A 910319-nucleotide genomic window follows, 5' to 3' on the forward strand; every position below is an offset into this window, starting at 1 on the left:
CGACTGTGCGGGTCTGCCGGATCGGCTTTCCGGAATCCAACGATTCCAACAACGCCAGTTCGTCGAAGTCCCGTTCCATCAAATCCGCCAAGGCCAAGAGCACCGCCTTGCGCGCCAACGCACCTCGGCGGGCCCAGGGCATCCAGGTCCGGCGGGCAGCCGCTACCGCAGTATCCACGTCATCGGCCGAGCAGCTTGCCAGTTCCGCGAGCATTTCGCCGTTCACCGGACTCGTGATCGCGCGCGGCGCCTCCGAACCGGCGAACCGCCGACCGGCGATGAAGGCCCTGCCGTCGATCGACAAGGCCGCAGCCCGGCGATGCCAATCCGACGTGTCGTGGTGTGGATCTCGGTTCATCCTGGCTCCTGTGCTCGGGCTTCGACGGCTTCGGCTATCGGGACGGCTGAAGAATTCTCACCATCCGACTCTTTACGTGCTCCTTGTGATCTGACTAACATCAGATTCATGATGGAACAGTTGTACCATCAAAAACCAACATCGGGAAGTACTATGACTCTGCAGCCAACCATTCAGCCCGACCCGGGCCAGCACCCGCTCGAGCAGCTTTCGGCCGAGGAAATCGTCGTCAGCCGCAAGCTGCTGGCAGCTTTCGGACTGGTTTCGGACCACACGCGGTTTGCCTATCTGGGCATTGTCGAGCCGCCGAAGAACGAACTGTATGGCGACTCCGACGGCGTCGTGCCGAACCGCGTGGTCCGGGCCATGCTTTGGAACCCCGGCGCTGCCGCCTCGCTCGACGTCCAGCTCTCGCTCACCGAACAGAAGCTGGTTTCCCAACGCGAGCTCGATCCGGCGGTGGACGGCCAGCTGCCGGTCATGGTCGAGGAGTTCGACCTGATTGAAACCGTGCTCCAGGCCGACCCGCAATGGGTTGCCGCCCTGGCATCCCGGGGGCTCAAACCCGACCAAGTCCGGGTTGCGCCCCTGTCTGCCGGGGTCTTCGAGTATCCCGATGAGTCCGGGAAACGGCTGCTCCGCGGCCTGGGCTTCCGCCAAGACCATGCCCAAGACCACGCCTGGGCACACCCGATCGACGGGCTCGTGGCGTTCGTCGACATCGAGAACCGCTGCGTCAACCACCTGCTCGACGACGGCCCGGTGCCGGTGCCGGAGATCAACGGCAACTTCACCGACCCGGCGGTTTGCGGCGAGCTGCGGACCGACCTCAAGCCGATCGAGATCAGCCAGCCGGAGGGGTCGAGCTTCACGATGGAAGGCAATCTGCTCTCCTGGCTCGGCTGGGATCTGCGCATCGGATTCGACGCCCGTGAAGGATTGGTGCTGCATCAACTGCATTTCAACCACGACGGACGCCGGCGGCCGGTGATCCACCGGGCCTCGATCTCCGAAATGGTGGTCCCCTACGGCGACCCGGCGCCGTATCGCAATTGGCAGAACTACTTCGACTCGGGCGAGTACCTGGTCGGCCGGGCAGCCAACTCGCTCGAACTCGGCTGCGATTGCCTGGGCGAAATCACCTACCTCTCCCCCGTCGTCGCGGACGACTTCGGGAACCCGCGCGCTATTCCCAACGGGATCTGCATCCATGAGGAAGACGCCGGAATCCTCTGGAAGCACACCGATGATTGGGCCGGCTCCAGCGAAGTTCGCCGCAATCGCCGGCTAGTGGTCTCCTTTTTCACCACGGTCGGCAACTATGACTACGGCTTCTACTGGTACCTGTACTTGGACGGCGTCGTCGAGTTCGAGGCGAAGGCCACCGGCATCGTCTTCACCGCGGCGCTTCCAGAAAAGGATTACCCCTTCGCCACCGAAGTGGCGCCGGGCTTGGGGGCCCCGGTCCACCAACACCTTTTCAACGCCCGGCTCGACATGTTCATCGACGGACCGAAGAACCGGGTCGAAGAACTCGATTTGGTGAGATTGCCCAAAAGCCCGGGCAATCCGCACGGCAATGCTTTCACCCGGCAGAGCACGATCCTGGCCCGGGAATCGACGGCGATCCGGGACGCCGACGGCAGCAAGGGCCGGGTGTGGCAGATCAGCAACCCGGACTCGCTCAATTACCTCGGCCGGCCCGTCGGCTATACGCTCTATCCCGAAAACAACCCGACTCTCGCCATGGCGGACGATTCTTCGATCGCGGCCCGTGCCGCGTTCGCCCAGCACCACCTCTGGGTGACCCGTCACGCTGCAGAAGAGCGCTATGCGGCCGGCGACTTCGTCAACCAACACCCGGGAGGGGCCGGGCTGCCGGCTTATGCCGCCCAGGACCGGGACATCGACGGCCAGGACATCGTGGTCTGGCACAGCTTCGGCCTGACGCATTTTCCGCGCCCCGAAGACTGGCCGATCATGCCGGTGGACACTACGGGGTTCACCTTGAAACCACACGGCTTCTTCGATGCCAATCCCACACTGAACATACCGCCTTCGGCTTCCGGGCACTGCGCGAGCCCGGAAGCCGGGCCGTCCGGCGGCAAGGAATGCTGCGGGCATTGAGCACCCGCTCCGGTGGTAGCATCCATTCGACGCTGTCCATCCATCGAGTGAGGCAAGGAATCCAGTGCCCAGACTGGTCGACCACGAAGAACGCCGCCGGTCCATCATCGAAACCACGTGGCGGCTGATCGCCGAGGAAGGCATCGACAATACCAGCATGCGGGACATCGCCCGGGAGTGCGGCTACGCGGCCCCAGGCGTCTTGAGCTACTACTTCCCGAACAAGGACGCCTTGCTGTTGGCCGCGTACCAGCTGATCTGCCAGCGCACCGATGAACGGATCGCCGCGGCGGCGCAAGGCCGCCGCGGCCTCGGCGCGCTGCGCCGCATGTGCCTGGAAATCATCCCGGCGAATCCGCTGACCGTGGTGGAGGGCCGGGTAGCGGTGGCATTCTGGCAACGCGCGCAGACGGAGGCCGGGTTGCGCACAGTGGGGCGCAATACCCTGCTTGCCTGGCGCAGCCTGATGCTGGGCTATCTCGCCCAAGCGGAGTACGACGGCGAATCCCCGGCGCATTCCGACCCGGAGGCCGTGGTCGACGAACTCCTGAACATCATGATCGGACTGCACATCACCTCGATGTTGGATCCGGAGGAGACGTCCGGATCCCGGCAGCGGCATCTGCTTGAGCGAGCGCTGGGCCGGCTCGGCCTCGAATAGGCTCAGCGCCGGAAGCCGCCTGAGCCCGCCCGCGGGCAGCCACCTGTTGGCGTACCGCATGCGCCACGGCGCGGAGCCTGGCCGTGGTCCGTTGCGTCTGCGGATGCGCCAAGACGGTCCGCAGCACCGGGACCGGGCCTTGGACTGCGACCGTCGCCACCCTGCCGCCGTCATAGGTCAGGCCATGTTGCGGCCGCTGGTGCAAAATCGAATAGCCGTGGCCGTTGGCCACGAAAGCGCGGACCGTTTCGTAGCTCGCGGAACGGAATCGGACCTCGGGTTCAATACCGGCCTGACGCAGGATCGACAGCATCAACTCCCGGCTGTGCGGCAAATCCAAAAGCACGAACGGTTCATCGGAGAGTTCCGCCAAAGCCACCTCGGCGCGACCCGCCAGACGATGTTCCGGTGGCAACACCAGGTGCGGGAGCGACTCGTCCACTGCGGTCACCGAGAGCCCTTCGCGCAGACCGAGGTCGTAGCAGAGGGCCAGATCCGCTTGGCCGCTGAGCAACGCTGCGGAGCAGCCCGCGGCATCCGCCTCGGTGACTTCGACCAGCAGATCCGGGTGTTCCAGATGCAGCCGGCCCAATAGGCCCGGCAGGAGGAATGGCGCCAAGGTGCTGAAACACACCAACCGCACGCGTCCGGAAATGCTCTGCTGCTCGCCTCGGGCATGATCGAGCGCTTCTTCGAGCTGCGCCAGAATCGCCTGTGCATCACGGAGGAACATTTCGCCGGCCGGCGTCAACACCAGCCCTTTCGAACGCTGCCTGATGAAGAACTGCGAACCGATCCGGCGCTCCAAATGCGACACGGCGGCAGACACTGCCGATTGGGCGACGTTCAAACGCTCTGCGGCACCGGTCATCGACAGCCGCCCTGCGGCCTCCACGAAATACCGCATCTGGGTCAGTGTGATGTCCATTGAGCCAGCTTAGGCCAAGGCATCGATTGTTTCGATATCAATTAAGATTTCACAACTGATAACCAGATGGCATGGGACAGCCGAGCGGCTCGTCCGGGCCGCCCCGAGAAGCTGGATCTTCCCATAGAATTGCCAGCTATTTTGCGGTTCAGAATCCTTGACAGTGCTGGATTTCGACGTAGATTGTCTATAACTTAAGCGGTTTAGCTCACTTAAGCGTCACCATCACTTCAACGAAAGAGTTTCAATGACGAAACAACCCATCGGGAGAAGAACTCTGCTCTCCATGTTCGGCGCCACGGCAGCGGTCGCAGCCACCGGCATCAGCTCGATCAGCCCGGCGGTGGCTGCCGTGCCAAGGGCCGCGGGCAAAACCGGGCCAGTCTGCGTCAGCTACATCGAGGTCAACAGCAATTCCATGCTCAATGCCGGCAAGTACACGCTGACCAGCAACGGTGCGAACGTTTTCGACGTAGCGGTCATCTTCGCAGCCAACATCAACTACGACACCACGAAGCAGAAGGCCTACCTCAGCTTCAATCCGAACGTCACCGCAGTGCTCAATGACGCCAAAAACCAGATCAAGCCCTTGCAGGACAAAGGCATCAAGGTGCTGCTTTCGGTCCTGGGCAACCACCAGGGCGCCGGCTTCGCGAACTTCCCGAGCAAGGCCGACGCCGAGGCCTTCGCCACCGAATTGGCCAATGCGGTCACCAAGTACGGCCTGGACGGCATCGATTTCGACGACGAATATGCCGAGTACGGCACCAATGGCACCGGACAGCCGAACGACAGCTCCTTCTACTACCTGGTCACCGCCTTGCGGCAGAAACTCGGCGGCAGCAAGCTGATCACTTTGTACGATATCGGCGAGGCGGCTGATCGGCTCAGCTACAACGGGAACAGCATCGCCGATACCTTCAACTACTCCTGGAACCCTTACTACGGCACCTATTCCGATCCGCGGGGACCCAGCTCCAAGTCCCAGCGTTCGCCCGCTGCGATCCAGATCAATCAGACCAGCAGTTCCACGGCAGCCAGTTTCGCCAAACGGACCGTCAGCGAGGGGTATGGGGTGTACCTGACCTACGATTTGAAGGCCGGTGATGCGAGCAGCTACATCTCGTCCTTCACCAAGAACCTGTACGGAAGCACGGCGAAGTACACGCCGTGAGCGTCTAGCCATTCCGGTGGTCGCCGGCTCCAGTCCGTCCGTCGCTGCTGCAGCTTCCGCGGCGACGGACGGACTGGCAGCGGCGGCTATTTGGCCACGTAGGCTGCCAGATATTCGCCAGTCAGCGTGCCGGGATCGGCGATCAGCTCAGCCGGGGTCCCTTCGAAGATGACATTGCCGCCGTCGTGCCCAGCGCCGGGGCCTAAATCGATGATCCAATCGGCGTGCGCCATCACTGCTTGATGATGCTCGATCACGATGACGGACTTCCCGGAGTCGACCAGCCGGTCCAAAAGCCCGAGCAGTTGCTCGACGTCGGCCAGGTGCAAACCGGTGGTCGGCTCGTCCAGCACCAGGATTCCGCCCTTCTCCCCCATGTGGGTGGCCAGTTTGAGCCGTTGCCGTTCCCCGCCGGAAAGCGTGGTGAGCGGCTGGCCCAACGTGACGTATCCGAGGCCGACGTCGGCGAGCCGGTTCAGGATGGCGTGCACTGCCGGGATCTTGGCTTCGCCGCCGCCGAAGAACTCGACCGCCTGGTCCACCGGCATGCTGAGCGCTTCGCTGATGTCTTTGCCGCCGAAGCGGTATTCCAGCACCGAGGCTTGGAAGCGCTTGCCTTCGCAGACTTCGCAGGTAGTGGCGACCCCGGCCATGATCGTGAGGTCCATATAGACCACTCCGGCGCCGTTGCAATTGGGGCAAGCGCCCTCCGAGTTGGCGCTGAACAGTGCCGGTTTGACCCCATTCGCCTTGGCAAACGCTTTCCGGATCGGCTCCAGCATGCTGGTGTAGGTCGCGGGGTTGCTGCGCCGGGAACCCTTGATAGCGCCCTGGTCGATGGTGACCACGCCATCCCGACCGGACACCGAGCCGTGGATCAGCGAGCTCTTGCCGGAACCTGCGACGCCGGTGACCACGGCCAGCACGCCCAACGGAATATCGACATCGACCTTTGCCAGGTTGTTGTCCGAAGCGCCGCGGATTTCCAGCCGCCCGGCGGCTTTCCGCAGTTTCGTTTTCAGAGCCGCCCGGTCACCCAGGTGCCGGCCGGTCAAGGTGCCGCTGGCTTCGAGGCCGGCCAGACTGCCTTGGAAGACCACTTCGCCGCCGGCGGTGCCGGCTCCCGGGCCGAGGTCGACGACGTGGTCGGCGATCGCGATCGCTTCCGGCTTGTGCTCCACCACCAGCACGGTGTTTCCCTTGTCCCGCAACCGCAGCAGCAGTTCGTTCATCCGTTGGATGTCATGCGGGTGCAATCCGATCGTCGGCTCGTCGAAGACATAGGTGACGTCGGTGAGCGACGAACCGAGGTGTCGGATCATTTTCACCCGCTGTGCCTCGCCGCCGGACAGGGTTCCGGATGAGCGGTCCAGGGAAAGGTAGCCGAGCCCGATTTCGACGAAGGAATCCAGCGTCTCGACTAAGGCAGTCAGCAACGGAGCCATCGACGGTTCGGCCAGTTCCTTGATCCAGGGAGCCAGATCGCTGATTTGCAGAGCGCAGACCTCGGCGATGTTCAGCCCGTTGATCCGCGACGAACGCGCGCCTTCGTTGAGCCGGGTTCCGCCGCACTCGGGGCAGGCCGTGAAAGTCATTGCACGATCGACGAAAGCGCCGATGTGCGGTTGCATGGCCTCCCGGTCCTTGCTGAGCATCGACTTCTGGATCTTCGGGATGATGCCTTCATAGGTCAGATTGATGCCATCGACCTTGATCTTGGTCGGCTCTTTGTAGAGCAGATCATGCAGCTCGGTCTTCGTGAACTTTTTGATCGGCTTGTCCGGGTCGAAGAACCCGGCGCCGCTGAAAATCCGGCCGTACCAGCCGTCCATGCTGTAGCCGGGAACCGTCAATGCGCCGGCATTGAGCGATTTCTCCTCGTCATAGATCTGGCTGAGATCGAAGTCGGTCACCCGGCCCATGCCCTCGCAACGCGGGCACATGCCGCCGGTGATGCTGAAGCTCCTGCGTTCTTTCACGGTCTTCCCGCCGCGTTCCAGGGTGACCGCACCGGCGCCGCTGATCGAAGCGACGTTGAAGGAAAAGGCTTGCGGCGAACCGATGTACGGCTGTCCCAATCGGCTGAACACGATGCGGAGCATCGCATTGACATCGGTCACGGTGCCCACCGTGGAACGCGGATTCGCACCGAGCCGTTCCTGGTCCACAATGATCGCGGTGGTCAGTCCGCTGAGCAGGTCCACATCCGGTCTGGCCAGGTTCGGCATGAATCCCTGCACGAACGTGCTGTAGGTCTCGTTGATCATCCGTTGCGATTCCGCCGCGATGGTGTCGAACACCAGCGAGCTCTTCCCGGAACCGGAAACTCCGGTGAACACGGTCAGCCGGCGCTTCGGAATCTCAATGCTGACGTTCTTCAGGTTGTTCTCCCGCGCGCCCTGCACGCGGAGCAAATCGTGGCTGTCTGCCGTGTGCGGCCCGGCTGCCATCGCGCCGTTCTCCGGCTCCAGAGTGATATCCATGCTTGTCATGCTAGTCGCTGCCAAAGGACCAGGCTTCTCGATTCCTGACCGGCCGGAGCTGCCGCAGTGGAGCCGCCGACGGCGGCGATCCGGAGCAATTTGGCCGGCTCGGATTATTTTGGTCCGAACTGATTGAACCGAACGCGGAAAATCGGCGCCGTTAATGACTGAAGTGGGTTTTATCGCAATCAACTTGGGGGAATTACATGCCGACTCCTCGGCGCAAGCGCACAGCCTTGTCTCTGCTCACCGCGGCCGGATCCGGCGTACTCGAGCTGCTGCTGGCAGCCTGCAGCGCCACCGGCAGTACGCTGCTGAATAACTGAACGATTCAACGTCCGGGCCACACCCGGTGGTGGGCTTGGATTCCAAGCCCGCCACCGGGTTCGGTGTTTCAGCGCTTCTGTTGGATCCGGAGCAGGTTTCCAGCTGGATCGCGCACCGCGAAGTCCCGCACGCCATAAGGCTGCTCGATGGGCTCCTGGACGATCTCGGCTTCGCTGGCCTGAATCCGTTCGAACGTCGCATCGAGATCATCGGCGGCCAAGAGGATCCGCGCGTAGCTGCCCTTGGCCATCATTTCAAGGACGAAGCGGCGTTCGTCCTCGGTCTTGCCCGGGTCCGCAGTCGGCGGCTCCAAAACCAAGGCGGTGTCCGGCTGACCAGGCTGGCCAAGCGTGATCCAGCGCAGGCCGCCGTACCCGACGTCGTCGCGGACCTCGAAACCCAACAGATCGCGGTAGAAGGCGAGCGACGCGTCAGGATCGGTGTGCGGCAGGAAACTTGAGTGAATGGTGATCGTCATGCGGCAAGTCTAAACATCGCCCGGCGGCGCTGCTTCTCGATTCCTGATCGGTCTGGTCACCTGTTTGGCGACGCAGGACGGCATGCCCAAGGTCGCCTGGCCGGACTGGCTCCGATAGACGCTGGGCGATACTCCGACCAGTTCCGTGAACCGGGTGCTGAAGGTGCCCAACGAAGCGCAGCCCACGGCAAAGCACACGTCGGTGACACTCAAATCCCCACGGCGGAGCAAGGCCATGGCCCGCTCGATCCGCCGGGTCATCAAATAGGCATACGGCGGCTCACCATAGGCGAGCTTGAATTGCCGGCTGAGATGCCCCGCCGACCAGTTCACGGTCCGAGCCAGTGCCTCGACGTCGAGCGGTTCCATGTACTCTCGGTCGATCCGGTCGCGGACCCGGCGCAGCAGCACGAGGTCCGCAAGGTATCTGGCGTCCGAAGCTCTACTGGTCACCCGCGAGATCTTGCTACGTTATCTCGGCTATGTCCAGACGCGGACCGCTCACACCCCGAAATCCAGCTCAGCCGAGGTCACGGTACCGGCCGAACGTCCCGGCGCAGATTGGAAATCCCAGTAGAGATTCGTATGCGCAATCACGTCGGCCGGGGCGGGCGCCCCGTACTCCGACAGATCTTCGGTGGTGTGCGCATCGCTGATCAGGGTCGTGTCGTAGCCGCGGACGAAGGCTCCGTGCAAGGTCGAACGGATGCACGCATCGGTTTGCGCGCCGGCGACCATCAGCCGCCCGATACCCCGCTCCGCAAGCAATGCCTCCAAATCGGTGTCTTCGAAGGAGTCTCCGTACCGTTTGTGCACCATCGGTTCGGAATCTCGCCGGGGCAGCTCCGGAACATACTCCCACGCCGGGCTGCCTTCGCGCAGCTCGTCGCTGGAGTGCTGCACCCAGATCACCGGCACGCCCTCGTTCCGGGCCTTTTCCACCAAAGCAGAAATATTTGCCACCACCTGGTCACGAAGATGGGCTCCGGCGACGACTCCATTCTGCACATCCACGACGAGCAAAGCGGTATTCGGACGGTCCACTAGCGTAGTCACGTTTTCCTCCTTGAAAGATCGGACTGGTCTATCGGGATCAGCCTAAATCCGGCGGTGTTCGGCGTCCATCCGAATCCGGACAGGATCTGTCCGGATCACCTGCTAGCCTGCTTCGCATGGACAGTTTTCCGCTTGGCCTAGCATGCTGAACGACGCAGCAGCCGGCGATCCCGGAGCATTTCGGATCGTGCCCGCCCATCAAGCCTCCTGGGCAGACCTGCAGGCGGTTTTCGGGTTCCGCGGGGACGCTGCCCGCTGCCAATGCCAGTGGTACAAGACGGCCAGCTCGCAGTGGCGTGAGCTTCCCACCGAAGTGCGCGGCCAACGGTTCCGGGAACAAAGTTAATTCGACACTCCGGAAGCGGAAGCGACCACCGGGTTGGTCGCCTACCTGGCGGACCAGCCAGTGGGCTGGTGCGCCGTTGAACCGCGTACCGTGTATGCCCATCTGCTGACCAAACGCACACCCTGGCTTGGCCGCGCAGAAGACAAATCCGACCCTGGAGTCTGGGCGATTACCTGTTTCGTCACCAGAGCGGGTTTCCGGAAGCGTGGCGTCACATATGCCCTGGCCCGGGCCGCAGTCGACTTCGCCCGGGACCGCGGCGCGAGGGCCCTCGAGGGATACAGCATGCTCACCCAGCCGGGCAAAGAGATCACCTGGGGCGAACTCCACGTCGGCAGCTACCAGGTTTTCGCTGCAGCAGGGTTTTCCGAGGTCAGCAGACCGAGTCCCCGCCGCGTCGTGATGCGCATCGACTTCTAGCTGACCTGCTCGGCTACGAACAGCTCGCATTCCGTGTTGTAAAAATCCGTGGTCCTCCCCCGATGCTGCATGCCGATCCGCAAACAGACCTTTTGCGAGGCGAGGTTGTCCGGCGACGTCACCGCCACTATCCGTTCCAGCCCCTGTTCGAAGCCGTGCGCCAAGACCCTGGTGGCCGCTTCGCTCGCATAACCGCGGCCCCAAGCGTCCGGATGGAAATGCCAACCGATCTCGGTTTCCGCGGAAGGCACCGGCGGCACCTCCCCGGAGGCCGGAATCAACTTGAACAAGATGGTGCCCAGAAGTTCACCGTCCTGCTTGTTCTGTACGGCCCAAAAGCCATGCACCGGATGATCGAAGGCACGTAGCTTCTCGATTCGGTCAACTGCCTCCTGGCGGGATTCCATAATCCTCGGAACCGCCCCGATGAACTGCTTGACTTCCCATCGCGAATACAAATCGAAGACGAAATCCACGTCCGCCGGCGTCCAAGGGCGAAGCAGCAGCCGTGCCGTGGCAAAGGTCTCCATGATGTGATTCTTGCCTGCCCCCGACGGCGAAACAAGTAGGCAGCAGAGAGCCGCCCGGCGAGTTCAGAGCTCTTGCAGCTGCTGCTGGCCGGCCGCCAAGTCCACGCCGATCTTGCGCTGGATTCCGCGGAGCAAACGCAGCGTTTCCGCATCGTCCAATCCGGATACCGTGGACCAATCCACACCGGCGCCCAAAACATCACTGGCAAAGCAGATCTCGGTGGCCAGCAACGTCCGGGCCCAATCGAGCGACGACAACGGAGCCTTGGTCTCGAGGGCGGAAATGATCCGATCGGATTCATCCCACAAGTCGTCGACGTTCCCGAAGCCCATCGCGAGGGCGAGCGCATCCGAGCATCTGGCCGGGCCACTCCACTCCAAGAGCCCGTGCTTGAGCACCCTTCGCTCAGTATCGCCCAAGGCAATGTCGATCAGTGGAGAAAGCTTCGTCGCATCGTCCATACGCAGAGACTACGCGAAGCTGCCACCCGGAAACAGCATGCTGCCCGAAAGTGCAGAATTGTCGGGTTCACGGGCCCGCCAGCGGCCAAGCCGCAAGTTCGTCCCAGGTATATCGCCCACGCGACTCGTCTTGGTGCACCGCCACGAATTTGAGCTCAGCGACTGCCAAGGCCGGCGGATTTCCAGTGTGCAACGCATCGACCGCGCTTTGGATCTCCGACGAGCTGCCGGTCCCGATGCCGTAACCCAAGCTGATGTGCGGCTGCCGCGGAGCCGCCGGCATGGCCCGGCCGGCATGGAACGTGCCCAGCGCGGCATCGGCAATTTCCCGGCTCAGGTTTTGCCATTGGTCAGTGGCTTCGGCCCGGACCCCCAGCGAATAGTCGTCGACCACGGGGCGGCCCAACTGCAGCTCGAAAACCGTCGTACGCGCGGCGAGCAATGCCATCCGGCACGCGAACTCCGGAAGCCCAGCCTCGGCTTCTCCGGTGGTGAACGCAAATTGCTGGACGGTGGCATGCAAAAACTCGACCGGTTGCGCAGCGCAATAGTCCCTCCCCCGCAACGACTGCTGGAGCCGGGCCAACTCCGCACCCAGGCCGGCTCCCGGCACTACGTACACGTGCAGCCGGTCGCGCATCGAATCCCACTGGGTCATCGGCACTCCGAAGAAACGTTTCATCCATCCACCGCGCCTCGACGCCCCTTCCGTCCGAACTCATCGAAGGTATTCAACCACGTGCTCTGGACAGCCGCGGGAAAGCGGAGTGTAATTAATTCATCAGTTGATGAATTAGGAGATTCCAATGGAAACCCAAGATTGCGTCATCTCCGGCGGCGGCCCCGCAGGCATCATGCTCGGACTGATTTTGGCCAGAGCCGGCGTCAAGGTCACCGTGCTCGAAAAGCATCCCGACTTCCTCCGCGATTTCCGTGGCGATACCGTCCATCCGGCCACCATCAGGCTCCTGGACGAACTCGGTCTCGGTGAAAAGTTCCGGGCGCTGCCGCAAAGCCGGCTAGGCAACGTCGGCCTGCCGGACGGCTGCGGCAACATCATCACCTTCAGCGATTTCGACACCTTGGCCGCCCCGTACGACTACGTCGCCATGGTTCCGCAATGGGACTTGCTGAACCTGCTGGTCGAGGCGGCGCGGGAAGAACCCAGCTTCCGCCTGCTTCTGAACACCGAAGCCACTTGGCTCACCATGGACAACGGCACCGTGACCGGGGTTACCTACCGAAATTCCGCGGGCGAAGAAGGCGAGATCCGCGCACTGCTGACCGTAGCCTGCGACGGTCGGCATTCGACCACCCGCGCAGCCGCTGGATTGCAACCATTCGAATACCCGGTCTCCTTCGACACCTGGTGGTTCCGCCTGTCCCGCAAGCCCGCCGAACAGGCGCAAGTCGGCATGCTGGTGCCGCGCGCGTCGCGGCAGGGAATCGTCTTGTCGTTGAGCAGGCCGACGTACTATCAGATCGCCTACTTCGATGCGAAAGGCGCCGACGCCCGGCTTCGGCGAGATGGACTCGAAGCCTTCAAGCAACGAATCGCCAGCTTGATGCCTGAATACGCAGACCGAATCGATGAAATCACCAGTTTCGACGATCTGCATCATCTCGATGTCAAGCTCAACCGGCTCAAAACCTGGTACCGCCCAGGGTTCATCGCACTGGGCGATGCCGCTCACGCCATGTCACCAGCTGGCGGAATCGGTATCAATCTCGCCATCCAAGATGGCGTTGCCGCTGGGCGGATGCTCGCCCCGGCACTCAAAAACGGCGCCGTGCCGGTGACTCTGCTGGCTGCGATCCAACGCCGCCGCTGGCTCCCCATGGTCGTGATCCAGCGATTGCAGCGCATGCTGCACCGATACGTCTTCACCCCGGCGGTGACCGGAACCTTTGCCGGGATGCCCCGGCCGCTCTTATGGGCCGCGGACAATATTCGCCCGATCCGCAAGATCATGCCGCGGCTGGTGGGGTTCGGTCCCCGACCCGAGCATGCTCCGGATTTCGCCCGACGAGGCTAGTCGAAGAGGATTCGCACCGGTACCGGATTAGCCGGCTGGACTCGAAGCCAGAGCAGGCTTGGCTGCCAACCGGAGCAGCCGCCACTGTGCACCGCCCACCCGGTGCGCTACGCTCAACACGCTGCGCGAACGCTCCGGGTGTGTGACTTCGAGCTCCCACAACTCGTATTCAGCGGAACTCACCCCTTGGCCCGGCCCCAGGAATCCCGAAACCTTGACCGGACGCCGTCGTCCGGCGACCACGCAATATCGCTCGCCACGCCACAGAATTCCGATCGGACGGCATCCCGGCCCGCACTCGATGTCCACTGCTTCACTGAAAGTGCCCAATCCGAACCTCCTGCCAACGATTTTCCGATCGCCCCGAACCAATTGGGCGACCCGTGCCCTGCAGCCAGAGCAAGATCTTGGTTCGAATATATCTTCGAACGCCAGGGTTGTCCAGCGTCCGGATCCTCAGTGGATTCCCAGCCTGTAACGAAATCGGAATAGCCGATTATCCCGCTCGCCGTCTAGCATGGCAGTAGAGTCCAACGGCGCTACTCTGCCCCCGTCAGCGGAATCTTCCGGGAAACCGAAAGATCCGAATCCAACAGAAGGAGCGTTCCATGAGCAGCAAAGTCACCCTGATTGCGCGGACCTCTCCCTTGCGCTTCGACCCGGATATTTCGACTAGGAGCCTCAGTGCGGAAGACATCCCCGCGTTGGGCGAGCTCCAGTTCAATGCCTACGACCAGGGCCTCGGCGAGCAGTCCGTGGCGGCCGCAACCGCGGAGATGCGCGAGGTCTTCGCCGGCAAGTACGGCAACCTGCTCACCGAAATCTCCCAAGTGGCAGTCGACGAAACCGGCAAGATCATCGCCGGCGTGCTCGTCGTGGAGCATGCGCCGGAGGCTGAAGGCCCGACGGCTCCGCTGCTCATCGAATTGTTCACGGACCGAGATCACCGACGGCAAGGCCTGGCCGAGCGCCTGGTGGTGATTTCCGGGGACCTGCTGTTCAACGCCGGGTACCAAGAGGTCGCAGTCTCCGTGGACGACAGCAACGCCGCGGCGCTGGCGCTTTACCTCTCCTTGGATTTCCGCCGTTGGGAAAACGACGACGAGCAGGACTGACCGCGTGGCGGGAATACCAGCTCCGCCCACGTGGTTGAATCTGAAGTAGGAAACGGAACCAAACCAGGAGAGCAATCCGCATGAATCAGCCCGCTACCTCGGATTACACTCCGGAATCCGGAAGCATCACGATGTTTTCGACTTCTTGGTGCGGTTACTGCCGTCGGTTGAAAAGCCAGCTCGACGCCCAAGGGATCGGCTACACCGAGGTCAATATCGAAGAGGTTCCGGGCACCGCCGAACTGGTCGAGCAGTTGAACGACGGTAATCAGACGGTTCCCACCGTGATCTTCCCCGACGGCTCCAGCGCCACGAACCCGTCGTTGATCGAGGTCAAGCAACGCCTGACTGCTTGAGTCACCGGCCGTAGCCGGCCAAGAGCGCTGCTTTGACCTGCTCGACGCGCAGTTCGGGCCGGAGGTCCGCCGCAGCACCGGCCGTCGTGGGATCCCAGGCCAGGCCCAGTTCCCGATAGCAATCGACCAGCACCTCGCGCAGCGGATCGCCGTCTTCGACCACGATGACCGAGCTGAAAAGCCAAGCGCCCGCGACCACCCGCTGCGCGGTTCCGACGAGTTTCAACCGGAGACCGTTGCCTGAGCCGTGCACACTGAACTCCCCGGGGCAGTACTCCCCCGGGATTTCGCCGATTCCGGCCTCGACGCCCACTTGCCGCAGCACCCCGGCGAACAGCTCGGCGAACCGGCTGAAGCGGGATTTCGCCTGCAAAACCGCATCCGCCTCCGGCTCCAGGTGATCGACCACCAGACAACCCCGGTGATAGGGCGCTGCTCGTCCGCCGGCCTTGCGGACCAAGGGTTCGAAGCCGTGCGCCCGGGCTGCGGCTGCCGCGGCCGGGAATCCCGGAAGATTCGCGTCGCGCTGGCCGAACGCCATCGTCGGCTCCGGGCGGTACAACCGGAGCGTCCGGCCGCGCACCCCGCGCTGCACCTCGGAAAGCAGATCCAGACCACGTTGCAGGTCCGCTTCGGCACCTGCGGAATCAGTCTGGTCGATCAGTTCGACGGACCCGGCGGCACTGGAGAATTCAGTTGCTTCAGGCAGCTCAGTCAGTGACCGTCACACCCTTCCAGAATGCCACCCGATCGGTGACCATTTCGGCTCCCTTCAGCGGTTCCGGGTAATACCAAACCGCATCCGGATTGCGTTCACCCTTGACCTTGAGGGTGAAGTAGCTGGCATCGCCTTTCCAGGGGCAGTGGGTGTGGAAATCACTGGGTTCCAGCAACTCCTCGCGTACCGACGAACGCGGAAAATACTTATTGCCTTCGACGAGTTCGATGTCGTCCGATTCGGCGATCACTTCGCCGTTCCACATTGCCTTGGCCACGACTCCTCCTATTGTTGGTTGATCGCCCGGACGGTCAGAATCTGCTCCGCTCGCCCGAAGGGACCCTTGTAGTCATTAAGCACTGACGAAGTCAGTCCTATTCCGTCACTGCCGAAGGTCACCGAGGTGTCCAATCCCAGCCACTCGCCTTCCGGCTCCCGGTAAAGGTGCAGGGACAAATCGGTGTTCGGGTAAATGTAGGTGCCTTCGCCCGGCGCAATCCGCGGCGCAATCCCGTTCGCGGTATCCGCGACGCCGATCAGCTTGACCAGATCAGCCGTGGCTTCACCCTCGAGCATCGGATATCTGCCCCGCAGCCAGGCTTGGCCGCGGCCTGGAACTGCACCCGGGAGCGCCTGCAGTTCGATCGAACGGATGTAACCGCCCGGCCATTCCGCCAGCCCCTCGGCAACCGTGGCCTCGGCACGCGGCGGCATTGCGACGTCGCCGAGCCCGGCCACCGCCGTGGTGTCCGAGCGCTGCAGCCGCCAAGCGGTGGCCCGGACCGCCGTCCTGCCGTTCGCGATCATTTCCGCCTGGACCAGTTCGATAGTCTTGCCGGGCCGCAAAACGGTGCATTCAATGCTGAATTCACCGCCCGGGATCATGCCCAGGATGTCGAAACTGATCCGGGCCATCCGAAGGTCCGGACGCGGTGCGAACCCTTCGAGTTCGCGGACCATGATTCCGGAAACCGGCGCCATGTGCTGTTCCTGCGGATTCCAAGCGCCCTGCGCATGGATCGTGGATTCATAACGGCCGTCGCCGAGCTTGCGGTAATAGGAGTCTGCCTCTGTCTGCACCACACCGATATTACCGGCTCAGAGCCTTTGCCTTGCGCCGCCAGAGCACGATTCCCAGCACCGCCAACGCAATCAGCAGCAGCACCGCGAGTCCGGCCGGCTCGCCGCCGATCGCATCGATGACCGCCGTGAAGGCGGCGAGCCCGATGGTCGCGTAGAGCAGCGCCCAGATCACCGAGCCGACGATGACGGCGGGCAGGTACCGGGTGGCGTACGGCATCCGGCCGACGCCGGCCGCGAGGTTGATTGCGGTTTGCAGGCCGACCGTGACGAAACAGACCGCAACCGCCGGCGCACCCCAGCGCGCGATGATCGACTCGGCCCTGGCCATCGCTGCGGAATCGAGGTATTTCTTGAGTTTCGTTTTCCGACCGCCGGCCGCCGCACCGCGGCCCAGCCAGTACGTGGCATTGGCGCGCGCCATCACAATGCCGAAGAGCGAGAGAAACGCCCAGCCGAAAGGCAGCGATGTGAAAAACTCCATCCGGAACCCTGCCCTCTCCCGGCACCCTGAGGCCTTGTGGCTTCCATCGTTTCACATCCGGCTTAGGTTCTCCTAAGCGGGCGTACGGTCAAAGCAGAGCGCTCGCCCGGAGCGGCAGCCGTTCTTCCGGCGGCTAAGGCCCGGTCGGCTCCGTGGCCTGCCCCGCTTCGATCAAAAGCTGTCCGGGTCCCGACGCGACCTTGAAGCTCAAAAACGTGCGTTATCTGTGCGTTCGGGCGGAGGTAGCTTCGGTGGGCCGTTAGAAGTCCCAGTCCTCGTCTTCGGTGTTCACGGCCTTGCCGATCACGTAGGAAGAGCCGGAACCGGAGAAGAAGTCATGGTTCTCGTCCGCGTTCGGCGACAACGCGGAGAGGATCGCCGGGTTCACATCGGTCACGGTGGCCGGGAACATCGCCTCGTAGCCCAGGTTCATCAGCGCCTTGTTGGCGTTGTAGTGCAGGAACTTCTTGACGTCCTCGGCCAGGCCCACGGAATCGTACAAATCGTGCGTGTACTGGATTTCGTTCTCATAGAGTTCGTAGAGCAAATCGAAGGTGTAGGCCTTGATCTCCTCGCGCTTCTCCTCGGAAACCTTCTCCAGACCCTTCTGGAACTTGTAGCCGATGTAGTAGCCGTGCACGGCTTCGTCCCGGATGATCAACCGGATCAAGTCCGCGGTGTTGGTCAGCTTGGCCCGCGAGGACCAGTACATCGGCAGGTAGAACCCGGAGTAGAACAGGAACGATTCGAGCAGGGTCGAAGCCACTTTCCGTTTGAGCGGGTCGTCGCCCTGGTAGTAGTCCATGACGATCTGCGCCTTTTTCTGCAGATTCTCATTTTCCACCGACCAGCGGAACGCTTCGTCGATCTCCTTGGTGGAGCACAAGGTGGAGAAGATCGAGGAATAGCTCTTCGCGTGCACGGATTCCATGAACGCGATGTTGGTGTACACCGCTTCCTCGTGCGGGGTCAGCGCATCCGGGATCAGGCTCACCGCGCCGACGGTGCCCTGGATCGTGTCGAGCAGCGTCAACCCGGTGAACACCCGCATGGTGAGCTGCTGTTCTTCCGGGGTCAAGGTGGCCCAAGACTGCACGTCGTTGGACAACGGCACCTTTTCCGGCAACCAGAAGTTGTTCACCAGCCGGTTCCACACCTCGACGTCTTTTTCGTCTTGGATCCGGTTCCAGTTGATCGCCTGGACGTGGTCGACCAGTTTGAGCTTATCGGGTGTCATTGCAGCTTCCTCTTTCAAAAATTCCTACGTCCAGGGCGGGCAGTGGGGGCCGAACTCAGAGCATGCAGCTGACGCAGCCCTCTACTTCGGTGCCTTCCAGCGCCAGCTGGCGCAGCCGGATGTAGTAGACCGTCTTAATGCCTTTGCGCCAAGCGTAGATCTGCGCCTTGTTGATGTCCCGAGTGGTGGCGGTGTCCTTGAAGAACAACGTCAACGACAACCCCTGGTCCACGTGCTGCGTGGCGGCGGCATAGGTGTCGATGATCTTTTCGTAGCCGATCTCATAGGCATCCTGGTAGTACTCCAGGTTGTCATTGGTCAGGTACGGCGCCGGGTAGTACACCCGGCCGATCTTGCCCTCTTTGCGGATCTCGATCTTCGACGCCACCGGGTGGATCGAGGACGTGGAGTTGTTGATGTAGCTGATCGATCCGGTCGGCGGAACGGCTTGCAGGTTCTGGTTGTAGATGCCGTGCTCCATGATCGAAGCTTTCAGCTCGCGCCAATCGTCCTGGGTCGGGATGTGCACCTTCGCGAAGAGCTCACGGACCCGTTCGGTCTGCGGAGCCCATTCCTGATCGGTGTACTTGTCGAAGAACTCGCCGGAGGCGTACTTCGAGTTCTCGAAGCCGCCGAAGGTCTCACCGGTCTCGATCGCCAACAGGTTGGAAGCACGCAACGCATGGTAGACCACGGTGTAGAAGTAGATATTGGTGAAGTCCAAACCTTCTTCGGAACCGTAGTGCACCCGTTCCCGGGCCAAGTAGCCGTGCAGGTTCATCTGGCCCAGGCCGATCGCCCGCGAGGCGCGGTTGCCCTTGGCGATCGAAGGCACGGACGTGATGTCCGACATGTCCGAAACCGCGGACAACGCCCGGATCGACGTCTCGATGGTGTTGCCGAAGTCCGGCGAGTCCATGGTCTTCGCGATGTTCAGCGAGCCCAGGTTGCAGGAGATGTCCTTGCCGGTATCCGCGTAGGAGAGGTCGTCGTTGTAGGTGGTCGGCTTGGACACCTGCAGGATCTCCGAGCAGAGATTGCTCATGATGATCTTGCCTTCGATCGGGTTGGCCCGGTTCACCGTGTCCTCGAACATGATGTACGGGTAGCCGGACTCGAACTGGATCTCGGCGAGGGTCTGGAAGAATTCCCGTGCCTTGATCTTGGTTTTCTTGATCCGCGAGTCGTCGACCATCTCGTAATACTTCTCGGTGACCGAGATGTCGGAGAACGGCATGCCGTAGACCTTTTCGACGTCGTACGGGGAGAACAGGTACATGTCCTCGTCCCGCTTGGCGAGCTCGAAGGTGATGTCCGGGACCACGACGCCGAGCGAGAGGGTTTTGATCCGGATCTTCTCGTCCGCGTTTTCACGCTTGGTGTCCAGGAAGCGGTTGATGTCCGGATGGTGCGCGTGCAGATAGACCGCACCGGCACCCTGGCGGGCACCCAATTGGTTCGCGTAGGAGAAGCTGTCTTCGAGCAGCTTCATGACCGGGATGACGCCGGACGACTGGTTTTCGATCTGCTTGATCGGCGCGCCGACCTCACGGATGTTGGTCAGCGCGAATGCCACGCCGCCGCCGCGCTTGGACAGCTGCAGCGCCGAGTTGATCGATCGGCCGATCGACTCCATATTGTCTTCGATGCGCAGCAGGAAGCAGGAGACCAGCTCGCCGCGCTGCGCCTTGCCGGCGTTCAGGAAGGTCGGCGTGGCCGGTTGGAACCGGCCATCGATGATTTCGTCGACCAGCTTGGTCGCGAGATCCTCGTTGCCCCGGGCCAGGTGCAAAGCCACCATGCAGACTCGGTCTTCGTAACGCTCCAGGAAGCGCTTGCCGTCGAAGGTCTTCAAGGTGTAAGAGGTGTAGAACTTGAACGCGCCCAGGAAGGTTTCGAAACGGAACTTCTTCTTGTAGGCGCGGTTGTACAGTTCGCGGATGAAGTTCATCGTGTACTGGTCGAGGGTTTCCCGCTCGTAGTACTGGTTCTTCACCAGGTAATCGAGCTTCTCCTCCAGGTCGTGGAAGAACACCGTGTTGTTGTTCACATGCTGCAGGAAGTACTGGTGCGCAGCTTCGCGATCGGCGTCGAACTGGATGTTGCCGTCGGCGTCGTACAAGTTGAGCATCGCGTTCAGCTCGTGGTAGCCGAGGCCCTGGTAAGCCGTGGGCAGATCCTTTTTCTTCTTCGCCGGAGCCGTGTCGACGGCTTCGCTTTGCTGATCCCGTCCGGGCGAAGCCGCGGTCACTGCATCTGCAACTGTGGTGTCCAAAATTGTTCCAATCCCTGATGAACCCGGTCCACATCTTCCGGTGTGCCCATGAGCTCGAATCGATAAAGAAGGGGAACCGAGCATTTGCTGGCCACGATCTCGCCGGCAAGGCAGTAGGTTTCCCCGAAATTCGTATTTCCTGCGGCGATCACACCGCGGATCAGTGATCGGTTTTCCGCGACGTTGAGGAATTTGATCACTTGTTTCGGCACCGCCCCATGCCCGGTTTCCCCGCCATAGGTGGGGAGGACCAGGACAAAGGGTTCAGTCGCCTGGAGCGTCTCGTCCTTGGTCTTCACCGGCAACCTGGCCGCATTCAGCTCGAGCTTGTCGACGAAGCGGTGGGTATTGCCGGAGACCGACGAGAAATAGATGATTTTGCTGTTCGTGGGGTTCATGCGCACCTCCCCTGGCTGATTGCCTGCCGAGATCGGGAACCTCTGCCGACGTCGGCCACCGGAAGTCAGACGACTGGAGCGGCGTAGCGGTCAGGAGCTTCAGGCCACCGAGCTTGCCGCGTCGGAGGCCTGTGCCAGTTCATCGATTTTGTCCGGACGGAAGCCCGACCAGTGATCCTGTTCGGTCACGACGACGGGGGCCTGCAGGTAACCGAGCGCACGGACGCGCTCCAGCGCATCGGGGTCCTGGGAAAGGTCGACGCTCTGGTAGGTGATGCCTTTCTTGTCCAAGGCCCGGTAAGTAGCGTTGCACTGCACGCATGCTGGCTTCGTGTAAACCGTGACGGTCATGATCCTTTGTCCCCTTAGTGCATCCATAAACGGCTGCTGTTCCGGTTCGCCCGATACCGCTGGACGAACCTGCTTCATTTTTGGCATTCTTTGCCCGCCCGGCCTTTCAGCCGATCGGACCAGATCCTTAAATCGATACTACATATAGTGCAGACGGTTTGCTTGGACCCCAAGATGATGTATTACAAGTATGTCATTTTATGCACCGATAGTCCACAGGCAACAGCGAAAAAATCAGCGGATTTCCGGACTTTTAAGCGGGTCTATCCACAATCTGTGGAGTACTTCTGCACTTAAAAACACGGGCGTGTCGCAGGCTTCCGGCGTGTCGCGTGTCGCGCCCGGACACAACGCCGCAGCAACCAGTTCGATCACACGCCCGTCCAATTCACCTGTTGCGTGGGTTCAGACGGCACTGCCCACTGAACGGGCGAATTGGACGGGCCTGGAAGTACTGCGCAGCGCGGCCGGGCGCTGGCGAAAACGGCTCAGCGCCGGCGCATCAGGATCTGGTCCACGCCCATGCGGCCCTGGTCGAAGGTCAACTCGCCGCCGGCCAGATAAAGCTCCCACACCCGGACGACTTCGGCACCCATCATGGCAACCGCTTCGGCATGGTGTCGCTCGAAGTTCTTCCGCCAGGCGGCAATGGTCTGCACGTAGTCCTGGCGCAGCGACTGCACCCCGAGCACCTCCATGCCGCCCGCTTCGAAGAAGCCGATCGTTTCACCGAGCGGGCGCATGTGCATGTCCGGGGCGATGAAGGCCTCGATGAAAGGCCCGCCCCCGGGGTACTTCCCGGTGCGCGCCATCTGCTGGATCAACGCCGGCCCGCCGGTGGCGAGATTTTTCCGGATCGCGTCCACATAGCCCGGATAGTTCCGCTGCCCGACGTGTTCACCCATTTCCAAGGAAACCACCGCGTCGAACGGCCCGCCGTCGATCTCCCGGTAGTCCTGCAAACGGATCTCCACTTGATCGGCGACGCCGCGTTTGCGCGCCCGTTCCCTGGCGAATGCCTGTTGTTCGGCCGAAATCGTCACGCCGACCATGCGCACATCGAACTGCTCCGCCAGTTCGATCGACAAAGATCCCCAGCCGCATCCGATGTCCAATACCCGCATACCCGGTTGCAGACCGAGTTTTTCGCCCACCAAACGGCACTTTGCGCCTTGTGCCTGAAACACATCCGTCGCACCGTCACCCCAGTACCCGGACGAGTAGGCCATCCGCTCTTCGAGGATCAACCCGTAGAAATCATTGGACAGATCGTAGTGGTGGCTGATCGCCCGTTTGTCCCGGAGTTTCGAATGCAGACGACCGACCAACTTGGCCTGCGAACCGGGCGCCGCCAGCCGCGGGCCGATCGCGCCTGCAGACTGGGCCAGCCTAGCCAACTTGGCCAAGAGCGCCGGCGTGACCTTGATCGCGCTCAGCTGCCGCTCCGCAACCACATCCCAGACGCGGCGCAGCGCCGCGTAGAGCTCTCCGGAGACCTCCAGCTCGCCCAGGACATAAGACTGGGCCAGCGCAAGCTCCCCCGGACCCCACAACTGCCGCCGCAGCACATTCGGCGAATTCAGCCGGACCACCGGCCGGTCATCGGAGTCCTGCTCCGGCGTCGAGGAGCCGTCCCAGGCGATGATCCGCACCGGCATTTCACCGCCCAGGAATGGTTCGAGCAAGGCGGCGAGTTGTTGCGCAATCATCAATGGTTTCCTTTGGCCTTGCGAAGTTGGAATTGCTGGACATCCAGGTAACCCGCGGCGAACCCTGCCCTCGAGTAGGCCAAATAGAAGTGCCACATCCGACGGAACGTCTCGTCAAAACCCAAACGACCCACCTCAGCCGCATTCCGGGTGAACTGCTCGTCCCACAGACGCAGGGTTTGCGCGTAATGCTGGCCGAAAGCCATCCGGTTCTCCACGGTCAAGCCATTCAGCGCCGATTGCTCCGCGATCAGTTCCGCCGAGGGGATCATGCCGCCGGGAAAGATGTACTTGTGCACCCAGGTGTAGCTGTTCCGAGTTGCCAGCATCCGCTCATGCCCGATCGTGATCGCTTGCAGACCGATTGCTCCCCCTGGCGCCAACCGATCGCTCAGGATCCGAAAATACTCCGGCATGAACTCGAAGCCCACCGCCTCGATCATTTCCACTGAAACGATCGCATCGAAGCTGCCCTGCACCTTGCGGTAGTCGAGCAGCTCGATCCGCACCGAGTCCGCGAAACCTGCGGCGGCGACCCGTTGTTCGGCCAATTCCTTCTGTTCGCTGCTGAGCGTAACCGAATAGACCTGCGCCCCGCGGCGTGCCGCGCGCAAGGCCAGCTCGCCCCAGCCGGTGCCGATCTCCAACAGCCGGGTCCCCGGCCCGACGTCGGCCAAGTCCAGCAGCCGGTCGATTTTCGCGTGCTGGGCCGGTTCCAGAGCTTCAAACGACGAAACGTCCAAACTGTCGAACAGAGCCGAGGAGTAACTCATGCTCTGATCCAAGAATTCGGCGAACAGTTCATTGGACAAGTCGTAGTGCCGGGAAATATTGTTCCGGGTGTTTGCTTCGGTGTTCCGTTCCCGTCGCGGTTGTTGTGGCAAGATCATGCCACGCAGGGCTTGCAGCGGCTGCGGAATCAATTGTGAGACCCGGGAGGCGAAAACCGTCATCAAGGCCGCCAGATCTGGGGCATCCCACTCCCCAGCCATATAGGACTCACCCAGCCCGATCAGACCGCCGTTGGCAATCCGGGCATAAAACCGATCGGGATCCCGCAGGACCATCTCCGGGCCGCCTTTGCCCAACTGGGAACCATCCGGCAACTGCACGGACACCGGCAACCGCCGCACTGCGGCGCGGAACAGCGTGCCGGCTATCGGAGCTCCGGCTTTGGCCTTGATCGCCGACGGAATCCGGGCCACATCAGGCCAAACATCCTGGCGGACGTTGGGATTCGAATAGGTTTGCGTCATCTGGTTGCCTCCTCGACTGCTCGGCTGGAAACGTGTTTTCCTGCCCCGCGCTGGTATTCGGATTGTGGCGCCGTCGTCGGCCGCGGTTGCACCGGCAGCTTCCGCAACCACAAGCGGATCCCCTGGTAAAAGATCTGGATGCTCACCCGCAACGGGGCCAGCGGGATGTCCAATAACATGCGCACAATATTGCCGTTGCTGGCTGGCAATCTCCTGCCAACCACCGAAGCCACGAAGGGCTTGCCCTCCGGACGCTCCAACACGATGGCCAGACGGGCCGATTCCTCGGGTTCCGGAAGGCTCATCCGGTATTCGCCGTCCACCGGGTAGAAAGGCGAAACATAGAATTCCTTGCGCACCCGCGCCTGGCCGGCGTCATCGGGCTGAATCAGATAGCGGTGCCGCTGGCCATAGGTGTTGTGCACCTCCGCCACGATGCAGGCCAAGGATCCATCCGCCCGATGGCACCAGAAGACCGACAACGGATTGAAGACGTAACCGAGCACCGCAGCGTTGCTGAGCATGGTGATCCGCCCGGCGGCTTCGATCCCCTGCCCAGCGAGGTAGCTGCGCAAGTTATCGCCGATCCCGCGGTCCGGATCGCCCATATGGTCCTTGGCCCGGAACTGCGCAAAAGGCCGCAGCCAAAACGGAATCGCGGGCAGCTGTTCCGGATCCACGAACCATTGATAGCTCCGGTAGGAAAATTCATTCCGCACCGGTTCCCGGCGGACGTGCCGGACCGTGATCGCATACAAGGCGCTCACACCGGCCATGATCCACCGAGCCGTTGCGCCGCGCGATAGCCGGACAAAGCGCCGTCCTCATGAAAACCCCAGCCGTGGTACGCCCCGGCGAACACCACTTTCGAGGTGCAGATCGCCGCCAACTCGGCTTGCGCGGCCAGCGAAGCCGGCGAGTATTGCGGGTGTTCATAGCGCATCCGGGCCAGCACGCCGGAATCCGCGATCCGGTCCGCTTCGCCCAAACTGACCAGCAGTCGTCCGCCCGGGTAGTCGAGCGACTGCAATCGGCTCAAGTCATAACTGACCAGCACGTTCTCCGGCTGGGCGGAGCAATCAGGCAGGTAATAGTTCCAGGACGCGCGGGCGCGGGCAGCCCCGGGCAGCACGTTTTCGTCGCTGTGCAACAGTGTCTCATTGCTCGAATACGGGATCGCACCGAGCACCCGGCGTTGCTCCGTATTGCCGTTCCGGCCCAGAATCGCGGCGGCTTGATCCGGGTGGGTAGCCAGAACGACGGCGGCGAAGTCCTCGGTTTGGGCCACTCCCTCCTCGGTCCAACCCAACCGAACGCCGCTGCGGAACTCCTCCAGCGAGGTCACCTTGGCTCCGAGCTTGATCCTGGTGATCGACTTGGCGACCCGGCGGACGTACTCATGCGAGCCGCCGTCGACGGTCCGCCACTTCGGTGATCCCTTGACCGCGAGCATGCCGTGATGCGACAAGAACGTGAACAGATAACGTGCCGGGTAGTCCAGAGCCGTTGAAGCATCACAGGACCATACTGCCGAAACCACCGGGGTCATGAAATGGCTTTGGAAATATTGGCTGAATTTTTCCGCTTCGAGGAACTCGCCGAGGGTCAGATCGTCCCCCGCTGAGGCCAGCAAGGCTCTGGCCCTGCGATGGAATCGGAGCACCTCGCCGAGCATTCGGAGATAGCGCGGCTTAGCGAAAGACCGCCACCCGGGGAACAGGCCGCTGAACCCCTTGGCCCCGGCGTACTCCAGCCCGCAGCCAGCGCATTTGACCGACATTGACATATCGGAGGGCTTGGTCGGCACTTCCAATTGTTCGAACAGACGGATCAACGTCGGGTAGGTGCGCTCGTTGTATACGATGAATCCGGAATCGACCGGCGTGCCGTCGGCCAGCTCGTGCGTGTGCGCGTGTCCACCGAGCCGGTCATCGGCCTCGAACAACGTCACCCGATCGGTACTGCTGAGCATCCAAGCCGCGACTAGACCGGATATTCCGCTGCCCACCACGGCAATCGAACGCGGGGCCCTGACATCGCCGGTTTCCGAAATCCTCTGGTCGTTTGCCACGGGACGGGTTCCTCCTGGGTTGTTCAGTTCTCTTGCCCTGCATTCGGGGCCATCCGGCGCTGGGATGGGTCGGCCCAGGAAATCGCCGTCCGCACTGCTTCGCGTTGCCAGAGCCGGGGACTCCGCAGCATGAAATGCCCGCCTGGCATCGCCCGCCACCGCGCGGCAACTCCGTGCTCCGCCGCCAACCGGACCTGCCGGGCGGACTCCTCCGGGTCGGTCCACCGGTCGGCCGCGCCGTGCAGCACCAAAAGCTGCTGGCCGGTGCGGAACGCACGCCCCTCCTGCTCCGGCCACCAAGGCGCCAGTGCGACCACCCCCAGCACTTCCGGCCGCGCGGCCAGATGCGCCGCCGTCCGGCCGCCCATGGAATGTCCCAGGACCACTACCGGAGCGGAGCCGAAATGTTCCCGGAGTTGCTGCAACGCCCAAAGGCCGTCGGCCACCGGAGATTGCTCGACGCCGTTCCAGCCGCGCATCCGATACCTCAGTTGCGCCACGGCTATGCTTCGGGAACGCCCTTGTTTCGCCAGCCGCCGGGTGAATGGGCGCATCCGCAGGTTGGACAGCTGCCAAGGCCGGGACCGCGCCCGGCTTTCCGGCTTGCCCCCGGCCAGGACCAACACGATCGCGGCGACCGGATCATCGGGCATGAGCAGATCGAATCCGGCTCTCGGTTGGTCCATGCTCACTCCGGCAACTCCTGGCTTAGAATCAAAGCACCCGGGGGCGGTTGCCCTCTGCCAGAGGTTCGGCGCGATCTGCTTCGGGGATGGGTTCGACCGGCACGCCGGTTTGTCACCCCTGGCTGAAACGGCGACCCAGGCCAGGTCATCAGCAGGAAAGGGGCGGTCGAGTGGTCAACCCGATACATTTGCGTACTTTGCTCGAAGTCACCCGGCGCGGCTCATTCGCCGCAGCGGCCCAGCATCTCGGTTACACGGCGTCAGCGGTCTCGCAGCAGATCGCGGCTTTGGAGCGGGAGACCGGCGTGGTGCTTTTCACCCGTACCGCCCGTTCGGTCCAACCCACGGACACCGCGTTCGTGATGGCCCGGCATGCGGCCAAAGTACTCACCGACCTCGATGCACTGCTGGCCGCCGCGACGAAATCACCGGACCATGCCACCCGGGAACTTGTCCTGGGCATCTTTCCTTCGCTGGCCACCTATGTGCTGCCCCGGGTCTTGCAGACTTCGGCCTGGCAGGGCCTGGGCAGGCGATTGCGGATCCGGGTCGGCGAGCCGCCGCAGACGATCCAAGGATTGCGGTCGGGCGGCGAACTGGATCTGGCTTTGGTGTTCCAAGTCGGCCAAAGCGGCCTGGCCTGGCCGCATACGCTGCATCGGCAATGGGTCGGCGACGATGTCTTCCGGGTGGTGCTGCCCCATGGTTGGGGCATCACCGATGGTTCCCGGATGACCGCCTCGCAGTTGACCGAGATGCCCTGGATCATGCACCACCCGGGCACCAGCGACGCCACCGTGATCGAGCGGCTCTTCGCTTCGTGCAATCTGCATCCCCAAGTAGTGGGCTACAGCGATGACTTCAATGCCTCCCTGGCCCTTGCCGCAGCCGGTTTGGGCGCCGCAATGGTACCGGAACTCGTGCTCAAACACAGCAAAGAGAACTTCGTCGTCGTCGAAGTGCCGGAAATCCGGCTCGCCCGGACGGTCTTCGCCCTCCGGCGTCAGGAAAGCGGCCAATCGGAACGGCAGGACGCGGCCTCCGAAGACGCCAGTTTGGACCTTTTCGTCGACTTGTTGGCTGCGGCGTTCGCCGAAGCCGTCGCGGATTGAACCGGATTACTTCCCGGCCGGCGCGATGACTTTGGTGATCACCTGGTGCTTGAGATTGTTGAACGGCGGGTAGATCAGCTTCATGGTGTCCGGCTTCAACGGTTTGTCGAATACCGCCTTGCGGTGGGTGAAGACGTCGATCGAATCACGGCCGTGGTATGCGCCCATGCCGCTGGGCCCCACTCCGCCGAACGGCAGTCCCGGGACCAGCAGGTGCGCCGCCGGCACCCCGAAGCACAGGGCGCCCGACGAGGTATTGTCCATGAAGTTCCGCCGGGTCGCCTTGTTCTCGCTGAAAACATAGAGCGCCAGCGGCTTGTCGCGTTCCTTGATGAACGCCAGCGCCGCCGCTTCGTCGGGGACCTCGACGATTGGCAGGATCGGTCCGAAGATTTCCTCCTGCATCACCGGGTCCGTGGACTTCGCCCGGACCACCGTCGGCGCCAAATACAGATCTCCCGCTTCGGAGTCGCCACCGGTCACCAACTCTGCGCCTTCGAGCAGCCCGGTCAACCGACCGAAATGCCGCTGGTTGACGATCCGGCCGTAGTCAGAACTGCTCCGTGGGTCCTTCTCGAACAGCCCCTTGATCACCTTCGGCAATACCTCGGCGAGTTTCCGTGCGGTCTCCGGACTGGCGAGAACATAATCCGGGGCCACGCAGGTTTGCCCGGCATTGAGGTACTTTCCCCAGGCAATCCGCTGCGCGGCCGCGGTCAGGTCCACCGAATCGTCGACGTACACCGGGGATTTCCCGCCCAATTCCAGGGTCACCGGAGTCAGATGCTCCGCAGCAGCGCGCAGGATCACTTTGCCGACCTGGCCGTTGCCGGTGTAGAAAATATGGTCGAAGCGCTCTTTCAGCAGTTCGGTGGTTTCCGGCACTCCGCCTTCGACCACTTGGACGGCCTCGCCGAGATACTCCGGGATCCAGCGGGCCAAAGCCGCCGAGGTCGCCGGAGCAAGCTCGCTCGGCTTCAGCACCACGGTATTCCCGCCGGCCAGCGCAGCCATCACCGGAACCAGGGACAATTGCACCGGGTAGTTCCAGGGCGCGATCACCAGCACGACGCCGAGCGGGTCCCGGACGATCTTCGCCGTGGCCGGCAACAGGGACAACGGCACCGAGGCCCGCTCCGGGGCGAGCCATTTGCGCAGGTTCTTCGTCGTGTGCTGCACCTCGTTGCAGGTGAAGCCGATCTCGGTCATCCAGGATTCATCCGGATGCTTGCGCAGGTCCTGGGACAGCGCCGCGGTGAAATCCGCGGTCTGCTCCAACAACATCCTGCGCACCGCATCGATTCGGCGCAGCCTGGTATCCAGGTCCAAACCTTCGCCGGTCTCGAAAGCCTTCCGGGCCAAATTCACAGCGTCGTTGCTCATGGAGCTAACTTACCCGTCGGTAACTTATTTCGGAAGACCCTCGACCGGCCCGCTCGGCAGATGACACGATCTTGACCGGCCGAGCGGGCCGTCGGCGATTTCCCGCGCGAGGCGTTCGATTGGACTCAGACCAGCTGCGCCCGGACTTCCCGGGTAGCCGCCACCAGATTCCGCAAGGATTCTTCGGTCTCGGCGTAGCCGCGGGTTTTCAGACCGCAGTCCGGGTTCACCCAGAGCTGCCGCGCCGGCACGTGCGCCACCGCGGTCTGCAGCAACTCGGTCACCTCTTGCTGGCCCGGCACCCGCGGTGAGTGGATGTCATAGACGCCCGGGCCGACGCCCCGGCTGAAGCCATGCGACTGCAGGTCATTGACCACTTCCATCCGGGAACGTGCAGCCTCGATCGAGGTCACGTCGGCGTCCAGGCCATCGATCGCATCGATCACCACGCCGAACTCCGAATAGCAAAGGTGGGTGTGGATCTGGGTGCCGGTGGCGGCACCCGAGGTCGCCAGGCGGAAGGCCCGCACCGACCAGGCCAGGTATTCCGGCTGATCGGCTTTGCGCAACGGCAGCAGTTCGCGCAGCGCCGGCTCGTCCACCTGGATGATTTTGATTCCGGCCGTTTCCAGGTCCGCGATCTCGTCGCGCAAAGCCAAGGCCACCTGGTTCGCGGTATCCGCCAGCGGTTGGTCGTCGCGGACGAAAGACCAGGCCAGAATGGTCACCGGCCCGGTGAGCATCCCCTTCATCGGCTTCTCGGTCAGCGACTGCGCGAACGAAGCCCATTCGACCGTGATCGGCGCGCTGCGCGTGACGTCGCCCCAGAGGATCGACGGACGGGTACACCGGCTGCCATAGGACTGGACCCAACCGTGCACTGTGACCTCGAAGCCGTCCAGGTTCTCGGCGAAGTACTGCACCATGTCATTGCGCTCCGGCTCGCCGTGGACCAGCACATCGAAACCGAGGTCTTCCTGCAGGTCCACGACCCGGCGGATTTCCTCCCGCATCAGCTCCTGGTAGTCGACCGCGCTGATTTCGCCCTTGTTCGCCCGGGCCCGTGCGGAACGGATGTCGCCGGTCTGCGGAAACGAACCGATGGTGGTGGTCGGCAACGGCGGGAGCCGGAGTTCTTCCTGCTGGGCTTTCGCCCGGTCCGCATACTCTGCCCGGTGGAAGTCCGTTTCGGCCAGAGCCGCAGTGCGGGCCCGGACCTCGCCCCGCCGGACGCCTTCGGCGGAAGCCCGGGACGCGATGATCCGGCTGGCGGCTTCGATTTCCGGTCGGGCGGCCTCGGCGTCGGCGAGATGCCTGGCCAAGGTGGCCACCTCGACCGCCTTTTGGTCCGCAAACGCCAACCAGCTGCGCAGTTGCTCGGTGAGCTGGGTTTCTTCGGCGGAATCGTGCGGAACGTGGAACGCGGACGTCGACGTGGAGACGGCCAGGTTGATGCCGGCGGCCTTGAGCACATCGAGCTTGCGCGCCGAGGCGGCCAGGTCATTGCGCCAGATATTGTGCCCGTCGACCACGCCGGCCACCAAGGTCTTGCCAGCCAGAGCCTGCGCCAATCCGGTCAGGTCGGCGGGCAGTTCCCCCTTGAACAGATCCAGGTGAATCGCCTCCACCGGGAGGCTCGCCACAGGTTCGAGCAACTCGCCCAGCGCGCCATAAGGCGTGCTCACCAGCAGCTTCGGGCGGCTCTGCGCCGAACCGAGCACCTGGTAGGCCTGTTCCACGGCCGCACGCAGCTCGGCTGCCGGCACTGCGCCGTCGGCGACCAACGCGGGTTCGTCCAGCTGCACCCAGCTGGCTCCGGCGGCGGCCAGCCGTTCCAGCAGCGCGGCGTACACCGGAAGCAATTCAGCCAGCTTGGCCAACGGGGCGAAATCCGCTGGGGCTCCGGCCTCGGCCTTGCTCAGCAGCAGGAAGGTCACCGGTCCGACCAGGTAGGGCCGGGTTTCGATTCCGGACTCGAGCACTGCGGCGAAGTCCCGCAAGATGCGATCGGAAGTGACCGAAAAGACCGTGTCCGGACCGATTTCCGGCACCAGGTAGTGATAGTTGGAATCGAACCATTTGGTCATTTCAAGCGGCTGCTGCTCCCGGTCCCCCCGGGCCAGCGTGAAGTAGCCGGCCAAGCCCAGGCCGCCATCGGCGTCGAGCAGGTTTCCGAACCGCGCCGGAATTGCGCCGACGTGGGCCGCGGCATCGAGCACTTGGTCGTAATAGGAGAAGGTCCCCGGAACCGCAGCGACTTCGGTCAAACCGAGTTCCTGCAAGCGCTGTGCGGTGCCGAGCTGGATCTGCTGCGCCGTGGCGGCCAGTTCGGCGGCGTCGATCCGCCCGGCCCAGTAGGATTCGACGGCCTTTTTCAATTCCCGACGGCGGCCGATCCTGGGGTATCCCAAAAGCGAGGCAGCCGGAAAAGGGGTGTTTTCAGTCATGGTTTGGTCCTTAGTGGTTTCGAAGGTCGGCAAGCGAAATGGCCGAGGCGCTCAATGCGCCCGGCTGAAATGCCGGAGTTTGCCGGCCGGCGGTGCTGGACGCAGCAGATTGAGCCGATCCAGCACCTCCAGAGCGGCCTGGTGCTGATTGAAGGTGTAGAGGTGGATCCCCGGGGCTCCAGCATCCAACGCGGCCTTGGCCAGTTCCACCGTGGCGCGGACCCCGATCCGCCGCCGTTCGCCGTCGTCGTCGGCCGAAGCCAGCGCGGCGAGCAGCTCCGGAGCCGGTTCGACGCCGGTCAGCTGGCCCAGGCGTTCCAGCCTGCGCAGGCTGGTGAACGGCATCACTCCGGGGATCAGCGGAATACTGACCCCGGCGCGCCGGGCCCGCAACACCAGGTCGGCGTATTGTTCGGCGTGGAAGAACACCTGGGTGATCGCGAAATCGGCGCCCGAACGCTGTTTGGCGAGCAAAACCTCGACATCGTGCTGCACGCTGGGCGATTCCGGGTGCCGGGCCGGATAGGCGGCGACTCCGATCGCGACTTTCCCGGCGGCGAGCATCGCCGAGCGGCGCTGCTCCACCCTGCGGATCAGTTCGATCAGGTCTTGGGCGTAGTTCAACGCGCCGGCTCGGGGTTCCGCACTGCCATCAGTCGGCCGGTCGCCGCGCAGCGCCAGGATTCCCCGGACACCGTGCTCCAACAGATCGGTGATGATCGCGGCCAACTCGTCTGCGGTGTTGCCGATGCAGGTCAGATGTGCCAAGGGACGCAGACTGGTCTCCTGCAACAACCGGTGCAACAGGTCCACCGCGGTGTCGCGATTGGATCCGGAGGCACCATAGGTGACCGAGACATAGTCCGGGCTGGTGCTTTCGAGTTCCCGGATCGTAGTCCACAGGTGCTCGTCGGCAGCCGGACTGCGCGGCGGGAACAGTTCATAGGAGAGCGCGATCGGCGCGTTCTGCGGAGCAGGAGCCGGGCCGGAGAGCGTCTCGAGGGGGTTGGAAATAATACTCGGTGGGGACATTTGCAGACCTTGACCATCGTGCTGCTCCTAGCGAAGCAGCTGCCATCGGAAAAACAGCCGGTCCGTACTCCACCGGCAGGAGTGCGCGGAGGAAGCCGATCGGACTGTGCAAATGTCAGGCCCACATGGGGGCACCCACACCCCCGGAGTCCGGGGATCGCTGACATGTTACGTTCAGTAACGTGCTTCCCACTCTAAGAAGCGCAGGCCGTGCTGGCAAATCGCCGCCGAATATTTCGCCGAATTAAGATGGCTTCTAAGCCTTTGGACCGGCTACTAATGCAGTTCAGATGGCACGAAGGCCCAGAAATCCGAATATTGCAATGAGTGGCGCCACGCCCTGAATGAGCGCCGGCACGATGAACCCGGGTTTGCTGACCAAGAGCACAACCGCTGCAACCACCATGGTGAAGCACGACATCGCGACTAGACCGGCACCGAACAACACCGTTCCGGCAGCTCCGGTGCACAGCAGCACCGCGCCCAGCAGATTTCCGGCCGCCAGCGCCAGGTTGTAATAGCCCTGGTTGAAGGCCATCGGCGCGAGCATGTCGGCTTCGGCCTGGTCTTTCACGCCGAAGCGCTGCCATGCCGATGGCCGCCGCCAGCGGACCGACTCCAACAACCAGAAATATCCATGGATCAAAGCGGCGACGATCGCGAAAATCACGGTGATCCAGGGCAAACTCATCGGCGTCATGCGCCAACTCTAGCCCTGGACCGGAAAATCGGTCACCATTGCTTGGCGTTCGGATCGAAGGGCACCGGGTTGCCCGCACCGTCGCGCAACCTGGTGCCATCGTTGCGGTCCTGTTGCGCATCTTTGTTCTGTTGGTTCAGCTGATCGAGCTGGCTCGGATCAGGGCTCTGCGACGGATCTGCTGGACCCGGATTCTGCCCGTTCTGGCCTTGCTGCGACTGCTCCGACTTCTGCTGCAGCCTGCCTTTGGCGTCCTGGAGCTGCTGCCCCTCTCCTTGCTGATTCCCGCTCGAACCAGCCTGGAAACAGCCCTGCGGGGCTGCATCGATGACACCGATTCCCTGGTCGTACAAGGCCTGCGCCGCGTTTTGCTCCCCTGCTGCGCGTTTGGCATCTCCGAGCTTTTCCACGGTGAGCACCAGATTGACCCGGACCCGGCAGGATTCCGCGCTGGGCGCCAGCGCCAGAGCTTGTTCGAATTCGGGCTTCGCGGACTCGAAGTCACCGCTGAGCAGGTAGCCGTCACCATCGTTGAACCAAGCCTTGTACGGCTCAATCACATTGGCGACTTTGAGCACGCCGGCAGCGGCATGCACGCCGGCGGCGTCGCCTTTCGCGAAGGCACTCTCGAGCTGGGCCGAAGCGATTCCCACGCTCAAGGTCTTCGCCGCCAGCAACAGCAGCAACAGCAGCAGAGGTGCCGAGACCAGCAGCAGTTTCCGCCGCAGTCGCAATTTCGCCTGCCGGTCCTGCCGCGATCCCGGCTGCCAGGGCGCGGCCAGGACCGCCGGCTCCAGCCGCTCCCGTTCGGGCGAAAGAATTCGATTCGTCATGGCGCTCCTTTGCTCGGGCGGGCAATACCGGCCGCCGGCGGAGCCAATCGCCGGAGCTCGCGGCCGGCGCCGAAGAGCTCCCAACCGGCCAAAGCCGTCAGGCCGAGGCCGAAAATCCAGGTCAACTCGAATTGTGCGCGCACCTGGCTCTGCCCGTCGATCCTCAGGACGCCTGCCTGGACCCCGGTCATCGCCGCATCGATTCCATCGCCCGCAGCCCGGTGCACATAGCCGACCCGCAGCTGCTGGGCAATGGACCGCAACATGTTTTCATCGATTTTCGACACTGCATCGGAGCCGGTCGAGTAATCCTGGATGTAGCCCGGGCCAAGGCCGTTTCCGAACCCGGAATTCACCAGCATCCGGCCGCCGGCGGAGGTGCCATAGCCCAACACTGCTCCCCCGGAGACCAGCCCTTCCGGGAGGTCGAACGGAGCCGGCGCCGTGGCCGCGGTCTGTTCGCCGTCGCCCAGGTAGTAGACCACCCGCGCCCGGTCCGGGTGCGCGCGCTTCGCCGCTTCCAGCCGGGCAGCCAAGCTCTTGGCCGCCACGGTCACCGACGAGCCCCGCGAATAGACCGTGATCTCCGGGCTCAGCCCGTCCACCGAGTTGGTCAATGCGTTCGCATCGCTGGTCAACGGAACCAGGACCCGGGCATCTTGGGCGAACCCGATCAGCGAAAACGACGCTCCGGGCAGTTTTGCAGCGATCGACGTGATGTCCGCTTTCACCCCGGTCAGCCGAGGCTGACCATCGCCGAAGTCCTGGGCGACGACCGAGCTCGTGGTGTCCACCACGAAGAACACGTCCAGCTGCGTTGCCGCAGAACTCGCATCGGCTCCGCCCACGCCCGGACGCAGGAACGCCAAAGCCAGCAACAGCACCATCGCGCCCCGGCGCAGCCAACTGATCCGACGGCCGCGCTCGCGGAATGCCAGCCAAAGACAGCAAACCAGCAATCCGGAACCGGCCAGCAGGATCACCCACCATGGGAACCACGGCGCGAAACTCATCGGCGCAACCGCCAAGCTCCGAAGATCAGCCCGCCCAGTCCGAGGCCGGCCACGGCGAGCCAGGGTTCCGGCTGATCCCGGAGGTTGATCCGCGGTGCTGCCTCGATCCGTCGCGCTTCAGTCGCCTGGACCTGGGCCACGATGTCCTTGGCCGCCGCCGGATCCCCGAGCGGATAGTAGGCCCCGGCGGTCTTTTCCACGGCGGCTTGCAGTTGCCTGGCGGCGCTGGCCTTCGTGCCGGTGGCTTCCGGGCCGTTCGGATTGATGCCGTACACCCGCACCGACTTCCCGACGGCCAGGGCAGCAGCCTGGTCCAGGCTGAACAGCGGCCGTCCGAGCAGCACATTGTCGGTGGCGAAGACCACGGTCCGGGAACGGAGCGCATCCGGGGTCTGCGGGAATCCGTTCACGCAGGTCGCCAAACCATCGCCGATCAGCGACGATCCTTTGCCGCCGTAGGTGCCATCGAAGAATCCGGTGTCTTTGCTCTGATCCGACATTGCAGTGTGCGCTGCAGTGAGCTGTTCGCGCACGAATTCATAGTCGTCGGTGAGCGGGAAAACCTGCACGGCCGAGGAATCGAAGATGACCATGCCCAACCGTTCGCCGCGGAAGTTCTGCGCCAAGTCATTGAAGACCTGGACGAGTTCGGCATCCGCATCCACCATGGAGCCCGAAACATCCAGGCAGAGCATGATGTCCCGGTTGTTCGACTGCGGGCTGTTGTTCTGCGGCACGGCCGGCCGCGATGCCGCGATCAGCGCACCGAGGCAAAGCAGCAGGGCCGAGCCCGCCAATACCCCGGTCCAGAGCCGTCGGCGGGCCAAGGCCGCACGGTACCCCGGCAACCCGGTCAGCCGATCGGCGTGTGCCACCGGTGTGCGGCGGCGTTCGCGCTTCGGTCCGCGCCAAGCCCAATAGAGCACGCCCAAGAGCAAGGCCGCACCGATCGGCAGCAACCACCAGAAGACTAAGGCCATGCCCGCACCACCTGATGCGCCAGTGACACGGAATGCTCGACTTCGCGGGCGCTCTGCAGGCCGAATTCGACCGGGTAGAAGAATTCCACCGCGTCCACCACCGGCGGGAATCCGATCGCCTGCAGCTCGCTGAGCGTCATCCGATCCGAAGCGACTCCGGTGACCTCCCGGGTGAATCCCCGCACCGCCGCGCTGAGCCGCTGGTTGGCCTCCCGGGCATCGATGTCACCGCGCCGGTGGCGGTGCGCGATCTCATCGATCAGCGCGGAATACTTCGAGCGGACCGGCGGCAGCCGCCGCGGCGGCAGTGGCGTCGGGGCTTCGCCCGGCGCGATCCGCAGTTTCCGAGTCCACCAGAAGACGAAGCCCAGCCAAGCGCCGGCCAGCAGCAATAGCAACACTCCGGCGGCCGGCCAGAACCAGGCGTAACCGACCGGCGGGAAAAAGCCACCGCTACTTCCCGGCACGTCGGTGCCTCTCCAACAGGCGGAAAACCGTTGGCACCGCGTCCGCGCTGTGGCCCAACCATTCCGCGGAGATCCCTTCGCGGCCCAGCAGATCGGCCAGGCGCTGCCGCCGGGCCTGCACCGCGGCACCGTATTCGGCGGCCAAGCCGGGCTCGCTAGCCAGAAAGGACATCACGGGCTGCATCTGCTGCACCCCAAGCGGCTCCGCGCCCCATGCCGGATCGCGAAGGTCCGCATCTTCCAGAGTCAGCCACAGGATTTCGTGCTGGGCACGCAACCGGCGCAGCAAACCAGCCAGCTCCGGACTTGCCGCGAGTTCGTCGGCGACCACGATCAGCAGCGTCCGGGTCTTGACGTGCTGCGCGATGAAATCGAGTTGCCCGGTCAGCTCCGAATCCGCCGAGGCCAGGGAGGTTTCCCGGTCCACGGTCTGCAGCAACGACTCCAAGTGGGCTTCGCCGCCTTTGGCGGCACTCATCACGGTACCGCTCGCATCACCGTGCACCAAGGCCACTTGGTCCCCGTGCTTCAAGGCCAAGTAGCCGAGGACGCCGAGCAGCAGCACGGTCAGTTCTTTTTTGCTCTCCCCGCCTTTGGCGACCGCAGCCATATTCCGACCGGTGTCCGCGAGCAGCAGCACGGTCTGCTTGCGGACCGCAACATACCTGCGGATCAGGGGCGAACCATGCCTGGCGGTCGCCTTCCAATCGATGTCCCGGACTTCATCACCGGGCACATAGCCCCGCAGGTCGTCGAAGTCCAAACTCCGGCCGCGGAAAACCGCTGCGTATTCGCCGTCGAGCATGCTGTGGGCTTTTCGGTGCGCGAAGATGAACATCTTCGACTTCACCTTCTGCAGAAGCGTCGCCATCGCCGAATCAGGGGGTTTGCACGGAAGCGAGGACTGCGTCGATCACCGATTCCACCTGGACCTGCTCGGCGACCGCAGCGAAGCCGAGCAGCACCCGATGCCGCAGCACCCGATGCGCCAGACCCTTGACGTCCTCCGGCAATACGTGGTCCCTGCCGTTGAGCAGGGCCACCGCTCGCGATGCCTGGGAAAACGCGATCGATGCTCTGGGGCTGGCGCCGAACTCCAGGAATCCGGCCAACTTCGGGTCCAGGTAATGCCCCGCGTGCCGGGTCACATAGACCAGCCCGACGATGTAGCGGACGATCGCCGGATCGATGTAGACCCGGCGGGTCAATGCCTGCAGCCTGCGCACGTCGTCCAAGCCCGCGACAGCGGTGGGCTTTGCTTCCGGCGCGAAAACTCCGGCATCGATCCGGCGGATCACCTCCGCTTCTTCGGCTGGCGTCGGATAGTCCAGCACGTCCTTGAGCATGAACCGGTCCATTTGGGCTTCGGGAAGCTGATAGGTTCCTTCCTGCTCGATCGGGTTCTGCGTGGCCAACACCAGGAACGGGTCCGGCAGCGGATACACCACACCGCCGATGCTGGTCTGGCGCTCCTGCATGGCCTCCAACATCGCGCTCTGCGTCTTCGCGCTCGACCGGTTGATCTCGTCGAGCAAGACCAAGTTGGCGTGCACCGGACCCAACTGGGTATTGAAGACGCCCTTCGAGGCATCGTAGACCTGGGTGCCCACGATGTCGCTGGGCAGCAGGTCCGGGGTGCACTGGATCCGGTGGAACTGAGCGCTCACGGTATCGGCCAAGGTCTGCGCCGCGGTGGTTTTGGCCAGGCCCGGCACGCTTTCGAGCAGGATGTGGCCGCCGGTCATCAATCCGATCAATAGGGTCTCCCGCAGCCGGGCCTGACCCACCACTTTGCCTTCGAAACTCCGGGATATCCCGGCCAAAAGGGCTTGCGCGCTTTGCAAATCCTCCGGGGCAACCCGCGCTGCGGTCATCTGGTTCATCTGCGGCTCCACTGCTTCTCGATCGTCCGGCATGCTCCCCCGTCAACGCGGCCGTTTGGTCTCGCCCGGCAAACTCGTGCACCGGGCCGGACATCAAATTCCATCCAATCCAATCACGGCATGCTGTGCAATGGGCAGATCTCCCCATCCGCCCGGGTCGCGTCCCTACCGCCGGCAGAGCTGGCGTTATAGCGTTTCCCCATGACTACAACGACGTGGCCCCAGCTGCCTTCCTATTCATCCGGCGTCTCGGAGTTGCCGTTGCTCGGCGAAACCATCGGTGCGAACTTCAGCCGGATCGCCGCCGAGCACGGCGAGCGGGAAGCGTTGGTCGAAGCCGCCACTGGACGGCGGTGGAGCTATCGCGAACTTGCCGACGCCGTCGGCGAGTTCGCCCGCGGACTGCTTGGTTCCGGAATCCGGAAAGGCGACCGGGTGGGCATCTGGGCGGTCAATTGCGCCGAATGGGTGATCGTGCAATACGCCACGGCGCAGATCGGTGCAATTCTGGTCAACGTCAACCCGGCTTACCGGCAACACGAACTCGCCTATGCCTTGAACCAGTCCGGCATGCGGATGATCATCGCCCAGGTCGGCTTCAAAAACTCGGCCTTCCGGGAACTCATCGACGCCGTCCGGCCCGAGTGCCCGGCATTGGCCGACGCCGTGTACATCGATGATCCGAGCTGGCAGCGGTTGATCGAATCGGGACGGGACCTGCCCGATTCGGCCCTGGCGGACCGGGCCGCGGAACTCTCCGCCGACGATCCGATCAACATCCAGTACACCTCGGGCACCACTGGTTTCCCCAAGGGCGCCACGCTGAGCCACCACAACATTCTGAACAACGGCTTCTTCGTGACCGAGACCATCCGGATCACCAACCAGGACCGGATCTGCGTTCCGGTCCCCTTCTACCATTGCTTCGGCATGGTGATGTGCAATCTCGGCGCAACCAGCCACGGCGCGGCCATCGTGATCCCTGGGCCGGCGTTCGATCCGGCCCGCACCCTGCAAACCGTCCAGGACGAAAAATGCACCGCGCTCTACGGCGTGCCGACGATGTTCATCGCAGAACAGAACCTCGCCGATTTCGCCGGCTATGACCTTTCCAGCCTGCGCACCGGGATCATGGCCGGCTCGCCCTGCCCGGTCGAGGTGATGAAACGCTGCATGACCGAGATGCACATGGAGCAGGTAGCGATCGCCTACGGGATGACCGAAACCTCACCGGTGTCGATGCAGACCAGGCCCGACGACGACGTCGAGCGGAGGACTGCCACCGTGGGCCGGGTGCACCCGCATTTGGAAGTCAAGATCGTGGACCCGGCGACCGGGTTGACCGTGCCCCGGGGCACACCGGGGGAATTCTGCACCCGTGGATACTCAGTCATGCTGGGCTATTGGGAGGACCCGCAGAAGACCGCCGAGGCCATCGACCAGGCTCGATGGATGCACACCGGCGATCTCGCCGAAATGCGCGAGGACGGCTACGTCACCATCGTCGGCCGGATCAAGGACATGGTGATCCGCGGCGGGGAAAACCTCTACCCCCGGGAAATCGAAGAGTTCCTCTACACGCATCCCGATATCGCCGATGTCCAGGTCGTCGGAGTACCGGATCCCGAGCACGGCGAAGAACTCTGCGCGTGGATCACCTTGCGCGCCGGGGCCCAACCGATCGACCAGGCCGCAATCGCCGCATTCTGCGCCGGCAAGCTCTCCAAGCACAAAATCCCGCGCTACGTCCTGATTGTCCAGGAGTTCCCGATGACCGTCACCGGGAAGATCCGGAAAATGGAGATGCGGGCCAGCTCGATCGAACTGCTGGGACTGGCACCGAACCCGCCGGTCCACTGAGCGGCTACTCTTCGCTGGCCAGCACCAGGCTCGCAGCGTGCGGGCCGAAGGAGTCTTCGAGCACCAGGCAGGCCGCACCTACCGCTCCGACATCGCTGCCCACACCGGTGCTCATCACCTCGATGCCGTGCACCTTGGCGGTGGCGCTGCGCGCGGTCAGCCGGGCCGGCAGCTTCGCCAGGAAGGCCGCTTCGAAATGCTTCCAGAAGGGGCCACCGAAGACCACATGGTCCACATCCAGCAAATTCGTCTGCGCAGACACCGCCACCGCGAAACGTTCGGCTGCCCGGTCCAGCACATTGATGGCCTGTTCGTCCCCGGACTCTGCGGCCTCGGCCAACGCTGCTACTTGTTCCTGCAACGAGTCGGGACTCGCGGCCAGAACCGCTTTCACCCCGGCGGTCCGCGCCTCGGCCACGATGTTCTCCGGCATGCACGTCACCTTCACGCAGCCGCGTTGGCCGCAATCGCACCCGGGTCCGTCCGGATCAGCGATGATGTGGCCGACTTCGCCGGCATTTCCAGAACTGCCGCGCACGACTTCGTCGTCGAGCACCAGGCCACTGCCGATGCCGGTGCCCATGTAGACGAAAATGAAGCTCCCGGCACCTGAAGCGCCGCCTGCCCAAATTTCGGCGACCGCGGCTGCCGTGACGTCCTTGTCCAGCAACACGGGCAGATCGACGGCCTTCTGCAGTTGATCACGCAACGCGACTTTGCCCCAGCGCTGCATGTGCGGGGGTTCGACGACGGCCCCGGCCACCGGATCGATCGGTCCCGGGGTGGCGACACCCAGTCCGGCGATCTTGCTCCGATGGATGCTCCGCTCGGCGATCATCGAGTTGATCTCCTCGGCGATTCCGTCGAGCGTCTCCTGGGGATCTGCGTCCGCACGGGTCGGCAGCTTGCGCGAAATCACTACCGAACCGGTGAGGTCGAGCAAAGCGAAATTGGTTTCCGCCGGGTCCAGATGCACGCCGATCGCATACATCCCCGCCGGGTTGAGCCGCAAAATGGTCCGCGGCTTGCCGGGGCCGCTGCCGTATTTGCCGGCCTCGACGATCAGGCTCTGATCCAGCAGCCTCCGGCAGATATTGGACACGGTCTGCGCCGCGAGGCCGACGATGCCGGCGAGTTCGACCCGGCTCACCCCATCCGGACTGCGACGAATCGCATCCAGGATCACCGAAAGATTGAAGTCTCCCATTCGTGGCAGGTTGGTACCGCGTCTGCGCACCAGTGCCTTTGCTTCTGGCAATCTAACCTCGTCCCTAAAACTCGCGGATCCCCATCCGCCGTTGCGGCCGGGTAATCTCGGTCTTAATCCAAACCACCGAAGGATCTCTCCCGATGGCGAATATGCCCGCTGCCGAAGTGCCGATCGACGAAGCATTGGTCACCCGTTTGCTCCGTGAACAACACCCCGACTTGGCACATCTACCTGTACACACATTATCGAATGGTTGGGATAACGCGGTCTTCCGACTCGGTTCGGATTTCGTGGTCCGGTTGCCGCGTCGGGAGATCGCAGTCCAACTATTGCGCAATGAACAACTATTCTTGCCGCAGATCGCGGAACTGACCAGCCTGCCCTTGCCGGTTCCGATCCGGATCGGCCAGCCGGGAGCGCATTTTCCCTGGCCTTGGACCATCGGCCCCTGGTTCGCCGGTCGACCGGCGATCGATTCAGCCCCCAGCGAACACCGCGGTTTGGTCGGGCAACTCGCGGAATTCGTCATTGCACTGCACCGGCCGGCTGCCGCGGATGCCCCGCAGAACCCGGTCCGCGGGGTGCCATTACGCCGTCGGGACCGGGCCTTCCGGCACCGGATGGAGACGCTCGACACCGCTCATTCGGCCCAGATCATCGCGGTTTGGGAAGAAGTCCTGGAGATTCCGGAATGGCAATGCGAACCGTTTTGGATCCATGGCGATCTGCACTCCGCGAACATCCTGGTGCAACAGCAGCAGATCAGCGCGATCATCGACTTCGGCGATCTGGCCGGTGGCGATCCCGCAGTCGACCTGGCAGCGGGCTGGATCCTTTTCGACGCCGAAGCCAGATCCCGCTTCCAACAAGAGGTCGGCGCCGCACTCGGCCCCGATCCGGCGTTGTGGCAACGGGCCCGGGGCTGGGCGCTGAATCTGGGCACCGCATTGCTCGCCAACTCGGACGACAATCCGCAGTTCCGGGCCTTGGGCGATCACGTGGTGAACGCAGTGCTGGCCGACTGACCCAGTACCCTCCAGCCGTCCGGGCAGCCATCGTCCCGAGCCGGCATCGGCCCCGTCAGCGGCGGGTGGATTCCAGCACGGTGAACTTCGGGCCTTGGGCGATCGCCCGGCTCGGGCCGATGGTTCGCTGCAACGCCGGCCGATAGTCCAAATGCCGGTTGTAGACGGTCCAGAGCCGACCGCCCGGGGCCAGCAAGCGCGCCGCCGCGGCGAAGAGCTTCAAGGCGACGCCAGTGTGCACCGCCGCGCCACTGTGGAACGGCGGATTCAGCAGGATGAAGTCGGCGCAGCCTGCCGGCAGGCTCTGCCCGGCATCGTCCTGCAAGACCGTCACGTTCCGCGCGCCGTTGGCGGCCGCCGTCGCCGCAGCAGATCGGATCGCGGCCTCCGAACGGTCGGTCGCGATGACCTTCGATTCGGGCCGCAGCAATGCCGCCCGGGTGGCCAGCAGGCCCGTGCCGCAACCCAGATCGATCACCGTGCCGACCTGTGGCAGCTGTGGTTCGGTCAGCGAATCGAGCAAAAACCTGGTGCCGATGTCCAGGGCGGCGCCCGCAAATACCGCGCCATGCGCCCGGACCTCGAGCTCCAGCCCGGGCGCCGCCTGGACCGTGGCAGACAGCGGGAACCCCACTGCGTCGGTCGGCAACGCCGGATCGGTCGCGGTCAGCAGCCGGGACTTCTGTTGCGCCAGTGAAGCGCGGACCGTGCCGAAATAACGGGCGAGCACCGCGTTCATCGCCAGGCTCATGTGTTTGACCCGGCCGGCTGCCAACAGCACCGCCCCGGGATCGGCATGGCGCGCAATCGCCTGCACCGTCTGCTCCAACTCGGCCAATCCCCTGGGCAGCTTCAGCAGCACCAAGCGGGCACCGCTGAGCAACGCCGCGCCGCCGTCGACGAGCAAGGAACGCTGCCGGGCGCCGAGCTCGATGCCCAGCCGCTCGCCGTTTTCACGCAAAGCCTGCTCTCCGGTGCAGAGGTCTTGCTGCACCCGGATCCCCTTGACGCCGAATCGGGCGGCCATGCCGAAGGACAGGGCGCCGTAGGAGTCGTTCAGCAGCACCAGTTGATCAGCCGGCTCGGCCAGATCCGGCAGATACTGCGCCACAGCCTCGAGCAGATATCCATCGCTGGCGTCCCAAGCGAAGAGATTCGCAGCCTCTACGTCTGGTGAGCGGCGCAGATCGCTCAGTTGGAAGGAGTCGGGGTTCATTCCCCCAGGGTATCCAGCACCGAACGCTCCACCTGCATTCTCGGAACCGGTCCTGCCGGTCTGTCGCGGCGCGGAACGGCCGCTGCGACCCTTGCTGCTCCGCGTCCCGGGCTAATCTGGGCTTTGTCTCCGATCCGCAGTGGAAAGCCAGGTCATGTTCGAATCCGACGAGGTCTTCAGTTCGTTCTCCTGCGACGACATCCACTCCGCACGGAAGTTCTATTCGGCAATCCTCGGCTTCCGGATCACCGAACACCGGGGGATGCTGTCGCTCCATCTGGGCCCAGGCCCAACCCACTTGATCTAGGCCAAGGCGGACCATCTGCCGCCCAGTTATATCGCGCTCAACCTGCCCGTGGCCGACGTCGAAGCCGCGGTGGGCGAACTCGCGGCCCGAGGCATGATGGTGGAAAAGTTCCCGGGAGTGGACGACGACGGCATCATGCGGCGGGGCGGTGCTCTGGTCGCCTGGTTCAAAGATCCAGCCGGCAACATCATTTCGGTGATCGACAAACGGCGGAGCGCCCCGGTCCGCACCGGAATCGCAGCCGGAGTCCGGGCCGAGCGCTGAATCAGCCCGGCCCGGACTCCCGAACCGACTCCGACCGGTGTAGATTCGGGCGTGGGCGGCCATCCTGTGCTTCGCCGCAAAATGTGCCGTGCCAGCAGATCTGCCGACGCCAACAGCCCGGAGGGACCGACCATGTTCAACGTTTCGCAGACTTTCAGTGGCTTTTCCAGCAACGACTTGCCCGCAGCGAAATCCTTTTACACCGAAAAACTCGGGTTGCAGGTGTCCGAGCAGAATGGCATGCTCTCGCTCGACCTCGAAGGCCGGCACCATTTGATCTATCCGAAGCCGGACCACGAGCCGGCGACTTATACCGTGTTGAATTTCCCGACCCCCGATATCGAAGCCACGATCGACGAACTGCGCGCCCGAGGCCTGGAATTCGAGAAGTACCCGGGCGTGGACGAACGCGGCATCAACCGGCACGGCGGACCGTTGATCGCATGGTTCAAGGACCCTGCCGGCAATATCCTTTCCGTGATCGAACAGCCGTGATCGAAAACCCGGTCAGCCGCCGGCTTTGACCACTGGTTCCTGCAACTCGGTGACCCAGGTTTCCGGGCGGTCGTTGCAGGCATAGTCGAGGTAAACTTCCCGATTCAGCCCCACTGAGGTGTAGCCGCTGGCTTCGATCCATCGGGCCAGGGTCTGGATGGTCGGCATCACCTTGTCCATCGGGCCCCGATGCACAATGGTCGCGGCCTGCGCCACCGCCGGCAATTCGACGATCTTGAACACGCCGTCGCTGATCGCCGCGGCGTCCACCGGTGCGGCAGCATGGACCACAACTCCGCCGCCGTCGGCGGTTTCGTAGTAGGCGATTCCCGGCCCGCTGGAATTGATCCCGGCGGCCGCGAGCCGTCGATACAACTCGGGATACAACGGCTGGATCACCGGGCCGATCGACTCGGGTTCGAAACTTTCCGCCCGGCCGACCAGTTCCGCGACCCGGACGGCCGGCAAGCTCTTGATCTGGATGTCATCCTGGGGCATGGCGCCCTCGCTTTCAATCAGTTGGAGCCTCGCTTCGACATTGCCCAGCCGAGTCCGGTCGATGGCCAATTGCGCCTGCAATTCGGCCTGGCGCAGCCGCAGCATGCCGCGCAACTGTTCCGGGCTGAGCCGGTCGTCGATGATCGAACCGACTTGCTCCAAAGTGAAGCCAGTTCTTTCAAGGCGATGATCCGGTTCAACCGGGCCAATTGCCCGGCAGCATAGTTCCGGTAGCCGGCGTGCCGCACCACTGCGGGGCGCAACAGCCCGATCGCGTCGTAGTGCCGCAACATCCGTACCGATACCTGGCCAAGTCTGGCGAAATCTCCGATGGTGAACATAACCCTTCCGGTCTACGGGCTGACACGGTGTCAGGGTCAAGCGTTTCGGCCGAGCCAGACTTCGGGGTTGATCATGTTGCTCGGCGCACCGGCAGCATAATCGTTGATCTGGTCGAAGATGTCGCCGAATTGCAGATCCCACTCCTCCTCGGTGACGTACCCGATGTGCGGCGTCGCCAAAACCTTGGGCGAGCTGAGCAGCGGATCCAGCGGATCCAACAAGGGCTCGGCGTCGAAAACATCCACCGCAGCGGCACCGGGCCGGCCCTGGTCCAAGGCGGCGAGCAACGCACCCGGTTGGATCAGCGCCGCACGGCTGGTGTTGACCAAAGTGGCGGTCGGCTTCATCCGAGCCAGGTCCGCCGCGCCGACGATCCCTTTGGTGGCCGGTACCGCGCGCATATGCAACGAAAGCACATCCGCTTGGCTGAAGAAGTCCGCCTGGTCGGCCGCTACCGGATAGCCGTCCGCTGTTGCCCTGGCGCGTGCCGCCGCACTCCCCCAGACCAAGACCTGCAGGCCGAAGGCCGCGCCGTAACCGGCCACCACCTTGCCGATCCGGCCGTAGCCGAAGATGCCCAAGGTCTGGCCGCGAAGCGTTCGGCCGACCCCGGTCTGCCAGTTTCCGGCCCGCAGCGAATTCACTTGTTGCGGGATCTGCCGAGCACTTGCCATGATCAACGCCCAGGTCAGCTCTGCGGCCGCATAGGACGGCGTGTCCGCATGCAGGTCCGAACAGAGCAGCACTCCGTTGTCGGTGCACGCGGCCACGTCGACGTGCGGATAAACGCTGCGCTGGCTGATCAATTGCAGCTTCGGCAGTGCGGCCAGCAAATCCGCGGTGATCGCCGTCCGCTCGCGGATCAGCACCAGGGCATCGGCATCCGCCAGGCGCGCCGCCAGCGCTGCGGTGTCCTGCACGTGATCGCGCCAGACCGTGACCTCGTGAGCATCGAGTTTCCGAAAGCAGGGCAAGCCGCGCAAGGTGTCGAAATAGTCATCCAGAATGCTGATCTTCATAATCGACAGCCTGGTACCCGCGCGGCAGTCTGTCCAGAGCCGGCCCGGGGAATCAGTCCACGGTCAACCCGGGGATTCCTACCGGATAGCCGAGTGACTCCAAGTAGACCAGGTGGCTTGCGGTCTCGGCCAAAGCGAGCCGCAGCGTATAGCCGCGCAGGGAATCCCAGCCCCGGGACCAGGTCAACACCTGGGCGACGTCCCATACCGTGTGCGGGCTCTGTCCGGACACCACCTGCCGGACCTCCGCAGAACGCTGATCGGTATGCGCTTTGATCTGCGCGATTCGTTCGGCCAGTCCGCGGAACCGGTATTCGTGGCCGGGCAGGACCTCCAGGCCGCCGGGCAGATCCACCCGGTCCAACGAGGCGTAGTAGTCCGCCAATGGATTGGCAGCGCCGAATGACTCCAGTGAAATATGCGGGGTGATCCGGGGCAGGATATGGTCACCGGTCAACAACAGGGAGTTTGCCTCGTCGAGGAAACACAGGTGTCCCGGCGTGTGCCCGGGCGTCGCCAAGGCGCGCATCGAGAGACCGGGGACCGGCAGCTGCTCGCCGTCGGCGAAGCGCAGATCCGGCTCGCCGGACTGCCGGCTCTTCGCCAGGATCTCCGCAGTGAGGCAAACCTCCGGCAACCGATCGGCCGGCACACCCCACTCGCTCAGCTTCGACCGGTCCCCCGCCAGCAATTCGGCCGCGGAACCGGCATCGTCGCGGTACAGCCCTTCGTGTTCGCCGAGCCCGAGCCACGCCCCGGACGCGGCTTTCAGCCGGGCCGCCATGCCCAGGTGGTCCGGGTGGTAATGGCTGACCGCGATTCCGGTCAGCTCCGACGGCTGGATGCCCGCGATTCGCAGGCCCTCGACCAACTGCTGCCAACCGGCGTCGCTGTCCCAGCCCGGATCGACGAAAACCGCACCCTGGTCACTGCGCAAAAGGTAGCCCAGCGTGTAACGCAGCGGATTCCCCGGAAAAGCCACCGGAATCGACCACACCCCCGGACGCACTTCTTCGACCGCAGGCATGGCTTTGTCCTGCCAGGCTTGGTGTTGGGCGAGTCCGGTAACAGTTATCACTGCGTTTTCACTTCCGATCGATCGGCACGAAAAAAGTAGTTGGCATCGCGTCAATAGTCCGCAATAATTGGCACCAGGTCAACAAAACCGGCCACTCGGCTTGAGGATGTATCAACGTGAACGGCTATTGCGAAATTACTTACCGCCGCTCTGAGCAAATTGCCACGGGCGCAATCAATCGAACGCAAGCGCACAACGGCTTGACCGGGGTGCCGCTCGGCGGGCATCCCCGGGCACCCCGGCGGGACGCATGAGCCAGCTGCAACTTCCCCCGGAACCGGCAGAGCCCCGCTGGCAACGGCTCAGTCCGGATGCCCGCCGGGAACAGATCTTCAATTGCGCGAAACAACTGTTTTCGGATCTGCCCTATGCGGAAGTCTCCTTGAGCCAAATAGCCGGTGCGGCCGGCGTCGCCCGCGGCTTGGTCAACCACTACTTCGGTTCGAAACGGGAGATCTACCTCGAGGTCATCCGGGAAACCTCGACCATGCCCGCAATGGATTTCAACAGCTTCGCCGATGGCACCATGGCGCAGCGCGTCGACGCCGGCGTGGCCTGGTTTTTGGACTACCTGGAGACCGCGGGAATCGCCTGGCTTTCCGCCATGGGTTCCAACGGACTGGGCAAGGACCCCGAACTGGAACAGATCCTCATCGAGGCGGAGAATGTATCGGTCGACCGGCTGATGGCAGCAATGGGACTCAGCGCTTCCGGGGCGAAACACACCCAGATCAGGGCGATGCTCCGGGTCTTCGGCCAGCTGGCCCGCAGCGGCGGCCGGGAATGGCTGGTGCGCAAGACGCTCAGCAAAAAGCAGACCCACGCTTTGCTCGCCGGAGCGCTTTTCGCGATCATCGACGAAGCCATTCCGCAAACCGTCGACTCCGGCCGTGAACCTTTGCAAGCCCGGTCAACCGAAGCCGGCAAGAAGTGATCCCATTGACCCTGCGCCAATAGTCTTGCACTATTGGCATGGTGACAACAACGCCGTCGGAACCGCCTTCGCAGGCCCGCACGACGGACCAGAGAGAGGAAGTGCAGGCGTGAGTACCGAAGCCTTTATCTACGATGCGATCCGCACCCCGCGGGGGCGCGGCAAAAACGGCGCCTTGCATGGAAGCAAACCGATTTCGCTGCTCGTGGGCCAGATCAACGCGCTGCGCGAACGCAATCCGAATCTGGATGCCGAGCTGATCGACGACGTCGTCCTCGGCGTGGTATCCCCGGTCGGCGATCAAGGCGCGGTGATCGCCCGCACGGCGGCGCTGGCCGCCGGGCTGCCGAACACCGTGGCCGGCGTGCAGCTGAACCGCTTTTGCGCCTCCGGCTTGGAAGCGGTCAATACCGCCGCGCAGAAGGTCCGATCCGGCTGGGACCGGCTGATCATCGCCGGAGGCGTGGAATCGATGTCCCGGGTCCCGATCGGTTCCGACGGCGGCGCCTGGGCGATGGACCCGGCCACCAACTACGACACCTATTTCGTGCCGCAAGGCATCGGCGCCGACCTGATCGCCACGATCGAAGGCTTCAGCCGTGACGACGTGGACCGCTACGCTGTGCAATCCCAGCAACGCGCCGAACATGCCTGGAGCAACGGCTACTTCAGCAATTCCGTGGTCCCGGTCACCGATCAGAATGGCCTGCTCATCCTGGACCACGATGAGCACCGTCGCCCCGGTTCCACGGTCGAGTCCCTGGGGGCGCTGAAACCGGCATTCGCCGGCATGGGCGAACTGGGCGGCTTCGATGCGGTGGCCCTGCAGAAGTACCACGACGTCGAGCGGATCGACCACGTGCATACCGCGGCGAACTCCTCCGGCATCGTCGACGGCGCGGCCCTGGTCCTGGTCGGATCCGAGCAGGTGGGCGTGGAACTCGGATTGGCCCCCCGGGCGCGGATCGTGGCCACCGCCACCAGCGGCGCCGACCCCACGATCATGCTCACCGGCCCCACGCCGGCAACCCGGAAACTGCTCGAGACGGCCGGTCTGACCGTGACTGACATCGATCTCTTCGAAATCAACGAAGCCTTCGCCTCAGTGGTCCTGAAGTACCAACGGGACTTGGACATTCCGACCGAGAAACTGAACGTCAACGGCGGGGCCATCGCGATGGGGCACCCGCTCGGCGCCACCGGCGCGATGATCCTGGGAACCATGGTCGACGAGCTCGAACGCCGTAACCTGCGCCGCGCCGTCATCACCTTGTGCATCGGCGGCGGCATGGGCGTCGCCACTTTGATCGAACGCGTCTAGGCCGAAGGAAATCACCGATGATGACTCAGCAGAATAACAACGCAAAGAACATGGTCGGCTGGCAGCAGGACGACGACGGCGTCGTCATCCTCACCATGGACGACCCGGCCCAATCGGCCAACATCATGAACCAGGCCTACACCGAGTCGATGCGGGCCACAGTCGACCGGCTGCTCGCCGAGCGGGAAACAATTTCCGGGGTGATCCTGACCTCGGCGAAAAAGACCTTCTTCGCCGGTGGCGACCTCACCGCGCTTTCTGCCGCCGAGGCCGGCCAGGCTCAGGAGATTTTCGATCTCGGCTCCGAGATCAAAGCCCAGTTGCGCAGCTTGGAAACCCTCGGCAGGCCGGTGGTCGCGGCAATCAACGGCACCGCGCTCGGCGGCGGCCTGGAAATCGCTCTTGGCACCCACCACCGCATCGTGGCGGATCTGAAAGGCATCCAACTCGGGCTGCCCGAAGTCACCCTGGGCCTGCTGCCCGGCGGTGGCGGCATCACCCGTACCGTACGCATGCTCGGCATCGCCGACGCCGCCATGAAGGTCCTGCTGCAGGGCCAGAAGTATTCCCCGGCCAAGGCCTTGGACTTGGGCTTGGTGGACGAACTCGTCGGCTCGGTCGAAGAACTCATCCCGGCCGCAAAAGCCTGGATCCAGGAACATCCGGACGCCACCCAACCTTGGGATGACCCGAAATACCGGATCCCGGGAGGCACGCCCGCCAGCCCGGCCTTCGCCGCCAACCTCCCGGCCTTCCCGGCAAATCTGCGCAAACAGCTCAAAGGCGCGAATTACCCGGCCCCGCGCGCCATTCTGGCCGCGGCAGTCGAAGGCGCGCAGGTGGACTTCGATACCGCCTTGGAGATCGAGTCACGGTATTTCGTCGAACTGGTCACCGGACAGATCTCCAAAAACATGACCAAGGCCTTTTTCTTCGACCTCGCGAAAATCAATTCCGGAGCAAGCCGTCCGAAGGGATTCGACAAGGCCACCGCGCAGAAGGTCGCGGTGCTCGGCGCTGGAATGATGGGTGCCGGCATCGCTTATGTCTGCGCCAAGAGCGGCATCGACGTGGTCCTCAAAGACGTCTCGCAGGAAGCGGCCGAACGGGGCAAGGACTACTCGGCCAAGCTCCTGGAAAAGGACATCGCCCGAGGCCGGACGACGCCGGAGAAAGCTGCCGCGCTGCTGGCGAGGATCACTCCCACCACAGTGGCGGCAGACCTCGCCGGCTGCGATTTGGTGATCGAGGCGGTCTTCGAAAACGTCGCGGTCAAGCAGCAGGTCTTCCAGGAGATCGAAAAGCTCGTCGCCCCCGACGCCTTGCTCGGATCCAACACGTCCACGCTGCCGATCACCGCACTCGCCGAAGGCGTGCAGAACCAGGCGAATTTCATCGGCCTGCATTTCTTCTCCCCCGTGGACAAGATGCCGCTCCTGGAGATCATCACCGGCGCCAACACCTCGGATGCCACGCTGGCCCGCGCCTTCGATCTGGCCCTGCAGATCCGCAAGACCCCGATCGTGGTCAACGACAGCCGCGGATTCTTCACCAGCAGGGTCATCGCGACCTTCATGAACGAGGCGCTGAACATGCTGGCCGAGGGCGTCAATCCGGTGTCGATCGAACAAGCCGGAGCGCAGGCGGGCTATCCGGCTCCCCCGCTGCAGTTGGCCGACGAGCTCAATCTGGAACTCATGAACAAGATCCAGATCGCCAATCGTGAAGCCGCGGCCGCCGAGCCGGCTGGGCCCGCGTTCCAAGAGCACGCCGCTTACCAGGTGATGGAAAAGATGCTGGAACTCGGCCGCAGCGGACGCTTGAAAGGCGCCGGGTTCTACCGCTATGAGGCTGGCAAACGAACCGGCTTGTGGCCCGGGCTGGCCGAAGCCTTCGGCGGGCAGGCCGAGATCCCGTTCGAAGACATGAAAGAGCGAATGCTGTTCGCCGAATCGCTGGAAACGGTCAAGTGCTTCGATGAGGGGGTGCTCCGTTCAGTCCCGGATGCCAATGTCGGCTCGATTCTGGGCATCGGCACCCCGGCCTGGACTGGCGGCGTGGTGCAGTACATGAACGGCTACTCCGGCGGATTGGCCGGCTTTGTCGCCCGGGCCCGGGAACTCGCAGAACGCTACGGACCGCAGTTCACCCCGCCGGCCTCGCTCGTGGCGAAGGCCGAAGCCGGGGAATTGTTCGTAGGATAGTCGTCAGAGCCATCTAAAAGGAGCAAATCAATGAAGATCGTCGTGCTCGTGAAGCAAGTTCCGGATACCGGAGAGGAGCGTAAGCTCGATCTGTCCACCGGCTGGCTCGATCGTGGAGCCAGCGACGCCATCGCTGACGAAATCAACGAACGGGCGCTCGAAGTCGCGCTGCAGCACAAAGACTCGGACAAGAAGACCGAAGTCGTCGTGCTTTCGATGGGACCGGCGGATGCCAATCAGGCCATCCGGAAGGCGCTCTCCATGGGCGCCGACTCGGCAGTGCACGTGGTCGACGACGCCCTGGCGGGCGCCGACGTGGTACGCACCGCTGCGGTGTTGGCAGCGGCCTTGCAAGCCACCGGGTTCGACCTGGTGGTGGCCGGCAATGAATCGACCGATGGCCGCGCGGGCGCGGTACCGGCGATGATCGCCGAACGGCTGGGGTTGCCGCTTTTGGGTTCGCTGCATTCGGCGCAGATCAACGACGGCGACGTTTCCGGCGAACGCCAAGGCGAAGAAGGCACGCTCGACGTGCATGCAGCGCTGCCGGCCGTGATTGCGGTCACCGAACGTTCCGCCGAAGCCCGGTTCCCGAACTTCAAAGGCATTCTGAGCGCGAAGAAGAAACCCGTCACGGTCTACTCGCTCGCAGACCTGGGCCTCGACGCCGCTGCTTCGGTGCGCTCTGCGGTGCTCTCGGTGGCCGAACGGCCGGCCCGTGCCGCCGGCAAGAAAATCGTTGATGACGGGAACGCGGCCGCCGAGCTGGCGGACTTCCTCGTTGCCGGACGCCTGGTCTAGGAGATAACGCACTATGTCGAACATCTTGGTTCTTGTCGAACTCACCCGGTCCGGCGCAATCCCCGGCAGCACCCGCGGCCTGCTCGGTGCCGCCTCGCAGCTGGGCAGCCCGGTAGCGGTCGTCGCGGCAGCGCAACCGGCAGCCGGCGAACTCATCGCCGAGCTGGGCGCGCTCGGGGCACAACAGGTCTATTGGTCGGTCGATGCCGAGGCGGACGCGGTGTTGGTCGCACCGCAGCTTGAGGCGCTCAGCGCGGCGATTCCGTTGGCTCAACCGGTTGCGGTGCTGGTGGCCAACTCCATCGACGGTCGGGAAATCGCGGCCCGGCTCGCGGTCCGCAGCAATGGCGGCTTCGCTGCCGATGCCGTCGCGGTACGCTCCGCGGACGGGCGGATCATCGCCGCGCACTCGGTCTTCGGTGGCGCGTACGACGTCGAGTCCACGGTGGAAGGCGGCCTGCCGATCATCACCATCCGGCAGGGTGCCATTGAGACGCAGGCCCCTGCGGCGCAACCGGAGCTGATCCCGCTTGAGGTGCACCCGGGCTCTGGACCGGTGGTTTCCATCGATCGGACCAACCCCGCGGCAGTATCCGCCCGGCCGGAACTTCGCACCGCGGAGAAGGTGGTCTCCGGTGGCCGCGGGCTAGGCTCCAAAGAGAACTTCGTGCTGGTGGAACAGCTTGCCGACGCGCTCGGCGCCGCAGTAGGCGCTTCCCGGGCCGCGGTGGATGCCGGCTTCGTGGAGCAGCCCATGCAGGTGGGCCAAACCGGAGTCAGTGTCTCGCCGCAGCTCTACATCGCCGTCGGCATCTCCGGTGCGATTCAGCACCGGGCCGGCATGATGACCTCGAAAACCATCGTGGCGATCAACAAGGATGCAGACGCGCCGATCTTCGAAGTCGCCGATTTCGGAATCGTCGGCGATATCTTCAAGGTCGTCCCGCAACTCATCGAAGCCATCAACGCGCGCGCCAACTGAGCGCCACTTTCCCCGAAAGGTAGCAGGAGCCATGTCTGCCCTGTACAAAAAGCTCACCTCCGGCGACGGCAAGTGGGCGAAACTCCTCTGGATTGTCCCTGCCGTGCTGGTGGTGCTCGCAATCCTGGTTTTCGCCGCCCGTTGGTTCGTCGGCTTGGAGGGGGTCAAGGGATTCCTGCAGCAGTATCCAGGTGATTCGGAACTTCCCGAGGGTGCCCCGGTGGGCTTTCCCGCGTGGTTGGGCTGGCAGCATTTTTTCAATGCATTCTTCATCGTGCTGATCATCCGCTCCGGTTGGCAGGTCCGGACCACGGCCCGGCCCCAGGCTTACTGGACCAGGAACAACAAGGGGCTGATCCGAACCAAGAACCCGCCTAAGAAGATCAGCCTGGAACTGTGGTTCCACCTCACTTTGGATGCCCTGTGGATGATCAACGGCGTGATTTTCGTGATCTTGTTGTTCGCCACCGGGCAGTGGATGCGGATTGTCCCGACCAGTTGGGATGTCTTCCCGAACGCGGTATCGGCCGGACTGCAGTATCTCTCGCTGAACTGGCCTACGGACAACGGCTGGGTCAACTACAACTCGCTGCAACTGCTGACCTATTTCGTCACGGTTTTCATTGCCGCACCGTTGGCTTTCATCACCGGCCTGCGGATGTCCGGAGCCTGGCCCAAGGACGCCACGAAATTGAACAAAATCTACAAGATCGAGCTGGCCCGCGCGGTGCACTTCCCGGTGATGCTGTACTTCGTGTTCTTCATCATCGTGCACGTGACTTTAGTGCTGGCTACCGGCGCACTGCGGAATCTGAACCACATGTACGGCGGCTCCGACGAGGTCAATTGGTGGGGCTTTTCGATCTTCGCGGTTTCCCTCGTGGTGATGGCCGCTGCCTGGGTCTTGGCGCAGCCGTTGTTCTTGCGGCCGATCGCCGCACTGACTGGGAAGGTCGGCCGCTAAGCCCAGGGGCATGGAAAAGCCGGGCATCGAGAATCCCGGCCCGGCTTTTCCATGCCCGCGGCCGTTCAGTTGTCGATGTAGATATCCATGAAGAGTTCCGCCGTGGGGTCCACGGCATAGTCGGTGAAGTCGGTGATGCCCACACCGCGGAGCACCTCGTCGTCGATCAGGGTCTGCCCGGTCAGCCCGGTGGAGGTCAGCACCACATGCGCGGCATCGGCCATGATTTCCGGCTTGCGCGAGCGGCGAATCATCTCTTCGCCGCCCAGGATGTTGCCAACGGCTGCGGTGGCGATCGCGGTCCGCGGCCAGAGCGCGTTCGAGGAGATTCCCTGTTCGGCGAACTCCGCGGCGAAGCCCAAGGCAGCCAGGGTCATGCCGTATTTGGCCAGGGTGTACGCCGGATGCGCAGCCAACCACTTCTGCGATAGGTTCAACGGCGGGCTCAGGGTCAGAATGTGCGGGTTTTCCGCCTTGAGCAAGTGCGGCAGAGCCGCTTGGGTGAGCATGAAGGTGCCGCGCACATTCACCCCTTGCATCAGGTCGTAGCGTTTGGGCTGCACCTCCCCGGTTTTGGCCAAGTAGAGCACGCTGGCATTGTTGACCACGATGTCGATGCCGCCGAAGCTTTCGACGGCAGCAGCAACCGCTTGCGCGATGGTCTCATCCGAACGGATGTCGCCCAGAATCGGCAGCGCCTTGCCACCAGCAGCTTCGATGGCCGCTGCCGCAGTATGAATCGTGCCTTCCAACCGGGGGTCGGGTTGGTCGGTTTTGGCGATCAGTACGATATTGGCACCATCCGCAGCAGCGCGGAGCGCAATCGCCAAGCCGATCCCCCGGGAACCGCCGGACATGATGACGGTTTTGCCCGCTAACGTTTGAACCTTTTCAGATGACTCGGTCATGATTACTCCAATGCGGTTGGCGGAGATCCCGCTTGAGGATCTTTCCAGTGACGTTATCCGCAACTCTTCCAGAAAATCCACCGAAGCGGGCGTTTGCTGGCCCACAACTCACGGCGCGCCGCTCAGCCAGCGCGGCGGCCGCCGTTCCAAGAAGGCAGTCATTCCCTCTTTGGCCTGCTCCGTGGCGAACAACTGCGCTGACCGGGCCGCCATCTCGCCGCCGCCGGCGTCGAAATCGCGAAGCAGCTTCGCATTGCTGATCCGCTTGCTCTCCCGCAAGCCTTGCGGCGAGCCCAGTCGCACCCCAGCCAGGATCGGCTGCAGCGCCGCGTCAACGTTCTCGCCAAAGTCGGTAATGAAACCGCTCTCTTTCGCCGCCGGCGCAGCAAAGGTCTCGCCGGTCAGGAAATAGCGGCTTAGGGCACGGCTGGTCATTCGCGGCACCGTGGTCAATGCAATGACGGCCGGCGCCAGCCCAATCCGCACTTCGGAAAAGGCAAAACTCGACTCAGTGCTTGCCACCACAATGTCGCAGGCGCCTAGAATGCCCAGCCCACCGGCACGGGCATTGCCGTCGATGCGCGCGATCACCGGAATCGGCAGTACGAGAAATTTCCGTAGCAGGGTCGCCAGCTCTTTGGCGCCTTCTTCTACGCCCTGCGATCGCGCTTCTCTGAGATCCGCGCCAGCACAAAATGTGGGGCCGGTGTGGGTCAGCAGCACCGCCCGGACCGAGGTCTCTGCCGTGGCTCGCACAAAGTGCGCTATCAACTCGGTCATCAGTTGCTTAGACAGAGCATTGTGATTTTGGGGCGAGTCAAGCGTGATCGTCGCGATGCCATCGACGACGTCGTAATGGACCAACTCGGCTGCTGCTTCAGCACTTTCGGTCATGGATTGCATCCTCTCCGCCGTGACCGTTCTGTAAGGTTTTGGTTCAGTAGGATTTCGGCAGGCCGAGCGAATGCTGGCCGATGTAGTTCAGGATCATCTCGCGACTGACCGGTGCCACCCTGCCAATTCTTGCCACGCCAAGGTGCATGGCCAAGCCGTATTCCTTGCTCAAGCCGGCGCCGCCCAGGCTCTGAATCGACTGGTCCAGGGCCGCGATGGACGCTTCTGCCGCCGCGTATTTGGCCATGTTCGCGGCCTCACCAGCGGCCGTATCATCGCCACTGTCATAGATAAAAGCCGCCTTTTGGTACATCAATTTCGCGAGTTCCACCTCGATGTGGCATTTTGCCAACGGATGCGCCAGACCTTGGTGTTGGGCGATCGGCTGGCCCCAAACATTGCGCTCTTTCATGTAGCTGGTGGCTTTGCCGATCGCGTAGCGACTGATTCCGGTGGCCAGCGCCGCAGCCATGATCCGTTCCGGGTTCAGTCCGGCGAACAGCGCCGCCAATGGTGCCTCGTCGCCGCCGACCAAAGCATCGGCCGGCAGCCTGACATCGTCCATGAAGAGCAGGTACTGCCGCTCCGATTCCACGATGTCCATCTCGATTTCGGTGTATTCGAAGCCGGGCGTCTCCCGTGGCAAGACGAACATGGCCGGCTTGAGTCGACCGCTGCGTTCATCGACGAGCCTGGCGACAATCAGCACGTAATCCGCATTATTCACCCCGGTCACGTAGATCTTGCGTCCATTCAGCACCCATTCATCGCCCTCGCGCTTCGCGACGGTGCTGATGTTGTGCGAGTTCGAGCCGGCATCTGGCTCGGTAATACCGAAAGCCATCACGGTGGAACCGTCAGTAAAGCCTGGCAGCCACCGTTCTTTTTGATCCTGCGTTCCGTATCGAGTGATGATCGTGCCGCAGATAGCGGGCGAAACCACCATCATGAGCAACGGCGCGCCCAGGCTGGACATCTCTTCCAGCACCAGTGAAAGTTCGTACATGCCGGCACCGCCGCCACCGTACTCTTCCGGGATGTTGACGCCCAGGAATCCTGCCTGGCCCAATTCCTTCCACAATTCAGTCATCGAATGACCGTTGCGCGCATGCTCCTCGTTGTAGGCGTCACCGTAGCTTTCGACCGCGGAGCGCACCGCTGCGCGAAGCGCCGTCTGTTCTTCGGTTTCGATGAAACTCATACTTTTTCCTCAATCTCTTCGCTTGTTTTCTGGTCTTCGGCCACTGGCGCACTGTCGTTTTCGGCCACGACGATCAGCACAGTGCCGACGTCGACATTCACGCCGAGGCGCGCTGGAAGCTCGGTGACTACCCCTGATGCCGGGGCCACAATGGTGTGCAACATTTTCATAGCTTCCAGAACTATGAGTGCTTGGCCCTCGGTCACTAGATCGCCCACATCGACCTGGATTGCGGCAATCGCACCGGGCATCGGAGCGATCAACGAGCCAGCGCTAACCCTGGCCGCGGAAGGATCCGGCAACGGATCAATCACCTCGAAGCTTGCTGAGCCACTCTGCGTATCCACAACGATGTTCGACCCCGAGGTAGTCAGATAGTGCGAAACAGCCCAGCTGCTGGTTATACCGTCAACAGCGAGGGTCACCCGGTTGGCGCTAGCGCTACGTACTTCAACATTGTCGAATCCAGGTGCAACAACACCATTGCGGCTCCAGCGATACGAGATCTGATGCTCGGCCCGCGGCCCCTTGAGCAAACAAGTCTGTGAGGCCGACGGAAGATTTCGCCAGCCGCTCGGTAGGCCGCCGAGCACACGCGCTGCTTCGCGGCGCTTTGCCGCCGCCGCGAGTGAAGCAGCCAGTGCCGCTATGCGCTCGGTTTCGGCATCCAATAGCGGCGCTGAAAGCTCTGCTAAGCCAAAGCTGGTCAGGAACGCAGTGTCAGTGTGGCCCGCGATGAAGCTTGGGTGTTGCAAAATCCGCACCAGCAGGTCTCTGTTGGTACGCACACCATGTAGCCGAGCGCTGCTGAGCGCATTGGCCAATACTCGTGCAGCGACCGCACGCCTGGGTGCCCAGGAAATGAGCTTGGCCAACATCGGATCGTAATTGACGCTCACCACCGAGCCGCTTTCAACCGCGGAATCGCATCGGACACCGCGATCCCGCGCAGGCACCGCAAAAGCCGGCTGCAACCCGTCGAATTCAAAACTCTGCAGCGTGCCGGCTTGCGGTTGCCAATCCGCCGCCGGGTCCTCCGCATAGATGCGTACTTCAATCGAAGAACCATGAGCGGCAGGCAGTTCAGCTGGTAGCTCCCCACCCTCCGCCACGTGCAGTTGCATGGCGACCAAATCGAGCCCGGTCGTACACTCGGTGACCGGATGCTCTACTTGGAGCCGGGTGTTCATTTCCAAGAAAAAGAACCTTCCCTGTTCATCGGCGAGGAACTCGACGGTGCCGGCGCCCGCGTAATCCACGGCCTTTGCAGCCAAGATCGCCGCTTCGAACAGTCGCGCGCGCATCCCGGGGGTTCGTTCGACCAACGGCGACGGCGCTTCCTCCACGACCTTTTGGTGCCGGCGCTGAATTGAACACTCGCGTTCGCCGACCGCATGCACCGTGCCGTGCCGGTCTGCCATGATTTGAACTTCGACGTGGTGGCCGGTTTCCAAATAGGGCTCACAGAACACCGTGGAGTCACCAAAGGCACTCGCTGCTTCGGCCCGGGCCAATTCCAGTTCAGCCGGAAGTGCCTCGACGCTGCGTACGATGCGCATCCCGCGGCCGCCACCACCAGCCGACGCTTTGATCAGCACCGGCAATTGAGCTTCAGCGACGGTATTTGGATCCATCTCGGCCAAAATCGGCACCCCGGCGGCAGCCACCAAGCGCTTGGACTCAATTTTGGATCCCATCGCGTAAATCGCCTCAGCAGAAGGACCAATCCAAGTCAGACCCGCGTCTTCGACCGCTTGCGCAAAATCGCCGTTCTCGGAGAGGAAGCCGTAGCCCGGATGAATCGCGTCGACGCCGGCTTTGAGCGCCGCTTCGATGACCAGGTCCGCGCGCAGATAGGTCAGTGCGGCGCTTGCGCCGGGCAAATGAACCGCGACGTCGGCTTCCCGGACAAACGGGGCATCCGCATCCGGCGTCGAATACACCGCAACGGTACGAATCCCTTGTTCTTTGCAGGTGTGGAAAACCCGTCGGGCGATTTCTCCCCGATTCGCGACTAGCACTGAGGTGATGGGGCTCGTCGTCATCTGGCTCACATCCTGAAGGTGCCGAATGACTCAGCACCTTTGAAAATCGAGGTAGCAATTGCAGACAGTGCCAGGCCAAGGACGGTCCGGGTATCGCGCGGATCAATGATGCCGTCGTCGTAAATTCGGCCGGAGAGGAACGCTGGCAAAGCCTCGGCCTCGATCTGCGCTTCGACCGCGGCGCGCATCATCGCGTCCGCGTCTTCGTCGAACTCGCGTCCGGTGGCTTGGGCTGCGGCCCGCGAGACAATCGACAAGACTCCGGCGAGCTGCTGTGCACCCATCACGGAAGATCTGGCCGATGGCCAGCTGAAGACAAACCGGGGATCGAAGGCTCGGCCGCACATGCCGTAGTGGCCTGCGCCGAATGAATTGCCCATCAGTACGGATAGGTGCGGCACCGTTGAGTTCGCCACCGCGTTGATCATCATCGCGCCGTGCTTGATGATCCCTGCCTGCTCGTACTCCTTGCCCACCATGTAGCCGGTGGTGTTGTGCAGGAAGAGCAGAGGGGTATTTGACCGGTTCGCCAGTTGGATGAATTGCGTTGCCTTCTGGGCCTCCTGGGAGAACAGCACGCCCCGCGCATTGGCCAGAATCCCGATCGGGTAGCCGTGCAGCTGAGCCCATCCGGTGACCAGGCTCGTGCCGTACAACGCCTTGAACTCATCGAAATCACTGTCATCGACCAGACGGGCGATGACTTCTCGGGGGTCGAAAGGAACCTTCAAGTCCGAGGGAACAATTCCCAGCAGCTCATCTTCGGCGAATCTTGGTGGCAGTGGGTTCGGCGCCGGCTGCGGACCGGCCTTGTGCCAATTCAATCTGGCGACGATTCGACGGCCGATCCGAATCGCATCCTTCTCGTCAACCGCGTAGTAGTCGGCTAGTCCCGAGGTCCGGGCATGCATATCAGCGCCACCCAGCGACTCGTCGTCGGCAACTTCGCCGGTCGCCATCTTGACCAGCGGCGGGCCGGCCAGGAAAACCTGGGATTGCTCCTTGATCATCACCACGTGATCGCTCATGCCGGGGATATAGGCGCCGCCTGCGGTCGAATTGCCGAAGACCACGGCGATGGTCGGGGTTCCGGCTGCCGACAATCTGGTCAGGTCCCGGAACATCCTGCCACCTGGAATGAAAATATCGCTCTGCGTGGGCAAATCCGCGCCACCTGACTCAACCAGCGAAATCATCGGGAGTCGGTTCTCCCGGGCGATGTCGTTGGCCCGGAAGATCTTCCTCGACGTCCAGACATTACTGGTTCCACCTTTGACTGTGGGTTCGTTGGCCACAATCACGCACTCGACGCCGGCCACCACGCCGATTCCGGTCACCACGCTCGCACCCACATGGAATTTGCTCCCCCAGGCGGCCAGCGGTGAAAGCTCCAAAAAGGGCGAGTCCTGGTCCAGCAGCATCTCAATACGCTCGCGCGCAAGCAATTTGCCCCGTGAACGATGCCTGGCAACCGACTTCTCACCACCGCTTTCCAGCACTTTGGCATGTTCGGCGTCCAGTTCAACGAGTTTGGCCACCATTGCCTCGCTATTGCGGGCAAAGTCCGTAGTGCTCGGATTGAGCGTGCTTCTCATGACGGTCACAGGTACTCCTCCGGAACTTCCACCGTGCGGGCACGCAGCCATTCCCCCAGTGCTTTGGCTTGCGGATCGAATCTCGAGTTGCTGGCAACGCCTTCGCCCAACAGGCCGCGGATAACAAAGTTCACGGCGAAAAGATTGGGCAGCACGTGGCGCTCGACCGTGAGCTCGGCGGTTTCCGGCAGCAACCGTTTCAGGGCGGCAACGGACAAGGTGTCGGCCAGCCAAGGCCAGGCTGCGGCGTCCTCGACCCAAACCCCGATATTGGCGTCGCCGCCTTTGTCGCCGCTGCGTGCCGCAGCGATCCTGCCCAGCGGAAGCTGCCGGGTCGGGCCCGGCAGGAATGCGGCGACTGCCGGCTCCGGCAGCTTCGCCAATGCCGCTTCGGCGGGGACCCGCCCCGGGGCCGGTTCGATCGACAGTTCGCTGCCGTCGGGAAGGTCCACCAGATGCGGAACCTGATCGGCTGCGACGAAGCCGGGCAGATAGACCCCGTACGGCGCGGCGTCGCCGGGCGGCGCAGTCAGGTGGAATCCCGGATATCTCGCCAAGCCGATTTGCACCGCGAGATTCGAAAACGCCCGGCCGACCCGCTTCGGATCCGGTCCGCGCACGACACAATGCAGAATTGCACTGGCCGTCTCTTCGGTCTCCGCGTCCGGATGATCAGTCCGGGCCAGCGTCCAGCTAGTCCCGTCAGGAACGACGTCGGCCAATTGGGATCGGACCAATTCGGCTTTCTTCTCGATGTCTAAACCGGTAAACACAAAGCTGACTTCATTGCGGAAGCCGCCCAGCTGGTTCAAGGAAACCTTGAGCGTGTCCGGCGGCGCTTCGCCCCGAACTCCGCTGAGCCGCACTCGGTCCCGGCCCAGCTCAGCAAGCTGAATCGAATCCATCCGGAGTATCGCGTCCGGCCCGGCATACCGGGCACCGGTGATCTCGTAGACCAATTGCGCAGTCACCGTGCCCACAGTCACCGCTCCCCCGGTGCCTGGGTGCTTGGTGATCACTGCGGATCCATCGGCTTCGATCTCGGCGATCGGGAAGCCGGCTCGGTGCATATCAGGAATCCGGTCGAAGAACGCGTAGTTCCCCCCGGTCGCCTGGGTACCGCATTCGATCACGTGACCGGCCGCCATCGCGCCAGCGATTCGGTCGTAGTCGGTCCGCTCCCAGTTGAAGTGCGCCGCTGCTGCCCCAACGACCAAGGAAGCGTCAGTGACCCGGCCGGTCACCACGATGTCGGCACCGGCTGCCAAAGCTCGGGCGATGCCGAAGCCGCCCAAGTAGGCGTTCGCGGTCAGCGGGCTGCCGAAGCCCAGTTCCTCGGCCCGGGCCAACAGATCGTCGCCATGCACGTAGGCGATCTTGGCCGGCACCCCCAGTGAAACCGAAAGTTCCCGGAGTTTTCCACTCAGCCCGGCCGGATTCAAGCCGCCGGCGTTCACCACTACCTTGATCTTGCGCTCGACCACCGAGGCCAGACAGCCTTGCATCTGTGCCAGGAAGGTCTTCGCATAACCGCCGTCTGGGTCTTTTGCTTTATCTCGACCAAGGATCAGCATGGTCAACTCGGCGAGGTAATCACCCGTGATGACGTCGACCGGACCCCCGTCCAGGATTTCCTGGAAGGCACTGAGCCGGTCACCGTAGAACCCGGAGGCATTGGCAATTTTGAGGGCGCTCATGCGGCGCCGCCAGCGCCGAGGGAGCCCGGCAACCGGCCCTTGCCGGGCGGTCCGGCAAAAGCCTGAATGATGCCGAGCCAGGATTCTGCCTGTTCACCGACAGCCTGCAGATCGGTATCCGACCGGTGCCGGCGTTGCGTGGCAAGCAGGCAGAAGTCCAACGCGGAACCGCGCACGGACTGTGCGGCGTCCTCCGGACCCCAGGTCCACAAGTCACCCCCCGGGCTGTCCAGGGAGATCCGGAACTCTTCCGTAGGCGGTTCCAGGCGATGAACCGAGTAGGCGAATCCTCTGGTCCGCACGGCTAGATGCGCAATGTGCCGCAACCGGTCAGTCGGGGTGCGCGTCACGCTCAGTGCATCTGCAACGTCCTGGCCGTGCGCCCAGGTTTCCATGATCCGGGCAGTCGCCATCGAGGTTGCGCTCATCGGCGGTCCGTACCAGGGCAATTTCGCGCCTTCCGGTACTGCGGCCAAGACCTCGGCAAGCCGGCGTCTGCCGTCGCGCCAGCGGGCCAACAATTGGGCCGGCGGTTGTCGTGCCCATTCATCGGCTACACCGTCGATGGTGAACCCGCCCGTGAAGGCCAATTCGGCCTGAGCTTTGAAGGCTTCGGCATCAGTCGCGGCCAGGATCGAGTTTTCATCGGTCCAGGCCAGGTGGCCGATTTGATGGGCGATGGTCCAGCCTTCGGCCGGGGTCTGGAGCGCCCAACCGGACTGCTCGAGTCCCGCCACCAAATCGTCAAGCGACTGACTTTCATCGACCAGATCGGCCAGGATCAGCTCCGCGGAAACCATCTGCGCACTCCTCATCAGCCCTCGGTACAGGCCTCGATGCCTGTACCGCTCCACAAAGTATGTGACGTTGGCCAGCATAAAGCAAGCACCCGCGCTTGTTTTATTCCGTGTTAGCCTACGGCCATGATCCGAAACCCTTCAGCACCGCAACAAGATCGCAGTCGGGCAACCCGCGAGCGGCTCTTGAAAAGTGCATTGGCTTCACTGGCCGAAGTCGGCTGGACCCAGACCACGGTTGCCACCGTGGCCGAGCGGGCCGGGGTGTCCCGCGGCGCGACGCAACACCACTTCCCGACCCGGGAAGACCTCTTCGGCGCGGCCATCGAACACATGGCCGAAGCCCGGCTCCGCGAGATTCGATTCGCGCTCGAGTCAATGCCCGAAGGCCCGGAACGGATCCGGCACACGCTCGATTTGCTCGTCGGCCTGTACACCGGACCGTTGTTCGCCGCCGCGCTTCAAGTGTGGACGGCCGCCGCTGTCGACGAGGGTGTCCGGGCGCACATCATTCCGCTGGAACAGTCGGTTTCCCGGGAAGCATTCAGGGTCGCCGCAGAACTCCTGCAGATCGACCGCGACAGCGAAAGGCTGCGCGCGATCGTCGCCGCCACCCTGGACTTGGGCCGCGGCCTGGGTCTGGCCGGCATCCTCACGGATGACACCGTTCGCCGAGCGTGGATTTTGGACGCCTGGGCCGAGGAGCTCAACCGGATCGTCGCCGAAGAACGGTCCCGCGTGCACTGACCGTGGCCGGACCGCAAGCAGCGATGTTCCGCAGCGTTCAGCGCGCAGCCGCCCTGCGTCGCGGCCGATGGCGCTGCACGCTCCGGATCAGACTTGGATCTCCCGCTTGAGGATCTTGCCGGTCGGCCCCTTCGGCAACGAGTCGACGATGAGCACGTGCCGGGGATACTTGTAGGCGGCCAAGCGTTCTTTGGCGAACTCCTTGATCTCCTCGGCCAGCGCCGCGTGGTCGCCTACCGCCTCGGCTTTGATTCCCACCACGGCATAGATTTCTTCGCCATGCACCTCGTCCGGCCGGCCGACCACTGCCGCTTCGGCGACTGCCGGGTGCTCGTATAGGACTTCCTCCACCTCGCGCGGATAGACGTTGTACCCGCCGCGCAGGATCATGTCCTTTTTCCGGTCGACGATGAAGTAAACGCCGTCTTCGTCTTTGCGCGCCATGTCCCCGGTGTGGAACCAGCCGTCGCGGATCGCCAAGGCGGTCGCCTCCGGATTGCGCCAATAGCCCTTCATGACATACTTGCCGCCGACCACCAGCTCGCCGACCTCGCCGAGCGGCACTTCGACGTCGTTCTCGTCGAACACCGCCAAATCCGCACCCGGGCAGGCCTGGCCCACCGAACCCGCCTTGCGCACGCCATCGAGCTGGTTGAAGGAGACCGCCGGCGAAGTCTCGGACAGGCCATAGCCTTCCAGCAGAGTCGCCTGGATCCGGGACTCGAATTCGCGCAGCACCTCCAACGGCAGAGCCGAGCCGCCGGATACCCCATGCCGGATCGTGGAGACATCCGTGCGGTCCAAGTCCGGGCAGCGCAAGATGCCGATGTGCATGGTCGGAACGCCCATGAAGATGGTCACTTGGTCCCGCTGGATGATCTCCAGGGCTTTTGCCGGATCGAACCTCGGCAACAAGGTCAGGCAGGCACCGGTGCGCACCGCGCTGTTGAGCCCGCAGGTCAGGCCGAAAATATGGAACAGCGGCAAGCCGCCGAAGATCACATCCTGTTCGGTGATCTTGAACATGTCCACGCTCAACTCGCAGTTGCTGAGCAAGTTGTAGTGGGTCAGTTCGGCTCCTTTGGGCTTCCCGGTGGTTCCCGAGGTGTAAAGCACGACGGCGGTGTCGCCGGCCAGCGTATCGGCCACTTCGGCGATTGCCGCCGAAGCGTCCAGCAAAGCCAGGAAACCGGCACCATCGATGGTCACCACTTCGATCGGATCGCGCCCCGAGTCCTCAGCAGCCCGGGCCGCCCCGGCAAGCACCTCGGCCGCGACGCCTTCCCAGGCGAACGCCAGGGACGCCTCGGAATTCGCCAAGTGGTAAGCGACTTCCCGGGATTTCAGCAAAGGATTCATCGGAACCACGATGCCCCCGGCCCGCAGCACCCCATAAAAAATCGCCGGCATCTGCGGCAGGTTCGGGCAGATCAATGCCACCCGGTCGCCTCGCTTGACGCCCTTGGCGGCGAGCAGCCCGGCCACTTTTTGGCTGAGCCGGTCCAACGCCGCATAACTGAGCTCCGCCTCGTCCATTTTGATCGCGGTCCGATCCGGGAACGCCGCCGCCGAGGCGGTCAGCATCGAGGCAACATTCATCGGGTCGAGGGGGGATACTGCGACGTCGTTCACCAGCGGGGCTCCTTTGCAAACCAGCGGCATCTTTACTGATCAGTAGCTTAGCGTTCGCTGGACGCAATTGCGCCAGTCTTCCGGACGCATTTTCGGGCAGTCAATGACTCGCCTTGTGAAACAAATCGATGTAATCTGTATCACAATCGGACATCCGGCACCGGGCGATTGAACCTCAGTCAGCAACTGCCGATCCACCCTGGGAGCAAAACGTGAACCCATCTGCCATCGGGACGGCTCCGGCCGATTCCGCGGAGAGCTTTGACTATGTCGTCGTCGGTGCCGGATCCGCAGGAGCCGCACTCGCCGCCAAACTGACCGAGGATCCGGCGGTTTCGGTACTGCTGCTCGAGGCGGGCCGACCGGACAACAAGCTCGAAATCCATATTCCGGCCGCCTTCTCCGCACTTTTCCGTTCGGCGGCCGACTGGAACTACGACACCGCACCCCAGGCCGAGTTGAACCACCGCCAGGTCTATTGGCCCCGGGGCAAGACGCTGGGCGGGTCGTCGTCGATCAATGCGATGATGTGGATCCGCGGGTTCGCGGCCGACTACCGCGCCTGGGGGCAGGCCGCCGGCGCCGAATGGTCCTGGGAAGCCCTGCTGCCGTATTTCCGCCGGATCGAGAACATCGCAGGGAGTTCCGACCCGGACCACGGACATGCCGGCCCGATGATCGTGGAGCCGCAGCGCAGCCCCCGCGCGCACACCGCAGCCTTTTTGAACGCCGCCGCCGAGCTGGGCTACCCGATGGCGCCGCAGAACACCGAGGCCCCGCTCGGCTTCAGCGAGACCTTGGTGAATCAGCACCGGGGTTCGCGGTTCAGCGTTGCGGACGCCTACTTGAAACCGGCGAAACGCCGCGGCAATCTCACCATCCGGACCGACGCCCAGGTCAGCAAGGTGCTGTTCGAAGGCCGCCGCGCCGTCGGCGTCGCGTATCGGCAGCACGGACCGCGCACCGCACGGGCGCGGCGGGAGGTGATCCTCAGCGGCGGATCGGTCAACACCCCGCAGCTGCTGATGCTCTCCGGCATCGGGGCGTCGGAGCAACTGCGCCGCCACGGCATCGACGTAGTGGCCAACTCCCCCGAGGTCGGCAAGAACCTCTACGACCACTTGCTCTCCGGACTGATCAAAAATGCGGTCGGAGACACCTTGTTCACCGCCAAAAAACCCCGCCAACTGGCCGACTACCTGCTGCGCAAGCAGGGCATGCTCACCTCGAACGTGGCCGAAGCCTACGGATTCGTCAAGACCGATCCGGGGCTGGCTTTCCCGGACATCGAAATCATCTTCGCTCCGGTGGCCTTCGTCGGCGAAGGGCTGGTTCCGCCGCCGGCGCACGGGCTCACCATCGGCGCGATCCTGCTACAGCCGGAAAGCTCTGGAAGCGTCGAGCTGGCCTCTGCCGATCCCTTTGCCAAGCCGAACATCGATCCGCGGTACCTCAGCGACCCGGCGGGAAAAGACCGGGCCACCCTGACCGCCGGAATCCGGATCTGTCATGCTTTGCTGCACACCAAGGCCTTAGACGGCAGCCTCTCCGAGGGCTACCTGATGCCCGAGAACGCAGACCGGTTGCCGGTTCCGGAACTGATCCAACTCGCCATCGACCAGCACGCGCAGACGCTTTACCACCCGATCGGAACCGCACGGATGGGCACCGATCCGGGATCTGTCGTGGACCCGCAACTTCGGGTACGCGGCGTTGCGGGCCTGCGCGTGGCCGACGCGTCCGTGATGCCGAACATCATTCGCGGGCACACCAATGCGCCGAGCGTCGTGATCGGCGAAAAAGCCGCGGAACTGTTGATTGCCGCCGGATGACGGCGTTCTGAGCAGCGCTTCCACCGAGTTGTCCACATTCCCCGACCTGCCTGGCACAATCCTTCGGCCAGCCTGGTCTATCAGCTAGGCTGTCCAGACAGATTGGCCGGGGGGACAATTTGCCAGTCGACCCTCCGCTGATTCCATTCGATACAGCAGGGGGCTGTTTCCCGATGCAGACAATGACGTCGCAGCTAGACCGCAATAACTCGACCAAGAAAGTTCCGCGTGGCCTTCCCGGCGCTTTTCGCAGTGCACCGGTAGTCGGCAGGATCCTGGGGCCACTGTTGGCGCTGGCAGTATACTTCCTCTTGCCCGAAGACCCGGCGCTGACCGCAGACGCCCGCAGCGTAGCCGCAGTGGCGACCCTGATTGCCATCTGGTGGATGACCGAGGCCCTGCCGCTCGCGGTGACTTCGTTGTTGCCGCTGGTACTGCTGCCCTTGACCGGCGCGGTCCAGGTTTCCGCAGCGGCGGCACCATACGCCTCGCCCATCGTGTTCCTCTTCATGGGCGGCTTCGTGATCGCCTTGTCCTTGCAACGTTGGAACCTGCACCGCAGGATCGCTTTGCTGGTGCTCCGGGCGGTCGGAACCAGGCCGCGGACCATCGTGCTGGGCATCATGGTGGCCACCGGATTCCTGAGCATGTGGGTGAACAACACCGCGACCACCGTGATGATGATCCCGATCGCCTTGAGCTTGACCGTGCTCGCGGTCCCCGGCCTCGGCGACGGCTCTCCGGGGGAAGGCCTCAAAGCCTTGGCGAAAGACAAGGATTCCCGGAACTTCACGCTTTCGATGCTGCTCGGCGTGGCCTACTCGGCCTCCATCGGCGGCTTGGGCACCCCGGTCGGCAGCACGCCGAACCTGATCCTGATGGGCTACTTGAACGAGTCCATGCCGGAACGCAGCATCAGCTTCGCGCAATGGATGCTGATCGGCATCCCCACCTCGTGGAGCTTTCTGCTGATCGGTTGGCTCGTGCTCACCCGGCTGGTCTTCCCCACCAAGCTCAAGGAAGTGGCCGGCGGCCGGGAGCAGGTTCGAGGGCAGCTGCGTGAACTGGGCCCGATGAGCCGGCAGGAGTGGGCGGTCACTGCGGTCTTCGTCAGCGCCGCATTGCTCTGGGTTTTCCGTGGTGCACTCAAGGACATCGGTTGGCTGACTGAGCTGCTGCCTTTCCTCCCCCGGCTCACCGACGAGATGATCGCGATCGCGGCGGCAGTGGTGCTCTTCCTCTTGCCCGGCAAAGGGCGCAAGGCGCTGCTCGATTGGGACACCGTGCAGAGCGGGATCCCTTGGGGCGCGCTCCTGCTCTTCGGTGGCGGCTTGTCCTTGGCGGCAGCAGTGCAGTCCTCGAAGCTCAATACCTATATCGGCAACAATGTCACCGGCCTGGGCGCCCTGCCGGTCCTGTTGCTGATCGCCAGCGTTTGCATTCTGATCCTGCTGTTGACCGAACTGACCAGCAATACCGCGACGGCTGCGACCTTCATCCCGGTGCTGGCCGCGGTGGCGCTCAGCGTCGGCATCGATCCATTGCTGATGTTGATTCCGGCCGCGATGGCGGCCAGCTGCGCGTTCATCCTCCCCGTCGGCACGCCGCCGAACGCCATCGTCTATGGAACCGGATACGTGCCGATCAGTCAGATGATCCGGGCCGGTGTGGTGATGAACGTGGTTGGCGTGGTACTGATCACCGGAGCCGTGATGCTGCTCGGCCGGCCGCTGCTGGGCATCGGCGGCTGAGCCGGTAAGGGCGGGTTCGGGCATTTAGCAGAGCGCCCCGATTCATTTACCGGGGCTACGTCGTTGCCTAGATTCCAAGATTCCAGGATCTGCACGGAAGCGCTGAGTCAGGTTGTATCAACAACTCTTGACATGTGAGCTGGCTCACTTTGCGGTTTGTTACTGAACGGTAACTTGCTCGTTCTTCCCGCTGCATCTCGCCACGACGAAAGATCCTCAACCATGCGGAAAAATGCCCGAGCCCGCTTGCTCGCCACCCTTGCCCTCGCCACATTGGCCGGTTCCCAACTTCTCGGCTCGGTGCCCGCACAAGCGGCGCCAGCCACGCTGAGCGCCCCAACCTCCTTCCTCGGCGACCAGAGGCCGCTGACCGGGCCGATCACCCGCTATGTTGCGCTGGGCGACTCATATGCAGCCGGCCCATTGATCCCCAATACCCGGTTTTCCAATTGCATTCGCTCGACGAACAATTACGCGACCTGGCTGGCCTACAACCGGGGCCTGGTCGGCTGGTCCGGCTGGATGAACGATCAGTTCCAAGACGTTTCCTGCAGCGGTGCGACCACGGACGCGATAGCCCACCGCGCGCAGTACACCCAGATCGGAATCCTACCCGTGGACGAAGCCCCGGAATTGGACGCGGTTACCCCGTCGACGGATTTGGTGACGATCTCCATGGGTGGAAATGACGAAGGCTTCTTCGGCTCCCTGGTCGCACAATGCCCCGCAGTCAAGGACCGCGCGCCGAAGGGCTCGCCGTGCCGCGATTTCTTCCGAACCAAGAACGGCTACGACCAGTGGGAAGCCACGATTGCCCGAACTCAGGACCGGCTCACTGATGCCCTGGCCGCGATCCGGGCCAAAGCCGCGCCCGGCGCCCGGATCCTGGTCGTCGGCTACGGTCTGCGGCTGCCCGAAGACGGCACCACCTGCAGTGCGCTGGACATCGCCAAAGGCGACTACAGGTATCTCAATGAGCAGTCGACCAAGCTCAACTTGGCAGTCGCCGCGGCTGCCCGGTCACAACACGTCGGCTATGTCGACAGCTACTCGGCAACCGCCGGCCATACCCCTTGCGATCCGAATCCGTTCATCCAGGGGTCGAGCACCAATGTTTTCAGCGCTGTGGCCAACCATCCGACCAAGGCCGGCATGATTTCGACCGCCGACCGGATCGACCAGGTGCTCCGAGGCAACGCCACTACCGCTTCACCGGCCCGGAAGGCCGATCCCTCGGCGACCCTCGGCGCCCCGGCCACTGATTCGCAGGCCCAGATCAACCAGCAGGTCGCCGACCAGCTGAACGCCGGAGACGACAGTTCCCTGCTACCGAAATAGCTTCCGCACCCGGCCGCGCAAGACGGAACGAAGTCACGAAGTTGATCGAGTGATCATGTTCGTTTACGGTTCCGGTATGGGACATTCCAGGCGCTTGGGCAGCATCATCTCCGTGCTGTCTGGCGGCCTGCTGCTCAGCGGCTGCGTGGCGGTCTTCCCGCCGGATGATGCGGCGGCGGGCAGCGCAGCAGCCGATGGCCAACCGGCGCAGCAGAGTTGCCAACAGCTCGAAGCCGCGATGAACCGGATGGTCGACGGCCGGACGAATGGGCCAGGGACCCAGGATGCGATCCTGGCAAATCTCCGGAGGTTCCAACAGGATCTCGCTGCGGCCAGCCAACAAGCCGCCGACCCCGCGCTGAAGGCCGGCCTGGTGGACTACAGCGAGAGTCTCAGCAGATATCTCCAGGTACTGGAGGACAGCAAAGCCACGCAGCAGCCGGACCAGCAGAGGTTCGAAGCGACCTCGGCGGAAACCAAGACCAAGGCGAAGCAGGCCGATGCGCTTTGCCAGCCCTACCTGGAGCCCAAGTAGACATGGCAGCATCCGCCCGGGCCACGCAAAGCAGCAAGCCGCCAAGGACCGGTTCGTGGCAGCAGGACGGTGATTCCAGTGTGCTCCAATTCACCGCGCTCCCCATGCGCATGCATACTCTGGCACTCGTGATCACGCTCATGGTGTTGCCGATCGGCGCGGCCACCGCAGCGATGCTGATCAGCTTGGACATGATGAATTTCCGCTTTCCGGTTCGCGTGACGATAGTCGTCGTCGGCCTCGGGCTCGCCGTCCCGGTCTGCCTCATATTCTTCCGGACTATCCGTGCCCTGGCCACGGAATACACGGTGCGGCTCACGCCGTCCCGGATCGATATCAGTTCTGCCCGCGAACAGCAGAGCTTCGCGCTGCAGGACATCCGGCTGCTGCGCTGGCGGTCCCAAACCGACTATGCGCGATTGGTCCTGGTGACTGGAACCCGGAAAATTTCCCTGCTGGCCGGATTGCGGCGAGCACGGCTCCGAAGCGACCGAAGTATCGTCTTGCCGCCGATCCCGGAGGGATATCAGCAGCACCTGGCTAGTCTGGGCTTCTCCATGCGCCGGACCTGGCGCGCGCCGGACCTGGTCAGCTTCCGGCGCGCGGACGGGGCCCAGCCATGAGCACCGGGCCAGGCAGCCGAGAAGCCCCGCAGCAGCACAGGCAGTTGATGCGAAAGTTGTTGCAAAGCCATGCAACCGACTGAATCCAGCGAGGCCGGTCCGTGGCAGCGGGAGGGGAAGTCCCAGATCCTCCGGTTCCGGGCCATCGCCTTGCCGATGCCGGCCTTCGGGCTCTTGCTTGGGTGCCTGCTGCTCCTGCCGGTCGGCAGCGCGACCGTACTGATCGGGATGGGCCTCGGCCCGCTCGACGGCATGCTGCCGGTACGCGGTCTGACATTGATCTTCGGAGCCGCCCTCGGTCTGGCCCTGTGCTACGCGCTGTCCGCGGCGCTCCGCTCGGTGGCATCGGAGTACACGGTCAGGCTCTCCCCGAGCGGGATCGAGATCAGCGCTCCGTGCCGCGAACGGTTCATCGAACTGCAGGACATCCGGATTCTGCGCTGGCGGTACTCCTCGGATTTCGCCCGTCTGGTCGTAGTGACCGGCGGTGGCACGACGTCGCTGCTGCTCGGATTGCGCAAGTCGCAGCTCCGGAACGGGCAACAGACGGCTTTGCCGCCGATCCCGGAAGAATGCCAGCAACTTTTGATCCGCAACGGCTTGTCCGCGCACAGATCCCGGCGTGCTCAGGACCTGCTCGTCTTCCATCGCGGGGACTAGTCCGAATCCGCGCCGGAACACGAAAAGGCCCGCTCCGAAGAGCGGGCCTTTTACCGTGAATCCCGAGCACTCCAGGACCCGGTCGGTGGAGGTAAGGGGATTCGAACCCCTGACCCCTTGCATGCCATGCAAGTGCGCTACCAGCTGCGCCATACCCCCGTATTCAGTTCTTCCGCTGCCGAAGCAACTTGTCTATCTTAGAACAGTTTCCGGACCCTTGCCAAATCCAGGGCCGGCGTTTCGGAAACCAGACTTTCAACCTTCTTGGCCGACCACGGCCTCCGGCAGGGAACCCGCGTTGTGCTCGGTCAGCCGCCAGCCACCGGGTGCGTCATGTTCTTCCAGGACCGACCAATGGCAATTCGCCAAACCGGAGATCGCGCCCCAGTATTCGCTTGGCAAACCGAGCAAACTGGCCAGCCCGGACCGGGCGGCTCCGCCGTGCGTCACGACCACCAGAAGGCCATCCGGACGAACGCCGGCCGCAGCCGCCAGGGCTCCAGCAGCCACTCGTTCGCCGACTTCGAAACGGCTTTCTCCGCCGCCGGGCCGTACATGCACCGTGCCGGATTTCCAGGCCGCGGATTCATCCGGGAACGCCTGATCGATCTCGCTGAAGGTCAAACCCTCCCAGCGCCTGGCAAAAGTCTCGCGCAACCGCGGGTCCAGAGTCGGCACCAACCCGGTCTTTTCGGCCAGGTATCCGGCAGTCTCCCGGGTACGTGAAAGATCCGAGCTGACGATCGCCGACGGGCGCAGCCCAGCCAACAATGCGGCCGACCTGCGAGCCTGCTCCCGTCCGACGTCGTCCAGCCCGATGTCGGTTTGGCCTTGGAACCGGCCGGCCAGATTCCACTCCGTCCGGCCGTGCCGCCAGAAAAGCAGCCGCATCATGAACCGAGTTGCAAGTCCACTACCGGGCAGTCTTTCCACAACCGGTCCAGGGCGTAGAACACCCGGTCCTCTTCATGCTGCACGTGGACCACGACTTCGACGTAATCCAGCAAAACCCAGCGCCCCTCGGAACGCCCTTCCCGCCGCACCGGCCGGAGATTCTGCTTCAACAGCTCTTCTTCGATGCCGTCGACGATCGCATTCACCTGGCGTTCGCTCGGTGCCGAGGCGATCAGGAAGATGTCGGTGATCGCGAGTTGGTCGCTGACGTCCAATGCGGTGATGTCTTGGGCCAGTTTCTCCGAAGCGGCGTGCGCGGCCGCGCGCGCCAGGGCGAGAGAACTCTCAGTAGCAGTCAATGTGCTCCTCAAATGGGCGGCTCAACGAGCCATCGTGGTGATGATCATGGTTATTCCTGCAATCAGCGCGGCAAGGCCGACGACGGCCACGCCCCACTGCAAAATACGATTCCGCTGAACCCGCCCCAGCCCGGCAGTCATGGCGTCCAACGGCTCCAGACCGTGCGCGGATTGCGCGGGCAAGGGTTCGACCTCTGCCTCGTCTGCACTTCCGGGGCCGGCGGTCCGCAGCAATTTGGCAGACCGCGGCCGGAGCGCAGCGGCTTCTTCGGCCCGACGCAAAACCTGTGCCCGGCCATGCCGAGCAGCAGCTACCGGGCGGCCCGTTGCAGCGACCGGCGTCGCTCCCCCGGTCTCGGCGGCCGATTCCGGGACTGCGGATTCCGGCACTGCTGACTTCGGCACTGCCGGCATCGAACGCGGCGGTGTGGCCGGTGGCCGCAGAGGCGCCGGAGTGATCGGGCTGGAACGGGTCACCACGGGAACGTGCGAGGTCGCCGGCGGCTTGAGTACCGGGCCGTCGACGCCGGGGACCTTGACGAACTGCAAAGGGGTCACCATGGCGAGGTTGTGCGCCGCCGTCGGATCATTGAGCCGCTGCCGCGCCTCCGCACTCTCCTCGGCCAGCCTGGCCCGGGCCAGGGCCCGTTCATTGAGAATCGCGGCCCGTTCGGCCAAAGCCTTCTGTTCCGCCAACACATCGAGGTCCACAGCAAGTGGATCCGCATTCTGCGGCAAAGACGCAGTGAACGCTCGCATGTCTTCGAGCAAGGCATCGCGTTCCGCCAACGCTTCCGGAATGCTCAATCCGGCGAATCCCGCCGGCACGGCGGCTCCGGCTGAGTCGGCTGCGGCCACGGCCGGCCCGTCCGGAACCCCGGCTTCCGGACTCAGGGAACGGCGAGTTGGACTCGGGAGCTCCGTGCTGCCGGCCACCACCGCGGGAGCCACTGGGACCGCAGTCAATCCCTGCGGATTCGTCGCCGGCGCCCGTTCGGCTTCCACCTGCTGCTGGCGGAGCAACCGCCGGGAAGGCAATGGTTCCTCGGCCCGCGCCGGCTCGGCGACTTCGCGATACGCCCGGAGCGCAGCGCGGTTACGTGCCCGGACCTGGGAATTCCGTTCCGCTTTGGGTTCCGCGGTGCCGGAACCGCCGGCACCGGAAGCTGCCACGCTGTCCAGCGGAGTGTCCAAGGCCCGACGCGGGCGGGCAGCATTCGCCGCCGCTGCGGGCGGCGCCACCGGGAGCTCGGGCACAGCTGATTCCGAGACCTGGAAGCCAGCTGCTTCTGCTGCCAATCGGGCCCGCTCTTCGGCACGACGCGCTTGTCTGGTCCGGGCGGCCTCGGCCGCATGCGCACCGCGGTCGCGGTGACCGGCAGCGGGCGGCAAGGGGTCGGCGTCGGCGGGCAGGCCGCTTGGCGGCAACAACGGCACAGAAGGATACTCCCGTTCCGGCGCCGCATCCGGCGTCGACGAAACAGGCATTTGCGCACGCCGCAAGTCTCTGCGGCTCTTCGGCTGCTCGGCGTCCTGACTCATTCTCGCGTCTTCCACTGTTCGTTCGTGCTGATTGTCGATCGTTTCGGTTACTGGTGCTTTTGGTAAAGGCCGTGTTTTCCGATGTACTGCACGACGCCGTCCGGCACCAGGTACCACACCGGCCTGGACGCGGCCACCCGGTCCCGGCAGTCCGTCGATGAAATCGCCATCGCTGGCACCTCCAAAAGACTCACGTCCTTGCGTCCGGCATCGTCCAATACGTGCCCCGGCCGGGTGACCCCGACGAAGTGGGCCAATGACCAAAGCTCATCACTATCTTTCCATGACATGATCTGGGCCATAGCGTCCGCGCCGGTGATGAAGAACAAATCCGCTTCCGGGCGCATTCGTTTCAGATCACGCAAAGTGTCAATCGTGTACGTCAGTCCCGGACGCTCGATGTCCACTCGGCTCACGGTGAACCGTGGATTCGCCGCAGTCGCGATCACGGTCATCAAGTACCGGTGCTCGGCTTCGCTGACTGACCGGTTTGCTTTTTGCCAGGGCTCCCCGGTCGGCACGAAGACGACTTCGTCGAGTTCGAACCGGGCCGCGACTTCGCTCGCCGCCACCAAGTGGCCGTGGTGGATCGGGTCGAAAGTTCCGCCCATCACGCCCAGGCGCAACCGGCGCTTTCCTGCGTCGGGCCTTGCAGCCAGGCGCACCTGCTCAGTGATTGGACGACGCCTTGAGCTCGCCGTGGTCATGTTTGTTCGTGTGCTGGCGGTGCGGGTCCAGCTCTTCCTCGTGCGCTTCGTGGCGATTGCCGAGGTTCGTGAAGGACACCGTGATGAGCATCAGCAGCAACATGATCAGGAAAATGGCCACCCCGAACATCCAATACGGCATGAACAGCGGAGCAAGTTCCTCAGTTTCACTGGCGGTGATCGCGGCGGCTCCGACGAGCTGGGTCAGCATTTCTCTCCCTGGGTGTTCAATTCTGGATCTTCTTCGGTATCGACTCCATGTTACGCGGCTCAGCCGCGAACTTGGCCCTCGCCATGCACGATCCACTTGGTCGTGGTCAATTCAGCCAACCCCATCGGCCCCCTCGCGTGCAGTTTCTGCGTCGAAATGCCGACCTCGGCGCCCAGCCCGAACTCGCCGCCGTCGGTGAACCGGGTCGAGGCATTCACGATCACCGCGGCCGAGTCGACTTCGGCGACGAACCGCTCGGTGTGCCCCAGGTCGTTGGACAGGATCGCCTCGGTGTGCCCGGTCGTCCAACGGCGGATGTGCCGGATCGCTTCGTCGAGCGAATCCACCATGCCGACCGCCAAATCCAAGTCCATGTATTCAGTGGCCCAGTCGGTGTCATCGGCCAGGCTGGCCTCGATGCCGGCCGGCAAGGCGGACATCACCCGCGCGTCGACATGCAGCCGCACCCCGGCCTCGGCCAAGGCGGTCAGCACCGGAACCAACGCCGGCGACGCCGAATGCACCAGCAGAGTCTCCACGGTGTTGCATACGCTCGGGCGTTGGGTTTTCGAATTCAGCAGGATCTCCACCGCCGAGCCGACCGGGGCCGATTCGTCGATGAAGATGTGCACATTGCCCTCCCCGGTTTCGATCACCGGAACGGAGGAGTTGTTCACCACCGTCTGGATCAGTTCCCGACCGCCCCGGGGAATCAAGACGTCGACCCGGCCGCGGGCGCGCATCAGGACAGCGCCGCCTTCCCGGCCGTAGGCATCTACGCTCTGCACGGCGTCGGCCGGCAAGCCGACCTGCTCGAGCGCATCCCGGATCACATTCAGCAAAGCCAGGTTGGTCTGCGCCACCGCACTGCCGCCGCGCAGGATCACGGCGTTGCCGCTCTTGAGCGCCAAACCGGCGATGTCGATGGTCACGTTGGGGCGCGCCTCGTAGATCGCAGCAACCACGCCCATCGGCACGCTGACCTGGCGCAACCGCAACCCATTGGGCAAGGTCTGGCCGCGGACTACGGTACCGACCGGGTCCGGAAGCGCGGCGAGGCCCGCCAACGCGGCCGCCAATTTGGCAATCCGTTCGGCGTTGAGCGACATCCGGTCCAATAAGGCCGCCGAGGTGCCGGATTCCCGGGCCGCGGCGATGTCGACCGCATTGGCGGCGAGCACCCGATCCTGCTGGGCCAGCAACTCCGCGCCGATTGCCAGCAACGCCCGGTCTTTCCAAGCCCGGGTGGCTCGGGCCAGCTTCCGCGACGCCGCGCGGGCCCGGTCCGCGATCGCGAATACCTCGTCCTCCACCGGCTGCGGCTCCCGGTTGCCGGCGTCGGCCTCGTAGGCGGCTGCTGAGTCGATCAAATCCGTCATCCCCCAAGTCTAGCCCGGCGTCATCGGCAACCGCCGAGGCTGTCGATCGTTTCCCGGATGGCGTCCGACGTGAACCACTTGGGCGCAGTCGGGCAGGGTCTTGGGCTCAGACACCCGGCTCAACTGCTGCCAAGTCGATGCATCGTCGGGTCTTTCGACGAAGACCGCCTGCGGCCGGCGTCCTAGAGCAGCACCAGATCATCCACATGCACTACCGCGCGCACGTATTCCCGGCCCAACTCATCAGCCAGATCTTTGGTTTTCCGGCCCAACATGACCGGCAGCTCCGCGGCATCGTAATTGACCAGGCCGTGCGCGAACGGGCGACCGCCGAGGTCCGCCAGCTCGACCGCGTCACCGGCCTCGAAATTTCCGGAGACCGCTTTGATTCCGGCCGGCAGCAACGACTTGTGCCGTTCCCGGATCGCCCGGACCGCACCGTCGTCGAGCGTCAGCCGGCCGTGCGTGCTCGCCAGGTGCGCCAGCCACAAAAGCCGAATCGGCCGCCGCTCGCCATGCAGGCTGAACCAGGTTCCGACGTCGTGCCCGGCCAACGCGGCCGCCGCGTTGGCCGCCGAAGTCACCAGAGCAGGCGTGCCGAATCCAGCCGCAATGGATGCCGCCTGAATCTTGGTTGCCATGCCTCCGGTGCCAACCCCGGCGGCTCCGGTCGAACCGATTCTGATGCCGCTCAGATCTTGCGGTCCGCCAATGTGTTCGATCCGCTGGGCGCCTTGGGCCGGCGGCCCGTCATATACCGCATCCACGTCCGAGAGCAGGATCATCGCATCGGCTTTGACCAAGTGCGCTACCAGTGCCGCCAGCCGGTCATTGTCGCCGAACCGGATTTCGTGCGTGGCTACCGTATCGTTTTCGTTGACGATCGGCAGCACTCCGAGATGCAACAGCCGCTCCAACGCCCGGTAGGCATTGGCATACTGGGTTCGCCTGGTGAGGTCTTCCGCAGTGAGCAACACCTGGCTCACCGTGATGCCGTGCGCGCCGAAAGCCGCACCGTACCTGGCCATCAAGAGGCTCTGCCCGACACTGGCTGCCGATTGTTGCGTCGCCAGGTCTTTGGGCCGCCGGCCCAGCCCCAGCGGGGCCAGACCTGCCGCGATCGCGCCCGAGGAGACCAGGATGATCTCAGTGCCCTGGTTCCGCCGGGCTGCCAGCACGTCGACCAGATTCGTCAGTGCCTGCTCGGAAATCCCGCCGCTCACCGACGTCAACGAAGACGAGCCGACCTTGACCACGATCCGCGAAGCGGCGGCGAGCAGACCGCGTCCTAACGGCGCGCCGGAATCCAACTGCGGATCGACCCGGTCAGAGCGCATCGCCGTGGTCCGTGCTGCGTTCGGGCTCGGTTTCGGCTTCGCGGGCCGCCCGAGCTTCGGCAGCGCGCCGGGCCGCAACCGATTCGGTCCAGATCCCGGCTTTCCGCTCGGCTTCCAACTCCGCCCGGGCAGCTGACTTCGCGTCCCGGCGTTCCTGGTATTCCTCGCGTTTCTGCGAGCGGGTGGGCCGGTCGCCCAAGTCCGCGAAACGCGGGTCGGTGCCACGCGGTCCGCTGAGCAGCTCGGCTCCGGCCATCATCGTGGGTTCCCAATCGAAGACCTCGGCATTCTCGCCGTCCTCGCCGATCACCACCGTGTCGCCGGGTTTGGCGCCCTGTTTGAACAGGCCGTCCTCGACACCGAGCTTGTTCAACCGCTCGGCCAAATAGCCGATCGCTTCTTCGTTCGTGAAGTCGGTCTGCTTCACCCAGCGCTCCGGCTTGGCCCCGAGCACCCGGAACAACGGCTCCAGGTTGCGTTCTTCGGATCGGATGGTGAATTCCTTGCGGTTGACCGCCCGTGGCTTGAGCACCACCGGCGTGACCTTGGCGCTGACCACGGCCGCGCGCTTGCGCGCTTCCAGCACGAGTTCCGCCATCGCGAAGGAAAGCTGGCGCAGGCCCTCATGCGAAGCCGCGGAAACTTCGAAGACCCGGTATCCGCGTTCTTCCAGCTCGGTGCGGACGAATTCCGCCATGTCCTTGCCGTCCGAGGTGTCCACCTTGTTCAGGGCCACCAATTTGGGCCGCTCGTTGAGCGGCACGACCTCGCCGTCCACCCCGGCGTAGCTCATGTCGACCGCGTACTTCTCCAGTTCCGCCTCGATGATCGCCAAATCGCTGAGCGGATCCCGGTCGGATTCCAGCGTGGCGGTATCCAGCACGTGCACCAGCGCAGCGCAGCGCTCGACATGGCGCAAAAAATCGTGGCCCAAGCCTTTGCCTTCGCTGGCGCCTTCGATCAGACCGGGCACGTCCGCGATCGTGAAGCGCACTTCTCCGGCCTCCACCACACCGAGGTTGGGGATCAAGGTGGTGAACGGATAGTCCGCGATCTTGGGCCGAGCAGCGCTCATCGCCGCGATCAGACTCGACTTGCCGGCGGACGGGAACCCCACCAAAGCAATATCGGCGATCGACTTCAGCTCCAGGACGATGTCCGATGCATCACCGGGCACGCCGAGCAGCGCGAAACCGGGAGCCCGGCGTTTCTGCGAAGAGAGCGAAGCGTTGCCCAAGCCGCCCTGGCCGCCGGACGCGGCGACGAATTCGGTGCCCTCGCCGACCAGATCGGCCAGCACCTCACCGCTTTTGGTCTTCACTACGGTGCCGTCCGGGACCGGCAGGATCAGGGTCTCCCCTTGTTTGCCGCCCCGCCAATCGCCCATTCCGGGGCCGCCGTTTCCAGCATGCCGGTGCGGTGCATGGTGGTAATCGAGCAGCGTGGTCGTCTGATGCGAAACCCGCAGGATGACGTTGCCGCCATCTCCGCCATTGCCGCCGTCGGGCCCGCCCAAAGGCTTGAACTTCTCCCGTTTGACCGAGACGCAACCGTGCCCGCCGGAACCGCCTGAGACGTGGAGCACCACTCGGTCAACAAAGCTTGCCATGGTGATCTCCTTGGTTCCGGGACTGAAACTATTCTAAATGCCTGTTAAAACAACGGTGGAGCGAGCCGTTCGGCCCGCTCCACCGCGAAGAACTCTTCGGTACTACTCGGCTGCAGCAGCAACCACGATGTTCACCACGCGGCGTCCACCGCGTGCGCCGAACTCGACTGCACCGGCTTCCAGGGCGAACAAGGTGTCGTCCTTGCCGCGGCCGACGCCTGCGCCGGGGTGGAAGTGGGTGCCGCGCTGGCGGACGATGATTTCGCCGGCCTTGACGACCTGGCCGCCGAAGCGCTTCACGCCCAAGTACTGAGCGTTGGAATCGCGACCGTTGCGAGTGGAACTCGCGCCCTTTTTATGTGCCATTTTCCTTGACCTGCCTTAATTCTTCGATGCCGTCGGGGTTACGCGATGGAGGTGACTTTGACCTTGGTCAGCGACTGGCGGTGGCCCTGGCGCTTCTTGTAACCGGTCTTGTTCTTGAACTTCTGGATGACGATCTTCGGACCACGGAGGTCTTCGAGGATTTCAGCCTTGACCTTGATCTTGGCCAGGTCCTTGGCATCGGAGGTGATTTTCTCACCATCGACCAGGAGCACGGCAGGCAACTCAATGGTGCTGCCGACTCCACCGGGGACGCGGTTCAGGGTCACGAAGTCTCCGACGGAAACCTTCTCTTGGCGGCCGCCTGCGCGGACAATCGCGTACACCACTGGGTAACTCACTTCTCTCGACGTTTAAAAACTAAAGTTTGCGTGCGGATACTGTTCACGGATGTTCCCAGGATCTGCTTGTGCCACTCGCCGAGGGAATCTGAGCATCTTCGCGGTGATGTTCACTGCGAAAGACGCGACCCAATAACGGCGTATGCACCGACAGTCCAGAATACGCCATAGGACGTTCACACCGCAAATGCACGGCTCCTGGCCGACGGAATAGTCCCCGGCCCGAGTGGCTTGCACGGCTAACCGTGCCTGTCCATACTACCGGCCGCTTCCGGCCTGACCAAGCGCGGCGCGCGGCGCGTCGAAGAATTCCAGCTCGTACTCGCTCGCGGCCTGGAACGCCTGCCACATCAGCTCGCGTTCTGCGCCGTCGACCCGGGCCGCGGCCATGGCCGCGAATTCGATCGCCTGTTCGGTCGCAGCGGCGAAATCCTCATCGGCATAGGTGTCCAGCCAGGCCCCGTAAGGATGCGGGTCGATCAGGCTGCGCGAGGCCGCCAACTCTTTGCCGACCCAGGAATACAGCCAGTAGCAAGGCAGCACAGCCGCAACCAGGACCGCATAGCTGCTGCCACTGGCTGCCAACAAATGGTCCACGTACTTTTTCGTGACCGGGCCCTCCAACGGCGAGGCGGGGTGCTTTTGCAACCAGGTGCGGTGCAACTCGGCCTCGACGTCCAGGCAATTCGCCGCGCCGCGCGCCCAGAACGCCTGTTGCCGTTCGTCGGGAGCCAAGGCACTGGCCCTGGCCAGTGCCCGGGAATAGCCGTTCAGATAGCGGGCGTCCTGCGCCAGATAGTAGGAGAATTCCGGCTCCGGAAGCGTCCCGGCAGCGAGTCCCCGGATGAAGGGCAACTCCAGGATGCCGGCCCGGATCGGTTCGATCCGGCGCCACCAGTCGTCGGTCACCGGCTCCGGGTGCCAACGGTGGAAGTGGTGCACCGGCCCGAGCCCGCTGCCAACGCGCAGCTCCGCGCCCCGGGCCACCGCCGTATGCAACCAGTCTTTTGCCTCGGCCAAACTCTGCCCCCAATCGCCGTTGCGCGCCTGGCAGGTGGCGATCGCCGCGGAAAACGAGCAGCCGGTGCCGTGCGTGTTGGTGGTCTGCAGCCTGGGCAGCTCGACCACCACCGGCTGCTCCCCCGGCACCAGCAGTGCGTCCCGTGCCGGCCCGGCGCTCAGGTGACCGCCCTTGAGCAGCACCCGGGTCTGCTGGGCATCCGCCAATTGCTGCGCCATGCGCACGGCCGCAGCCCAGTCACCCGGCTCCGCTTCGCGCATCAGCACGCCGAGTTCCGGAAGATTCGGCGTCACCAGATCCGCCAAGTGGACCAGCTCGCGCAAAGCGTCCTCGGCCTCGGCGTCGAGCAGCCGGTCCCCGCTGGAGGCGACCATCACCGGGTCCAGCACGATGACCGGCGGGCGGTGTTCGCGCAACCAATCGCGGACCACGCCGATCACCTGGGAATCAGCCAGCATGCCGATCTTCACCGCATCCAGTTCGATGTCATCGCTGATCGCCTGCAATTGACTGCGCAGGAACCCCGCCGGCGGCACGTGCACGGCACGGACTCCGTGTGTGTTTTGCGCAGTCAAAGCGGTGACCGCGGCCATGCCGTAGCCGCCGAGCGCCGAAATGCTCTTCAGATCCGCTTGGATTCCGGCACCGCCGGAAGGGTCCGAACCGGCGATCGACAAGATTCGCGGAATCGCGGTGGCAACCGGTGAATCCGTTGCGGTACGGGTGGGCAATGCGGCAGCAGAAACAACCATGACATCCCTCCGCCGGAATTAACCGGACAGGTTCAACGGGTATCTGATCTCAGCCGGCCCTGCTGGCCTGGCACCCCGTGTCAGCTACTCAGCCTACCGGTTTCGGAGAGCAAGATGGCTTCGGGTTAGCAAGAAAACCTGCTCTCCTGCTAACCCGAAGCCATCTTCTATCGCGTGCGGCTCCGCAAAGCGGCCCGCCGCAGAACTAGAGCTCCGAAGCCGGTACCCCGACGCCGAGGATCATCGGCTCAGCCGCGGCAGGCTTCTTTTCCGCCGCGCGCTTCGCCGAGGCAGGCGGAGCCGAGATCGCTCCGCCGTGCGGTTCGCTCTCGATCGACTGAATCTCATTGCTGCCCGCCGCGCCCTGGGCCCGACCCGCGGCCCGATGCCGTCGCGGACGACGGCCACCCGAAGTTTTCGGCTCGGATTCGATTGCTTCCCGCTCCGGTTGCTCGGCCGGCTGCTGGGGCTTCAGGTGATCGAACACATCGGCCAAGCCGTCCAAGGTGAGGTCCGGCTTCCGGGGCGCCTCATCCAGGTGACCACGCGGAATTTCCACGGTCTCGCCGCCGATGGTCAGCACCGCGGCCGGGTCGTGCGCAGGCTCTGCGGCGTCGTCCGGTTGCTCGTGGTGAGCAGCTTGGGCGGCCGCCGCGATATTGGCCAGCGCAGCCCGCGCAGCCGAGGCTTTGGCTTCGCGTTCCGCCTCGCTGAGTTCCTCGACCACGGCCTCCGGCTCAGCCTGGGCTTGCTGCCGGTTCCGATTGCGCTTGCGTTCGCCCCGGCTGGGCCGTTGGTTCTCGGCCCGCGGACTGTGCTGTTCCGCAGCGATCGCATGGGTCGCCCGACGGTGTTCGACCGGTTCGTCATGGGTGACCACGCCGCGGCCGGCACAGGCTTCGCACTGCTCGCCGAATACTTCGAGCAAACCGGTGCCCATCCGTTTTCGGGTCATTTGGATCAGGCCGAGCGAGGTCACCTCGGCGACCTGGTGTTTGGTCCGGTCCCGGCCCAAACACTCGACCAAGCGGCGCAGCACCAAATCGCGGTTCGACTCGAGCACCATGTCGATGAAGTCGATCACGATGATGCCGCCGATGTCGCGCAGACGCAGCTGCCGGACGACCTCTTCGGCCGCTTCCAAGTTGTTCTTGGTCACCGTTTCTTCGAGGTTGCCCCCGGAGCCGGTGAACTTGCCGGTGTTGACGTCGACCACGGTCATCGCCTCGGTGCGGTCGATCACCAACGAGCCGCCCGAGGGCAGGAACACTTTTCGCTCCAGGGCTTTGGAAATCTGCTCGTTGATCCGGTGTGCCGCGAAGATGTCTTCGTTGCTGGTCCATTTCTCCAGCCGGTCCACCAGATCCGGTGCCACGTAGGTGACATACGCCTCGACGGTGTCCCACGCTTCTTCCCCGGACACGATCAGCTTCGAGAAATCTTCGTTGAACACGTCACGGACCACCTTGATGGTCAGATCCGGTTCGCCGTACAGCATTTCCGGGGCCAAAGTCTTGGTCGACGTGGCCCGGGATTCAATGCCCTCCCACTGCACCCGCAACCGGTTGATGTCGTGCGTGAGTTCCTCTTCGCTTGCTCCTTCGGCTGCGGTCCGAACGATGACGCCCGCGTTTTCCGGAAGATTCTCTTTGAGGATCTTCTTGAGCCGGTTGCGTTCCACATCCGGGAGCTTGCGCGAAATACCGGTCATCGAACCGCCCGGCACATACACCAGGTAGCGGCCCGGCAAGGAAATCTGGCTGGTCAGGCGGGCGCCCTTATGGCCCACCGGATCCTTGGTCACCTGGACCAGGACGGTGTCTCCCGACTTCAGCGCGTTCTCGATCCGGCGCGGAGCACCGTCGAGCTTTGCAGCATCCCAGTTGACTTCGCCGGCGTAAAGCACCGCGTTGCGGCCGCGTCCAATGTCGACGAATGCCGCTTCCATGCTGGGCAGCACATTCTGCACTTTGCCGACGTACACGTTCCCGATCAACGAGTCCTGTTGCGTCTTGGAGACGAAATGCTCGGCGAGAATGCCGTCTTCGAGCACGCCGATCTGAATCCGCTCGTCACGCTGCCGGACGACCATCACCCGGTCGACCGACTCGCGCCGGGCCAGGAACTCGGCTTCGGTGATCACTTGCCTGCGGCGTCCGGTGTCCCGGGACTCCCGGCGGCGCTGCTTCTTCGCCTCCAAGCGGGTCGAGCCGCGCAAGGAGGTGACTTTGTTCGAAACGTTTTCCGAAGGCTGCCGCGGGGCCCGGACCCTGGTCACGGTATTGGGCGGATCGTCGTCGTTGCCGCCGGTCAGCTCCAGATCGGCGTCGCCACGGCGCCGGCGCCGCCGGCGCCGCGAAACCACGCCGTCTTCGGAGGCCGGATCGCCGCCGTCGGCTGCGTCTTCCTGCGCCGGCGAACCCTCCTCGGTATCGCTGCCTTTCGTCCGGCGGGAACGTGAGCGGCGCCGGCGCTTGCCGGCGTCTTCGGTTTCCGGCTGGGCATCGTCGGCTTGGTCAGAATCGAGCTCGGCGGCCGGTTCCCCGACCACCGCGGCCAGAGACAAATCCGGGGCTTGGAAGAGCAACGACGCCGGCGAGGCCGGTGCCAGGAACGGCGACGCCAAGCCGGTCCCGGCTTCATCGGCAACGCTCGCAGCAGGAGCGGCCTCGGGCACTTCCGCCGTAGCGGCATCGTCCGGTTCGGGCAGCGCTGCGCTCTTCCGGGTACTGGCCCGCTTCCGCGGAGCCCGCTTCGGCGCGAGCGGACTGCCGGTCGGCGATTCAGCAGGCGCAATCTCCGCGGCAGATTCGGCTGCCGGGGGCAGCTCTAGCGTGGGCTGCTCCGCAGCATCCTCGGCAATCGGTTTCTTGCTCCGGCTGGGGCGTTTGGCCTTTTTGGCCGGTTCTGCCGGCTCCGCGGACGCCTCCACCACGGAGAGTTCGACGGCGATGGCTTCGGCACCGCTCGGCTCACTGGCTTTGGCCTTCTTGGCCGGCGCTTTCTTGGCCGTTGTCTTTTTCGCGGGGGCCGCATCGTCCGCCGTCTTTTTGGCCGGAGCCTTCTTGGCAGCGCGGCGCGGCTGCTTCCCGGTCGTTTCTTCCGAGGTCTCCACGTTGGCCGAGCTGGTTTCGTCAATGTCCATTTATGGCTGTGCTCCATCCCGAGCGGAGCCGCCACATCCGACACCCGCAAGGGCTCAAGTGCCGGCCCCCTCAGGCGCCGACCGAAGTCAATGAATTACGTCCCGGGTGGCACCATCTCTTGGGTGCGGCATCGTCGAGGACGCCGACGGCGGGTTCTCGACAAACGGCGACTGTGGATGTGGGCCGCAGAGCCTCTTCGGCTCCGACAGTCATGCATCAACACGTGCTGGCAGGAGAACAAACCATCGGACTGGGCGGTGCATGTGGATCATCGTCCAGCCGAACTCATTGTCTCACACCAGATCGGAGCCGGCCGGTATTGGATTGCGGAAACTGTGCAGACGGCTCAGCCGCTCAGGTTAGAATCAGGCTCATGGCCAAGTCAAAGATTCCCGCCGCACTCGATTCGACGGACCTCATCGACGCCGACGACGATGATCCCGGTCAACCGCAAAGCAGGAGTCCCCGTGGAACCGCCACCGCTCTGCCCTGGATCACCCAGACCCGGCCTTATGCGGTACTGCTGCTGATCACCAGCCTGGTCGCCTTCATCGCTTCCTTCGCTTTGGTCCTGGACAAGCTCCAGCTGCTGGAGAATCCGAATGCGAAGCTTGGCTGCGATGTCAATGCCTTCGTCTCCTGCGGGGCCGTGATGGGCACCTGGCAGGCCTCCTTGTTCGGCTTCCCGAATCCCTATATCGGCATCGTCGCCTTCGGCATCGTGTTCGCTTTGGGCATGTCGCTGCTGGCCGGCGCGAAGTTCGCCCGTTGGTATTGGGTCTGCTTCCAAATCGGGGTCACCTTGGGCATGGTTTTCATCGTGTGGCTCTGGTCCCAGGCGCTCTATTCGATCACCATCCTCTGCCCGTACTGCATGATCGTCTGGGCGATGATGATTCCGTTGTTCATCTGGACCACGATCCGGAATCTGGTGCATGGCGTGATCCCGGCCCCGGCCGGCCTGGTCCGCGTGCTCAGCACTTGGGGCTGGACCATCGTGGTCCTGCTCTACCTGGCGGCCATCGCCACGATTTTCTTCCAGTTCATCAACCTCTTCGTACGCAGCACCGCCTAGGCTCCGGTCCGTCGGGGGCCCGCGAACCGGCTCGGGGCGGGATCAGTAGTCCATGCCCATCGCGGTGCGTACCTGGGCCAGCGTGCAGTCCGCTTGGTCGTTGGCCTGGGCATTGCCCCTGGCCAACACCTGCCGCACCGTTCCGGGATCTTCCGCGAGCAGCCGGCGGCGCGCCCGGAACGGGGCAAACCGTTCATTGACCGCCTCGGTGGCCAACTGCTTGAGCCGGCCCGCTCCAGCGTCCCCGATTTGCTCGGCCAGCACCTAGGGACTGATCCCCAGGCATACCGCAGCGGTATCCAACAGTGCCGATACCCCAGGCCTGGCCTGCGGATCGTAGCTGATCCGCCGTCTGCTGTCGGTAGGCGTTTTCCGGATCAGCTCCGCTGTCTCGTCCGCGCTCAACCGCAGCGGAATGCTGTTCCGGTGGCTTTTGGACATTTTCCGCCCGTCCAGGCCAGGCAGCTCCGGAGTTTCGGTCAACAGCGCCTGCGGCACCGGGAAGACCTCCCCATAGCGTTCGTTGAACCGCCGGGCGATAGTCCTGGTCAGCTCCACATGCGGCAGATTGTCTTTGCCCACCGGCACCAGATTGCCCTTGCAGAACAGGATGTCCGCAGCCTGGTGCACCGGGTAGCTCAGCAGCAGTCCGCTCAGCGCCTGTCCGGACGCCGCCGCCTCGGCCTTCACCGTGGGGTTTCGATGCAGTTCCGCTTCCGTGATCAGGCTGAGGAACGGCAGCATCAGCTGGTTCAACGCCGGCACCGCGGAATGCGTGAAAATGCTGCTGCGTTCGGGATCCAATCCGGCCGCCAAGTAGTCCAGGGCCAGTCCGTAGACCTGGTTCTGGATATCGCCGGCGGAGCCCCGGTCGGTGATCACCTGGTAGTCGGCGATCACCACGACCACCTCAACCCCGAGATCCTGCAACCGGACCCGTTCGGCAAGGCTGCCGAAATAGTGGCCGAGGTGCAGTGCCCCGGTAGGCCGATCACCGGTGAGCACCCGGTAGTTTTCGGAATGCTCGACGACGTCGCGGGACAGGTGCCGGCTCAACTGCCGGGTGTTTTCCAGCGAGGCGGCCGATACGGAAGCGGAAAGCAGCGGGTTCATGGTTTGGTCCTCTTGGTCTCGGGTGGTTTCACGAGACTGCATCGAGACCGGTCGCCGCTGATTCCGGGCAACAAAAAACGGGCTGCGATGCAGCCCGTCAGCAATGATGCGTGAACGATTGAGCGGGCCGCTAGCGCAGCCGCCACCACTGGTTCAAGTTCGAGTTCACAACGTCATGCTACCGCACTCTGGCGAAGATGCATCTTCAGCTTTGCGATGGCATTTTTGCTGCCAAAACATCATCCGAATGCTGAAGATGCATCTTCGAATTGTTTCAAAACCAGATCGCGATTTCGCGTTCTGCGGATTCCACCGAATCTGAACCGTGCACGAGGTTCTGCTGCACTTTCTGTCCCCAGTCACGGCCGAAATCGCCGCGGATCGTGCCCGGAGCGGCGACCGTCGGATCAGTGGCCCCGGCCAAGGAACGGAACCCCTCGATGACCCGCTCGCCTTCGAAAATTGCGGCGACGACCGGCCCGGAGAGCATGAATTCGAGCAACGGCTCGTAAAACGGCTTGCCCAGGTGCTCGGCATAGTGCGCCTCGAGCTGGTCCCGGCCGGCCTGGACCAGCTTCAGGTCGGCCAGCACATAGCCTTTGGCTTCGATCCGGCTCAGGATGGCACCGGAAAGGTTTCGGGCCACCCCATCGGGCTTGACCAGGACAAGGGTACGTTCGGTGCTCATAGCTGTCTCCTGACGAGGGGATGTTTGTCTTCAGTGTATGCGTTAAACGGGTTCGCCGGCAGCCGGCCCGGCCTGGTCCGGATGCGATTCCTCCCAGGCTGCCTGCTCGGCATCGCGCTCCCGGTTCTCCCGGTCGATCCGGGAGCCGGCTCGCAACGCGTACCACCAGGAAATCGCGAACAGCGGTCCGATCACGAACATCATCGGTTCCACGAAACCGACCGCGATCAGCACCAATTGCAGGATCCAGCCCAGCCAGAACCCCCACTTCTTGGTCAAAAAGGCGCAAGCCGCGATCAGCACGACGCTCAACGTGATACCCGCAATCAGTATCGCCGCCGGGGCGATCTCCCGGGAACGCAGGCCGAACACCGCGAGTGTGGCGAAAAAAGCCACGAATCCTTCCAGGCCGAGCACCGTGGAGGCGAACATCACTTTGGTGGAACGCCGAGGTTTCGGCATCCCTGGGCGCCATTCGCGTTGTGCCTTGGTCATCCGGCGCTGTGCCATCATCGGCCGCCGCCGAGCAGCATCCGGGCCTCGGCGACCAGAGTGATCGACCCGGTCACCAAAACGCCGCCGGCCAGGTCGTTGTTGGCCTCGGCCCGCTCCACCGCCCACTCGAGCGCGTCGTCGAGCTTCTCCGCAATATGGATGTTCTCCGCCTCGAACCCTGCGTCCAACGCGAGTTCCGCCAGTTCGCCGGCCGGGATCGCGCGCGGCGAGGTGGACTGGGTCAGACAGATCTCTTCGGCGTTCTCCGCCAACGAGGAACGGAGCTGGTTCAGCATTTCCAAGGCGTCTTTCTCGCGCAGCACGCCGAGCACCAGAACCAGTTTGCTCAGACTGAAGGCTTCTTCGATCGCTTCAGCCGCGGCCTTGATCCCGGCCGGGTTGTGCGCTGCGTCGACGATCACCGTGGGCGCGGTACGAACCACTTCCAACCGCCCCGGCGAGCTGACTTGCTCGAAAGCTTCCTGGAGCAGTTCCAGGCCGAGTTCCTTTTCCCCGCCGCCCAGGAACGCTTCCAGCGCGGCAATCGCCACAGCGGCATTTTCCGCCTGGTGCGCGCCGTGCAAGGGCAGCAACAGGTCCGGATAGCGCCCGGCCAGGCCCTGCACCGAGATGATCTGGCCGCCGACCGCGACCTTCCGATCTTCGACCCCGAATTCGACGCCTTCGAAGCGGAATTGGGCACCCACCTCGCGCGCCTGCTCCAAAAGCACCTGAGCGGCATCGGCCGGCTGCGCTGCGGAGACCAGAAACGCCCCCGGTTTGATGATCCCGGCCTTTTCCCGGGCGATTTCCTCGGTGGTCTCGCCGAGCAGATCGGTATGGTCCAGCGAGATCGGCGTCACCACGGCCACCGCACCGTCCGCGACATTGGTCGCATCGGTGATGCCGCCCAAGCCCACCTCGACGACGGCCACGTCCACCGGCTCGTCCGCGAAGATCGCGAATCCGAGCACGGTAAGCGCCTCGAAGTAGGTCAGCCGCGGTTCTCCGGCCGCGGCCAATTCACCGTCGACGATCAACAGGTACGGATGGATTTCGTCCCAGATGCGCACGAAAGTTTCATCCGACACCGGTTCGCCGTCGATGCTGATCCGCTCGGTCACCGAGTTCAAATGCGGGCTGGTCAACCGGCCGGTCCGCAGATTGTGCGCGCGCAAGCCGGCTTCGATCATCCGGGCCGTGGAGGTTTTTCCATTGGTGCCGGTCAGGTGCACCACCGGGTAGGCTTTCTGCGGTTCGCCCAACAGCTCCATGGCCCGCCACAACGGAGCCATCCGGGGCTCCATTTTGTTTTCCGGGGCCCGGCCCAAAAGGTCGGCATAGACGCTTTCCACCGAGAATTCGTCGCTCACGCTTGTGCTCCTTCGAAAGCCGTGCGGTTGACCGTGATCAAAGTTTCTTCGTCGCCGGGCACGAGTTCCAGCCGGACGGACAAGGTCTCGGCCCGGACCAGCTCGGCATTGCTCTCCAACGCGTCGACCACGCTCTGCGGCGCGCTGACCGTGGTCACGATCCGATCACTCACCTGTAGGCCGGCGTCTTTACGGGCTTGCTGGATGCTGCGCACCAGGTCCCGGGCGATGCCTTCTGCTTCGAGCTGCGGGGTGACTTCGGTGTTGAGCACCACGAAACCGCTGCCCCGGCCCTGGAGACCGGGCAGCAGCGCCACCGAGAAGCTGCCGCCCTGATCAGCGGACACCGCGATTTCCAGGCTGTACTCCCCCTCGGCCAGGGCCAGGCCACCGGCGACCACCTGCCCGTCGTCGGCCACCGACCAGTCGCCGCTCTTCGCACCCTTGATCGCCAGCTGCACGTCTTTGCCCAGCCGCGGACCGGCAGCCCGGGCATTGACGGCCAAACGCTGCTCGATGCCGAACTCCGCCAACGAAGCGGCTTCGGCGTCTTGGAAGCGCACCTGCTTCAGGTTCAGTTCTTCCGCGATGATCCCGGCGAACGGCTCCAGCGCAGCCGCGCCAGGCACGACCACGGTGAGTTCCTGCAACGGCAACCGGACGCGGAGCTTCGCCGCTTTTCGCAACGAGGAGCCCACTGAGCACACCTGCCGGACGACTTCCATCGCGGAGACCAAATCCGCGTCGGCGTGGAAATCCGCAGTGCTCGGCCAATCGGTCAAATGCACCGAGCGCCCGCCGGTGAGGCCGCGCCAGATTTCTTCGGTGACCAGCGGCAGCAAGGGGGCGGCTACCCGGCACAACGCTTCCAAGGCGGTGTACAGCGCGTCGAAGGCGTCCCGGTCCTCCTCGAAGAAGCGCTGGCGGGAGCGCCGCACATGCCAATTGGTCAGCATGTCCAGGTAATCGCGCAGCACGTCGGCCGCATCGGAAATCTCGTAGCCGTCCAGCGCAGCAGTGACCGCTTCCACCATGGAAGCGGTGTTCGACACGAGGTAGCGGTCCAAGCTGTCCTGGTAGCCGTCATAGCGCAACGTCGCTTCGTAGCCCTGCCCGCCATTGGCGGCATTCGCGTAGAGCGTGAAGAAGCTGTAGACGTTCCACAGGGGCAGGATCACTTGGCGCACGCCATCGCGGATGCCTTGTTCCGTGACGACCAGATTGCCGCCGCGCAGGATCGGCGAGGCCATCAGGAACCAACGCATGGCATCCGAACCGTCGCGGTCCAGGACCTCGTTGACGTCCGGGTAGTTGCGCAGGCTCTTGGACATCTTCTGTCCGTCCGAACCCAGCACGATGCCGTGGCTGATCACGTTCTTGAATGCCGGGCGGTCGAACAATGCCGTGGCCAAGATGTGCAGCATGTAGAACCAGCCACGGGTCTGCCCGATGTACTCCACGATGAAATCGGCCGGGTGGTGGGTGTGGAACCATTCTTCGTTCTCGAACGGGAAATGCACCTGGCCATAAGGCATCGAGCCGGAGTCGAACCAGACGTCCAACACGTCTTCGACCCGGCGCATCGTGGCGCGGCCACTGGGGTCATCCGGGTTCGGCCGGGTCAGTTCGTCGATGAACGGACGGTGCAGATCGACCTCACCGGCTTTGTTCCGCGGCAGCCGGCCGAAGTCGGCCTCGATCTCCGCGAGTGATCCGTAGACGTCGGTGCGCGGGTAGTCCGGGTTGTCCGATTGCCAGACCGGGATCGGGCTGCCCCAGTAGCGGTTGCGGCTGATCGACCAATCACGGGCATTTTCCAGCCATTTGCCGAACTGCCCGTCCTTGACGTTGCCGGGGATCCAGTTGATCTCCTGGTTCAGCTCCAGCATCCGGTCTTTGAACTGGGTCACCTGGACGTACCAGGAGGAGACGGCCTTATAGATCAGTGGATTCCGGCAGCGCCAGCAATGCGGGTAGCTGTGTTCGTAGCTGGCTTCCCGGATCAGCCGGCCGGAGTCGCGCAACAGCTTGATGATCGGCTTGTTGGCCTCGAAAACCTGCATTCCGACGATGCCGGCCAGCGGCCGTTCGCCATTCACCTGGTTGCCGAACATCGGCAGGAACCGGGCGCCTTCATCAACCGAGACGATCACCGGAATGCCGTGCGCTTCGCTGCTGCGCTGATCCTCTTCACCATAGGCGGAAGCCTGGTGGACCACGCCGGTGCCATCGGTCGTGGTGACGTAGTCCTCCACCAGAATCTGCCAGCTGGTGCCGGTCCCCCACTTTTCGGCGTCCGCGTAGTAATCCCACAGCGGCCGGTACTTCAGGCCACCGAGTTCGGCGCCCGAGTAATGCTTGACCACGGCCGCCGCGGCGGCTTCGGCGGACTCGAAGCCCAGGTCTTTGGCGTAGCCGGCGAGCAAGGATCCGGCAAGCAAGTACTTCCGTCCATCGCTGGCGACCACCACGTAATCGATCTCCGGCCCGACGGCGACTGAGAAGTTGGTCGGCAGGGTCCAGGGCGTGGTGGTCCAAGCCAGCAATTCGACGCCCTCGAGTTCGGCACTGAGCGCGTGCGCCGAGGCCACAATCGGGAAGCTGACCGTGACCGAAAGGTCTTGGCGCATCTTGTAGACGTCGTCGTCCATCCGCAGTTCGTGGTTGGACAGCGGGGTCTCGTCTTTCCAGCAATAGGGCAGCACCCGGAACCCCTGATAGGTCAGGCCCTTTTCGTGCAGTTGCTTGTAGGCCCAGATCACCGATTCCATGTACTCGACGTTGAGCGTCTTGTAGTCGTTGTCGAAGTCCACCCAACGGGCCTGCCGGGTCACGTACTCGCGCCACTCGTTGGTGTACTTCATCACCGATTCGCGCACTGCATCGTTGAACTTGTCGATGCCCATCGACTCGATCTCTTCTTTTTCGTTCATGCCGAGCTGCTTCATGGCTTCGAGTTCGGCAGGCAAACCGTGCGTGTCCCAGCCGAACCGGCGCTCGACCCGCCGTCCGCGCTGGGTCTGGTACCGGGCCACGAGGTCTTTGGCATAGCCGGTCAGCAGGTGGCCGTAGTGCGGCAGGCCGTTGGCGAAGGGCGGTCCGTCGTAGAAGACGAACTCATTGCTGCCGTTCTCCCCTGCCGGGCGCGCGTCGATGCTCGCCTGGAAGGTGCCGTCCTGGTCCCAATACTTGAGGATGCTTTCCTCCAAGCTGGGGAAAGACACGTTGGCGGGAACCCCGGTGCGGTCGGAGTTGGTCTTCGGGTAGTGCGGCATCGGCTCATCCTGCGGGTCGTTCGGATCCAGGATGCAAGGACGGCGCCCGCCCTGACGGGCCAACACCGCGGTACCACCTCGCTTGCACCCGGCCCGGTTTCCACCGTGCCGAGCGCCGCTCGAACTGCTGTGACGGGCTTACCCGTCCGGTTCTACTGACCCCGCCGAGCCGGTGGGGCGTTCTTCCGGAAGCTCTCCGGTGATGGCCGGGTCAACGCTGTTGGGCACAAGTCTAGCGCGATCTCAGTTGGCCTGTGCACCTTGGTCGCCGGTGCAACTTGGTCGGACGGGTGCACCGGCAAACCCGTCCGCATCGTTTCGGCCTGCCGTCCGGTCAGGAGTCGCGGACCACTTTGTGTGCTGCCGCCTGGGCCACCGGCCGCAGCACGATTTCATCCAGGTTGACATGGTGCGGCAGCGAAACCGCATAACGGACGACGTCGGCCACGTCTTCGGCGGTCAACGGCTCGGCCACCCCTCGGTAGACCTGCGCCGCGCGTTCGCGGTCCCCCAACCGGTTGAGCGCGAACTCTTCGGTCTGCACCATGCCCGGCAGCACTTCGATGACCCGGAGATTGTTGCCGACCTCTTCCAGCCGCAGCGCCTGGGTCATCGCCCGCTGCGCGGCCTTCGCGGCGTTGTACCCGGCGCCGCCTTCGTAGGCGACCAAAGCCGCCGTCGAGGTCAGGTTGAGCACCGTGCCGCGCCGACCGGCACGCAGCATCGGCAGGAACGCCCGGATCAGCTTCATCGAGCCGATCACGTTCGCCTGGAACATCCACTCCCAGTCCTCCGTTTTGGCCTGCCCCAGCTGATCGGCGCCCCGGGCGCCGCCGGCTACATTGATCAGGGTGTCCACCCCGCCGGCCGAAGATACCGCATCGAGGATCCGGGCCACTGCCGCATCGTCGGTGACGTCGCCGGCCAAGGCCACGGCGCCGGTCTGCGCAGCGAGCGCGGCCAGCCGGTCTTCCCGCCGCGCGACGGCGAAAACCTGCCAGCCCTGGCCGGCGAGCGCGCGCACCGTGGCCTCGCCGATTCCGGTGCTGGCGCCGGTGACCAGCGCAGTCCGCGGCGTCTGGTCCGGTCGGCTCGGATTCGTCTGAGATGGATTCACAGCGCCAGCATATCCGGCACCGGAATGAATCCGGCGGTTTCCCGGTTGCCGCGTGCGGGGAACAAGCTGAAGTCAACAGGCACTTTGTCAGGAGAACCATGAAAATCCTCATGATCGGCGATACCGGAGCCGTCGGTACCGCAGCCGCAGCAGCCTTGCGCGGACGCGGCCACCAGGTGATCGGAGCTTCCCGCAGTAGCGAACCGGCGATCGATACCTCTGATACCGCGTCGGTGCAAGCCTTTTTCGCGGCGGCAACCGAGCGCGGCGACCGGTACGACGCGATCGCGGTCGCCGCCGGGGGCGCGCCATTCAAACCGCTGGCCGAACTCGTTCCGGAGGATTTCAGTGCCGCGATCGGGCACAAAGGGATCGGCCAGATCGCCGTGGTGCAAGCCGGCGTGGACCTGCTCCTCGACGGTGGCTCGTTCACCCTGGTCTCCGGGATCCTCAGCACGCACCCGGTGCCGGACGGGCTCGCCGCGACCACCGCGAACGCGGTCGTGGATTCGTTCGTCAAGGCGGCGGCCGGGGCGATGCCCCGCGGAATCCGGATCAATGCGGTAAGCCCGACGGCATTGCTCGAGTCCTGGCCCGAATACGGTCCGGCTTTTCCTGGCTTCACTCCGGTGCCCGGCACCGAGGTGGGCAGCGCCTACGTCCGCTCGATCGAGGGAATTGAAACCGGCCGCGTGATCACGGTCTGGTAGCCGACTCAGCCATTACCGACCGGTGAATACCAATTCCGCTGAAGTGGCCATATTTCAAGCGACCCGCAGTCCCGTTGATTGCGGTTGGAGCCCGGTTTTCCGGAGTCGAATCGAACTGGCCGATATGCGACCGACGGACGCGATTCCGGCCGCGTGGCAGGTCGATGAAATTTCGACGAATTCCAAGAAAACCCGGGAAGAAACCTGAACTCCACGAAGCGCTGCGGAACTGTCGTCGGGCTTTCGGAGCAACCCGCCGGATGCCCTCGAATCCGGCTCGGAACCGGACTTTCGAACCGGCCGGATCACCGGGCTACACCCAGCCGAAGGTCAGCTTGCCCTTAGCTTCCCGCCGTAGCACTTGTGTAAGATAACTTTGGTTAAATATTCCACCTAATTGTGTTATTCTCCGGATGCATCTGATCGGAACCCAGAATTGAGCGCAGTACCCCAGATATCTGGCTTGCATAGACCGCGGATCGACTTCAGTCTCCAGCGGATTCTGCAGCACCAATTAGGACTCATTGTCGCAAATCACGGTTCCGGTAAAACCGCTGCTTTGGCTCATTGGGCCAAAACTTTGGAGCTGCCGGTCACCTGGATCCGCGCCTACCGTCCGGACCAGGCGCCCGGCGTCCTGGCGGCCCGGATCGTCCGGGAAATCGCCGAGGCACTCGGGCTGGAGGACGCCGGGGATTTCGATGGCACCATCCGGCGGATTAGCGAAGCCGATTCCGACGTCGTGGTGGTCGTCGACGACTTCGAGTACGTGCTCGAATGCGGCGTAGAGCAGGAAATCGAGAACTTGCTGATCGGCTGCGGCCGCCGCGTGCACATGGCCGTGCTGTCCCGTCGGCCCACCAGCTTCAATCTGGCCCGAACTGAAATGTGCTCGTTTTCACCGATCAACACCGAGGGGTTGCTCTTCGTACCGGCCGAGGCCCGGGAACTGTTCCGGCGGTATTACAACCGACGGATTTCCGGAGCCGATGCGCTCGCCCTGGTCGATCAGACTGGTGGCACTCCGGGCGCGCTGCACCTGATCAACCTGGCCACTGCCGCGATGACCGAACTCGAATTCGGCAACAGCCTGCACGACCAGGTCGAACCCTGGCAGAGCACCCGGGAGTACGTCGAAGGCCAGGTTCTGGCCTGGTTGCAGCCGGAGGAGAAGAACCTGCTGCTGCGCTGCGCGGACCTGCCGTTGCTCAGTGCGCAACACTGCGATTTGGTGCTGGGTAGCGACAACTCAGCAGACATTCTGATGACCCTGCAGAAGCATCTGGTGATCTTCCCGGTCAGCCGGGGGGTCTTCCGAGTCAGGGTCTCGGTGCAGAGCTACCTTTCCTGGTACCGCAAGACGATGTTCAACCCGTCGGTCATCGCCGCGGAACGCCGTCACGTCGCCGACCTACTGTGCGCGGCCGGCGAGCTGCAGATCACGGCTAGGATGCTGGCCTTGGCCGGCGAATGGGATCGGCTCAACGATTTGATCCGGCAGAATCCGGAACAGGTCGCCGCCACCGGCGCCTGTTCCTGGATCGCAGGAGTATCCGCCGAACGGATCGACTCCTCCCCCTGGCTGCAACTGGTCCAGGCCCGGAACCTCTACGACCTCGGCTACAAGAAAGCCGCCGAAGACCTGTCCAGCAAGCTCAAGCGGCTGCTGCCGGGCCGGGCAGCCATGGGTATCCTGCTGGAAATCTGGCAATCCGCTAACCTGTGGCAGGATCCACGGCAGATCGCCGAAGCCGGGCCGGCCTCCGCGCTCAGGATGGCCACGGTTTCCGATCCCGGCGCGCAACTGAGCCATTTCGACTCGGAATCCGATCCCCTGGTGCTGCTCGCGCGGGGATTGACCCTGCAAATGAGCGGGAACCAGTCCGCATCGCGGCTCTACCTCCGCACCTGCGCCGCCCAACGGGAGAGTGTGGAATCCCCCACCGCACCGCTGATCGCGGAATTGGTGCTCGCGGTAGTCGGCCCCTTGGCCGGCAGCCCCAACCCTTATGCACAGGCGACCGAAGCCAGCTCCGTGGCGCGACGATCGTACAAACACGGGCTCAAATGGATCGGCCGCCTGGCCAATGGCATCGCGGCCGCGCTGACGCCGCATTCGGACAGCGAAATCATCACCTCTGCGGTGATCGCGGAAAGCGATGAGCGCGGTGACGATTGGACTTCCGCCCTGGTTCTGTTGGTTCAGCTGATCACCAGGTTGCGCGACGGGCGTGCTGCCGCTAAGGACTTCGACGAATTGGCCGGCCGGTTCGAGACTTTGGGAGCCGGCACCTTGCTGGCCTGGACCCTGGCGATGCGCGCCCTGGTCGGCGCGAGCCGCAATGATTCAGCGGCGATCGGCTGTGCCCAACAGGCCGTCGAAGCCGCACAGCTGGCCGCAGTGCCAGGCGCTTTGGCGATCGCCCAGGCTGCTTTGGCCCAGGCCCAAGGGGATCCCGGCGGCGAACTCATGCGTTCGGCACGCGACTTGGCCCGGGCGAATGGCCTGGTCTGGCGACCCTGGACTTGGCTGCAGCACCGGGCGGCAAGCACGGTTCAGGTGGATTCGACGGAGGCCGCTCCGCAACAGCATGCGCTGCGCTGCTTCGGCAAATTCCAGTTGACCCGGGCCGGGGAACTCGTCGACCTGGGCGGGTTGCGCCCGCAGGCCCGCACGATTCTGATGATTCTTTCGGTCGCTGCCGGCAAACCGGTGCACCGGGAACGGATCGCCTATGCGCTGTGGCCGGAGAACTCCCTGGATGAAAGCCTGCACCGGGTCCAAGTCAGCATCTCCAATCTGCGCCGGATCCTGGAGCCGGAACGGCTCCGCGGGCAGGAGAGCATCATCCAACGGCAGGGCGAAGCCTATGCACTGGATCTAACCGCATGGGGGGCCAGCGATGTGGTCGAGTTCGAAAGCTCGATCAGCTCCGCCATGGCCGCGATGGCGCGCCAGGATGCTGCCGCCGCAGCCGCCGGGCTTGCCGCGGCAGTCGAACTCTACAACGATGAGTTGCTGCCCGAAGAAGGCCCGGCCGAATGGGTCATCGAATACCGCGAGCGGTTTCGTTTGGAAGCCGCGCAGGCGGCGGAAACCGGCGCTGCCATGTTGCTTTCGCTGGCAAAATACCCCGACGCGGTCCGGCTCGCCAACCGCTGCATCGAAATCGATGAATGGCGCGACGACGCTTGGCGGGTGCTGATCGAAGCCCACCAACGCTCCGGGAACACCGCGGCAGCGGCGAAAGCCGCGCAAAACTATGCCCGGGTTCTCGAGGCGCTCGGCGTGCCGGACAGTTTCGCCGGCAGCGCCTGAGCCCCGCGCTCCGATCCGATCCGATCCGAGCGGATCGGATCCGATCCGGACCTGCCGAGGAACTCCACCTCGCTCAGCGCGATCCGCGGATCGGAAGTGCCCGGAATCGAGCTCCGGACCGTGAGCTTGACGCCGACGACGTCGTCCTGGCCGAGGTAGAACTGCTGCACCGTCGGTTTGTCCGCCAAGTCCAGGTCCAGCGTCCGCGGGGCGCCGCCGGCGAGGCTGAGCTCAACCCGGAGGCCCAGCGGCCGGCCGGAGCCGAGGAACTGTTCGGATTGCTCGGCGGCACCGGTTCGGATCTGCAGGAAGACCAGCCGCACCGGCAATTGGTAGTGCGCCTGGAGGAACTCGCCGACCCCGTCGCCCGGCTGCGCCGGCTGCCAGGCCCGGTTGACCACGCCGTCGATCGCCAACTCCGGCGGGTGGCCTTCGGCCGACGACGAGGCTTCGATGCTGCTGGGCCGCAGCGGCGAGTTGTTGCTGAATTTGTCCTGCACGAAACCGAAACCGCTGCGCAGTTGCTCCCGGGCGGCGAACCCGCCGCCACCGAGCAGGCCGAGGATCAGCACAGTGGTCACGGTCCGGGTGGGGAACCGGTGTTGCCGGAATTTCGGCCGCGTACCGGCTCGGGCCGGCTTGCGCGCACGCGCCCCGAAAAGCCGCTGCCACCACGGGAGCGGGGCCACTTTCGGCGCGTCGAGCAGGCTGTGGGCGCACTGCCGGCAGAACTTCCGGTTCGGCGAGTTGCCGGTGCCGCACTGTCCGCAGATCAAGTCCCCGGGCAGACTGCCCGCCGGTCGCGGCCGGGGCTTGGCCCGGGGCGCCTTGAGTTTCCGCTTCCCCGGCCGGACGGCAACTGGTCCGGCCGGTTCGACGGCGCCAGGCCCGGTGCGCAGACTCGGATCCGCTTGCGCGCCCGGCCGGTCAGGCACCGGCGCGTAGCCGAGGGCGGGCTGCACCGGTGGCTCTGGAGCCGCCGATTCCGGAACCGGTACCGGCTGACCGGGTTCGGGAACGCCCGGTTGCGCAGCTTCGGGCGCCGCCGGCTCGGGCCGTCCGGCGACCGGCTCAGTGGCCTCGGTGGTCTCCGCCGGTTGGCCGTCCATCGCCGGCCGCACCGGTGCAGTTGGCACTGGCGCGATCGGCGCGGCCGGCTGCTCGGCTTTCAACCATTCCAAATAGGCCCCGCACTCGGCGCAGAACCGATCCCCCGGCGCGTTCTCCGCACCGCATTCACCGCAGATAACCGGGTTCTGGGTTTTCATGGCAATACCTCGATTCGATGCGGGATGTGCGCCGGTTTCGCTTCGCGCACGGTGGCCTCGATCAAGGCCAGGTTGAGCTCTGCACCGGCAGCGTTCTTGATCCGGACCAGCACTCCGGCCGGCTCCTGCCCCGGAAACGGCGTGCCCGGGCTGGTTGAGGCGGCAGATCCGCCGGAATCTTCAATGCTGACTTCGGCGGTCAGCGGCAACGCGACTTTGACCGCGGCCAGCAGGCCCCTTTTGGTGCCACGGGCGCGGTGCATCGGCACTGCGTCCCGGATCGTCTGGCGATTGCGCAGCGTTTCCCCCGCACCGGGCAAATCCACGCCGACCCACTGGGCCAACCAGGGCAGAAAATCCTCCGGAGTCAGATCCGGATCCAGATACGAGTCGAGCATGTCCAAAGTCGCCAGCATCGGGGCCAGTGATTCGTCGAAGCCGAGCAGGAACCGGCTCATCAGGTCGTCTTCCTGCAAGACGGCCGGCAATCGCGGCCCGAACGGCGCCGAGCTGCGCAGCCCGGGAACCATGCCGCGCATCAGAGCGGAGCCCCGATCCGCACCCGGTGCTCGAAGGAGAACACCAATTCCTGACTGCCGAGAGCCATTTTCTGCACCGGATCACCGCGCTCTCCACTGATCGGATCGGCGGCGAAAAGCAAAACGTCGTCGACCAGCTCCACGCCCGGCAACGCTTGCAGCAAGGCATACACCTCGCCGGCGTGGACCGGTCGCCCGAAGGGCCAACCGTTGCCTACCGGGCCGCCGCGCACCGGGTCGAGGAACTGGTAAAGCGCTTCGACGGCTTGGTCTTCGAGCCGCTCCCGGTCCGCGGCCGGTTTCGCGATGAGTTTCGCGACCACGGTCACGCCCTTGTACAGCGGCGGTTCGACGACCAGCCGGGCGCCGATCGGCCGGCGTTCTTCCAATTCCCCGGCGATGGTCTGCAGCACCGACTCGCTGGGCACCAGATCCTCGAAACGCAGCCGCCCATCCGCTTCGGCAGCTGCGGCCGGCACCACCAGCAGCCGGACGCCATGCTGGGCCTCCGTAGCAGCAGCCGGCACGCAACGCACCCGGGCGATCGACGGTGCCGCGGCGAGCGCAAGCTCTTCGTAGTCCTCCGCGGTGACCGCGCGGTCCCGGCTGCGCAGGGCCAAAGGACCTCGTTGCATCGCCTCCGCGATTGTCTCTGCCGCGATGCCGCCTTGGGCCGGGCGCCGGTTGTAAACCTCGGAGACGAACGGGACCGATCCGCGGAGCACTGAAATCGCCCGGGTGGACAGGTTTCCGCTCGGGCCTCCGCCGACCCGGTATTCCGGAATCCGGATCGCCGCGCCCAGCGGAGGCAGCGCCCCGAATTGCCGCAGGCTTCCGTCTGCTTCGCGCACCGCGGGCGGAAAATGCACCAACCCGGCCGAGCGGTCCAGCATGACCACCGGGTCCGAGTCGCCGAATCCGGCGAACGAGTCGACTTCCTGCCAGCGCTGCCACCCCGACCCGGTGGCGACCTCCACGGACAGCGGCAGCCCGTCGTCGACCATCGGCCCATGGGCCAGGGCGAAGACCTGCCCCGGGACCCCTTCCGAGATTCCCAAAGTCTCCTCCTGCACCGTTTCCGCGTGCGCCGCGCGAACCACACCGCCGATGCTGAACGCTTCGAGCGATCGGATCACCGGAGATGCGCTGTAGAACGAAAAGCCCTCCTCCGGCACCGTGACCCGGCAGCGAATCCAGCCGGCCCGAACGCCCGAGAGTACCGAAGCGGTATGCCCAGCCGGCAGCACCAGGAGCACATCCCCGGCTTTGTTGAGTCCCCCGGTGCCGTCGTCCTCGACGGCGCAGGCCCGCCAACTCTTGCCGGTCCAGGCTTCCCACACCAAGGGTGGACGCCGCGGGTCGACGCCGACACCCCGGACGCTGCAATCGAACCGCAAGGCGATCAAGGTGTTCGCCGCCGCATCGTCGAGCCCGATCAGCAAACTGTCGCCTTCGGCCGGCTGCGGGCTGAAGACCGGCTGTTCCGCGGCCGAACCGAGCTGTTCGAACCGGTCGATCGGTTCGCCGTCGACGGCTGCGGCCAAGAGATAGGCAAGTTTCCGGGGCGGGATGGACAGCTCCGCGGTGGTCTGGAAAACCACCGCCGCATCGTCGTCGGTACGCCGGGTCGCCGCTTCGGTGCCGAGTGGCACCACCACGGCTTCCGGCCGGGCAGCCGAAAGTTTGACCACCAGTTCCGTGGTCGCTGCCGCCGGAGCGTGCAACTGGACGCCGAGCAGATCCAGGAACTTCACGTACAGCCGGTCCGGTACCCGGTTCAGCCGGTACGAGATCTCATCCATCATGAACGCGAAAGATTCGATCAAGGTCACCCCGGGATCCGAGACATTGTGATCGGTCCACTCCGGGCAGTGGTGTGCGATCCGGCGTTTGGCGTCGTCGACCAGGTCCTGGAATCGGCGGTCGTCCAAATGGGGTGCGGGGAGCATCAGGAATCTTCCTCTCGGTGCCGGGGAATGACGTAGAACGGGAAGACCAGGTTGCGCGGGTCGTTGCTGCCCCGCAACGCGTAGGAGATGTCGATCAACAGCACTCCCTCATCCACCTGGTCGAACCGCACGGTGACGTCTTCGAGGTCGATGCGCGGCTCCCAGCGCTCCAGCGCGACCTGGACCGCATAGGCGATATCGCCTGCCGTCGAAGCGTCCGCCGGGGCGAAAACGTAATCGTGCACGGCGCAGCCGAAGTCCGGCCGCATCGGGCGTTCCCCCGGCGAGGTCGCCAGGATCAGGGCGATGCTTTCTTCGACCTCCCGGGTGCTGTCGACCAAGGCGACGCTGCCAGTGCGGTCGGTGCGCAACGGAAAGGGCCAACCGGCCCCGACGAAGTCTCGTGCCATGGTTTTCCTGCTTCTCTTCTCCGCCGTCGGGGCGGGGGTTGATCGGGTATCGGGCTGGCCCGGCGCGGACCGCCCGGGTGTACTGCATCGGGCGGACATCAGTTGATCTTGACCATCGCGCCCTTGACTTCCGTCATGGCATCGCCGAGCAGCTTCACCGTGGCGCCCTTGAGCAGCAGCTCGGAGGTGGCCTCGAGGCTGATTTTGGGTGCGCTCAGGCTCAGCGGGCCGGCGCTGCTGGCGATCTCCACCCCGGAGCTCGCCTTGATGCCGACCTTGCCCGAGGTTTCGATCTCGACGCCGCCTTCGCCATTCTGGATCAGCGATATCCGGTGTCTGCCGCCCTTCGTGGCCACGTTGATCCGTTGCTCGCTCGAGGATTCGAGGAACTCCACCTGCATTCCGGTCCGCGAGGTGAAGGAGCGCCGGCGAACCGAATCGCTGCCTTCCCGTTGGCTCTGCCACGGTTCGGCCGGCAGATCCTCGCCGTTGTAGAGCCCCCCGAGCACATACGGCTGGTTCAATCCGCCGTCGCCGAAGCCGACCAGCACCTCATCGCCCACCTCGGGCAGCACCACGGCTCCGCGTGCCTTGCCGGCACCGGCTTGCACGGTGCGGGCCCACCAAGACTCCACCTTCTCGCCGTATGCCGGAAACATCACCCGGACCCGGCCCAAATGCTCCGGGTCGTCGATCGCGGTGACCAATCCGTTCACCACCGCCGCCCGGCCGGAATCCGGTGAAGCGCGGTTTCCCGCGGCAAGTCCGAGCAAGCTGCGCTCGGAACCGGCGCTGGCACTGAAGTTGACCTGGTAGCCGCTTCCCTGGCCGAACTCGTGCCGGGCAGCGGTGAGTGTGAACCGGGCTTTGAAAGCCGCGCCGACCCGCAACAGCACCGGTCTTCCGGCATGCAGTCGGGTGTTTCCCCGGGCGGTTCCTTCGATCTCCGCGAATCCGCCGCCGAGCCGATCCGCGAGCGCTTCGGCGTGGCGCTGCGCCAAAGCGCTCTGATCGTAATGCGGCATCGCCACCGTGTGCCGGCCCTGGTTCACTGCGGCGACCGTTCCGGCGAAAGGCGTGCCGGACACTTCCCCGGTACGGGCCGCGGGCTTGGCCACGACGCTGATCGGTTTTTTCGCTTTGACGTCCCAGCCACGCACTTCGACGTCTGCCACCTGTTCCGCAGTCGTGAGGCTGCCATGCAACCGGATCAGATTCTGGCCGCTGTCCAGGATCAAAGGATCGCTGCCCGGTTCGCCCTGGGCCGGAGCCGAATCGGCCGGCTCGGCTTTGGCGAAATGCAGCTTGCCGCTGCGCACGGACAGCGTGCAACCGCTTTGTCCCGCCAACAATTGCAGGAAATCCCAATCGCTGCACGCAGGCTGCACCAGATGCTCGAAAATCGGTCCGCCCTGATCGACCGTCCCGGTGGCAAGTCCGGCGCGCTTGGCGATTTTGGCCACGATGTCCCCGGCCTTCATGTCCGTATAGACTTCTGCCCGGCTGCCACGCTGCAAACGGTGCACCCCATCCAGGCCACGCAGCAGCAGGTGGGCGCCGTCGGCCCCGACTTCGAAGTCCAGAGCGGTCACCTCCCCGATGAAAAGCGGAGCTTGATTCGAAGGCCCGCTCTGTTCCATGCCGATTTCAATCGGGTCGCCAATCGCGAACCGGCTGCTGCTGAGCAAGCCGAGTTCCGGGTCCCGAAACCGCAACAGCAGGAGGTCGGCACTGAACAGGCTCTGATCGACGTACCCGGAGACCAGGGCGCCTGCCAACGACGCCTCCAATGGCGCCCCCTTGAGCTTCACCCGAGGGGTGAAGCTCACTTCCTCACCGTGCGGCATGGACCGCCCGCTTCCGGCGTTCCGCCGAAGCTTCGGAGTCCCAGGCGTGGCCCGCAGGCGAGCGCGCACCCAGCTCCTCAACCGCCGGCAGCATGATTTGGCTTCCCGGCTTGAGTTTCATCGGGTTGTCGATCCCGTTGGCCTCCGCCAAAGCCCTCCATTTTCCGGCGTTGGCATACTCCTGATAGGCGATGCCGGCCAGCGTGTCCCCGACGACCACCCGATGGATCTTCCGCGGCAACAACCCGCCCGAGGTGGGGTTCTGTTTCGGTGGATCGCCGGCGAGCTCTTCCAGCGACAAGGTGCAGACCGCCCGGACCGGGAGGCCTCCAGAGGTGAACAAGGTGTATTTCGCCGAGACGCTGGCCACGTAGCCCATGAATCCGGTCAGGCTGCCCCACCGGAACTGGACCCAGGGCGGCGATCCCTTCTTTTGGCTCTGCGATTCGCTGGTCGGCACACAGCACTCCAGGAGCTTGTTGACTACCGCGACCACGTCCCCGGACTGGGCCTGCGAGGAATCCAGGAACATCTCCAAGGCGAGCTTGGACGGTTGCGGGCCTTGATACTGCGGCGGCGCGCTTTTAGCGCTCCCTTTGCCTGCTTTCCGGCTCCAGGACGCAGCCTTGGCGATGACCAGCTCCTTGGGGTTGAACTGGAAGTCGATCCGGGCCAATTTCGGTCCCGGGTTGTGCATCGAAGCGTCTTTGGACGGTTCGAACAGCTGCAAATAGGCCCGCTCCAGCTTCGGCCGGGATCCGGCTTTCCCGGCACCTCCGATGCCGGCGGCGGTCATCGTGCCCGCGGTCTGTGTCATGGTGATTCTCCTCGGTTCGGCAAACAGTCGGGCTCAGGCGCTCGGCAGGAATCCATGGTGGGCGATTTCGACGGTCTCCATCACGACCTTCGGCTGGTCCGGATTCAGCACCGGTCCGGTCCAACGGACCGGGACCACGTCGTAAAGCGACCATTCGGCGATCACCGTGCCTTGCGCGTTCATCGCCTGGATCATGCCGGTGCAGCGCTGGTATCCGGACGTCATCGAGGCGAACCAGGTCGCCACCTTCTCGGTTTCTCTGCCCAAAGGGCGGCTCAGCTTGATATTGGGGTATTTCAACCGGCTGGGAAGCTGCCAGACGAAATCATTGTTGCCGCCCTCCTCGCGTTGCTCGATGACGACCTCGGCACCCAGCCCCTCGCAGGTGCTGAAGGTGCCCAAATTCGCCGAGTCGAGCGCCAATTTGTAGCGCACGCTCAGCGCGGTATCCGTGTCCTGCAACAATTCTTCTGCTCCTCCTGCTCGCCGGGATGGTTTCCGGGTGGCTCATCTGTCGGTAGTTTCGGTGCGCTGGCCGGCGGTTCGTCAGATCCGGTCGATCCGCCGGCCATGGCGCTCCCGGTCGAGCAGCAGTTCCGCTTTCATCCGACGCATCAAAGGGCTGAAAAGCCGGCCCGCCAGCGCCTCGATGTCTTCCGGCGGCGCCGTGCTTCCAACCGCATCCGGGGCCTTACCGGGCCCGGCGCCGGGCACCGCACCGGCCTGCCCCCCGGTCGATTCCACGGAACGCTGGATCACCGGTGACTCCACGGCCACCAAATCGCCCTCCGCCGAAGTCGGCTGCCCGGCCGGCGGGCGCGCCACCGGCAAGGGTTCTGCGGGCAGGGCAGCATGACCACCGGCCCGCGCCGAGGGACTGCTCCGTTGCACGACCCGCAGCGACCCGGTAGCCGTCGCAGGATCGCGATCGGCCGTCCGCCCGCCCGGCCGGAAACTCCTGGGCCCCGACCCTTCCGGAACCCCGACTGCCGAACTGGCGGTCTCCGCTGCCGCCGACCCGGCCGGTGATCCGACGGCACGGCCCGAGGCGACAGAGCGCTGCAGGATTCGCTCCGGTGCGGGCAAGCCCATGAACGACGCTGCTGGCGTCGCGTTCCCGGACGGGCCGCGCCCCGGCCCGGCTCCGCCCCGTTCGGCCGCCCCCGCGGTGTGGCGTTGCAGCTGCGGTGTCCGGTTCGACGGCGGCCTGGTGCCGCCCGGACCGCCGCGGTCGAGCAGCGGCGCCGGCAGATCCGGCGACAGTGCCGGATCCGGCGGAAGGACGAAGACCCGGGCAGCAGGCTCGGCCCGTTCCGCTTCCGGCGGTTCCAGCAAATCCTGCGGTTCCGGTGCCGCATCGTTGGCTGCCGGGCCGAACCCGGCGTCGTCCCCGGCTTCCCGGCTGCGCTGCACCGGTTCCGGCCGCGACGCTTGCCCGGCGCCAACTGCCGGAGCCAACGGCATACTGGCCGGGGGCTTCAGCTCTGCCCCGGCCTGGACTTGGGCCGAGGCCGGAGAACCGCTATCGCGCACCAGGCTTGCACCCGCTGCGATTCGTTGCGCCAGAGCCTCCGGCACACCGGGCGCGATTGCCGCGCCCGGTGCCGTGAGCGGAATGGCGGTCCCCGGGCCCGCTGCTGCGGCACTGAGTTGATCTGGGGCACTGAGTTGATCTGGGGCACTGAGTTGATCTGGGGCACTGAGTTGATCTGCGACGAAAGGCTGGTCTGCAGCCGCAGGCTGTCCTGGTTCGGCAGCGCGTTGCAGCGGAATCGGCGCAGCCGAAGGCGCGCGCAACGCGGCACCCAAACCCAGCTTCCGGCCGGCCAAAGGCCGGGCCGCAGCGTCCGGCAACGCCTCCGGCGCGGACCCGGTGCGTTGCACCGGGGTTGCCGCTGCCGAGTCTTCTGCGGCCGGGCCAGCCCCGCTGGCTCGAGCGGCTGGACCGGCGGGCACGAATCCGGCCTGCGGAATCGGGATGAAGGTCGCCCCCCGGGTCTTGGCCGAAGCCGCCTGCCGAGCTGGGTCCGCTGACGACTCCTCGGGCCCCGCTGCGGCTTGTCGGGACCGGGCGGTCCGCTGCAGCGGCAGGCCGGTCTTCGGCTGGCCGAGAGCACGCACCGCGGGTCCGGCGCCTGCTGCCGATGGCCCCGGGACGGTGTGGTCCAGCGGCAGGCTCGGCAGTTCCCGGGCTGCTGCCCGGAGCGCCGTCGTGGTGAGCGACCCGGAATCCGGAATCGGGCGTTCCGCTGACCACGCACTGTGCCGCACCGGGTCGGCCGGTTGGCCCGGCGCTGTCTTTTGCCGACGCAGCGGCTGTTCGGCCGCCCCGCTCCACATCGACGGTGCGGCCAGCCCCGCGCCGTCGGCGTCGAACAATCCGCCCGGCGCGGAATCGTCCAGGGAACGCTGCATCGTGCCCAGGAACCCGGGAGCGTTGACCGCGCCCAACCCGGCCGAGAACTCCGGCGCGGCCGTGATGCTCTGCTGCGGGGAAACGGTGCGTTGCAGGGGCGGCAAAAAGGCCCAGCCCGACGCCGGGGCCGAGGGGCCGGTGACCCGCTCCGGCACTGCCGGGGCGGGCTTTTCGAAAGGTTTCTGCCAGGGCCATCGCATGCTTCAGCGCTCCTGGGTCAGGCGGGTGTTGATGTCCGCGATCTCATTGATGTAGCGGAGCCGTTCCCGGTGTTCCAAGTCCAGGATCCGGTCCCGATCCCAGTGGAAGTGATAGGCGACGTACGCGACCTCTTGATAGATCCGGTCCGGCGCGTACGTCACGATTCCCCCAGGCGCCCACCTGCGAGGTCTGCGGTGAAGCGCTGCTCACAACTCGGGCAGGTCACCGCGATCCGGGTGTGGCCTTCGGCATTGATCCGACGGTAGAAGTCCTGCAGGAAGGCCACGTCGGACGCGAACATCTGTTCCACGGTGTTCGAGCTGATCGCGGGCAGGCTGCCCAGCCGGGTGATCACCCGGCTGAGCAGCACCACGGTCGTGTAGGCCGAATTTTCCTGCACCCGGGCATCGAACAGCGGTAGCAATTCATCTCTGGCGGTGGCCAGCCGCATGCTTCCGCGGCGGTGCAGCACCCCATCGCCGTCGAGGAAGCCGCGCGGCAGCTCGAAGTCGAATTCGGTGCGCATCGCCGGCTCCGTCCCCGGAGTCTGCCCGCTGCCGGGAACCTCCGCCTCGACGACGTCGACGGCTTGGCCACGGCGCATCAGCCCACCGTTGATTCGTCGTAGCAGATGGTGAACTTCTCGGTCGCCTGCTCCGCGGCACCCGCTTTGAGCGAGTTCAGTTCGACGCTGCGCACCCAACAGTTGACGAAGTTGTAGGTCTTCAAGGTCTCGCCTTTGTAATCGAGCAATTCCACCGAAGCGGTTTTGCGCGCGCCCGAAACGTCGCCTTCCATCACGGTCTTGAGCCAGTCGGTCACGGTCTTCGAGTCGGTGAGCCCGCGGGTCACCGTGAATTCGCCTGGTTTGCGCCGGCCGATCAACTGCCGGACGACGTATTTGCCGTCGTCGGTCTGCTGCTTGAGTTCGATTTTGTCGACCTCGCTCTTGAGCCCGGTCACTTCGATGACTTTCGGAATCTGGATTCCGTCGATCTTGACCTTGAAGGCGTTCGCCGGCGAGGAGTCAAAGGGGTCTAGTGGCATGTGCTGCTCCTATTGAAGTCTGCGACTATTCGCTGACGAGGCTGGTGCCGCCCGAGAACTGGGACAGCTGGAAGATGACGAACTCGGCAGGCTTGACCGGAGCGATGCCGACTTGGCACACCACCTGGCCCGCGTCGATGCTTTCCGCCGGATTGGTTTCGGCATCGCATTTGACGAAGAAGGCTTCTTCCGGCGTCATGCCGAAAAGCGCTCCCTTGCGCCATTCATTGGTCAGGAAGGCGCTGATGGTGCGCCGGATGCGTGCCCACAGCGCGGGATCATTCGGCTCGAACACCGCCCATTGGGTGCCTACCAGGATCGATTCCTCCAGGTAGTTGAAAAGCCGGCGCACGTTCAAGTAGCGCCATTCGGCGTCCGAGGACAAGGTGCGCGCACCCCACACCCGGATGCCGCGGCCGGCGAAGCTGCGCAGGCAATTGATCCCGGAGGGGTTGAGCAGTTCCTGTTCGGTGGGCGTGATCTGGGTCTGCAGGCTCAGCACACCGCGGATCACCTCATTGGCCGGGGCTTTGTGCACCCCGCGCTCCACGTCGCTGCGTGCCCAGACACCGGAGACATGGCCCGACGGCGGAACGAAAGTTCCAGCGCCGGTCGCTGGATCCAACACCTTGACCCAGGGCCAGTACAAGGCCGCGAACTTGGAATCGTAGCCGGCGTCCTTGCTGCGCCACTGCGCCACCTGTTGCGCATTGAGGTTCGGCGGGGTATCCAGGACCGCCATCCGGTCCCCCATCAGCTCGCAATGCGCAATCTGCGCCAGCTGCACCGCTTTGATGCCTTCGGCGTCGATCGCGCCCTGTTCGTAGGCGGCCATCAGGTCCGGCACTGCGACCATGGTGATCTCTTCGATCGCCTCCAAGCCGCTGAAACCGGTACGGTCCGCGGGATCGCCGACGTACACCTTCGGGTCGATTTTCTGCGTGCCGGCCGGCGTTGCGCCTTCCGCCAGGGCGGTGCTTCCGTTGGCCGGCCGGGCCAGCGCCCCGGCTCCGGCGGCGTCTTCGATCAGAATCAGTTTCGACTCGGTGCTGACCTTGGTCGCGACGTTGTTCGCACCCTTTTTCGTCGAGAGGTTGTCGAAGACTTCGGGCGCCCGGCCGTCCACCGTGACCACGAGTTTGAATTGGTCCTCCGGCACGTTCTCGCCGGACGCATCGGCGATCTCCACGCTGATCTTCTTCCCCGCCGGGGCCCCGGGTTTCGCGGCTACGTTCAGTTCACCGATTTTGGCGGCGGCGGCCAGCGCTTTGCCCGACTTCGCCGCCTTCGGGTCGCCAACCGCCAGCGCGGCGCCGATCCGGACCACATAACAGTTTCCACCGCCATTGAGGAAGTATCCGTAGACCGATTGGGCCAAGTACGACCCGGACATGAAATCACCGAAGATTTCGCTGAACTGGCTCCAATTGGAGACCAGGATGGGTTCGTTTTCGGGCCCTCGTTCGGCGAGGCCCACGAAGGCCGCCACGGCAGTGCCCACGCCCTCGATAGGGCGGGTCCCGGCGGCAACTTCGTTGACATAGACACCGGGTGAAAGGTAAGTCGGCATGGATCCTCCTGCTCAGACCAAAGGTACTCATACAGTCTGTTGCGGATCGGTCCGCGGCGGCAGGGCTGTGCGGCCGAGCATAGGGGAAGCCGGCCCTGCACTTAGGGGCAGGGCCGGCTGCCACCAGGTGTCGGCGGGTTCGGGGCATCGGGTTCAGTCGTCCGCTTCCGCAGGCTCGTCCGCCGCTGCTTCGCGTTGCACCGACGCCCGGCGCTGCAGCTGCGCGGATTCCGCCGCCTCCTCGGCTTCTTCCGGACCTTCCGCTTCACGTTGCAGCACGGCGCGCTGCAACTGAGGTCCCGTCGCCCGCTCCGCCGGGCTTGGCGCGCTGCGGACGGCTGGTGCGGACTGGCCCATCACCCGTTCCGCACTCGCCTCGGCTTCGCGTTCGAAGCGGTCCGAAGGGTCGCTGATGCTCACTCCGTTGCCCGCCGGGGTGCCCTCCACCGGGCCGGACCGTTGTTGGATCACATGGGTGAGCTCATGGGCCAGCGTCCGATCTCCGGCGGCGGTGCCCGGCGCATAGGCATCGCGCTGGAAGACGATCCGGTTGCCTACCGTATAGGCATGGGCGCTCACCGATTTCGCCGAAGCGTGCGCTGCGGCGTCGTCGTGGATCCTGACCTCGGAAAAGTCTGCGCCCAATCTGGCTTCCATATCCTGGCGGACCGGCTCGTAGAGTGCCCGTCCAGCACCGGCGACCACGTCCAGCACCGGAGAACGCTGGATCGTCTCGCGGACCGCCGCATTGCCGACCGCCCGCTGCAGGCCGAGCATCCCGAGGCCGCCGAGGGCTTCCAGACGGCCGTGCGCGGCGGCCTCGAATTGCAGCGCGTCGGGCGTCCGTTGCCCCCGTTCCCCGGGTTGCCCCGCGGTCTTGGCCTGCTCCTGGTCTTGCTCATGCTGATGGTGGGTCATCCGGTTTCCTCCACTTTCCTGATTTCATCGCTGCGCCATTCGGCTGGCCGGACCAAATGCCAATAGGGCCGGAATTCGCTTTCCACCGTGAGCCGGCCCATTTTGCGGTACTCACCGTGCACCGCGTTGACCAGGTGGCCCATGCCCAGTGCCGCGTCGTCATGCGCCGCCAGGTAGGCGGCGGTGACCGCGGCCGAGCGGATCGCCCCGCCGCTGAGTTCGAAGGCCGCACCCATGAAGTCCAGGTCGAGTCGGCCCGCCCGGCGCAACCGGCTGCCCAGGCACCGGTCCCAGAGCAGGCTGCGGTGCTTCGCGTCCGGCATCGGGAAATCGATCAGCACGTCGAGCCGGCGGGTGAAGGCGTCATCGATGTTCGCCCGCAGATTGGTGGACAGGATCGCCAGACCGTCGAAAGACTCCATCCGCTGCAAAAGGTAGGCGCTTTCGATGTTCGCGTACCGGTCGTGCGCGTCTTTGACATCGGAGCGCTTGCCGAAGATGGCATCCGCCTCGTCGAAGAGCAAGACCCCGTTGACCCCGGCGGCTGCACTGAAAATCCGCTCCAGGTTCTTTTCCGTCTCGCCGACGTATTTGTCGACCACCGTGGACAGGTCGACCACGTACAAGTCCAGGCCCAGCGCCCCGGCGATGACCTCGGCGGACATGGTTTTGCCGGTGCCCGAGTCGCCGGCGAAGAGCGCCGCGACGCCGCGGCCACGGCCGGCTCCGGGACGCATCCCCCAGTCGCCGAGGACTCGGTCCCGATAGACGGCACGCAACTCGACTTCCTGCAAGGCGGACCGAACCGGCGGCGGCAGAACCAGATCGTTCCAGCCGACGCCGGGTTCGATCCGGCGGGCGAGCTTGTCCAGGGCGGCGCCGTTTTCGGCGCGCGCCCCGAGGGCCAGGTGTCCCGCGGAAAGCCGGCTCCCGGGATTGCTGCGGCTCTGCGCCAAAGCGGTCCGGCTGGCCCGAGCGATGTGCTCCGGGCGGAGCCGGAACAACGCGGTCACCTCGGCCAGGTCCAGGTCTTCGGCGAGATCGGCGCCGCCGTCGCGCGCCAAATACTGCTGCCACTGCTCGGCCCGTTCCCGGCTGCTCATCGCCGGCACTGCGCCTTGCCAGGGCGGGGCGTCGAGCCATTCCGGATCCCAAGCGGCGGTGCCGGTGAGGATCAGCGGCATCGGCGCGCAGTCCAGAGCGGCGAAAAGGCCACGGTCGCCGTCAAGCGCCTGGACATTCGTCACCACGAGTCCCGCGTCGGAAAGCCGGGCCTCCCGCGCCGCCGCCCGGGCGAGCTCGGTTTTGCCGCTCGCACCGGCAAGCCGGACGCCGTCGACCGCAAGAGTTCCGAGGCCGCGGGCCCGGAGCGCACCCCGGGCGAGCACCGTGCCGGAACCGGTCGGCTGCTCCCGCAAATAGGCCAGCCCGGCGCCGCTGCGCAACGCCGCAGCGAGGTCCGCCGGATCACCCCAGTCCAGGGCCGGCACTTCGGCCAGCACCGGCGCCAACGCTGGCTCCAGTTCTTTTCCGCCGAGCAAATAGCCGATCACCCGATCCGGCACCTGGAGCGCACGGCCTGGAAAAGGCCGGTCCGGATCGCTCAGCCCGAGCAAACCACCGCGGACCAGGGGCCCGTCGATCAGCCGGTTGCGGACCCCGGGATCGCTCAGCAGGCAGCCGCACAATTCGATCGCCACCGCGCTGCTGGGCCGGCGCCGGGTCACATCGTCGTTCAGGTAGCCGAAAAAGCTCTCGAATCTCGGATCGATGTCCGCGGCGACCGCGATCAACAGCAATTCCACCTCCGGGGCGGCCAAGCCGAAGTTCGCCACCAAGCGGTCCAACGCCAGCCCGGTTCCAGCCGCTGCGGCCATCGCCCGGAACCGGGCATCGCAGTCCTGGCTTTCCCGGTCCAGTTCCGCGAACCTGCCGCGCACCCCGGAATCCGCGGACTGGCCGGCCACCCGGGCGAGCAGCCGGGCCAGGTGCTCTTCGCTCAAATAGAGTCCGCGGTAGGGATCCCCGGGATTCGGATCGTCCGCCCGGCGCTCGGCGAGCAGCGCGCGGACCCGTTGTTCGACGATTGCCATCCTGGACAGCAGGTGATGCGCGTCGAGTTCCCCGACCGCGTTCACCGCCGCTTCCCCGGCCCTTTGGCGGCACGCTCCTCGTCGGCCCCGCCCGCCGTCGCCGGCTCGGCGGGCATCCGCAGTCGGATCCCCCCGGTCAGGGGTCCCCTCCGTCGGCCCCGGTCGTGGCCGCCGGACCGGGTGTCGGCCACGTCCAGGATCACGCCTTCGGTGACCGGTGCGGCGATCGGATATACGACGCCGGTCATGATCGGCGCCAGCACCACGATTTCCAAGGACGGCTTCAGCTCGCCGCCCAAAGCCGACCAAACGTCCGGGGAGGGCCGGTCGTCGGGCGGCGGCACTCCGATGCTCAACGGCACCGGTAGCCGCGGCTCCGCCAACTCGCCGACCACCAATTCCTCGGGCAACGCCTCGAATTTCAAAAACCCGCGCAGCAGCGAATCCAGCAGGCGGTGCTCGTCTTCGGTCCGTTGCGTCCAGGCCGTGGCCAAATAGGAAAGCTTGTAGTACCGGGGCGCCGGACGCCGGGAAATCACCGTGCCGTCCGGGGCCCGGTCCTCGGTCCAGCCGCGTTCGCGTCGCCGCACATCCTCCCGGATGTCGTACAGGAACAAGTTGATCGTGGGTGAATTCCGACGCGACGACCAGTCTTTGGTCGGCGCGTCGAAAACCACTTCGATTTCACCGCCCGCCAGCGCCTCGGTCTTGACCAACTGCCGGAGCGCTTCATCTACCTGCCCGATCATCGGGACCTCATTTCAGCCTTTTGGTTCGGTTCCACGGGCGCGGCTCAGCCACGGCCCAGGAAGCCCGGCGGTTGCATGGCACCGGGCACTACCAGGAGATTGCCGGCGATCCCGTCCGCACCGCCGAAGCCACCCGTAGTGCTGTGCACCCGGAGCGTGCGGTCGCCGAGCTGGTCGCCCGGGACCACCAGCACCGGAACCGTCAGGTTGTCCTGCGCCGAAGCGTAGGTGTCAGCCCCCGAATTGATGCCTTGTTCCCAGGCCAATCTGACCGTCTCGCCGGGCGGCAGGTTTTCCAGGTAGGCCAGCACCACGTCGCCTGGCTTGGCCACACTGGGCAACAGCCGCACCGTGGTCTCCAGCACCGTGAGCCTGCGTTCCACGGTGTTGTTGGTGTAGTCGCGTTCGTTTCCGGAGCTGACGGCTTTGACACTTACTTGCCCCGAGCCCTTCGCCGCGGAGGTCACGGTCAGCGTGATCGTGCGGCTTTGCTGCGCGGCCAGTTCGCCGAGCTCGCAATGCGTTCCGGCACAGCCTTCCGCGCTGATCGACAATTCCGGCGAGGCCGCGAAGTCGACCACCACGCCCTTGGCCGGAGCATCCGAATCGTTGCGGATTTCGGCCTTGCCCGGAACCGCTTTGCCGCCGAGCCAGAGCCGGTCCCGGTCCAGGTTCAGCGCCACGAGCAGGTCAGCAGCCTTCGGGTCCACCGGCTTCGCGGGGTCCGGCGCCTTGGCCGGTCTGGCTGCCGGCTGACTCTCCTCCCAGGCCGTCTGGGCGACGGTACGCAACCCGGCACCATTGCTGGCATCCAACGCATAGATCCCCTTGTTGCTCGGCCTGCCCGCAGGCTGGCCGGTGAACAGCAGCTCCTTGCCGTCGCTGCTCCACGCGGGGTCTGCAGTCTGATCCAGAACCGTCCGGCTCGCCGTAGGCTTGCCCTCGGGAAAGATCCCGGTAAGCTGCTGCTGCTTGACCGCCGTGCCGTCCTGGTCGATCGCCGCAGTGTGCAAAACCTCCCGGTCCTGGTAGGCGATCCGGCCATCGGAGCCCCAGGCCGGCGATGCACCGTCGACGATCGGGCAGCCGGCACTGCGCAACGCGCATCCTTGGGTGATCGGGCTCACCTCAGCACTGCCCAAGTCGGCAACCCACAGTTGCGGCCGCGGCGCCATGAAGGCGCCCGGCGCCGGCGGCGGCACCACCACCCCCGAGGGCGCAGCGGCCCCGGCCGCCGCAGCCGGCGGGATCGTGGGGCCCGGCGTTTCTTTCACATACGGTGAATTGAGCTCCGCGACATTGTTCCGCGGGTAGTCTCCGGCCTGCAGATCGACGGAGCCGAAGACCTTGAACCCGTAGCTGGTCCCGCTGTACACGTCGAATTGGAACTGGAATTCCGTACCGGGTGCCAGCGACGGCACCTTGCAGCGCAGACTCGCCGGAGTGCTGCCGGCAAGACAGCCCTGGGGGATGTTGCTCAGGTCATCCGGGGTCAATGCGGGCAGCCCGTCATTGCGGATCGCATTCAGTTCGACGGCGGTCGGTTCACTCTGCCGGTCGCCGTCGTTCTTCACGTGCACCCCGACGGTGGTTCGGCCGAACCAGCCCTGCACCCCGGCGAACGCCGGCGGAGTCACGATCCTGGTCTCGTCGGCCAACCGCAACGACGGGTCGGCACCCCAGAAGATCCGGGACAGCACCAGCTTCCTGCTGTCCGGGGAGAAGCTGGGACTCGCTTCGCTCCAGTCCTTGCCGGTGGCGGTCCCCGCTGGCAGCTGAGAAAGGTTCGAGATCGTGCCGTCGGCGGCATAGTCGCCGACGAATACCCGGGCTCTGCCCAGGGTCGATATTCGGCTGAACGCGATCCGTTTCCCATCCGGTGAGATGGCCGGCTCGCCGAGCCAGTCATGGGGTTCTTGGCCCTGGTACTTGAGCAACGTCGGAGTTTCCGCAGCCGTCGGGCCCGTCAGCTGGCCGATTTTGCGGCCGTCTTTCGTACGCTGACTCCACAACAGCGTGCCACCGTCCGGAGTGAACGCCGGCTCTCCGGCATCGGCAGCGGTCTTGGCGTCGCCGGGCACCGCGGGTACTTCGCCGCCGACGCTCCCGGTGCCGCCGTTGACCGGGCCGAGCATTGCCCGGGCGTCCTGCGCCGGCACCGTATAGCCGATGATCGCCCGGTCCTGGGCGTCGTCCCCGCTCTGGAACCGGGAGATCCAGGTCGGGTGGGACTCTGCCACACCCGGCCGGTCTGCGACGGCGGAAGCGTCCTCCGGATCGGCGATCAGGCGGGCATCATTCCAGTCGTCGCCCTGCAGGTACAGTCCGGCTTGGAAGATGTCGCCGGCCGGGTCGCTCCGTTTGCTGCTGAATGCGATCCGGTTCTGCTCGCCGCCGAACGTCCAACCGGGCTCCCAAGCAGATTCGTCGCTCTGCCAGATCCCCTGGTCCGGCGCGACTCCGAAGCCGCTCTGGTCCTGCCACAGCGAACTGACGGTCAAGGGTTCCGCCGCCTGCGCGCGCAACGCTGCACCGCCCCGGCCGAGCTGGAAACCGGCCAGACTGCCGTCCGCCCGGTACCGGTTGGTGCTGAAGACCACCCACAGGGCGGTGCCCCGGCACCCCGGGCATCCCACGGAACCGGCTGCCGCGCCCTGGCCGACGTCCGCGACACCCCCGTCGCCGACGATCCCCACGCTCGGCTTGCCGTCCGCGAAGTCTCCGGTGGTGAGCCGGTACTCCTCCGGCGCAGCGAGGGAAGCAGATCCTTGGATCGCCTCGAGCAGATAGATGCTACCCAAGGCGTTGTCCTTGGTGCCGCTGAAGACCACGAAGTCGGTTCCTGGAACCCAGGACGGCCAATTTCGATCGCCGGCGCCGAAGGTGAGCTGACGATTGGCGTAATTGCAATCCGCCGCGTCCGCGGCGTCGGCCTCCGGGCCGGCCAACGACGAACTCGGCGTGGCCAGCCACAACTGCCACTGCTTTCCATCGAAAGCCGAATACACGATCATGCCGCGGTTGCCGTGGATCGAACTGTGCGCTTTGGGCGTCTTCGGCGAGCAGGTGACCCGGACTTCCCGGCCCTTGCCGTCGATCCGATAAAGATCCTGGCCGCCGTCCGGGGTGCTCCGGGTTTCGACGTTGTTTCCCACCGGCAGCGGATCGCCAGGGGCCGCCGCCGAAGCCACCGCCGGTCTGGCCGTGGGTTCAGCCCTGGAGCTGCCGTCCTGGGGCAGGTTCGGCCAATCACGGTTCTGCCAGGAGTAATACGGCCGGGGACCATCCTCGGATGGTTTGCCGTAACGGCGGAAAACTTCGGAAACGCCCAAGGTGTTCCGGTCCTTGCGATAAGCCAGCTGCGGCTCCTTGGCCGGCGCCAGAATTGCTGCGGCCGCGATCGGCGCCGGCTCGGAAGCAGCGGCCGGGCCAAGCAGCCCGGCGGCCAACGCGGCCGCCAGGCCGATACTGCGCAACCGCACTAGATCAGGCCTTCCCGCAGGGCGTACGCCACGGCGTGCGAGCGGTTGCGCAGTTGCAAACGGCTGGTCACATCGTGCACCACGTTCTTCACGGTCCGCTCCGAGTAACACAGCTCCTTGGCGATGTCCTGGGTGTCGAAGCCGTCGGCCAGAAGCCGCAGCACTTCGACTTCCCTCGGGGCCAGCCCGTTGAACATCATGCCGCGCGGCGACAGCACATGACGTTGCAATCTGCCCACTTGGCCGAGCAACTTGCCGAGCAGATCCGCCGGCACGGTGCCTTCCCCGGTCGCCGCGCCGGTGAGCACCGCAACCATGCGTTCCGCAGAGGCTTCGCTCCGACGGACCAGGGCCACGACGCCGGCCTCGGCCGCGTTGACCACGTCGGCTTCGTCCAGGTTCGCCGCCATCAACACGATCCGGCGGTGACCCGCCCGGTGGAATTGCCGCAAGGCACCCACTGTCTGTTCATCCAGTTTGTCGGCCAAGATCAGAATGACTTTCGCCTGCATCACATCGGCCGGTCCCACGATTTTCACTTCGGGACGCGGACGCAAGTGGCTGACCACCCCGGCCAGGGAGATCGGGTCGCTGGCGTGGACGTGCACGGCAATCGGCTCTGAAACGGTCATGGTTCTCGGTGTCTTTCTCTCGTTAAGGTCTGCGGCGCAGCTCTCCCCCCCCCGACCTGCACGATTAGTCTGCACAATGGTTCTCAACAAGCACTCAACAAGAACTCAACGGGCAAAACCTTTGCCCGAAAGGACAGCCGGGTGGACGTTCCGGAGCCCGCGGCACCGGCCTAAGGTCAACATTGGCCCGCACTATCCGCTGCGCGGGCACCGCCTACAGGAGAGCACATGACCACCATCGCCACCCTTGACTCGACCCCGGTCACCCTGACCCCAGGGGAACGGGCAACGGTAGAGCTCGATATCCGGAACGACGACGCCATTGTCGAGGAATACCGTTTCGAAGTCCTCGGATTGCTCGCCGAACACTGCACCGTCGAGCCGAAGGCGATCTCGGTCTATCCCGGACAAAGCGAAACCGTCACACTGAATTTCGCGCCGCCGCAGGACTTCGCAATCCCAGCCGGCCCGGTGGCCTACGGGGTCCGGGTACTGCCCAGCGAGCATCCGGAGGCGGCGGTGCTTCCGGAGGGCGAGATCAGCATCGCCGCCTTCACTGCGGTGACCGCGGAATTGTTGCCGCGTACCAGCCGCGGCCGCGGCTCCGGAAAGCACCGGGTTGCCGTGGACAACCGTGGCAATATTCCGATTTCGGTGCAGTTTTCCGGCACCGACCGGCAAGGTGCCCTGGATTTCCGATGGAATCCGGAAACCGTCGAAATTGCTCCCGGGACCGTGGCCTTTGTGGACCTGGCGGTCAAACCCGTCGAGGGTCTGATCCGCGGCGAAGCGATCACGCATCCCTTCACGGTCGGCGTCCAACCGGTCGGCGGCGAAGAGATCGTGCTCGACGGGAGCCACCTGCAGGAGCCTTCGATGCCAGGTTGGCTGCCCAAGGCGCTGCTCGGTGTGGTCGGCGCAGCCGCGCTGCTGGCGCTCGCTTGGTTCTTCCTGCTCAAACCGACCATCGAATCCGCGGCCAAGGACGCGATCCAAGCCAGTGTGCAACAAGCGAACCAGAAGGCCGAGGGCGCCAAAGATTCGGCCCAGCTGGCCAAGGACGCTGCCCAGGCCGCATCGGACTCAGCCAACAAGGTCAATGCCCAAGCCGGCAAGCCACCAGTGGCGATCAGCACGTCGCCATTCAACCAGCGGTTGGAAACCCAGACCAAGGCCGGCAGCCAGAGCGAGGTCGAGCTCACGGTGCCGGATCGCAGCACCATCAAGCTGACCGATCTCTCGTTGAGCAATCCGCAAGGCGACTTCGGCCGTTTGGCGATCAGCCTGGTCAACCCGGACGGCAGCCGGCAGAAGCTCTTCGACTTCGGCATGGAGAACTTCCGCAATGCGGACCAGCACGTCGGCACCCCGATCGAATTCTCCCAGGGCCAAAAGATCGTGATGAGCGTGACCTGCAACAAAGTGGGCAATCCGCCGAATGCGCCGAGCCAGCCGGACGGATGTGATACCGGTGCCCTGTTCGTCGGCACCCAGACCACGGTCAAGCCGTAGCCAGATGCCCAGCGGACCTGCCCTGCGTGCCGGGGACACCTGCCTCTGCAGCCTTTCCGACGGACCCAAACCGCACCTCGGCGGACCCTTGACCCCGGCCGCCGCGGTGGCCACCGTGCTGATCGGCGGCGCGCCCGCCGCTGTGGCGAACCAGATTCCGGGCAGCATCCCCTGCGTATCCCCGGTGCCGAACGGCATCGCCCAAGGCAGCGCCACGGTGTTCATCGGCGGTTATCCGGCTGCCCGGGTCGCTGATCTGTCCCTGCATGGGCAACCGATCATGCCCGGGCCCGGGTGCCCCACCGTGATCATTTCCGGATGATTGCCCGGCTTCGGCGCCGCCATGGAACAATTGCTCCATGGCTGAAAATATTCCGGGTACAGACACGCCCGCATCGACCGCAGTGAACTCGGTTCCGGACAAGCCGGCGTTGGAAGGCTTGGAAACCAAGCTCGCCACCCGCTGGCGCGAGGAAGGAACCTACGTCTTCGAACCGGAGACCAGCAGGGATCAAGTCTTCTCGATCGACACTCCCCCGCCGACCGCGTCCGGATCCCTGCACGTCGGGCACATGTTCTCCTACACGCAGACCGACGTGATCGCCCGGTTCCAGCGGATGCGCGGCAAAAACGTGTTTTACCCGCTGGGCTGGGACGACAACGGCCTGCCCACGGAACGCCGGGTGCAGAACTACTACGGCGTGCGTTGCAATCCGGCGACTCCCTACGACCCGGACTTCGCCCCGCCGGCCGAACCGGCCAAGAACGAACGGGATTTCATCCAAATCTCCCGGCGGAACTTCATCGAGCTCTGCGAAGAACTCGCCGTCGACGATGAAAAGGTCTTCGAAGACCTGTTCAGCACGCTCGGCCTCTCCGTCGATTGGAATCTGACTTACCGCACGATCGACGATGTCTCCCGGGCAGTGAGCCAGCGGGCGTTCCTGGCCAACCTCGCGGCCGGCGACGCCTATCTGGCCGAAGCCCCGACGCTCTGGGACGTCACCTTCCGCACCGCGGTCGCCCAAGCGGAACTGGAAGACCGGGAACGCCCTGGCGCCTTCCACCGGGTCGCCTTCCACCGGCCGGACGGCACGGACGTCCATATCGAGACCACCCGTCCGGAACTGATCCCCGCCGCGGTAGCCCTCGTGGCCCACCCCGACGACGAGCGCTACCAACCGCTTTTCGGCAGCACTGTGACCTCGCCGCTGTTCGGCGTCGAACTCGAAGTCAAGGCGCACCCCCTGGCCAAGCCGGACAAAGGCTCCGGACTGGTCATGGTCTGCACCTTCGGCGACCTGACCGACGTCACCTGGTGGCGCGAATTGGATCTGCCCACCCGCGCGATCGTCGGACGCGACGGCCGCCTCTTGGCAGACACCCCGGCCTGGATCACCGGGGCCGGCGTCGCCGCATACGAAGCACTTGCCGGCAAGACCACGTTCAGTGCCAAAGAGACGATCGTGCAGCAGCTGCGCGAAAGCGGCGACCTCGACGGCGAACCGAAGCCGATCGTGCACCCGGTGAACTTCTATGAAAAAGGCGACAAGCCGCTCGAAGTGGTGACTAGCCGACAGTGGTACATCCGCAACGGCGGCCGGGACGCCGCCCGGCGGGAGAAATTGATCGAGCGGGGCAAGTCGCTGGAATTCCATCCCGCCTTCATGCGGGCGCGTTATGAAAACTGGGTGGCCGGGCTCAATGGCGATTGGCTGGTCTCCCGGCAACGCTTCTTCGGCGTGCCGATCCCGGTCTGGTACCCCTTGGACGGGTCCGGCGAACCCGACTATGCCAACCCGATCCTGCCCGCCGACTCGGCCTTGCCGGTCGACCCGGCTGCTGAGCCGGCGCCGGGGTTCAGCGAGGCGCAGCGCGATCAGCCCGGCGGGTTCAGCGGCGACCCGGATGTCCTGGACACCTGGGCCACTTCTTCGTTGACCCCGCAGATCGTCGGCGGTTGGAGCCGGGATGAAAAGCTGTTCGGCAATGTCTTCCCGTTCGACCTGCGCCCGCAAGCCCACGAGATCATCCGTACCTGGCTGTTTTCCAGCATGGTCCGCGCCGACGCGCTGCAGGACGCCACACCCTGGCGGCACGCGCCAATCTCCGGTTGGGTCTTGGACCCGGATCGCAAGAAGATGTCCAAATCCAAGGGCAATGTGGTGGTTCCCACCGACACCTTGGAGCAGTTCGGCGCGGACGCGGTGCGCTATTGGGCGGCCTCGGCGCGCTTGGGCGTGGACACCGCGTTCGACGTCGGGCAAATCAAAATCGGCCGCCGCTTGGCGATCAAACTGCTCAATGCGTCGAAGTTCGTGCTCAATCTGGGCGCTACCGAAGCCAATGTGCTCAACGCGGAAGAAACCCCCGCGTCAGGGACCCTGATCAATCCTCTGGACAAGGCGCTCCTGGCCCAACTGGCCGATGTGGTCGATCGGGCCACCAGCGCCTTCGAATCCTACGAGTTCGCCCGCGGACTGCAACTGACCGAAAGCTTCTTCTGGTCGTTCACCGACGACTACGTGGAACTGATCAAAGATCGCGCCTACGGGGCTGCCGGCCAAGCCGAACAGGCCAGCGTGCTGGCCGCATTGGCGACCACCTTGGATTCCTTGTTGCGCCTGTTCGCACCATTCCTGCCCTTCGCCACTGAAGAGGTCTGGTCCTGGTGGCGAACCGGCTCAGTGCACCAGGCCAGCTGGCCCGAAGCCGTGCGGTTGGGCGAAGGCGATTTGAGCATGCTCGGCACCCTCGGTGCGGCGCTGAGCGGATTGCGGAAAGCCAAGTCCGAGGCCAAGGTGAAACAACGCACCGAGGTGCTCAGTGCCCGGATCGGAGCCCCCGCCGGCCAGCTGCGCCAGGTGCAGGACGGATTGGCCGATCTCAAAGCGGCGGCCAATGCCCGGGACCTGACCCTGGTCGAAGCCGATGAACTCGCCGTCGACGAGGTCAGACTCGCCGAAGCCGAACTCGGCTGAACCACCACGGCGAACGGCGCAGCAGCCCATGGCTGCTGCGCCGTTCGCCGTTAACCGCGGTTCAGCCGAATTGCGGCGATTCGGTGCGGCTGCGCTTGATCTCGAAGAAATACGGGAAGCCGGCCAAGGTCACGGTCGCGTCCCACAGCCGACCGGCGTCTTCGCCGCGCGGGATCCGGGTGATTACCGGGCCGAAGAACGCGGTTCCGTTGAAGGCGACCACCGGAGTGCCTACTTCTTGGCCGACCCGGGAAATCCCGTTTTCGTGACTGGCCCGGAGTTCGGCGTCGAAGGTGTCTTTGTGCGCGTATTCGGCCAGCTCGGCGGGCAGTCCGGCTTCCGCCAGTCCCAATCTGATCGCCTCGTCGTAATCGTCGATGCCGTTATGGTGGATTTGGCTGCCGATCGCGTCGTACAACGGTTTGACTACTTCGTCGCCGTGCAACTGCTGCGCCGCGATCACCACACGTACCGGGCCCCATCCTTTGCCCAGCAGGGACTTGTATTTCTCGGACAAGCCGTCGCGGCCTTCATTCAAGACCGACAGGCTCATCACATGCCAGGTCACGCTGATTCCGCGGACTTTTTCCACTTCGCCGATCCACCGCGAGGTCACCCACGCGAAGGGGCAGAGCGGGTCGAACCAAAAATCTGCCTGGTTGCCGACCGGCGTCTGTCCGGCAGTTGCCACAGCGGTCTCAGTCATGAAGCGATCTCCTCGTAGGTGGGGGTGTTGACTCTGTCAATAACGCACATCTTCGCCCGGGCATTCCGAGGCTCGGGACAGGTTTCGGAGCGCAAGCCGGCAGCCGCGGACTAGGCCTGGAAGGTATCCCGGCCTTCCTTGACGTTGATCAAGACCGCTTTCAGCATTTTGTCCTGCCAGGACTGGTTCCAGCCGCTCTGCGTATCGAACAAGGGCGAAAGCCAGAACAGCAGCCCCAGAATGCCGCCGGTGAACTGGTTGCCCAAGATCAGCACCGCGCTGCGGAGCAAGGCCAGCTTCCAGCCCACCGGCTGTCCGGTGTGCACCGAAACCAGGCGCAGGCCCAGGATCCGCATGCCGGGCGTCTGCCCTTTGATCGCGATGAACCAGGAGAAGACCACAAAATAGATCAGCATCGCGAGAGCGAACACTCCAATGACGATGAACATGCTCCCCATGAGCTGGCTGAATTGCTGTTCCTGGGCGCCTTCGCTGAGACCGGAGGGCTGGGCAACGACGTTGAAAAGGCTCATGAAATACGGGATCAGCCCGAGCAGGGTCAGAATCATGATCGGAATCCCGAAGATCAAACCGTCCAGCAGCCAATACAGGATCTGGTTGGTCGCGCTGGCCGGCCGGGTACCGCTGAGCGGATGCTGCGGCGGAGCATAGCCGGGGTTCTGCTGTCCGTCTTCTGATCCGGCCTGCTACCGGCTCATGCAGACTTATTGCGCCGCTTGGCCACCACGTCGTGCGGAATCAGCGTCGGCTGGCCGCCTTCGCGGACTACTTCGGCGGTGACCACGGCGGAAGCGATGTCTTCCCGGCTGGGCAGCTCGAACATCACCGGCAGCAGGACTTCTTCCATGATCGCGCGCAGTCCGCGGGCACCGGTACCGCGTTCCAGGGCCTGGTCTGCGATCGCTTCGAGCGCATCGTCTTCGAAGACCAAGTCGACGCCGTCCAGGTGGAACATCTTCTGGTACTGCTTGACCAAAGCGTTCTTGGGCTCGGTCAGAATCTGCATCAGAGCCGGCCGGTCCAGATGCGAGACCGTGGTGATCACCGGCAATCGGCCGATGAATTCCGGAATCAAACCGAATTTGAGCAGGTCTTCGGGCATCACATCGCCGTAACCCAATTCGTCCTCGGCCAGCGCGCCCAACGGAGCGCCGAACCCGATGCCCTTCTTCCCGGCCCGGGCACCGATGATCTCCTCCAAACCGGCGAAGGCTCCGGCCACGATGAAGAGCACATTGGTGGTGTCGATCTGGATGAACTCCTGGTGCGGATGCTTCCGGCCGCCCTGCGGCGGCACCGAAGCCACCGTGCCTTCGAGGATCTTCAACAGCGCTTGCTGCACGCCTTCGCCGGATACGTCGCGGGTGATCGACGGGTTCTCGCTCTTGCGTGAGATCTTGTCGATCTCATCGATGTAGATGATGCCCTGTTCGGCCTTTTTGACGTCATAATCGGCGGCCTGGATGAGTTTGAGCAGAATGTTCTCGACGTCTTCGCCGACATAGCCGGCTTCGGTCAGGGCGGTCGCGTCGGCTACCGCGAAGGGAACATTGAGCCGCCGAGCCAAAGTCTGCGCCAAATAGGTTTTGCCGCAGCCGGTGGGCCCGATCAAGAGGATATTGGATTTCGAGATTTCCACCTCGTCGTGCAGGCTGCTGTCCGCAAGCACCGACCCTTTGGACCCGGCCTGGATCCGCTTGTAGTGGTTGTAGACGGCCACCGAAAGCGAGCGTTTTGCCGGTTCCTGGCCGATCACGTATTCCTGCAGGAAGTTGAAGATCTCCTTGGGCTTGGGCAATTCGAACTGTCCCAGATCCGCCACTTCGGCGAGTTCTTCTTCGATGATCTCGTTGCACAACTCGATGCACTCGTCGCAGATGTAGACGCCTGGTCCGGCAATCAGCTTGCGAACCTGCTTCTGACTCTTTCCGCAGAAAGAGCACTTGAGCAGATCTGTGCTCTCACCCATACGAGCCATCGTGTTTTCCTCCACAGCTGTTGACGACTACTTTCCACTCTAGGCCAAATCTCCGCCGATGGAATGCCAGACGCCGGGGTGTCCAGTTAATCTGAACTCCCCGGCGTCGTTGGCCCGATTCCGGACCGGCATCCGTCCGGTGACTATTTGGTAATCGCGGCGGCCTTGATCTTCCGCGACTCGAGCACCTGGTCGATCAAACCATAGTCCATCGCCTCTGCAGCGGTCAGGATTTTGTCCCGCTCGATGTCGTTGTTGAGCTGCTCCGGGGTGCGGCCGGAGTGCGAAGCCAAGGTCTCTTCCAACCAGGAGCGCATCCGCATCACTTCGTTCGCCTGGATCTCCAGATCGGACGCCTGGCCGCCCTGACCGCCGGAAAGCGCCGGCTGGTGGATCAGCACGCGCGCGTTCGGCAAAGCAAGGCGCTTGCCCGGGGTGCCCGCAGCCAACAGCACCGCGGCTGCGCTGGCAGCCTGGCCCAGGCAGACGGTCTGGATTTCCGGGCGGATGTACTGCATCGTGTCGTAGATCGCGGTCATCGCGGTGAACGATCCACCAGGCGAGTTGATGTACAGCGTGATGTCACGGTCCGGGTCGGTCGACTCCAGCACCAGCAACTGCGCCATGATGTCGTCTGCGCTGGCATCGTCCACCTGGACGCCCAGGAAGATGATCCGGTCCTCGAACAGCTTGGTGTAAGGGTCCTGGCGCTTGAAGCCGTACGGGGTCCGCTCTTCGAACTGCGGAAGGATGTAACGCGAGGTCGGCAGATTCTGCGCGGCGCCCCAGACGTCGGTCGATCCTGCGGCGGTGAAATTGAGGCTCATGATGTTCTCCTGTTGGTCCTTGCCGCTTTTACTTCGCGTTCGTTCCGCCGCCGCCGGCTACCGAGCCGGCGTGGGCGCTGATCTTGTCGAAGAAACCGTAGGACAGCGCTTCTTCGGCCGTGAACCACTTGTCACGGTCATTGTCCTTGAGGATCTGTTCCACGGTCTGCCCGGTCTGCTCGGCGGTGAGTTCCGCCATGACCTTCTTCATGTGCAGGATCAGCTCGGCCTGGATTTTGATGTCCGAGGCCGTTCCGCCGATTCCGCCGGAAGGCTGGTGCATCAGAATCCGGGCGTTCGGCGTGGCGTAACGCTTGCCCTTGGCACCGGAGGACAGCAAGAACTGACCCATCGACGCGGCAAGGCCGGTCGCCACGGTGACCACATCGTTCGGGATGAACTGCATGGTGTCGTAGATCGCCATGCCAGCGGTCACCGATCCGCCGGGCGAATTGATGTAGAGGTAGATGTCCTTGTCCTGGTCTTCGGACGCCAGGAGCAGGAGCTGGGAACAGATCATGTTCGCATTGTCGTCCCGGACCTCGGAACCGAGCCAGATGGTGCGCTGCTTGAGCAACCGGTTGTAGACGTAATCGTCCTGGCCGCCCGGGTTAACCGTGGCCATGTGCGGTGCTGCAAATTCTGAGTTTGCCCGTTCAGTCATGTTTACGCTTCCTTCATTCCGGACCAATGTCGCTATATGGACAGTAGCCGTTCCGGCAGCTGATATCTTCCGCAAAACCGCACTGTTCGCTGATGGCGCATCACGGCTGCCCAGAGCAGAATTCGCGGCTCGAAACCAGCCAAAAAGAACGCCGCCGCGCTCCGGTCAGGAGCACGACGGCGGTCAGGGTGCTTCGGTGGGCGGACTCGCCCGGTGGTCGGCTCAGAACCGGGCAGCGCCCGGATCGTCGACGGCGACCGCGGCGGCGGGCTCTGCGGACTCGTCGCTTTCGTCGCCTTCGACGACGCCGGCCGCTTCGTTCAACGCGGCTTCCAGGGCCGGATCGACGGCCGGCTTGACGAAGTCGCTCAAGTCGACCTCAGCGCCGTCGGTGTCGGTGACCTTGGCTTGGCCCAGGACAACCGCCAAAGCCTTGCGGCGCCGCACCTCGGCGACGATCATCGGAACCTGTCCCGACTGGTCGAGCATTTGCGCGAACTGGTTCGGATCCATACCGTACTGGCTGGCCGAGTTCACGATGTAATCGATCAGTTCAGCCTGCGAGACGGTGATCTCTTCCTTTTCCGCAATCGCGTCGAGGATGATTTCGTTCTTGAAGGCGCGTTCGGTGTTCTCCCGGACCTCGACGCGGTGTTCCTCGGTGTCGTGGTCTGCTTCGCCATGCGCATTGGCCGGGTCGAAGTGCTGCTCGATCTGCTCTTCGATCACGGATTCCGGAACCGGAACCTCGATCAGCTCGACCAGCTTCTCCATCACCTTGTCGCGGGCTTCAACGCCCTGCTCCACGGTCTTGGACTGGTTCACCTGCTTCGCAAGGTCCTCGCGCAGCTCCGCGATGGTGTCGAACTCGCTCGCCAACTGGGCGAAGTCGTCGTCGGCGGTGGGCAGTTCGCGCACCTTGACGCCGGTGACCTTCACGGTGACCTGGGCCTCTTCGCCGGCATGGTCGCCACCGACCAGCTTGGTGTCGAAGATTGCCTCTTCATCCGCGCTGAGGCCTTCGACTGCTTCATCGAGGCCTTCCAGCATGGTGCCGGCTCCGACCTGGTAAGACAGTCCGGTCGCCGAGTCGACAGCTTCGCCGTCGATCTTCGCGGTGATGTCGATGGTGACGAAATCGTCCTTGCTCGCCGGGCGGTCCGCCGGGGTCAAGGTTCCGAAACGGCCACGCAGATCATCCAGCGCCTTGTCCAGATCCTCATCGGACTGGGCAGCCGGAGCGACCTCGACGGCGATGCTGGAGTATTCGGGCAGCTCAACCTCGGGACGGACGTCGACCTCGACCTTGAACTTCAGTTCGCCTTCGGTCGCCGCCGGGTCCGGGACCTCGGTGATCTCGACCTCGGGGCGGGACAGCGGCTGGATGCCGGTTTCCGCGACCGCCGACTGGTACCAGCCGTTGAGGCCCTCGTTGATCGCGGTTTCCAGGACGTAGCCACGTCCCACACGCTGATCGATCAGGCGGTTGGGCACTTTGCCCTTGCGGAAGCCGGGGATTTGAACCTGCTCCGCGATGGTCTTGTAAGCCTCGGCAATGCTCGGCTGCAGTTCCTCGAAAGGAACTTCAACATCGAGCTGGACCCGTGTGGGCGAGAGGTTTTCGACAGCGCTCTTCACTGCGTATTACTCCTGAGATCAACTATAGGATGGGGCCGAACAGATACTGCGTTATTGCGGTGTCGGGGCGACAGGACTCGAACCTGCGGTCTCCTGCTCCCAAAGCAGGCGCGCTAGCCACTACGCTACGCCCCGTGGTGCTCGAGACAGTCTACGGGTTACCGGCCCCGCACGCACATCGGCGAGCATTTGCGAACCTCCGGTTCCGTATGATGTAGTTGTATCCGGCCTGAACAGCTTTTGGTTCGGGATCCGGGGATGTAGCTTAATGGTAAAGCCTCAGTCTTCCAAACTGATTACGCGGGTTCGATTCCCGTCATCCCCTCGCCTTTGGTCCTCGGAATCTACCGAGGGCCTTTCTTTTTTCCTTGGCTCCAAGCACTCCCCCGACACGGCGGACGCGCCCCGAATTCATCCAATGAATGGCCTAGGCGGCCTATACTAGGCACAGAACTCGACGCCGACCTCAGCATGGACCGGCAGACCGACGAAGGGGACGTCATGCGAAAGCTCACCGGATTGCTTGTAGCTTTGCTGACCTTCTGTGCGCTCTTGACGGGCCTGGTCCGGCGACTGCGTCCAGCCAAGCCGAGGCCGCCATTTCGGCGGCCTACAACCGGCCGGGAGTAGCCGCCGCCCTCGGGTCTTCCGTGAGCGCAGTCACCTGCGGACTCAAAGACAACGGCTGCTACCAAACCTTCCAAAACGGCGCCATCAACTGGACCCCCAACACCGGGGCCAAAATCACCAAAGCCGGCGCAATCCGCTCCTACTGGGCCAGCCAAAACTACGAAAACGGCCGATTCGGCTACCCTGTCACCGACGAAATCTGCGGCCAAACAGCCGGCGGCTGCTACCAAGACTTCCAAGGCGGATCCATCCTCTGGTCACCCACCACCGGAGCCCAACCCAGCACCCCCGGAGCCATCCGCACCACCTGGGCACAAACCGGCTACCACGGCGGCCCCCTCGGCTACCCCACCAACGCCGAAACCTGCGGACTCAAAGACAACGGCTGCTACCAAACCTTCCAAAACGGCGCCATCAACTGGACCCCCAACACCGGGGCCAAAATCACCAAAGCCGGCGCAATCCGCTCCTACTGGGCCAGCCAAAACTACGAAAACGGCCGATTCGGCTACCCTGTCACCGACGAAATCTGCGGCCAAACAGCCGGCGGCTGCTACCAAGACTTCCAAGGCGGATCCATCCTCTGGTCACCCACCACCGGAGCCCAACCCAGCACCCCCGGAGCCATCCGCACCACCTGGGCACAAACCGGCTACCACGGCGGCCCCCTCGGCTACCCCACCAACGCCGAAACCTGCGGACTCAAAGACAACGGCTGCTACCAAACCTTCCAAAACGGCGCCATCAACTGGACCCCCAACACCGGGGCCAAAATCACCAAAGCCGGCGCAATCCGCTCCTACTGGGCCAGCCAAAACTACGAAAACGGCCGATTCGGCTACCCTGTCACCGACGAAATCTGCGGCCAAACAGCCGGCGGCTGCTACCAAGACTTCCAAGGCGGATCCATCCTCTGGTCACCCACCACCGGAGCCCAACCCAGCACCCCCGGAGCCATCCGCACCACCTGGGCACAAACCGGCTACCACGGCGGCCCCCTCGGCTACCCCACCAACGCCGAAACCTGCAACGGCGAAGTGTGCCGCCAGAGTTTCCAAAACGGCATCATCACCTGGACCCGCAGCGCTGGAACCAGCGTCGGCTACAACTCGCTGGTGGTCAACAAGCGACGCCCGCTGAATCCGATCGACTACGCTCCCGCATCGACTCGCAACGTGTCTGGGGTTCCGATGGAAGCCGTAGCTGGAAGCGCAGCCAACAGCTTGATCTCAGCGGCAGCGGCCGAGGGCGTGACCGTGACCACAGTCAGCGGATACCGCGATTATTGGACGCAGAAGGGACTATACGAAGACTACGTCCGTCGATACGGCCAGCAACAAGCAGATCTCATTTCAGCCCGGCCCGGTTTCAGCGAACACCAGACCGGCCTCGCTTTGGACATCGGCGACGTAACTACCGGCTGTGGACTGCAGGACTGCTTCGAAAACACCGCGGCCGGCACTTGGGCGAAAAACAACGCCTGGCGCTTCGGATTCATCATCAGGTACCCGAAAGGGTTTACGTCTACAACCGGATACTCCTATGAACCCTGGCATCTGCGGTACGTCGGCACCGGGATCTCGACCGATATGCGCAATCACAACGTTTCGACCTTGGAGCAATACTTCGGATTGCCCGCTGCACCGGACTACTGAAAGGTTGGCGGCCGCGGCGCCTTGCCCTGGCCGCCAAACTGCTCGAGGTCGGAACCCGGTCTGGCGGAGCCCCAAGTCAGGCTAGACCCACCGACGGCGTGAAATCAGCACGATCCCAAGGCCGAAAAGGATCGCGGTGCCCGATCCGATCGCCAATACCTGGGCTCCGTTGGCTCCGGTTGCCGCAAGCTCTTCGTACCCACCAGAAGGATTCGCATTGCTGCCCGAGGTCGTTCCATCGTTTCCCGCTTCGCCCACCGGCCAGTCCGGAACGGCAGCCAACCGAATCCCGAAATCCAACGAATAAATACCCGAATCGATTTCGGCAGGCGCCTCCGAGACTTTAGTCCGGTCAACCTCTCCCCGCACAGGCAGGAGTTCCAGCGAGTAACCAGTACCAATCGGGACTCGGGCATCGAAGGAGTACCGGCCGTCCGAATCGGATGTCGCCCTAACTATTTCGGTTCCATTCGAGGATTTCAAGAGCACCACGGCACCGGCGACCCCGGGTTCATCCTCGGTCCGTGCGCCGTCACCGTTCATGTCGTTGAAAACGTATCCCCTGATATCAGTACCGGTATTGATTGCGATGTTCTCGACATACTCTTTTCCCCTGGTCACCCACTTGTCTCCAGCACTTCCTGGAATCGGATCACCGACCTTGATTCTTTTGTCACGATAGCTGAGAAAGAAGGAATCGCTCTCCTCAGACATCCCGAAGAGAAAACTTCCATCTTCCCGGCTGTACATGGCGGCATACGGATGATTTGGCCTGGGTTTCGTTCCCATTCTTATAGGAGGATGGAGTTATGTCGAAACAGTATCCGAGGGATTTCAGGGATCGGGCTTTGCGTCTTGTTGATGAGGCTTTGCCTGATCATGAGACGGAGTTCGCTGCGATCACCCATGTCGCGGGCAAGCTAGGGGTTAGCCCTGAAGCTTTACGTCGATGGCGGCGTCAAGCTCAGATTGATGCCGGGACCAGGCTAGGAATCAGTAGCGAGGAAAACGCTGAAATCAAACGCCTTAAACGCGAGGTGTTGGAACTCAAACGCACGAATGAGATTTTGAAGGCTGCGTCAGCGTTTTTTGCCTCCGAACTCGACCGCCCCACACTGAGATGATCGGATTCATTGACATGTACCGTGATCGTTTCGGGGTCGAGGGTATCTGCAGGGTACTTGGCCGTGCAGATTGTGGGTTCCTGACCGCACGCGGGTACCGGGCTTTCAAAACCAGGAAACCTAGCAACCGGGCTCTAAAAGACCTTGAGCACGGAACGATCTTGAAAGCACTCCACGCCGCGAATTATTCCGTCTACGGGGTAAGGAAGCTCCACCAAGCAGCCCTGCGAGCCGGGCTAAGCCTGGGGCGTGATCACGTGGCAAGGCTGATGCGGGTCAATCATCTGCACGGGGTTCTCAGAGGACGGAAGCCACGCACCACCACACACAAAGCCACGGACTATCGTCCTGATGATTTAGTGAACCGCCGGTTCACCGCCCCAGCGCCGAACCGGCTCTGGGTTTCGGACATCACCTATGTTCCCACGTTCGCCGGCTTCGTTTATCTGGCTTTCGTCACTGACGTTTACTCTCGAAAAATTGTCGGCTGGGCTGCATCGAAGTCCTTGAAAACCGTGGACTTGCCGCTGTTCGCACTGAACACGGCAACATTCAAGGCCGACGACACCCTGGGCGGGCTGGTCCATCACAGCGATAAAGGCAGTCAATACGTCTCCATCGCTTACACCGACCGGCTGGCTCAACTCGGGGTAAAAGCATCAGTTGGCAGCGTCGGCGATTCCTATGACAACGCCCTGGCCGAGTCCATCAACGCGATCTACAAGACCGAGTTAATCAAACACCACCGGCCCTGGACCGGGCTTCAGCAAGTCGAACTAGCGACCTTGGAATGGGTCGATTGGTACAACAACACTCGACTCCACGCCGGCCTGGGCTACCAAAGCCCAGTAGAGTACGAAAACAACCACACACTAAACCAAACCGATCAGAGGGCAGCAACCACTACCCTCATAAACACCTAGGAACGAAACCCAGGCCAAATCACCGGCCTACAGCACCAAACTAGCGAACTACCGAAGGGTTAATCTATCCCCTGTGAGTTATTCGCTAGTCCGGCAGATGGCGCACCTGGCACTGGCAACCTGGACAGTAAAAAAGGTTTCGTCCGGCCAACTCTTTCCCGAACACTGCCTCGCCGCAGATCAAACAGGCCAAGCCGGTGCGCCTGTAGACATAATGGACGTCGTCTGGCCGGTCCCGGTTTGCCAACTCGGTAGTGATGATCCGGCCCTTCGCCACCCCCTCTTCGAGCAGTACGACGGCGTCCGCCCACAGCATGCTGACCTGCTCAACGCTGAGCTGCTTTCCCGACAGCATCGGATCGATTCTGTTCCGGAACAGCAGCTCCGCCCGGTAGACGTTGCCGATCCCTGCCACGATGTTCTGATCCATCAGCAATACTGCCACCGGTCGGGCGCTCGAACGGATTCGCTGGAGGAATTCGACAGCGCCGTCGTCAGACCGGGCGGCATTCAGCGGGTCCGGGCCCAGTTTCGCCCGGATGGCAGCCGCCTCAGTCGGAGTGAGCACCTCGCAGGCGCTCGGTCCGCGCAAATCCGCCCAGCCATGGGCCGAAACCAAGCGCAGCCGGACGGCACCGATGGGCTCCGGCGGGCCGGTATAGCTGACCTCTTCAGATCCGAGTTCCCGTTCCCCCACCCGCCGCGGCGCACCAATACTCGAGGCACCGCGGAAGGTTTCATCGCCGCCGAAGTCCCAGGCGCCGTAGAGACCCAGGTGCACTCGCAGGATCACCCCGGATTCGAACGCCGCGAAGAGCTGCTTGCCATGGGCTTGCGCGCCGGTCAGAATCTGTCCGTCGATCCGCGCCGCCCCATCGGCGAACCTGCCCTGCGGACTCGAAGCCGTCAAGCGTGCATTGCCGAAGACGTCGTTGAATTGCCGGGCCAACCGGTGAATTGTGTGCCCCTCGGGCATGGACCATCCTTCTCTGCGCTAGCCGCCAGCCAAATGTCGGTGGCGGCGTCCGGTTTTGGACGCCGCCACCGACCCTATCAAGCGGCAACACAACTCGTTAGGCGCCGACCCTCCGTCGGCTGAACCAGACGGCTCCTGCACCGGCGACGAGCAACCCGGCACCGAGGCCGAAGGGCAACGGGGCGACCCCGGTATTCGCCAATTCGGACTCGGCCCCCAGCACATTGTTGACCGACGGACCAATCGGCGCCGGTTGGTTCCGCACGAGCGCCGCATCGACCTGTTTCATTCCTGCTGAACCTGATCCGACCGAAAGGTCCAGCGTCGAACTGATCCCGGCCGACCCCGGAACCGTGAACAGATATCCCGCGGGATTGATGAACTTGACCATGTAAACACCTTGCGGCAGGTTGTAAAAAAGATAGCGGCCCTCCGCCACGGTCAAGGTTTCCCGGCCCGGCAGCGGATTGAAGTTCCGGTCCAGAAGGATCACCTTCACGCCGACCAGCCCCGGACTGCCCGGTTCCCATTTGCCGGTGCTATTCACGTCCTCGAACACGGTTCCACTGATTTCAACCGGAAAAATCTTCGAAGGCCCACCGACCTTGCGCAAGCCGGCATCGAGGTCGGCGAGCTGCTGGCCCCGGCTGAGTCTTATCAGCTGTGATTTGCCGCTGGGACTCGGCGCAGTGAAGGAACTCTCGTATCCAGCCGGTGCGGTAAACAAGACCTCGTAGCTACCCTGCCCCAGAGCGGAAAAATACTTTCCATCAGTGCCGGTGCGCTGCTCTACCATCGGCATGCTGAGGTCGGTGCGCTTGATCTGGACGAGCACGTCGGGCACCGCCGGCTCAGTCGCCTCCCGGACACCGTTGCCGTTGACATCCTCGAAGGCCCAGCCGCTAATGCTGCCAGTCTTCGGCACAGAACTACGGTCTCGCATCCCACCGTTGACGTGCAGCATTTGCTGTCCGGATACCAGGACAAGTTGCTCCGTGCCGCCGCTGGATCCAGCCCAAGAGGCGTTTTCGAGCAATTGATACCCGGGGTCCGGGCTATTGAAAAAAAGATAGTCCCGGTATTCGGAGAAAAAAACCGAATAGGCTCCCGGAACAAGGTTGTCGAACAAATACCTTCCGTCGTCCCCGGTCCGCGTTGATGCTACCTGTTTGTTGGACTTGTCTCGGAGCACGACCTCCTGGCCGGGCAGCACTGCATCGCCGTCATCCAGATAAGTGCTCTGATCCACGTCAAGAAAGACCACTCCGCCAACGGAGGCACCGGGAACCGCCGCATCCGCGCGCGCCGTCGGGCTTACCCCCACGATGTAGAAAACTGCCAGCAGACCGGCCAGCAAAAATCCAAGGATCGGTTTGACGAAAGACTGTGGAGCGCCCCCCTGCCTCGTCAAAACCGACACAGAACCGTCCATTGAGTACCTCCAGAAATAGTGGAACCGACGCTGTCGTTACGACACGCGGCTGGCTGATCCCGAAAGCAGAGAGGGCTCTCGGTAGATCAATCATTGCTCACTGGAGGCAGTTAGAAATCATGATTTAGAAAACGTTTTGATAAAGTCGATAACACTTTGGACTCGAGCTCCCGAACCGAAGCCGAAACCGGTTACTCGACGACTTCACCGGTCGCCTCGAAAGCGGCGATCTTGCCGATCCTCCGGACATGCCGTTCCGCATTGCTGAACGGCTCGGTGAGGCAGGCTTCGATCAGTTCGGTAGCCTCCGCGACACTGTGCTGCCGGCCGCCGACGGCAACCACATTCGCGTCGTTGTGCTCCCGAGCGAGCTTCGCGGTCTCCAGATTCCAGACCAACGCCGCCCGAATCCCCTTGACTTTGTTCGCGGCGATCTGCTCACCGTTTCCTGATCCGCCCAGGACTATCCCCAGGGCGAAGACACCCGCCTCGGTGTCGGCCATCACGCCCTGCGCGGCCTTGATGCAGAACGCCGGGTAGTCATCGTCCGGATCGTAGGACTGCGGCCCGTGGTCCACGACGTCGTAGCCCTGCCCGGTCAGGTGCGAAATCAAGTGCGCACTCAGTTCCAGTCCGGCATGGTCGGTAGCGATGTGCACGCGTGGCTTGGACATTTTTCTCCTCAAAGCGATGAACGGATCCACTGGTGAGCGTACTAGTTGTCACGGCCCGTCATCCAGCTGGAGCCGACGGCGGATCTGGTCCGCCAGGTTCCGGGCAGCAGCCTGATCCGGAGCGCTGATCAGCACCGCCGGGTGCGACTCGGTTTGCACGCGCAGAGCGGCACCGTTCCGGGTCAGGAACTGCATTCCGGTGCGAGGCCACCTGACTCCCGGACCGCCCAGGTCCCAAACCCTGGCTTCGAGCACTTCCACCGCGCGAATCTGCCTCAGCGGAAGATCGAGCACCGGGATCAAACCCGCCGCCTGCACGCGCAAATGCGGCTCCGGCTCATGCGATCCCGGCAGTGAGACCCGACCGAACAAGAAGGCCGTCACGGCCAGCACCAGCACCGCCAAGGCCAAAGTGATCCAAGGGCTGAGCAGCAAAAGCAATCCACCGATCAGCAGAAGAGTCATGCCCAGCAACACGAAACTCGAGCTTCGCGCGTGCACCCAGTAAACGACCCGCGGCGTCCCGGCCAGGGCGGCAGCTTCCTCCGCCAAAGCCCTTTCATCTTGCGCAGTCCACCGCGGATCCGGCTGGAAGGTGAACATCATGATCACCCCGAGGGCCACCGCCGCGCCTGAGCCGAGCGCGAACACCGTGCTGTCGAAGCCGCCGGCATCCGCCGAGGAGATCCCTTGTTGGCCGATCAGGAACCCCGCACCTGCTGAGGCGGTCAAGAGGCTCAAGAAGACCGCTGCGCCCATGAGCAGCCGCCGCAACCACCGGCGGTGCAGCCTGGCCCCGGCGATCGCCCCGCACACCGCGCCGGGGATAGCGATCGACAGCGCGGCGAACAGCACGAATGCCGGGAAACCGACGGTCAGGTCGGCGCGTTGGCCCGACCAGTGCAGACCCATCGGGTCCGGGACCGCCCGGCGCAGCATCAAGGCCACCGCCGCGAAACAGAAGGCCAACACCCAGGGGAATCCGATACCGAAGGCGGTGAACCTGCGGTCGAAACGTTCCTCGCGCACCTGGCTCATACGAAATTCCCGCCCGGTTCGGTCAGCCGCAGCAGCCCGGAATACAAGGCCCGAGCGGTCAATCCGCTACTTCTGGGCTGAGCCGGGCTGGGCTGGTTGGCAATCCGGAAAACGTATTCCCCTGCAGCTCCGCCCGCAGTGATCAGGTGCTGGGTCAACTCCGCCTCCGGATCTGCGATCAAGCTGATCGACACCCGGTCCATGTCGCCGACGGCGAGGCCGAGCGCCACCGCGACGTTCAACGAGCCTGGAAAGCGGGAAATCGCTTCCGCCGGGTTCCCCTCGAAAAGCAGCTGCGGCTCCAGAGAGCCGGTGATCCGCTCCCGTTCCGCGGCAGTCATCCACTCCTGGAGCAAAGCGACCGGCCGTTTCCTGGTTTCCAGATGAACCGAGTCGATGCCGCCGCTGGCCGCCGCAGCCCGGATCAGATCGAGCCCGCCGATGGCTCCGCTGCTCAAATGGACCCGGCCTGGGCCGGAATGCAGGACCGACCGCCGCAGCGCCGGATCGATGAAAGCGCCGACCGAGGTCACCAGCAAGTCCTTGCCGGCCTGGACCACCCGGGGTCCGTATTCGGCCACCGCAGCCACTCCCGCCGCCTCCACGAACACATCCGCGGCGTCCAGCAGCCGTCCGAACTGCTCCCCCGCGGCACCGGCCTCGGTTTGCCTGCGTTGCACGCCCAGCACCTCGAACCGCCCGGACGCGGCAAGATACCCGCGCAGATCCCGGGACACCGACCCATCGCCGATCATCGCAACCTTGAGCACCATGCTTCCAGTCTCTCAGTTTTCGGCCGGCAGCCGGCAGGGAGGTTCCAGCCACCATCCCGCCACCGCGATTGAGAATGAATCTCACGGCGCGGCGTGGAAGAATGGGCAAATGTCAGCCCGGTCACATTCCGGGAGAAGTCTTTACGCCCTCGGAGGCCCCCTTTGCCAGGAATGAACCTGACCCGTTCTGAGGCGCGCACCCGCGCCGAAAACCTCACCGTCGAAAGCTACGACGTCGAACTCGATCTGACCCGCGGCGAGCAGATCTTCGGCTCCACCACCACGGTCCGGTTCCAGGCTCAGGCCGGAACCGAGAGCTTCATCGACGCGATCACCGACGCCGTGCACTCGGTGACGCTCAACGGCGTCGAGCTCGACCCGGCCGAGGTCTCCGACGGCGTGACCATCACACTCCCGGGCCTGGCCGAACAGAACGAATTGGTCGTCGTCGCCGATGCGCGCTATACCAATACCGGCGAGGGCCTGCACCGCTTCGTGGATCCGGTGGACCATGAGGTCTACCTCTACAGCCAGTTCGAGGTCCCGGATTCCCGCCGGATGTTCGCAGTCTTCGAGCAACCCGATCTCAAAGCCAGCTTCCGGTTCCGGGTCACTGCCCCGGCGCACTGGGACGTGATCTCCAACTCCGCCACTCCCGAACCGGTCGACGCCGGCGCGGACGCCGAGGGCGGTGCCCGCAAGACCTGGGACTTCGAGCCCACTGCGAAGATCTCCTCCTACATCACTGCGCTGATCGCCGGCCCGTACCAAAACGTGCGCAGCGAACTGACCAGCTCGGACGGCCGGGTCATCCCGCTGGGCGTATTCGCCCGCAAGTCGCTCATGCAGTACCTGGATGCCGACAACGTCTTCGAGTTGACCCGGCAGGGTTTCGAATTCTACGAAAAGCAATTCGGCACGCCCTACCCGTTCGGCAAATACGATCAGCTCTTCGTCCCGGAGTTCAATGCCGGAGCCATGGAGAACGCCGGCGCGGTGACCTTCTTGGAAAGCTATGTCTTCCGGTCCAAGGTCACCGATGCCCTGGTCGAACGCCGGGCGATCACGATCCTGCACGAGCTGGCGCACATGTGGTTCGGCGATCTGGTGACCATGCGTTGGTGGAATGACCTCTGGCTCAATGAATCCTTCGCGGAATTCATGTCCACCCTGGCTGCCGCCGAGGCCACCGAATTCACCCAGGCATGGACCACCTTCGCCTCCCTGGAGAAGTCCTGGGCCTATCGGCAGGACCAGCTGCCTTCGACCCACCCGATCGTGGCCGAGATCCGGGACCTGGAAGACGTCCAGGTCAACTTCGACGGGATCACCTACGCCAAGGGCGCTTCGGTACTTCGCCAGCTGGTCGCCTGGGTGGGCCAGGAAGAATTCATGGCGGGAGTCCGCGCCTACTTCGGCAAACACTCCTGGGGCAACACCGAATTGGTGGACCTGCTCAGCGAGCTGGAACAGGCCAGCGGCCGCGACCTGAAGCAATGGTCCCGGCTCTGGTTGGAAACGGCCGGCGTCAATACCCTGCGCGCCCGGATCGAGACCGACGAAGCCGGTGTGATCACCTCCTTCGGCATCGAGCAGAGCGCTGTCCCGGATTATCCGACCATCCGGCCGCACCGTCTCGCCGTGGGCTTCTACGACCTCGACGGCGACGGCAAGCTGGTTCGCAGCCACCGGCTGGAACTCGACGTGGACGGCGAACTGACCGAGGTCGCCGAACTCGTCGGCCGCCAGCGGCCCGATCTGGTCTTGCTCAACGACGATGATTTGGCCTACGCCAAGATCCGGCTCGACGAGCATTCGCTGGCGACCGCCACCGCCCATCTGAAGGATTTCGCGGAATCGCTGCCGCGCACCCTGGTCCTGGCCTCGGCCTGGGACGCTGCCCGCGACGGCGAGACCCCGGCCCGGGCCTATGTGGATTTGGTACTTGCCAACATCGGTGCCGAAACCGATTCCTCGGTGGTCACCGTGCTGCTGCGCCAACTCGCCAGCACGCTGGCGTTCTATGTGGCGCCGGAAGCCCAGCACGAAACCCGGATCGCCGCCGCAGAAAAGCTCTGGGCTCTGTTCACCGCAGCGGTTCCCGGTTCCGATTCGCAGTTGCAGTTCGTCAAGAGCTTCGCGGCTCTCGCGCAGAGCTCCGAACAACTGGACACGGTGTCCGATCTGCTGACTGGTTCATACCGGCTGGACGGCTTGGACATCGATCAGGACCTGCGCTGGGAGTTGTTGACTTCGCTGGTGGCCGGCGGTCGGCTCGGTCAGGCCGAGGTCGACGCCGAACTCGAGCGCGACCACACCCAAACCGGCCAACTCGCGGCAGCCACCGCTTCAGCCGCAATCCCCACGGCCGAAGCCAAGCAGAAGGTCTGGGACGCCGTCGTGGTCGAAGGCAGCCTGCCCAATGCGGCGCAGCGCGCAGCGATCGCCGGGTTCGGCCGGGTCCACGAGCAAAGCCTGCTGGAACCGTTCCGCAGCCAGTACTTCGCCGCGATCCGCTCCGTGTGGGCGGAGAAATCCCATGAGATCTCCTCTACCATCGTCAACGGCTTCTACCCGGCGCACCTGGTGTCCCAGGCGACCATTGACGCGACCGATGCCTTCTTGGCCGAACTGGGCGAGGAAACCCCCGCGCTCCGCCGCTTGGTCTTGGAGAACCGCGACGGCGTGCTGCGGGCGTTGAAGGCCCAAGCCGCAGACCACTGAGCCCCGAGCCCTGAGCCCTGAGCTCACCTTGCACGGGGCGCGAACGCACACTTGGTGCGGGTGTTTTCGGAAAACACCCGCACCAAGTGTGCGTTCGTCAGGGTCCCAACGTGGCGAACGGAGTTCGACACGAAAGGGCCGAACGCTCACGTGTGCGTTCGCGCGGGGTTCACGCTTACCGGCAAGGCGGGCGAAGCCTAAACTAATCGCATGAGCGGAAGAATCGGCAACGAACACCACTACGCGATCCACACGGTATGGACTGGGAACCGCGGCAGCGGCACGTCCGGTTATCGGGACTACGGTCGAGACCACACGGTCAGCGCCGTTGGCTTACCGGACATCCTGGGCTCCGCCGACGCCACTTTCCACGGCGACAAGACCCGCTGGAACCCGGAATTGCTGTTGCTGACCGCGTTGAGCGAATGCCATATGCTCTCCTACTTGCACGTCGCGGTGAACCATGGCCTCACGGTGACCGGTTACACCGACTCCGCAGTAGGCACCATGGTGCTCAATCCAGACGGGAGCGGCCAATTCAGCTCGGTCACCCTGCGCCCGCAGGTCGAGTTGGCCGACCCCTCGCAAGCCGAGCTGGCCAAGGAACTGCACCACGAAGCCGCACAGAAGTGCTTCATCGCCCGGAGCATGAATTTTCCGGTAACCCACGAGCCGCTCTGAGCCCTCCCCGGCCCGTCCAATTCGTGGGTTCAGTGGGCACAGACGGCCATGCCCACTGAACATGCACATTGGACCGGCGCACAGCCGAGATAGCGCTGAGGCAATTGCGTGGCCCGCGGCGCTTAGCCGGCCAGCAAAGCCAATAGCTCGGCTTCCCGGGCTTGGCCGAGTCCAGCCCGGCGTTCCCGGCCGAGGCCCCTGGACTTCTCGTCTGCGAGCACGGATTCCAGCGTCTGGTCGAAAGGACGCAGACGCAGCCCGGCCGCACGCGCCGCAGCGCCACGTCGGGCCATCAAGCCGAACGCGTCTTCCGGCAACCACAGGGGCAAAGACTCCGGCCCGGCCCACGGGGAGACGCCGTGCGCGCTGAGCCACGCCGGGTCTGCAAGTCGCAGCCGGCCGGAATACCCGGCGACTTCCATCGCGGCTCCGATCAGGGTGCGCCATGGCACCGTGGGGCCGCATGCGTCGAAAACGCCACCGGTCCCGGACTCCGCGAGTTCCACCAGCCAGAGCGCAAGGTCTCTGGCATCGATTACTTGGGTGGCCATCGCGCCCAGGTCCGGAAGCAGGGCCGGGCCGTTGTCCCGGGCGAAGCGTGCCGGCCAATAACCATAACGGTCGCTAGGGTCGCCCGGCCCGCAGATCAGTCCCGGCCGGACGATCGCGAATGGCTCCGTGGCCGAGCCGAAAAGTTGCTCGCATGCCACCTTCGCCGCACCGTATTCGGCAGCAGCATCCGCCCCCTCGGCCAAGCCCGGCAGCAGCTCCGCGGATTCGTCCTGGCCGGCCACCGCTTGGTCGGCGTAGACGGACAGCGTCGAGACGAAGGTCCAGTGTGCCACCCGACCGGACAGGGCTTGGCGCGCCGCCCCGACCTGCACAGGATCCCTGGCCACGTCGATCACAGCGTCCCACTCACCGGTCAAGCCGGCAAAAGCCGTCACCCCCTGGTCGCGGTCCGCCACGTGCAGCATCGCACCGGCGGGAACCGGCCGGCTCCCCCGGGCCAGCGCGGTGACCTGGTGGCCGCGGGCTACCGCCGCCCTGGCGATGTTGCGGGAGAGGAAGACCGTTCCGCCGAGGATCAGAAGTCGCATGCGATCAGCCTAGTCAATGACAGAATAGATGCAGAGGAATTGTCTTCTGCTGAGAGAGGAGCGCTGCCCGCAGTGCCGCAATGGACCCAAGACCCCCTGTTGAACAGCTGGATCAGCGCCGGATTGAGCGTCGTGATCGGCCTGCTGGTGTGGGGGGTCGGAAAATTCGTCATCGCCAAGCTGGTGCGCCGGGTGCGCAATGGCAGCTCGGTGTTCAAGTTACGGGCCCTGCGCTGGGCGCAACCGGCGCTGCGTCCGCTCGACTCGGAACGCCGTGTGCAACGGGCCGGCACCATCGGGACGCTGTTGACCTCAGTACTCGGCGTGGTGATCGTGGTGATCGTCTTCATCTACGTGCTTTTGGCCTTCCAGATCAATGTGGTCCCGCTGCTGGGCGGCCTGGGCATCCTCGGTGTGGCGATCGGCTTCGGCTGCCAGCAGCTGATCCGGGATTTCCTCGCCGGGATCTTCATCACGCTCGAGGACCAATACGGAATCGGCGACGTGATCGAAACCTCGGAAGTCGTCGGGATCGTGGAATCAGTCGGCCTGCGGATCACCAGGGTGCGTTCTGCCGACGGTGCGATCTGGTACCTGCGCAACGGTGAAATCCTCCGGGTGGGCAACCGCTCGCAAGGCAACTACCAAGCACCGGCCGACGGCGATGAAGGAGCGGGAATCTGAGATGACCGAAGAACCGCAAGGCCTACCGATTCCGTCCCGCTTCGGCGAACCGCTGGCGCGGCTCACCCCGGTCAGCGGGCCGGCCAGCAATTTCACCGCACCGCCGGAGAACTTTTACCAGACCGTGGGCGGGCACGATACCTTCGTGAAACTCGTGCACGAATTTTATCGCCGGGTCGCCGACGACGACCTTTTGCGCCCGATGTACCCCGACGAGGACTTGGCTCCGGCCGAGCGCCGGATGCTGATGTTCCTGGAACAGTATTGGGGCGGTCCCAAAACCTATTTGGAAGAACGCGGGCATCCCCGCCTGCGGATGCGGCACGCCCCGTTCGCGGTCACCCCGGCGGCCCGGGACCGCTGGTTGGAACTGATGCGGGCGGCTTTGGACACCCTGGAGCTGCCGCCGCTGCAGGAAACCACCTTGTGGGACTATTTGGAACGTGCGGCGCACTCGATGGTCAACTCGGCCTGAGTGGCGAAGCCCCTGCTGGACCTGGCCTCTGCTCAATCTGAGTCGCCCGGCCGGCTAGCTCAGTTGACTGCCCGGCCGCACCAAAACGTGCCCGGCTCCGCTGCTGAGCCTGAGCCAGCGGGCGGACTGGAAGAGCGCCACCGGCTCGCCCGGTTTCCAGAAGCCCAGGGCATAACCGGCGAATGCAGCTCCGGCGGGCACCCCCGGGACATCCGGCAGCTCTCGCCCCCAGACCGAGGCACGCGCGTTGTTGACGATCAGGGCGCCCGGATTGACCGGAATGATCTGTGCCACCTCGCGGACGCCGGTTTTTGCCGCCTGGATCAATCGGTCCGCGTCCAACTGCGCCACGAGCCGCCAATCGGCCCGTGGCGGGCTCACCGAGGCCCAGGCTTCCCGAACGCCCATCGGCGGGACCGGCAACTCCCGGTCGCCCGGCTCAAGCCGGGCGAGCCGGTCCGCGACCGAAGCCAGACTCACGGTATCGTCTGAATCCGCCTGCCGCGCTACGGCCATGGTGCGCAAACCCAAAACCGTCGGGGTGCCTTCGCCGAGCAGCTTGGGACGCATCGAGCAAACCCAAGCCGCCAGGACCCCGCTGCTCGCCTGCAACCTGATGGCGCCGTCGTCCGCGGCCCGGGCGCGGGAAACGAAGGTACGGAAGTCGGCGACTCCGGCGTCGTCGGAAAAGACCAGCGTCTGGCTCATTCGGCGGCCCTGCCTTGCTCGCCCGTGGGCGGTCGTCTGCGGAAGTCGATGGGTTCGCCCAGCCAGTTCTCCAGGGCGTGCCGCTGCGGTCTGTCCAAGAACACCGGCCGGCCGGTGTTCCGCGAGACCAGGACCATACCCGAAGCCGCTTGGGCATAAACCTTCGACCCGTCGGCTTCGGCCACCGTGTAACCGAAATCGAAGCTCGCTGCACCGATCCGGGTAATCCAAATATTCACGAATACCGATTCAGTGCGGAAGGTCAGCGGTGCCAAGTACTCGATTTCATGCCGCCCGACCAAAGTGAACTGATCGGCTGCGACCAGATCATTGAAGCAGTCGCCCGCCTGCGCTCCGGCTCCTGCGGCTTCGCCCAAGGGCGTGTGCGTCAGCTGGACCCGGGCATCCTCCAAAAACTGAATGTATTGCACATTGTTGACGTGTCCGTAGGAATCGATGTCCCCGAATCGGATCTGCAGGGGAATCTGAATGACCGAGCTCATGCGCTCATCTTCGCAAAGCCCGGCGGCAGGCCCAAATAGTGTGTCCGAAAACACCGCAGTTGAGCGAGTTCCCCGCAGCGCAATAGAGTCAGCTCATGACTGAAGCTGCCCATGACCCGCTGGCCGATCTGCTCGGATTGCTCGACCTCAGTGACGCGGATGGTGCCCGCACCGATGAAGACCTTTACGTCGGCACCTCGCAAAAGCGCCCCTCGCAACGCGTTTTCGGCGGGCAGGTCCTGGCCCAAACGCTGGTGGCGAGCTCGCGGACGGTGCCGGAAACCCGGGCGGTGCATTCGATGCACGGGTATTTCCTACGCGCCGGAGACGCGAATCAGCCGATCACCTTCGGTGTGCAGCGACTGCGCGACGGCCGGTCCTTTTCCGCCCGCCGAGTGCATGCCTATCAGAACGGCGAGCCGATCCTGTCCATGATCGCTTCTTTCCAGGAACCCGATGACGGCTTGGACCACCAAGCCGAATTCCCGGAAGGAATTCCGGATCCGGAATCTTTGCCGAACGCCGCCGATCTCCTGGGGAGCCTCGACCATCCGGTAGCCCGGGAGTGGACCGTGGAACGCCCCTTCGACGTGCGGCACGTCGGAAGCAACATCTATTTCTCAGTCGACGACGACCGCAGACCGCAGCAGGCAGTCTGGCTGAAAACGGTGGGCGCCATGCCCGACGATCCGGTTCTGCACCGCGCCGCATTGGCTTTCGCCAGCGACTACACATTGCTGGAACCAGTCTTGAGGAGGCACGGAATGCCCTGGCGTTCGGCCGGCGTCAGCATCGCCAGTCTGGACCACGCCATGTGGTGGCACCGCCCGGTCCGGGTCGATGATTGGCTGCTGTACGTCTCGGACTCGCCCAGTGCCTCTGGTGCCCGCGGCCTGAGCTTGGGCAAGTTTTTCAACCGGAGCGGCGAACTGGTGGCTTCGGTGGCGCAAGAGGGCATGATCCGGGTGCCCCGGGAGAAACTCTGATTAACGCCTTCGGGTCCCGGCGCTACGCAGCGATGGCGTAGCACCGGGACCCGAAGCCGGTCCGGAGAGCAGATGCTCCGCTGGGTCAGTCGCGCGTCAGCTTGCGATAGGTGACCCGATGCGGGCGGGCCGCGTCCGCGCCGAGCCGCTCGACTTTGTTCTCCTCGTAGGATTCGAAGTTGCCCTCGAACCAGTACCAGTTCGCCGGATTCTCCTCAGTGCCTTCATAAGCCAAGATGTGCGTGGCCACCCGGTCGAGGAACCAGCGGTCGTGCGAAACCACGACGGCGCAGCCCGGGAACTCCAGCAAGGCGTTCTCCAGACTGGAAAGGGTTTCCACGTCCAGGTCGTTGGTGGGTTCGTCCAAAAGCAGCAAATTGCCGCCCTGCTTCAAGGTCAGCGCGAGGTTCAACCGGTTCCGCTCGCCGCCGGAAAGCACTCCGGCTTTTTTCTGCTGATCCGGGCCCTTGAACCCGAAGGCTGCGACATAGGCCCGGGACGGCATTTCGACATTGCCGACCTTGATGTAGTCCAAGCCGTCGGAAACCACTTCCCACAGAGTCTTGTCCGGATCGATTCCGCCCCGGCTCTGATCGACGTAGGAGATCTTGACCGAGTCACCGATCTTCAGCTCACCGCCGTCGAGCGGTTCGATGCCGGTGATGGTCTTGAACAAGGTGGTCTTGCCGACGCCGTTCGGACCGATCACCCCGACGATGCCGTTGCGGGGCAAAGTGAAGGAGAGCCCGTCGATCAGCGTGCGCTCGCCGAAGCCCTTTTTCAGGTTGCTCGCTTCCAGCACCAGGCCGCCCAAGCGCGGGCCCGGTGGGATCTGGATTTCTTCGAAATCGAGTTTCCGGGTCCGGTCCGCCTCCGCGGCCATTTCTTCGTAGCGCGCCAGACGCGCTTTGGACTTGGTCTGCCGCCCCTTGGCGTTCGAGCGGACCCACTCGAGCTCTTCGCTCAATCGTTTGGCTTGTTTCGCGTCTTTCTTGCCTTGCACTTCGAGGCGCGCGCGCTTCTTCTCCAAGTAGGTGGAGTAGTTGCCTTCATAGGGGTACAGCTTTCCGCGATCGACCTCGGCGATCCATTCGGCCACGTGGTCCAGGAAGTAGCGATCATGGGTGACCGCCAGGACTGCTCCCGGGTACGCGGAGAGGTGCTGCTCCAGCCACAGCACGCTTTCGGCGTCCAAGTGGTTGGTCGGCTCATCGAGCAGCAGCAGGTCCGGCTTCTGCAGCAGCAACTTGCACAAAGCCACCCGTCGCCGCTCACCACCGGAGAGGACGGTCACATCGGCATCCGGCGGCGGGCAACGGAGCGCGTCCATGGCCTGTTCCAACTGGGAATCGAGGTCCCAGGCATCAGCCGCGTCGATGGCTTCCTGGAGTTTGCCCATTTCTTCGAGCAGGGCGTCGTAATCCGCGTCCGGATTGGCCATCTCTTCGGAAATCTGGTTGAACCGCTGGATCTTCTCGAAGATCTCGCCGACGCCTTCCTGGACATTGCCCAGAACCGTTTTCGCTTCGTTCAACGGCGGCTCCTGGAGCAGGATGCCTACCGTGTAACCCGGGCTGAGCCGGGCCTCGCCGTTGGACGGAGTGTCCAGACCGGCCATGATTTTGAGGATCGTGGACTTGCCGGCACCGTTGGGGCCGACGACTCCGATTTTGGCACCGGGGAAGAAGGACATGCTGACATCGTCGAGGATGACCTTGTCGCCCACCGCCTTGCGGGCCTTGGTCATAGTGTAAATGAATTCCGCCATGCCTCAAGGCTAGTGCTTGCACCCGGAGAACTCACATTCGCCGTTTCCTGCAGAGCTCAGCGCTGGTCCCCCACGAAGCACAATCCGGTGGGCAATACTGGCTGCACCGTCGTGGACACCGCGCCATTGCGGATCTCGCCGATCACGCAGCTCTTGTCCACTTTGACCGAACCTTGGACGGCTTCGACTTCGAGTCCGGTAGGCGTCTTCGAAATCGACACTTCCACCGCCGACGGCGTCGCCGCCAATCCTTGCAGCGCACTGCGGACCTGGTCTTGGCTGGGTTTCGGACTTTGCCCGGCCAGGGTGCCCAGCGCCGAGGTGACTTGCGCCAACATCAGATCAACTGGACCGGGTGCGGCCGTCGACGTGCCGGAACTGCTCGGCGAGCTGACCGCCGGAGTCTGCGTGTTGCCTGAGCATCCGGCCAGCAGAAGTACGCCGAGGAGGCCGGTTGCGATACCTCCGGCCAACCGGGCACCAGGGGTTTTCTGTAGTCCGCTCACCTTTTCATTCTGCCATGCCGACCGGGTACGGCTTCCGCACTGCGGTTCGCCCCGAGGCGAGTACTGCGAGAACCCCGAACACCGCAGCGACGGCCAAGGCCGCGAACACCGGCCACAGCCCATCGGCGCCGGGTCCCATCGGCCGCAGCGAGTTGACGAAGCCGAACACCACGCCGATGATCGCCAGGGATGCCGCAGCGCCAATCGAATCGGCCATGGAAAGCGCCGAGCCGACCGCACCTTGCGCCCCCTCCGGTGCCTCGGCCAGGGTCAAGGTGCTGAGCCGGGGCAGGCCGAACCCCATACCTGCCCCGCCGAAGAACCAGATGACGATCAAGGCCGACGGCGGCCAAGCCAGAGCCGTGGCGAGCACGGCGGCGAGGATCGCGCCGCAGACCAATCCGGCACCGATCCGAACCGCCAACCCGTGCGGCACCCGGGTGCTGGTGCGGGCTTGGACCTGCGAAGCCAGCCCCCAGGAAAGGGCGCTCACGGTCAAACTCAGCCCGGCCACTGCCGGGCTGAATCGGTAGTGGTCCACCAGTGCCAGAACCAAATAGACTTCGGTGCCCGAAAAGGCTGCGGAGAACATTCCGCGTAGCATGACCATGCTCGGCAGGCCCCGCCTCGCGATCAAGGTCCCGGCCGGGAGCAACGGCCGGACGGTCAGGACCACCCCCAGCAATCCGGCTGCCGCGATCAGCACGGCAAGCCCGCCGGCGAATTCGGCCGCAGCACCCAAAACCAGCATTGCGAGCGCGGCGAGCACTGCCCATACCGCCCGTTTGACCCACGGCGCGGGCGGTGCCGAGGAAACTTGCGGCCCGGAGGACAACGTCTTCTGCGTCTTCAAACCAGGCAGCATCAACATGAGCACCAGGGGCAAAAGCAGGAACACCGCGAGGAAGACCCACCGCCAATGGAACTGTTCGGCGATCATCCCCGCGATGAACGGTCCCACGACTGCCGGCAGAGCCCAAGCTGCTGCGAAAACCGCGAACACGTTCGGCAGCAGCGCGCTCGGGTAGATTCTGGCGACCAGTACGTAGATCACCACGCTCAGCGCGCCGCCGCCGATGCCCTGGACCGCCCGGGCCAAGACCAGCATCGGCATGCTCTGCGCCAGCCCGGCCAAGAGCAGGCCTGCGGCGAAGACCAGCAACGCGGCGAACAACGGATGCCGCGGACCTCGTCGGTCCGCCCATGATCCGGCAAGCACCATCCCGATCATCCCGGCCGCGAAAACCATTCCGAAAGCCAAGCCGTACAAGGCTTCCCCGCCGAGATCCCGGCTCACCGCCGGCATCACCGTGGTCACCGCCAAAGATTCGAACGCGGGGAGCAGGATCAACGAACCCATGCCCAAGGTGGTCAGCAGATATCTCGGTGCCCAGATCGACGTCTGGTCGGCGTCCACTGCCTTTGCGGCCGCTTCGTCAACATTCACCCCACCAACCTAGAACCTCAACTGCGATTGAGGTCAATGGCATAGCCTCGAAGCTCGCAGCTCCGGCGAACTCACTGCTGGCCCGACCGTCGGTCCCGTCCCGGCGCAGCAGGCCGCGGCCGCCCCTGGAATCTGTTGACGTGGCGCTCCCGGAGCCGAATAATCGATGGTCATGAGCGAGGAAGAGCCGAGTTTTCCCGAAAGAAGCCCGGTTGCTGTCGATATCCAGCTTGCCCGTCGGCTCGTCGACGCCCAGTTCCCCGAGTGGGCCGGGTTGCCCCTCCGGGCGGTCGAAATCAACGGTTGGGACAATCGGAGCTTTCGGCTCGGTGCACAGTTGACGGTCCGCTTGCCAAGTGGTCCGTGGTACGCGCTTCAGGTTGCCAAAGAACAACAATGGCTCCCCCGGTTGGCTCCCAAGTTGCCGTTGCCGATTCCTGAGCCGGTGGCCGAAGGAATACCCGGGCAAAGTTACCCTTACCCCTGGTCGGTGTATCGCTGGATCGATGGCCGCGTCGCCCACGAAACCGGAATCTCGGACTTCTCCGAGTTCGCGACCGCCTTGGCTAGATTCCTGAAGGCATTGCATCGAATCGATCCGAGCGGCGGGCCGGCACCGGGAAAGCACAATTGGCATCGGGGCGCGGCCCCTTCCGTTTACGCGGCGGAGACGATCGACGCCATTGACGCGTTGGGCAGCGAAATCCCTGGTGACGCGGTCAGAAGAATCTGGGATCACGCGGTCGAGTCGCGGTGGCAGGGCGATCCGGTCTGGTTCCATGGCGACGTGGCCACCGGCAATCTGCTGACCCGCGATGGCAGCCTGTCAGCGGTCATCGATTTCGGCAGTTCCGGTGTCGGCGACCCTGCCTGCGACTTGGTCATCGCCTGGACATTCTTCGACCGAGCGGCCCGTGATGCGTTCCGTGCGGCGCTCGGCGTCGACCAGGCAACTTGGTCCCGCGGACGCGGATGGGCACTGTGGAAAGCTTTGATCAGCTTGGTGGACGCGCTGGAACACAATCCTGGCGCAGCCGCCGGACCGCGACGCGATCTCCGCCGGCTGCTCGACGACTTCGGAGCGTCCGACTGAGTCCCAGTTTTTCTGCCCCGGCTTCTTCGCTGCCCGCCGTAGCGGACGATCAGAGCGGATGATGAAGCGGTCGGGGCTTCAGAAGACGCCCAGTCGCCCAGCCCAGGACAGAAAGCTCTGCCAGCGCAGTCTGGCCAGTTTGGTCTCAATACGGCGCATGCACCGGCGATTCGACATCCTCGGCACCATCCTCTGCCTGCTCCGGCTCCGAATCCCGGTCATCCCGATCCACGGGTTCGCCGCTATCCTCCGCTTGGGACAGCAGAGTTCCGGATGGCGGATCAGCAGCCGCGCCGCCGCTTGAATCCCCCGGCTGCCCCGATGGTCCAGAAGATTCAGAGGGTTCAGAGGATTCAGCCGAAATCTGACTTGTCTGCACCGCACGGCGGAACTTTGCGGTGCCCCACACCAAGTCATGGCCGACCGCATCCGCATCGATTTCCGGCGCGATGCCACGCCGTCCGTCGTCCTTTCTCCACTGCCGCAACTTCAGTTTTCCGGTCACAATGACCCGCTCGCCTTTGCTGATGCTGGCTGAAGCGTTCTGCGCGAGCGCGCGGAACATCGATACCGAATACCAGTTCGTCGCCGCATCGATCCACTGGTTCCGGCCTCGGTCGAACCGCCGTTCGGTGGAACCCAATCGAAAATTCGCCACCGGAAGCCCGGATTCAGTCAGCGTCATCTTGACTTCGCTGGCTACGAAGCCCCGGACTGTCACAACATCGCTCATGGTGTTTGCCCCTTCCGCCCATCATTTGATTCGCCCGCCCATCTGGAGCGGTGTGCCAAGTCTGGCGGCAGACGCGGGCGGCAACCAGTCCCAGGTTCCGGGAAGTGGGGAAACTCCGGCTTTCTATCCCCTGTGGAGGATAAGTCGAGTCTTTCTCGCTGGATTCGGTACAGTAGTCACGGTGCTTTCGCCCGGTGAAATCACCCAGCCCCGGTAGCTCAGCGGATAGAGCAGGAGCCTTCTAATCTCTTGGTCGCGGGTTCGATTCCCGCCTGGGGCACAGCGCTTCGCGCCTGGCTTGCCGAAGCCGGTAGATCGGCAGGCCAGGCGTTCCCGGTCTTGCCGCAGTTTCTAGCATCCCTAGGAGTATCCATGGGGCCATGGGGCCTACCGCTGTCGATCATCGCCCTGCTGATCTTGGTCAGTTGCGTCGTGCGATTCTCCCGCAACTTGTCCTACCGGATGGTGGGCATCATGACCGGCCTCCTCCTGATCGCCATCTGCCTGCTGGTGAATACCGACGGCGTCTATCAGGGTTTCGATCAGCTAATGGGCGGGGCCAATCATGCCTATTTGCTGGTGCAGCTGACCTTCCTCTTCGGTTTGTTCTTCGTGAAGAACGCCTTTCTGCCCGATCCCGAAAAGCTCGCGGCCGGCTCCCGATTCCCGGTTGCCGCCGTCGAACTCGGCATCGCCGTGGTTTTCGGAACAGCGGTCACGGTACTCTTCTTCCTTTCCGATCTTCCGGTGACCGACTTCCGGGTGGAGTCCTACCGGCTGCAGCCGGCGGTCATCGGTTTCACGCAGTTGATCAACATCTACATCGGCGTGAGCAGCTACCAATTGGCGGCCCGGACGTTGCGGTTGAGCCGCGGGCTCAGTGGCGCCCGCCGCGTCTGGTACTCCGTCATGTCGTTCGGATTCCTGATTGCCTGCATCGCGGTCATCGAACGTCTGGTCGCAGCGCTTAGCTCGCTGTCCACCGGTCAGCTGCCGGCACCCGTCTACCAGACCGTAGACGGGATCTTCGTGCTCCTGGCGCTGCTGCTGTGCACCACTGCGGCACTCGGTCTGGCCCTGGCGCACCGAAGCCGGCGCCGAACCGGGCAGAGCGCAGAACGCGACGAACTGTTCTAACCGGGATGCCCTTCCGCACCGGGCGGAGAACCGGCCGAAAAGCGCTTCCTTCTTGGCGCTCCGGCTAGCACAATGAACACATGCCTTTTCCGAAACCATGGCTCAGTCCTGAGCTCGTTTCTGCCGGCCGCGCGCCAATGCACGCGCTGGAGCACCCGGAGCAGTTGCTGCTCGACGGCCTCTGGGACTTCGAATTGCTGGACTCCCCCGAGGCCGAACCGACCGGACAGTGGCGCCAGATCCGAGTCCCCGGGGCCTGGACCATGCAGGGCACCGCCGACCTGCCGCAGTACACCAATATCCAGATGCCATTTCCGCAGAGTCCACCAGAAGTTCCGGCGAGGAACCCCACCGGACGCTACCGGAAAAACTTCACCGTGCCGGAAGCCTGGCGCGGACAACGCCTCGTGCTGCATGTCGGAGCCGCGGAAAGCGTGCTCCTGGTCAGCGTGAACGGGCAGCAGATCGGCTTCAGCAAGGACAGCCATTTGGCTGCCGAGTTCGAGCTCGACGGGCTGCTGAACGACGGCGAGAACGAGCTCCTGCTCACCGTAGTGAAGTTTTCGGACGCCAGCTTCATCGAAGACCAAGACCAGTGGTGGCATGGCGGGTTGACCCGGAGCGTTTACCTCTACCGGACGCCGCCCAATTATCTGCAAGACGTGGCCGCGGTCGCCGACTTCGACCCGCTGACCGGCGACGGCACTTTGGAGCTGACCGTCACGGTAGCCGGCACCGACGCCCAGCTGCCGGACGGCTACCGGGTTCGCGCGACTTTGGCAAACCAGGCACCGGTCGAAGCAGAGCTGCCGTCGCAGCAGCGGAAGGGCTTTGTCCTGGATCCGGAAACCGTCCCGGACGCAGCCCTCGGCGACCTGGACTTGCCCGCTGCCGTCTACTTGTCGGCAGCCGGCATCGAGTTGGATGATCGAGTCGAGGAATTGGTCCAGGGCTACCACCGGGCGACCTGGCGGAAACCCGGCGAAGTCCAGCTCCGGATCCAGCCCGGCCAGGTACAACCCTGGTCCGCCGAGCTGCCGCAGCTCTACCGGCTACTGGTACAGCTGATCGATCCCGAAGGCCAGCTCACCGATGAAACCTGGATCGACGTCGGCTTCCGCCGGGTAGCGGTCGATGGCCGGGATTTGCTGGTCAACGGGCAGCGGGTCTGGATTCAGGGCGTCAACCGGCACGACTTCGACCCGCATACCGGTCGGACCCTGGACCGGGAACAGCTGCACCAGCAATTGGCCCAACTCAAGCGTTTCAACATCAATGCCATCCGCACCTCGCATTATCCGAATGATCCGGTGTTCCTCGAGTTGGCCGACCGCTTCGGTTTTTACGTCATCGATGAAGCCAATATCGAATCCCATGACTGGGCCAGAAGCATCTGCGACAACCCGCGGTACCTGGGCGCCTTCGTCGACCGGGTCTCCCGGATGATCTTGCGGGACAAGAACCACCCCAGCGTGATCATCTGGTCCCTCGGCAATGAAAGCGGCAGCGGAGCCAATCACGACGCCGCCGCAGGCTGGGCGCGCGGCTACGACCCGCACCGTCCCTTGCACTACGAGGGCGCGATCAATGCGGACTGGCATTCCGGCCACCGGCAGACGGACATCGTGGCTCCGATGTATCCGCCGATCCAAGCCATCGTCGCCTATGCGCAGCATCCGGCGGCCGATCGCCCGCTGATCATGTGCGAGTACCAGCACGCGATGGGCAACTCGAATGGTTCGCTCGACGATTATTGGCGGGCGATCCGCTCGACGCCGGGGCTGCAGGGCGGTTTCATCTGGGAATTGTGGGACCACGGCCTCGATTCGGAGGCCACGGGGCAATACCGTTATGGCGGAGATTTCGGCGACACGCCGAACGACGGCAACTTCTGCATCGACGGTCTGCTGTTCCCCGACGGCACACCGCACCCCGCGATGCACGAAGTACGCCGGATCTTCAGCCCAGTCGAGTTCGAATCAACCGCCAACGATCTGCGCCGTGGAATCCTGCGTCTGCGCAATATGCAGCACTTCGCCGACCTCACCGGGTTGGCATTCAGCGCATGCCTGGTGCGGGTGGACGGCGAAGGCGATCCCCTCGCCCTGGCCGCGGCAGCCGGCCCGGGCGGGATTGCCGACGTCGTGCTACCCGATTCCTGGACCGAAGCCTTCGGTTCAGCGCAGACGATCGGTCTGCGGCTGACCGTCTGCACCGCCGGGGATCTGCTCTGGGCCACTGCCGGGACGGAACTCGCGCAACTCCAGCTCACCGTCCGCGAACCAGCCTCCGTGGTCGCCTCCGGCGGGCCGGGCCAAGCGCTCGAGCTGGATGCCGAGGGCCTGCTGCGCCATCCTTTGCTCAGCTCCGCACCGGTGTTGAATTTCTGGCGGGCCCCGACCGACAATGACCGGCTGCGCTTCGGCGGCGAGGCCTTCGGCGGCAGCGGCCTCGACGCGGTGCAACGCGATCTGGAACAAGTCCGGTGGTCGGCCGACCGTTCGGCAGCCGTCGTCTCCAGCAGCTACCGGACCAGCACCGGATTCACGATTCGGCATCGGCAAGAAATCCGGAGCCTGCTCGACGGCGGAGTGGCAATTGAGGAAACCGTCGAGATCCCGGCCGGACTCGAGGACCTCCCCCGGGTCGGAATCATGCTGGCGCTGGTGCCGGGCTTCGAATACGTCGAATGGCTCGGCGAAGGACCGCATGAGTCGTACCCGGACCGCCGGGCTGCGGCGATGCCTGGCCGTTGGCGCTCCAGCGTGGCCGGACTCCAGGTGCCCTACCTTCGACCGCAGGAGAACGGTGGCCGCGGCCGGGTCCATGAACTCGATCTGAGCGCTGGCGAAACTTCGCTCCAGTTGCGCTTCGACCGTGGCATGCAGTTTTCCGCGGCGCATTTCCGGACCGAGGATTTGGTGCAGACCCGGCACAGCTGGGAGCTGGCTGCCCGGCCCGAAACCTTCGTGTACCTCGACGTCGTGCACCGCGGCCTGGGAACCGCATCGGTCGGGCCCGATGTCTTGCCGGAATACCGGATACCCTCCGGAACCTACAGCTGGGCTTGGTCGATCAGGTGAGCGGGCTGCTGCCCCGAGAATTGTCGGAAGTCCGCGCGGTCCTGGCCGGCCTTCCCGGGCTGCCAAGAACACCCCGGAAAAGGCCGGACTGTTCGTGACCCTTTGGCAACGTTCCGCGGATGGTCCGATCCGGCCGTTCGACGCGGATGACGACGCCGAGCTATTTCTGATCCGGGCACGGACCGGCGGCCCGCGGGGGCATTTCTTGTTCCGCAAGGAAGTGCTCATCGAGCGCGGCATCGTTTCGCAGTCCGGAATCGGCGGCAAACGCGGATTCCGGGTCTACCTGCCCTGGTGCTCCGGCTTGAATGCCCAGGCCCGCAGAACCCAGCTCTGGCAATCAGCGTGCTTCCTCTTCGATGGCGCCAGCCCCGCCCAGATCGAAGGTCATTATGCCTGCTGACCGAGCAATGATCACGGCGATCCGGCAAGAGCTGGCGCAGCTCGCCGATCCCGAACGGGCGGCCGGCATGGCCGCCTATATGAAGTCCAGCATGCCCTACCGCGGGGTACCGCTGCCTGCGGTCCGGAAAGTCGTGGCCGCCGCAGCCAAGGCGTTTCCGCCAGCCGACGCCGAAGACCTCCGGGACGCCGCGACCGAGCTTTGGCGCTCCGCCGAGTTCCGTGAAGAGCGCTATGCGGCCGCAGCATTGTGCAGCAGCAAACTGGCCCGCGGCGATCTCCGCTTCTTGCCGTTCTATTGCGAGATCGTCAGCTCCGGAGCTTGGTGGGACCACGTCGACGACGTGGCGCACCGGATAGCCGAACTCTTGGCGTCGCACCCGGACTCGATGAAACCGCAGATCATCCGCTGGAGCAAGGATCCGGACTTTTGGTTCCGCCGGCTCGCGATCATCAGCCAGCTCCAAGCCAAAGCCAAAACCGACCCAGATTTGCTCAGTGCCACCATCGGAGCCAATCTGGCCGATCCGGAGTTCTTCATCCGCAAAGCCATCGGCTGGGCTCTGCGGGACTATGCGAAGACGAATCCGAGCTGGGTGAAGGCCTTCGTCACCGAGCACATCGCGGAGTTGAGTCCGTTGTCGCGTCGCGAGGCGCTCAAACACTTGGCCTAGCGGCGGTTAGGATGAACACGATCATTTCACCGGATCCTCGGGCCGGTGATCGTGAGCCGAGCAGAAAGCACCGCCTTGTCGACAGCCCCCTCCAGCACCCTCGCCAGCAGATTCCACCGGCCGCGCAGCCTCTGGTTGAGCTTCGCGGTGCTGCACCTGCTGATCCTCGGCTTGCTCATGCCGCTGATCCTATCCGGCCAGGTGCTCAGTGATATCAGCTTCTACCGGCAATGGGCCTTCGACGGAATCGACCATGGCCTGTGGCGCGGCATATCCGTCGAATGGGTCTATCCGGTTGGTGCCCTGCTGCCGATCGTTCTGGCTGCCGGCTTCGGTGGTTTCCTGTACCAACTCGGCTGGTTCGTACTCTTCACGATCCTGAACTTCATCGGCATCTGGTTCCTCACCCGGCCCAGATCGGAACCGGGCTACTACGCCGCCTACTGGTGGATGGGCGCCACGGCCATCCTCGGTACCGTTGCGGTCGGCCGAATCGACGGGATGACCGCTCCCATGGTGGTCGTCGGCCTGCTTCTGCTCACCGCCCGTCCCTACCTCGCCGCGGCGATCCTCAGCCTGGCCACCTGGATCAAGGTCTGGCCGGCCGCGGTGCTGTTCGCGATCGTGGTGGCGAGCAGACAACGGCTCAAGGTGATCTTGTCCGGCCTGCTGGTCACTGCCGTCGTCGTCGCGGTCGTCTTGGCCGGCGGCGGAGCCAGATTCCTGCTCGGCTTCCTCAATGCCCAAGGCGGACGGGGCATGCAGCTCGAGGCACCCTTCACCACACCGGGCCTTTGGCAGGCGATCTTCCAGCAGAACGGCGCCTACGTTTTCGAAGACACCGTGATCAACACCCGGGAAGTCCGGGGCGGCATGAGTGAAGCCGTTGGCTCAGTGATGAATCCGTTGCTGGCCATCGCCGCGATAGTGATCGTGGTGTTGCTGCTCTGGGCCCTGCGCCGGGGTGCGGACGTCCAGAATCTGATCATCGCCGGCTCGCTGGCCCTGGTCGCTTCGTTCATCGTTTTCAACAAGGTCGGCTCGCCGCAGTTCCAGCTCTGGCTTGCCGCCATCGTCGCGGTCGGGCTGTTCTACGCCAAGGAACAATGGCGCTTCCCCGGCTATCTGATGCTCGCGATCGCAGTTTTGACCACACTGGTTTATCCGATTTTCTATGTTCAACTCTACGAATTGAACCCGTGGATCGCAGTCGTCCTTTCGCTGCGCAACCTGGCCGTCGTGGTACTGCTCGGCTGGGCGATCCGTGAAGTGGTCCGGCTGGCCCGTGGCTCCGGTGCCGCGCAGCGTGCGCAGCCGCCGCTGGGCTGATTTCCGAAAGCACGCGGCCAGATTCGGGAGGAACGCAGAACATGGCAATCAGCTTGACCACACCTGATGTCGACGACCTTGCCGGGGTGGTCGAGGTACTGCGCGGCTGGCAAGCCGAGGGCCTACCGATGCAGCTGCATCCGGGCGATCTGGGCTGGTTCATGCGGTTCGGCGTGGCGGCGACCGCGGCGGCCACCCGGCTCTGGCAGCAAGACGGCAAGATCCAGGGCATTGGATTGCTCGACGGCGCCGCCCTGGTCCGGTTGACTCTGGCTCCGGATGCCTGGTCGGACCAGTCTCTGGCGCAGAAGATGGCCGACGATCTCACCGACCCGGGACAAGGGCTGCTGCCGACCGGCGAAGGCTCCGTGGAAGCGCCGGCCGAAGCACCGCTGTTGGCCCGATTGTCAGCGGCAGGCTGGCACCCGGCCGAGCCATGGTCTCCGCTGCGGCGCGGGCTCGCCGAGCCGGTTCCGGAACCCGGGATCCGGGTCGAGACCGTCGGACCGGAGAACGCACACCGCTACGCCGACGTCCTACGCGCGGCCTTCGATAAATCCAGTTTCACGGATTCGCGCTGGCACGCCATGGCGGCAGAACCCGCCTACCGGAATGCCCGCTCGTTGCTCGGCTACGATGGCCGGGGAAATCCGGTGGCCGTGGCCACCGTATGGTCCGCAGGACCGGGCAAGCCGGGCCTGTTGGAACCGATGGGTGTTTCCGCGGAATTTCGCGGCCAGGGTCATGGCAGGGCAATTACGCTAGCCGCCGCAGCCGCACTCCGGGAACTCGGCGCCTCGAGCGCGCTGGTTTGCACACCCAGTTCCAACTCCGGCGGGGTTGCGACCTATGCCGCCGCGGGCTTCCAGGAACTCCCGCAGCGATCGGATTGGACCCGCGGTCCGCGCCAGGGACCCTAAATGACGTCCCGGATCTGCTGATCCTGCAAGAAGAGCTTCCGGGTCTTGCGATCCACCAGCACGATGTACAGGGCGAACCCCAGCCCGATCAACGCTGCCGCGATCCGGGCATTGTCCAAACTCAACCAGGCGTCACGCTGCTGCAGATAGGGGTAGACGTTCAGTTGGTCCGAAATCGCGTAGATCATGAAGAAGGACAGGATGAAGTACAGCGATTTCACCTGCCAATCGTTCCGGATCCCGGTCACCGCGAAGAGTGGAATCAGCCAGACGACGTACCAGGACTGGATCATCGGAGCGAGCAGCACCACAGCGGCAAAAGCCAGCGCCATTCTTCGGATGATCCGTTCATAGGTGCCGCGGAACATCAGCCACGCCACCAAACCGATCGCCACGACCTTGGCCACGTTCCAGATTCCGTGCGCAATCCCCCAGCCGTCCCAGCCGAAAGCTCCGGCCACGGTGGCCACGGTGAGCCCGATGGCACCCACCGGGGCGTACCAGATCCACACGCTGCCCGGGGCGGAAAGGCCGTTGATCCAGCCGAAGCCGAACCCGTTGATCCAGCCCATCAAAGCCATCAATCCCAAGGAAAGCGCGGCAGTCAAGCCCCAGAAGATGAACTTCCTCGACCAGCCGGCCTTTTTGCCCGCCCACAGCAATCCGGCGAACGGTAGCAGAATCACGGTGATCGGCTTCACGGCAATCGACAGCGTGATCAAAACCACGCCGAGGAAGCCGCGTTTGGTGGCGCAGTAGTACAGGCCTGCGACCGCCAAACCGATCATCAACGCATCGTTGTGCACGGCGGCGATGAAGTTGACCAGCAACAACGGATTGGCCACGCTGAGCCAGAGTGCCCGATGCGGATTGACGCCGTGCAGGACCGCGAGCCGGGGCACATAGATCATGCAGAGCACGATGCCGAACACCGAGGTCAATCGGAACAGGAAAACCGACAGCTCTGGGCTCCCGGCACTGATCTCGACTACGGCTTGCTCAATCCAGAGGAAAACCGGGCCGTAGGGCGTCGGCGCCTCTGCCCAGAGCTTGTCGGCCCCCAATCCGAACCAGTTCGACACCGAGGAGATCCCGTTCAAATACGGATCCACTCCGGCCTGCACCAGTCGGCCCTGGGCGATGTAGGCATACACGTCGCGGCTGAACAGCGGGATCGCGAACATCATCGGCAGGCCCCAGAGCACGATCGCCTGTTTGACGATCCGGCCCGACGCCGGCGGCCACCCTTTGGCGCGCTGGCCCAGTCTGAGCCAGGCCCGGACCAACAGCATCCCGCCGATCGCCAGGCTGCTGATCGACAACGCGGCACCGATCGGCTCCACCCGCATCCAGGTGAAAACCGGGTTCCGCCAAAGCACCGAGGAAGTGCCCACCCAACCGATGCCGACCGATCCGAACAAGAGGAGCAAGGAGCCGATCAACCCCGCGATCAGCGGAACCCAGGCATCATGGAGCCCATGGTCGGAGCCGGATTCCTCGGATTTTCCGGCCAGGCCGGATCCGGTCATCGGCGCATTGAGTTCTGCGCCGCGGCTATCCGGGCTCGGTCGCGATGCAGTCTCCGGGCGCTCCCCTACACCGGCGGTCGACTCAGGCGTTGTCATAGGGCAGATTCCGATCTTGCTTTTCCCGGGCCGCAGCAGTCAGCGATGCCGGCGGCGATGAAGCTTCGTCTATTTTAGACCGGATGGCGGCAACTCGCTCGCCGCAACACCGGAGGCGAGCGCACTGCAGCCGAAAGACCTCGGCGGAACGGGCCCGGCAGAGTACATTAGTCCAGTGTCTATTTCTTCTGAACGTATTGTCTGGATCGACTGTGAGATGACCGGCCTGGATTTGGCCGTCGACGCCCTCATCGAAGTCGCGGTCCTGGTCACCGATTCCGATCTGAACGTGCTCGGCGAGGGAGTCGACGTCGTGATCAAACCGGCGGACGCCGCATTGGCCCAAATGAACGACTTCGTGCGCGACATGCATACCGCTTCGAAACTTTTGGCTGAGCTGCCGCACGGCACCACTATGGAATCCGCCGAGGCCGAGGTCCTCGAATACATCAAGAAGTTCGTGCCGGAACCGGGCAAGGCGCAGCTCGGCGGAAACTCGGTAGGCACCGACCGGATGTTCCTGGCCCGCGACATGCCCGCTGTGGTGGAGCACCTGCACTACCGGGTGGTCGACGTTTCCACAATCAAGGAACTCGCCCGCCGCTGGTATCCGCGGGCTTACTTCCAATCCCCCGCCAAGCACGGCGGGCACCGGGCATTGGGCGACATCGTGGATTCGATCAACGAACTGCGTTATTACCGCGAGGCGGTTTTCGTGCCTGCTCCGGGCCCGGATACCGCCACCGCACAACGAATTTCCAAAAAAATCGGCGCGCCGGAGGCCGATGAGGTCGCGAGCACCCCTTCGGACCCTGTAGAGTAGTTACCGCTGCAAAACGCACTTGGTGGGATTAGCTCAGTTGGCAGAGCGCCTGGTTGTGGTCCAGGAGGTCGCGGGTTCAACCCCCGTATCTCACCCCAAGTAATGCGGATGAGGGCTGTATCGGAAGATTCCGGAACAGCCCTCATTCGTGTATTACGGTAGTTTCAGATCTTCGCCCGAGGGTCGGCGGCAGCGCTGAATTCGTTGCGACGATCCCGGGCGCAGTCTCCCGGGCGACCCAGTTCGAAAGGCCAGAACGCAATGACCGTGCACCCGATCGTCATCAAAGGCGAACCCGTCTTGCACCGCCGCGCCAAAGAGGTCGAGACCTTCGACGATGATTTGCGCACCTTGGTGGCGGATATGCATGAAACCAATCGGGTGGCCAACGGCGCCGGGCTGGCCGCCCCGCAGATCGGCCTCGGCTTGCGGATCTTCGTCTATGCCATGGAGAACGACGACGGCGTTCCGGCACAGGGCGTTCTGGTCAACCCGAGCCTGGTCTTGGGCAAGGTCTCCGGAAACGCTCCGGATCCGGACGATGAAGCTGAAGGCTGCCTTTCCGTTCCCGGTGAACATTTTCCGCTCAAACGCGCTGAATGGGTGCGGGTCAGCGGCTTCGACGAGTTCGGCCAAGCCCTCGAATTCGAGGCAACGGGCTGGTTCGCCCGTTGCATGCAGCATGAATACGACCATCTGGACGGCAAGCTGTACGTTGACCGCCTGGTGGACCGGTATCAGCGCAAGGCCCGGCGGGTCGCCAAAGACCACGGCTGGGGCGTCCCGGGGCTCAGCTGGATGCCCGGCGTGGACCCCGACCCGTTCGGCCATTGATGGACACCGCGGAGCTGCTCGATTGGGCGGACATCCAGGCCTCCGATCGTGCGGAGACCGGTTCGTTGCTGGCGGCCGAGCCCGGTCCGCAAGTTCAAGCCGCACTGCGCGTACTGCGCCGGCGTTGGATGGAGATCGGCGCGCCGCCGCCAGCTCCCGGGATCGATGAACTCGCCTGGTTGCATGCCCTGCTGCGATTCATCCCGGAGCAGCTCGAAGGTTACCGGGGCCGCGGGGTTCCGGAGGCTGTGGCCCGGGCTACGCTCGCCGACATCGGGCGGCACGTGGCGATTTCCCGGACCACAAATGGGCATTTCGGACTGGAGACCTGGAAGTGGCTCACCGAACAGGCCAGCGGAACCTTGTTCCAGCTCGGGCGGTTGCATTTCCACCTGATTCCCGGACCGGCAGGCATCCCAGGTTTGCGCGCCGGGGAAAAGGTCCTCGGGATGCACATCCCCGAGACCGGCCCGCTCCGGCCCGGGTTGGTTCAGGAATCCTTGGCACGTGCGGTGCAGTTCTTCGGCGAGTGCTTCCCGGAACACCCGGTCCGGTTCGGGCATTGCCATTCATGGCTGTTGGACCCGTATCTGGCCCGGCAGCTGCCGTCCGATTCGAATATCGTCGCTTTCGCCAACCGCTTCACCCGGTTCGGCGAATTGTTCGACGCTCCCGGTGACGCGGTCTACTTCACCTTCCGGACCCGGGACATGACGAAACTGGCCGGACTCCCCCGGGAATCCCGGCTGCAACAAGTAGTCCTCGAACGGATTGGCGCGGGCGGCTCCTGGCAAGCCGCCCAGGGTTACCTCGACTTGCCCGGAGTCAGTTCTCCCTGATCACCCGCTGGAGGTCCTCGGAACAGATCTCCCGCAAGTGCTCGAACTGCCGGTACCGCTCCCGGCTGATGGCACCGGACTTCACGTCCGACTCGGCTTGTTTCAATTGCCGATCGGCCTCGTCCAGATTGCGTTGGGCGAGTTCCACTGGGTTCACGATTTCATTCATGGCATCACGATGGCACTTTCTCCGGCACAAATCCAGCATGGTTGAGCTGTTTCACTCGACGGAGGTGGTACCGGTTGTCGCTAGGGATCCGCCCCAAACAGGACTACTGCTGAGCCCCCAGCCAAGCAGCGTAACTCCCTTCGAGTTCGACTACACGATGGCCCGCACGACGCAGCGTGCTGGCCGCAACCGAGTTGCGCACACCGCCTTGGCAAAAGGACACAATCGTTCCCGCCCGGGGAAGTTGGTCTTGATGCCAGAGCACTTTGCCTGCGCTCAGCTGACGCGCACCAGGAATCGTCCCCGCCTGGTACTCGGAAAGATTCCGGACGTCCAGGAGCAAGGCATAGTCGAGGGCGTCCAGTTCAGCTGGATCTATTGTCTCCGGAAGACACGGCGGGAGTCCTGCCAGCGAGGTGACATAGCCCCGGACGCCATCGATGCCGACCCGCACCAGGTGGTTTCGCAGGTACTTGGCCGCTTCCCGGTTTTCTGCGAGCAACACCAGCTCACTGACCTCTGATTCCGGATCGTATGCCCAAGCGGAATAGCTGGCTGGCTTGCCGGTCGCAGGAATATTCAGCGAACCGCATACCGTGCCTTGGTGGACCTCTGCCGGGTCCCGTGAATCGATGAAAATCAGAGCACCGGTGCGCAGACCCCGCTCGACCGAATCAGCATCGAGTTCGGTGAGCTCGGGGCGCGGCCCCAAGACCTGTGGCCCGTTCCGATTCTGCCGTTTCATGCGTCCGAAGTAGGCCGGCGCATCGGCCTGCCCGGCCAGCAACTCGATGACGAACTGCGACTCGTCGTCGGCGTCGAGGTGACGGCCCCACCAGGAAAACCGCCGCTCGTATCCAACGGTCGTCGAAGGTACCGAGCCGAGCGCCCGCCCGCAGGCACTGCCGGAACCGTGGGCCGGGTAAATTTGCACGTAATCCGGCAAAGTCAGCAACTTTTCCCGCAGGCTGCAGAACAATTGTCGTGCACCTTCGTATCTGGTATCTGTTCCTCCCGCCGCCTCGTCGAGCAAATCCGGCCGTCCTAGATCTCCGACTAGCACGAAGTCTCCAGAAAACAGGTAACCCGGCTGATTCGAGACTGCCCTGTCGGTCAACAAAAAGGACAGGTGCTCCGGTGTGTGGCCCGGGGTGTGCAGCGCGGTCAAGCCCAGATTCCCGATGGTAATGATGTCCCCGTCGTAAAGGCGCTTGCCGTCGAAGGCATATTGCCAGTCCTCGCCGCCTTCGCCCGAGAGATAGACTTCCGCCTCGGTGGCCGCCGCTAATTCCCGCGTACCGGAAAGGTAGTCGGCGTGGATATGAGTCTCCACCACCGCGGTTATCCGCAGATTGTTCCGGCTGGCTAATCGCTGATACTCCGCAATGTCGCGCCGAGGATCGATGACGATCGCCTCACCAGCCTGTTGGCAACCGACGAAATAGCTGGCTTGCGACAGATCTTCGTCGTACAAACGCTCCAGTAGCATAGGTCTCCTTGGACTCTGTGTCGCGAAACCTAAGTTGCACGACCTGTTTTCGGGATCTAAGAGGTGGCAGTTGTGAGGATCAGGCCTTACCTTTGAGGATCAGATTCCAATACAAAGCTGGAAGGCCATGACGTTTCAGGAACCACATATCCCGGCGTTCGCGAGTCGTGTCGATCAGCGGGAAGCTGGGCGTGTGCTCATGGCGATAATCGAACTCCGCCAGCAGCACGGTACGCCGTGAGGTGGTTAACGGACATGAGGAATATCCCTGGTAACGCGCTTCAGGCTTGGACTGATGCATGACAGCCAGAAGATTTGCCACCACTACAGGCGCCTGTTTGCGCACCGCAGCCCCGGTTTTGGAATTGGGACTAGACCCGACATCGCCCAGCGCGAAGATCTTGGGATAGCGGACGTGCTGAAGCGTGTTCGGATCGACTTCAATGTATCCCCAAGGGTTCTCCGGCGAAGGCAAAAGGCTTTGCTTGATCCAATCCGGAGCAGACTGCGGCGGTACAACATGGAGCATATCGTACGAGATCTCTTCGCTGGTCTCGGTGGAATTGTCCCGGATGACTACCATCGACCGATCTGGCTTGATCCCGGTTGCCTCGCTATTGTGCCGTACTTCGATCCCATAGCGCTGAGCTACCTTCATCAGCTCTCGGGAAAACACCTCGACGCCAAACATCCTGTCGCTAGGCAACACCAACAGCAACCGGATGTCCCCTAAAACGCCTTGTTTCCGCCAATAGTCGGCAGCCAGGTAGGCGATTTTTTGTGGTGCCCCGCCACACTTAATCGGACCCGACGGCATGGTGAAAACCGCAGTTCCCTTCCGCATTCCTTTGATGAGACGCCACGTCTTGGGTGCCAAGTCGAACCGGTAGTTGCTCGAGGCTGAGGGGGATCTCATGGCTTCCTGCATGCCCGGGACCCGATCCCAATCCAACTGCAATCCGGGACAGACCACCAAGTAGTCATATCCCACTATGTCCCCGCCGGCGAGCGACACTAGTTGCGCAAGGGGATCCACTGCAACAGCAGCGTCCTTGATCCATGACACGCCCCGGGGCATCACCTTGGCCTCCGGGCGCACCGCTTGGTCGGCCGGCGCACACCCGCCACCGATCAGGGTAAAAAGCGGCTGATAATAATGATCCTCACTCGGCTCAATCACGGCGACACCCGGTTGCCCGCTATTGCGCAACCGTGCGGCAACACTGATGCCGGCGTTTCCGCCGCCGATAACGACAATCCGATAGTGCACATCCATTGTTACCCCTTGGTCCTTCGTTATCGAGTCCTCGTTGCGCTTCACCCGGCAAATACAGGGACTCCGTCGCATCGATGTACGCATCTTCCATAATGTACGTACATTTCTGGATTTGTAAACCTAGCGAGGCTCTTTCAGCTCGGGCATCTCATGGATAAGGCGTTGTGATCGCGAACCGGTCGCCGCGGATCAGTGTCTCCCGCCATTCCAACGGGCGGCCGTCGACCCGACCCATTCGCTCGATGTAGAACGCGGCATCGCCGACTTCGCAGGAAAGCTCGTCGGCCCGTTCCGCGGATAGCAGGACTGCGCGCAAGGTTTCCTCGCCATCAGTCAGAACCAAATTGCAATGGCGGCGCAAAACGTCATAGAGCGCGGCGTTCTTCAAATCGACAGCGAGTACCTCACGAGCATCGGGCGCCAACCATAGACGATCGAGTGCTATCGGCTCCTCATCGGCGAATCGCAAACGGGAAAGGTGCACCAAGTCGGCGTCGGGCTCCAGCTCCAGCCGCTCGGCCACAGCGGAATTCTTACAAATTCGCGAGGCCAGAATCTCACTACGTTGTGACATTCCATTGGCCTGGACAGCTGCGAACAAGCTGTACATGGGGCCATAACGATGCTCGCTCGAAACATGGACCACTTTGGACGGTTTGCCCGGAGCAGCCTCAATTAAGCCGCTCCTCCGCAACGGATCAAGCGCCGCACGGATCGTCGAACGGCTGACCCCGTAATGTCTGGCGAGTTCGATCTCGCCCGGAAAATCCTCCGGAAAATCCCCCCTCCGGATTCGCCGCCGAAGATCCTCCTGAACCGCAGACCAAAGCGTCGGGCGCCCGCCATCCCCACGCGGTCTCAGTTGAACGGCAAACTCCTGGTCTGTTGCAGCGCACATGAAGCCATTCTGCTACATTGCACTTCGCTGGGCGTCGCAGCTGCCGCCGACCGCTTCTGCTAGCCACCAGAGCTTAGGCGCTACCGGAGGATCGTCCAAGCAGGCTTTCCGGGAGCCTGAAGCTCAGAGGCCCGAAGCCAGGCTCGGCTCCATCATGCAGCCGCCGAGGACTGCTGCCATAGCCTGCTTCTCCGCCTCGGTGACCCACAAGGCATAAGCCGCTTTGACCGAAACCTGACGTGCCACATAACCGCAGTGGTAACCCTGGTTCGGCGGCAGCCAGCCAGCCGCATCGGCGTCGGACTTTTTGACGTTCGCCGGGCCATCGACCGCAATCAGGTTGAGCGGATCGTTGGCGAAAGCCAGGCGCTGTCCCGGTTGCAGCGACTGTGCGCCCTTCTGCCAAGCGTCCGAAAGCGCCACCACATGGTCAATTTGCACCGCCCCGGAGGTTTCCGGGCCTCTGCGGAAGTCGATCTGCCGACCGGTGTACGGATCCGATAGGCTGCCTGCTGCCACTAGGCAGCCGGATCCGGGCTGCACGGTGATTCCACGCAGATCCCGGTGCAGCACGTCGTTGCGGGTATCGCAACCATTGCCGTCTACGTCGCTCCAGGCAGAACCGAATTTCTCCCTGCCGTATCCGGTCCTGGCCACGGGGGCTTTGACTTCGAGCGATTCCAGCAAAGCCGCCGCCGTGGTCTGGCGGAATCGTTTGACCGGACCGGGAGTATTGGCGTCGGCGGGTTCGGCGACTATGTCGGCGCCGAGTGCGATTCGCCATTGCTGCGAGCGGTTCAGCAGTGCCGCAGCATTGAATCCGGCACCGAGGAGGAAGGCCATGACCAGCACCGCGCCCGGCCATACCCGGAATGCCCTGCCTATTTTATGCCTGCCCATTTTCGGGATCATGCAGCGAATCTAGACTCCGGCACCCACGAAGTTGCGCCAAGCCGTCGAATCCGACGCTGAATGTGGACAACTCGCCTGAATCTCCAGCCGTACGCCCCCGGGCCAGAACCTAGACTGGCCCAATGGCCCATCCAGCAGTGCGGATCGAACAGGCAGTCGCCGCCTACGGCTATGACGCCGTAGTCGATTCGATGCTGAACTTGCTCGACGGCGAGCTGCCCGGGCTCGGCCTGGCTGTCTTCGGCGGCTCGCAAGGGAAGGGCTGGAAACCGTACTGGTTGCCAGTTTGGGGTGCCCGGTGCGGACTGTACCTCTGGCGTGAGGACTGCGCTGAGCCGATCATCGGCAACCTCCGGCACGAACATTGGCGGGTTCGTGAGATGTGCGCCAAGGTCTGTCGCTACCGGCAGATCGGCGTCACGGAACTCCCGGAGCTGCTGGCAGATCCAGTCCCACGGGTCCGGATGGCCGCTGCCCGGGCACTGGGCGAAGTCGGCGAAGCCGAACACGCGGAAGGCCTGCATGCCATGCTGTCCAGTCCGGAGCCGGCTCAACGAGAAGCCGCCAAGCGCGCGTTGTCGGATCTGGAGGCCCGCCTGGATCGGCGTTTCGACTGAGCCAGGCCGGTTCTGAGGCGGTGGCCCGTCTGGAAAGACCGGGCCGATCGGGAAAATCGGATGGGGCAGCCTGTACGCCGGGTTCTGTTCCGCCGGACCGTTGCCGGTCCGGCGGCGACGATCATCCATCTACGGACGCCGTTGCCGACGCCCTCTAGCGGCCTACCCGGACACTCGGGCGAGCAGCCCTCGAACGTGCCCTGTCTGGCCTTGCTCCAAGTGGGGTTTACCTTGCCTTTCCAGTCACCTGGAAAGCGGTGGTCTCTTACACCGCCGTTTCACCCTTACCTCTGCAAGCAGAGGCGGTCTGTTTTCTGTGGCACTGGCCTGCGGGTTGCCCCGAGTGGGCGTTACCCACCACCTTGCTCTACGGAGCCCGGACGTTCCTCGGGTTGTTCGCACAACACGCGATCGTCCAGCTGCCCCATCCGACCCTCAAGTATAGCGGGTTGCGCCACTCCTGGAATCTCAGTCAGCCCCGGACCGGTTTGGTGCTGCGGAAAATTCCCAGCCGCCTGCGCCGCGACGCTTTGGCCGATTTTTCTGCCTCGGCCTAGAGCCGGTCCAACTCTTGCGGGTCGGACAAATCCGAGAGCTTTACCGGCAGCGGGTGCAGCGCTTTAGCGCTTCCTACGGGGATCGACGTCATCAATGCCCCTTCATCGGTTCAGTACCTTTTCGGCGGAAGGATTCACCGGCAGAACCGATCAGTCCTTGTTGCCTTTGGCGCGTTCGATAGCCCTGGCAATGATTCCGTCCGCCTGATCTCTTTCCATGGCCGGCAAAGCGGCTGCAATCGATCCGCCTCCGGAACGAATTTCGTAGGAAGTGGTCCTGGCCTGAGCTATCACGGTGTCGAGATTGCGCCGACCCGATGTGTTCTCTACGGTGTTTTGCTGGCTCATTGACAACCTCCCTCGAAGGTAATTACATGCTACAACCTCAGACCGACGGTCTGAGGCATCTATTGGACACGCCGGATATTTTCGGGCGAAGCCGGTCCAAAGATGTACCAGCAGTACCTCGCCGCCGCCACAACCCAGACAGCACCGATCAGCAGCCACAATCCGTTCCAGGCCCACGGGAGCAAAGGAACCGCAGCGGCCAGCGCCATCAAGAGCAAAATGAGCGCTGAGCACATCAAGGTTTCACGCAATGGTTTGAACATCGCGGTAGCTAATGAATGTTCCGGGCTGCGAGCAACCCATGAAAACATCAATGCCGGCCCCACGAGAAGAATGGACACCGATGCGGATGGAACCACTGCTGTCTCCGAAACCAGGGGAAGAAGATCCACCTTGACCAGCCAGGCCACGCCTACGAGCATGCTGACCACGGCGAACGCCAAGTGGGTGAAGGTGTACATTCCACGTTTAGACAGACTTGCCTCAACTTCGAGAAGCGCCGAATGAAGACGATGCCGGGGAGTCAAGGCCGCATGTGAAACGCCACGGGAGGCCCCTCCAATGTCGACATATTCCTGGACTTGTTCCCGGGCAAGGTCGAATTCGCTGAAAGTAATCTTCCGAAGTTCCACTCCCGGCGGGCTCCTCACTTCAAAGTGCTGGCTAGCGGCGAATCCGTAATCAGCAACGCGACTAAGGAACCTCGCCCTGCGACCCGATCGCACCTCGGGTGCATCAACCTCGAACGAATACTTGATAATGGTCCGCGTTCCGGCTCCGGCACGATCGAACTCGATGAGGAAAAGGAAGTGGGTAGCAAGCGCCACGGCAAAAGCAGCAAAGAATTCAAGATCGTTGACCTCTCTGGCCTCAAGATCGAGATGTTCGTTTCGCCAAGCTCCCCACCAACGTTCGAAATGCCGGATGTTGGCCGAAACCGTAACTTGATCCGAACCAATCAACGTCTGCAATATCGTAATGAACTCCTGCCACGCGGACGGGTCGGCTTTGAGCGAGGTCGGAGCCCATGCCCGCATCATCTGCAATGCCAAATCCGCATTTTCCGCGGAACCCAGCATACTCAAGGCTTTGCCTGAGCCGTCAACCAAGTCGAACGATCGCAGCATCCTCTTGTCCAGAAGACCAAGGGGCAATATGACTCGGCCGATGGAACCTTCGATGAGAAGGTTGCGAGGCGGAGTTACGTCGAGCGATACCGAGTGCCGATTGCTGCCGGCTTCGTGCAGGGTCAAGGTCTCGACTCGTCGATGAACCCAACTCCGCGAATCCAGTAGCAACAGGCTCAGGTTCCGTCCTGCGCTGGCATCCTCCATGGCAAAAAACCTATCGGACACCACCGACAATTCCCCTGCCGGCTATTTCCCGAGATCCGGCAGCGATACGCAGCTGACGAAATTGCTGCCGGACTCCTTGGCCACACTCACTCCGTCGACGAAGATTTCACAGGAGAAGCTGCCCACTACCGAAAAATCTTGCGGAATGACATTGACGCTGGCCAGAGCCAGGACACTGTCTGGAAAATCCTGGTACCAGGCGCCGTCGGCTTCCGCGGACTGCGCGCCTTCGCCAGCCTGATAGCGTACGGTGACCGGGATATCGCTCGCGACCACGATCCGGATCGCCTACCGTTTCGGCGCGATGTTGACCCAGGTCTCCTCGGCCATCCGGCGATCCGAGTTCGAAACCGCTTGGCCCGCCGTGCTCCCGAGCAACACCAGGGTGATCACCGACATGAAGCTGACCACGATCGCTATCAGCAGGCCCACACTGCCGGTCACGATGCCTGTGATCGCCATTCCCTTGCCCGCCGTGCGCCGGACCAAGGCCACTATGCCCAACACGACGGCTGCTGTGCCGAGCAGCAATGCAATGAGCGAGACGAACGGCAGCGCCGCCAGCAGCAACGCGACCACGCCCAGAACCAGGGCCGTGATGGCCAGTCCGCTGCCCGGTTTGACCTGGGCTGCGAAATCCTCCGGAAGGGTGGCCGGGCGGCCCTCCTGAAATGTCATGAAAGCCCTTGGATCTCAGCTGGCGGAAGGTTCAGGACTTCGGGAACGCCGGCGGATGCACCCCGGCCATTTCTTCCATCACCCGGACCACTTGGCAGGAATAGCCGAATTCGTTGTCGTACCAGACGTAGAGCACCAAGTTCTTGCCGGAGGCGATGGTCGCCAAACCGTCCACGATGCCCGCACGCCGGGACCCGACGAAATCGGTGGAAACCACTTCGGGCGAATCGATGTAGTCGATTTGCCGATGCAGTTCCGAATGCAGTGAAACGTCCCGCAAGTAGGCGTTGACCTCGTCCTTCGACGTCTCGGTCTCCAAATTGAGGTTCAGGATCGCCATCGAAACATCCGGGGTGGGAACCCGGATCGAATTGCCGGTCAGCTTGCCCAAGAGCTCCGGCAATGCCTTGGCCACGGCCTTGGCGGCGCCGGTTTCGGTCAGCACCATGTTTAATGCGGCCGAACGCCCACGCCGATCGCCCTTGTGGAAGTTGTCGGTCAGATTCTGGTCATTGGTGAAGGAATGAACGGTCTCGACGTGCCCGTGCACGATGCCGAACTTGTCGTTGAGCACCTTCAGCACCGGAGTGATCGCATTCGTGGTGCAGGAAGCCGCCGTGATGATCCGATCGGTATCCGAAATCGCCGCATGATTGATCCCATGCACGATGTTCTTCAAGTCGCCCTTGCCCGGAGCGGTGAGCAGCACCCGGGCCACGCCCGGACTCTGCAAGTGCTGGGACAGGCCGTCGGCATCGCGCCAGCGGCCGGTGTTGTCCACCACCAAGGCGTCCTTGATCCCGTAGGCGGAGTAGTTGACCGCGGCCGGATTGTCCGCGTAGATCACCTGGATCAAAGTGCCGTTGGCCAAAATGGTGTTGTTCTGCTCGTCGACCGTGATCGTGCCGTCGAAGGGACCATGCACCGAATCCCGGCGCAGCAGGCTCGCGCGCTTGACCAAATCCTGTTCCGAACCCTTGCGCACCACGATCGCGCGCAGCCGCAGCCCGTTGCCGCCTCCCGCGTGTTCGATCATGATCCGCGCCAAGAGGCGTCCGATCCGGCCGAAGCCGTACAGCACCACATCGGTGCTGTTGCGCTCGTCGATGCCCTGCTGTTCGGCCACATCCGCCAGCTCGGTGCGCAGGAACTCCTCAAGCCCGTACTGCTCGCCGTCGGCCAGTTGCGCTTTGAACCGCAGACTCAGCCGCGCCAGGTCGATCGAGGCTGCACCGAGTTTCATCCCGGCCAGCGCCTGGAGCATCGGAAGGGTCTCCTCCAAAGGCAGTTCGACGTCGTCGATTTGCCGCGCCCAGCGATGCGCCTTGAGCAAGCCCATGACCGACTGATTGATCAGCGAACGGCCGTAGACATTGGTGACGACGTTGTTTTCCCGGTAGAGCCGGCCGATCAGCGGGATCATCGCCTCGGCCATCGCCTCACGTTTCGCCCAAGTGTCGTGGGCGAGTTCGGGGTTCACAGTCACGGGTTTTCCTTCCTGAATCGAAACACCTTTGGTTCAGATCCGCTGACAATTCTAAGCGTTCGTCCAGGAAGGAATGGCCCGCAACCGGCGCGACGTGGCCAATCTCACGTACTCAGGCCACGGTCTCCGCCAATCGGGGGTAATCGTTGTAGCCGGCGGCGTCCGCCGTGTAGAAAGTGCTCGGGTCCGGTTCATTCTCCGGATGGCCGCCCGCCCAGCGTTCCAGCAGATCCGGGTTGGCGATCACCGGGCGCCCGACGGCGACCACATCGGCCAGGCCGTCGGCGACCAGAGCCGCCGCCTCCTCCCGGTCGGTCAACTGGGAAAACCCGCTGTTGAGCATGAACACGCCACCGAATCTGGACCGCAGCCCCTGCACCAAATCGCTTCCGGCCTCACGGTGCAACACGCTCACGTAGGCCAACCCCATCGGAGCCAGGGCATCGAGCAACACGCCATAGGTCGCCGCTGCATCCGTTTCTTCAGATTCGAGCACGTCTTGGATGTTGTGCATCGGAGACAACCGGATGCCGACCCGTTCGGCACCGATTTCCGCAGCCACCGCAGCCACTACCTCGATCGCGAAAGCTGCCCGGTTCTCCGGCGAACCGCCATAGCGGTCTTCCCGCACGTTGGAAACCGGGGACAGGAATTGATGGACCAAATAGCCGTTCGCGCCATGGATTTCCACGCCGTCGAACCCGGCATCCACGGCGCGCCGGGCCGCGGCCACGAACTCCGCACGGACCTCCTCGACCTCCTCGGTCCGCAGTGCATGCGGCACTTGGTGCGCCAGCTTCTCCCCGCTGAAGTGCACTTTGCCGTCGATCGCAATGGCGCTCGGGGCCACGGTACGCCCGGTCCCGGTGAACGCCGTGTGCGCGGTCCGCCCGCCGTGCATGATCTGCATGAAGATCCGTCCGCCGGCCCGATGCACCTCGTCGGTCACCTTCCGCCACCCGGCGGCCTGCTCGGCGTTCGCAATCCCCGGCTGCCCCTGATAGGACTTGGATTCATCGCTGGGATAAGTCCCCTCGGTGACGATCAGCCCCAGACTGGCGCGCTGCGCATAGTGTTCGGCGATGAGATCTCCGGGGATTCCTCGACTACCGGAACGCAACCTGGTCAACGGCGCCATGACGACCCGGTTCGGCAGCGTCAGGCTCCCGAAGGAGACAGGGGAAAACAAGTTCATATTCGCGATCTTTCGACGGAGTGCAACGACCGGAACTCGGTTTCCGCCCGGCCCGGGCGCTTGCGCACCCAAGAGCGACAACACAGCCTCCGGCCCGCGCATTCCGCAGCCCGGTGGCGCTAAGCTCGATGGGTGCTGATTCTGCTCCCGCCTTCCGAAGGCAAAACACCCGCTCCACAAGGCCGCCCGTTGGCGCTGGACGAACTGTCTTTCCCGCAACTGACGGCGGCCCGGGACCGGGTGCATTCGGCGCTCGCCGAAGTCTCCGCGCATCCGGAAGCGCTCGAACGGCTCGGCGTCGGAGCTTCGCTCGCCGCCGAAGTCGCCCGCAATCTGCGGCTCTCCGACGAACCGGCGGCAGCCGCGCACAGCATCTACAGCGGGGTGCTCTACGATGCGCTCGGCTACCGCAGCATGACCCCGGTACAACGACGGAAGGCCGACGAATCGATCCTGGTGATGTCCGGCCTGTGGGGCGCGGTCGGCTTCGCCGACCGGATTCCGGCCTATCGGCTTTCGATGTCCGTCGCCTTGCCCGGCGTCGGACGCTTGGCCTCCTATTGGAAGCCGCTGCTCAGCGCTGCGCTCGCCGAACGTGCGGTCGGCGAGCTCATCATCGACTGCCGGTCCAGCACCTACGCCACAGCGTGGACGCCGCCCGCGGAACAGACTGTCGAGGTCAACGTCTTCCAGTTGCGCAACGGCAAACGCTCAGTGGTCTCGCACTTCGCCAAACACACCCGCGGCGAGGTGGCCAGGCTGCTGCTGACCCGCCGGGGAAATCCGCCGAAATCTCCGGCCGAGCTGCTCCGCGCGACCCAATCCGCCTGGCAGACGGAGTTGCAGCCCGGCAGCGCCAAGCGACCGCACAGCCTCAATGTGATTCTGCCCGAAGGCGTGAGCTTCGCCGCGCCGAAGCACTGATTCACTGCTGCGCGACGAGTTCCACTTCGAAGCCCTGGGCATCTTCCAGGTAGCCGGCATAATGTGCGGCACCGCCGGCATAGGGATGCTGCTCGGCGAACATCAGCGTCCAGCCGTGCTGACTCGACTCGGCCAGAATCGATTCGACGGTATCCGCATCCGGCACCGTGAAAGCGAGATGATTCAGCCCGGCGCGCATCCGGTCATGTCCGGCGGAAACTGCCGGGCCGGCTTCCAGGACCAGGTAGAAATCACCGATCTGCCAAGATGCACCGATCGGATCAGCACCCCAGGAATCTCTGCGGGCAAAGCCGAGCCGGCCCAACAGCCAACCGAGGCTGCGTTCGGCTGCCGCGAAGTCCTGCACCCAGATCTCCAAATGGTGCAGCCCGGCCAAACTCAGCTCCAATCAGCGGAACGGACCAGAATGCAGCCGGAATCAGGGCAAAAGACGATGTCGTCGGCAGCTGCTTTGGAGATATCCGCCAAATCGCCCGGACTCAGTTGCATACCCGACCCCTCCGAGGTGCCATGGAACAATCTGGCCGCGCCGATCCCCCGCCGTTCCAACGTCTTTTCGTAGACGCCCAGCAAAGCCGCATCGAAGCTGGCAGCCAGCTCGGCGCGCTGGCCCTGCACGGTCTGCTGCTCCGACCCGATCGACGCCAACTGGCCGTCGATCTCTTCCTGCACCGCGGCAAGGTCCGCGGCGGCCCGTCGGACGACTTCCGTCTGGGCCGATTCCCGCCCGGTGATTTCATCCAGACGTTCCATCACTTCGAGTTCGGCGTCTTCCAAGTCCGAACGCCGCTTGGCCAATGACGCCAGATCTGCTTGCAGCGCCATCAAGTCCTTGGACAGCCCACCCGCGTTGAGCCGGGCTTCGTCCCGGTCGATCCGATTGACCACTTGCTCGACGTCGCCCTCGGCCCGTTTGAGTTCGGCCTGGGCATCGGCCAACTCGATCGTGATTTGGCCGTGCGCGGAGCGGGCGGCGTCCAGTTCGGCCTGCAGGCGCACCAATCGCGGATCCGCGCGCAAGGTCTTGGCCTGCACGGCCAGGTTCTTGGCCCGTCCGTCCAAAGCCTGCAAATCCAACAACCGAATCTGCTCGGCCGGCGCTGCTTTCGCCATCAGTACCCTCTCTCCACCACGGACCGTTCCGGCCCGATCATCCAAGCCTATGTCCTTCCGGACCGGTTCAGTCCCCGCCCGGGGTCAAAACGAAATCCCAGGGATCGGTATTGAGCTGGCTGACCCGCAGTTCCACGTCGAAACCCTGATCCGCCAAGACGTTCCCGAGCGCGTTCGCCGCCGCCGGCAGCCACAGCCACTCCGAAGCGAAATGCGAAAGGTCAATCAGGAAGGGCCGGCCGTCCGTGCTGCTTTCCCGGGCTTCCGACGCCGCGTGATGGCGCAGATCCGCAGTGATGTAGACGTCGGCGTCGGCCGTGCGGACCGCGTCGAAAAGCGAATCCCCAGCACCACCGCACAGCGCGACCCGTCGCACCAGCGCTTGCCGGTCGCCGGAGACCTTCACTCCGCCGGCCACCGCAGGCAGCACGCTGAACACCAAGGCAGCGAGATCGCCCAGGCTGCTCACCTGTCCGAGCTCGCCGACTCTGCCGATGCCTTCCTCCGGCAAGCCGTGCTTCGCGGCTTGCAGGGGCCGCACCTCCTGCAGCCCCAGCGCGTCCGCCAAAACATCGGAAACTCCGCCCACCGCGCTGTCTCCATTGGTGTGTACGGTGAGCAGAGCGCATCCGGATTCGATCAACGCATGCACCACCTCGCCTTTGCCGCCCACCGCGGCCACCGAATTCACGCCGCGCAAAAACAACGGGTGGTGCGTCACGATCAGGTCGGCACCCCATTCGAGCGCCTCCTCGACCACGTCGATGGTCGGGTCGACCGCGAAGAGGATCTTCTGCACCGGAGCCGCCGGCCGGCCGACCACCAGGCCCACCGCATCCCACTCTTCGGCCAGGGATTCCGGCCAGAGTTCCTCGACCGCTAACAGTACCTCGGCCACCGCCGGCCGGGTTGCCGCGCCGGACGAATCAGCATCCGACGCGTCCGGCGCTTGGCCGGGATTCCCTTGGTTGTTGTGCACCTCATCCATGAGGCCATCTTATGTTGCACTTTCGTAAGCTCTGCCGGGAATCATCCGGCGGTCCCGAACATTGAACCGGATGTGAAAACTTTTGTATTGGGCGGCGGATGCTTCTGGTGCCTGGATGCCATTTATCGGAAAACCAAGGGCGTGGCCGACGTGGCCTCCGGATACACCGGAGGCCACACCCGCCATCCCGACTATGAATCGGTCAGCGCCGGGATGACCGGGCACGCCGAGGTCGTCGCAGTGACCTTCGACGAAACCGTGATCCCGGAAGAGGTCATTCTGGACTTGTTCTTCATTTCGCACGATCCGACCACCTTGAACCGCCAGGGATACGACGTCGGCACCCAGTACCGGTCCTCGATGTTCTACGCCGACGCGGAGCAGGAAAAAGCCTTCCGGGACGCGATCGAGCGGGCGCAGAAGCTCTGGGCTGATCCGATCGTCACCGAAGTCACCAGGCTGCCGGAATTCCACCGCGCCGAGGAATACCACCAAGACTTCTACGCCAAGCACCCGGAGCAGGGCTACTGCCAGGTGATCATCAACCCGAAGCTGGCCAAGGCTAGGAAATATTACTCTTCGTGGCTGAGCGCTTAATCTGGCGTCATCGGCGCGGATAGGCTGTCAAGCAACTTCTTGCTGCACAGCAGGTATTCCTTCAGAACAGGATTCTCATGGCTCCCATCTATGACAACGTGACCGATCTGGTCGGCGGAACGCCCTTGGTTCGGTTGAACCGTTTGACCGAAGGGCTCGATGCGACGGTCGCGGTCAAACTCGAGTTCTACAATCCGGCCAACAGCGTCAAAGACCGGATCGGCAAAGCCATCATCGATGCCGCCGAAGCTGCCGGCGCACTGAAGCCGGGCGGAACCATCGTCGAGGGCACCTCTGGGAACACCGGCATCGCGCTGGCCATGGTGGGCGCAGCCCGCGGCTACAAAGTGATCCTGACCATGCCGGAAACCATGTCCACCGAGCGCCGGGTGATGCTGCGCGCCTACGGTGCCGACATCGTGCTCACCCCCGGCTCCGAAGGCATGCGCGGCGCGGTGGAGAAGGCCAAGGAGATCGTCGCCGAGACGCCGAATTCGATCTGGGCGCAGCAGTTCGCCAATGAAGCAAACCCGGAGGTCCACCGGACCACCACCGCGGAAGAGGTCTGGGCGGACACCGATGGCAAAGTGGACATCTTCGTCTCCGGCGTCGGCACCGGCGGCACCATCACCGGCGTCGGCCAGGTGCTCAAGGCCCGCAAGCCGGGTGTGCAGATCGTCGCGGTCGAACCGAAAGATTCCGCGATCCTCAACGGCGGCGCCCCGGGCCCGCACAAGATCCAGGGCCTCGGCGCGAACTTCGTGCCGGAAATCCTGGACACCGAAATCTATGACGAAGTCATCGACGCGACCATCGAAGACGCGGTCCGGGTGGCCCGGGAGCTGGGCACCAAGGAAGGTATTCTGGGTGGTATCTCCTCGGGAGCCATCGTCTGGGCTGCTTTGGAATTGGCGAAACGGCCGGAAAACGCCGGCAAGCTGATCGTCGCTGTGGTGTGCGACTTCGGCGAACGCTACATTTCCACGGTGCTCTACGACGATATCCGCGGCTGATCGGAACCCGGCTTTCCGGATCCGCTGAAACTGAAAGAGGTCCATGGCTTTCTTCGCCAGACTCCGTGAAGATTTGCGGGCCGCCGGTGCGCATGACCCGGCGGCCCGCGGATCGGTGGAGAATTTTTTCGTCTATTCCGGTCTGCACGCGATCTGGGTGCACCGGCTGACGCACAAAATGTGGCAGCACCCGGCATTGCGGTTTCCGGCCAGGGCGCTCTCCCAACTGACCCGATGGTTGACCGGGGTGGAGATCCACCCCGGAGCGACCATCGGCAAACGCTTCTTCATCGACCACGGAATGGGCGTGGTGATCGGTGAGACCGCGGAAATCGGCGACGACGTGATGCTTTACCAGGGCGTCACGCTGGGCGGCCGCTCGCTGGCCAAGGTCAAACGCCATCCGACGCTCGGCGACCGGGTCACGGTCGGTGCCGGGGCCAAAGTGCTCGGGCCGGTGGTGATCGGTTCCGACAGTGCGATCGGAGCGAATGCGGTGGTGGTCAAAGACGCCCCGGCAGAATCGATCGTGACCGGCGTTCCGGCCACCTGGCGGCACCGCGACGCGAAGAAGGAGACCGCTCCCGCGGTCGATCCGGCCGAGTACATCGATCCGGCCATGTACATCTGAATCTTTCCCGAGAACGACGACGGCGGGTGCCCCGGGGTACCCGCCGTCGTCGTTCTCGGGAACGCCGCCGAACTCAGTGGCTGTCCACTGCCTCGATTTCGCTCTTGTCTTCGCCCCAAAGCGTGTGGAAGGTACCTTCGGCATCTACCCGCTGGTAGGTGTGTGCTCCGAAGAGGTCACGCAGGCCCTGGGTGAGCGCCGCCGGCAGCCGGTCCCGCCGGAGCCCGTCGTAGTAGGCCAAAGACGCCGAGAACACCGGTACCGGGATGCCCAGCTGCACCGCGGTGGCAACCACCCGGCGCCAAGCGGGCACCGCCTCGGCAATCGCCTCCGTGAAGGCCGGGGCGAAGAGCAGGTTCGCCGGCTTCGAATCGCCCGCGTAGGCGGCAGTGATGTCTTTGAGCAGCTCGGCCCGGATGATGCAGCCGCCGCGCCACAGCGAAGCGATTTCATCGAGCTTCAAATCCCAGCCGTATTCTTTCGCCGCCGCGGTCAGCATGTCCAGACCCTGGGCGTAGCTGACCAGCTTCGACGCGAAAAGCGCCTGCCTGACGTCTTCCACGAAACCCTCGCCGACGGCGATATCGGCTTCGTTTCCGATCAGCGTCTTCTGCGCCTCTTTGCGCTGTGCGGCTTGCGATGACAGGGCCCGGGCGAAAACCGACTCGGCGATACCGGAGGTGGGCGAGCCCAATTCCAGGGCCGAAATCACGGTCCATCGGCCAGTGCCTTTCTGGCCGGCCGCATCCACCACGACGTCGACGAACGGTTTGCCGGTTTTGGCATCGACGTGTCCGAGCACTTCAGCGGTGATTTCGATCAGGAACGAGGACAAAGTGCCTTTGTTCCACTCGCCGAAGATCTCTGCCTGTTCCGCCGGTTCGAGGCCCGCCGCGGAGCGGAGCAGATCAAAGGCTTCACCGATCACCTGCATGTCCGCGTATTCGATGCCGTTGTGCACCATCTTCACGAAGTGCCCGGCGCCATCCGGGCCGATCCAGGCGCAACACGGCTTGCCGTCCACGTGCGCCGATATTTTCTCCAGCAACGGGCCGAGGGCCTGATAGGACTCTTTGGAGCCGCCAGGCATGATCGACGGGCCGTTGAGCGCACCCTCTTCGCCACCGGAGACGCCGATTCCGACGAAATGCAGATCGTGTTCCGCCAGGGCAGCTTCCCGACGGCGGGTATCGGTGTAGTGCGAGTTGCCGGCATCGATCACGATGTCGCCCGGCTCAAGCAGCGGGACCAGTTGATCCACCACTGAATCCACCGGGGCGCCGGCCTTGACCATGATCAAGACCCGTCGGGGTTTCTCGAGCGAATCCACCAGTTCCTGCAGTGTTTCGGTGCGGATGAAGTCGCCTTCGTCGCCGTGTTTGGCCAGCAATTCGTCGGTGCGCGCCACCGAGCGGTTGTGCAGGGCGACGGTGAAGCCGTTCCGGGCAAGATTTCGTGCCAAGTTGGCACCCATGACAGCGAGGCCGGTGACCCCGATCTGTGCAGACATTCTTCCTCCGTGGGTGATGTGGATCGGTTGTGCCTCCAGCCTAGCCTCCCCGGGACGGCCGCCCCGGTTCATGACCGAACCGGCGAATGTGACGTTGCCGACCACCGAATTTGCTTCGTATACGATCACCTGTATATTTATCTATGGCCTCCAGGTCTGGCATCCCCCAATAGTCAGAGCTGGAGGCCACTTTTGTGTCCGAGGCGGCTATTCGGCGATCTACTCGACTAACTTCGACAAGTTTTCTGCAACACGCCCCTCGCGTCTTGCACACCAGCAGATCGTGGTTTATATTTTTCAGTAATGGCTCCCGGCCGTCGTATCCCCCAATGACGACGGCCGGGAGCCATGTCTATCTGCAGCTCATCCGCCACCGGCATCATCGTCAGGTGAAACCTTCCCTGGCCCGCATCGTCACCGAGGCATTCGCCCCCACCGTACTGGTATCAGTTTTCCTGCTCGGCAGCGGGGCCGCACGGGACGGTTGGCGCGGATTGCTCTTCGGGTTCATCGCAGCGATCTTCGTGGCACTCGGCCCATTTCTGGGCATTCTCATCGCAGCGCGGAGCGGAAAGCTCACGGACCACCACGTCGGGGACCGCAAGCAACGGCTGCCGGTGCTGATCGGCAGCCTGGGCAGCGCCGCGATCGGCTTCGTCGGACTCCTGTCCACAGCACTCGGCATGATCGTGGTCGGCGCGGTGAACGCCTTCTGGAAACTCTCCGTGCACAACGCGGTGGCGGCATTCGTCGCGGTGGCCACAGTCGGCAGCTTCGGCTGGGCCTGGGCACCGCTCCTGCTCTTGCCCCTCGTCATCGGCTGGTCCCGGGTGGTGCTCAAGGACCACACGGTGGCCCAAGTCATCGCCGGCGTGCCTGCGGGCGCGCTGGTCGCGGTGCCTTACATCTTGGCTGGCGTCTAGCGTCCAGGGCGACGCCCGAACCGGGCACGGCAACCCGCTTCGACCGCGACAATCACTTCCGACAGACTCGGACCGGGATTCGGCGTCTTGCGCCCCGGGAACCCAACCAGTCAGTCAGGGGTGCCCCGCGGATTGCCGCCGGACCATTTCCCGGATCCAGACCGGCGCGAACGGCGAGGTGCAGTTGGCCGGCGTCGGATAGTCCTTCAGGACTTCGAGGCGCTCCCCGAGGTCGATGGCCCGCGCACGAAACTCGGCATGTGCAATCCCCAGCTGAGCCAGGCAATTGTTCATCGACCACTGCAACCGGTCCGGCGCCTCTTTCATCTCGGCTTCGATGACGTCCAACAGTTCGGCGAGGTCCAACCCCTCAGGCGCCTTGACCACGCGTTCGGCAGTCAGTGCCCAGCCGCCACTAGCGATCACCGGATCCGGATCAAGCAGCCACTCTCGCCGCAAAGCCTCGGCGTGCGGACTCTTTTTCACCACATAGTTGATCAACCAGTCATGCACCTTGGGGACCCGGGCCGACCGGAGCATGACGTCCAGTTGCTCCCGGGAAAACGATTTCGGCCGGCAGATCAGGATCGCCAAGAGCCTGGCCGCGGTGTCACCGGTCCGCCACAGCTCCGGAACAAGTTCCGGCTGTTTTTTCAAGCGCTTGGCCAGAGCCCGGAGCTCACCGAGGTTGACTCCATGGTCATCACCGTGGCGCAGGTTCACCGCGCGCACCTTTGGGTCTTCGAGCACCGCCAATTCGGCCATCACTTGAGACGCCGTCGACTCGGCCACTTTTCGCACCTCCGGTAGGACATCCAATAGCCCAAGCCTACGCAATCCGGATGGCGGCCTCCCCCGACGACCTGAGCCGGCTGTCCCGGATTCGGCCGGACCCGATTCAGCTCGACCTGGCGAGCAACCAGAGGAATCCGAGGAAGGACGCGGTTCCGAGAAACATCCCGAACCAGGATGCCAGTCGGCTGAACCTGGGCCAGGTCGCCCCGGGCTCCTTGCTCAATCGAAGCCCTTGCAGGCCGAACAACAGCGGCAGAACCGACATCAGGACGGAGAAAAACCACTGCCCACCGGTCCCGGAAATGCTCAAAACCATCCAGATCCCGAAGGCCCCCAGGCCCACACTCAAAATCGCGCAAACCTGCCCCGGAATTTCCTTGGCCGCTGCTGCTTTGCCCTTGTTCACCTGGATTCCTTCACTGCTCAGACCGATGGAGCGACGGTGTCGTCGAGAAGCACCCTACGGCTAACTTGATCATTTGATCAAGTTTTCTGGAGCAACGTCGCCGATCACAAAACGCGACCACTTCGATAGGCTTGCTGGGAAACCCCTGAATTCGCCGAGAGGATCTGCCGTGCCATTTCGATTATTGGTCACCGGAGCCAGCGGCGCCGGCAGCACGTCTTTGGGCCGGGCGCTTGCCGACCGGCTCTCGATACCGCACGGCGATTCCGATGACTACTTCTGGCTGCCGACGGTTCCGCCCTACCAGGAACCGCGCCCGGTGGCCGAAAGGCTGTCCTTGATGGAGTCGGTTTTCCTACCCCGGGACTCCTGGGTGCTCTCCGGGTCGCTGATGGGCTGGGGCGAACCGGTCATGCCGCGCGTCGACGCGGTGGTGTTCCTGACCCTCGGCGCCCGGGAACGCCTGGCCCGGCTGGAATCCCGGGAAGCCGGCCGATACGGCGAGGCCATTGCGCCGGGCGGACCGCTTGCCCAAGCCCACCGCGAATTCCTCGAATGGGCCCAAGGCTACGACGATCCGGATTTCGACGGCCGCAGCTTGGCGAGCCAAAACCACTGGCTCGCCAGCTTCGACCTTCCGGTGCTCCGTCTGGACACCGGAGCGACGGTGGCGGAACTGGCCGACCAGGTCATCGCTTGGCTCGACTCGCCGGATTTCACCAGTTAGCCGGCTACCTGCCGGTACCGATACAACAAAGAAATCCCCCGCCTCGAGGTCTCGCAAAACCTGAAGCCGGGGATTTTCCCGGGGTGGGCCCTACCGGGATCGAACCGATGACATCCACGGTGTAAACGTGGCCTATGCCGGACATCACCGCAGGTCAGCGGCCCTATCCGTCTGGCCCGTGGTCCTTTTGTGGTCCTTCGACCTTCACAGAGGCCAAGATCAGATCCTCCATTCGCTCCGCGACGTGGTCCAAATCTTGATCAAAAAGACCAGTGTAGGTATCGAGCGTTATGGCCGCCGTAGCGTGCCCCAACATCCTTTGCACCGACTTTACCGAAGCGCCGGACTGGACTGCCCAAGATGCCGCTGTGTGCCGCAGATCGTGAACCCAGAGGTCCGCGCTAATCGTCGGCAGCGTCACAGGGCCGCCGGCCGCATCCTCCACCGCAATCTCATTGACCCTTCGTACCGCCGCATCAAAATATCGGGCTTTGAAATTGTTGGTTCGGATCTGCTTGCCGCGCCCCGTCGTGAACAGCAGATCGTCGGGCGCTTTGCCTTCGGCCTGCGAGACCAAGAACGCCAAGGCCAGTATTGTTAGCGGCACCGTCCGCGCCTTGCCGCTCTTCGGCGGCCCGACGACTGCGCCCAACCCGCGGATGAACGTCACCGAACGTTCGATACGAAGGCGTCGCCGCTTCACGTCAAGATCACGCACGCGAAGCTCGACGACTTCACCCATTCGCAATCCAGTCGTAGCGAGAACCCAAATCAGAGCCCGGTAAATTGCCTCCACGGCATCGGCCAGCGCATCGACTTCATTCGCATCCTCGAAATCCTCACCGGAGCCTAACCCCAAGGAGCAAAAAGTGTTCACCCTCCCATTCTGGGCGGCGGCCATCGAGCGGGCCTTAAAGGCCGCTGCACAGGCCGCTACGGCCTTCTGGGCCACCGGTAGCGCACCGGCCTGTTCGGCATTGACTGGGCCGCCACGGACGCCGCGCCGACTTCACCGCAGTACTGTCCGTGGTCACTTCGCTCGCCTCTGGTGGGCGCGACGGCAACCCCTCCGCGGGAAACCTCGAAACCACCGGACGCCGCGCCGCCCGCTAGACCCGCATCCGCTAACCAAAATTGCCCCACCCCGACGCCTAGATGGTATCGGGTATGGGGCAATTTCGTCGTCTACCGATGGCCCTTCACACTCAGGAAGGTATCAAAATCCTGAGCCGGGCCCTGGCTGGTCCGACGCTTTGGCTTGCTGCTGACTGACTTCTTCGGTGACTGTTCTTTTGATGGACTTCCGAATCCATATAACGACGAAATATATTGCAACTGCGATAACAATAATTCCCAGTATGACAATCAAAATATTCGGCCAGCTCAGCGGATACATAAATTCACCTCTAGTTATTGAAGTTATGCCTGGAATTATATCACGGCGAAGTATCCCACCGGCGATTATCCTGGACATAGAACGTGAGGCTCTGCGTTGCGCCGATCAGGCCGATGCTCACTTGGTAGCTCGATCGCGCCGAGGCTGGAGTAGAACCGCTTTGGTATTGATTGAGCATCTCATCTCGTGGCCCACTGGCGCTTCCTACCCCCGACCACTGAGAGCCGTAAATCCGATCGATCCTAGCCGTGAAGTACCGGTTGTTACCGTTTGTTCCCAGCGCGCCGTCGGCACGGTACTCGATGTTGAAGGTGAACTGATTCGTCCGGACTTTGCAGTTAGTGAACGGGAAAACGCCCACACCGGAGGTGTCTCTACATTCCGAAATGTCGAACATAACAGGAGCTCCCGGCACGGATCGCTTCGGAATCTGGATTGACGATTTTGACACCGAGCCGTCAGAGAACGTCTTCGTAGTCACCTCAAAGCCCGGCTCAACATCCGTCACAGTGCTTACTGGTGTCGCACCAGTTGACGACTCCGGCAGTTTGCCCTGCTTGAGGTTCGCGATGAGTCGGTCTCGCACCTGCACCTCAATCCCTAATACTTGGGACTGGCTTTCCAGGAATGTTAGATCTTCAGCGGACAGGCTGACCACGTCCGCCGGGCTTGCTTGAGCGGGAGGAGCTATCGACAGCGCAAAAGCGGCAATCACAGCTACGGAGAGAATTTGCCTCTTAAGCATTGCAATCCTTCTGTAGGTTCGAATAGGTGGCGAGAGTAGGGCGACTCGAAAGACCTAAGATTCACCTCCCGCCTCGAGCACTAATGTGACTCTCATTTTCAAGTTGAATCATTTGCCCTTTGTATTTAATTAATAATGTAATCAGTCAATAAATTCTTCCTCAAAAACTACTGAAAGAGGCCTGATTTTCACCTGAGAAACCGTTATGGATTCTGAGAAGCGGCGTGAGTTTCGACATCACCCTCCGGCATGCGTCATCGCATCACTCACGAAACCCGCTAGAGCAGCGGTAAGCGTCAACGACCCTCGCCGTAGACAGTTCCAGGTTTCGCCTACGCCTGGACGAGGACTAACGTCCTCACAAGCTTTCACTGGTCCGTGGAGTATTACACCGCGTCGATCGAGCGGTGGTTTCCCGCCGAGCAGATCCGCCGCCGGTCTCTAAGCTGGGACAGCCGGCCATGGTACGAGCAGCGCTACTACGGCGGCCGCTGATCGTCGTCCCGCGCCCCGCGTCGTCGTTGTAGGCACGAGGGTTTAAACTGGGAACGCCTTCCCCGGCCAAACCCTCGCGGTTTGCAGCGCCCCCTTCTTGAGGACCACCTCGAAGGGGGCGCGTTTTTTGTCCGCGGAGGCGGAGATTTCTGTGGCGGTTTTATGGCGTTTCACTTACTTATGAACACTTCTACTTACTGCAATCTAGAGAGTTTTTGGCCGCCACAAAACCGCTACAGTTGCGCAAAAATCCCCGTCAATAGGAACCGGAGTTCCTTGAATTGACGGGGATTTTTCCTGGGTGGGCCCTACCGGGATCGAACCGATGACATCCACGGTGTAAACGTGGCGCTCTACCAGCTGAGCTAAAGGCCCCCAACCGTCCGCAGCGAAGCTGCCGGACGAATATCTACTGTACCTGATCGCCCGCGGATTTCGACAACCGAGCCGCAAGCCGACTCAGCGATTCGCTGACTCCGGCGGAGATTTTGAGCGTGGCCAAATCGTCGCCGCGAGTCGCACCCCGATTGATGATCACCACGGGTTTGCCCGCTTTGACCGCGTGGCGCGGGAAACGCAATCCGCTCATCACGGTCAACGAGGATCCGACGACCAACAGCGCCGAGGCCTCGGCCAGCATCCCGAAACTTCGCTCCACCCGGTCCTTGGGCACGTTTTCGCCGAAAAAGACGAAATCCGGTTTCAGCATTCCGCCGCAGACTTCGCAAGGCGCCACCGTAAAAGAACCGATCAGTTCGGCACTGTCCAAGTCGGCATCCGCATCCGGTGCCAGATCGATCTGCCCGTTCGCCTCGGCCCGCGCCAGAAAGCCCGGGTTGAATTCGTCCAGGCGAACCGCAATCTGATCCCGGCTGAATTCGGTGCCACAGGCCAGGCAGACCACCCGGTCGAACCTGCCGTGCAGATCCACCACGTTCACCGAGCCGGCGTCCTTGTGCAACCGATCGACATTCTGCGTGATCAGTCCGGTGATCGCCCCGGCTGCCTCGAGCTCGGCAATCGCACGATGCCCGGCGTTCGGTTGCGCCCGGCGCAGGTGCCGCCAACCCAACTGATTGCGTGCCCAATAGCGGCGGCGCAGCGACTCGTCGCCGAGGAATTGCTGGTAGGTCAGCGGGTTCCGCTGCGGGGCGTCGGGGCCGCGGTAGTCCGGAATTCCGGAATCGGTGCTCAGACCGGCCCCGGTCAAGACCGCGAACCGGCCGGCCGAAAGGATCTGCGCGGCCTGCTCCAGCTCCGAACTCGCCTGCTGGTCCAGCTCCTGGGCACCGGAAGCCGGCGGACTGTTCCGCGCCCGGTCCGCGACGAACCCGGTCAGCCCCAAACCGGGCCTTCCGGATGCCGCCGGAGGCTGCGGCTCAGCCATCCGAGCCGGCCAAGGCCTGCAACGCCCGTTGGTAATCCGCCCAGGGCCGGGCTTGCGAGGCCTCACTGAAGAAGGCAGCACGCACGATCCCCTCGGCGTCGATCGCAAAGCTGCCGCGCCGGGCCAGGCCGCGCTCAGCGTCGAACACGCCATAAGCCTCAGCTGCGGCCCCGTGCGGCCAGAAATCACTCAGCAGGCCGAATTCGACGCCTTCGGCAGCCGCAAAGGCGCGCAAGGTGTATTTGCTGTCCACCGAAATCGCGAACAACGCCGCACCGGCCGCATCGAAATCCGCCGACCGGCCGGCCAACTCGCAGATCTCGGCGGTGCACACCTGGGAAAATGCGAAAGGGTAGAAAACCAGAACCACGTTTTGCCCGCGCAGCCCGGAAAGCCGGATCAGTTCGCCGAATTGATTCGGCAAAGCGAACTCCGGAGCCGCTTCGCCGATCACCACCTGGCGCGACGTCCCGGCGGCATGGCTCATTTGTTCTTGCGCGGAACCAGCCGGGTAGCGGCCCAGTCGTCGGAAACGCCCACCGAGCTGGTCACATGCAGGCCCGCGGTCGGCGCAGCTTCCTGGATTTCAGCGGGCGGCAAATAACCGTCCCGGCCGGACTTCGGGCTCAAGACCCAGATCACGCCGCCGTCTTCCAGCGAGGTCACCACGTCCATCAAGACGTCAACCAGATCGCCGTCGTCGGCCCGGTGCCAGAGCAATACCGCATCCACGACCTCGTGATCCTCTTCCTCGATCAGGTCGGATCCGATCAAATCTTCGACATCAGCCCGGAGATCGAAATCGATATCCTCGTCGTATCCGAATTCCTGGACCAGGTCGCCTTCCTTGAAACCCAATCGCACCGCCACGTTGTCTTCTGTGCCGGTTTCGGCCTCACCCACGGTTATCCTCCCGAACCTTTCTGCTGTTGTTGACACCAAGTCTGCCACCCCGCACCCAATCCCGGAGCAGCAACTATGTGCATTATCACAAGACAACACCCTAAACCGCGCTGCATCAAGCTTCTTACCGCGCGTTTGCCGTCCGAGTCGCAATCCGCGGCTTCACAGTCCGCATCCGGCTACGCATCCGAGAGGCCGTCGGTCTAGAGTAGTTGTTGGATTCCTGCGCTCACCTTACGCAGGTCCTTTGACGATGCCGCCTATCAGGCGGTGCTGCACAAGAGAGGTTGGATGTGGCTGCTGGGGAAGAAAATTCTCACATTCTGAGCGTGCTGACTAATCAGTTGCCTGACCGTGATCCGGACGAAACCGCCGAGTGGATCGAATCCCTCGACTCGTTGATCAAAGAGCAGGGCACTGAACGGGCACAGTTCATCATGCGTTCGCTGTTGCAGCGCGCAGGAGCTCAGAGTGTCGGCGTACCGATGGTGACCACCACGGACTACGTCAACACGATCCCGGTCGACCAGGAACCAGAGTTCCCCGGCGACGAAGAGATCGAACGCAAGTACCGCGCTTGGCTGCGCTGGAACGCCGCGATCATGGTGCACCGGGCGCAGCGCCCCGGCATCGGAGTGGGCGGCCACATCTCGACCTACGCGGGCGCCGCGACGCTGTACGAAGTCGGCTTCAACCACTTCTTCCGCGGCAAAGACCACCCGGGAGGCGGAGACCAGATTTATTTCCAGGGTCACGCCTCCCCGGGTATGTACGCCCGTGCGTTCATGGAAGGACGCCTGAGCGAAGCGGATCTGGACGGGTTCCGGCAGGAGAAATCCAAAGCCGGCCATGGCCTCTCCTCCTATCCGCACCCGCGCCTGATGCCGGACTTCTGGGAATTTCCGACGGTCTCGATGGGCATCGGCCCGATGAACGCGATCTACCAGGCGCAGTCCAACCGCTACCTGGAGAACCGCGGGATCAAAGACACCTCGGACCAGCACGTCTGGGCCTTCCTGGGTGACGGCGAAATGGACGAGCCCGAGTCCCGCGGCCTGCTGCAACTCGCGGCAAACGACAAGCTGGACAACCTCACCTTCGTGATCAACTGCAATTTGCAGCGTTTGGACGGCCCGGTCCGTGGCAATGGCAAGATCATGCAGGAGCTCGAAGCGTTCTTCCGCGGTGCCGGCTGGAACGTGATCAAGGTCGTCTGGGGGCGCGAGTGGGATGCGCTGCTGGAAAAGGACGACGACGGCGCGTTGGTGGACATCATGAACACCACGGTCGACGGCGACTACCAGACGTACAAAGCCGAATCCGGCGGATTCGTCCGGGAACACTTCTTCGGCAAGTCCCCGCAGACCAAGGAAATGGTCGCGGACATGACCGACGAAGAAATCTGGAACCTCAAGCGCGGCGGCCACGACTACCGCAAGGTCTACGCAGCGTACAAAGCCGCCATGGAATTCAAGGGCAAGCCGACGGTCATCCTGGCGCACACCGTCAAGGGCTATGGCCTGGGCACTCACTTCGAAGGGCGCAATGCGACGCACCAGATGAAGAAGCTCACACTGCAGGACTTGAAGGATTTCCGCGATCACCTGCGGATCCCGATCACCGATGAGCAGCTTGAGGCCAATCCGTACGAACCGCCGTATTTCCACCCCGGCATGGACACCCCGGAAATCGAATACTTGATGGAACGGCGCAAGGCCCTCGGCGGCTTCGTCCCGGAACGGCGGCACAAACACACGGAACTGGCCCTGCCCGAGGACAAAGCCTATGAAGTGGCGAACCGCGGCTCGGGAAAGCAACTCGCCGCCACCACGATGGCGTTCGTGCGTCTGCTCAAGGACCTCATGCGGGACAAGGAGTTCGGCAAGCGGGTAGTGCCGATCATCCCGGACGAGGCCCGGACCTTCGGCATGGACTCGTTCTTCCCGACGGCGAAGATCTACAACCCCAAGGGCCAGAACTACTTGTCCGTGGACCGTGATCTGGTTTTGGCGTACAAAGAATCCCCGGCGGGCCAGATCGTGCACGCGGGCATCAACGAAGCCGGTTCGGTGGCTGCCTTCACCGCCGCGGGCACGGCCTACGCCACGCACGGCGAGCCCTTGATCCCGGTCTACGTGTTCTATTCGATGTTCGGCTTCCAGCGCACCGGCGACGGCCTCTGGGCGGCCGCCGACCAGATGGCTCGCGGTTTCGTGATCGGCGCCACCGCCGGACGCACTACGCTGACCGGTGAAGGCCTGCAACACGCGGACGGCCATTCGTTGATCTTGGCCGCCACCAACCCGGCAGTGATCAGCTACGATCCGGCCTACGGTTATGAGATCGGGCACATCGTCCGTTCCGGCCTGGAACGCATGTACGGGACCGATTCTTCGTTCACCGAAGAAGAGCGCAACGTCATGTACTACATCTTGGTTTACAACGAGCCGATCCTGCAGCCGGCAGCTCCGGAAGAAGTCGACGTCGAAGGGATCGTCAAGGGCATCTACCTCCTGGCCCCCGCCAAGGTCGACGGACCGCGGACCCAGCTGCTCGCCAGCGGCGTTGCGGTGCCGTGGGCTTTGGAGGCCCAGCAGATCCTGGCCGACGAGTGGGGGGTCTCCGCCGACGTCTGGTCGGTGACCTCCTGGACCGAACTGCGCCGGGACGGCTTGGCCGCCGAGGAAGAGCAGTTCCTCAACCCTGGCGCGCAGGCCAGGATCCCCTTCGTGACCGAGCAGCTCGCTGGGGCGACCGGCCCGATCGTGGCGGTCACCGACCACATGAAGGCCGTGCCGGACCAGATCCGGCAGTTCGTGCCGAACGAGTTCGCGACCTTGGGCGCCGACGGCTTCGGTTTCTCCGACACCAGGGCGGCAGCGCGCCGGTTCTTCAAAATCGACTCGCATTCGATCGTGGTCCGGGCTTTGGAGATGCTCGCCCGGCGCGGCGAAGTCGATTGGCAAGCCCCGGCTCAGGCAATTGAGAAATACCGCTTGCTGGACGTGAACGCCGGCACCACCGGCAACGCCGGCGGCGACAGCTAGGCGCGACGCGCTAGTCCGCACTTCGCAGAAAGTGCCCGTTCCGGCTCATCCGGAACGGGCACTTTCCGTTTCCGCCGATCGGCGGTGTCCCAGTGAGCAGGCCCACTCAGGGGGACACACCAGGTCTGTCCCAGTGAGTTGCCGTGCCCAATGGGACCGAGCCGTCGGGCTATTGCCAACCGCGCTGAATCCGCAGACCGTTGCCTTCGACACTCGACGCGTAGTTCGCCTGCCCCAGGCAATCGCCATATTCATGCGCCTTGCTACTACTGCCGCTGAGTCCGCCCGAGGTCGTCGGGGCGCCCACGGATACGTCGATCCGCGGCACCGTGGCGCAGCTCTTCGTGTTGTAGTTCTCCACGAAGCCGCTCTGCGCGGCACGGAGGTTGCCGCTGTTCGCCGGCAATACGTAGCTTCCGATGTGCGTACGGCTTCCGGTCACCACGTCCGTGACGGTACCGCTCCAAGTGTCCGTACCGGTCCTGGCGACGGTCAGCCTATAGCCATGGAGGTAGTTCGCCTCGAAATCGACCGCACAGCTGACTCCGGCACCGCCGTCGGCACCGTTGCTGCATTGCGCGTCGCCCGAGGTCGTGCCCGCGATGAAACTGGAGAAGGCTGCATGCAGGCGCTGCTTGCCGTTCTGGTCGGGACGGGGCTGCAAGCCCATGTACCCGACGTCCTTCTGATTCATGAAATTGAATTGGTCCGAGACGTAATTCCCGGCTACCCGGGCCGTCTCCGGATTGAACTTCGTGCTGAAGCTGATATCGGTCAGTCCTGCCGCCGGGGCGCCGGGAATCTGCCAGCTGAACCCTACGTTGCCGCCGAAGGTCTGCGCTGAGGCGGTGCCCGGGAAAACTGCAAGACTCAAGGTCAAGGCGGCAAGCACGGACAGCGCCGCTCGGATTGTCTTCGGCATGTTCTCCTCTTTCTTCTGATGACGTTTCGTGACTGATTGAGATGATCTTCAATCAGGTGTTCACGCCGGAGTGTAATCCGCAAATCTGGAAGGACAACCCCGGAACCAACCGGCCAGGCCCAGTTCGACGACGGAGAAACCCGCTTGATTGTCGCTGGTCTCCAAAAACTCCCAGTCAACTTGCCCAAAATCGTCGAGCTGTTGTGCACTTCCTACAATTGAAGTCGTATGCTCAAACCATGCCTGCAGCGAAATCAGCCCTTTCCGGCGCCACTACGATGCTCAGCAACGATCACACCCTGGCCAAGCTGCGCGAAAGCATCGGCACGCTGTCGACGGCGACCACCCGGCAACTTGATGCCGCACTCCCCTGGTACCGCCGACTCGACGCCGCGGAACGGAGCGCACTCGGCCTGCTGGCCCAAAACGGCATTGCCTCGTTCGTCAGCTACTACCAGAAGCCGTCGTCCCCCGGCTGGGTGCTCACCGATGTCTTCGGCAATGCGCCCACCGAACTCACCAGCTCGATCAGTTTGCAGAAGGCCCTGCAACTGATCCGGATCGTGGTCCAAGTGGTCGAAGACCGGGTCCCGGAGCTGGCCGCGCCGGGCGACGAAGCGCCGCTTCGCGAAGCCGTCCTCCGTTACGCCCGGGAGGTCGCCTTCGCCGCCGCGGATGTCTATGCCCGCGCCGCGGAATCCCGTGGCGCTTGGGACACCAGACTCGAATCGCTCATCGTGGATGCGATCCTGCGCGGCGAGAACACCGATGCCCTGCGCTCCAGGATCGCGGCGCTGGGCTGGAAATCCAAGGAGAAATTCACCGTGATGGTGGGCGCCTCGCCGGCCGAAGCCGGCCAGGGGTTCGTCAACGAGTTGCGCCGGACCGCGAGCCGCTACGCCGAAGACGCGCTGGTCGGCATCCAAGGCGACCGGCTGATCGTAGTACTCGGCGGCGTCAACGACCAGGAATCCGCCTATCTGCGGATCAGTGAACTCTTCGGTCCGGGACCCGTGGTCTACGGTCCGGAAGCGCCTTCCTTGGTCGAAGCCAGCGGCTCTGCCCGCGCGGCCTTCGCCGGACTCGCTGCGGTCCGCGCCTGGCCGCAAGCTCCCCGTCCGGCCTCCGCGAATGACCTCTGGCCGGAACGCGTGATGAACGGCGACGATGACGCCCGGCGATCGCTGGTGCGCCATGTCTACCGCCCGTTGCTCACCGCGTCCAACGGGCTGGTGGAGACGCTCAGCGCCTACCTTTCGCTCGGGCACTCCCTCGAAGCAACCGCGCGGGAACTCTTCGTGCACGCCAATACCGTCCGGTACCGGCTCCGGAAAGTCACTGATCTGACCGGCTGGGATCCACTGCTGCCGCGTGAAGCCTTTGTGCTGCAAACTGCTCTGGCTGTGGGGCGGCTCGCTTCATCCGCCCGCAATTGATCGGAAGTCCACTAAAAGCCAGGGCCGGCAACGGGCAGACTCGCCGAAGTTTTGTAGCTTACCTACAATGTGGCATCCTGAGCTTGGTACCAGGAAACACCGAGATTTCACTTCAGGTTTGGAAAACTAGATACGTGCTTGCAATTGTCTGCCCCGGCCAAGGAGCCCAGTCCCCTGGATTCCTCAGCCCTTGGCTCGAACTCCCCGGCGTCGAAGACCATCTGTCCAGTCTCAGCGATGTCGCCGGTTTGGATCTTTTGCGGCACGGAACCGTTTCCGACGCGGAAACCATCAAGGACACCGCGATCGCCCAGCCGCTCATCGTGGCGGCGGGGTTGCTGGCCGCCCGCGCCCTGTTCGGCAATGACGAAGTCGCGGAGCCGGACGTCGTCGCCGGCCATTCGGTCGGCGAGGTCACCGCAGCAGCGCTCAGCGGCGTGCTGACCGAGACCGAGGCCATGCTTTTCGTCCGGGAGCGGGCCAATAAGATGGCCGAAGCCGCGGCTGCCACACCCACCGGGATGAGCGCCGTCGTCGGCGGCGATCCGGAAGCCGTGCTCGCGGCTATCCACGGGGCCGGTTTGACCCCGGCGAACATGAACAGCGCCGGTCAGACCGTCGCCGCCGGCACGCTCGAGCAACTCGCGGTGCTGGCCGCGAATCCTCCGGCAAAAGCCCGGGTCATCGCGCTCCAGGTGGCCGGGGCCTTCCACACCGAGCACATGCGGCCCGCCGTCGGCGCCCTGGAAGCACTCAGTCCCAGTCTGCATCCCGAGAATCCCGCAGCAACCCTGCTGTCGAATTTCGACGGCGCAGCGGTGGCCACCGGCGATGCCGCTTTGGCCAGTCTGATTGCGCAAGTCTCCCGCCCGGTCCGCTGGGACCTGTGCATGAAGACCATGCTGGACCTCGGTGTGGACAGCCTCATCGAGCTCGCCCCGGCCGGCACGCTCACCGGCCTCGCCAAGCGCGCGATGCCCGGAATTGCTACCGTTGCAGTCAAGACACCGGCAGACCTTGATGCCGCCCGTGAAATACTCAAAACCCGCACCTTGGCCTCCGGGGCCACGGCACGGGGAGAAGGAGCGTAGTGGCAAATCCCACGCTGAACCAAACCGCCCTGCGGGACAAAACCGCCATTCTCGGCCTGGGGTCCTACCGCGCCGAACTGGTGGTGACCAACGAGGACGTCTGCCAATGGATCGACTCCTCCGACGAGTGGATCCGGCAGCGGACCGGAATCATCACCCGTTTGCGGGCGCCGCGTGAAATCGGCGTGGTGGAAATGGCTGAAGCGGCGGCCCGCGAAGCCCTGGCCAACGCCGGCATCGAGGCTTCCCAGCTGGGCGCGGTCATCGTCTCCACGGTGACCCACCAGTACGCAACCCCTTCGGCGGCAGCATTGCTGGCCGACCGGCTCGGCGCTACGCCGGCCCCGGCCTTCGACATCTCCGCAGCCTGTGCCGGCTATTGCTACGGAATCGGGCAAGGCGACGCCTTGGTCCGCTCCGGCGCGGCCGATTACGTGCTCGTGGTCGGCGTCGAAAAGCTTTCCGACGTGATCGACAACCACGAACGCACGATTTCCTTCCTGCTCGGCGATGGCGCCGGGGCCGCCGTGATCGGGCCCTCGGAAACCTCCGGCATCGGCCCCACGATCTGGGGTTCCGACGGCAGCAAATGGGACGCGATCGGCATGACGCATTCCTTGCTGGACGTCCGGGACGCGAGCTTGGCGGCGAAGAACGATGGCGGGTTGACCGCCGGAGCGATTGCCGAGGCCGAGTTCAGCCTCTGGCCGACGTTGCGCCAAGACGGGCAGACGGTCTTCCGCTGGGCAGTCTGGGAGATGGCGAAGGTCGCCAAACAAGCGCTGGAAGCTGCTGGTGTGGCCGCCGCCGATCTGGCCGCTTTCGTGCCGCACCAGGCCAATATGCGGATCATCGACTCGCTGGTCAAGGAGCTCGACTTGCCGGAAAGCGTCGTGGTGGCGCGCGACATCGAAGACACCGGGAACACCTCTGCGGCGTCGATCCCGTTGGCCACCTGCCGGCTGTTGAAGGAGAATCCCGAGCTGAGCGGTGGCTTGTCGCTGCAGATCGGCTTCGGCGCGGGCCTGGTGTTCGGGGCCCAAGTAGTGGTTTTGCCGTAAATTTCATAATTTTGCCGGTCTTTTCGGTGCAACATGCATCGTAGAGGTCGCGATTCGGGCCGCATTCGTGGTTTGATCGACACTGCCCGTCCAGCAACCGGACCGGGCGGACACTGAGAAAGGGAGCCATCAATGGCTAGCAACGAAGAAATCCTGGCCGGTTTGGCTGAAATCGTCAACGAAGAGACCGGTCTGGCGCCGGAGGCCGTGGAGTTGGACAAGTCCTTCACCGACGACCTCGACATCGATTCCATCTCGATGATGACCATCGTGGTCAACGCGGAAGAGAAGTTCGGCGTCCGCATCCCGGACGAGGAAGTCAAAAACCTCAAGACCGTCGGCGACGCAGTCAACTACATCGCAAGCGCGCAGGCCTAGGCTTCCGCAGTCAACGCAGCTTCTCGCAATATTGCCGGCTTTTCAGGCTTGCGGTGCGCCAACTGGCGGTCACCGCAAGCCCGATGAGTTTTTAGACACCCAAGAGAGTGAAAAATGTCCCGCAAAGTAGTCATCACCGGACTCGGCGCCACCACCCCCATCGGCGGTGACGTCCCGACCACGTGGAAGAATGCGCAAATCGGCGTGTCCGGAGCGCATACGCTCACCGATGATTGGGTCGCCAAATACGAGCTCCCGGTGACTTTCGCCGCCCGCGCCATGACTCCGGCGGCGGAGGTGCTGACCCGGATCGAAGCCAAGCGCTTGGACCCGTCCAGCCAGTTCGCCGTGATCGCTTCCCGCGAAGCCTGGCAGGATGCCGGCGCGCCGGAGGTCGACAAGGATCGGTTCGCGGTGGCCTTTGCCACCGGAATCGGCGGCGTTTGGACGCTTTTAGATGCCTGGGACACGCTTCGCGACCGCGGACCGCGGCGGGTGCTGCCGATGACCGTTCCCATGCTCATGCCCAACGGCGCTGCCGCTGCCGTGAGCTTGGACCTCGGCGCCCGGGCCGGCGCGCACACTCCGGTGTCCGCTTGCGCTTCCGGAACCGAAGCGCTCCACCAAGCCGTCGAGTTGATCCGGTCCGGCAAAGTGGACATCGTGATGGCCGGCGGCACCGAAGCCGCGATTCACCCGATGACGCTCGCCTCTTTCGCCTCGATGCAGGCGTTGTCCAGGCGCAATGACGATCCGGAACACGCTTCCCGGCCCTACGACCTCAATCGCGATGGCTTCGTGATGGGCGAAGGGGCCGGCGCTTTGGTACTCGAGGCCGAAGAGCATGCGCTGGCGCGTGGTGCACGGATCTACGGCGAACTCGCCGGCACCTCGGTGACCGCGGACGCCTACCACATCACGGCACCGGACCCGGAAGGCTTGGGAGCCACACGCGCCTTGAAGGCCGCCTTGTTCGACGCCCGGGCACAGATCGAAGACGTGGTGCACGTGAATGCCCACGCGACCTCGACCCCGGTCGGCGACAAGCCGGAATACACCGCACTCCGAGCCACCTTCGGAAACCACGTGGACAACCTCGCGGTGTCCGCCACGAAGTCTCAGATGGGCCACTTGCTCGGTGCATCCGGAGCGGTGGAAGCGGTGCTGACCGTGAAAGCGGTCCAGGACCGCAAGGCGCCGGCAACCATCAACCTGGAGAACCAAGACCCGGAGATCCCGCTGGACATCGTCACCGCGGCCCGCGATTTGCCGACCGGCGACCTCGTGGCGCTCAGCAATTCCTTCGGCTTCGGCGGGCACAACGCCGTCGTGGTCATCCGCAACTACTGATTCTCGCTTAGCGGAGTCTTCGCGTTAGCGAAATGGCTTTGCGTTGGCCCAATGTCTGACATTGGGCCAACGCAAAGCCATTTCGCTATCTGAAACTTGTTCGCGCGCTGCCGTGCTGGTTCAGCCCACTTGGTGCAGCCAACGCACCGGAGCGCCCTCGGCGGCATGCCGGAATGCTTCCAGCTCCTCATCCCAGGCCTCGCCGAGCGCCAGGGAAAGTTCGTGGTAAACCCGGGCCGGGTCGCCGGCCCCGGACTCGTAGGCATAACGGATCCGGTCCTCGGAAACCATGATGTTCCCGTGCACATCGGTCATGGCATGGAAGATGCCCAGCTCCGGAGTATGCGACCAGCGGCCGCCGTCGACCCCCGCACTCGGTTCTTCAGTGACTTCGTAGCGCAGATGGGCCCAGCCGCGAAGTGCTGAAGCCAGCAGCGAACCAGTGCCCTGCGGTCCAACCCAGGACAATTCGGCGCGGAAGGATCCGGGCGCGGCAGGCTGCGCCGTCCATTCGAGATCGGCCCGCTTGTCGAGCACGGAACCGATCGCCCATTCGACGTGCGGGCACAACGCAGTGGGGGCTGAGTGCACGAAAAGCACTCCACGTGCCATCACAACAGACATTCCATCCTCCATAGCTGTAGGTACGTCTTCCCCAACGACCTGCTGCTGGAACCGGTTGTCCGTGCTTGCGCACTGCTGTCATCGACAGATGCCCACCTGGATCTATAGCAATTGTGCCGTATCCGGCAGAATAACGCCAGTGAAATTTCTTGGCTGCAATTCCGCTCCCGCCCAGCTGTTGCCCAGATTCAGGCCCGGGGGTGCGCTTGCTGATAACTCGAACGCAGCCGTTCCACGGATACATGGGTATAGATCTGCGTGGTGGCCAAAGAGGAATGACCCAGAATTTCCTGCACGGCACGCAGATCCGCCCCGCCGTCGAGCAAATGGGTCGCTGCGGTGTGCCGCAAGGCGTGCGGGCTGGTCGCCGCAGTATCGCCGAGCCCGTTGAAGCCGCGCTCGACGACGGCCCTGACCTGCCGCTGGTCGATCCGGCCACCGCGGGCGCCCAGGAAGAGTGCTGCCCCGCTGCGCGCATGGCTCAGCGCCGGGCGCGCGCTGCGCAACCAGCGGAGCACCGCGGCTTCGGCCGGCGTGCCGAAAGGCACCGTGCGCTCTTTATTCCCTTTGCCGAGCACCTTGAGCGTCCGTCGTTCGAAGTCCAGGTCATCGATGTCCAGGGCCGCCAGCTCGCCGACCCGGATGCCTGCCGCATAGAGCAGCTCCACCAGGGCCAGATCGCGGACCGCCAGCGGATCCCCTTCGCTGGCCGCGGATTCCAAGGCAGCGATCAGGCGGGCCATCTGAGCCTGCTGCAATACCCCGGGCAAGGACTTTTGCCGTTTCGGCGCCTTCAGCCGAAGCGTCGGATTGTCCACAATCAGCCCTTCGCGCAAGGCCCAAGCCATGAAAGTTCGGATGCTGGCCGCACGGCGTGCCAAGGTGGAGCGGGCCAGCCCCTCGGTGCTCTGTTCACCCAGCCACTCCCGGAGCATCCCCAGATCGATTTCACCCGGATCCCGGGCGCCTGCCGCGACCGCGAAATACAGCAGGCTTTCGACATCCGCGGCATACGCGCGGATGGTGTGCTCGGAGCGCGCCCGTTCGGCACGCAAATGGAGCGCAAAAGCAGCCAAGGCGCTGCCGAACCGCAACGGCAGCTCGGAATTCGGCTTTTGCGCACTGGTCATTCCCCCACTGTGCTGCCTGATGGCGGCTCTTTCAAGCAGCACCGCCGCAAGCCCCCGTCGAAGTTCAGCCAGATCCGGACTTGGCCCGAGCCCAACCGCGATCCGATCGCCGGGCCAGACCGAGCAGCTCCAGACGGCCCAGTCCGGCCTGGACCGCAGGGGTCCCGAGCCCGGCTACAGTGCTGAGCTTTTCCACGCTTGATCCGGTCCGCATCGGCAAAGCATCCAGGAGCAGCAGATCTTCGGTCGAGAGACCGTCATAGACCGCAACCGGCGCGGCCCGTTCCGGCAACCGGACCGTCATCGGCGAGGCCAACTCGAGCACCTCGTCTGCATCGGTGACACAGACCGCGGCGCTCTCCCGGAGCAGCCGATGGCAGCCCGCCGAACCGGCAGCATAGACCGAACCGGGCACAGCGCCCAGTTGCCGACCCAACCCCGCCGCGTGATGGGCCGTGCTGAGCGCCCCGGAGCGCCATCGGGCCTCGACCACCACGGTGGCAGCGGACAACGCCGCAATCAGCCGGTTCCGCTGCAGGAACCGGTAACGGGTCGGATTCGTCCCCGGCGGGACCTCTGCGATCAGCACGTCCTGCTCGGCGATTTGGCGCAGCAGGCCCTCATTGCCTGCCGGGTAGAACCGGTCCAGCCCACCGGCCATCACGGCAACCGTGGCCGGAGCACTGGGTTCCGTCGGCCCCGCGCCGCCGGGCTCCCTCGGCCCCGCGCCGCTGAGCGCCGCGCGGTGTGCGGCCGCATCGATTCCGTAGGCACCGCCGGAAAGCACAGTTTTCCCCTGGGCGGCGAGACGGTGGCAGATCGCTGCGGTCACCGATTCCCCGTACTCGCTGCTGTCCCGGGCGCCGACGACCGAAATGCAGTCCTGGAACCGGGGCAAGCGCGCAGGGCCGCGGAACCACAACCCGACCGGTGCCGCCAATCCCAGATCATCCACTCCAGCCGGCCAATCCGGATCTTCCGGGATGAGCAGTCCTCCGCCCAACCGCCGGATCACCCGCAAGTCGCGCCCGGGCGCCAGATCCGGCAACCGTGGCCGCCATCGGTCCAGAGCTTCCGCCAAGCCGCCCCACCGGATACCGGCTTCAGAGCTCAGCAGCTCGGCTACCGCAGCTTCCCGGCTCGCGCCGATTCGGACGTGCCCGGCGATCACCCGCATCGATTCCCATGCACCGAGCACCCTGATCATCGCCATCCCCGGCAGATCCGACGGCTCCATCAGCCTGGTCAAGGCTGCGCGGGCCAACCGCACATCCTCCGGATTCATCGGGCCATCCCCCGGCTGCGCATGTTCAAAGCTTGTCCTATCTGGTCCGGCCCGGGAGCAGCTAGTTCCGCCAGATCCGCCAAGGTCCACGCTAACCGAAGCACCCGGTCATAACCGCGGGCGGTCAATGCTCCGCGGTCCAGCGCCTGGTCGACCAACCTGGTCACCGGACCCGGCAGGCGCAATGGACCGCGGAGCAACTGCCCGGTGGCTTCGGAATTGAAGCCGATCCCGAACTGATGCAGCCTGGCCGATGCCCGGCGCCGCGCGGCCAGTACCCGGCAAGCCACCATAGCGGTCGGCTCCCCCGAGGGCCCCACAGCCAATTCCGCCAGGGAAAGCCGTGGCACGCTCATTTGGATGTCGACCCGGTCCAGCAACGGTCCGGAGAGCTTCCCGAAGTAGCGCCGCCGGGCAATCGGGGTGCAACTGCAGTCCAGCGCCTTTCCGGCGGAATTGCCGCAAGGGCACGGATTCGCCGCGAGCATCAGCTGGAATCGGGCCGGATACGCCGCCACCCCGGCGGAACGGTGAATCACCAGTTCGCCGCTCTCCAGAGGCTGCCGCAATGCATCGAGGACCCTTCGGTCGTACTCCGGCGCCTCATCCAGAAACAACACTCCTCGGTGCGCCCGCGACGCGGCCCCGGGACGGGGCATCCCGGAGCCGCCACCGACGATCGACGCCATGCTCGCGGTGTGGTGCGGACTTTCGAAGGGCGGCCGCCGGAGCAGCCGGGTACGGCTTTCCCCGAGCCCGCCCAAGGAGTGGATTGCCGTGACCTCCATCGCCTGGCCATCGTCCAAGTCCGGCAACAATCCCGGCAACCGCTCAGCCAGCATGGTTTTTCCGGCCCCGGGCGGACCCACCAGCAGCACATGGTGCCGTCCCGCAGCAGCCACCTCCAAGGCCGCCCGGGCTTCGGCTTGTCCGGCCACATCCGCCAGGTCCAGGAGCGGGGCATCGTGCTCCGCGACGCCGGCAACGTCCACTTCCGGCATGGTGGCCAATTGCAGTTCCGCAGGGTCCGCACCGAAGCGCAACGCCACCTCGGCCAAACTGGAAAAACCCTCGACCTCCGCTCCGGGGACCAGACCCGCCTCGGGCACATTGGCCCGGGCCACAACGATCCTCGGGTGCCCGGCACGCACCGCGGCCAGGACCGCCGGCAGAATCCCCCGGATCGGGCGCAGCCTCCCGTCCAGGCCGAGCTCGGCCAGGAAAACCATGCTTCCGGTCTCCTGGACATCGCCGGCTGCCCGGAGCGTCGCCATCACGATTGCCAAGTCGAAGGAGCTGCCGCGTTTCGGCAATGAGGCCGGAAGCAGGTTGACCGTGATCTTGCGCCGGCTCAACGGGATCCCGGAATTGTGCGCCGCCGCACGGATCCGTTCTTTGGCTTCGACCAACGAAGCGTCCGGCAAGCCCAGCAGCTGGAAAGCCGGCAACGTCTGCCCGATATCGGCCTCGACCTCCACCAGGTGGCCGTTCAGTCCGACCAGCGCCACGCTGTAGGTGCGCCCCAGCGTCATCCGATCCCCCGCAGGTGTTCCACCGTCGGCTCCCCGCTGCGCGGTGCCAGAACCGCCACTGCATCGATCCGCAACGCCCTGCCGAGGTAGCCATGATGTCTGGCCCACAGCACGGACAAGGTCCGCAAGCGGTCCAGCTTGGCTTTGTTGATGGCTTCGAAGGGATGGCCGTAGGCGAGGCTGCGCCGGGTTTTCACCTCGGCGATGACCAAGATCTCGCCGTCGAAGGCGACCAGGTCGATTTCCCCCCGGCTGCAGCGCCAATTCACGTCGACGACGGTGAACCCACGCCGTTCGAGGTAGTCCGAGGCGAGAGCCTCGCCGAGCTTGCCCAACTCAATTTTCGTCCGCACCCTCCCAGCATCGCCGGCCGGTCGGGAAGATGGTCTGAAAATCCGGAAAATCCGGCTGAATGTGGATAACCCGAGGTGCAGAGCAATCCGGAAAAAATGCTTCGCCGACCGATGAAACACCCCTGGATCCAGCCAATTGAAACATACTGTCGCGTATGTTTTTTTCCTGTTAGGCTACAAGCACACTCACCGCATCAAAGGGAGCCCCGGAGCCGATGTTCCGGGGCTTTCCCATTCCCCGGAACAAAGTTGCGGAACTCAATTCCCCAGATCGGGGGCCTTCGGCAGCTCCAAGTCGTCGTTCTTGCTGAGCTCTTCGACGTTGACGTCCTTGAACGTGATCACCCGGACGTTCTTCACGAACCGGGCGGAACGGTAGACGTCCCAGACCCAGGCGTCCTGGAGGTTCAGATCGAAGTAGACCTCGCCGTCGGCCGATCTGGCTTGCAAATCCACATGGTTCGCCAGGTAGAACCGGCGTTCAGTCTCCACCACATAGCTGAACAAGCCCACTACATCGCGGTATTCGCGATACAGCTGCAACTCCATATCGGTTTCGTAGTTCTCAAGGTCCTCAGCGCTCATTGAACCATCATGCCCTATCAACTGCCGGACTCGCTTTGCTGCCGAGCTGCCAGGTCCGGCGATGCCATTCGCTGGGTCCGCTGCGATCGATCGCGGCCCGGTGCCCGGCGGTCGCATATCCCTTGTTGATTTTCCAGCCGAAGTCCGGGAACTCCGCATCCAAAGCGACCAGCATGGCGTCCCGCTGCACTTTCGCGAGCACGCTCGCCGCCGCCACGCTCAGACACCGCATATCGGCTTTGACCAAAGTCCGGACCGGGACGTCCACCCCGTCGTCGAGCGTGCCCGGAGCATCGAAAATGCTCAACTGGCTCGCCGAGAGCCAATCGTGGTTGCCGTCCAGAATCACCACTTCTGCACGGACTCCTGCAGCAAGCAGCGCCGCCCAGGCCCGAGTTCCGGCGAGCCGCAGGGCCGACATCAGGCCCAGGGCGTCGATTTCCGCAGCCGAGGCATGCCCGACGGCGTGGCCGACCGCCCATGCTTCGATCTTGGGCACGAGGTTCTCCCGCGCCTCGGCGGAAAGCAGCTTGGAGTCCTTGACCCCCGGCAACGGCTTCTGCGCCGAGGCGTCGATCACCACCATACCCACGCTCACCGGACCGGCAAGCGCGCCGCGGCCCACTTCGTCGGCACCGGCCACGAAGCGATGCCCTTGCGCCATCAACCCGCGTTCAACCGCGAGCGTCGGTGCCGCAGCCACCGGCACGGCTCAGTTGCCCGACGGGACGGGATCGGGGCTGCTGACCGGCGCGGACGACGGTGCCGGGACATCGCGGAAGGTGTCCGGGTAGTTGCCCAGCACCGCCCAACGGTTCAATGGCCAGGCGATCACCGAGGCAGTGCCTTCGACGTCGGATTCGGCGACGAAGCCCCGGCTCGCCGAATCCTGGTGGAACCGCGAATCGGCGGACCGGTTGCGGTTGTCGCCCATGACCCAGAGCTTGCCGGCCGGCACCGTGACGTCGAAGCTGGCGTTGGGCCCGGCGGTATTGTCCGAGCCGGGGAAGAGATACGGCTCCACCAGACCCTTGCCATTGACCGTGATCTGGCCTTGGGCGTCGCAGCAGACCACGCGATCGCCAGGCATCCCAATCACCCGTTTGATCAGATGCTGTTGTGACTCGTCCGGCATCAAGCCCACGAAGGTCAGTGACTCCTTGAACCAGTTGACCGGCTGGGCCGGAACTGCCGGGAGCCACCCCTGGGTGTCCTTGAACACCACCACATCGCCGCGCTGCAACGCGAACGGTCGGGGAACCAGCAGATTCACGAAAATCCGATCGTCGACCTGCAGGGTGTTCTGCATGGACTCCGAGGGGATGAAATACGCCCGGAAGAAAAAGGTCTTGATCACGAAGGAGAGCACCAGGGCGATCACGATCACAATCGCGATCTCCTTCACCCAGGAGAGCAAGCCGGTGTTCTTGGCCTTGTCCTTCGGGTGCTTGGACTCGATGGCTTCGGCCGAAGCAGCCGGGTCGAAGCCCGCAGCCTCGCCAGCGCCCTCGGCGGCGTCCGGTCCTGGTTGGCCCGGCTCCCGGGGCGGCTCGGAGATTGAGTCATCAGCGGGGCCGGGGGTACGGTGCGACATCTATTGGGTGCCTTTCTGGGCAGGTGGACCGATAAAGGTCCGTGGAACTGATCCGAAGCGCTCGAGCGGCCAGAGGATCTGGAGGGGACGACCGATCACTTTCCCCACCGGGATCAGGCCGCCGCCGGGCGCACCGAGCAAGGAACGGGAATCAGCGGAAACCGAACGATGGTCCCCCATCAGCCACAACTTACCCTGTGGCACGATGACATCAAAGGACATCGAGCTGGGAGCATCCCCAGGAAAAAGATAGGGCTCCGCGAGGGCCTCGCCGTTGACACTGAGTTGCCCTCCGGCAGTACAGCATTTCACTTCGTCCCCGGCGATCCCGATCACCCGTTTGACGTACACTGTGTCGCTGCCGACCAGGCCGAGGAACTGCCCGATCGCGGACAAGCCGTCGAGCAGCGGTCCACGCCCGGAATTCAACGGGTCGAAGGAACCCCGGCCGTCGAAGACCACGATGTCGCCGCGGTTGATCGGGCCGAAGGCGTAGTCGGTGCGGGAAACCGCAACGCGGTCCCCGGCGCTGAACTGCGGTTCCATCGATCCGGACGGAATGTAGTAGACCTCGAGCCATAGGGCACGGATCAGGGCGCTGGCCACCAGAGCCACCGCGGCGGCGAGCAAAACAAAGCGCCAACCCAGTTTCCTGGGCCGGCGCTCCGTACGTGCGGTCAAGCGAGCGTCCGCTGTCTACTTGGTAGGCAGGTTGTCGCGCTTTTCCTTGATCTTTGCAGCCTTGCCACGCAGATCGCGCATGTAGTACAGCTTTGCACGACGCACGTCACCGCGGGTGACCACCTCGATCTTTTCGATGATCGGGGAATGCACCGGGAAGGTACGCTCCACGCCAACGCCGAAGGAGACCTTGCGGACCGTGAAGGTCTCGCGGATGCCATCGCCCTGGCGGCCGAGCACGAAGCCCTGGAACACCTGGACGCGGGAGCGGTTGCCTTCGATGATGTTGACGTGCACCTTGAGGGTGTCGCCGGCCCGGAAAGCCGGAACGTCGCTGCGCAGGCTGGCTGCGTCTACTGAATCTAGGATGTGCATAGTGCGACTCCTGGTGAACGCTACAGGTCATTCACTTTGCTTCGCGGCACCAAGCACCCGGATGGAACCGGGGCAATGCTGCCGGAGAGTGGATTAGCCGATCTGGCACGGATGGCCGACCGGAGTATTCGCTTTCTGAACGTGCTCCCCCTGTAGCAGGAGACGCTCAGCAAACACAACCACCAATTCTGCCATATTCGGGCAGGCTGCACCAATTACCGCGGATCGAAGTCGATCCGCTGCAACCCGCCGTCGACGACGTGGTAACCGGCGCTGCGCAGCAGCTCGAGGTCCGCGCGGTTCAACCCGGAGACCTCGAGCCCGCGCAGCAGGTCCGGCCGGCGTGCGGCGGTGCGCAGCAGCTGCTGGTCCCGGCGGAACCTGGCGATCTTGGCATGGTTCCCGCTGAGCAGCGTCTCCGGGACGTCGGCCCCGCGCCACGAGGAAGGCTTGGTGTACACCGGGTATTCGAGCAAACCGTCCTGATGCGACTCTTCGACCAGGGATTCCGGATTACCGACCACTCCCGGCAGCAGCCTGGCGATCGCCTCGACCATCGCCAGGACCGCCACTTCACCGCCGTTGAGCACATAGTCGCCCAAGCTCATCGGCCGGACCGTGAAATGCTCTTGAGCCCAGTCAAGCACCCGCTCGTCGATGCCTTCGTACCGACCGCAGGCGAATACCAAGTGGTCTTGCGCGGACAGCTCTTCGGCGATCCGCTGGGTGAAGACTTCGCCGGCCGGCGCCGGCACGATCAGCACCGGCTTCGCACCGGGTTCCGGATCAGCGGCGCCACCGCGCCCGAGCAACGCCTCCAAGGCCAACGCCCAGGGCTCCGGCTTCATCACCATGCCGGCACCGCCGCCGTACGGCGTGTCGTCTACCGTGCGATGGCGGTCCGAGGCGAAATCACGCAGATTATGCACTTCCAACCGCAGCAAGCCGTCCTGCCGAGCCTTCCCGATCAGGCTCAGCTCGAGCGGAGCCAAGTACTCCGGGAAGATGCTGATCACATCGAGGCGCATCTACTCCGTGCCCTCGCGCTGTTCGGCCTCGGAGTCCCGGTTGACCTCGAACAGCCCGCCGGGCGGGGTCAATCGGATGAACCCGGCCTCGATATCCACTTCGGGGACGATCTCGGTGACGAACGGGACCAGGACTTCTTCACCGGCGGCAGTTTTGATCACGAGCAGATCCTGCGCGGGCATCGGAGTCAGCGCCACGACCTTGCCCACTTCTTCGGAGCCGATCCGAGCGGCGAGGCCGATCAGTTCGTGTTCGTACCAGGCGTCGTCGTCGGTTTCCAGTTCGGAATCGGTGTCGAAAACCAACCTCGTGCCACGCAATGCCTCGGCTTGGTTCCGGTCCAGCACTTCCTCGAAGCCGAGCAGCAGGATCTCTTTGTTCCAACGCGCCGTGGCAACCGTCAAGGGCCCCCGACCGGTCGGTTCGGTCGCGAAGACGGCGCCCGCAGCGAACCGGTCCTGTGGCGCGTCGGTGAGCACCTCAACCGTCACCTCGCCGCGGATGCCGTGCGGTTTGCCGATTCGGCCGACGTGGACTTGCATGTTTCTCCCGGGTTGGAACGATGGAAAGCGCGGAAAAGAAAGGGCCCCGGCACATTCCGTGCCGGAGCCACAATCTTAGCTGTAATCTGGGGTGCTGCGTTGCCTGGTAGCTCAGCGACGCCGGTCAGTGTCGACGACGTCGACGCGGACTTGGTCGCCACCGGACAAGGCTCCCACCACGGTGCGCAAGGCACGGGCAGTCCGACCTTGACGGCCGATGACCCGGCCCAAGTCATCCGGGTGGACCCGGACTTCCAAGGTCTCGCCACGCCGGTTGTTGCGCGCCGCGACAGTCACGTCGTCCGGGCTGTCCACGATTCCGCGGACCAAATGCTCCAGAGCCTCGGCCAGCAAGTTACTCTGCCTCAGTGGTTTCTGCAGCTTCAACAGCCTCGGCAGCCGGCTCTTCAGCGACTTCTTCGGCCTTCTTCTTCGGGGTGATGGCTTCCTTGGTGATCACCGAGCTCTTCTCCGGTGCCACGAAGGCGTCCTTGGCGACCTTGGTCTTCAACCGACCTTCGGCGCCCGGGAGGCCCTTGAATTTCTGCCAGTCACCGGTGATCTTGAGGATCTGGGCGACCTGCTCGGACGGCTGAGCGCCGACGGAGAGCCAGTACTGCGCCCGCTCGGAATCGACCTCGATGAACGAGGGCTCTTCAGTCGGGTGGTACTTGCCGATCTCTTCGATGGCCCGGCCATCACGCTTGGTGCGTGAGTCGGCGACAACGATGCGGTAGTACGGTGCGCGCATTTTTCCAAAGCGCTTGAGGCGAATCTTAACGGCCACTTTTGTGGTCACTCCTGTTTCTGAAACGGGTCGAACCCTGTGTCACGCTCCCGTGGGGCGGGCCGATCTGAGGGTTCTGAAGGACACAATGCGCGCACGGAGAGAGGGGCCATGCGGATCGAGTACCTGTTCATTATGCCAGATGGTTCCGCGCAGCGCGAACTTCACACGGTGATGTAATACAGCGCCAACCGCGCGTCCTCGTCGGCTGCGACCACCTGGCCCGCCATCGATGCGATGCTGCGCAAAAGGGGCTCGGCGACGGCCGGCGTGGTGGCGAATTCTTCGGTTGCCGCCCATGCCGCGGCGAGTTCGGAAACTTCTTCCTGGTCTTCCAGCGTCGGCAATTCGGCGAGGACCTCGGCCAAGGCATCCGGAAGCACCATCAGATGGTCCAGGTCGACGTCGACCATGCCGAGCGCAGTCTCGGTGCCCGTGGCGTGCACCGTCTTGACCGCCAATTCGCCCAGTACTTCCAGATCGAGATCGGTTGCTTCGCCCAGGTCGAGCAACTGCTTGGGCTTCGGCCCGCCGTCGCGTGCGTAGCGGCTGGCTTCGTGGTGGGTTGCGATGAACAACTGGTTAGTGGACATGGCATGGCCTTCCGCCGGTGGTCCGGGGCTCTGGGTTCGGGCCCCTGTTGAGTCAAGACTAGCCGGACTTCGCAGCGGTTCAAGCACGCCGGGCGGGCTGTTCGGAAAGCAATTCCGCGGCCATCGCCACCCGCGCGCCGAGCGCGTCCAGCCCCAGCGCCTGCTCGTGCTCGCGCAGTTGCCGCAACCCGGGCGTACCCGGCTCGACGACGCGGAACCCGCATCTCGCGTAAAACGGCGCATTGAACGGCACATCGCGAAAGGTGCACAAGGTCATCCGGCGGTAGCCTGCGGTCCGCGCCCAGTTCTTGGCCGTCTCGATCAACGCTCTGCCGATCCCCTGCCCCGCGGCTTCCGGCAGCACCGAGATCTGCTCCAGATGCGCCTGCCCGTCGACCTCGTCCAGTTTGGCCAGGCCCAATAGCTGGCCCGACCGTTCCGCGAGCAGCACGTGCAATCCGGCGCGGTATTCTTCCGCACTGCTCGCCGCAGGCAGCCTTGACAGGCCCATCACCGAGTCCGCTGCGCTCTCGATCCCCGGCAGCTGCGGGTAGTCTGCCTCCTCGGCAGTCCGGATACTAAATTCCATGGCTGGATCCTATCCCCCGGATCGGCCACCGCCGAGCCGGATCTGCTAACCTCGGATCATCCACACGGGTGCCCTTGGCAAAGGGCTGAGATCAGGCCGATACCGCCTGCGACCGTTCGAACCTGTCCGGGTCATTCCGGCGAAGGAAGTAGGAAACACCATCATGTCTGCTGCCCAGATTCACGATTCCGGCAACAATCACCCAGCCCATTCGCTCGGCTTCCTCGAAGCCGGCGAGCTGCGCGTCCCGGTCACCCGGATAGCTTTGGACGATTCGCCGGAGGGGCCCAATCCGGACTTCGTGACTTATCGCACCGCAGGACCTGGCAGCGATCCGGTGCGCGGTCTGCCGCCGCTGCGCGCTGAGTGGGTTGCCGCCCGCGGCGACGTGGAAACCTATCCGGGCCGGCGTCGCGACTTGTCCGACGACGGCCGCTCAGCGGTCCGGCGCGGTGCGGCTTCAGCGGAATGGCAGGGCGCCAAGCCGGAACCTCGGCGTGCCCTGCCCGGCCGGCGGGTGACCCAAATGCATTACGCACGCGCCGGCGTCGTGACCAAGGAAATGCAGTTCGTCGCGCTGCGCGAGGGCTGCGAGGTGGAACTGGTGCGCTCCGAAGTCGCGGCCGGCCGGGCAATCATCCCGAACAACATCAATCACCCGGAATCGGAGCCGATGATCATCGGCAAGGCATTTTTGGTGAAGATCAATGCCAATATCGGCAACTCCGCCGTGACCTCGTCGATTGCTGAGGAAGTCGACAAAATGCAGTGGGCCACCCGCTGGGGCGCGGACACCGTGATGGACCTTTCCACCGGCGATGACATTCACACCACGCGCGAGTGGATCATCCGCAACTCCCCCGTGCCGATCGGCACCGTGCCGATCTACCAGGCGCTGGAGAAGGTCAACGGTGATGCCTCCGCGCTGACCTGGGAAATCTTCCGGGACACCGTGATTGAGCAGTGCGAGCAGGGCGTGGATTACATGACGATTCACGCCGGGGTATTGCTGCGTTATGTACCGCTCACCGCGAATCGGGTGACCGGGATTGTTTCGCGCGGTGGCTCGATTATGGCCGGCTGGTGCTTGGCGCATCATCAGGAAAACTTCCTCTACACGCACTATGACGAGCTGTGCGAGATCTTCGCCCAGTACGACGTCGCCTTCTCCTTGGGCGACGGGCTGCGGCCGGGTGCCACCGCGGATGCGAACGACGCCGCACAGTTCGCGGAGCTAGATACTTTGGCCGAGCTGACCGCCCGGGCCTGGGAATTCGACGTGCAGGTGATGGTGGAAGGCCCCGGGCACATTCCGTTCCATCTGGTCCGGGAGAATGTAGAACGCCAGCAAGAGCTGTGCAAAGGTGCGCCGTTCTACACGCTCGGCCCACTGGTGACCGACATCGCGCCGGGCTATGACCACATCACCTCGGCGATCGGCGCGACCGAAATCGCCCGCTACGGCACCGCTATGCTCTGCTACGTCACGCCGAAGGAACACTTGGGCCTGCCGAACAAGGACGATGTGAAGACCGGTGTGATCACCTACAAGATCGCGGCGCACGCGGCGGACTTGGCCAAGGGGCATCCGGGCGCACATCTGCGCGACGACGCCTTGTCCAAGGCGCGATTCGAGTTCCGCTGGAAGGACCAATTCTCGCTTTCGCTGGACCCGGCGACGGCGGAGGCCTTCCACGACGAGACCTTGCCCGCCGAACCGGCGAAGACCGCGCACTTCTGCTCCATGTGCGGGCCGAAGTTCTGCTCGATGCGGATTTCCCAAGATATCCGGGCCGAGTTCGGCGGCGCTACGGAACAGGCGACGCTGGTGGCATCGATCGAGGAGATGCAGGCCGGATTGCGGGCCAAGTCCGAGGAGTTTGTCGCCGCCGGCAAGGAGATCTACTCGGAAGCCCAACCCTAACCAGGATTCCGGTCTTGACCTGACTTGGGCGCAGTTGAGCCGGGTGCTTATCCACAGAACCCCGCTCAACTGCGCCCAAGTCGAAGAAAACGTCAGTGTTGCGCTCCAACCTGGAGCGATGAGACGCAGGCTGCTTCCGGAAAATCTTCCACTACCCGCCTTCACTCTGGCACAAGCTAGAAATCTGGGCGTCCCCCGGTCCCGCTCCACCGCTCAGGACTTGGAGATCCCCAGCCGGGGTCTTCGAGTACTCAAAACCGCCGAGCCGGATCTGCCCGCCCTGGTCCGCAGTCTTCTGGCCTTGGCCCCTGGCTGCTTCGCGAGTCACCTCACGGCTGCGAAACTTTGGCGGGTCCCGCTGCCGTTTTGGGCTGAGAATCGCACCGAGGTCGACGTCGCCCGCAGACGTCCTGCTGCTGCGCCTCGCCGCAAGGGCGTCAACGGCCACCGGCTACGAATCACTCGGGACGAAGTCACGCTGCAAAACGGAGTCTGGCTCACCACGCCGGCACGCACTTGGCGCGACCTGGCTACGGTTCTCAACGAGGAAGATCTGGTGGTAGCCGGAGATTTCCTGGTCAGGTCGCGGCAACGGGATTTCGGGGAGCAGCGTAAGGCGCTCTGCACCCTGACCGAGCTTACCGAAATGCTCCCGGAACGAGCACAGGCCAATGTGCTGCGCCGAACGGCCGCGGCAAAAGTTCGTTCCGGCGTGGATTCACCGCAGGAAACCAGGCTCCGGCTGCAATTGGTCGACGCCGGCCTGCCGGAACCCGCCGTGAATCATTCGCTCGATGACCCCTTTGACGGACATCCGATTCGATGGGCAGATTTGGCTTACATCGAATACAAGATCGTGATTCAGTACGAAGGCGATCACCACCGCTCCCGCGCGCAGCTGGCTACGGACATTGCACGCGACGACGACTGGCAGCGCGCAGGTTGGACCGTAGTGCGGCTGACTGCAGCGGATTTGCAGGCTGAAGGAGCCTACGCCGTCGCCAAAGTCCGTGCCGCGCTGGTTCGATCTGGCTGGCAACCCTGCTAAATCTCGCCACTTGGGCGCAGATATGCAGGGTAAGAGAACCCAACACCCTGCATATCTGCGCCCAAGTGAAAGGCTTACGGGATCTGACGCCTCCTGACAAAGATATCCGCGCGAGCGCCTACGCTCGGCGGCTATTTCTGGCTATTGGCCAAGAACTCCTTGATCGCAGCTTGACCCGACTCAGTATCTTGCGGACGATGGCCGCCGCCGACTATGAGGTGGCGCGCGCCGGTACTCGCCAGATACTCGGCGACCTCTTCGTACATGGGCTCCCAACCTCCGGTGAGCACCATGGTCGGCACGCCTGGAACTATGTCGAGGGGCGCTTCCCAGGCCGGCGCTTGCAGCCGAAGCCGACGCGCAGTGCGCAACGCCTCAGCGTCATCAGGATCCAGCTTCCGCGCCGCCTCGCCGAACGCAAGCTGCGAAAACTGCCGGTAATACTCGACGTCGTCCAGCTCGTTGCGCAGATCGAAGACCGGCTGCATGAGCTTGATATGGGCGGCAGTAGCAGGTAAATCCTTGGTCAGCGATAAACATGCAGGCTCGCATAACAGCAATGAATGCACCAGATCCGGACGCTGCACCGCGGCCATCATGGCGGCAACCGCGCCCTGGGCGTGGGCGACCACTTGACCGCCATGGCGACCGTCCAGTTGCAAGTTGTCGATGATGATCTGCGCGTCGGCAGCGAAGTCAGAAGGCACCGGCTCGGCGACTGGATCGAAGCCGGTTCTGCGCACAAAGAGGCAGTCGAAGCTTCCGGCCAGCACGTGTTGGACCGGCCAGGCGGCAGCACCGAAGGCGCCACTACCGTGGACGAAGACAACTCGGCCGGAGGAACCAACCGAACCGGATGAACTAAGGGAGACAGCCAAAAGCCTGGATCAGCCTGTCCTTATTTGCCGAGGAACTTCTCGAAGCCCTTGGGAAGATTCATCGCCGAAGGATCGAAATCCTGGTTCTGCGCACCGAAGGCTGCGCCAGTGGGGGCTGCGGCATTCTTCCCGGCGCGTTTCTCCTCGGCCTCGCGCAGCTGCTGCGCGGCCTTAGCCGGGTTCCCGGAGCGGGCTTTTTTCTTCGGCGCATTTTTGCCGCTCTTGCGGGCGCCGCCGAACCCGCCAGGGCCGGGCATCCCCGGCATTCCGGGAATGCCGCCGCCGGAAGCCATCTTCTTCATCATCTTCTGCGCCTGGCCGAAGCGTTCCAGCAGGCCGTTGACCTCGGAGACGTGCACCCCCGAGCCCCGGGCGATGCGCGCCCGGCGCGAGCCGTTGATGATCTTCGGCGCAACGCGCTCGTGCGGCGTCATCGAGCGGACGATCGCTTCGACGCGATCGATTTCCCGCTCATCGAATTGCTCAAGCTGCTGGCGAATATTCTGCGCACCCGGCATCATCATGAGCATCTTCTTCATCGAGCCCATGTTGCGGATCTGGTTCATCTGGGCCAGGAAGTCTTCCAGCGTGAAGTCTTCCTGGTCGGCGAACTTCTTCGCCATCCGGGCGGCTTCGTCCTTGTCCCAGTTCTTTTCGGCCTGCTCGATGAGCGTGAGCACATCGCCCATGTCCAGGATCCGCGAAGCCATCCGGTCCGGGTGGAAGACCTCGAAATCGTCCAAGGATTCACCGGTCGAGGCGAACATCACCGGTTTTCCGGTGACCGTGGCCACGGAAAGCGCCGCACCGCCGCGGGCATCGCCGTCGAGCTTGGAGAGCACGATGCCGGTGAAGTTCACGCCCTCGTCGAAGGCCTGAGCGGTGGCCACGGCATCCTGGCCGATCATCGCATCGATCACGAAGAGCACTTCGTCCGGCGAGATCGCAGCCCGGATGTCCGCAGCCTGCTGCATCAATTCCGCGTCGACGCCGAGGCGGCCGGCCGTATCGACGATCACGACGTCGTGCAGCTTGCTGCGCGCCTCGGCGAGGCCGGCCTGGGCTACCGCCACCGGATCACCGGTCGCAGCTTCGAACTCGGAGGAGACTCCGGGATCCGGCGCGAACACCGGGACCCCGGCCCGCTCGCCATTGACCTGGAGCTGCTTGACCGCGTTCGGCCGCTGCAAATCCGCCGCCACCAGCAACGGCGAATGCCCCTGGCCCTTGAGCCATTTGGAAAGCTTGCCCGCCAGCGTGGTCTTGCCGGCACCCTGCAGGCCGGCCAGCATGATCACGGTCGGCGGGTTCTTCGCCAAGCGGATCCGCCGGGTCTGCCCGCCGAGGATCTCCACCAGTTCCTCGTTGACGATCTTGACGATCTGCTGCGCTGGATTCAGCGCGGCATTGACCTCGGCACCGAGGGCACGCTCCCGGACTTTGCCGGTGAATTCGCGCACCACTGGCACAGCGACGTCGGCGTCGAGCAGGGCACGGCGGATCTCGCGCACCGTCGCATCGACATCAGCCTCGGAAAGCCGGCCTTTGCCGCGCAGATTCTTGAAAGTCGCGGCTAACCGGTCAGAGAGAGAATTGAACACCAGAGGTTATCTTTCGACAAGGGGCTAAAGAAATCTGAAACTTTGGTCGGACCAACTACCAAGGATACCAAGCCCAACGAACCGGCCGGGAAGAACGATCCCTGCCAATCCGGAGCAGAAAATGACATGCTGGGTCGGTGAGCCAAAAAGTACAGGACAGCCAGCACTCGACCATCCGGACGCTTCTCATTCTAGGCGCCTCGGGCGACCTCACCGGCAGGCTTCTGCTGCCTGGTGTCGCCCGCCTGATCGCGGCCGGCCGGGCCAAGGGACTGACCCTGATCGGCGCCGGCGGCAGCCAAAACCCTCAAGAGAGTTGGCAGCAACGGGTCGACCGGGTCTTCGGGGCTGCAGCCGAGGGCTGCAACGCCAGCGGCCGGGCCGCACTCGCGAAGGTGGCCAAGACCACCGCTTACCACCAGCTGGACGTGACCGCCGAGGGCGAACTGGCCGCACTGCTGGCCAGCTTGACCGGCCCGGTCGCGATCTACTTCGCCTTGCCGCCGGCGGTCAGCCAGCGCGCCTGCGAGCTCCTGACCGCGGCCGACCTGCCAGCCGGAACCAGGCTCGTGATGGAGAAACCATTCGGCTCGTCGGCCGCTTCGGCGCATCAACTCAATGCAACCCTCGCCGCTTTGGTCCCGGAATCGCACATCCACCGGGTAGACCATTTCCTCGGCAAGTCCACGGTCTTCAACATCCTCGGTCTGCGCTTCGCCAATCGGCTGCTCGAACCGCTCTGGAATTCCGACCACATCCAGCAAGTCGAAATCATCTTCGACGAAGACCTGACCTTGGAGAACCGCGCCGGTTATTACGACCGGGCCGGAGCGCTGCGCGACATGATCCAGAGCCATCTGCTGCAGATCATGGCACTGGTGGCCATGGAACCGCCCGCCACGCTGGGCGAGCAGGACGTCCGCGACGGGATCGCCACAGTGCTGCGCGCCAGCACCGCCGCCCCGGCCAAGAGCCGCCGGGCCCGCTACACCGCGGGAAAAATCGGTCGACGGAAGGTGCCGGATTACCTGGCCGAAGCCGGCGTCGAGGCCAAGAACAACACCGAAACCTTGGCCGAGGTCGAAGTCTCGATTGCCAACTGGCGTTGGGCCGGCGTGCCGTTCATCCTGCGCTCCGGGAAATCGCTGGGCCGGTCCCGCAAAGAAGCGGTGATCACCTACAAGTCGGTTCCGCATTTGCCCACAGGGTTCCGCGGCACCGATTCACCGACCAAACTGCACATCGGCTTCGGTCCGGACACCTTGCAGCTCGATCTGGACGTCAATGGCCCGGGCGATTTGTTCACCCTGAACCGGGTACGGCTCGAGGCAGAGCTCGCCGGGGATTCGTTGCTGCCCTATGGCGAAGTACTGGACGGGGTGCTCAACGGCGATCCGTTGCTTTCGGTGCGCGGCGACACCGCAGAACTCTGCTGGCAAATCGTCGAGCCTACCCTCGACGCCTGGCACGCCGGGAAGGTCCCGATGGAAGAGTACCCGGCGGGCAGCTCCGGCCCGGCCGATTGGCCTACGAGCAACGACCACTCGGCAACCCGGATCCGCTGAATCGGGACAGTGAAACGACTGAATCGGATAGTGAAACGACTTTGGGATAGCCAGATGACACGCATCCGGCTATCCCAAAGTCGTTTTGCTATCTGAGAGCGGGAACGACGACGGCGCTCGGCTCAGACTGCCGCAGTGCCGCGTTCTCCGGTGCGCACCCGGACCGCTTCATGGACGTCCACGGTCCAGACCTTCCCGTCGCCGGCCCGTCCGGTGTTCGAGCTGGAGATGATCACGTCCACGATGTCGTCCACTTGCTCGTCGGTGGCCAAGACTTCGATCCGGACTTTGGGCAAGAGGTCGACCACGTATTCGGCGCCACGGTAGACCTCGGTATGCCCACGTTGCCGGCCGTACCCGTTGGCCGCGCTCACGGTTAGTCCTTGGACTCCGTAACTCTCCAAGGCCCCGCGAACGTCGTCGAACTTCTCCGGGCGGATGATCGCCGTAATGAGTTTCATGCTTCCACCCTAATCTTCCCGTCGCCTGGTCCCTCTGGTTTTCCGTCCGGCTTTTCCGCAGGTGCTGGTTCCGTCTGCCGGGAGCGCACTGCTTCCGCCAGCGGGTGGAATGCACTGCCCACCCGCCCACCGAACTCGTAGGCGGATTCAGCGTGCACCGAGACATCGATGCCGGTGACCTCGTGCTCTTCGGAAACCCGGAAGCCCATGGTCTTGTTGATGATCCAGCCGACGATGAAGGCCACCACGAATGAATAGAGCATCACCGCGAGTGAGCTGATCGCTTGCTTGCCGAGCAATTCCAATCCACCGCCGTAGAACAGCCCGGTGCCGCCCGCCGGCGATTCCGGGTTCGCAGCGAACCCGATGAACAGGGTTCCGATCAAACCGCCGACCAGGTGCACGCCGACCACGTCGAGCGAGTCGTCATAGCCGAGTTTGTATTTCAATCCGACCGCCAAAGCACAGACCGCACCGGCGAGCAAGCCGAGGCCAATCGACCAGGCCGGAGTGATCGCCACCGCAGCCGGGGTGATCGCGACCAGCCCGGCCACCGCACCGGAGGCGGCACCCAGCGAGGTCGCGTGCCCATCGCGCAGCTTCTCCACGATCAGCCAGCCCAGGGTCGCAGCCGCCGGGGCGGCCAAAGTGTTGATCCAGGCGTACCCGGCGGTGGCGTTAGCGGCCAGCGCCGAACCGGCATTGAAGCCGAACCAGCCGAACCAGAGCAATCCGGCGCCCAACATCACGAAGGGCAGATTGTGCGGTCGGTGGCTCGGATCCTTGCCGAAGCCCAAGCGCTTACCCAAGACCAGCGCCAGAGCCAGTGCCGCAGCGCCGGCATTGATGTGCACCGCGGTACCACCGGCGAAGTCGATAGCTCCCAGGCCTTGGCCGATCCAGCCGCCGATCGGATTGCCGTTGGCGTCCTCGTTGAAGTCGAAGACCCAGTGCGCCACCGGGAAATAGACCACGGTGACCCAAATCCCGGCAAACAGCATCCAGGCGCCGAATTTCGCGCGATCCGCAATCGCTCCGGAAATCAGCGCAACCGTGATGATCGCGAACACCGCTTGGAATCCGACGAAGGCGATCTCCGGAATCGTGCCCACTAATGGCGCGTTCTCTCCGGTCTCCAGAACTCCGTTGAGTCCGAACTTCTCAAAGGGATTGCCCAGCAGACCGCCAGCCAGGTCGGTGCCGAAGGCCGCCGAATAGCCGAACAGCACCCAGAGCACAGCGACCAGGGCGATCGCCCCGAAGCTCATCATCATCATGTTCAAAACACCTTTGGATCGCGTCATCCCCCCGTAGAAGAACGCCAATCCGGGTGTCATCAAAAGCACAAGCGCTGCCGAAACCAGCACCCACGCGGTATCCCCTGCGTTCATGGATACGTCAGCCCCACTTTCCCGTCCGATGCGTCAGTGATTGCCTACGCCGCACGAAGGCGGCGCCACTGTTGCAAACGAGTCTCGCGAAAGCGTGTTTCGGCTCGGCACGTTCTAGATTGCGCGCAGGTTACAAGCCCGGACCGAGCGTAAATGCTGAGTCACGCCCATGTTTCGGCCAGGTAAATTCACCGGCTGTTGCCAGGCTCAGTTCAGGATCGCGTCCACGAATTGCTCGACGTCGAACGGTGCCAGGTCGTCGGCCCCCTCGCCCAAGCCGACCAGCTTAACCGGGACCCCCAGGCTCTTCTGGATCGCGACCACGATGCCGCCCTTGGCGGTGCCGTCGAGCTTGGTCAACACGATTCCGGTGATGTCCACGACCTCGGCGAACACTTTGGCCTGGTTGAGCCCGTTCTGCCCGGTCGTGGCGTCCAGGACCAGCAGCACCTCGCCGACCGCAGCGAGCTTCTCGATGACCCGTTTGACCTTGCCGAGCTCGTCCATCAGGCCGACTTTGTTCTGCAGCCGGCCCGCGGTGTCCACCATCACGACGTCGACTTCCTGCTCGATTCCGGTTTTCACCGCTTCGAAGGCTACCGATGCCGGATCCGCCCCGTCCACGTCGGACTTGATCGTCGGGACGCCTACCCGGGCGCCCCAAGTGGCGAGCTGTTCCGCTGCGGCGGCCCGGAACGTGTCCGCAGCGCCGAGCAGGACGTCTTTGTCCTCGGCGACCAGCACGCGGGCCAGCTTGCCCACCGTGGTGGTTTTGCCGACACCGTTGACGCCGACAACCAGGACGATCGCCGGGAGTTCGCCCTGCCGGGAGACGGCCAGCGACCGGTCCATCCCGGGATCCACCAACTTCACCAGTTCTTCGCGCAACATCGCGCGGACTTCATCCGGTTTCCGGCTGCCCATGATCTTGACGCGTTCGCGCAGGATTTCGACCAGCTCAAGGCTCGGTTCGGTGCCGATGTCCGCCAACAGCAGGGTTTCTTCGATCTCTTCCCAGACGGCTTCATCGATCTTGTCGCTGGCGAGCAGCGCCAGCAGTCCCTTGCCCAGGGCATTGTTCGACTTCGAGAGCCTGGCCCGCAAACGCTGCAAGCGGCCGGCTGCCGGTTCCGGTTGTTCCAGGACCGGCGCGTCGCCTCCGGGCAGGACTACCAGGCCTTCATCCGGGACATCGAGCACCACCGGCCGCTCGGCGAGATCCACTGCGCCTCCGGCATCCGCGCCCGGCGCCGCACCGGGCGCCGGGTCGTTGGCGTCCCGCGGTCCGGAATAATTGCCACGGCTGCGCGAGGTCTTGATGAAGACCGCGAGCAGCGAGCCGATCACGGCCAAGCCCACGACGATATACAGAATCAGAAGCCAGATGTCATTCACGCATCTAGCTTCTCATAGGCCCGGAGTCGGCTGGACCTGGCTAGGAACCCTCGGTTTCTTCCTCTTCGAGCACTCCGGCGTTATCCGCCGCGACCGCCAGTTGAACTCGGTTGTCGATGCCTACGCTGCGCATGATCTGCGCCAGGTGTGCTTTCACGGTAGCCTCGCTGATGTGCAGCAGGTGCCCGATCTGCGCATTGGTCAGGCCGTTGGCGATGGCCCGGACGATTCTGCGGTCCCGGATGTTCAGCGTTTGGAACCGTTCGAATTGCGGATTGCCCAAACGACGGGTCGCTGCGGTCCGGCTCAGTTGCGGCTTGGAGGCAAAGACCACACCACCGGCGCTGACGATCCGGACGATCGACGCGATGTCTTCGAGCATTGAGCGTTTGTCCAGGAAACTGCTGGCACCGGCCTCGATCATCGCGTCCATGCTGTCCAGAGCTTCCACCGAAGACAACACCACCACTTTGGTCCGGGACCCGGAGAGCTTGATCGCCCGCAATATTGCGGCACAGGCCTCGACACCGATTTCCGTGTCCACCACAGCGATATCCGGATGGTCATTTTGGACCCGGCGAATCGCTTCGGTTTCGGTACGGCTAATTCCGCTGACTTCGATGAACCCGGCAGTTGCAAACAATTGGGCCAGACCGAGCCTGGTCAAAAAGTCACCACCGGCTATATGGACCTTGATCGGCCCAGTCTCAGTAAGCGCCTCCGTCGAAACCGGAGTTGCTTTTGCCCGTGCTTGCATGACTTTAGGGGCTGCTTGAAGACTCACGACCCCTCCTTACCACTCAGCCCCAATGCCGACAGATTGATCATCACTAAGCCTACTGGCTAATTCATCCGTTTCACCGGATGGTTATGAACTCGTAATGAGTCGAGACTAACAGTTAGCGCAAGGGTTCCCAGGTGTCCATTCGACTAGCCTTCGTTATCCAACTAGGTATGCTTACCCCGAGTACCTGGCGAATCTCTGAGAAGTGGCTGCGCCTTTGGCAGCCGAGCGCCGCATTGAACGGTCATCCACGGCAAAAAGTCACCCCGGCCGACGCCGGGTCGGCCACTCGACCCACCGCTCGCTTTCCCGACGGCGCCGGTGCAGCAACCCTGCCGCACCGTGTCGAACGGGCCTCCGGCGGACTCCGGCACGCCGTGGCGCCCGGCAACCGGATGCCGTGATCCACCCGGCAACCGGCGGCCGACCATCTGCGGAGTCCGCCTATAGCGCTTCCCCCGGCCGAAAACCAGCCCTGATCGGCCATTCCGATTAGCTGATCGGTGCCGCTCCAAGGCGATTCGGCGGCCTTCGAACCGGATATCCCGACAGTTCCCCGGCGACCCTGTCCAACGATGACCGTTCGGCGGCGCGGTCCTACCCGGCTGGATATGGGACTCGCTGTCCGCGGATGAAAAACTGGAATTGACCGAGTCGGTCAAAATTCAGAAAACAATTGAAGGGAATAACTTTGCCATTCCTCAGTTCAAGACACAGAACAAAATCCAGTGGGAAAAAGTGGTTCAGCGGGTCCGTGGCAACCGTGGCGGCCGCCGCATTGGTCGTTTTGCCGATTACCCCGGCACACGCGGCGAATACCATTTCGGAAAGCCAGGGAAAATTCCTCAGCGGCCAGGTCCTCGGTTTCGATTTGGATACCATTGCTTCCATTTACGGTTCCTTCGCGAACCATCCGAACGGCCCCGGCCCGTACGGCGCCAACAACAAGATCGACGCCGAGTTGCTCAATGCGCTGCCGATCAAACTCGGCCCGCTGCTGAACAACCTCAACTTGTTCGGCAACACCGGCATCATCCAGCTCGGCGCCGTGTCGCAATACTCCCAGGCCGAACCGAACGGCGATGCCAAAGCAGCGGCCGGTGCGGCCGGGAACCAAGGCGGCATCGGGATCAACCCGCCGCCGGCCGGGACCACCGGCGTCGCTGACGCCCATGTGGACCTCGGTCCGATCCTGAACGCCATCGGCCCGGTCGCCACCTCGGTGCTGTCCAAGGCCCGGATCGAGACCGGTGCATTGGCCTCCTATGCCGAGCAGATTTCCGGTACGGTCAAGAGCAAGTATCTGGTCGACGGGCTGAAAGCCCAGGTGACCAGCCCCCTGGTCGGCAACCTCTACACCGGAGTCAAGTCGGGATTGCTCGGCGGCCCGGTCAAGGACCTGCTGACCGGGATCCAGAACCTGGTCAAAGCGCTCAAAATCGATCTGCTGGGCCTGGTCTCGGTGAACCTGGACGTCCAGCTGCCCGCGGACCTCGGCCAATTGCTGCCGACCGGCCCGTTGACCGGCGGCATCGACCGCGGAATCACGGTGAACCTGGCCACCGGCGAGGTCGTGATCGACGTCAAGAAGATCCTCTCCAGCAACAACCCCTCGATCGACCTGAATGACCTGCCGCCGAACAGCCCGGCCCTGAGCGGCCCGTTGGTCGGTGCGGCGATCACGACCGCGCTCACCCAAACGCTGATCGGCGTGGTCAACTCGACCGTGCAGCACGCCGTCAACACGCTGTTCGCGCAGACCCGGATCATCGGCAATGTTTCCGCCCTGGGCATCAGTTTGAATGCCGATGTCTCCTTCCAGGGGATCCTGGACGGCAAGCCGCTGATCACCAGCAACAACCCGCTGCTCGGCTTCGTGCTCGGCGCCGTGGGCGGTTTGGTTTCCGGGACCTTGAAACCGGCCCTGGAGTTGCTCAAGGGGAATTTGCTCGGCACCGTGCTGGGCGGCCTGCAATCGGTGATCGACGGTTTGACCGTGAACGTGGTGCAGCCGGTGGTGAACCTGTTGGACCAGATCGCTTCCATCCATGTCAACGTCCAGCCGACCACGCCCACACCGAACCAGCCGTTCACCGTGCGGGCCCTGCAGATCGGTCTGGGTCTGCCGGGAGTGCAGCTGGCAACGGTGAACCTGGCCAACTCCACGGTGCTCGGCACCGTGACTCCGGTCTACAAACCGGTCATTTCGGCAGCACCGGCCAGTGTGCCCCGGGGCGGGACGACCACATTGTCCGGCACCGGGTTCGCACCCAATGACATCGTCACGCTCACTCTGGCGGCCGCCAACGGCCAACCTGCAACCACCGTGAGCACCGAAGCCGATGCCTCCGGCACGATCGAGCCGGTGGACCTGACCGTGCCCGCCGACTACCCGACCGGAACCGCTGTGATCACCGGGCACGGCAGCAATACCAACATCCCGGTGGATCCGACGGTCAGCATCACGGTGCTCTGACCGAGCCGGGCTTCCAACAACAACATTTGATCTGACCGGAGTGCCGGAGGTGGCTAGTGAGAGCTGCTTCCGGTACTCCGGTGCAACAAAGGTCCTGAATGGAAAGTGCTGCTCAGACTTCGGCGGTCAACCGCTGACTGATCACCGTGGAAACCCCGTCGCCGCGCATGGTCACCCCGTACAAGGCATCGGCGACTTCCATGGTCCGTTTCTGGTGCGTGATCACGATCAGCTGGCTCGACTCGCGCAGCTCCTCGAAAATCGTGATCAGCCGGCCCAGGTTGGTGTCGTCGAGCGCCGCCTCGACCTCGTCCATGACGTAGAACGGCGAAGGCCGGGCCTTGAAAATCGCCACCAGCAAAGCCACCGCGGTGAGCGAGCGCTCACCGCCGGAAAGCAGGGACAGCCGTTTGATCTTCTTGCCGGCCGGCCGGGCTTCGACTTCGATTCCGGTGGTCAGCATATCTTCCGGGTCGGTCAGCACCAGACGGCCCTCGCCGCCGGGGAACAACCTGCCGAAAACCCGTTCGAATTGCACCGCGGTATCGGCATAAGCAGCGGTGAAGACTTGTTCCACCCGCTCATCCACCTCGCGGATGATGTCCAGCAGGTCCTTGCGGCTGGACTTGAGATCCTCCAATTGGCTAGCCAGGAACTGGTGGCGCTCCTCCAAGGCGGCGAATTCTTCCAGGGCCAGCGGGTTGACCTTGCCGAGGGCGGACAGGTCGCGTTCCGCCCGCCGCAACCGCTTCTCCTGCTCTTCGCGGACGAACGGGATCCCTTCCCGGATCGCGTTGCCGTCCTCGTCCACCGGGACCCGGAGCGCCGCCCATTTGTCCGTGACCTCCCCCGGACCCAGAGGCACCAGCGTGTCCGGACCGTACTCGGTCACCAAATGCTCGGCGGTGAGCCCCAGCTCTTCGATCGAACGGTTCTCCAGGGCTTCGATCCGCAACCGCTGCTGGGTACGGGCAAGTTCGTCCCGGTGCACGGTATCGGTCAATTCGGCCAGCTCGGCCGCTGCTGCCTCATTGTCCGCCCGGACCCGGGACAGCTCAGCGTCCCGGCTGGCGCGCAGCTCTTCGGCGGCGTCGCGTTCCCGGCCGGCCAAGTCCACGGAGACGTCGGCGTAGTGGATCGCAATGCCGACCGCGCTGGCCACCGCTGCGGCTTTGCGGGCTTGGAACTGCCGCAGTTTCGCCCGCTCGGCCGCCTGGGCCCGGGCTTGGCGTTCCGTGGCGGCCGCCCGCTCCAGGGATGCCGCGCGGTTCGCGGTACTGGAGAGTTGTTCCTCGCCGCTGCGCAACGCGAGCCTGGCTTCCATTTCGGCGGAACGGGCTGCCACTGCGGCCGCGGCCAGTTCGTCGCGCAGCTCGGTGGACGGTTCCTCGTCCGCGGGCGTGTCCTGCGCCGCCTGCAATCGGGCGGAAATCTCCACCAGTGCGGCCTGTTCCCGTTCGATGCTCTGCTTCGCGGTCTCCGTGGCTTTCGCAATCCGCTCGCTCTCCCCTACCGCGGAGCGCAAGGTGGTGCCGAGGTGTCCGAGCCGTTCCGCGACCGCGGCCATCCGGGCATCGGATTCGTGCAATCGTTCCAAGGCCGCATCGCTGGCCGCAGCAGCTTCGAGTCGCCGGGAGCCGGCACCGGCGAGTTCGAAGGTATGGCGTTCGGCCTCCGCGGTCAACACCGCGATCCGCTGTTCCGCCTCGTCCACGGCGGCCAGCAGTTCCAGCTGCGACGGCGCCGACGCCGACCCGCCCCGCGCCGCGAAGGCGGTGAACACCTCGCCGGCCTGGGTCACTGCGGTCAGGCCGGCATCCTGCTCGATCACGCCGCGGGCCTGGGCCAAATCCGCCACGAGAACCACCTCGGCCAGGGCCGCCGCAATCGGCTCGGCGATCCCCGGCTCGGCGGTGACCACATCGACGGCGGCTTTGGCCGAGTCCAGGGCTGCGGCAGCCGTTCTGGCCGCTTTGCCTGCCGGATTTGCGGCTTTGGACTTGCCTGCCGCCGGGGCGGCCAGCAGCAGTTCCAAGCGCCCGACGTCGTCCGCTTTGGCCCAATCCAGGGTCTCCACTGCGGCCAACAGCCCGGCCACGGCCACCGCATCGGCCAGCGGGCCCAAGGCTGCCGCGATCGCGGTCTCGTATCCGGCAGCCACCGTGATCAAACTGGAGACCGGGCCCAGCACGCCGGCCCGTGAAGCCGACAGCAACTGCTCAGTGCCGTCTTTGCGTTCCAGACCAACCCGGAGCGCGTCCCGCCGGGCCACCCAGGAATCCCGTTCCCGTTCCGCGTCCTGCTTGGCCTGCTTCAGAGTTTCGATCTGCTCGTCCAGAGCGGCCAACGCCTCGCTGGCGTCCTCGTAGTCGGCGTCGAGCGACTCTTCGCCCTCTTCCACTCCGGCGATCTGCGATTCCAGCGCGGTGAATTCCTGTTGCGCCGCCAGCCGGCGCTGCTCGCCCGCGGTTTCGGTCTCGCGCAACCGGCCCAACTCGGCTTCGGCGGCTTCGACCCGGGATCGCGCCGCACCCACCTGGCCGGCGAGTTTGGCCAGGCCCTCGCGCCGATCCGCCGTGGCGCGCAGAATCGCGGTCAGCCGCTGCTCTTCGGCCCGGGCCGCCGCTTCGGCTTCGCTCCGGCTGCCGATCGCGGTCTCCAACGCGCTCCGGCTGTCCGCCAGGGCGCGTTCCAACTCCGCTTGTTCGGCGCGGACCGCCGCGGCCTGCTTCTCCAGCCGTTCCGGATCCCGGCCGGAATCCACCGCGACGTCGGCACTGCCCAACAGCCGGCGCCGCTCCGCGGCCAGGTTTCCCAACGACCGGAGCCGCTCGCGTTGCGAGGAGAGCTGGTACCAGGTGTCCCGGGCAGCGTTGAGCAACGGCGTGGCCTGCGCCGCGAGCTGCTCGAGTTCGGCCTGCCGCTGCCGCCCGGATTCCAGAATCGCCTCGACTTCGGCGCGGCGGGCCTTCAAGGCGGTTTCGTCGGCGACTTCCTGCTCCAGCGAACCCCTGAGTTGGACCAGATCGTCGGCGAGCAGCCGGGCCCGGGCATCCCGTACGTCGAATTGCACGCTTTGCGCCCGGCGGGCGACTTCGGCTTGCTTGCCCAGCGGTGTCAGCTGCCGCCGGATTTCCGTGGTCAGATCGCCCAGCCTGGTCAGGTTCGCCTGCATCGCTTCGAGTTTGCGCAGGGTCTTTTCCTTGCGCCGCCGGTGCTTGAGGATTCCGGCGGCTTCTTCGATGAAGCCGCGGCGGTCCTCCGGAGTCGCATGCAAAACCTTGTCGAGTTGGCCTTGGCCCACGATCACGTGCATTTCCCGGCCCAGACCGGAGTCGGAGAGCAACTCCTGGATGTCCAGCAGCCGGGCGCTCTCGCCGTTAATCGCATACTCGCTGCCGCCGGTGCGGAACAGCGTCCGGGAGATGGTGACTTCGCTGTAGTCGATCGGCAGGGCACCGTCGGCGTTGTCGATGGTCAGCGAAACCTGCGCCCGGCCCAGTGGTGGCCGGCCGCTGGTGCCGGCGAAGATCACGTCTTCCATTTTTCCGCCGCGCAGGGTCTTGGCGCCCTGCTCGCCCATCACCCAGGCGAGGGCATCCACGACATTGGACTTGCCGGAACCATTGGGGCCGACGACGGCGGTCACCCCGGGTTCGAAGTCGAAGGTCGTCGCCGAGGCGAACGATTTGAAGCCCCGGATCGTGAGGCTTTTCAGATGCACGGATGGGCTCTTTCTGGCAGGGTCCCAGCGGACGGGTGGCGGGCTATCCCCCAAATCTACGCGCTGCGCGGCGGAATCTGCAGGATTTCTACGCTTTCCGGCTGCTGCGCGGCCTCGGCTGGCACACCGGGCACAGGTACGAGGACCGGTTCATGAACGGCTCCCGGCGGATCAGGGTCAGCAGCCCGTTGTCCTGACAGCGGTAGCAGGGCTGGCCTTCCCGGCCGTAGACGTTGAGCGAGCGTTCGAAGTAGCCGGACTCGATACGTCTATGACATTTACTCACTCGCGAGCCGAGTCATCAGTCGACTCGCAGATTTGCGAGGCGCCAACACAGGTTCGGAGTGACGTAGACGTATGCCTACACACCGGGCCACATTCCCGGCTGACCAAGCGTCGAAGCCTTGATACCTCGTGAGTCGCGCCACGGAGGTTGCATCCTCAATGAGCGGGAACCACAGGGTAGGCGTTGCGCAACCATGTGCACATCTCGTTCGCGATGGAGTCTTCGAGCATCTCCTTGAACGGCCTGGACAGGAGAGACCACAGGCAGTGCTTGACGACGTCAGGGTGCCTATCTGGATCGGGGCACGTGATCGCTCCAATCAGGCGAAGGTACTTGAACACAGCTTCTTCGCCGATCACCTTGGCGGCTGTCATGACTGTGTGAATCGCCTTCTTGATCATTGCCTCCAGAAACGCATACTCGGCGACTTCGAACGCCGCGACGATCCGGTGCCTGTTCTGGTAGATGTCCCGAGATTGGCTCTGCTCTCCCCTGTCGGTCGAGATGCCATCTCGCAGGCTCTTCATAATGGTCTCGACGAGATCGTCACGCGTCCCGCTGACGAGATTGAATCCGTGGTCGTAAAGGCGGCAGATTGTCGCAAGGACGACGCACCAGAGGTGCCGGGCGGTGCCATGGTCGGGCCCGCCGCCAGCGAGATGTCGCTCGATCTCCTCGCCCATCTCGTCGGAGATCTGGTGGTCCAGTGCTCCGATGGCGTCAATCTCGTCGTCGGCGCGAGCCCGCTCGATGAGAGTGACGCCAGTTCGCTGATGATTCCTGTTACCGCGGGACGGCGATCGGCGACTCGGTCCTTAATCGTTATCGCCCGGGTATTCGCCGGCAAACGAGTCCAGCGGCGCAGCCCAATTTTTGGCCTCGACCTGAACTGCCGGGTCAGAGGTGACGATACCCCTGATCAGAATTGCGCCATGCCGTGCCCCTCCGCAAGGACATACACAGGTGTACGTCTTCGCGGTCTCGCAGTCGGTGGTGTGTCCCACCGTCAGCTTACTCTCCTTGTCGATATCTAGGGTGCTCGTCGAGGGCTGCGGCAAGCTGGTTGAAGTAGTTGTGCTTGGCCCAGGCGGGCTGGTCGCCAATGACGTAAAGGCGCCGCTTGGCACGGCTGGCGGCGACGTTGACGAGGTTGACCGTGGCCGCCGCCTGTACAACACGGTCGCGCGGTCGAGCCGGAACGTGCCGCTGTTCACGCTTAACCCGGTCGACGCCGAGGATCCACTCCCGGACGGAGCGCCGGCATCAACGCAGTGGAGGAGGTTCAAGACGGCCTACGTGCCGACACGAGCGACCTGGGCCTCATGGCCGATCGCACCGTTCACATTGCCCTGTTCCCGCTCGGGACGGGCGTGCTGATCGTGTCCGCCCGCTGAGCGACACCTGCATCACCTCTCGAGGCGACGAGCAAGTCACGGTGGTAGGCACTTCGGGCTAGCCCTGTCGTGCGTACTTGTCCATACTTCCACTGACCAATCTGCCAACGACTCGACAGGTCGGGCGGCGTATTTGACCTCGGTTCAGACGACGACCATTTAGGCTGCATGGATCAGATAGCATGTCAGGCGGGCGGTCGAACAGGCCGACGAGAGGAGACCACCGTTGGCAAGGCTCAACCTCAAGGCTGTCGAGGAGCGGGTCGCGCCGTTGGGAGGGCGAGACTCCTACAACCGTGAGTTCATCTTCGAACTCCTCCTGGCATACGGTAAGCCGCAAGGCAACGTCACACGGCTGCGCAAGGGCTCGCTGAATGTTGCGGATGACCCCGAGACCGAGGTTGCGCAGAAGAACGTCGTCTATTTCAAGGAGACCACAGGCGACCCCCTAGCCGTCATCGACGAGCTCAGGACCGCTCCGACCGTGGTGCGGTACAACACCCGCTTCGTGATCGTCACCGACTACGCCGACCTCCTCGCCGTCGACACCAAGACCGGCGAGAACGTGATGATCCCTATCCGGGACATCGACCAGCATTTCGCCTTCTTCCTGCCTTGGGCCGGCATGGAGAAGGCGCAGTACGTCGCGGAGGCTCACGCCGATGTCAAGGCGGCCGAACGCATGGGCAAGCTCTTCGACGCTCTGCTCGCCGCCAACCCCGGCCTTCTTGAGCGTCCGACCGGCCGGCACTCACTGAACGTCTTCTTCACCCGTCTGTTGTTCTGCTTCTTCGCCGAGGACACGGGGATCTTCGACGAAGGTCAGTTCACGAACGCGGTCGGGTCGCACACCCAGCGCGACGGGTCGGACACCAAGGAGTTCCTCACTGCTCTGTTCGAGGTATTGGACACTCAGGACGGTGAGTCGAAGCCCACCTACTTGGCCTCGTTCCCCTACGTCAACGGCAGGCTTTTTCGGATCGATCCGGACCACACGGTGCCGGGGTTCACGAAGTCCGCGCGGGATCTGCTGATCGCATTGGGCACCCTTGACTGGAGCCAGATCAACCCGGACATCTTCGGGTCGATGTTCCAAGCGATCGTCACCCCAGGCAAGCGTTCCGATCTCGGCCAGCACTACACCTCGGTACCGAACATTCTCAAAACCATCGAGCCGCTCTTCCTCGACGACCTCAAGCACCAGTTCGACGCAGGGTTCGACACCGTCAAGAAGCTCGAGCGACTGCTGGAGAGGATCGGCGCAATCAAGGTCTTCGACCCAGCATGTGGGTCGGGAAACTTCCTGGTCATCGCGTACAAGGAGCTGCGCAAGCTCGAGCACGCGATCCTCGAGCGCCTCGCCGAGCTCGACCCCAAGCACCAGGTCCTCTTCGCCGAAGCAAAGATCAACGTCGAAAACTTCTACGGTATCGAGATCGACGACTTCGCTGTCGAGGTTGCAATCCTCTCCCTGTGGATCGCCAAACACCAGATGAACACCGAGTTCAAGGAAAAATTCAACGTCTCGATCCCGCTGATCCCGCTCAAGGAGACGGGACAGATCCACGCCGGCAACGCGACCCGCGTCGACTGGAACGACGTCTGCCCCAACGACGGCAGCGAGGTCTACCTGATCGGCAACCCGCCGTATGCGGGAGTCAAAGAACAGACCAAAGAGCAGAAGGCTGACTTCGCGCCCGTGTTCGGGGCACGCCGATTCTCGAAGAAACTTGACTACGTATCACTGTGGTTCGTGCAGGCCGCTGACTACATCGAGGACAGCCGTGCCGAAGCCGCGTTCGTCAGCACGAAATCAATCACGCAGGGCGAGCAGGTTGGACTAATGTTCCCTATGATCTTCGAGAGGGGCATCGAGATCGGTTATGCGTACACGCCGTTCAAGTGGGAGAACAACGCCAAGCGCAACGCTGGAGTCACGGTCATCGTAGTTTCTATCCGAAATGTAGACACCTCGGCGAAATACCTATTCCAGGACGATCTCCGGGTCGAGGCAAGAAACATCAACGGCTACCTGGTCGACAGCGGAAACGTCTTCGTCCTCCCCCGCTCCAAGCCTCTATCGAAACTGCCCCCTATGATATCTGGGTCAAATGGAACCGACTGGGGCTACCTAATGCTCGAACCGGAGGAGCGCGCCACACTTCTCGCGCACGACCCCCAGGCGGAGCCATTCATCCGTCGAATTTTAGGCACTGACGAGCTGGTCAAGGATCAGGAGAGGTACTGCATCTGGGTTCCGGACGACAGGTATCAAGAGGCTGCCACAATTTCCTCTCTGAGGGCGCGATTCGAACGGACGGCGGACAAACGAGCAGAGAGCACAAAAGGCCCGACGAAGCTTTTGGCGCAGGTTCCGTACCGTTTTGGCGAGATTCGGTACAAGCCAACCGAGTCGATCATCATGCCGAAGGTATCATCGTCCCGCCGTGACTACATTCCGGTCGGATATCTAGACGCCGATTCCATCATAAACAGATCTGCGTTTGCAGTTTACGACGCCGACCCCTGGGTGCTCGCGCTATTGATGTCAAGAAGCCATGTCGCTTGGACTGGATCTGTCGGCGGGCGGATGCGCGAGGACTATCAGTACTCGAACACGATCGTATACAATAATTTCCCGGTCCCGCCGCTCAGCGATTTGATGAAGGAGCAGCTGACGCTCGCGGCTCTGCGGGTGCTCGATTCGCGCGAGTATCACTGCGAGAAGACGCTCGCGGAGTTGTACGACCCGTACCGGATGCCTGCTGACCTGCGGGCGGCGCATTCTGATGTCGATGCACTGGTGGACTCGATCTACTCCAAGCGCGGCTATGAGACCGACGAGCAGAGACTGTCGGACCTGTTCGCTATGTATGAGTTGATGATTGCCGAGGAGGCTGCCAAGGCTCCAGCGAAGAAGACGAGGGGTGCTCGGAAGTGAACGCGATCAAGAAGCCGGTCAACATCGTCGATGTGACCTACGCCCGTACAGGTGCGTCGGTCAACACCGACACGTTGGGCATGCGCGAGATGCAGCAGCGCGTCTTCGCCAAGCGCGATGCGCAGCACCTGCTGGTCAAAGCCCCGCCGGCCTCCGGGAAGTCCCGGGCCCTGATGTTCGTCGGGCTCGACAAGCTCTACAACCAAGACCGCAAGAAGGTCATTGTCGCTGTACCTGAACGATCGATCGGAGCGTCGTTCGCCTCAACGAAGCTCACCGAGCACGGGTTCTTCGCCGACTGGGAGGTCAAGCCCGAGCACAACCTCTGCGACCCCGGCTCCTCACAAGGCAAGGTCGGGGCGTTCATCGACTTCTTTAACGGTCCCGACGCGATCTTGGTCTGCACTCACGCAACGCTGCGGTTCGCCTTCGAGAAGCTCTCCCCCGACGCCTTCAACGGCACCGTGCTGGCGATCGACGAGTTCCACCACGTGTCCGCCGACACAGAGGCCAGCCGACTCGGCGCGCTGTTGCGGGATGTCATGAACGGCTCGGACGTGCACATTGTCGCCATGACGGGCTCGTACTTCCGCGGTGACTCGGTGCCGGTGCTCTCCGCCGACGACGAGGCCAAGTTCACCCCGGTCACGTTCAACTACTACGACCAGCTCAACGGCTACCAGCACCTGCACTCACTCGGCATCGGCCACCACTTCTACCAGGGCCGCTACACCGACGCGATCGGCGAGGTCTTCGAGCTCGATAAGAAGACCATCATCCACATCCCGAACGTGAACTCAGGCGAGTCCACTAAGGACAAGATCGAGGAAGTCGGGTTCATCATTGACGCGATCGGCCAGGTCGAGGACACGGACCCGGACACGGGGATCATCAGCATCCGCCGCTCCGACACGGGCGCGATCCTGCGAGTGGCCGACCTCGTCGACGACACCGACCATAAGAAGCGCGCCGACACCCTGCACTACCTCGCGACCGTCGCATCGAAGGACCGCGACGCCGTCGACGTCATCGTCGCGCTCGGCATGGCCAAGGAAGGGTTCGACTGGCCCTTCGCAGAGCACGCGCTCACCGTCGCTTACCGTGCCTCACTGACCGAGGTCATCCAGATCATCGGCCGTGTCACCCGGGACTCCCCTGGTAAAGACCACGCCCAGTTCACGAACCTGATCGCCGAGCCGGATGCCTCGCAGGGCGAGGTCAAGGTGTCGGTGAACAACATGCTCAAGGCCATCACCGCTTCCCTGCTGATGGAGCAGGTGCTGGCGCAGAACTTCACCTTCAAGACCAAGCACCCAGGCGAGAACGGCGCTCCCCCACCGGGCGTCATTACGATCAAGGGCTTCAAAGAGCCCTCCAGCAACCGGGTCAAGCAGATCGTAGAAACCGACTTGAACGACCTCAAGGCAACGATCCTGCAAGACGACACCTTCGCAAGGGCAGCCGCAGAATCGGTGGACCCGGAGACAACGAACAAGGTGTTGATCCCGAAGATCATCCGCGAGCGGTACCCCGACCTTGACGAGTCCCAGGTCGAGGAGCTGCGCCAGCAGGTCGTCGTGGACTCGGTGATCAAGAACGGTGAGGTCCGCGAGGTCGGCGACAAGCGGTTCATCAAGATGTCGGAGAAGTTCGTCAACATCGACGACATCAACATCAACCTCATCGACTCCGTCAACCCGTTCCAACGGGCCTTCGAGGTCATGTCGAAGTCTGTCACCCCTTCGGTGCTGCGCATCATCTCCGACGCGATCACCGCCACCCGGATCGAGTTCACCGACGAAGAGGCCTTCGCCCTGTTCCCGAAGATTCAGCATTGGGCCAAGGTCAACGGCCGAAAGCCCGATGTGCGTTCGGAGGACCACTCCGAAAAGCGATACGCCGAGGCATTGCTCTATCTGCAGAGACGCAAGCAGCAGCACCTCTCCGAGAAGCCCGCCGCGCAGAACGGCGAGAAGTCATGACGAGCAGCGACAGCGTAAGGCCAGTGGATCTCTCCTACCCCGCTGTCAATATTCAGGTCCTGATCGACTCCGACATCGATGGCCTCCTGGATACAGCGGAGAAACCGAAGAAGGTCGCCTCGTCCGACCGGCTCGAGCGAGCCTTCCTCGAGATTGTCGAGTTCCGTCGTACCCATAGCCGGATCCCGAGCTCCACAACGCGAAAGATCGCCGAGCGCAAACTCGGTGCGCGTCTGGACGGGATCCTCGCCAACGAGGAGAAGGTAGCCGCGCTCAAGCCGCTCGACGAGTTCGGGATGCTGGACACGCCGGAACCTCCAGCCTCAATCGACGACCTGCTCGACGGCGACGACCTCGACCTTCTCGGGGATGACTCGGGACTGATGGACGTGTCTGATCTGCCGGTGCGTCGTCAGGTATACGACACGGACGCGGCTCGCCGCCGCAAGGCGGAGGACTTCGAGCAGTTCGAACCGCTGTTCAAGCAGAAGCACTCCGAGCTCGGGGCAGGTACCTCCAAGCTCCTGCCCTACCCCGGCATGACCCACATCGTCCCGGGGGCGTTCTTCGTTCTGAACGGCGTGATGCTGTTCATCGCCGAGGTCGGTGAGACCGAGTACAAGAAATCGACGGTCCGCGAGAACAAGCGCGAACGGCTCCGGTGCATCTTCGAGAACGGTACCGAGTCCTCGATGTACCGCCAGTCCCTGGCGATCCGCCTCAGCGACGAGGATGGCCAGATCCTCGTACAGACCGAGATTCCCGAGATCCTCACCGACGACGAGGCCAGTGGCTACATCTACGTGCTCCGCTCCCGGAGCGACGACCCACAGATCGCGGGCATCAAGGACCTGCACAAGATCGGCTTCTCGCGAGGCTCCGTTGAGAAGCGGATCAAGAACGCCGAGAAGTCGCCGACGTACCTGATGGCACCGGTCCACCTGGTCGCCAACTACAGCGTCTACAACCTGAGGACCTCAGCGCTGGAGAATCTCCTGCACCGTGTGTTCGCCGAAGTACGGCTCGACATCACCCAGATCGATCGCAATGGCCGCGACTACGACCCATCGGAATGGTTCATAGTCCCGCTCAACGTCATCGACCAGGCGATCGAGTTGATCATCTCCGGAGAAATCGTGGACCACGTGTACGACGCCCCCGATCAGAAGCTGATTAGGAACACCGCGAAGGGCCTGTAGATCCTCAAGTCGGTTGCCAGGGCAGGCTTGTTGTCCCACCCAAGCGTCACACGAGTTCGTGTGCGTGCGCGGCGGTCATGAACCGCCCGACACTCTACGCCGGGCTTCGGAGACTGCTTCCTCGCTCATCCCGTCATCCCGCAAGTATCCATGCGCAAGCGCTGCATCGTCGGTGTCGACGAGACTGACCACCGATGGTGGGCTTCTCGATGCCGACTGGCGCGAACATCCCCGATCAAGAAGCCATCGTTCACGCTCGCGGCTCCGTTTCGCGCGGTCCCTGGGCTAGCGTTTTTCGCTGACAGACCGGGCAGAAATGGCTCGAGCGGTTCATGAACTGCCTCCGCACGATTGGGATGCCGCAGCGCATGCAGGGATGCCCCGCACGGCGATAGACGCTCAGACTGCGGGAAAAGTATCCGCTGCTGCCGGCTACGTCGACAGAGAGTGAATCAAACGAGGTCCCGCCTTGGGCGAGTACCGCGGCCATAACGTCTCGCGCAGCGTCGATCACCGCAGAGATCCTCGGCTTACTCAACGAGGACGCCGCCGTCTCACCGTGCACCTTGGCGGCCCACAGCGCCTCGTCGGCATAGATGTTCCCAATGCCAGACACCAGCGTCTGGTCCAGCAACGCACGCTTGATCCCGGTATGTCTGGACTTGATCCGCGCAACCGCGCCCGCTTGATCGAACTGCGGATCGAACGGGTCCGGCGCAATATGGGTGATCGGCGAAGGCAACACGGCTCCGCCCTCGTCGTACATCAGGTGACCGAACGTGCGCTGATCGTCAAAGCACAGATCGCTTCCGCCATCGGTGAACGTGAACCGTGCCCGCTCGTGCACAGCGACTGCCGCATCGGGCGAGGTGATCAGCATCTGCCTGCTCATCCTCAGATGGGCGAGCGGCGCGTCCCGATCATCCAGGATCAGCCACAGGTACTTGCCACGACACGCAGTCCCCGTGATCGTCGGGCCGATCATCCATGCTGCGAGATCATCCGGAGCGGCTACATGTCGACGCACGGCACGCGGATGCCGAATAACCGCCGAAGCAACTGTCCGACCAGGGACGTGATCGACGAGCCCTCGGCGCACGACCTCAACTTCAGGGAGTTCAGGCATCGTCCACGACTCCCAGTCTCCGCATGATAGACATCGAGATGCAGCAGGTCAAGAGAGCAGCCGCCGACCGACTAACTCGCATGGGCCTCGATTCAGCTTGGCGTTCGCGCGCAACTAGCGTTTACGTTGGCAGACCGGGCACAGATACGAGGACCGGTTCATGAACGGCTCCCGGCGGATCAGGGTGAGCAATCCGTTGTCCTGGCAGCGGTAGCAGGGCTGGCCTTCCCGGCCGTAGACGTTGAGCGAGCGTTCGAAGTAGCCGGAGGCGCCATTGACGTTGACATAGAGCGAATCGAAGGTGGTGCCGCCCACTTCGAGTGAGGCGGTCATTACCGCGCGGACGTTCTGCAGCAGCTCCGCAACCTCGGCCGGCCGCAGCTTCTCGGTGGGCCGGGCATAGTGCAATTTGCTGGCCCAGAGCGCTTCATCGGCGTAGATATTGCCGATCCCGGAGATCAGGGATTGGTCCAGCAACGCCCGTTTCAGCCCGGTCCGGCGCCGCTTCAATGCGGCCATGAAGGCCTCGACGGAAAACGAGGGGTCCAGCGGGTCCCGGGCGATATGGGCCGCCTCGGCGGCGATCAGCGGCGCCTGGTCGCCGAGTCCGCCGGGCAGTCCGTCGCTCGTCGGGACCAAGCTGGTGACCGAAAGGCCGCCGAAAATCCGCTGGTCCACGAAGCGCAGTTCGTCCGGCGCATCGGCGCGCGGTTCGAAGGCGATCCGAACCTTGAGGTGTTTTTCGTCCGGCTGGTCCGGATCCTGCATCAGCAGTTGCCCGCTCATGCCCAGGTGCGCCATCAGCGCGACGTCGGAGCCGGCCCCGGCAGCCTCGGAGTCTTGCAGTTCCCCGGAATCATGCAGCAGCGGCAGCCAGAGGAATTTCCCGCGGCGCACCACGGCACCGATCCGGGCTCCGGTCAATTGGCTGCGGAAGTCTTCAGTGCCGTGCGTATGGCGCCGGATCGAGCGCGGGTCCACGACCTCTACGCCGGTCACGGTGCGGCCCTGCACCCACTTCTGCAAACCCCGGCGGACGACTTCTACCTCGGGAAGCTCCGGCATCAGCCCTGCTTCGCCGGGCGGTCAGTCGTGGGGTTGCCCGTGGCGGGCGCGTCCTCCGACCCGACGGCACCGCTGGCCGCGGAATGGATCTGCCGCCAGCTATTGGCTGCGGCGTCCTGTTCGGCTTCTTTTTTGGAGTGGCCGTTGCCACTGAGATAAGACGTGCCGCCGATCCAAAGCACGGCCTGATAGGTGCGGGCGTGGTCCGGGCCTTCGCCGGTCACTTCATAACGCACCGGACCCAATTGGTTGCCGGCTGCGTATTCCTGGATGCTGGTCTTCCAATCCGTGGCTGCACCCATTGCCGCGGCATCGAGCAGCAACGGGCCGATCAGACGCATCACGAGTTGCCGGGCGGTCTCGATGTCATGGCAGACGTAAACCGCCCCGATCAGGGCCTCCATGGTGTCCGCCAGGATCGACGCTTTGTTTTTGCCGTCGGTCAAACGCTCGCCTTGACCGAGCAGGATGAAATTGCCCACGCCAAGGCTCCGGGCCACCCCGGCCAGAGCCCGGGTGCTGACCACAGCGGAGCGGCGTTTCGCCAGCTCGCCTTCGGCCAGATCCGGATTTTCCCGGAACAGGGCGTCAGTCACCGAAAAGCCCAGCACCGAATCACCCAGGAATTCCAGGCGCTCATTGGTGGGAATGCCGCCGTTTTCGTAGGCGAATGAACGATGGGTCAGGGCAAGACGAAGCGTCTCGGGGTCGATATCGACCCCGAGACGCTTCAAAAGCTCTGCATTGTCAAGCGCACCTGCGCCTTGTGCAGCCACGCCTTGAGTGTGGGTACTCACGGGCGAACCGACTTAGACGTCAGCGACCTTGCGGCCCTTGTACTCCAAGAACAAGGCGGTGCCAGCCGAATCGGTGACGACCTTGGCCTGGTGCGGCAAGGAGTAGGTCACGCGACCGTTCTCGACGGTCTTGACCAGGTTGGGCGCAGTGGCTTTCCACTGGGACCGGCGTGCGCGGGTATTAGAACGAGACATCTTCCGCTTGGGAACAGCCACGGCTAACTCTTTTCTCTCTTCGCAACGCCGGGTCGTACCCACCGCTGCAGTCTGTTGTACTTCTTACGTCTCTTGCTGCTCTTGGTCCTGCGTCAAGCCGCCCAAAGCAGCCCACCGAGGGTCCAAAACCTCGTGTCGGTGACCCGGATTGTCCGCCAAGCGCACTCCGCATTCGGAGCACAAACCCTGGCAGTCTTCCTGGCACACCGGCTGGAACGGCAGTGCTGTGACTACCGCATCCCGCAGCACCGGTTCGAGATCGAGATGATCGTGCTCGACCAGGCGCTGTTCGTCGTCGTCCTCAAGCTCCTCTTTGGCGCCCCGTTCGGGAACGGGCTCTTCGAAGAAGAACATCTCTTGGATGTCGACATCGAGGTCGTACGCAAGGGGATCCAGGCATCGGCTGCATTCGCCCACCACGTGGACGGTTGCAGTTCCCGAAACAAAGATTCCTTCGTGTACGGCCTCCAAATTCAGATCGAGCCGGATGTCCGACCCTTCCTGAACGCCGATCATCGGCGTTCCGAGTTCCCCCGGAGCCGCGACTGTATCCTGCCAAGCCCGCATACTGCCTGGACTGCGACCGAAATCTTTGATCGCAACAAGCAATGGTGAACCCGGATGAGTCCGGTGGTTCGTGTTAATGGGAACTCCTGGAGGAAACATATGACCGACGTATCATCTTAGCCTGAAACAGGTACCAGCCTCAAACTGCGCCACGCCGAGGCCTCCGGATCAATCGTGCGCCGCTCCGGCGGCTTCGGCGAATCGGCGTTGCACGGCGCGCGGAACGTAGTCGGAGACGTCTCCGCCCAAGCCGGCCACTTCTTTGATCATGGTGGAAGAAAGGTGCGCGTAGCGGGCTTCGGCATGCAGGAAAATCGTCTCGACCCCGGTGAGTTGCCGGTTCATGGTCGCCATCGGGACCTCGTAATCGAAGTCGGACGAAGAACGCAGGCCCTTCACGATGGCGCTCGCGCCGCGTTGCCGGCAGTATTCGGCGAGCAGGCCCTCGCCCATCGGCTCAATCACGATGCCGCGCAGCGAAGCGAGCGTCTCCGCCGCCATTTCCAGCCGTTCGTCGAGGCTGAACCGGTACTTCTTCGAGTAGTTGGTGGACACCGCGACGATCACTTCGTCGAACAACCCGGCTGCCCGGGCGATGACTTCGAGATGTCCATTGTGGATCGGATCAAACGAACCTGGGCAAACGGCACGGCGCATAGCTTCAATCTATACACACCACCCCGCGCGAACGCACACGTGAGCGTTCGGCCCTTTCGTGTCGAACTCCGTTCGCCACGTAGGGATCCTGGCGAACGCACACTCGACGCGGGTGTTTCCGGAAATTGCCCGCGTCAAGTGTGCACTCGCGCGGGGATAAGGTGGGAGCATGACTTCCCCTTGGCAGCGCGCCGCTCAGGGCGCCAACCTGCTGGCCGACGACGGCAGCCTCGGCGTGACCATCTTCGAAGAAATCACCTCGCTCGCGGTGCGGACCGGCGCGCTGAATCTGGGCCAGGGCTTCCCGGACCAGGACGGTCCGGCGGAAATCAAAGCGCTGGCCCGGGAAGCGATCCAGTCCGGCGCGAATCAATACGCGCCCGGCAAAGGCCTGCCCGAGTTGCGGCACGCGATCGCGGAACACCAGCAACGCTTCTACGGCCTGCAGCCGGATCCGGACCGCGAAGTTCTGGTCACCACCGGAGCCACCGAAGCGATTGCCGCAGCCTTGCTCGCGTTGGTCTCCCCCGGCGACGAAGTGCTCAGCTTCGAGCCGTTCTACGATTCCTACGGCGCGATGATCGCGCTGGCCGGCGGGCGCCACGTCACGGTGCCGCTGGCGGCACCTGATTTCCTGCCCGACGCCGAGGCGCTGGCCGCGGCTTTCTCCGACCGCACCGCGGTGGTGCTGGTGAATTCGCCGCACAACCCCAGCGGCGCGGTTTTCCCGCCGGAGACCCTGGCCCGGATCGTGGCGCTGGCGGAACGGCACGGTGCGGTGATCATTTCGGATGAAGTCTACGAACACCTCACCTACGGTGTGCCGCACGTGCCGATCGCCACGCTGCCCGGCGCGGCCGAGCGCACCCTCACGATTTCCTCCGGCGGCAAGACCTTTTCGTTCACCGGGTGGAAGATCGGCTGGGCCACCGGGCCGGCCGAGGTGATCGCCGCGGTACGCACCGTGAAGCAATTCCTGAGCTACTCTTCCGGAACCCCGTTCCAGGCCGCGATCGCCTGGGGCTTGCGGCAGGAAGCCGACTACTTCAGCTCGCTGGCAGCGGAACTGCAAGCCAAACGGGACCTGCTGGCGGACGGCCTGCGCGCCGCCGGGCTGACCGTGCACCTGCCGCAGGGCGGCTATTTCGTGAACGCCGACGTCGCGCCGTTGGGCGTCGGGGACGCCGTGGCTTTGGCCCGGCAACTGCCGGAGCTGATCGGCGTCGCTGCGATCCCGGTCGCGGTGTTCTGCCATCCGGAGGGCGCTGCCCGGAACAAGTCACTGCTGCGCTTCGCCTTCTGCAAACAGGAATCCGTGCTCCGCGAAGCCGCCGCCCGTTTGGCCGCCCTCGGGGAACGGCTCTGAACCGCGGGGCTCCGGCCGGCGGAAGCCGTCCCGGCGGGAATCCGCAGCGGCTGCTCAGCAGCCTCGGCGGCCACGCCGAGATCGCGCCCGACCCGTTGGTGCCCGGAGCTTTCGTCCTGGAGATCGCCGGCGCCGCGCAATCCCATGTGGATTTGGCGCACCCGGAGCAGATCTTCTACGAGTATTTGCGCCGGATCGGGAATCTGCTGGATGTCTTCCGGCCCGCCGCGGAACCGGTCCGGGCCCTGCACCTCGGTGCCGGGGCGCTGACCCTGGTGCGCTACCTGGCGGTGCGCCGACCCGGCTCCGAGCAGACCGCCGTCGAGCTCGAGCGCGAGCTCTTGGATTTCGTGCTGAACAGCCTGCCGCTGCCGCCCGGCACCCGGTTGCGGAACATCATCGGCGATGCCCGCTGGTCCCTCCCGGAAGCCGCCCGGACCGGGCCGTTCGATGCGATCGTCTTGGACATCTTCTCCGGACCGCAGGCGCCGGAACACATCGCCAGCGTCGACTTCTACACTGAAGCGGCACGGCTGCTGACCCCCGACGGCGTGCTGATCGTCAACGTCGGCGATGAGGCGGCACTGACCCTGGTGCGCAGCCAATGCGCCGCGCTGCGATCAGTTCTTCCGGCGACCGTACTGTGGGCCGAATCCGGAATGTTCAGCGGGCGCTACCCCGGGAACATGATCCTGGCCGGCGTCAAAGCGCACGCCTGGCCTCCGGACTGGACCGAGCAGCTCCTGGCACTCGGCCCGCACCCCTCCCGGCTGCTCAGCGGCTTGGAACTCGACGAATTCAGTCGTTGACCGAAGCCCCTTCAGCAACGGCCGGCTCCGCGAACCAGAGCCGGGTCTCCCCGTAGCTTCGATGGGAAAAGCTCGCCAACCCCGCCGGCCAATCCGGTTCCGGGCTGCGCACCGAGCGCTCGACGACGACCACGGCGCCCGCTGCCAGCCTCGGCGCCAAAGTTTCCAGCACCGAGCTGAGCCCGGATTCCTCCAGTGGGTACGGCGGATCCAAGAACACCAGGTCCCAGGGACCGGCGCTGCGCTGCAGGAATTGTTCCACCTTCGCCCGATTGACCCGGGCAGCACCAGGCCCAGCCAAGCAGTTCAGCAGCTCGGCGTTCCGCTGGCAGATTGCTGCGGCTTTGGCATCGGCTTCGACCAGCTCGGCGCTGGAAGCACCGCGGCTCAACGACTCCAAGCCCAACGCTCCGGAGCCGGCGTAGAGATCCAGCACCCGGGCCCCGGTGAGCACATCCATCGCCTCCAACCGGGAGAACAGGGCTTCTTTGACCCGGTCCGTCGTGGGCCGGGTCCCGCTGCCAGGCACCGAAGCCAAAGCATGCCCGCCCGCCAGGCCAGCAATGATCCGGCTCATCCGGCAGCCGCCGTCGAACAACTAACCACGTTCAAGGAACGCCTCCTTTTCCGGATTCAACGATGCGTCGATCGCCTCGCGCAGCGCCGGGTGCGCCGCCAGCTCGGGATCCGCCGCGATGATCCGGTTCGCATCGGCCCGGGCCATCTCGATCACCGATTCGTGTTCCAGAACCCGCAGCAGCCGCAATGTCGACCGCCCACCGGACTGATTGGCGCCGAGGATGTCGCCTTCGCGGCGCAGCTTCAAGTCCTCCTGGGACAGCTCGAACCCATCCGTGGTCGCGGCCACCGCGTCCAACCGGCGTCGGCTCGGATGGCCCGGCTCCAATTCGGTGACCAGCAGCGCGGTACCCGGCAAACCGCCACGGCCCACCCGGCCACGGAGCTGATGCAACTGCGAGATGCCGAACCGGTCGGCGTCCAGGATCACCATCAGCGTCGCATTGTGCACGTCGACGCCGACTTCGACTACCGTGGTCGAGACCAGAACCTGGATGCTCCCCGCGGCGAAATCAGCCATCACCCTGCTCTTCTCGGCCGGATCCAATCTGCCGTGCAGGGCTTCGATCCGGCATCCGGACAGGGCCGGTTCCTGCCGAAGTTGTTCGACCACCTCGAGTACCGAGGCCATCGACCGGCCGTCCTCGCCGCCATCAGGAGCACCGGTATCGGGGCCACTGTCGTCGGGCTCGTCGCCGCTGGACGACTCAGCTCCCTCGGTCTCGCCGATCCGCGGGCAGACCACGTAGACCTGGTGCCCGGCCTCGATTTCCTCCCGGCTGCGCTGCCACAGGCGGGAGAACCAGGCCGGGTTTTCCGCCAACCCCACCACGAAAGTGCTGATCGGAGCGCGGCCCGCGGGAAGTTCGCGCAGCACCGAGGTCTCCAGATCGCCGAACACGGTCATCGCGACCGTCCGCGGGATCGGCGTCGCGGTCATCACCAGCAGGTGCGGAGGATGGGCTGCCTTGGCCCGCAGCGCATCGCGTTGCTCCACGCCGAAGCGGTGCTGTTCGTCCACCACGATCAGTCCGAGGTCGAAAAACTGCACCTGGTCGGAGAGTAAAGCGTGGGTTCCGATCACGATGCCGGCCTGGCCCGAAGCAGCAGCCAGCAAGGCTTCTTTTTTGGCCGCCGCCGGCATGGTGCCGGTCAGCAGCACGACCTGGGTACCGGATTCATGGCCGCCCAGCATGCCGCCTTCGGCGAGCGGCCCCAGGGTGCGGCGAATCGATTGGTAGTGCTGGGAAGCGAGCACTTCGGTCGGTGCGAGCAATGCGGCCTGGCCGCCGGAGTCGATGACTTGGAGCATCGCCCGCAAGGCGACCAAGGTCTTCCCGGAGCCGACTTCGCCCTGCAGCAATCGGTGCATCGGGCTTTCCGCAGCCAGCTCGCCGGCCAATTCCCGGCCCACCGTTTGCTGCCCACCGGTCAGCGTGAACGGCAAGGCCGCATCGAATTCCGCCAACAGCCCGTGCTCGAGGCCTGGTCTGGAAACTGCCTGCTGGGCTGCGGTCTGCGCCCGGCGCCGGGCCAGCGCCGTCTGCAGCACCAGGGCTTCCTGGTACCGGAAGCGCTCCCGGGCCTGCTGCCATTGCCCCGCATCGGCCGGCCGGTGGATCATCCGGAAGGCCTCGGGCAAGCCGATGAACCCTTCCCGGCGGGAGGTTTCCTGCGGTACTGGATCCGGGAAATCGTCCAGTTCCACGGCGTCCAAGAGCGCAGCGACCGCGTTGCCGATTTTCCAGCTCGGTAGTTTCGCGGTGGCCGGGTAGACCGGGATCGGCGCCTTGGCCAGCTCGGCGTCCACGCCGTCGGCGTCGATCAGCACGTAGTCCGGGTTGGTCAGGGTCAGTGCCCGGTTGAAAAAGCCCACTTTGCCGGAGAACATCGCGCGGAGCCCGGGGCGCAGTTCTTTCTCGGCACGCCAGCCGTTGAAGAAGCTGATTTTCAACGAGCCCGCCCCGCTGGCTGAATCATCGGCCACCACGACGTCGGTGATGCTGCCTTTGCGCTGCCGCATCCGCCGGCTATTGACGCTGACCACCCGCGCGATCAAGGTGACTTCCTCGTCGAACGGCAGGCCGTTGATCGGAGTCAACTCGCCGCGGTTGAGATAGCGGCGGGGGAAATACAGCAACAACTCGCCGACGGTGCCCAGGCCCAAGTTCTTTTCGATCGCGCCCGCGGAGGCCTTGCCCAAAAGCCGTTCCAGCGGAAGCTGCGACTCAGTCGTCCGCATGGTCGTGGGTCGCGGCACGCAATTCGCTCACGCTGACGTTCTGCGGTTCGCCCAGGGAACGGATCACGGCCAGCGCCGGCTCAGCCTCGTTGGTGTGCACATGCACCCGCCAACGGTAGGACTCGGCTTCGCTGTCCTGGACCATAGGGCTCATGATCACCGAATCGCCCAACTCGTCCAACCGCATCCGGAGGTTGGCCGCGTCCAGCGGCGAAAGGTCGATCGTGCACATCACTTCGACTCCTTCGGCGACCGGCATCGATTGGTGGATATGGCTGCCGTGCACGTCGTAACCGGCCAGGCCGTCCAACAGCCCCGCTTGGAGGTCTTGGTGCAGGATCTCCGCCCGGAGGCAGTCCAGAACCAGCAGCAAACCCACTCCGCCGGAATCGACAACCCGGGCATCGCGCAATTCGCTGAGCTGCTCTTCGGTCCGGATCACCGCCGCGAGGGCCGCATCCACGATCGCGTCCAGGGCGACCGAAAGCGCATGGTTGCTGTCGTCCCCGTTCATCGAGGCATCAGCCATGGCTGCGGCTTCGGCCGCGGATTCGAGCACGGAGAGCATCGTTCCCTGCAAAGGGTCGCTCAGCGCGGACCAAGAACGGATTTGGGCCCGGCGCAGCGCAGCTGCGAGCAACGGCGCGTTGAGCCGGTTGGCGCCTTGCATCGGTTCCGACATCGCCGCCAGCAGTACTGCCAGCAAAGTCCCCGAATTCCCCCGGGCGTTCTCCATGGCGGCTTCCGCCGCGGCCCGGAGCAGAACCCCGAGGTCCGTACCTTCGGTGGTCTGCGCGGCGCCGTTCGCCGAACGGAGGGTCAGGTAGAGATTGGTCCCGGTATCGCCGTCCGCGACCGGGAAGATATTGATGGCATTGAGCCGGTCGCTGTGATTGCCCAGCGTTTCTTCGCACCTGGCGAACCAGCGCTTCAACGCCGAGGCATTGGCTGCGATCTTAGTCTGCAAAATGGTCCCATCCCACGGTATCGCTGTGCCGTCCGGACACCGTCACCGCGCTTTCCGGTGCAGTTCCATCCTTCTTCGACAGTATCGAGCCTATCGCAGCAAAGCCATGCGGCAGCTGTGCATCGCCGTCAAAAGCGGATAACAATCCGTAGTCTTCGCCGCCGCCGAGCACCCAGTCCAGCGCCGATGCCCCCAGTCTCGAGGCGGCGGCTTCCAACGGCTCGCGAAAGCCTGCCAGAACCCTCGCATCCAGGTCGATGCGCACCCCGCTGGACCCGGCGAGCCGGCCGGCGTCCCGGATCAACCCGTCGGAGATGTCCAGCATCGCCTTGGCTCCGGACGCGGCGGCGAGTGGGCCGGCCGGCAACGGCGGGCGTGGGCAATGGAAGGCTTCGATCAAACGCTGCTCCGCCGGGCTCAATGCGGCAAACGGAATCCCGCTTTCCAGCAGCGCCCAGCCGGCCGCCGCCCAACCGAGCCGGCCGGCGATCGCCAGCTGGTCCCCCGGCTCGGCGCCGGAACGCAGCACCGGCGCGCGTCGGGCCAAATCGCCGAGCACGGTCACGGTCACGGAAATCTCGCGGCCGCCGGAGAGATCGCCGCCGACCACTCCGCAGCCCGAGGCGCCGAGTGCCGAGATCGCCTGGCTCAGGCCCTCGGCCAGACCCTCCGCCCAGGCGACCGGCGTGGCACCGGGCAGGGTCAGGCTCACCACCATGCCGGTGGCCACGGCACCCATCGCATTGATGTCGCTCAAGTTCTGCGCTGCGGCCTTCCAGCCCACCTCGAAGCCCCCGGAGCTGCAGCCGTTGTTCCAGAGCAATCGGAAGTCCTGGTCCTGGACCAACGTGTCCGTCGAAATGACCACCCGGCCGTCCGGGGCAGTCAGCACGGCAGCATCGTCTCCGGGGCCGATCAGCGCCGATGCCGAAGCACGCAGTCGAGGGAAAATCCGGGCCAGCAACTGGCCCTCACTGAGCTGGTCGACCGTCAGCTGGTCGACCGTCGGTTGGTCCGACCTCGACGGGTCGGCTGCCGTCTGCTCGTCCGTCGGGCTTGCCGGGTTCTGCTCATCCACCCCTCTACGGTAGCGGGGTGGACCGACAAGCGCAGGCCCGGCGGGCGGCAAGGCTCTCCCGGCGGGCCGATTTCGGTCTAGCCGAGGCTGCTGCGCAGCCGCCAGGACTTGCCCAGGCTGCCCCGCGGCGGACGGCTGGCGATCCGCTGCGCCCGCAAGGCCATTGAATCGTCGCAACGCAGCCGGCCCACTTTGGCCAGGGCGTTCGCCGTGTGCACGGCACCCGCGCGGCGCGCCGCCGCGTCGTCGGCAATCAGTTCCAGCAGCAGCTGGGTACTGCTTTCCAGACGGCGGGAACCCGGCAGGATCGGCAGGCAGATCCGTTTCAGCTGCGCCAGCTGGCGGATCCGGCCGTGCCGTTGGTCCAGGTGCGCCAATTCGTGTTCGATCACGGCGCGCAATTGCGGTTCGCTGAGTTCGCCCTGCAACCGCGATGCGATCACCACCCGCCCCGGCTGCCCGGGGAAGCTCAACGCCAACGGCAGGTCTGATTCGATGGTGACCAGTTCTGCGCCGCGGAGCCGGCTGGACTGGCAGGACGCGGCGAGCAGCGACGCTTCCTGCTGCATCCGGCGGTCCGCTTCGGTGAGCGGTTTGAGCTTCGCCGCGACCAGGGACAGCAATCCGCCGGCGAGCGCCAGGCCCAACCAGCTCAGGCCCATGATCACCGTGGGCTCGAACCAGAGCCGGGCCTGGCCGGCAGCCGAAACCGCGGTGAGGATCGCGCCGACCAGGCTGGACAGCAGCAGCCCGAACCCGCCGAAGAACACTGCATGGCTCGCCAGCAGAGCGGCCCGCGGATAGCGCAGCCGCCAGCTCCCGAGCGTGAGCGGGAGGTACGACACGGCGATCAGGAATAGCGCGGCGAAACCCAGCCAGGCCACGGTCGACAAAGACATCCGGTCCCCTGCCTCAGCTGTCCGGCCGGAGCACGCGGCGCAGAATTTCGATGTCCCGCTCGTCGAGTTCACCGGCAAAACTGAGCAGCGCAGCGCTCCGGTCGTTGCTGGAGACCAAGGCGGAGACCATGGCTTCCGCCGTCGATTCCGATTCGCTGACCGCGGCTGCGAAGACCGAGCCCCCGGCCCGCGCCGGAGACTTCAGTACCGCGCCCTTTTTGCCCAAGCGGTCCAGCACGGTCAACATCGTGGTCAGTGCCGGCACCGCCTCATCCTGGGGAAACTGGTCCAAGACCTCACGGGCAGCGAGTGGCCGTCCGGCATTCCACAGGATCCGCATCACCCGCGTTTCCAGTTCACCCCGGTTGCGCCTCATCTTGCCTGCTCCCCTGTCGCTCATCGATTTGTCGCTCATCGACTTGTCGGTCATTGGCCCCGCCTTGCGTTCACCAGGGTATCCAGCAAGACGAAGGCAATCAAAGACAGCCCGACCAGCGGCAGGAAAATCCCGAGCACAGCACCGGCCAGAACGACCGAAAGCACTCCCCACCAAGGCGCTTTGGCCAGCTTTCCGGAAGGCACGGCCCGGCCGAATCGGCTGCCGCCGCGCTGGGCATCAACTACCCCGGCAGGGCGGGTCGGCCGCCGTTTCCACCACATCAAATAACCCAGTGCCGTCATCGCGGCGATGCCCAGCGCGGTCAGGAACAGCAGAATTTGGTTGGCCAGTCCGAAGAGCGTGCCCATATGCAGCGCGATTGCCCATTTGGTCAATTTGGCTGCCGGCGAGAAATCCGCGAAGGCGAGGCGGTCGGTGACTTCGAAGGACCTCGGGTCGATGGCGACCTGGTCGGCGTCGGCCGGGTTCCCGCCTTCCAGCTCATTGACCGTCCAGGCGCGGTCCGCAGCGGCCGGGACTTTGATCTGGATCCGCGGCGCGTCGATTCCGGCGTTCCGGGCCGCGCCCAGCACCCGGTCGAAATCCGCAGGGTCCACGGTCGCCGGACTCGTCGCCTCAGCACCATGCCCGCCGTGACCGCCGGCTTCTGCGGGCGCCTCGCCGTCCAGCCGGGTGGAGATCGACGGCGTTTTCCAATCCAGGGCCCCGCGCACTGCGGAGACGTTCTCCCCGGCGAATTGCGACCAGGTGATTCCGGTAGCGGACAGGAACAATGCGCCGAACAGCACCCAGACGCCGAGCGAGGCGTGCCAGCTGAACAGCTTCCGGTAGCCGCTGCCCTTGCGGCTGGGCCGGAGCAGCTCTTTTTTGCGCCGCGCCTTCAAGAGCCGTTGCACCCAGAGCGCCGCTCCGGCCAAGACCACGATGCCGAGCCAGCTCGCGGCCAACTCACTGTAGATCCGACCGGGCTCGCCCAGGTTCAAATTGCTGTGCAGGCTGGAACTCCAGGTCCGCAGCGGCAACTCGCCATTGCTGCTGTACACGGTCAGATCGCCGCGCACTTGAGCGGTTCCAGGATCGATGAAGATCGCCCGTGACTCGCCGGCACGCAGTTCCGCTGCCCGGAACAGCACCCGGGTGGTGCTGCCCGGCTCCGGCGCCGGCCAGACGCCGGCCAAGGTACCGGACTCCCCGACGACGTCTTGTGCGGCCCGGACTTGGGCTGCCAAAGGCTGGGTCTGCGCCGAGACCGGCGCGGTCAGTTCCTGCGCGTAGACGAGCTTTTCCAAAGTGGGCGTCAGCGCGTAAAACGCTCCGCTCAACGCCGCCACCAGGATGAATGGGCCGATCAGGATTCCGGCGTAGAAGTGCAATCGGAGCAGCAGCGGAATCAGCCAACCACGCCGGGGCGTGCGCCGGGCGTCCGGGTCCGCGGGGGCAGCCGGAGATTCGGTCTGGGCTTGGTCAGTACTCATCGGAGTTCACTTTCACTGGCGCCGGAACGGCGCGGTTGCGGGTGGGCATTGACGACGGCGGGAGGATCAGCTGACGAAGAAGTAGAGTGCCATGCCGGCCGCCATCAAAGCGGAAAACGCCGGATCGACCACCAGCAGCCAATGCTTGGCCCAGCCGCCGCGCACGATCTGGGCGATCGACCGGGCGGCCAGCCACAGGGCTGCTCCGGTGAAGAGCACGGCCAGCGTGATCGCGACCGCGCTGGCCCAGGCGGCGGTGCCCGAATCGATCGGCAGCGTGGACAGGCCCATTTCGGGCATCTCCATGCCCGGCATCTCGGCCCCGCCGTGCATTCCGGCCATCGCCCGCTCCATCGCGAACGCCATCCAGACCATCGCGGCCATCATGAAGGCGTGGTAGAGCAGCAATCCCCGGCTGCCGTGGTGGCCGTCGCCCGGGCCCGCTTCTGCTGTCGGTTTGAGCACCGCCAGGGCCAGATACCAGAGCGCGGCCAGGCCGAAGACGATCATCTGCCAGGACATCGGCACGGTCATCCCCCAGGACCACGGCATCGAAAGCATCGAAGCGCTCATCAGCACGTGCAGGATGTTGCTGGTCCGGTCGATGCTGCTGCGGGCGATCGCGATCCGGATCAGGCTGTACAGGCCGGTGACCGTGAACAGCACGGTGATGGACCATTGCAGGGCCGGGTCAGTGATCACAGGGTTTGTCTCCTTGGCAGTCTTGCCGGCCGGCATGCGCGGCCGCGGGGCGGCGGACGCCCCCGTAGAGCTTGTACTCTACATCTTGTAGAACCGATTCTACAAGATGTAGAGCGCGTTCCATGCCAGGTCCTCCGGAGCCGCGCTGCGCTGCTAGACTGCCGATCATGCCCCGTCGCAGGAACCTGATCGTCGCCGTGCCGCTGCTCGCCCTCGCCTTGGCCGGATGCACGCCGCTCGTGGACCTCGCGCCGGCACCGGACTCGGCCAATCCGGCCTGCGCCCCGATGATGATCGCGTTGCCGGACCAATTGGCCGATCAGCCGCTGCGCGAAACCGGCTCGCAGGGCACCGCGGCCTGGGGAAACCCGTCGAAGGTAGTGCTGCGCTGCGGGGTGAATCCGCCGGGGCCGACCACCGAGCAATGCGTCGGCGTGAACGGCGTCGACTGGGTCTTGACCCAGGATCCGAAAAAGCCGGAGACCCGGACCGCGACCACTTACGGCCGGGAGCCGGCGACCGAGATCTTGTTCAACCAGAACGAGGTCGCTTCGAGCACCGTCCTGGCGCAGCTCTCCGGAGCAGCCGGGAAAATCCCGCAGACCCGAAAGTGCTTGGGCGCGGCGGACAGCCAGCTGCTCCCGTCGGACCAGCCGCTCCCGTCGGACCAGCCGCTCCCGTCGGAATCGGGCAGCACCGCGCCTTAGCCCGGTCGCGGCGTCGGCGGCTCAGCGCAGTCCGGTGTTCCGGGCCAACGCCAGCTGCAAAAGCTCGTCCACCAATTCCGGATAGCTCATGCCGCTGGCCGCCCACATTTGCGGGTACATCGATTTGGGCGTGAACCCGGGCATCGTATTGATCTCGTTGATGACCACCGAGCCGTCCGGAGTGACGAAGAAGTCCACCCGGGAAAGCCCTTCGGCGTTGATCGCCTGGAATGCCAAGGCAGCCTGTTCCCGTACCTGGGCGATCACGGATTCCGGCAGGTCCGCGGGGCAGTTGATCACCGCCGCGCCGTCTTCGAGGTATTTGGCTTCGAAGTCGTAGAAATCGTGATTGCCCCCGGTCACCACTTCGCCGGGCAACGAGGTCCGCGGTTCAGTCCCGCCGCGCCCCTGCAATACCGCGCATTCGACCTCCCGGCCCAGAATCGCGGCCTCGATGATCACCTTCGGGTCGTGCTGCCGCGCGAGTTCGACGGCCGGAAGCAGATCGTCCGGCCCCTCGACCTTGCTGATCCCCACCGAAGAACCGGCCCGGGCGGGCTTGACGAACACCGGCCAACCCAGTTCGGCCACCCGGGGTTGGATCTCCGCCTTGCGGTGCCGCCAGTCGGCGTCGTTCACTACCCGGTACGGTCCCACGCTCAGCCCGGCCGCGGCGAAGACGATTTTCATGATCTCTTTGTCCATGCCCACCGCCGAGGCCAGCACTCCGGCTCCGACATAGCGCACGTCGATCATTTCGAGCATGCCCTGGATGGTGCCGTCTTCGCCGAACGGGCCGTGGAACAACGGGAAAACCACATCGACCTCGCCGATGATGCCGGGCACCCGGCCGGGCACGCTGCTGAGCAGTTCCGCAGTCCCGGTGGCGACCCCGGCCTGGCCGACCAAGGACACGGCTTGCGCCGATCCGTCGACCTCCGGCAGGCTCCCGGAGTCCAGGGCCCAGGAAGCCGTCTCGGCGCCGGCCAGCACCCAACGGCCGTCTTTGGTCACGCCCACCGGCACGACGTCGTACTTGTCCCGGTCGATCGCGCCCAACACGCCCACTGCGGTCACGCAACTGATCGAATGTTCGCTGGAACGGCCGCCGAACAACACGGCCACCCGCGGCTTAGCCTCCGGAGCGGGCATTCCCGTCGCTTCGATTCCAGTCACAGACCCAACTCACCTTCCGATTTGAGCTCCCGCGCCAAAAGCCGCGGGCCGAGCTCGTCAACGTGCAATTTGCCAGCCAGAACCGCCACCACCGCGGCGCTGATCGGCATGTCGACACCCAGCTTCCGGGCCAAGTCGTAGACCGCACGGCCGGATTTGATGCCTTCTGCGGTTTGCGTCATTTTCGCATTCACCTCGTCCAGGCTCAGCCCTTGGCCCAGCAAACGTCCAGCGGTGTGGTTCCGACTCAACGGCGAAGAACAGGTGGCCACCAGATCGCCGAGCCCGGCCAGACCAGCCATGGTCTCCGCATCGCCGCCCAAGGCCAAAGCCAGCCGGGTGGTCTCGGCGAGACCGCGGGTGATCACCGAGGCTTTGGTGTTGTCGCCCATCTCTTTGCCTTCGCAGATGCCCACCGCCAGCGCGATCACGTTTTTGACGATGCCGCCAATCTCCACGCCCACCACATCGGTGTTGGTATAGGGCCGGAAGTAGGCCGCGGTGCACAGCGAAGCCACCCAGGAGGCGATCTCTTCATCGGAGCAGGCGATCACCGAAGCGGTCGGTTCCTCACGGGCGATCTCCATCGCCAGATTCGGCCCGGAAACCACCGCGATCCGCTCCGCCGGAATCGTCAGTTCCTGGGCGATCACCTGGCTCATCCGGGAGTCGGTGCCCAGTTCCAAGCCCTTCATGAGCGAAACCACGACCGCGTCCGGGGCGATCAACTCCCGCCAACCGGCCAACTGCGGACGCAACGATTGGGCCGGTACCGCGATGATCACCAAGGCGGCGCCGGCCAGCACCTCGGCGACGTCGGTGCTCGCCGAAATATTGCCCGGCAAACCGATGCCCGGCAAATAGGCCTGGTTGCGGTGCGCCGCATTGATGTCCTGGACCACCTCCTCCCGGCGTCCCCAGAGCCGGATCGGGATCGCCGGATTGGCGTCGGCCACGATCTTGGCGAAGGCCGTCCCCCAGCTTCCCGCACCCAGCACCGCAATGTTGTCCGGTGCAGCTTTCACTTGTGGTCCTTCGGGTCTTGTTCCAGTTTGCGGCCCTGGCCGGTCTGGTTGTGCTCTGCCGGATCCCAGCGCTCGGCCGGCGGGGTGCCGCCGCGCAGCCCGACCAGCAGGGCGGTGATCTCGTCCAGAATCGCTTCGGTGGCTTCGTGCAGCAGCGTTTTGTCCAACGGGCGGTCCCGGAACCGGTCCAGATCCACCGGATCGCCCACGACCATGGTGACCCGTTTGCGCGGCAGCGGGCGGACCATTCTGGCATAGCGCGGAAAGACTTCCTGGGCGCCCCAATGCGCCACCGGGATCACCGGAGCACCGGTCTGCAGGGCCAATCGGGCCGCGCCGGTATGCCCGCGCATCGGCCACAGATCCGGGTCCCTGGTGAGCGTGCCCTCCGGATAGATGATGATCGCACCGCCCTCATCCAGGACTTCCTGGGCCACCACCAGGGCCCGGCCCGCGGTGGGGCCGCTGCGGTCCACCGGGATCTGCTTCGAACCGGACATCGCTTTGCCCACGAAAGGCAGTTTGAACAGCGAACCCTTGGCCAGGAAGTGCGGTGGGAATCCGTTGTTGTAGAGCATGTGGCCGACCAGCACCGGGTCGATTTCCGAATAATGGTTGGCGCAGACGATGAATCCCCGGTCCCGGGGCAGCTTTTCGGTCTGCAGCCAGGTCTTGGCCAGCAGCAGGTTCATCAACGGGCGCATCGTGTTTGCCATGATCGAGAACATGGTCGTCATCGATCTGGACTGCTTCGAATCCTCCGTGCCGGGCCGGCTACCGCTCATCGGCTCAGACCCGCGGAATCCCGGCCCAGCGAAACATCGGCGCCCAGGCCGGTGAGTTTGTCGATGAACCGCTCGTAGCCCCGGTTGATCACGTCGATGCCGGTGACCCGGGAGCTGCCGGTGGCGGCCAGCGCGGCGATCAGGTGGCTGAAGCCGCCGCGCAGATCCGGCACATGGACATCGGTGCCGCGCAATTGCGCGGGCCCGGAGATGACCGCCGAGTGGCGGAAGTTCCGTTGCCCGAAGCGGCACGGCACGCTGCCCAGGCATTCCCGGTGGACCTGGATGTTCGCACCCATCCGGACCAGTGCCTCGGTGAAGCCGAATCGATTCTCGTACACGGTTTCGTGCACGATCGAGACGCCTTCGGCCTGGGTCAGGGCGACCACCAGCGGCTGCTGCCAGTCGGTCATGAAACCGGGGTGCACATCGGTTTCCAGCACCAGCGGATTGAGCTTGCCGCCGGGGTGGTAGAACCGGATGCCGCCGTCTTCGATGTCCATTCCGCCGCCCACTTTGCGGAAGGTGTTGATGAAAGTCATCATGTCGCGTTGCGAGGCACCTTCGACATAGATGTCGCCCCTGGTGACCAGCGCGGCCGAGGCCCAGGACGCCGCTTCGTTGCGGTCCGAGAGCGCCCGGTGGTCGAAGCCGCCGAGGTTGCGCACGCCTTCGATCCGGATGGTGCGGTCGGACTGCACGCTGATCAGCGCACCCATTTTCTGCAGTACCGCGATCAGGTCGATCACTTCGGGCTCGGTGGCCGCACCGACCAGCTCGGTGATGCCTTCCGCCCGGGTCGCCGAGAGCAGGACCTGTTCAGTGGCGCCGACCGAAGGGTACGGCAGCGAGATCTTAGCGCCGCGCAGGCCGTTCGGCGCCGTGATCCGGATTCCGGTATCGAGCTTTTCCACCACCGCGCCGAATTGCCGAAGCACATTGAGGTGGTAGTCGATCGGCCGGTCGCCGATCTTGCAACCGCCCAGATCCGGGATGAAGGCCTCGCCGATCGCATGGATCAGCGGCCCGCAGAGCAGGATCGGGATCCGGGAGTCGCCGGCGTGCGTTTCGATCTGCGCGGTGGCCGCCATGGTGGCGCCCTGCGGATCCAAGGTCAGATCACCGCTCACCGGGTCCTTGAGCACGCTCACGCCGTGGATCTGCAGCAGCGAGGTGACGACCTCGACGTCCTTGATTTCCGGCACATTGCGCAGAACCGATTGCGAATTGCCCAGAAGGGCCGCCACCATGGCCTTGGGCACAAGGTTTTTCGCCCCGCGCACCGTAACCTTGCCGGACAGAGGTACTCCGCCACGAACCGTCAAGACGCTGCTCATCAACACCCACTTAATCGTTCAAAGGACTGCGCTCAGACGTTCCACAGCCTCCGACCAAGCATAGTTTCTCGCTACCTCAGACCGAAATAGGCGCCACGGGCAACCGTCATTGCACCTTGGCCGGCAGGGTTTTCGGCTTGAACGCCGGGCGCGTCGCTTCGTAGGCGGTGATCTCGGCTTCGTGCTGCAAGGTCAGGGCGATGTCGTCCAGCCCCTCCAGCAGCCGCCACCGGATGTAGTCGTCGATCTCGAACCGCGCCACGATGCTGCCGCAGGTGACCAGGCGGGATTCCAGGTCCACGGTGACTTCGGTGCCCGGCGCGTTTTCCAACTCTTTCCAGATGAGCTCGATGTCGTCCTGCGCCAGCTGCGCGGTCAACAGGCCCTGTTTGCCCGAATTGCCGCGGAAGATGTCGCCGAACCGGGAAGCGAGCACCGCTTTGAAACCGTAGTCGCGCAGCGCCCAGACCGCGTGTTCCCGGGAGGAGCCGGTGCCGAAGTCCGGGCCCGCGACCAGGACGCTGCCCCGGTTGAATGGTTCTTGGTTGAGAACGAAGTCGTCCTTTTTCCGCCAGGAGGCGAAGAGCGCATCGTCGAAGCCGGTTTTGGAGATCCGTTTGAGGTAGACCGCCGGGATGATCTGGTCGGTGTCCACGTCGGACTGGCGCAGCGGAACGCCGATGCCGGTGTGCGTGCTGAACTTTTCCATGGGGTTCACCTCTCAGGCTGCGTGCGCGGGTTTGCGGGCCGACGCCGGCGCGGCGGTGTCCGGCAGCGGGTCCAGGTCCGAGGGCGAGCTGAGCGTGCCGCGGACTGCGGTGGCGGCGGCCACCACCGGTGAAACCAGGTGGGTCCGGCCGCCCTTGCCCTGCCGGCCCTCGAAGTTCCGGTTGGAGGTCGAGGCGCAGCGCTCCCCCGGCTGCAATTGGTCCGGGTTCATGCCCAGGCACATCGAGCATCCGGCAAAACGCCATTCCGCGCCGAAGTCCTTGAACACCCGGTCCAGACCCTCTGCCTCGGCTTCCAGGCGTACCCTGGCCGAGCCCGGGACCACCAGCATCCTGATCTCCGGGTCCTTCTGCCGGCCCGCGATGACCGCAGCCGCGGCACGCAGGTCTTCGATCCGCGAGTTCGTGCAGGAGCCCAGGAAGACGGTGTCCACCCGGATCTGCTTCATCGGGGTGCCGGCGTCCAGCCCCATGTAGGCCAGCGCGCGTTCGCAGGCCGCCTTGGCATTCTCGTCGGCGAAGTCGTCCGGCGAGGGCACCGCATCGTTCAGCGGCACACCCTGGCCCGGATTGGTGCCCCAGGTGACGAACGGTTCCAGAGCGTCCGCGTCCAGGTCGACTTCGACGTCGAACACGGCGTCGTCCTCGGTGCGCAGCGAAGCCCAGTACTGCACCGCGGCGTCCCATGCCGCACCCTCCGGGGCATGCGGGCGCCCCTTGAGGTAATCGAAGGTGGTTTGGTCCGGCGCGATCATCCCGGCCCGGGCGCCCGCCTCGATGGACATATTGCAAATCGTCATCCGGGCGTCCATGGACAGCGCCCGGATCGCCGAGCCGCGGTATTCCAGCACATAGCCCTGGCCGCCGCCGGTGCCGATCTTCGCGATCACGGCGAGGATGATGTCTTTGGAACTGACCCCCGGGCGCAACGTGCCCTCGACATTGATCGCCATGGTTTTGAACGGTTTGAGCGGCAGTGTCTGGGTGGCCATGACGTGCTCGACCTCGGAGGTGCCGATGCCGAAGGCCAGAGCGCCGACTGCGCCGTGCGTCGAGGTGTGCGAATCGCCGCAGACCACGGTCATCCCGGGCTGGGTCAATCCGAGCTGCGGACCGACGATGTGCACGATGCCCTGTTCCGCGTCGCCGAGCGAATGCAGCCGGACGCCGAATTCCGCGCAATTTTTGCGCAGCGTCTCGATCTGGATCCGGCTGGTGGGGTCCGCGATCGGCTTGTCGATGTCCAGGGTGGGCGTGTTGTGGTCTTCGGTGGCGATGGTCAGGTCGGTGCGGCGCAGCGGCCGGCCGGCCAAGCGCAGGCCTTCGAACGCCTGCGGCGAAGTCACCTCGTGGAGCAGGTGGAGATCGATGAAAAGCAGATCCGGCTCATTGCCTTCGCCCTTGCGCACGATGTGGTCGGCCCAGACCTTTTCGGCCAGGGTCTTCGGTGCATAAGTCTTCGGTACGGAAGTCGTTGTCATGACCGGATCCTCTCTTTATCCGTCTACTGTGCCAGCGGCACTTCGGCGGACGCCAGGAGTTCAGCTCGCATCTCATATTTTGAGACGCTAGTATCAGCTTATGGACAAGACTCAAGACTCCAGCGGAGTCGGCGTAATCGACAAAGCCGCCCAAGTCCTCGATGCGCTCGAGGCTGGACCGACCACTCTGGCCCAGCTGGTGGCGGCGACCGGGCTGGCCCGGCCCACGGTGCACCGACTAGCCCAGGCCCTGGCCCACCACCGTTTGGTCAGCCGCGACATCCACGGCCGCTTCGTCCTGGGCGGCCGTCTGGTGGAGTTGGCCTCCGCAGCCGGCGAAGACCGGCTGATCGCCGCTGCCGGTCCGGTGCTGATCGCATTGCGCGACGCCACCGGCGAATCCGCGCAGATCTTCCGCCGGCAAGGCGATTGGCGGGTGTGCGTGGCCTCCGCGGAACGTCCGATCGGTTTGCGGGACACGATTCCGGTGGGCACCAAATTGTCCATGAAGGCCGGCTCCGCAGCACAGGTGCTGCTGGCCTGGGAAGACCACGAAAGGCTGTTCGACGGGCTGCAGAATGCCCGGTTCACCCCGACCGTGCTGGCCGGGGTCCGACGGCGCGGCTGGGCCCAATCGCTCGGCGAACGGGAGATGGGGGTGGCCTCGGTGTCCGCGCCGGTGCGCGGACCCTCCGGCCGGATCATCGCGGCGGTGTCGATTTCCGGGCCGATCGAGCGGTTGACCCGGCAGCCGGGACGGTTGCACGCCGAAGTGGTGTCGAATGCGGCCCGGGCGCTGACCGAGGCGCTGCGGAAGAGCGGGGACAGCGGCGAGTAGCGCTTTTGCCGATCCGGTGTTGCGGTTAGGCTTCGGGGCATGGAGAGTTTCGGGGTCTTCCTGCGCGGCGTGAACGTCGGCGGAGTGACGATCAAATCAGCCGATCTGCGGGATTGCCTGGCCGCGCTGCCGGTGACCGGAGTGAAGACCCTATTGGCCAGCGGCAATGCGGTAATGCAGACCGGACTGGAGGCCGCCGAGCTGAAGGCTTCGGTGGAGGCGGCACTGCGCGAACGGTTCGGCTACGAAGCCTGGGTGGTGGTGCTTCCCGGAAGCAGGGTCCGCGAATTGATCGAAGCCTGCCCGTATCCGGCGGATTCCAAGGAACTCCACACCTACCTGACGCTGTTCGCGGACTCTGCTGCGGCGGATTCGCTGACTGCGGAGCTGGCCTCGGTAGATGAAGAGTGGACCTTGTTGGGGCCGGACGCCTTGGCTTGGACGGTCGCAGCCGGCAGCACCTTGGATTCGCCGATCAGCAAGTTGACCGCCAAAGCCGCCTACAAGTCGAGCACCACGACCAGGAATCTGCGGACCATGATCAAAGTGCGCGATGCGGCGGGGGCGTGAAGCGGCGCCAAAAGGGCTCAGAGGCAGCGAAGTTCCAGCTGGAAAGGGCAAGCAGAATTCGCCTCGAGATTAGCGGTCCTGACCGGTGAGCAGGAATGGAATACTTGTCACCATGAACTCCATTGAGCGGCTCGTTCTGGAGCAACTGAATGCCTGCGAGGCGCAACTTGATCACATGATCCAATTCGGCGACGATCCCTCGATCGTTCGACCCGTAGATCACAATTTGGTGTTCGATGATTTTGCCACCGCACAGTCTGCGGAGGCCGAGTTCCTTCGCAATGGATACAAAACGAAGCTCTGGACCGACGGGGAGATCTTCCTTGACATCCAAAAAGAGAGCGCTCTCGATCACGACGCACTCAGCGCAGCGCTACACGACGTTCTCGCCATCCTCGTGGCCTACAAATTTGAATATGACGGCTGGGGTGCCCCGATCAAACGTTGAGGCCCCAATCGAAAAAGTTTCGAACATCCCACTCCGGCTTGATCAGCAGTTTCTCGTCTTCTTCGCGCCAATCATCGCGAGTGGTGTATCGGCCAATGGTTAGGGCCACGCCCATCGGGGAGCGTGAAAACTCATTGGGAAGTCCAGAAATCTGCGATTCCTTTAGTGGATCTAGTGGATATTGTCTATCTTGAAACAGATCTGCGACGTAGGTTCCGCCAGGGAAATAGTGCCGTTTGAACGCCGGACGATACTCGGTCACAAGCTTCTCAGACCAATCCTCGACTCGCCAGTCTCCGCGCTTTAGGAGGGTTTCCATGGTCTCCACGAAAATCACTGGAGTAGCGGAAAACAGTCGGACCGCGTTGATCTCACTACGGACATCGAATTGCTCCGCTACCGCTGCCAACCAGAACAGACCGGCGTTCTCCGTCTTGATTACTTGTGCGCCACCGAACCTGCCGTTGTAAAGATCGATGGAAAAAACGTCGCCAACTTTGCGCTTTGACGCCATAGTCGTGCCCCTTCCGCAGGTGCCTAATTGGTTTGAGCCAGGCTTTGGGACAACACCACCATTTTCCTGGTAGCGCTTGTTGTTCATCTCATAGCGCTTGTTCGACTGAGTCCCGCCTCAATGTCGCAAGTCACCATACCGATCGGCGGCAGGCCCGTCGTGCTAGCTTTCACTCACCCGCGGTTGCCTAAGGATTCAAGCTAAGCGCGACTTATGCAACACTTGCTTCTATGAAGCCAATAGATCAACTGGTGCGTGACGAAGTTAGGGCTGCACAACCTCAATTGGCCCACCGGCGCCGCTTAGGTGACGATCTGTCAAAGATCCGCCCAGTAGACCACAACCTCATCTTCCGAGATTTTGATTCTGCCAAGGCAGTTCAGTCCGAGTTAGAGGCTAGAGGCTTTACAACCGATCTGTGGATGGATAGAACGTTCTTCCTCGACGCTCAAAAAGCCAGCGCTCTCAGCGACGTTGCTCTAGCAGCAGCCTTCACCGAAGTAATCTCTGTCGCTGCCCATTACGACTTCGAGTACGACGGCTGGGGCGCCTCGATCGAGACCTGAGCCTTAATCAAAAAAGTTACGGACATCCTTTTTGGGATCGATGAGGATACGTTCATCCTTCTCCCCCCAGTTCTCGCGATCCGAGAAGCGATGAATCGTTGATGCGACACCGGCCGGCGACTTGGAAAACTCATTGGTCAGCATAGAAATCTCAGATTCGATCACTCGTCGTTGTCGATTATTGAAAACGTCAGCGACGAAAAATCCGCCTGGTTCGATGTAGCGTCGGAATGCTGGTCGATAGTCGGTAGCCTTCGTTTCGGACCATCCTTGGACATGCCATATTTTGTGGTAAAGCAACGCATCCATTGTTTGGACGAAAAAAGTTGGTTCGCTCTGGCCGATCAGTTCTACAGTGATGTCCTCACGATGGGCGAACTGTGCACTCCAAGCGGCAATCCAGAAAACACCTCCACCTGCCGAAGGAGCAACGATTTGGGCCGCCGCGAACATCTCATTTTCCAACGGTATTGACAGTATGTTTCCAACTTCGGTATTTTTCGCCATCAGCTGCCTCCTGGCAATCTAGTTGGAACTCGGTTTGGGCACCGTGCCGCCATTTTCTTGGTACCGGATGTCGTTCATCTCATAGCGCTTGTTCGATAAACCACCATTGGGGTTGGACTTATTCGTCGGACCACCGCAACGGCGAATGAAATCTTCTTCAAGCTTATCCAGCTCCACTCCCTGCGGAGCGCGACCAACCACATCGAAATCAAAATTCGAGGAGGGGGTGTTGCGCCCGTGTTCTTTCTGTCGGTTGACATACCTCGAGTTCGTTTTCGACTGACCCACATAGGGCTTCAGATTCCCAGTTGCGTCCGTTCGGTAGTATACGACGCCAAGTTCATCTGCCTGAGACTCAGAGCCCGGGCTCTCTCCGGAACCACCAACAGGCGCCGGGGTGCACACCGGGGGCTTCATTCCGGCACCGGCTCCCGCTGGACTCGGGTCGACGGGGAGTTGTTGGGTGGTGATGCGTGGCGGGTCTATGCGTGGGTGTTCGAGGTTCGGCCCGGAGCTCGAGGGGCCGTTGTTGATGGCACCGCCTGCTGCTGTCGAGTTGCCGATAGCCCAAGGTCTACCAATGCTTTCGTCACGCATACTGGCGTTCCATTGAGTCATGGTGGTGTTGAACGCGGCCATGCTGGAACCGAACCCATCGAACGCCGTTCCCAGACCGCCTAGGAAGCCCTTCCAAAAGGCCTCAGTTCTAGCAAGAAGTGCGGCCGCTTCGGCAGCCCATCTCGCTTCTTGAGCTGCCCAAGCCGCTGATCTGGCAGCTTCTTGAATCGTCCACGCAGCCATTCGCTCAACCCTGGCCGCTGCCTCGCGCATATCGTACTGAGCCTGTCCAGCAGCCACCAAAGATGCCGCCGTATTGCTGTAAAGCGAAGACTGCGCCCCCCAAGTTGTCGCACGATAAGTCAGGCCGAGGTTGAGTCCGTTGGGCCAGGGGTTCCAGTTCGGTGCAGATCCTGTTTTGCCCGGGGCTCGGTAGGGAATCTCGGGTGCGGTCCTGGGCGCGTTGGCCCAGTTGTAGAAGCCTTGCAGGCCGCCGCCCATGCCTCCGGCAATTTTTCCCATGTTGTTCAGCGACTGATTAATGTCATTGGCGCCACTAAGTGTCGCGTACCCCCAGGTACCGAAGGCCACCGCGCTGGCGGCAGGCCAGAGGAGCCCGCCGATACCGATGGAAGCTGCGCCACCTGCTGCGGCACCGGCGGCACTTCCGGCGGCCCCGATGCCGATTCTGATGGTGTTCCAGTCGATTCCGGGTGGTGGGACGTACAGGTTTCCGCTGGGGTCAGCATTGTTGATGGGGTTTCCGCCAGCGTAGGCGTAGCGGTTGATCTGGTTCAATGGAACTTCGGCGTCATCGCGAGAGATGAATCCGGCAAGAGTTGGCGAGTACCAGCGGGCGTCCATGTTGACTAGGCCTGCATTCGAGGTCCAGGAGCTTTGGTAGCCGAGGCTCCTTCCCGGCTTTTCCACGCTGTTACTGGAGCCGTACGGGGTGTAGGTGGTGGAGGAATCGATTTGGCCCCCGGTCATGGAGGCCAGAACGTCGCCACGGGAATTGCTGATTAAGTAGGAACCAGTGTTGGTAGCCCACGGTGATCCGCTGGGGCTGCGCAACCAACCACTGACCCCGGCGCTGGACGGGGATCGGTTCGTGCCTGAATAGCTGAACGTGGTGTCACCGGCTTTAGCAAGTCGTTTCAATCCGTCGTAGTTGTTCGTTCCGGTTCCGTCCTTGACGAGCTGGCCGAAAGCGTCGAAAGTGTACGAGGTTATCTGTTCCGGTGTGCTGTCCTTAGTCGGGATTGTTTGGGACTTTAGGGTTCCTCGGGGAGTCCAAGTAAACGTAGTGTCACCGTTGGTGAGCAAGCGGTTTTGTTGGTCATAGGTCCGGTTCACACCGGCCAGGTTGGTGATATTCCCAGATTTGTCATAGCTGATCGAGCTCGTCGCCCCGGACGGATCTTTCCAACCAGTCGTCCGATTGTCTGCGTCGTAGGAGTACTGGGTGATGCCTTGACCGGCTACCCCAGGCGTGTTTTGTTTGGATTCGATCAATCGCGCCGCAGCGTCGTAAGTGCCCTGCCAGTCGTACAGCGTACTGGTGCCGGCGGTGATCTTTTCCGAGACGAGCCGCCCGGCTGGGTCTTGCTGATACCTGGATACGACATTGGTGCCGTTATTGGTTCTGTTCGAAATCAGCCCAGCCGGGTTATAGGCGAAGGTTGAGTTGAGCGTGTTGGCGGCATCGGTGATGCTTTTCAACCGGCCGGCAGCAGTCCACTCGAAAGATGCAGATCCTGCAGCATCAGTACGGTTCGTCAATTGTCCGACTTTGTCGAAGGACGCTGAGGAGACACCAGCAGGACCGTTCGAACGGGTCAGGTTGCCCCACGCGTCATAGGCAAACGTCTGGGTACCGGCCGGGTGCGAAGCGCTAGCCACTCGACCCAGCTGGTCATAGGTGAGAACCCGGCTCGAGGTTGCCGCTTCTGCCCCGGTACCGTCTTGTTGGAGAAGGTTCCCATCGAGATCATAGCTTTGCGTGGTCGTGACGGCACCGGGTTCATTGATTTTCGTCACCAAACCGTTCAGGTCGTAACCCCAGGAACGAGTCCGCTCGGAAAGGGGTTGCCCATCACTGGCCGAGGGCAGTTCTTCTTTGGTCTTCCACCCCAAAGCGTTGTAGTCATAAGAGGTTATCCGGGACATTGGATCGACGATTTTGACGGAGTTCCCGCGCAGGTCGTATTGCATCGCGGTTTTCGCCCCGGTTGCCTCGATCCGGTTCAGTAATCGGTTAGCGCCGTCCCATTCCTGCTTGATGCCAGTGCCCAGGGCGCCGGTGACGGAGATCAGGTTTCCTGCCAGATCGTATGCCTTATCCGTTCCGGCCACCACCGTACCCGCAGCGTCTTGGACCGAACTCGTCGTCGGCCTGCTGGCGAAGTCATAAGCCTGCAAGGTGACTTGGCCGAGCGCATCGGTGGTCCGGGTCAGATTTCCCCGACTGTCGTAGGCGAAGGTCTGCTTCACTCCGTCAGGATCTATTTGTGCGGTCTTCTGACCCAGCACGTCATACGCATTCTTCGTCACCGCACCATTAGGCGCCGTGGTCGAGACCAGGTTCCCGGGAGCGTCATAACCGAAATTCGTAGTCCGAGTCTCAGAGCCCGGAGCGGTCACGGCCTGGGAGGTTTTCCTGCCCAGCTCGTCATAGCCGAAACTGGTTTTCAAACCTGCCGGATCCTCCACCGTGTCAGGCAGTCCATCATCCCGGTAGGAGGTCTTCGTGATCCTTTGCCCCGCGGAAGGGCTCGCCCCGGAATCCGCCCGCTGAACGACTCGGCCCAGACTGTCATAGGTGAACACCGATGACTGCCCGCCCGCGGCCGTTTTGGACAGCACATCCCCCGCATCGTTATAAGCAAACGACACCGTCGGCGCAGCAACCGATCCATCAGCCAATTGAAGAGAAGGCAGCGTCGTCTTCACGGTCCGACCGAAATCATCCAAATCGTTGACCGTCCTGGCACCATCAGGCGCCACCGTCACCGACTGCCGCCCGAACTCGTCATACCCAAACCTGGTCACCGCACGACTAGCCTGTGACGATGCCCCGGAAACAACCGGAACCTCCGGCCCCCTCACCGATGTCAATAGGCCAGAAGCCGAATACGACGACTCCGTCGTAAACGCCGGATCGCCCAACACCGAACCGCGACCATCCGTCGCCTGAACTTGCCGCCCCCGCGAATCGTAGCCGAACCGCTCGACTAGATCTTCGACGTACTGGGGGTACCCTCCGTTTGTGCCGGGTGCGAGATGAAAATTTCGCGATGCCGTAGTTCTACCACTGGTGTCAATATCATTTTTCTTCCAATAAGAGACTGAAGATGCCGGGTCTGCTGCATTGGGCATGTAACGAAGTGATGATGCAATGTTGCCCATACCGTCATACGTAGTCATTTCACCCAACGAATAGGCCGGTGATCCATCAGATGCGGGTACGGAGACGCTGGAGATGTTCGGGCGCCGCATATTATCGAATTGCGTGACGATTTCTCGTATACCGTTCGATTGTTTCTGGACCGCCGGGTTTCCGTATCGATCGAGGGTGTTTTCCGTTTGAATCCAGTTAGGTGCACCACTGCGGCCAACCGCGATCACCTTAGTGATGTACCCATCTGATGAGTAGCTAATTCCCCAAACCTGGCCTCGAGCATCGGTCTCAGTAATTGGCTTACTGGAAGAGTCGTAACTCACTTGCTGAATCTGGAGGTCATCGCTTCGTCCAGAGACCGGATCTCGAAAGTTTTTGACCGTGGTAGAAAGCTTATTACCCGCCGCATCGTACGCATATGCTTCCTCCGATCGATTCGGGCCCGACAACGAAGCAATCAGGCCGCCGGGAGAATAGGTGGTTGCGCCAATATCCACGTTGTTGGGCCCCGTCACCAAGGTCTGTCGCCCGGCGGAATCGTAACCATACTTTGTGACTTGAGCCTTACCCGATTTGATGTCCGTTACTGTGCTGCTTTGGAGCAACCCATCGGCATCGCGCACTGTACCAACCTTCAGTTGGCGCACCAGGCCCGTAGTATCGTCTCGGTCTTCGTCGGCAGTCGATATCGCCACGAGCCCGTTATTGTCGAGCTGGAATGACTGGCTCGATGTCGCCCCATCGCCGGCTTCAGATATTCGGACTACTCGCCCGAGCGCATCATAAAAATAGGTAGTGACTAAACCACTCGGCGCGATTTTGGATGTTGGCAACCCTGTTCGGTCGTACTGGTAGGTAGTGATTCCACCCAAGGGATTAGTCTCAGTCTTAAGCAGATTAGCCGGAACTTTTCCACTATCACTTGATGCTTCGGATCCGTCGGTATAAGTGTATTTTTTCAATATCTCCGAAGTGCACCAGAATCCGCAAGAAACTCGGTAATCAGTTACCCGTCCATTCTGATCTTTGTTTGTCCGGTAGGAACCTTGCGCTGTGTCCTGTTGCCACACAGAGATACCGTCGCTTGAGTACGAAGTGTATCGATATGTGACGGTATCTGGCGTACGCCAAATCTTTTGTTTCACTAGTTGGTTTTTGGCGTTGTATTTGTAGTCAGTCCTACCGCCTTCGGGCGTTCTGTTGCTGGCCAAGCGACCTGACGGATCGTAGATCCAGCTCGATTCCCCGCCTAAGGCATTGGTGAATTTCGTCGTCCGTCCTGATCCGTCGAGAACATAGTTGCCAGCTTGGGGAGACTCTGAGGCTTTGATGGTCACTTGAGTACTGTTGCCGTTTTTAGACCAACTGAAATCCGCTGTTCCATTGGCTGGGCTGACGATGGCGGCAACCGTGCCGTCATCTGTGTAGCGGACCTTGACTATCGACCGGCCCGACGGCGCCGTGATCTCCGTTAGACTGGCTTGTTGCCCGACGCCCTGGTAACTGTATTTGGTGCAATTCTGCGTGGTCCCTGGACCTGGTGCACATACCTTGTTCAGCAAGTTCCCGGCATAGGTGTAGTCCCAGCGCACATTGGCGCCGTCCACCTTAGGTCCAGCCTCGACACTTGCCAACTGGTTGCCGGACCAGGTCAGCGACAAGGTCCGGTTCGAGTATCCGTCTTGCAGCATGACAGGTTTGCCATTGATGTCACGCTCGACTTTCAAGGCGGCACCGTAGGGGCTCGACATCCCTTTCAACCCTGAGCCATCAAAAACATAGCTCGTCCCGTCGGCCTCTCGGATCGACCAATCCGCGGTGTCTTTGTTTTTTGTCAAGATCGTCGACGGGTTACTCAGCGACGGGGCAAACGTCCCGTCTGGATTGGTCGCGTACGCGTACTCACGCCCGTTTGGCATCGTGACAAACGTTCCCAACACGTTCTGGTTCTGTCGCACTTTCATATCCAGCACACTCGACCAGCCTTGTCCGAAAACTCCGGAACCCGTGTTACCGCTGCGATAGGCCCGCCCGATATCGAAGGAAGCAGCCCCGAGTTTCAAGGTCGCGTCCGTCGACGCCGTCGAATATCCGCCCGAGCCTAGATTGACCCCCCGCACGGTTTGCGAAGTTCCCTCACTTGCCCACGCAGCGGACCCGTTCTGCTCGGGAACAGCGACTTGGAACGAACCAGACGCATAGTAAATGCTCGCATCCGTTGTTCCAGACTTACGGATCGCAGTGCTCCAGGTGTAGTTCGCGTTCCAGTACAGCTGCTTCTCCGAAACCGTGGTTTTCGAGTCCTTCAACCAACCTGAATTCCAAATCGCCTTGTCACCTTGCTCGACCTGAAAATTGAACTCATACGAGACGCCCGCAACACCGTCCTCAACCCTCGACTCCAAAGACGGTATTGTAGTCGACACCGTCACCCCAATCGCCGGCGCCACACCCTTAGCCACCGCAGGCAGGCCAGTGTCAAGCTTGTCACCAGTCGCAAAATAGGCGGTCCCGTAACCGATCGACCACCCGGAACCTCCTTGGCCCTGTACCATCCAGAAGTACGTCGAATCCGCTTTCAACTTTGAAGGCGGGACCGTCCAAGACCCGGCAGTGATCCAACCGGAATCAGCCACCGCCTTATCGTCAGGACACGGGCTCACGAAATAGCCAATGGCCCGTTGCTCACAGACCGAGTACCGGAATTTATAAGAAGTTGATGGTTGTGGATTCGTGATCTCCGCAATCAAAGTGGGAGTCAGCCCCTGCTTAGTCGCCCGATCGGCTGGCGACTTTGGGCTCAAGTCGGTTCGAACGCTGCTGTCATAATCCGGCGCGTTCGCATCATAAACACCAGCAGGCAAATCAACTTTGGGTTCCGGATCAGCCGAAGCGGCAGCAGCTTCCTGCGCAGCTTGCGGATCTTCTGGACTCTCCTGGACCTTTTTCATCGCCGCCGCTTTCCTCGGCGATGCCTTAGGTTCCGTATCATTTCCCTGAGGTTGGGGTTCCGGAGCAAGCCCAACCGAGCCATCCTCGTTCAAAATCCTCACCGGAGCCGGTGCCACCGGAATGATCGGATCAGCACTCGCCGCTTCCTCTGTAACGATTCCAGACAGATCCGGCTTAATCATCGACCCATCAGACGACGCTGTCTGATCCGGAGCCGGGTCAGCAGTTACAGCAATCGCCGGACTGAAGGCAGACGCTTGTCCCGGCACCGATGCCACAAGCCCAGTCGTGAGAACAGCAACAGAAAGCACAGCAGCAAGAGCGCGAGAGATCAACGATGACCGCATAAAAGTCCCCCAATGAAAGAACCCAGTAAGCGCCACAAGCCGTGGCATCACAGCAGATCCTAGGAGAAATCGTCAGTTTCGTCCAGCAAATTTACGATGACAGGAAGGCCAGAACAGATGAGATTCAGGCACGTTGGGGGATCCGATTTGAAGCCGGTCAGGGCAAGCTCGAGTCAGCGCCCAACCGCGCTTGATGTTGCTTCAATCAGCCAATAAAAAAGCTCCTGACCTGTGTTTCCGCAGGTCAGGAGCACTTTTTGTGACCCCAGCGGGATTCGAACCCGCGTTACCGCCGTGAGAGGGCGGCGTACTAGGCCGCTATACGATGGGGCCAGTACTTACCGATTTTGCAGTTTTCAGGCGCAAAACAAGCTCATCAAGTAAAGCATGAATGATGTGCCGCGCGCCAATCGACCGCGTTTTCAGCGCTGGGATACCAGGACTCGAACCTAGAATGACGGTACCAGAAACCGTTGTGTTGCCAATTACACCATATCCCAATGGTCTTGCCCAGACTCCGCAGCTGACCTGCGGGCCGCTCAAGCGCCGGGATATAACTTTACCCGACATCCGCGTTCTCGCCAAAACGACACTCGGAGCCATCCCGGAGCCAAGCTCGCCACAATATTTGCCACGAAACGTCGGCCAGATCCTTGACAATTAGACCTTTACTTGCGGTAGGTTACTGGATAGTAACTGGGGGCATGTAACCCAGGTCACATATCCCATATTATGTTGCAATGACGCACTCGTGATTGGAAATGCCCGTGTCACCTAGCAGAGCCGCTGGACCCGTACCGAACCCTCGTCGGCACAATATCGTGATCGCCATCTTGGCGCTCATGGTGCTGGGCCTACTGTTGTTGTTCATCGCCGTCACCTTGAAAGTGGCCGACGGCGGCAATCGACTAGCCGCGGGCACGCAGCAGCTGACCGACAGCGTCAACGGCAAGCTGTCCAACGGTGTGGACCAGCTGCAGGCCGGCGCCAAGAAGTTGGCCAGCGGGATCAACGACGTCGGCTTGCCGGGCGCGATCCAGCTCCAGGACGGGGCCCGGATCATTTCGAACCGGGTGAACTCGATCCTGACGCCCGGGCTGATCCAGCTCCGGGACGGCAGCGCGCTGCTCGGCGATGCGGTGAAGAACCAGCTCTCCCCCGGCGTCGACCAATTGTCCGCCGGGCTCAATGGCGAGCTCATTCCAGGGGTTAGGCAACTGGCCAATGGCGTGAACGGCGAGTTGGTTCCGGGCATCGATCAGATTGCCGCGGGCGTCAACAACGAACTCGTCCCCGGCATCCAACAGTTGAGCCAAGGCGTGAACGGGAAATTGGCTCCAGGCGTCAATCAGATTGCCGCAGGCGTCAACAACGAACTCGTCCCCGGCATCCAACAGCTCGACCAGGGCGTCAACGGCCGGCTCGCACCCGGGATCAAACAGCTCGACCAGGGCGTCAACGGCGAGTTGATTCCGGGCATCAAGCAGCTTGACCAAGGCGTCAATGGAAAGCTCGCTCCCGGTATTCAACAAGCCGCTGCCGGAGTGCTTCCAGTCAATTCCGATCCCACCAAATGTTCGCCGAACTCACCCACGAACCCGTCTCAAGTGAATCCAAATTCCACCCTTTCAGATGGAATCAACGATCTGGTCGGCGTTCATTCCACCGGAAACTGGCAAGATCCAGCAGTCTTGCCGAAGCCAACTTTTTCCGATTCCTGTGGGGCCTCCAAGCTGCAAGAGGCACTTCGCTATCTCGACAAGGTCGCAAATACTCCTCTGATCGGAGACATCACTACGCTGAGCTCCATCAAAAACGACATCGCTCAGCTTCGTGACGGCATTGATGCACTGGTGCTCGGCGCCAACTACATCCAAAAAGGCGTGACCGGCTACAGCGCGGACCCAACCGTGAACCAAAACGCTCCCAAAGACCGCCCAAGCCTGGTCGACGGCATGAAGCAGCTAAAAGCCGGAGTCATCGGTCCCACCGAGGACGGCTCGCCGAGCCTGGTCCAGGGCATCGCCCAGCTCAAAGCCGGCGTCATCGGCCCGCGCCCGGACGGAAACCCGAGCCTGGCGGACGGCGTCGCGCAGCTCAAGGCCGGCGTCATCGGGCCGAGCACTCCCGGCAACCCCAGCCTGGTGGACGGCATCGGACAGCTCAAAGCCGGCGTCATCGGCCCGCGCCCGGACGGCAGCCCCAGCCTGCAAGCCGGGGTCGCCCAACTGCAGGCCGGCGTCGTTGGACCCAGCACTCCCGGCAACCCAAGTCTGGTGGACGGTGTCAACCAGCTTTCCACCGGAGTCATCGGCCCGCGTCCGGACGGCACGCCGAGCCTGCAGGCCGGTGTCCGGCTCCTGCAAGCCGGCGTCACCGGCCCCGGAACCGCGGCCAAACCCAGCCTGCAAAACGGTGTGAATCAGCTCTTCGCCGGTGTGATCGGCCCGCGTCCGGATGGCACGCCGAGCCTCTCCGACGGCATCGCGCAGCTCAAGTCCGGTGTCAACGGGGCAAACGGCGGCAATGAGAATCTGCTCAGCGGTTCCGGCCGACTCGCAGAAGGCACCGCCCAGGCTCTGCAAGGCATGTACCAGGATCCGCTCGCCGAGTCGCCGTACGGCCTCGCAGAAGGCACGCAGAAGCTCGCCGACGGCACCAACCAGCTGTTGAACGGCATGTACAAGGATCCCTCGGACCCGACCCAACCAGGTCTGGCGCCCGGCTCCAAACTACTGGCCAACGGCACTGACCAGCTTTCCGACGGGCTCAACAACCCGAACGTGGTCAATGGCGAGTACCAGGGCCTGAAGGCCGGGGCGAAAGCGCTCGACGACGGAGCCAAGCAGTTGCAGAGCGAGTCGACCATGATCTCGCCGAATGGCCCGGTCGGTTTGATCGGCATCATCGTCTGCGCGATCATCCTGATCGGCTGCATCGTCTCGATCATCCTGCGCCGTCGCGGAGTGATCTCCTAACCCAGGACGAACAAGCTGCGGCCCCGCTCCTGCCAGGGACGGGGCCGCAGCTTTGCTTGCCGCCAGACCCGAACCGCTAGTCCAGCAAGCCGTCGATCCATTCATTGATCCGGCGCTGCGCCAGCTGCCCTACCGGTGGCGTGCTGCTCAGGAAAGCGTGCGGCGCTTCCGGCCAAATGTCCAGGTCCGCCGAGTTCCCGGCGGCCAACCAGCGCGCGGCCAGGAACATCGAATCGTCCAGCAGCGGGTCCAAGTCCCCCACCGTGAACAGGGCCGGTGGCAGGCCGCGGAGGTCCGCGAACATCGGGGAAAGCTCCGGAGCCTGCCGTTCCGCCAGCGACGTACCGGGCAGGAACATCTCGATGAATTCGACCATCCAGCTGCTGGTCAGCACCAGCGCTTGATCATCCGCGGCCCTTACGCTCGGGCTGCGGCCCAAATCGAAGACCCCGAACACCAGGCTTGCCGCAGCGAATTTCGCGAACAACTCCGGCCGGCCTTCGCGCAATCGCAGCAAGGTCTGCACCGCGTAGTAGGCACCGGCCGATCCGCCGGCCATCACCAGGCGTTCGGTCCCGAAAACCTCGGCCGTGTGCTCGGCCAGCCAGGTCGCCGCAAGCACGCAATCGTCCAGGCCGGCCGGGTACGGGTGTTCCGGTGTCAACCGGTACTCCACCGCGACGGTGGCCACCTGGACGCTCCGTGCGGTCAGATCGTTCGCGGCGTCGTCGTTGCGGCGCGAGCCCAGGGCGAATCCGCCACCGTGGATATTGAACACCACGCCACGCAGCTCGCCTTCCGGCCGGTAGACCCGCAACAAAATCTCGGAGTCGGCGGAAACACCGGGAATCCCCAGCTCAGTCGCTTCGAGTTCAGTGGCCGCCGGCCGATACCGGGACACCGAACGCATCAGCTCGATCGCATCCGGCTGGTTCGGCGCGGGCAACGGCATCGCGGCGATCTGCTGGTTCAGTTTCCGCTGCGCGGACAGCACCGATTCGGGAACGCTGACGAAGTTGATCATGCTGCCTCTTCCAGGACATGACCCCCACATCAGGACGAATTACAAGCTGGGCACATCCTCCAACAAGCCCGCCAACCGGTCAAGACCGGAAATCTGCGCTCCGCTCCAGCGGTCATCGGCCACGCCCTCACGGTTCAACCAGACCGCGGGCAAACCGGCTTCGGAAGCCCCGATCGCATCGATCAGCAAGTTGTCACCCACGTACAGAGTCTCCCGCGGCTCGAAGCCCAGTTGCCGCGCGCCTTCGTGGAAAATCGCCGGATCGGGTTTCGGCACGCCCACGGTGTCCGTGCCGACCAGGACCGAGATCCGCTGCAGCCCGGACAGATCCAGCTTGTTCCGTTGGTAATCCACCACGTTGTTGCTCACCGCACCGTAGGGAATCCGCCGCGCCTCCAAAAAGTCCAAAGCCGCGGCGACGTCCGGGTAGGCCGCCCACCGGCGCTTGGCCTCGAGCTCATAGGCGTTGTTCCAGGTGGCCACGTGTTCCTCCGGCAGAGCGCCGCCCACGGCTGCGAAGGCCCGCCGGGCACGTGCGATCCGTTGCTCCACGAAACTCAGTTCGCCGTTCAGGAACGCCTGGTAAAGCCCAGTGGGGTCCACCCGGAATTCCCAGTGGACCTGCTCCCAAGCCTCCTCCGACAGCTCCGGCACGAACGCGGTGCTCACCTGGCGCACCGCGATTTCCATCGCGCTGCGCAGATCGACCAGGGTGTCGTCGATATCGAAGAGCACGGCCCGGATCGGCCGCTCCGATGCCAAACCCGGGAAACTCATCGGTCCCGGAAGCCGCGCAACCGGGCCAATGAGGAATCCTTGCCCAGAATCACCATGGATTCGAACAGCGGCGGCGAAACCCGCCGACCGGAAATCGCAGTGCGCACCGGCCCGAACGCCAGCCGCGGCTTGAGCCCCAGCCCATCGATCAACGCGGCGCGCAGCGCCTCCTGGATCGATTCCGCGGTCCAGGAGGCCAACGGTTCGACGGCGTCGATCGCGGCATCCAGCACCTCGGCCACGTTCTCCGGCAGCCCCTTGAGCGCATCCTCGGCCGGGGCGACGTCGTCGTCCGCGACGAAAAGGAAACGCAGCATTTCCGGCGCTTCGCCGAGCAATTGGATCCGTTCCTGGATCAACGGCGCGGCTTCGGTCAGCACCTCGGCCTGGCGCCCGGTCAATTCGGCACCGACCAGACCCGCATTCTGCAGGTACGGCACCAGCCGGTCCCGGAAGTCTTCAGCGGCCAGCAACCGCACGTGCGTGCCGTTGATCGCCTCGGCCTTTTTGACGTCGAAGCGGGCCGGGTTGGCGAGCACATCGGCCACGTCGAAGGCCTTGACCAGTTCTTCGACGGTGAAAATGTCCTCGTCCGCGCTGAGCGACCAGCCCAGCAGTGCCAGGTAATTGATCAGGCCTTCTTTGATGAAGCCCCAGTCGCGCAGCAGGAACAGGCTGGATTCCGGATCCCGCTTGGAGAGCTTCTTATTGCCCTGGCCCATCACATAGGGCAAATGTCCGAACAACGGCTGGTACTTCGCCACGCCGACGGCGTGCAGCGCCCGGTAGAGCGCGATTTGCCGGGGTGTGGAGGACAGCAGATCTTCGCCCCGCAGCACATGGGTAACCCCCATCAGCGCGTCATCCACCGGATTCACCAGGGTGTACAGCGGCGCGCCATTGGGCCGGACCACCGCGAAGTCCGGCACAGAACCGGCTTTGAAGGTGATCTCGCCGCGGACCAGGTCGGTGAAGGTCAGGTCCTCGTCCGGCATCCGCAGACGCAGTGCCGGCTGCCGGCCCTCGGCCTTGAATGCGGCGATCTGCTCCGCGGAAAGCTCCCGGTCGAAGCCGTCGTAACCCAGCTTGGGGTCCCGTCCGGCCGCCTTGTGCCGGGCTTCGATCTCCTCCGGCGCCGAGTAGGACTCGTAGACGAATCCGCCCGCACGCAGTTTCGCGATCACGTCCTGGTAGATCTCGCCGCGCTGAGACTGCCGGTACGGGCCGTGCGGTCCCCCGGCTTCCACGCCCTCGTCCCAGTCGATGCCCAGCCAGCGCAAGGCTTCCAGCAGCTGGTGGTAGCTCTCTTCGCTGTCCCGCGCGGCGTCGGTGTCTTCGATCCGGAAGATCAGCTTGCCGCCGGTGTGCCGGGCATAGGCCCAGTTGAACAGGGCGGTCCGGATCAGGCCGACGTGCGGGGTGCCGGTGGGTGAAGGGCAAAAACGGACGCGGACCGGAGTCGACGCGTCAACAATGGGAGTAGTCATGGTGCTTTCAGTTTAGGTGAGGAACTATCGGCGCACGATGGGATTGGACAAGGTGCCGATCCCCTCGATCTCCACTTCGAAACGGTCGCCTTCGCTGACCAGCCCGACGCCGGCCGGGGTGCCGGTCATGATCACGTCGCCGGGCAGCAGCGTGAAAGCCTGCGAAACATAGGAAACCAGGGATTTGACGCTCCAGATCATCTGATCGGTGCGGCCGTCCTGGACCACCTTGCCGTTGAGCCGGCCTTGCACCGCCAAGTCGTCGACGTCGAGCTCGGTTTCGATCCAGGGCCCCAGCGGCGCCGATCCGTCGAAGCCTTTGGCCCGCGCCCACTGGTTGTCGGTGCGCTGCGCATCGCGCGCGGTAAGGTCGTTGCCACAGGTGTAACCGAAAATCACCTCGTCCACCCGGTCCTCCGGCACGTCTTTGCAGATCCGGCCGATGACCACGCAGAGTTCCGCCTCATAGGAGACTTCCTCGGAGAACTCCGGAAGCGCAATCGGATCATTGTGCCCGATCACCGAAGTGTTCGGCTTGAGGAACATCAACGGACTGGGCGGAACCTCGTTGCCGAGCTCTTTGGCATGGTCCGCATAGTTGCGCCCGATGCCCACGACCTTGGAACGCGGAATGATCGGAGCGAGCAGCCGGACGTCCTCCAACGGGTGGACTTCGCCGGTCGCTTCCACGCCGTTGAAAAAGGGATCCCCCTTGATCACGGTCACGGTTTCGCCGGCGGCGTCGACTACGCCGTACATCGGGTCGGCATCAAGGACAAAACGGGCTATACGCATGATCCAACTATTTCACGGTTTCAGATAGCCTGTTGCCCCTGCGTTAGCGTTCTGACGCGCAAATCGCTATCGCAGGGGCAACAGGCTATCCGAAATGGTTTAGACCAAGCGGTGCAACCAGCCGTGCTTGTCCTCGACCGTGCCGGTCTGGATGCCGAGCAATTCCGCACGGATGCTCAACGTGACCTCACCGGCTTTGGCATCAGCCGAGCCGATTTCTTCGTTCTCGTCCATCAGCCGGCCGATCGGGGTGATCACCGCTGCGGTACCGCAGGCGAAGACCTCGGCGATGTCCCCGGAAGCCACGCCGTCGCGCCACTCGTCCAGCGTGATCGTGCGTTCCTGCACGTCCAAGCCGCGGTCGCGGCCCAACTGCAGCACCGAAGACCGGGTGACGCCTTCCAGGATGCTTCCGGAGAGCGCCGGAGTCACCAAGGAGCCGTCTTTCAGCACGAAGAACACGTTCATGCCGCCCAGTTCCTCGACTGCGTTGTTGTTCTCCTGGTCCAGGAACAGCACCTGCTTGCAGCCGTGCGCCTCGGCCTCGAGTTGCGGCAGGAGCGAGGCGGCGTAGTTGCCGCCGCATTTCGCCGCACCGGTGCCGCCACGGCCGGCGCGCGCGTAGTTTCGGGAGATCCAAATCGAGACCGGTTTCAATTCGCCGCCGAAGTAATTGCCGGCCGGCGAAGCGATGACCCGGAAGGAAACTTCGCGGGCGGCCCGGACGCCCAGGAACGCCTCGGTGGCGATCATGAACGGACGCAGGTAGAGGCTTTCGCCGTCCCCGGACGGTACCCATTCCTGATCGGCCTGCACGACGCCGGCGATCGCGTCCAGGAAGACCTGCTCCGGCAGTTGCGGCAAGGCCAGCCGCTGGGCCGAACGGTTCAACCGCGCAGCGTTGGCTTCCGGGCGGAAAGTCCACACCGAGCCGTCGGCGTGCCGGTAGGCCTTGAGCCCCTCGAAAATCTCCTGGCCGTAGTGCAGCACCGAGGCCGCCGGATCGAGCGCGATCGGGCCGTAGGGCTCAATCCGCGCGTCGTGCCAGGATCCTTCGCCGGGCGTGCTGGCCGTATAGTCGACCACCGCGGTGTGGTCGGTGAAATAGTCGCCGAAACCAGGGTTCGCCAGAATCGCAGCCCGCTCCTGAGCAGTCTTCGGGTTCTCCGAGAGATGCTGGGCGAAGCTCAATTCGGTCGCTGTCTGGGTCATGATTCCTCCACGGGATACTGCGCTGCGCTGCGTAGATTTAAGGTCGAATGCGGTTGTTTTCGGGGTCGCCGATGGTTAATCCTACTGCGCCGGAATGCTTCCGGTTGCGGCCAAACCCGGCCGAGTGGACGTTAACCCAGCCGGGCCGCGATCGCATCGCCGATCGCCGACGTCGGGCGCACGCCCAGCTGCCCGCGTTCCGCGACGTCGGCAGTCACTGCGGCATTGATTTTCGCCGCCAATTCGGGGAGTTCCAGATGGTCCAGGAGCAACGCCGCGGAAAGGATCGCCGCGGTCGGATCGGCCTTCTGCTGACCCGCGATGTCCGGGGCCGAGCCGTGCACCGGTTCGAACATCGAGGGCGCGGTGCGGTCCATATTGAGGTTGCCGGACGCAGCCAGCCCGATGCCGCCGGTCACCGCAGCGGCCAGATCGGTCAGGATATCGCCGAAGAGGTTGTCCGTGACGATCACATCGAAGCGGCCCGGGTCGGTGACGAAGAAGATCGTCGCGGCATCGACGTGCAGGTAGTCCACGGCCACCTCGGGGAAGTCGGCGGCGACCGCTTCCACGGTGCGCTTCCACAAGTGTCCGGAGTGCACCAGCACATTGTGCTTGTGCACGTAGGTCAGTTTTTTCCGGTCAGTCAGTGCGGCCCGCCGGAAGGCGTCCCGGACCACCCGTTGCACGCCGAAGGCGGTGTTCACGGAGAGTTCGTTGGCCACCTCCTGATCGGTGCCTTTGCGAAGCACGCCGCCATTTCCCACGTAGGGTCCTTCGGTGCCCTCCCGCACCACCACGAAATCCACCTTCCCGGGTGCGGCCAGCGGGCTGGGCACTCCCGGGTAGATCTTCGCCGGGCGCAGATTGACGAAGTGATCCAGAGCGAACCGGATCTTGAGCAGCAATTCGCGCTCGATCAACCCGGAGGGGATCCGGGTATCCCCCGGCGCCGCGCCGACCGCACCGAACAAAATCGCATCATGCCGGCGCAATTTCACCAGGGTCTCATCGGAGAGCGTCTCGCCGGTCTCCAGCCAATGCTGCGCACCGAGCGCGTATTCGGTGAGTTCCAGTTCGACGCCGGCCGGGCCGGTCACGGCGCGCAGGACCTTGAGGGCCTCCGCGATGACCTCGGGGCCGATGCCGTCGCCGGGGATGACTGCCAGATCGATGCTCATTTCCCCAGCCTAGCCAAAGTATCCAGATGCTGGTCAAAGCGTCTCAAACTTCGGACGCCCAGTAGAATCGCTCCGCCGAGTGGCCAGATCGGCGGGCTAATCGGACTTCAGAACGTGCCGATCTGGCCATTCGGCGGGGAGCGAGGATGACAATCAGACCGTGGCAGGATGCCGCGCACCCGGTTGCACCGTAAAGTTGGGGACCATGGTCATGCACAAAATCTACGAGTGGTTCCGAACCCACCGGTTCGTCGTGGATTTCGCCGCCATGGCGCTGCTCTGGCTGTTCACCGCCTTCATCCAGTACTCCTCCGCGAGCGGCCTGACCAGCATCGCTGTCAGCACTTTCCTGGTGTTTCCGCTCGCCTGGCGCCGCACCAAGCCGGTGTTCGCCGGTGCGGCAATCGCTGCGGTAGCCGTCATCCAGTGGGCCGTCGCCTATCCACCGCTGCCGGCCAATGTCGCGGTGATCCTGGTGGTCTATTCGCTCGCCGCCTATGCACCGCGGTGGGCCAGCCTGAGCGGACTCGTGCTGGCGCTGCTCGGTTCGGTCATGGTGGTCACCCGGTACTACATGAGCGACACTTTCACCGGTGAAATCGCCAGCCTGCCGCTCACCGCCCTACTGATTTTCCTGGTCTGGTTCCTGGTGCTGTTCAGCTGGACCTTCGGCGATCTGACCCGGACCCGGCGGCTCCGCGAACAGGGCCTGGAAGACCGGGCGCGCCGTCTGGAAATCGAACAACAGCAAGAACGGGCACTCGCCGCCAGCGACGAGCGCGCCCACATCGCCCGGGAAATGCACGACATCGTGGCGCATTCGCTCTCCGTGATCATCACCCAGGCGGACGGGGCGCGCTACGCCGCGCAACAGGACCCGGCAATCGCCACCAACACCCTGAAAACCATCTCGGACACCGGCAGGACGTCGTTGCGGGAAATGCGCCGCCTGCTCGGGGTGCTCCGCGGCGACGAGGAAACTTCGTTCCGGCCACTCCCCGGTTTGGTGGATCTGGACGAATTGCTGCTGGGCTTCCGTTCCGCCGGGATATCGCTGGAATACAATCATTCCGGCCAGGCGCGCCGGGAGCTTCCACCGGGCGCCGAACTGACCGTGTACCGGACCATCCAGGAAGGCCTCACCAATGTGCTCAAGCATGCCGGACCGCATGCGCACACCGTGGTCGGTCTGGACTGGCAAGCCCGCGGGCTCCAAGTCTCAGTTCAGGACGACGGCCGCGGCGCCGCGGCGGATCCCCCCGACTCCGGCGGCGGCAACGGCATCCGGGGCATGGCCGAACGGGTCAAGCTCTACGATGGGACGTTAGAAGCCAAAGCCCAACCGGGCGGCGGCTTCCGCATCCTTGCATTCATCCCCTACACGGAGGCCTAGTGTGACCGAGACTGACGCAGCCCAGCCCGCCCCGGCCATCAAGGTGGGCCTGGTGGACGACCAGCAATTGGTGCGCTCCGGGTTCACCATGCTGATCAATTCACAGCCCGACCTCGAGGTGGTGCTGCAAGCCGGCGATGGCCGGGAAGCCCTCGCCGGCCTTTCCGCGACCGCCGCCGACGTCGTCCTGATGGACGTCCGGATGCCGGGCATGGACGGCATCGAGACCACCCGCAAACTCATGGAACGCGTCCGTGCCGCGGCACCCGGTTCCCGGTTGGCCGGGTTGAAGATCGTCGTGCTGACCACCTTCGACCTGGACGAATACGCCCTGGCCGCGATCCAAGCCGGCGCCAGCGGTTTCCTGCTCAAAGACGCACCGCCGGAAGAGTTGCTCGAGGCGATCCGCACGGTCTACCGGGGCGATGCGGTGATCGCCCCGTCCACCACCCGGCGGCTGCTCGACCACGTCGCGCCGATGCTCAGCGCGCCCAGCGCCTCGAACGACGAGCATCAGCAGGCAGTGCGGAGTCTGACCACCCGGGAACACGAAGTCTTCCTGCTGATCGCACAAGGGTTGTCCAACCCGGAGATCGCTGCTTCGCTGTTCCTCTCCGAGGCCACGGTCAAAACCCACGTGGGGCACATCCTGAGCAAACTCGCAGCCCGGGACCGGGTGCAGATCGTGGTCATCGCGTACGAAACCGGTGCCGTGGCTCCGGGATGACTCCCCCGGCCCGGCCAGCCCTGACCGGGCCGGCTCATACCCTGGTCTGATCCAGCACCGCCCACGGTCACCGTCGAATCATGCCCTGGCCCGATTCGGCGGGCACGGCAATTCTCTAATTTTGATGTATGACGACTTTGATCGAACGCGAACACACCCATCAGGGCAATGCGGTTTCCGCCCGGGGCTTGAACAAAAACTACGGTCGGGGCGAGACCGCGGTCAGCGCCCTGCGCAATATCGACATCGACTTCGATGCCTCCCGGTTCACCGCCATCATGGGTCCGTCCGGGAGCGGAAAATCCACCCTGATGCATTGCCTGGCCGGGCTGGACAGCACCGACTCCGGCAGCATCCACATCGGCGGCACCGACATCACCCAGCTCAATGACACCGCTTTGACTGCGCTGCGCCGGGACCGGATCGGCTTCATCTTCCAAGCTTTCAACCTGGTGCCCACCCTGACCGCGGAACAGAACATCACCTTGCCGGTCGCCCTGGCGAACGGCACTGTGGACCGGGACTGGTTCACCTTCATCACCGGCACCCTGGGTCTGACCGACCGGCTCAACCACCGGCCGCACCAGCTCTCCGGCGGCCAGCAACAACGGGTGGCGGTGGCCCGGGCGCTGCTGACCCGACCCGAAGTGATTTTCGCCGATGAACCCACCGGCAACCTGGATTCCCGGGTCGGTGCCGAGGTGCTGGGCATGCTCCGCCGCTCCTCGCAGGAGATGGGCCAGAGCATCATCATGGTCACCCACGATCCGATCGCCGCCTCGTACGCGGACCGGGTGGTCCTGCTCAGCGACGGAGTCCTGGCCGGCGAGCTGGAAAACCCCACCCCGGAAACCGTGCTCGCGGCACTCGCCAAGCTGGGAGCCTGACGTGTTCCAGGTCGCCCTAGCACAAATCAAGCTGCACTCCCGTCGGTTCATCGCCGTCGGCCTGGCGGTGCTGCTCGCCGTCGCCTTCCTGGTCGCCACACTGTTGGTGAACTCCTCCACCCAAGCCACGCTCAAAGCCAGCCTGGGCGAATCGTTCGCCAAAGCCGATGCCGTGATCAGCGCCGGCCCGGGACTGAACCCCAAGCTGCTCGACCAAACCGCCGTCGACGCCGTCGGCAAGGTCCCCGGCGTGACCGCCAGCTATGCGCAACTGGAAACCGCCCTGCAAGTGAAGTCGCCGAACAGCACCTTCTACAGCAAGTTGCTCAATACCGCACCCGAATCCGCTCTGGAGTCCGCAGTCCTGGTCTCCGGGGCGCTGCCCAGCGCGCCGGGACAAGTCGCGGTGGACGAGAAAACCGCCGAGCGCAGTTCGCTGGCCGTCGGCAGCGCTCTCACCTTGACCAGTTCCACCGGGCAATCCACCAGTGCCACGGTCTCCGGGATCGTCAAACCCAGCAGCGATCCGATGCGCTCCGGCTCGGCGCAACTTCTCGCCACCACGCAGACCATCGCGCCCTTGGCCGTGCAGCCCTTGGTCTACCAAACCATCCAGCTCAAGCTGGACGGCAAGCTCAGTGACGCCGAGCGCAGCGGGCTCGCCCAGGCCTTGGCCGCGGCCGGCTTCGACAAAGCCACGGTGAACACCCCGGACCAGCAGACCACCGCCCAGATCCAAAGCAAGACCGGCGGCGATGACGTGTTGACCCTGGTCCTGCTGGCCTTCGCCGCAATCGCGATCATCGTCGCAGTACTCGTGGTCTCGAATACCTTCGCCGTGCTGGTCGCGCAACGGACCCGGGAACTGGCCCTGCTCCGCTGCATCGGCGCGAAGAAGAGTCAGATCCGAAACTCGGTGCTGGCCGAAGCGGCAATCGTCGGCGTGGTTTCCTCGGCGGCCGGCGTCGCCGCGGCCTTCGGCGGCATGTACGCCTTGATCAGCTGGCTCAAAACCACCCCCGGAAACCAGTTCGCGACCTTCCAAGGCAACCTCTCTGCGCCGATCGCCGGCATGCTGGTCGGTATTCTGCTGACCGCGGCCGCAGCGCTGGTCCCGGCCCGGGCCGCCACCGCGGTAGCGCCGTTGGCCGCGATGCGCCCGGTCGACGACGCCGCGCTGAGCAATCGCAGCGGCCGGACCCGGTTGGCCATCGGCGGCGTGCTGATCGCGCTCGGCGGCCTGCTGCTGGCCTTCGGCGCAATCAGCTCCAACCTGATGATCGCGCTGCCCGGCGGCGCGATGACCTTCATCGGCCTGCTGCTCTGCGCCTCGCTGTTCGTGCCGCGGCTGGTATCGGCGTTCGGCAAGCTCGCTTCGCCCGCTGGGGTGCCCGGGAAACTCGCCTCGCTCAATGCGGTCCGAAATCCCGGACGGACGACGGCGACCGCTTCGGCGCTGCTGATCGGCGTCACCTTGGTCTCGATGATGCTCACCGGCGCCTCGACCGCGCGCAGCGCCTTCGAGACCACCTTCGACGAGCGTTACCCGGTGGACATTTCGGTCGAGGCCGGAAGCTACGATCCGGCCAAGGTGCAGAGCCTGAAAACGCTGGCCGGAGTCAGCGCCGTGGCACAGCTTCCGCTGGTCGGTGAAGTCGTTGGGAGTTCCGACCCGATGCTCACCGGCGGCTCGGTCTACGGCATTTCCAGCTCCGACGCCGCAACCATGCTCGGCTCGGCGCAGAACCGGGTGCAACCGGGGAAGCTGCTGATGCCCAAATCGGCCAAGGACAGCACGCTCACCGTGAAGTCCGGCGGTACCGATCGATCGTTGCCGGTGGTCAAGGCCACCAGCAACGGCTTCGCACCGATGGTCAACCTGGACACCGTGCCGGCTCCGGCCGGCGCGGAACAGGCAGTCTGGGTCAAGCTGGTCCCCGGCCTCGGCAGTAGCCAGATCCTGGACCTGCGGACCCAGATCGCCAAGACCCTGGCCGTAGACGACTATGCGGTCACCGGCGGTGCGATGGAAAAAGCCAGCTTCAACCAGGTGATCGATTTGATGCTCCTGGTGGTCACCGGGTTGTTGGCGATCGCGGTGCTGATCGCGCTGATCGGTGTCGCGAACACGCTCTCGCTCTCGGTCCTGGAACGCACCCGGGAGAACGCACTGCTGCGCGCGCTGGGCCTGACCAAGCGCGGGTTGCGCGGCATGCTGGCTCTGGAGGCCGTCCTGGTCGCCGGGGTCGCGGCACTGATCGGCGTGGCACTGGGCGGCCTGTACGGTTGGCTCGGGGCGCAGTCGGCACTGGGCGGTTTCACCGCGGTGGTGCCGAATCTGCCCTGGCTGCAACTGCTCCTGGTCGTCGCGGTAGCCGCCGCTGCCGGGCTCGCCGCCTCGGTGGTACCGGCCCGGCGGGCCGCCAAGCTCTCCCCGGTGGAAGGACTCGCCACCGATTGAGTCCGACACGGACCGCCGTCGAGCGTTGAGTCGTGGCTGCCAAAACCCGGTTTTGGCAGCCACGACTCAACGCTCGACTGGGTTAAACCGGCTCTTCGTAGCGCGGGAAGATCGGCGCCGGCGCCGGCAACGGGGTGCCCGGGACCAAGGGCGCCTCGATCGCGGCAAAATCGCGGGCCCCTTCCGCACCGGAGACGCCCAGCACGTCGAGCAGTTTCCCGGCCGACGTCGGCATCACCGGCTGGATCAGCAGGCCGACGATCCGCAGCACCTCGAGCGTCACATAGAGCACCGTGGCCATCCGGTCCGGATCGGTTTTGCGCAGCACCCAAGGCGCCTGCTCCGCGAAGTAGGCATTGGTCTCGCCCAGCACGGTCCAGATCGCCTCCAGTGCACGATGGAATTCCTGCACCTCGTAACTGGCCCGATTGGCCGCGAGCAAGCCTTGGGCTTGGGCCAGGATCGCACGGTCGGCGTCGCTGAACTCGCCGGGCGCCGGCACTTCGCCCCCGCAGTTCTTGGCCACCATGGACAACGAACGCTGTGCCAGGTTGCCGAGGTTGTTCGCCAGGTCCGAATTCATCCGGCCCATGATCGCTTCATGGCTGTAGTTGCCGTCCTGGCCGTAGGAGACTTCGCGCAGGAAGAAGAACCGCACCGCGTCCACACCGTATTCGGCCACCCAGTCCGCCGGGGCCACCACATTGCCCAGGGACTTGGACATCTTCACCCCGTTGTTGAACAGGAAGCCGTGGATCATCACGCGTTTGGGCAGCGGCAATCCCGCACTCATCAGGAATGCCGGCCAGAAGATCGCGTGGAACCGGGAAATGTCCTTGCCGATGATGTGCACATCCGCAGGCCAATACTTCCATTGGGCCGAGTTTTCGTCCGGGAAACCGGCGCCGGTGAGGTAGTTGGTCAACGCATCGACCCAGACGTACATCACGTGCTTGTCGTTGCCGGGTACTGGAACCCCCCAGTCGAACGAGGTCCGGCTGATCGAGAGGTCTTGCAGGCCGGACTTGACGAAGCTGATCACCTCGTTGAACCGATAGCGCGGCGCGGCGAATTCCGGTTGCGCTTCGTAGAGGGCCAGGAGTTTGTCCTGGTACTGGGACAGCCGGAAAAAGTAGGATTCCTCTTCGGTCCAGGTGACTTCGGTGTCGGTTTCTTTGGCGTAGCGCACGCCGTCGCCGCGCAGCTCGGTCTCTTCTTCGGTGTAATAGGCTTCGTCCCGGACCGAGTACCAGCCGGTGTACTTGTCCAGATAGATGTCCCCGTTGGCCTCCATCCGCCGCCAGAGTTCCTGCGAGGCCAGGTAGTGCTCCGGCTCGGTGGTGCGGATGAACCGGTCGTAGCTGCTGTCCACCAGATCGTGCACCGCACGGATCGCGGCGGAATTCCGGTCTACCAGCTGCAACGGGGTCAGTCCCGCTTTTTCCGCCGCCTGCTGCACCTTGATTCCGTGCTCGTCGGTGCCGGACATGTAGAAGACGTCGAAGCCGTCCAAGCGCTTGAACCGGGCCAGGGCATCGGCCGATACGTATTCGTAGGCATGGCCGATGTGCGGGACACCGTTGGGGTAGGTGATCGCGGTCGTCAGGTAGTACGGCGTCTTAGTCACCTAATGAAAGTACCCGTCGTCGGATGCCTTGTCGAAAGATGACTTCACGACCGGTGCCGGCTAGCCCTCCAGATCGACTTCCCGGGCGGTGCTGGCGTCGATCGCCTCCCGGACCGAATCGAGCACGGCTTGCGGAACCGCACTGTCCACGGTGAGCAAGCAGAGCACCTGGTTGCCGTCCTGGGCCCGGGAAACCTGCATTCCGGCGATGTTGATGCCGTTCTCCGCGAGGATCCCGCCTACCGTGCCGACGACTCCCGGGCGGTCTTGGTAAATCAGGACCACGAGGTGCTCGCTGATCGGGATCTCGACGTCGTAGCCGTTCACCCCGACGATCTTTTCGATCTGCTTCGGCCCGGTGAGGGTCCCCGCCACCGAGATCTGCGATCCGTCGGACAACGCACCGCGCAAGGTCAGCACATTCCGGTAGTCCGCGACTTCCTCGGTGGTGATCAGCCGGACATTGATGCCGCGTTGCTCGGCGAGCACCGGGGCGTTGACATACGAGACCTGCTCCGAGACCACATCGGTGAACACACCCTTGAGCGCCGCGAGTTCCAGCGCCTTGACGTCCTTGCCGGCGATTTCACCGGCCACCTCGACGTCGATCTGGGTCACCGAGGCGTGGGTCAGCGCGGTGAACACCCGGCCGAGCTTCTCGATCAGCGGGATGCCGGGGCGGACTTCCCGATCGATCACGCCGCCGGCCACATTGACCGCGTCCGGCACCAATTCGCCGGCAAGCGCCAGCCGCACCGATTTGGCCACCGAGACCCCGGCCTTTTCCTGGGCCTCTTCGGTCGAGGCACCCAGGTGCGGAGTGACCACCACGTTGTCCAGGCCGAAGAACGGCAGATCCGTACTGGGTTCCTTGACGAAGACGTCGATGCCGGCACCGGCGATCGCTCCGGATTGCAAGGCGTCGAATAGCGCAGCTTCATCGATCAAACCGCCACGGGCGACGTTGATAACGTAGGCGCTGTTTTTCATTTTCCGGAACGCCTCAGGGCCGATCATGCCAACGGTCTCCGGGGTTTTCGGCATGTGGATCGTGATGAAGTCCGACTGTTCCAGGAGCTCGTCCAAGCTCACCAACTGGACGCCGAGCTGGGCGGCCCGGGCACTGGTGACATAGGGGTCGTAGGCCAGGATCTGGGTTTCGAAAGCTTGCAACCGCGCCGTGATCAGGGCACCGATCCGGCCCAGGCCGATGATGCCGATCTTCTTTTCGTACAGCTCGGTTCCGGTGTACTTGGAACGCTTCCACTCCCCCGCTTTCAGCGCGGCGCTGGCCGCCGGAATATGCCGGGCCAGGCTCAGGATGTGGCCGACCGTGAGCTCGGCGGCGGAGACGATGTTCGACGTCGGCGCGTTCACCACCATGACTCCGGCTTGGGTCGCCGCCTTGATGTCCACGTTGTCCAGGCCGACGCCGGCCCGGGCGATGACTTTGAGTTTCTTCGCGGCCGCGATCGCCTCGGCGTCGACCTGGGTGGCCGAGCGGACCAGGATCGCGTCGACGTCGGCAATCGCGGCAAGCAGTTGGGATCGGTCCGCACCGTCGGTGTGCCGGATCTCGAAGTCCGGGCCCAAGGCCTCGATGGTGGCGGGGGAAAGTTCTTCGGCGAGCAGAACAACGGGCTTGGTCACAAGAGGTCCTCAGCGGTCAGGCGGATTGGCTATGTCGAGTGTATTGATATGGCAGAGGCCGAGCCCACAGTGTTACGTGCAGACCCGGCCTCATTGCCGTACGTTCCGTGCTTTGCCGCTGGCTAGCGGGCTACCGAACCCTCGGTGTAGTCGTCGTCGTTCTGGATCCAGGAGAACAGCTTGCGCAGTTCCCGGCCGGTGGTCTCGATCGGGTGCTGTTCGCCCTGCAGCCGCAGCGCCTTGAACTCCGGCGCGCCGGCATCCTGGTCGTCGATGAAACGCTTGGCGAAGGTGCCGTCCTGGATGTCCTTCAGGACGGCTTTCATGTTCTCCTTGACGTGCGGGTCGATGACCCGGGGGCCGGAGACGTAATCGCCGTACTCAGCGGTGTCGGAGACGCTCCAGCGCTGCTTCGCGATGCCGCCTTCGACCATCAGGTCCACGATCAGCTTGAGCTCGTGCAGCACCTCGAAGTACGCGACCTCGGGCTTGTAGCCGGCCTCGGTGAGGGTTTCGAAACCGTACTGGATGAGCTGCGAAGCACCGCCGCAGAGCACCGCCTGCTCCCCGAACAAATCGGTTTCGGTCTCTTCGGTGAAAGTGGTCTTGATCACGCCGGCACGGGTACCGCCGATCGCCTTGGCGTAGGAGAGCGCCAACGCCCAGGCATTCCCGGAGGCGTCCTGCTCGACCGCGATCAAGTCCGGCACGCCGCGCCCGGCCTCGAATTCCCGGCGCACGATGTGGCCCGGGCCCTTGGGCGCGACCAGTGCGACGTCGACGTCGGCCGGCGGCTGGATGTAGCCGTAGCGGATGTTGAAGCCGTGGCCGAAGAACAGCGCGTCGCCGGCTTGCAGGTTCGCGGCGATCGAGTCGGCGTAGACGTGGCGCTGGACCTGGTCAGGGGTCAGCACCATGATCACGTCCGCCTCGGCGACCGCGTCCGCGACGTTGAGCACGCGCAGGCCCTCGGCCTCGGCTTTGGCGCGGGATTTCGAACCTTCGGCCAAGCCGACGCGGACGTCGACGCCGGAATCGCGCAAGCTCAGTGCGTGCGCATGGCCCTGGCTTCCGTAGCCGATGACGGCAACGGTGCGACCCTGGATGATGGACAGATCGGCGTCGTCGTCATAAAACAATTCAGTCACGGTGTGGTGCTCCTCAGTGTGTATTCGTGCAGCAACTATTAGTTAGCGGGTAGTCGACAGGATTTCAGGCGCTTCGCAGCGCGCGGTCGCTCATGGAACGGGATCCCCGTCCGATGGCCAGCGTGCCCGACTGGACGATCTCGCGCACGCCGAATGGCTCCAGCACATTCAAAAGCGCGGTCAGCTTTTCCGGGTGGCCGGTGGCTTCGATGATGAGCGAATCCGGGGAAACGTCCACCACTGAAGCTCGGAACAAGTCTGCGGCTTGGGTGACCTGCAGGCGTGTTGCCGCATCTGCGCGCACCTTGACCAGGATGTGGTCGCGTTGCACGGAAGATTCGGTGACCAACTCGACGATCTTGATCACGTTGACCAGTTTATTGAGTTGTTTGGTCACTTGTTCAATCAGGTCGCCTTGGGCATCCACGACGACGGTCATCCGGGAGACTCCGGCGACCTCGGTGGGCCCGACGGCGAGCGAGTTGATGTTGAAGGCCCGACGGGCGAACAGGCTGGCCACCCGGGTCAGAACCCCGGGTTTGTCTTCAACCAGAACGGAAAGCGTGTGCCTGGTCATGCTCAGTCCTCCTCTTCCCACTGCGGGGTCAGGTTGCGGGCCACTTGGATCTGGTCGTTGCTCACGCCGGCCGGGACCATCGGCCACACCATGGAGTTCGGGCTGACCACGAAGTCGATCACCACCGGCCGGTCATTGATCTCCAGTGCCTTCTGGATCGTGGCATCGATGTCTTCGTCCCGTTCGCAGCGCAGACCGACGCAGTCGTAGGCTTCGGCGAGCTTGACGAAGTCAGGCACCCGGATGGTGTCGTGCCCGGTGTTCAGGTCGGTGTTCGAATAGCGGCCCTCATAGAACAGGGTCTGCCATTGCCGGACCATGCCCAACGAGGAGTTGTTGATGATTGCGACCTTGATCGGGATGTTGTTGATCCGGCAGGTGGCAAGTTCCTGATTGGTCATCTGGAAGCAGCCGTCCCCGTCGATTGCCCAGACCACCCGGTCCGGTTCGCCGACCTTGGCGCCCATCGCGGCCGGGACCGAGTAACCCATGGTGCCGGCTCCGCCGGAGTTCAGCCAGGAATGCGGACGCTCGTACTTGATGAACTGCGCGGCCCACATCTGGTGCTGCCCCACGCCTGCGGCGTAGATCGCTTCCGGACCGCTCAACGCGCCGATCCGCTCGATCACCCGTTGCGGCGCGGAAAGCCCGTCCTCCGGTTCGGTCCAGCCCAGCGGGTAGGTGTTGCGCAGATTGTTCAGGAAAGCCCACCATTCGGTGAGGTCCGGGGTGCCGGATTCGGCGAACTCGGCAGTCACCGCCTCGGTGAGATCCGGAATGATCTCCTTGACCGAGCCCACGATCGGCACATCGGTGGCCCGGTTCTTGGAAATCTCCGCCGGGTCGATGTCCGCATGGATCACTTTGGCACCGGGCGCGAAGCTGGAGAGCACACCGGTCACCCGGTCGTCGAACCGCGCGCCGAGCGTGATCAGCAGATCGGATTGCTGCAATGCGGTGACCGCGGAGACCGAGCCGTGCATACCGGGCATGCCGACGTGTTGCTGATGCGAATCCGGGAAGGCACCGCGGGCCATCAGCGTGGTCACCACCGGCGCATTGGTCAGTTCCGCCAAGGCCCGCAATTCGACCGAGGCATGCGCTTTGATCACGCCGCCGCCGACGTAGAGCACCGGCCGCTTCGCCGCCGCGATCAGCCGGGCGGCTTCACGGAGCTGCTTCGAATGCCCGCGGAAAACCGGACGGTACCCGGGCAGATCGATGGTCGGCGGCCAGGAAAAGGTCATTTGCGCCTGTTGCGCGTCCTTGGCCACATCGACCAGGACCGGCCCGGGCCGTCCGGTGGAGGCCAGGTGGAACGCCTCGGCGAGCACCTTCGGGATCTCGTTCGGATCCGTCACCAGGAACGAGTGCTTGGTGATTGGCATCGTAATGCCCACGATGTCCGCCTCTTGGAACGCGTCGGTGCCGATCACCCCGGAGGCGACCTGGCCGGTGATCGCCACCAGAGGCACCGAGTCCATATGCGCGTCCATGATCGCGGTGACCAGGTTCGTCGCCCCGGGGCCGGAGGTGGCGATGCAGACGCCGACCTTGCCGGTGACCATTGCGTAGCCTTCGGCCGCGTGCCCGGCGCCCTGCTCGTGCCGGACCAGGACGTGGTTCATCGCCGAGGCCATCAGCGGGTCGTAGGTCGGCAGAATCGCACCACCGGGCAGGCCGAAGATGTCCTGCACCCCGAGTTCTTCGAGGGATCGCACGATCGCCTGTGAACCGCTCATTGGCTGCGCGGGGATGACCCGGTTGGGTCCCTGGACTTGGGACACCACCGAAATCGACGACGTTTCCGCTTTGGTCAAGGGCGCGCTGCCCGGTTCCGCGGCGCCGTTGCGCTGTCCAGTTCCGCTGGGTTTGGCCGCAGGGTGCGGCTTGTTGGCCATCAGCGCCGGGCTGACGGTCGGACCTTTGCTCATGGGGCTCTTCCTTCGTTTTCACCGCAACGGTGGCCGCTGCGGTGATCCGGTGTCGCACGGTAAATCTAAAAGTTCAATGCATACCCTGTTGTGGAAACGAAAAAACCCCTCCAGCCGGTAGGCTCTGCGAGGGGTTTGCGCGTGCTATGCAGCTCGGACTGTTGCCAGCCGGACGGTTTGCCTTGTGGGCTACTCCGTCACGCGCCTGGTAAGTACGACGAGAATTCCGATCTGCATAGCTGCAAGTTTTCCCGGCTGGCCCCCGGGTGTCAACTGGACCACCCCTTGTCTCACGATATGGACATAGAGTCCAGTTAGTGGACGCTCACTGACTCGTGGAGCGTACGTCAGCTCAACATTGCCCTTTGAAAGTGGAGCCGGAGCGTTCCAGCTCCACTTTGCAGGTTAGATGTTGAGCTGACGTCTTGAGCTCAACCGCAGTAGGCTCCCTCGGAAGCCGAGTGGACCAGCTTCGCATATTTCGCCAGCACGCCCTTGGTGAAACGGGCCGGCAACGGCTGCCAGCCGATTTTACGGGATTCGAGTTCGGCTTCGTCGACCAGCAAGTCGAAGCTCTTGTTCGGGATGTCCACCCGGATCCGGTCGCCGTCGCGCACGAAGGCGATCGGGCCGGCGTCGACGGCTTCCGGCGCCACGTGGCCGATGCACAGGCCGGTGGTGCCGCCGGAGAACCGGCCGTCGGTCAGCAGCAGCACGTCTTTGCCCAGACCGGCGCCCTTGATTGCGCCGGTGATCGCAAGCATTTCGCGCATGCCGGGGCCGCCCTTGGGCCCCTCATAACGGATGACGACGACGTCGCCGGCCTTGATCTCGCCCGCTTTGAGTGCTTCCAAAGCACCCTGCTCGCGCTCGAAGACCCGGGCCGGGCCCTCGAAGACCTCGGCGTCGAAGCCGGCGGTCTTCACCACCGCGCCGCCCGGCGCCAGCGAACCCTTGAGCACGCTCAGGCCGCCGGTCTTGTGGATCGGGTTGTCCAGCGCACGCAGGATCTTGCCGTCCAGATCCGGCGGATTGATCGCTTCGAGGTTTTCGGCCAGCGTTTTGCCGGTCACGGTCAGCGCATCGCCGTGCAGCAGTCCGGCGTCGAGCAGCGCCCGCATGATCACCGGCACCCCGCCGACCCGGTCGACGTCGTTCATCACATAGCGGCCGAACGGCTTCAGATCGCCCAGATGCGGGATCCGGTCGCCGATCCGGTTGAAATCCTCAAGCTGCAGGTCGACTTCGGCTTCGCGGGCGATCGCCAACAAGTGCAGCACCGCATTGGTGGAACCGCCGAAGGCCATGGTCACCGCGATCGCGTTCTCGAACGCCTCTTTGGTCATGATGTCCCGGGAGCGGATGCCACGGCGGAGCAATTCCACCACGGCCTCCCCGGAACGGTGCGCGAACATGTCGCGTCGGCGGTCCGCGCTGGGCGGAGCGGCGGAGCCGGGCAGCGACATGCCGAGCGCTTCGCCGATGCAGGCCATGGTGTTGGCGGTGTACATGCCGCCGCACGCGCCTTCGCCGGGACAGATCGCGCGTTCGATCCGGTCCAGATCGCCGACCGACATCTTGCCGGCGGCACAGGCGCCCACGGCCTCGAAGGCATCGATCAGCGTGACGTCTTTTTCGGTGCCGTCTTCGAGTTTCACCCAGCCGGGCATGATCGAGCCGGCGTAGAGGAACACGCTCGAGACGTTCAGCCGCGCCGCGGCCATCAACATGCCGGGCAGGGATTTGTCGCAACCGGCCAGCAGAACCGAGCCGTCGATCCGCTCGGCCTGCATCACGGTTTCCACCGAATCCGCGATGACTTCGCGGGAGACCAGCGAGAAATGCATGCCTTCATGGCCCATCGAGATGCCGTCGGAAACCGAAATCGTGCCGAAAGTCATCGGGAATCCGCCACCGGCGTGCACACCCTCCTTGACCGCTTTGGCGAGCCGGTCGAGGGAGAGGTTGCAGGGGGTGATCTCGTTCCAGGAACTGGCTACGCCGATTTGCGGCTTGGCGAAGTCTTCGTCGCCGAAGCCGACCGCGCGGAGCATGCCCCGCGCTGGGGCGGCGGCGATGCCGTCGGTGACGATCCGGCTCCGCGGTTTGATGTCTGGCTGATTGCTGGTCTCCACGCTCATAGGCCGAGTCTATGACTGCACGGGGCAGTGCGCGAAAGTGTCCACGAAACGGACCGTTCCATGACGCGCCAGCCGGCTCAGTCGCGGTAGAAGCCGGGCCGGACCAGGTTCTGCGGCCGCTCCCCCAAGGCGAAAGCGTTCAATTGCTGTGCCAGGAATCTGCCGATCCGACGCGGGAAAGCCGTGGAGTCGCCGCCCAGATGCGGAGTGATCAAAGCGTTCGGCGCTTGCCAGAGCGGGTGCCCGGCCGGCAACGGTTCCGGATCGAAGACATCGAGTGCCGCGTGCAGGCGTCCACCGACCACCTCCGCTGTGATCGCGGCTGAATCGACGACGGCGCCACGGCTGACGTTGACCACCAAGGCCCCGTCCGGCAACCGGGCGAGGAACTCGCGGCCGATCAGCGAGTCGGTTTCCGGGGTCAACGGCACGATCACGATCACCACATCGTGTTCCGGGGCGAGTTCCAGGAGTTCCGCGAAGCCGTGCACGGTGCCCGCAGCGTCCTCGCGGCGGGACCGGCCCACCCGGGTGAGCTCCACCTCGAAAGGCTCCAGCCTGCGTTGGATTTCCCGGCCGATGCCTCCGACGCCGATCAGCAGCACCTTGCGGTCGGCCAACGAGCTGCGCCGTTCGTGCCGCCAAATTTCATTCCGTTGATCCCGGGCCGCGATGTCCAAGCCGCGCAGTGAACTCAGCACCAGCCCGACTGCGAGCTCCGCCGTCGAGGCCGCATGGACCCCGGCTGCGGAACAAATGGCGACCTCCGGCCCGGCGAGCTCGGGCACGCCGTCGTAGCCTGTGGTCTGGGTCTGCAGCAGCTTCAGATTCGGCAACTTCGACAGGGGTTCCTTGAGCGGTGCGGGCGAACCCAGGTATGGCAGCACGACGGCGTCCACTTCGTTCAAGGGCAAGCCGGCGGGCTCCGCGACGAAGCGCCAAGCGGCGGCACGGATTCCCTGCGGCAGCGGACCGAGCGAATCCAACAGCTCCTGACTGGGCAAAAGGACGTTCCGGATCACGGTAAGCTTGCTCACCAGCAGCACTTTAGCGGTTCACACCGCCGGTGTCGCCGGGCAGCGGCTCCGATTTCACAGCGGACCCAAACCCGTGTAGTATTACATGTCGTTGCGGATCACAGAATGACTGCGAAAACAGTCCGAAAGTGACCGCAATAGTATTGCACCTCTAGCTCAACTGGCAGAGCAATTGACTCTTAATCAATGGGTTCCGGGTTCGAGTCCCGGGGGGTGCACAACGGAACGGCTCCGATCGCAGAATTTCGGTCGGGGCCGTTTTTTGTTGCGCTTGGACTTTATTCGATCCCGGCGCACAGCGGTGGTCCGGCTCTGATTGCAGCGCATCGGAGTCGCCAGCGGTCGAATATTTCGCGCTCATCCGTCATCGGTCTTTCGCCCGCTTGCTCGCTAAGCTTGTTGGCATGACGAGTTCGGACAAGGCCATTTACGTGATCTGGGCTATTGGCGCGATCATTCTTGGCATTGTTTCGATGATCGCTGGAGTCTGGTTGACCGCTATCGCAATGGGTCTGCTCGTGATCTCTTGCTGGCTCAGTTACCGGAGCGCCCGGAAGAAGGCCGCTCAACGATCGTAGGGCCAACCGGCCCTTCTCCATCGATCTGCTATTCCGGGCCGAGCCAGCTCGCGGCATTCAGTCCAGCGAAGACCCGGTGATCCCCCTGCAGGTTCTGCACTCATTGCTCCTACCTTTGCCTGGACCGTGGATCAATTCCTTGCCCAACGTTTTTGTGACTGGTAGTTTCAAATTGGGTGCTGGGAACAGTCAACCTATTTCGGACGTCAATCAACGCCCGGTCTGGGCGTCCAATACAGAAAGTTGGGGAACAATGAAGTTCACGAAATCTGTACTTTCCAACTGGTCCCGAAAAGCAGCGCTCGGGGCTGCTGCAGGTGCGCTGCTCAGCGCTACACTCGTCGCAGCACCAGCCCAGGCCGCCAACGGCGGCTACTGCTCCAAACAAGTCATCAACTTGGCAGCTGACGGAACTTACTACGCAGTGCCGGCCGATTCCAACTTCAATGTGCTTTGCCGATTGGATCAGGGCGCGAACTCGGTTGCGGTGAAAGCGTTGCAAGCCGGGTTGAATGGGCGCTGCGCGGTCAGTGCTGGGCTTGCCGTGGATGGCGCTTTTGGCCCGGCGACCCGGGCGGCGCTGGTAAGAGCCCAGCAGAAGTTCGGAGTCACGGCTGACGGAATCTACGGGCCGAACACGGCCAGAGTTTTCAAATGGACCAGCGGTAAAGGCAATTGCTACTCCTCCGGTGCTTGACCGAGGTGAGTCTATTCCGCTCATCACGCGACCCCTGGCGGGGTGAGCAAAAACTGAGTCCGGACGATCCACACCCCGCAGGAGCGTCCGGGTTCAGTCACATCACGGCTCTTTGGTTTCCCCGACCAAGCTGAGTTGATGACTCGCGCATGGATTTTTCCGGTTGCTGGTGGCGTTGTCGGAATTTTCCTGGCCATTTTCCTTTTGGTCCTCACTATCAGCAGACAGCAGCTTGAGCTAGCTTTCTTCACGGTCCTCATGTCCATGCCTGCTGCCTACTACCTGAGAAGAGGACTTCGGCTGAGGCTCGAGGAAAGGGCTTCCGAAAGCTAGCCTGCCCATGGCGAGCTATATTTTGAGGCAACGGTCCGTGACTACACGCAGCCCGGCGGCCTGCCCCTGGCGAGCCACGGCCTCGTGCCAGGAGCCCAGCTGCAGCCAGAGCGCCTTGGCTCCGATGGCTGCTGCTTCGGCCAGGACGCCGGGAAGAGCGTCGTGCTTGCGGAACACATCGACCAGATCCACCGGTTCCGGGGTCCCGCCGGCATGCAACGCCCTGGTGCGGAAACCGAAACTGCGCTCAGCCACTAGGCCACGACCAGTTCGACGTCGGCTTGGCGCGCGGCGTCGGCCTCGAGTTCTCTGACGATCGGCAGGATATCCCTCCCGAAGGTGGCCAGCTCCTCCTGGAAATGCAGATAGCAGGTCAACAGGAGGTTCACGCCGCGCTTCTTGTACTCCACAATGCGGGTGGCGATCTGTTCCGGAGTGCCGATCAGCTGGGTTTTGAACCCGTCGTTGTACTGGATCAGGTCTTCGAAGGACGAATCCGTCCACATGCCCTTGCCGTCTTTGGTGGCAGGTCCGGCTTCCTGTACGGCGTCCCGGAACCCTTCGACCGCTGGTTTGTGCGCCTTGGCCACAATCTCGCGCAGCGTTTCGCGGGCCTCCTTTTCAGTATCCCTGGCGATCACGAACCCGTTGAGCCCGAAACGAGGCCTGCGGCCCAGCGGCACTGCTGCCGCCAGCACTCCGCTGATATTCTCGCTGAAGCCGTCGAGGTCTTTGCCATTGGAGAAATACCAGTCAGCGACCCTGCCCGCGGTGGCCTGGGCCGCGGTCGAATTCCCACCGAAGAAGATCTCCGGATGCGGCCGCCCGGCAACCGCCACGGGTGCCGGTTGCAGGGTGAAGTCCGCGATGTTGTAGTACTTCCCAGTGTGCGAGAACCCCTTCTCGGTCCAGAGCCCACGCAGAACCCGGATGAATTCCTCGGTCCGGACATAGCGTTCGTCGTGCACCAACCACGGCAGGCCGAAATTCACGAATTCGGCCTTGAGCCAACCGGAAACGATGTTCACCGCCGCCCGGCCGTTGGAGAGGTGGTCGGCGGTGATCACGAACTTCGCCAGCACGCCCGGGTGCCACATTCCCGGGTGCACCGCGGCAATCACTTTCAGCTTCTCCGTGGCCGCCAGCAAAGCCAGCGAAAAGCTGGTGGCTTCGTGTTGTTTGTCCGCCCCGTAGGAAGCGGCGTAGCGGGTCTGGGTCAGCGCGTACTCGAAGCCGCTCCGTTCCGCGATCCGGGCCAATTCCCGGTTGTAGTCGAAGCTCCAGTCGGTGCGTTGCTCGATGGTGCTGACCACCAGCCCGCCGGAGACGTTCGGCACCCAATAGGCGAACTTGAGCGGAGTGGAAAGGTCTACTTGGTGCTGCGTCGGACTGTTCATGCGCTCCCCCTCGAATAGTGTTTCGAAGCCGCCCCGGCCATGCCGACGGCGGACCTTTCATTCACTAAATGCCCCGTTGCCGTTCCGGGCAACCGTTCGCGTCGCACGAATTCATCTGGCGGAACAAAAGACTCGCGGAGTCACAAATCCTCATCTGGGATCAGTCGTGGGCCGATTCTTCTTCGGCCGTGCGGATCAGCCGCTCCGAAGGCGGAGCGGGGTCCACCGCAGCAGCGTCGGGCCGCAGTTCGCTCGTCGGCGATTCTGCGGCAAGTTTCGGCGTCGGCTGCCAAGCGACCTCCCGGGTGCCGGTAACCCATTTGGCCACCGCCATGAGCGGCCCCAGGGTGTCGACGATGCCGGCGAACGGAGTGGCGAGCAGGACCAGGACATGGTCCCGGAGTTTCTGCCTGCCGGTGAGCCCGGCATACCGCAGGTTGTAAAACAGGCCGAGCTGGGTGCCGGCCATCCAGAGCAGGAAACCGGCCACACTGACAAAGCTGTAGGCCGTGATCTCCGGCGCGTCGAAGTGCAGGTTCCCTTCGCCTGCAGAGTCCAGCGCCAGATTGGCCAGGCCTGCGGCATTGGCGCTGAGCGCCAGCAAGGAGACCGGGAAACCCAGCGCATAGGTGAAGACCCGCAATCTGATCACGATGTTGATGTGCCAGCGATCCCGGCGGGAAAGCCGGAGCCAATTCTGTTCCCGACGGACGTGGGCCAGGGCTTGCAGGGCACCGAAGACCCAGCGTTCTCGCTGCTTGTAGGCGGCTTTCAAGCTGAACGGGGGCTGTTCGATCATTTCGGCGTGATGCCAGCCGAAGACCTCGGATCCGAAACGCAGATAGGCGGCTAAGCCGAAAATCAGGTCTTCCGCGATCAGGGCCGATCCATTGAGCGTCCCGATGTCCCAACCCAGTTGGTTCTCCAGATCCTGGCGCACTACCAGGTTCGAGCCGTGCAAATGGAGGGGCGGCGGGCTGGTCATCACCGAAAAGCACTCATGGCAGCCAAACGGGCGATTCGATTCCATGGCTTTGTTCAGGAGAGTGGTCTGGCGCCAATCCAATCCGTAGGAGATCATGCCCTCCGAGATCCCCACCGGGTGCAACGCGAGTCGATGCACCAGACGCGCCAAATTCTCCGGAGTGAACACCGATTCTTCATCGTAGTGAACCACGTAGCAGTCTTGGGGGTCCGCCCGATGCTGTTCCACCAGGTACTCCAGGGCGCGGGCTTTGAGCTTGGTGCCTCGCGGGGTTTGATAGTCGCCCGGCAGCAGAAAAGGAACCACCGGGATGGGCGCGCTGCGATACCGTTCCGCAAGGAGTTGGACTTCGTCCGGGACTTCGGTGATGACTTCGATCCGGACGACGCCGGCGAGCACCGGGAACCGGCGAACACCCTCGATTGCTTCGTCGATTCCCCGCTGGACCACGGTGACCGCGCCGCCCTTGGTGGTGATCTGGATCAGGAACCGATGCGTGTCGCCCCTGCTCGCTGCCTGTTTCAGGGCGATCCGAAGATCCCCGTTGCTGAGCTTGGCCCGGGAAACGTGCCCGCGCACCGATGCCCTGATCACCATCCACCAGAAATAGAGATAGGTTGCCATCAACAATCCCGTGGCGGCAAAGAGGAACCAGCCGAGCGGGCTGAGTGCGGGCACCATACCTAGCATGCCTGCCACCGGCGCAGAAATTCACAACAAATCTGGGAAACCATGGACTTCCCCATCAAAAGCAGCGTCCTTTGGACAAGGCGAACTTTTCATTGCAAGGCAACCCGCTTGATCTTGATAATCATTATCAGGATCCTATGCGGCGGAGCGCCTCGGAGATTTTGGAAAGATTCTAGAAGACGTCAGCAGTTTAGCCAGAAAGCGTGATTTTGGGAAGAAGTTTGATGTCTATGTTTTCAGCCGTAAGCATTTTCGATGATATAAATGATCATCATTTACATTATTATTTTAAAACACTCTCATTATCATGAGTGCTTGCCGCCAACCCGATACCCGGTTGAACTTTCAACCGAGCCTCAGTGGCCGCGCCCGTGCCCGCCGCCCTTATTGCCGTGTCCGCCCTTGCTCCCGCCATGACCACCGCTGTTTCCGCCATGCCCGCCCTTATTGCCGCCCTCGCCGCGCAGGTTCTGCATCAGCCGTTGGAATATTCCTTGCTTTTTATCGCTGGACATACTTACTCCCTCATTGATCGAACTCTCAGACTAAGCGGCCCCGCTGAGCGTATCCTGTGTTTCACCGCCTACCAGATTAATATCGGACAATTATTCTCCACAGTCACAGCCAAAGTTCATCTAGACGCCATGGACAGTGCGCTTCACGGCCGGAATACTCACTGATATGAAGAAAATCATGAGCGGTATTTTTGTCACCGGATTCATCGCCACAGCCATCACGTTGACCGGTGCCCCGCAGGCGAATGCCTGGGGAACGTCCGGCCACAATATTGCAGCCGGCCTCGCCGAATCCCGGCTGACCCCGACCGCAAAACAAGAAGTCGACCGGCTGCTCGCCGGCGAATCGAAGCCCACGCTTTCCGGAGTGTCCACCTGGGCCGACCAGATCCGGTCCGATGGCTCTGCTCTGGGCAAGGAATCCGGAGCCTGGCACTACGTCAACATCGCGGAGAACAACTGCAGCTATGATCCTGCGGTCAACGGGAACAACGGCTCCAACATCGTCGAGGCGCTCCGCAACCAAACCGCGATTCTGGCGGACCGCACGCAGTCAGATGCTTCGCGCAACCAGGCGCTGAAATTCGTCGTCCACCTCGCCGAGGACATCGCGCAACCGATGCACGGCGGATACGCCCGGGACCGCGGCGGCAACTCGACGAATGTGACCTATCTCGGCAGCAAAACGAATCTGCACTCGGTCTGGGACAGCCGGCTGCTTGCCGCAGGCAAAAAGAGCGATGCCACCTATGTCAAAGAGCTCACGGCGCAGCCGACGCCCGCACTGGGTTCCACCGATCCGGCGGCTTGGGTGAAGGAAAGCTGCAACATCGCGGTCAGCCCCGGGGTCTATCCGGCGAATTCCACGATCGGCAACGAGTACACCGCCAAGTATTTGCCCGTGGCCGAAAACCAACTCAAAATGTCCGGTGAACGATTGGCCCGGCTGATCAACACCGCACTGGCAAACGGCTGATCGTTTCAAACTCCTGCGAGGACCGACAAAGCCCCGCCGACGACGACCGTGAGCAGCCAGCCGGTTGAGGCGACCAGGATTCGGCGCTCCGCCGCGGCCCACTCAGGGCCGCGGCGGAGCGCCCGTTGGCGCAGATAGAAACAGACCGAAAAACCCAAGGTGCCAGCCGCGGTCAGCAGCAATCCGGAGATTTGGAGGATGCCGGGCAGCTGCCCTCCGGGCTCGTGCACCAAGAATCGCCAAGCGAAGATGTCGACCACGATCATCGAAACGATGGTGCGCCACCAGGCCATGATGGTGCGCTCGATTTGCAGCCCCGGGTCCCGGGGCGCTGCAGATCCGGCCAGGCTCCCGCTCATCGCCAGAAAAGCAAGACCAGAAACGCGATGGCGGAAACGCCTACGACGCCTGCCATGCCCAGCAACACCCAGGAGTGCGGCAGATCCTCGTTGTTCCGCATCGCCTTTTCCTGCGCAGCCCAACGCCGGTAGGCGACGAACGCCAGGACGCCGCTGAACACCGCGAGCAGTACGCACAGCGCCGTGCGCAGTTGCACCGGGTTCAGCGCCGAAGCCAATTGGTTCACCGCCACCGCCCCGGCGAGCAACGCCAGCGCAGTTCGCACCCAGGCCAGGAAAGTCCGCTCGTTGGCCAGCGAAAACCGATAGTCCGGGCGCTCCCCGGTAGTACGCCAATCTGGCTTTTTCATCAGAAACAGTTCCTCTTCGATCCCATGGATCCACCCCGTCCAGCCAACCGGCATCCGATCAGAACCATCGAAGCTTCCAGGTCATCATTCAAACACGCGCGGCTGGGCAACCGACTCAGCGCGGGAAAAGCATCTGGGGATGGAAGTAAATGGAAGTAACTCGCAAGCTTTCCTTAGTCGGCCCCACCCCCGGTCTGCCCCTGTCATCGGACACTCGGCACACCGTCCTGGAAGGGATCGAAGGCCGGGTCTAGTCCCGGATCTCGATCCCCAACCGCTCCTCGAGCAGCCCGGGAACCGTCCAGTCGATGGTGACCTGTCGGCGTGTCTTGGGATCGTAGATGGTGGTTTCATCAGGGTGCGGCAGCTGCTCCCGGTAGTTCAACAGCGCTTGGCCGCGAGTGATGTATCCCCAAGGGGTAAGAATGAGACGGGGCAATTCGTAGGTTTTCATTGTCTACAGTCTCTCTTGACGAACCTGGATGATTGCTTTGGGCATCATGATAGCTTGCTGCGAAGCAACCGGCTCAGATTCATGATCAGGCGTGCCTCGGACCCCCGGCCTGGAAACCCAGGCGACGCTGATGCTATTCGCCGGCCCGGAACCAGGATCAACTCCGGCGCAACCGCCATTCTTCGGCCAGGATCGCATAGATTTCCAGATCGGCCCACGCGCCCTTGAACCGAAGACTGCTCAGATGGCTCGCCTCATGGCGCATTCCCAACCGCTCGGCGAGCTTTGCCGAGGCATGGTTCCCACCGTTGATCCGCGCAATCACCCGGTGCAGGCCCAGTTCCCCGAACGCCAGGTCCAAAAGCGCGGAGCAGGCTTCCGAGGCGTAGCCCCGGCCAGTGGCTTCCGGGTGGAATACATAACCGATCTCGCCGGCTCGATGTTCTGCCGAATGGAAAAACAGCACGACGTCGCCGATCAAGCTCCCCGATTCGGCGGACTCCACGCCCAAGGTGAGCGCTTGGGCTTCTCCGGTGAGCGCCGTCCGGGCGAAATCACCGGCCAGCCGCTGGGCCAGCACCGCTTCGTCCATCGGTTCGAAGGGCAAGAACCGGCAGACTTCCGCATTGCCCCGATACGCCAGCAGAGCCGGGGTGTCCTCGGGCCTCAGCGGCCGCAATCGCAACCGGGGAGTCTTGATAGGGTAATCCGGACGTAGCTGCACCCCCTGATTCTGCCAGGTCCGCAGCCGGGCAGGTCAACCGGCCGAAAGAATCTGGTCCGCGGCCCGTTCCGCCAAGGTCGCCGTGGGCGCCCAGATGAAGCTGCCCGGGATCCGGTTGAACGCCGAAGCATCGACCACCCGCAGTCCAGAGGTTCCCCGCACCCGGTGTTTGGAGTCCAAGACCGCCATCGGGTCACTCGCCGCCCCGATCGGGTTGGTGCACGAACCGTGGTGTCCGAATTGCTCTTTGCGGATGTAATCGGTCAGATTGGCCGACGTCCCGGGCGCCACTTCGACGCCGAACAGACCCGCCCGTTTGTTGATCCGGCGGGCAACCTCGATCCCCTCGGAAATGGCAGCAATGTCATAAGCACCGTTGCTGCCGTCGTCGAAGGACTGTTTGTTAACAAACGGTGTGTCCAACGGATCCGCAGAACGCAGCCGGACATAGCCCTTGCGGCTCTGCGAATATGCTTTGACCACAATCCAGGTCAGGTACTGGGACGGGGTCTGCAACGCCGTGTCCACCCAGCCGGGCCGGAAGTTGTAGAACTCCCCGAAAACGCCCAAAAGCGCCACCTCCGGACGTTCCGATCCGGCGGAGTAGCGCCGTCGCAGGTAGAACGGTGCGCCGTTGCTGCCGTATACCGAAGCAGTCCCGCCGGCTTGCCAACCGGTCATGCAGACGACGTCTTCCGGGCCTCCGGTGAGCGTGCATCCTGCAGTCAGGCTCAGCGGCCGGTCCAACCGGGTAACCACGGTGGCCTCATTGCGATCCTGGAAATTGCTGCCGACGCCGGGCAACGGGACTTTGACTTCGATGCCCTGGCTGCGCAGCTGTTCGGCCGGCCCGATGCCGGAAAGCATGAGCAGCTGGGGCGAGTTGTAGCATCCGCCGGCCAGGATGACCTCCTTGCGCGCCCGGATGGTGCGGCGCAGCTTGGCGCGGGTCCCCTCGCTCGGGTTGCCGGCGTCGGGATCCGCCGAGTACAGATGCTGGCTGGCCAAGTACTGTACGCCCACGGCTTTCTGCGCGCCGTCGGGGGCGCGTTCCAGGAGCACCTTTTCGGCGAGCGCGCCGTTCAGGATGGTCAGGCCGGGGTTCTTCGCGGCCGCCGCGAGCAGCCGTTCACGCGGGCCGATGCGCCGGCCGTTCCGTGAGTTCTGCGGTGTGAGGTAAGCCCCTTGGGCGCTCTGCGAAGTGTTGAGGTAGGAGTTCGGGTCCGGGCCGATCTTGACCGCGGCCCCCTGCGGCAACAACGCGTTTTCTGCTTCGAAGGAGGCCAGCAGCCGGGCGACTTGGTCGTCGGTGGCCGCGCGCAGCGGGGTGACCTGTTGCAATGGCTGCCAAGACAGCACCTTTTCCCAATACCCCCACATCGTTTCCGGGTCGAAGGACGCATCTCCGGTGAGATTCTGCAGATAGCTCCAGTCGCCGGGGCTCGCGTTGATGGTGACCATCGCGTGATGCGCGGAACACCCGCCGAGGGTTGCTGCCCTCGGGTAAAGCACGCCGTCTTTTTGCGGCACGAACTGCCCGCCGTGCGCTGCTGCGTCGGCATAGTGCCGGACGAAGTAGTCCCAACGGATAGCGGGGTCGGAAACCGTCCTCGGCCAAAGTGCCGGCACGTCGTAATAGGTGCTGTTCCCCTGGTCCGGCCCGGCTTCCAGGACGACGACGGCGTAGCCGGCCTCCGCCAACCGGGCAGCCACCGGGGCACCGCCGGGTCCGCTGCCGACCACGATGTAGTCGACTTCGCTCGGCGGATTGGCGGCATCGCGCACCGCCATGGGCTGCGGCAAACCGAAGGCGCCCAGCGGCAAGGCACCCAGGGTCATCCCGGTCAGGACATTGCGTCTGGTCAGATCGTTGGTTCCGGTCACATCATCGGCCATGGTTCCATCTCTCGAAAGGATCGGTGCTCAGCGTTGGAGCCAGGTCAGAATCGCGCCCTGACGGCACTGGGTGGCGGCCACGGATCCCGTGGCCGCCACCCAGTGCCGTCAATTGCCTCAAGGCATCACTGTTGTTAGGCGGCAGCAGCTGTCTTGTAGGTGTTCTGGATGACGGTCCCCCAATACGGCCCGTACATCATTTGCACTCCGTTGTAGCCGTAGCTGTTGACGCTGTTCTGCAGTCCGTTGGAACCGGTCCCGATGAACCAGGGGCCACCCGACGATCCGCCGGTCATCGTGCACGGGATGCCCTGCGTGGTGTTGCCCGAGTTGATCCGGTCATTGGTCGCCTTGCCCGCGCAGCTCCACAGCCGTTGGCCGTCATAGGGCGCCGCCGCCGGGTACCCGTACGCGGTGTAGTTCAGCCCACGGGATTGGTTGAAGGCCACTCCGGAAGCCCCGACCACATCAGCCAAGCGCTTGCCGTTGAGCGTCGAGACGACCGCGAATCCGGTGTCGTAGTTGATGTCCCCGTTGTTGACCCACTGGCTGGTGGCGATCAGGGTTCTGGCCGGCCATTTTCCGTACGGAGCCGCACCATTTTCATAGGCGGGTACGAACACGAAGTCCTTGTAGTAGACGCCGGGCCCTTCGTTCATGCAGTGGCCCGCAGTCGATACGGTACTGCCGTTGGTCGAGTTCACCGAGTTGCCTGAGCAGACATATCCGGAACCGTTGATCGTGAAGAACACCTTGCCGATATTGGAAATCGGCGTCAACGGGCCGCTTGTCGCCCGCAACACCGGCTGCTGCGCCGGCACCGTGGTGGGCAGGCCGGTTTGCGGTTGGACCGTGGGTCCGGCAACTTTGTCCGCGACGAGCGAATCGCCCGGGATCGCGGCTTTCATCCGCTCCGGCGTCCAGTAATCCTGTGCCGCCTGGGCCTCGGAAGTTGAAATCGCGGTGGAACTGACATCGCCGTTGCTGACCGGCTCGGCAGTCGCCTGGCTCATACCCGCGCCAAACAATGCCGTTACCGCAGCCACTACGAGAAACGTCAGCGGAACCTGCTTCTTGAGCTTCGTGTTCATGTTCTCCCAATTCGATATTCACTAGTGAGCTGCGGAGCGCTGCATCAATGAAGCGCTCCGGCTTGCCGACCTCGGACCCCCGGCAAGCCACCCGTCGAATTCAGCACCTTCAGGCCGCCGACCTTCGCACTCGATGACCGACCCGTCCATGCCGATACCAAAATATTTTGATATTTAATCATTTGAATTTCAAGAACCGGAGATAACCGATTAACTCCCTGGATGAAGGCTGTATTTTTCCCATGAACCCTGTGACCCGTCGAACCGAGTCGCACATCGATCTGGATCTTCGACGCTTTGCGATCTTGTCTACCTGAATATTCGCTAATCTATGGTTTTCACCGAATTTTAAGGTGATACTTATGCCAATAAACCGTAGATAGTCCACAAGGAGAAGCATGTTTTCCCTCGACACCACCGCTGTCCACGCGGGCCGCGACGGACTCACCGACCAGGGCCTGCATGCGGTTCCGATCGACCTTTCCACTACCGCACCGCTCCCCTCAGTGCACGCCGGCGGCTTGGCCTATGAGCACCTGGCGACCGGCGGTCCGCATGAATCCGGCCAGAGCACGGTCTACCAGCGGCTGTGGAATCCGACCGTGGCACGCTTCGAAACCGGCGTCGCGACCTTGGAAAACGCCCCCGAGTCCGTCGCCTTCGCCACCGGCATGGCGGCGCTCAGCGCGGTCCTGTTGGCCGTGGTCGCGACCGGGAAAAAGCACGTCGTCGCGGTTCGCCCGCTCTACGGCGGAAGCGACCACGTGCTCGCTTCCGGAATGTTGGGCACCGAGGTGAGCTTCGTGACGCCGGACGGCGTGGCCGGCGCGCTGCGGCAGGACACCGGCTTGGTCATCGTGGAGACTCCGGCCAATCCGAGCCTGGAATTGGTGGACGTCTCCGGGCTCGTGGCCGCCGCGGACGGCGTGCCGGTGCTGGTGGACAATACCTTCGCCAGCCCGGTCCTGCAGCAACCGCTCAATGACGGAGCCGCCATGGTGCTGCACAGCGCCACCAAATTCCTCGGCGGCCACGGCGACGCCATGGGCGGCGTGGTGGCCGCCGCCCCGCTTTGGACCAGCCGGCTGCGTCAGATCCGCGCGGTCACTGGTGGAATCCTGACCCCTTGGCCGGCCTATCTGCTGCACCGCGGGCTTGCCACCTTGCCGATCAGAGTGCGGGCGCAACAGGAAACCGCCGGGAAAATCGCCAGCTCCCTGGCCGGGCACGAACTGGTGGGCCGGGTCCGCTACCCGGGACTGCCCGAATGCGATCCGCTCGGCCTGGTCGGCACGCAAATGGCCGGCCCAGGTTCGTTGCTCGCCTTCGAAGTAGCCTCCGCCGAGCATGCCGAGCGGATACCGGGCGCCCTCAAGCTGATCACCCATGCGGTATCGCTGGGCGGCATCGACACGCTCATCCAGCACCCCGCTGGCCTGACCCATCGACCGGTCGCAGCCGATGCCAAGCCGCAACCGAACTTGCTCCGGCTTTCCGTCGGCCTGGAAAGCGCCGACGACATCGTCGCGGATCTGCAGCAAGCGATTGAGGCAACCCGCTAGCCCGATCGGACGGCTCGGACCGGGCCGGCCCCGGCTCGTTGCCGGCTCAAGCGCGCACCGACAGCACCACCTTCCCCAGGATCCCGCCCTCACCCACCTGCCGCACCGCCTGCGCGGCCTCGGCCAGCGAATAGCTCTTCACCACCACCGGCGTCACCGAGCCTGCCTCGATCAGCCGGGAAAGCGCGGCCAGCCCTTCCGGGTTCGTGAAGGCCATCAGCCCTTTCAACCGCTGCCGCACAAAAGGCGAAAGCAGCAATGCCTGGAGCGTCCGGCCCAACGGGCCGAAGAGCCGCCCGCCGGTTTCCGAACCGACGATCACCAAGGTTCCACTGCCGGTCAGCAGCCGTCGAAGCCGACGCAGCGGACGGCCGCCGGCAATGTCCAGAATCAAGTGGTACTTCCGCTCCGGCGCCAGGGGGGCTTTTGCATAGTCGATCACTGCATCGGCACCGAGCGAACGCACGAACTCCACGCCCCGGCTGCTGCAGACCGCAGTGACTTCGGCACCCATCGCGTGCGCGATCTGCACCGCGAATGCGCCTACCCCTCCGGAGGCGCCGACGACCAGCACGGCTTGGCCGGCTTGCAAGCCGCCTACCGTGCGCAACGCGGCCAGAGCAGTGATCGCCGACGTCGGCGCGGCAGCCGCCTGCTCGAAGCTCAGCACGGCAGGCTTCATGATGAAGGAGCTCGCCGGCCCGCAGGCATATTCGGCATACGCGCCGCTGCAGGAGCCGAAAACCTGATCGCCGACGGCGAAGCCGGTGACCGCGGAGCCGATGGCAACGACGGTTCCGGCGACGTCGCGCCCGGCCGTCGGCACCCGCGGTCGACGGAAACCGTATCCGGACAGTCGGAGCAAGTACGGCAAGCCAGTGGTCAGATGCCAGGTGCCGCGGTCGACTCCGGCGGCGTGGACCGCGATCAGCACTTGGTCATCGGAGACCTCGGGCACCGGAAGGTCAACCAACTGCAAGACCTCGGGCGGACCATAACGGTCTTGGATGACCGCTTTCACGATGCACCCCCGGAAGATTCCGGATAATGGAAGACCTCGTCCAACGGGACGCCGAAGACCCGGGCGATTTGGAAGGCGACTTCCAAGGAGGGCGAATAGCGGCCCTGTTCGATCGCAATCACGGTTTGCCGGGTCAGCTCGATGCGTTCCGCGAGCTGCGCCTGGGTCATCTCGCCGTGCGCAAAACGCAGCTGCCGGATCGAGTTGCTGACTCGAGTCGGTTTCACCATTTTTGGAACCCCCTGCGGTACCCGACGATTTTGGCGATCGAACCGAGCACGGCAGACAGCGCGAAACACAGATACAAGAGGTTCGCAATCCAGAAGTAGCCGAGTTCGAAGATCGCCAGAAGCAGCGCCCCGACTCCGCCGATCACCAGGAACGCCTGGCCTACAGATTCGCCGAATCTGCCGATTTCGCGGTCCCGGGAGTCCTTCCGCCTGCTTTTTTCCGCAGCGGCCAACGAAGTCGTCAGGTCGAGCAGGATCGAGAGTGCGATCGCCCCCGCGATGGTCCAGAGCATGGCCGGAACGTAATCGACGTCGACCAGCGGTTGCCCCTGGGCTTGGACCAGCACCAGGACCAAGTAGCCGCAATAGCCGAGCGCAGCAAGAATCCCGATGATCCAGGAGCGCTTCTCTTCGGTTGCCATGATGCCTCCGATTGAAAAAAATAGTTGACATCTTAAAAGTAAAGAACAACATACTTTAAGTCAACTATTTTTTACATTGCGTGCGATACGGAACAGCTCACCGGCACTGCCGGGGCTTCCGGGAGGAACTCAGGACGCAGTGTCGATCCGGCCGAGGTTGTCGATGATCCGGCCCAGGAACTCGCGGAGCCCGGCTTCGTCCAGGCCAGTGTTCTCCAACAAGCCCTTTTCCATCTGCTGGGCGAGGCCGAGCACCCGCAGCCCCTCTTCAGTGACCGAAACCAATTGGCTACGCCGGTCCTCACTGCTGCGCACGCGCTGCACGTGCCCCCGCGACTCGAGCCGACTGAGCGTTTTGCCCATGGTCTGCGCTTGGACCCTGACCCACGACGCCAGTTCGGCTTGGGACATGCTCCCCTTGGCGACCAAGACGTCGAGCGCAATCACTCCGGCGTGGGTGACCCCGATGGCGGCAAGTCTTTCGTTCCAATCGTGCTCGACCAGCCGGGCGGCCGTGGTGAGCAGACGTCCAGTCGGCCACTGGTCCATGTCTGGCATGAGGTTAGTATAGCTTCCCCGTTTGACAGCCTGATCGGCAATACGATAAGGATGCTTATCAATTTTCGCCGCGATATGCTGAATCCTGAATCATTCCCGGATCCAGGAGTTCTCCATGACTGAAAACCGTCTCACCACCGGCAGCAAGGCGCCGGACTTCAGCCTCGCCGATGCGCAGGAAAAATCGGTTTCGCTCAAGGACTTCGCCGGGAAAAAGGTCGTCGTCTACTTCTATCCAGCGGCCTCGACGCCAGGATGCACCAAAGAAGCCTGCGATTTCCGGGACAACCTGAATTCGCTCGCCAGTGCCGGCTACGCGGTGGTCGGCATCTCACCGGACAAGCCAGCGGCCTTGGCGAAGTTCAGCAGCAAAGAATCCTTGAACTTCCCGCTGCTCTCCGACCCGGACCACGCGGTCGCCGAAGCCTACGGAGCTTGGGGTGAAAAGAAAAACTACGGCCGCACCTACGAAGGCTTGATCCGGTCGACCTTCGTCCTCGACGGTTCCGGCGTCGTCGAACTGGCCCAATACAACGTCCGGGCCACCGGCCACGTGGCCAAACTGCGCCGCAATCTCGGGCTAGACTAGTTGGCGGCCGGTTCGCCGGCCAGCGCGCGAGTGGTGAAATTGGTATACACGCCAGATTTAGGTTCTGGTGTCTTCGGACGTGCGGGTTCGAGTCCCGCCTCGCGCACCCGCTCCCATCGGCCGTGAGGACCAGATGCCTGAATCCGAGCCCTCGGCGACCTCCGCGCGCTTTGCGGTCAGCGACATCCACGGCCATCCGGATGAGTTCCGTTCCGCGCTGCAGCGAAAGCACCTCGTCGATGCCTCGGGCCGCTGGACCGGGGGCACGGCGCAGCTGTACTGCTTGGGCGACTACTTCGATCGCGGCACGGATGGGATCGCGGTCATCGACCTCCTGATCCGGCTGCAGCAGGAAGCCGCCGATGCCGGCGGCAGCGTCACCGCATTGCTGGGCAACCACGAGGTCCTGGCGTTGGGCATGCACCGTTTCGGTAGACAGCGCATCGCCACTGCCCACGGTCCGCGCTCTTTCGAAACTTCGTGGTCCCGCAACCAAGGCCAGGCCTCGGACCAGGCCCGATTGACCGACCAGCACCTCGATTGGCTCCAGCGGCTGCCCGCGATGGCGAAATCCGGTTCGGACATCTTGTTGCATTCGGATATTTCCGGTTATCAGGAGTGGGGCCGCGATCCCCACCAAGTGAACGCCCAAGTCGGCGTGTGCTTGCGCAGCACTTCCGCAGAGACGCTCTGGGGCCTGTGGTCCGATCTGACCCGACGGCGGCAGTTCCGCGGCCCGGCCGGCAGCCGCACGGCGAAAGGCTTCCTGGCGCACTTCGGCGGCGATCGCATCGTGCACGGGCACAGCGTGATCGGTGAGGCCGATGGCCGTCCGGCAATGCAGAACACCAAGGCCGAAAGCTATGCCGGGGGCCGGGTCCTGGCCATCGATGCCGGCCTGTCCGCCGGCGGGCCCTGTCTGATCGTGGAGCTCTGAGCCGGGCGGCCGGACCCTGAACCCGGTGAATCCCGGGACCGCAGCCGGCTACGGCGTGGGAACCGCCACACCGAGCAGCGGAGCCACAATGGTTTCGAATTTCTGCGACAGATAAACGTGCCCGGCGACACTGGGGTGATCGCCGTCGGGGCCGATCAGGTCTTCCCGGTCGCCCATGATCCACTGCTCCTGGATCGGATCGACGAACGCCGCGCCCGCGGATTCGGCACCCTGGGCGATCTGGTCCCGAATCGCGGTCAAATCCGGGTCCACATCCGGATCATAGGATGCCGGACCGACGAAGACCACTTTCGCCTCCGGAGCAAGCTCCCGGACCGCGGCGCTGATCGCCTCGACTTTTGAGCTGATCTGCGCCACGTCTTCGCCGATGTCGTTCTCCGAACCGTAGACCAGCACCACATCCGCGTCGGGCGGAACCGACGACCGGGCTTGTTCCTCGAAGGTCATCCCCTCACCACCCGGGACCAGGTAGCCCGCACCGTTTTCCGCGGCGTTGACCACGGTCACCGGAAAGCCCGCCCGGTCAAAATCCTGCATCAGCAGGTTCGGCCAGGAATCCTCGACCGAGGTCTGGTACCCGGTGCTGATCGAGTCGCCGATCACCACCACTACGGCCCCTTCGGTGGCACTGTATCCGGCTGTGCCGACCTGTGCGGGCGCCGCCGGGTTTGCAGTCCGGTTGTCGGGGGTGAGCGTGATCGCCCCGGTTTCCGGCGAACTCGCGCCGAGAAACGCCAACCCGCAACCGCTCAGGAGCAAAGTCATCCCCGCAATCATCGCGAAAGCCGGCGCGCTCCAGAGGAGTCGCACCCGCCTCTGCCGACGTCGCGTCCAAGTCATTCCTCCACGCTAGCCCACCCGGGGCGGCCGAGGACAACTCCGGCCCCGTGATTCCCGCGACACAGGGCAGATTGCCAGCAAGCATCCAGGCTGAAACCAGCGCACAGCTACGACCTATCCAGCTGAATTACACTGGTAGGAATTCAAAGACGCGAAGAAAGTTGAGAACCGAGTGCGACGACGATCCATGCTGCCCATCGCGGTGGCAGCCGTGCTGGCACTCGGCTTGGCCTCCTGCACCGCGCACCCCACCAATCCGACCTCGGGTTCGGCTTCGGCGTCAGCTTCGGCCAGCCCGGTGGTCTTCAATTTCGGCACCTCGGCGGACCCGCTGAGCCTGGATCCGGCACTGGCCACGGATTCCGATTCGGAACGGGTTTCCCGGCAGATTTTCGAAGGCCTGGTATCGCTCGACCAGACGACCGGCAAACCATCCCCGGCACTGGCCACGAGTTGGACTTCGTCGAACAACGGCTACGCGTACCAATTCAAGCTGCGGGAAAACGTGACATTCCAGGACGGCCAGCCATTCGATGCCGCTGCGGTCTGCACCAACTTCAACCGCTGGTTCACTTACCCGGTGCAGAGCAACCCGGCTTCGCTGCCTGCCACCTTCCGGGACGTGTTCAAAGCTTTCAGCAATGACCCGGGCAACTCGGTCTTCAAGAGCTGCACGGCAAGCGACGCTTCGACCGTGGAGATCGCGCTCTCCGTGGCCGTCACCAACTTCGTCGAAGCGCTCAGCCAACCCGGCTTCGGAATCGCCTCGCCGGCGGCCCTGGCCTCGGGGACTGCCGACGTCTTGGACCAGAAAGCCGGCGCCAACCCGGTCTCCAACTTCGGCCTCAATCCGGTAGGCACCGGACCGTTCAAATTCGCCAGTTGGCAAAACGGCACCGTGACCTTGACGCAGAACCCGGACTACTGGGGCGACAAGGGCCAAATCGAAACGGTCAACTTCGTCACCTACCGGCAGTCTGCCGCGCGGTTGCAGGCATTGCTTTCCGGACGCATCGACGGTTTCGACTTCGTGACCACGGACAGTTACGACGCTTTGGTCAAGCAGGGCCTGCAGATCCTGCCGCGAGACCCGTTCTCCGTGATGTATGTCGGTTTGAACCAGCAGATCCCAGTGATGCAGGACTTGAAGGTGCGCCAGGCGGCGGCGATGGCGATCAACAAGGACGCCATCGTGAAAAGCTACTTCATCGACGGCTCGGCACCGACCAGCCAATTCATCCCGCCGAAGTTGAGCGGCTTCAACAACCAAGTGCCCGGAATCGGCTACAACCCGGAGAACGCCAAGAAGACGCTTTCCGAATCGAGTTACCAGGGCGAGCCGCTGGAGTTCTACTACCCCTTGAACGTGACCCGGTCCTATTTGCCGGCCCCGGAAAAGATCTACGCCGAGATTGCCGCCCAGTTGACCGCAGTGGGCTTCAACATCAAGCCGGTTCCGATCGAGTGGTCGGACAATTACCTGGCCAAGGTCACCAGCCCGGGCACCCGCGCCTTCGACCTGCTCGGCACCCAGGGCGCCTACTCCGACCCGGACAACTTCGTCGGCAACCTCTTCGGCGGCCCGAACACCGAGCTCGGCTACAACGACCCGCAGCTGATCAGCAAGATCAACCGGGCGCGGAGCCTGCCGGACGGCGCCGAGCGGGTTGCCGCATACCAGGCCATCAACAACGACATCGTCTCGACGGTTCCGGCGATTCCGATCGTGTTCCCGATCTCCGCCCTGGCGCTCTCCGCCAAAGTCACCAGCTACCCGGTCAGCCCGGTGCTGAGCGAAGTATTCAACAAGATCAAGCTCAGCAGTTGAACCGGCTTTCCGGAACTGGACCGCGGGCGTGATCCAAGCCTCCTGATTTAAGGAACTCACTCGCTGGGCGTTAGTCTTCTAGAGCACACGTTCCGGCTGGAATTCGGAGCGCGAAGCAACAAATTCTCAGCCAGCACCGCAGTTTTTGGAGACGGAACGTGACCTTCATTTCGCAGACCAAAGAAGCCGACGTCGTCTTGATCGGCGGCGGCATCATGAGCGCAACCTTGGGCGCGATGATCCGGCAGCTCCAACCCGATTGGTCGGTGGTGGTTTTCGAACAGCTCGACGAGCTCGGCTTGGAGTCCTCGGGCCCTTGGAACAACGCGGGCACCGGGCATTCCGCACTCTGCGAATTGAACTACTCCCCTGCTGCCGCGGACGGGTCGGTCGATCCGGCCAAGGCCATCTCGATCAACGAGCAGTTCCAACTGTCCCGGCAGTTCTGGGCGCACATGGTGTCCTCGGGATACATCGGTTCGCCGAAGGGATTCATCAATACCGTGCCGCACATGTCCTTCGTGATGGGCGAGGAGCACAGCAAATACCTGCGCACCCGCTACGAAGCGCTCAAGCCGAACCCGCTGTTCGCCTCGATGGAATATTCCGAAGACCGGAATCAGATCGAAAGCTGGGCGCCATTGGTGATGCGCGGCCGGGCCGACACCGGCCGGCTCGCCGCGACCCGGGCGGCCGAAGGCACCGACGTCGACTTCGGCCGGCTCACCAAGGAGCTGATCGGTTTCCTCGGCACGCACGACGGCGAGATCAACTACGGCACCACGGTCACCGACGTCCGCCGCGGCACCGACAAGAAATGGCAGCTCAAGCTCAAACACAAGGCCTCCGGCGAGCACGGCTCGATCAAAGCCCGGTTCGTCTTCATCGGCAGCGGCGGCGGCGCCCTGCATTTGCTGCAACGGTCCGGCATCCCGCAAGGCAAGGGCTACGGCGGATTCCCGGTCTCCGGTCAGTTCTTCCGGTGCACCAACGAGGACATCGCCGCGCAGCACCATGCGAAGGTCTACGGCCAGGCTTCGGTCGGCGCACCGCCCATGTCGGTGCCGCACCTGGACACCAGGTATGTCGGTGGCAAGAAATCTTTGCTCTTCGGCCCGTATGCAGGATTTTCGACAAACTTTCTCAAATCCGGATCTTTGTGGGATTTGCCGCTTTCGATTAGGCCGTCGAATATCTACCCTATGGCTGCCGCCGGTCTGCATAACTTGGGCCTGACCAAGTATCTGGTTTCCGAGGTGCTCAAGTCGCGTTCCGCCAAGGTTTCCGCGATGCAGGAATACCTGCCGGAGGCGAACGGCGCCGACTGGGAGCTGATCACCGCCGGGCAGCGCGTCCAGATCATGAAAAAAGACCGGAAACAAGGCGGAATCCTGCAATTCGGCACCGAAGTCATCAGTTCTTCGGACGGCTCGATCAGCGCCCTGCTCGGGGCCTCCCCGGGAGCATCCACCGCAGTGCCGATCATGCTCGAAATTCTGCAGCGTTGCTTCCCGCGGGAATTCAAGTTGCAGTGGCAAGACGGCCTGAAACAAATGATTCCCACGCTCGGCGTCAAATTGAATGATAATCCGGGCCTCGCAGCGGATACGATGGCCCAGACAGCTTCAGTTTTGCAATTGGATTAAGGCTTTCTCCACCACCGAGCAACTTCTGGGAGACGATCGATGTTTCGCCTGGCCACTTTGTCTTTGGGTAACCGCGCGCTCATCGCGCTGATCACGATCTTCGCCGCGGTATTCGGGGTGATCTCCGCCGGCTCGCTCAAGCAGGAACTCATTCCCTCGCTGGAGTTCCCGCAGATCAGTGTGATCAGCTCGATGCCGGGAGCCTCTCCCGAGGTGGTCGACGCACAGGTCAGCCGGCCATTGGAAACCGCACTCAACGCGGTGGAAGGACTGGATTCCTCCAGTTCCACTTCGCGCAGCGGGATCTCCACGATCTCCTTGACCTTCGCCTACGGGACGAATCTGGACCGGGCCCGCAACCAGATCGACCGGGCGATCGCCAACACCAGGCAGCAACTGCCCAGCGACGTCCAGCCGCAAGCCATCGCCGGCAGCGTCAGCGACTTCCCGATCCGGTATCTGGCGGTGTCCTCGGACAAGTCCTTGGCCGAGCTCAACGGCGATCTGCAGCGCATTGCGGTGCCGAAAATCCTCAAGCTGGACGGCGTCCGCGGCGCTGACGTGACCGGAGCCAATGGCCAGCACATCGAGATCATGCCGGATCCGGCCAAGCTCGCCGCTGCGGGATTGCCAGTCACCTCGATCGTCGACGCACTGAAGAACAACGGTTCCCTGGTGCCGGCCGGCACGATCACCGACCAAGGGAAATCGCTCTCCGTCCAGATCGGCAGCCCGGTGGGTTCCTTGGACGCGGTTAAGGGGCTGCCTTTGGGCGGAGCCGCCACCGGCACCACCCCGCCGACGATCGGTTCGGTCGCCGCGGTCACCCTGCAGGACGACCCGACGACCTCGATCACCCGAACCGACGGCAAACCGACCTTGGCCCTGTCGGTGACCAAAAAACCCGAGGCGGACACGGTCACGGTTTCGCATGCCATCGATGCGCTGCTGCCCCAGCTCACTGCCGACCTCGGCTCTAACGTCACGTTCACCACGGTTTTCGACCAGGCTCCGTTCATCGAGAAGTCGATCAAAGACCTCGGCGTGGAAGGGCTGCTCGGCCTGGGCTTCGCGGTGATCATCATCCTGCTTTTCCTGCTTTCGGTGCGCTCCACACTGGTGACCGCGATTTCCATCCCGCTCTCACTGCTGATCACGTTGATCGGGCTTTGGGCGGCAAAATATTCGCTCAACATCTTGACCCTCGGCGCCTTGACGATCGCGATCGGCCGAGTCGTCGACGACTCGATCGTGGTGATTGAGAACATCAAACGGCATCAGAGCTACGGCGAGCCCAAGCTCACCGCGATCACCTCGGCGATCAAAGAAGTGGCCGGCGCAGTCACCGCCTCCACGCTGACCACGGTGGCGGTCTTCGCGCCGATCGCCTTCGTCGGCGACATCGCCGGTGAACTCTTCCGTCCGTTCGCACTGACCGTGACCATCGCCTTGGTGGCCTCCCTGCTGGTTTCCTTGACCATCGTGCCCGTGCTGGCGTATTGGTTCCTGCGCGCACCGAAGTCGGCGGACAACGCTTTGGCCGAGGCCGGCACGCCGGAACAGAAAGCCGAGGCCCTGGCCGCCTTGGACGAAAAAGAACGCCAAGGCTGGTTGCAGCGCGGCTACCTGCCGATTCTGCACGGGACTCAGAAACACCCGATCTGGACGGTCAGCGCAGGTCTGCTGATTCTGGCCGTGACCTTGCTGATGACGCCGTTGCTCCCGCAGAACCTGTTGGGCGACTCCGGCCAGAACTCGCTCTCGATCAACCAGACGATGCCTGCCGGGACCAGCTTGGACGCCACCAGCGAGGCCGCCAAAAAGGTCGAAGACGCACTCAACGGCATCGACGGCATCGAAACCGTCCAAGTCACCGTAGGCAACTCTTCCGGAGCACTCGCCTCGTTCACCTCCGGCGGCTCGACCAGCGCCAATTTCCAGGTGGTCACCGACGAGAAGGCGAATCAACCCAAGCTGCAGGACTCCGTCCGCACCGCACTGGACGGCATCAAAGATGCCGGAACCATCAAGTTGAGCGCATCCGGCGGCGGTCTGGGCACCTCCAGCACGGTGGATGTCAACATCAAGGCAAGCAATACCGCCGACCTGCAGAAAGCCAATGACGCGGTCATCGCCACACTGAAGGACGTGCCGGACACCCGGGACGTGACCAGCAACCTCTCTGCAGCCAACCCGGTGGTGCAGATCAGTGTCGACCGGGCCAAAGTGGTCGCCGCCGGGCTGTCCGAGCAGCAAGTCGCGGCCGTCCTGGCCGCGACGGTGAGCCCGATTCCTGCCGGTACCGTGCGCATCGACACCACCGACTTCAAAGTCCAAATCGGCAAGGGAACCCAGTTCACCTCCATCGACGCCTTGGCGAATGCCCCGATCCAGACCGGGGCCGGGTCGGTGCCCTTGTCCTCGCTGGCCAGCGTCAAGCAGGTCAATGTGCCCACCAGCATCACCTCGTCGAACGGCCAGCGCAGCGCCCGGGTCTCGCTGACCCCGACGGGCGACGACCTCGGCTCGCTCAGCAGCGCGGTCGAAAAGAAGCTGCAGGATGCGAACCTGCCGGCCGGTGCCACCGCGACCCTGGGCGGCGCCACCACGCAGCAACGCGAATCCTTCGGACAGTTGGGGCTGGCTTTGCTGGCCGCAATCGCCATCGTGTACGTGATCATGGTCGCGACCTTCAAATCGCTGGTCCAGCCGCTGATCCTGCTGGTTTCGATCCCGTTCGCGGCTACCGGGGCCATCGGTCTGCTGCTGATCAGCCGGGTTCCGCTCGGGCTGCCTTCGCTGATCGGCATGTTAATGCTGGTCGGCATCGTGGTGACGAATGCGATCGTGCTGATCGATCTGATCAACCAGGCCAGGAAACCCGCGCCGGGCAGACCGGCGATGCGGGTCTCCGAAGCCATCGAGTACGGCGCCCGGCACCGCTTGCGCCCGATCCTGATGACCGCCCTGGCCACGGTCTTCGCGCTGACCCCGATGGCCCTGGGCATCACCGGTGGCGGCGGGTTCATTTCGCAACCATTGGCGATCGTCGTCGTGGGCGGCTTGATTTCCTCGACCGCACTGACTTTGGTCCTGGTACCGGTGCTCTACCGGCTGGTGGAAGGCAGCCGGGAACGCCGCCAGCTGCTCAAGGACCTGCAGGTCGTACCGGCGGCGACCGCTGCGCCGGGCGGGAACGAATCGCAGGATTGGACCACCGGCGCGATTCCGAAGGTCAAAGGGCGCCGCTCCGCGAACCCCTGATCTCGGTCCGCCGGACTAATCGGCGGATCGGCTGAGCAACGGCAGGAAGACCAGGTCGACGATCTCCTCGATGGTCTGTTCCGGGACGGCTTCCATGGTCCACAGCACTTCGTGCCGGAAGAGATCAGCTGGCAGCCGGGCGATTCGATCGGGTATCTGGCCGGCCGGGATTTCGCCCCGTTCGACGGCGCGTTCGAGGGCCTGGTCCATGAGCGAACGGCGCCGGCCCCAGATCATCTCGGTCAGCTTCGCCAGGCTGGTGTCCGTGTTCCGGAGCAGCCCGCCGAATTGCACCATGCGAATGATCCCCAGCCGCGACCGCCGCTGGTTGACCTCCTGAAGCAGTGCAATGACATCACCGCGCAGGCTCCCGGTATCCGGCACCGACTCGACCGCGTCCTGTTTGACCAGATACGCGACGGCCGCGATCGCCAGTTCCTGTTTGTCGTTCCAGCGCCGATAGATCACCGCACGGCTGGTTGCCGCCCGGGCCGCCACCGCATCGATGGTGAACTCGGCGAAGTCCTTTTCCATGAGCTCATCCCCGGCCGCCGCCAAGATCGCATCCTGCAGCGCTTGCCCACGACGGCGCTGCGGCGGACTCTCATTTTTAAGATACATTGCGTTTCCTATTTTTCTGATCTAGCATCGAGCCGTAGATACAGATTGTATCTTATTTGGCGAAAGAAGAACCAGATGCGCATCCTTGTTTCCGGCGCCGGCGTGGCCGGCCTCAGCACCGGCATCACCCTCGGCAACCTGGGCCACGAAGTGACCATCGTGGAACGCGCCGCGCACTTGCGCACCACGGGTTCGGCCATCGACGTCCGCGGCGAGGCGCTCGAGGTCGCGGACCGCCTGGGACTGCTCGACTCGATCCGCGCGCACCGGGTCAGGATGACCGAATCGTCCACGTTCATCGACCCCGAAGGGAACCGAATCGCCGGCATGCCGGTCGCCGACGTCAACGACTCGCCCGGCGACACGGAAATCTCCCGCAAGGACCTGGCGGCCATTTTGCACGCCGCCTTGCCGCCGAACACCGGCGTGGTCTTCAACGAGTCGATCAAAACGCTGCACGACGACGGCGAAACGGTGCAGGTCGGTTTCGCTTCGGGAAACCAGCGCCAGTATGACTTGGTCGTCGGCGCGGACGGTCTGCACTCAGCAACCCGCCGACTCGTCTTCGGGCCCGAATCCGATTACCTGAAACACCTCGGCTACTACGTCGCACTCACCGAGCTGGCTCCGCAACCGGCGCTCGAAGGCGCCAGCCCGCTGCTCAACCTGCCGGATCGCATGGTGGGCATCGTCTGCTTCAAGGACTCCGCCGTCGGCGTCTTCACCTTCCGCTCGCCCTGGATCGACTACGACTACCACGACCCGGCGGCATCGAAGCAGATCCTGCTCGACGCTTACGCCGGACACCAGGAATGGCGCATCCCCGAACTGCTCGACGCGGTCCGGAACGACCCGGAGCTCTATTTCGATTCGGTCAGCCAGATCCAGCTGCCGAGCTGGCATTCCGGCCGCGTGGTCCTGGTCGGCGATGCCGCCCATTGCGCGTCGCTGCTCTCCGGCCGCGGCACCTCGATCGCGATGACCGGGGCCTGGTTCCTGGCTGAAAGCCTCCGGCAGCACCCGGCGGACTTGGCTGCGGCATTGACCGGATACGAGCACTTGCAGCGGCCCCGGGCCGAACGCGCGCAAGCCACGGCCCCTCCCGGCGGTGAGCTCCTGGTCCCGGCAACCCAAGCCGCTATCGATGCCCGCAACGAACATTTCCGTTCGCTCGAACCGGCCCGGCAATGATTAGCGCACGGCAACCTGTCCCGGAACTGCCGTCCGGAAGGCCAGCTTCGGCACGAAGAACAACAGCGCCGCCGCCAGGAACCCGGTGGCCCCGCAGACGATCCAGACCAGCAGATACCCATTGAGCGAGCCTGCGGTGCTGCCCGGCGCTGCGGCGGCGCTGCCGGCGATCTGACTCGCCAGGGCGATGCCGAAGACGCAGGAGGCAAACGAGCCGCCGATGGTTTTCGTGGCGTTGGTCAGCCCGGTGGCCATTCCGGTCTGGCGCAGTGGCGCCGCCGCGGCAGCGGCTGCCGGAAGCGCCGCGACCAGGGCTCCGGTACCGAGTCCGGCGACCAGCATGTTGGCCATCACCTGCCAGACCTGGTCGTGGAACGGGACGAAGAGCGAATACCCCAGGCCGATCAGCGAAGCGGCACCGATCAAGGTGATCCGCGGGGTGCTGACGCGGGAAACCCAGGAGAACAGCAACGCCCCGGCCACCATCGCGATGAGGTAGATGCCGATCAGCAATGAAACCGTGCTCGAGCCGACGCCCAAGCCGTAGCCGACCACCGTGGGATCGGTCCGGGCGAAGGTGGACAGCGGCACCTGCGAACCCAGAACCGAAACGCCGAACAAGAACGCCGTGAGCATCACCGGCCAGATCGCGGACGAACGCAGCAACCTGATGTCCACCATCGGGTCCGGATGCCGCAATTCGTGCCGGACAAAGGGCCAGAGCGCCAGAACGCCGAGCCCGACGGCGAGCCAGGCCCACCAGGTGCCCGGACCGTTGGTGCGCATGAAGGTCAGCCCAGCGGTGATCAACAACAAGGCGAAACTGATCAGGATCAGTCCGGTGCTGTCCAGCCGGCCGCCGGTACGCACCGGCGACTCCGGAACACCCCGCCAGATCACGATGAAACACAGGCTGACACAGATCGCCGGGATCATCAGGACGAGCCAGAGTTTCCCGGCCAGCAGTTCGCCCAGCACACCGCCGGAGACCGCGCCCAGGATCGCACCGGCTTCCAGGCCGACCACCAACAGCCCGGCGGCTTTGCGGGTCAGCGCTGCCGGATCCGGGCTTTCCTGGCTCCGCGAATAGATCAACGCGATCTCCAGCGGAAGCCAGACCACGTAAAAGCCCTGCAGCGACCAGGCGATCAGAAAACTCCAAAAGTCGCCGGAAAAGACCAGGGCCCAGGTGGCCAACGCGGTGACCGCGGTCGATGCCAGCAAGATCTTCCGGTGCCCGAACATGTCGCCGAGCTTGGCCAGCGCCGGCACCACCAAAGCGCTGACCATCAGCTGCGCCGCTTCGAACCAGTTGACGTCGGCGTCATGGATGCCCAGATGGCGTGCGATATCGGTGAACAACGGCGTGTAGTACCCCTGCAGCACACCGGAAGTCATTTCCACCAGGACCAGAAATCCGACCACCGCCGAAGCTGGGCCGAGAAGTCTCCTGGACGTCGTGCGAGTAACGATTGCGACCCCCTGATGACGGGAATATCTCCGGCCCCCCGCCGGTTGATTCGAATATTAGATGCAAACGCATATACTTGGTGAACGCGAACTCCACCGGTATCGAAACGAAAGAAGGACCGAACCGTGCAAATCGGCATCTTCACTGTGGGCGACGTTACAACAGATCCCACCAGCAACACCACCCCCTCGGAACACGAGCGGATCAAGGCGATGGTGACGATCGCGAAACACGCCGAAGAAATCGGCATGGACGTCTTCGCCACCGGGGAGCACCACAACCCCCCGTTCGTGCCCAGCTCCCCCACGACGATGCTCGGCTACATCGCGGCCCAGACCGAAAAGATCATCCTTTCCACCTCGACCACACTGATCACCACCAATGATCCAGTCAAGATCGCCGAAGATTTCGCGATGCTCCAGCACTTGGCCGACGGCCGGGTCGATCTGATCATGGGCCGTGGCAATACTGGCCCGGTCTACCCGTGGTTCGGCAAGAACATGCAGGACAGCGTGGAACTGACCGTGGAGAATTATGCGCTGCTGCGCCGGCTCTGGGATGAGGAAGTCGTCACGTGGCAGGGCAAGCACCGCACGCCGCTGACCGGATTCACCGCCACGCCCAGGCCTCTGGACGGCGTGGCGCCCTTCGTCTGGCACGGCTCGATCCGCACGCCCCAGGTCGCCGAAATCGCCGCATACTACGGCGACGGATTCTTCGCGAACAACATCTTCTGGCCCAAAGAGCACTACCAGCAGCTGATCGGGCTCTACCGGGAACGCTACGCGCACTACGGCCACGGCGCCGCCGATCAGGCGATCGTGGGCTTGGGCGGGCAGTTCTTCATGCGGAAGAATTCGCAGGACGCGGTCAAGGAATTCCGGCCGTATTTCGACAATGCCCCGGTCTACGGACACGGGCCGTCGCTGGAAGACTTCACCTCGCAGACCCCGCTGACTGTGGGCAGCCCGCAGGAAGTGATCGAAAAGACGCTCAGCTTCCGGGAGTTCTTCGGCGACTACCAGCGCCAGCTGTTCCTGGTCGACCATGCCGGCCTGCCGCTGAAGACCGTCTTGGAACAGCTCGATTTGTTCGGCGAAGAAGTCCTGCCGACCCTGCGCGAGGAATTCGAATCCCGGAAACCGGCGCATGTGCCGGACGCTCCGACGCACGCCAGCCGCAAGGCCGCATTGGCCGGAGCCGCTGCGCCGGAGAGCGCCGAGGTGAGCGCGTGAGCCGACCGGAGCCGGGTGGACGATCCGGCTCCGGCGGGTCTTCCGATCCGAGGCAGCCATCGCAGTCGGACCGGCCGACGCGGCTGAGCAATGCCGAACACCGCAAGCTCAGCCTGCAGGCCTGGGAATCGCTGTTCAGCGCGCAGGTCAGCGTGATCCGCAGTCTCCGCGACAACCCGGTGTTCAAACGGTTGTCGATGCGCGAATACGACGTGCTCTACACCCTGTCCAAATGCCCCAGCGGGTGGTTGCGGCTCAACGAGATCAACCGGCACGTGCTGTTGACCCAGCCGAGCATTTCACGGCTGGTCGAGCGGCTGGAAGCCCGCGGCCTGGTGCGACGCAAACTGGTTGCCGAAGACCGGCGCGGAGTGCTGATCGGCCTCACCGAGCCCGGGAAGCAGATGCAGCGCGAGCTGGGCCGGGAACACGTCAAAGACATCCAACAGGTCGTCGGTTCGGTGCTCGACGAAGCCGAGCTGCGCGAATTGGCCCGGATCACCAGCAAGCTCGACGCGGCGGTCCGGGAACGGGAGTAGTCAGCCGATCGAGACCAATTCGGCCGGGTCTTCGGCGGGCAGGTCGCCGTCCAGGACCGCACTGACCGAGATCTCTTTGAGCGTCAGCCCGCCGCCCACGGTGGACAGGAACGCCGTATCTGAAGCATCGCGGCCGGTCGAGATCCGCAGCATCGAAGCCCGCGGCGCCATACCTGTCGCATCGATCGTGTACCACCGCCCGTCGACCCAGGCCTCGGCCACGGCATGGAAATCCATCGGTGCCAGCCCCGGGGCATAGACCGCCGCGAGCCGGGCCGGGACGTCTTTGGCGCGCAACAATGAAATCGCCAAATGCGCGAAATCCCGGCACACGCCTCGGCGGGCCAGCAGGGTCTCCACGGCTCCGTCGGTACCCCGGGACGAGCCGCTCACATAGCGCAATTCCTGGGCCACCCAGCTCCGGACCGCGGCCAGCAGGGCCAGCCCCCGCAACCCGGGGAATTCGGCATAGGAGGTTGGCAGCAGCCGGTCCGACTCGCAGTACCGGCTCGGTCGCACGTAGCGGATGAGCTGGCTCTCCGTCGTGGTTTCGACGCCGGCCGTGCCGGTGACCACAGCACGGTATTCCAGCGAGACTTCGGCGGGTTCGGCCAGGCTGAAGGCGAAGAGCCGGCCGCCGTGCGGTTCCGGCAGCTCCCGATAATCGACCGGCTGCCCATCAGCCAGGAGCACGACCGATTCGTCCAGCTCGTCGTATCCCCGGTCCGCCACCGCGACGTTGAGCACCACCGAAGTCTGCGCCTGGGTCGCGAACAGCAGACGGGATGAAACAGTGCGTTGCACGGGGCTCCTGGAGTGGCTACGGCGGCGAGCGCCGCGAACACATTCTACGCGGGATCGCCGTCGTCGGCCTGCTCGCACAGGACCAGCAGCGCACGATAGAAGGCCACGCCCTCGGCCAAGGTAGCCACCGAGATCTTCTCGTTCGCAGCGTGCAGGCTCGCCCGTGCCGCGGCATCCATCCGGAACGGGGCGAACCGGTAGACAGCCGGGGAAATCTCGTTGAAGCGACGGGAATCGGTCATCGCCATCACGATGTAGGGGGCCACGGCGGCGTCCGGGAAGACCCGGCGCACCGCGGCGGTCAGCAGGCCGAACTGCCGATTGTCGGTCGGCGAAACCGGCGAGGGTTCACTGGATTCGAAAACCTCGAACTCCACCAACGGGTCGCGCACCGCCCGCCGCAACCGGCGCAGGGTTTCCGCCACGCTGCTGCCCGGCGCAATCCGCACGTTGACCGTGGCGCTTGCGGCCTCAGCCAGCACATTGGCCGCCCTGCTGCCGCTGAGCTGGGTCACCGCGGCTGTGGTCCGCACCGAAGCATTGGCTTCGGGACCGAAGAACGGGAAGATCCGGGCCAACAGCCAGCCGAGCTGCTGGGCCCGGCCGAGCAGATGGCGTTGCGGGCCGGACATGTTGGCCGCCAGGACCTGCACCATCTGCGCTGTGGCCGGATGCAGGGCCGGCGGAAACGGATTGCGGCTGACCCGGCTGATCGCCCGGGCCAGCCGGGCTGTGGCGGTCAGTTTCGGCGGGGTCGAAGAATGTCCGCCCGGATCCACGGCACTCATCCGGACGTTGACCGAGCCCTTTTCGGCGACGCCGATCATGGCCACCGGCCGGGCCACGCCCGGGAACGCCTGCTCCGCGACCGCGCCGCCTTCATCCAGCACCAACCAGGGCCGGACCCCGCGGGCGCGCAGCAGCTCCATTGCGGCCAGAGCGTCCAGACCGCCGGTTTCCTCGTCGCCGCCGAAGGAGAGGTAGACATCATGCGAGGGGGTGAATCCAGTGCCGAGCAAGGCCTCGACCGCGGTCAGGATCGCGACCGCGGAACCCTTGTCGTCGAGCGTGCCGCGGCCCCAGAGATAACCGTCCTGCAGCACCCCGGAGAAGGCCGGCTGTTGCCACGGTGCATCCGGGTCCACCGGCACCACGTCCAGATGCGCCAGCAGAACCAGGACCCGCTGCGCCGGCCGTCCGGGCTCTGCCGCTGCGGAACCGGCCCAGCGATAGAGCAATCCGGCCCGGCCCACCCGTTCCAAGCCCAGCTGTTCATGGACCAGCGGATAGAACTCCCGCAGGGCTTCGATCTGCAACTCGAATTCTGCCTGGCCCTCCGCTTCCGACGGGTCCGCCGGATCGGGCCGCCACGCAGCGACCGTTTTGAATCGGACCAACTTGCTCAGGTGCGCTGCGGCACGGTCCCCCGCCGCGGGATCAATTGCGAAATCTGGATCAGCCATGACCGGAGTGTACCGCGCCCGAGCCGCCCCGACGGCGCTGGATTAACGGGAAATGAACAGTTGTTTCATGGAATTTATTTCCATGGACAGTTGGTTCTCGATGATTTAGGGTTTCGAACGTGAGCAGCAATCCGATCCCCGGCCACGGCCCGGCCAGAGCCCGTTTGATCCTCGACTTCGACGGCACGGTCGCTTTGGGCGACGGCCCGGTTTACGCCTACGCTCAAGCCGTCGCGGAGTTCCTCGACGCGAAGGACCGGGTGGCGCTGCTGGCCGCTTTGGAAGCCTTTCTAACCGGTTCCGGAGGCGCGCCGGAAACCCGCTTCAAGGACGGGTACGACGCCGTCGCCCAGCTCAGCGCGCCCGCGGTGAGCCGGGCGCAGCGCAACGCCGCGTACCGCTCCAGCCGGGAAGCCATCGCGCGCGGCGACGTCGCAGTGCACGCACCCGACGGCCTGGAAGATTTCCTGGTCAGCGTCGCCCCGTTCGCCGAGCGGGTGCTGCTGACCAACGCACCGTTGACCGGAGTCGCGGAGAGCTTGGCCGCACTCGGTCTTGCCGAGGTGATCGATTCGATCATTCCGGAGGCCGGGAAACCCGACGGTTTCGCCGAGAAGCTTCCCGGGCTGCTCCGGGGCCTGGCCCCGGAGGAACTGCTGAGCGTGGGCGATGTCTGGCTCAACGACATCGCACATCCATTGGCTGCCGGTTGCGCCACGGCGTTCATCGACAGATTCAATCTGGCCTCGGGGCCGGCGCATTTGCGGGCCGCGCACATCGAAGAACTTTATCCGGGAATGCTCGAATGGGCCGGGGACCCATCGGCATTCAGTCGAAACCACGCGGGGCAGATCCCGCACTCGGAAACACCAGCACACTGAAACACCGCACTCGCCTTCTCCTTCCACTCCACCGAAGAGGTCCTTCATGAAAAAGCATCTGACGCTGGGCGCCATCGCCCTGATCGGCGCACTCGCCCTATCCGCTTGCGGGGTCAGCCAAGACGCTGCGGACGGCAATTCCAGCTCCGGCCCCAGTGCCGCCTGCGCAGGCAGCAGCACCGATTCCGCGCCCGCGCCCACCGAATTGACCCTGGCCTTGGTGCCTTCCGGCGACGCCAAGAAATTGGTCGACACCGTAAAACCGCTCGAAACCGCACTGACCTCCCGTTTGGGCATCCCGGTCAAGGGCGTGATCACCGCCGACTACCAAGCCGCAGTCGAGGCGATCGGATCCAACCAGGCCCAAATCGGCATGTTGCCGTCTTTGCAGATGAGCCAGGCCTGCGACAAGTACGGCGCCAAACCGGCCTTGCAGACGCAGCGCAAAACCAAGAGCAGCTACGCGGCGCAGATGTTCACCAACGACCCGGCCAAGTACTGCAAGGACACACCGGCACCGGGCCCCAACGGCATGCTCTACTGCAATGGCACGGCAAGCGGCAACGGCCCGGCCGGTGCCGAGCAGATCGCCAAGCTCAAGGGCGCCAAGGTCGCGATGCTCTCCTCGGCCTCACCGGCCGGATACATCTTCCCGGTGGCCGCGATGAAGACGCAGAACGTCGCCGTCGACGACGTTTCGCCGATCAAGGTCACCGCGAACGACGCCTCGGTGCTGGCCGTCTACAAAGGCGATGCCGAAGTCGGTTTCAGCTACTGGGACGCCCGTGAAGTGGTCAAAAAGGACAACCCCGACGTCGGGCAGAAAGTCGTGGTCTTCGCGCTCACCGACGAAATCCCCAATGACGGCGTCTCGCTCAGCTCCAAATTGAGCGCCGACTGGCAGCAGAAGATCTCCGCGGCGATGCTCGACTTCGCCAAGACTCCGGACGGCGTCGCCGCCTTGACCGCGATCTACCAGATCACCGGCCTGCAACCGGCAGACGTCGCCAGTCTGAAGAAGACCCAGGACGCCGCCCGCTCCATCGGCTTGGGCTGAGCCGCGGTGGCGATGCCCGCAATTGCCGCCCCCGGGGGCGCCCCGATCCGGTTCGAACGGGTCGGGGTGACCTACCCCAACGGGCATACCGGGTTGAAAGACCTCGACGTGGAGATTCCGGCCGGCCAGATGGTCGGCGTAGTGGGTCTCTCCGGTGCCGGCAAATCGACGCTGATCCGCAGCATCAACGGCCTGGTGCCGATCAGCAGCGGCGAGATCACGGTAGGCGGCCGGGCCTTGTCCACGCTGCGCGGCCGCGGCCTGCGCGAGCTGCGTTCCGAGATCGGCATGGTCTTCCAGAGCTTCAACCTGGCCAAGCGGACCACGGTGTTGAACAACGTGCTGATGGGCCGGCTGCACGGTACTCCGGCCTGGCGTTCCCTGCTCGCTGCCTGGAAGTCCGACGACATCGAATTGGCGATGCGCGCCTTGGAGCGGGTGGAAATCGTCTCCAAAGCCTACGAAAAGGCGTCCAGCCTCTCCGGTGGCCAGCAGCAACGGGTGGCGATCGCGCGCACCTTGGCGCAGAAACCGCAAGTCATCCTCGCCGATGAACCCGTGGCTTCACTCGATCCGCCCACCTCGCACGTGGTGATGCGGGACTTGCAACGGATCAATGCCGAGCTCGGCATCACGGTAGTGGTCAACCTGCACTTTTTGGATCTGGCGCGTCGCTACAGCGACCGGCTGATCGGCTTGCGGGCCGGCGAAATCGTCTTCGACGGTTCCGGAGCGGAGGCCGATGAAGCGGTGTTCGAGAACATTTACGGCCGCTCGCTCACCGCCGAAGACGTGCTTGAAGCAAAGCCCGAATTATGAGCACCGCATTGCGTTCGGAAACGGCGGCCGCCGGACGGCCGGCGAAACCCCGGCACGCCGGCCAGGCTGTGCTCGTGCTCGCCGTCCTGGGGCTGCTGACCGCCTGGGCGGCTTGGGGCGTCGGCGTGGACCTGCCTAAGGTCTTCGCCAACGCCGGCAATGCCTGGGGCAACCTGGTGCAGTTGGGCCAACCGGATTACGGCTTCATCCCGAAGACTTTCCCGGCGCTGCTGGAAACTTTGAACATGGCGGTCATCGCCACTGCGCTGGGCGCGGCAGTAGCGCTGCCCTTGAGCTTCCTGGCCTCCCGGGCCACCAACCCGAACCGTCCGCTGCTGATCGCGGTGCGCACGGTCCTGAACCTGATCCGCTCGGTACCGGACATCCTGTACGCAGCGGTTCTGGTCGCCGTCGTCGGCGTCGGCGCGCTCTCCGGCATCATGACGCTGTTCTTGTTCAACATCGGGATCATCGCGAAGCTGGTCTCCGAAGCGCTCGACGGCGAAGACCTCGGCGCGCAGGAGGCCGCCCTGGCCGCCGGTGCCAGCTGGTTCAAGGCGGACCGGGCCGCGATGCTGCCGCAAATCATGCCGACCTTCACCTCGCAGACCCTGTACACCTTCGAAATCAACATCCGGGCCTCCGCGGTGATCGGTTTGGTCGGTGCCGGCGGGCTGGGCGTGCTGATCGACAATGTGCGCAGCTTTTTCCGCTATCACGAGCTGTCCTTGATCATTCTCGAAATCCTGGTCATGGTGTTGGTCTTGGAATCCCTCTCGGCCTGGTTGCGGAAGAGGTTGGTCTAGTGGCGCCGACTCCCCCGGCGGCCACGCAACGGCCGGCAAAGCCCGGGCACCCGGGCCGGACCATCGCCTGGGCGGTGATTTCGCTGCTGGTGGTCGCCGCTTTCTGGAGCGCCAAGATCAATTGGTCCGCACTGTCCGACTTCCCTACGGAGACCGGCAAATACCTGGGCCTGCTGTTCCTGCCGCCGGATTGGTCGAAACTCGGCGAAGCGTTGTCCGCGATGCTGCTCTCGGTGCAAATGGCCTGGATCGGCACGCTGATCGGCATCGTGGTTTCGTTCCCCCTGGGCTTCCTGGCCACCGCCGGGATCTCCGCCGGTTGGCTCGCTTGGCCGCTGCGCGGCCTGTTCGCCTTGATCCGGGCGGTTCCGGAGGTGGTGATCGCGATCCTGATCCTTTCGGTCACCGGGCTCACCCCGTTCACCGGCGCCCTCGCCTTGGGCATCGGCTCGATCGGCACCCTCGGCAAATGGGGGTACGAATCGTTCGAAGCCGTGGACCAGGGGCCGCTCGAGGCGGTCCGTTCGGCCGGCGGCTCACGGCTCGATCTGATGCGCTGGGGAATCTGGCCCTCCGTCCAGGCCGAGGTGTTCTCGTTCTGGCTCTACCGGTTCGAAATCAATGTCCGGGCTTCGGCGATCCTGGGCCTGATCGGGGCCGGCGGCATCGGCAAGATGCTGCAGGACAACGTCCAGTTCCGCAACTGGGACGCCGTCGGCATGCTGCTCATCGTGGTCATCGTGGTCACCATCGTGATCGACCAGCTTTCCGGCCTGCTCCGGCAACGGATCGTGCACGGCCGCTGGTCCGGCAACCGGGCCGCACGGCGCACCGGTGACCCCGGAAAGCCGGAAATGTCGGAGCCAGCAGGCAGGATGGCACTATGAGCACTTCGAACAGCTACGGAACCTTGAGCATCCTGCACCTCTCGGACACCCACTTGCTCGCGCAGGGCCTGCATTCGAAGTCCGTGGACACCCGGCAGACCCTGCTGGAGGCGCTGCGCAGCTTGCTCCCGTTGGAAGAGTTGGACTTGTTGGTGATTTCCGGCGACGTCTCCGACGACGGTACCCCGGAGTCCTACCGGAGCGTGCGCGAGCTCGCCGAAGATTACGCGCACCGGCGCGACGCCCTGGTGCTGTACGCGATCGGGAACCACGACGCCCGGCCCGGTTTCTGGGCTGTGCTCGGCAATGGGCACCCCGGTTCCCCGGCCGAGCCCGACGGCGGCCAGCTGCCGGTCTACGGCAGCACCCTGCTCGGCGGATTCCGGATCGTGAGCTTGGACTCCTCGGTTCCGGGACGCACCCACGGCTACCTCGACCCGGGCCAGCTGGATTGGCTCACCGGGGAGCTTTCGACGCCCAGTGAGTCCGGTACTGTCCTGGTGCTGCACCACCCACCGGTCGAGCCGGTGACCCCGTTGCACGACGGGATCGAATTGCAAAACCCCGAAGCCCTGGTCGACGCACTGCAAGGCAGCGACGTCCGGCTGATCCTCTCCGGGCACTACCACCACGCCCTGGGCGACACGCTGCTGGTCGGCGACCGGGCGATCCCGGTGCTGGTGGCGCCCGGTGTGGTCAATCTCAATGACGTGCTCGCTGCAGAGGGCCACGAACGCGCGCTCCGGGCCAGCGGCGCGCAATTCGTCACGGTATTCCGTGCCGATCCCGCAGCAGCAGCCGCCCGAGTGCGCTCCCTGCCGTTGAACCTGGGCCGGGCCGAGCCGCTCTTCGATTTGCCGCCCGAAGAAGTCGCCGCAATCTCGGCCAGGATCTCCGCCCGACCGGATGAATCCGGCAATGGCTGAGCCGGGCCGGTCTGCCGAAACCGACCAGCCAATCGGGCCTGCCTCGGAGCAGGGTAAGGTCGGCCATGCCCCGGGAAAGGTCCTGGCGACTATCCGTTCGCTCTTGCCTTCGCTGCTGCCTGCCGAGCAGGCAGTTGCCTCGGTCCTGTTGGAACGGGCCGCCCAAGTGGTGGAACTGTCTTCGCAACAAGTCGCCGAACTCTCCGGTGCGTCCCGGGCGACGGTAGTGCGCACCTGTCAGAGCCTGGGCTTCACCGGTTACCAGCAATTGCGGGTTCTGGTCGCTCGGGACGCAGGCTACCCCGGTACCGAAGTCGCCGCCGGGACACCGGCCGGGAGCCGCGGTTCCGGCCCCGGCCAGGCGCAGGTCGCGGGAGCTGCGGCCATTGTGGCCGCCTCGTTCGCCCAGGTGCGTTCCGCCGTCGACGCGATGACTGCGCTGCTGCACGGGCCCGACGTCGAACGCGCCGTCCAGGTGCTGCGGAGCGCTAACCGCGTCGTCGTCTCCGGCAATGGCCTGTCCGCGGCGCTTGCCATGGACACTGCGGCCCGGTTGAGCGCGATTGGCCGGCCCGCCGAGTTCCAGGCCGACGCGATCGGGCAGCAAATCACCGCCCGGCTGCTCGGTTCCGCGGATGCCTTGCTCTTGATCAGTGGCAGCGGAGCCAATTCGGCGAGTTTCAAGGTGGCCCAAGCCGCGCGGAACGCGGGCGCCGAGGTCATCGTGGTCACTGCCTTCGCCCGGTCGCCGTTGACCTCGCTCGGAACCGTGAATCTGATCGTCGGCATGCCGGATCTGAGCTTCCAGGACGAAGTCACGGTCACCACCAGGATTCCGCAAACGATCCTGGCCGAAGGTCTGATCGCTGCGCTCACCGCCGAGTTGGGACCAGTCGCGGCCCGGGCCAAAGCAGCCGGCCTGGAAGTCATCGGCGACAACCTCGCCGAATGAGCGTCTCAGCCGGAACGGGGGCTAGCCTTGGACCATGGCGCACAGCGAGTTGAACGCGGCACAAGTGGCCGATTGGCGGATGCAGACCTTCGAACTCTATGCCGCGGTCCGTTCGATCGCCGAGACCGACGCGGCGGCGGCGCACCGGCACTGGGTCCGGCAACGGAACGAATTGTTCCGCAGCCATCCGGCCTCTGCCCTGTCGGCACAAGCCAAAGCGGCATTCACCGGGCTGCCGGTCGGCGGCTATGACCCGGATTACCGGTTCCAGCTGGAAGTCCTCGAGCACGGTGCCGGAGAATCCCGGACCGTGCAGACCGGCACCGACGGCGAAGTCCACTTCGAGCGCTTGGGCACCGTGGCGGCCGAGGGACTGGGCACGCTCGGACTCTGGCGGCACTGCGGCTACGGCGGTGGCGTCTTCCTTCCTTTCCGCGATGATTCGTCCGGACTGCTCGGCGGAAGCTATGGTGCCGGCCGATATCTGCTCGACACCATCAAGGGCGCCCACCTGGGTGCCGCGGGCAGCACCTGGGTCATCGATTTCAACTTCGCCTACAACCCGTCCTGCGCTTACAACGAAACCTGGGCCTGCCCGCTGCCGGGCCCCGAAAACCGGCTGACCTCGCTCATCCCGGTGGGCGAACTCTATGCGCCGGAACTGGCGGCGGCCTCCGGCACCGGCTGATTCACAGTCGGCGACCCGGCAGCATTTGGCCAGGACAAGGGAACCTGTCAGAGTTTAAGTACTATGGCTAGCGACATCGCAGACCCGGCTGCTGCGGCACGGCCCGTCGGAGGGCTCCTTTCCGACTCGAGCACACCCGAAGCACCGCAACCCAGAACCAGCCTGCGCCAGCAGATCGGCGGCTTCCTGATCGTCGGCGCGATCTGCACCGCCGCTTCCTTGGCGATTTTCACCGCATTGCGGCCGCTTGCCGGAACCCAGTGGGCCAATCTGATCGCCCTAGTGCTCACCTCGGTACTGAACACCGAACTCAACCGGAGGCACAGCTGGTCGATCCGCGACCGCCGGCATTGGTTCGCAGATCAGAGCAAGGGCCTCTGGGTGATGTTCCTGGCTTTGCTGCTGACCTCTTCGAGCCTGCTCCTGCTGCACACGGTCAACCCCCGCTCCACGGTGATGGACGAGGTCTTGACCATCACCGCAGCCAATGTGCTGGCCGCCCTCACCCGTTTTCTGCTACTGCGCTACTGGATCTTCCGCCGGGTCCGCCGCTGAGCGGTTCAGCCCAAAGCCTCGGCTGCAGCCGGCTTCCGCCGCACAGTCACCCGTCCACCACGCCTGGGCACTAGGGCGATCCCCCGGTTGTAAGTCTTCTCGGCAGCCTCGGTACTGACCGTGATCTCGAAATTCCGCAGGATCTCGCGGAGCACCAAATCCATCTCCATCATCGCGAACCCTTCGCCGATGCATCGCCGGACCCCGCCGCCGAACGGAGTCCACTTGGTCGATTCCGGGGCTTTCCTGGCCAGGAAACGGTCGGGGTCGAATTCTTCCGGACGCTCGTAATTCCGCTCGTCCCGATGCAGATTCGTGGTCGAGACCACGATGTTGGTCCCCCGCGGCAGTACCCAATCGCCCAGTGCAAACGGCGTCATCACCCGGCGGAAGAAGGCCGGAATGATCGGCCGCACCCGCTGCAGTTCCAAGATCGTGGCCATGCGGAGCGTGGATTCCTCGCCCTCCGCCTCCTCGACCAGGCGCGCCAGCAATTCCGGGTGCCGTTGCAACCGCTCGATCATCCAGGCCAGCGACGATGCAGTGGTTTCATGGCCGGCGGCCAACATGGTCATCAATTCGTCCAGGATGTCCCGCCGGGTCATCCTGGTGCCATCGTCGTAGCTGCTCTGCACCAGAGAGGCGAGCACATCCGCCCGGTTTGCCAAGTCCGGGTCGGCACCGGCCTCATCGACCATTTCACCGAGCACCTCGTAGCAGTGGTCCCGGAGTTTGAGGAACTTCGTCCACGGGCTCAACGGGCCCCAGTCCTTGTGCAGACCCGGCAGCGGCGCCAGCTTGGAGCCCAACTCCACGGCCCGCGGCAGATCGCGCTTCAGCTCATCGAAATGCTCGCCTTCAGCGCCGAAAACCGCTCGCAGAATCGCGGCCAGCGTAATCCGCATGAACGGGTCGAGGGTGGCGAACGGCTTCCCTTCCGGCCAATCGCGCATCTCCCGCCGTGCCTCAGCCACGATGATCTCGCGGTAGGAACGCATCCGATCCCCCCGGAACGACGGTGAGATCAACCGGCGCTCCTTGGTGTGCCGGTCTTCCTCCAGCGCGAACATCGAACCGTGGCCGAGTACCGACGTCAGCGGATGCGGATCCCCGTTGTGCAGCACGTCGTTTTTGGCGCTCAACACCTGCTTGACCAGGGCCGGATCGGAGACCACCACGGCCTTGCCGATGGATGGCAGCTGGACGGTGTAGGCATCGCCGTATCGGCGTTGCAAGGCATGCATCGAAGCGCGCGGAGAAGCGACGAAGAGGATCGCGAAGGCCCAGCCCGGAGCCCGGAACCGCGGCGGCATCGAAATTGCGCCCTCGTTTGCGGTTTGCTGCTGGTCGATGGCCATGCGACTCCTTCGTCGGGTGCTCCGAGCCGGAAACCTTTGAATTCAGCTGCCGCAGGCAGCCGAAGGACCCGCTCGAATGTGATACACACTAGACATATATGTATCTTTGGTCAATGCCGGGGCCGGCCAGACAGACCATGTTCCCGGGCCAGCTCGATGAATTTCAACACCGCCGGCGAGGCTTCATCCGCCCACAGGAGGTCCACTCGGCTTCGCGGTTGCGCACCATCGAAACTGAGCAATCGGACGCCTCGGGCGAATCGGCCCGCAGACTCGTTCAGCACCGCGACGCCCAGGCCGCGGGCGGCCAGAGCGGCGACCGCAGCCGGATCGCTCGCCTGCAGATCCGGTCGGAACGGAATTCCGGCCGCCCGCCAAAGCGATTCCGCCGCAGTGCGGGATCCACTCCCCGGCGGCAAGGCGATCAACTGCCGTCCCGCCACTTCGGTGACGGCCACGGAGGTCCGCGGCGCCAAGGGGTCGGATTCGGCCACGGCGAGCACCACCGCTTCGTCGAAGACCGGGATCGAAACCAATCCGGGCGGCCGTTCCCCGGTCAGCCCGGCCAGCACCACATCGAATCGGCCAGCCGCAACCCCGGCCAGCAAATCGGCGCTCCCCGCTTCCGACAAGGCGATCTGGACTCCGGGGTGTGCTTCGTGGAAATCCGAGATCATTTCGACCAGGGCCGGCAACGTGGTTGCTTGCAAGGTGCCGATCGACAACCGGCCGCTGAGCAGACCGCGTAGCTGCGCGGCCTCGACCCGGATCGACTCGACGCCGGCCAGTGCCTTGTAGGCCAGCGGCAATAGCTTCGCCCCGGCATCGGTCAGCAAACTCTGCCTGCTGCCGCGCTGGAAAAGCCGAAGACCGAGTTCGTCTTCCAACTGCCGCACCTGCGCACTGACCGCTGGCTGGGCCAGCTTCAAGCGGATTGCCGCGTAGGTGAAGCTCTCCTCCTCGGCCACCGCGGCAAAGGTCCGGAGCTGTCTGATATCCATCACAAAATATTATGGCAATTATTCTTTTGAGCTATTTTTCTTCTGGCTGATGGACTCGGAGAATGGATCCGGGCAGTCCCGCCGAACCGAGTCATGGAGGAACCATCATGAGCCGCTCGAACACTGAAACCGTTGAAGAATATTTCCGCGCCTGGCTCGCCGACGACCAGGCGGCTTTCCGCTCGTTGCTGGCCGACGACGTCGATTTCCTGGGGCCGATGGGGCAAGTCGACAACGCCGAGGACTGCACGAGCTCGATCAGCAAGCTCCGTTCGATGCTCACCGACATCGTTCCGCTGCACCGATGGGCCGACGGTGATGAAGTGATCACCTGGTTCGAGTTGCACACCAGCTGGACGGCGCCGATTCCAGTAGCGAATTGGAGCCATTTCGAGAATGGCAAAATCACCCGGATCCGAGTCACTTTCGACGCCAGGAAGTTCTTCGAAGGCATGCCCCAGGGCTAGCAACCGGCCTCCATCAGGACCCTGCCCACCATGCCGGGACGGCACTCCTTAGCTCCGGAGACCTCCCTTATAGATCAGCTGGAACCCGTTTCGCTGCGCTTTGCGATCCGGGTCGGTCCATGGTGGCGGAATGCAGACCGGCACGCCGGCTTGGATTTCCGGCCGCCAATCACCTTGGTGGATCACCTGGTGATGCCGGGAACAAAGCAACGCGCCGTTGTCCACCGAGGTTTCGCCTCCGCCGACCGACGTCGAGCACTTCGCCCTGACCGCCCAGCAACACCGGAATCAGGTCGGCATCACACGCCGGCGATCTGAGCAGTCCCGCCGGAACCGGTCCGGTGAGTTCGACCGACGCGCTTCCCGTGCGCCGGGCCAGGTCCTCGTCCAGTTGCCGGTAATCGATGAGCACCGAAAGCTGCTGAGCCCGGTCTCACCCGGGCCCCGGCGGTCGAAGCAGCGTAGGCCGCCTTTCGGCGTCGGCCGGATCTCCGATAGGTTTTCAGCATGACTGAGTTCACGATCGGCCAGACGGTGAAGATCATTGGAAAGACCATGACCGGGAATGTCGGCACGGTGGTCCATCTGGATGAGAAGCGGCAAAAATATCTGGTTCGGATCAGCGACCTGACGCAAAACTATTTCTTCGCCGACGAGCTCGAGCAGTTTTAGCTTCCGCTGCCAGTTCCGACCTGGACTCACCGCCTCGGGGCGGCGCCCCGGAAGCGGGTCAACGCAGCGACCGCCTCCACCACGGCATCGGCTGCCGCGGCTAGTTCCGTTCCAGTCACTGCGGAAGGAAAACTGAACCGGACTGCGGTCTGCGCCAACTCGGCGCTCAGGCCCAGGGCCAAAAGCACCGCGGACGGCTCGCTGGAGCCTGCCGCGCACGCGGATCCGGAGGAGCAAATCACCGAACGCCGCTCCAATTCCAGCAGCACCGATTCGCCGTGCGTCCCCCGAAAACAAAACGACGCCACCGACGGCAACCGGCGGCCGGAAGCCGGTCCGGTCAGTTGCGCCCCGGGAACTCTGCCCAACACCGCCTGGATGAACTCGTCGCGCAATGCCGATACCCGGGCTGCTGCTTCGACGCGTTCCGCCTCGGCCAATTGCGCTGCCGCGGCAAAAGCCACCGCGAACGCCACATTCTCGGTGCCTGAGCGCAAGCCCGCTTGCTGCCCGCCGCCGTGGATCAACGGCTCGATCGGAGTCGGCGAGCGCAGCACCAGGGCACCGATCCCTTTGGGTGCGCCGAACTTGTGCCCGGAAAGGCTCATCGCCTGGACCCCGAGCTCACCGGTGTCCAGACTCAACCAGCCTGCTGCCTGAACCGCATCGGTGTGCACCGGCACGCGGTGCCGGGCCGCGAGCGCGGACAAGCCAGGCAAATCCTGCACCGTTCCGATCTCGTTGTTCGCGTACATCACGCTCAACAATGCGACATCCGGAGCCAGGGCTTCCACGCAGCTGCGTTCGCTGACGAAGCCCTCCGCGTCCACCGGCAATTCGGTGATTTCGAATCCGTGCACGCGCTGCAGGTAGCGCGCGCTTTCCAACACCGCGGGGTGTTCGATCGCGCTCAGCAAAATCCGGTTGCGCTGCGGGTCCGCTGCCCGGCGGGCCAAGGCGATGCCCTTGAGCGCCAGGTTGTCGGCCTCAGTGCCTCCGGAGGTGAAGATCACCTCGTCCGGCCGCGATCCAACGACGTCGGCGATCGCCTGGCGCGCCTCTGCGAACGCGCGGGCAGCCTGCTCGCCGAGCCCGTGATGGCTCGAGGGATTGCCGAAAGCCCCGGTCAGGTAGGGGAACATGGCTTCGATCGCTTCGCGGCGCACCGGAGAGGTGGCTGCCGCATCGAGGTAGATCACCGGCTCAGGACTGCGGTTCGAAAGCGATGTCCAGGCCCAGGTCCAGGGCGCGCACGCTGTGCGTCAGGGCACCGGCCGAAATGATGTCCACTCCGGTTTCCGCGATCGGTGCCACGGTGTCCACCCGGACATTCCCGCTGGCTTCGACCAAAGCGCGTCCGGCCACCAATTGCACCCCGGTGCGCAAATCCTCGAGGCTGAAATTGTCCAGCAGGATGGTGTCCACACCGGCCGCCAGCACCGGCTCGATCTGCTCCAGCCGATCGACCTCCACCTCGATATGCGTGGTGTGCGAAAGTCGATCGCGCAATCCGGACAGCACCTCGGTCAGCTTGGCCGGGTCGCCGCCGGTGAGCACAGCCAGGTGGTTGTCCTTCGCCATCACCGCATCGGAAAGGCCGAACCGGTGGTTGTGGCCACCGCCGCAGCGGACCGCATAGCGTTCCAGGGCGCGCAGGCCGGGCGTGGTCTTGCGGATATCCACGATCCGGGCCTTGGTGCCGGCGGTTTCCGCGACGAACTGCGCAGCCAGGGTGGCGATTCCGCTCATCCGCTGCAGCAGGTTCAGGCCCACCCGCTCCCCGGTCAGCAACGGTCTCGCCGGGCCGGTCACCGTCGCCAGGTGGTCCCCGGCCGCGAACCGGTCGCCGTCGGCGATCGCCCACTGCACGCTGATCTCGGGGTCGCTCAGCCGCATCGCGGCATCGAAGACCGCGGAGCCGCTGAGCACGCCCGGCTCCCGGGCGCCCACGGTCGCCACGGCGCTTGCCGATTCCGGGATCAGAAGCTGCGAGGTCAGATCGCCCGCGGGTGCGTCTTCGAGCAGCGCCGCAGCGACCACGGATTCGATCTGCTGCCGGGTGAGTCCTTGGATGAAGTGTTCGGCCATGGTCAGGATGCCAGCCTTTCGGAATTGATCCAGGAACGCCGGGGCGTTGCACTGGGCTGTGGAAGATCACGGTGTGGGAAGTCGGAACGCCAATGCGCGCCGATCGAGCCTTCCCGGGCTTGGGCGGCGGCGACCAGAAGCTGGGCGGCGGTCACCAGCGGAGCATCCGGGCGGAAAAGCGCCAGCTGCTTGGCGGCCACCGCGAGCGATCCGGCGTCCCGGATCAGTCCCGCCCGGCTCATCATGAGCCGCGGGATTTCGCCGGGCTCCGGATCCAGCAGTCCGTTTTCCAAACCGAGCGGGGTCGCCTCGAAGACCGGCCAAGGCCCGTGCTGCTCGGCGCCGAGGGCCGCCCGGGCCGCCCGGGCCGCGAACACCGCCGCCTCCAGCAACGAATTGGAGGCCAAGCGGTTCGCTCCATGGGCTCCGGTGCAGGCAGCCTCACCGATCGCGAACAGCCCGCGCAGTGAACTGCGGCCGGCCAGATCGGTGGCGATCCCGCCCATCCAGTAATGCGCTCCTGGGATCACCGGAACCGACTGCCGGGCCCAATCGAAGCCGCGGTCCGCCAGCTGCGCCGAGATTCCGGGGAACCGCCGGGCCAGGAATCCTGCACCCCGTTCGGCGGCAATCCCTCGGGCATCCAGGAAGACCTTGCCGCCGGAGGCGATTTTCGCCGCGATCCCCCGGGCCACCACATCGCGCGGCGCCAATTCGGCGGCCGGATCGACGTCGAGCATGAACCGCTCGCCGTGCTCATCAAGCAGCACCGCGCCTTCGCCGCGCACCGCTTCGGACACCATGAACGGGCGTTCGTGGTCGACCAACGTCGGGTGGAACTGGAAGAACTCCAAGTCCTGCACCACGGCTCCAGCACGCCAGGCGGCAGCCAGTCCGTCCGCAGTGGCGCCTGCCGGATTGGTCGTGTGCTCGAAAAGCTGGCCTCCGCCGCCGCTGGCCAGCAGCACGGCGTCGAACTCCTGTTCGATTTCAGCCCCGGACCCGGTCCAGGTACGCACTCCGCGCACCGCACCGTCCCGGACCAGTAGCTCGAGCAATTCGGTGTGCTCGCGCAATTGCAGGGTGCCGGCCTCGACACAGCGGTGCACTGCCGCAGCGAGCGCGGCCACGATCCCGGCACCGCTGGCATCGCCGCCCACATGCAGGATCCGGGCGAAGCTGTGCGCTGCCTCCAAGCCCAAGGCCCAATGCCCGGAACCCGGCGGCCAGGCTTCGTCGGCGTCGAAATCGACGCCGTGCCCGGCCAGTACCCTGATCACCGAAGCAGCTTCGCGGCAGAGCAATTCGACCGCCGCCGGGTCATTGAGCCCGGCACCGGCGGCCAGGGTGTCCGCGACATGCCAGGCGACGGTGTCCCCGGGCGTCCGCAATTCCGGATCCAGCACTGCGGCGATCCCGCCCTGGGCGTACCGGGAGTTGGACTCGCCGAGTCCGGCCTTGCAGAACACCGTAGTCTCGGCCCGGCCAGCCAAAGCCAAGCCGGCAATCAGCCCGGCGATCCCGGAGCCGACGACGGCGATCCTCAACATTGCGGCCTCATGGTTTTGCCGCCAACATGCGCTCCAGCGCGATCCGGGCCGGCACCGTGACCTGCTCCGGCACGGTGATCTGGTTCTGCACTTCGCCCTCGAGCAAAGCTTCCAAGACCCAGGCCAGATACCCGGGGTGGATCCGGTACATCGTGGAGCACGGGCAGATCACCGGGTCCAGGCAGAAGATCGTGTGCTCCGGGTACTCCGCGGCCAGCCGGTTGACCAGGTTGATTTCGGTACCGATCGCGAAGGTGCTCCCGGCGGGGGCCGCCTGAATCGCCTTGACGATGTAGTCCGTGGAGCCGGCCTCGTCGGCCGCATCGACCACCGGCATCGGGCATTCCGGGTGCACGATGACCCGCACTCCCGGGAATTCGGCCCGGGCTTTGTCGATCTGCGCCACGCTGAACCGCTTGTGCACCGAGCAGAACCCGTGCCACAGGATCACTCTGGCCTGTTCGAGCGACTCCGGGTCGTTGCCGCCCAACGGTTTCCGCGGCGACCACATCGGCATCTGCTCCAGCGGCACGCCCATCGCCTTGGCGGTATTGCGGCCCAAATGCTGATCCGGGAAGAACAGCACCCGCTGGCCGCGTTGGAAAGCCCATTCGAGCACCGTCTTGGCATTCGACGAAGTGCAGACGATTCCGCCGTGTTCCCCGCAGAACCCCTTCAGCGCGGCCGAAGAATTCATGTAGGTCACCGGGATCACCGGGACTTTGCCCTCGGCGTCGACCGCGTCCATCGGCCCATAGACCTCCTCGAGCTGCGCCCAGCAGGCTTCCACCGAAGCGATGTCCGCCATGTCCGCCATCGAGCAACCGGCGGCCAGGTTGGGCAGAATCACCTTCTGATCCGGTCCGGAGAGCATATCTGCGGTTTCCGCCATGAAGTGCACTCCGCAGAAAATGATCGCCTCGGCGTCCGGCTTGGATTTCGCGGCGTTGGCGAGCTGGAAGGAGTCTCCGACGAAATCGGCGTACTTGATCACCTCGTCACGCTGGTAGAAGTGTCCCAGGACTACCGCCCGGTCGCCCAAGGCGGCCTTCGCCGCGATGATCCGGGCATCCAGTTCCTCGGCGCTGGCGTCCTTGTATTCCTGCGGGATCTGGGCTTGCCGCGGGGTGCTGGGCGGTGCCGGATCGGCGACCGAAGCGCCGGGACCATATCCGGGAACACCATCGAGCGCGGCCGCCAGGTCGAATTCCCAGGGCCCCTTGGCCAAATCGGTGCCGCAGGTCGAGGCGGCGGAGGCTCCGCGGACGGAGAGTTGAATCGCGGTGTTGACTGAACTCACGGTGATCTCACTTACTGCTGGCGCGGATAGATGGGTCTGGATTCGGTTGGCTTTGGCTGAAAGATTCGGTGTTCCCGGTGTAGCGGTAAAGCCGGGGCGGGCGGTGTTTGCCGCCCTGCAAATACTCTTCGGTGGCCACGATGTGCGGCGTGGCCTTGAGCTGGCGCCGGAAGTTCGCCGGATCGAGCTCCCGGCCGAGCACTGCCTCGTAGACTTCGCGGACTTGGGCCAGGGTGAATTTCTCGCCCAGCAAGTGGTAAGCGATCGAGGCGTATTCGAGCTTGTTGCGCAATCGCCACAGAGCGTAGGCCACGATCTCGTTGTGGTCGAACGCCAGGTCCCGGGCCGAGGCGCTGCCCAAAGCGTCCGCTTTGAACCAGCGCACATTGTCCGATTCGAGTGCCAGGGCAGCTTCGGTCGGCTGCACCAGGGCCCAGTACACAATCGAGACGACGCGCGGAGCCAGCACCGCCGGCGAGCAATTCGCCGCCCTTTGCAGTCCGCCGAAGGCATACAGCTGCTCGAGGTACCGGGGGTTCAATCCGGTGGTTTCCGCGAGGTTCCGCGAGGCCGCGCTTTGCAGTGATTCGGAGTGGCGCAACGGGCCGCCGGGCAGTGCCCATTGGCCCTTGAACGGTTCCCGGATCCGACGGACCAAAGGCAACCAGAGGCTTGGCCGGCTTTCGCCTTCTGCGGTGCGGAGCGCGAAGATCACGGTGGAAATCGCCAACGACGGCGGTGCCGACTGGCGTTCGGAGACGTTCGCCGTGATTGGATAGCCCACACTCACTCGGAACCTCCGCCCGGGCTAAGATTAGTTATAGTCAATATGACTATAACTAATCTTAGACCCACACCAGCCGAGCAGCAAATCCACCCCGCCGTCACACGCACCCTCCCCGCGCACCCTCCCCGCGCGAGTGCACAGTTGTGGCGGGTATTTTCGGAAAACATCCGCCACAACTGTGCACTCGCGTGGGGAAAAGGCAGTGGAGAGACGCTTGCCTTTTAACTACTTAGCGGTACTATGTACTGGTAGCTAGTAATACTGGGTACTAGTACATAGCAGTAATGAGTAGTGAAAGGAGCCATCCGATGGGCAAACAGATCACCGAGATGCTCAAAGGCACCTTGGAGGGCATTGTCCTGGCCCTCCTGGTCGGAAATCCGGCCTACGGCTACGAGATCACCACCATGCTCCGAGCCAAGGGATTCACCGAAATCGCCGAAGGGACGGTATACGCGCTGCTCGTCAGAATCGAACAAAAGGGTCTTGTCGATGTGGCGAAGCGGCCCTCCGAGAAAGGGCCGCCGCGCAAGGTTTACTCGCTCAACGAGCAGGGCAAAAAGGAACTGGACGAATTCTGGAACACCTGGAGCTTCCTGTCCGACCGACTGGAACAGCTCCGCCAAGGAGGGAATTGAAATGGCAGCAGGATGGATCGAGCAACTCACGGGGTCGCTCGAACAAAAGAAGCAGTACCGGCAGCACAAGGCCCGGATGGCGCAACTCCCCGGAGGCTACCGCGAATCGGTGAGCGCACTGGAACGCTACTTGATGTATTTCGGCTCGATTTCGAAGGGCGAGGTGCTGGTCACCATGATCGGAGACTTGGTCGACCTCTTCGAGCAGAGCGCCGCCGACGGCACGCCGATCCGAGACATCGTCGGCGAGGACCCGGTGGAGTTCGCCGAGACCTTCATGCGCAACTACGCAGGCGGGCAATGGATCAGCAAGGAGCGGGACCGTCTCGTCAAAGCAATTGAGGTCGCAGCCGACGGCGCAGGAACAGGACCGGGCCAATGAACTCCCCCACTGGCCACGACGCACCCGCGATCCGGGTGCAGGGCATAACCAAGTCCTACCGCGATCTCCGCGTGCTGCGCGGCGTGGACTTCGAGGTGGCCCGCGGCAGCATCTTCGCCCTGCTCGGCTCGAATGGCGCCGGGAAGACCACCATGGTGAAGATTCTGGCCACGCTGCTCAAACCGGATGCCGGATCGGCTTCGGTCCAGGGATTCGACGTCGCCGGGCAAGCCGCCGAGATCCGCGCATCGATCAGCCTGACCGGCCAGTTCGCGGCAGTCGACGACATCCTCTCCGGCCGGGAGAACCTGGTCATGGTGGCCAAGTTGCGGCATCTGGACCATCCCGGCCAGATCGCCGATGAGCTGCTCGCCCGGTTCAGCCTCACCGAAGCCGCCACCCGGAAAGTCGCCGCCTATTCCGGCGGCATGCGCCGCCGTCTGGACATTGCCATGAGTCTGATCGGCCGGCCTCCGGTGATCTTCCTCGACGAACCCACCACCGGATTGGACCCGGAAGCCCGGCTCGAAGTCTGGCAGGCAGTGAAGGAACTGGCCGCCGCCGGAACCACGGTACTGCTCACCACGCAGTACTTGGACGAGGCCGAACAGCTTGCTGACCGGATTGCGATCCTGCACCAAGGCAAGATCATTGCGAACGGGACCCTCGCCGAGCTGAAGCGATTGCTGCCGCCCGCCGAGGTCGAATATGTGGAAAAACAACCCAGCCTGGAGGACATCTTCTTGGTCCTGGTGGGCTCCGACGGCACGGGGGAACCTCCTGCCGCTTCCCGGAAGGAACCATCATGAGCACGCACCTTTTCGCGGATACCGGCGTCCTGCTCGGCCGTTCCATGCGGCACATCACCCGCAGTGTGGACACCATCATCACCACGGCGATCACGCCGATCGCCCTGATGCTGCTTTTCGTCTTCGTCTTCGGCGGCGCGATCAAAGGCACCATCGGCAACGAGAATTACGTCAACTACCTGCTTCCGGGCATCATGCTGATTGCGATCGCCTCAGGTATCGCCTACACCGCGATGCGCTTGTTCACCGATCTGCAAAGCGGCATTTTCGAACGCTTCCAATCCATGCCGATCAACCGCTCTTCGGTGCTCTGGGCGCACGTGCTGACTTCGCTGGCCGCCAACGCGATCACCCTGGTGATCATCGTCCTGGTGGGTCTGTTGATGGGGTTCCGCAGTTCGGCGGGCCCGCTGGCCTGGCTCGGCGTCGTCGGCATCTTGATGCTGTTCACCCTGGCCCTGACCTGGCTGGCGATCATCGCCGGCCTCTCGGCCAAGTCCGTGGACGGCGCCACCGCTTTTTCCTACCCGCTGATCTTCCTGCCGTTCATCTCGTCGGCCTTCGTGCCGACCGCGACCATGCCGGGCCCGGTCCGCTGGTTCGCCGAAAATCAACCGGTGACCTCGATCGTGAACACGATCCAGAACCTGCTCGCCGATCGCCCGGTCGGCGGCGAGATCTGGATCGCGCTGGCTTGGTGCCTCGGCATCCTGCTCATCGCCTATGGCTTCGCGATGGTCGTCTATCGCCGCCGCATCGCCTGAACCGGTAGCCTCGGGGAACGCAATTATTCGGCAGACGCCTCGAAAAGCGGCAGCGTCCGCGCTTCGAAATGCGTGTCCAAGGCGAGCATCGTGGAGGACCGCACCACCACCTTGGTCGCCGAAATCGCATCCAGCACCCGCTGCAGGTCCGAATTCGACCGGGCCGCGACCTTGACCAGCATGTCGCTCTCCCCGGAGACCGTATGCACGTCGATGATCTCCGGAATATCCACCAGAGCATCCACCACGGCTCCGTGCCCCTTGTCCTGCTCGATGGTCAGGAAACAGAACGCCAGCACCGGGTAGCCGAAATTCATCGGCTGCAGACTCGGCGCCCAAGAGCGGATCGCCCCGGTAGCCTGGAGCTTGTCCAGACGGGAGACCAAGGTCGCCCGGGCAACCCCCAACTGGCGCGAAGCTTCAAGTATCGAGGTGCGAGGTTCAAGAGTGTAAAGCTTGACAATCCTTGCATCGAGTGCGTCCACCACTGGGCAATCCTTAAGGTTGAAATACCGTTCCCCCGACAATATGGTAAGTGTCGTGGGTCACACAATTGTGACTTCGACCCCTTCAGAGACCCTTCCGAAGCAGAAAGCTTTCAATGGCGACCGCAGATACCGCGAGCAGTACCGGCAGCACCCAGAAATCCCTGAACCGGGGGCTCAAACCACGTCAGCTGATCATGATGGCCCTGGGCTCTTCGATCGGTACCGGGCTGTTCATCGGCTCGGGCACCGCGATCGGCGTTGCCGGACCGGCGGTGCTGATCTCCTTCCTGGTCGCCGGAGCCATCATCATCTTCGTAATGCGGATGCTCGGCGAAATGGCGGCCGCGCACCCGAACAGCGGGGCCTTCTCCTACTATGCCGAGCGGGCGATGGGCCGGGTCGCCGGCGCCACCGTGGGCTGGCTCTGGTGGGCGCAGATCGTCGTGGTGATCGCCGCCGAGGCCACCGGCGCGGCCCAGATCCTGAGCAGTTTGTGGCCGGTGCTGCCGCAATGGCTGCTCGCTTTGGTGTTCATGGTGGTCTTCACCGCGATCAATTTGCTGGGCGTCGGCAAGTTCGGCGAAATGGAATTCTGGTTCGCGATCCTGAAGGTCGCGGTGATCGTGCTCTTCCTGGTGCTCGGTGCACTGCTGATCACCGGCGTCATCCCGAGCAGCTCCGGCCCCGGCTTCGGAAACCTGTTCGCCCACGGCGGCTTCCTCCCCCAGGGCTGGGCCGGCGTGGCCGCCGGGCTGTTGATCGTGATGTTCGCCTTCGGCGGCACCGAGCTGGTCACCATCGCCGCCGCCGAAACGGAAAACGCCGAGCACAACGTGGGCCGCGCAATCCGTTCGGTGCTGTGGCGGATCCTGGTCTTCTACATCGGCTCGGTGTTGGTCATGGTCACGGTATTGCCCTGGAATTCGGAGGAGACCAAGAATCCATTCGCCTCGGTGCTCGCCGAAGCCAACATCCCGTTCGCCAAGGAACTCACCACCCTGGTGATTGCGATCGCGGTGCTTTCCGCACTCAACGCCAATCTCTACGGTTCCTCGCGGATGATCTTCTCACTCAGCCAGCGCGGCCTGGCCCCGAAGTTCCTCAGCCGGGTCAATGCCGACCGGGTTCCGCGATTCGCGGTGATCGCTTCAGTGCTCTTCGGCTTCGTGGCCGTACTGCTGAACTACCTCGACCCGGAGAACACGCTCCGGATCTTGCTGCAGCTCGTCGGCTCCACGGTCTTGATGATGTGGGTTTCCACCTGCGTTTCGCAGATCATCCTGCGCCGCCGCGCGGATGCCGCCGGCGAGAAGATGGCACTGCCGATGTGGGGATTCCCCTACCTGTCCTGGTTGGCCCTGGCGCTATTGGCCGCGGTATTCGTCCTGGGGTTCACCGACCCCAGCGTCGGCATCCAGCTGCTGAGCACCATAGGACTCACAGCCGGAATCGCGATTCTGAGTTGGATTGGCATCAAATTGTCAGCCAAAAAAGGTTCTGACTAGACATTTTGTGTCAAATTGACCAGTTTGATGTGGCAACATTGCAAGGTCCCCCGTAGGTGACTAGGCTCACAGCAAGAAGGCTTCGATCCACCGAGCAGAAAGGCTCCTGTGAGCATCGCACCACGCCATGAACGCACGACCACGGCACCGACCCTCGAGGTGCCGGCAGCCGAGCTGACCGTCGAACAACAACGTGAGTTGTACCGGCTGCTCGCCGCAGTGCGGCACCTCGATGTTTCCGCCATCGCCTGGCAACGCCAGGGCATCATCCCGGGTTACGCTCCGGGGCGCGGGCAGGAAGCCGCCCAGGTGGGCAGCGCGTTCGCCTTGGAGCGGGGGTCGGACTTCGTTTTCCCCACCTATCGGGAAGTCGGCGTGGCCCGGGCTTGGGGTGTGGACATGGTGGCCTACATGTCCACGCACAAAGCCACCTGGCATGGCGGCCTCTACGATCCTGCGGCCAGCCGTTTCGCCCCGATCCAAGCCGTGGTCGGCGGATCCGTGCTGCACGCCGTCGGCTGGGCGCACGGCCAGACCCTGGACGGCCGGAAGGCCGACGGCACCCTGAACGCGGCGATCAGCTACTTCGGCGATGGCGCTTCCTCCCAGGGCGATGTGCACGAAGCGATGAACTTCGCGGCGATCTTCAAAGCGCCGGTGATCTTCTTCGTGCAGAACAACGGCTGGGCGATCTCGGTGCCCACCGAACGGCAGGTGGCCGGCGGCTCGGTCTCGGCCCGGGCTCTCGGCTATGGCATGGCCACTGTCCAGGTGGACGGCAACGACGTCGAAGCGGTGTACGCAGCGACCAAAGCCGCCCGCGCGTACGCGGCGGCCGGCCATGGCCCGGTACTGATCGAGGCGATGACCTACCGTCGTGGCCCGCATTCGACCAGTGACGACCCGGGCCGCTACCGGAGCTTGGAAGACGAACGGACCGACGGCGGCCAAGACCCGGTGGACCGCTACGCCGAGGCATTGCGCACCGCCGGCGTAGCCGACGACGAGTTCTTCGCACAGGCCCTGGCCGAGGCGCAGGCCGAAGAGAACGCCATCCGCGAAGGCGTCGCCGCGATGGACCCGCGGCCGGGCACCGAGATGTTCGACTTCGTCTTCCAGGAACCGACCGGGGCGTTGCGCGCCCAAGCCAACCACTGGCGCGAGGAGAGCGAACATGTCTGAGTCAGTGATCGAGAAGCAGGCCGGGGCCGCGTACCCGGCACCAGCGGTCGAAGAGCTTTCGATGCAGAAAACGATCAACCGCGCACTGGCTGATGCCCTGCGCGCAGACCCCAAGGTCCTGGTGCTGGGTGAGGACGTCGGCCAGCTGGGCGGCGTCTTCCGGGTCACCGCGGATCTGCAGGCCGAATTCGGCGCCGACCGGGTTTTCGACACCCCCTTGGCCGAATCCGGCATCCTGGGCATGAGCGTCGGCTTGGCGATGGCCGGCTACCACCCGATCCCGGAAGTCCAATTCGACGGCTTCGCCTACCCTGCGGTCAACCAGATCATCGCGCAGATCGGCCGGCTGAACTACCGCAGCCGCGGTAAATTGCCGATGCCGATCACGCTGCGGGTACCGAGCTTCGGCGGGCTGCGCGCCCCGGAGATGCACACCGAAAGCCTCGAAGCGCTGTTCGCGCACGTGCCCGGGCTCAAGGTGGTTTCCCCGGCCAACCCGCACCAGGCGTACCACCTGATGCGTTTGGCCGCGACCATGCCTGATCCGGTGATGTTCTTGGAACCGAAGCCGCGGTACTGGCAGAAGGAAGCGGTCGATCTGGCCGAACCCGGGATGCTCGACGGCGCCCGGATCGCCCGGGAGGGCAAGCACGTCACCCTGGTCGCTTACGGCGCCATGGTGGCCCGCTGCTTGCAGGTCGCCGAACTGGCAGCCGAGGACGGCATCCAGGTCGAGGTAGTCGATCTGCGCTGGATCAAGCCCTTGGACATCGCCACGCTGGCGGGTTCAGTCGCCAAAACCAAGCGCGCCATCGTCGTGCATGAAGCGCCGCTGACCGCCGGGATGGGCGGCGAAATTGCGGCGCAACTGACCCAGGCCTGCTTCGACCTGCTCAAAGCACCGGTTGAACGGGTGACCGGCTTCGACGTACCGTATCCCTCAGGAGATTTGGAAGACGAATACGTGCCGAATGTGGACCGGATCCTGTTCGGCATCCAACGGGTATTGGAGTACCGACGTGGCTGAACTTTCCTTCCCGTTGCCGGACCTCGGCGAGGGGTTGCTCGATGCGACCGTGCTGGAGTGGCTGGTTGCCGAGGGCGACCAGATCGAGCGCAATACTCCGATGGTCGAGGTGGAAACCACCAAATCCTCCGTGGAGCTGCCTTCGCCGCAGGCCGGAAAAGTCCTGCGGATTTTCGGCGAGCCAGGCGAGGTGATCCAGGTCGGCGATCCGCTGATCATCTTCGAAGTCCCGGATGACACCGCCGGCATCGTGGGCACCGTACCGGTGGAAGAAGCCCCGAAGCGCCGGGTGAAACTTTCCCTGAACCTGGACGAGGACTGATGCCGCAGGCGGCGGAAGGCCACGCTGTGGAGGGCCGTGCATCCACGCTGCGGGTGCATCGTTTCGGTGCCGGCTCCGGCCGCCCGCTGCTGATGCTGCACGGCTTCGGCTCCTCGACCGAATTCAATTGGGTGCAGTCGGGCTGGATCCAACCGCTCACCGAAGCCGGCCGCCGGGTGATCGCAGTAGACCTGCCGGGGCACGGTGGCAACCCTGCGCCGGTGGAGTCGGACGAATATGCACCGAGCCGGATCCGGGCGGAAATCCTGCAGATCCTGCTCGACGAAGGCGCCAAGCCGCTGGCCGACGGCGATCCGGAGTCCGGCGTGGATATCATCGGTTACTCGCTCGGCGCCCGGTTCGCCTGGGAATTCGGTGCCACGCAGCCCGAGTTGGTGCACCGGATGGTGCTCGGCGGGCCGTCTGCCGGCGATCCGCTGGCGATGTTCGATCTGGCCGAGGCCGAAGAATTCCTGGCCTCCGGCGCGCCGATCGCGGACCCGATGACCGCGGATCTGATCGGCTGGGCCCGGCAGATACCGGGCAACGACATGTTCGCGCTGCTCTCGATGGCCCGCGCGGTCAAGACCGAACCCTACGATGCCGCGGAATCGGTGCCCAAAATGCCGATTCTGTTCGTGGCCGGAGAAAAGGACCAGGTGGCGGCGGAGATGCCGCGGCTGGCAGAACTCAGCGGCCACGCGGAAATTCTGATCCTGCCGGCCCGGAACCACTTCAACGCGATCACCTCACGGGCCTTCAAACAGGCCGCGATCCAATTTCTCGCTTCATAAGGCTGCTTCAAGCTGCGGAGTCTTGCGTGCAGCTTGCCGCCGATAACTCGTAGGGCTGGCGCCGTAGGCTTTTTTGAATGCGGTGCTGAAGGCGAACGGACTGGAAAATCCTAGATCCCTGGCGATTGTGGCTGCTGTGGTTTGTTCTGCAGTGAGCCGTTCGCTGGCAAGGGTGAGCCGCCATTGGCTGAGATACGACATCGGCGCGACCCCTACCGCAGCCTTGAATCGGGCAGCCAAAGTGGCGCGCGAGACAAAACAGCGTCGAGCCAGCTCGGCCACCGTCCAGGATGCAGCTGGCGCTTCGTGAATCAGGCTCAGCGCTTGCGCGACCAGCGGGTCCCGGTGCGCATCGGACCAATTCGGCCCGCCTTGGTGGGCAGCTTCGGACCAACGCCGCACCACGTGCAACAGCAGCAAATCCAGCAACCGGTCCAACGCGCCGGTCTTGCCTTGCTGTTGCTGGCCCAATTCGCAGTCCAGCAACATCGCCAATGATTTCAGCCGGTCATCTGCGTGGTCCGGAGACACTACGGCTAAGCGTGGCAGCACTGCGGTCACCCATGCTCCCACCGCGCCCTCGGCGTCGTAGGTACCGATAAGCATGCTGGTTTGCCCGTGTAGGCTGTTTCCCCAGGTTGAGACACCGAGCGCCATGCTGACTTCGACGCTGTCGCCGCCTACCGTAGTGCAACCCTGATCCGAGTTGATCCGCACCGACGACTCGGCATCGGGTCGGTCCAGCACCCGATAAGCATCTGGACCCCGAACAATCGCCACTGAGCCAGCGTCCAAGTGCATCAAGGCGCCGTCGGCTTCGATCCATGCTGAACCCTCGAGCAGCAACATGAGAGTCAGTGCTGCCTGGTCTTGGACGTCGAGGCCCCACGGCGGGTCCATCACTATCCTTCTTGTGAAGGCGTGCCGTGCACGGGGTCCATCCAGGTAATAGCTCCAAGGATCCATGGCCTAAGCATAAATCGAATTAGACGATAACGTATGCCCTACAGACTCTGGACCATGTTTCGTCTGAATGATCTTAGATTGACTACCTTCATGACCTCAAGAGAAAAGCCCAGAAAAGTCCTCGTCACCGGCGCGACCGGACGAACCGGCAGCCGAATTGTCGACCGGCTGGCAGCACGCGGCGTTGCATATCGCGCCGGATCCAGAATCGGCGACCCTCGTTTTGACTGGCATGATCGACTCAGCTGGCCCGCTGCATTGAACGGAATTGACGCTGTCTACCTTTGTTATGCGCCAGATTTGGCTGCCCCCGGCGCCGCTGAATTGATCGGTGAATTCACCGCCGCAGCAGCCGCCGCGGGCGTGCGACATGCAGTCCTGCTCACCGGGCGCGGCGAAGCAGGCGCGGAACGTGCAATAAAGGCAGTCCAGTCGAACATCTCAGAGTGGACAATTCTTCAAGCGTCCTGGTTTGCGCAGAATTTCAGCGAACATGTGCTGCTCGGCCCAATCCAGCGCGGCCGGTTGCTCTTGCCCGCTGGCGAGGTGCACGAACCGACCATCGATTTGGACGACTTTGCCGACGCCGCAGTGAATGTCCTCACCGAAGACGGCCATGCGGGCCGGACCTACGAGCTCACCGGACCGGAATCACTGAGCTTCGCGCAGATGGCGCAACGACTTTCTGCGGCTACCGGCCGCGAAATCAGTTACCACGCAAGCGATGTCGCCGAGTTCGTCGCAGATTTGGCGATTGCGGGCATACCGGCCGAAGATGCAGTGCCTTTGGCCGAGATGCTTAGCAGCATTTTCGACGGCCGAAATGCCGAGGTAAGTGAAGATCTCGCCGCAATCCTGGGCCGGCCGACGCGGAGCTTCGCCGAGTATGCCAACGCAGCGGCAAGCACCGGGCTCTGGCACGCCAGCGACCCGGCAGGAGTCTAAAAACAAGCCGACGACGGCGGCGACGCGCCAAGACTGGTGCGTTTCCGCCGTCGTCGGCCTTTGCGGGTTTAAACTGAAGCGCAAAGCCACATGTGTTCACTTCCCACTCATTTTGAGGAACGCAATGGACCGCAATTTTGCTGACCCCGCGCGTGAGCGCTTACTACTAGACCGCTACCGACTGGCCGAACGGATCGGCATCGGAGCCTGCGCCGCGGTCTTCCGAGCCGAAGACCTGCGGCTCAAACGCAACGTGGCGGTCAAGATCTTCTCCCCCGGACCCACCAGTTGGGAATCCGAACTGGCGATCCTGTGCCGGCTGCAGCATCCGTTCCTGGTCGGCATTCTGGATTCGGGCAGCTGGGACGACGAATTCGAAGGCACCCGCCCGTTCCTGGTGATGGAATTCATCGACGGTTGCGACCTGCGCACCCTGCTGGCGCGGCATCCTGGCGGATTCACCCCGGCCAAAACTGCCCGCCTCGGCTGGGCACTGGCCCAGGGCCTCGACGCGGTGCATTCGGACGGCGTCGTGCATCGGGACGTGAAGCCGGCGAACATCCTGATGGGCGGCTCCGGATTGCCCAAGCTCTGCGACTTCGGAGTCTCCAGGCTGCACGACGGTGCCGAAGCCACGATCCCCGGGGTGACCATCGGCACCGCGAGCTACCTCAGCCCGGAACAGGCGCTGGGCGAACCAGTCCACGCCAGTGCGGACATCTACTCCCTGGGCCTGGTGCTTCTGGAGTGCCTCACCGGGGCCAAAGTATTCCCGGGATCGGCTTTGGAGGCTTCGATCGCCCGACTGCTCCATGACCCGTCGATACCGGAGTGGATCGACACCGATTGGCGGCAACTGCTCACTGCGATGACGGCACGCGGCGCCGCCCAACGACCGACTGCCGCCGAATGCGGCGAGGCGCTCTTCGAGTTGCAGCTTCGACAGCCCGCACACGCCGCCTGATCACTCGTTGAGTGGCCGGATCTGCAGGTCAAAACCCAGTTTTGGCCTGCAGATCCGGCCACTCGGCATCCTCTATTTTGCGATAATCAAGCATGCTTGACGACCCTCGTCCCGAAATCGAGTTGAGTGTGGATTACGGCTACACTTGGCCGATGTCCACGATCTTCTGGGAGAAAGAGCCCGATTGGCCGGGGCTGCTGCCAGCGCAGCTCTACAAAGATCTCAAAGGATGGGCTCATTTCTTCAACGAGCATGCGGATCATGGAACCGGACTGTTCGGATCGGAGGAATTGCGCAGGCACTTCGATCTGGAAGGCTTCCGGCTCCGCGACGAACTAGAACAAGCAGTTGGTGACAAGTTCCGGTTCAGGTTGCGACTCTGGTTCTGAAAGACCACCGCGCCGAGCGTTGACCTATGGCGGCTTTGCCGGGTTGAATCCAACCACAAGTCAACGCTCGGCGAGCCAAAATCTCCTTGACGTGACGCGCACCACGTCCTAGGCTGATCGTATACGATTTGATATCTTATTCATCTGAACTGAGGAGCACTGCTGTGGGTTCGGGCAATCGAATGATCGACGACGTGATCGGCACAGCGGGCAAAGTCATCGCAGTGCACATCAACTACCCGTCCCGCGCGGCACAACGCGGGCGTACCCCGAAACTCCCCTCATACTTCCTCAAACCGTCGAGCTCGCTCAGCACCAGTGGCCTGGTCGAACGTCCGCAGGGCTGCGAACTGCTCGGTTTCGAAGGTGAAATCGCGCTCATCATCGGCACCGCAGCCCGCCGCGTCTCCCCCGCCGAAGCCTGGCCGCACGTGCAATGGGTAACCGCCAGCAATGACCTCGGCGTCTACGATCTGCGCTACGCGGACAAAGGCTCCAATCTCCGTTCCAAAGGCGGTGACGGCTTCACTCCGATCGGTCCGGGATTGATCGCCGCTGCCGAGGTCGACCCCGCCGGATTGCGCATCCAGACCTGGTGCAACGGCGAACTGGTGCAGGACGACGACACTGCGGATTTGCTCTTCCCGTTCAGCCAGCTGATCGCGGACTTGAGCCAGCTGATCACCCTGGAACCGGGCGATGTCATCCTCACCGGCACGCCTGCCGGCGCTTCGGTCGCGGTGCCCGGCGACGTCGTCGAAATCGAAGTTTTTGCCGGCGGCACGTCCACCGGCAAGCTGCGCACCGAGGTGACTGAAGGCACCGCTCCGTTGGCCGACTACGGTGCCCGGCCCCAGGCCGACGATTTGCAACGCGCCGAGGCCTGGGGAACGCCGGCCGCGGTGCCGGAACCCGCTCTGACCCCGGAGCTCAAGGCCAAACTGGCCCGGGTCGCCACCGCCACGCTGAGCTCGCAGTTGCGCAAACGCGGATTCAACAACGTCTCGATCGACGGCCTCTCCGCCACTCGACCGGGTGAAAAGGTCGTCGGAACCGCACGGACCTTGCGCTACATCCCGAACCGGGAAGACCTGTTCAAGGAGTTCGGCGGCGGCTACAACGCGCAGAAACGGGCCATCGACTCGCTCAACGAAGGCGAAGTGCTGGTCATGGAGGCCCGCGGCGAAAAAGGCACCGGAACCCTCGGCGACATCCTTGCCTTGCGGGCCATGCACAATGGTGCGGCGGCGATCATTTCCGACGGCGGTGTGCGTGACTACACCGCGGTCGCCGAGCTGGAGCTGCCGGTCTTCGCAGCCAATCCGCATCCGGCGGTGCTGGGCCGCAAACACGTGCCGTGGGCGGTCGATGAGACCGTCGGCTGCGGCGGCGCCGCAGTGCAGCCCGGTGACATCATCGTGGCCGACGACGACGGCATCCTGGTCATCCCGCCGGCTCTGGCCGCCGAATTGGCCGACGACTCCTTGCAGCAAGAACACGAGGAGAGCTTCATCGCGCAAATGGTGCGGGAAGGCCACGCAGTGGACGGGCTGTACCCGATGAACGCCGGTTGGAAAGAAAAATACGCGGTGTGGGCCCAGGAAAACCCACTGCAGCGATGAGCGTCGAAACCGGGGCAACCAGCAAGTCCGAACTCGCCTACAACTCGATCCGAAACCGCATCCTCTCCGGCGAATATGCTCCCGGGCACCGGCTGGTGCTGTCCCGGATCGCCGAGGACCTCGCGGTCAGCGTCGTCCCGGTACGCGAAGCGATCCGGCGGCTCGAAGCCGAGAAGCTGCTCACTTTCGAACGGAATGTCGGCGCCACGGTGGCCGGCATCGACCCCACGGAATACCTGTACACGATGCAGACCCTGAGCATCGTGGAAAGTGCCGCGACGGCACTCTCCCTGCCCGCGCTCGGCGCGGTGGACCTGGCCGAGGCGCAACGGATCAACGCGGCGATGAAGGACTGCCTGGCGCAATTCGATCCGGTGCGCTTCACCTCGCTCAACCACGACTTCCACGAAGTGCTGTACCGGTCCTGCCCCAACCCGCACCTTCTGGATCTGGTGCACCGCGGCTGGAACCGGCTCAACGCACTGCGCACCTCGACCTTCAACTTCATCCCCGGGCGCGCCGCACAGTCGGTCGCCGAACACGAAGAGCTGCTTCGGCTCATTGAATCGCGCGCAGCCCCGGACGTGGTCGAGGCCGCCGCCCGGGCACACCGCTCCGCCACCCTCGACGCCTATCTCAGCCAACAAAAATCCGCATAGGGAGAACCATGAAATTCCGTTCCGATCCGGCGACACATTTACGCGGATCCTTTGCCGCGATGTTCACCCCGTTCCGCGACTCAGGTGCGGTGGACCACGATTCGCTGTGCCGTATGGTCGAGTGGCAGATCACCTCGGGCTCGCACGGCGTCACCATCGGCGGTTCCACCGGGGAACCCGGTGCGCAGTCCGTCGAAGAACGCGCCGAAGCGATCCGCACCGTGGCCGCCGCCGTCGGCGACCGGGTGCCGTTCCTGGCTGGAACCGGCACCGCGCAGCTGCCGGAGACCCTCGAGTTGACCCAAGCCGCATTCGACGCCGGCGTCGACGCCTCGATGATCATCACGCCGTACTACGCCCGGCCCACGCAGGAAGCCCTCTACCAGTGGTACGCCACGATCGCCCGGGAATTCCCGAGCATGCCGTTCATCATCTACAACGTGCCCTCGCGCACCGCCGTCGACATCGCCCCGGAAACCGTCGGCCGCTTGTTCCGCGATTTCGAGAACATTGTGGGCATCAAGGAAACCACCAAGGACTTCGAGCACTTTTCCCGGGTGCTCCACGTGGCGGGCAAGGATCTGCTGGTCTGGAGCGGGCTGGAGTTGCTCTGCCTGCCGCTCATGGCGCTCGGCGGCGTCGGATTCATCTCCGCACTGGCCAACATCGCGCCCAAAGCCTCCGCGGACATGTACAACGCCTGGATCGCGGGCGATCTGGAGACCGCGCAGCGCATCCACTACGGCGTGCATCCGTTGGTCGACCTGCTCTTCGCGGAAACCAATCCGGCGCCGGCCAAATGGCTCATGGCGCAGCGCGGTTTGATCTCCTCAGACTACGTGCGCCCGCCGCTGATCCACCCGACCGAGGGCGGATTGGTGAAGATCAATGCCTTGCTCGACGCCGGCAAGGACTACCTGACGCCAGTCGACGCTACTGAGGTGACCGCATGAGCCAGCACTACATCCCGGAGAATCTGCCGGCCAAAATCCAGCACTACATCAACGGCGAGTTCGTCGATTCGATCAACGGCGCCACGTTCGAGGTGCTCGACCCGGTGTCCAACACCACGTACACCACAGCTGCGGCCGGGCAGAAGGAAGACATCGACGCCGCAGTCGCCGCAGCGCGTGAAGCATTCGTCAACGGCCCCTGGCCTCGGATGAAAGCCCGGGAACGCGCCCGGGTGTTGAACCGGATCGCCGACGCCGTGGAGGCTCAGGAGGACCGGCTCGCCGAGCTGGAAACCTTCGACACCGGCCTGCCGATCAAGCAGGCCCGTGGTCAGGCGCAGCGCGCGGCGGAGAACTTCCGGTTCTTCGCAGACCTGATCGTGGCCCAGTTCGACGACGCCATGAAGGTCCCCGGTCTGCAGATCAACTACGTGAACCGTAGACCGATCGGCGTCGCCGGCCTGATCACGCCGTGGAACACCCCGTTCATGCTGGAATCCTGGAAACTGGCACCCGCGCTGGCCACCGGCAACTGCGTGGTGCTCAAACCGGCCGAATTCACCCCGCTTTCGGCCTCGCTCTGGGCGACGATCTTCAAAGACGCCGGCCTGCCCGACGGTGTGTTCAATTTGGTCAACGGCCTCGGCGAAGCAGCCGGCGACGCCTTGGTGAAGCACCCGGATGTGCCGCTGATCTCCTTCACCGGCGAGACCACCACCGGGCAGACCATCTTCCGGAACGCCGCCGAGCACCTCAAGGGCCTGTCCATGGAGCTCGGCGGTAAGTCGCCCGCAGTGATCTTCGAGGATGCGGACCTGGACGCCGCGATCGATTCCACTTTGTTCGGCGTGTTCTCGCTCAACGGCGAGCGCTGCACCGCGGGATCCCGGATCCTGGTGCACCGCAGCGTGTACGACGAGTTCTGCGAGCGCTATGCGGCCCGGGCCAAGAACATCGTGGTGGGCGATCCGCACGATCCGGCCACCGAGGTCGGCGCATTGGTGCACCCGGAGCACTACGCCAAGGTGATGTCCTATGTGGAAATCGGCAAGAACGAAGGCCGGCTGCTGGCCGGTGGCGGGCGGCCGGACGATCTGCCCGCGGGTCAAGAGAACGGCAGCTACGTCTCCCCCACGGTTTTCGCCGACGTCGCACCCAGCGCGCGGATCTTCCAAGAGGAGATCTTCGGTCCGGTGGTGGCGATCACGCCTTTCGACACCGATGAAGAGGCGCTCCAGTTGGCGAACGGCGTGAAATACGGCCTGGCCGCGTACATCTGGACCCGGGACCTGACCCGGGCGCACAACTTCGCGCAGCGTACCGAAGCCGGCATGGTCTGGCTCAACTCGCACAATGTCCGAGACCTGCGGACCCCGTTCGGCGGGGTTAAAGCTTCCGGCCTCGGCCACGAGGGCGGCTACCGTTCAATCGATTTCTACACCGACCAGCAAGCCGTGCACATCACGCTCGGCGCCGTGCACACGCCGAAATTTGGAGCCAGCAAATGAGCACCCCCGTCGACCGCGCCCAGGAGTTCCAAGCTGAGGCCCCGAACATCGTCCGCTGCGCCTACCTCGACCTGGTCGTCACCGATCTGGCCGCGTCGAGGGCGTTTTACGTCGATGTGCTGGGCCTGCACGTCACCGAGGAAGACGATGAGGTGATCTACCTCCGTTCCTTCGAGGAATTCATCCACCACAACCTGGTCCTGCGCAAAGGACCGGTGGCGGCTGCCGCCGCTTTCGCCTACCGGGTGCGTACCCCGGAAGACGTGGACAAGGCCGAGGCCTGGTACGCCGAGCGCGGCTGCCGCACGGAACGCCGTCGTACCGGCTTCACCAAGGGCATCGGCGACTCGGTCCGGGTGGAAGACCCGCTGGGCTTCCCGTACGAATTCTTCTACGACACCGAGCACGTCGAGCGGCTCACCCAGCGCTACGACTTGTACAACGCGGGTGAACTGGTCCGGTTGGACCACTTCAACCAAGTCACGCCGGACGTGCCGAAAGGCCGGGCCTACCTCGAGGACTTGGGTTTCAAGGTCTCCGAAGACATCAAGGATTCCGACGGCGTCACCTACGCCGCCTGGATGTACCGCAAGCAGACCGTGCACGATACCGCGTTGACCGGCGGCGACGGACCGCGGCTGCACCATATCGCCTTCTCCACCCACGAGAAGCACAACATCATCCAGATCTGCGACAAAATGGGCGCGCTGCGGATCTCCGACCGGATCGAACGCGGTCCCGGGCGGCACGGCGTCTCCAACGCGTTCTACCTCTACATCCTGGACCCCGACGGGCACCGGGTGGAGATCTACACGCAGGATTACTACACCGGCGACCCGGACAACCCGACGGTCACCTGGGATGTGCACGACAACCAGCGCCGGGACTGGTGGGGCAACCCCGTGGTGCCGAGCTGGTACACCGAGGCCTCGCCCGTGCTGGACCTCGATGGCAATCCGCAGCCGATCACGGCTCGGGAAGACAAGTCGGAGCTGGCCGTGACGGTGGGGGCCGACGGTTTCTCCTACACCCGGGAGCCCGGCGAAGAAAAAGGCTTCAAACTCGGCAAGCAACTTTAGCCAGGGGCCCATCGCGGTGCCCACCACACCGCAGCCCTCCATCCGGCCTTCGTGCCAACCAATGTTAGAGCCACGGACGAAGGAGTTCGGATGAGCAATACCGCAATCGCTCGCAAGAAGATGTCCGGCGAAGACCGCAAGGTCCTTGCCGGGACGCTGGTCGGCACCACCATCGAGTGGTACGACTTCTTCATCTATGCCCAGGCCGCAGGTCTGGTTTTCGCCCAGCTGTACTTCGCCCCGCTCGGGCCGGCCAACTCGCCGGTGGCCCAGTTGTTCGCTTGGGCCTCGGTGGGCATCTCGTTCCTGTTCCGCCCGCTCGGCGCGATCGTGGCCGGGCATCTGGGCGATCGGATCGGCCGCAAGGCGATGCTCGTGCTCACCTTGATCATGATGGGCACGGCCACTGCCCTGATCGGGGTGTTGCCGACCTTCGTGCAGATCGGGATCTGGGCTCCGCTGCTGTTGACTTTGTTGCGGATTCTGCAGGGCTTCTCCGCGGGCGGCGAGTGGGGCGGTGCCGCATTGATGGCGGTGGAACACGCACCGACGGCCCGGCGCGGGCGGTGGGGCGCGTACCCGCAAATCGGGGTTCCGGTGGGTCTGATTCTGGCCTCGTCGGTGATCTTCGTGCTCAATGCGGTCCTGGGCGCCGAACAGTACCTGGCCTGGGGCTGGCGGATTCCGTTCCTGGTCTCTGTGCTGCTGATCGTGGTGGGCTACGTGATCCGCCGGACCGTGGCGGAGAGCCCGGTGTTCAAAGAGCTCGCCGAGCGCAAACGCGAGTCCTCGGCCCCGCTGGTGCAGTTGTTCCGGAAGAACACCAAAGAAGTCATCCTCACCGCTCTGATCTTCATCGGCAACAATGCGGTGGGCTACCTGCTGATCGCTTTCTTCTCTTCCTACGCCACCAAGACCCTGAAGATGCCCACCGGCACGGTGTTGCCGATCGTCATGGTCGGCGCGCTCAGCTGGTTGGTGTTCTCGCTCTACGGCGGGGCGCTCTCGGACCGGATCGGCCGGGTGCGCACGTTCCAGATCGGCTACCTCGCATTGATCGTCTGGATGCTGCCGATGTTCTTGCTCATCGACAGCACGAATATCTGGTTGTTCCTGATCGCGGTGGTGGTGATGGGCTTCGGCTTGGGGCTGTCCTACGGGCCGATGTCCGCGCTGTACGCCGAGATGTTCCCGGTGCAGGTGCGCTATTCCGGAGTCTCCATCGGTTACGCCTTGGGCGCGATCCTCGGCGGCGCCTTCGCTCCGCTGCTCTCGCAATGGCTCCTGGACAACACCAAGTGGTCCGGCAGCATCGCGGTCTACATGATCGTGCTCTGCCTGATTTCGCTGGTCGGCTTGTCCTTCGTGAAAGAGCCCCGCGGGGTGGGCCTGCGGGTTGCCGACGCGGCGCTGAAGGCCTGACGCCGGCGGTCCGGGCGATCGCTCGGGTTCAGCGACGCTCGAAGACCTGCTCCCCGGCGAACCAGGTCTGCGCCACCTGCAGATCCGGCAATGCCTCGACCGGCAGTTCGTAGGGACTCGATGCCAGCACCACGAAATCCGCGGACCGGCCAGGCGACAGGGCCCCGGTGACGTCGTCCAGGCCACAGATCCGGGCGGCGTCGCCGGTGACCGCGGCCAGCGCCTCATGCAGGCTGATCGCTTGTTCCGGCCAGAGTGAACCCGGTGTCCGGCGCTGCGGATCCTGCCGGGTGACCAGCCCGTAAACCGCCTGGAAGACATTCGGTTCGAACTCCGATTGCCAATCCGATCCGACGCCGAGCAGCGCTCCGGAATCGAGCAGATCCCGGTTCGGGTGCAGTCTGCTGCCGCGGGGCTCGCCCAGCACCTGGGCGATCACCCCGGTCAGCGGTCCGGGGTACCAAAGCCCCGGCGAGATGTCCGCGGCCACGCCGAGTTCGGCCAAGCGCGGTAGATCTGCCGGATCGATGAACTGCCCGTGCGCCAATTGGTAGCGCACGGTGTGCAGTCCGGCCGCCCGGACATCCGCGACCGCATCGAGGAAGGTCCGGACCGCGGCGTCGCCGGTGCAGTGCACTTTGGCCCCGATGCCCCGCTCGGCAGTGCTGCGCAGCCAGCGCCGGAGCTCGGCGCCGTCCATGGCCGGTTCGCCCTGCCCGCCGTCCGGGAGCACCGGGGATTTCGGATAGGGCTGCAAGAAGCAGGCCGTGCCGGCCGGCGGCACCCCGTCCAAGAAGATCTTCACGAAGTCCGGCCGATGGCGCGCACTGCGGGTCTGCTCCCGTGCTCCGATGATCCCCTCGCCCAACGGCGATACACCGAACAATGGATCATTCGCCAGCATCGAAGTCACCACCCAGGCTTTCAGCCGACCCTGCCGGTCCAGGCTGGCGAGTGCCTCCATCTGCTGCAGCGAGCTCGCACCGTCTTGGAAAGCCGTGATCCCATGGCTGTGCAACTGCCCGACGGCGTGCGCGCTGAATCGCTCGAGGTCCGCCAGGCCGAACGGCTGGTCCTGCGCGATCGCCAGATCGGCGAGCACCGCTGCGCGTTCCAACAGCACTCCGGATGGTTCGCCGTCTCCGGCGTGCAGGATCTTCCCGCCCTCCGGATCCGCGCTGCCGGCATCGATGCCCAACCGGCGCAGTGCGGCTGGGCTGACCCAGCGGTTGTGGATGCTGTCGTCCCGGAGCATCACCTTCCGCCCCGGCGCGGCGGCGTCCAGCCGGCGTCGGGCCTCGGCGGTGTTCAGTCCGGACAGGTCATTGCTGGACCAGCTCCCGCCGACGATCCAGTCGGCCTCGGGCCGCTTGACCGCGAATTCCCGCACCGCTTCGAGCAGCACGTCCAATGGCCTGTCCGAAGCCACCCGGACCTCGGACAGCGCGGCCTGGCCGGCCAACGAGTGGTGGTTGTGCACGTCGACGAAACCGGGCAGCACGGCTTGCCCGGCCAGATCCAGACGGACCGTCCGATTCCCGACGAACTGTTCTGCGGCCCGGCCCAAGGCCAGCACCTTGCCGGCGCCGACCGCCATCGTGGTTTCCGGCGGCGAGCCGTCGGCGCGCACGTCGATCCGGGCGCTGGTGAGCAGCAAGTCCGCAACTGCCTCGGCCATGGTGGATCCTTCCGTCTCCCCCAGTCCAGCACTCCGGAAGCGCCCAGGCCATGCCCCTGCGGTCAGCGAACCGGGCAAATTCACGCGCGAACGCACACTTGGTGCGGGAGTTTTCGGAAAACTCCCGCACCAAGTGTGCGTTCGCGCGTATGTTGGGAGGCGGCGGGGGTCAGTCCTCGCGGGTCAGGAACTCGCGGACCCGTTCCCGGACCGGCTCGCGGTCGTAGGAGTTCACCAGCGCCCCGGCCATCCGCACCGGATCGCCGAAGAAGAAGTACTCGTAGAGCGCTTGGCGACCGGAGAACGAGGAAATCGATGCATCGTAGGCGAGCTTGAACAAACGCACCCGCTCCGGGCCGGTCAGCGTCTTGGCCTGCAGGTACAACTCGATGTCCGCCAGCGCGTCCGAGTTCACATCCGCCTCACCCGGCAGTGCCATCAAGCCGCTCGCGGAGAATTTCCGGATGATCTGCGGGAAGCGCTGCGCCACTTTGGGGTACCAGTTGCGCGCTGCGTTGAGACTGGACCACTTGGGCAGCATCACGCCGTCCTCGCTGAGCGCGGCGTCCGCTTCCGAGGCGCGCATCAGGGCTTTGCCGATCTCCACGGTCTGGATCAGTTCGGCCAGGTCCTCCTGGATGTGCTGGAACCCGTCGATGCCGATCGACGCCGCCAATTCCGAGGCCAAACCCAGGAAGAATTCGCTCTTGGCGATGGTCCGGGTAACCACCTGGTGCGTCATCAACGCGCCGGCCCCGGTTTCCGAGTAGAACCCGTTGCACAGCTCCGGGTGGCCCAACATGAAGATGCGTTCCTTCGGCACGAAGACGTTGTCGAACACCACCACGGCGTCCATTTCCTCGAAGCGCGAAGCCAGCGGCTCATCATGGACGCTCTTGCCGTTGTAGAGCGAGGTGCGGCACAGGTAGCGCACGCCTTCGGCATCGTTCGGAATCGCGAAGGCGTAGGAATACGGCGCGTCCTCCGGCGTTCCGCGCAGCACCGTCGACGGGAAGACCAGCAGCTCGTCGGCGATCGGCGCAATCGTAGCGAGCATCCGCGCGCCGTGGATGACGATGCCGTCCTCGCGCTCCTCGATGATCCGCGCGGCGAGCTGTCCGCCGAGCTGTTCCGAACCGGAAACCGAGCGGTTCACCTGCGGCGGAATCAGCGTGTGCGTGGCCAGCAGATCGTTTTCCCGGCAGTGCTCGTAGTAGGCCCGGATGTTCGCGCCGAAGTCGATCCCGGAGTCGTCGCCGGCTTTCGCGAACCACTTCTCCGCCGCGGCGAGCGCGGTGAGCGAGGAGTTCATGTAATCGCCGGTGCGGCCCAGGAAGCCGTTGGAGTACTCCGCCCAGGTGGAGATCGCCGCGCGCCGGTGCGCCAGGTCTTCCTGGGTCCGCGGGATCAGGAACGAGGCATTGACCTTGTCGCCGGTGCTCGGCGAGGTGAAGGTCAGCGCATCCTGGTACTTCGGATCGTGCTGCATGTCGAAAAGCTTCGCGTAGGTGCGCGCTACATTGGCGAAAGCGGGGTGCTCGGCGATGTTTTCGCTGACCACCTCGCCGTCGATGACCACGTGCGGACGCATTGCGTTCAGCTTGTCCAAGTACTGCTGGCCGGTACGGATACCCATGGCTTCTGCTTTCTTCGGGAGGGGATGTGAGATGTTCGACGGCGGCTTCAGAGCAAGTCTTCGACGCCCAGTTGGCTTTCTGGAATGGTGGTGAACCGGCTGTTCGCAAAGGCCAGGGCATCACCGTTGCGGTAATCGAAGTCGACCACTTCACCGAGGTAGAGCGTGTGGTCGCCGCCGTCGTATTCGGCCCAGGGTTTGCATTCGAAGAATGCCAGCACGTTCGCCAGCCGCGGTGCGACCTGCCCTTCCGCCCAGACCGGCTCGTGTGCGGGGCGTCCGGCGAAGTGCATGGCCAGCCCTTGCTGTTCGGCGCCCAGGATGTTGACCGTGAAAGGCCGATTCTTGAGTTCGTTGTGCGCCTTGGTGCTCCGGGCGATCGAAACCAGCACCAGAGGCGGGTCCATGGAGACCGAGGTGAAGGAATTCACGGTCAGCCCGTGCCGCTTGCCGGGCGCTTCGGCGATGCCGGCCCCGTCGAAAGTCACGATCGCCACGCCAGTGGCGAATCGACCGAGCGAACCCCGGAAATGATGCTCGCGGGGGCGCAGGGTACGGCGCCCGGGCTGGTCCGATGCCGGTGCGTTCACACTGTCTCCCTCGATTGCGTCCATGGATTCGAGCGTCTTTGAATGTTCTATTATCGAACATCATGTGCTAATAATGAACTATATCAATTCGTGAGCCACGCCACAAGGGAGCTTCATGGCCGCCAACGACGCAGCGCACTCGCAAACCCTCTCCCGGGGCATCCGCGCCCTGGAGATCTTGGCCGAAGCCTCCGGGGCCATGAGCATCGCCGAGCTCTCCGAAGCCCTGGGCGTGCACCGGTCGATCGCCTACCGGATCCTGCGCACGCTCGAGGACCATTCGTTGGTGATCCGCGATGCGGCCGGACGGGTGTCCCCGGGCGCCGGACTCGCGGTGCTCGCCCGGAGCGTCTCGCATGACCTGCAAAGCGCCGCGATGCCGGAGCTGAGCCGAATCGCCGAAGAATTCGGCATGACGGCCTTCATCGGGGTCTGGGACCGGGCGGACTGCGTCACCCTGGTCACGGTCGAACCACGGCATACCGGCCCGACCGTGGCGCAGCGCCCCGGAACCCGGCACCCGCTCTCCCTCGGCGCGCCCGGGATGGCGATCCAATCGGTGCTCAGTGAGGCCGAATGGCAGCTCGCAGCACCCGGGCAACCGTACCGCGCCCAGTCGCACCAGGCGGCCCGGGAGGGTTACGCGGTCAGCCACGACGAGGTGATTCCCGGGCTGAATTCGGTTGCCGCACCGATCATTCTGCCCGGCCGGCATCCGGCAGCGATCGCAGTGGTCTACATTCGGTCCGAGCTCCCGGTCGCGACGATCGGCGAGCGGCTGCGCGACGCCGCATCCGCCATCGAGAATGCCCTGCGCTGAACCGGCCCCGCGGCCCCGGGCATCGGTTCAAGCAGCCCGGCGCAGCCGCAGCGCGGTGACCAGACCGAGCACGAACAACAGGAAGGCCGCCACCACCGGAACGATGAACGCTTGGTGGTAGCCCTGGTTCTGCGCGAGCGAACCGGCGATCGAGGCACCGATCGCGGTGCCCGCAACGATCCCGCTGGCCAACGCGGTCATCACGGTGCCCAGCCAGCGTCGTGGCGCCACGATGCCGCCGATCGTGAAAATCGTGACCATGGTCGGACCCACTGGAATGCCGAGCAGGAACAACACCACGAGCATCGGCCAAATGCCCTGCGGCAGCAACAACAGCCAGGCCATTGCCGCCATCAGGGCCGCTGCGGCGACCCAACGCCAGCGGGGCACTAAACTACGCGGCCAATATGCGACCGACAAAGCTGCCGCGGCCGAGCTCAGACCCATCACGGCGTACAGCAAGCCGGCCAGTTCGGCACCGCCAGCGTCCGCAGCGACCTCGCCGGCGAAGGCGCTGAGCGACGTCTGGGTGGCGCCGAAGAACGTGCCCATGCAGACCATGCCCAACACCGGCACGGCCACGGTGAGCCAAAGCCAACGGTCAGTCGGGGCTTCGGCCAGTCCCGGCGTCTGCTTTCCGCCGCGCAGCACCGGCACCGCATCCACCGTGCGGTGCAGCGCGAACAAGACCACCAGGGTCAGGGTCAGGCTCGCGGCGAGCGCCAAGGGCAGCCAAGGTGCGATGAACGAAGCCAGCAGGCCCACGAGCGCCGGACCCAGCACGAAAGTCAACTCGTCTGCGGTGCTCTCGTAGGACAGTGCAGTGTCCAGCACGGCATCACGCCGCTCCGCGGGCGCACGCCGGACCAAGGCCATCCAACGCACCCGTGCCAACGGGCCGACTTGCGGGGAGGTTGCGCCGACCAGCCAAGCCGAAAGCAGCACCCAGAGCATGGCCTGGGGGGTGAAGCCCTCCGGACTGCCCGCGGTCGAATAGCTCAGGAACAGCACCAGCGCCACCGCTGCGGCATTCGCCAAGGCCGCCGTGATCAGCACCGGCTTCTGCCCGAGCCGATCGGCCAGAAAACCCAGCAGCGGTGCGCCCATGGCCGAGCCAATGCCGACTGCACCGGCGCCGAAGCCGCCGATGGCATACGACTGGCTCACTGCGGTGAGCAAGGTCAGTACCCCGACGGTGAGCATCGCCAGCGGCAAACGGGCGAAAAGGCCCAAGGGAAGGAATCCGCCGCCGGAGAGACCGATCAGCTGGGAAAAGCGACCGCCCGCGGGGGTCGTCGAAAGAGCAGGTTCTGCAGTCATTGAAATCCGTATGCCAAAAAGACGTGCATCGTCCCTCCGCCCGATGCACCCGACCCGGATACCCGACTATTCTAGCCGATCTGAGGTCTGCGCCCGCAGCGTGGAACCCTGCCGCCCCTTCACCACGTGCAATTGCTGCGGAATCCGGAGCTTGAGCTCGGCAACATGGCTGACCAGGCCCACGGTGCGTCCGCTGTCCCGCAGCCCCTCGATCGAGGCCATCACCATTTCCAAGGACTCCTCGTCCAAGCTTCCGAAACCTTCGTCGACGAACAACGTGTCGATGCGCATGCCCCCGGACTCGCGTTGCACCACATCTGCCAGGCCAAGCGCCAAGGCCAGGGACGCCATGAACGATTCCCCGCCGGAAAGCGTGCTGGTGTCCCGGCTTTGCCCGGTCCAGCCGTCGACCACCTCCAGGCCAAGACCGGACTTCTTGTTGCCGCCGGCCAAAGCGTCGGTGTGCGCGAGCAGATACCGACCGTCGCTCATCACCTGGAGCCGTTCCGAAGCAGCCTCCGCGACCTGCTCCAGGCGGGCGGCGAGCACATAGGCGCTCAGCGGCATTTTGAACTCGTTTTGGCCGAGTCCGCGCGCGGTCTCGGCCAGCCCGGTGAGCAGTTCGGCCCGGGCCCGTTCCGGTGCGGTTTGCTGCTCCAATTCGGCATGCCGGGCAGCTGCCCGTTGGACTGCGGCCAGGCTCCGACCGCAGAGCTGGTGCTGCAAGCCGGCTCGTTCTGCCTGCGTAGTGGCCGTTTGGACGGCACTGCGCAGTTCCTGCAGCGCCTCCGGCCCGAGCGCGGAAACGCCGTTCGCGCGCTCGGTTGCCGCCTGCCGGACCGGCTCGGCATCGAGCCGCTGGCGCACCCGGATGGCGGCGTCCTGGAAGGCGGCATTCGCCGCAGCTGCTTCGGCCAAGACTCCGTCCTGCTGCAGCGCGGCGGCGATCTCCGAGACGGAGCCAAACGGACTGCCGGCGAGTTTCCGGGCCATCGCCGATTCGGCCGCAGCGAGCTCCGCGGCCGCGGTTTCCGCCGATCGCCGGGTGCCGAGCGCCGCGCTCAACAAGGATTCGTCCTGTGCCAACTCGGCCAGCCGGCTGGCCAGCGACTGATGGCCGGCCAGCCAGGCGGCGACCTTGCTCTGGCGTTCTCCGATGGCACGCTGCAGCGAGGCACAGGCCGCCCGCTGCTCCTGGACCTGCGCTCTGGCTTCAGCGGCCGCGGCCAAGGCCGCTTCGAGCCGGGGTTCCAAGCTGGCAAGTTCCGCGCCGTACTGCAGCAACTGCTGCTGCGCCGATTCCGATTCCTGCGCCTGCGCCGCGGACCGCGCCACCGCGGCGGCCAGCTGGTCCGCATCGCGGTCACCGCCCAAGGCGGCGAAAGCAGCCAGTTCGGCGGCCGCCTGATTGACCGAATCCCGGATCACCGCGACGTCCGATTCGCGCCGCTCGTGGTCTTCGCGCGCCCGTTCCTCCTCCGCCACCAGCTGCAGACTCGTGCCTTTCAAGTCGGACGGCGCCGGGTGCTCGGTTGCCCCGCAAACCGGACACGGATCGCCCTCGGCCAGTCCAGCGGCCAACTCCCCTGCCGCCCGTTCGAGGCGCGCCTGCATCAGCCCCAGCCAACCGGCTTTCGATGCCAGTTGGGCAGACTCCGCGGCACGCAGCTCGAGGTCCAGGGCCCGGAGCCGGATTTCGGTGCCGCGGAATCCTTCGCCGGCGTCCGCCTCGGCTTTCGCCCGTTGCGCCGCCGAATTCCGCGACTCGAGCAAGCCGGCGTCGGCCGAAACCGAGCTCCGCTGCTCGATCAGCGCGTCCCGTTCTGCCAGCAACGAGTCGCCGAGCTCTTCGGCCGCGGACAAGCGCTTCCCGGCTGCCTCCGCTTCGGCCGCGGCTTGCTCCGCTTCACGCTGTTGGCGCAGCAATTGGGCTTCTTCCGGCAGCAGGGACCGGACCACCGCGATACTCGCGGCGAGCGCTTTGGCCGCCGCCTCCAAGCTGCTGGCGGTCGGGCCTTGCCCAGCCGGGGCATCCGCGCCGGGAATCCACGAGCCTCGGTCCTCGAGTTTCCGTTGCGCGGCCGCCTGATCCTGCCGGGCCAGCTCGTCGGCCGCCTCGGCCGCCTGCAGCCGGTCCAGATCGGGGCTGAGATCCTGCGCGGCCCGGTGCTGTTCGAGTACGCGGACCCTGGCCAGCTGATCGGCCTCGCCCGCCTGCACGAGTTCCGCCGCGACTTCGGCGGCCGCCAATTCGGCATGCCTGGCCGCCAGATTTTCGGCAGCGCCGAGTTCCGCCGCAGCCCGGGCCGCGGCTTCCGCCGCCTGTTGGGCCGAGGCCGAAAGCTCGGCCTGCCGTTCGGCCAGAACCCCGAGCAGATGTTCGAAGTCGGCTGGCCCGGCGTCCGGGTTCGGCGTCGGACCGTCCTGCGCCGCCTCCGGCGACGCCGGGAGGAATTCTTCGGCCTGCAAGCGCGCCGCGTGCAGGATTTCGGCGAGTTGTTGCTGCGCCGACTGCACGCCGTCCTGCGCCGAACTCGCGGATTCGAGCAATTTCTGTTCCAGCGAGCGGAATCGTCCGGTGCCGAACAGCTGCTGGAGCAGGACCTGGCGTTCTTTGATGTCCGCCCGCAGGAAGGCCGCGAATTCGCCTTGCGCGAGCATCACCACCTTGGTGAACTGCTCCCGGTTCATGCCCAGCAGCGCCTGGATCTGGTGTGCTGCCTCGTCGTTCCGGCTCGACAACGCGACCCATTCGCCATCGAGCTTTTCCGAAAGCAGCGCCTGGGCGTTTTCGCGCACCGTCGACGAGCCACGCTTGGCCGGGCGCAGCCAGGCCGGGCTGCGGAGGATCCGGAACTGCCGGCCGGGAATGCTGAACTCGAGCAGGACTTCCGGTACCAGGTCTGCCGGGGCATGGTCGCTGCGCAACCGCTGACCGCTTTGCCGGACCCCGGGGACGCTGGCAAAGAGCGCAAAACAGATGGCATCCAAAACACTGCTCTTGCCGGCTCCGGTCGCCCCTTCGAGCAAAAACAGCCCCTGCTCGCCCAATCGGTCGAAATCGACCACCTGACGTTGCACGAAAGGACCGAATGCCTGGATTTCCAGCCGGTGGATTCTCATGCCGAGCCTTCTGCGGCACGGACCTCGTCGACGGCGGCAGCAAGCATCGACGCTTCCGTCGCGTTGATCGGGGCTGACCTGACGTGTTCGAAAAAGCTGGCGCTGATCTCCAGATCGCTTTGCGCCTCGGCGATTCGCCGCGCATAGCTCTGCCGCACCGGCCTGGCCCCGAGAGGCGGTTCGTGCTCCAGCACCAAGGTCAGCGGGAACCGCTCGCGGAGCTTTTCCATCGCCTGCACCGGCCTGCGTTCATCGGTCAGCGTGACCTGGCAATAAGCGTCCGCCGAATCCGCGAAACGGGGCTCCGCGAGCAACTCCGCGAGCGTGCCCCGCAGCACAGACAGGGCCCGCTCGGCCGGCCAGCTGATCGGTTTCACCGACTCCAACCCGGTGGCGGAAAGCTCCACCAGCCACCCGCCCTTGGCCTGATCTGCTTCCGCAAAGGAATAGGCCAGCGGCGAGCCGCTGTAACGCACCGATTCGGACAATCGCTGTCTACCGTGCAAATGGCCCAACGCGACGTAATCGAAGCCCTCGAAAAGGTCCAACGGCACCGCTCCGATCCCGCCGGAACGCATCCCGCTGAGCTCCCGTTCGCTACTTGAACCGATCCCGCCGCTGGCGAAAGTGTGTGCCATGAGCACTGTCCGGGTTCCCGGCCGGGCGGCGGCATCGGCATGCACCCGGCGCAGCGCCGCAGCGGTGACCGACTCGTGGTCCGGAGCCTCGACGTCGAGCTCCGCCGCCACCATCCGCGGTTCCAAATAGGGCACCGCGTAGACCGCGATCTTGCCGCCGTCGAAAAGCACCGGCCGGTCCAGGTCCGCGACGGCGGCCCGGATGTGCACGCCGCCATGGCCCAGGATTTCGCTCGCGAAGCCCAACCGGCTCGCCGAGTCGTGGTTCCCGCTGCTGATCACGACCTCGACGCCGGCCGCCCGCAACCGGGCCAGCGTGGCACTGAAAAGCCGGACCACGTCGACCGGAGGCAGCGCCCGGTCATAGACGTCCCCGGAGATCAGCAAGACGTCGACCTGTTCGTGCTCCACCGTCGCCAGCAGCTGGTCGATGAACCGTTGCTGGGCGGCCAGCAGCCCGACGCCGTGGAAGGACCGGCCCAAATGCCAATCGGAGGTGTGCAGGAAACGCATAGCGCAAGCCTATGGGGTGCCACCGACAGCCGAAAAAACAGCCGGGCCCGTGAACCGGGCCCGGCTGTTGGGGACTGCTGCGGCTTCGGCTACTTCTTGTCGCCGGCCGAGCCTTTGGCCGGACCGTCGAAGAAGTCCTTGGCTTCGGGGTCGACTACGGGCTCGTCGGCGACCAAGGAGCGGGCCGGCACCGGCTTCGCCGCGGCCTTGGCCGGAGCCGGGGCATCGGCTTCTTCGGTATCGGCCTCTTCGTCGGCATCCGCCAATTCCACCGAGTCGACTTCGGCAGCCGCCGGCTTCTTGCCGCTATCGCCTTCCGGAACCACAAAACCGCGGTAGATCAAGCCGGCCAACGCGGCACCGACCAGCGGTGCCACCCAGAAGACCCAGAGCTGTCCGAGCGCATTGCCGCTGGAAAAGAACACCACGGAGATCGAACGGGCCGGGTTCAGTCCGGCATTCGTCAGCGGCAGCATGGCCAGAATCAAGACTGCGTAGGTGAAGCCGATCGCGATCGGGGCCACCGCCTTGTTCACCGAGGGGCGCCAGGCGGCAAGCACTACCGCGACCAGGACCGCACCGCCCACCAGCTCGATCAAGAGCGCGCTGTACAGCGGAAGCTGGTTCGGCGAGCTGGTTTCAAAACCGTTGGCCAGCGCCTGGAAAACCGTGCCGATCCCGCCGCCGGTGCTGGATTGCGTGCGGAATACCGGCAGCGAATTGAAGATCACGAAGAGCACGAGCCCGGCGAACAAGGCTCCGAGCACCTGCACCACGACGTAGTACAGCGCGTGCAGCCACTTGACCCGTCCGGCGATCGCCGAAGCGAGCGAGACGGCCGGGTTGAAGTGGCCGCCGGAGACCTTGCCGAACAGGATCGTGACCGCGACCAGGGACAGACCGAAGCCCAAGGCCACCGAAAGCGAGTTCCCGGTCTGCTGCACGGCCGACAACGTCGTTCCGATGCCGCCGAAGATCAGGATGAACGTGCCCAGGAATTCCGCTCCCAGGCGGGCGACGAGCGAGTGCTCGCGGGGTGTGCTTTCGAGCTCGGTTTCTTCTGAAGCGGTGGCCACAGCCATATCATTCCTTTGTTCGGGAGGCGGTCGGGGAATACCTGGAGAATACTGTACCGGCTCTGCTCTGTGTGCTGCCTGTGCCCACGCCGTCGAATGCCGGTACATTGGTCCGCATGCAGATCAGCTTCGCGTCCAGGGTCCACGGCTGCCTGATGGGCGGCGCACTGGGCGATGCCTTCGGGTACCTCGTCGAATTCGACGACACCGCAACCATCAAACGGAGGTTCGGCCCTGCCGGATTGCTCGATCTGTTTCAGGCCGCCGGCCCGGTGGAGTTTTCCGATGACACCCAATTGACCCTGTACACCGTCGATGGTTTGGCCGAGGCCTTGGAGTGGGCGCAACAAGGCGTACCCGCGGATCCCACCGCCTGTCTGTGGTTGGCCTATCTGCGCTGGCTGCGCAGCCAGGGCGAATCACCAGTGCTGGATTCCGCCCCGGTGCCACCACTGCGCTGGATCGACAGCCAAGCGGTACTGCAGCAGCAGCGCCATCCGGGCAAAGCCTGCCTGAACTCTTTGAAGACCGGCGAAATGGGCACGCTCTTCCGACCGATCGATCCCGAAGCCAAAGGCTGCGGCTCCGTGATGCGCTCGGCGCCGTTCGGGCTGATCGGCCATCTGGAGCCGGCCACGGTGGCCAAGATGAGCATGAACGGCGCCGCGTTGACCCACGGGCACCCGGTGGCGATCCAGGCTTCGGCCGGATTCAGCTGGCTGATCCACCAACTGGCCGTGGCGCAGCTTCCATTGGACGCCGCCGTGGCCTCGATGCTCGGCTACCTGCGCGAGCTGCCGGCCGAACCCGATCTGCTGGACCGGATCGAAACCGCGGTCGCTCTGGGTTCCGCGGAACGGCACAGCCCCGATCGGCAGCTCCGCGGCGATGAACTCTGCGCCGCGGTCGGCGCGGGCTGGGTCGCCGACGAAGCCTTGGCGGTCGCCGTCTACGCGGTTTTGGCCAGCTCGGATCCGGCTGCCGGGCCGAGCGAGCACTTCCGTGCCGCGATCCGGATCGCGGCAAACCACCCCGGCGACTCCGATTCCACCGCCTCGATCGCCGGAAACATCCTGGGCGCGTATTACGGGATGGCCGGCCTGCCGGAAGATTGGCTCCGCGTGGCGGAGGCGCCGGAATTGATCCAGGCGATGGCCGACCTGCTGCTGCGCTCCAGCGGCCTCGAGCCGGCCGCGGACGGTGCCCGGGACTGAACCGGCTGCGCCAGGCTCAGCCCGCCGAGCGAGCCGGCCAAGCCAACCGGCCATGTCAAACCGGCCAAGTCAACCGGCCGGCGTGCCTTCACGACGCGCGGCAGTGCCGAAACCGACGTTGTTGCAGGCTTCGCAGACCGAGGCCGGAATCACTCCGCGGCGCTGCAAAAAGCCGAAAATCACACAGCCCAGGCAGAAGCCCAGGAACGATTCGAGCGACGCCGCGACGACCAGCAGCAGCAGCAAAGTCCAGGCGAGCAAGGGCGCACCGGCGAAGTAGGACACCGCTGCGGCGATCGAGATCACCGCGCCCATGCCCTGGGCAAAACGTTTCGGCGGCCCGGCTACCAGTTTCGGCGCACCCAACCGGGGCGCCAAGACCTTCACCGAGAGCAGCGCGAACGGCGAAACCCGTGGCCCGAAAAGCACCCGGAGCACGAAGCCGACGGCCAACAGCGCCAAGCCCCAGCCCCAACCGGTGATCAAGACGATCAGCGCGAATACCACGACCATGCCTGCGGTGAACCTGGCGGCATATTCGTTGACCGGGTTGGGGAATCCGAAAATCCGGTTCAGCAACGGCCGGCGTACCGAGACCAGCGGCTTGCCCTCCGGATCGCCGACCGTGCTGGCGACCCGCTGCGGTTCGAAAAGCTGTGCCATTTCCTCAGGGTAGGACTGGCTGCCGTGCCTACCCAAGGATTGTGTCGAACTAAGTCCGCCCGCGGCTGTCCGGCGAGCGCGCCGGGCCACCGGTGGCATCCAGGACGGCGAGCAACCGGGCGTTGGCCACCATCCGGTAGGAGCCGTCCAGGAGCTCCGCCACTTCCTGCCAATCCACCTCGGCGGCTGCGAAATCCAGGCCGAGCCAACCCGCCGAGGCGAGATACGAGGGCAGGTAGAACCGGTCATCGGCAAGCAACGCTGCGTGTTCGGCCGGCTCGGCCAACACCAGGATCGACGCCGGCCGCGGGCGTCCGGACTGACCGTGGCCGAAGTAGCCGAAAACCTTGCCCGACTCCCCCGCACGGAAGGTCGGCCGACCATGCGACTCCCGCTCCACGGCCTCGGGGAAGGCCAGCGCGACCTCGCGCACCCGGGCCAATACCGGATCGTCGTCGTCGTACATCCTCGGATGCGCCATCTGCCGAGTTTATCCGGCAGGTATAGGCTGACGGAATGGCAGAGCACGGTGCGGTGGTAGTCACCGGAGGCAGCAACGGGATCGGATATTTCATCTCGGAGCAACTGGCCCAAGCCGGCCGGCCGGTGATCATTGCCGCGCGAAATGCCGAGCGGGCGCAACTGGCGATGAACGCGATCCGGGAGCGGGTCCCCGGGGCGGAACTGGGCTTCCAGGAGCTCGACCTGGGCTCCCTGGCTTCAGTGCGCAGGGCTGCCGACGCACTGGCCGGGAACGGACCGCTGGCGGCGGTCGTGGCCAATGCGGGCGTGGTGCACGATCACGGGCCGGCCAGCACCAGCGACGGCTTCGAGCTGTTTTTCGGCACCAACCACTTGGCGCACTTCGGGCTTTTGGCCCGCTTGTTCCCGGCCTTGCGTGCCACTCCGGGCGCCCGGATGGTGCATTTGGGCAGCCTTTCGCATCTTTGGGCCAAGCCGGTCACCGGGCTGCCCGGCGAGCGCAGCTGGTTCAGCAACTACCAGAATTCGAAATTGGCCGTGATGCAATTCGGTTTCGAGCTCGACCGGAGGCTGCGCGCGCACGGCATCGAGGCACGCTCCGTGGTAGCCCATCCGGGGAATGCCCCAAGCGCTTTCACACCGGAGCGGCCCGGTCTGCACTTGCGCGAGCCGATCCATCCCCTGCTCAAGGCCGTGGTCGGGAATTTCTCCCAGGGCAAGGACGCCGGGGCCTGGCCCGCGGTGCATGCGGCGATCGGCGAAGACGTCCAGGGCGGTGCCTTGTGGGGCCCGGGCCGGTTGTTCCAGTTGCTCGGCCGGCCTGCCCCGGCGAAAGCCTCAGCCCAGGCGTACGACGGCGGCCAGGCCACCAGGTTGTGGCAGCTCTCAGCTGAGCTGACCGGGGTGGATTTCGACTTCTAGCCGATCATCTGCATGAATTCGCCTTCCGAAAGCACTTCGATCTGCTGGCCCTTGCCATGCAGTTCGAGCACCCGCTTGGCCTTCGCAGTCAGTCTGGAGCCGGCGGTCTGACCGCGGCGCAGATCGGCTGCGATGAATCCGTCGCCCACCACCAGGACCGTGGTCTTCCGGGTCACGCTGGACGCCGGCCGGGCCCCTGCCTGGGCGGCCTTCGCTTTCGCGCTGCCGCGCGAAATCTGCAGGTTCCCGGTGAACACCACGGTTTGGCCGAACAGCGGATGATTCGCGTCCGCGTCCGGATTCGGCTCGGGGTTGTCGCCTTCCTCCGGCCAGCCCAGCCAGTTCCCCGGCTCCAGCGCGCCGGGCAGCGGCAGGCCCTCGGCTTCGAAGGCGTCCAATACCGGCAGGGCGAGCCCGAGCCCCCGGTACAGGTCCTGGATCGTCGCGGCCCCGTGCCGGCCGGCGATGTCGATCATGATCCCGGCGCAGGCCCGGGCGTCTTCGATCGCGTCGTGGTGGTTGATCAGCGGCACGCCGGCCGCTTCGGCGACGAACGGCAAGGAATACGAGGGCAGCGAATAGCTGCGTCTGGCGAGCATCACGGTGCAGGCGTAATCGTAACGCGGGCCGGATTTCGCGGAAGCCTGCTGGGCCGCCCGCATCACACCGGTATCGAAAGCCGCATTGTGCGCCACCAGGATGTCATCGCCCAGGAAACCGGCGATTTCGTCGAACACCGTCTCGAACCGAGGCTGGCTGGCCACTTGGTCCGGAGTCACTCCGTGGATCGCGATGTTCCTCGGGTCGAAGTGATCATGCCCGGCCGGCGGACGCATCAGCCAGAAAGCCTCTTCGATGATCCGCCCGTCGCGCACCCTACTCAGGCCCACGGCGCAAGGCGATCCCCTGAAGCCGTTGGCGGTTTCAAAGTCGATCGCAGTGAAATCCAAACTCACCTTCCAAGGTTAGCTCCGGGTTCCGACGATTTCGGCTCCGGCACGCCCCGGCCGGGTCCGCCGGCCGGGTCCGCCGACCGGGTCCGCCGACCGGGCCGGCTTTGCATTCCGGCCGTTTTCGGTAGGCTCTTGCTGTGAGCACACGAGCCAACTGGTATCTGTTCGACTACGGAATGGTCATATCCGAAGCGCCGACCGAGCAGGATTGGGCGGCGCTCTCCGAAGCTGCCGGCTTGCCTTTGACCAATCCGGACGGGCCTTACTGGCAATACCGGGTCGACTACGACGCCGGGCGGATCGGCGTCGCCGAGTACTGGCAGCGCGTCGTGGGCCGGGAAATCTCGGACGGCCTCCGCGAGGAATTGCATGCGCTCGACCTGCGCGCCTGGTCGAATCTGAATTCGGACACCCTCGATGTGTTGGAGGCGATTGATTCCAGCGGCGTCAAAATGGCCCTGCTGTCGAACATGCCCACCGAGATGGCCGACTTTTTCCAGCATTCGAGTGTTTGGGCGAAATACTTTTCCCGGCTGTTCTTCAGCGGCCACCTCGGCCTGGTGAAACCCGAACCGGAAATCTACCAGCATGTGCTGCAGGAACTCGGTGCCAGCGGCGACCAGGTGGTTTTCATCGACGACCGGCAGGAGAATCTGGACGCGGCGGCCAAGCTCGGCATCCGCACGGTACTGCACCACCCCGGCGTCGAACTCGCCTCGGAACTGGGCCTCTGAGCCGGTTCCGAGGCGAGCCGGAGGATTACGGCGTGGTCCGGCGGAGCAGTAGGTAAGACCCCCCAGCCAAGAGCACGCAAACCGCCAGGATCCAGGCCGCCAAGCTCAAATTGCTCTGCCCGCCGAACCAGCCGAAGAATTCGAGCCACTTCTGCTGCCAGGTCAGCAAACCGATCAGGCCGACCAGGATCAGGCCCAGACCGACGCTCGAGACCACCAGTCCGGTGGCCTGCCAGCGTTTGTAGACCGTGGCGCCGAGGAACCCCATCAGGTACAGCAGCATCATGACCGCGAAGAGGAAAAGCACCACGGCATACCATGGTCCGTCGGAGATCCAGGGCAGATTGAACATGTGGCCGTTCATCCCCCAGCCGTTGCTGGCCACTTCGACCAGGCCGGCGATCCAGAAGAGGAACGCCATGGCCAGGGCGACGCCGCCGAAGAGCAACATCGAACCGAGGTAGAACGCCCGGCGGCTGATGCTCAGACCTTGCGAGAACGGAAAGGTCAAAGTCAACGCCTGGATGCCCAGCCCGAAGAAATACCAGATCGGCGCCTGGCCGGCGCCGGAGAATTTGTAGCTCTCGCTGTTCGGGATCATGGCCCAGATAGCCGCGCTGAGTGCGAAGGCCGCCACCAGGATCACGGCCGGCAGGCCCAGGAAGGTCCATTTGTTGAGCATCTGCATTCGGACCACGTTGATGACTTTGCTCATCGGAGCCCCTCCCTGGCTGATTCGGGTTCGGCACTGGAACCGGGTGCGGCGAAGTCTGCAGCCGCTGAATTGATGGTCTTCCGCACGATCAGCTGTTGCAGCGAGACCGGTGCCAGTTCGAGGCCGAGTTCTGCGGCTTCCTGGCGTTCGGCCGGGCTCAATTGCCCATTCACGGTCACCGAGGCCAGTGCGGCGAAGCTCTCCCGGTGCAGAATCTCGCGACCGGTGATGAAGTGCTCGATCCGGGCGGCCGGGCCGACCACCGTGACCGCGCTGCCGCGGATCGCTTCGGCGTCGTTGTCCATGATGATTTTGCCTTTGTCGATCACGATCACGTGCTCGAGCAAGTTGGCCACCTCGTCGATCAGGTGCGAAGAGAGCACGATCGTCCGAGGGTATTCGGCGTAATCTTCGACCAAGCGGTCGTAGAACAGCTGCCGGGCCACCGCGTCCAGGCCCAGATAGGGTTCGTCGAAGAAGGTCAGCTCAGCGCGTGACGCCAAACCGATGATCACGCCCACCGCGGAAAGCTGCCCGCGGGAGAGCTTCTTGATCTTGCGCTTCATCGGCAGCTGGAAATCTTCGATCAACCGCTCGGCCAGCTCCTGGTCCCAATGCTCGAAGAAGATCTTGGCCGCGGCAAACGCATTCCGCGCATCGAAATCGTCCGGATACTTCTGGGATTCCCGGATGAAACAGATCCGGCTGAGGATCTTGTCGTTTTCGTAAGGATCGCCGCCGAAGACTTCGACTTCGCCGCTGCTCCGGAAACCCTGTGCGGTCAAAATCGACATCACCGTGGTCTTGCCGGCGCCATTGCGGCCGAGCAATCCGTAGATCTTGTTCGGCGCAAGGTCGAAGCCCACCCCGTCCAAGGCCTTGAAGTGCCGGTATTGTTTGGTCAGATTCCGCACCCGCACCACGGGCGGTTCGGTGCTGGGCATTCGACTCATCGGGTCACAGCTCCTTCGTTTTCGGCCGCGAGTTCACCATCGCGGGTGATCATCTCGGCGAGTTGGTCGTTGTCGATGCCCAGCTTGCGGGCTTCCAGCCGCAAGGGCTGGACGTACTGCTGAAAGAACTCCTCACGCCGGCGGGCCACTACGGCCTGGCGCGCTCCGGTTGCCACGAACATTCCGATTCCTCGTCGCTTGTACAAGATGCCTTCGTCAACCAGCAGGTTGACTCCTTTGGCCGCAGTCGCCGGGTTGATCCGGTGGAATGCGGCGAATTCATTGGTCGACGGGACCTGCGTCTCTTCGGCCAGATGCCCGTCCACGATGTCGTTTTCGATCAGTTCCGCAATCTGCAGAAAGATCGGTTTGCTGTCATCGATCACGGAGTCCCCCAAGCAGTCGCTGCCAAGCTGGTTACTTGGTTAGCCGGTTCATTACTCATGTAACTAACCTAAGAGGCACATTTGCCCTTGTCAAGCCTGCGCCGAACCGAACCGCGGCTAAGCTTGGCGGGTGAATCGGATCGTCAAGGTCAGCGCTGTCGCCATGCTCAACGCGGACAACGAATTGCTTACCGTGCGCAAACGGAATTCCCTGCGGTTCCAGCTCCCCGGCGGCAAGCCCGATCCCGGCGATTCGGCGCTGCAAACCGCGATCCGGGAAGTTCGTGAGGAGACCGGCCTAGCGATCCCGGCCGAGCAGCTGCAACGTGTGGGCAGTTGGCTCGGCGAAGCCGCGAATGACGACGCCGACCAGGTGCAGGCCGAGCTCTACCTGGCCGCCGGCCATTGGATTCCGACCGCGCAGGCCGAGATCGCCGAGTTGCGCTGGATCCCGCTCACTGCCGACGGTGCCGAACTGGCCCCGCTGCTCCGCGAGTTCCTGCTGCCGGAGCTGCGAGCTCGCAGCATTCCGACCATTCCTTCCGAGGGCTAGCCCGCGCTCTCCGGACGCGGGGCCGGCTTCAGCAACGGCCCCTCGGCCCGATCCGGACTCCCCGGCGCATTCGGCGTGGTGCGGATCTGCGCCTGCACCCGCCGCTCCAGAGCGGCCACCGCCTCGTCCGGCAGCAGCAGAAGCCCATCGAGTTCTTTGCGCGCCCGGTGGTAGGCAAGTTGGCGTTCAGCCTGGGTGGAAGCCTCATCGACCGCCATGCTGAGCAGTTTCTTGGCCGTGCCCAGGCGCTGCCGCTCCGGCTCGCTGTAGTGCGCGTCCTTGATCCGCTTGGCTTCGCGTTCGGCGACGTCGAAGGCGACCTCGAAATTCCGCAGCGCCTGGCGGTACTCGCTCAACTGCCCGTCGCTGGCAAGATCCGTCGGCACGGCTGGTCGCAGCCCGTCGGCGAGTCGCTTGGCGCGGAGGAATTCGACGGTGAGCGGTTCCCGGACATCGGACATCATCGGGAAATCGATCAGTTTGGCCACGTCCAGTTCATACGCCAGCCAACGGGAATTGACCGCATCGTGATCGGCGAAGAGGCGCAGCGCTTCTTCCTGGCGCGACTGTTCAGCGGTCTTGCCGAGTGGTGCCGCTGGCCCGTAGTCCGAACCGCCGGCCGCCACGCGCCTGGAATCCCGACCGCCGCGATCGCGCTCCAGCCGGCGGCGCGACCTGCCGAAGCCGCCGAAAGTGCTCCTGATGATCCCGCCGAAAACCGGGAGCAAAAAGATCAACCACCAGTATCCGAGGATCTTATCCATGCCAGCTCACCAGTCCATCCTGGCACTTCGGGCCGGGATGCTCAATGACGGATGTCACCAGTCGCGCCGCAATCCTCCGCAGCAGCCTGCCGATTGCCTGCCGCGCCTGACAGAATGGGCGAATGGAATTCTCGCTGACCCTGCTCGCTGCGATCCTTTTGGTCTGTGCAGTCAGCGCGCTCGGCCGGAAAATCAACGTTTCGGCGCCCCTGCTGCTCGTAGTGATCGGCTGGGCGATCTCCTACCTGCCCTTCGTGCCGAAGCTGGAACTCAATCCGGAAATCGTGCTCCTGGCCCTGTTGCCGCCGCTGTTGTACGCCGCGGCGCTGCAAACCTCGTTGATCGACTTCCGCTCCAACCGTCGTGCCATCGGATTGCTCTCGGTCGGCTATGTCATTTTCGCGACCTTCGCCGTCGGGCTGGTGGCCTGGTGGGTCTTCCCGGGGATTCCGCTGGCTTCGGCGATCGCGCTGGGTGCGGTCGTGGCACCGCCCGACGCGGTCGCGGCGACCGCGATCGCACGCCGGGTCGGCCTGCCCCGGCGGATCGTCAGCGTCCTGGAGGGGGAATCCCTGGTCAATGACGCAACCGCCTTGGTTTGCCTGCGTGCCGCGATCGCGGCCTCAGCCGGCGCCGTTTCGGTCTGGCAGATCGGCGGGCAATTCCTCTGGGCCGCCGGTGGCGGCATCGTGATCGGCCTGGTCGCGGCGACCATCCTGATCCAAATCCGCAAACGGGTGCGCAATGTGGCGATCAACACGTCGATGTCACTCGCGGCGCCATTCCTGGCCTATTTGCCGGCCGAGGAGTTCCGGCTCTTCGACGTACCGGCTTCCGGGGTGCTGGCGGTCGTGGTCTGCGGATTGCTGATGGGCGCCAAGAGCCCTGCGATGCCCGGCGGGGCTTCGCGATTGAGCCAACGCAGCAATTGGGCCACGGTGCAGTTCCTGCTGGAAAACTCGGTCTTCCTGCTGATCGGCCTGCAGGGCAAATGGATCCTCGAAGCGGTGCAGCAAGACGATTTCAACGCCGCGACCGTTTGGTGGGGCTGCTTGGCGGTTCTGGCCGCCGTCTTGCTGCTGCGCCCGGTCTGGGTGTTTCCAGCCACCTACCTGGCGCGCTTGTTCCCCGGCGTCCGGCGGGCCGAGCCGCATCCGCCATGGACCACGCCCACGGTGATCTCCTGGGCCGGCATGCGCGGAGTGGTGACCCTGGCCGCGGTGCTCTCGCTGCCCGAGGACTTGGAACATCGGCCGGTGCTGGTTTTGGCAGCGCTGGTCGTGGTGGCCGGGACCTTGGTCATCCAAGGCTTCACGCTGCCTTCCCTGGTCCGGGTGCTCGGGCTGCGCGGGCCGGACCGGCGGGAGGACCTGCTCGCCGAAGCCGCACTGATGCAGCGCGCCACCACGGCGGGCCTGGCCAAGCTCCGGGAAGTCACCATCGACGAGGACCCGCCCGAGGTGCTCGCGATGCTCAAACGCCGCACCCAGGAACGCGGCTTGGCCGCCTGGGAACGGCTCGGCCGGCCGGAAGCCGAAGGGCAGACGCCGTCGCAACGCTACGGCCAACTGCGCCGCGCGATGCTGCAGGCCGAACGCGATGAAGTGCTCGGTCTGCGCCGGACCGGCGACTATCCGCACGACGTCCTCGCCGAGGTCCTGGACCGGCTCGACGTCGAAGAGTCGATGCTGGAAAACGCCACCGAAGACAGCGTGTTCGATGATCCGAGCGAATTCCCGAGCCGCACCGATGGTTGCGAGCACTTGGCCGCTGCCGGGGATTTGCCGATTCCGGAAACGCCGGAATGCCTGGATTGCCTTCGGGAAGGCACGGTTCCGGTCCACCTGAGAATGTGCCTGAGCTGCGGCGCGGTGGGCTGTTGCGATTCCTCCGAGGGACGGCATGCCACCCGGCATTTCCACGGAACCGGACATCCGGTCATGCGCAGCGTGGAGCCCGGCGAGTCTTGGCGTTGGTGTTACTCCGACGAGTTGCTGGGCTGATTCCGGGCTCTGCGGCCGGCAGGTGTTTTGCTGAGAAGTTCGCACAGGGCTGTGCCGTAACCTTGAATGGTGACTCTTGCATCGATCAGCCACGCCGCCCTTTCGAGTACCGGCAGCATGCCGGCCTTCGTCGGCGGCCCGGTTCCCACTGCCAGCTTTTTGCCCGATTGGCTCAATCCACAGGTGTTCCTCGCCGACCCGGCGCTCGGGCCCTGGGTCGTGCTGTTGGTGTGCGCGATTGTTTTCGCGGAAACCGGCCTGCTCGTGGGGTTCTTCCTACCCGGGGATTCGATGCTCTTCACCGCCGGCCTCCTGGTGGCCACCGGAACCATTCACTTCAACATCTGGCTCTTCGTTCTGCTGATCTTCATCTGCGCCTTCGCCGGCGACCAAGTCGGTTATCTGATCGGCAGAAAGGCCGGGCCGGCGATTTTCAAGCGTCCGGATTCCCGGTTCTTCAAGCAGGAATATGTCGAAAAGGCCCACGTCTTCTTCGAAAAACACGGTGGCAAAGCGGTCGTCCTGGCGCGTTTCGTACCCGTGGTGCGGACCTTCACTCCGGTGATCGCCGGAGTGGCGCAGATGAACTACCGGCACTTCGTCAGCTTCAACATCATCGGAGCCGTGCTCTGGGGTGTGGGCTTGCCGTTGCTCGGCTGGGTGCTCGGCGACCGGGTGCCGTTCGTACGGGACAACCTCGATGTGATCTTCATCGTGATCGTGCTGATTTCGGTCTTGCCGATCGCGATCGAGGTCTTCCGTGGCTGGCGCTCGAACAAGAAAAAGCAGAATCCGAGCGAAGAAGCCGTCTGAACCGGCAGCAGCCGACCGGCCGCACCCGGCAACGGGACTAACCGAGCAGCCGTACGATCGCCGGAAGCAATTTCCGGAACGCTTCGCCGCGGTGCGAGATCGCGTTCTTCTGCTGGGCGGTGAGTTCCGCGCAGGAGACCTGCCAGCCGTCCGGTTGCAGGATCGGATCGTAGCCGAAGCCTCCGGTGCCGCGGGGCTCAGTCAACAGGCTGCCGCGCAGTTCGCCGGTCTCCAAGACTTCCAGCGGATCCGGTCCGGGCCGCACCAACGCCGCAGCGCAGACGAACTTCGCCGCCCGGTGCTCGGCACCGATGTCGCCCAATTGCGCGAGCAGCAGCGCCAAATTCGCAGCATCGTCACCGTGCCGCCCGGCCCAGCGGGCAGAAAAAATCCCCGGCGCGCCGCCGAGCACCGCCACGGCCAATCCGGAGTCGTCGGCGATCGCCGGCAATCCGGTGGCCTGGCTGACCGCGTGCGCCTTCAACAAAGCGTTTTCCGCGAAAGTCACCCCGGTTTCGACCACATCGGGTGCACCCACCGCGGCTGCGTCCACCACCTGGCGGTCCACATCGAGACCCGGCACCTGACCGCGCAGCAATTCGCGCAGTTCGCGCAATTTCCCCGCGTTGTGGGTGGCCAGCACCAACCGGGGCGCGGTCCCGGACGGCATCAGAGCAGGCCCAAGGTCTCGCGCTGGATCTGCGCCAACTGCTCAGTACCCAGAAGTGCCAAATCCAAAAGTTTGTTCAGCTCGTCGCGATCGAAAGGCGCTCCCTCGGCGGTGCCCTGGACCTCCACGAACTTGCCGCTTCCGGTGACCACGACATTCATGTCGGTTTCCGCCCGGACGTCTTCCACATAGGCCAAATCGAGCATCGGCACGGTGTCGATGATGCCCACGGAGACTGCGGCCACGGTGTCCACCAAAGGCTGCGCCGAGGCGGAGATGAGTTTGTTCTCCCGGGCGAACCGGATCGATTCGGCGAGCGCCACATAAGCCCCGGTGATCGCTGCGGTCCGGGTGCCGCCGTCGGCCTGCAGGACGTCGCAGTCCAAGACGATGGTGTTCTCGCCCAACGCTTTGGTGTCGATGATCGAGCGCAGCGAACGGCCGATCAGCCGGGAGATCTCGTGCGTCCGCCCGCCGATCTTGCCTTTGACCGACTCCCGGTCGGACCGGGTGTTCGTGGCGCGTGGGAGCATCGCGTATTCCGCAGTGACCCAACCCCGGCCCTCACCGCGCAGCCAACGGGGCACGCCTTCGGTCAACGAAGCCGTGCACAGCACCCGGGTATTGCCGAATTCGATCAACGCGGAGCCTTCGGCCTGGCTGGACCAGCCCCGGGTGATCGAAATGTCGCGGAGTTGGTCGGCGCTGCGCCCGTCGGCGCGTTGCACGGAAGAAGACAGGCTGGGGATCGATGACATGCTCACCAGCCTACCCAATCCCAGCCCGCGGAGCAGGCCCGGCGGGCCGACCAGCGCTGCGGCAACGGAATCCTCCGGAGCCCGGATCGGCGGGCCGCCAGATTGGATCGCCGGATCGCCAGGATCCTAGATCGTGTAGTGCACTCCGGCCACGGCAACCGCCACATCGCCGGTGAAAACGGCTTTGGCTTCTTCGACGACCACCACCGGATCGGTCCAGACCGGCAGATGGGTCAGCAGCAGGCGGCGGACTCCGGCCTCGACGGCGGCTTCAGCAGCCCGTTTGCCGGTCAGATGCACGCCTTTGATCGCATCGTCCCGGCCTTCCTGGAAGGCTGCTTCGCAGAGGAAGAAATGCGCGTCTTGCGCAGCTTCGACCAAGCCTGCGCAGGCGTCGGTGTCCCCCGAGTAGCTGAGCACCACGTGCCGGTCCACCCCGGTGCCGTCGAACTCGTCAACTTCGACGCGCAGTGCGTAGGCCTCCTCCATCGGATGGTCTACCGGATACGGCGTGATCGTGAAAGGGCCCAGTTTCACCGGTGCACGTTCCGCCCAAGTGATGAAATCGAATTCCTCGCTCATCCCGGGTTCCGGGTCCAGGCCATACGCGGTGGCCAGCCGTTCCGCGGTCGCGGCCGGGCCCCAGACCGGAATCCGGCCGGTCGGCCAGCCGTCGGGATTCCAGCGCACCGCCACGTGCAGGCCGCACAGGTCCATGCAGTGGTCCGGGTGCAAATGGCTCAGGAAGATTCCGTCGATATCGGCCAGGTCCATGTATTTCTGCACCGCGCCCAAGGCGCCGCTGCCCAGATCCAGGAGGATCCGCCAGAGCCGGGTGCCGTCGTGCGCGGTCAGCAGATAGCAAGATGCCGGGGACTGCGGCCCGGGAAACGAACCGCTGCAGCCGACGATGGTGAGCTTCATCCGGCACGTCCGGCCTGCGCGCCCTGCCCGGCTCGCGCGGCACGCAACATTTCCGGCGTGATCCGCGTCAAAGAACCGGTGGGATAGTGTGCCGAAACGTGCGCCGCATGTTCCACTGCGAGCACTTCCGGCCCCAGGAACCGCCGGGCCAGGGCGCCGAAGCTTTCGGCATCCCCGGTGGCCAGAAACCGGTGTTGCGGCGGCAGCTCTTCGGTCCGTTCCAGGTCGTGCTCGAGCAGGGCCCGGTATACGTCCTTCGCGGTTTCCTCGGCGCTGGAGACCAGAGTGACACCGTCGCCCATCACATAGGAAATGACTCCGGTGAGCAAGGGGTAATGGGTGCAGCCCAGCACCAAGGTGTCGACTCCGGCCGCCTTCAGCGGGGCCAGATATGCCTCCGCGGTGTTGAGCAGTTCCGGTCCTGAGGTGATCCCGGACTCGACGAAAGCCACGAACTCCGGGCAGGCCGCCGAAGTCACGTGCAAATCCGGAGCCACTGCGAAGCTGTCTTCATAGGCCCGCGAGCCCACGGTGGCCTCGGTGCCGATCACGCCGATCCGGCCGCTCCGGGTGGCCGCGACCGCACGGCGCACGGCCGGTCGGATCACTTCGACCACCGGGATCCCGTGGCGCAGCGTGTACCGCTCGCGGGCGTCCGGCAGCACCGCGGCGGTCGCCGAGTTGCAGGCGATCACCAGCAGCTTGACCCCGGAGTCCACCAACTCGTCCATCACACCGAGCGCGTTCGCCCGGACCTCGGCAATCGGCAATGGCCCGTACGGGGCGTTGGCGGTATCCCCCACATAGAAAATCGACTCGTTCGGCAGTTGGTCCAGGATCGCCCGGGCCACGGTCAACCCGCCGACCCCGGAATCGAAAATGCCCACCGGCGCTTGGCGTTGCACTACCGGCACGGAATTCATCACGGCGCGCTCCCCTCGTTGCCCGGCCGCCCATCGCCCGGCCCTCCGGCCTTGGCGGATTCCAGCATTGCGCGGACCACTCCGTTCTGCACTGCGCCCACGAAGTAGAAAAGCGTCCGCAATTCCAAGTCGCCGTCGCCGGGGTCTTCGGATTCGAGCACTTCATGCAGTTCGTCGACGTCGGCCGCGGTCTGCAGGCCCAGCCGTTCGGCGAACACCAGGCGTACATCGTTCAAGGCCCGGGCGAACAATTCGGCTTGCTTCAGATCGAGCTTGAGCTCATCGGAATCCAACATCAAACTGGCTGCCTGCAAGGCACCGATTTTGCTCTGCCGCACCGAGCGCTCGGTGAGCCGGCGCAACTCCAGGGCCGCAGTGCCGTCGCCCTCGACCCCGTCTGGGAGCAAGCGGCGCAAGGCCGGGTCCTCGGGCACCTGCACCTCGTCGTCCCAACCGATGATCGCGGCCAGCGGATCCGCTGATTCCGGCGGTTCCAGGAGCTTGATCACCGAACCGATCACGCCCTGCAGGATGTGCCGCTCGTCCGGACCGATGAATGCCGTGATTCCGGTGGTTCCGGAACTGAAACCCTCAGACATCTGATTCCTTGCGGACGGTCGCCTGCAGGCCGAAGGAATGCATCGCCATCATGTCGGTTTCCGCCTTTTCCCGGGGCCCCCGCGAAACCACGGCTTTTCCGGTGGTGTGCACCTGCAGCATCAAGCTCTCCGCGTATTGCGCCGAGTAGCCGAAATAGCTTTGGAACACGTAGCTGACGTAGTCCATGGTGTTGATCGGATCATCCCAGACCACGACTGCCCAAGGCAGGTCCTCCGATGCCTCTTCCACGGCCGAGGTTTCCTGCTCGAGCTCCCGGATCTGCTCCGTCAGCGTGCTGATACTCATATGTCCATTCTAGGCGGGCCGGATTAGAGTACTGGTGTGACCTCGCTCAACCCGTCCCAGTCCGCATCCGGCACGCCGACTGCCAGCACCGCCCTGTTCACCGACCGATACGAATTGACCATGCTGCAAGCGGCGCTGCATTCCGGCACCGCCTTCCGCTCCAGTGTCTTCGAAGTCTTCGCGCGCCGGCTGCCGGAAGGCCGTCGGTACGGCGTGGTGGGCGGCACCGGACGGCTCTTGGCCGGGCTCGCGGATTTCCGGTTCGGCGATGCGGAGCTCGGGTTCCTCGCCGAACAGCAGGTGGTCAACCAGCAGACCTTGGACTTCCTGGCCGATTTCAGCTTCACCGGCAACATCTACGGTTACGCGGAGGGCGAAGCCTATTTCCCGAATTCGCCGATCCTGGTGGTCGAAGGCAGCTTCGCCGAGGCCTGCATCCTGGAAACCTATGTGCTCTCGATCCTCAACCACGACAGTGCGATCGCCTCGGCGGCATCCCGGATGACCAGTGCTGCGGGCGACCGGCCCTGCATCGAAATGGGCTCCCGGCGCACGCACGAGGAATCCGCCGTGTCCGCAGCCCGGGCAGCAATCATCGCCGGATTCGCGAGCACCTCCAACCTCGAGGCCGGCCGGCGCTTCGGGGTTCCCACCGTGGGCACCGCAGCGCACTCCTTCACGCTGCTGCACGATTCCGAACGCGCGGCATTCCAAGCCCAAATCGCCGCGCAAGGGCCCGGGACCACCCTGCTCGTCGACACCTACGACGTGCCGGCGGCGGTGCAGACCGCAGTCGAGTTGGCCGGTCCTGAGCTCGGCGCCGTGCGGCTGGATTCCGGCGACCTCGTGGTCCAGGCCCGCCAAGTGCGCGCGCAACTCGATGCCCTGGGCAATCTCAACACCAGGATCGTGGTCACCTCCGATCTGGACGAGTTCGCGATCGCCGCGCTGGCCGCCGCTCCGGTGGACGCCTACGGCGTCGGCACCTCAGTGGCCACCGGGTCCGGCGCGCCGACCGCCGGGATGGTCTACAAGCTGGTCAGCCGCAGCGGAGACGACGGAGAGTTCGTCTCGGTCGCCAAAGCTTCGAAGAACAAGGCCAGCGTGGGCGGGCGCAAATACGCCTTGCGCCGGCGCAGCGCGGCCGGTGTGGCACAGGCCGAGGTCATCGGCATCGGGCACCGGCCCGAGGACGACGGCGACGATCGCCCGCTGATGCAGGACTTCGTCGTCGATGGGCTGCTGCAGCCCGGCTGGACCGGGCCGGAAGCGGTGCTGCGGGCCGCCCGGCGGCATCAGGAATCCACCGCGGAACTGCCGGCGTCCTGGCGCCAACTGCAGCGCGGTGAACCCGTGATCCCCACCGAATACGAAGCCCCGAAAGGTTAACCCGCCATGGTCCAGGCCTTGATCATCGTCGATGTGCAGAACGACTTCTGCGAAGGCGGCTCGCTCGCAGTCGACGGCGGCGCCGAGGTTGCCGCCGGGATCAGCGAATTGCTGGATGCCAGCGACGAGTTCGACGTCGTCGCGGCCACCCAGGACTGGCATATCGATCCGGGGGCGCATTTTTCCGAGCATCCCGACTTCCGCGAGTCCTGGCCGGTGCACTGCGTCGCCGGCTCCAAAGGCGCACAATTGCACCGCAACCTCGACACCGAATACCTCGACGGATATTTCCGCAAAGGCCAGTTCGACGCCGCCTATTCCGGCTTCGAAGGACTGCTGGCCGCCGATCTCGAAGTCCCGTTGGGCGAAGAAAAAGCCGCCGGAGCAGACGCCGGGGATTCCGACGAACCGGCCGGATTGGGCCTGGACGAGTGGTTGCAGGAGCACAACGTCGATACCGTGGCAATTGCCGGGCTGGCCACCGACTACTGCGTCCGGGCGACCGCACTCGATGCGGTGCAGGCCGGATACGACGTGCGCCTGCTGGTCGGCCTGTGCGCCGGAGTCGATGCCGAGAGTTCGCGCCAGGCGCTGGCCGAGTTGGCGGCGGCCGGCGTCGAACTGGTTGTCGACTGACCGGACCTTGGCTTGACGGCTATTTCCGGCCGATGAACCAGCCCTGCAATCGCTTGATCCGCTCCTGCAATTGCGCTTCGTTCGCCTGCGCCACGGCCGGGCCGCCGCACAGTTTCCGCAATTCGGAATGCACCACGCCATGCGGCGTACCGGTCCGGGCGGACCAGGCCGAAACATTTTTGGCCAGATCGTTCCGCAAATCCATCAACAACCGGTGGTCCGGCAGAGCCGGCGTTGCCTCCGGGGATTTCTTGCGCCGCCGGCTGACCTGCTCGGCCTGGCGTTGACGCAGCAAAATCGAGACCTGTTCCGCGTCGAGCAAGCCGGGAATGCCCAAGAAGTCCTGTTCGTCTTCACTGCCCATTTCGCCGCCGAGGCCGAATTCGCCGCCGTCGAACAACACCCGGTCGAACGAAGCCTGCGACTCCAAAGCCTCGAATTTGGCCTTTTCCAGTTCCCCGGACGCCTTCTCTTCCCGATTGGCGGCCAGCATCTCGTCGGCTTCGGCGACGAAACCGTCCGGCTCGGTTTCCGGCCGGTCCAACGCATGGTCGCGTTCGAGCTCCAGCTCGTTGGCGAGCGCCATCAGCTGCGGCACCGAAGGCAAGAACACCGATGCGGTCTCGCCGCGCTTGCGGGCCCGCACGAAGCGCCCCACGGCTTGCGCGAAAAACAGCGGCGTCGCGGTGGACGTCGCATAAACGCCTACCGCCAGCCGCGGCACGTCGACGCCTTCGGAGACCATCCGGACGGCGACCATCCAGCGTTTCGTGCCGGCGGAGAATTCATCGATCTTCCGGGAAGCGCCACCGTCGTCGGAGAGGATGATCGCGGCCGATTCGCCGGTCAACTTCTTGATCTGCCCGGCATAGGCACGGGCATCCTCATGATCCGTCGCGATCACCATCGCTCCGGCATCGGGCACGGTTCGGCGCACCTCGGAAAGCCGTTTGTCCGCAGCCGCGATCACGGCCGGAATCCATTCGCCGGCTGGATTCAATGCGGTGCGCCAGGCCTGCGCAGTAATGTCCTTGGTCACCGCAGCGCCCAAGGTGGCCGCCATTTCCTCGCCGGCGCTGGTCCGCCAACGCATCTGGCCGGAATAGGCCATGAAGATCACCGGCCGGACCACGTGGTCCTTGAGCGCGGAGCCGTAGCCGTAGGTGTAATCGGCTTTGGACCGGCGGATGCCGTCCTGGTCTTCGACGTATTCGACGAACGGGATCGGCGAGGTATCGGAGCGGAACGGAGTTCCGGTCAGCGCTAGGCGCCGCGCGGCTGGCTCGAAAGCTTCCCTGATGCCGTCACCCCAGGACAGCGCATCCCCCGCGTGGTGCACCTCGTCCATGATCACCAGGGTTTTCCCGGCCTCGGTCTTGGCCCGGTGCAGCGCCGGTTTTGAGGCCACTTGGGCGTAAGTCACCGCGACCCCGGTGAAATCGCGGCCGTGTTTGCCGTCGGCATTCTTGAAGTTGGGGTCGATCGCGATTCCGACCCGCGCGGCGGCGTCCGCCCACTGGCGTTTGAGGTGGTCCGTGGGCGTGACGATGGTGATCCGGTTGATCTGGCCGCTGTCGAGCAGATTTCGCGCCGCTGTCAGGGCGAAGGTGGTTTTCCCGGCGCCCGGCGTCGCCACGGCCAAAAAATCCCGGGCTCCGCCGTCGAAGTATTTGTGCAGGGCTTCGGACTGCCAGGCCCGCAGTTTTTGCGCGGTTCCCCAGGCTGCCCGTTCCGGGTAGGCCGGAGGCAGCCCCGAGGGCAGGATTCCGGAGGCGGGCATCAGCTCGGGGTCAGTCGAGCCCGAGCCGAAAAGGGTTTCGCTCACGTGTGGTGCTCCCAAACCGGCAGGCACGGCGGCGCTAAGGCGCCGCCGCACATCCGGAAATGCGTTTGTGTTGCTGCTACTTACTTTTTCTTATCGCCGTCGTCTTTGCCCGGGCGCAAACCATCGTAAATGGCCTTGCATTCCGGGCACACCGGGAACTTGTTCGGGTCCCGGCCCGGCGTCCACACTTTTCCGCAGAGCGCGATGACCGGCTCGCCGCTCAACGCGGATTCGAGGATTTTCTCCTTGCGCACATAGTGTGCAAACCGTTCCGCATCCCCTGGTTCGAGCTGCTCCCGCTGCTCGGTCCGCTCCAGCGTCGCGGTTGATCCGCCGGGGCCGTTCGGGCCGCTGCCGGGATCGTTTTCGAAGGGATCTGGTGGCAAGCTCATGCGTACCATCCTACCGGCTGGTGGAGACACTTTCCGAAAACCGCGGCCGCGGTTGCGGTTTTCGGAGCCGGCGATCCGGCGATCCGCCCCGGCCGGGTTCAGAGTCCCTGCCAGGACGGCTTATTGGCCCAAGTATGCCGGTAATAGTCCGCCAGGGTCAGCTCCGAGGCCGCGGCTTCGTCCACCAAAAACGTCACGTGCGGGTGCAGCTGGAGCACCGACCCCGGGCAAATTGCCGTGACCGGGCCCTCTACCGTGGCGTGCACGGCCGGCGCCTTGTTCGCTCCGGTGGCGATCAGCACCAGGTGCTTGGCATCCATGATCGTGCCCAGCCCCTGGGTGAGCACGTGATGCGGCACCTCGTCGATGGAATCGAAGAACCGGGCATTGTCCTGCCTGGTCTGTTCGGTGAGCGTCTTGAGCCTGGTCCGGGAAGCCAAGGAGGATCCCGGTTCGTTGAACCCGAGGTGGCCATCCGTGCCCAACCCCAGAATCTGCAGGTCGACTCCTCCGGCAGCTTTGATCGCTGCCTCGTACCGCTCGCCCTCCGCCGCGATGTCCGCTGCCGCGCCGTCCGGAGCATGCACCCGCGCCGGATCGATGTCCACCCGCTGGCTGAATTCCCGGCGGACCACCTCCGCATAGGACTCCGGATGGCCCGGTGCCAGACCCACGTACTCGTCGAGGGCAAAGCCCTGCGCCGCGGCGAAACTCAAGCCCCGATCACGGTGCCGTCGGGCCAGCTCATCGTAAATCGGCAGCGGCGAAGATCCCGTCGCCAACCCCAGGACCGCATCCGGTTTGGCCCGCAGCAACGCCTCGATCGCATCGGCGGCGAGCGCGCCAGCTTGTTCCTTGCCGGACAGAATGACGACTTCCATTGACCCTGCTTCCATCTTTCGATCCGAATGACCGCGAACCGGCCCCGAATCATTGTGCGCAGTGCCGTGGCAATCCGCCAAGCCCGGTCCAAAAAAATCTACCCCGGCGCGGATCCGCCGGCACCGGAAGCCCTTGCCGGCCGTCGGCCGGGCTCAGTATCGGCCGCGCACCGCCGCGCGCTGGTACTGCGGGGCCCAGGCGAGGTCCACGCCGAGGTCGTGCGCCGCCTGCTGCCACCAATGCGGGTTCCGCAGCGCCGCCCGGGCGATCAACACCGCATCCGCCTGCCCCGTGGCCAGCAGGTGTTCTGCCTGGACGGCATCGGTGATCATCCCCACCGCGGCGGTGGGCACTGCGGCGCCGCGGCGGATCTGGGCTGCAAATGCGCTCTGGTACCCGGGGCCGACCGGGATCGTGGCATCGGCGACCGCGCCGCCGCTGGAAACGTCGATCAGATCCACGCCGAGCTCTTTGGCCACCGCAGCGAGCCGCGTCACCGCCGCCACGTCCAAACCACCGGGAACCCAGTCGCTGGCCGAGACGCGCAGCAGCAACGGCATCGACTCCGGGATCGCCGCGCGCACCGCTTCCACCACGGCCAGAGTCAGGCGGAATCGCTTCTCCTCGCTGCCGCCCCAGTCGTCCTCCCGGGTATTGACCAGCGGGCTCAGGAATTCATGCAGCAGATATCCGTGTGCCGCGTGGATCTCCACGGTGTCGAAACCAGCTCGCACCGCCCGCTTGGCGGCCTGGCCGAAGCCGCGCACCACCTCCGCGATCTGCTGCGAATCCATCGCCACCGGAGTCGCGTCACCCGGGAATGCTTCATTCGTCGGAGCCTGGGTCCGCCAGCCGCCGGAGCCTTCCGGCACCGAGCCGGATGCCCCGGCGAACGGCCACCAAGTACTCGCCTTGCGGCCGGCATGCGCCAGCTGAATGCCAATTTTGCTGTCCACGGATCCGGCACCGTGCACGAAATCCACGATCCGGCGCCAAGCCTGGACCTGGGCGTCATCGTAGATTCCGGTATCCCGAGGGGTGATCTGCCCCTCCGGCAGCACCGCACTCGCTTCGGCCAGGATCAACGCCGCACCACCGGCGGCAAACTGCCCCAGATGCATCAGATGCCAATCGTTGGGCACTCCGGGAGCGACGTCCGGCTCGGCCGAATACTGGCACATCGGCGACACCCAGCCGCGATGGCTCAGTTCCAAACCACGCAAGGTCAAAGGCTCGAACAGTTTGCTCATACCTGCGGCAACCCGACCGGAAGCCGGTTCATTCCCGCTCGGGTTACCGCCGAGGCGGGCACCCGGGCCGGAACCACCGGCAGCGGTCTAAAAGAGCGCTCGCGCCAGCGCCTGCCTGGCCTTGGCCACCCGGGGATCGGAAATGCCGACGATTTCGAACAGTTCCAAAACCCGTACCCGGGCCTGCTCCCGGTCGCTTTCGGCGGAACTCCCCGGGTGCGTCGCGATGAAGCCGACCACCCGGTTCAAAGCGTCTTCGACATGCCCGCCGACCAGATCCAGATCGGCGACCGCGAGCTGCGCCGGCAAATCGTCCGGCAACTCCGCTGCTTTGCTGCGCACCGCATCGGCGGCAGCGGCGTCCAACCCCTCGGTGCGCTGCATCAGGCGGACTTGGGCCAGTCCGGCCTTCGCCTCGGCGTCTGCCGGGCTTTCCGCCAAGGCTTTGCGGTAGGCTGCCTCGGCCGCAGCCAGATCGCCGCGGTCGATCGCCTCGACCGCTTCCTGGTGCAGTGGCGGCATCGGAGCCTCGACCGGCTCCGCAGCGGCATCGCCCAAGTTCCCGGAAACCCCGTTCGCGGCCGCGACCTTGAGCAGTTCCTCGAGATAACGCTGGGTTTCCGCCTCAGCCAATTCGCCGTTGAAAAGCGGCACCGGCTGGCCTTTGACCAAGGCCACGGCGGCGGGCACGCCTTGCACGCCGAAGGCCTGGGCCAGCTGCGGGAACGCCTCGATGTCGCCCCTGGCCAACAGGATGCGCCCGGCATAAGCCGCCACCAGCCGTTCGAGCGTCGCCGCCACCGACAACGATTGCGGCGACCAGCTGGCGTACAGCGCCACGACCACCGGGACTTCGGCGGAAAGCTGCACCAGCTCCGGGAAGGTCTGCTCGGTTGCGTCCACGGCGAAACTCTTCGCCGATCCGCCGGAATTCGTCGGAGCGGCCGTCGATGCCGGCGGCTTCAAGCTGGAGAGGTCGATGGCACCGCGCAGGTTGGCACCGGATGCGCCCCCGGCCGGAACGCCGGGCTGGGAAGCTGAATCAGTCATGGCTCCAGCTTAGCCAGAGCACGCTGCCGAATGCACCGGCAGCGGCCCGGCCAAGCTCTCAGCGGAACATCCGGAACGCGATCCGGATGATCAGGGCTTGAAGCTCGCCCCGCTGAGCCCCCGCTCAGCAGCCAGCAGCGTCATCGGGGCAGCTTCGCCGCCGGCCGGGATGTAGAACACGGCCTGCTCGTCGAAGTTCAGGGTGTAGCCCTTGAGCGTGTCCTTGCCTCCGGTGAATGCCGCAGCGTTGTCGTCGATGCTCAACTTCGCGCCGTCGGTTTTCGGCGTCGCGTCCTGGCTGAACTTGAGCGAACCGAAGACCAGGGTGCCGCCGTCGGAAGTCTTGAACGCCACGACCGAACCCGCTTTCGGCTCGTGTTTGAACACCACCGTGGCATCCGGGCTGCTGGCCACCGCATCGCTTTGGAACTTGGCCACATCGTCGACATACTTGGAGGCAGCAAAGCTGTCCTTGTTCGCACCGGTGGGGTTGCTCAACAGATCGGCCAACGCGGCAAAGGCCTCGGTCGGCGACTTCTGGCCGTTGGCTTTGCTGTCCAGCGGCACGGTTTCCACGCCGGCGGCGGCCAGTTGTGGCAAGGTCTGCCCGGGCAGCAAGCGCATCGTCGCGGTCAGCTTGTAGCTGTCCCGAGGGCTGCTCTGCACCAATTGCAAGAGCTGCGGAACCTGGTTGTTCGGCCCCTGGGTCACCGCGACCACGGTCCGCGGCCATTCCCGATTGGTCGAAATGATCCGGGTGAGCAACTTGTCCTCCACCGGTTCGTTGGCTTTGTAATCCGGAACCACCGAACGGATCTTGTAGTTCCCGGTGCGCTCCTCCAAAGCGGAGCCGGTCACCCGCGGTGCCAACAGGTTCGCGTCCTTGGCGGCATCGGCATTGCCCACGGTCTTGACCACCGAGTCCAGGACCCGGGTGAATTGGCCGTCCGAAAGCACCGGCGCGGCAGCAGCCGGGTCGGTCCCCTCGGTTGCGCCGGCGCTGGCCCCACCGGAAGGACTGGCCCCACCGGAAGGACTGGGCTCACCGGAAGGGCTGGGCGGAGTCGCCGAGCCGGACGGCGAAGAGTTGTTTGCGGCGAACGCCGGCGGGGCCTGCATCTGGCTGGCCGCGACCATTCCGGCGACCAGTACGACGGCGGCGGCCGCAGCGGCCCGACGGCCGGATCCACCGTCTTTCTTCGAAGCGCCACGGCCGAAGATCAGGTACAGGACGGCGAGCAGGATCAACAGCGAGCCCACCACGATGAGCGGAACCGACCACGGCGTGGAGGTATCGTTCGGCACGGTGAGCGAAATGTCGGAAGCAGCCGCGGCTTTGCCGTCATTGGCCACCAGCAAGGACCAATCACCGGAGCCGGGGGCACTGAACTCGTAGTTGAGCTCCCGGTTGCCGGTGCGCTCGTCGGTCCACAGATCCGATCCCGCCGGGTTCGCGGTAGCGCCGTCGCCGCCGATGAAACTGGCGTTGAGCGAACCGAAGTCATCCGCGGCGGATTGGACTTTCAGGTGCGGCGTCTTACCGACCCAGGCGTCGACGTCGTCGCTGCGTCCCTGGGCCAGGAAGATCGGCCCGTCGCTGCGGACCGTCACGGTCACCGGGCCCGGACGTTGGCCGAGCGCTTGGGCGTCGATGACCGCCAAGGGGGCGGTTTGCCCGGCGGCTGCCGAAGCCACCGAGACCTCGGCCGAAATCGTGGCGGGCGGTTGCCAGATGGTGCGTTGCGCGATGCCCAGACCCAACACCAGAAGGCCAATCACCAATACCAGCAGCGGAGCCGCCCAAGAGAGTCGTCGTTGCACGTGGTCAATCCTCATCGTTCATCGCTGCAGCAGAATTGCAAGGCCCGCTGCAGCTGATTTGCGGCAGTTCCCCTGCCCGAACTTTGTCTGAATTTCCAACCGAAAATCCACTTTCCTACCTTCAAGAGTAACCGTTTTGTTATCTTTGGGCTCCCTGGAAGCTTCAGAAGTGGGCGGAATCACGGGTACCGAGGGGCCCGACTGGTAGGGTTTGGCTGAAACTAGGCGGTAGAGAATTGGCTGGAGGAAAGCAGTAGTGAGCACCGAAGCGACGCCCGAGGAGAACTCCGAGGCGTCCGGAACGCAAGCGGCGGAACCTGCTGCTCCGGCCGAGACGACCGGCTGGTGGACCCGGCTGAAGACCCGATTGACCAAACCGCTGCCCGGCTCGCAACCGAGGGTGAGGTTCGAAATGCCGCCGGAGGCCGAACCGGTTGCGGAATCCGAGACACCCCTCGACCCGCATCAGGCGGTCACCCCGATATCGTTCCAACGGCCGATCTATTTCGGTTTCATGGCGACGGTTGGCGTGGGCGCCGCCATCGGCCTGTATTTCGTCGCCGCGAACATCACCCAATTGCTGGTCTGGATGCTGACCGCGCTGTTCATCGCGCTGGGCCTGGACCCGGTGGTCCGCTGGTTCGAAAAACGCCGGATCCCGCGGCCCGCCGGCATCGTGATCGCGCTGCTGGCCTTGTTCGGGGCGATCGGCGGATTCTTCGCCACCCTGATCCCGACCATCGTGGACCAGACGACCCAATTGGTCCAGCAAGCACCGACTTGGATCCGCCAGTTCCTCGATTCCGATTTTTTCGTCTCGATCGATTCGCAATTCCAAGTCCGCGACCGGATCAATGAGGAGGTCGCGAAATTCTTCGCCAACTCACAGGCTGTGGGCGGGGTTTTCGGCGGCGTGGTCGGCGTCGGGTCGACCATTGCGAACGGTTTGTTCGGGACCTTGATCGTGCTGGTGCTGAGCCTGTATTTCCTGGCCTCGCTGCCCGCGATGAAACGTTGGGCCTACCGGCTGGCACCGCGCAGCCGACGGCCGCGGGTCGAGGCGCTCAGCGAAGAGATCACCCGTTCCGTGGGCAACTACGTGATCGGCCAGGCCTGCGTGGCACTGCTCAATGCGGCATTCGCTTTCATCGTGATGACGATCGTCGGGGTGCCGTTCAGCATCCTGTTGGCCTTCGTGGTCGCCTTGCTCGCTTTCGTGCCGCTGGTCGGCGGCCTGATCGCCGGCATCGTCGTCACCCTGGTCGCGTTGTCCGACAACTGGCAGACCGCCCTGGTCTACGCGATCTTCTATTTCGCCTACCTGCAATTCGAGGCTTACTTCGTCTCGCCCCGGATCATGCAACGCGCAGTCGCGGTTCCCGGCGCAGTCGCGGTGATCTCGGTGATCGCCGGCGGCAGTCTCCTGGGGGTGCTGGGCGCTTTGATCGCGATTCCGACCGCGGCAGCCATCATGCTGCTGATCAAGGAGATCTTCTTGGCCAGGCAGGACAAACATTGAGCCGTAGGCGTTGCGGCGCGGCTAGCCGGCCGAGGCCATCGGCCCCTGCCAGCTGGTCGGCAGCTCGGTAGGCTCGCCCAGTACCGCCGAAACGATTTCATTCAGCGCCCGCGCAGCGAATTTTTCGCCCACCCAGAGGTGCTGGGCACCGGAAACGTCGATCTGCTCGGCCTGCGGCACCCGGACGAATCGTTCCGCAGCCTCGGCCGGACGCAGGAATTTGTCCAGCTCCGGAACCAGCACGGTCAGCGGTTTGCCGTAATCGGCCCAGCGGTCCAGATCCGCGTCATCGGCGCGTTTGAGCGGCGGAGACAGCAGCACCGCGCCTTCGATCTGTTCCGAGACCGGCGGCAGCGAACCGTACTTCAACACCAGCTCGGTGCCGAAAGACCAACCGAGCAGCCAACGGTTCGGCAAGGAACGGCGCACTGCGAACTCGACCGCGGCCCGGACGTCGGCCTGCTCTCCGAGGCCTTCCTCGAAGGCCCCCTCGCTGGTGCCGCGCGGCGAGGAAGTGCCCCGGGTATTGAACCTCAGCACCGCGATGCCGGCGAGCGCCGGCAATCGGTAGGACGCTTTGCGGTAGACGTGCGAATCCATGAATCCGCCGTGCGTCGGCAGCGGGTGCAGCGTCACCAGGGTCGCCTTAATCGGTCCGTCCTCCGGCGTCGCCAGTTCACCGACCAGGCGTAGGCCGTCATCGGTGTGCAATTCGATGTTCTCCCGGCGCGCCGGCAGCACCGAACCGGCCCGGATGGCTTCCGGGGCACCTGAGTCGACGAACTGGAAGCTGGCCGGATCGAAGTCTTGGGCGGCCGGAGAGGCAAAAGTCATACTGCACATCTTAGGAGATCGGGACGGCTGGCCCGGGCTCAGCGACTGCGGTAGCTCCTCCCCCGCCAGCACGCGGTGTGCCAATGCCGGCGGCCGGCGATCGCGTCGGCTTCGCCGAAAATCCAGTCTTCGCGCCAGACCACCAAATGCGGCGAACCGGTGAGTACCTTGTTTCCGCAGCCGGGGCACAGATACTCCTTGCGGGCCTGGGCGGCGCTGATCTGCCGGACCATCCATTCGCCGTCGCCCGCGCTCTCCACCCGGGCTGCGCCGGCGAAGACCCGGTCGACGTCGAGCTCCTGGGGCTCCGGCTTCGCGCCCCGCCCGGCACCGGCGCGCTTCCGGGCAGCGCCGTGGGACCGGGGACGATTGGAGCGGGGCATCTTCCTATTCTGCCGCAGCAGCGGCAGGTCCCGGCACCCGGCGCAGTTCCGGGCTCCGGGCAGGGTAGAGTTTTGGACGTGCGTTTGGTGATAGCTCGTTGCTCAGTCGACTACGAAGGCCGGCTCAAAGCCCACCTTCCTTTGGCGACCCGTCTCCTCCTGGTCAAGGCCGATGGTTCCGTTCTGGTGCACTCGGACGGCGGATCCTACAAGCCTCTGAACTGGATGAGCCCGCCGGCCACGTTGCGCGTGCTGGACCAGGATCTGGATGACGGGCTGGTCGAACAGTGGGTCGTCCAGTCGAGCAAGACGGACGATCGGCTGATTGTCAGCCTGCACGAAAAACTGCACGAATCCAGCCACGAGCTGGGCACCGATCCGGGCTTGATCAAGGACGGCGTCGAAGCCGATCTGCAGCGATTGCTGGCCGCGCAGATCGAGACCCTGGGCGAAGGCTATTCGCTGATCCGCCGGGAGTATTTCACCGCCATCGGTCCAGTCGACATCCTGGCCCGGGACGCCCAAGGGGGCACTGTGGCGATCGAGCTGAAACGCCGTGGCGACATCGACGGAGTGGAACAGCTCACCCGGTACTTGGAATTGCTGAACCGCGATCCCCTGCTCGCTCCGGTCCGGGGGATCTTCGCGGCGCAGCAGATCAAACCGCAGGCCCGGGTGCTGGCCAATGACCGAGGTATCGACTGCGTGACCTTGGATTACGACGCGCTCCGCGGTGTGGACGACAGCACCTCCAGGCTTTTCTGAACCAGTCTCCTTCCGGCCCGCAGCCCTGACTAGAATCTAAGGCATGACCACTCCCTCGGTTCCTCGGCAACGCGTCATCTTCGGCACTCTGGTCAGCGATGGCCAACGGATTCCGGACGGCGTCTTGGCCACCGTCGGGGACCGGATCAGCTACGCCGGCCCGGCCGCCGGGTTCGTTCCGGATCCCGAGGCCGAAGAACTCCGCTTGGCCGAGGGGGCCTTGATCCTGCCGGGGCTGATCGATGTGCACAACCACGGCGCGGTGGGCGGTGACTTCCCGGGAGCCGACGAAACCGCTGCTCGGCGTGCCATCGATTTCCTGCACCGCTCGGGCACCACGACGCTGCTGGCCTCGATGGTCACCGCTTCCGAGGCCGATCTGCTCCGCGGCGTCGAGCTCTATGCCCGATTGAGCAAGGAAGGGTTACTGGCCGGAATCCACTTGGAGGGCCCGTTCCTCTCCGCGGCGCGCTGCGGGGCCCAAGACCCGGCGTATCTGCTCGAGCCGGACCTCGCGCTGGCGGAACGGCTCATCGCAGCCGGCGAGGGGAAAATCCTCACCATGACATATGCCCCGGAGCTCCCCGGTGCCGCCGCCCTGGTGGATCTGCTGACCGGGTACGGGGTGACTCCTTCACTCGGCCACACGGACGCGGATGCCGAAGTCGCTGCGGCTTCGCTGCAACAAGCCCGGGACGGACTGGATCCGGCCGGGTTCGACGGCAACAGCGGGCGGCCGACGATCACCCATCTCTTCAATGGCATGCCGCCGATGCACCATCGCTCGCCCGGGCCGGTATCCGCCTGTTTGCGAATCGCCCGGGCCGGCGCCGCAGCGGTGGAACTGATTGCGGACAATACCCATCTCGATCCGCAAACGGTATTGATGGTCTTCGAATTGGTCGGCGCGAAAAACATCATCCTGGTCTCGGATTCGATGGCGGCCACCGGCTTGGCGGACGGCAGCTACCGCCTCGGCCCTGCCCAGGTGACCGTGGCCGGCGGCGTAGCCACCTTGGATGCCACCGGTTCGATCGCCGGTGGCACCGCGACTTTGTTCCAGATCCTGCAGCGTACCGCGGCCGCCGGGGTTCCGCTCGAGGACGCGGTGTTGAGTGCCACCGCAGTGCCTGCGCGGCTGCTCGGGCTCTCCGACGAGGTCGGCGGATTGCGTCGCGGGCTGCGCGCCGATGCCCTCGTGGTCAACCCGGACGGGCAGCTCGAATCAGTGCTCCGGGCCGGAATGTGGTTGGAATCACCCCGATAATTTCCAAACCCAGAACAAAAGATTCAGATTTGCGCCAAATTTTGGCTTTCGACATTGACCGGGATGATTTCACATGAAATGCTTAGAGCAGTCTTTGTGTACGTGTTTTTCATGCTCGCAAGACAAGTTGCGAGCGTGAAGCGCCCGGACTGGCGGAAACGTCGATCAGGAATCTTCTCGCGCAGTAACTCCGGAGCTGCACATTCAGGTGCAGGTCCACAACGTTTCACACGAGGAGATATAAATGGCTCAGGGAACCGTCAAGTGGTTCAACGCCGAAAAGGGCTTCGGCTTCATCACGCCTGATGATTCGGACAGTGACGTCTTCGTTCACTACTCCGAGATTCAGACCAAGGGTTTCCGTACCCTGGATGAGAACCAGCGCGTTGATTTCGAAATCGGTCAGGGTGCCAAAGGCCCCCAGGCTACCGGCGTCACCGTTATCTAATTCGGCCTAGGCTCGAGAAAATGGCTTCCAGCTTGCTGGGGGCCATTTTTGTTGCCCAGACTGCCGTCGAGTGGCCAGCTCTGCAGGTAAAAAGCCGGTTCTAGCCTGCGGAGCTGGCCACTCGACGGGATGGAATTAGCTAGCGACGGACCAAGCCGCGCAACAGCCGGGCCGTCTGCCGCAGCGAGAGTCCGGGCAAATACGCCTTGGAGAGCGCATTGCCGATCGCCGGCAGGTCCAGGGCATCGGGATAGACCAGGTACAGCGAGCGGTACTCGGGCTTGAACCGGTGCTTGAAGTGCGCCAGGGAACGGAACCCGTACACCGGCTCGATCGCACGGCCGAGCAAATTGAGGAACCGGTCCAAGACCGGGCTTTCACCGGTCGCCGGCGTCGACTCGTCGGCCGCGTGCTTGGCCAAAGGCGAGCCGGAGAGCGAGAGCACTTCGACATCGGCCCGGAGTTCCAGGATCGCCGAGGCGATCAGGAATTCCGTCGCACCGGCAAACGCATCGGCGCGACGGCGCATCAGATCCAGCGTCCAGCTGACCACGACGCCGTCGCGGTACACCGGAAGCCAGCTGGTCGCGCCGACCAGGCGCCCGGCGTCGTCGATCGCGAGTGCGCACAGCACCTCGTCGTCCATCAGTTCTTCCAGGCCGCCCAGCGTGAAACCCATTTCCGGCATGGACTTGCGGGCCGCCCAATCCTCGGAAAGCTGCTCGAGTTGGTACCGCAACGGAACGCTCAATTCGCTGTACCGGCTCCAGAGCACCGTGACTCCGAGCTTTTTCGCCTTGTTCACCGCGGTTCTGACGTTCTGCCACTCCTTGCCGACGAATTCCAGCCCCTCGAGCCGCAATCTGGTTTCCTGAGCGACTTGCACGCGGCCGAACCCCTGGCCGACCAACCAGGCGCTTTCCGCGTCGGTCACCGAATAGAAACACGGAATCAGGCCCTGCTGGCCGCAATACTCGACGAACCCGGCGGTTGCCGCCGCTGCGGCGGGTGGCTCGCCGAACGGCCCGGCCAAAGTCAAGGCGACCCCGCCGTGCAACTGGTAGGCCACTCCGGCCTTGCCGTCTTCGCTGAACCAATAGTGGTTGTTCTGCCATAAAGCCATCCAACTCAGCGAGCCGCCGCCCCGCCGGACCAGGGCCCGGGCGCGTTCCCGCTCCTGGCGGCCTTGCACGGTCTGGCTCCCCCGGACCCAGAACAACACCAGGACCCCGGACAACAGCACGGTCCAGAACAGCGGACCGGAAAGATAGAAGAAGATCTGTTCCGCCGGCGGACTGTCCGCCAAGCTGTGCCGCAACGACGGCGAAATCGGCAAAGGCAGGAACTGCCGGCCCAGCCCGGCGAACAACATCCCGGGACCGCCGCGTTGCCACCCGTCATGCGCCAGCCAGACCGCTGCGTAACCAGCGGCCAGCACCACGAACGAACTCGCTGCCACGAGCAGGAACCGGTTGCGGGCCCGGGCGGCAGTGAGCACGGTGAACCGCCGGCGCAGCAGCAACAACAACAGCACGATGGCCAATGGGGTCAACACGATCGGAAGCAGATGCACCGCAGCGACGTTCACCAGTCCGAGGTGCCGGCGAAGCCCGGAATGCGGGATCACCGCGAAAAGCGTCAGGTAGACAGTACCCACCGCCAAGACCAGGCACTGGATGAGCACGGTCAGCCACAAAGCCAGCCGGCGGCCGCGGCGCAGCCCTTCGGCACAGACCAAGAGCAGCAATGACGGCACCACCGCCAAGGCGAAGCCGATCGAACTGCCCAGCCCGCCGCCTTGGGCAAGTTGCAAACAGCTTTGGCTGACGTCATCGCCGCAGCTCGACTGCAATTGGCCAATCGTCGGGATCGGATTCAGCACCAATTCCCGGAAAATCGCCAGCGGACCAGATGGCGCCCGGACCAAAGCCGCAGCCAACGGGCCGACCGCGAAAACCGCGACAACCACCGCCACGATGGTGCGGATCTCCCGGGTCGTGGACCGGTGGAAACTGGAAACACTGCTGACCTCGCGCAACCACCAGGCGAGCAGCAAACCGATCAGCGCACCGCAGAGCAGGAACACGGTCGCGGCATGGCCGACGTAGGCGACCAGCATCGCGGTCACCGACAAGATCGCCACCCGGAACCGCCGCCGCCACAACGGCCCGAGATAGGCGGTGGCGGCGAGTCCGGCGCTGGCGAGCATCGCCCACGGACCGGAGAGCGGAACGTCGACCATGCTGCCCAGCCAGCCGTCCCCAGTCTGCGCGGCGGCTTGCGAGAGCACGCCGAACAAGGTCAGCGCGCCCAGTTGCCCAGCGGCGCCGATCGCCAGCGTCCGCCAACTGCCGGCATGGTATTCGAGGGTCCCCAGCAACCCGGCGCTGAGCAGTACCGCGGTCAACCAGGCGACCGGGCTCGACACCGACAACACCCCGCTGAACACCGTCCACCATTGCCCGGACCGGAGGCCGGACAGCTGATAGCCGAGCGGCAGGTCCGGATGCAGCGCCGCGACCACGGCGGAGACCAGCAAGGCGAACAGGAAAACCAAGGTCAGCGGCAACCGCCCGGCAACTCTGCCGGACTTGGCCAGCCAGCCGTCGCCCGGTCCCGGCCAGCGGCGCTCCGTGCGGCTGCTCAGCGCCATGTTCCGACGCCGATGACCGGCCCGGCTTCCAACCAGGAACTCAATCCGGCATAGGCTTCGAATTTCATCGCCATCATGAAGTCTTTGCCTTCATAGCGCAGAAGCACGATGACCGAATCGGGCTGCACCAGGGGCCGTTCGGCCTCGCTCGGGTGCCGGCGGCCCAGGAGTTCGAGCGAACTGCGCCGGTAGCTGTAGCGCGGACGCGGGCTGAGCGAAAGCAGCCTGAACCATTCCAGATCCCGGTCCTGATAACGACAAACCCCCATCTGCCAGCGATCGTCGAGCTGGCAAATGGAGGCGTCTACCGTGCCCAGGGCACGGCGTAGTTGGAATCTTCGGATGCCGAATAGGCACAACGCGACGATCACCAACGTGAAAAGTGCTGCAATGATGATGAACGGAGTTCCAGGGTCGTTCATCAACGGAGTGACTATCGAGTCCCTGCGGAGGTTGCACCGGAGGTGATCTGCGCATTGTCTGCGACGATCACCACACGGTTGCTGTCGACCGAGAAGAAACCACCGTCGACGGTCACTTCGATCCGGCTGCCCTCCACCGGCACGATGGAGAGGTCTCCGGCAGCCAGGATCGCCAGGACTGGCGAGTGGCCCGGCATGATGCCGATCTCGCCGTCAGCGGTCTTGGCTTTGACCAAACTCGCCGCGCCGGACCACACGAAGTGGTCCGCCGCGACGATTTCAACCTGGAGCTCAGCCATTTACTTCGTCGATCCGGTCGACTCTTGGATCTTGGCCCACTGGCGCTCGACGTCGTCGAGCGCGCCGACGTTGAAGAACGCCTGCTCGGCAATGTGGTCGACGTCGCCGTCGCAGATCGCCTTGAAGCCTTCCACGGTGTCCTTGATCGAAACCGTGGAGCCTTCCACACCGGTGAACTGCTTGGCCGTGTAAGTGTTCTGGGAGAGGAACTGCTGAATCCGACGAGCCCGCGAAACCACGATCTTGTCTTCTTCGGAAAGCTCGTCGACACCGAGGATCGCGATGATGTCCTGGAGTTCCTTGTTCTTCTGCAGAATCTGCTTGACCCGGATCGCCACATCGTAGTGCTCTTTGCCGATGTACTGCGGATCCAGGATGCGCGAGGTCGAAGTCAGCGGATCAACCGCAGGGTACAGACCACGCGAAGCGATTTCACGGGAAAGCTCGGTGGTGGCGTCCAAGTGCGCGAAGGTCGCCGCCGGGGCCGGGTCGGTGTAGTCGTCAGCGGGCACGTAGACGGCCTGCATCGAGGTGATCGAGTGGCCCTTGGTCGAGGTGATGCGCTCCTGCAGCAGGCCCATCTCATCGGCCAAGTTGGGCTGGTAACCCACAGCGGACGGCATCCGGCCGAGCAGCGTGGAAACCTCGGAGCCGGCCTGGGTGAAGCGGAAGATGTTGTCGATGAACAACAACACGTCCTGGTTCTGCACATCGCGGAAGTACTCCGCCATGGTCAGTGCGGACAGCGCCACGCGCAGACGCGTTCCCGGCGGCTCGTCCATCTGGCCGAAGACCAGCGCGGTGTCTTTCAACACGCCCGACTCTTCCATTTCAACCCAGAGGTCGTTTCCTTCACGGGTACGCTCGCCCACTCCGGCGAACACCGAGGTGCCGCCGAAGTTCCGGGCGACGCGGGTGATCATTTCCTGGATCAGCACGGTCTTGCCGACGCCGGCACCGCCGAAGAGCCCGATCTTGCCGCCCTTGATGTACGGGGTGAGCAAGTCGATCACCTTGATGCCGGTCTCCAGCATCTCGGTGGAGCCCTCGAGCTGATCGAAGCTCGGCGGCTTGCGGTGGATCGGCCAGCGTTCGGTGTACTGGATCTCCGATTCGGCAACGTCCAGGGGCTGGCCCAAGACGTTGAAGATGTGGCCCTTGACTCCGTCGCCCACCGGCACCGAGATCGGCGCACCGGTGTCGAACACAGCGGCACCGCGCACCAGACCATCAGTTGCCTGCAGCGAGATGGCGCGGACCAGGTTGTCGCCCAAGTGCTGGGAGACCTCGAAGGTAACCGTGTGGGTTTCACCGTTCAGGGTGATTTCAGCGGTCAGGGCGTGGTAAATACCGGGGATGGCGTCAGCCGGAAACTCGACGTCGACAACCGGGCCGATGACGCGGGCAATACGGCCCGTGGCGGCAGCGGTCCTGGCTCCCTGTTCGGTTGCTGTGGCAGTCATCTCTCTCACTTCACTCAATGTAGCTGTCAGTAACTAGCTATGGACTTAATTCTATCGGTCTCAGGCACCGTGGGATCCCTGGCCGTGGTGCTGTTTCAACTCGGCTATGACGCGTTCAGCGAATCGGCGCCGGCCACGATCTCGGAGAGCTCCTGGGTGATTTCCGCCTGACGGGCCGTATTGGCCAGCCGGGTGAACTTCTTGACCAAGTCGCGGGCATTGTCGCTCGCCGATTTCATCGCGCGCTGGCGGGCGGCAAGTTCGCTGGCCGCCGCCTGGAGCATCGCATTGAAGATCCGGGCTTCGATGTAGCGCGGCAGCAGAGCGTCCAAAACCGCTTCCGGTTCCGGCTCGTACTCGTACAACGGCAGCAACTCCGAGGATTCGCTGACCTGCTCTTCGGAGACTTCCAAAGGCAGCAGGCGGATCACGGTTGGCTCTTGCACCACCATCGACTTGAAGCGCGTGTAGACCACGTGGATCTCGTCCACGCCGTCCTTCTCGAACTCTTCGGCGAAGTCTTCCAGCAGGACTTTGCTGATCTCCTGCGCGGTGGCGAAGTCCGGGGCATCGGTGGCCTCGGTCCAGGCCCGGGCGAAACTACGGTTCCGGAACTGGAAGTAGCTCTGTGCCTTGTTGCCCACCAAATAGGTCTTGACCTGCTTGCCTTCTCCTTGGAGGAGGGTGTTGAGCTGCTCCGCCTGCTTGAGCACGCTGGCCGAGTAGGAACCCGCCAGACCGCGGTTGGAGGTCATCACCAGAACCGCAGCACGGCGGATCTGTTCGGGCTCAGTGGTCAGCGGGTGGTCGATCTCCGACTGAGAAGCCACCGCGGAAACAGCGCGGGTGATCGCATTGGCATAAGGCAGCGATGCCTGTACGCGTGAGCGGGCCTTGCTGATGCGCGAGGTGGCAATCAGTTCCATCGCCTTGAAGAGCTTTCCCATCGACTGCGTCGATTTGATTCTCTGGCGGTAGACCCGAAGCTGGGCTCCCATTCTTTTCCTTTCCTAAACGTCGGCGACGGGGTGAGTGCTGCGGTTCCGGCCGGGCAAACCGGCCGGAACCGCAGCCGCACTCACTCAGCGCTTCTGTTTGACGATCTTCTCTTGATCGACGTCGGACTCGGACAAGGAGTCGAACTCCTCGTGGCCGGCGCCGACCAAACGATCGTCGCCCTCACCGAAGAAGCCCTTCTTGAACTCGACGATCGAGGCCTTGAGCGCCTCGACGGTGTCGTCTTCGAGCTTGTTCGTCTGAGCCAACGTGGTCAGGATTCCGGAACTGTGCCGCAAGTGCTCCAAGAACTCGGATTCGAACCGGTTGACGTCCTCGACCGGCACGTCGTCCAGGTAACCGTTGGTGCCGGCCCAGATCGAAACGACCTGGTCCTCGACCGGGTACGGGGTGTACTGGGGCTGCTTGAGCAGTTCCATGAGCCGGGCGCCGCGGGTCAGCTGCTGGCGGGATGCCGCATCCAAGTCGGAAGCGAACATCGCGAAAGCCTGCATATCGCGGTACTGGGCCAAGTCCAGCTTCAAGGTGCCGGAAACCTTCTTCATCGACTTCACCTGGGCGGAACCGCCGACGCGGGACACCGAGATGCCGACGTCGACCGCGGGGCGCTGGTTGGCGTTGAAGAGGTCGGACTGCAGGAAGATCTGGCCGTCGGTGATCGAGATCACGTTGGTCGGGATGAACGCGCCGACGTCGTTGGCCTTGGTCTCGATGATCGGCAGGCCGGTCATCGAACCGGCACCGAGCTCGTCGGAGAGCTTGGCGCAACGTTCCAGCAGGCGGGAGTGCAAGTAGAAGACGTCGCCGGGGTAGGCTTCACGGCCCGGCGGGCGGCGCAGCAACAACGAAACCGCGCGGTAGGCTTCGGCCTGCTTGGAGAGATCATCGAAAATGATCAGCACGTGCTTGCCGCCGTACATCCAGTGCTGGCCGATGGCCGAGCCCGCGTACGGGGCCAAGTACTTGAAGCCGGCCGGGTCGGAAGCCGGCGAGGCGACGATCGTGGTGTATTCCAGGGCGCCGTTGTCCTCAAGGGTCTGGCGCACCTCCGCGATGGTCGAAGCCTTCTGGCCGATTGCCACGTAGATGCAGCGGACCTGCTTCTTCACGTCGCCGGATTCCCAGTTGGCTTTCTGGTTCAAGATCGTGTCCACCGCGATCGCGGTTTTGCCGGTCTTGCGGTCACCGATGATCAGCTGGCGCTGGCCGCGGCCGATCGGGATCATCGCGTCGATGGCCTTCAGGCCGGTCTGCATCGGCTCGCCGACCGACTGGCGCTGGGTGACCCCGGGGGCCTGGAGTTCCAGTGCACGGGTGGTCTCGGCAGCGATCTCGCCCAAACCGTCGATCGGGGCGCCCAAGGGATCCACGACGCGGCCCAGGAAGGCGTCGCCCACCGGAACCGAGAGGATCTCGCCGGTACGGTGGACTTCCTGGCCTTCTTCGATGCCGGTGAAGTCACCCAGGATGATGACGCCGATTTCCCGGACGTCGAGGTTCTGGGCCAGGCCCAGCGTGCCGTCTTCGAACCGCAGCAACTCGTTCGCCATGACCGAGGGAAGCCCCTCGACCCGGGCGATGCCGTCGCTGGCGGTGGTAACCCGGCCAACTTCGACACGTTCTGCGTTGCCAGGCTCGTAGGACGCCGCGAACTCGTTCAACGCATTACGCACGTCGTCGGCGTTGATGGTCAATTCGGCCATCTGCAGTCCCTGCTCTCCTCAATCATGATCACCGCGAGTTGCGGCAAATCTTTGTACTTGTTTAGGTACGTTTTAATACTTTGGTCTTGCGCTTAACCGGCCAGTTGCCGGCGAAGTTCTCCGAGGCGGGTGAGCACCGAAGCATCCACCACCTCATCGCCCACTCGGACGCGCACGCCGCCGATCAGCGCCGGATCGACGCTGATGTTGACTTTGAGCTCGCGTCCGTAGAGGTTGTTCAAACCGGCGGCCAAACGGGACTCCTGGGTTTCGCTCAACGGCTGACCGACGGTCACCGTGGCGATCCAGCGTTCCTGGCGGGCAGCGGCCAGGGTGGCGAACTGTTCGACCAACTTGGCCGGACGGGCGCCGCGCGGTTCGGAAACGGCCTGGCCGATCAGAAGCTGCGCTGCTTGCCCGGCACCCGGGACCAGGGCGAGTGCCAGCTTGCGCTTGGCTTCCGCACTGGCTTGCGGTTCGCTCAAGGCCCGCTGCACTTGGTGATCCGACTCGACGGTCTTGTTGAAGCTGAACAAATCGTTCTCCAGCTGCTCCAGACCGGCCGCTCCGGGGCCCTGGTTCTCGGCGACCGCGACGGCTACCGTGGTGGCCACGGTCTCCAGAGCATCGCCGAAGTCCCGGGCATTCGCCCAGCGCTCATTCGCCAACGAGTCGACGATCTGAGCCGCTTCGGCGGACACCTTGCCCCGGACCAGCGAGCCGATCAGAGCCGCCTTTTCCGCGCCCTGACGGGACGGATCGGTCAACGCGCGGCGCAAGGCCGCCGAGCTGTCCACGATCGCCAGGACCGAGAACAGCTCCTGGGCCAGCGGCAGCGACGCAGCGGCGAGTTTTGGCTCCAGCTCAGCCAGGACCTTGGCCCGGGAGTCGCTCGAAATTCCTGCCATTACTTGGCCGCGCCTTCGCTCTTGCTGTTGGCTTCCAAATCGGCCAGGAAGCGGTCGACCACTCGGGCGGACCGGGCGTCGTCGTTCAGCGACTCGCCGACGATCTGGCCGGCCAACGTGGTGGCCAGCGTGCCGACCTCGGAGCGCAGCGAAACCACGGCGGCCTGGCGTTCGGCAGCGATGGTCACCTGGGCCTGCTCGGTGATCCGGGCAGACTCAGCCGCGGCCTTCTCCTTCAGATCGGCGAGGATTTGCGCACCTTCGGCGCGGGCGTCTTCGCGGATCTTATTGGCTTCGGCACGGGCGTCGGACAGCTGCTGCTTGTACTCTTCGAGTGCCGCGGTAGCCTCAGCCTGGGCTTCTTCGGCCTTGGCGATACCGCCTTCGATGGCTTCGGTGCGCTCCGCGTAGGTCTTCTCGAACATCGGCACCACGAATTTGATGACGATGAAGAGGAGGATCGCAAAACCGATAAGCACCAAAATGGTGTCATACCAGTTAGGTACGATCGGGTTGGTCGCTCCCGCGCCTGCGGCGAAGATATCAGCGTTGCTCAATCTTTCACCTCTCCTTTATCTACGTGGACTAGGTCCAGTGGTTTGGGCTTGGGTCTACTGAATGACGAAAGCGAAGACCAAACCGAGGATCGCGAGCGCTTCGGTCAGGGCCAGACCCAAGAAGGCGATCGGCTGCAGCACGCGCTGTGCTTCCGGCTGCCGGGCAACGCCGTTGATGTAGGCGGCGAAGACCAGACCCACGCCGACACCGCCACCAATTGCGGAGAGGCCGTAACCGATCATGTTGAGAGAGCCAGTCATGATGTTCCTTTCAAGATACCGCCACGGTGACGGTAGGTTGTTGGAGTTATCCCGGGTGGGAATCCTTCGATGATGAAAATATTTAGTGCGAGTCCGCGTGGACCGCGCCCTCGATGTAGATAGCGGTCAAGAGCGTGAAAACGTAAGCCTGCAGCGCCATGATCAAGAACTCCAGCATGTACATGGCCACGAATCCGACCACCACGAGCAAGGATGTGCCCTTGAGCAAGACATTTTCCTGCATGATCAAGAATTCCACCGAATAGCCGGCGATCAGCACGATCATGTGGCCGGCCAGCATGGTGGCGAACAAACGCAGCGAGTGCGTCATCGGCCGGACGATGAAGTTCGAGATGATTTCAATCGGGATGACCAAAGGCAGGATGTACCACGGAACCCCGGACGGCACCACGGCCAGCTTGAAGTACCGGATGCCGTTCTTCTGGATGCCGATGACGATCCAGGTGAAGTAGACGATGCCGGCCAGCACGTACGCTCCCCCGACATGGGAGAAGGTGGGGATTTCGAAGAACGGCAGGGCTCCGAAAATGTTGTTGATCAGGATGAAGAAGAACAACGTAAACAGCAGTGGGACGTATTTGATGAAGTCCCGGCCACCGATGATGTCTTTGCCGATCGAGTTCCGGACGAATCCGTAGGCCAGTTCACCGGCGAACTGCAGGCGGCCGGGCACCATCTTTCCCTTGCGTGCTGCCAGCAGGAAAAATACCGCAATCAACACTACGGAAAGAACGACCAAAACATGGTATTTGGAGATTCCATCCCATTGGAACCACGGGCCAGACAGGCCAGCCTCGCCGATTCCGGGCGGGTTGAAGCCGCCATCCGATGATCCTTCGGCGGGGAGCATAAGCGCGTTCAACGCGTTTCCTCTCTGCTGTGTCCTTCATTGGGCAAATGTCGGCGGGCCGGTTTCGGCCTGCCGACGCTGAACTTGTTCGAAACTTGCCTGGCATCGGTACGGTTCACGATTGATCCGTGGTTTTGCCGGCAGAACCCTCGGCCTCAGCCAGGTCTTCTTTGACCTGCCGATGGCGAAACCTTGGTGCGAAGGAGAGGTACATTCCGCCGATCAAACCGAGCAGAGCTCCCCCGACAACCATCCATTGGGTTTTGAACAAATTGTCCAGCCCCCACCCTATCAAACTCCAGACCAGGATTCCGCCTGCAATATAGCCGAATACCGCCATTCCGGCGCTAGAGGTAGAGCTTCCTTCGGCATTGTCGCTGCCACCGGCAGCCACCGAAATCTTGGCCTTGCCCGGCGGTCCGGACGGCGAGGCGGAACTTTTAGCCACGCGAGTCGCCGTCCGGCGCCGGATCGTTGAAAATCTGCAGCCGCAATCGGGAGAACGTCACCATTTCGACGGTGAGCCAGATCAGCACCGCAGCCAGCGCCGAAATGAAGAACCAGGTTCGATCGAGCCAGTCCGGCGAGCCCAAGACGATCAGGACCCCGGCAAATCCCACGAACTTCACCACATAGCCGACGGCGAAGGCACCGAACATGGCGCTGGCGCCTTTGCTTCCCATCCGGTGGCCGATGAGCAGCGAAATTCCGAAGAAGACCAGCACCAATCCGCCGCTGAACAGCGCGCTCAGAGCGGCGAAGCCACCGGCGAAGATCCAAGCGGCGACCACGATCAGCACTATTGCCGGAGCGGCGAAGAGCAAGCAACGTTGCAGGATCCCCAGCCAGGGCGACTCGGTCGGGCCCGAAACCGCGAGCGGTGCCGGTACGGCAGATCCGTTCGAGTTCTGGGAGTCAGTCATGGAGAGCCAATCTTAAGTCAGGCTTTGGTCTGGAAGCCAGCGAAACAGAGCACGGCACACTGTCGTTACCGCGAAATAAATTCTACACGAGATAGAACAGTGCTTGTGACGCTACTGTGCCAGGCCTGAGACCCGGGAATTCCGGCGTCGGATCAGGCGCTGGAAAATCGTCGGCGTGCGCAAATACAACAACACGACCAGAATGCACAGTACCGCCGCGATCAACAAACCCACCGGGCCGTTGGCCACCGCGAAAATGCCGAGCAGACTGGTCAGGACCGTGGCCGAGGTGACCACTGCTGCAGCTTGGAGATGGCTCAGTCCGACGATCACCAATCGCTGGTAGGCGTGCTGCCGGTGCGCGACGTACCAACGCTCTCCGGCGGCTATCCGCCGGAGCAGCGTGACGAAGGCGTCGGCCAAGTAGATCAGGACTGGCGCGAACAGATACTCGACCGGGACGCCGGCCAAAAACGCCGCCACTGCGGTGATCGCGATCGACGCGCCGAGCAGATACGATCCGACATCGCCCAAAAACACCGGCTTGCCACTCAGGTTCCAGGGCAGGAACCCGGCGAACCCGGCCGCGATCACGGCACCGGCGATCACCAGCCAGTGAATATCGGTCAACGCTCCGGCAATCGCATAGGCCAAACCCACCACCAAGCCGTGCAGACCGGAAATCCCGTTGATCCCGTCCATGAAGTTGGCCACGTTGATGTACGCCGCGACGGCCACCGCCCCGGCCGGCGTCCACCAATAGCCGATGCCGCCGGCCAGCCAGGCCAGCACTGCGGTGCCGGCAGCGCCCACGGCCAGATGGCAGAGCGCCCGGGTCACCACACGCAAGCCGCGGAGGTCTTCGATCCAACCCACCAACGACGCCGCGAGCAGCACCACCAGAATGGTCAACAGAATCGCCTTCTGCGTGGCGCTCAGCGGCGCGAACAAAGCCACGAACAATGCCAGGACCACCGCGGAAAGCACCGAGATGCCCATACCCCGGATGGTCGGCTCGCTGTGCGAGGAGCGGTCGGAGGGCATGTCCAAGACCGCCATCCGGCGCAGCCACGGCTTGAAGGCCAAGGGCAGCAAAAGGCTGGCCAACAACGCGGTTGCGGCACAGAGTGACACGAAAGCCCAGGGCATCAGGCCCCCTTGGCCAGCGGGTCATCGTCGGCGATACTGCTTTCCAAATCGATCACCGGCCCGCCCGCTTCGTCCAGGCAGCGTTGCCGCCAGGCCCGGTACTCCAGCAAGGCGGGGTCCAAGGTCTTCGCCGATGTGTGCGAAATCTTCGGGTGCAGCGGCCGGGCATCCACTTCGAGATAACCCACCAGTTCCTCATGGAGTTTCTCCCCGGGCCGCAAACCGGTGAACACGATCTCGATGTCTTTGCCGGAGGTGGCAATCATCTGCCTGGCCACATCGAGGATCCGGACCGGCTCCCCCATGTCCAGGAGCATCACTTCGCCCCCGGTGCCGATCGCCCCGGCCTGGATGACCAATTGGCAGGCTTCCGGAATGGTCATGAAGAACCTCGTCGCATCCGGATGGGTGACCGTGATCGGACCGCCATTGCGGATCTGCTGGCTGAACAGCGGCAGCATCGAGCCGCGGCTGCCCAGGACGTTGCCGAATCGGACCGAAACGTAGGTCTTCCCGGTCTGCTGCGCCATCCAAGCGGTCAGTTTCTCCGCCACCCGCTTCGAGTGCCCCAACGCCGTCGTCGGGTTGGCTGCCTTGTCGGTGGAAATGTTGACCAGGGTGTCCACTCCGGCGTCGCGGGCTGCGCGGAGCACATTCAGAGTGCCGATGACATTGGTCTTCCAGGCCTCTTCCGGGTACTGCTGGAGCAGCGGTGCGTGCTTGAGCGCCGCAGCATGGAACACCACTTGCGGGGCCCGTTCGTTGAAAATCTCTTTGAGCGCGTGCTCATCGCGGATATCGGCCAAAATCGTGTCCCGGCCGTTGAGCAGGCCGTGCCCGGAGATGCTCAGTTGGGTGGCTTGCAAGCCGGACTCGTCTCGGTCCAGCATCATCAATTCAGAGGGTGCGAAGGCGGTCAATTGCCGGCACAGTTCGGAACCGATCGACCCCCCGGCGCCGGTGACCAGAACCCGTTTCCCGGTCACGTACCCGGCGATCCGCTCCACCTCGATGTCGACCGGGCGGCGCCCGATCAGGTCTTCCACCGCGATGTCCCGGAAGTCCGCGAATCCGCCCTCGAGCATTTTCTTCAGTGGCGGCAGCACCAAGACCCGGACCCGCAGCCCGGATACCGCATCGGAGATCTCCCGGACCTTCCCGGACTCGACGTCGGCAAAAGCCAGCACCAGCACTTTGGCATGGGTGCGCCGCACGATCTCCGGCAAGTCCTCGCCACGGCCCAGCACCGACACCGACGAAAGGTGCAGGTGCTTCTTCGCCGGGTCGTCGTCGATCAAACCGACCGGGAAGAACGGGGAGTGCGGGTCTTGCAACATCCGGTTGACCAGGGAATTCCCGAGGAATCCGGCACCATAGACCAAAGTTCGCTGCGCCGCTTCGTCGGGGCGCGGCTTGCCTTCAACGTAAAGCCGTTTGAGATAGCGGATCGCCGCCATGAACATGCAGGCGAACGGAAAGGCGATGGCGCCGATGCTACGGCCGATTCCAGTCTGGTTGATGAACACGAACAGGAAAATCGACGTGGTGACCGCCACGATCAGCGTCACCACGACCAGGAGCCGGGCTTCCTGGAAGCTGCCGAAGCTGTACCGTCCGCGGTACAGCGAGAACGAATATCCGGCCACGATCTGGGTCAGCACCGCCACGGCCATGACGCTCAGTGCGGCCAACCAGGAGATCCGGCTGACATCGAGTTCATAACGCAGAAGCAGCGCCAGCAGAATCGCCACGATCCAGCTGAACGCGTCCAGGAAATATTGGGACCACAGCCACAATCGGGGCTTGGGCTCAGTTTCCTTACCTTCTGACAATGGCCTACCTTGCTTCGTCGTGGAGCTCAACTACGGTGAATCAGCGCCGCATTCCATGATGCGTGCACTCTTGACAGCTTAGCTTGGCTACAGTGGGACTGCCCGGTTTTGCGATCGTACACGCCCTAAGGAGGCTCGGAACCGTGAAGATTCTACTGACCGGAGCCACCGGATTCGTCGGACGCGAAGTTGTTTCGGCGCTTCAGGCCCAGGGCCACCAAGTCGTTGCCGCAGTACGCTCGACCGCTGCGTTGCCGCCCGGGGTCGAACAACGGGTGGTCGGTGATATCAGCGGCCCAGTCGCCTGGGCGGAAGCCCTCGACGGGATCGACACGGTGCTCCACCTGGCCGCCCGGGTCCATCAGATGAACGACTCGGCAGTGGACCCGCTGGCGAGCTTCCGGGCCGTGAACACCGAGCCGACTGCCCGCTTGGCCCAGGCTGCGGAAGCTGCCGGCGTCAAACGTTTCGTCTTCTTGAGTTCGATCAAGGTCAATGGCGAGTCGACTCCACTGAACCCTTCGCAGCCGTTTTCAGTTGATTCGGCGCCGGCTCCAGCCGACCCCTACGGCAGCTCGAAGTTCGAGGCCGAAGCAGCTCTGGCGGCCATCAGCGCCTCCGGTGCGATGAAAATCGCCACGGTGCGATCACCGATGGTTTACGGCCCCGAGGGGAGGGGCAATGTGCAGCGGCTCTCGAATTTGGCCCGCAAAGGGTTTCCGGTGCCGTTCGGCTCGATTCGGAATCGGCGGACCATGATCGCGGTCCAGAATCTCGCAGACTTGCTGGTGGCCCTTTGCCCGGCGGCACCGGACACTCCCCCGTATTCGCTGGTGCTGGCCGGGGATGCGCACAGCCCGTCCACGGCGGAACTCTATCGGGAACTGGCCGACGCCCTCGGCGTGCCGGCCCGGATACTGCCGTTCCCAGTGGCTCTGCTGCGCTTGGCCGGCCGGTTGACCGGCCGTGCTGCGGAGATCGCCCGGTTGACCGAATCCCTGGAAATCCGGGTCGGCAGCACCGACCCGGATTTCGACTGGACGCCGCCGTTGAGTTTCCACGAGGGCATCGCCCGCATGGCACGCTGATTCCTGCGCCCGTCCGATTCAAGGTTTCACTGGGCAGGGACGTCTGAGTCCACTGAAACTGCTGATTGGACGAGCCGGCAAGGGGACGGAGCTCAGCGTTTGCTGGTGAATGCGGCCCGGTAACCGGTGCGTCGGATCCCGGTCGGGACCAGCCGGTAGCCGCACCTGACCGCTACGTTGCGCAGCCATTGCGCGGATGAGATGTAACCGGCCCGGCGCAATCTGCCCTGCAAGCGGAACTCCGCGGCGAGCAGGCCCAAACCACCACGACGCCGGTAGGCTCCTTCGCTGACCCGGTAGCGGACCAGCGCCTCCGGAACGTTGGCGGCCTTCGCGCCGCTGCGCAGCATCCGCAGCCACAACCAGAAATCCTCGATCTTGAGCAGGTCGCCGTAACCGCCGACCGCGAGCACGCGGCTTTTGCGGTAGACCACCGAAGGGTGGTGGAACGGACTGCGGAATCCGGAATTGGCGGCGAGCGCGGCTTGGTCGGTGACTATCGGCCGGTATGCGAGCGGCTGCGAATCGTCGTCGCCGATCTCTTCGATCGCGGAGCCGACAATGTCGTACCCGGCTTCCAGGTACGGAACCTGGACCTCGAACCGGCGCGGCAGGGAGACGTCGTCGGCATCCATTCTGGCCACGATGTCGTAGCGGCACTCGAGCAAGCCGGCGTCCAACGCCCCGGCCAGGCCCAGGGCCTGCGGCAGTCGCAGGACCCGGACCTTTCCAGCTGCCTGTTGCTCTGCAGCGAGCAGGATCTTTTCGATCCCGGGCGGGACTGCGCCGTCTTGCACGATCACGATTTCGGCCGGCTTGCGCGTCTGCTGATCGGAGACCGAAGCCAGCGCCCGTCGGAACAGCTCCGGATCGTCACCGGCGTAGACCGGCAGCAAGACGGAGAAATCCTGCGCTTCGGCGACTGCGGCACTGGCCGGCAATTGGCGGCCGAGCTTCCACTCCGGAAGCCGGTGGATTCCGGCCAAAGCCGTATCGTTGTCCCGCGGCGCCGTGCGCAAACCATCGCGGAGACCGCGCAGACCTGCGCGGAGCACCACGCGCTTCCGGGAACTCCGGGAAACCATCAAAGCCCAGCGCCGGATCGTGGAGGCCCCATAGAGGAGCTTCTCGCCGCCGCGCAATGCCCTGGACCGGCTGAACAGCCAAAGCTTGTTCCGGACTTCGAAATAGAACCGTTCCCCGACGTCCACGGTATTCGAATCGAAGACTTTGGTGTGATGGCTGACTGCCGACTTCTGGCTGGCCAGACCGAAGCTCTCCCGGACCAACCGGGTGCTGAATTCGAAGTCGTCGTTCCAGAGGAAGTAGTCGACGATCGGCAAACCGTTTTCCCGGATCGCCTCGGCATCGATGAAAAGCGAGACGAAGGAGGCCGAACGAACCGGACGGGCAGCGGACTTCGCGGCAGCGGCCAGTTCCGAGGCAGTCGCACCGGGCTTGGTGCGCGGCGTGTTCATCGGATGGTCCCGGCCATCGGTCCAGAGCACCCGGCTGGCGATGAGCGCCGGCTTCGCCCCGGACGGGTACTGTGCCCAGAGCCGCAGGGCCTCGCTGAGCGTATCCGCGTGCGGCTCCGTGTCGTCGTCCATGATCCAGACCAGATCCGGATCATGGTTGGCCAGGGCGTGCGCCATGCCCACGGCGAAACCACCGGCCCCTCCGGTGTTGCTGGACAGTTCGACCAGCTCGTAGTCGAAGGGCAGCTGCAGCGCACGGAGCCATTCGACCGCCCCGTCGGTGGACGCGTTGTCCACGACGACCAAAGCATCCGGCAATCGATCAGCGGACAGCAAACCGGCGACGGCCTTGGTCAGCAGCTCTTTTCGGTTGTAGCTGACCAACACCGCCACGGTCCGGCAGACTGGACCGGCTCCGGTCATGCGTCCGGCTTCGATGCGCGCTCCGGCTCGGCCGCAGCGGCCCCCGCCGCTGGTGCCACGGGCCCTGCGTCCGGAGCCGGCTCTGCGTCCTTGGTTGCCGCAACCATGGGCTCGGCATCCGCGACCGGTTCCGCTGGCTCGACCGGTTCCGCATCCGTGACTGGTTCCGCTGGCTCGACGACGGCGGCATCTGGGACTTCCGCGGGCTCCGGGTTCCCCTCCGGAACCGGATCCGCGGCTTCCTCCCCGACGTCGAGCACCGAGGGCACTATCGAGCGCAGCCGCTCGATGCTGATCGCACCCGAGCGCACGACTTTGAGCCGCTCGCCGGTGGCATCGACGATCGTCGAGGGCAGACTCGCTTCGGCACCGGCCGGCCGGTCGCCTTCACCGAGATAGACCTCCACCGCTTCGCCGAGCTGTTCCCGGGCCTCGGCCACGCTCCGACCGGTCGGTTGCCCGGTCCGGTTGGCCGAAGAGACCGCCAGCGGTCCGGTCAGGGTCAGCAGGTCCAAAGCGAGTTCGTCGTCCGGCATGCGCAATGCCACCGTGCCGAAAGCGTCGCCGAGGTCCCAGTCCAAGGACGGCTGGGCATGGAAAATAATAGTCAGTCCGCCCGGCCAGAATGCCTCTGCGAGCTTCCTCGCATCATCGGTGATGTCCACCGCCAGCCCGTCCATGGTTTGCACCCGTTGGATCAGCACCGGCGGCGGCATGGAGCGGCCGCGGCCTTTCGCCGCCAACAGGGTGGCCACCGCGACCGGGGAAAACGCATCGGCGGCAATGCCGTAAACGGTATCCGTAGGCAGCACGATGGTCTGCTTTTGCGCAATGGCTTTTTTGGCGTGCGCCAGCCCTTCGGCTCGCTGGGACGCTATGCTGCAGTCGTAGACAACGGTACTCACTGGGTTATTCTTTCATTTCTTGCTCGGCGAGGCCGCATCGGCCAAGTATCCACTGGTGGCGCGCGCTTTGCCGGCCAAGTCGCGATGGCTCGAAACTCCGGTGAACCCGCTCTGCCGGAACCGTCCGAGCATCGCTGCAGCCTGGACTTCGGCGTGTTCCATCACGAAATAACCGCCGGGCCGGAGCAGCCTGGCCGCACTGCGCAACGCGGCCGAAGGCAGCAACATCCCATCACCGCCGCCGCCGTAGAGCGCGAGCTCGGGATCATGCTCGGCCACTTCGGGCTCGTTCGGCACCGCATCATCCGGGATGTACGGCGGATTGCTCACCACGACGTCGGCCTGTCCATCCAGGTCGTCGAAAGCGGTGCGCAAATCGCCCAGACGCAAGCTGACTCGGTCCCCGTAATCGCGCAGATTCCGGCTCGCCCAGGCATGCGCCAGCTCCGAGAGTTCCACCGCATAGACCCGCGAATGCGGCACTTCAGCAGCAATCGAAGCCGCCAGAGCACCCGATCCGGTGCCCAAGTCGATCGCCACCGGACGGTCGGTTCCAGCTGCCGGACCGGTCAGCAGGTAGTCGATCACCAACTGCGCGACGCCTTCGGTTTCCGGTCGCGGAATGAACACTCCGGGGCCGACGGCGAGTTCCAGACGGCGGAAGTGCGCCACTCCGGTCAAGTGCTGCAGCGGAATGCGCCGGGCCCGCTCGGCGACCAGATCGGCGAACCCGTCCGGCACCCCGGCGCCCAGCAAAGCAGCTACCCGCAGCTCGCCCAACCCGATTCCGAGCAGGTGCGCGGCGAGCAGCTCGGCATCGGCCCGCGGCGAAGGCACGCCTGCGGCGGTAAGCTCGGCAGCGGCAGCGCGCAATGCCGCGGCGAGGTCGGCCGGATCATCATTCAGCACGGCGGGACCGGGCTAGTCGGAGCTGCCGGACAACGCATCGAGCCGGGACTGTTCGTCCATTTCGATCGCCGATTGGATCACCGGCTCCAGGTCTCCGTTCATCACGGCGTCCAGGTTGTACGCCTTGTACCCGGTGCGGTGATCGGCAATCCGGTTTTCCGGGAAATTGTAGGTCCGGATCCGTTCCGAGCGGTCCATGGTGCGGATCTGCGACTTCCGGGCCGCCGAGTTTTCCGCGTCGATCTGCTCTTGCTGATGGGCCAGGATCCGCGCGCGGAGCACGCGCATGCCGGCTTCCCGGTTCTGCAACTGGGACTTTTCGTTTTGCATCGCCACCACGATTCCAGTGGGCAAGTGGGTGATCCGGACCGCAGAGTCGGTGGTGTTGACCGACTGCCCGCCCGGGCCCGACGACCGGTAAACGTCGATCTTCAAATCGTTTTGGCTGATTTCCACTTCTTCCGGTTCGTCGACTTCCGGGAAAACCAGGACCCCAGCGGCCGAGGTATGGATCCGGCCCTGCGATTCGGTCACCGGAACCCGCTGCACCCGGTGCACGCCGCCTTCGAATTTGAGCGAAGCGAACACGCCTTCAGCCGGATCGTTGGAACGGCCTTTGACCGCGATCTGGATGTCTTTGTAGCCGCCCAGGTCGGATTCAGTGGCCGAAATGACCTCGATTTTCCAGCCCTTCGATTCGGCATAACGGCTGTACATCCGGACCAGGTCCGCAGCGAACAGCGCCGATTCGTCGCCGCCTTCACCGGCCTTCACTTCGAGGATCACATCGCGCCCGTCATCCGGGTCACGCGGGATCAACAGCCGGCGCAGTTTCTCCTGTGCCTGGGTCAGTTGCTCTTCCAGAACCGGGACTTCGGCCGCGAACTCCGAGTCCTCAGCCGCCATTTCGCGGGCTGCGGAAAGGTCGTCGGACAGCTGCTGCACTTGGTGGTGGCCCTCGACGATATTGCTCAGTTCGGCGTAACGGCGGCCGAGTTTGCGGGCCAGCGACTGGTCCGCATGGACGGCCGGGTCGCTGAGCTTGAGCTGCAATTCGGCATGCTCATCCAACAGGCCCTGTATTGACTCGAACATTGTGTACTACCTTTCGCAAAACCTGTTTTGACGAACAAAAAAAACCGTTGGGGAGGCAGTTCACGGTCGGTGTCGCTCCGAAAAGCCCGTGACCTGCCGCCCCAACGGTGGCGAAGCTATTTGTCGTCGTCCGACTTCGCGCCGAGCGTCGTCTTCTGCACCTGCATCAGGAACTCCACGTTGCTCTGCGTTTCACGCAGCTTCGAGGTGAGCAGTTCAAGCGACTGCTGCTGCTCCAAGCCGGAAAGCACCCGGCGCAGCTTCCACATGATCCGGACTTCCTCCGGGGAGAGCAGATTCTCCTCGCGGCGGGTTCCGGAGCTGTTGACGTCGACCGCCGGGAAGATCCGCTTGTCCGCAAGGTTCCGGGACAGGCGCAATTCCATGTTGCCGGTGCCCTTGAACTCTTCGAAGATGACTTCGTCGGCTTTGGAACCGGTTTCCACCAGCGCGGTGGCCAGGATGGTCAACGAACCGCCGTTTTCGATGTTCCGTGCCGCACCGAAGAACCGCTTCGGCGGGTACAGCGCCGCCGAGTCGACACCACCGGAGAGGATCCGGCCCGACGACGGGGCGGAGTTGTTGTAGGCACGGCCCAAACGGGTCATCGAGTCCAGCAGGACCACCACGTCCATGCCCATTTCGACCAGGCGTTTGGCCCGCTCGATGGACAGCTCGGCGACCTGCGTGTGGTCGTCGGCCGGACGGTCGAAGGTCGAAGCGATGACTTCGCCCTTCACGGTCCGCTGCATATCGGTGACTTCTTCGGGGCGTTCGTCCACCAAGACCATCATCAAATGCACTTCGGGGTTGTTGATCGTGATCGCATTGGCGATCGCCTGCAAGATCAAAGTCTTGCCGGCCTTGGGCGGCGAAACGATCAAGCCGCGCTGGCCTTTGCCGATCGGCGCCACCAAGTCGATGACGCGCGGTCCGATGATCTTCGGATCGGTTTCCAAGCGCAGCCGCTCGGAGGGGTAGAGCGGAACCAGCTTGGCGAAATCCACCCGGTCCTTGAGCTCTTCCGGCGATTTGCCGTTGACACTGGTGATCCGCACCAGGGCATTGAACTTCTGCCGCTGGTTCTGCTGGTTGCGGTCTTCGCCTTCCCGCGGGGCCCGGATCGCACCGACCACGGCATCGCCCTTGCGCAGGTTGTACTTCTTGACCTGGGACAGCGAAACGTACACGTCGTTGGAGCCTGGGAGGTACCCGGAGGTGCGCACGAAGGCGTAGTTCTCCAGGACGTCCAAGATGCCGGCTACCGGCAACAGCACATCGTCTTCGGTCACCTCGACGTCGTCGACCTCGGGGCCCTGGTTGCGATTGCGACGGCGGTCGTTGCGATCCCGGAACCGGTCATTGCGGTCGTTGCGGTCGTTCCGGTCATTGCGGCCGTTGCGCGAGTTTCCGCTGTTGCGGTCATTGCGGGAATTCCCGGCGTCGCGGTCGTTTCCGCTATTGCGATCGTTGCGGGCATTGTTGTTGCCTGCGCCGTCGTTGTCGTTGGCCTCATTGCGGTTGCGGTTGCGGCGACGCTCGTTCCGGTTGTTCCGGTCGTTGCGGTTGTTGCCGTCTTCGTCGTTGTCCCGCCGGTTGTTCTGGCCGTTGTTGCCCTGGCCCTCCTGGCGCTGGCGGCCCTCGTTGCGGGTTTGGCCCGAGTCCCGGTTCGCCTGATCCGCAGCGGCATCCGAGCGCGGCTCGGAGCTTTCCTCGCTCTGCGGTGCGTTCTCCGCAGCAGCAGTCCCGGAATCGTCGGCGCGGCGGTTCCGGCCGCGCTGACGGCGCGAGCCATTCTCGTTGCCCCCGTTCGCCGGCTTGTCCTCGACCGGGGCCGAATCCGACGCAGCCTGGCTCGGGTCCGTTGCGCCGGCCGTTTCGGCGGCCACTACCCCGTCGCTGGCAGCACGGCGGCTGCGTCCGCGTCGGGCCGGGGCGGCATCGGTTTTCGGAGCTTCAGCTGCCGGAGCAGCACCGTTCGACGCGGTTTCAGCCGGCTCATTCCGACTCTGCGTCTTCCGGTCGGCCACTGACGAACCGCGCTGATGCGCCGAGATCGCCGCGACCAGGTCGCCTTTGCGCATCCGCGAACCGCCGGTGATGCCCAGTTGGCCGGCGAGCGCCTGCAGTTGTGCCAGCTTCAGTCCGGCAAGTCCATTTGATTTCGCCGGAGCCTCAGATGAGGCAGATTCGGCATTGTCCACGCCTGAATTCAGGCTGGTGGTTTCTGTCACGAAGGATCCTTCCCCCTCGATACCGATCCCATGGCGTCCATGGGATCGCATTGATTGGTCTCAATCCGCAGGCTGTCCGGTTCGACTGAACCGGTTCCGGCATCTTGATTGGTAGCAACAGCACACGACGGCGCTGGCGCTAGTAGGTGAAACGACTCCCACGGACATACGCGTTCCGAGCCTGAGGTCTGCCACAAAATTACTTGTTATGGGGAAAAGCCTCGAGCGTGACGGTTCCGCAGCTCCGGGAAGTTTTGCATCTCAAGTGGCTAACCGACAATAGCGGTCCCATTCGGGCAGGCTATGACTGCCGATGCAAGATCATTTTAGCACCTTCGATGTCGATTTCGAGTTCTTGGACGCGCCACGCCGCGTCGGCAGCCAATTGCCGGGACTTTTCCACTTGGTCCGGGCCTTCCGCCAAGACCAGGACGGTGGGCCCGGCGCCGGAAATCACCGCGGCCAGGCCGGCACCGCGCCACAGTTCCAGCAGTTGCGCACTGGACGCCATCGCCTGCGCCCGGTATTCCTGGTGCAGGTAATCCTCGGTGCCGGCGAAAAGGTATTCCGGGGCAGCGGTCATCGCGTGGACCAAAAGCGCGGTCCGTCCCGAGTTCGCCGCTGCGCTCTGGTGCGAAATCGACGAAGGCAGCATCGCCCGGGCGGTTTCGGTCGACAATTCGGTTTCCGGAACCGCGATCACCGGACGGATCGAAGGGTCGACCGCGAGCTTGGCGCTGCGATAACCCGCGTCGTCGTGCCAGGAGACTGCCAATCCGCCGAACAGTGCCGGAGCCACATTGTCGGGGTGCCCTTCGAGCTCCGAAGCGAACTGGAAGACCCAGTCCGAATCCGGGCGCTCGGCTTCCGGGAGCAAGGCCGTGGCCGCGAGCAGCGCCGCGACGATGGCGGCTGCCGAGGAACCCAGTCCCCTGCCGTGCGGAATCACGTTGTCGGCTTCGATCCGCAAACCGGCCCGGTCGAATCCGAGCTTCGCCAGAGCCGCATCGATGGTGCGCACAGTCAAGTGCGAGGCATCGCGGGGCAGGGAGTCCGCTCCCTCGCCGCCCAGCACGAACTCCAGTTCGTCCGAAGCCAAGGTCAGCACGGTCAACGTGTCGTGCAGCCGGAGGGCCAGGCCCAAGGAATCGAACCCGGGTCCCAGATTCGCACTGGTCGCGGGGACGTGCACGGTGACGCTCTGCCCGGCGGCCAGCAACGGCCGTTTCTGGCTCATTTCAGTCTTCCAGACCCAGTTCGCGGGCCACACTGACCACGTCGAACTCGACTTTGCGCGGTTCAACCGGGCTGCCGTCCGGGTTCTGCAGCGCCCACTCCGGATCCTTCAAGCCGTGTCCGGTGACGGTGACCACGATGCTCTGCCCCGGGGCCAGCTCGCCGGCCCGGAACTTCTTCAGGATCCCGGCGGCCCCGGCTGCCGAGGCGGGTTCGACGAAAACCCCTTCCTTCGCGGAAAGCCAACGGTGCGCTTCCAGGATCTCGGCATCGGTGACCGCCTCGATCACGCCCTGCGATTCGTCTCTGGCCGCCACGGCCTGTTCCCACGACGCCGGATTGCCGATCCGGATCGCGGTCGCCAAAGTCTCCGGTTCGGTGATCGGGTGTCCGGCGACGATCGGCGCGGACCCGGCAGCTTGGAATCCCCACATTTTCGGCAGCTTCGAGGCCAGCGCGGGCTGGCCTTGGAACGGCTCCGCATACTCCCGGTAGCCTTTCCAATACGCCGTGATGTTGCCGGCGTTGCCCACCGGCAGGGCATGGATGTCCGGCGCATCGCCCAAGACGTCGACCACTTCGAAAGCACCGGTCTTCTGGCCTTCGATCCGGGCCGGATTGACCGAGTTCACCAAGAACACCGGGTAAGCGTCGGCGAGCTTGCGCGCCACCTCGAGGCAGTTGTCGAAATTGCCGTCGACCTGGAGCAGCGTGGCGCCGTGCGCGACCGCTTGGCTGAGTTTGCCCATCGCGATCTTGCCGGCCGGAACCAGCACCGCGCAGGTCAGCCCGGCCGCGGTGGCATAAGCCGCCGCGGATGCCGAAGTGTTCCCGGTCGAAGCACAGACCACGGCTTTCGCTCCGGCTTCCACCGCGGCGGTGATCGCCATGGTCATCCCCCGGTCTTTGAAGCTGCCGGTGGGGTTCATGCCCTCCACTTTGATCTGGATCCGGCAACCGGTCAGCTCCGACAACGCCCGCGCGGGGACGAGCGGCGTGCCGCCCTCGCCCAGGGTGATCACCCGGGTGGTTTCGGAAACCGGCAAACGTTCGGCGTATTCGCGGATCACTCCGCGCCATTGCTGGGCCATATCTGTCCTCAGACTCCTTCTACCCTCAGGACCGAGGTCACCGAAGTGATCACGTCCAGATCTCGGATTTGGGCCACCGTGGCGGCGAGTGCGGATTCGATTGCGCGGTGCGTCACGATGCGCAATTCGGCATAGCGCGCGGTGCTGCCGGTTGCCTCGGCTGCCGGGTGGATGGTCTGCCGCATGGTCTCGATCGAGACGCCGTGCGCCGCGAAGATCTGGGCGACTTTGGCGAGCACCCCCGGCTGGTCTGCGACCTCGAGGCCGATGCTGTAGCTCGTCTGCACCGCGTCGATGCCCAAAGCAGGAACTGAGCCTTTCGTGGTTTCGGTCCGGCCCGGACCGCCCAACACGATCCGCCGGGCGGCCGAGACCAGGTCGCCCAGGACTGCCGAAGCCGTGGCCAGCCCGCCGGCGCCCTGCCCGTAGAACATCAGTTCGCCGGCATATTCCGCTTCGACGAAAACCGCATTGAACGCCCCGCGCACCGAAGCCAGCGGATGTTCCCGCGGCAACAACGTCGGATGCACCCGGACGTTCACGCCGGCCTGGCCCGCGCCGTCGAGCTCGACTTTTTCCGCGATGGCCAGCAGTTTGATCACCAGCCCCGAGGCGCGGGCCGCCTCGATATCCGCTGCGCTGATCGTCCGGATCCCCTCACAATGCACGTTCTCCAGGGCAAACCGGGTATGGAAGGACAACGAAGCCAGAATCGCGGCTTTGGCCGCGGCATCGTGTCCGTCGACGTCGGCGGTCGGGTCCGCCTCGGCATAACCCAGCCGCTGCGCCTCGGCCAGGGCCGATTCGAAATCCGCGCCGGTGGAGTCCATCTGGTCCAAGATGTAGTTCGTGGTGCCGTTGACGATGCCGAGCACCCGGGTGATCTTATCGCCGGCCAGGCTGTCCCGGATCGGTCGCAGGATCGGGATCGCGCCGGCCACTGCGGCCTCATAGGAGAGCTGCACTCCGGTGGCGTCCGCGAGTTCGTACAGTGCCGGACCCTCGGCGGCCAGCAGGGCCTTGTTCCCACTCACCACCGATGCGCCGTGCTCGAGCGCCGATCGGATCAGTTCCCGGGCCGGCTCGATTCCGCCGAGCAGCTCGATCACCAGATCCGCCGAGCGGACCAGGGCCCGGGCGTCATCGGTGAACAAAGCCGCGGGGATTGCGGGGTCCCGGGCCAGTTCCAGATCGCGTACCGCGATGCCGATCAGTTCCAACCGGGCGCCGGTCCGGGCCGCCAACGAGTCGGCATCGCGCAACAGGATGCGGGCCACTTGGCTGCCGACGTTGCCGCAACCCAACAATGCGACTTTGAGCGTGTCCGGGTTCGGGCTGGTGGCGCTATTTAACTCAGTCAAGAAATCAGGCTCCTGGATCGCGGGACAACAAATCTTCTTCGGTCTCGGCCCGGACGATCACCCGTGCCGCACCGTCCCGGACGGCGACCACGGCAGGCCGGGGCAGGTAGTTGTAGTTGCTCGCCAGAACCCAGCAATAGGCACCGGTCGCCGGCACCGCCAACAGGTCTCCGGCCCGGACATCTCCTGGCAGGTAGGCGTCCCGGACCACGATGTCGCCGGACTCGCAATGTTTGCCCACCACCCGGGAAAGCACCGGGGCGGCAGAGCTGGCCCGGTTCGCCAGGACCGCGGAATAGTCGGCGTCGTAAAGCACCGGCCTCGGGTTGTCGCTCATTCCGCCGTCCACCGAAAGGTAACGGCGTTCGGCCGGACCGGCCGCACCGTCCACGACGACGGTCTTGACCGTGCCCACCCGATAAAGCGTGAAGGTGCTCGGCCCGACGATCGCACGGCCGGGCTCGATCGAAATCCGCGGTGCCGGCAAGGCCAGCCGGGTGCATTCTTCGGCCACCACGGCAGCCATCTCGCGGGCGATTTCCGCGGTGGGCCGCGGGTTATCGGCTTCGGTGTAGGCGATTCCGTATCCGCCGCCCAGATCCAATTCGCCAAGTTCGACCCCGTGCCGGGACTTCATTTTCGCGCTGAAGCCGAGCAGCCGTTGCGCCGCGACCGCGAACCCTTCGGACTCGAAGATCTGCGAACCGATGTGGCAGTGGATGCCGAGCAGCTCGATGTGTTCGGCGGCGGTTGCCGCCAGCACCGCTTGTTCGGCTGGGCTGGGCCCGTCCGATCCAGCCAGCGAGAGGCCGAATTTCTGATCCTCATGCGCGGTGGCGATGAACTCGTGGGTGTGCGCATGGACCCCGGGGGTCAAGCGCAACATCACTTTGGCGATCCGGCCCGAAGCCGCGGCGATCGATTCGATCCGCTGGATTTCCGGCAGCGAATCCGCCACGATCCGGCCGACGCCGAGGTCCAACGCACGCCGGATCTCCGCATCGGATTTGTTGTTGCCGTGCAGACCCAGCTTCACTCCCGGCACCCCGGCCCGCTGCGCCACGAGCAGCTCGCCGCCGGAACAGGTGTCCAACCGCAGTCCCTCGTCCATCACCCAACGCGCGACCTCGGTGCAGAGAAAGGATTTGCCCGCGTAGTAGACGTCCACGCCGCCGCCGAGCTCGGCGAACGCCTCGTCGAAGGCGTTCCGGAACTCTCGGGCGCGCCGCCGGAAGTCCGCTTCGGACAGCACGAACAGCGGCGAACCGAATTCCTCGGCGAGTTGCTGGACACTGAGCCCGTCGATCGCCAATTCGCCTGCCGGATGCCTGACCACGTCGTGCGCCCACTCCTGCGCCCGCAGCGCATTCGGGTCGACCGGCAAACTCAACCAGTCCGGGGCCAGAGGCGACGGACCTGAGGTCGGAGAAAGCACTGCTACATCCTTTCGGGGGCGCTGACGCCGAGCAGATCCAGGCCATTGGCCAAGACCTGCCCGGTAGCGTCATTGAGCCAAAGCCGGGTCCGGTTCAACGCCGTCACCGGATCGCCCGACAACGGAGTCACCCGGCAAGCGTCGTACCAGCGGTGATAAGCGCCCGCGATGACCTCCAGATGCCGGGCGATGCGGTGCGGTTCGCGGAATTTCGCGGCTTCGGCGACCACTGAGGGGAAGGCACCCAGCTGGGCCAGCAGATTGGACTCGGTCGGATGGACCAGGGCCGCGGCGTCGAATTCGCTCCGGTCCACGCCCGCTGCCTCCGCATTCCGGTCCACCGCTTTGGTCCGGGCATGGGCGTATTGCACGTAGAACACCGGATTGTCGTTGGTGGCTTTCTGCAGCTGTTCCGGTTCCAAAGCGAGCGGCGAGTTGGCCGGCGAACGGCCGAGCGAATAGCGCAATGCATCGGCACCGAGCCAATTGAGCAAATCCCGGAGTTCGACGATGTTGCCGGCCCGCTTGGACAACCGCGCGCCGTTGACCGAGACCATCTGGCCGATCAGGACTTCGATATTGCGTTCCGGGTCGTCGCCGGCGCAGGCGGCGATCGCCTTGAGCCGACCGATGTAACCATGGTGGTCAGCGCCGAGGAGGTAGATCTTCTCCACGAATCCGCGGTCTTTTTTGGACAGGTAATATGCGGCATCGGCCGCGAAATAGGTGGGCTCGCCATTCGCCCGGATCAGCACCCGGTCCTTGTCGTCGGTGAAATCCGTGGTGCGCAACCAGATCGCGCCGTCCTGGTCGAAGACATGGCCTTGTTCCCGAAGCCGTTCCACGGCTTGCCCGACCGCGCCGCCGCTGTGCAGTTCCTGTTCCGAGAAGAACACGTCGAAGTGCACACCGAAATCGTTCAGGGTCTCCTTGATGTCGGCGAGCTGCGCCGCGTAAGCCGCCGCCCGCACCACCGGCAATGCGGCCTCATCGGTTAGCTCCCGAACCGCGGGATGGTCTTTGAGCACCTGCTGCGCCAACTCCGAGATGTATGCCCCGGGGTAACCGCCTTCCGGGGTCGGCTCGCCTTTGATCGCGGCCAGCACCGAGGCACCGAAATTGTTCATCTGCGAACCGGCGTCGTTGATGTAATATTCGCTGGTCACCGTGGCGCCGCTGGCCTTGAGCAGCCGCGCGATCGAATCGCCCACCGCCGCCCAGCGGGTATGCGCCAAGTGCAACGGCCCGGTCGGATTGGCCGAGACGAATTCGACGTTCACCACATGGCCGGCCAGCACCTGGTTCTCGCCGTAGTGCGCCCCGGCTTCGACGATGTTCTTGGCCAGGGCGCCGGCGGCCGCCGCGTCCAGGGTGATGTTCAGGAACCCCGGGCCGGCAATCTGCACCTGGGCGATCCCGCTGATCGCTTCGATCCGGGCTTTGAGCAGTTCCGCGACGGCCCGCGGATTGAGTCCGGCTGGTTTGGCCAGCTGCAAGGCGATATTCGTGGCCCAATCGCCGTGTTCCCGATTCTTCGGTCGCTCCACCCGCACCTCGGCGGGCACCGCCTCGGTCGGAACCGCAAGCTCGCCGGCTTCGACGGCGGCCTGCAAAGAGGCGGTCAGGGCAACGGAAAGTTCGTCAGGAGTCACCGTCCAAGCATAGTTGGAAGGACTGGCAGCCCCCAATGTGACAAAACCGGTGGAATCAGAACGGTGCCGTCGGAATCGGCGGCGCCCCCGGCGCGGGTGCCGACGGGGTCCCGGGCGCCGTGGCCGGCGGCTGCGACTGGCCGAAGTCGCTGCTCGGCACTGTGGGGATTGGAACCGTGGGAACCGGCGCGGGCGGACCGGGGATCGCCGGGTTCGGCGGGAGCCCGGATCCGTCGATTCCGGGAAGCAACGGAAGTTCCGGTGGCCCGACCGGCAGCTGCGACCAATCACCGGGACCGTTGCTCCACGGCCCGAAGGGCGGATCCAGCGGTGGTGGCACCGGGAAATAGTTCGGCGGCCAGGGCTGGTCGCCCGACGGCGGCAACGGTGGCAGCCACGGAATCGACGGCTTCGTGGGGACCGGCGGAACGACGACCGGCGGCTTCGGCCCGGAGTCCTTCTGAGCGGGCTTCTTTTCGCTGGCGTTCATTTGGTCGGTGTTCTTCTGAGCCGGCGGTTTCTGGCCGGTGCCCTGCGGAGCCGGTGCCGCCGGCGCGGAATCCGGACTCGGTCCGGCGGCGATCCCGGTATCGGCTGGACGCTGGTTGGTGGGGACCGTCGTCGTCGGGCAAGCCTGAAGCACTGCGGCCATGGCATCGCGTTCTTCCTGGGTCACCCACAACCCGTAGGTCGCCTTCACGCTGATCTGGCGGGCCACATAAGCGCACCTGAACTCGGCATTCGGCGGCAGCCATCCGGCGGCATCGGCAGAATGCTTCTGAATGCTCGTCACGGCATCGACGGCGAGCAGGTTCAACGCGTCATTGGCAAAGCCGACCCGTTGCGCCGCAGACAACGATTGGGCTCCGGTCTGCCAAGCATTGGCAAGCGAAACCACTTCGTCGATCTGGATCATCGAGGCGGCCGCCCGATCGAAAACCAGCCGCCCGCCGGAATACGGGTCTTTCAGCTCCCCGGCCTGCACGATGCATTGGTTGTTTCCTTGCGCTAAGACCACGCCGCCGAGGTCCCGTTTGAGCGTGGCGTTGCGCGAATCGCAACCCACGCCCAGATCCAACCAGGAGGGTCCGAAATTGCTCCGTGCGTACCCGGCCGACGGCGCGGCGGGTTGCACCGGGATCCGGGCCAGCAAATCGAGCGCCAAGGTGCCGAAAACCGGTTGCGGATTCGGAGCGACGGCACCGCTGGGCACCACAGTGGATGCCGGCGCCGGCTCCACGGGAGCCTGGTCGCCCGGGTCCGTCGCCGGCCCGGGCGGTGGCGGATCGGTGACGTAGACGGTGGGGATACCGTTCGGCGTCGGCAGCACCATGGAGCCGGAGGATGCCAGCGCGCCGCGGATCAGGCCGCCCAAGGTGACGATCAAGGAAATCGCCAAAACCACGACGATCAGGAGGATCCACTGCTTCGCGCGTTTGGTGGAGGCCAGGGTTGGCGCATCCGCATCGCCGCGCCCGGCAGCAGCTGGTGCGAAGTCAGCTTCTGACTCGACTGATGGTCTTCTGCCCACCGGTTCCTCCGGATCCCCAAATGTTAATTGGACAGGCCCTCCCCGCACGGACATCCGGTCGCAATTCGACCACCGATAGGAAGAAGGCCTCTCTATTTATCCAGATTAGGGATCATTCCTGAAAGTTTGCAGAATGTTTCCACTTGTTTTCCAACGAGCGTCCGGGATCAGGCCTGCTGGTCTTCCAGGTAAGCCGGTCTGCAGGCGAAAAAAGCCCCTACGCCAAGCAGCGCCAGGGTTGCGAACAGGAAACCGAAGCCCGCAGTCCAGTTCCCAGTGCCCTGATGCAGCAGGCCGAAAAGCACCGGCCCGATGCAGGCGATCGCATAGCCCACCCCCTGGGTGAACCCGGAAAGCGCCCCGGCAGCCTCCCGGCCACGGGTGCGCAGATTGATCAACAACAGCGCCAGCGGGAAGGTCCCCGGACCGATTCCGGCCAGCACTACCCAGAGCCAGGTCAGCTGGGCCGGGCTCAGCCACAAGCCGAGGTACCCGACCACGAAGGCCACCAACAGCACCGCGACAATCGGGAACTGGTTGCGCATCCGGCTGGCCAGCAGCGGAACCAGCAGGCTCAACGGCAAGCCGAGGATCGCGAACAGCGCCAACATCGAGCCGGCATCGGCCCGGCTCAGCCCGGCTTCGCTGAGGATCACCGGCAACCAGGCGAACATGGCATAGGTGTTCAACGAAGTGCAGCCGAACATCACGGTCAAGCCGATCGCCATCGGCGAACGCCAGACGCTGATCTTCTGCGGCGCAGCGGACTCTTGCCGCGCACTTGACCCTTGCGCCGCCCCGGCCGGCGGTACTCCCGCGTGCGCCGGGGGTTGCGGTCCGGTGATCTGGTCGCTGCGGGGCGGGCCGGAACGGCCCAGCAGGGTCAGTACCCAAGGCAATGCCGCCACCAGATTGGCCGCCGCCCACACGACGAGTGAGGTCTGCCAACCGAAACCGTCGGCCACCGGGACCGCCGATTGCGCCGGAATCGCGGTACCGAGGCTGAGCATCGTCACGTAGAGCGCGGTGACCAATCCCACCCGGTCCGGGAAATAGTGCTTCACCAATGGCGGCAGCAACACGTTGCCGGCGCCCAGGCCGGCCAAGCCGACCACGGTGAACACCAGGAACAAAGGAGTGTTCGGAGCGAAGACCCTGGCCACCTGGCCGAACACCGCCACCGCCATGGCCAGGATCGTGAGCTTCTCCAGACTGGCCCAGCGCAGCACGAACGGGGTCAGGAATCCGAAAACGGCGAAGGCCAAGGTCGGCAGCATGCCCAGCAGGCCGATGGTGAGCGAATCGATCGGCAGCGTATTGCTGATTTCGGAGACCACGGGCGGCACCACGGTCACCGCAGAACGCAATGTCGCCGCAACCAGGAGGATCCCGGCCAAAACGAGGATCCGGCCCTTGAAAGTCGCTGATTTCACCACTCGCCCGACTCTACCGGCATTGTCCGGGCGGGAACCCGGAATCGTGCGAATCGTTCTTGTTCGATTGCTCACAGCAGATCCCCAGGCGCTAATCCCCGAATCGGTTGAACCGATCCGGCTCGGATCCCGTCTGATTTAACGTAATCCTAAGGAAACCTTAATCCCGGGAGAAGAGTCCGGGCGGGCATGGGCCCGATTGATCGCCTGAACGAAATGGAGACCACTATGAAAGCCAGAACCCCTACGACCTTGTTCGTATCGGTCGCCGGAATCGCCCTCATGGGAGCGGTCGCCGGTTGTGCTCCGAACGCCACGAGCGGCAGCTCCGCCAGCGGCGCCGCCTCGCCGAGCGCCTCAGCCGAAACCAGCGGTACCAGTTCGGCCGGCAGCTACCAAGACGGCACCTACAGCGCCGACGGGAATTACGTTTCGCCCAATGGCCAGGAAAAAATCGGCGTCACCCTGACGTTGAGCTCGGGTGTGGTTTCCGACCTCAAGCTCACCCCCTACCCGAGCAACCCGTCCACCGAGAAGTTCCAGGGCGAATTCATCAACGGCGTGAACGCGATCGTCGTCGGCAAACCCATCGACGAACTCCAGGTCAGCAAAGTCTCGGGATCTTCGCTCACCAGCGGCGGGTTCAATGCCGCGATCGACCAGATCAAGAAAGAAGCCACGAACTGACCGGCACCGCGGGTGCGGCCGCCGCAGCGTACCGGTTCGAAGCCATCGGCACGCAATGGCAGATCGACACCATCGAGCAGCTCTCCGCATCCGCCCGGGCATCGATCGCCGCGGTGGTCGAAGACTACGATCGCGGGTTCTCGCGATTCCGCAGCGATTCGGCGGTCCGCCGGGCCGCGCTGCCCGGGCAGCACGAGCTGCCCGGGCCAGCGGCGCAGTTGGAACCCCTGTACCGCAGCCTCTACCGGCTGACTTCGGGTGCGATGACGCCCTTGGTCGCCGAATCACTCGAGCACCTAGGCTACGGCGCGGAATATTCGTTGCGGCCCGGGCCCGGGTTCCACGCCGCGCCTGCCTGGTCCGACGCCATCGACTGGCGGGGCACTTCATTACAGACGAAACTTCCAGTGGTCCTCGACCTGGGCGGCGCCGGCAAAGGGCAATTGGTCGATTTGATCGGCGATGAACTCGCGGCACTCGGGATCCCGGGTTCGGTGATCGACGCGAGCGGGGATTTGCGGGTCCGCGGTTTGCCCGCCGAACGGGTCGCATTGGAACACCCCTATGCTCCGGAGCAGGCGATCGGCGTCGTCGAATTGGTGTCCGGAGCGTTGTGCGGTTCGGCTTCGAACCGGCGCGCCTGGGGTGACGGGCTGCACCATGTACTCGATGGAGCCACCGGGAAACCCGTGCAGACCGTGGTTGCGAGCTGGGCCATGGCCGAGTCCGCGATGCTCGCCGACGGCTTGGCCACGGCGTTGTTCTTCGTCGACCACGACGTGCTGGCCACGGAATTCGATTTCGCCAGTGTCCGGGTATTCTCAGACGGCCGTGCCGAAACCTCGGCCAACTTCAACGGGGAGATTTTTCAATGAGATCCTGGCTGGACACCCAATTGGGCCGCTTCACCATGTACCGGCTGGTGCTGGTGGTGCTGGCCGTGCTCGCCGGCTATGCGGCGGTCCTGGACCTGCTCGGCTGGATCAGCTTCGGCATCGCCGCGATCGGACTCAGCCTCGTGGTCAGCCTGTCGGTCACGGTGGCCGTGAGTTGGCTGACAGCCAAGCTCTTCCGGGCCCATACCCACCTGGAATCAAGCCTGATCACCGGGCTGCTGCTGTTTTTCCTGTTCACCCCCAGCACCAGCGCTCGGCCGCTCACCGTCTTGGCGATCGCCGCCGCCATCGCCGGAGCATCCAAGTTCCTGTTCGCAGTACGCGGCCGGCACCTGTTCAATCCGGCCGCAATCGGCGCACTGCTGGTCTCGTTCCTGGGGCCGGGCCTGGTCAGCACCGAACGGGCGAGTTGGTGGGTGGCCACGCCGGCCATGCTCTGGCTCGTGCTGCCGGCGATCCTCCTGGTGCTCTTCCGCACCTCGAAACTGGTCTTCGCCGGAATCTTCCTGCTGGTGTCCAGCAGCATCATCGTCGCCCGCCTGCTCGGCTCCGGGTTCTACGAGCCCGCGGCCGCGTTTGCGCTGCCATTCACGTCCTATCCCGGGTTGTTCCTGGTCGGCTTCATGCTTTCCGAACCGTTGACGCTGCCCCCGCGGCGCTGGCAGCAATGGGGGCTGGCGGGGATCGTCGCCGTATTGTTCTCGGTCCCGTTCGCACTGCCCCCGGTCTATTCCTCCCCGGAGCTCGCCCTGGTCGTGGGCAATCTCATCGCGTTCGCGCTCGGCCAGCGGCGCGGCCTCCGCTTGACCTACCTCGGGGCCAAGGCGTTGACCCCGAGCAGCAAGGAGTTCAGCTTCACGCTGCCCCGTCCGGCCCGGTTCAAGGCCGGCCAGTACATGGAACTCTCCCTGCCGCACCGCGGATCAGACGGGCGGGGCATCCGCCGGGTGTTCAGCCTCACCTCGGACCCGCACGACGGCGGCAAGGTCGCCTTCGGCCTGCGGCTCTCCGAACCGTCCAGCAGCTTCAAACGCGAATTGAATTCGTTGTCCCCGGGAACCGTGGTCTCCGCCACCGGGGTGTGGGGCGATTTCGTGCTGCCGCGCGGTCATGCGCCGCTGTTGTTCCTGGCCGCCGGCGTAGGCATCACACCGTTCATGAGCCATTTGCGTTCCGTGCAGAAGCACAGTTCCGAAACCCGTGACGTGGTCCTGGTGTACACCGTCAACTCGGTCGAAGAATTCGGCTACCGGGACGAACTGGCCCGGTTGTGCGCAGCCGAGGGCGTCCGACTCGTGACCTTCTGCCCGGACGATCCGCAGCTCGGTGAACACCTGGGTTCCGGGTACCCGGAAGCGGAAGTTCCCAAATGCACCACAGGCTCCTGATCTAGGCCACCTCGCTCTGCGGCTCTGCCGCCCCGTAATTCCGGGCAACTTCGCTGCTTTGCGGCGGTGCTTCCGTCAGTCTACAACGTCGTCGATCTGCACGGATCTGCGGCGGAATCGGGTCGGTTTGTACGTTTCTCCGTCGTTTCTCCGTTGACCGCAGGAGCGATAACTGCCGTCGCGTCTAGCGGTGGTGTCACGTCTCCGGCGATGGCGACGGCCGGGGTCACCGGATCAGGTCCGGACGCTCGGCGCCGATGCGCCTGAGCAGACCCGACTTTCTCGCAACCACGACCAACGACAGGCAGTTCGCGCGACCGCGCTCACCGATCGGAGAGGCGGAGCTAAGTGCACGACCGTCGAGGATCACGCCATCGGTCATGACGTCACCGGGCTCGTCTACCACTCAGATGTCAGCGATCTAGCTAGAAGTCGTACAGGCGCTTACGGGCATCGAATGCCGTGCGTCCACCTTCCAACAGGTCTTCGGCGTACTTTCGCACCTTCGGGTTGTCGAGCGATCCGACGCCGTCGGTCGCTGTGCGGCCGTGCTGACCGTCAGCTTCGAGAGTTACGACCAACTCGGCGTCGCCCAGGACGGGCACGTTCGCGTTGTGCGTGCTCACAATTAGCTGTCGGGTGCCTTTGAGGGATCGCAGCTTTTGAACGACGCCGTCGTATACGAATCGGTTGTCGAGGTCATCTTCTGGTTGGTCGATGACAAGCGGACTCATTGATGCGCCGAGTAAGAGCAGCAACAGTGCAGTCGCTCGCTGGCCTTTTGAGAGATCCTCAAGGCGGCGCCACTCCACCGGCGCACCCTTGGAGGCAACGTTGAGTTGCACCTCGACAGCGAGGCCGACTGACTGCTCTTCCAGTTCTCTGAACAACGGTTCTCCGGTGTCCACGATGGCCTTCGCTTGTGCGCCAGTGATGCTCAGCCCCGTTAGCGCGTCCAACCCCGACCGCGCGGCAGTTACGAACGTCGCCACATTGAAGTCATCGCGATCGATGGCGGCGAACACCTGGCCGCGCTGGGTTGTGAAGTGGTGGGAGATCACGGCCTTGATATGGCTGCGATCGGGTGATGCGATCGGCTTAACAATCACAGCTCCCGTCGTAGCGGCGTTGGATGCCTTGATGGCGTCCTTGAGTTGGTTCGCGATCTGCTTGTCAATGTCAGCCAGCGAGCGAAGCAACTTCGTTCTCTCGCCGGTCAGCTTCTTGTACGCCTTCTCGAAGACGGTTCGCTTCTCGGCACGTTTTGTGAGCCGATTGAGGTTGGCCTGCAGAGTCAGGTACTCATCTGGCTTGTGTCCTTGCTCGACCAGTTCGCGCAGCACCGCAGAGACACCGTTGCTCTCGGTCTTTGTCGTAGACTCCCACGACTGCCTGGTCGCCTCGATCTGCGTCTTGGTGTCAGCAATGGCGGCCTGCACGGATGAGGTTGCCTGCTCAAGAGCAGTGGCGAGTTGCCCGAGTACCGGAGCGAGTTGCTCCAGAGTCGTCTTGCGGGGGGAGTCCTTGACGTCGGCCAGCTCGGCGCGAAGCTCCTCGACAACCGCTTCGATACCCCACTCGCTCACCAGATTCTCAACGGTTTGCACCCGTTCGGAGGCATCAGTCAGGACGGCGCCATCCTTGTCCAATCGAGTCTTCTGGTCAAGCTTCGCCGCAAGATCGGTCTTGTCGAACGCTTCCATGCTTTCGGAGAGGCGGGGGATGTCCGCGAGTTCGGTCTCAAGCGCCTCCCGGTCTCGTTCGTGCTTGGCGAGTGCATCACGGTTATCCGCCAGATCCTTTAGGACGTCGTCTCGCTCGGCAGGCGACGCTGGCCTGCCGGCGACGCGTGCGACAAGCTCAGCCATCAGGTCTTTGTCCTGAGCGAGCTCGGCCAATTCGTGCTGACCGAAGATCTCGAGGTTACCGACGATGTCGCGTGGGCGCTGGTTCGTCTGCGTGCCGCTGGAGTCACGAACGATCGCCGGGCTGTTCGTTGTGCGTTCGATAGTAAAACGCGCCGGGCTAGGTGACACCACGTCGACGACGAGCGAGATGACCGTTCCCGCGCCAAGCACGTTCTTGACCATCTCCTTGTGGTCTTTGCTGGATGCTTCGCCGATGGGCGGGATCTCCAGCACGTACCGGAGACTCTCGATAGCGGTGGATTTTCCGGTTCCACGTCCGCCGATGAGGGCCGTGAGATCCTCCGCAAGGTGGAGCTTCTGACCGTCGAGGTAGCCGCCGTCCCAAGCGATCTCGCGAAGCAGAACACGAGAAGTCGATGATGGATCGGTCGTGCTCACTCGGGTCTCCGGCGTCTTAACTGCATGACGGAGCCCCAACAGGCTGGGGGTACTCATCTTGAACCAGGTGCTCGCACCGGGAGAGGCGAGCGTCGCCGGGTCGCAGATGTCGTCGGCATGGATCGCCACCAGCGGATGGCGGCGATCGTAGGGCTTGGTCCCTTTGAGGATCTTGGCCTGGTCACCCAGTTCAGCGACAGATGGCGTGATGCCAATAGCCAGCAGTTCGCGGTGCTTGATCATCTCGGCGAGCGAGTCACCCTTCGCTCGACTCAGCAGTCCAGCGTTGGCGACGTTGGCGTGCGCCGGGATCACCAACGCGCCGCGGGCACACATGTCGGTCAGGATATCGCCGTACGACTTCGTCGTCGTGCCCTTCGCGGCTCCGGGCGTCAAACCGCATGCACCGATCGCGGCAGTGACCTGCTCAGTTGAGGTGCCGCGCTCGAACATAACCAGCAGGTGGATGCCCTCAGACGTGTTTGCCTCGAAGCCCGGGAGCGCCGCGATGCCGGCAGCTTCCGCGTCGGCAATCAGCTGGGACGCGCTGCTGGCATTCCAGTGATCGGTGACCGCTATCAACTCAATCTTCTGCGCCTGAAACTCGGCGATCAAGGCGGCGTTGTACGTTGCTTCATCCGCGTAGGTCTTGGAGGGGGATGGGTTGCCGACGTAACCGAAGGGGTTCACCTGGAGGGCTGCGCGAATCCAGCGGGCGCCATGGTGATCATCAGCTGCGGGTATGACGTTCTTCACCATCGATGTGCCTCGGTTCTTTCCTCAGTGTGAAGACTTAGGTCGAGTCAGCAAGCGCAAGCGACACTGCTCAGGCTGCTCGGGACCATCTTGCCCTGTGCCCGCGGCGCTACGTCAACCTGCGGCGATCGGTGCAGCGGGAGGGTTAGGCGCACTCGAAGACCACATCGCGCGGCACCAGGCTGCGAATGGCAGAGACCAGCGCGGTCGAGAGCCAGAGCCGACTGCAGGCAACGCGGCGTGGGGTTGTTCCGTGTGCCACGCTCCCCAGTTGCATTGACGCTCCAGTTGAAGTGGATCATCACAGGCTCCGCGATGGGCTGGCCTGTGGTTGCTGCCGGTGCGGCATCGTGTGAGTTGCGCGTTCGGAGCGAGACTGTGCACGGCGCAGCGCGGCGTATGCGATCCGGTACTCGGCGGCCTGTTGGGCCTTGGTGATGTCCTTCGGGTTCCCCAATGGCGCGGACCCGGCGATCTCGTATCGGCTCCGGTAGAGCGCCACGGTCGCGACCCGTTCGAGCCATGCGTTCTGGGCACGCTGATCGCTGGGCGGCCGGAGCTTGCTCGTCCACGCCTCGGCGGAGCGCAGCGCATGCTGCGCGCTTCGCCGTGCGGCGATTTCGATGAGGACGCGGCGCGCGTCGAGCGCTGCCTGCACATCGTCCGGCGCCGGGGCATCGGGGATGGGGATGAGCCCGGCGACGCGACGGGGCCGCTTGCCTCGCCCTGCGGCGAGGTTCATCGTCGCTGAGTCCAGTGCTGTGGCGAGGCGTGCTGCCGGGTCGGCTTGCTCTTCTCCGAGGCTGATCGTCGGTGCGAGGGACGTCAGGGTGGCGTTCACATCGTGGCCCGCGGCCTCATGCCGGGCAAGGGCCCCTTCAAGGTGCTCGTAGTAGGGGCTGGTGAACACGTCGTCAGCGACGTCCTCCGGGAACGGCGCGACATCGAGAAGCACGGCCCAGCGTTCGGCGCGTGCTTCGCGGGCCAGGAGGTCGAATTCGTCCAGCAGCGTCGCGAGGGATGCGTGCCGGTCGACTTCGCGGGCGAGAGTCTCGGTGGCGGACGGGTCAGCGTCGCTGCGTGCCAGCACCCGCGCGAGGTGTCCGGTGACGGTCTTCTCCTCCGGCGGGTCAAGGTGTGGCTCGACCTCATGCGGGTCGGGCTGGATCACATACGCCTCGTTGCGTGCTCGGCCGCGGGTCATCGCGACGTAGAACAGTTCTCGGGATGCCTTCTCGGGGTCGATGAGCGCGTGCGCGGTGTCCACGGTGGAGCCCTGCGCCCGATGCGCGGTCGCCGCGTATCCGAGCTCCACCTCGTCGGCGACGTACCCGGCCGGCAGTACGAGCGCTTTTCCGTGGGGGCCATCGCCTTTCCCGACGCGGCGGACGGCCAATGAGCCATCGTCGTAGCGGTGGGCGACGTGCCATCTGTCGCCGTTCTTCACCCATGACCGCCCTGTAGAGAGAGTGCGGTCGTTGAGGCGGGTGACGACGAGATCCCCGACTCCCGCTGTCGTCCCATCGTGAAGGAGCACTCCCTCGGCGTCGACGTGACCGGCGTCTATGAGGTCGGCGCGGGCGCGCTGGTTCAGTTCCGCGACGGCTTCACCGTTCCCGGCGATCATCAGCGTGGACAGGCCCGCCGCGCGGTCTTCCTGCCACGCGGCGTAGAGGACGTCGAGCATCTGGTCGAGCCCGCCGCCGTGCAGCCGGCCCTGCTCGTCGTAGACGTCCAGCACGCCGGGCTCGCCACGGCGCAGCGCGAGGCTGGCGGTCTTCTCCCACTCGTTGGTGAAACGGCGCACATCGGTCAGCTCGGGCACGCCGTGGCGGTGGCGTACGAGCATCCCGAACGCGCCACCGGTCTCGATCGCTGACAGCTGCGCCCAGTCGCCGATCAGCACGACCTTCGCCCCGACCTCTGCCGCGTGCGCGGTGATGCGATCCAGCGCCAGCGTGCCCGCGAGGGACGCCTCGTCGATCAGCACGAGCTGCCCGGCCTGAAGGCTCCAACGGCCTATGCCGTGCTCCCAGAGGAACTTCGCCGTGTTCTCTGCCCGCACCCCCAAGCTGTCGCCGAGAACCTCGGCAGCAGCGGCCGAAGGCGCCAGCCCGATCACGGAGTCCCTACCGTGCGCGGCCGTCCACGCCCTGTGCAGTGCGCGCAGCGCAGTCGTCTTCCCCGCGCCGGCCGGTCCGACGAGCAGATCGAGAGTGAGACCGGAGCCCGCGATCGCCGTGATCGCCGCCGCCTGATCCGGGGCAAGGGCCACTCCGCCGATCTTGCGGGTCACGTGCCGGGAGACGAGACGCGCCGTGAGCCGCGGCGCGTCCTCGGCCTCAGCGTGCTGGAGGAGCCGTGTCTCGGCGTCGAGGATGTCCTGACTCGAGTACGCGATCTGATCGGCCGGCTGGAACCGGTTCGTCCCGTCCGTGCGCATGTACGTGTCGGGCACGGGTCGGTCGTAGTCGGGGGTGAGTCGCAGGGAATGCGCCTCGGCGTGCTGCACGATCTGGTCGAGAGCGGTGATCCGATCGCGGGTAGAGACGAAGCGCAGACCCATCAGCTGCCGCATCGCTTCGGCGTGCAGGTTCCAGCGTCCCCAGGTCGCCCGCCGGTTCGCGACCTCCATGAGCACTACCGCCGCGATGCTCTCCACCTGCCCAGCATTCAGATCATCGGCCCGCAGGCGCACCTGTCCGGCCCCGCGGGCGAGGAGATGTGCAGCCCAGGTGGTGGCGTCTTCGCCGAGCACGGCGGTCGCCCGCTCGCGCCACTGCGCGGTCAGCTCGGCGAGCGAGTGCGGATCCTTCTCCGGCCGTGTCTCCAGCGTCGCTTGCTGCCGCAGCTTCGCCACCGTCGTGCGCGACGGGGTGCGCCCGTACTCGGCGACGAAATCGTCGATCAGCCGTTGCGTGGCCTCCGCGATCCCCGCGCCGTCATCGCCGCCGCCGGTTGTGCGGCGGGAGAACTCTGCGAGCAACCCGGCCGGGACGCCCTCGATCTCCCAGCCGGTGTTGCGGTCCTTCCCGCGGTCCACCGGCACCCACACCACGTCCAGTAGCCGGGCGGTGTGATCGGTGAGGAACGCGTTGTACGACGCCGACAGCGCCACCGTGGCTCGGTGCAGTGTCCGGGAGTCCAGCGACCGCCAGTGCCCGTCCTCGCCCTGCACCTTGTTCGACACGACCAGGTGCGTGTGCAGCTGTGGGTCGGCGGCGCGGGAGTCGTAGTGATCGAATGCCGTCGCGATGACGCCGACCACCGGCATGCGGGCGATCCCGCCATGCCCGACCCGAGTCGCGGCGACCCGCTGCTCGAGATGCGCGAGCGTGTCGCGCATCGCGGCATGATGAGCCTGGGCGATCAGCGACTGCGTGCCCGCGTCGGCGACACCCCAGATCGCGCTCAGCGACTTCGGCGGCGAGAACGTCAGATCGAACCCCGCAACCGCGGTGCGAGGCTTCTTCGCCAGCTCCTCCGCGCGGATGCGGTCGATCGCTTCGTCTCGGTGCCCGCCAGTGAGCGATGCGTCGAGCTTCGCAACCCGGGTTGCGATGCGCTCGCGCGGGGGTTGCAGCCGCGGATACCGCAACCCCAGCGGCGCGCCGGTCACCGGATGAACGCCGTCACCCAGGAGGCGTGCGAGCTGTTCCTCGGTCACCTGATCACCATCTGCGAGAGCTGGGCCCTGTCCAGTGTCCAGACTCGTGAGCCCGGCGCCGAGCCAAAGGCCCGGCGGGCTACCCGTCTCGGTGTAATAGCGGGTCAGGGCGGTGCCCATGTCGCGGTCTCCGTCGCCCGCGACGACCGACTTGAGGAGATACTCGTAGCCGCGACCGGACGACATCACGCGGATCGTCATCACCACGGCGCGCCCCTCCCGAGCCGGTCTCAGGAGGGGGCCGCCTCAGCGGCAAGGTGCGCGCAGCGCGCCCGCTCGCACCCTTGGTGCCAACAGTGTGTGTGCTCTTCGTCGACGGAGTAGCTCGTGTCGGCGATCATCACTGCCAGTGGCCAATCGGGCCAAGCTCACTGTGAAGCGGGCGGAGAACAGCAGCCGTGCGACGCGTCTTCAGCCGGCTGAGGGGATGCTCGATGTTCCGCTTCCGATGAATCAAAGGGGCGCAGTCAACGGAGATATCACGAGTGCGGCGATAGAGGATCGTGAAACCGATCGCATCTCCCATTATCTGCGTAACTGCGTAGGTATGATGCTACCATGAGGTGTGGCACTTCCTTCGACGAGGAACATGCCACAGGCCGTCGGGTCTGCACTGCCTCGCCCGGATCGGCGTGGTTCTCGTTATGAGAGGAACGATCATCTCCATCATCTCCATCACCTTCGAGCCGATCATGGCTTCTGCAACTTTGCGTGTCGCCCCCGCAGGGCCTGTGGCTCGGGGGATCGGGCGATGACTCACGCGTTCGGAAGTGTTGCTGTGCGCGTGATCGGTTTTCGTGGAAGCTCTGCCACCCGGGATGAGGTGCGCCGTGCCGTGCCGCGCGCGGTCGTGGATTTGGCGGGGGCGATTCCTGCGGCGTCTTCGACCATTGCTGACGTGCGACGCGACGGGTTTCCTGCAGTTGCGGAGCTCGCTGCCCGATTCGATCGGGTTGAGCAACAGATGCTGCGGGTGCCGGCGGAGGCTTTGGCGGAAGCATCCTCCGCGCTTGCGCCGGAGCTTCGTGGTGCGTTGGAGGAGGTGATCGAGCGGACCCGTCGGTTCGCGAGCTCACAGTTACCCGCCCCGGTCGTGGTGGGCTTCGAAGGGGACGCCCAAGTGTCGTTGAACTGGTTCCCCATCGAGCGGGCTGGTGTATACGTTCCTGGAGGGAAGGCGGTGTACCCGTCGTCCGTGGTGATGAACGTGGTTCCCGCTCAAGTCGCCGGTGTGCGCTCGATCGCGTTGGCGAGCCCCCCGCAGGTCGAACACGGCGGTTTGCCACACCCGACGATCCTCGCGACGGCGGCGATGCTGGGCATCGACGAGGTCTATGCCATCGGGGGCGCCCAGGCGGTCGCTGCTCTCGCGTACGGCATCGAGGACCCGGCGCAAGAACGTCGCGTCCAGCCGGTGGATCTGATCACGGGGCCTGGGAATGTGTACGTCGCGGCCGCGAAGCGTCTGGTCCGCGACACGGTCGCGGTGGACATGGAGGCCGGCGCGACAGAGGTGATGATCCTGGCGGACTCGCTCGCCGACCCGATGCTGATTGCTGCCGACATGATCTGCCAGGCCGAGCACGACGAGTACGCCGCCGCCGTCTTGGTCACCGATTCCACCTCCCTGGCCCTTGCCGTGCAGACGGAACTGGATCGACAGGTCGCCTTCACGCCCCATGCGGATCGGGTGCGGGCTGCTCTGACGGGTCAGCAGTCGGCGATCGTGATCGTCGACGACATCGAGCACGGCATCGAGGTCTGCGATGCATACGCCCCTGAGCATCTCGAGATCCATTGCGACGACGCTGACGGGGTGGCCGGGCATGTGCGTAACGCTGGCGCGATCTTCATCGGCGCGTCCACGCCGGTGAGTCTTGGGGACTACTGCGCCGGCTCCAACCATGTACTGCCCACCGGAGGCACGGCCACGTTCTCCTCCGGACTCACGGTGCACACGTTCCTACGGGCGGTGCAGACCGTGCGCTACCCGGCCGCTGCCCTCAGCCACGTGCGGGAGACGGTGCGCGTGCTCAGCGCCGCGGAGGATCTCCCCGCGCACGGCGCGGCCTTGGAGGCCCGCTTTGCCCACTCCCGGACGAACATCCAGCAAGGCTGACGTGTCGATGGTTCAGATGACGGCGGAAAGTGAGGATCGCGCGATCGCGGGAGCCGTGGATGTTTTCCGTACTCTCGCCGAGGGGACACGGATCCGGATCATCCTTGCACTCGCGCAACACCCCGAGAGTTCAGTTGGCCAGCTCGCGAGCCGAGTGGGTCGGCCCGCGCCGGCGGTTTCCCAGCATCTGAACCGGCTGCAGCGGAGCGGGATGGTCCGCCGTCGGCGAGATGGTCAACGCATGCTCTATCACCTCGTCGATGAACACGCCGCAGACCTCGCCAACACCGCACTGCACTACGCGGCGGTGCATCTGGAGGATCGGCCGACGCATCACGCACAGACCCGATAGACCTCCGATCATCCTGCTGAGAGATAGGAACCCGCCCATGACCGACCCCATTGCCGCGGACACCGCGGCCCGCCCCGCGGGAAACCGCACAACGTTCATGTCCTTGATGACGCGCGAGCGCTGGATCGAGGTCGCTCGTATCCTTCTGACCGGGTTGGTGGCCTTCCTATACTGGCAGCAGCTCATCCCGGTTCCCGTGCTGTGGGTGGCCGTCGCCGTCGGTCTGTATCCGCTGGTGAAGACGGGCCTGATCGATCTGTTCACCGAACGGAAGATCGGAACCGAGTTGTTCGTCACCGTCGCGACGATTTTCGCGCTGGTCGGAGGCGAAGAGGTCGCGGGAAGTGTGCTCATGGTGATCATCCTCATCGCTGAGTTCATCGCCGACCTCAACACCGACCGCGCGCGTGCGTCCATCCAGGGACTGATCGGCGCGGTCCCTACTATTGCGCGGGTCCGTGACAACGGGCAGGAGCGCGTGGTCCCGATCGCGGAGCTGCACGTCGATGACGTTGTCCTGGTCCGCGCGGGTGACAGCATCCCCGTCGACGGCACGGTCGTCGCCGGAGATGGGGCGGCGGATGAGGCGTCCGTCACGGGCGAAAGCGTCCCGAAGGACAAGTCCGCTGGCTCGCGCGTGTTCGCCGGCACGATCCTCAAGTCCGGGGCACTGGACGTGCGCACCGAAGCGGTCGGGGAGCAGACCACGTTCGCGCGGATCGTGGCCCTCGTCGAGGACGCTGAGGATTCCCGCGCCCCCGTGCAAAAACTCGCGGACAAGGTCGCTGCCTGGCTCATCCCGTTGATCATCGTGTTCCTTGTGGTTGTGTTCCTCGTCACGCGGGATGTGAGCATGATCGTTACACTCATGATCTTCACATCGCCCGCGGAACTGGCGCTGGCGACCCCGATGGTGATCATCGCCGCCATCGCGCGCGCCGCACGCAGCGGCATCCTGATCAAGGGCGGAATCTACTTGGAAAGCCTCGCCCGGGCGACCACCGTCGTATTCGACAAGACCGGAACCCTGACCGTCGGTAGCCCGAAGGTCAGCGCCGTCCGCATCGCTGACGCCTCCGTCGAACGTGATGAGCTGCTCCGGCTCACCGCGGGCCTGGACCGCCGCTCCAGCCACCCCCTCGCCGAAGCCATCGTCACCTATGTGCGCGAGGCCGGCGTAGAGATCCCCGAGCCGACCGATTTCCAGGTCGTCCCCGGCCGAGGCGTCACCGGAACGGTCGAAGGACGTGCCCTGCTTGTCGGCAACGCTGCCCTGCTCGCCGAGGCGGGGATCGACGTGCCATCCACTGCGGAGGCGACGACGGTCATCCACGTTGCCGCGGACGGACGTCTGATCGGCAGCTTCGAACTCGAGGACCAGATCCGGCCCGGCGCGAAAGAAGCCATCGCCGGGCTCCGTGTGAACGGTGTCAAGCGGATCGCGATGCTCACCGGTGACAATGCCGCCGTCGCCGGTCGTGTCGCAGAGAACCTCGGCATCGACGAGGTCTACGCCGATCTGCTCCCGGAGGACAAGGTCGACGTCATCTCACAGATGCAAGCCCGTGGTGAGCGGGTCGCGATGGTCGGCGACGGCATCAACGATGCCCCCGCTCTTGCCCTCGCCGAGACCGGGATCGCGATGGGTGCAGGCGGCACTCAGGCCGCGATCGAGGCCGCCGATGTCGCCCTCATGACCGACGATCTCAGCAAGATCGTCGGCGTGCGCGCGATCGCCCGCCGGGCCTACCGCACGATCCAGGAGAACTTGTTCGTCGGCGTCGGCGTCGTGCATGTGCTCGGCATCACCGCTGCCCTGTTGGGCTGGATCGGCCCGATCCAGGCCGCTATCATCCACCTCGGTCCCGACATTCTCGTGTTCTTGAACTCCACCAAGCTGCTCAGCGTCCGCATCAAGACCGGTCCGGACACTGCTCTTGAGCCATTGCGGCGCGACTAGCCAGCATGCACGACAGCGCCCACGCCGTCGATGGGCTGCGCAGATCTCGGTCTCTGCACAGCCCGTCGACGACGCGGTCTCCACTTGATCGCGCTAGCGACGCATACGATTTGGAAGAAGGACCCATGACCACTCCCACGTCCTCCGCTGCCCGCGTCCAGCGTCTCAACAGGCTGCGTGCCGGAGTCCTCGGCGCCAACGACGGGATCGTGTCCGTCGCGACTGTCGTCGTCGGCGTCGCCAGCGCCGCTGCAGGGGAACCCGCCCTTCTCTCCGCTGGCGTTGCCGCTCTCGTCGGCGGCGCCATCTCGATGGCCCTGGGCGAATACGTCTCCGTCAGCAGCCAGCGTGACAGCCAACGCTCCGCGATCGACGAGGAACGCGGACACCTCGCCGCCGACCCCGATGCCGAGTTCCAGGAACTGATCGCGTCGTATCAGGCTCGCGGTCTCACCGAAGCCACGGCCCGGAGGGTCGCCGACGAGCTCTCCGCTCACGACGCGCTGGCCGCCCACATCGACATCGAGCACCGCCTGGCCGAGGATGAGGTCGTCAGCGCATGGGGTGCAGCGACCGCGTCCGCGATCGCCTTCCTCGTCGGCGGCGTCGTGCCCTTCCTCGCGATCCTCCTGCTGCCCACAGGTATCCGCATCCCGGCCACCTTCGTGCTGGTGCTCTTCGCCCTCGCCGTCACCGGCGCACTCGGCGCCCGACTCGGCAACGCCCGACCGGGACGGGCGGCCGTGCGTGTCGTCGTCGGCGGCACCATCGCCCTAGCCGCGACATACGGAATCGGCACCCTGCTGGGGACCGGAACGGTCTAGGACCCACCCCCGCGCACCAGTCCGGAAACCCTGCGTCCGCTCGACCTGCGAAGAGACCCCTATGCCTCACACCGACCGACCGCGCAGTCCCGGCTCCCAAGACGCACGGACTCCGCTCCGCGAGCGCTTTGCTGTGAACTGGGCGCGCCTGCACGCGGAAGACCGCATCCCCGGCATCGACCTCGCGCGAGGCATGGCCGTGGTGGGGATGTTCGCCGCGCACCTGCTGTGGATTACGCCGCTGGTCTGGAGCGACCCGGGAACCTGGACGGGCATCGTGCAGGGCCGCTCCTCGATCCTGTTCGCCACACTCGCCGGAGTCTCCCTGGGGGTGATGGCTGGCGGGGCCCGGCGGCCCAGCCCCGCGGAACTGCCGGCGCTACGGGCACGACTGGTCTACCGGTCCCTGCTGCTCTGGCTACTGGGCGTCGTCCTCCTCGGCCTCGGTATCCCGGTCTACATCATCCTGCCCGCCTACGCGATCCTGTTCCTCCTCGCGCTGCCATTCTTGCCCCTCCGCCCGCGGCAGGTGCTGATCGTTGCGGGAGGGATCGGGCTTCTCGCCCCTTTCCTGCAGGCATGGGTCGACGCCCTCCCGTGGTGGGAGACCGGCAGCGGTCGCATGGCGGCGTGGCTGCTCGGGTGGCACTACCCGTTCCCGGTCTGGATCGCGTTCGTGCTCGCCGGCCTCGGACTCGCCCGCACCGACATTCGCCGGTTGCGCACCCAGCTGGCGATGCTCGGTGCTGGCATTGCCCTCGCGGTCCTCGGGTACGGCCTCGACGCCGTCTCCGGCACGCGGGACGTCCCCGACGATGGGGCGTTCTGGGACGTGCTGTGGACTGCCGAACCACACTCCAGCGGGCTTCTCGAGGTGATCGGCTCCGGTGGGTTCGCCATCGCCGCGATCAGTGTGTGCCTGCTCGCCTGCCGCACACCACTGATTTGGATCACCCTGCCGCTGCGGGCCACCGGCAGCATGCCGCTCACCGCCTATGTCACACAGCTCCTCCTGTGGGCGGTGCTCGCCAGCATCGGCCTTGGCACCACCGGCGACCTCGGCGCGTTCCGTGACACGGCCCCGTTCTGGCCTCTGACCATCGCAACCATTACAGGCTGCACCGTCTGGGCGCTACTGATCGGGCGTGGACCGCTCGAGCGGGCGATGACCCACCTGCCCGCCCGTCGCTCGACGTCATCGGGGCGGTCCATCCCGCGAGACGATGCGCACCGCCCCTAACGTTCGGTTCCGATCCCTCCGGAGCAAACGGCGCCGAGGCGGTGTCAGCCGTTCATCAAGACGAGCATCACGCCCATGCCGGCGGCCATCACGGCGTGGCAGGCGGCATGCAGGCGATGGTGGCCGCTGCGGATCAGCCGGGAGAGCCACCACAGCATGGTCGCGGCGCTAAGCACGATGAAGGCCACGTTGACGACGTCAACCCATATCGGAGTTGCCATCATCATCGGGGCGGCATCGCCCATCGGCATCTGCCCGTCCATACCCATCTCGGAGCCGTCACCCATGTCCATGGGCATGTCGGCCATCAGCAGCGGCATCGCGGCGAGCATCCAGATCATCGCGGCGTTCAGAACGAGGTGCCCCGCCACGTCGACGCGCGCCGTGGCGGCACGGGCGCGGACCAGCAACGGCACGAGGACGATGGTGAGCATCGCGAACACCCCGACCTGCACCCATAGCGCGAGCGCGGACTCCATTGACCAGGACATCCAGATCATCGCCGCCGACATCAGGATGTGGTTGATGTCGATCAGGATCTCCCCGTCGAACGGCTTCCCGTTCCGACGCGTCCTCCTCAACCGGGGCGTGAGGTCGATCAGGCAGACCAGACCGGTGAACACGAAGGCGACGGTCAGGATGATGTTCCACGGAGCAGCGATCACACCCAAAGACTACTACAACTTGTAGATATGGGGGGACTTGCGGGGGTCAGCGACGGTCGCTCCGCGGGGTGGTGGTGCGGCGGAAGTTCTGCAACCGGAGGCTGTTGTAGACCACAAGGACGGAGGAGAGCGCCATCGCACCGGCGGCGATGAGCGGATTGAGCAGTCCGGCGGCGGCGATGGGGATCGCGGCGATGTTGTACCCGAATGCCCAGCCGAGATTGGTCTTGATGGTGCGCAAGGTGCGGCGGGACAGGGCGATGGCGTCGGGGATGACAGCGAGGTCGTCGCGGACGAGGATGATGTCGGCGGATTTCAGGGCGATGTCGGAGCCGGAGACCATGGCAAGCCCAAGGTCGGCGGCGGCAAGGGCCACGGCATCATTGATACCATCGCCGACCATCGCGACCCGATCACCGCTGTCCTGCAGGCTGCGGATCGCGTCGGCCTTCTGGGCGGGCAGCACCCCGGCGAGCACCGTGTCGATACCGAGGCGGGCGGCCACGCTCGCGGCCGCTGCGGGGGTGTCGCCGGTGAGCAGGACGGTCTTCATGCCTTGGGCGTGCAGTGCGGCGACTGCGGTGCGGGCGTCGCGTTTGATCGTGTCCCGGAGCCCGATCCGCCCCAGGAGCAGGCGGCCGCGTGCCACGAGCACGGATGTCTCCGCGGCCTGACCCGTACTGTTGTCGAGATTATCGGCGGCGTCTGGCTCGTCGGGCACGTCGATGGCGTGGTCGAGGAGGAACGCCCGGCTGCCGACGAGGACCGGCTCGCCGTGGAGCTGTCCGGACGCACCGCGCCCGGGGTGGGCGGTGAGCCCGGCGACGGGGGCGATCTCGATGCCTCGGTTCTCGGCGGCGGTGAGGATGGCTCGGGCGATGATGTGCTCGGAGCCGCGCTCGACAGCCGCGGCGACGGCGAGGAGCTCCTGTTCGGTGACGCCGTCAACGGGGGCGAGGCGGTGGGCGGTCATCGAGCCGGTGGTGAGGGTGCCGGTCTTGTCCAGGACGACGGTGGTGATGGTGCCGCTGGCTTCGAGCGCGTCCTGACCTTTGACGAGGATGCCCAGAGTCGCTCCTCGGCCGATGCCGACCATCAGCGCGGTCGGTGTCGCAAGCCCCAGGGCGCAGGGGCAGGCGATGATGAGCACCGAGATCCCGATCCCGAATGCCTGCTCGAACGACGTCCCGGCGATCATCCACCCGGCGGCGACGAGGACGGCCAGGACGATCACGGCGGGCACGAAGTAGCTGGTGACCTTGTCGACGAGGGTCTGTACCCGCGCCTTACGCGCCTGGGCCTGCTCCGCCAGCGCCGCCATTTGCGCGAGCTGAGTATGCGCACCCACCAACGTCGCCCGTACCTCTAGCCGGCCGTCCATGCTGATCGTGCCGCCGACCACTCCATCTCCCGGTGTCAGGTCGGCGGGGACGGGTTCGCCGGTGAGCATGCTGGCGTCCACCGCCGCGGCCCCCTCGATGATCACGCCGTCCGCGGGGATGGTCTCGCCCGGCAGTACTACGAAGACGTCCCCGGCGCGCAGTGCGGTCGCCGGCTGGATCTCCTCGGTGTTGTCGGTGCGGATGCGGACGTGGGTGGCGGCGAGCTGGTTCAGCGCGCCGAGCACGTCGCCGGCTTTGCGGCGGGAGCGGGTCTCGAAGTAGCGGCCGGCGAGCTGGAAGGTGGTCATCCCGGCGGCGACATCCAGGTAGACGGAGTTCGCGCCTTCCGGGGTCACGCCGAACCCGAGCCAGTACCCGGTGCCCTCCTGACCGAGGCCGAACAGGAGGGTGGCGACGGCCCACCCGAACGAGGCCGCGATGCCGAGGGAGACGAGGGTGTCCATGCTGACCGTGCCGTGCCGCAAGTTGCGCAGGGTCGCCTTGTGGAACGGCCAGGCCGCCCACGCAACGATCGGCAGCGCCAACAGCACGCACACCCACTCCCACCCCGGGAACCGCCACCCCGGCACTAGCGCCAGGACGATAGTGATGTCCATCAAGGGAACGGTGAGGATCGCCGAGACCAACAGCCGGCGCCGCAACGAGCTGATCCGCACTTCGGTGGCTCGCCGAGACCAGGCGTCGTCTGCGTCATCATGCGGGTGCGCCCCGTACCCGGCCTTTTCCACCCGCCGGACCGCCTCGTCGACCCGGTCTGGGGAGAGTCCAGTGACGAGGGCGCGTTCGGTGGCGTAGTTCACGCTCGCGCTCACCCCCTCCAGCCCATTCAAGGCACGCTCGACGCGGCCCGCGCAGGCCGCGCAGGTCATCCCGGACACATCCAGCTGCACCGCCTCGAGCATCGGCGTGGTGGTCGTCATGTCTCGTTCTCCTCGACGGTTCGGGGCGCGGGACGGGCGGCTCCGCGTGCGGCCAGCTGTTCGAGCATCCGGTTGTACTGGTCGAACTCGTCGTCGCGGCCGGTGTCCAGGTGCCGATCCTTGCGACGGGCATCCTTCGCGTCCTGTCGGGACCATTGGATTCCGAGGGCGATGATGACCAGCAGCAGCGGGATCTCACCCCCAGCCCACGCGACCCCGCCTGCGAAGTACTGTGCGGCGGGCAGGTCTGACCAGGGCAGTGCGAAATTGCGGTAGAAGTCCTCGGCGATGAGCATGTTCCCGGTCATGAGGATCACCCCGAAGAACGCGTGGAACGGCATCGCGGCGAGAACAAAGCCGAGCTTGCCGATGTGCGGCAGAGGACGCGGTGGCCGGTCAACGCCGATCACGAGCGCGTAGAACAGGTACCCGGCGATCAGGAAGTGCACGTTCATCAGCTGATGCGCCCAATGGAAACGCATGAACTCCCCGAAGATACCGGTGAAGTACAGGCCGTAGTACGACCCGACGAACAGGATGAAAACGATCAGCGGGTTGAACACGAACCGCAGCACCGGCCAGTGCAGCACCCACGTGATCCAGTCGTGCGCTCCGGCCGGGCGCGTGGGGTCGGAGCGGGTCGCTCGCAGCAGCAGCGTGATCACGCCGCCGAGCACCAGCAGAATCGGGGCAGCCATATTCAGACTCATGTGCACGATCATGTGCACTCCAAAGTCCGGAGCGGAGTACTTCCCGAACCCCGAGCTGGTGACGAAGACCACCACCGCCCACCCGGCGACCCAGGCGGCCGTCCGCCCCGTCGGCCACGCGTCGCCACGTAGCCGCACACGCCGCACCGCCCACAGGTACACCGTCACCGCGGCGATCGCGACGACGAGGAACAGGATGTTCGGCCGCCACTGCGTGAACAGCACCAGCACTGTCGGCGGGTCGGGGACCTCGAACCCGAGGAACACCTGGGAGATGCTTGTCGGCGCGAAATACTGTGGCGGCGGAATCCGGGTCATCGCCGCGGTGCCCCCGAGCCATCCGCCGATCAGGACCGTCGCGAGCACCAGCAGCCCGCTGATCCGGCGCGCGGTCAACCGTCCGCGCCGCCCCCACACGCACCCGGTCGCGATCACGGCCACAACACCCAGCAGGCAGATACCACGGACCAGAATCTGCCAACCGGTGACCGACTCCAGCAGCCCGGACCCGGCGAGCTTGAACCACGCCAGCAGCAGGTCGCTGGCCACGATCACCGGCAGCAGCACCACCAGCGTCTTCCCCAACCGCCACAGAATGATCGGGTCGATGAGTCGGCCCGTCAGGGTGCGGACGGCGCCGACCAGCACCAGCCCGAATGCCGCGCTGGTCAGCAGCGCTTGGTAGATGCCCGCGTCGCTGCCGAAGTCGTGGTTCGGGCCGACCAGGATCTGTCCGACGACCACCGGCGCAAGGATCCCGAACGCTGATGCCCACAGCGGGATCAGCAGCCCCGTCCACCGGTCGGTGAACATACTCGCCCCGAACGTCACCAGCGCCGCGACGAACGCGACCGTCCAGGCTCGCGGGAATGCGCTCGCGTCGTACAGGAACGACATCGCACCCGGCTCGCCGAGTCGGGAGAAAGGGATGCCGCTGCTGTCTAGCATCTCCAACACGACCATCGCGCCGGCCGATGTCGCCCACGCCGCGGACGCGACCTGCAGCACGGTCAGCTCGATCGACCCGCCCACCCGGGACGCATCTCGCCCGCGCACATTGCGGAAGAACAGAATCCATAGCACCGCACCGACCGTGACCGTCGAGGACAGGTCCGCGATCCCCTGTCCGGCCGCGGTGGAGATCCCCACATCCAGCCCCGGGAAGCTGACGAAGATCCGGTCGTATGGGGCTTCGCCGGCCAGGATCGTGGTCGCGACCGCCGGTGCCACCGACAACATCACCACGAGGACGGTGAGCAGAATCAGCGGCCACCGGCTGAGATGCTTGACCGGCGGGTCGGACACCGGTGCGACGTCGGGTGCGGGCGGGGGTGCGACGGTCACAACTGGTCGGTCGTCCATGACAGCACCGTGTAGCCGGCCTCCGTGACCGCCGACTCGACGGCGGCGCGTTCCACCGGGCTCGTGTGCTGTAGCCGGACCCGGCCGGACGTGGCGTCCGCGTCTACCCCGACGACCCCCGGCACCTCGCTCAGCTCGGTTCGCAGCGTCCGCTCGCAGTGTGCGCAGGTCATCCCGTTCACCACGAGCTCGGACTCATCCATACCCATCACGTCCTTCCCGTCACGCACCCCACTAACTCTACAAGATGTCCAAGATCGTTCGGTCAGGACGAAACCTGGAGCCGGCGGATTCGACAGGCGTTCTCGGCCGGACCGAGTCGATCGCTGCCACCTCACCGGAACCGGTGGCGCGAGGGTGAGTTGCGGACAGTCGCGCCTGCCGCGGTGCTTGTCTGGACGTCCGCGCGACCACGCCACCGATGGCGGGTTTCCCTCCGAGCGCTGCCACTGTCGTCCGGAGCTGTTCGATGCGATCTGCTGCGTCCTTCGTCAGGTGGGAAGGATCCGAATCGCCTGCGGCAATCGCCGCCGCCCTGCGGACGGCCATCGGCGAGCAGTGAGGCGCACGGCACGCAGGTGCATACTTTCATCGCCGGTCGTGTTCGCGAGCACAGTCAGCGCGTTGGCAAGATGCGCGGCGCCCGCCTGCCGGGCGGCCGCGTCATCTGCGGCCAACTCGATGAGCAGTACGGTGGCGCGCTGGAGTGCGCGCCCCGGCAGCACGCGGGGCAGGCACAACGCATTGATCTGCGCGATCCGGACCGCCCACCCGTGCCATTGCCGCAGATGCGCGTACTCATGTGCGAGGACCGCCTGCAGCTGCGATACGGTGAGCGTCTCCTCCATCGCGGTGGAGAGGAGGATCTCCGGGTGCTTCCCGGGGACAGCGCACGCGATGGGCTGGTCGCAGCGGAACCGTACCAGGGTGAACCCGCCCCGCTCCTCCCGCGATTTGGCCAGCGCCGCCGCTACTTGACTCGACTGTTCGGCGCCGGTCGAATCCGCAGCCGATGTGGCCACGAACGCGATCACGGCCCCGAAAGCCCCCAGGCCCAACCACCCGCCCGCCGTCACCAGCACAGCCTGGCCGTGCGATGCCACCTCCGAGACGGTCACGGCCGCCATGACGCTACCCGCCACTGCGGCGGCGGCCAAGCTCAGCCCGAGGAAGAACGCCACGAACCACGCGGTCAGCGCGGCCCGCGGGTGCAGCAACTGCCACCGTCCCACCGTCAGCACCAGCGGGCTCAACACCGCCGTCAACACCGCGGCGCCCGCGGACGCTGCCGTGAAAAGCAGCAGGCCTTCGCCCGTCACCGTGGGCGGCCGGTGTCGGGGAACACGGACCGCAACAGTGCGATGTCCTGTGCGTCCAGGTTGCCTGCGAATGCCAGCAACGCGGCCTTCCGATCCTCCGCCTGGTCGAGCGTGGAGATCATCGACGCGCCCGCGTCCTTGCCATCCGGTCGCGGTACTGAGAAACGCACCTTCCGAGGCGACTGCTCGATGCGCAGCACTTGTCCCTTGCGCTCCAGTCGGGTGAGTGCGGTCATCAACGTCGTGTATGCAGGTACGGGCCCCGAGAACAACTCCTGCAGCTGGCGAGCGCTAACGAGTTCCCCTTGTCCCCGCAGCAGTCGCAGCAACTCACGTTCGAGCTCGCCCCACTCCCTGGTCCGTGCACCCGTCATCGCTCACCTCCGCACCAACGCTAATGCACAGCAGGCGCGTACGGCCATGCCGGAGACGGTACAACTGGCAGAGAGGACGAGTTGTCGACTATGTAGCGGACCGGGTGGCGTCGCACCTGGCAGGAATGCGCGGGGGCGACGAGGACACACTCATCCAACCAGGAGCGATGCTGATCAGTCATCGCAACGTGCAGCGCGAGCGCATGACTACGGCTCATTCAAAGGAAGCGCCAGAGCAAATGACTACAATCGAAGCGTGTTCCGCTCACTCCGATTCGCCTGTGCCGGGCGACTGGAACGCAGTGAGATGATGATGCGGCTTATTGGCATGATCGGTCTCACGCTTCTGCTGATCTTCGCCATTGGTGCCGCCGACTACTGCAGCGCCGACGTCGCCGCTGCGTCGACTTCAGCCGGGTCGTCTCTTGAAACCGATGTCGCAGGTTCGGATGCAACCAGTGCGGGATCGGCGGGCATGGTGACGCAGTTTGCGACGGGCGTAGCACAGGCGGACCCGGTCGCGGGGGCTGTGCTGTGCGTCCTTGGTGTTCTCTGCGGGCTCGTCGCCGCGGTCATGCTGTACCGGTTACTCGGGCGCGCGACAGCAGTGGTGGCGGAGAGCGGCCTCGCTCATTCGCGGACGAGTGCTATTTCGAAGCCCGATGCGCTGAGGCGGACCTCGCTGACTCTGGCGACTCTCAGCATCTCGCGGACCTGACATCTCGGAGTGCCGCGCCTCGCGGGCGTGCACCCCATCGAGCGTTCGCTCGATCTTCGACCGTGTCAACAGTCCTTGGAGTACCTGATGAAACCCGCCGTGAAAGCCGGTCTCGTCGCCCTTGCCGCCGCCATCGTTCTGATCATCGTCGCGGTGATCGTCGTCCTCATCAACCAGCGAAACGGTTCGCCGCCAGGATCTGAGGACGGAGGTTCCAGGGCACAGGTCCTGCGAGAGAACTCACGCGTTCTCGACGATGGGGGAGACGGCTCGGTGACGGTCGTCGAGTTCCTCGACTTCGAATGCGAGGCTTGCGGTGCCTTCTACCCCGTGGTTGAAGACCTTCGGGAGCGATACGACGGCGAGATCACCTACGTCATCCGCTACTTCCCTCTGCCGGGGCACCTGAACTCCAGGAACGCCGCATTCGCCGCCGAAGCGGCGGCGCAGCAGGGACGCCTGGAAGAGATGTATCGCAAGCTCTTCGAGACGCAGGCCGAGTGGGGTGAAGCCCCGGAATCGCGGGCGAGCCTGTTCCGAGGCTTCGCGGAGGAGATGGGCCTGGACATGGCCGCTTACGATTCCGCGATCTCGGATCCCGCAACGGTCGCACGAGTCGATCTCGACTACAACGACGGTCGGGCACTGGGAGTGAGCGGAACTCCGACGTTCTTCGTGAACGGCGACGCCATCACGCTCGAGCGCTACGACGACCTGGAGACTGCGATTGTCTCAGCGGGCGAGCGAACATGAAACTCCGGGGGCTCTCTCACCGTCGAGTGATCATCGTCGGCTCCGGCCATGCCGGTCTCTCTGTCGCCGCCGAACTCTCACGTTCGGGCCTGCAGCCGCAACGGGATTTTGCCGTGATCGACAGCAACCCCGACGGGCAACGCTCGTGGGCCTTCCGCTGGTCGTCCATGGAACTCCTGACCGAGGCCGGCCGCAGCACGGTCGCCGGCCAGCATCTCACCGGTGACCCCTATCGACGCCCGTCACCGCGCGAGATCGAACAGCATCTCCTCGACGTCGAGTCGAGTTTGGGGGTCACGACGATGTGGGGCATCAGAGCGACAGGTGTGGAACGTCTGGGAGACGGTTCGACTCTCCTCCTGTCAACGAATGAAGGGCCGGTACAGACGCGCAACGTCGTCTGCGCGACGGGGGCGGCGGCTCGACCTCGGACTCTGGGGTGGGCGGTGGGTGCCGCGGTGCCGGGGATCATGGTTCACAGCGCGGACTATCACGGACCAGGTCAGATTCCCCGCGGCGACGTTCTGGTCGTCGGAGCCGGTCACAGCGGCCAGCAGATCGCACGCGAACTCAGCAGCACGCACCGCGTCACGCTGTCCTCCCGACCGACGTATGCCTCGGCAGGTCGACCGATACGGCGCCTCGTCGGGCGACGTCGTACAGACGCGAGAGGCGCGGCGGCCCTCTCGCTGGATCCAGAATGGGCGCAGCTTGGTATCGACGTGGTGTCTGCGGCGGTCGCCGCGGACGGAGCGCACATCGTCTTCGACGACGGCCGGCGAATCGCTCCGCAATCGATCATCTTCGCGACCGGATACCGGCCCGCGGACGGATGGCTTCCCCGCAGGGTACTCGATGCTACATCCGGTCGTGGGAAGCGCGGGACCACGGGCGTCCCGGGTTTGTTCGTTGTGGGTATGCCGACCTACGGCAGCCGGGACGCCGACACCTTCGCCGGCGCACGCCGTGACGCGATCTCGATAGCGCGTCACATCATGAAGCGCCCCTGAACACGCTCGCACGACACCACTAACCGAAACGAGGATCACACATGAAACATCCGATAGCCGTGAGGATGTATGCGTGGGTCACCGTCGCGTGCGTGCTGCCGATCGCCGCGACGGTTCTGCTGGTGTCGCCTGCTGCTTCAGCGTCCGCCGCTGGGGATGTCGCACCAGCGACCACGTCCTCCGCTCCCGGGCCGACCTCACCCCCCTCGCCGTCGCCGACGGTCGAAGAGACGGAGTCCGACGACCACCCCCAACGGCAGAATGGGGAGCGGCCGGTGGAGCGAGACGATCTCGGGTTCCTCGGCATCCTGTTTGTGACCGGCATGGGGTTCGTCCTCGTGGCTGGTGCTGTCGGTGTCGCCGTCGCCGGATGCAAGCGCCGCCGCCGGGACCGTGCCGTGGCCAAGACGGACAGGGGAGCGTGACGATGGGCGCACGGGTGCCGAAGTACGCCTTTGCATTCGCCGTCGCCGGCGCGACGGTCATCATAGACCAGGTGTCGAAGGCTGTCGCCTTGGCGCAATTGAGTACCACGGAGCGCATTCCGCTGCTGGGAGACCTCCTCGGGCTGCAACTCGCGTTCAACCCGGGTGCCATCCTGTCGTTCGGTTCCGGAGCGACGCCGCTGCTGACCGCAATCGGAGTCGTGGTGACGGTCGTGCTGTTCGTGAGTGCAGTCCGTTCTCGCACCACCTGGTGGGCGGTCGGTATCGGGTTCGTCCTCGGCGGGGCCATCGGCAACGTCCTGGACCGTCTCTTCGCACCCCCTGCATTCGGTCGCGGATACGTCACCGACTTCCTCGCCTACTCAGACCTCTTCATCGGCAACCTGGCAGACGTGGCGCTGGGCGTCGGTGCCATCGTGCTGGCCATCGGGCTTGTTCGGCGCCGCCACGGCGCAGAGGAGAACGCTGCACCCACTCCGTCGCTGGCCTCAGAGGAGATGAGCGAACGTATGGAGAAATCATGACGCAGAAGAAGCGGACCCCTTCCACATATCAGCGGAATGCTCTGGCGCCGAGCCTGCTCGCAGCCGCGGTACTCTTCCTCGCCCCCGTGCTGCTGGCAAGCGACTGGGCCCCGGTCGTGCTCTACGCCACGTCGATCCTCGCGGTGATCGTCGGATGGTTCGCCGTGCAAGCGCGCCACTGGTGGTGGATCCCCGTGTTCGTCGCCATCGCCGTCCTGTGGAATCCGGTGATGCCCTTCCCGTTCGCCGGACCTGTCTGGACTGGGATCCAGCCCGCGGCAGCAGTCGTCTTCCTGGTGGCGGGAGGCCTGATCAAGTTCCCCCGACCCTGATGTCGGTGCTCATCGCTCAGCTCATCGACGGGCCGGAGGGGATCCGTCGATGACTCCGTGGATCCCCGACGTCGCACCCGCCTTCCCGGACTACTTCGCCGTGGTTCCTGGGGCGTTTCCGGTGCTACCCGTGTTCGCCGGGCTGCTCGCGGTTCTCTACATCGCCGGGGCCGTGCGCATGTGGGTGCGGCGTCGACGCTGGTCGGTCTGGCGCACGCTCAGCTTCCTCATCGGCTGTGCGCTCCTAGCGGCGACGACCGGTCTCGCCGTGGAGAACTACGGCTACGCGCTCATGTCGGTGTTCATGTTCCAGCAACTCACTCTGATGATGGCGATTCCGCCGCTACTCATCCTGGGATCCCCGGGCACCTTGCTGCTCCGCGCCACCCCGCACGTGGGAATGGGACGCACCGCGCTCGCCGTCGCCCAAGCGGGGCTGCGCAGTAGACTCGCGCGCTGGGCACTGAGCCCATGGGCCGCACTCCCTCTCTATCTCGCCGCGTTCTACGGCCTATACCTCGCGGGCTTCGCAGACTCCATCCTGGGCTCGACCGCGGGACACATCGCCCTCGAGGTGGCGTTCCTCGGCGCTGGAGTCATCTTCACGATCCCCATCCTGAGCTCCGACCCGCTGCCGGTCCGCCTCAGCCACGGCGGTCGCGCCCTCGACGTGTTCGCCGAAGCAGCCCTGCACGCCTTCTTCGGCGTGTTCCTCATGATGGCCACCACGATGCTCATCACCCACTTCGTCGCCCCCACGCAAGCCATGGGACTAGACCCCATCGAAGACCAGCAACTCGCCGGCGGACTCGCCTGGTCGTACGGCGAGGCCCCCACACTCCTCATGCTGATCTACGTCATGCACCGATGGTTCCGGGAAGACACCGCACGATCCGAGGCACAGGACCGGTACGTTGACATCCACGGATCATCCGAACTGGACGACTACAACGCGTACCTCCAGAAACTTCGCGAGCGGGACATCGGCCCGGTTCCGACATTCTCTCAGCGTGTTCCTCCGCGCTCACGTCGACCAAGTGCTTGAGGTCTCCGGCGACAGTACGACCGCCGGAGAGGGGCAGTGGTCGATAGCGCGGAAGGACTCTGACCGGGCTTCTCCGTACTGAATCACGCCTGGTGGTGGTGCGGTGTTCCTATGGCATGCTCGGCTTGCTTGAGCGCTTCGTCGACGAGGGCTACGGCGTGCTCGTCGGTGAGCCGATAGAAGACCCGGGTTCCTTCCTGCCGGGTGGTGACGATGCGGGCGAGTCTCATCTTCGCGAGATGTTGCGAGACAGCTGTCGAGTGTTTGTCGACGATATCGGCGAGGTGGTTGACGGACATCTCTCCGTCGCGGAGCGCGAGGATGAGGCGGACCCGCGTGGCGTCGGCGAGCATGGAGAAGATTTCGACGGCGAGTTCTACATAGGGGCTGTCGGGATGCCGAGCGCATGTGCTGTCCGAGTTGGTCATGAGGCCATCTTCTCCTGTTCAATCGATTTCGGTGTGTTCGTCGGGGATCGCCATCCGCGGCTGGCGATCAGCCCCGCCACGATGGCGATCACGGCGAGGACCGCGGCCGCGACCGTCAGGCTTGCGGCGCCGATCCATCCGGCCAGCGGGTAGGTGATGAGGAAGCAGGCGTGGGAAAGGGAGAACTGCGCCGTGTAGATGTAGTTGCGGGTGTTGTCATCCGATGCGCGAGCGAGCAGTCGCGCAGAGGGGGTGCTGATCATCGAGTTCCCTGCGCCGATGAACAGCCACAACGGGAGCAACAGCCACCAAGCACCTCCCCCGGCGGCCGACGTCGCCCAAGCGGTCATTCCCACTGCACCGATGAGGGCGAGGGAGCTGACAGTGGCTCCGGTGAGCATGAGGCGACGGTCGCCGATGCGTTCCACGAGTCTCGGGACGTTGATCGCGACCAGAAGGGACCCGGCGCCGTAGCAGGCGAGCGCGAATCCGAGGCTGCTGTTGTCGAACTGGAACACGTCTCGGGCGTAGACGACGGTGTTCACCAGCACCAGAGCGGTGCCGGCACCGACCACGAGGTTCATCGCCATCAGGAACCGCAGGCTTGGCGTCCTGGCGAAGATTCTTGCGCCGAGGGTTGTGCGGTGCCACACCGATCCTGTGGTCGTGACGGGTGTGCGCGAGGGGAACGGGGTCACCAGCACGAGCACGGCCGAGAGGGCGAAGCCGACCGCGGTGCCCACGAACAGCAGGTTGAACTCGATCACGCTCAGCAGCGCGGCAGCCAGCAACGGGCTCACCAGTGCTTCGAGGTCGTAGGCGAGACGGGACAGCGAGAGCGCCTTGGTGTAGTCGCGTTCGTTGGGCAGAACCACGGGGATTAGTGATTGGAACGCGGGGGTGAACGTCGCCGACGCGGACTGCAGGATGAACACCAGCAGGTAAATTTGCCAGATATCGGTGAGGAACGGCAGAGAGATGGCGACGGCGAGGCGGATCACGTCCGCCCCGATCAGTACGGCCTTCCTCGGCAGCCGATTCACTAGAGCGGCGATCACGGGCGCCACGCCCACATACGCGACCATCTTGATCGTCAGGGCGGTGCCCAGCACCGCCCCGGCATCAGCCCCGGCGATGTCGTACGCGAGCAGGCCGAGCGCGACGGTCAGCAGCCCGGTTCCCAGCAGCGCCACCACCTGAGCGGTGAACAGATTGCGGTAGCGAGACTCCCGCAGCACACTCAACACATCAAACCTCGTTACCTGCATAGTTGCGTAGATACGATGCAACCTTAGCACTCTCCGCAACGGCAGGCGCACTTCGCGGACGACTCACATCCGTCTGCGCTCCTGTGGGGAGGGGCTGCCCTGCCGCATGGGGATCTTCTGTTGACCAGGTCAGGCAGGCGGGCGGGAGCGTCAGGCTGGATGGAGAGGCCGGTTCCCTGCGGTGGTTGTGAGCCCGGTCAAGTCCGCGTGGACGCGCGTGCTTGCCCGGAGGACATGGGGTCTGCGGGTCCGTGACCGGAGCCCGGTCTGCGCACGAGCCCCGATCGCAGCAGGATGATCGTGTCGAGGACGAGAGTGGTGAGCACGCTGATCACGACGGCGACGAAGAAGATCATCGGCTCGATCCAATTCTGACCGCGAAGCAGGGTGAGCGTGATGAAGAACAGGATGAACTTCGCCAGCCAGCTGCCGAGGACGATGGCGAAGAAGATTGGCACGTACAGCGGCGAGCCGTACCAGCGGTTCGCGACAAGCAGGCTGATCGCGGTGATTGCCAAGAAGACGGCGGTCAGCACGACTCCGGTGATCGCGCTGATCAGACCCCGCTCTGCGGCAAGGAGCCAACCGATGCAAGCCCCGACAAAGGCGAGGCCGACGGTGATCCCCGCACTCCACCGCAATGTGCGGCGAAGGACTGGCGTGCTCGTCACTGTAGTCATCGTCGTCGCATTCCTCGGTCGTGGTGGGTCATGGGGACGCTCCGGGGCGTAGTTCCAGCCATCGGCCGCGGATGGCCCATTCCAGAGGGCCGGTGCGGAAGTGGCGCATCCATAGGAGCGCTCCGAGGATGCATCCGCCGATGGCGAGAAGGGAGACGCCGACGCCCTGCAGGAACGTGAATCCGTCCTCGGGTCGCAGCGCCGCGAGCAGGAACAGGTGGCCGACGTAGAACGTCAGCGCCATCTGTCCGGCGAGGACCACTGGTGTCGCGAAGCGAGACAGATGACTCCAGAACCGCAACAGGAGTCCGGTGACGAAGATCGCGCTGCCCACGCTGCTGATCACCCACAACGGCATCTGCCCGTGGGGCACCCCCGTCAACAGCAGGCCGTAGCCGCGCTCGGGTTCACCGAGAAGGAGGGGGAACAGCTCGGCTGCGGCCAGGGCGCCGACGCCGGCGATGCCGCCCGTGATGATCATCGCCTTCTGGACCCGCCGCTCGCGCAGGTCCATGCGGCCCAGCATCATCCCGAACACGAACGGGATGATCCACACGACCAGAGGGTACGGACGCGACAGGAACAGCGTGTGCAGCAGGCCGGGAATGTCGCCGGACCATGCCAGCTCCGGACGGGGTTCGCCGGTGTGATCGAGGGATTCCCCGACAAAAATGAGCGGACCGACGATCATGAACACGGTGATGAGTCCGATCAGCACGCTGGTCGGAAGCCGGTATAATATAAGAGGAGGGCCACAAGGAACAGCCCGCCGTATAGAGGGAGGATGACGTTGACCCCGTGCGGGAGTAAACCGAGCAGAAGACCGCCGACAATCAGGATTGCTGCACGCCAGAGGACGACGATGATCCGTCGGCGCCCGTGGTCGGCGCGCAGGAACAGGCTCATCGATACGCCCGCAATGAGGACGAACAGCACCGATGCCCGGCCGTAGGGCAGAAACCACAACCGTTGAAACACGCTCTCGTTCGCGACAGGCCCGACGTTGACGATGATCATGCCGATCAGTGCGAGACCGCGGGCAGCGTCGATCGCGAAGAGCCGTTTCGACGCAGAGGCAGCGGTAATGGTTCCCATCACTACGGATCGTAACCTGCACACCTACGCATCTCCTGAGCTACGCAGATTGTTTGTTAGCATCGGTAGATGCCCCGCCTCGCCACCCGGCCGGCCGTTCTGGCCGCCCTCGTCCTCGTGACGGCGATGCTTGCCGGCTGCACGCCCACCGAGCCGACCCCGACACGGTCACCCCTCAGTAGCTCGACGCCCTCCCCCACGCCGACGCTTCCTCCGCTCGCCCAAGGCGCGGTGGCGGCAGGGCATCCGCTCTCCGCCGAAGCCGGCACAGCTGTCCTCCGCCAAGGCGGCAACGCGGTCGACGCCGCGATTGCCGCGGCCTTCGCCGACACGGTACTGCAGCCGGACGCGTCCAGTATCGGCGGCGGCGGCTCGGCCATCATCGCCGATAGCGACGATCTCGACTACGTGGACTACCGCGACGAGGTGAACACCGCTGGCTCGGTGCCGTCCTCGGGAGCGGGGATCCCTGGGTTCGTCGCCGGAATGGCGGCCCTGCACGAGCGTTACGGGACGCTGCCCTGGGAAACGCTACTCGAACCGGCGATCGCGCTCGCACGAGACGGCGCCCCCCTCTCCTCATATCTGGCCGGGCAACTCCAGTACCTCCCTGGTGGCGCGGCGGACGTACCGCCGTTCTATGACGCTGACGGCCGAAGGCTGCTCGCCGACGCGACATTCGTGCAGAGCACGCTCGCCGAGACGCTCAGCACGATCGCCACGGAGGGCGCGGACGCGTTCTACACCGGATCGCTGGTTCCGCGTCTGGCCGACGTGCCCGGGATCGACGCCGAATCTCTCGCCGCCTACGAGGTGCAATGGTCCGACCCGCCAGCCGGGACGTTCGGGGACTACACCGTCGTCTCGGCGGCACCGGCGTTGCCGGGCGCCGCGGTGATACAGCAGCTGCAGATCGAAGAAGCCCTCGGAATCGCCGGGGCAGCTCCCGGGTCGGCAGATTTCATCGACATCCAGACTCGCGCCTGGCGGATCGCCAACAACTCGATTCAGACGCTCTTCGGCGACCCGAACTTCGTTGACGTCCCCGTTGACGAGCTCACCGACCCGGAGGCCAACGCCGCCCTGGCGGCCTCCGCGGGCGCGGCTGGGACAGCGGAGGGTGAAGATGTCGACGGGAACACGACGCACATCTCGGTCGTCGATGAGAACGGGCTGACCGTGTCCATGACGAACACCGTCACCGACTTCTGGGGCTCGAAACAGTACGTCGCCGGGTTCTTCTTCAACAACTCCCTCAAACGGTTCAATGACATCGGTACTGCCGGGCTGAACGTCGTCCGGCCCGGCGCACGATCGGTTAGCTGGTCGGCGCCGAGCCTCGTCCTCGATGCCACCGGCCCGCCGGTACTGGTAGTAGGTCTTCCCGGTGGGCGACAGATCCCCAGCACTCTTGCCACCGTCATCGCCCTGTGGGCCATGCACGATGCGAGTGTCGAAGAAGCCGTCCTCGCCCCACGATTCCAATTGCTCACCAACGACGTCCTTCGCCTCGAGTCCGACAGTGTCGCCGCCGAGCTCCGTGGTCGCGGCTACACCGTGGAGGTGTCTGGCTACCCGCCCGTGTTCGGATCGGTACAGGCTCTCGAGATCGACTGGCAAACCCGGTCCGTGACCGGCTTCGCCGACCCACGGCGTGCGGCAGGTGTCAGCTACACAGGCTCCGGATAGATACGAACCACCCATGAACCAACTGTCCGTCGTTGCGTCGAACATCCCGACCCGTGGGGTTGAGTCAGCTCGTGTCCCTCCCGTCGCGGCAGGAACGATCCCGTGTGGATAACCAGCGTCGCGCAACTGATCGCACTCGTGGTGATTATTGTGCTCATCGGGCTGGGAGCGCCAGAACGCCGCGAAGGAGAACCGCTCCCGACGTTTCGAGACGAGTGGGACGACATGAAAGCCGCCGTTCGGCGAGCCTGGAATCGGATACTCCGAAAATGACCAGTAGGAGAGCGATCAAGAAGCTCCCGCTGGGCATGGGCCGTCGGCGAGCGATTATCGTCGGCGCGGGACAATCAGGCCTCGCCGTCGCAGCCGCTTTGGTGGAAGGCGGGCTTACCCCACAACACGAGTTCGTCATCATCGACGCGAGCTCCGGAGAGACGAGTTGGGCGAACAGGTGGCACTCGATGGTGTTGCTCAGCGACGCACGCCACAGCACTCTGGTCGGCTATCCAACGGTAGGAAATCAGCGCCGCCACCTGACGGCGAATGAAATGTCCCGCTATCTCGCCGATACCGCTGCTCGCATAGGAGTGAAGCCGTTGTGGAGGACCCGCGCCATCGGAGTGGAGCGACGCGGCGCAGAAGAGACGACCCTCGTACTTTCGACGTCGGTCGGTGACGTGCAAACCCGAAATGTGGTCTGCGCGACCGGCGCTGCCTCTCGCCCCCGACGTCCACAATGGTTCTCCGGCCTGGACGTTCCCGGAATGGCGTTACACAGCAGCGACTATCACGACCCGAAGCAACTCCCGCCCGGCGATGTGCTGATCGTCGGCGGCGGGAATACCGGTGTGCAACTGGCGAGGGAGCTGAACGACTCTCACACCGTGACGCTGTCGGTTCGCACCCCCCGGCGCCGGCACGCCCTCGCGTTCTTTCCCCATAGCAGTGGCAGATACAGACACCTGATCGAGGGCAAGCGTCAACCGGAGCCGCTTTACACCGACAGTTACCAGTCGCTCAGACGCGACGGAATAGCTATCAGCTCAGCCGTCACCAGCGCCCACGGACCGACCGTATCTCTGGCCGACGGTTCCACCCTCAGGCCGACATCCGTCATTGCCGCCACGGGCTATCTCCCCGGTGACGACTGGCTTCCCGACCACGCCCATCCGACAGGCCACCACCCTACCCAGACAACGATCCCAGGCCTAACCGTTGCCGGAATGCCCCGATTCAGCCGCCCCGGCAGCGACACCATCCACGGCATACACCGGGATGCACTGCTCATCGCCCGCAGCATCCTCGACCGACCATGACGACAACGCTCTCCGGCACTGCGCCTCCGACTGTCGAGAATCTGCTCGCCCTCGCACCGAGCAGTGCGTCGCTTCTTGCGCCGATCGCCGTCCTGCTGGCCGCGCTCTATGTCTGGGGAGCAATGCGCCTCTGGTCCCAGCGCCGTCGATGGTCCATCTTGCGGACCATCTCCTTCCTGCTTGGTTGTGTCCTCCTCTTCCTAACCGGCGGCCTCGGTCTGAACACCTACGGAAGTCTGTCGGTCGCCGCACTGGTGTTCCAACAGATCACCTTGATGACCGTCGTCACCCCACTGCTGATCGTCGGCTCACCTGGTCGACTACTCCTGCGGGCTACACCGCACCGCGGCCTCGGCGTGTTCGCGCTGCGTGTTGCGCATGCCGGTCTGCGCTCGCGCTTAGCCCGAGCCGTTCTGCACCCCGTCGTCGCGATCCTCGTCGCCGCCGCGCTCTACCTCGGGCTGTACCTGACCGACCTGGTCAGTGTCATCATCCGCCTCCCTGCCGGACACGAGCTCCTGCTGCTCACGTTCCTCATCAGCGGGACCATCGCCGCCGTCCCGCTCTGGTCCTCCGACCCACTGCCCCGCACCCCGTCCTACGCCGCCCGCCTCATCGACGTAATTGCCGAGATCCAGATCCACGCCGTCTTTGGACTGATCCTTCTCCTGAGCAGTACACCACTGTTCGTGGCCTTCACCAATCCCACGATCGGGTGGCCAATCGACCCGCTTCGCGATCAGGCGATCGCGGGGACCCTGGCATGGACATATGCCGAGCTACCCCTGCTGATCGTCCTCATTGTCACACTATCCCGCTGGCGCTCCCGTGACCTCACACTCGCTGATCGCCGACGAGATCAAGATGACGCAGAAAGGGAGGAATACAACGCCTACCTCGCCACCCTTAGCCAGCACGACCGGTGAACGCAACCGGCCGCGTCGCGCTCGTCCAGAGCTGCTGTCTCGCTTGCAAGAGGCTTCGTCGGCGCGGCACCACGCAGTTGCTTCTCGTAGCTCCGCGAGTACGGCCCCGCTGCCGTGTGCGACAGCTTCCCGTTTCCCAGGGCTGATCGGCACCGTGCTTGGCTGCCATGTCTTCGATCGTGTCGTGCTTCGCGGGAGTGAGCGATAGCACGCCAGGGAGTCGGCCGGTGTGGGAGCGGGAGTCAACTTTCAGCAGCGCCGACTGCTCACGAACAACTCTCGTTCCCGCCCGCGCGACGCAGTGGCGCTGGAGCTGTGGCGGTCGAGGTTGCGAGGACTCTTCCGTCCAGCCGGGCGATCTTCCGGCAGACGAAGATTCTGAACGTGCTCGAGGGCACGTGCGAGATCGCGACGGCCGACGGCGTCTTTACGCTACGGCCCGGCACGTCGTTCGCTCTCGGCTCGGGACGCTGGTGCCAGATTAGGCCGGCCCCGTCTGTGCGAATGTGGGCGGTATACGCTGATGATGAGTTCTGGCTCTCGCAGATGTCGTGGTTCTTCCCGGATCGCTCACGGGTCCTCGCGGGCATCCACCCGCATGAGTGGGGCGGCATACCGCTGCTGATCGAACCCGGCGTGGAGGCGCTGAGGCAGATCGAACCGCTGTGGCGACAGATGAGCATCCTGTCTGACGGGTCTCATCCGCCAGAAGTCGTCGCTACTCGCACGGTTGAGCTGCTCGCCCGCTGGGTGGGGATGGTGCTGCCGACGTTCCTCTCGGCGGAGAATGGCCAACGTGATACGCAACCTCCGTGGAGACCGATTGACGGGCGCCTGACCGACCCGGCGGTGATCGGCCATATCGGCGACACGGTACGCATGCTCCGTACACGGATGGCCGAGCCGTGGACGGTCGGAGCTCTCGCTCGCGAAGCTTCGCTCTCGCGCACGCACCTCACACGCATGTTTCTGCTGCACACCGGGGCGCCGCCGATGCGGTTCCTCACGGAGATCCGGCTGACCGAGTTCACCCGGCTGATCGAGGAGACCGATCTGTCCGTGGGCCGCGCCGCGGCTGCCTCCGGATGGCGCGATCCGCGTGTAGCGTCGAACTGGTTCCAGCGCCGCTTCGGGGTCACCCCGACGCAGTACCGCCTCACCCCGCACCCGTCCCTCGAGGAACTTTGCGCTCGGAGGGTCATCGAGGACGAGTCCGTAGGCTGAGTCCCGGCATCGTCACTCGCTGTGTGAACCGTCTTTCTTCACGCATGACCCGTTTTCGTCTTCTGCCTCTCGACGTATCTGCTGCCGGGCCAGTAGACCGGGCCAGACACGTCGGGTTCGTTGTGGAGCCTGACGGTCGTCACACCATCTTTCGTCCGTCCTCGCTCCGCTGACCCTCCCGGCGCACCTCATGGTCGCAAGGGCAACCGCTTCCTGCGGTGGCCTGCCGGGAGGAGGAGCGGGTGGCTACCGAGGAGACGAGGAACGACGCTCGCGAACCCCGTGATGGGTTCGCGGAGGTGATGACGCGTGTCTCACCAGCCTGGCATCCCGCCGTCGCTGCTCGCGAGTTCGCCGCCGCTGGGGTGCCAGTGTTCCCGTGCGCACCGGGCGGAAAGCGCCCGGTGACGGAGAACGGGTTCCACGATGCGACTACTGAGGCACGTCAGGTCGATGTGTGGTGGCGGGCGCGGCCCGGTGCGAACATCGGCATGCCCACCGGCGAAGTCTCCGGGGTCGTCGTGGTCGACGTCGACGTGCATGGGCCCGTGAACGGCTACGGTTCGATGCGTCGCGCGCAGCAGGCGGGCTTGGTCGACGGGTGGATGTTCCTCGTGGCCACGCCGTCGGGCGGCACGCACGCCTACTACCCGGCGGTGCCGGGCCAGCAGCAGCGCTCCTGGCAGGCGGCACGCGCCGCCGTCGACTTCCGCGGGGACGGCGGATACATTGTGCTGCCGCCGTCGAGTGTTCTCGTCAACGGGGCAAGGGCCGGCTACCGCCTGCAGCAGTTGGGGTCTGGTCCGAGCGCGCCGGTGGACGCGGCGGGGTTGCGGGACTTCCTCGACCCGCGCCCGCAACCTCGCTCGCTACCTCGGAACGCGGCGATGAGCGGCGCCGCATCCGACGTGTCGCGGCTTGCGGCGTGGGTCGCGAACCGTCAGGAAGGCGAACGCAATCGCGGCCTGTTCTGGGCTGCCTGCCGCCTTGCGGAGAACGGTGTGAACCCCGTGGAAGCTCTTGACCTTCTGGGTGCCGCAGCGGGTCATGCAGGTCTTGCGGAACGGGAGATTGTCACGACCGTCCGCTCCGCCTACCGTGCTGCGCATCCCTCGGCCAGGGAGCGGACGCCGGATCGCCCCGGCGGCTCCTTCGCTCGCGCTCCGGCCCCTGCCGCTCCAGCACCCGCATTCGGAGGGCTGTCATGATCGCCGGGATGGATCGCCGGTGGGCGGTGCTGACCGCGGCGGTCGGGACGGTGTTCATCGCCGCCGGCGCGTTCTGGTTGAGTTTCACCGCTCTCGCGGACCTCGCAGCACGCTCCGGAATCGGCGCCGGGCAGTCATGGGCCTGGCCGCTCATTGTCGACGGGATCATCGTCGTCGCGACCGTCGCCGTCGTCGCTCTCGGCGGGCAGCGCTCGGCGTGGTACCCGTGGACGCTGTTGATCGGCGGCGCGCTCGTCTCGGTGACTGCCAACGCGATCCACGCCGTCGTCGCCGCGGACGCCGACGTGCCCGGAGTGCTGGCCGCCGCTGTCGCCGCCGTGCCTCCCGTGGTGCTGCTGGCGATCACGCACCTGACGGTCGTGCTCACCCGACCGACCACCGGCCCAGCACGACGGGAACTTCAAAGGCTCGGTGAGAAGGTCGCGCCCGCGCGAGACGACCACGCACCGCCAGCGCAGCATCTGACTCCGCTGGCGGTACGCGCCCGAACATCGGAAAGCGATGTCGCGCGGGCGGCTCCTGATGAGAGACCGAGCGGCGATCGGCGGATGCAGGCGGCCGCGTTCCGGGAGGCGCGCTGGTCTAACAAGCGGATCGCCCGTGAGCTCGGAGTGCATGCGTCGACGGTCGGCCGGTGGTTCGCCGCTGGGCACCTGGCCGATGGCCCCGACTCACCCACGAGCACGAACGACAACACGAAGGAGCAGTAGCGATGAACGACCACGATGTGCATGAGCCTGACGGGCCCGACCGTTTCCTGGAGGCGCACGAGCGACCGGGCCTATCCGGATCGGAAGCTCGGGAGTCCGATCCGACAGCTCCCACCCCCGAGGCGTACAAGCAGCCAGACGACGCCTTGGTGGCGACGCCAGACGAGATCGCGCAGGACGAGATCGTAGATCGGTCGCAGACGCCAGAAGCGATCGAGGCGGCGAAGGTCGCCGGGGGCTCTTCTCCGGAGCGAGCTCTCGACCCGCACGTGCGTGCTCGCGGGGTGGAGTGGGTGCGGCCGACCGATCTGATGGCCCGGCAGGGCGCGCAGATGGCCGGGCGCGGCATCGACTTCCAAGCCGCGATGGCGTTGCGTACACGGCAGAAGGCGCTCGACGGGGTGAGGTCGCTGGGTGAGCGGGCGAAGCGGCTGCCGCCGCTGTACGCATTCGGCCGCGGCACCGCGCGGTCGGGGCCGGCGCGCTCGGCGGTCGGGGCGAGCTGAGCGGGTGAGTGGTCATGAGCCCCTTCCGGAATGCAGCTGTGCGCACCTCATCTGGGGAGCGGATGCGCACCTGCCTGCCAGGAGGTGCCTAGACCATGACCACGACATCGCACGCGAACGCCCCACAGACCGGCGGCGAGGACTTCACGACCAGCGAAGGGCTGCGGGCGCTGCTGCAACGCCTGCATGAAGAAGGCCGAGGGGCATGGCAGCACGATCCGGTCGCCGCCGCGCTGATGGAACACACCGCCCGCAAGTACGTGCCCCTCGCGCGCCGTCACGGACTCGACCCGTGGGAGGCAGCGACGGCGGCGTTCGAAGAGATGCGCAGGAAGGGCGCCCGCGAGGCCGACGACCCGTGGGCATACGTCACCAAGGGCGTGCAGGTGACGTGCATCTTCGAGGAACGAGCGCAGGGGCTGATGTGCTCGGTGCATCAGGCGCGCCGCCCGCACATCTCGGTGTTCCACGACCCAGAGCGGTTCTCCGACCGGGAAACGCCCCTGTCGGACTATCACCCCGCGTTCCAGATTCCCGATCCTCAAGCCGCGGAGGAAGATGAGCCTGGCGAAGTAGCTGTGGAGAGGGCGGGGAAAGCAGGGAAAGCCGTTGAAGACGCGATCGACCTGGTCTCGTCTTTGGACTGGCCGGCCGATGTCGCACGGGCGGCCGTGGAGCATGTCTGTACAGCGCTGATGCGGGCGGGCACTCGGCAGGCCGCCTATGAGAACCTGCGTCGGGACAGGCATTCGCTCGCGCTGCTGGATCTGCCGCAGTCCTCTTGGACGGCGTTGCTTCGTGCCCTTCTGGGCAATCCAAATCCGGCATACGCGGCAACATCGGCAGGTAGAGGCGTGTTGCTGCGGCTGCTGCTCGAGGAGCCGCCGGAGATGCTTCTGCGCGATGATGACCTCGTTCTCACGATCTCTCTCGCCGCTCCGATCCACGGTCGACGCCGCACCAGGGGCGAAACATCGTGAAGATGCAGAAGGGGGGCGGGATCGAGCTGCGGCGTGCTGTCGACTCGATCCTTGTTGGGCACCGTCACCGCACCGACCTGGGCGACATCGATGAACTGGCCGGCTCCATCGACCGTGAGGGCCTGCTGCAGCCGATCACGATTACCCCGGACGGCGTGCTCGTGTGCGGCGCGCGCCGTCTCGCGGCGATCAAGAAGCTCGGTTGGACGACGGTGAACGTGTGGATTCGTTCCGGGATCTCCGACCAGCTAGGGCAGCTTCTCGCTGAGCAGGATGAGAACACGCTCCACAAGCCGCTGACCAAGCTCGAGGCCGCCGGCCTGTACCGGGAACTGAAGAGGCTGATGGCGGAAGACGCTGCCCGCCGCAAGGCATCGACCCAGTTCAGCAGCGAGCATCAACCGGGACATGACGGTGCCGGAAAATTTCCGGAACCGTCGACCGCGACCGGCGACGCTCGCGAGCAGGCCGCAGCGATGATCCCCGGCGGGGTTTCCTACAAGACGCACGAGAAGATCAACTACCTGCGGGACCTCGCTGCCGATCCGTCCCAGCCCGACCATGTGCGCGCCCAGGCCACGGCCGATGTGGAACAGCTCAAGCGGGGCGCTGCCGTGCATCCTCTCTACGCACGCACTCGCGCCGACGAGGAGGAAGCGCGCAGCGCCGAGATGCGACGGCTCGGAGTCGAGTCAGTTCAGCGAGCGGCCGCAGCAAAGAAGGGAGCCCAGCCGCCGCGTACGCCCGGTTCAGAGGAGGATGTGACCGTACGGTTCCCCACGCGCGCATTCGTGCAAACCTGGGGTGAGCTCGCCGACTGGTGGACGCACTACGACGCCGCCGAGCTCGCGGCAGTGCTCACCGATGAGCAGGTCGACTCCTTCCTCGCAGCCGCCGCCGGGACGGCACGGTTCGCCGATGACTTGCGCACCGCCAGAGCTGCTCTCGACTCCGAGGACACCGAGCTCGGGCAGCAACGGCACCTGCGCGTGCTCTGAGGCCGCGTCAAGTGGGCATCGTGAGACGTGTCTGCGGGAGCGCGGGCGCACCTCACGGGTATGAAGACCCGAGACTTCTCCACGCCCGGCGCCCGCCGCAAGATCGTCGTCATCGCAGTCGCTGCCGTGCTCGTGCTCGTGCTGGCCGGTGTCGGCGTCTACGGGCTGATTATCGGACCAAGAGAACCCGACGGGGCGTCGCCCGTGCAGCCACCGACCGGCGGCCCCACGGCCTCGACCGCCCCCGCGCCGAACCCGACTCCTTCCTTGTCATCGATCGCGGCCTCTCGAGACCCGGAGGCCTTCGCTCGAGCCGTGTCGCAGGCTCTGTTCACGTGGGACACCGCCGCGGGTCTGGTGCCGCTGGACTACACGAGCGTGATCCTCGAGGTCGGCGATCCGACCGGCGAGGAGCAGGCAGGCCTCGCCTCCGACGTCGCCGCGTATCTGCCGACACGAGAAGCATGGCTCCAGCTGCGCGAGTATGCGACTGCACAGTCCCTAACGATCGAGGACGCCTACGTCCCGGAAGCGTGGGCGGAGGCCCAAGCGCAGTCGTCGGGACAGCTGGCTGCGGGAACGACCGCGATCACGATCGAGGGCACCCGGCACCGCACCGGCATCTGGAACGGGACCCCGGTCGATTCCGAGCATGCGGTGTCGTTCACCGTGTTCCTCGTCTGCCCGCCGTCTTACGACACCTGTCATCTGCTCCGGCTGTCCGAACTCGACAACCCGCTGCGGTGATCCGGAATGTTGAAGAAGCTCGCCGCCGCGGGTCTCGCCGCCGTCCTTCTCGGCCCCTCGCTCGGGCTCATCGGCGTCGGCGTGCTGATGAACCCCGCGGTCTCCGCCGCCTGCACCGTCCCCGGAGCCGGGCTCATCGTCGGCGCGATCCCCGAGTCGCTGCGTGTGACGACCGCGAACGGGGAGACGTTCACGCTGAACCGCACCCAACTCACGCATGCGGCGACGATCATCGAGACCGGGTCGCAGATCGACGGCGTCACCCGCGACGGCATCCAGATCGCGCTCATGGCTGCGCTCACCGAGTCCACGCTGCGGATGCTCGCCAACACCGGCACCTATCCCGAGTCCGGCGACTACCCGAACGATGGGAACGGATCAGATCACGACTCGCTCGGCCTGTTCCAGATGCGCCCGCAGTCCGGATGGGGCACGGTCGCCGAGCTGATGGACTCGACGTATCAGGCTCGGGCGTTCTTCGGTGGGCCGAGCGGTCCGAACTATCCCTCGCCGCGCGGACTGCTGGACATCCCCGGGTGGGAGCAGATGGACAAGGGCGAAGCCGCCCAATCGGTCGAGGTGAGCGCCTTCCCGGATCGCTACCGCAACTACGAACCCGTCGCCGAGACCATCCTCACCGCCCTGACCACCGGCAGTGCCGCGGCAGGGGGTGCTGACGAGACAACCCCGGTCGGCTCCATGGCGGAGACATCGCGTGTCGTGTTTCCACTCCCGGAGGGCACCTGGGTGCTCACCAGCGGGTTCGGGCCACGCATCCACCCGATCACGGGCGAGCCCTCATTCCACACCGGCACCGACTTCGCCGCGCCTGATAGCACCCCGATCGTCGCCGCAGCGGAGGGGGTCGTCACGATCGCGGAGTTCTCCGGCGGGTATGGCGGACTGATCGTCATCGAGCATCAGATCGACGGGGCGACGGTGGCGACCGCGTACGCCCACATGTGGCAGTCCGGCATCCACGTCCAGCCCGGCGACCGGGTGACCGCCGGGCAGCACATCGGCGATGTCGGCAGCTCCGGGAACTCCACCGGCCCGCATCTGCACTTCGAAGTGCGCCCAGGCGGCACCCACGAAGACGCGGTGGACGCCGCCGCGTGGCTCAACGCCCACGACGCCGCCGACCTGCCCGAAGCCGAGATCGGCGCCCCGGTCGGCTCGTGCGCGCCCTCACCGGACACCGAGGACGAACCGGACCAGGCCGGCGACGACTCGATCCAGGCGATGCGGAGCTGATCGCGCATGGACGTGTTCCCCGACTTCGAGGGCCTGTCGGGCATCGGCGACCTGCGCGAGGTCGTCGGTGGCCTGCTGACCTTCGTCCTGGTGATCGCCGTGCTCATGCTCATCGTCTGCGCGATCATCTGGGCCGTGTCGTCCGCGAACGGCAACCATGCCGCAGCGACCAAAGCACGCACGGGCGTGCTCGTCGCCGTCGGCGCCGCGGCACTGGCCGGTGGCGGCGTCGCGTGGATGAACTGGCTGATCGGCATCGGCGAACAGCTCTGAACTTCGCCCCCGCTCGGCCGCCGAGGGCAGAGCGGTGCACCTGCTGGGCGATCCCATTCGTCTCCCGTGCCCGTGGGTGCGGGTTCGTCCCGTCAGGAGCCCCATCGTGTTCGACCTCGCCACCGATTTCCTCACCGCCGTCCCGGCGGCGCTCGCGCCGATGAACATCGACATCAACCCGAACGACAGCGGGCTTCCTGGGATCGCCCAGTTGCGCACGATTGTCGGCGCCGTGATGACGGTCGGTCTGATCCTCAGCGTCCTGGCCTTGATCGTCAGCGCGATCGTGTGGGGCTTCGGCGCGAACAGCTCGAACCCCCATCTCGCCTCACGCGGCAAGGTCGGCGTGCTCGTCTCCTGCGGCGCCGCGATCCTGTGCGGTGCGTCGGTCACCCTCATCAACTTCTTCTGGAACGTCGGCCAGCAGGTCTGACCGCGCCCATCCACTAGCACCGATCTTTCGGGAGGTTCGTGATGGGTGTCTGCGACATTCCTGTCATCTCCGCCGTCTGTGACACCGCAGGCGAAGCCGCCGCCAGCCTGATCTCCGCCCCGTTCGACTGGCTCGCGCAGGCGATGGGCGCGGCGGCCGGCTGGCTGTTCGAGGCCGTGTGGACGGTGTTCGACACCACGACGCTCGTCGATGTCCAGTCACCCGAGTACGTCTCGGTCTACAACCTGCTGTTCGGCATCGCCGTGTTCGTGATGCTGTTGTTCTTCTGTCTGCAGCTGATCACCGGGCTGGTCAAACGCGACCCGACCGCGCTCAGCAGGGCGGCGTTGGGCCTGGCGAAAAGCGTGCTCGGCAGCTTCGTAGTCATCACGCTCACGGCTCTGATGCTGGAGATCGTCGACCAGCTCAGCCTCGGCATCATTCAAGCCGCGGGCGAGACGACCGAATCCATGGGTGACAAGATCACGGTGCTCGCCGCGGCACTCGTTGGGATCAACATCGCCTCGCCCGGAGTCGGCGCGATCATCACGATCTTCTTCGCCAGCCTCGCCATCACCGCCGCCGCGATCGTCTGGCTGTCCCTGCTGGTCCGTAAGGCGCTGCTGCTGGTGGCGATCGTCCTCGCCCCGCTCGCGTTCTCCGGGGCGTCCTGGGACGCATCGCGGGGATGGATCGGCAAGTGGGCGATGTTCGTCATCGCCCTGATCGCCTCGAAGCTCGTGCTGGTCGTGATGTTCCTGGTCGCGATCACGCAGATCTCTGCCCCGATCGACGCGGACCTCGCCTCGATCAGCGACCCGATCGCCGGGATCGTGCTCATGGCGATGGCCGCTTTCGCCCCGTATCTGACCTACAAGTTCCTGGCATTCGCGGGCTTGGACTTCTACCACGCGATCGGCTCCGAACAGGACGCGAAGCAGGCTCTCAACCGTCCGGTGCCCTCACCGTCCAAGCCGCAGGGCGCGGAACCGAAGAAGGTACTCGACGGCGCAGCAGACACCAAGACCGGAAGCGGCAGCGGAAGCGGAGGTGGCGGAGGTGGCGGAGGTGGCGGAGGTGGCGGGTCAACGCCTCCACCTCCACCGCCTCCGAACACGGGCGCGGCCGGAGCGACGGCGGGCGGTGGCGGCGGAGCCGCGGCGGCCGGAGGTGGGGCGAGCGCGAGCACCGGCGGCGCGGGTGCCGGCGCGGCCGGTGCTGGAGCTGCCGTTGCGGGACCCGCTGCTGCCGTGGTGATCGCCGCGCAGGTCGCCAAGGGTGCGGCCGAGGCCGGGCCGAAGGCCGGCGCCGCCCTCGCAGGGCAGGCCGATACCGCCGCCGACGGTGCCCAGCAGCCCGGGAACCAGGCGTCAACGACCCCGCCGCCCTCGTCCTCGTCGACGCCACCCGCACCGCGGGCGACCCCACCGCAGGTCGCCCCACCGCAGAGCGCAGGCTCGGGCTCATCGCCTCAGCCGACTCCGCCACCGCCGCGGCAGAGCCCGCCGCCTGCGCCGAAACCGACCGGGAAGGAGTGAGCTGCCGTGGCTGCCTCGAAGAACGAGACCGTGAGCGAGCTGGTGCCGGTGAAGTTCTCCCGGCTGGCGCGCCGTGGAGTGCTGCTGGGTCTCTCGCTGTCCCAGCTGATCACCCTCGCCATCGGCGTCCTCGCCATCGTCGGGGCCCTCTACGCCGGCGGCGGTCAGCTACTGGCATACACCGCGCCGGTCTGGGTGCTCTCGGCGGTGCTGACGTGGGTGCCGATCGCGGGCCGTCCGGTCGTGGAGTGGCTCCCGGTCGGCTGCTGGTGGCTGTGGCGCACGACCATCGGCCAGCTGATCTACCGGCGCCGGGTCGTCAAGCCGCGTCCGGCGGGAACCCTCGCCCTGCCCGGCGACATGGCACGGTTGCGGGAGTACGAGGACCCCGAGACCGGGGCCGGGATGATCCACGACCCCCACGCGGGCACGCTGACCGCGGTGTGCGAGGTGACGCATCCCGCGTTCGTGCTCCTCGACCCCGGCGAACAGGAACGCCGGGTGTCCTCCTGGGGGCGTGTGCTCGCGACGGTGTGCCGTTCCGGTCGCGTGGCGACGCTGCAGGTGCTGGAGCGCACCCTGCCGGACTCCGGGACGGGACTCGCCGAGTGGTGGGCCTCGCACGGTGCCGACGATGGTTCGTGGGCGTCCACGACCTATCGGGAGCTGATCGACCGGGCGGGGCCTGCCGGGGAACGGCACGCCAGTACGATCTCCCTCGCCCTGGACATGGGGGCAGCGGCCCGGCAGATCCGCACCGCCGGCGGCGGGATGCGGGGCGCGGCGGCGGTGCTGCGGCAGGAGATGGCGACGCTCACCGCAGCGCTACGGGCCGCAGACCTTACCCCGTCGGGGTGGCTGGGCACGGGGCAGATCGCGGTGATTCTGCGTTCAGCCTACGACCCGGCGATCGCGGCCACGTTGGAGCGGCACGGGCAGCTTGGGCAGGACCTCGCCACTGCCGGGCCGGTGGCGGTGAACGAGTCCTGGTCGCGGCTGCGCACCGACTCCGCGCACCACGCGGTGCTGTGGGTGTCGGAGTGGCCGCGGTCGATGGTGTATCCCGGGTTCCTCTCGCCGGTGCTGCTGTCCACCGGCATCCAACGCGCGTTCTCCCTGCTGTGCACGCCGTTGCGGTCGGATCAGGCCGCCCGTGACATCCGCAAGAAGAAGGTCGAGCACATCTCCGACATGGCCCAGCGGCAACGGATAGGGCAGATCGAGGACGCCGCCCAGACCGCCGAGTACCAGGACGTGCTCCAGCAGGAAGCCGACCTCACCGCCGGGCACGGCGTGCTGCGCTACACGGGCCTCATCGCCGTGTCCGCGCCTACCGTCGATGAGCTCGATGCCGCTGTCGCCGCGATCGAGCAGGCGGCGATCCAAGCGTCCTGCGAGACCCGCCTGCTGGTCGGGCAGCAGGCGGCGGCGTTCACCGCCGCAGCGCTCCCACTGTGCCGCCGCATCTGACCCGGGGAGCCCGAGCGCACCTGAGAGACAGCCCCGCGGTGGCGGGGCTGTCTCTCATCCGCGCCCGAGGAGGCCCTCTGATGCCGACGTTCGATGATCCGCTGACCGATTCAGCCGAAGCGTCTGCCGCGCTGCGCGGCCTGGCGCACGCCACCCGCACCTTCACGAACCCGGCCGACACTTATCGGGTTCTCGGCGACGTGCTCGGCGGAATCCGCTCTCTCCGCCAGGTGGTGGATCAGGTCGCGAGGGCGCACCTCATCCATCGGGCTCGGGCGCACGACGATGACGGTAGTCAGACGGTCGGCGCGTCCGCAGCGCTCGCTGCGGCCGATGATCTGCTGCAGTCCGCGACCGCACTGGATGGTGTGGAGCAGCGCCTGGATGCCGCGCTGGGCCACTCCGGGCGCATCGCCTGGCACCCCGGGGGCCCTGCGGGCGGCTTGGCCGTGAGCCCGCCGCCAGCCGCTCCACCGCCGCCCCGGTGGGTCAGCGTGATCTTCCTGCAGGGCGACGAAGCCGACACGGTGCTCGAGCTGATCGACCGGAACGGCCCGGACGCGGGCATCGAGCACCTCTCGCAGTGGGACTACGGCGAGGAGACAACCGGAGCGGCGCTGGAGAACGGGTATGTCTACGACAAACCGCCCTCGGGCCCGGCCGACAAGGTGGCGACTGCCGGAGAATACACGCTCACCTACAACGCGCCGCTCGGGCATGTGGGTCTGCTTCGCGCCTACCACGCGCCACCTGATCCCGCCCTCAGCGCGCGCACCGTCACTGTGGGAGGCCCCGCGAGCATCAGTGACGCCGGGGCCGCTGTCGGCAGCGCGGGGGGTGCGGTGGGAGCTGCGGTGGGGATCAGCGGGGGTGCTGCCCTCGGCGGGGCTGCGGCTCGCGCGGCGCTGCGACAGGGCGCGGCAAGAGCACAGCGACACGACTGGTTCTCCGCCCGCCCCGTGTCTTCGACACCGCCCGGGACGGGGCGTTCCTTGTGAGCGCGCGACAGGAGCCGGAGCGGCTGCATACCGCGGTGCTCGTGTCTCCGGCTACGGAGCGGCGACGCCTGCGGAAGCAACGCCGCCAGGCCGCCGCGCGCCTGGAGGCCGAACGCCGCACCGCCGAGCGCGAGAGCGCCCAGGCAAGAGCCGACGCCGCGCGCCGCGAACAACAGGCCACCACCCTGCTGCCTGCCGCAGGAGAGACCGGAACTGGCGCACTGCGCACCCCGGGCCGGTTCCGCCTGCCCCGCCACCAGGACACCAGTGCGACGCTGGCGGGAGCGTATCCGTTCGTCGCGGAAGGGGGGCTCGGCGCGGACGGCGTGTTCGTCGGCCAAGACCTCTACTCCGGCGGGAGCTTCGTCTACGACCCGTGGGTGCTGTACGCGCGGGGGCTGATCACCGCTCCGAACATCGTGCTGGCCGGGATCGTCGGCTCCGGGAAGTCGTCGCTGGCGAAGTCGCTCTACACGCGCAGCCTGCCGTTCGGGCGGCGTGTGTATGTGCCGGGCGATCCCAAAGGCGAGCACACGGCCGTGGCCGAAGCCGTCGGCGGACGGGCGGTCGTGCTCGGCCACGGGCTGTCGACGCGCCTCAACCCGCTTGATGAGGGTCACCGGCCCAGCGGGCTCTCGGATGAGCAATGGGCGTCGACCGTCGCGTCGCGGCGGCGTGACCTGATCGGCGCGCTCGCGGAGACGGTGCTGGCCCGAGCGTTGACGCCGCTGGAGCACACGGCGATCGACCTCGCCCTCACCGAGACGGTGCGAGCGAATAGCGTCCCGATCCTTCCGATGATCGTCGACCGCATCCTCGACCCGGGGCACGACGCCGACGAACGTCTCGCCGAAGACGGGCGCCTGGTCGGTCACGCCCTGCGCCGCCTCGTCGCCGGTGACCTTGCGGGGCTGTTCGACGGCCCCTCGACGGTGCGGTTCGACCCGTCGTTGCCGATGATCTCCCTCGACCTATCCCGTGTCACGGAGAACTCCACGCTGATCTCGGTGCTGATGACCTGCTCGTCCGCATGGATGGAGTCCGCGCTCCTGGACCCCAACGGCGGGCAGCGGTGGGTCATCTACGACGAGGCATGGCGGCTCATGTCCCACCCCGCGCTGCTGAAACGGATGGACGCACACTGGCGGCTCGCGAGGCACTACGGCATCGCCAACATGCTGCTGTTCCACAAGCTCACCGACCTGGACAACGTCGGCGATCAAGGCTCCGCCATGAGAAGCCTCGCGAACTCGCTGCTCGCCAACGCCGAGACGCGGATCGTCTACCGGCAGGAATCCGACCAGCTCGGCGCGACCGCGCAGGCTCTCGGGCTGACGGGAACCGAGCAGAAACTCCTGCCCGGACTGGGCGTCGGGCAAGGGCTGTGGCGGATCAAGGACAGATCCTTCGTGACGCAACACCAGTTGCACCCCGCTGAGCTCGAACTCTTCCGGACAGACGCCCGCTACTTGCAGACCGGCCGGGGCGGTGCGTCATGAGCGAGAACGAGGCCGAGGAGCGGCTGACGCAGGCGATACTGATGCTCGACGAGGGGCTACGCCGCATCGCGCGCAAGTACGAAGGCACCGTGTCGCTGCTGGAGGAAGACCCGGAGACGTTCGGAGCAGGGCACTACGTGTTCTACCCGGAAGCACACTCACGGACACGGTTCGCGATCGAAGAGCAGTACGCGCCCGGCGTCGGCTGGGACGACCCCGACCGGGTGCCGACATCATGGCTCTGGCGCGCCGAGCGCAGAACCCGCCACCCGGACGGCACGCACGTCTGGGCGGAGGAACAGTTCGGAGAGAGCTTCCCGGAACAGCTTCCGGAGCTGCTGACGACAGTGGAGCGGTGGGTGCGACGCACCAAGAACCTCGCCGACCAGGAGCAGGCCTTCGGCGGTCCCGACCGGCGCGGGCCGGCCCCGCCCGCCCCGTCGCTCTGATCCGCCCGCCGCCCTCGCCCCACCGGGGTGAGGGCGGATGCGCGCGTGCACCTGCAGGGCGTGAAACCTCAACGCCCAGACCATGAACAGCCGAAGACCCGACGTGCAGCCCGCCGCGCCGCGGCACCGACCGACCAGGCGCCGACAGTGCTGCCGAGCGTCGTCATCGCCGTCGCCGAGACCGGCGAGCTGACGGTCACCATCGATGACGTCCCGTATCCGTCGGAGCCGTTCGCTCCCGCCTGGCGGAGGGAAGACTTCGCCCGGCTAATCGACCAGATCACCGACCAGCGGCACTCCGCGATCCGCGTCGAAGTTCGCGAGAGCGACGGCACCGTGTTCACCGATATCGTCGCACCCGCCCGGCGGCGCACGTCGGAGACCGCGCCCGACCCGCAAGCCGCCACTGCCGCCGCTGCCGTGGAGCTCGTCGAACTGCGCGGCAGCGGGTTCGTGCCCGGCGAGGACATCGCGGTCGCCGTCGTCGTCGCCCACACCGACGCCAGCCACGACGGCACCGCACGCACCGTCCTGGAAGCCACACAGCTCGACGCGAGCCCGACCCGCGAAGTGATCCTGCTCGGGCGAGTATCGGGAACGCTCGAGATCGGGCACCCGCAATGAGCACTCCGAGACCCGCAGGGTCGCTCGGCGACGAGCTGACCAACTTCGGCATCGGCATCCTCGTCGCGGCCGCACTGCTGGCCGCGGTGCTGCGCGGCGCGGCCGCGCTGACCGCATGGATCACCGGGCTCCCGCAGCCGACGGGCGGCGTCGAGGCCGGCCTCGGCGTGCTGCTGCACCCCCTCGACCCCGCCGTCCCGCTGGGCGCCCCCGGGCTCAACCCGATCGCCTACTGGGCCACCGCGCTGATCCTCCTCGCCGGGACCGGGATGATCGGCTGGTCGGTGTGGCGCCTGATGCGCGAGCACGGGCGCGCATCGAAGAGCGACCCGTACCGCATCGCCGGGATCGCCACCCGCGCAGACGTCGTGCGGAACGCCTCGGCCAAGGCGTTGCTGCGTCGTGGCAGCCAGCTGCGCCCCTCGGTGCACAAGCCCGCCGCAGACGACATCGCCTACCTGCTCGGCACCTCACGAGGGCCGGGCGTGTGGGCGAGCGTCGAGGACTCCATCCTCCTCATCGGCCCGCCCCGCTCCGGCAAGGGCCTCCACGTGGTGATCAACATGATCCTCGACGCACCCGGCGCAGTCGTCACCACCTCGACACGACCCGATAACCTCACCGCGACCCTCCGCGCCCGTCAGGCGATCGGGCCCGTCGCGGTGTTCGACCCGCAGCACCTGGCCGAAGGCCTGCCTGCGGGGCTGCGATGGTCACCGATCCGCGGCTGCGAAGACCCGCTGACCGCGATGATCCGCGCCGCCGGACTCGCCGCAGGCACAGGCCTGTCCGCAGGCGGTGTGGAAGGAGGCGGGTTCTGGGAAGGCAAGACCCGCACAGCCCTGCAAGCCCTCCTACACGCTGCGGCTCTCGACCACCGGCAGCCGGCGGAACTGTTCCGCTGGACCCTCGACCCGTCGGCGGCGGCCGATGCGGTGGCGATCCTCGTCGGCCACCCCCGGGCGGCGGCCGGGTGGGCGGAGTCGTTGCAGGCAATGATCGACTCCGACCCCCGCACCCGCGACTCGATCTGGCAAGGCGTCTCCCTGGCGCTGGCCGCGCTCGCCGACCCGCGAGTGCTGGACGCGGTCTCACCGGGGCCTGCCGAGCAGTTCGATCCCGAGTCGTTCCTGCGCGCGAAGGGCACGCTGTATCTGCTGGCGACCGGTGCGGGCGCGAACAACAGCTCGGCGCTGGTGGCGGCCTTCGTGGAAGACCTCGTCGAGGCCGCCCGGCACATCGCCGCCACCAGCCCCGGGGCGCGCCTCGATCCGCCCCTGCTGCTGGCCCTCGATGAGGTCGGCAACCTGGCTCCGCTGCCGTCCCTTCCGACGTTGATGGCCGAAGGTGGCGGCACCGGGATCACCACCGTGCCCGTGCTGCAGTCGCTCGCGCAGGCACGGGAGAAGTGGTCGGAGAACGCGGCCAGTGCGATCTGGGACGCGTCGATCGTGAAGATCATCCTCGGTGGCGCGTCGAACTCGCGGGATCTGAACGACCTGTCGACGTTGATCGGCGAACGCGACGAGATCACCGACTCCACAACGGTCGGCGACCACGGCTCCCGGTCGGCACAACGGTCGATCCGGCGGGTGGCGATCATGCCGCCGGACACGATCAGGACCTTGCCGTTCGGCACTGCGCTCGTGCTGTTGCGCAGCGCCCCGCCGATCGTGACCCGCCTGCGCGCGTGGACGGTCCGCCGCGACGCGAAAGAGCTGCGTGCCGATCGGGCCGGTATCGAGCGGCTTCTCGAACGGCCCGCCCCCGCCACCGGTGATGTCGAGAACGCACCTGTCGGTCAGGACGAACCATAGGAGCACCCATGCCGAACGACCGCACGATGAAGCGCCGCGCCCTGTCGACGGGTGAGGGGGCCCTGTGATGGTCAGGCGGCGCGGGCCGAAGGTGCACGAGGGCCAGCTCGAGTTCGACCTGTGGGGCCTCGGTGAGACCGCAGCGGACGCGACCCTCTCGCTCGCCCGTGACGGAGAAGCGACCGACGCGAACGATGGTGGAGGAAACACGGATGAACAAGTACGGGCAGCTCGCGACGAGCCACTGGCACCAGCACCTGCCGGCCAGGTACGCGGCGTTGGAGAACCCGGCGGAGTTCTTCGAGAGCCTGGGCCGGCAGGTCGAGGCCGAGGTGTCGGACCTGCAGGCGATACTGGCAGGGACGGACCCGGCGAGGGAGACTTATCCCGAGAAGGTCGCCCGGTTGGCGACCGCGCGGAGAACAGCGGAGGAGGTCGTGATGGCACAGCTGGTGTGGAGCCACGATCCGGAGCTGCCGCTGGATCAGGCCCGCGAGGAGTGGGAGCAGACCCGGCCCTCAGACGAGAATCTGGTGACCTGGGCGGAGCGGATGCAGGACTCCCCGGACTTGATGCCCTCCTCGGTGGAGCTGGAGCAGATGGCGAAGGACTGGGCCGTCCCGGTCTCGTTCCTGGAGGGCCTGGTCGCGACGGAGCCGCCGCGGGAGTACCTGCGGGCGAACGCCGAGGTGCTGACGGAAGCGGCGACGATCCGCTTCCTCCGCGAACTCCAGTAGCCACCGCTGAATCCGCGCCGGTTCCTGAGCTGGCGTCACGATTCGTCCCGGCGTCGCAGGAAGATCTCGCACCGTCCGGGGCGAAGGCGCGGTTCCGTGCCAACGTCGAGGCGATCCGCCTCACCCGCGCTCTCGCCGATGAAGGGCGCGCGGCGCGCAGCGATGAGCAGCGGGCGCTGGCGCGCTGGTCGTCGTGGGGTGCGATCCCGGACGTGTTCGACGCCGCGAAGCCGGACTGGGCGCGGGAGCGTGACGAGTTGCGCGCCCTGCTGGCGGATGACGAGTGGGAGGCGGCCGCCCGGACGACGATCAACGCCCACTACACCGACCCGCTGATCGCGCGGCAGCTGTGGCGCGCCCTCACCGCCCTGGGCTTCCAGGGCGGCGCCGTGCTCGAACCCGGATCGGGGGCGGGAACATTCATCGGCCTCGCCCCCGACAGCGCGACCATGACCGGCGTGGAGCTTGATCCGATCACCGCGGCGATCAGCCGGGGCCTCTACCCGCACGCAGAGGTGCGGGCGGAGTCGTTCGCAGATACGCGCCTCCCGGAAGCGCACTTCGACGCGGCGATCGGGAACGTGCCCTTCTCGAAAGTGGTGCTGCACGACCCGGTGCACAACGCCACCAAGCAATCGATGCACAACCACTTCATCCTCAAGTCGCTCCGGCTGACCCGCCCGGGCGGCCTGGTGGCGACGTTGACGTCGCACTTCACGATGGATGCGCAGAGCCCCGGCGCACGGCGAGAGATGAACGACCTCGCCGACCTCATCGGCGCGATCCGTCTCCCGACCGGCGCGCACCGCAGGGCGGCCGGAACCGAGGCGCTCACCGATCTGCTCATTTTCCGACGCCGCGAAGACGGCGAACCGCCGGCGGACGAGCTGTGGGAGACCGTGCGGACGATCACGCTGGATGGTCAGCCGACGAAGATCAACGCCTACTTCGACGAGCACCCCGAACAGGTCCTCGGGGAGCTCAGCGTCGAGCAGGGCATGTACGGTCAGGCTTCACTGAAGGTCACTGCGGACGTCGATCGGCTCGAAAATGACCTCGCTGGCGCGATCGATGCGCTCGTGTTCTCCGCGCGCCGAGGCGGGCTCGTCATGACCGAGCGCACCGCTGCGCAGCAATCGCGTCGGGCAGCGTTCACCCCGTCGCCGCCGGAGGCGTGGGACGGCAGCATCGTCGTCCAGCCCGGCGGCGCCTTCGCGACCGTCGCGGGCGGCGGGCTGGAGCCGTTCGCGGTGCCGAAGTCCGCCAGCAAGGAGCTGACCGCGCTACTCGGGCTGCGCGATCGCGCGACCGCGCTGCTGGCGATGGAAGCGGCGACCGTCGATGACACCGAGGAGATCACCGAGGCGCGCGCGGCCTTGCGGCGCGACTATCAGAAGTACCTCGGCGCCTATGGACCGCTGAACAGGTACGGGCTGCGCCCGACCGGCCGCACGAACGACGCCGGTGACGCCACGTACGCGCGCATCGTCCCGACCCCGCTGCGCCTGCTGCGATCCGACCCGTTCGGCCCCCTCGTCCTGGCTCTGGAGCAGTTCGACGACACCGACCAGACGGCGCACCAGGCAGCGATCCTCTCGCGCCGGGTCGTCGCACCGCGCGCGGAGGTACAGGGCGTGGAGACCCCCGCCGACGCGATCGCGGTGAGCCTGGACAGAACCGGGCGTATCGACATCGCCCTCATCGCCGACCTGCTCGGCATGACCGACCACGAGGCGCGGCCCGCACTCGACGGGCTCGTGTTCACCGATCCGGTCACAGGCGAGCTGGTGCACGCGCCCGCATATCTCTCCGGCGACGTCCGAGCCAAGCTCGATGACGCGACCTCCCGCGCTGCGGAAGACCCGGAGTTCCAGAGGAACGTCGACGCGCTCCAGAGCGTTCTGCCCGAGCCGCTGGGAGTGGAGGACATCTCGGCGCGACTGGGGGCGGTGTGGATCAGCGAGCAGGTTCACCAAGACTTCCTTCGCGAGCTGCTGCGAAACCCCGAAGTGCGGGTGGAGAACCCGATGCCGGGCATGTGGGAAGTCCGCGGCGGACGCCAAGGCCTGCTGTCGACATCTGAATGGGGTACGTTGCGCCGCCCGGCGCCGGATATCGCGCAGGCGGTGATGGAGCAGAAGACGATCCTCGTCTACGACGAGATCGAGGAGGCGGACGGGACGAAGAGGCGGGTCCTCAACCCGGTCGAGACCGCCGCGGCGCAGGAGAAGGCCGAGGCGTTGCAGGAGCGTTTCGCCGAATGGGTGTGGGAAGACCCGGCCCGCGCCGCCGACCTGGTCGCCGAGTACAACAAGCGGTTCAACAGCATCGTGCTGCGCGACTACACCGATGCGGGCGACTACCTGTCCCTGCCAGGGCTGGCGGCGAACTTCACGCCGCGCCCGCACCAGCGTGCTGCGGTCGCCCGCATGATCGCGGAACCTGCCGCGGGGCTGTTCCACGAGGTCGGGGCGGGGAAGACGGCAGAGATGATCATGGGCGCGATGGAGATGCGCCGCATGGGTCTCATCTCTAAGCCGGTCATCGTCGTGCCGAATCACATGCTCGAGCAGTTCGGGCGGGAATGGTTGCAGCTGTACCCGCAGGCGCGAGTACTCGCCGCGTCCAGCCAGGAACTCACGGCGGACAAGCGGCGCCTGTTCGTCGCCCGCGCGTCGGCGAACGACTGGGACGCGGTGATCCTCACGCAAGGGGCGTTCGCGAAGATCCCGCTGCGCACCGAGACGCAGCAGGCGTACATCCGCGCCCAGGTCGAAGAGGTCAAGGGCGTGCTGGAGCACGCCGAGGGCGAGGACCGGATGAGCGTCAAGCGCGTGCAGCGAAAGCTCCTCGCTCTGGAGAACAAGCTCAAAGACCGCACCGACACCAGCCGCGACCAAGGGGTGTGCTTCGAGGACACGGGCATCGACTACGTGGTGGTCGACGAGATGCATATGTACAAGAACCTCGCCACCGAGTCGAACATCCGCGACGCCGCGATCGACGGCTCCGACCGCGCCACGGACCTGCATATGAAGCTCGAACACCTCCGCTCCCAAGGCCGCGAACGCGTGGTCACCGGCGCCACTGCCACGCCGATCAGCAACAGCGTGACCGAAGCGTTCGTGATGCAGCGCTACCTGCGCCCCGATCTGCTGGAGAAGGCGGGCATCGGGTCGTTCGACGCCTGGGCGGCCACGTTCGGGCAGACCGTGACGCAGATGGAGATGGCCCCGACCGGGAACACGTTCCGGATGAAGACCCGGTTCGCGAAGTTCCAGAACGTGCCAGAGATGCTCAAGCTCTGGTCGGTGTTCGCCGACGTGAAGACCGCCGACGACCTGCAACTCCCGACGCCCGACCTCGCGGCACGGGACGACGGCGCGCGGGTGCCGGCGACGGTCCCGGTGCAGCCCACCGTGGAACTGGAGCAATACATCGAATCCCTCGGTGATCGCGCGGAGAAGGTGCAGAACAAGCAAGTCACTCCGGACGAAGACAACATGCTCACCATCAGCACAGACGGGCGCAAGGCCGCACTCGACATCCGTATGGTGCTCCCATCCGGAGGGCCGTCGGGGCCGACGAAGGTGGACGCCGCCGCGGACGCGATCTTCCGTGTGTGGGAAAAGACACGCGACAACGAGTACCTCGACACCCTCACCGGGCAGCCCTCATCCGTGCGCGGCGCGTTGCAGCTGGTGTTCTCTGACATCGGCACCCCCAACCCCGACAGGTGGAACGCCTACGACGAACTCCACGCTCAGCTTGTGCTGCGCGGCATGCCCGGCGAGGCGATCCGGTTCATGCACGAAGCGAAGACCGACGCCGACAAGGCCCGACTGTTCGCCGCCGCACGCGCCGGGCACATCGCCGTGCTGGTCGGGTCGACCGAGAAGATGGGCGTCGGTACGAACGTGCAGGCCAGGGCCGTCGCGCTCTATCACCTCGACTGCCCCTGGCGCCCGTCCGATATCGCCCAGCGGGAGGGTCGCATCCTCCGGCAAGGAAACCAGAACCCCGAGGTCGCGATCGTCCGGTTCGTCACCGAGCGGTCCTTCGACTCGTATATGTGGCAGGGCGTCGAGCGGAAGGCCACATTCATCGCGCAGCTGATGCGGGGCCGCCTCGACACCCGCGAGATAGAGGAGATCGACTCCTCCGCCCTCTCGGCAGCGGAGGCGAAGGCGATCAGCTCCGGCAACCCGCTGCTGCTGGAGCACTCGACCGTCCAGAACGAAGTCACGCGCCTACGCCGGCTGGAACGCGCGCACCAACGCAACGAGTCCATGCTCGTGCACACCCGGGATCGTGCCCGCGATGATGCCCGACGAGCTCAAGCCGACATCGAAGGGCTGGAGGCCGCCGCACCGCGCGTCCGGGATACCGGCGGCGACCGGTTCCGGATGCGACTGCACGGCCACAACTACGACTCTCGCGTCGACGCCGGCCATGCCCTCATGGCTTGGGCACGGGACTCAGGCTTCACGTCGGTGCCCTTCTACACGAGTCGCGACTACGGCATGATCGGGTCGATCAGCGGATTCGACATCCGCCTGTCGACGCACCCGATGCTCAGAACGCTGATGGTCGAGGTCGGTCTCGTCGGGGTTCCTCGCAGTAGCTTCAGCATGTCCCGGGAAGCGTTTCTGGACGGCGCAACCGGACTCATCCAACGCATCGAGAACCGTGTCTCCGGCATCCCCACCCTGCTCGAGCAGGCACGCAGCGACCGTGACATCGCACAGCAGTCAGCCGCAGAAGCGCAGGCGAGGATTGGCCTGCCCTTCAAGCATGCGACCGCGCTCACCGAAGCCGAGGAAGACCTCACCCGCGTCGAGGCACAGCTCGCCGCGATGCAGGACAATGGCGAACCTGAGCCGACCGCCACCGAGCGGGCGTCACTGACCGTGGAAGTCGTGAACGCCCACAGGCCCGCACTCGGCATACGTTCACATCCGGATCGTCATCCGGCGGCATTCGAGCCCAAGACTCCCGGCGCTCCAGTCGGGCGCGAGAACGGCCGAAACCTCGGCCCGTGAGAATGGCGGGCTCGTCAACAGCCCGCCTCGCGCGAGTACGCGCCGAAGTACAGCAGTCTCTCTGGGCCTTCCTGCTGGTGTCGGCCGGTCGAGCCCGCCGTGACAGTGGCGACGCCGCGATCCTGTGACGGGGTGCATCACACTTCTCTGTTGTGGTGAGGGTGTGCACCTCTCCTGCACAGAGACGCCCCGGATGGGGTGACGAGGATGCAGGAGGACACGATCATGACCATCACCACGAAGCCGTCCGTTTCGGGGTTCATCGCGACGACGCCCCGACGGTCGGAGACACGCGAGGGCAGGACGAAGTTCTACGCCCGGTTCGCGCAGTCGCACGCGCAGCGCAACGACGACGGCACCTTCACGCAGCTCGACTCGAGCTTCAGCAACATCGTCGCGTACGGCGAGGCCGCGGAGTGGGCGCTGGCGAACCTGCAGAAAGGGGACGCCTTCATTGCCCAGGGCAACGAGCGCTCCTACACGCAGCAGCGTGACGGGCAGGCGGTCGAGGGCGAGGAGTTCATCGCGAACAAGATCAGCCATGATCCGGCTCGTCACCCCTACGTCGTCGACCGCACGCCACGCGCGAGCCGGGGTCAGGAGCGCCAGGTGTCGTCGCCGCTCGATGACCCCTTCAACGCGCCGCGTCCGCAGACCCAGGCAGCGCCCGCACTCGGGCGCTGAGTCGGAAGCCAAGACGATGACCGGAACCGACGACGAATCGGTGGACATCGACGGCCGCGACGACCCGGAGGGCGGCGAGCCGGAGCCGGCGTTCGAGATGCCGATGCTCCCGGAACCGCCGCACCCGATCAACTGGAACCTCCTGCGGGCAGATGACGCTGAGCACGAGTGGCTGGAGCTCAACAGCTGGGTGAACTGGCTGCGCCGCACGTACGGGCTGCCCGCGAGCGTGGTGCCGCCGTTCTGGTACCGGCATCCCGAGCTGCTGTGGGAGCTGTCCGCGCTGCACCTGCACTGGCTGTGCGCCTACGACCCGGAACAGAACGGCTCCGCCCCGCTGGGCTGGCACCGCGACTTCACCGATGCCCGCGGCCGTCTACGGGACTGGGTCGCCGCGTCGGGGACGAGGTTGGATCGTGACCGGCCTACACGGCAGACCGTGTGGCCTGGCGAGGACGCCGCCGAGCCGGTCGAGGACATCGTGATCGCGAACCGTGACGAGGACTTCGTCAAGTTCGTCGTCGCGGACGTCGAACGTCGCCGCCAGGCTGAGAGGGACTTCTACCAGCACCTCGATACGCAGACCGGCGAGCTGACCTGAAAACGACGACGACGGCTTCTGGGGCGAGACGACGATGGTTGTCTCGCCCCAGGCATGCGAGCACGATCATGCGCCGAGGACATGCCCGGGCCGTGCAGGGCCAGCCGCGGGCGGCAATGGCTGAGGGAGCGCGCGAGCGGGAGAACGCTTCGGAGATGTCGATGGCGGTGCGGGACGATCGAGCGCAGTAGCGGAGAGGTCGTAGCCTCCCCACGGCGAGTAGCCGGCCACGTGGCGCGTTCCGTGCGAGGCGCGCTCCGTGATGATCGGCGCGCCCGGCACCTGCGCCTCAACCGGATAGTGCTCTGCGATCCACGCCGTTGCGAGCTTCGTCAACCCGGACTCGGACCGCACCCGGATCTGCGCAGGGATCACCGGAAGGTCGCGCCAGCCGGGGAACGCGTGATCGTGCCACGCTTCGACAGCGTGATTCTCATCCCCGCTGATCGCATGCCACTCGCAGGGCTCGCAGATCAGCTGCGTGAGCAACCCACCGGGCCCCTCCTGCGCGACACGGGGTCGCAGCTCCGCAGTGAACGTCGAGGCCGTGTGCTCGCTGTCACCGACCGTCATGTCGCCGGGAATCGTGATAGCGCGGTGCCACATATGGCTGCTCGCGTAGGAATCGAAGTGCGTGTTCAGGAAGCACCAGTGTGCGAACGCCTCATCCAGCTCACGCGGCGGGTAGTAGTCCGTCGTGAAGTGCAAAGGCGCGCCCGACCACTCGCCGAGACTGGCGCGCGCATCCTCTCGAGCCAGCTCGTCGAAGTCGAACGCCAGCTGCCCGCCTATCCGATCAGCCATCGGCCTCATCTCCCTTCGACCGTCAGGTGCGCGACGTGCGTACGGACCGCTGCGTCGGTCCCTTCCGGGAGCGGGATGGGAGGAGTAGCCTGAGTACAGGCGATCAACACATGATGCGCCGCCGGTTCAGTGCACGGCGGTCGACGAACCCGGAGATTCCGCTCCGGGACGAGTCCTTCCCCCAAGAACGATGTCGCCATTGTGGGAGGTGCCTGCTGTGTTCCGAATGATCCTGGCTGCCAGTATTTTCATCCGTGGGTTCTTGCGGGTGTGGATGCCGAGCAACATCGTCCTCGACCTCATCCGCACGCGCAGGGGCCTCAAGTGGGGCGTCCCCGGGATGCTCCTCGCCGCTCCGTACTTCGCGATCGCCTACTGGTGCACTACCGCCATCGAGGCGGGCGCGCCCGGATGGCTCAACCTGATCGTGCTGGTCTGCCTCTGGTCGGCACTCAAGTTCCTCATCATGGGCCCCATCAGCCTCATCCTTCTAGCGAAAACACGACTCCGCGAGCGCGGCCAGCAGCGGCGTGTGGGCCGTATGGTACGCCAGACCACCGCCGAGTCTGCGTAGACGGCACGCGGCGCTTCCGGGCGACTTGAGCTAGCTAAGGCTCTTTCCACCGTTCGACTGGCTAGTCGACAGAGCGCGCCGCGATCAGGAACGGTTTGGGCCGCTCGACGGTGTCACATTGCTCATCAAGTTCTCTGATCCGTTCCCGGATCGCGTCCACATGCTCCTAGAAGCACATAGCAAAGCCCCAATCCAGCCGCGTGTTGTCCAAGGGAGAAGCAGGACTCGACGTAAGACACGGCTGACCGGTACCGATGACGACCCGAGCCGCACGCACAGTACATTCGCGTATCAAGGGGGTCCGCCGAGGCCACAGAGAGGGGACGACGGGAATCGAACCCGCGTTGGCTGCTTGGGAAGCAGCCGTCCTACCATTGAACGACGTCCCCGAGTAGGTGACCTCCAGCATACGGGACGTGGGCGCGCATGGCGAACGCGCGTGTCTACGGTTGGCAGTCGCGGTGCTCGATCGAGCCGCTCAAAGCTAGCAGCGACTCGGCGCCGACGATCTTCTCCTCTCTGCCGGTGTAGTGCTGTGTCGTCGTCCGCTTGCTCTCGTGCGCGAGGACCTGCTGAGCGGTGTCGGCGCCGAGCGCAGCCGCAGCAGACTTTCGCATCGAGCGGTAGACGAACATCTCCTGCGGCACGCCGATAGCGTCCAGCTCCTCCTTGTGTGCCGCTCGGAACCTGCGCGCCAGCGCTTGTGGGCGCTCGGGGTACATCCCCTTTCCGGCGCGTGTGACGAACAGCAGATCGCCGAGGGAGTCGGCCATCCGCCGCTTGAGCACGGCGTGCACATCGGTGTTCACGACCTCGATCAGTCTCTCCTGGCCTTTGCCCTTCAGCTCGGACTGTCTGTAGAGACCCTTTTCGTCCGTGTGGGTCATCGTGCCGTTGATCCAGACGTGCTCGGTGAGGACACTCTGCTTGTTCGGGCGGAGCACGACGTCTTCGCGCCGGAGTGCCAGGGCTTCGGAGAGCCGGATGGTCAGGCGGTTCGTGAGTATGAGGAGATCGGCGAGGAGGCGCACGTCGGGTCGCTTCCCGGTCTTGCTTCCACGATTCTGCTCCCACGCCAGGACGAGCTGGATGATCACCGCGAGGTCGTCGTCAGTCAACGCAATCAGCTTCGAGGCTGGGCGGTGGATGGCGAGTGTCCTTACTGAGGGCACCGGACTGGCTCCTGGCGAGACGACACCGTGCAGAATCGCTAGGTCGAACATGCCGGCGAGCACGCTGCGAGCCATCAAGGCCTCGTGATTCGATTTCGTGCGGGCTACCTCGTGGAGGAAGTTGTAGATGCGCGCCGGCGTCAACGACGTGATCTTCACTCCCCAGAGCAGCGGCTTGATCGTGCTGTGCAGTGTTCCCTCATAGCGATCGATCGACTGCGGCTTGATCTTGCCCGGCTGCGGGTCGGCCTCGTCCCATTGCCGATTCCGCCGGAGATCCAGCAACCAGGCGACGGCGAGCTGCTCGACCGTCCCGGCCGGGTCGACCTGCTGGAAGACGCCGCCCCAGATGAGGTGGGCCTTGCGCTGCAGGTCGTCTTGCGCGGCTTCCGGGGAAGGACCCCACCCCTGCACGTGGTGTGCTCGACCTTCGCCGTCACGAATGCGGGTGTCGGCGCGGAACCGCTCCCGGTACTGCTGGACACTAACCCTGCCGAGCTCACCCGGCTGCTTCTTCGGCCTGGGCATCACGACCCCCGCCGCTGGGCGATGAGCCAGTCCCGCACGTCGGCAGGAAAGTAGCGGATGCGGTTGCCTGCGATCTTGACGTAGACCGGTCCGCCGGACCTGTTCGACCGCCACACGTCGAGGGTGTGCCGGGTGAGCCCGAGGAACGCGGCCGTCTCCTCGACCGTCCACATGATCGGTGCGCCGTCGGCAGTCAGGTCGAGCCTCGTCGGGTCGAGCGGGGCGGGGTCGCGGGGTCGGGGCGTCTGTGGTGTCATGCACCGTAGGTGCGACAGCCGTGCAACGCGGCATCGCTGCGCTGAACCTCGGGTGAGATGTGGTGCAGAACGGTGACGTCGGCGCGGCCGATCGGCACCCAATGCAGGGTTTCTCCGTCGAAACTCCGTCGAGAATGCGGTCATCGGTGGTCTCCCATGGTGTCGAAGACACCGCTGGACACCAGCAATTGCTGGGTCCAGGAGACCTAGATGAGGGGCGAGGCGCGTCTGGGATGATGAAGCAGAAGTTCTGAAGCGGGCAGTCCCGGACATTGCTTCCCGTCGGGTGTACGCGTCGGGGTCCCCGGCGTTCGTCGCACACGCGGTTGCCCATGGCCATCGGGCCGGGGCCCGGAAAGTGCATACCGACAGCTTCCTCGGCTACTGATCCTGCTGCCGGCCAATCGCCTGAACGGACGCTGGTTTTTCCTCCGGTTTTTCTTCTCGGAGCCCAACCTGCTAAGCTCGACTGGTCCCGATGCCCTCGTAGCTCAGGGGATAGAGCGTCTGCCTCCGGAGCAGAAGGCCGGTGGTTCGAATCCACTCGAGGGCACTGAAAATGCAGTTGAGGCCCGGTCCCAGGACCGGGCCTCAACTGTTTGCCGCAACGGTTCCGGGCGCTCTCCGGACTCAGTAGTTGGCCAGCACCAAGTCGGTTTTGAAGGCGTTCTCGTGCAGCAGCCAGCCTTTGCCATCCAGCGCCGAGATCAGATCTCCGCGGATTTTCCCGGCCGCCTGGAGCGTGTCCGAATCAACACTGGCTTCCAGGTAGTAGCGCACCCCCTTGGCGGTGTTCAGCGGGGTGAGTTGCAAGTCCACCGGGTGCCCGCTGATGCTCGCGGAATAGCTGGTTTGCGTCACCGGGCCATAGACCTTGGCCGAGGCCAGGATGTCTTTCGCCCAGTTGCCGCTCTTCCATTTGTCCAGTTTGCCCGGCAACTGGTCCACCGCGAAGCTCCGGGAGTCTTTGCCCGCTGGCAGATCCGAGCTGCCGAGACCCGAAGCCTTGACCTTCTTGTTCACCGAAAAATCGAGCGTCGAAACCGAATAGCTCATATTGACCTGGGCCGCATAGTTGCTGTCCGAAGCGTCGAATCCGGCGTCGTTCGCGCGGTCCAGAGCTTTGTCGATGTCCTTTTCCGCAGTGCCGCCGTTGTCGATGCTGAAACGCTTTTTGTAGGTGATTTTGAGCGAGTCGGCACCGTCTTCGCGTTTGATCCGGCTGCTCCACCCTTCAGCTGCCAACTGCTGCGAGCTGCTGTCCAGGTACTGGGCCTTTTCCAATCCGTTCTGGCTGCCGATGGACAGCGCCGCCACTGCGGCGGACGTGAACCGGTGGTTGCTGTCCAGCACTTTGGCCGGATCGAGCTGGAGTTTGATCTGATATCCGGGTGTCGCGTTTTCTGCTGCCTGGGCCGGCAACGACGGCGCCGCTATCGCCACGGCGGCGAGCGCAGCGGCCAGGAAGGTCCGGACCCAGCGCGGCATCGAGCGGGTTGCTGTGGTGTCAATAGTCATAGGGCACAGCTTCGCGCACTCAGGAAGCTTGGGACATCCGGGGCGCGAACGCCAGGCGAACATTCTGTTCACCAGCAATTGGTTGACCTAGAGCACTATTCTGCCAGCCGCCCGCCACGCTCGGCCAATTCGGCCGCGATGATCCGCAGTGCCTTGGGGCCTACTCCGTGCAAGGCCGCCAGCCGGCGTTCGGAGACCCCGTCCAACGAGTCCAGGCTGGGATACCCGGCCTGAGTCAGTGCCTGCGTTGCCGGAGCGCCGATCTTGGGCAGTGGGGTCGATTCCTCCATCCGCCCAGAATACTCCGGCGGAACAGCATCCTCCGGCAGCGCCGCCGGCCGCGGGCGGCACCCCGATTCGATCCGGCCCGGCCAGTAGCTGTCGCTGATTCGCATGGCATCAACGTACAACCGAACTAGGACAGCTCCTGTCCCTGATCGCGGCTAAGCTGCCAACATGATCGAAACATCAGCGCGGCTGCTCCAACTGTTGTCGCTTTTGCAGATTCGGCGGGAATGGACCGGCTCGGCCCTGGCCGAACGGATGAGCGTCACCGAACGCACGGTGCGGCGGGACGTGGGCAAGCTCCGGACCCTCGGTTATCCGATCAACGCCTCCCCCGGCGTGGCCGGCGGCTACCAGCTCGGCGCCGGAGCCGAACTGCCTCCATTGCTACTCGACGACGAGGAGGCACTCGCCGTCGCGCTCGGCTTGAGCACCGTGACCGCGGGGCCGGTGGCCGGCATCGGTGAAGCCTCGGTACGCGCGCTCGGCAAATTGGAGCAAGTGCTGCCGCCACGATTGCGGCCCCGTTTCGCCTCGCTGAAATCCGCGGTGAGCCGAATCGCCGCGCCGACCGATGCCGTAGACGCGCAGTTGCTGACCAAGGTTTCGGCTGCTATTTCGGAACGCCGGGCCATCGGTTTCCGGTACCGGAAGCACGACGGGGACTCGGCGCCCCGGATCGTAGAACCCTATCGCCTGGTCGATTCCGGAATGCGCTGGTACCTGGTCGCCTTCGATCTGGCCCAGATGGATTGGCGCACCTACCGGATGGACCGGATCCTGAGCACACCCAGCGAACGGCAGAGGTTCACCGCCCGACCGCTGCCGGCACCGGATCTGGCCGAATATGTGCACCGGGCGATCACCCGTTCGCCCTACCGTTACGATTTGCTGATCCGGCTGCATGCGCCGGCCTCGGAAGTCGCCGAGAGCTTCTCGACGGCCACCGCGGTGCTCGAAGCGGAGTCCGAATCGAGCACCTTGATGCGCTTGGGCTGGGATTCCCTGGTCTCGCCGCTGGCCCATTTGGCGCAGACCGGCATGCGTTTCGAGATCCTCGAGCCGGAGGCCTTGCGGGACCAGGCCAAGCTGATGGCGAAACGGCTGCTGGAAGCAGCTGGATCCGACTAGACTGAGCAAGCTATGAGTCTGACCATCACCTACCCGCCGGAGCTTCCGGTCTCCGCTCGCCGGGAAGAGCTGATGGCGGCCATCCGGGACCACCAAGTCGTGATCATCGCGGGCGAAACCGGCTCCGGGAAAACCACCCAGATTCCCAAGATGTGCTTGGAACTCGGTCTGGCCGGAACGGACCGGGACGGCCGTCCCCGCTTGATCGGGCACACCCAGCCACGACGGCTGGCGGCCCGCACGGTCGCCGAGCGGATCGCCGCGGAGTTGGATGTGAAACTCGGCGAAGAGGTGGGCTTCCAAGTCCGGTTCACCGGCGAAGTCTCCCGGCAGACCAAAATCAAGGTGATGACCGACGGGATCCTGCTCGCCGAAATCCAACGCGACAAATTGCTGCGCAAATACTCCACGCTGATCATCGACGAGGCCCACGAACGCAGTCTCAACATCGATTTCATCCTGGGCTATCTCAAGCAGATCCTGCCGAAACGGCCGGATCTGAAGATCATCATCACCTCGGCCACGATCGACCCGGAACGGTTCGCCAAGCACTTCGCGGATGCCCGCGGACCCGCCCCGGTCGAAGAGGTCTCCGGCCGGACCTACCCGGTGGAAATCCGTTACCGGCCGCTGGACGCGCCGAAGGGCGAAGCCGAACCGGACGAGGCGGATCCGGACTCCGAAGACCGGGATCCGCTCGACGCGGTCTGCGATGCGGTCGAGGAGCTCTCCGGCGAAGCGCCGGGCGACGTCCTGGTCTTCTTCTCCGGCGAGCGCGAAATCCGCGATGCCGCAGAAGCCCTGCGCGGCCGTTTCGCGCACCATCCGCGGCTGCGCGAGGCCGAGATCCTGCCCTTGTTCGCCAGACTCTCGCTCGCCGAGCAGCATGCGGTCTTCAGCACCGGATCCCGGCGCCGGATCGTGCTGGCCACCAATGTCGCGGAAACCTCGCTGACGGTTCCCGGCATCAAATACGTGGTGGACACCGGGACCGCGAGGATCTCCCGGTATTCGCATCGGACCAAAGTGCAACGGCTGCCGATCGAACGGATCTCCCAGGCCAGCGCCAATCAACGAGCCGGTCGTTGCGGCCGGGTTTCCGACGGGATCTGCATCAGGCTCTACTCCGAGGCGGATTTCGAATCCCGGAGCGAGTTCACCGACCCGGAAATCCTGCGCACCAACTTGGCCGCGGTGATCCTGCAAATGACCGCGGTCGGCGTGGCCAAAGGGCCCAAGGACGTTGCGGATTTCCCCTTCGTGGAACCGCCGGATTCCCGGGCCATCGCGGACGGCGTCGCGCTGCTGCGCGAATTGGGCGCCTTGACCGCGGAAGGCGCGATCTCCCCGGTCGGCCGGCAATTGGCCCAACTCCCGGTCGATCCCCGGTTGGGCCGGATGATCGTGGAAGCCGGCCGGCGCGGCTGCGCCCGAGAGGTGATGATCCTGGCTGCCGCGCTGACCATCCAAGACCCCCGGGAACGGCCGACCGAGAAACGGCAGAGCGCCGACGAGAAGCACAAGCGCTTCGCGGACGAGAACTCCGATTTCACCGGGTTCTTGAATCTCTGGCGCTACCTGCAGGACAAACAGCAGGAACTTTCCAGCACCGCCTTCCGCCGGCTCTGCAAGGCCGAATTCATCAACTACCTGCGGGTGCGCGAATGGCAGGATTTGTTCGCGCAGCTGCGCCAGCTCGCCAAACCTCTGCAGATCACCCTCGCCGCAGGCCAGGTCGATCCGGTGGGCCTGCACATCCCGGTGCACCAGTCGCTGCTGGCCGGAATGCTCAGCCACATCGGCCTCTTCGACGAACGCAAACGGGAATACTCCGGGGCACGCGGCACCCGGTTCGCGATTTTCCCGGGCTCGGCCCTGTTCAAGAAGAGCCCGGATTGGGTGATGAGTGCCGAACTGGTGGAGACCTCACGGCTCTGGGCCAGGGTCAATGCAAGGATCGATCCGCTCTGGGCAGAGGAAATCGCCCCGGGCTTGCTGAAACGCAGCTACTCCGAGCCGCATTGGTCCAAGCGCAGCGGCTCGGTGATGGCTTTCGAAAAAGTCACCTTGTTCGGCTTGCCGATCGTGGCGCAGCGCCGGATCAACTACGGCCGGATCGATGCGCCGCTGTCCCGCGAGCTGTTCATCCGGCATGCGCTGGTGGAAGGCGATTGGCGTACCCAGCACAAGTTCTTCCACCGCAACCAGGCGGTGCTGGCCGAGGTCGAAGAACTGGAAACCCGGATGCGCCGGCGCGATCTGCGGGTCGACGACGAGGCGCTGTTCGAGTTCTACGACGCCAGAGTGGGCGTCGATGTGGTCTCCGAGCGGCATTTCGACAAATGGTGGAAAACCGCACGGCAGGAGAACCCTGCGCTCTTGGATTTCGACCCCGGCGTGGTGATGGCCGAAGCCGCCGAGCTGGACGAAACCGCGTACCCGAAAATCTGGCAGCAGAGCGGTTTCGAGCTGCCTTTGAGCTACGAGTTCCAGCCATCTTCGCCCGGCACCGCAATCAACGAGTCCGACGGCGTCACGGTATCCGTCCCGGTGCTCTTCCTGAACCAACTCGACGAAGCCCCGTTCCAGTGGCAGATTCCGGGTCTGCGCGCCGAACTGGTGACCGCGCTGATCAAATCCCTGCCCAAAGCGGTACGGAAGAACTTCGTCCCAGCACCGGACGTCGCCCGGCAAGCTGCCGCAGCCCTGGCTGCGGATTTCGATCCGCAGCACGATCAGCTGGAAGCATCGTTGGAATTGGTTTTGCGCCGGCTTCGCGGGCACGTAATCCCGCCGGGTTCCTGGAACTGGGCCGCGGTGCCGGCGCACGTCCGGATGAGCTTCCAGGTCGTCGATGCGCAGGGCCGGATCATCGACGAGGGCAAGGACCTCGCCGCTTTGCAGGAGTCGTTGGCCGGGGCGACCCGCCGGGCGATCGCGGAATCCCTGGGCGCCACCCCGAAGACCACGGCGCCGAAGGCGACGCCGGCCCGCGCGGAAGTTGCTGCGGCGCCGCCTCTGGTGCAGGAACTCAACGGGCTGCACAGCTGGTCGGTCGGCACCATCGAACGCTCGGTGAGCCGATCAGTGAACGGCCACGCGGTGACTGGTTATCCCGCCTTGGTGGACCAGGGCAGCGCTGCCGGGTTGCGGGTTTTCCAGACCGAAGACGAGGCCTTGGCGGCGCACCGCGGCGGAGTGATCCGCCTGCTCGCCCTGCGGATGCCGTCGCCGGACCGGTATGTGCTGGACCATTTGAGCAATGCGGAGAAATTGACTTTCAGCCAGAATCCGCACGGCCAGGTCAGCGAGCTCATTGCAGACTGCACGCTCGCTGCGATCGACAAGCTGGTGCCGCCGGAGTTGCCGTTCAGCGAGCCGGAGTTCGAAGCCCGTTACGAAGCCAGCCGGGCCGATCTGATCGATACCGTATTCGTGGTGGTCGCCGTCGTCGAACGGGTGTTGGCCAGTACCCGTCGGATCGAAAAGCAGCTCAAGGGCAGTACCAGCTTGGCCCTGATCAGCGCGCTCAACGACATCCGCGCGCAGCTGGACGGTCTGGTCTACCCGGGGTTCGTCGCCCGCACCGGATATGCCCAATTGAGCCAGCTCCCCCGGTATCTGGCCGCGATCGAGAAACGCTTGGAAAAGCTGCCCAGCTCGGTGCAACGCGATGGGCTCAGCATGGCTGCGGTGCAGACTTTGGAGGACGAGTACGACGACGCAGTAGCGGCTTTGGCCGCCGGGCGTGCGGTTCCGCCGGCCTTGCGCCGGATCCGCTGGATGCTCGAGGAACTGCGCGTCTCACTCTTCGCGGTAGAACTGGGCACCGCCTACACGGTGTCCGAAAAACGGATCCGGCAGGCCTTGGCGAAAGCTTTGGCCTAGCCCTGGTCCGGTCCGCCGGCTGGAACCGGGCCGGCGGCGGATCAGCGTTCCGGTACCGAACCGCCGTGGCCGGCGGCCCGCAGGGCCACCCGGATTTTCTCCGCATTCTGATCCAGGCGGGCCGGATCCGGGCTGTTGTCCACGGTGCCGAAGTCGTAATCCGCCATGGAATTGACCGGCCACACGTGCAGGTGCAGGTGTTCCACTTCGAACCCGACGATGGTCAAGCCGGCCCGGGCCGAACCGAAAGCCGCTACTTGGGCCTGCCCGATCGCTTGCGCCACCGCGGTCAGTTTCTGCAGCAGCTCCGGGTCGGCGTCGGTCCACCGGTCGACCTCCTGGCGCGGCACCACCAGGGTATGCCCGTCAGTGAGCGGGCCGATGGTCAAAAACGCCACCACCTCAGGGTCGCTCCAGACGAAGCGACCCGGGATCTCACCGGCGATGATTTTGCTGAAAAGCGTTGCCATATCCAGTCCTTAGGGTTCAGAGAGTTGCCGTATCGAGGACGAAGCGGTATTTCACATCTCCGGCGACCATCCGTTCGTAGGCCGCGTTGAGGTCTTCGGCGTCCACCATCTCGATGTCCGAGGCCACACCGTGCTCGGCGCAGAAATCGAGCATTTCCTGGGTTTCCGCGATGCCGCCGATCATCGAGCCGCCGTAGGCCAGCCGGCGTCGGATCAGCGCCCCCGGCGAAACCGGCGGCATGGGCTTTTCCGGCATGCCGAGCTGCACGATGGCGCCGTCGCGCTTGAGCGTCTTCAAATAGGTGTTGATGTCGTGCTCGGCGGCGACCGTGTCGATGATCAGGTTGAGCGAATTCCGCGCACCCTTCATTTGCTCCGGGTCCTTCGACACCACCACGTGGTCGGCGCCCAGTTCGTGCGCGGCTTCGGCTTTGGCCGGGCTGGTGGTGAACACCGTGACCTCGGCACCCATCGCCTTGGCGAGTTTGACCGCCATGTGGCCCAGGCCGCCCAGGCCGACGACGCCGACGGTGTCGCCCTCCTCCACCCCGAAATAGCGCAGCGGCGAGTAGGTGGTGATCCCGGCGCACAGCAACGGGGCCGCGGCGGCCTTGGCCAAGCCGGCCGGAATCCGGACTACGTAGTTCTCATCGACGACGACCGAGCTGGCATAGCCGCCCTGGGTGATCGCGTCGCCGTTGCGCTTGTCCACGGCACCGTAGGTGCCCACCATGCCGACTTCGCAGTACTGCTCGAAGCCCTCCTGGCAGGATTCGCATTCCCGGCAGGAATCCACCATGCAGCCGACCCCGACGGCGTCTCCGATGCCGAATTCGGTGACTTCCGAACCCACCCGGGCCACGGTGCCGACGATCTCGTGCCCGGGTACCAGCGGCCAGTGCTGATTGCCCCATTCGCCGCGGACCGAGTGCACGTCCGAGTGGCAGAGGCCGCAGAATTCGATGTCGATCTCAACGTCGTGGGCGCCGGGTTCACGCCGATCGATCGTGGTCGGCTCCAGGCCGGTGGAAGCGGACATTGCGGCATAAGCTTTAGCGACAGTCATGGAACCAGCGTAATGGTTGTTCCTGGCCGGCCGGTCACCGGTTCAGCCGGTCGCCACCGGCAGCTCCGGATGCTGCGACCAGGCAGACCAGGAACCCGGGAACAACGCCGCCCGAATCCCGGCGATTTCCAATGCCGCTACTTGGTGCGCCGCGGTCACTCCGGATCCGCAGTATGCGGCGACCTCGGCTCCGGGAACCGCACCGAGCGCGGCGAAATCCGCAGCCAATTCCGCAGCCGGCCGGAACTTTTGGGCCGCGTCCAGATTTTCCGCAGTGGGCCAGCTCCGCGCTCCCGGGATGTGCCCGGCCCGCGGGTCCACCGGCTCGGTTTCGCCCCGGTAGCGTTCCCCCGCGCGAGCGTCCAAGAGAACGCCGTGTTCGGACCACCCGGCAACCTGTTCGAGCGAAACCACCGGCATCCGGCCGAACTCCAGGCTCACCGTGCCCGGCGGATTCCGGATCTCGCCGGCTTCGGTCGGTAGGCCGGCTGCCCGCCAAGCAGCCAAACCGCCGTCGAGCAGTCGTACCGACTCGAAGCCGGCGTGCCGCAACAACCACCACAGTCTGGCCGCTGCGAGGTTGCCTGAATCGTCATAGCCGACCACCAGATCAGCATCGTTGATTCCCCAGCGGCGTGCCGAGGCTTGGAAATCCGCAATCGAGGGCAAGGGGTGCCGGCCCTCCTGCGGCAGGCCGGCACCGGCCAGTTCGGTCGCCAGCGAAACATATACCGCTCCCGGAATATGGGATTCGAGGTAGTGTTCGCGGCCGTTCGGATCACCCAGTGCCCAACGCACGTCGAGCAGTACCGTGCGCTGGCCGGATTCAGCTCGTTGCCGCACTTCCGCCACATCGATCAGAGTCTTTGCCATGCCCCCAGGTTAGGCCATCTTCCGGCAACCGGCTCAAGTAAGCTCGAGATGTGGATTTCACCTCTTGCACCCCTGCCCGGCGTTGGGCCGATGAAGCGATCCGACGCATCGAAGCCGAGAACAACCGTTCCGCCGATACCCACCTCTATGCGGTCCCGTTGCCGGAAGAGTGGGGCGTCCAGCTCTACCTCAAGGACGAATCGACCCACCGTTCCGGCAGCCTGAAACACCGCCTGGCCCGGTCCTTGTTCCTCTTCGGGCTGGTCAATGGCTGGATCGCCGAAGGGACCACGATCGTCGAGGCGTCCTCCGGCAGTACTGCGGTTTCCGAAGCGTATTTCGCCCGGCTGCTCGGCCTGCCGTTCATCGCGGTGATGCCACGGAGCACCAGTGCGGAGAAAATCGCCTTGATCGAGCAGTACGGCGGGCGCTGCCATTTCGTGGACAGCTCGGCAGAGGTCTATGCGGTCGCCGCCGATCTGGCTGCCCGGAACCACGGCCATTACATGGACCAGTTCACCTATGCCGAGCGCGCCACCGACTGGCGTGGCAACAACAACATCGCGGAATCGATCTTCGAGCAATTGGCCTTGGAAGAATACCCGATCCCGCGCTGGATCGTGGTCGGCGCCGGAACCGGCGGCACCAGTGCCACGATCGGGCGCTATTTGCGTTACCACTCGCATCCGACCCAGCTGGCCGTCGTCGATCCGGAGAACTCCGCCTTCTACCCGGGCTGGCGGGACGGATTGAGTGATTTCGAAACCGGTCAGGCCTCTCGGATCGAAGGCATCGGCCGGCCGCGGATGGAACCCAGCTTCGTGCCCAGTGTGATCGACGAGATGATCCAAGTACCGGATTCTGCTTCGGTCGCCGCGATGCGCCAGGTGCAGGATTTGGCCGGATTGCAGGCCGGCCCGTCCACCGGCACGAACCTCTGGGGCGTCTGGCAGTTGATCGCTGCGATGATTGCCGACGGCGAACGGGGCAGCGTGGTCTCGCTGCTCTGCGATGGGGCGGAACGCTATCAGGCCAGTTACTACAATGATTCCTGGCTCAGCGAAAAGGGCCTCGACCCGGCACCGTACCGCGCCGTGATCGAGGACTTTTTCCGCACCGGACGTTGGCCCGGCGCCGAATAACCCGCTTCGGGGCCGGCGTCGGTTAGATTTCCACGCTCTCGCGCACCGCCAGGTGCCGGAACTCGACTCCGTACCGGGCACCGAAGAGCGAAACCTGCCCCTCCACGAACTGCAATCCGATCTCGGACAACAGCACGTCGTGGATCTGGAAGGCTTTCGGCGCCCGCACCGAGTTCACGAAATCCACCACCTCGGCGGTCTTCGACCACGGGGCATGGATCGGTACCAGCAAGGTCTGCGCCTGAATGCCGTCCGGCACCGTGAAGGAATCCCCGGGGTGGAAGACGTCCCCATCGATCAGGTAGCCGATATTGGCCACCGGCATGATCCGCGGATTGATCAAAGCATGCTGCCCGCCGAAGGTCCGCACCGAGAATCCGGCCAGTTCGAATTCCGTGTCCGGCAGGGCATCCTGGATCCGGGCCGCTGATTCCGGCGCCCCGGTCCGCAACTGCCCGGCGACCACCGCCGGCGCAAACACTTGGAGCGCCGGATCCCGGGACAATGCGGCAAGGATTTCGGTCTGGTCGAAATGGTCGGCGTGTTCATGGGTGATCAGAATTGCCGCCGCCCCGTCGAGCGCCTCGGCCGCTTCGGAAAACGTCCCCGGGTCCAGCACCAGCGCCACTCCGGCTTTTTCCAGGCGGATGCAGGCATGAGTGAATTTGGTCAACAACATGGCAACAGACTACGCCTGCGGCGCAGCCGCCGCGACGCCGGAACACCTCGGGGACTGATAACCTTTAAGCCGGGGGAAGTTCGCTGAGCAGGAGGCAGATGTGACCGAAACAAGCACACCGGTGAAAGAGCAACGGGTCACCAAACAACGGCTGGCGGTCAGCGCGGCTTTGGACGAACTGGATGATTTCGTCAGCACCCAGGAGCTGCACCGGATCCTGCAGGACCGCGGCATTTCGGTCTCCCTCGCCACCTCTTACCGGATTTTGCAATCCATGGCCGAAGACGGCGCCGTGGATGTGCTCCGCAACCCTGAAGGCGAAGCGGTCTACCGGCGCTGTGCGGTCGCCGAACACCACCACCACCTGTTGTGCCGCAATTGCGGCAAAGCCGTGGAGATCGAGGCGCCGGTGGTGGAAAAATGGGCGGTCAAAATGGCCCAGGAAAACGGCTACACCGAGATCAACCACACCGTGGAGATCATTGGACTGTGCCCCGAATGCACGCTGCTGCGGCAGGCCGGACAACTCTGATTCTGCTGCAGCCGGTGGTTCAGCGCCGCAGCAGATAGGGTCTGGCACTGCGCGTCCAGACCAGAATCAGCGCGGTCGCCGAGATCAGCAAGTCCGCCAGCGGAATGGACAGCGCCTGCACCGACCCGGCTTGCTGGAACGGATTGCTGCCTTCCGGCGCATAGGACATCCCGATCATCAGGGAAATCACCAGGAACCCGGCCAGAAGTGCCAGGAAATTGGCTCCGGCCAGCAGGCTCGAGACCCCGCGGACCCGGCGCCAACCGATGGCCGTGGCCACCGCCATCGCAGTCCACAGCCCAGCCGGCAGAACCGCCGGCAAAATCGCGAACAGGACAAGCGACCAAAACCAATCACCGGGGTCCAAGAAGCCGTCCGGAAGGTACAGCGGGAACAGCAGCCACAGCCAGAGCAGGGATTGCATCGCGCCGAGGGCCATCAGCAGCACCGCGGCCCGGACGGTTCCGGGCATCCGGTCCACGGCTCCCCCGGCACCGGGCGACGGTTCGATTGGCTCCACCAGTCGAGCCTATGCCGAGCTCAGCGGCATTGCCCCGGAACCGACGAACTCTGCCCGGAAGGTCCTCAGACCATGCGCCTGCGGGTAATCCCCCGGTTTCGCCGGCGCCGCGCGATCAAACGGCAGACCAGATAAATCGCGAAGGAAAGCGTCGTGACGTAAGGGCTGATCGGGATCCTGCCGCCCAGGGCGAGCATGATCCCGCCGACCGTCGCCCCCACGGCGAAGAGCACGCTGAGCAAAACCACGATGCGCGGCGATGTCGCCACCTGCATCGCCGCCGCCGCCGGCGTGATCAGCAAGGCGAGCACCAGGAGCGCGCCCACGATTTGGATCGACAAGGCGACCGAGATGCCCAACAGCACCATGAAACCGATCGACAGCGCCCGCACCGGCACACCCCGGGCCTGGGCGATGTCCGGATCCACACTGGCGAAAGTCAGTGGACGCCAGATCACCAGCAAGGCCAGGATCACCAGGACTGCTGCTCCGAGCAGCGCATTCAGCTGGGTCGCATCGACCGAAACGATCTGGCCGGTGAGCAGCCCGAACTTGTTCGCGGCGCGGCCTTGGTAGAGCGAGAGGAACAAGATGCCCAGGCCCAGGCCGAACGGCATCAGCACCCCGATGATCGAGTTGCGATCGCGCGCCCGCACCCCCATCAAGCCGAGGATCAAAGCCGCAGCCACCGAACCGACGAGCGAACCGCCGATCACGTCCACTCCGATCAGCAAGGCGAGGGCCGCGCCGGCGAAGGACAATTCCGCGATCCCGTGCACCGCGAAAGCCAGGTCCCGCATCATCACGAAAGTGCCGATCAAGCCGCCGACCACACCGAGCACCGCGCCGGCCAACAGGGAATCCCGGAACAACGGCAAGAGCTCGCCGTAGTTGCTGAAATTGAAAATCTCGCCGAAGACCGCGAGCACGTCCTGCCAGTTCATACCGGCTCCTCCGCGTCGTGCGCATGATCGTGCGTGGTGGCATCGGGTTGACCGACCACGACGATCCGGCCGTTGCTCCGGAAAACATCCACCGGCGTGCCGTAGAGGTCGCTGAGGACTTCCGAGGTCATCACCTCGTCCGGAGTGCCGACCCGGAACCGGCCACCGGCCAGGTAGAGCACCCGGTCCACGTGTTCGATGATCGGGTTGATCTCATGGGTGACGAAGACGACCGCGGTTCCGGCCCGATGCGCTTGTTCGGCGACCAACGAACTCACCGCCCGTTGGTGCCGCAAATCGAGGGAAAGCAGCGGCTCGTCGCACAGCAGCAACGCCGGCTCGGTGGCCAGTGCCTGGGCCACCCGGAGCCGCTGTTGTTCGCCACCGGAAAGCAGGCCTACCGGAACATCGGCATATTCGGTCGCGCCGACTTTGCGCAGTAGATCGTCGACCCGGCGGCGGTACGCCTTCGCGCCCAACCGCACGCCCCAGTGGTCGCCGTCGATGCCCAAGCCGACCAGGTCCCGGGCCCGCAACGGGGTTTGCGCGGCAAACCCCTTCTGCTGCGGCACGTAGCCGATGGTTCGATTCCCGACGGTCTTGCCGCCGACGGCTTTGCCCGCCACTTCCAAGCTCCCGGAACTCAGTTTCTGCAGGCCGAGGAGCACCTTGAGGAAGCTCGTCTTGCCGCTGCCATTGGGGCCGAGCACGGCGAAGAATTCCCCGGGCTCGATGGTCAAATCCAAATCCCGCCACAAGGTGCGCGCGCCGAAGCTCAAGGTGGCTCCGCGCAGGTTGAGGACACTCGACGGCACTGGGTTCACGCTTTCATCCGAACGGTCTGGCTTCAGGTGGTCTTACTTCAAGGCATCGGCGATGTGGTTCGCATTCTGCGTCATCCATCCCAGGTAATCTTGGCCCTCCGGCAGCGTTTCCGAGAAATTGACCACTGGCACTCCCGCCGCCTCCGCGGCCTTTTTCAGCGACTCGGTCTGCGGCCCCTCGGTCTGATCGTTGTAGGCCAGGAATCTCACGCTCTTGGAACTGAGCAGGTCGCTCGCCGCCTTGAGCACCGCAGGCGGCACATCGGAACCTTCTTCGATGGCATGGCTGTACTCCTCCGGGGTTTTGTTCACCAGTCCGGCGCTCTGCAGCATCCACAGCGGAACCGGCTCGGTGATCGCCACCGGCTGCCCCTCGGAGCCGGACTTCACCCCGGCCAAGACGGTTTCGATCTGCGCCACCGAGGCTTTGAACTTTTCCGCATTCGCGGTGAATTCGGCCGCGTTAGCGGTATCGATCCCACCGAGTTTCTGGGCGATCCGGTCGGCGAGTTTGCTCACCGACGGCAAGGAGTACCAGACGTGCTCGTTGAAATCCTCGGAATTCGCAGCGGTCTTCAACCCGGAAAGTTCCACGACGTCGATGAGTTTGCCCGGGTCGGCGCCCTCGGCCAACTTGCTGAAGAAGTCGTCGTAGCCGCCGCCGTTTTCGATCAGCAGGGCGGCTTTGCTCACCGCCAGCTTGTCCTGCGCAGTGGTCTCATAGGAGTGCGGATCCTGGCTGGCATTGGCGATGATCGAGGTGACCTTGACCCGGTCCCCACCGATCTTCGACACGATGTCGCCGTAGACGTTGGTCACCGCGACCACCTCGATGCGCTGTGTCCCGGAGCTGCCTCCGGAGGCCTGCGGGGATCCGCTCGAACCGCCGCAGGCGGCCAAGCCGAGGGCCAAGCCAGCGGCGGCGAGCGCAGTGAGCGCGGCCCGCGCCGGACGGACGGACGAGGGGCTTGGCAAACGCCGCATGATGACCTCAGTTTCCTCAGCTGTGTTTCGCTGGAATCGACCAGCTATCGAGAACGATGTGCAATAAGCACGTTCTCCAGCATAAGCCAACCAGGAATCATTCGCATAAACGAGGGATCGGACAACCCGCTCAGCGCAGTTCCCGCTCCCTGATCTCGCCCACGAGTTCTTCGATCACGTCTTCCAGGAAGAGCACTCCGCTGGTGCTCCCGTCCGCAGCGATCACCCGGGCCAGGTGCGATCCGGTACGCTGCATGATGCGCAAGGCGTCTTCGATTTCTTCGGCCTGATCCAGGTTTACCAGGGTCCGGACCCGGGATTCGGCCAATGGCATCTCGTATTCGTCTTCGGGGACATTCAGGACGTCCTTGATGTGCACATAGCCGGTCAGGTTGCCCGCATCGTCGGAAAGCACGAACCGCGAGAATCCGGTGTGCCGCACCGCTGCTTCGACATCCAAGGGCGTGGCCGAGGCGAACAGCGTATGCAGGGATTCCAAGGGCACCATGACCTGGCCCGCGGTGCGCTCGGAGAACTCCAAGGCACCGCTGAGCAGCCCGGTCTGGTCATCGACCAGACCGTGCTTGGTCGACTCCGCAACGATCGACTGCACCTCTTCGAGCGTGAAGCTGGAGGTTACTTCGTCCTTGGGCTCCACCTTGAACCAGCGGATGATGTGGTTCGCCACCCAGTTCAAGCTGAAAATCAGCGGCCGGACCACCTTGGAAACCCAGACCAGCGGCGGAGCCAAGACCAATGCGGCCTTGTCCGCCACCGAGACCGAGATGTTCTTCGGCACCATTTCGCCGAAGGTCACGTGCAAGAAGGTCACCAATAACAACACCAGGATGAAGACCGCCGGCGAGGCGATGCTCTCCGGGACGCCCAGGTCCACGACCGGACCGAGGATCAAGTACTTGATCGCCGGCTCCGCGACCTGCAGGATCAACAACGAGGCCACGGTGATGCCCAGCTGCGCGCAGGCGAGCATGAGCGAGACGTGTTCCATCGCGTAAAGCGTGGTCCGGGCCCGCTTTGAACCCGCCTCAGCAAGCGGCTCGATCTGGCTTCGACGCGCGCTCATGATCGCGAACTCGGCGCCTACGAAGAATGCGTTCGCCAGCAGCAACACCACCAGCCAGACGATTCCGCCCCAGTCGCTCATCGTTCCCGCCCTTCAGCCGCGGGCAAAGCATCCTCGGCAATCGGGATGAACCGCACCCGGTCCACCCGTTTGCCGTCCATCCGCTCCACCTCCAAAACGCCACCCACCGTCTCCACGGTGTCGCCGACGGCGGGGATCCGGCCCAGGCCGGCCATCAAAAAGCCGCCGACCGTCTCGTAGCTGGCCTCATCTGGAACTCGCAGCCCCGGAATCTGGTCGGTGATTTCATCCGGACGCATCAGCCCCGGGAAGTGCCAGTCTCCGGTGGTGCTCTGCAGGACGCCCGGCGTCGTGTGGTCGTGTTCGTCTTCGACTTCGCCGACGATCTCTTCCACTAGGTCCTCCAAGGTCACGACCCCGGCAGTGCCGCCGTACTCGTCGACCACGATGGCCAATTGGAGGTTGCCGCCGCGCAGCTCGCGCAGCAAGGCATCGAGATGGATGGTTTCCGGAACCCGGAGCACGTCCTCCTTGATGGTTCCGGCCTGCAATCCTTCGCGTTTGTCGGTGGGCACCGCGATTGCCCGTTTGACGTGGACCACGCCCCGGACGTCGTCGGCGGAATCGCCGGTTACCGGGAAGCGGGAGAACCCAGTGCGTCGGGCGGCATCGATGACATCGGTCAACGGGGCGTCGATGTCAATCATCTCCGCCTGGATCCGCGGCGTCATCACATCGGCGGCGGTACGCTCCGAAAATTGCAGCGAACGAGCCAGGAAGTTCGCGGTCCCCGCAGCCAAGGTGCCCATTTCCGCAGAACGCCGGACCAGCGAAGCCAATTCGGCCGGACTACGCGCCCCAGAAATCTCTTCTTTGGCTTCAATGCCGAAGAGATACAGCACCCGATTCGAGAACCCGTTCAGCAACACGATCGCCGGCCGGAACACCGCAGTGAACATCAATTGCGGCCGGGCCAAAAGCTTCCCGACGACGAAAGCCCGGGCAATCGCCATGTTCTTGGGCACCAATTCGCCCAGCAGCATCGACAGCAACGTCGCCAGCACCAAGGCGATGACCAAGGAGATCGTCGAGGCGATTTGCGGCGGAATGCCCAAGGTGGCCACCGGACCGGCCAGCAGTGCACCCAAAGAGGGCTCCATCACGAAACCAGTGAGCAAAGTGGTCAGCGTGATGCCCAACTGGCAGCTCGAGAGCTGGGTGGAAAGCGATTTGAGACACCGCAACAAGGGTTCAGCACCCCGATCGCCGCCTGCCACCGCTTTCTGGACCATGGTCTGGTCCAGCGCGACCAGGGAAAATTCGACCGCCACGAAAAATCCGGTACCTAGAATAAGGAACACGCCGACGACTAAAAGCAGCCATTCCATTTACCGGATCACCGCCGTCGCGGCTGATCTGCGCGCGCAATGCGCTGCAATTGATGGAGGTTGGTCGTCCTGGCCGAACTCGCCGGGCAATTGGCCGCCGGCTGCGGAGTTCTCAAGCGCAGGGATATCGGATAGGGCTGTGCCGGCAAGTGCCTCGACCGTAGTACGGATCGGCTGCCGGCTCCTAGAGTGGTAGTCCATAGTCCTCACAGTCTACCGGACGTGGGAACCCCTCGGCGACTCCTACCAGCTCTGTTGCAGCGGGCGGCCTTCTTCGTAACCCGCCGCGGACTGGATTCCGACCAGGGCTTTTTCGCGGAACTGGGCCAAATCAGTGGCCCCGGCGTAAGTCAGGGAGCTGCGCAGCCCCGAAGTGATCATGTCGAGCAAGTCCTCCACACCAGGCCGGGCCGGGTCGAGATACATCTTCGAGGAGGAAATGCCTTCCTCGAAAAGCGCTTTCCGGGCCCGGTCGAACGCCCCTTCGCGCTGCGTCCGGTTCTGCACCGCCCGGGCGCTGGCCATCCCGAAGCTTTCCTTGTAACGCCGGCCCGCCGAGTCCACCAGCAAATCGCCGGGGCTTTCGTAAGTGCCGGCAAACCAGGAACCGATCATCACTTGGCTCGCCCCGGCGGCGAGCGCGAGGGCGACGTCGCGCGGGTAGCGCACCCCGCCGTCGGCCCAGATCGACTTGCCCAGCTCGCGCGCGGCCCCAGCACATTCCAGCACCGCGGAGAACTGCGGCCGACCCACGGCGGTCATCATCCGGGTGGTGCACATCGCCCCCGGCCCGACGCCCACTTTGACGATGTCCGCGCCGGCTTCCACCAAATCCCGGACGCCATCGGCACTGACCACGTTTCCGGCCACGATCGGCACCTTCGGACTCAGCTCGCGGACCGCGGCGAGCGCCTCGAACATTTTGCGCTGATGCCCGTGCGCGGTGTCCACCACCAGGCAATCCACCCCGCCCTCGAGCAGTGCCGCGGCTTTGGCCTGCACATCGCCGTTGATCCCCACCGCCGCGGCCACCCGGAGCCGCCCTGCCGAATCCAGGGCCGGCTGGTAGATCGTGGAGCGCAACGCCCCGTTCCGGGTCAAGGCGCCGACCAGCTTCCGGTTCCCGCCGGCATCGGAGCGCAGTACCGGAGCGAAACCGCCCGGCGCGCCGTCGAGCAATTCGAAGGCCTGCTGCAACGCGGCCCGGTGGTCCGCAACGCCGTCGAACAAGGCGGCATCGATGGTGACCACCGTGCTGCGCATCACCGAGCCGAGCGAGCTGAACCGGTCCACGCCCTCGCAATCGGCGGCGGAAACCACACCTTGGAACGTTCCATCGGGGGCCGTCACCACTACCGCGCCGTGCGCGCGCTTGTCGATCAGGTGCAAGGCGTCGATCACGGTGTCCCCCGCCGACAAGGTCACCGGGGTTTCGAACAGCGGGTCCCGGGATTTGACCCACTCGGTGACTTCGCGCAGCACCGGCAGCGGAATGTCCTGCGGCAGGACCGCCAAGCCGCCCCGGCGGGCCATGGTCTCCACCATCCGCTTGCCGGTGACCGCGGTCATATTGGCCACGACCAAGGGGATCGTCGTCCCGGTGCCGTCGTCGCTGGAGAGATCGACGTCGAGACGGGAAATCACCTCGGAACGCGAGGGCACCAGGAACACGTCCGAATAGGTCAGATCGGTGGCTCCTGCCCTGGAATCCTGAGCAGAACGTTCGGTCGCCGTCTCGATGAATCGCATGGTTTCCAGTCTATGCGCGGTCGCCGACGCCGAACCAGCGCCGAATCCATGTGGCCTGCGACACAGAATGTGAAAACATGCAGTTCTAATTGGATTGTGCGGCCAAAGCGTTACTAGACTGAGACCCGGACGGCAATGTCTTGAAGCTCATGGAAGAGGCGTATTTCAGGTGCCAGAACAATCCATTCCTCGTTTGACCGAAGAGTTCGGCGGAAACGAATGGCTCGTCGATGAACTGTACGAAAAGTACCGGCAGGACAAGAACTCGGTGGACGAGAAGTGGTGGCCCCTGTTCGCTTCCATCGACGCCGAGAATTCCGCTGGTTCCGCGGCCGATGGCGGCAACGGGAAGCATGCTGCGCCAGCCGCCGGCAGCGAACCGCGCCCGGTGACCCGTCCGCTGCCCGTGGTGCCGCAAGCGGCCCCGGCAACCGAAGCGCCCGCCGCGCCGAGCCAGCCCCCGGCTTCCGCCCCGGCACCGGCTGCCGCCGCGGCCCCGGAAGCACCGGCTGCCGCCGCGGCCCCGGACGCCAAACCGGCCACCCCCGGAGTCCGCGCGCCGAAGAGCGCCACCGCCCCCATCCCGGCCCAATTGCCGCCCACCGCGAAGAGCACCGCGGTTCCGGACGAGGACCGGGTCGACGTGCTGCGCGGTCCGGCCAAGGCCATCGCGACCAACATGATCAGCAGTCTCCAGGTGCCCACCGCAACCAGCGTGCGCGCGATTCCGGCGAAGTTGCTGATCGACAATCGCCTCGTGATCAACTCGAACCTGGCCCGGGCCCGGGGCGGCAAGGTGTCCTTCACGCACCTGATCGGCTACGCGGTGATCCGGGCGCTCAAGCAATTCCCGTCGATGAACGTGCACTATGACGAGGTGGACGGCAAGCCGGTCGCGGTGCAGCCGGCGCACGTGAACTTCGGCATCGCCATCGACATGCCGAAGCCGGACGGCTCCCGGCTGCTCGTCGTGCCGAACATCAAAAAGGCCGAAACGCTGAGTTTCGCCGAGTTCTGGCACACCTATGAAGATCTGATCAAACGCGCCCGGGCCGGCAAGCTGACCGCCGACGATTACGCCGGCACCACGGTGTCGTTGACCAACCCCGGCGGCATCGGCACCGTGCATTCGGTGCCCCGGCTTTCCAAAGGCCAGGCGAGCATCATCGGCGTCGGCGCGCTGGACTACCCTGCGGAATTCCAGGGCACCAGCGAACGGATCATCGCCAAGAATGCGATCAGCAAAGTCATCACGCTCACCTCGACCTACGACCACCGGGTCATCCAGGGTGCCGGCAGCGGCGAATTCCTCAAGCTCGTGCATCAGTTGCTGCTTGGCGCGGACAACTTCTACGACGACATCTTCGAAGCCCTCCGGATCCCGTACGAGCCGGTCCGCTGGAGCCCCGACGTCCAGGTGGATCCCTTCGACCAGATCAACAAGGTCGCCCGGATCCAACAGCTGATCCACGCCTACCGGGTGCGCGGCCACTTGATGGCGGATACAGATCCGCTCGAGTACGTCCAGCGCAAGCACCCCGATTTGGATGTGCTCAACCACGGCCTGACCTTGTGGGACCTCGACCGGGAGTGGCCCACCGGCGGCTTCGGCGGCAAGGACAGCCTGAAGTTCCGGGATATCCTCGGCGTGCTCCGGGACGCTTATTGCCGGACCACCGGCATCGAATACATGCATCTGCAGGATCCGGAACAGCGCAAGTGGTTCCAGGACGAGCTGGAGCACCCGTATTCCAAGCCCAGCCGCGAAGAGCAGCTGCGGATCGTCTCCAAACTGAATGCCGCCGAGGCCTTCGAAACCTTCTTGCAGACCAAATTCGTCGGCCAGAAGCGGTTCTCGCTCGAAGGCGGCGAATCCTTGATCCCGTTGTTGGATTCGATTCTTTCGGACGCCGCCGACGACGGCCTCGACGAGGTTGCGATCGGCATGGCGCACCGTGGCCGGCTGAACGTGCTCACCAATATCGCCGGCAAAACCTATGCCCAGGTTTTCCGCGAGTTCGAAGGCGTGCAAGACCCGCGCAGCGTGCAGGGGTCCGGCGATGTGAAATACCACTTGGGCACCGAGGGGACCTTCACCTCGGACAGCGGCAATGAAACCAAGGTCTACTTGGCGGCCAATCCCTCGCACTTGGAAGCCGCCGACGGCGTGCTGGAAGGCATTGTCCGGGCCAAGCAGGACCGGCTCAACCAGGGCGAGGCATTCCCGGTGCTGCCGGTGCTGATCCACGGCGACGCGGCCTTCGCGGGCCAGGGCGTGGTGGCCGAGACGCTCAACTTGTCCCAGCTTCGCGGTTACCGGACCGGTGGCACGATCCACGTCGTGGTGAACAACCAGGTCGGATTCACCACTTCGCCGTCCTCCTCGCGCTCGTCGGTCTACTCCACCGACGTGGCGAAGATGATCCAGTCCCCGGTGTTCCACGTCAATGGCGATGACCCGGAAGCCGTGGTCCGGGTGGCCCAGATGGCTTACCAGTTCCGCGAGCGCTTCCACAAAGACGTCGTGATCGATCTGGTCTGTTACCGCCGCCGCGGGCACAACGAGGGCGATGACCCCTCGATGACCCAGCCGATGATGTACAACCTGATCGAAGCCAAGCGCTCAGTTCGCCGGCTGTATACCGAGTCTCTGATCGGCCGCGGCGACATCACGAGCGAAGAAGCCGAGCAGCTGCTGCGCGATTACCAGGAACGGCTGGAACGGGTGTTCGCCGAAACGCACGCGGCGCAGACCTCGCCGATCCCGGTGATCACCTCCGATTCGCAGGCGGTTTCCGACCTGGAACGGCCGATCGCGCAACAAGCCGATTCCGGCTCCAACACCCCGACCACGACGGCGATCAGCGCCGAGACGCTGGCCAAGGTCGGCGCGGCGCACTTGGCCGTGCCCGAGGGCTTCACCGTGCACCCGAAGCTCAAGGCCCTGTTGGAGAAGCGCGAAGTCATGTCCCGGGAAGGCGGCATCGATTGGGGCTTCGGCGAATTGGCCGCCTTCGCATCGTTGCTCATGGAAGGCGTGCCGGTCCGGTTGGCCGGGCAGGATTCCCGCCGCGGCACCTTCGTGCAGCGGCACGCGGTCTTCCATGACCGGCTCAACGGCGCCGAATGGACCCCGCTTTCCAATTTGACCGAGGACCAGGCGAAGCTGTGGATCTACGATTCGCTGTTGAGCGAATTCGCCGCGATGGCGTTCGAGTACGGTTACTCGGTGGAGCGCCCGGACGCCTTGGTGCTCTGGGAAGCGCAGTTCGGCGACTTCGCCAATGGTGCGCAGACCGTGGTCGACGAGTTCATTTCCTCGGCCGAACAGAAATGGGGCCAGCGTTCTTCGTTGACTCTGCTGCTGCCGCACGGTTACGAGGGCCAGGGCCCGGACCACTCCTCGGCCCGGATCGAACGCTATTTGCAGATGTGTGCCGAGAACAACATGGTCGTCGCCCAGCCTTCGACTCCGGCATCGCATTTCCATCTGCTCCGGCGCCAGGCCTTCAGCCGGCCCCGCAAGCCGCTCATCGTCTTCACGCCGAAGCAATTGCTGCGGTTGAAGGCTGCCGCGTCGCCAGTCGAAGAATTCACCACCGGGACTTTCCGCCCGGTAATCGGCGATGCCCAGTTGCCGGCGACGGCAACCGTGGACCGGGTAGTACTGGTCTCCGGACGGCTCTACTACGATCTGCTCGCGGCACGGCAGAAGTCCGGAGACGAATCAACCGCTCTGGTCCGGGTGGAGCAGCTCTACCCGCTGCCGGTCGGAGAGATCGAAGCCGAACTGGCGAAGTACCCGAATGCCGAGGTCGTCTGGGCGCAGGACGAGCCGGCCAACCAGGGCCCTTGGCCGTTCATGGGCTTGAACCTGCCGCAGGCTCTGGAACGCGGCGTCCGCCTGGTGTCCCGGGCTGCTTCGGCGTCCACCGCCACCGGTTCCGCAAAGCGCCATGCGGCTGAGCAGGAACAACTTGTGGGCAAGGTCTTCGCTCGCTGACCCACTGCCGATGCCCAGTCCGCAACGAGCGGACTGGGCATCGGCGTGTCCGGACGAGTACTGTTCAAAACATCCGAAAGCCATAAAGAACGAAAAGTAGGTAAGTGTGGAGCAGAGGAAGATCCGTCTGGCTGCAGTCGGCGACGAGCTGCTTGCCGGCCATGGCGACCCGAGGGCTTTGGGCTGGATCGGCAGAGTACTGGCACGCACTCCGCAAGAAGAGATCTCGCTTGAACCCTATTCGCTGGCCTGCCCGCAGGAGGGCACCGAAGCCCTGGCGGCCCGGTGGCTCTCCGAATCGGGCCGGCGCTTCGATGATTTCCATGAGAACCGGCTGATCATCGGTCTCTCCGACCGGGACATCGAGCTGGGCCTGTCCACCGCTCGGAGCCGGCTCAACCTGGCCAACATCCTCGATGGCGCAGCGCAGCTGAGCGTCCCGGTATTCGTGGTCGGACCGCCGCCGGGCTTGGACCAGAGTGCCAACCGCAAGCTCAGCGAACTCAATACCGCATTCGCCGATGTGACCACCCGGCGTCGGCACGTTTACGTGGACACCTTCTCGCCGTTGCTCAACCACGAACAGTGGCGTACCGATCTGGCCGCGAACGGTGGAACGCCCGGGCAGGCCGGTTACGGCCTGATGGCTTGGCTGGTGCTGCACCGCGGCTGGTTCCAGTGGCTGGGGATCCCCGACTCCGTCTGAGCGTCCACGAGAAACCACAAGCGCTGCCCGCGCGTCTCCAGGCGCAACAACTCCGGGCGACCCGGGAAACCAAAGACGCGATATATCTTGACCTTGCCCTAGACGCGTTATATCGTGAACACATAAACGCGATATAACGCGATCTAGGAGGAACCATGGAACAGCAAGATCCAACCGAATTCGTGCCGCCGGCTGCGCACTGGAGCCTGGACTCCGCGCAGACCATCGACATCGACGACGTCCGCGAACTCAAAGTCGCGATCGTCGGCGGCCGGCTCGACGTGATCACCCACGACGAACCGGTGACCCGGGTGGAAGTCGCCCAGATCAGCGGCACCAACTTGGAAATCGGGCTACGCAATGGAGTGTTGCACGTCGAACACCGGGATCAGAATCCGTTGGGCTGGCTCAAGCGGCTCAGCAGCATGACCAACCAACGGATCATCGTGAGCATCGCGGTACCGGCCGGAACCCCGGTGCGCGCCTCCACGGTCAACGGCGAAGGCCTGATCAGCGGAATCCAGGCGGACAGCGAGCTGAGCACGGTCTCCGGTTCGATCATCGCCGACGGCACCCGCGGAGACCTCGAAGTGGATACGGTGAGCGGGGAAATCATCGTGCGCGGCCATTCCGGCCGCTTCGGCGCAAAAAGCGTTAGCGGCGAAATCACCGCGTCCGGCGAACTCATGGGAGTGCGTGCCAAGACCGTCAGCGGGGATCTGGGCTTCGATTTCCACGGCTCCCCCGACGTTTTGGACTTGACCAGCGTCTCCGGAGACGTGACCGTTCGGGTGCCGGCTGCAGTGGGCGCCGCACTCGATCTGAAAACCGTGTCCGGCCGGGTGATCCTGGACGACCAGAAGTTCACCGGCACCGGTCAAAGGGTCAGAACCAGCTCCGGCCCGGCACAGCCGCAATTGCGGATCTCCGGGAATTCGGTTTCCGGGGACATTTCGGTGGTCCATGCGATTCCGGCCGAATCCGAAGGAACCGGCGCATGAGCGGGAACCATTGGAGCATCGAGACCCCGCAGACTTTGGAGATCGACGACATCCGGAGCATCAAGTTGGCCGCGGTGTCCGGCCGGTTCGACGTGGTGGCCCACGACGAACCGGTGGCCCGGATCACGATCAGCGAGCTCGAGGGCGATCCCTTGGAAATCCATGCCGACGCCGGCCATCTGGAGATCCGGCACGGCCATCACGACGCCGCGCGCTGGTTGAACAAGCGCCATCCGAGCGGCCCCGACAACCAGTTTGACCAGCCCAATCGGTTTGACCAGCCCAATCGTTTGGTGATCACGATCGCGGTTCCGGCCGGCACCGACGTCGATGCCGGAACCGTCAGCGGCGACGGCCTGGTCTCCGGGCTGGCCGGTCGGATCAGGGTCTCGTCGGTCTCCGGTTCGGTGATCAGCGATTCGACCGAGGGTTCCTTGGGTGCGAATACGGTCTCCGGCGAGGCGATTGTGCGCAATCACAGCGGAGACCTTGCGCTCAACTCGGTTTCCGGCGAGCTCACCGGTTCAGGCAATCTCTCTGGAATCAAAGCTAACTCCGGCACCGGGGACATGACCTTCGATTGCTGGGGGCCGGTCCGGAAGATCTCCACGAATTCGGTATCGGGCGCGGTGCTGATCCGGCTTCCCGAGGATCTGGGAGTCGATTTGTCGGTCACCTCGGTTGCCAGCCAGATCACGGTCGACGACGAGAACTTCAAGGTACTGGGCAACACCAAGCGCAGTTTCGGCGAGCGGTCCGCCAACTCGGTGCAGATCGGCTGCATTTCGGTGTCCGGCGCCGTTTCGGTGTTCCACCGGATCAAGGAGGCCAGCTGATGCCCCCGGTTTTCGCGCACGGTGCGCTGCGGCTGTATCTGCTGGCGCTGCTCGAGGAAGGCCCGAAACACGGTTACGACGTAATCCGGGCGCTCAGCGACCGGTTCGGCGGCACCTATTCGCCGAGCGCCGGCACGGTCTACCCGCGCCTGGCGAAACTCGAAGAAGAAGGCCTGGTGGCCACCGCCGCCGATGGACGTCGGACGGTGTACCAGATCACCGATGCCGGACGGGCCGAGGTGGCCGCCCGCCGCACCGAACTCGACGAAGTCGAGCAGGACATTTCGGCTTCGGTCCGACGGCTGGCCGACGATCTGCGCCAAGACATCCGGACGAACATGAAAGGCTTGCGTGCTGATTTGGCGGCGACCGCGGAAGCGGCCCGGAGCGTGGCCCGGAAGATGCCCGAAGCCGGGCGCTATTCCCCCACCAACCAACGGCTGCTCAAAGAAGCCGAAATGCTGCTGCAGACCTTCCGCGATGAGATGCGGGTCGAACTGCGGCAGTATGCCCGGCAGGATGTGCTCAGCGACATCACTTTGGAAACCATCCGAACGGTTCTGGACCAAGCAGCAATTGCGATCCGGACCACGCTCGGCGACCCGAAGGACCAACGCAATCCGGCAACACAACCCCGAGAGGACTAGCCATGCACCTCGCCCGGAACTATCTGGCACCGCGGCGCATCGATACCGCAACCCGGCGGAATCGGCAGAACCTCCCCGGCACGGCGGTCCCGGACTTCCGGCTGATCGCCGACCGGGACGCTGCCTCGGCAGCACTCGTCGTCGCCTACCAGCTGCCCGGTTGAGCCCGGGAAGGCACCGCCGACGGCATTCGTTTCGAAAATAGCCTCTTGAGCCCGGACTCGGCGCCCGAGTCCGTCGCGTGGGACCGCGCAGAACCGGTCCCCGAGGTCCCGCTCCCCCAAAGGCAACGATTCCGCGACGAATCACCGGTCCGACTGCCCGATCGTGGCAAGCTCGCCAATAATGGGCAGATGAAGGCTCGGCGCACTTCCGGTGTTTTTGTCGGCGATTGGCGCTCGTTGCTGATCGTGCCGGCCAGCATTGCCTTGGCCGCCGGTTCGCTTGCCGGATGCACAAGGCCGCCCGGCAGTCTGCCGCCCGGCAGCTTGCTGCCCTGCGGCCCGCCGGGCTTTTCGGTGAATCCGTCCAGTGCGAAAGTCGGCGAGCAGGTGACGGTCAGCGCGCCAGATTCCACGTGCAACCCGCGATACGGCGCAGCTGCCCGGATCCAGGTGACCGTCATCGACGCGATGCAGGCGGAAATCCTCAGCACCATTGCGCCGATGAACGATGCCGGCGGCTTCAGTTTCAGCTTCGAAGTCCCGGCAGGAGCGGCTGCCGGCGAGGCAGCGGTGAGCGCCGCGCCCTACAACATCGATTGGTGCGATGACACCGGCAAAAACAACCGCGCGGCCGGGACGGCGGAGGCCATCCAACGCGCATCGTGCGCGATGCCGGTGTCCCCGCTGCAAATCACCCCCTAGCCTCGATCGACCCAGCCACCGGATTCCCGGTTAGGCCCAGCGCGGAAGGTGTGAAAGACTTGTATCCGAATCTTTTCAGGTCCGTTTCGAGGACCTGCTCGAAGTTTCAGCATCGATAGAGGAATGGAGGCTGCTATGTCCAAGCGTGCACGCAAGCGTCGTGACCGGAAGCGTGGCGGCGCGAACCACGGTAAGCGCCCCAACACCTGAGACGTGAGAAAACCCCTGCTGCCATCAGGCCGCAGGGGTTTTTTCTTGCCCGGAGCAGTCCGGTGCGCCGACCACCGGGTCAGGCTACCACCGGCTCAGGCATCGACTGCTTTGGCCGCATGGATCCGCTCCAAGATCGACGCCTTGAGGTTCTCCGGCGCCACCTCGGTGCAGGAACGCTTCACCACGGACCGGATCACGCACTCCAGATCATGTTCTCCGGCGCAATCCGCGCAGGTATCCAGGTGCTCCTTGATCTCGGCGAGGTCGTCGTGGGACAACGCCCCGTCCAAATACTCGTAAATCCTCTGGACCCGCGAATCTTCGCAGTCCCCCAGACTTTGGCAGTCAGTCATTTCGCACTTCCCTTAATTTCACTGTCCGGTGTTCCACTGCCCACTCCAGCAGCACTGAATCCGCGCTCCGCGGCGTAGTCCGCCAGCAGCTCGCGCAACATCTTCCGACCACGGTGCAATCGGGACATCACAGTTCCGATCGGCGTGTTCATGATGTCCGAGATCTCCTTGTACGCGAAGCCCTCCACGTCCGCGAAGTAGACCGCCAAGCGGAATTCTTCTGGAATCGCCTGCAGGGCGCGTTTCACATCGGAATCCGGCAAGTGGTCCAGGGCTTCAGCTTCGGCGCTGCGCAGCCCCGAGGAGGTATGCGATTCGGCCCGGGCCAATTGCCAATCCTCGATCTGGTCCGACCCGGACTGCAAGGGCTCACGCTGCCGCTTGCGGTACAGATTGATGTAGGTGTTGGTCAGGATCCGATACAGCCAGGCCTTGAGGTTCGTGCCGGGCTTGTACTGGTGGAAGGCCGAAAAAGCTTTGGTGTAGGCCTCCTGCACCAGATCTTCGGCGTCCGAGGGATTCCGCGCCATCCGCATTGCCGCCGAGTAGAGCTGATCGACATATTGCATGGCGTCGCGTTCGAAACGGACGCGCCGCTGTTCGATCGATTCCGTGCTCGGATCGACCCATTCTTCCGCAGACACTGTGGCCGGGACTTCATTGCTCGCGTTGCTCATTGCCTTCAAGTCTAGTCTCAGCTGAAGACCGGCACCTGCCGCAGCGCGGTCCGGGGCAATCGCCTCCGCCGGCACAGCTTCTGCCAAAAGCAACTCAGCCATGGTGTCCTTCCGTTTGTGCTTACCACTGGGCAAACTGGACGGAAAGCGAAATTATTCCGCAAAAGTGCCAGACTAGAGGCGACCAGCACCACTCATAGGAGGCCCCCTGATGTCACTCGTCCGCACCATCGCCCGCCCGTTGCTCGCCTCGAGTTTCATCGTCGCCGGGGTCGAGAGGATTCGACATGCGGATGAGACGGCGCAGAATCTCGGCATTGTGCTGCGGCCGATCGCGAACGCAGTGCCCAGTGCGGACGAAAAAATCGTGGCCCGGGCCGTGGGCGGCGTCCAGCTGGCTGCCGGCATCCTGTTGGCCGTCGGCAAGCTGCCGCGCTTCGCCGGCCTCCTGCTCACCGTCACGTCGACGTTAAACGCGGCGGCGGAGTTCGGCGCTGCGGACACCACCACCGCCGAAGGCCGGCGCTGGCAGCGCAACCAGCTGCTCAAGAACGTCTCGCTGCTCGGCGGCGTGCTGCTCGCCTCGGTGGACACCGCCGGCAAGCCGGGGCTCGCTTGGCGCGCCGAACACTTGGCCGAATCCGGCAAAAAAGCCGGCAAGAAACAGCTCAAAGCAGCTAAGAAGGGCGCCAAGAAGACCGTGCAGAAGGCCGCCGACGGAATCGCCGGTGCGGTGCCAGCCCGGTGATTCAGGATCCAATCACCCGGAACCCGGCGGCCGAACTGTGGCCGGCGCCCACGGCCCAGAGTCCGGTCCAAGCAACGTTGACGGTGCCCGGCTCAAAGTCGTTGACCAACCGGTATCTGGTGTTGGCTGCGCTCTCGGATGGGCCCAGCCGGCTGCGCGCCCCGTTGCACTCGAGGGATTCGGCCCTGATGATCGCCGCGCTGCGTCGGCTCGGCGCGCAGATCGAGGAGGCCGGCGGCGAGGGCGCGTTCGGACCGGACCTGCTGGTCACTCCGATCGAAGCCGGCAAGCCGGTAGCCGCCACCTCGGTCGACTGCGGCCTGGCCGGCACCGTCATGCGCTTCGTCCCGCCCTTGGCCGCCCTGGTGCCGGGGACGGTGCGCTTCGACGGCGACCCGCATGCCCGCAACCGCCCGATGGGTCCGGTGCTCGAGGCGCTTTCCGCGCTCGGCGTGCGGCTGAGCGACGACGGCGGCAGCGCGCCGACCGCGCTCCCGTTCACCGTGCACGGGGCCGGCAGCCTGCGCGGCGGCTACCTGGCCCTCGACGCCTCCGCGTCCTCGCAGTTCGTTTCCGCGCTCTTGCTGGCAGCGCCCCGGTTCGCCGAAGGCCTGCACCTGGAGCACATCGGAAAGCCCGTGCCGAGCCTGGAGCACATCGCGATGACCGTCCGGGTGCTGCGCGAGGCCGGCGTCGTGGTCGACGACTCGGTGCCCAGCCATTGGATCGTCTCGCCCGGCCCGATCCGGGCCTTCGACGTCCAGGTGGAACAGGACCTCTCCAACGCCGGCCCGTTCCTGGCTGCGGCATTGGTCTCCCACGGCACGGTCCGGATTCCGGGTTGGCCGGAAGGCACCAGCCAGGTCGGGGACAGCTGGCGCCAGATCCTGCAGCAGTTCGGTGCCGAGGTGACGCTCCAGGACGGCGTGCTCTCGGTAACCGGCGGGCCGCAGATCCGCGGCGTGGAACTCGCCGACACCTCGGAGTTGGCCCCCACCGTGGCGGCGCTCTGCGCCCTCGCCGAAGGACCCAGCCGGTTGAGCGGCATTGCGCACCTGCGCGGCCACGAGACCGATCGGCTGGCCGCCCTGGCCGCTGAGATCAACGGTTTGGGCGGCGACGTCGAAGAGACCGCCGACGGCCTGCTGATCCGCCCCCGGCCGTTGCGCGCCGGCGTGTTCCACAGCTATGCCGACCACCGGATGGCCACGGCCGGCGCGATTCTGGGCCTCGCGGTTCCCGGCATCCTGGTCGAAGACATCGCCACTACGGCGAAGACCATGCCGGAGTTCCCGCAGCTGTGGCACCGGATGCTGGAGCATTAGTGGCCCGCGATTGGGATGAATCGGACGTCCGGATCCGGCCGAACAAAAAGGGCAGCAAGCCGCGCACCAAAGACCGGCCGGCCCATGCGGACGCGCTGATCGGCCGGATCATCACGGTAGACCGCGGCAGGTACACCGCAATCGTGGACGAAGCCGGACCGGACGAGCGGCTGCTGGTCGCGGCCCGGGCCCGCGAGTTGCGTAGATCCCCGGTCGTGGTCGGCGATTTCGTGGCCTTGGTCGGCGACACCTCGGGCGAGCCGGACACCTTGGCCCGGCTGGTCCGGATCGAAGACCGGCGGACGCTGTTGCGTCGTTCCGCCGACGATACCGATCCGGTGGAACGGGTTCTGGTGGCCAATGCGGACCAATTGGTGATCGTGGTTGCGGCGGCCAATCCGGAACCGCGCACCGGGTTCATCGACCGGGCTCTGGTCGCCGCTTACGACGCTGGTCTGGACCCGCTCCTGCTGATCACCAAAACCGATGTCAAAGACCCGGCGGAACTGCTGGCGCACTATGAGCAACTCGATTTCACCATCGTGCTGAGCCGAACCGTCGGGCAGGGTTCGGCGCAACCCGGCGAGCACCGCACGGCGCATCTGGAGAGCGATGCGGTGGAACGTCTGAGCGAACACCTGGCCGGGAAAGTCTCGGTTCTGGTGGGCCACTCCGGCGTCGGCAAATCCACCATGGTCAACGCGCTGACCGGCTCGAACCGGGCCACCGGCGGAGTCAACGCGGTCACCGGCCGCGGCCGGCACACCTCGTCCTCGGCCTTGGCGTTGAAACTCGTCGATGTGCAGACCGGCGAGCCCAGCCCGGGCAGCTGGATCATCGACACGCCCGGCATCCGCTCCTTCGGCCTGGCCTTGGTCGATCCAAACCGGATTCTGCGCGCGTTCCCCGACCTGGAACCCGGCATCGAGGACTGCCCGCGCGGCTGCAAGCACGACGACGACGCACCGGAATGCGGTTTGGACGGCTGGGTGTCCGCCGGGCACGCCGGTGACAGCGGGCCGGCCCGGCTGGCCTCCTTCCGGCGGCTCCTGGCAGCGGTTTCCGGAAGCCCCACGGCCACGAACTGAGCTGGTTCCAGAGCCGGCCGGTGCCGCGAAATACCCGGAAAAAGCCGGAATCAGGATAGCGTTGGAGCTATGAATTTCGCGCCGCAAGGCTACAACGATGATCTGCGCCTGGCGCACGTGCTGGCAGACTCAGTCGACGCCCAGACCATGGACCGGTTCAAGGCCCTGGATTTGCGGATCGAGACCAAGCCGGACCTGACCCCGGTCACCGACGCGGACAAGGGCGCCGAAGAAGCGATCCGCAGCCAGCTTTCCCGGGCCCGGCCCCGGGATGCGATTCTGGGCGAGGAATTCGGCAGCATCGGCCATGGCCCGCGACGCTGGATCATCGACCCGATCGACGGCACCAAAAACTTCGTCCGCGGCGTGCCGGTATGGGCCACTTTGATCTGCCTGGTCGACGAAGGCGTACCAGTAGTCGGCGTGGTCAGCGCCCCGGCTCTGGGCAAACGCTGGTGGGCTTCCAAGGGGACCGGCGCCTTCACCGGCAAGTCCTTGGCCGCGGCCAGCCGGCTCAAAGTCTCCAATGTTTCGAAACTCTCCGACGCCTCGATGTCCTATTCTTCGTTGAAAGGTTGGCGGGAACGCGGGAACCTCGACGAATTCACCAGCTTGATGGACTCGACGTGGCGGACCCGCGCCTATGGCGATTTCTGGTCCTATTGCCTGGTCGCCGAAGGCGCCGTGGACATTGCCTGCGAACCGGAGCTGAATTTGTACGATATGGCCGCCCTGGTGCCAATCGTCACCGAGGCCGGAGGCCGGTTCACCTCGCTCGAAGGCGCCGATGGCCCCTTCGGCGGCAACGCTCTGGCGACCAACGGCATCCTCCATTCCGAGGTGCTGCAGATGCTCAACCCGAATCTGGATCCGCTGCTCTGAACCGCAAGGCGCCCTGGATCCGCGGGGCCGGGATTGTTGCGTAACACTTTGTCCCGGTCCGCGGAACTCCTCTAGGCTGGTGCCAGGTCACGAGTGCCAGCGTCAAACCCCGGTTTGCTGGCCGGCAACCCTCCTTTCGCGGCGGGGTGCCCCGGGTGACGACCTGGCCGGACCGGTGCGGTCCCGGCAAGCGCGGATCCCCGGTGCCCCGGTTGTTGTGCCGGGCCAGGGATTCTCAACAGACGAGGTCCCATGAGCATTTCCATTCTCGAAAATCCCGAATCCACCGCCGTTTCCGCAGATCAGGCTTTGTTGGCCGTGGTCGGCGCGGACTTGCAGGCTCCGCTGATCCAGGGCGGGCAGCGGCGCTATGTGAATCTCGACTACGCCGCCTCGGCTCCTGCGGTGAGTGCTGTCGCGGATTACTTGCAGGAAATCCTGCCGTACTACGCGAGCGTGCACCGGGGAGCCGGATTCGCGTCCCAAATCAGCACCTCGGTCTACGAGAACGCGCGCAACATCGTGCGGGATTTCGTCGGCGGCCGCCCCGACGACGCGGTGATCTTCACCCGGAACACCACCGACGCGCTCAATCTGCTGGCCCGTTGCCTACCGGAGCCCGGATCGGTCGGCGGCGGCGATGTGCTGTACCTGGACATCGAGCACCACGCCAACCTCCTGCCATGGCAAGCCCTGCCGCACCGCAGCGTACTGGCGGCCGATTCGATCGCGGAGACCATCGCGGTGCTGGAAAGCGAATTCGCCGCCGGACCGGTCGCATTGCTGGCCGTGACCGGCGCTTCCAACGTCACCGGGGAAATCCTGCCGATCGCCGAATTGGCGGCCTTGGCACACCGCCACGGTGCCCGGATCGTGGTCGATGCGGCGCAATTGGCACCGCACCGCAGGATCGACTTGGCCGGCTCCGGCGTGGACTACCTCGCCTTTTCCGGGCACAAGCTCTACGCCCCCTTCGGTTCCGGTGTTCTGATCGGCCGGCCGGACTGGTTGGACTCCGGGCTGCCCAATCTGTTCGGCGGCGGAGCCGTCCGGGAAGTCCGACTGGATTCGGTCAGTTGGGCGGACGGGCCGGCCCGGCATGAAGGCGGCACCCCGAATGTGCTCGGCGCAGCGACCTTGGCGCACGCGGCAGAAGTCCTGGCCGGCTTGGACCAGACCGACTGGCAGCAGCACGAGGAATCGTTGCGCAGCGCCCTGGTCTCGGCCTTGGAAGCGATTCCGGGAGTCCAAGTGCACCGCTTGTTCCGGGACTCGGCGGACTATCCGGGCAGCGGCAGCATCGGCGTGGTGAACTTTTCGATCGAAGGGTACGACGCCGGTTTGGCCGCAGCGTTCCTCTCCGCCGAGTTCGCGGTGGGCGTACGCGACGGCCGCTTCTGCGCCCATCCCCTGCTGCGCCGGTTGGGCTTGCCGTCCGGTTCGCTGCGGGCCAGCTTCGGCGTCGGCTCCCGGCTGGAGGACGTGCAGCGCCTCGCCGACGGCGTCCGGCAACTGGTCGAGACCGGCCCCGCCGCCGACTATGTGGTCGATGCCGGACGCTGGGTCCCGGCGGACGACTTCCGGGAATTCCCGCAGTGGGCCCCGAACACGCCCGGGACCGCCGGTGCGGCCCCGTGCCGGGCCACGGACTGATGGCCGTTCGCAGTATTCTGGAGACCTCAGTTTTCCAGCAGGAGGCAATCCGTGAGCCAGACGCCCACCGGTCCGAAACTCGACGATTCGCGCCGCTTGGAGTTGGCGGGGGCGTTCCAGAGCGGCGGCGAACTCTATGACCGGGTGCGGCCGGGGTACCCCTCCGGTGCTGCCCGGTGGCTGATCCCGGAGCATGCCGGAGCCGTGGTCGACTTGGGCGCCGGGACCGGCAAGTTCACCGAGCGCCTGGTTGAGCACGGCCTCCGGATCACCGCGGTGGACCCTTCGCAGAACATGCTCGACCAGCTGGCTGCCCGGCTGCCCCGGGTCGCCACCGTGCGCGGCACCGCCGAACAGACCGGCTTGCCCGATTCCAGCGCGGACGCGGTTTTCGTGGCCCAAGCCTGGCATTGGTTCGACCAGGAGCCAGCGAGCGCGGAAATAGCCAGGATCTTGCGCCCGGGCGGAACCTTGGGCCTGATTTGGAACCAGTTGGACGTCCGCATTCCATGGGTGCACCGGTTGTCCCGGATCATGCACGCGGGCGACGTGCACGACGAGAACCACGTGCCATTGATCGGCACGCAATTCGAGGCCGCGGAGCCGCATCTGATGCGCTGGAGCCAGCCGCTCACGCCCGAGGGGCTCATCGAACTGGTGAAGTCCCGCAGCTACTATTTGCGGGCCGGTGAAGCGGACCGGGCACGGGTCCGGAAGAACATGGATTGGTATCTTTTCGAACACTTGGGGCACCAGCCCGCGGAACCGATCGACTTGCCCTATCTGAGCATCGCCTGGCGTGCCCGGAAACGCTGAGCCCGCTTGCAACCGGCACCCTTCGGATCTACTATTTCGGTATGCCTAAATTTATTGATTAGGTATGCCGACTTCAGGAGGGTGGCCCGTGCTGCAGAAAACCGCGGCCAAGGCAGTACCGGTCCGCGCGATTTTCATGCTGGGCCCGGCGTTCGTTGCCGCGATCGCCTATATGGACCCCGGGAACGTCGCGGCGAACCTGACCAGCGGAGCCAAGTTCGGCTACCTTCTGGTCTGGGTCCTGGTGGCCGCGAACCTGATGGCGATGATGGTGCAATACCAATCCGCGAAACTGGGCCTGGTCACCGGCAAATCCTTGCCCGAGATGCTCGGATCCCGATTGCGCAAACCAGCCCGCCGGGCCTTTTGGCTGCAGGCGGAACTCGCCGCGATGGCCACCGACTTGGCCGAGGTGATCGGCGGCGCGATTGCACTCAATCTGCTGTTCGGCTTGCCGCTCCCGGTGGGCGGGCTGATCGTCGGGGTGCTCTCGATGATCATGCTCACCGTGCAGAACCGGTACGGCCAGCGCCAATTCGAGTCGGTGATCGTCTTCCTGCTGGCGATCATCACGGTCGGCTTCCTGTTCGGACTGCTGCTCAGCCCGCCGGATCCGGCCGAGGCGGTGGCCGGGCTGCTGCCGCGTTTCGACGGCGCCCAGTCGGTGCTGCTCGCCGCCAGCATGCTGGGCGCCACCGTGATGCCGCACGCGATCTACCTGCATTCGGCTTTGGCCAGGGACCGGCACCGGCCGGCCGGCTCGGCCGCCCCGGACAACGGGAGGCTGCGGAAGCTAATCAAGGCCAATCGGCTGGATGTGATCATCGCCTTGCTGATCGCCGGCACGGTCAACATCGGGATGCTGCTGCTCGCCGCAGCCACGCTTCGCGGCGCCGAAGGCACGGACAGCATCGAAGGCGCACACCAAGCGATTACTTCGGCACTCGGGCCGGCCGTGGGAATCGTCTTCGGCGTCGGGCTGTTGGCCTCCGGCCTGGCCTCGACCTCGGTCGGCTGCTATGCCGGGGCCACCATCATGTCCGGGCTGCTGTCGATCCGGGTGCCGCTGCTGCTGCGCCGGTTGATCAGCCTGATCCCGGCGATCCTGCTGCTCAGCTTGGGCGTGGATCCCACCTGGGCCCTGGTCGTGAGCCAAGTCGTGCTGAGCTTCGGCATCCCGTTCGCGCTCATCCCCTTGCTGCGGATGACCTTCAGCGCCGAAATCATGGGTGAGCACCGAGACGGCTTACCCCTGCGGGTACTCTCGGTGATCAGCGCGGCCTTGATCGTCCTGCTCAATGTGGCGTTGATCGTGCTCACCGTGACCGGGGCCGGCTGAGTACCGGCAGTCTGGCGCGGCAACCGAAAGGTATGGTGGTGACTGTGAAGGCGAACCCCACCTCATCGAGCGTCGAAGACTACGTGAAGACCATTTACGGCTACACCGAATGGCAGGACAAACCGATCAACTCTTCGCAGTTGGCGGCCCGCCTGGGCGTCGCCAACTCTTCGGTCTCCGAAATGGTGCGCAAGCTCAAGGACTCCGGCTTGGTCGACCACCAGCCGTATGGCAGCATCCGGCTCACCGAAAAGGGCCTGGCTCTGGCGCTGTCCATGGTCCGCCGGCACCGGCTCCTGGAAACGTACCTGGCGCAAGAACTCGGTTACCGCTGGGACCAAGTCCACGACGAAGCGGAGACTTTGGAACACGCAGTCTCCGACACCTTCATCGAACGGCTGTCCGCGAAATTGGGCCACCCGGTCCGGGACCCGCACGGAGATCCGATTCCCGGGCCGGATGGCCGCATCGAGCTGCCGTCCGCCCACCGCCTGGCCGAGCTCGATTCCGGGCACCGGGGCCAGATCATCCGGATCAGCGACGAAAACCCGAGCTTGCTCCGCTATTTGGACGACGAGCGGATCGAACTCGACGCCGCAGTCGAAGTCGTCGGACGCAGGCCGTTCGGCGGCGCTCTGGTGGTGCGGTTCGGAGCCGGCGAGGCAAGCCGGGAGCTCGATGTGAGCGACGAAGTCGGGTCAGCCTTGTGGGTCAGCGATACCGCGGTGCACCAAGGCTGCGCACTGCGGTGAGCCGATCGCCGAACCGGCCGCCCGGCTCCGCTTGGTTGAGCGTTGCCCTGGCGGGCTTCGCGGGCACCGAGCTCCGCTACGGACTGGGGCTGCTTTTCCCCGAGGGCGCCACGGCGTTTCCGGCCACCACGTTTTCGATCAACGTCGTGGGCAGCCTGGCCCTCGGCCTGCTGACCGGGTTCTGGTCCGTCCGGCCCGCAGCCTGGTGGGTCAGGGCTGCACTCGGGCCCGGATTGCTCGGGTCCTTCACCACGTTCTCCGCAGTGGTCTACGCGGTGGACCAGTATGCGCGCCAAGGATTGACCGGCCTCTGGGTGGTTTACCTGCTGTGCAGCCTGATCGCCGGCTTGGCCGCCGCCTGGCTCGGCTTGAAAGGCGGCTCCCAATGGGCAGCCCGTCGGAAAGCCACATCATGACTGCTGCTTTGTGGATCGGACTGGCCGGGATGCTCGGTGCGCTCCTGCGATTCGGCATCGATGCCTGGTTGGCCGTCGGCGGCCGGTTTGCGGCCGGCCGGCCGGGGCATTTCCCGCTGGCCACTCTGCTGGTCAACGCCGTCGGCAGTTTCGTGATCGGCCTGGCCGGCGGGCTGAGCCTGAATGCGCAGATTTCGGCCGAATGGCACGCGGTGATCGCCACCGGCCTGGCCGGCGGGCTGACCACGTTCAGCTCCTTCACGGTCGCCACGGTGGCCCTGTGGCAACAGGGCCGACGGACCGCCGCCATCGGCAATATCGCCTTGAACGTCGGCGTCGGACTCACGCTGGCTTGGCTGGGGCTGGTCCTGGCCGGTTGACCCGCCGAACCGAATGGCGTTCGGCCGAAAGGTCCGTCCGGCCAGCGCCGAGGTCAGCCGAGTCGCTTGAGATAAAAACTGAGCCAGGTGTTCGCTGCGGCGAAAATCATCAGCAACAAGCCGACCACGACGGCTTGGACCAGAATCAAAGCGACGCCGGCGAGCAGGAACAACAGCAAAGCGACGAGCGGCTGGGCCGGCCAACGGATCCGCAGCCTCGCCTTCGGTGCCATCAGCAGCGTCCACAAGGCCACCAGCAGCGCCGCGATGAGCAACCCCAGGACCAAACCCAGCGGCGCGGCAAAAGTCTTGAACGCCCAGAAAAACCCGGCCACCAGGAGCGCGACTTCCAAGACGAAGCCGATCAGCCCGTTGGCGATGGTCAAATTCCGCCGGGCCGGACTCTCCCGCCGGCTCACCGAATCACTCGCTCGGCAGGGCGCGCTTCGTATTCCATATCCAGCATCCTAACAACGTGCCCGGTCCGCATTCGGCAGGCTAGTCCGTGCTGGCTCCGGCGACCTGACCGGCTGCCGTCCGATTCGCCCGGGAGGTCCGATTTTCGATGCCGACCAGTGACACCACACCGCCGAGCAGCAAAAGCACGGCGGTCACCACAGCGACCTGTTGGGTGCTCTCGGTGCCCACAGCACCACCCATCATCGCGCCGGCCAAGGCTACCGTCACCAGTCCCGCGATCCGTGCCACCGCGTTGTTCACTGCGGAACCGATGCCGGCCCGTGCCGCGCTGACCGAGCCCAAGATCCCTGCGGTCAACGGGGCCACGGTACAGGCCAAGCCCAAACCGAAAAGGATCAGCGCGGGCAGTACCTGCCACCAATAGTCGAATGCCGTGGACAAGGTGAGCAGCCACAAGAAGCCCAGACCGGCCACGATCGGCCCCAATCCCATGAACAGACGCGGCCCGAACCGGCCGGCCAGCGAACCGAACCACGAGGCCAGAAACAGCATGAGCACGGTGGAGGGCAAAAGCGCCAGACCCGCGACCGTGGCGCTCATCCCGGCCACCTGCTGCAAGTACAAGCCCAAAGCGAAGAATCCCAAGGAGAGTGCCCCGTAAATCAAAAAGGTGGCAATGTTGCCCACCCAGAAGTTCCGAATCGCGAAAAGCGACAAAGGCATCATCGGCTGGGCCGCCCGGCGCTCGTGCAGGACGAAGGCCGACAATGCGAGCGCCCCGAGCGAAAACGGGAGCCAGACCAACGGACTCCCCCAGCCGAAGGTTCCCTGTTCGATCATGGCGTAGACCAGCCCGCCCAAGCCGAGAACCGCGAGCGCAGCCCCGAGCCAATCGACTTTGGCCGCCGGGTCGCTGGGCGCATCGGATGACCGCAGCCCCCAGAGCAAGGGCAGGCAGACCGCGATCGGCAGCAGATTGATGAAAAAGACAAAGCGCCAGGAGAGGAAATCGACGGCGACGCCGCCGATCAAAGGAGCCGCGATCGCGGCCACCCCGGTCCAAGCGGTCCATTGACCGATCGCCCGGCTTTGCGCGGCGCCGGAGAAGGCGCTGATGATCAGCGCCAACGAACTCGGCACCAGCATCGCGCCGGCCACGCCCTGCAAAGCCCGTGCGACGATCAGCATCAAGTCGTCGACCGCGAACCCGCACAGCACCGATGTCACGGCGAAGCCGATCAGGCCCCAATTCAGGATCCGGACCCGGCCGAAGAGGTCGGAGAGACTGCCGGCCACTAAGATCAAGGCCCCCAGAGTCAGCAAGTACGCGTCGACGATCCATTGCTGCGAGGTCAACCCGCCACCGAGTTCCCGAGTGATCGCCGGGAGCGCCAAGTTGACCACGCTGCCGTCGAGAATCGATACGAACGAGGCCAGAATCGCAACGAAAAGAACCTTGCGTTGGTGCGGCGTCAAAGCCAACATCGCGGTGGACATGAACCAACGCTACGCCTCGGCCGTGGCACTTCGCCATGCGGGCTTCCAGGTGCTAGATTCCAGGAAGAGATTCCGGCGTTGCGCATACTCCGTGCCCCCGCCGACAAGCCTGGGAAGAGAGCACCCGATGACGTCCTCAGCAGCTGGTGGTGTGGCTTACCAGCAGCATTTTCTGGCCCGTGCGACGGCGATCTTCGCCGGCCTGCTGCTGCTGATTTCGCTGGGGCTCGTCTGGTTCCGGGTTGGCGGCGGTTCCAAGGGCCGGGTCCTGGAGGTCACCGGGCTGCAAAGTTTGCTGATTGGCCTGGGTGGCAGCAACCCGGTCCGGCCACGCGGCGGATTCACGCTTACCGGCCTATTCGCCGGGACCCTCCCGTTCCTGGTCGTCGTGTGCGCAGCCGTCGCGCTCCTGGCGCTGGCGCTGCTGCCGAGGTTGCGCGGCGTGCGCCCGGCAAGCGTGGTGCTCAGCGCACTGGCCACCCTGTTGCCGATTGCCATGACCTTGATGAGCTTCACGATCTTGCGTGCTACCGCCGTGCAGCCCGCCTTGTGGATCATTTTCATCGCTGCCGCAGCCGGGCTCTGGGCGGCGATCGCAGTCTCCGACCCCGGGCCGACGCAGAATCCGCCGAGCGAACCGCCCGCAGCGCCGGCCTAGCTCCAGTTCAGCCGTCCGCCGGACGGGTCCGCCTGGGACGTCTGACCCGGAGCCGCTTGATCAGCACCGGGTCGAGCCGGTAGCCGGCTTCGGTGTCCGCCAGGGCATTGAGGATCTGGTAATAGTGCGTTGCGGAAAGTGAAAATTCTCGCCGGATGGCGTTTTCTTTGGCCGCCGGATACCGCCATTGCAGTCGCTCGAAGTCCAGGATCTGCTCGGCGAACGCGGGCAGCACACCGGCCGTTTCGATGACCGCCTGCGGCTTCATCAGCTCGGATTCCGGCCTCATCCCGCCAGCTCCCCGAGCCCGGCCAAGGGCGCGTTGCGTTCCACGATCTCCCGGATCAGCAAGCGTTCCAGAGGTGAGAGCGTCGAAATGTAAACCGCCACGTCGCTGGGCAGCACCGACAGTTGGTGCGCCAGTCCCAGGCAATCATCGGCCAGTCGCAGGGCATCGATGAACTCGGACTGCTCGATGAGCCGCCGCACGGCCCAAACCGAGGCCTGCCGTTCCTGCTTGCGCCCAGTTCCCACATGCCGGTAGAACGCGTGTCCGCATTCGTGGGCCAAGGTTGACCGTCGTTGCACGAAACCCAGCTCGGGGGCCAACACAATCGAATGCTCGGCCGCCGAATAAGCCCCCCACCAGCCGTGCGGCAGGCTTCCTTCCTGAACCGTGACACCGAGATCGGCGGCCACTTCTTCCCATTGCATGCCTCGAGCATACGTCCGGCCACCGACGATATCCGGGGAAAGTCCGCAGCGCTCAGGGTTCGTGCGGCAGGTCGGCGGCACCGATCAAGGGCTCGGCCGTCCGCGCCGCCAAACCGAGCGGCGATTGCGCTGCAGCATCAGGGGCTGCGGCAGCAGCCGGACGCGCTCCGAGGCGCCGGCCCAGCTCGGCGAGCAATTCGGCGTCCTCGATCAAATCCAAGCGGGGCCGACCGCGGGGCCGCTCTTTTGCCTCATCGTTGCTGAGGAACCCTGCTGCCACGAAGGCCTCCAGGACCGGGCGCCGATAGGCTCGGGCGAAAGCTGCAACGTTTTCCGGCCGTGGCGGCACCCCGGATCGCTGCCAGCGGGACACCGTGGCTTGGTCCACTCCGGCAGCCTGTGCGATATCCCGTTGCTGAGCTGCCGGCGCGGTCGCCTTCAGATAGTCAGACCACACCATGCCTTCAGTCTAGATGCATAAATGCATATGTTCCGCACCCTCAAAAATCCTTTGCTACAGGGAAGAAAACATTCGGTTCGGAACGCTTGCGATTTCGAATATGCATGCGTACACTCATAAATATGTTCGTATATATGTTCGATTCGACCGCTTCGGGAGATCCCCCCGAAATGCCCCCGGCACAACTCCACCTGGTGGCGCTGCTGGGCGATCTCGCCGAGTACTTGATCGAGTTGGACCGGAGCACCGAAGAAGCCGGCGCAGCCGAGGTCTCCTGCGAGATCCAGACCCGCATCGAAGCCTGGCTGGACCGTACCGCGGGGCAAGCCGGCAGTCAGCAGAATGCACCCTCCGGAGCAGCCGCCGCCACACTCCTGATCGACCGGCTGAGCGAACTCGACTCGAAAGGAAATTTTGCCATCATGGCCATGGAATTCAGCACCCTGCTAGCGCAACGCGGCGCACTGCGCGGCAATCCGACCGCAGGCTGCACCCAGCCAGATTGCCGCCCCGCCCGCAAAGCGCAGTTCAGCGGTCGCGGAATCGACTGCAGCGATTGCGGCATCACCGCAACCCACGCCCTGCCACCGGCGCGGAGCGGCACCGCCCCCGCCTGGTCGAGCGACTGCGCCGGCTACCCGGAAACCATCTGCCGGGCATTGGGGCCGGATCAACACGGCACCGCACTGACGCCCGCAATGATCGCCGACTGGGAGCGTCGCGGACTGCTCGCCGCCTGCAATGCCGACTCGGTCAAGTCCGGCCGCCCGGCCGCCCGCAGTGTCCGTCGGATGTATCTGATCCACGACGTGCTGCGGGTTCGGAATGATCTCGAATCGAAGATATTTTCGATTATTTAGCTTAAAAGCTTGACATTATAGCACATATATTCTACATTAGAGATAGATCCAGCAAGGCAGATGCCGAGTCTGGAGTCTCTTGGAGCTGACCGATCTGGGCCAGCTTTCCTTTCAACGGGTGCGGCGCCTACGTGAAAGGTTATCCACTATGGGTGTTCCCTCAACTTCTAACGTTTCGGTCGGACAGCCCAAGGCTGGCGGCGGAATTTTCGCGGCACCGGCCGGAACCGCGATCCCCGCTGACGCGGCGGCTCCCTTGCCGGCCGAATTCGTCGGCTTGGGCTATGTCTCCGACGCCGGCCTGGTCAATACGGTTGCCACCGAGTCGAATGCGGTGATCGCCTGGGGCGGCGATCAGGTGCTCAATGCCCGGACCAGCCGTACCGAGACCTTCAAGTTCAGCTTCATCGAAACCAATGAGAACACCATGAAACAGGTTTATGGTGCGCAGAACGTCAGCACTGGGGACAAAGGGCTCACGGTGCTGCACAACTCCAAGTCCGCCACTGCTTCCGTCTACGTGTTCGAGATCCTGCTCGGCGACAAGCGCGCCAAGCGCATCGTGCTCGGCAACGCCCAGGTCACTGAGCTCGGCGATGTGAGCTACCTCGATGGCGCAGCCGTCGGCTACGAAGTGACGCTCACCGCGTTCCCGGACAAGAACGGCAACACCGCGATCGAATACATCGCCTCGATCGCCTAATTGAGCCGGTGGGGCGGGGGTTCCTGTTTAGCCGCACCCGCCCTCGCCCCACCTATTTTGCTTTTTTCCCTTGCGGCCTTCCTGAGAGGAAACCATGGCTTTCATCGTCCCCGAGTCCCTGCCCGACCACGAGCTCTACGAGTTTCGCTTCGCAGCCGACGGCCCGGTTTACACGCTGCCTTCGAAAGACGACCTGACGATTGGGGACGCCGAGCTGCTCGAAGCCGGCTCAGTGGAGAAACTGGTCGGATTCTTCCCCGCTGAAGTCCGGGAAAAAATCCGCTCGCTCCGACCGAACCAGGTAGAAGCGTTGATTGCGGATTGGGTCGGTACCAGCCTGGGAAAATCCGCGGTGTCCTCCGAATCCTGAGGGAGCACCCGGACGAAGTCGAATACGAACTGATCCGACTGGGGCTACGGCTGAGGTGGCTCGGCAGTCCGCTGCTGAGCTTCCGGGACCTGATCCTGATCGTCTCGCTGGCACCACGCGACTCGCCCCTGGTCCGGGTTCTGAACCCTGATTCGGGATGGGACCTGCATGCACATCTGCTCGCAGTCATCTTCGACTCGCTCAACGCGGCGAATTGGCAGCGTGCCGGCGGGAAACAGTCGACCCGGCCAAAACCGCTCAGCCGTCCGGGGCAACCAAGCAACGAATCGGGCCGGGCCCGGGGCCGCACCAATCTGACCGTGCAGGAATATGCCCGGCAGCTCGCCCGGCCGCGGCAAGCGCTCCCCCATCCCCCGCCAACCACCTGAACCCAGAAGGAGGTGCCATGGCAAGCACCGAGCCCGGCGCGTTGCGCCCAGACGCCATCACGTCGCTCAAAAATGCGCTCAAAGACGTCCTCGCCGAGTTTGAAAAAGTCAATGCGACCGGAGTCGGCGAAAAGATCGGCTCCCAGATCACCGAAGGCCTGCGGGCCAGACTCGCCGATGCCGGCTCCAGCATTTCTTCAGTCGGCGCGGCCGTCACCAATGCGGTGAAGGCGCCCATCTCATTGGCGCAGTCCGCGTTGACCGACTTCGCGTCATTCGCCAAGAACATCGAGGCCAATTCGACCAATACCGCGTTGCAAAGCGAGCAGAGTCTGAGCGGCGCCTTGGCGAAAATGACCTCGTCTTTCAAGAGCATTGGCCCGAACATCATCCAAGGGACTTTCCCCTTCATGGTGAACGTGGTCAGTTTGATCACCGGCGGACTGGACAAGATCGCGGACCGGGCCTCGGTCATCGGCGTCGCCATCGCGGACAAGCTCAACGGCTTGTGGTCCGGATTGACCATGGATGAGGCCACCCGCTCCGCGATGGCCGGTCAGTTGGACGGATTGGTCGCAGTCGGGGCCAAGATCCGGTCCGTGGTCGATTCTGCGCTGGCGGTCTGGAACGGGCTCAGCCAGGGCCAGAAGACCCTTGCAGGTTCGCTCGCCGGTGCTGCAGTTGCGGCCGGCCCAGTCATTTCGATGGTCGGCAGCCTGGTCTCCGGCGCTTCCGGCGCCTTGGGATTCTTCAGTTCGTTGACCGGTGGCGCCGGCGGACTCGGCACCGCATTGCGTCTGCTCACCGGACCGATCGGCCTGCTCGCTTTGGGTTTGGGCGCTTTGATCGCGGCCTCACCCGAATTGCAATCCGCCTTGGGCGGGGCATTGCAGCAGATCCTCACAGCCCTGGGTGGCACTCTGCAGGCCCTGGCCCCGGTGCTGGGCCAACTGGCCGCAACCCTCGGTGGCGTTCTCGCCAGCGCCGCGCAGACTCTGGCCCCGGTCCTGGCACAACTGGCCAACACCTTGGGCGGTGTCCTCGCGCAGGCAGTAAATGCTTTGGCGCCGCTCCTGGCCCAGTTGCTCGGGATCCTGGGGCAATCACTGACCGGGGTGCTGCAAGTCCTAGCCCCGGTAGTGGCACAACTCGCCGGCACCATCGGCACTGTACTGACCACCGCAGTGACCGCGGTACTGCCCGTCGTCGGGCAGCTGGCCAGCACGCTCGGCGGCGCTTTCGCCGGGGTACTGCAAACCCTGGCTCCGGTGCTCGCCCAGCTGGCGGAGACCTTGGGCGGGGTCTTGGCCACCGCAGCCGCTACCTTGGCCCCGGTGCTCAGCCAGATCACTGAAACCCTGGGCAACGTGCTGCTCCAAGTAGTCGAGGCTTTGGCCCCGATTCTGACCCAACTGGCCGACACTTTGGGCAATGTGCTCGCCCAAGCAGTCCTCGCCCTCGCGCCGGTCCTGGTGCAGATCGTCGAGGCCCTTGCGCCGATCATCGAACTCGCCGGCCAACTCGTAGCCGCCGTGCTGCCTCCGTTGATCGGCATCGTCCAGCTACTGCTTCCGGTCTTCGCCGCCCTGGTCGCCGCAATCTTGCCGATCGTCGGCGTCCTCGCGGAGGCTCTGATCCCGGTGATCCAGTCCCTGCTGCCGATCGTGCAGACCGTGTTCAGTGCGATCGCCGCAGTGATCACTGCGGCGATGCAGATCATCCAAGGCATCATCGATGTCTTCACCGGAATCATCTCCGGCAACTGGGCTTTGGTCTGGTCCGGGATCCAGGGCATCTTCACCGGAATCTGGAACACCATCGTCGCCGTGGTCAGCGGGGTCTGGAACATCATCCTCTCCGTGGTCTCCGGCGGGTTGAACGCTGTCTTCGGCTTCGTCAGCAGCATTCTCGGTGCGATCGGCGGCTTTTTCGCCAGCACCTGGAACGGCATCATCAATGGGGTCAGCGGGTTCATCAGTGGCTTCCTGGGCTTCTTCTTCGATTTGCCCGGGCGGATCATGGGTGCCCTGTCCGGGGCCGGCCAATGGCTCGTCGGCGTCGGCCGGAACATCGTGCAGGGGCTGATCGACGGCGCCGGTTCACTGCTTCGGAACATCGGGAATTTCTTCCTCAATCTGCTTCCGGACTGGATCGTCGGCCCGTTCAAATTGGCGCTCGGCATCCACTCCCCTTCGCGGGTCTTCCGCGGTTTCGGCAACAACATCGGTGAGGGACTCAGCCTCGGCATCGACGACATGCATCCGGTGGTGAACGGTTCCATCGAGCAACTGGTCGACCTCCCGGCAGTCGAGACCTCCCTCGAACGTCCAGCCGATGCGCAACCGGGCATCAGCAATACCTGGCAACTGTTCGGGACCCCGGAGACCTTGGCCCAGCAGATCAACGAACAGCAGCGCTACGCAATGGTAGGAGTGTCATGATTGTCGATTCCTGGGTCAATTGGCGAGGTCTCGAGCTGAACGCCGATTACCGCGCCGAGACCGATTTCCTGCTCAAGGGCATCGTCGGATGGAGTTCCTGGGAAGCCTCGCGGTGGACCGGGAAACGCCCGGATGCGCATGGGCAGTTCGCCGGCCGGGCTTATGTCGCCAACCGGCAGGTGGTGTTGACCGGAGTTTGCTACCGTCCGGAATCCCGTGATGCGCTCTTCGATGAACTCAGCAAGTCCCTGGCGCTTCCGATGCGGGGCGGCACCGACGAATGGCTCACCGTGCGGCATGCCGGACGGACCTTGCGTGCCGCGGCAACGCTCATGCAATTCGAGCCGATGGAAACCCAGGCCACCTGGGCGGCCGGAGTGTTCGGCTGGAAGATCGAGTTGCATTGCGCCGATGTGTACCGTTACGAGACCACCAGCCGGACGGTCAGCACCGGTTTGGCCGGATACGGCTCCGGTGCATTGGAGTTCGACCTGTTCACCGACGGCGCAGCGGACACCGGTTTCCTGGAGTTCGGCGCCCCCGGGGCCGATGGCCTGTTCACCCTGGAAAATCCGGGCTCGATGGAAATCCATCCGGTCTTCACGGTCAAAGGACCGGCGGCGGCCTTCGCGATCGAAAACCAGAGCACCGGGCAATCGCTGGTGTACAGCGGTGAGATCTTCCCGGGACAGAGCCTGGTGCTCAATGACGGGTCGGTCCTGCTCGACGGCGTCGACCGGAGCATCTTTCTGACCGGACGGCAATGGTGGACGGTTCCTGCCGGCGGCCTGGTGACCGGCCGCTTCCGCAGCCTGGGTCCGGCGAAACCGGGCAGCTTGCTGACCGTGACCACCACCGGGAGGCACTTGTGAGCGTCGAAGTCATCTGCGGAGAACTCCGCACCGGTCGAATCCTGGCAGTTTCCCAACCGGGGACCGCCACCCAATGGGCGGCTTCCGGCAGCTGGTCGACGGTGCATCGGGACATCGGTCAGATGAAGATCACCGTGCCCCTGGCCGGGAACGTGCTGCGGCAGAATCCCGGCCTGCTCAGCTTCCTGGAACCGGGACGCTGCTTCATCGGCTTCCGGGTGCCGGAATCCGGGCAGGTGCTCAACGCCGGCCCGATTTGGTCGCACAGTTGGGACGGTGCCGGCCAGAGCCTCGGCCTCACCGCGCTCGGCATCGGGTCGGTGTTCGAACGACGCCGCCTGGTCCCGGTGCTCGGCCCGGGCGAACGGGTCCAGGACAGCTTGCTTTCCTTCCGGGGCCTGAGCCTGGGCAGCATCGCCAAACGGCTCGTCGAACTCGCGCTTTCGCACCCCGGCGGCAACCTGCCCCTGGTTCTGCCGGCCGATGTTCCGGGAGCGGACGAGCGCAGCTACAAAGGAGTCGAATTGGGCAAAATCTGGGAACGGATCAACCAGCTCAGCGCCGTGGCCGGCGGTCCGGACATCGCGTTCATTCCGCGGATGTCCGGACCGACCGCGCTCGAATGGGTGATGCGGATCGGCGAACCCCTGCTGACCCAGAGCGGCGCCGATTGGCAATGGGACCTGGCCACCGGTTCTTCCACCGTGCTGAGCATGGACGTTACGCGGGACGCTACGAAATTGGCTTCCCGGGCTTGGGCCATCGGATCCGGTCAGGGCAATGAAGCAGTCATCGGCATGGCCGAGGACCCGAGCCTGGTCCGGAACAGCGATTTCCCGTTGCTGGAAGCTTCGGTTTCGCAGACTTCGGTGAGCGTGCAAACCACGATCGACTCCTACGCGCAGGCGCTGGTCGCGTCCAGCAGCCGTCCCTGGCAGACCTGGAAGTTGGTGGTTTCCGCCTCCGGGAGCCCCGCGCTCGGCGACTACCGGCCCGGAGATTGGTGCCGGATCCTGATCCCCGAAGAGCATCCGTATTTGCGGCCCGGGCCCTATCGGACCCGGATCCTCGCCATCTCCGGACAATTGGGCAGCGAAGCGGTTGACGTCGAGATCGCCCCGACGATGGAGGCCCGATGAATCAGAACGATGGTTGGCAGCACGAACTTCAGCGGCCGGAGGACGAATTCGGCATGGTTCAACTGTTCCGATCGCATGGCCGCCGGATCAGCGATTTGGAGACCCGGACCATGCCGGGCTCGGTCTCGCTCGGCTACGACCGGAAGACCAGCAACGGCTTCGCCTTGACTGCTGCGAGCACGGTTTACGCCTCGGCCGCGGTCAGCGCTCCGCCGGGCTTCAGCCTGGCCCTGGTGACCGTCAGTGCCCAAGTCCAGCTGGTGTGGGATGCCAAAGCCAGCACCTCCGGGGGCATCGGCTGGGGTGAGGCCTACGGCCAATTGCAGATCGGCAGCAGCAGCTTCCTGCCGATCGGGGCCGTGCCGAGCAGACAGGAAGCCGACCGCGATGGCGCGTTGAGCCGGGTGATCAAATCGATCCCGCTCGGTCCGGTGCTCGTGCAGCTGCGCGGCGAAGACCTCGGCCCCGGCGCGGCGATCGAAGCCAGAGCCCAGCTCTGGTGTTCCAGCGCTTCGAATACCGCGGCGGGATACCACGCCGACCCAGACATGACCTGCGATCTCATGATGCAGGTCCAATTCATCCGATAGGAGAACAGCATGGCACTCACCCGAGGAATTTTCATTCGGAAAGACGGCAAATCGGTCACCGACCCGGCCGGCACCGATCCGCGCTCGGCCCGGAAAGCGATGAGCGGCCTGGTCGCGGGCAACGCCGACGGCGTGCCGAGGTCCGGCATCTTCCCGCAGAAAGACGTGCTGATCGTGATCGGTTCCCAGGCCGGCATGGTCTACCGGGTCAAGCCGTTCGAAGGCGCTCTGATCCGCGACGCCGCCGGTTCGGACGGCGTCGTGCTCTACGCCAATGACGCGCTCACCGACGTCCCGACGTCGCCGGCGCCGAGCACTGGGAGCCGCTGGGACCTGGTGTATGTGCAATACCCGGAATCGACCTCGGACTCGACCAGTTCGAAACCGGTGCTGGGCGTGGTGCAGGGCACCGCTTCCGGCACCCCGAGCAAACCGTCGGCGGCCCTCCCAGCAAATTCTTATCTTCTTGCGGAATCCTTGGTCTCAGCGGGGAACAGCACAACCGTGGATGCCTCGATCAACCAGGTCTGGCGCTACACGGTTCCCCGGGGAGTGCCGATCCCGGTACGCAACCAGGCCGAACGCGATGAACTCAATGCACCCTATCCCGGTCTGCGGATCGTGGCCCTGGACCGTCCGGGCACCCCGGTGATGGTTTTTTCCGGCGGCAAGTGGCAACCGGAGATCCCGATGCCCGCCTTCGGCCACATGGGCATGACCGGAGGATTCCAGAATGTCTCAAGCCCCGATTGGACTACCTTGAAAATCGATGCGGCCCAAGACCTGGTCGGCGGCGTCGCTTTCGATGCCGCGGCGAAAGCCTTGGTAGTCCCGGCCGCCGGCCGGTATCAGATCGTGGCCCGGTACTACGCCACTGGAACAGGTGGCGGCAACGGCGCATTCGGCAGGGTGATGTACAACCGCAATGGAACCGTGGCCGAAGTCGAGGGCAGTTATGCCAGCTTCTGGAAAGGCAATGGAAACGACTTCATCAACGTTTCGACGCTCACCCGAAATTTCCAGACCGGGGACAAGATCTTCATGCAGATGGTCTATGCCTCGAGCAGCTGGGGAACCACCGGATACAACGGTTCCTGGCTTGAGCTGCTCTACATCGGGCCATCCACGGCGTACTGAGATGCAACCCTGGCTTTCACTTTTCGTCGCCACCGCGGTTCCGGCTGTGCTGACCAGCTATGTCGCTTTCTTGACCGGGCTCAGTCGGAACCGCCACGCGATGATCGACCAGTTGCAAGAAGAACGGACGCTCCGGGAGGCGCAGGTCGCGGAGCTGGAACATCGGATCGATGCTTTCTACGCGGACAAGCATGCCAGCCGGATTTACGTGGCGGCGCTGCTGGACCACATCTGGCAGCGCCAGCCTCCCCCGCCGCCGGATCCGCCGGCCGGCTACCTTCCCTGATCCCTCCGATGCACCTCCGGCGGCCAAGGCCGTTCCCCGATCGAAAGGACAGTTCCGTGGCCTACACCCTGCAGACCCGATACAACTCCAAGAACTTCACCCCGGCGGCTCAGGTGCCGGCCGTCTTCGGAATGCCCCGGACGATCACCGGAATCACGATCCATCATTGGGGCGCGTTCGGCCAGCAATTCGATCAGGTGCGGACCTGGCTGTGCACCAACAACGTCCCGACTTCTGCGCACTACGTCGTCCAAGCCGGACTGATCGCTTGCATCGTGGTCCCGGAAAATGCGGCTTGGCATGCCGGAACGGCACGCGGCAATGCCACCACCATCGGCATCGAATGCCGTCCGGAAGCCACGGACGGCGACTATGCCACGGTGGCCGAACTCATCGCGGAACTCCGTCGCAGCTATGGCGATTTGCGGCTCTACCGGCACTCGGAGTGGGTTCCGACGGCCTGCCCCGGGATGTGGGACTTGACCCGATTGGACCGGCTGGCCAGGAACGGGACTCCGTCCGCAGTCCCGCCGCCGGAAACCCCCCGGCCAGTCGCGCCGCCGCCTCTGGCAGCCGGCCCGATCCAGTGGCTGGTCGAGCCGGGCGAGACGCTTTCCCAGGTCGCCGCCTACTACAACGGCCCCTCGGTCGCCCAAATCGCCGCCGCGAACGGCATCGCCGATCCCGACGCCATCCAGGCCGGCCAGCTGCTCACCATTCCTGGGCCCTTGTCCTGGGTGGTCGACCCGGGCGACACCTTGAGCAGCATCGCCGGCTATTACCGGGTCAGCGTCGACTACCTCGTACGGCTCAACGGAATCGCCGATCCCGATTCGATCACCGTCGGCCAGGTACTGAAAATCCAATGACCAGCCAGCGTTGCGCCCTGGGCTGTTTGGTCCTGCTGGGCAGCGCAATGCTCGGACTGCTGCTGTGGACGGCGATCAGCATCCTGCACGATCTGGCCGCGGCCTTGCAACGCAGTTTGGACCTTCTGAGCGGCATTTAGGAGAAATCATGCTCACAGTTTCCTTTTGGAAAGCGGCCTTCGAGCGAGCGGTCAAAACTGCGGCGCAAGCAGCGATCGCCCTGATCGGCACCGGTTCGGTCGGTTTCACCGATCTCAACTGGCTCCAAATCGCCTCCGTCTCCGGGGTCGCCGGAGTCGTATCCATCTTGACCTCGCTCGCCTCTGGTGCGGGCGACGGCAACCCCTCCGCCAACAACGCGGAATCCGCCGGCGGCCGTCACGCCGCCCGGTAGGCAGGAGGAAGGTCCCTCGCCCGGGTCACGGGCGAGGGACGCTCCCGCCCGGTTGGCGCGGTCCGGAAACCGAACTAGAGTTATCACCAACGAACAGCCAAACAGTGAGGCCAGTATGAAATCGCCCCGAGTCCTGATCTGCGCCACGGTCGCTGCGGCTGCCCTTTTCGCCTTGGCCGGCTGTTCCGGGAGCTCCGCCGATCCGGCTCCTAGCAGTCTCGAGACCGCCGGGACGCCCAGCCCGGCCAGTCCCACGGCCAGTGCGACACCGGCAAAGGCCTACACGGCCGAGCAACTCTCCGCGGTGATCCCGACCATCGTCGATTCCACCGGAACGCCGTATACCCGGGTTCCCACCGAGCTCCTGGACCAAGGCCTGGCCGCGCTGAAGACCCAGATGGCAAGCATGCAAGTCGCCCCTGCCGAATGCCGAGATCTGGCCTTGCAGAACTCCAATCTTCCGGAGGGCAGCATCTTGGCCACCGGCAATTCGGCAGCAGACAAAAGCGCGCTCACGGTGCTTTCCGCCCAGGACCCCGCAGTGCTCACGAAGTATCTTGCCGACGTCGAATCGGGCAGCAAAACTTGCAGCAACTTCACCGTGATCGCCGGCGGCCAGGAGATCAAAGCTGCGGTGACCGCCCTCGATGTGAAGACTTCGGCGGCCAAGTCCACGGCGTCGCTGGTGGTCCAGACCCTGCCTACCGGCAATACCGTGAGCATCCTCGCGGTCACCGGAGTCAAGGACAACGTATTGGTCACCGCAGCCGCTACCGGGGTCGTTCTGCAAGCCAGTGACAGCCCCGGCCTGGTGCGAGTCGTCGATGAATACTTCGCAAAGCTCGATTCCTGAACCAGCGCGGATTCCGATTCGCTGGCGCATGCCGGCAGCTGCTCCGGAACGGTTCCCGACGCCCGCCCGGCTCGCGAATTCGGATTAGCGGTTCAAGCGCAAAAAAGACAGCCCCGGCGGGATACCAGAAGTATCCCGCCGGGGCTGTTTCAGTGGAGATGGGGGGAATTGAACCCCCGTCCGATGTCGTGTTGCCAGGTCTTCTCCGGGCGCAGTTTGCGTCGGTTTTTCTCGGCCCCAGTGATCATGCAAACAAGTCACTGCCAGGCCCAGCCGTCTAAAAGTCCCCCACGTTGCAACGACAACAACGCAGAGCAGTGGCTCTCTAAATGACGCCAAGGTCCGGGTAGAGAGCATCCCCGGTTTGACGGACCGTCAGGCTGCTTTAGGCAGCGAGAGCGAAGTCAGTGCGCTTAGAATTGGCACTTATTGGTTTGCAGACAGCGTTTACGAGATAATTCTGCATCCTCGGCCCGCTTCACCTGTCGCGACTAACATCGTCGAAACCAGTCATCCCCGTGTTCAGTTATCAAGGTGTTCCATTCTACCGTATCCGGCAGACACTGACTACAGCAGTCCCGACTCGCTTTTTATTTCCAAGACTTTGAGCGCAGCTGCATCGACCGCGGCGGCGAAGGCCGGATCGGCGGTGGCCCGAGCCAACATGCCCTGGTACATCTGCGGCAGCAGCGCTTGATTCGTGCACAGCGCCATGGTGCCGCCCGCGGCAATGAACCCGGCGCCGCGATCCGCCACCGGGAACGGCGAGAGTTGCACCGCATCGCAAATGTCGTCCGACACGATGATTCCGGTGAACCCGAGATCGCCGCGGAGCATGTCCTTCATCACCACCGGGGAAAAGGGCGCGATGTTCTGCGCGTCGATCGCCGGATAGTAGGCATTGGAGACCATCATCCAGCGCACGCCAGAAGCCACCGCGTCCCGGAACGGCTGCAGGTATGGATCTTGCCGCACGGTGGTTGCGTCCGTGACATTGCTGGCCACATCGGTGTTTTCGATCACCCGGCCGAGTCCCGGAAAGTGTTTGACCGTAGGCGCCACACCTGCTGCCGCAAAGCCCAGAGCCGCCGCCACACCGCGAGCCGAGACGTCGGCCGGAGTGTAACCGTACTCTCTGCCGAAGTAGCCGATCGGCGCGTTTTGCGGCGCGAAGGCCGCCGATGGCACGGTGTCCAGAACTGGCGCGAAATTGACATTGACGCCGGCCGCCGCGAGCTGTTGGCCCCACAGCGTGGTGTTCGCCTTGATCTGTTCCGGCGAGCTTGCCGCCTGTTGGATCGCGGATGGGATTTTGCCGAACCCCGGTCCATTCATGATTTGCACCAAGCCGCCTTCTTGGTCGGTCGCGACGAATTGCCGCACGTCCGCAGTGCTGAGCGGACCAACAGTCGCGGCGAGCTGATTCACCACTCCGGCGACCGCGGCGGCTCCCCCGTATTCGCGTCCTTTGAGAAAGACATTTCCCACGTTCATGGTGTTCAGTGCGGCCAATACATTGGCATCCGGGCCGCCCACCGGCGAGGAAACCATCAGGATCTGACCGATTTTCTGGGACAACGTGAGCCCGGCCAGCTTCGCCTGAGCCGGCGTCGGCGGCGGGCTGGACGGCGTGGGCTGGTCCGGCGTCGGGCTGATTGTCGGGCCGCTGCTGGCACTTGGCCCGGCGCTGCTGCCGGAACCGCCGGCAGACTGGCTGCCGTCGGCCTTGGCACTGCCGAACCAGGCCGTGGAATTCAGCCCCAAAACCAGCGCTGCGACCAGCAGCAGCAGCACGCCCGCCACCGAACCGGAAATCAACCAGGTTTTCTTAGTCATTGGCACCGCTTTCCGAACTGCTGAACCGGCGCAGGTGCGCCTGGCTCAGGGCGTCCATCTCTTCATCGCTGAGTTCATCGATCTGGGCACGTTCACGTTTGTCGGTGCGGGCGAAGCGCAGGAACATCAAGACCAGGATCGGCAGATCCGATATTTCCGCGATGAACCAGAGCCAGTCCCCGGCCAGCTGCTGGTCACGCAACGGGTTCGGGAACCAGCCGGGATGGATCCCCGGAACCACCCCGGCGCCGTCCAGCACGGTCTCCGAGAGCCGGAGCAGGATGCCAGGAATCGCATCGGCCAGCAGCTCGATGAAAGCGAACAGGATTTCCAAGACGATCAGGGCGCTGGTGGCTCGGGCCCCGGCTTCGGTGATCGGCAGGACCAAGAGCAATCCGAGCAGCGGCACGGCCAAGGTGAGCGCCGCTTCCGCGGCTCCGTTCATCCGGATGGTGCCGGCAATCGGAGTGAGCAGCCCGGCGAAAAACGCCAAACCCACCAACGGCGCTACCACTGCGTTGCCGAAGAACCTCATCGGCCAGCGGGCCCAGGAAACCAAGCGGTCACGGGCCGGTCCGGGAGCAATCGCCGCGCTCGCCAAAGCTACCGGCTTGCCCAGGGCCAGCAGCAGCGGGACCAGGAACAGCAACAAGGCCAACTTCACGGCGAAGGCCCATCGCAAGGATTCCGCGTTCACCCCGAGAAAGCCGAAAGCGACCGTCAGGTACGAACCCAGGCCGAGGACTCCGAAGAGCAGCGTCCGGTGCCAGGGCCATTCGCCGCGCAGCCGGATCACCCCGGTGGCGTAGAGCCCGCCGAAGAGCAGAGCGAGCGCCAAGGCCCAAGGATCCAATGCCCAGGTTCCGAAGAACTCGCCGATCGAGGGCATTTAGCCCAAGTTCTTTTCGCGCATTGCACGCAGCGCCTCACGTGAGTCCTGGGCTTCGCGGAGGGCTTGACGCTTATCGTATTCGCGCTTGCCTTTGGCCAGCGCGATCTCCACCTTCGCCTTGCCATCCAGGAAATACAGCTGCAGCGGGACAATCGTGAATCCGGCTTCCCGTGTTTTATGCGAGATTTTGGTCAATTCGGCACGGTGCAGCAACAGCTTACGACGCCGTCGGGCACTGTGATTGGTCCAAGAACCGTTCAGGTATTCCGGAATATAGACGGCTTCCAACCACAATTCATCACCGTAAAAGGTGGCAAAGCCATCGGTCAGGTTGGCCCGGCCCTCCCGCAATGACTTAACTTCGGTGCCCATCAAGGCAAGGCCGGCTTCGAAAGTATCCCCGATATGGTACTCATGCCGCGCCTTGCTATTGGTGGCCACTACCTTCCGGCCACTTTCCTTCGGCACAGCAGTCTCCTCTATCGTTTTGGCAGATGATCCATCTTACTCCTGGAATCAGAGCAAGCCAGCCGGGTTCACCGGAGAGCCATTGAGCCAGGTCTCGAAGTGGGCGTGGCAACCCGTGGAGTTTCCGGTGCTGCCGGTGTAGGCGATGACCTGCCCCTGGCTCACCGACTGGCCCACCGAAACCGCCACCGAGGTGTTGTGGTAGAACACCGTGGTGAGCGCATTGCCTTGGATCACGCCGTTGGAAAGCATCACGGTGTTTCCGCCACCGTTGTTGAGCCAGCCGGCAACCGAGACCTTGCCCGAGGCCGGGGCCCGCACCGGGGTGCCACAGGAGACTCCGTAGTCGATTCCGGTGTGCAGGTAGGATCCGGTGCCGTTGAAGTCGATGGTTCCCGGCGGCACTGCACGCCAGCCCCAACCGGAGGTTATCGGCGCACCGGCGAAGGGCGAAAGCAGGCCGAAGGCCGAAGGGTTCCCGGGCGGCGGCGGCGTCCAGTTGTTGTTTCCTTGGTTTTTGGCCGCCTCGCGGGCCGCCGCCTCGGCGGCGGCGATCTCCTGCCGTTGCCGTTCTGCGATTTGGGCGGCCACATTGTCCTGCTCGGTCTTCACCGCGGCGAGCTTGGCCTGGATCTCGGGCTTTTTCGCGTTCAACTCATTGCTCAATGCGGTGGTATCGACCACCAGCTTGTCCAACTCGGCCTTTTTGGCGGCTGCTTCGTCCTGGGCAGCCTTTTCCGCGGCCAACGCAGCATCGGCTTTGGCTTTCAAATCGGTGATCTCGGCCTCGACCGCGATCAACCGGGCCTGCGAGTTGAGGTTCGTGGCGCTTTGCTGATTGAGTTTGTCCAAAGCCGCGTACTTGCTCCGCAAAACCTGGTCGGCCATGCTCAGATTGCTGGCAATCTGATTGAGATCGGTACCGAGCAGCATTGAGATGTTCTCGGCCACACCGCCGGATTTGTAGGATTGCGCGGCAATCCTGCCGATCGCCACCTTGGACGCATCGGTCTGCTCTTTGTCGGCGGCGATCTGCGCTGCGATTTTGTCCCGGCTCTGTTGTGCCAAATCGACCCGGGCCGCCAACGATTGGACTTGCGCAGTCGCCGCGCCCACCCGGCCCTGGGCATCTGCCAGTGCCTGCTGCGCCCCGGGCAGCATGCCGGAGAACAAGGTCAGGTCTGCCGCCGACTTGGCAATTCCGGCGTCCACGAATTCGAGCGAAGCCTGGACGTCGGCAGCCTGCTGCTTCAGCTGGTTTGCCTGGTCATCGAGGTTGTCCGCGTAGGCCGCAGAGGGCACGGAGAAAGCCGGGATCAGGATGCCCAACACCAGACCCGCAGCCGCCAGGACGCTGATTCCTTTACGCAGGGCATGCGTCGTGCGGGTCTCCTCGGGTGCCATGTCCAACACTTTTGCCTTCATCGTCAGTCTCTCCATGTGGTCGCCGTCTCAGTCTAGACTAAACCTTCAAGTACTTCCTGAGGGTTATCCATGAAGATAGACCCGCTACGACGATGCTGATCCCGATCAGCACTGGTGCGATCCACCAGACCTGGCCCACCGTGATGAACGGCGTGACCGGATTGGCCGGCGCCCAGATGTCTTCGATCACGAACTTCGTCACCGCCCACAATCCCGCCGAGGCAAGCACTGCACCGATGAACGCCGCGATCACGCCTTCCAGGATGAAGGGCAATTGCACCACGGTCTTCGATGCCCCCACCAGCCGCATGATCCCGGTCTCGCGTCGTCGGCTGAATGCCGAAAGCCGGATCGTGGTCGCGACCAGCAAGAACGCCGCCACGATCATCAAGCCGGCGATCACCAACGCGGCGATGGTTCCGATCCGCATCGTGGTGAAGATCGGCTCCAGGGCAGTGCGCTGATCGACCACTTGGTCGACGCCGGGCACCGAAGAGAGTGCTTCATTGAAGATCTGGTATTTTTCCGGATCCGTCATGCTGACCCGGAACGAAGCCGGGAGCTGATCCGCGGTCAGGGAATCCGAGATCGCAGAATCCGGCCGCTGTTCCTTGAAGTGTTTGAGGGCGTCTTCCTGGGTTTCAAACTCGACTGTCTTGACGTACTGCTGGAGCGGCGGCTGATCCAATTTCGCCTGGATATCGGCGCGCTGCGCCTCGGTGTAAGCGCCCGATACGCAACTCGGATTCGTCGAATCCTTGTTGCAGAGGAAGACCGACACTTGAATCCGGTCATACCAATAGCCCTTCATATTGTCGATCTGCTGCTGCAGCATGAGCGCCGCGCCGACGAAGGCCAGTGACACCACGGTCACCAAGATCACCGATACCACCATGGACAGGTTCCGGCGCAGGCCGGAACCGATTTCACCGAGGATGAAGCCCAGTCTCATTTGCCGGACTCCTGCTCTGCCGGGTACGCATCCTGGCCATCGGAATCGACGGTTCCCGGAGCTACTTTCGGAATCATCGAGGTGTAGAGCGCCCGGGCTTCATCGCGCACGATCACGCCGTTGCGCAGTTCCACCACCCGCTTGCGGTATTGGTTCACGATGTCGTCGTCGTGTGTGGCCATCACCACGGTGGTGCCGTTCTGATTGATTTTGTCCAGAACCTTCATGATGCCCAGCGAAGTATCCGGATCGAGGTTTCCGGTCGGTTCGTCGGCCAGCAGGATCCCGGGCTTGTTCACCACGGCGCGGGCGATCGCCACGCGTTGCTGCTCACCGCCGGAGAGTTCATGCGGCAGCCGGTTCTCCTTGCCTTCCAACCCCACGGTTTTGAGCACCTCGGGCACGGTTTCCCGGATCACGCTGCGGTTCTTGCCAATCACCTGCATCGCGAACGCCACATTTGCGAAAACCGTCTTCTGCGGCAGCAACCGGAAGTCCTGGAACACGACGCCGATGCCGCGACGGAGCTTCGGCACGCGCCACGAAGAGATATTCGCGACGTTCTGGCCCGCGACGTAAACGGCACCGCCGGTGGCCCGGTCTTCTTTGAGGACCAGCCGCAGGAAAGTGGATTTTCCCGAGCCTGAAGAACCGACCAGGAAGGCGAATTCGCCCCGGTCGATCTCCAGCGAGATTTTGTCCAGCGCTGGGCGGGTCTTGCGGTCATAGACCTTGGTGACAGTGTCGAAACGAATCATGGCTCTTTTTCACCCAGAGGTTCACCGGCAGCTGGGCAGGGTTCGGGGAAGAATCCACCGGCTTCTCGACTATAGGCATCTACCGCCGGAGTATTCCCGGACCGGACGCGGTGTGTCGGCTATTTCCGCTCAGTTCGGCCGCAGCAGCGGCTATTCGGCAGCGTTGCGGTTGTTGGCCCGCCACCGGATGCCGGCGTCGATGAAATCATCGATGTCTCCGTCGAGCACACCGGAGGTGTTCCCGACTTCGTGTTCGGTACGCAGGTCCTTGACCATTTGGTACGGATTGAGCACATAGGAACGCATCTGATCGCCCCACGATGCTTTGACATCCCCGGCGAGCGCCTTCTTTTCCGCATCTTCTTCTTGCTTCTTCAACAGCAGCAACCGGGACTGCAAAACGCGCAAAGCAGCTGCCCGGTTCTGCAGCTGGGACTTCTCGTTCTGCATCGAGACCACGGTGCCGGTGGGCAGGTGGGTCAGCCGGACCGCCGAATCCGTGGTGTTGACGGACTGGCCACCAGGACCGGAGGAGCGGAAAACATCGACCCTGATGTCGTTTTCCGGGATTTCGATACTGTCCGTCTGCTCGATCAACGGGATGACTTCGACCGCCGCGAAGGAGGTCTGCCGACGTCCCTGGTTGTCGAACGGGCTGATCCGGACCAAGCGGTGGGTACCGGCTTCAACGCTGAGCGTTCCGAAGGCGTAGGGCGCTTTGACTTCGAAGGTGGCCGATTTCAAACCGGCTTCCTCGGCGTACGAGGTGTCCAAGACCGCAGTCGGATAACCGTGGCGTTCCGCCCAACGCAAATACATGCGCAGCAGCATCTCGGCGAAATCGGCGGCATCCACACCGCCGGCACCGGAGCGGATCGTGACCACGGCTTCCCGTTCGTCGTATTCACCGGCGAGCAGGGTGACCACTTCGAGTTCCTGCAAGGATTTCTGCAATGACTTGAGCTCTTTGACCGCCTCGGTGGCGCTGTCTTCATCGTGTTCCGATTCGGCGAGCTCGACGAGCACTTCCAAATCGTCGATTCGTGAGGTCAGCGTTTCCAACCGTTCGAGCTTCGACTGGGCATGGGAGAGCCTGGACGTCACTTTTTGCGCTTCCGCAGGGTCGTCCCAGAGGTCAGGCGCCCCGGCCTGCACGGAAAGCTCTTCGATCTCTTTCCGTAGCGAGTCGGCATCGATCACCCGTTCGATGGAATCGTAGGTGGCGCGGAGCGCGCGGATCTCTGCCAGAAAATCGATGTCAGCCATGATGCTCTAGCTTATGGCATCGGCCGACGCTGCCGGTATTTGCCGCTGAGCCCGCGCCCTCCGGTCAACGCCGCAGCTGCGGGCGGGCTGTGCTGGTGGCCGTGATTTCGACTCCGTCGGGCAACAACAATCCCACCACCGGCAAGCGGACTACCGCGGTCAGCACCACCGTGGCGCTGCGAGAGTCCGGCGAGCCGGTCCGTTCGGACACTGCCAACCGGTCGAAATCCTCCGCGGTCCGGGCCTGCTGGAGATACTGCCGAACCACGGCGCGGACCCGCTGGTCGCTCAGCGTCAATTGCGGTGCCGAGCCAGGCCCGACGGCGCCGAGGCTGAAGCTGTCCGCAGCGAACGCCGAGGCACTGTCCGCGACGGACAACAACCGTTTGTGCTCCAAGTACACCGCCGAAGCAGCCGTCACCACCGACACCGCCAACAAGGACAACAGCAGATAGCCGATGACCAGAATCGCAAGCTGCCCGGATTCGCCGGCAGCACAGTGCTGACCGCCGCGGTGCAAAGCCGCCGTCCGCCGCGCAACGATTCGGACCGTCACCGGAACCGACCGACCATCTGGGAAGCGCTTGCCGCCAGGCTGACCCCGGTGCGGTCGAAGCCAGGCAGGCTCGGCAACAGGGGCAAAGGCACCCGTACCGTGATCACCACGGTGACCCGGGTGCCCGCAGCCTGGCAATCTGCCGGCTCGCAGGCTATCCGCAACTCGGCCTGTTCGGGTTGCAGGCCGAAATCACGCATGGCCAAGAGCACCGCCTGTTCGGCCCGCAACTCCGCCGACTCCTGCGTCGCTTCGCGAACATAGACTTTGCCCGCCTGGTCTGCCGCGCCGGCTGCGGCAAACGCCGCCCCTTGCAATTGCGCCAAAGCCACGATCAAGTACAACACCGGAAGCAATAGCAGCACGCCCAGGAAAACGAATTCGATCACGGCACTCCCCCGAGCCGAAGGTTCCGCCGGCGGATGCCGAATTCGCTGGGCGATTCGGGCCAAGCCGCCGCCTGGCTCACGGTTGCAGTGCCGCATGTCCGTTCACCTCCAGGACTTTGGCCGGCCCGATCAAGCCGATCACCGGCAACGGAGCCCGAACCGTGATTCGCAGCACCGGAATCCCTGCGACGTCGGCACGGCTGAAACCGATGTCCTGGGCGAAGTCGGGGTTCAGCGCGGAGCCGATCAGTTCCCGGGTCCGATTCACCCCGTCCTCAGCTGCCCGGTCCGCCAAGCCGCCGTACCGGGCACCGGAGGCTGCGGCATCGATGATGGTGTTTCGGACGTGCAGAACCAGCGCCAGCTGGACAATCGAGATGAAGGTCAAGGCCAGCAACGCGCCTACCAGGACAAAGTCGACCAGCGCGGAACCGCGCTCAGCCGCGGACTCTATTGATCGCGTCATTGAACATGCTGGTCAGGGCCGGGCCGGCGAGCGCAAGCAGCGCGACGACCAATAACGCGGTCATCAGGGTCACCATGACCCAACCCGGGACGTCTCCGCGCTCGCCGTCGTCGGACCCTTTCAACCGGCCGCGGACAACCAGGCAAAGACTCCCGATGAAGCCAAGCAAGGCAACTGCCCGGATCCAGTTGCGACACCGTTGCAATCCCATGGTCATTCCTCTCATTCAAACCTCCTATAGACCGAAACTCAGCAGGTGGAATCCGGGGAAAGCTGCGAAGAGCACAGTCAGCGGCAAAATACCGAAGACCACCGGAATCATCATGGCGATTTCCTTTTTGCCGGCCGATTCCATGAGCTCCCGTTTCGCCAAGTCCCGGACGTCCTGTGCTTGGGCGCGCAGGACGTCCGCCAACGGGGTGCCGCGTTGGATCGCCACGGCGAGGCCGTCGGTGAACCTGACCAGGGGCATCGCCGTGGTCCGGGCGGAAAATTCCGCCAATGCCTCGATCAGCGGCGTCCCGCTGCGGGTGCGGTTCAGAATCCTTTCGAACTCACTGGAAAGTTCGCCGCTCGAAGCCCGGCAGACCCGTTCCAAGGCGCCGGCCGCACTCTCACCGGCACCGACCGCGAGGGCCATCAATTCCGCCAAGGCCGGGAATTCGTTCAGCATTTTCCGCTCGCGGCGTTTGATCTGCTGGGATAGCAGATGGTCGCGCAACAGATACCCGAAGCAGGCTGCGCCCAGCGACACGACGGCCGGCAGCAAAGGGTTGCTGGTTCGGCCGATCGCCCAGAACACCGAAATCGACGCTGCTACGCCGAAGCCCACGCCCGCCCACAGGAGCTGCTCGGCCCGGAATTCCAAGGGCGACTGTGCCCGGCCGGCCTGGCCGAGCCGCAGCGCCAAGTTCGCATTTCCGCTGCCGATTCCGGGAAACCGAACGCCGGCCCGCGCCAACCCGCCACGCAGGAACCGTCCCAGGGGACCCAGCATGGACCCGGGGGCGTCGACGCGCAGCAGAAGCCTCGATTGCGCTGCGGACGGGCGCATCTGCGGCTCAATCCGTTCGCTGAATTCCGGTCCGCGCATGAAGGGGGCTCGGAACAACACGAGGCACAGCCCCAGGCCGAGCAGTGCTCCGGACAGCATCGCCGGCAACATCTGGCTGCTCATCGCAGGACCCGCGCTTCTTCCGGCAGCGCCCCGATGCGGAGCATCACCCGGTAGCAGAGGACCGAGACGCCCAGGCCCACCAACAGGAGAATCCATCCGGCCGTCGAGTTGTAGGCATTGAGCGCATCCGGCTGGGTGGCCAACAACATCAAGACCAGCCACGGCGCCACGACAGCGAGCCGGGCGGCATTGACCGTCCAGGACTGCCGGGCTTCCAATTCGCTCCGGGTCCTGGCCGCCTCACGCAGGAATTCGCTCAACGTGCCTAGCAACCGCCCCAAGTCCGAGCCACCGACGTCCCGGGTCAATCTGAGCGCTTCGAAGATCCGGTCCGACACCGGATCGGAGAGCCGTTCCTTGAGCCGGTCCAAGGCCGGTTCGAAATGCCCGCTGGAACGGTAATCGACCGCGAAATCCTGAAAGTAGGCGCGAAGCTCCGCCGGCCCCTTTTCGCCCAGCTGGCTCAGGGCTTCAGCGAGCGCCAACCCGGCCCGGATCGCGGATCTGAGCTGGTCTACGACGTCGGGCCACAGTTGCCGGAACACCGCTGCCCGTTTCGCGGCACGCCTGCGCAGCACCAGAAAGGGAAGCAGGCCGCCGAAGAGTCCGAAACAGCAGGCGACCGGCAATGAACCGCTGAGGAGAAAGGCCGTGAGGAAGACCAACCCGCCGGAACATCCGGAGATCGCCACGAAGGCCGCCGTCCCGATCCGTTCGACTCCCGCCTGACGCAGATTCCGGGCAATCGGATCGGAACGGCCCTTCCGGGTTGGCCGGGCCGGCGTCGCCCAACACGACCACCAGATGAGGAAGAGGCCGATTCCGGAGCTCAAGCCCACCGCCACCGGCATCAGGAGGCCGCCAGGAGTTCAGCTACGTCGTAGCCGGCCCGTTGGAATTTATCCGCAGCCGGCATAGCCACCGCGACCGGCGCCAAGCGGCCGTCGCGGGTACCGAAAATCGGGGCCGTTTCAATGACCCCGTTCTCCACCCGGCTCCCGATCGCGAGGATCTCGACCACCCGGCGGGACCCGTCAGGCGACCTGTTGCAGTGCACCACCAAGTCGAGGCATGAAGCGACCGTAGGCACCACGAACGCCGAGGAGATGTTCTGGCCGGCCAAGAGCGGCAAGGTGCACAGTTTGACGATGGCATCGTGCGCGGAGTTGGCGTGCACCGTCGCCATCCCGGGCAATCCGCTGTTCAAAGCGATGAGCATGTCCAGGCACTCGGCCTCCCGGACTTCGCCGACCACCAAGCGGTCGGGGCGCATGCGCAGTGCTTCCTTGACCAGACGGCGCAACGGCACCTCGCCGCTTCCTTCGAGATTGGCCTGGCGGCATTGCAGGCCGACCACATCACGCAACGGAAAATGCAGTTCGAACACTTCCTCCACCGTCACCACCCGTTCCCGCGCGCCGATGCTCGCGGACAAGCAGTTGAGCATCGTGGTTTTCCCGGCTTGGGTGGCACCGGAGACCAGGATATTGAGTCCAGAAGCCACCGCCGCGGCCAAAAACCGTGCCGCTTGCTGCGGCAGCGTACCGAGTTCGACCAGGTGTTCCAGGCGGCTCGCCCGAGCGACGAACTTCCGGATGTTCACCGCCCAATGCTCCCGGGTGACATCCGGGATCACGACGTGCAACCGCGAACCGTCCGGAAGCGCCGCATCGACGAATGGACTGCTCAAGTCCAGACGACGTCCGGAACTCTTGAGCATTTTCTCGACCAAGTCCCGAATCAGTTGCGGATTCAGCTGCAAGCCGGTCAGCTCGGACTCCCCGTTGCGCGCGACATAAATTTCGGTCGGTGCATTGATCCAGATTTCTTCGACTGCAGGATCATCGAGAAGCGGTTGAATCGCACCGAACCCGGTGACCGCGTCGAGGACGAATCGTTTTGCCTCCGCGGCCCGGCGCAACGACGGCACCGCACCGAGCAACGCGCGTTCTTCATAGTCGAGGAAAACCGCTTCGACGATCTGCCGAACTTCGGCCAGCTGGCGCATCGGGTCTATTCCGTCGCGCCGCAATAGCTCCCGGACTTCGCCTTCGACAATATCCACCGCGTCCATCGGAGCCTCCCCCTGGCTATGAATCCGCTGTGCTTCCATACAGGGTAAAACAAGTTCCAAAGCATTGACAGCAAAATCTTGGAGCTTGTGGACAACCGCAGCCGGAAGCTGCCGAACGGCATTTCGCCGGCCCACGATCAAAGCCGGCGGCCGAACCCAGGTCTCATATAACATTAAGATAACGGATTCACATCAGCCTCACAGGCCCCATTGATCACATTGCTATCATGAATGCGGGCAGATTAAACCATCTCGATTCCCACAAACGGCAGACATCGCACCCGACGCGCCGAGGCCGGTGCCCCTACCGCCATAACGCCAGATCAGAGTTTTTGGAGAATCCACATGAATTTCAAGCTTCGGACTTCGCCGTCCCGTATCTCCATTGCTCTGCTCACCCTGGCCGTCTTGCCCGCGTTGGCACTCGGCACCGGCGCCGCAGTGGCAGCCCCGCCGCTCCCGGAACCGAGCTCGACCGCAGCCGCGGAAAAATCCGACCAGGCCCTTCCGCCTGAGGTTCCGTCGCCCGGCGCGAAGATGGGCTGGACCGAAGATTCGGTCGTCGCACCGCAACTGCTCAAGAACGCGCCGGTCGAATCCGGCCCGAGGGGGGCTGCTGCACCGCAGGCAGTGACCGGATCGACGAGTTTCGTGCCTGGCTGGGGCGTCCTCGGCCTCGACGTGAGTGCCTGGCAAGCCAAAGTGAACCCCAACGGTTCCCGGACCGACAACGTCAATTGGCAAGCCGAATGGAACCAGGGGGCTCGCTTCGCCTATGTCAAGGCCACCGAAGGGACCAGCTACAAATCGGACACCTTCGGACAGCAATACGGATCCGCGGCCGCGGTGGGCATGATTCGCGGCGCCTACCATTTCGCGTTGCCCAGCGTTTCGTCCGGAACCCAACAGGCAAACTTTTTCGCGGCAAACGGCGGCGGCTGGTCCGCCGACGGGATCACCCTGCCGCCCTTGCTCGACATCGAATACAACCCTTACGCATCCTTGGGTGACACCTGCTACAACATGGCTGGCACCCAGATGGTCAACTGGATCAAAGAGTTCTCCAACCGGATGATGACGCTCACCGGGCGCTACCCGGTGATTTACACCACGACCGACTGGTGGACGCGTTGCACCGGCAATGCTGCCGGATTCGGCAATCAAGCCCTGCACGTGGCCGCCTACAATTCCGTCGGGCCCGGCACCCTGCCCGCGAGCTGGAACCAATACAGCTTCTGGCAGTACAGCGACAAAGGGCCCACCGCCGGAGACAGCAACATCTGGAACGGCGATCTGGCCGCGCTCAAACGGTTCGCCACGGTCCCCGACTCGGCGGGCAACAACGCAGCAGCTCAAATCCAACAAACATATGCCCAGAACTCGGCGGTGCTCGGAACCAACTCAAGTGGCATCATCTGTGGTCTGCGGGACAACGGCTGTTATCAGAGCTTTCGAGGCGGCGAAATCCTTTGGTCCGACGCCACCGGTGCGCAGGTGAGCCGTCTGGGTGCCATCCGCACCAGCTATCGGACACTTGCCGCCGAAAACGGCAAACTCGGCTACCCCACCGGACCCGAAACCTGCGGACTCAAAAACAACGGCTGCTACCAAGGCTTCCAAAACGGCTACATCAACTGGACCAACAGCACCGGCGCCCAAATCACCGGCGGAGCAATCCGCCAAGCCTGGGCCCAAACCGGATACGAAAGCGGCAAACTCGGCTACCCCACCGGACCCGAAACCTGCGGACTCAAAGACAACGGCTGCTACCAAGCCTTCCAAAACGGCTACATCAACTGGACCAGCAGCACCGGCGCCCAACCCAGCCCCAATGGACCCATCCGCCAAGCCTGGGCCCAAACCGGATACGAAAGCGGCAAACTCGGCTACCCCATCAGCTCAGTCATCTGCAACCCGGCAGAGGACAGCTGCTACCAAGGCTTCCAAAACGGCTACATCAACTGGACCAACAGCACCGGCGCCCAAATCACCGGCGGAGCAATCCGCCAAGCCTGGGCCCAAACCGGATACGAAAGCGGCAAACTCGGCTACCCCACCGGACCCGAAACCTGCGGACTCAAAGACAACGGCTGCTACCAAGCCTTCCAAAACGGCTACATCAACTGGACCAGCAGCACCGGCGCCCAACCCAGCCCCAATGGACCCATCCGCCAAGCCTGGGCCCAAACCGGATACGAAAGCGGCAAACTCGGCTACCCCATCAGCTCAGTCATCTGCAACCCGGCAGAGGACAGCTGCTACCAAGGCTTCCAAAACGGCTACATCAACTGGACCAACAGCACCGGCGCCCAAATCACCGGCGGAGCAATCCGCCAAGCCTGGGCCCAAACCGGATACGAAAGCGGCAAACTCGGCTACCCCACCGGACCCGAAACCTGCGGACTCAAAGACAACGGCTGCTACCAAGCCTTCCAAAACGGCTACATCAACTGGACCAACAGCACCGGCGCCCAACCCAGCCCCAACGGACCCATCCGCCAAGCCTGGGCCCAAACCGGATACGAAAGCGGCAAACTCGGCTACCCCACCGGACCCGAAACCTGCGGACTCAAAAACAACGGCTGCTACCAGGTATTCCAAGGTAGTTCGATTTACTGGACTGGGGCGACCGGCGCGCAAATCACCACCGGGGCGATCCGCGATGCTTGGGCGAAAACCGGTTGGGAGCAGGGACGCCTCGGATACCCCGTGTCAGGCGAAGGATGCAACCAAAATGGAACAAACTGTACTCAAAGTTTCCAAGGTGGCCGCATCAACTGGTCGGTATTCGAGGGAATCTCCATCAATTGATCCTGGAATCCATCCGTAGCCTTCGGTAATAGATCGCAATAGCTGCAAGCCCGACGAGTGCCACTATACAGAAACTAGCGATTGCCGTCCCGATGTCCAAAGGCAACAGGACCATTACCGTCGTGACCGCTATAGCAACCGCCAGCCCTTTGAGCAAGAACCAAAAATCGACTAGCGATGGATTTAGTCTCCGGACCAAGATGCAGTAAACGAACCCCAAGACCAGATAGGAGGCGACCTGGATGAGGCCGACAGCGAAAAGGTCTCCCTGCGAAGCGGGCCAGGCTGCTCCTAGTAATGCCGCCACGGCGACAACTGGCGTGACCACACTCATCATGCGGGTGCGCCCGATGGCAAAAAGCTGCGTCGTCGCCATCAAAAACATGACATAGCCATAACCCAGAAGCGGCAATAGCCTGGCCAGCCTCAGCAAATCATCGCTTGCTTGCGGGAAGATGACGAAACATACCAGGACTGCGGCACCGCTTCCGCCGAGCGCCAGCAGCACACCAACGCCGGCGGCCTCACGTTGAACCTTTTTAACCTCGCCGGTGCTGTCGATTCCCCGGTGCGAGAAAATCGTGGTCTGCCAGACATTGGACAATGCCATGATCACCGCTAGTGCTCCTAGGGCAAGCGGCAGCACGGCGTTGTAGCGCCCAACCATTTCTTCTCCGTTGAACATGGTGATCAGTATCGCTTCGCCTTGAAGCATCAAAACCAGCGCCAGACTGTGCGGCAGCACTGGCAGCGCCACTGCGATTGCGGAGCGGAGCACCTTCGGATACTCGAACGGCGCTTTTGGCTTTGCCGCAAGCACGCCGAGCAACGATGCGAGGAAAACAGCCACCGCAAAACTGATCATGTATGCATTCGCGGTCCGCTCCACGAAGGTGATGGCCAAAATGCCGGTCACGTGCCCGAGGGCTGTAGCAATCACAGTGATCACGACGAAGGCGAGCGCACGGTGCGCCGAACGCAAGAAGGCAAGCGCCATCTGAGTGACCCCGTGCATCCCGATGATCAAGATCGAGATCAGATACGGTCCATTCGCAGCTAATTCGCCTCGGGAAAACCACCATAAGCCGACGGCCAAGGCAATCGCCAGGGCAGTGAGCACACTGAACCAGCTTCCGAAAGCCGCAAGCGAGCGGGCTTTCCGGGGGCCGGCATCGGCAACGAAATACGTCGTGCTGATTGCCTGCGGCAATCCTGCCGACAACGCAATCAAACCGATCGAAATCAAGCTGAGCGAAAAACTAACCTGGCCCCATTGCTGCGCATCCAACATCCGAATCGCGAATGGCTGGATAATGGGAAGTCCAAGCCCCTGTGCGACCGCAGCAACCAAATAGAGAAGACGATGGTGTGCCGGTGCGATGACCGGCACACCTTCAGGGTTACTGCTCATCGAGTTTACGGCCTCTCAGACGGGCGCGTCATTTGGACATTCCGAAAGTCCGCCGGACATGCCAGCGATAGAGCGCCGAGTACAGCTGGGGGCTGACTTTGATCAACAAAGCCGAGCATCCGATGAGCGACCAGCTCCGAGCCACACCGACCAGCGCCCGCCAAGACAGCTCCGACCGGAGGTACTCCACAATTTGCCGGTTGGCCTTGGCCGAGTCAGTCGCGAAAAGTCCGCCCGAATAGGTCATCACCCCCAGAAAAGCCCGTAGGGAATCCCAAGATCGCTGCGCCACCTTGCCCCGGGCTGCGGGATTGATTCCATCTTGTACCCCCTGGACCGTCCCCTTGATGTAATCGAGGGATGGCTGCTGACTCCACGTCAAGGATTCGGGTTGGACATGATAGACATAAACCGGATCATCGATCACCAGGACGTTTCGACTGTACGAGTATGCGCAGGCGTTCACCACCAAGTCTTCATATCTGACCAGTTGCGCCGGAAACCGAACTTGCTCGAAGATGCGGCTACGGTACAGCTTGCCGTGGAGATAATTCCACATTTTGCCTTGCAGCGCGGCATCGAGGATCTCCGCACCGCTGGCTAGCCCTTGCATGCGGTCCGGTCGACATTCACGTACGCCGTCAACTGTCGCGGCAAGGTGCGCGGCCGCCACTAGGTCGAGGTCGTCGCGCATAGCGGATACCAACACCGAAAGCCCGCTAGGGAGCAACTCGTCGTCACAGTCCACAAAGCTGAGGAATTCCCCTGAAGCAGCAGCCAACCCGGCATTCCGCGCGGCGCTGGGACCAGCGTTTTCCGACTGCCGAAGAAGCTTGATCCGAAGAGCTCTGTCCGAATCAATGATTCGCTGCACGAGTTCCGGGCCGTCGTCGGTGGAGCAGTCGTCGACAATGATCAATTCCCAGTCGTCGAAATCTTGGCCGATGACGCTTGCCACCGCGCGCTCGATTGTCGCCGAGCCGTTGTACATCGGCATCACCACACTGACTTGGACGATGCCCTCCGGCTGCATCAGGGTTTGACTGCGTGAACAGTGAGTTTACGCAGCCCGTCCCACATGCCTTTGGAAACCACCTTGGGCAGCAATGTCACAGCGTTCAGCCTTGAAGTCAGATGCAGCCGTGCTGCGCGCGAAGCCTTTCGCCAACCAAGCCGGGCGAAATCCCTTGCACATTCGTCGAAGAATGCACGCTCTTCAGCGAACCGCCGGCCATCCAATGCCTTGATCGAAGAGTCCGACTCGCGGTGGCGGCGATACTGAAAACACACTTCGTCGATGACTGCCATTTCACCGCCGTCCATAATGATGTCCATAGCCAAAGCAATGTCCTGGACCACGTTGTACTGTTCCCGGAAATCGTGTTTCAAAATTGCATCCGCGCGCCACGCCACCGAGGGGAAGTACAACCAGTCTCCGGTGATCAGGCTCTGCGCAATCGGCTCACCGGCTACAATGGCCTCGGTTGCTGACCCGACCACCATCTTGCGAAGTTGGGCCTTGACTCGGTCGCCGAGCGGCAAATAGACCGTTCCGTTTTCGTCGATGACTTCAACACCGGGCTGCACGATTTTAACCCGCGGGTTTTCCATCGCCTTCCGAACCACCCCGATGAAGTTCGGCAGCATGATGTCGTCCGCGCCCATCACGACGACCACATCGTGCTCAACTAGGCTCAAACACTTCTTGTAGTTTCCGTTCGCGCCAAGATTCGTTTCATTGCGGTAGTAGCGGACGCGCGAGTCGTTGTCCACCAGGGATTTGAAGTACTCCGGGAGCGAATCGTCCGGGTACCCGTCGTCGACGATGGTAAACCGAAAGTCCCGGTCCTCTTGACTCAGCACCGAGTCAACGGCGGCCTTCATCATGACGACATCCCCATAATAGGGGAACATCACGTCAACGGTCATTGGATTCTCCTGGCTGCTGGTGCTTGAGCGGGTCCGCCGAAGCTTCCCGTGGTAGTTGGTCGGGCGTCGAAGCAGTCCAATCTTCGACTGCGGCCCGAAGAATGGCGACCTCTTCGGCGAGGGCGCGTGTCTCGTCCTCCAAAATGGTCAATTCGCGGGACACATGGAGCCCTACTCCGACCAGAAGAACGATCGACAACGCAAAGAGCAGATTAGCCGGAATCTGGACGCCCACCAAACTGGCAACCCAATCGAGCAGGCTCGGGAAAAATCCCAGAATGATGGTCAGGATGCCGACCACGAGCCAGAGAATCGCATATTTTTCCCGCAATTTGCCCCGACGAAGTAGAAGCAGCACCACTAGCACCATGCCGATCGAGATCACCAGGGAGAATGCCACACTCACTTCGAGCCACCCCCTTCAACCGGGTTTTCGCCTTGCAAGCCAAAGTCATCCCAGCGATGGGTCCGTTTTCGGGCCAGCGCAAAGCAAAGCACCAATCCAGACCGCGCAAGGTAAATCGTCGATTTGAAAGGGCTGTGGCTTGGCGTCCCGGCCTGGCGTTCCCGCATTTCCACCGGGACCTGAGTCACCTTACAACCAGACTTCACCGCCACTACTAGGGAGTCGATGGTATCTCCCAGGTATTCCGTGGGAAAGTGCTCCATGTATTGGTTGAGACCCCGCACGTTGACCGCTTTGAATCCAGATGTCACATCGGTGAGTTCGGTCTTGGCCACGGCGGATATCACTTTGGAAAGCACCAGCATGGCCCATTTGCGAGGGCCCCGAGCCACGTAGTTCCCCTTGCCCGCAAAACGCGCACCTATCGAAATGTCCGAATCCTGCAGGCCGGCAAGTACTTTATTGATGTCCCGGGGGTCGTGCTGCCCATCCGAGTCGACTTGGATGGCCGAACTGTAACCGTAGCGCAAAGCGTACTTGAATCCGGTTCGCATAGCTCCGCCGACGCCGAGGTTGAACGGAAGCACCAAAACCTTGGCACCGGCTTCCCGAGCAATCGCGGGCGTGCCGTCCTGTGAGCCGTCATCGACGACCAGGATGTCGTGTTCCGGAGTAGTTTCACGAATTTCCCGGATGGTACTCGCTATGACCGCGGACTCATTCCATGCCGGCATGATGATCAGCGTGCCGGAGCGCCTGGATGGATCCATGATTTATGAGTGTAGCGTGTTCCAGCACCGGGATCCGACTTGCCGGTGCCGACACGCTGACGGTGTCGGTTATCCCGGGGTGCACCGTTTCAGCGCTTCCGCGGCGGCCTGCCGGCTTCGCCAGCACCGCACCTGCGCGTCCGTTGCGGCATGCTCTGGCATAATGAACTGGTCACTCTCGCCCCACCCTTCAGGAGACGCACCGCATGCAGTGGACGCAGCTACTCCCGCTAGTTCCTGCCCTCATCGGCGTTTATCTGATTCCTGGACTGATGATTTTGTGGTCTGCCGGAGTCCGTGGAGCCAACCTGGTTGCGCTCTCGGCACCGATCTCAATGACCCTGGTTTCCGGCTCCGCGATCCTCCTGCAACTGCTGTCGATCAAGTTCACACCGCTCTCCACTCTGGCGATGGCAGTCCTCGTCTCGGCCCTCACACTGGTCCTGCGGATGTTTTGGAACCTGAAATTCATGCCCGTGGCTCCCGGACCGGAGGCACCGTCTCGGCTTCGTTCTCTCATGGTCCAGTCCGACATCATCAGCCAACCTTCAAAGCCGATCACCGCGCCGGCGGTGCGGCGGCGAAATCTCGCACTGTGCTTAGGCTTGCTTTTGGTCGCCGGCATCATCGCGTACAACTACCTCTCGGCAATCGGCTCGCTGACCAACATTTCACAGACTTTCGACGATATTTACCATCTCAACGCGGTAAAGCTGATTGCAGACACCGGGAACGGGTCGTCCTTGACCCTCGGCAACCTCACTCCCGCCTCGCAAGGCTTCTACCCGGCCGGGTTCCATGATTCGGCAGCATTGGTTTCCGTAATTTCCGGGCAACCGGTCAACATCGCGATAAATGCGGTGAATATCTTCACCGCAGCGGTGGTCTGGCCGCTCTCCTGCATGTTCCTCATCTCAAGGATCTGGGGATTTTCGACCCAGTTCCTGGCTTTGGGATTGGTGCTTGCAGGCAGCTTCAGCGCATTTCCCTACCTCTCGATCGGCTGGGGCGTCCTTTACCCCAACCACACTGCGATCGCTCTGCTGCCTGCCGCTCTGGGGCTGGCTATTGAAGCCTGCCGGGTGGGCCATGCCCGACCGAAGCGAGCGTTGGGACCGCTGATCGTGCTCATCGCGGTGGCACCCGGGCTTGTCATGGCCCACCCGAGCGTTGCAATGGCTCTGCTTGCCTTCATGGGGCCGATCATCTTGTATCGCATCGTCAAATCAGTACAGGCCGACTTGCCGGACAACAGAGGCAAGATGGTCCAATGGTCGAGTCTTGGCATTCTCTATCTCCTGGTGGCGGTAGTCAGCTGGATCTACATCAGGCCTGACCTCGGTGGAGCCCCCTGGTCGGCAAACCAAACGCCGTCGCGGGCTTTGGGCGAAATTTTCCTGAGCTCTCCGATGGGCGCACCGACTCCTTGGATCATCGCGATTCTACTGATTACTGGCATCGCGGTCGCTGCCCGGAAGTTCCGGGAGAACTGGTGGCTGTTCGGAATCTTCGCGGTAGCGTCTATCCTGTTCGTCTTCTCTTCCGGCTGGGGCTCTGGACGGCTCCGAAGCTTCATCGTCGGGGTTTGGTACAACGACAGCTTCCGCCTTGCCGCACTTTTACCCACCGTAACGCTCCCCTTCGTGGTACTCGGCGGATCATTCATCTTCAACTACCTGCGGAAAAAGACTGAGCGGCTCAGCGCTTCGCTGTCACGGGTCAACTCCAAAATCCCGCGTTCGCTCAGCACCGCAAATGTCAATTGGGGGTTCGCCATATTTTTGGTCGTCGTGACCCTGGGATCCCAAATCGGAACACTGGGACCGATCAAGTCCTCCATCAAATCGTATTTCGAAGTCAAACAGGACTCGGCGCTCCTTACCAGCGACGCGCTGTCCTTGTTCGAGAAGATTCCGGACATTGTGCCGGTCTCCGACACAATTGTGGCCAATCCGCTTGAGGGTGCTTCGTTGGTGTATGCGCTCGCAAATCGGAAAACCGTTGCGCCTCATGTCTTCGGCGAACGGAGCGCCGAGGAGAAGATCCTGCTCGAGCACTGGCAAGACGCCACCTTCAATACGCAGGTTTGCCCAGTGATCAAGGAAAAACGAGCTTACTGGGCTCTTGATTTCGAAGGTCCCAAGATCACCGACATCCCGGACACCAATGCCGGCATCGACAACCTGAAAGACAACCCGAGGCTCGGAATTGTAAAAGTTGCGGAGGTAGGAAAGGCTAGGCTTTTCCGAATAACGGCATGCGGTTAATGCCAGAGAATACTAACAATTCTCGTCCTAAGCTTTCGACATTGAGTGAGATGACAAAATGAGACCAGATTCGAATCATTCAGGTTTGAGCCGACGCGCCCTGATTATGGGCTCGGTAGGAACGTTGTTTCTTACTGGATGCTCTGCCTTCGGCCCGAAAGAGTCTTACAGCCCAGACTCGACTCCTGCTGCGACGGTATCGATATCTCATCAATTCGGTGAGACCGTCCTCAACTACGTTCCACAACGAATCGTAGTCGTTGGGCTGTCCGCGGCCGATATCTGCATCGACCTAGGCGTGATTCCCCTTGCATTCTCCGGAATCGATGGATTTGCCGGCGCATCCACACCGTGGTTCGGAGAAATGCTCGGGAAAGTAAAATCTTCGCTCTCGGCTTTCTACCCGGAGATCTTCGATATCATCGAGTCCATTCCTTACGAAAAGATCAAAACGTATAAGCCCGACTTGATCATTGCGGTAAATTCCGGGATCGATCAATCTTCATACAACGAGTTGGCGAAGATCTCGCCGGTTCTCGGGCCTCTGCAACTGGGCTATACGACCCCGTGGCGGGATTCGACCCGCGCCATCGGAAAGGCACTGCGCAGGAATGATCGCGCCGAAGCAGTGATCGCGGAGACCGAAAAGGCAATTTCTGCGGCCAAAGCCGGGTATACCACCCCTACCGGGACGACTTTCCTCTACTTGGCAGCCAACTCGGCCGCAGAGTCTGCCTTCAGAGTGCATCCAACGAACTCCAACGGAGTCAGAATCCTTGAAGAATTCGGATTGGCTCCGGCACCCTTTTTGTCGTCTGCTGCAGCCTCGAACCCACAGACCTCCGAATCGGTTCAGGGGCCTCCGGATATCCTCGCTGATTCAGGTTCCGCCAACACAACGCTGATCTCGGACGTCACGGTCATCGATGTCTTTCAAGACAAAAAGGATGGTCTGGTCAAATCCGGAAACTTGGAGAAACTTCCCACATTCACTGCCGGTGCCCAAGCGTCTCTTGACTACGCACGGGAAACCTTAGCCCTCCGGAACGCCTCTCCCCTCGGTATCCGGTCAACCGCGACTTCGCTGTATTCGAAAATTGCCCGAGCAGCCTACCTCTCCAAGCTCGGCAGTTAGCAAGCCGTGATCTGGAGCAGTCGGGCATCACCTTCTTGATAGCGAGTCCGTGCGACTCCGGCTGTATCGAGGTTCTGCAGACCCGGGGTCGGATGCGAGCCGAAATTTACTTCCTGGGTTCCAAAATCCAGGACGTAGCCGATGTTCAAGCGCCGGACGGCGGCGCACACTGCGGGGTTGTCCTTCGCGTCGTCCAAATGGTCCAAGACCAGCTGCTGATCCTCCGTGGGCGGAGCACTCAGGACGTGGTACTGCATCGGAACCCGATCGGCAAAGGCATAGACCAGCGAACTTCCATTGGCCGGGTTGCCTACGACCACGGATCGTTTTGGCACCAGATCCGGCACTCTCTGCAGCACGCTCATCTCGTCATTGGTCAACAAGGCAGACGAGCTGCTGAGCAGATAATCGTTCTGGGTTCGCTGCGTGGCAGCGGAGACGTTTCCGAGCTGAGTCGCAAGCAGCATCGCCAGGAGGCCCAGGGCTCCGGCGGACCAACGGAATGCCGCTGATCGTCCGCGCAGCATACGGACTGGCTGCAGACGCCGGAAGTAACGGTAGGCCCGATATGCGCCCAGGGAAGCAATCGGGACCGAAAGCAGCGGCAACAGTGCCGCTAACCGATACTGGTCGTTGTACCAGATTCCGGTGAAAAAGTTACGGAATCCGCCCTGGCTGAACGATGAGACGACTATGAAAAGGAACCCAATCAGCAGGAACTGGCCGGCCAGCCACCAAAGCTGCTTTCGCCGCAGCGCCACCAGCAGTCCGAGGATCAGGAACGCACTCACGAAGATCGCCGGCGGAAGCCCGACGACAGCATTCGAAAAGACCCCGACGACGGCCCCGGCAGGAGAACGCGTGGGCGGCCAGAACGCGGCGTCGGCCGGCGGGCGAACTGCTTTCCACAACACCAAAGCGCCCACTGCCCAGAGCACGATGAGCCCCAACCTCGCGCCGGTGCCGAGCGGAGCTTGTTGCCAGCGAGGCTTCAACATGGGCAGCGCACGCCACGAGACGTAGCCCACCAAAGGAATGCTCAGCGCCACGAGCACCATCAAAGCGCTCGGGTGCGCCAAGCTGAGTCCGGGAAGCATCATGATCAAGGCAAGCCAGGCGGCGGCCTTTCGGCTTCCCTGCCCAGCGCCGATGCCGATTGCTTTGACCAGAAAGGCGATGCACGCCGGCAAAAAGGCATATGCCAGGAATGTGGGGTACAGCACCCCGAAATCGATCAAGATCATCGGGAAAACGCCAAAGGCAGTTGCCGTCGAAGCCGCGATCCAAGTCGCCGCCGGCGTCTTCGGCAAGACGGTTCGGCTGAACTGCACCGCGCCTAATGGCCAGGCCAAGGCCCCGATCACGATGTTGCCGCTGCTGACTGCTTGCGGAATCGACGAACCGCTGAGTTGAAACACCAACGAAACGAAATCATGCCAGGCAGCAGGATAAAAGGACTCCCCGGTCATCCGGCCGATCGTGAACGATGAGGCTTGCCCGGTGTCTGCGATATAGCGGATGGCATTGAGATGAAAAATATTGTCGTATGTTTGGGAAATCGACTCGGGTCTGCCGATCGCGAGCATCAGATTTCCTGCGATGACGATTGCGGCCACGGTTAGCGCGGCAATCGTCCAGATCTGCCGAACGGCAAAAGGTCGCCGGCTCTGCCGAACCCGGTAGCGGAGCGGGAGCAATCGGGTACCCAGGCCAACCAGCACCATAGCCACCGCGGTGAGCGCCAGAACCGGAAGCACTGACCAAGCGATGCCGAAAAAAGCGGAAACTATCGCGGCCACTGAGATCAACGAGATCGACAAAACCGGTGCTGCCGCAGCCAGGGCCAAACGACGCAGGTTCATAACCCAGCCCAAAGCCAGCCCCGGCACGAATAGCACTGCACCAGCCAGCAGCATGCTCCACCAGGCGTCCCACCACTGCATGGCGATCACTTATCCCGGATCTGTGCCGTAGCCCGGCACCTCATGCGTCATCCGCTGATCGGAGGCGCAGCTCTGCGACGACATCGCGGACGGGCCCGTCCAGCTGGATAACCCCTCGTTCCAGCAGCACGCCCCGTTCGCAAATGGTCGAAACGAGGTCGAGATCATGGCTCACCACGAACAGCGTCTTGCCGCGCGCTGAAAGCTCCTTGATCTTCGCGATGCATTTGCGTTGGAACGGTTCATCGCCGACCGCCAGAATCTCGTCGATCAAGAAAATCTCCGGATCCGTGTGAACCGCGATGGAAAAAGCCAAGCGCAGATACATTCCGGAGGAATAGAACTTGACCTCGGTGTCGATGAACTCGCCGATCTCGGAGAACTCCACGATCGAATCGAACCGCTCATCGATTTCGGCCCGGCTCATCCCGAGGATCGCACCATTGAGGTAAACATTGTCCCGGCCGCTGAGATCATGGTGGAAACCGGCGCCAACTTCGATCAGGCCGGCTACCCGGCCCCGAGTCCGCACCGAGCCGCTGTCGGGCTGCAGGACGCCTGAGATCAATTTCAACAGGGTGGATTTCCCGGAACCGTTGAGTCCCAGCAAAGCCACGGTTTCGCCTTGGGCCACGTGCAATGAAACGTCATCGAGCGCCCGGAACCGTTTGGTGATGTCACCTTTGCGCCCTCTGAGCAACCACACCAGGGCCTCTTTGAGCGAACGGGTGTGCCGGAGCACGAATTCTTTGACGATGTCGTCGACGACGATGGCAGTATCCGGTCGAACCGTGACGGTCATCAGAGCTCCTGTGCGAACTTTTTGGATAGCCTGGCGAAAGTGAACTGCCCGATGAACAGGATCATCAGTGAAACTCCGAAGGCAATCGGCAACCACATGGTTTCCAGTCCCGGCACCGGTGCTGCGGCCGGCATGCCAAGTTGTTCCGGGCTGAGCGTCGATTCCCAAAACGCGCGATGGAAGAGTTCCACGGCGACGGTCATGGGATTGAGCTGATAGATCCAGAAAAACCCGCCGAGCACGTGCTGCACCTGGCTCCACAGGTAGAGCACTGGCGACAACCAGGTCACCATCATGATGAGCAAATCGACAAGATTCTCCGAGTCCCGGAAATAGACGTTCACGGCGCCGAAAAACAAGCCCAGGCCAATCGCGAGCACGCCGACCATGATGAACGCGACGACGACCAGGACCAGCTGCAACACCGTCGGCTGCCATCCGGTGAACAGACAGACCACGAGCAGGATCAAGAACTGCGGCAGGAAATGCACCGCGGAAACCCAGACGCTGGCTACCGGGAAAAGCTCCCGGGGCAAATAGATCTTCCGAATCAGGTCTCGGTTCTCCACAATCGATCGCGTGGCATTGCCCAGCGCTTCAGTAAAGAAATTGACCAGGACGATCCCGGAAAAGAGGTAGATCGGATAGTTGGGCGTGGAACCCTGTACGCCCAAAAACAAGCCAAGCGCCACATAGAACACCAAGAACTGAGTGAGCGGACGCATGTAGGACCAGAGGATGCCGAGCACCGACCCCCGGTAACGCACCTTGATTTCCTTGCTGACCAGGAGCTTCAGCAAAAAACGATTCTTATAGACATCGCGCAGACCTTTTCCCCGGCCGGGAAAGCTCATCGCGATCTCGGTTTGGCTCAAGACTTGTCCTTGGAGTCTGCAATCGTGTGCTTTTCGAAGGTCGCCTTCCAGGCATCGATCGAGGAAATTCGCGGCGCCGCAGCCTGGTATCTGGCCGCTAGCTGCTCCCATTCATTGCGGATCCGCCAGTGCAATCGGGTTGATTTGGCCAACATTTCGCGCAGTCTTGCGGGATCCCGTTGGTACCAGGACGCCCCGGTGCCCTCCGCATTGGTCACCACGATGCTGTCGTAACCGGCGGTCCGCCACCAACGGTTGTCCCGGTGGGCCAAAACGGCTTGCGGGAATTCGGCGCTGTTCGGGGCCGGCTTCTGCACGAGCTGACGGACTACCGTCCGCAATGCCCAAGGGATCAGATCTTTTTTGGCCGGCATCCCGGCAGCCACGCTTCGGTGTGGTCCCTTGGTCACCTTGGGATGCGGGAAGTCGTCGATGTCGTCCTTGGTTTGCGCATCCGGATAGCGTTCGCGCAGGGCATTGATCTGCGGCAGGCGCTCCGCGAGCAGCCGGTGCAAGTGCTCGGGCCCGGCAAGCAGGTCTTCCATCGCCATGATCCGGCCATGTTCGGTGAAGTACTGCATCGAAACCAAATGTTTGACGTCTTGCTGCACGGATTCCCGGAGCACTCGCCCCCCTTTTGGGAAAGGGGAATGCAACAGAGCAGTGATCGTCCGGTTCCGCTCATGGAAATAGGCCTGCCAACCGACCAAATCGTCCTTGTCCGCCCAGGAAACATGCCACACCGCAGAACCGGGGAGCGAAACCGTCGGATATCCGGCTTCTTTGGCCCGCAAACCGTATTCCGCGTCGTCCCATTTGATGAAAATCGGCAACGCGAGTCCGATCTCCCGGATCACTTCCGTGGGGATCAAGCACATCCACCAACCGTTGTAGTCCACATCCACCCGGCGGTGCATCCAGGACGCCTGGCGGAGGTTGACCACACCGAACTCATGGCCCAGCTGCATCTCTTCATGCGGCAGCGCGGGCTGGATCCGATAAGCGTCAACAACTTCACCGAACGTGTGCAACACGGTCCGGTTGTACAGATCGAACATATGGCCGCCCACAATCGTGGGCTTGCGGCAGTAATCGGCGAAACACAACACCCGCCGAATGCTCTCCGGCTCGATGACAATGTCATCGTCCATGATCAAGGCATAGTCGTTACCGGACTCGACCGCTTCGTACATCCCGCGGGAAAAACCTCCGGAGCCGCCGAGATTGGCTTGATCGATGATCCGCAGGCGCCCGCCGAATCGCTGCGCGACTTCGTCGAACCCGGGTTCGTCGGCAACTTTCTGCGAGCCCTGATCGACAATCAAGAATTCCCGGACCGCATCGAGGACTTCGAGGTTCTCGGACAGCGTGCGCAAGTTGCTCAAGCAATAGTCCGGTTTGTTCAGCGTGGTGATTTCCAGCGTAACCGAGCCGGGTCGGGCATTCCTCGGGCGCTCCCGGGTCGACCAATCTGCACCGAGCATAACCAGCTCAGAGCTTCCGGCCGCCAAATCGAACCAGTACCAACCGCCGTCGCCGAATGGCTTCAGCGAGAGCTCGAAGGTACTTTCCTGTTCTCCGGTGACGCGCTCGCTTGCGACCCGTTGCAGCGATCCCCTGGCATTCGATTTGTACACGACGACGGCGCCGTCGCCTTTGGTACGCACCGAAAGCCGGATATCACGGACGTTCGTCCACCTCCGCCAATAGCTTGCCGGGAAAGCGTTGAAGTAGGTGCCCAAGGAAAGCCGGTCGCCGGCGACCACGCGCAAAGATGTCCGGCTGAGCAAATCCTCGATATGCGCTTCCCTGGGCGTCGAGCTCAAAAGCCGGAGCTTGTCCTCGACCTTCTTGGGCGAGCGGTACATCGTATCGTTTTCGACGAGCCGGACGCCGTTCACCGAACCGGCGTCGACGTACAACGGGATGGTATCCACTTGACCGCTGCTGGGCAGGATCACCCGTTGCAATAAGTTCCAGTTCCCGTCGCCGTCGCTCATGCGTCGACTCCCCCGCTTTCCAGGAGGCCACCACCGCTGAAATGCGGTTTGATCTTGTTTTCGAACATCGTCAATGCCGAGCCGATGGCCATGTGCATGTCCAAATACTTGTAGGTGCCCAACCGGCCGCCGAAGAGCACCGATTGCTCGCCTTTCGCCAGGTCGCGGTAGGCGAGCAGTTTACGGCGGTCTTCGGCCGTGTTCACCGGGTAATACGGTTCGTCGCCCTTTTCCGCAAACCGGGAGAACTCCCGCATGATCACGGTGGCGTCCTTGGTGTAATCGCGTTCCGGGTGGAAGTGGCGGAATTCGTGGATCCTGGTGTATTTCGCATCGTCATCCGGATAGTTCATCACCGCGCAACCTTGGAAATCCTCCATCGGCAGGACCTCTTCTTCGAGGTCGATGGTCCGCCAGGAAAGATCGCCTTCGGCATAGTCGAAGTACTTGTCGACTGGTCCGGTGTAAACCACCGGCGTCTGGCCCAGCACTGCGGAGCGGCCGAATTCGCCGTCATCGAAGAAATCGGTATTGAGTTGGACCGTGATGTTCGGGTGATCTGCCATCCGCTCGATCCAGGCGGTGTACCCGTCTACCGGAAGGCCTTCGTATTTGTCGTTGAAGTAGCGGTTGTCGTAGGTGTAGCGGACCGGCAATCTCGAAATGATCTCCGCTGGCAAGTCTTTGGGATCGGTCTGCCATTGCTTGCCGGTGTAGTGCTTGATGAAGGCCTCGTACAGCGGTCGGCCGATCAGTTGGATGCCTTTGTCGTTCAGATTCTGCGGGTCGGTGCCTGCCAACTCGCCGGCCTGCTCCTGGATCAGCGCCCGGGCTTCCGCGGGGCCCATGGAAGCCCGGAAAAATTGATTGATCGTGCCGAGGTTGATCGGCATCGGGAAAACTTCACCCTTGTGATTGGTGTAGACCTTGTGCTGATAGTCGGTGAATTTCGTGAACCGGCTGACGTAGTCCCAGACCTTCTCGTTCGAAGTGTGGAAAAGATGCGCGCCATAGCGGTGCACTTCGATGCCGGTCTGGGCTTCGTTCTCGCTGTAGGCATTGCCTCCGATGTGGTGCCGTCGATCCAACACCACGACCTTCAAACCGAGCTCAGTGGCGGCTCTTTCGGCGATCGTCAGGCCAAAAAAGCCCGAACCAACAACAACTAGATCAGCGTTCACTCATTCTCCTGGTTCAAAGTTTCCGGGCACCCCCGCGCCCGCACAATCCATCTAAGATTACCCGACACTACTGGATAAGCCGGTATTAGCGGGGCCCGCAAGGAGCCGGGCCAAGACCACGCCGGCAAGCTCTAGAGCGCTCCCGAATCATTCCGGCGCATGGTGAACGCGACGACGCTCGGGAAGAACAGCAAGACCAGCACCAGCAACGGTGGAAGCAGCAGCGCCAAGCCCCAGAGGTATCCCCCGGTCAGCGTCGGCACCGCGATCGTGAGCATCAGCAGCTGCCAAACGAACGCCGCGGCCCGGGTCCACCGGTAGCCGCGGAAATGCTGTACCGCGGCAGCAGCCAGGGCCGCACCGAGCAAGAACAGCAAGACAGTCAGGAACACCGCGCCGCCGAAGGTCTCCACTTGGACCGTGAACAGGCCGATGACATACACCGCTGCGGTGATCAGCAAGGCTGCCGCTTCGAGGCCCAGCACCGCGCTGATCGCCCAAACCCCCCACGGCCGGCCTGCAGGGGCGACCGTACGGGCAGATTCGACGGGCGGTTCGGACTTCGGATCGATAGCTCTTGACACACTGGCACCCTACCGGAGATATTCATGGGACGGGATGCGGCGCAGCGCAGAATGTGACGTATCGCTCACGTTTCTTGGCAAGTTGTTGGCTTTCACCCCTTGTTTACACACTGTTAACGTGAAACGCTTAATAGCAGTGACCCCAGGGGCCTGCCTCGAAAGATGTACAGCAGAAGTACAGCTCAACGCAGCCCCTTTTCTTATGCAACTGCTCGTGAATCTTTTCACAAGGCAGTTGAGATACTTGTAAGGAGTAAGTGATCAGCATGGATTGGCGTAGCCGCGCAGCCTGCCTCGACAAGGACCCGGAGCTTTTCTTCCCCGTGGGGAACACCGGGCCTGCCTTGCTCCAGATTGAAGAAGCCAAAAGCGTTTGCCGCCGCTGCCAGGTGGTCGACACCTGCCTGCAGTGGGCCATCGAGAGCGGCCAGGACGCCGGTGTCTGGGGCGGCATGAGCGAAGACGAGCGCCGCGCCCTCAAGCGCCGCGCCGCCCGGGCCCGTCGCGCCAGCTGAATTTCCCCATCCCCGGAGCTGGATTCCCGCCCCGGGGTCAGACCGGAAGCTCGATTTCCACGGCAGTTCCACCGTCTGCTCCGGGCAACCAGCGGATTGAGCCCTTCAATTCGCTCATCACCAGAGTTCGCACGATCTGCAGCCCCAGGCCCTCTTTGTGCGGAGTTTCCGGCAGACCCACCCCGTCATCGGCCACGGTGACCCGCAACATTTCCGAATCGCCGGCCGCCAGGAACCGCTCGGCGATCAGCCGGACTGTCCCGCCGCGTTCCTCCAATCCGTGTTCGACGGCGTTGGTCACCAATTCGTTGATCACCAGGGCCAGCGGGGTGGCCAAATCACTGGGCAGATCGCCGAATTCCCCCTCCCGCTCGGTATGCACTTCCTGCAAGGGCGAAGCGACCTCGGCCGCCAATCGGAACTGGCGGCCGATCACCTCATCGAAATCGACGTTCTGGGTCAGCCCCTGGGAGAGCGTCTCATGCACCAATGCGATCGTGGCCACTCGCCGCATCGCCTGTTCCAATCCGTGCTTGCCCTCCTCGGACTGCATCCGGCGCGACTGCATCCGCAGCAGCGCGGCAACCGTCTGCAAATTGTTCTTGACCCGGTGGTGGATCTCCCTGATCGTGGCGTCCTTGCTCACCAACTCGAGCTCGCGCCGACGCAACTCGGTCACGTCCCGGCACAAGACCACGGCACCGAACCGCCGTTCCTGATCCCGCAGCGGGATCGCCCGCAGTGACAAGCTCACCCCGCGCGATTCGATTTCGGTCCGCCAGGGCATCCGGCCGGTGACCACCAGGGGCAGGGTTTCGTCGATCATCCGGCGTTCGTGCAGCAAGTCCGCGGTGACCTCGGCGAGCGAACTGCCTTCGAGCGACTCGATGCCGCCCAGCCGCCGAAACGCCGAGACGCCATTGGGGCTGGCATACTGCACGACCCCCTCGGCGTCGAGCCTGATGAATCCGTCCCCGACCCGCGGCGCACCACGCCGCGACCCGGTCGGCGAAGCAAAATCCGGCCACAGCCCCATGGTCCCCATCCGCAGCAGGTCATAGGCGCTCTGCCGATAGGTCAGCTCCAAGCGGGACGGCAACCGGGACGATGAGACGTCCATATGCGAGGTCACCACGGCCAGGGTCCGACCATTGCGCACCATCGGCACGGCATCGACCCGCACTGCCATCTCGGAATTCCAGCTGGCCTCGGCAGCCCGTTCGATGGTTTTGCTCAGCCAAGCCCGTTCGACCAGCGGCCGCAGGTCCCCCCGCAGCTTCTCCCCCACGAAATCCTTGTGGAAAACAGTGTGCGTAGTGGACGGCCGGACGTGCGCCAAGGCCAAGAACCCGCCTTCCGGGTCCGGGAACCAGAGCGCAAGATCCGCGAAAGCCAGATCCGCGATCAGCTGCCAGTCCCCGACCAGCAGATGCAGCCATTCGGCATCTCCTGGGCCGAAGTCGGCGTGCTCCCGGATCGGATCAGTGAATATCGCCACGGGAGCGCCGCCTTCCAGCCTGCAGGACTACCTCCGGACAATCGAACGGAGCAACCTCAAGGCTACCGACAAAGAGGCCATGTCGTCCTGTTCGAGCTGGTTGACCTCTTCGAACATCGACCGCGCCCGGGCCAGTTGCTCGGCGTTCTGCCCGGCCCAAGCGGTGATCCGGGCATGCGGATCAAGTTCGCGTCCGCCATCCGCGGACGTCGCATTCATCACGGCGATGGTCATGTCCGCCGTGGTCGAATACAGGTCGTCGCGCAACGCGGCTCTGGCCAGTGCTTGCCAACGGTCCCTGCGCGGCAAGGCAGAGATCCGCTCCAACAGGCCATCCACGCCGAATTCCGCGAAAATCGCATAATAGACCCGGGCCACCGCGTCCACGGGTTCGTCGATCTGGTCCTTGATCCGGGCAATATCCAGCAAGGCGAAGCTCTCGAACATCTCCGACCAGCGGTTCGCCAAGTCCGCTGGCACGCCCCAACCGGACGCCTTGTCCCGCCAGGCCTGCGCCCGGTCGCGATCGACCCCGTCAAGCAGTCCGCTCAGTTCCGAACGTAGCTTTTCGACGATCGGGCCGAACTTCGCGACGACGTCGGAGATCGGTTGCGAGGTGGCTGAATGGTTCACCAGCCAGCGCACGGCCCGGTCCAGGAGCCGGCGCATGTCGAGATGGATATTGGACCAGTGCTCGGTCGGGAATGACGGCGGCAAAGCGGCCAGGGCGGCCGCCATTTCGTCCAGTTGGTAGATCTCGCGCAACGCCACGAAGGCTTTGGCCAGCACCGCTTCGGAAGCGTTCGTCTCCTCGATCGCCCGGAAGGCGAAGGTGATGCCGCCGATGTTGATCATGTCGTTGGCCACCACGGTGGCGATGATCGCCCGGCGCAGGGGATGCGAATCCAATTCCGCGTCGAAACGCTCCGCCAATTGCTTCGGGAAGTACTTCCGCAAAGTTCTGCGGAACCAAGGGTCGTCGGCGAGGTCGCTTTCGGCCAGCGCCTTGGCCAGTTCGATCTTGGCATAGGCCGCCAGCACCGAAAGCTCCGGCGAGGTCAACCCTTGGCCGCCGTCGAGCCGGTTCCCGAGTTCCTCGGAACTCGGCAGGGCTTCGATCGTCCGGTCGAGGCCGGCCCGGGTTTCGAGCCAATCCATCAAGCGTTCGTAACTGGGGCTCCATTCGACCACCCGCATCCGGTCATTGAGCAGCAGGACATTCTGGTCGATGTTGTCCTCAAGCACCAGATGACCGATTTCATCGGTCATCGCGGCCAGGAAGTCGGCGCGTTCCACGGGGTCCAAAGCTCCCGCGGCGACCATCCGGTCCACGAAAATCTTGATGTTCACCTCGTGGTCGGACGTGTCCACCCCCGCAGAGTTGTCGATCGCGTCGGTGTTCAGGATCACTCCGTGCAACGCGGCCTCGATCCGGCCGCGTTGGGTCAGCCCCAAGTTCCCGCCTTCGCCGACCACTTTGACCCGCAGGTCTTTGCCGTCGACCCGGATCGAGTCGTTGGCCTTGTCGCCGACCTCCGCGTGCGTTTCGGTGCTCGCTTTGACATAGGTGCCAATGCCGCCGTTGTAGAGCAGATCCACCGGGGCCAGCAAGATCGCCCTGAGCAGTTCCGGAGGACTCATCGAAACGGTGTCCGCCGGCAACCCGAGCACCTCGCGGACCTCGGCGGAAATCGGAATGGCTTTCACTTGGCGCGGGCACACCCCGCCACCGCGGCTGATCAATGCGGCGTCGTAATCCTGCCAAGACGAACGGGGAAGTTCGAACATCCGACGGCGTTCGGCATAGGAGACCGCCGGGTCGGGATTCGGGTCCAAGAAGATGTCCCGGTGGTCGAACGCGGCAACCAGCTTGATGTGTTCGGAGAGCAGCATTCCGTTTCCGAAGACGTCCCCGGACATGTCGCCGACGCCGACCACCGTGAAGTCTTCGGTCTGGGTGTCCACATCGAGCTCGCTGAAGTGCCGCTTCACCGATTCCCAGGCGCCGCGGGCGGTGATGCCCATGACTTTGTGGTCGTAACCCACCGAGCCGCCTGAAGCGAAAGCATCGCCCAGCCAAAAACCGTACTCCGCCGAAATCGAGTTCGCGATGTCGGAGAACGACGCGGTGCCCTTGTCCGCCGCCACCACCAGATAGCTGTCATCGTCGTCGTGCCGGACCACCGCGGCCGGCGGCACGATCTGTTCGCCGTCCTCGGTAACCACCAAATTGTCCGTCACATCGAGAAGTCCACGGATGAAGGTCTTGTAACTTTCGATGCCTTCGGCCATCCAGGCCGAACGGTCCGCGGCCGGGTCCGGCAGCAGCTTGGCGTAGAAGCCGCCTTTGGCCCCGGTCGGCACGATCACCGCGTTCTTCACGGTCTGGGCCTTGACCAGGCCCAGAATCTCGGTTCGGAAGTCCTCGCGCCGATCGGACCAACGCAAACCACCGCGGGCCACCTTGCCGAATCTCAGATGCACGCCCTCGACGCGCGGCGAATAGACCCAGATTTCGAATTTCGGCCGGGGGAACGGCAATCCCTCGATCGCCGTCGGGTTGAACTTGATGCTCAGATAGGACTTCGACTGGAAGTAGTTGGTCCGCAAGGTCGCCTCGATCAGGTTGACCAAGCGGCGCAGCACCCGGTCCGCGTCAAGCGTCGGAACCTGGTCCAGGCCTTCCGCGAGCCGGGCACGGACGTCGTCGAGTTTCCGGGTGCGGTCGGTATCCGGGATCTGCGGATCGAAGCTGGTTTCGAACAATTCGACCAAAGCCCTGGCCACCGTGGGATTCCCGAGCAGGGTGTCCGCCACGAAGCCGTACGAGTTCGGGTTTCCCATCTGGCGCAGATACTTGGCATAGCTTCGCAGCACCACCACTTGCCGCCAGCCCATGCCTTCGCGGAGCACCAGCCGGTCGAAGGCATCCGACTCGCTGGCCCCGGTGATCGCGGCGCCGAAGGATTCCTTGAGCAGATCGCCGGTGCCGATCGGATCGATGCCCTGGGGATACTTCAGCCCCAGATCGTAAAGGAAGAAGTCCCGGCCGTCTGCGGTTTGGATCTCGAACGGACGCTCATCGAGGACCTCCAGGCCGAGGTTGTGGAAGAACGGCAGGATTTGGCTCAAGCTCTTCGGCCGTGCCATGTAGAGCTTGACCCGGGCATCCTCTTCCAGTTCATCGCCCACGCCTTCCGGCAGATAGACCTTCATCCCGGGCCCGCATTCGGCCGAAGCCGCATTGCGCTGCGCATTCTGGAAATCGCGGTCGTAGTCCTCGAAGCGGCGCAGATCTTCGATCGCGTCTTCGATCTCGAAATCTACCCGGTAGCTTGCCGGGAACGCTTCGGCCCACTGGGCGGCCAGAGGTTGCGCCTGGCCCGAGGGCAGCACTGCCGACAGCACCTCGGTAAGGCCTTCCGACCAGGATCGCGCAGCGGTGACCAATCGGGCTTCCAACTCACCGGCGTCGACCTCAAGGGCCTTCGCTTTGGCCTCGGCATCCTTGGGCAGCCGGATCCGGAAGAACAACCGGGCCAGCGCAGATTCGCTCATCCGGGCCTCGAAGTCGATGCTCACAGCACCGAAGGTCTGCGTCAGCTCCGCTTCGATCCGTTTCCGAACCGCGGTGGTGTATCGATCCCGTGGGATGAAGATCAGCGCGGACATGAACCGGCCATAAATGTCCTGGCGCAGGAACAACCTGGTCCGGCGCCGTTCCTGGAGCCGCATGATCCCATCCGCGATCGCGATCAAGTCAGCGACCTCGATTTGGAACAGTTCGTCCCGCGGATAGGTTTCGAGCACCGCGAACAGGTCTTTGCCGGAGTGCGAATCGGGTGGGAAGCCGAAATGCCGGAGCACCTGGTTGACCTTCTCCCGGACCACCGGGATCTTCCGGACCGACCCCGTGTAGACCACCGAGGCGAAAAGCCCGATGAACCGCTTCTCGCCATTGACATTGCCTTCGGCGTCAAACGATTTCACCCCGATGTAATCGAGATACCCGGTCCGGTGCACCGTCGAGCGCGAGTTGGCTTTGGTGATCACCAGAGCGCGCTTTTCCCGGGCCTTCCGCCGGCCGGCCTCGGTCAAGTGTTGGACTTGTTTGTTGACTTTGGCGTCCCGGAGCAACCCCAACCCGCTGCCTTCGCGGTTGATCAGCACGTCTTCGCCGGCTTCGGTGACCAAATCGTATTCGCGGTAGCCGAGGAAGGTGAAGTTCCCGGCGTCCATCCACCGGAGCAGCTCTTCGGCCTCGCGCAGATCGGAGACTTGGTCCCCGCCGGTGACTTTGGCCAGCTCGGCAGCGCAGCCGACGGCTTTCTGCCGCATCGGCTGCCAATCCTCGACCGCCGCCCGGACGTCGCCCAAAACCCGGGTCAAGCCCTCGATCAGCGCCTCGGCGGCAGCCTCGTCCTGTTGGCTGATCTCGATCGCGATCCAGGATTCCAGATGCGAAGACTGGTTTCCGCTCGCGATCAGGTGCGAAATGTCCGGCATCGCAGCAGTGTCGCCGCTGGAGACGCCCAGGTAGGCGGGAACCTTCGCGACGCTGATCAGTTCGTCGTCGGCATTGCCCCGCGCCGCGACGAACATCGGGTGCACGACCAAGGTGATTGCCGCATTCTGCCGGACCACCTCTGCGGTTACCGAATCGACGAGGAACGGCATGTCATCGGTCACGATGTAAACGATGGATTCTTTGTAATGCCGGGTCTGGTCGTCTTCATTGACGATCGCGACCTTGGCCGTTCCGGGCGGCCGGTTCTGGGCCAACTCCCAATGTTTGAGTGCCCGGTTGCGCAAAGTACTGGATTCGTACTTGGCCCGGTCGTCGTCAGCAATCTGCTGGTAATAGTCGTCGATGAAACTGTCGATTGTCTCTTCAGTCAGTTTCGTCGTCCCGGTATTGGGCACCATGGTCTCTTCGGACCCGTTCGACATGGGAATACGCCTCCGTCGCAGTTAAGGACCGCTTCCTTGCGGTCCCAGAATGAGACTAGCGCGAAACCGTCCGCCCTGCTGTGTTTGAAGTTACAGCAGATCTTCTGGATCGCTGTGCATCTGCACCAATGATATCCGCGATCTTCCGGCGCAGCTGCGAGTCGGCCACCGCCTCCCGGAGGGCTTGCCCGGCAAGCAGAGCACGATCTGCCGACTCCGGTTCCCACGGCAGGAAATGCGCGATCGGCAGCGACGGTCCGAATCGCTCCCAGGCGCGCCGCAACGCCGCTTCCGGCCGTCGGCCCACGGCCGAAGCCCGGACCTTGTTCAGCACCACGGTGAGGCACGCTGCCGGCACGATGGAAAGCACCTCATCGAGCGCCCGGAGCAATCTGGGCACCCCGATGCTGTCCGCCGCCCCCACGGCAATCACCTGATCTGCTTCGGACAACACCAGCAACGCCGAGCCGTTGCGCCGCGGCGCCATGGTGTCGAAGCTGAGCTCCTCATCCGCTTCCAAGGCAAAACCGCAATCGATCACCGTGGTCTGGAAAACCTCCCGGGACCGGTCCAACACCTGGCGCAGCGCGGAACTGCGCAGTTCCGGCCAGCGGTCCGCGCGGCTCAATCCGGTCAACACCCGGAGGGGGCTGCCCCCGACCACCAGCTCCACGGAAGACTTCAGCAGACTCGCCGGATCGAGCACGCCCTGTTCCGCGTATCGGCAGGCTTGGGCTATCCCGGCGGATTCGTCGAGCAAACCGAGCGTCGCGGCCACGCTCGGACCGTAAGTGTCGGCGTCGATCAAGAGCACGGAATCCCCGGTGGCAGCCGCTTCGGCAGCCAGATTCACGGCAACCGTGGTCTTGCCGGGCGAACCTACCGGACCCCAGACCGCGAGGACCCGGTGCTCGGCAACCCCGGCCGGCGCCGGCCCCGCCGGCCCGCGGCTGCCCTGGGGCAAGAACCCTTCACTCGGCGGATCCGTCGCCGCGTGCGTCCTGAGCGGCGCAGAAGCATCCGCATACCCCGGGTCCGCCCCGCCCGACGGCGTGGCAACACCCAATTCCGGGCCGGCATCGACGAGCCGGCAGATCTGCGCCGCGAGATCCACGGCGCCGCTGCGCTCCGGAGCCGTGGCCACCCCGAGATTCTGCAGGCGCCGCTGTTGCGCACCGTCGTCGCTGAGCACCAGGAGGCTCACCCCTTGGTGCCGGAAGCGGTCCAGGACGCTGGCGGTGAGCTCGTCGATGCCGGTCGAGACGATCGCTGCCCTGGCCAGTCCGCTCTGGCAGACGGCGATCAGCTCGGCAAGTTCCGCGCAATGCCTGACCACTGCGATCGGCCCGCGCAAGCCTTCCAGACCGGCGACCAGGTCACCCGCCGCCCGGCCGACGGTAGCGACCGGAATACTCATCCCTGGCCGCCGGAAGGGTTCCACACCACGGAAATTTTGGCGTTGTTCGCCAGCGAATCCAAAATCTGGGGCATCTGCTGTTTGCCCACCAGCACGTAGACCGACGTGCTCCGATTGCTGCCCAGGCCCCCGGATCTGTTTTCCAGCTGCGAAATTTCGGCCCCGGCCAGCAGCCGCACCGGTTCATTGAAACCGCCGGACCGCACATCGGGCCGGCTGGCCCAGACATCCACCCGGCTGCCGACTTTCGCCCCGGCCGGCAAATTCTCGTCCAGGCTGAACGCAATGGGGCTGCGATCGACCGACGCGGCCTCGTCGATGCTTGATTTCGGCAGCAATTCGCCCTGCGGAATGCGCTGGACCGCAAATCCATTCGACGGCAATCCTTCGGCAGCCAACTGATATCGTTCCTGCACCGGATCGAGGCGCACCCGGCCACGGTCCAGCAGGTCTTCGGTGATTTTCTGCCCGACCGGGATATCCCGTTTGGCAATGAAGACCTCGGTCGTCCGGTCGGCTCCGGCCAGCAGGGACACTACCGCGGCTACCGAAGCGAGGACCAGCAGAATGCCCACCAGGAGCCGGGGATCACGCCAAGACGGCCGCTTGAGCCGATTCGTTGCCGGGGTGCCGAGCGTCATTCCGCCTCCGCCGCGTCGTCGGATTCCTGCCGATGCCATCTGTGGGTCACCGTGGTCCCACCAGACTAGACGCAGATCACCGGCTGCCAAGCAGTTCCCCGAAAATCTGTGGAAAACCACGGCAAAGCTGTCCAAACCCGGTCAAGGGTGACAAAATCGAGGCATGCCCCGCTTCCTGACCTTGGCCGACGTCTCGGAACAGCTCCAGATTTCCGCACCGGCAGCCTACGCTTTGGTCCGCAGCGGCGAACTCTCCGCGATTCAAGTGGGCGGCCGGGGACAGTGGCGGATCGAAGAGGCGATGTTGGAGAAATACATCCAAGACCGCTATGCCGAGGCCGAGCGCCAGATTGCTGAGAACCGGGCGAAGTCCGGCAGTACCGATTGATTCGGCGAACCAGGGTTCACCGTGGTTCCCTGGTCGCGGACGAGAGCGCTGCGATCGCCGCGAAAGGCACCATCCGCCGCCCCGCGACATTCCCGACCCGGCGTGCTTCACCATCCCGGACCACGGTGATTTCGCAGTAGTCCCGCCCGACCTGATCGATGGTTCCGGAAATCGTTGCCGGCGCTGCGTCCAGCCCGGCCAAATGAACGGTGACGAACTCCCGGTCCCGGGCCAGCAGACGCACCGCAGATCCGAAGCCATGCCGCAGCGCGCTGCTCGGCCGGCTCGCCGAACCTGAAAGTCCCTGCACGGTCAGCACTTCCGCGCTGCGGATTAGCACTGAGCGGACTTCGGTTTCCAAGAGGAACCAGGCCTCCCCCACCCGGGACAGTACGCCGTCGAACCGCAGCCGCGATGTCAACTGCACCGTCACAGACGAACCCGAGGAACCACGAATCCGGTCCGCGAACTCGATCCCGGCGGACTCGGCGCGGGCCAGATCGGTGATCTCGGATTCGAATCCGAGCTGTTGCGAAGCCGACATCTGGCCGTCCAGATCTCTGAAGAACCCCTCCCATCGCATCCGCACAGCGTATTGGCGCGGCAGGAAGAGGTCAAGGGAACGGCACACAAAAGGCATGGACAAAAAGACCAGGAGATGCTCCAATGTCTTCTATGAATCTCAAAACACATCAAACATCATCAAAAGGCATTCAAGTTCATCGGCATTCTGTACCGTTGTCCGAAGACCTGCTGCTCGGAGTACTCGTTTTGGCCCTCGGCGCGGGCTTCACCGTGCTCGGCGGCTTCGCCTTGCCGGACTGGCAACGAACCGGCTTCTGGCAATCGGCGACCTTCGACGATCTGATCGGCGCCACGGCAATCGCAGCGGGGGTCGCCATCGTGCTCTGGTGGCTGGTTTCGATGCTCGCGGCAGTTGCCGCAGCGCTGCTTTTCGCCCGTGGAAACCGCCGTCTGGCAGCCCGCTTCGGGCGACTGGCACCGGGGTTCATAAGGCGTCTGGCGATCGCCCTGCTGGGCATCAACCTGACCACGGTGCCACTCGCCTATGCCGACCAGGCAACGGACCCCGCGGCGCCGGCCGCCCAGGAAGCACCAGGCCAAGAATCCGTCGAACCGACCTACCGAGGGGTGGATCCGGCGTGGAAACCTCGGAACGCCACTCCCCCGCCGAACGCCGCTCCCCCGCCGGCCGCAACCCGCAGCGTCCGGGTGGTGGCAGCCGGCGAGAGCCTGTGGTCGATTGCCGCCACGACGCTGCGCGCCGGCGCTGCAGCATCCGACATCGCCGCCGAGTGGCCCCGCTGGTATGCGCAGAACCGGGAATCTGTGGGCCCGGACCCGGATCGGCTCCTGGCCGGGTCGGAACTGCAGGCGCCTGATCCGGCTTGAATCCTGGTGTTCGGTAAGGGGAACCGAAATGAACAGTGCCCTTGCTGCAGCTTGGGAGTCCGACGAGCCGGGGGTGCGACTTAGTGCGGTACGGGCTGAATCGCGGACTCGGCAGAGCCGGCCCGCCGCCGATGAACGAGCGGAAGTGCACCGGGTCGCCGGACATGTCGCCCGTGGCGCCCTCGAGGTGCTGGCCGGATCGCGGCAGGCCCAACAACTGGCCTCGCTGCTCGTGCCTGCGGTCTATCGCAGTCTGTTGGCCCGCGCCGAACTGAGCAAACGGGCCAGAGAATTGGACCCGGCGAAGTTCGCCAAACTCCACCAAGGAGTCAAGGCCCACTCGGTGCATTCATGCGCCGTAGTCCCAGGGGTTTACGAACTGAGCGTCGTGGTCACGGAACGAATCCGGTGCCGAGCACTGGCGATGCGGATAGAAAAGCAGGGCGGCAACTGGAAAGTCACCGCCCTGCTCATCGGTTGAACCCGCGCATCGGCTGAATGCCAGGTCGTCCGGGCCGCCGGCTCAGCGCCGTTTTTTGCGCTTGTTGTTGGGTTTGCTCGACTTGCGTGCCGAGGGCGGCAAGGTGCTCTCTGCCGAGGAACCCGTGCCGCGCCGCTCCACTCTGGTCTCGGCTTCACCGGAAGCATCCGGCGCCGTGAACTGCAGCTGGCTGGGGCGCTCCGGAGCTTCCAATCCGGGCGCGGTGAGTACCGGACGGTTCGCTGCGGAAGCAGGCTCCGCCCCGTCGTCCGACCCGGATCCGCCATCGCCGACCCGATTGAGCAGGGCCGCGGGTTGATTGGCCTGGATACCGACCGATGCGGCGGGAGCTTCTTCCACCTGGACTTCCAAATTGAACAAGAAGCCGACGCTCTCCTCGCGGATCGCACCCATCATCGATTGGAACATGACGAAGCCTTCGCGCTGGTACTCGACCAACGGATCACGTTGCGCCATGGCGCGCAGACCGATGCCCTCTTTCAAATAATCCATCTCGTAAAGGTGTTCCTGCCACTTCCGGCCGATCACCGAAAGCACCACCCGACGCTCGAGTTCCCGCATGGTTTCGGCGCCCAGCTCCGTTTCCCGGTTTTGGTAAGCCAACTGGGCGTCGGACAGGATCTCACGTTTGAGCATCTCCACCGTGATATTGCCGGTGCCGCCTGCCTCCTCGGCCAGGTCGTCGACCGTGAGGCTCATCGGGTACAAGGTGCCCAGGGCGCTCCACAAGGCCTTGTAGTCCCAACCTTCCGCGTGGCCCTCGGCAGTGGCTGCGTCGATGCTTTCGTTGATCGTGTCTTCGAGGAAATGCTGCACTTTTTCATGCAGGTCGTCGCCCTCCAGGATCCGCCGACGGTCACCGTAGATCGCTTCGCGTTGCCGGTTGAGCACATCGTCGTATTTCAGCACGTTCTTGCGCTGCTCGGCATTGCGCCCTTCGACCTGCCCCTGCGCCGAAGCGATCGCCTTGGAGACCAGCTTGGATTCCAGCGCCTGGTCGTCCGGCATCGCCGAGCCGCCCATCAGGCGCTCGGCCGCACCGGAATTGAATAAACGCATCAAGTCGTCGGTCAAGGACAGGTAAAACCGGGATTCGCCCGGATCTCCCTGACGGCCGGACCGGCCACGCAGCTGGTTGTCGATCCGGCGGGACTCGTGCCGTTCGGTGCCCAGCACGTACAGGCCGCCCAGCTCCACGACTTCTTCGTGCTCTACTTCAGTGGTTTTCTGAGCCTTCTCATAAGCCTCGGCCCAGGCGGCCTCGTACTCCTCGGGAGTCTCTTCAGGGTTGAGCCCGCGCGCGGCCAGTTCGGCCACCGCGTTGAACTCGGCGTTTCCACCCAGCATGATGTCAGTGCCACGGCCGGCCATGTTGGTGGCCACGGTCACCGCGCCCTTGCGCCCGGCCTGCGCCACGATGGCGGCTTCCCGCGCGTGGTTCTTCGCGTTCAGGACTTCATGCTTGACGCCGGCCTTCGCAAGCTGCTTGGAGAGGTATTCGCTCTTTTCGACGCTGGTGGTACCCACCAGAACCGGCTGGCCCTTCTCGTGCCGTTCGACGATGTCCTTCACCACGGCTTCGAATTTGACCACTTCGTTCTTGTAGACCAAATCCGGCTGGTCCACGCGCACCATCGGCTTGTTGGTCGGAATCGGCACCACGCCGAGCCCGTAGGTGCCCATGAATTCCGCGGCCTCGGTCTCTGCGGTACCGGTCATTCCGGAGAGCTTCTCGTAGAGCCGGAAGTAGTTCTGCAGGGTCACCGTGGCCAAGGTCTGGTTTTCCGCCTTGATTTCCACGCCCTCTTTGGCTTCGATGGCCTGGTGCATGCCTTCGTTGTAACGCCGGCCGGCCAGAATACGGCCGGTGTGTTCGTCGACGATCAGCACTTCGCCGTCCAGGATCACATAATCCTTGTCCCGCTTGAAGAGCTCCTTGGCTTTGATCGCGTTGTTCAAGAAGCCGATCAGCGGAGTGTTCGCCGACTCGTAGAGGTTGCTGATGCCCAGGTAGTCTTCGACCTTTTCGATGCCCGGCTCGAGCACTCCGACGGTGCGTTTTTTCTCATCCACTTCGTAGTCGTCCTCGACCTCGAGGCGCAAAACCACCTTCGCGAACTCGCTGTACCAGCGGTTGGCATCGCCGCTGGCCGGACCCGAGATGATCAACGGCGTCCTGGCTTCATCGATCAGGATCGAGTCGACTTCGTCGACGATCGCGAAGTGGTGTCCGCGCTGCACCAGCTCATCGGAGCTCCACGCCATATTGTCGCGCAGGTAGTCGAACCCGAACTCGTTGTTGGTGCCGTAGGTGACATCGGCGGCGTATTGTTCGCGGCGCGTCGGCGGCTCCTGCTGCGACAGGATGCACCCGCTGGTCAATCCCATGAATCGGTGCACCCGGCCCATCAGCTCGGATTGGTAGCTGGCCAGGTAGTCGTTGGTCGTGACGATGTGCACGCCTTTGCCGGAGAGCGCATTGAGGTACGCCGGCGCGGTGGCGACCAGGGTCTTGCCTTCACCGGTTTTCATTTCCGCGATGTTGCCCAGATGCAGCGCGGCACCGCCCATCAACTGCACATCGAATTGCCGCATGCCGAGCGTCCGCCGGGAACCCTCGCGGACCGCGGCAAAGGCCTCCGGCAGCAAATCGTCGAGCGACTCGCCGTCCGCATGGCGCGCTTTGAGCTTGTCCGTCTCCTCACGCAGCTCCGCGTCGGTGAAGGTCTGGAACGAGTCTTCCAAGGAATTGATCGCGTCAGCATAGACATGCAGCTTTTTGAGCGTCTTGCGGTCGCCGGTGCGAAGAATCTTTTCAAGCAGTGATGGCACGTTCCATGCTCCTGGGTTGCTACAGCCTAGTGATGGCCCGGTTCGGGCACCTGGACGGTTTCCAGCGTGATCAGTCTACGTGAGTCACGTCTCGGCGAGCATACTGGTTCCCGCTGAGCGAATTCTGATCGTGCCGAACCCGGATCACTGCGGCATGCGGCCAAGCCTTTACCCGGTTGGACGGCCCGTCACCGCCGCGCCAGAACCGCCGCCAACGGCACGGCGAGATCCCCCACCGGTTCCACCACGACGTCGGCCAAACCCAGCCATTGGGCCAGCAAACCCAACTCGGCGGCAAGCTCCACTGCGGTATCGGCCGGCGCTTCGGGCTCGGCGAATGCGGTGCGCACCAGGAGCCGGCCGGCGGACCGGTCAGCTTTGAGATCGGTCCGCGCCACGATGCGGTCCCGGAGCAGGAACGGCAACACGTAGTAGCCGTGGGTGCGCTTGTGCGCCGGGGTGTAGATACCGATCCGGTAATGCATGCCGAACAGGTCCAGCAACCTGCTGCGCTCGAAAACCAACGGGTCGAAAGGGCTCAGCAAAGCCCTGGCCCGGGACGTCCGCGGGCGTGCCGCTTCCCGGTGCACGAACAATTCCGATTCCCAGCCCCGCACTGCCACCGGCTCCAAAACGCCCTCGTCGACCAGACGCCGTACCGCGGCAACCGCCGGCTTCACCGGGAGCCGGAAATAGTCCGCAAAACAACGTGCGCTGCCGATGCCGTGCGCCCGGGCCGATGCCTCGATGAGCCGGTGGATGCTCGCTTCGCGGTCATCCGGCGCTACGGAGCGCTCGGCCGACCCCAGGATCCGTCCGGTCGGCGTGTACCGGCGCTCGAATTGCTCATTTCGACCGGCAACGCCGACTTCGCCGGCGATGAACAGCTTCTCCAAAATCTGCTTCACCGGATTCCAATTCCAGCCCCAGTTTTTGCGGTCGATCTCGAATTGCTGCCCGATCCGGCTGCTCACCTGCCGTGCGGTCATCGCCCGCCCGGCTTCGAGGGTGGCCAAGATCCGCTGGGCCAGTGCGGCTTCTTCTTCATCCGGCAAGGTGTCGCCGCCGAACCAATTCCGCCGCTGCCACAACCGGATGTCCGCGAAGTGCTTCGGCTGGATGAAGCTTGCCTCGTGCGCCCAGTACTCGACCATCTTGCGGGGATGCTTATTGCTGAGTTTGTTCAGCAGGTCGCGGTCGTAGTCGCCCAAACGGGCGAAAAAGGGCAGGTAATGGCTTCGGGAGAGCACATTGACCGAATCGATCTGGACCAATTGCATCTGTTCGAAACTTTTGGCCAGAGCCCTGCTGCTCACCGGTTTCCCCGGCTTCCCTTTGGCCAGCCCTTGGGCCCCGATGGCGATCCTCCGGGCTTGGGCGAGGGTCATCGGCGAAGCAGTCGTCATAGCCAAAGCCTAAGGGTTATTCCGGACAACGAGCGTCCGTAATAGGTGGTGCCCGCTGCACTCCGACGAACGCGGCGGCGGCACGGCCGGCACCACTCGTCGTCGTCGATTTCGGATAGCGGCAAGGCTTTGGGATAGCCGAATGACGTCCATCCGACTATCCCAAAGCCATTTCGCTATCTGAAAACCGGAAAGGTCAGGACGCCGTGGCCGCCCGGTCATCCGAACGGTAGGCCAAAATCTGATCCGCGGGAACCGAATCCGCATCGGCGCAATCAGCGTCCAAAGTGATCACTCCATAAGTCCAACCGCGACGCCGGTACACCACGGATGGGGCATTGGTCGCAGAGTCCACGAAAAGATAGAAATCGTGCCCGACCAGCTCCATGTTGTCCACCGCGTCGTCGACCCCCATCGCGGTCGCCGGGAAGGTTTTCCGCCTGATCAGCACTGGGGAATCCCCAGCCGGGATGTCATTGTCGATCTCGTATTGCGAGCGCGGCTCAGCCGACTCGGCGCTTTCCGGAGCGTTCAGCAACGCCAACGGATTGGTCGGTACCGGGTCCAAAGCGGCGGTCGCCTCGCTCACCGCGATCGGCGTGTGCCTTCCGCGGTGGATCTTCTTCCGGTCCTTGGCCCTTCGCAGCCGTTCCAGGAGCTTGTTGTAGGCCACATCGAAGGCCGCGAATTTATCCCCTGCATGCGCTTCCGCGCGGATCACCGGGCCACGTCCCTGTACCGTCAATTCCACCGTGAGTTGGGTATCCGCCAACTTCGCATTCGCCTGCTTCGATACCTTCGCATCAATACGCTGAACCTTTTCGGTGAGGTGCTCCAGCTTGGAAATCTTCTCGGTAGCGTATTCGCGGAACCGGTCTGAAACAGTGAGATTGCGGCCGCTGATCATGAATTCCATAGTGCCCTCCACATGACGAAAGTGACACGACGGTCGGCTTTCGGTTCTGTTGCCAGACCGCCGACGGGTCCTGATCCTCAATGAGGTACCCGTCCATTCACGTTAGTTCAAAGCCACCATTTATTCACCCTCTGTTCGCATATATTTTCTTGGAGTTGCCTGTTCATCACAGCCCAGCCTGTGCCGGGGCACAGGACCGACGACCGCGGCGAGCACCACGGCGCCGCGGACCGCTGCCCCGGCCCCGGCCAAGGCCCGCGCCGCTTCGGCCACGGTGGCCCCGGTGGTCAGCACGTCGTCGACGATCAGACACGGTTTCCCGGCCAGAACCCGGCGCAGCCGCTTCGGCACCCGCAGGCTGCCCGCGGTCTTGGCCCGCCGCGCGGCCCCGGACATCGCCTTTTGCGGCCCGCGCAGCCAACCCCAAGGCCCGCGGCGTACTCGGCGCAACGCCGGAACCACCGGGAAGGACCCGGCTACTCCCCGGCGCCCCGCCCGGAACAGTTCCGCGAGCGGATCGAATCCGCGTCGCCGAAATCCGGCCGGGCTGCACGGTACCGGGACCAGCACGGGGGCTTGCGCCGGTGCGCCGATCAGCACGGGAAGCCCGGGAGGATCGGCCAGAACCGCTGATTCCAGGGTCCGGTCGAGCACCCGGGACAATTCGCCGGCCAGCGGCACCGCGCCATGGTCCTTGAACGCCAGGATCACCCGGGCGAGTTCCTGTTCATAACGCCCGCCGGCCAGCACCGGCAGATTGACCGTGCCGTTCGCGCCGCACAGTGCCGCAGCGAACCGCGCGGCCGGAAACGGCAGCGCGGTTCGCCGGCGCAACCGACCCGCGCAGGCTGCGCACAACAACGCGTCAGTGGCAGCACAGACGGCGCAGCAGACCGGGAAAATCAGGCCGAAAAACTGTCCCACGGCCAACGCCGCGAACCCATAACAACGGTGCCACCGGGCCCCTGGCCGGGCCCGGTGCCGGCCGATTCCGGGCGCATCCGACAGTTGCCCATCCGACAATTGCCCACCCGGCGGTTGCCCATCCGATGGTTGCCCGCGCGGCGATTGGTTGATCCCCATGCCTCCAGGATCCCTCGGCAGAATCCAGCTCGCGCGAAAAATCCCGAATCCGCCCGCGAATGTGGGGACCGCCCCGTCGTTCAGCCCGCGAAGGCCAGGTCAGAGATGCCTTTGAGGTCCGGCCGCTCCTGCCACCCGGTATTCGACTGGACGAAAACCGATCCGCTGCTGGTCTGCGCGTAGATGTCCGAAACATCGCTCGTCACATTGCCCACGCTGAGCCGTTGCATGCCGGTCAGGGCCGGCAACGGCTTCGGATCCGCACTGAGCGAAAGCTTGGTCGCCACCACGTCCCCGGTGCCCGGTGCCATCACGATCATCTTGGTCTCATCGCCCCAATAGCCGAGCGTGAAGGTCACCGTGTCGAGGAACATCCCGATCGGCACGGTGAGATCACGCGGCGGGCTGGCCAGGGAGTTGTCCTGCCGGAGAATGCCGGTCAAATGGACCTGGCTTTGCCCGGCAGCGCTGGAAACCACCATGATCCGGGTGCCATCGCGGGAGACCCGGAGCGAACTGACGGTACGCCCTTTGAGCCACTCCATGGTCAAGGTGACCGTTTGCACGGTTGCCCCGTTGTTCTGTGCGGCGTTGCTCGCGAAGACCCGCCCGGAACCATCGGCGGCGGCACTCCAGACCCAGTTCGACGGCGAAAACGACGGCGGGGTCAGCGGCACCCCGGTCATCGCGACCGACTCGGCCTTGCCCGGCGCAATCGTATAGAGCGAGGTACGGTCGCCGTTCAGGAAAGCGACCGGTCCGTCTTTGGCGAACGACGAATAGGACTGGGCTGGGACCGCCGGCTGGAGCCGGGCCACCGAAGGCATGCCCGGGATTGCGGAAATCGCGCCGTTCTCCAGATAGACGAGTTCGTTCTGGGACACCCCGATCTGCCTGCTCGGAGTCTGCGGGGCGTGGATCTGGCTGGCCTGGCTCTGCCCGGTGTCGCCGACGTCGACCGGTACCTGATCAGCGCGCATCACCACGTTGGTCACCGTGTTCAGGCCGCGGCTCAGAGTTTCGGAGAGCTGCGCCTGCATCTGTTGCCTGGCCTGCAGGCTTGCAGCTTGCAAGGGCCCTGCTGACAAATCGACGGTCGCCGTGGACGAGCTGATCGGCACGGTATCCCGGGCGAGCCGGATGCCATCCGGGAAAGCACTCGCCACCGCTCCTTTGAGATAGGGGGCCGGCCCATTGACCAGATTCCGCACGATCATCGTGGCCACCGAGTTGGAACCGCCCGGGAACCACCTGACATCCGGCACGGTGTACGTGAACGTCGGATCATAGAAGTACAACGAATACGCATTGAAAATCGTCTGGAAGTAGGCCTTGGCCAAAATCACGCCGTCCGGCAAGGAATTGATCCGCCACTCGCCGTCGACTTTCATCAACCCGAACTGGATGGTCCCGGACGGGCCCGATTCGGCCGGCGTCCGGATGCCGTCGGCATCCAGCACCGAGTCCACGTCGAGCTCGACCTTGTAGTCGTTCTCGGTGCCGTTCCGGCTGATGTTCGGCTGCCCCCGGTAGACCACGGTCCGCTGGTCGTTCTTCCAGGCGTTCGCCGCAGCTGCGGTCAAATACTTCCGGGCCACCTGGAAATTGTCCGAAAACCCGGTGGCCGCATTGATGAAGCCGTTGATGATCGCGGTCTGATCGGCGCCCGCGCTGGGCGGAACCGGCTTGAAGTTGGTGTTCTGCTGCACCTCACCGGTGGTGCTGACTTCGGATTTGGACACCGGTCCGCCGGTCGGAATCGATGCGCAGCCGGCGATCGCGGCGAGGCAGAGCAGCATCGACATGAGCACCAGGGACCCTCGGTTCCGCCGGTTCATTCGTCCGCCTCCTTCAGCTTCCCGGGATGTTCTACCGGCCCAGTCTGGACCAGATCCGCCACCGGCGCATCAGTCAGCCGGTCGAGCAGCAAATCCGAACCCCCCGGGGGCAAGCCCAAGGGCGAGTGGGTCACGTTCTGTCCGCGCTTCCGAGGCAGCGTGAGCCGGAAGCAAGCACCGGCTCCGGGTTCGCTCCACACTTCCAGCTTTCCGTTGTGCAGCCGGCTGTCCTCGGTGGCAATCGCCAATCCCAGCCCGCTGCCGCCGGTCGTTCTGGCCCGGGCCGGGTCCGCCCGCCAGAAGCGGTCGAAAACCCGGGACAATGCCACCTCGTCCATGCCGATGCCGTGGTCCCGCACGGCCAGTGCGACCACGTCGGCGTCTGCCGCGATGTAGACTTCGATCGGTTTCTGCTCCCCGTGTTCTAGCGCGTTCACCACCAGATTGCGCAGAATCCGTTCGATCCGGCGCGGATCCATTTCGACGATGCAGCTGTTCCCGGGCACCGCGGAGACCAGCCGGACCGTCGATCCGATCCGATCCGCCAGGGGCGCACTGGCTTCCAGCACCTTGTCGATCACGGTGAAGATTTCCTGCGGTTCGGAGTCGAGGACCGCAGCGCCGGCGTCGAACCGGGAGATCTCCAACAAGTCCGCGAGCAGCGCCTGGAACCGCTCGACTTGGTGGTACATCAATTCCGCTGACCTCCGGTTCACCGGGTCGAAGCTTTCCCGCGCCTCGTAGAGCACTTCCGCGGCCATCCGGACGGTGGTCAACGGGGTCCGCAATTCGTGCGAAACGTCGGAGACGAAGTTCCGTTGCATGTGCGAGAGCGTGGCCAGCTGGGTGATCTGTTCCTGCAAGGCATTGGCCATCTTGTTGAACGAGTCGGACAGCCGGGCGACTTCGTCCTCGCCTTTGACGTCCATCCGTTCGTTCAGCTCTCCGGCCGCGAGCTTCTCCGCGACCAGCGCGGCCTGGCTGACCGGCTGGACTACGTTCCGGGTCACGAACCAGGCGATTCCGGCAATCAGCACGAGCAGCAGTGCGCCAGCGATCCAGAGCACCGATTGGATGTAATTCAAGGTCTCCTGGGAGGAGTTCAAATCGTAGACGAGATAGAGTTCGTAATCGTTGTCCGCCAAAGTCACCTGCGCACCGATCGCCACGCCGGGCCTGGTGCCGGAGCTGCCCACCGGCAACGGAATGGACTTCCAGAAAAGCCCGTCCGCCTGCTGCACCGCGGCGCGCAGGTCATCCGGGATGATCGAAGCGGTCAGCCCGCCGCTGTCCAGGCTGGAGATCGGCAAGGAATTCTTCTGTCCCGGGATCGGGATCAGAATGTATTTGCGGTTGTTGCCCGAATCGCCCAGCACGAGTTCGTTGAGCGTGTACCTGGCCTGCTGGCTCAGCACCGAAGCATCCGAAGCCGGGGTGCCGTTGAACCCGGCCTGGACCGTGGCGACGCCTCGAGCGGTCTCCGCCGTGGCCTGCAGCAAACGCTCCCGGAACAGACCGGCAGCGATCTGGTTGGACAGGAAAATCCCGACGCCGCCAATCGCCACGAAAGCGACCAGGGTGGTGATCAGCACCGTCCGGAACTGCAAGGAGCGCCGCAACCTGCCGACCAGCCAGTCGATTTCCCGCTTGACCAGCACCTTCACCGATTGCCAGAGTCCCCGGACAGCTCGGCGTTCCTCAGCCATGCTGCGTCACTTCATGGTTCGCCGGGACAAGCAACTACTGGCCTGCCTTGTATCCGACTCCGCGCACGGTCAGCACCACCTCGGGGGCCTCCGGATCACGTTCTATTTTCGATCGCAGGCGCTGCACATGGACGTTCACCAACCGGGTGTCCGCGGCATGCCGGTAACCCCACACCTGTTCCAGCAGGAGTTCCCGGGTAAAAACCTGCCACGGCTTCCGGGCCAGTGCCACCAACAGGTCGAACTCCAGCGGGGTGAGCGAAATCCGTTCGTTCGCCCGGGTCACCAGATGACCCGCCACGTCGATCGTCACATCCGCGATTTTGAGCGTCTCCGGCGTCTTCTGGTCGCCAGGGCGCAACCTGGCCCGGACCCTGGCCACCAGCTCAGCCGGTTTGAAAGGCTTGGGCACGTAATCATCGGCACCCGACTCCAATCCGCGGACCACGTCCGAAGTGTCGGCCTTTGCCGTGAGCATCACGATCGGCACATCGGACTCGGCCCGGATCAACCGGCAGACTTCAATCCCGTCGATTCCCGGCAGCATCAGATCCAACAGCACCAAGTCCGGTTTGCCGGCGCGGAAAATATCCAGGGCCTGAGTGCCGTCTGCGCAGAAAAACGGCTCGAATCCGTCATTGCGCAAGACGATGCCGATCATTTCTGCCAGTGCTTCGTCGTCGTCGATCACCAAAATGCGTGCCTTCATGTCTCTATATTCGCCTATTCTCTGGACTTGTGCCCCATCGACCTGCCCGCAAGCAACAAATATCCCCGGGCGGCGACGCTCCAGCACGGACTTTTCCGGAAGTTTTCTGGGTAGGCTAGTCGGGAATGTATTGGCAGCCGGCCACGGCGACCCGATGGAGAGGGATTCTTCGCGCATGTCGATGGGAAACAACTCGACGCCAGAACCCGCACCGGGTCCGCCGCCGGCCTGGGGCCAACCACCCGCCTGGGGCCAACCCGCCCAAGGCGGGCAACCGCCCCAATGGGGCCAGGGAACCCAATGGGGCCAACCGGCCCCAGGGTGGCAGCAACCGGCATGGGGCGGCCCCGGGCTGCCGCAACCCGGACCACAGCAATATTTGGCGCCGCCGAAGCCCGGAGTGATTCCGCTGCGTCCGCTCGGCTTGGGTGAGATCCTGGACGGCGCCTTCCAAACCGCACGGCGCAATGGCCGCGCGATGTTCGGTTCGGCCCTGCTGGTACAGGCAATTTCAACGGTCCTGACCATCCTGGTGCTCGCCTTGATCGGCGGCGCTTCGCTCTTCGCGCTGTTCGCCGACGGCACCTCCGGCAACCAGGTACCCGAGTCGGTTGCCGCCAGCCTGATCGTGACCTTGCTCGGCGCAGGCGGCGTTTCGGTGATCGTTTCGGTGATCGGCACGATGGTGATGCAAGGCGTCCTGGTGATTCCGGTGATGCGCGCGACCGTGAACCGGCAAACCGGTTTCCGGCAGATGTGGCGCCTGGCAAAACCGCGGATCTGGACCTTGGTCCTGCTCGCGCTGCTCTACTCGGTGGTGGCGATACTGATGATCACGCTGCTGGGCCTGACCGCCGTCGTGCTGTTTTTGTCGATCAGCTTCATCAGCATTCCGATCAGCTTCCTGATCCTGCTGGGGTTCGCCGCCCTGGCCGTCTGGATCGGCACCAAACTGATCCTGGCGCCCGCTGCGATCGTCGTCGAGGGGCACTCGGTTTTCTCCGCCATCGGGCGATCCTGGGATCTGACCGGAGGCAATTTCTGGCGGACGTTCGGCACCTACTTCCTCGCCCAACTCATCGTCGGAGCCATTTCGGCGGTGATCAGCGTTCCGGTCGGTTTGGTGATCGGGCTGCTCTCCCAGGTACTCAACCCCAACCCGAAGCCCAGTGAAGCAATTGCCATAGCGATCATCACCCAACTGATCTCCTACCTCGTCTCGGCCTTGATCGGCGCGGTCGCACTGGCCTTCCAAACCGGCGTCCTGGCCTTGCTCTACGTCGATCTCCGGATGCGCAAGGAAGGCTTCGACCTAGCCCTGCTCAAGGACCTGGAAAGCACCGATGCGGCCGCCCAGGACGGCATTCCCGGGGCTCCGGTGAACGCGGCGGCGCCGCCTCCTGCGAGTTGGCCCGGCACATGATTCCCAGCCCAGCCGTGGCTGTCCGCAGCCTGGACGTTCCGGTGGATCCCGACGCCGAGCAAGCCAGGCAGTGGGCGGTCGACGAGCTTTCCAAACAGCCCTATCAAGCTGCCAAGCCCGGCCTGTTCCAGCAAATCTGGCAGTCGATCGTCGATTTCTTCAACAATTTGGTCTCCGGACTGCAGAACTTCACCGGTGCCGACGGCGGCGTGATCGGCACAGTCCTGGTGCTCGTCGTCATTTCGTTCATTGCCGCGTTGATTTTCCTGCTCCGCCCCCGTTTGCTCCATCGGAACAAACCGGATGCTGACGTCTTCGAAGCCGAGCCGGCTTTGAGCGCAGCGGAACACCGGCAGCGTGCAGCGGCGGCAGCGGCTGCCGGAGACTATGACAATGCGGTCGCCGAACTCTTCCGCGCACTGGTCCGGGCCGCCGAGGAACGGGTGGTGATCGACCCGCAACCGGGCCGGACCGCTGACGAGGTGGTGCGCGGATTGGCCGCTGCCTTCGGTTCCGAGGCCGGCCGGTTGCGCCGGGCCGCCGCCTTGTTCAACCGGGTCCGCTATGCCGTGCACCAGCCCGGAACCGCGATGGCCGGGGCATCCGATTACCAGTGGATGCAGGGCCTCGACGAATCATTGCGCCAACTCCGCCCCGCCCACGACGAGGCACGGCTCGATTGGGTGGCCCCGCAATGAGCGCCCTGACCGAGCAACCGATCGGAAGCCAGGGGCCGTCCGATGCCGGCGGCACCCCGACAACCGCAGCCGGCCGATTCCGCAGCTGGCTGCGCCGATCGCGGTTCTGGCTGATCGTCGGCGGCGTCTTCTTGCTGGTTTGCGCTTTCGCACTGAGCAGCACCTTGGGCAATCCGGCGCGCTCCGCACTGGATCTCGCAGCCACGAATCCCGCCCCGAACGGCGCCATGGCCGCTGCCGAGATCCTCCAGCGCAACGGCGTCGGCCTGACTCGGACGGACAGCCTGAGCGACACGCTGAACACGCTCGCCGCCGCGGGAGCCGCTGAAACGACCGTGCTCGTCTATGACCCGAAAAGCTTCCTGAACGCGGACCAGGCCGGCCAGTTGCGCAGCTCCGGGGCGCGTTTGGTCGCCATCGCACCGGGACCATTGACGCTCGCTGCCCTGAACCCCCAGGTCAAATCGGCGGGCCGGCTACAGGCTGACCCGGCCCGGCCCCAGGTGCCGGCCGGCTGCGGCAATCCCGACGCGATGGCCGCCGGCAGCATCGATCCGGGATCGAGCAATCAGTTCACCGGCCCGACCTCCTGTTTCGGCGGAATCGTCGCGCAGAACCAGGACGGCCGGTTCACCGCCGTCGGCAGCACCGGATTGTTCCGCAACGATGGTTTGGCCAAATCCGGCAATGCCGCTCTGGCGCTCCGCCTGCTGGGCAAGGATCGGAACCTGGTCTGGTATTTGCCCAGCGTGAAAGACCTGGCCAGCAGTGATGGCCAACCTTCGCTGAGCGATCTGCAACCGGCTTGGTTGGCCCCGCTGGGAGTCTGGTTGCTGATCGTCGGGATCCTGGCGGTGCTCTGGCGCGGACGCCGCGACGGTCCGCTGGTCGAGGAACCGCTCCCGGTCTCGGTCAAGGCATCGGAAACCGTTCTGGGCCGGGCCCGGCTGTACCAGGACGGCCGCGCCCTGGCGCAAGCCGCGGACAATCTCCGCGCCGCGGCCCTGCAACGACTGGCGATCCGGTTCCGGATCGGTCGGGAGGCCAGCGCCGACGCCGTCGTGCTGGCTGTGCTGGAACACTCTGCGCTGCCCGAAGCGGAGGTGCGCAGAATCCTGCAACCGGCCAAGCCGGCTTCGGAGAGCCAATTTTTGATCTGGGCGCAACGACTGGAAACGCTCGAACGCGAAGTAGAAAGGGAACCCTAAAGCATGAGCGAACACCCGCTGCCGGAAACCGATGGAGCCGAACCGCTCGGCGCTGGGCTTGGTGAGGCAGGCCGGCGAAGCCAGCTCGCCGCCGACTCCGGCTCCAGCCCGCACCCGGAGTTGCAGGCCCTGCTCGCAGTGCGTGCCGAGGTCGCCAAGGCGGTCGTCGGCCAAGACGCCACCGTGACCGGAATGCTGATCGGCTTGCTCGCGCGCGGGCACGTCCTGCTCGAAGGCGTGCCCGGGGTCGCCAAAACGCTCCTGGTCCGGGCGCTCTCCACGGCGTTGAGCCTGGATACCAAACGGGTCCAGTTCACCCCCGACCTGATGCCCGGAGATGTCACCGGTTCCTTGGTTTACGACAACCACTCCGCAGCCTTCAGCTTCCGCGAAGGGCCGGTGTTCACCAACATCCTGCTCGCCGACGAAATCAACCGCACTCCCCCGAAAACCCAAGCTTCGCTGCTCGAGGCGATGGAAGAACACCAGGTCTCAGTCGATGGCGTGAGCCGTCCGCTGCCGACTCCGTTCATGGTGGCCGCCACGCAGAATCCGGTGGAGTACGAAGGCACCTACCCGCTCCCGGAAGCCCAGTTGGACCGGTTCCTGCTCAAACTCACCATGCCGCTGCCCGGCCGGGAGGAAGAAATCGAAGTGATCCGCCGGCACAGTGTGGGTTTCGACCCCCGGGACCTCAAAGCCGCGGGGATCCGGCCGGTGGCCGGAGCCGACGAGCTGGCCGCCGCGCGCGCTGCGGTCAATGCGGTGGGGATCTCGCCCGAGGTCACCGCCTACATCGTGGACCTGGTCCGGGCCACCCGGGCCGCGCCTTCCTTCCAACTCGGAGTTTCGCCGCGCGGCGCCACCGCGCTGCTGAACACCTCACGGGCTTGGGCTTGGCTGTCCGGACGCAACTTCGTCACTCCGGACGACGTCAAAGCGCTCACCCTGCCCGCACTCCGGCATCGAGTGGCGCTGCGTCCCGAAGCGCATATGGACGGCGTTCAGGTGGACGGCGTGCTGGCCAGCATTCTGGCCACTGTGCCGGTTCCCCGTTAGGCCGCAATGGCCATCACCGGACGATTCGTCCTGATCGCCCTGATCGGCGCCTTGCCGATCGTGTTGTTCCCGCAGCCCACGACACTGCTGGTCTGGGCCTTGCTCCTGCTGCTGGCATTGCTCGTGGATTTGTTCGCCGCCGCCTCCCCCCGGCGCTTGCGATTCGCGCGGCAGCTTCCGCAATCGGTGCGTTTGGATGAAACCTGTGATTCCGCATTGCTCGTGGCGAATGACGGGAACCGGACCTTGCGCGCCCGGATCAAAGACGGTTGGCAGCCTTCCGCCGGAGTGCAGCACGAACGGCACACCGTGTCGATTCCAGCGCACGAAAGACGTCGCTTGGCTGCCCCCTTGCGCCCGGTCCGGCGCGGCGATCTGCACACGGCAACCGTGACCGTACGTTCTTTCGGTCCGCTGGGCCTGGCCGCACGGCAGCTCACCGTGCCAGTCCCCGGCACTTTGCGGGTGCTACCGCCGTTCCGGGCGAAGCGGCATCTTCCCTCGAAGCTGCGCCGATTGCGCGAGCTCGACGGCCGGGCCGCGGTGCAGATCCGCGGCGCCGGAACCGAGTTCGATTCGCTGCGCGACTATGTGCGCGGCGACGACATCCGTTCCATCGATTGGCGGGCCACAGCCCGACGGCAGGCCATCGTGGTGCGCACCTGGCGGCCGGAACGCGACCGCCGGGTGGTCATCCTGATGGACACGTCCCGGACATCGGCCGCGCGGATCGCGGACGAACCGCGCTTGGACACCGAGATCGAAGCCGCGTTATTGCTCGCGGTCCTCGCCGAGCGCGGCGGCGACCGGGTGGACTTCCTGGCCTTCGACCGCAGAGCCCGGGCCCGGGTCGCCTCGAGCCAGAAAAGCAATCTGCTCGCGGCCCTGGTCCAGGCGATGGCACCGCTGCAATCCGAATTGATCGAACTCGACTGGTCTCAGATTCCGGCGCAGGTCAACGGCATCTCGGCACACCGCTCGCTGGTCGTGCTGCTGACCTCATTGGACTCCGGCTCTGCCGAGGCCGGTTTGTTGCCGACGGTCGGGCAGCTCGCCCAAAAACACGTCGTGGTAGTGGCCGCGGTGCTCGATCCGTTGCTTTCGACCATGCGCGCGCAACGCGATACCGGCACCGAGGCCTTTCGTGCTGCATCCGCGGAACGGGCCATCTTGGACCGCGCCGCAGTCAGCGCGCAGCTCAAACAGCTCGGCGCCGAAGTGGTCGACGCGGAACCGGCCGAACTGCCGCCGAGGCTGGCCGACATGTACATCAGGCTCAAAGCCGCCGGGCGGCTTTGAGCCGATCCGCTGAATCCGCGCCGCCTGAGCGTGCCGCATCGAATCTGCCCTGCTTCAAATCTGCTCTGCTTCAAATCTGCTCTGGGCGGATAACGTTTGCGCTCGCCGGGCTTCGCCCTAGGCTGGAGCCATGGTTGAACCACTTTTGCGCTCGGTGCACGGCGAGGCGCTGCGACGCGCGCGACGGCGACAAGGACGCACCCTCGACGAAGTCGCCGGGAGCGCCGGCATCTCGACCCAGTATTTGTCCGAAATCGAGCGTGGCCGCAAAGAGCCGTCGTCGGAAATCCTGGCTGCGGTCTGCCGGGCCCTGGGCTGGAACCTGTTGACTCTCACGCTTGCGGCACAGCGGCGGTACCTGGAACTCGGCCACATTGTCCAGAACCCGGAAACCCCGACGGCGCTTGGCGTTCTGCCGGGCCCGGCAGAAAGACCGGTCCGGGAAACCGCCCACAGTCCGGCGGCGTATCAGCTCCGGGCAGCCTGAGCCCGATTCTTGCGCGAGCCGATGATCGCATCGGCCAAGCCGTAATCCACGGCTTCCTGCGCCGTGAAGATCTTGTCCCGCAAAGTGTCTTTGCGCAGCACCTCCAAAGATTGCCCGGTGCGCTCGGCGAGCACCTCTTCCACTTGCGCCCGGACCCTGGCCATCTCCCGGGCATGCACGGACAGATCGGCCAACGTCCCACGGCCCTGTCCGGAAGGCTGGTGCAGCAGGACCCTGGCATGCGCCAACAAGCTCCGTTTGCCCTTCGCCCCGGCCGCGAGCAGAACCGCCGAGGCCGACGCCGCCTGCCCCATGCAGACCGTGGCCACTTCCGGCCGGATGAAGTCCATGGTGTCCAAAATCGCCATCAACGCAGTATGCGAACCGCCGGGCGAATTGATGTAGAGGTAGATGTCTTCATCCGGATTGTCCGATTCCAGGAAAATCAATTGCGCCATGATCACATTGGCCACGTCGTCGTCGATCTCGGACCCGATGAACACGATCCGGTCCCGCACCAGCCGGGAGAAGACGTCGTAACTGCGTTCCCCGAACGGGGTTTTCTCGACCACCGTGGGAATCGTGTAGTGGCTCATAGCCCGGCCTTCCGCTGCGGCACGCATTGCAGTTCTGTCGAACTGCCGATGATCTGGTCGACCATTCCGTAATCGAGGGCTTCCCGGGCGGAGAACCAATGGTCCCGGTCGCTGTCACGTTCGATTTCCGCCACGGTATGGCCGGTGTGGAACGCGAGCAGCCCATTGACCGTGTCTTCGATCTCCCGCAAATTCCGTTCTTGGATTTCCACGTCGGCGGTGGTTCCTTGGATCCCGGCCGAACCCTGGTGCATCAGAATCCTGGTGTGCGGCAGGCTGAACCGCTTGCCATGCGTGCCGGCACACAGCAGGATCTGCCCCATGCTCGCGGAAAGGCCCATCGCCAAGGTGCTGACATCATTGGGGATCATCGCCATGGTGTCGTAGATCGCCATGCCGGCCATCACCGAACCGCCCGGTGAGTTGATGAACAGACTGATGTCCGCCTTCGGGTCTTCGGCGGAAAGCAACAGCAGTTGCGAGACGATCCGATTGGCCACCGCATCGTCGACTTCGCTGCCGAGCAGGATGATCCGCTGATGCAACAGCCGCAAGGACAATTGCTCGTCGAGCGAGCCGGAAAGTGGAATTGTTTGTGCGCTCATGGCATCAGCGTGCCAGCCGGATGCCGGCCCAGGAAGGATTCGCTGCCCAGGGCAGATCTGCCCTGGGTTGATCGGCCGCCGCAGCAAGGGGCGCGATTACGATAGCCTCGAGAGATGCAGTTCGACTACGCCGCCACGGCGATGCGCCCCGCCTGGTCCGATCTGCCCGAGGCGGTCCGCGCCGGAATCGAAGGCAATATCGCTGCTCCGGTCAACCACAGCGCGATCGCGGCCGGTGGTTTCACCCCGGGGTTCGCCGCGGTGCTCAACCAGCACTGGTTCGTCAAAGCAGCACCGGCCACGGTGCCCTGGCTGTTCCGCGCCTACCGCCGGGAAGCCGAGGTTGCAGCAGTTTTGCCGACCGGCCTGCCCATGCCGGAATTCCGCGGTGCCGCGCAGCTGGACGATGGCGGCACAACCTGGCAGTTGTTGTTCTTCGCTGCGGAGTCCGGAACTGTTCCGGGCAATCCTTGGACCGATTCGGCGCTCGATGCGATCGAATCGGCGCTCCTCCTGGTCGATACCGAGTTGACTCCGGCACCCGTCGGGCTGGAACCCGAAGATTTGGCCAGGACCTGGCGGGAGCATCCTCGGCTCGACGAGGTATTCCCCGCTCCGATGCCGGACTTCGTGCCGGACCTCAGCGTAGCCGGGAGATCTGAATTGCAGACTCTGCTCTGCGGCGCGCCGACCGCTCTGGCCGGTGAAAGCCTGCTGCACAATGATCTGCGCCCGGACAATATCTTGCTGACCGAGCGTGGTGCTTTGTTCTGCGATTGGAACTATTTGGCCAGGGGCCCGCGCTGGGCGGATTGGGTCGTGATGCTGGCGTACGCCCGGTTCGACGGGCTTGACGTGGCGGACCGGCTCGTCGGATCGGCCTTGAGTCGGGATGCCGACCCAGAACACATCGATTCGTGGCTCGCCTTGCTCCTGGCCTACATGTTGCAGGCCGGAGGCCAAGCTGAGATCGCAGATTCCCCGGCACTGCGCGGGCATCAGAAGTTCAGCGCCGGGATGCTTCTGGATTGGTTGATCGAACGGCGGGACCTGTCATGAGCCGCCCGGCGCACCGACCTCGGCCGACCAGCGTATACCAGCAGGCCATGGGTGCGGATTTCCAAGCCTTGCAACCGGAGTTGCAGGAGTATTTTTCACTCACTCCAGGCTCGGGCTTTTACGGACTCGGAACCGGCCGCTTCGACGTCGTCGGCTGCCCGCAGCGTTGGCTCCGGCCGTTGCTGGCATTGAACGCCGCGGAAGAGGCGTTTTTCCCCGAGTACGGTGAAAACATCCCGTTCGAAGTGCAGAACCACGCCCATGCTGACCCCTTCGGCCGGGCCAGTCTGACCACGGTGCGGACGATCCAATTCCCTGCTGCCGACCGGATTTTCCAGGACACCACCAGCCTGACCCCGCGGGGCCTGGTCGATTACCTGGGCCGACGCCGAAGGCTCGCCACGGATCTGCATCCCGAGGTCGGTCCGGGCCGGAGCCTGCGCGCGATTTCGACGTCGAGCCGGTTCTTCGGCGGGAACCTCCGGTTAGGCCTGCCCGGCGGTTTGGACGCGACTGCCTATATGGAGCAGAAATGGGATCCGGCCAGCAACCAGCACCGGATCCAAGTCAAGGTCTTGCACCGGATGCTGGGCGTTCTGCTGGTCTATTCCGGCGGCTTCGATTACCGGCTGGTCCCCTATCCCAGGCACGAGGCCGCGGCCCACGGGGTACCGGACTCGCTCCCGCTGCAAGTCCGGCCGGACCGGTGGGAGCCCCGCGTCTAGCCGGAGCGCACTCAGCCGGCCTCGGCCAGTTCCTGCAACGCCTCGACAGTATCGGTCAGATCGGCCAGCACGCGTTTTGCCTGCTGCGACGACAGGGCGGAAAGCTCCTTGGCTTCGGTCAGCCGGAGGGCGTTCAGCCGCGCACCGGGCAATCCCACGTTCCGCCAGCCCCGCCAGATCTGTTGTGCGGCTGAACCCGCAGCACCCGGCGGAGCCGCCAGCTGGATGTTTTTGCCCGATTCGACCAGCGCCGCGACGGATTCCCAGTCCGCGGCACCCCAAGCTTCGGTGCCCGGGCCCAGTAGACCGACCGAATCGGCCGGCGCCAGAATCGTCGGCGCGGCTTCGGACACCGGTATTGCGAAGAGAAGTTCGTCGGCACCGGCGGCACGGGCGGCTTCGGCGATGGACTGCCATGCCGCCCGGACCTCGGTCGCGGCGATGGCGCGCACGGTGCGATAGCCGCTCGCCGTCGGCACCTTGCCGCCGAGCACCTCGGCGATCGCCGGCTCCTCGAGTTGTACCGAAACCAGCGCTCCCGGGACCGCCGCCCGCACCGCCGCAAGATGCCCGGCCAGTCCCGCAGCGAGCGACTCCGTCAGCTCCCGGCGGGCGCCGTGGTCGATGAGCAACTTTTCACCCAGTGGCAAATGCAGCGCGGCGGCCAGGCTGAGCGGTCCCAACAGCTGGGTCTTGATCCGTGGCACCGCAGCACCCAGGGTTCCGGCCGCATCGGCCAGCGCATTGACGTCGGAGGCCAAAAAGTTCCGGGCCCGGCGTGCATCCGCACCGGGTCGCTGCACCAAGCGCCAGCCGAAGGACTGCACGTCGACGGGCAGGTCCACCAGCATCGCAGCCGTCCGGCCGACCATTTCGGCTCCGGTACCGCGTCCGGGCAGCGCTGGAAGAACCGGAAGCTGTGGTGCGGCCAATTCACCGAGGATTACCCGGCAAGCCTCCAACGTGTCCTCGCCGGGCCAAAGCCCGGCAGCCGTGGCAGTCGGCTCAGTCATCTGAATTGTGCGTCTGGGATATCGCCTGGTGGTTGCGGATGACCTCGGAGATGATGAAATTCAGGAACTTCTCCGCAAAAGCCGGGTCGAGTTGCGCCTGGGCCGCGAGATCGCGCAAGCGGCCGATCTGCGCCAGTTCCCGGTCCGGGTCTCCGGCAGGCAGCTGATACCGGGCCTTGAGCACGCCGACCCGCTGGGTCGCTTTGAACCGCTCCGCGAGCAAATGCACCAACGCCGCGTCGAAATTGTCGATGCTGGAACGGACCGCCAGCAATTCCTGCATGACTTCCGGGGCCACCTGGCCGGACAGCGAACTGGCAGCTGGGTCGAATTCCTCGTAGTGCGCGCTCATGGTTCCAGTCTACGGATGCCGGCCCCCGAACTACGATCCGTGACGGGGAACCCCGCGCCGCTCAGGCGGCAACCGTGGCTTCGCGCCGGGAGCACGCCGGTTCGCCGGCGAAAATCCGGTCGAGTTCAGCCAGCCGGGCGGCACTCAAATCGTCGCCGGGGGTCACCATGACCATCCGGGTGTCGCGTTGCTGGTCGAGCCACAAGGTGGTGAATTGCATGCGCAGGATGCCGACATGCTGATTGTTGAACACCTTGATCAATCCGTCCGTACGCTGCACCTGACGCGATTCCCAGAGCTCGGCGAACAACGGCGACATCGCGGTCAACCGCTCGACCAGCTCATCCCATCCCGGCTCGCCGAGATGACGCGCCATGTTCGCCCGGAACCGGGCCACCATGCCCCGGCAGACCTCTTCGTAGCGCTCGCCGTAGGCCAGCCGCCAATCCGGTTCGCCGAATGCGGCAAGCAGGCAATTGCCGCGCAGCCCCGGCTGCGCCTCGATGTCCGAGATCAAAAAGCGATAGACCCGGTTCCACGCGAGAACATCGTACTTCCCGTTCTGGATCGCGCAGGGATAGGGCGACATCTTTTCGATCACGGCAAGATGGTGTTCGGTGACTTCTTGGCATTCCACCGGTTTCACGTCCTGGTGCAACCCCGCGAGGGTGAACACGTGCCGCTGCTCGTCGGAGTTCAACTGCAATGCCGAGGAGATTGCCGCGAGCACCTGTTCGGATGCATTGATGTTCCGGCCCTGCTCCAACCAGGTGTACCAAGTCACCCCGACGCTCGCCAGCTGGGCAACCTCCTCACGCCGCAGACCCGGCGTGCGGCGACGGTTGGAACCGGGCAGCCCGACGTCGAATGGGCGCAATCTGCTGCGCCGGTCGCGCAGGAACTGGCCCAGTTCCAGCCGGGCATGGTCGAGAGGGTTCTGATGGCTCATGATCGGCTCCTGTGAGGACAAACACAGCATTTTCAATACTAGGATAAACAGACTCCTAGTACCAGAATAAAACAAAGCGCATGCTTGAGCCATGGCAACTGCGACGATACAGATTCCGGCCGAGGACACCGCGGCGGTCAAGGCCCGGCTCGGCTACCCGGTGCTTTACCTGGCAGCATTCCTGGCAACCTTCACCTTCGGCTCGATGAACCTGCTGGCCCCGGTTTTCGGGACCGAACTCAAGGCCGACGGCCTGCAACAGAGTTTCATCCTCAGCAGCTACACCACGGTGCTCGCAGCGGTGCTGATCCTCGCTGGGCGTTTGGGCGACCGGTTCGGCCGCCGCAGGGTGTTGGCCTGGGGGCTGTTGGTCTTCGCAGTCGCATCGGTCGGAGCGGGGCTGAGCAACTCGGTGGCCTTGCTGATCGTCGCCCGGGTGCTGCAGGGCATCGGGATCGGTCTGGTGCTGCCGCAGATCCTCTCCACGATCCAAGCGACCTCGAGCGGCGAAAAACGTACCATCGCCCTGGCCAGGTACGCCGCCATCGCCGGCATCGGGACCGTCGTCGGCCAGATGGCCAGTGGAGCGCTGCTCACCGCCGACCTGTTCGGGCTGAGCTGGCGTCCGGTGATGTTCCTGGCCGCCGGCGTCGCGTCGATTTCCTTGGCCCTGATCCGGCTGGTCCGGCCGACCAGATCCGACGCCCCGCTGTCGATGGATCTCTGGGGGGCGATCCTGCTCGGCCTCGCGCTCGCCGCCTTCATCGTCTCGATGACGTTGTTTTCGGCCGGCGCTGCGATCTGGCTCGCCGTGGTCCTGCTCCTGGCGGCCGTGGTCGTCGGCGGACTCTTCGCCCGCCGGGAAAAATCCTTGGAATCCGCGGGCGCGATTCCGCTCGCGCCGCCGTCGTTGTTCCGAGTGCGCGCCTTGCGGATGGGCCTGGCGATGAACCTGTTGTTCTTCACCGGGTACGGCGCCTTCATGTTCGAGTTCTCCTCGTTGACCCAACGCGGCATGCACTACTCCGGCTTGGGTTCGGGATTGGCCATCGTGCTCTTCGCGTTGGCCTTCGTAGTCACCTCGGTCTATCTGCACCGGATCAGCCGCAGGTTGGGCAAACACACCATGCTGGTCGGCGCCGGGTTCCAGCTCCTGGCCCTCGCCGCGTTGGCCGTGGAATTGCTGCTCGAAGGCTCCCAGGTGCAGCAATGGCATCTGCAGATTGCCCTGGTGCTGCTCGGCGCAGCCCAGGCGGTCATGTTCGGCCCGTTGATCAACACCGTGATGAGCCAGATCCCGTCCTGGGCGGCCGGGTTGTCCGGCGGCTTGTTCAGCACGGTTCAGCAGCTGGCGTTCTCACTCGGCGTCGCGGTACTGGGCGGCCTCTATTTCACGCTGAGCCAGCTGCAGCAATTCGGCTTCTTCGGCGGATTCGTCTTCTGCCTGGCGGTGCAGATCCTGGTCACGGTGCTTTTCGGCCTGTTCTCCTGGCATCTGCACCGGCACCCGGCCACGGCCACCCCGGACGCTCTGCCCGCCTGATCTCTCCTCCGCCGCGCGAGTGCACACTTGGTGCACTCGCGCGGCGTCTAGCCGCACCAAGTGTGCGTTCGGCCTGGGAAATCAGCCGAGGAGCGCCTGATGCGCTTCGCGGCGTTTGGCCTGCTCGGTCGGATCCGGCACCGGCAGCGAGGCGATCAGCCGTTTGGTGTAATCGTCCTGCGGCTGGCTCATCACCCGCGAACCGATCCCCTGCTCGACCAGCTTGCCCTTGTAGAGCACGCCGACCCATTCGGCGAGCATGTCCACCACGGCCAAGTCGTGGCTGATGAACAACGCCGCGAATCCGAACTCGGCTTGGATCTCACGGAACAGCTGCAAGACCTTGGCCTGCACCGAAACGTCGAGCGCCGAGGTCGGCTCGTCGGCGATCAGCAGCTTCGGATTGAGTGCCAACGCCCGGGCCAGGGAGGCCCGCTGCCGTTGCCCGCCGGAGAGCTCATGCGGGTAACGCGCCGCGTACGACGCCGGCAACTGGACTGCTTCGAGCAGCTCGCCGACCCGCTTCGAGCACTCCGCTTTCGACGCCTGGGTGTGGATGAGCAGCGGCTCAGCCACGCAATCCCCGATGGTCAGTTGCGGGTTGAAAGAGGCTGCCGGGTCCTGGAAGACGAAGCCGATGTCCTTGCGCAAGGGCTTGAAACTGCGTTCCTTGAAGTCGAGCATTTCGTAGCCGAGCACCTTGAGCGATCCCGAGGTGGTGCGGTTGAGCCCGGCGATCGCGCGGCTGATCGTGGTCTTGCCGGAACCCGACTCGCCGACCAGGCCGAAGACTTCGCCGGCCGAGATGGTGAAATTCACCTCGTCGACCGCCCGGAACCCGCTGCGCCCGAACCTGCCCGGATACTCGATCACCAGATTCCTGGCATCCACCAGCAGCTCAGCATCCTGATGCGCGCGTTCGGTCAGGCCCGCCGACGCCGAATTCCGGCCCAGGTGCGGCACCGCGGCCAAGAGATCCCTGGTGTATTGCTGCTTCGGCTCCGCGAACAAGGCCTTGACCGGCGCTTCTTCCACGATGTCGCCGCGGTACATCACCACGACGCGATCGGCCAGATCCGCCACCACGCCCATATTGTGCGTGATCAGCACGATCGAGGTGCCGAACTTGTCCCGCACGTCGCGGAGCAGTTCGAGGATCTCGGCCTGCACAGTCACGTCCAACGCCGTCGTCGGCTCATCCGCCACGATCAGCGAAGGATTCAGCGCCAGGGCCGCGGCAATCACCACGCGTTGTTTCTGCCCGCCGGAGAACTGATGCGGGTAGTAATCCACCCGCTTCTCCGGCTCCGGCATGCCGACCTTGCGCAGCGCTTCGATCGCGGCGGCTTTGGCTTCCTTGCGGGAGACCTTCCTGCCGTTTTTGGCCGCATGCGAACATAGGCCTTCGGCGATCTGCCAGCCTACCGTGAACACCGGATTCAACGCGGTCGACGGCTCTTGGAACACCATTGAGACATCCCGGCCACGGACGGCTCGCAGTTCCGCGCCGGAGATGCTCAACACGTCGTGCCCGCTGACCACGACGGCGCCGGAGCTGACCGCAGTCTCCGGCAACAGCCCCAGGATGGTTTTCGCGGTGACCGTTTTCCCGGAACCGGACTCGCCGACGATCGCCAGCACCTCGCCCGGTGCCACCGAGAGCCCGATGTCGTTGACCGCTTTCACATCGCCGCCATCGGTGGCGAACGTGACTTTCAGATGCTCGATCTGCAGGACGTTCTCGCTCATGCCGAAGCCTCCGGGTTCTGCGTCGCTGCGATGGCCGCTGCGCCGCGCTTGGTGCCGGCATTTTTCTTGCCCGCAGTTCGGCGGCCGCGCAATCGCGGATCGTTCAGATCGTTCATGCTTTCACCCACCAGGGTCAGCCCCAAGACCGTGAGCACGATGGCCAAGCCCGGGAAGATGCCGGTCCACCAGATGCCGCTGGTCGCGTCGGCCAAGGCCTTGTTCAGGTCGAAGCCCCATTCCGCGGCCGCCGTCGGTTCGATGCCGAAGCCCAAAAAGCCCAACCCGGCCAGGGTCAGAATGGCTTCCGAGGAATTCAAGGTGAAGATCAACGGCAGAGTCCGGGTGGCGTTCTTGAAGATATGCCGGCCCATGATCCGCCACGTCGAGGCACCGACCACCTTGGCCGATTCGACGAACGGTTCGGCTTTGAGCCGGATGGTCTCCGCCCGGACCACCCGGAAATACTGCGGCACGAAGACCACCGTGATCGAAATCGCCGCGGCGAAGATGCCGGACCAGAGGTTCGACTTTCCGCCGGAGATGATGATCGACATCACGATCGCCAGCAGCAAGGACGGGAAGGCGTAGATCGCATCCGCCAGGACCACCAGGACCCGATCGAGCCAACCGCCGAGGTAGCCGGAGACCAAGCCCAGGATCACGCCGATGAAAATCGACAGGATCACCGCGATGATGATCACCGAAATCGCGGTTTGCGCACCCCAGAGTGTCCGGGACAGCACGTCGTAACCGCCCACCGTGGTACCCCACAAATGCTGGGCCGACGGCGGCGACTGGGTCGGGAAGCTGTTGCCGTTCGCGTCGCTGATCTGGTTGTAGCCGTAAGGCGCGATCAACGGCGCGAAGATCGCGGTCAGCACGAACAACGCAGTCAGCACGGTGCCGGCGATAAGCATGCCGCGTTGCAGTCCGACGCTGATCTGGAGATGCGAAACGATGGGCAGCCGGCTCAGCCAGCTCTTCTTCCGCAACGGCAATTGCGGGGTCGAAAGTGCAGACATCTCAGTACCTCACTCGAGGATCGATCAAGGCGGCGATGACGTCGACCAGGAAATTGGTCACCGCGACCACCACGGCCAGGAATGCCACGATGCCCTGCACCGCCACGAAGTCGCGCGCGCCCAGGTATTGGGCCAGTTGGAAGCCGAGGCCTTTCCACTCGAAAGTGGTTTCGGTCAGCACCGCACCGCCGAGCAACATTGCGATTTGCAGGCCCATCACCGTGATGATCGGGATCAGCGCCGGCTTGTAAGCGTGCTTGGTGACCAGACGGAATTCGCTGACGCCGCGGGAACGCCCTGCCTCGACGTAGTCTTTGCCCAAGGTGCCGATCACGTTGGTCCGGACCAACCGCAGGAAAACCCCTCCGGTAAGCAAGCCCAAGGCGATTGCCGGCAACACCGCGTGCTGCAGCACATCCCCCAGGGCGGCGAAATTGCCGCTGCGGATCGCATCGATGAAATAGATCCCGGTCGGTGCGCCCAAGCTCTGCAGCGCCAGCGCATTCTCGGTATTCGCCCGGCCGGAGACCGGGAACCAACCCAGCCAGACCGAGAACACCAGCTTCAGCAGCAAACCGGCGAAGAACACCGGCGTGGCATAGCCCAGGATCGCCAGGATCCGCAACACCGCGTCCGGCCATTTGTCCCGGAACTTCGCGGCCAACATGCCGAGCGGAATGCCCAGCAGCAAAGCCACGATCAAGGCGAAGAACGCCAGTTCCAACGTGGCCGAACCGTAGGTCGCCAGGACCTGGGTCACCGGTTGATTGGTCAAGGTGGTGCCGAAGTTGCCGGTGAACACCTGGCCCAGGTATTCGAAGTACTGGATCAGGATCGGCCGGTCGTACCCGGCTTCGTGGATTTTCGCCTGCAGTTGCTCCTGCGGCAGCCGGCCGCCGAGCGCAGCCGTGATCGGGTCGCCGATGACCCGCATCAGGAAGAACACCATGCTGACCAGGATGAAGATCGTGGGGATGATCAGCAGAAAGCGGATCAGAAGATATTTGCCCAGTCCGCCGCCGGAGCCCCGCGCCTTCTTCAGGCTCGGGGGTTCGGCGCCGACCGGGGAGTCTATGAGCGCAGTCATTTTTGCCTTTGTTAGAGTCCTGCGGCACACGTCGCAGGACAGGACTCAGGGCGGGGTCCACGGTGGAACCCCGCCCTGAGTGTCCTCAGTTTTTGGAAACTACCGCTGCGCGGAACTTGAAGGCCGCGTCGAGGGTCTGTTCAACCCCGTTCACGTTCTTGCCCGCAACCGCGATCTGCTCGCCCTGCAGGATCGGCAGCGTGGAGAGGTCCTTCGCTTCCAATTCCTGGATTTGCGCGATCAGCTCGGCCCGCTTGGCCTTGTCGTCGGTGCCCTGCTGCTGTGCGATCAAGCTCTGCACTTCAGGATTGTCGTAACGGTTCGCCAGGAAGTTGTCCTTGACGAAGAACGGGGTCAAGTAGTTGTCCGCGTCCGAGTAATCCGGGAACCAACCCAGCTGGTATACCGGGTACAGGTCCTGGGTGCGGTCCTTGGAGTACTGGACCCATTCCGTCGACTGCAGGTTGACCGTGAACAAGCCGGACTTCTCCAACTGATCCTTCACCTTGGCGTATTCGTCGCCGGATCCGGGGCCGTAGTGGTCCGGGTTGTACTGCAAGTTGATGGTGACCGGGCCGGTGACTCCGGCGTCCGCGAAGCGCTGCTTGGCTTTGTCCAGGCTGGGCCCGCCGTTGCCGTCGCCGTAAAGCGACTTGAGCGGCTCGGTGGCATTGGCCAGGCCCGAGGGGACCGGCGAATACACCGGGCTGTAGGTGCCTTTGTAGACATCCTCGGCGATCGACTTGCGGTCGATCACATCGGCCATCGCCTGGCGGACGGCAAGCGCCTTCTTCGGATCCGCTTCCGCGGTCTTGGCACCGAACGGCATGGTGTCGAAGTTGAAGACCATGTAACGCAATTCGCCGCCCGGACCGGTCAAGACTTTGACATTGTCCTTGGTCTTGAGGTCGCCGATGTCGGTTGCGCTCAAGCTGCGCCAGGCCACGTCGATCTTGTTGGTCTGGATATCGAGCTTGAGGTTGTTCGCGTCCGCGTAGTACTTGATGTTGACGACGTCGCTCTTCGGCTTGTCGATCAGGCCCACATAACTCGGGTTGGCCTTGAGGCTCACCAATTCGTTCTTCTTGTAGCTGGTGATGTCGTACGGGCCGGCGAACGGGCGCGCCTTGGCGATGTCCTCATCAGACATGATCTTGTCCGCCGGGAAGACTTCATCGTCCACGATCGGGCCGGCCACCGTGGTCAGCACCCCGGGGAACGTCTGGTCATTGGGCTGCTTGAGCTTGAAGACCGCGGTATCCGCATCCGGCGTGGTGATGCTGTCCAAGTTGGTGAGCAGCGATGCCGGGCCCTGCGGGTCGTTGATTTTGACGATCCGGTCGAAGCTGAACTTGACGTCCTTGGAGTCGAGCGTGTGGCCGTTCGCGAATTTGAGGTTGGGCCGCAGCTTCACAGTGAACTCGGTCGGCGACGTGAACGACGCCGATTGGGCCAGATCCGGCTCGATTTCCTTGCCGCCGGGCTTGATGTTCATCAGCAGCGGGTAGACCTGGGTCTCCATGAACTGCGATCCATTGTCGTAGGAACCCGCGGGATCCAACGCAACGACCTTGTCAGTGGTGCCGATCGTGTAACTGCCGCTGCCGCCAGAAGCACCGGTGTCTCCGGTGTTGCCTGCCGGGCCGGTGCAAGCCGTGAGCGCAAGCGCGGACACGCCCGCAAAAGCCGCGAAATAGCGCAGCTTGTGTGTGTTCTTGGACATCTGCGAACTTTCTTTCGAAGAGTGATTTGCGCTGCCAATGCCCCCCAGCAAACTACCAATCGGTGTGAGTCAGCGCACAATCGTGATGCACTGTTTCTACCAGAGATTGACGCACTTTTCTCCTCGAGGGCAAAAGTTGCAATCAGTTAGTTATCACGCAAAGCCTGTGCCTGGTCTGAAAATTGGCCAAAAATTTGCCCCGCGACACGCTGCCGCAAACTGTTCTGCCGGGCGAAGTCGAGCAGCAGGCTTCCTTCGGTCCGCGGGGCCAGCTCGGCGGACATCCCGCTGTCCAGCCAGGCTGCGAGCAACGCTTCGTCCAGTTCGAGGTGGAACTGCACGCCAAGGGCGCTGCCGAACCGGAATGCCTGGTTCGGACAGCCCGCGGTGTGGGCCAACAACTCTGCCCCTTCGGGCAGCCCGGCATTGTCGGTATGCCAGTGCAGCACATCGATTCCGGTCAGGCAGGCCAGCTCGCCGGCGGCCTGGACCGGCCCGACGCCGATCTCCCGGGTAGCGCCGTAGTCCACCGCCGCGCCCAAAGCGAGCGCAATGATCTGATGCCCCAGGCAGACACCCAATACCGGAACCTGCGCCGCTATCGCATCCCGGACCAGTTGCTGCTCCAGAGCCAGCGCGGGATGCGCTTCGACGTCTCCGGCATCCATCGGTCCGCCCATCAGAACCAGGCCGCAGAGGTCCGCCACCGGCGGCAACTGCGAAGCGGATTCGGTGAGCAGGTTGCGGATCCGGTATTCGACGCCGGAAGCATCCAGTGCGGCCGCGATGAGTCCGGGGCCTTCGACCGGGACGTGCTGCAGGATCAGAACGTAAGCCATACCGGCAATGCTAGGCCGCGAAGCTCCACGGCCCGGCACATCTGCGGAACTCCGGCCGCAATTCGGGCCAGTTCTTCGGCGTTGGTCCGGTCTGCCGGTTCCGCGCCGCGGCGGACCAGCAGCCGGCGGCGGCCACTAGTCCACCGACGCCAGCGAACGTGCTGCGTCGATCGTGGCCTGTCCGAGCACCCGGGTTCCCTGGTAGAGCACCACGGTCTGCCCGGGCGCGACGCCGCGCAACGGGTCGATCAGGTTGACCACGAGCAATGGCGCGCCCTCGTCGTCGGTGATCATATGGGCCCGCGCCGGGACCGGGTCGCCGTGCGCCCGGACCTGCGCCATGCAATCAAATTCGGCGCCCGAATGCACCTCCGCGATCGGCTCGCCGGCCCAGGAGACCTTGATCCCGCGGATTTCGTCCATTGCGAGCAGCTGCTCCGGCCCGACGACCACGGTGTTCTCCTTGGGCCGGATTTCCAACACGAAGCGCGGCTTTCCATCGGCCGCCGGAGTGCCCAGTTTGAGCCCGCGGCGCTGACCGACAGTAAACGCATTGGCGCCCTCGTGGGTGCCCACCTTGGCCCCGCTCTGATCCACGATCTCGCCCGGGGTCATCTCGATTTTCTCGGCGAGCCAGCCCCGGGTGTCGCCGTCGGAAATGAAACAGATGTCGTGGCTGTCCGGTTTCTTGGCCACCGAGAGGCCGCGGCGCTCGGCCTCGGCGCGCACCTCGGCTTTGGTCTGCGCATCCGCGAGCGGGAACATCGAATGCTTGAGCTGCTCATGAGTGAGCACGCCCAGCACGTACGACTGGTCTTTGGCCCAGTCGTTGGCCCGGTGCAATTCGTAATTGCCGTCCGCATCCTGGTCCACTCGGGCGTAGTGCCCGGTGCAGACCGCGTCGAAACCCAGCGCCAGGGCCTTTTCCAGCAGCGCCGCGAACTTGATCCGCTCATTGCAGCGCATGCACGGGTTGGGGGTGCGCCCGGCCGCGTATTCCGCGATGAAGTCGTCCACCACGTCTTCTTTGAAGCGTTCCGAGAAGTCCCAGACGTAATACGGGATGCCGAGCTTCTCGCAGGCCTTCCAGGCGTCCGTGGAGTCCTCGATCGTGCAGCAGCCCCGGCTGCCGGTACGCAGCGTGCCGGGCATCCTGGACAGGGCCAAGTGCACGCCAACTACCTCGTGCCCGGCCTCGACGGCCCGGGCAGCGGCGACTGCTGAGTCCACTCCCCCGCTCATGGCGGCTAAAACCTTCATACTGCTACAACTTCCCTACTGGTTTCCGCTGCACATCCTGAGTTGCTGCGGTTTGAATACTCGATACATGCCCGGCCATACCCGCTTGTTTAGCTTGAGCATGAGCGGCCGGCAATGCGGCAACAAGAGCGTCAACGTCGTTTTTGGTCGAAGTATGCCCCAAGCTGAATCGCTGCGCACCGCGAGCAGTGTCTTCGTCTAAGCCCATCGACAACAACACCTGCGAAGGCCTGGGCACCCCGGCGGTACACGCCGAACCGGTCGACGTCTCGATGCCGGCCATATCCAAAAGGAACAGCAGCGAATCGCCTTCGCAACCGGGGAAAGTGAAATGCGCGTTTCCAGGCAGCCGGTGCTCCATTGACCCGCGAAGGACGGCATCGGGGATCTCGCTCCGTACGCGTGCGATCAAATCGTCGCGCAATCCGGACAACCGCGCCATCTCTTCCGGCAATTGCCCGACGGCGGCATCGGCAGCCGCCGCGAACGCCGCGATCGACGGCGTGTCCAAAGTTCCGGAACGGACATCCCGTTCCTGGCCGCCGCCATGTTGCACCGGCGTGAGTTTGACCGCCCGGCCGAGCAGCAAGGCGCCGACGCCCACCGGGCCGCCGATCTTGTGCCCGCTGATCGACATCGCAGCAAGCCCGGAGGCAGCGAAATCGACCGGAATCGAGCCGAAAGCCTGAACTGCATCGGAGTGCACCGGAATGCCGTGGCCTGCGGCGAGCGCGACGATTTCTGCTATCGGCTGTACCGTGCCGACCTCGTTGTTCGCCCACATCACGGTGACCAGGGCGATCGACTCCGGATCGTCGTCGAGCGCGTTCCGGTACGCCACCAGGTCCAGAACGCCGTCGGCGTCGACCGGCAGCCAGACCGCTTCCGCACCCTCGTGGGCCACAAGCCACTCCACGGTGTCTTGCACTGCGGGATGCTCGATCGTGGAGACCAGAATTCGCTTCCGGTGCTTATCAGCTGAGTTTCGAGACCAGTAAAGCCCCTTGACCGCCAGATTGTCAGCTTCAGTGCCGCCGGAGACGAAAATCACTTCGGAAAAGTGCGCACCGGCCGCTTTTGCCAGCGTCTCGCGCGACTGCTCGACCACCAAACGGGCACGACGGCCCGAGCCGTGCAGCGACGATGGGTTGCCGCTACGGCTGAGTTCTTGGGTGAGTGCGGCCAACGCCGGCCCGGAAATGGGGGTAGTTGCCGCATGATCTAAGTACACGGGCACCTGGCAATTCTACCGTGAACCGTCATTGAGCGTGAATTCTTGCCCGCTGCATTCACGCCCGCACAAATGGCGGGACCAGCGTGATTCAAGTTGCTAGTGTGCAGACTTTTCGTGCCGGGATCCGAGCTATCTGTGCAGAAGTAATGTGCCGATTCCAGGATTCGGACCGAGTAGCCTTTGCCTGAAGCAACTGCCTATGCTCAGGACACCCAATATACGAGACACCTATCTCACCAATTGAGACGACTAATGACTGAACACGATATCGGCTGGCGGCGGTGGTACATGCTGGGTTTGGCCGTGGCGGCGCAAGCCACCAGTTCGATCGTGGTCAACGGGATGGCCTTCCTGATCCCGAGCCTGAACCGGCAATGGGGGCTGAACCTGGTCCAGGCCGGATTCCTGGTCGGCATGCCGCTGGCCGGCACGATGCTGGTGCTGATCGCCTGGGGCGCCGTCATCGACCGGATCGGCGAACGGCGGTCGCTGGGCATCGGACTGGCCCTGACCGCGCTGACCATGAGCGCAGCCGCGCTCAGCAGCAACCCGGTACAGCTCGGCCTCTGGCTGTTCTTCGCAGGCGCGGCCACCGCGTGCACCAACTCGGCCGGCGGCCGGATCGTGGTCGGCTGGTTCCCGGCCCGGCAGCGCGGTTTGGCCATGGGCATCCGGCAGATGGCGCAACCGATCGGCGTCGCCATCGCCTCGGTGATGCTGCCGTTGCTGGCCGAATCGGGCTCCCTGCAAGGCTCACTCTGGTCCGTCGTGGCAATCTCCGTTCTGGTCACCGGACTGTGCTGGATCGGCATCAGCAATCCGCCGCGCCGGGCCAAACGCGAAGCGCCCGGTGCAGAGAACCCCTACCGGCAGAACAATTTCCTGTTCCGAATCCATCTGGTCTCGGCGATCTTGGTGATTCCGCAGTTCACACTGTGGACATTTTCCCTGGTGTGGCTGCTCGGCGAACGGCAGTTGGCCCCAGCGCTCGCCGGCGCGATCATCGCCTTCGCGCAGATCGCCGGCGCGCTGGGCCGGATCGCCGCTGGGGTCTGGTCGGACCGCGCCGGCTCCCGGGTCCGTCCGCTACGGTTGATCGCGCTCGCGGCCGCCGCCGGAATGCTGCTGCTGGCGCTGAGCGACTGCCTGGACTCCCCCGCTTCGATTGCGCTGCTGGTCATCGCCTCGGTGATCACCGTGGCGGACAACGGCTTGGCCTTCACCTCGGTCGCCGAGGCTGCCGGTCCGTATTGGTCCGGTCGGGCGCTCGGGGCGCAGAACACCGGCCAGTTCCTGGTCGCCGCGATCGTGCCGCCGGCCATCGGCGCGTTGATCGGCGTCGTCGGCTATCCGCTCGCCTTCGCCCTGATCGGTGCGGCTCCGCTGCTGGCCGCACCGCTGGTGCCGAACCAGGCTGCCGAAAAGGCCGCGGTCCAGGCTGCCGGCTGATCTGCTGCCCCGGAACAACGGCGGCTATTGGGCCGGTGGCTGCACGGTCAATTCGTCCCGCAGCGCCGCCAGGGTCGGATCGATCAGGGCCTCGGCCGGGCAGGCCAGGGAGAGCACCAGGCCCACGCCGGCGTGGTTGAGCATCCGGGCACTGAAGATGCTGGCCGGGACCCCGGCGACGGCCGGCTTCCGGGCACTGAGGAATTGGATCACCGGGCCGGGTTTGCCGGCATCACCGGTCCATGGCCAATCGGCATCCCGCAACGCCTCGGCGGCGAGCTCCGGAACCAGGTATTTGAACAGGGCCAGCGTCGAGGATCGGTCGTCTTCAGTGACCATGAGTGCTTGCTGGTCCACGGTCTGCCAATAGTCCAGCAGGCAGCCATTGGCATTTTGGTATCTGGTGAGCCCGGCCCGTTTGTCGATCAGCTTGGTCCAGGCCGGAGCCGTCCCGGAACTCCGGCCGATCTGGTCGTTCCAGCCCACCGGTACGCCGACGGAGAGCGTGTTCCCGGCTTGCCAATCCAGGTTTTTGGCAGCAACCGCAGCAGCATCATGGCCGGGCGTGACCACCGGTCCCGGGTACGACGGCGGCGCGCTGCTCACCCGGTCGGAACTCGTTTCAGGCGCGGCCACGGTGAGCTGGCAGGCGGCGAGGCCGACAACCACGGCCAGAGCGCAGACCAGGCCCAAAGTCCGTCTCGGCGAGCGACGGCCGGAGTCGGCTCGGCAGCGCAATGGGTCCTCCTTCGTCGGTATTCCTCCCAGCACATACAGTAACCGGTGAACCGCCCGGCCCGATCGGACAAACCTACGTTGGCGTAACCGGGTGCCTCAGGCGCAGGATAGGAAGGTGATGAATCAGCACTGCCCGGCCGGACATGCCGGACCCCCTTCCGAAACCGATCTGCACCCCTGGATGCGCTACGTGGCCATGGGCGATTCCTTCACTGAGGGAATCGGCGACCCCGAGCCCGGAAACCCGGGCGGCACCCGGGGCTGGGCGGATCGCGTGGCCGAAGAGCTGAACAAAGGCCACCACGACTTCGCCTACGCGAACCTCGCCATCCGAGGACGCCTGCTGCAGCAGATCTTGGACGAGCAACTCGAACCCGCGCTCGCGCTCAAACCTGATCTGATCTCGATCTCCGCGGGCGGCAACGACTTGATCCGGCCTGGTTCGGATCCCGATGCGCTGGCCGAAACCCTGGATTCCGCGGTCGGCAAGATGTCGGCCTCCGGGGCCACCGTGCTGCTGTTCAATGGCCCGGACATCCGGGACACCCCGGTGCTGGGCCTGGTCCGGGGGCGGGTCGCGGTCTACAACGAGAATCTGCGGACCGTGGCGGCCCGCCATGATGCCGTGATTGCCGACATGTGGTCGCTCCGTGAGCTTTCGGACCCGCAGATGTGGGATGACGACCGCTTGCACTTTTCGCCCTTGGGCCATCACCGGATCGCGATCATGGCCTTGGACTCGCTCAATGTGCCGCACCAACTGGAGCCGTTGCACCCCGCCGCGGCACCGCACCGAACCTGGCGCGAAGCCCGCAGCGAAGACCTGGTCTGGGCCCGGGAATTCTTGGTGCCCTGGGTGCTGCGTCGGATCCGCCATCAGTCCTCCGGCGACGGGATCACCGCCAAACGGCCGACGCCGGGCCCGGTTTTCGGCCCGGTGGACCGGAGTGGCCACTAGCGGAAATCCGCCGAGGTTTTCTTCAGCCGGCTTCCGTCGGGCCACCGAGCACGAACTCGGACCCCGGCGGGTTGCTGCTGAGCCGGGCCGAAATCCCGTCCAGCAGCAAAGCCCGTTTGCGCAGCCACCAGGCCTTGCCGTCGGTGTCGAAGGCGAGGCTGAGCAACTTCTCCAGGCCGTCCGGGTTCTTCACGTTCAGCGGCCCGGGCGGGTTCTGCGCGAACCTGGTCTGGGAGACCGCCTCGGGCTTGAGCGGCTTCATCCGGCTGATCCGCAAGCGGTAGGCGTTCATGTAGCTGTCGATGGTCAGGTCCGAGATCGTGTCCACGATCAGCACTGCGGATTCCGGGTCGAAGCCGAAGTCGATCAACGCTTCGGTGCTGGCCGCGAAGATGTAGACCACACTGGATGGCGGTGCCGGCAGCCGCTGCAGTTCCGGGGCCACACCCGGGAACTCTTCGTACATGGTCCACATCACGTCGGTGAACTTTTCCAGGTATTCCCGCCAGTCCGCACCCGGAGTCGGCCATTTCGCTTCCGAAGCCATGAGATCGATGGCCATCGACACCAAGTCGTCGCGAGAGCCGACATGCCGGTACAGCGAGGAGTGCTTGACCCCCAAAGAAGCCGCCACCGTGGACATGGTCAGATCTTCGAAGCCCAAGCCGATGGCGGCTCGGGCCACTGACTCCCGGGAGATGGTGGGCACCCGGCCGCGGCGGCGCACTTGTAGGTTGGTCACCGGATCATCATATCTGTCAGGGGTGTTCGTCAGTACGGTGCTGAGCCGTGGCGGCGGAACTTTGCCCCAAAGGACTCGGATCAGGTGAAAATCTCGCCTAGAAGTGCAGAAATCTGCGCGATTTCGAGCAAGAAAGCGTCGTGGCCGACGTCGGATGCAATCCGGTGCACCGGCGTCGGCTCCGGCAGCGCAGCGGCCAGTTCCTCGCTCTGTGCCGGCAAATACAACCGGTCGGAACTGACCGCGGCAACGGTGAATCCGACTCCGGCCGCCCTGGCCAGAGCGGAATGCAGATCGCCCCGGCCGCGTCGCACGTCGTGGCTCATCAGGGCCTCGGTCAGGACGATGTAGCTGTTCGCATCGAAACGTTGCACCAGTTTGGCGGCCTGGTGGTCCAAATAGCCCTCCACTTGATAGCGTTGCGCGCCGCGGCCGGGCCCGCGCCGGCTGGATACCGGGGCTTCGCCGGGCTGTGCCGATCGGCCGAACCGCTGGCCGAGCTCCGCCTCCGAACGGTAGGAGATATGCGCAATCCGCCGGGCCAACCCCAACCCGGCCGCTGGAATCGGTCCGTCGTAGTAGTCGCCGCCCCGGAAATCCGGGTCTTGCTCGATGGCCAAAACTTGCGCCTGGGCCAAGGCGATCTGCTCCGCGGTGCTGGCCGCACACGAGGCCAGCACTACGGCGTGCCGCACCCGCTCCGGATACGACACCGCCCATTCGAGTGCCCGGGCCCCGCCCATCGATCCGCCGACCACGGCGTGCCAGTGCCCGATGCCCAGCTCATCGGCCAACCGGGCCTCCGCCCGGACACTGTCCCGCAGCGTGACGAAGGGGAATCTGGAACCCCAGGGAGCGCCGTCGGGCGCGATCGAGGACGGCCCGGTACTGCCGTAACAGCCGCCCAGGAGGTTGGCGGCCACGACGAAATAGCGTTCCGTGTCGATCGCCTGCCCCGGACCGACCAAGCCGTCCCACCAACCGGCTTCGTCGCTGTCGCCGCGTGCCACGTGCGTGCTTCCGGTGAGTGCGTGCTGGATCAGCACCGCATTGGAAGCATCCGGGTTCAGCCGCCCCCAGCTTTCATAGGCGATCCGCACCCCGGGGAGCTCAAGGCCGCTCTCCAGCCCGAGGTTGCCGATCTGCCGGTCGCGCAGTAGCCCGTCGCCGCGCGCGACGGCGGGTTGCCGTGCCGGCAGCTCCGGCACCGCTGCGGTCTCCAGATCCGATGTCACCATGCGTTTCAACCCTTCGCCGCGCGGAAGCCGGCCTCCAGATCGGCCAGGATGTCCACGATGTTCTCCAGACCCACGGAAAGCCGCACCAGCCCCGGGTTCACCCCGGCGGCCAGCTGTTGTTCCGGGGTCAGCTGCGAGTGCGTGGTCGACGCGGGATGGATCACCAGGGAACGGACGTCGCCGATGTTGGCCACATGCGAATGCAGTTCGAGGCCGTCCACGAATTTCTTGCCGGCCTCCGCGCCGCCGCTGATCTGGAAAGCCAGCACCGCACCGGTGCCGTTCGGACCGTATTTGCGGCCCCGCTGGTACCACGGGCTGGACGGCAGCCCGGCGTAGGCCACCGACTCCACCGCAGGATGCTCGCTGAGCCATTGTGCGACCTGGACCGCATTGGCCACATGCCGTTCGACCCGCAAGCTCAAGGTCTCCAGGCCCTGCGCGATCAGGAAGGCATTGAACGGCGACACTGCCGAACCCAAATCGCGCAACAGCTGCACCCGGGCCTTCAAGATGTACGCGAGGTTGGCGCCCAAGGCGCTGCCCACGCCCAGGTCCCGGGCGAACACCAGACCGTGGTACGACTCGTCTGGGGTATTCAGCCCCGGGAATTTCGCCGGGTCCTTGCCGAAGTCGAAACGTCCGCCGTCCACGATCACACCGGCGATCGCGGCGCCGTGGCCGCCCAGGTACTTGGTCGCCGAATGCACCACGATGTCCGCGCCCCACTCGAGCGGCCGGATCAGATAAGGCGTGGCCAGGGTGTTGTCCACGATCAGCGGCACCCCGGCTTCGTGCGCGACCGCGCTGACCCCTTCCAGATCCAGGATGTCCTGCCTCGGGTTGGAAACCACTTCGCCGAAGAACAGCTTGGTATTGGGCCGCACCGCGGCACGCCAGTGTTCCAGGTCGTCCGGATCGTCGACGAAGGACACCTCGACGCCGAACTTCTTCAGCGTGTGGGCGAACAGGTTGTAGGTGCCGCCGTAGAGGCTCGGGCTGGAGACGATGTGGTCGCCGGCTTCGGCGATGTTCAGCACCGCGAGCGTCGCGGCGGCCTGCCCGGACGCCAGGAGCAAGGCCCCGACGCCGCCTTCCAGGCTGGCGATCCGCTGCTCGACGGCGTCTTGGGTGGGATTGCCGATCCTGGTGTAGATCGGCTCGAGTTCAGCCAGGGCGAAGCGGTCCGCGGCGCTTTGCGCGCTCGGGAAGACGAACGACGTGGTCTGGTAGATCGGCAGCGCCCGTGCTCCAGTCGCTGCATCAGGCGTTTGGCCGACGTGGATCTGCCGGGTTTCGAATGACCAACCATTGCTCACAAGGCACTCCTCAATCTGAAGGGGCCCGATGTTCGGCGTCGGCCGTACGGTCGGCAAGCTCCGCCCGGACAGCCGGGTACGATGCATCGACCCGCGTTTGCCTTGGCCGGATGGCCAGGGCCTGGTCTTCACCCGGGGCACCCCGCCGCGGTGGAGGGTTGCCGTCCAGCAAGCCGGGGCAGGCGTCTGGTCAAGACATTGCTGGCACTCGTGACCTGGATCCAGTTTGCGCAGGCGTCCGGGGCCAGTTCAAGTCCGTGACGGGGTGTGACGATTCCGCTTGCGGGACGCTGCTGACCCGCGACCTTCGCAGACTTGTTGCTTAGGTCACCCTAAGTCGAGACGGATGTCACAAAGTGCAAGGATATGAGCATGCGCATGGACCACGTTTCTTACGCTTGTGACCCCGACGGACTGACTGCCACCACCGAGCGGATTGCCGCTGCGCTGGGCGTCAAAGCAGTACGCGGAGGCATCCATCCGCGCTTCGGCACCAGGAACATGATCATTCCGTTGACGGCCCGCCATTACATCGAAGTGGTCGAGGTCCTGGATCATCCGGCTTCGGACAAAGCACCCTTCGGCCAAGCGGTCCGTGCCCGGTCGAGCGCCGGTGGCGGATGGATGGGCTGGTGCGTGGAAGTCGAAGACCTCTCCCCGTTCGAAGCCCGGCTGGGCCGATCCGCAGTGCCCGGGAACCGCAAGTTCCCGGACGGCCGGGAACTCGTCTGGCAGCAGATCGGCATCAAAGGCCTGATCGCCGATCCGCAGGTCCCCTACTTGCTCAAATGGGAAGGCGATCCCGCCTTGCACCCTTCGCAGGCAGAACCCGGGACGGTCTCGCTGGCCAGCCTGACCATCGCCGGTTCCGCGGAGCGGGTGACCGAATGGCTCGGCGAGTGCGTGGACAAGCCGCTCGAGGACGTGGCCGTGGAATGGATTGCACCGCACGGCACGCCCGGCATCATGAGCGTCACTTTCGACACGGCCCGGGGCCCGGTCACGGTCTGAACCCGGCCGATCGGCCCGGGGCTCAGCCGAAGCCGAGTTGCCGGCTGAAGGTGAAGGCTGCGATGTCCAGCAGGCTGTGCGCGATGACCAAGGGCATCACCCGTTTGGTTTTGGAGTAGAGCCAGCCGAAAATCAGCCCCATCAGGACATTGCCCAAAAATGGTCCGAAGCCCTGGTAGAGGTGGTAGCTGCCGCGCAGCAATGCGCTGACCACGATCGCCGGCCAGATCCGCCAGCCCAATCCGGACAGCCGGTCCAGCAAGTAACCGACCACGATGACCTCCTCGACCACCGCGTTGCGCAGCGCCGAGATGATCAGCACCGGCACGGTCCACCAATAGTCCTGGAGCGAATTGGGCACGATTTGCGCGGTCACGCCCAAACCACGGCCCGCCGCGTAGAGCAACAACGACGGCGCCCCGATCAGAACCAGCAGCCCGAAGCCCCACAGCAGGTCCCGCCCCGGCTTGGCGAAATCGAAGCCGAGCCGTTCGAAGCTGCTGCGCCCGGGCTGCCAGAGCAGATAGAGCACCAGGGCCACCGGCACCAAGGCGAAGAAGTTGCCGAGCAGCTGGTAGGTGAGATCGAAATATTCGCGGCTGTTCCGGCTGGTGTTCAAGGTCGCGGTGGCTTCCGCGATCGGACCCCGGCTGAGGTTGTCGATCAGGTTCACCACCGCGTTCACCGCGGACTGCCCCAAGGAGAGCCCCAGCACGATCAGGATCTCCACGTGCCATCGCCGGCGTTGCGCGGGCCGGGGTGCCGCGCCCGACCGCATCGGAGTCTGAGGATTCGCCATTCCCCCATCCTGCCCCGGAGCCGGCGATTCGACCACTCCGGCCGACCGGGCCGGCGCAATGGTTAGACTCGGTGCATGACCGCGCCCCGCCAGATCCTGATGTTGCGCCACGGCCAGTCCGCGGCCAATGTGGACCAGACGATTTACGACCGGGTGCCGGATTACCGGATTCCGTTGACCGATGTGGGCCTGGCCCAGGCCGAGGCGGCCGGGGAAAGCATCCGGCAACGGCTCGACGGCGAAAAGGTCTGCGTCTATGTCTCGCCGTATCTGCGCGCCTACCAGACCTTGGCCGCACTCAATCTCGGCGACAGCGTGCAACGGGTCCTGGAGGAGCCGAGGCTGCGGGAACAGGACTGGGCGAACTTCCAGAACCCGGCGGAGATCGCGGCGCAAAAAGAGCTCCGGAACGCCTATGGGCATTTTTTCTACCGCTTCCGGGAAGGCGAGTCGGGCTCCGACGTCTACGATCGGGTCTCCTCTTTCCTGGATACCCTCTACCGGCATTGGAGCGCCCCGGACTATCCCCCGAACACACTCCTGGTCACCCACGGTTTGACCATGCGGCTCTTCTGCATGCGCTGGTTCCACTGGTCGGTGGAGTACTTCGAATCGCTCAACAATCCGGAGAACGCCGAAGTCCGGGCGTTGGTCCGCAATAATGGGCATTTCGCACTCGAGCCGCCGTTCCAGCAGTGGAGCCAGGTCGATCCCGGGCAAACGGTTCTGGACCGCCCCGGCCGGCCGTTGGCCTAGCCCGACGGCCCCGGAGGGGCAGACCTGATCCTGGACTAGCGCCCCGACCCGTGCGAGGATCAACAGATGGGCGCAACGAATCCGATCGTCCCGATCTGGTGGGATCCGGGCTTGGTCCTGCTCGCCGTGGCGACGCTGCTCTGGTTCGTGGTCACGCTGGTTTCCATTGCACGCAGCCGGCTCACGGTTCCGCTGAAACTCGTTTGCGCACTGTTGGCCCTGGCCATGCCGATCATCGGCGGCATCGTCTGGTTCGCGAGCCGGAAATCCCTGGAACGGTCCGTCAGCCGAACCGGTTGAACGCTCTACGGACCCTTTATTGATCGCCCGGAGATCCGTCCAGATCCGGGGTCAGCCGGTCCAGATCCAGGACCGCACGGGCGGTGCCGAAGTCCGTGATCAACGTGGACAGGTGACCGGCCCGCAAAGCGGCAAGAATCGCGCGGACCTTTTTCTGCCCGTAGGCTACCGCGATCACTTCTTTGATCTGTGCCAGTTTGTCCGGCGAGACCGAAATCAACCGGCGGCATAGCGCACTGTCCACATGCTTCCCGGAAATGTCGAAATGATGACCCACGAGGTGGCCCACGGCACCGTCCCGCCATAATCCGGCTGAAATTTCCGGCGTCATCCAGCCTTCGAAGATCTGCCCCGATCCGTGCCGGTCAGTGGCTCCGATGCCCACCAAAGCAATATCGGCATGCGCCGCCAAGGCCAGGGCCGTGGCAATCGGTGATTCCCGACGCATTGCCACGGCGAGCTCTGCGCTTTCCAAGATCAAAGGCACCGGCATCGTCTGATAGCTTCCGCCGAACGATGCCGCGACCTTCCGGCACAATTCGGGGCTGTCCAGCATCGGGTTGTGCTTGCCCAAAGCGCCGATCATCTGAACCACGTGGACGTCGCTGCTGCGCTGGCGTTTTTCCGGCAGCTCTGCCACCACTGCGGCTAAAGCGGATCCGTTCGAAACTGCGATCACGGAGTCCTTCCGCACCGTTCGTTGAATCAGTTCGGCTGCACTGCGGGCAACCTGTCCCGGAAGCGAACGCGGATTCGAAGAATCCACGACGCGGGCCTGGCGGAGACCGAAGGCCTCGCAAAGCTCGCGCTCTATGCCCAGGACTCCGCCCATCGGATGGGTCACTTCGAACTTCACCACACCGCGTTCCCGGGCCTCGGCCAACAACCGGGAGACCGTTGCCCGGGAGAAATTCAGCTCCTGGGCGATCCGAACTTGGCTCTGCTGCTCCAGGTAGTAACGCCGCGACGCGTCAAAAAGCAACTCCAAATGCTGCCGCTCGGCATCGGTTGACATCGCCATCTCCTGAAATTCGATTCATCTTGCATCAAACCGTTGTCTGAAAGTTCCGTGATAAGGGCCATGCCAGCCGTGAATGATCCAGTCGCGCATTTCATGCCTTGAAATTAATTTCATGCTTGCCATTCCTTTGCTGCACTCGGTTGGACAGCATGGAATCACGGGGGCCGCAGATTGATCCGGCCGCCAAGAAAGCCCGATCACGGTCCATTTCTAGGAGTATCCATGTCTTTCGCCCGAACCATCTTCGGCGACGTCCCAACGGATGTCCTCGGCGTCGTCAATTGCCACGACCACCTGATCCGGGTGGGTGCCGGAGAAGTCTACTTGGACCCGGACCATTCCCTGGCCGACGTCGGCAAGGCGACCGAGGAAGCCTCCTACTTCGTCAAAGCCGCCAAGGCCTGGGCGGCGAGCGGCACCGTAGTCGACATGTGTCCGGCGAATTGCGGTCGGGACATCCGAAAGCTCGTCGAAGTCAACCGGGCCACTCCTGACCTGCACGTCATCGCAGCCACCGGTTTCCACCGCGAACATGTCTATTTGGAAACCACCTCGCACTGGGTCAACCGCTACTCGGTGAACCAGATCGCCGATTTGCTCATCGAAGACATCGAGTCGGGCATCGACGCCCATGATTACTCCGGCCCACTCGTCGAGCGCACCCAGTACCGCGCCGGAGTGATCAAATTCGCCTCCGCTTACGGGAAGATCACCGATTGGGAGGAGAAGACTCTGCGGGCAGCGGCCATCGCATCGATCAAAACCGGTTGCCCGATCAACACCCACACCACAGCCGGCACGGTAGCCCTGGAACAGGCCGAGCGGCTGATTTCCCTAGGTGTGCCGGCCGGACGCATCGCGATCGGACACGTGCAGCGCAATGCGGACGTCTGGTATCTGTCGCAGATCACTCGCCTGGGCTGCTACCTCGAGCTCGACGGCACCTACCGAATCAAGTACTTGCCGGACAGCTCACGCGTTCATCTGGTCCGGGAACTGGGCAAGCTGGGCTTCGGCCAACAGCTCCTCCTCGGCACCGACTCGGGCAAGAAGTCATACCAGAAGGCCTACGGCTCGGTCAACGGTGTCGACTTCGATCCTGCGGTCTTCGCCCCGCGCCTACTGGCCGAAGGCTTCGAACGGGATTACGTCGAAGATTTGCTGATGTACAACGCTCAGCGTTTCTTCGCTTTCGGAGACCCGAAGTGACAACGGCTACTCCCCGCCTGCAAATCGCTTTGGACACCTTCACCCTGGATGACGCCTATCGGGCGCTCCAGCCGGCCGCCGCTTCCGTGGACATCATCGAAGTCGGCACCATTCTTTGCCTCTCCGAAGGCATGCGTGCGGTCCGCGAAATCCACGCGCTGTTTCCCGAGAAGGACCTTTTGGCCGATGTGCGGATCGCCGAAGCCGGCAGCATCATCTCCCGGCTTGCCTTCGATTCCGGCGCCAATCTGGTGTCCGTGGTGGCCGGTGCCAGCCTGACCACCGTTGGCCAAGTATGCAAAGTCGCCGAGGAGTACGGCGCCGAAGTCCAGATCGAGCTGGACGAAGCTAACCGCACCGATGCCGCCGTGCATTGGCGTGCCGCAGGTGTGAAGCACGTGATCGTACACCGGTCCCGGGATGCCGAAGCCGCCGGTTCGCTGCGCTGGAAACGCTCCGACATCGACAGCATCCGACTCCTCGACCAGTTGGGTTTCACGGTCACCATCACCGGCGGGATCACCGCGTCGGAACTCCCGCAACTCAGTACCGAGCCGGTGGGCATCGTGATTGCCGGGCGCTCGATAGTTCAAGCCGCAGACCCTGCCAAGGCAGCGGCCGATTTCCGTACTGCTTTGGGGGCAGTATGGCCATGAACTCATTGAGCGCCCAGTGGCTCAGCCGCCCCGGTATCGAGCTGGGTGTCTATGAAAAGGCACTGCGCGATCCCGGCAATGATTGGAATGCTTTTTTCGCTTCCGCGGTCCAAGCAGGATATTCCTTCGTGGATTTGTCCATCGACGAGACTCCTGGGCGTTTGTCCCGGCTCGCTTGGACCGGCCCGGAACGACGCACGGTGGTCGCAGCAGCAGAACGGGAAGGCAGCCGGATCGCAGGGCTCTGCCTTTCCGCACATCGCCGGATCGCTTTGGCCAGCAAGGAACCGCAGCGCCGTGACCAGGCGCTCTCGATCCTCCTTGCGGGCATCGACCTCTGCGTCGACCTGGGCGTACCGGTGTTGCAGATCGCCGGCTATTTCGCCTTCTACGAGCAGCCGGACCCGCAAGCCCGCAGCCGTTATCTGGCGGGGTTGGCCGCCGGCACGAATTACGCGGCCCGGCGCGGCATCCAGCTGGGCATTGAAAACGTCGACGGCGAAGATGTGACCTCGATCAGTGCCGCCTTGGAGATCGCGGACCGGATCGGATCTCCCTGGTTGCAGAGCTACCCGGACATCGGAAACCTCAGCGAACAAGGACTCGACGTTGTCGCGGAACTGCGCCGGGGCCAGGGCCGGATGCTCGCGCTGCACGTGAAAGACACTCTGCCCGGACAACCGCGCAGAGTACCGATGGGCAGCGGAGCAGTGCCTTGGGATTCGGCATTCGCCGAATTGAAACGGCAGAACTGGTCCGGTCGGATCATGGTCGAAATGTGGAATGACAATGCTCCGGATGCCAACCGGGCGGCAACCGAAGCCGGAGCATTCATCAGCAGGAAATTGGCGGACGCCGGGCTTCCGGTGATTCCGGCACCCGGCAGGCAAACCACCGAGGGGGCAACAGGATGATCTTGGCAGAACTCCGCGCACAGGTCTGCGCCGGCAACCAGCAGTTGTTCGAGGCCGGCCTCGTGGTCTGGACCGGCGGGAACCTTTCCGCCCGGGACCCGGAAACCGGCTTGGTCGCGATCAAACCCTCCGGAATGCAATACGGGCAGATGCGCGCCGAAGACATGGTGGTTCTGGACCTCGACGGCAATATCGTCGACGGAGTCCGCGGACCTTCTTCGGATACCGCGTCACACTTGAGGATCTATCGCTTGCGTCCCGAGCTGCGCAGTATCGTGCATACCCATTCGAACTATGCGAGCGCGTTCGCAGCTGCCGGAATGGCGATTCCCTGCTGTCTGACCGCCATCGCCGACGAATTCGGCGGGCCGGTGCCCTGCGGCGATTACGCACCGATCGGCGGCACCGCGATCGGCGACGAAGTGGTACGCCAACTGGGACGCTCACCTGCTATCTTGATGAAACAACACGGGGTCTTCACGGTTGGCGCAACCATAGAGAAAGCAATCAAGGCAGCGGTCATGGTAGAGGATGTGGCGAAAACCGTCTCGATAGCCATGGGGATCGGCCGCGTGGAATCGCTGCCGGCCGAGGAGATTGCCGCCAACTTCGAGCGCTACCAGCAGCGTTATGGGACCGGCTCCGCCAGCGTTGGGGTCCGGTCATGACCCGCTACGATGTTTCGACCTTCGGCGAGGGCCAACTCCGCCTGACTGTGCCACGCGGCGACCGGCTGCTGACCGCACGGAGCCTTTCCATGACCGCAGCCGGTTCCGAGGCCAACGTCGCCGGTTTACTCGCCCAGTTGGGCCATCAGACCATGTGGGGGTCTCTGGTTCCGGTCGGCGAACTCGGCGACCGGATCCTCAACGAATACCGTGCCGTCGGAGTGGACCTGAGCCACGTCAAACGCACCCAAGAAGGCAGAGTCGCCTTGTACTTCCTCGAATCAGGGGAAGCTCCGATGCCCGGAAGGGTCACCTACGACCGCGAGCACACGCCGTTCCGGGACATCGAACCGGCATCCTTCGAGTGGGACGCGGTGCTGGACACCAGAGTTCTTTTCGTCACCGGGATCACCACCGCATTGACGGAGAAAACCAGTGCCTTCATCCGCTATGCGGTGACCGAGGCGCACCGACGAGGCATTGAAGTGGCCTTGGACGTCAACTACCGTTCGCTGCTCTGGAGTCCGGAGGACGCCCGGAACACGCTCCGACGGCTATTGGGCTACGTCGATATCCTGTTCTGTTCCCGGCAGGACGGGCAACGGGTCTTCGGTATCGTCGGAGACAATGGCGAGCAGGTTGTGCAGGCACTTCGCGAGAGCACTGGAGTCGAAACCGTGATCAGCACGGACCGGGTGAATGGCGTGTACTACGCGGGGCCGGAAGGCAGCAAAAATTACGAGGTTGCAGTGGTGCCGGTGACCGATCGGCCCGGAGCCGGAGACGCATTCGTTGCCGGAACCCTTGACGGGCATCTCAATGGAGACATCCTCGCCGGGATCGGGCACGGTCTGCGCACCGCCAGTTACGCCTTGACCCACCATGGCGATTTGACCCATATCGACCGCGCGGATCTCACCGCACCTGCCTCCAGCGACATCGTCCGCTGAAGCATGAGGCCCCCGTTACTTCGGGCGGCAAAAATATTCTTGCGGCGCCCGTGGGTTCCGCTCAGCAGCAAAGGAACGGCAATGGCGTCTTCCAAGGCAACCGCAGAAACCCCCGCTTTCACCCGACCCAACGGACTCACTCGCTACCGATACGTGATTTTGGCGTTCCTCTTTGCCGCCACTTTCATCAATTACCTGGACCGGGCCACACTGTCCGTGGTCAAAGGCGATATCCAAAACGAGATCGGCGCGAGCGAAACCCAGATGGGGTTCATCCTCTCTGCTTTCGCCTGGTCAATCACCCTGGTCATCCTGGTTTTCGGCGTCTTGATGCAGAAATTCGGCGCTCGGACGATCGGCACTGCCAGCATCGGCGGTTTCTCCCTGATGACTTTGCTGACTGCCACTGCCACGACTTTCCCGATGCTTGCGGTGTTCCGGTTCGGACTCGGCGTCTTTGAAGCACCGACTTTCCCGTTGAACTCGAATTTGGCCCGGAACTGGTTCCCGCGCAGTGCCAGGGCCAAAGCCGTCAGCATCTACATGACCGGTTCATTCTTTGGCCTGGCTTTCGCGGTCCCGCTGCTCGGCTGGATTTTGGGGATTTTCAACAGTTGGCATTCGGTCTTCATCTTCGCCGGCGTCTTGGGGCTGATGATCACGGTGCTGTGGTGGGTCTTCGTGCGCAGTGTGCCCAACCAGTCGAAAAGAGTTTCGCAGGCTGAGATCGACCTGATCAACAGCGAACCGGAAGCGCCGGTCGTCGTCGATCCTCCGAAGCCCGACCGCCGGGACTGGCGCTCGGTGTTTTTCGAACGGCGTCTGGTCGGAATCTACTTGGGTGCCTTCGGTACGTCGACGGTGGTCTTCTTCTTCATCACCTGGTTCCCCGACTACCTGGCTTCGCAGCTGGGCTTCAATTTCAAGACCGGTGGTGCGTTCGTGGCCGCGCTGCCCTTCATCTGCGGCATGATCGGAATGCTGACCAGCGGATGGCTGTCCGACCGGTTGGTCAAGACCGGCAAGAAACCTGGCGAAGCTCGACGGGTCAGCGTGACCATCGGCCTCAGCGGCGTAGTGCTCATCGCGGTCATCCCGCTTCTGGGCCGCGACAATACCGCGGCGATCATGGCGATACTGTGCATCTCATTCTTCTTCGCCGGCATGGCGAACACCGCCTGGCTGTTGGCTGCGGAGATTTCAAAGCCCCGGTTGCTCGGACTGACCACGGGAGTCTACGGCTTTTGGGTCAATCTCTTCGGTGCGTTGACGCCGATCGTCGTCGGCGTGATCCTCGATGCCACCGGAAAGAACTACAGCATGGTCTTCGGTTACGTTGGCGGAACCGCACTGCTCGGCGCACTCGCCTACATCTTCATCGTGGACAAAGTGGAACCGTCGGCCGATCGGAGATTCCCGGACGGCGTCCCCAGCTGACCGCGCCAGTTCGTGTTGGATTGATCCGCCGCAGTTGGTGGCTCCGGAACATCAGCTGTTTGGGGCCACCAGGACGTCGATGCCGTTCTCCGCGAACGCTTCTACCTGGTCCGGGGTGATCCCGGAATCGGTGATCAACCGTTGGAAGTGGTAGCCCTCCATGGTGGCGAAAGCCCGCTGGCCGATCTTCGAGGAATCCGCCAGCATGTAGGCGTCCGCGGCCCGGCGGGCCATCAGCGAATTGACCGTCGCTTCGCCTTCGTCGGTGACCGTCGGCCCCACCAAAGGCTCGATCCCGTTGACCCCGATGAACGCGAAATCCAAGGCCACCTTCTGCAAGATGATGTCGGTGTACGGTCCGACCAGTTCATAGGAGCGCGGGTTGACGATGCCGCCGCAGACCATGATCTTGAAATTCGGCCGCACCGCGAGCTGGGCGGCGATATTGATCGCATTCGTGACCACGGTCAAGGTGGGTTTGTTCGACGGCTCGGCCAAGTCTTCCCGGGTGGAGAGCACTTGGGCCAAAGCCGTGGACGTGGTTCCGCCGCACAACCCGATCACCGCCCCGCGCGGAATCAGTTCGCTGGCCGCCAACGCGATCTGGTGCTTCTGCGCCGCATGGTCGTCGCGGTTGTAGCGGCCCGGCAAATCGTAAGCCACCGATCCGGCGACAGCGCCGCCCCGGGTCCTGCTGAGCAGGCGTTCATTGGCCAGGGAATCCAAATCCCGACGTGCCGTGGCCGGCGAAATCGCGAGCTTGCTGACCAAATCCTCGACTTCGACTTGGCCGGACTGCGCCAATAGATCAAGGATCGCAGTCAGCCGCTCAGTACGGTTCATCAGATGGCCCTTCCGTCAGGGTTTTTGCCCGAATAATCTCAATAGCCGCGAAACTTCCGGCACCAAAGCGGATCTGCCCGCTGCCAAATACTTCCGCGAATCCACTACATCAGAGTTTTCGGCCAAAAACTCGCGCACCGCGCGGGTGAAGAAACCATTCAAATGCGTGGAAACATTGATCTTACGCATTCCGGCCGCGATTCCGCGCACCAGGGCCGCATCCGGCACGCCGGAGGAACCGTGCAAAACCAAGGGAACGTCAAGCCGCTGCCGGAGCTCCGCGATCCGTTCCAGGTTCAGCTCCGCACTGCGCTCGGTCATCGCGTGCGAGGAACCGACCGCCACGGCCAGCGCATCGACTCCGGTCGCCGCAACGAAATCCGCCGCCTCGCCCGGGTCGGTCAGCACCCCGGGAGCGTGTGCCCCGTCTTTTCCGCCGACTTCGCCCAATTCCGCTTCGACGTACACGCCACGCGCGTGCGCGTAGTCGGCGACCCGCCGGGTCACCTCGACATTTTGCGCGTACGGCAAGTGCGCGCCGTCGTACATCACCGAACCGAAGCCCAAATCGACGGCGGCCAACGCCAGTGCCTCATCCTGGGCATGGTCCAGATGGACCGCGATCGGCACCGCAGCAGCCTCCGCCGCGGCCAGCGTGGCCCGGGCGATCGGCTCGAGTCCGCCGTGGTAGGCGACGCAGTTCTCCGAGATCTGCAGGATCAACGGCAGGCCCGCAGCCTCCGCACCGGCGATCAGCCCTTCCACCGTTTCCAGATGCAGCACGTTGAACGCGCCTTGGCCGGATTCGCCGGCCACCGCGGCCGCCATCAAGTCACGGGTAGGGGTCAAAGGCATTAGGAAAGCTCCTCCACGATCAAATCCGATTCCAATTCTTGCCAGTCCGGCGAAATTTCCCCGGCTCCCGGCATCAGCACGGCAGCCGAGCCCCAGGCCGCAGCCCGGCACAGCAGCACCCGCAAGTCCAGTTCACCGGCGGCCAACACCGATGCGGCACCGGCTACTGCGGCATCGCCGGCCCCGGTCGGGTTGCCGACCAGCGGTTGCGGCAGCCGAGCACTCAGCTGCCCGGGCCGGCCGGATTCGAAGCCCAGCATGCCCTCGGCGCCGTTGCTGACCAGGACCCGGTGCGCGCCGAGCCGCAGCAGCATCCGCGCTCCGGCAGCCAAGTCGCGTTCCCCGGTCGCTTCGAGGAGTTCGGCCCGATTGGGTTTGAGCAAATCCGCCCCGGCGCTCGCCGCGGAAAGCAGCCCGCCGCCCGAAGCATCCACCACTGCGGGGATTCCGGCATGCCGGGCCAAAGCCACCAGTCCCGGATAGAAATCCGCCGGCGCTCCTTCCGGCAACGAACCCGACCCCACCAGCACCGCCGCCCCCGGCAACTCATCGGCTACCGCCGCGGCCAAGGCCTGCCATTCGGCGGGCAGCAGCGACGCGCCGAACTCATTGAAGATGCTGGTTTCGCCGTCCGTTTGGTCCACCAGGGCAATGGTCCGCCGGGTTGCCGCGCCGACCGGGACCAGGCGGTGTTCGATCCCGCCCAGTCCGGCGGCGAGTTCCGTACCGGTGTCGCCGCCGGCCGTGGCGACTGCGCGCACCGGGACACCCTGGCCGTGCAGCACCCGGGCCACATTGATCCCTTTGCCGCCGGCCCGCAGCAAGGGCGGGCGCACCCGATGCGATCCACCGGGGACGATGCCGGCCACTTGGTAGGTCAGATCGATTGCCGGATTAGGGGTCACCGTCACGATCATCGGGTTGCCCCGGAAGCTGCGAGCCACTCGGCCCGCCGTTGGTGGGCTTTCAGCGCCGATCCGATCAGACCGGCATTCTGGCCCAATGCCGCCCGAAGCAGCTCGGGCCTCGGCTGGAAGCTCAGCAGCTCATCGATCCGGCGACTCAGCGGGAGCATCAGGTCGTCCCCCGATTCGGCCAATCCGCCGCCCAGCACCACTTTGCTGGTGCCGATCATGGCAACCGCCTGAGCGATCGAAAAGGCCAAGGTCTGCACGGCGTCGGCCCAGACTTCTCCGGCCGTGGCGTCGCCCTGTTTGGCCAAGGCCAGGACCTCCCGGGCTCCGCCGTCGAATCCCGGCGTCCGGGCCGCATAGCGTTTGGCGATCGCGCCGGCCGAACCGGTGCCCTCCACGATGCCGAGCCCGCCGTCCGGGTGCGGCGCCAAGGCATGGCCCACCTCGCCGGCATAACCGCCGGCTTTGAGCCGTTGCCCGTCGACGTAGAGCGCGGCCGCGATTCCGGTGCCCACGACCAGGATCATCGCGTTGTCCGCGTGCCGCGCGGCGCCGAGCGCCACCTCGGCGTCGCCCGCGGTCCCGACGTCGTGGCCGAAGGCGACCGGCAGGCCGAGCCGGTCTTCCAGTACCGCCCGGAACGGGAATTCCCGCCAGCCGAGATTCGCCGCATAGACCCCGACGCCGCGCACTTCGTCTACCAGACCGGGCACAGTCAGCCCGACCGCTTCGATCCGGACTTCCGGATGCTGCGATTGGTAGCGCTGCACCAGCTCGGCGAGGAAATCGACCAGGACCTCCCCCGGGCGTCCGGGGTCCAATGCCGTACGGAAGCGCTGGATGTCGACGATCTCCGGGATCTGCCCCGGATCGGCTCCCAGCACCAGGCCGGCCTTGGTATCAGTGCCGCCGACGTCGAAAGCCAGTACGGCGGATGTGTTCTCCATACGAAAAGTCTAGGTGCGGCTCAGTCGTCCAGGATCACCGAGCGGCTCAGATGACGCGGCAGATCAGGGTCCAAGCCGCGGACCCGGGCGCGCTCCAGGGTCAGCTGGTGCACCTTGACCAATTCCGCCAAAGGGTGCAGCTCGCCGCCGAGGAACTCGGCCCCGGTGCGGGCCACTTCCTCGGCCAACCCGACCGGCGCCGGGCCGAAGATCCAGGTCGCCCGGCCCGGTGCGGCGATCGAGATCGGACCGTGCCGGTACTCCATCGCCGGGTAGGACTCGGTCCAGCCTTGGACGGCTTCGCGCATTTTCAGCCCGGCTTCGTGCGCCAGACCGATGGTCCAGCCGCGGCCGAGGAAGGTGAACTGTTCCGCCGCGATCAAGGATTCCGCGAGCTCTTCGTCCAGTACCTGCCGGGCTTGCGCCACGGCGAGCGTCAGGTCCAGGCCGAGGCTGCTCAACAGGTAGCTCAAGGCGGCGGTCGCGAACCGGGTCTGCACCACCGACTTCTCGTCCGCGTAGGAAAGCCCGATCACGGTATCCGCGAGTTCAACCGCCGGCGACGAGGTATCCCCGACGATCAGCGTGGTCGGTACCTTGCCGCGGAAATCGCGCAGGATTTCCAGTACCTCGGTCGTGGTGCCGGAACGGGTCAGCGCGATGATCGCGTCGTAATCCCGGTCCAGGTTCGCCTCCGAAGCGGCGTAGGCATCGGTCAGACCCAGCCCCGCAGCTTCCCGGGCAGCCGCATAGCTCTGCGCCATGAACCAGGACGTGCCACAGCCGACGACGGCGACTTTGGCGCCGTGCGGCGGCAGCAGGTCCTCCCGTGCGGACTGGGCAATGGCCTGCTCCCAGACATCCGGCTGGCTGCGAAGTTCTGCCTCCATGAAGGCACCGGTACGGACAAGGTAATCAGTCATAGGAACATTCTCCTGGTTCGGCTAGCAAAAGCTACTGCGAAGATATCACGCGATGATGTTTCCTGACGCAATCATCTACATTGCGATCATCTCAATACCTTAATTCAATCATTTTTTTGATTGAAACCTCTTGTCGCGCCATCGCTACTACGGCAAGATAGACGCAACCCCGGATCTGCATAGTGCCTGCACATCCGGTTCACACGGTTGGCAAAGCAGCCGCTGGACGCACACTCGACGAGGAGAGCAAGATGCCATTGGGGTCAGCAGAGCGCAGATTGAATCCGCACAGTCCACATCAGCACCGTCCACATCAGCACCGTCCAGCCGCGGTATCCAGAAGCCGCAGGCTGGTCGCCGCATCCGCCGCCGGTGCCCTGGCCCTGGGCGGGCTCGCCGCCGGCGGCCTGGCCTCGGCCGCTCCGGCCACCGCCCAGGATCCGGCCGGAGCCGAAACCATCAGTTCCGATGTGCTCAGCGTCCAGGTCTCCACCGCATTCCCGCAGGCACTCAAGTACACCCAATCGGCTACCGGCAAGAGCCTGACCGGGGCCACCTCGGTGGCATCCTCGCTCACCATCAACGGAACCGATCAGCCGGTCCAGGTGACCGCCACGGAATCCGATCCGAAGACCATGTCCTACGTTTTGACGCCGGGCAACCTCAGCGGTGTCTCGCTGGAGGCCAAGCTCGCGGTGGACGGCTCGGTGGTGACCTTTTCAGTCACCAAAATCACTGACACCGCGCAGAACCGGGTCAATAACCTGCAGATCAAGAACCAGGATCTGGTCACGGTTTCCTCGACCGAGCCCGGAGCAACCGTCGCGTCGGCTGTGATCTCAGTGGACCGCGCGGTTTCCGGAGACACGATCACCCCGATCACCGCTGGCACTCCGGTCGATGCGGCGGCCAAGAAGGCGAATCTCTCGTTGGCCAGCACGGATCAGCTGGCCGCCGCCTTCGATACCAATTCGCTCTATGATTCGAACAGCCCGAATGCCAGTTCGGAAGGCGGCCGATTCTGGCGGCAAGCCGTCTCGGACGCCGCCGGCGGAGTCAAAATGGGCGTTTCCTCCGGCGCTTGGCTCTACCGGGCTGCCGGTTCCAGCCAAACCGAGGAGCTGCCCTGGAGCAGGGTGGTGATCGGAGCCGATGCCAATGCCGACGGCACCGTAGATTGGCAGGATGCCGCCATTGCCTACCGGAGCATCGAGCGGAAGCCCTTGGGCAGCGCCGATGTGAAGAACCGGGTGATCACGCATATCCCGTTCAATTTCGCCAGCCAAGCCACCAATCCGTTCCTGCGCACCCTGGACAATGTGAAACGGATTGCCGCGGCAACCGACGGCTTGGGCCAGATGGCGCTCCTGAAGGGCTACACCTCGGAAGGCCATGATTCGGCGAATTCCGACTTCGGCGGCAACTACAACGAGCGGGCCGGCGGCTTGGCCGATATGAACAGCCTGCTCAAAGACGGCGCAGCCTATGGTGCGACCTTCGGCGTGCACATCAATGCCACCGAAGTTTATCCGGAGGCGAATTCGTTCAACGAAAACATCACCAGGCAACCGCTTCAGCGCAACTGGAACTGGTTGGACCAGGCCTACTTCATCAACCAGAACTGGGATATCGGCTCGGGGAGTTTGGAAAACCGGGTCAAGCAATTGCGCAGCGAAGCCGGACCGAACCTGACCATGACGTATGTGGACACTTACTACACCCCGGGTTGGGCCGCGTACCGGACCCAGAAGGCGCTCAATGACTCCGGGTTCAGCGTGACCTCGGAATGGTCGAACAGCTTGGCCACGAACACCACCTGGTCGCACTGGTCCGCCGATGAGAATTACGGCGGCAGCGGCAACAAGGGCATCAATTCGCAGATCCTGCGCTTCGTGGGCAACAGCACCAAAGACACCTGGAACCCGGACCCCCGGTTGGGCAATGCGCAGGTCAAGGAGTTCGAAGGCTGGACTGGCCAGAACGACTACAACGCCTTCAGCAAGAACATCTGGACCACCAACCTGCCCACCAAGTTCCTGCAGCAGCAGGAGATCACCAAATGGACCCCGGACCGGATCGACTTCACCGGCGGGCTCAGCGTCACGGGCAGCAACGCCGGCAACCGGGTGATCAGCCAGGACGGCAAAACCGTGCTGAACGGCAGCAATTATCTGCTGCCCTGGTCCGCCGATCCAGCGCAGTTCGGACCGGGCGCCGCGAACGATCCGGGCCAGGAAAAGCTTTACCATTACAGCGCCAACGGCGGCACGAGCACCTGGCAGCTCACCGGGGACTTCGCCAAAGCCAGCTCGCTGACCATGTACCGGCTCACCGACAACGGGCGGGAATCGCCGCTCGTGGTTCCGGTGGTCAACGGCTCGGTCAGCCTGGTGGCACTGCCGAACCAGCCGTATGTGTTGGTCCCGGTCCCGGCGACTACCACCGTACCGGCCGCGAACTACGGTGCGGGCACGCCGTTCCAGGACCCGGGCTTCAATGCCGGGAACCTGCAGGCGTGGAACCCCACCGGGGGCGCCTCGATTGAGCGGATGGACAAGGGCCAGCTCGTCGCCAAGCTGGGACCGCTCGGCTCCAGCATCTCGCAGCAGCTGGCGCCGCTGCAGGCCGGCACCTACTCGGTGAGCGCCTGGGTGGAGATCCAGCCTGGCCAGAAACGCCCGACGACGTTGAGCGTCACCGGAGTCGGAGCTGCGCCGGCCAGCGTGACCGTGGATCAGTCCGGTGCCCGGAACCAGGTCGGGGCGGATGAGAAGCGGGACAGCTACTTCCAGCGGCTCCGGGTCTTGATCGATGCCAAAGCTGGCGACACTCCGCAGCTGGCCATCTCTGCGCCCCCAGGCGCAGCCAGTGTCCGGATCGACGACGTCCGCGCGGTGCGCACCGAGCGGGTGCCCAGCACCGGGGTGCTCTCGGAAGATTTCGAGAACACCGACCAGGGCTGGGGGCCGTTCGTCAAGGGCGACGCCGGTGGCGTCAACGATCCACGCACACATATCGCCAAACGCAATGAGCCGTACACCCAGGCCGGTTGGAACAACAAGACCACCTCGGATGTGCTCGGCGGAGATTTCTCCTTGCACAGCCATCAGGAGAACGCGGGTCTGGTCTACCGGACCAGCAACTACACGGTGCCGATGCAGCCCGGCCGGCAGTACAAAGTGTCCTTCGACTACCAGGCCTCGGAAGCCGGCACCTACCAATGGGTCTCCGGTTACGACAACACCGGCCGGACGGTACAGACCAGCGCTACGCCAATCGGTGTGGCTACCCAGACGACCCGTTGGACGCAAACCATCAACGCGAGTTCCTGTGGTGCGAGCTGGGTCGGCTTGCGGAACGTCAATGCGGGCAAGGGTGAGTTCTCCCTGGACAACCTGCTGGTCGAAGACCTGGGCCCGTCCACCGAGACCCCGGCCTGCGCGTCCTTGGCCGTGGTTTCCGGCCAAGACGTGATCGAGCCTGGTGCCGTGAACCGGTTCACGAGCACCTTCACCAGCACCGAGTCGGCGCCGATCAGCAATCTGGCCGTCTCGCTTGGCCTGCCCGAAGGCTGGAAGGCCACCGCGAAAACCCCGGCGACCGCGGCGACTCTGCCGGCAAACGGCAGCCTACGGACCGACTGGGAGGTCGAGGTGCCGGCCAGCTCCGAGGGTGATTTCACGGTCACCTCGAAAGCCGACTACCGCACTACCGCAGACCCCATCGGGGACCGCACAACAACCGCCCAGGTCGACGTCAACACCTTGCCCGCCCCACCCAACAAGGACACCTACGCTTCGGACATGAAGTGGATCGGCACTCCGGCCAATGGCTGGGGACCGGTGGAACGGGACCAGGCGAATGGCGAGCAGGGCCAGGGCGACGGGCCGCCGTTGACCCTCGGCGGCAAGGTGTACACCAAAGGACTCGGTGCGCACGCCGCCTCGAACATCCGTTATTACGTCGGTTCCCAGTGCTCGGCGTTCACTGCGGTGATCGGCATCGACGACATCCAGAAGCCCCGCGGCCAAGCGGTTTTCTCGGTGGTCGGCGACGGCAGCACGTTGTACACCTCGCCGGTGATGAAAGGCGGTGCGGCCCCGGCAACCATTTCGGTGCCGCTCAACGGGGCGAAATACGTCGAGCTCAAGGCCGATGTGGTCGGCGGAAACAACGGGAATGCCTGGGCGGATTGGGCCGATGCGAAGTTCTTGTGCAGCGCGCCGGTGGCCCCGCTGAACTTGCAACCGGAGCTTTCAGTCGATCCGAGCACCCTGCTCCCCGGCACCGGGCTCACGGTGCGGGTAGCGGATCTGGCCCCGGGCAGCGAACTGAAAACCGAGCTGCGCTCCGATCCGGTGGATCTGGGCAGCGCCACCGCGGGTCCGGACGGCGTGGCCAGCTTGCCGGTGACCATACCGCTGGGCACCGCCGTAGGCGAGCACCGGATCGTGGTCAGCGGCACTGACAAGAACGGCCTCGCAGCAACCGGGGCGCGGTCGGTGAAAGTCATCGCGGCACCCACCGGCAGCGATGCGGCCGGCACCAGCAATACCGCAGGCAACAGCAGCGGAAGCAGCAATGGCACTTCCGGCGCCGGTGCCAACGGTGCCGGAACCAACGGAATTGGAAACAGTGACGCTGGAACCAATGGCGCCGGGACGGCGGGCAGCAACGGCAATACCGTGGCCGAGATCAAGTCCGGAGCCGATCCGGCCGGCGGCGAATTGGCGCTGACCGGCGTCGGCGCCTGGCTGGCGCCTCTGGGCGTGGCCCTGCTGCTCGTACTCAGCGGCGTGGCCGCTCTGGCGGTCCGCCAGCATCGCGGCCGCCCGTGATCGGTTGACGCACTGAGCATGCTCAAGGCGGCGCAGTCCCTTCCGGGCTGCGCCGCTTTTCGCGTCGGGTGCCGCGGTTGGCTGCCGGAGGCGGAGACTCCCTAGGATGGTGGCATGGCACGGCCCAGGAAACTCGACCACGACGCGACGCTCGATGCCATTGTCGACGAATTCTGGGGCAGCAGCTACGCCGCGACGTCCACCGAAGACCTCTGTGCCCGCACCGGACTGTCCCGGAGCAGCCTCTACAACGCCTTCCCGAGCAAGCCGGCAAGCTATCGGCTGGCTCTGGCCCGCTATGGCGACGCCAAAGCGGCGCAGCGGCAGCACTATGCGCAGCTGCCGGGCACCGGCCGCGACGTGCTGCGGCATCTGATGTCCGAGGTCGTCGCGGAACAACAAGGCCAAAGCGATCGCCGGTCCTGCCTGGTAGTGAACGCCTGCGTGGAACTGGTCGCCGCGGACCCGGCCGAATCGGCCCGGGTGATCAGCACGGTGCTGGCTCTGGTTTAAGCCCCCGCAGCCGCCGCGCGGCCGCCGACGACTTGCCGGCCGGCCCGCCAGACCGCTCTGGTCAACGGCACCCCCGGCCGGTAGGCCAGGTGGGTCGCACTGGGTGCCGCCAACAGCTGCAGATCGGCCCGGTGCCCGACCGCGATCGAGCCGACCGCGCGGTGCCCGTCGAGGTCTTCACCCACATGCCGCCGCAAGGCCAATGCGCCGCCCCAAGTAGCCGCCCGGACCGCTTCATGCACGCTGAGCCCCATCTGGAGCACCGCCGTGGTCACGCAATACGGCATCGAGGTGGTGAACGAGGTGCCCGGATTGCAGTTCGCGGCGAGCGCCACCGGAACGCCGGCGTCCAACAACCTCCGGGCCGGCGCGAGCGGTTGCCGGGTGGACAAATCGCAGGCCGGCAAGCAGGTGGCCACGGTGCCCAACCCCGTTCCCGGGAGCTCTCCGGCCGGCGCACCCGCACCCCAGGTCCCAGCGAGCGCAGCGACGTCGCCGTCCTCGAGGTAATTGAGATGGTCCACGCTGGCCGCGCCGAACTCCACGGCGAGCCGCACCCCGGGCCCCGGCCCGAGCTGGTTGCCGTGCACCCGCAAGCCCAGGCCGGCCGCTTGGCATGCGGCCAGCACCCTGCGGGATTGCGCCTCGTCGAAGGCTCCGCGTTCGCAGAACACATCGGCCCAGGAGACCCAGGGCCGGACTGCCGCGAGCATCGGGCCGCAGACCAAGTCGGTGTACTCATCCGCGTCCCAACCCGCAGGTACCAGATGCGCACCCAGGAAGGTCACTTCATCGGCGACCCGGGCCGCAATCCGGGCGCTCCGCCGTTCGTGCTCGACGTCGAGCCCGTAACCGGTCTTCGACTCCAGATAGGTGGTGCCCTGGGAAACCGCTTCGACGACCCGTTGCCGGGCCAGGGATTCGAGCTGCGCATCGGAGCTCTCCCGGGTCGCCCCGACGGTGACCGCTATGCCGCCGGCGGCATAGCTCTGGCCTGACATCCGGGCTTCGAACTCCGCGGTCCGGTCTCCGCCGAACACCAGATGATTGTGCGAGTCGACCCAACCGGGCAGCACCGCCTGGCCGGCCGCATCGGTGACCGCATCGGCCGCGGGCGCCTGGGCCGCTGGTCCGATCCAACTGATCCGCTCGCCTTCCAGGACCAGTGCGGCGTCCCGGAGCACCCGGTGCTCCGGATCTTGGGTCATCAATTCGCCGATATTGGTGATCAGTTCACTGGTCTTAATTGGTTCACTGGGCATGGCATCTCCGGTCATCAGAGTACTTCGAGTTCCGCGAACGCTTCGGACAGCAATTTCGCCGGATCGCCGAGCTCGGCGTGCAGCCCGGCGGCCGCGATCTCCCGGCCGGAGACCTGCACGCTGAGCACGTCGGCAGCGGTCGCGGTCATCGGCAACTGGTCGCCGGCCGATCCGACGGTCCGCACCGAATCCAGGTCCAGTTCGACCCGGTCCCCGTACTCCGGCAGGCCCAGGCTGCGCAGACCGCCGTCGTGCGCGAACCCGAGCAATTGCTCCGGGCCGAATCGGCCGCGGATTCCGCTGCGCAGCCGCTCGCCGTATTCCAGCGAGCGCATTTCCAGCCAGGGATCGACGACGGCGTGCTGGTCGCTGCCCAGTGCCAGCTGCACCCCCGCAGCCAGGAGTTCGTGCGCCGGGCCGATCCCGTCGGCCAAATCGGCCTCCGTAGTCGGGCAGAAGACCGCAGTGGCCCGGGCCGCGCCGAGCAAGCCGATGTCCTCGGCACTCAGGTGGGTGGCATGCACCGCGGAGAGCCGGGAGCCGAGCAACCCCGAGTCGGCCAGCAATCCGGTGGGCGTCATTCCGGTAGCCGCCAGGCAATCGGCATTTTCCCTGGGTTGCTCGGACAGGTGGATGTGCAAGGCCAGTTCAGGATCCAATTCCGCGGCGATGATCCGCAGCTGCTCCGGCGGCACGGCACGCACCGAGTGGATCGCGGCGGCCACCTGGACCTGCTCCGGATCGAACTCCCCGGCCACCGCGGCGCGCAGCGCGGCGAGCCGCGCCAGCCAGCTTGCGGCATCGCCGTCGCTGAATCGCCGCTGGGTCGGATTGGCCGGGATCCGGCCGTCCCGGCGTTGCAGGTCGAAGCCGCCGTCGAGGTAGCAGGTGTCCAGCAGCACCAGCCGGATGCCGGCCTTCCGGGCGGCCCGGGCCAGCGCGAACTCCATCTCGTGCTGCGGATACCGCGAACCATCCGGCCGATGGTGCAGGTAGTGGAATTCGCCCACCGCGGTGTACCCGGCAACCACCATTTCCGCGTACACCGCGGTGGCCAGCTGCTCGTAGAGCTCCGGAGTCAGCCGATCGGCTGCGCCGTACATCTGGTCCCGCCAACTCCAGAAATTTCCGGATCCGGCATGCGTGCGGCCGCGCAGCACCCGGTGGAAAGCGTGCGAATGCGCGTTGACCGCGGCCGGGAAAACGGCCGTCACAGCAAGCCCTCCAGGACATCGGCCAGCGCCGTGGCGGCGTAATCTGCGTCGGCTTCCTCGACCTGTTCCTGCGGCGAATGCGAAATTCCAGTGGGGTTCCGGATGAAAAGCATCCCGGACGGTACCACCGAAGCCAGGATTCCGGCGTCATGCCCGGCACCGGTGTCCAGCACCGGGGCGCCCGGCAATAGCGCCTGCAACCGCCGCTGCAGACCCATGTCGAAACCGACCGTCGGGCTCAGCGACTCTTCGGCGAGGCTCACCGTGCAGCCTTCGTTGGCCGCCGCGATCTGGGCCTGGCCGTGGATCTTCTGCACGATCGCAGCAGTGACCGCGTCGTCCGGATGCCGGACGTCCAACCAGAGCTCCACCTTCGATGCGATCACATTCGTGCCACCGGGAATCGGCAGGATCCGGCCGACCGTGGCCCGGGCCCCGTCCCGGGCCGCAGCGGTCTTCTGCACAGCCAGGATGATCTGCGCCGCAGCCACCAGTGGATCGGCCCGGTCCGCCATCAGCGTGGTGCCGGCGTGGTTTCCCTGGCCGGAGATGCTGAATTTCCAACGTCCGTGGCCCAGGATCGCACCGCCCACGGCAACCGGGAAGCCGGTTCCGGCAGCTCCCCCACTGATCGGGTCCGCATCGATCAGGCCGCGGCCCTGTTCCACGTGGAGTTCGACGAACTGCCCGATCCGGGACAGCGCCTCCGGATCGGCGCCCAGGCCCCGGGGATCCACGCCGTTGCGGGCAGACAGTTCGGCATAGCTGTTGCCTTCCGCGTCCTTGAGATTGCGGGCCTTGTCCGCGTCGATCGCCCCGGTCAACAAGCGCGAGCCCAGACAAGCGATGCCGAACCTTGAGCCTTCTTCCTCGGGGAAAACCGTCACCGCAAGCGATCGGCGGCCCTGGCCGGCGGTCACGCCGCGGGCTTTGAGCACATCGACCGCGGCCAATGCGGCGGCCACGCCCAACGGCCCGTCGAAGGCTCCGCCGCCGGGGACCGAGTCGAGGTGGCTTCCGGTGACCAACGAATCCTGTGCCTCTGGCCCCCACCAGGCCCACAACACGCCATTGCGGTCGGTGCGGACCTCGAGCCCGCGCCGTTGCGCTTCGTCCCGGAACCAACTGCGCAGGTCCAGTTCGGCGGTCGAATAGACCGGGCGGCTGTAACCGCCCCGGGCCGCATCCCGGCCGACGTCGGAAATCGAGCCGAGCAACGAGCTGACCGTTGCCGGGCGCTCGGTGGAACTCATGGTGCGACTTTCCCCGGCTCGGCCGTTGCCGATGCCGCAGCGGCCATCGGGATCCGGACCCCGCGTTCGGCGGCGACCTCGCTGGCCCGGTCGTAGCCGGCGTCGACGTGCCGGATCACTCCCATACCGGGGTCATTGGTGAGCAGCCGCTCCAACTTCTGCGCCGCCAACTCGGTGCCGTCCGCAACGGACACCTGTCCGGCGTGGATCGAGCGGCCGATGCCCACCCCGCCACCGTGGTGGATGGACACCCAGGTGGCACCCGAAGACGTGTTCAGCAAGGCATTGAGCAGCGGCCAGTCCGCAATCGCGTCGGAACCGTCCGCCATGGCTTCGGTTTCCCGGTACGGCGAAGCCACCGAGCCGGAATCCAGGTGGTCCCGGCCGATCACGATCGGGGCGGAGACTTTGCCTTCGGCGACCAGCCGGTTGAAGAGCAGGCCGGCCTTCGCCCGGTCGCCGTAGCCCAACCAGCAGATCCGGGCCGGCAGGCCTTCGAATTCCACATGTTCGGCGGCCGCATCCAGCCAGCGGTGCAAGTGCTGGTTGTCCGGGAACAGTTCCTTCAGCGCGGCGTCGGTCACCGCGATGTCCGCCGGATCGCCGGAGAGCGCCACCCAGCGGAACGGGCCGAGCCCTTCGCAGAACAAGGGCCGGATGTAGGCGGGCACGAAACCCGGGAACTCGAAGGCGCGCTCGAAACCGCCCTTGCGCGCCTCGTCGCGGATCGAATTGCCGTAATCGAAGACTTCAGCCCCGGCATCCTGGAATCCGACCATCGCTTCGACCTGACGGGCCATCGACACCTGGGACTTCTTGGTGAAGCCGTCCGGATCACCGGTGGCTTCACGCTGCCATTCCTCGAGCGAAACCCCCTCCGGCAGGTAACTGAGCGGATCGTGCGCACTGGTCTGGTCGGTGACGATGTCGATGCTGATCTCGCCCGCCAGGTGCCGGGCCAACAAGTCCGGGAAGACCTCGGCGGCGTTCCCGACGTAGCCCACCGACAACGCCCGCTTTTCCGCCTTGGCGGCCAGCACTTTGGCCAGCGCCGCGTCCAGATCGGTTTCCACTTCGTCCAGATAGCGCTTGCCCACCCGGCGCCGCATCCGGCTCTCGTCGACGTCGATGATCAGGCAGGCGCCGCCGTTGAGCGTCACGGCGAGCGGCTGCGCACCGCCCATCCCGCCGCAGCCGCCGGTCAGGGTCAGCGTGCCGGCGAGCGTGGGCGCATCGATCCGCTGCTCGGCGAAGAGCTTCGCCGCGATCGCGGCGAAAGTCTCGAAGGTGCCCTGCAGAATGCCCTGGGTGCCAATGTAGATCCAGGACCCCGCGGTCATCTGCCCGTACATCATCAGCCCTTCGGCTTCGAGCTTGCGGAACTCCGGCCAGGTGGCCCAGTCGCCGACCAGATTGGAATTGGCCAACAGCACCCGCGGCGCCCACTCATTGGTCCGGAAGACGCCCACCGGCTTGCCGGACTGCACCAGCAGGGTTTCGTCCGACTCCAGCGTGGTGAGGCTCTGCACAATGGCATCGTAGGCTTCCCAGCTGCGTGCTGCCCGGCCGGTGCCGCCATAGACCACCAGGTCCTCCGGGCGTTCGGCCACCTCCGGATCCAAGTTGTTCATCAGCATCCGCAGGGGTGCTTCGGTTTGCCAGGACTTGGCGCTGAGGCCGCTCCCCCGGGCGGCGCGGATGCTGCGGCCGTCCTGGTACCGGCTCGGGTCGTGCTGGGTAAACGATGCCATCGGTGGACTCCTGTGTCGTGTTCTTGTGGCTGGTCGAAGGTTGGTGCCGCCCGGACGCCGCCGGTCAGCTCGAGGCGGCCGTTCCGGGCCGGAGATCCGCGGACGGCGGTGCGTGCAGCACCGATTTCGCCTCGGCCACCACCAGGGCACCGATCCGCTCGGCTTCAGCAGGACTCATCCGGTAGCTGGGTGCGACCACGCTCAAGGCGCCGACGGTGCGGCCGCCGACTGTGATCGGCGCCGCTACCGCAGTGACATCGGCCTCCACTCCGTCGTTGACCACGACGTATCCGGCCGGGCCGAGTTCGCCGCGCAGCACCGCTCCCGCGGCCGTGCCGTCCAGCGGGATGCTCCGGCCGACCCAGCTGGAATGCCGCACCGAGTGCGTGCCTTCGCGGACCGCGATGTAGATGCCGTGGTCGGAGCCTTGGTCCGACCTGACGTTGAGGTAGGTGGATTCTCCAGTGGCCGCCACCAGGCGGGTCATCGAGGCCTCGGCCAAGGAGACCAGGGACTCGTTGGCGAGCGCTTGCGCGCCGAGCTGGACCAGCCGCATCCCAGGCCGGTAGCCGTCGTCGTCCTTGCGGACGAAGCCTTCGGTTTCCATGGTGCGCAGCAAGCGCAGCGCGGTCGAAGCAGAAAGCCCGGTTTCCCTGGCCGATTCGGCCAAACTCAGACTCCCGGCATCGCAGACCGCGGCGAGCAGGTTCAATGCGCGCTCGACCGTGCGGGTGGACGGGTCCGCCACCTGGGCCTCCTTTTTCGTGGTGCAGAGCTCGGGGCTATTGCAATCTGCCGAGCAATGTATTTCACTTATTGAAACGCGTATTTCATTGATTGGCAAGATGCTGCTGATCAGACGTCAGAAAACGAGGAACAGATGAAGACCGAAGTGGAGATCGGCGTCGGAGCGCTCAGCCCGGACGACGTCGTGGCAGTCGCCCGGCACGGCGCGAAGGTCCAGTTGACTGAGGCCTCGCTGTCCGCAATCGCCGACTCCCGGGCGGTCATCGACGCCCTGGTCGACGACGAAATGCCGCATTACGGCGTGTCCACCGGTTTCGGCGCACTCGCCACGAAGCAGATCCCGGTCGAGCTGCGCAGCCAGCTGCAGCGTTCGCTGATCCGCTCGCATGCCGCCTCCTCGGGCGCCGAAGTGGACCGCGAAGTGGTCCGCGGTTTGATGCTCAACCGGATCTCCACCTTGGCCACCGGGCGGACCGGAGTCCGGCCCGGCACCGTGCAGGCCTATCTCAGCATGCTCAATGCCGGGATCACGCCGGTGGTGGGCGAATACGGCTCGCTGGGCTGCTCCGGCGATCTGGCGCCGCTTTCGCACTGCGCACTCGCGCTGATGGGCGAAGGCCAGGTGCGCAACCAGGACGGCGAGCTGCTGCCGGCCGCCGAAGCACTCGCCGCCGCCGGACTGGAACCGGTGGAACTGCGCGAAAAAGAAGGCTTGGCCCTGATCAACGGCACCGACGGGATGCTCGGCATGCTGATCCTGGCCGCGCACGATCTGCACCGGCTGCTGGCACTCGCCGACCTCGCCGCAGGGATGAGCGTCGAAGGGCTGCTGGGCACGGACTCGGTCTTCGCCGAGGACCTGCACGCGCTCCGGCCGCATCCGGGGCAACAGGTTTCCGCCGCGAACCTCCGGCGGATCCTGGCCGGCTCGGCGCTGATCGCAGAACACCGCTCGGAAGGCTCCTTCACCCGGGTGCAAGACGCCTATTCGCTGCGTTGCGCCCCGCAGGTCCACGGCGCCGCCCGGGCCACGTTGAGCCACGTCGAGTCGGTAGCCGGCTACGAACTCGCCTCTGCGGTGGACAATCCGGTGGTCACCCTCGACGGCCGGGTCGAATCCAACGGCAACTTCCACGGTGCCCCGGTGGGCTACGCCCTGGATTTCCTGGCCATCGCGGTGGCCGATGTCGCCTCGATGAGCGAACGCCGTACCGACCGATTCCTGGACACCTCGCGCAACCACGGCCTGAACGCCTTCCTCGCCGACGATCCCGGGGTCGATTCCGGGCACATGATCGCCCAATACACCCAGGCCGGAATCGTTTCCGAGCTCAAACGGTTGGCCGCCCCGGCCTCAGTGGACTCGATTCCCTCTTCGGCGATGCAGGAAGACCACGTCTCGATGGGTTGGGCCGCGGGCCTGAAACTCCGCCGGGCGCTCGACGGGCTGACCCGGGTGCTGGCGATCGAAATCCTCACCGCAGCCCGGGCCATGGACTTCCGGGATGGCGGCGTAGCGCAGTCCAAAGGCTCGGCCGCCACCACTGCGGCGCGCGCGCTGATCCGCGAGCAGGTGCCCGGCCCGGGCACCGATCGTTACCTGGCTCCGGAAATCGAGGCGGTGCGCCGGCTCGTGGACGATGGTTCGTTGCTCGATGCGGTGAACGCCGCACTCGCCGAGCCGCTGCTTTAGCCCGGATCGGCCCAGACGCCGATTCAGCCAGACGCCGGCTCAGCCCAGTTCCTGCAGCCAATGCCGCAGCAATGCGGTCTCACGCGGATGCAATGGAAGCTGCTCCGGCTGGGCGATTTCCAGTGCTGCGGCCAAATCCGCGGCTTCTTTCGCGATGACCGACCGCCACGGCTGAGCAGCATCGGCGGCTTCGGGATCAGCGGCTCTGGAGATGGCGCCGAGCAGCAAGTCCCGGACGCTTTCCGAAACCCGCAGGTCCGGAAGCTCGGTAGCCTCGGTGATCAGAGCCAAGGTGACGCCGATATTGGTGGAGAGGATCTGCGCCGCGGCGAGTTCCGCGTGCACCTTCAGCCGCCCCGCGGCAAAGGCTTCCTGGGTGCGCAGCAGGAGCAACCGCTCCACCTCGCGCGCGGCGCTCGGCCGCCCGCCCGGGTGCGTCCGGCCGTACATGAGCGCGTAGAGCTGCGGGTTCTGCAAGCCGAACTCCACGTGGTTGTCCCAGCCGCGGCGCAACACCTCGATCGGGTCCGCCAGTCGCGGCTGGTCCGATTTCGCGTTCAGATAGCTTTCGAAAGCGAAGCTCACCAGGGCGTCCATCAGCCCGTCCTTGCTGCCGAAATAGTGGTACAGCGTCGGCAGCTGCACGCCCGCGCGTTCGCAAATCGCGCGGATTGGGACGTCTTGGTTGGGCGAGCCGCTGACCAGCTCCGCCGCGGCGTCGAGCAACCGTTGTTTGGTCGGGCTTTCAGCATGCTGTTTCACGTTGATATATTAACTCATGTATCAGCGATACAGGACTATTCCTAACAGTTTCAGCAGACGAAGGGGATCGACATGACTGAACGAACTTTGACCGGAAAAACCGCAGTGGTCGCGGCTGGGGCGAAAAACCTCGGCGGGCTGATCAGCCGCCAATTGGCAGATCTGGGTGCCAATGTCGTGGTGCATTACCACTCGGCCGGCAGCGAAGCCGCCGCCCGGGAAACCCTCGCCGCGATCCAGCAGGCCGGCGCGGCAGGCCTCGTCGTGGACGGCGATTTGAGTAAACCGGCCGATGTCGAACAGCTTTTCAGTCAGGCCAAAACCGCCTTCGGCGGCATCGACATCGCGGTGAACACCGCGGGCATGGTGCTGCGCAAACCGATCGTGGAGATCAGCGAAGCCGAATACGACGCGATGTTCGACGTCAACGCCAAGGCGGCGTTCTTCTTCATCAAGGAGGCTGCCAAGCAGCTCAACGACGGCGGCCGGATCGTGACCATCGTGACCTCGTTGCTCGCGGCGTTCACCGACGGCTACTCGACCTATGCCGGGGCGAAGGCTCCGGTGGAGCATTTCACCCGCGCCGCGGCCAAGGAATTGGCCGGCCGGAAGATCTCGGTCAACAACATCGCCCCCGGCCCGATGGACACTCCGTTCTTTTACGGGCAGGAGACTCCGGAGCGGGTGGCTTTCCACAAATCGCAGGCCATGGGCGACGATTTGACCAAAATCGAGCAGATCGCGCCGATCGTGACCTTCCTGGCCACGGACGGCGGCTGGATCACCGGCCAAACCCTCTTCGCCAACGGCGGTTACACCACCCGGTGACCCGTTCGAATTCAGTTGCCTGGGCGGAGGATGCGGGCGTTACACTCAGGTGTGACGCTCGCATCCTTCTTCGCATTCCTGGGTCTGTGCACGCTTCTGGTGATCACGCCCGGGCCGGATTCCTTCCTAGTGCTCCGCTTTTCGCTCGCCCGGATCGGCTCTGGATTGGCGGCCGCCCTGGGCTGTTCGATCAGCACCCTGGTCTGGGCCTTGCTGGCCGGCGTCGGCCTGACCGCGCTGCTGGAGCAGTCCGCCGAAATCTACCGCGGAATCAAGCTGCTCGGTGCGGCCTATCTGATCTATCTGGGCGTTTCTTCTTTCCTGAAGTCCCGCAAAGCGGCAAAGCTGCCGGAACTCCCCGAGGCCCGCAAGGTCAGCCTCCGCTCCGGCTTCACCGCCGGCGCCCTCTCCACCATGCTGAACCCGAAGGTCGGCTTGTTCTACCTCGCGGTGGTGCCGCAGTTCCTGCCGCACGACGGCGCCGCGCTGCCGATCGCGTTGCTGCTCGGCGGGATCAACGGAGCGGTCGGCATGGCCTACTTGGCGATCCTGGCTTTCGCCGCGGCCAGGATGGTCGGATGGTTCAAAAAGCCCAAGGTCAGCCAGATGATTGAGCGCAGCACCAGCGGGATCCTCGCCGCCTTGGGCGTCGGCATCGCGGTCAGCACCGTCGCCGAGTCCTGACCCCGGGCGGCCCGGCCAGTCAGCGCTCGAAGTCGCCCTGCAGGATCCGCTGCACGATGCCGGCGAGCAGCGCGGTGCGTTCGGCGATCGCACCGACCAGCATGTATTCCTCGGTCGAGTGAGCCCCGCCGCCCACCGCACCCAGGCCGTCCAGGGTCGGCACTCCGATCCCGGCGGTGAAATTGCCGTCCGAAGCACCGCCCACCGCGGCGGACCCGGGCGGATCGATGGCCAGTCCCGCAGCGACTTCCTGGCTGAGCGCGTAGAGTCCCGCCGATGCCGCGGGTTCCAGCGGGGGCCGGTTGATTCCGCCGTCGAGCCGTAGCCGGATGCCGGGCAGGTTCGGCAGCAAAGCGCGCAGTGCGGCATCCACCCGTTCCAGCTCCGGAACCGTCCAGGCCCGCACATCCAGATCGAGCAAGGCCCGGGCCGGGACAGTATTGGTGGTGGTCCCGGAACGCAGAACCGTCGGCGTCACCGAGGTCCCCGCAACCGGATCCGCCAAGGCGCTCACGGCCAACACCTGATGTGCTGCTTCGACCGTGGCATTGACCCCCTTGTCCAGGTCCAACCCGGTATGCGAGGCCAGGCCCTGAATTTCCAGGCGGTAGATCGAAATGCCTTTTCTGGCGGTTTTGAGCGTTCCGCCATCGGCGGAAGCTTCGAGCACCAGAACCGCGTCCATGCCCTTGGCCAGCGCCTCGATCGGTCCGCGCGAGGTCCCGGAGCCGACCTCTTCGTCCCCGGTCACCAGGACCCGGACGCCGGCCAGCGATTGGCCGGCCTCGCGCAACAGCCGCAGCGCCCGGAAACCCTGCAGGATCCCGGCCTTCATATCGAAAGCCCCGGGACCCCGGATCACCCCGGCATCGTTGCTGAACAAGTCCTGCCGCCAGGCGCCTTGCTCCCACACCGTGTCGTAGTGGCACAGGATCAGCACGCCGCGCCCCTGCGGGTGCGCGCCGAAGTCGAACAGGATCCGGGGCACGCCTTCATCAATCTCGATCTGCGGTGAGATCCCCAGGTTGACCTCGCCCAGGGCGGAAATCAAACCGGCGCAACGTTCCAGCAAAAGGTGGTCCCGGCTCGGCGACTCGGCGTGCACCAGCACTTTGAGTTCGCCGATCAGCGATTCGACTGACCGAGCGGCCTGCGGTACGGAAATCAGCAGTTCTGCCAAGCCTGGCACCCCCATGAAAATGAACATTCCGGCATGTATTGCGCGCCCGGTCCCTTCCGGGATGAGGCACTAGGCCGGAATGCTATCAGCCCAAGCTGGTTCCGACAGCCTCCCGGCTGGCGATGAACGCCTGCACACAGGCTTCGACATCCGCCGCCGAATGCGATGCGGAAAGCTGCACCCGGATCCGCGCCGCGCCGCGTGGCACCACCGGGAAGCTGAAAGCGGTGACATAGACGCCGTGCGCCAGCATCGCGTCAGCGATCTGCGCCGCCAGCGCGGCGTCGCCGAACATCACCGGAATGATCGCGTGCTCGCCGTCGAGCAGTTCGAAGCCCTCCTCGGTCATCCGACGGCGGAACAATGCGGCGTTTTCGAAAAGCCGCTCGCGCAGTTGCGCCGAGTTCTGCACCAACTCCAACGCGGTCAGCGTGGCGGCGACGATGGCCGGCGCCAGCGAGTTCGAGAACAGGTACGGCCGGGCCTTCTGCCGCAGCATCGCCACGATTTCGCCGCGCCCGGAAACATAGCCGCCGGAGGCTCCGCCGAGCGCTTTGCCGAACGTCCCGGTGTAGATGTCCACCCGGTCCGAAACTCCGGCATGTTCCGGGGTTCCGGCTCCGCTGTCGCCCATGAAACCGACCGCATGCGAATCGTCGACCATCACCAAGGCGCCGTATTCGTCGGCCAAGTCGCAGATTTCGGCAAGCGGCGCCAGATAGCCGTCCATCGAGAACACGCCGTCGGTGACGATGATCGTGCGCCGGGCCCCGGTGCCGCCGTCCGGCCGGACTTGCTGGCCGGCCTCGATCAATTTCGCCTCCAGATCCGCCATGTCCTGGTTCGCATAACGGTAGCGGGCTGCCTTGGAAAGCCGGATGCCGTCGATGATCGAGGCGTGGTTGAGCGCGTCCGAAATGATCGCGTCCTCCGGTCCGAACAACGACTCGAAAACCCCGCCGTTGGCGTCGAAACACGAGGAGAACAAGATCGTGTCTTCAGTGCCCAAAAAGGCGGACATCCGCTGCTCGAGTTCCAAGTGCAAGTCCTGGGTGCCGCAGATGAAGCGGACGCTGGCCATGCCGAATCCGCGCTGATCCAGTGCCTGCTTCGCCGCCGCGATCAGGTCCGGGTGATCGGCCAGGCCCAAGTAGTTGTTGGCACAGAAGTTCAGCACGGATTTGATGCTGCCCGCGGCCGCGCTGCCGTCCAACGGACCGGCTTGGATGTGCGAACTCTGCGCCGAGGCGATTTTGCGCTCGGTCTTGAACAAGCCGGCCGCGCGAATCTCGTCGAGCTCGCCGGCCAACTGGTCTTTGATGCTTGAATACATGGGATTCTCCTAGAAAACTGTCCAGTCGAGCACAACTTTGCCACCGACGCCGGACTTGGCTTCGGCGAATCCGGCTTCCCACTCGGTCGCCGGCAGTACATCCGTGATGATCGAGGATATGCCCTCGCGCAGCACCGGGTTCGAGGCGAGCATCGCACTCATCGCGTACCAGGTCTCATACATTTCGCGCCCGTAGATGCCCTTGAGCGTGAGCATATGGGTCACGACCTTGGCCCAATCGATGTCGATCGGCGCAGCGGGCAGGCCCAGCATCGCGATCCGTCCGCCGTGGTTCATGTTCCCGATCATTTCCGGCAAGGCGGTCGGGTGGCCGGACATCTCCAGTCCGACGTCGAACCCCTCCCGCATGCCCAATGCAGCCTGGGCGTCTTTGACCCGCATGCTGGAGACATCGACGGCGAGGTCCACACCGAGTTTGCGGGCGAGTTCCAGACGCGGCAGGGAGACATCCGTGATCGCGATCTTCCGGGCTCCGGCATGCCGGGCGACGGCGATCGCCATCAGGCCGATCGGCCCGGCGCCGGTGATCAGCACATCCTCGCCGAGCACCGGGAAAGCCAAGGCGGTGTGCGTCGCATTGCCGAACGGGTCGAAGACCGCGCCGAGCTCCGGGGTGATCGATTCATCGTGGTGCACCCAGACATTGGTTTCCGGAATCACCACGTATTCGGCAAACGCACCGTCGCGCTGCACGCCGACGCTCTGCGTCCGGATGCACATCTGGCGCCGCCCCGCGCGGCAGTTCCGGCAAGTACCGCACACGATGTGGCCTTCGCCGGAGACCCGGTCGCCGACTTTGACGTCTTTGACTTCACCGCCGACCTCGACCACTTCGCCGTAGAATTCGTGCCCGGCGATCAACGGCGCGTTGATCGTGGACGCCGCCCAGGCGTCCCAGGCCAGAATGTGCAGATCGGTACCGCAAATACCGGTGGTCATCACCTTGATCTTCACATCGAACTCGCCGGTCTCCGGTTCCGGACGTTCCACGAGCTCGAATCCGGCCTGCGGGCCCGGCTTGAACAATGCTTTCATGCGAACTGCGCCTTCAATCTCTGCTACGCCTCATCGGCTGGTCTGCAATGACCTCTCGGATCCATTAGATGACCTGGATCCCATTAGCACAATCCCGGAAATGTGAAACTTCCCTTTAGCATTGGCTACATGGAAATCCATCAGTTGCAGCTGTTGCGTGAGCTCGGCGAGTTGGGCAGCGTCACCGCGGTGGCTGAGACCCTGAAAGTCACCCCGTCCGCGGTGTCCCAGCAGTTGGCGCAACTGCAACGGGGCATCGACGTCCCGCTGACCCGGAAAGAAGGCCGCACCCTGGTTTTGACCGAGGCCGGGAAGGTGCTCGCCGAAGCCGGCGGCAAGGTGATTCAAGCCATGGCCCAGGCCGAGGCCGCGATCGGCGAACATCTCGAGGATCCCCGCGGCACGGTCAGCGTCTGCGCCTTCCACAGTGCCGGCCAAACGCTCTTCGGCCCGTTGATCGAAAAACTCAAGGCCGGGCACGGTCCGTCGCTGGCGCTCGCCGACGAAGACGTCTCAGAACACGATTTCCCGGCGCTCACCGGGCGCTACGACTTGGTGCTGGCGCATCGGATGTCGCACAGCGGGCAATGGGATTCCAGCGGAGTCACCGCCACCACGCTGGCCGAGGAACCGTTCGACGTGGTGCTGCCGACCGGTCACCCCTTGGCCGGACGTGCTGCCTTGCGCCCGCAGGACCTGGCCGGCGAACGTTGGGCCACTTCACGTGCCGGCTACTCCCCCGCGGATGTGCTCAATGCGATTTCGATGGTCACCAGTGCGGAACCGCAGGTGGCGCACCGGGTGAACGACTACAGCACGGTGGCTTCGATCGTGGCCGGCGGCGGGGTCTTGGGACTGCTGCCCCGCTATTTGGCCACTGCGGCCCTGCCGCCCGGAGTCCTGCTCAAGCCGTTGGACGGCATCCGGACCAGGCGGAAAATCGATCTGCTGAGCCGTCCGGAGAACCTGGCCCGGCAATCGGTGCGCGCCGTCGCCGATGCGCTGCACGCCGTGGTCAGCGAATTGGTCGCCGCCCATTGACCTCTCCGAGTGGCCAGATCTGCAGGTCAATCCCGGCGTTCAACCTGCTGATCTGGCCACTCGAGGCTTGCCACCCAGTCCCGACGCCGGCGCTGCAAGTCTTCGACGATATCCGGCCGGGACGCCTGCACGTCGTGCTGCTCGCCCAGATCTTCGGCCAGGTTGTGCAGCCGGTATCCGCTGCCGGGATCGGCATGCTCGATCAGGCGGACCATCTTCGCGGCTTCGGAGTCCGGATCGGTCCAGGTGAGTTTCCAATCGCCGCAACGCACCGCCCAGGTCCAACCGCAGTCCCAATGAAATTCGCGCCCGGGCGGCAACGGCTCGGCCAAGTCGACGCCGTCGAGCACTCCGCTGCCCGGCACCCCCGCGGCCCGCAGCACCGTAGGCGCAATGTCCAGACTGCTGACGGTTCCGGATTCGGTCCGCCCGCCGCTGAACCCGCCGCCGGGCCAGCGCGCCAGGAACGGCACCCGGATCCCACCTTCGTACAAGGTGTACTTAGTGCCGCGCAACGGAGCGTTGTCCCCGTAGTTGCAGGTCGATCCGCCGTTGTCGGTCAGGTAGAACACCAAGGTGTCCTCGGCGATGCCCGCCTCGTCCAGCTGGTCCAGGATCAAGCCGATCTGCCGGTCCATGAGTTCGAGCTGCGCCAGGTAATAGGCCCGGCCGTTCGCCAAATTGGGATTGATCGCCTCTTCGTACCAATCGAGATAGCTGCCCGCGGTCTCGGACCAATCCGCCAGCGCAGGCAAGCCCCGGGCCGCCAATTCGTCGTCGGGAAGCTGCCAGCAGAAGTTGTGCACTGCATTGAATGCGAGCATCGCGAAGAACGGCTGCGCTTCCGGCTGCCCGTCCCCGGCGATGAATTCCCGGGTGCGCCGGCCGAGCTCCTCGGTCAGGAATCCTTCGAGTTCGCTTTCCTGGACGGCACCGCCGGCTCCCTCGAACATCGGCTGCACGGCCATCCGCCAGGACGCCTCGGGGCCGTAATCGGCGACTGCTTGCGCCGAATGCCGCAGATAATTGAGCCGGCCCATCTGCCCTGCGGCCAAGCCGTAGTAGACCTCTTGGAAACCATGCTGCTCCGGGCAGGCCCGGTCTCCCGGTTCCTCGTGGCCGTAATGCACCTTGCCGAAATAGCCGGTGCGGTAACCGTCCTCGACAAGCCGCTCGGGCAGCGTCTGGAAGGTTTCGGGCGCCATCGCGGAATCGTTGAACCAATGCCCGCCCCAGCGTTTCTGATGCACCCCGACGATGAGGCTGGACCGGGAGGGCGAACAGATCGGCGCGGTGACGTAGGCGTCCGAGTAGTCCACACCGTCGGCAGCCAAACGATCCAGCGCCGGAGTGCTGACATCGGGGCACAGCCCGGTCGCGGACCGGTCCCCATAGCCATGGTCGTCGGAGATGATCAGCAGGACATTGGGTTTCCGGGTGCCGGGCATGCGGGTGGACTCCTTGCGAAGGACGGCGTCGAAGTGCGGCGGAGTGTTGCTCCGATGCTACGTCACCCGACCCCGAATTTTGACACGCTGCGATTTTTTCATTGACATTTTGATCATGATCAGTCAGATTTACGCCAAGGCGTCTACCTATTCTGGAGATAACATGGCTTTCGCACTGCGCGCTACCAGCACCGCCGTCCTTTCCATGGGCCTGGCCGTCGGGCTGGTCGCCGGGCCGGCGATCGCGGCACCGGCGATCGCGGCACCGGCGGCCGCGGCTTCGGCCGTCGTCGGCGACCAGTACTTCGTCGACTGTTCCGCGGCCGCGTCCGGTAATGGCCGCAGCACGCAGTCTCCGTTCAACTCGCTGGACTCGGTCAATGCGCTGCTGCTCGCCCCCGGAGCCACCGTGTCGCTCAAACGGGGCAGCAGTTGCCGGGGCACTCTGGCCCCACAGGGTTCAGGAACCGCGGAGTCTCCGATTTCGATCGGCGCTTACGGCCCCGGCAGCGCCCGGCCGGTGATCGACGGCAATGGCGCCACCGACACCGTGCTGTTGAAGAACATCCAGGGCATCGAAATCCGGGACCTCGAAGTCACGAATGCGAAGCTGCCGGCCAGCAAGCGACGCGGGGTCTTCGTCAATCTGGAGAACTTCGGCACGGCCAACCACGTCGTGGTCCAAAACCTCTACGTGCATGACATCGCCGGCGACGACAGCAAGGACACCAACGGCAGCGGCGGGATCCTGGCCAGCGTGACCGGCACCGCCAAACCCAGCAATTTCGATGATTTGCGGATCCTCGGCAACACCGTGGACACAGTGGACCGCAGCGGCATCAGCGCGGTCGCCTCGGTCTGGGCGGAACGGGCCGCGGTCGGCAGCAGCACGATCAGCTATCCCTGGACGCCGAGCACCGGTGTGGTGATCAGCGGCAATACGGTCAAGAACACCGGTGGCGACGGCATCGTCGCGCAAACCGCGAAGAATGCGCTGATCGAGCGCAATACCGTGGCCGGCTTCCAGAAACGCTCGGCCGGCTACAACGCCGGGATCTGGCCCTGGAATTCCGATGGCACGGTGTTCCGGTACAACGAAGCCTCCGGTGGGCAGACCACCCGGGACGGCATGGCCTTCGACGTCGACCAGGGCACCGACGGGACGGTTTTCGAGTACAACTACAGCCACGACAATGCCGGCGGCTTTTTCCTGCTCTGCAACGCGACCGGCGTGGTGAAGAACGCAGTGATCCGTTACAACATCAGCCAGAACGACAGCTACCGCGGCTTCGAGAACTGTAGCGGCGGGATCGAAAGTGCCAGCATTTACAACAACACCATCTACATCGGCCCCGGGATCTCGCAGACCGTGATCAATGAGAACAACGGAAACGCCCGGAACGTCGTTTTCCGGAACAATCTGGTGCTCAAAGAGGGCAGCGGCAGCGCCAGCTTCAAGCTGGCCTCCGGAAGCAAATACGTGCTCGGCAACAACGCCGTGTTCAACGTCGCTTCCGTGCCGGCCAATCCGGGCGGCATCGGCGCGGATCCGCGGCTGATGGGCCGCGGCACCGGGAGTTCGATCCAGGCTCTGGACGGCTATCGGCTGCACGACAGTTCACCTGCGCTGGCTGCCGGGGCGGTGATTCCGGACAACGGCGGACAGGACGCCTTCGGCAATCCGGTGGCCGCGGATACCGCGCCCAATATCGGCGCCGACAATGGAGCCGGGGTGGCCGGCCCCGCTCCGGCCCCGGTGCTGGCCAACAGCGCGCCTTCCCTGGCCAACCCGGGCTTCGAAAGCGGCAGCCTGTCGCCCTGGGCCGCGAGCCGGGCCAGCATCAGCAGCGCGGCGCGCAGCGGGGCTTACGCGCTCAGCCTCAACGCCACCGCCTCGAAATTCGCCACGGCCGAACAAACTGTGAGCGGGATGACGCCCGGGATGAAATACCGGTTGACCGCCTGGATCGCCTCCGACGGCCAGCCGACCGTGTTGGGCATGAAGAACAACGGAAACCAGCAGAGTTCATCCTCCAGCAGCACCGGTTGGACCCAGGTCTCGGTCGATTTCACCGCGAACGGCAGCAGCGCCACGGCGTTCTGCTACCGGCCCACGGCAGGCACCGCCCGATGCGATGATTTCTCGATCAGTCCGCTCTGAGCTGCGCCTTTGTGGCGGCCGGGCGCTTCGCCCCGTTGCGCAGCACCACGGCGATTCCGACCACACAGAGCACTAGCCCGATCGTCTCGGCCGGGTTGGGCCAGGGTTTGCCGAACCAGAAGATCTCCGCTGCCCGGACCAGAAACGGCACGGCCAGCGAGACCGTGGCGGTGAAAACCGCGCCCTTGTCATGGATCAACCGGTGTTGGATCAGATATACCGGAACGTAGACTGCTACACCCAAAACCAGAAACCAGAGCCAATCCAGCGGCGCAATCGCGAAGAATCCGGCGAATGAGCCGGTCGCCGCCAGCAGCAAAAACAGCAGCACCGTGCCGAACAGGAAAATGCCCAGCAGCAAGTCCCCGGGATCGTACCCCCGGGAGATCCGGGCATAGTGCTGGCCGTAGAGCGCGATCGAACTCACTGCGATCACCGCGGCGGCAATACCGGCGAGCCGGACCGGGCCGTCAGCCGTAGTGGCATGGAACGAGCCCAACACATAGACGGCGGCGCCCACGACTGCCAACAGCACGGCCAATGCGGCAAGCCGGCCGGATCGCTGTTGGAAGAAAAGCACGCCGAAAACCAGAGACAGGCCAGGCGCCATCGCAATGACCAGATTGGTCACTGACGTCCCCACCACCGAGATCGCGAAGACCGAGCACAGCGCGTAGACCGCCACGCCGAGCACCCCCGAGACCAGCAACGGAGCCGGCTTGCGCACGATCAACTGGAGGGATCGCACGAGCGCACCCCGGCTGCGCAGCGCGATCAAAAGCAAACCCAAACAGCTGAACAGCGACCGCCCGGCCGCTACGGTCTGCGGATCGTTGCGTTCCAACAAAACCCCGGAGAGGACCCAGGTCGCGGCCAACAGCACCGCGAGCGCCGTGCACAGCAACCAGGTCCTGGCCGGGCTCACCGCCCCGCTGCCACATCCGGCACCGTTGCCGCGCGGACCGCACCCCCGGAGTCCGGCTGTCCGGCCTCGAAGTACTCGCGCAGTTCGGCCGGCAGCTCCGGAACGCGCCGGGCCCCGCCGTCGCTGCGCAAGGACTGCGCGGCGAGCACCCCTGCTGCGACGGCTTCCCGGGCTGCGACCGGGTTGGTCGCCGTCGGGCCTCCGGACACCGCGAAGCGCAGGAACTCGGCAATCAAGGACGGGTCCGCACCGCCGTGCCCCTCGTCGTCGCCGGCGATCACCAGGGTCTCATCGGGTTCGGGCAGGCTGTGCGTGTGCCGGCTGGTCCAGATCTTGATCAACTCCCCCGGGCCGTCGCCGTAGTTCTCAATCCGGCCCTCGGTACCGATCACCGTGTAATTCCGCCAATAGTCAGGCGTGAACATGCACTGCTGATAGGACGCCAGCACCCCGTTGTCCAGGACCATCTGCATCATCGAAAGGTCTTCGACGTCGATCACCGGATTCAGATCGGTCTGCGCTGCGGGCGGCCAGTTGCCCGCGGAGAACCAATCCCCCATCCGCCGGTCCGAGTTGTCCCGCCGGGAGGCCACGTCTCCGTACACGCTCAACGATCCGATCGCGGAGACCGAGCGGGTGTATCCACCGGCCAGCCAGTGGATCACATCGATGTCGTGCGCCCCTTTCTGCAACAGCAGGGAATTGACCTTGGCCCGTTCCGCATGCCAGTCCTTGAAGTAGTAATCCCCGCCGTTGCCCACGAAATGCCGGCACCAGACCGCTTTGACTTCGCCGATCCGGCCGGATTCGATGATCTCGCGCATTTGCCGCACCACCGGCATGTGCCGCATATTGTGTCCCACGTAGAGCCGGGTGCCGGTCCGGTAGGCGGTTTCCAGGATCCGGTCCGCCGCCTCCAGCGAGATGTCCAGCGGCTTTTCGCAAAAGGCCGGGATGCCGGCCTCCAAGAGCGGGATCACCACCTCGGCATGGGCGAAGTCCGGGACCAGCACCACGACGGCGTCCGGGCGCTCGGCGATCAGCTCCGTCAAATCCGCGGTGACCTTTGCCTCCGGAAGCTTGGCCGCCGCGTCCGCCCGGCCCCGTTCGCTCAGGTCGCAGACGATGCTCACCCGGGATCCGGCTGCCCCGTTCGAGGGCTGTTCCAAATAACGCCACAATCCGGCACGCAGGCCGAACCCCACGATCCCGACGCGCAAATCCAGCTCAGTCATAGTTTGTCCTTTCCTCTTCCCGCTGAGCGTTGACTTATGGCGGTCAATCAGGTTCCATAGCCGCCACAAGTCAACGCTCAGCGGGGTTTGTGCAAGTTTCAGGGAGCGCTTTCGCGCACGAAAATCTTCCAGGGAAAATCGATGACCCGAGCCGGCGAATCATCGCCTTGCGCCCGGCGCACCAAGAGCTCCGCCACCGCGTCGAAGAACCCTTCCGGGCCCACCGAAGTCAGGCTCGGCGCCATCCTTTCCCCTTCTTCGGTATTGCCGACGCCGACCACGTCCAAGTCCGTGCCGATCCGGAGGCCGAGCCGTTGCGCCGCATTCACCGCGCTCATCGCAGCGAAATCCGTCGTCGCATAGATTGCGCTCGGCCGGTCGGCCCGATCCAACAACCGCATCGCCGCGGCATAGGCGCTCGCCGGCGAGCGGTCGAAGGTGGCGATGAAGTTGTTGCGCAACGGGATCCCGGCCGCCGCCAATCCGTCCACATAGGGTTGGAATCTGGCCGGATCCGAGTTGTTCCGGGACCGTTCGGTGGTCAGGATCGCGATTTCGCGGTGTTTTCCGAGCAAATGCTGCATCGCCAGCACGCAGCCGGGGCCGGCCAACGAACGGATCACGTCGAAGCCGGCGGCCGGCAACTCTTCCTGGAAGACCACCAGCCGTTTGCCCTGTCCGGCGAACGCCTCGAGTTCCGGCTGCTTCCCGGGCGAAGCCGCATCGATGAACACCGCATCGGCGTCGTGGCCCCGGAGCACGCTGGCCCAATCGGCGTCGGCCAGAATCATCGGCGTGATGCCCAGCGGCATCGCACGGCGTTGCACCGCTTCGATCACACCCAGTGCCCAGGGATCCGAAAGCATGGTCAGCGAGAGCAGGATGGTTTCGGTCCGTCCGGTCCGGATCTTGCGGGCGGCCCGGTCCGGGCTGTAGCCCAAGCGCCCGGCGACCTCCCGGATCCGTTCCGCCGTGGCCTTCGCCACCCCGCCGTTTCCGTCCGGCGAACCGGATCGGCCGGAGAGCACATAGGAAACCGACGCCGTCGAAACCCCAGCCTGCTCGGCGACCTGCTTGATGGTCACTCTGCCCACTGGCCTGCTCTCCCATTCCGTCCGCTGGACACTGCCCCCGACTGCCCGGGATTCCTGCTGCTACTTGCCGGTGACCGGCACGTCGGCCGGCAGCACGTTCTGATATTCCTCGCGGATTTTGTCGCCTCCATCAGCCTTCCAGCGCTTCACCGCGTCCGGCAGATCGGAAACTTTGGCCCGTCCGGTGATGATATCCACAATTTTGTCCCGGAAGGTCTTGGTGATCTTCGCCCCGACCTTGGCGTTGGTGTCCGAATACGTGCCATTGGTCGGATTCCGCTGCGCGAACTCGAGGAGTTTCTTCTCTTGTTCGTAAATGTACTTCGTGTCGTCCGGAAACGCCGGATTGAAAATCACCTTCTCCGGGCTGGTCATGATGTTCAAGGCACTGGCCAAACCTGGGATGTCGGTGCTTCCGGTGCTGGAATAGACCGGATTTCCGGAGTCGTCCAGCAGATAATCCTTGCCTTTTTCGCCATAGTTCTTCTGCATGTACTCCACCGTGCCGAAGGGCGCCGAAAGATAATCCACCAAGCTCAGCAACTCGCGGATTTTAGCCTCCTCAGCCTTTTTGAAGGCGGTGAAGCCAACCGTTCCGTAACCCATGTCATAGGTCGGCTTGCCGCCCTTGACCGCGGCGAATGGAACCAGGATTTCGCTCTGCGCCTCGGCGCTCAGATTCCGATACCGGCGGATGTCGTGCGGGCCCACGATCACCTGGGCGGCGATCGAACCGTTGACCACCCGGTTGGAGATGTCTGTGGCGTTCGCGTCCGGGTAGAACACCCCGGCAGCGAAGAGCTTCACCGCGTACTCCAAACCGGCTTGATACTCGGACGTCTCGTAGAGATGGGTCAGCGTCCGGTCCTGGTTGACCGCCCAGCTGTTCGGGGCGCCGTACCATTCGGTGAACATGTGCAGCATGTTGACCAAGGAGCCGCCGGCGATCGATTCCAATGCGTATTTGCCTTCATTGGGCCGGGTGAGCTCCTTGGCCTTGGCGAAGAACTCCTCGGCGTCGGCGGAAGCCATCCCGCCCACTTGCGCCCAGACGCCTTTGTTCCCGGCCATCACCTGGCCGAACGGCGTGCTCGGTATCGGCGCGCCCCAGATCTTGCCATTGACCACTGCGGTCTTCCAGGAATCCGGCTTGAGTGCAGCGAGGTTGGGGTACTGCAGCACCGCATCGCCGGAGAGGTAATCCGAGAGGTCTTGGAATTTCGCTTCGAGCATCGGACCGACGTTCGGGATGCCCTGGTTCGGCGGAATCCACATCAAGTCCGGCAGCGAATCGCCGGCCAGCACGGTGGCGAACTTGGCCGGGTAGCCGTCTCCGACGTCCTCGACGATCTGCAGGTCCAGCGTTCCGCCAAGCGCCGCATTGAGCCGTTGCCAGAACGCATTGTCCGGCATCGCCGGGGACATCGTTTCGAAGGTTTCGGTGAGCGCGCTGACCGCCCCTTTCAAGGGCGCCCCGGGCGTCGATGCCACAAGCTCGGCCGGAACTTTGAGGAACGCCGCTTGCAGCCCCTGCGCGTTGCCGGGCAAATCGGGCAGCACCTTGCTGAACTCGCGGTAGGTCGGCAGTTTGACCTGGGCGGAGGCCGCTGCACCGCCGCCGTTGCTTCCGCCGCTGCCGCATCCGGTCAGGGTTCCGCCCAGGGCCAGCGCGGTCACCGAGAATCCGGCGAGTCCCAGAAACCCGCGCCGGTTGAATCCGGTGGCAGCCTTGTTGTCCATGTTCATGACGCCTGCTTTCTCTCAGAGGTGTGTGCCTGTGCTTGCATACCGGGCCTCAGCCCTTGATCGCGCCGGTGATGACGCCCTTGTTGAAATGCTTTTGGATGAAGGGGTAGATCAGCAGGATCGGCACCAGCGCCACCACCACCACCGCCATCTGCATCGACTGCGGCGGCGGCGACGTCGCCACGCCCAACTGGTCCGCCAACGAACCGCCCTGCACCACGAAGTTCCGCAATACCAGTTGCACCGGGTACAACGTTTTGTCGTTGATGTAGAGCAAGGCGTTGAAGAAGGCGTTCCAGAACCCCACCGCGTAGAAGAGCCCGACGACGGCGACCACGGCTTTGGACAAGGGCAGCACGATCCGCCACAGGATCGTGAAATCGCTGGCCCCGTCGATCTTGGCGCTTTCGATCAACTCTTGCGGCAGACCCATGAAAAACGCCCGCATCACCACGAAATTGAACGCTACGAAGATCCCGGGCAGGATCAACGACCACACGGTGTTCAACAAGCCGAGCTGTTTGACCATCAGGAACATCGGGATCAATCCGGGGGCGAACAGCAGGGTGAACAGGACCAGGAGCAGCGCCGGACGGGAAAACAGCACCATCCGGCTGGTCGCGTAGGCCATGGTCACCGTGACGAAGAGCGCGAGCGCGGTGCCCACCGCGGTGATGAAAGCACTCACGCCGAGCGCCCGGAGCATGAAGGCACTGCTGAAAATCGTCTGGTAGGCCTGGATCGTCGGGCGCTCGGGCCACAGCACATACCCGCCTGCGGCAACCAGCTGTTCATCGTCCGCGAGCGACGTCGCGACCACCAGGAGCAAGGGCACCAGGATGGAAAGCGTGATCAGACCGATGATCACTGCTTTGAGCCCTTGGTACCACGGCGACGGCCGTTCTTTCCATGCCGGGCGGGAGGGGTTGAAAGTCAGCCCGGCTTTGCGCCGGCGTCGGGTTGCTGCTCCTGGCGGGGCCAATAGGGAGTTCATCGGAGCGCTGCCTTTCTGCTCTGCTTGGTGCTGCCGGGGCCGGCTTGGAAGATGCCGGATTCGCCGAACCGGTGCGCCACCTTGTTCGCGAAATAGATCAAGATCGCGCCGACCACGCCTTTGGCCAACCCGGCGGCCGCACCGGAGCTCCACCCGCCGCCGACGACGCCGGAGAAGTAAGTGAAGGTGTCCAGCACTTCGGCCGCGCCCGGACCGACCGCGTCCCGTTGCAGCAAGAACTGTTCGAAGCCGACGCTGAGGATGTCGCCGATCCGCAGGATCAGCAAGAGCACGATCACGGCGCGCAACCCGGGCAAAGTGATGTGCCAGAGCCGGCGCCAGCGGCCGGCCCCGTCGGCTGCTGCGGCCTCGTACAACGAGGCATCGATCTGGGCCAGGGCGGCGAGGAAGATGATCATCGCCCAACCGGCGTCTTTCCAGACCAGCTGGACCGTGGAGAGCAACGGGAAGGTATCCGGGTTGGTCATGAACGGAATCGCGTCCAGGCCCCACTGCCGGAGCAGGTTGTTGATCAGGCCCGCGCCACCGAGCATCTGTTGGAAGAGCGCGATGACCAGCACCCAGGACAGGAAGTGCGGCAAGTAGACCACGCTCTGGAACCAGCGGCGCAGTTTCGAGCTCATCAACGAATCCACGATCAGGGCCAACCCCAGCGGAACCGGGAAAAAGAGCACCAGCTGCCACACCGCCAAGACCAAGGTGTTGCGCAGCGCAGTCCAGAAATCCGGATTGTTGAAGAGTTCCACGAAGTTCTGCCAACCGACCCAATCGCTGTTCTCGATGCCCAGGAACGGTTGGTAGTCCTGGAACGCGATCACATTGCCCAGAATCGGGATGTAGAAGAACAGCGCCAGGAACAACAGGCCCGGGACCATGAGCAGCAACATCTGCCAATCCCGCCGGACCCGCACCCCGAACGGGATTTTCGTCGGTTTTCCGGTCGGCCCGGCAGCCGCGCTTCCGGAACCGGACGGAGCCGCCGAGATGGCCGCCGCGCTGGCCGAACGGCGTCGGCCGCCACCGGGTTTCGGCGCATCCGGGCGTTGCAGGGTGGCTGAACCCATGGAGTCCCTCTCTGGCCAGGAACTGGGTCAGTGACTCAGCTCACAGTCTGTTAAACGTTTAACAAACCATAAACGGCAGGCTGCCAAGATGCAAGAACTTGATCGAAGATCGTCGTTACAATCATGTTTCGCCATTGACGGGCATCCCTCGAGGGACCCTCGGGTCGCGCCGCGCACGCAGCGACGCATGCCGCAAGCGCGACCGGACGCGCCGCGCCGAGCGCCCGCATCCCGCTCGACACCGGCATGGCCGGAAATCAATAACCGTAAAGCGATGATTAATAACCGATTGAATATTTCGTTGCTTTAACCAACAAAGTGCATCTTTGCTTTTCTGAAAAATAAATCCGAATTCGGTGTTAATAGCCTCCCAGTATCGCCTGCGCTCTTGTCCCCGGCCGAAATTAAAGCAACGGTTGAGTATCCACCGGGCCTGACGACGACGATGTCGGCCGGTCCGACCATTGAGTAACCTCAACGAAGGACATCCCATGAAGATGAAGAAACTCTTTGCCGCTGCGGCGATCACCGCACTGGCCCTCGGCGGAGCAACGGCGCTCCCGAGCGCAGCCAATGCGGAAACCGCCACGCCCCGGATCATCGGCGGCGGCACGGCAGACTTTTCCCAGGTTCCCTACGCAGCGAAACTCCTGCTGAACGGACAGTTCAACTGCACCTCCGAGGTCATTTCTTCGACTTGGGTGCTGACTGCCAAGCATTGCGTCGGCGGCACGGTGAGCATCAAGGTCGGCAGTGCCAGCCTGACCGGCGGAACCGAAATCGCCAGCAAGCGCGTGGTGAGCTGGAGCGGCGGCGACCTCTCCCTGGTCGAGCTCGCCCAACCGACGAATGTCACGCCCGCCACCTTGGGCACCACCACTCCCTCGGTGGGCACCAGCGGCGACATCTACGGTTGGGGACGCACCTCGCAGAACGGCCCGGCGGCCGCGAACTTGAAGACCGCCAACGTCCGGATTTCCGGCACCGGCTCGGACAATGCCGGCGGCCCGGCAATCCAGTTCCGGGGCGTGGACGGTTCCTGCTGGAAGGGCGACTCCGGCGGCCCCTTGGTCGTCGGCGGCAAAGTCGTCGGCGTCGCCTCGACTAGTTCCAACGGCGGCGTCGACCCGCAAGGCCTCTGCAGCTACACCAACGTCTCCAAGGGCTTGAGCTGGATCAAGAGCGTCACCGGCCTCTGAGACCTGCTGCTTCAAACAGCCGGGTGTGGCGTTCCGCGGTTCGGCCCCACAGGGCCTGCGCGGCGGAACGCCACACCCGGCTGCGCCAGGCCGGCCGCAGACCTGGGCCGGCAACTCTCGCTTAGACTCGTCTCCGTGAGCACTCCCCCGCAGAAAACCCCGTTGTACCGGAAAATCGCCGACGAACTCGCCAACCGCATCGCTTCCGGTGAATTCATCGCGGACCGGAGTTTGCCCTCGGAATTCGAATTGGCCGCACAATACCAAGTCTCCCGTGGCACCATCCGGCAGACTTTTTCGCATCTGCGGGCCACCGGGGTGGTCACCTCTCGGCAGGGCACACGACGGGAGGCCGTACCCGGGTAGCGGTTGCAGAGCTTTTCCGCGCTGGTGAGTTTCTCCCATTGGGCCAAGACGGCCGGTGCCACGCCCAGCGGTCGCGTCATCGAGTTGGAACGGCGTCGGGCCAGTCGGGTAGAACAGAAATTGCTCGAACTCCCGGGTCTACTATTTGAACCGTCGCCTCGTCGAGTGGCCAGCTCTGCAGGTAAAGATGGTTTTTCAACCTGCGGAGCTGGCCGCTCGTGGGGCTTACTCGGCGGGTTTGAGCACCAAGATCGTGGCGTCGTCGGCCTTTTCGCCGATTGCCGCCTGGTGCTTGCGCAGCGCGGTCTGCACCTCCAGGGCGCCGATCGGCGTTTCCACCGCGTCGAGGAACTCCTCCGGCCCGGCCAGCAAACCCAGGTCGACGGCGCGCCAGGCACCGTCGCTGACCAGGGTCACCAGTTCCGGCCGGCCGCACTGCACTACGAGTGCGTGCTCGGCAGCTTCCGGTTCACGCCGGGCCACCCAGAGGCCCTCGGGCGTGTTCCGGCTCCGCCGCGAGGCGGCGAGCTGTTCCCGGCTCATCGCCGGCGCATTCGGATCGGCCAGCGAGGCGACCACGTGCCGGATCCGCCCGCCCGGTTCCCGGAGCACCACATGGCAATCCGCAAGCGAAAGCACTTCGACGCCATCAGCGGTCAATTGCGCCAAGGACAGCGCGGCCGACGGGAATCGGACGGCTTCCTCCGCCACCAACCCCGAACCGAGCCGGTCGACCCGGCGCAGGGCTTCGGCGAGCACGGCCCGGGTGCCGTGCAGTCCGGCGGCTGCGGCGAGCTCGGCGCCGAGCACCCCGGACAACCAGCCCGGGTCGCTCGACGCCGGCAGGCCCAACGGCTCCAGCACCGAGGTCGCGCCGTCGATCACCCAAGCGGTATCGCCGGCGAAGCCGCAGGCGTCCTCGTTCGGGTGGTTGTCCCCTTCGGAGAGCGTGCGGGCTACCTGATGCCAGGCCAAGGTCAGCCCTCGACGCCCAGCGTCTTCAGAATCAGTTCCCGCACCCGGCCGGCATCGGCCTGGCCTCGGGTGGTCTTCATCACGCCGCCGACGATCGCGCCCACCGCCTGCACTTTGCCGCCGCGGATCTTGTCCGCGACGTCCGGCTGCGCAGCCAGCGCTTCGTCGATCGCGGCTTGCAGTGCGCCGTCGTCGGAGACCACGGCGAGGCCGCGCGAGGCGACCACGTCGGTGGGCGAACCTTCACCGGCCAGCACCCCGTCGAGCACCTCGCGGGCCAATTTGTCGTTGATCTTGCCCGCGTCGATGAGGCCTTGCAGCTCGACCACGGTTTCCGGGCTGACGCCCAGTTCCACCGGCTCCAGATCGGCGAGCTTGGCGCGCCGGGCGATCTCGCCCATCCACCACTTGCGGGCCACCGCAGCGGTGGCGCCGGCTGCGATGGTCGCTTCGATCTCGTCCATGATCCCGGCGTTGACCACATCGCGGAATTCCAAATCGGTGTATCCCCATTCGGTTTGCAGCCGTTTGCGGCGCTCGGCCGGCGGCTCCGGCAACTGAGCCCGCAACGACTCGACCCATTCCACCGTGGTCACCACCGGGACCAGATCCGGTTCCGGGAAGTAGCGGTAATCGTCGGCATCGGATTTCGGCCGGCCCGAGGTCGTGGACCGGGTGTCCTCATGCCAGTGCCGGGTCTCCTGCACCACCTTGCCGCCGGCATCGAGCACTCCGGCATGGCGTTCCATTTCAAAGCGCACGGCGTGCTCGACGGCGCGCAGCGAGTTCACGTTCTTGGTCTCCGAACGCGTGCCCAAAGTGTTGCTGCCCTTGGGCATGAGCGAGACATTCGCGTCGCAACGGACGTTGCCGCGCTCCATCCTGGCATCGGAGACGCCGAGGCTCTTCACGATTTCGCGGATCGCTGCGACGTAGGCTTTGGCCAGTTCCGGGGCCCGCGAGCCGGCACCGAGGATCGGCTTGGTCACGATCTCCACGAGCGGGACCCCGGCCCGGTTGTAATCGACCAGCGAGTAGTCGGCGCCCTGGATCCGACCGGTGGAGCCGCCCAGGTGGGTCAGTTTTCCGGCATCTTCTTCCATGTGCGCCCGCTCGATCTCGATCCGGAACACGGTTCCGTCGGAGAGTTCGATGTCCAGATAGCCGTCGTAGGCGATCGGCTCATCGTACTGCGAAGTCTGGAAGTTCTTCGGGGTGTCCGGGTAGAAGTAATTTTTCCGGGAGAACCGGCAGAACTCGGCGATTGTGCAATTCAGGGCCAGCCCGATTTTGATCGAACTCTCCACGGCGGCTTTGTTCACCACCGGGAGCACGCCGGGCAGGCCCAAGTCGACCTCGTTGACATTGGTGTTCGGCACATCGCCGAACGCATTCGGCGCCGAGGAGAACATCTTGGTGACCGTATTCAGCTCGACGTGCACCTCGAAGCCGAGCGCCGGCTCGTAGCGTTCGAGCAGCTCGTCGAAGGGAACCAATTCCACACCAGCGCCGGTCATTTCGCTCCTCCAAGAATCGGGGCGCGGTCCAGGATCGGACCGCCCCACTGGGCTTCGTGCAGCGCTTCCAAAGCGGCGCCGACCCGGTACATCCGGGCGTCTTCGCGGGCTGGTGCGAGCAATTGGATGCCGGACGGCAGCCCGTCCTCATCGGCCAGTCCGTTCGGCAGCGACATGCCCGGGACGCCGGCCAGGTTCGCCGGGATGGTGGCCACGTCGTTGAGGTACATGGCGAGCGGATCGTCCAGCTTCTCGCCGAACTTGAACGCCGTGGTCGGTGCGGTCGGCGAAATCAGCACATCGGCTTTTTCGAATGCCGCGTCGAAGTCACGCTGGATCAAGGTCCGGACCTTCTGCGCCGAGCCGTAGTAGGCATCGTAATAGCCAGCGGACAAGGCGTAGGTGCCCAGAATGATCCGGCGCTTCACCTCGTCGCCGAAGCCGGCCGCCCGGGTCGCGGACATCACCCGCTCGATGGTCATCGAACCATCCTCAGGCAGCGTGCGCAGGCCGAAGCGGACGCCGTCGAACTTCGCCAGGTTGCTCGAAGCCTCGGAGGGCATGATCAGGTAATAGGCGCCCAGCGCGTACCCGAAACTGGGACAGGAGACCTCGACGATCTCGGCCCCGGCCCCGTGCAGCAGCTCCAAAGACTCCCGGAACCGCGCCTCGACACCCGCTTGGTAGCCTTCACCGCCGAGCTCTTTCACCACGCCGATCCGGACGCCGGAGAGATCGCCGCTCGCGCCGCGCCGGGCGGCGTCGGCCAGGCCGGTCCAATCCTGCTCGAGCGAGGTCGAGTCCTTGGCGTCGTGCCCGCCGATCACTTCCTGCAGCAGTGCCGCATCCAAGACCGTACGCGTGACTGGACCGATCTGGTCCAGCGACGAGGCCATCGCGATCGCGCCGTAGCGGGAAACCCCGCCGTAGGTCGGCTTGACGCCGACCGTGCCGGTCACCGCACCCGGCTGGCGGATCGACCCGCCGGTGTCGGTGCCGAGTGCCAGCGGGGCTTCGAAGCCGGCGACGGCAGCCGCCGATCCGCCGCCGGAACCACCGGGGATCCGTTCCAGATCCCAGGGATTGCGGGTCGGACCGAAAGCCGAGTGCTCAGTGGAGGAACCCATCGCGAATTCATCGAGGTTGGTCTTGCCCAGGATCGGCATCCGCGCCGCCCGGATCTTCTCGATCACCGTGGCGTCGTACGGGCTGACCCAGCCTTCGAGGATTTTGGAGCCGGCCGTGGTCGGCTGCCCCTTGGTCACGATCAGGTCCTTGATCGCGATCGGCACCCCGGCCAGCTCCGGCAGCGCTTTGCCCGCGGCGCGGTCGGCATCGACCTCGGCGGCAACCTGCAAGGCCTCTTCGGCGTTCAGGTGCAAAAACGCATTCAATTCGCCATCTACCAAGGCGATGCGGTCCAAATAGGCTTGGGTCGCCGCAACGCTGGTCACTTCGCCGGCCGCGAGCTTCGCGGCCAAGGCGGCGGCGGAAAGCTTGATCAGATCCGTCGGTTCCATCATGGCTTCAGCCTTCTTCCAGGATCGCGGGGACTTTGAATCGGCCGTCTTCGGCGTCCGGGGCGCCGGAAAGCGCCTCCGCTTGGCTGAGAACATGGCCCACGACGTCCTCCCGGAGCACATTGCGCAACGGAATCGGATGCGAGGTCGCGGGTACGTCAGCGCCCGCAGCCTCGCTCACGGACTTCACCGAATCGACGATGACAGCAAGTTCGCCGGCCATCCGATCCAGTTCCGCCTCGGACATGTCAATGTGCGCCAATTGCGCAAGGTGCGCAACATCGTCACGATTGATTTCAGCCATGGAACTCCCTTGGAAGCTGTTACAGATTCGCTCCTAGTCTATGCGGTGCGGGCTAAAGCTCCAGCCGGTAGACCCGGAGCCAGATTTCGACCCCGGGATCGGTATTGGGCACGGTCCAGTCCCGCTGCGGCGCCCGCTCGAATCCCATCGAGCGGTACAACGCGTGCGCGGACACCCAGTGGTCGCCGGTGGTCAGGCTGACCGCCGTTACTCCGCCGAGGGTTCTGGCGTGCTCGATGATCGCCCGCACCATCGCCTTCCCGATGCCGCCGCGCTGCAGTGCCGGGTCGACGACCAGCACCCGCATCTCGAGTTCCCCGGGCAGCGCGATATCCGCATACTCGTCGCCGGCCCGGGCAAGGGTCACGGCACCGACGATCCTGCGGGCGGGCTCAGCCGCGGCCGAATCCTCGAAAACCTGCTCGGCAACCCAGATCTGCGCCACTTCGGCACGCTTGGCCACGTCCGCGAGCAATCGCAGATAAGGGTGCTCCGCAGAGTCGAAATACCCTGCGGCCAGATACGAATCGGTGGTGATCCGGGCGACGTCGGCGAAATCGGCGGGCGTGGCCAGGCGGAAGGTCAAAGGGGCGAGCGGGAGAATCACTGGCCCCACAATGTCAGAGCGCCCGGCACGATTTCAACTTGGACCGGCAGCGCACCGAGCCGCTCGCCGTCCGAATAACCGGCCACCCCGGCTTTGCGGTCCAGCAACTCGATCCGGACCGAACGCACGCGGCGGATGCTCACCGCCGGGTGGTCCACGTGTTTCCCTTGGAAAACCTTGGGGAACAAGGTCAGCAACTTCCATCGGGAGACCGGCGCGACCACGAACAAGTCCAGTTCGCCGTCGTCGATCCGGGCCTCCGGCGTGATCTTCATCCCACCGCCGAAAGATTGGCCGTTGGCCACCGCCACCAGCATCGCTTCGAGCTCCTCGGCGGCGCCGTCGACCTCGAGCCGGTAACGCAACGGCCGGAACACCGCGAGCTCGCGCAGGATCGCCAGGTTGTACCGGCTGCGTCCCTTCGGCCAGGACCAGGCGTTGGCCCGTTCATTGACCACCGCGTCGAACCCTGCGGAAAGCGCTGCTGCGAAATACTCCGCCGAATCCGCGTTCCGGACCCGGCCCAGATCCACCGTCCGCGGTCGCTGCGCACCGGCCAGGAAAGCTGCCACTGCGGCCGGGAGGTCGCCCACCGGCAAGCCCCAAGAACGGGCCGCGTCATTGCCGGTTCCGGCCGGAATCAACCCGAGCGGAACCGTGCTGCCGGCCAACGCGTTGATTCCGAGATGAACCATTCCGTCGCCACCGATCATGAGCAGGGCGTCAAGGCCCGCGCGGTCGCCCTGCACGGCGGACGAAACCTGGGCCGCGAGCTCCGGGTAGCTGCCGGCCTGCAGCAGCCGGACCTGGTGTCCGGCGGCCTCGAGCAACCCGACGACCCGGGCGCCGGCGTCCGAGTTCGCCCCGAAGGCCGCCCGCGGATTCACCGCGACCGCGATCTGAAAAACCTTGGCCATCGCCAAACCCCTTTGTTCTGCGCAGTCAGGGCTCAGTTGCCAAGCCGCCCGCCGATGTCGCACCATGTTACGGGCAGCGACCCGGCAAATGCACCCAACCGGCCCGATGGCCGACCGAAAATGTCCCGTACGTGTCGAAAGGCCCAGATGTGAGCGGCGGATACCGCACGTACTACCAAATCCTGCGGGTCGAAGTGACCGCGGACGAGAAACAGGTCAAAGCGGCCTACCGCCGAGCGGCCCGGAGCACGCACCCGGACCAAGGCGGCAACGCCGAGGAGTTCCGCTTGGTCACCGAGGCCTACCAGACCTTGATCGACCCGGCGAAGCGCGCGGTCTACGACCGGGGCTACGCACCCGCCGGCACGGCGTCGCAAGGCTCCGCTGCGCCGAACGGCTCCGGCCCACGGGTCGCAGAACCCCGGCCGGCCGGGCAGCGGCCGGGCAGCAACCGGGGCCCCTCGGCCACCGATTTGCCGAGCTTCGTACCACCCTTCGGCAGTGCCGAAGCAGCGCCGTTGTCCTTGGACTTGGCCAGCCGGCAGATCCACGGCGCACCGCGTAAACGGGGCTTGTTCGGCGCGCAGGCCCGGCTGATCCGGGAAGCCCGCACGATCGAGTTGCTGCAGCAGCAGATCCTGAACAAATACCCTTCCGCGCGCTTGGTCAACGGTCTGGTCTCGCCGATCGATAAGAGCCATCTGGACCATTTGGTACTGGTCGGCTACCGGATGGCGGTGGTTTCTTCGATGATGGTCCCCGAGGGCGCCTACCGGTGGAACGGCAGTACCTTGGTGCACGGACAGCGCGGGGTCGAAGCTCCGCGCCTGCTGCCGGCCGCCCATGCGCTGGCGAAACTCTTCCCGGAATGCACGGTCTCGGCCTGGATCGTGGTGCACTCCCCCGGCGGCAATCCCTTCGAGCCGGTGATCGACTACACCCGGGGAAACGAGCCCGACGGCGGCCCGCACCTGAACGTCGTCGGCGCGGCCCGCCTGGGCCGGGAACTGGGCTCTTTCTTGGCGGCCGGCGAAAAGCCGAACACCGTGGACCTGCAGATCTTGTCCCGGCTGCTCGGCGGCATGTACTGAGCCGGCTGGGCAACCGGACCGGCTGGGTAGCCAAGCCATCTGGGTAGACTGGGCCGGTGTTCCGCATACTCTTCTACACGCCCGAAATTCCCGGCAACACCGGGAACGCCATCCGGCTCGCCGCGATCACCGGCGCCGAACTCCACTTGGTGGAGCCCCTCGGTTTCGACCTGGATGACGCCAAACTCCGCCGGGCCGGACTGGATTACCACGAGCTGGCAGTGCTGCACGTGCACCCCGATTTGGCCGCCGCGTGGGCGGCGCTGCAGCCGGAACGGGTTTTCGCCTTCACCTCGGACGGCGAGACCGGATATGCCGACATCGCGTACCAGGCCGGCGACGTCCTGATGTTCGGGCCGGAGTCGGTCGGGCTGCCGGCCGGGGTGAAAGCCGACCCGCGGGTCACCGCACGGGTCCGGCTGCCGATGCTGCCCGGCTTGCGTTCCCTGAACCTGGCCAATTCGGCGTCGATCGCGGTCTATGAAGCCTGGCGGCAACACGACTTCGCCGGCGCGGTACGCTGAGCCGAAACCGGAACGACAACAGAGGTAGGGGAAGCCAGCAGATGAACCCGAGCACTCCGAACAGCGCCAGGATCGGCATCACTTCCCGGGATCCGGGTTTGGCCTTCACCGACGGGGCGCTGCAGTTCGAAGCCTGGTCCGAGGCGCTCTGGGATCCGGCAGCCCGTACCGTGGTGCGGACTGCCGCCTTGCAGCCGGGCGAGAAAGTCCTCGATGCCTGTTGCGGTTCCGGCGCAGCGACGCTTCCCGCCGCGCTCGCGGTGGGCCCGGAAGGCAGCGTGGACGGCGTCGACCTTTCTTCCGGACTGTTGGCTTTGGCCGGCAAGAAGCTCGCCGAAGCGCAGATCCTCAACGCGACGCTGACCCATGCCGACGTCACGGCTTGGCGCGGCCACCGGACGTTCGACGCCGTGCTCTGTTCCTACTCGATCTTTTTCTTCAACCAAATGGCCGACGGCGTGCAGCACTTGGCCTCGATGCTCCGCCCGGGCGGCCGGATGGTGCTGAACACCTGGGTCCGCGGCGCGCTCTCCCCGCTGGCCGAACTGATCCTGCAAGCTGCGATCACCGAGCGGCCACGGCTGGCCGAGGTGGTTCCGTTGGCCAACCAGAACATGGATCTGATTTCGGCTCCGGAGGCCTTCGCCGATTGGCTCACCGGTTGCGGTTTGGAGTCGGTCCAGGTCAGCATGCATCCGCTGACCCTGCGGGTGGATGCCGAAATGGCCTGGGCCTTGGTCATGGGCAGCGGCTGGCGTACGTTGCTGCCTCGCGACCCGGAAGCGATTTCCCGGGTCCGGCAGGAATTCCTCGGCTCGGTCCGGGCCCTGGGCGACACCGTCGAATTCAACTCCGACACCTTGGTGGCCGAGGCCGTCCGCAGATGACCGCCGGATGGGACCAGGGCGCAGCGGAATTCGCCCGCTGGGCCCGGCAGCTCTGGCAACCGCTCGCGGTGCCGCTGATCGAGGCGGCCCGGCTCTCCCCGGGCGACCGGGTCTTCGACGCCTGCTGCGGCACTGGAGCCTCGGCGCTGCTGGCCGCGCAAGCCGTCGGCGCCGACGGCCAGGTCGATGCGGTCGATGCTTCGGCCGGCATGATCGACCAGGCCAAGTCCGCAGCGGTGCCGGAACAACTCGATTTCCGCGTGGCCGATGCCCTGACCTGGCCCGGCTCCGGTTATCACGCGGTGCTCTGCGGCTTCGGGATCTTTTTCCTCGGTGACCAGTCCGCGGCTCTGGCCTCGTTGGCAGACCGTTTGGCCCCCGGCGGCCGAATCGCGCTCAGCGTCTGGCAAGGCCGGCCTTTCGATGCCTTGACCCGCTTGGTCCTGGCCGCCTGCGCCGCCGAAGGCGCCGGCGTCGGCGGGCCCTCAGCCGAGGCCAAGAACATCGGCGAGCTCAATTCCCCGAGCAAGCTGACCGATTTCTTGCGCGGCGCCGGGCTGCGGGAGGTCGCGGTCGCAGCAGTCCGGCACCGGGTGCCTTTGACTCCGGATTCCGCTTGGAGTTTCGTCCATTCCAGCTTGCTGCGCTCCGCGCTCCCCGCCGATCCGGCGGCCCTCGCCCGGGTCAAAGCCCGCCTGGCCGGTTCGCTGGGCGGCGTCGAACTGCAGGCCGATGCGCTGATCGGCTCGGCCCGGCGCTGAACTTTCCGCGGCCGTGCCACGGCTTCCGGACCGAACCCATCCAGAACCCCACCGGCACCGAATGACTGGTGTAGCGATCAGTGGCGTACCGGCGGAATCGAGGGGGTGGTGGCGTGGCCATGGCAATACAGCCATCGACATATCCAAGCATTGTGCTGTTCCCGCGCATAAGCTTAGGGCAAATGGATACCCCAAAGACGAACGAAACGACCACTGGAAGCCCGGTGCGCTCCGGCGATGGCCAGGAAGCCTTGGCGGATCTGATCCGGTCCACGGCCGACGGCGATCAGCAGGCCTTTGCGGAGCTGTACCGGCTGACCTCACGCCGGGTCTACGGCATGGCCCGGCGGGTTTTGATCGACGCCGAACTAGCCCAGGATGCCGCCCAGGAGGTCTACCTCCAGATCTGGCAGAACGCGGCCAAATTCGATGCCGCTTCCGGCTCGCCACTCGCCTGGCTGATGACCATCGCGCATCGCCGCGCGGTGGACAAAGTGCGCTCGGCGCAGAGCTCGGCCGACCGGGAGGCCAAATACGGTGCCACCAGTCAGAGCATCGAGCACGATGAAGTCGCAGATGCGGTCAGCGACCGGATCGATGCCGAGTCAGTGGTCAAATGCTTGGCGACCTTGACCGACACGCAACAGGAATCGGTCAAGCTCGCCTATTACGGCGGTTTGACCTATCGCGAGGTGGCCGAGAAGTTGGGCGCCGCAGTACCCACCGTGAAATCACGGATCAGAGACGGATTATTGAGATTGAAATCATGTTTGGAGGTGAACTGAAATGAGCGAAAACTTCGCCGAAGACATCCGCAGCGACCTCGCGTCCGGGCACGTCCTGGAACTTGCCGAGCTGTATGCACTCAACGCCTTGAGCGATCAAGAACGCGCGGAGGTCGATCATTTCCTGGCTTCCTCCGCGGCTTCCGTGCAAGCCGAGTTCGCCGATAGATTGCGGCTGGCCCGGGAAACGATCGCCACGGCCTACGGAAGTGTCGAAGCGGAACCACCCAGCTCGCTCTTCGACCGGATCAGCGCGCAGATTTCGGCCGGATCCGTGCCGCAAGCCCTCGCTGAGCCGTCAGTCGCTGCTTCAGTGGCCACTGAAGCAGCGCGCCGCGAAGCACCGGACACGGAAACTCGGCGCACCGGCCCGGCGGGTGAGTTCCCGGTGCCAAACGTGCCGGACGATTTGGCGGCCCGTCGGGCGGCCAAATCCGATGCTGCCGACGGCAAACGGCGGCCCGTCCGGGCTTGGCTGATCGCCAGCGCGGCCGCCGCCGCGGTGGTGGTTGCCGCCGCGCTGGGCGTCAATGGCATCATCGCGGCGCAAAACAGCCCGACCAACCAGGTGATCTCGGCCTCCGACGTCAAGGTTTCCACGGTTCAGGTGCAAGGCGGTGGCGATGCCAAGATCAGTGTCTCGGCGGAAAAGGACTCCGCGGTGGTGCAGATGTCCGGAGTTCCGGCACCGAGCGCCGGCAAGACCTACCAGCTCTGGCTGCTGCCGCAAGCCGGCAGCGCACCGATTTCAGTCGGTTTGATGGGCTCCAGCACGGAATTGGACCAGCCGGCCTTGGTCACCGGGATCAAGGGCGCTCAGGCAGTGGCGATTACGGTCGAACCTGCCGGCGGCTCGGAAAAGCCCACCTCGTTGCCGGTGATGTTCTCGAAATTCGACGCTTGACCTTGACCTAACGTCAACTTTTACGCTGGTTTCCATCCCGGAAAGTCCGGGATGCCGCGGCACAGTGGAGGAACCGTGGCCCAGGCGTGGAGCATTTCCGAGGTTGCCAAAATGGCGCGGGTCTCATCCCGGGCCCTGCGCCATTACCACCAGATCGGACTGCTCCAGCCGTCCTGGACTGCGCACAATGGTTACCGCTACTACGAGCAGGCCGAGCTGCTGAAGTTGCAACGGATCCTGCTGCTGCGCGAGCTGGGCATCGGATTGGAAACGATCGCGGAAGTGCTCGACGGCCAGACCGACGAATACCGGGCCCTGCAAGCGCATCACCGATGGGTGCTGGCCGAACGGGACCGGATGTCGCAACTGGCCCGGACGCTCGAGAGCACCATGGCGGCAATGCACGAAGGAGCCGAAATGAGCGCTGCAGAAATGTTCGACGGGTTCGGGAAAAACCCTTATGCAGAAGAGGCCATCGAACGCTGGGGCAAAGCCGCGATGGATCGGGCCAAGGCGTCGTGGACCGCAATGGGCGAAACCGGCCGGCAAAGCGCGGCCGACGAGTTGATCGCGGTCAACGAACTCCTGGCCGAGTGCCAGAAGGAAGGCCGTGCGGCCGACGATCCGAAGCTGCAGTCCGTGATCGAACGGCATTACCGTTGGATCCGGTTGAGCTGGACACCCGAGGCGGACGGCTATCTGAACCTCGGGCAGATGTACGTCGACGACGAGCGATTCCGGGCCTACTACGAGAAGGCCGGAGTCAACCCGGAATACCTGCTTGCCGGCATGAAGGTCTACGCCGCGAAGCAGCTCTGATCCGGGCCAACCTCCAGCGCGGTATTCTCACTCATCCGGGGCCAACTGCAAGTTGGCCAAATCGAGAATGGCGCTCTGGTGGGAACCCGCGCAGGCGGTTGATCTTCCGCTCCGGATCAGGCTCTGCGGCGTTTGATTTCTTCGATCGCCTGCGGCAAGACCGTGAACAGATCGCCCACGATGCCCAGATCGGCGATCTCGAAAACCGGCGACTCCGCATCCTGGTTCACTGCAACGATGAATTTCGACGTCTGCATGCCGGCTTTTTGCTGGATCGCGCCGGAAATCCCCACCGAAATGTACAGTTGCGGCGACACCGTTTTCCCGGTCTGGCCGACCTGCGCCGAATGGTCGATCCAACCGGCATCGGTCGCCGCACGGGAAGCCCCGACCGCGGCTCCGAGCAGATCCGCGAGCTCTTCGACCGGGCCGAAGTCACCGTCGACGCCCCGGCCGCCGGCCACCACGATCCGAGCCTCGGAAAGCTCCGGCCGGCCACTGGCCGGCCGCGCCTGGCGGGAAGCGATCCGGGCGCGCAACGCGAGCTCGGAAAACGGCACCTCCACAGTTTCGACCGCGGCCGCCGAGCTGCTGCCGGCCGCTTCCGGCTCGACGCCGTTGGCTTTGAGCGCGACGATCCCGATCGCGCTGCGGACGCTGGCCGATACCGTGTACGAGCCCGCGAGAACCAGCTTTTCGACCTGGATTCCGGCATCGGCGTCGGCCACGACCCCCACCGCATCCGAAATCACTCCGGCGTCCAACAGCACCGCGAGACGGGCGGCGATCTCTTTGTGTTCGGCGGAATTCCCGGTCAGCACGAGCTGTGCGTCCACTCGTTGTGCCGCGACCGCCAGGAACTCCGCTTTGGGCACGATGGAATACTCGAACAATTCCGCCTGATTGCTGTTCAGCACCTGTGCCACGCCGTACTCGCCGAGTTCGGCCCGGACGGCTTCGGAGAGTTCCCCGGCCACCGCTGCGACCGGTGCACCCAGACCGCGGGCGAAGGTCAAAAGCTCTTTGCCGGCTTTGCCCAGAGCCGAGCCGGGCTGATCGATGAAAACCACAATGTTGCGCATAATCAATTCTCTCCGAAGTCCCTCAAAGCAATTTCTGGTCGGCCAAGAAATCGACCAAGGCGATTCCGGCGTCCCCCGAATCGGTGATCAGCACACCGGCGCCCCGCGCTGGGACCGGCTGCGATCGTGCCACGACCGCCTGGGCTCCGGAAGCGCCCACGGTTGCCGGGTCGAGGCCGATTCCGGCCAGCGTCAGCACCTCGATCTTCCGCTTTTTCGCGGCCATGATCCCTTTGAAATTCGGGTATCGCGGATCGTTGATCTGATCGGTCACCGAGATCACCGCGGGCAACTGCACCTCGATGACTTCGGAAAACGCGTCGCCGTCCCGCCGGACTACCGCCAGATCGCCGTCCAGCTCCAGAGCGGCCGCGAACGTCGCTTGGCCGAATCCTAGGCGGGCGGCCAGCTGCGCCGGCACCAGCGAGGTCTCGCCGTCCGTCGAGGCCATCCCGGTCAATACCAAATCCACCGGCCCCAAGGAATCGATCAGTGCGGCCAAGGCTTTGGACGTTCCGGCCACATCTGAGCCGGCGAGCGCCGGGTCGCTCAAATGGACACCTTCGTAAGCGCCGATCTGCAACGCTTTCTTGACCGCGGCGGAGGCGCTTTCCGGCCCCATGGTCACCGCGATGATCCGATTTCCGGCCGAGGCCCCGCCGCGTGCCTCGGCCAACTGCAAAGCGGCTTCCAAGGGGTATTCGTCCAATTCGGAAAGGATGCTCTCGGCCCGGTCGATCGTGTGCCGCGCGCCGTCGAGGTGCCGGTCGAATTGGGCGTCCGGGACATATTTCACCAAGACCACAATGGTCAACGGTGCTCCGGCACCTGCCGTATTGCTTGCTTTGGCCACGCTCACACAACCTTCCCTCCGGGCGATCCTCTTGCTTTCGAGCTTAGTTGATCCGCGGCTCAGCAAGACATTCGGGAGTCCCATTCGGTCATCCGCCAGCCGGTCATCCCGCAGTATGAGCCGGATCCGGCAAACTCGTGCTCTGGCCCGATGCCGCAGCACCCCGCCCAACGGGATGCTTGAACCATGAATCCAACAATTCTCAGCACCCGAAACCTGCAGAAGAGCTACCGCACCGGCCATACTCCTGACGGGCAGCCGAACCGCGCCGTGGCACTCGCCGGAGTGGACCTGGACCTGCGTGGCGGCGAATCAGTCGCGATCATGGGCGCTTCCGGCTCTGGAAAAACCACGCTTTTGCACTGCCTCGCCGGGATCATCACCCCCGACGCCGGCGAAGTCACTTTCCACGGGCCTGCCGGCCATCAGACGATCAGCGCCCTGCGCGAATCCGAAAGGTCCAAGCTGCGCCGGGAGTCCTTCGGCTTCGTCTTCCAACAGGGTTTGCTGCTGCCCGAGCTGACTGCCTTGGAAAACGTGGCATTGGCCCTGATGCTCAACGGCAGCAAACGGGAACTCGCGGAAGGATACGCAGCACGCTGGCTCGGCGCGCTGGGGCTGTCCGGGATGGAGCAGCGCAGGATCGGCGAGCTTTCCGGCGGGCAGGCCCAGCGGGTCGCCATCGCCCGGGCACAGGTCACCGGGGCCAGTGTGATTTTCGCCGACGAGCCCACCGGAGCCCTGGATTCGCGCACTTCCGCCGAGGTGATGAGCGCTTTGCTGGACAGCACCGTGGGGATGGGCAAGACCCTGATCGTGGTGACCCACGATCCCTCGGTAGCACAACGCTGCGGACGCCTGGTCGAACTCCACGACGGACGGATCGTCCGGGATTCCGCTCCGATCCAGGCGCAGGCGGCGGTCCGATGAGCACTGCGACGCTCACCGCCGCCGCTTCGGGTTCCGGCTCTCAAGGCCTGGGCACCGCTTTCCGGTTGGTGAAACTGACCTTCCGTGGCGGCGCCAGTCGAAGCACCCTGGTGCTGCCGATCGTGGCGTTCGGGCTTACCACCGCTTTGCTGCTCACGGTCTTGGCCGGCGCCTTGTCCTTTTTCCGCTGGACCGATGAAATTGCTGGTTTCTATCAGGTATTGGCCGGAATCGCGGCGGCTTTGTTGGTGGTCCCGCTGCTGGCCCTGGGCGGCTCCGCGGCCAGGTTGTCGGCCCGGCGCCGGGATGAAAAACTTTCCACCCTGCGCTTGCTCGGCGGCACCCCGGCATTGGTCGGCACCATGACGGTTCTGGAATCCAGCCTTTTGGCCGTGGCCGGCGCGCTTGCCGGCATCGTGGGGTATTTCGGTTTGCTCCCGCTGGTCGCGATGATCCCGTTCCGGGGCCGGCCGTTGGGCGTCGAGGCGTTGTTACTGAATCCGTTCGCGATCGTCGCGGTGCTGTGCTTCATCGCCCTGCTCTCGGTGGTCAGCGCAGCCGTCGGGCTCCGCCGGGTCAACATCTCGCCGCTGGGCGTGCGCACCCGGGCCAACCCGCCCAAGGTGACCTGGCTGCGGGTCGTGCTCGGCGCCGTCGTCGTCGTCGCGGCCTATGCCGCGATCAGCGGCGTGCAGAAGTCCGAATCGGTGCTGACCATTGCGGTGGTTCTGGTGCTCGGTTTCGGCGGCACCCTCGGCGTGCTCAATCTGATGGGGCCGGCAGTGATCCGGGCCGTGGCCAAGGCGCAATTGCGCCGAGCACAGGGGCCGGCCAAGCTTTTGGCCGCCCGGCAGATCCTGGAGTCGCCGAAAGCCGCTTGGCGCCAAGTCTCCGGAGTCGCGATGACCAGTTTCATCGCGGTCTTCGCCGGGACCGGACTCGCCGCCGTCGGCTCGGCATCGGGCAGTGGCTCGGACGAGTTGGAAATGATCACCGACGTCCGTACCGGGGTCATCATCACCCTGGTGATTTCATTCCTGATGGTCGCATGCTCGGTGGGCGTGAACCAAGCCTCCCAGGTGCTCGACCGGGCTGATCTGCTGGTCAGCATGGAACGGATGGGCGCGCCGCGCAAAACCATGGAAGCCGCCCGCGCCCGCGCCGTCATGCTGCCGCTGTGCCTGGTGGCGCTCGGCTCCGCGCTGATCGCGGCGATCGTGTTGTTTCCCTTGACCGCGCTGGCGCTGCTGACCGATCCCACCACAGTGCTCGTGGTCGCGCTGTGCCTGGCAAGCGGAATCGCCCTGGTGTGGCTGAGTTTGAAGGCCACCGCACCGGTGGTTTCCAACGTCCTGCGCACACCAGAGCGATTCTGACGGCAACTGCTCCGGACTAGCTGGCGGCGGCGTCCAAAGTGACGTCCACCGACTGCGATTGGCCGCCGCGCAAGAAAGTCACCTTGACCGTGGCATTGGCGGCCTGCTCCCGGACCGCTGCGGTCAACGACGAGGCGTCGTCGATGATCCGGCTGCCGAAGTTGGTGATCACGTCACCGGCTTTGAGCCCGGCCTTCTCGCCCGCAGAGCCCGGCGTCACCGACTGGATTGCGGCGCCCACCGAGAATTGGCTGCTGGACTGGCCCTGCGCATTCGTGGCACCGCCCGAGGCTGCCTGCGGCGCCACGGTCACGCCCAGCTGGCCGTGCGAAGCCTTTCCGGTGGTGATCAGTTCCTGGGCGATCCGCTTCGCGGTGTTGATCGGAATCGAGAAGCCGACGCCGATATTGCCGCCGGTGCCGGAGCTCGAGTCGCCGGCACTCGCGATCGCCACGTTCACGCCGATCACCTGGCCGCTGGAGTTGACCAGTGCGCCACCGGAGTTGCCGGGGTTGATCGCGGCGTCCGTTTGGATCACGTTGAGGCTGATCGAACCCTGGGCACTGGTGTTGGGCGCCGAGCCGTCCGGCGGAGCGAAGTTGAATCCGCCGTTGCCGCCTTCGCTCGAAGAATCCGGCTGCTGCTTCGGTGCCGCCGACGAGGCCACCGAGATCGTCCGGTTGGTCGAGGAGATGATCCCGTCGGTCACCGTATTGCGCAAGGAGAGTTGCAAGGGCGTGCCGATCGCGATCACGGTGTCGCCGACGTTGAGCTTCGACGAGTCGCCGAGATCGGCCGGCGTGAGATTTGGCGCATCGATCTTGATTACGGCCAAATCGTTGAGCGGATCGGTGCCGACGATCTTGGCGGTGAACACCCGGCCGTCATTGAGTTTGACCTGGAGCGTGGGGTTGGCCACCTTTCCGTCCAGCGTCACCACGTGGGTGTTGGTCAAGATGTTGCCGCTGTTGTCCAAGATGATCCCGGAGCCGCTGCCGCCCGAGCTGCCGCTGCTGACCGCGATGGTGACGACCGACGGCGAGGCTTTCTGCGCCGCGGCGGTCACCGCGTTCACCGAATCGGTGTTGTTCACGATCACCGGGGCGTTCCCGGTCTGCTGGACCACGCCGCCGTTCTGGCCGCCGGCCAGCAACGCGGTGGTCCCGGCAGCGGCCCCGCCGCCGATCAGTGCGGCAATCACCATGCCGCCGACCACGACGCCGACGCCGTAGCGCTTGCGGTCCTTCTTCGGCGCGCTGCCGGGCGGCGGGGTCGGCGTGCCGAAAGCCCCGTTGTAGCCGCCTCCGTTGCCCGCTCCGCCGGCCTGTCCGACAGCGGCTTGGCCGGCAGCGGCTTGGCCGTAGCCGGCCGCCTTCTGCCCATAGGTATTCTGCCCATAGCTCGGCGGCGCGTAGCTCGGCGCCGGCGCGCCAGCGGCACCGTAGCCGCCGTCCGGGTTGTTCCCGCCGGCATACTGGCCGTAGCGGGGCAGCGGCTGCGTCTCCTGCGCCGCCGGGGCCGAATAGTCGGTCGTTCCGGCGGGCGAACTGAAGCTGCCGACCTGCTCGGCCGCCGCCGGCTGTTCAGTCGGTGCGGTTTGCTCGGCCGGTGCCGGCTCGAGCGGGTTCTGCACCATGCCGGACTGCTCGGCGGCGACCGGCGGCTGGCCTTGGATCCGCTGCGGGTGGATCGGCAACGGCTCGATCGGCTGCTGCTGTTCGGCTCGGCCGAATTCGTCCGCCTGACCCACCGGTTCGGCTTGGTTCAGCGGTTCGGCTTGGCCGATCTGCTCCGTCTGGCTGGTCTGCGCGACGTCGGGCTGGTTGGTCTGCGCGGCCTCGCTGCCGGATTCCTCGCGACCGCTCCACCAACTGTGTTTGGCCGGCTGCGCCTGGTCCTTGGCATCGTCCGGCGTCGGTCCGTTGTTCTGATCAGACATCCTCTGTCCCCTGCTCTGCTCGTGGTGATCTTGAATTCAACTATGCGCGGTACTTATAAGCCGATGACGAAAGTTCGCTGGACAGAACCTGTGAGAAGGGTGAAAGTACTGGAGGCTTACTAATCTGTGCTCCCATCAAGTCTTTCCTGGGTGGTCCTGGCCCGCATCGGTTTTTCGCCAGCGGCGTAGTCAGGGGTTGGACGGTCTGGAACTTACCGCAATAGTATTGAAAAAAGTGTTGTCAGCGGCACGAACGAGCCGGTAGCCGGCCCGAGCAAGCCCCTTAATGAAGGAAGCCATGCGTAATCGGATCTTGAGTGGAGCCGTTGGCAGGACACTGGCGGCGCTGGGGCTTGCCGCCATGCTCGTGGTGCCCGCCGGCGCGGCACAAGCCATGGTAGCGCCGGCCGAGTCTCCGGTCACCATTCCGGCCGGGCAGAACATCATCGACGACGCGAATGCCCTGGGCAACCGCAAGGCCGATGTCCAGGCCGCGATCTCCAAGCTGGCCAATGACAAGAAGTACAACCTGTACGTCGTGCTGGTGAAGACTTTCGAGAATCCTTCGGATGCCGGCGGCTGGGCCACCGCGGTGGGCCGGGCCAAGGGCTTGGGCAACTTCGACCTCTTGCTGGCCGTGTCCACCGAACAGGGCAGGTATTCGCTGCAGAAAAGCAGCACCAGCAAAATCACCACTGCGCAACGCGACAGCATCGTGCAGAACGCGATCGTCGCGAATCTGGCCGACGGCAAAAAAGACTATGCGCAAGCAGCCATCGATACTGCGGCCGCAATCGGCGACGCGGCCGGCGGCGGTAGTGGCACCGTGCCCAATCCAACAGGGGGAATCGTGGGAACCGTTGTTTTTCTCGTTTTGATCGTCGGCGCCGTCCTGGCGTTCGTGTTCTTCCGGCGGCGGCGCAAACAACAAGCGGTCGCCGCCACCGCCTCCGGCTACAGCCCCACTGGCGAGCAGCTCGATCCGATGGCCGGCACCAGCGTCGAGGAATTGCGCACCAAAGCCGGCTCGATGCTGATCGCCGCCGATGACGCGATCAAGTCCAGCGAGCAGGAAATCAGCTTCGCGCAAGCCGCCTACGGCGACGAATCGGTGAAACCGTTCCAAGCCGCCTTGGCCGAAGCCAAAGGGCACCTCACCGAATCCTTCAAACTGCAGCAGCAGCTCGACGACGACATTCCGGACACCGTAGAGCAGCAGCGTTCCTGGTACGGCGAAATCATCCGCCGCTCGGAAGCCGCGAATCAAGCCCTCGCCGAACAGAAGCAGAGCTTCGATTCGCTGCGCGAGTTGGAAAAGAACGCACCGCAGGCTCTGGCCACCGTGGCGGCCGGCGCGCAGCAGGTCCAAGCCCAGCTGCAATCGGCACAGACCCAGCTGGCGGATCTGCAAAGCCGCTTTGCCGATTCGGCGACCGCGACCATCAAAGACAACATCGGCCAAGCCCAAGAGCGCCTCTCCTTCGTGAACACCGCCTCGCAGAACGCCGCGCAGAAGCTCGGCGTGCAGGATGCCGCCGGGGCCGCAGTCGCGGTCCGGGCTGCGGAGGAAGCGCTCCACCAGGCCAAGCTCTTGGAAGACGCGATCGGCAATGTCGCCAACGGGGTCCAGGACGCGGCGGGCAAACTCCCCGCCGCGGTGGCCGAAGCCCAAACCGATCTGGCCCAGGCCAAGGCAATGCTCAGCGCGGGGCAGAACAGCCAAGCTGCCGGCCAGATCGCAGCTGCGGAATCGGTGATCAACCAGGTGCAAGCCCAATTGGCCCAAGCCCAGGCGAATCCGGCCGTGAAGCTGGATCCGCCGGCCCTCCTGCAGCAGGTGGAGACCGCACACAGCAACCTGGACCAGTTGCTCACCGGGATCAGGGATCAGCAGCAACAGGCGCAACGCGCCCAAGCATCGCTGCAACAAGCGATCCTCAACGCACAGGCGCAGATCTCCGCCACCCAGGATTACATCGCGGCGCGCCGCGGCGGCGTCGGCGCGGAAGCCCGGACCCGGATCGCCGAAGCCCAGCGCAACCTCGATTACGCGCTCTCCATCCAGGCCAGTGATCCGGTCAGCGCCCTGACTTACGCCAACCAGGCGACAACTTTGGCGCAGCAAGCCGCGCAATTGGCCCAATCCGACGTCGACGGCTTCGGCTTCGCCAATTCCGGTTACGGTGCCGGCGGCGGCTTCGCCGGACGTGGCGGCGGCGCCGGCGGAGGGTTCGGCGGCGGCTTCGGCGGCGCCATCCTGGGCGGCATCCTCGGCGGCATGCTCTCCGGCGGCAACCACGGTTCGAACTGGGGCGGCGGCGGCTTCGGCGGCTGGAGCTCGGGTGGCGACGGCGGCGGTGGCTGGGGTGGCGACGGCGGCGGTGGCGGCTGGGGCGGCGACTCCGGCGGCGACGGCAGCTTCTGATCCCGCTGCTGCCCAACCAGGCAAGACCAGTAGCCAACAAGACCAGTAGCCAAGCTGCCGGATTTTTGGCAGTCTACCTAGCAAGCACCACCGATCCACCGACAAGTACGGACAACTGAAGATCCACAATCGCAGGACGAAAGGTATCACGATGGCAAAGCAGTCAATCTTTGGCCGCATCGGGCAGCTGGCCAAGGCCAATATCAATGCGCTGCTTGATCAGGCGGAGGATCCGCAGAAGATGCTCGACCAGATGGTGCGCGACTACACCAACAACATCGCCGAGGCTGAATCGGCGGTGGCCCAGACCATCGGCAACCTGCGGATGCTCCAGGACGACTACAACGAAGACATCAAGAATGCCCAGGACTGGGGCAACAAGGCGCTTGCCGCGAGCCGCAAGGCCGACGAGTTCCGCACCGCAGGCAACGCTGCGGATGCGCAGAAGTTCGACGACCTGGCCAAGGTGGCGCTGCAGCGGCAGATTTCCTCGGAGAACGAAGCGAAGACTGCTGAGCCGAACATCAAGTCCCAGGAAGCCGTGGTCGAGCAGCTCAAGACCGGCTTGAACCAGATGAAGGGCAAGCTCAACGAGCTCGCCTCCAAGCGCAATGAGCTGGTGGCCCGTTCCAAGACCGCGCAGGCGCAATCCCAGGTCAACGACGCGCTCGGCAGCATCAACATCATGGATCCGACCAGCGAGGTCGGCCGGTTCGAGGACAAGATCCGCCGCGAAGAAGCCAAGGTCCGGGGCCAGCAGGAATTGGCCTCGTCCAGCCTCGACGCCCAGTTCAACAGCCTCGAAGACCTTGGCGAGCAGACCGAGGTGGAAGCCCGACTTGCCGCACTGAAAGCCGGCAGCGCCCCGGCCGCGATCAATTCCACCCCGGCCGCCCCGGCCGCCAACCCGGCACAAGCTGCTCCGGCCGCCACTCCGGTGGTCAACGAGGACGATTTCAAAACCCTCTGAAAGGGCCTCGGACGACCGAACGGACGTCCGAAGCTCGGGAACCGCAAAGGGACCGTACCTGGCATACAGGTGCGGTCCCTTTGCCGTACTCAGAATCTTGAGGCTCCGGGATCTTGAGGTGCCGGAATCTTGCTGTGCTGGAATTCTGCCGCGCTGGGGGCCGGACCGAGTCCGGTCCAGAGCAGAGCCGGCCTTGGGCGCTGTCGCATGCCGGGCCAGCGCCGGAGTCCGGCGCAGCAGCTGCCCGATCGACGGAGCGACATGGCGGCCAAACCAGCCCACCGAGCAGACCGCTCCGGTATCCCGGGGCACTCCGAGCTCGACTCCAAATCGAATATATATCCTATTCTAGGTATTGCACTAGAATATATCTTCTATTATTATTGGTTCATGGGGGTAGTTGTCAGCACCAGCACATTGACCGATCGGCTCAATGCGGTCCGCGACCTGTTCGGCGAGGTTATTGCCGAGCTTGAGCACGCCGTCGGACTCATGCCTCCGGTTGAAATCCTCGATGCGGCGGACGACGTGGAGGCGATATCCCGGCAGGCCGGGTACGCCCAGTTGCTTGCCGCGAAATCGATTGAGGACCAGGTTTTCGCCGATCTGCAGCAGCACAAGCGGTCAGAGTTCCGAAACTGTGCGGAGTTCCTGCAGAGCAGATTGCGGATCCGCCGGAGCGAGGCCCGCCGGCGGTTGAATCTAGGCGCCGCAGTTTTGCCCCGCCGGACCCTCGTTGGTGAGCCGCTTGACGCCAAGTACCGTTTGCTCAATTCGCTTGCTGCGCACGCGGTGACGGATTTGCCGGCCCTCCAGCTGGCAGTAACAGCCCTGGACGAGGCCGCGCTAAAGACCATGTCGAATGCGGAGCAGGCAACGCACCGGCAAACGGCCATGACGGCCCGTGGCCGGACCCTCGAACTGATGGAATCCAGCCTCGCCGAAGCCTTGACCGACCAGGACCCGGATTTCCTGACTCCGTTGATCCGCCGGTGGGACACCCTGATCGACCAGGACGGCATGATTCCGGACGAAGCCGAGCTACGGCACCGGCAGGGCCTGTACCGGCGCGAAACCCGTCGTGGACTCACCCGCTTTGAACTTTGGGCCGACCAGATCCAGACCGAAACCCTACTCACCGTGATGCATGCCGGAAGCAATCCGCGGGCTGGTGCGGCCAAGAGCCGCCCGCTCGACGCACGCAGTCTGCAACAATTTCATCTGGACACCGTGATCAGCGCGTTGCGCCACGCATTCCGCGATCGGGCGCTTCCACAAGCCGGCGGCCAGGCGGCGCAACTCATCGCGACCATCGACTATCAATCCTTAGTCGCACAATCACCAGTCGCACAATCACCAGTCGCACAGTCCCCGGTCGCACAGCCGAAAGACAACCAGCCGGCAGCCGAGGCACCGAGCGTCCAAAGCAAAGCCCGCCTGCAGTTCACCGGCCCGGTGCCGCCCCGCTTGATCCGACGGCTGGCCTGCGATGCCGGCCTTGTCCCGGCTGTCTTGGCCGGTGATGGCGAAGTGCTCGACCTCGGGCGGAAACGACGGCTCTTCTCCCCCGCGCAGCGAGCGGCTCTGATCGCCCGGGACAAGGGTTGCGCATTCCCAGGTTGCACCATTCCGGCGAGTTGGTGCGAAGCCCATCACCTCGAACCTTGGCAACACGGCGGGACGACCTCGGTAGCCAACGGCGCCCTGCTGTGCTCGCATCACCATCATGTGATCCATCTCGGCGAGTGGCGCATCGAACGCGGGGTCCCCGGGCCCCGGGCCGAAGCGGAGCCCGGCAGCGAGTCTCACCAAGGCGGGCCTGGCCAAAGCGGGTCCCACCAAGGCGGGCCTGGCCAAAGCGGGTCCGCTGAAAATCGCTCCCAGCAGCGCAACCGCGTCACCGACCACGACGTCCGAAGCAATCCGGAGCCGGCATCACTCTGGTTCATCCCCCCGCGCTGGATCGATCCGCAGCAGACTCCTCGGCAGAATCATTTCCACCAGCTCTGAATCACTTCTGGAAGCTCTGGATCACTTCCGGAAGCTCCGAGCCGGTGAGCGAACGCACCTCCGGGCCTGCCTCAATCCGCTGGTGTTCGCTGCCAGCACAGCGAACACCAGCGGTCATCCCTGCACCCGCGATGGCTGCGCTGCTACCCTTGGACCATGCGCAATCAGAAGCGGCAAGGCGATCAACTCGCTGCTCTGCGCCGCTTTTTGGGCATTTTCACGGCCCTCGGGCTGTTAGCCGCCGTCGTGCTGCCGTTGCTGGGCCAACAGCAGGTGCTGACCGTGGCGCTGACTGCCGCCACGGTTGCTGCGCTTGCCGCCGGCCTGGCCATGCTGGTCACCCGGCCAAGCGCCCGACCCGCCGCCGTACAACTGGTCAATCGTGATTACCCGGGGCCGGAACGGTTCCGCGTCGCCGATGACCCGCAACTTTCTGGGCGCCCGCAACCGAGAGCGCCCAATTCGTCCTGCTCCGCGTAGCAGGACGTCCCGCAACACTTCCCGACACCTCGCTGCGCGATGCAGTGCCCGGCTGATTCAGTCCGGCGCTGCCGCGAACACCCCCATATTTCCGCAGCGCGCCACCCGCCGCTGCCCCGGCGTCGGCCAGTCGTCGACCCCGGACGGACTTCAGCGAGGACCTCATGAACATCTATGCTTTTCCACCCTTGGCCTGGGCCTTGGAAATCGGTTACCAATTCCTGCACTGGCTCAGCGCAGCCCTCACCCCATTGGCCGGAGGCGCCAGCGCCGGCCTCGCCGTCATCGTGCTCACGATCGTGGTCCGGATGCTGCTGATTCCGGTGGGCCTCTCCCAAGTCCGCGGCGAAATCGGCCGGGCCAGAATTGCTCCGCAGCTGAAGGAGCTGCAACGAAAGCACGGCAAGAACCCGCAGCTGCTCAGTGAAAAGACCCTGGCGCTGTACAAATCCGAAGGCATTTCGATGTTCGCCGGCATCGGACCGGCGCTGCTGCAGACACCGGTTCTGATGGTGGTCTACGGGCTCTTCGTGCTCGGCCAGATTGGCGGGCACAGCAACAGCTTGCTGGAAGCCGGCTTCGGCGGCGCTCCCCTTGGCCAGTCCCTGATCCAGCTGATCTCCACCGGCGGCTTCCTGGCCGGCGGCTGGATTTATCTGGCAGTCATCGCGGTCATCCTCCTGGTCGCCGAACTCAACCGGCGCCGGGCGGCCCGGCTCAGTCTGCTCGGACAGTCCCCGGACACTGCGGCTTTGCCGGGCAGCGGCACGCTGAACCGGATGCTGCCCTGGCTGGCCTACCTCACCGCGGTGACCGCGGTATTCGTCCCGCTCGCGGCAGCGTTGTACCTCATGACGACGACGGTCTGGACTATCGTCGAACGTGCGCTGCTGCGCCGGGTTCTGACCCCTCATCCGGGGCCAGAGCCCTTGCCTGCCTGAGCTGCTCCGGACCGGCTCCGGCGCTGGCGGACTAGCCCAGCTTGACCTTCGGCTCGCCTGCGGCAGTCAACCCGGTTCCGGCACCTGTGCAGGCACCGCCGGTGCCGGACTGGTACGCCTGGCGCAAGCAGTTGCGCAACGCCAGCTGACCCCAGTAGTTCGGGTGCAGCGATTCCTGGATGTAGTAATCGCTGAACGCCGTGCTCACGGTACGGATTTCATTGATCCATTCGCTCACGTCGGAAGCACCCGGACTCTGCCAGCTGCTCAGTGAAGTCTCATTGAGCTTCTTGGTCCCGGTGGCGCACAGTTCACGCCCGGCGAAGAGCTTCGAAACATCCAGGCTGCTGCCATTGCTCAGCTTCGCGCCGGCCAATCCGGCACTGACCGTCGAGTTGATCGTCGGCAGCGCCGTCCGGGCCGCCCAATCCAAGTCCGCATTCCAGAATCCGCAGCCATACGTGCTCTGCCGCGAATAGCCGCTTTCCTGGTACGGGATTTTGTCACTGGTAGGCAGCGGCTGGGGGTAGTTCTGCATGACGATCCGGTAATCCGAATCCGCGTATCCGGCGTTGGCCATCGCGCTGCGGACGTTTTTCAACCCGGCTGAGATCTTGGCGGCGACGTCGGCGGTGTTAGCCGGGGTGAAGTTGGCCTTGACCGAGCTGTCGTCCTTGCAATAACTCGGCGACCACGATGAGGAACCGAGGAATTTGGTCACGCAGGTGGTCACCACATCGGCGAAGTTCAAGTCGTTGCCGCCGATCGAAACCGCGATCGCGGTCACCTTGTTCTGCGCGGCGAAGCGTTGCAACGCGAGCGCTTGGCCGGTGTTGCCTTTGCCATCGTCGTAGAAGTCCAGGCCAGGTTTGAAGTAGCCCTTCGAGTTCGTGTAAGTGGCAGTTTTCGCCCCGGAACATGCCAGATTGAGCGCGTTCGCCACGCCGATCTTGACCTCGGCCGAGGTGGAGCGGTGGCAGCGTTCCGTCGTTTCCCGATCACCGCCGTCCAAGTACGCGCCACTGCCCAGCGCATCGACTTGCGCCGCCTTCGACGAGTTCCCAGCCCATCTTCCGCCCTCACCGGAAATATAGGAGTCCCCCATGCTCACTACCCAAGATGCGCCCGACGGCGGCGCGGCTTGGGCCGGAACAGCCAAACCGAGCGAGCCTAGGGCGAGTGCGGAGGCAGCCGCGAGGGCTGCCGCTGAACGGAAAATCGCAGAACTTTTCATCCGGTACCTGTTCCGACCCTTCGCGTCATTGCGGAGGGTCTGTTCGTCCTTGAACTGACAGTTACTATCCGAGCCGTCTCCAGCTAACCGGAGCCTACCGGCAAGTTACCGGCGAGTAAACAACTGCCACATATCCCGTGGAGCGGATAGATTCGAATCCATGAAGACTTTGTTGTGGTTGCGCGACGACCTCAGATTGCAGGACAACCCGGCGCTGGCGGCGGCCGCTGCTGCCGGCGAGATCGCCGTGGTCTATCTCCTCGACGAAGAATCCCCTGGAATCCGCCCCTTGGGCGGTGCCGCCCGGTGGTGGCTGCACCATTCATTGGAATCCCTGGCCACCACGCTGGCCGAAGCCGGCGGATCGTTGATCCTGCGCCGTGGCCGAGCCGCGGAGGCGATTCCGGGACTCGCCCGGGAAATCGGGGCCGAGGCGGTCTTCTGGAACCGGCGTTACGGCGGTGCCGAGCGTCAGGTCGATGCGCAACTGAAATCCGCACTCCGAACGGCCGGCCTGCAGGTTGCGAGCTTTCAGGCGAATCTGCTGTTCGAACCGTGGACCATGCAGACCGGGACCGGTGGCCATTACAAGGTTTTCACCCCATTTTGGCGGGCCTGCCGGGAAGCCGCCGAACCCCGCCCACCGGTCGCGGAGCCCGGCCGGATCCGGGGCATTAGCGCAGCCGGTGACGAATTGGCCGCCTGGCAGCTGCTGCCCCGGAACCCGGACTGGGCCTCGGAGTTCTCCGGGATCTGGACTCCCGGCGAGCCCGGTGCGCAACGGCGCCTGGCCGAGTTCTTGGATCGCAACGCCCAGGCTTATGCCGTCGGGCGCGACGAGCCAGGCCTTGAGGCGACCAGCAGGCTCAGCCCGCATCTGCGGTTCGGCGAACTGAGCCCGTTCCAAATCTGGTCCGCGCTCCAGGGTTCCCCGGGGATTGCAGCCGAAGACGAACGGACCTTCCGCAGCGAAGTCGGCTGGCGGGAATTCTGTTGGCACTTGCTGTACCACCACCCGGATTTGGCCGACCGGAACTACCGGTCGGACTTCGACGCCTTCGCCTGGCAACCGGCTTCGGACGCCGAATTGGCCGCTTGGCAACAAGGGAACACCGGCTACCCCTTGGTCGACGCCGGAATGCGGCAACTGTGGCAGACCGGTTGGATGCACAACCGGGTACGGATGGTCGTGGCCAGTTTTCTGGTCAAAAACCTGTTGATCGACTGGCGGGCCGGCGAACAGTGGTTCTGGGACACCCTCGTCGACGCCGATGCCGCCAGCAATCCGGCGAATTGGCAGTGGGTGGCCGGATCGGGCGCCGACGCCGCACCGTATTTCCGAGTGTTCAATCCGGTCACCCAATCGAAGAAGTTCGACGCCGATGGGAAATATTTGCGCAGCTTCCTCCCGGAGTTGGCGGGGTTGCCCGCCCCGGTGATCCACGAACCCTGGAAACACCCGACCGCACTCGACGAAATGCCGTTGGACTATCCGGAGCCGTTGGTCGAGCTCGGCCCCTCCCGGCAGCGCGCGCTCGACGCCTATGCCCGGCTGCGCGACGGGAATGTGCCGGGCGCCGCACCGTCGTAGCGCGGCAGCCGGGTCGGCCGGTGCAGAGCGGAGCGCAGCCAATCAGAGCGCAGCCAAATTGCACAGCACCATGGCGAGTTGCGGTTTCGGCGAAAACGAGGTGGCTTTTTCCGGAAGGGTCAGATCTGATTGGGCTACCGCCAGCACCTCGTCGAACGACATGCCTTTGAGGATCACCGCAGTGCCACCGGTGACCGCCGCCAGCTCCACCGCGCTCTCCCAGGCATGCCGGTATTCGAGTTCCGAGGACACCACGTCCAGCAACGGGAAAAGCCGGGAATGCGCCTGCACCACGTCGGGATTCTGGTCTTCGCCGCCCACCAGATGCCAATAGTTGCCGCCGCCCAGGAGGAACACCGCCTCCGGGTCGAGCAGAAAGCTCGCTTCCGCGGTCGCAGCACTGCAGACCAGCGTTTCGACTGAACCGGACCAGCCTCTGCGATGCAGCAGATCGGAGACCGATTCCGGAGCCAGATCCGGCACGATCCGGTGGATCGGCCCCAGGGCCAGGGCGGCATCCTGGGCATCGATGACCATGGCCAGCACCCGGCCGGGGCCGTGCGGCCGTTCCGGGCCGCACTTGTGCGCGGCATAACGGTGGTGCCCGTCCGCCAGCAGGGCCGGAACCTCGGAAAGCCCCGAAGTCAGCAGATAGTGCAAGCCGGGATCGGATACCGTCCATAGCCGGTGGTATTCATCCTGCGGACCGAACAACTCCAGCACCGGCGGTGCTGCGGTCACCGCCCGTACCGCGTCCCGGACCGAGTCGCCGAACGCCTGCACCAACAGCACCGGCTCCACGTCCAGCCTGCCCTCGTCCACCCGTCGGCAGAACCCGTCCAGGGCGGATTCCACCAAGCCCTCATGCGGCAGCACGCGTCGGTCCACATCGGATGCGCGCAGGTCCAAAGCACCGATCACCCCGCGCACCAGCTGACCGGCCACCCGGTATTCATAGATGTAATGCTGCGGCGTGCGGTCTGCGAACAGCACGCCTTCGGCAATCCATTGCCGGAGTTGGTCCTGTACCAACCCCTGTTCCTGGGCCCAGGAAAGGTGCAGGATGCTCCGCGGATCCCGGCGTTTGAGGATTTCCACGTCGGAATCAGTGGCTTCCTCGCCGGAAGTACTCAGCAGCAGCGACTGTTTGGCATAGTCGGATTCCGCGAAACGAATTCCGGCGAAGGGCTGCAGAACCGGCCCCGCGGCACTGGATCTCCCGGACGTGCGACCGCCCGGCTCGAGCGGTTCGAGCGCGATTTCAGGAAGCGACATGGGCTGGGCCCTTCAATTCGGCCAACAAGGCGTCCGCATAGCCGCGGACCTCGTCCGGTGCCAACAGGTCGTCGTGACGGGCCGGCACCGGGATCGCCCGGACCCTCCCCCGGGTGTGGGCCGCCCAACTCTGCTCCGGATCGGCCGGGGTCTCGGCCTCCAGCGTCGCGACCACCAACTGGATGTCCGCGTTCACCTGACCCGGCCGGAAGCGCTGGCCCATATCGGCGTGCGCCCGGGTTACCCGGACCACCCGCCGCAGCCCCTCCTCACCGAGGTCCGAAAGCCCTCCGCCGTGCTGTTTCCACGCCCGGGCGATCGCCGCATAGTCCAGTTCCCGAATGGCCCCCGCCAGCTTCGGTGCCAGGGCGTCTCCGGTGTCCAACCGGAGCAGCTGGCCCAACACCCAGTCTTCGCTCGGGATCGCTTCGGCTTCCAGCAGCGGGTAGGCGTCCAGAATGCCCAAATATTCGACGGTTTCGCCGATTGCTTCCAGTGCTTCGGCGACCGCGTGCGCCACCAGACCGCCGAAGGACCAGCCCAACAACCGGTAAGGCCCGTGGCTTTGCACCGATCGGATCCGGTGCAGATAAGCCGCCGCGAGATCCCGGATCCCGAACTCGCCGTGTGGGCCGTAGCGGTTGAAATCGGCTTGCAGGCCGAGCACCGGAAGGTCCGCGGGCAGTTCCGGAAGCAAAGACATGTACGGCCAGGCCAAGCCCACGCCGCCGTGCAGCACGAAGAGCGGGTGCTGCTCACCTTCGTTCCGCAACGGCAGCGTCGGCGCCAGGGCCGGCAGCGGCTCCAGGGTCAGCGCCGCCACGGTTGTCTCGACCCATCGTTCGAAGTAGCCGATCACGGTTTCCGCGAGGTCGTCGGGCAGCCGGCTCGGCGACCAGTTCCAGGACACCAGCAGCGTGCCGTCATTTTCGCTGAGCGCATCGGCGCTCAGTTCGAATCCGAGTCCGGCGGGTACGGCTTCGTCCCATTCCTCCTGCCGCGGCGACAAGCTCCACCCCGGCAAGGAGCTGCCGGCTCCGGCCTGGCCCAAATAGTTGAACGCATAGGGGGCTTCGCCCGGCCGGTCCTCCGCGCTGCGGCCGGTCAGCAGCGCTGCATAGCCGCGCCCGTCGCGCGGCACCCTGGCCCGGGCCCAGATCACCGAGGCGATGCTGTCCTCGATCTGGCGGCGTGCCGAATCCGCCGACGCCCCGGCTTCGTGGCAGAGCGGCACCCGGATCGGGAATGCCGAAGTGAACCACCCCATGGTCCCGGAAACATCGGTCCCGGGCTGCAGCGGAATCCGGCCTTGCGATTCGACTTCGACCACGACGGCGGGAAGCTCTCCCCGGGCTTCGCCGACAGCCCGGCAGAAACTGGCCAGCAGTACCGGTTCGAGGCTGATCCCCCGGGATTCGGCGGCCTCGGTCAGCCGCTCCATGGTGGCTGCGGGAATCTTTGAGGTCCGCGATCGGCCGCCGGCCGGATCGGCCAATGGCGCCGGAGGCAGGCCTGCGGTCACCGCTTGCCAATACGCCGACTCGTCCGTCCACGGCTGCTCCGGATCCGCCAAACCCATGGCCCAACTGCGGTAAGCGGTTGTCGGCCGGCTGGGCCACTGGACTTCGGCCCCGGGTCCGCTCCGGTAAGCGGCCAATAGGTCCGGTACCAGCACCTCCCAGGAGGCCGCATCCAGGGCCAGGTGGTGGACTGCGATCACCACGTGGTCCCGATCCGGGCCCGGCACGATCCGGGTGCTCATCAGTTCGCCCGGAAGCGGCGCCAGATCCGCGCGGGCCGCGCGGACCGCCGAACCGATGTCCGACGAACCGATGTCGGCTGCACCAATCTCCGCCGCGTCAGTCTCCGCTGCGTCACGTTCCGCCGCGTCATTCTCAGCTGCCTCGCCTCGGGCGTGCCGCGGCACTCCGAGCGCGGAAGCTGCGACGATTTCGGCGGTCTCGGAACTGCCGTCCCAGCGCAGCCGCAGCGCGTCATGCCGGCCGGTCACGGCCTGGCAGGCGGCAGCCCAGCGCACCCCGTCGACGGGCTCCTCGGCGGCCAGCACGATCCACTGGTCGAAGCCTTCGAGTCCACCGGCCCGCTGCGCCTGGCGTAGGAATTCCGGCGGTACCGGGAAGCTCCCGACGCCGTCCCGGTCCGGTTCGGCGATCTCGGCACCGCCCAACCACGCGGCGAGCGCAGCCGGCGTCCGATGTGTGAAGATCTGCGCGAGGCCCAGGCTGTGCCCGGCCTTGGCCAGCGCGGTCAGCACCCGGACCGAGCGCAGACTGTCGCCGCCGATCGCGAAGAAGTCGTCGTGCCGAGCCACCGCCGGCACCCCGATGACGTCCGCGAAGATGGCGCAGACCAGGGTTTCCAGGTCGCCGCGCGGACCCTCGAATGGCTGATCCGACGCTTCCGGGACCGGCACCACGAGCGATTTCAGGTCCACTTTTCCGTTGGCGGTCAACGGCAACCGGTCCAGCACCGTCCAAGCGCTCGGCCGCATCGGCACCGGCAACCGGTCCGCCATCACCCGGGTCAGTTCGTCGACCGCGACCTGGCCCGAGACATAGCCGAACAGTTCCAGCGGATGCTCCGCGGAGCGCCGCGCCGCGATCACCGCCGCGGCCAGCACCGAGGGGATTTCCCGGGCCACGGCTTCGATCTCCGCGGTCTCGATCCGATGGCCGCGGATCTTCACCTGGTGATCGCGCCGGCCTTTGAACTCAAGCCCGTCCTCGCCCAGCAGTACGATGTCGCCGGTCCGGTAGAACCTGCCGCCACCGCCGCGCGGGTCGGCGACGAACGTCGTCGCAGTCTGCCCCGGGCGGCCCAGATAGCCGATGCCCACCCCGGTTCCGGCAACATAGAGTTCCCCTCTCACGCCAGGCGGGCAGGGTTGCAAATCATCGTTGAGCACCAGGAGCTCGGTATTCTGCAACGCGGTGCCGATCGGCGCAGTAGTGCGACCGGGGTTGCTGCCGAGCTCGAATTCCGCGTGCGTGACGTCGTCCGAACACTCGGTGGGCCCGTAGGCATTGACCAGGATGTCCTCCGGATGCCCCTGGAGCCAGGCGCGGACCGAATCCGCGGGCAGGGCTTCTCCGGTCAGCAGCAGCCGGCGCAGATCGGGGATCTCCGGCAACGGCCGGCCAGCCGATTCGGCTTCGATCGCCACGCCGAGCAAGGATGGCACGATTTCCAGCACCGTGGTCCGCTGTTGCGCCGCCCAGCCCCAGAGCGCATGCGGATCGGCGACCGCACTGCGCGGCGGGACCGCGGTGGCACCGCCGACCATGAGCGCACAAAGCAGCTGCCACAGCGAAATGTCGAAGGTCAGCGCAGCATTGGCTAGCACCACGTCGTCCGGAGTCAGCGCGAGCGTATCGACCTTCGCGGCCAGGTGGTTCGCCAGACCGGCCCGGTGGATCAAGGCGCCCTTGGGCTTTCCGGTCGAACCGGAAGTGAACAGCAGATAGGCTGCTTGTCCGGGCCGAATGGCCTGGCCGCCCACCAATGCCGCGAGCGATTCCAACGGATCGCCGAGCACCGGTTCCGCCGGCAGCGCCTCGAGGTCCACGACCCGGGAAGCCGACCGAGCAGCAGCCAGAGCCGATTCCAGCAGCTCCCGGAACCGGGCATCCGCCAGGACCGCCTGCGGCTGGGCCGATTCCAGGACGGTCGCGATCCGGGCCGCCGGCGAAGCGCAGTCCAGCGGAAGGTAGACCGCGCCGATGGCCCAGATCGCGAGCAGGCAGGCCGGGCTCTGCGCATCGGTCTCCCGGGCCACCGCGACCACGTCGCCAGAACCGACGCCTTGCAGCAGCAACTCCTCGGCCAGCAATCCGGCCTGCGCGGCCAATTGCCGGTAGCTCAGCGAAATCCCGTCCGGACCGATCACCGCCTTGGCATAACGATGTGCTTCGGCGACCTCGAGGAAACGCAGCATCACGTCTTGCGGCGCAGCGGTTTCCGGACCGGTCAGAGCTGTGGCCAGTTGCACCCGGTCCTGCGGAAGCATTACCGATGCTGCTCGGACCGGCCGTTCCGGCTGCTGCACGAGTTGTTCCAGAACCGTCACGAACCGCGCTGCGAGCCGCTCCGCACCGCGGCCGGTGAACAGATCCGTGGCGTACTCCACGTGCAGCCGCAGTGCCGGTTCGGTTCCTCTGGTTTCGACGAATTCGAACGACAGGTCGAACTTGGCGGTATCGCTGCCCAGGGTTTCCAAACGCAGCTCGCCGGCCGGCGGTGCGGGCTCTTCCACGGTGTAGCCGAGATAGGTCTGGAAGACCGGGTGCCGATCGGCGTTGCGTTCGACCGCAAGCCGTTCCAGCACCAATTCGAAGGGCACTGCCTGCTGCGCGAAGCACGCCACGTCGGTGCGCCGTACCCCGCGCAGCACATCGCTGAACGACGCCGCACCCGGCACCCTGGTCCGCAGCACGACCGTGTTGAGGAAAGGCCCGACCGTCTGTTCCGCAGCCAGGTCGAGCCGTGCGGTAGTGGCAGTGCCCAGTGGGAGGTCTTCGCCCGCACCGAGATTCCGGTAGAGCACACCGAGCGCACCTTGCATCAGCATGAACATGGTGACCCCGGTGCGCCGGGCCAGGGTTTCCGCGGCTGCCGCCAGATCCGCCGGAATCGTGACCGAGACGATGTCGCCCCGATGGCTCTCCACCTGGGGACGCGGCAGTTCGAACGGCAAAGCCAGCTCGGACGGGGCGTCGGCGAGCTCCGCAGCCCAGAACTCCAAGCCGGGATTCCAGCGCCCCTCGGTGACGTCCCGGTCCTCGTCCGCGGTCAAGTCAAGGTAACGCAATCGGGCGCTGCCCAGTTCGGGTTCGACGCCGGCCGTCCGGGCCGCATAGGCGGCGTCCAGATCGGCCAGCAAGCGGTTCACCGACGTCGCGTCGACCGCGACATGGTGCATCGTCACGGCGACCGCCGCGGGTTCGCCCGATTCGTCCAGCACCAAAATCCCGCGGATCGGCGCTTCGGTCTCCAGATCGAAGCCGGCGCCCATGGCAGCCCGGAGTTCCGCGCTGCCTTCGGCGGCCGCACCCCGCAGCGTGGGCGGCAAATCGCGGTTGGCCAGGATCCGTTGTTCGAGTTCTCCGGTTTCCGGGTCCAACCGGATCACCGTGCGGAGAATCTCGTGCCGTTCCCGGAGGTCGTCCAGCGCTGCGGCGAATGCTTCGACGCTGAGTTTGCCGGTGGCCCGGATCAGGAACGGAAGATGGTAGGCGTCTGCGGCCCCTCCGGTCTGCGCCAACAGCCACAGCCGGCGCTGCGCCCGGCTCGCGGGCGCCAGGTCCCCGTCCCGGCGCACCGCCAGCGCCGTGCCGCCGACCGCAGCGCTGCCCCGGTAGACGGCGGCGAGCGAGCGCGGTGTGGGGTTCGCGAAAACCTGGTCCAAGGTGATGTCGAACCCGGTGCTCCGGCGCAGCCGGCTGACCAATCGCGCCGCGGTGATCGAATGGCCGCCGAGCCCGAAGAGATCCTCGTCCGGGCCGACCCGGTCCACGCCGAGCGCGCCGGCGAATTCGGCCTGCAGCAGATCGGTCAGACCGTCAGACACCGCACCGCTGCTGGAGTTCGCCGGGGCCTCGGGCGCTGGAAGCGCCTTCCGGTCGATCTTCCCGTTGGCGGTCAACGGCATCGCGTCCAACACCACGATGTGGCTGGGCACCATGTATTCGGGCAGCGCCGAACGCAACTGGCCGAGCAGTTCCGCCGAGACGTTCTCCACTCCGACGGCGGCCCGGACATAACCGACGAGCTGGCGCAGACCGTCGGCGCCAGTGTGCGCATGGGCAACCGCTTCCAGCACCTGGGGGGCCGCCCGGAGCGCGGCTTCGACCTCGCCGAGCTCCACCCGGTGCCCGCGGATTTTCACTTGGAAGTCGGAGCGCCCCGAATAGTGCAGCACTCCTGCGGCATCGAATTTCGCCAAATCCCCGGTACGGTACATCCGGGCGCCGCCGGGACCTCCGGGCTCCGGGACGAAACTCACTGCGGTGAGCTCCGGCCGGCCGCGGTAGCCGTGCGCCAGGCCGATGCCGGACAGATACAGATCGCCGACGACGCCGATCGGGCAGGGCCGCAACCAGGCGTCCAGTACCAGGGCCCGGGTCAGCGCAATCGGTCGGCCGATCGGCACCGGTCCGGTATGCCCGGCGGGCAGCGGGCAGGTGGTGGACCAGATGGTGGTTTCGGTCGGTCCGTAGCTGTTGAAAACCTGTTCCGCACCGGCGGTCAGGACTTCGGCCAGCGTCTCCGGCAATGCCTCGCCGCCCACCACAATGCGCAGTCCCCCGATCGATTCGGGGTGTTCTTCGGCCAGCGCACGCCACAACGACGGGGTGGCTTGCAGATGGCTGGGCTGGAAGCTGCGGATCGCCTCCGCGAGGCGGTCAAGGTCATGCACGGTGGCCGCATCGAGCAACGCCGTCTCGGCACCGGCCAAGAGGGTTCCGAGCAACTCGAACTCGGCAATGTCGAAAGTCAACGGGGTGACCGCGCACAACCGGCTCGATGGGCCCAGGCCCACCTGTCGCGCCATATCGTCGAGCAGGTTCCCGAAGGCCACATCGGGGACCGTCACGCCCTTCGGACGGCCGGTGGAACCGGAGGTGAAAATCGTATAGGCCGGGGTCTGCGCGCCGCGCGGAGCGCACTCGCCCAGCTCGGTCGGACTCGCCCCAGCATCGCTCAAGACCAGGAGATCGACAGCCCCGGCGCTGCGCAGCGCCGGCGCGGTCACCGGATCCACCAGCGTCACCCGGGGTTGCGCGTCGTCGAAGATCTGCCGGATCCGCTCCGCCGGGTAGCCCGGATCCAACGGCACGTATTGCGCGCCGCGCCAGGCCACGGCGAGGAGCGCCGCAACCATCCGCGGCGCCCGGCCCAGAGCCACGGTCACCGTGTCTCCGGGCCGCACCGCGGCGCTCCGGAGTTGCTCGGTGATCGCAGCGACATCCGCCAAGAACTGGGATCCGGTGATCACGGCCTCCGGATGCTGCGCATCTGCGGCCAGGTCCAATCGGCGGCTGCCCCGGTAGACGACGTCATCGGGACGCGCCTGCAGGGAGTGCACGATCCGCTGCACCCAGGAATCTTCGGAAAGCCGGCGCTCCGGCCCGAATTCGTGACCGGCCCGCCACTGCGGTTCTTCCGGAAGCGAAAGATCCAAGGCAGCCACTGCCCGGTCACCTGAACCGGGCATCGCCCGCACCACGGCGCACAGCCGCCGGGCGATCCGTTCTGCGCGCTCCGGTGCGAGCCTCGCCGGGTCCACGTCCAGGTGCACGTCCGAGCCAGGCATCACAATCACGGTCAACGGGTACTGGGTGGAATCCTGGACCCGGGCACCGGTGATCTGCAAGCCTTCGCTGGAAGCTTCGCCGACGCCGTCGAGCGGGTAGTTCTCGACCAGCATCAAACTGTCAAAAAGCGCACCCATGCCCAGATCTGCTTGGATCTGGGCCAGCCCCCGGTCCGCCGCATCGTCGAGCGCGAGCATCGATTCGTACTGCGCCCGGCACAGCTCCGCCAGCGTCGTTCCCGCCGCCGGTGCCACGATCACCGGAACGGTATTGACGAAAAGCCCCACCATCGACTCGAAGCCGGTCATCTCCGGACGGCGTCGGGAAAGCGTCGTCCCGTAGACCACATCGGTCCGGCCCAGCTCCGCGCCCAGCGTCAGCCCCCAGGCCACTTGGGCCGCTGCCGCGAAGGTGCACCCGGACTCCCTGGCCCAGTCCGCCAACCCGGCCAGGTCGTCGACCGTAATCCCCGAGTCCAGCCGCAACCTCCGCTCCGCGCCGCCGGCCGTCGCCTTGCCGGGCGGTTCCTGGGCCAACAGGGTCGGTCCGGAACACGCCGCCAGCCGGGCTTTCCAGAGCTCCCCGGTTTCCGGATCCGCGGCGGCCTGCACCCGGGTCACGTACTCGGTGTAGCGGGCAAGCTGCGGCAGCGCGGATTCCGTTCCGTGGTAGAAAGCCAGGAGATCGCGCAGGATCACCGGCATCGACCAGCCGTCCAGAATCAGATGGTGCAAGGTGAGCACCAACCGGTATTGCCGGCCGCCGAGCTCGAGCAGCAGAGCGCGCAGCAAAGGCGGGCGTTCCAGGTCGAACCGCAGTTCCCGCTCCCGGCGTTCCTCCCGTTCCGCAGCGGCCTCGTCCGCGGCTTCGCAGACCCGCCACGGCAAGTCGACGCCGCGTACCGTGACAAACCAGGACCGGCCGGCCTGATCGCTGCGCACTGCGGCACGCAGCATCTCGTGCCGTTCCAGGAGCTTTCCACCGGCTTCGCGCAGCGCCTCGAGATCGAGCTCTCCGGTCAAGTCGATGGCTGCCTGGACCGTGTAGACATCGGATTCACCGGCGTCGAGAGTGGCAGCGAGCAAGATCCCTTCCGCGAGCGGGGGGAGTTTGACGATGTCGTCGATGGAGTGCTGGGACATGGGGATCTTCCGTCGGAGGAGGGTCGGGGGTTCGGCAGGCCGGTCAGCTCATCGGGCGCTCAACGGACGCAAATCAGTCCATTCGCGTTCCACGAAGGCCAACGCTTCGGCTCGGGGCGACGCCGGAAGCCGGATCTCCCAACCCTCGGGAACCTCGGCGAACACCGGCCACAGCGAGTGCTGCAGTTCGGCATTGCGCAGCACCAGGAATTGGGCAGTGTCATCGTCAAAGGGGTTCATGGTTTTCCTTTCGGGGAATTTTCACGTGATGTCGGGTGGAGCCGGAATGGGTTCATCCCGGTTTCAGGATTCGAGTTCGAACAACAGCTGGGCCGCCATCGCCGCCAAATCGGCATCCGCTTCGGCCTCGGCGGCGACCGGTTTCGGTGCGGTCGGAGCCGCGGCTCCGGCCGTCTGCCGGATCAAGGCATCGAGGAAGCAGCCGGTGAGCGCGGTCAGCGACGCCGCACCCCAAGCGGTCCCGGACGCTGTAAACCGGGCGACCAGCACCGGGCCTTCGGGCCGGGCTTCCACGATTGCGTTCAGGTCGACCAGGTGAAGCTGCGGGAAGCCTGCCGCGAAGTGCGCCCGGCCCGGCCGGCCGACGCCTTCCCAATAGCGGCCGCGCATGGTTTCGGCCCGGCCCAGATAGTTGAAGGAGAAATCCGGTTCGGGCACCGCGGCCACCGCCGGATCCCCGGCCAGATAGCGCAGGATGCCGAAACCAGTCCCGTCCTGGAAGCCAGCCCCGTCCTGGAAGCCAGCCCCATTCGGGGTCGATCCCCCGACCGGCGCCGCGAGGTCGACCAGCACCGGCCACTCACTGGTGAACCAGCCCACGGTTTCGGCCAGGTCAGCGCTGAGCTCGGGCAAGTCCCGGCCGTGCCCTTCGCGCCGGACCAGGATCCGATCACGCCCAGTGACCGTGCCGATTGCCCGCAGATAAGCCTGGAAAAGCACCGAATCGACGCTCAGCGCCGCCGGGCCCTGGGCCCCGGCCAACAGCCGGGCCGTGGGTTCTGCGGGAAGTTCCACCACCTGTTGGTGGGCCTCCGCCATGCTGCCCAACTGGAGCACTGCGGCGGCTGAGGGAGCATTGGCCAATTCGGACCAGCGCGCGGCTTGGCCGAGCAGCGCCGGATCGTGGGCCAGAGCTTGGGCACGGCGCAACCAAGCCCGGTACGAAGTTCCGGCCGGTGCGGCCGCAGCGCCGTCCGCGGCCAGGATCCGGTCGACATCGTCCAGGATGATCCGCCAGGAAACCCCGTCCACCACCAAGTGGTGGATCTCCAAGCCGAGGATGCCGCCTGCCCCGCCGTCACCGGAGTCGTCGCCGTCCGGCCACCATCGGGCCCGCAGGCACCGGCCGGACCGGGCGCTGAGTTCGGGCGCGGCCCAGCTCTCCGGGTCGCCCGGGTCTTCGCCGGGTTGTCCGGCGCTGACCAGTTCGGCAGCCGCGAGCGGATCCCGCGGCACCCGGATGCTCGCTGTGGCGCCGTGGCCTTCGAGGACGGCACCGAGCAACGGATGCCGGGCGAGCAGTCCGCTGACTAGGTCGAGCACCGCGGGCAGACTCCGCAGCCGGGCGCTGCGCAACGCGAAGGACTGGGTGAATCCTTCCAAGTCGCCGGTCCGGGAGATCATCCACCGGGCGACCGGCGGCAGCGGAATGCTTCCGAAGGCCTCCGCAGAGTCTTGGTCCGGGCCGGGAGCACTGCCCTGGAGCACTGCCGCCATGGCGGCCGCAGTGCGCAGCTCCAGTACCTGCCTGGCGGTGAGCACCAATCCGGCGTGCTTGGCGCGGCCGGCCAACGTCACGGCCAAGATGCTGTCCCCGCCGAGGCGCAGGAAATCGTCGTCGGGCAGCACGTCCTCGAGGTCCAGCAACTCCGCGATCAGACCGCAGAGCGTCTGCTCCGCGGGGGTCCGCGCGACCCGTCCGGGCTCGGCGCCGGCCGCGGCCGAAGACATTTCGGCGGTCGGTTCCGGTAGGGCTTTGACATCGAGCTTCCCATTGAGCGTCCGCGGCATGGCCTCGATGAGCAGCACCTGGCGCGGCACGAAATGCTGCGGCAGCACGGCCTCCATCGCACTGCGCAACCGGTCCGGCAGCTGCTCCAGCAGCTCGGCGGCGAGCCCTGCTTCGGCCACCACATAGCCGACCAATTGGCGTTGTCCGGACGGGTCCTCTTTCGGCACCACCTCGGCGAAGGCCACTTCGGGCTGCGCCAAAAGCACGGCGCGCGCTTCGCCCGGTTCCACCCGGACCCCGCGAATCTTCACCTGGTCGTCGGAACGCCCGAAATAGTCGAGTTCTCCGGCGTCCGTCCAAGCGACGAGATCCCCCGTGCGGTACATCCGGGCGCCAGGGTGGTTGCCGCCGAGATCCGCGATGAACCGCTCGGCGGTCAGATCCGGCCGACCGAAATACTCCCGGGCCACAATGTCGCCGGCCACGTACAGCTCACCGACCGTGCCGGCCGGAACCGGACGCAGCAATTCGTCCAAGACCAGCAGCTCGGCACCGGAGACCGGAGCTCCGATGCTGGGCTCGGCACCGGGGAGCAGCGCTCCGGTCATGGTCACGCAGACCGTCGACTCAGTCGGCCCGTAGGCGTTGAGCATCTGCCGTCCCGGAGCCCACTGCCCGGTGAGTTCCGCGGGGCAGCGTTCCCCGGCGGAAATCACAATCAGGTCCTCCGGCACCTGGTCCGGGGACATCGCGGCCAAGACCGTCGGCGGGGCGCAGAACCACTGTGCCTGCTGTGTGGCGAGGAAAGTCGCCAGCGGTTCCCCGGGCAGCCGCTCGTCCCGGGTCGGCACCAGGAGCGTTCCGGCGCAGACCACGGTCAGCACCAGTTCCCAGATGTACGCGTCGAAGCCCACCGCGGCGAATTGCACGACCCGCAAACCGTCGCGGTCGCCGAATGCCCGGCGCTGTTGCTCGGCGAAGGCCGCCAGGTTCTGCTGCGCCACCCGGACGCCTTTGGGTTTGCCGGTGGAACCGGAGGTGAAGATCAGATAGGCGCCTTGCTGCGGGTGCCGGACCGGCACCGGCAATTGCTCCGGATCCATGGTTCCGGGCTGCTCCAGCTCCGCCGCGTCCAGGTCCAGGACCTGCGCATCGGCGTCGATCAGCTGTCGCTGCGCAGTGCGGGTGACCACGACCGCAGGCTTCGCGGTCGCCAAGATCCCGCGGATGCGTTCCGTCGGATTCTCCACATCGACCGGCAGATAGGTCCCGCCCGCCGCCAGCACCGCGAGCGGAACCACGAGCAGGTCCTGGTTCCGCGGTCCGACGTAGGCGACCACGTCTTCCGGGCCCACGCCGCGCCGCCTAAGTTCCCGGGCGAGCTGCAGCACTCGCTCCGCCGCTTCGCGGTAGCTGAGCGTTTCCGCGGAACTGAGCACTGCGATCCGCTCGGGATGCAGCTGTGCAGCGGCCAGGAACGAATCGACGATGGTCGGCTGGCCGACGGGGCCTTCCAGGGATCCATCGGCCGCCGCCCGGCCCGGTGCCGCGATCAGCTCTGCCAGCACGGTCTGCCATTGCCGGACCAGTTCCTCCGCCGCTGCCGGGTCGATCAGGCCGAGCGCATGCTCCAAGCGCAGCCGCAGCGATTCCGCGCCTTCGGCGTCCCGATAGGTGGTGAACTCCCAGGACAGATCGAAGCGGGCCGTGGTCGGCGCCAGCAATTGCCAGGTCATCTCCGGCCGTCCCGGGACGAATTCCGGCACATCCTGCTGCAGCGCCACCATGCAGTTCAGCAGGGCGCCGGTGCCGCCGTCGGCGCTGGCCGGGGCCAACGCGGCAATCCGGTCATAGGGAAGTTCGGAATGCTGCAAAACCGCCAGATCCTGGGCCCAGACCTTCCGGATCAGCTCCGGTCCGGTTTCCGGCCCGCTCAGATCGGTGGGCAACGGCACCGTGTTGGTGAAGAATCCGACCACTTGGTCCAGCTCCGGAACCGGCCTGGCATGCGCCGCGGTGCCGAGCAGCAACCGGTCCTGGCCGGTCCGCGCGGCCAACGTCAGCGCCACCGCGGTGTGCAACACCGCGAAAGGCGTGGCTTCGCACTCCCGGGCCAAGGCCGACACCTGCTCCCAGCGGGTTTTGCCGAGCTCCAGAACCGTGGTGTTCCCGGCCAAAGTGGTGCTGATCGGCCCGGCGGTGACCTCGGCCAGGCGCGGCGCCTGGAAGCCGGCCGCCAGCTGTTCCGTCCAGAAGCCCTGGTCGGCGCGCACCCATGGGTCGCCGTCGGCCACAGCAGAGGTTTGCCAGACGGCGTAGTCCAGGTAGTCCGGACCGTTGGAACTGCGCATCGCGGTCCCGGTGATGATCGCGGACAGGTCTTCGGCCAACAGCCGGAAGGACCATCCGTCGCAAGCAATGTGGTGCGCCACGCTGACCAACGACGGCGCTCCTTCGCCTTCCAGGAGCATGAACCGGATCGGGTGCTCCGCGGCCAAGTCGAAAGGCCGGTCCATCTCCGCCTGGATCACCGCCGCGGCATCGCGGCCCAGCACCGAAATCCGGCGCAAGGGATGCTCCGGAACCGCTTCCCGGACCTGGACCGTGTTCTTGCCGTCGAAGCCGATTCGGGTGCGCAGCGCCGGGTGCCGCTGCAGCAGATCGTGCACTCCGCGCTCCAGCGCTTCGATGTCGACATCGCGGTCCAATTGCACGCGGAGTCCCAAGTGGTAGGCGGAATCGTCCGGGTTCAACGCCGCAAGGGTGTGCAGCCGGCGTTGCCCGTGGGACAGCGGCGCGCTGCTCAACGACCGGATCGGGACCGTATGCCCCTGCACCGAAGACGCGATCCGGGTGGCTGCGGCCAAGCGCCGCGGCGTCGGATGCGCGAAGATGTCGGCCAGGCTCACGGACAGCTGCAACCGGGTCCGCAAAGCGGTCACCAACCGGGTGGCGAGCAGCGAGTTGCCGCCGAGATCGAAAAAAGTCTCGTCTTGCCCCACTTGCTCAAGCTCGAGGATCGCCGCGAAATGCTCCCCGATCGCCCGGACCTCCGATTCGCCTTGATCGATGCCGGTGCTACGGTCCGGCGCCTGCGGCTCCGGCAGGTTCTTGCGGTCGACTTTGCCATTGGCGGTCAACGGCATCGTCTCCAGCAGGATCCAGATGTCCGGGCGCATGTGGGCCGGAAGCAGATCCGCCACACCGCGTTCCAGCCATTCGTCCGAGGCTCCCGCCTCCGGATCCGTGGCCTGCACGTAGGCCACCAAGCCGCGGCGCAGGCCCTGGCCGTGGGTCGCCACCACGGCATCGGCCACGCCCGGGACCGCGCGGACTGCAGCTTCGACTTCGCCCAGCTCGATCCGGAACCCCCGGATCTTGACTTGGTGGTCCTGCCGGCCCAGGAACTCCAGCTGCCGGTCCGCGCGCAATCGGACCAGATCTCCGGTCCGGTACATCCGGGCGCCGGGAGCAGCCCACGGATTCGGGATGAAGGCCGAAGCGCTGCGGGCCGGATCGGCGGCGTAACCGATTCCGACGCCGACGCCGCCGACGTACAGTTCGCCGGTTCGGCCCGGAGCCACCGGCCGCAGGAACTCGTCCAGGATGTAGAGACTGGTGTTGCGCAGCGCTCGGCCGATAGGTGCCCGCTCGGCCACCGTCTGAGGCGCCGGCGCGGCCTCCTGCGATCCCGGCGCAGCCGAACCGGCCGAGGTCAGCCAGGCGTGCGTGACGTCGTCCGAGCATTCCGTCGGACCGTAAGCGTTCACCACCGGGATCCCGGGGAACTGGGCATGCCAAGCGCGGGCGACGTCGAGCGGGAGTTCCTCCCCGGTGACCAACAGCAAGCGGAGTGATTCCGGCCGGGCCAGATCGTCTCCGGCCAGGTACCCCTCCACGACGGTGCGCAGCAAGGAGGGCACGATTTCCAGCACTGAAATCTGTTCCCCGGCAACCAGTTCCAGGAGTGCGTCCCGGTCGACCGAGGTCTGCCGGTCGACCAACCGGAGCCCGGACCCGGCCAGCAACGGCGCGAACATCTGCCAGACCGAGATGTCGAAGGTCAGCGGTGCGGTCATGGCCACCAGGTCCGATTCCGCAAGCTCCAGGTCTTCGACTTTGGCGAGCAGGTGGTTCATCATGCCACGGCGGGAAAGCACGGCGCCCTTGGGCAGTCCGGTGGATCCGGAAGTGAAGATGATGTAGGCCGGGGCGTGCTCGGATACCGGCAGTTGCACCAGCTCGGTCGAAACCGCCGAATCGGCGGCAGCGAGGTCGTTCCGCAGGAAGCACAGCCCCGGGGCGGCTTCCGCGGCGTTGGCTGCGAACTCCGCGGATCCGGCAAGGGCATAGCCGGCGCCGGTGCTCCCGAACAGGTGTGCCAGCCGGTTGGCCGGGGTGTCTGCGGCTACCGGGAAGTACGCACCGCCGAGCTGCCAGGCGGCGAGGATCGCCGCCACCAGACGTGCCGATGGCACCGCCTCGACGGCGAGCACGGACGCTTCGCCGAAGCCGTTGCCGCGCAGTTCGGCGTAGCTGGCAGCCACCAGGGCCAGGAATTCCCGGTTCGAGAACCGCCTGCCGTCCGGTTCCACCAGGCACAGCCGTTCCGGATCCGCCTGCCGCAACCGGGACAGCAGATCCAAGGCCGGTACCGGCCGGTCCAGACCGCGGATTTCGGCTGAGCGGCCGGCCTTCGCTGCCGGTTCCCCGCCCGACAGGTCGATGCTGCCCACGCTCGGCCGCGGCTCGGCGAGCGCGGTGCCGACGAAACCGACGAATTCCTCGAGCAGCTGTTCAGCGGTTTCGGCACTGTGCAGCTGCGGGTTGACGTTGAGGTGCAGCCGGACTTCGCCGTTGACCGCTACTTGGAATTCGAACTGCAGGTCTTCCACCGGTCCGGTGGACAGATCCCGCGTCGAGGCGAAGGCCTCCCCCATCGGAGCAGCACCGGGATAGCCGAGGATGTTCACACTCGGGCCGAGCGGGCGCAGATCCCCCGAATCCAGGCCGAGCAGGCGGCGGACCGCGCCGGCCGGGTAGCGCTGGGCTTTGGTGAGCCCCTTGACGTCGGCGGAGATCCGGCTGGCCAATTCGGTCACGTCCTCATCCGGCCGGACTTCGACCCGCAGCGGCAGGAAATTCGCCAGCATTCCGGGCAGCAGCTTGGCCGTTTCGGTGCTCCGGCGGGCCACCGGAATGGTGAGCGTCACCTCGCGGTTTCCGGTCCGGCGGGCCAGATAGGCCGCGGTCAGGGCGAAGCCGAGCACCGCCCAGGTGGTGCGGCTGCCGCGGGCCAACTCCCGCAGCTGCTCATGCCACTGCGCGCTGAACACCGTGGATCGGCGGAGTTCGCCCTTGGGCGGCTGCCAACTGCCCTGGTACATCGCGGTGATCGGCAGCGTCGAATCGATCGTCGAGCGCCAATACTCGGCATCCACGTCGTGCCGATCCGAGGAAAGGTACGCGAGGTCTTCGGCGACCAGTTCGGCGTAGGCGGGCCAGACCTCGGGTTCGGTCCCGTCCACAAGCCATTGGTAACGCTGCGCGATCCGCCCACCCACGAGCGCGCCGCTGATGCCATCCCATTTGACGTGGTGGCCTTCCAGATAGACGGCCGCCCGTTGCGCACCGAGTTTGACCACGCTGGACCGCATGCCGCCCCGGGACAGCGGAAGCGCGTCGGCCATCTGCTCGCTCGCCCAGGACTCCGCAGTGGCCTCGGGATCCGGAAAGCTCGAAAAGTCCACGATCGGGACCTGGATCGGAGTCGGATCGATCACCTGTTCCGGAATCCCGTCGTTCACCTGGATCTGGACCCGGAGGCACTCGCAATCGTGCAGCGCCAGCTCGGTGGCCCGCTGCAGCATCTCGACATCCACCGGACCGGTGATGTCGATGAATCCCGCAGTGCTCAGTGCCGGGTTGTCCGGGTCCATCTGCTCATGGAGCCACATGCCATATTGGCCGCTGAGCAACGGCAAAGTCGCAGGTGCGTCGGCGTTCGGTACGGAGCCAGCTACAGTCACGGGTGCCTCATATTCGGTGGAAGGGAACAGCGGGTTTACTGCGCTGCTTGCAGGTCTTGGAGTTCGCAGGCCAATTCGGGGAACCGTGCGGTCACCCAGGCGTCGTCGTAGATGCTGCCCAAGTAGCGTTCGCCGAGGTCCGGTGCGAGCGTGACCGCTTCGCCGGCGACGACGTCGCTGCGCCCGGCGAGCCAGCGTTCCGCCCCCGCCACCACGGTCCCGGTGGAGCCGCCGAACAACAGGCCGGTGCGGGCCAGCCGACGGCACATCCGGATGGTGTCGATTTCGTCGACGAGTACCGTGTCCGCCAGGTCCGAGAGGTCGAGATGGTGCGGCGGAATGCCGGAACCCAAGCCCGGGATCTGCCGGGGAGCACTGGGCGTTCCGAAGTTGACCGAGCCGCTGCTGTCCACTCCGATGACCTGGACCGAGGGATAGTGGTCCAGCATGTAACGGGCGCAACCGCTCACGGTCCCGGTGGTGCCGGCTCCGACGAACAGATAGCGAAGATTCGGGTAGGCTTCGGCGATCTCGGACGCGGTCGACCGGTAGTGCGAGAGCCAGTTTTCGTAATTTCGGTATTGGTCCAACCAGAGCGAGCCGGGGTTCTCGGCCAGCAATTCATCGACCCGGCGGAGCCGGGCAGCCAGATAGCCGCCTTCCGGATCCGGATCCGTGATGATCTCGACTGACGTCCCGTAGGCGCGCATCGCGGCCACGGTGGCCGGGTTGCAGCGGTCGTCGGTGACGCACAAGAACTGGTAGCCCCGGTCCGCAGCAATGATCGACAGCGCCAATCCCAAGTTCCCGGAGGACGACTCGATGAGCAACCCGCCCGGTTTCAACCGGCCCGCCCGCTCGGCGGCCTGCACCATGGCAATTGCCGGTTTGAGCTTGATCGAGCCGGCAAAGTTAAACCCCTCGCATTTCAAATGCAGCGGAATTCCGATTCGTCGTGTCAGGTCGACATACAAATCACGCGTGTTAAAGGCCGTAGGCATATCTATAAGCAAGGAAGTGTCCTAATCCATTCTGGAGGATTACCTCACGAGAGCACGCCAAATTATTCGGCGTGCGTGAAAGTTGGGGCATCGGGTACGGATATCACATGGTCACAGAGCCACGTTCCCGGTGTCGCAAACCCGGCATCATTGTCGGGCCAAAAGCGAGTGTAGTGGAACAACTCAAGACTGGGCAATACCCAATTTTCTGACGTGATCGAGCCTCAAGGGCGCGTTCAAGCAACCGTCGTTCGCAATAAATACCCGAAAAACATCCCTGTATTCACGGGGATTTTGACCATAGCGCCAGGTTGTCCGAGTAGGTGAATAGTAACTAAATTTTGCGTTGACAGCTGCCTCTGAAGCTTAACTACACAAAGACAAAACAGCAATACCCATTGCCACTTAAGTAACCCTTAAGTAATACCTAACCTGATACAAAGCTAGGTTAGTATTACTCTTTTTGACAGTAACCTGGTAGAAACTTGTGAGAACCCTGTGAAGCATTTCATGCCAATAAATGAAAATCCTTGCGCGATTGCTCAGACGTGCTGTAGCTTTTCATCGGATGATGAAAAATTGATTTTCGGCCGCACGATGCGACGGTTTTTCCCGCCGCTTCCGATGGGGTTTCCAAACCATCCCTATCCCTTTTTTCGGCTTTTCCGGTACCGGATTAATCCGGTACCGCCAAACCCCGACCAGCACCCACACCAGAGGAGTCCGAGCAGATGGACCTCGCGATCGACGTCGCCGATGTGACCAAACAGTTCGGCGACAAGAAGGCGCTGCAAGGTCTTTCCTTCCAAGCACCTCGCGGCCGGACCCTGGCCGTCCTGGGACCCAATGGGGCCGGCAAATCGACCACCGTGAACATCCTCAGTACCAGGACTCCGCCGAGCTCCGGCAAGGCCCAGGTACTGGGGCTCGACGTGGTCGCCGACCGGGCCGCACTGCGCCGGAAGATCGCGGTGGTCCGGCAGGATGCCTGCGTCGACGGATTTCTCAATGGCCGGGAGAACCTCGTGGTGGCCGCCGGGCTCAGCGGCATTCCTGCGGCGGAGGCCAGAGGCCGTGCCGACCGGCTTCTGCAACGGTTCGATCTGGTGTCCGCAGCCGGACGCCGCTTGGAGCACTATTCCGGTGGCATGCGCCGGCGCTTGGACTTGGCGGTGGGCCTGATCAGCCAACCGGCACTGCTTTTTTTGGACGAACCGACCACGGGGCTGGACCCGGTCAGCCGGCAGGCACTCTGGGAGATCATCCGCGAAATCGTCGCCCAAGGAACCGATCTGATCTTGACCACGCAGTACCTGGACGAGGCCGACGCGCTGGCTGACGACATCGTTTTGGTGGCAGACGGACGGGTACTCGCCCAAGGAACCCCCTCCGAGATGAAAGCCCTGGTCGGCCGGAACGAACACGTGGAGATCGTGGTCCTGGACGCGTCCGACCACCGGCGTGCCGCGTCGATCCTCGCTGCGCACGGAGCACTCGACGTGCAGATCGACGCACAACGCGCCCGGTTGACCGCCCGCAACGTCGCTGGGCCGGCCGCTCTGGTCCCGATCCTGACCAGGTTGGAACTCGACGGAATCGACGTGGAAGAGGTCCAGATCCGCAGACCCACCCTCGACGAAGCGTTCCACACTCTCACCACCGGGACGGCGACCGCCGCCTCGACCGGACCAGAACTGGCGATGGGCGGCACACGATGAGCCAAGCAGCAACAATCGGCGCAGGCCCGGTGGCAAATCTGGGATCGCAATGGGTTGCCTTGCGGGCTTTGGTGTCCCGACAGATCTGGCGCACCCTGCGCTCCCCCGGGAAGTTCATCGGAATCGCGATGAATCCGGTCGTCATGGTGGTGGTCCTCGGTTTGATCTTCAAGGACGCGATCCGGGTTCCGGACGGCGTCAGCTACCCGGCGTACGTGGTTGCCGGCGTTGCCGTTCAAGTGGGTGTGGCGGTGCTCGGGCCGACCGCGATCAGCGCTGCCATCGATCGCAAAACCGGGCTTTCGCTACGCAGTGAAACCATGCCGATCCCCTCGCTGCTGCGCTCGATCGCGTTGATTCTCGCGGATCTGGCCGCCGCCCTGGTCGCGCTGCTGCTGGTCTCCGGCATCGGTTTGCTGCTCGGCTGGCGGCCGGCCGGCGGTGCCGTCGCTTTCCTCGGCTCGCTGCTGCTGCTGGCCACCTTCTATGCGGCGATGCTGGCCTGCGCCAGCTTCATCGGCGAACTGATCGACAACCCGGAGACCATCGAACCGGTCGGCGCACTGCTGCTGGTCCTGTTCTCCTTCTGCTCCACGGTGTTCCTTCCGGCCGAAGGCATGCCCGGGCCGATCCGGGCGGTCGCCGAATTGAACCCGGCCAGCATTGTGGCCACCTCGATCCGGCAGTCCTGGGGCCAAGCCACCTTGGTCGATCCGGACAGCCCGCTGTCCATTTACGCCACCCCGTTGGCCTGGACATTCGCCATTGTCCTCGGCGTGGTTTTCCTCACCCTCACCGCAATCCAGCAACGTCGCCGCCGGTGACCCGCCGGCCGCACCCGTCCACCACCTAGAAACGTTGGAAGAAAATCATGTCGAAGACTTTTGACCTGGTCCGCGGAACCACCGTGGCCGCCATCATCGAAGACAAGCAGGCGGTGTCCGCGATCGTGGAAAACACCTACCGGCAGCACGGGGCGGGCCGCACCACGAACCCGGACTCCTACTTTTTGAAGTTCGCCGACCGGCCGGATGATCGAATCATCGCCTTGCCGGCCCGAATCCAGGACCAGGGCGGCGAAGACGTCGCCGGGATCAAATGGATCTCTTCGTTTCCGGGGAATGTGGCAAGCGACCTGCCCCGCGCTTCGGCGATCCTGGTGCTCAACTCGATGGCCGACGGCTACCCCTATGCCTGTCTGGAAGCCGCCGGAATCAGCGCCGCCCGAACCGCTGCCGGCGCTGCAGTCACGCTGCGCGCCCTGCAGTCCAGCCACCCGCTCAGCGACGGAACGGTGAGCATCTTCGGCGCCGGCGTGATCGCCCGGACGATCATCGATTACCTGATCGCCCTGGAACTCCCGGTGCGCACGGTGCTGGTCTGCGATCCGCATCCGGCCAGCGCCGAAGCCCTGATCCAACACATCGGGGCCAAGGGCCTGACCGCCAGAGCGGTCACCGCCGATGAGGCGCTGGAGAGCGGCGTGGTGATCACCGCGACCACAGCTGCGGTCCCGTACATCTCCCGCCCGCCCCGGGCCGGTCAGGTCTATCTGAATGTTTCGCTGCGCGACTTCACGGTCGCGGCCCTGGCCGGAGTGCAGAACCTGGTCGACGACGTCGACCATTGCCTCAAGGCGCAGACCTCGCCGCATTTGGCCGAACAAGCATGGGGCTCCCGGGATTTCATCACCGGAACGATCCCCGAGTTGCTGTCCGGCGACCTGGAACTGGATCCGGAGCTCGGCGTCGTAGTCTCCCCGTTCGGACTCGGTGTCCTTGACCTCGCGGTGGCGGCCTGGGTGCACCGTCGCGCCGTGGCGCAGCAAGAAGCGGTATCCATCGATGGGTTCTTCGCCAGCTTGGACCGCTGGGCCTGAAAGAACGGCGCCGGCGCGGCCTTGCGGCAGCACCGGCGCCCGGATCAGCTCAATGGATTCAGTGCGCGAGCCACTTGATGTTGATGCTGGCGCTGCCCGTCGAGGTGGTGAGGTCCCGCTTGTTGCCGCTGCCATCGACCATATCGATCAGGGTCGTGCTCGCCGAGGCATCGGCCTGATAGGCGATGTTGCTGAAATTCACGTCATTGGACTTCGGCAGGTCTGCCACCCCGGTCGATTCGGTCGGGGTTTCGTGGACTACCTCGGCGGAGAGGTTGCCCTGGTAGCTTCTGCCGGGAGGTGAGCCCCAGACTGCGCGCTTTGCGGACCTTGATGTAATCGTCGAGGAAGCCGATCAGGCCGAGCCCCAGCAATAGGAAGAGCACCAGCAGTCCACCCGGAGCCGGCCCGGGGCCGGCCTGGAGCCGGCCAGCGGAATTAATCAGCAGCAGCACCGCGTACGAGCCGAAGTAGCCGAGGACCGCGGCGCCGATGATCACCACGCCGCCCATCGTCGGCTTGCCGCGTTTCACTTGGTGGTGCACCAGATCATCCCTGATGATCTGGCCGTAGCGGTAGCGCACGAGCACCCGGATGAACAACGGCGTGCCCAAAAGCGCTACCAGCAGGGCGATGCCGCCGGACAGCATGACGTTGACCACGGGCGCTTCCTCTCACTCATCGGGTCGGGCCCCGTGGATCACGGGGCCGGCCCGCGGAGGTTACCGGGACCCACTGAAGCTCAATTTTTACACCAGGGAATGGTCATTCAAGGGAGCAACACGGCGGGAACTGGTTCCGGGGTTTGCGCCTGCCGGCTCAGCCGGCAGGCGCAAACGAACCGCAAAGGCTTAAAACAAAGTGGCCCTGATCGGCATTTCTGCTGGTCAGGGCCACTTCATGCGCACTCTCCAGTGCAACTTTCGTTGCGGGGGCAGGATTTGAACCTGCGACCTCCGGGTTATGAGCCCGGCGAGCTACCGAACTGCTCCACCCCGCGGCGCTAGATCAACATTACCCGCTCGCCTCCCAGGATCCAAATCGAGCCGATCCGCCGGGGGCTACGGTCGAATTCGATCCGGGAATCGGGCAAAAAGGGGCCGGCTTCCACGAGGGAAACCGGCCCCTGCCCCGGCCAACCGGGGTTGCTGCTCAACGGATTACGGCGTCGGCGGAGCCGATGCCGAATCGGAGACTTCCGAGCTCCCGGCAGTCGGTGCACCCGAGGACTGCCCTGACGGCGTCGGGCTCGACGACGGAGCAGGCGCCGGCGCCGCGCTGGCGCCCAGCTTGCCTTCCGCTGCCAAAGCCGCCGCAATCGCGTCGTTGAGCTTCTTCTGCGCTACGCCATAAGCGGCGAAGTCGCTCTTGCTCAGCGCGTCCTGGCCGTCCTTGAGCGCCTGGTTGGCATCCTGCAGGGCCTTGTTCAGGGCGGCCTTGGCATCCGGGTTCTCGCCGGTGCCGGTCTCCCCGGTCGAGCCGGGCGGCGCCGTCGTCGTGCCCTTGTCCTTGTCCCCGGCGCTGGCTCCGGAGTCGCCGCCGAAGAGCTGGTCCAGTGCCGCATCGAGCGTCGGTGCGAAGGCGATCTTGTCGCCGAACGCCACCAGGACCCGCTGCAGCGTGGGGTAGCTGGATTCACCCGTGGACGACTGCACGTAAACCGGCTGCACATAGAGCAGACCACCGCCCACCGGCAGGGTCAGCAAGTTGCCGTTCTTCAGCGTCGACTGGCCCAGCTTCAGGATGTTCAAGGCGTTGGAGATGGTCGGATCGGAAACGAAGCGGTTGTAAACCTGCCCCGGACCCGGGACCAAGGTGTCCGTAGGCAGCGAAAGCAGCCGCAACTTGCCGTAGGAATCCGCTTTCACCCCGTCGGTAGACCCGGCATCGGCATCAGCGGCCAAATAGCCGTAGAGCACGTTGCGCGAATCAGTGCCCTGCACCGATTGCGGAATGAAGTTGGAGGTCAGCGAGAAGGCCGGCGCGGACTGGCCGGGCATCTGCAACGACATGTAGTACGGCGGCTGCTTGGTGTTGTCGCCGGAAGTCGGATCGTTCGGCACGCTCCAGGCATCCGTGTTGTTGTAGAACTCGGCGGCGTTGGTCACGTGGTACCGGCCGAGCAGCTCGCGCTGGACTTTGAACAGGTCTTCCGGGTAACGGATGTGGCTGAGCAGATCCCCGGACATCTCCGAGATCGGCTTGACCGTGCTCGGGAAGATGTTCTGCCAGGCCTTCAGGATCGGGTCCTTATCGTCCCAGGCATACAGGTTCACCGAACCGTCGTAGGCATCGACCGTTGCCTTGACCGAGTTCCGGATGTAGTTGATCGAGCCGGAGAGCGCGCTGGTCCCGGACCGGGTGGTCAAAGAATCCGTGGTCGCCGAATCCAGCGGCTGCTGTTGCGAGTACGGGTACGCGTTGGACGTCGTGTATCCGTCCACGATCCATTTGACCTTGCCGTCGATGATCGCCGGGTACGGGTTGCCGTCGATGGTCAGGTACGGGGCCACCTTCTGCACCCGCTGCACCGGGGTCCGGTCGTAGAGGATCTGCGATTTCTCGTTCACGCCGCTGGAGAGCAGCAGGTCGGTGGACTGGAATTTGATCGAATACGCCAACTTGTTGAACCAGTTGCCGACGTCCGGGCCGCCGTTGCCATTGAAGGTGTTCTTCGAATCAGAGGCGGTGTCGCCGCCCTGCGGCCGGTCGAGTTCCACCGAGGGCGCACCCTGCGGCGCGCCGACGATCGAATAATCGGTCGTGTTCTGGCCGAAGTAGATCCGCGGCTGGTAGCTGGAATCGTCGCCGAGCTTGCCGGTGGTCGGCACGCCGGACTGCATGAACACCGGCTTGCCGTCGGCGGTCGCGGTGTTGCCGTAGGCAGCGACCACGCCGTAACCGTGCGTGTAGACCAGCTTCTGGTTGTACCAGCTCTGCTGCGCCGCCGGGATGCCCGCCGGGTTCAGTTCACGCAACGCGATCACGGTGTCCTGGACCTTGCCGTCCACCATGTAGCGGTCCACATTGAGCGTCTTCTGGAAGCCGTAGTACGGCCGGTACTGCTCGAGCTGGGCGAAGGTCTGCGACATCAGGTTAGGGTCCAGCAATCGGATGTTGGCCGTGGTCGTGGCATCTTGCCGCAGCGCGCCCGGCGCCGCAGTGGTGGTCGCCTTGTACGGGATCACCTCGACGTCGTTGATCCCGTAAGCCGAACGGGTCATATCGATATTGCGCTGGATGAAAGGAGTTTCCACCGTCGCTTCGGAGGGCTTCACCTGGAATTGCTGCACCGCCCAGGGGTAGATTCCGCCGGCCACGATGCCGGTGATGATCAGCATCGCGGTACCGATCACCGGCAACCGCCAGCGGCCGATCACTGCGGCGATGATGAAGAGGATCGCCACGATCCCGGCGGCGATCGCCAGGATCGCCTTGGTCGGGATCACCGCGTTGATATCGGTGTACATCGCACCGGACCGCAAACCGGTGTTGTTCTGCAAGGTGGAGAACCGGTCCAGCCAGAAATTCGCGCCGAGCAGGATCAGGAAGATCCCGGCCATGATCGAAAGCTGGATCTGGGCTGCGCGGGAGGTGAACAGCCCGCGTTCCTGCAGCCGGATCGCCCCGTAGAGGTAGTGCGTCAACAACGCCGCGATGCCGGAGATCAGCACCACCGAAATCAGCAAACCGGAAAGGAAGCCCAGGAACGGCAGGGTATTGGTGTAGAAAGCGATGTCCATGCCGAACTGCGGGTCATTCTGCCCGAACGGGGATTGGAAGATGAAGAGCATCACTTTCTGCCACTGGCCCAGTGCAGCGGCACCGGCGAACAGGCCGAAGACCAACGGGACGCCGATCATCACGACCTTGCGGACCGGCTCCAACTGCGCCTGGTAGCGGTTCAAGTTCTCCTGCACCGGGTTCTCCGGCGCGTACACCGGGCGGGCCCGGTAGGCGAGCTGGATCGACAGGTAGACCACTGCGGCCATCAAAAGGAAGGCGGCAATGAAAATGGCACCCTTGGCGATGTTCTGCCGCCAGAAGATGCCGTCGAAGCCCAGCTGGCTGAACCACAGGACTTCGGTGTAGACATTGGCGAAGAAGACGAACGCGATCACCGCCAATACCAGGATGATCAGGGTGGGCAGCAGTGCGCCGCGGCGGCGCCGTGGTGTCGATGTGCTTTGGCCGGATGTCACAGTGATCCTCTGTCCTCGGTTGCTCGTTCAGTTGCTGATGCTTGTTCGATCGCTAAGCGATTTGTCGGGGCATTCAAGGCCGAAGCACAGAGTTCCCCTAATAGCCCACGAACGACGGCGTTGCGCAGTTCCAATTTCTCCAGCTCTCCTTGCGGTCAGCGTGCGGTACAGGTTGGCAAAGCGGAACTGTCTTGTCCGCTGGCGATTGTCTTGACGGCGTCGAACGCCTCCTTGAGCGTGGCCACCCGGACCACCTGCAGGCCGTCCGGAACCTTGCCGACGACCTCATTGCAGTTGGCGGCCGGGGCCAGGAAAACCGTGGCACCGGCGGAGCGGGCCCCGTACATCTTCTGCACGATCCCGCCGATCGGGCCCACATTGCCGGCGGCGTCGATGGTCCCGGTTCCGGCAAAATGCTTTCCGCCGGTCAGATCCCCCGGGGTCAGCGTGTCGATGATGCCCAAAGCGAACATCATCCCGGCGCTGGGGCCGCCGACATTCTCCAGGCTGATCTTGATGTCGAATGGGAAGACGTACGAGTATTTCAGCAATACCCCCAGGAGGAACCGGCCGTCGTCGGCTTTCGCCGGAGTGACCACCACGTCCTGAGCCGCGCCGTCCCGGAGCACTCCGATGGTCACCGGCGCGCCCTGCCCGGCTGCCAACACTTCCTGCACCACCGAAAGCGCGGTGATCGGTTTGCCGTCGATGCTCTGCAAGCGGTCATTGGCCTGCAACTTGCCGGTCGACGCCGACCCCTCCGGGACCGAACCGACGAGCAGCTCCTGTTGGTAATCGATGCCCAGCAGGCCCAGCGCCGCGGCGCGTGCGGCATCCTGGGAATTGGTCATGTCGGCGGCATTCTGGCTGGTGATCTGGTCTTTGGTCGCCGAAGCCGGATAGACCAGCTCCACCGGGTAGACCGCTTGTTTCGGATCCATCCAGGAGCGGTAAGCCTCGAACAGGTTGACCGAACTCTGCGGCCCGCCGTTGACGTACACCGTGACCATGTCCAGCTGGCCGTTCGCCGGGTAGCTCTGCCGTCCGGTGATACTGATGATCTTGGTGTCTTTGTCGCTGCCCAGGGTGTTCAGCGTGGGTCCCGGCGATTCCACCACATAGGGCGCAGGCAGGATGATCGCGGCCAAAGCCAGCAGCAAGGCGACGACTCCGGAGACCGCCATCGCCACTGCCCGGCCATCACGCGGACGGCGGACCGGCGGCGGGTAACCGAAGCCTGGCTGGCCGAAACCGGTCTGGCCGAAGCCTGACGCGGGGCGGGCGTTCTCCGGCACCGGCTCTCCGCTATGCGCCTGGCTCAAATCGACTCCTCGACGGTCATCACACCCGTCTGAGCGGGCGACATGCTACTGGGTATCAAAGCTCTAGCCTACGCGCTTCGGCTGTGCGGGCACTGCGCCTTGCTCGGCCTAGAGCGAACGGAGCGCGCCGGACGCAGACAAGTCACCCCGGACGGCGGTACCTTGGCATGAACAGCCAGAACAGCTCGGACGGGCCGGACGCCGGATAGGCGGAGGCCTCGACGGGCGGGACAGTCGAGGATGCGCGATGAGCAACGAACCAGCCAACAACGATGACGAGACGCCGCGCGACCCCCTGCAGGAGATCTTGGCCAGTTTGATGGGCGGCAAGGGCTTGGAGGGCATCGACCCGGCCGAGCTGGCGAAAGCCGCTGGTCTGCCCTCGGACCCGAACGCGCTGCAACAGATGTTCGCGCAGTTCCAAACCATGATGAACTCGCCCACCGAGGGTCCGGTGAATTGGCAGCTCGCTCACGACAATGCGCGCCAGGCGGCGGCCGGCGGCGATCCTTCGGTCACCCCGGCGCAATCGCGGGAAGTCGACGAAGCACTGCGATTGGCCGAACTGTGGCTGGACCCGGTCACCGAGTTGCCCAGCACCGGCCTGATCGGCCGGGCGTGGTCCCGGGCGGAATGGGTCGAGGAGACTCTGGGCACCTGGAAACGGCTCACCGAACCGGTGGCGAACAGCATCGCACTGGCGCTCTCCACAACCTTGCAGGAACAGATGCCGGAAGAGATGAAGTCCATGATGGGCGGTGCTTCCTCGATGTTGCAGAACATGGGCGGCGCATTGTTCGGGATGCAGCTCGGCCAGGCCGTCGGTGCCTTGGCCCGCGAAGTGGTCTCCTCTACCGATATCGGAGTTCCGTTGGCCGATCTGCAAATGGCGCTGCTGCCGGCCAACGTCGCGGCTTTCGGCGAAGGGATCGAAGTCCCGGAAGCCGAAGTGCGGCTTTTCCTGGCCCTGCGCGAAGCTGCGCACGCCCGGCTCTTCGTGCAGGTCCCCTGGCTCCGCGGGCATCTGCTCGGCGCAATCGAAGCGTATGCCCGGGGCATCCACATCGACACCTCGCGGATCGAAGAGTTGGCCCGCGACCTCGACCCCTCGGATCCGGAACGGATCCGCGAAGCCCTCTCGCAAGGCGTTTTCATGCCGCAACGCACCCCAGCCCAAGACGCCGCGCTCAGCAAACTGGAAACCGCGCTCGCCTTGGTCGAGGGATGGGTGGACGAACTCAGTTTCGAAGCGGCGGCCCAGTTGCCTTCCGCTGCGGCGCTGCGGGAAACCGTACGACGCCGCCGGGCCACCGGTGGTCCCGCGGAGCACGCCTTCGGCTCCTTGGTCGGGCTGGAGCTGCGACCGCGCCGGCTTCGGGAAGCCGCGACCCTCTGGGCCGCGTTGAAGGAACAGCGCGGGGTCGCCGGACGCGATGCGATCTGGAAACACCCGGACCTGCTGCCGACCGCGGAAGACTTGGACGATCCCACCGGCTTCAGCGAACGCCGGGAAATGGCCGAGGCTTCGGATTCGGCCGTGGACGAGGCCTTGGCGAAGCTGCTCACCGGCGGTTACGAACCGCAATCCGGAGCCGGCCCGGACGACGGCGAGCACCCGGAGGACCCCAGCACGCCCAAGGAATGACCGAGCAGATGCCCGGGCATCTGCGCGAGACCGCGGCCGCCTACGACCTGGTCGCCGAGGACTACGCCGCGCTGCTGCGTGACGAGCTGGCCGGCAAGCCGCTCGACCGCGCGTTGCTGGCCGCCTTCGCGGAAGCCGCCGCCCAATTCGCCGGCGCCGAAGTGGCCGACGTCGGCTGCGGGCCGGGCCGGATCGCCGGCCATTTGCGCAGTCTGGGTCTGACCGTAACCGGCATCGACCTTTCCTCGGAAATGCTCAAGGTGGCCCGTCGGGATCATCCAGGGATCCGCTTCCAGCAAGGTTCGATGCTGGATCTGCCCCTGCCGGAGGCCTCGTTGGCCGGAGTGCTGGCTTGGTATTCGATCATCCATCTGCCGCCCGCGGAACTGCCCCGTGTCTTCGCGCAGTTCTTCCGGGTGCTGCGCCCGGGCGGGCAACTCCTGCTCGCATTCCAGGCCGGGCAGGAGAAACGCCGGATCACGCAGGCCTACGGCCACGACGTCGCCCTCGACGCCTACCGGTTGCCACCGGACGAAATCGAACAGCTGCTCGTTTCGGCGGGTTTCGGTCTGCGCGCCAGCGTGCTCCGGCAAGCCGAAGCCTGGGAGAAGACCCCACAGGCCTATCTCCTCGCCGAGAAGCCAGGCCGGCCGGCGCAAAGTCCGGTGGCCTGACCCCCCCCTCCTGGGCAGCCGCAGCGCCGGACCGCCGATCAGGCTTCTGTTTCGGCCAGGGATCCGGCGTCCGGCTGGTCGTCTGCCATGCCGCGGCCCAGCGCGAAGCTCACCCCGGCCAGAAACGCCTTCGCTTCTTCGGTCCTGGGGTAAGCCGTGAGCAACGCCCAGAATTGCGGTCCGTGGCCCGCCACCACCAAGTGCGCGAGCTCGTGCAGCAAGACGTAGTCCACCACCCACTCCGGCATGCCTTGCAGCTTGTCCGAGAGCCTGATGCTCTTTTCCGCCGGAGTGGCCGAACCCCAGCGCGAATTCTGGTTGCCCACCCATCGGACTGATTCCGGCACCGCCCGGCCCTGCAAATACCGGGTGGAAAGCTCCCGGGCGTGGTTCATCAGCGCGTCGTCGTTGCGCCGTTTCGGCGCCGACTTCCGCCTCGAGGATTCCAAGCGCTGAATCATGGTGCGCACCCATTCGCGCTCCTGCCGCCGGGTGAAGCTGGCCGGAATCGCCACCACGGCTTTGCCGTCCTCCCAAAACGCGCTCACTGTGCGGCGGCGCCGGGCCGAACGCCGGACCACCACCGGCAGCCCGTCCACGGTGCTCAGATCAGTCGGCTCGTCCCGGAACCCGGCTTTCATGGAGCCGGCAGGAGGTTGAGGACGGCGGCGCCGTACCGTTCGAGTTTCGACGGTCCGATCCCGGCGACTTGGGCGAGTTCGGCCAAGGACCCGGGTTTCGCTTCGGCAATCGCCACCAAGGTGGCATCGGTGAAGATCATGAACGCCGGGATCTGCGCCGTCCGGGCCTCCTCCAGACGCCAATTGCGCAACGCCTCGAAGGTCTGTTCGTCGTAACTGGCCGGGCAATTCCCGCACCGGCCGATCTTCCGCTCCGCGCCATTGGCCAGGGCATTGCCGCAGACCCGGCAGGTGGCCGGGGGTTTGCGCGAGAGCTTGGCGGCGCTCCGGAAGCTTCCGCTCCGCGGTGCGGCCGCCGTGCTGCCCGGGCGCAGACCGTCCAAGAACCGCGACGGTTTCCGGTGCGCGCGTCCGCCTGGCGTGCGGGACAGCGACCAGCTCAGATGCAGGAACTCCCGGGCCCGGGTAATCCCCACATAGAGCAACCGCCGCTCCTCGTCGACGCCTTCGGCCGTGTCGGCGAAGCTGATCGGCATCAGTCCCTCGCTGAGCCCGACCAGGAACACCGCATCCCACTCCAAACCCTTCGCCGAGTGCAGCGAGGCCAATGTGACGCCCTGCACCGTCGGTGCGTGCTGGGCTTGCGAACGCTCTTGGAGTTCGGCGACGAAATCAACCAGGCCGAAGTCCGGGCCTTCGGCCACCGGCTTGCGCGACCGCACCAGTTCGTCGGCCAGGGAAACCAAGGCGGACAACGACTCCCAACGCTCGCGGACCGCTCCGCTGCTGGCCGGCGGATCGTCCGTGTAGCCCAGGCTGCCCAGCACATCACGGACCTGCTGGGACAGCCCGGGGGCGGCTTCCTGGTCGTGGGTTCCATCCGCCCGGGACGCCGCGCGCAGCGACAAGATCGCGTCACGCACTTCCTTCCGGGCGAAAAACCGTTCGCCGCCGCGCAATTGGTAGCCGACGCCGGCCGCCGAAAGCGCCTGTTCGTACGCTTCCGATTGGCCGTTGGTCCGGAACAGCACTGCGATTTGCGCCGCCGGAGTGCCGGAATCGACCAGGCTCTTGATCCGCGCAGCGACCGCAGCGGCTTCCGCCTCGTCGTCGCTGCTTTCCAGGAACGCCGGCTCCGGGCCGGCCGGGCGCTGGGCCAGAAGCTGCAGCGGCTGCGCCCAAGCGGCGTCCGCGGCCCGGCCGGAAGGCCGGCGCGCGGCGAGCAATGAGTTGGCCAGCTGGACCACCTGCGGCGTCGAACGGTAGTCCCGGACCAGCTTCACCACTTGGGCCTTGGGAAAGCGCTTGCCGAATTCCAAAAGATGTTTGGAATTCGCGCCGGTGAACGAATAGATCGTCTGGCTGGAATCGCCGACCACGCAGAGCTCTTCCCGTTCGCCGAGCCAGAGCTCCAAAAGCCGCTGCTGCAGCGGCGAAACGTCCTGGTACTCGTCGACCACGAAATGCCGGTACTGCTCACGCACGGTCGCCGCCACCCGCTGGTCTTCCTGCAGGATCCCCACGGTGAGCAGCAGCACGTCTTCGAAATCGATCAGATTGCGGTCGGTCTTGAGATCTTCGTAGGACCGGAAGATCCGGGCCATCGTCGTGGTGTCGAAACCGCCGGGCGTTCCACGTTCCGCGGCGTGCTGGGGGTAGCTGTCCGGGGTGAACATGGAAACCTTGGCCCATTCGATCTCCGCGGCCAGATCCCGGACCGCAGCCCGGTCGGTGCTCAGTCGCAGCCGACGGGCGGATTCCGCGATCAGTGCCGCTTTGTGGTCCAGCAAGGCCGGAAGCGCTCCGCCGATCGCTTGCGGCCAGAAGAACTGCAGTTGCCGCAGCGCCGCAGCATGGAAAGTCCGGGCTTGGACGCTGCCCACGCCCAGATCCCGCAACCGGGTGCGCATTTCGGCAGCTGCCCGGGCGGTGAACGTCACGGCCAGCAGCCGTTGCGGGTTGTAGCTGCCGCCCAGCACCCCGTACGCGATCCGATGCGTGATCGCCCGGGTTTTGCCGGTACCGGCGCCGGCGAGCACGCACAAGGGGCCGGTCAACGTGGTCGCTACCGTGCGTTGTTCCTCATCGAGCCCGGTCAGGACCCGTTCTTCCAAACTTTCAGACATCTGCCCGACTCGTCGGCTCCTCGATCAAACCGCCATACCAATCTTCGATCAGCGCCCGGGCAATGGACATCCGGTGCGAGATGATGACCTCGCCGCTGAGCACCGCTGCTTGGAGCTCCGCCCGGCTGAACCAGCGCGCCCGGGCCACCTCGGCGCCGTCGGGCGTGGCTTCGGCATCCTCGGTCCAGGCGGTGTAGCCGACCATCAGCGAGGCCGGGAACGGCCAGGCCTGAGAGCCCGCATAGGACACCCGGTGGATCCGAACGCCCACCTCTTCGCGGATTTCCCGGACCACCGCCTGCTCGAGCGATTCGCCCGGCTCCACGAACCCGGCCAGCGTGGAGAACCGATTCGGCTCCCAGGTGGCCCCATTGCCCAGCAGCAGCCGATCGTCCGCACCGAGCACCGCGACGATGATCGCCGGGTCAGTGCGCGGATAGTGCTCGGAGTTGTCCACCGGGCAACGGCGGACCCAGCCGGAAGCTTCGACCGTGGTGGCGGTTCCGCAACGCGGACAATGCCGGTGCACCCGGTGCCAGTTCAGAATCGCCAGCGCTTCGATGAAGTACTGGGCCTGGGCTTGCGGCAGTTCCATGCCGATGCTGCGGAATCCCAACCAACGCGCGGATTCGCCCGGCCCCGGCTCGGCGCCGGGCAGCCGCTCGTCGGCCAGGTCGTCATCAGCCGGATCGTCGTGGACCAGCTCCACCGCAAGCAGCTCGGTGCCGTCCTCGCTGCGGCCCAAATACACCACCGGCCCTGCCGCCGGTGCCGGAAGGCCATCCCGCAAGAACACGATCTGCCGGTCCCGGACCAGGGTCTTTCCGTCCCGGACGGCCAAATACTTGGTGTTCGGCGAGTTCACGAGCGATTCCAGGAATCCCGTTTGCAGACGGCGTTCGCTGCCCCGGTCGATCGCCGCGAGCTGCCAGGGCAAGGCGTCCATTCCGGTCATAGTCCTACCGTACTGACTAGCTCGGACAATTCACATTCCGGGCTGCCCGAAGGTGCGCTGTGATTTGGCCGGTTCCCGCGACTCGCCGCCGCAACTAGCCCCGATCCCGCCGGGCAGCCTTACGGTGGAAAGGTGAGACGTACACCTATCGAACTCGCTGCCATCGCCAGCGCTGCCGTTCCCGGCCTGAGCCCGGTCGCGGCCAGCTACGAACCCGACGACGCCGTGGACTTCGACTCGGCACTGCTGATCGACGGCGATCGCAAACGCTGGCGGGTCCGCGCACCCAAGCATGTCGAGGCCAGCACCCGGCTGGAGACCGAGCTGCTGGTACTGCGGGCCTTCACCCCGGCGATCCGCGCCGAGTTGCCCTTCCTGCTGCCGACGGTCGCCGGCACCGTGCGGATCGGTGAGCTCACCACGTTCGTGTACTCGCATATGGCTGGTCGGGTCACCGGTTTGGACGCTCTGGCCAGCGGTGGCACCGCCACCGCCAAAGAAGTCGGCGCGGCCATGGCCGCGGTGCACGATTTGCCGGTCGGTTTGGTGCAGCAGGCGGACCTGCCGTCGTACACCGCGAATGAATTCCGGCAACGCCGGCTCAACGAACTGGACCAGGCCGCAACCACCGGGAAGATCCCGGCTGCCTTGTTGCGCCGTTGGGAACACGCTTTGGAGGACATCGCCCTGTGGCGGTTCAACCCTTGCGTGGTGCACGGCGACATGCACGAAGACAACATCTTGTTCGATGACGGGCGGCTCACCGCGATCACCGGCTGGACGGATTTGCGCATCGGTGATCCCGCTGACGACTTCGCCTGGTTGATCGCGATGGCGGACCAGAGCTTCGCCGATTCCGTCCAGGAGAGCTATTCGGCGGCGCGTACCGGGGCCCTGGACCGGCATCTGCTCCGCCGAGCCGCGCTTTCCGCGGAATTCGCCTTGGCCCAGTGGCTGGTCCGCGGCGTCGCGGCCGGCGACCCGGCGATGATCGCCGAGGCCGAGGACATGCTGCACACTTTGGAGCAGGACATCGCCGAACACGGCGGGCAGCCGATCAGCGTCGAAGCCCCGGTGGTTCCGGTCTCGACCCCGGCCGTGACCATCGGCAGCGTGGCCGATCCGACGCCGACCGCCGATTCGGCCGGAGATGCCGGCGAAGCGGAAGATCCCGGTACCGCACAGGTTCCCGGATCGGAACCCAAAGTCGCCGTGGAAACGATCCCGGATGAGCCGTCCGATGCTGCGGCGACGGGTTCGGCCGATTCCGGCGATTCCGGGCATCCGGACAATACCGAGACCACGGCGCTGAAAACCGTCTCGCACACCGCCTGAGCCGGTCGACCGGCCGATCAAAGTGACTTCGTCCGGTTGAGCTTCGTCCGGTTGAGCTTCGTCTGGTCAAACTTCGTCCGGTTCGACGATCCGGTCACCCGGGCAGGCCGGGACCGGGCAGTTCCGGGGCGTATGCCGAGGTGACGATTGCTTCGAGTTCCGCCGGACCGGCCAAATCGGCCACCCGTTCGGTGTGGTTCTGCGCCACATAGTAGAACGCCGCACTGACCCGTTCCACCGGGACGCCGTGCAGCCGGGCCCAGGCCAACCGGTAGAGCGCCAACTGGACCGTGCGGTCCCGCAGTTCCTTGCCCCGGGGCAAGCGCCCGGTCTTCCAATCGACCAGTTCCCAATCGCCGTCCGGGGTACGGAAAACCGCATCGATCCGGCCGCGCACCACCACTTCGGCGACCCGGGTTTCAATCGGGACTTCGATATGCTCCGGCACCCGGTCCGCCCATTCGGAAGCCTCGAAATTCCGTTTCAAGTCGTCCAACTGGTAGGCGTCTTCGATGAAGTCATCGGCCGAACCCGGGAATTCGCCCAGGTCCAATTGGCCTGCCCGGCCGAAATGTTCTTCCACCCAGGAGTGGAACGCGGTGCCTTTGCGTGCGGAAATCCCCGGTTTGCGGGGTACCGGACGCCGGATCCGCTGGATCACCGCTTGCGGGTCGGTTTGCAACTCGACCAAAGTCGAGGCCGAAATGTGTGCCGGCAATTCGACCTCGACGGCCTGGCCGCCGCTGGCCCGCCGTTCGAGCAGCCGCCGGGCCTCGGTCCCCCAGCGCGGGCTCAGCTCGGTGAGTTCCGGCACTGTGCCGGCCCGGTGCAGTGCAGCAAGCCGTTCCGCAGCGGCGCCCACCCGGCCGGCGGCCGCGGTCAGGCTCAGCCTGCGGTTGCCCCGCGGCGGCATGATCCCGGCCGGGGTTTCCAGCTCCGGCCCGGTCAACGGATCGTAGGGCCACTGCGCACGGATCAGCTCGGCGCGCTGCGGATTCTCTTCGGGCAGCTCCGAATCGTCGGGCCAGTGCGAAACCTGGATCCGGGAGTCGGCAGAGTCGGAAGATGCCACCAGTTCGGCTAAAAACGGCGACACTTCCTTGGCTTTGACCGCGGTACCGGCGAATTTCGAGGTGCTGACCGCCAAATAGTTCCGGGCCCGGGTATACGCGACATACGCCAGCCGCCGCTCCTCCTCCTGCGCGTGCGCTTTGACCTGGTCGCCGAAGTCGGCGAGTGCCTCGAGCCAGCTCTTCTGGTCGCTGCCGCCGAGCTCCCACACCGGGAGGTCCGCCTGGTCGCCGCGCAGCGGCCAGGGCAAGGCCCGGTTGCCGCTCCCCCAGTGCTCGGCGCGATCACTCGGGAAGCTTTTCGCCGCGAGCCCGGGAACGTAGACTTCGTCCCATTCCAATCCCTTGGCCGCATGGACGGTGAGCAGTTGCACCGCACCGGGCACCGGTTCCACGGCCTGCATCTCCAAACCGTTTTCCTCGTCCTCCGCGGTGCCGAGCCAGGCCAGGAATGCGGCGACATCGACCCGTTCGGCGCTCTGCAGGAACGCTGCTGCCGCGTCTTGGAAGGCGTCCAGATGGTGCCGCGCCCGGTGGTAGGGCAGGCCGGGCTTCGCTGCGAGCTCGATATCCAGCAGGATGGTCCGCTCCACTTCGCCGATCAGGCTGAGCAGATCATCGCCGACAAAACGGCGCAGCCCCCGGAGCTCGTCGCGGAGCGCCAGCATCCGGGCCCGTCCGACCGGGCTGAGCTCACGGGCAGATTGCGGCCAGAAGTCCGCGTCCAAGGCGTCCAAGGCCTCGACCAGGCTGGCCGATTCGGCGTCGTCGGCCGCTGCGGGAGCTGCGCTGCCGCGCGGCTCGCCATTCGGGCCGGTTCCGCCGTTCCGGGCGTGCTTGGCATTGGCCGCGAGATACCGGGACCAGTCGGCCAGGGCCATCAGGTCCTTGGCCCCGATCCGCCATCGGGCTCCGCTGAGCAAGCGCATCAAGGCATCCGAACGGCTCGGATCGACCAGGACCCGCAAGCTGGAGACCAGATCGATCACCTCGGGCGTGGCCAGCAACCCGCTGAGTCCCACGATTTCGTAGTCCAGGCCGCGTGCGTCGAAAGCTTCCTGCAAGGCCCCGAATTGCGCACGACGGCGGCAGAGCACGGCGATGCTGCGCTGTTCCGGCCCGGCTGCCCGGTCCCACTCGGTTGCCTGCTCCCGCTCCACCAGGCGTGCCTGCCGGCGCCGCCGGTCCAGGATGTCCTCCGCGATGGCTGCTGCCTCGTCTGTTTCGGTTCCGAACCGGGCCAAGGCGACTTCTCCGGCCGGCGCATCGGGTCGGGGCCGCAGTTCGGACAACGGCACCGGCGAATCGGCGTGCTGTTGCTGCGCGCTCCGGTTGAGTTCCCGGGACATCACATTGGCGGCGTCCAGGACTGCGAGCGAGTTCCGCCAGGCAATGGTCAACGCCGCGGTGGCTGCCGGGCGGCCGTCGGCGCGCCGGAAGATCTCCGGGAAGCGGAACAGCTGCCCGGCCGAAGCCCCGCGGAAACCGTAAATCGACTGGTGCGGATCGCCCACGGCGGTCACCGGATGCCCGCCGCCGAACAACGATGCGAAGAGGGTCAGCTGGGCGTGCGACGTGTCCTGGAATTCGTCCAACAGGACTATCGGGTGCTTCTGCCGCTCCTGTTCGGCGACCGCCGGAACCCGCTGCGCCAATTTGGCCGCCAAGGCCACCAGATCGCCGTAGTCCAAGGCATTGCGCTGCGCCTTCGCCCGTTGGTAACGCCGCACCAGGTCCGCCACCCGGGCCCGGGTGGCCAACCGGTGCCCCAGTTCCACCGCCTTGGCAGTCGGGCCACGGCCCTTCCCGGAAACCAAGGGCAGCGACTCGAACCCGCTGGCCAGCGAGGCCAGCCAGGATTCCACCTCGGCCGGGTCCCGCAAGTGTTCGGAACATTCCGCGGAGAGCGAGACCACCGCCTGCACCAAGGTGCTGACGCTGCCGGAATAGCCGCTCAGATCGCCGTCGTAGCCTTCCACCACCTGACTCGCCAACTGCCAGCACTGGGCCTGGCCCAATACCGTGGCGTCCCGTTCCACTCCGATCCGCAGTCCGTAGTCGGCCACGATCGAGTTCGCGTAGGAATGATAAGTGGCGATCACCGGTTCCAAGGCTTCCGGGCCGAGGGCTTCCGGACCCAAGGATTCCACCAGTTCCGGTGCCGAAAGCGCCAGCTGACGCAGCTGGGAGCGCACTTTGGCGGCCAGCTCGCCCGCGGCTTTGCGGGTGAAAGTCACCCCGAGGATGTCTTCCGGCCGGGCCAGGCCCTGCGCCACCAGATGCACCACCCGGTCCGCCATCGTGGTGGTCTTGCCGGATCCGGCGCCGGCGATCACCAGCATCGGCTCCAGTGGGGCCTCGATGATGTTCAACTGCTCGTCGGTGGGCCGGCGGACCGCAGCGGGTTCCGGCTGCAACGGATTCATTCGGTCACCTGCTTGCCCCGGCACAGCGGACAGACGTCGGGCAACGGGCAGGGCCGGCGGCCGGTCGCCGAAGGATCGTGCACTGCGACGAATTCGGCGGCCGACATCAGGACCGCGGCTTCACGGACCAAGGGCGTGGCCCAGTCATCCGCCGGATCCACGGCTGCTTGGAATTGCGGATCGTGCTTCTGCGTGCCGTCGCCCAATTGCACCAATGCGGCCCCGGCGACTTCGGTTGCTCCGGCAAGGCCCTGCTGTTCGGCGAGTCCGGCGAACGCCCCGTGTTCGGCCGCGACCTGGTAGGCGCCCAACTGCGGGTGGCGTTCCAGTTCCGCCGCCGTGGGCTTGTGCTTCCCGGTCTTGAGGTCGACCACCAGCAAACGGTTCTGCGCATCGACTTCGAGCCGGTCCACAATGCCTTTCAGCGCGGCGATCCGATCGCCGTGCACTTCGACGCCGAAGCCCTGTTCCACGCCGATCAGCCGGCGGCCCTCCGCGGACATCAGCCGCAGGTAGCCGGCGAGTTTGAGCAGCATCCGTTCCGCCCGCCGCCGCTGCGCATCGCTGTGCCAATTCTCCGGCAACCCCAAAGCCGGCCAACGGTCATCCAAAGCAGCCAATAGATCCTCGGCCTTGCCGTCCGGCAAATCCTGCGCAATGCCATGGATCAAGGTGCCCAGGCTCCGGGCCAGGTCCTGTTGGGCTTCCCCGCCGGCCGCTTGCAGGAACCAGGACAACGGGGAGTCGTGGACTGCTTCGATCCGGGAGGGCGAGACCGGGACCACCGCCTCGGGCGGCAGCACCGGGTCGGTGGAACTCAACGCGGCCAGCCCCCACCAGCTCTCCGGATCGGCACCGGGAACCCGGCGCCGGGACAGCTCGGCCAAAACCGTAGCGGCTTCGTCGGGCGTTGCGCTGCCGGGTATGCCTATCGGCCGGGCTTCATTGGTCTGCCGCAATTCCGCGACCAGGGACCGCAAGTTCTTGGGCCGACGGACTTCGGTCAACGGCCGAACTGCGCCTTCGGCTTCCGGCGGCAAGGGATCGACCAGATCGAGGAAACCGGACGGCTGTTCGTCTTCGGAGGATACGCCGACGCAGATCAGCCGCTCGCTGGCCCGGGAAATCGCGGTGCTGAAGCTTCGCAGTTCGTCGTATCTGATGTCCCGCATCCGTTGCGCGGCGGTCAGCCGCTGGGCGGCCGCGGAGCCCAGCTCCAGAACCTCGACCAGGTATTGGCTGCCCAGGAGTTCGCCGCGCAGCCGGTTGTTGGGCCAGACCCCTTCCTGCAGGCCGGCCACGATGACCACCGGCCATTGCCGGCCGGTCGCACTGGCCGGCGTCATCACTTCGACCGCTTCCGCCTTCCCGGCCCGGGCGGCGAGCGTGTCCATCGGCAATTCCTGGTCCAGCAAATAGTCCAAAAATGCCTCCGGGCTCGCAGCCGGAGACTGTTCGACATAACGTTCCGCGGCTTGGAACAGCGCCATCATGGCATCCAGATCGCGATCGGCCCGCGAGCCGGTGCTGCCTTCCCGCACCGCCGCAGCGGCCCATTCTGCGCTGAGCCCGGTGGCTTCCCAGAGCGCCCAGAGTACGGTCTGCGGATCCGCCCCGGGCTCGGCGAGCGCGCGGACGCCCGCCTGAAGCACGCTGCTGACCCGGGCCGCGGCGCGCCCGTCCACACCCAAAGCGGCCAATTGCGCAGGGCGTTGAAAGGCTTCGACCAGCAGCTCGTCGCTGCTGCGTCCGCCGCCCGCCGAGAGCTCTTCGGCGCGCAACAGCTTGCGGATCCGCCGCAGCTGCACCGAGCTGAGCCCGCCGATCCGGGAGCTCAGCAGCTCGACTGCCGCATCGGCGTCGAGCAGCTCCGGGCGCAGGGCCAGCCGGAACGCCAGCAGCAGCGGCCGGACTGCGGGTTCATCGCGCACCGGAGTTTCCGCGGCCGGGATCCGCACCGGGATGCCGTGCGATGCCAAGTAGCGGCCTACTGCGGCAAGCTGGCTGCCGGTGCGCACGATCACCGCGATCTGGCTCAATGGCCGCTGCAGGTCGATCTGGAAGTGCATGATCCGCTCGGCGATGAAGCGCCGTTGTTGCACGTCGGAGCCCACGACGATCGAGCTGACCGCCGGTTCCGCCGCCGGTTCAGCCGCTCCGGCTAGCTCAGCCGCTCCGGCCGGGAACACCAGGCCCCGGGCCTTGTGGCCGCCCCGGCTCTGCGCGATCCGATCGGCCACCCGGCGCCACGCCTGGGCCAGCGGCGGGCTGAGCCGGTGCGACCGGTCCAGCACGGCTTCGGCCGCGGCGAGTTCGTCCCGGAGCGCACCGACCAGGTCCGGACGGGCGCCGCGGAAGCCCTGGACCACCACGTCGGGGCAGGCCGTCATGAGCAGATCCCGGCCGGTCCCGATCCGGCGCAGCACCCCGTGTGCGGCACGACCGGTTTCCTGCAGGTCATCGACCAGGATCAGCCGGTGCCGGTCCCGCTCTTGCTGCAGCCACTCCGGATGCGCATCGAACACATCGCTCACCGCGCGCAGGATGCCGGCCGGGTCGTAACAACCGGGATTCTTCAATTCGATCAGGTCGCGGTACTCGGCGAAGAGCTGTGCCGCGGCTAGCCACTCGGGCCGCTGGTTCTGCACTGCCAACCGTTCCAGGTCGGCCGGCAGAAGCCCGTTGTCCACCATCCGGTCGAAGAGCAATCGGACTTCCTGCCGGAACCCCCGGGTACCGAGTGCCTCCTGCATTTCGAGGGGCCACTGCGGACCGGCGGAGAAGCCCAGGGCATGGCCTTCCAAGAGTTCCCGGATGAACAAGTCCTGTTCCGGACCACTGATCAGCTTCGGTCCACGACCGGTTTTGGGCAGCACCCCTTCGGCCTGTGCCCGGCGCAGGACGTCGAAGGCGTAGGAGGCCCAGCTGCGGGCCGGCGAGGTGCTCACGGTTCGGTTCAACCGCGCGCTGAGCGCGTCCCGCAGCCGCGCTGCGGAGATCCGGCTCGGCGTCAGCAGCAACACCTGGGCCGGATCGACGCCGTCCTGCTCGATCCGGCGGACCGCTGCTTCCACCAGCACGCTGGACTTACCCACCCCTGGAGCACCCCAGATGAGCAGCGGTCCGGTCCCCTGGCGCAGGCCGACGACGGCGGCCTGGTCCGGACTCAATTCAGGGGCGGCCGAATTGCCGCCCGCCGGTGGCACGAGACGCAGCGCCGGGCCGCCGGCGGTCGCCGCGATGGGCTGCTGCTTGGCGCCAGGATGCGAGTTCAAGACTCCATCAGATCATCCGGTTCGGACATTTTCTTCTCCCGCGGCGCCAAACTGTCCGCGATCCGGTCGATCTCCTGCCAACCCTGCTCGTCCGGCTGCCAGCGCGCGCGCTGGATGTCCACCCGCCAGGAGGCATCCTGCCCGGTGGTTTTCCCGCGCAGCGGAGTCGCTTCGGCGCGGTAATGGGCCAAGGCCCGTTCGCCGTGCCCCTCGGCGGGGTGTCCGCTGGCCCGGAGCACCCGCCACCATGGGACCTGGTCGCCGTAGTGGGACATCACACTGCCTACTTGGCGCGGACCGCCGTCGTTGATCATTTCGGCCACATCGCCGTAGGCCAGCACCCTTCCCGGCGGGATCAGCCCGGTGAGTTGCAGCACCGCGTCGATGTAGTCCTTGCGCATGCCACTCAGCTTAACGAATCGGAAGCCGCCGGCCGGCACCGGCACGCCTGCACCCGGTTCCGGACCGGTGCGGAACTGTCGGTGCGGCGGGATAGCGTAGGAGCATGACTTCATCGTTGGATGTTCCTCCCGGGCCGGACGCAGTTTCATGGTTGGCCGGCCCACGCGCCGCCTTCGATGTGGAAACCACCGGACGGGATCCGTTGCAGGCCCGGCTGGTCAGTGCCTCGGTGGTTCTGGTCGATGCCGGCAGCGGCACACTTGCCGAGCACGAGTGGTTGGCCGATCCCGGAATCGAAATCCCGGACGCCGCCGCCCAAATCCACGGCATCAGCACGGAACGGGCCCGCGCGGAAGGCGCCCCGGCGGAACAGGTGGTGCGGCAGCTGGTCGGAATCCTGTCCGGGTACTTCGAACAGGGCATTCCGGTACTCGCCTTCAACGCCCCCTATGATTTCACCGTGCTCGCTGCGGAATCCGCCCGCCACGGCCTCAGCGCCCCGGAGCCGATGCCGGTGCTCGATCCATTCGTGCTGGACAAGCAGATGGACCGTTTCCGCCGCGGCAAACGCACCCTGGTCGCCACCTGCGAGCACTACGGGGTGCCTTTGCTGGCTGCGCACACCTCGGCTGCCGATGCGCTCGCCACGATTCGGCTCGCCGAAGCCCTGGCCGGGAAGTTCCCCGAGCTCCGGATCCCGGCCCGGACTCTGCACGGATTGCAGGTGCGTTGGGCAGCGGAACAAGCCGCGAGCTTCCAGGAATACCTGCGCCGGAGCAATCCCGATGCCGTGGTCGACGGGCGCTGGCCAGTCGGCCGTTGATTCGGACGGCCGGTGATCGAGCCGGTCGGTGATCCGAGCCGTCGGCAGTCCGGCCGGCTTGGACCCGAGCCTCCGGGGTTGCCCGGACGTTGCGCATCGGATGCCGGCATAGGGGCAAACTCACACGGCAGGAACGCGGAGGAATTCCACAAGCCGGCTTGCGATTATTTCCGTGCTTTCCGGAATCGACAGCTGTGAATCAGCTATGAAGCGTTGAATCGGAATATTATTCGACAGTTTCCAAAATGTGACGCAATAAGTTCGATGAACATGTGATGCATTCCGTCATGGAATACTTAAGTTCGCCTACCCGCAGAGCGCTGCCGCGCTGCCCGGGCACCCCAGCCAACACTTGAGGTTTCATGATCACCATTTCCGAACTGCGCAAGGTCTACCGGCAGGGCAAACGAGAAATCGTCGCCCTGGACGGGGTTTCGCTGTCCGTACCCAAAGGCGCAGTGCACGGCATCATCGGGCACTCCGGAGCCGGGAAGTCGACGCTGGTCCGCTGCCTGACCCTGCTCGACCGGCCGACCTCCGGCAGCGTCGAGATCAACGGCGTCGAACTCAGTTCAGTGGGCGACAAAGAAATCCGGCAGGCCCGGCGGAGAGTGGGCATGGTCTTCCAACACGCGAATCTGCTCGATTCGCGGACCGCGGGCGGAAACGTCGCCCATCCGCTCGAACTGGTCGGAACCCCGAAAGCGCAGATCGACGAGTCGGTCGCCCGGCTCTTGGGCCTGGTCGGGTTGGCCGGATTCGAAAACGCATATCCGGCCCAGCTTTCCGGCGGACAACGGCAACGCGTCGGCATCGCCCGCGCGCTCGCCGCCGATCCCGATGTGCTGCTCTGCGACGAGCCCACCTCGGCGTTGGACCCGGGCACCACGGATGAAATCCTCGATCTGATCAAGGAACTCACCGTCCGGTTGCAGTTGACCGTGCTGATCATCACCCACGAAATGAACGTCGTGAAGCGGGTCTGCGACTCGGTGTCGCTGCTCGAAGCCGGCAGGATTGCCGAACACGGTTCCCTGAAAGAGATCTCCGAGCACGCCGAAAGCCGGCTGGCCCAAGCGCTGCTGCCGCTGCCCGCCGTGGCCGAGGCCCCAGGACAGACCGTGCTGGACATCATGTTCAGCACGGAAACCGTGCACACTCCGGTACTCTCCAGCCTGGCCCGGCACTTCGACATCGATGTCAACGTGCTTTCCGGCAGCATCGAGCCGATCGGCGGCCAGCAGTTCGGCCGGCTCCGGATCGGCCTGACCGAAGCCACTGACGTGGCCGCGGTAGTGCAGTATCTGGAGGAAGCGGGCGCTTCGGTCGCCCGGCCAGGCAGCGATACCGGGGAGGCCCTCCAATGAGCGACTTCTTCTCCGACCTGTTCAACGACCCGGTGATCCAGAAGGCCCTGCCGGAGGCCACCGTGGAAACCCTGACCATGGTCGGGATCTCCGCGGTGGTGACCGTCGTCGTCGGGCTGCTGCTCGGCGTGGTGCTGCACGTCAGCGCCCCGGGCGGACTGCGGCCACTGCCGATTTTCCACCGGATCCTCTCCGATGTAATCGTCAACATCACCCGCTCGATCCCGTTCGCGATCCTGATGGTTTCGCTCATCCCCTTGGCCCGGTTCCTCACCGGTACTTCGCTCGGGCCGGTGGCCGCCTCGGTTTCGCTCTCCATCGGCACCATCCCGTTCTTCGCCCGTCTGGTCGAAACCGCGCTCCGTGATGTGTCGCACGGCAAGATCGATGCCGCCCTGGTAATGGGCTCGACGAACTTCCAAGTGGTGTCCAAAGTGCTGTTGCGCGAGGCGCTGCCCGGAATCGTGGCTGCGATCACCACCACCACGGTTACGCTCGTGGGCTACTCCGCGATGGCGGGCCTGGTCGGCGGCGGAGGCTTGGGCAAATTGGCCTACAACTTCGGCTTCCAGCGCTTCATGCCCAACGTGATGCTCGTGGTCTTGGTGCTGATCGTGGTCCTGGTGATCCTGATCCAAGTGATCGGCGACTTCATCGCCCGCCGGGTAGACCACCGTTAGATTTCCCTTGGCCGAAACAGAAAAATGAAAAGGAAGCATCACATGCGCAAGAAACTCGCACTTGCAGTAACTGGGATTGTGGCCGCGATCGCCTTGACCGCGTGCGGTGGCGGATCCGCCACCCCGGCGGCAAGCACTGCGGCGCTCGATCCCAATAATCCGGTGACCTTGAAAGTCGGCGCAAGCCCCACCCCGCACGCCAAGATCCTGGAATTCGTCAACCAGAACCTGGCGCCGGCCGCGGGCCTGAAGCTGGAGATCAAAGAGATCGAGGACTACCAGACGCCCAACACCGCGCTGAGCGATGGTTCCCTGGACGCGAATTTCTACCAGCACCTGCCCTGGTTCAACGGCCAGGTGCAGACCAAAGGCTACAAATTCGAGCACGGCGCCGGCGTGCACATCGAGCCTTACGCCGCGTTCTCGCAGAAGCACAAGGCGATCTCGGATATCCCGGACGGCGGCAAGATCGCCATCACCTCGGATCCGTCCAACCAGGTGCGCGCGCTGAAAGTACTCCAGGTTGCCGGGCTGCTCAAGGACATCGATGACAAGTCGACGTCGTTGACGCTCACCGATGCGCAGAACCCCAAGAAGCTGGTGTTCTCGGAAAACCAGCCGGAACTCCTGGTCAACGACCTCAAGGACCCTTCGGTCGATTTGGCCCTGATCAACGGCAACTTCATCCTCGCCGCTGGTTTGTCCACCAAGAACGCGCTTGCCGTGGAATCGGTCCAGGACAATCCGTACGCGAACTTCCTCGCTTGGCGCACCGACTCCAAGGACGACGTCCGGATCGCCAAGCTCGAAGAGCTGCTGCACTCCCCCGAGGTCAAGAAATACATCGAAGACACCTGGCCCAACGGCGATGTGACTCCGGCGTTCTAAACCCGGCAACAACGCGAACCAGTTCGTGCACCGAGGGGCCACGTCTGCAGGTTATGACGGACTTTTAACCTGCAGACGTGGCCCCTCGGCGCGTTTACGACGTGGCGGTGGCTTCAGCCGCAGCTTTCGACGCGGCGGGCAAGGCTTCGAAGATCCGGTTCATTGCGGCATCGTCATGGGCGGCGGACAGGAACCAGGCTTCGAAGACCGACGGCGGCAGGTACACGCCGGAGTCGAGCATCGAATGGAAGAACGGCGCATAGCGGAAAACGTCCTGGGCTTGCGCATCGGCGTAGTTCTGCACTTCGGAGACCCCGAACGCCACGGAGAACAGGTTTCCGGCCCGTTGGATCGAATGCTGCACCCCTTCGGCGTCCAGCGCCCGGGAGAGTGCGGCCGAAAGCTCCAGCGACCGCGCATCGACGTGCGCGTACACCTCGGCGGTCGCCGCGTTCAGGGTGGCGACTCCGGCCGCCATTGCCACCGGATTCCCGCTCAGGGTGCCGGCCTGGTAAACCGGACCCAACGGCGCCAAGTACTCCATCACCTCGGCCCGGCCGCCAAGGGCCGCAGTCGGCAGCCCGCCGCCGATCACTTTGCCGAAAGTCAGCAGATCCGGCGTCCAGCCTTCGCTTGCCCCGGTCAAGCCCCAGTAACCGCCCGGGCCGACCCGGAAACCAGTCAGCACTTCGTCCAGGATCAGCAGGGCCCCGTGCTCCCGGGTGATTTGCGCCAGCCCGGCATTGAACCCCGGCAGTGGCTGCACCACGCCCATGTTCGCCGGCGCGGCTTCGGTGATCACCGCGGCGATCCGGCTGCCGTGCACCGCGAATGCCTCACGTACCGCGACGAGGTCGTTGTACGGCAAAACCAGCGTCTCGGCGGCCGTGGCCCCGGTGACCCCGGCCGAACCGGGCATCGCGAGCGTCGCCAGGCCGGAGCCGGCCGCGGCCAGCAGGCTGTCCACATGGCCGTGGTAGCAGCCGGCGAATTTCACGATCAGCTCGCGGCCGGTGAAGCCCCGGGCCAGACGCACCGCGGTCATCGTCGCCTCGGTGCCGGTGGAAACCATCCGCAACCGCTCGACGGCGGCCACCCGGCCCAGCACCAATTCTGCCAACTCGGCCTCGGCCGGAGTCGATGCGCCGAAAGACAGCCCCCGGTCCACCGCGGCATGCACCGCGGACAAAACCCCGGGATGGGCGTGGCCGAGCAACGCCGGCCCCCAAGAACACACCAGGTCCACGTACTCGCGGCCGTCGGCATCGTGCAGATAGGCGCCTTGCGCCGAAGTGATGAAGCGCGGAGTGCCGCCGACCGAGCCGAAGGCGCGCACCGGGGAGTTCACTCCGCCGGGCATCAGTCCGCGGGCATGGTCGAAAAGTTCCTGCGATGAAGTCATGGTTTTCTCCTGGGTTCGGGGCGGCTCAGCCGGCGAGCAATTCGGCGACCCGTGGTTTGACCGCGCTGCCGAAGAGCTCGATGGACTGCATCATCGCGGCGTGCGGCAGGCTGCCATTGCTGTATTTCAGATCGAATCGGTCGACCCCGAGGTTCTTTTTGAGCAACGCGATTTTCTGCGCCACGGTTTCCGGTGAGCCCACGTACAAGGCGCCTTCCGGCCCGCACATCGCGTCGAAGTCCTCCCGGCTGCCCGGACCCCAACCACGCTCGGCGCCGATTTTGTTCCGGCTGATGATCCAATGCGGGAAGAGTTCCTCACGGGCCTGCTCATCGGTCTCCGCCAGGTGCCCGGGCGAGTGCGTGGCGATCTGCCGCATCGGGTGCTGGTACTTGGCCATCGCCTCGCGGTACAGCTCCACCAGGGGCGCGAAGGCACTCGGCCGACCGCCGATGATCGCGAAAATGATCGGGTATCCGTACTGCGCGCACCGCAGCACGGATTCCGGCGTGCCGCCGACGCCGATCCAGGCGGGAAGCAAATGGTGTTCCAACGGCGGATAGGCCCGCAACCCGCTGATCCCGGGCCGGCTGCGGCCTTCCCAATGCATCGGCTTCTGCGAACGCGCCTGGTCGAAGAGTTCGAGCTTTTCCTCGAAGAGCATCTCGTAATCGTCCAGGTCCAGGCCGAAGAGCGGGAAGGACTCGATGAAGGACCCCCGGCCCAACATCACTTCGGCACGTCCGTCGGACAAGGCGTCCACGGTCGAGAAGCGCTGGAAAACCCGGATCGGATCGTCTGAACTCAAAACCGTCACGGCGGAGCCCAGCCGGATCTGGCTGGTCCGGGCCGCTGCCGCGGCCAGGAACACTTCCGGGGCCGAGGCCGCGAAATCCCGGCGATGGTGTTCGCCGACGCCGAAGGCGTGCAAGCCGAGCGCGTCCGCCAGTTCCACCTGTTCGAGCATCTGCCGCAAGACCTTGGCCGGCTCCACCGCACTGCCATCGGCTTCCACGCCGATGTCGCCGAAAGTGTTCAAGCCCAGCAGGATCTGGTCCGCGGGTACCGGTGCGGTCGGATCGGTCGTCATCGCTGCTCCTGCCATTGCGCCAGTTCCATCGCCCAGTAGGTCAAAATCGAATCCGCTCCGGCACGCTTGATGCTCAGCACCGATTCTTCAATCGCGGCCCGGCGATCGATCCAACCGTTCGCTGCCGCCGCTTCGATCATCGCGTACTCGCCGGAAATCTGATAGGCCGCGACCGGCACCGGAGAGATCTCGGCGACGTCGGCCAGAACGTCCAAATAGCTCATCGCCGGCTTGACCATGACCATATCCGCACCTTCTTGGAGGTCGAGCTCCACCTCCAGCAAAGCCTCACGACGGTTGGCGCTGTCCATCTGATAGGTCCGCCGGTCGCCCTGCAACGCCGAATCGACGGCGTCGCGGAACGGCCCGTAGAACGCCGAAGCGTATTTCGCGGCATAGGCGAGCACTCCGGCGTCCTGGAATCCGGCCTCGTCCAACGCCTGCCGGACCACCGCGACCTGGCCGTCCATCATCCCGGAAGGACCCAACAGGTGTGCCCCGGCACTGGCCTGGGCGACCGCCATCTCGGCGTAGATCTCCAACGTGGCGTCATTGTCCACCCGGCCCTGCCCGTCCAGGACTCCGCAGTGCCCGTGGTCGGTGAATTCGTCCAGGCACAGATCGCTCATCACCACGAGTTCGTCGCCGACTTCGGCGCGGACCTCACGGATCGACCGGTTCAAAATGCCGTTTTCGTCGACTGAGCCGCTGCCGCGCGGATCCCGTCGGGCCGGGATGCCGAACAGCATCACGCCGCCGAGCCCGGCAGCCGCGGCATCCGCTGCCGCCCGGCGCAGCGAGTCCGAACTGTGCTGCACCACCCCGGGCATCGAAGCGATCGGCTGCGGTTCGTTGAGCACCTCTTTCACGAAGAGCGGAAGAATCAGATCGGAGCGGTGCACCCGGTGCTCCGCGACGAGGCGGCGCATCGCCGGGGTGCTCCGCAGGCGGCGCGGCCGTTGCGCGGGAAAACTCATGATGTGGTCCTTCCGTGGGCACTGCTGTTTCCGCGGACATCGATCAATGCCCGCACGATTCCTTCCGGCGTGGGTTGCGCGGCCGTCGCCGCCACCACGATTCCATCCCGGGCGGCTTGTTCCGCGGTCGGCTCCCCGATCGCAATGAACTTCGCCGCGCCCAAGGGTGCCAGGGCCGTTGCGATCCGGCTCGCGGCGCTGGGCGAAGCGGCCACGACGGCGTGCAGGCTCCCTTGTGCGATCCGCTCCCGGGCTTGGGCGACGCTGAGCACCGGAGCCGCCGGATCGGGCAGCCCGACGGCGAGTTCCGTGCTGAGCCGCCGGCGCGCCGGGTAGTCGACGGTGCGGTAGGCGGTGCATACCGTCACGGTTGCGCCCGCGGTGCGGAGCGCCTCGGCCAACGCCGGTGCCGCAATGTCCGATTGCGGCAGCCATACCGCGGCACCGCCGAACTGCGGCAGAATTTCGATCAGTCCGGCCGCCGATTGCCGGTCCTCCGGGGCCAGATCGACCTGCAGGCCTTCGGCTTCCAGAACCTTCCGCGACGAGGGCCCGATCGTGGCCACTCTGGTCTGGTTGGGGACCAGTTCGGCCAGACTGGTTCCGCGTGCGGCAGCTGCCGCTTTCAAGGCCCGCACCGTGGTGATCGACGAAACCACCAACCAGGCGTAGTCTCCCCGGGCCAGAGCCTCGACCGGGAAGTCCACTGCTTCGAAGTCGATCAGCGGCAACAGCAGGGCTTCCGCCCCGGCCTCCTCGAGCGCGCCGACCAAGGCTCCGGAACGGTCCGGACTCCGAGTCACCAGAACCGACATGCCGCGCAGCTGCGTTCCACCGGACAACGGGATCAGATCAATTCTGCAGCGCCGTCGGCGAGCAGTTCTTCGGCCAACTCGATGCCCAGCAACGTCGCCGCCACCTCGGTGAACGCATCGGTGGCTTTGGCCCCGCGGATCACCCGGGTGCCGTCGGCCGAGGCTACGCAGGCCTCCAGCCGGAGCAGGCTGCCCCGGCGCTGCGCCAAGGCTCCCACCGGGGCGCTGCAACCGGCCTCAAGCCGAGCCAGGAGCGCCCGTTCCGCGGTGACCGCGAGCCGGCTGTCCGGGTCGTCGAGCGCCGCCAAGGCCGCCTTGAGCGGTTCCGGAGCGGTGGCCGCGATCTCCACCGCCAAGGCGCCCTGGCCTGGCGCCGGCAACATCACCGAATCCTCGAAAAGCTCCGAGACCGCGGACGAACGGCCGATTCTGGCCAGACCGGCCGCCGCGAGCACCACGGCATCCAGGTCGTTCTCCAACCGGGCCAACCGGGTGTCCACATTGCCCCGGATGTCCACGACCTCGAGATCGGAGCGCGCAGCCCGCAGTTGGGCCGCCCGACGCGGCGAACCGGTGCCGATCTTGGCTCCGGGGGCCAGCTCGGCCAGGGTCCGATGCGAGCGGGCGCACAAGGCATCCCGGACTTCGGCACGCGCCGGGACTGCGGCCAGCAACAGTCCGGGAGCCGGCGCCGTCGGCAGATCCTTGAGCGAATGCACCGCGAAATCGATCTCACCGCGCAGCAACGCCTCCCGCAGCGCGGTCACGAAGACCCCGGTGCCGCCCATCTGGGACAACGGACCGGTCAGCACATCGCCGTCGGTCCGGATCTGCACCAACTCGACGTCGAAGCCGCCGATCGCGGTCAATTGATCGGCCACCTGCTGGGACTGCGTCCGGGCCAGCGTCGATCCGCGGGTGCCCAACGTGAAGGTTTCAGGCACTGGCCGCAGCCACCGATCCGACTCTGGTGTCCGCACCCGCGATGGTCGGTTTCTCACCACGGAAATTGGCGCAGCAGCCCGGGCGGCAGACGTCGTACCAAGGCCCCAGACCGGTCATCGCCGGCCGGTCCGCAATGTTGTTGGCCACCGTGCGTTCGCAGACCAGGTCAACCAGGCCGGCTACGAATTTCTGGTGTGTTCCGGGAGTCGGGACCCGGTCGAAGGCCAGCTCCAACCGTTCCGCGGTCTCTTTGGCTTCGGTGTCCAAATCCCAGACGACCTCCATATGGTCGCTGACGAAACCGAGCGGAACCACGACCACGCCACGCACGCCGTTTTCGGCCAGCTCTTCCATCGCGTCGCTGATATCCGGCTCCAACCAGGGCACATGCGGGGCGCCGGAGCGGGACTGGTACACCAAGGACCAGTCGGCCGCCGGATCGACCCGTTCGACCACCGCCGCGGCGGCGGCAAGGTGCTGCGCCACGTAGGCGGAGCCCTCATCGAATTCGCGCGGCTCATCGACGGAGGCGCCGGCGGCGTCGGCATCCCGGGTCGGAATCGAATGGGTGGCGAACAGGATGTGCACCTTGCCGGCCTCGCCGACCGCTGCGCGGACCTTCGCGAGTCCGGCCGCGGTGCCTTCGATGAACGGCTCCACGAACCCCGGGTGGTCGAAGTACTGCCGGATTTTGTCCACCTCGAGCTTTCCGTCCAGACCGGATTCGACCAGGGCCATGCCCAGGTCTTCCCGGTACTGGCGGCAGGAGGAATAACAGGAGTAAGCGCTCGTGGTGACGGTCAGAATCCGGCGGTGGCCGGCGTCGTAAGCGTCCTGGAGCACCTGCGGGATGTACGGATCCCAGTTGCGGTTCCCCCAGAGCACCGGCAACTCGATCCCCCGGGCGGCGAGCTCCGCTTCCAAAGCGGCCTTCAGCGCTCGGTTCTGTTCGTTGATCGGACTGATTCCGCCGAACGCACGGTAGTGGTGCGACACTTCTTCGAGCCGCTCGTCCGGGATGCCCCGGCCCCGGGTGACGTTGCGCAGGAACGGAATCACGTCGTCCTGCCCTTCCGGCCCGCCGAACGACGCCAGCAAAATCGCATCGTATTCTTTGGGCGCCATGCGCCCGCGCTCGGTGATCGGGTTCTGGGCGGTCAGGTCGCGGGTCACTGGAGCACCTCGGCGATCTCAGCTGCGTTGATCCGCCGCCCGGTGTAGAACGGCACTTCTTCGCGGACGTGCATCCGGGCGTCGGTGGCGCGCAGGTGACGCATCAGATCGACCAATTCCAGTACGTCGTCGGCTTCCAGGCCGAGCAGCCACTCCCAGTCGCCCAGGGCAAACGAGGACACCGTATTCGCCAGCACACCCGGAAAATCGCGCCCCATCATGCCGTGTTCGCGCAGCATCCGCCCGCGCTCTTCGTCCGGCAGGATGTACCACTCGTAAGAACGCACGAACGGGTAGACGCAGACCCATTGCTTGGGCTCGATGCCGGCCCGCATGTAGGTGGGGATGTGGCTTTTCGCGAACTCCGCTTCCCGGTGCACACCCATCGCGGACCAGGTGATCTCGGTATTCGCGAACAGCTCGGTGCGCCTGATGTCGCGGATTGCCTGCTGCAGGCCCTCCGCGCTCGGCCCGACCAACCACAGCATCACATCGGCGTCGTTGCGCATCGCGGAAACGTCGTAGGCGCCGCGCAGGGTGATCCCGCGCTGGGCCAGCTGCCCGGTCAACTCGTCGAACGCGCCGAGCTTGCCGTTGCCCACGGTGGCCTTCCCGATCCGCTTGACCACGGTCCACAGCGTGAACGGGGTCTGCGAAGGGTCCAGGCCTTCAGTTTTACTGACAGATTCTGCCAAAGTGTCGCTCATAGCTAACAGTCTGCTCCTCACCGGCATTAATGTCGAAATGAAATTATTCTACAAGGCGTAGAAGTTATGGAATTCAAGCCAGACGCTGGGCTTGCGCCCGGGCGTCCGAGATCACCGAGACCAGGCCGTTGCCGGCCAGCCAGGCACCCACCACAGCAAGGCCGTCGATGCCCTGCACGGCGTCCCGGAAGGCTTCGATCCGGGCCTTCTGGCCGATTCCGGCGGCCGGAACCGAGGTGGTCCAGACCACCCGATCCCAATCCAGGACGTCCTCTTCCCGAACCTGTTGGCCCAGCAGTGCGCTGGCATCGGAGAGGGCTTGCGGCAAATCCGCTTCGGTGCCCTCCCGGTAGGAGAGCCGCAGCACGTGCGTGCCCGGGCCCTCTTCATCCGCCAGCCAGGGCCATTTCACCGTGGCATGGGTTAGCGCTTTCGCCGCGACTTCTTTGACCTGCTCCGAGACCAGCACACCGGTGCCGCGCGGCGCGGCGTCCAACTCCGGCAAATCCACCACGATGGTCAGCAGGGTCAAGGCCGCGCCGCGGAGCTTGTCCCCCAGCGCGGCCTCGAACGACTCGGCCTCCGGAACGATCCCGCGCAGCAAATCGACCGCGCTCGCGGCTTCGGTGGCGACGACCACCCGGTCCACCTCCAGCTCCGCCCCGGGAATGCTCAGGTGCCAGGCAGTACCGGTACGCCGGATCGAACCCACCGGGCTCTCCCGCTTGATCTCGACCCCCAGTTCTTCGAGTTCGGTCCGCAGCGCTTGCGCGATCTGGAACATGCCACCGCGCAGTCCACCGACCGCCGAGCCGGCTTTGGCCCGTCCCGAGCTGCCCCGGATCGCCGCCACCGCGGCGGACAACGATCCGTGCTCGCGCATCGCGGCGAGCAAACCGGGAACCGCGGCCTCGGGATCGAGGTCCGCGGCGCTGGTCGAATACACTCCGCCGACCACCGGGCTGACCAAACGGTCCAGCACGGTCTGGCCCATTCTGGAGCGGACCAAATCAGCCAGGCTCCGTGATTTGGCGCCGACGCCGCGGGGCAGGTTCCCGTCCAACTTCGCCCGGAGCAATCCGGTCCGGCCCAGGATTTCCCGCAGCTCGGGATCGTCCAGATCGCCGGGGATGCCCAGCACCCCGTGGCCGGGCAGCTGGGCGGCTTTCGCCTCGCCTCGGCCATCCGCGTATTCCAACCAGGCACCGACCGGATTCGGGTCCACCAGCTGCTCGGCAAGTCCCAACTGGGCCGCCAGATCTTCGAGCGCATTGCTGCGCTTCGCATAGCTCTCCGCCCCGGCGTCGAGCACCAGGCCGCCGACTTCGTGGGCCGCCACCGGGCCGCCGATCTCCGCACTCGCCTCCAGCAAGGTCACGCTGCAGCCGGCGTGCGCCAGCTCGCGTGCGGCCACCAGTCCTGCCATCCCGCCGCCCACGACGGCAGCCGCAGGGCGCGGTGCCGGACTGCTCTTCTCGGAACCGGATCCGTCTGTCATGGCTTGGGCTCTTCTCTGTGCTGATTCGTTCTGGTCTAGTCGTGCTGGCCGGCCGTGCGCACCGGCTCGACGGAATGCACTAATTCCACGATACGGCTCAGCACCGACGGATCGGTCTCCGGCGGCACCCCGTGGCCCAGATTCACCACATGTGACGGTGCCGAGTCACCCCGCCGCAGCACCTCCCGGACGTGCGCTTCGAGCACCGGCCAGGGCGCGGGCAGCAGCGCCGGATCGATATTGCCCTGCAACGGAGTCGTGCCGCCGAGCCGGCGGTTGGCCTCGTCCAGCGGGAGCCGGTAGTCGACCCCCACCACGTCCACGCCGACCTCGCGCATCGCGACCAACAGCTCCGAGGTGCCGGTGCCGAAGTGGATCAGCGGCGCGCCGAGGTCGCGGACCTTGTCCAGCGCGAGTCTGCTCGCCGGCGCCACATGCGCCTGGTAGTCGGCCAAACCCAGTGAGCCGGCCCAGGAGTCGAAGAGCTGCCCGGCGCTCGCTCCGGCCTCGAGCTGCGCCCGGAGGAACAGTCCGGAGGCTTCGGCAGCCCATTCCGCCAGGGCCCGCCAGGTTTCCGGCGCGGCGTGCATCATGGTCCGCGGGCCCAGGTGGTCCCGGGACGGCTTGCCTTCGACCATGTAGGCGGCCAACGTGAACGGCGCGCCGGCGAACCCGATCAACGGGGTACTGCCCAGTTGCTCCACGGTGAGTGCCACGGCGTCCCGGATCGGCTGCAGCGAAGCTTCGGTCAGCGTGGGCAGCGCACGCACGTCCTCGAGCGTGCGGATCGGCTGCTCCAGTACCGGTCCGACGCCGGGCACGATGTCGACGCCGACGCCGGCCAGCTTCAGCGGGATCACGATGTCGGAGAAGAAGATCGCGGCATCGACGTCATGGCGGCGCACCGGCTGGAGGGTGATCTCGCTGGCCAGTTCCGGCTGCAGGCAGGAATCGAGCATCGATATGCCTTCGCGGAGCTTGCGGTACTCCGGCAGCGAGCGGCCGGCCTGGCGCATGAACCAGACCGGGCGGCGGCTTGGCGTGCGGCCCCGGTAGGCGGCGATCAACGGCGCATCGGCGGTGCGTCCGTCCTTGAGCGGGTGGCTGGAATTCAGCGTCATATCTTCGATTCTGCCTGTGGATTTACGGCCAGGATGACGACAACCTGTCAATTTTGTGGTGAGGCAAGCCTTCCTATTCTACAAGCGGCCGAAATCGTAGGATGAGATCGCTGTGGTTCTCTTTTCTCTGGTCGCGACACACGCCGACATCGATTTGGAAACCGTCGCCCGTCTGAGCGTCGGCTCTTCAGCCGTCTCCAATTCCGCGGTGGTTCTGGCCACCTGCAACCGCTTTGAAATCTACTCGGCGGCGGAAGACCCGCAGCTCGCCAAAGACCGGTTCGTGGCAGAACTGGCTACCGTTTCCGGTTTGCCCGCTCCCCTGGTCGATTCGGCTTTCAAGCTGCTCACCGGCTCCGCCGTGGCCGAACACTTGTTCTCCGTCGCCTCCGGCCTGGACTCCGCCGTCGTCGGCGAGCGGGAAATCGCCGGCCAAGTCCGCCGGGCGCTCAGCGATGCGCAAACCAATTTCGCGGTGCCCGGCCCATTGGTCCGGTTGTTCCAGACTGCTTCCCGGGCCGCCAAGGACGTCGGTTCGCAAACCGCCTTGGGCAGCCAGGGACGGTCCATCGTCTCGGTAGCGCTTGATCTGGCCGCAGATTCGTCAGCCCTCGATTGGGCTGCCCGCAAAGCCGTGGTCTACGGCACCGGAGCCTACGCCGGAGTGACCGTGGCACTGCTGCACGAGCGCGGCGTCACCGATGTCACCGTGTTCTCCGCCTCCGGCCGGGCCGCGGAATTCGCCGCAGCCCGTGGCGCGCACGCCGCGGAATCCCTGGCCGAGGCCCTCGGCGACGCCGATCTGGTGATCGGCTGCAGCGGCTCCGACCACCGGATCGCGGCCGCCGAATTGGGCACCATCCGGGAACGTTCCGGGGTCTCCGGCAGCCCGCTGTCCGTGATCGACCTGGCGCTGAGCCGGGATTTCGATCCGGCTGTCGCCGAACTTCCCGGGGTGGAGCTGCTCACCCTGGAAACCGTCCGGCTAGCCGCGCCGTCGGAACAGGAATCCGCCCTGCGGCAAGCCCAGGTGATCGTGTCCCAAGCTGCAGCCGACTTCGAGCTTTCAATCGCGGCACGCAGTGTGGACACGGCGATTGTGGCCTTGCGCAAACACACCATGGCGGTGCTCGACGCGGAAATGGAACGGGTCCGGGCACAGCACGGCTGCACCGCGGCCGCCGAAGAAGTGGAATTCGCTTTGCGGCGGATGGTCAAGCAGCTGTTGCACGGGCCCACGGTCCGCGCCAAAGAACTGGCCGCAGCAGGCCAGCAAGGCGAATACATCGCGGCACTGCAGGCGCTGTACGGCATCGAGATCGAAGCCATGGAACCGCAGATACCGGCGGCGGTGGAATCCGCCGAGTCCGCTACCCAGCCGACCTGCCCGGTGGACCACGACCAGAGCGCCTAGCCCGGGGTACCGGAGCGCCGGGCAGACCTGACGGACTCGATAGGTTCTTCGGCGCCTCGGAGCATCTCATCGGTACCGAGTCCGCCACTTGTGCCTTCGACTGCCGGGACAACCGCCAGGATCAAGGTTCCAATCCCCCGGCCACGCTGAACGAGCGATCGAACCCGGCCGCCCGCAGGGCCAGAGCCGCGGCAGCGGAACGCAGCCCGGTCCGGCAGAACAAGACCAGGTCGGTCCCGGCCGGAAGCGCGCCGAAATTGCCGGCATCGAGCTCGGCTTTGGGCAGCAGAATCGCACCCGGCACCGTGCCCAAAACGGTTTCCGACGGTGATCGGACATCGATCAGCGCAAAGCTGCCGGCCGGCAAAGAAGCCAGTTCCACCGCCACCGGGGCCGGTGCGGCAACGCCGCAGAATTCCGCATAGTCGATCAATCCGGTGACCGGTTCGCGTTCCGGATCCGCTGCGACCGCAATGGTCCGCCACGAGCCGGCCAAGGCATCATGGATCTGCAGCCGGCCGAGCAGCGGTTTGCCGACTCCGGTGATCAGTTTGACCGCCTCGGCCGCCATCACCGAACCGATCACACCGCAGAGCATCCCGAAGACCCCGGCCTCGGAGCAAGCCGGCACAGTCTCCGCAGCGGGCGGTTCGGGAAAGATGTCCCGATAGGTCGGCCCATGCCCGGCCCAGAACACCGAAACCTGACCGTCGAACCGCAGGATCGATCCCCAGACCAGAGGTTTCGCCAGGATTTCGCAGGCGTCGGAGACCAGGTACCGGGTGGCGAAATTGTCCGAGCCGTCCAACACCAGATCGAACCGGCCAAACAGTTCCAGGGCGTTCGAAGCATCCAATCGCAGTTCCAGGGGCTCCACGTCGACCAGCGGATTCAATGCGGCCACCGCAGCGGCGGCAGAGGATACCTTCGGCGCGCCGACCGACCCGGTACTGTGCAGCACCTGCCGTTGCAAGTTGGAGACGTCCACCGCGTCGTCGTCGACAATCGCGATCCGGCCCACGCCGGCCGCGGCCAAATAAGAAATCACCGGCGAGCCCAGACCACCCGCGCCGATCACCAGGACTTTGGCGTTCTTGAGCCGGCGCTGGCCCAGCACACCGACTTCGGTGAGCAGCAGATGCCGGGAATACCGCTCCATTTCTTCGGCCGTGAGTTCCGGCGCAGGGCTTACCAATTCGGCTGCAGAAAACATGTTCCAAATCTACGCTGCAGCCAAGTTACCCCCCAGTAAGCTGTACCAAGCATGTTAAGGAGAAGCCATGACTGAGGAAACCCGCACGCGGCCTGCCCGGCTGCCTCGGGACGAACGCCGTGCCCAATTGCTTTCGGCTGCCCAGGAGGTTTTCGTGGCAAACGGATACCACGGGGCCGCCATGGATGAGATCGCGGAAACCGCGCAAGTGTCCAAGCCCGTGCTCTACCAGCACTTCCCGTCCAAGCGGGACCTCTACTTGGCCCTGCTGGATCAGCAGATCGCCGAACTGACTGCCCGCATGCTCACCGCCCTGGCCTCGACCAACGACAACAAGTACCGGGTGCAAGCCACGATCAAGGCCTACTTCGAGTTCATTTCCAAAGACGACCAGGCGCATCGGCTGATCTTCGAGAACGACTTGATCAACGATCCGGAGGTCGCCGCGAAAATCGAGATTTTCAGTGCGACGTATGCGGATGCGATCGCCGGCATCATCACGCACGACACCTCGCTTCCCGCGCCGGAAGCCACCCTGCTGGGCCGCGCGCTGGCCGGCATGTCGCATGTCAGCGCCCGTTACTGGTTGGAAAACGACAGCGAAATCGAGCTGGAGGTCGCGGTCGAGCTGATTTATCGTTTAGCTTGGCGCGGAATCAGCCGATTCCCCAAGGAAACCAATCCAGAAGAGAACTAAGCTGGGATCCGAGCAAGAATCCAAGCTGTAGCAACAACCCCAGAAGGAGCATCCGCGGTGGAAGTCAAGATCGGAATTCAGAATGTGGGCCGGGAAATCGTGCTCGAGTCCAACCAGGATGCTGACGCCGTTGCGGCGTTGGTCTCGGAGGCGATCAAGAACAGCACCGAGCTCCGCCTCGCGGACGACAAAGGGCGCACCGTGATTGTCCCCGGCGGCTCGATCGGCTATGTGGAACTCGGCGCCGAAGAGTCCCGACGGGTCGGATTCGGGGCGCTCTAAATGGTCGATTTGGTTGTCATCGCGCTGATCTCCACGGGTCTGGGCATCATCGCCTGGGCAGTGGACCGGAACCACGACAAGTACGGCGCGATCCTGCCTCCGGCGGCCGCCGTCGTCGCTGCCATGCTGACCTGGATCATCACCATCTCGGCCACCTTGGGATATCTTCCGGGCTGGACCTGGGTGCCGTGGATCGCCTCGTTGCTGATCGGCGCGGCCGCGGCGGTTGCCGTCACCTGGTTGCTCGGCCGCAGCCGGAAGCAGCAGGACACCGCTCAGCTCACCGCGATCCTCAAGCACGGCTGAACCGGAGCCGACCGAAGCAGAACCGGGCCGGGCCAGCTGGATTCCAGCTGGCCCGGCCCGTTCATTTGGCCGACGAGCGACAGTACGCCGTCTACCAGTACGCCGCTAAAGGTCTGCCCGGCCGGCCATCGCGGACGAGGCCTGCGCGTGTTGCCGCCGCGGAATCCGCCCGGCCGTCGCGGCGAGCCGCCCGGCCCGCACCGCGTGCTTGAACGCCTGGGCCATCCGCACCGGGTTCTGCGCCCGGGTGACTGCGGTGGCCAGGAGCACGGCATCGCAGCCCAATTCCATCGCCAGCGCTGCGTCCGAGGCGGTGCCGATTCCGGCGTCCAAGACCACCGGGACTGAAGCCCGGGCATTGATCAGTTCGATGTTGTGCGGATTCAAGATCCCCAAGCCGGTGCCGATCGGGGCGCCCAAAGGCATCACCGCAGACGCGCCCAGCTGTTCCAAACGCAAGGCCAATACCGGATCGTCGTTGCTGTAGGCGAACACCGTGAAGCCGCGCTGCACCAATTGCCCAGTGGCTTCGAGCAGTCCCGGCGCATCCGGCAGCAAAGTGTCTTCGTCCGCGATCACTTCGAGTTTGATCCAGTTGGTCTCCAGCGCTTCCCGGGCCAGCTCCGCGGTCAGCACCGCCTCCCGGGCAGTGAAGCAGCCCGCGGTATTGGGCAGCACCCGGATCGAGTGCTGCAGCAGCAGATCGAAAAGCGAACCGTCCTGGCCCGGGCTGTACCGGCGCATGGCCACCGTGGTCAGCTCGGTTCCGGACGCCAGGAGCGCCTCGCCCAGCCCGCTCAGACTCGGTGCACCGCCGGTGCCCATGATGAGCCGCGACTGCAAAGCGACCCCGTCGATCAGAAGTTCATCGGCCACGGTTCATCCTCCTTGTACTGCGGTGACGATTTCGACCTCGTCGCCCGGTTCCAACCCGGTGCCGCCCCATTGCGAGCGCGGCACCAGTTCGGCATTGCGGACGACGGCGACGCCCAGCCGTCCGCCGTCGGCCGGCTGGCCGCTGGGCAGCAATTCGCGTCCAGTCTGCGCAGCGACCAGGGCAGAAACCGTTCTCGCCGCATCGAGCGGGCACGGTTCGCCGTTGAGTGTGATGGTCATCGGATCTCCTGGGTTCGGTCTGATGGTGCCGCGGCAAATCTGCCCGGAGCGAACTGCGCCCACCGCGGATCGGCACGCCCGGCGAGCAATTCGCAGCAGATCTCGGCGGCGATCGGGGTCAGCAACACACCGTGCCGGTAAAACCCGGTGGCAATGATCAGCCCTTCGGCCACCCGGCCCAGCAACGGGGCATTGTCCGGGGTGCCGGGCCGGGCCCGGGCGGTGACCTCGGAAAGGGTAAGTTCGGCGACTGCGGGCAGCACCGTCTGGGCATCCCGCAACAGCTGGTAAACCCCGCCGGCGGAGGCACCCGGGCGACCGTCTTCACGCTGCGTCGCCCCGATCACCACGCTGCCGTCGGGACGCGGGATGAGGTAGACCGGGTTTCCCCGGACCATGGCCCGCAGGGTATGCCGCAGCAGGGGTTGCAGTTGCTCCGGGACCTCCAGCCGCAAGATGTCCCCGTACACCGCGCGCAACGGCAGATCGACGGGCACGCCGGGCAGGCTGCGGGCGGCCAGGCCGTTGGCCACGATCACCTCGGCGGCCCGGATCTGCCCGCCATCGTCGAGATCGACGATTCCCGACCGGACCGCCGTTGCACCGACCCGGCGCACTTCCAAACCGGTCAGCAGGACCGCGGCCAAACGTCGGGGATCCACCTGGTGGTCGGCCTGCGCGAAGTACCCGGACACCCGCAATTGCGGACTGAGCATCGGCTCCAGTTCGCCGAGCGCGGTCGAATCCAAGCTCTGCACCGGGAGCCCGGCCAAGGATTGCGCGGCGACCAAATCCGCCAGAAGCGCCCGGTCAGCCGGATCCGCGCCCAGCAGGACGGTCCCGGAACGTCGGTAACCGACGTCGCCTGGGAGCGAGCCGACGAATTCCGGCCATAACCGCCAGGCCGCCAGCATCAGCTCCTGCAAGGCTTGTTCCTGGTAGTGGAATTCGGTCACCGGGGCGAGCATGCCTGCTGCGGCATAGGTCGCTCCGCCCGCCGGTTCCGGATCGATCAACAGCACCTTCCGGCCGCTGCATTTCACCTGCCAGGCAATGCCCAAACCCACGATGCCGCCGCCGATCACCGCGACGTCGTACTGCTGCATGAAAAATCTTCCCTTCCCTACGCCGGCATGATCCGGTTCAGGTATCGTGACGGTCGGCATAGTGGTCAGCTACGCCCTCTCAGCCCGTTGCAGACGATGGGCTCCCGCGGTGGCTCCAGTCTAATCCTGATCGCTGACGCAACCGGTAACCCCGCCCCAGCCCGGCCAATCAGCAACCCGGGCTGAAACTGCGGAGCGTGGCTCGGCCAGGGATCTCTGAATGGACCCGGGAGGACCTGGGTGGGCCCACAGGTCCGAGGGCCCCGAGGCGAGGCACGAGCTTTGGGAGGACCTGGGTGGGCCCACAGGTCCGAGGGCCCCGAGGCGAGGCACGAGCTTTGGGAGGACCTGGGTGGGCCCACAGGTCCGAGGGCCCCGAGGCGAGGCACGAGCTTTGGGAGGACCTGGGGAGTAGGCTTAGCGCCGTGAAAAATTTGCAGACTGCCCAGTTGTACTTGTGCACCGATGCCCGGAAACGGCAAGGCGACTTCGGGCAGTTCCTCGATGCGGCGTTCCGCGGCGGCGTGGACATCATCCAGCTGCGGGACAAGGACCTCGAAGCCGCCGAAGAACTCGAGCTGCTCGAGACCCTGCGCTCGGTCGCCGAACGGCACGGGAAATCATGGGCGGTCAATGACCGGGCGGACATCGCGTTGCTGAGCCGGGCTCCGGTTTTCCATATCGGCCAGAAGGACCTTCCGGTCCCGGGGATGCGTTTGCTGCTGCCCGACGTTTCCGCGGGGCTGTCCAGCCACTCCCCGGAACAGGCAGCCGCCGCAGCGCTTGAGGCGGGCATCGACTATTTCTGCGTCGGACCGGTTTGGGCGACGCCGACCAAACCCGGGCGCGCCGCTGTCGGACTGGACCTGGTCCGGTTCGCCGCAGGATTGGACACCCGGAAACCCTGGTTCGCGATCGGCGGCATCGGCCTGGACAACATCGGCGAGGTGGTGGCCGCCGGGGCTCGACGGGTAGTCGTGGTCCGGGCGATCACCGACGCCGACGACCCGGAAGCGGCGGCACAACGGCTCAAAGCCGCGCTGCCGCAGTTGTGAACGAATCGCCCTGCTGAACCGAGACGATGAACAACGCCAGGATTCCGCCGACCACCAGGGCGGCAAAGGCCAAATGCAACCATTTGTACATCGCCAAAAGTCCAATGAACTCCCGCAAAGCTGCACTGGGCAAAAAGTATCCTGCAGTTTTTGAACCGACAGCCTGAGTTTCCATGCCAAGTCGTCTGGCGAGCAGCGCCGCCCTGAAGACATGGAAATTGTTGGTCACCACGATCGAGGAATAATCAGCCGACGCGGCGTCCATGATGGCCTTGGAATAGCCCAGGTTCTCTTCGGTGTTGCGTGCCTGGTCTTCCAGCAGCACATCGCCAGCCGGAACGCCGAGCTCCACCAAATATTCGGCCATTGCGGACGCTTCGGATCGTGCCTCGTCGGCGCCTTGCCCACCGGTGACGATGATCCGGGAGGATACGCCCGCCGCCTTCGACTGGTCGTGGATTTCCCGTGCTTTGACCAGCCGGCTCGCCAACAACGGCGGAACCCGGGAGCCGATCAGGCCCGAGCCGAGCACGATCACGAAGTCCGGCGCACCGCGATAGGGCAGCTTCGAATAGAACAGTGCGTAGATCAGAAAACTGAACAACAGATAACCCAAGTACCCGGCAAGCAGCAGGATCGCCACACAGCCTGCGACCAGCGCCGCATCACCCCGCCCGGACACCGCCACAAAGGCGATGCTGCCCACGCCGATAATCGCGAACCCGGCAAGCAGCGACAAGAGGTTCCCCAGGCTTCGGCCTTCCCGGCGCAGCATCGTGAAGCCGTTGACGATCAAGAATCCGGCGAGAAACAGCGCGGCCATCGGACCGACCAGGAACACCAGTCCGAAGGTCAGCAGTTGCCCGATGCTCGTCGATAGCCCCGGGGTCAAGACGACGGCCAAATAGGTCGAGCCCAATGCCGCAGAGAGGTAGATCCCGTTGCGCAAGCGGCGGGGCTCCCGCTTCAGACTGACCAGGAAAATGCCCCAGCACAGCAGCGCAATACCGGTCATGATCAAGAAAATCCCCATGCCAAAACCCTACCTGCCGGCAACCTGAGTGCGGGCCGGCGGTGCGGACTGGCAGCCCGACCGGCAGGCTCAGGCGGTCAAACCCAATTGGCTCATCCGCAGCGAGTGGTTCCGGGTCAGTGCGGCCATCAGCTCGGCTCGGAACGCATCGGCGCCCGGCAGCGCCGCGCCCTCGATGCTGACCCGCTGCGCTTGGCTCAACGCCTCGCCGACCAAGCGGCGGCCCCAGAGCGCCAGACGCGAGGCCAGCCGCGGGTCGTCGTCGAGCATTTGCCGCAAGCGTTCCTGCAAACCATCCGAAGTCGGCGCGGAATCCTGGATCTGCTGGACCAATTGCGCTGTCGCCGGGTCCAGGAATTGACTGACTGAACGGTAGAAATCAGCCGAAATCGTATCGATCACATAGGCCTTCATGATCGATTCGTACCAATCCGCCGGTCTGGTCCGTTCGTGGAAAGCGTCGATGGAGGGTTGAAAGGGCAGCATCGCGGCTTCCACGTCCTGGCCCAGGCCGGACAACCGCTCGGCGACCAATTCGAAGTTCCCGAACTCGGTGACCGCCATCCGGCCCAGGACCGCGCGATCGCGCAGGCTCGGTGAAAACCTGGCGTCCGAGGACAGCCGTTCGAAGGCCGAGAGCTCGCCATAAGCCATCACGCCGAGCAGGTCCAGGACAAAGCGATCCGTCATGTCTGCAAGACTAGATCACCTCGGCCGGACTGTCCGACCAAGGCATTAGGCTGGGCTTGTGCCTCATTCGCAGATCGTCGTGCCCGACAATGACCGGCCCCTGCACGAAGCCCTGGCGGCTTTGCAGACCGAATTCGAGCTGCCTGCCGGCTTCAGCCCGGAGGTGAGCGCGGAACTCGAACGATCGATCGCCGAGCACCGGCTTCCGGACTCGGATCTGACCGGGTTGCCGTTCATCACCATCGATCCGCCGGCTTCGATGGATCTGGATCAGGCGATGCATCTGGTCCGCGAAGGCCAGGGTTACCGGGTCTACTACGCGATCGCCGACGTGCCCGGGTTCGTGCCGCCCGGCGGCGCCCTGGACGCGGAGACCCGCAAGCGCGGCCAGACCATCTACGCCCCGGACCGGATCACCCCGCTGCATCCGAAGCAGCTCAGCGAGGATGCGGCGAGCCTGCTCGCCGGAAAAACCCGCAGCGCGTTCGTCTGGCAACTGGCGCTGGACTCGGCGGGCAACACGGTCGGCGCCACGGTGGCCAGAGCGCAGGTCGCCTCCGTGGCCAAGCTCGGCTACGCACAGGCCCAGGACGAACTCGACGCCGGCACCCAGTCCGAATACCTGCCGACGCTGGAATTGCTCAAGGAAATCGGGCTGAAACGGATCGAGCTGGAACGCCGCCGCGGTGGCGCGAGCCTGAACTCCCCGCAACAGGAGGTCGTCCACGAAGCCGGCGCCTATCAGTTGGTCTTCCGGCCCAATCTGCCGATCGAGGATTGGAACGCGCAGATCTCGCTGGCCACCGGGATGGCTGCGGCGCAGATCATGTTGGAAGGGAAGATCGGCATCCTGCGGACCATGCCGGCCCCGGATCCGGCCGCGGTCGACCGCTTCCGCAGACAAGCCGCTGCGTTGGGCAAACCGTGGCCGCGCGATTTGGCCTATGGCGAATTCCTGCGTTCCTTGGACCCGGCCGAGCCTCGACAACTCGCGCTGCTGCACGCGGCCACTGCGCTGTTCCGCGGCGCCGGATACACCCCTTTCGACGGCGAGGTTCCGGAACAGACCAGCCAGGCCGCCGTGGCTGCGCCCTATGCGCACACCACCGCACCGCTGCGTCGCCTGGTGGACCGCTTCGTGTTGACCATCTGCGCCGCGCTCAGCAATGGCGCAGAGGTGCCTGATTGGGCCCGCGCGGCGCTGCCGGATCTGCCGAAACTCATGGCCGCCTCGGATCAGTTGGCCGGACGGGTGGACCGGGCGGCGCTGGACACGGTCGAAGCGGCAGTGCTGAGCAGCCGGATCGGTGAAGAATTCGACGCCGTAGTGCTGGCCGGTGCCCGCAAAACCGACAACAAAGCCGAACCAGGCAAAGGCGCACCGCGCCCCAGCACGCAATTTTCCACCGTGCAATTGACCGAACCGGCGGTTTCGGCACCCTGCGAAGGCGATTTGGAGCCGGGAAGCACGCTCCGCGTCCGACTGCTCACTGCGGATATCGCCACCAGGACCGTCCGGTTTACCGTGGCGGCAGACTAACCGACGGTCAGCCCGTCCGGTCGAATCGCATTATATTTATATATTTGCATATTTTGATGTATAATTTTTCCATGGACATTCAAGGGATCTTCAACTGGTTCGGCTCCGTCTGGAGCTGGGTCTCGAGCACCGTTGATTCCGTGCTGAGCAGCATCAGCGCCATCGTCTCCACGGTGACCGGCTGGGCCAATACGGTTTCTTCCTGGTTCAGCGGATTCGGTGGAATCGGCGGCTGACCGGCGTGGCCCGGGCCAAAAAGCTGGCTTTGGGCATCCATCGGATAGACTGGAGCGGTATAAAAGGATGCCCGGTCGTTCCTGCAATGACTTTTTCCGGCCGCCCCAGCAATCGTGGCGGTCAATCCTGTGGCACCGAATAGATCGGTACCGCGCGCGAATCTGCGATCGGCTTCCGCTGGCTGTGCCTCCCGCAACGGCTCCGTACGCCGCTTCCGAAGTGGCCGACGTCGAGCCTGGGCTGGCACCTTAAAGGAAGTTCTAGCTCTTGACTATCGACAACCAACACCATTTGCATGCCGAAGGCTCCGACGACGAATTGACCGTCGAAGCTTCGTTGACCAGCACTGAAGAGCCGCACAAGGAGGTCACCGAGACCTTCGCCGACTTCAACGTCCGAGCGGATATCGTCGAGGCCTTGGCCGACGCCGGGATCGTCCATCCGTTCCCGATCCAGTCGATGACCCTGCCGGTGGCTTTGGGCGGCCATGACATCATCGGCCAGGCGAAGACCGGAACCGGCAAGACGCTCGGCTTCGGCGTACCGGTGCTGCAGCGCGTCGTCGCCCCGAAAGATGAAGGCTACGAAGCCTTGGCGGCGCCCGGTGCACCGCAGGCCCTGATCGTGGTGCCCACCCGGGAGCTCGCGGTCCAGGTGGCCAACGACCTGCAGACCGCGGCGCGCAAACGCGGCGCCCGAATCACCACGATCTACGGCGGCCGGGCCTTCGAGCCGCAGATCGAATCCCTGACCAAGGGCGTCGAAGTGGTCGTCGGCACACCGGGCCGGTTGATCGATCTGTTCAAGCAGCGGCACCTGAATTTGAAGAACGTACGCATGGTGGTGCTGGACGAGGCCGACGAAATGCTCGACCTGGGCTTCCTGCCCGACGTCGAGACTTTGATGGCAGCGACTCCCCCGGTACGCCAGACCATGCTGTTCTCCGCCACGATGCCCGGTCCGATCGTCGCCATGGCCCGGCGCTACATGACGCAGCCGACGCATATCCGGGCCGCCGATCCGGATGACGAAGGCCTGACCAAACGGGACATCCGGCAATTGGTCTACCGTGCGCACAGCATGGACAAGATCGAAGTGGTCGCCCGGATCCTGCAGGCCCGGGACCGCGGCCGGACGATCATCTTCACCAAAACCAAACGCACCGCCGCCAAGGTGGCCGAAGAATTGGTGGAGCGCGGATTCGCTGCCGCGGCGATCCACGGCGACTTGGGACAGGGTGCCCGGGAACAGGCCCTGCGCGCGTTCCGGAACAACAAGGTTGATGTGCTGGTGGCCACCGACGTCGCCGCCCGCGGCATCGACGTCGACGACGTCACCCACGTGATCAACTACCAGTGCGTGGAAGATGAAAAGATCTACCTGCACCGGGTGGGCCGGACCGGCCGCGCCGGGAACAAGGGCACCGCGGTGACGTTCGTCGATTGGGACGACATGCCGCGCTGGGGACTGATCAACAAGACCCTGGGTCTGCCCTTCCCGGAGCCGGTGGAAACCTATTCCTCCTCGCCGCATTTGTTCTCCGATCTGGACATTCCGGAAGGAACCAAAGGCCGGCTGCCCCGGAGCCAGCGCACGCACGCCGGTCTGGGCGCCGAAGAGATCGAAGATCTGGGTGAAACCGGCAAGCGCAACAGCGGAAGCAACGACCGTGGCGGCAGCCGCGGCGGCCGGGATTCCCGCAGCCGGGACGGCAGGTCCGGCGGCCGGGACGGCGACCGGCAGCGTTCGCGCACCCGTTCCGGTTCGGATTCCGGCCGCGCTGCGCGTTCTGACGACGGAACGTCGGCCGGGCCTGCGGAGGCCGCCGAGTCGAAAACGGCCAACCGGAACCGGCGCAGCCGGACCCGCCGCCGCAACGGCGAAGTCGTCGGCCGGGATGGACAGCAGGGCTCCGGTTCCGCCGAATCGCCGTCGTCAGCTTCCTGAAGGTCGCAATGAGCGGTGATTCCTGGCAACACGACGGCCCGAACCTGGTCGTCGAAGCCGAGAATTCAGGCTACCTGGCAAGCTTGCCCGATGGTGCTTTTTCCCTCATTTACCTGGACCCGCCGTTCAACACCGGGCGGGCGCAAAGCCGCCAGTCCACCACCATGGTGCGCAGCGAAAGCGGGTCCAGGCTGGGTTTCGCCGGGCAGAGTTACGAGACGGTCAAAGGCGCGCTGCACAGCTACGACGATGCCTTCACAGACTATTGGGCGTTTCTGGAACCGCGGCTCGTCGAGGCGTGGCGGCTGCTGGCCGAAGACGGCACCCTGTATCTGCACCTCGATTATCGCGAGGTGCATTACGCCAAGGTGATGCTGGATGCGATCTTCGGGCGGGAGAGCTTCCTGAACGAGATCATCTGGGCGTACGATTTCGGTGCCCGGGCCCGTAAGCGCTGGCCGACCAAACACGACAACATTCTGGTCTACGTCAAGAATCCGGCCAAGTACCATTTCGACAATGCCGCTGTGGACCGGGAACCCTATATGGCGCCGGGGTTGGTCACGGCGGAAAAGGTGGCGCTGGGCAAGTTGCCGACCGACGTCTGGTGGCACACCATCGTCTCGCCGACCGGCAAGGAAAAGACCGGCTACCCGACCCAAAAGCCGGCCGGACTCTTGCGGCGGGTGGTGGCTGCCTCGTCCCGTCCCGGCGACTGGGTACTCGATTTCTTCGCCGGTTCGGGCACTTTCGGCGCGGTGGCAGCCGCTTTGGACCGCAGGTTCGTCTGCGTGGACCAGAACCCGGCAGCGATCGAAATCATGGCCAAGCGACTCGGCGATGTGGCGGTAGTGCAGCGGACCTGAACCCTTCTGCACAGTTAGTGTGACTGAAGTGTCTCGAGTTGCTGCTGAGGCCCAATTATTCGGATCCGAGCAGGCCATCTGTGCAGATCGGTTCAAGCAGTTAGCGCACGACGACGCTGCCGGTCGCCAAAGCTTCGATCCGGGCCAGGCTTTCCGGACTGGTCAGGTTCTCGCCCAACCGGTTCGGTTTGCCCGCGCCGTGGTAATCCGAGGAACCGGTCACGATCAAATCGTGTTTTTCAGCCAAGGAATACAGGAACGCTTTGCCCTCGGTCGGGTTGTCCCGATGCTCGATCTCCAGCCCGGCGAGCCCGGCGTCGATCATCTCCCGGTACACCGATTCGGCGACCACCCGTCCGCGTTCCACCGCCACCGGGTGGGCGAACACCGGGACCCCGCCGGCTTCGCGGACCAGCGATACCGCGAGCACCGGGTCCGGCGCATAATGTGAAACCCAATACTTGCTCCGCGAGGTCAGAATCGAGACGAATGCCTCGTTGCGGTCCGCGACCACGCCGGCGGCGACCAGGGCGTCGGCGATGTGCGGACGGCCCACGGTCGCTCCGGGGGCCACGTGCTGGCTGACGTCGTCCCAGTTCAAGGGATAGTCCTCGGCGAGCCGGTCGACCATTTTCTCCGCCCGGGTCAGCCGGGCGTCCCGCGACTTGCCGATTTCCTCGAGCAGCCCGGGATGCTCCGGGTCGTGCAGGTAGCTCAGCAGGTGCACGGTGATGCCCTCAGCGGTCCGGCAGGAGACCTCCATGCCCGGCACCAGGGCAATGCCGATTTCCCGGGCGGCGGTGCCGGCTTGCGACCAGCCGGCGGTGGAATCGTGATCGGTCAACGCCACGACGTCCAAGCCGGCCCGCTTGGCGGAACGGATCACATCCGCCGGCAGCTCCGTGCCGTCCGAGACGTTCGAGTGGGTGTGCAAATCGATTCTCACCGCCTAAGCCTATCCCCGGAGCCTCCCACCGGACTGCCTGGACCCGGTAGGATGCCGGAATGAAGCGCATCCGCCCGATCATGCTCATCCTGGCACTCGGCCTCGCGCTGACCGGGTGCGACGGCTCTGCTGGCTCGCCTCCCGCCACGAGCAGCCAGCAAAGCCCGGAAACCTTGGGCAACGCAGAGGTTTCCGGGACCTACACCTCCGGTGGCTGGGTGATCCGGCTGGCCCCTGACGGCACCTGGGAAGAAGATCTCAACGGACAGGTCAACGCCTACGGAGGTGCATACACACTGGACGGGAACACCATCACCCTCAACGACCGCCGGGGATCGAGCGAAACTGCGACGATTTCCGGCAACGAACTCCGGCTGCCCTCGATCACCCTGCAGAAACAGGCGCCATAGCCGTTCCGGAACCGGCGACTGGCAACCCCTGGGCAGCAGTGGCAGGATTGGGCACGTGACTGAGACCATCGAACCCCAAGAAAACCCCGAGAACCAGCCCATCGAGGAGCGGGTGAACAACCGCTCGCTGCGTCCGGACTCAGCTGCCTTCCGCAGCTTCATGAGCGCGAACTGGGCGCCTTCCGGCCAAGACCTGCCCAGTCAGGCAGCGGTGGCCGAGTTCGCCGCCCAACGGCGCAAGGCGCTCAGCGAGCAGTTCCCGGGTGAACGCCTGGTGCTGCCGGCCGGTCCGCACAAGGTGCGTTCCAACGACACCGACTACATTTTCCGCCCGCATTCGGCCTTCGCCCACCTGACCGGCCTCGGTGTGGACCACGAGCCCGATGCGGTGCTGATCCTGGAACCAGTCGAAGCCGGCTCCGGCGACGACGGCGGGAACCACCGGGCCACGTTGTACTTCCGCCCCCTGGCCGGTCGGGACACCAAAGAGTTCTATGCCGATGCCCGTTCCGGCGAATTCTGGATCGGGAAACGGCCGACGCTCGCCGAACTCCAGGCCGAACTGGCCCTGGAAACCGCCGATCTCGCCGGACTCGAAGTCGCGCTCACCAAAAACATCGGCGAAGCCAACGTCGGCGGCGTCCAAGTCCGATTGATCCGCGACGTCGACCAGAGCGTCGACGCGCTGATCGACACCGCGCGGATCAACACCGCAGCCAACCCGGAGCTGGTCGATCTGAGCCAGGCAGATGAGCAGGACGCCAAGCTCGCCGAAGCCGCTTCGGAATTGCGCCTGGTCAAAGACCCGTGGGAAATCGAGCAGATGAAGATCGCGGTCGCCGCGACCGTCGAGGGGTTCACCGAAGTGGTCAAAGCGCTGCCCCGCGCGATCAGCCACCGCCGCGGCGAACGGGTCGTGGAAGGCGCTTTCGCCGCCCGGGCCCGGGAAGAAGGCAACGGCTTGGGCTACGAGACCATCGCGGCTTCTGGCGACCACGCCACCACCTTGCACTGGATCAGCAACAACGGCACGGTCAATTCCGGCGAATTGCTGCTCCTGGATGCCGGCGTCGAAGCCGATTCGCTCTACACCGCCGATGTGACCCGCACGCTGCCGGTCAACGGCAGCTTCAGCGAAACCCAGCGCAAGGTGTACCAGGCGGTCCTGGACGCCGCGGATGCGGCCTTCGCGGTCGCCAAGCCCGGAACCAAGTTCCGGGACCTCCACGGCGCCGCCATGCAGGTGCTCGCCGATCGCCTGGTCGAATGGGGGCTGCTCCCGGTTTCCGCCGAGGCAGCGTTGGCCCCGGAAGGCCAGCAGCACCGCCGTTGGATGCCGCACGGCACCAGCCACCATCTGGGCATGGACGTGCACGATTGCGCTCAGGCGCGGGCCGATTTGTACCTCGACGGGGTCCTGGAGCCGGGCATGGTCTTCACCATTGAACCCGGCCTCTACTTCAAGGCCGATGACTTGGCCGTGCCGGAGGAGTACCGCGGAATCGGCGTCCGGATCGAAGACGACGTCCTGGTCACGGAAGACGGCAACGTGAATCTTTCCGCTGCACTTCCCCGCGAGGCCGCCGACGTCGAATCCTGGATGGCTGGCATCTACGAAGCCAACTGATCCACGCTCCACCACACTCTGGATAGCCGAATGTCTCCGGGTTAGCCGATTCTTGAACGAACGGCTAACCCGGAGACATTCGGCTATCTGAGGTTGGAAGTCGGCCGGCCAGCGGGCCTACTGGGCCATGCCACCCGGAGCGTTTTTCGGTTCCGGGTTTTTCGGTTCCGCTGCTGCTTCGGCCTCGGCCGGCTTCGGTTCCGGATCGATCCGGACACCGTATTGCGGGCGGCCGTCCGGCAGGTCCGGGAACTTGCCCGGCGCGGTGCCGCCCTCAGCGCCTCGGACCACCGGAGCCGGTGCGGTTTCCGGCGTCGGCTGCGCTTGCTGGCCGGCCGACGGGGTTCCGGCGCCCTGGCCTCCGGAACCATAAGGATCGGTCCAGCCCTCCGGACGCTGCGGCGCAACGCCGGGCTGGCCGCCCTGGACCGGGCCGCCCTGGACCGGTCGGGAATCACGGTCCGTCCCGGGACGGTACTGCGGATTCGCCTGGTACGGCGGGGTCTGCGCCGGAACGCCGGCTTTCGCCATCGGCAGGTTCTGCAGGAGCCGCTGGGCTTCCATCGAGGCCTCCCGCGCCACGATCACGTCGTAGCTCGACGCGAGCACCTGAGAGGTCGAAGTGAAGTCGCGCTTGCCGCGCTGGGCGGCGTAGGTGACGATGCCGAACAGCATCCAAAAGGCCGCGCCGAGCAACATCGCGATCGGGATCGACAGCAAGGACCCGCCGCTCGTCGAGTTGAAGAAAGAGAGCAACACACCGACGAACAGACCGAACCAGAGACCGGTCAACGCACCGTTGAGCGCTACTTTGGGATAGCTCAACCGGCCGGTGACCCGCTCCACCATCTTCAGGTCATTGCCGACGATCGACACCTTCTGCACCGGGAACTGCTGGTCCGCCAAGTAGTCGACAGCCTTCTGCGCATCCAGATACGAGGTGTAGCTGCCTACCGTGTCCCCTTCCGGGACGCTGCGCGGATCGGCCAGTGCACGGGCGCTTCCAAAGAGGTTCGACATGGTTCCATTCTCGCTCATCCGGACGCGCTGCGGACAGCGGTATCGCTGCGGGTGAACCCGTGCATCCGCTGTGATCGCCCGGGATTCCGGCAAATTCCCGCAAAGCTGTGGAAAACAGTAGCCTTGAGGGGTGAACACGAATGCGAACTCCACCCGGATCTTCGTTGCGCGGTTGATCGGCTTGGACGTCTTCGACCCGCTCGGCGATCGCCTGGGCCGGCTGCGCGACGTCGTCGTGCACTCGCGCGGGCACCGGGCGCCGCACGCCGTCGGCATCGTGGTCGAGGTCACCGGAAAGCGCCGGGTTTTCGTGCCGATGACCCGGCTCACCTCCATGGACCAGACCCAGATCATCTCCACCGGCCTGGTGAACCTGCGCAGATTCGAACAACGCGGCGCCGAGCAGCTGGTGGTCGGCGAACTCTTCGACCGCAAACTCCAGCTCACCGACGGCTCCGGTCCCGCGATCGTCGAGGACATCGCCTTGGACCAGCAACGCAACGGCGATTGGCTGATCAGCAAACTCTTCGTCCGACGCGGCAACTCCGCCTCCCGGCTGCGCCGGCTCAGCCGCGGCCACACCCTGCTCATCGACTGGGACGAAGCCGAGCACGAGGACGCCGGCGAACCGCAGGGCGCCAGCCAATTCGTGGCCAGCTACGAAGACCTCAAACCCGCCGATTTCGCGGATGCGCTGCAGGAGATGAGCGATAAGCGGCGGATGGAGGTGGCCAGCGAACTACAGGATGAACGGCTCGCCGACGTGTTGCAGGAACTCCCCGAAGAAGACCAGGTGCAGCTGCTCTCCGCGCTGGACAACGAGCGCGCCGCCGATGTCCTGGAGGAGATGGACCCGGACGACGCCGCCGACCTGCTCGCCGACCTGCCCAGTGCCAAGGCCGAAGAGCTGCTCCTGCTGATGGAACCCGAAGAGGCCGACGACGTGCGCCGGCTGCTGCAATACCCCGAGGACACCGCCGGCGGCCTGATGACCCCGGTGCCGGTGATTCTGCCGCCGGAGGCGACCGTGGCCGAGGCCTTGGCGCACGTGCGCAGCGAAGAGCTCTCCCCGGCCCTGGCCTCGGCGATCTTCGTCTGCCGCCCGCCGTTGGAAACCCCGACCGGCAGGTTCCTCGGCGTGGTGCACGTGCAACAGCTGCTGCGCAGCGCGCCGCCCGAACAACTCGGCAGCCTGGTGGACAAAAATCTGGAGCCGGTCTCGGACATGGCGGCGGTCGGCGAAGTGTCGCACGTGATGGCTTCGTACAACTTGGTTTCCCTGCCGGTGGTCAACGACGCCGGCCGCCTGGTCGGGGCGGTGACAGTCGACGACCTCCTGGACCATTTGCTGCCGGATGATTGGCGTGCCCACGAAGACGGGGAACCTTTGAAGAAACTAGGAGGCAGAGTTGGCTGAGAAGTTCGCCGACAAACGGCAGAGTAACGGGCTGGACACGCCGCTCGAATTGCGTTCGAGGCTGTTTCCCCGGTTTTCCCCGGACCCGGATTCATTCGGGAAACTGACCGAGGGCTTTGCCCGGTTCATGGGAACTCCGCAGTTCCTGCTCTACATGACGCTGTTCTGCGCCACCTGGCTCGCCTGGAACACGTTGGCTCCGGAAGAGTGGCAATTCGATCCTCGGGCGCTCAACTTCACGCTGCTCACCCTGATCCTCTCGCTCCAGGCTTCCTATGCCGCCCCGCTGCTGCTGCTGGCCCAGAACCGGCAGGACGACCGGGACCGGGTCGCCATCGAACAGGACCGGCAAACCGCCGCGCGCAATCTGGCCGATACCGAGTTCCTCACCCGGGAGCTGGCATCCTTGCGGATTGCGCTCCGTGAAGTGGCGACCCGCGACTTCGTCCGCTCCGAACTGAAGTCCCTGCTCGAAGACCTGATCGTGGCCAATGACGACGACGTCGAGGCGCCCCGCTCCCGGTCCCGGGATTCGAAGGGCTCGCCCAAAACCCAGGCGATTCCGAAAGTCAAAGCGCCGAAGCACAAACCGCAACCGGTCGATCCGTCCGCCGAGGCACCTGTTCCGGGACCCGGTTCATGACCACCGCGGACCCGGTGCCGAGCTCTGCGGAGTTGCGCCAGGCGCTCGCTACAGTGATCGACCCGGAGCTGCGCCGGCCGATCACCGAGCTGGGCATGCTCGAATCGGTGACCTCCGATCCCCAGGGCCGGGTCACAGTGCGGGTCCTCTTGACCATCGCCGGCTGCCCGCTGCGCGAAACCATCACTGCGGATGCCAGCAATGTCCTGCTGGGCCTGCCCGGCGTCACCGGAGTCCAGGTCGAACTCGGGGTGATGAGCGTGGCACAGCGCACTGCGTTGAAGGATCTGCTCCGCCCGGAACGGGACAAGAACAGCATCCCGTTCAACCGGCCCGATTCGTTGACCCGGATCTATGCCGTGGCGAGCGGCAAAGGCGGCGTCGGGAAGTCGAGTGTGACGGTCAATCTGGCCTGCGCCTTGGCCGCCCGAGGCCTCAAGGTCGGCATCATCGATGCCGATATCTACGGCTTCTCGATTCCGGGATTGATGGGGCTGGGCCGCGCTGGAACCGTGCAGCAACCCACGCGCGTCGATGAAATGATCCTGCCGCCGGTCGCCCATGGCGTGAAGGTGATCTCGATCGGCATGTTCGTAGCGGGCAACCAGCCGGTGGCCTGGCGCGGACCGATGCTGCACCGGGCTCTGGAACAGTTCCTCACCGATGTCTACTTCGGCGATCTGGATGCCTTGTTCCTGGACCTCCCGCCGGGCACCGGGGACATTGCGATCTCCGCGGCGCAGTTGCTGCCCGGTGCCGAGATCCTGGTGGTCACCACCCCGCAAGCCGCGGCCGCGGAAGTCGCGGAGCGGGCCGGCGCGATCGCTTTGCAGACCCAGCAGAAAGTGGTCGGAGTCGTGGAGAACATGTCCTGGCTGAGCCAACCGGATGGCAGCAAGCTGGAACTGTTCGGCTCTGGGGGCGGCGCCCGGCTGGCCGGTCGGCTGAGCCAGACTCTGGGCAGGGAAGTCCCTTTGCTGGGCCAGGTCCCACTCGACGTCGGACTCCGTGCGGGCGGCGATTCCGGCGAGCCGATCGTGCTTGCCGACTCCGGAGCTCCGGCTGCGGCGGCCCTGCAGGAGATCGCTGCAGGATTGGCCGATCGTCCGCGCGGCCTGTCCGGGATGAATCTGGGCATCTCGCCGCACTGACCGCGGCGCTCAGCCTGCGCGGCTCCGCGGGCTCAGGTGGCTTCGGCGTCCCAGGGCGCGCGTTGGCCGGCCGCCAGCCGTTCGATTTCCCGGGACGGGACGGGCGCCGGCGCCGCTTCGATCGCGGCCGGCGCCGCGGCGGAAACCGGTTTCACCTCATCGTCCAGCAGCGCTTCGCGGATGATCCGGCGCGGGTCGTACTGCCGGGGGTCCAGCTTCTGCCAGTCGATGCTGTCCAAGTCCACGCCGGACTCTTCTTTGATCGTCTCGCGGGCTCCGCTGGCCATCCGACGGGCTTCCCGGACGAAGTTCCGGAACTTCTGCGTGTATTCGGGCAACCGTTTGGGCCCGATGACCAGCACCGCGATGATGCCGATGATCAGGAACTCGAAGCCGTTGATGTTAAACATGTCTGAGCAAACATTACCCGCTGAACGCGGGCCGGATGTGGTTGGGCACGGAACTATGAAACCCCATCTGCTACTCCATGGCCAAAATGCGCGACAGTCCGCGCATGATTCTGGCCGGGACATCGTCATGGCCTGACCCGCCGGCTGATTCCGAAGCGGCTTTGCCGGAAGCCGCGAGTGCCGCCGTCGTCGGTTTGAGCGCACTGGGCGGCTGGTCGCTGACCACCAGGTAGTTCGCATCACCCGAGTTGAGCACCGCCTGCCAGGTCTCCCCCGGGTTCAGCCAGACCTTGCCATCGCCCAATGGCTGGAAACCGTCGTCTGCCGCCACGTTCCCGGTCAGCGGATTCACCGGCCCATCAGCCGAAGCCCCACCGGGGTGGCGCTCGTAAACGAGGACGGTGCGGTCGCCGTCGTCGAGCGTGAGCTTCACGGTCGGCACCCCGTCCACCACGGTGCCCTGCGCTTGTGCGAGCCGGAAGCCCAAAGCGCCCAAATCGGGGCAGGACCAACCGGATTCACGCAGCTCCGCGAGTGCTTCACCGTTCAACAGCAATGACGTGCCGTCCGCATCCGACGATGCCGGAGCAGTTCCCACCGAAACACTCCGGGACTCTGCCATGGCCTTTCCCGGATTCGCCGCGACGCGGAAACTCGCCGCCGACTCCGCGGGCCAGCCGGCGGTCAAACCGCCCCGGTCGGCCGGAGCGCCCACCAAGTAGACCGCGCCGCCCAGCAGCCCGGTGATCGCCAAGGTGCAGACGCCGAGCAACGCCGGTTTCCGCCAGGAGCCGGGCCGATAAGGCAACCGCAATTCCTCGGCGCAGGAGGTATTGATCGCCTGGGTGCGCTGCAAGATTCTTGCAGTCAGGTCTTCGGCTCCCCCGGTTGCCGGACTCGATGGATGCGGTTGCCGCGCTGTCATATCAACTCAGTGCACGCCGGCGATGCGGGGCAACTTGAGTTTGGGCAGTTTCTTGGGCGCCGCAGCCTCCGGGACCGGCCGTGGTGCGCGGTGCGCCAACGAGGCCCGCAGCATCGTCCGGCCGCGGTGGATCCGGGATCGGACAGTACCGAGTTTCACGCCGAGCGCTGCGGCCACTTCGTCGTAGGAAAGCCCTTCGAGATCGCAGAGCACGACGGCGGCGCGGAAGTCCGGCGGCAGTGCGTCGAGCGCCTGCTGCACGTCAAGATCGAGATTGTTGAATTCGAAGCTGCGTTCCGGACCCGGGTCCCGGCCGGGCAGCCGGGTTTCGGCATCCTCGGCGAGGGCGTCGAAACGGATCCGGGATTTGCGCCGCGCCTGGTCCAAGAACAGGTTCGTGGTGATTCGGTGCAGCCAACCGTCCAGCGTCCCGGGCGTGAAATTGGCCAAGGAACGGAAAACCCGAACGAAAACTTCTTGGGTGAGGTCCTCGGCATCGTGCTTGTTGCCGGTCAGCCGGTATGCCAATCGGAAAACCTTGGCCGAGTGGTTGCGCACCACTTCTTCCCAGCTGGGCGCAACCCATTGCTCAATCGCCGGATCCACTGCTGCGGACTCGGCTGCTGTCGATTGCGATGTGTCAACCGTGTTCAGTACCAAAGGGCCCACCCCCTGAAAAATATGGAGCATTAAGCATGGCAGATCCGACTGGAAGTTTCCTGTGCCCAGCGCGTATTCCGCGCACAGCGGAAGCAGCCTCCGATTCGCAGTAGGCTTGGGGTCATGAGCGCGGACAAATCCAACAGCTGGTCGTACACCGAAGGTCTCCCCGTCGAGGATGAGACGTTGCTGCGCGCGCGGGAACGGTCGCACGAATTGGGCGCGCACGCGGTCACTGCGGCGACCGGCGCGCTGCTGAGCGTGCTGGCGGCGTCCTCCAAAGCCCAGACCGCGGTGGAAATCGGTGCTGGCGCCGGAATTTCCGGCGTGTATTTGCTGCGAGGGCTGCCCACGTCCGCGGTGCTGACCAGCATCGACGGGGATGTGGAACACCTCAAAGCAGCCCGGGAAGCATTCTCCGAAGCCGGCTTCCCGGCCAACCGCACACGCACGATCAGCGGGCGGGCCTCCGATGTGCTGCCGCGTTTGACTGATGCCGCATACGATCTGGTGCTGGTGAATGCGGACAAAGCGGGCTACCCCGGATACGTGGAACAGGCGATCCGGCTGCTCAAATCCGGCGGCCTGTTGATCGTGAACGACGCCCTGGACAAAGACCGGGTTGCCGAACCCGCAGTGCGGGAAGCCAGCACCGTGGTACTCCGGCAGGTCGGAAAGTCGATCCGGGAGGACGAACGCCTGATTTCCACGATGCTGCCGACCGGAGACGGCGTGCTCCTAGCCGTCAAACGCTGAAACCGGACAGCGAAACCGGCACCCAGCCGCTAGGCCCGTAACTCTTTAGGCCCCTACCCTGCCCGTCCAATTGGACAAGTTCCCAATCGAACAGGTTTCAGTGGGCAGCGACGTCCCTGCCCACTGAAACCTGCTCTTGGACTGGAACCCGTGACGGGCAGGGTTCAACCGAGTCCGGGTTCGGTCGTGCGGAAAGTGCTGCGGGTGGGGGAAATCAGCCAGCGGCGGCTAGCCGGTGACGCCGACCAGGCATTCCTTGAGCCGGCCGGCCTCTTCCGCATTGAGTTCGACAACCAGCCGTCCGCCGCCTTCGAGCGGAACCCGCATGATCAGGCTGCGCCCTTCCTTCGTGACCTCCATTGGACCGTCACCGGTTCTGGGCTTCATAGCCGCCATCAGGTAAACCCCTTCACAGTTGCTCGAGCGAATGATCGCTCTGTCCATTATCTCGCAGATCACACTCGGGAGCCAATTGGTACTGGATCTTGACAAACTGTCACGGCGGGTAGTCGCCACCGCCGGGCAGCGGGGCCCAGGCCCAAAGCCATACCACCCAGACGATTTGCAGCAACAGGAAAAAGACCAGCACTGCACCTCGGAACGCCCGCGACCGGGAGATGAACGCCGCGGCGAGCGCCAACGGGAACAACGGCAACAGCAGCCGGAAGGTGCTGGTCTGCGGATGCAGCACCGCGAGCAGGTACAAGAAATAGCAAAGGCACCACAGCCGCAGGTCCAGGCCGAGCTTCCGGACCGCCGTCGAATTGAAATACAGCAGCGCGGCGAGCACCAGGCCGAAGGGCGCAAGCAGCCCGAACACCGGCCCGAACAGCTGCACCGAAGTATCGAACCACGGCATGAACAGGATCAACGGTCCGCCACGCCACGCGGTTTCGGTCTCGGTATAGGCTTTCAGGTCCCCGGTGACCCACCAGGCGATCAGCGGCCAGGCGAAAGCCACCAGGGTGCTCACCAGGAGCAGGCAAGCCCCGCCCCAGCGTTGCGCAGACGGGATCTCCCGCCAGCGCCGGGGCAGCGAACGCCAGCTCGTGCTGCGTCCAGTACCGGTCTCGCCCGCAGTCCGGCTGCCGGCCGGGTTCGGCCGTTCCAGCAGACGGAAGAGCAAATGCAGGAAAACGAATCCGGCGAACGCCACACCGATCGGGCGGGACAGCGCACTGAACGCGACGAGGGGCAACGCCAAGAAATACCGGTGTTTGATCACCGTGTACAAGGCCGCGGCGAGCAGGAAGAGGTTCAGGGATTCCGCGTACGGGACTTGCAGGATCGGCGAAACCGGGAAAACCAGGATGAAGGCGACCGCCCAGGTCGCGGTGACCGTGCTGGCGAACAAACGGAACAGCTTGTAGATCATCAGGCTCGCAGCCAGGCCGGCAACGGTCGCCACGATCGGCGCCAGAATCAGCCAGTCGAGTCCGGTGACCGACCAGATGCCGCGGACCAGCAACGGAAACAGCGGGTAGAACGCCCAGGCGTTCTCCTTCGCCACCCCATCGGCCCCGCGTGGGATTTCCTGCGGGTAGAACCCTTGGAAGATCCTCTGGTACCACTCGCCGTCCCAGATCCCGATGAAATGCCAGTAGTCCGGCTTGGGCGCGAACCAGGGATTCGGCCCCTGCTGCATCGCGGCGGCGGAAAAGACCGCAAAGCTGAACAGCCGGGTGACCAGGTAGAGCAGCGTGATCCGGATCCACCAGGGGCTGCGCACCACTGGACGCAATCCGCGGCGCAGTGCAGCCCAGACCACGCGGTTGGCACTTGGTGCTCCCCGGTCCGCGGGCGTGGCAAGCTCAGAGCTCATCGGCCACCCAACAACCGGTTTGGTGGTCATTGGTCAGGCCCACGGCCTGCATCATCGCGTAGGCAGTCGTCGGGCCGACGAACCGGAACCCGAGTTTCTTCAGGGTTTTGGCCAGGGCGGTGGATTCCGCAGTGGCCGCCGGGACCGGCGCGCCGGGTGCCCGGGGCGCGGGACGGTGCTGTTCCAACAGGGATTCCAAGCTGGTCCCCTGCGGCAACGCCAGGATCGCCTGCGCATTGTTGATCGTGGCCTTGATCTTCAAGGAGTTGCGCACGATCCCGGCGTCGGCCATCAGCCGGGCCACGTCCGCCTCGCCGTACTCGGCCACGACGGCCGGGTCGAAGCCCGCGAATGCGGCGCGGAACGCCTCGCGTTTGCGCAAGATGATCAACCAGCTCAGACCGGATTGGAAGGCTTCGAGGCTGAGCCGTTCGAACAGCTTCGCTTCGCCGTGGACCGGCCGGCCCCATTCCTGGTCGTGGTACTGCAAATACAGCTCGTTGCCCACCATGCCCGGCCAGTTGCAGCGCGGCTTCCCATCCGGGCCGATCGCCAGATCACTCATTGCTGCTCCTCTGCAGTTTCCGGGCCACTCCGGTCTTCTTCGATTTCCCCGGCCGGCTGATCGGACGCCGGATTCGCGAGTTGCGCCCGGAGCTCCTCGATCTGCGCGTCTTTGGCGGCCAATTCGGCCGCCAAACGATCCAATACCTGGTCCACTTGGTCCATCCGGTACCCGCGCAGGCCGAGCGAAAACCGCACCCGGTCGACGTCGTCGGTGCCGGGATGTTCCGGCAGCAGCACGGGCGGCAGATTCGGCACCGGCGCCGATAGCCCCTCGTCCAGCAGGTCTTGCACCGCTTCGGAACGAAGCGGTTTCCTGCCGAGCTCGCGCCGTCGGCTGCCGACCAGGAACAATGCCACCAGTGCCGCCACGACGACGGCGAGGAAAATCAGGAAATAGCTCACGGCGCAGTTGTCCCGGGCTCCGTCCCGGAGGAGTCCGTTCCCGGCTCGCCGGACCGGATCGCACCGACCACTTTGGAAACCGCTTCCTCCGCGGTGTCCACCACGGAGATGATGTCCAGATCCTTGGGCGAGACCAGGCCGTCGGCCACCAAAGTGTCCTTGAGCCAGGCCACCAGCGGGCCCCAGAACGCGGTGCCGATCAGCACGATCGGGAAGGAGGTGACCTTGTGCGTCTGCACCAGCACCATCGCTTCGAAGAGTTCGTCCAAGGTGCCGTAGCCGCCGGGCAGCACGATGAAGCCTTGGGCGTATTTGACGAACATGGTCTTCCGGGCGAAGAAGTAACGGAAATTGACGCCCAAATCCACCCATTGGTTCATGCCCTGCTCGAACGGCAGCTCGATGCCCAGCCCGACGGAAAGCCCTTTGCCCTCCACCGCGCCTTTGTTCGCGGCGTCCATCGAGCCGGGTCCGCCACCGGTGATCACCGCGAAGCCGGCCTCGGCCAGCAACCGGCCGACCTCGACTCCGGTCTCGTAGTACGCGCTGCCAGGTTTGGTCCGGGCCGAGCCGAAGACGCTCACCGCCGGCCCGACGTCGGCCAGGGCGCCGAAGCCCTCGACGAACTCGGCTTGGATCCGGAGCACCCGCCACGGATCGGTACTGGTGAAATCCGCCGGTGAACGGGTGTCCAGCAAATGCTGGTCCGCGGTCGTGCCTTCAGCGAGGCCACGGCGCAATTGCACCGGGCCGCGGTGCCTGGCGGGAACGTCGGTCTTCTTCTCGGTTGGCGAGCTCATACAGTTCAGGCTATGCCATGGCCGCGGCAGAACCACGGCATCGTCCCGAACAGACACGCAAGTGACCGCAGTCACGCCTTGATCACGATCTCCACAATCTGCCGACACATGGTGAATAACAAGGGAACATTCGGTAGGTTCTAACCATGAGTAGTCAAAATGCTGATTCGCTGGTTGAAGTCAAGGCGGTCAACAAGCACTATGGAGCGCTTCACGTGCTCAAGGACATCGAGCTGAATGTCGCCAAAGGCGAAGTCGTCGTGGTCATCGGGCCTTCCGGTTCCGGGAAGTCCACATTGTGCCGGACGATCAACCGTTTGGAGACCATTGACGACGGCGAAATCCGCGTCGACGGCAAGGTATTGCCGCAAGAAGGCAAAGAACTGGCCCGGTTGCGCGCCGAAGTCGGCATGGTGTTCCAAGCCTTCAACCTGTTCGCGCACAAGACGATCTTGGAAAACGTCACGCTGGGCCCGATCAAGGTCAAAGGGTTGAGCAAATCCGAGGCCGAGCAAGAGGCCATGGCGCTGCTGGAACGGGTCGGCGTGGCGCAGCAAGCCGCGAAGCTGCCGGCCCAGCTCTCCGGCGGCCAGCAGCAACGGGTCGCGATCGCCAGGGCGCTCGCGATGAAGCCGAAAGTGATGCTCTTCGACGAGCCCACTTCGGCGCTCGATCCGGAAATGATCAACGAAGTCCTCGACGTGATGGTCGGTCTGGCCAAAGACGGCATGACCATGATCGTGGTGACCCACGAAATGGGCTTCGCCCGCAAAGCGGCGGACCGGGTGGTCTTCATGGCCGACGGCCAGATCATCGAAGACGCCACTCCGGAGGAGTTCTTCAACAATCCGAAGAGCACCCGGGCCAAGGATTTCCTGTCCAAGATCCTGACGCACTGACCTCGGGACGCGCAACCAGCAGATCAAGCATCAGCAACTTCACGCAATCAACTCGCACCATCGAAAGGCAGAACATGCGATTCAGCAAAAAAGCCAGCATCTTCGGCGCCACCGTCGTCGCCGCTGCGCTGACCCTCAGCGCCTGCGGGGGCGGCGCTGCAGCACCGGGCGACGCAACCTCGGACGCACCGTACAAAGTGGCCGAGAACGTTTCGGTTTCCGGCAGCCCGACCTTCGACAAGATCAAGTCGGCCGGGAAAATCACCATCGGCGTCAAGGAAGACCAGCCCGGATTGGGCTTCAAGGATCCGGCCACCGGCGAATACTCGGGCTTCGACATCGATATCGCCCGGTGGATGGCCGCTTCGCTCGGTTTGGGCACGGACAAGATCACCTTCCAGGCGGTCGCCTCCTCGAACCGCGAGCAAGCCCTGGCCAATGGCCAGGTGGACCTGTACGTGGGCACCTACTCGATCACCGACAAGCGCAAAGCCCTGGTCGATTTCGCCGGGCCGTACTTCGTCACCGGCCAAGGCCTCCTGGTGAAGAAAGACAACACTTCGATCAATTCGGAGAAGGACCTGGCCGGCAAGACGGTGTGCTCCGCAACCGGCTCCACGCCGATCCAGAACATCAAGGCGAACTTCCCCGATACCAAGACCCAGGAATTCGACCTGTACTCCAAGTGCGTCGAGGCGTTGAAGACCGGCTCGGTCGACGCGGTGACCACCGACCAGGCGATCCTGCTCGGCTACGCGGCACAGGATCCGGACAACCTCAAGGTCGTCGGCCAGCCGTTCACCACGGAAAAGTACGGCATCGGGATCAAGAAGGGCGATACCGCGCTGCGCACTTTCCTCAATGAGACGCTGACCAACGGCAAAGACGTCTGGACCAAAATCTACGACGGCAGCTTGGGCAAGTCCGGCACCAAGGTGGAGCAGCCCGCCGTCGAAAACTACTGAGGCTCTTCGGTGGTGCCCCGCGGGGCACCACCGTCGTCTCGACTGACTGTCTTGACCGAAAGCGAATCAATCAGTGAATACACTGACAGACAATCTTGACCTCTTCACCGAAGGTTTCAAGAACACCATCATCCTGTTCTTCTTCTCCGCGATCTTTTCGCTGGTCCTAGGCGTGATCGTCGGCGCGTTCCGGGTTTCTCCGGTCACCCCGATGCGCGCACTGGGCACCTTTTACGTGAACCTGATCCGGAACACCCCGTTGACCCTGGTGTTCTTGTTCTTCTTCTTCGGCTATCCGAAGCTGGGTTTCCCTAATCCGGGCTTCATTCCGTTGGCGATCATCGCCCTGTCCTTGTACACCGCGACTTACGTTTCCGAGGCGATTCGGTCCGGCATCAATACCGTCCCGGTCGGCCAGGCCGAAGCCGCCCGGGCGATCGGCTTGCCGTTTGCCCAGACCATGTCGCTGGTAATCCTGCCGCAGGCCTTCCGGGCCGTGGTCCCGCCGATGATGAGCGTGTTCATCGCCTTGCTGAAGAACACCACGGTCGCGGCCGGGTTCTCGGTCATGGAGGCCGGCGCGATCCGCTCGAACCTGTCCGAACGCGGCTACCCGGCGATGCAGAGCCTGCTCTGGGTCGCCCTCGGCTTCATCATTCTGGTCGCCGTGCTGAGCCTGGTGCAACGCAAGCTCGAGAAGAAATGGAAGGTGGCCTGATGAGTTCGGTGCTTTTCGACGCGCCCGGGGTCAAGGCCATCCGGCGCAACCGGATCATCGGTCTGCTGACCATCGTGCTGGTGCTCGGGCTTTTGGCGTTCGTGGTGTACAAGTTCGCCGAGACCGGTCAGTTCAGCGCCAAAAAATGGCAGCTTTTCAGCTTCCCGCTGGTCCAGCAAACCCTGCTCAAAGGCCTCGGCGCCACACTGAGCGCCTTCGGCGTGGCTGCCGTCGGATCTCTTGTCCTGGGCATGGTGTTGGCCGTGGGACGGCTTTCCGACCGCAAATGGATCTCGACTCCGGTGGGCTGGTTCACCGAGCTGTTCCGCGCGGTGCCGTTGTTGATCCTGATGGCCCTGATGTTCTACGGTCTGCCGTCCATCGGCTTCCAGGGCATGACGCCGTTCATCGCGGTGGTGGTCGGCCTGATCCTGTACAACGGTTCGGTGCTCGCCGAGGTGATCCGGGCCGGTATCCTGGCCGTGCCCAAGGGGCAGAGCGAAGCGGCATACGCCTTGGGCCTGCGCAAAACCCGGGTGATGACCATGATCCTGCTGCCGCAAGCAGTTCGCACCATGCTCCCGGTGATCATCGCCCAGCTCGTAGTGGTGCTCAAAGACACCGCGCTCGGCTTCATCATCACGTACCAGGAACTGCTCTACCAGATCAACTTCTACGGCGGACAGACCGCCTATGACACCCCGTTCATTCCGGCCGCGATCATCGGCGGCACACTCTACGTGGGTTGTTGTTTGATTCTGGCCGGTCTGGCCAAGTTCGCGGAGCGCCGGCTGCGCCGCAGCCCGAAGGCCTCGGACAAGAACACCCCGGCAGTACCGGGCGCCGGAAACCTCGACGCCAGCAGCGCCGGCGGCGGAAGCCGGATTTAGCTCAACCAGCGCGTCAACGCGGCCAGGCAGTCCCGGACTGCCTGGCCGCTGACGTGTTCGTCGTCGCTGTGCGCCAACAGCGGATCGCCCGGGCCGAAATTCACTGCGGGAATGCCCAACTGGCCCAGCCGGGCCACGTCGGTCCAGCCGAACTTCGGCTTCGGCTCGCCGCCCACCGCGGCCACGAAGGCAGCGGCCGCCGGCTGGTCCAGCCCGGGCCGGGCGCCGGGCGCGGCATCGGTGCGCACTACCTCGAAGCCGTCCAACAGCTCGAAGACCACAGCCTCGGCCTGCTCGATGGATTTGTCCGGCGCGAACCGGTAGTTGATCTCCACGACGGCTTGGTCCGGGATCACATTCCCGGCGATGCCACCGCGGATCTTCACCGCGTTAAGGCTCTCCCGATAGTCCAGTCCCTCGACCGAGACCGTTTGCGGCTGGTAAGCACTGAGCCGTTGCAGGATCGGGGCGAGGTCGTGGATCGCGTTGTGCCCCATCCAAGCCCGCGCAGAATGCGCCGCTTTCCCGCGGCTGCGCGCTTCGAAGCGCATGGTTCCATTGCATCCGCCTTCGACCACACCATCGGTGGGTTCCAACAGGATGCCGAAATCGGCGTCGAGCAGTTCCCGGTGCCGACGCGCCAACCGGCCCAAACCACTCAGCTCGGCTTCCACTTCCTCATGGTCGTAGAACACGAAGGTCAGATCCCGGTTGGGCTCGGCCAGACCTGCTGCGAGCGCCAGCTGCACCGCGACGCCGCCCTTCATGTCGGTGGCCCCGCGTCCGTACAACACGTCTGCTTGCCAGCTGGCGGGCACGGTCCCCCGGGCGCCTTCGGTGGTCGGCAACGGGACGGTATCGAGGTGCCCGGCCAGGATCACCCGTTCGGCCCGGCCCAAGTCGGTGCGCGCGATGATCGAATCACCGTCCCGCCAGAGCTTCAGATGCGGCAGTGCGCCGAGCGCTTCCGCAACCAGATCGGCGATCCGGCCTTCGTTGCCGGAGACGCTTTCCACGTCCAATAGGGCGGCGGTCAATTCGGCGACATCGGCATGCAGGTCAAGTCCCATTTTTCCAACAATAGTGCTTGTACCCCGATTCATCTGCCCGGTTTCCAGCGGTCGCTTTTTGGCAAGCCCGCCGGAACTGCGCGAAGATGGAGCTATGAGCACTCCTGCAGCTACTCCGGCCCCCGACTCGACTCGCGACCTGTCTTCCGGACGCGCCGCCCACGGCTTCGGTCTGGCCACCGTGGCCGACGACGGCACCGTCTTGGACGTTTGGTACCCAGCTCCGGCTTTGGGCCTGGCTGCCGACACGCTGGGCGCAGCACCGGAGGCCGATGCCGAACTGAGTGCTTTGGCCGAGGCCGGAACGGATCCGGACCGCGCAGTGAGCCAGCAAGTGGTGTTCGCCCAAATCAACCTCGACGAAGCACCGGCGGACACCGCCGACGCCTACCTCCGGCTGCACCTGCTCTCGCACCGGTTGGTCGAGCCGAACAGCATCGCATTGGACGGCATCTTCGCGGCACTGCCGAATGTGGTCTGGACCAACTTCGGGCCTTGTTCGCCCGTCGGCTTCGAAGTCACCCGGGCCAAGCTGCGCCGGCGCGGCAATGTCCAGGTCTTCGGCGTCGACAAGTTCCCCCGGATGGTGGATTACGTGCTGCCGGCCGGCGTGCGGATCGCCGATGCGAACCGGGTCCGGCTGGGCGCGCACCTGGCTGAAGGCACCACCGTGATGCATGAAGGCTTCGTGAATTTCAATGCCGGCACCTTGGGCAATTCCATGGTCGAGGGGCGGATTTCGGCCGGTGTGCTGGTCGGGGTGGGCTCCGACGTCGGCGGCGGCGCTTCGATCATGGGCACGCTCTCCGGCGGCGGCAAGGAACGCGTCGTGATCGGCGAGCGGGTGCTGCTCGGCGCGAACTCCGGCGTCGGAATATCGGTGGGCGACGATTCCGTCGTCGAAGCCGGGCTGTACGTCACCGCGGGCACCCGGGTGCGGGTCCCGGGTCCGAAAAACGCCGATGGCGAGGACACTGCCCGCATCGTCAAGGCCGCTGAGCTCTCCGGCCAGCCGAATTTGCTGTTCCGCCGCAATTCGACGACCGGCGAGGTCGAAGCCCTGCCGCGCAAAGGGCAAACGGTGGAACTCAATGCCGCCTTGCACAGCAATTAGCCGCATCGAGCTCGGCGGCATCGGGCGGGGACCCCTTGAAGCGTAGATCGAGAATCCGCGCAGCACTGATTTGGCTGCTCGCCTTGGGATTCGCCGTGGTCCTGGTGGTGGCCGGTGGCCTGTGGGCGATTGATTTCTTCAAACAGCCAGCGGCGAAATTGCTGCAGGGTTGCAGCGCCCAGGTGGCGGATCAGAAATACCAGCTGGCTCCCGATCAGACCGAAAATGCCGCACTGATCTCGGCGATCGCGCTTCGCCGGGGATTGCCGCCGCGCGCCGCGACGATCGCGATCGCGGTGGCAATGCAGGAATCGAAGATCCGCAACATCAGTTACGGCGACCGGGATTCGGTGGGCATGTTCCAACAGCGCCCCTCGCAGGGCTGGGGAACGGCCGAACAGATCATGGACCCGGTATACTCGATCAACGCCTTTTACGACGGCTTGGTGAAGATTCCCAACTACCAGAACCTCACCGTCACGGAGGCTGGCGACGCTGTGCAACGATCGGCCTACCCGTTGGCCTACGGCCAGCACGAACCGATGGCCCGCGCTTTCGCTTCGGCGCTCACCGGTTACTCGACTGCGGCACTGAGTTGCACGCTCGACGTGCCGCCCGCTTCTGGGGTTCCGGACGATGTGATCGGCAAATTGCAAACCAGCTTCGGCAGCATCGGGGCCGCCTATGACGGAACCGCGATCCGGATCCAGGCCCAGGACAATGCGGCCTGGGCCTACGCGCAATGGGCGGTTTCCAATGCGCAGAAGCTCGGTATCGTCCAAGTCAGTTTCGCCGGCGAGCGGTGGCAACGCGCCAACAACGACGGCGGCGCCAACCGAGGCTGGCAGCCCGCGGACGGCGCAAGCAGCCAAGAAGTGGTCATCGTGCTGCAGGCCACGCAAAGCACCGGCTGAGTTCCAGGGGGGCCAGTCGGCCCGGCCGGTCAAGCCAGCATTTCGACCACGGGTTGCACGTAACTCGCGAACGTCTCCGGACTGCTGAGCAGGCTCTGGCTCATCACCATGCGATCCGGTTCCAAAAACCAGGCCCGGGGTTCGGCGAGCGGCAATTCCAGGATGCTCAGCGTGAAATCACGCGAATTCCGGCCCAGTTCGAGTTCCCGGTCCTGGACCAGCCGCGCCAGGATCTTGGTTTCGCCCAGAGTCTCCCGCCGGGCGGCGAACAGCTCATAGTCGCTGATCCGTTCGCGGGCCCAGGTCAAAGCGGAGCCGAAGTGGGCCTGCAGCACCCGCTGCAGCGCCGGGTTCCCGTCGAACCCCGGGAAATCCGGCGGCACCAACTCCGGCGGTTTGCCGGGAAAGGTCCCCAAGAGCTGGGACCACCATTGCTCCCATTCGAACCTGAGCACGTCCGGGCCGCCGACCGCATGGGTCAGCTGACGGGGGTCAACCGCCTTGATCGCGGGTTCTGCGGCGGAAAGGGCCGGGGTTCCGGCTCCGGCCAAGCCGGAAGCATCGCGCAGATAGAGCGCAATCAACAATGGTCCCGAGGTGTCCATGGTGATTCGCCATCCGGGGCCTCCGGTGTGGTGCATGGGTCAAGATTATCCCAAAATCCGCCTCCGGATCGGATTGGCTGCGCGCGGATGCCAGCGCACCTGCCCGGTAGGCTGAGAAGCATGAAAGTCCTTGTCACAGGTGGAAGCGGCTACATCGGTTCCCATACGACCCTGACCCTGCTCGAAGCCGGCCATGACGTGCTGGTCTTGGACAACTTGGTGAATTCCTCGGAGGAGTCGCTCCGCAGGGTTGCCGAACTCACTGGGAAAACCGTGCAGTTCCGGCAGCTCGATCTGCTGGACGAAGCCGGCGTCGACGAATTGTTCCGCACCGAGCCGATCGACTCGGTGATTCACTTCGCCGGGTTGAAGGCCGTCGGCGAATCCGTGCAACAGCCGCTGCGCTACTACTACAACAACGTTTCCGGAACCATCAATCTGCTCCGCGCGATGGACGCGCACGGGGTGCACAGCATCGTTTTCTCCTCATCGGCCACGGTATACGGCGGATTGAATCCATTCCCCTACATCGAGAAGATGGACATCGGCTCGGACAACCCTTACGGCCGCACCAAGGAACAGATCGAGGACATCCTCTCCGACATCGGCGCCGCGGACGAGCGCTGGCAGATTGCCTTGCTGCGCTACTTCAATCCGGTCGGCGCGCACCCCTCGGGCCGGATCGGCGAAGACCCCTTGGGCATCCCGAACAACTTGGTGCCCTTCATCGCCCAAGTCGCCGTGGGCCGCCGCGAGAAACTCATGGTTTTCGGCGGCGATTACGACACCCCGGACGGGACCGCGCAGCGCGACTACATCCACGTCATGGATCTGGCCGACGGACACGTTGCCGCTTTGGACTACATCAGCCGGCACCCCGGCGTGTTCCGCTGGAACTTGGGATCCGGCGTCGGCAGCTCGGTGTTGGAAGTACTGCATTCCTTCGAAAAGGCGGTAGGGCATTCGCTGCCCTACGAAATCGCGCCACGCCGGGCCGGCGATCTGCCTGCGTTCTGGGCGGACCCGTCCGCAGCGCTGGCAGATCTCGGCTGGTCGACCACGAAGACCCTGGATGAGATGTGCCAGGACCATTGGCGCTGGCAGAAGAACAACCCGAACGGCTACTCCTCGTAGCCCACTGCCCCGCCAACCCAGCGCGAACGCACACGTGTGCGTTCGCGCTTGCGTTAAGTGTGCGTTCGCGCGGAAGGACGGTTCGGGGGGGCAGCGCGAAGGGTCAGCGCGACGGGTAGGCGCGCTCCGGCTCTCCGGTGTACAGCTGACGCGGACGGCCGATTTTGGTCACCGGATCCTTGGTCATTTCACGCCATTGCGCGATCCAGCCGGGCAGCCGACCAAGTGCGAACAGCACGGTGAACATCTTTTCCGGGAAGCCCATCGCCTTGTAGATCACGCCGGTGTAGAAATCAACGTTCGGGTACAGACGGCGGTCGACGAAGTACTGGTCGGTCAGCGCCTTCTCCTCGAGCTTCATCGCGATGTCGAGCAGCTCGTCGTTGCCGCCCAGCCGGGACAGCACGTCGTCCGCCACGGACTTGACGATCTTGGCACGCGGATCGTAATTCTTGTAGACCCGGTGCCCGAAGCCCATGAGCTTGACGCCGTCTTCCTTGTTCTTGACCCGTTCGATGAACTTCTCCACCGGATCCCCCGAGGCCTGGATCTGCCGGAGCATGTTCAGCACCGCCTCATTCGCACCGCCGTGCAACGGACCGAAGAGTGCATTGATGCCGGCCGAAATCGAGGCGAACATGTTCGCATTCGAGCTGCCCACCAAGCGGACCGTCGAGGTCGAACAGTTCTGTTCGTGGTCGGCGTGCAGGATCAGCAGCAGGTCAAGGGCCTTGGCCATCACCGGATCCATCTCGTACGGTTCAGCCGGCAAGCCGAAGGACATCCGCAGGAAGTTCTCCACCAAGTTCATCGAATTGTCCGGGTAGAGCATCGGCTGCCCGATCGACTTCTTGTGCGCGTACGCGGCGATCACCGGGAGCTTGGCCATCAAACGGATCGTGGAGAGTTCAACCTGGTCGTCGTCGAACGGATCGAGCGAGTCCTGGTAGAACGTGGACAGCGCCGAGACCGCCGAAGAAAGCACCGGCATCGGGTGCGCATCGCGTGGGAATCCGCCGAAGAATCCCTTCAGGTCCTCGTGCAGCAAAGTGTGCCGGCGGATCTTCTCATCGAAGGCCGCCAGTTCGGTGCCCGACGGCAAGTTGCCGTAGATGAGCAGGTAGGAGACCTCGAGGAAGCTCGAGTGCTGGGCCAGTTCTTCGATCGGGTACCCGCGGTAGCGCAAGATGCCGGCATCGCCGTCGATGTAGGTGATCGCCGAGGTGGTTGCCGCGGTGTTCATGAAGCCGGGGTCGTAGGTGACCGCACCGGTTTCCTTGAGTAGCTTGGATACGTCGTAGCCATCATTGCCTTCTGCGGCCTTGATCCGCGGCAGTTCAAGCTCGCCACCGGCGAAACGCAGCGAAGCGGCTGTGCTATCAGTCATGGGGTCCCCTTCGATTTTCGCGGCTAATGGGATGTGTCCGCAGTTAAGAAACTACCGCCCAGCAGGGCATCTGCCCTAATTCTGCCGGTTGCCCTTCCGGGCAATCAAACCTGCAAGCGCTCGACGGCGGCATCGATTCGTTCATCGGTGCCGGTCAGTGCGATCCGGACGAAGCCGTTCCCGGCTTCGCCGTAGAAGACCCCCGGGCCCACCAGGATCCCCCGGTCGGCGAATCGGGCCATCGTGGTCCAGGAATCGTCGGCGGCAAAGTCCCCGGCAGGCTTGGCCCAGAAATACAACCCCGCTTCGGAGCCTTCGATCTGCAGGCCGAATGCCTGCAACGCGGGCCGGAGCAACTCACGGCGCTTCCGGTAGCGGTCTTTTTGCCGCTGCACATGCGCGTCGTCGCCCAGCGCCACGCGCATCGCTTCCTGCACCGGCCAGGGCACCATCATGCCGGCGTGCTTGCGGCTGTTGAGCAGATTCGCCACCAACGATCCGTCGCCGGCCAGGAACGCCGCCCGGTACCCGGCGAGGTTGGACTGTTTGGACAACGAATAGACCGCGAGCAGATTCTCGAACGAGCCCCCGGAAACCTCCGGTGACAGCACACAGGGCACGCCGTCCTCCCATTCGCCCCAGCTGAGCTCGGCATAGCATTCGTCCGATGCGACCACCGCCCCGAGTTCCCGGGCGCGGGCCACGGTCTGCGCCATGGCCGCTGCGCTGAGCACCTCCCCCGTGGGGTTGCCCGGCGAATTCAACCAGACCAACTTGACCCGGTCCCGGGTTTCCGCGTCGAGTTCATCGAGCGAATCCGCGGCCACCGGGGTGGCCCCGGCGAAAACCGCACCCATATCGTAGGTCGGGTAGGCGACTTGGGGCCGGACCACCACATCACCGTGCCCCAAGCCCAACAGCAAAGGCAGCCAGGCGACGAGTTCCTTCGACCCGATCGTGGGCAATACCTCGTTCACGGACAGGCCGGGAACACCGCGGCGCCGGGCGAACCAATCCACGATGGCCTGGCGGAGCGCCGCTGGCCCCTGGGTGGTCGGGTAACCGTGCGCGTCGGTTGCTGCCCGGAGCGCGTCCTGGATCAGTTGCGGAGTCGGATCCACCGGGGTGCCGACGGAAAGGTCGACGATGCCGCCAGGATGCTGCCCGGCCCGCTCGGCATACGGGGCCACGGCTTCCCAGGGGTACGCGGGGAGCTCCAGTCCGAAACCGCCGGCCATTGCGATCAGCCTTGGTTCTGCGGCGGAAGCGCAGCGATGAAGGGGTGGTCGGTTCCGGTGTTGCCGACCTTCGCAGCGCCCCCCGGGGAACCCAACTCGTTGAAGAACTCGACGTTGGCTTTGTAGTAGTCGGCCCACTCGTCCGGAACATCGTCTTCGTAGTAGATCGCCTCGACCGGGCAGACCGGTTCGCAGGCCCCGCAATCCACGCATTCGTCCGGGTGGATGTAGAGCGATCGTTCACCTTCGTAGATGCAGTCCACGGGGCATTCTTCAATGCACGCCTTGTCCTTCAGATCCACGCACGGCTGCGCGATTACATACGTCACGTCCCGACCTTTCCTACTTGCGAAAAAGCAAATTCACCCGGCCCACTCCGAGCAAGCCCTATCCATTATCCCCCACATGAACGACCATGACGCGCCATCAAGTCTTACTATGAACTGTGATTGATCACATGGCCGGACTGCGGCCCGGAATGCGGGTGGTGCTGCGGTACCGGATTGCCGGCCCGTTGCCGCTGACCGATGCGCTCGGCGAACTCCTGGCCAGACAAGACGGCGAGGCCACGGTATTGACCAAACGCGGCGCCGTCGTCGTCCGCGAATCCGACATCGTCGCGGCGAAGGAAGTGCCGCCGGCACCGCCAGCGCGGGCACCTCGACGCCCGCCCGTTTCAGATAGTCCTCCGCACGAAAGATAGCCATCTGCCGCGCAACCGGCTATCGAAGAAGCAAAGGGCTATCTGAAACCGTAGGATTATTCCTATGACTTCCACGCAGCACAATCCCGCCATCGCGTTGACCATCGCTGGTTCCGAGGCGACCGGCGGAGCAGGCGCCCAGGCCGATCTGAAGACCTTCCAAGCGCTGGGCGTCTTCGGCATCGCGGCCTTGACCTGCATCGTCTCTTTCGATCCGAAACAGAGTTGGAACCACCGCTTCGTCCCGGTGGACGCCCAGGTCATCGCGGACCAGCTCGAGGCGATCACCACGGCCTACCATCCGGAACAACTGGACACGGTCAAAATCGGCATGCTCGGCACGCCCGCGACCATCGACACCGTGGCCGCATCGCTGGCCGGGCATGACTGGCAGAACATCGTGCTGGATCCGGTGCTGATCTGCAAAGGCCAGGAGCCGGGTGCCGCCCTGGACACCGACCAGGCCCTGAAACGCGAGATCCTGCCCAAGGCCAGCTTCGTGACACCGAATCATTTCGAATCGCTTTCGCTCTCCGGAATGAGCGAAATCGGCGACGTCGAGGACCTCAAAGAAGCCGCCCGGCGGATCTTCGACTCGGCCGGCGCCACGGTGCTCGCCAAGGGCGGAGTACGCCTGGCCGGGGCCGAAGCGGTCGATGTGTTCTACGACGGATCCACGCTCGAAGTGCTCAGTGCGCCGAAAGTCGGCGAGGTCGCGGTCTCCGGAGCCGGCTGCTCCCTGGCTGCCGCGATCGCCGCGGAACTCGCCAAAGGCGCGGCTCCGCTCACCGCTGCGTACACCGCAAAGGCTTTTGTCACCGCGGCCATCGAAGCGCGGGTCAGTTCCCGGGCCCCGTTCGACGCGGTTTGGCAGGGCGCGAGGTAATCGGCCGGACGCCGAAAATCACGAACCGGATCGAGGCGTTCATTCAGCCGAGCAGCGGCGGGCAAATCCGCTGCCGCATGCTGACTTGCACCACCTTGTACCAAGGACCGCCATCATGTTCGTGCACCACGTCGACCGGAGTTCCGGCGCTCCCGGGCAGCCCTTGAGCGCGTTGCCAGAACCGCCGAGCTGAGCATGTAGAGCACGGTGACGCCGGCCACGCCGTAGAGCCAGAGATTCCCGGCCAGGTTCGAAATGATCAACCCGACTTGGCCATGCGGAATCGAAAATATAACGCACATGGCATATGCCGCGGCGCCGGTCACCATGCCGAGCAGCGGAGCACGGGACCAAGCCCCGATCAGGACCACGGTCGCCGCCACCAGGATCAGGGCCAGAGCTGCCCCCCAAGGAACCTGGGCTGCACCGAGCATCGAGCTGCGGCCGTGCAACATGGTGCCGAAGACCGCAGCCAGAACGCCCGCGAAAATCGAAGCCAAGGCATAACCGAACCAATCGGAGCGGGTTCGCTGAACCGGGCGCCGCGCCGCTTCCGAGGCTCCGGAGCCGGTGTGCAGCAGCTGGAATCCTTCCTTGGCGGAAAGCGGCCGGAAGCGCAAATCGCTCAATGCGAATTCGTCGTCCCGGACCGAAACCTGGGTGCGGTGCGCCTGCAAGGCCGCCCGCTTGGCCGTCAGGTCGCCATCGATCCAGAACACCGGGGCTTCCGGGTCCTGGCCGTCCGCGGGCCGATCGGACAAGATCGCATAACCGGCGGGAACGTCCCACGCCGGATTCGCTTGGTCTGCTGTCTGTCCGGCAAGTTCGATGGCCCGTACCGTCATCTGATGGCTGCGCACGTGGTCTGGATGCCCGTAGCCGCCGTCGGCCGCATAACTGACCACCACGTCGGGCCGCAATGCCCTGATCAAGGCGGCGGCATGACCGGCGACCTCGTCCAAAGGGACCGCCGAAAACGCTGCCGGATCGACTGGTTCAGCAGCTTGCGCCCGGCGCACGCCGTCGGGGCCGGCCGGCCCCCAGGACATTCCGGAGTCCCGATAGGCAATCGGAGCCGCTCCCGGGGCCAAAGCCGGCCATTCACCGAGGAACATCCGCTGCCGGACACCGAGTTCGGCGGCGGCCTGGTTCAATTCCGCGGTCCGGACCAGAGCCAGTCCGGCGCCGCCGTCGGGCACAGATTGCCCGGGGCGGCCGGGTTTCGGCAGCCCTTGCTCCAAATAGCGTAATTCCTCCGGAATGACCTCGCCGAGCTCGCCCCGGGTGGCGGTCAGCAAGCTGACCTGCGCACCGGAGCGGGCAAAGGCCGCCATCGTGCCACCCGTGGTGATCGACTCGTCGTCCGGGTGGGCATGGATGAACAGCAGGCGGAGGATTCCGTCGGCGGCTGCGGGCTTTTCGGGCAGCAAGCTGATGGCGGTGCTTAGTTGTGCGAGCGGGCCCGGGCCGCCTTGGCGCGCTCGGAAATGTTCAGGATCAGTTTCCGGATCCGGATCGCTTCCGGGGTGACCTCGACGCACTCGTCTTCGCGGGCGAACTCCAGCGATTCTTCCAAGGTCAAATCGCGCGGCGGAGTCAGGTTCTCGAAGGTGTCCGAGGAAGCGGCACGCATATTGGTGAGCTTCTTCTCTTTGGTGATGTTCACGTCCATATCGTCGGCGCGCGAATTCTCGCCGACGATCATGCCTTCGTAGACCTCGGAGGTGGGCTGGACGAAGAACGAACCGCGCTCCTGCAGGTTGATCATCGCGAACGGGGTGACCACACCGGCACGGTCCGCGATCATCGACCCGTTGGTGCGGTATTCGATCGGCCCGGCCCAGGGCTCGTAGCCTTCGGCGATCGAGGATGCGATGCCGGCGCCGCGGGTATCGGTGAGGAACTTAGTGCGGAAGCCGATCAGGCCACGGGCCGGAACGATGAACTCCATCCGGCACCAACCGGTGCCGTGGTTGGCCATGTTGGTCATCCGGCCCTTGCGCGCAGCCATCAACTGGGTGACCGCACCGAGGTATTCTTCCGGCACGTCGATGGTCATGTGCTCCATCGGCTCGTTGACCTTGCCGTCGATGACCCGGGTCACTACCTGCGGCTTGCCCACGGTCAGCTCGAAGCCTTCACGGCGCATCTGCTCCACCAAGATGGCCAGCGCGAGCTCGCCACGTCCTTGGACCTCCCAAGCATCGGGACGCTCGGTAGGCAGCACGCGCAACGAAACGTTGCCGACGAGCTCCTTGTCCAAACGGTCCTTGACCTGGCGCGCGGTGACCTTGGCGCCCTTGACCTTGCCGGCCAGCGGCGAAGTGTTGATGCCGATCGTCATCGAGATCGCAGGATCGTCGACCGTGATCAGCGGCAACGGTTGCGGGTTGTCCGGATCCGTCAGGGTCTCGCCGATGGTGATGTCCTCGATGCCGGCGACGGCGACGATCTCACCCGGCCCGGCGGATTCGGCCGGGACCCGCTCCAACGCCTTAGTGGCGAGCAGTTCGGTGATCTTGACGTTCTTCATGGTGCCGTCGTGGCGTGCCCAGGCAACGGTCTGGCCCTTGCGCAAGGTGCCGTTGAAGATGCGCAGCAGTGCCAGGCGGCCCAGGAACGGCGAAGCGTCCAAGTTGGTCACATGTGCCTGCAGCACGCCGTCCGGATTGTAGGTGGGCGCCGGGATGTGCTCCAAGATGGTCTTGAACAACGGCTCGAGGTCCGGGTTCGAAGGTGCCGAGCCGTTCTCCGGCTGCTCCAACGACGCCGCACCGACCTTCGCCGCCGCGTAAACCACAGGGACGTTCAGAATCGCATCCAGATCGAGGTCCGGCACTTCATCGGCCATATCGCTGGCCAGGCCGAGCAAGAGGTCCATCGACTCGTGCACGACTTCGTCGATCCGCGCGTCGGGACGGTCGGTCTTGTTGACCAGCAGGATCACCGGCAGCTTAGCGGCGAGAGCCTTACGCAGCACAAAACGGGTCTGCGGCAGCGGGCCTTCAGAGGCATCCACGAGCAGGACGACGCCGTCCACCATGGACAAACCGCGTTCCACTTCGCCGCCGAAGTCGGCGTGGCCCGGGGTGTCGATCACGTTGATGGTGACGGTTTCGCCGTTGGAGGACGGCCCGTTGTAGGCGACCGTGGTGTTCTTGGCCAGAATCGTGATGCCTTTTTCACGTTCCAGATCGCCGGAATCCATGACCCGGTCGGCTACTTCGCCGTGTGCGGCGAAGGAGTGAGTCTGCTTCAACATGGCATCCACCAAGGTGGTCTTGCCGTGGTCGACGTGCGCCACAATGGCCACATTGCGAAGATCGCTCCGCGATGCGGTAGCCGAGGAGGAGGTGATATCGGACATGCGTGAAGACTCGTTTCAATGTTTTCGGCGGGTGCGCTCCGCTATCCCGGTGTCCCTTTGGGAGGAGCGATGGGTGCTTTCCCTGGTCTCGACGCAGCTGCGCGCCGACATAGCACAGCTATATTCTAGTCGCTGAGTCTTCCGCAGCCTAAATGCCCGGCAAAATCATACCCAGGGTGGTCGAATTCACCGCGGGCAAGGCCCAAGATGGATAGCAGAACCGGAACCAAGTTAAGGAATCAATGAATGGGCAGGAGTCACCAGGGGCAGGCCCCTGGCGCACGGAGGCAGCGCTCGCCGAAGCCTCGAAGCCGGTCGTCTTTCGGCGCAATCGTCTTGACCGGGCTGCTGTGTTTGGGATTCCTCATACCGCTCAATGCCAGCGCCCCGACCCCGGAGTCGCTGACCCGGTCCGCGGTTGAAATCAACCCTGCCTACGCCAGCCTGCGGAGCACCGCATTAATCATCGGCGATTCGCAGACGCAAGGCGCCGGCGGAGTCCCTGGGCCGCAGACATGGGTCCAAAAAGCCTTCTCTTTGCTCGGCTATCGATTAGTGGTCAACGCGCGCGGCGGAACCGGCTATGTGGCTGCGACACCGCAGGCCAAAAACTATCCGGATGCCCTCGAGAGCGGAGCTTGGACTCTGCCCAGGCCCAGCCTGCCTTGGTCCGGGTCTCCGCTCGTGGTGGTTCAAGGCGGCGGCAATGATGCACGGATCGGCAGCAGCAACAGTGCGATCTTGAGCAACGCGGCCCGGTTGCTCGATGGATTGAAAAAGCGCTATCCGGAATCCAAGATCGTCATGATCGGCACGCTGGGCAAAGGTGCCGCGAAAGGCGGCCGGCGGGCCCAGGTCGACGCTTTGCTCGGCACTTTCGCCAGTTCCCGCGGGCTGCCATTCATCAGTGCAGGAGATTGGCTGGCCAAATTCAACCTGGAAAAAGACCTGATCGATGGCACCCACCTGGATGCCGACGGGCATCAGATCCTCAGCGAGGCCCTGCGCGCAAAACTCAAATCGTTGGACATCACGGGTCCGACGGCATATTGACCAAGTCCCGTCGAAGCCGGAGTCCTCGGCTCCGACGGGCCCCGGGTTTGATGTCTATTCCATGCCGGCAGCCAGCAGCTGCTCGCGCAGCTCCCGGCGTTCCCGCTGCTTCTGCGGATCCGGCAACGGAACCGCGGCCAGCAACCGCTGGGTATAGGCCTCTTGCGGATTGCGCAGGATCTCGTCCCGGGTGCCTTGCTCCACGATCTTGCCGCGCTGCATCACCACGATGCGATCGGCGAGATAGTCGACCACAGCCAGGTCGTGCGTGACGAAGAGACAAGCGAAGCCCATCTCCTTCTGCAGGTTCTGCAGCAGGTCCAAGACTCTGGCCTGAACCGAGACATCCAGTGCGGAGGTCGGCTCGTCGGCGACCATCAACTTCGGCTTCAGCGCAAGTGCCCGGGCGATGCCCACCCGCTGTTTCTGCCCGCCGGAAAGCTCGTGCGGGTAACGGTTCCGGTAGCTCCGCGGCAATTCGACCTGATCCAACAAGTCCTCGATGCGCTTCTGCAGTTGTGCGCCTTTGGCCTCCTTGGCCAAGAACATCGGCTCGCCGATGCTCTCGCCGATCGGCAATCGCGGGTTCAGCGAGGATGACGGGTCCTGGAACACCATGCCGATGTTGCGGCGCACCTCGTGGAGCTGACGGCCGTTCTTCTTCGCCGTGGTGATGTCCTGCCCGACGACGTGTAGTGTGCCGGCGGCAACCGGGAGCAATCCCACCGCGGCCCGTCCGATGGTGGTCTTGCCAGAGCCGGACTCCCCCACCAGGCCGACCACCTGGCCCGGGAAGATCTCCAGGTCCGCACCTTCTACCGCGCGGAAGGCGGGTACCCGCCCCTGTTTCGGATACTCGATGGCGACGTCGCGCAATTCGAGCACCGGCTCGGCCGGGCCGGTATTCCCGGCTTGTTCGGCCGCCGCTTTGGCCGCGACCAGAGCAGCTTTGTTCGCCGCTTCGCGGCGCAGCAACTCGGCCTGGTCGATGTCGGCGAGCTCGGCGTGGGTGGCCTCGGCCAAAACCGCGGTGACATCCACCTCCGCGGCTTGGGCTCCGCCCTGGCCGAGGTGCGGCACCGCAGCCAGCAAGGCCTGTGTGTATTCGTGCTGCGGATGGTAGAAGATGTCTTCCGCGCTGCCGGTCTCCACGATCACGCCCTTGCGCATCACCGCGATTCGGTCGGAGAGATCCGCGACCACGCCCATATCGTGGGTGATCAGCACGATCGCCGAGTCCAGCTTGTTGCGCAGATTGCGCATCAGATCGAGGATTTCCGCCTGAACCGTGACGTCCAGGGCGGTGGTCGGCTCGTCGGCGATCAGCAGCTTCGGATCGCAGGAGAGCGATTGGGCGATCATCGCGCGTTGGCGCTGCCCTCCGGAAAGCTGGTGCGGGTACGATTTGAAAGCTTTTTCCGGATCCGGCAGTTCGACCAGTTCCAGCATCCGAATCGCCCGCACGCGGGCTTCGTCCGGAGAAATCTCATTGTGCAGCCGGAGCGTCTCCACGATCTGGAATCCGATCGTGTACACCGGGTTGAGCGCCGTCATCGGCTCCTGGAAGATCACCGCGACGTCGCTGCCGCGGATCTTGCGCAACTTCGACGGGGAGGCGTTCAGGATCTCTTCGCCATTGAGCTTGACCGAGCCGGTGACCCGGCTGTTGTCCGGCAGCAGCCCCAGGATCGCCATCGAGCTGGCGCTCTTGCCGGAACCCGATTCACCCACGATGGCCAGGACTTCGCCGGCCTTGACCTCGTAGTCGAGCCCGATCGCGGCCGGCACCCATTTCTTGTCCACGCCGAAGTCGACCGAGAGGCCGGACACTTGGAGTACCACGTCTCCGGCGCTGCGCCGTCCGGTGGACCGGTTCGTCGGCACCTCGACCGGATCGATGTTGTCGACCTCGGCGGGCTCCTGAGGAGTGATGTTTTCTTCACTCATGCTGTGTGTTTCCTTCCGCTCAGGAGCGCCGGTCGGGCGATCCCGGATCTGCGAATTAGTCGGCTGCTCTGCTCTGCTGTCACGATAGGGGCATGACTTCTGAGCGTTTCCGCCCGCGCACCGGCACGGTTTTGGCCATCGTCCTCTACGTCTTGGCCGGGGCCGGGCTGCTCGTCGTGCTGTTCAGCGGACTCCGCCTGCAGGACATCCTGTTGACCCTGCCCTTGCTGGCTTTCGTCGGCTACTGCGGTTACTGGCTGTTCGGCTTCCCCGAAGTGATCGTGGACGAGGACGGCGTCACGTTGGTCAACCCCACGGTGACCGTCCGCGTGCCTTGGGTCGCGTTGATCGCCGTCGACACGAAATTCGCCTTGACGCTGATCACCGTGAAGCGCAAGTACACCGCTTGGGCGGCTCCGGCGCCCGGGGTGATTTCGGCCAACCGGGGCAAACGCGAGGACACCATGGGCCTGCCGGCCAGCAGCTACGGCGCGTTCGGTTCTTTGCGTCCCGGAGATCTGAAACGCAGCGATTCCGGCGCCGCCGCTTTCATGGTGCGCACCCGCTGGGCGAAGCTGGTCGACGCCGGCAAAATCGACGTCGAGCAGACCGCGCATTCCCGAGCCAGTGTGCGCGTCAACTGGCTGCAGCTGGGCATCGCCCTGGTGCTGATTGCCGCCGTCGTCGCGCTGATCGCCGGCGCGCTCTGATCTGATCGCCATCTCAGGCCTTTTCGGCATTGGCTGAGCTGGCCTTTTTGGCATTGAACTTTTTCTGCCGCGGATCGAAGGCATCCCGCAATCCGTCGCCGATGAAGTTGATGCACAGGCAGATCACGATGATGAACAGGCCCGGGAACCAGAACAGCCAGGGCCGGGTGGAGAACGCTTCCTGGTTTTCCACCACGAGCGAGCCCAGCGAGATGTCCGGCTTGGTGACGCCCAAACCGATGTAGCTCAGGCCGGCTTCCAGCAGGATCGCAGAAGACATCAGCAGCGTGGTGTTCACGATGATCACACCCACCGCATTCGGCAGGATGTGCTTGAACACGATCCGGGTGTTGGAGGCGCCGGCAATCCTGGCCGCATCGACGAATTCGCGTTCCCGCAAGGTCAGGAATTCACCACGCACCAAGCGGGCCAGGCCCACCCAGATCACCAGGGCGAGGAAGATGCCCAGCAGCACCACGCCGAGGTTATCCTGGAGTGCCTTGAAAACGTTCGACATGAAATCCCGGGTGGTGACTGGCTGCCCATCGGGACCGATTTCAGTGGTGCCCAGGCTGGCGGACCGGACCACTTGGCCGAGCACGGCGCCGGTGACGATTACCGGGATGATGATGATCGCATCGGTCAAGCGCATCAGCACCGTTTCCACCCAGCCGCGGAAGTAACCGGACAACGCGCCGACCACGACGCCGATCAGCCCGGCGATGATGCCGATCGTGAACATCACGATGATCGACAGCTGCGCGGCGCGCATGGTCATCGCGAACATGTCACGGCCGATGCTGTCCTGCCCGAATGGGTGGTCGCCGAAGTTGAACGGGAACTGGTAAGTGGGCGCGGCGTTGTTCTGGATGTCCTGGACATCGGTATAGCTGTACTTCCACCAGCCTGGGATGTCGATCCAGCCCCAGAGCTTAATCCCGGAGGCGCTGAACACCAGGAGCACCACGAGCGCGAAGACCACGAGCGCGACCATCGCCGCGCTGTGGCCGAAAAAGCGCTTTCGGATGATCTGGCCTTGGCTCAGGCCCTTGGTCTCCTGGACATCTTCGATGCCGGCGGCGGGCGGAGTCTGCGGGGACTCGCCAGTGACGACGCTTGTCATGACTTCACCTTCACTCGTGGGTCAAGGGCGGAATAGACCAGATCCGCCAGTAGGTTGAAGGTCAGCGCAGTGATCGCGACGACTACGAAAAAGCCCATCACCGGATTGGGGTCCACATTTTTCAACCCCTGGGCGAACATTTGGCCCATACCGGTGAAACCGAAGACCGATTCGGTGATCACCGCACCACCGATCAAGCCGCCGATGTCGTAAGCGACCACAGTGGCCAACGGGATCAAAGCATTGCGGAAGGCGTGCCGCATCACCACGGTCCGCTCGGACAAGCCTTTGGCCCGTGCCGTCCGGATGTAATCCATGTTCATGATTTCCAGCATCGAACCGCGCGAGTAACGGGTATACGAAGCGATCGAGATCAGGATCAGCGCGATGGTAGGCAGGATTAGGTGGGTGAAGCGGTCCAAACCGCCGGTCCAGAAATCGCCTTGGAAGTTCGGTGTTGTAGCGCCGATGGTGGCGATCGGGCGGCCGCGGGTCTGCTCGAAATACTGCGGCCAGGACTGCATGAAGCGGTCCATCAGAATCAACGCCGCAACCAGGAACGCGGTGATCGCGGCGGCCCGCATGTTCTGCCCCCGGTCGTACCCGCCGAAGAAGTAACCCACGACGATGCCGACCAGCACCGTCACGATCGCAAAAATCACGATCATCAGCAGCGTTGCATCATTGAGCAGCGGTTGCAGGGCGTAGTAGCAGACCAAACCGATCGCCACTACGACCAGCGAAGAGTACAGCGCTTTGCGGTTCTTCAAGCCGGCCGTCAGCGCGGTGATGCCGAAGGCGATGCCCACCCCGCTCAATGCGATCACGATCGGACCCAGGCCCGGGCGGACAAGCCAGCCGGTGAAGGAGATGTACATCAAGACCAGGGCGACGGCGACGGCGGTGCCGCCGAAGGCGATCCAGCGCTTCCGCCACTCCCCGCGGGCGATGGCCATACCGATCAGGCCGAAAATCACCGAGACGATCAGAATCACCAATAACGGTATTTGCGGGTCCTTGAGGAAGGTATTGAAGTTGATCGCGCCGAATTCCTTGAGCAGCACCGCGGCCCAGAAGATCGGCAGCGAGAAGAACAGGAAGGTCATAAAAGTCACACCGTAATCCAGCGCGCTGTACTGCCGAAGGGCGGTGACGATGCCGATGGTCACACCGATCACGATGGCCAACAGCACTGCGGTGGTGACCAAGGTCAGCGTCTGCACCATGGCCATGCCCAGTTGCTCGGTGACCGGCTGCCCCTGCAGGTTCTTGCCCAGATCACAAGAATTGGCGAGCGGGACCAAGCAACCGGCTGCGCCTCTGAGCCAAATGAAGTACCGCAGCGGCGCTGGGACGTCCAAGTTGAGCAGCTCACTGCGGGCCCGGATCAGATCGTTCTTATTGGGATTCTGGCTGGTGCGAAGTTCTTGGAGGGGATCACCGGACGCCGCTGTCAGGAGATACACCACAAAAGAAGCGCCGAGCAAGATGAGTACGGCAGTGATGATGCGCCGCACGATATAGCTGAGCATTTGGACCTCGAATGATGTGATCCGGGGATTACCCGGTGTTGCAGAAGTCTACGTCAGCACCCTGTGGCCTGGAGACGGTCTGTCGCTTGAGCCGGTCGGAGCTGTCGGGAAAATGATGGCATCAGAAGGGCGCTAGGACCAAAACGCGGTCCTAGCGCCCCGTTACTGAATATTGCTGAAAGCCTGAACTAGGCGCCTATTTCGCGGCCCAGTCCCAAACGTTCCACCAAACGCCGGTCTGCGTCGGGTTGTACTTGATGCCGGTCACCTTGTCGCTGTAGGCATCAACCCCGATGGTCTGGAACAGCGGCAGTCCGTAAGCGGAGTCCCAGATCAATTTGTCGATCTGGACCTGCAGGTCGTCCTGCTTCGCTTTGTCGGTGGTGGTCACCAGTTCGTCCATCAGCTTGTCGGCCTCCGGGTTGGAGAACTGGTTGAAGTTGTTGCCCGCACCGGTCTTGAACAACTGCGGCACGTTGCTGACGCCGACGCCCGAGTTGATCCAGCCGAAGATGGTCGCATCGTAGGATCCGTTGCCCAACGCCTTCGACCATTCCGAGCCGCCCAGACCGCCGTCGACGATCTTGAAGCCGGCCTGGGTCGCGGACTGCGAGATCAAAGTGAAGGCGTTCAACCGGTTGGGGTTGTCCTTGTTGTACATGATCCGGATCGTCGGCGTCGCGCCGTTGAGCAGTTGCTTGGCTCCGTCGATGTCCACGTTCTGGAAGTTCGCCGAGCCGTTGTTCTTGACCGTGTCGGCGTACTTGGGCTGCGCCGGAACGAAGAGCTGGGAATCCAAAGGCTTGGCTTCAGGGTCCAGCGGCTTGATGATCTTGTTCACGATGTCGTTGCGGGGCACGGTCTTCATGAACGCCTCACGGACGTTCTTGTCCGCGAACGGGCCGTTGTAGTTCAGGTCGAGGTGATCGTAGGAGAGCTGATCTGCCTTGTCCATGGTCACGCCCTGGCTGGCCAAGGCTTCCAACTGCTGCACGGTGTCCGCCGAAGCCTGCGGCGCGATGATGTCCGCCTCGCCGTTCTTCAACGCCTGGATCTGAGCCGAAGCGCTGCCGATGTACCGCACTGTGATCTGGTCCAGCTTGGCGGCCGGACCCCAGGTGTAATCCTTGTTCTTGACCAAGGTCATCGACTGGTCGGGCTGGATGTCCTTGACGATGTACGGGCCATTGGAGAGGAAGAGGCTGGTGTCGGTCGGCAACTGCTTGGTGTCGAAACCGGTGTTCCAGATGTCGGCGGCCTTCTTCAGGCTTTCGTTGACGGCAGCCGGCTTGGTCGGATCGCCCTTCGGCAGGCCCTTCATCAAGTCAGTCAGGGCCGCAGCGTCTTTGAGCCCGGCCTTCTGCGCCACGATGTGCGCGGGAATCCGGATGTTGGGAATCCCGATGGCTACTTCCCAGTCGGAGAACGGCTTCGAGTACTTGATCGTCATCGACCGGCCGTTGTCGCCGATTTCCGGGAAGCTGGTCAGGTTCAGGCCCGAGGTGTCGGCAGCCGGCTGGAAGTACGTGGTGCCGGTCTTGGCTTCCGAATTGGCGTCGTCGTAGTACGCGGAACCGGAGGCCCACTGCAGCACCAGGTCGTTGGCGTCGACGGGCGCGCCGTCGGACCACTTCACGCCCTCATTGACCGTGTATTTGACGGTCAGCGGATCGTCGGAGAGCTTCTCGATCTTGCCGAACTTCTCATTCCGGACCACATTGAGCTTGTCGTCGATGTAGCCGAAACCGGAGTGTGTCGCATAAGCGATCTTCCCGTTGGTATCGACATTGTTCTGCGCGGTGTCGGCGTTGAAGGATGTGAAGCCGTTGACTTCGACCACTGTGGCTGAGCCACCGTCCTTGGCCGCGCCGCCGCTCGCGCTGGAGCCCGTGTTGCCGGAGTTGCCGGCGCAAGCGCTGAGTGCCAGGGCCGCGACTGCGGCAACACTCACTGCTTTGGAAATACGTCCGAAACGCATTCCGCCTCCTAAGTATCTGAAGAGTGTGTTAAGCCGCGATGCTGTCATCGGGACCCGACGACCCCTGCCGGTCCGGCAAGTGTCCTGTCTCACATGGTCAAGAGCGTAGACCGGATTTGTGACCGATTGGTAAAAAATTGACCCGCGTTACCCGGTTGTTACCGAGATGCAACCTGGTTTTCCCGGCTGATGTCCAGCCAGTTCCCAGGGTTTTTCCCCATGATCTAAAGGGAGTGTGTTGGTTTTCATTCGCACCGGCGACGCAACGGATCGCAGCTGTGAATTTCCGGTCAACGCCCACGATGCCAAATTCGGGTCAGGACCAAAAAGCCGACTGCGACGATCACGATCACCAGAATCAGTCCGACGATTTCGGCGCTCATTCCCCACCCCGTCCGCCGCGCTGAATCACAACCCAACCCAGCATGAACAGCACCACGATGATTCCGATCGAAATCCATTCCAGCTCAGAGGTCATAGCTGTCCATCGTATTGGTGCCAGCTGTGGCTGGGCTTTTCATTTGCCCAGGCGCAGATGAAGATCAAGGCGTCAGCAGCACAGGATCGGTGCGGCTTGGTTCGTCTGGGCCTTTGGGCCAACCAGAATGTCCCACTGAGTGCGGCCACTGAGTGGGACATCACGGCTATGTCCCACTCAGCCTACTGACTCAGTGGGACATACCCGTCGCGCTGATTCAGCGTTTGCGGTTCTTGAGCGCTTCAGCCGCTTTGTTGGCAAGCACCTTGCCGTCGGTCTGCGCCCATTCCTTGGCTCTGGGGCTGTAGATCTTCAGGGCCCGCTTGATCTCGGCGCGGAGGAACCACGCGGCAGTGATCGCCCCGATGATGAGCGTGATGACGAGGAGTACCGCGATGACCTTCATCCCATGAGCTTAGGCAACTATGCTTGGCCTGAGCTTTGTACCAGCCCTGCCCTGACTGAGCAGTCCGCGCCGGCCGGCTTGGCCAAAGCGCGTTTCCCGGTCCGGCCCGGTCTGCGGGCTAAGCTTGTCCGCATGGAGTCGGAGGAATTGCGTAAGAAACTGAGCGCTAGCCAGAAAGCCGTGATCGCTTGCTACGGCGTCGCGGTGATCGGCGGCCTGATCCTGTTGGTCTCCGGTTTGCTCAGCAGCAACTGGTGGACCGCCGTGCTGGGTACCGTGATGGCCATCGGCTTCGGATTCTCGCTGCTGAACTGGCTGAAGTTCATCCGGAAGATCAACTCCGGGAACTAGCGCCCCTCCCCCGGCGACAGCGCCAGGCGTTCCGGCAATTATCAGCAAAACGCCTAGCACCAGGATCGACAGGCCGACGGCGGTCAACCACCGCATTTCGCACCGATTTCTAGACGTTGAAGCGGAACTCCACCACGTCGCCGTCGGACATCACGTACTCTTTGCCTTCGATCCGGACCTTGCCGCGGGACTTGGCTTCGGCCATCGAACCGGCGTCGATCAGATCATCGAAGGAGACCACTTCGGCTTTGATGAAGCCGCGTTGGAAGTCTGTGTGGATCACGCCTGCGGCCTGCGGCGCAGTATCGCCCTGTTTGATCGTCCAAGCTCGGGCTTCTTTCGGACCCGCGGTGAGATACGTCTGCAGGCCCAGGGTGTGAAAGCCCACCCGGGCGAGTTGGTCCAGGCCGGATTCTTCCTGGCCGTTCATCTCCAGCATCTCGCGGGCCTCTTCCGGCGAGAGTTCCACCAAGTCGGCTTCGAGTTTGGCGTCGAGGAACACCGCATCCGCCGGCGCGACCATCGCGCGCAGTTCCGCTTGGCGCTCCGGGTTGCCCAGCACCGAGTCGTCGACGTTGAACACGTAGATGAACGGCTTCGCGGTGAGCAGGCTGAGTTCCTTGAGGTACGGCAGCTCCAACTTGTCGCTGGCAATCGAGGAGAAAATCGTATCGCCGCGTTCCAACACAGCCTGCGCCTTGCGCACAGCTTCCAGCTCGGCGGCTTCCTTCTGCTTGAGCTTGACCGCTTTTTCCAAACGGGGGACGGCCTTTTCGATGGTCTGCAGATCGGCCAGGATCAGCTCGGTGTTGATCGTCTCGCGGTCCGAGCCCGGGTCCACCTTGCCGTCCACGTGGACCACATCGGGGTCCTCAAAGACCCGGATCACCTGCGCGATCGCCTCCGCCTCGCGGATATTGGCCAGGAATTGGTTGCCCAAGCCTTCACCTTCGGAAGCTCCCTTGACGATGCCTGCGATGTCCACGAAGGAGACCACGGCTGGCAGGATCCGGGCCGAGCCGAAAACCTCGGCCAGCTGGTTGAGCCTGGCATCGGGCAGGTTCACCACGCCGACGTTCGGCTCGATCGTAGCGAACGGGTAGTTCGCTGCGAGCACGTTGTTGCGGGTAAGCGCATTGAAAAGAGTTGATTTGCCGACGTTGGGCAGTCCGACGATGCCAATAGTAAGAGCCACGGGAGTTAAGTTTAGCGGTAGGTCCCTAGCCGCGAGGGACGAGCCGCTGAGGAGACCGCTAAACGCTACAGGTGACCGCGAACCGCCACAGTTGCCCGCCCGTCCAATCGACCCATTCAGTGGGCTAGGCCGGCCGAGCCCACTGGAACTGCGAATTGGACGGGCATGGCGGCATCCAGCGGGACCGGCGTGGCCGGGGTGCCGCTGAAATGTCGGGGCTCCGTGACAGGCTTGGTCCATGGACAGTTCTTCTTTGCTCATCGGCCTGTTGCTCGGGTTGATCATCGGTGCGGTCGCGGTCCTGCTGGTCGGCCGCCGGCAGCGCCTCGGATTGGCAGCCGACCTCGACGATGCCACCGAGCGGTTGGCCGAGGCGAATGCCGCCCTGGCCGCCGCCGAAGCCGAATCGCGGCTGCTCAACGCGCAGAGCCAGGAAAATTCCTCGGTGCTCAAGGCTTTGGCCCCGGTCGCCGAACGGCTGGGCAACGTGCAGCGCCAGGTGGCCTTGTTGGAGCGGGACCGGGTGGAACAGTACGGCCAACTCTCCCAGCAGCTCAAGGATGCCAAAGACGCCGACCGGCTGTTGCTGCAGACCACCCAATCGCTTGCTTCCTCGCTCCGTTCGACCAGTGCGCGCGGTCGTTGGGGCGAAGTCCAGCTGCGTCGCGTGGTGGAGTCGGCAGGCATGGTCTCGCATGTGGACTTCAGCGAGCAGGTCCAGCAATCCGGGGCCGACGGCGTCCAGCGGCCGGACATGATCGTGAAATTGCCCGGCGGCAAAGAACTGGTCCTGGACGCGAAAGTGCCGCTGAGCGCTTTTCTGCAGGCCCAGGAGGCCGACAACGAGCGGGCGGCCGCGCTTGCCCGGCTGCAGCATGCCAAGGCCGTCCGGGTACACATCGACTCCCTGGCGGCCAAGAAATACTGGCAGGGCTCATCGGCATCACCGGAGTTGGTGGTTTGCTTCCTGCCGGCCGAATCGATCCTCTCGACCGCTTTGGATGCGGACGGCCAGCTGCTCGACTACGCACTGGGCAAGGGTGTGGTCTTGGCCTCGCCGGTGAGTTTGCTCGCCGTGCTCAAAGCGGTCGCCTACTCCTGGCGGCAAGAAGTGCTGACCGAAAGCGCCAAAGAACTGTTCGAGGTTTCCAGCCAACTGTACGAACGCCTGGCCACGCTCGGCGACCATGTGGGAAAACTCGGCGCATCGATCCGGTCCTCGGTGGAAAAATACAACACCATGGTCGGCTCGCTGGAGGCCAGGGTACTGCCCGCGGCGCGGAGGCTCAATTCATTGGATCCGGATTCGCTGGCCGGTCCACCGCTGCTGGAGAGCCAACCCCGGCATCTGAGCGCGCCGGAATTCACCGGCTAACGGCTGGCCGGTACCGCGCAGGATCCGGCACTTAGCGGGCGGGACGCGGTCCGCGGCCACCGAGCGCCCGGGAGGAATCCCCGGCCTTTTTGAGCGTGGTGCGCAGCTCCTTCGGCAACGAGAACAACAGGTCCTCTTCTGCCGTGACCACTTCTTCCACGTTGCCGTATCCGTAATCGGCCAACAACCTGAGTACGTCCTGGACCAGGACTTCGGGCACCGAAGCCCCCGACGTGACACCGACCGTTGCCACCCCTTCGAACCAGGCTTCGTCCACTTGGTTCGCGAAATCCACCCGGTAGGAAGCCTTCGCACCGTATTCCAGCGCTACCTCGACCAGACGCACCGAGTTCGAGGAGTTGGCCGAACCGACCACGATCACCAAATCGGCCTGCGGCGCGATTTTCTTTATCGCGACCTGCCGGTTCGTGGTGGCATAGCAGATGTCGTCGCTGGGCGGGTCCTGCAGGGTCGGGAATTTGGCCTTGAGCAGCCGCACCGTCTCCATGGTCTCGTCCATGCTGAGCGTGGTTTGCGAAAGCCAAATCACCTTTTCCGGATCCCGAACCGTGACCTTGTCCACTTCATGCGGACCGTTGATGATCTGGATGTGTTCCGGGGCTTCGCCCGCGGTGCCTTCTACCTCTTCGTGCCCTTCATGGCCGATCAACAAGATGTCGAAATCGTCCCGGGCGAATCGGACCGCTTCACGATGGACCTTGGTGACCAACGGGCAGGTGGCATCGATGGTGCGCAATCCACGATCCGCCGCCGATTGGATCACCGCCGGGGAAACCCCATGCGCCGAAAAGATCACCAAAGCGCCTTCCGGCACTTCTTCGTTTTCTTCGACGAAAATCGCGCCCTGCGCCTCGAGCGAGGAAACCACATGCACGTTGTGCACGATCTGCTTCCGCACATACACCGGCGGCCCGTAGTGCTCCAGGGCTTTTTCCACCGCGATGACCGCCCGGTCGACTCCGGCGCAATAGCCCCGCGGCGCCGCGAGCAGGACCTTCTTCGAGTCCGCTACCGGGTACGCAGCAGCGATCTCTTCCGGGCTGCGTCGTTTGCGCGGCACAGTGGGCATCGGCACAGAGACGGCAGTACTGGTCATGGTCCTATTCTACGGTTCTTCGCTCCGGCCGGAGATTCATGCCGATCCACGTCGCCCGGCAGCTCTGGAAACCAGGCCGATCAACACCAATCCGCCGGCGGTGATCAGCGTTATCAAAATCCAGCCGTTGAAGCTCGCGGCGGCTGCGCTCACGTACTGCTGCTTGAACATGTCCGCCACCGCGTTGCCGCCCGCGGTGTCCAACACGCTCTTGGACAACAGTTCCAGCCCCAGCTTCCACAGTCCGGCGATCGCCGCCAGTCCGAGGCCGACCAAGGCCAATGTGGTGGACCGCCGTCGGGCAATCACCAGGGCCAGGGCAAAAGCCAGCAGCGCACCACCGGCCAGCCAGACGCCGAGCGAGGAAACCTCGCTGAGCCGGACGATCGCGGTGCGTTGGTTCGGGCTGCCCAAGCTCACCAGCACCTGCTGCGGCGCCGGGATTTCCTGCCCGACGCCGGCCCCGATCTTCTTGATCACCAGCTGGAGCAAAGGAGCCACGTCCAAGTTCAGGGCGCCGGTGTCATTGGCGTTGGCCGCCGGGTCGACCACGGTCAACTCATTGCTGCGGCGCAGGGTCTCGGCCCAAGCCGCGGGGAATCCCGGATCGGCGGCCAAATTCTGCGTAGCGCTCTGCACCGCCGGCGCGATCAGCTGCTGCAAGGCGGGGGCGGCATCGAGTTGCGACGTGACGGCTCGCGCCGTCGCCGCTGCCAAGGCTTGCTGGAACTGCGGATCGTTGCCCAATGGCCCGGCCATGGCGACGAAGCCGTCCGGGTTGACCACGGTCCGGTCAGCCCAGATGGCTGGAACGGATACGGCCGCCAGCAATAGTGCCGCAATTGCGGCGATGGCGGAGAAAAAGCTGCGCATGAATCCCCTCGATGGTGCTCGACTCAACATTATCGGCTGGTCCTGTGTGCTGGCACATAACCGCGCTGGGGAATTTCTGTCCAATCCGCATTGAAATCGACTGGCTGTCCCCGGCCTTCGGTAGGCTTGACGGAACGGGCCTGGGAATGGCGCGACGACCACGGATTGGAGAGCGAGGTGAGCGAGCTGAGCGAATCGGACGCGGTAGCTCCAGATCGGCCGAGCACCGTCCCGCAGACTGCCGCCGAAACCAGTGCCGAACGGCCCTGGCCGTTGCGCTTGCTTTCGGAGAAGCTCAAAGCCCATATCGACCGGGCCCCGGCAGCCTGGGTCGAAGGCCAGGTGATCGAGCTCAACCGACGCGCCAATGTCAGCTACTTGACGCTGCGGGACGTGGACGCTGAGATTTCGCTGAGCGTGACGCTTTTCGGTTCAGTGCTGGAATCCATGGCCACGCCTTTGGAGCGCGGAGCCCGGGTAGTGGCTCAGCTCAAACCCGATTTCTGGATGAAGACCGGCCGGCTCTCGATGCAGGGCCGGCAGATCAGAGCCGTCGGTCTGGGCGACTTGTTGGCCCGGATCGAACTGCTGCGCCAATCCCTGGCCGCGGAAGGTCTCTTCGCCGAGGACCGGAAAAAACCGCTGCCGCTGCTCCCCCGCCGGATCGGGCTGATCACCGGGCGCGAATCGGATGCCATGAAAGACGTGCTGCGCAATGCCGCGCTGCGTTGGCCGGCGGTGCAGTTCGAAGTGCGCGAAGTCGCGGTGCAAGGCGTCAACTCGGTGGCTCAGGTCAGTGCCGCCTTGGCCGAACTGGACGCCGATGAATCGGTCGACGTGATCGTGATCGCCCGCGGCGGCGGTTCGCTGGAGGATCTGCTCGGTTTCAGCAACGAGTCCCTCATCCGGGCCGTGGCGGCCGCCAAAACCCCAGTGGTCAGTGCCATCGGCCACGAAGCCGACCGGCCGCTGCTCGACGACGTCGCCGACCTTCGGGCCTCCACCCCTACCGACGCGGCCAAACGGATCGTGCCGGATCTGGCCGAAGAACTGGCTTTGGTCAATCAGGCCCGGCAACAGTTGGCCCGCGGCATGTCGGTCTTCGTGCAACGCGAGCGGGAGCGCTTGGCACAGCTGCGGTCCCGTCCGGTGCTCGCCAATCCGGACGGCATGATCTCGGTGCGTGCCGACGACCTGCACCGGCTCCAGGACCGCTCGTTCACGCTGATCTCCGGCATGGTGCTGCGGCATCGGGACACCTTGGCGCACTTGCTGGCCCAAGTCCGTTCGCTTTCGCCGCAGAAAACCCTGGATCGCGGCTACGCGGTGCTGCAATTGGAATCCGGCGAAGTCGTGCAGCAGCCGGCCCAAGCCCCCGAAGGCACCGCGTTGCGGGTCAGACTCGCCCGGGGTGAAATTTCGGCGACCTCGCACGGCGGGGCAGATCCCGCGCAGCCGGAATCGACCGACGACCCAACCAGCTCGACAAGCTCTGCGAAAGGCCGGAAATGACCGGGAATGAACCCCTCAGCTATGAACAAGCCCGAGAAGAACTCATCACGGTAGTGGCGAAACTGGAAGCCGGCGGTGCCAGCCTGGAAGAGTCCTTGGCCTTGTGGGAACGCGGCGAAGAGCTGGCCAAACGTTGCGAAGAATGGCTCAACGGCGTTCAGGAACGGCTCGACGCCGCCCGGTCGAAGCAGGAACCCACTGCCGAATAAGTGAGCGAGGAATAGTCAGCGCAGGACGGACCGAACAGTTCAGGACGCGGCGACGCGTTTCCGTTCTTCGGCAAGGTCGTAGTCGCCTTCCGGCCAGCTCAGCTGGAGCGATTCCAAGGCAGCGACCAACAACTCCTGCACCGCGAGCCTGGCGTACCATTTCTTGTCCGCCGGGACCACGTGCCAGGGTGCGATCTCGGTGCTCGTCTTTTCGAATGCCAGCTGGTAGGCCTGCATGTACTGCGGCCAGAAACCGCGTTCGGTGACATCTCCGGGGCTGTACTTCCAGTATTTGGACGGATCCGCCAGCCGCGCGGTCAACCGCTCTTTCTGGGTATCCGGGCTGATGTGCAGCATCACCTTGATGATTTTGGTTCCGGAGGCGGTCAGCTCCGCCTCGAAGTCGTTGATCGCTTGGTAGCGGCGTTCCAGTTCGGCCTCGTCCGCCCAGCCGTGCACCCGGTGGATCAGCACGTCTTCATAGTGCGAACGGTCGAAGACCCCCAGCATGCCGGCCCGCGGAACTTGCTTTTCGATCCGCCAGAGGAAGTCATGCTGTTTCTCTTCCTCAGTCGGCGCTTTGAAGGCGTGCAGTTGCACGCCTTGCGGGTCGACCGAACCGACCACGTGCGAGACGATCCCGCCCTTGCCCGCGGTGTCCATTGCCTGCAACACCAACAGGATCGACTTGCTGCCACCGAACTTGCTCTCCGCGAAGAGCTGTTCCTGCAGGCTGCCGAGTTTCCGGGCGCGCTCCGCGAGCACTTGTTCCGCGTCGCGCTTCTTTCCGCTGAATCCGGGCGAAGCCGAGCTATCGACCTGGTCGAGGACAAAATCCGGCCCTACCGAGAGCAGATCGGCAGGAGACTTCCGGAACCCGTGCTTCGATGCCATGATGGACCTTCCCGACGCGCTTTCCGCCCGGATTGGGCGGACAAATCAAGACCACCGTACTAGAAAGCATCCGCAAATCGCGGGTCATCCCGCACCGGAAACGGAACCGAGTGTCGGAAATCAGGGTTTGTAGTGGCTCAGGAACTCCGCGATCCGGCCAATGGCCTCTTCCAGATCCCGGACATTGGGCAGGGTCACCAACCGGAAATGGTCGGTATTGATCCAGTTGAATCCGCTGCCGTGCGAGACCAGGATCTTTTGCTCCTGCAGCAAGTCCAGGACGAATTTCTCATCGTTGTCGATCGGGTACATCTCCGGATCGAGCTTCGGGAACAGGTAGAGCGCGCCTTGGGCCTGCCGGGTCGAGACACCGGGAATCTGGTTCAGCAGTTTGTACGCCAAATCCCGCTGTTCCCGGAGCCTGCCGCCGGGCAGAATCAGATCGTTGATGCTCTGATAACCGCCCAGAGCCGTTTGAATCGCATGCTGCGCCGGGACATTTGCGCACAGCCGCATGTTCGAGAGCAGATTGATGCCCTCCAGGTAATCGGCCGCCGCCGCCTTCGGCCCGGAAATCGCGAGCCAACCGGAGCGGTATCCGCAGACCCGGTACGCCTTGGAGAGCCCGCTGAAAGTCATGCAGAGGACGTCGTCGCCGGCCGCCAGAGCGGTGTTGTAGTGCACCGCATCCTCATAAAGGATCTTTTCGTAGATTTCGTCGGAGAACACGATCAATCCGTGTTTGCGGGCCAGCTCCACCATCGCCTCGACGGTTTTCTGCGGGTAGACGGCGCCGGTGGGGTTGTTCGGGTTTATGATCACCATGCCCCGGGTCCGGGGCGTGATCTTGGCTTCCAGATCGGCCAGATCCGGCTGCCAGTCCTGCTCCTCATCGCACAAGTAGTGCACCGGCTTGCCGCCGGAAAGCGAAACGCAGGCCGTCCACAAGGGGTAGTCCGGCGTCGGGATCAGTACTTCGTCGCCGTCGTTGAGCAACGCCTGCAGCGACATCGCAATCAGTTCGCTGACCCCGTTGCCCAGATAGACGTCATCGACGTGGATGTTGTTGATGCCCCGGGTTTGGTAATACTGCACCACAGCGGTGCGGGCGGAAAAGATCCCCCGGGAGTCGCTATACCCCTGGGCCTTGGGCAGATGCCGGATCATATCCACCAGGATCGCGTCCGGCGCCTCGAACCCGAACGGCGCCGGATTGCCGATGTTGAGCTTCAAGATCCGGTGGCCCTCAGCCTCAAGCTGCTGCGCTCGCTCCAAGATCGGCCCACGGATGTCGTAACGGACACTGGCTAGTTTGGCTGACTGGGAGAAATCCGACATCCCTCAAGAATGGCACATGCCCGGTGCCCAAGCGCAGAAGAAACCGGGCGGCGCGCAGGCCAATACGCACAAAGTGGCGTTTGGCCTGCGCGCCGCCCGGTCTGGGCTGCGTAGCGCGGTCCGGTGATCAGCCGACTGCGACTACTTGACGATGCCCTTGTCCTTGAGCCACTGCTGCGCGGCGTCCTTCGGATCGAGCTTCTTGTCGCCGGACACCAAACGGTTCAGGTTGATCAAGTCCTCGGTGGTGAGTTGCTTGGAGACGTTGTTCACGGCCTGCTTCGCGGCATCGGAGAGCTTGTCCGCGGCATACAGCGGAATGACCTGTTGGGCGAGCCAATTGTTCTTCGGATCGCTCAGCACCACCAACGAATTGTCCTCGATCGCCGGGGAGGTGGTGAACACATCGGCGACCTGGACGTCGTCGTTGATCAGCGCCTTGACGGTCAAGGCTTCGCCGGTGATCGGGGTGAATTTCGCCGGGGTGCAGTTGTACTTGTCCTTCAACCCGGGAAGCCCGTAGGGCCGGCTGGCGAACTCCGGCGGACCGGCCAAGGTGACCTGGTCGCAGACTTTGGCCAGATCCTCGATCGACTTCAAATTGAATTTGGTCGCGGTCGCCTTGGTCACCACCATGGCGTCTTTGTCCTCCGCGGCCGCCGGGTCGAGGACCGCGAGCTTGGTCTTCTTGGCCTGTTGCCCGGCGAAAGCGTCGAGTTTCGCGGGCAGCGCCTTCACGATTCCGTCTTTGTCCGTCACGGTGTTCTGCTGATCGATGAAGCCCAAGAGATTTCCGGTGTAATCGGGGATCAAGTCGATCGAGCCGTCGTCGAGCGCCTTGACGTAGACTTCCCGGGAGCCGATGCCCAGTTTGGTGTTGACACCGACCCCTGCGGCTTCCAGCGCCCCGGCATAGAGCTGGGCAATGACCTGGCTCTCCGGGAAATCCGCGGATCCGACGGTCACTGATCCGGCCGCGCCGGTGCCGCCCGAGGCGCTCTCCGAGCTCAGCGGGCCGCCGCCACCGCCGCTGCAGGCGGACAGCGCCAAGGAGGCCACGACGACGGCGGCTGCAGGCAGCAGCGCCCGTCGCGTCTTGGCCCAGGGATTGATTCCGGCGAACTTCATGCTGTTCCTCCTGTTTGGCCCGCGGTTTCTCTGCCGCGTGCAGTGTGACTGGTCCCGGATGCCCCGGAACCGTCATGATGTCCAAGATTGGTCTGGCTGCTGGGCGCTTTGGCCACCCGCAGGCCCGGCGAGATGACCCAACGAGTCAACACCGCCAATATTCCGTCGATCACGATGGCCAGAATTGCAATGACCACTGCCCCGCCGAAGACACTGCCGTAGTCATTCGATTTCAATCCGTCCACCAGGAAGCGACCGAGCCCACCCAAGGGAAGATACGCGACAACAGCCACCGTGGCAATCACTTGGAGCACGCAGCCGCGGAGCCCGCCCAGCATCACCTTGAGCCCGTTCGGCAACTCGACCCGAAGCAGGATTTGGCCTTCTTTCATGCCCATCCCCCGCGCCGCATCGACCAAAGCCCGGTCCACCGTGGAGATCCCGGCATAGACGCCGGTGAGGATCGGCGGAATCGCCAGCAGCACCAAGGCCCAAATCGGCGGCATCAAGGCCAGTGGGCTGGTCAGCAAAGCGAAAAGCGTCACGATGCCGAGGGTCGGAAGCGCCCGCAACATCCCGGCCAGGGCCACCACGACAACCCTGCCGCGCCCGGTATGGCCGACGTACAGCCCGATCGGGATCGCAATCGCCAAGGAGATCGCCAAAGTCAATCCCGCGTAGCCGAGGTGCTCCAGGATCCGGCTCGGAATCCCCGCCGGCCCTTGCCAGTTGGTGGCGTCCGCGAGCCATTGGAAACCTTGGCTGACCGGATCGTCGGTGGTGTATTTCGTGCTAGCCAGCATCATCCCACCGTGCCCAACTCGGCCGGGGCGACCGGTCGTTCCCGGTTCGGTGCGGCCGCTCGGAGCCACGGCGTCAGCAGCCGCTGCAACAGCACCAGGAGCACATCCATCAAAAGCGCCAGGAGCAAGGTGCCGACGATGCCGACCACGATCTCGGTGATGAAGTCACGTTGCAATCCGTCGGTGAAGTAATACCCCAGGTTCTTGACCCCGATCAGGGCGCCAACGCTCACCAAGGCGATATTGCTCACCGAAACCACGCGCAATCCGGCGAACAGCACCGGGACCGACAACGGCAGGTCAACCGTGAAGAACCGCCGCACCGGGCGGTATCCCATGGCGACGGCGGCTTGACGCAGATCGTTGTCCACGGAATTCAGGGCGTCCACCCCGGTCCGGACCAACAAGGCGACCGCGTAGATCGTCAGGGCCACGATGACGTTCGCCTGGTCCAGGATCCGGGTGCCCAGAATCACCGGGAGCACCACGAAAAGCGCCAAGGACGGAATCGTGTACAGCAGGGAACCCGCCGGCAGGATGATCGCACCGGCAATCCGATTGGTCCGTGCCATTTGGGCCAGCGGAATCGCGATGAGCAGTCCCAACAGCAACGGAAGCACTGACTGGTAAAGGTGCAGACCGGTATAGCCCAGGATCTGACCGAAATTGGCAATAACCCATTCCATCGTCCGAACCTCCGATCAGCCCTCGCGGGCCACTCTGGCTCGTTCGATCGCCTCGAGCACCTCGACCGCCTTGACCACGCCGGTGACCGCGCCGGAACCGTCCACGGCCACGCCCAAGCCGGCCGGCGAGGACAACGCCGCGTCCAGGGCCCGGCGCAGGGTTTCGCCTGCTTGGAAGAGCGATCCGCCCGGGACCAGTTCGCCGGGCCGTTCCGGCGACAGCCAGCCCAGGGGGTGCTGCTCCGCGGATACCAGGAGCGTCCATTCGGAGACCGCCGTCGGCTCCTGGGACGTGGTGACCTGATGCACCGGAACAGACTCGCCGTCGCTGAACGACAGGTGCCGGAAGCCACGGTCCCGGCCCACGAATCCGGCGACGAAGTCGTCCACCGGTGCACGCAGGATCTCCTCCGGCGTCGCGTATTGGGCCAAATGGCCGCCCACCGCGAAGACCGCCACTTTGTCGCCCAGGATGGTGGCTTCGTCGATGTCGTGCGTGACGAAGACGATGGTCTTCGCCAGCTCGCGCTGCAGGCGGAGCAATTCCTCCTGCAATTCGGCGCGCACCACCGGATCGACTGCGCTGAATGGCTCATCCATCAACAGCACCGGCGGATCGGCGGCCAGTGCACGCGCCACGCCCACGCGCTGTTGTTGACCGCCGGAAAGCTGGCTCGGATAGCGCTTCGCGAATTCCTGCGGCAACCCGACGGTTTCCAAAAGCTCACGTCCACGCTGGTTCGCCTGGTTGCGCGGCACCTTGTTGAGCCGGAGCACCGTAGTGACGTTGTCCAACACGGTGCGGTGCGGAAGCAGTCCCGACGACTGCATCACGTATCCCATGGACCGGCGCAGCGCCGGGGCCGGAACGCCGAAGATGTCTTCGCCGGCCACGGTGATCCTGCCTTCGGTCGGCTCCACCATCCGGTTGATCATCCGCAACGAGGTGGTTTTGCCGCACCCCGAAGGCCCCACAAAAACCGTGATCAGGCCCTTCTCGATGCTCATCGAAAGATTGTCGACGGCGGCCAGACCGCCGGTGCCGCTCTGATAACGCTTGGTCACCGAATCGAAGACGATCATCGGTTCGGGCTGCGTCGGCACACCTTGCGGGGTGCGCAACTCAGCGGATTGTCCTGTTGCCATAGGTGTGGTTCCCTCACTGTTGGCGTCGAAAAGCAGTCAATCAAACCGGCGATCAGCCGCGCGTTCTGTCGAGTCTAACCACCGGTTCCGACAATATGAACCCCGCCGACCCCTCGGGAACAATCCGTACTCGCTCCGTAATATTCTCCGTTCCGGATCTCTGCGCCCGGCCGCTCAGTAGCGCTGGCGCCGGCTTTGCTCCTGGATCTTTTTGAAGTTGCGGTACTCCCGGCCCCGGCTCCGCGATTCGGCCCGAGCAGCTGCGGCCTCCTTGCGCGTTGCCAGCCGGGCCATCTCCCGCTGCATCTTCTGATAGCTCTGCCATCGCCGCGGTTCCAAAGCACCCGAGCCGATCGCAGCCTGGACCGCGCACCCAGGCTCGCTCCCGTGCCCGCAATCGCTGAACCGGCAGTCCGCGAAAAGCGCTTCGATATCGCCGAACACCGCGGTGATGCCTTCCTCGGCGTCCACGGTTTGGAAACCCCGGACGCCGGGGGTGTCCATCAGCACCCCGCCGCCAGGCAGCGGGATCAGTTCCCGCGAGGTGGTGGTGTGTTTGCCCTTGAAATCGCCCTCCCGGACCTCGCCAGTGCCTTGGACTTCGGCTCCGACCAAAGCGTTGATCAGACTCGATTTTCCGGCCCCGGAGGGGCCCAGGAAGGTCAGCGTCGCGGCATGGGCGGACGCGAGGACCCGCTGCCGCAACTGCTCGATTCCATCGCCTTCGGCCGCACTGGTGGTGAACACCTCGACGCCGGTGGCGAAGCGCAAAGCGTCCGCAACCACGTCGCGGTTGCCATTGACCCCGTCGGCCAGGTCCGCTTTGGTCAGGATGATCAGCGGCGTCGCCCCGGAGTCCCAAGCTGCCACCAGCATCCGCTCCAAGCGGTTCTCCGAGACCGCCCGGTCGATCGGCACCACGACGCCGATCAAGTCGATGTTCGCGGCGAGCACTTGGGATTCGGTGGAATTGTCGAAAGCGGCTTTCCGGATCAATTGCGAAGTTCTCGGCAGCACCCGGGCCACCTCGGGTTCGCCGTTGGCCCCGGTGTGCAGAGCCAGCCAATCGCCGGTCGCGCCCGGGTCTTGGTGGGCGGCGGCGCGCGGTCTGGACACCCGGGCTGGGCCATGCTCGGTGACGACTTGCAGGAAGAGCCGATCGGCCCGAACCACCCGGGCCGGCCATTCGCCGTCGTGCAATTGTGCGGACAGTTCAGGGGTGAGTCCGTATTCGGCCAACGCCGAACTGGAAATGCGGTTGCTGCTGGAGTTGTCCTGAGTGGACAGTGTCATGGTTGATTCCTCGGGAATGTGCCCCGAGCATGCGGAAAATCGTTATCGACGCATGGCGAACGGGGCGGGCTGGCTGATTTCGAATGAAGTCAGGACGAAGTCAATGACGGTCATCAGGCCACCTCCTCGGTTCGCGGTTGTTTAGAGAATAGCGCGTAGCCGCCGATCAAGCCAGCTTTGGGCCGAGCTGCCGGGTCCGCGGGCGTTCCCGCCACAACCTGAGTCCGGCGTCCACGAGCGACACCCGGTTCAATGCCGGCACCTCGGCCAAGGAGATCCAAGCAGCGTGCGTCGTGGTGCCGTCCAACTCATCAGTCAGTTCGCCGCCGGTGACCGTCGCCTCATAGACGAACCGGATCGATTCGAGGGGCCGTTCAGCCCCGTCCATCCGATCTGCAGCCGGAATGCTCCAGACGTCGACGCCGAGCAATCCGGCGACCTCGACCCGGAACCCGGTCTCCTCGAAGACTTCCCGGATCACGCCGTCCACCGGGTGTTCGGCCAAGTCCAGGCCGCCGCCGGGCAGTGTCCAGCCTTCCTGGTTGTTTTCGCTCCAGTACGGCAGGAGAATCTTGCCGTTTTGAACGATTACGGCATAGGCTGCAGGGCGGGTGTCGAAAGTTATCGGCATCAATTTAGTCATTCTGCTCGACGTTGGCAAGGACGCCGTTGGCAAAAGTGATCATGATCGACTCGATCACTTCTTGACGGCTGTTGGTTGTCTCTTCCAACATCTCCCAGCCCGAGTAGAGCAATGACCAGAATACTTTGGTGGCCCAGGCGGCAGTCAGCCCGGCACGGAAATGTGACTCTTCCCGCGCGAAGAGACGGCCCAGCAGATAGCCCTGCTGCTGGGTGATTTTCTCCCAGCGGACCGCTTCGGGGAACAGGTTCGGCTCCGAGTAGATGAACATCACAATCGGACCGTGTTCTAGCAACGCGTCCACTGTCCGGCGAACGGCGGGGAGGAACGGGCCACGTTCCGGTTCGGCGATTTCGACTGCTCTATCGATTCTTTGCAGAGCCAGCTCCGTGACCGCAGTGAGCAGTTCCGCTCGCATCGGAAAATATCGGTGCAAGGTCGTGCGACCGACCTGAGCAGCCTCAGCGACTTCTACGAGCGTCGCAAACGGATTCGAGGGCAACAATTCGATCGCGGCCTCGACGATCGCGGTTCGAGTCCGGGATCGGGTGCCCGATTCGACAAGTGATTGATCAGCAGAAAACGGCATAAGTATGAATATACGCCCTCCATTGTGGAAGTCACTTGACTTAAATGGAACATTGATGTTCCATTTAAGGAGCAGCAGCATCCTAACGAAACAAGCGAAGCGCGGGTTCAGGAGTAAATGATGGAAAACGGAAAACCCACTAGCGACATCGACTGGCGCCAACGAGCAGCTGACTTACAGCCCGATGGCCGCGCGTTCATCGCCGGGAAACGCAGCGATGCGGCATCCGGTCAAAAAGCCGATGTGCTAAACCCGGCTAACGGCCAGGTCGTAGCTCAAATGGCGGTCTGTGGTTCGGCAGACATCGATCGAGCAGTTTCCGTAGCCCGTGAGGCCTTTTTCACTTGGTCCAGAACAAGTGCTGTGTCCCGCAAACAAATTTTGCTCCGTTTCGCGGCACTGGCCGAACAACACCAGGATGAACTGGCGCTACTGGAGTCCGTAGACACCGGTAAATTGATCCGGCAAACCGTGGAGGACGACGTCCCCAGCGCCCTTGAAACATTGCGCTGGTACGCCGAAGCAGCCGATAAAGTGATGGGCGAAGTTCCTGTGGTTCCCCCGGGGGCCACCGCAGTTGTTTCCCGGGAGCCATTGGGCGTCGTCGCCGCGATCGTGCCCTGGAACTTCCCACTTGATCTCGCTGTTTGGAAGTTGGCACCCGCCCTGGCTTCGGGAAACACTTTGGTGCTGAAGCCCTCTGAAGAGTCCTGCCTGAGCATTTTGCGCCTGGCCGAGCTGGCGTACGAAGCCGGGGTACCAGAAGGTGTGTTCAACGTCGTCACTGGATTCGGTGCTGATGCGGGTGCTGCTTTGTCGAACCACATGGACATCGACGCCTTGGCCTTCACCGGCTCTACCAAAGTCTCGCGAACCTTGCTGGAAGCTTCCGCACGGAGCAACCTCAAGCGGTTGAGCCTGGAAGCTGGCGGCAAAAGCTCCAATATCGTGTTTGCCGACACCACCGACTTGCAGGCAGCCGCCGAGATGGCCGCTTACGGATCCTTTTACAACCAGGGTCAGGTTTGTTCGGCCAACTCACGCATCCTCGTCGAGCGTTCCATCCTCGAAGAATTCGAGGGCCTACTCAAAAAAGCCGCTGCCGCCTACGCCCCAGTGGATCCGCTCTCCGGCACCAGAGGCAACGGCTCGCTGATCACCCGCAAACATACCGACAACGTCGAAAAATGGATCACCCGCGGCCGCCAAGACGGCGAGATCGCCTTCGGCGGTGAACGATTGGAAATCTCCGGCTCCGACGCCTACTTGGAACCGACCTTGCTGAAAAATCTTCCACGCGAGCACCCCGCCCACCACGAGGAGATTTTTGGGCCAGTCGCGACCCTGCAAGTCTTCGACAGCGAAGACGAAGCAGTGGCACTTGCCAACGACACGGTGTACGGACTGGCTGCCTCGGTCTGGACTGCCGATCTGTCCCGCGCCCACCGAGTAGCGCGCGATCTGATCGCCGGCACGATATCAGTGAACACCGTCAACGCCGTCCACAACACCACTCCCTTCGGCGGCTTCAAGCAATCCGGATTCGGACGCGACCTCTCGCTCCAAGCCTTCGACAACTACACAGCAGCCAAAACAACCTGGTTCCAATTCGACTAACCGTAGCCAGAGCCTAATCTACTCGCAAATTTTTATCCGCAATCAGAACGACGACCAAGAGGAGACCAATATGAAGGCGAACGTAGCCATAGAAAAGTTCGAAATAACCGAACTAAATGTCGATGTTGTGGTGGTCGGCGCAGGACCTGCCGGTCTGATGGCCGCGCGCACTTTGACCGGAGCGGGGCTCGAAGTAGCCGTGGTGGAGGCCCGTGACCGAGTCGGCGGCAGAACCTGGAGCAAGACCGTCGATGGCGCATTCCTCGAGGTGGGTGGCCAGTGGATCAGTCCGAACCACAAGGTTTTGAAGGAGTTACTGCCCGAACTCGGCCTCAAGGAATTTCCGCTCTACGGAGAGGGAGACGGAGTTTATTTGGACGAGGACGGCACACGCCATGTTTACTCCGGGGAGAACTTTCCGATTTCGGAGCAGAGCCAACAAGAAATGAACCGGCTCATTGGCGTGCTCGACGAGTTGTCCTCAGAAATCGATCCGGACGCACCGTGGACGCATCCGCAGGCCCACGAACTCGATACCATTTCCTTCCAAAGCTGGCTCGAAACAAAGTCCGACGATGCCTTGGCTCGCGACCTTCTGACCCGCCTGGTCCCAGTGGCGTGGCTCACCAAGCCAGCGCACGACTTCTCCGCGCTTCAGGCGATGCAGTTCGCCGCCTCAGCAGGGGTCTTCAGCGCCTTTTTGGCGGACAACATCGTCGAATCTCGAGTGGTTGGCGGCATGCAGTCGGTGAGCGAGAAGCTGGCCAAGCAGCTACCTGATCCGGTACTACTCGGCGCGCCGGCACAAGCCCTGTCTTGGGAAGACGATTCTGTCGTGGTCGAAGCCGATGGCACCGACGGATCAAAAAACTACCGGATCCGAGCTCGGCGCGCAATCGTTGCCGTGCCGCCGAATCTTTATGATCGAATTTCTTACAGCCCGCCATTGCCGGCCATCAAACAGCAACTCATGCAACATCTTTCGATGGGCCTGGTTATCAAAGCCCATGTGGTTTACGACCGTCCGTTCTGGCGCGATGCTGGCCTCTCCGGCGCTGGCACCGGACTCGGCGAACTCGTCAAAGACGTCCTTGACAACAGTAACTATCAGGACCCCAAAGGGACCCTAGTTGGTTTCATCGGCGACGAGGCGGTAGAGCCGTTGCTCCGGCTGCCGGCCGAAGAACGCCGGGAAAAAATCCTGAACTCGATCGCGAACTACCTTGGCCCCGAGGCTCTGGAACCCGAGGTCTACTACGAATCGGATTGGGCTAGTGAAGAGTGGACCCGGGGCGCTTACGGCACCAGCTTCGACATCGGCGGGCTCAGCCGATTCGGTGTCGATCTTCGCACTCCGATCGGTCCCATCCACTGGGCCAGTTCGGACTTGGCCGGGCCGAGCTTCCAGCACGTCGATGGCGCCTTGCGCGTCGGCAAAAGCGTTGCCGAAGAAATCATCGCAGAACTCGACGCTACCGACTGATTCGTTCAGAAAAAATCATCCGGTCCGGTGGGACGACCTGTCAGGTCGTCCCACCGGACCGGATGATTTGATTTTCTCACTTCAAGAAAGCTACACAATGAAAAAATGGCTATTTTTGGCCGCCGCCATCGTTACTGAAGTCATCGGGTCATTGTCGATGAAAGCCTCCGGAACCAACCCAGCGTGGTATGCCCTAGTCGTCCTAGGATTTCTCATCGCTTTCTACAGCCTGTCCCAGACGTTGCGACACGGCATGCCGTTGGGCGTAGCCTATGGTCTTTGGGGAGCCACCGGAGTCGCACTCACCGCAATTCTGGCCACGTTGATCTTCGGGGAAAACTTCACCCCGTTGATGGGCCTTGGCTTAGCCATTATTATGGGCGGGGTTCTCGTCGTTCAGATCGGATCACAGAAGGCAATCCAAAAAGCTGCAGCGCTAGGACCGGATAACTAATGGCCTGGATTGTCCTCTTCGTCGCAATCGTCACGGGAGTTTCCGGAACTCTTTCGCTCAAACTCGCCAGCCTGGGCCATAAACGCTGGTACATCGCTGTCGTCGCCGGCTACACCACGGCATTGACCTTACTCTCGGTCACGCTCCGGATGGGTCTGCCGCTGAACATCGTGTACGGAATTTGGACCGCAACGGGAGTTGCGCTCACCGCGACGCTGGGCAGATTGATCTTCAAAGAGCCGCTCAGCCGGACCATGGTGCTCGGCATCGGAATGATCATCACTGGCGTCTTGCTGCTCGAATTAGGAAATATGCGCTAGGCATCCCGTTCCGGCTCTTCGACCCTGCAAGCACTCTGCCGTCTGGCGCGCTGGCCACCGAACCGACTAAACCGATCAGGTGACTGGTCTGGAGTCCAACCCGGCTACTGGCGCCGGGACAATCGGGATGGCCACCAGATCACCGCACCCAAGTCGTAAGCCAACGCCGGGACCAGGATTGACCGCACGATCAGGGTATCCAGAAGCACTCCGAAAGCCACGATAAATGAGATCTGAGCCAAGAAGAGGATCGGAATCACGCCGAGGGCGGCGAAGGTCGCCGCGAGAACCACGCCGGCAGAAGTGATGACACCTCCGGTGACGCCCAGACCACGTAGCACACCGGGCCTGGTGCCAATCCGCAATGATTCCTCGCGGACTCTGGTCATCAAGAAGATGTTGTAGTCGACGCCCAGGGCAACCAGGAAGACGAAGGCGAAAAGCGGCACCGCGGCATCGGCTCCAGGGAACCCGAAGAGGTTATTGAAAACAAGAGCTGAGACGCCCAGAGCTGCCAAATAACTCAAAACGACTGAGCCGATCAGCAAGACCGGCGCCAACACCGAACGCAACAAAAGCATGAGAATCAGCAAGATCACGACGAGCACTAGCGGGATGATCTTGAACAAGTCGCTTTGCGCGGTCAGATTGGTATCCAGTGCCACCGCGGTCGCACCGCCGACCAGGATTCCGCTGTCGATCTGCTTCAGTTCACTCCTCAGCTGAAGTACCGTGTTCTCCGCTTCGGCAGAGTCTGCAGCGGTGTCCAGGGTCGCATTGACGAGCACCCGGCCCTCCCTGACCAGAGGTAAGGCCTCGGGGTCTGGCCGGCCCGATCCCTGATACACCGAGACGGAGGAGATCAACGGCGTCTGCTCCAGCTTTTCGATCACGCGCTCCTGCGAAGCCTGCTGCGCAATCACGACTACCGGGCTTCCGCTACCAGCGTCGAAATGCTGGGCGAGTGCTTTCTGCCCGTCTACCGCATCGGACTGCTTCAAAATCAATGCAGTCTGCGGCACGCCATTCGCCTGTAACTGGAGCACCCCGGCAGCACCAGCGACTAGGAGCAGGACGGCAGCCATCCAACTGATCCGGGGGCGACGCGCCACCATGGATCCGACCCGCCGCCACGCCCCGGAAATTCCGGCCAATCCGGGGACTGCGGCCGACGGCGAAAGCTTGCGATGCGTTCCTTCTTCAGCTGATCTGACTGCAGGACGAAAGGGCCAGAAGGCGGCCCGGCCGAACAACACCAAGAGCGCCGGTAGCAGCGTCAAGGATGCGGTGAACGAAAAAACGATGCCGATCGCGGCAATCGGGCCCAAACTACGATTGGAGTTCAGGTCGGAGATCAAAAGACAGAGCAAAGCCACGATGACGGTTCCGGCGGAGGCCAGGATCGGCTCCCATGACGCCCTCACGGCTCGTCCGATCGCCGCCCACCGGTCCTGGACCTGGTGCAGCGCCTCCTTGAACCTGGAGACTAAAAGCAACGAATAGTCAGTCGCCGCACCGATCACCAAAATACTCAAGATGCCCTGGCTTTGCCCGTTGAGCACGATCCAGCCCCAACTGGCGAAGGCATAGACCAGAAGAATCGATGCGGTCAAGGCAAAGACCGAAGTAAGCAAGACCAAGAACGGCAGCACTATTGAGCGGTAGACAATCAGCAGGATGATCAGCACCGCAAGCAATGCCACGAGCAGAAGTATTCCGTCGATGCCGCCGAACGCGCTGCTCAAATCCGCGCTGAGTCCGGCCGGCCCCGTGACATAGGACGTCAACCCGGCTGGCGTGTTCTGCTCTACGCTCTCCCGCAGAGCGGCGACGACCGTTTTGAGGTTCTCCGTGTCCGCTACCGGGACGATGAATTCCACGGCCTTGCCATCCTGCGAGGGGAGAGGCCCGGCCACTGGGCTGGTTCCCGGTGTCGGTGGCCCCTGAAGACCGGGGACTGCGCTGAGCGCACTGCCGAACTCACCCAGTTCAGCTAGCTGACCGGGAGTCAGCTCGTTGCTCGAACTGAACAAGACAATCGCTGGGATTGCCCCGGAATCGGAGAACTTCTTCTGCCATTCGCTAGCTTCAGTTGACTCTGCGCTGGCCGGCAGGAAACTCGATTGGTCATTGGTCGAAACACCCGAGAGTTTACCGAACGTCGGCCCGCCGAACGAGGCCGCAAGCAACCAGAGCAGCAGCAGCATCGCTGGCAAGGTGAGCCGCAGCCAACGGCGTGGCCGCCAATCTTTGGCGCGTCCGGTCGAAGGCTCAGCATTTGCCGCATCGGCGTTCCGTGCCAGATCATAGGAAGAAGTTCCAGCATCAAGTCTCTCCATGATGGAGATAATACTCATGAATGAAGCAGAAGCAAATAATCCCGACCACGGCGAGCTGAGCGAGCAGCTGCTCCGGTTGTTGCAAGAGTTCACCGTCCAGACGGATCACTTCGTCGAGGAGGTCAGCCACCACAATGGCCTGCACCGCACCGACCTCAATGCACTAGCTCACCTGGCGAAAATGGCCCGCTCCGGAGAAGCGGCAACACCCGGAAAATTGGGGCAAGCTTTGAACCTGAGTTCCCCGGCCACCACCGCACTCATCGATCGTTTGACGCGGGCAGGGCATTTGGAACGCCATCGGGACGCGGCTGACCGGCGGCAAGTGCACTTGCGAAGCACGGAAAAGGCCCAGGGAACCGGGCGCGCGCTCTTCGGCCCTTTGGCCAAGCATCTCAGTAGGGCGATGGCTGGTTACACCGACGAAGAACTTCAACTGGTGGCTCGGTTCATCATCGACATGACCACGGCAACCGAAACTGCAAAGTCGGCAGTCGTCCGACACGGCTAAGCCGCCCCGGTAGCTCCGAGCCAGTACTGCTCGCCCCAGAGCAGCCTAAACTGGTCTGGTGACTAACGTGGAGTTCAACCCGGAACCGGTGTCCTGTCCCGGCTCCACCCCATCGACACCGTGCGTGCAGCTCTGGCCGGCGCGAAATGTACCACTGGGCGGAGTACGCGGCGTCACCGTGGCACGGACGCTGCCGCAGCGCGGCATGCCGACCGTTGGAGCGTGGTGCTTTCTGGACAGCTTCGGTCCGGCTGCCCCAAACATGTCGGTGTTGCCACACCCCCACATTGGCCTGCAAACCGTGACCTGGCCACTGTCCGGAATGATTCGGCACCGGGACTCTCTCGGCTCGGACGTCTTAGTCCGGCCGGGCGAGCTTAATCTGATGACCGCAGGCAACGGCGTGGCGCACAGCGAATTTTCCTGGCTGGGCGAGTCAACCGACGATGCTGCCGTCGGCACCATGCGCGGCCTGCAATTGTGGGTGGCCTTGCCCGAGGAATCTCGGCACCGTGCAGCAAGCTTCGAGCAGCACCGCGAACTGCCCGTCGGCACGATCGATGGCCTGTCAGTTACCGTGTTACTCGGCGAGTTAGCCGGGCTGCGCTCGCCCGCCACCACGTTCAGTCCGATCGTCGGCGCGCAGCTTGAATGCTCGGCGCGCAGCTCGACAGTACCGCTGAACCGGCTTTTCGAACACGCGATCCTGGTTCTCGATGGCACCTTGGAAATCGACGGCACGACAATTCCCGCCGGACCATTGGCTTTCCTCGGTGCCGGTCGCGCCGAGTTGACCGTCCGGGCTGCGGCAGACAGCAAATTTTTGCTGATCGGCGGCGAGCCGTTCGGCGAGGATCTGCTCATGTGGTGGAATTTCGTCGCCCGCAACCAGACCGAAATCGAGGCTGCCCGGGCGGATTGGGAATCCGTCAGCCAGGACACCGCCTCGGCTCGGTTCCCGGTGGTCGCCGGGCATGGGCCAGAGGCCGGTGCCGAAGCCGGGCGGATCCCGGCGCCGCCTTTGCCCGCCGTGAAACTCACCCCGCGCCGGCGCAACCCGCAGACCTAACCACCGGCCAGTGCGTTCAGCCGGTCTGCGCGGCGAGATCCAGGACGCCGAAGATCGGATCCTGGTCGAGCACCCGGACCTCGTGGTAGCCGCTGGCAGCCAGCTGCCGCCGGAAGACCTCCTGCAAGGGCGGTTGATGCATGCCCAGTCCGGACCCGAGCACGATTGGGCCCTGGACCCGCAGCTGCCCCGCCACCTGGGCGGCCAGTTCCGCCAAATCGGTACCGGCCCGTTCGATCATCGCGCTGCTTTCCGGATGGCCTCCCGCTGCCGCATCGAAGACCAAGGGCGACATCGCGGCCCAGTAACGCCGCGACGTGCCGGAGTGGAAATGCGCGATCAGCTCGCCGGGCTCGGCCAATCCGCATTTCGCCAGCAAGGCCTTGGTCAGCCCATCCGGTGCCAAGCCCAGATTCATCCGGTGCAGGCTGTGCCGCACAGCCTCCCGCCCGAACCAGTAGCCGCTGCCTTCGTCGCCGAGCAGATAGCCCCAGCCGCCGGCCCGGGCCTGCTCGCCCCCGGCGTTGATGCCCCAAGCTGCGGAACCGGTTCCGGCGATCACCGCGACCCCGGTATCGGCATGGCCCGCGGCCAGCAGCAGCCTGGTGTCATGGACCACGGTCACCGGCACTCCCGGCACGTTGGGCCGGATCAGCGCAGCCAGCGCTTCGGCGTCGGCCTCGGTGTCGATTCCGCCGGAACCGGCGAACACGCGATCGACGGAGCCCGCGGGGAAACGCGAAAACAGCACGCGCAGATTTTCCCGCGCCTCGTCCACACTGACGTTTTGCACATTGGCGCTGCCAGTTTGTTCATCGGCGACCACTTCGCCGTCGGACCAGAGAATGCCGCGGGTTTTGCTACCGCCGATGTCCAGGCCGATGATCGCCGGGGCAACGTGGTAAACCGGTACAGGAGTTGAGTTCACGTCCCTAAGGATAGTTGGCAGGAGGATCATGTTTTCGTCATCGATCATCGTGGCGCCGATGGCTGGCGGCCCGAGCACCCCGGAACTCGTCGTTGCGGCCGGCCAAGCCGGCCAACTCGGGTTCCTGGCCGGCGGCTACAAAACCGCCGAGGCATTGGCCGGGCAGCTGGACCGGCTGGCCGACTCCGGGGTTCCGTTCGGCGTGAATCTCTTCGTCCCGGACCCGCGCCCGGTGGACCAGCAGGCAGTGCGCGGCTATCGCGAAAAACTCCGTCATGAAGCTGCCCGCTACGGCATCCGGCTCCCGGAGTTGGCCACCGAGCCGGACACCGACGCGTGGTCCGCGAAAATGGACCTGCTGTTCCAACAACCAGTGCCATTCGCCAGCTTCGCCTTCGGCCTGCCCAGCGCGGCCGAAGCCCGGCGGTTGCGCTCGCTGGGCACCGAAGTCATCGCTTCGGTGACCACGCCGGTGGAAGCAGGTGCCGCCGCTGCGGCCGGCGCCACCGCGCTCATTGTGCAGCATGCCAATGCCGGCGGGCACAGTGCGGCCTTCCTCGACCTCGACGCGAAGCCCGGCAAGGCGCCGCTCGGCGAGCTGCTCGCCGCCGTCCGGCAGGTCAGCAAACTGCCTCTGGTGGCAGCCGGCGGCATCGCCGACGCCGCCGGAGTCGCCGCCGCGCTCGACGCCGGCGCTTCGGCGGCGCAACTGGGCACCGCTTTCCTGCTGGCAGACGAGGCCGGGACCCGGGCAGTGCACCGGGCGGCCCTGGCCGGCGGCGAGTATCCGGAAACCGCCCGCACCCGGGCGTTCAGCGGCCGATGGGCCCGCGGCCTGGCGAACCGGTTTCTCCTGGAACACCGGGACGCGCCGAACGGATACCCGCAGATCCACCATTTGACCTCGCCGATCCGGGCCGCTGCGGCAGCCGCCGGAGATCCCGACGGCGTCAACCTCTGGGCCGGCACCGGATTTGCGAAAACCAGTTCCGGCAGCACTGCGGAAATCATTGCGCGGCTTTCCGGTTCGTCCGGCGGACCGAGCCGTTAGAATGGGTGACTATTATGGCGCAGACGAATCAGCCGAAAAATGACCTCCCCTACGGCGCGGAAATCCTGGACGAAATCGACCGGAAGATCGTCGATCTGCTGATCGCCGATGCCCGGATCACGAATCGGGATGTCGCCGACGCGGTGGGCATTGCGCCGTCCACCGCGCTCATGCGCACCAGGGCTTTGGTTGAACGCGGTACCGTGACCGGGTTCTCGGCACAAGTGAGCTTGGCCGCGATCGGCCGCTCGGTGCAAGCCCTGGTCGCGGTCCAGCTGCGCGCGCACGATCGGGTGGAAATCGACCGGTTCACCTCCACGGTGCCGAAGCTCCCCGAGGTGCTGACCACCTTCCACACGTCGGGATCGGTAGACTACCTGCTGCACATCGCGGTGCCCAGTGCCAGCGCACTGCGGGATTGGGTTTTGGACAACCTGACCACCGATCCGGTGGTCGGCCACACCGAGACCACCCTGGTGTTCGAGCAGATGCCGGGTTACCCCGGGCCGCTCTGAGCCGTTCGCGGCGCGGGCTAGCGCAGATTCCGGATGTGCATTTCGGCTTGTATCCGTGCCGATTCACTCTCCGCGCGCTCCCGGAAAATAGTCGAATCAATCGGTTTCTGATCGTGCCGGGTCGCCCAATCCTGCAGCGCGACTCCGGTCGATTCCGCCATTGAAGCGATGACGCTGCGCCGGCGGCGGGGCAAACGGTCCTTGTTCATGATTGCTCCTCGGTTGGGTTCGTCGGCACCTCGGCCGGTTCCGGAAAAGCGTCCAGCCGCGGGTCCAGAATCGGGAATGCGTTGATATGGATCTGCACCGCCCGTTGGCCTTCGAGTTCTCCGACGGCTTTGATCTGGTCGAGCAGGGTCCGCGAATATTCGTTGATCTTCTCGACGTAATCCGCGAGCTGGGTGGAATTCATCGGCAAGGTCGCCGTGCCGGATGAACTGGCCTGCGCCCAATCCAGGTCCAGCACGTCGTCGCCGTATCTGGTGAATTCGGCCAGCAACTCGGAGCGGTATGCCGCGTAGTTCCGGTCGATCAAGCGCACGGCTTCAACCATGTCCGGGCTGCTGAAGGACCTCGATGACGGGATATTGATCCCGCCGGGCGTGCGCTGCCACCAACGTTCCCGGGTGGTCCCTTTGCCTTCGATCTCTTCGACCAGCCGGTGTTTGGCCAATTGCCGCAGGTGGTAGCTGGTGGAACCGCTGGACTCGTCCAGGAGCTCGCCCAGACTGCATGCTGTCTGCGGGCCGAACTGGGACAGCGTATTCAGGATTTTGACCCGCAGCGGATGCGCCAGAGCCTTCAGCGAGGCCATATCGAGATCCCGGGGCGCATTGGATCTGCGACTTGTCGGACTCTGCTCCGCTGGCGTGCTCATGTCTCGAGATTACGCTTGCAAAGAAGTCTTTGCAAGCATTTCTTTGCAAAGACTTCTTTGGAAATTGCCGACCCTGCTCAACGGCGGTCCAGCGCGCCTCGGAGCAGGACCGCGCTCAGCGCCAGAAGTGCGGTGACGACCAAGGCGATGAATCCGAGGATCGCCGCGGGCAAACCCCACCGCGCGGCGGCCGCCCCCAAGCCCAGCACCGGAAACGCACTGCCCAGATAGGTCAGAACATAAACCGTGCTCACGATCTGCGCATGCTTGGCCGGCTCCACCGCCAATGACACCCGATTGAAGACCACCCGGAAGGCCAAACCCTGGCCCGCTCCCGCGGCCAGGCAGGAGACCACCAGAAGCCAACCACTCCCGGTGGCTCCGGCGACGCCCAACAACCCGAGCGATGCCGCCAACACCAACAGGCCCGCCGGCGCCAAGAACTTGCCGCCGGCGCGGAACAACTGGCTCAACGCCGAGGCAGCCAGCGTCAGGCCGGCCAGGAGTCCGATCAACGGGCGCGAGTCGGTGCCGACGATCTGCGCGAAATAGCCCGGCGCCAGGGACAGGCAGAAGCCGAAGACCGCGAAACTCAGGAACCCCACGGCAGAGGCGGTCCAGAATTGGCTTCTGGCCTCCCGGGAAACCGAAGGCCGGCGCGGCGCCAGCGCTTTGACCGTCGGAGTCGCGCCGTCGTTACTGGAAAACGCGATCGCCGGGCGGGCCCGGAGCACGGTCAAGGGAACCAGCAAAACCAGCAGCAGCACCGCGTGCAGGTAGAACGGCGTTCGGGTGTGCTCCGGCAACAACGAGAGCAGACCACCCACCAGCGGCCCGGCAGCGACTCCGCCGGAGGAAGCGAACAGGGTGAATCGGGACGCCCATTCGGGCCGGCTGGGCAGCAGCTCGCGCAGGGCCGCGGAACTCGCTCCGGTAGCCAAGGCCACACCCAGACCCTGCAAGGCCCGGCCCAGGCTCAAGCCCAGCAGATCCTGCGCCGCACCGAACAGCACTCCCCCGGCCAGGCCGAGCAGCACCGCAATCAGCAAGGCGGCGCGGCGGCCGATGTGATCCGACCAATGGCCCGCGGCCAGCAAGCCGGCAATGAGCGAGAACACATAGGCGCTGAACGCAATGCTCACCGCCCAGGAGTCCAAGCCCAAGGAACTCTGCAGCAGAGGATAGAGCGGCGTCGCCAAGTTGGCGCCGATCAGCAGCACGAAAAGCGTGGCGCCGGCGAGCACCAAACGAGTGGAGCGCGAAGCGTCCCAACCCCGGCTGCCAGCCAGGGCGGGCCGCATCCTGAGTTCCGAAAGAATGGTCATGTGTTCCCGATCACATTGTGGTGACGAAAAGTTCAAGCACTTTTGATGCTTTCAGCCATCAGATTGCGTCATTGCTGACCCAAAACACCAAGAAATTCTTTCAAATTGGTAAAAATAATCAATCATGACGATTTGCGATGCGGAATACTGATCATATGAATCAGTTGGACGCCACCGACCTCGCCCTGCTGCTCGAGTTGATCGCCGATCCCCGCGCCCAGATCGGCGAGCTGAGCGACCGTTTGGGCGTGGCCCGCAACACCGCGCAATCCCGGATCCGCCGCCTGCTCAAATCCGGCGTGCTCCGCGACGGCGGACGCGAAGTGGACCTCGCCGTCGTCGGCTATGACGTGGTGGCGTTCGTCACCATCGAAGTCAGCCACCGGGAGCTGGACGGCGTGATCGCCGCCTTGCGGAAACAGCCGCAAGTGCTCGAGGTGCACGAGATCTCCGGCCGTGGCGACGTCTGGTGCCGGCTCGCGGCACGCGACGTGCAGCATCTGCAGAGCGCGCTGCGGACCGTGTTGCGGATCCGCGGTGTGATCCGCACTGAAACGTCGCTCGCCCTGCACGAACACATCCCGTACCGGGTCGAGCCGCTGTTGCACGGCATGGCCAAACGGAAATCCACGCCCGGATGAGTTGATAATGGACCGTGACCATCATCGACAACGCCGTGTATGTCAACGGGCGGCGTACCGCCGATCCGGTAAGCCTGCAGCAGACCTATGAGACCCTCGCCGAGCGCGGCGGGATGGCCTGGATCGGGCTGTACCGGCCGACGGCGGAAGAAATGGCTTCGGTCGCGGAGGAATTCGGACTGCACGAACTCGCGGTCGAAGACGCAATCGCCGCGCATCAACGGCCGAAGCTCGAACGGTACGACGACAATCTGTTCACCGTACTCCGGCCGGCCCGCTACCTGGACTCCGAGGAAGAGGTCGAGTTCGGCGAGCTGCACATCTTCACCGGCAAAGATTTCGTGATCACGATCCGGCATGCCGAAACCTCGGGGGTGGCCCAGGTCCGGCAACGACTGGAGGCGGAACCGGAGCTCCTGGCGCTCGGCCCGGAGGCGGTGCTCTACGCGATCCTGGACCAAGTGGTCGACGACTATGGACCGGTGGTGGCCGGCTTGGAGAACGATATCGATGAAATCGAAGACCAGTTGTTCGCCGGCGACCCCCAGGTTTCCCGGCGTATTTACAAGCTCTCCCGGGAAGTGATCCTGTTCCAGCGCGCCATCCAACCGCTGCAAGCGATCATGGAACAACTCAAAGGCGGGTTCGAAAAGTACGATGTGAACATCGAGCTGCAGCGGAACCTGCGCGATGTGGCAGATCATGTGGCCTCGCTGAACACCAAGGCCGACGGCTTCCGGCAATTGCTGCAGAACGCGCTCACCGTGGACGGCACGCTGACCGCGAACCGGCTCAATGAGGTCAGCGCGAAACAGAACGAAGAGGTCAAGAAGATCTCCTCCTGGGCGGCGATTTTCTTCGCGCCGACCTTCGTGGCCAGTGTCTACGGGATGAACTTCGAGATCATGCCGGAACTGAAATGGGACTTCGGTTATCCCTTCGCGATCTTCCTGATGGCGCTGCTCTCCGGCGGCATGTTCCTGATCTTCAAAGCCAAGAAATGGCTCTAGACCCAGGGCCCAAGCCGTCGCGCACTTCGCACGGCCGCTGGATTCCCAGCGAAATCCCACCTCGGAACCGGAATAAGATCCTTGACCCTCCGGTTGCCGCCAAAGTAAGCCGAAATCCCAAGGAGAATACTCAGTGACCGTCAACGTCCCCAACGTCACCCTCAACAACGGCGTCAGCATGCCCCAGCTCGGACTGGGCGTGTGGCAAGTGCCGGACGACCAGGCCACCGCAGCGGTGCTCAGCGCGCTGAACTCCGGATACCGGAGCATCGACACCGCGGCGATCTACGGAAATGAAGCCGGGGTGGGCCAAGCCGTCGCCCAGTTCCTCGCAGAGTCCGGCGTCGACCGGTCCGAGCTGTTCATCACCACCAAGTTGTGGAACGCGGAACAGGGATACGAGAAGACTCTGGCCGCCTTCGACGAGAGCCTGAACAAGCTGGGGCTGGATTACGTGGATCTCTATTTGATCCACTGGCCCGAGCCGAACCACGATTTGTACGCCGACACCTGGCGGGCTTTCGAGGAGATCTACGCTTCCGGCAAGGCGAAAGCGATTGGCGTCTCCAACTTCGAGCAGGACCACCTGCAGAAGCTCATCGATCTCGGCGGCACGGTTCCGGCGATCAACCAGATCGAACTGCACCCGAATTTGCAGCAGCGTGAATTGCGAGCTTTCGGCAAGGCGCACGGCATCCACACCGAGGCCTGGAGCCCGCTGGCCCAGGGCCATCTGCTGGAAGATGCCGCACTCGCCGAAATCGCGGCGGCGCACGGCAAATCGCCGGCCCAGGTGATCATTCGCTGGCACCTGCAAACCGGCAATGTGGTGATCCCCAAGTCGGTTACCCCGGAACGGATCGCGGCGAACATCGATGTCTTCGATTTCGAGCTCAGCGATGCCGAGATGGCCGTCGTGGACGCCTTGGACAAAGCGGGCCGAGTCGGTCCGCACCCGAACGATTTCCACATGGAGAAGTAACTCCCTCCTTTCAACCCAACGCGCGAGTGCACATTTGGTGCGGGTGTTTCCGGAACACATCCGCACCAAGTGTGCACTCGCGTTGGGTCCCTACGTGGCGAACGGAGTTCGACACGAAAGGGCGCGAGTGCGCACGTGTGCACTCGCGTTGGGATCGGGGGCTATTTATTCAACGCCGCCATGCCGGCCTCCGGATACCGCTCCCCTACTGCCGCGGGCAACGAAGCCAGCCGATCCAACTGCCCGGTCGAGAGCACCAGCGCATCCGCCCCGACGTTGTCTGCCAAATACTTGATCTGCCGAGTACCGGGAATCGGCGCGATGTCATCGCCTTGCGCCAACAGCCACGCCAAGGCCACCTGGGCCGGGGTCGCCCCGGCCTCGGCGGCAACCGCGTCGACCGCTTCGACAAAACGGATGTTTGCCTGCAGATTCTCCCCGGCGAACCTCGGGTTGCTGCGCCGGAAATCGTCCTCGTCCAGCTGATCCACGCTGCGGATCGTGCCGGTCAGGAATCCGCGGCCCAGTGGCGAATAGGGTACGAATCCAATGCCCAGTTCGCGTACCGTCGGCAGAATCTCAGCCTCCGGATCCCGGGACCAGAGCGAATACTCGGTCTGCAACGCGGTCACCGGATGCACGGCATGCGCACGGCGGATCGTCGCGGGCGCCGCTTCGGACAGCCCGTAATAACGGATCTTGCCTTCCTCGACCAACTTCGCCAACTCGCCCACCGTGTCTTCGATCGGCGTCTTCGGATCCATCCGGTGCTGGTAGTACAGGTCGATATAGTCGGTGCCGAGCCGTTTGAGCGAGCCTTCCACGGCCAGCCGGATATTCTCCGGCCTGCCGTTCAGCCCGCGCACCGAACCCGCAGAGTGGTCGATATTGCCGAATTTGGTGGCAATCACCACCTGGTCGCGCCGGTCCGCCAGCGCCGAACCGACCAATTCCTCATTGGTGTACGGACCGTAGATCTCCGCAGTATCGAAAAACGTGACCCCGAGGTCGAAGGCGCGATGAATCGTCTTGACCGCGCCGGCGTCGTCCGTGCCCGCTCCGGTGTAAAACGCACTCATCCCCATGCAGCCCAAACCGAGCCGCGAAACTTCCAGGCCCTGCGAACCCAAAGCGATCTTCTTCATGGCGTTCCTTTCGCTGAAGTGCCGATGGCCTCACGCTACGACTTGGAGTGCACTCCAACGCAAGGGCCGGCCAAAATCTCGCGCGAGCGCACAGTTCACGCGAGTGTTTTCGGAAAACACCCGCGCCAAGTGTGCGTTCGCGCGAGGAGGAGGGGTGCGAGGTGCGGGTGCAGTTTGCTGATACGGGTTTGGCTCAGGGCTGACTGAGCCGGCCGACGGCGGTGACCACTGATCGGCGCAAATCCTCCCGGTCGGCGTCGGAATGATCCGGCGGAAGTTGGAATACCGTCTGGGTGACCAGGGCGCTCACCATCATGTGCAAGACCTGCGCCGGCAGATCACCGGAAATGACCCCTGCCTCCTGCGCCTGCTTGATCGACGCCGCTTTGCGCTCGCCCGCGGCCAGGACCTCGCTGCTGCGGACGCCAGCGCCGTGCCGCTCCAATTGGTCCCAGAACACCAAACGCATCTGCTCGGCCCGGGCCAGCGAGAAATCGAACAATCGGCCGGCATAGCCGGGCAGGTCGGCCGTATCGATGGGCACTTGATCGATGACCGCGATCACCATCGCCTCGAAAACCGCCTCGAAAAGCCCGTCTTTGGAACCGAAATAGGTATAGATCTGCGCCTTGTTCGAACCCGCTGCAGCGGCGATCCGGTCCACCCGGGCACCGGCAATGCCGTACTGGGAGAACTCTTGGATCGCCGCCTCGAGAAGCCGCTGTTTGGTTGCCTGTGCATCACGTGCCATGACTCGATATTACTAACCAGTTAGTTGACAAACAAGTCAAAAGCAGTTTTACTAATTATCAACCAACCAGTTAGAAACTTCAGATACGGAGCACCCGATGTACAACGTTCCAGACCAAAGCGGCAAACTCGCCATCGTCACTGGCGCCAATTCCGGCACTGGCAAGGAAGCTGCAACCCGGCTCGCCGGAGCCGGCGCGAAAGTCATCCTCGCGGTCCGCACGCCGGAAAAGGGCGACGCTGCGGCGGCCGACATCCGCAGCATCCATCCCACGGCCGACCTCGAGGTCCGGCGCATCGACCTCGCGGACCTGGCCAGCATCAAGGACTTTTCGGACGGCATGATCGCCGACGGCAGGCCGGTCGATTTGCTGCTCAACAATGCCGGAGTGATGACTCCGCCCAGCCGAATCGCCACCAAGGACGGCTTCGAGCTGCAATTCGGCAGCAATTTCCTGGGCCCGTTCGCACTGACCAATCGACTGCTCCCCCTGGCACTGAAGGCTGCGCGCCCGCGGATCACCACGATGAGCAGCGGGATGGCGAACTTCGGAAAAATCAATTTCGACGATTTGAATTGGACCCGCAAGTACCGCAGCGCCGCGGCCTACTCGCAATCCAAACTCGCCGACCTAATGCTTTCCCGGCGCCTGGCGGATGTAGCGCTGGAACGCGGCTGGGATCTGATCAGCAATGCTGCGCACCCGGGCTTCACGAATACCAATCTGCAGACTGCCGGTGCCAGCCTGGGCCAGGAAAAGCCGACCAATGCCTGGTTTACCCGGCTGGGCCTGCTGCCTTCGCAGGAACCGCAGCAAGGTGCCGAACCGATGCTCTACGCGGCCACCAGCCCGGAAGCCATCAACAAGGGCTACTACGGACCCTCCGGCCGCTTCGGCTTGGTTGGCCCGACCGGCGTCGCCGGGCTCAATCGCCGGATGCGCGACGACGAAGTGGCCCGCAGACTCTGGGACGCTGCCGAAGAACTGACCAGTACCCAGCTTCCGGCCTGAGTTCACCGGCAGTTCACCCGCTCTGGTTAGGCTCATGCCGATAACCAATAGACACCATGGGGAGCGTCATGAACCACAGCCAACGGAGCAAACTCAAAGCCGGTGACCGGATTCGCCTGGAGTATCCGCACGGCGCGGCCACCGCCGGCGTGGTGGACGAACACACCGCCGATTATTCTGTGGTTTGGGTGCATTTGGACCACGGTCAGGGACGCACCATGCTGTTGGCCGGCGACGACGTTTCGATTGTGCGGCAGCCAAGCGCCGGCTGAGAAATTCCCAGGCCGGAAAGTTAACCATTTAGACGCATCTTCTTCATGTAAGCCTGGCGGCGAATTCAGCGAAGCCCCCAAGGGTTAGAACCCTTGGGGGCTTCGCTTTTTCCATCTTCATTCGAAAGTGCCTTCATGTCCGTCGTTCGCATAATGGTTGCGTCCTTCAGCAATTCCCAGGACCTCGTTTTGCATAGCTGGCTCCGGCATCGCAATCGGGTGATCGAAGGCCGGTTGATCGCGGGCTCCAGCCTCGACGACGAGGCTTTCGACCCGAGCATCGGTGCCGCGTGGAAACCGATCGAACCCAAAGACTTCGGCCAGGAATTCGATGTGGACCGGGTCTTCGCTTGGCGGCTCCTGACCTCTAACAACCGCGAATTGGCGCGCAGCGCGGGGCTCTTCTTCCGATTCGCCGACGCCCAGGCCGACGCCGCCGACGCGCAGCAGAGCGCCGCCCGGATGGAGTTCGACGCCGTCGTCGACGGCTCCGAAGGCACGCAGACGTGGCGCGGCAGCCTCGCCGGACGACCAGTCGTTTTCGGTTCGCGCTGGTTCCGGATGGAACGCGACCGGGAACGCGCTTTGCAGAATGCGTTGGCGATTTTGCCGATGGCGCATTTGGCCGAAACCGCGCAATCCGTGGGGTCTTCCCGGTGATTTCACAACCGAGGGTCGCAATTTCTCAGAAAAGAAAGCCGCGACACCCAATGTTCACCCAACGGCCAGCGGTACTTCGTGTTCGCGTGGACGGAGCGGGCGGGCCGCGCAGCAGAATGGATTCAGGTTGCTCAGAGATAATCCAGCAATCTCACAGTGAATCATCAGAACTTCCTTGTTGAAGGCTGGCTATAGCCATGTCTTGACGAGGATGGCCCGCCCCGGGTTAGAGCCGGGACGGGCCAAAAACTACAGAGGTAATCCGCGTCTGTAGTAACGTAGTAACAAAGCATTCTATCAAGGAGATATACCGAGAATGAAGAAGTCTGTTCTTTCGCTCGCCGGTGCCGTTTCTGTCGGCGTCGTTGCCCTTGGTTTGATCGGTTCTTCCGCTGCTGTCGCCGATCCGGGGTCGGCCACCGACTACCGCACCTACGCGGCCGTCGGCTCGGACACCACCCAGTCAGTCTGGAACGGCTTGGCCAACGGCACGGTCAGCCCGTCCGTTGCTTCCTGGGATGCCTTCCCGCCCGCCCCGTCCGCCACGATCCAGACGAAGAGCTCCGGCCCTTCGTTCAACCGTCCGCAGGGCTCCGGCGCCGGCGTTCAGGCTTTGAGCGCTTCCTTCGATGCTTCGAACCACAACTACCAGGGTGTCGACATCACCAACCAGGTCGATTTCGCCCGTTCGTCCTCCGGCGCTGCCAAAGACGGCACCGACCTGACCTACCTGCCGTTCGCCCGCGACGCGGTCAGCTTGGCAGTCAAGACCTCGGCCGCCGGCAGCGTCGATGTTTCAACCCAGCAGCTGGCGAACATCTACAGCTGCGTCGCCGGTGCGAACACCATCACCGTGGGCACCACCACGGTCACGGTCAACGCCAAACTGCCGCAGGCCAGCTCGGGCACCCGCGCTTTCTTCCTCAAGGCAATCGGCGTGGCCACCCCGGGCTCCTGCGTCACCACGGTGGGCGCTGAGAACGACGGCGGTCAGCTGACCGCCAACGGCGATGTCATCCCGTTCTCGGCTGCACAGTGGATCGGCCAGAAGAATGGCGTTGCCACCAACACCATCACCAACGACGAGATCCTTGCCTCGGTCAACACCTTGGCTCCGACCGCCGGCAGCGGCTCCAGCCTGACCCCGGGCGCGCTTTACGGCAGCACCTCGGCCGAACCGTCTACCGCTGCAGGCACCTTCGCCCGCGACACTTACAACGTGGTGACCACCGCCGCGTACACCTCCAACTCGGCGCTCGCCACCACGGTGCTGAAGTCCGACCTGAAGAAGCCCGCCGCGATCAACCTGATCAAGAGCTACGGCTTCCTCACCCTGAGCTACGTCGGCGACCCGACCGTCGGCGCCGGCCTGGCTTCGCACCAGTCCAAGTTCAAGCACTAAGCACCACTCGAACCAGTAACCACGGACGGGCGGCGGACTCCCAGTCCGCCGCCCGTCTGGTTACCCCCCAGCACCTCCCGTCGATTGCTCGCATCCTAGAGAAAGCTCCGTCGTGTTGATCAAGAAATCCGGAAAATTCGCGCTCGTGCTCGGAATCTCGCTGCTAGTCCCGGCTTTGGCCATCGGCGGGGTTTCGGTTGCCAACGCCGCAGACCAGACAACCTCCGGCGGATCCGCCACACTTGTCCTGCAACCCAGTTCCGGCTCTTGGGCGAGCGGCAACGCCGGAGACCCTTCGCCGATGGTCAAGTTGAGCGCGAAGGTGACCTGCCCTTCCGGTAGCGATTTTCTGACTCCGTTCATCACGGAGCCCGGCAGCGAGCTTCCTGCCGTGACCGCGACGTCGACGGTTCGCAGCGCCTACAAGATCTCCCGACCGGATTCACCGGTGTCGCTTTCCGGCCCGGTTTTCGAATCGGACCTGCTCGATGTGTCGACCTTCGGCAGCTACGCCACCGCGCAATCGGCGAGCATCCCCGACGTGAGAGCCGCGTTGGAGGCCAACCACACCTACAGTTTCGGCCTGGCCTGTTCGGTATACGGCTCGGATATGACCTTTACGCTCAGCGACGGGAAACCCATCGTCGTCTGGACTGCTTTCAAAACCGATGCGGCCAAGAACTGGAGTGTTCCAGCGCCCAAGGCCGACACCACGGTGAAGCTCAACGGCGCCTCCGCCGAGCCGACCAGCGCGACGCTCACCGCCGAGGTCGATTCGGCTGCCGCCGGCGGAACGGCATCCGATGCCAAGGGCAGCGTCGAATTCTTCTCCGGCGGCAAGTCCGTCGGCACGGCAGCTGTTTCCGCAGGAAAGGCTTCGTTCAAGGCCAGCGGGCTGACCGCCAGCACGAAATACAGCTACACCGCCAAATACGCGCCTGCTGCGGATGACGAAAAATACAACGCCTCTCCGATGTCCGACGAAGTCAGCGTGACCACCGCCAAAGATGGCAGCAGCACCGCGAACGGTTCGGATGCCGGCAGCACCACGAACGGTTCGGCGAGCGCATCCGGAGCCAACGGCAGCGCCACTTCCTCTGGCGCGAACGCCGGCGCCACCGCGAATGGTTCGACGGCCGCCTCCGGATCGAATGCCGGCGCAGCAGCCGGTGGCGACACCGCCGCGGCCAACTCGAACGCCAGCAGCGCGGCCAACGGCACCCCGCCGACGCTCAGCGAGGGCGGCAGTATCGAGGCAGGCAAAAGCTACACCGTGGCGGCACCGGCCGGAACCTTCACCGCGGGCGACTCGATCGCCGGAGAACTCCACTCGGACCCGATCGCACTGACCGAAACCGCTTCCGCCGCGGCAGACGGCTCGGCGAGCTACACCTTCACGGTGCCGGCTTCGCTGCCGGCCGGCGCGCACCAACTAATCCTCACCGGGACCCCGTCCGGGGCGAAATACACCCTGAACCTCACTGCCTCAGGCACCGGGAACAGCCCATTCGCACCCTTGACCAATTGGATTTCCAGCAGCGCCGCAACTCCGGCCGGGATCACCATGATCTTCGGCCTGCTGCTGCTCCTGGTTGCCGCGACCGCGGTTGGCTGGCACTTCCTGATCAAACGCCGCGCACCTCGCGAAAACTGATCCCGCACCGGGATCAGTCCAGCGAATCCGCATGATCGGCAACCATATCGGGGGGACCCTGCAATGAAATTTTCACCATCTGCGCTTCTGCGATCGGCCGCAACGATTGCTTGTGCAGCACTAGTGCTCGGCGGCTTGCCGGCATTCCCGGCTCAGGCGGTTCCTGAGCCGGGAAACTGGGGAGCCAATGGCAGCGTCGTGACGCCGTCCGCGGTCACCGCACGTTGGGACAACAAAGACAACCCGGCCACGAGCCAAGTCCCTCGGGATGAAACCCAGGCTCTGAGCCACACCGCCGGCAAAACCTATGCCGACATTCCGCCCTTGATCCAAAACCGGTACCGGACCGCCTTCGGCGCGGACAACGGCCAGGGCGGGCTGCAGATGACCGTGTCGCAGACCACCGGCCTAGTCAACCAAGCGATCAAAGTGAGTTTCTCCGGGGGGCCGAAGAACGCCGTGATCGGCGGAAACCAGTTCAAATACGTCCAAGTCTTCCAATGTTGGGGAGCTATCGGGGCCGACGGCAAACCCGATCCGCAAGCCAGCGCTCCGGATCCGAGCACCTGCCAGATCGGGGCCAACTCCAACCCGACCGATTTCATGACCCAAGGCAGCCGGGGCCTGTTCGCGGATCCGCTGCTCAAAGGCGGCGATCGAGAGACTGCCGCGAATGCCCCGCTCGTCGGCATCGACGGCGCGACGTCGCCGGTCGACGTGGCAAGCAACAAATTCTTCAACCAGACCACGACCAATGAGATCAACGCACTGCCTTTCGATGGCGAAGGCAAAGCCCAAACCGTTTTCGAGGCGCAGACCGGCGCCGAGGCCAATTTCATGGGTTGCGGGGCGGCCAAAGACCGTCCCAGCACTCCGTCCTGCTGGCTCGTGGCCATTCCCAAGACACCGGACATCGACCAGTTCAGTTATCCCTATGCCTACCGTTCCACCTTCGCACCGTCGGTCTGGGCGCAGCGGATGCAAATAAAAATCGAATTCCGGGATGCTCCGGCGTACTGCTCAGGCAGCGCTGCCCGGACGCTCTCCGCTGGTTCGGAATTGCTCGCCTCGGCGATGTCGTCCTGGATCCCGGCGATGTGTTCGAACATCAAACTGGCCACCGGATTCTCTTCGCTCTCCGATGCCCAGGCCCGCCGCCAGCAGGCAGACAATGCGCAGCCGATGATCTTCACCACCGAACCTTCGGCCGGAGCGCTGCACGCCCCGGCGGCCTTGGCCGGCGTCGTAATCAGTTTCAACATCGGCATGCTGGACCAGACCGCCGGATACCTGGGGCCGGTGCCGCAGTTGAAACTGAATGCCCGCCTGGTCGCGAAACTGCTCACCCAGTCGTACCAAGCCGGCATGGGATTGGACGCCAACTCCGACGGCGGCAAGGTCTTCGCCGCCAAGGTGCCCTGGGCCAAAGACTTCTTGCCGTCCATCATCACGGACCCGGAATTCGTCAAACTCAACCCGGGGCTCTCGAAATTCATCAACAAAGGTTCCTTCACCGGCGGCAACATCCAACTTGAAGCGCTCAAATCGGATGCCGCAGACCGGCTCTGGAAATGGATCGCTGCGGACCCAGCCGGTTCCGGTTTTTTGAACGGATGCCCGGATGAGAGCGGCAACGTGGTGAATCCGTTCTACTCCACCCGCAGCTACCAGGGCTGCCAAGCCCAAGCGGGGGAACTCGAAGCCGTCGCGAAAGCCCGGCGGCAAGCAACCGCTACCCCGCCCACCTATGCCAACCTTCCACTCGGCTACCCGACGGACGGCACCAGCTACCCGCTCCCCGGCTGGTATGAATCCATCCCGATCATCCGAACCGGCGATGGTCCGGTTCTGGATCCCCAAGGGAATACCCAGGTCGACCCCAATAAGCTCCCGTTGACCATGCCAGACGTCTACCCGCGCCAGGATTCCATGCAGGCCACCGGGAAAAACGCCTTCCGGGCGATCACGCCGAGCAATCAGACGTGGTGCGGCAAAAAGGAGGCCTGCGTGCAGCCGGACTTCCCCGGAGTCGGAAAATGGACCTCGAGCACCAAGACGCCGGCGGACCTGGCCTCGCGGTTCTCCCTCGCGGTCACCGATACCGCCACTGCCGCACAGTACCAGCTGCCTACCGCCCTGCTCTGCGATTCGAGCGGCAACGCCTGCGTCGGCGCGGACAGTACTAGTTTGACCAAGGAAGCCTCGCGGTCAACTGCCGCCGGACCGGACGGCGTCTTTCCCCCGGCTCCCGGGCCGGATTACGCCGGCGGTGCTTATCCCTTGACGCTTCCGGTGTACGCAGCGGTGCGGACCGAGGGAATCCTGCCGGAACAAGCAAAGCCTTTCGCCCAGCTGATCCAGTTCATCACCGGCACCGGCCAGATCCCCGGTACCGCTTCCGGCCAGTTGCCGCCGGGGTATGCGCCGCTGACCCCGGCGATGACCGCCCAAGCGGCGGCCGTGGTCAAAGCGCTCAATGAGATCAAGGCGAAGCCGGCCCCGCAGGTGGAGAATCCGGCCGCCCAGCCGGGGATCGTCCCCGTGCCGGCAGCCGATTCGCCCAGCGACCAATCCCCTCCCGAGCTGCTGAAGCCCGATGGGGCAAATGCGCCGGCCGCGGAATCGGCAGCCAAGCGGACCAAACCCGCCGATGCCCCGGAAGTCAGCAGCGCCTCAGGGACTACCGACGCCATGTCCAGCATCATCGGCCAATTCACGCTGTTGATCTTGCTCGGCCTCGGCCTGCTCGCCGCTCTGGCAGCTCCAATTCTGCGTCGGATCGGCAAAAAGACCGGGGCCGGTTCATGACAGTCATCGATCAGGCACCCGCAGCCGACGCCGAAGCGGCCACACCGCGCGCCATCCGGCAACGCCCGGAACGGGCCGATCACGTTTTCCGCAGCCTGACCCGCGGCGGCGGAATCATCGTGCTCACGGTGATGATCCTGGTGGGCCTGTTTCTGACGGTCAACGCAGTCCAGGCGATCTCCGCACGGGGACTGGTCGAGTTCATCACCACACAGGACTGGGCACCGGAATCGAACAACTTCGGAATCGCGGCGGTGCTGAGCGGCACGGTGATGATCGCCATCGTCGCCCTGACCCTGTCGTTGCCATTGTCCTTGGGCACCGCGCTTTTCATCACCGAGATCGCCCCGCCGCGGATCCGCGGCATCCTCACCTCGGTCATCGATCTGATGGCGGCCGTGCCTTCGGTGGTGTTCGGACTCTGGGGGCTGGCTTTCCTGCAGGTGAACATCGTGCAGTTCAGCCAGTGGCTCTCCACCTGGTTCGGCTGGATCCCGATCTTCCGCGTGGACGGCGCCGACCCGGCAAATCCTTTGCCCAATGACGCGTTGTACACCTCGTCCACGTTCATTGCCGGGCTGGTCGTCGGCCTGATGATCGTGCCGATCCAGACTTCGATCATGACCGAGTCGTTTTCCCGGGCCCCGATCGGCGAGCGCGAAGGCGCCTTCGCACTGGGCGCCACCCGTTGGGGCATGATCCGCTCTGTGGTGCTCCCGTTCGGCCGCGGCGGGATCATCGGCGGAACCATGCTGGGACTCGGCCGCGCGCTCGGCGAGACCATCGCGATCTACTTGATCATCTCGCCCATCTTCACGATCAACTTCCACATTCTGCAGAACGGTTCCAACTCAGTTGCCGCGCTCATTGCCCTCCGCTATTCGGAATCGAACGAGTTCACCATGTCCGCGTTGATGGCTGCCGGGCTGTCCCTGTTCCTGCTCACGATGGCGGTCAATTTCACCGCTTCGGCGATTATTTCCCGCTCCCGCTCCGGCGCGGAAAGCGAGGGCTGAGGACGGTATGGACACCATGACCAGGCGGCGGGATTCCCGTGCCGCCGAACCAAAGACCTTCCTCCCCCGGGAGCTGATGCCGGCCGAAGCCGTCGCCGAACCGCGGGTCCGGGTAGGCATCTCGCTGCACGAAGTGCTCACCGCCGTCGGGTCGTTGCTCGCAGGTTGCGCGATGGGGCTGCTGTTGAGCCTGGGGCTGGGCTTGATCCCGCTCGGCTGGGCGCCGATCGTTTCCTTCATCTGGTTCTTGATGTTTTACACCTGCCTGGTTTTCCTCAGCGACCGGGGTCCAGCGGTCCGGGATCGGTTTTGGAGCGTGATCCTCTGGTCCGCTGGGGCGATCGTGGTCGGTTGCCTGGTTCTGGTCATCGGCTTCACCGCGACCCGTGGCTGGGACGTCTTCCGCTACGGAAACTTCTTCGTCCAGGACATGAGCCTCACCGGCCCACTGGCCGGCCTCGACAGCGGCGGCATCCTGCACGCTCTGGTCGCGACGCTGGAGCAGATCAGCATCGCGCTGCTGCTCTCCGTACCGCTGGGGTTGACCACCGCGATTTTCCTGAACGAAGTGGGCGGCAGGTTCGCCAAGTTCGTCCGCACCATCGTCGAGGCGATGACCGCGCTGCCTTCGGTGGTCGCCGGCCTTTTCATCTACGCGGCGATCGTGGTCGGGGTGACCCGGCAGTTCAACGGCTTTGCAGCCTCCTTGGCGATTACCGTCCTAATGCTGCCGATCATCATCCGCTCCTCCGACGTCGTGCTTCGCCTGGTCCCCGGAAACCTCCGCGAAGCTGGTCTGGCACTCGGCGCCGGGCAGTGGCGCGTGGTGCTGCACGTGGTTTTGCCGACCGTACGGTCCGGTCTGACCACCGCGATCATCCTCGGCACCGCGCACGGCATCGGCGAAACCGCCCCGGTGCTGCTGACCTCGGGCGTCACCAACAACTTGAACTTCGACCCGTTCAACGGTCCGCAGACCTCGCTCCCCTTGGCGGCTTTGGAATTCGTCAAATCGCCGCAGCCGAACATGATCGCCCGAGGTTTCGCGACCGCGGCCTTCTTGCTTTTCGTGGTGCTGGCGATGTTCATCACGGCGCGCATCCTCGGCGGCAAGGAAGCGGGGAAGTTGAGCAGCCGGCAGCGCCGGCAACGGGCCACCCAGTCCCGGTTGACCTTGATGCGCATCAACCGGTCGAATGCCGAACGCAACGTCTATTCGCGGGACGCCGCCCTGCGGTCCGAGCCCGATGGCCCAACCGGGTCAGAAGACCAATCCAGGAAAGTACCGCAATGAAATTCAGTCGTATTGCCCGTCCGCTCGCCGTGCTCCTCGCTGCGTTCTTCGCAGTCTCTTTGATCGCACCTCCGGCGAATGCGCTGGACCGGATCTCCGGCAATGGCTCGTCCTGGGCCGGAAATGCCATCAACCAATGGGTGACCGATGTCAAAGCACAGGGCCAGACGGTCGACTACACTCCGGACGGTTCCTCCTCCGGCCGGAAGAATTTCGCCACCGGCCTCAGCGACTTCGCGATCTCGGAAATCCCGTTCAAAGGCGACACCGCCGACAAACAGGACACCAACTTCCCGAATTTCGCCTACTCGATGCTCCCGGTCGTCGCTGGCGGGACGTCGTTCATGTACAACCTCCAGGTAGGCGGAAAGCGGTTGCAGAACCTCCGACTGTCCCAGGACACCTTGGCTGCCATCTTCAGCGGCGACATCACGCAGTGGAATGACAAGGCCATCGCGGCCACGAACCCCGGCGTAGCCCTCCCCGCGCAACGGATCACCGTAGTCGTCCGGTCCGACGGCTCGGGGGCCACCGCGCAGTTCACGCTCTGGATGCTCCGCAAGTTCCCACAGCGCTACGCCTCGCTCTGCGCCAAAGCCAAATGCGACCCCAGCGCAGCCACCAGCTACTTCCCGTACCAGAACATCAGCAACTTCACGGCCCAGTCAGGCTCGAACGGCGTGACGACCTACACCACGAACACGCCCTTCACGATCAACTACGACGAGTTCTCCTACGCCAAAGGCGTGGGTTTCCCGGTAGCCCAGATCCAGAATGCCGCTGGCTTCTACACGATCCCCACGGATTCGGCCGTGGCGGTGGCTTTGACCCAGGCCCAGATCAACAAGGACAAGAATTCGCTCAACTACCTCAGCCAGGACCTCTCGAAGGTCTATGGCCACGGCGATCCGCGAACCTATCCGATTTCCGCGTACTCCTACATGATCGCCCCGGCCCAGCTGCAGGGGAATTTCAGCAACAACAAGGGCGCAGCGTTGGCGAACTTCGCCGCGTATTCATTGTGCGAAGGCCAACGGACCATGGGGAGCTTGGGCTACTCGCCGCTGCCGATGAACTTGGTGCTCGATGCCATGGACCAGGTCCGGAAGATCCCTGGTATCGACGCGGGCACTCTGGCGAAGCTCGAAGCGACGACCAAGAGCGTATCCACCAGCGCCGGCAACCCCTGCAACAACCCGACCTTCAAGCCCGGTGACGATCCCCAGGTAAACCAACTGGTGCGCACGGCGCCGTTCCCGGAAGGCTGCGATGCCAAATGCCAGGCTCCGTGGTCGAAAGTCAATGCAGCGGTGAACGGCGGTGGCGCCGGCGGGCCGGCGCCAGCCGGGCCCGGCGCCGGAGACAAGCCGGCCGCCGGCGGAACCGGTGCGGCGGCTACCGATGCCAAGCCCGATGATGCCGCAGCGGCGCAGACCGATGCCACCGAATGCGATCCGGAAACCGGGCTCTGCGCTACCGGGGGCCAGAAGGCCGGAACGGGCGCCGGACAAGCCGCCGTGGCGAATCCGATCGTGCTGGCCGGAACCAACGGCTGGGGGTCCAAAGAAACCATGTTGGTAGTCGCCTGCGTCTTTGCCGTAGCCTTTTTGCTGGTCCCGCCATTGATCTTCCGGATGACTTCCAGCCCGCGAACCCGCCGTCGAAACGGGCAATGATGACCCTTCTCGTCGAAAATCAGAGCACCGAAACGCTCGCCGAACCAAAAGTCGCGCCCGCCCCAGCCCCGGTGCCGGAGGCCGTGGAAGCACCCAAACGCTGGATCTGGGACGTCGGAATCATCCTGCAGATGTTCGCGGTTCTGGTCATCGGGCTGCTGCTGAACCTGGTCTTCGTGTCGCAGCTGCAGTATTCGACCTCCCAATCCGCCTTGCGGCAGGATTTGCGCTTGCAGCTGGCACAGGGATCGGCGCCGATCGGGCAGAACACCATCGAGGGAACGCTGACCCCGTTGGGAACTCCCATCGCCTTGCTGGAGATCCCGCAGTTGAAGAAATCCGAAGTCATCGTCGAGGGAACCACGTCCGCGCAGACTGCGGTGGGCGTCGGCCACCGCAGGGATTCCTCGTTCCCCGGCCAGGCCGGCACCGCAATCCTGATGGGGCGCTCCGGCGCGTACGGTGGTGTCTTTTCGGCGATCGGCACCTTGAAGCCGGGGGCCCGCTTCGCCGTCACCACCGGGCAAGGGACCTTCACTTACCAAGTCATCGGCAGCCGACGCGCGGGCGATCCGATGCCGCCGACGCCTAAGCCGACCGAGGGGCGGTTGACCTTGACCACGGCCGCAGGAGTTCCGTTCATGCCCCAGGACGTCCTGCGCGTCGACGCGCGCCTGGTCTCGGAAGTGGCGCCCACCCCGCCCAGGGTCTTTGCCGCCGGTGAGAAGAAACTCCCGGAATCCGAGCAGACGATGGGTCAGGACTTCTCCGGCATGCTGGGCATCATCATCTTGTTCCAACTTCTCACCGCAGCGGTCATCGCGGCCATTTGGTGTTGGAAACGATGGGGCAAATGGCATACCTGGATTGCTCTGGCCCCCATCCTTTTGACCATTTCGATTCTTCTCGGGAATCAAATCAACATGATCCTTCCCAACCTTTTGTGAGGCCCCGATGAGCACAGATTCCCTTTTCACCGAAACCATTCCGCAGCTGAGCCTGGATGAAGCACCGCCCCAGCTGCCCGAGCTGTTCGGCCCCGAGGTCGCCTCCGAACTGGATGCCCGCAACATCAGCGCCTGGTTCGGCGACCACAAGGTCTTGGACCGGGTCTCGCTGACCATGCACGCCGGGCAGGTCACCGCATTGATCGGCCCTTCGGGCTGCGGGAAATCGACCTTCCTGCGGATCCTGAACCGGATGCACGAGATGATCCCCTCCGCATCCTTGGCCGGCGAGGTGCTGCTCAACGGCACCGACATCTACGATCCCGGCCAGAAGATCACCGCGGCTCGGCGCAACATCGGCATGGTGTTCCAGAAGGCCAACCCGTTCCCGGCGATGTCCATCTACGAGAACACCATCGCCGGTCTCAAACTCTGCGGCATCCGCGCCAATCGGGCGCAGAAGGACTTCCTGGTCGAAGACTCGCTGCGCAAGGCCTCGCTCTGGGAAGAAGTCAAAGACCGTCTGGAACAGCCCGGCGGCGGTCTCTCCGGCGGTCAGCAGCAGCGTTTGTGCATCGCCCGCTCGCTGGCGATCAGCCCGCAGGTGCTGCTCATGGACGAACCCTGCTCCGCCCTGGACCCGACTTCCACCCGCCGCGTCGAGGAAACCATCGAATCCTTGCGCGGCCAGGTGACCATCGTGATCGTGACGCACAATATGCAGCAGGCTGCGCGGGTCTCCGACACCTGTGCGTTCTTCCTCGCCTCGCAGAACACCCCGGGAGTGATCGTGGAGCACGGCGAAACCCACGCGATGTTCAACTCGCCGCAGGACCAGCGCACCAACGACTACGTCAACGGCCGCTTCGGCTGATCCGATGAACCGGAAGTTGCTCTTCGCCGTCAATTTCAGCGCCATTGCGGTGATCGCCGCGGTCACGCTCTGGCTCTGCATCATGCCGAAGGCCCAGGCCAGCGCCGGATCCGGCGACGCCGCACGGGCAGCGCCGGCGGACTCGGTCGCGGAAAACCCGGCGGAACCGGCGCTTCCGGCTCAGGGGTCCGTCTCCGGTGCCCGCGCCGACACCGCCTGGCTCGACACCACGTCCGCCAGCACCGGAATCCCGGTCCGCGCGCTCCAGGCCTACGCCGCAGCTACCGCCCGGGTCAAGCGCGAGCAGCCGGAGTGCGGACTGGCCTGGAACACCTTGGCGGCTTTGGGCCTGATCGAATCCGACCACGCGCGCGGTCGGCTCACCGCGAAGGGCGATGCGGTGCCGAAGATCATCGGCCCGGTGCTCAACGGCAACGGCTTCGCGGAGATCCCCGATTCCGACGGCGGCGCGTTCGACGGCGACGACCGTTGGGACCGGGCGGTCGGGCCCTTGCAGTTCATCCCGCAGACCTGGCGGAGCTATGGCCGGGACGGCAACGGCGATGGCGTCGCCGACCCGCAGAACATCGACGACGCGGCGCTGAGTGCGGCCGCTTACCTCTGCACCGCTGCCGCGGAGACCGGGAGCAGCGGGCTGCGTTCGGCCGCTGGCTGGAGCCACGCGATTCTGGCCTACAACCAATCGTCGGCTTATCTCAAGGACATTTTCGACGCCGCGCAGCGTTACGCCGCGCAAACCCAACCAGCGGTCATAACCCAACAGGACGCGCCATGAGCACCGGCCGCCGCAGAGCCTGGCCGCGCATTGCCTTGATCAGCCTGGTCGCGGCCTGCCTGGTTGCCATCGGGATCCTCACCGGCCAGCTCCTGGCACCGGGAAAGCTGCCGATCGCCACCGCCTTGTTCCCCACCGCTGCGGCGGCCGACAGCACCGCGGAAGCACCGAATACGGTCAGCGTCCTGGACGCGAACGTCGCCGAGGCCACGCAGAAACAGCAATTGGTCCAGCAGCCGCCGGCACCCGGTCAACCACTGCGCGTCCAAATGCCGGAGCTCGGTTTGGACGTGCCGGTGGTGGCCGCGAAACTAGCCGCAGACCGGAGTTTCAATCCGCCGTCGAACGTCTTGGCCTATTGGATCCGCGACTACGGCATCGCCGGTCCGGAGGCCAAGAACACGCTTTACCTGGCCGCCCATTCCTGGAACAACGGCTATGCCGCATTCAACCCGCTGATGGACCAGAAGTCCGGCAGCTCAACGGCCAAGGCCGGCCAGAAGATCTCGGTGCAGACCGCGGCCGGCCGGTACAGCTATTCGGTGACCTCGGTGGCCGACTATGCAAAGTCCGGGATCGCCGGCGAAGCAGACCTGTGGCAGGCGGTACCGGGCAGACTGGTTTTGGTCACCTGTTTCCAGCTCAATGACGCCGGGGCGAACCGCAACCTCGTGGTCTACGCGCAATTGGATGCAGCCACGCCGGACCCGGGACCCCGCAAATGACCGCTTTGCACGGCACCCGGAACCTGCAGCGCGGCCTGCTCAACGGCCGCTACCAGCTGGGCCCGTTGTTGTCCCGCGAAGGACCGGTGCAGATCCGCCGCGGCTGGGATGCTTCCCTGCACCGCACGGTTTTGCTCCGGATCCTCCTGGAAGGCACGGCGGCAGAGGTCTCCCGGTTCCGCAGTTCGGTCAAGAGCAGTGCCGAGCTCATGTTGGAGCGCGCCATCACGGTGTACGACGCCGGAGCACAACAAAGCCCGGAAGGCCGGCTTTGGTGGGCGGCCACGGAATTCGTCGAGGACCAGCGGCCGCAGCGGTTCGCGGCTGCCCAGATCCAGGACTTGGCGGGACAACTGGCGGAGACTCTGGGCCAAGTCCATGCGCTCGGCTCGGCTCATGGGAACCTGGGCCCGGATCAGGTCTTCGTACTCGCGGACGGCCAGCTTCGGGTAGGCGGCTTCGCCGGCACCCGGGATGAAACCGCACGGCAGGCAGACCTGTTGGGTTACCGGGCGGTGCTGCTGGATTGGCTGGCGCACTGCCCGTTCCCTTCGGCCCTGCGCCGCAGGTTGAGCGACATCGCAGAGCAGTGCGGATCTGGTTTGGCCGACTTCGACGATGTGCGGCACGCGCTCAACCAGCAAACCGGGCCGGAGCAGCGGACCAGGCGGCCCGCCCAATCGGCGGTAGCCACCGCGCAGCTGCCGCTGGTCCGGCGTCCGGGTGGCCAAACCAGAACTGCGCCCGCCGTCGACACCCGGCGGCAACGCCGGCAGCGGCGCAACAGCGCGATCGCGGTTCCGGGCTTCGTGATCGTGATCCTGCTGGGCTTGATCGCAGCGTTCTGGGGGCTGAGCACGCTCAACAACCAAGCCGCCGCCGAGCATCGGGTGCCGACCGTCATCGATCTGCCGATTGCCGAGGCCCAGGCGAAGCTCGCCGCAGCCGGCTTCGAGTTGGGCGGGCAGCGCACCGAGCCGTCGATGACGGTGCCCGCCGGGCAAATCCTCGCCACCGACCCGGCGGCCGGCCAGAAAACCGCCGAAGGCAGCTTCGTGGTCCTGGTGGTCTCGGCCGGAAAGCCGCAGATCAAGCTCCCCGAGGTCGCCGGAGCTCCGGCCAGCACCCTGCAGTCGAGACTGGAAGCCGCCGGACTCAAAGTCCAGTCCAGCGAAAAGGACGGGCCGGATCCGGCCGGCACGGTGCTCTCGATGTCCCCCGCCGCCGGCACCAGCGTCGAAGCGGGCAGCACGGTGAAGCTGAGCACCGCTTCCGGGTTCCAACGGTTGCCCGCCGGGCTGCTCGGCAAGTCAGCAAAAGATGCGGTCGCGGCACTGCATGCCGCGGGTTTCACCGCCCGGGTGGCGAAATCGCCGGGCTTCGGAGCGCCGGTGGACACGGTTCTGGCCGTCGAGCCGAGGGATCGGGCGCCGGTGAAGGGCATCGTGACCATGAGCGTGGCTGCGGAGCAATAGGCCCGGGCTATCCGGGCTGCGTCATCAGCCGCGCCAACCCCGGCCCGGACAGCTGCGGCCAATAGGCCTTGCGCCCGGTCATCGCCATGATGAGCGCGAGTGTTTTGCCGCGGATCAGCGGACCTTCGCCGGTGGCGAACCCGCTGTCCTCCGCCTCCAGCCGGAGCCCGCGGACCCGGCTCCGGGCCAGCACCACTTGGTCGCTGCCGGCATAATATTCGGCCAAGGCTTGCAGCACCGGGAGCGGGTGCTCCCGGACCAGCCCCAGAGGATGCCGGATGTCTTCGCCGTGCACCACGGTTTCGCCCAGCAAAGCCAGCTTCGGCACCGGAGGCGAGGTGCGGCTACCGATCGTCGCTTCGAACCTGGCCAGGGTCTCGGCCGGATTCGCGCCGAGCTGCTCCTGCAAGCGCTGGGCGACCTGTTTGTCGAAATCGAAGCGTGCCCGCAGCACCCCGAAGAACCAACGCGGGCCGGACAGCACTCCGCTCGCCGTCAGGTGCGCCAACACTTCGCGCACCGACAAACCGGTGCACAGCGACGAGGTGTCCCATTGCTCTGGCTGTAGCCCGGCCAATTGCCCTGCCAGCGCAGTGCGCTCACCGTCGATGCTCTGCCAAACCTCAGCGATCTCCATGCGCCCAGCCTAAACGCTCCGCCGCTTTCCGGCTCCGCGATCGGGCTGGGCCAGACGGCCGGTCCCCGGAAGCAGATCGCCACGGCCACCGGAGCCGTTGCCGGCATTCATCCCGAGGCGCCTGCAGCCCGCTGGCGATCCGGCTCGGACGCGCGGCGAGCCAACCCAGACAGATCTACGTAAAACGAAGCAAAATCGGACATAAGCAACGATATTCGTTGAATTTAATCCGCAATTAACACCAAAGCCTTGTGATCTGCAACATAGAGTCACTACGTTGGGGAGCAATCGATACCCGGGAGAGATCGCCATGACTGAAGCACTCCGCGCCGCACCGAAGGCTTCCGCGACGCAACGCGCGGCGCACCGCAACCTCTGGATGCATTTCGCGAACCAGCCCGCCGACGCCGCCGACATTCCGATGATCGTCCGCGGCGAAGGCGCCTACGTCTACGACCAAAGCGGCAAAGCCTATTTGGACGGCCTCGCCGGCCTGTTCACCGTCCAGGTCGGGCACGGTCGCCGAGAGCTCGCCGACGTCGCGGCCGCCCAGGCCGAACAGCTGGCGTTCTTCCCCTTGTGGTCCTACGCCAATCAGCCGGCCGCCGAACTCGCCGAACGGCTCGCGGGGTTGGCCCCCGGAGACCTGAACCGGGTGTTTTTCACCAATAGCGGCAGCGAATCGGTCGAAACCGCCTGGAAGCTGGCGAAGCAGTATTTCGGCCTCACCGGACGGCCCCGGAAGCACAAAGTCATCTCCCGGCAGACCGCCTACCACGGCACCACGCAAGGCGCACTTTCGATCACCGGAATCCCCGGCCTCAAAGAGCCCTTCGAACCGCTCGTACCGTCCACCCACCGCGTGCCGAATACCAACTTCTACCGGGCGGCCGAACACGGCTTCGCCGGGGACCCGGACGACGCCGAGGCTTTCGGCCGGTGGGCCGCCGATCAGATCGAGGCGGTGATCGAAGCCGAGGGCGCCGAAACCGTCGCTGCGGTCTTCCTGGAGCCGGTGCAGAATGCCGGCGGCTGCTTCCCGCCGCCGCCGGGATATTTCCAACGGGTCCGGGAGATCTGCGATCGGCACGACGTGCTGCTGGTCAGCGATGAAGTGATCTGCGCGTTCGGCCGGCTGGGCGAATACTTCGGCGCGAGCCGGCTGGGCTTCCAACCGGACATCATCACCACGGCGAAGGGACTCACCAGCGGGTACTCCCCGATGGGCGCGGTGCTGGTCTCCGACCGGCTCTACGAGCCCTTCGCCAGCGGCGAGCAGATGTTCCTGCACGGCTACACCTTCGGCGGCCACCCGGTTTCCGCCGCAGTCGCCTTGGCGAATCTCGACATCTTCGAACAGGAAAGACTCAACCAGCGGGTCCAGGACAACGAGGCCGCATTCCTGGCCACCCTGGGCAAACTCCACGATCTGGAGATCGTCGGCGACGTCCGCGGGGCCGGGTACTTCTACGGCATCGAACTCGTCCAGGACAAGAAAAGCAAGGCCACCTTCACCGCCGAACAGAGCGCCCGGGTCTTGAAAGGATTCGTCTCGAAGGAGCTCTTCGCCAACGGACTGTACTGCCGCGCCGACGACCGGGAGGATCCGGTGATCCAGCTGTCCCCGCCGCTGATCGTCGGGCAAGCCGAATTCGACGAGATGGAACAAATCCTTCGGCATGCCCTCACCCAGGCCCAGGAGTTGCTCTGAAATGCCGGTCAACGAACCGGGCAAAAGGCAGCGCACTGTTTTCGAACGCCACGCACCGGCGGACTCCGTCGTCGAACACGCTCTGGCCGGGAGCAGTTCGGAGCCGTTCTGGCTCGCCGACATCGAGCTTGACGACTATCCGTCGCTGGACGGAACGCACGACGCGGACCTGGCCGTCGTCGGCGGCGGCTACACCGGGCTGTGGACTGCGCTGCTCGCCAAGCAACGGCACCCGCAGTGGCGGGTGGTCCTGCTCGAAGCCAGAACCCTGGGTTGGGCGGCGTCCGGACGCAACGGCGGATTCTGCGAAGCCAGCCTGACCCACGGCGAAGAGAACGGCGCCAACCGGTTCCCGGCCGAAATCGAACGGCTCAACCAGCTCGGCCTGGACAACCTCGACGCCATCGAAGCGCAGGTCGCAAAGCTCAAACTCGACTGCGACTTCGAGCGGACCGGGTCGATGGCGTTGGCCGTCGAACCGTATCAGATCGAGTATCTGCAGGACGGGCCCGGCCCGGACCAGGTCTACTTCGACCAGCCGGCCATCCGGGCGGAAATCAACTCCCCGACCTACCTGGCCGGGCTGTGGAGCAAACGCGAGGCCGCCATGGTCCACCCGGCGAAACTCGCCCGGGCCCTGGGCCGGGCGGCGAGCGCGGCCGGCGTCGAAATCTTCGAGCACAGCAAGGTCACCGGGCTGCATACCGACGACCGCGGCAGCCGGCTGGCGGTGCAGCACGGTTCCGGCAGCATCCGGGCGAAAAAGGTGGCACTGGGCACGAACGTGTTCCCTTCGCTGCTCAAGCGCAACGCTCTGATGACGGTCCCGGTGTACGACTACGTGCTGATGACCGAGCCGTTGAACCGCGAGCAACTGGCCAGCATCGGCTGGCAGCGCCGGCAGGGGCTCTCCGATCTGGCCAACCAGTTCCACTATTACCGGCTCTCGGCGGACAACCGGATCCTGTTCGGCGGCTACGACGCGATCTACCACTACGGCCGCCGGGTCAATCCGGAGTACGAGAACCGGCGGGCGAGCTATCGGAAACTGGCCAGCCATTTCTTCACCACCTTTCCGCAGCTCGAAGGCCTGCGGTTCAGCCACCGCTGGGCCGGCGCCATCGATACCTGCACGAGGTTCTGCGCGTTTTACGGGACCGCCCGCGGCGGGAAGATCTCCTATGCCGCGGGATTCACCGGATTGGGCGTGGCCGCAACCCATTTCGCCGCGGAAGTGATGCTGGATCAGCTCGAAGGCCTGGACACCGAACGGACCCGGCTCACGATGGTCCGCAGCCGCCCGCTGCCGTTCCCGCCGGAGCCCCTGGCCTCAATCGGCATCCAAGCCACCCGGGCCGCACTGAATCAGGCAGACCACCGCGAGGGGAAGCGGAATCTGCTGCTCAAATCACTCGACGCGGTAGGCCTCGGTTTCGACTCCTGACCCGCCGGGCACTCGCGCACCGCACCTATCACACCAAGGGGATGAGAATTCATTGACCATCGACACCCAGCAGGAAAAACCTCCGGCCAGCGCCGGGACCGCGGAAGCCGGCTCGGTAGAGCTGCGCGGCGTGAGCAAGCTCTTCGGCACGGCCAAGGCGGTGGATGACATCAGCCTCACCGTCGAGGCCGGGGAGTTCATTTCGCTGCTCGGACCGTCCGGTTGCGGCAAGACCACGCTTTTGCGGATGATCGCGGGCTTCGAGCATCCGGACGCCGGGGACATCCGGATCGGCGGCCAGTCGGTCACCGGCCTGCCGCCGAACAAACGACCGGTCAACACCGTGTTCCAGTCCTACGCTTTGTTCCCGCATATGAGCGTCGCGGAAAACGTCGGTTACGGCCTGCGCCAGCAAAGAGTCCCGAGAGCCGAGATCAGCAGCCGGGTGATCGACGCCCTGCGGATGGCCCGGATGGAAGCCTTCGCCGACCGCAGCCCCGGCAAGCTCTCCGGCGGCCAACAACAGCGGGTCGCACTGGCCCGGGCCCTGGTGAACCGGCCCAAGGTGCTTCTGCTGGATGAACCGATGTCCGCTTTGGACCGCAAATTGCGTGAGGAAATGCAGCTCGAACTGACCGTGCTGCAGGCCGAGCTGGGCACCACTTTCATCTTCGTCACCCATGACCAGGAGGAAGCCCTGACCATGAGCGACCGGATCGTGGTGCTCGACCAAGGCCATATCCAACAGCTCGGCAGCGCCGAGGAGATCTACTCGAAGCCGGCGAACTTGTTCGTCGCCAAGTTCATCGGGAAACGGAACTTCCTTCCGGTCGAGGTCGATTCGGTGGGTGCCGTGAGTTTGGCCGGGACGACCTTCGGTCCGGGCCACTCCGCGGTCGATGAGGTTCGCGGCAAAGGGGTCCTGGCGGTCCGCGCGGAAGACATCTCGGTCAGTACGGCGGCGCCGCAACCCGGGCAGAATGCGGTATCGGGCAAACTCGTGGACATCGCCTACTTGGGCGAGGTCAAGCAATACCTGGTCCGTGGCGCGGACGGCGTGGAGATCCTGGCCCGGACGCCACCGTCGAAAGCGGAGCCGGTCGACTTCGGCGATCAGGTCTGGTGTTCCTGGGCGCCGCCGGCCGGCCAGTTGTTCCGCGCCGACGAAACCGAGGCCTGAGATGGCGACCATCCGCGCCCTCGTCCCGACCCAACTCGAACGCCGCATGAAAACCCCGGCTTTCGGCCGCCGGGCCTTGCTGGCCGGGTTCGGCATCGGCGCGCTCGGCGCGCTGACCGGCTGCCGGGCCGAAGGTTTCGCCCCTTCGGCAGTGCCGAACGGGAACATCGGCAGCAACCTGAACATCTACACCTGGGGCGACTACAGCGACCCCGCGAACCTCGAGGAGTTCGGCCGGCAAGGCGTCCAGGTGCAAACCGACAGCTTCGCCTCGAACGAGGAGCTGATTGCCAAGCTCGGCGCGACCCGCGGCACCAGCGGCTACGACATCGTGGTGCCCACCAGCACCTACTTGACCTTGATGAGCAAGAACGGGCTGTTGGAGAAGCTGGATCTGGGCAAAATCCCCAATCTGGCCAATCTCGACCCGGAGTTCCAGGATTCCATCGCGGATCCGCAGAATGCCTACGCCGTCTGCAAGAATTGGGGAACCACTGGATTCCTCTACGACAGCACCGTGATCAACCGGCCGATGAACTCCTGGGCAGATTTCCTGGAGGCGGCGCAGAACGAGGCGAGCAACAATGTCTCGCTTCTGGAAGACCCCGCGGAAATCGCGGTCATCTATTTGGCCGCCAAGGGATACGATCCGCTCAGTACCGATCCCAAAATCGTCGCCGAATGCGCCGATTACCTGACCAACCAACTCGCGCCGCATGTGCGGGCGTTCAGCTCCACCCCGCAGAATTTCATCATCCAGGGCTCCATGACCCTGGTGCACGCGTTCAACGGCGACGCCCGCCGGGGTTACTTAGAAGCGGAGAACCCGGAACGCTGGAAGTGGGTATTCCCCACGCCCACCGCGAATCGCTGGATGGACACCTGGGCGATCCCGGTCGGAGTGCAGCACCCCGATGCCGCCTACGCGTTCATCAACTTCATGCTGCAACCGGATCAGGCCCTGAAAGACGTCGACTACATCGGCTACTCCACCGGGCTGACCGGCCAGCGCGAGTTGGCCGAGGCCGCCGGCTTGAAAATGCTCGACGTGCTTTTCCCGCCCGCCGAGATCCTCGACCGGCTGGTCAGTTTGGAAATCACCGAAGCCAGCGGCGCCTGGGTGGACATGTACGGCGCAATGCAAGCGAAAGCAGGTGCCTGATGGCTGCTCGGACAGCTCCGAACCGGCCGACGTCGAACCTGTCCGCGGCGCCGGCCAAGGCCCGCAAACGCGGCGGCGGCACCGCACTGGCTTTCCCCACCTGGGCGTTCCTGCTGTTCTTCTTCGTCATGCCGATCGGCCTCGTCCTCTGGTACAGCTTCGGCCAGAAGCCGGATTTGTTCAGTGCCCACGACAACTCGGTGTTCAGCTTCGACCGCTATTTCGAGGCGCTCAACGAGACCTTTTTGAAGACGTTCTGGAACACCCTGGGCATCGGCTTGACCGGGACGCTCATCTGCTTGCTGATCGCGGTGCCGTTCGCCTATTGGCTGGCGATCAAGGCGCCTGGCTGGTTCCGGCCGTTGGGCCTGGCCCTGGTCCTGGTGCCGTTCTGGACGAATTTCCTGGTGCGCACCCTGGGCTGGCAGATCCTGCTGGCACCGGAGGGCCCGGTCTCCAACTGGCTGCAGCAACTGGGCCTGAGCGCCGCACCGTTGGACTTCCTGTATACCCGCGGGGCGGTCCAATTGGGGCGTGGTCTACAACTACCTGCCGCTGATGATCCTGCCGCTTTTCGTGGCCATCGACCGGGCCGGGCCGGCGTTGCGCGAAGCCAGCCGGGACCTCGGCGCCAACCGCTGGCGCACCTTTTTCACCATCACCTTGCCACTGGCCACGCCCGGCATCGCCTCCGGCGCTTTGCTGGTCTTCATCCCGCTGATGGGTGATTACGTGACCGCATCGGTATTGGGCGGCGCACAGGGCAATATGGTGGGCCAGCTGGTGGCCAACCAGTTCAATGTGGCGCAGAACTGGGCACTCGGATCGGCCATGGCGGTGGTGCTGATGCTGTTCATCGCGGCCGCGGTGCTCTGCGCCGGGCTGCTCGCCTTCCTGGCCAGAGCGCTGATCCGACGGAACCGGCGGATCGACCTGAGCCAACTTAAACCGAGCCAGCTGGCCGGCATCGGTCCGAAAGCCGGAATCCATCAAAAAGGAGGCCCCGATGAAACGCCGAACTGATCCGCTCACGGTGCTGCTGGGCGTCTTGGGTATTTTGGTCTTCGCTTTCCTCTTCCTGCCGATCGTGGTGATCCTGGTCTATTCCTTCAACAACGGCACGCTGCTGGCGGCATGGCGGGGATTCGGTTTCGACGCCTACTCCGCGGCTGCCGGCAACTCCGTGATCCGCGGCGCCGTGCTGACCTCGTTGACCGCTGCAGCCGGATCCGCGCTGCTCGCCACGGTGCTGGGCACCTTGGGCGGCATCGCCCTGGCCCGCTCTTCGCTGGCCCAGTCGAAATCCGTGAAATTCTGGGCCATCGGGTTGACCGTGCTGCTCGGCTTGACCATGGTCACCCCGGAAATCGTCGATGCCGTCTCGCTCTTGCCGTGGTTCGTTTCCCTAGGCACGGATCTGGGCATCACTCCCCTGAACAACGGATTGGTCCGTCTGGTGATCGCGCACAGCGTGGTCTCGATCGCGATCGTGACCTTCATCGTCCGGGCCCGGATGCAGGGCGTGGACCAATCGCTCGAAGAAGCCGCCGAGGATCTTTACGCCAGCCGGTGGCATGCCTTCTGGCAAGTGACCTTCCCGATCGCCGCACCGGGCATCCTCGCCGGCGCCCTGATGTCCTTCACGATCAGTCTGGACAACACCATCGTCTCCAGCTTCGTGCAGGTTCCGGGCACTACCCCGTGGCCGGTCTACATCTTCTCTTCGCTCAAAGTCGGTTTGAAACCCGAAGTCGCAGCGGTTTCCGCAGTGATGTTCCTGCTGACCCTGCTGGCCTTGGCCTTTGTGGCAATCGTCTTGCGGCGCACCGGCGGATCCACGAAAGAAATCGCCGCGACCATGACGGGAGGCTGAAATGGAACCGAATACCGCGATCCGCGCCGCCGACGTCGTGGTCGTGCTCGAAGACATCGAACCGCGGCGGCTGCACTCGGCGAGCGCGCAGGACGGCGCGACCGAATTGGGAATCCTCGGCGGCGTCGAATTCGGCATCTGGGAAATGACCGAGGGCACGGCGAGCGACACCGAAAATGACGAGGTGTTCCTGGTGATCTCCGGTTCGGCGACCATCGATTTCCCCCAGGAACGGCGGTCTCTGCGCGTCGGCCCCGGCGATCTGGTCCGGCTCGGCGCCGGAACCCGAACCACCTGGACCGTGCACGAGCAGCTCCGCAAGCTCTACCTGACCCTCCCGGACGACACTCCAGGCCCGATCGACGAAAGCGGACCCCATGACTGAACTCGAATCCTTGTACTTCGACGGCGGCTACCACCCGGCATCCGGGCCCCGGATGGAGCTGCGCAATCCGGCCACCGGGCAACTACTCGGGAGCTTCGCCGAAGCAGCGCCGGAGGACGTCGCAGCGGCGGTGGCCGCGGCCAAGCGTGCACTGCCCGGGTGGTCCGGCGCGACGCCAGCGGAACGCTCGGCGGCGATGCTCCGGTTGGCCGCCGAGCTCGGCGAACGCGCCGAGGAACTGGCGCAGCTCGAATCCAGCCAGGGCGGCAAAGCGATCCGGTTGGCCCGTGAATTCGATGTGCCCGGCACCGTGGACAACGCCGAGTTCTTCGCCGGAGCAGCCCGGCACCTCAACGGCCTCGCGGCCGGCGAGTATTCGCCGGAGCACACCTCGATGGTCCGTCGGGAGGCGATCGGCGTGGTCGGTTCGATCTCGCCGTGGAACTACCCGTTGCAGATGGCCGGCTGGAAAATCCTGCCGGCGATCGCTGCCGGCAACACGATCGTGCTCAAACCTTCAGAACTCACCCCGGGAAGCACCTTGCTGTTCGCCGAAGCGGCGAGCGCCGCCGGGATCCCGCCCGGTGTGGTCAACGTCGTGGTCGGCACCGGGCAGCGCACCGGCGAAGCCCTGGTCCGGCATCCCGACGTGGCCATGACTTCGTTCACCGGCTCCACCGCCGTCGGCCGCAAAATCATGGCAATGGCCAGTGAACGCGGCAATCGGGTGCATCTGGAACTCGGCGGGAAGGCGCCTTTCGTGGTCTTCGAGGACGCCGATCTGGAAGCTGCTGCGCAGGGTGCGGTCGCCGGTTCGTTGATCAACGGCGGGCAGGATTGCACCGCGGCCACCCGGGCGTATGTGCACCGCAGTTTGTTCCCCCGGTTCTTGGACCGGGTCGGCAAGCTGATGCGGGCCGTGCGGGTGGGCGACCCTTCGGACCCGGAAACCGATCTGGGCTCGCTGATTTCGACGGCGCACCGCGACCGGGTGGCCGGATTCGTCCAGCGGGCCGCCGAGGCCGGAGCCACGGTGCACTGCGGCGGCGCGGTACCGGCAGCTGCGGATCCGGCCGGCGCGTTCTACTCGCCCACTTTGCTCAGCGGCATCGCCCAGGACGCCGAGGCAGTCCAGCAGGAGATCTTCGGACCGGTTCTGGTCGCGCTCCCCTTCGACAGCGAAGCGGAAGCGATCCGGCTGGCCAATGACACTCCTTTCGGCCTCGCCGCTTCGGTGTGGACCAAGGACGTGGCCCGCGCGATGCGCGCCAGCGCCGCGATCCAGGCTGGCTGCGTCTGGGTGAACGACCATATTCCGATCATCTCCGAAATGCCGCACGGCGGATACAAAGCCTCCGGCTTCGGCAAAGACATGTCGGTGTATTCGCTCGAGGAGTACACCAATATCAAACACGTGATGATCGAGCGCGACGGCACCGCGGCCAAAGCCTGGCACCGCACGGTTTTCGCCAGCTCGGACCCCGCCGGGAAGTTGCCGTGACGGTCAACGGCGAAGTCTCTTTCTGGTTCGATCCGCTGCCGGAACCCGGGCCGGGGCTGCCCGGCGACGCGGAAGCGGACGTGGCCATCGTGGGCGGCGGTTTCACCGGTCTGTGGACCGCCTACTACCTGGCCAAGGCCCGGCCCGGGCTGCGGATCACGGTGCTCGAACAACGGTTCTGCGGCTACGGCGCCTCCGGGCGCAACGGCGGCTGGCTGACCAATAGCATCACCGGCGGCCGGGCATCGTACGCCGCAGCGGGCAAGTCCGCGGTGGAAGAGTTCCAAGCGGCGATGAACCAGACCGTCGACGAAGTCATCCGGATCGCCGCCGAAGAAGGCATCGACGCCGATCTGCTGCGCGGCGGGGAACTGACCGTGGCCCGGAATCCTGCGCAATGGCAGCGCGCCCAAGCCTTCGCCGCAGCCGAAGCGCAATGGCGCGGCGCCGACGTGGTGCTGCTTTCCGCCCCGGAACTCGCCGAGCGGCTGCAGGTCGCCGGTGGACTGGGCGGCACCTGGCAGCCGCACTGCGCCCGGCTCAATCCGGTGAAACTGCTGCGCGGGCTGCTCCGGACGGTCCGTTCGCTCGGCGTACAGGTCTTCGAGTCCAGCAAAGTGCTCTCGATCGAACCCGGGCTGGTGCGCACCGAACGCGGCGAGGTGCGCGCACCTCAGATCGTCCGCGCCACCGAAGGGTTCACCGCGCAACTGCCCGGCCTGCGCCGCCGCTGGCTGCCGCTGAATTCTTCGATGATCGTCACCGAGCCGCTCGGGCCGGAAGCCTGGAACCGGATCGGTTGGCAAGGCGGCGAAACCGTGGGCGACTTCGCCCACGTCTACATGTACGCGCAGCGCACCGCGGACGGCAGGATCGCGCTGGGCGGCCGGGGCAAACCCTATCGTTTCGGTTCCGCGGTGGATGCGGACGGCGCGACCCCGGAAGCGACGTTGGCGTCGCTCACCAAGCTGCTGCGCGAAATGTTCCCGGCGGCAGCACCGGCCCGGATCGAGCACGTCTGGAGCGGCACCCTGGGCGTACCACGGGATTGGCGCGCCTCGGTGACCTACGACGCCGGCACCGGGCTGGCCGCCGCGGGCGGATATGTGGGCACCGGAGTGGCGACCACGAATCTGGCCGGGCGGACGTTGCGCGATCTGCTGCTCGGTACCGATTCAGAGTTGGCCCGGCTGCCCTGGGTGAATCGGAAAGTCCAGCAATGGGAACCCGAGCCCTTGCGCTGGCTCGCGGTCAATGGGCTCTACGCCGCCTACCGGGCCGCCGATGCGCAGGAATCCGCCGGCGCCCGAGCCGGTGCCGGCACGTCATTCATCGCCAGCGTGGCCGATCGGATCTCCGGGCACCGCTGAACTCCGGACCGCCGGCCAGCAGCAGAGTCCGCGGATGGCCCGGTTGGGCCGGGAAATCACCGATTCCGGCAGCCGAATCCGCATTTCGCGGACTCTGTTGCCGGAAACTCTGCTGCCGGAATCAGGCACCGGAGCCTACCGCGTCCCCCAGTTGTACAACTGTTTCTGCAACTTCAAATACATGAACGACTCGGTGGAAACCACCTGCGGAGCCGTCCGGATCCGGCCCAGGACATCGAGCAGATGCTCATCGTCTTCGCAGACCACCTCCACCAGGAGGTCGAAACTACCGGCCGTGATCACGATGTAGTCGACTTCGGGAAAAGCCTCGAAGTTCTCCGCGACGGCCTGCAGATCACCGGACACCCGGACTCCGATCATCGCCTGCCGGGTGAAACCGACTTTCACCGGATCGGTGACCGCGACGATCTGCAGCAATTTCGAATCGATCAGCCGCTTCACCCGTTGCCGCACCGCGGCCTCGGACAGTCCTACGGATTCGGCAATCGCGGCGTACGGTTTCCGGCCATCGGCCTGCAGCTCCTCGATGATCCGCTTGGCGAGCTCATCGAGGAGCTGCGGCTCGGAGCCGTTCACGGTTGCGGTCGCCCGGTGTTCGCCGCCACGTAGGAGTCGGCGATCGTGAGTGCTTCGTCGATGATCGCCAAGCCGCGCCGCAGGTCTTGCTCCGAGATCACTAGCGGCGGGGCCACGTGCACCCGGTTGAAATGCGTGAACGGCCACAGCCCTGCGGCTTTGCAGGCCGCGGCCACTTCGTTCATCGGCGCCGCCGCCTCGGCGGAGGCGTTGAACGGGACCAGCGGTTCCCGGCTCTGCGGATCCCGCACCAGCTCGACCGCCCAGAACAGGCCCCGGCCCCGGATCTCGCCGACGCTCGGATGGCTTTGCGCCCAACGTTCCAGTTCCGGACGCACCACCCGTTCGCCCAGATCACGGACCCGTTCCAGAATTGCTTCGTCTTCGAACACGCGCACCGTTTCGACGCCCACCGCGCAAGCCAAGGGATGCCCGGAGTAGGTCAGGCCGCCCGGGTAGGCACGCTCGGCGAAGGTCGCCGCGATCGCGTCGGAGATCAGTACGCCGCCCAGCGGCACGTACCCCGAGTTGATTCCCTTGGCGAAGGTGAGCAGATCCGGGACCACATCGAAAGCGTCCACCGCGAACCACTCGCCGATCCGGCCGAAGCCGACCATCACCTCGTCGGCGATGTACACCAGGCCATAGCGGTCGCAGATCTCCCGAACGCCCTGCAGGTATCCCGGCGGCGGCACCAGGACCCCATTGGTGCCGACCACGGTTTCCAAGATGATCCCGGCGACGGTCCCTGGCCCCTCGAGTTGGATCACCGATTCCAGATGCTCCAGGGCCCGCTGGGTTTCCTCTTCCGCGGAGGCCGCATGGAAGGCCGAGCGGTAAGCATAAGGCCCGAAGAAGTGCACCACCGAAGCGTCACCGGGGTCGTTGGCCCAGCGGCGGGGTTCCCCGGTGAGGCTCATCGCCGTCGTGGTACCGCCGTGGTAGCTGCGGTATGCGGCGAGGATTTTCCGCCGTCCGGTGTGCTGCCGGGCCATTCGGACCGCATGTTCGTTGGCGTCGGCCCCGCCGTTGGTGAAGAACACCTGGTTCAGCTCGCCGGGCGCGCGCTCGGCGAGCAAACGCGCCAGTTCGCCGCGGACGTCGTTGGCGAAGGCCGGCTGGATGGTCGCCAGCTTGTCCGCTTGGCGTTTGATCGCAGCCACCAACCGCGGATGCTGGTGGCCCAAGTTCAGGTTGACCAGTTGCGAGGAGAAGTCGAGGTACTGGTTCCCGTCGTAATCCCAAAAGGTCGAACCCGATCCCCCGGCTACCGGCAACGGATCGATCTTGGCTTGCGCGGACCAGGAGTGGAAGACGTGCTGACGGTCATCGGCTTTGACCTGGGCCTTGGCGGCTTGCTGCGCATTCTGGGTCTCGGTGCTCATGCTTCGATCCTCTCAGTGATTGCTCGGAAAGCCCAGGTCCACGCTCGACGACGCCGGATCCGGCCAGCGCGTGGTGACCACCTTGGAGCGGGTGTAGAAATGGATGCTTTCCGGTCCGTAGATATGCGAATCGCCGAACAGCGAGTCCTTCCAGCCGCCGAACGAGAAACTTCCGACCGGAACCGGGATCGGCACGTTCACGCCCACCATGCCGGCTTCGATCTCGAACTCGAACTGCCGTGCCGCACCGCCGTCGCGGGTGAAAATCGCAACCCCGTTGCCGTACTGGTTTTCATTGACCAGGCTCACGGCTTCCTCGAAACTCGGCACCCGGACCACGGAGAGCACCGGTCCGAAGATCTCATCCCGATATGCCTGCATCCCGGTCTCCACCTGGTCCAACAAGCTCACGCCCAAGAAGAAACCGGGGCCTGCCGCCACCGGGTCGGCGGTTCCGTCGACCACCACGGTGGCCCCTTCCGCCGGCGCCCGATGCACATAACCGGCCACCTTGTCCCGATGCTCCGCGGTGATCAACGGTCCCATTTCGGAAGCGGCCTCGGTTCCGGAGCCGATCGTCAGTTTCGAAATCCGGGTTTGGATCGCAGCGACCAGGGCATCGCCCACCCCGCCCACGGCGACCAGTACGCTCACTGCCATGCAACGTTCGCCGGCCGAGCCATAGGCCGCCGACACCGCCGCATCCGCAGCCGCCTCGATGTCGGCATCCGGGAGCACCACCATGTGGTTCTTCGCACCGCCGAGCGCTTGCACCCGCTTGCCTTTCGCACTGGCCCGCTCGTAGATCGAGCGCGCGATCGGCGTCGAACCGACAAAGCTCACCGCCCGGACCTCCGGACTGTCCAGAATCGCGTCGACGGCTTCCTTGTCGCCATTGACCACGTTGAGCACTCCCGGCGGCAAACCTGCTTCGGTGAACAACTCGGCCAGCAGCAAGGCCGCGGACGGGTCCTTTTCGCTGGGTTTGAGCACCACAGTGTTGCCGCAGGCGATGGCGTTGGAGACCATCCAGAGCGGCACCATCACCGGGAAGTTGAACGGCGTGATGCAACCGACAACGCCCACCGGCTGCTTCACCGAATGCACGTCGACGCCATTGGCCACCTGCTCGCTGTAGTCGCCCTTGAGGTGTTGGATCAGGCCCGCGGCGAATTCGACGTTTTCCAACCCTCGCGCGACCTCGCCTGCGGCGTCGGAGAGGACTTTCCCGTGTTCCGAAGTCACCACAGCGGCCAACTCGTCCCGACGCTGGACCAGCAGGTGCCGGAGCTTGAAGAAGACATCGGCCCGCTTGGTCAACGACGTGGCGCGCCAACCGGGAAGTGCCGCTGCCGCAGCCGCAATCGCCTCGGCCACCCGGGCCGCCGAGGCGAACGCCAACTGATGTTGCGCTTCGCCGGTCGCCGGGTTGAAAACCACCCCGTAACGCTGCCCGGATTCCGCCTCCGGCGGCGCAGCGTGGACGCCGTTGATGTAATGACCGATCAGTGCCATGTTTCTCCTCGCTCGGAACCGTTTTCGACTGGGCATCGTTCACACAACACATTTCGTATGATTCGATGTCTACTATTGTCACAAGGAACTGAGCCAGTTCAAGGACAACAATTGTCGCCTGGCAAGCATTTTCAGGACATTTTGTCCGACATGTTGAGAGGATGCGTTTGATGTTGCCCAGTGTGCGCCAAGTCCTGGCCTCCGAGGAGCTGCAACGCGGCGCTCCCGAGGTGCTGGCCGGGCGGGCGGAATTGGACCGGGAAGTCCGTTGGATCCATATCGTGGAGACCACTGATGTGGCACCGGTGCTGCGCGGCCAGGAACTGGTGCTCAGCACCGGTGCCGCCTGGCCCACCCAGCCGCAGGCGCTCGAGTCGTTGGCCGCAGCCCTGGCGAAAGTGAACGTCGCCGGTTTGGTCCTGGAACTCGGCGACCGGCTCCCGCACCCGCCCGGCGCCCTGGTGGAAGCCTTCCGGCGGCATCGCCTGCCGTTGATCGTCCTGCACTCACCGGTTCAGTTCATCGCGGTGACCGAAAGCGTGCACAGCACCATCGTGGCGCAGCAGATGGCCACTTTGCGCGCCCGCGAAGACCTCAACGCGCGCTACGCCCAGATGATCGCCCGGGGCTCCTCCAGCACGTTCATCCTGCAGCAGAGCAGCGAACTGCTCGGCCAACCGGTGCTGCTCGTCGATCCGGCAGGACGGATCGTCACCATGGCCCTGGCCGGCCGGGACGCCGCGGCCGTGGTCCGGTCATGGCGGGAAAACCGGCCCAAGTGGAGCAGCGCGCAAGTGATGGCGCACGGCCAACACTGGGGCGCGCTCTGCGCCCAACCGGCCACTCCGCAGGCCGCCGTGCACCCGGCCGGTGTGGACTATTTGCTCAGCCAGGCCGCGCTCGCGCTCGCGGTCGGCCGATTGGCGGCCGGAAGCGAAAACCCCTGGCGGGCGGACCGCGACCAACAGCTGCTGACCGCGGTGCGCACCGGCAATTACGCCACCGATGCCGAGGTCGAGGACTTCACTGCGGCGATCGGCTTCCGAACCGGCAAGACGCCCAGCTTCGGGGTAGCGGTATCTTTGCCCGCCGACGCCGAGGAGATCTCGGCGAACCGGCTTGCCGAAGCCCTGGAAGCGGAGGCGTTGCAGGTCTGCGTCGCCAAAGACGCCACCGTACAGCGCCGGCAGCAGTTTTCGCTGCTGCTTTCCGGCGAAACAACCGAGGTCTTGGCTGCGGTGCTCCGTTCCGGTTGGCCCGATGCCCGGATCGCGGTGGGCCGCGCCGCCGGCAGCACTCCGGAGCTGAGCGCTTCGCTGCATCAGGCGACCAGCCTCTTGTCGATGCCGAGCACCGGAGCCGAATCGCTCGGCCGGGGCCCGGTGCTCCGTGCCGATGCGCACCAATTGCGTTTGCTGATTCGCGGCTTGCGTTCGCAGCCCAGCCTTCCGGCATTCGTCCAGATGACCCTGGGGCCGATCCTGTCCTGGGACGCGAAGAACTCCGGGGACTTGCTCCAGGTCCTCCGGGCCTATTTGCGCCACCCGGGCAATCGGACCGCCGCAGCCTCGGAAAGCCATCTTTCCCGTTCCGTCTTCTACCAACGGCTGGCTCTGATCGAGGAGGTCCTCGAAGCCGACCTGAGTTCCGGGGAGACGATTTCCGCGCTTTACTCGGCGGTACTGGCCCACGATTCCCTGTCCTGAGCAAAGCAATTTCACTGATCCAATCAGTTGAAGGCACCGAAGGAGCTGTCCATGACCCAAGGAAATCCCAGCATGTTGATCGAGAACGCCCGCCTGCTGTTGCCCGGCGGCATCAGCCGCGGTTCGATTCTGCTCGAGGCGGGCAAGATCGCAGCCATCGGCGATGCCGCGGCACGGGCCGGCGCGGATTCGGTGATCGACGCGGAGAACTGCCTGGTTTCCCCGGCTTTCCAGGACGCGCATCTGCATCCGCACGGCGCCGGTCTGGAAATGCTGCGCTGCGACCTGAGCGGAGGCGGCGGTTTTTCCGACTACTCCCGCACCATCGGCGAATATTTGGCAAACCATCCCGACGTCGACTGGGTTTTGGGCGGCGGCTGGTCGATGGAGCACTTCGACGGCGGCAACCCGACTGCCGAGGCCCTGGACCGCTTGGTCCCCGACCGCCCGGCTTTTTTGCTCAACCGGGACCACCATGGCGCCTGGGCCAACTCAGTGGCCCTGCGCCTGGCCGGCATCGACGCCGGCACCCCCGATCCACGGGACGGCAGAATCGAACGGCACCTGGACGGCTCGCCCAGCGGAACGCTGCACGAGGGCGCGATGGATCTGTTCCGGCAGCTCGCCCCGGCACCCGGCCAGGCGGATTTGGACGCCGGCTTCGAACTCGCCCAGGCGCAGATGTTCGCCTGGGGAGTGACCCGCTGGCAGGACGCCATCGTCGGCGATTCGGCGGTCTGCCACGATGCCTACGATTCCTACCTGAGAATGGCCGACGACGGCAGGCTCAAAGCGACCGTGACCGGAGCCCTCTGGTGGGACCGCGAGCGCGGCCTGGACCAGATCGAGTTCCTGAGCCAGCGCCGGGCGCGGGCGCAACGGCCGACGTTCCGGGCCGGTTCGGTCAAATTGATGCTCGACGGCGTGGCGGAGAACTTCACCGCCTCGATGTTGGAGCCCTATCTGGATGCCTGCGGCTGCGTGAGCGGCAATTCCGGCAAAGTTTTCATCCCCACCGAGGAGTTGCTGCCGGCGGCGCTGCAATTGGACGCGCTGGGCTTTCAAATGCATTTCCACGCGCTGGGCGACGCTGCGGTGCGCCAGGGCCTGGACGTGCTGGAGCAGGTCCGCGCCTGCAATGGACCCCGTGATTCCAGGCATCACTTGGCGCATTTGCAAGTGGTCCACCCCGATGACATCCCGCGCTTCGCCGAGCTGGGTGCAGTGGCCAATATGCAGCCGCTCTGGGCCAGCCATGAGGAGCAGATGGACGTGTTGACCATTCCCTTCCTCGGCGAACGCCGGGCATCCTGGCAGTACCCGTTCGGCGGATTGCTGCGTGCCGGCGCCCGCTTGGCCGGCGGCAGTGATTGGCCGGTTTCCACGGGCAACCCGCTGGAACTGATCCACACCGCGGTCAACCGCAGCAGCCTGGACCGCGGGCCGGAGGCCCAGCCGCTACTCGCCGAACAAGGGCTCTCGTTGCAGGATGCCTGGCTGGCGCACACCTCCGGCACCGCTTTCGTCAACCACGACGACGATCGCAGCGGCAGCTTGGAAACCGGCAAGGACGCTGATTTGGTGGTCCTGGACCGGGATCCGTTCCTGGGCCCGCTGCACCGGATCGGCGAAGCCTCGGTCCGGTACACGATCGCCCGGGGCGAGGTGGTGTTTTCCGGCTAGCCGCAGCTGGCGATCAACTCCGCGCACAGCTGCACGTCGTGCTGCCCGCAATCGCAACGGAAGTAGCGCACCGCACCCTGGCTGGTGCAGTGTTCCGAGGCCAGGGTCCAGAGGTGGGGACCGCCGTCGGCGGCGAAGCAATATCTCATGAACCCAGTCTCAAGTAAGGCTGTTATACCGGTAAACCATTACATGTGCTTGACTTGGCTCATGTTGGTCAACCCATATGGCGAAGACCCTTTGCGACTCGCCGTCCATCTGGTCAATTCACCCCCGGCCGAGCCGGCCGCACTCCGTGAAATCTGTCTGGCCGCCGGGGTGGTGCTCGAGCGTCCGGTCGACCAGCGGGACCTGGTGCAGACCGCTTGGATGCTGGAGGCTTGGCAACGCGTCGTCGATGCGCCCGAACCGGACCTCCGGGCGCAGATCCTCAATGCCCTGCTGGCCGAATCGGCCACCTACCCGAGCTTGACCAACCACAACGGCCAGGGCTGGCACCTGCACTACCGGGAAGCCGACTTGGCACTTTGGCAGATCTTGCGCACCATGGTCTATGTGGGCACGGCGCTGCATTTCGCCACTCGCGGCATCCATCGGCTGGGGCGCTGTTCCGCGGTGGGATGCCGGCGGATCTATGCCGACTTCTCCCGCCCCGGCACCCAGCGGTACTGCTCCCCCTCCTGCGCGAACCGGGACGCGGTGCGCCGACACCGGAACCGGCTGGATTCCGTTCGGATCGCAGGCTCCGGCGGCTAGGCTGTCGATATCCCGATCCGACGAGGAGACCAATCATGGACATACCGCAACGGCTCACCGGAAAAACCGCCTTGATCACTGGAGCAAGCCGTGGCATCGGCTTGGGCATCGCGCAGCGCCTGGTCGCCGAAGGGGCAACCGTGGCGATCACTGCCCGCAAGGCCGAAGGCCTGGCCGAGGCGGCCCAGACTATGCCGCCGGGCGCCGTGCTCAGTTTCACCGGCAAATCCGATGATGCCACACACCGCGCAGCGGTTCTCGACGGCATCGCCGAACAGCTCGGCGGCTTGGACATCCTGGTCAACAACGCCGGCATCAACCCGGTCTTCGGGCCGCTTTCCGAGGTCGATCTGGACGCCGTCCGCAAGATCCTCGAGGTCAATGTCATCGGCACGCTCGGCTGGGTACAGGAGGTTTTGGCGCATCCCGGCTTGGCTTTCCGGCACCGGCGCGGCTGCATCGTCAACATCTACTCGGTCGCCGGACGGATACCGAGCCCGGGCCTGGGCAGCTATGGGGTTTCCAAAGCGGCGAATTCGCACCTCGCGGCGACCTTGGCAGTGGAACTGGGCCCGGAAATCCGGGTGAATGCCGTGGCGCCGGCAGTCGTGAAAACGGATTTCGCGAAGGCGCTCTACGCAGGACGTGAAGCGGAAGTCGCCGCGCAGTATCCGCTCAACCGGTTGGGCACCGTAACGGACGTTGCCGCGGCGGTGGCGTATCTGGTGTCCGAGGACGCGTCGTGGGTGACCGGGCAACTGCTCACGCTCGACGGCGGGCTGCTCACCGCGGGCGGCCGGGCATAGCCTCCAGCCGCAGAACCAAAAGGCTCCAGGCCGTCCGGCCGCGAACGAATATAGACAATTCGAATATTTTTCAACGGATGATGTAATTGAAAGCATCTGCCGCATATTCTATTATCGGTCGAGTGGCATATTCAAACCATTTTGTCTTAGGATAATCTCGCATCACAGCATCGTTTTGAGGGGCAACTAAAACAATGACGATGGAGAGAATCATGTCGAAAATCAACCGCAGGACATTGCTCGGTGCAGGAGCCTCGCTGGCCGGCGCCGCAGCGATGACCACCCCGGGATCCCCTTCCGCGACCGCCACGGCAACCGCAACTTCCTCCCCCTCCGACCCCGCCAATCCCTACCTTTTCGACCTCGCCGGAACCACGCCGGCCACCTTCGACGGCGGCAATCTGCGCGGCGCGAATGAAGAGAACTTCAAAGTCTTGAAGGACCAGAAGTCAGCCACTTATCTGATCGAAATCGAGGTCGGCGGAATCCGCGAACCGCATTGGCACCCTAGCGCCTGGGAATCGACTTTCATCATTTCCGGCCAATCCAAGTGGTCGATCCTGGGTACGCACCCCGATGGGAAATACCACAATCTCCAATTCACCGCCGGGCCGGGCGAACTGGTTTTCATCCCCGAAGGATTTTTCCACTATTTCGAAAACGCGAGCGACTCCGAGCCCTTGAAGGTGCTGGTGAATTTCAACAACAGCACGCCGGAGCCCAATGACGATCTGGGGATTGTCGCCTCGATCGCCTCGCTGCCCGATGACGTCTTGGACACCGTATTCGGCGTTCCTGCCGGCTCGTTCAGCAAGATCCCCAAGAAGCTCGAGCCCGTGACCATCACGAAACGCAAATAACCGGGCCCCGGAGGTCGAGGCCAGCCGACCGGCCTCGACCTCCGGCGCACGCAGCGCCATGCGATGCCTCCTCCGCCGGCGGAGAATTCGTTGTACAAACCGACTGATCGGTTTATAATTGCACCATGACCCGAACGATGTTTAAGTCAAAAATCCATCGAGCCACCGTTACCGAAGCAAACCTGCACTACGTCGGATCCGTCACGGTCGACCTGGACCTCCTGGATGCCGCGGACATCCTGCCCGGAGAACTCGTTTCAATCGTCGACATCGACAATGGCGCCCGACTCGAGACCTACACCATCGCCGGAGAACGCGGCTCCGGAGTGCTGGGGATCAATGGTGCGGCAGCGCACCTGGTACACCCCGGCGACCTCGTCATCCTGATCACCTACGCCCAAATGTCCCGGGCGGAAGCCCTCGACTTCGTTCCCAAGATCGTGCACGTCAATGAGCGGAACCAGATGGTCAAACTCGGCACCGACCCGGCCGAATCAGTGACCGAAGGGCTTTCCCGACCGCCCTTCGCGGCGAGCCGCTGACCACCCATCCACCCTCCGCCGGCCGGTTGCAGCCGGTCCGCAATGAAGCCCGGCAGACGTCGCAAGAGCGAGTCTGCCGGGCTTTCTGGTGTTTCGCGGTGCTCAGCCCGCGACGGGCGTGCAACGTGTCGTCATCCTGCCGATCTCGGGGGCGAAACTCTCCACCAGGTCGCCTGCCTCGAGGTATTGCGGCGGAGTCATCTGCATGCCCATCCCAGACGGGGTTCCGGAGAAGATCAGGTCACCTGGGTAGAGCTCGCAAATCGCCGAAATCCTCGATACCAGCTCGGCGATCGGGAAAATCAGCCGAGCGGTGCTGTCCCGCTGCACGGTCTTGCCGTTGACCGAACAGCCCAACTCGATGTCTTCGCGATCCGCAAACTCATCGGGGGTGACCAGAACCGGCCCGGTCGGCCCGAAGGACGGGAACGATTTGCCCAGCGAAAACTGCTTCGCCGGTCCGCCCAATTGCAGCTCCCGCTCGGAGAAGTCCTGGCCCAGGGTCAACCCGGCGACCAAATCCCAAGCCTCGGCCGCCGCAACCCGATAGCCGGGTTTGCCGATCACGACGACGATTTCGACTTCCCAGTCCACCGAGGCCGTAGGCAACGGAAGGTCTGCGTGCGGTCCCACGATACTGCTGGGGAACTTGGTGAAAATCACCGGCAGCTCATCGGAGCCGGCCACTACGGATGCCCGGCCGTGATAGTTGCTGGCGATGGCGAAGACTTGGCGCGGCCGAGGCGACGGCGCACCGAGTTGCTCCGGGTCCACCGCGATCCGGCCTTCCTGGGCCTGGGCTGAACCGTACCAGTCCCGGAACTCGCTCCACTGCTGGAACAACGCCCCGGGATCGGCCGGAAACCGGCCACCGGAGGCGAGTTCGACGTCGATGGCGCTGTCGCCGTCGAACACCACCGCCCGGCCGGCCAGGTTCCCCAGCCTCACCGGCCGTTCCCCCGGCAAAATTCCGGAGCACCGGGTTCACGCATGGTCGAATTCCTTCTCCGCGGCGAAATCCCCGGCCAGCAGATCCGCGTCCCCGGCATCGTCGACCTGGTAGAGGATCTCCGCCAGCCGCTTGGCCTCGCGGTAGTCCTGTTCCAGCACTGCTTCGTCCGGATGGGTCAAAAAGGCCCGCAGCGGCGCGTTCATCAGATCCGTGGTCGGTTCGATCCGGTCGCCGGCCTGGTACTTGACCGTCATGGCGCAGACGCTCGGCAGTTCCCGGATCTGTTCCGCGATGTCCTGGTTCACCGCGGTCACGACGCCGTTCAGCGCGGTCGCCGCGTTGTAGACGAGGGCGCTTTGCCGTTTCTGGTAATTGCGGCCTTCGGTCTTGTCCAAGAATTGTTTGGCCTGCACATAGGCTTCCGCGCTCAGGCCGGCCTGGCTGTGGCCCAGGCAGATCTCCTGCAGACCGGGGTGGTTATTGCCGTTGATCCTGGCTCCGATCTCCACCAGCACCGGGCCGCGCTCGGTGATGATGACCTCGGCATGCGCCGGACCCCATTGGATTTCCAGGGCGTCCAGTACCTTGGCGATGTAGGGGATCATGACCTCCGCGGCCGGATCCTGCGGATCCACCAGGACGTCGCGGTCATAGATGTTCTTGCCCGAAGGCAAGAGGTTCTTCTGGTACTTCCAAACTCCGCACGCGTAGTGGTATCCGGCGCTGCTGACCGTGTCCACGATGTATTCCGGACCGGCCAGGAATTCCTGGATCAGCACTTCGTCGTTGGGCTCGCCGAAGAGGTTCGGCGAACCGAGGAGCTCCCGGATCGAGCGGTTGAGTTCTTCCCGGTTCGCGCAGATGACCACGCCGTCGGTACCCGCCGATTTCAACGGTTTCACCACCGCGGGGTAGCCCACGGTCTCATCGACCCAGCGCAGCAGGTCCTCGGGGTCGTTGCCCTTCCGATGCTGCACGCAGGGCACTCCGGCGCTCCGGAGCGCTTCGACCATTTCGAATTTGTCCCGGCGGGCCAAGGAGAGCTTGGTGCCGTTGCTGACCACGCCGAGCCGTTCGCTGAGTTCGTCGGCCAACTCCACGCCGGTCTCCTGTCCCGGAACCACGCAGACCGGCGAGTACGCGCGCAGCCTTTCGAGCAGCTCATCGGTGACCTGCGAGTCCCGCAGCACGATGTTTTCGCGGTAGACCGTCAGATCCGGCGCCTTCATCGTGGCATAGAGTTCCGGAGTGCTTTGCACGTGGACCAGATCGACGCCCAGCGCACGGTAGGCCGCAGGCAGGAAATTCCCCGCCGAATAGCCGTCCACCACAATGGCGACCAGGGGCTCAGTCGAATTGCTCATGATTTTCCTTCCTGCCCGGTCCGGGCAGCATGATCGGTGATGAAACGGGCGAGCCGGGCGATGCCTTCGGCGATCTTCGCGGGTTCGAGATTGCTGACGCCCAGACGCAGCTGGCGCTCTCCCCCGCCCTCCGGATAGAACATGTTCATCGGGGCCCAGCTGACGCCGTATTCCCGCGCGGAATGTTCCATCAACGCGAGGTCGACGGCGAACGGCAGGTTGAGCACGATGAAAAAACCGCCGCGCGGCTCGTTCCAGCCCACCCCGTGCTGGTCCCACTTCGAGGGCGGGAAATGCAACGCCAGGTTCTCCAACGCCGCCTTCAACCGTTCCAGATAGACGTCACGGGACGGTTCCGAGGCCTTGCGGAGGTCGTAACCGCGTTCATGGAGCAGCCCTGCGATCAGCGCCTGGGACAGCGACGAGGTGCCGACGCTGAACATGCTCTTCGCCAGCGAGAGCCGCTGCGCGAGGTACCGGGGGCTCTGCCCGCGGTACTCCAGGATCTGGTCCGCGATCAAATAGCCCATCCGGGCACCGGGGAATGCCGATTTGGCGAACGAGCCCAAGAAGACCACGCGTTGCCGGGTGTCCAGGGCTTTGAAGGTCGGCAGTTGCTCCCCGTCCGGCGCGAAGATGCCATACGGATTGTCTTCCAGGATCAGCAGATCTTCCGCTTCGGCGATCTCAAGCAACCGCCGCCGGGTGGCGAGCGGGATCACGGTTCCGGAAGGGTTCGAAAAGTCCGGGATCAGGTAGAGCGCCCGCGGCCGCTTGCCTTCCGCCCGGGTAGCCCGGATGACTTCCAGCACGTTTTCGGCACAGATGCCTTCCGGCCCTTCGAGCACTCCCCGGTAAGGGATGTCCAGCATCCGGGCGGCGCCCAGAATGCCGACATAGGCCGGAGCCACGGTCAGCAGGACGTCGTCCGGGGAGCTGAACAGGCCGCGCAGCGCAATCAGCAGGGCTTCCTGGAAACCGTTGGTCACCATGATCGAGGCTTCGGGCACCTCGATGCCTTCCTGGACCCGCAGCATCTGCGCGATTTCAGCGAGGATGAAGCCGTTGACCGGCCCATAGTGGAACATCCGGCGGGCCAACAGTGCTTCCGGCACCCCGGCCTCCCGCGAACAGGCGAAATACTGTTCGATCTGGCGGGAGATCTGGTTCAGGTCGTAATCACCGTCGTACGGCGCTCCCGAGGAGAAGGACAGCGCGTCCGGGAAGGCCATCGCGGTCTCGCTCAGCACCCGCATGGAGTCCATTTTCGCGTCCAGCAACGCCGGGTGCAGGCCTTCCAGCGCGACCGGTCCCAAGTTCGGGAACTCCTGCGGCAGGATCGCCTCGGCGGTCAGTTGATCGGTCATCGGACAGTCCCGGCAGCCGCGCTTTCGGGTGCCCATTGGCCTTTGCCCGGCTGCCACTCGCGGATCGTGGTGCCGGAGACCAAGCCGGCGAGCACATACGGCTCCGCAGCCAGAATGCCATCGAGCTCGCTCCGATCGGCGGCTTCGTACAACAACAGCCCGCGGTTTTCACCGACCAGCGGACCGCCCAGTTTGAGCACGCCGTCCGCGGTGAGTTCACGGAGATATTCGACGTGGGCGGGATTGCTCGGTTCGCGTCCGGTTCGGTCGACGTTGTAGCTCAATTCGACAAGGTAGATCGCCATCTCAGGTCCTTTCGGGAAATTTCGGTTCGCTTCGGGTTCGGATTCCGGGTGCCGGAGTGCTCACATGTAGAGGCCGCCGTTGATGTCGATCACCGAGCCGGTGGTGAAGCCCGCACTCTCCGACGCCAGGTACAAGACGCTTCCCACGGCTTCGTGCACGGTGCCCATGCGGCGCATCGGCAGTTTGGACAGCACGGCCTCCTTTTGCGCCGGGTCCCGGCGCTCCCAGGCGCCGGCCACCCGCGCGGTCGCGATCGGACCGTGCGCCACGACATTCACGCTCACGCCGGTCGGCGCCAGTTCGTAGGCGATCTGCTTGGTCATGCCGATCACCGCGGCTTTCGCCGCGACGTACGCGGCATTGTTGAAGTGGCTGTACGTGCGGCCGCCGGCCGAGGCGAAATTGACGATCCGGCCGTAGCCCGCCTCGACCATCGAGGGCGCCAACACCTTGATCGCGGTGAAAGTCCCGATGACGTTTTCCAAATACGAGGTTTCGAAAACCTGCTGGTCCAGTTCGGCATACGGAATCACCCGGGTGTCTCCGCCGACGCCGTTGATCAGGATCGACGGTTTGCGCTGCAGGCCGGAGAGGAGCTGTTCCGCTTCCGCGGTCTTCGTGATGTCTCCGACGACGGTCTCCACATCGACGCGGCCACGCAGTCGGGCCGCCATCTCTTCGAGTCGTGCTTCATCCCGATCGAACAGGATGAGCTGACAGCCTTGCGCGGCAAGTCCGTCGGCTACGTCTTGCAAGATCCCGCCGGCTGCGCCGACCAACAGGGCGGTCTGCGGTGAGGGTGCTGAAGTCATCTGGAAGTGCCTACCTTTTCTCGTTCTTCACGGTGTGTTTCTTGACTTGATTCGAGCGTGCGCCGCAAATTTGCGCTGGGCCGCAGGCCCAATCCGATGGACCGGTCGGCGGGCGCCGGAAGCAGGTACCGGTCCCGGTCGACGGCGATTGCCGGTTCGGTCAACGGCTCCGGGAACCACTGGTCGTGTTTCCCCGCTTCCACGGTGGCCAAGCCCGCATAGCTCCCAGCCAACAGGCGCATTGCACCCCAGAGCGGACCGATTTCGCCGACGTGCACCCCGAGCTGGGCCCGCAAGCCGAGCCCGTGGGCCACCCGCAGCAGACTCAGACTGCGCAGCAGGCCACCGCATTTGCTGATCCGGATATTGACCAGATCCGCAGCTCCGTGCGCTGCCGCAGCCTCGAGATCGCTGCGCGAGGCGAAGGATTCGTCCAGCATGATCGGAATCCCCGAGGCTTCCCGCAGCGACCGCATCGTCGGCCAATCGCGCGGCCCCACGGGTTCTTCGATCCAACCGATCGACAGCCCGGCGAGCCGCCGGACGGCGGCATGCGCGAGCTCCGGCGTCCAAGCCCCGTTCGCATCGAGCACTACGGTGGCATCCGGGCCGAAGACCTCCCGCACCTGCAGCACCCGCTGCACGCAGTCGTCGAGGTCTGCGGAGACCTTGACCTTGACATGCCGGATCGAGGCAATCGCCTCGGGGCTCAGCGCCGAGGTCTTCGCCGCGACGCCCGAGGACAAATCCACCACGAAGCTGACCGGCGAGGCCACGGCTTCGCTGCGCAATATCGACGCAAAACTCTCCTGACTTTGCAACGCTTCGAAACCGGTCTTCCGATGGATGCTGCAGATCAGGTCGAAAAGCGCCAGTTCGACGGCGGCCGCAGCCGCCGGCATCGGCACCGGCCCGCCGAGCGCTGCTTCGAGGTCCAATTCGCGCAGCGCGGTGATGGCACCCGCGAAGTCCGGAACCGCCAGGACCCGGTCGAGCAGATCCAGGTCCAAGGCTTCTATCGCCGCTTGCGCGGACTCGACGGTCTCCGCGGTCACATACGAACGCGGTGCGCCCTCTCCCCAGCCGGTATGTCCGGAGGCTTCGGCGAACACCAGCACCGATGCCGTCGTCTGGCGCTTCGCACCGGCGTGCGAAAACGGCCGCGCCATCGGCAATTCGGCGGCGGCCACCCGGAACGAATCCAGTTTCATCGCCGTTGCCCCTCCGGTTGCCCTGCCGTTCCGGCGGGGGTCAGCAGCTCCACCAGCCAGTGCCAGTAGTCGACGCGGCGCTCGGAGAACTCCAGATAATGTCCGGTGCAGGCGAAATTGCTGGTCTTGGCGTTCGGATGCAATTCCCGGATCACCGCGGCTGCCGCGGCGAGGTCGATGATCGGATCGCGGTCCACGGTCACGAAATGCACCTCGGCGTCGATTTCCGCGCTGCGGCCCCAGTACTGGTCTTCGATCGCCACCATGGTCGCCCGCGTGCGCTGGGTGATCTGACGCAGCATCAAATGGTCGTTCGCCATGAACTCCAAATACCGGGCCTTGGACGTGTAATCCTCGTCGGAAAGCCCCAGGCTGAACCGGTCGGCGCCGGTCAGGGCGCGCAGCTCCGGCAATTTCGCCACACCATGCCGGGCGTTTTGTTGGCCCAGGGCCGGGGTGCAGTAGATCAGCCGCGCGACGCCGGGCAGCCCGACGACCGCCATCGAAGCCAGGATGCTCCCGCCGAAACTCTGGCCGAGCACCGAGGTGGGGATTCCGCGGTGCCGCCGTTGCACTTCGGCGAGCCCCTGGAAGTAGTCGGCGGCGACCGCCTCCGCGCTGGGCAGATCACCGGGTGTGCCGCTGCTGCGTCCCGAGCCCCGACGGTCCAGGGCGTAAACCGCGATGCCGAACCGGCTCAGCGTCCGGGCCGTTTCGATCAACCATGCAGCGTGGCTTTGGATTCCGTGGATGTAGTAGAGGACTCCGACGACTTCCGCCGGGTCGGCCGGCAGCCATGCGTGCAATGCCAGTTCGACGCCGTCTGCTGCGGTCAACGAACTCACGGCATAGTGCTCGGGCGTGGTTTCGGCAGCGATCGGACTGCTCACCAAGGACATTCAGGACACCACCCATGAGCTCATGCCGGCGCTTTGCAAGCGCTGCAGCAGGTCGTCGTTGCGCTGGATCCAGTAATGCTTCAACTGGCTGGCAGACGCCCCGGCGAGCCGCCGCTTTTCTTCCAGCACCGCGAAGGTGCCGGGGCGGACGGTCAGCAGTTCCAAAGCGGTGAGCCGGTGGGTACGCCGCTTTTCGGCGTATTCGATATTGAGTTTCTGCAATTGGTCCTCGATGTGTTCCGCCATGGTCTGCTGGGAGAGTCCGATTTCGCCGGTCCATTCCAGGACCACGGTGTATCCGGGCGGGGTGCCCCAGACCGGCACGCAGGTGAAGAGCTGCCGGGCGGAAAAACTTTCTCCGCACGCGCGTCGGACGGCTTCGTGGATATCGCTTTCGGTGAGCTTCTCGCCGGTAAAGGAGCTACCGAATCCGGCGCGCTCAGCGAACTCCAGTCGGGGCAGCTTGCCCACCATGTCGACCACCCGGTAGCGGTCGCCGAGGTCGTAGCGGTAGAGCCCGCTGGCTTGGCTGATCACCACGTTGTAGGTGGCACCGACGTCGAGCTCGTCGAAATTGAGGGTTTCGGCGTCCGGCGCCACGTCTGAACCGTCGTCGGATTCCGGCACCGGGACGAATTCGTACAGGCCCATGTCGACCGCCAGCGGCCCTGCCGAGGGATGCTCGTCGACCGGGATCGTGATAATCCCCTCAGTGCCCGTGGAGCTGAACGGCAGTTTGGCGATCCCCGGTGTGACGTCCTCGAGCCAATGCCGGTAGAGCCCGGCAGATGCGGAATTCCAGGAAACCGTCAGGCCCAGCCCGGGCCAGAAATCCACGAGTTTGAGGCCCTTCGCGGAGCCGGCAGCTGCCGCAGCGAGCCGCTCGGCGAGCTCCGGGTTCGGTTCCGCCACCAGGCTTCGGCCGCGCAGGGTGCCCTGGGCGATGTCCTCGATGAGTTCTGCGGCGTTTTCCGCCAGCAGCTCGGCGAGACCGATGATTTTCGACGGGTTCAGCGCGACGATCGCAGCCACATCGGATCCGGCAAGCAGCCGGAGTTTGCGGTAGAGCGAGTCCCGGTAGTCCTCGGTCTACACCCCCTTGAACCAGCTTTCGTGGTACCACGGCGGCAACCAGTCGCCGCTGCTCACCGCAGCCGGACGCTGCGAGATCGGATACTGGTGCCGGGAATCCAGGTTCGCGGACAACGAAGCCCGTTCCCAGGACAAGTCCAGGACCGAAGCGCCCAACGCACGTTCCCGGCCCAGCTTTTCGAAATACAGCCCCCATTGCGAATAGAGCGCCCGGCCCCGGTAGGCGTCTCGCCAATGCCGGGTGGTCGGGATCAGCTTCGGGACTCCGGTGGAACCGGAGGTGCGCAACAGCGCATAGGGCTCGCTGCGGGTCAGCACGTTGGTGTCGCCGTCGACGAGTTTGTCGATGTAGGGCTTGTACTCCGGATAGCACCGGATCGGCGTCGCCTTTTTCCAGTCGGCCATGGTGCGCACCTGGGCCAATCCGTGCTTGCGTCCGAAATAGGTCTCCCGGGCCTCGCCCAGGATGTCCAAGAAGGTCCGGTGGAACACATCCTGCGGAGCCCAGCAAGTCTGCCGGCGCAGCTCGAGTTCGCTCAGCGACCGGTCCAAAAACCGACCCGTGATGGATGAAGTATTCATCCTCTGCCGGTCGACGGCATATTCAAGATCTTCGGATTCCAGTTCCAGCATTTGACTGTTCATCGTGGCGCGTCTCCAATCTCGACGAATTCTCGTTGGGTTCACATGATCGACAGGTGGTATGGGAGGGTGCTGCCAGGGCCCGGCTAGGCGTCGGTTTTCGCGTCCGTCTTGGCGTGGCTTTCCTTGGGCACGGCGAGCAATTTGAAGCCCAGCCCGCCGAGCAGGCCCAGGACCAGGACGCCCAGCCACAAGGCGGGGTAGCCGAAGGCATTCGCGATCACGATGCCCAGTGGCCCGCCGATCATGAAAGCCGTGTTCCAAACGAAGAAATACGAGCTCATGTAACTGCTCGTCCGGCCCTCCGGAGCCCGGGCCGCGAGGTATCCGGCAGACATCGGCGCCCAGAGCACTTCCCCGATGGTCCAGAAAATCAACGCCACCAAGAAGAACGGCACATCGTGCGCGAAAGCATTCAAGCCGAAGCCGACGCCGACGAAAACCGAGGCGAGGACCAACGGAGTGCTGTCCGGCCACTTGGCGACCAGCTTGGGTACCAGGGGCAGCAAGACGATGGACAGCACCGCATTCACCGCGAGCACAATGCCGATCTGCGCGGAGTTGATGCCCTCGGACAGCATGTGCAAAGGCAGCGTCGAGTTCACCTGGAGGTAGATCAGGGCCACGATGAAGCACAGGACCAGGAAGACCACCAGGGAGCGCTGCCGATAAGGCTCGGCCAGGTCGCGGGCCATGTTCTTGAGCGAAAAGGGTTCCGTTTTGGCCACCGTTTCGTCCGGCGGCAGGGACTTCGCGAATCCCCAGTACAGTGCGCTGCAGGCCGCCCAGACCATGAAGATCCCGGGTGGGAAGATTTCAAGGAACAGACCGGAGAGCACCAGGCTCAGCGTGGTCCCGACGTTGAACCCCATTAGATGGAGTCCATAGGCCCGAGGGAAGTGGTCCGGCGACACCATGGTGGAAATCAGGGCGGCCCCGGCCGGACGTTCGATCGTGGAAAGTGCTCCGGAGAGCAGAGCGAGAATCCCGATCAGGATCGGATCGCGGACCACCAGGTAGAGCAGTGCGATCAGGACCGCGATCGGCTCCGCGATCAGGATGAGTTTCCGGGGTCCGATGGATTCGGCGAGGACGCCGCCCAAGAGCCCGGCCAAAACGATTCCGACGCCGAACAATCCGACAATCAGCGAAGCCGCTGATTCGTTGATGATTCCGCTTCGTTGGAGGTAAATGACCAGGAAAGCCGGTGCGATGAGCCCGATGCGGTTGAGGATCTGACCTGTCCAGAGCAGCCAATAGGCCTTAGTGAGTTTCATCAATTTCCGTTTGTAAGGACAAAACATGTGCGATGTAACAGGTGGCCCGCCCCACAACCATGGCCACAATCCACATCGTAACAGATAAACATGACGATCGATCGGTTTTTTAATTGCTCGAAACACTGCGTAGTGAATCGGCCCAGAGACCTCCCGCCACGACGTTCCGAGCCGGTTCTCCGGGGGCTTCGTGCGGCCTTTTCGGACCGCCCGAAGCCCCCGGGACCTAGTACTGATACGGCACGGGCTGGGCTATCCGGCAAGCAGCCCGCGGTACCAGTCCGCAGTCGCCGGGTCGAAGAACTCCCGCGGCGCCGGGTTCAGCCCGGTCGCCTCGAAAGTTCCGGACGCATCGAACCAGGAATCGTGACACAGCATCTCGAGCGCACTGGAGCCTAGGCGCCTGCCGGCGGCGATGTCCCGGGCTGCGGCCAAGGCCAACGGAGCCGTCGGCAGCTCGAGGCCCACCCGTTCCCCGAATGACCTGGCCAGCTCCGCAATGCTGACCGGTTCGAGTTCGGCCGCGGCATAGGCTCCTGGCGAACCGCGCTGGGCGAGCGCAGCAACCAATCCGCCCAAACGATCCACGTGGATCGCCGAAACCTTCGCCGCCCCGGCCAAAGGCATGCCGCCCAAGGCGCGCAACAATGCGGACATTCCGGGCATCACCCAACGGTCTCCGGCGCCGAGGATCAGCTGCGGCCGCACCACGGTGCCGCCGGCGTCCAAAACCATCCGGTCCGCCGTCGCGCGGTCCCGGCTCCGGAAACTGGTCGGTGCGTAGCCGAGTTGCCGCAGGTCGCTGCCGCGGAAGGGCCCGCGGCCGTGCACCGCAGCAGTGCTGACGTAGACCAAGCGCTGGATCTCCGACTCGCGGCTGATCTCGATGACCGTTCGCACCAGGTCCAGATTGACCGCCCGGCTGAGTTCCTGGTCCGCCCCCAGATAACTGGTCGCCACGATGACGGCCTCTGCTCCGCGGATGGCTTCCGCGAGCAAATCGGTGCGCCTGAAATCGAACGGGGCCAAGCCGACTTCAGCGACCGAGGACTCCGCCGTCGGCTGGATCTTTTGTCTCGCGGCCAGCCGAAGTGGGATACTTGGGCGAGTCTGCCCAAACGCGCGCCGGATACCCGATCCGATGAAACCGTTCGCACCGAGCAGAAGCGTCGGCGCGGCTGGGTGGACAGGAAAATCATTGGCTAGATTTTTCATCTGATCAGCAGCTTTCGAGGAGTCTAATTTTTTTATGGCAATGCAGCAGCGAGCTATCGAGACTCGCGAAAGGATCGTGGCCGCCGCAGCGGAGATATTTTCCAAAATGAGCTTCGCGGAAGCGTCGATGTCGGACATCATCAAGCTCGCGGCAGTGACTCAAGGGTCGGTGTACTTCCACTTCGATTCGAAAATGGACCTGGCCAAAGAGATCGTGCACCGGCAGCACCTCATCTCGATGGAGCTGGGCAAAAATCGACTGGAGTCGCAGCGCCCGGCGATCGATTCCATGGTCGACCTGTCCTTCGACCTGGCCCGGTCGCTGCTGAGCCAACCGATCATGCGCGCCGGTCTGCGCCTGAGCACCGAATCCCTGGCGGTCTTCGACCAACCGATTGAAAGACCTTATCTGGATTGGATGGAGTTCTGCACCACGCTCCTCGAGCGCGCTGCCGACGAAGGCGAACTCATCGCTGATCAGGACATCGAATCGATCTCCTTCGTGATCATCAGCTCCTTTACCGGAGCCCACGTCTTTGCCGCAGCGCTCGGCGAATTGGACACCCTCGAATCCCGACTGAGCAGCATGTGGCGGCTGCTGCTGCCCTCGATCGTCACGGACAAGGCGAAGACGCCGATTTTGTCCGCGCATTAGAAGGCCAGCTCCAGAATCCGGTGAATCGAGGACACCGGCACCTCGACCACTGCGGTGGCCAGCACGCTGCCGGACTGCCGGACGGAGAACCACTCCCGCACTGCCCCCGAAACGTCATAGTGGTCCGGGACTTCGCGGTGGATCTCGATTTCCGGCTCGAACTCGGCGAACTTGGCGAAGCTGCAGTCGAATGACGACAGTTCGGACCCCGGACCGTGCACCTCGTGCACTGCCTGCCTGATCGCTTCGAGGAAGAGCATCCCCGGCACGTGGTCCAAGGGGTGGTCGAAGAACACCGAATGCCGAAACGGCACCTCGAGCTTCCAGACCGCCTCGCTGTCGATCGCTTCAATGAGCTTGCCGCAGGCGCTCGGCTTGCGGTCCGAGGGCGCGGCCAGGCTTCGACTGCCACGAATCTTGTCGTAGACCTTCCGCGGAACCACCCGGAGCTCCCCCCGGCCGGAGCCGAAATCGATTCCATCGGCCTCGAACCGCGCGTCGATGTCCAAGGCCCGCAGATTGCCGGCGGCATAGGCTGCGGAATCGACGGAAAGCTGAATCGTGACATTCGTCGGACCAGTGCCTTCGCAGGGCGCGGGCTCCGACATCGAAACCATCAAACGGTCCATCAGGAAACTGCTTTCCAAAGGAACTCCGAGATATTCGTGGCAAACCACGAAAGCGGCCTGCCGCATGGCTTCGGCCAATAACGTCAAATTGCCCGGTGCTTGGTTAGGGCGGTAAAAATGATGCTCCCGAGGCCATTGGCTGCCCAGCACGAAAGCCCGCTGGTCGCACTGCAGGGAGTCGGTGATCAGGACTTCGGCAATGGCCCGTTTATGGACCAGGGATTTGGCCACGGTCGATTCGAAAACGAGTTGGGATTTGCTTGACATGTTGTTTCCTCACTGTGTTGACAAAGGTGAAAAGACAGACCAAACAAACCGATCGAACGGATTATTTTTTCGAAACAACTCGCCTGCTCAGTTTTCAACACTCCCCCCAAAACTCGCTGGTACTCAGCCGACCAGCCCCCGATGCGGCCTATCTCAATGCACCCATCATGGGGCCTGCCGCCCCGGATGCGAAACGTTCTCAGCACAGTCGATTGCGGCGCGCAGCACCAAGGCCGCCGGCCGGCCTCGGGCCGTCCTGCGCACACCCCTGAACGTCGGCTGGCCGCGCCCGCACTCCCGGTCAAAAGACGCCGGATTCATACCAATCCCGGCGGTGGCGCACGCTCGGCGCTTGGCCAGCGGCGCACCGTCGGCGGAGCACGCATCGAAGGCGCCTTTCGTCTCGGAGGTCAAAATCGGAAATAATCGCTTTCCGCATTTTTTCGATGCGGAATGGCTGCGAGCTCCGCCGCCCGAGGCAAGCCCAGCCACTGATCCAGAAGCATCTCGCATCGACGGTGATACCCGTCGACTTCACGGGTTCCGTACCGCGCATTTGTTTTTCGAATATTCCGCTAACCGATGAATGCAGGCAATGCATCTCGCACCGAGCTGGTCGATGCGCCGTTTCAGTCGGGAACAATCGAGGCCAAGCTCACGGCGCTGGGATCTCGGCTACGTCGATGAAGCCGCGAGCGTGCCGAGCAGCGCCAGCCCGTCGGCACTGGGCGATCCGGATTCCGCGTGGTAGACCACGAGTTCCTGACCAGGTGCCGCTTTCACTTCGAAGGCGTTCATCTGCAAATCCAGCGCACCGACCTCGCGATGCTGGAACCGCTTGCGTTCCAGCCGCTTGCCGTGCGCTTCATGACCACGCCAAATCCGGCCGAACTCTGCGCTCCGGGCCGTCAACTCGGCCAAGACCTCGAGTACCCGCGGATCCTCCGGGGCGATTCCGTACAACACCCGGAAACCGGCTACCGAGTTGGCCGCGACCTCTGGCCAGTCGGGATAGAAAGTCCGGGCGTCCGGGTCGAGGAAGACCTTGAGCAGCAGATTCGGACCGTACTGGAACCCTTCGAAGAGCGCATAGGCCAACCGGTTTCCAGCCAGCACGTCGTAGGCCTTGCCCAGCACTATCGCCGGGTTGTCCGGCCACATCTCCAGCAACCGGAGCAGTTCCGGCGATACCGATTCCGAAGCGCCGCCGCGTTCGATGCCCGGAATCAAACCGGCGAGGCGGAACAGGTGCAGCCGGGCATCTCCGGTCAAGCCCAGTACCGCACCGATCGCCTCCAGCACTTGGACCGAAGGATTCCGCTCCCGGCCTTGCTCCAGCCGGGTGTAGTAGTCGATGCTCACCCCGGCCATCGCCGCGACTTCTTCGCGCCGCAGCCCCGGTACCCGTCGTCGTCCGTGCGAGGGCAAGCCCAGAGTCTCGGCGGCGACCTGGCCGCGCCGGGCACGCAAATACTCACCCAAGGGATGTTCGGACATGCCAGCAAGTCTAGGTCTCCGGGCTGCGCCGAACCAGGGTGCGGCACACCTAGCCACGGCCCGGCCTGCACAACCGCGGAATCTCCCGCGAAGCTGGTGCCATGACCAACCACAATGTTTCCAAGATCATCTTCGTCACCGGCGCCAGCAGCGGGATCGGCGAGGCAATCGCCCGCCGGCTCGCCGCCGAAGGCCACCATGTAGTGCTCACCGGCAGGCGCATCGAGCGGCTGAACGAGGTTGTCGCCGAACTCGTCCGGGCCGGGCATTCGGCAGAAGCGCACGCGCTCGACGTCGCCGATGCCGCCGCCTTCGCCGAGCTGGTCGGCACCGTGATCGCCGAACACGGACGGCTCGACGTCCTGGTCGGCAATGCCGGGCAGATGCTGCTTTCCCGACTCGACTCGCTGCTCGTCGATGAATGGGACCGGATGTTCGACGTCAATGTCCGGGGTCTCTACTACGGCATCGCCGCGGTGTTGCCGCATTTCCGGGCGCAGGAATCCGGGCACGTCGTGACCATCGCTTCGGTGGGAGCGCGCGAAGTCTCGCCCACCTCGGCGATCTATTCGGCGACCAAACACGCTGCCTGGGCGCTGACCGAGGGACTCCGCCAGGAATCCGATCCGTCGATCCGGGTGACCACCATCTCCCCGGGCGTCACCGAATCCGAACTCGCCGGGCACATCACCGACCAGCATGCGGCCGAGCTGATGGTCGGCTACCGGGCGGCGCAGATCCCCGCGGACGCGATCGCGCGCTCAGTGAGTTTTGCGATTTCCCAGCCAGCCGAGGTCGACGTCAACGAAATCATCATCCGGCCCACGGGCCAGCGCTAGGTCCGGAGCCGGGGTACCGACGGCGCGGATCGCACTGCCGGTTCAGCGCCGCCGGCTCCCCCGCCACAACCCGTACAACAGGGGGATCACCGAGCCGATCATCAGCAGATTGCCCAGCACCAAGTCATTGGACCGGACGATCGCACCGGCAATGAGCAGCGCGGCGAAGACCAGTGCGGCTCCGGCTCGCTTCGCGCTGTTGTTGAGCAAAGCGAGCTGCCGCTCAAGACGCGGTGTGCTGACTGCGAGGGTTTCCGCCTCGGCCCGGTCGAGCACGCCCGCCAGACGCCTCGGCAAGCTCACCGCGAGGCCGACCGCGTCGAGCGCCTGCTTCGCCAGGTCCTGCACGATATTGCCGCGTTCGTCGCGCAGCAGTTGCGCAGCATAGGGCTCCACCGAATCCCAGAGATTGAACTTGGCATCCAGGGAACTGCAGACCCCCGAGGTCAGCGACATCGCCCGGACGATCAGCAGGAAGTTTTCCGGCAGTTGGAACGGCAAAGCCCGGACCACGTCGCCGAACTCCGTGGCGAAATCGAAGAATTCACGTTGATCCACCTCGCGGAGCTCCGCGAAACCCATTCCGCCGAACCGGTCGAAGAGCTGTGTCATCGCCCGTTCGAGCTCCGCGGTATCGGCTGAAGGCACCAGCACGCCCAGTTCCGAAATCGCCGTCACCAGTCCCTTGCCATCCCGCGATGCGGCCGCGATCAGCAATTTCCGCAAGCCATTGCGCATCTGCGTCGGGACTTCGCCCATCATGCCGAAATCGATGAAGGTCAGCTCCCAAGGGCGCCCGGCTCCCGGCTCCGGGATCGGGGTGACGAAGATATTGCCCGGGTGCGGATCGGCGTGGAAAAACCCGTTTGTGAACAACTGGTCGAACATGACCGAGGCGAAGACCGGGGCCACGTCGGCCGGTTCGATGCCAGCGGCGCGAAGCGCCGACGAATCGGTGATCTTGATCGCCGTGACGTCTTCCAGCGTGAGCACCCGCCGGGTGGTCCGTTCCCAGACCACCCGCGGCACGGCTACCCGCTCCTCGTCGGCGAAGTCGGCGGCAAAACGTTCCGAGTTCGCGGCTTCTTGCAGGTAGTCGATTTCTTCGAGGCTGGTCCTGGCGAATTCCTCCACCAGGGCAGGCACATCGGCCCGCTTGGCGACGAATCGCACGCGGTTGAGCCAGCCACCGACTTTGCGCAGCGCGGCCAAGTCCACGTCCACGATTTCCTGGATTCCGGGACGCTGCACTTTCAACACCACGCTGCTGAGCCCGGCATCGACGGCGGCCGCGGGGAGCAGCTCGGCCCGGTGCGCTTGGCCCAGAGAGGCGGCAGCTATCGGCAATTCCTCGACCGAGGCGAACACCTGGTCCAACGCCGCTCCCAGCTCCGCTTCGGCGAGCGCCCGGAGCGCCGGGAACGGCACCGGCGGCACTTCGTCCTGGAGTCCTTCGAGTTCCGCGGTGATCTCCGGCGGCAGGACGTCGAGCCGAGACGACAGGAATTGGCCCACCTTGATCATCAAGCCGCCCAAGTCCACTGCGAGCAGGTGGAAACGCTGCGCGAAGCGGCGCATCCGCCGGGTGCGGGTGCGTTCGGCGACCCCTCGGAAGCCGAGCCGGGGCAGGGCCAGTTCGAACCACCAGGTCACCGTGAGATGCCAGGCGGCGAACCGCAGGATGCGACGGTACCGGGCCCGGGTGCTGCCTGCGCCGACCGCCGGAGCCGTCACGGGCTGCGCGTCCGGTGCCACCCGGTCAGTCCTGGGCGAGAATCGAGTACAGCCGGCGGCGGGACTCCTCGAGCACCGCAACGGCTTCTTGCACCTGCTTCGCCGAGCCGGTGCGCCCCACTTGGGCGGCGGCCTGGGCGAGCTCGAATCCGGCCTTGGGCAAGGCCGCGAACCCGGCGCTCCCGGCCTCCCAGGAAGCTGCTGGACCGGCGTCGGCGATTTCTTCCCGGCCGACATCGGTCAACGAGTACACCTTGCGCCCGTTGGATTCTTCGGCACTGATCAACCCCTCATCGGCAAGCAGTTGCAAGGTCGGGTAAACGGAGCCCGCGCTGGGCTTCCAGCTGCCGGAGCTGCGTTCTTCGATTTCACGGATGATCTGATAGCCGTGCATCGGGCTTTCCGCCAGCAACTCCAGGACGGCCGAGCGCACTTCACCTCGGCCGGCCCGGGTTCCCGTGCGCTTTTCGAACTTCGAGCGCAGTTCCTCGACGGCTTGCCACACACCGTCGATGCCCGCGCCGCCGAATCCGCCTACCGGATATGAATTTCGCATCATGTTCTCCTTGGTGACTCGCTAACGATATACAACGATAGTTAACGATATTCATAATATCAAGGATATTTCAATATTCGATATATCGAAAGCTGCATCGACTAAACACTCGCGCCGCCGTCGCCAATCAACGTCCGGTTGGTTTTACAGCTTGGCGGCTTCGCTCCAGCAGACTACTTTCGCACGAGCCGGATGTTTGCACAGGCGGTATGATCGGCGGCATGGATGAACTGCACCAAGGTGCCGAGTTAGCCGAAGCAACAATGATGGCGCAGTTCGCGCTACAAGCCCCTGCTGAAATCAAAGCGGCACGCGGCATCGCTTTGACTCAGATTGCGGGAGCTACCATCTTGTCGACGCGCGAAGACCCGACCGGATATTGGTCGAAAGCAGTTGGCTTCGTCGAGCCAGTAAACGAACAGCTGATCGACGAGGTCATCGACTTTTACCGATCGGAAGGCAACGCCCGTGCGGTTATTCAAGTGCCGCCGTGGGCAATGCCGGACGACTGGTCGGAGATCGCCAGCAAGCACCGGCTAAGCCAGGGCACGTCGATCGTCAAGCTCATCCGCCGAGTGGATGAGATAGCTCCAGCCTCCACCGAGCTTAGAATCGGCGAGATTGACCCCAGCCAGGCCGAAGAATGGGCGAAAACTGTTCTTGAAGGTTTCGGAATGTCCGGATTGGATCTTGAGCAGATTGTCGCGAGATTCGGAAATCTCGAAGGTCACCATATGTACGCCGCTTGGGACGGCGACAGAATGGTAGCCGGCGGGGCGCTGACCATTCACAAGAGCGTGGGCTACGGCAGCACTGCTGCAACGCTGCCACAGTATCGCGGGCAAGGCGCCCAGAGTGCGCTCATTGCACTTGGTGACCGGGCGGCTCAAGAAAAAGGTTGCCAGTGGTCCGTCACCGACACCGGCATGCCTGCTGAGGGTGACACCAGCAACCCCTCGTACAACAACCTGCGACGGTCCGGTTTCGACATCCTCTACCAACGACGCAACTGGATCTGGACGGCGTAACCGCGCTCGAAGCGCGGCGCTCAGTTGGATTCCGCTTAGCGTTCTGCCGCAATACGCCCGATGATCAGCCGCATGATTTCATTGCTGCCCTCGAGGATCTGGTGCACGCGCAAATCGCGGACAATCTTCTCCAGTCCGTATTCGGCGAGGTAACCGTAGCCGCCGTGCAGTTGGATGGCCTCGTTCGCGACATTGAATCCGGCATCGGTGGCGACCCGTTTGGCCATAGCGCACAGCCGCACGGCGTCTTTCGAACCACGGTCCAGTGCGTCAGCGGCCCGCCAGAGCAGCGTCCGGGCTGTTTCCAACTCGGTCTCCATGTCGGCAATCCGGAACAGCAGCGCTTGTTTGTCGATCAGCGGGGCACCGAAGGCCGACCGCTCCTTGAGGTAGGCGATCGATTTTTCCAGGGCGATCTGGCCACCGCCCAATGAACAAGCACCCATATTGATCCGGCCGCCATTGAGCCCCTTCATGGCGATGCCGAAGCCGTCGCCCTCGGCGCCCAAGCGGTTGCCGACCGGGACCCGCACCTCGTCCATGATGACCTGCCGCGTTGGCTGGGCATTCCAACCCATTTTCTTTTCGTTGACGCCGAAAGAAAGCCCGGGAGTTTCTGCTGGAACGACGATGGCCGAGATGCCGCGGTTCCCGGCGTCAGCGGTGCGGGCCATCACGAGATAAACGCTCGATGCGCCGGCACCGGAGATGAATTGCTTGACGCCGTTGAGCACATAGTCATCTCCGTCGCGGACTGCGCGGGTGGTCAACGCAGCTGCGTCAGAACCGGCCCCCGGCTCGGTGAGGCAGTAGCTGCCCAGCTCCTCCATGGCTGCCAGATTCGGCACCCAGCGGGCACGCTGTTCGTCGTCGCCAAATTTATCGATCATCCACACCACCATGTTGTGGATCGAGATGTAGGCAGCAATGGTGGGATCCGCTTTGGCAAGCTCTTCGAAGATCAGCACCGCGTCGCTACGGCTCAGATCTGAACCGCCGAACTCCTCCTGGACATAGATGCCGCCCATGCCCAGCTCACCCGCTTCACGCAAGACATCTACTGGACAATGTTTAGTCTCGTCCCAGCTTGCCGCATACGGAGCCAATTTCTGGGCGGCAAAATCGCGCACCATTTCGACCAGTCCGAGCTGCTCATCATTGAGTTCAAACATCGTTGCCTTTCGGATGCCATGACCACGACCCTGGGGTGTTAGGCCGTGATGTTTTTCAGACCAAGCACCAGCAGGTGTTGCTGGAATTGATCACCGTCAGTTTTTGGTGACGGCGCTGCCTGTCAATGCGCTCTCCGGCGTCCGGATTGAGCTGACCGCAGCAAGATCGAGCTTACGCGTCTGCGCAGGGGCGGCAAAGAGCTGAGCTGACCGTGCGCCGTGCGCGAAATCAACGTTGATTGATCGGGCGGAGGCCGTCCAGCAAAAGATCCAGCAAGCGACTAGCCAACGCCTCGTGTCCAGGCCGGGACGCCACCGTGAAGATGCCAATGAGCGCGGCGGCAATATCATCGGCGCCCACGTCGCTGCGCAAGTCGCCCGCGGCGCGCCCGGCGTCGAGAATCGTGGTGATCGCCGCCAGCAGTTCCGTCCGGGTCTGCGCATGCGCAATCTCGCCCGACTCGACCATGGCAAGCAAGGTGTCCAGCATGCCGTTTTTGGTCGCGATCCAGTCACCGAACAAATCCATCCAGCGCCGCATCGCTGCCGCCGGCGGCAGCTGACCGAGCAATTCGCGGGCCCCGGCGGTGAGCCGGACGACCTGGTCTCGATAAACGGCGTCGACGAGCGACTCACGGGTCGGGAAATGCCGGTACAGCGTGGCAATACCGACGCCGGCCTCGCGGGCAATGGCGCGCATCGAGGGCTCAGCATCCGCGGACGCGAACACTCGAGTCGCCACCTCGAGCACCTGGTCTCGGTTGCGGGTTGCGTCGGCGCGCGAGGTTCGCCCAGCCAGTTCAGTCAAAACGGATCACGCTCCGGTTATGCTACGATTATTGAGAAAGCGGAACATGTTCCGCTTTAGTATCTTCTCACAGTCCAAGGAGCCAACGCACATGTCGACAGTTCACGATTCACCAGCAGTACGCAGCAGTACCGCGGTCCAGCTCGATGCCTTCGGCGGGCCAGAGGTTCTGAAGCTCCGCGAGGTTCCCGCGCCACAGGCCGGCCCAGGACAGCTTCGGGTGCGGGTCACCGCAGCCGGGCTGAATCCGATGGACTGGATCATGACCGCCGATGCCGAAACTGCGGCCAGGTTCGGGCTCAGTCTGCCGGTCGGCTTCGGCACCGACTTCGCGGGCGTTGTCGATCAGATTGGCGACGGCGTGACCAACTTTGCGCTGGGCGACCGCGTGTTTGGCGGCGCATTGTCCCGCTCGGTGGCCGATTACGTTGTGGTGGACGCGGATGGAGCGACGCCAGCAAACGAAGCCCACCACACACCTGATGATGTAGACGACCGCACCGGCGCCACGATCACGATCGCGGGTCGCACCGCAGCTGCCGCGCTCGCTGCGATCAACCTCAGCTCAGACGACACCGTGTTGATCGGTGGCGCGGGCGGTGGGGTTGGCGTGTTCGCCGTCCAGCTGGCCCGGCTCACCGGGGCGCGCGTGATCGGCACCGGATCGGCGACGTCGGCCGAGTTCCTCAGCAGCCTCGGCGCCGAGCCGGTGGCTTACGGCGACGGGCTCGTCGATCGAGTCCGTGCGCTGGCTCCTGGTGGCATCACTGCTGCCATGGATCTGCACGGCACCGAGACCGTGGACGCGGCAAAGGAACTCGGCGTCCCCAATGATCGAATTTGCACCATCACCACGAAACTCGAAGGCATTCCGGCCGGCAACGGTTCGGACGCAGCGCCCGGCACACTGGAAGAGATTGCCCAGTTGATCGCAGCGGGCAAACTCCAGGTGCCGATTGCGGAGAGCTTCCCGGTTGAGCAGATCCGTCAAGCGGCAGAACTTCAGGGGAGCCGACGCGTGCATGGCAAGGTCGTCATCGAGCTCTAGAGGCGTCGACCCGGCGAAGAACCGAAAACTGTCTCGCATCTAGCCGAACTTGGAGATGTTACACCTCGAGGATGGTGGGTGCCGCGGCCCCGCGGCGAATTCGCGCAACCGAATCCAGAGACGGAAACCCGAGTTGAATCACGCGAATCGGGGCACCGGATGCCTCGCCCTCTAAACCTCTCGGAGATGGAAGTCGAACCAAGAAACCAGATTTAACACACTTGGCACCGCAGTGAGCAGCTTCCATTCAAAATGAATCGAAATAGCGACGTAAGTACTCATTGATTACACGACTGTCTGAGGTACATTGAGCGAAAAATGGATACTTTCAAGGCTGTAGATGTAGCTAATTCCTGGGAACTCGACCATACCTGTGTCAGAACAAACTATCTTAGATCTAGAACGGAGTTCACGACGTCACCTACGTCAATGCCGTTTCTCCCAAGCCTCTGCATCTCTTTGACGATCTGCCTTCTGTTTACGTCTTGATGGGACTTCACCAGACGCCGCATAAGGTCTACGAATGACTGATGAGTGACAGACCACATGCCTGCTACATGTCTCGCACCACCATCATTCGTAATGAAGCAGATTGAACGTAGGCCTGCCTCATAAATCGAATAAGTTTCTCCACCATGCTCACCAGCACGTGCCATACGGCCAGGACGTTTTCGCTCGGCGTGCCTCTCAAGCTCACGACGAATTGCCGCGACGGCCGCGGGTTGCGGCTCCGGCGTGGGAAGGGCCGTCGCAAGCAGCGTACGAGTATATCTCCCTACAGCCGCGGCGCCAGCACGTTTCACCTCCTTCTTCCTATGGGGATCACCGGGTGCCACATAAACAGAGGCCCAACCGCGAACCTCGTCCGCGACCGTTGCCACAACTAAGCCATCGGCAATCAGGTGGGCGTCGTAAAGATCAGCCATCACCGTAGACGCGCCAAGGCAAAGCACGGGACCGGCGTCAAGAAGGTGTTGGCAGGCTGAACGATTATTCATCGTTTTTGTCCGCTCCGCTATTTCGGTCGTCAATAACGACCAGCTTAGCGAGGGACTGTTCAATATCAATAGACGCTGTAGCAAGCCACGGGTCATCAGCGTAAGACGGCCAGTCATCGGGCTGTAATCGGACAGCGTCGGTAATTTCCAATGGTTCATCTACCAAGTTGTAATTATCGTCGATTTGAAATACTGGGCGTTGAAGACCAAGTGTTTCAAGCTCTTTGCCGTGGAGCAAGGCAATCGAGCGCGCAACATCCTCACTCATTCTGCCGTAAGAGGATTCAAGCGCTAGCCCTCTAACTGCTGATATCCCGGCGCGCCACCAGCGGCGACCCGAGAAATCTGCAAGCTGTCCTCTGTATTCCGCTCCACTCAACATTTCAGCAACTTGATTTTCACCTCCGACTATATCGTCGAGCGCGCTTGGCTTCAGTCCCAGATAGCTCGCAGCTCGACGATCATCGACAAGGAACGTCGGAAAGGGCAAGATTCGTTGCAAGAACCAGGAGAGCCATCGCCTTCCGGCAGACGTCGCGGCAAGAACGGACCAAGGGGGTCGACAGAGTTCGATCTGTGCGATTGCGTCATCTCTCCAATGTGCTTGTGGCAGGTCAAGCCAGGCGAGCTGGGCAACCGGATCCACCGGATTAGACCAATCTGTCGGAAGCTTCGACGTTGCGATCGCAAGCGAGGCCAAGGCTTTGGCGGTCATCCTTGTCTTCTCAGCGGCCCACTCAAGATCGTGCCTACTCGCAATTGCCATCGGTCGAATAAAGGCAGGGGTTCCGGCCCCGAGAACATCAAGGTGTCCGGTGCGAAGAACGAACGCAGTATTTTTAGGCTTTGGTTCTGTGTCAGGACTCGGACCGCGCCCATCAAGAGCAGATCGAAGCACGCTTGCGAGGGCAATGCCATCCCGAACGAAGAGGCCTAGCTCGTCTTTCGCCAAATCGCGTGCCGGCCAGTCTTCGATGAATTCATCGATAAGTACGAGGCTCGCACGATCTAGGTCATCGACCAGCAAATCACCGGGGAGCACATGTTTCGCCTCGACGCCTTGCTGACTCAATAGGAGCGCGAAAGCTTCCTGCGCTGGATCATCATCCACTAGCAGAACAAATGGCTGCGTTGTCATTGCATCTTGCCCTTCTTCGGGAGAAGCACCCTGATTGATGTCCCCAATCCATGAACAGGTTCAATGAAGCGAACATCGCCTCGGTAGTCGTCGGTCAAGGCTCTTACGATCGGCAGTCCCAGGCCCAATCCCTGGCCGAGCGCGTCATCAACAGCCGTCGTTGTACTTTCAAATGGTAAGAACCATCGTTCGGCTTCATTGAGGTTGACTGCAGTCCCATCATTACTCACGATGATTTCGACCGCAGAGCCGAGATCTTGTCCTTCAATCCACAAATTTCCACCCTCAGCGGCATTCTTTACCGCGTTGGTAAAGAGGTTAGAAAGCAGGATTGTTACCTCGGCCGGAAACATGGGTGCTGTACGTAGCTCGGGCGGTACCTCAACGTTCACGGTGACGCCCTTCGACGCAAGCGGCCTTGCAAGGAACCTGAGAACCGAGTCCACACGCTCACGCACCTTGACTTGCGACCTCCTCCTCCGCGGGTCTGCACTGAGCACATCAGTCAGGTAGGAACTTTGGCGCGCAAGAGTATGGGCCAATTCATCCGCGGTACGCAACGTCACCTGAAGCGTGTTTCGTTGGGTCGGGTCGACTACTTTGTTGAGAAGCCCTCTAAGTAGTTCACGGATCGTCGTTGCAGAAGCCAGCATCCCGTTGATATCGTGGACAAATGCCCCAAGTTGCAGGCCAACGCCGGCGAGAACCCGAAGCTCGGGTTGAAGGCTCTGGACTGCTTGAAGCTGAATGCGTGCCGCATTGAATCCCTCCATCAAAGTCCGGGTTGGACTGTCAATTGAGGGGCCAACGACGCTGTCCGACCCAGCTCCGATCTCTGCCGCAGCCGCCTCTGCCTCCGCCATTTTTCGGTCGTCGTCGTTGGTAGGACCGTGAGGTGCGAGTATCTCGAATGGCGTTCGGCCTGAAGGATCGAAGACAGGCCTGCGAGCACCTTCCGATGTAGGTGGATCAGGCGTCTTTTCAGTCAGTATCACCCGCGTGATCGCGTTAAGTCGATCCCGCTGATTGAAAATGGAACGGCGAACGCGCACTGTCAACCGCACACCGTCCCGGACGATTCGTTGGATGCCTTTGAAGGTCGGTCCAGGGACGAACCCCTCGCGGTTTATGAGGCTTTCGAGGTCAGGAGCACCCGAAGCCGTAAGAAAAACTGCCCCAAAGTAGCCACTACTTGGGATGGCATTTAATGCCTCGCGCTTGTCTACGTCTAAGTCGTCGCTCGCTGACTCGTCCAAATCAATCGAGTAGTAGCGCGCGCCGGACCGATATTCTCGGTCGATCTCAAGCCAATCGTCGCCATACTCCGCGTAGGGTAGGACCCGGAAGCCTTCCAGATACACTCGAATGCCACTTGTCGACCGGACAAATCCTTTGAGTGGGCCACGCCTGCTACTTGCACCAGGCATAATGTAGAATCGCGCCTGAAATCGCAGGGCGGGGTCAGCTTCTGCTTCAAATGAATACGGTCGGGCGAGGGGCTCGTTGCGAGCATACGTCGTTGTTGGTGAGATTCGATAACGGGTTCGTCCTCCAGCAACATCGATCTCAGCACACCATTGGAAGTCCTCCACAGCCTTCGCCCAGAGATCATCTCCAGAGGCCAAATCACCGGCAAGCTCGAGTTCGAACCCGGGATCGTCGCTTGCCGAGACCCGAACAATCGGTTGTCCAAGAAGTGTTTCACCAGCGATCGAAAGCGCTTCGGAGTCAGAACCAAGAAGGAGGGATTGCGGCTGCGCAGAATGCAACTCGTCGATAAACTTGCCAATCTCTCCAGGAGTCCAGGTCCTCTTGAGCGAGCGCATGGTCAGTACAGTCCCCGGAGCCGTTCCTGGGGTCAAGGAAACATCTGTTACGGCAAGTCCGTGTTTCAGGTCATGCAACGTCTGCTGCTGGTCGATAGCCTCCCAGTCAATCTGAGCTTCTACCCCCGGGCCGCTGCCTCCAACAACGTTAGAGCCGGGTATGCTCCGAACCTCAAGAATCTTAGCCAGCTTCTGGCTGGCAAGCCGACCGATGCCCTTCTGCCCCGTGTAGGCACGAAGAAATCTAGGGGACCGACGGTCGCCTTCCTCCTTATCCCGTCCGGCGATCCTCAGAAATGCAGATCGGAAACGATCCGCCGTCATTCCGTTTCCGTTGTCCTCAACTGTAAGCACTGCCTCCTTAGGATTGGCCAGATTTTGCGCCTCAATGCGGACCACGGTGGCGTCCGCGTCGTAGCCGTTCTTGACGAGTTCAAGAATCGCAGTGCTGTCTCGTCCCACCAGGAGGTCACCGAGCTCACGCAAGAGATGGGTGTCGACGGAGAAGCCTTCTGGACTCATATCGCTTTCCCTCCGCTAACCAACAGACTGGAAATCTCTCGATTGGCGCCCATCTTCGGTATGCTCGAAATACCCATTGAAATCATCCCCATGGTCTTAGGGCTCAACCGATACAGGCCATTAGCCTCCACAGATGAACTCGAACGCAACATCGCCTGGCCCTCGGCGCTACGAAGCCAGCCGAGCAGCTGATCCTTCGTTTCTTGGACGACGTCCGCCGACCAATACAAACCGAATAGGTTATTTGTAATAGCTAACCTGCCCGGGTTATCCAGCACATGAAACGTCTCACGAGCGAGAGCTGAGATTATGACGTCCGGAGTTTTCAGCTCGCCAGAAAGGTCGAACCAGGTCTTGCGCTGCGAACAAAGGTAGAGTTCGTGCAACCCGCCACGTTCACCAGCAGCTATCCAGGCCTCGACACTCTCGACCGTTCCACGACAATAGTCACCGAGCACCAATATTTCACTTGTTTCGAGCGATGACGCTGTGCCGTTCACGCCTGGACGAAGTCGACGGGCGAGTGGTATACGAAATTCCTGCGGAATACCAAGAGCATCCCATTTCTCTGGAGTGTTCAAAAAGAAACGATTCGCTCCAGATGCCGTGCCTCGCGTCACACGAGCATATCGAGCGAGAGTGTCACCATCTTCACAGCCGGGTGGAAGAAGGTGCGTTCGTCCCGGAGCTGGAAAAACTGCTTCTCCCTCTGTGCGACTCACAATCAATCGTTCAGATCCCGACCAATCTGACACCTCGATTCGCTGCAACGTTGCGGATTCTGGACCGACCTCAACCAAGACAGCATCGACGATTGCCTGATCAAAACGCCAAGAGTCAGCCAACCGCAGAGAAATTCGCCGCCATCCTGCATCCCGTAGACGTGCCCTCAATCTCTTTCCGTATTCCGCTCGCATCCAACCCGCTGGAATGATCATCGCCAGCGAGTCTTGTGGACGCAGCTTAGCTAATGTCATGGCGAGGAACAGTGTCGAGAGATTTGCGCGAGCACCAACTAAACCGTCCGCTGAGTCAAGTAGGTCAGCACGGTCAGCACGGTCGAGCAACTGCCAACGGGTATAGGGTGGGTTCCCGAGATAGAGCGTTGGCACGGACGGAACATTCGAATCAAGCCACTGTCGGTAGTCCATCAAGACAAGCTTTACACTCCGCTCCAGGAGCTTCGCTATCGCAACTGCCTGAAGCCCAAGCGTAAGCGGGTTGATATCAATCGCTTGAATTGATGCGTTTGGCCACTTGATGCGTGCGATCTCAGAAAAGATCCCGACGCCCGCCCCCACGTCAACCACTTCTCCGGGAGGATCGTGACGACTAGCAAATCCATCAACGATGGCTTGCGCGTACTCGCGCGGTGTGAAGAAGGTACCGAGAGGCCTGCGTTTAGCGGGAGTCACAATCGATGCATAGAGGTCGGCCAGGTGAACCACAGCGTCTTCGCCGATCAGATGATCGAACGCTGCCCGAACTTCGTCCAGTACCACGATCTCGCCGTCTGGAGTCAAAGCAGCAACTAAGCTTTCGAGTGAATGATCGCTGAGTCGCTCACGGAGCAGGGCACCAAGGCGCGCCAGCTGCTTCATTTCGGAATCGCTCAGGCCAACAACCGAATTCAACGCTGGCGAGTCGGAGTTCACATCACGAATCCAGGTGACAACCCGTGAAACTGCCGCGTCAACACCAGCCTTATTCAACTCTCCTCCTCGACCTGTAACCTAACGAATTAGCCCCGATCAAGCACCACATCTCATGCACCTCTGGCACCGTCTTGTGTAGCTGCTCCACCGCCACGCACCCACTCGTCGACTTCAGACACCTGGAACTTCCACAAGCGGCCGATCTTGTGCGCTGGCATTCCTTTGTCGGCGATCCAAGCGTAAACGGTGTCTTTTGTAATACCGAGGTGAGCTGCGATGTTATCCGCCGACAGCCACGGTTCGCTCATGAGCCAGATCCCTCCGGGCGAGTTTGCGGGATCTACACCCGTTATGGTTTACAAGCATAGCGCAGCGAAGCCGGTTTTTGCTGGTTTTTACCGGTTTGCTCGTTGTCTGTTCACCAAAACGTGTGCGATCAGAACCTGTCAGCTTCCACACTGCCCCGCGCTTGGCGGAGGTAGCTCAGGAGTGAAGCCTTACATTCGAGGCACATCTGCAACATGACCACCAGTACAAGGCCTGATGCTTCACCCCGAGGTTCCGACAACTTTGCGACATGGATCATAGACTCCATTCCCCCAAGACCATCGCCCTAAAACCAGAGTCCAGAAAACCCGGGTTAGGCTCTCTTAGCTTAGAAAAGTGGATGGTCTGACGTAGCAAACAAGCAATGCACAAGTATCGCAAGATTTGTGACGAAGTACCGCCACCGGGATACCCTTAGGTTCAAATAAATTAATCATGTTGGAGATTGGCCGACCCCGAGCTCCGCCGATATCGCACTAGTTCAGCCGGTTGTCTCGGGAAGAGCCTATCCATCGGTGGAGCACCGCAGCCGGGCAATTGAACTTAGTCCCACCGATCGCATAAAGCTCGACGGCGAGGCTTGCCCTGGCTAATAGGGCATCACATCTTGCTGATCCGATTTTGCCCGGCATTCGAAGACTAACCGCTTACCAAGGAAAGGAATCCTTCTATAGCCACCGAATCATTTAGGATCAGCATCATCGAGACTCAGATCGACGATCTACGCGACGGACTGCACCGAACGTAGTGGCTCGATGCTGACCCGGTAGACAACTGGTCGCAGCGATTGACACTGGTCAATACGTAAGAGCATTACCGCAGCTGAGCT

833 protein-coding genes, 14 tRNA genes, 2 other RNA genes, 8 pseudogenes and 4 riboswitches (1 of these 861 only partly in view) are annotated in these 910319 nt (G+C 64.4%); of the genes and pseudogenes, 356 read left to right on the forward strand and 501 right to left on the reverse strand.

Annotation, left to right across the window (positions count from 1 at the left end; translation table 11 throughout):
- Positions 1-358 carry the 5' end (the start) of an aldehyde dehydrogenase family protein gene (locus JOE69_RS01295; protein WP_309795415.1) on the reverse strand. It extends 1136 nt beyond the left edge of the window, so 358 of the gene's 1494 nt are visible here — the first part of the coding sequence; it begins with the start codon at positions 356-358; its stop codon lies off the left edge, out of view.
- A gap of 153 nt (positions 359-511) precedes the next feature.
- Between JOE69_RS01295 and JOE69_RS01300 the strand changes: the two genes are divergently transcribed.
- Together JOE69_RS01300 and JOE69_RS01305 are read left to right on the forward strand one after the other, a co-directional pair.
- Positions 512-2485 (forward strand): primary-amine oxidase, encoded by a 1974-nt coding sequence (locus tag JOE69_RS01300; RefSeq protein WP_309795417.1) that lies wholly within the window; start codon positions 512-514, stop codon positions 2483-2485.
- Positions 2486-2549: 64 nt separating this feature from the next.
- Entirely contained in the window at positions 2550-3146 is a 597-nt protein-coding gene (locus JOE69_RS01305) for a TetR/AcrR family transcriptional regulator (protein WP_309795419.1), read from the forward strand.
- On the opposite strand, the gene JOE69_RS01310 is transcribed toward JOE69_RS01305, so the two are convergent.
- Positions 3058-4074: a LysR substrate-binding domain-containing protein gene (locus tag JOE69_RS01310; protein ID WP_309795421.1), complete on the reverse strand. Its 1017-nt coding sequence runs from the start codon at positions 4072-4074 to the stop codon at positions 3058-3060. The genes JOE69_RS01305 and JOE69_RS01310 overlap by 89 nt on opposite strands.
- Before the next feature lie 247 nt (positions 4075-4321).
- On the opposite strand from JOE69_RS01310, the gene JOE69_RS01315 reads away from it, so the two are divergent.
- The gene (locus JOE69_RS01315) at positions 4322-5248 is read left to right on the forward strand and encodes an endo-beta-N-acetylglucosaminidase H (protein ID WP_309795422.1); all 927 of its coding nucleotides are present in this window, start codon (positions 4322-4324) and stop codon (positions 5246-5248) included.
- Positions 5249-5334: 86 nt separating this feature from the next.
- Here the strand turns inward: JOE69_RS01315 and JOE69_RS01320 are convergent, their stop codons facing one another.
- The 4 genes from JOE69_RS01320 to JOE69_RS01335 form a co-directional block, all read right to left on the reverse strand.
- Positions 5335-7731: an ATP-binding cassette domain-containing protein gene (locus JOE69_RS01320; protein WP_309795424.1), complete on the reverse strand. Its 2397-nt coding sequence runs from the start codon at positions 7729-7731 to the stop codon at positions 5335-5337.
- Between the two features lie 394 nt (positions 7732-8125).
- On the reverse strand, positions 8126-8536 hold the full coding sequence (locus JOE69_RS01325; RefSeq protein ID WP_309795426.1) for a VOC family protein: 411 nt from the start codon (positions 8534-8536) through the stop codon (positions 8126-8128).
- Between the two features lie 9 nt (positions 8537-8545).
- A complete protein-coding gene (locus tag JOE69_RS01330; protein WP_309795428.1) occupies positions 8546-8989 on the reverse strand; it encodes a helix-turn-helix transcriptional regulator in 444 nt (147 codons plus the stop codon).
- 48 nt (positions 8990-9037) lie between these two features.
- Positions 9038-9592: a cysteine hydrolase family protein gene (locus tag JOE69_RS01335; RefSeq protein WP_309795430.1), complete on the reverse strand. Its 555-nt coding sequence runs from the start codon at positions 9590-9592 to the stop codon at positions 9038-9040.
- A 379-nt stretch (positions 9593-9971) separates the two neighbouring features.
- Between JOE69_RS01335 and JOE69_RS01340 the strand changes: the two genes are divergently transcribed.
- Positions 9972-10358: a GNAT family N-acetyltransferase gene (locus JOE69_RS01340; RefSeq protein WP_309795432.1), complete on the forward strand. Its 387-nt coding sequence runs from the start codon at positions 9972-9974 to the stop codon at positions 10356-10358.
- On the opposite strand, the gene JOE69_RS01345 is transcribed toward JOE69_RS01340, so the two are convergent.
- From JOE69_RS01345 to JOE69_RS01355, 3 genes are all read right to left on the reverse strand, one after another.
- Positions 10355-10888, reverse strand: a complete 534-nt coding sequence (locus JOE69_RS01345) for a GNAT family N-acetyltransferase (protein WP_309795434.1) — start codon at positions 10886-10888, stop codon at positions 10355-10357. The two genes, JOE69_RS01340 and JOE69_RS01345, sit on opposite strands and share 4 nt — an antisense overlap.
- A 63-nt stretch (positions 10889-10951) precedes the next feature.
- Entirely contained in the window at positions 10952-11350 is a 399-nt protein-coding gene (locus tag JOE69_RS01350) for a hypothetical protein (protein ID WP_309795436.1), read from the reverse strand.
- Positions 11351-11417: 67 nt separating this feature from the next.
- Complete coding sequence (locus JOE69_RS01355; RefSeq protein WP_309795438.1) at positions 11418-12032, reverse strand: 2'-5' RNA ligase family protein; 615 nt, start codon at positions 12030-12032, stop codon at positions 11418-11420.
- Positions 12033-12156: 124 nt separating this feature from the next.
- Between JOE69_RS01355 and JOE69_RS01360 the strand changes: the two genes are divergently transcribed.
- Positions 12157-13386: an FAD-dependent oxidoreductase gene (locus JOE69_RS01360; protein ID WP_309795440.1), complete on the forward strand. Its 1230-nt coding sequence runs from the start codon at positions 12157-12159 to the stop codon at positions 13384-13386.
- Positions 13387-13413: 27 nt separating this feature from the next.
- On the opposite strand, the gene JOE69_RS01365 is transcribed toward JOE69_RS01360, so the two are convergent.
- Positions 13414-13716: a hypothetical protein gene (locus JOE69_RS01365; protein ID WP_309795441.1), complete on the reverse strand. Its 303-nt coding sequence runs from the start codon at positions 13714-13716 to the stop codon at positions 13414-13416.
- A 278-nt stretch (positions 13717-13994) separates the two neighbouring features.
- Between JOE69_RS01365 and JOE69_RS01370 the strand changes: the two genes are divergently transcribed.
- Both JOE69_RS01370 and JOE69_RS01375 read left to right on the forward strand, forming a co-directional pair.
- A complete protein-coding gene (locus JOE69_RS01370) occupies positions 13995-14501 on the forward strand; it encodes a GNAT family N-acetyltransferase (RefSeq protein ID WP_309795443.1) in 507 nt (168 codons plus the stop codon).
- A gap of 80 nt (positions 14502-14581) precedes the next feature.
- Positions 14582-14857, forward strand: a complete 276-nt coding sequence (locus JOE69_RS01375) for a mycoredoxin (RefSeq protein ID WP_309795445.1) — start codon at positions 14582-14584, stop codon at positions 14855-14857.
- Position 14858: 1 nt separating this feature from the next.
- On the opposite strand, the gene JOE69_RS01380 is transcribed toward JOE69_RS01375, so the two are convergent.
- From JOE69_RS01380 to JOE69_RS01440, 13 genes are all read right to left on the reverse strand, one after another.
- Complete coding sequence (locus tag JOE69_RS01380) at positions 14859-15566, reverse strand: lipoate--protein ligase family protein (RefSeq protein ID WP_374709734.1); 708 nt, start codon at positions 15564-15566, stop codon at positions 14859-14861.
- Position 15567: 1 nt separating this feature from the next.
- Positions 15568-15852: a DUF427 domain-containing protein gene (locus tag JOE69_RS01385; RefSeq protein ID WP_309795449.1), complete on the reverse strand. Its 285-nt coding sequence runs from the start codon at positions 15850-15852 to the stop codon at positions 15568-15570.
- Between the two features lie 8 nt (positions 15853-15860).
- Positions 15861-16655: a thioesterase family protein gene (locus JOE69_RS01390; RefSeq protein WP_309795452.1), complete on the reverse strand. Its 795-nt coding sequence runs from the start codon at positions 16653-16655 to the stop codon at positions 15861-15863.
- Between the two features lie 10 nt (positions 16656-16665).
- Positions 16666-17139, reverse strand: a complete 474-nt coding sequence (locus tag JOE69_RS01395; protein WP_309795454.1) for a DedA family protein — start codon at positions 17137-17139, stop codon at positions 16666-16668.
- A 259-nt stretch (positions 17140-17398) separates the two neighbouring features.
- Entirely contained in the window at positions 17399-18376 is a 978-nt protein-coding gene (nrdF, locus tag JOE69_RS01400) for a class 1b ribonucleoside-diphosphate reductase subunit beta (RefSeq protein WP_296363195.1), read from the reverse strand.
- Between the two features lie 55 nt (positions 18377-18431).
- A complete protein-coding gene (gene nrdE, locus JOE69_RS01405; RefSeq protein ID WP_309801075.1) occupies positions 18432-20552 on the reverse strand; it encodes a class 1b ribonucleoside-diphosphate reductase subunit alpha in 2121 nt (706 codons plus the stop codon).
- Positions 20553-20623: 71 nt separating this feature from the next.
- Positions 20624-21049 carry a class Ib ribonucleoside-diphosphate reductase assembly flavoprotein NrdI gene (gene nrdI, locus JOE69_RS01410; RefSeq protein WP_296363736.1) on the reverse strand — a complete coding sequence of 142 codons (426 nt, stop codon included), beginning with the start codon at positions 21047-21049 and terminating at the stop codon, positions 20624-20626.
- Between the two features lie 99 nt (positions 21050-21148).
- A complete protein-coding gene (gene nrdH, locus JOE69_RS01415; RefSeq protein WP_309801077.1) occupies positions 21149-21400 on the reverse strand; it encodes a glutaredoxin-like protein NrdH in 252 nt (83 codons plus the stop codon).
- Between the two features lie 488 nt (positions 21401-21888).
- Positions 21889-23109 carry a class I SAM-dependent methyltransferase gene (locus JOE69_RS01420; RefSeq protein ID WP_309795457.1) on the reverse strand — a complete coding sequence of 407 codons (1221 nt, stop codon included), beginning with the start codon at positions 23107-23109 and terminating at the stop codon, positions 21889-21891.
- Positions 23109-24365 (reverse strand): class I SAM-dependent methyltransferase, encoded by a 1257-nt coding sequence (locus JOE69_RS01425; RefSeq protein WP_309795459.1) that lies wholly within the window; start codon positions 24363-24365, stop codon positions 23109-23111. The genes JOE69_RS01420 and JOE69_RS01425 overlap by 1 nt, the downstream gene beginning before the upstream one ends.
- Positions 24362-25141 (reverse strand): DUF1365 domain-containing protein, encoded by a 780-nt coding sequence (locus tag JOE69_RS01430; protein WP_309795461.1) that lies wholly within the window; start codon positions 25139-25141, stop codon positions 24362-24364. Before JOE69_RS01430 ends, JOE69_RS01425 begins: the two co-directional genes overlap by 4 nt.
- Entirely contained in the window at positions 25129-26436 is a 1308-nt protein-coding gene (locus JOE69_RS01435) for an NAD(P)/FAD-dependent oxidoreductase (RefSeq protein WP_309795463.1), read from the reverse strand. The genes JOE69_RS01430 and JOE69_RS01435 overlap by 13 nt, the downstream gene beginning before the upstream one ends.
- Before the next feature lie 23 nt (positions 26437-26459).
- Positions 26460-27122, reverse strand: coding sequence for an alpha/beta hydrolase (locus tag JOE69_RS01440; RefSeq protein ID WP_309795464.1), 663 nt, complete (start codon positions 27120-27122; stop codon positions 26460-26462).
- 170 nt (positions 27123-27292) lie between these two features.
- Here JOE69_RS01440 and JOE69_RS01445 point away from each other — a divergent pair, with 170 nt between their 5' ends.
- The gene (locus tag JOE69_RS01445; protein ID WP_309795466.1) at positions 27293-28234 is read left to right on the forward strand and encodes a LysR family transcriptional regulator; all 942 of its coding nucleotides are present in this window, start codon (positions 27293-27295) and stop codon (positions 28232-28234) included.
- Between the two features lie 6 nt (positions 28235-28240).
- On the opposite strand, the gene JOE69_RS01450 is transcribed toward JOE69_RS01445, so the two are convergent.
- The 10 genes from JOE69_RS01450 to JOE69_RS01495 form a co-directional block, all read right to left on the reverse strand.
- On the reverse strand, positions 28241-29617 hold the full coding sequence (locus JOE69_RS01450) for an aldehyde dehydrogenase family protein (RefSeq protein WP_309795468.1): 1377 nt from the start codon (positions 29615-29617) through the stop codon (positions 28241-28243).
- A 125-nt stretch (positions 29618-29742) separates the two neighbouring features.
- Entirely contained in the window at positions 29743-32064 is a 2322-nt protein-coding gene (metE, locus tag JOE69_RS01455) for a 5-methyltetrahydropteroyltriglutamate--homocysteine S-methyltransferase (RefSeq protein ID WP_309795470.1), read from the reverse strand.
- 51 nt (positions 32065-32115) lie between these two features.
- On the reverse strand, positions 32116-33096 hold the full coding sequence (locus JOE69_RS01460) for a methylenetetrahydrofolate reductase (protein WP_296363209.1): 981 nt from the start codon (positions 33094-33096) through the stop codon (positions 32116-32118).
- 286 nt (positions 33097-33382) lie between these two features.
- Positions 33383-33796, reverse strand: coding sequence for a DUF1304 domain-containing protein (locus JOE69_RS01465; RefSeq protein ID WP_309795472.1), 414 nt, complete (start codon positions 33794-33796; stop codon positions 33383-33385).
- Between the two features lie 32 nt (positions 33797-33828).
- The gene (locus JOE69_RS01470; RefSeq protein ID WP_309795475.1) at positions 33829-34629 is read right to left on the reverse strand and encodes a tetratricopeptide repeat protein; all 801 of its coding nucleotides are present in this window, start codon (positions 34627-34629) and stop codon (positions 33829-33831) included.
- Positions 34626-35642: a vWA domain-containing protein gene (locus JOE69_RS01475; RefSeq protein ID WP_309795476.1), complete on the reverse strand. Its 1017-nt coding sequence runs from the start codon at positions 35640-35642 to the stop codon at positions 34626-34628. Before JOE69_RS01475 ends, JOE69_RS01470 begins: the two co-directional genes overlap by 4 nt.
- Positions 35639-36622: a vWA domain-containing protein gene (locus JOE69_RS01480; protein WP_309795478.1), complete on the reverse strand. Its 984-nt coding sequence runs from the start codon at positions 36620-36622 to the stop codon at positions 35639-35641. The genes JOE69_RS01475 and JOE69_RS01480 overlap by 4 nt, the downstream gene beginning before the upstream one ends.
- Positions 36613-37089 (reverse strand): hypothetical protein, encoded by a 477-nt coding sequence (locus JOE69_RS01485; RefSeq protein WP_309795480.1) that lies wholly within the window; start codon positions 37087-37089, stop codon positions 36613-36615. The genes JOE69_RS01480 and JOE69_RS01485 overlap by 10 nt, the downstream gene beginning before the upstream one ends.
- Positions 37076-37960, reverse strand: coding sequence for a DUF58 domain-containing protein (locus JOE69_RS01490; RefSeq protein ID WP_309795482.1), 885 nt, complete (start codon positions 37958-37960; stop codon positions 37076-37078). The genes JOE69_RS01485 and JOE69_RS01490 overlap by 14 nt, the downstream gene beginning before the upstream one ends.
- A gap of 7 nt (positions 37961-37967) precedes the next feature.
- Complete coding sequence (locus JOE69_RS01495; RefSeq protein ID WP_309795484.1) at positions 37968-38972, reverse strand: AAA family ATPase; 1005 nt, start codon at positions 38970-38972, stop codon at positions 37968-37970.
- Positions 38973-39173: 201 nt separating this feature from the next.
- On the opposite strand from JOE69_RS01495, the gene JOE69_RS01500 reads away from it, so the two are divergent.
- On the forward strand, positions 39174-40832 hold the full coding sequence (locus tag JOE69_RS01500) for an AMP-binding protein (protein ID WP_309795486.1): 1659 nt from the start codon (positions 39174-39176) through the stop codon (positions 40830-40832).
- A gap of 4 nt (positions 40833-40836) precedes the next feature.
- On the opposite strand, the gene JOE69_RS01505 is transcribed toward JOE69_RS01500, so the two are convergent.
- On the reverse strand, positions 40837-42039 hold the full coding sequence (locus JOE69_RS01505; RefSeq protein ID WP_309795488.1) for an ROK family transcriptional regulator: 1203 nt from the start codon (positions 42037-42039) through the stop codon (positions 40837-40839).
- Between the two features lie 143 nt (positions 42040-42182).
- On the opposite strand from JOE69_RS01505, the gene JOE69_RS01510 reads away from it, so the two are divergent.
- Positions 42183-43067, forward strand: coding sequence for an aminoglycoside phosphotransferase family protein (locus tag JOE69_RS01510; protein WP_309795490.1), 885 nt, complete (start codon positions 42183-42185; stop codon positions 43065-43067).
- A gap of 55 nt (positions 43068-43122) precedes the next feature.
- Here JOE69_RS01510 and JOE69_RS01515 read toward each other — a convergent pair whose 3' ends face one another.
- The gene (locus tag JOE69_RS01515; protein WP_309795491.1) at positions 43123-44283 is read right to left on the reverse strand and encodes a class I SAM-dependent methyltransferase; all 1161 of its coding nucleotides are present in this window, start codon (positions 44281-44283) and stop codon (positions 43123-43125) included.
- Positions 44284-44437: 154 nt separating this feature from the next.
- Here JOE69_RS01515 and JOE69_RS01520 point away from each other — a divergent pair, with 154 nt between their 5' ends.
- From JOE69_RS01520 to JOE69_RS01530, 3 genes are all read left to right on the forward strand, one after another.
- Entirely contained in the window at positions 44438-44590 is a 153-nt protein-coding gene (locus tag JOE69_RS01520) for a VOC family protein (protein ID WP_309795493.1), read from the forward strand.
- 48 nt (positions 44591-44638) lie between these two features.
- Positions 44639-44854: a VOC family protein gene (locus JOE69_RS01525; protein WP_309795494.1), complete on the forward strand. Its 216-nt coding sequence runs from the start codon at positions 44639-44641 to the stop codon at positions 44852-44854.
- A 132-nt stretch (positions 44855-44986) separates the two neighbouring features.
- Positions 44987-45349, forward strand: a complete 363-nt coding sequence (locus tag JOE69_RS01530) for a VOC family protein (RefSeq protein ID WP_309795497.1) — start codon at positions 44987-44989, stop codon at positions 45347-45349.
- Positions 45350-45361: 12 nt separating this feature from the next.
- Here the strand turns inward: JOE69_RS01530 and JOE69_RS01535 are convergent, their stop codons facing one another.
- From JOE69_RS01535 to JOE69_RS01550, 4 genes and pseudogenes are all read right to left on the reverse strand, one after another.
- A complete protein-coding gene (locus tag JOE69_RS01535; RefSeq protein WP_309795499.1) occupies positions 45362-46009 on the reverse strand; it encodes a GyrI-like domain-containing protein in 648 nt (215 codons plus the stop codon).
- A 71-nt stretch (positions 46010-46080) separates the two neighbouring features.
- Positions 46081-46188, reverse strand: a pseudogene (locus tag JOE69_RS01540) (MerR family DNA-binding transcriptional regulator); the annotation flags it as partial.
- A 36-nt stretch (positions 46189-46224) separates the two neighbouring features.
- The gene (locus tag JOE69_RS01545; RefSeq protein WP_309795501.1) at positions 46225-47208 is read right to left on the reverse strand and encodes a D-2-hydroxyacid dehydrogenase family protein; all 984 of its coding nucleotides are present in this window, start codon (positions 47206-47208) and stop codon (positions 46225-46227) included.
- 52 nt (positions 47209-47260) lie between these two features.
- A complete protein-coding gene (locus tag JOE69_RS01550) occupies positions 47261-48235 on the reverse strand; it encodes an MBL fold metallo-hydrolase (protein WP_309795503.1) in 975 nt (324 codons plus the stop codon).
- Between the two features lie 301 nt (positions 48236-48536).
- Here JOE69_RS01550 and JOE69_RS01555 point away from each other — a divergent pair, with 301 nt between their 5' ends.
- From JOE69_RS01555 to JOE69_RS01580, 6 genes are all read left to right on the forward strand, one after another.
- On the forward strand, positions 48537-49220 hold the full coding sequence (locus JOE69_RS01555) for a TetR/AcrR family transcriptional regulator (RefSeq protein WP_309795505.1): 684 nt from the start codon (positions 48537-48539) through the stop codon (positions 49218-49220).
- A gap of 109 nt (positions 49221-49329) precedes the next feature.
- On the forward strand, positions 49330-50541 hold the full coding sequence (locus JOE69_RS01560; protein WP_309795507.1) for an acetyl-CoA C-acetyltransferase: 1212 nt from the start codon (positions 49330-49332) through the stop codon (positions 50539-50541).
- Between the two features lie 20 nt (positions 50542-50561).
- Entirely contained in the window at positions 50562-52745 is a 2184-nt protein-coding gene (locus JOE69_RS01565) for a 3-hydroxyacyl-CoA dehydrogenase NAD-binding domain-containing protein (RefSeq protein ID WP_309795509.1), read from the forward strand.
- Positions 52746-52775: 30 nt separating this feature from the next.
- The gene (locus tag JOE69_RS01570) at positions 52776-53546 is read left to right on the forward strand and encodes an electron transfer flavoprotein subunit beta/FixA family protein (RefSeq protein ID WP_309795510.1); all 771 of its coding nucleotides are present in this window, start codon (positions 52776-52778) and stop codon (positions 53544-53546) included.
- Positions 53547-53559: 13 nt separating this feature from the next.
- The gene (locus JOE69_RS01575; protein WP_309795511.1) at positions 53560-54528 is read left to right on the forward strand and encodes an electron transfer flavoprotein subunit alpha/FixB family protein; all 969 of its coding nucleotides are present in this window, start codon (positions 53560-53562) and stop codon (positions 54526-54528) included.
- Positions 54529-54559: 31 nt separating this feature from the next.
- Complete coding sequence (locus JOE69_RS01580; protein WP_296363236.1) at positions 54560-55492, forward strand: cytochrome b/b6 domain-containing protein; 933 nt, start codon at positions 54560-54562, stop codon at positions 55490-55492.
- Between the two features lie 65 nt (positions 55493-55557).
- Here the strand turns inward: JOE69_RS01580 and JOE69_RS01585 are convergent, their stop codons facing one another.
- The 7 genes from JOE69_RS01585 to JOE69_RS01615 form a co-directional block, all read right to left on the reverse strand.
- The gene (locus tag JOE69_RS01585) at positions 55558-56400 is read right to left on the reverse strand and encodes an SDR family oxidoreductase (protein ID WP_296363237.1); all 843 of its coding nucleotides are present in this window, start codon (positions 56398-56400) and stop codon (positions 55558-55560) included.
- A gap of 108 nt (positions 56401-56508) precedes the next feature.
- Positions 56509-57294, reverse strand: a complete 786-nt coding sequence (locus JOE69_RS01590; protein WP_309795512.1) for an enoyl-CoA hydratase family protein — start codon at positions 57292-57294, stop codon at positions 56509-56511.
- Between the two features lie 43 nt (positions 57295-57337).
- A complete protein-coding gene (locus tag JOE69_RS01595; protein WP_309795513.1) occupies positions 57338-58495 on the reverse strand; it encodes an acyl-CoA dehydrogenase family protein in 1158 nt (385 codons plus the stop codon).
- A complete protein-coding gene (locus tag JOE69_RS01600) occupies positions 58492-60540 on the reverse strand; it encodes an acetyl/propionyl/methylcrotonyl-CoA carboxylase subunit alpha (RefSeq protein WP_309801079.1) in 2049 nt (682 codons plus the stop codon). The genes JOE69_RS01595 and JOE69_RS01600 overlap by 4 nt, the downstream gene beginning before the upstream one ends.
- 5 nt (positions 60541-60545) lie before the next feature.
- Positions 60546-62135, reverse strand: coding sequence for an acyl-CoA carboxylase subunit beta (locus tag JOE69_RS01605; protein ID WP_309801082.1), 1590 nt, complete (start codon positions 62133-62135; stop codon positions 60546-60548).
- A gap of 5 nt (positions 62136-62140) precedes the next feature.
- Entirely contained in the window at positions 62141-63832 is a 1692-nt protein-coding gene (locus JOE69_RS01610; protein ID WP_309795514.1) for an acyclic terpene utilization AtuA family protein, read from the reverse strand.
- Entirely contained in the window at positions 63829-64632 is an 804-nt protein-coding gene (locus JOE69_RS01615; RefSeq protein ID WP_309795516.1) for a TIGR03084 family metal-binding protein, read from the reverse strand. Before JOE69_RS01615 ends, JOE69_RS01610 begins: the two co-directional genes overlap by 4 nt.
- A gap of 123 nt (positions 64633-64755) precedes the next feature.
- Here JOE69_RS01615 and JOE69_RS01620 point away from each other — a divergent pair, with 123 nt between their 5' ends.
- Positions 64756-65376 (forward strand): TetR/AcrR family transcriptional regulator, encoded by a 621-nt coding sequence (locus JOE69_RS01620; RefSeq protein WP_309795518.1) that lies wholly within the window; start codon positions 64756-64758, stop codon positions 65374-65376.
- 87 nt (positions 65377-65463) lie between these two features.
- Here JOE69_RS01620 and JOE69_RS01625 read toward each other — a convergent pair whose 3' ends face one another.
- Entirely contained in the window at positions 65464-67008 is a 1545-nt protein-coding gene (locus JOE69_RS01625) for a long-chain-fatty-acid--CoA ligase (protein ID WP_309795520.1), read from the reverse strand.
- Between the two features lie 212 nt (positions 67009-67220).
- On the opposite strand from JOE69_RS01625, the gene JOE69_RS01630 reads away from it, so the two are divergent.
- The 6 genes from JOE69_RS01630 to JOE69_RS01655 all read left to right on the forward strand — a co-directional run bounded on the left by JOE69_RS01630 (position 67221) and on the right by JOE69_RS01655 (position 73747).
- Positions 67221-68840 carry a GMC family oxidoreductase gene (locus JOE69_RS01630; RefSeq protein ID WP_309795522.1) on the forward strand — a complete coding sequence of 540 codons (1620 nt, stop codon included), beginning with the start codon at positions 67221-67223 and terminating at the stop codon, positions 68838-68840.
- Positions 68841-69127: 287 nt separating this feature from the next.
- Positions 69128-70591, forward strand: a complete 1464-nt coding sequence (locus JOE69_RS01635) for an SLC13 family permease (protein ID WP_309795524.1) — start codon at positions 69128-69130, stop codon at positions 70589-70591.
- A 222-nt stretch (positions 70592-70813) separates the two neighbouring features.
- Positions 70814-71929 carry an SGNH/GDSL hydrolase family protein gene (locus JOE69_RS01640; RefSeq protein WP_309795526.1) on the forward strand — a complete coding sequence of 372 codons (1116 nt, stop codon included), beginning with the start codon at positions 70814-70816 and terminating at the stop codon, positions 71927-71929.
- 76 nt (positions 71930-72005) lie between these two features.
- Positions 72006-72464: a hypothetical protein gene (locus JOE69_RS01645; protein ID WP_309795528.1), complete on the forward strand. Its 459-nt coding sequence runs from the start codon at positions 72006-72008 to the stop codon at positions 72462-72464.
- A gap of 2 nt (positions 72465-72466) precedes the next feature.
- Positions 72467-73087, forward strand: a complete 621-nt coding sequence (locus JOE69_RS01650; RefSeq protein WP_309795530.1) for a hypothetical protein — start codon at positions 72467-72469, stop codon at positions 73085-73087.
- Positions 73088-73156: 69 nt separating this feature from the next.
- The gene (locus JOE69_RS01655; protein WP_309795532.1) at positions 73157-73747 is read left to right on the forward strand and encodes a hypothetical protein; all 591 of its coding nucleotides are present in this window, start codon (positions 73157-73159) and stop codon (positions 73745-73747) included.
- A gap of 86 nt (positions 73748-73833) precedes the next feature.
- On the opposite strand, the gene JOE69_RS01660 is transcribed toward JOE69_RS01655, so the two are convergent.
- From JOE69_RS01660 to JOE69_RS01720, 13 genes are all read right to left on the reverse strand, one after another.
- Positions 73834-73906 (reverse strand) — tRNA-Ala (locus JOE69_RS01660).
- A 96-nt stretch (positions 73907-74002) separates the two neighbouring features.
- Complete coding sequence (locus tag JOE69_RS01665) at positions 74003-74641, reverse strand: histidine phosphatase family protein (protein ID WP_309795534.1); 639 nt, start codon at positions 74639-74641, stop codon at positions 74003-74005.
- Positions 74638-75000 (reverse strand): ribosome silencing factor, encoded by a 363-nt coding sequence (gene rsfS, locus JOE69_RS01670; RefSeq protein WP_296363257.1) that lies wholly within the window; start codon positions 74998-75000, stop codon positions 74638-74640. The genes JOE69_RS01665 and rsfS overlap by 4 nt, the downstream gene beginning before the upstream one ends.
- Before the next feature lie 21 nt (positions 75001-75021).
- Positions 75022-76488 (reverse strand): serine/threonine-protein kinase, encoded by a 1467-nt coding sequence (locus JOE69_RS01675; RefSeq protein WP_309795536.1) that lies wholly within the window; start codon positions 76486-76488, stop codon positions 75022-75024.
- Positions 76489-76589: 101 nt separating this feature from the next.
- Positions 76590-77249 carry a nicotinate-nucleotide adenylyltransferase gene (gene nadD, locus JOE69_RS01680; RefSeq protein WP_309795538.1) on the reverse strand — a complete coding sequence of 220 codons (660 nt, stop codon included), beginning with the start codon at positions 77247-77249 and terminating at the stop codon, positions 76590-76592.
- Positions 77212-77460, reverse strand: a complete 249-nt coding sequence (locus JOE69_RS01685; protein WP_309795539.1) for a hypothetical protein — start codon at positions 77458-77460, stop codon at positions 77212-77214. Before JOE69_RS01685 ends, nadD begins: the two co-directional genes overlap by 38 nt.
- A gap of 59 nt (positions 77461-77519) precedes the next feature.
- Complete coding sequence (locus JOE69_RS01690; RefSeq protein WP_309795540.1) at positions 77520-78839, reverse strand: glutamate-5-semialdehyde dehydrogenase; 1320 nt, start codon at positions 78837-78839, stop codon at positions 77520-77522.
- A gap of 182 nt (positions 78840-79021) precedes the next feature.
- Positions 79022-80176, reverse strand: coding sequence for a glutamate 5-kinase (proB, locus tag JOE69_RS01695; RefSeq protein WP_296363262.1), 1155 nt, complete (start codon positions 80174-80176; stop codon positions 79022-79024).
- On the reverse strand, positions 80166-81785 hold the full coding sequence (gene obgE / locus JOE69_RS01700) for a GTPase ObgE (protein ID WP_309795542.1): 1620 nt from the start codon (positions 81783-81785) through the stop codon (positions 80166-80168). The genes proB and obgE overlap by 11 nt, the downstream gene beginning before the upstream one ends.
- 102 nt (positions 81786-81887) lie before the next feature.
- Positions 81888-82151, reverse strand: a complete 264-nt coding sequence (rpmA, locus tag JOE69_RS01705) for a 50S ribosomal protein L27 (RefSeq protein WP_012246604.1) — start codon at positions 82149-82151, stop codon at positions 81888-81890.
- 38 nt (positions 82152-82189) lie between these two features.
- Positions 82190-82498, reverse strand: coding sequence for a 50S ribosomal protein L21 (gene rplU, locus JOE69_RS01710; RefSeq protein ID WP_224143095.1), 309 nt, complete (start codon positions 82496-82498; stop codon positions 82190-82192).
- Between the two features lie 270 nt (positions 82499-82768).
- The gene (gene thiD, locus JOE69_RS01715) at positions 82769-84283 is read right to left on the reverse strand and encodes a bifunctional hydroxymethylpyrimidine kinase/phosphomethylpyrimidine kinase (RefSeq protein ID WP_309795545.1); all 1515 of its coding nucleotides are present in this window, start codon (positions 84281-84283) and stop codon (positions 82769-82771) included.
- A riboswitch (TPP riboswitch) is annotated at positions 84271-84371 on the reverse strand. (Overlaps the previous gene by 13 nt.)
- A 117-nt stretch (positions 84372-84488) precedes the next feature.
- Complete coding sequence (locus JOE69_RS01720; protein WP_309795547.1) at positions 84489-87428, reverse strand: Rne/Rng family ribonuclease; 2940 nt, start codon at positions 87426-87428, stop codon at positions 84489-84491.
- 374 nt (positions 87429-87802) lie between these two features.
- Here JOE69_RS01720 and JOE69_RS01725 point away from each other — a divergent pair, with 374 nt between their 5' ends.
- Complete coding sequence (locus JOE69_RS01725) at positions 87803-88504, forward strand: vitamin K epoxide reductase family protein (RefSeq protein WP_296363269.1); 702 nt, start codon at positions 87803-87805, stop codon at positions 88502-88504.
- A gap of 42 nt (positions 88505-88546) precedes the next feature.
- Here JOE69_RS01725 and trpS read toward each other — a convergent pair.
- The 6 genes and pseudogenes from trpS to JOE69_RS01755 form a co-directional block, all read right to left on the reverse strand.
- Positions 88547-89617: pseudogene (trpS, locus tag JOE69_RS01730) on the reverse strand (tryptophan--tRNA ligase).
- A gap of 274 nt (positions 89618-89891) precedes the next feature.
- Entirely contained in the window at positions 89892-90305 is a 414-nt protein-coding gene (gene ndk / locus JOE69_RS01735; protein WP_296363273.1) for a nucleoside-diphosphate kinase, read from the reverse strand.
- Between the two features lie 42 nt (positions 90306-90347).
- Positions 90348-90818, reverse strand: a complete 471-nt coding sequence (locus tag JOE69_RS01740; RefSeq protein ID WP_309795550.1) for a DUF4233 domain-containing protein — start codon at positions 90816-90818, stop codon at positions 90348-90350.
- Positions 90815-92173, reverse strand: a complete 1359-nt coding sequence (locus JOE69_RS01745) for a bifunctional folylpolyglutamate synthase/dihydrofolate synthase (protein ID WP_309795552.1) — start codon at positions 92171-92173, stop codon at positions 90815-90817. Before JOE69_RS01745 ends, JOE69_RS01740 begins: the two co-directional genes overlap by 4 nt.
- Positions 92170-95448: an isoleucine--tRNA ligase gene (ileS, locus tag JOE69_RS01750; RefSeq protein WP_309795554.1), complete on the reverse strand. Its 3279-nt coding sequence runs from the start codon at positions 95446-95448 to the stop codon at positions 92170-92172. Before ileS ends, JOE69_RS01745 begins: the two co-directional genes overlap by 4 nt.
- Positions 95449-95782: 334 nt before the next feature.
- Complete coding sequence (locus tag JOE69_RS01755) at positions 95783-96565, reverse strand: SDR family oxidoreductase (RefSeq protein WP_309795556.1); 783 nt, start codon at positions 96563-96565, stop codon at positions 95783-95785.
- Between the two features lie 98 nt (positions 96566-96663).
- Here JOE69_RS01755 and JOE69_RS01760 point away from each other — a divergent pair, with 98 nt between their 5' ends.
- Positions 96664-97275: a short chain dehydrogenase gene (locus JOE69_RS01760; protein ID WP_343876600.1), complete on the forward strand. Its 612-nt coding sequence runs from the start codon at positions 96664-96666 to the stop codon at positions 97273-97275.
- Between the two features lie 559 nt (positions 97276-97834).
- Entirely contained in the window at positions 97835-100594 is a 2760-nt protein-coding gene (locus tag JOE69_RS01765; RefSeq protein WP_309795561.1) for an AfsR/SARP family transcriptional regulator, read from the forward strand.
- Here JOE69_RS01765 and JOE69_RS01770 read toward each other — a convergent pair.
- The 17 genes from JOE69_RS01770 to JOE69_RS01850 all read right to left on the reverse strand — a co-directional run bounded on the left by JOE69_RS01770 (position 100537) and on the right by JOE69_RS01850 (position 120532).
- Entirely contained in the window at positions 100537-101862 is a 1326-nt protein-coding gene (locus JOE69_RS01770; protein WP_309795563.1) for an NADase-type glycan-binding domain-containing protein, read from the reverse strand. The two genes, JOE69_RS01765 and JOE69_RS01770, sit on opposite strands and share 58 nt — an antisense overlap.
- Positions 101859-102401, reverse strand: a complete 543-nt coding sequence (locus tag JOE69_RS01775; protein WP_309795565.1) for a phage tail protein — start codon at positions 102399-102401, stop codon at positions 101859-101861. Before JOE69_RS01775 ends, JOE69_RS01770 begins: the two co-directional genes overlap by 4 nt.
- Entirely contained in the window at positions 102401-104350 is a 1950-nt protein-coding gene (locus JOE69_RS01780) for a putative baseplate assembly protein (protein WP_309795567.1), read from the reverse strand. Before JOE69_RS01780 ends, JOE69_RS01775 begins: the two co-directional genes overlap by 1 nt.
- Positions 104350-104760 carry a gp25 family contractile injection system sheath assembly initiator gene (locus JOE69_RS01785; protein WP_296363293.1) on the reverse strand — a complete coding sequence of 137 codons (411 nt, stop codon included), beginning with the start codon at positions 104758-104760 and terminating at the stop codon, positions 104350-104352. The genes JOE69_RS01780 and JOE69_RS01785 overlap by 1 nt, the downstream gene beginning before the upstream one ends.
- Positions 104761-104858: 98 nt before the next feature.
- Positions 104859-106589 (reverse strand): VgrG-related protein, encoded by a 1731-nt coding sequence (locus JOE69_RS01790; RefSeq protein ID WP_309795569.1) that lies wholly within the window; start codon positions 106587-106589, stop codon positions 104859-104861.
- A gap of 4 nt (positions 106590-106593) precedes the next feature.
- Positions 106594-107424 carry a CIS tube protein gene (locus JOE69_RS01795; RefSeq protein WP_309795571.1) on the reverse strand — a complete coding sequence of 277 codons (831 nt, stop codon included), beginning with the start codon at positions 107422-107424 and terminating at the stop codon, positions 106594-106596.
- A 33-nt stretch (positions 107425-107457) separates the two neighbouring features.
- Positions 107458-107889, reverse strand: a complete 432-nt coding sequence (locus tag JOE69_RS01800) for a phage tail protein (RefSeq protein WP_309795573.1) — start codon at positions 107887-107889, stop codon at positions 107458-107460.
- An 81-nt stretch (positions 107890-107970) separates the two neighbouring features.
- Positions 107971-110040, reverse strand: a complete 2070-nt coding sequence (locus JOE69_RS01805) for a hypothetical protein (protein WP_309795575.1) — start codon at positions 110038-110040, stop codon at positions 107971-107973.
- Between the two features lie 3 nt (positions 110041-110043).
- Complete coding sequence (locus JOE69_RS01810; RefSeq protein ID WP_296363301.1) at positions 110044-110202, reverse strand: DUF6760 family protein; 159 nt, start codon at positions 110200-110202, stop codon at positions 110044-110046.
- A complete protein-coding gene (locus JOE69_RS01815; RefSeq protein WP_296363303.1) occupies positions 110199-110645 on the reverse strand; it encodes a hypothetical protein in 447 nt (148 codons plus the stop codon). The genes JOE69_RS01810 and JOE69_RS01815 overlap by 4 nt, the downstream gene beginning before the upstream one ends.
- Positions 110645-111088, reverse strand: a complete 444-nt coding sequence (locus JOE69_RS01820; RefSeq protein ID WP_296363306.1) for a phage tail protein — start codon at positions 111086-111088, stop codon at positions 110645-110647. The genes JOE69_RS01815 and JOE69_RS01820 overlap by 1 nt, the downstream gene beginning before the upstream one ends.
- 25 nt (positions 111089-111113) lie before the next feature.
- Complete coding sequence (locus JOE69_RS01825; RefSeq protein WP_309795582.1) at positions 111114-112658, reverse strand: phage tail sheath subtilisin-like domain-containing protein; 1545 nt, start codon at positions 112656-112658, stop codon at positions 111114-111116.
- A gap of 153 nt (positions 112659-112811) precedes the next feature.
- The gene (locus JOE69_RS01830) at positions 112812-113576 is read right to left on the reverse strand and encodes an eCIS core domain-containing protein (RefSeq protein WP_309795584.1); all 765 of its coding nucleotides are present in this window, start codon (positions 113574-113576) and stop codon (positions 112812-112814) included.
- Entirely contained in the window at positions 113573-115714 is a 2142-nt protein-coding gene (locus JOE69_RS01835; RefSeq protein ID WP_309795586.1) for an ATP-binding protein, read from the reverse strand. Before JOE69_RS01835 ends, JOE69_RS01830 begins: the two co-directional genes overlap by 4 nt.
- On the reverse strand, positions 115711-116418 hold the full coding sequence (locus JOE69_RS01840) for a Pvc16 family protein (RefSeq protein ID WP_309795588.1): 708 nt from the start codon (positions 116416-116418) through the stop codon (positions 115711-115713). The genes JOE69_RS01835 and JOE69_RS01840 overlap by 4 nt, the downstream gene beginning before the upstream one ends.
- Positions 116419-116462: 44 nt before the next feature.
- Positions 116463-119900, reverse strand: a complete 3438-nt coding sequence (locus JOE69_RS01845) for a TolB-like translocation protein (RefSeq protein ID WP_309795590.1) — start codon at positions 119898-119900, stop codon at positions 116463-116465.
- Positions 119900-120532: a response regulator transcription factor gene (locus JOE69_RS01850; RefSeq protein WP_309795591.1), complete on the reverse strand. Its 633-nt coding sequence runs from the start codon at positions 120530-120532 to the stop codon at positions 119900-119902. Before JOE69_RS01850 ends, JOE69_RS01845 begins: the two co-directional genes overlap by 1 nt.
- A 228-nt stretch (positions 120533-120760) precedes the next feature.
- On the opposite strand from JOE69_RS01850, the gene JOE69_RS01855 reads away from it, so the two are divergent.
- The 3 genes from JOE69_RS01855 to valS are packed head-to-tail and all read left to right on the forward strand — an operon-like array spanning position 120761 to position 125025.
- Positions 120761-122044: a COG1470 family protein gene (locus JOE69_RS01855; protein WP_309795593.1), complete on the forward strand. Its 1284-nt coding sequence runs from the start codon at positions 120761-120763 to the stop codon at positions 122042-122044.
- A 4-nt stretch (positions 122045-122048) separates the two neighbouring features.
- Complete coding sequence (locus JOE69_RS01860; protein ID WP_296363316.1) at positions 122049-122366, forward strand: PAAR domain-containing contractile injection system baseplate protein; 318 nt, start codon at positions 122049-122051, stop codon at positions 122364-122366.
- 37 nt (positions 122367-122403) lie between these two features.
- Positions 122404-125025 carry a valine--tRNA ligase gene (valS, locus tag JOE69_RS01865; RefSeq protein WP_309795595.1) on the forward strand — a complete coding sequence of 874 codons (2622 nt, stop codon included), beginning with the start codon at positions 122404-122406 and terminating at the stop codon, positions 125023-125025.
- 61 nt (positions 125026-125086) lie between these two features.
- Here the strand turns inward: valS and JOE69_RS01870 are convergent, their stop codons facing one another.
- The 7 genes and pseudogenes from JOE69_RS01870 to JOE69_RS01900 form a co-directional block, all read right to left on the reverse strand.
- Positions 125087-125731: a mycothiol-dependent nitroreductase Rv2466c family protein gene (locus JOE69_RS01870; RefSeq protein ID WP_309795597.1), complete on the reverse strand. Its 645-nt coding sequence runs from the start codon at positions 125729-125731 to the stop codon at positions 125087-125089.
- A 110-nt stretch (positions 125732-125841) separates the two neighbouring features.
- Positions 125842-126351: pseudogene (locus JOE69_RS01875) on the reverse strand (RDD family protein); the annotation flags it as partial.
- A 95-nt stretch (positions 126352-126446) separates the two neighbouring features.
- Positions 126447-127730, reverse strand: coding sequence for an ATP-dependent Clp protease ATP-binding subunit ClpX (clpX, locus tag JOE69_RS01880; RefSeq protein ID WP_309795599.1), 1284 nt, complete (start codon positions 127728-127730; stop codon positions 126447-126449).
- Positions 127731-127873: 143 nt separating this feature from the next.
- Positions 127874-128557 carry an ATP-dependent Clp protease proteolytic subunit gene (locus JOE69_RS01885; RefSeq protein ID WP_309795600.1) on the reverse strand — a complete coding sequence of 228 codons (684 nt, stop codon included), beginning with the start codon at positions 128555-128557 and terminating at the stop codon, positions 127874-127876.
- Positions 128558-128585: 28 nt separating this feature from the next.
- Positions 128586-129182 (reverse strand): ClpP family protease, encoded by a 597-nt coding sequence (locus JOE69_RS01890; RefSeq protein WP_296363742.1) that lies wholly within the window; start codon positions 129180-129182, stop codon positions 128586-128588.
- Positions 129183-129443: 261 nt separating this feature from the next.
- Positions 129444-130859 (reverse strand): trigger factor, encoded by a 1416-nt coding sequence (tig, locus tag JOE69_RS01895; protein ID WP_309795602.1) that lies wholly within the window; start codon positions 130857-130859, stop codon positions 129444-129446.
- Between the two features lie 62 nt (positions 130860-130921).
- Positions 130922-130994 (reverse strand) — tRNA-Pro (locus JOE69_RS01900).
- 119 nt (positions 130995-131113) lie between these two features.
- Between JOE69_RS01900 and JOE69_RS01905 the strand changes: the two genes are divergently transcribed.
- Positions 131114-131184 (forward strand) — tRNA-Gly (locus JOE69_RS01905).
- Between the two features lie 325 nt (positions 131185-131509).
- Positions 131510-133144 carry a D-alanyl-D-alanine carboxypeptidase family protein gene (locus JOE69_RS01910; protein WP_309795604.1) on the forward strand — a complete coding sequence of 545 codons (1635 nt, stop codon included), beginning with the start codon at positions 131510-131512 and terminating at the stop codon, positions 133142-133144.
- A gap of 81 nt (positions 133145-133225) precedes the next feature.
- On the opposite strand, the gene JOE69_RS01915 is transcribed toward JOE69_RS01910, so the two are convergent.
- Positions 133226-133858, reverse strand: a complete 633-nt coding sequence (locus JOE69_RS01915) for an SdrD B-like domain-containing protein (RefSeq protein ID WP_309795605.1) — start codon at positions 133856-133858, stop codon at positions 133226-133228.
- A gap of 95 nt (positions 133859-133953) precedes the next feature.
- Between JOE69_RS01915 and JOE69_RS01920 the strand changes: the two genes are divergently transcribed.
- Positions 133954-134268, forward strand: a complete 315-nt coding sequence (locus JOE69_RS01920; RefSeq protein WP_309795607.1) for a transposase — start codon at positions 133954-133956, stop codon at positions 134266-134268.
- Positions 134265-135191 (forward strand): IS3 family transposase, encoded by a 927-nt coding sequence (locus JOE69_RS01925; protein WP_309795609.1) that lies wholly within the window; start codon positions 134265-134267, stop codon positions 135189-135191. Before JOE69_RS01920 ends, JOE69_RS01925 begins: the two co-directional genes overlap by 4 nt.
- Before the next feature lie 85 nt (positions 135192-135276).
- Here the strand turns inward: JOE69_RS01925 and JOE69_RS01930 are convergent, their stop codons facing one another.
- From JOE69_RS01930 to JOE69_RS01950, 6 genes and pseudogenes are all read right to left on the reverse strand, one after another.
- Positions 135277-136167 carry an Fpg/Nei family DNA glycosylase gene (locus tag JOE69_RS01930; protein WP_309795611.1) on the reverse strand — a complete coding sequence of 297 codons (891 nt, stop codon included), beginning with the start codon at positions 136165-136167 and terminating at the stop codon, positions 135277-135279.
- A gap of 97 nt (positions 136168-136264) precedes the next feature.
- Positions 136265-137092: an SdrD B-like domain-containing protein gene (locus JOE69_RS01935; RefSeq protein WP_309795613.1), complete on the reverse strand. Its 828-nt coding sequence runs from the start codon at positions 137090-137092 to the stop codon at positions 136265-136267.
- A 30-nt stretch (positions 137093-137122) separates the two neighbouring features.
- Positions 137123-137599 (reverse strand): annotated as a pseudogene (locus JOE69_RS17835) (SdrD B-like domain-containing protein); the annotation flags it as partial.
- A gap of 191 nt (positions 137600-137790) precedes the next feature.
- A complete protein-coding gene (locus JOE69_RS01940; RefSeq protein ID WP_309795615.1) occupies positions 137791-138273 on the reverse strand; it encodes a ribose-5-phosphate isomerase in 483 nt (160 codons plus the stop codon).
- A 48-nt stretch (positions 138274-138321) separates the two neighbouring features.
- Positions 138322-139311: a hypothetical protein gene (locus JOE69_RS01945; protein ID WP_309795617.1), complete on the reverse strand. Its 990-nt coding sequence runs from the start codon at positions 139309-139311 to the stop codon at positions 138322-138324.
- Entirely contained in the window at positions 139308-140084 is a 777-nt protein-coding gene (locus tag JOE69_RS01950; protein WP_309795622.1) for an aspartate dehydrogenase domain-containing protein, read from the reverse strand. The genes JOE69_RS01945 and JOE69_RS01950 overlap by 4 nt, the downstream gene beginning before the upstream one ends.
- A gap of 171 nt (positions 140085-140255) precedes the next feature.
- On the opposite strand from JOE69_RS01950, the gene pepN reads away from it, so the two are divergent.
- Both pepN and JOE69_RS01960 read left to right on the forward strand, forming a co-directional pair.
- Positions 140256-142808, forward strand: a complete 2553-nt coding sequence (pepN, locus tag JOE69_RS01955) for an aminopeptidase N (protein ID WP_309801085.1) — start codon at positions 140256-140258, stop codon at positions 142806-142808.
- Positions 142809-143018: 210 nt separating this feature from the next.
- Positions 143019-143489, forward strand: coding sequence for an OsmC family protein (locus tag JOE69_RS01960; protein ID WP_309795627.1), 471 nt, complete (start codon positions 143019-143021; stop codon positions 143487-143489).
- Between the two features lie 122 nt (positions 143490-143611).
- Here JOE69_RS01960 and JOE69_RS01965 read toward each other — a convergent pair whose 3' ends face one another.
- Positions 143612-144589: an NAD-dependent epimerase/dehydratase family protein gene (locus JOE69_RS01965; RefSeq protein WP_309795629.1), complete on the reverse strand. Its 978-nt coding sequence runs from the start codon at positions 144587-144589 to the stop codon at positions 143612-143614.
- Between the two features lie 63 nt (positions 144590-144652).
- Here JOE69_RS01965 and JOE69_RS01970 point away from each other — a divergent pair, with 63 nt between their 5' ends.
- Positions 144653-145273 (forward strand): mechanosensitive ion channel family protein, encoded by a 621-nt coding sequence (locus JOE69_RS01970; RefSeq protein WP_309801088.1) that lies wholly within the window; start codon positions 144653-144655, stop codon positions 145271-145273.
- 1 nt (position 145274) lies between these two features.
- Positions 145275-145748: a globin gene (locus tag JOE69_RS01975; RefSeq protein WP_296363338.1), complete on the forward strand. Its 474-nt coding sequence runs from the start codon at positions 145275-145277 to the stop codon at positions 145746-145748.
- Between the two features lie 54 nt (positions 145749-145802).
- Here the strand turns inward: JOE69_RS01975 and JOE69_RS01980 are convergent, their stop codons facing one another.
- Positions 145803-146456 carry a DUF8185 domain-containing protein gene (locus tag JOE69_RS01980; protein WP_309795633.1) on the reverse strand — a complete coding sequence of 218 codons (654 nt, stop codon included), beginning with the start codon at positions 146454-146456 and terminating at the stop codon, positions 145803-145805.
- Positions 146453-146959, reverse strand: a complete 507-nt coding sequence (locus JOE69_RS01985; RefSeq protein WP_309795635.1) for an acyl-CoA thioesterase — start codon at positions 146957-146959, stop codon at positions 146453-146455. The genes JOE69_RS01980 and JOE69_RS01985 overlap by 4 nt, the downstream gene beginning before the upstream one ends.
- 95 nt (positions 146960-147054) lie before the next feature.
- Here JOE69_RS01985 and JOE69_RS01990 point away from each other — a divergent pair, with 95 nt between their 5' ends.
- Entirely contained in the window at positions 147055-147945 is an 891-nt protein-coding gene (locus JOE69_RS01990) for an acyl-CoA thioesterase (protein ID WP_309795638.1), read from the forward strand.
- An 85-nt stretch (positions 147946-148030) separates the two neighbouring features.
- Here the strand turns inward: JOE69_RS01990 and ettA are convergent, their stop codons facing one another.
- Genes ettA through JOE69_RS02005 form a run of 3 tightly spaced genes read right to left on the reverse strand, consistent with a single transcriptional unit; the run spans position 148031 to position 151666 of the window.
- Entirely contained in the window at positions 148031-149713 is a 1683-nt protein-coding gene (ettA, locus tag JOE69_RS01995; protein WP_296363345.1) for an energy-dependent translational throttle protein EttA, read from the reverse strand.
- A 56-nt stretch (positions 149714-149769) separates the two neighbouring features.
- Positions 149770-150219 carry a DUF6993 domain-containing protein gene (locus JOE69_RS02000; RefSeq protein WP_309795640.1) on the reverse strand — a complete coding sequence of 150 codons (450 nt, stop codon included), beginning with the start codon at positions 150217-150219 and terminating at the stop codon, positions 149770-149772.
- Between the two features lie 4 nt (positions 150220-150223).
- The gene (locus tag JOE69_RS02005; protein ID WP_309795641.1) at positions 150224-151666 is read right to left on the reverse strand and encodes an MFS transporter; all 1443 of its coding nucleotides are present in this window, start codon (positions 151664-151666) and stop codon (positions 150224-150226) included.
- Positions 151667-151838: 172 nt separating this feature from the next.
- On the opposite strand from JOE69_RS02005, the gene JOE69_RS02010 reads away from it, so the two are divergent.
- The gene (locus tag JOE69_RS02010) at positions 151839-152759 is read left to right on the forward strand and encodes an aminoglycoside phosphotransferase family protein (RefSeq protein ID WP_309795643.1); all 921 of its coding nucleotides are present in this window, start codon (positions 151839-151841) and stop codon (positions 152757-152759) included.
- A gap of 145 nt (positions 152760-152904) precedes the next feature.
- On the opposite strand, the gene JOE69_RS02015 is transcribed toward JOE69_RS02010, so the two are convergent.
- Entirely contained in the window at positions 152905-153492 is a 588-nt protein-coding gene (locus JOE69_RS02015) for a single-stranded DNA-binding protein (RefSeq protein ID WP_309795644.1), read from the reverse strand.
- A 207-nt stretch (positions 153493-153699) separates the two neighbouring features.
- On the opposite strand from JOE69_RS02015, the gene JOE69_RS02020 reads away from it, so the two are divergent.
- From JOE69_RS02020 to JOE69_RS02050, 7 genes are all read left to right on the forward strand, one after another.
- A tRNA-Arg gene (locus JOE69_RS02020) sits at positions 153700-153772 on the forward strand.
- A gap of 92 nt (positions 153773-153864) precedes the next feature.
- A complete protein-coding gene (locus tag JOE69_RS02025) occupies positions 153865-154629 on the forward strand; it encodes a hypothetical protein (RefSeq protein ID WP_309795646.1) in 765 nt (254 codons plus the stop codon).
- Positions 154630-154709: 80 nt separating this feature from the next.
- Positions 154710-157712, forward strand: coding sequence for a glycoside hydrolase family 2 TIM barrel-domain containing protein (locus JOE69_RS02030; protein ID WP_309795648.1), 3003 nt, complete (start codon positions 154710-154712; stop codon positions 157710-157712).
- Positions 157651-158115, forward strand: a complete 465-nt coding sequence (locus JOE69_RS02035; RefSeq protein WP_309795650.1) for a MepB family protein — start codon at positions 157651-157653, stop codon at positions 158113-158115. The genes JOE69_RS02030 and JOE69_RS02035 overlap by 62 nt, the downstream gene beginning before the upstream one ends.
- On the forward strand, positions 158105-158788 hold the full coding sequence (locus JOE69_RS02040) for a DNA alkylation repair protein (protein WP_309795652.1): 684 nt from the start codon (positions 158105-158107) through the stop codon (positions 158786-158788). The genes JOE69_RS02035 and JOE69_RS02040 overlap by 11 nt, the downstream gene beginning before the upstream one ends.
- Positions 158789-158839: 51 nt before the next feature.
- Positions 158840-160117, forward strand: coding sequence for a glycosyltransferase 87 family protein (locus JOE69_RS02045; protein WP_309795654.1), 1278 nt, complete (start codon positions 158840-158842; stop codon positions 160115-160117).
- 41 nt (positions 160118-160158) lie between these two features.
- Positions 160159-161037 (forward strand): GNAT family N-acetyltransferase, encoded by an 879-nt coding sequence (locus JOE69_RS02050; RefSeq protein WP_309795656.1) that lies wholly within the window; start codon positions 160159-160161, stop codon positions 161035-161037.
- Here the strand turns inward: JOE69_RS02050 and mptB are convergent.
- On the reverse strand, positions 161034-162566 hold the full coding sequence (gene mptB / locus JOE69_RS02055) for a polyprenol phosphomannose-dependent alpha 1,6 mannosyltransferase MptB (protein WP_309795658.1): 1533 nt from the start codon (positions 162564-162566) through the stop codon (positions 161034-161036). The two genes, JOE69_RS02050 and mptB, sit on opposite strands and share 4 nt — an antisense overlap.
- Positions 162567-162837: 271 nt before the next feature.
- Here mptB and orn point away from each other — a divergent pair, with 271 nt between their 5' ends.
- From orn to JOE69_RS02075, 4 genes are all read left to right on the forward strand, one after another.
- The gene (orn, locus tag JOE69_RS02060; RefSeq protein ID WP_309795660.1) at positions 162838-163485 is read left to right on the forward strand and encodes an oligoribonuclease; all 648 of its coding nucleotides are present in this window, start codon (positions 162838-162840) and stop codon (positions 163483-163485) included.
- A 22-nt stretch (positions 163486-163507) separates the two neighbouring features.
- Positions 163508-163583, forward strand: a tRNA-His gene (locus JOE69_RS02065).
- Between the two features lie 163 nt (positions 163584-163746).
- Positions 163747-164319 (forward strand): peptide deformylase, encoded by a 573-nt coding sequence (gene def, locus JOE69_RS02070; protein ID WP_296363366.1) that lies wholly within the window; start codon positions 163747-163749, stop codon positions 164317-164319.
- Positions 164319-165158 (forward strand): acyltransferase domain-containing protein, encoded by an 840-nt coding sequence (locus JOE69_RS02075; protein ID WP_309795662.1) that lies wholly within the window; start codon positions 164319-164321, stop codon positions 165156-165158. The genes def and JOE69_RS02075 overlap by 1 nt, the downstream gene beginning before the upstream one ends.
- On the opposite strand, the gene JOE69_RS02080 is transcribed toward JOE69_RS02075, so the two are convergent.
- The 5 genes from JOE69_RS02080 to JOE69_RS02100 form a co-directional block, all read right to left on the reverse strand.
- Positions 165145-165327, reverse strand: coding sequence for a hypothetical protein (locus JOE69_RS02080; RefSeq protein ID WP_309795665.1), 183 nt, complete (start codon positions 165325-165327; stop codon positions 165145-165147). The two genes, JOE69_RS02075 and JOE69_RS02080, sit on opposite strands and share 14 nt — an antisense overlap.
- Before the next feature lie 103 nt (positions 165328-165430).
- On the reverse strand, positions 165431-166816 hold the full coding sequence (locus JOE69_RS02085) for an MBL fold metallo-hydrolase (RefSeq protein WP_309795667.1): 1386 nt from the start codon (positions 166814-166816) through the stop codon (positions 165431-165433).
- Between the two features lie 79 nt (positions 166817-166895).
- Complete coding sequence (locus JOE69_RS02090; RefSeq protein WP_309795669.1) at positions 166896-168092, reverse strand: NAD(P)/FAD-dependent oxidoreductase; 1197 nt, start codon at positions 168090-168092, stop codon at positions 166896-166898.
- 148 nt (positions 168093-168240) lie between these two features.
- A complete protein-coding gene (locus JOE69_RS02095) occupies positions 168241-168990 on the reverse strand; it encodes a GntR family transcriptional regulator (RefSeq protein WP_309795672.1) in 750 nt (249 codons plus the stop codon).
- 123 nt (positions 168991-169113) lie between these two features.
- Positions 169114-169902: an HNH endonuclease family protein gene (locus JOE69_RS02100; RefSeq protein WP_309795674.1), complete on the reverse strand. Its 789-nt coding sequence runs from the start codon at positions 169900-169902 to the stop codon at positions 169114-169116.
- 122 nt (positions 169903-170024) lie between these two features.
- Here JOE69_RS02100 and JOE69_RS02105 point away from each other — a divergent pair, with 122 nt between their 5' ends.
- Positions 170025-170519, forward strand: a complete 495-nt coding sequence (locus JOE69_RS02105; protein ID WP_309795676.1) for a HEAT repeat domain-containing protein — start codon at positions 170025-170027, stop codon at positions 170517-170519.
- Between the two features lie 57 nt (positions 170520-170576).
- Here JOE69_RS02105 and rnpB read toward each other — a convergent pair.
- The 7 genes from rnpB to JOE69_RS02140 form a co-directional block, all read right to left on the reverse strand.
- Positions 170577-170946: RNase P RNA component class A (rnpB, locus tag JOE69_RS02110), an RNA gene on the reverse strand.
- A 280-nt stretch (positions 170947-171226) separates the two neighbouring features.
- A complete protein-coding gene (locus tag JOE69_RS02115) occupies positions 171227-171424 on the reverse strand; it encodes a hypothetical protein (RefSeq protein ID WP_309795679.1) in 198 nt (65 codons plus the stop codon).
- A 59-nt stretch (positions 171425-171483) separates the two neighbouring features.
- Positions 171484-172758: a hypothetical protein gene (locus JOE69_RS02120; RefSeq protein ID WP_309795681.1), complete on the reverse strand. Its 1275-nt coding sequence runs from the start codon at positions 172756-172758 to the stop codon at positions 171484-171486.
- A 42-nt stretch (positions 172759-172800) separates the two neighbouring features.
- On the reverse strand, positions 172801-173055 hold the full coding sequence (locus tag JOE69_RS02125; RefSeq protein ID WP_309795683.1) for a hypothetical protein: 255 nt from the start codon (positions 173053-173055) through the stop codon (positions 172801-172803).
- A 12-nt stretch (positions 173056-173067) separates the two neighbouring features.
- Positions 173068-173457, reverse strand: a complete 390-nt coding sequence (locus JOE69_RS02130) for a DUF4190 domain-containing protein (protein ID WP_309795685.1) — start codon at positions 173455-173457, stop codon at positions 173068-173070.
- Positions 173458-173488: 31 nt separating this feature from the next.
- Positions 173489-174943 carry a glyceraldehyde-3-phosphate dehydrogenase gene (locus JOE69_RS02135; protein ID WP_309795687.1) on the reverse strand — a complete coding sequence of 485 codons (1455 nt, stop codon included), beginning with the start codon at positions 174941-174943 and terminating at the stop codon, positions 173489-173491.
- A 112-nt stretch (positions 174944-175055) separates the two neighbouring features.
- Positions 175056-176138 carry an alkene reductase gene (locus tag JOE69_RS02140; protein WP_309795689.1) on the reverse strand — a complete coding sequence of 361 codons (1083 nt, stop codon included), beginning with the start codon at positions 176136-176138 and terminating at the stop codon, positions 175056-175058.
- Between the two features lie 132 nt (positions 176139-176270).
- Between JOE69_RS02140 and JOE69_RS02145 the strand changes: the two genes are divergently transcribed.
- Positions 176271-177062: a YaaA family protein gene (locus JOE69_RS02145; RefSeq protein ID WP_309795691.1), complete on the forward strand. Its 792-nt coding sequence runs from the start codon at positions 176271-176273 to the stop codon at positions 177060-177062.
- Position 177063: 1 nt separating this feature from the next.
- On the opposite strand, the gene JOE69_RS02150 is transcribed toward JOE69_RS02145, so the two are convergent.
- The 3 genes from JOE69_RS02150 to JOE69_RS02160 form a co-directional block, all read right to left on the reverse strand.
- Positions 177064-177459, reverse strand: a complete 396-nt coding sequence (locus tag JOE69_RS02150) for a VOC family protein (protein WP_309795693.1) — start codon at positions 177457-177459, stop codon at positions 177064-177066.
- Between the two features lie 2 nt (positions 177460-177461).
- Positions 177462-178196 (reverse strand): zinc ribbon domain-containing protein, encoded by a 735-nt coding sequence (locus JOE69_RS02155; RefSeq protein WP_309795695.1) that lies wholly within the window; start codon positions 178194-178196, stop codon positions 177462-177464.
- Positions 178197-178263: 67 nt separating this feature from the next.
- The gene (locus JOE69_RS02160) at positions 178264-179184 is read right to left on the reverse strand and encodes a Nif3-like dinuclear metal center hexameric protein (RefSeq protein ID WP_309795697.1); all 921 of its coding nucleotides are present in this window, start codon (positions 179182-179184) and stop codon (positions 178264-178266) included.
- 72 nt (positions 179185-179256) lie between these two features.
- On the opposite strand from JOE69_RS02160, the gene msrA reads away from it, so the two are divergent.
- The 3 genes from msrA to epsC all read left to right on the forward strand — a co-directional run bounded on the left by msrA (position 179257) and on the right by epsC (position 181425).
- Positions 179257-179781: a peptide-methionine (S)-S-oxide reductase MsrA gene (gene msrA, locus JOE69_RS02165; protein ID WP_309795699.1), complete on the forward strand. Its 525-nt coding sequence runs from the start codon at positions 179257-179259 to the stop codon at positions 179779-179781.
- A 77-nt stretch (positions 179782-179858) separates the two neighbouring features.
- Positions 179859-180794 carry a cysteine synthase A gene (cysK, locus tag JOE69_RS02170; protein ID WP_309795701.1) on the forward strand — a complete coding sequence of 312 codons (936 nt, stop codon included), beginning with the start codon at positions 179859-179861 and terminating at the stop codon, positions 180792-180794.
- Positions 180795-180837: 43 nt separating this feature from the next.
- The gene (epsC, locus tag JOE69_RS02175) at positions 180838-181425 is read left to right on the forward strand and encodes a serine O-acetyltransferase EpsC (protein WP_309795703.1); all 588 of its coding nucleotides are present in this window, start codon (positions 180838-180840) and stop codon (positions 181423-181425) included.
- Between the two features lie 73 nt (positions 181426-181498).
- Here the strand turns inward: epsC and gnd are convergent, their stop codons facing one another.
- Positions 181499-182935, reverse strand: coding sequence for an NADP-dependent phosphogluconate dehydrogenase (gene gnd, locus JOE69_RS02180; protein ID WP_296363397.1), 1437 nt, complete (start codon positions 182933-182935; stop codon positions 181499-181501).
- 389 nt (positions 182936-183324) lie between these two features.
- Here gnd and JOE69_RS02185 point away from each other — a divergent pair, with 389 nt between their 5' ends.
- A complete protein-coding gene (locus JOE69_RS02185) occupies positions 183325-183858 on the forward strand; it encodes a phosphatase PAP2 family protein (protein WP_309795706.1) in 534 nt (177 codons plus the stop codon).
- A 114-nt stretch (positions 183859-183972) separates the two neighbouring features.
- On the opposite strand, the gene JOE69_RS02190 is transcribed toward JOE69_RS02185, so the two are convergent.
- Both JOE69_RS02190 and JOE69_RS02195 read right to left on the reverse strand, forming a co-directional pair.
- A complete protein-coding gene (locus tag JOE69_RS02190; protein ID WP_374709735.1) occupies positions 183973-184623 on the reverse strand; it encodes a DNA alkylation repair protein in 651 nt (216 codons plus the stop codon).
- Between the two features lie 133 nt (positions 184624-184756).
- Complete coding sequence (locus JOE69_RS02195) at positions 184757-185059, reverse strand: hypothetical protein (protein ID WP_309795709.1); 303 nt, start codon at positions 185057-185059, stop codon at positions 184757-184759.
- 169 nt (positions 185060-185228) lie between these two features.
- On the opposite strand from JOE69_RS02195, the gene JOE69_RS02200 reads away from it, so the two are divergent.
- Positions 185229-185786, forward strand: coding sequence for a P-loop NTPase family protein (locus tag JOE69_RS02200; RefSeq protein WP_309795711.1), 558 nt, complete (start codon positions 185229-185231; stop codon positions 185784-185786).
- Between the two features lie 84 nt (positions 185787-185870).
- Here the strand turns inward: JOE69_RS02200 and JOE69_RS02205 are convergent.
- The 7 genes from JOE69_RS02205 to JOE69_RS02235 form a co-directional block, all read right to left on the reverse strand.
- Positions 185871-185950, reverse strand: a tRNA-Val gene (locus JOE69_RS02205).
- A complete protein-coding gene (locus JOE69_RS02210; RefSeq protein WP_309795713.1) occupies positions 185950-186687 on the reverse strand; it encodes a tyrosine-type recombinase/integrase in 738 nt (245 codons plus the stop codon). Before JOE69_RS02210 ends, JOE69_RS02205 begins: the two co-directional genes overlap by 1 nt.
- Before the next feature lie 535 nt (positions 186688-187222).
- Positions 187223-187927 carry a hypothetical protein gene (locus JOE69_RS02215; protein ID WP_309795719.1) on the reverse strand — a complete coding sequence of 235 codons (705 nt, stop codon included), beginning with the start codon at positions 187925-187927 and terminating at the stop codon, positions 187223-187225.
- 797 nt (positions 187928-188724) lie between these two features.
- Positions 188725-188797 (reverse strand) — tRNA-Val (locus JOE69_RS02220).
- A 34-nt stretch (positions 188798-188831) separates the two neighbouring features.
- A complete protein-coding gene (locus tag JOE69_RS02225) occupies positions 188832-189809 on the reverse strand; it encodes an NAD-dependent protein deacetylase (protein WP_309795721.1) in 978 nt (325 codons plus the stop codon).
- Positions 189802-190296 carry a peroxiredoxin gene (locus JOE69_RS02230; RefSeq protein WP_296363455.1) on the reverse strand — a complete coding sequence of 165 codons (495 nt, stop codon included), beginning with the start codon at positions 190294-190296 and terminating at the stop codon, positions 189802-189804. Before JOE69_RS02230 ends, JOE69_RS02225 begins: the two co-directional genes overlap by 8 nt.
- On the reverse strand, positions 190293-190712 hold the full coding sequence (locus tag JOE69_RS02235) for a DUF3052 domain-containing protein (protein WP_309795723.1): 420 nt from the start codon (positions 190710-190712) through the stop codon (positions 190293-190295). Before JOE69_RS02235 ends, JOE69_RS02230 begins: the two co-directional genes overlap by 4 nt.
- Before the next feature lie 293 nt (positions 190713-191005).
- On the opposite strand from JOE69_RS02235, the gene aceE reads away from it, so the two are divergent.
- Positions 191006-193759 carry a pyruvate dehydrogenase (acetyl-transferring), homodimeric type gene (aceE, locus tag JOE69_RS02240; RefSeq protein WP_309795725.1) on the forward strand — a complete coding sequence of 918 codons (2754 nt, stop codon included), beginning with the start codon at positions 191006-191008 and terminating at the stop codon, positions 193757-193759.
- 169 nt (positions 193760-193928) lie between these two features.
- On the opposite strand, the gene JOE69_RS02245 is transcribed toward aceE, so the two are convergent.
- The gene (locus JOE69_RS02245; protein ID WP_309795727.1) at positions 193929-194681 is read right to left on the reverse strand and encodes a hypothetical protein; all 753 of its coding nucleotides are present in this window, start codon (positions 194679-194681) and stop codon (positions 193929-193931) included.
- A 239-nt stretch (positions 194682-194920) separates the two neighbouring features.
- Here JOE69_RS02245 and JOE69_RS02250 point away from each other — a divergent pair, with 239 nt between their 5' ends.
- The 5 genes from JOE69_RS02250 (at position 194921) to JOE69_RS02270 (ending at position 199997) form a co-directional block, all read left to right on the forward strand.
- Complete coding sequence (locus JOE69_RS02250; RefSeq protein WP_309795729.1) at positions 194921-196117, forward strand: PucR family transcriptional regulator; 1197 nt, start codon at positions 194921-194923, stop codon at positions 196115-196117.
- Between the two features lie 134 nt (positions 196118-196251).
- On the forward strand, positions 196252-197208 hold the full coding sequence (locus JOE69_RS02255; RefSeq protein WP_309795731.1) for an ACP S-malonyltransferase: 957 nt from the start codon (positions 196252-196254) through the stop codon (positions 197206-197208).
- Complete coding sequence (locus tag JOE69_RS02260; RefSeq protein ID WP_309795733.1) at positions 197208-198269, forward strand: beta-ketoacyl-ACP synthase III; 1062 nt, start codon at positions 197208-197210, stop codon at positions 198267-198269. Before JOE69_RS02255 ends, JOE69_RS02260 begins: the two co-directional genes overlap by 1 nt.
- Positions 198270-198401: 132 nt before the next feature.
- Positions 198402-198647 carry an acyl carrier protein gene (locus JOE69_RS02265; protein WP_296363462.1) on the forward strand — a complete coding sequence of 82 codons (246 nt, stop codon included), beginning with the start codon at positions 198402-198404 and terminating at the stop codon, positions 198645-198647.
- 114 nt (positions 198648-198761) lie between these two features.
- Entirely contained in the window at positions 198762-199997 is a 1236-nt protein-coding gene (locus JOE69_RS02270) for a beta-ketoacyl-[acyl-carrier-protein] synthase family protein (protein ID WP_309795734.1), read from the forward strand.
- 120 nt (positions 199998-200117) lie between these two features.
- Here the strand turns inward: JOE69_RS02270 and JOE69_RS02275 are convergent, their stop codons facing one another.
- The 16 genes from JOE69_RS02275 to JOE69_RS02350 all read right to left on the reverse strand — a co-directional run bounded on the left by JOE69_RS02275 (position 200118) and on the right by JOE69_RS02350 (position 211696).
- Positions 200118-200621: a DUF3145 domain-containing protein gene (locus tag JOE69_RS02275; RefSeq protein ID WP_296363464.1), complete on the reverse strand. Its 504-nt coding sequence runs from the start codon at positions 200619-200621 to the stop codon at positions 200118-200120.
- Positions 200622-200809: 188 nt separating this feature from the next.
- Positions 200810-201751: a tyrosine recombinase XerC gene (locus tag JOE69_RS02280; protein WP_309795737.1), complete on the reverse strand. Its 942-nt coding sequence runs from the start codon at positions 201749-201751 to the stop codon at positions 200810-200812.
- Positions 201752-201815: 64 nt separating this feature from the next.
- The gene (locus JOE69_RS02285) at positions 201816-203036 is read right to left on the reverse strand and encodes a DNA-processing protein DprA (protein WP_309795739.1); all 1221 of its coding nucleotides are present in this window, start codon (positions 203034-203036) and stop codon (positions 201816-201818) included.
- Positions 203033-204568 (reverse strand): YifB family Mg chelatase-like AAA ATPase, encoded by a 1536-nt coding sequence (locus JOE69_RS02290; protein WP_309795741.1) that lies wholly within the window; start codon positions 204566-204568, stop codon positions 203033-203035. Before JOE69_RS02290 ends, JOE69_RS02285 begins: the two co-directional genes overlap by 4 nt.
- On the reverse strand, positions 204565-204921 hold the full coding sequence (locus JOE69_RS02295) for a YraN family protein (protein WP_309795743.1): 357 nt from the start codon (positions 204919-204921) through the stop codon (positions 204565-204567). Before JOE69_RS02295 ends, JOE69_RS02290 begins: the two co-directional genes overlap by 4 nt.
- Positions 204922-205179: 258 nt before the next feature.
- On the reverse strand, positions 205180-205506 hold the full coding sequence (locus JOE69_RS02300) for a DUF2469 domain-containing protein (RefSeq protein ID WP_296363469.1): 327 nt from the start codon (positions 205504-205506) through the stop codon (positions 205180-205182).
- Between the two features lie 7 nt (positions 205507-205513).
- Positions 205514-206209, reverse strand: coding sequence for a ribonuclease HII (rnhB, locus tag JOE69_RS02305; protein ID WP_309795746.1), 696 nt, complete (start codon positions 206207-206209; stop codon positions 205514-205516).
- 9 nt (positions 206210-206218) lie between these two features.
- Positions 206219-207100: a signal peptidase I gene (gene lepB, locus JOE69_RS02310; protein ID WP_309795748.1), complete on the reverse strand. Its 882-nt coding sequence runs from the start codon at positions 207098-207100 to the stop codon at positions 206219-206221.
- Complete coding sequence (gene lepB, locus JOE69_RS02315; RefSeq protein WP_309795750.1) at positions 207101-207781, reverse strand: signal peptidase I; 681 nt, start codon at positions 207779-207781, stop codon at positions 207101-207103.
- A 15-nt stretch (positions 207782-207796) separates the two neighbouring features.
- Positions 207797-208156, reverse strand: a complete 360-nt coding sequence (gene rplS / locus JOE69_RS02320) for a 50S ribosomal protein L19 (protein WP_296363473.1) — start codon at positions 208154-208156, stop codon at positions 207797-207799.
- A gap of 215 nt (positions 208157-208371) precedes the next feature.
- Complete coding sequence (trmD, locus tag JOE69_RS02325) at positions 208372-209184, reverse strand: tRNA (guanosine(37)-N1)-methyltransferase TrmD (protein WP_309795753.1); 813 nt, start codon at positions 209182-209184, stop codon at positions 208372-208374.
- Entirely contained in the window at positions 209185-209727 is a 543-nt protein-coding gene (gene rimM, locus JOE69_RS02330) for a ribosome maturation factor RimM (protein WP_309795755.1), read from the reverse strand.
- Between the two features lie 111 nt (positions 209728-209838).
- Positions 209839-210081, reverse strand: coding sequence for an RNA-binding protein (locus tag JOE69_RS02335; protein WP_296363476.1), 243 nt, complete (start codon positions 210079-210081; stop codon positions 209839-209841).
- A 1-nt stretch (position 210082) separates the two neighbouring features.
- The gene (rpsP, locus tag JOE69_RS02340) at positions 210083-210514 is read right to left on the reverse strand and encodes a 30S ribosomal protein S16 (protein ID WP_309795757.1); all 432 of its coding nucleotides are present in this window, start codon (positions 210512-210514) and stop codon (positions 210083-210085) included.
- A gap of 164 nt (positions 210515-210678) precedes the next feature.
- Positions 210679-211107 (reverse strand): hypothetical protein, encoded by a 429-nt coding sequence (locus JOE69_RS02345; protein ID WP_296363478.1) that lies wholly within the window; start codon positions 211105-211107, stop codon positions 210679-210681.
- A 79-nt stretch (positions 211108-211186) separates the two neighbouring features.
- Positions 211187-211696 carry a GNAT family N-acetyltransferase gene (locus JOE69_RS02350; RefSeq protein WP_309795761.1) on the reverse strand — a complete coding sequence of 170 codons (510 nt, stop codon included), beginning with the start codon at positions 211694-211696 and terminating at the stop codon, positions 211187-211189.
- A gap of 54 nt (positions 211697-211750) precedes the next feature.
- Positions 211751-211861, forward strand: a riboswitch (TPP riboswitch).
- Here JOE69_RS02350 and thiC point away from each other — a divergent pair.
- Entirely contained in the window at positions 211860-213620 is a 1761-nt protein-coding gene (thiC, locus tag JOE69_RS02355) for a phosphomethylpyrimidine synthase ThiC (protein WP_309795764.1), read from the forward strand. Its footprint overlaps the riboswitch before it by 2 nt.
- Positions 213621-213738: 118 nt before the next feature.
- A complete protein-coding gene (locus JOE69_RS02360) occupies positions 213739-214668 on the forward strand; it encodes an endonuclease domain-containing protein (RefSeq protein ID WP_309795765.1) in 930 nt (309 codons plus the stop codon).
- Positions 214669-214799: 131 nt separating this feature from the next.
- Here JOE69_RS02360 and JOE69_RS02365 read toward each other — a convergent pair whose 3' ends face one another.
- Together JOE69_RS02365 and ffh are read right to left on the reverse strand one after the other, a co-directional pair.
- Positions 214800-215546, reverse strand: coding sequence for an alpha/beta hydrolase (locus JOE69_RS02365; protein WP_309795767.1), 747 nt, complete (start codon positions 215544-215546; stop codon positions 214800-214802).
- A gap of 20 nt (positions 215547-215566) precedes the next feature.
- Positions 215567-217147, reverse strand: a complete 1581-nt coding sequence (gene ffh, locus JOE69_RS02370; RefSeq protein ID WP_309795769.1) for a signal recognition particle protein — start codon at positions 217145-217147, stop codon at positions 215567-215569.
- A 137-nt stretch (positions 217148-217284) separates the two neighbouring features.
- Here ffh and JOE69_RS02375 point away from each other — a divergent pair, with 137 nt between their 5' ends.
- On the forward strand, positions 217285-218712 hold the full coding sequence (locus JOE69_RS02375) for a glucose-6-phosphate dehydrogenase (protein ID WP_309795771.1): 1428 nt from the start codon (positions 217285-217287) through the stop codon (positions 218710-218712).
- Positions 218713-218834: 122 nt separating this feature from the next.
- On the opposite strand, the gene JOE69_RS02380 is transcribed toward JOE69_RS02375, so the two are convergent.
- From JOE69_RS02380 to JOE69_RS02395, 4 genes are all read right to left on the reverse strand, one after another.
- Entirely contained in the window at positions 218835-219173 is a 339-nt protein-coding gene (locus JOE69_RS02380) for a P-II family nitrogen regulator (protein ID WP_296363485.1), read from the reverse strand.
- Positions 219170-220564 carry an ammonium transporter gene (locus JOE69_RS02385; protein WP_309795774.1) on the reverse strand — a complete coding sequence of 465 codons (1395 nt, stop codon included), beginning with the start codon at positions 220562-220564 and terminating at the stop codon, positions 219170-219172. The genes JOE69_RS02380 and JOE69_RS02385 overlap by 4 nt, the downstream gene beginning before the upstream one ends.
- Before the next feature lie 207 nt (positions 220565-220771).
- Positions 220772-221959 carry a signal recognition particle-docking protein FtsY gene (gene ftsY / locus JOE69_RS02390; protein ID WP_309795776.1) on the reverse strand — a complete coding sequence of 396 codons (1188 nt, stop codon included), beginning with the start codon at positions 221957-221959 and terminating at the stop codon, positions 220772-220774.
- 40 nt (positions 221960-221999) lie between these two features.
- Complete coding sequence (locus JOE69_RS02395) at positions 222000-222716, reverse strand: LuxR C-terminal-related transcriptional regulator (RefSeq protein WP_309801091.1); 717 nt, start codon at positions 222714-222716, stop codon at positions 222000-222002.
- A gap of 781 nt (positions 222717-223497) precedes the next feature.
- Between JOE69_RS02395 and JOE69_RS02400 the strand changes: the two genes are divergently transcribed.
- Positions 223498-225219: a choice-of-anchor G family protein gene (locus JOE69_RS02400; protein WP_309795778.1), complete on the forward strand. Its 1722-nt coding sequence runs from the start codon at positions 223498-223500 to the stop codon at positions 225217-225219.
- 112 nt (positions 225220-225331) lie between these two features.
- On the opposite strand, the gene smc is transcribed toward JOE69_RS02400, so the two are convergent.
- The 3 genes and pseudogenes from smc to JOE69_RS02415 form a co-directional block, all read right to left on the reverse strand.
- Positions 225332-228943, reverse strand: a complete 3612-nt coding sequence (smc, locus tag JOE69_RS02405) for a chromosome segregation protein SMC (RefSeq protein WP_309795781.1) — start codon at positions 228941-228943, stop codon at positions 225332-225334.
- A gap of 88 nt (positions 228944-229031) precedes the next feature.
- A pseudogene (locus tag JOE69_RS02410) lies at positions 229032-229202 on the reverse strand (bifunctional DNA-formamidopyrimidine glycosylase/DNA-(apurinic or apyrimidinic site) lyase); the annotation flags it as partial.
- Positions 229203-229384: 182 nt separating this feature from the next.
- The gene (locus tag JOE69_RS02415) at positions 229385-229912 is read right to left on the reverse strand and encodes a hypothetical protein (RefSeq protein WP_309795783.1); all 528 of its coding nucleotides are present in this window, start codon (positions 229910-229912) and stop codon (positions 229385-229387) included.
- 280 nt (positions 229913-230192) lie between these two features.
- Here JOE69_RS02415 and JOE69_RS02420 point away from each other — a divergent pair, with 280 nt between their 5' ends.
- The 4 genes from JOE69_RS02420 to JOE69_RS02435 all read left to right on the forward strand — a co-directional run bounded on the left by JOE69_RS02420 (position 230193) and on the right by JOE69_RS02435 (position 236745).
- Positions 230193-230606: a hypothetical protein gene (locus tag JOE69_RS02420; RefSeq protein ID WP_309795785.1), complete on the forward strand. Its 414-nt coding sequence runs from the start codon at positions 230193-230195 to the stop codon at positions 230604-230606.
- Positions 230607-230849: 243 nt separating this feature from the next.
- Positions 230850-233564: a DNA methyltransferase gene (locus tag JOE69_RS02425; protein WP_309795786.1), complete on the forward strand. Its 2715-nt coding sequence runs from the start codon at positions 230850-230852 to the stop codon at positions 233562-233564.
- Positions 233561-235546, forward strand: a complete 1986-nt coding sequence (locus JOE69_RS02430; protein ID WP_309795788.1) for a DEAD/DEAH box helicase — start codon at positions 233561-233563, stop codon at positions 235544-235546. Before JOE69_RS02425 ends, JOE69_RS02430 begins: the two co-directional genes overlap by 4 nt.
- Complete coding sequence (locus tag JOE69_RS02435) at positions 235543-236745, forward strand: GIY-YIG nuclease family protein (protein WP_309795790.1); 1203 nt, start codon at positions 235543-235545, stop codon at positions 236743-236745. The genes JOE69_RS02430 and JOE69_RS02435 overlap by 4 nt, the downstream gene beginning before the upstream one ends.
- Before the next feature lie 250 nt (positions 236746-236995).
- On the opposite strand, the gene mutM (JOE69_RS02440) is transcribed toward JOE69_RS02435, so the two are convergent.
- The 6 genes from mutM (JOE69_RS02440) to coaD form a co-directional block, all read right to left on the reverse strand.
- Positions 236996-237871, reverse strand: a complete 876-nt coding sequence (gene mutM, locus JOE69_RS02440; RefSeq protein ID WP_309795792.1) for a bifunctional DNA-formamidopyrimidine glycosylase/DNA-(apurinic or apyrimidinic site) lyase — start codon at positions 237869-237871, stop codon at positions 236996-236998.
- A 114-nt stretch (positions 237872-237985) separates the two neighbouring features.
- Entirely contained in the window at positions 237986-238936 is a 951-nt protein-coding gene (gene mutM, locus JOE69_RS02445; protein WP_309795794.1) for a bifunctional DNA-formamidopyrimidine glycosylase/DNA-(apurinic or apyrimidinic site) lyase, read from the reverse strand.
- Positions 238936-239733 (reverse strand): ribonuclease III, encoded by a 798-nt coding sequence (gene rnc / locus JOE69_RS02450; protein WP_309795796.1) that lies wholly within the window; start codon positions 239731-239733, stop codon positions 238936-238938. The genes mutM (JOE69_RS02445) and rnc overlap by 1 nt, the downstream gene beginning before the upstream one ends.
- Before the next feature lie 12 nt (positions 239734-239745).
- Entirely contained in the window at positions 239746-239949 is a 204-nt protein-coding gene (gene rpmF / locus JOE69_RS02455; RefSeq protein ID WP_055240805.1) for a 50S ribosomal protein L32, read from the reverse strand.
- 63 nt (positions 239950-240012) lie between these two features.
- Positions 240013-240558 carry a YceD family protein gene (locus JOE69_RS02460; protein WP_309795809.1) on the reverse strand — a complete coding sequence of 182 codons (546 nt, stop codon included), beginning with the start codon at positions 240556-240558 and terminating at the stop codon, positions 240013-240015.
- Between the two features lie 126 nt (positions 240559-240684).
- The gene (gene coaD / locus JOE69_RS02465) at positions 240685-241173 is read right to left on the reverse strand and encodes a pantetheine-phosphate adenylyltransferase (RefSeq protein WP_296363494.1); all 489 of its coding nucleotides are present in this window, start codon (positions 241171-241173) and stop codon (positions 240685-240687) included.
- A gap of 169 nt (positions 241174-241342) precedes the next feature.
- Between coaD and JOE69_RS02470 the strand changes: the two genes are divergently transcribed.
- The gene (locus JOE69_RS02470; protein WP_309795814.1) at positions 241343-242539 is read left to right on the forward strand and encodes an aminotransferase class I/II-fold pyridoxal phosphate-dependent enzyme; all 1197 of its coding nucleotides are present in this window, start codon (positions 241343-241345) and stop codon (positions 242537-242539) included.
- Positions 242540-242634: 95 nt separating this feature from the next.
- A complete protein-coding gene (locus JOE69_RS02475) occupies positions 242635-243348 on the forward strand; it encodes a spermidine synthase (protein WP_309795816.1) in 714 nt (237 codons plus the stop codon).
- Here the strand turns inward: JOE69_RS02475 and rsmD are convergent.
- The 8 genes from rsmD to JOE69_RS02515 form a co-directional block, all read right to left on the reverse strand.
- Complete coding sequence (gene rsmD / locus JOE69_RS02480) at positions 243338-243925, reverse strand: 16S rRNA (guanine(966)-N(2))-methyltransferase RsmD (RefSeq protein WP_309795818.1); 588 nt, start codon at positions 243923-243925, stop codon at positions 243338-243340. The genes JOE69_RS02475 and rsmD overlap by 11 nt on opposite strands.
- A 21-nt stretch (positions 243926-243946) precedes the next feature.
- The gene (locus JOE69_RS02485; protein WP_309795821.1) at positions 243947-246169 is read right to left on the reverse strand and encodes an ATP-dependent DNA helicase RecG; all 2223 of its coding nucleotides are present in this window, start codon (positions 246167-246169) and stop codon (positions 243947-243949) included.
- The gene (locus JOE69_RS02490; RefSeq protein ID WP_309795824.1) at positions 246156-247136 is read right to left on the reverse strand and encodes a DAK2 domain-containing protein; all 981 of its coding nucleotides are present in this window, start codon (positions 247134-247136) and stop codon (positions 246156-246158) included. Before JOE69_RS02490 ends, JOE69_RS02485 begins: the two co-directional genes overlap by 14 nt.
- Positions 247126-248130 carry a thiamine-phosphate kinase gene (locus tag JOE69_RS02495; RefSeq protein ID WP_309801093.1) on the reverse strand — a complete coding sequence of 335 codons (1005 nt, stop codon included), beginning with the start codon at positions 248128-248130 and terminating at the stop codon, positions 247126-247128. Before JOE69_RS02495 ends, JOE69_RS02490 begins: the two co-directional genes overlap by 11 nt.
- A gap of 161 nt (positions 248131-248291) precedes the next feature.
- Complete coding sequence (locus JOE69_RS02500; protein ID WP_309795825.1) at positions 248292-249113, reverse strand: M48 family metalloprotease; 822 nt, start codon at positions 249111-249113, stop codon at positions 248292-248294.
- A 13-nt stretch (positions 249114-249126) separates the two neighbouring features.
- The gene (locus JOE69_RS02505; RefSeq protein ID WP_309795827.1) at positions 249127-249543 is read right to left on the reverse strand and encodes a BlaI/MecI/CopY family transcriptional regulator; all 417 of its coding nucleotides are present in this window, start codon (positions 249541-249543) and stop codon (positions 249127-249129) included.
- Entirely contained in the window at positions 249540-250988 is a 1449-nt protein-coding gene (locus tag JOE69_RS02510; protein WP_309795829.1) for a PepSY-associated TM helix domain-containing protein, read from the reverse strand. The genes JOE69_RS02505 and JOE69_RS02510 overlap by 4 nt, the downstream gene beginning before the upstream one ends.
- A gap of 66 nt (positions 250989-251054) precedes the next feature.
- On the reverse strand, positions 251055-251690 hold the full coding sequence (locus JOE69_RS02515) for a DUF5134 domain-containing protein (protein WP_309795831.1): 636 nt from the start codon (positions 251688-251690) through the stop codon (positions 251055-251057).
- 167 nt (positions 251691-251857) lie between these two features.
- On the opposite strand from JOE69_RS02515, the gene JOE69_RS02520 reads away from it, so the two are divergent.
- On the forward strand, positions 251858-252397 hold the full coding sequence (locus tag JOE69_RS02520; RefSeq protein WP_309795833.1) for a DUF3515 domain-containing protein: 540 nt from the start codon (positions 251858-251860) through the stop codon (positions 252395-252397).
- Positions 252398-252418: 21 nt separating this feature from the next.
- On the opposite strand, the gene JOE69_RS02525 is transcribed toward JOE69_RS02520, so the two are convergent.
- The 6 genes from JOE69_RS02525 to leuC all read right to left on the reverse strand — a co-directional run bounded on the left by JOE69_RS02525 (position 252419) and on the right by leuC (position 258929).
- Positions 252419-253549: a D-alanine--D-alanine ligase family protein gene (locus tag JOE69_RS02525; protein WP_309801097.1), complete on the reverse strand. Its 1131-nt coding sequence runs from the start codon at positions 253547-253549 to the stop codon at positions 252419-252421.
- A 20-nt stretch (positions 253550-253569) separates the two neighbouring features.
- Positions 253570-254598, reverse strand: a complete 1029-nt coding sequence (locus tag JOE69_RS02530) for an NAD(P)H-dependent glycerol-3-phosphate dehydrogenase (RefSeq protein ID WP_309795835.1) — start codon at positions 254596-254598, stop codon at positions 253570-253572.
- Positions 254595-255326, reverse strand: a complete 732-nt coding sequence (locus JOE69_RS02535; RefSeq protein ID WP_309801100.1) for a lysophospholipid acyltransferase family protein — start codon at positions 255324-255326, stop codon at positions 254595-254597. The genes JOE69_RS02530 and JOE69_RS02535 overlap by 4 nt, the downstream gene beginning before the upstream one ends.
- Before the next feature lie 53 nt (positions 255327-255379).
- On the reverse strand, positions 255380-256720 hold the full coding sequence (gene murA, locus JOE69_RS02540; protein WP_309795837.1) for a UDP-N-acetylglucosamine 1-carboxyvinyltransferase: 1341 nt from the start codon (positions 256718-256720) through the stop codon (positions 255380-255382).
- A gap of 106 nt (positions 256721-256826) precedes the next feature.
- Positions 256827-257429, reverse strand: a complete 603-nt coding sequence (leuD, locus tag JOE69_RS02545; protein ID WP_296363506.1) for a 3-isopropylmalate dehydratase small subunit — start codon at positions 257427-257429, stop codon at positions 256827-256829.
- Between the two features lie 12 nt (positions 257430-257441).
- Entirely contained in the window at positions 257442-258929 is a 1488-nt protein-coding gene (gene leuC, locus JOE69_RS02550) for a 3-isopropylmalate dehydratase large subunit (protein ID WP_309795839.1), read from the reverse strand.
- Between the two features lie 100 nt (positions 258930-259029).
- Here leuC and JOE69_RS02555 point away from each other — a divergent pair, with 100 nt between their 5' ends.
- From JOE69_RS02555 to JOE69_RS02565, 3 genes are all read left to right on the forward strand, one after another.
- A complete protein-coding gene (locus JOE69_RS02555) occupies positions 259030-259767 on the forward strand; it encodes an IclR family transcriptional regulator (protein ID WP_296363508.1) in 738 nt (245 codons plus the stop codon).
- 39 nt (positions 259768-259806) lie between these two features.
- Entirely contained in the window at positions 259807-260337 is a 531-nt protein-coding gene (locus tag JOE69_RS02560; RefSeq protein WP_309795842.1) for a DUF1697 domain-containing protein, read from the forward strand.
- A gap of 112 nt (positions 260338-260449) precedes the next feature.
- Complete coding sequence (locus JOE69_RS02565) at positions 260450-260785, forward strand: ribonuclease E inhibitor RraB (protein WP_309795844.1); 336 nt, start codon at positions 260450-260452, stop codon at positions 260783-260785.
- Here the strand turns inward: JOE69_RS02565 and JOE69_RS02570 are convergent.
- Positions 260775-261386, reverse strand: coding sequence for a hypothetical protein (locus JOE69_RS02570; protein ID WP_309795846.1), 612 nt, complete (start codon positions 261384-261386; stop codon positions 260775-260777). The two genes, JOE69_RS02565 and JOE69_RS02570, sit on opposite strands and share 11 nt — an antisense overlap.
- A gap of 143 nt (positions 261387-261529) precedes the next feature.
- Here JOE69_RS02570 and JOE69_RS02575 point away from each other — a divergent pair, with 143 nt between their 5' ends.
- Positions 261530-261865, forward strand: coding sequence for a ribonuclease E inhibitor RraB (locus JOE69_RS02575; RefSeq protein WP_309795848.1), 336 nt, complete (start codon positions 261530-261532; stop codon positions 261863-261865).
- A gap of 3 nt (positions 261866-261868) precedes the next feature.
- Here the strand turns inward: JOE69_RS02575 and JOE69_RS02580 are convergent, their stop codons facing one another.
- The 4 genes from JOE69_RS02580 to JOE69_RS02595 form a co-directional block, all read right to left on the reverse strand.
- Complete coding sequence (locus JOE69_RS02580; RefSeq protein ID WP_309795850.1) at positions 261869-262372, reverse strand: hypothetical protein; 504 nt, start codon at positions 262370-262372, stop codon at positions 261869-261871.
- 18 nt (positions 262373-262390) lie between these two features.
- On the reverse strand, positions 262391-269464 hold the full coding sequence (locus JOE69_RS02585) for an RHS repeat-associated core domain-containing protein (protein ID WP_309795852.1): 7074 nt from the start codon (positions 269462-269464) through the stop codon (positions 262391-262393).
- A 425-nt stretch (positions 269465-269889) separates the two neighbouring features.
- A tRNA-Glu gene (locus JOE69_RS02590) sits at positions 269890-269962 on the reverse strand.
- Positions 269963-270057: 95 nt separating this feature from the next.
- Positions 270058-270129: transfer RNA gene (locus JOE69_RS02595), tRNA-Gln, on the reverse strand.
- Between the two features lie 321 nt (positions 270130-270450).
- Here JOE69_RS02595 and JOE69_RS02600 point away from each other — a divergent pair.
- A complete protein-coding gene (locus JOE69_RS02600; protein ID WP_309795854.1) occupies positions 270451-272607 on the forward strand; it encodes a hypothetical protein in 2157 nt (718 codons plus the stop codon).
- Between the two features lie 76 nt (positions 272608-272683).
- Here JOE69_RS02600 and JOE69_RS02605 read toward each other — a convergent pair whose 3' ends face one another.
- The 6 genes from JOE69_RS02605 to JOE69_RS02630 form a co-directional block, all read right to left on the reverse strand.
- Positions 272684-273631, reverse strand: a complete 948-nt coding sequence (locus tag JOE69_RS02605; RefSeq protein WP_309795859.1) for an alpha/beta hydrolase — start codon at positions 273629-273631, stop codon at positions 272684-272686.
- Positions 273632-273670: 39 nt separating this feature from the next.
- The gene (locus JOE69_RS02610) at positions 273671-274408 is read right to left on the reverse strand and encodes an HAD family hydrolase (RefSeq protein WP_309795861.1); all 738 of its coding nucleotides are present in this window, start codon (positions 274406-274408) and stop codon (positions 273671-273673) included.
- The gene (gene gltX, locus JOE69_RS02615) at positions 274405-275895 is read right to left on the reverse strand and encodes a glutamate--tRNA ligase (protein ID WP_309795864.1); all 1491 of its coding nucleotides are present in this window, start codon (positions 275893-275895) and stop codon (positions 274405-274407) included. Before gltX ends, JOE69_RS02610 begins: the two co-directional genes overlap by 4 nt.
- Positions 275896-275919: 24 nt before the next feature.
- On the reverse strand, positions 275920-276690 hold the full coding sequence (locus JOE69_RS02620; protein WP_296363514.1) for a fumarylacetoacetate hydrolase family protein: 771 nt from the start codon (positions 276688-276690) through the stop codon (positions 275920-275922).
- A 99-nt stretch (positions 276691-276789) separates the two neighbouring features.
- Positions 276790-277902: a branched-chain amino acid aminotransferase gene (locus JOE69_RS02625; protein ID WP_309795867.1), complete on the reverse strand. Its 1113-nt coding sequence runs from the start codon at positions 277900-277902 to the stop codon at positions 276790-276792.
- A gap of 131 nt (positions 277903-278033) precedes the next feature.
- Positions 278034-279083, reverse strand: coding sequence for a 3-isopropylmalate dehydrogenase (locus tag JOE69_RS02630; RefSeq protein ID WP_309795869.1), 1050 nt, complete (start codon positions 279081-279083; stop codon positions 278034-278036).
- Positions 279084-279288: 205 nt separating this feature from the next.
- Here JOE69_RS02630 and JOE69_RS02635 point away from each other — a divergent pair, with 205 nt between their 5' ends.
- The 4 genes from JOE69_RS02635 to JOE69_RS02650 all read left to right on the forward strand — a co-directional run bounded on the left by JOE69_RS02635 (position 279289) and on the right by JOE69_RS02650 (position 284551).
- Positions 279289-280476 carry a sensor histidine kinase gene (locus JOE69_RS02635; RefSeq protein ID WP_309795871.1) on the forward strand — a complete coding sequence of 396 codons (1188 nt, stop codon included), beginning with the start codon at positions 279289-279291 and terminating at the stop codon, positions 280474-280476.
- 1 nt (position 280477) lies between these two features.
- On the forward strand, positions 280478-281203 hold the full coding sequence (locus JOE69_RS02640; protein WP_309795873.1) for a response regulator: 726 nt from the start codon (positions 280478-280480) through the stop codon (positions 281201-281203).
- A gap of 128 nt (positions 281204-281331) precedes the next feature.
- On the forward strand, positions 281332-282090 hold the full coding sequence (locus JOE69_RS02645; RefSeq protein ID WP_309795875.1) for an ABC transporter ATP-binding protein: 759 nt from the start codon (positions 281332-281334) through the stop codon (positions 282088-282090).
- A gap of 1 nt (position 282091) precedes the next feature.
- Complete coding sequence (locus tag JOE69_RS02650; protein WP_309795877.1) at positions 282092-284551, forward strand: FtsX-like permease family protein; 2460 nt, start codon at positions 282092-282094, stop codon at positions 284549-284551.
- An 82-nt stretch (positions 284552-284633) separates the two neighbouring features.
- Here the strand turns inward: JOE69_RS02650 and metG are convergent, their stop codons facing one another.
- The 7 genes from metG to JOE69_RS02685 form a co-directional block, all read right to left on the reverse strand.
- Complete coding sequence (metG, locus tag JOE69_RS02655; RefSeq protein WP_309795879.1) at positions 284634-286178, reverse strand: methionine--tRNA ligase; 1545 nt, start codon at positions 286176-286178, stop codon at positions 284634-284636.
- 60 nt (positions 286179-286238) lie between these two features.
- Positions 286239-287828, reverse strand: coding sequence for a phosphoglycerate dehydrogenase (gene serA / locus JOE69_RS02660; protein WP_309795881.1), 1590 nt, complete (start codon positions 287826-287828; stop codon positions 286239-286241).
- Between the two features lie 122 nt (positions 287829-287950).
- The gene (gene ilvC / locus JOE69_RS02665; protein ID WP_309795883.1) at positions 287951-288976 is read right to left on the reverse strand and encodes a ketol-acid reductoisomerase; all 1026 of its coding nucleotides are present in this window, start codon (positions 288974-288976) and stop codon (positions 287951-287953) included.
- 64 nt (positions 288977-289040) lie between these two features.
- A complete protein-coding gene (gene ilvN, locus JOE69_RS02670) occupies positions 289041-289553 on the reverse strand; it encodes an acetolactate synthase small subunit (RefSeq protein ID WP_296363524.1) in 513 nt (170 codons plus the stop codon).
- Positions 289554-289555: 2 nt separating this feature from the next.
- Positions 289556-291487 carry an acetolactate synthase large subunit gene (locus JOE69_RS02675; protein ID WP_309795885.1) on the reverse strand — a complete coding sequence of 644 codons (1932 nt, stop codon included), beginning with the start codon at positions 291485-291487 and terminating at the stop codon, positions 289556-289558.
- A gap of 431 nt (positions 291488-291918) precedes the next feature.
- On the reverse strand, positions 291919-293628 hold the full coding sequence (gene ilvD / locus JOE69_RS02680) for a dihydroxy-acid dehydratase (RefSeq protein WP_296363526.1): 1710 nt from the start codon (positions 293626-293628) through the stop codon (positions 291919-291921).
- A 77-nt stretch (positions 293629-293705) separates the two neighbouring features.
- Positions 293706-294668, reverse strand: a complete 963-nt coding sequence (locus JOE69_RS02685) for a 2-hydroxyacid dehydrogenase (RefSeq protein WP_374709736.1) — start codon at positions 294666-294668, stop codon at positions 293706-293708.
- 142 nt (positions 294669-294810) lie between these two features.
- Here JOE69_RS02685 and JOE69_RS02690 point away from each other — a divergent pair.
- From JOE69_RS02690 to JOE69_RS02700, 3 genes are all read left to right on the forward strand, one after another.
- A tRNA-Lys gene (locus tag JOE69_RS02690) sits at positions 294811-294883 on the forward strand.
- A gap of 186 nt (positions 294884-295069) precedes the next feature.
- The gene (locus JOE69_RS02695) at positions 295070-295243 is read left to right on the forward strand and encodes a hypothetical protein (RefSeq protein ID WP_309795890.1); all 174 of its coding nucleotides are present in this window, start codon (positions 295070-295072) and stop codon (positions 295241-295243) included.
- Between the two features lie 139 nt (positions 295244-295382).
- Positions 295383-295940, forward strand: a complete 558-nt coding sequence (locus JOE69_RS02700; RefSeq protein WP_309795892.1) for a peptidoglycan-binding domain-containing protein — start codon at positions 295383-295385, stop codon at positions 295938-295940.
- A gap of 351 nt (positions 295941-296291) precedes the next feature.
- On the opposite strand, the pseudogene JOE69_RS02705 reads toward JOE69_RS02700, so the two are convergent.
- From JOE69_RS02705 to JOE69_RS02720, 4 genes and pseudogenes are all read right to left on the reverse strand, one after another.
- Positions 296292-296474, reverse strand: a pseudogene (locus JOE69_RS02705) (CoA-binding protein); the annotation flags it as partial.
- Between the two features lie 53 nt (positions 296475-296527).
- The gene (gene sfnG, locus JOE69_RS02710) at positions 296528-297670 is read right to left on the reverse strand and encodes a dimethylsulfone monooxygenase SfnG (protein WP_309795894.1); all 1143 of its coding nucleotides are present in this window, start codon (positions 297668-297670) and stop codon (positions 296528-296530) included.
- A gap of 160 nt (positions 297671-297830) precedes the next feature.
- Positions 297831-299333 carry a glycosyltransferase family 2 protein gene (locus JOE69_RS02715; protein ID WP_309795896.1) on the reverse strand — a complete coding sequence of 501 codons (1503 nt, stop codon included), beginning with the start codon at positions 299331-299333 and terminating at the stop codon, positions 297831-297833.
- A gap of 368 nt (positions 299334-299701) precedes the next feature.
- A complete protein-coding gene (locus JOE69_RS02720) occupies positions 299702-299860 on the reverse strand; it encodes a hypothetical protein (RefSeq protein ID WP_309795898.1) in 159 nt (52 codons plus the stop codon).
- 178 nt (positions 299861-300038) lie between these two features.
- Between JOE69_RS02720 and JOE69_RS02725 the strand changes: the two genes are divergently transcribed.
- Positions 300039-300836 (forward strand): S1/P1 nuclease, encoded by a 798-nt coding sequence (locus tag JOE69_RS02725; RefSeq protein ID WP_296363537.1) that lies wholly within the window; start codon positions 300039-300041, stop codon positions 300834-300836.
- 5 nt (positions 300837-300841) lie between these two features.
- On the opposite strand, the gene JOE69_RS02730 is transcribed toward JOE69_RS02725, so the two are convergent.
- From JOE69_RS02730 to JOE69_RS02755, 6 genes are all read right to left on the reverse strand, one after another.
- On the reverse strand, positions 300842-301195 hold the full coding sequence (locus JOE69_RS02730; RefSeq protein WP_309795901.1) for a DUF202 domain-containing protein: 354 nt from the start codon (positions 301193-301195) through the stop codon (positions 300842-300844).
- Positions 301192-301545, reverse strand: a complete 354-nt coding sequence (locus tag JOE69_RS02735; RefSeq protein WP_296363539.1) for a YidH family protein — start codon at positions 301543-301545, stop codon at positions 301192-301194. The genes JOE69_RS02730 and JOE69_RS02735 overlap by 4 nt, the downstream gene beginning before the upstream one ends.
- A gap of 250 nt (positions 301546-301795) precedes the next feature.
- Positions 301796-301999 carry a hypothetical protein gene (locus tag JOE69_RS02740; protein ID WP_309795904.1) on the reverse strand — a complete coding sequence of 68 codons (204 nt, stop codon included), beginning with the start codon at positions 301997-301999 and terminating at the stop codon, positions 301796-301798.
- A gap of 157 nt (positions 302000-302156) precedes the next feature.
- Positions 302157-302723 carry a GNAT family N-acetyltransferase gene (locus tag JOE69_RS02745; protein ID WP_309795906.1) on the reverse strand — a complete coding sequence of 189 codons (567 nt, stop codon included), beginning with the start codon at positions 302721-302723 and terminating at the stop codon, positions 302157-302159.
- A gap of 33 nt (positions 302724-302756) precedes the next feature.
- Complete coding sequence (locus JOE69_RS02750; protein WP_309795909.1) at positions 302757-304619, reverse strand: GMC family oxidoreductase; 1863 nt, start codon at positions 304617-304619, stop codon at positions 302757-302759.
- 134 nt (positions 304620-304753) lie between these two features.
- Positions 304754-305632, reverse strand: coding sequence for a trypsin-like serine peptidase (locus JOE69_RS02755; RefSeq protein ID WP_309795911.1), 879 nt, complete (start codon positions 305630-305632; stop codon positions 304754-304756).
- Between the two features lie 476 nt (positions 305633-306108).
- Between JOE69_RS02755 and JOE69_RS02760 the strand changes: the two genes are divergently transcribed.
- Positions 306109-307272, forward strand: a complete 1164-nt coding sequence (locus tag JOE69_RS02760) for a trans-sulfuration enzyme family protein (protein ID WP_309795913.1) — start codon at positions 306109-306111, stop codon at positions 307270-307272.
- Between the two features lie 46 nt (positions 307273-307318).
- Here JOE69_RS02760 and JOE69_RS02765 read toward each other — a convergent pair whose 3' ends face one another.
- From JOE69_RS02765 to JOE69_RS02780, 4 genes are all read right to left on the reverse strand, one after another.
- Entirely contained in the window at positions 307319-308293 is a 975-nt protein-coding gene (locus JOE69_RS02765; protein ID WP_309795915.1) for an NAD(P)-dependent alcohol dehydrogenase, read from the reverse strand.
- Positions 308290-308523, reverse strand: coding sequence for a helix-turn-helix transcriptional regulator (locus tag JOE69_RS02770; protein ID WP_296363552.1), 234 nt, complete (start codon positions 308521-308523; stop codon positions 308290-308292). Before JOE69_RS02770 ends, JOE69_RS02765 begins: the two co-directional genes overlap by 4 nt.
- A complete protein-coding gene (locus JOE69_RS02775; RefSeq protein WP_309795918.1) occupies positions 308517-308945 on the reverse strand; it encodes a hypothetical protein in 429 nt (142 codons plus the stop codon). Before JOE69_RS02775 ends, JOE69_RS02770 begins: the two co-directional genes overlap by 7 nt.
- 129 nt (positions 308946-309074) lie before the next feature.
- Positions 309075-309503 carry a MarR family winged helix-turn-helix transcriptional regulator gene (locus JOE69_RS02780; RefSeq protein WP_309795920.1) on the reverse strand — a complete coding sequence of 143 codons (429 nt, stop codon included), beginning with the start codon at positions 309501-309503 and terminating at the stop codon, positions 309075-309077.
- A 115-nt stretch (positions 309504-309618) separates the two neighbouring features.
- On the opposite strand from JOE69_RS02780, the gene bcp reads away from it, so the two are divergent.
- From bcp to JOE69_RS02795, 3 genes are all read left to right on the forward strand, one after another.
- A complete protein-coding gene (gene bcp, locus JOE69_RS02785) occupies positions 309619-310092 on the forward strand; it encodes a thioredoxin-dependent thiol peroxidase (RefSeq protein ID WP_309795922.1) in 474 nt (157 codons plus the stop codon).
- 24 nt (positions 310093-310116) lie between these two features.
- A tRNA-Leu gene (locus JOE69_RS02790) sits at positions 310117-310198 on the forward strand.
- A 27-nt stretch (positions 310199-310225) separates the two neighbouring features.
- The gene (locus JOE69_RS02795; protein ID WP_309795924.1) at positions 310226-311029 is read left to right on the forward strand and encodes a metallophosphoesterase; all 804 of its coding nucleotides are present in this window, start codon (positions 310226-310228) and stop codon (positions 311027-311029) included.
- Between the two features lie 48 nt (positions 311030-311077).
- Here JOE69_RS02795 and JOE69_RS02800 read toward each other — a convergent pair whose 3' ends face one another.
- Positions 311078-311815, reverse strand: a complete 738-nt coding sequence (locus JOE69_RS02800; RefSeq protein WP_296363557.1) for an SGNH/GDSL hydrolase family protein — start codon at positions 311813-311815, stop codon at positions 311078-311080.
- 262 nt (positions 311816-312077) lie between these two features.
- Between JOE69_RS02800 and JOE69_RS02805 the strand changes: the two genes are divergently transcribed.
- The 3 genes from JOE69_RS02805 to JOE69_RS02815 all read left to right on the forward strand — a co-directional run bounded on the left by JOE69_RS02805 (position 312078) and on the right by JOE69_RS02815 (position 318628).
- Positions 312078-313718 carry an ABC transporter substrate-binding protein gene (locus tag JOE69_RS02805; protein WP_309801101.1) on the forward strand — a complete coding sequence of 547 codons (1641 nt, stop codon included), beginning with the start codon at positions 312078-312080 and terminating at the stop codon, positions 313716-313718.
- A gap of 122 nt (positions 313719-313840) precedes the next feature.
- Positions 313841-315364 carry a malate:quinone oxidoreductase gene (locus tag JOE69_RS02810; protein WP_309801103.1) on the forward strand — a complete coding sequence of 508 codons (1524 nt, stop codon included), beginning with the start codon at positions 313841-313843 and terminating at the stop codon, positions 315362-315364.
- Between the two features lie 39 nt (positions 315365-315403).
- A complete protein-coding gene (locus JOE69_RS02815) occupies positions 315404-318628 on the forward strand; it encodes an efflux RND transporter permease subunit (protein ID WP_309795925.1) in 3225 nt (1074 codons plus the stop codon).
- Between the two features lie 15 nt (positions 318629-318643).
- Here the strand turns inward: JOE69_RS02815 and JOE69_RS02820 are convergent, their stop codons facing one another.
- Entirely contained in the window at positions 318644-319249 is a 606-nt protein-coding gene (locus JOE69_RS02820; RefSeq protein ID WP_309795928.1) for a TetR/AcrR family transcriptional regulator, read from the reverse strand.
- 75 nt (positions 319250-319324) lie between these two features.
- Between JOE69_RS02820 and JOE69_RS02825 the strand changes: the two genes are divergently transcribed.
- The gene (locus JOE69_RS02825; RefSeq protein ID WP_309795930.1) at positions 319325-320440 is read left to right on the forward strand and encodes an FAD-dependent monooxygenase; all 1116 of its coding nucleotides are present in this window, start codon (positions 319325-319327) and stop codon (positions 320438-320440) included.
- On the opposite strand, the gene JOE69_RS02830 is transcribed toward JOE69_RS02825, so the two are convergent.
- Positions 320441-321838 carry an MFS transporter gene (locus tag JOE69_RS02830; protein WP_374709737.1) on the reverse strand — a complete coding sequence of 466 codons (1398 nt, stop codon included), beginning with the start codon at positions 321836-321838 and terminating at the stop codon, positions 320441-320443.
- Between the two features lie 198 nt (positions 321839-322036).
- On the opposite strand from JOE69_RS02830, the gene JOE69_RS02835 reads away from it, so the two are divergent.
- Both JOE69_RS02835 and JOE69_RS02840 read left to right on the forward strand, forming a co-directional pair.
- Positions 322037-323146, forward strand: a complete 1110-nt coding sequence (locus tag JOE69_RS02835; RefSeq protein ID WP_309795934.1) for an LLM class flavin-dependent oxidoreductase — start codon at positions 322037-322039, stop codon at positions 323144-323146.
- Entirely contained in the window at positions 323143-323685 is a 543-nt protein-coding gene (locus JOE69_RS02840; protein WP_309795936.1) for a MarR family winged helix-turn-helix transcriptional regulator, read from the forward strand. The genes JOE69_RS02835 and JOE69_RS02840 overlap by 4 nt, the downstream gene beginning before the upstream one ends.
- Here the strand turns inward: JOE69_RS02840 and JOE69_RS02845 are convergent, their stop codons facing one another.
- Positions 323686-324489, reverse strand: coding sequence for a transglutaminase-like domain-containing protein (locus JOE69_RS02845; protein ID WP_296363562.1), 804 nt, complete (start codon positions 324487-324489; stop codon positions 323686-323688).
- Positions 324490-324533: 44 nt separating this feature from the next.
- Positions 324534-325952 (reverse strand): M20/M25/M40 family metallo-hydrolase, encoded by a 1419-nt coding sequence (locus JOE69_RS02850; protein ID WP_309795939.1) that lies wholly within the window; start codon positions 325950-325952, stop codon positions 324534-324536.
- A 119-nt stretch (positions 325953-326071) separates the two neighbouring features.
- Here JOE69_RS02850 and JOE69_RS02855 point away from each other — a divergent pair, with 119 nt between their 5' ends.
- The 9 genes from JOE69_RS02855 to JOE69_RS02895 all read left to right on the forward strand — a co-directional run bounded on the left by JOE69_RS02855 (position 326072) and on the right by JOE69_RS02895 (position 333523).
- A complete protein-coding gene (locus tag JOE69_RS02855; protein ID WP_309795942.1) occupies positions 326072-326833 on the forward strand; it encodes an HAD family hydrolase in 762 nt (253 codons plus the stop codon).
- Between the two features lie 46 nt (positions 326834-326879).
- Positions 326880-327890 carry a phosphate/phosphite/phosphonate ABC transporter substrate-binding protein gene (gene phnD, locus JOE69_RS02860; RefSeq protein ID WP_309795943.1) on the forward strand — a complete coding sequence of 337 codons (1011 nt, stop codon included), beginning with the start codon at positions 326880-326882 and terminating at the stop codon, positions 327888-327890.
- Between the two features lie 12 nt (positions 327891-327902).
- Positions 327903-328709 (forward strand): phosphonate ABC transporter ATP-binding protein, encoded by an 807-nt coding sequence (gene phnC, locus JOE69_RS02865; RefSeq protein ID WP_309795945.1) that lies wholly within the window; start codon positions 327903-327905, stop codon positions 328707-328709.
- Complete coding sequence (phnE, locus tag JOE69_RS02870) at positions 328706-329515, forward strand: phosphonate ABC transporter, permease protein PhnE (protein WP_309795947.1); 810 nt, start codon at positions 328706-328708, stop codon at positions 329513-329515. The genes phnC and phnE (JOE69_RS02870) overlap by 4 nt, the downstream gene beginning before the upstream one ends.
- A complete protein-coding gene (gene phnE, locus JOE69_RS02875; RefSeq protein WP_309795949.1) occupies positions 329515-330402 on the forward strand; it encodes a phosphonate ABC transporter, permease protein PhnE in 888 nt (295 codons plus the stop codon). The genes phnE (JOE69_RS02870) and phnE (JOE69_RS02875) overlap by 1 nt, the downstream gene beginning before the upstream one ends.
- Positions 330399-331328 (forward strand): metallophosphoesterase, encoded by a 930-nt coding sequence (locus tag JOE69_RS02880; RefSeq protein ID WP_309795951.1) that lies wholly within the window; start codon positions 330399-330401, stop codon positions 331326-331328. The genes phnE (JOE69_RS02875) and JOE69_RS02880 overlap by 4 nt, the downstream gene beginning before the upstream one ends.
- On the forward strand, positions 331321-332280 hold the full coding sequence (locus tag JOE69_RS02885; protein WP_309795952.1) for a MurR/RpiR family transcriptional regulator: 960 nt from the start codon (positions 331321-331323) through the stop codon (positions 332278-332280). Before JOE69_RS02880 ends, JOE69_RS02885 begins: the two co-directional genes overlap by 8 nt.
- 34 nt (positions 332281-332314) lie before the next feature.
- Positions 332315-332968: a DUF1684 domain-containing protein gene (locus tag JOE69_RS02890; protein ID WP_309795954.1), complete on the forward strand. Its 654-nt coding sequence runs from the start codon at positions 332315-332317 to the stop codon at positions 332966-332968.
- Between the two features lie 63 nt (positions 332969-333031).
- Complete coding sequence (locus JOE69_RS02895) at positions 333032-333523, forward strand: GtrA family protein (protein ID WP_309795956.1); 492 nt, start codon at positions 333032-333034, stop codon at positions 333521-333523.
- 5 nt (positions 333524-333528) lie between these two features.
- On the opposite strand, the gene JOE69_RS02900 is transcribed toward JOE69_RS02895, so the two are convergent.
- Positions 333529-334881 carry a cytochrome P450 gene (locus JOE69_RS02900; RefSeq protein ID WP_309795958.1) on the reverse strand — a complete coding sequence of 451 codons (1353 nt, stop codon included), beginning with the start codon at positions 334879-334881 and terminating at the stop codon, positions 333529-333531.
- 110 nt (positions 334882-334991) lie between these two features.
- Positions 334992-335882 carry a LysR family transcriptional regulator gene (locus JOE69_RS02905; protein WP_309795961.1) on the reverse strand — a complete coding sequence of 297 codons (891 nt, stop codon included), beginning with the start codon at positions 335880-335882 and terminating at the stop codon, positions 334992-334994.
- Between the two features lie 107 nt (positions 335883-335989).
- Here JOE69_RS02905 and JOE69_RS02910 point away from each other — a divergent pair, with 107 nt between their 5' ends.
- Positions 335990-336349, forward strand: a complete 360-nt coding sequence (locus JOE69_RS02910) for a nuclear transport factor 2 family protein (RefSeq protein ID WP_309795963.1) — start codon at positions 335990-335992, stop codon at positions 336347-336349.
- A gap of 169 nt (positions 336350-336518) precedes the next feature.
- On the opposite strand, the gene JOE69_RS02915 is transcribed toward JOE69_RS02910, so the two are convergent.
- Entirely contained in the window at positions 336519-336761 is a 243-nt protein-coding gene (locus JOE69_RS02915) for a hypothetical protein (RefSeq protein ID WP_309795965.1), read from the reverse strand.
- A gap of 95 nt (positions 336762-336856) precedes the next feature.
- Between JOE69_RS02915 and JOE69_RS02920 the strand changes: the two genes are divergently transcribed.
- On the forward strand, positions 336857-337021 hold the full coding sequence (locus JOE69_RS02920) for a KOW domain-containing RNA-binding protein (protein ID WP_296363577.1): 165 nt from the start codon (positions 336857-336859) through the stop codon (positions 337019-337021).
- 26 nt (positions 337022-337047) lie between these two features.
- Here the strand turns inward: JOE69_RS02920 and JOE69_RS02925 are convergent, their stop codons facing one another.
- Genes JOE69_RS02925 through JOE69_RS02945 form a run of 5 tightly spaced genes read right to left on the reverse strand, consistent with a single transcriptional unit; the run spans position 337048 to position 342743 of the window.
- Complete coding sequence (locus JOE69_RS02925) at positions 337048-338220, reverse strand: cysteine desulfurase family protein (protein WP_309795967.1); 1173 nt, start codon at positions 338218-338220, stop codon at positions 337048-337050.
- A 4-nt stretch (positions 338221-338224) separates the two neighbouring features.
- Positions 338225-339109 (reverse strand): carboxylating nicotinate-nucleotide diphosphorylase, encoded by an 885-nt coding sequence (gene nadC / locus JOE69_RS02930; protein WP_309795969.1) that lies wholly within the window; start codon positions 339107-339109, stop codon positions 338225-338227.
- Between the two features lie 2 nt (positions 339110-339111).
- On the reverse strand, positions 339112-340659 hold the full coding sequence (gene nadB / locus JOE69_RS02935; protein WP_309795972.1) for an L-aspartate oxidase: 1548 nt from the start codon (positions 340657-340659) through the stop codon (positions 339112-339114).
- A 7-nt stretch (positions 340660-340666) separates the two neighbouring features.
- On the reverse strand, positions 340667-341959 hold the full coding sequence (gene nadA, locus JOE69_RS02940) for a quinolinate synthase NadA (RefSeq protein ID WP_309795974.1): 1293 nt from the start codon (positions 341957-341959) through the stop codon (positions 340667-340669).
- 7 nt (positions 341960-341966) lie between these two features.
- Positions 341967-342743 (reverse strand): NUDIX hydrolase, encoded by a 777-nt coding sequence (locus tag JOE69_RS02945; protein ID WP_309795976.1) that lies wholly within the window; start codon positions 342741-342743, stop codon positions 341967-341969.
- Positions 342744-343054: 311 nt separating this feature from the next.
- On the opposite strand from JOE69_RS02945, the gene JOE69_RS02950 reads away from it, so the two are divergent.
- Genes JOE69_RS02950 through JOE69_RS02965 form a run of 4 tightly spaced genes read left to right on the forward strand, consistent with a single transcriptional unit; the run spans position 343055 to position 345339 of the window.
- Positions 343055-343384, forward strand: a complete 330-nt coding sequence (locus JOE69_RS02950; protein WP_296363583.1) for a PadR family transcriptional regulator — start codon at positions 343055-343057, stop codon at positions 343382-343384.
- A 1-nt stretch (position 343385) separates the two neighbouring features.
- Positions 343386-343766 carry a DUF1048 domain-containing protein gene (locus JOE69_RS02955; RefSeq protein WP_309795978.1) on the forward strand — a complete coding sequence of 127 codons (381 nt, stop codon included), beginning with the start codon at positions 343386-343388 and terminating at the stop codon, positions 343764-343766.
- Positions 343763-344575, forward strand: a complete 813-nt coding sequence (locus JOE69_RS02960; protein ID WP_309795981.1) for an ABC transporter ATP-binding protein — start codon at positions 343763-343765, stop codon at positions 344573-344575. Before JOE69_RS02955 ends, JOE69_RS02960 begins: the two co-directional genes overlap by 4 nt.
- Positions 344572-345339 (forward strand): ABC transporter permease, encoded by a 768-nt coding sequence (locus JOE69_RS02965; protein WP_296363586.1) that lies wholly within the window; start codon positions 344572-344574, stop codon positions 345337-345339. Before JOE69_RS02960 ends, JOE69_RS02965 begins: the two co-directional genes overlap by 4 nt.
- Positions 345340-345362: 23 nt before the next feature.
- Here the strand turns inward: JOE69_RS02965 and JOE69_RS02970 are convergent, their stop codons facing one another.
- Entirely contained in the window at positions 345363-345827 is a 465-nt protein-coding gene (locus JOE69_RS02970) for an Lrp/AsnC family transcriptional regulator (RefSeq protein WP_296363587.1), read from the reverse strand.
- Between the two features lie 113 nt (positions 345828-345940).
- On the opposite strand from JOE69_RS02970, the gene JOE69_RS02975 reads away from it, so the two are divergent.
- The 5 genes from JOE69_RS02975 (at position 345941) to JOE69_RS02995 (ending at position 350657) form a co-directional block, all read left to right on the forward strand.
- Entirely contained in the window at positions 345941-347332 is a 1392-nt protein-coding gene (locus JOE69_RS02975) for an amino acid permease (RefSeq protein ID WP_309795984.1), read from the forward strand.
- A gap of 108 nt (positions 347333-347440) precedes the next feature.
- Entirely contained in the window at positions 347441-348514 is a 1074-nt protein-coding gene (locus tag JOE69_RS02980) for a thiamine pyrophosphate-dependent enzyme (RefSeq protein WP_374709660.1), read from the forward strand.
- Positions 348507-349541 (forward strand): alpha-ketoacid dehydrogenase subunit beta, encoded by a 1035-nt coding sequence (locus JOE69_RS02985; RefSeq protein ID WP_309795986.1) that lies wholly within the window; start codon positions 348507-348509, stop codon positions 349539-349541. The genes JOE69_RS02980 and JOE69_RS02985 overlap by 8 nt, the downstream gene beginning before the upstream one ends.
- The gene (locus JOE69_RS02990) at positions 349534-349863 is read left to right on the forward strand and encodes a biotin/lipoyl-containing protein (protein WP_296363590.1); all 330 of its coding nucleotides are present in this window, start codon (positions 349534-349536) and stop codon (positions 349861-349863) included. Before JOE69_RS02985 ends, JOE69_RS02990 begins: the two co-directional genes overlap by 8 nt.
- Entirely contained in the window at positions 349863-350657 is a 795-nt protein-coding gene (locus JOE69_RS02995; RefSeq protein ID WP_309795988.1) for an alpha/beta fold hydrolase, read from the forward strand. The genes JOE69_RS02990 and JOE69_RS02995 overlap by 1 nt, the downstream gene beginning before the upstream one ends.
- On the opposite strand, the gene JOE69_RS03000 is transcribed toward JOE69_RS02995, so the two are convergent.
- Positions 350652-351623 carry an AraC family transcriptional regulator gene (locus JOE69_RS03000; protein WP_309795991.1) on the reverse strand — a complete coding sequence of 324 codons (972 nt, stop codon included), beginning with the start codon at positions 351621-351623 and terminating at the stop codon, positions 350652-350654. The genes JOE69_RS02995 and JOE69_RS03000 overlap by 6 nt on opposite strands.
- Positions 351624-351677: 54 nt before the next feature.
- Here JOE69_RS03000 and JOE69_RS03005 point away from each other — a divergent pair, with 54 nt between their 5' ends.
- The 9 genes from JOE69_RS03005 to JOE69_RS03045 all read left to right on the forward strand — a co-directional run bounded on the left by JOE69_RS03005 (position 351678) and on the right by JOE69_RS03045 (position 361164).
- On the forward strand, positions 351678-352568 hold the full coding sequence (locus JOE69_RS03005) for a Rossmann-fold NAD(P)-binding domain-containing protein (protein WP_309795993.1): 891 nt from the start codon (positions 351678-351680) through the stop codon (positions 352566-352568).
- A gap of 124 nt (positions 352569-352692) precedes the next feature.
- On the forward strand, positions 352693-353532 hold the full coding sequence (locus tag JOE69_RS03010; RefSeq protein WP_309795995.1) for a serine/threonine-protein kinase: 840 nt from the start codon (positions 352693-352695) through the stop codon (positions 353530-353532).
- A 152-nt stretch (positions 353533-353684) separates the two neighbouring features.
- A complete protein-coding gene (locus JOE69_RS03015; RefSeq protein ID WP_309795997.1) occupies positions 353685-353921 on the forward strand; it encodes a penta-EF hand family protein in 237 nt (78 codons plus the stop codon).
- Positions 353922-354103: 182 nt separating this feature from the next.
- A complete protein-coding gene (locus tag JOE69_RS03020) occupies positions 354104-355543 on the forward strand; it encodes a fumarylacetoacetate hydrolase family protein (protein ID WP_309801107.1) in 1440 nt (479 codons plus the stop codon).
- Positions 355540-356202, forward strand: a complete 663-nt coding sequence (locus JOE69_RS03025) for a GntR family transcriptional regulator (protein ID WP_309796000.1) — start codon at positions 355540-355542, stop codon at positions 356200-356202. The genes JOE69_RS03020 and JOE69_RS03025 overlap by 4 nt, the downstream gene beginning before the upstream one ends.
- An 8-nt stretch (positions 356203-356210) precedes the next feature.
- Positions 356211-357155 carry a 4-hydroxy-tetrahydrodipicolinate synthase gene (gene dapA, locus JOE69_RS03030; RefSeq protein WP_309796002.1) on the forward strand — a complete coding sequence of 315 codons (945 nt, stop codon included), beginning with the start codon at positions 356211-356213 and terminating at the stop codon, positions 357153-357155.
- Positions 357152-358663 (forward strand): 5-carboxymethyl-2-hydroxymuconate semialdehyde dehydrogenase, encoded by a 1512-nt coding sequence (hpaE, locus tag JOE69_RS03035; protein ID WP_309796003.1) that lies wholly within the window; start codon positions 357152-357154, stop codon positions 358661-358663. Before dapA ends, hpaE begins: the two co-directional genes overlap by 4 nt.
- Positions 358660-359742: a 3,4-dihydroxyphenylacetate 2,3-dioxygenase gene (gene hpaD / locus JOE69_RS03040; RefSeq protein WP_309796004.1), complete on the forward strand. Its 1083-nt coding sequence runs from the start codon at positions 358660-358662 to the stop codon at positions 359740-359742. The genes hpaE and hpaD overlap by 4 nt, the downstream gene beginning before the upstream one ends.
- Before the next feature lie 90 nt (positions 359743-359832).
- Positions 359833-361164, forward strand: a complete 1332-nt coding sequence (locus JOE69_RS03045) for an MFS transporter (protein WP_309796006.1) — start codon at positions 359833-359835, stop codon at positions 361162-361164.
- Positions 361165-361192: 28 nt separating this feature from the next.
- On the opposite strand, the gene JOE69_RS03050 is transcribed toward JOE69_RS03045, so the two are convergent.
- From JOE69_RS03050 to JOE69_RS03060, 3 genes are all read right to left on the reverse strand, one after another.
- Entirely contained in the window at positions 361193-362842 is a 1650-nt protein-coding gene (locus JOE69_RS03050; protein ID WP_309796008.1) for an amidohydrolase, read from the reverse strand.
- A gap of 169 nt (positions 362843-363011) precedes the next feature.
- A complete protein-coding gene (gene hpaB, locus JOE69_RS03055) occupies positions 363012-364478 on the reverse strand; it encodes a 4-hydroxyphenylacetate 3-monooxygenase, oxygenase component (RefSeq protein ID WP_296363605.1) in 1467 nt (488 codons plus the stop codon).
- A 47-nt stretch (positions 364479-364525) separates the two neighbouring features.
- Positions 364526-365092, reverse strand: a complete 567-nt coding sequence (locus tag JOE69_RS03060) for a flavin reductase family protein (protein WP_309796011.1) — start codon at positions 365090-365092, stop codon at positions 364526-364528.
- Between the two features lie 91 nt (positions 365093-365183).
- Between JOE69_RS03060 and JOE69_RS03065 the strand changes: the two genes are divergently transcribed.
- Positions 365184-365888 (forward strand): IclR family transcriptional regulator, encoded by a 705-nt coding sequence (locus JOE69_RS03065; protein ID WP_309796014.1) that lies wholly within the window; start codon positions 365184-365186, stop codon positions 365886-365888.
- Positions 365889-365915: 27 nt separating this feature from the next.
- Here the strand turns inward: JOE69_RS03065 and JOE69_RS03070 are convergent, their stop codons facing one another.
- The 4 genes from JOE69_RS03070 to JOE69_RS03085 all read right to left on the reverse strand — a co-directional run bounded on the left by JOE69_RS03070 (position 365916) and on the right by JOE69_RS03085 (position 372564).
- Positions 365916-367208: an MFS transporter gene (locus tag JOE69_RS03070; RefSeq protein ID WP_309796016.1), complete on the reverse strand. Its 1293-nt coding sequence runs from the start codon at positions 367206-367208 to the stop codon at positions 365916-365918.
- Positions 367209-367274: 66 nt separating this feature from the next.
- A complete protein-coding gene (locus JOE69_RS03075; RefSeq protein ID WP_309796019.1) occupies positions 367275-370331 on the reverse strand; it encodes an AAA family ATPase in 3057 nt (1018 codons plus the stop codon).
- Positions 370328-371482 (reverse strand): exonuclease SbcCD subunit D, encoded by a 1155-nt coding sequence (locus JOE69_RS03080; RefSeq protein WP_309796021.1) that lies wholly within the window; start codon positions 371480-371482, stop codon positions 370328-370330. Before JOE69_RS03080 ends, JOE69_RS03075 begins: the two co-directional genes overlap by 4 nt.
- Positions 371483-371571: 89 nt before the next feature.
- Positions 371572-372564, reverse strand: coding sequence for an MIP/aquaporin family protein (locus tag JOE69_RS03085; protein ID WP_309796023.1), 993 nt, complete (start codon positions 372562-372564; stop codon positions 371572-371574).
- Positions 372565-372674: 110 nt separating this feature from the next.
- On the opposite strand from JOE69_RS03085, the gene JOE69_RS03090 reads away from it, so the two are divergent.
- Positions 372675-373772: an ADP-ribosylglycohydrolase family protein gene (locus tag JOE69_RS03090; RefSeq protein WP_309796025.1), complete on the forward strand. Its 1098-nt coding sequence runs from the start codon at positions 372675-372677 to the stop codon at positions 373770-373772.
- 69 nt (positions 373773-373841) lie between these two features.
- Here JOE69_RS03090 and JOE69_RS03095 read toward each other — a convergent pair whose 3' ends face one another.
- Positions 373842-374435 carry a DUF4395 domain-containing protein gene (locus tag JOE69_RS03095; protein WP_309796026.1) on the reverse strand — a complete coding sequence of 198 codons (594 nt, stop codon included), beginning with the start codon at positions 374433-374435 and terminating at the stop codon, positions 373842-373844.
- Between the two features lie 49 nt (positions 374436-374484).
- On the reverse strand, positions 374485-374916 hold the full coding sequence (locus tag JOE69_RS03100) for an MmcQ/YjbR family DNA-binding protein (RefSeq protein ID WP_309796028.1): 432 nt from the start codon (positions 374914-374916) through the stop codon (positions 374485-374487).
- A 35-nt stretch (positions 374917-374951) separates the two neighbouring features.
- Here JOE69_RS03100 and JOE69_RS03105 point away from each other — a divergent pair, with 35 nt between their 5' ends.
- Positions 374952-375839: an SDR family NAD(P)-dependent oxidoreductase gene (locus tag JOE69_RS03105; protein ID WP_309796030.1), complete on the forward strand. Its 888-nt coding sequence runs from the start codon at positions 374952-374954 to the stop codon at positions 375837-375839.
- Here JOE69_RS03105 and JOE69_RS03110 read toward each other — a convergent pair.
- Positions 375836-376795 carry an exonuclease domain-containing protein gene (locus JOE69_RS03110; RefSeq protein WP_296363616.1) on the reverse strand — a complete coding sequence of 320 codons (960 nt, stop codon included), beginning with the start codon at positions 376793-376795 and terminating at the stop codon, positions 375836-375838. The genes JOE69_RS03105 and JOE69_RS03110 overlap by 4 nt on opposite strands.
- 134 nt (positions 376796-376929) lie before the next feature.
- Here JOE69_RS03110 and JOE69_RS03115 point away from each other — a divergent pair, with 134 nt between their 5' ends.
- Entirely contained in the window at positions 376930-377526 is a 597-nt protein-coding gene (locus JOE69_RS03115; RefSeq protein WP_296363617.1) for an HAD family hydrolase, read from the forward strand.
- A gap of 25 nt (positions 377527-377551) precedes the next feature.
- Here the strand turns inward: JOE69_RS03115 and JOE69_RS03120 are convergent, their stop codons facing one another.
- Genes JOE69_RS03120 through JOE69_RS03130 form a run of 3 tightly spaced genes read right to left on the reverse strand, consistent with a single transcriptional unit; the run spans position 377552 to position 379580 of the window.
- Positions 377552-378241, reverse strand: a complete 690-nt coding sequence (locus JOE69_RS03120) for a hypothetical protein (RefSeq protein WP_309796034.1) — start codon at positions 378239-378241, stop codon at positions 377552-377554.
- On the reverse strand, positions 378238-379194 hold the full coding sequence (locus JOE69_RS03125) for an ABC transporter ATP-binding protein (RefSeq protein WP_374709661.1): 957 nt from the start codon (positions 379192-379194) through the stop codon (positions 378238-378240). Before JOE69_RS03125 ends, JOE69_RS03120 begins: the two co-directional genes overlap by 4 nt.
- Complete coding sequence (locus tag JOE69_RS03130; protein ID WP_296363619.1) at positions 379191-379580, reverse strand: GntR family transcriptional regulator; 390 nt, start codon at positions 379578-379580, stop codon at positions 379191-379193. The genes JOE69_RS03125 and JOE69_RS03130 overlap by 4 nt, the downstream gene beginning before the upstream one ends.
- 130 nt (positions 379581-379710) lie before the next feature.
- On the opposite strand from JOE69_RS03130, the gene JOE69_RS03135 reads away from it, so the two are divergent.
- The gene (locus tag JOE69_RS03135) at positions 379711-380133 is read left to right on the forward strand and encodes an NUDIX hydrolase (protein WP_309796037.1); all 423 of its coding nucleotides are present in this window, start codon (positions 379711-379713) and stop codon (positions 380131-380133) included.
- Here JOE69_RS03135 and JOE69_RS03140 read toward each other — a convergent pair.
- Positions 380130-380897, reverse strand: coding sequence for a hypothetical protein (locus JOE69_RS03140; protein ID WP_296363621.1), 768 nt, complete (start codon positions 380895-380897; stop codon positions 380130-380132). The two genes, JOE69_RS03135 and JOE69_RS03140, sit on opposite strands and share 4 nt — an antisense overlap.
- A gap of 122 nt (positions 380898-381019) precedes the next feature.
- Here JOE69_RS03140 and JOE69_RS03145 point away from each other — a divergent pair, with 122 nt between their 5' ends.
- Positions 381020-382900, forward strand: a complete 1881-nt coding sequence (locus tag JOE69_RS03145) for a Na+/H+ antiporter (RefSeq protein ID WP_309796039.1) — start codon at positions 381020-381022, stop codon at positions 382898-382900.
- Positions 382901-383017: 117 nt separating this feature from the next.
- Positions 383018-383713 carry a VTT domain-containing protein gene (locus JOE69_RS03150; protein WP_296363756.1) on the forward strand — a complete coding sequence of 232 codons (696 nt, stop codon included), beginning with the start codon at positions 383018-383020 and terminating at the stop codon, positions 383711-383713.
- Between the two features lie 37 nt (positions 383714-383750).
- On the opposite strand, the gene rdgB is transcribed toward JOE69_RS03150, so the two are convergent.
- The 6 genes from rdgB to clpS all read right to left on the reverse strand — a co-directional run bounded on the left by rdgB (position 383751) and on the right by clpS (position 387894).
- On the reverse strand, positions 383751-384383 hold the full coding sequence (gene rdgB / locus JOE69_RS03155; RefSeq protein WP_309796041.1) for an RdgB/HAM1 family non-canonical purine NTP pyrophosphatase: 633 nt from the start codon (positions 384381-384383) through the stop codon (positions 383751-383753).
- Positions 384383-385141 carry a ribonuclease PH gene (rph, locus tag JOE69_RS03160; protein WP_296363624.1) on the reverse strand — a complete coding sequence of 253 codons (759 nt, stop codon included), beginning with the start codon at positions 385139-385141 and terminating at the stop codon, positions 384383-384385. The genes rdgB and rph overlap by 1 nt, the downstream gene beginning before the upstream one ends.
- Before the next feature lie 126 nt (positions 385142-385267).
- On the reverse strand, positions 385268-386065 hold the full coding sequence (locus JOE69_RS03165; protein ID WP_309796043.1) for an MBL fold metallo-hydrolase: 798 nt from the start codon (positions 386063-386065) through the stop codon (positions 385268-385270).
- A complete protein-coding gene (gene murI, locus JOE69_RS03170; protein WP_296363757.1) occupies positions 386062-386988 on the reverse strand; it encodes a glutamate racemase in 927 nt (308 codons plus the stop codon). The genes JOE69_RS03165 and murI overlap by 4 nt, the downstream gene beginning before the upstream one ends.
- A complete protein-coding gene (locus JOE69_RS03175) occupies positions 386988-387587 on the reverse strand; it encodes a DUF2017 domain-containing protein (RefSeq protein ID WP_296363626.1) in 600 nt (199 codons plus the stop codon). The genes murI and JOE69_RS03175 overlap by 1 nt, the downstream gene beginning before the upstream one ends.
- A complete protein-coding gene (gene clpS, locus JOE69_RS03180) occupies positions 387580-387894 on the reverse strand; it encodes an ATP-dependent Clp protease adapter ClpS (RefSeq protein ID WP_296363627.1) in 315 nt (104 codons plus the stop codon). Before clpS ends, JOE69_RS03175 begins: the two co-directional genes overlap by 8 nt.
- 36 nt (positions 387895-387930) lie before the next feature.
- On the opposite strand from clpS, the gene JOE69_RS03185 reads away from it, so the two are divergent.
- Positions 387931-389283 carry a nicotinate phosphoribosyltransferase gene (locus JOE69_RS03185; RefSeq protein WP_309796046.1) on the forward strand — a complete coding sequence of 451 codons (1353 nt, stop codon included), beginning with the start codon at positions 387931-387933 and terminating at the stop codon, positions 389281-389283.
- A gap of 6 nt (positions 389284-389289) precedes the next feature.
- Entirely contained in the window at positions 389290-389919 is a 630-nt protein-coding gene (locus JOE69_RS03190) for an isochorismatase family protein (RefSeq protein WP_296363629.1), read from the forward strand.
- Between the two features lie 19 nt (positions 389920-389938).
- On the opposite strand, the gene JOE69_RS03195 is transcribed toward JOE69_RS03190, so the two are convergent.
- From JOE69_RS03195 to JOE69_RS03220, 6 genes are all read right to left on the reverse strand, one after another.
- A complete protein-coding gene (locus JOE69_RS03195) occupies positions 389939-391744 on the reverse strand; it encodes a DEAD/DEAH box helicase (RefSeq protein WP_374709662.1) in 1806 nt (601 codons plus the stop codon).
- A gap of 80 nt (positions 391745-391824) precedes the next feature.
- Positions 391825-392136 carry a DUF3039 domain-containing protein gene (locus JOE69_RS03200; RefSeq protein WP_374709663.1) on the reverse strand — a complete coding sequence of 104 codons (312 nt, stop codon included), beginning with the start codon at positions 392134-392136 and terminating at the stop codon, positions 391825-391827.
- A gap of 98 nt (positions 392137-392234) precedes the next feature.
- Complete coding sequence (gene nagB / locus JOE69_RS03205; RefSeq protein WP_296363631.1) at positions 392235-393017, reverse strand: glucosamine-6-phosphate deaminase; 783 nt, start codon at positions 393015-393017, stop codon at positions 392235-392237.
- Between the two features lie 153 nt (positions 393018-393170).
- Positions 393171-394268, reverse strand: a complete 1098-nt coding sequence (locus JOE69_RS03210; RefSeq protein WP_309796050.1) for an NADH:flavin oxidoreductase/NADH oxidase — start codon at positions 394266-394268, stop codon at positions 393171-393173.
- Between the two features lie 87 nt (positions 394269-394355).
- Positions 394356-395318 carry a tetratricopeptide repeat protein gene (locus tag JOE69_RS03215; protein ID WP_309796052.1) on the reverse strand — a complete coding sequence of 321 codons (963 nt, stop codon included), beginning with the start codon at positions 395316-395318 and terminating at the stop codon, positions 394356-394358.
- A gap of 90 nt (positions 395319-395408) precedes the next feature.
- Entirely contained in the window at positions 395409-397139 is a 1731-nt protein-coding gene (locus JOE69_RS03220) for a DUF8094 domain-containing protein (protein ID WP_309796054.1), read from the reverse strand.
- Positions 397140-397395: 256 nt separating this feature from the next.
- Here JOE69_RS03220 and JOE69_RS03225 point away from each other — a divergent pair, with 256 nt between their 5' ends.
- Entirely contained in the window at positions 397396-398658 is a 1263-nt protein-coding gene (locus tag JOE69_RS03225) for an AI-2E family transporter (protein WP_374709664.1), read from the forward strand.
- A gap of 21 nt (positions 398659-398679) precedes the next feature.
- Here JOE69_RS03225 and JOE69_RS03230 read toward each other — a convergent pair whose 3' ends face one another.
- Positions 398680-399492 (reverse strand): alpha/beta hydrolase, encoded by an 813-nt coding sequence (locus tag JOE69_RS03230; protein ID WP_296363635.1) that lies wholly within the window; start codon positions 399490-399492, stop codon positions 398680-398682.
- 38 nt (positions 399493-399530) lie between these two features.
- Positions 399531-399875, reverse strand: a complete 345-nt coding sequence (locus tag JOE69_RS03235; RefSeq protein WP_309796056.1) for an Rv1322 family protein — start codon at positions 399873-399875, stop codon at positions 399531-399533.
- Between the two features lie 78 nt (positions 399876-399953).
- Between JOE69_RS03235 and nucS the strand changes: the two genes are divergently transcribed.
- From nucS to JOE69_RS03250, 3 genes are all read left to right on the forward strand, one after another.
- Positions 399954-400640 carry an endonuclease NucS gene (gene nucS / locus JOE69_RS03240; protein WP_309796058.1) on the forward strand — a complete coding sequence of 229 codons (687 nt, stop codon included), beginning with the start codon at positions 399954-399956 and terminating at the stop codon, positions 400638-400640.
- A gap of 43 nt (positions 400641-400683) precedes the next feature.
- Positions 400684-401907 (forward strand): N-acetylglucosamine-6-phosphate deacetylase, encoded by a 1224-nt coding sequence (locus JOE69_RS03245; RefSeq protein ID WP_309796060.1) that lies wholly within the window; start codon positions 400684-400686, stop codon positions 401905-401907.
- Between the two features lie 244 nt (positions 401908-402151).
- Positions 402152-402355: a cold-shock protein gene (locus tag JOE69_RS03250; RefSeq protein ID WP_296363639.1), complete on the forward strand. Its 204-nt coding sequence runs from the start codon at positions 402152-402154 to the stop codon at positions 402353-402355.
- Between the two features lie 139 nt (positions 402356-402494).
- Here the strand turns inward: JOE69_RS03250 and JOE69_RS03255 are convergent, their stop codons facing one another.
- The 14 genes from JOE69_RS03255 to JOE69_RS03320 form a co-directional block, all read right to left on the reverse strand.
- Positions 402495-405008 carry an MprF family protein gene (locus JOE69_RS03255; protein WP_309796062.1) on the reverse strand — a complete coding sequence of 838 codons (2514 nt, stop codon included), beginning with the start codon at positions 405006-405008 and terminating at the stop codon, positions 402495-402497.
- Positions 404999-405430 carry a DUF2550 domain-containing protein gene (locus JOE69_RS03260; RefSeq protein WP_296363641.1) on the reverse strand — a complete coding sequence of 144 codons (432 nt, stop codon included), beginning with the start codon at positions 405428-405430 and terminating at the stop codon, positions 404999-405001. The genes JOE69_RS03255 and JOE69_RS03260 overlap by 10 nt, the downstream gene beginning before the upstream one ends.
- 11 nt (positions 405431-405441) lie before the next feature.
- On the reverse strand, positions 405442-405729 hold the full coding sequence (locus tag JOE69_RS03265; protein ID WP_296363642.1) for a F0F1 ATP synthase subunit epsilon: 288 nt from the start codon (positions 405727-405729) through the stop codon (positions 405442-405444).
- Positions 405730-407193: a F0F1 ATP synthase subunit beta gene (gene atpD, locus JOE69_RS03270; RefSeq protein WP_309796064.1), complete on the reverse strand. Its 1464-nt coding sequence runs from the start codon at positions 407191-407193 to the stop codon at positions 405730-405732.
- A 104-nt stretch (positions 407194-407297) separates the two neighbouring features.
- A complete protein-coding gene (locus JOE69_RS03275; RefSeq protein WP_296363644.1) occupies positions 407298-408191 on the reverse strand; it encodes a F0F1 ATP synthase subunit gamma in 894 nt (297 codons plus the stop codon).
- Between the two features lie 84 nt (positions 408192-408275).
- On the reverse strand, positions 408276-409913 hold the full coding sequence (atpA, locus tag JOE69_RS03280) for a F0F1 ATP synthase subunit alpha (RefSeq protein ID WP_296363645.1): 1638 nt from the start codon (positions 409911-409913) through the stop codon (positions 408276-408278).
- Between the two features lie 92 nt (positions 409914-410005).
- On the reverse strand, positions 410006-410821 hold the full coding sequence (locus JOE69_RS03285) for a F0F1 ATP synthase subunit delta (RefSeq protein WP_296363646.1): 816 nt from the start codon (positions 410819-410821) through the stop codon (positions 410006-410008).
- Entirely contained in the window at positions 410821-411378 is a 558-nt protein-coding gene (locus JOE69_RS03290; protein ID WP_296363647.1) for a F0F1 ATP synthase subunit B, read from the reverse strand. Before JOE69_RS03290 ends, JOE69_RS03285 begins: the two co-directional genes overlap by 1 nt.
- A gap of 54 nt (positions 411379-411432) precedes the next feature.
- Entirely contained in the window at positions 411433-411639 is a 207-nt protein-coding gene (locus tag JOE69_RS03295; protein WP_296363648.1) for an ATP synthase F0 subunit c, read from the reverse strand.
- Between the two features lie 82 nt (positions 411640-411721).
- On the reverse strand, positions 411722-412522 hold the full coding sequence (gene atpB, locus JOE69_RS03300) for a F0F1 ATP synthase subunit A (RefSeq protein ID WP_296363649.1): 801 nt from the start codon (positions 412520-412522) through the stop codon (positions 411722-411724).
- Between the two features lie 103 nt (positions 412523-412625).
- Positions 412626-412958 carry a hypothetical protein gene (locus JOE69_RS03305; RefSeq protein ID WP_374709665.1) on the reverse strand — a complete coding sequence of 111 codons (333 nt, stop codon included), beginning with the start codon at positions 412956-412958 and terminating at the stop codon, positions 412626-412628.
- A complete protein-coding gene (locus JOE69_RS03310; protein WP_309796067.1) occupies positions 412951-413433 on the reverse strand; it encodes a Cg1360 family ATP-synthase-associated protein in 483 nt (160 codons plus the stop codon). The genes JOE69_RS03305 and JOE69_RS03310 overlap by 8 nt, the downstream gene beginning before the upstream one ends.
- Positions 413434-413544: 111 nt before the next feature.
- A complete protein-coding gene (locus tag JOE69_RS03315) occupies positions 413545-414582 on the reverse strand; it encodes an MraY family glycosyltransferase (RefSeq protein WP_309796069.1) in 1038 nt (345 codons plus the stop codon).
- The gene (locus tag JOE69_RS03320) at positions 414582-416414 is read right to left on the reverse strand and encodes a nucleoside-diphosphate sugar epimerase/dehydratase (RefSeq protein ID WP_296363652.1); all 1833 of its coding nucleotides are present in this window, start codon (positions 416412-416414) and stop codon (positions 414582-414584) included. The genes JOE69_RS03315 and JOE69_RS03320 overlap by 1 nt, the downstream gene beginning before the upstream one ends.
- 143 nt (positions 416415-416557) lie before the next feature.
- Between JOE69_RS03320 and JOE69_RS03325 the strand changes: the two genes are divergently transcribed.
- Positions 416558-417502 (forward strand): NAD-dependent epimerase/dehydratase family protein, encoded by a 945-nt coding sequence (locus JOE69_RS03325; RefSeq protein WP_309796072.1) that lies wholly within the window; start codon positions 416558-416560, stop codon positions 417500-417502.
- 92 nt (positions 417503-417594) lie between these two features.
- Here the strand turns inward: JOE69_RS03325 and JOE69_RS03330 are convergent, their stop codons facing one another.
- The 12 genes from JOE69_RS03330 to JOE69_RS03385 all read right to left on the reverse strand — a co-directional run bounded on the left by JOE69_RS03330 (position 417595) and on the right by JOE69_RS03385 (position 434288).
- The gene (locus JOE69_RS03330) at positions 417595-419403 is read right to left on the reverse strand and encodes a glycosyltransferase (RefSeq protein WP_309796074.1); all 1809 of its coding nucleotides are present in this window, start codon (positions 419401-419403) and stop codon (positions 417595-417597) included.
- Complete coding sequence (locus JOE69_RS03335; RefSeq protein ID WP_309796076.1) at positions 419400-420308, reverse strand: L-threonylcarbamoyladenylate synthase; 909 nt, start codon at positions 420306-420308, stop codon at positions 419400-419402. The genes JOE69_RS03330 and JOE69_RS03335 overlap by 4 nt, the downstream gene beginning before the upstream one ends.
- A gap of 12 nt (positions 420309-420320) precedes the next feature.
- The gene (gene prmC / locus JOE69_RS03340) at positions 420321-421217 is read right to left on the reverse strand and encodes a peptide chain release factor N(5)-glutamine methyltransferase (protein ID WP_309796078.1); all 897 of its coding nucleotides are present in this window, start codon (positions 421215-421217) and stop codon (positions 420321-420323) included.
- Positions 421218-421229: 12 nt separating this feature from the next.
- A complete protein-coding gene (gene prfA, locus JOE69_RS03345) occupies positions 421230-422312 on the reverse strand; it encodes a peptide chain release factor 1 (protein WP_296363657.1) in 1083 nt (360 codons plus the stop codon).
- A 116-nt stretch (positions 422313-422428) separates the two neighbouring features.
- A complete protein-coding gene (gene rho / locus JOE69_RS03350) occupies positions 422429-424546 on the reverse strand; it encodes a transcription termination factor Rho (RefSeq protein ID WP_309796082.1) in 2118 nt (705 codons plus the stop codon).
- A gap of 301 nt (positions 424547-424847) precedes the next feature.
- The gene (gene thrB / locus JOE69_RS03355) at positions 424848-425783 is read right to left on the reverse strand and encodes a homoserine kinase (RefSeq protein WP_309796084.1); all 936 of its coding nucleotides are present in this window, start codon (positions 425781-425783) and stop codon (positions 424848-424850) included.
- A gap of 1 nt (position 425784) precedes the next feature.
- A complete protein-coding gene (thrC, locus tag JOE69_RS03360) occupies positions 425785-426873 on the reverse strand; it encodes a threonine synthase (protein WP_309796087.1) in 1089 nt (362 codons plus the stop codon).
- Positions 426874-426881: 8 nt separating this feature from the next.
- Positions 426882-428234 carry a homoserine dehydrogenase gene (locus JOE69_RS03365; protein WP_309796091.1) on the reverse strand — a complete coding sequence of 451 codons (1353 nt, stop codon included), beginning with the start codon at positions 428232-428234 and terminating at the stop codon, positions 426882-426884.
- Between the two features lie 4 nt (positions 428235-428238).
- On the reverse strand, positions 428239-429669 hold the full coding sequence (lysA, locus tag JOE69_RS03370; RefSeq protein ID WP_309796093.1) for a diaminopimelate decarboxylase: 1431 nt from the start codon (positions 429667-429669) through the stop codon (positions 428239-428241).
- Positions 429670-429671: 2 nt separating this feature from the next.
- Entirely contained in the window at positions 429672-431321 is a 1650-nt protein-coding gene (gene argS, locus JOE69_RS03375) for an arginine--tRNA ligase (RefSeq protein ID WP_296363663.1), read from the reverse strand.
- 55 nt (positions 431322-431376) lie between these two features.
- Positions 431377-432852, reverse strand: coding sequence for an HNH endonuclease family protein (locus JOE69_RS03380; RefSeq protein WP_309796095.1), 1476 nt, complete (start codon positions 432850-432852; stop codon positions 431377-431379).
- Between the two features lie 167 nt (positions 432853-433019).
- Entirely contained in the window at positions 433020-434288 is a 1269-nt protein-coding gene (locus JOE69_RS03385; protein ID WP_309796097.1) for an MFS transporter, read from the reverse strand.
- 225 nt (positions 434289-434513) lie between these two features.
- Between JOE69_RS03385 and JOE69_RS03390 the strand changes: the two genes are divergently transcribed.
- From JOE69_RS03390 to JOE69_RS03400, 3 genes are read left to right on the forward strand one after another with little or no spacing between them, the layout of a single operon-like run.
- Positions 434514-434972 carry an FMN-binding protein gene (locus JOE69_RS03390; RefSeq protein WP_309796099.1) on the forward strand — a complete coding sequence of 153 codons (459 nt, stop codon included), beginning with the start codon at positions 434514-434516 and terminating at the stop codon, positions 434970-434972.
- Between the two features lie 44 nt (positions 434973-435016).
- The gene (locus JOE69_RS03395) at positions 435017-435847 is read left to right on the forward strand and encodes an FAD:protein FMN transferase (protein ID WP_309801119.1); all 831 of its coding nucleotides are present in this window, start codon (positions 435017-435019) and stop codon (positions 435845-435847) included.
- The gene (locus tag JOE69_RS03400; protein WP_309796102.1) at positions 435844-437256 is read left to right on the forward strand and encodes an FAD-dependent oxidoreductase; all 1413 of its coding nucleotides are present in this window, start codon (positions 435844-435846) and stop codon (positions 437254-437256) included. Before JOE69_RS03395 ends, JOE69_RS03400 begins: the two co-directional genes overlap by 4 nt.
- 425 nt (positions 437257-437681) lie before the next feature.
- On the opposite strand, the gene JOE69_RS03405 is transcribed toward JOE69_RS03400, so the two are convergent.
- Positions 437682-440321, reverse strand: coding sequence for a TrlF family AAA-like ATPase (locus JOE69_RS03405; RefSeq protein WP_051498916.1), 2640 nt, complete (start codon positions 440319-440321; stop codon positions 437682-437684).
- Positions 440322-440619: 298 nt separating this feature from the next.
- Positions 440620-444186 carry a MobF family relaxase gene (gene mobF, locus JOE69_RS03410; protein WP_231729582.1) on the reverse strand — a complete coding sequence of 1189 codons (3567 nt, stop codon included), beginning with the start codon at positions 444184-444186 and terminating at the stop codon, positions 440620-440622.
- 550 nt (positions 444187-444736) lie between these two features.
- Here mobF and hisD point away from each other — a divergent pair.
- The 5 genes from hisD to JOE69_RS03435 all read left to right on the forward strand — a co-directional run bounded on the left by hisD (position 444737) and on the right by JOE69_RS03435 (position 450480).
- Positions 444737-446104, forward strand: a complete 1368-nt coding sequence (hisD, locus tag JOE69_RS03415) for a histidinol dehydrogenase (RefSeq protein ID WP_036287078.1) — start codon at positions 444737-444739, stop codon at positions 446102-446104.
- Positions 446105-446111: 7 nt separating this feature from the next.
- Positions 446112-446456: an ArsR/SmtB family transcription factor gene (locus tag JOE69_RS03420; RefSeq protein ID WP_081767985.1), complete on the forward strand. Its 345-nt coding sequence runs from the start codon at positions 446112-446114 to the stop codon at positions 446454-446456.
- Positions 446457-446493: 37 nt separating this feature from the next.
- Complete coding sequence (locus JOE69_RS03425; protein WP_051498774.1) at positions 446494-448416, forward strand: heavy metal translocating P-type ATPase; 1923 nt, start codon at positions 446494-446496, stop codon at positions 448414-448416.
- A gap of 125 nt (positions 448417-448541) precedes the next feature.
- Positions 448542-449240, forward strand: a complete 699-nt coding sequence (locus JOE69_RS03430; protein WP_062765658.1) for a VIT1/CCC1 transporter family protein — start codon at positions 448542-448544, stop codon at positions 449238-449240.
- A gap of 133 nt (positions 449241-449373) precedes the next feature.
- Positions 449374-450480: a DUF418 domain-containing protein gene (locus JOE69_RS03435; protein ID WP_036290855.1), complete on the forward strand. Its 1107-nt coding sequence runs from the start codon at positions 449374-449376 to the stop codon at positions 450478-450480.
- 44 nt (positions 450481-450524) lie between these two features.
- Here the strand turns inward: JOE69_RS03435 and JOE69_RS03440 are convergent, their stop codons facing one another.
- From JOE69_RS03440 to JOE69_RS03465, 6 genes are all read right to left on the reverse strand, one after another.
- Positions 450525-451145 (reverse strand): DUF5134 domain-containing protein, encoded by a 621-nt coding sequence (locus JOE69_RS03440; protein WP_036290856.1) that lies wholly within the window; start codon positions 451143-451145, stop codon positions 450525-450527.
- Positions 451146-451191: 46 nt separating this feature from the next.
- Entirely contained in the window at positions 451192-453468 is a 2277-nt protein-coding gene (locus JOE69_RS03445; RefSeq protein WP_036290857.1) for a heavy metal translocating P-type ATPase, read from the reverse strand.
- A complete protein-coding gene (locus tag JOE69_RS03450; RefSeq protein WP_081768071.1) occupies positions 453465-455540 on the reverse strand; it encodes a cytochrome c oxidase assembly protein in 2076 nt (691 codons plus the stop codon). Before JOE69_RS03450 ends, JOE69_RS03445 begins: the two co-directional genes overlap by 4 nt.
- Positions 455519-455749: a heavy-metal-associated domain-containing protein gene (locus JOE69_RS03455; protein ID WP_309796111.1), complete on the reverse strand. Its 231-nt coding sequence runs from the start codon at positions 455747-455749 to the stop codon at positions 455519-455521. The genes JOE69_RS03450 and JOE69_RS03455 overlap by 22 nt, the downstream gene beginning before the upstream one ends.
- 282 nt (positions 455750-456031) lie before the next feature.
- On the reverse strand, positions 456032-456859 hold the full coding sequence (locus JOE69_RS03460; protein ID WP_231477277.1) for a M48 family metalloprotease: 828 nt from the start codon (positions 456857-456859) through the stop codon (positions 456032-456034).
- Entirely contained in the window at positions 456856-457233 is a 378-nt protein-coding gene (locus tag JOE69_RS03465) for a BlaI/MecI/CopY family transcriptional regulator (RefSeq protein WP_036290860.1), read from the reverse strand. The genes JOE69_RS03460 and JOE69_RS03465 overlap by 4 nt, the downstream gene beginning before the upstream one ends.
- A 256-nt stretch (positions 457234-457489) precedes the next feature.
- Here JOE69_RS03465 and JOE69_RS03470 point away from each other — a divergent pair, with 256 nt between their 5' ends.
- From JOE69_RS03470 to JOE69_RS03500, 7 genes are all read left to right on the forward strand, one after another.
- Positions 457490-457951, forward strand: a complete 462-nt coding sequence (locus JOE69_RS03470; RefSeq protein ID WP_125133154.1) for a hypothetical protein — start codon at positions 457490-457492, stop codon at positions 457949-457951.
- An 87-nt stretch (positions 457952-458038) separates the two neighbouring features.
- Positions 458039-458704 carry a DsbA family protein gene (locus JOE69_RS03475; protein ID WP_036290865.1) on the forward strand — a complete coding sequence of 222 codons (666 nt, stop codon included), beginning with the start codon at positions 458039-458041 and terminating at the stop codon, positions 458702-458704.
- A 26-nt stretch (positions 458705-458730) separates the two neighbouring features.
- Positions 458731-459714 carry an NAD(P)-binding domain-containing protein gene (locus tag JOE69_RS03480; protein ID WP_309796118.1) on the forward strand — a complete coding sequence of 328 codons (984 nt, stop codon included), beginning with the start codon at positions 458731-458733 and terminating at the stop codon, positions 459712-459714.
- Positions 459715-459755: 41 nt separating this feature from the next.
- Positions 459756-460139: a hypothetical protein gene (locus tag JOE69_RS03485; protein ID WP_036290871.1), complete on the forward strand. Its 384-nt coding sequence runs from the start codon at positions 459756-459758 to the stop codon at positions 460137-460139.
- 2 nt (positions 460140-460141) lie between these two features.
- Positions 460142-460684, forward strand: a complete 543-nt coding sequence (locus JOE69_RS03490) for a signal peptidase II (protein WP_051498892.1) — start codon at positions 460142-460144, stop codon at positions 460682-460684.
- Positions 460681-461016 carry a DUF6804 family protein gene (locus JOE69_RS03495; RefSeq protein ID WP_036290874.1) on the forward strand — a complete coding sequence of 112 codons (336 nt, stop codon included), beginning with the start codon at positions 460681-460683 and terminating at the stop codon, positions 461014-461016. Before JOE69_RS03490 ends, JOE69_RS03495 begins: the two co-directional genes overlap by 4 nt.
- Positions 461017-461065: 49 nt before the next feature.
- Positions 461066-462061: a cytochrome c oxidase assembly protein gene (locus tag JOE69_RS03500; protein ID WP_082758459.1), complete on the forward strand. Its 996-nt coding sequence runs from the start codon at positions 461066-461068 to the stop codon at positions 462059-462061.
- A gap of 83 nt (positions 462062-462144) precedes the next feature.
- Here the strand turns inward: JOE69_RS03500 and JOE69_RS03505 are convergent, their stop codons facing one another.
- From JOE69_RS03505 to JOE69_RS03525, 5 genes are all read right to left on the reverse strand, one after another.
- Positions 462145-462489, reverse strand: coding sequence for an ArsR/SmtB family transcription factor (locus tag JOE69_RS03505; protein ID WP_036289360.1), 345 nt, complete (start codon positions 462487-462489; stop codon positions 462145-462147).
- Complete coding sequence (locus tag JOE69_RS03510; protein ID WP_062765650.1) at positions 462486-463736, reverse strand: MFS transporter; 1251 nt, start codon at positions 463734-463736, stop codon at positions 462486-462488. The genes JOE69_RS03505 and JOE69_RS03510 overlap by 4 nt, the downstream gene beginning before the upstream one ends.
- 218 nt (positions 463737-463954) lie before the next feature.
- Positions 463955-464437, reverse strand: coding sequence for a Cg1360 family ATP-synthase-associated protein (locus JOE69_RS03515; RefSeq protein ID WP_051498841.1), 483 nt, complete (start codon positions 464435-464437; stop codon positions 463955-463957).
- A 28-nt stretch (positions 464438-464465) separates the two neighbouring features.
- A complete protein-coding gene (locus JOE69_RS03520) occupies positions 464466-465155 on the reverse strand; it encodes a DUF418 domain-containing protein (protein ID WP_309796130.1) in 690 nt (229 codons plus the stop codon).
- Positions 465149-465532 carry a heparan-alpha-glucosaminide N-acetyltransferase domain-containing protein gene (locus tag JOE69_RS03525; RefSeq protein ID WP_309796133.1) on the reverse strand — a complete coding sequence of 128 codons (384 nt, stop codon included), beginning with the start codon at positions 465530-465532 and terminating at the stop codon, positions 465149-465151. The genes JOE69_RS03520 and JOE69_RS03525 overlap by 7 nt, the downstream gene beginning before the upstream one ends.
- Positions 465533-465601: 69 nt before the next feature.
- Between JOE69_RS03525 and JOE69_RS03530 the strand changes: the two genes are divergently transcribed.
- From JOE69_RS03530 to JOE69_RS03645, 24 genes and pseudogenes are all read left to right on the forward strand, one after another.
- Positions 465602-467221 carry a gamma-glutamyltransferase gene (locus JOE69_RS03530; protein ID WP_081768039.1) on the forward strand — a complete coding sequence of 540 codons (1620 nt, stop codon included), beginning with the start codon at positions 465602-465604 and terminating at the stop codon, positions 467219-467221.
- Positions 467222-467490: 269 nt separating this feature from the next.
- Positions 467491-468537, forward strand: a complete 1047-nt coding sequence (locus JOE69_RS03535) for an NAD(P)-binding domain-containing protein (RefSeq protein WP_081768038.1) — start codon at positions 467491-467493, stop codon at positions 468535-468537.
- A complete protein-coding gene (locus JOE69_RS03540) occupies positions 468534-469463 on the forward strand; it encodes a cytochrome c oxidase assembly protein (RefSeq protein WP_036289335.1) in 930 nt (309 codons plus the stop codon). The genes JOE69_RS03535 and JOE69_RS03540 overlap by 4 nt, the downstream gene beginning before the upstream one ends.
- Before the next feature lie 315 nt (positions 469464-469778).
- A complete protein-coding gene (locus tag JOE69_RS03545; RefSeq protein ID WP_051498839.1) occupies positions 469779-470687 on the forward strand; it encodes an AraC family transcriptional regulator in 909 nt (302 codons plus the stop codon).
- Between the two features lie 242 nt (positions 470688-470929).
- Positions 470930-471895, forward strand: coding sequence for a bifunctional DNA primase/polymerase (locus JOE69_RS03550; RefSeq protein WP_374709666.1), 966 nt, complete (start codon positions 470930-470932; stop codon positions 471893-471895).
- Positions 471892-472626, forward strand: a complete 735-nt coding sequence (locus tag JOE69_RS03555) for a DUF2637 domain-containing protein (protein ID WP_181800793.1) — start codon at positions 471892-471894, stop codon at positions 472624-472626. The genes JOE69_RS03550 and JOE69_RS03555 overlap by 4 nt, the downstream gene beginning before the upstream one ends.
- A gap of 2 nt (positions 472627-472628) precedes the next feature.
- A complete protein-coding gene (locus tag JOE69_RS03560; protein WP_231477257.1) occupies positions 472629-473132 on the forward strand; it encodes a hypothetical protein in 504 nt (167 codons plus the stop codon).
- A gap of 95 nt (positions 473133-473227) precedes the next feature.
- Positions 473228-474112 (forward strand): hypothetical protein, encoded by an 885-nt coding sequence (locus JOE69_RS03565; RefSeq protein WP_036290122.1) that lies wholly within the window; start codon positions 473228-473230, stop codon positions 474110-474112.
- 2 nt (positions 474113-474114) lie between these two features.
- Positions 474115-475110: a ParB N-terminal domain-containing protein gene (locus JOE69_RS03570; RefSeq protein WP_036290129.1), complete on the forward strand. Its 996-nt coding sequence runs from the start codon at positions 474115-474117 to the stop codon at positions 475108-475110.
- 60 nt (positions 475111-475170) lie between these two features.
- Complete coding sequence (locus JOE69_RS03575; RefSeq protein ID WP_036290119.1) at positions 475171-475857, forward strand: hypothetical protein; 687 nt, start codon at positions 475171-475173, stop codon at positions 475855-475857.
- Positions 475858-475863: 6 nt separating this feature from the next.
- Positions 475864-477087, forward strand: a pseudogene (locus JOE69_RS03580) (M23 family metallopeptidase); the annotation flags it as partial.
- 30 nt (positions 477088-477117) lie between these two features.
- Positions 477118-477384, forward strand: coding sequence for a DUF6112 family protein (locus JOE69_RS03585; protein WP_036290117.1), 267 nt, complete (start codon positions 477118-477120; stop codon positions 477382-477384).
- A gap of 160 nt (positions 477385-477544) precedes the next feature.
- A complete protein-coding gene (locus JOE69_RS03590) occupies positions 477545-477817 on the forward strand; it encodes a DUF6112 family protein (protein ID WP_051498868.1) in 273 nt (90 codons plus the stop codon).
- A gap of 41 nt (positions 477818-477858) precedes the next feature.
- Positions 477859-479355, forward strand: a complete 1497-nt coding sequence (locus JOE69_RS03595; protein WP_036286706.1) for a hypothetical protein — start codon at positions 477859-477861, stop codon at positions 479353-479355.
- 6 nt (positions 479356-479361) lie between these two features.
- Entirely contained in the window at positions 479362-480825 is a 1464-nt protein-coding gene (locus JOE69_RS03600) for a PrgI family protein (protein ID WP_036286702.1), read from the forward strand.
- 80 nt (positions 480826-480905) lie between these two features.
- On the forward strand, positions 480906-481823 hold the full coding sequence (locus tag JOE69_RS03605; RefSeq protein ID WP_051498767.1) for a hypothetical protein: 918 nt from the start codon (positions 480906-480908) through the stop codon (positions 481821-481823).
- Positions 481820-483322 carry a putative type IV secretion/conjugal transfer ATPase gene (locus tag JOE69_RS03610; protein ID WP_036286700.1) on the forward strand — a complete coding sequence of 501 codons (1503 nt, stop codon included), beginning with the start codon at positions 481820-481822 and terminating at the stop codon, positions 483320-483322. Before JOE69_RS03605 ends, JOE69_RS03610 begins: the two co-directional genes overlap by 4 nt.
- Positions 483319-483771 (forward strand): hypothetical protein, encoded by a 453-nt coding sequence (locus JOE69_RS03615; protein WP_036286697.1) that lies wholly within the window; start codon positions 483319-483321, stop codon positions 483769-483771. Before JOE69_RS03610 ends, JOE69_RS03615 begins: the two co-directional genes overlap by 4 nt.
- Positions 483772-483816: 45 nt before the next feature.
- Positions 483817-484395 (forward strand): hypothetical protein, encoded by a 579-nt coding sequence (locus tag JOE69_RS03620; RefSeq protein ID WP_231729522.1) that lies wholly within the window; start codon positions 483817-483819, stop codon positions 484393-484395.
- Positions 484392-486212 carry a TraM recognition domain-containing protein gene (locus tag JOE69_RS03625; protein WP_062765639.1) on the forward strand — a complete coding sequence of 607 codons (1821 nt, stop codon included), beginning with the start codon at positions 484392-484394 and terminating at the stop codon, positions 486210-486212. Before JOE69_RS03620 ends, JOE69_RS03625 begins: the two co-directional genes overlap by 4 nt.
- 212 nt (positions 486213-486424) lie before the next feature.
- Positions 486425-486949: a hypothetical protein gene (locus JOE69_RS03630; protein ID WP_036286729.1), complete on the forward strand. Its 525-nt coding sequence runs from the start codon at positions 486425-486427 to the stop codon at positions 486947-486949.
- A 212-nt stretch (positions 486950-487161) separates the two neighbouring features.
- On the forward strand, positions 487162-491991 hold the full coding sequence (locus tag JOE69_RS03635) for a helicase-like domain-containing protein (RefSeq protein WP_231477131.1): 4830 nt from the start codon (positions 487162-487164) through the stop codon (positions 491989-491991).
- 225 nt (positions 491992-492216) lie between these two features.
- Positions 492217-492675, forward strand: a complete 459-nt coding sequence (locus JOE69_RS03640; RefSeq protein ID WP_036286723.1) for a single-stranded DNA-binding protein — start codon at positions 492217-492219, stop codon at positions 492673-492675.
- A 97-nt stretch (positions 492676-492772) separates the two neighbouring features.
- On the forward strand, positions 492773-493276 hold the full coding sequence (locus JOE69_RS03645; protein WP_425545988.1) for a hypothetical protein: 504 nt from the start codon (positions 492773-492775) through the stop codon (positions 493274-493276).
- Positions 493277-493342: 66 nt separating this feature from the next.
- On the opposite strand, the gene JOE69_RS03650 is transcribed toward JOE69_RS03645, so the two are convergent.
- Complete coding sequence (locus JOE69_RS03650; RefSeq protein ID WP_036286684.1) at positions 493343-494080, reverse strand: DUF6349 family protein; 738 nt, start codon at positions 494078-494080, stop codon at positions 493343-493345.
- 226 nt (positions 494081-494306) lie between these two features.
- Here JOE69_RS03650 and JOE69_RS03655 point away from each other — a divergent pair, with 226 nt between their 5' ends.
- Complete coding sequence (locus tag JOE69_RS03655; RefSeq protein WP_309472625.1) at positions 494307-494654, forward strand: sulfate permease; 348 nt, start codon at positions 494307-494309, stop codon at positions 494652-494654.
- Between the two features lie 318 nt (positions 494655-494972).
- On the opposite strand, the gene JOE69_RS03660 is transcribed toward JOE69_RS03655, so the two are convergent.
- From JOE69_RS03660 to JOE69_RS03670, 3 genes are all read right to left on the reverse strand, one after another.
- A tRNA-Gly gene (locus JOE69_RS03660) sits at positions 494973-495043 on the reverse strand.
- A 54-nt stretch (positions 495044-495097) separates the two neighbouring features.
- On the reverse strand, positions 495098-496354 hold the full coding sequence (locus JOE69_RS03665; protein WP_113681432.1) for a site-specific integrase: 1257 nt from the start codon (positions 496352-496354) through the stop codon (positions 495098-495100).
- On the reverse strand, positions 496354-496611 hold the full coding sequence (locus JOE69_RS03670; protein WP_036286677.1) for a helix-turn-helix transcriptional regulator: 258 nt from the start codon (positions 496609-496611) through the stop codon (positions 496354-496356). The genes JOE69_RS03665 and JOE69_RS03670 overlap by 1 nt, the downstream gene beginning before the upstream one ends.
- Before the next feature lie 480 nt (positions 496612-497091).
- Here JOE69_RS03670 and JOE69_RS03675 point away from each other — a divergent pair.
- Positions 497092-497164: transfer RNA gene (locus JOE69_RS03675), tRNA-Arg, on the forward strand.
- Between the two features lie 77 nt (positions 497165-497241).
- Here the strand turns inward: JOE69_RS03675 and JOE69_RS03680 are convergent.
- On the reverse strand, positions 497242-498129 hold the full coding sequence (locus JOE69_RS03680; RefSeq protein ID WP_309796158.1) for a hypothetical protein: 888 nt from the start codon (positions 498127-498129) through the stop codon (positions 497242-497244).
- 95 nt (positions 498130-498224) lie between these two features.
- A complete protein-coding gene (locus JOE69_RS03685) occupies positions 498225-498419 on the reverse strand; it encodes a helix-hairpin-helix domain-containing protein (RefSeq protein ID WP_296363669.1) in 195 nt (64 codons plus the stop codon).
- Between the two features lie 166 nt (positions 498420-498585).
- Here JOE69_RS03685 and JOE69_RS03690 point away from each other — a divergent pair, with 166 nt between their 5' ends.
- Entirely contained in the window at positions 498586-499545 is a 960-nt protein-coding gene (locus JOE69_RS03690) for a helix-turn-helix transcriptional regulator (protein ID WP_309796162.1), read from the forward strand.
- 12 nt (positions 499546-499557) lie between these two features.
- Complete coding sequence (gene hrpA / locus JOE69_RS03695) at positions 499558-503433, forward strand: ATP-dependent RNA helicase HrpA (RefSeq protein ID WP_309796164.1); 3876 nt, start codon at positions 499558-499560, stop codon at positions 503431-503433.
- Between the two features lie 41 nt (positions 503434-503474).
- Here hrpA and JOE69_RS03700 read toward each other — a convergent pair whose 3' ends face one another.
- From JOE69_RS03700 to JOE69_RS03710, 3 genes are read right to left on the reverse strand one after another with little or no spacing between them, the layout of a single operon-like run.
- Complete coding sequence (locus JOE69_RS03700; protein ID WP_309796167.1) at positions 503475-503903, reverse strand: HIT family protein; 429 nt, start codon at positions 503901-503903, stop codon at positions 503475-503477.
- Between the two features lie 16 nt (positions 503904-503919).
- Positions 503920-504969, reverse strand: coding sequence for an NAD(P)-dependent alcohol dehydrogenase (locus JOE69_RS03705; protein ID WP_296363673.1), 1050 nt, complete (start codon positions 504967-504969; stop codon positions 503920-503922).
- Between the two features lie 42 nt (positions 504970-505011).
- Positions 505012-505842 carry a sulfurtransferase gene (locus tag JOE69_RS03710; RefSeq protein ID WP_309796169.1) on the reverse strand — a complete coding sequence of 277 codons (831 nt, stop codon included), beginning with the start codon at positions 505840-505842 and terminating at the stop codon, positions 505012-505014.
- Positions 505843-505892: 50 nt separating this feature from the next.
- Here JOE69_RS03710 and cds1 point away from each other — a divergent pair, with 50 nt between their 5' ends.
- Positions 505893-506984 (forward strand): L-cysteine desulfhydrase Cds1, encoded by a 1092-nt coding sequence (gene cds1 / locus JOE69_RS03715; protein WP_309796171.1) that lies wholly within the window; start codon positions 505893-505895, stop codon positions 506982-506984.
- Positions 506985-507006: 22 nt separating this feature from the next.
- Here cds1 and JOE69_RS03720 read toward each other — a convergent pair whose 3' ends face one another.
- Entirely contained in the window at positions 507007-507663 is a 657-nt protein-coding gene (locus JOE69_RS03720) for an MBL fold metallo-hydrolase (RefSeq protein WP_309796173.1), read from the reverse strand.
- A gap of 100 nt (positions 507664-507763) precedes the next feature.
- Here JOE69_RS03720 and JOE69_RS03725 point away from each other — a divergent pair, with 100 nt between their 5' ends.
- Positions 507764-508195 (forward strand): Fur family transcriptional regulator, encoded by a 432-nt coding sequence (locus JOE69_RS03725; RefSeq protein ID WP_296363677.1) that lies wholly within the window; start codon positions 507764-507766, stop codon positions 508193-508195.
- Between the two features lie 19 nt (positions 508196-508214).
- Here the strand turns inward: JOE69_RS03725 and JOE69_RS03730 are convergent, their stop codons facing one another.
- The 7 genes from JOE69_RS03730 to guaB1 all read right to left on the reverse strand — a co-directional run bounded on the left by JOE69_RS03730 (position 508215) and on the right by guaB1 (position 515709).
- On the reverse strand, positions 508215-508715 hold the full coding sequence (locus JOE69_RS03730) for a hypothetical protein (RefSeq protein WP_309796176.1): 501 nt from the start codon (positions 508713-508715) through the stop codon (positions 508215-508217).
- A gap of 65 nt (positions 508716-508780) precedes the next feature.
- A complete protein-coding gene (locus JOE69_RS03735) occupies positions 508781-509659 on the reverse strand; it encodes a metal ABC transporter permease (protein WP_309796178.1) in 879 nt (292 codons plus the stop codon).
- Positions 509656-510483 (reverse strand): metal ABC transporter ATP-binding protein, encoded by an 828-nt coding sequence (locus tag JOE69_RS03740; protein ID WP_309796180.1) that lies wholly within the window; start codon positions 510481-510483, stop codon positions 509656-509658. Before JOE69_RS03740 ends, JOE69_RS03735 begins: the two co-directional genes overlap by 4 nt.
- A gap of 33 nt (positions 510484-510516) precedes the next feature.
- Complete coding sequence (locus JOE69_RS03745) at positions 510517-511467, reverse strand: metal ABC transporter solute-binding protein, Zn/Mn family (protein ID WP_309796182.1); 951 nt, start codon at positions 511465-511467, stop codon at positions 510517-510519.
- Between the two features lie 130 nt (positions 511468-511597).
- A complete protein-coding gene (locus tag JOE69_RS03750; RefSeq protein ID WP_309796184.1) occupies positions 511598-512632 on the reverse strand; it encodes a hemolysin family protein in 1035 nt (344 codons plus the stop codon).
- Positions 512629-513960, reverse strand: a complete 1332-nt coding sequence (locus JOE69_RS03755) for a hemolysin family protein (protein WP_309796186.1) — start codon at positions 513958-513960, stop codon at positions 512629-512631. The genes JOE69_RS03750 and JOE69_RS03755 overlap by 4 nt, the downstream gene beginning before the upstream one ends.
- Positions 513961-514203: 243 nt before the next feature.
- Entirely contained in the window at positions 514204-515709 is a 1506-nt protein-coding gene (guaB1, locus tag JOE69_RS03760) for a GMP reductase (RefSeq protein ID WP_309796188.1), read from the reverse strand.
- Positions 515710-515878: 169 nt separating this feature from the next.
- Between guaB1 and JOE69_RS03765 the strand changes: the two genes are divergently transcribed.
- The 8 genes from JOE69_RS03765 to JOE69_RS17840 all read left to right on the forward strand — a co-directional run bounded on the left by JOE69_RS03765 (position 515879) and on the right by JOE69_RS17840 (position 523978).
- Entirely contained in the window at positions 515879-519712 is a 3834-nt protein-coding gene (locus JOE69_RS03765; RefSeq protein WP_309796191.1) for a multifunctional oxoglutarate decarboxylase/oxoglutarate dehydrogenase thiamine pyrophosphate-binding subunit/dihydrolipoyllysine-residue succinyltransferase subunit, read from the forward strand.
- A gap of 106 nt (positions 519713-519818) precedes the next feature.
- Positions 519819-520418, forward strand: a complete 600-nt coding sequence (locus JOE69_RS03770) for a GDSL-type esterase/lipase family protein (RefSeq protein WP_296363686.1) — start codon at positions 519819-519821, stop codon at positions 520416-520418.
- 155 nt (positions 520419-520573) lie between these two features.
- A complete protein-coding gene (locus JOE69_RS03775) occupies positions 520574-521419 on the forward strand; it encodes a DUF4097 family beta strand repeat-containing protein (protein ID WP_309796193.1) in 846 nt (281 codons plus the stop codon).
- Complete coding sequence (locus JOE69_RS03780; RefSeq protein WP_309796197.1) at positions 521416-522255, forward strand: DUF4097 family beta strand repeat-containing protein; 840 nt, start codon at positions 521416-521418, stop codon at positions 522253-522255. Before JOE69_RS03775 ends, JOE69_RS03780 begins: the two co-directional genes overlap by 4 nt.
- Positions 522255-522902 carry a PadR family transcriptional regulator gene (locus tag JOE69_RS03785; protein WP_296363689.1) on the forward strand — a complete coding sequence of 216 codons (648 nt, stop codon included), beginning with the start codon at positions 522255-522257 and terminating at the stop codon, positions 522900-522902. The genes JOE69_RS03780 and JOE69_RS03785 overlap by 1 nt, the downstream gene beginning before the upstream one ends.
- A gap of 2 nt (positions 522903-522904) precedes the next feature.
- Positions 522905-523066 (forward strand): hypothetical protein, encoded by a 162-nt coding sequence (locus tag JOE69_RS03790; protein ID WP_309796200.1) that lies wholly within the window; start codon positions 522905-522907, stop codon positions 523064-523066.
- A gap of 189 nt (positions 523067-523255) precedes the next feature.
- Positions 523256-523768 carry a hypothetical protein gene (locus tag JOE69_RS03795; protein ID WP_309796202.1) on the forward strand — a complete coding sequence of 171 codons (513 nt, stop codon included), beginning with the start codon at positions 523256-523258 and terminating at the stop codon, positions 523766-523768.
- 135 nt (positions 523769-523903) lie between these two features.
- Positions 523904-523978 carry a 50S ribosomal protein bL37 gene (locus tag JOE69_RS17840; protein WP_369299106.1) on the forward strand — a complete coding sequence of 25 codons (75 nt, stop codon included), beginning with the start codon at positions 523904-523906 and terminating at the stop codon, positions 523976-523978.
- A 95-nt stretch (positions 523979-524073) separates the two neighbouring features.
- Here JOE69_RS17840 and rsrA read toward each other — a convergent pair whose 3' ends face one another.
- Both rsrA and JOE69_RS03805 read right to left on the reverse strand, forming a co-directional pair.
- Positions 524074-524334: a mycothiol system anti-sigma-R factor gene (gene rsrA, locus JOE69_RS03800; protein ID WP_296363692.1), complete on the reverse strand. Its 261-nt coding sequence runs from the start codon at positions 524332-524334 to the stop codon at positions 524074-524076.
- Entirely contained in the window at positions 524331-525113 is a 783-nt protein-coding gene (locus tag JOE69_RS03805; RefSeq protein WP_309796205.1) for a sigma-70 family RNA polymerase sigma factor, read from the reverse strand. The genes rsrA and JOE69_RS03805 overlap by 4 nt, the downstream gene beginning before the upstream one ends.
- A 109-nt stretch (positions 525114-525222) precedes the next feature.
- Here JOE69_RS03805 and JOE69_RS03810 point away from each other — a divergent pair, with 109 nt between their 5' ends.
- The 10 genes from JOE69_RS03810 (at position 525223) to crcB (ending at position 534410) form a co-directional block, all read left to right on the forward strand.
- The gene (locus JOE69_RS03810) at positions 525223-525759 is read left to right on the forward strand and encodes a DoxX family protein (protein WP_309796208.1); all 537 of its coding nucleotides are present in this window, start codon (positions 525223-525225) and stop codon (positions 525757-525759) included.
- Positions 525756-527084, forward strand: coding sequence for a 3-phosphoshikimate 1-carboxyvinyltransferase (aroA, locus tag JOE69_RS03815; RefSeq protein ID WP_374709667.1), 1329 nt, complete (start codon positions 525756-525758; stop codon positions 527082-527084). Before JOE69_RS03810 ends, aroA begins: the two co-directional genes overlap by 4 nt.
- On the forward strand, positions 527084-528172 hold the full coding sequence (rsgA, locus tag JOE69_RS03820) for a ribosome small subunit-dependent GTPase A (RefSeq protein ID WP_309796211.1): 1089 nt from the start codon (positions 527084-527086) through the stop codon (positions 528170-528172). Before aroA ends, rsgA (JOE69_RS03820) begins: the two co-directional genes overlap by 1 nt.
- 69 nt (positions 528173-528241) lie before the next feature.
- Positions 528242-529054 carry a histidinol-phosphatase gene (gene hisN / locus JOE69_RS03825; protein ID WP_296363696.1) on the forward strand — a complete coding sequence of 271 codons (813 nt, stop codon included), beginning with the start codon at positions 528242-528244 and terminating at the stop codon, positions 529052-529054.
- Between the two features lie 85 nt (positions 529055-529139).
- A riboswitch (SAM riboswitch) is annotated at positions 529140-529253 on the forward strand.
- A gap of 53 nt (positions 529254-529306) precedes the next feature.
- A complete protein-coding gene (locus tag JOE69_RS03830) occupies positions 529307-530707 on the forward strand; it encodes an aminotransferase class V-fold PLP-dependent enzyme (RefSeq protein WP_296363697.1) in 1401 nt (466 codons plus the stop codon).
- 51 nt (positions 530708-530758) lie between these two features.
- Entirely contained in the window at positions 530759-531523 is a 765-nt protein-coding gene (locus JOE69_RS03835; protein ID WP_309796214.1) for a class I SAM-dependent methyltransferase, read from the forward strand.
- A gap of 64 nt (positions 531524-531587) precedes the next feature.
- Positions 531588-532862 (forward strand): Nramp family divalent metal transporter, encoded by a 1275-nt coding sequence (locus JOE69_RS03840; protein WP_374709668.1) that lies wholly within the window; start codon positions 531588-531590, stop codon positions 532860-532862.
- Between the two features lie 44 nt (positions 532863-532906).
- Positions 532907-533614, forward strand: a complete 708-nt coding sequence (locus JOE69_RS03845) for a metal-dependent transcriptional regulator (RefSeq protein WP_296363763.1) — start codon at positions 532907-532909, stop codon at positions 533612-533614.
- A complete protein-coding gene (locus JOE69_RS03850) occupies positions 533611-534030 on the forward strand; it encodes a fluoride efflux transporter FluC (RefSeq protein WP_309796218.1) in 420 nt (139 codons plus the stop codon). Before JOE69_RS03845 ends, JOE69_RS03850 begins: the two co-directional genes overlap by 4 nt.
- The gene (gene crcB / locus JOE69_RS03855; RefSeq protein ID WP_309796220.1) at positions 534027-534410 is read left to right on the forward strand and encodes a fluoride efflux transporter CrcB; all 384 of its coding nucleotides are present in this window, start codon (positions 534027-534029) and stop codon (positions 534408-534410) included. Before JOE69_RS03850 ends, crcB begins: the two co-directional genes overlap by 4 nt.
- 53 nt (positions 534411-534463) lie before the next feature.
- On the opposite strand, the gene JOE69_RS03860 is transcribed toward crcB, so the two are convergent.
- Both JOE69_RS03860 and JOE69_RS03865 read right to left on the reverse strand, forming a co-directional pair.
- Positions 534464-534829, reverse strand: coding sequence for a DUF2568 domain-containing protein (locus JOE69_RS03860; protein ID WP_309796223.1), 366 nt, complete (start codon positions 534827-534829; stop codon positions 534464-534466).
- A gap of 79 nt (positions 534830-534908) precedes the next feature.
- A complete protein-coding gene (locus JOE69_RS03865) occupies positions 534909-536327 on the reverse strand; it encodes an MFS transporter (RefSeq protein WP_309796225.1) in 1419 nt (472 codons plus the stop codon).
- Between the two features lie 127 nt (positions 536328-536454).
- Between JOE69_RS03865 and JOE69_RS03870 the strand changes: the two genes are divergently transcribed.
- On the forward strand, positions 536455-536985 hold the full coding sequence (locus JOE69_RS03870) for a hypothetical protein (protein WP_309796227.1): 531 nt from the start codon (positions 536455-536457) through the stop codon (positions 536983-536985).
- A gap of 7 nt (positions 536986-536992) precedes the next feature.
- Here the strand turns inward: JOE69_RS03870 and JOE69_RS03875 are convergent, their stop codons facing one another.
- From JOE69_RS03875 to JOE69_RS03885, 3 genes are read right to left on the reverse strand one after another with little or no spacing between them, the layout of a single operon-like run.
- On the reverse strand, positions 536993-537274 hold the full coding sequence (locus tag JOE69_RS03875; protein ID WP_374709669.1) for a DUF3263 domain-containing protein: 282 nt from the start codon (positions 537272-537274) through the stop codon (positions 536993-536995).
- Entirely contained in the window at positions 537271-537699 is a 429-nt protein-coding gene (locus JOE69_RS03880) for an ImmA/IrrE family metallo-endopeptidase (protein WP_309796229.1), read from the reverse strand. The genes JOE69_RS03875 and JOE69_RS03880 overlap by 4 nt, the downstream gene beginning before the upstream one ends.
- Positions 537700-537751: 52 nt before the next feature.
- A complete protein-coding gene (locus JOE69_RS03885; RefSeq protein WP_309796231.1) occupies positions 537752-538159 on the reverse strand; it encodes a helix-turn-helix domain-containing protein in 408 nt (135 codons plus the stop codon).
- Positions 538160-538281: 122 nt separating this feature from the next.
- On the opposite strand from JOE69_RS03885, the gene JOE69_RS03890 reads away from it, so the two are divergent.
- The 14 genes from JOE69_RS03890 to JOE69_RS03955 all read left to right on the forward strand — a co-directional run bounded on the left by JOE69_RS03890 (position 538282) and on the right by JOE69_RS03955 (position 549062).
- Entirely contained in the window at positions 538282-539019 is a 738-nt protein-coding gene (locus JOE69_RS03890) for a hypothetical protein (RefSeq protein ID WP_309796233.1), read from the forward strand.
- 148 nt (positions 539020-539167) lie between these two features.
- A complete protein-coding gene (locus JOE69_RS03895; protein ID WP_309796235.1) occupies positions 539168-539722 on the forward strand; it encodes a phage tail tube protein in 555 nt (184 codons plus the stop codon).
- Positions 539723-539816: 94 nt separating this feature from the next.
- Positions 539817-540092: a hypothetical protein gene (locus JOE69_RS03900; protein ID WP_309796237.1), complete on the forward strand. Its 276-nt coding sequence runs from the start codon at positions 539817-539819 to the stop codon at positions 540090-540092.
- Positions 540044-540481, forward strand: a complete 438-nt coding sequence (locus JOE69_RS03905; protein ID WP_309796240.1) for a hypothetical protein — start codon at positions 540044-540046, stop codon at positions 540479-540481. Before JOE69_RS03900 ends, JOE69_RS03905 begins: the two co-directional genes overlap by 49 nt.
- Positions 540482-540498: 17 nt before the next feature.
- Positions 540499-542922: a phage tail protein gene (locus JOE69_RS03910; protein ID WP_309796242.1), complete on the forward strand. Its 2424-nt coding sequence runs from the start codon at positions 540499-540501 to the stop codon at positions 542920-542922.
- Complete coding sequence (locus tag JOE69_RS03915) at positions 542919-543794, forward strand: phage tail family protein (protein ID WP_309796244.1); 876 nt, start codon at positions 542919-542921, stop codon at positions 543792-543794. Before JOE69_RS03910 ends, JOE69_RS03915 begins: the two co-directional genes overlap by 4 nt.
- Positions 543791-544933 (forward strand): hypothetical protein, encoded by a 1143-nt coding sequence (locus tag JOE69_RS03920; protein ID WP_309796246.1) that lies wholly within the window; start codon positions 543791-543793, stop codon positions 544931-544933. Before JOE69_RS03915 ends, JOE69_RS03920 begins: the two co-directional genes overlap by 4 nt.
- Positions 544930-545523 carry a hypothetical protein gene (locus JOE69_RS03925; RefSeq protein WP_309796248.1) on the forward strand — a complete coding sequence of 198 codons (594 nt, stop codon included), beginning with the start codon at positions 544930-544932 and terminating at the stop codon, positions 545521-545523. Before JOE69_RS03920 ends, JOE69_RS03925 begins: the two co-directional genes overlap by 4 nt.
- A gap of 9 nt (positions 545524-545532) precedes the next feature.
- Complete coding sequence (locus JOE69_RS03930) at positions 545533-546660, forward strand: hypothetical protein (protein ID WP_309796251.1); 1128 nt, start codon at positions 545533-545535, stop codon at positions 546658-546660.
- Position 546661: 1 nt separating this feature from the next.
- Positions 546662-546946 carry a hypothetical protein gene (locus tag JOE69_RS03935; protein ID WP_296363716.1) on the forward strand — a complete coding sequence of 95 codons (285 nt, stop codon included), beginning with the start codon at positions 546662-546664 and terminating at the stop codon, positions 546944-546946.
- Between the two features lie 56 nt (positions 546947-547002).
- Positions 547003-547815, forward strand: a complete 813-nt coding sequence (locus tag JOE69_RS03940; RefSeq protein WP_309796253.1) for a LysM peptidoglycan-binding domain-containing protein — start codon at positions 547003-547005, stop codon at positions 547813-547815.
- A complete protein-coding gene (locus JOE69_RS03945; protein WP_296363718.1) occupies positions 547812-547955 on the forward strand; it encodes a hypothetical protein in 144 nt (47 codons plus the stop codon). The genes JOE69_RS03940 and JOE69_RS03945 overlap by 4 nt, the downstream gene beginning before the upstream one ends.
- Positions 547956-547963: 8 nt before the next feature.
- Positions 547964-548209, forward strand: a complete 246-nt coding sequence (locus JOE69_RS03950; protein ID WP_309796256.1) for a holin — start codon at positions 547964-547966, stop codon at positions 548207-548209.
- Positions 548210-548324: 115 nt separating this feature from the next.
- The gene (locus JOE69_RS03955) at positions 548325-549062 is read left to right on the forward strand and encodes a hypothetical protein (protein WP_309796259.1); all 738 of its coding nucleotides are present in this window, start codon (positions 548325-548327) and stop codon (positions 549060-549062) included.
- Between the two features lie 150 nt (positions 549063-549212).
- Here the strand turns inward: JOE69_RS03955 and ssrA are convergent.
- The 15 genes from ssrA to JOE69_RS04030 all read right to left on the reverse strand — a co-directional run bounded on the left by ssrA (position 549213) and on the right by JOE69_RS04030 (position 561321).
- Positions 549213-549580, reverse strand: a transfer-messenger RNA (tmRNA) gene (gene ssrA, locus JOE69_RS03960).
- Positions 549581-549629: 49 nt separating this feature from the next.
- On the reverse strand, positions 549630-550898 hold the full coding sequence (locus JOE69_RS03965) for a glycoside hydrolase family 3 N-terminal domain-containing protein (RefSeq protein WP_309796261.1): 1269 nt from the start codon (positions 550896-550898) through the stop codon (positions 549630-549632).
- Positions 550891-551787, reverse strand: a complete 897-nt coding sequence (locus JOE69_RS03970; RefSeq protein WP_296363723.1) for a cytochrome c oxidase assembly protein — start codon at positions 551785-551787, stop codon at positions 550891-550893. Before JOE69_RS03970 ends, JOE69_RS03965 begins: the two co-directional genes overlap by 8 nt.
- Positions 551788-552258 (reverse strand): SsrA-binding protein SmpB, encoded by a 471-nt coding sequence (smpB, locus tag JOE69_RS03975; RefSeq protein ID WP_309796263.1) that lies wholly within the window; start codon positions 552256-552258, stop codon positions 551788-551790. It lies immediately after the preceding gene.
- A 48-nt stretch (positions 552259-552306) separates the two neighbouring features.
- Complete coding sequence (locus JOE69_RS03980; RefSeq protein ID WP_309796265.1) at positions 552307-553698, reverse strand: murein hydrolase activator EnvC family protein; 1392 nt, start codon at positions 553696-553698, stop codon at positions 552307-552309.
- A 22-nt stretch (positions 553699-553720) separates the two neighbouring features.
- A complete protein-coding gene (gene ftsX / locus JOE69_RS03985; RefSeq protein WP_296363726.1) occupies positions 553721-554635 on the reverse strand; it encodes a permease-like cell division protein FtsX in 915 nt (304 codons plus the stop codon).
- Positions 554632-555393, reverse strand: coding sequence for a cell division ATP-binding protein FtsE (gene ftsE / locus JOE69_RS03990; protein ID WP_296363727.1), 762 nt, complete (start codon positions 555391-555393; stop codon positions 554632-554634). Before ftsE ends, ftsX begins: the two co-directional genes overlap by 4 nt.
- Positions 555394-555543: 150 nt before the next feature.
- Entirely contained in the window at positions 555544-556659 is a 1116-nt protein-coding gene (prfB, locus tag JOE69_RS03995; RefSeq protein WP_309796269.1) for a peptide chain release factor 2, read from the reverse strand.
- A 64-nt stretch (positions 556660-556723) separates the two neighbouring features.
- Positions 556724-557215 carry a pilus assembly protein TadG-related protein gene (locus JOE69_RS04000; RefSeq protein WP_309796271.1) on the reverse strand — a complete coding sequence of 164 codons (492 nt, stop codon included), beginning with the start codon at positions 557213-557215 and terminating at the stop codon, positions 556724-556726.
- Positions 557212-557604, reverse strand: a complete 393-nt coding sequence (locus JOE69_RS04005) for a hypothetical protein (RefSeq protein ID WP_309796273.1) — start codon at positions 557602-557604, stop codon at positions 557212-557214. The genes JOE69_RS04000 and JOE69_RS04005 overlap by 4 nt, the downstream gene beginning before the upstream one ends.
- A 76-nt stretch (positions 557605-557680) precedes the next feature.
- Positions 557681-558070: a TadE family protein gene (locus tag JOE69_RS04010; RefSeq protein WP_309796275.1), complete on the reverse strand. Its 390-nt coding sequence runs from the start codon at positions 558068-558070 to the stop codon at positions 557681-557683.
- Positions 558042-558296, reverse strand: a complete 255-nt coding sequence (locus tag JOE69_RS04015; RefSeq protein ID WP_309796277.1) for a hypothetical protein — start codon at positions 558294-558296, stop codon at positions 558042-558044. Before JOE69_RS04015 ends, JOE69_RS04010 begins: the two co-directional genes overlap by 29 nt.
- Before the next feature lie 9 nt (positions 558297-558305).
- Complete coding sequence (locus tag JOE69_RS04020; RefSeq protein ID WP_309796279.1) at positions 558306-559247, reverse strand: type II secretion system F family protein; 942 nt, start codon at positions 559245-559247, stop codon at positions 558306-558308.
- Positions 559244-560098, reverse strand: a complete 855-nt coding sequence (locus tag JOE69_RS04025; protein WP_309796281.1) for a type II secretion system F family protein — start codon at positions 560096-560098, stop codon at positions 559244-559246. The genes JOE69_RS04020 and JOE69_RS04025 overlap by 4 nt, the downstream gene beginning before the upstream one ends.
- Positions 560098-561321 carry a TadA family conjugal transfer-associated ATPase gene (locus JOE69_RS04030; RefSeq protein WP_309796283.1) on the reverse strand — a complete coding sequence of 408 codons (1224 nt, stop codon included), beginning with the start codon at positions 561319-561321 and terminating at the stop codon, positions 560098-560100. Before JOE69_RS04030 ends, JOE69_RS04025 begins: the two co-directional genes overlap by 1 nt.
- 345 nt (positions 561322-561666) lie before the next feature.
- On the opposite strand from JOE69_RS04030, the gene JOE69_RS04035 reads away from it, so the two are divergent.
- Positions 561667-564132 (forward strand): GH25 family lysozyme, encoded by a 2466-nt coding sequence (locus JOE69_RS04035; protein WP_309796285.1) that lies wholly within the window; start codon positions 561667-561669, stop codon positions 564130-564132.
- On the opposite strand, the gene JOE69_RS04040 is transcribed toward JOE69_RS04035, so the two are convergent.
- From JOE69_RS04040 to JOE69_RS04060, 5 genes are read right to left on the reverse strand one after another with little or no spacing between them, the layout of a single operon-like run.
- A complete protein-coding gene (locus JOE69_RS04040; protein WP_309796287.1) occupies positions 564125-565543 on the reverse strand; it encodes an MATE family efflux transporter in 1419 nt (472 codons plus the stop codon). The genes JOE69_RS04035 and JOE69_RS04040 overlap by 8 nt on opposite strands.
- A 28-nt stretch (positions 565544-565571) precedes the next feature.
- Positions 565572-566576: a glycosyltransferase family 2 protein gene (locus tag JOE69_RS04045; RefSeq protein ID WP_309796288.1), complete on the reverse strand. Its 1005-nt coding sequence runs from the start codon at positions 566574-566576 to the stop codon at positions 565572-565574.
- Complete coding sequence (locus tag JOE69_RS04050; protein WP_309796290.1) at positions 566576-567472, reverse strand: glycosyltransferase family 2 protein; 897 nt, start codon at positions 567470-567472, stop codon at positions 566576-566578. The genes JOE69_RS04045 and JOE69_RS04050 overlap by 1 nt, the downstream gene beginning before the upstream one ends.
- Positions 567462-567878: a DUF2304 domain-containing protein gene (locus JOE69_RS04055; RefSeq protein ID WP_309796292.1), complete on the reverse strand. Its 417-nt coding sequence runs from the start codon at positions 567876-567878 to the stop codon at positions 567462-567464. The genes JOE69_RS04050 and JOE69_RS04055 overlap by 11 nt, the downstream gene beginning before the upstream one ends.
- Positions 567875-568648, reverse strand: a complete 774-nt coding sequence (locus tag JOE69_RS04060; RefSeq protein ID WP_309796294.1) for a glycosyltransferase family 2 protein — start codon at positions 568646-568648, stop codon at positions 567875-567877. Before JOE69_RS04060 ends, JOE69_RS04055 begins: the two co-directional genes overlap by 4 nt.
- A gap of 206 nt (positions 568649-568854) precedes the next feature.
- Here JOE69_RS04060 and JOE69_RS04065 point away from each other — a divergent pair, with 206 nt between their 5' ends.
- Together JOE69_RS04065 and JOE69_RS04070 are read left to right on the forward strand one after the other, a co-directional pair.
- Entirely contained in the window at positions 568855-570915 is a 2061-nt protein-coding gene (locus JOE69_RS04065; protein WP_309796297.1) for a DUF6541 family protein, read from the forward strand.
- An 85-nt stretch (positions 570916-571000) separates the two neighbouring features.
- Complete coding sequence (locus JOE69_RS04070) at positions 571001-572050, forward strand: ABC transporter substrate-binding protein (protein ID WP_309796299.1); 1050 nt, start codon at positions 571001-571003, stop codon at positions 572048-572050.
- Here the strand turns inward: JOE69_RS04070 and JOE69_RS04075 are convergent.
- From JOE69_RS04075 to JOE69_RS04100, 6 genes are all read right to left on the reverse strand, one after another.
- Complete coding sequence (locus JOE69_RS04075) at positions 572047-573993, reverse strand: DUF6541 family protein (protein ID WP_309801136.1); 1947 nt, start codon at positions 573991-573993, stop codon at positions 572047-572049. The two genes, JOE69_RS04070 and JOE69_RS04075, sit on opposite strands and share 4 nt — an antisense overlap.
- Positions 573994-574033: 40 nt before the next feature.
- Complete coding sequence (locus JOE69_RS04080; RefSeq protein ID WP_309796301.1) at positions 574034-574795, reverse strand: ABC transporter ATP-binding protein; 762 nt, start codon at positions 574793-574795, stop codon at positions 574034-574036.
- Positions 574795-575649: an ABC transporter permease gene (locus JOE69_RS04085; RefSeq protein WP_309801140.1), complete on the reverse strand. Its 855-nt coding sequence runs from the start codon at positions 575647-575649 to the stop codon at positions 574795-574797. The genes JOE69_RS04080 and JOE69_RS04085 overlap by 1 nt, the downstream gene beginning before the upstream one ends.
- A 17-nt stretch (positions 575650-575666) precedes the next feature.
- Positions 575667-577670 carry a glycosyltransferase gene (locus JOE69_RS04090; RefSeq protein WP_309796303.1) on the reverse strand — a complete coding sequence of 668 codons (2004 nt, stop codon included), beginning with the start codon at positions 577668-577670 and terminating at the stop codon, positions 575667-575669.
- The gene (gene glf / locus JOE69_RS04095; protein WP_309796305.1) at positions 577667-578851 is read right to left on the reverse strand and encodes a UDP-galactopyranose mutase; all 1185 of its coding nucleotides are present in this window, start codon (positions 578849-578851) and stop codon (positions 577667-577669) included. Before glf ends, JOE69_RS04090 begins: the two co-directional genes overlap by 4 nt.
- A 131-nt stretch (positions 578852-578982) precedes the next feature.
- Positions 578983-579435 (reverse strand): hypothetical protein, encoded by a 453-nt coding sequence (locus tag JOE69_RS04100; RefSeq protein ID WP_309796307.1) that lies wholly within the window; start codon positions 579433-579435, stop codon positions 578983-578985.
- A gap of 266 nt (positions 579436-579701) precedes the next feature.
- Here JOE69_RS04100 and JOE69_RS04105 point away from each other — a divergent pair, with 266 nt between their 5' ends.
- Entirely contained in the window at positions 579702-579950 is a 249-nt protein-coding gene (locus tag JOE69_RS04105) for a WhiB family transcriptional regulator (RefSeq protein WP_026544131.1), read from the forward strand.
- Between the two features lie 37 nt (positions 579951-579987).
- On the opposite strand, the gene JOE69_RS04110 is transcribed toward JOE69_RS04105, so the two are convergent.
- The 4 genes from JOE69_RS04110 to JOE69_RS04125 all read right to left on the reverse strand — a co-directional run bounded on the left by JOE69_RS04110 (position 579988) and on the right by JOE69_RS04125 (position 588495).
- Positions 579988-581448 (reverse strand): sensor histidine kinase, encoded by a 1461-nt coding sequence (locus JOE69_RS04110; protein WP_296364994.1) that lies wholly within the window; start codon positions 581446-581448, stop codon positions 579988-579990.
- Between the two features lie 27 nt (positions 581449-581475).
- Positions 581476-586374 carry an NAD-glutamate dehydrogenase gene (locus JOE69_RS04115; protein ID WP_309801147.1) on the reverse strand — a complete coding sequence of 1633 codons (4899 nt, stop codon included), beginning with the start codon at positions 586372-586374 and terminating at the stop codon, positions 581476-581478.
- A 79-nt stretch (positions 586375-586453) separates the two neighbouring features.
- Entirely contained in the window at positions 586454-587815 is a 1362-nt protein-coding gene (locus tag JOE69_RS04120; protein ID WP_309796310.1) for a CpaE/TadZ family protein, read from the reverse strand.
- Complete coding sequence (locus JOE69_RS04125) at positions 587812-588495, reverse strand: CpaB family protein (RefSeq protein WP_309796312.1); 684 nt, start codon at positions 588493-588495, stop codon at positions 587812-587814. The genes JOE69_RS04120 and JOE69_RS04125 overlap by 4 nt, the downstream gene beginning before the upstream one ends.
- Before the next feature lie 124 nt (positions 588496-588619).
- Between JOE69_RS04125 and JOE69_RS04130 the strand changes: the two genes are divergently transcribed.
- Entirely contained in the window at positions 588620-588844 is a 225-nt protein-coding gene (locus JOE69_RS04130; protein WP_296364998.1) for a helix-turn-helix domain-containing protein, read from the forward strand.
- Between the two features lie 16 nt (positions 588845-588860).
- Here the strand turns inward: JOE69_RS04130 and JOE69_RS04135 are convergent, their stop codons facing one another.
- Positions 588861-589427 (reverse strand): hypothetical protein, encoded by a 567-nt coding sequence (locus JOE69_RS04135; RefSeq protein WP_309796315.1) that lies wholly within the window; start codon positions 589425-589427, stop codon positions 588861-588863.
- A gap of 155 nt (positions 589428-589582) precedes the next feature.
- Here JOE69_RS04135 and JOE69_RS04140 point away from each other — a divergent pair, with 155 nt between their 5' ends.
- Both JOE69_RS04140 and JOE69_RS04145 read left to right on the forward strand, forming a co-directional pair.
- Positions 589583-590257 carry a LysM peptidoglycan-binding domain-containing protein gene (locus JOE69_RS04140; protein WP_309796317.1) on the forward strand — a complete coding sequence of 225 codons (675 nt, stop codon included), beginning with the start codon at positions 589583-589585 and terminating at the stop codon, positions 590255-590257.
- Between the two features lie 28 nt (positions 590258-590285).
- On the forward strand, positions 590286-590738 hold the full coding sequence (locus tag JOE69_RS04145) for an Rv3235 family protein (protein WP_309796319.1): 453 nt from the start codon (positions 590286-590288) through the stop codon (positions 590736-590738).
- Positions 590739-590780: 42 nt separating this feature from the next.
- Here JOE69_RS04145 and secA read toward each other — a convergent pair whose 3' ends face one another.
- The 7 genes from secA to mtrA all read right to left on the reverse strand — a co-directional run bounded on the left by secA (position 590781) and on the right by mtrA (position 601249).
- Positions 590781-593591, reverse strand: coding sequence for a preprotein translocase subunit SecA (gene secA / locus JOE69_RS04150; protein WP_309796321.1), 2811 nt, complete (start codon positions 593589-593591; stop codon positions 590781-590783).
- A 188-nt stretch (positions 593592-593779) separates the two neighbouring features.
- On the reverse strand, positions 593780-594997 hold the full coding sequence (locus JOE69_RS04155) for a winged helix-turn-helix domain-containing protein (RefSeq protein WP_309796323.1): 1218 nt from the start codon (positions 594995-594997) through the stop codon (positions 593780-593782).
- A gap of 196 nt (positions 594998-595193) precedes the next feature.
- Positions 595194-595913 (reverse strand): ribosome hibernation-promoting factor, HPF/YfiA family, encoded by a 720-nt coding sequence (hpf, locus tag JOE69_RS04160; RefSeq protein WP_309796325.1) that lies wholly within the window; start codon positions 595911-595913, stop codon positions 595194-595196.
- A gap of 120 nt (positions 595914-596033) precedes the next feature.
- Complete coding sequence (locus tag JOE69_RS04165; protein WP_309796327.1) at positions 596034-596996, reverse strand: ComF family protein; 963 nt, start codon at positions 596994-596996, stop codon at positions 596034-596036.
- A gap of 80 nt (positions 596997-597076) precedes the next feature.
- Complete coding sequence (locus JOE69_RS04170; RefSeq protein ID WP_309796329.1) at positions 597077-598834, reverse strand: LpqB family beta-propeller domain-containing protein; 1758 nt, start codon at positions 598832-598834, stop codon at positions 597077-597079.
- Complete coding sequence (gene mtrB, locus JOE69_RS04175; RefSeq protein WP_309796331.1) at positions 598831-600540, reverse strand: MtrAB system histidine kinase MtrB; 1710 nt, start codon at positions 600538-600540, stop codon at positions 598831-598833. The genes JOE69_RS04170 and mtrB overlap by 4 nt, the downstream gene beginning before the upstream one ends.
- A gap of 34 nt (positions 600541-600574) precedes the next feature.
- A complete protein-coding gene (mtrA, locus tag JOE69_RS04180) occupies positions 600575-601249 on the reverse strand; it encodes an MtrAB system response regulator MtrA (protein ID WP_296365012.1) in 675 nt (224 codons plus the stop codon).
- 175 nt (positions 601250-601424) lie between these two features.
- Here mtrA and JOE69_RS04185 point away from each other — a divergent pair, with 175 nt between their 5' ends.
- The 6 genes from JOE69_RS04185 (at position 601425) to JOE69_RS04210 (ending at position 607423) form a co-directional block, all read left to right on the forward strand.
- The gene (locus JOE69_RS04185; protein WP_309796332.1) at positions 601425-602672 is read left to right on the forward strand and encodes a glycerophosphoryl diester phosphodiesterase membrane domain-containing protein; all 1248 of its coding nucleotides are present in this window, start codon (positions 601425-601427) and stop codon (positions 602670-602672) included.
- On the forward strand, positions 602669-603370 hold the full coding sequence (locus tag JOE69_RS04190) for a DUF4129 domain-containing protein (protein ID WP_309796334.1): 702 nt from the start codon (positions 602669-602671) through the stop codon (positions 603368-603370). The genes JOE69_RS04185 and JOE69_RS04190 overlap by 4 nt, the downstream gene beginning before the upstream one ends.
- Positions 603367-604578 carry a DUF4350 domain-containing protein gene (locus JOE69_RS04195; protein WP_309796335.1) on the forward strand — a complete coding sequence of 404 codons (1212 nt, stop codon included), beginning with the start codon at positions 603367-603369 and terminating at the stop codon, positions 604576-604578. The genes JOE69_RS04190 and JOE69_RS04195 overlap by 4 nt, the downstream gene beginning before the upstream one ends.
- Positions 604579-604581: 3 nt before the next feature.
- Positions 604582-605637, forward strand: a complete 1056-nt coding sequence (locus JOE69_RS04200; protein ID WP_309796337.1) for an AAA family ATPase — start codon at positions 604582-604584, stop codon at positions 605635-605637.
- A 6-nt stretch (positions 605638-605643) separates the two neighbouring features.
- Entirely contained in the window at positions 605644-606936 is a 1293-nt protein-coding gene (locus JOE69_RS04205; RefSeq protein WP_309796339.1) for a DUF58 domain-containing protein, read from the forward strand.
- A gap of 130 nt (positions 606937-607066) precedes the next feature.
- Positions 607067-607423 (forward strand): helix-turn-helix domain-containing protein, encoded by a 357-nt coding sequence (locus JOE69_RS04210; RefSeq protein ID WP_309796341.1) that lies wholly within the window; start codon positions 607067-607069, stop codon positions 607421-607423.
- Here the strand turns inward: JOE69_RS04210 and JOE69_RS04215 are convergent.
- Both JOE69_RS04215 and JOE69_RS04220 read right to left on the reverse strand, forming a co-directional pair.
- Positions 607405-608019, reverse strand: coding sequence for an ATP-dependent Clp protease proteolytic subunit (locus JOE69_RS04215; protein WP_296365024.1), 615 nt, complete (start codon positions 608017-608019; stop codon positions 607405-607407). The genes JOE69_RS04210 and JOE69_RS04215 overlap by 19 nt on opposite strands.
- A complete protein-coding gene (locus JOE69_RS04220) occupies positions 608016-608624 on the reverse strand; it encodes a ClpP family protease (RefSeq protein ID WP_309796343.1) in 609 nt (202 codons plus the stop codon). Before JOE69_RS04220 ends, JOE69_RS04215 begins: the two co-directional genes overlap by 4 nt.
- A gap of 114 nt (positions 608625-608738) precedes the next feature.
- On the opposite strand from JOE69_RS04220, the gene JOE69_RS04225 reads away from it, so the two are divergent.
- Both JOE69_RS04225 and JOE69_RS04230 read left to right on the forward strand, forming a co-directional pair.
- Positions 608739-609683, forward strand: a complete 945-nt coding sequence (locus JOE69_RS04225; protein WP_309796346.1) for a phosphotransferase — start codon at positions 608739-608741, stop codon at positions 609681-609683.
- Positions 609680-610408 carry a DUF4166 domain-containing protein gene (locus tag JOE69_RS04230; RefSeq protein WP_296365030.1) on the forward strand — a complete coding sequence of 243 codons (729 nt, stop codon included), beginning with the start codon at positions 609680-609682 and terminating at the stop codon, positions 610406-610408. The genes JOE69_RS04225 and JOE69_RS04230 overlap by 4 nt, the downstream gene beginning before the upstream one ends.
- 11 nt (positions 610409-610419) lie before the next feature.
- On the opposite strand, the gene JOE69_RS04235 is transcribed toward JOE69_RS04230, so the two are convergent.
- The 3 genes from JOE69_RS04235 to JOE69_RS04245 all read right to left on the reverse strand — a co-directional run bounded on the left by JOE69_RS04235 (position 610420) and on the right by JOE69_RS04245 (position 612722).
- Positions 610420-611421, reverse strand: coding sequence for a uroporphyrinogen decarboxylase/cobalamine-independent methonine synthase family protein (locus tag JOE69_RS04235; protein ID WP_309796349.1), 1002 nt, complete (start codon positions 611419-611421; stop codon positions 610420-610422).
- Positions 611414-611773, reverse strand: a complete 360-nt coding sequence (locus JOE69_RS04240; RefSeq protein ID WP_296365034.1) for a chorismate mutase — start codon at positions 611771-611773, stop codon at positions 611414-611416. The genes JOE69_RS04235 and JOE69_RS04240 overlap by 8 nt, the downstream gene beginning before the upstream one ends.
- A 61-nt stretch (positions 611774-611834) precedes the next feature.
- Entirely contained in the window at positions 611835-612722 is an 888-nt protein-coding gene (locus tag JOE69_RS04245; protein WP_296365036.1) for a helix-turn-helix transcriptional regulator, read from the reverse strand.
- A gap of 91 nt (positions 612723-612813) precedes the next feature.
- Here JOE69_RS04245 and JOE69_RS04250 point away from each other — a divergent pair, with 91 nt between their 5' ends.
- The gene (locus tag JOE69_RS04250) at positions 612814-614265 is read left to right on the forward strand and encodes an MFS transporter (RefSeq protein ID WP_309796350.1); all 1452 of its coding nucleotides are present in this window, start codon (positions 612814-612816) and stop codon (positions 614263-614265) included.
- An 81-nt stretch (positions 614266-614346) separates the two neighbouring features.
- On the opposite strand, the gene JOE69_RS04255 is transcribed toward JOE69_RS04250, so the two are convergent.
- The 7 genes from JOE69_RS04255 to JOE69_RS04285 all read right to left on the reverse strand — a co-directional run bounded on the left by JOE69_RS04255 (position 614347) and on the right by JOE69_RS04285 (position 623182).
- Positions 614347-616014 carry a dipeptide ABC transporter ATP-binding protein gene (locus JOE69_RS04255; RefSeq protein WP_309796353.1) on the reverse strand — a complete coding sequence of 556 codons (1668 nt, stop codon included), beginning with the start codon at positions 616012-616014 and terminating at the stop codon, positions 614347-614349.
- On the reverse strand, positions 616011-617036 hold the full coding sequence (locus JOE69_RS04260; protein ID WP_309796355.1) for an ABC transporter permease: 1026 nt from the start codon (positions 617034-617036) through the stop codon (positions 616011-616013). Before JOE69_RS04260 ends, JOE69_RS04255 begins: the two co-directional genes overlap by 4 nt.
- A gap of 1 nt (position 617037) precedes the next feature.
- Positions 617038-618123 (reverse strand): ABC transporter permease, encoded by a 1086-nt coding sequence (locus JOE69_RS04265; protein WP_296365040.1) that lies wholly within the window; start codon positions 618121-618123, stop codon positions 617038-617040.
- Between the two features lie 85 nt (positions 618124-618208).
- A complete protein-coding gene (locus JOE69_RS04270) occupies positions 618209-619846 on the reverse strand; it encodes an ABC transporter substrate-binding protein (protein ID WP_296365041.1) in 1638 nt (545 codons plus the stop codon).
- 146 nt (positions 619847-619992) lie between these two features.
- Entirely contained in the window at positions 619993-620685 is a 693-nt protein-coding gene (locus tag JOE69_RS04275; protein WP_309796358.1) for a type 1 glutamine amidotransferase, read from the reverse strand.
- Between the two features lie 135 nt (positions 620686-620820).
- A complete protein-coding gene (gene mnmA, locus JOE69_RS04280) occupies positions 620821-621945 on the reverse strand; it encodes a tRNA 2-thiouridine(34) synthase MnmA (RefSeq protein WP_296365043.1) in 1125 nt (374 codons plus the stop codon).
- A gap of 4 nt (positions 621946-621949) precedes the next feature.
- On the reverse strand, positions 621950-623182 hold the full coding sequence (locus JOE69_RS04285; protein WP_309796360.1) for a cysteine desulfurase family protein: 1233 nt from the start codon (positions 623180-623182) through the stop codon (positions 621950-621952).
- A gap of 249 nt (positions 623183-623431) precedes the next feature.
- Between JOE69_RS04285 and JOE69_RS04290 the strand changes: the two genes are divergently transcribed.
- A complete protein-coding gene (locus tag JOE69_RS04290) occupies positions 623432-624628 on the forward strand; it encodes an MFS transporter (RefSeq protein ID WP_309796362.1) in 1197 nt (398 codons plus the stop codon).
- A 24-nt stretch (positions 624629-624652) separates the two neighbouring features.
- On the opposite strand, the gene JOE69_RS04295 is transcribed toward JOE69_RS04290, so the two are convergent.
- Positions 624653-625366: a hypothetical protein gene (locus JOE69_RS04295; RefSeq protein ID WP_309796364.1), complete on the reverse strand. Its 714-nt coding sequence runs from the start codon at positions 625364-625366 to the stop codon at positions 624653-624655.
- Positions 625367-625484: 118 nt separating this feature from the next.
- On the opposite strand from JOE69_RS04295, the gene JOE69_RS04300 reads away from it, so the two are divergent.
- Positions 625485-626324, forward strand: a complete 840-nt coding sequence (locus tag JOE69_RS04300) for an SGNH/GDSL hydrolase family protein (protein ID WP_309801151.1) — start codon at positions 625485-625487, stop codon at positions 626322-626324.
- Positions 626325-626346: 22 nt separating this feature from the next.
- Here the strand turns inward: JOE69_RS04300 and JOE69_RS04305 are convergent, their stop codons facing one another.
- The 3 genes from JOE69_RS04305 to JOE69_RS04315 all read right to left on the reverse strand — a co-directional run bounded on the left by JOE69_RS04305 (position 626347) and on the right by JOE69_RS04315 (position 629623).
- Positions 626347-627066: a TetR/AcrR family transcriptional regulator gene (locus tag JOE69_RS04305; RefSeq protein WP_296365047.1), complete on the reverse strand. Its 720-nt coding sequence runs from the start codon at positions 627064-627066 to the stop codon at positions 626347-626349.
- Between the two features lie 80 nt (positions 627067-627146).
- Positions 627147-628304, reverse strand: coding sequence for a homoserine O-acetyltransferase MetX (gene metX, locus JOE69_RS04310; RefSeq protein ID WP_309796366.1), 1158 nt, complete (start codon positions 628302-628304; stop codon positions 627147-627149).
- Between the two features lie 5 nt (positions 628305-628309).
- The gene (locus JOE69_RS04315; protein ID WP_309796369.1) at positions 628310-629623 is read right to left on the reverse strand and encodes a bifunctional o-acetylhomoserine/o-acetylserine sulfhydrylase; all 1314 of its coding nucleotides are present in this window, start codon (positions 629621-629623) and stop codon (positions 628310-628312) included.
- Between the two features lie 88 nt (positions 629624-629711).
- Positions 629712-629839, reverse strand: a riboswitch (SAM riboswitch).
- A gap of 150 nt (positions 629840-629989) precedes the next feature.
- Between JOE69_RS04315 and JOE69_RS04320 the strand changes: the two genes are divergently transcribed.
- Positions 629990-630634, forward strand: a complete 645-nt coding sequence (locus JOE69_RS04320; RefSeq protein ID WP_296365051.1) for a VOC family protein — start codon at positions 629990-629992, stop codon at positions 630632-630634.
- Positions 630635-630656: 22 nt separating this feature from the next.
- Here the strand turns inward: JOE69_RS04320 and JOE69_RS04325 are convergent, their stop codons facing one another.
- Positions 630657-631433 (reverse strand): CPBP family intramembrane glutamic endopeptidase, encoded by a 777-nt coding sequence (locus JOE69_RS04325; protein WP_374709671.1) that lies wholly within the window; start codon positions 631431-631433, stop codon positions 630657-630659.
- A gap of 75 nt (positions 631434-631508) precedes the next feature.
- Here JOE69_RS04325 and JOE69_RS04330 point away from each other — a divergent pair, with 75 nt between their 5' ends.
- Together JOE69_RS04330 and JOE69_RS04335 are read left to right on the forward strand one after the other, a co-directional pair.
- Entirely contained in the window at positions 631509-632189 is a 681-nt protein-coding gene (locus tag JOE69_RS04330) for a histidine phosphatase family protein (RefSeq protein ID WP_309796373.1), read from the forward strand.
- Positions 632190-632255: 66 nt separating this feature from the next.
- Positions 632256-632489: a hypothetical protein gene (locus JOE69_RS04335; protein ID WP_309796375.1), complete on the forward strand. Its 234-nt coding sequence runs from the start codon at positions 632256-632258 to the stop codon at positions 632487-632489.
- 16 nt (positions 632490-632505) lie between these two features.
- On the opposite strand, the gene JOE69_RS04340 is transcribed toward JOE69_RS04335, so the two are convergent.
- Positions 632506-633504, reverse strand: coding sequence for a sugar-binding transcriptional regulator (locus JOE69_RS04340; RefSeq protein ID WP_309796377.1), 999 nt, complete (start codon positions 633502-633504; stop codon positions 632506-632508).
- A 228-nt stretch (positions 633505-633732) separates the two neighbouring features.
- Here JOE69_RS04340 and JOE69_RS04345 point away from each other — a divergent pair, with 228 nt between their 5' ends.
- The 6 genes from JOE69_RS04345 (at position 633733) to JOE69_RS04370 (ending at position 639344) form a co-directional block, all read left to right on the forward strand.
- On the forward strand, positions 633733-634719 hold the full coding sequence (locus JOE69_RS04345; protein ID WP_309796379.1) for a phosphotriesterase family protein: 987 nt from the start codon (positions 633733-633735) through the stop codon (positions 634717-634719).
- Positions 634716-635375, forward strand: a complete 660-nt coding sequence (locus tag JOE69_RS04350; RefSeq protein WP_309796382.1) for an orotidine 5'-phosphate decarboxylase / HUMPS family protein — start codon at positions 634716-634718, stop codon at positions 635373-635375. The genes JOE69_RS04345 and JOE69_RS04350 overlap by 4 nt, the downstream gene beginning before the upstream one ends.
- The gene (locus tag JOE69_RS04355; RefSeq protein WP_309796384.1) at positions 635372-636289 is read left to right on the forward strand and encodes an L-ribulose-5-phosphate 3-epimerase; all 918 of its coding nucleotides are present in this window, start codon (positions 635372-635374) and stop codon (positions 636287-636289) included. Before JOE69_RS04350 ends, JOE69_RS04355 begins: the two co-directional genes overlap by 4 nt.
- Positions 636286-636957 carry an L-ribulose-5-phosphate 4-epimerase gene (locus tag JOE69_RS04360; RefSeq protein WP_309796386.1) on the forward strand — a complete coding sequence of 224 codons (672 nt, stop codon included), beginning with the start codon at positions 636286-636288 and terminating at the stop codon, positions 636955-636957. The genes JOE69_RS04355 and JOE69_RS04360 overlap by 4 nt, the downstream gene beginning before the upstream one ends.
- Positions 636954-637907 carry a sugar kinase gene (locus JOE69_RS04365; protein WP_309796388.1) on the forward strand — a complete coding sequence of 318 codons (954 nt, stop codon included), beginning with the start codon at positions 636954-636956 and terminating at the stop codon, positions 637905-637907. The genes JOE69_RS04360 and JOE69_RS04365 overlap by 4 nt, the downstream gene beginning before the upstream one ends.
- Positions 637908-637988: 81 nt before the next feature.
- Positions 637989-639344, forward strand: coding sequence for an MFS transporter (locus tag JOE69_RS04370; protein ID WP_309796390.1), 1356 nt, complete (start codon positions 637989-637991; stop codon positions 639342-639344).
- A gap of 51 nt (positions 639345-639395) precedes the next feature.
- Here the strand turns inward: JOE69_RS04370 and JOE69_RS04375 are convergent, their stop codons facing one another.
- The 5 genes from JOE69_RS04375 to JOE69_RS04395 are packed head-to-tail and all read right to left on the reverse strand — an operon-like array spanning position 639396 to position 643826.
- Positions 639396-640187: a DeoR/GlpR family DNA-binding transcription regulator gene (locus JOE69_RS04375; RefSeq protein ID WP_309796392.1), complete on the reverse strand. Its 792-nt coding sequence runs from the start codon at positions 640185-640187 to the stop codon at positions 639396-639398.
- Between the two features lie 15 nt (positions 640188-640202).
- Positions 640203-641042 (reverse strand): class II fructose-bisphosphate aldolase, encoded by an 840-nt coding sequence (locus tag JOE69_RS04380; protein WP_309796394.1) that lies wholly within the window; start codon positions 641040-641042, stop codon positions 640203-640205.
- Entirely contained in the window at positions 641042-641959 is a 918-nt protein-coding gene (locus JOE69_RS04385; RefSeq protein ID WP_309801156.1) for a 1-phosphofructokinase family hexose kinase, read from the reverse strand. The genes JOE69_RS04380 and JOE69_RS04385 overlap by 1 nt, the downstream gene beginning before the upstream one ends.
- Positions 641956-642903 carry an ROK family protein gene (locus JOE69_RS04390; RefSeq protein WP_309796396.1) on the reverse strand — a complete coding sequence of 316 codons (948 nt, stop codon included), beginning with the start codon at positions 642901-642903 and terminating at the stop codon, positions 641956-641958. The genes JOE69_RS04385 and JOE69_RS04390 overlap by 4 nt, the downstream gene beginning before the upstream one ends.
- 20 nt (positions 642904-642923) lie before the next feature.
- A complete protein-coding gene (locus tag JOE69_RS04395) occupies positions 642924-643826 on the reverse strand; it encodes an SIS domain-containing protein (RefSeq protein WP_309796398.1) in 903 nt (300 codons plus the stop codon).
- Positions 643827-644077: 251 nt separating this feature from the next.
- On the opposite strand from JOE69_RS04395, the gene JOE69_RS04400 reads away from it, so the two are divergent.
- Positions 644078-648664 carry an endo-alpha-N-acetylgalactosaminidase family protein gene (locus tag JOE69_RS04400; protein WP_309796400.1) on the forward strand — a complete coding sequence of 1529 codons (4587 nt, stop codon included), beginning with the start codon at positions 644078-644080 and terminating at the stop codon, positions 648662-648664.
- A 114-nt stretch (positions 648665-648778) separates the two neighbouring features.
- A complete protein-coding gene (locus JOE69_RS04405; RefSeq protein ID WP_309796402.1) occupies positions 648779-649177 on the forward strand; it encodes a TetR/AcrR family transcriptional regulator in 399 nt (132 codons plus the stop codon).
- Here JOE69_RS04405 and JOE69_RS04410 read toward each other — a convergent pair.
- The 5 genes from JOE69_RS04410 to JOE69_RS04430 form a co-directional block, all read right to left on the reverse strand.
- Positions 649174-650439 (reverse strand): amidohydrolase family protein, encoded by a 1266-nt coding sequence (locus JOE69_RS04410; RefSeq protein ID WP_309796404.1) that lies wholly within the window; start codon positions 650437-650439, stop codon positions 649174-649176. The genes JOE69_RS04405 and JOE69_RS04410 overlap by 4 nt on opposite strands.
- A 14-nt stretch (positions 650440-650453) precedes the next feature.
- On the reverse strand, positions 650454-651653 hold the full coding sequence (locus JOE69_RS04415; RefSeq protein WP_309796406.1) for a formimidoylglutamate deiminase: 1200 nt from the start codon (positions 651651-651653) through the stop codon (positions 650454-650456).
- A complete protein-coding gene (locus tag JOE69_RS04420) occupies positions 651650-652906 on the reverse strand; it encodes an allantoate amidohydrolase (RefSeq protein ID WP_309796408.1) in 1257 nt (418 codons plus the stop codon). The genes JOE69_RS04415 and JOE69_RS04420 overlap by 4 nt, the downstream gene beginning before the upstream one ends.
- A complete protein-coding gene (hutU, locus tag JOE69_RS04425) occupies positions 652903-654657 on the reverse strand; it encodes a urocanate hydratase (RefSeq protein ID WP_309796410.1) in 1755 nt (584 codons plus the stop codon). The genes JOE69_RS04420 and hutU overlap by 4 nt, the downstream gene beginning before the upstream one ends.
- A 64-nt stretch (positions 654658-654721) precedes the next feature.
- Positions 654722-655405 (reverse strand): IclR family transcriptional regulator, encoded by a 684-nt coding sequence (locus JOE69_RS04430; protein ID WP_309796412.1) that lies wholly within the window; start codon positions 655403-655405, stop codon positions 654722-654724.
- A 132-nt stretch (positions 655406-655537) separates the two neighbouring features.
- Between JOE69_RS04430 and hutH the strand changes: the two genes are divergently transcribed.
- Positions 655538-657097 (forward strand): histidine ammonia-lyase, encoded by a 1560-nt coding sequence (gene hutH / locus JOE69_RS04435; protein WP_309796414.1) that lies wholly within the window; start codon positions 655538-655540, stop codon positions 657095-657097.
- 39 nt (positions 657098-657136) lie between these two features.
- Here hutH and JOE69_RS04440 read toward each other — a convergent pair whose 3' ends face one another.
- On the reverse strand, positions 657137-657859 hold the full coding sequence (locus JOE69_RS04440; RefSeq protein WP_309796415.1) for a TetR/AcrR family transcriptional regulator: 723 nt from the start codon (positions 657857-657859) through the stop codon (positions 657137-657139).
- A gap of 72 nt (positions 657860-657931) precedes the next feature.
- On the opposite strand from JOE69_RS04440, the gene JOE69_RS04445 reads away from it, so the two are divergent.
- Both JOE69_RS04445 and JOE69_RS04450 read left to right on the forward strand, forming a co-directional pair.
- On the forward strand, positions 657932-658687 hold the full coding sequence (locus tag JOE69_RS04445; protein WP_296365086.1) for an SDR family oxidoreductase: 756 nt from the start codon (positions 657932-657934) through the stop codon (positions 658685-658687).
- Positions 658688-658738: 51 nt separating this feature from the next.
- Entirely contained in the window at positions 658739-659371 is a 633-nt protein-coding gene (locus tag JOE69_RS04450) for a LysE family translocator (RefSeq protein ID WP_309796416.1), read from the forward strand.
- Between the two features lie 19 nt (positions 659372-659390).
- Here the strand turns inward: JOE69_RS04450 and JOE69_RS04455 are convergent, their stop codons facing one another.
- From JOE69_RS04455 to tdh, 3 genes are read right to left on the reverse strand one after another with little or no spacing between them, the layout of a single operon-like run.
- Positions 659391-660578, reverse strand: a complete 1188-nt coding sequence (locus JOE69_RS04455) for a M20/M25/M40 family metallo-hydrolase (protein WP_309796418.1) — start codon at positions 660576-660578, stop codon at positions 659391-659393.
- A gap of 58 nt (positions 660579-660636) precedes the next feature.
- Positions 660637-661884: a glycine C-acetyltransferase gene (locus JOE69_RS04460; RefSeq protein WP_309796420.1), complete on the reverse strand. Its 1248-nt coding sequence runs from the start codon at positions 661882-661884 to the stop codon at positions 660637-660639.
- A 9-nt stretch (positions 661885-661893) separates the two neighbouring features.
- Entirely contained in the window at positions 661894-662940 is a 1047-nt protein-coding gene (gene tdh / locus JOE69_RS04465) for an L-threonine 3-dehydrogenase (RefSeq protein WP_296365094.1), read from the reverse strand.
- A gap of 129 nt (positions 662941-663069) precedes the next feature.
- Here tdh and JOE69_RS04470 point away from each other — a divergent pair, with 129 nt between their 5' ends.
- Positions 663070-663981, forward strand: coding sequence for a LysR family transcriptional regulator (locus JOE69_RS04470; RefSeq protein ID WP_309796422.1), 912 nt, complete (start codon positions 663070-663072; stop codon positions 663979-663981).
- A 26-nt stretch (positions 663982-664007) separates the two neighbouring features.
- Here JOE69_RS04470 and JOE69_RS04475 read toward each other — a convergent pair whose 3' ends face one another.
- Positions 664008-665429, reverse strand: coding sequence for a sulfatase family protein (locus tag JOE69_RS04475; RefSeq protein ID WP_309796425.1), 1422 nt, complete (start codon positions 665427-665429; stop codon positions 664008-664010).
- A gap of 163 nt (positions 665430-665592) precedes the next feature.
- Between JOE69_RS04475 and JOE69_RS04480 the strand changes: the two genes are divergently transcribed.
- Entirely contained in the window at positions 665593-667590 is a 1998-nt protein-coding gene (locus tag JOE69_RS04480; RefSeq protein WP_309796427.1) for a right-handed parallel beta-helix repeat-containing protein, read from the forward strand.
- On the opposite strand, the gene JOE69_RS04485 is transcribed toward JOE69_RS04480, so the two are convergent.
- The 6 genes from JOE69_RS04485 to JOE69_RS04510 form a co-directional block, all read right to left on the reverse strand.
- Positions 667577-668515, reverse strand: coding sequence for a DMT family transporter (locus tag JOE69_RS04485; RefSeq protein WP_309796429.1), 939 nt, complete (start codon positions 668513-668515; stop codon positions 667577-667579). The two genes, JOE69_RS04480 and JOE69_RS04485, sit on opposite strands and share 14 nt — an antisense overlap.
- Positions 668512-669750, reverse strand: a complete 1239-nt coding sequence (locus JOE69_RS04490) for a Gfo/Idh/MocA family protein (RefSeq protein WP_309796431.1) — start codon at positions 669748-669750, stop codon at positions 668512-668514. The genes JOE69_RS04485 and JOE69_RS04490 overlap by 4 nt, the downstream gene beginning before the upstream one ends.
- A gap of 98 nt (positions 669751-669848) precedes the next feature.
- Positions 669849-670835, reverse strand: a complete 987-nt coding sequence (locus JOE69_RS04495) for a LacI family DNA-binding transcriptional regulator (protein ID WP_309796433.1) — start codon at positions 670833-670835, stop codon at positions 669849-669851.
- A 69-nt stretch (positions 670836-670904) separates the two neighbouring features.
- Entirely contained in the window at positions 670905-672590 is a 1686-nt protein-coding gene (locus tag JOE69_RS04500; RefSeq protein WP_309796436.1) for a type 2 periplasmic-binding domain-containing protein, read from the reverse strand.
- Between the two features lie 49 nt (positions 672591-672639).
- Positions 672640-673584 (reverse strand): carbohydrate ABC transporter permease, encoded by a 945-nt coding sequence (locus JOE69_RS04505; protein ID WP_309796438.1) that lies wholly within the window; start codon positions 673582-673584, stop codon positions 672640-672642.
- The gene (locus JOE69_RS04510) at positions 673581-674492 is read right to left on the reverse strand and encodes an ABC transporter permease (protein ID WP_296365573.1); all 912 of its coding nucleotides are present in this window, start codon (positions 674490-674492) and stop codon (positions 673581-673583) included. Before JOE69_RS04510 ends, JOE69_RS04505 begins: the two co-directional genes overlap by 4 nt.
- Positions 674493-675160: 668 nt before the next feature.
- Here JOE69_RS04510 and JOE69_RS04515 point away from each other — a divergent pair.
- Together JOE69_RS04515 and JOE69_RS04520 are read left to right on the forward strand one after the other, a co-directional pair.
- Positions 675161-675868, forward strand: a complete 708-nt coding sequence (locus JOE69_RS04515; protein ID WP_309796439.1) for a S1 family peptidase — start codon at positions 675161-675163, stop codon at positions 675866-675868.
- Positions 675869-676003: 135 nt separating this feature from the next.
- The gene (locus tag JOE69_RS04520) at positions 676004-676234 is read left to right on the forward strand and encodes a GntR family transcriptional regulator (protein ID WP_309796441.1); all 231 of its coding nucleotides are present in this window, start codon (positions 676004-676006) and stop codon (positions 676232-676234) included.
- A gap of 225 nt (positions 676235-676459) precedes the next feature.
- Here JOE69_RS04520 and JOE69_RS04525 read toward each other — a convergent pair whose 3' ends face one another.
- The 6 genes from JOE69_RS04525 to JOE69_RS04550 are packed head-to-tail and all read right to left on the reverse strand — an operon-like array spanning position 676460 to position 682074.
- The gene (locus JOE69_RS04525; RefSeq protein ID WP_296365118.1) at positions 676460-677209 is read right to left on the reverse strand and encodes a hypothetical protein; all 750 of its coding nucleotides are present in this window, start codon (positions 677207-677209) and stop codon (positions 676460-676462) included.
- A 2-nt stretch (positions 677210-677211) separates the two neighbouring features.
- Positions 677212-678726 carry an Asp-tRNA(Asn)/Glu-tRNA(Gln) amidotransferase subunit GatB gene (gene gatB, locus JOE69_RS04530; RefSeq protein WP_309796444.1) on the reverse strand — a complete coding sequence of 505 codons (1515 nt, stop codon included), beginning with the start codon at positions 678724-678726 and terminating at the stop codon, positions 677212-677214.
- A complete protein-coding gene (gene gatA / locus JOE69_RS04535) occupies positions 678723-680249 on the reverse strand; it encodes an Asp-tRNA(Asn)/Glu-tRNA(Gln) amidotransferase subunit GatA (RefSeq protein WP_309796446.1) in 1527 nt (508 codons plus the stop codon). The genes gatB and gatA overlap by 4 nt, the downstream gene beginning before the upstream one ends.
- Positions 680250-680253: 4 nt before the next feature.
- Positions 680254-680550: an Asp-tRNA(Asn)/Glu-tRNA(Gln) amidotransferase subunit GatC gene (gatC, locus tag JOE69_RS04540; RefSeq protein WP_309796448.1), complete on the reverse strand. Its 297-nt coding sequence runs from the start codon at positions 680548-680550 to the stop codon at positions 680254-680256.
- A gap of 52 nt (positions 680551-680602) precedes the next feature.
- Positions 680603-681157: a GNAT family N-acetyltransferase gene (locus tag JOE69_RS04545; RefSeq protein ID WP_309796450.1), complete on the reverse strand. Its 555-nt coding sequence runs from the start codon at positions 681155-681157 to the stop codon at positions 680603-680605.
- Positions 681154-682074: a diacylglycerol/lipid kinase family protein gene (locus tag JOE69_RS04550; protein WP_309796452.1), complete on the reverse strand. Its 921-nt coding sequence runs from the start codon at positions 682072-682074 to the stop codon at positions 681154-681156. Before JOE69_RS04550 ends, JOE69_RS04545 begins: the two co-directional genes overlap by 4 nt.
- A gap of 149 nt (positions 682075-682223) precedes the next feature.
- On the opposite strand from JOE69_RS04550, the gene JOE69_RS04555 reads away from it, so the two are divergent.
- The 7 genes from JOE69_RS04555 (at position 682224) to JOE69_RS04585 (ending at position 687845) form a co-directional block, all read left to right on the forward strand.
- Positions 682224-683165, forward strand: a complete 942-nt coding sequence (locus JOE69_RS04555) for a J domain-containing protein (RefSeq protein ID WP_309796454.1) — start codon at positions 682224-682226, stop codon at positions 683163-683165.
- Positions 683166-683221: 56 nt separating this feature from the next.
- Positions 683222-683689: a tRNA (cytidine(34)-2'-O)-methyltransferase gene (locus tag JOE69_RS04560; protein WP_309796456.1), complete on the forward strand. Its 468-nt coding sequence runs from the start codon at positions 683222-683224 to the stop codon at positions 683687-683689.
- A 41-nt stretch (positions 683690-683730) separates the two neighbouring features.
- A complete protein-coding gene (locus tag JOE69_RS04565) occupies positions 683731-684576 on the forward strand; it encodes a class I SAM-dependent methyltransferase (protein WP_309796458.1) in 846 nt (281 codons plus the stop codon).
- Entirely contained in the window at positions 684573-685337 is a 765-nt protein-coding gene (locus tag JOE69_RS04570) for a class I SAM-dependent methyltransferase (RefSeq protein WP_309796460.1), read from the forward strand. The genes JOE69_RS04565 and JOE69_RS04570 overlap by 4 nt, the downstream gene beginning before the upstream one ends.
- 182 nt (positions 685338-685519) lie before the next feature.
- Positions 685520-686122, forward strand: a complete 603-nt coding sequence (gene sigK, locus JOE69_RS04575; protein WP_309796462.1) for an ECF RNA polymerase sigma factor SigK — start codon at positions 685520-685522, stop codon at positions 686120-686122.
- 1 nt (position 686123) lies between these two features.
- Positions 686124-687026 carry an anti-sigma factor gene (locus tag JOE69_RS04580; protein ID WP_309796464.1) on the forward strand — a complete coding sequence of 301 codons (903 nt, stop codon included), beginning with the start codon at positions 686124-686126 and terminating at the stop codon, positions 687024-687026.
- A gap of 75 nt (positions 687027-687101) precedes the next feature.
- Positions 687102-687845, forward strand: a complete 744-nt coding sequence (locus JOE69_RS04585; protein WP_309796467.1) for a MerR family transcriptional regulator — start codon at positions 687102-687104, stop codon at positions 687843-687845.
- Between the two features lie 116 nt (positions 687846-687961).
- Here JOE69_RS04585 and JOE69_RS04590 read toward each other — a convergent pair whose 3' ends face one another.
- Together JOE69_RS04590 and JOE69_RS04595 are read right to left on the reverse strand one after the other, a co-directional pair.
- Positions 687962-688927 carry an electron transfer flavoprotein subunit alpha/FixB family protein gene (locus tag JOE69_RS04590; RefSeq protein ID WP_309796469.1) on the reverse strand — a complete coding sequence of 322 codons (966 nt, stop codon included), beginning with the start codon at positions 688925-688927 and terminating at the stop codon, positions 687962-687964.
- 22 nt (positions 688928-688949) lie between these two features.
- Positions 688950-689741 carry an electron transfer flavoprotein subunit beta/FixA family protein gene (locus tag JOE69_RS04595; protein WP_309801161.1) on the reverse strand — a complete coding sequence of 264 codons (792 nt, stop codon included), beginning with the start codon at positions 689739-689741 and terminating at the stop codon, positions 688950-688952.
- 225 nt (positions 689742-689966) lie between these two features.
- On the opposite strand from JOE69_RS04595, the gene JOE69_RS04600 reads away from it, so the two are divergent.
- Complete coding sequence (locus JOE69_RS04600) at positions 689967-690710, forward strand: ABC transporter ATP-binding protein (protein ID WP_309796471.1); 744 nt, start codon at positions 689967-689969, stop codon at positions 690708-690710.
- Positions 690707-692086 carry an ABC transporter permease family protein gene (locus tag JOE69_RS04605; RefSeq protein WP_309796473.1) on the forward strand — a complete coding sequence of 460 codons (1380 nt, stop codon included), beginning with the start codon at positions 690707-690709 and terminating at the stop codon, positions 692084-692086. Before JOE69_RS04600 ends, JOE69_RS04605 begins: the two co-directional genes overlap by 4 nt.
- 16 nt (positions 692087-692102) lie before the next feature.
- Here JOE69_RS04605 and JOE69_RS04610 read toward each other — a convergent pair whose 3' ends face one another.
- Positions 692103-694025 carry a S1C family serine protease gene (locus tag JOE69_RS04610; protein ID WP_309796475.1) on the reverse strand — a complete coding sequence of 641 codons (1923 nt, stop codon included), beginning with the start codon at positions 694023-694025 and terminating at the stop codon, positions 692103-692105.
- 298 nt (positions 694026-694323) lie between these two features.
- Here JOE69_RS04610 and JOE69_RS04615 point away from each other — a divergent pair, with 298 nt between their 5' ends.
- The 5 genes from JOE69_RS04615 to JOE69_RS04635 all read left to right on the forward strand — a co-directional run bounded on the left by JOE69_RS04615 (position 694324) and on the right by JOE69_RS04635 (position 700851).
- Entirely contained in the window at positions 694324-696450 is a 2127-nt protein-coding gene (locus JOE69_RS04615) for a TPM domain-containing protein (RefSeq protein WP_309796477.1), read from the forward strand.
- Positions 696451-696601: 151 nt separating this feature from the next.
- Positions 696602-697420 carry a PspA/IM30 family protein gene (locus tag JOE69_RS04620; RefSeq protein ID WP_296365154.1) on the forward strand — a complete coding sequence of 273 codons (819 nt, stop codon included), beginning with the start codon at positions 696602-696604 and terminating at the stop codon, positions 697418-697420.
- A gap of 390 nt (positions 697421-697810) precedes the next feature.
- Positions 697811-699430: an HNH endonuclease signature motif containing protein gene (locus tag JOE69_RS04625; protein WP_309796480.1), complete on the forward strand. Its 1620-nt coding sequence runs from the start codon at positions 697811-697813 to the stop codon at positions 699428-699430.
- Between the two features lie 156 nt (positions 699431-699586).
- A complete protein-coding gene (locus tag JOE69_RS04630) occupies positions 699587-699910 on the forward strand; it encodes a hypothetical protein (protein ID WP_309796482.1) in 324 nt (107 codons plus the stop codon).
- Between the two features lie 164 nt (positions 699911-700074).
- Positions 700075-700851, forward strand: coding sequence for a YidC/Oxa1 family membrane protein insertase (locus JOE69_RS04635; RefSeq protein WP_309796484.1), 777 nt, complete (start codon positions 700075-700077; stop codon positions 700849-700851).
- Between the two features lie 31 nt (positions 700852-700882).
- On the opposite strand, the gene JOE69_RS04640 is transcribed toward JOE69_RS04635, so the two are convergent.
- Positions 700883-702085: an SGNH/GDSL hydrolase family protein gene (locus tag JOE69_RS04640; protein ID WP_309796485.1), complete on the reverse strand. Its 1203-nt coding sequence runs from the start codon at positions 702083-702085 to the stop codon at positions 700883-700885.
- 160 nt (positions 702086-702245) lie between these two features.
- Between JOE69_RS04640 and JOE69_RS04645 the strand changes: the two genes are divergently transcribed.
- On the forward strand, positions 702246-703676 hold the full coding sequence (locus JOE69_RS04645; protein WP_309796487.1) for a cryptochrome/photolyase family protein: 1431 nt from the start codon (positions 702246-702248) through the stop codon (positions 703674-703676).
- Between the two features lie 42 nt (positions 703677-703718).
- Here the strand turns inward: JOE69_RS04645 and JOE69_RS04650 are convergent, their stop codons facing one another.
- The 5 genes from JOE69_RS04650 to sbnA all read right to left on the reverse strand — a co-directional run bounded on the left by JOE69_RS04650 (position 703719) and on the right by sbnA (position 722429).
- Positions 703719-704951 (reverse strand): DUF1015 family protein, encoded by a 1233-nt coding sequence (locus JOE69_RS04650; RefSeq protein WP_309796489.1) that lies wholly within the window; start codon positions 704949-704951, stop codon positions 703719-703721.
- A complete protein-coding gene (locus JOE69_RS04655; protein ID WP_309796491.1) occupies positions 704938-713427 on the reverse strand; it encodes a non-ribosomal peptide synthetase in 8490 nt (2829 codons plus the stop codon). The genes JOE69_RS04650 and JOE69_RS04655 overlap by 14 nt, the downstream gene beginning before the upstream one ends.
- 48 nt (positions 713428-713475) lie before the next feature.
- Positions 713476-713667, reverse strand: a complete 192-nt coding sequence (locus tag JOE69_RS04660) for an MbtH family protein (protein ID WP_296365169.1) — start codon at positions 713665-713667, stop codon at positions 713476-713478.
- Between the two features lie 63 nt (positions 713668-713730).
- The gene (locus JOE69_RS04665; RefSeq protein WP_309796493.1) at positions 713731-721428 is read right to left on the reverse strand and encodes a non-ribosomal peptide synthetase; all 7698 of its coding nucleotides are present in this window, start codon (positions 721426-721428) and stop codon (positions 713731-713733) included.
- A gap of 35 nt (positions 721429-721463) precedes the next feature.
- Positions 721464-722429 (reverse strand): 2,3-diaminopropionate biosynthesis protein SbnA, encoded by a 966-nt coding sequence (gene sbnA / locus JOE69_RS04670; protein ID WP_309796495.1) that lies wholly within the window; start codon positions 722427-722429, stop codon positions 721464-721466.
- Between the two features lie 731 nt (positions 722430-723160).
- Between sbnA and JOE69_RS04675 the strand changes: the two genes are divergently transcribed.
- The 3 genes from JOE69_RS04675 to sbnB are packed head-to-tail and all read left to right on the forward strand — an operon-like array spanning position 723161 to position 726026.
- The gene (locus tag JOE69_RS04675) at positions 723161-724147 is read left to right on the forward strand and encodes an ATP-binding cassette domain-containing protein (RefSeq protein WP_309796497.1); all 987 of its coding nucleotides are present in this window, start codon (positions 723161-723163) and stop codon (positions 724145-724147) included.
- Complete coding sequence (locus tag JOE69_RS04680) at positions 724144-724971, forward strand: ABC transporter permease (RefSeq protein WP_309796499.1); 828 nt, start codon at positions 724144-724146, stop codon at positions 724969-724971. Before JOE69_RS04675 ends, JOE69_RS04680 begins: the two co-directional genes overlap by 4 nt.
- Before the next feature lie 47 nt (positions 724972-725018).
- Positions 725019-726026, forward strand: a complete 1008-nt coding sequence (gene sbnB, locus JOE69_RS04685; protein WP_309796501.1) for a 2,3-diaminopropionate biosynthesis protein SbnB — start codon at positions 725019-725021, stop codon at positions 726024-726026.
- A gap of 58 nt (positions 726027-726084) precedes the next feature.
- On the opposite strand, the gene JOE69_RS04690 is transcribed toward sbnB, so the two are convergent.
- From JOE69_RS04690 to JOE69_RS04710, 5 genes are all read right to left on the reverse strand, one after another.
- Entirely contained in the window at positions 726085-726228 is a 144-nt protein-coding gene (locus JOE69_RS04690; RefSeq protein WP_309796503.1) for a hypothetical protein, read from the reverse strand.
- Position 726229: 1 nt separating this feature from the next.
- Positions 726230-726688: an MraY family glycosyltransferase gene (locus JOE69_RS04695; RefSeq protein ID WP_309796506.1), complete on the reverse strand. Its 459-nt coding sequence runs from the start codon at positions 726686-726688 to the stop codon at positions 726230-726232.
- Between the two features lie 264 nt (positions 726689-726952).
- A tRNA-Met gene (locus tag JOE69_RS04700) sits at positions 726953-727026 on the reverse strand.
- A 160-nt stretch (positions 727027-727186) separates the two neighbouring features.
- On the reverse strand, positions 727187-730228 hold the full coding sequence (locus JOE69_RS04705; protein ID WP_309796508.1) for a UPF0182 family membrane protein: 3042 nt from the start codon (positions 730226-730228) through the stop codon (positions 727187-727189).
- 155 nt (positions 730229-730383) lie between these two features.
- The gene (locus tag JOE69_RS04710) at positions 730384-731550 is read right to left on the reverse strand and encodes a YlbL family protein (RefSeq protein ID WP_309796510.1); all 1167 of its coding nucleotides are present in this window, start codon (positions 731548-731550) and stop codon (positions 730384-730386) included.
- Between the two features lie 247 nt (positions 731551-731797).
- Here JOE69_RS04710 and JOE69_RS04715 point away from each other — a divergent pair, with 247 nt between their 5' ends.
- Positions 731798-733195 (forward strand): zinc-dependent metalloprotease, encoded by a 1398-nt coding sequence (locus JOE69_RS04715; RefSeq protein ID WP_309796513.1) that lies wholly within the window; start codon positions 731798-731800, stop codon positions 733193-733195.
- Positions 733192-733869, forward strand: coding sequence for a class I SAM-dependent methyltransferase (locus JOE69_RS04720; RefSeq protein WP_309796515.1), 678 nt, complete (start codon positions 733192-733194; stop codon positions 733867-733869). The genes JOE69_RS04715 and JOE69_RS04720 overlap by 4 nt, the downstream gene beginning before the upstream one ends.
- Before the next feature lie 38 nt (positions 733870-733907).
- On the opposite strand, the gene JOE69_RS04725 is transcribed toward JOE69_RS04720, so the two are convergent.
- Genes JOE69_RS04725 through nudC form a run of 3 tightly spaced genes read right to left on the reverse strand, consistent with a single transcriptional unit; the run spans position 733908 to position 737591 of the window.
- A complete protein-coding gene (locus JOE69_RS04725) occupies positions 733908-734510 on the reverse strand; it encodes a M48 metallopeptidase family protein (protein ID WP_309796516.1) in 603 nt (200 codons plus the stop codon).
- Positions 734507-736636, reverse strand: a complete 2130-nt coding sequence (locus JOE69_RS04730; RefSeq protein WP_309796517.1) for an ATP-dependent DNA helicase UvrD2 — start codon at positions 736634-736636, stop codon at positions 734507-734509. The genes JOE69_RS04725 and JOE69_RS04730 overlap by 4 nt, the downstream gene beginning before the upstream one ends.
- A complete protein-coding gene (gene nudC, locus JOE69_RS04735; RefSeq protein ID WP_309796520.1) occupies positions 736629-737591 on the reverse strand; it encodes an NAD(+) diphosphatase in 963 nt (320 codons plus the stop codon). Before nudC ends, JOE69_RS04730 begins: the two co-directional genes overlap by 8 nt.
- 132 nt (positions 737592-737723) lie before the next feature.
- Between nudC and JOE69_RS04740 the strand changes: the two genes are divergently transcribed.
- The gene (locus tag JOE69_RS04740; protein ID WP_309796522.1) at positions 737724-738926 is read left to right on the forward strand and encodes a macrolide 2'-phosphotransferase; all 1203 of its coding nucleotides are present in this window, start codon (positions 737724-737726) and stop codon (positions 738924-738926) included.
- 94 nt (positions 738927-739020) lie between these two features.
- Here JOE69_RS04740 and JOE69_RS04745 read toward each other — a convergent pair whose 3' ends face one another.
- The 3 genes from JOE69_RS04745 to JOE69_RS04755 are packed head-to-tail and all read right to left on the reverse strand — an operon-like array spanning position 739021 to position 746098.
- A complete protein-coding gene (locus tag JOE69_RS04745; protein WP_309796524.1) occupies positions 739021-742422 on the reverse strand; it encodes an ATP-dependent helicase in 3402 nt (1133 codons plus the stop codon).
- On the reverse strand, positions 742419-745697 hold the full coding sequence (locus tag JOE69_RS04750) for an ATP-dependent helicase (RefSeq protein ID WP_309796525.1): 3279 nt from the start codon (positions 745695-745697) through the stop codon (positions 742419-742421). Before JOE69_RS04750 ends, JOE69_RS04745 begins: the two co-directional genes overlap by 4 nt.
- Entirely contained in the window at positions 745694-746098 is a 405-nt protein-coding gene (locus JOE69_RS04755) for an MGMT family protein (RefSeq protein ID WP_309796526.1), read from the reverse strand. Before JOE69_RS04755 ends, JOE69_RS04750 begins: the two co-directional genes overlap by 4 nt.
- 104 nt (positions 746099-746202) lie before the next feature.
- On the opposite strand from JOE69_RS04755, the gene JOE69_RS04760 reads away from it, so the two are divergent.
- The 4 genes from JOE69_RS04760 to JOE69_RS04775 all read left to right on the forward strand — a co-directional run bounded on the left by JOE69_RS04760 (position 746203) and on the right by JOE69_RS04775 (position 749857).
- Positions 746203-746922 carry a 3'-5' exonuclease gene (locus JOE69_RS04760; RefSeq protein ID WP_309796528.1) on the forward strand — a complete coding sequence of 240 codons (720 nt, stop codon included), beginning with the start codon at positions 746203-746205 and terminating at the stop codon, positions 746920-746922.
- A gap of 362 nt (positions 746923-747284) precedes the next feature.
- Positions 747285-748289 (forward strand): methionine ABC transporter ATP-binding protein, encoded by a 1005-nt coding sequence (locus JOE69_RS04765; RefSeq protein ID WP_309796530.1) that lies wholly within the window; start codon positions 747285-747287, stop codon positions 748287-748289.
- The gene (locus JOE69_RS04770; protein ID WP_309796531.1) at positions 748286-748969 is read left to right on the forward strand and encodes a methionine ABC transporter permease; all 684 of its coding nucleotides are present in this window, start codon (positions 748286-748288) and stop codon (positions 748967-748969) included. Before JOE69_RS04765 ends, JOE69_RS04770 begins: the two co-directional genes overlap by 4 nt.
- A 42-nt stretch (positions 748970-749011) precedes the next feature.
- A complete protein-coding gene (locus JOE69_RS04775; RefSeq protein WP_309796533.1) occupies positions 749012-749857 on the forward strand; it encodes a MetQ/NlpA family ABC transporter substrate-binding protein in 846 nt (281 codons plus the stop codon).
- Positions 749858-749951: 94 nt separating this feature from the next.
- On the opposite strand, the gene hemL is transcribed toward JOE69_RS04775, so the two are convergent.
- From hemL to hemE, 9 genes are all read right to left on the reverse strand, one after another.
- Complete coding sequence (gene hemL / locus JOE69_RS04780; protein WP_309796535.1) at positions 749952-751259, reverse strand: glutamate-1-semialdehyde 2,1-aminomutase; 1308 nt, start codon at positions 751257-751259, stop codon at positions 749952-749954.
- A gap of 25 nt (positions 751260-751284) precedes the next feature.
- Positions 751285-752349, reverse strand: coding sequence for an LLM class flavin-dependent oxidoreductase (locus JOE69_RS04785; RefSeq protein ID WP_309796538.1), 1065 nt, complete (start codon positions 752347-752349; stop codon positions 751285-751287).
- Positions 752346-753326, reverse strand: a complete 981-nt coding sequence (hemB, locus tag JOE69_RS04790; RefSeq protein ID WP_309796540.1) for a porphobilinogen synthase — start codon at positions 753324-753326, stop codon at positions 752346-752348. The genes JOE69_RS04785 and hemB overlap by 4 nt, the downstream gene beginning before the upstream one ends.
- Entirely contained in the window at positions 753323-754168 is an 846-nt protein-coding gene (locus tag JOE69_RS04795) for a uroporphyrinogen-III synthase (RefSeq protein ID WP_309796542.1), read from the reverse strand. The genes hemB and JOE69_RS04795 overlap by 4 nt, the downstream gene beginning before the upstream one ends.
- Positions 754169-754173: 5 nt before the next feature.
- Positions 754174-755085, reverse strand: coding sequence for a hydroxymethylbilane synthase (gene hemC / locus JOE69_RS04800; RefSeq protein WP_309796544.1), 912 nt, complete (start codon positions 755083-755085; stop codon positions 754174-754176).
- Positions 755078-756211 carry a ferrochelatase gene (locus tag JOE69_RS04805; RefSeq protein ID WP_309801163.1) on the reverse strand — a complete coding sequence of 378 codons (1134 nt, stop codon included), beginning with the start codon at positions 756209-756211 and terminating at the stop codon, positions 755078-755080. The genes hemC and JOE69_RS04805 overlap by 8 nt, the downstream gene beginning before the upstream one ends.
- A gap of 44 nt (positions 756212-756255) precedes the next feature.
- Complete coding sequence (gene hemQ / locus JOE69_RS04810) at positions 756256-756966, reverse strand: hydrogen peroxide-dependent heme synthase (RefSeq protein WP_309796546.1); 711 nt, start codon at positions 756964-756966, stop codon at positions 756256-756258.
- Positions 756967-757039: 73 nt separating this feature from the next.
- Positions 757040-758464, reverse strand: a complete 1425-nt coding sequence (gene hemG, locus JOE69_RS04815; RefSeq protein WP_309796548.1) for a protoporphyrinogen oxidase — start codon at positions 758462-758464, stop codon at positions 757040-757042.
- 35 nt (positions 758465-758499) lie between these two features.
- Positions 758500-759585, reverse strand: coding sequence for a uroporphyrinogen decarboxylase (gene hemE, locus JOE69_RS04820; protein ID WP_296365225.1), 1086 nt, complete (start codon positions 759583-759585; stop codon positions 758500-758502).
- Positions 759586-759697: 112 nt separating this feature from the next.
- On the opposite strand from hemE, the gene JOE69_RS04825 reads away from it, so the two are divergent.
- Positions 759698-760999 (forward strand): glutamyl-tRNA reductase, encoded by a 1302-nt coding sequence (locus tag JOE69_RS04825; protein ID WP_309796551.1) that lies wholly within the window; start codon positions 759698-759700, stop codon positions 760997-760999.
- A 121-nt stretch (positions 761000-761120) separates the two neighbouring features.
- On the opposite strand, the gene moeB is transcribed toward JOE69_RS04825, so the two are convergent.
- Positions 761121-762212, reverse strand: a complete 1092-nt coding sequence (gene moeB, locus JOE69_RS04830) for a molybdopterin-synthase adenylyltransferase MoeB (protein ID WP_309796553.1) — start codon at positions 762210-762212, stop codon at positions 761121-761123.
- Positions 762213-762279: 67 nt separating this feature from the next.
- On the opposite strand from moeB, the gene JOE69_RS04835 reads away from it, so the two are divergent.
- The 3 genes from JOE69_RS04835 to JOE69_RS04845 are packed head-to-tail and all read left to right on the forward strand — an operon-like array spanning position 762280 to position 763497.
- A complete protein-coding gene (locus JOE69_RS04835; RefSeq protein ID WP_309796554.1) occupies positions 762280-762909 on the forward strand; it encodes a TetR/AcrR family transcriptional regulator in 630 nt (209 codons plus the stop codon).
- 57 nt (positions 762910-762966) lie between these two features.
- On the forward strand, positions 762967-763191 hold the full coding sequence (locus JOE69_RS04840; RefSeq protein ID WP_296365232.1) for a DUF3107 domain-containing protein: 225 nt from the start codon (positions 762967-762969) through the stop codon (positions 763189-763191).
- The gene (locus JOE69_RS04845) at positions 763192-763497 is read left to right on the forward strand and encodes a hypothetical protein (protein ID WP_309796557.1); all 306 of its coding nucleotides are present in this window, start codon (positions 763192-763194) and stop codon (positions 763495-763497) included. It abuts the gene before it with no gap.
- Between the two features lie 105 nt (positions 763498-763602).
- Here the strand turns inward: JOE69_RS04845 and JOE69_RS04850 are convergent, their stop codons facing one another.
- From JOE69_RS04850 to thiO, 3 genes are read right to left on the reverse strand one after another with little or no spacing between them, the layout of a single operon-like run.
- A complete protein-coding gene (locus tag JOE69_RS04850; protein WP_296365234.1) occupies positions 763603-764373 on the reverse strand; it encodes a thiazole synthase in 771 nt (256 codons plus the stop codon).
- Positions 764374-764376: 3 nt separating this feature from the next.
- Entirely contained in the window at positions 764377-764613 is a 237-nt protein-coding gene (thiS, locus tag JOE69_RS04855; protein WP_309796559.1) for a sulfur carrier protein ThiS, read from the reverse strand.
- Positions 764610-765719, reverse strand: a complete 1110-nt coding sequence (gene thiO / locus JOE69_RS04860; protein WP_309796561.1) for a glycine oxidase ThiO — start codon at positions 765717-765719, stop codon at positions 764610-764612. Before thiO ends, thiS begins: the two co-directional genes overlap by 4 nt.
- A 425-nt stretch (positions 765720-766144) precedes the next feature.
- On the opposite strand from thiO, the gene thiE reads away from it, so the two are divergent.
- On the forward strand, positions 766145-766774 hold the full coding sequence (thiE, locus tag JOE69_RS04865) for a thiamine phosphate synthase (RefSeq protein WP_309796562.1): 630 nt from the start codon (positions 766145-766147) through the stop codon (positions 766772-766774).
- On the opposite strand, the gene JOE69_RS04870 is transcribed toward thiE, so the two are convergent.
- Both JOE69_RS04870 and JOE69_RS04875 read right to left on the reverse strand, forming a co-directional pair.
- Positions 766749-767807, reverse strand: coding sequence for a YdcF family protein (locus JOE69_RS04870; RefSeq protein WP_309796564.1), 1059 nt, complete (start codon positions 767805-767807; stop codon positions 766749-766751). The two genes, thiE and JOE69_RS04870, sit on opposite strands and share 26 nt — an antisense overlap.
- A gap of 69 nt (positions 767808-767876) precedes the next feature.
- A complete protein-coding gene (locus JOE69_RS04875; protein WP_296365246.1) occupies positions 767877-768497 on the reverse strand; it encodes a ferritin-like fold-containing protein in 621 nt (206 codons plus the stop codon).
- A gap of 58 nt (positions 768498-768555) precedes the next feature.
- Here JOE69_RS04875 and JOE69_RS04880 point away from each other — a divergent pair, with 58 nt between their 5' ends.
- From JOE69_RS04880 to JOE69_RS04895, 4 genes are all read left to right on the forward strand, one after another.
- Complete coding sequence (locus JOE69_RS04880) at positions 768556-770037, forward strand: RNB domain-containing ribonuclease (protein WP_309796568.1); 1482 nt, start codon at positions 768556-768558, stop codon at positions 770035-770037.
- A 71-nt stretch (positions 770038-770108) separates the two neighbouring features.
- Complete coding sequence (locus JOE69_RS04885) at positions 770109-770273, forward strand: hypothetical protein (RefSeq protein WP_296365249.1); 165 nt, start codon at positions 770109-770111, stop codon at positions 770271-770273.
- A gap of 268 nt (positions 770274-770541) precedes the next feature.
- The gene (locus JOE69_RS04890; RefSeq protein ID WP_374709672.1) at positions 770542-772221 is read left to right on the forward strand and encodes a DEAD/DEAH box helicase; all 1680 of its coding nucleotides are present in this window, start codon (positions 770542-770544) and stop codon (positions 772219-772221) included.
- Between the two features lie 8 nt (positions 772222-772229).
- The gene (locus tag JOE69_RS04895) at positions 772230-773087 is read left to right on the forward strand and encodes a DNA-methyltransferase (protein ID WP_296365251.1); all 858 of its coding nucleotides are present in this window, start codon (positions 772230-772232) and stop codon (positions 773085-773087) included.
- A gap of 100 nt (positions 773088-773187) precedes the next feature.
- On the opposite strand, the gene JOE69_RS04900 is transcribed toward JOE69_RS04895, so the two are convergent.
- Positions 773188-774033: a PHP domain-containing protein gene (locus JOE69_RS04900; protein ID WP_309796571.1), complete on the reverse strand. Its 846-nt coding sequence runs from the start codon at positions 774031-774033 to the stop codon at positions 773188-773190.
- 59 nt (positions 774034-774092) lie between these two features.
- Here JOE69_RS04900 and JOE69_RS04905 point away from each other — a divergent pair, with 59 nt between their 5' ends.
- Together JOE69_RS04905 and JOE69_RS04910 are read left to right on the forward strand one after the other, a co-directional pair.
- The gene (locus JOE69_RS04905) at positions 774093-774443 is read left to right on the forward strand and encodes a hypothetical protein (protein ID WP_296365254.1); all 351 of its coding nucleotides are present in this window, start codon (positions 774093-774095) and stop codon (positions 774441-774443) included.
- A 55-nt stretch (positions 774444-774498) separates the two neighbouring features.
- On the forward strand, positions 774499-776070 hold the full coding sequence (locus JOE69_RS04910; protein WP_309796574.1) for an aminopeptidase P family protein: 1572 nt from the start codon (positions 774499-774501) through the stop codon (positions 776068-776070).
- A 117-nt stretch (positions 776071-776187) separates the two neighbouring features.
- Here JOE69_RS04910 and JOE69_RS04915 read toward each other — a convergent pair whose 3' ends face one another.
- Positions 776188-777090 carry a YflT domain-containing protein gene (locus JOE69_RS04915; RefSeq protein WP_309796576.1) on the reverse strand — a complete coding sequence of 301 codons (903 nt, stop codon included), beginning with the start codon at positions 777088-777090 and terminating at the stop codon, positions 776188-776190.
- A gap of 130 nt (positions 777091-777220) precedes the next feature.
- Between JOE69_RS04915 and JOE69_RS04920 the strand changes: the two genes are divergently transcribed.
- From JOE69_RS04920 to JOE69_RS04930, 3 genes are read left to right on the forward strand one after another with little or no spacing between them, the layout of a single operon-like run.
- A complete protein-coding gene (locus JOE69_RS04920) occupies positions 777221-778507 on the forward strand; it encodes a magnesium transporter MgtE N-terminal domain-containing protein (protein WP_309796578.1) in 1287 nt (428 codons plus the stop codon).
- A complete protein-coding gene (locus JOE69_RS04925; protein ID WP_309796581.1) occupies positions 778500-779150 on the forward strand; it encodes a DUF1003 domain-containing protein in 651 nt (216 codons plus the stop codon). The genes JOE69_RS04920 and JOE69_RS04925 overlap by 8 nt, the downstream gene beginning before the upstream one ends.
- Positions 779147-780301, forward strand: a complete 1155-nt coding sequence (locus tag JOE69_RS04930; protein ID WP_309796583.1) for an Mrp/NBP35 family ATP-binding protein — start codon at positions 779147-779149, stop codon at positions 780299-780301. The genes JOE69_RS04925 and JOE69_RS04930 overlap by 4 nt, the downstream gene beginning before the upstream one ends.
- Before the next feature lie 32 nt (positions 780302-780333).
- On the opposite strand, the gene JOE69_RS04935 is transcribed toward JOE69_RS04930, so the two are convergent.
- The 3 genes from JOE69_RS04935 to sigE form a co-directional block, all read right to left on the reverse strand.
- Positions 780334-780711, reverse strand: a complete 378-nt coding sequence (locus JOE69_RS04935; protein ID WP_309796584.1) for a twin-arginine translocase TatA/TatE family subunit — start codon at positions 780709-780711, stop codon at positions 780334-780336.
- A 70-nt stretch (positions 780712-780781) separates the two neighbouring features.
- The gene (locus JOE69_RS04940) at positions 780782-781636 is read right to left on the reverse strand and encodes a hypothetical protein (RefSeq protein WP_309796586.1); all 855 of its coding nucleotides are present in this window, start codon (positions 781634-781636) and stop codon (positions 780782-780784) included.
- Between the two features lie 6 nt (positions 781637-781642).
- Positions 781643-782242, reverse strand: a complete 600-nt coding sequence (gene sigE, locus JOE69_RS04945; RefSeq protein WP_296365270.1) for an RNA polymerase sigma factor SigE — start codon at positions 782240-782242, stop codon at positions 781643-781645.
- Between the two features lie 177 nt (positions 782243-782419).
- On the opposite strand from sigE, the gene JOE69_RS04950 reads away from it, so the two are divergent.
- On the forward strand, positions 782420-783052 hold the full coding sequence (locus JOE69_RS04950; RefSeq protein WP_309796588.1) for an O-methyltransferase: 633 nt from the start codon (positions 782420-782422) through the stop codon (positions 783050-783052).
- Between the two features lie 228 nt (positions 783053-783280).
- Here JOE69_RS04950 and JOE69_RS04955 read toward each other — a convergent pair whose 3' ends face one another.
- The 5 genes from JOE69_RS04955 to JOE69_RS04975 all read right to left on the reverse strand — a co-directional run bounded on the left by JOE69_RS04955 (position 783281) and on the right by JOE69_RS04975 (position 786643).
- Positions 783281-783448 carry a DUF3117 domain-containing protein gene (locus JOE69_RS04955; RefSeq protein ID WP_296365273.1) on the reverse strand — a complete coding sequence of 56 codons (168 nt, stop codon included), beginning with the start codon at positions 783446-783448 and terminating at the stop codon, positions 783281-783283.
- 100 nt (positions 783449-783548) lie between these two features.
- Complete coding sequence (locus tag JOE69_RS04960) at positions 783549-784874, reverse strand: hypothetical protein (protein ID WP_309796590.1); 1326 nt, start codon at positions 784872-784874, stop codon at positions 783549-783551.
- On the reverse strand, positions 784864-785439 hold the full coding sequence (locus tag JOE69_RS04965; RefSeq protein ID WP_309796592.1) for a DNA-3-methyladenine glycosylase I: 576 nt from the start codon (positions 785437-785439) through the stop codon (positions 784864-784866). The genes JOE69_RS04960 and JOE69_RS04965 overlap by 11 nt, the downstream gene beginning before the upstream one ends.
- A complete protein-coding gene (locus JOE69_RS04970; protein ID WP_309796594.1) occupies positions 785436-785843 on the reverse strand; it encodes a DivIVA domain-containing protein in 408 nt (135 codons plus the stop codon). Before JOE69_RS04970 ends, JOE69_RS04965 begins: the two co-directional genes overlap by 4 nt.
- Entirely contained in the window at positions 785840-786643 is an 804-nt protein-coding gene (locus JOE69_RS04975; RefSeq protein WP_309796596.1) for an LOG family protein, read from the reverse strand. The genes JOE69_RS04970 and JOE69_RS04975 overlap by 4 nt, the downstream gene beginning before the upstream one ends.
- Positions 786644-786789: 146 nt before the next feature.
- On the opposite strand from JOE69_RS04975, the gene JOE69_RS04980 reads away from it, so the two are divergent.
- The 4 genes from JOE69_RS04980 to JOE69_RS04995 all read left to right on the forward strand — a co-directional run bounded on the left by JOE69_RS04980 (position 786790) and on the right by JOE69_RS04995 (position 790115).
- Positions 786790-787542: an amino acid ABC transporter ATP-binding protein gene (locus JOE69_RS04980; RefSeq protein WP_374709673.1), complete on the forward strand. Its 753-nt coding sequence runs from the start codon at positions 786790-786792 to the stop codon at positions 787540-787542.
- Positions 787543-787616: 74 nt separating this feature from the next.
- The gene (locus JOE69_RS04985) at positions 787617-788507 is read left to right on the forward strand and encodes a glutamate ABC transporter substrate-binding protein (protein ID WP_309796598.1); all 891 of its coding nucleotides are present in this window, start codon (positions 787617-787619) and stop codon (positions 788505-788507) included.
- Positions 788508-788580: 73 nt separating this feature from the next.
- Positions 788581-789225 carry an amino acid ABC transporter permease gene (locus JOE69_RS04990; RefSeq protein ID WP_296365281.1) on the forward strand — a complete coding sequence of 215 codons (645 nt, stop codon included), beginning with the start codon at positions 788581-788583 and terminating at the stop codon, positions 789223-789225.
- The gene (locus JOE69_RS04995; protein WP_309796601.1) at positions 789225-790115 is read left to right on the forward strand and encodes an amino acid ABC transporter permease; all 891 of its coding nucleotides are present in this window, start codon (positions 789225-789227) and stop codon (positions 790113-790115) included. The genes JOE69_RS04990 and JOE69_RS04995 overlap by 1 nt, the downstream gene beginning before the upstream one ends.
- Here the strand turns inward: JOE69_RS04995 and dapE are convergent.
- Positions 790112-791185, reverse strand: a complete 1074-nt coding sequence (gene dapE / locus JOE69_RS05000; protein ID WP_309796603.1) for a succinyl-diaminopimelate desuccinylase — start codon at positions 791183-791185, stop codon at positions 790112-790114. The genes JOE69_RS04995 and dapE overlap by 4 nt on opposite strands.
- 94 nt (positions 791186-791279) lie before the next feature.
- On the opposite strand from dapE, the gene dapD reads away from it, so the two are divergent.
- Together dapD and JOE69_RS05010 are read left to right on the forward strand one after the other, a co-directional pair.
- Complete coding sequence (dapD, locus tag JOE69_RS05005; RefSeq protein ID WP_309796605.1) at positions 791280-792299, forward strand: 2,3,4,5-tetrahydropyridine-2,6-dicarboxylate N-succinyltransferase; 1020 nt, start codon at positions 791280-791282, stop codon at positions 792297-792299.
- Positions 792300-792334: 35 nt separating this feature from the next.
- A complete protein-coding gene (locus tag JOE69_RS05010) occupies positions 792335-793213 on the forward strand; it encodes a hypothetical protein (RefSeq protein WP_309796606.1) in 879 nt (292 codons plus the stop codon).
- 29 nt (positions 793214-793242) lie between these two features.
- On the opposite strand, the gene JOE69_RS05015 is transcribed toward JOE69_RS05010, so the two are convergent.
- Positions 793243-793854 carry a hypothetical protein gene (locus JOE69_RS05015; RefSeq protein ID WP_309796607.1) on the reverse strand — a complete coding sequence of 204 codons (612 nt, stop codon included), beginning with the start codon at positions 793852-793854 and terminating at the stop codon, positions 793243-793245.
- A gap of 84 nt (positions 793855-793938) precedes the next feature.
- Between JOE69_RS05015 and galE the strand changes: the two genes are divergently transcribed.
- On the forward strand, positions 793939-794952 hold the full coding sequence (galE, locus tag JOE69_RS05020; RefSeq protein ID WP_309796609.1) for a UDP-glucose 4-epimerase GalE: 1014 nt from the start codon (positions 793939-793941) through the stop codon (positions 794950-794952).
- A gap of 103 nt (positions 794953-795055) precedes the next feature.
- On the opposite strand, the gene JOE69_RS05025 is transcribed toward galE, so the two are convergent.
- From JOE69_RS05025 to fdxA, 3 genes are all read right to left on the reverse strand, one after another.
- Complete coding sequence (locus tag JOE69_RS05025) at positions 795056-796339, reverse strand: citrate synthase (RefSeq protein ID WP_309796610.1); 1284 nt, start codon at positions 796337-796339, stop codon at positions 795056-795058.
- 104 nt (positions 796340-796443) lie between these two features.
- The gene (gene dapC, locus JOE69_RS05030; RefSeq protein WP_309796612.1) at positions 796444-797577 is read right to left on the reverse strand and encodes a succinyldiaminopimelate transaminase; all 1134 of its coding nucleotides are present in this window, start codon (positions 797575-797577) and stop codon (positions 796444-796446) included.
- A gap of 5 nt (positions 797578-797582) precedes the next feature.
- Positions 797583-797906 carry a ferredoxin gene (gene fdxA, locus JOE69_RS05035; protein ID WP_296365299.1) on the reverse strand — a complete coding sequence of 108 codons (324 nt, stop codon included), beginning with the start codon at positions 797904-797906 and terminating at the stop codon, positions 797583-797585.
- 116 nt (positions 797907-798022) lie between these two features.
- On the opposite strand from fdxA, the gene JOE69_RS05040 reads away from it, so the two are divergent.
- Positions 798023-798280 (forward strand): putative acetyltransferase, encoded by a 258-nt coding sequence (locus JOE69_RS05040; protein WP_296365301.1) that lies wholly within the window; start codon positions 798023-798025, stop codon positions 798278-798280.
- Positions 798281-798344: 64 nt separating this feature from the next.
- Positions 798345-799166, forward strand: a complete 822-nt coding sequence (locus tag JOE69_RS05045) for a hydroxymethylpyrimidine/phosphomethylpyrimidine kinase (RefSeq protein WP_309796616.1) — start codon at positions 798345-798347, stop codon at positions 799164-799166.
- A 113-nt stretch (positions 799167-799279) separates the two neighbouring features.
- On the opposite strand, the gene JOE69_RS05050 is transcribed toward JOE69_RS05045, so the two are convergent.
- On the reverse strand, positions 799280-800596 hold the full coding sequence (locus JOE69_RS05050) for a PIG-L family deacetylase (RefSeq protein WP_309796617.1): 1317 nt from the start codon (positions 800594-800596) through the stop codon (positions 799280-799282).
- 14 nt (positions 800597-800610) lie between these two features.
- Complete coding sequence (gene typA, locus JOE69_RS05055) at positions 800611-802533, reverse strand: translational GTPase TypA (protein ID WP_296365307.1); 1923 nt, start codon at positions 802531-802533, stop codon at positions 800611-800613.
- Positions 802534-802887: 354 nt separating this feature from the next.
- Between typA and JOE69_RS05060 the strand changes: the two genes are divergently transcribed.
- Complete coding sequence (locus tag JOE69_RS05060; protein ID WP_309796620.1) at positions 802888-803586, forward strand: SGNH/GDSL hydrolase family protein; 699 nt, start codon at positions 802888-802890, stop codon at positions 803584-803586.
- 54 nt (positions 803587-803640) lie between these two features.
- Here JOE69_RS05060 and JOE69_RS05065 read toward each other — a convergent pair whose 3' ends face one another.
- Positions 803641-805533, reverse strand: a complete 1893-nt coding sequence (locus JOE69_RS05065; RefSeq protein WP_309796622.1) for an ABC transporter ATP-binding protein — start codon at positions 805531-805533, stop codon at positions 803641-803643.
- A gap of 92 nt (positions 805534-805625) precedes the next feature.
- Here JOE69_RS05065 and JOE69_RS05070 point away from each other — a divergent pair, with 92 nt between their 5' ends.
- The gene (locus JOE69_RS05070; protein WP_296365314.1) at positions 805626-806243 is read left to right on the forward strand and encodes a PH domain-containing protein; all 618 of its coding nucleotides are present in this window, start codon (positions 805626-805628) and stop codon (positions 806241-806243) included.
- 13 nt (positions 806244-806256) lie between these two features.
- On the opposite strand, the gene JOE69_RS05075 is transcribed toward JOE69_RS05070, so the two are convergent.
- The 4 genes from JOE69_RS05075 to JOE69_RS05090 form a co-directional block, all read right to left on the reverse strand.
- Positions 806257-807366: an ABC transporter permease gene (locus JOE69_RS05075; protein WP_309796624.1), complete on the reverse strand. Its 1110-nt coding sequence runs from the start codon at positions 807364-807366 to the stop codon at positions 806257-806259.
- The gene (locus JOE69_RS05080; protein ID WP_309796626.1) at positions 807363-808898 is read right to left on the reverse strand and encodes an ABC transporter permease; all 1536 of its coding nucleotides are present in this window, start codon (positions 808896-808898) and stop codon (positions 807363-807365) included. The genes JOE69_RS05075 and JOE69_RS05080 overlap by 4 nt, the downstream gene beginning before the upstream one ends.
- 196 nt (positions 808899-809094) lie before the next feature.
- Positions 809095-810876: an ABC transporter family substrate-binding protein gene (locus tag JOE69_RS05085; RefSeq protein ID WP_309796628.1), complete on the reverse strand. Its 1782-nt coding sequence runs from the start codon at positions 810874-810876 to the stop codon at positions 809095-809097.
- 695 nt (positions 810877-811571) lie between these two features.
- A complete protein-coding gene (locus JOE69_RS05090) occupies positions 811572-811760 on the reverse strand; it encodes a hypothetical protein (protein ID WP_309796630.1) in 189 nt (62 codons plus the stop codon).
- Between the two features lie 132 nt (positions 811761-811892).
- Between JOE69_RS05090 and JOE69_RS05095 the strand changes: the two genes are divergently transcribed.
- Positions 811893-812111: a hypothetical protein gene (locus JOE69_RS05095; protein ID WP_296365323.1), complete on the forward strand. Its 219-nt coding sequence runs from the start codon at positions 811893-811895 to the stop codon at positions 812109-812111.
- Between the two features lie 109 nt (positions 812112-812220).
- Here the strand turns inward: JOE69_RS05095 and ychF are convergent, their stop codons facing one another.
- Positions 812221-813306: a redox-regulated ATPase YchF gene (ychF, locus tag JOE69_RS05100; protein WP_309796632.1), complete on the reverse strand. Its 1086-nt coding sequence runs from the start codon at positions 813304-813306 to the stop codon at positions 812221-812223.
- Positions 813307-813544: 238 nt separating this feature from the next.
- Here ychF and JOE69_RS05105 point away from each other — a divergent pair, with 238 nt between their 5' ends.
- Complete coding sequence (locus JOE69_RS05105; RefSeq protein ID WP_309796635.1) at positions 813545-814681, forward strand: DNA recombination protein RmuC; 1137 nt, start codon at positions 813545-813547, stop codon at positions 814679-814681.
- A 31-nt stretch (positions 814682-814712) separates the two neighbouring features.
- On the opposite strand, the gene JOE69_RS05110 is transcribed toward JOE69_RS05105, so the two are convergent.
- Entirely contained in the window at positions 814713-815798 is a 1086-nt protein-coding gene (locus JOE69_RS05110) for a 4-hydroxy-3-methylbut-2-enyl diphosphate reductase (protein ID WP_309796638.1), read from the reverse strand.
- A gap of 36 nt (positions 815799-815834) precedes the next feature.
- On the reverse strand, positions 815835-816671 hold the full coding sequence (locus JOE69_RS05115; protein ID WP_309796641.1) for a hypothetical protein: 837 nt from the start codon (positions 816669-816671) through the stop codon (positions 815835-815837).
- Between the two features lie 186 nt (positions 816672-816857).
- Between JOE69_RS05115 and xseA the strand changes: the two genes are divergently transcribed.
- Both xseA and JOE69_RS05125 read left to right on the forward strand, forming a co-directional pair.
- Positions 816858-818183 carry an exodeoxyribonuclease VII large subunit gene (xseA, locus tag JOE69_RS05120; RefSeq protein WP_374709738.1) on the forward strand — a complete coding sequence of 442 codons (1326 nt, stop codon included), beginning with the start codon at positions 816858-816860 and terminating at the stop codon, positions 818181-818183.
- The gene (locus tag JOE69_RS05125) at positions 818180-818392 is read left to right on the forward strand and encodes an exodeoxyribonuclease VII small subunit (protein ID WP_309796646.1); all 213 of its coding nucleotides are present in this window, start codon (positions 818180-818182) and stop codon (positions 818390-818392) included. Before xseA ends, JOE69_RS05125 begins: the two co-directional genes overlap by 4 nt.
- A gap of 39 nt (positions 818393-818431) precedes the next feature.
- On the opposite strand, the gene JOE69_RS05130 is transcribed toward JOE69_RS05125, so the two are convergent.
- The 9 genes from JOE69_RS05130 to JOE69_RS05170 all read right to left on the reverse strand — a co-directional run bounded on the left by JOE69_RS05130 (position 818432) and on the right by JOE69_RS05170 (position 826912).
- Positions 818432-819286, reverse strand: coding sequence for a polyphosphate kinase 2 family protein (locus tag JOE69_RS05130; protein WP_296365346.1), 855 nt, complete (start codon positions 819284-819286; stop codon positions 818432-818434).
- Between the two features lie 120 nt (positions 819287-819406).
- Positions 819407-820624 (reverse strand): pyridoxal phosphate-dependent aminotransferase, encoded by a 1218-nt coding sequence (locus JOE69_RS05135; RefSeq protein ID WP_296365348.1) that lies wholly within the window; start codon positions 820622-820624, stop codon positions 819407-819409.
- A 141-nt stretch (positions 820625-820765) separates the two neighbouring features.
- Positions 820766-821752: an ABC transporter substrate-binding protein gene (locus JOE69_RS05140; RefSeq protein WP_309796647.1), complete on the reverse strand. Its 987-nt coding sequence runs from the start codon at positions 821750-821752 to the stop codon at positions 820766-820768.
- On the reverse strand, positions 821749-822555 hold the full coding sequence (locus JOE69_RS05145; protein WP_309796649.1) for an ABC transporter permease: 807 nt from the start codon (positions 822553-822555) through the stop codon (positions 821749-821751). Before JOE69_RS05145 ends, JOE69_RS05140 begins: the two co-directional genes overlap by 4 nt.
- Positions 822555-823241, reverse strand: coding sequence for an ABC transporter permease (locus JOE69_RS05150; protein WP_309796653.1), 687 nt, complete (start codon positions 823239-823241; stop codon positions 822555-822557). The genes JOE69_RS05145 and JOE69_RS05150 overlap by 1 nt, the downstream gene beginning before the upstream one ends.
- Before the next feature lie 15 nt (positions 823242-823256).
- A complete protein-coding gene (locus tag JOE69_RS05155) occupies positions 823257-824324 on the reverse strand; it encodes an ABC transporter ATP-binding protein (RefSeq protein WP_309801170.1) in 1068 nt (355 codons plus the stop codon).
- Positions 824325-824561: 237 nt separating this feature from the next.
- Entirely contained in the window at positions 824562-825680 is a 1119-nt protein-coding gene (rsgA, locus tag JOE69_RS05160; RefSeq protein ID WP_309796654.1) for a ribosome small subunit-dependent GTPase A, read from the reverse strand.
- A 166-nt stretch (positions 825681-825846) separates the two neighbouring features.
- A complete protein-coding gene (locus JOE69_RS05165; RefSeq protein ID WP_309796656.1) occupies positions 825847-826311 on the reverse strand; it encodes an NUDIX domain-containing protein in 465 nt (154 codons plus the stop codon).
- A gap of 4 nt (positions 826312-826315) precedes the next feature.
- Positions 826316-826912, reverse strand: coding sequence for a TetR/AcrR family transcriptional regulator (locus JOE69_RS05170; RefSeq protein WP_309796660.1), 597 nt, complete (start codon positions 826910-826912; stop codon positions 826316-826318).
- 120 nt (positions 826913-827032) lie between these two features.
- Here JOE69_RS05170 and JOE69_RS05175 point away from each other — a divergent pair, with 120 nt between their 5' ends.
- From JOE69_RS05175 to JOE69_RS05190, 4 genes are all read left to right on the forward strand, one after another.
- Positions 827033-828529: an aldehyde dehydrogenase family protein gene (locus tag JOE69_RS05175; RefSeq protein WP_309796663.1), complete on the forward strand. Its 1497-nt coding sequence runs from the start codon at positions 827033-827035 to the stop codon at positions 828527-828529.
- 70 nt (positions 828530-828599) lie between these two features.
- Positions 828600-830012 carry a flavin monoamine oxidase family protein gene (locus JOE69_RS05180; protein WP_309796664.1) on the forward strand — a complete coding sequence of 471 codons (1413 nt, stop codon included), beginning with the start codon at positions 828600-828602 and terminating at the stop codon, positions 830010-830012.
- Positions 829972-830466, forward strand: coding sequence for a DMT family transporter (locus JOE69_RS05185; RefSeq protein WP_309796666.1), 495 nt, complete (start codon positions 829972-829974; stop codon positions 830464-830466). Before JOE69_RS05180 ends, JOE69_RS05185 begins: the two co-directional genes overlap by 41 nt.
- Positions 830466-830786 carry a DMT family transporter gene (locus tag JOE69_RS05190; protein WP_309796667.1) on the forward strand — a complete coding sequence of 107 codons (321 nt, stop codon included), beginning with the start codon at positions 830466-830468 and terminating at the stop codon, positions 830784-830786. Before JOE69_RS05185 ends, JOE69_RS05190 begins: the two co-directional genes overlap by 1 nt.
- A gap of 104 nt (positions 830787-830890) precedes the next feature.
- Here JOE69_RS05190 and JOE69_RS05195 read toward each other — a convergent pair whose 3' ends face one another.
- A complete protein-coding gene (locus tag JOE69_RS05195; protein WP_374709674.1) occupies positions 830891-833125 on the reverse strand; it encodes an MMPL family transporter in 2235 nt (744 codons plus the stop codon).
- A 16-nt stretch (positions 833126-833141) separates the two neighbouring features.
- Between JOE69_RS05195 and JOE69_RS05200 the strand changes: the two genes are divergently transcribed.
- On the forward strand, positions 833142-833636 hold the full coding sequence (locus JOE69_RS05200) for a MarR family winged helix-turn-helix transcriptional regulator (RefSeq protein WP_309796669.1): 495 nt from the start codon (positions 833142-833144) through the stop codon (positions 833634-833636).
- A gap of 58 nt (positions 833637-833694) precedes the next feature.
- Positions 833695-834705 carry a pirin family protein gene (locus JOE69_RS05205; RefSeq protein ID WP_343876527.1) on the forward strand — a complete coding sequence of 337 codons (1011 nt, stop codon included), beginning with the start codon at positions 833695-833697 and terminating at the stop codon, positions 834703-834705.
- Positions 834706-834721: 16 nt separating this feature from the next.
- Here the strand turns inward: JOE69_RS05205 and JOE69_RS05210 are convergent, their stop codons facing one another.
- Positions 834722-835663 (reverse strand): N-acetylglucosamine kinase, encoded by a 942-nt coding sequence (locus JOE69_RS05210; protein ID WP_309801178.1) that lies wholly within the window; start codon positions 835661-835663, stop codon positions 834722-834724.
- On the opposite strand from JOE69_RS05210, the gene JOE69_RS05215 reads away from it, so the two are divergent.
- Both JOE69_RS05215 and JOE69_RS05220 read left to right on the forward strand, forming a co-directional pair.
- A complete protein-coding gene (locus tag JOE69_RS05215) occupies positions 835662-836684 on the forward strand; it encodes a nitronate monooxygenase (protein ID WP_309796671.1) in 1023 nt (340 codons plus the stop codon). The two genes, JOE69_RS05210 and JOE69_RS05215, sit on opposite strands and share 2 nt — an antisense overlap.
- A gap of 14 nt (positions 836685-836698) precedes the next feature.
- Positions 836699-837199, forward strand: a complete 501-nt coding sequence (locus JOE69_RS05220) for an Lrp/AsnC family transcriptional regulator (protein ID WP_296365366.1) — start codon at positions 836699-836701, stop codon at positions 837197-837199.
- A gap of 17 nt (positions 837200-837216) precedes the next feature.
- On the opposite strand, the gene JOE69_RS05225 is transcribed toward JOE69_RS05220, so the two are convergent.
- The 3 genes from JOE69_RS05225 to JOE69_RS05235 form a co-directional block, all read right to left on the reverse strand.
- Positions 837217-837408: a hypothetical protein gene (locus JOE69_RS05225; RefSeq protein ID WP_296365369.1), complete on the reverse strand. Its 192-nt coding sequence runs from the start codon at positions 837406-837408 to the stop codon at positions 837217-837219.
- Positions 837405-838076, reverse strand: coding sequence for an ArsR/SmtB family transcription factor (locus JOE69_RS05230; protein WP_309796675.1), 672 nt, complete (start codon positions 838074-838076; stop codon positions 837405-837407). Before JOE69_RS05230 ends, JOE69_RS05225 begins: the two co-directional genes overlap by 4 nt.
- Positions 838077-838153: 77 nt before the next feature.
- Positions 838154-839401 (reverse strand): MFS transporter, encoded by a 1248-nt coding sequence (locus JOE69_RS05235; protein ID WP_309796677.1) that lies wholly within the window; start codon positions 839399-839401, stop codon positions 838154-838156.
- Positions 839402-839556: 155 nt separating this feature from the next.
- On the opposite strand from JOE69_RS05235, the gene JOE69_RS05240 reads away from it, so the two are divergent.
- From JOE69_RS05240 to JOE69_RS05250, 3 genes are all read left to right on the forward strand, one after another.
- The gene (locus JOE69_RS05240) at positions 839557-840042 is read left to right on the forward strand and encodes an Lrp/AsnC family transcriptional regulator (protein ID WP_296365373.1); all 486 of its coding nucleotides are present in this window, start codon (positions 839557-839559) and stop codon (positions 840040-840042) included.
- A gap of 14 nt (positions 840043-840056) precedes the next feature.
- Positions 840057-841052, forward strand: a complete 996-nt coding sequence (gene corA / locus JOE69_RS05245; RefSeq protein WP_296365375.1) for a magnesium/cobalt transporter CorA — start codon at positions 840057-840059, stop codon at positions 841050-841052.
- A 178-nt stretch (positions 841053-841230) separates the two neighbouring features.
- Positions 841231-842034 (forward strand): aldo/keto reductase, encoded by an 804-nt coding sequence (locus tag JOE69_RS05250; RefSeq protein ID WP_309801179.1) that lies wholly within the window; start codon positions 841231-841233, stop codon positions 842032-842034.
- Between the two features lie 161 nt (positions 842035-842195).
- On the opposite strand, the gene JOE69_RS05255 is transcribed toward JOE69_RS05250, so the two are convergent.
- Positions 842196-843179: an aldo/keto reductase gene (locus tag JOE69_RS05255; protein ID WP_309796679.1), complete on the reverse strand. Its 984-nt coding sequence runs from the start codon at positions 843177-843179 to the stop codon at positions 842196-842198.
- Positions 843180-843372: 193 nt separating this feature from the next.
- Entirely contained in the window at positions 843373-843930 is a 558-nt protein-coding gene (locus JOE69_RS05260) for a TetR/AcrR family transcriptional regulator (protein WP_309796681.1), read from the reverse strand.
- Between the two features lie 97 nt (positions 843931-844027).
- On the opposite strand from JOE69_RS05260, the gene JOE69_RS05265 reads away from it, so the two are divergent.
- The 14 genes from JOE69_RS05265 (at position 844028) to JOE69_RS05330 (ending at position 860541) form a co-directional block, all read left to right on the forward strand.
- The gene (locus JOE69_RS05265; RefSeq protein WP_309796682.1) at positions 844028-844942 is read left to right on the forward strand and encodes an SDR family oxidoreductase; all 915 of its coding nucleotides are present in this window, start codon (positions 844028-844030) and stop codon (positions 844940-844942) included.
- A 68-nt stretch (positions 844943-845010) separates the two neighbouring features.
- Positions 845011-845214, forward strand: a complete 204-nt coding sequence (locus JOE69_RS05270; RefSeq protein ID WP_296365387.1) for a hypothetical protein — start codon at positions 845011-845013, stop codon at positions 845212-845214.
- 189 nt (positions 845215-845403) lie between these two features.
- Positions 845404-845874 (forward strand): hypothetical protein, encoded by a 471-nt coding sequence (locus JOE69_RS05275; protein ID WP_296365390.1) that lies wholly within the window; start codon positions 845404-845406, stop codon positions 845872-845874.
- A 316-nt stretch (positions 845875-846190) separates the two neighbouring features.
- Entirely contained in the window at positions 846191-847276 is a 1086-nt protein-coding gene (locus JOE69_RS05280; protein ID WP_296365392.1) for a hypothetical protein, read from the forward strand.
- Between the two features lie 112 nt (positions 847277-847388).
- Positions 847389-848930 (forward strand): hypothetical protein, encoded by a 1542-nt coding sequence (locus JOE69_RS05285; protein ID WP_309796685.1) that lies wholly within the window; start codon positions 847389-847391, stop codon positions 848928-848930.
- Between the two features lie 63 nt (positions 848931-848993).
- Positions 848994-851738, forward strand: a complete 2745-nt coding sequence (locus JOE69_RS05290; RefSeq protein WP_309796686.1) for a hypothetical protein — start codon at positions 848994-848996, stop codon at positions 851736-851738.
- Positions 851735-852754, forward strand: coding sequence for a phosphate ABC transporter permease subunit PstC (gene pstC / locus JOE69_RS05295; protein ID WP_309796688.1), 1020 nt, complete (start codon positions 851735-851737; stop codon positions 852752-852754). The genes JOE69_RS05290 and pstC overlap by 4 nt, the downstream gene beginning before the upstream one ends.
- A gap of 7 nt (positions 852755-852761) precedes the next feature.
- Positions 852762-854048: a phosphate ABC transporter permease PstA gene (gene pstA, locus JOE69_RS05300; RefSeq protein ID WP_309796690.1), complete on the forward strand. Its 1287-nt coding sequence runs from the start codon at positions 852762-852764 to the stop codon at positions 854046-854048.
- Complete coding sequence (locus JOE69_RS05305; protein ID WP_296365399.1) at positions 854045-855724, forward strand: substrate-binding domain-containing protein; 1680 nt, start codon at positions 854045-854047, stop codon at positions 855722-855724. Before pstA ends, JOE69_RS05305 begins: the two co-directional genes overlap by 4 nt.
- On the forward strand, positions 855721-856671 hold the full coding sequence (locus JOE69_RS05310; RefSeq protein ID WP_309796693.1) for a sortase: 951 nt from the start codon (positions 855721-855723) through the stop codon (positions 856669-856671). Before JOE69_RS05305 ends, JOE69_RS05310 begins: the two co-directional genes overlap by 4 nt.
- A 7-nt stretch (positions 856672-856678) precedes the next feature.
- On the forward strand, positions 856679-857545 hold the full coding sequence (pstB, locus tag JOE69_RS05315) for a phosphate ABC transporter ATP-binding protein PstB (RefSeq protein ID WP_296365402.1): 867 nt from the start codon (positions 856679-856681) through the stop codon (positions 857543-857545).
- 4 nt (positions 857546-857549) lie between these two features.
- A complete protein-coding gene (locus JOE69_RS05320) occupies positions 857550-858341 on the forward strand; it encodes a lytic murein transglycosylase (RefSeq protein ID WP_309796696.1) in 792 nt (263 codons plus the stop codon).
- Positions 858338-859066, forward strand: a complete 729-nt coding sequence (locus JOE69_RS05325) for a class F sortase (RefSeq protein WP_309796698.1) — start codon at positions 858338-858340, stop codon at positions 859064-859066. The genes JOE69_RS05320 and JOE69_RS05325 overlap by 4 nt, the downstream gene beginning before the upstream one ends.
- A complete protein-coding gene (locus JOE69_RS05330) occupies positions 859063-860541 on the forward strand; it encodes a PASTA domain-containing protein (RefSeq protein ID WP_309796700.1) in 1479 nt (492 codons plus the stop codon). The genes JOE69_RS05325 and JOE69_RS05330 overlap by 4 nt, the downstream gene beginning before the upstream one ends.
- A gap of 7 nt (positions 860542-860548) precedes the next feature.
- Here JOE69_RS05330 and JOE69_RS05335 read toward each other — a convergent pair whose 3' ends face one another.
- On the reverse strand, positions 860549-861178 hold the full coding sequence (locus JOE69_RS05335; RefSeq protein WP_309796703.1) for a maleylpyruvate isomerase family mycothiol-dependent enzyme: 630 nt from the start codon (positions 861176-861178) through the stop codon (positions 860549-860551).
- A gap of 310 nt (positions 861179-861488) precedes the next feature.
- On the opposite strand from JOE69_RS05335, the gene JOE69_RS05340 reads away from it, so the two are divergent.
- The 9 genes from JOE69_RS05340 (at position 861489) to JOE69_RS05380 (ending at position 871804) form a co-directional block, all read left to right on the forward strand.
- Positions 861489-862889 (forward strand): aspartate aminotransferase family protein, encoded by a 1401-nt coding sequence (locus JOE69_RS05340; protein WP_309796704.1) that lies wholly within the window; start codon positions 861489-861491, stop codon positions 862887-862889.
- A 1-nt stretch (position 862890) separates the two neighbouring features.
- Positions 862891-864333, forward strand: coding sequence for an NAD(P)/FAD-dependent oxidoreductase (locus tag JOE69_RS05345; protein ID WP_309796706.1), 1443 nt, complete (start codon positions 862891-862893; stop codon positions 864331-864333).
- 52 nt (positions 864334-864385) lie between these two features.
- Positions 864386-865513, forward strand: coding sequence for an ABC transporter ATP-binding protein (locus tag JOE69_RS05350; protein WP_309796708.1), 1128 nt, complete (start codon positions 864386-864388; stop codon positions 865511-865513).
- A 1-nt stretch (position 865514) separates the two neighbouring features.
- Complete coding sequence (locus JOE69_RS05355) at positions 865515-866675, forward strand: polyamine ABC transporter substrate-binding protein (RefSeq protein ID WP_309796710.1); 1161 nt, start codon at positions 865515-865517, stop codon at positions 866673-866675.
- Positions 866676-867233: 558 nt separating this feature from the next.
- Positions 867234-867698, forward strand: coding sequence for an ABC transporter permease (locus JOE69_RS05360; RefSeq protein ID WP_309796712.1), 465 nt, complete (start codon positions 867234-867236; stop codon positions 867696-867698).
- Positions 867682-868548, forward strand: coding sequence for an ABC transporter permease (locus JOE69_RS05365; RefSeq protein WP_309796714.1), 867 nt, complete (start codon positions 867682-867684; stop codon positions 868546-868548). Before JOE69_RS05360 ends, JOE69_RS05365 begins: the two co-directional genes overlap by 17 nt.
- A gap of 1 nt (position 868549) precedes the next feature.
- Complete coding sequence (locus JOE69_RS05370) at positions 868550-868933, forward strand: cupin domain-containing protein (protein WP_309796715.1); 384 nt, start codon at positions 868550-868552, stop codon at positions 868931-868933.
- Positions 868926-870434, forward strand: a complete 1509-nt coding sequence (locus JOE69_RS05375; RefSeq protein ID WP_309796717.1) for an aminobutyraldehyde dehydrogenase — start codon at positions 868926-868928, stop codon at positions 870432-870434. The genes JOE69_RS05370 and JOE69_RS05375 overlap by 8 nt, the downstream gene beginning before the upstream one ends.
- Positions 870431-871804 carry an NAD(P)/FAD-dependent oxidoreductase gene (locus tag JOE69_RS05380; protein ID WP_309796719.1) on the forward strand — a complete coding sequence of 458 codons (1374 nt, stop codon included), beginning with the start codon at positions 870431-870433 and terminating at the stop codon, positions 871802-871804. Before JOE69_RS05375 ends, JOE69_RS05380 begins: the two co-directional genes overlap by 4 nt.
- A 135-nt stretch (positions 871805-871939) precedes the next feature.
- Here the strand turns inward: JOE69_RS05380 and JOE69_RS05385 are convergent, their stop codons facing one another.
- The 3 genes from JOE69_RS05385 to JOE69_RS05395 are packed head-to-tail and all read right to left on the reverse strand — an operon-like array spanning position 871940 to position 875301.
- Complete coding sequence (locus JOE69_RS05385; protein WP_296365430.1) at positions 871940-872401, reverse strand: Lrp/AsnC family transcriptional regulator; 462 nt, start codon at positions 872399-872401, stop codon at positions 871940-871942.
- The gene (locus JOE69_RS05390) at positions 872398-873786 is read right to left on the reverse strand and encodes an aspartate aminotransferase family protein (RefSeq protein ID WP_309796721.1); all 1389 of its coding nucleotides are present in this window, start codon (positions 873784-873786) and stop codon (positions 872398-872400) included. The genes JOE69_RS05385 and JOE69_RS05390 overlap by 4 nt, the downstream gene beginning before the upstream one ends.
- Before the next feature lie 12 nt (positions 873787-873798).
- Complete coding sequence (locus JOE69_RS05395; protein WP_309796723.1) at positions 873799-875301, reverse strand: CoA-acylating methylmalonate-semialdehyde dehydrogenase; 1503 nt, start codon at positions 875299-875301, stop codon at positions 873799-873801.
- 170 nt (positions 875302-875471) lie between these two features.
- Between JOE69_RS05395 and JOE69_RS05400 the strand changes: the two genes are divergently transcribed.
- Both JOE69_RS05400 and JOE69_RS05405 read left to right on the forward strand, forming a co-directional pair.
- Positions 875472-877007 (forward strand): PucR family transcriptional regulator, encoded by a 1536-nt coding sequence (locus JOE69_RS05400; protein ID WP_309796725.1) that lies wholly within the window; start codon positions 875472-875474, stop codon positions 877005-877007.
- A 51-nt stretch (positions 877008-877058) separates the two neighbouring features.
- Positions 877059-878690: an amidohydrolase gene (locus tag JOE69_RS05405; protein WP_309796727.1), complete on the forward strand. Its 1632-nt coding sequence runs from the start codon at positions 877059-877061 to the stop codon at positions 878688-878690.
- On the opposite strand, the gene JOE69_RS05410 is transcribed toward JOE69_RS05405, so the two are convergent.
- On the reverse strand, positions 878687-878839 hold the full coding sequence (locus tag JOE69_RS05410; protein ID WP_309796729.1) for a hypothetical protein: 153 nt from the start codon (positions 878837-878839) through the stop codon (positions 878687-878689). The two genes, JOE69_RS05405 and JOE69_RS05410, sit on opposite strands and share 4 nt — an antisense overlap.
- A gap of 61 nt (positions 878840-878900) precedes the next feature.
- On the opposite strand from JOE69_RS05410, the gene JOE69_RS05415 reads away from it, so the two are divergent.
- Positions 878901-879446: a CGNR zinc finger domain-containing protein gene (locus JOE69_RS05415; protein WP_309796731.1), complete on the forward strand. Its 546-nt coding sequence runs from the start codon at positions 878901-878903 to the stop codon at positions 879444-879446.
- A 35-nt stretch (positions 879447-879481) separates the two neighbouring features.
- The gene (locus JOE69_RS05420) at positions 879482-880252 is read left to right on the forward strand and encodes an SDR family oxidoreductase (protein WP_309796733.1); all 771 of its coding nucleotides are present in this window, start codon (positions 879482-879484) and stop codon (positions 880250-880252) included.
- A gap of 70 nt (positions 880253-880322) precedes the next feature.
- On the opposite strand, the gene JOE69_RS05425 is transcribed toward JOE69_RS05420, so the two are convergent.
- Positions 880323-880466: a hypothetical protein gene (locus JOE69_RS05425; RefSeq protein WP_309796735.1), complete on the reverse strand. Its 144-nt coding sequence runs from the start codon at positions 880464-880466 to the stop codon at positions 880323-880325.
- Here JOE69_RS05425 and JOE69_RS05430 point away from each other — a divergent pair.
- Both JOE69_RS05430 and panD read left to right on the forward strand, forming a co-directional pair.
- Positions 880465-881112 (forward strand): cupin domain-containing protein, encoded by a 648-nt coding sequence (locus JOE69_RS05430; protein ID WP_309796737.1) that lies wholly within the window; start codon positions 880465-880467, stop codon positions 881110-881112. The genes JOE69_RS05425 and JOE69_RS05430 overlap by 2 nt on opposite strands.
- A 125-nt stretch (positions 881113-881237) precedes the next feature.
- On the forward strand, positions 881238-881654 hold the full coding sequence (gene panD, locus JOE69_RS05435) for an aspartate 1-decarboxylase (protein ID WP_309796739.1): 417 nt from the start codon (positions 881238-881240) through the stop codon (positions 881652-881654).
- A gap of 102 nt (positions 881655-881756) precedes the next feature.
- Here the strand turns inward: panD and JOE69_RS05440 are convergent, their stop codons facing one another.
- The 12 genes and pseudogenes from JOE69_RS05440 to JOE69_RS05485 all read right to left on the reverse strand — a co-directional run bounded on the left by JOE69_RS05440 (position 881757) and on the right by JOE69_RS05485 (position 892932).
- On the reverse strand, positions 881757-882602 hold the full coding sequence (locus tag JOE69_RS05440; protein WP_309796741.1) for a fumarylacetoacetate hydrolase family protein: 846 nt from the start codon (positions 882600-882602) through the stop codon (positions 881757-881759).
- A gap of 36 nt (positions 882603-882638) precedes the next feature.
- A complete protein-coding gene (locus JOE69_RS05445) occupies positions 882639-883970 on the reverse strand; it encodes an ATP-grasp domain-containing protein (protein ID WP_309796743.1) in 1332 nt (443 codons plus the stop codon).
- A complete protein-coding gene (locus JOE69_RS05450) occupies positions 883967-885337 on the reverse strand; it encodes an aminotransferase-like domain-containing protein (protein ID WP_309796745.1) in 1371 nt (456 codons plus the stop codon). Before JOE69_RS05450 ends, JOE69_RS05445 begins: the two co-directional genes overlap by 4 nt.
- Positions 885334-885642 (reverse strand): YciI family protein, encoded by a 309-nt coding sequence (locus JOE69_RS05455; RefSeq protein WP_309796747.1) that lies wholly within the window; start codon positions 885640-885642, stop codon positions 885334-885336. Before JOE69_RS05455 ends, JOE69_RS05450 begins: the two co-directional genes overlap by 4 nt.
- A 60-nt stretch (positions 885643-885702) precedes the next feature.
- Complete coding sequence (locus JOE69_RS05460; RefSeq protein ID WP_296365454.1) at positions 885703-886455, reverse strand: SDR family oxidoreductase; 753 nt, start codon at positions 886453-886455, stop codon at positions 885703-885705.
- Positions 886452-887666 (reverse strand): enolase C-terminal domain-like protein, encoded by a 1215-nt coding sequence (locus JOE69_RS05465; protein ID WP_309796750.1) that lies wholly within the window; start codon positions 887664-887666, stop codon positions 886452-886454. Before JOE69_RS05465 ends, JOE69_RS05460 begins: the two co-directional genes overlap by 4 nt.
- Positions 887663-888556: an alpha/beta hydrolase gene (locus tag JOE69_RS05470; protein ID WP_309796751.1), complete on the reverse strand. Its 894-nt coding sequence runs from the start codon at positions 888554-888556 to the stop codon at positions 887663-887665. The genes JOE69_RS05465 and JOE69_RS05470 overlap by 4 nt, the downstream gene beginning before the upstream one ends.
- Positions 888557-888565: 9 nt before the next feature.
- Positions 888566-889216, reverse strand: coding sequence for a GH3 domain-containing protein (locus JOE69_RS17880; protein WP_445344330.1), 651 nt, complete (start codon positions 889214-889216; stop codon positions 888566-888568).
- 105 nt (positions 889217-889321) lie between these two features.
- Positions 889322-889639 (reverse strand): annotated as a pseudogene (locus tag JOE69_RS17885) (GH3 family acyl-acid amido synthetase); the annotation flags it as partial.
- Positions 889640-889654: 15 nt separating this feature from the next.
- Entirely contained in the window at positions 889655-890302 is a 648-nt protein-coding gene (locus JOE69_RS17890; protein ID WP_425545984.1) for a GH3 family acyl-acid amido synthetase, read from the reverse strand.
- 83 nt (positions 890303-890385) lie between these two features.
- Positions 890386-891576: an MFS transporter gene (locus JOE69_RS05480; RefSeq protein WP_296365460.1), complete on the reverse strand. Its 1191-nt coding sequence runs from the start codon at positions 891574-891576 to the stop codon at positions 890386-890388.
- A 252-nt stretch (positions 891577-891828) separates the two neighbouring features.
- A complete protein-coding gene (locus tag JOE69_RS05485; RefSeq protein WP_309796754.1) occupies positions 891829-892932 on the reverse strand; it encodes an NAD-dependent epimerase/dehydratase family protein in 1104 nt (367 codons plus the stop codon).
- On the opposite strand from JOE69_RS05485, the gene JOE69_RS05490 reads away from it, so the two are divergent.
- The gene (locus JOE69_RS05490; RefSeq protein ID WP_296365464.1) at positions 892832-893446 is read left to right on the forward strand and encodes a ScbR family autoregulator-binding transcription factor; all 615 of its coding nucleotides are present in this window, start codon (positions 892832-892834) and stop codon (positions 893444-893446) included. The genes JOE69_RS05485 and JOE69_RS05490 overlap by 101 nt on opposite strands.
- On the opposite strand, the gene JOE69_RS05495 is transcribed toward JOE69_RS05490, so the two are convergent.
- Positions 893443-894342, reverse strand: coding sequence for a ScbA/BarX family gamma-butyrolactone biosynthesis protein (locus JOE69_RS05495; RefSeq protein WP_309796757.1), 900 nt, complete (start codon positions 894340-894342; stop codon positions 893443-893445). The two genes, JOE69_RS05490 and JOE69_RS05495, sit on opposite strands and share 4 nt — an antisense overlap.
- Positions 894343-895017: 675 nt before the next feature.
- Entirely contained in the window at positions 895018-895839 is an 822-nt protein-coding gene (locus tag JOE69_RS05500) for a helix-turn-helix domain-containing protein (protein ID WP_309796759.1), read from the reverse strand.
- 101 nt (positions 895840-895940) lie between these two features.
- Here JOE69_RS05500 and JOE69_RS05505 point away from each other — a divergent pair, with 101 nt between their 5' ends.
- Positions 895941-896678, forward strand: a complete 738-nt coding sequence (locus tag JOE69_RS05505) for an SDR family oxidoreductase (protein WP_309796761.1) — start codon at positions 895941-895943, stop codon at positions 896676-896678.
- 42 nt (positions 896679-896720) lie between these two features.
- Here JOE69_RS05505 and JOE69_RS05510 read toward each other — a convergent pair whose 3' ends face one another.
- Both JOE69_RS05510 and JOE69_RS05515 read right to left on the reverse strand, forming a co-directional pair.
- The gene (locus JOE69_RS05510) at positions 896721-898256 is read right to left on the reverse strand and encodes an ABC1 kinase family protein (RefSeq protein ID WP_309801181.1); all 1536 of its coding nucleotides are present in this window, start codon (positions 898254-898256) and stop codon (positions 896721-896723) included.
- 181 nt (positions 898257-898437) lie between these two features.
- Positions 898438-898968 (reverse strand): PadR family transcriptional regulator, encoded by a 531-nt coding sequence (locus tag JOE69_RS05515; RefSeq protein WP_309796763.1) that lies wholly within the window; start codon positions 898966-898968, stop codon positions 898438-898440.
- Positions 898969-899189: 221 nt separating this feature from the next.
- On the opposite strand from JOE69_RS05515, the gene JOE69_RS05520 reads away from it, so the two are divergent.
- Complete coding sequence (locus JOE69_RS05520) at positions 899190-899996, forward strand: GNAT family N-acetyltransferase (RefSeq protein ID WP_309796766.1); 807 nt, start codon at positions 899190-899192, stop codon at positions 899994-899996.
- A 35-nt stretch (positions 899997-900031) separates the two neighbouring features.
- Here JOE69_RS05520 and JOE69_RS05525 read toward each other — a convergent pair whose 3' ends face one another.
- Both JOE69_RS05525 and JOE69_RS05530 read right to left on the reverse strand, forming a co-directional pair.
- Positions 900032-901168: an acyl-CoA dehydrogenase family protein gene (locus JOE69_RS05525; RefSeq protein WP_309796768.1), complete on the reverse strand. Its 1137-nt coding sequence runs from the start codon at positions 901166-901168 to the stop codon at positions 900032-900034.
- Between the two features lie 229 nt (positions 901169-901397).
- On the reverse strand, positions 901398-901976 hold the full coding sequence (locus tag JOE69_RS05530) for a TetR/AcrR family transcriptional regulator (RefSeq protein WP_309796770.1): 579 nt from the start codon (positions 901974-901976) through the stop codon (positions 901398-901400).
- A 91-nt stretch (positions 901977-902067) separates the two neighbouring features.
- On the opposite strand from JOE69_RS05530, the gene JOE69_RS05535 reads away from it, so the two are divergent.
- Positions 902068-903024, forward strand: a complete 957-nt coding sequence (locus tag JOE69_RS05535) for an NADP-dependent oxidoreductase (protein WP_309796772.1) — start codon at positions 902068-902070, stop codon at positions 903022-903024.
- A 990-nt stretch (positions 903025-904014) separates the two neighbouring features.
- On the opposite strand, the gene JOE69_RS05540 is transcribed toward JOE69_RS05535, so the two are convergent.
- Genes JOE69_RS05540 through JOE69_RS05555 form a run of 4 tightly spaced genes read right to left on the reverse strand, consistent with a single transcriptional unit; the run spans position 904015 to position 909471 of the window.
- Complete coding sequence (locus tag JOE69_RS05540) at positions 904015-905160, reverse strand: hypothetical protein (RefSeq protein WP_309796774.1); 1146 nt, start codon at positions 905158-905160, stop codon at positions 904015-904017.
- Entirely contained in the window at positions 905157-907508 is a 2352-nt protein-coding gene (locus JOE69_RS05545) for a sensor histidine kinase (RefSeq protein ID WP_309796775.1), read from the reverse strand. The genes JOE69_RS05540 and JOE69_RS05545 overlap by 4 nt, the downstream gene beginning before the upstream one ends.
- On the reverse strand, positions 907505-909220 hold the full coding sequence (locus JOE69_RS05550) for an Eco57I restriction-modification methylase domain-containing protein (protein WP_309796777.1): 1716 nt from the start codon (positions 909218-909220) through the stop codon (positions 907505-907507). Before JOE69_RS05550 ends, JOE69_RS05545 begins: the two co-directional genes overlap by 4 nt.
- Positions 909221-909273: 53 nt before the next feature.
- A complete protein-coding gene (locus JOE69_RS05555; protein WP_296365527.1) occupies positions 909274-909471 on the reverse strand; it encodes a helix-turn-helix domain-containing protein in 198 nt (65 codons plus the stop codon).
- Positions 909472-910319: the final 848 nt, after the last annotated feature.

The organism is Arthrobacter russicus, from assembly GCF_031454135.1.
GTDB classification, from domain to species: Bacteria; Actinomycetota; Actinomycetes; order Actinomycetales; family Micrococcaceae; genus Renibacterium; species Renibacterium russicum.

What these genes read in the sequence shown, in the direction of transcription:
- guaB1 (WP_309796188.1), bottom strand. Translation starts at nt 515,709, where the DNA reads ATGCGATTCATCGAGACGGCGACCGAACGTTCTGCTCAGGATTCCAGG.
- JOE69_RS02090 (WP_309795669.1), bottom strand. Translation starts at nt 168,092, where the DNA reads ATGGATGTGCACTATCGGATTGTCGTTATCGGCGGCGGAAACGCCGGC.
- JOE69_RS02395 (WP_309801091.1), bottom strand. Translation starts at nt 222,716, where the DNA reads ATGCAAGCACGGGCAAAAGCAACTCCGGTTTCGACGGAGGCGCTTACT.
- JOE69_RS02570 (WP_309795846.1), bottom strand. Translation starts at nt 261,386, where the DNA reads ATGAACAACAAGCGCTACCAGGAAAATGGTGGTGTTGTCCCAAAGCCT.
- JOE69_RS01395 (WP_309795454.1), bottom strand. Translation starts at nt 17,139, where the DNA reads ATGGAGTTTTTCACATCGCTGCCTTTCGGCTGGGCGTTTCTCTCGCTC.
- hpf (WP_309796325.1), bottom strand. Translation starts at nt 595,913, where the DNA reads ATGGAATTCATGATCAGCGGCCGCAATCTCACTGTTTCAGACCGGTTC.
- JOE69_RS03615 (WP_036286697.1), top strand. Translation starts at nt 483,319, where the DNA reads ATGAGCGAGAACGAGGCCGAGGAGCGGCTGACGCAGGCGATACTGATG.
- JOE69_RS05175 (WP_309796663.1), top strand. Translation starts at nt 827,033, where the DNA reads ATGGAAAACGGAAAACCCACTAGCGACATCGACTGGCGCCAACGAGCA.
- gatA (WP_309796446.1), bottom strand. Translation starts at nt 680,249, where the DNA reads ATGATGGAACCGACGGATCTGATCAAGCTTTCCGCCGCCGCCTTGGCC.
- JOE69_RS03230 (WP_296363635.1), bottom strand. Translation starts at nt 399,492, where the DNA reads ATGACTTTTGCCTCTCCGGCCGCCCAAGACTTCGATCCGGCCAGCTTC.
- JOE69_RS03075 (WP_309796019.1), bottom strand. Translation starts at nt 370,331, where the DNA reads ATGAGAATCCACCGGCTGGAAATCCAGGCATTCGGTCCTTTCGTGCAA.
- JOE69_RS04500 (WP_309796436.1), bottom strand. Translation starts at nt 672,590, where the DNA reads ATGAACATGGACAACAAGGCTGCCACCGGATTCAACCGGCGCGGGTTT.
- JOE69_RS02415 (WP_309795783.1), bottom strand. Translation starts at nt 229,912, where the DNA reads ATGGGCGAGGAGATCGAGCGACATCTCGCTGGCGGCGGGCCCGACCAT.
- JOE69_RS04045 (WP_309796288.1), bottom strand. Translation starts at nt 566,576, where the DNA reads ATGCAGCCGGAGGGCATCGTCCAAGTCAGTGTGGTGATGCCGATGTAC.
- JOE69_RS04905 (WP_296365254.1), top strand. Translation starts at nt 774,093, where the DNA reads ATGAAGCGCATCCGCCCGATCATGCTCATCCTGGCACTCGGCCTCGCG.
- hisN (WP_296363696.1), top strand. Translation starts at nt 528,242, where the DNA reads ATGAATTTCGCGCCGCAAGGCTACAACGATGATCTGCGCCTGGCGCAC.
- JOE69_RS02830 (WP_374709737.1), bottom strand. Translation starts at nt 321,838, where the DNA reads ATGACTTCCGGTGTGCTGCAGGGGTACTACACGCCGTTGTTCACCGAT.
- JOE69_RS17890 (WP_425545984.1), bottom strand. Translation starts at nt 890,302, where the DNA reads ATGAACAGTCAAATGCTGGAACTGGAATCCGAAGATCTTGAATATGCC.
- rpmA (WP_012246604.1), bottom strand. Translation starts at nt 82,151, where the DNA reads ATGGCACATAAAAAGGGCGCGAGTTCCACTCGCAACGGTCGCGATTCC.
- JOE69_RS04390 (WP_309796396.1), bottom strand. Translation starts at nt 642,903, where the DNA reads ATGGAGAACACATCCGCCGTACTGGCTTTCGACGTCGGCGGCACTGAT.
- JOE69_RS05130 (WP_296365346.1), bottom strand. Translation starts at nt 819,286, where the DNA reads ATGGCATCGAAGCACGGGTTCCGGAAGTCTCCTGCCGATCTGCTCTCG.
- JOE69_RS01430 (WP_309795461.1), bottom strand. Translation starts at nt 25,141, where the DNA reads ATGGCCGGTGTGAGCGCCTTGTATGCGATCACGGTCCGGCACGTCCGC.
- JOE69_RS04765 (WP_309796530.1), top strand. Translation starts at nt 747,285, where the DNA reads ATGATCACCATTTCCGAACTGCGCAAGGTCTACCGGCAGGGCAAACGA.
- hemG (WP_309796548.1), bottom strand. Translation starts at nt 758,464, where the DNA reads ATGACAGACGGATCCGGTTCCGAGAAGAGCAGTCCGGCACCGCGCCCT.
- JOE69_RS04235 (WP_309796349.1), bottom strand. Translation starts at nt 611,421, where the DNA reads ATGACTGAGCCGACTGCCACGGCTGCCGGGCTTTGGCCCGGCGAGGAC.
- JOE69_RS04975 (WP_309796596.1), bottom strand. Translation starts at nt 786,643, where the DNA reads ATGAGCTCGCCAACCGAGAAGAAGACCGACGTTCCCGCCAGGCACCGC.
- trmD (WP_309795753.1), bottom strand. Translation starts at nt 209,184, where the DNA reads ATGCGCCTCGATGTGATCAGCATCTTCCCGGAGTACTTGGCTCCGCTC.
- sfnG (WP_309795894.1), bottom strand. Translation starts at nt 297,670, where the DNA reads ATGAACAGTCCGACGCAGCACCAAGTAGACCTTTCCACTCCGCTCAAG.
- JOE69_RS04330 (WP_309796373.1), top strand. Translation starts at nt 631,509, where the DNA reads ATGACCGCGCCCCGCCAGATCCTGATGTTGCGCCACGGCCAGTCCGCG.
- JOE69_RS01980 (WP_309795633.1), bottom strand. Translation starts at nt 146,456, where the DNA reads ATGAGCCAGACGCTGGTCTTTTCCGACGACGCCGGAGTCGCCGACTTC.
- ilvN (WP_296363524.1), bottom strand. Translation starts at nt 289,553, where the DNA reads ATGACCAGGCACACGCTTTCCGTTCTGGTTGAAGACAAACCCGGGGTT.
- JOE69_RS03900 (WP_309796237.1), top strand. Translation starts at nt 539,817, where the DNA reads ATGGCTTTCATCGTCCCCGAGTCCCTGCCCGACCACGAGCTCTACGAG.
- JOE69_RS05505 (WP_309796761.1), top strand. Translation starts at nt 895,941, where the DNA reads ATGACCAACCACAATGTTTCCAAGATCATCTTCGTCACCGGCGCCAGC.
- JOE69_RS04395 (WP_309796398.1), bottom strand. Translation starts at nt 643,826, where the DNA reads ATGACTGATTACCTTGTCCGTACCGGTGCCTTCATGGAGGCAGAACTT.
- JOE69_RS03070 (WP_309796016.1), bottom strand. Translation starts at nt 367,208, where the DNA reads ATGACTGCAGAACCTGCTCTTTCGACGACCCCCGCGGGCGGTCGCTTT.
- JOE69_RS01450 (WP_309795468.1), bottom strand. Translation starts at nt 29,617, where the DNA reads ATGAGCAACGACGCTGTGAATTTGGCCCGGAAGGCTTTCGAGACCGGC.
- JOE69_RS02820 (WP_309795928.1), bottom strand. Translation starts at nt 319,249, where the DNA reads ATGTATCTTAAAAATGAGAGTCCGCCGCAGCGCCGTCGTGGGCAAGCG.
- JOE69_RS03005 (WP_309795993.1), top strand. Translation starts at nt 351,678, where the DNA reads ATGTTTCGTCTGAATGATCTTAGATTGACTACCTTCATGACCTCAAGA.
- JOE69_RS03265 (WP_296363642.1), bottom strand. Translation starts at nt 405,729, where the DNA reads ATGGCTGAGCTCCAGGTTGAAATCGTCGCGGCGGACCACTTCGTGTGG.
- JOE69_RS03475 (WP_036290865.1), top strand. Translation starts at nt 458,039, where the DNA reads ATGAAACCCGCCGTGAAAGCCGGTCTCGTCGCCCTTGCCGCCGCCATC.
- JOE69_RS01520 (WP_309795493.1), top strand. Translation starts at nt 44,438, where the DNA reads ATGTTCGAATCCGACGAGGTCTTCAGTTCGTTCTCCTGCGACGACATC.
- JOE69_RS03400 (WP_309796102.1), top strand. Translation starts at nt 435,844, where the DNA reads ATGAGATCCTGGCTGGACACCCAATTGGGCCGCTTCACCATGTACCGG.
- JOE69_RS03210 (WP_309796050.1), bottom strand. Translation starts at nt 394,268, where the DNA reads ATGAGCAAACTGTTCGAGCCTTTGACCTTGCGTGGTTTGGAACTGAGC.
- JOE69_RS02050 (WP_309795656.1), top strand. Translation starts at nt 160,159, where the DNA reads ATGGCAATCAGCTTGACCACACCTGATGTCGACGACCTTGCCGGGGTG.
- JOE69_RS01940 (WP_309795615.1), bottom strand. Translation starts at nt 138,273, where the DNA reads ATGTCCAAGCCACGCGTGCACATCGCTACCGACCATGCCGGACTGGAA.
- JOE69_RS02525 (WP_309801097.1), bottom strand. Translation starts at nt 253,549, where the DNA reads ATGCCCGCTCCGGAGGCTAAGCCGCGGGTGGCCGTGTTGTTCGGCGGC.
- JOE69_RS01620 (WP_309795518.1), top strand. Translation starts at nt 64,756, where the DNA reads ATGATCCGAAACCCTTCAGCACCGCAACAAGATCGCAGTCGGGCAACC.
- JOE69_RS02155 (WP_309795695.1), bottom strand. Translation starts at nt 178,196, where the DNA reads ATGGCGAAAGCAGCGCCGGCCGAGCAGATTCGGTTGTTGGATTTGCAG.
- JOE69_RS04630 (WP_309796482.1), top strand. Translation starts at nt 699,587, where the DNA reads ATGCGCAATCAGAAGCGGCAAGGCGATCAACTCGCTGCTCTGCGCCGC.
- JOE69_RS04230 (WP_296365030.1), top strand. Translation starts at nt 609,680, where the DNA reads ATGAGCCGCCCGGCGCACCGACCTCGGCCGACCAGCGTATACCAGCAG.
- JOE69_RS02010 (WP_309795643.1), top strand. Translation starts at nt 151,839, where the DNA reads ATGAGCGAGGAAGAGCCGAGTTTTCCCGAAAGAAGCCCGGTTGCTGTC.
- JOE69_RS02620 (WP_296363514.1), bottom strand. Translation starts at nt 276,690, where the DNA reads ATGCGTATAGCCCGTTTTGTCCTTGATGCCGACCCGATGTACGGCGTA.
- nadD (WP_309795538.1), bottom strand. Translation starts at nt 77,249, where the DNA reads ATGACCACGGCGAGCTCAAGGCGTCGTCCAATCACTGAGCAGGTGCGC.
- JOE69_RS03175 (WP_296363626.1), bottom strand. Translation starts at nt 387,587, where the DNA reads ATGTCTGAGGGTTTCAGTTCCGGAACCACCGGAATCACGGCATTCATC.
- JOE69_RS03150 (WP_296363756.1), top strand. Translation starts at nt 383,018, where the DNA reads ATGCCGGCCTTCGTCGGCGGCCCGGTTCCCACTGCCAGCTTTTTGCCC.
- JOE69_RS01565 (WP_309795509.1), top strand. Translation starts at nt 50,562, where the DNA reads ATGACTCAGCAGAATAACAACGCAAAGAACATGGTCGGCTGGCAGCAG.
- JOE69_RS02880 (WP_309795951.1), top strand. Translation starts at nt 330,399, where the DNA reads ATGAGCACTTCGAACAGCTACGGAACCTTGAGCATCCTGCACCTCTCG.
- JOE69_RS03525 (WP_309796133.1), bottom strand. Translation starts at nt 465,532, where the DNA reads ATGGGAACCATTACCGCTGCCTCTGCGTCGAAACGGCTCTTCGCGATC.
- JOE69_RS02605 (WP_309795859.1), bottom strand. Translation starts at nt 273,631, where the DNA reads ATGATCAACTTCGTCAGCGTTCCCGAATCGGTGCTGTCCGCGCAGCGG.
- pstB (WP_296365402.1), top strand. Translation starts at nt 856,679, where the DNA reads ATGAGCACAGATTCCCTTTTCACCGAAACCATTCCGCAGCTGAGCCTG.
- JOE69_RS04400 (WP_309796400.1), top strand. Translation starts at nt 644,078, where the DNA reads ATGCCATTGGGGTCAGCAGAGCGCAGATTGAATCCGCACAGTCCACAT.
- JOE69_RS03890 (WP_309796233.1), top strand. Translation starts at nt 538,282, where the DNA reads ATGTTCGTATATATGTTCGATTCGACCGCTTCGGGAGATCCCCCCGAA.
- JOE69_RS02265 (WP_296363462.1), top strand. Translation starts at nt 198,402, where the DNA reads ATGGCTAGCAACGAAGAAATCCTGGCCGGTTTGGCTGAAATCGTCAAC.
- sbnA (WP_309796495.1), bottom strand. Translation starts at nt 722,429, where the DNA reads ATGCCTACGGCCTTTAACACGCGTGATTTGTATGTCGACCTGACACGA.
- JOE69_RS04835 (WP_309796554.1), top strand. Translation starts at nt 762,280, where the DNA reads ATGACTGAGGAAACCCGCACGCGGCCTGCCCGGCTGCCTCGGGACGAA.
- JOE69_RS03630 (WP_036286729.1), top strand. Translation starts at nt 486,425, where the DNA reads ATGAACAAGTACGGGCAGCTCGCGACGAGCCACTGGCACCAGCACCTG.
- JOE69_RS01975 (WP_296363338.1), top strand. Translation starts at nt 145,275, where the DNA reads ATGACCGAAGAACCGCAAGGCCTACCGATTCCGTCCCGCTTCGGCGAA.
- JOE69_RS03390 (WP_309796099.1), top strand. Translation starts at nt 434,514, where the DNA reads ATGAAAGCCAGAACCCCTACGACCTTGTTCGTATCGGTCGCCGGAATC.
- JOE69_RS02950 (WP_296363583.1), top strand. Translation starts at nt 343,055, where the DNA reads ATGGGCAAACAGATCACCGAGATGCTCAAAGGCACCTTGGAGGGCATT.
- JOE69_RS05070 (WP_296365314.1), top strand. Translation starts at nt 805,626, where the DNA reads ATGACTTCTGAGCGTTTCCGCCCGCGCACCGGCACGGTTTTGGCCATC.
- JOE69_RS04050 (WP_309796290.1), bottom strand. Translation starts at nt 567,472, where the DNA reads ATGACCGTTGACGTGATGTTCCCCTATTATGGGGATGTCGTCATGATG.
- JOE69_RS01815 (WP_296363303.1), bottom strand. Translation starts at nt 110,645, where the DNA reads ATGCGCCGTGGCCAAGCCGTCGACGTCGTCGAGGCGGAGGTTCCCGGC.
- JOE69_RS04635 (WP_309796484.1), top strand. Translation starts at nt 700,075, where the DNA reads ATGAACATCTATGCTTTTCCACCCTTGGCCTGGGCCTTGGAAATCGGT.
- JOE69_RS05255 (WP_309796679.1), bottom strand. Translation starts at nt 843,179, where the DNA reads ATGAAGAAGATCGCTTTGGGTTCGCAGGGCCTGGAAGTTTCGCGGCTC.
- JOE69_RS05480 (WP_296365460.1), bottom strand. Translation starts at nt 891,576, where the DNA reads ATGAAACTCACTAAGGCCTATTGGCTGCTCTGGACAGGTCAGATCCTC.
- JOE69_RS04745 (WP_309796524.1), bottom strand. Translation starts at nt 742,422, where the DNA reads ATGAATCCGTTGCAGCCGGAACCCGCTGCGGTCCGCCGGCCCACCGAC.
- phnC (WP_309795945.1), top strand. Translation starts at nt 327,903, where the DNA reads ATGCCCGCAATTGCCGCCCCCGGGGGCGCCCCGATCCGGTTCGAACGG.
- JOE69_RS03640 (WP_036286723.1), top strand. Translation starts at nt 492,217, where the DNA reads ATGACCATCACCACGAAGCCGTCCGTTTCGGGGTTCATCGCGACGACG.
- JOE69_RS02770 (WP_296363552.1), bottom strand. Translation starts at nt 308,523, where the DNA reads ATGGTGAAACCGACTCGAGTCAGCAACTCGATCCGGCAGCTGCGTTTT.
- JOE69_RS02040 (WP_309795652.1), top strand. Translation starts at nt 158,105, where the DNA reads ATGCCTGCTGACCGAGCAATGATCACGGCGATCCGGCAAGAGCTGGCG.
- JOE69_RS04715 (WP_309796513.1), top strand. Translation starts at nt 731,798, where the DNA reads ATGAGCAACGAACCAGCCAACAACGATGACGAGACGCCGCGCGACCCC.
- JOE69_RS03895 (WP_309796235.1), top strand. Translation starts at nt 539,168, where the DNA reads ATGGGTGTTCCCTCAACTTCTAACGTTTCGGTCGGACAGCCCAAGGCT.
- JOE69_RS04950 (WP_309796588.1), top strand. Translation starts at nt 782,420, where the DNA reads ATGAGCGCGGACAAATCCAACAGCTGGTCGTACACCGAAGGTCTCCCC.
- JOE69_RS05235 (WP_309796677.1), bottom strand. Translation starts at nt 839,401, where the DNA reads ATGACCATTCTTTCGGAACTCAGGATGCGGCCCGCCCTGGCTGGCAGC.
- hemB (WP_309796540.1), bottom strand. Translation starts at nt 753,326, where the DNA reads ATGAGTTTTCCCGCGCAACGGCCGCGCCGCCTGCGGAGCACCCCGGCG.
- JOE69_RS02210 (WP_309795713.1), bottom strand. Translation starts at nt 186,687, where the DNA reads ATGGCCGCCGCCCAGAATGGGAGGGTGAACACTTTTTGCTCCTTGGGG.
- JOE69_RS04265 (WP_296365040.1), bottom strand. Translation starts at nt 618,123, where the DNA reads ATGACTGCGCTCATAGACTCCCCGGTCGGCGCCGAACCCCCGAGCCTG.
- phnE (WP_309795947.1), top strand. Translation starts at nt 328,706, where the DNA reads ATGAGCACCGCATTGCGTTCGGAAACGGCGGCCGCCGGACGGCCGGCG.
- JOE69_RS04325 (WP_374709671.1), bottom strand. Translation starts at nt 631,433, where the DNA reads ATGGCGAATCCTCAGACTCCGATGCGGTCGGGCGCGGCACCCCGGCCC.
- coaD (WP_296363494.1), bottom strand. Translation starts at nt 241,173, where the DNA reads ATGCGCCGTGCCGTTTGCCCAGGTTCGTTTGATCCGATCCACAATGGA.
- JOE69_RS03245 (WP_309796060.1), top strand. Translation starts at nt 400,684, where the DNA reads ATGACCACTCCCTCGGTTCCTCGGCAACGCGTCATCTTCGGCACTCTG.
- JOE69_RS05450 (WP_309796745.1), bottom strand. Translation starts at nt 885,337, where the DNA reads ATGACCGATCAACTGACCGCCGAGGCGATCCTGCCGCAGGAGTTCCCG.
- JOE69_RS03805 (WP_309796205.1), bottom strand. Translation starts at nt 525,113, where the DNA reads ATGGCTGAGTTGCTTTTGGCAGAAGCTGTGCCGGCGGAGGCGATTGCC.
- JOE69_RS04995 (WP_309796601.1), top strand. Translation starts at nt 789,225, where the DNA reads ATGAGTTCGGTGCTTTTCGACGCGCCCGGGGTCAAGGCCATCCGGCGC.
- galE (WP_309796609.1), top strand. Translation starts at nt 793,939, where the DNA reads ATGAAAGTCCTTGTCACAGGTGGAAGCGGCTACATCGGTTCCCATACG.
- JOE69_RS05220 (WP_296365366.1), top strand. Translation starts at nt 836,699, where the DNA reads ATGGCGCAGACGAATCAGCCGAAAAATGACCTCCCCTACGGCGCGGAA.
- JOE69_RS05500 (WP_309796759.1), bottom strand. Translation starts at nt 895,839, where the DNA reads ATGTCCGAACATCCCTTGGGTGAGTATTTGCGTGCCCGGCGCGGCCAG.
- JOE69_RS04565 (WP_309796458.1), top strand. Translation starts at nt 683,731, where the DNA reads ATGAACCCGAGCACTCCGAACAGCGCCAGGATCGGCATCACTTCCCGG.
- JOE69_RS03100 (WP_309796028.1), bottom strand. Translation starts at nt 374,916, where the DNA reads ATGGCGCATCCGAGGATGTACGACGACGACGATCCGGTATTGGCCCGG.
- JOE69_RS01300 (WP_309795417.1), top strand. Translation starts at nt 512, where the DNA reads ATGACTCTGCAGCCAACCATTCAGCCCGACCCGGGCCAGCACCCGCTC.
- JOE69_RS05190 (WP_309796667.1), top strand. Translation starts at nt 830,466, where the DNA reads ATGGCCTGGATTGTCCTCTTCGTCGCAATCGTCACGGGAGTTTCCGGA.
- JOE69_RS03590 (WP_051498868.1), top strand. Translation starts at nt 477,545, where the DNA reads ATGAACATCGACATCAACCCGAACGACAGCGGGCTTCCTGGGATCGCC.
- sigK (WP_309796462.1), top strand. Translation starts at nt 685,520, where the DNA reads ATGGATACCCCAAAGACGAACGAAACGACCACTGGAAGCCCGGTGCGC.
- JOE69_RS01805 (WP_309795575.1), bottom strand. Translation starts at nt 110,040, where the DNA reads ATGCGATGGCCCTGGCAGAAACCTTTCGAAAAGCCCGCCCCGGCAGTG.
- mutM (WP_309795794.1), bottom strand. Translation starts at nt 238,936, where the DNA reads ATGCCGGAGCTTCCCGAGGTAGAAGTCGTCCGCCGGGGTTTGCAGAAG.
- JOE69_RS02580 (WP_309795850.1), bottom strand. Translation starts at nt 262,372, where the DNA reads ATGGCGAAAAATACCGAAGTTGGAAACATACTGTCAATACCGTTGGAA.
- JOE69_RS03880 (WP_309796229.1), bottom strand. Translation starts at nt 537,699, where the DNA reads ATGCAATGGGAAGAAGTGGCCGCCGATCTCGGTGTCACGGTTCAGGAA.
- JOE69_RS03430 (WP_062765658.1), top strand. Translation starts at nt 448,542, where the DNA reads ATGACCACTCCCACGTCCTCCGCTGCCCGCGTCCAGCGTCTCAACAGG.
- JOE69_RS03840 (WP_374709668.1), top strand. Translation starts at nt 531,588, where the DNA reads ATGCCGACTTCAGGAGGGTGGCCCGTGCTGCAGAAAACCGCGGCCAAG.
- JOE69_RS05520 (WP_309796766.1), top strand. Translation starts at nt 899,190, where the DNA reads ATGGATGAACTGCACCAAGGTGCCGAGTTAGCCGAAGCAACAATGATG.
- JOE69_RS02985 (WP_309795986.1), top strand. Translation starts at nt 348,507, where the DNA reads ATGTCTGAGTCAGTGATCGAGAAGCAGGCCGGGGCCGCGTACCCGGCA.
- sbnB (WP_309796501.1), top strand. Translation starts at nt 725,019, where the DNA reads ATGTCGAAGACTTTTGACCTGGTCCGCGGAACCACCGTGGCCGCCATC.
- JOE69_RS02575 (WP_309795848.1), top strand. Translation starts at nt 261,530, where the DNA reads ATGAAGCCAATAGATCAACTGGTGCGTGACGAAGTTAGGGCTGCACAA.
- JOE69_RS01570 (WP_309795510.1), top strand. Translation starts at nt 52,776, where the DNA reads ATGAAGATCGTCGTGCTCGTGAAGCAAGTTCCGGATACCGGAGAGGAG.
- ndk (WP_296363273.1), bottom strand. Translation starts at nt 90,305, where the DNA reads ATGAGCACCGAACGTACCCTTGTCCTGGTCAAGCCCGATGGGGTGGCC.
- JOE69_RS01610 (WP_309795514.1), bottom strand. Translation starts at nt 63,832, where the DNA reads ATGAGCGCCCTCAAAATTGCCAATGCCTCCGGGTTCTACGGTGACCGG.
- JOE69_RS03925 (WP_309796248.1), top strand. Translation starts at nt 544,930, where the DNA reads ATGAATCAGAACGATGGTTGGCAGCACGAACTTCAGCGGCCGGAGGAC.
- hemQ (WP_309796546.1), bottom strand. Translation starts at nt 756,966, where the DNA reads ATGAGCGACACTTTGGCAGAATCTGTCAGTAAAACTGAAGGCCTGGAC.
- JOE69_RS04035 (WP_309796285.1), top strand. Translation starts at nt 561,667, where the DNA reads ATGAATTTCAAGCTTCGGACTTCGCCGTCCCGTATCTCCATTGCTCTG.
- ettA (WP_296363345.1), bottom strand. Translation starts at nt 149,713, where the DNA reads ATGGCGGAATTCATTTACACTATGACCAAGGCCCGCAAGGCGGTGGGC.
- JOE69_RS02555 (WP_296363508.1), top strand. Translation starts at nt 259,030, where the DNA reads ATGGACAAGACTCAAGACTCCAGCGGAGTCGGCGTAATCGACAAAGCC.
- JOE69_RS03015 (WP_309795997.1), top strand. Translation starts at nt 353,685, where the DNA reads ATGTCCACGATCTTCTGGGAGAAAGAGCCCGATTGGCCGGGGCTGCTG.
- JOE69_RS05135 (WP_296365348.1), bottom strand. Translation starts at nt 820,624, where the DNA reads ATGTCGGATTTCTCCCAGTCAGCCAAACTAGCCAGTGTCCGTTACGAC.
- JOE69_RS01870 (WP_309795597.1), bottom strand. Translation starts at nt 125,731, where the DNA reads ATGACTGAGACCGCTGTGGCAACTGCCGGACAGACGCCGGTCGGCAAC.
- JOE69_RS04420 (WP_309796408.1), bottom strand. Translation starts at nt 652,906, where the DNA reads ATGAGTTCCACCGAGCGCCCGGCAACGGTCAGCTCGTTGCTCGGCTCG.
- JOE69_RS02080 (WP_309795665.1), bottom strand. Translation starts at nt 165,327, where the DNA reads ATGAATGAAATCGTGAACCCAGTGGAACTCGCCCAACGCAATCTGGAC.
- JOE69_RS02280 (WP_309795737.1), bottom strand. Translation starts at nt 201,751, where the DNA reads ATGACCAGTGCGCAAAAGCCGAATTCCGAGCTGCCGTTGCGGTTCGGC.
- JOE69_RS04915 (WP_309796576.1), bottom strand. Translation starts at nt 777,090, where the DNA reads ATGTCGAACCTCTTTGGAAGCGCCCGTGCACTGGCCGATCCGCGCAGC.
- thiD (WP_309795545.1), bottom strand. Translation starts at nt 84,283, where the DNA reads ATGGTTGTTTCTGCTGCCGCATTGCCCACCCGTACCGCAACGGATTCA.
- JOE69_RS02215 (WP_309795719.1), bottom strand. Translation starts at nt 187,927, where the DNA reads ATGCTTAAGAGGCAAATTCTCTCCGTAGCTGTGATTGCCGCTTTTGCG.
- JOE69_RS03275 (WP_296363644.1), bottom strand. Translation starts at nt 408,191, where the DNA reads ATGGGAGCCCAGCTTCGGGTCTACCGCCAGAGAATCAAATCGACGCAG.
- JOE69_RS04605 (WP_309796473.1), top strand. Translation starts at nt 690,707, where the DNA reads ATGAGCACTGCGACGCTCACCGCCGCCGCTTCGGGTTCCGGCTCTCAA.
- JOE69_RS04645 (WP_309796487.1), top strand. Translation starts at nt 702,246, where the DNA reads ATGAAGACTTTGTTGTGGTTGCGCGACGACCTCAGATTGCAGGACAAC.
- JOE69_RS03955 (WP_309796259.1), top strand. Translation starts at nt 548,325, where the DNA reads ATGAAATCGCCCCGAGTCCTGATCTGCGCCACGGTCGCTGCGGCTGCC.
- nudC (WP_309796520.1), bottom strand. Translation starts at nt 737,591, where the DNA reads ATGACCGGAATGGACGCCTTGCCCTGGCAGCTCGCGGCGATCGACCGG.
- JOE69_RS02230 (WP_296363455.1), bottom strand. Translation starts at nt 190,296, where the DNA reads ATGAGCCATGCCGCCGGGACGTCGCGCCAGGTGGTGATCGGCGAAGCG.
- JOE69_RS03585 (WP_036290117.1), top strand. Translation starts at nt 477,118, where the DNA reads ATGGACGTGTTCCCCGACTTCGAGGGCCTGTCGGGCATCGGCGACCTG.
- JOE69_RS04755 (WP_309796526.1), bottom strand. Translation starts at nt 746,098, where the DNA reads ATGCGCAAGGACTACATCGACGCGGTGCTGCAACTCACCGGGCTGATC.
- JOE69_RS04580 (WP_309796464.1), top strand. Translation starts at nt 686,124, where the DNA reads ATGAGCGAAAACTTCGCCGAAGACATCCGCAGCGACCTCGCGTCCGGG.
- JOE69_RS01665 (WP_309795534.1), bottom strand. Translation starts at nt 74,641, where the DNA reads ATGATGCGGCTGCTTTTCTGGCGGCACGGCCGGACGGAGTGGAATCTG.
- rsrA (WP_296363692.1), bottom strand. Translation starts at nt 524,334, where the DNA reads ATGACTGACTGCCAAAGTCTGGGGGACTGCGAAGATTCGCGGGTCCAG.
- JOE69_RS05250 (WP_309801179.1), top strand. Translation starts at nt 841,231, where the DNA reads ATGCCCCAGCTCGGACTGGGCGTGTGGCAAGTGCCGGACGACCAGGCC.
- JOE69_RS03555 (WP_181800793.1), top strand. Translation starts at nt 471,892, where the DNA reads ATGATCGCCGGGATGGATCGCCGGTGGGCGGTGCTGACCGCGGCGGTC.
- JOE69_RS03780 (WP_309796197.1), top strand. Translation starts at nt 521,416, where the DNA reads ATGAGCGGGAACCATTGGAGCATCGAGACCCCGCAGACTTTGGAGATC.
- JOE69_RS03485 (WP_036290871.1), top strand. Translation starts at nt 459,756, where the DNA reads ATGAAACATCCGATAGCCGTGAGGATGTATGCGTGGGTCACCGTCGCG.
- JOE69_RS05290 (WP_309796686.1), top strand. Translation starts at nt 848,994, where the DNA reads ATGAAATTTTCACCATCTGCGCTTCTGCGATCGGCCGCAACGATTGCT.
- JOE69_RS02130 (WP_309795685.1), bottom strand. Translation starts at nt 173,457, where the DNA reads ATGACATTTCAGGAGGGCCGCCCGGCCACCCTTCCGGAGGATTTCGCA.
- metE (WP_309795470.1), bottom strand. Translation starts at nt 32,064, where the DNA reads ATGACTGAAAACACCCCTTTTCCGGCTGCCTCGCTTTTGGGATACCCC.
- JOE69_RS01310 (WP_309795421.1), bottom strand. Translation starts at nt 4,074, where the DNA reads ATGGACATCACACTGACCCAGATGCGGTATTTCGTGGAGGCCGCAGGG.
- JOE69_RS02380 (WP_296363485.1), bottom strand. Translation starts at nt 219,173, where the DNA reads ATGAAACTCATTACGGCGATCATCCGCCCGGAGAAGTTCGACGACGTT.
- JOE69_RS02920 (WP_296363577.1), top strand. Translation starts at nt 336,857, where the DNA reads ATGACTGAGTTCACGATCGGCCAGACGGTGAAGATCATTGGAAAGACC.
- JOE69_RS03645 (WP_425545988.1), top strand. Translation starts at nt 492,773, where the DNA reads ATGCCGATGCTCCCGGAACCGCCGCACCCGATCAACTGGAACCTCCTG.
- JOE69_RS02120 (WP_309795681.1), bottom strand. Translation starts at nt 172,758, where the DNA reads ATGGAGGATGCCAGCGCAGGACGGAACCTGAGCCTGTTGCTACTGGAT.
- JOE69_RS04245 (WP_296365036.1), bottom strand. Translation starts at nt 612,722, where the DNA reads ATGAGCCATCAGAACCCTCTCGACCATGCCCGGCTGGAACTGGGCCAG.
- JOE69_RS02245 (WP_309795727.1), bottom strand. Translation starts at nt 194,681, where the DNA reads ATGCCGAAGACAATCCGAGCGGCGCTGTCCGTGCTTGCCGCCTTGACC.
- JOE69_RS03425 (WP_051498774.1), top strand. Translation starts at nt 446,494, where the DNA reads ATGACCGACCCCATTGCCGCGGACACCGCGGCCCGCCCCGCGGGAAAC.
- hutH (WP_309796414.1), top strand. Translation starts at nt 655,538, where the DNA reads ATGAAGACCGAAGTGGAGATCGGCGTCGGAGCGCTCAGCCCGGACGAC.
- JOE69_RS04655 (WP_309796491.1), bottom strand. Translation starts at nt 713,427, where the DNA reads ATGTCCCAGCACTCCATCGACGACATCGTCAAACTCCCCCCGCTCGCG.
- JOE69_RS03330 (WP_309796074.1), bottom strand. Translation starts at nt 419,403, where the DNA reads ATGACCGGAGCCGGTCCAGTCTGCCGGACCGTGGCGGTGTTGGTCAGC.
- JOE69_RS05445 (WP_309796743.1), bottom strand. Translation starts at nt 883,970, where the DNA reads ATGAGCAATTCGACTGAGCCCCTGGTCGCCATTGTGGTGGACGGCTAT.
- hisD (WP_036287078.1), top strand. Translation starts at nt 444,737, where the DNA reads ATGACTCACGCGTTCGGAAGTGTTGCTGTGCGCGTGATCGGTTTTCGT.
- JOE69_RS05335 (WP_309796703.1), bottom strand. Translation starts at nt 861,178, where the DNA reads ATGGAGATCGCTGAGGTTTGGCAGAGCATCGACGGTGAGCGCACTGCG.
- JOE69_RS05345 (WP_309796706.1), top strand. Translation starts at nt 862,891, where the DNA reads ATGCCGGTCAACGAACCGGGCAAAAGGCAGCGCACTGTTTTCGAACGC.
- JOE69_RS02025 (WP_309795646.1), top strand. Translation starts at nt 153,865, where the DNA reads ATGGGGCCATGGGGCCTACCGCTGTCGATCATCGCCCTGCTGATCTTG.
- dapA (WP_309796002.1), top strand. Translation starts at nt 356,211, where the DNA reads ATGAAATTCCGTTCCGATCCGGCGACACATTTACGCGGATCCTTTGCC.
- JOE69_RS04360 (WP_309796386.1), top strand. Translation starts at nt 636,286, where the DNA reads ATGATCTTGGCAGAACTCCGCGCACAGGTCTGCGCCGGCAACCAGCAG.
- JOE69_RS04470 (WP_309796422.1), top strand. Translation starts at nt 663,070, where the DNA reads ATGGAAATCCATCAGTTGCAGCTGTTGCGTGAGCTCGGCGAGTTGGGC.
- JOE69_RS01785 (WP_296363293.1), bottom strand. Translation starts at nt 104,760, where the DNA reads ATGGCACGAGACTTCGTCGGGGCCGGTTGGCCCTTTCCGTTGCGCACC.
- JOE69_RS03535 (WP_081768038.1), top strand. Translation starts at nt 467,491, where the DNA reads ATGACCAGTAGGAGAGCGATCAAGAAGCTCCCGCTGGGCATGGGCCGT.
- JOE69_RS01315 (WP_309795422.1), top strand. Translation starts at nt 4,322, where the DNA reads ATGACGAAACAACCCATCGGGAGAAGAACTCTGCTCTCCATGTTCGGC.
- JOE69_RS03980 (WP_309796265.1), bottom strand. Translation starts at nt 553,698, where the DNA reads ATGGAGAGACTGACGATGAAGGCAAAAGTGTTGGACATGGCACCCGAG.
- JOE69_RS04170 (WP_309796329.1), bottom strand. Translation starts at nt 598,834, where the DNA reads ATGAACCGGCGGAACCGAGGGTCCCTGGTGCTCATGTCGATGCTGCTC.
- JOE69_RS05115 (WP_309796641.1), bottom strand. Translation starts at nt 816,671, where the DNA reads ATGCGCAGCTTTTTCTCCGCCATCGCCGCAATTGCGGCACTATTGCTG.
- JOE69_RS02345 (WP_296363478.1), bottom strand. Translation starts at nt 211,107, where the DNA reads ATGTCCACTAACCAGTTGTTCATCGCAACCCACCACGAAGCCAGCCGC.
- JOE69_RS02895 (WP_309795956.1), top strand. Translation starts at nt 333,032, where the DNA reads ATGGCTAGCGACATCGCAGACCCGGCTGCTGCGGCACGGCCCGTCGGA.
- JOE69_RS04220 (WP_309796343.1), bottom strand. Translation starts at nt 608,624, where the DNA reads ATGAGCGCACAAACAATTCCACTTTCCGGCTCGCTCGACGAGCAATTG.
- JOE69_RS04725 (WP_309796516.1), bottom strand. Translation starts at nt 734,510, where the DNA reads ATGAAAGCCGGGTTCCGGGACGAGCCGACTGATCTGAGCACCGTGGAC.
- JOE69_RS05485 (WP_309796754.1), bottom strand. Translation starts at nt 892,932, where the DNA reads ATGATGTCCGACATCGACGCTTCCGCGAAGCTCATTTTGGAAAATATC.
- mnmA (WP_296365043.1), bottom strand. Translation starts at nt 621,945, where the DNA reads ATGAAGGTTTTAGCCGCCATGAGCGGGGGAGTGGACTCAGCAGTCGCC.
- valS (WP_309795595.1), top strand. Translation starts at nt 122,404, where the DNA reads ATGGCTGAAAATATTCCGGGTACAGACACGCCCGCATCGACCGCAGTG.
- JOE69_RS03310 (WP_309796067.1), bottom strand. Translation starts at nt 413,433, where the DNA reads ATGACTGACTCCCAGAACTCGAACGGATCTGCCGTACCGGCACCGCTC.
- JOE69_RS02630 (WP_309795869.1), bottom strand. Translation starts at nt 279,083, where the DNA reads ATGAGCATCGATCTGGCAGTCATCCCCGGCGACGGCATCGGCCCCGAG.
- leuC (WP_309795839.1), bottom strand. Translation starts at nt 258,929, where the DNA reads ATGACAACGACTTCCGTACCGAAGACTTATGCACCGAAGACCCTGGCC.
- JOE69_RS02730 (WP_309795901.1), bottom strand. Translation starts at nt 301,195, where the DNA reads ATGAGCGGGAGCCTGGCCGGATCTGCAGCGCCCCGGGACCCGGGGCTG.
- JOE69_RS04785 (WP_309796538.1), bottom strand. Translation starts at nt 752,349, where the DNA reads ATGACGACCGATCCGACCGCACCGGTACCCGCGGACCAGATCCTGCTG.
- JOE69_RS02505 (WP_309795827.1), bottom strand. Translation starts at nt 249,543, where the DNA reads ATGACCGACAAGTCGATGAGCGACAAATCGATGAGCGACAGGGGAGCA.
- JOE69_RS01370 (WP_309795443.1), top strand. Translation starts at nt 13,995, where the DNA reads ATGAGCAGCAAAGTCACCCTGATTGCGCGGACCTCTCCCTTGCGCTTC.
- JOE69_RS01675 (WP_309795536.1), bottom strand. Translation starts at nt 76,488, where the DNA reads ATGCCTGTTTCGTCGACGCCGGATGCGGCGCCGGAACGGGAGTATCCT.
- JOE69_RS03875 (WP_374709669.1), bottom strand. Translation starts at nt 537,274, where the DNA reads ATGAGGCCGGAATCCGAGCTGATGAAGCCGCAGGCGGTCATCGAAACG.
- JOE69_RS04505 (WP_309796438.1), bottom strand. Translation starts at nt 673,584, where the DNA reads ATGAACTCCCTATTGGCCCCGCCAGGAGCAGCAACCCGACGCCGGCGC.
- JOE69_RS04255 (WP_309796353.1), bottom strand. Translation starts at nt 616,014, where the DNA reads ATGAGCGAGAACGTCCTGCAGATCGAGCATCTGAAAGTCACGTTCGCC.
- JOE69_RS01820 (WP_296363306.1), bottom strand. Translation starts at nt 111,088, where the DNA reads ATGCCACTAGACCCCTTTGACTCCTCGCCGGCGAACGCCTTCAAGGTC.
- JOE69_RS05265 (WP_309796682.1), top strand. Translation starts at nt 844,028, where the DNA reads ATGTACAACGTTCCAGACCAAAGCGGCAAACTCGCCATCGTCACTGGC.
- JOE69_RS01640 (WP_309795526.1), top strand. Translation starts at nt 70,814, where the DNA reads ATGCGGAAAAATGCCCGAGCCCGCTTGCTCGCCACCCTTGCCCTCGCC.
- JOE69_RS02285 (WP_309795739.1), bottom strand. Translation starts at nt 203,036, where the DNA reads ATGAATCCGGAGGATGTGCGGTTGGCCCGCGCAGCCTTGACCAGGCTG.
- JOE69_RS03790 (WP_309796200.1), top strand. Translation starts at nt 522,905, where the DNA reads ATGCACCTCGCCCGGAACTATCTGGCACCGCGGCGCATCGATACCGCA.
- JOE69_RS01795 (WP_309795571.1), bottom strand. Translation starts at nt 107,424, where the DNA reads ATGACACAGACCGCGGGCACGATGACCGCCGCCGGCATCGGAGGTGCC.
- JOE69_RS03700 (WP_309796167.1), bottom strand. Translation starts at nt 503,903, where the DNA reads ATGGCAACGCTTTTCAGCAAAATCATCGCCGGTGAGATCCCGGGTCGC.
- epsC (WP_309795703.1), top strand. Translation starts at nt 180,838, where the DNA reads ATGGCTTTCTTCGCCAGACTCCGTGAAGATTTGCGGGCCGCCGGTGCG.
- JOE69_RS02645 (WP_309795875.1), top strand. Translation starts at nt 281,332, where the DNA reads ATGACGACTTTGATCGAACGCGAACACACCCATCAGGGCAATGCGGTT.
- JOE69_RS01600 (WP_309801079.1), bottom strand. Translation starts at nt 60,540, where the DNA reads ATGACGACGAGCCCCATCACCTCAGTGCTAGTCGCGAATCGGGGAGAA.
- def (WP_296363366.1), top strand. Translation starts at nt 163,747, where the DNA reads ATGACCGTGCACCCGATCGTCATCAAAGGCGAACCCGTCTTGCACCGC.
- bcp (WP_309795922.1), top strand. Translation starts at nt 309,619, where the DNA reads ATGACTGAAAACCGTCTCACCACCGGCAGCAAGGCGCCGGACTTCAGC.
- JOE69_RS01320 (WP_309795424.1), bottom strand. Translation starts at nt 7,731, where the DNA reads ATGGATATCACTCTGGAGCCGGAGAACGGCGCGATGGCAGCCGGGCCG.
- JOE69_RS01475 (WP_309795476.1), bottom strand. Translation starts at nt 35,642, where the DNA reads ATGAGTTTCGCGCCGTGGTTCCCATGGTGGGTGATCCTGCTGGCCGGT.
- JOE69_RS05280 (WP_296365392.1), top strand. Translation starts at nt 846,191, where the DNA reads ATGAAGAAGTCTGTTCTTTCGCTCGCCGGTGCCGTTTCTGTCGGCGTC.
- JOE69_RS02560 (WP_309795842.1), top strand. Translation starts at nt 259,807, where the DNA reads ATGGAGAGTTTCGGGGTCTTCCTGCGCGGCGTGAACGTCGGCGGAGTG.
- JOE69_RS04660 (WP_296365169.1), bottom strand. Translation starts at nt 713,667, where the DNA reads ATGAACCCCTTTGACGATGACACTGCCCAATTCCTGGTGCTGCGCAAT.
- JOE69_RS04760 (WP_309796528.1), top strand. Translation starts at nt 746,203, where the DNA reads ATGACTTCATCGTTGGATGTTCCTCCCGGGCCGGACGCAGTTTCATGG.
- mtrB (WP_309796331.1), bottom strand. Translation starts at nt 600,540, where the DNA reads ATGGCTGAGGAACGCCGAGCTGTCCGGGGACTCTGGCAATCGGTGAAG.
- hrpA (WP_309796164.1), top strand. Translation starts at nt 499,558, where the DNA reads ATGAGTCTGACCATCACCTACCCGCCGGAGCTTCCGGTCTCCGCTCGC.
- JOE69_RS01645 (WP_309795528.1), top strand. Translation starts at nt 72,006, where the DNA reads ATGGGACATTCCAGGCGCTTGGGCAGCATCATCTCCGTGCTGTCTGGC.
- nadB (WP_309795972.1), bottom strand. Translation starts at nt 340,659, where the DNA reads ATGTTGAGGATCGCCGTCGTCGGCTCCGGGATCGCCGGGCTGATTGCC.
- JOE69_RS04195 (WP_309796335.1), top strand. Translation starts at nt 603,367, where the DNA reads ATGAGCGCCCTGACCGAGCAACCGATCGGAAGCCAGGGGCCGTCCGAT.
- JOE69_RS01945 (WP_309795617.1), bottom strand. Translation starts at nt 139,311, where the DNA reads ATGAGCCAGGTGCGCGAGGAACGTTTCGACCGCAGGTTCACCGCCTTC.
- JOE69_RS04875 (WP_296365246.1), bottom strand. Translation starts at nt 768,497, where the DNA reads ATGACGGATCGCTTTGTCCTGGACCTGCTCGGCGTGATGGCTTATGGC.
- JOE69_RS02805 (WP_309801101.1), top strand. Translation starts at nt 312,078, where the DNA reads ATGCTGCCCATCGCGGTGGCAGCCGTGCTGGCACTCGGCTTGGCCTCC.
- JOE69_RS05545 (WP_309796775.1), bottom strand. Translation starts at nt 907,508, where the DNA reads ATGAGTCCAGAAGGCTTCTCCGTCGACACCCATCTCTTGCGTGAGCTC.
- pepN (WP_309801085.1), top strand. Translation starts at nt 140,256, where the DNA reads ATGAACCTGACCCGTTCTGAGGCGCGCACCCGCGCCGAAAACCTCACC.
- JOE69_RS04805 (WP_309801163.1), bottom strand. Translation starts at nt 756,211, where the DNA reads ATGGCGCCCAAAGAATACGATGCGATTTTGCTGGCGTCGTTCGGCGGG.
- obgE (WP_309795542.1), bottom strand. Translation starts at nt 81,785, where the DNA reads ATGGCAAGCTTTGTTGACCGAGTGGTGCTCCACGTCTCAGGCGGTTCC.
- JOE69_RS05170 (WP_309796660.1), bottom strand. Translation starts at nt 826,912, where the DNA reads ATGCCGTTTTCTGCTGATCAATCACTTGTCGAATCGGGCACCCGATCC.
- JOE69_RS02725 (WP_296363537.1), top strand. Translation starts at nt 300,039, where the DNA reads ATGAGCGGTATTTTTGTCACCGGATTCATCGCCACAGCCATCACGTTG.
- JOE69_RS03105 (WP_309796030.1), top strand. Translation starts at nt 374,952, where the DNA reads ATGGCAGAGCACGGTGCGGTGGTAGTCACCGGAGGCAGCAACGGGATC.
- JOE69_RS01690 (WP_309795540.1), bottom strand. Translation starts at nt 78,839, where the DNA reads ATGACGGATTTGATCGACTCAGCAGCCGCCTACGAGGCCGACGCCGGC.
- atpA (WP_296363645.1), bottom strand. Translation starts at nt 409,913, where the DNA reads ATGGCCGAATTGACCATCAACGCCGACGACGTGCGTAATGCGTTGAAC.
- crcB (WP_309796220.1), top strand. Translation starts at nt 534,027, where the DNA reads ATGACTGCTGCTTTGTGGATCGGACTGGCCGGGATGCTCGGTGCGCTC.
- JOE69_RS02905 (WP_309795961.1), bottom strand. Translation starts at nt 335,882, where the DNA reads ATGGATATCAGACAGCTCCGGACCTTTGCCGCGGTGGCCGAGGAGGAG.
- JOE69_RS02075 (WP_309795662.1), top strand. Translation starts at nt 164,319, where the DNA reads ATGGACACCGCGGAGCTGCTCGATTGGGCGGACATCCAGGCCTCCGAT.
- JOE69_RS01890 (WP_296363742.1), bottom strand. Translation starts at nt 129,182, where the DNA reads ATGGCCACGGTTAACCCGGGCGGCCAGGACGATTACGTCTACAACCGG.
- JOE69_RS05125 (WP_309796646.1), top strand. Translation starts at nt 818,180, where the DNA reads ATGACCGGGAATGAACCCCTCAGCTATGAACAAGCCCGAGAAGAACTC.
- JOE69_RS01550 (WP_309795503.1), bottom strand. Translation starts at nt 48,235, where the DNA reads ATGCCTGCGGTCGAAGAAGTGCGTCCGGGGGTGTGGTCGATTCCGGTG.
- JOE69_RS01770 (WP_309795563.1), bottom strand. Translation starts at nt 101,862, where the DNA reads ATGAAAACCCAGAACCCGGTTATCTGCGGTGAATGCGGTGCGGAGAAC.
- JOE69_RS03065 (WP_309796014.1), top strand. Translation starts at nt 365,184, where the DNA reads ATGGCCGCCAACGACGCAGCGCACTCGCAAACCCTCTCCCGGGGCATC.
- JOE69_RS04105 (WP_026544131.1), top strand. Translation starts at nt 579,702, where the DNA reads ATGGATTGGCGTAGCCGCGCAGCCTGCCTCGACAAGGACCCGGAGCTT.
- JOE69_RS04155 (WP_309796323.1), bottom strand. Translation starts at nt 594,997, where the DNA reads ATGACGACTGCTTCGCCGATGACCCTCGCCCAAGCCCGGAGGATCGCC.
- JOE69_RS03685 (WP_296363669.1), bottom strand. Translation starts at nt 498,419, where the DNA reads ATGGAGGAATCGACCCCACTGCCCAAGATCGGCGCTCCGGCAACGCAG.
- JOE69_RS02910 (WP_309795963.1), top strand. Translation starts at nt 335,990, where the DNA reads ATGAGCCGCTCGAACACTGAAACCGTTGAAGAATATTTCCGCGCCTGG.
- JOE69_RS03930 (WP_309796251.1), top strand. Translation starts at nt 545,533, where the DNA reads ATGGCACTCACCCGAGGAATTTTCATTCGGAAAGACGGCAAATCGGTC.
- panD (WP_309796739.1), top strand. Translation starts at nt 881,238, where the DNA reads ATGACCCGAACGATGTTTAAGTCAAAAATCCATCGAGCCACCGTTACC.
- JOE69_RS05095 (WP_296365323.1), top strand. Translation starts at nt 811,893, where the DNA reads ATGGAGTCGGAGGAATTGCGTAAGAAACTGAGCGCTAGCCAGAAAGCC.
- JOE69_RS03670 (WP_036286677.1), bottom strand. Translation starts at nt 496,611, where the DNA reads ATGACACCACAGACGCCCCGACCCCGCGACCCCGCCCCGCTCGACCCG.
- thrC (WP_309796087.1), bottom strand. Translation starts at nt 426,873, where the DNA reads ATGGCCCAGCAATGGCGCGGAGTGATCCGCGAATACGCCGAACGTTTG.
- JOE69_RS03655 (WP_309472625.1), top strand. Translation starts at nt 494,307, where the DNA reads ATGATCCTGGCTGCCAGTATTTTCATCCGTGGGTTCTTGCGGGTGTGG.
- JOE69_RS04250 (WP_309796350.1), top strand. Translation starts at nt 612,814, where the DNA reads ATGGCAACTGCGACGATACAGATTCCGGCCGAGGACACCGCGGCGGTC.
- JOE69_RS05155 (WP_309801170.1), bottom strand. Translation starts at nt 824,324, where the DNA reads ATGATCGTCTTCGATTCGGTGACCAAGCGTTATCAGAGCGGCACCGGC.
- JOE69_RS04300 (WP_309801151.1), top strand. Translation starts at nt 625,485, where the DNA reads ATGAATCAGCACTGCCCGGCCGGACATGCCGGACCCCCTTCCGAAACC.
- JOE69_RS04040 (WP_309796287.1), bottom strand. Translation starts at nt 565,543, where the DNA reads ATGAGCAGTAACCCTGAAGGTGTGCCGGTCATCGCACCGGCACACCAT.
- JOE69_RS02015 (WP_309795644.1), bottom strand. Translation starts at nt 153,492, where the DNA reads ATGAGCGATGTTGTGACAGTCCGGGGCTTCGTAGCCAGCGAAGTCAAG.
- JOE69_RS02095 (WP_309795672.1), bottom strand. Translation starts at nt 168,990, where the DNA reads ATGTGCGCTGCAACAGACCAGGAGTTTGCCGTTCAACTGAGACCGCGT.
- JOE69_RS01860 (WP_296363316.1), top strand. Translation starts at nt 122,049, where the DNA reads ATGCCCAGCGGACCTGCCCTGCGTGCCGGGGACACCTGCCTCTGCAGC.
- JOE69_RS04375 (WP_309796392.1), bottom strand. Translation starts at nt 640,187, where the DNA reads ATGAACCGTACTGAGCGGCTGACTGCGATCCTTGATCTATTGGCGCAG.
- JOE69_RS01350 (WP_309795436.1), bottom strand. Translation starts at nt 11,350, where the DNA reads ATGGACGATGCGACGAAGCTTTCTCCACTGATCGACATTGCCTTGGGC.
- nrdF (WP_296363195.1), bottom strand. Translation starts at nt 18,376, where the DNA reads ATGACACCCGATAAGCTCAAACTGGTCGACCACGTCCAGGCGATCAAC.
- clpX (WP_309795599.1), bottom strand. Translation starts at nt 127,730, where the DNA reads ATGGCTCGTATGGGTGAGAGCACAGATCTGCTCAAGTGCTCTTTCTGC.
- JOE69_RS05145 (WP_309796649.1), bottom strand. Translation starts at nt 822,555, where the DNA reads ATGCTGGCTAGCACGAAATACACCACCGACGATCCGGTCAGCCAAGGT.
- JOE69_RS01595 (WP_309795513.1), bottom strand. Translation starts at nt 58,495, where the DNA reads ATGAGTTTCATCGAAACCGAAGAACAGACGGCGCTTCGCGCAGCGGTG.
- JOE69_RS01575 (WP_309795511.1), top strand. Translation starts at nt 53,560, where the DNA reads ATGTCGAACATCTTGGTTCTTGTCGAACTCACCCGGTCCGGCGCAATC.
- JOE69_RS03050 (WP_309796008.1), bottom strand. Translation starts at nt 362,842, where the DNA reads ATGGCCGAGGCAGTTGCGGACTTGCTGCTCACCAGCGCCCGGATCGAC.
- JOE69_RS02100 (WP_309795674.1), bottom strand. Translation starts at nt 169,902, where the DNA reads ATGATCCCGAAAATGGGCAGGCATAAAATAGGCAGGGCATTCCGGGTA.
- JOE69_RS04475 (WP_309796425.1), bottom strand. Translation starts at nt 665,429, where the DNA reads ATGCCCGGCACCCGGAAACCCAATGTCCTGCTGATCATCTCCGACGAC.
- JOE69_RS02535 (WP_309801100.1), bottom strand. Translation starts at nt 255,326, where the DNA reads ATGTTCTCGATCATGGCAAACACGATGCGCCCGTTGATGAACCTGCTG.
- JOE69_RS01950 (WP_309795622.1), bottom strand. Translation starts at nt 140,084, where the DNA reads ATGGTGCTCAAGGTTGCGATGATCGGCGATGGGTCGGTGTCCCGGGAT.
- JOE69_RS02885 (WP_309795952.1), top strand. Translation starts at nt 331,321, where the DNA reads ATGGCTGAGCCGGGCCGGTCTGCCGAAACCGACCAGCCAATCGGGCCT.
- JOE69_RS03045 (WP_309796006.1), top strand. Translation starts at nt 359,833, where the DNA reads ATGAGCAATACCGCAATCGCTCGCAAGAAGATGTCCGGCGAAGACCGC.
- JOE69_RS04370 (WP_309796390.1), top strand. Translation starts at nt 637,989, where the DNA reads ATGGCGTCTTCCAAGGCAACCGCAGAAACCCCCGCTTTCACCCGACCC.
- JOE69_RS01490 (WP_309795482.1), bottom strand. Translation starts at nt 37,960, where the DNA reads ATGGCGACGCTTCTGCAGAAGGTGAAGTCGAAGATGTTCATCTTCGCG.
- typA (WP_296365307.1), bottom strand. Translation starts at nt 802,533, where the DNA reads ATGTCCGATATCACCTCCTCCTCGGCTACCGCATCGCGGAGCGATCTT.
- moeB (WP_309796553.1), bottom strand. Translation starts at nt 762,212, where the DNA reads ATGTTTTCTGCAGCCGAATTGGTAAGCCCTGCGCCGGAACTCACGGCC.
- nagB (WP_296363631.1), bottom strand. Translation starts at nt 393,017, where the DNA reads ATGGAAGTCGTCATTCTGTCCGGCAAGGAACAAGCTGGCGCGCTCGCC.
- rsmD (WP_309795818.1), bottom strand. Translation starts at nt 243,925, where the DNA reads ATGAGCCGGATCATTGCTGGCCTGGCGGGCGGGCATGCTTTGGCTTCG.
- JOE69_RS03020 (WP_309801107.1), top strand. Translation starts at nt 354,104, where the DNA reads ATGATCGACGACGTGATCGGCACAGCGGGCAAAGTCATCGCAGTGCAC.
- JOE69_RS05165 (WP_309796656.1), bottom strand. Translation starts at nt 826,311, where the DNA reads ATGCCGATAACTTTCGACACCCGCCCTGCAGCCTATGCCGTAATCGTT.
- JOE69_RS05340 (WP_309796704.1), top strand. Translation starts at nt 861,489, where the DNA reads ATGACTGAAGCACTCCGCGCCGCACCGAAGGCTTCCGCGACGCAACGC.
- JOE69_RS01325 (WP_309795426.1), bottom strand. Translation starts at nt 8,536, where the DNA reads ATGACGATCACCATTCACTCAAGTTTCCTGCCGCACACCGATCCTGAC.
- JOE69_RS02760 (WP_309795913.1), top strand. Translation starts at nt 306,109, where the DNA reads ATGTTTTCCCTCGACACCACCGCTGTCCACGCGGGCCGCGACGGACTC.
- JOE69_RS04590 (WP_309796469.1), bottom strand. Translation starts at nt 688,927, where the DNA reads ATGCGCAACATTGTGGTTTTCATCGATCAGCCCGGCTCGGCTCTGGGC.
- JOE69_RS04215 (WP_296365024.1), bottom strand. Translation starts at nt 608,019, where the DNA reads ATGAGCCACTACACGATTCCCACGGTGGTCGAGAAAACCCCGTTCGGG.
- JOE69_RS03935 (WP_296363716.1), top strand. Translation starts at nt 546,662, where the DNA reads ATGCAACCCTGGCTTTCACTTTTCGTCGCCACCGCGGTTCCGGCTGTG.
- hpaD (WP_309796004.1), top strand. Translation starts at nt 358,660, where the DNA reads ATGAGCACCCCCGTCGACCGCGCCCAGGAGTTCCAAGCTGAGGCCCCG.
- JOE69_RS03560 (WP_231477257.1), top strand. Translation starts at nt 472,629, where the DNA reads ATGAACGACCACGATGTGCATGAGCCTGACGGGCCCGACCGTTTCCTG.
- JOE69_RS01425 (WP_309795459.1), bottom strand. Translation starts at nt 24,365, where the DNA reads ATGACGCAAACCTATTCGAATCCCAACGTCCGCCAGGATGTTTGGCCT.
- JOE69_RS03145 (WP_309796039.1), top strand. Translation starts at nt 381,020, where the DNA reads ATGGAATTCTCGCTGACCCTGCTCGCTGCGATCCTTTTGGTCTGTGCA.
- JOE69_RS01420 (WP_309795457.1), bottom strand. Translation starts at nt 23,109, where the DNA reads ATGATTGCGCAACAACTCGCCGCCTTGCTCGAACCATTCCTGGGCGGT.
- JOE69_RS01590 (WP_309795512.1), bottom strand. Translation starts at nt 57,294, where the DNA reads ATGACCGAAAGTGCTGAAGCAGCAGCCGAGTTGGTCCATTACGACGTC.
- JOE69_RS04405 (WP_309796402.1), top strand. Translation starts at nt 648,779, where the DNA reads ATGGCACGGCCCAGGAAACTCGACCACGACGCGACGCTCGATGCCATT.
- JOE69_RS03965 (WP_309796261.1), bottom strand. Translation starts at nt 550,898, where the DNA reads ATGACTAAGAAAACCTGGTTGATTTCCGGTTCGGTGGCGGGCGTGCTG.
- JOE69_RS04225 (WP_309796346.1), top strand. Translation starts at nt 608,739, where the DNA reads ATGCAGTTCGACTACGCCGCCACGGCGATGCGCCCCGCCTGGTCCGAT.
- JOE69_RS04930 (WP_309796583.1), top strand. Translation starts at nt 779,147, where the DNA reads ATGACCACCGCGGACCCGGTGCCGAGCTCTGCGGAGTTGCGCCAGGCG.
- JOE69_RS02085 (WP_309795667.1), bottom strand. Translation starts at nt 166,816, where the DNA reads ATGCTACTGGAGCGTTTGTACGACGAAGATCTGTCGCAAGCCAGCTAT.
- JOE69_RS04345 (WP_309796379.1), top strand. Translation starts at nt 633,733, where the DNA reads ATGTCTTTCGCCCGAACCATCTTCGGCGACGTCCCAACGGATGTCCTC.
- mtrA (WP_296365012.1), bottom strand. Translation starts at nt 601,249, where the DNA reads ATGAAGGCACGCATTTTGGTGATCGACGACGACGAAGCACTGGCAGAA.
- JOE69_RS01375 (WP_309795445.1), top strand. Translation starts at nt 14,582, where the DNA reads ATGAATCAGCCCGCTACCTCGGATTACACTCCGGAATCCGGAAGCATC.
- JOE69_RS01465 (WP_309795472.1), bottom strand. Translation starts at nt 33,796, where the DNA reads ATGACGCCGATGAGTTTGCCCTGGATCACCGTGATTTTCGCGATCGTC.
- mutM (WP_309795792.1), bottom strand. Translation starts at nt 237,871, where the DNA reads ATGCCTGAACTCCCTGAAGTTGAGGTCGTGCGCCGAGGGCTCGTCGAT.
- lepB (WP_309795748.1), bottom strand. Translation starts at nt 207,100, where the DNA reads ATGTCGCACCGTACCCCCGGCCCCGCTGATGACTCAATCTCCGAGCCG.
- JOE69_RS05305 (WP_296365399.1), top strand. Translation starts at nt 854,045, where the DNA reads ATGAAATTCAGTCGTATTGCCCGTCCGCTCGCCGTGCTCCTCGCTGCG.
- JOE69_RS04730 (WP_309796517.1), bottom strand. Translation starts at nt 736,636, where the DNA reads ATGTCTGAAAGTTTGGAAGAACGGGTCCTGACCGGGCTCGATGAGGAA.
- JOE69_RS05420 (WP_309796733.1), top strand. Translation starts at nt 879,482, where the DNA reads ATGGACATACCGCAACGGCTCACCGGAAAAACCGCCTTGATCACTGGA.
- JOE69_RS05320 (WP_309796696.1), top strand. Translation starts at nt 857,550, where the DNA reads ATGAACCGGAAGTTGCTCTTCGCCGTCAATTTCAGCGCCATTGCGGTG.
- JOE69_RS01825 (WP_309795582.1), bottom strand. Translation starts at nt 112,658, where the DNA reads ATGCCGACTTACCTTTCACCCGGTGTCTATGTCAACGAAGTTGCCGCC.
- JOE69_RS05495 (WP_309796757.1), bottom strand. Translation starts at nt 894,342, where the DNA reads ATGTCAAGCAAATCCCAACTCGTTTTCGAATCGACCGTGGCCAAATCC.
- thiS (WP_309796559.1), bottom strand. Translation starts at nt 764,613, where the DNA reads ATGACCATCACACTCAACGGCGAACCGTGCCCGCTCGATGCGGCGAGA.
- JOE69_RS03260 (WP_296363641.1), bottom strand. Translation starts at nt 405,430, where the DNA reads ATGAACGACCCTGGAACTCCGTTCATCATCATTGCAGCACTTTTCACG.
- JOE69_RS04895 (WP_296365251.1), top strand. Translation starts at nt 772,230, where the DNA reads ATGAGCGGTGATTCCTGGCAACACGACGGCCCGAACCTGGTCGTCGAA.
- JOE69_RS04650 (WP_309796489.1), bottom strand. Translation starts at nt 704,951, where the DNA reads ATGTCGCTTCCTGAAATCGCGCTCGAACCGCTCGAGCCGGGCGGTCGC.
- rdgB (WP_309796041.1), bottom strand. Translation starts at nt 384,383, where the DNA reads ATGCCGTCCGGGACCGCGCCCCGGTTGGTGCTGGCCACCCACAACGCG.
- JOE69_RS01555 (WP_309795505.1), top strand. Translation starts at nt 48,537, where the DNA reads ATGAGCCAGCTGCAACTTCCCCCGGAACCGGCAGAGCCCCGCTGGCAA.
- JOE69_RS04870 (WP_309796564.1), bottom strand. Translation starts at nt 767,807, where the DNA reads ATGGGGATTTTCTTGATCATGACCGGTATTGCGCTGCTGTGCTGGGGC.
- JOE69_RS02565 (WP_309795844.1), top strand. Translation starts at nt 260,450, where the DNA reads ATGAACTCCATTGAGCGGCTCGTTCTGGAGCAACTGAATGCCTGCGAG.
- JOE69_RS01585 (WP_296363237.1), bottom strand. Translation starts at nt 56,400, where the DNA reads ATGACCGAGTCATCTGAAAAGGTTCAAACGTTAGCGGGCAAAACCGTC.
- JOE69_RS05310 (WP_309796693.1), top strand. Translation starts at nt 855,721, where the DNA reads ATGATGACCCTTCTCGTCGAAAATCAGAGCACCGAAACGCTCGCCGAA.
- JOE69_RS02510 (WP_309795829.1), bottom strand. Translation starts at nt 250,988, where the DNA reads ATGAGTACTGACCAAGCCCAGACCGAATCTCCGGCTGCCCCCGCGGAC.
- JOE69_RS02360 (WP_309795765.1), top strand. Translation starts at nt 213,739, where the DNA reads ATGAGACGCAGGCTGCTTCCGGAAAATCTTCCACTACCCGCCTTCACT.
- JOE69_RS01885 (WP_309795600.1), bottom strand. Translation starts at nt 128,557, where the DNA reads ATGAGCCTCAATTTCACCGCCGCAGGATCGACCGACGTCTGGGGCGCC.
- JOE69_RS03680 (WP_309796158.1), bottom strand. Translation starts at nt 498,129, where the DNA reads ATGACTATTGACACCACAGCAACCCGCTCGATGCCGCGCTGGGTCCGG.
- JOE69_RS05370 (WP_309796715.1), top strand. Translation starts at nt 868,550, where the DNA reads ATGGAACCGAATACCGCGATCCGCGCCGCCGACGTCGTGGTCGTGCTC.
- JOE69_RS03295 (WP_296363648.1), bottom strand. Translation starts at nt 411,639, where the DNA reads ATGACTGGCTCTCTCAACATGATCGGTTACGGCCTCTCCGCAATTGGT.
- JOE69_RS05270 (WP_296365387.1), top strand. Translation starts at nt 845,011, where the DNA reads ATGAACCACAGCCAACGGAGCAAACTCAAAGCCGGTGACCGGATTCGC.
- JOE69_RS04010 (WP_309796275.1), bottom strand. Translation starts at nt 558,070, where the DNA reads ATGACGCGATCAATAGAGTCCGCGGCTGAGCGCGGTTCCGCGCTGGTC.
- JOE69_RS02585 (WP_309795852.1), bottom strand. Translation starts at nt 269,464, where the DNA reads ATGATTAAGCCGGATCTGTCTGGAATCGTTACAGAGGAAGCGGCGAGT.
- JOE69_RS05215 (WP_309796671.1), top strand. Translation starts at nt 835,662, where the DNA reads ATGTTTTCGTCATCGATCATCGTGGCGCCGATGGCTGGCGGCCCGAGC.
- rplS (WP_296363473.1), bottom strand. Translation starts at nt 208,156, where the DNA reads ATGCACATCCTAGATTCAGTAGACGCAGCCAGCCTGCGCAGCGACGTT.
- JOE69_RS02160 (WP_309795697.1), bottom strand. Translation starts at nt 179,184, where the DNA reads ATGGATGAGGTGCACAACAACCAAGGGAATCCCGGCCAAGCGCCGGAC.
- JOE69_RS02775 (WP_309795918.1), bottom strand. Translation starts at nt 308,945, where the DNA reads ATGGCAACCGAAGAGAAGCGCTCCTGGATCATCGGGATTCTTGCTGCG.
- thrB (WP_309796084.1), bottom strand. Translation starts at nt 425,783, where the DNA reads ATGAGCCAGAAACGGCCGTTGCTGGCCGCCGGGCAGAGCGTCACCGTG.
- JOE69_RS03915 (WP_309796244.1), top strand. Translation starts at nt 542,919, where the DNA reads ATGATTGTCGATTCCTGGGTCAATTGGCGAGGTCTCGAGCTGAACGCC.
- JOE69_RS01615 (WP_309795516.1), bottom strand. Translation starts at nt 64,632, where the DNA reads ATGGTTTCCGCGGAGCTGATCCTGGCCGATCTGGTCGATGAAAGTCAG.
- JOE69_RS05210 (WP_309801178.1), bottom strand. Translation starts at nt 835,663, where the DNA reads ATGATCCTCCTGCCAACTATCCTTAGGGACGTGAACTCAACTCCTGTA.
- hpaE (WP_309796003.1), top strand. Translation starts at nt 357,152, where the DNA reads ATGAGCCAGCACTACATCCCGGAGAATCTGCCGGCCAAAATCCAGCAC.
- JOE69_RS02030 (WP_309795648.1), top strand. Translation starts at nt 154,710, where the DNA reads ATGCCTTTTCCGAAACCATGGCTCAGTCCTGAGCTCGTTTCTGCCGGC.
- JOE69_RS03650 (WP_036286684.1), bottom strand. Translation starts at nt 494,080, where the DNA reads ATGGCTGATCGGATAGGCGGGCAGCTGGCGTTCGACTTCGACGAGCTG.
- cysK (WP_309795701.1), top strand. Translation starts at nt 179,859, where the DNA reads ATGGCTCCCATCTATGACAACGTGACCGATCTGGTCGGCGGAACGCCC.
- JOE69_RS04190 (WP_309796334.1), top strand. Translation starts at nt 602,669, where the DNA reads ATGATTCCCAGCCCAGCCGTGGCTGTCCGCAGCCTGGACGTTCCGGTG.
- thiO (WP_309796561.1), bottom strand. Translation starts at nt 765,719, where the DNA reads ATGCAGCAGTACGACGTCGCGGTGATCGGCGGCGGCATCGTGGGTTTG.
- JOE69_RS03285 (WP_296363646.1), bottom strand. Translation starts at nt 410,821, where the DNA reads ATGGCAGGAATTTCGAGCGACTCCCGGGCCAAGGTCCTGGCTGAGCTG.
- murI (WP_296363757.1), bottom strand. Translation starts at nt 386,988, where the DNA reads ATGAATTCCGTGCCGGTAGTGCAACGCCAAGCGCCGGTGGGCATTTTC.
- JOE69_RS03785 (WP_296363689.1), top strand. Translation starts at nt 522,255, where the DNA reads ATGCCCCCGGTTTTCGCGCACGGTGCGCTGCGGCTGTATCTGCTGGCG.
- JOE69_RS03690 (WP_309796162.1), top strand. Translation starts at nt 498,586, where the DNA reads ATGATCGAAACATCAGCGCGGCTGCTCCAACTGTTGTCGCTTTTGCAG.
- JOE69_RS05105 (WP_309796635.1), top strand. Translation starts at nt 813,545, where the DNA reads ATGGACAGTTCTTCTTTGCTCATCGGCCTGTTGCTCGGGTTGATCATC.
- JOE69_RS03200 (WP_374709663.1), bottom strand. Translation starts at nt 392,136, where the DNA reads ATGAGCTTGCCACCAGATCCCTTCGAAAACGATCCCGGCAGCGGCCCG.
- gatC (WP_309796448.1), bottom strand. Translation starts at nt 680,550, where the DNA reads ATGGCTGAAATCAATCGTGACGATGTTGCGCACCTTGCGCAATTGGCG.
- JOE69_RS02750 (WP_309795909.1), bottom strand. Translation starts at nt 304,619, where the DNA reads ATGGCCGATGATGTGACCGGAACCAACGATCTGACCAGACGCAATGTC.
- JOE69_RS05410 (WP_309796729.1), bottom strand. Translation starts at nt 878,839, where the DNA reads ATGAGATATTGCTTCGCCGCCGACGGCGGTCCCCACCTCTGGACCCTG.
- JOE69_RS01440 (WP_309795464.1), bottom strand. Translation starts at nt 27,122, where the DNA reads ATGGACCAACCGAGAGCCGGATTCGATCTGCTCATGCCCGATGATCCG.
- JOE69_RS04075 (WP_309801136.1), bottom strand. Translation starts at nt 573,993, where the DNA reads ATGCAGTGGTGGGACGCCTGGTGGAGCATGCTGCTGGCTGGTGCAGTG.
- JOE69_RS04600 (WP_309796471.1), top strand. Translation starts at nt 689,967, where the DNA reads ATGAATCCAACAATTCTCAGCACCCGAAACCTGCAGAAGAGCTACCGC.
- JOE69_RS04615 (WP_309796477.1), top strand. Translation starts at nt 694,324, where the DNA reads ATGCGTAATCGGATCTTGAGTGGAGCCGTTGGCAGGACACTGGCGGCG.
- JOE69_RS04145 (WP_309796319.1), top strand. Translation starts at nt 590,286, where the DNA reads ATGAACAGTGCCCTTGCTGCAGCTTGGGAGTCCGACGAGCCGGGGGTG.
- JOE69_RS02290 (WP_309795741.1), bottom strand. Translation starts at nt 204,568, where the DNA reads ATGACGCTGGGGCGCACCTACAGCGTGGCGCTGGTCGGACTGAACGGC.
- JOE69_RS03910 (WP_309796242.1), top strand. Translation starts at nt 540,499, where the DNA reads ATGGCAAGCACCGAGCCCGGCGCGTTGCGCCCAGACGCCATCACGTCG.
- JOE69_RS02720 (WP_309795898.1), bottom strand. Translation starts at nt 299,860, where the DNA reads ATGTCCAGCGATAAAAAGCAAGGAATATTCCAACGGCTGATGCAGAAC.
- JOE69_RS03095 (WP_309796026.1), bottom strand. Translation starts at nt 374,435, where the DNA reads ATGGCACAGCTTTTCGAACCGCAGCGGGTCGCCAGCACGGTCGGCGAT.
- JOE69_RS03605 (WP_051498767.1), top strand. Translation starts at nt 480,906, where the DNA reads ATGCCGACGTTCGATGATCCGCTGACCGATTCAGCCGAAGCGTCTGCC.
- JOE69_RS02755 (WP_309795911.1), bottom strand. Translation starts at nt 305,632, where the DNA reads ATGAGCCAGGCGACTGCCGAGCCGGTCAGCAACGGCGATGTCAGTTCC.
- JOE69_RS04060 (WP_309796294.1), bottom strand. Translation starts at nt 568,648, where the DNA reads ATGGATCCATCCAGGCGCTCCGGCACGCTGATCATCATGCCGGCATGG.
- JOE69_RS03215 (WP_309796052.1), bottom strand. Translation starts at nt 395,318, where the DNA reads ATGACTGATTCAGCTTCCCAGCCCGGCGTTCCGGCCGGGGGCGCATCC.
- JOE69_RS03565 (WP_036290122.1), top strand. Translation starts at nt 473,228, where the DNA reads ATGACCACGACATCGCACGCGAACGCCCCACAGACCGGCGGCGAGGAC.
- JOE69_RS03080 (WP_309796021.1), bottom strand. Translation starts at nt 371,482, where the DNA reads ATGCGTTTCCTGCACACCTCCGATTGGCATTTGGGCCGGTCCTTCCAC.
- JOE69_RS04775 (WP_309796533.1), top strand. Translation starts at nt 749,012, where the DNA reads ATGCGCAAGAAACTCGCACTTGCAGTAACTGGGATTGTGGCCGCGATC.
- clpS (WP_296363627.1), bottom strand. Translation starts at nt 387,894, where the DNA reads ATGAGTATCAGCACGCTGACGGAGCAGATCCGGGAGCTCGAGCAGGAA.
- JOE69_RS05360 (WP_309796712.1), top strand. Translation starts at nt 867,234, where the DNA reads ATGATCCTGCCGCTTTTCGTGGCCATCGACCGGGCCGGGCCGGCGTTG.
- JOE69_RS03755 (WP_309796186.1), bottom strand. Translation starts at nt 513,960, where the DNA reads ATGGAATGGCTGCTTTTAGTCGTCGGCGTGTTCCTTATTCTAGGTACC.
- JOE69_RS01495 (WP_309795484.1), bottom strand. Translation starts at nt 38,972, where the DNA reads ATGAACCAGATGACCGCAGCGCGGGTTGCCCCGGAGGATTTGCAAAGC.
- JOE69_RS03125 (WP_374709661.1), bottom strand. Translation starts at nt 379,194, where the DNA reads ATGAGTCGAATGCCCAGCACCGAACCGCCCGTGGTGCGGGTGCGGAAT.
- JOE69_RS04320 (WP_296365051.1), top strand. Translation starts at nt 629,990, where the DNA reads ATGAGCATGCGCATGGACCACGTTTCTTACGCTTGTGACCCCGACGGA.
- JOE69_RS05405 (WP_309796727.1), top strand. Translation starts at nt 877,059, where the DNA reads ATGACCCAAGGAAATCCCAGCATGTTGATCGAGAACGCCCGCCTGCTG.
- JOE69_RS03495 (WP_036290874.1), top strand. Translation starts at nt 460,681, where the DNA reads ATGACGCAGAAGAAGCGGACCCCTTCCACATATCAGCGGAATGCTCTG.
- pstA (WP_309796690.1), top strand. Translation starts at nt 852,762, where the DNA reads ATGGACACCATGACCAGGCGGCGGGATTCCCGTGCCGCCGAACCAAAG.
- JOE69_RS05260 (WP_309796681.1), bottom strand. Translation starts at nt 843,930, where the DNA reads ATGGCACGTGATGCACAGGCAACCAAACAGCGGCTTCTCGAGGCGGCG.
- JOE69_RS02625 (WP_309795867.1), bottom strand. Translation starts at nt 277,902, where the DNA reads ATGACCCAGACAGCGACCGAATTGAGCTTCGCCCAGCATCTCTCGGAG.
- JOE69_RS03595 (WP_036286706.1), top strand. Translation starts at nt 477,859, where the DNA reads ATGGGTGTCTGCGACATTCCTGTCATCTCCGCCGTCTGTGACACCGCA.
- JOE69_RS04680 (WP_309796499.1), top strand. Translation starts at nt 724,144, where the DNA reads ATGAGCCAAGCAGCAACAATCGGCGCAGGCCCGGTGGCAAATCTGGGA.
- JOE69_RS01355 (WP_309795438.1), bottom strand. Translation starts at nt 12,032, where the DNA reads ATGAAACGTTTCTTCGGAGTGCCGATGACCCAGTGGGATTCGATGCGC.
- JOE69_RS05065 (WP_309796622.1), bottom strand. Translation starts at nt 805,533, where the DNA reads ATGAGTGAAGAAAACATCACTCCTCAGGAGCCCGCCGAGGTCGACAAC.
- JOE69_RS05085 (WP_309796628.1), bottom strand. Translation starts at nt 810,876, where the DNA reads ATGCGTTTCGGACGTATTTCCAAAGCAGTGAGTGTTGCCGCAGTCGCG.
- JOE69_RS03865 (WP_309796225.1), bottom strand. Translation starts at nt 536,327, where the DNA reads ATGTCCACCGCGATGTTGGCTTTGACGCCGCACCAACGCAAGGTTCTT.
- JOE69_RS04550 (WP_309796452.1), bottom strand. Translation starts at nt 682,074, where the DNA reads ATGGCCAAGGTTTTTCAGATCGCGGTCGCGGTGAATCCGCGGGCGGCC.
- JOE69_RS04955 (WP_296365273.1), bottom strand. Translation starts at nt 783,448, where the DNA reads ATGGCGGCTATGAAGCCCAGAACCGGTGACGGTCCAATGGAGGTCACG.
- JOE69_RS04985 (WP_309796598.1), top strand. Translation starts at nt 787,617, where the DNA reads ATGCGATTCAGCAAAAAAGCCAGCATCTTCGGCGCCACCGTCGTCGCC.
- JOE69_RS01740 (WP_309795550.1), bottom strand. Translation starts at nt 90,818, where the DNA reads ATGATGGCACAGCGCCGGATGACCAAGGCACAACGCGAATGGCGCCCA.
- JOE69_RS01850 (WP_309795591.1), bottom strand. Translation starts at nt 120,532, where the DNA reads ATGACCGTTTCAGAGCCGATTGCCGTGCACGTCCACGCCAGCGACCCG.
- JOE69_RS01545 (WP_309795501.1), bottom strand. Translation starts at nt 47,208, where the DNA reads ATGAAGATCAGCATTCTGGATGACTATTTCGACACCTTGCGCGGCTTG.
- rph (WP_296363624.1), bottom strand. Translation starts at nt 385,141, where the DNA reads ATGTCATCGATCCCCAGCCTGTCTTCTTCCGTGCAACGCGCCGACGGG.
- nrdI (WP_296363736.1), bottom strand. Translation starts at nt 21,049, where the DNA reads ATGAACCCCACGAACAGCAAAATCATCTATTTCTCGTCGGTCTCCGGC.
- JOE69_RS04980 (WP_374709673.1), top strand. Translation starts at nt 786,790, where the DNA reads ATGAGTAGTCAAAATGCTGATTCGCTGGTTGAAGTCAAGGCGGTCAAC.
- JOE69_RS03025 (WP_309796000.1), top strand. Translation starts at nt 355,540, where the DNA reads ATGAGCGTCGAAACCGGGGCAACCAGCAAGTCCGAACTCGCCTACAAC.
- JOE69_RS05540 (WP_309796774.1), bottom strand. Translation starts at nt 905,160, where the DNA reads ATGACAACGCAGCCATTTGTTCTGCTAGTGGATGATGATCCAGCGCAG.
- ileS (WP_309795554.1), bottom strand. Translation starts at nt 95,448, where the DNA reads ATGCCGCACTACCCGAAGACCAACTCCGACCGCACCGGGGTTCCCGCC.
- JOE69_RS05150 (WP_309796653.1), bottom strand. Translation starts at nt 823,241, where the DNA reads ATGGAATGGGTTATTGCCAATTTCGGTCAGATCCTGGGCTATACCGGT.
- JOE69_RS03190 (WP_296363629.1), top strand. Translation starts at nt 389,290, where the DNA reads ATGGTCCAGGCCTTGATCATCGTCGATGTGCAGAACGACTTCTGCGAA.
- JOE69_RS02435 (WP_309795790.1), top strand. Translation starts at nt 235,543, where the DNA reads ATGACGAGCAGCGACAGCGTAAGGCCAGTGGATCTCTCCTACCCCGCT.
- JOE69_RS04515 (WP_309796439.1), top strand. Translation starts at nt 675,161, where the DNA reads ATGAAGATGAAGAAACTCTTTGCCGCTGCGGCGATCACCGCACTGGCC.
- JOE69_RS04935 (WP_309796584.1), bottom strand. Translation starts at nt 780,711, where the DNA reads ATGTTTAACATCAACGGCTTCGAGTTCCTGATCATCGGCATCATCGCG.
- JOE69_RS05430 (WP_309796737.1), top strand. Translation starts at nt 880,465, where the DNA reads ATGTCGAAAATCAACCGCAGGACATTGCTCGGTGCAGGAGCCTCGCTG.
- JOE69_RS05110 (WP_309796638.1), bottom strand. Translation starts at nt 815,798, where the DNA reads ATGACCAGTACTGCCGTCTCTGTGCCGATGCCCACTGTGCCGCGCAAA.
- JOE69_RS01965 (WP_309795629.1), bottom strand. Translation starts at nt 144,589, where the DNA reads ATGCGACTTCTGATCCTCGGCGGAACGGTCTTCCTCTCCCGCAACATC.
- JOE69_RS03235 (WP_309796056.1), bottom strand. Translation starts at nt 399,875, where the DNA reads ATGCCCCGCTCCAATCGTCCCCGGTCCCACGGCGCTGCCCGGAAGCGC.
- JOE69_RS03405 (WP_051498916.1), bottom strand. Translation starts at nt 440,321, where the DNA reads ATGGTGAAGAACGTCATACCCGCAGCTGATGATCACCATGGCGCCCGC.
- JOE69_RS05090 (WP_309796630.1), bottom strand. Translation starts at nt 811,760, where the DNA reads ATGAAGGTCATCGCGGTACTCCTCGTCATCACGCTCATCATCGGGGCG.
- JOE69_RS04675 (WP_309796497.1), top strand. Translation starts at nt 723,161, where the DNA reads ATGGACCTCGCGATCGACGTCGCCGATGTGACCAAACAGTTCGGCGAC.
- JOE69_RS05225 (WP_296365369.1), bottom strand. Translation starts at nt 837,408, where the DNA reads ATGAACAAGGACCGTTTGCCCCGCCGCCGGCGCAGCGTCATCGCTTCA.
- JOE69_RS04025 (WP_309796281.1), bottom strand. Translation starts at nt 560,098, where the DNA reads ATGCCGGTGGCGGTGGGCTTGAGCTCCGGAATCGGCCTCTTCCTCATC.
- JOE69_RS01780 (WP_309795567.1), bottom strand. Translation starts at nt 104,350, where the DNA reads ATGCTCCCCGCACCCCATTTGGACGACCGCCGATTCCAGGACCTGGTC.
- JOE69_RS03455 (WP_309796111.1), bottom strand. Translation starts at nt 455,749, where the DNA reads ATGGGTATGGATGAGTCCGAGCTCGTGGTGAACGGGATGACCTGCGCA.
- JOE69_RS03515 (WP_051498841.1), bottom strand. Translation starts at nt 464,437, where the DNA reads ATGACTACAGTGACGAGCACGCCAGTCCTTCGCCGCACATTGCGGTGG.
- hemL (WP_309796535.1), bottom strand. Translation starts at nt 751,259, where the DNA reads ATGACTTCATCGCAGGAACTTTTCGACCATGCCCGCGGACTGATGCCC.
- JOE69_RS05180 (WP_309796664.1), top strand. Translation starts at nt 828,600, where the DNA reads ATGAAGGCGAACGTAGCCATAGAAAAGTTCGAAATAACCGAACTAAAT.
- JOE69_RS01855 (WP_309795593.1), top strand. Translation starts at nt 120,761, where the DNA reads ATGACCACCATCGCCACCCTTGACTCGACCCCGGTCACCCTGACCCCA.
- gnd (WP_296363397.1), bottom strand. Translation starts at nt 182,935, where the DNA reads ATGTCTGCACAGATCGGGGTCACCGGCCTCGCTGTCATGGGTGCCAAC.
- JOE69_RS03970 (WP_296363723.1), bottom strand. Translation starts at nt 551,787, where the DNA reads ATGCCCTCGATCGGCGAGTTCTTCGGAACCTGGGCATTGGATCCTTGG.
- prfB (WP_309796269.1), bottom strand. Translation starts at nt 556,659, where the DNA reads ATGGCTGACATCGATTTTCTGGCAGAGATCCGCGCGCTCCGCGCCACC.
- JOE69_RS04460 (WP_309796420.1), bottom strand. Translation starts at nt 661,884, where the DNA reads ATGTATTCAAGCATCAAAGACCAGTTGGCCGGCGAGCTCGACGAGATT.
- JOE69_RS02795 (WP_309795924.1), top strand. Translation starts at nt 310,226, where the DNA reads ATGCCTGAATCCGAGCCCTCGGCGACCTCCGCGCGCTTTGCGGTCAGC.
- JOE69_RS01725 (WP_296363269.1), top strand. Translation starts at nt 87,803, where the DNA reads ATGGCCAAGTCAAAGATTCCCGCCGCACTCGATTCGACGGACCTCATC.
- JOE69_RS03775 (WP_309796193.1), top strand. Translation starts at nt 520,574, where the DNA reads ATGGAACAGCAAGATCCAACCGAATTCGTGCCGCCGGCTGCGCACTGG.
- JOE69_RS01915 (WP_309795605.1), bottom strand. Translation starts at nt 133,858, where the DNA reads ATGTCTGAGGAGAGCGATTCCTTCTTTCTCAGCTATCGTGACAAAAGA.
- JOE69_RS05365 (WP_309796714.1), top strand. Translation starts at nt 867,682, where the DNA reads ATGAAACGCCGAACTGATCCGCTCACGGTGCTGCTGGGCGTCTTGGGT.
- JOE69_RS04260 (WP_309796355.1), bottom strand. Translation starts at nt 617,036, where the DNA reads ATGTCTGCACTTTCGACCCCGCAATTGCCGTTGCGGAAGAAGAGCTGG.
- JOE69_RS05515 (WP_309796763.1), bottom strand. Translation starts at nt 898,968, where the DNA reads ATGCGAAATTCATATCCGGTAGGCGGATTCGGCGGCGCGGGCATCGAC.
- JOE69_RS03000 (WP_309795991.1), bottom strand. Translation starts at nt 351,623, where the DNA reads ATGGATCCTTGGAGCTATTACCTGGATGGACCCCGTGCACGGCACGCC.
- JOE69_RS03870 (WP_309796227.1), top strand. Translation starts at nt 536,455, where the DNA reads ATGACGTCCTCAGCAGCTGGTGGTGTGGCTTACCAGCAGCATTTTCTG.
- JOE69_RS02250 (WP_309795729.1), top strand. Translation starts at nt 194,921, where the DNA reads ATGCCTGCAGCGAAATCAGCCCTTTCCGGCGCCACTACGATGCTCAGC.
- JOE69_RS02470 (WP_309795814.1), top strand. Translation starts at nt 241,343, where the DNA reads ATGACTTCCCCTTGGCAGCGCGCCGCTCAGGGCGCCAACCTGCTGGCC.
- JOE69_RS03950 (WP_309796256.1), top strand. Translation starts at nt 547,964, where the DNA reads ATGCTCACAGTTTCCTTTTGGAAAGCGGCCTTCGAGCGAGCGGTCAAA.
- JOE69_RS04410 (WP_309796404.1), bottom strand. Translation starts at nt 650,439, where the DNA reads ATGCCCAGTGAACCAATTAAGACCAGTGAACTGATCACCAATATCGGC.
- JOE69_RS05555 (WP_296365527.1), bottom strand. Translation starts at nt 909,471, where the DNA reads ATGAGCGAACCGTGGCTGTCGGCGGATAACATCGCAGCTCACCTCGGT.
- JOE69_RS17880 (WP_445344330.1), bottom strand. Translation starts at nt 889,216, where the DNA reads ATGGGCCTGTACGAATTCGTCCCGGTGCCGGAATCCGACGACGGTTCA.
- JOE69_RS05490 (WP_296365464.1), top strand. Translation starts at nt 892,832, where the DNA reads ATGCAGCAGCGAGCTATCGAGACTCGCGAAAGGATCGTGGCCGCCGCA.
- JOE69_RS01930 (WP_309795611.1), bottom strand. Translation starts at nt 136,167, where the DNA reads ATGCCCGAGGGGCACACAATTCACCGGTTGGCCCGGCAATTCAACGAC.
- JOE69_RS04335 (WP_309796375.1), top strand. Translation starts at nt 632,256, where the DNA reads ATGGGCGCAACGAATCCGATCGTCCCGATCTGGTGGGATCCGGGCTTG.
- rsgA (WP_309796654.1), bottom strand. Translation starts at nt 825,680, where the DNA reads ATGACACTGTCCACTCAGGACAACTCCAGCAGCAACCGCATTTCCAGT.
- JOE69_RS05200 (WP_309796669.1), top strand. Translation starts at nt 833,142, where the DNA reads ATGAATGAAGCAGAAGCAAATAATCCCGACCACGGCGAGCTGAGCGAG.
- JOE69_RS04185 (WP_309796332.1), top strand. Translation starts at nt 601,425, where the DNA reads ATGTCGATGGGAAACAACTCGACGCCAGAACCCGCACCGGGTCCGCCG.
- phnD (WP_309795943.1), top strand. Translation starts at nt 326,880, where the DNA reads ATGAAAAAGCATCTGACGCTGGGCGCCATCGCCCTGATCGGCGCACTC.
- JOE69_RS04015 (WP_309796277.1), bottom strand. Translation starts at nt 558,296, where the DNA reads ATGAGAGGAATGACCATGGGATTGCAACGGTGTCGCAACTGGATCCGG.
- JOE69_RS02825 (WP_309795930.1), top strand. Translation starts at nt 319,325, where the DNA reads ATGCGCATCCTTGTTTCCGGCGCCGGCGTGGCCGGCCTCAGCACCGGC.
- ilvD (WP_296363526.1), bottom strand. Translation starts at nt 293,628, where the DNA reads ATGAGCGTGGAGACCAGCAATCAGCCAGACATCAAACCGCGGAGCCGG.
- JOE69_RS03810 (WP_309796208.1), top strand. Translation starts at nt 525,223, where the DNA reads ATGTCACTCGTCCGCACCATCGCCCGCCCGTTGCTCGCCTCGAGTTTC.
- JOE69_RS03060 (WP_309796011.1), bottom strand. Translation starts at nt 365,092, where the DNA reads ATGGACGCAATCGAGGGAGACAGTGTGAACGCACCGGCATCGGACCAG.
- JOE69_RS02735 (WP_296363539.1), bottom strand. Translation starts at nt 301,545, where the DNA reads ATGAAAAAGCCAGATTGGCGTACTACCGGGGAGCGCCCGGACTATCGG.
- JOE69_RS03085 (WP_309796023.1), bottom strand. Translation starts at nt 372,564, where the DNA reads ATGGCTGTGGCCACCGCTTCAGAAGAAACCGAGCTCGAAAGCACACCC.
- JOE69_RS04365 (WP_309796388.1), top strand. Translation starts at nt 636,954, where the DNA reads ATGACCCGCTACGATGTTTCGACCTTCGGCGAGGGCCAACTCCGCCTG.
- JOE69_RS05045 (WP_309796616.1), top strand. Translation starts at nt 798,345, where the DNA reads ATGACTTCCACGCAGCACAATCCCGCCATCGCGTTGACCATCGCTGGT.
- JOE69_RS02780 (WP_309795920.1), bottom strand. Translation starts at nt 309,503, where the DNA reads ATGCCAGACATGGACCAGTGGCCGACTGGACGTCTGCTCACCACGGCC.
- JOE69_RS03540 (WP_036289335.1), top strand. Translation starts at nt 468,534, where the DNA reads ATGACGACAACGCTCTCCGGCACTGCGCCTCCGACTGTCGAGAATCTG.
- JOE69_RS03710 (WP_309796169.1), bottom strand. Translation starts at nt 505,842, where the DNA reads ATGGCAAAGACTCTGATCGATGTGGCGGAAGTGCGGCAACGAGCTGAA.
- dapE (WP_309796603.1), bottom strand. Translation starts at nt 791,185, where the DNA reads ATGGGACTTGACCTGCATGCCGATGTCGCCGAATTGACCGCCGCCCTA.
- JOE69_RS04200 (WP_309796337.1), top strand. Translation starts at nt 604,582, where the DNA reads ATGAGCGAACACCCGCTGCCGGAAACCGATGGAGCCGAACCGCTCGGC.
- JOE69_RS03830 (WP_296363697.1), top strand. Translation starts at nt 529,307, where the DNA reads ATGAGCATTTCCATTCTCGAAAATCCCGAATCCACCGCCGTTTCCGCA.
- JOE69_RS04355 (WP_309796384.1), top strand. Translation starts at nt 635,372, where the DNA reads ATGAACTCATTGAGCGCCCAGTGGCTCAGCCGCCCCGGTATCGAGCTG.
- ftsX (WP_296363726.1), bottom strand. Translation starts at nt 554,635, where the DNA reads ATGAGACTGGGCTTCATCCTCGGTGAAATCGGTTCCGGCCTGCGCCGG.
- JOE69_RS04510 (WP_296365573.1), bottom strand. Translation starts at nt 674,492, where the DNA reads ATGTTGCTGCTCATGGTCCCGGGCCTGTTGTTCCTGGCGCTGTTCTTC.
- JOE69_RS02140 (WP_309795689.1), bottom strand. Translation starts at nt 176,138, where the DNA reads ATGAACTTGTTTTCCCCTGTCTCCTTCGGGAGCCTGACGCTGCCGAAC.
- JOE69_RS05460 (WP_296365454.1), bottom strand. Translation starts at nt 886,455, where the DNA reads ATGACTTCAGCACCCTCACCGCAGACCGCCCTGTTGGTCGGCGCAGCC.
- JOE69_RS04480 (WP_309796427.1), top strand. Translation starts at nt 665,593, where the DNA reads ATGGCTTTCGCACTGCGCGCTACCAGCACCGCCGTCCTTTCCATGGGC.
- JOE69_RS02995 (WP_309795988.1), top strand. Translation starts at nt 349,863, where the DNA reads ATGCCGCAGGCGGCGGAAGGCCACGCTGTGGAGGGCCGTGCATCCACG.
- JOE69_RS02485 (WP_309795821.1), bottom strand. Translation starts at nt 246,169, where the DNA reads ATGCGGACGACTGAGTCGCAGCTTCCGCTGGAACGGCTTTTGGGCAAG.
- JOE69_RS04610 (WP_309796475.1), bottom strand. Translation starts at nt 694,025, where the DNA reads ATGTCTGATCAGAACAACGGACCGACGCCGGACGATGCCAAGGACCAG.
- hutU (WP_309796410.1), bottom strand. Translation starts at nt 654,657, where the DNA reads ATGGCATCGTTTACCCAGCACGACCCGAGCCGGTACCAGGACGGCCGC.
- dapD (WP_309796605.1), top strand. Translation starts at nt 791,280, where the DNA reads ATGAGCACTCCTGCAGCTACTCCGGCCCCCGACTCGACTCGCGACCTG.
- JOE69_RS01920 (WP_309795607.1), top strand. Translation starts at nt 133,954, where the DNA reads ATGTCGAAACAGTATCCGAGGGATTTCAGGGATCGGGCTTTGCGTCTT.
- JOE69_RS01840 (WP_309795588.1), bottom strand. Translation starts at nt 116,418, where the DNA reads ATGATCGGGCAGGTAGATGAAGCGCTCCGGCAGTTGGTCAAGACCGAG.
- JOE69_RS04240 (WP_296365034.1), bottom strand. Translation starts at nt 611,773, where the DNA reads ATGAGCGCGCACTACGAGGAATTCGACCCAGCTGCCAGTTCGCTGTCC.
- JOE69_RS03490 (WP_051498892.1), top strand. Translation starts at nt 460,142, where the DNA reads ATGGGCGCACGGGTGCCGAAGTACGCCTTTGCATTCGCCGTCGCCGGC.
- atpD (WP_309796064.1), bottom strand. Translation starts at nt 407,193, where the DNA reads ATGACTGCCACAGCAACCGAACAGGGAGCCAGGACCGCTGCCGCCACG.
- JOE69_RS05080 (WP_309796626.1), bottom strand. Translation starts at nt 808,898, where the DNA reads ATGCTCAGCTATATCGTGCGGCGCATCATCACTGCCGTACTCATCTTG.
- JOE69_RS03705 (WP_296363673.1), bottom strand. Translation starts at nt 504,969, where the DNA reads ATGACTGTCGCTAAAGCTTATGCCGCAATGTCCGCTTCCACCGGCCTG.
- JOE69_RS05375 (WP_309796717.1), top strand. Translation starts at nt 868,926, where the DNA reads ATGACTGAACTCGAATCCTTGTACTTCGACGGCGGCTACCACCCGGCA.
- JOE69_RS05140 (WP_309796647.1), bottom strand. Translation starts at nt 821,752, where the DNA reads ATGAAGTTCGCCGGAATCAATCCCTGGGCCAAGACGCGACGGGCGCTG.
- JOE69_RS04845 (WP_309796557.1), top strand. Translation starts at nt 763,192, where the DNA reads ATGGTCGATTTGGTTGTCATCGCGCTGATCTCCACGGGTCTGGGCATC.
- proB (WP_296363262.1), bottom strand. Translation starts at nt 80,176, where the DNA reads ATGCGCTCTGACCGGGTCGATCCGCAGTTGGATTCCGGCGCGCCGTTA.
- JOE69_RS02960 (WP_309795981.1), top strand. Translation starts at nt 343,763, where the DNA reads ATGAACTCCCCCACTGGCCACGACGCACCCGCGATCCGGGTGCAGGGC.
- JOE69_RS03090 (WP_309796025.1), top strand. Translation starts at nt 372,675, where the DNA reads ATGCAGATCAGCTTCGCGTCCAGGGTCCACGGCTGCCTGATGGGCGGC.
- JOE69_RS04625 (WP_309796480.1), top strand. Translation starts at nt 697,811, where the DNA reads ATGGGGGTAGTTGTCAGCACCAGCACATTGACCGATCGGCTCAATGCG.
- JOE69_RS05415 (WP_309796731.1), top strand. Translation starts at nt 878,901, where the DNA reads ATGTTGGTCAACCCATATGGCGAAGACCCTTTGCGACTCGCCGTCCAT.
- JOE69_RS03735 (WP_309796178.1), bottom strand. Translation starts at nt 509,659, where the DNA reads ATGAACTGGCAGGACGTGCTCGCGGTCTTCGGCGAGATTTTCAATTTC.
- JOE69_RS03255 (WP_309796062.1), bottom strand. Translation starts at nt 405,008, where the DNA reads ATGGCGCTGAGCAGCCGCACGGAGCGCCGCTGGCCGGGACCGGGCGAC.
- ftsE (WP_296363727.1), bottom strand. Translation starts at nt 555,393, where the DNA reads ATGATTCGTTTCGACACTGTCACCAAGGTCTATGACCGCAAGACCCGC.
- JOE69_RS03575 (WP_036290119.1), top strand. Translation starts at nt 475,171, where the DNA reads ATGAAGACCCGAGACTTCTCCACGCCCGGCGCCCGCCGCAAGATCGTC.
- JOE69_RS04030 (WP_309796283.1), bottom strand. Translation starts at nt 561,321, where the DNA reads ATGGACGCGGTGGATATTGTCGAAGGCGAAGTCCGGGAGCTATTGCGG.
- JOE69_RS05425 (WP_309796735.1), bottom strand. Translation starts at nt 880,466, where the DNA reads ATGATTCTCTCCATCGTCATTGTTTTAGTTGCCCCTCAAAACGATGCT.
- JOE69_RS01985 (WP_309795635.1), bottom strand. Translation starts at nt 146,959, where the DNA reads ATGAGCTCGGTCATTCAGATTCCCCTGCAGATCCGATTCGGGGACATC.
- JOE69_RS01470 (WP_309795475.1), bottom strand. Translation starts at nt 34,629, where the DNA reads ATGACGAATCGAATTCTTTCGCCCGAACGGGAGCGGCTGGAGCCGGCG.
- JOE69_RS02850 (WP_309795939.1), bottom strand. Translation starts at nt 325,952, where the DNA reads ATGGCTGATCCAGATTTCGCAATTGATCCCGCGGCGGGGGACCGTGCC.
- hemE (WP_296365225.1), bottom strand. Translation starts at nt 759,585, where the DNA reads ATGACGCTGAATTCCAGCCACCCGCTCAAGGACGGACGCACCGCCGAT.
- JOE69_RS01480 (WP_309795478.1), bottom strand. Translation starts at nt 36,622, where the DNA reads ATGGCCTTAGTCTTCTGGTGGTTGCTGCCGATCGGTGCGGCCTTGCTC.
- JOE69_RS03450 (WP_081768071.1), bottom strand. Translation starts at nt 455,540, where the DNA reads ATGGACGACCGACCAGTTGTGACCGTCGCACCCCCGCCCGCACCCGAC.
- JOE69_RS05075 (WP_309796624.1), bottom strand. Translation starts at nt 807,366, where the DNA reads ATGACAAGCGTCGTCACTGGCGAGTCCCCGCAGACTCCGCCCGCCGCC.
- mptB (WP_309795658.1), bottom strand. Translation starts at nt 162,566, where the DNA reads ATGACCGGATCCGGCCTGGCCGGAAAATCCGAGGAATCCGGCTCCGAC.
- gltX (WP_309795864.1), bottom strand. Translation starts at nt 275,895, where the DNA reads ATGACTACTCCCATTGTTGACGCGTCGACTCCGGTCCGCGTCCGTTTT.
- JOE69_RS04965 (WP_309796592.1), bottom strand. Translation starts at nt 785,439, where the DNA reads ATGAGTGATCTGGCGATCGGCCCGGATGGGAAGCCGCGCTGCAACTGG.
- JOE69_RS04065 (WP_309796297.1), top strand. Translation starts at nt 568,855, where the DNA reads ATGCAGTGGACGCAGCTACTCCCGCTAGTTCCTGCCCTCATCGGCGTT.
- JOE69_RS04340 (WP_309796377.1), bottom strand. Translation starts at nt 633,504, where the DNA reads ATGTCAACCGATGCCGAGCGGCAGCATTTGGAGTTGCTTTTTGACGCG.
- JOE69_RS01580 (WP_296363236.1), top strand. Translation starts at nt 54,560, where the DNA reads ATGTCTGCCCTGTACAAAAAGCTCACCTCCGGCGACGGCAAGTGGGCG.
- rimM (WP_309795755.1), bottom strand. Translation starts at nt 209,727, where the DNA reads ATGCAAGTCCACGTCGGCCGAATCGGCAAACCGCACGGCATCCGCGGC.
- JOE69_RS02275 (WP_296363464.1), bottom strand. Translation starts at nt 200,621, where the DNA reads ATGTCTGTTGTGATGGCACGTGGAGTGCTTTTCGTGCACTCAGCCCCC.
- JOE69_RS03720 (WP_309796173.1), bottom strand. Translation starts at nt 507,663, where the DNA reads ATGTTGTTGACCAAATTCACTCATGCCTGCATCCGCCTGGAAAAAGCC.
- JOE69_RS03140 (WP_296363621.1), bottom strand. Translation starts at nt 380,897, where the DNA reads ATGGATAAGATCCTCGGATACTGGTGGTTGATCTTTTTGCTCCCGGTT.
- JOE69_RS02385 (WP_309795774.1), bottom strand. Translation starts at nt 220,564, where the DNA reads ATGAACGCAGGGGATACCGCGTGGGTGCTGGTTTCGGCAGCGCTTGTG.
- JOE69_RS03750 (WP_309796184.1), bottom strand. Translation starts at nt 512,632, where the DNA reads ATGAGCGACTGGGGCGGAATCGTCTGGCTGGTGGTGTTGCTGCTGGCG.
- JOE69_RS01360 (WP_309795440.1), top strand. Translation starts at nt 12,157, where the DNA reads ATGGAAACCCAAGATTGCGTCATCTCCGGCGGCGGCCCCGCAGGCATC.
- JOE69_RS02035 (WP_309795650.1), top strand. Translation starts at nt 157,651, where the DNA reads ATGTCTTGCCGGAATACCGGATACCCTCCGGAACCTACAGCTGGGCTT.
- JOE69_RS01925 (WP_309795609.1), top strand. Translation starts at nt 134,265, where the DNA reads ATGATCGGATTCATTGACATGTACCGTGATCGTTTCGGGGTCGAGGGT.
- JOE69_RS02975 (WP_309795984.1), top strand. Translation starts at nt 345,941, where the DNA reads ATGGCGACCGCAGATACCGCGAGCAGTACCGGCAGCACCCAGAAATCC.
- JOE69_RS03505 (WP_036289360.1), bottom strand. Translation starts at nt 462,489, where the DNA reads ATGACCAACTCGGACAGCACATGCGCTCGGCATCCCGACAGCCCCTAT.
- JOE69_RS03665 (WP_113681432.1), bottom strand. Translation starts at nt 496,354, where the DNA reads ATGCCCAGGCCGAAGAAGCAGCCGGGTGAGCTCGGCAGGGTTAGTGTC.
- JOE69_RS01530 (WP_309795497.1), top strand. Translation starts at nt 44,987, where the DNA reads ATGTTCAACGTTTCGCAGACTTTCAGTGGCTTTTCCAGCAACGACTTG.
- JOE69_RS04275 (WP_309796358.1), bottom strand. Translation starts at nt 620,685, where the DNA reads ATGGCTTACGTTCTGATCCTGCAGCACGTCCCGGTCGAAGGCCCCGGA.
- JOE69_RS03465 (WP_036290860.1), bottom strand. Translation starts at nt 457,233, where the DNA reads ATGACGGGTGCACGGACCAGGGAGTGGGGCGAGCTCGAACGTGAGTTG.
- JOE69_RS04620 (WP_296365154.1), top strand. Translation starts at nt 696,602, where the DNA reads ATGGCAAAGCAGTCAATCTTTGGCCGCATCGGGCAGCTGGCCAAGGCC.
- JOE69_RS03625 (WP_062765639.1), top strand. Translation starts at nt 484,392, where the DNA reads ATGAGCACTCCGAGACCCGCAGGGTCGCTCGGCGACGAGCTGACCAAC.
- nrdH (WP_309801077.1), bottom strand. Translation starts at nt 21,400, where the DNA reads ATGACCGTCACGGTTTACACGAAGCCAGCATGCGTGCAGTGCAACGCT.
- JOE69_RS04940 (WP_309796586.1), bottom strand. Translation starts at nt 781,636, where the DNA reads ATGACAGCGCGGCAACCGCATCCATCGAGTCCGGCAACCGGGGGAGCC.
- JOE69_RS04090 (WP_309796303.1), bottom strand. Translation starts at nt 577,670, where the DNA reads ATGAGCGACGGCGACGGGAACTGGAACTTATTGCAACGGGTGATCCTG.
- JOE69_RS02695 (WP_309795890.1), top strand. Translation starts at nt 295,070, where the DNA reads ATGACGAGTTCGGACAAGGCCATTTACGTGATCTGGGCTATTGGCGCG.
- JOE69_RS02955 (WP_309795978.1), top strand. Translation starts at nt 343,386, where the DNA reads ATGGCAGCAGGATGGATCGAGCAACTCACGGGGTCGCTCGAACAAAAG.
- JOE69_RS04115 (WP_309801147.1), bottom strand. Translation starts at nt 586,374, where the DNA reads ATGGTGCCCAATACCGGGACGACGAAACTGACTGAAGAGACAATCGAC.
- tdh (WP_296365094.1), bottom strand. Translation starts at nt 662,940, where the DNA reads ATGAAAGCATTGTTCAAGCCGGGCCCGCAGGCCGGATTCGAGCTCGTG.
- JOE69_RS04720 (WP_309796515.1), top strand. Translation starts at nt 733,192, where the DNA reads ATGACCGAGCAGATGCCCGGGCATCTGCGCGAGACCGCGGCCGCCTAC.
- JOE69_RS04380 (WP_309796394.1), bottom strand. Translation starts at nt 641,042, where the DNA reads ATGCCTTTGACCCCTACCCGTGACTTGATGGCGGCCGCGGTGGCCGGC.
- JOE69_RS04135 (WP_309796315.1), bottom strand. Translation starts at nt 589,427, where the DNA reads ATGCGATGGGAGGGGTTCTTCAGAGATCTGGACGGCCAGATGTCGGCT.
- JOE69_RS01605 (WP_309801082.1), bottom strand. Translation starts at nt 62,135, where the DNA reads ATGAGAAGCACGCTCAATCCGAGCACTACGGACTTTGCCCGCAATAGC.
- JOE69_RS05015 (WP_309796607.1), bottom strand. Translation starts at nt 793,854, where the DNA reads ATGCACCACACCGGAGGCCCCGGATGGCGAATCACCATGGACACCTCG.
- JOE69_RS02105 (WP_309795676.1), top strand. Translation starts at nt 170,025, where the DNA reads ATGGCCCATCCAGCAGTGCGGATCGAACAGGCAGTCGCCGCCTACGGC.
- JOE69_RS03745 (WP_309796182.1), bottom strand. Translation starts at nt 511,467, where the DNA reads ATGCGGCGTTTGCCAAGCCCCTCGTCCGTCCGTCCGGCGCGGGCCGCG.
- JOE69_RS02500 (WP_309795825.1), bottom strand. Translation starts at nt 249,113, where the DNA reads ATGTCTTTGTCGACCGTGGCCTGGCTGGGTTTCGCCGCGCTATTCCTG.
- JOE69_RS02610 (WP_309795861.1), bottom strand. Translation starts at nt 274,408, where the DNA reads ATGAGTTTCCCGGGTTTGGCATCGGAGCGGCCGATCCGGGCCGTGCTC.
- JOE69_RS04960 (WP_309796590.1), bottom strand. Translation starts at nt 784,874, where the DNA reads ATGAGCTCTGAGCTTGCCACGCCCGCGGACCGGGGAGCACCAAGTGCC.
- JOE69_RS05195 (WP_374709674.1), bottom strand. Translation starts at nt 833,125, where the DNA reads ATGGAGAGACTTGATGCTGGAACTTCTTCCTATGATCTGGCACGGAAC.
- JOE69_RS05510 (WP_309801181.1), bottom strand. Translation starts at nt 898,256, where the DNA reads ATGCGCCGCTTCGCGCAGCGTTTCCACCTGCTCGCAGTGGACTTGGGC.
- JOE69_RS03165 (WP_309796043.1), bottom strand. Translation starts at nt 386,065, where the DNA reads ATGAAGCTCACCATCGTCGGCTGCAGCGGTTCGTTTCCCGGGCCGCAG.
- JOE69_RS05455 (WP_309796747.1), bottom strand. Translation starts at nt 885,642, where the DNA reads ATGGCGATCTACCTTGTCGAATTGAGCTACAACGTCGACCGAACCGGA.
- JOE69_RS03945 (WP_296363718.1), top strand. Translation starts at nt 547,812, where the DNA reads ATGACCAGCCAGCGTTGCGCCCTGGGCTGTTTGGTCCTGCTGGGCAGC.
- JOE69_RS04085 (WP_309801140.1), bottom strand. Translation starts at nt 575,649, where the DNA reads ATGAGCTTTCCCGGCCGGGGAAAAGGTCTGCGCGATGTCTATAAGAAT.
- JOE69_RS01510 (WP_309795490.1), top strand. Translation starts at nt 42,183, where the DNA reads ATGGCGAATATGCCCGCTGCCGAAGTGCCGATCGACGAAGCATTGGTC.
- JOE69_RS02225 (WP_309795721.1), bottom strand. Translation starts at nt 189,809, where the DNA reads ATGGCTGAGCCGCAGCCTCCGGCGGCATCCGGAAGGCCCGGTTTGGGG.
- hpaB (WP_296363605.1), bottom strand. Translation starts at nt 364,478, where the DNA reads ATGGGTATCCGTACCGGCCAGCAGTACTTGGACAAGCTGAACGCAATG.
- dapC (WP_309796612.1), bottom strand. Translation starts at nt 797,577, where the DNA reads ATGGCCGGCGGTTTCGGACTGGAGCTCCCCGCGTACCCCTGGGAAGCC.
- JOE69_RS02965 (WP_296363586.1), top strand. Translation starts at nt 344,572, where the DNA reads ATGAGCACGCACCTTTTCGCGGATACCGGCGTCCTGCTCGGCCGTTCC.
- JOE69_RS05525 (WP_309796768.1), bottom strand. Translation starts at nt 901,168, where the DNA reads ATGTTTGAACTCAATGATGAGCAGCTCGGACTGGTCGAAATGGTGCGC.
- JOE69_RS01515 (WP_309795491.1), bottom strand. Translation starts at nt 44,283, where the DNA reads ATGAACCCCGACTCCTTCCAACTGAGCGATCTGCGCCGCTCACCAGAC.
- JOE69_RS04020 (WP_309796279.1), bottom strand. Translation starts at nt 559,247, where the DNA reads ATGAGCAGCCAGATGTTGCCGGCGATGCTGTCCGGAGCACTGCTCGGC.
- JOE69_RS03885 (WP_309796231.1), bottom strand. Translation starts at nt 538,159, where the DNA reads ATGGTGTGGTCTGACTATCTGAAGGCGACCGCGCCGGCAGCTCAGCAA.
- JOE69_RS03530 (WP_081768039.1), top strand. Translation starts at nt 465,602, where the DNA reads ATGCCCCGCCTCGCCACCCGGCCGGCCGTTCTGGCCGCCCTCGTCCTC.
- JOE69_RS05330 (WP_309796700.1), top strand. Translation starts at nt 859,063, where the DNA reads ATGACCGCTTTGCACGGCACCCGGAACCTGCAGCGCGGCCTGCTCAAC.
- JOE69_RS01505 (WP_309795488.1), bottom strand. Translation starts at nt 42,039, where the DNA reads ATGGGAGACTTCAATCTTTCGGTGATCCTGGATGCGATTCGTCGCAGT.
- JOE69_RS01960 (WP_309795627.1), top strand. Translation starts at nt 143,019, where the DNA reads ATGAGCGGAAGAATCGGCAACGAACACCACTACGCGATCCACACGGTA.
- JOE69_RS02270 (WP_309795734.1), top strand. Translation starts at nt 198,762, where the DNA reads ATGTCCCGCAAAGTAGTCATCACCGGACTCGGCGCCACCACCCCCATC.
- pstC (WP_309796688.1), top strand. Translation starts at nt 851,735, where the DNA reads ATGACAGTCATCGATCAGGCACCCGCAGCCGACGCCGAAGCGGCCACA.
- JOE69_RS04210 (WP_309796341.1), top strand. Translation starts at nt 607,067, where the DNA reads ATGGTTGAACCACTTTTGCGCTCGGTGCACGGCGAGGCGCTGCGACGC.
- leuD (WP_296363506.1), bottom strand. Translation starts at nt 257,429, where the DNA reads ATGGAAAAGTTCAGCACGCACACCGGCATCGGCGTTCCGCTGCGCCAG.
- metX (WP_309796366.1), bottom strand. Translation starts at nt 628,304, where the DNA reads ATGGTGACATCGGATCTGGAGACCGCAGCGGTGCCGGAGCTGCCGGCA.
- gatB (WP_309796444.1), bottom strand. Translation starts at nt 678,726, where the DNA reads ATGACCGGCGCTGGTGTGGAATTGGTTCCCTTCGACGAGCTGCTCGAA.
- JOE69_RS04165 (WP_309796327.1), bottom strand. Translation starts at nt 596,996, where the DNA reads ATGGGGATCAACCAATCGCCGCGCGGGCAACCATCGGATGGGCAACCG.
- JOE69_RS01775 (WP_309795565.1), bottom strand. Translation starts at nt 102,401, where the DNA reads ATGCGCGGCATGGTTCCCGGGCTGCGCAGCTCGGCGCCGTTCGGGCCG.
- JOE69_RS05325 (WP_309796698.1), top strand. Translation starts at nt 858,338, where the DNA reads ATGAGCACCGGCCGCCGCAGAGCCTGGCCGCGCATTGCCTTGATCAGC.
- JOE69_RS03420 (WP_081767985.1), top strand. Translation starts at nt 446,112, where the DNA reads ATGGTTCAGATGACGGCGGAAAGTGAGGATCGCGCGATCGCGGGAGCC.
- JOE69_RS04270 (WP_296365041.1), bottom strand. Translation starts at nt 619,846, where the DNA reads ATGTCCAAGAACACACACAAGCTGCGCTATTTCGCGGCTTTTGCGGGC.
- JOE69_RS01720 (WP_309795547.1), bottom strand. Translation starts at nt 87,428, where the DNA reads ATGGACATTGACGAAACCAGCTCGGCCAACGTGGAGACCTCGGAAGAA.
- JOE69_RS01990 (WP_309795638.1), top strand. Translation starts at nt 147,055, where the DNA reads ATGACTGAAGCTGCCCATGACCCGCTGGCCGATCTGCTCGGATTGCTC.
- JOE69_RS02890 (WP_309795954.1), top strand. Translation starts at nt 332,315, where the DNA reads ATGGCGCACAGCGAGTTGAACGCGGCACAAGTGGCCGATTGGCGGATG.
- JOE69_RS05535 (WP_309796772.1), top strand. Translation starts at nt 902,068, where the DNA reads ATGTCGACAGTTCACGATTCACCAGCAGTACGCAGCAGTACCGCGGTC.
- mobF (WP_231729582.1), bottom strand. Translation starts at nt 444,186, where the DNA reads ATGACGATCCGCGTGATGTCGTCCGGTCGCGGCTACGAGTATCTCCTC.
- JOE69_RS05355 (WP_309796710.1), top strand. Translation starts at nt 865,515, where the DNA reads ATGGCGACCATCCGCGCCCTCGTCCCGACCCAACTCGAACGCCGCATG.
- JOE69_RS02520 (WP_309795833.1), top strand. Translation starts at nt 251,858, where the DNA reads ATGCCCCGTCGCAGGAACCTGATCGTCGCCGTGCCGCTGCTCGCCCTC.
- JOE69_RS02675 (WP_309795885.1), bottom strand. Translation starts at nt 291,487, where the DNA reads ATGAGCAAAGGTCCGACCGTCAGCCCGGCGCTGATGGCCAACAAGCCG.
- JOE69_RS04885 (WP_296365249.1), top strand. Translation starts at nt 770,109, where the DNA reads ATGGACATTCAAGGGATCTTCAACTGGTTCGGCTCCGTCTGGAGCTGG.
- JOE69_RS02815 (WP_309795925.1), top strand. Translation starts at nt 315,404, where the DNA reads ATGTTTCGCCTGGCCACTTTGTCTTTGGGTAACCGCGCGCTCATCGCG.
- JOE69_RS04445 (WP_296365086.1), top strand. Translation starts at nt 657,932, where the DNA reads ATGACTGAACGAACTTTGACCGGAAAAACCGCAGTGGTCGCGGCTGGG.
- JOE69_RS02350 (WP_309795761.1), bottom strand. Translation starts at nt 211,696, where the DNA reads ATGGAATTTAGTATCCGGACTGCCGAGGAGGCAGACTACCCGCAGCTG.
- JOE69_RS01655 (WP_309795532.1), top strand. Translation starts at nt 73,157, where the DNA reads ATGCAACCGACTGAATCCAGCGAGGCCGGTCCGTGGCAGCGGGAGGGG.
- JOE69_RS03500 (WP_082758459.1), top strand. Translation starts at nt 461,066, where the DNA reads ATGACTCCGTGGATCCCCGACGTCGCACCCGCCTTCCCGGACTACTTC.
- JOE69_RS04385 (WP_309801156.1), bottom strand. Translation starts at nt 641,959, where the DNA reads ATGATCGTGACGGTGACCCCTAATCCGGCAATCGATCTGACCTACCAA.
- JOE69_RS03120 (WP_309796034.1), bottom strand. Translation starts at nt 378,241, where the DNA reads ATGAGCAAAGTCATCAACGTGGTCCGAATGCAGATGCTCAACAAATGG.
- JOE69_RS01460 (WP_296363209.1), bottom strand. Translation starts at nt 33,096, where the DNA reads ATGTCCCCACCGAGTATTATTTCCAACCCCCTCGAGACGCTCTCCGGC.
- JOE69_RS05465 (WP_309796750.1), bottom strand. Translation starts at nt 887,666, where the DNA reads ATGAAACTGGATTCGTTCCGGGTGGCCGCCGCCGAATTGCCGATGGCG.
- JOE69_RS03010 (WP_309795995.1), top strand. Translation starts at nt 352,693, where the DNA reads ATGGACCGCAATTTTGCTGACCCCGCGCGTGAGCGCTTACTACTAGAC.
- nadC (WP_309795969.1), bottom strand. Translation starts at nt 339,109, where the DNA reads ATGGCCGAACACTTCATCCAAGGACTCACCCGGCAGCAGATCGAATCC.
- JOE69_RS04640 (WP_309796485.1), bottom strand. Translation starts at nt 702,085, where the DNA reads ATGAAAAGTTCTGCGATTTTCCGTTCAGCGGCAGCCCTCGCGGCTGCC.
- JOE69_RS04570 (WP_309796460.1), top strand. Translation starts at nt 684,573, where the DNA reads ATGACCGCCGGATGGGACCAGGGCGCAGCGGAATTCGCCCGCTGGGCC.
- JOE69_RS02115 (WP_309795679.1), bottom strand. Translation starts at nt 171,424, where the DNA reads ATGAGCCAGCAAAACACCGTAGAGAACACATCGGGTCGGCGCAATCTC.
- JOE69_RS01345 (WP_309795434.1), bottom strand. Translation starts at nt 10,888, where the DNA reads ATGGAGACCTTTGCCACGGCACGGCTGCTGCTTCGCCCTTGGACGCCG.
- JOE69_RS04455 (WP_309796418.1), bottom strand. Translation starts at nt 660,578, where the DNA reads ATGTTCATTTTCATGGGGGTGCCAGGCTTGGCAGAACTGCTGATTTCC.
- prfA (WP_296363657.1), bottom strand. Translation starts at nt 422,312, where the DNA reads ATGTTCGAGTCAATACAGGGCCTGTTGGATGAGCATGCCGAATTGCAG.
- JOE69_RS02800 (WP_296363557.1), bottom strand. Translation starts at nt 311,815, where the DNA reads ATGACTTTGCTCCTGAGCGGTTGCGGGTTGGCGTTTCTCGGCGCGAGT.
- JOE69_RS03315 (WP_309796069.1), bottom strand. Translation starts at nt 414,582, where the DNA reads ATGCCCTGGGCTTTCGTGTCACTCTGTGCCGCAACCGCGTTGTTGGCC.
- JOE69_RS04125 (WP_309796312.1), bottom strand. Translation starts at nt 588,495, where the DNA reads ATGGCATCGGCAGGAATCCGACGACGCGGCGGAGGCGGAATGACGCTC.
- JOE69_RS01830 (WP_309795584.1), bottom strand. Translation starts at nt 113,576, where the DNA reads ATGACCCACCATCAGCATGAGCAAGACCAGGAGCAGGCCAAGACCGCG.
- murA (WP_309795837.1), bottom strand. Translation starts at nt 256,720, where the DNA reads ATGAGCAGCGTCTTGACGGTTCGTGGCGGAGTACCTCTGTCCGGCAAG.
- JOE69_RS01500 (WP_309795486.1), top strand. Translation starts at nt 39,174, where the DNA reads ATGACTACAACGACGTGGCCCCAGCTGCCTTCCTATTCATCCGGCGTC.
- JOE69_RS03795 (WP_309796202.1), top strand. Translation starts at nt 523,256, where the DNA reads ATGAAGGCTCGGCGCACTTCCGGTGTTTTTGTCGGCGATTGGCGCTCG.
- JOE69_RS04130 (WP_296364998.1), top strand. Translation starts at nt 588,620, where the DNA reads ATGCCCCGCTTCCTGACCTTGGCCGACGTCTCGGAACAGCTCCAGATT.
- JOE69_RS05400 (WP_309796725.1), top strand. Translation starts at nt 875,472, where the DNA reads ATGTTGCCCAGTGTGCGCCAAGTCCTGGCCTCCGAGGAGCTGCAACGC.
- JOE69_RS04205 (WP_309796339.1), top strand. Translation starts at nt 605,644, where the DNA reads ATGGCCATCACCGGACGATTCGTCCTGATCGCCCTGATCGGCGCCTTG.
- JOE69_RS04080 (WP_309796301.1), bottom strand. Translation starts at nt 574,795, where the DNA reads ATGACCGTCACGGTTCGACCGGATACTGCCATCGTCGTCGACGACATC.
- JOE69_RS03250 (WP_296363639.1), top strand. Translation starts at nt 402,152, where the DNA reads ATGGCTCAGGGAACCGTCAAGTGGTTCAACGCCGAAAAGGGCTTCGGC.
- JOE69_RS05230 (WP_309796675.1), bottom strand. Translation starts at nt 838,076, where the DNA reads ATGAGCACGCCAGCGGAGCAGAGTCCGACAAGTCGCAGATCCAATGCG.
- JOE69_RS05025 (WP_309796610.1), bottom strand. Translation starts at nt 796,339, where the DNA reads ATGACTGATAGCACAGCCGCTTCGCTGCGTTTCGCCGGTGGCGAGCTT.
- JOE69_RS03570 (WP_036290129.1), top strand. Translation starts at nt 474,115, where the DNA reads ATGCAGAAGGGGGGCGGGATCGAGCTGCGGCGTGCTGTCGACTCGATC.
- JOE69_RS05395 (WP_309796723.1), bottom strand. Translation starts at nt 875,301, where the DNA reads ATGGCACTGATCGGTCATTACATCAACGGCGTCCACGCTGCGCCGCCG.
- JOE69_RS01650 (WP_309795530.1), top strand. Translation starts at nt 72,467, where the DNA reads ATGGCAGCATCCGCCCGGGCCACGCAAAGCAGCAAGCCGCCAAGGACC.
- JOE69_RS02190 (WP_374709735.1), bottom strand. Translation starts at nt 184,623, where the DNA reads ATGGCCGAATTGGCGGTGCTCGAAGACCCAAAGGTGCGCGCGGTGAAC.
- JOE69_RS02635 (WP_309795871.1), top strand. Translation starts at nt 279,289, where the DNA reads ATGGTCATGCACAAAATCTACGAGTGGTTCCGAACCCACCGGTTCGTC.
- JOE69_RS02900 (WP_309795958.1), bottom strand. Translation starts at nt 334,881, where the DNA reads ATGGCCATCGACCAGCAGCAAACCGCAAACGAGGGCGCAATTTCGATG.
- JOE69_RS04290 (WP_309796362.1), top strand. Translation starts at nt 623,432, where the DNA reads ATGACTGAACACGATATCGGCTGGCGGCGGTGGTACATGCTGGGTTTG.
- JOE69_RS03445 (WP_036290857.1), bottom strand. Translation starts at nt 453,468, where the DNA reads ATGACGACCACCACGCCGATGCTCGAGGCGGTGCAGCTGGATGTGTCC.
- thiC (WP_309795764.1), top strand. Translation starts at nt 211,860, where the DNA reads ATGTCTGCTGCCCAGATTCACGATTCCGGCAACAATCACCCAGCCCAT.
- JOE69_RS04120 (WP_309796310.1), bottom strand. Translation starts at nt 587,815, where the DNA reads ATGAGTATTCCGGTCGCTACCGTCGGCCGGGCGGCGGGTGACCTGGTC.
- JOE69_RS05240 (WP_296365373.1), top strand. Translation starts at nt 839,557, where the DNA reads ATGAATCAGTTGGACGCCACCGACCTCGCCCTGCTGCTCGAGTTGATC.
- JOE69_RS04490 (WP_309796431.1), bottom strand. Translation starts at nt 669,750, where the DNA reads ATGACTGAGCTGGATTTGCGCGTCGGGATCGTGGGGTTCGGCCTGCGT.
- JOE69_RS05390 (WP_309796721.1), bottom strand. Translation starts at nt 873,786, where the DNA reads ATGAGCACCGAGACCCAGAATGCGCAGCAAGCCGCCAAGGCCCAGGTC.
- JOE69_RS02300 (WP_296363469.1), bottom strand. Translation starts at nt 205,506, where the DNA reads ATGAGCGCTGAGGACCTTGAGAACTACGAAACCGATATGGAGTTGCAG.
- JOE69_RS01760 (WP_343876600.1), top strand. Translation starts at nt 96,664, where the DNA reads ATGAAAATCCTCATGATCGGCGATACCGGAGCCGTCGGTACCGCAGCC.
- JOE69_RS01685 (WP_309795539.1), bottom strand. Translation starts at nt 77,460, where the DNA reads ATGCTGACCCAGCTCGTCGGAGCCGCCGCGATCACCGCCAGTGAAACT.
- JOE69_RS02740 (WP_309795904.1), bottom strand. Translation starts at nt 301,999, where the DNA reads ATGAAAACCTACGAATTGCCCCGTCTCATTCTTACCCCTTGGGGATAC.
- JOE69_RS04770 (WP_309796531.1), top strand. Translation starts at nt 748,286, where the DNA reads ATGAGCGACTTCTTCTCCGACCTGTTCAACGACCCGGTGATCCAGAAG.